Origin of the sequence: Achromobacter veterisilvae (assembly GCF_037619525.1) — a bacterium.
Classification (GTDB): Bacteria; Pseudomonadota; Gammaproteobacteria; order Burkholderiales; family Burkholderiaceae_B; genus Achromobacter; species Achromobacter veterisilvae.
The window spans coordinates 1,243,454-2,159,945 of record NZ_CP148753.1; the positions used below are offsets into that span (position 1 = coordinate 1,243,454).

Consider the following 916,492-nt stretch of genomic DNA (forward strand, 5'->3'; position numbering starts at 1 on the left):
ATAGAGGTTTTATAGAGGGACGTATCAAGGGCCGCGCCGCCAAGGGCTGGGCAAGGGGGTATGCACCAAGGGGGTGCGGCCGGCGTCGTTGGATCCCCGTTTTTCCGGTAATGCGTCCCTTGTTTTTCCTCAATTCCGGATGGGATTGGAACGGGTCTCAGTGTTGCGCGTATGCCAATGCCGGCGCGTGTCCTGGGCGATGCCACGGCCACGCGTGCAGACGCGCGCCGCCCTCACGGGTTGCGCGCGCAACTGGCTGGGTCCGCCGCCAGGGCGGGCCCGGAATCAGGAATTGGGGGTGGAGGAAGGCTCGGCGTCCGCCGGCGCCGGGGCGGCGGGTTTCTTGCGGGGGCGTCCGCGCTGGCCGGGAGCGACGCGCCGGCTGGCGGTATGGGCCAGGCTGGCGATGAAGCTGGGGCCGCCCAGCGCCCATTGGCCGGAAACCGCCTGGTCGATGCGCTGGCTTTCCTCGCGCGACAGGCCGTCCTGCAGCCGCTTGCGGTAGTTGGCCTGGCGGTCGAACGGGGTGTTGCCGCAGGCCCAGTAATCGGCGTGGTCGGATTGCCATTGCGCCGGCGCCGCGGTGGTGTTGCCGGTGTGGCTGGCGGCGGAGGACCAGGGCCAGGAATCGGGATCCTGCGAGGCGCCGCTGCGCACGGGGTAGGTTTCCAGCCAGACCAGGGCCGGCAGCACCCAGGCGCCCGGCTCCAGCAAGGCGGAACGGTAGCGCCCCGCGAAGACCCGGCCGCCGCGCAGCCGCGCCGCCAGGTTGCGGCCCAGCGTCTGCATCAGCCGCGGCAAGCCTTCTTCGTCCGCCGGCGTGGCCAGCAGCAGGATGCGGTCGTTGGCAAGCAGCCAGCCGTGAACCGAGACGCGATGGCGTTGGGCGGATTCGCCCAGCCAGGTGGCCAGTTGATTCAGGATGTCGGCCGGCGCGGGTTGCGACGGCGCGGCCAGCGGCTGGATGAAGTTGGCCTGCACCAGTTGGGGCAGCCCAGGGGCGTACAGACGGGGCAGACGGGCCATAGTGTCAGGACTTGCGTATCCGGAAGAACGGTTTGTCTTCTCTCACGGTATATAAATAGTGCCACGGTAGGCGCTGGTCAAGTCCCGTGATCACGATATGGGCAAGGAACTGTCATTTTTTTCGCTGTCCGTACCCGAGAAAGCGCAGGTTAACATTTGGCGACGGAACGTCGTACCGTGGATATACCCTAACCCGCCGGCGTTTTTTTTACCCCTCACGACTGGAGAAGACCTATGGCCGCGGCCCTGGAGCTCATTTCGCAGCATCGCTGCTTTGGCGGCTGGCAGCGCTACTATCGCCACGAGTCCGCGGAGATCGGCCTGCCCATGCGGTTCTCCGTTTACGTCCCGCCGCAAGCCGAACAGGGACCGGTTCCCGTGCTGGTCTACCTGGCGGGGCTGACCTGCACGGAAGAAACCTTCATGATCAAGGCTGGCGCCCAGCGCCTGGCCGCGGAACTCGGCGTCATGCTGGTCGCCCCGGACACCAGCCCCCGCGGCGCCAACGTGCCGGGCGAGGACGAAAGCTGGGACCTGGGCACCGGCGCGGGGTTCTACGTCGACGCCACCACGCCCGCCTGGCTGGCCCACTACCGCATGTACAGCTACGTGACCCAGGAATTGCACGGCATCGTCACGGGCGGCGCCCTGCCGGGCGACGCGTCGCGCACGGGCATCTTCGGCCATTCCATGGGCGGCCACGGCGCCCTGGTGCTGGCGCTGCGCAATCCCGGCAAGTTCCGTTCGGTGTCGGCGTTCGCGCCCATCGCCGCGCCCAGCCAGTGTCCGTGGGGCAAAAAGGCGTTCGGCGCCTACCTGGGCGCCGACGTCGACGACTGGGCCGCCTATGACGCGTCGGCGCTGATGCGCCAGGCCCGGCGCCCGTTCCCCGGCGGCATCCTGATCGACCAGGGGGAGTCGGACCAGTTCCTGGCGGAACAGTTGTATCCCGAGGTATTCGAGGCCGCCTGCGCCGCCGCGGACCAGCCGCTGACCCTGCGCCGCCACGGAGGCTACGACCATGGCTACTACTTCATCTCGACCTTCATCGAGGATCACATCCGGTTTCACGTCGAGCGGCTTGGAAAACCGGCGGCCTGAGGGCGCTTCTATACTGGCGGGCCCGCCGCGCCCGGGGCCCGGCCCGGCCGCCGCCCGCGGCGTGTTCTTAGAAAGGAACGCCTGACTTGATCAACGGAATCGCTCCCTTTGTCTGGATACTGCTGGGCGCCATCGTCGTCCTGTTGCCGGGAATCGTCATGCTGCTGGGCCGGGGCGGCCCGCGCGACGAACGCGGCCGCAAGATATTCCAGTTCCGGCCGGTGCGCCGCCTGTTCGGGCTGATGCTGGTATTGCTGGGGGGCGTGTCCGGCCTGCTGGCCCTGTCGCTGGTGCAGTTCTTCCGCCTGACCGCCGACGAGTCCGTCGCCCGTATCGAAATCCGGCAACTGGCCGAGGGCCAGTTCCAGGTCGACGCCAGCGCTCCGGGCAGCGGGACCCGGCAGTACGTGCTGTATGGCGACCAATGGCAGATCGACGCGCGGGTCGTCCGCTGGAAGGTGCCGGCGCTGATGGCGGGCGCGCCGCCGCTGTACCGCCTGGAGCGGCTGTCCGGCCGGTACAGCGATGCGGCCCGCGAGGCCACGGCCACGCGCTCGGTCCATGCGCTGGACGACTGGCCCGCCCCGGACCTGGCCTCGCTGAAGAAGAATTTTCCGAACTGGTTCCCCTTCGTCGATGTCCAATTCGGCAGCGGCGCCTATATGCCTTTGTTCGACGGCGCCCGCTACCAGGTTTACATGGATCCCCGGGGCGCGCTGTTCGTCCGGCCGGACGGAGAGGCCACCGCCGAGGGCTTGAAACGCCTGGGCTGGTAGGGAAAGCCCCCACGCCGCGCCCGCTGCGCGGGCTTGCTGCCCCCCGCGGGGGCTGCGCCGCCTTGGGGCGGCCCGGCGGCGGCGCGGCCATTCTGGCGAAAATTTGCTGCCCTGATGTCGCGCCCGCTGTTCGGGCTTGTTGAAAATAAATGGGGACGAGCTATGCGGAAGGAAACTTTGACGCGCCGCAATAGTCGAATTAGCACTCCCATTACTAGAGTGCTAACATCGAATCCATGTCGTTACCCCTTCGCCTTCCGGAGACTCCCGCTATGAAACAACCCAGTACCTCGTTGGCCGCTTCCGGCAACGCCCTGGCGTTGGCCATTGCCAATCCGGGCGCACTCGGCACGATCGACGCATACATTTCCGCGGTGAACCGCCTGCCGGTCCTGTCGGCGGAACGTGAAACCGAGCTCGGCCGCCGCCTGCGCGACCAGGAAGACCTGGGCGCCGCGCGGGAGCTGATCCTGTCGCACCTGCGGCTGGTGGTGTCGGTGGCCCGGCAGTACCTGGGCTACGGCTTGCCCCACGCCGACCTCATCCAGGAAGGCAATGTCGGCCTGATGAAGGCCGTGAAGCGCTTCGATCCCGAACGCGGCGTGCGCCTGGTGTCGTTCGCCGTGCACTGGATCAAGGCGGAAATTCACGAATACATCATCCGCAACTGGCGCCTGGTGAAAGTCGCGACCACCAAGGCCCAGCGCAAGCTGTTCTTCAATCTGCGCAGCATGCGCCCCGACGGCCAGACGCTGGATCCCGACCAGGTCGACCACATCGCGCGCGAACTGAACGTGCGCCGCGAAGACGTGAGCGAAATGGAAGTCCGCCTGTCCGGCCGCGACATGTCGCTGGAAAACCAGGACGACGACGATGACAGCTACGCGCCCATCGCCTACCTGTCCGACGAAGGTCGCCAGGAACCCACGCGGGTGCTGGAACGCGCCGCGCGCGACCAACTGCAAGGCAGCGGCCTGAGCGACGCGCTGGAGGCGCTGGACCCCCGTTCGCGCCGTATCGTCGAAGCGCGCTGGCTGCAGGACGACGGCGGCGCCACGCTGCACGAACTGGCGCAGGAATTCGGCGTCTCGGCCGAACGCATCCGCCAGATCGAGGCCGCCGCCCTGAAGAAGATGCGGGGCAACCTCGCGGCCTAAGACACCGCGTCGTTCATGCAAAGGGCCGCTTCCGCGGCCCTTTCGTTTTTTGGCGGCCCGGCTAGGCGGCTTGCATAATTTGATACAAATTCATCCGGAAATTTTGCACCGCGCCAGAAACTTAATGGGGATCGCGCCGCCTAACTTCATGTAGACCGCGAACTTCGGTTGGTAGTCTTATCGTCCGTCTCGGCTTCTCCTCTTTCCCCTCCCCTATGAGACGGATGTTTGCGGGGCACCATGCATATCGGTGCCCCGTTTTTTATTTGGGCCCCCACGCTGCACAAGCTTCGCTTGCTTGCTGCCCCCCACGGGGGCTGGCCCGCCTTGGGGCGGCCCGGCGGCGGGCCGGCCATTTTTGCGAAGGCTGTGGTGGACCCTCACGCTGCCCACGCTTCGCGTGCTTGCTGCCCCCCGAGGGGGCTGCGCCGCCTTGGGGCGGCCCGGCGGCGGCGCGGCTATTCTTGCGGAGGCTGTGGTGAACTCCCACGCCGCGCAAGCTTCGCGCGCTTGCTGTCCCCCGCGGGGGCTGGCCCATCTTGGAACGACCTACGCCGCCCGCGCCTTGTCCGGCGCGGCCAGGGCCGTGTGCCACAGCGCGTCCTGCACGCGCCGAACGCCCGTCGCCATCGACCCGTCCTGGTACAGCTTGATCCAGCGGTAGCCGGGCGCCATGTTGTCCACCACGTGCTTGCCGTCCCGGATGCTGAACTGGAAGCAGGTCGACGGCGTGGCCAGCATGCGCAGGTTGTGGCGGCGGCGGTCGAACTCGTGGTGCACGTGACCCCACAGCAGCACGCGGACCTGCGGCCAGCGCGCCAGCAGTTTGAACAGCGCCTGGGGGTTGTCGATCATCATCGTGTCGTGCCAGTGGCTGTCGATCTGCATGGGGTTGTGATGCATCGCCACCAGGGTGTGGCGGCCGGGCGCCTCGGCCAGCGCCGCTTCCAGCATGTCGAGCTGGGCGTCGGGCAGATGGCCCGCGTTGGAACCCGGCACCGTGGTGTCCAGCGTGACGACGCGCCAGGCGCCCACGTCGGCCACCGGGACCGACCATTCCGCCAATTCCTGGCGCATCACGGCCGGCAGGTCGTGGTTGCCCGGCAGGCAGCGCACGCAGGCGCGGTCCAGCGCGGGCGCCTCGGCCAGGATGGCGGCGAAGCGCCGGTAGGCCGCCGCCTCGCCGTCCTGGGACAGGTCGCCCGTGGCCAGCAGCAGGTCGGGATGGCGGCCGTCGGCCTCGATCTGGCGCAGCACGGCGCGCAGGCTGGCGTCGGTATCGACGCCCAGCATCGAGGTGCCGGCTTCGCCGAACAGATGGCTGTCCGTCACCTGGACCAGCATGGCGGGCGCGTCGTCGCGCCGGGTCAGTGAATGGATGCGGGCCAAGTGCCGCTCCTGAAAAGTTGGTGCAATTCCACATTACCCAAAAAACATGGCGCAGCGCGTATCGCACGCCCGCATTGGGGTAACGAAACGTGCATTCTCGACGATTCTCTGTGGTTCCCGGCCCGGGCTGGAGGAAAAAAGCCGCTATTCTTGTGAAACTTCAGATTCAAGATCGGACGCGGCGCTAATAATGAATGTCGGTTTTCTCGTATTCGGCCTGGCCGGTTTGCTCACGCTGGTCTGTTTCATGCCGCCCCTGGCCGGCCGCCTCAAGCTGCCGTATTCGGTGCTGCTGGCCATCGTCGGCTGCCTGCTCGGCATCATCGTGCACGTGCATGGCTGGGCGCCTAGCTGGATCGGCGACTTCCTCGACTCCCTGGAACACTTCGAGATTTCGTCGGAAACCTTCTTGATGGTGTTCCTGCCGGTGCTGCTGTTCGAGACCGCGCTGTCCATGAACGTGCGGCGCCTGATGGACGACATCGGCCCCATCCTGATGATGGCCATCGTGGCCGTGGTGGTGTGCACCGTGGTGGTCGGCGTGACCCTGGACGCCATTTCGCCCTACGGCATGGTGGTCTGCCTGCTGCTGGGCGCCATCGTGGCGACGACCGATCCGGTGGCCGTGGTGGGCATCTTCCGGGAGGTCGGGGCCCCCAAGCGCCTGACCACCCTGGTCGAAGGCGAAAGCCTGTTCAACGACGCCGCGTCCATCGCCTTGTACTCGGTGCTGCTGGCCGTCCTGAGCGGACATGGCGAGCTGACCGTCAGCGGCATTTTCAACGACTTCATCGTGCACTTCATCGGCGGCGGCCTGGCCGGCTTCGCGATGGGGCGCCTGGCCTGCCTGCTGTTCGCCTGGCTGCGCGGTTTCCCCACGGCGGAAATCACGCTGACGCTGACGCTGGCCTACCTGTCCTTCTTCATTTCCGAGCACTACCTGAACGTCTCGGGCGTGGTCGCCACGGTGATCGCCGGCCTGGTGGTCGGGTCCGCCGGCCGCACGCGCATGTCCCCCACCACCTTTGAACACCTGGCCAGTTCCTGGGAGCAGTTCGGGTTCTGGGCCAATTCGCTGATCTTCCTGTTCGCGGCGATGCTGATCCCCAAGCTGATGGCGGCCGCCGACTGGCAGGAACTGGTGCTGGTGGCGGTGCTGTTCGTGACCACGCTGGTGGCCCGCGCCATCGTGGTCTTCGGCCTGTTGCCGCTGCTGGGCATGACCCCGCTGAGCACCAAGGTCAGCAATCCGTACAAGGTGGTGATGCTGTGGGGCGGACTGCGCGGCGCCGTATCGCTGGCGCTGGCGCTTGCCGTCACGGAACAGACCGGCGTGCCCGAAGAAGCGCGCCAGTTTATCGCCGTCGCCACCACGGGCTTCGTGCTGATCACGCTGTTCGTCAACGGCATCAGCCTGCGTCCGCTGATCCGCATGCTGGGCCTGAACCAGTTGTCGTCCGTGGAGCGCACCATCCGCAACCAGGCCCTGGCCGTGGCGCTGGAAGACCTGCAGGGCAAGACGGACGAGGTTGCCAGGACCGAGCACATCGGCACCGAGGTCCGCGACCGCATCCGCGCCGTGTTCGACGCCAGCCTGACCAGCGTGCACGACGGCCAGGTCAGCCAGATGAGCGACGACCAGCGCGTCGCGGTGGGACTGGCCATCGTGGCGCAGCGCGAAGAGGAAATGTTCTTCGACATCCTGAAGGCGCAGATCGTGGACTGGCGCATGGCCGAGGCCCTGCTGGCGCGGGCGGAACGGCTGGAGGACGCGATCCGGCTGGGGGGCATCCCGGGCTTCGAGCGCGCCATCGTCGCCGACGTGCGCTATTCCACCGGATTCCGCATCGCCCTGCGCCTGCACTACCTGTTCGGGTTCCAGGGCTGGCTGGCGCGCGAACTGGGCCAGCGTTTCGCCAACCTGATGAGCAAGCGGTCGGTCGCGCAGCGCCTGATCGTGTTCGCCCGCGAGCAGATCACGCCCCTGCTGGGCGAGGAAGCGACGCAGCGCATCGTCATCCTGCACCAGCGCCGGCTGGACCTGATCGAAAACGCCATGCAGGCCCTCAACCTGCAATACCCGTCCTATGCGCAGTGGCTGCAGGAAAGCTACCTGGGCCGCGTGGCCCGCGAAATGGAGCGCATCCGCTATCGCGACATGCTCGAGCAATTCCTGATCAGTGGCGAGGTGTACGCGGACCTGATGGCGCAATTGAAGAGCCGCTGGGCCCATATCGACAAGCATCCGCCGCTGGACATCGAAATGAGCGCGGCCGAACTGATCAAGCGCGTGCCCCTGTTCGAAGGCCTGTCGGCCGACTCCCTGCGGGCCATCAGCAAGCTGCTCAAGCCGCGGCTGTCGCTGCCGGACCAGCGCGTGCTCACCAAGGGCCGGCATGGCGAAGAGATGTGCTTCGTGGCGTCCGGCGCCGTGGCCGTGCATCTGCCCGACGACACCATGATCGAACTGGGCAGCGGCGAATTCTTCGGCGAACTCGGGCTGCTGGGAGAACAGCAGATCATGCCGGACGTGACTTCGCTGGGGTACAGCAAGCTGCTGATGCTGTCCTCGCGGGATTTCCACGCCCTGCTGGCGCGCGATGAAAACCTGCGCGAGCGCATCCAGCTCGTGGCCAAGCAGCGCCTGCGCGCGATCGAGGTGTGGAAACAGTTCTCGCAGGCCAACGCCGCGCCCGCGCCGGCTCCTGCCCCGGCCTCGGCGCCCAGCCCGGCCCAGGCGGCCGAAGCTGCGGAGGCCGCGGGGGTCAGCACGCCGTCCGGCGCAGGCGCGGAAAGCGCGGAGGCCGCGCGCGGGACGCCCGGCGCCGGCACGCCGCAAGAGGGCGTGCCGCCGGGCGAGATCCTGGGCGAGCCGGGAGCCGTGCCTCGCTAGTTGGGGTGGAAGGCCCTACGCCGGGATTTCGCCGGCCGAGCGGCGCTGCATGATGTCTTCGACGATCACCAGCGCCGCTTCCAGCGTGAATTCGCCGTCCGTCACCCGGCGCACGGCCGTGGCCACGTCGACTGTGGCGATTTCCATGACTTCGCCGTCGCGGTTGGCCGGCCGGGCGTCGGACGCCAGGATGCAGGTGCTGGTCAGGACGTCTTCGACCTGATAGCCCTCGGGCAGGCGGCGATGGATGCGCAGGATCGTGCGCAAGGGCGAACGCCGCCCCAGGTCGGGCTCGTCCAGCCCCGCCTCTTCGCCGCATTCGCGCACCAGCGCCAGTTCCAGGTCCTCGCGGCTGCCGGCCAGGCCGCCCACCAGCGTGTCCCACATACCGGGATCGGTCGATTTGCTGAGCGCGCGGCGCGCGACCCACAGCCGGCCGTCCGGCGTCCACGCGTTCAAGTGCACCGCCTTGGTCAGCAGCCCCAGGGGGCGGACCGCGGCGCGTTCGATCACGCCCAGCGGTTCGTCGCCGTCCATGACGTCCAGCAATTCATCGCGCCAGCCGCGCAGGCAGTTGGCTTGGCGCAACAGTTCCGCGGCCTGTTCGAGCACGCCGTCCAGGCCCGCGCCCGGCGCCATGCCCGTGCCGATGCGCAAGGCCTCGCCGTCCGCTTCGATGCCCGCCGCGCCGCGCAGGGCGTCGCAGGCCGCGTGCGTGGCCCAGCCGCAGCGGCGCCCCGCTATATATAAGGCGCGCGCGCCGTCGGGGGCGGGCTCCTGGGCGCGCGCGCGCAGGGCGGCATACAAGTCGGACAACTGCTGTTGCATCGTGGGGCCGTGGTGGTGATGTTGTCGACGATTTTATGCCAGCCGGTTTTCCGCGCGCGGTCAAGAGGGCGCGGCCAAATGGGGGCGGCGCCGATGAATTCAAGGGCACTAACTTACATCTGTTTGCGCGTCCGCTATAATCCGGCAGTTTCTTTGTGATTTCGAGTGGGAACGACAGGGGCCGCTCTATCTCCCTGCCTCGCCCTGCCATCTAATAATTGCGCGTTGCCCGTTTCCGGTGACTTCCGCCACTAGAGAACGGACCTACGCGCCGTGTTTCGAGGTAAGCATGAAGAAGTGGAGAGGGATACTGGGGGCTTGTGCGATGCTGATTGGCAGCGTGGCGGGTGCTCAGGTGCAAGACATGCCCGGCGGCCCGAAGGTCAATCAGCTCAACCTGCATGAGGGTGTCACGGCGATTTCGCGCGACATCATGTGGCTGCATTGGATGCTGCTCACGATCTGTATCGTGATCTTCATCGGCGTCTTTGGAGTGATGTTCTATTCCATCTGGGCGCACCGCAAGTCCCGCGGCCACAAGGCCGCGACCTTCCATGAACACCTGGGCGTCGAAGTCGCGTGGACGGTCATCCCGTTCATCATCGTCATCGCCATGGCGCTGCCGGCCACCAAGACCGTGGTCGCCATGAAAGACACCTCCAGCGCCGACGTCACCGTGAAAGTCACGGGCTACCAATGGAAGTGGGGCTACGAGTATCTCGACGGCCAGGCCGCCGGCATCAAGTTCCTTTCCACGCTGTCGACCCCGCGCGCGCAGATCGAGAACCGCGAGCCCAAGGGCGAGTTCTACCTGATGGAAGTGGACAACCACCTGGTCGTCCCCGTGAACAAGAAGGTCCGCGTCGTCCTGACCGCCGCCGACGTCATCCACTCCTGGATGATTCCGGACTTCGGCGTGAAGCAGGACGCCATCCCCGGTTTCCTGCGCGATGCCTGGTTCAATGCCGACAAACCCGGCATCTACCGGGGCCAGTGCGCGGAACTTTGCGGCAAGGATCACGCATTCATGCCCATCGTCGTGGAAGTTCTGGCGCAAGCCGACTACGATAAGTGGGTTGAAGACCAAAAGAAGAAGATGGCGGCGAACGCCGACGATCCGAATAAAGAGTGGACGGAAGCCGAACTGGTTGCCCGCGGCGAAAAGGTTTTCGCGGCGAATTGCGTGGCCTGTCACCAGGCCAACGGCAAGGGCATCCCGGGCAGTTTCCCCCCGCTTGACGGAGACAAGGTTGTTCTGGGCCCGAAGGCGGAGCAGATCAACACCGTGCTGAAGGGCAAGCCCGGCACCGCGATGGCGCCATTCGGCGGGCAGCTCAACGATGTCGAGATCGCGGCGGTCATCAGCTATACGCGCCATGCCTGGAGCAATGCGGGCAAGGGGCAGGACCCGACGGTTCTACCGAAGGACGTGGCGGCCGCGCGCTGATTGCGCGCGCCCAGTTCCTCCACCGTTAGAACCGGTTCCGTTTAGTTAGAGATACCCTGCCGGCCCCGTGGATCGGGGGCGGCACTCAGCAGGAAGGAGTCCATCATGAGCAGCGTCACTGTAGACCACGTGTCGCCGGGCCACGGCCACGGTCACGATGACCACCACCACGCCATCCCCACCGGCTGGCGCCGCTGGCTTTTCGCCACGAACCACAAAGACATCGGGACGATGTACCTCATCTTCTCGTTCGTCATGCTGCTGGAAGGCGGCACGCTGGCCTTGCTGCTGCGCACCGAGCTCTTCGAGCCGGGCCTGCAGTTCTTCCGCCCCGAACTCTTCAACCAGTTCACCACCATGCACGGCCTCGTGATGGTGTTCGGCGCGGTCATGCCGGCCTTCGTGGGCTTCGCGAACTGGATGATCCCGATGCAGATCGGCGCGTCCGACATGGCGTTCGCCCGCATGAACAACTTCAGCTTCTGGCTGCTGCCGGTCGCCGCCATCATGCTTACGGCGTCGTTCTTCGTGCCCGGCGGCGCCACCGCGGCCGGCTGGACCCTGTACGCGCCGCTGTCGCTGCAGATGGGCCCCGGCATGGACCTGGCGATCTTCGCGCTGCACATCATGGGCGCCTCGTCCATCATGGGCGCGATCAACATCATCGTGACCGTGCTGAACATGCGCGCGCCCGGCCTGACGCTGATGAAGATGCCGCTGTTCTGCTGGACCTGGCTGATCACCGCCTTCCTGCTGCTGGCCGTGATGCCGGTGCTGGCCGCCGCCATCACCATGGTGCTGACCGACCGCCACTTCGGCACGGGCTTCTTCAACGCCGCCGCCGGCGGCGACCCGGTCCTGTACCAGCACGTGTTCTGGTTCTTCGGGCACCCCGAGGTCTACATCATGATCCTGCCGGCGTTCGGTATCGTGTCGGCCATCGTGCCCGCGTTCGCCCGCAAGAAGCTGTTCGGCTACGCCTCCATGGTTTACGCCACCGCCTCCATCGCCGTGCTGTCCTTCATCGTGTGGGCGCACCACATGTTCACGACGGGCATGCCGGTGACCGGCCAGCTCTACTTCATGTACGCGACCATGCTCATCTCCATTCCCACGGGGGTGAAGGTGTTCAACTGGGTCGCCACCATGTGGCGCGGCTCCATGACGTTCGAGACCCCGATGCTGTTCTCGATCGGCTTCATCTTCGTGTTCACCATGGGCGGCTTCACGGGGCTGATCCTGTCGGTGGCGCCCATCGACATCCAGGTGCACGACACGTACTACGTGGTCGCCCACTTCCACTACGTGCTGGTGGCGGGCTCGCTGTTCGCCCTGTTCGCCGGCGCCTACTACTGGGTGCCCAAGTGGACGGGCCGCATGTACAGCGAAAAGCTGGGCAAGCTGCACTTCTGGTCCACGCTGATTTCGTTCAACGTGACCTTCTTCCCGATGCACTTCCTGGGCCTGGCCGGCATGCCGCGCCGTTATGCCGACTACGCCGGGCAGTTCACGACCTTCCACCAGATGGCCACCATCGGCGCGTTCTGGTTCGGCCTGTCGCAGTTGATCTTCCTGTGGGCGATGATCCGCTGCTACATGGGCAAGGGCGAAGTCGCCTCGGCCAAGCCGTGGGAAGGCGCCGAAGGCCTGGAATGGACGGTGCCCTCGCCCGCGCCCTTCCACACCTTCGAAACCCCGCCCGAAGTGAAGTAAAGACGCCTTTCACGTTTCAGGTAACACAGCAATGACACCCGAGCAGCGCCGCCGCAACAAAATCGCAGGACTGGTCCTGCTGGCTTTCGTCATCGCCGTGTTCGCCTGGACCGTGCTGCGCGGCTCGGCCCTGCTGTCCGGCGTCGCCGTCAACTAGGACGCGGCCATGAGCGACGACCTGCGCCAGACCTCCCAGCGCAAGCTGAGCTTTCTTCAGACCATGAAGGCGGTGGCGTGGGGCTTTTTCGGCGTGCGCAAGGGGTCGGGCCACCGGGAGGACATCGCCAGGCTCAATCCGGTCCACGTGATCGTGGCCGGCCTGCTGGCAGCGGCGCTCTTCGTTACTGTGCTGGTATTAATTGTGCGTTGGGCCGTTTCCAGCCTGACTTGAATCACTTAATCTATAAATCTGTACCAGGGAGAAAGCCATGAGTGCAAGTCACTCGGTTCAAGGTAAAGAGGCACCGTACTACTTTGTGCCCGCCGACTCGGGTCATCCCGTGCGCACGGCTGTTGCGCTGCTGTTCATGGGCCTGAGCGCCGCGGGCTGGATCAACGGCGTTAGCTGGGCCAAGTGGTCCCTGCTGGCGGGTTTCATCGGCTTGATCGTGGTGCTGTACTTCTGGTTCGGCGACGCCATCCAGGAATCCGAGGCCGGCCTGAACAGCAAGCGCATCGACGGTTCCTACCGTTGGGGCATGAGCTGGTTCATCTTCTCCGAAGTCATGTTCTTCGCGGCGTTCTTCGGCGCCCTCTGGTACACGCGCACCATCACCACGCCGTGGCTGGGCGACATGGACCACCGGCTGATGCTGTGGCCCGACTTCCAGGCCGTGTGGCCGAACTTCGGCCCGGCGGGCGTGGTCGAGCACTTCCAGACCGTGGGCCCCTTCTGGCTGCCCACGATCAACACCGCGCTGCTGCTGAGCTCCGGCGTCACGCTGACCATCGCCCACCACGCGCTGCGCGAAAACCACCGCGGCAAGACCATCTTCTGGCTGCTGGCCACGGTCGTCCTGGGCTTCGTCTTCGTGGCCTGTCAGGCATACGAGTACCACCACGCCTATACCGAGCTGAACCTGAAGTTCAATTCGGGGGCCTACGGCTCGCTGTTCTACATGCTGACCGGCTTCCACGGCTTCCACGTGCTGCTGGGCGCCACCATGCTGACGGTCATCCTGGTCCGCCTGCTCCGCGGGCATTTCACCGCCGACCACCATTTCGGCTTCGAAGGCGCCGCCTGGTACTGGCACTTCGTGGACGTGGTGTGGCTGGGCCTGTACCTGTTCGTCTACTGGTTCTGAGAGGGCGGCACCGGCGGACCCGGCAAAGCCGGATCCGCGGCGCCCTGGATCTGGGGAGACTGTCTTGCGCGGAGCGCAAAGCGCGATGGAGGCCGGGCGGCAAGCCCGGCGTCCATCGCGCTTTCACATGCTTGCCTGGCGAGGCGGGAACCCCCGCCCCGGATACCTATCTAAGGCCTGTGCTCTCGATCCAGCCCATGTGGTGGGCGAACAGCACGAACAGGAACAGGGCCACCGATAATCCGATGCGTACCGTCAGCGCGTTGACCGTGCGGTTGGTGGAGCCCTTGTCCCGCATCAGGTAGACCAGGGCGGATGCCAGGCTGGCCAGAATACCGATAAAGGCCAGGACGACAAAAACGCGCATGGTGGTCTCCGGACAAATCAGAATTATTGAAGAAAGATGGCCAGACCGCATTCAACCCGCTATACGGTAGCCGCACTGCTGCTGCTGGGCGCCGCCGTGATGATCCTGGCGTCGCTGGGGCAATGGCAATTGCGCCGCGGCGACGAGCGACGCGCCATTCTGGCGGCTATCGAGGCCGGCCGCAAGCAGGCGCCGCTGCAATTGGCGCCGGACACGGATCCCGCCGGCATGACCCCCTGGCGCGCCGCGCAGGCCACCGGCGTGTGGCAGCCGCAATTCAGTGTACTGCTGGACAACCGCAACCACGACGGCAAGCCCGGCTATTGGCTGGCCACGCCATTGCTGCTGGATGCCGATGCGCGGCGCGCGGTGCTGGTGCTGCGCGGCTGGCTGCCGCGCGCCCTGCCGGCGCCTGGGCAGGCGCCGGGCCAGGGGCCGGCGCGGCCGTCCCTGCCGGCCGCGCCCGAAGGGCCGCAGACGGTGACGGGCGAGCTGTCCTTGCGGGTGCCGCGGCTGTTCGAGATCTGGTCGCTGGGCGGATCGGACCAATCCGCCTTGCCGGCGGCGCTGCCGGCGGCGGGCGGCGACGTGCCGCAAGTGCAGAACCTGCCGCTGGACGCCTACGCCAAGGCCACCGGGCTGGTCCTGCTGCCCACAGTGCTGCTGCAATCGGACGGCGGCGCGGACGACGGGCTGGTGCGGGATTGGCCGCAGCCGTCCGTGGATTACCAGCAGAACACGTCTTATGCCGTACAGTGGTTCGCCTTCGCCGGCATCGCCGCCATCGCATGGCTGGCGGTGCTGGGGGGCGCCGTCCGGCGCATGCGGCGCCGCGGGCCCCAGGCCTGATCCGGCGCCCACCCTCAACCCGCAAGACGACAGGATAAAAAGTGGCTCGCGACATCTCTTCTACCCGCCCCGCAGGCAAGCGTTCACTGATGCCCATGCTGCTGGTGTTCCTGTGCTCCCTGGCGCCCATCGTCGGCGCTTTCGTGGTCTACATGAATCCGCAATGGTGGCCCGACGAATCCAGCAATTACGGCGCGCTGGTGAGTCCGCAGCGGCCCATGCCCGCGGCCGGGGACCTGCGCCTGACCACGCTGGACGGCAAGCCCTTCGACCTGCAAAGCCTGAAGGGCAAGTGGCTGCTGGCGGCCGCCGATGGCGGGGCCTGCCCGGAAAGCTGCGCCCGCAAGCTCTTCATCGCCCGCAACAGCCACGCCAGCCAGGGCAAGAACGTGGACCGGCTGGCCCGCGTCTGGTTCATCACGGACGACGCGCCGGTGCCGGACAAGGTGCTGGAGGCCTACAAGGGCACGATCATGGTGCGCGCGAATCCCGACCAACTGGCCCGGTTCCTGCTGGCGCGCGACGTCGCCGCCGGACAACCCGGCCTGCAGGACCCGATCTGGGTGATCGATCCGCTGGGCAACCTCATGATGCAGTACCCTGCCGAAGCCGACGGCGTGAAGGTGCGCAAGGACATCAGCAAACTGGTCTATAGCTCAAGGATAGGGTGACCCCCCCCGGAGCGCCTGCGGCGCTTCCCCCCCAGGGGGGCGCCGCAGCAGACCGGCGGAGCCGGATCTGCGCGGCCCTGATTGGCGTGGCGGCGTTTGCATGCGGGGGGGCTGCCGGTGTGGCGGCGGGGGCTGCTGGTTTTTCGTGCCGCGGAATCCGCGCGGCAGAGTCATGGTTTATGGAAATGGAACGCATCAAAGCGCGGTATCGCAAACTGGTTTTTTTCACTTGGTTCCTGACGCTGGACCTGATCATGTTCGGCGCCTTCGTGCGCCTGACGGACTCCGGGCTGGGCTGCCCCGACTGGCCGGGCTGCTACGGCAGCGTGACGCCGCTGGGCGCCATGGGCGACATCCACGAAGCGTCCCAGGCCATGCCCTTCGGCCCGGTCACGCTGTCCAAGGCCTGGATCGAGATGATCCACCGCTATGTCGGCTCCATCCTGGGCATGCTGATCATCGGCATCGTGTACATGGCCTGGCGCTATCGCCGCGAACTGGGCCGCTCGCCCGCCCTGGCCGCGACCACCCTGGTGGCCGTCTGCGTGCAGGGCGCGTTCGGCGCCTGGACCGTGACGCACAAACTCATGCCCGCCGTCGTGACCGCGCACCTGGTGTTCGGCCTGTCGGTGCTGGCGCTGATGACCTGGCTGTCCGCGCGCGAACGCCCGCACCTGGCCGTGCCCGCCGCGGCCGCGCGCTGGAAGCCATGGGTGGCCGTGGGCTTCGGCCTGCTGCTGGTGCAGGTGACGCTCGGAGGCTGGGTCAGCACCAACTACGCGGCGCTGGCCTGCATGGATTTCCCGATGTGCCATGGGCAATGGGTGCCCGAAATGGACTTCCACGGCGGGTATTCGGTCATACGCGGCCTGGGAGAGCTGCCTTCGGGCGAGATGATTTCCCAGCCGGCGCTCACGGCGATCCACTGGGTCCACCGCAATTTCGCCTTCGTGGTGTTCCTGTACCTGGGCGCGCTGGCCTGGCGGCTGCGGGCCGAGCCCGGGCTGCGCGGCCCCGCCACCCTGATGCTGGCGCTGCTGGCGGCGCAGCTCCTGACGGGCCTGACCACGATCTTCTTCCAGTGGCCGCTGTTGATCGCGGTGTTGCACAATGGAGGCGCCGCCGGCCTGACGCTGGCCGCGGTGGTCTTGATGGTGCGTCTGTCCACCGCCGGGCGCGCGCCCGCGGGCGGCTACGGCCCCAATTCGGTGCGCGTTTAAAATAGGGCTCATTATGACCAGTATTGCCGCTCCCCAAACCGGATTGTTCCGCCAGTATTTCGTCCTGACCAAGCCGCGCGTGACGCAACTGGCGGTGTTTTGCGCCGTGATCGGCATGTTCCTGGCCGCGCCCGGCATCCCGGACATGCGCCGGGTGCTGTTCGGCACCATCGGCATCTGGCTGCTGGCCGCCGCCGCCTTCGCCATCAACTGCCTGATCGAACAGGAAGTCGACGCCCGCATGCTGCGCACCGCGCGCCGCGCCACGGCGCGCGGCACCATCTCGGCGTTCCAGGTGCTGACCCTGTCGGGCCTGCTGGGCGGGGTGGGCATGTTCGTGCTTTATCGCCTGGTCAATCCCCTGACCATGTGGCTGACTTTCGCCACCTTCGTCGGCTATGCCGTCATCTATACCGTCATCCTCAAGCCGCGCACGCCGCAGAACATCGTCATCGGCGGCCTGTCCGGCGCCATGCCGCCGGCCCTGGGCTGGGCCACGGTGGCGGACTCGGTGCCGGCCGAGGCGTGGATTCTGGTCCTGATCATCTTCATCTGGACGCCGCCGCATTTCTGGGCGCTGGCGCTCTACCGCAACCACGATTACGCCAAGGCCGGGCTGCCCATGCTGCCGGTGACGCACGGCAACCAGTTCACGCGCCTGCACATCCTGCTCTATAGCGTGGCGCTGGTCGCCACCACGCTGCTGCCCTACGCCATCCGCATGAGCGGCGCACTCTACCTGGTCTCGGCCCTGGCGCTGGGCGGGATGTTCGTGTCGTACGCATGGCGGCTGTACCGCGCCTACAGCGACGAACTCGCGCGCAGCATGTTCCGGTTTTCCATTCTTTACCTGGCGCTGCTCTTCGGCGCCCTGCTGGCGGACCATTGGGTCGGCCTGTTGCGCTGATTCCTTGGAGGTTGTCGATGTCCGTGTTTTCCGCCGGCCGCAGGTTGGCCTTGCGCCTGGGCGCAGCCGCCGCCTTCACCGCCGCCCTGGCCGCCTGCGGCGAGAGCGCGCCCGCGTTCAAGGGCAGCGACATCAGCGGCACCCAACTGGGCCGCGGCATGGAGCTGTCCGACTACGACGGCAAGACGCGCCAGTTGTCCGACTTCGCCGGCAAGGTGGTCGTGGTGTTCTTCGGTTTCACGCAGTGTCCGGACGTATGCCCCACGTCGCTGGCCGAACTGACCGAGGTCATGAAGAAGCTGGGGCCGGACGCCGAACGCGTCCAGGTGCTGCTGATCACGGTGGATCCCGAACGCGACACGCCCGAGATCCTCAAGCAATACGTCACCGCCTTCGATCCGCGCTTCCTGGGGCTGACGGGCACGCCGGACCAGGTCAAGAAGGCCGCCGCGTCGTTCAAGGCCTATTACGCCAAGGCGCCCACCAAGGACGGCGGCTACACCATGGACCATACGGCCGCCTTCTACCTGCTGGACGGCAAGGGCGAATCGCGCGTGCTGGCCAACAACAATATCGGCGTCGATGCGCTGGCGCACGACATCCAGGCCCTGCTGAAGCAATAGGGGCGGCGCTATTTGCGCGTGGCGGCCCAGCCGTCCAGCGCGGCGCGCGCCGCGTCGCCGAGTTCGGCGGCGGGGATCTCGCGCCGGTGGGCCATGATCATGAGCGCGTAGGGCGTCGCCAGCGCGGCCGCCTCGGGGCACAGGCGGTGTTCGTCGCCGACGGACGGCGAGACGTTGCGCCAGTAGTTGATCGCCTGTTCGAGCAGGGGCAGGGTGACGGGATCCATGCGCCTATTGTCCACGATTGGCCATCCCTGTCCACCGCGCCCGGGCAGCAAAGAAGCGTCACCATCGCAACATGCCGAAACCGCGGCCGGGTGCTATACCACTGCCGGTTAGTTACGATGGAGTATCGCCATGAGTACCCCTACCCGAATCGAAGCCCCGCGCCGCGCCCTGCATCCGCTGGTCGCGGCCGCGGCAATCGCCGTCATCGTCCTGTGTTCGGTCGGCGTCGCCGCCGTGCTGGGATGGCTGCCCACGCCCTCGGCCAATCCGCATGCCGACGAGCCGGTGGCCGAGGCCGGCCCGGAAGGCGCCAACCTGGCGCCTCTGCCCGCGCAGGGCGCGCCGGCCCGGCAGGCGCGCCCTGCGCCGGCTCCCGCCCCTGCGCCCGCGCCCGCGAAGCAGGTTTGCGCCAGTTGCGGCGTGGTCGAATCGGTCCGCCAGGTCCAGGTGCCGGCGAAGGACAATAGCGACCACCTCGTCGGCACCATCGCCGGCGGCGTGGCGGGCGGCGTCGTCGGCAACCAGTTCGGCGGCGGCAACGGCAAGACGGCCCTAACGGTGCTGGGCGCGGTCGGCGGCGCTTTGGCAGGCCGTGAAGTTGAGCGTAATATCAGACAGCAACAAACGGTGACGCACTATGAACTCACCGTGCGCATGAACGACGGCGGCACGCGCCAGTTCCGCAGCGCGCAGCCGTTCGCGTTTGCGTCCGGCGACCACGTGCGAGTGGAGAACAACCAACTGCTGCCGGGATGAGCCCGGCGCGCAAGGCAATCATCTGTCTTTGGGGAGACCAGGAATGAGCGACCAACAAACAAACCCGTTCGTCCTACCCGGCATGGGCCAGCATTCCGACCTGTCCGGCAACCCGCTCCTGGCCAGCATGGAAATGATGCGCCAGGCCTGGGCCGGCCTGACCGGGCCGGGAGGCCTGGCCAGCAGCCTGCCCATGGCGCCCCCGATGAACCTGGAAGACCTGGACCGCCGCATCGCGGAACTGCGCTCGGTGGAAAACTGGCTGCGCATGAACCTGAGCATGCTGTCCAGCACGATCCAGGGCATGGAAGTGCAGCGTTCCACCATCAGCACGCTGCGCGCCTTCGTGGACAGCGCGGCCAATATGGACATCGCCGCCGTGCGGGAAAGCGGCGCGGCGTCGCCGCTGGAAATCGTGCTGGGACTGAAGCCCGCGCCGAAACCCGAGGCGGCCGCGGCCTCCAGGGCGCCGGAAAACGGCAATGCCAAGGGCCAGGAGGCGGCGGGCGAGCAGCCCGCGGCCGCGCCGGGCATGAGCGAACAGATGGGCGCCGCGGCGCAATCGGCTTCCAAGGCGTGGTGGGACCTGCTGCAGCAGCAGTTCAACCAGATCGCCGCCGCCACGGCCGCGACGATGCCGGCAGCGGCGGGCGCCGATTCCCCGGCCAAGGCGAAGCCGGCCGATTCCAAGGCCGCGCCCCAGGCCCAGGCGTCCAAGCCGGCGGCCCGCAAGCCCGCCGCCCGTAGCGCCAAGGCCGGCAAGAAAACGGGGCCGGCCGCGGGCTGACCCTCCTCTTTCAATCGATGCCCTGGACGGCCGCAAGGCCGCCGGGCCGTCTTCAATATTCTGGAACTTATGCTTAATGTAGTGATTCTCGCCGCCGGACTGGGCAAGCGCATGCAGTCCGACCTTCCCAAAGTGCTGCACACGCTGGCCGGCAAACCCATGCTGTCCCATGTGCTGGACAGCGCGCGCCAACTCGAGCCGGCGCGCATCGTCGTCGTGGTGGGGCATGGCGCGGATCGCGTCAAGCAGGCTTTCGAAGGCCAGGCCGACCTGCACTTCGCGCTGCAGCAGCCCCAGCAGGGCACCGGCCACGCGGTGCAGCAGGCCGTGCCGCTGTTGCTCGAAGGCGATGGCAAGGACGACGTGACGCTGGTGCTGTATGGCGACGTGCCGCTGGTGCAGCCCGAAACCCTGCGGCGCCTGCTGGAGGCCCGCGGCGACGGCGCCGCCGTGCTGACGGAAGTGCTGGCGGATTCCACCGGCTACGGCCGCATTGTGCGAGACGAGCGCGGCAACGTATGCCGCATCGTCGAACACAAGGACGCCTCGGACGCCGAGCGCGAGATCCGGGAAGTGAACACCGGCATCCTCGGCGCGCCCACCGCGAAGCTGAAGGACTGGCTGTCCCGCATCGACAACAACAACGCCCAGGGCGAGTACTACCTGACCGACACGGTCGGGCTGGCCGTGGCCGACGGTGTGCCGGTGGGCGCGGCGCAGCCCGGCGCGGCCTGGGAAACGCTGGGCGTGAACAGCCGCGTGCAGCAGGCCGAACTGGAACGCCGCTGGCAGGGCGAGCAGGCCCGCCGCCAGCTCGAAGCCGGCGTGACGCTGGCCGACCCGGCGCGCTTCGACGTGCGCGGCTCGCTGACCTGCGGGCGCGACGTGTTCATCGACGTGGGCTGCGTGTTCGAAGGCCAGGTGACGCTGGCCGACGGCGTGCGCGTGGGCCCGCATTGCGTGCTGCGCGACGTCAGCGTCGGCACGGGCACGCACATCGAGGCCTTCAGCCATCTACAGCAGGCCCAGGTCGGGCGCGACGCGCGCGTCGGCCCCTATGCGCGCCTGCGTCCGGGCGCCGAACTCGGCGACCGCAGCCACGTGGGCAACTTCGTCGAAATCAAGAAGAGCGTGCTGGGCGAGGACAGCAAGGCCAACCACCTGGCCTACATCGGCGACGCCGACATCGGCGCCCGCGTGAACGTGGGCGCGGGCACCATCACCTGCAACTACGACGGCGTGAACAAGCACCGCACCGTCATCGAGGACGATGCCTTCATCGGCTCCGACACGCAACTGGTCGCGCCGGTGCGCGTGGGCCGCGGCGCCACGCTGGGCGCCGGCACCACCCTGACCCGGGACGCGCCCGCCGACAAGCTGACCGTATCGCGTCCCAAGCAACTCACCGTGGACAGTTGGCAGCGCCCGGTCAAGAAATCGTGACGGCGGAGAAAGACCCGGCGCCGGGCGGCGCCGCCAAGCCCGCCGCCCCGCCCGACGGCCTGCCCACGCCCCGGCGGTACTGGGCGGCGGCAACCGTGATGACGGGCATCAGCCTGTCGGTGCTGGACACCACCATCGCCAACGTCGCCCTGCCCACCATCGCGGTCGACCTCAATGCCTCGCCGGCCCAGGCGGTGTGGATCGTCAACGCCTACAACCTGGCCGTGGTGACGATGCTGCTGCCGCTGTCGGCGCTGGCCGAGCGCATCGGCTTTCGCCGCATGTTCACCTTCGGCCTGATGCTGTTCACGCTGGCGTCCCTGGGCTGCGCCCTGGCCGGCTCGCTCTGGCAACTGACGGCGGCGCGGGTGTTCCAGGGGATCGGGGCCGCCACGCTGATGTGCATGTTCGGCGGGCTGGTGCGCAACATCTATCCGCTGAAACTGCTGGGTCGGGGCATCAGCATCAACGCCACCACGGTGGCCGTCATGTCGGTGCTGGGGCCGACCATCGGCTCGGCCATCCTGTCGGTGGCGCCGTGGCCGTGGATCTTCGCGGTCAACCTGCCCATCTGCGTGCTGGCGATGCTGGGCCTGCGCCATCTGCCGGAAGTGCCGCGCAACAACGTGAAGCTCGACTGGATCAGCGCCCTGCTGTGCATGCTCACGCTGGGCGTGTTCATTTCCGGCGTGGACATGATGGGCGCGGACCTGCTGCGCGGCATCGGCCTGGTCGCGATCGCGACGGCGGCCGGCCTGGTGCTGGTGCGCCGGGCCAGTCGGCAACCGATGCCGCTGGTGCCCGTCGACCTGCTGCGCATCCGTCCGCTGGCCTTCGCCGTGGGCGCGTCGGCTTGCACGTTCGCGGCGCAGATGGCGTCCTACGTGTCCCTGCCGTTCTACTTCCAGCAGGTGCTGGGCCGGCCCTACCTGGAAGTGGGCATGCTGATGGGCGCCTGGCCCGTGGGCACCGCCATCATCGCTCCGCTGGCGGGCCGGCTGTCCGACCGCTATTCGGCCGCCACCCTGAGCGGGGCCGGAGCCGCCACGATGGTGGCCGGCATGCTGTGGCTGGCGGTGCTGCCGGCGACCGTGTCCAACTGGCCCGTCATCGCGGGGATGTTCGTGGCCGGCGTGGGCTTCGGGTTCTTCCAGACGCCGAACAACCGGGCCATGCTGTCGGCCGCGCCGCGCTCGCGCAGCGGCGCCGCGGGCGGCCTGCAGGCCACGACCCGGGTGTTCGGCCAGAGCTTCGGCACGGCGCTGGTCGCCATCGCCTTCAGCATCAGCCTGGCCCATGGCCCGGGGCTGGCCCTGGTATTGGGAACCATCTGCGCGGGCCTCGCCGTGGTGGTCAATACCGTGCGGTTCAGCAAGTTGAAGCCCTAGCCGGGCCTTTGTACCTCGGTGCTTGTGTCTGACACCTGCTGAAGTTCTGGTGCTTGTGTCTGACACCCGTACGAAATGTTCTTCGGGTCGAGACGGCGCTTCCCGGGTGTCAGACACCCGGCGGCGCTGAAGCAATCCGTCCAGTCATCTCGTACGGGTGTCTGACACCTGCTGAAGTTCCGGTGCTTGTGTCTGACACCCGTACGAACTGTTCTTCGGATTGAGACGGGGCTTCCCGGGTGTCAGACACCCGGCGGCGCTGAAGCAGTCCGTCCAGCCATCTCGTACGGGTGTCTGACACCTGCTGCGTCCAGTCATCTCGTACGGGTGTCAGACACTAGCCAGAGCCGCTTCTATAATGGCGGCCGGCGCCCGGTTCGGATACCGGGCGCGAGGCTTACCTATTTTTAAGGCGTTCAGGCATGAAGATCACGGTCGTGGGTACCGGTTACGTGGGGTTGGTGTCGGGAGCATGCCTGGCCGACATGGGCAACGACGTCATGTGCCTGGACGTGGACGCGGCGAAGATCGCCCTGCTGCGCCAGGGCGGCATCCCCATCTACGAACCCGGCCTGGAAGACCTGGTGCGCCGCAACGTGCAGGCCGGCCGCCTGCATTTCACCGACGACGTCGCGCAAAGCGTGGCCTTCGGCGACGTGCAGTTCATCGCCGTGGGCACCCCGCCCGGCGAAGACGGCTCGGCCGACCTGCAATACGTGCTGGCCGCCGCCCGGAACATCGCGCGCCACATGACGGCGCGCAAGCTGATCGTGGACAAGTCCACCGTGCCGGTGGGCACGGCCGACAAGGTGCGCGAGGCCGTCGCCCGCGAGCTGGCCGCGCGCGGCGTCGAGATCCCTTTCAGCGTGGCATCCAACCCCGAGTTCCTGAAGGAAGGGGCCGCCATCAACGATTTCATGAGCCCGGACCGGGTCGTGGTCGGCGCGGACGACGATTACACCATCGGCGTCATGCGCCGCATCTACGAACCGTTCCAGCGCACGCACGACCGGCTGATGGTGATGGACGTGCGCTCGGCCGAGCTGACCAAGTACGCCGCCAACGCCATGCTGGCCACCCGCATTTCATTCATGAACGAAATGGCGAACCTGGCCGAGGCGCTGGGCGCGGACATCGAGCAGGTGCGCCGCGGCATCGGCGCCGATCCGCGCATCGGCTACCACTTCCTGTATCCGGGCGCGGGCTACGGCGGCTCCTGCTTCCCCAAGGACGTGCAGGCGCTGGTCAACACCGCCTCGGAGAATTCGCTGCCCATGCGGGTCATCGAGGCCGCCGAGGCCGCCAACCATGCCCAGAAATTCCGCCTGTCCGAAAAGCTGGTCGCCCGCCTTGGCGAAGACCTGAGCGGCCGCAAGATCGCGCTGTGGGGCCTGTCCTTCAAGCCCAATACGGACGATATGCGCGAGGCCCCCAGCCTGACGGCCATCGCCGAGCTGACGCGCCGCGGCGCCGAAGTGCGCGCCTACGACCCCGTCGCCATGCACGAGGCCGCCCGCGCGCTGGCCGGCAAGCCCGGCATCAGCTTCGCCAGCGACATGTACGACGCGCTGGACGGCGCGGATGCGCTGCTGATCGCGACCGAATGGAAGGTGTTCCGCGCGCCGGACTTCGACCGCGTCAAGGCCTTGCTCAAGCGGCCGCTGATCATCGACGGCCGCAACCTCTACACGCCGGCCGACGTGCGCGCCCTGGGCTTCGAATACTCCGGCATCGGGCGCGCATGAAAATCCTGCAACTGAACTTCGAGAAAGGCTGGCGCGGGGGCGAACGGCAGACCCTGTACTGCATGCGCGCGTTCCGCAAGGCCGGCCATGACGTCGAAGTGATGTGCCGCGAGGGGGCGCCGCTGGCCGAGCGCGCCCGCCAGGAGGGTTTCGTGGCCCACACCTGCCGCAACGTGCCGGGGCAATTGGCCTTCCTGGCCGGCGCGGGCCGATACGACATCGTGCACGCGCAGACCGCCAACACCATCACCTGGGCGGTGCTGACCAAATGGCTGCATCGCCGTCCGGTGGCCTTTTCGCGCCGCACTTCCTTCGTGGTGAAGCCCGGCGACGAATGGAAGACCGGCTACAAGTGGCGCCACGCCGACCTGTTCGTCGCGATCAGCGAGATGGCCGCCAGCGAACCGCGCCGCCTGGGTATCGAGCCCGTCATCATCCGCAGCGCGGTCGAACCGCACGAGATCGACGCCGGGAACGTCGCCAACCTGGTGGGCGAATTCGGCCTGGCCGGCAAGAAAGTCATGGCGACCTCCGCCGCGCTGATCCGCGACAAGGACCCGGTGACGCTGGTGCGCGCCGTCGGCGAACTGGCCAAGACCCGGCGCGATTTCGTGTTCCTGCACTTCGGCGCCGGCGGCGACCGCGAACAGCAGGCCAAGGACGAGGCGCGCAAGCTCGGCATCGAGGACGTCTACCGTTTCGCGGGCTTCCGCAAGGGTGTGGAAGACTTCTACAGCATCCTCGACGTGTTCGTCATGAGCTCCGAGGAAGAGGCCCTGGGCAGCAGCGTGCTGGACGCCTTCCTGCAGCGCGTGCCCGTGGTGTCCACCGACGCCGGCGGCCTCAAGGAAAGCCTGGCCGACGGGCGCGGCGTGCTGTGCGCCGTGGGCGATTTCCACGCCATGGCGCAAGGGATGGCGCGCTGCCTGGACGACGCGGCGTTCCGCCAGGAAGTCACCGGGCGCGCCTACGAGTACGTCCGCAACGAGCACGACGTGCAGAAGATGGGCGACCGCTATCTGGCGCAGTTCGAGCGCCTGCTCGCCCGCCGCTGAACGGCGGGCGGCGCGGGCTCAGGCCCGGACGTCTATCCGGGTTTCGAACTTGGCCCGATGCACCGAAAAGAACGTGCGCACATTGCGCACGTTGGCCTGGGCCGTGAACGCCCGATGCACCAGCGCGTGGTAGGCCGGCATGTCCTTCACCTGCGCGATCACCACGAAATCCGGCCCGGGCGACACCCGGTAGCATTGCAACACCGAGCGTTCGGCCAGCATGCTGCGCTCGAACTCGTCCAGGCGTTCCGCCGCCTGCACGTCCAGCGTGATCTCCACGATGGCGGTCAGGGTGCTGCCCAGCTTCCCGGCCGCCAGGATGGCCACCTGCCGGTCGATAACGCCTTCTTCCACCAGCCGCCGGACCCGCCGCAGGCAGGTCGGCGGCGACGCGTGCACCCGCTGGGCGAGGTCCTGGTTGGTCAGCGAGCTGTCTTCTTGTAACTGTTCAAGAATGCGCCGGTCCAGATCATCCAATTCCGGCAGCGGAATCGAGGCGTTCTGCATGATTTATTTCATGAGAATGAATTTGAAGAAAGATTATTTAATCACAATTATGTAAGGGAATTAATTTACATATATGGCCGGATAAAGAAATCAAATTTCTTTGCGGGACGAGCACAATGCGTCGGTACACGAACTTCCCGGAGCACTCCCTATGTGCGGCATTGTTGGCGCCGTCGCCCAGCGCGACATCACCCCGATCCTGGTTGAAGGCCTGAAGCGCCTGGAATACCGCGGCTACGATTCCTGCGGCGTCGCCGTCTACGCCGACGGCCACCTGCGCCGCACGCGCAGCACGCAGCGCGTGGCCGAACTGGCCGAACAGGTCGCGCAGGACAAGCTGCAGGGCTTCACCGGCATCGCCCACACCCGCTGGGCCACCCACGGCGTGCCCGCCACCCACAACGCCCATCCGCACTTCTCGCGCCTGGGCAACGACGAACCGCGCATTGCGCTGGTCCACAACGGCATCATCGAGAACCACGACGAACTGCGCGCCGAACTCCAGGCCGCGGGCTACGTCTTCGAAAGCCAGACCGACACCGAAGTCATCGCGCACCTGGTCAACCACCTGTACGCCGGCGACCTCTTCGAAGCCGTGCAGAATGCCGTGCGCCGCCTGCACGGCGCCTACGCCATCGCCGTGTTCTGCCGCGACGAACCGCACCGCGTCGTGGGCGCGCGCCAGGGCTCGCCGCTGGTGGTGGGCGTGGGCCAGAACGAGAACTTCCTGGCCTCCGACGCGCTGGCCCTGGCCGGCACCACCGACCAGATCATCTACCTGGAAGACGGCGACGTCGTCGACCTGCAACTCTCGCGCGTCTGGATCGTGGACGCCAGCGGCAAGAACGTGGACCGCGAAGTGCACACCGTGCACGTGCACACCGGCGCGGCCGAGCTTGGCCCCTACCGCCACTACATGCAGAAGGAAATCTTCGAACAGCCGCGCGCGGTGGGCGACACGCTACAGGACATCGAGTCCATCACGCCGGAACTGTTCGGCGACGGGGCCTACAAGATCTTCAAGGACATCGATTCCCTGCTGATCCTGGCCTGCGGCACCAGCTACTACGCCGGCCTGACGGCCAAATACTGGATCGAATCCATCGCCAAGATCCCGGTGGCCGTCGAAATCGCCAGCGAATACCGCTACCGCGACAGCGTGCCCAACCCGCGTTCGCTGGTGGTCACCATTTCGCAGTCCGGCGAAACCGCCGATACGCTGGCGGCGCTGAAGCACGCCCGGTCGCTGGGCATGGAAAACACGCTGACCATCTGCAACGTGTCCACCAGCGCCATGGTGCGCGAGTGCAAACTGTCGTACATCACGCGCGCCGGCGTCGAAATCGGCGTGGCGTCCACCAAGGCCTTCACCACGCAACTGACCGCCCTGTTCCTGCTCACGCTGGCGCTGGCCCAGGTGCGCGGCCGCCTGACCGAAGAACAGGAAGCCGAACACCTGAAGGCGCTGCGCCACCTGCCCGTGGCCATCGGTTCGGTGCTGGCGCTGGAACCCCAGATCATGGCCTGGGCCGACCGCTTCGCGTCCAAGGAAAACGCCCTGTTCCTGGGCCGCGGCATGCATTACCCGATCGCCCTGGAAGGCGCGCTCAAGCTCAAGGAAATCAGCTACATCCACGCCGAAGCCTACCCGGCCGGCGAACTCAAGCACGGCCCGCTGGCGCTGGTGACCGAACACATGCCCGTCGTCACCATCGCGCCCAAGGACGAACTGCTGGAGAAGCTGAAGTCCAACATGCAGGAAGTGCGCGCCCGCGGCGGCGAACTCTACGTGTTCGCGGACGCCGACAGCAAGATCCAGAGCGCCGAAGGCATGCACGTGATCCGCATGCCCGAGAACTACGGCAAGCTGTCGCCCATCCTGCACACGATTCCGCTACAGCTACTGTCCTACCACACGGCCTGCGCCCGCGGCACTGACGTGGACAAGCCGCGCAACCTGGCCAAGAGCGTGACGGTGGAGTAAGGGCGCGGTCCGCGCGGGCCAAATAGCGTCTCCCTGATGCCGGGCCGCCCCGCCTGGCATCACGGGCTGCATGTTTCAAGCAGCGCGCTCACCGTCTCGGCCTGATGCAGGTTTCGAATGGCGGACTTCAGGCGGGCATATCGCATCTCGCCGTCGCGCCATGGCCATTCGGGGATCAGGCCGGAAAGCTGCCGGTCGGTTTCTTCCCACGAAAAGGCGAAGTGCGATAGTTCGGTCAGACTGGCCGACAGGGTAGGCCCGGCGTGCAACGTCACGCTCAGGGCAGCCCCCCAGTCGGGGATCGCGGGGTCGCCGGTGATGGTGATGCGCTCGCTGAAGTCATGGATATCGCCGGGACCGTACAGCGCATCGAAATCCCGGGTTCGCAGCGTGCCATTGCACAGTCCTGCCGCCAGCATGAAGGGGCCGCTCATGATCGCGCCGGTGGGCGTGCCGAAGGGGCCGCGGCGGGCGATGCCAGGATAGGCCGCGTTGCGTTCCGACAGGGCCACGGTGACGGCTGCGACATTGCCGGGGGTGAAACCGTGTTCGCGTTGCATGGATAGCAGCAGGAACAGCGGGGCCTGATTGATCAGGCAACCGGGAAGGGGCTTGAACACGACCTCCTGCGTGCGCCAGACCCACGGGGCGGGCAGCGCTGGCGGCGGGGGCAATGGCGACATGCCGGCAAAGGCGCGATAAAAGCCGCTTTCGCCTTCCAACGCGTGGCGGGCGCTGGTGTAGCCGCCGCGAGCCAGCGCCGCGCAACTGATGCCGGCGCGGGCCGCGTTGGCAACCTGGATGCGCCATTCGGGGCTGCCTTCGGCCCAGCATTGCATGGTGCCCGCGCTGTGCTGCGTGGCCAGACCCAGCGCATGTGCGGTCTGCGCGGCGTCCAGGGACATCATGCGGGCGGCGGCGGCGGTCGACGCGAAGACGCCGAATGCCGAGGTGGCGCGCAGGCCGCGCTTCAGTATCGACGCGGCATAGCCCGCAGCGACGGCATGCAGCGTTTCATACGCGGCCGCCAGCGCGGCCAGCACGAGCTTTCCATCGGCGCGCTGCTGTTGCGCTAGCGCAAGCGCCACAGGGATGGCGATGCAGCCCGGGTGCGCGTACAGGTCGGAGTACGTGTCGTTCTGCCCGCGGGAACACATGCGCAGTGCGTTGACGTAGGCTGCGTCGGCAGCGGAACGCAGATGCCCGGACACCAGCGTGCTGGCGTCGCCCGGCGAGTCGTTGGCCGCCAGGGCGGCGCGTTCCAGCGTGTCGATGCCGGACGCGGTGACGGCCATGACCAGGCCATACAGCAGGCAGGTCTGCAATTTCTCTCGGACCGCCGGTGGGATGTCGTCGTATTCCAGGCCGGCGATTCGCGCACCCAGGATCTCGGTGTAGCTCGGGGTGTCGCGGTCAGTTTCTCGGATGTCTGTCATGGCGGGGGGGAATGGGCAGGAGGTTCGGCCGGTTTACGGGATGACGATGCCGCGGGTCTTGATCAGGGCGCCGATGCGCTCATGTTCGCCCTGCAGGAAAGTGGTGAATTCACTGGCGCTGCCGCCCGCCAGCTCAATGCCGAATTCCTTGGCGCGGTCGTGCACGATGGGGCTGGACAGCGCCTTGTTCAATTGCGCGTTCAGGGTGTTCACGGTCTGGTCCGGCGTTTCCGCGGGCACCAGCACGCCGTACCAGGTGCCGGACCGAAAGCCGTCCAGGCCCGCATCCGTGGAGGTGGGCAATTCCTTCCAATCCGGCAGGGGTTCGGCGTTGCCGACCATCAGCGCCTTCAAGCGGCCTTCCTGCACCATCGCCCGCGTGGCGGGGGCATCGAACACGGCATCGACGTGGCCGCCCGCCAGCGCGGGCACGAACGCGCTGGACCCCGCCATGGGCACGTTCACGATCTTGATGCCGGTCATGGCGGCGAATTGCTCGGCGGCGATGTGAGGGCTGCTGCCGATGCCCGACGACGCGAACGTCACGCCGTTGGGATTGGCGCGCGCCCAGGCAATGAACGATTTGATGTCATCGACGGGAATGGACGAACGGATATACAGCACGGTAGGCTGCCAGCCCACGTACATGACCGGCTTGAAGCGGGCGCTGTCGAAGGCCGGACCGCCATCCTTGAATTGCAACGTGGTGTAAGGCAGGCCCGTGAACAGCATCAGGCGGCCATCGCGCGCCGAGTCCTGCGCGACATAGCGCGTGCCGATCAACGTGCCCGCGCCGACTTTGTTCATGGGTGTAACGGGCGCGCCGATCTGCTGCGAAAACGCTTCGGTCAATGAACGCGCCATCAGGTCCAGCGACCCGCCCGCCGCGATGGGAATGATCATTTCATAGTGGCGCTGCGCTTCACTGCGGCTGCTGGGAAGCCAGGTCAGGATCGCGCAGAAACAGGCCAGCACGATACGGAAAAAGCCAAATCGGGACGGGCGCATCGCCCGTGGGAATGCGTTCATGGTTGTCTCCTGCGACACGAGGCATTAGTAGCTTTATGGTTGTCGCCGTATTCTGCGGCCTGCTTGTCCGGGTATCCAATCAGATCCTTCTATAAGTAGGCATAAACACGATGTATGGCTGTAAGCGAGGCAACCGCGGACAGTTGTACTGGCGCGCAGCGCGCGGTATGTTCGCGCAACGAGGCCCCGTATGGGTCCAGCAAAAAAAAAACGAAGGGAGACACGAGTGCGCAGCATCAATCTTGCGAATTTGGAAACGGCGTTCTGGATTGCGCGACTGGGTAGTTTCACGGCGGCCGCCGAACGCCTGTACACCACCCAACCCGCGATTTCGGCGCGGATGCGCGAACTGGAAGCCGCGCTGGGCGTAAAGCTGTTCATGCGAGTCGGCCGCGGGGTGGAAATGACGCTGGAAGGCCGCAAGTTCCTTCAGGACGCCGAACCCATATTCCAGCAACTGGAAACCCTGGCCGCATCGGTCAGCTCCGGCTATACCGCGAGCGGCATGGTGCGAATCGGCGCCGGCAACATCTCCATGAGCTGGTTTCCCGCGATGATCCGGGAACTGCAGCGCACCATGCCAGAACTTACCTACGACGTGGAAATCGACCTGGCCGGCAAGACGCTGCAAAAGCTCGAAGCCAGCAAGCTGGACGTGGCGATCGTCGCGGGGCCCATCACCGCCGAAAAGCTGTCGGCCACCCGCCTCGGCTACGACCGCATGGTCTGGGTGGCGTCGCCGCAGTTCCTGGAACAGAACTGGAATGGCAGCCTGCGTGAATTCCTGCGCGCCACGCCGATCTGGTGCGTGCAGCGCGAGTCGTTCTACTGGCTGGACGCCATGCGCGTGATCGTGGATAGCGGAGGCAATCCCCGGCATTTCCACGGGATCAGCAACATGGCGGCCGCGCGGCAGATCGTGCTGGGGTCGGGCGGCATAGGCTGCCTGTCGTCGACCATGATTCGCGACGATCTGGACAGTGGATCCTTGATACCCATTCCCGAACTGGAGCAGGGGGGCTGGGTCGAGTTTTCGGTGGCCTGTGTGGCCGAAGCGCGCTCGTCCCATATCATTTCCCAGATCATGGATGCGGCGCAGGCCGCTTCGACCCTGGCGCGCACACCGGGTGAGGTCAGCCGCGGGCAGGGTTATGGGTCGCCATAAAAAAAGGTGATTTTTGCCAAAGCAAAGCGGGCGATAGAGTGAGGCCAGCATGCCGGCCCTTCCGTCCGGCAGATCAGGCACCGGGTGCATCATTCATGTCATTTGATTCCGCTTTTGGCTATAACTTCGACGATTTGCGGGCGTTGGCCAAGCGCCGGCTACCGCACGGCCTGTTCGAATTCGTGGACAGGGGAACCGAAGACGACCTCACCATCCACAATAACTTCGATGCCTTTCGGCGCATCCAGTTGTTTCCGCGTCCGTTGGTGGATGTCTCGAAACGGTCATTGACGATGAGCTTGTTCGGCAAGGAATACCCCATGCCGGTCTGCCTGGCGCCTACGGGCGCCGCGGGGCTGCTGTGGCATGAAGGCGAGGTGGCCGCGGCAGCGGCCGCGGCCGCTTTCGGCATTCCGTACTCCATGTCTACCGGGTCGATAACCTCGATCGAGAAGGTCGCGGAAAAGGCCGGCGGCGAATTGTGGTTCCAGTTGTACTTGTGGCCGGACCCGGCCATGTCGCTTGAACTGGTAAGGCGGGCTCGCGACGCCGGCTACAAGGCGCTGATCGTGACCATCGACACAACCGTTACGCCGAACCGGGAATTCAACTATCGCAACGGGTTCACGGTGCCCATGAAGCTGACGAGGCGAAACGTGGTGGATGCGATGCGCTGCCCGCGCTGGGCATTCGGCGTCATGGGGCGCTATCTGCTGTCGGGCGGCATGCCGAGATTTCACAACCTGCCCAGCGCATTGCAGCGCAAAATGACCGACACGCGCAAGGCCGGCCTGATGCCGAAGAACGACAGCCTGACCTGGGACGATTTGAAGCGATTGCGCGACATGTGGGACGGCCCGCTGATCGTCAAGGGAATCCTGCACCCCGACGACGCCTGCGCCGCTGTGCAGGCCGGCGCCGACGGCATCGTGGTGTCGAATCATGGCGGGCGCGTGCTGGACAATGCGCCTGCCTCCATCGAAATGCTGCCGGACGTGCGGCAGGCCGTCGGGGCGCGCACCGTGGTCCTGCTGGACAGCGGTATCCGGCGCGGCAGCGACGTGGTCAAGGCGATTGCGCTGGGTGCGGATGCCGTCATGGTGGGACGGATGGCCATGTGGGGCACGGCCGTGGGCGGCCAGCGCGGCGTCGCGCATGTGCTGACCCTGTTGCGCGACGAAATCGACCGCGTCATGGCGTTCACGGGGTGCACGAGCATGGCGGACCTGAATCGCGCCTGCTGCGCACGGCTCCCCTGAGCGCCCGCGCCCGGCGGGATTCAACGCGCCGCGCGTGCCTGGCTGGCGCCAAATTCCTTCAATGCCGTCAGGTCGCGGCGGACCAGGCCGCGCAAGGCCCGGCCGTCCGCGGCCTGCACGAAGACGCCCGTCGCCGCGATCTTGCCCTGCACCTGTGACTCTCCCAGCACTTGCAGCAGACCGTGTTCCAACGCCGCGGCCACCGGCGCGGGCAGACCCGGCGGACCCCATATGGCGGCCCATACCGGCACGGCAAACCCGGGATAGCCCGCCTCGGCGCTGGACGGCACATCTGGCAAGCTGGCCACGCGCTCGTTGCCCAGCACGGCCAGCACCTTCAGTTTGTCGTTCTTCAGGTAGCCGTCGATGGGCCCCACGCCCAGGTCGACGCGACCCGCGGCCACGTCCATGGCCATGGGCGCCAGGCCTTTGTAGGGGATGTGATTCAGCTTGAGCTTGCCTTCGCGTTCCAGCAGCAAGGCGGCGACCTCGTAGATGGTCGCAGGCCCGGAAGTGCCGAAATTCAGATCCGATTTCTGCGCCTTGGCATAGGCCACCAGTTCCTGCAGCGTATTGGCGGGCAGGTCGCTGCGCGCGAACAGCACGAACGGCGCATAGCCCACGATTGCCAGCGGGGTGAAGTCGCGCTCGGGATCGTAGGGCGTGTCGGGCAACATCAGCGGGGCCACCACGTGGGTGGATCCGGTTCCGAAGAACACGGTGTAGCCATCGGCGGGCGCGCGCGCCACGGCCGCGGCGCCTATGGTGCCGGAGGCGCCGGTCTTGTTCTCGACCACCACCGGTTGTTTCCACAGCGACGACAACCCTTCGGCGATCACGCGCGCCGAGGTGTCGCTGGCGCCGCCGGGGGGCGTGGAGACCACGATCCTGACGGGCGCGGCCGGAAAGGTCTGGGCGGCGGATGCGCCCGCCGCGGCGCACAACAGCATGGCGCCCAGCATCAGTGATTTACAGGTGGACATAGCGTGTCTCCTTGGCCGCTCGCTGTGGATATGCGGCGGCGCCAGCGTTAGATAATGCGGGTTTCCAGGACGCCGATCTGGTCCACGCCTGCATGGACGATGTCGCCGGGCTTCAGGAAGTACGGTCGGGGATCCGGCTTGCGATGCACTGCCACCCCATCGGGCGTGCCGCTGCTGATGATGTCTCCGGCCTCCAGCCCGACCCGCGACCAGAACGCCACCAGTTCGTCGAACTGGAAGATCAGATCGGTGCAATCCGACTGCTGTCGCAGCTCTCCGTTCACCTTGAGCCATAGACGCAAGGCGGTGGGATCGGGGACTTCATCGGCCGTCAGTATGCAAGGCCCCAAGGGGCCAAATCCGGGAAAGTTCTTGCCCATCATGACCAGCAGGTTGCGCATTTCGGCGAATTGCCATTCACGCGCCGACAGGTCGTTCATGATGGTGTAGCCGAAGATCGCCTGCTTCGCCTGGCCGCGCGTGGCGTTCAGCAGGTCCCTGCCCACGATTACCGCGACTTCGGCTTCGTAATCCATCTGCTCGACATCGTCTGGCCGTTCGACTTGGGCCCGGTGTCCGACCAGGTTCCTGCCCAGCTTGATGAAGCCGGTGGGAAAGTCGATCTGGAAGCCGGCGCCGGCCTCTGGGTTGCCCCTGATGCTTTCAAGCCGGTGGGCACCGAAGTTGCGGCCCGCGGCAATGCATGAGCGCGGCGGCACCGGCGTCAGCCAGGTCACGTCGTCCTCGCCATGGAACCAGGCGGGATCGGCGCCGCGTTCGGCGCGTTCTTGCGCCTGCCTCAGCGCATCCAGTCCGGCCGGGCCGGCATGGATGGCTTCCATCATGGTTCTGGGCGCATCGTGGCCGGGCACGGCGGAGACGTCCAGAAGACGCGTGGAAGATCCGTCATCAAGCACTACGCCCAGGCGCTCGTGCGCCCTGCTTCCTGAGGTGAATCGCGCCAGTTTCATGATCAGACGGCCTCGAGTTCTCGCGCGGAGCACCAGCGCAACTCGCGGCGGAATTTCTGATCGTCGAACGGCGTGGAGCGGTGGAGCGTGCAACTGTCGTCCCAGACCAGCAGGTCCTGCGGCTGCCACTTATGCGCGTAACGGAACTGCGGCTGGGTGCTGAACTCAGTCAACTCTTCCAGCAGCGCGCGGCCAGCGGCTTCGTCCATGTCGACGATGTGCGAGGCGTGCGCGCCGATGTACAGGTTCTTGCGTCCCGAACCGGCATGGGTGCGTACCAGGGGGTGTTCGGTGGGGGGCAACAGCTTGCGGGTTTCTTCGTTGAAGTTCGTGTAGCCCACCTTGGAACGCGAGGCGTAGACGCTATGGACGACACGCAGGGATTCCAGCGTCTTCTGCCGTTCGGGCGGAAGGGCTTCCCAGGCCGCGCGCATGTCGGCGAACTCGGTATCGGGGGGATCGATCTCGGGCAGGACGATGGCGTTCAGCGCCGTCACGCGAGCCGGCGGCTGGCGCATGGACATGTCGGTGTGCCAGAACATATTGGCTTTCAGATAGAGCCTGCGCTCGTGGTCTTCCATCATGATCTTTCCCTCTTCGTCGACATTGGATACATCGTAGAAGTAAGGATTCTTCATGCGGGCGTTGTTCATTTGCCGCGCCAGTGCGTTGGGCGGCCCGAACCAGCGGATGAAGGCTTCCTGTTCGGCTTCCGTCAACGGTTGGTTGCGGAAGTAGATCACGCCATGCTTGGACAACGCAGCTTCGATGGCGGCGTAGGTGTCATGGTTAAGCGGTTGCCTCAGATCCAGGCCCGAGACTTCGGCGCCAAAGCCGGATTCGACCGGCGTGACCGTGATGGACATGTCTGTTCTCCTATGGGTGAAATACGCCGTGCCTGGCGGCAGGCCATCTCGGATGGTTAGGGGTGTCATCGTCAGCACAGTCTATGAACGGGCTCTCGGTTACGCCAATCCGATCTTTCTATGGGGGGCTATAAGGGGCTTTGATGCGAGCCGGCTATTGGTGGGCCAGGTCCAGTTCGCGTATCGGTTCGCCGGCCATCCAGGCCTGGATGTCTTCCACGGTTTCGCGGTAGAACTGCTCGTAGGCGGCGCGCGTGACGTACCCAAGGTGGGGTGTGATCAGCACATTGGGCAAGGTCCGGAACGGGTGTTCGCGCGGCAGCGGCTCGGTATGAAAGACATCCAGGCCGGCGCCGGCGATGCGGGATTCCCGCAGCGCCTGGATCAAGGCGCTTTCGTCCACCAATCCGGCGCGCGATGTGTTGATGAAATAGGCGTTTGGCTTCATGCGCGACAACTCGGCTTCCGAGACCAGGTGCCGTGTGCTGTTGCGTAGCTGCATGGCGATCACGATGTAATCGGCCTGGCTGAACAGATCCGCCTTAGATACGAAGCGCGCGCCGGCGGCATGGGCGCGCTCGGCCGTCAGGTTCGGACTCCAGGCCAGGACCTGCATGCCGAATGCGTTGGCGACTTGGGCGACGCGCTGTCCGATGCGGCCCAGGCCGACCAGCCCCAGCGCGGCGCCGTGCAGGTCCCGGCCCACGGTAACTTGCCATTGGCCTTGTTCCAGCGCCGAGCGTTCCTGTTCCAGGTGGCGGGCGTGCGCCAGGATGTGCAGCCAGATGAGTTCGGGCGTGCCATTTTGCGGGGCTTGGGTGCCGCAGACAACGATGCCGAGCTGTTGAGCGGCAGCGATATCCAGGGCGGCGTTGCGCATCGCGGTGGTGACGATCAGCTTCAGATTGGGCAGGTTCCTCAGCATCTCCGCGTCGAGCTTGGTCCGCTCGCGCATCAGGCAGACGACGTCGTAGGGGCGCAGGCGATCTTCCAGGGCGGAGGGGTTTTCAATATGGTCGCTATGGAACGTGACCCGGACATGCTCAGGCAGGGCAGTCCAGTCGGCGCTTTGCCGCGCGGCGTGCTGATAGTCGTCCAGGACGGCTACGTGGATAGATTGTCGGGTCATGGGTGTAGGCGCGCTTTCTTGGGCAGGAAGTGGGAGGGGAACACCGATCGGTTCCCGATCCCGGCATACTCATGCGGGTTCGGGCGATGGTAGGTGCAGCAGGAAACCTCAAGAATCGACGTCAACCGAGAGCGACGTCTGGCGATGCCGATTCAGTTCGGCGAACTGCTCGCGCAAACGGACATCAGCCATCTCGATGGCCCGTTTTCCCATCAGAAGCTGCAAGGGCGGCGCAGCGTCCTGGAACACCCGGAAGATTATTTCGGCCGCACGTGCCGGCGATCCTTCCTGATGGCCGTGCGTTGCGCGCAGCCTTTCATGCCGCAACCCGACGGTTTGCGCATAGTCATCGACGGAGTCAGGCGCGCTCGTCATCGAGCTTCCCTGGAAATCGGTCCGCAGCGGCCCCGGTTCGATAAGGGTGACGCGGATGCCCAATGGCCCGACTTCCTTCGCCAGCCCTTGAGATAGGCCCTCCACCGCGAACTTCGATGCGGCGTAGTAGGCCGAACCAGGGCTGCCGACGCGGCCGCTGATGGAGGAAACGTTGAAGATGTGCCCGCTCCGTTGCGCGCGCATGACGGGAAGGACGGCGCGAGTCAGGGACGCGAGTCCGAAAAAGTTGGTCTCGAACAGATCGCGGATCTGCTTATCCTTGCCGGCTTCGACGCTGGCGTTGTAGCCAAACCCGGCATTGTTGACAAGCGCGTCGATGCGGCCGAACCGGTCCGTCGCCAGACGCACGGCCCTCGCGACCTGGTCCGGGTCGGTGACGTCCACTGCGCAGGCCGCCGCCTGGTGGTCGGGGTGGGCGGAAATCAGTTCGCGGATCGAGTCCAGGTCTCGCGCGGTGACGACGCACCGATGCCCTTGGGCCAGCACGTGCACGGCCAATGCGCGGCCCAGCCCCTTGGAACAGCCCGTTATCAGCCATACCGGCGTGTCGGTATTCGGATTCAACATGCACCCCGCGATTTGCCCGGGCAGTCCGGCAATGAATGTGAGTTTCAGGCAAGTCAGTCTAAGCAGGGGCTGGGCGAGATGCCAATCCGATATTTTTATCGGTCTCCATAACAAGATCTGATAAGTCGGAAAACCGCGAGATTGTTTCGCGTCGACATGGCAAGCAGGGTCAGCTCAAGCCGGATCGAATGCTGCGAAAAGCTTTACTTGTCGGGTTCTATTCCCACACCATCACCCGATGCGCGTCCGCGACATCCCGGTAGACGCGCTGCGGCAGCGTCGCCGTGGGCGCATGGGTCTGGCTGCGCTCGCGCTGCCAGCCGGCCAGGCCCGCCCGGTTCCTGCGGCGCGTGGGATCGGGTATGGGAACGGCCTCCAGCAACTGCCGGGTATAAGGGTGCTGCGGATTGTTCAGCACCGCTTCGCGCGGTCCGATCTCGACGATTTCACCGAGGTACATGACGGCGATGCGGTGGCTGACGCGCTCGACGGCGGCCAGGTCGTGCGAGATGAACAGGTATGACATGCCCAGGTCGGCCTGAAGCTCCAGCATCAGATTGATGATGCGGGCCTTCACCGATACATCCAGCGCGGAGACGGACTCGTCGGCGATGATGAGCCGCGGTTGCAGGCCCAGGATGCGGGCCAGGCAGATGCGCTGGCGCTGGCCGCCGGAGAACTCGTGCGGAAAGCGCCGCGACATGTCGGGCTGCAACTGCACCTTGGCAAGCGCCGCCGCGACGTGCTCGTGCACCGAGCGCGGGTCGGCCAGGCCGTGCGCGAGCAAAGGCTCCGCGATGGCCGCGCCCACGGTCTGGCGCGGGTCCAGGCTGGCGAAGGGATCCTGGAAGATGATCTGAATGCGGCGTCGCGCGTCGCGCAACTGCCTGGCAGGCATGCCCAGCAGTTCGCGCCCCTCCAGTTTGATCGACCCTTCCTGCGGCTGATTGAGGCCGACCACGGATCGGCCGATGGTGGATTTCCCGGAGCCCGATTCTCCCACCAGCGCGAGCGTCTCCCCGGGTTGAATGGAGAGGGACACGTTTTCGACGGCATGCACGCGCGCGGTCACGCGGCCGAACAGTCCGCCGCGCACATCGAAGCGAGTCGACAGACCGCTCACCTCGAGCACGGGCGCGGCCGAGGGATCCAGCGTGTCGCGCAGCGCCGGGGCCGGGCGGAATTCGCCCGTATCGACATCGACTAGGCTGAACGGCTCCGGCCGCGGCTTGCCGTTCATGGCGCCCAGGCGCGGCACGGCGGCCAGCAGGGCCCGGGTGTAGGGATGGACGGGCTGGGCGAACAAATCGTCGGTGGCGCCATGTTCGACGCACCGACCTTCACGCATCACGAGCGCGCGGTCGGCGACCTCCGCCACCACACCCATGTCGTGCGTGATGAAGAGCACGGCCATGCGTTCCTCGCGCTGCAGCTCGGCAATCAGGTCCAGTATCTGCGCCTGGATGGTCACGTCGAGCGCCGTCGTGGGCTCGTCGGCGATGAGGATGGAAGGGCTGCACGCCAGCGCCATGGCGATCATGACGCGCTGGCGCATGCCGCCCGAGAACTGATGGGGAAAATCGTCGATGCGCGCGCGCGCCTGAGGGACGTGCACACGCTCCAGCAGCCGCGCGGCTTCTGCGCGCGCCGCGCGCCTGTCGAACCCGCGATGGCGCCGAAGCGCCTCGCCGATCTGATATCCCACGGTCAGCACCGGGTTCAGGCTCGTCATCGGCTCCTGGAAGATCATCGACACGGCGGCGCCGCGCACCGCGTCCATCTCGGTGTCGCCCAGTTTCAGCAGGTCGCGGCCGTCCAGCAGGATCTCACCCCGCACGCGCGCGTTCCGTTCGGGCAGCAATCGCATGATGGACAGGGCCGTGACGCTCTTGCCGGAACCCGACTCGCCGACAATGGCCAGCATCTCTCCCCGGGCCACGTCGAACGACAGGTCGTGTATCACAGTGCGCGGCTGGTCGGGAGTCCCGAAGGCGACCTGCAAATGACGCACGGACAGCGTGGTTTCGGCGGGGCCGGGGGGAGAGGTCGAGTTCATGGAGGACTCCGTGTATGCGCCAGGCGCGGGTCAAGCGTCGAGGTGGAAGGGCTGGAAGGAAACGGAAGGGTCGCGCCTGATCTGGTCGATGAGCCCCGTTTCCCACTCGATGTAGGTATCGAAGGCGCGAATCCGATCCTCGCGGAAATACGGCGAGAGCCAGACATCGTCCGGGGCGTCGTGCCAGTTGGCCTCCGCTTCGCCGCTCAGGGGGAGACCGGCGTCCTGCCAGGCTTGGGTGCCCCCTTTCACGATGAAGACCTCGCGCCCGGTCTGCGCGCGGATGTCTTCGGCGGCCAAGGCCGCCAGCACCGGGTCCGCCGCCACGATGGCGATGTCGCGTCCGGCAAGCGCTTCCTCCAGCCGGGCATCGATGCGGGAACGAAGCGCGAAGCGCGCTCCCGGGATGTGTCCGGCGCGGTAGGTCGGGCTGGGCGAGAAGTCGAACAGCGCGATGGTGTCCGCGTCGAGCCTGGCGCGCAGATCCCGCGGAAGAATGTCGCTCGCGGCCGTGGTCCCGGCCGCTGCCGGCGTCGGCGCGGCGCTGGGCTGCACGGTGTCCCGCGCGGGCTGCAGGGCGTAGGTATGGACCTCGTTCCAGCCGAGCTGGATCAGCCACGACGCGGTGATTGCCGAGCGCACGCCGTCGCCGTTGTCGACCAGCACGATGCGCGCGTGGCGCGTCGCGATCCACTTGTCCGTCGCCTGGACGAGCTGTCCGCCTTCCGCCCACAGCGATCCGGGCAGATGCCCCGCTTCGAACTCCGCGGCGGTGCGAACGTCGAGGACATACAGGCTTCGCGTGGAATCGTCGCGCAGTGCCTGCAAGCCGGCGGAGTCGATGCTGGGGATCGCAAAGCGCTCGCGTAGCGCCCGCGCGGCTTGGCGCGACTTGTCGCGCCCGGCGTCCGAAGGCGCCGGCGCCGGGTTGCTGTGCTGATTCCTGAGCGGATAGCCCGCCTTGAACCACGCCATGGCGCCGTTTTCCAACGCCACCACCCGGTTCGGCAGCCCCGTGTTGATCAGCGCCTGCGCGCCGATGATCGAGCGGGTGCGTCCCGCGCAACTCACCACCACCAGGGTCCGATCCGACGAAACCAGATCGTGGACGCGGTACGGCAGTTCGGCGTTCGGGCATGCGTGGGCGCCGGGAATACTGAACTTGTAGAACTCTTCGAGGTTGCGGCCGTCGAGCAGGACGACGTCCGAGCCGTCGTCGAGCAAGGTCTTGAGTTCGTCCGGCGGGATGTGCGGAGTGCCATAGGTGTGTTCGACGAACTCGCCGAATGCCTTCGACAGCACATGCAGGCCGGTGTAGACCTCGCGCCCGTCGGCGCGCCAGCCGTCCACGCCGCCGCCGAGCACGCGCACGTCGGTGTAGCCCAGCGCCCGCAGCCGTCGTGCCGCCCGCGCGGACAGCGCGCCGCCATCGGCGTCATACACGACCACGGGCGTGGTCTTGCGTGGGATGAGGCTGGGCGCCCGGATTTCCAGCACGCTCAGCGGCAATGGCGCGGAATGGATCAAGTGGCCGTCGTCGACGTGGCGCGCCAGTTCGCGCACGTCGACCACCGCGATCTCGCCGGCCTGTTGCAGCGCGTCCGCCAGTTCGGCGGCCTGGATGGAAGATGCATGGTCCGCGGCGCCGGGCGTAGACGGAAAAAGGGTGTCCTTGGCATTCATGTCGGGGAGCCTCGATGGTTCAGATCAGGGACTGGGGGCCGGGCTCGACCCCATTCAAGTAGTAATTTCCCAAGTGATAGAGCTTCCAGCGGATCGGGTCGTGCAGCGTGTGGGTGCGCGCGTTTCGCCAGTGCCGGTCGAGGCCGTATTTCTCGAGGGTGGAGCGGGCGCCCGTCAGTGCGAACAACTGGTCCGACACCTGCAGCGAGGAGTTGGCGCACGCGATGCGCGCATCCGCCGTCGCCAGCCCGGCTTCCAGGGCCAGCGCGGCCGATCCATCGGCGCGCGCCCGGTCGATCTCGGCCGCGGCCGCGCTCAGCAGCCGCTGCGCGATGCGCACCGAATGGCTTACCTCGCCAAAGGCCTGGATGATGAATGGCTCCTTGGCGTGCTCGTCGTAAGGATTGTCTATCCAGGGGCGGTTGCTTTCGCGGATGTAGCGGCCCAGATCGTCGAGCGCCTCCTGGGCGATGCCCAGGTCGATGGCGGAGTGCACGAGCGCGGCCAGCAGGCGCGTGGGGCGCTTAGAATCGCCCGCGAGGTAGTAGGGAAACACGTTGAAGTCCGGCACGAACACGTTGTCGAACACGGTCGTGCCGCTGGCCGTGGTGCGCTGGCCCATGCCGCGCCAATCGTTGATGATCGTCACGCCTTCAGCCCGCGCGTTCACGAAGAACATGTGCTGCCGTTTCTGCTCGTCGTGGCCGATGAACGGGATCCAATCGGCGAACGCGGCGCCGGTGGAGTAGTACTTCTTCCCGGAGACGGTCCATCCGCCTTCGACCTTGCGCAGCGCGTGCTCGTAGGTGCCGGCGCGATTGCGCGTGTTCTCGGAGTGGGCGTTGCCGATGCTGTCGCCGGCCAGGACGCGCCCGTAAAAGAACTCCGCCTGCGCCGCGGAGCCAAACGAGAAGACGGGCAGGAAGCAGAAGTGGTTCTGCGGAATCTGGCCAATGCTCGGGTCCGCTTTCGACAGGATGCGGAACACCTCTGCCACCGTCGCCGCGCTGGCGGCCAGGCCGCCGTACTGCCGGGGCACCGAGATGGCGAAGAGCCCCGCGCGCTTGAGCGCCGCGATCTCCTCGTGCGGCAGCGCTCGGCGCTGGTCGCGCTCGATGGCGCCGGCGCGGAAGCGCTCCGCCAGGCTGGCCGCGGCGGCCAGCGCTTCGGCTTCGCTCTCGATCCGGTGGGCGGGCGCCTGGCCAGGCGCCGTGCGCGCCGGGCTGTCGTCTATGGTTTCCTGCATGGTTCGTTGTCTCCTTGGCGCACGCGCGGGCCGCCGCGCGGCATGTCGAATCAGGGGGGTTAGATGTCGGTATTGGGATTGAGCACGAGGCTGATGCCGTTGCCGATGGCGGTGACGGCGATCACGGTCAGCACAATGGCCAGGCCGGGGATCGCGGAGATGTACCAGGCGGTCCGCAACACTTGCCGGCCCGTGCCGATCATGCTGCCCCACGACATGACGTTGGGGTCTCCCAACCCGAGGAAGGCAAGGCCGGCCTCGGTCAGGATGGCCGTTCCCGCGAGAATGGTCGCGGTCACGATGGCCGGCGAGATCACGTTGAGCAGGATGTGGCGCGACACGATGCGGGCCGGGCTCAGGCCCAGCGCGAACGCCGCCGAGATGAACTCGCTCTCCCGCACGCGCAACGTCTCGGCGCGGATCAGCCGGGCGGTCTGGGGCCAGCTCGTCAGGCCGATGGCCAGCACGATGGTGGTGATCGAAGGCGTGAAGATCGCCATGATGGTCACCACGAAGATCATCGAAGGCATGGTCTGGAACAACTCCGTCAGACGCATCAGCACGTTGCCGATCCAGCCTCCGAAATAGCCGGAGGCCAATCCGACTACGACGCCCAGAACGGTGGACAAGGCTGCTGCGGCGACGCCCACGACGAGCGAGACGCGGGCGCCGTAGACCAGTCCGGCGAGGATGTCGCGGCCGAACATGTCGGTTCCCAAAGGAAAGCGCGCATCGGCGCCGGGCCACAGGAAAGGCTGGCCCACCATTGCGAACGCGTCGTGCCCGAACAGCAGCGGCGCCGCCGCCGCGACGAGCGCGAGGGCGACCAGCAGGATCAAAGCCGCCAGCGCGGCCCGGTGGCTGCTGAAGCGTCGCCAGCTCGATTGCGTGCCATGGGTCATTTCAGTTCTATCCTCGGATCGAGTCGGGCGTAGACCAGGTCGGTCATGATGTTGGCGAACATGACCACCAGCGAGCTGCAGAACAGCACGCCCAGCAGAAGGTTGAGATCGCGCTGCATCACCGCGTCGAACGCCAGGCGGCCCATTCCAGGCCACGCGAACACGGTCTCGACCACGACGGAGCCGCTCAGGATCGAGCCGATCTGCATGCCGGTGACCGTGACGACGGGCAGCAGCGCGTTGCGCAGGACGTGAATGATGGAAACGCGGTGCTTGCCGATGCCCTTGGCCTTTGCGGTGCGCACGAAATCGAGCTTCTGCACGTCCTTGATCGCGGCGCGCGTGATGCGCGCGTAGATCGCGACGTAGAAGAGCGTCAGGCTCAGGACAGGCATGATCATGTGCTTGCCGATATCCGCCAGCCGCTCGAACCCCTGGTACTCGGCGTCCAGGTCCTCGACGCCTCCGGTCGGCAGCCATTTGAGATGGATCGAGAAGAACACGATGAGCATCAGGCCGACCCAGAAGAGCGGCGTGGCGAATCCGATGCTGGTAAACACGGATACGACGTTCTTCAGCCATGCCCGGCGGGTGTTGGCGCCCAGCCAGCCCAGCCCGACGCCGAGCAGGACGGCCAGCGCCAGGCTGGCCCCGGCCAGCATCGCCGTGGCGGGCAGCCGGTCGGCGATCAGGGCCGTGACTTCCATGCCGTTGCGAAACGAGTAGCCCAGGTCGAAGCTCAGCAGTTTCTGGTAGTAATGAAGGAGCTGCGCCAGCAAGGACTGATCGGTGCCAAATTGGGTGCGCAGCTCCGCCATGAACTCCGGCGTGGCCGCGCCCATTTCGCCCGCCATGATCTCGGAGATGTCTCCCGGAGCCAGCTTGAGCAGGAAAAAGTTCGCCAGGATGATCAGCAGGGCCACCGGAATGATCTGGATCAGGCGGCCGCAGACGTAGGTGAGTTGGCGCAGCATGCGATCAGCTCCGGGGTTCCAGCCAGACGTCGCGGAACGACTTCGCGTAGCCGTCGGGGAACGTGCTCAGCCCCTGCACGCGGCTGGACACCACGCTGAAATGCTGCAACTCCAGCAGATTGATCGAGGGCAGATCGTCCTGCGCGATCTTCTGGAACCGCACCAGCAGCTCGCGGCGCTTGGCCGGATCGTTTTCGGTGAAGCTGGCCTCGATGATCTTGTCGAGGTCGGGGTTCGAGTAGCCGGTGCCGTTGGACCAGGGCACGCCCTTGGCGATCGTCTTGGTCCAGTAGCGGCGCAGTACGCCGAACTGCGGGTCGGCGCCCGCCGCGTAATACGTGCTGAACGTGTCGAAGTCGCGCTCGCCGAAGATCGTGCGGTGGAACTGAGCGAGGTCCAGGTTCACCAATTGGACCTCCACGCCCACTTGCTTGAGCGATTCCTTCAGAAACTCGCCGACCCGCTTGAAGACGTCGCCGTAAGGCATGGTGTGGTGCGTGATGCGCAAGCGCACTCCGTCCGCCTTGCGAGGCAGGCCGGCTTCGTCCAGCAGTTGCTCGGCTTTCTTGAGGTCGAAGGGATATTGTGTGGTCTCGCTGGTGTAATTCGCGGCCTGGGCGCTGGGGATCGGGCCGGTCGCGAGCTTGGCCAGGCCGAACCAGACCTTGTCGGCGAGCGCCTGGCGGTCGATGGCATGGGCGAACGCGGCGCGCACGCGCTTGTCCTGGAACTGCGGTCGATCGAGGTTGAAATCGAAGAAGAATTGCGGCACGAAGATGCCGTAGCCGCCGGTCTCGATGCGCAGTCCGGGCAATTGCTTCAAGCGCGAGACTTCGGACGGCGCCACCGAGCTGAAGGGCGAGTAATGCACCTCGCCCGCTTCCAGCGCGGCGGCGCGCGCGCCCGGATCCGTGATGGTCTTTATCCGGACGCGGTTCAGGTGGGGACGGCCGCGCCAGTAGTCGGGATTGCGCTCGAGCAGGATGTAGTCGCCCCGCTGCCACTCTTTGAACACGAATGGGCCCGTGCCAATCAGCTTGTTGTTCCATTCGTTGGTGAGCGGAGACTTGCCTTCATAGAGGTGGCGCGGAAGAATCGCCGCTTCCGTGGAGGAGAGCACCGCCCAGATCGCCGGCGAGGGTTCCGAGAGCCGGAAGACCGCGGTATGCGCGTCGGGCGTATCCACTGCCTGCACCGCTTTGTACGCGGTGCCGGCGCGAGGGTTCACCTTCTTGATGACTTCGAGCACGGTGTACTGCACGTCCGCCGAGGTGAACGGCCTGCCGTCATGCCACTTGACGTCGCTGCGCAGCCGGAACGTGATGGTCAGGCCGTCCGGCGAAGCCTCCCAGCTTTCCGCCAGCGCCGGCACCGGCTTGTAGTTCTCGTCGTATTCGACCAATCCTTCGACCACCTGCCCCGCCAGGATGCCGGCGGTGTTCGAGTTGAACAGGAAGCTCGACGGTTCAGGTTCCAGATTGATCACGAAGGTGCCGCCTTCGCGCGGCGCGGTCTTGGCGAGGGCATTGAGCGGCACGCTGCTGGCCAGCAGCGCGCTCGAGGCCGAGAGAATGAAGGTACGACGATCCAGGGTCATGACAGGTTCCGGTGTGGGGAGATAGGGTTCCAGGGCGCTCAGGCGGCGGCCGGCGTGGCGGTTAGACGGTCTTCCGGGATGCGCAGGCCCGCCTCGTAGAGCAGGGGCAATACCTTCTCGGCGAAGTGCTCCAGGTCCGGCGCGAAGTCGTAGAAGGTGACCTGCACTCCGTCGATCCCCGTTGCCTTCAGCTTGAGCAGCGCGTCGACAATCTGTTCGGGACTGCCGACCAAGTGCAGATTGCCGCCTATGGCGCGGTGCTGGCGGCGCTGATTGCGCCAGGCATGGCTGTCGCCTCGCCGGCCGTGTTCGGCGAAGTTCTCCACCGCCTCGACGTCCGCCGCGGCCTCGATCGCATCGCGATAGGCGATCGCCTCCTGTTCGGTGTCCCGGCAGATCACCATGGGATTGATCATGGTCCGCAGGCTGCTTCCCTGCTTCGCCGCCGTCGCGCGGATGTTGGCGATGTGGTCGGGCAGGCTGGCGAGCGCGTCCTCCAACTGGTTGCCCGCCGGACTGGTGATGAAGACAAGGTCGGAATGGCGGGCGGCGAACTCGATGCCGGCGCGCGATCCCGCCGCGTTGACGAGCACGGGGCGGCCATAGGCCGGCTTGGGCGTGACGAAGGCGTCTTCCATTGCCCAGTGCGGCCCGTCGACGGTGAGATTGCGATCCAGCGACCACAACTGCTTGAGCCGTTCCACGAACACGTCGGCCATCTCGTAGCGGGTGTCGTGCTCGATCTTCTTCATGCCGAACATGAGCGGCTCGCGCTCCGCATAGCCCGTGACGACGTTGATGCCCCAGCGCCCCTTGGAGATGTGATCGAGCGTGGCGCCGAACTTGGCCAGATGCACCGGGTGCCAGGGGCCGTACAGGATATGCAGCGTGGAGATCAGCAGGATGCGCTCGGTGCATGCGGCCAGCGCCGCGGTCGCCATGAACGAGTCGAGGGAAATCTCGCGATAGCGGGTCTTGCCGCCGTAGCCGCCGTGGCTGGCCCATTGGGCCAGCCCGAACACCAGGTCGAAACCCAGCGCTTCGGCGCGCTGCGTCAGCCTGGCGTTGTAGTCGAATGTCCAGGTGGTCGTGCGCGGCAGCGTCGACGGCGTCCAGCCGCCGTCCTGGATCGGCAGGAACAGGCCAAGGATAAAGGGCTGGCGCAGGACGCGCGCGAGCGGGCTGTCCGGCTCCGTGGCGGGCGAGCGGGCGGGGATCGTATCGGTCATGATGGGGTTCCGGAAAGAGCTGTTTCTATGGGGATCGTGGCGGAGAACGTCGGTCAAGGCGGCCGTCAGGCCACCGCGGCCAGCGTCGAATCCCCGGCAGGCAAGGCGTTGTCGAGCGCGCTCGCCGGGAGGTCCGGCACGGCGTCCAGCAATTGACGTGTGTAGGCATGGGCCGGATGCAGGTAGACCTGTTCGGTCGGGCCGTGCTCGACGATCCGGCCCTCGTGCATCACGGCAATCTCGTCGGCGATCCGCCGCACCACGGCCAGGTCATGCGAAATGAAGAGGTAAGTCAGGCCCAGTTCCGCCTGCAGGCCTTCAAGCAAACGCAATATCTGCGCCTGCACGGTCACGTCCAGCGCGGAGACCGGCTCGTCCAGCACCAGGATCGACGGTTCGGCGGCGAGCGCGCGCGCGATGGCGACCCGTTGCAGTTGCCCGCCGGAAAGCTCGCGGGCGCGCCGCGCCAGCGCGCTTTGGGGAAGCGCCACCATATCGAGCAGCGCCTCGATGCGCGCCTGCCGCGAACGGGCATCGCCGATCTCGAAGGCGCGCAGGGGCTCGGCAAGCACGGTCTGGATCCGGTGCCGCGGATTGAGCGAGAGGTAGGGGTTCTGATAGACGTATTGGACGCGGCGCCGAAATGCGCGCTCCCGGTCTGGCGCCAGCAATGCGCCAGCGGCGTCGCGGACCTCGATCTCACCGGCCGATGGGGCGACGAAACGCGCGATCGCGCGGGCAGTGGTGGTCTTGCCGGACCCCGACTCGCCGACGATCGCAAGGGTGGTGCCCGGCTTGACGCTGAACGACACGTCGTTCACCGCCCGGTGCGCCGGACCCCGGCGCGAGGCGTAATCCACGCTCACGCCGTTCAGCCGGACCGCGGGCGCGGGTATGCCCTGGGTGGCCGGCGCGCGCGGCGCGCGCCGCTCGGCATCGCCGCCGGGCACGTCGCGCAGCAGTTGGCGGGTGTATTCGTGTTGCGGCGCGCGCAGCACCCGGTCCGTCGGACCGGCCTCGACGATGCGGCCGTGCCGCAGGACCACGACGTTCTGCGAACGTTCCGCGGCAACGCCGATATCGTGCGTCACCAACAGCACCGCGGTCCGGTCCTCGGCTTTGCGCTGATCGATCAGATCCAGGATGGCTTTCTGCACGGTGACATCGAGCGCCGAGGTCGGCTCGTCGGCGATCAGGATGCGCGGCGTGAAGGTGAGCGCGATGGCGATCAGCACGCGTTGCTGCATGCCGCCTGAAAGCTCATGCGGGTAGCGCCGCGCCACGGCGGCCGGATCGCGGAAGCCGACACGTTGCAGCAGGCCGAGGATGCGGGCCTGGCGCGCGCCGGAGGGTTCGCGCAGCCCGTGCACCCGCAGCGTTTCCTCGAGCTGTCGGCCGATCGGGATCAGCGGGTCGAGCGAGCGCGCGGGGTTCTGCGGCACATAGCCGATCTCGGTCCCGCGCAACGGCCGCAGTTCACGCTCGCTCAACCTGAGCAGATCGTGTTGGGCGAAGCGTATCCTGCCGCTGGCGTGAGCGGCGTCGGCCAGATTCCCGGCAATGCTGCCGGCGATGGTGCTCTTGCCCGAGCCGGACTCGCCCAGCAGGGCGGTGGTTTCGCAGCGGCGCAGCGAGAAGCTGACGTCCGCGAGGGCGGCCACGTCCTGGCCGTCTACCCGATAGGCCACGCTCAGATCTTCGACGCTGAGCAAGACCTCATTGTCGGTGGCGGCGGCGTGCGCGCGCGAGGGGAGAGAAGAGTTCATTGATGCTCCCTGCGGATTTCGGCAGCAACTCGGCTGGCCGACAGCACCGCGGCGACGATCACCAGGCCGGGCAGCGTCGTAAGCCACCAGGCGAACGCGAGATAGTCGCGCCCCTCGGCCACGAGCAGCCCCCATTCGGGGGTGGGCGGAGGCGTGCCGAGGCCCAGGAATCCGAGCGTGGCGATGGCGAGGATGGCGGTGCCGAACTGCAGCGCCGCCAGGCCCAGCACCGGCGTGATGGCATTGGGCAGGATGTGGCGGACCACGATGCCGAATTCGCCGACGCCCGAGCCGCGCGCCGCTTCGACATAGGGCAGCGCGCGCACCCGCAGGACCTCGGCGCGGGTCAGCCGCGCGAAGACGGCGATGGACGCCACGCCCACCGCCATCGCGGCATTGCCGGTGCCGAAGCCAAACGTCACGACGATCGCCATGCTGAGCAGCAGGTTCGGAATGGCCAGCAGCACGTCGACCAGGCGCATGGCGATGGCATCCACCGCGCCGCCGAAGTAGCCGGACACCAGGCCGATGCCCACGCCCGCGAACAGGCCGAGCGAGACCGCGATCGCGGCGCCGCTGAGCGAGAGCGACGCGCCGTGTATCGTGCGGCTCAATACATCCCGGCCCAGCGCGTCGGTGCCGAAAGGGTGCAGCAGGCTGGGCGCGAGCAGGCGGTTGGCCGGATCGCTATCCAGCGGGCCGTACGGTGCGAGCAGGCCCGGCGCCAGCGCGCTGAGCACGGACAGGGCCAGAATGAAGAGCGCCAGGACCAGGCCGGGGCTCCAGCGCCGGGACCGGCGGCGCGTAGCGGGAAGGGTCAACGAAGTAGCCACATTCATGATGCGATGACCTTGGGAGCCGCGGCGGGGCGCTTCGCCGAGCGGGCGGCCCGTTCGCGCGGGTCGACGATGGGGTGCAGTACGTCCACCAGCCAGTTGAACGTCACGAACACGAAGGCGGCGATCAACACGACGGCCTGGATCACCGGCAGGTCCTGGTTCGCCACTGAGCGCTCCGTCAGAAGGCCCAGCCCCGGGCGCGAGAAGATGGTTTCCGTGACGACCGCGCCGGCGACGAGTTCGCCGATCGTGAGTCCCAGTACCGTGAGGACCGGCATCAGGCAGTTGCGCAGCACGTGGCGCGCATAGATGCCGAAGGCGCCCACGCCCTTGGTCTTGAGCACGGCCACGAACGGTTCTTTGTAGACCGCTTGGACGCTGGCCATCAGCACCGCGGCCAATGGCGCGCTGACCGGCAGCGCCATGGCCAGCGCGGCGAAGACCAGGGAGGACGCGGCCTGGTCGTCGACGGCGACGAACAGGCCCAGGCGAAACGAAAACACCTGGATCACGATCAGCCCCAGCCAGAACATGGGCACGGAGACGAACAGGCTGGGCAGCAGTTCCAGGAAATGGCGCAGGGCCTTCCAGCGGGTCAGGGCGACCGTGCTGACGATGGCCAGCGCGAGCAGCAGCGCGAACACCACACCCAGCCCCGTGAGCTTCAGGGTGGATGGAAAGGCGCTCGCCAGTAGATGCGTGACCGTCTCCCCCGACACGAGCGAATAGCCGAGATCGCCGTGCAGCAGCCGGTTGAGCGCGTCGGCGTATTGTTCCCAGGCCGAGCGGTCCAGGCCGTAGTAGGCCAGGATTTTGGCGCTGTCCTCGGGGCTGACCGGATTGTCCGGGTCGGCCAGGCGCACGCTGATGGGATCCAGCGGAATCAGGTAGAGCAGTGCATAGCTCGCGGTATAGGCGAGCCACAGCACGATCAGTGCCTGTCCGGTGCGGCGCAGGAAGTATCGGAGCATGGCGGCAGTGAGAAATCTGGCTTACTTGGACAGCCAGGTGGTCAGGAAGTACGGCCGTCCTTGAGGCTCATGGCCGATGCCGTGCACCTTCTTCGACACGCCGTATACCAATGCATCCTCGTACAGCGGGATGCCGAGCCCGTTGTCCAGCACGAAGGTCTGCACTTCGGCGGCGATCCGCTTGCGGACCGCGAGGTCCGTCGTTTCGTTCTGCTTGCGTACCAGTGCGTCCAACTCGGGAATCGCGCGGTTGGCCTGGTTGCCCACGGTGCTGTCCCAGGTGAAGCGCAGCGCGTCGATATCAAAACGGATCTGCGAAGTCTGGAAGAAGGCGTTGACCTTGCCGTCGCGCTGCACCTTCGAGTAGGTGGCCGTATCGGCCTTGCGCAGTTGCAGATCGATACCCACGCGCTTCCATTGTTCGGCCAGCAGCTCGAAGCCGCCTTGCGACGTAATGTGATGCAGCGAGATATAGGTGGGAATCGTGAGCTTCCTGCCGTCCTTGTAGCGGTAACCGTCAGGGCCGGTCTTCCAGCCGGCCTCGTCCAGCAGCGCCGCGGCGCCCTTCGGGTCGTAGGCGAGGCGCTGGGAGTTATCCACCCAGCCCGGATTGCTGCGGCCAAGCACCGAGCTGGCGATGCCGTAGCTGTCCGACAGCAGGGCCTTCTTGATCTCGTTGCGGTCCGTGGCCAGGTTCAGCGCACGGCGCACCCGCACGTCTTCCAGGTTGGGCGTGCTGGAGTTCACGGTCAGTTGGTTCGCGACGTTGGCCGTGATCACTTCCAGACGGTGGTTGGGCGATCGCTTCACCAGGGGCTCGTCGGTGGGCAGGATGCCGCGGACAGCGTCGGCCTGGCCGGCAAGCAAGGTGCCCACTCGCACGCTGCCCTCGGTGGCGATGGTGTGGACGAAGCCGTCGATCCATGCCGGTCCCGGGTGATTCAGCGCGGAGGGAGCCCAGTTGTAGTCGTCTCGCCGTTTGTAGACGATCTCCTTACCCGGGCGTTCGGACACGAACACGAACGGACCGGTGGTCACGAGGTTCTTGCCCTGGCACTGGTCCTGGTAAGGCAGGGCCAGTGTGCTGGGCGCGAGGATTCCGGCCTGCGGCATCGAAAGCTGCTGGGGGAAGCTGACGTTGGGGCGCGTGAAATAGACGGAGATCTGCGTGGGCGAGTCCACTTCCGTGCGATCGTAGTTCGCCACCATCGACCACTTCGGAATGCCGAGCGAGCTGTCGCCCCGCGCGATCTGATCGAGGTTCGCCTTGACGATGTCGGCGGTTAGCTTGGTGCCGTCGCTGAAACTGACGCCTTCCCGCAGCGAGAACGTGTAGCGCGTGGCGTCTTCATTGGCTTTCCACGACGCCGCGAGCCAGGGCGACAGCTCGGCCGTCTCGGAATCCTGATAGACCAGACGTTCGAGAATGCTGTTGGAGATCACGGAGTTCGCATAGGTGCCGCCGCCCGACGGGGCAAGGCAGGCCCAGCCGAGGTAGTCCAGCACGCGCAGCGTGCCGCCGCGCTGTGGCGTATCCGCCGTGGCCGCCAGCGTTGCGGCGCTGCCGCCCACGGCCAGCAACAGCGTGCCAGCCAGCGACGCCCAGCGGGCCATTCTTCTTTCTTTCATGTTCAACTCTCCGTTCATTTCGCCAGCAGTGTCGGCGTCGTGCGTAGTTCAAGGGTGCGCGCGGCCCTCGCGCCGGATCGGGCACGATGGGTGGCGTATCGAATGCGGTCCCGGCGCCGCCGCGCCGGGGACGGTGTCTAGAAGAAGCCTTGCTTGGGCAAGGGTTCGCCGCGCGCGTGATAGGCGCCGATGGCGAGAGCCTTGTAGAGCGAAGGGTTGTGCGTGGACACGGTTCGCGCGTTGCGCCAGTGGCGGTCGAGCTGGCGCTGGCGGTGCGTGGCGGACGCGCCGCCCAGGTCGAATAGCAGGGTGGCCGCGGCCGTGCCGAGCGCGTCGATCGACACCTTGGCGTGCGCCGCGTTCAACGCGGCGGCGTGGTTGGCCTCGGAGCGTTGCGCGAAGGGAAGCGCGGCCGCGCGGTCGAAGCTTTCCGCGGCGTTGAGAATGATCGAGCGCGCGGCATAGGCATGGGCGGAAAGCTGGCCCAGGGCGTGCAGCAGCAGCGGATCGGCCGTCGGGTCCGGGCTCGGCGCGAAGTACAGATGCTGCTTGCGGCTCTTGATCAGGGCCAGCGCGTCGTCGAACGACGCCTGCACGATGCCGGCGATCACCGCCGTCAGGAATAGCTGCGGCAGGCTCGATCCATATTCGGCGCCCGGAAGCGTGCGCGAGCGTTGCAGCACCTGCGCGTCGTGTTCGATGCGCACTTCGTGCAGGTTCGCGGTGCCGCTGGCAGTGAAACGTTGTCCGAAGCCGGCCCAGTCGTCGATGACTTCGACGCCAGGCGCACTGATAGGGACGACGACGGTCAGCGTTTCGGACTCGTCGTCGCGCGTGGCCTGGATGGCAAGCCAGTCGGCGTACACGCTGCCCGTGGCGTACTGCTTCTTGCCGTGCAGAATCTGTGCCTTGCCCTCGCGGCGCAGCGTCGTGGCGAAGTGGCTCAGGTCCGCCACGCGGCCGTCTGCTTCGCGTGGACGGACGGCGTCGGTCACGCCGTTGGCGAACAGGTCGCCGCCCGCGGCGCGCGCCAGCCAGTGGCCGGCTTTTTCCCGATCCGCCAGCGAGAGCAGGCCGTTCACGAAGCCGTAGTGGTTGCGGAAAATGTGCGCCACATTGGCGTCGGCGGCGGCGAGCCGTACGACGAGCCCGAACAGCTCGCGATAGCTCAGCCCTCTTCCGCCGGCGGATTTCGGCACGATCAGCGCGCCGAAACCCTGAGCGAGCAGCGCGCGCACTTCCGCGCGCGGGAGGTCGCCCGAGTTCTCGCGCGCGGGCGCCGTCTCCGCAATGCGGCGAAAGAGTTCAGTCCATTCGTCATTCTCACGGGAGTCGAATGCCGCGGCGGCCTGAATGCCGGGCGCCTGATCTCCAATCGTTTCGGGCTCGTGTCCCGAAGGTTCGGGAGTGGTCAGCGGTGACGCGTCGTTCTGCTTGGCTTCCATCATTCATCCAGATATCGGTTCGGGGAATCACCGCTCCAAAAGATGGAAAAATAATTCCTTTTTTTTAAGATAGAGGACGGTAGGACCGGAAGCAAAGAATGGATCCTGATATGGTTATGCGCCTTGTGCCGAGGCAGGCCGGCGGCCATCATGTCGGCGCCGCCACCCAGCATGCGAGGCCCGGAACACCAGCCTCCATGACGGGCCGCGCATATTCCCGCCACCCGCGTCACCACGCGACAACCGGACGATCGACCTATAAGGCAGACCCATGAAGCTACAAAGAAAGAGTGTGTCCGAAGCGATGGCGCCCGCGCCGGTCCAGGAATCCAATGCGTTGTTGCGCGGCCTCAAAGTGCTTGCGGCGCTCGCGGACGCCGCCAGGCCGATGAGCCTGTCCGACATCGGCGAAGGCGTCGGGCTGCCGCCCAGCACCACGCATCGGGTGCTGCAGAACCTGCTGAAGGACGCCTACGTCTACCAGGATGCGCAGGGCCGCTACGGGCTTGGCGCCGCGGGATTACAACCCTTGCCTCTGGACCATCCGCTCAATGTGCTGCGGCGGGATGCGATAGCGCCGATGCGCGCTTTGCAAGCCGCGTTCGGGCCGTCGATATTGTTGTTCGCCTTTCCGGGACGCCAGCGCGTGGTGGTCGACTATGTGCCGGGCAGCTATCACGTCACCCCGTACTTCGACACGCGCGTCACCGCGCCGTTGCATGCGTCGGTGTCGGGCAAGCTGCTGCTCAGCGGGCTGGGCGCGGCGGAGCGCGACGAGCTTCTGGGGCCTCAGCCGTATCGTTCACGTACCGACAGCACGCTGGTCAAGCGAAGTGCCTTGTTCAAGCAGCTCGACGCGATCGCCAGCGACGGCATCGCCACCAACGTGAACGAGAACGTGCAGGGCATTTCCGCGATCGGCACGCGCCTCGCCACGCCGGAAGGCAGGAACTTCGGCGCCATCGTGATCACGGGGCCGGCATCGTTCTTCACCGACGCGGCGCTGACTCAGATGGGCGCGGACCTGAGCGCCACGGCGGAGATGCTGCGGAACACGTCGGCATCGAGCCGGCTGATGGGCAGGCTGCTGGGCCGATAACGGTGTGAATGACGGCTCCGGCATTCTCTGCCGCCCGCCGCCGGGCAAACCCGTCTTTGCAAGACCGTCAAACCTGCGATAATTGCGAATCATTGTCATTATCTTCGGTCATGACTTCGTCTTTCCCTACCGCGCCTTCCGATGATGCCCATGCGGCGGCGGTGCAGGCCGTCTACCGGTCGCATCATTCCTGGCTGCGCAGCCTGCTGCAGCGCAAACTCGGCAATGCCAGCGACGCGGCCGACCTGGCGCACGACACCTTCGAACGCCTGATCCGCGCCCGGCTGGACACGCCGCTGGCGGAGCCGCGCGCCTATCTGCGCACGGTGGCGCAGCGGCTGCTGATCGGCCGGGCCCGGCGCGCCGCGCTGGAGTCGGCCTATGCGGAATCGCTCGCCCTGCTGCCGCAGGCGGTGGCGCCCTCGGTCGAGTCGCGCGCCCTGGTGATCGAGGCGCTGGAACAGATCTGCGAACTGATCGACCGCCTGCCCATGACCAGCCGCCGCATTTTCCTGATGGCGCAGGTCGAAGGCCTGTCGTACGCCGAGATCGGCGTGCGCCTCGGCCTCAGCATCAACGCGGTGCAGAAGTCGCTGGCCCGGGCCCTGGTGCATTGCTATGAGGTGGTCTACGGATGACGTCTGGCCGGCTATTGCGCCGCCTGGCGCCCGAGGCGGGCGCCGTGCCCGCGTCCGCGCTGCGCGAAGCGGCCGGCTGGCTGGTCCGCTTGCGCGAAGGCGCTACCGAGCAGGACCGCCAGGCGTTCGAACGCTGGCGTGGCGCCAGCCCTTCCCATGAGCTGGCCTTCCGCCGGCTCGAATCCCTGATGAGCGGCGTGGCCGGAGAGGCCGCGCAGGCGGGCGGCGCGCTGGGCGCCCGCGCGCTCGAACAAGCGGCGCGGGGCGACCGCCGGCGCCAGACCCTGCGCTGGATGCTGGCCATCGCCGGCGGCGCCGCCGGCGCGTGGGCGCTGGCCGACCGCGACACCGTGCGCGTCTGGACCGCCGACGCCCGCACCTCGGCCGGCGGAAGCCGCGAAGTGCATCTGGACGACGGCACGCTGGTGCGTCTGAATACCGGAACGGCGGTGGACTGGCGCTACGGGCGCGACAGGCGCGAAGTCTGGCTGCGCGAAGGCGAAGTCATGGTGGCGACCGCCGCCGATCCGCGCCCTTTCATGCTGTATGGCCGCGCCGCGACGGTGCTGCCGCTGGGCACGCGATTCGTGGCGCGCGACCTGGACGGCGGCGGGGCTTTGCGCGTCGCGGTCATGGAAGGGGCGGTCGAACTGCGCGGCCGCGATGCCGGCGCGCGCCGCGTGGCGGCCGGCGAAGAAGCCGTCATGCGCCGCGACGGCACCTGCCGGGTCCAGCCCCTGCGCGAAACAAGCACCGTGTGGCTGCGGGGCATGCTGGTGGCGGACAACCAGCGGCTGGCCGATTTCCTGGCGGACCTGGGGCGCTATCGCCCGGGCCTGGTGCAATGCGCGCCGGAGGTCGCGGACCTGCTGGTGGTGGGCGCCTTCCCGCTGGAGAATACCGACCGGGTGCTGGCCATGCTGACCGAGGTCCTGCCGGTCAGCGTGCGCTATGCCACCCCGTACTGGGTGCGCGTCGGCCGTGCCTGAGCGCGAGGAAAGTTGTAACAGAAACGGCGGATTCGCGCGGTTCGGGCTTCAAGCACATGAGGCAGCCCATCGATGAGGCTGCAGCCCTCATTGTTTGAGCCAGGAACCCCGCCATGTCCGCACGTTTCGCGCCGCCGCGCACCTTGTTCCGCCTCGCCTGCCTGAGCGCCGCGCTCGGTCTGGGAGGCGTTCTTGCCTCACCCGCCGTGCTTGCCCAGGCCGCGGCATACGCCGAGCGCGAATTCCGCGTGCCGGCCGGCCCCCTGAGTACCGCGCTGGGCCAGTTCGGCGCCCAGTCGGGCCTGCTGGTGGCCTCGGCCCCCAGCCTGACCGACGGCGTCGCCTCGCCGGGCGTGCAAGGGGCGATGTCCAGCCAGGAAGCGCTGCGCCGCCTGCTGGCGGGCACCGGCCTGGAAGCCGAGCCTTCGCGCCAGGGCGGGTGGCGCCTGCGGCGCGCCGGCCAGAGCGTTACGCTGGCGCCGGTCACCGTGACGGGAAACTATGCCAGGCTGCCGGCCGACAGCTACACGGCGCCCGACCTGACGATAGGCAAGTTTCCCGAGCGCATGAAGGACATCCCGCAATCGGTCAGCGTGATCACCCGCCAGCGCATGGACGACCAGGTCATGACCTCGCTGCCCGACGCGATCAACAACACCACCGGCATGGTGGGGGTGCAGGGCGTCGGACTGGGCATCGCCATCAACGCGCGAGGCTTTCCGGTGGACATGCTGCAATACGATGGCGTGGCGCTGCTGCGCAACAGCTACTCGCTGGGCAACTGGGAGCAGGAGTCCATGGCGTTCTACGAGCGCGCGGAAATCCTGCGCGGCGCCGCCGGCCTGCTGCAGGGCGCCGGCAGCCCGGGCGGCGCGGTCAACCTGGTGCGCAAGCGCGGCGGCGACGAAACGGCCGTGGTGGTGACCGGCAAGGTCGGGTCGTGGGACCACTACGGCTTGCAACTGGACGCCGGCAGCCCCTTGAATGCCGAAGGCACGCTGCGCGGCCGCGTCGTGCTCGACGAAGACCGCAGCCATTCGTACACCGATTACGTCTGGAACCGCACGCGCAACCTGTACGCGGCGCTGGACTACGACCTGACCGCCGACACCACCGTGGGCTTCGGCGTGGCCAATCGCGACAGCCGGGGCAGGCCCATGATCGTGGGCCTGCCGCGCTACGCCGACGGCAGCGATATCGGACTGCCCCGCTCCACCTTCACCGGGTCGACGTGGAACCGCTCGCACAATGAGCAGACGACGTTCTTTGCCGATCTGGAGCACCGCTTCAATCAGGATTGGCGCCTGAAACTGGCGGGCGCGGCGATGAACGAGAGCAACACCACGGCGCACCAGCGCGCGGTCGGCCCGGTCAACGCCGACGGCAGCGGCCTGGACTATGGCGACTTCGGCGTGGATTTCACCGGCCGCCAGCGCGGCGCCGACCTGTCGCTGCTGGGCCGTTTCGAGCTGTTCGGAATGAAACAGGAAATCGTGGCGGGCGCGAGTGTCTCGCGCTACACCACCAACGACCGGTTCGCGCGCGCCTGGACCTCGGGCGGGAACATATTCGACATCGACCATCACCGGCCGTGGCAGGACATCGACACCATCGCGGATCGCGGCGTCGAAACGCGCAGCCGCTACAAGATCGAGCAGCAGGGCCTGTACGGCACATGGCGCGTGAAGCCGACCGATGCCCTGACCTTGATCGGCGGCGGCCGGGTCGGCTGGTACGACTTCCTCTACGAGGACGTCGGCGGCTACGCCTCGACCAGCAAGGCCAACGGAAAATTCATCCCCTATGTCGGGATCGTGTACGCGCTGAATCCGGCATGGTCGCTGTACACCAGTTATTCCACCGTGTTCGAACCGCAGACCGCCCGCAGCGTCGACGGCGGGATGTTGAAGCCCGTGGAAGGCAAGAACTACGAGGCGGGCATCAAGGGCGAACTGGCGGACGGGCGCCTGAACGTGTCGCTGGCCGTGTTCCAGTACCTGCACAAGAATCGCGCGGTCAACGACTACGAGGCCGGTTTCGCGTGCGACGGATGGTATTGCTCGCGCGCCTCCGGCAAGGTGCGCAGCCAGGGCTTCGAAGCCGAAGCCTCGGGCGAGGTCGTGCCGGGCCTGGAACTGTTCGCGGGCTACACCTACAACACGACCAAGTATCTGTCGGATCCGGACTACGAAGGCCAGGTCTTCAACACGTGGACGCCCAAGCACCTGCTGCGCCTGTGGGCCAACTACCGCCTGCCGGGCAGCCTGAACCGCCTGAGCGTCGGCGCGGGAACGCAGTCGCAATCCCACACCCTGGCCTCCGACCGCAGCTTCACGCTGCCGGGCTTCACGGTCTGGAACGCGCGGGTGGCCTATAAGGCCAGCTCCGAGCTGACCGTGGCGCTGAACGTCAACAACCTGTTCGACAAGAAGTACTACATTCCCTCGTACAACTCCGCGACCAGCAACAACCACTATGGCGATCCGCGCAACATCATGCTGACGTTCCAGTACGCGCCGAAGTTCTAGCGAGCGATCGCGCTCGCGATGCGCGCAGCGGAAAGCCGATGCGGCGGACTACTGGACCAGCGGCGTCTCGGCCGCGTCCAGATTCACGCCGGCCATGCGCGCGTCGTTCGCCAGGAGCCGCAGATACTGCGACAGGGCGGTCGCGAAGCTCTGTTGGCGAAGCCGCTGGAAAACCGCGGAGCGCACCTGTTCATAGGGAGGGACGATGCCAGGCTGGCGTTCCAGCACTTCGATCACATGCAGGCCGAAGCGGCTGTGGACCAGGCGCGGCAGCACGCCTATCTCCGGATGCCCGAATAGCTCCTTGGCGAATTCGGGAGCGCAATCCTCGGGTTGGAGCCAGCCCAGGTTGCCGCCTTCCCGGCCGCTTGGACAGTTGCTGAGGGCCGCCGCGGCCCTGGCAAAACCGCCGCCCTCGGCCAATTCCTGCGAGGTGTTGTTGCGTACGTCGAGCAGGCAGGTTTCCGCCCGTTTTCGCAGGGCGTTCAGGTCCACGCCGGGCGTGACGGCGAACAGCACGTGGCGCGCCCGGACCCGCTCGCCCCTGGCGTAGCGCGCGGCGTGCGCGGCGTGGTGGCGGCGTCCGGCTTCGTCGTCGATTTCGGGCAGTTGCAGCGCGGTGTCCAGCAGGCGCTCGATGGCGTCGCTGGCGGCTTCGCTGATCGCGCCTTGCCGCGGCACCGGGTCGTCCGCGGCAAGCAGGCCTCGGGCGATGGCCGCCTGCCGCAGCAACTCGGTGCAGGCGCGCTGGCTCAGCTCGCTCGTGCTCAGCACTTCGCTGGGGTCCGCCAGGAGGACGCCGTTGATGTGGGGCGGCTCGGAGGATTCGCGCACATAAGCCGGTTCGATTCGCTCCTGCGTCTGCGGCGGTTGCGGCGTCGTCTGCTGGCAGGAGCAATTGCCGCTGCCGCATCCCTCGAGCCCGGTTTCCACGATATTGCTCATGCTCTTTCTCCATCGCGCGGCGCCGACGCGTGCGAGGAAAGATCCATGCGGCGCGAGCGCACTAGCTGATACGGCCTCACCAGGTACGCCAGCGAGCCAAAGCCGCTCCATACGTGCACCAGCCGGCTGAAGGGGAACAGCAGGAAGATGGTCATGCCCAGCACCATGTGGACTTTGAACTGCCAGCCTATCGTCACGAGTCCGGCGGCGTCGGGGCGGAAAGTGAAAACTCCCTGCGCCCAGTCGGCCAGTATCAGCATCGCGCCGGCATCGACGCGGTGGCTCCAGGAGACCGGCAGCGTGACCAGGCCCAGCACCAGTTGCACCCACAGGATGCAGAGTATGGCCAGGTCGGTGCGGTGGCTGGTGCGACGGATACGCGGATCGGCAATGCGTCGATGCAAGAGCATCGTGAGGCCAATGAAGCAGATGAAGCCGGCAATGCCGCCGGACACGATGGCCAGCAACTGCTTCTGCGGCGCGGTGATGAGCCAGGCGTACAGGAAGTGCGGGGTAAGCAGGCCGACGGTGTGGCCGAACAGCAGGAACAGGATCCCTATGTGGAACAGGTTGCTGCCCCATCGCAGTTGACGCGCGCGCAGCAACTGCGACGAGTCGCTTTTCCAGGTGTACTGGTCTCGGTCGAAACGAGCCAGGCTGCCCATCAGGAAGACGGCAAGGCAGATATAGGGATAGACGACGAAAAGGAAATTGTGGAGTCCGAGCGACATGGCGATCTCCTCAAATCAACGCGCCTCGGCCGATGGCGGCCGGCGCAGGATATGAACGGGCTGGGGGGTGCCGGGCGCCGCCTGGCCCTGGGTGCTGCAACCGTCGAAGGCCGCGGGTTCCGCCCAACTGAGGTCCAGCGGTTCTTCGGCCGCCACGGCGCCGGCGTCCGCCGGCACAAGCCGCGGCACGCCCGCCAGTTCCAGCACCGCCGCGATCACACAGAAATAATCGCTGTCGCGCTGCCGTAAGGTCTGCGCAATGGCCTGCAGAATGTGCGCGAACTCCCCGACGAAGGCGCTGGCCTCCGGAGGCGGTTGGGTGGACGCAAACTCCAGCAGCACCGGCAGGTAGTCCGGCAATTCGGATGGGTCGAGCAGCAGGCCGGCCCGCTCATAGGTCTTGATCAGGTCCACCATGGCGGGGCCGCGGTCCCGGGAGTCGCCATGCACGTGTTCGAACAAATAGAGCGAGGTGCCGCGTCCACGGTCGAACAGGCCGACATAGACGGCTTCCGCGTGCAGGCCGTTGGCCAGCAGCCGGTCCGCCAGCGCCCCAAGCTCGGCGCGACGCGCCTTGCCCAGCGCCGTGGCCGTTTCCAGCACCGAGCGCACCTCGGGCAGTGGTTCGCGCATTGCCGCGTCCGGGTAGCGCAGCAAGTGGGCCAGCGCGCGCAACGGAACGGAAATATCATGCTTCATGATGGGCTCCTCACAAGGTTACCTTGAGGGGGATGGTCCGCTTCTTTTCGCTGCCGAACAGGCTGGTCTCGGTGACGCCCTCGCTACAGCCGTTGCCGAACGAAAAGCCGCAGCCGCCGCGGACGTTGAAGGCGTTTTCGGCGTACTCGCGATGCGTGGTCGGGATGACGAAGCGATCTTCGTAGTTGGCGATCGCCATGATGTGGTACATGTCCTCGACCTGGGCGACGCTCAGGTTCGTCTGCTCCAGCACCGCGTTGTTCATTTCTCCATCGACGTGCTTGCTGCGGTGGTAGGCGCGCATGGCCAGCATGCGTTCCAGTGCCCGCACCACCGGCTGGGTGTCTCCGGCCGTCAGCAGGTTGGCCAGGTACTTGACCGGAATGCGCAACTGGTTGACGTCGGGCAGCACGCCATTGACGGTGCCCACGTGGCCCGCCTGCGCGGCGGCCGTGATCGGCGACAGCGGCGGCACGTACCACACCATGGGCAGGGTGCGGTATTCGGGGTGCAGCGGCAGCGCGACCTTCCAGTCCACGGCCATCTTGTAGACGGGGCTGTTGCGGGCCGCCAGCAGCCAGGCATCGGGAACGCCGTCCGCGCGCGCCTGGGCAATGACGGCCGGGTCCTCGGGGTCCAGGAAGATATCGAGCTGGGCCTGGTACAGGTCTTTGTCCTTTTCCACGCTTGCGGCCTGCTCTATGCGGTCGGCGTCATAAAGCAGCACGCCCAGGTAGCGTATGCGCCCGACGCAGGTTTCCGAACATACCGTCGGTTGGCCCGCCTCGATGCGGGGGTAGCAGAAGATGCATTTTTCGGCTTTTCCGCTCTTCCAGTTGTAGTAGATCTTCTTGTAGGGACAGCCCGATACGCACATGCGCCATCCGCGGCACTTGTCCTGGTCGATCAGCACGATGCCGTCTTCTTCGCGCTTGTAGATGGAGCCGCTGGGACAACTCGCCACGCATGCCGGATTCAGGCAGTGTTCGCACAGGCGCGGCAGATACATCATGAAGGTGTTCTCGTACTGCCCGTAGATCTCCTTCTGCACGTCTTCGAAGTTCTGGTCCTGGGAGCGCTTGCTGAATTCGCCGCCCAGGATCTCTTCCCAGTTCGGCCCCCATTCGATCTTGTCCATGCGCAGTCCCGTGATGAGGCTGCGCGGCCGCGCGGTGGGCGCGTGCTTCATCTCGGGCGCGGACTGTAGGTGGTCGTAGTCGAAAGTGAAGGGTTCGTAGTAGTCGTCGATCTCCGGCATGTTGGGGTTTGCGAAGATCTTCATCAGCAGTTGCCACTTTCCGCCTTGGCGCGGAACGATGGAGCCGTTCGCCTTGCGCACCCAGCCTCCGTTCCAGCGGTCCTGGTTCTCCCATTCCTTGGGGTAGCCGATGCCGGGCTTGGTTTCCACATTGTTGAACCAGGCGTATTCAACGCCGGGGCGGCTCGTCCAGACATTCTTGCACGTCACACTACAGGTGTGGCAGCCGATGCATTTGTCCAGATTCAACACCATGCCTATTTGCGCGCGTACCTTCATGGGTTGTCCTCCGAGGAGAGGTCTTCGACGCACGGGATCGTCCGCGCCGCGGCGGACGTCCGTGCATGTTCCGAGTAAGCGTCATGGCCGGCGATCGATGCCATGTCTTGGGTCCTGGGTCCTGGGCTCATGGGTTTTCGCCCTGCGCCTGGTAGGCCGCGGCGAGGTGCTCGCCCCTGGGCGTATCCAGCCAGTCCACTTTGTCCATTTTGCGCACCACCACGAATTCGTCCCGATTGGTGCCGATGGTTCCGTAGTAGTTGAACCCGTAGCTGTATTGCGCGTATCCGCCGATCATGTGGGTGGGCTTGAGGACGATACGGGTGACGGAGTTGTGGATGCCGCCGCGCACGCCGGTGATTTCGCTTCCCGGAGTGTTGATGATTTTTTCCTGCGCGTGATACATCATGACCATGCCGGGCTTCACACGCTGGCTCACCACCGCGCGAACGGCGACCGCGCCGTTCACGTTGTACATCTCCATCCAGTCGTTATCGACGATGCCGGCGCGCTTGGCGTCTTCTTCGCTGATCCAGGCCACCGGGCCGCCGCGGTTGAGCGTGAGCATCAACAGGTTGTCGGTGTAGGTGCTGTGTATGCCCCATTTCTGGTGCGGAGTGATGAAGTTGAGCTGAATCTCCGGATTGCCATTGGGCCGGATGCCATGCATGGCGGTGGTGGTTTTCGTGTCGATCGGGGGCCGGTAGCTGGAGAAGCCTTCGCCGAAGGCGATCATCCAGGGATGATCCTGGTAGAACTGCTGGCGGCCCGTCAGCGTGCGCCAGGGAATCAGTTCGTGCACGTTGGTGTAGCCGGCGTTGTAGCTGACCGTCTCGCTTTCGATGCCGCTCCACGTTGGCGAACTGATGATCTTGCGCGGTTGCGCCTGAATGTCGCGATAGCGGATTTTCTCGTCTTCGCGGTACAGCGCCAGATGCCGGTGCTCGCGTCCGGTTATCTTGGACAGCGCGTCCCAGGCCTTCACGGCGACATGCCCGTTGGTTTCCGGCGCCAGATGAAGAATGACCTCGCATGCATCGATGTCGCTGACGATGCGCGGGCGGCCCTGCGTGAGCCCGGCATCGGCGGTCACGCCATTGAGCTGGCCGAGCTGCTCGACCTCGGTGCCGGTCTTCCAGGCGATGCCCTTGCCGCCGTTGCCGATCTGGTCCATCAAGGGACCCAATGCCGTGTACTGCTTGTAGATATTGGGATAGTCCCGGTTCACCACCGTGACCTGCGGGGCGGTCTTGCCGGGAATGAGGTCGCATTCGTCCTTCTTCCATTCCGCGACGCCATAGGGCTGGGCCAGTTCGGCCGGCGTGTCGTGCATCAGCGGCGTCAGCACCGTATCGCGTTCCACGCCGAGGTGGCCCACGCAGAGTTCGCTGAAGGTCTTGGCGAAGCCCTTGTAGATTTCCCAGTCCGAGCGCGATTCCCAGACCGGGTCCACCGCAGCCGAAAGCGGATGTATGAAGGGGTGCATGTCGCTGGTATTGAGGTCGTTCTTTTCGTACCAGCTTGCCGTGGGCAGCACGATGTCCGAATACAGACAGGTCGTGCTCATGCGGAAATCCAGCGTGACCAGCAGGTCGAGCTTGCCTTGCGGCGCCTGCTCGTGCCACTTGACTTCGGACGGCCTGGCGTCGTCGGCGCCGAGGTCCCGGCCCTGGACGCCATTGCTGGTGCCCAGCAGGTGCTTGCAGAAATACTCGTGCCCCTTGCCGCTGGAGCCGAGCAGGTTGCTGCGCCATACGAACAGATTGCGCGGCCAGTTCTCGGGGGCGTCGGGATCCTCGCAACTCATCTGCAGCGTGCCGTCCCTGATCGATCTGGCCACGTAGTCCCGCGGGGAAAGGCCCGCGGCGTCGGCCATGTCGGCGACCTTCAAGGGATTCGTCTTGAGCTGCGGCGCGCTGGGCAGCCATCCCATGCGTTCGGCGCGCACGTTGTAATCGATCATGCTGCCGCTGTACTTGGCGGGGTCGGCCAGCGGGCTGACGATCTCTTCGATGCCCAGTTTCTCGTAGCGCCACTGGTCCGTGTGCGCATAGAAGAAGCTGGTGGAATTCTGCTGGCGCGGCGGCCGGGCCCAGTCCAGCGCGAAGGCCAGGGCCGTCCATCCGGTCTGCGGGCGCAGTTTTTCCTGGCCCACGTAGTGGGACCATCCCCCGCCGCTCTTGCCGATACAGCCGCAGAGCATCAGCAGATTGATGACGCCGCGGTAGTTCATGTCGCAGTGATACCAGTGGTTCATCCCGGCGCCGATGATGACCATGGACCTGCCTTGCGTCTTGTCCGCATTGGACGCGAATTCACGCGCCACCGTGACGATTTGCTGGCGGGGCACGCCGGTCACCTGCTCGGCCCAGGCCGGGGTATAGGGCGCGTTGTCATCGTAGCTCTTTGCACCGCTGCCCAGGCCGCGGTCGATGCCGTACTGCGCGGCCTGCAGGTCGAAGACGGAGGCGACCAGCGAGTGCTCGTTTTCGCCGTTGCCCGCCAGACGCAGGCGGGTAGCCGGAACCCGGGCGCAGTTCACGTCTCCCTGTTGCGCATTGGCCGGGAAATGGGGGGTTTCGATGCCGCCGAAGTAGGGGAAGCCGACCTCGACGATTTCGTGCGTATGCTTGCCGTCTTCCAGGAGGGACAGTTTGAGTCGGACCTCGCCGCCATCGCCCGCGTTCCTGGTTTCCAGGTTCCATTTGCCGGAATCGTCCCTGCCCTCCGCGCCCCAGCGAAAGCCGATGGATCCATGCGGCACCACGGCGCGGCCTTCGGCGTCGAAGGCAATGGTTTTCCATTCCGGGTTGTTGCCCTGCCCCAGGTTCGCGTCGAAGTCGCTGGCGCGCAGGTAACGGTCGGGCACGTGCACGCTGCGGCCGTCGGACAAGCGATGCTCCTTGAGCAGCACCAGCATGGGCAGATCGGTGTAGCGGCGCGCGTAATCGTCGAAATAGGCGCTGCGCTGGTCGAAATAGAATTCCTTGAAGGCCACGTGGCCCATGGCCATGCCCAGCGCCGCGTCCGTGCCTTGTTTCGGATGCAGCCAGGTGTCGGCGAGCTTGGCGACTTCACTGTAGTCCGGCGAGACGGCGACGGTCTTTGTGCCTTTGTACCGGACCTCGGTGAAAAAGTGCGCGTCCGGCGTGCGTGTCTGGGGCACGTTGGACCCCCAGGCAATGATGTAGCTGGAGTTGTACCAGTCGGCCGATTCGGGAACGTCGGTCTGTTCGCCCCAGACCTGGGGACTGGAGGGCGGCAGGTCGCAGTACCAATCGTAGAAACTCATGCACACGCCGCCGATCAGGCTCAAATAGCGGCTGCCGGCCGCGTAGCTGACCATGCTCATGGCGGGAATGGGCGAGAAGCCGATGATGCGGTCGGGGCCGTGCTTCTTGATGGTGTAGATATTGGCGGCTGCGATCAACTGGTTGACTTCATCCCAATTGCTGCGCACGAAGCCGCCCATGCCCCGCTCGGCCTGATAGTCCTTCCTGGCGGCGTCATCCTCGGCGATCAGGGCCCAGGCGTCCACGGGCGTTCTTGCCGTTTTCAGCGCCGCGCGCCAGCGCTTGAGCAGCCTGCCGCGCACCATCGGGTGCTTGACCCGGTTCGCGCTGTACAGATACCAGGAATAGCTCGCCCCGCGCGCGCAGCCGCGCGGTTCGTGGTTGGGCATGTCCCAGCGGGTCCGGGGATAGTCGGTCTGTTGGGTTTCCCAGGTGACGATGCCCCCCTTGACATAGATCTTCCAGGAGCACGAGCCCGTACAGTTCACGCCGTGCGTGCTGCGCACGATTTTGTCGTGCGCCCAGCGGAGCCGATAGGCTTCTTCCCAGGTGCGGTCTTCGGCGGTGGTGCGGCCATGGCCATCGGCAAAGCTCTCCTTGGGCAGGCGGAAATGAACGAGGCGATCGAGGAAGTGGCTCATAGTGACTCTTTCTCAACAAGGCATGGCCGCGTTGCGGCGGGCATAGCACCACCAGGTAATAGCGGCGCACAACAAATAGAAAACCGCGAAGATCCACAATGCAGCTTCGGGCCCCCCGGTGGAAGCGATCGAACTGCCGTAGCTCTTGGGAATGAAGAAGCCGCCATAGGCGCCGAGCGCGCCGGCGAAGCCCACGGCGGCGGCGCCCCGCACGTTGCCTTCCTTGAGGGCCGCGGCTTGCGATTGGGCGTCGGACGCCGCGTTGCGCATGGCCAGTTGATTGAAGATGATCGGAATCATGCGGAAGGTCGATCCGTTGCCGATGCCGGTGGTGACGAAAAGCACCAGGAACATCAGGAAGAAGCCGGTGAAGCTGCCTTCCTGCGGTCCGAAGGACAGCGGCAGCGATCCGGCGCCCTTGGGCAGGAACCACAGGACGCCGACCACGCCGAGCGCCATGGCCAGGAAATTCCAGAATGTGACGACGCCGCCGCCGACCTTGTCGGCCAGCCAGCCGCCGAACGGACGTATCGCGGCGCCTACCAATGGGCCCAGCCAGGCATAGGCCAGCGGGTTCACCGACGGGAACAGGCCTTTGATCAGCAGCGGAAAACCGGCGGCGAAGCCGATGAACGAACCGAACGTGCCCAAGTACAGCAGGCACATGATCCAGTTGTGCCGCTGCCCGAAAATCGCGGCCTGCGCGGCCACCGACGCCTTCGCGTCCGCGACGTCGTTCATCGCAAAATAGGCCACTGCCGCCGTCAGGGCAATCCAGGGCACCCAGATGAAGGCCGCGTTCTGCATCCAGATTTTTGTCTGGACGCCGCCCTGCGTGATGATCTGGGGCTCGCCGCCAAAGATGCCCAGCACGCCGACCGTGACGACGATGGGGCTGAGGAACTGCACCACCGACACGCCCAGATTGCCCAGGCCCGCATTCACGCCCAGCGCGGAGCCTTTGCGGTCGTTCGGAAAGAAATAGCTGATGTTGGCCATGCTTGAACTGAAATTTCCCCCGCCCAGGCCGCAAAGCAAGGCCAGGCTCAGCATGGTCGGGTAGGAAGTGGTCGGATCCTGCACGGCAATGCCGATGCCGATCGCGGGGATGAGCAGGCTGGCCGTGGAAATCGCGGTCCAGCGCCGCCCGCCCACCAGCGGCACCATGAACGAATAGAAGATCCGCAATGTGGCGCCGGATAGCGCGGGGGCCGCCGCCAACCAGAACAATTGGTTGGTCGAGTACTCGAATCCGATCGCTGGCAGGCTTACCGCCACGACGCTCCAGACCTGCCAGACCGCGAAGGCCAGGAACAGGGCGGGAACCGAGATCCAGAGATTGATCTTGGCGATTGCTTCGCCTTCCCTGGCCCAGAATGCCTTGTCCTCCGGAGTCCAGATTTTCAAGCTCTTGCCGGGGCGGGCCATACGGCGAGGATGGGTATCGTTCATGTCTAACCCTTGCGTGAAGCCGCGTTTGCGGCCGGACCTCCGATTACATCGGTGCTTCGCACTTCGGTCCGGTACATCCAGATCAGGGAGACCCAGACGACGCCGTACAACAGCATGAACGCGCTGGAGCGGATGCCGGTCAGGTCCTGCAGGATGCCGAACATGATGGGAAGCACGAATCCGCCCAGCCCGCCCGCCAGGCCGACGATGCCGCTGATGGCGCCGATGTTCCCTGGATAGTCATCGCTGATGTACTTGAATACGCTGGCCTTGCCGAACGCAAAGGCCACGCCCAGGATCGCCAGCAGGCCGGTAAACACATAGACGTTTATGCCGATGTGCACGGTCTTGGGGCCGCTTGCGGTGGCGATGATGAGGTCCGCCTGCGGGTAGCTCAGCAGGAACAGGCAGATCCAGCTCACCCACAGCACCCACCAGGTGATCCGGTGGGCGCCGTATTTGTCCGATAGCGCTCCGCCAATCGCGCGCAGGACGCCTCCGGGCAGGGAAAAGCACGCCGCCAGCAATGCGGCGACGCGGATATCCAGCCCGTACTCGCCCACGTAGTACTGCACCATCCAGAGCGCCAGCGCCACATAGCCGCCGAACACGATGCTGTAGTACTGGCAGTACTTGAGCACCCGCGGATCTTTCAGGGCCTTGAGCTGCTCGGAGAACTTCACGTCGCCGGTCACCAGATGCCTGGGGTCATGCGCGCTGAACAGCCAGAACAGCGCCGCGGTGCCCAGCAGGATGGCCGCATAGACCTGCGGCACCAGCGTCCAGCCGCCCAGCACTATCAGGGACGGCGCCAGGAATTTGTTGACCGCCGAACCCGAATTGCCGGCGCCGTAGACGCCCATGGCCATGCCTTGGCGATTGGGCGGAAACCAGCGCGCCACATACGGAGTCCCCACGGAAAACGAGCCGCCGGCCAGCCCGACGAACAGGCCGATGACCAGGAGCTGCCAGAATTGCGTGGCGTAGGCGATGAGCCAGACGGCGGGCACGGTGAATACCATGACCAGCATCATGACGATCCGTCCGCCGTAACGGTCCGTCCAGATGCCCAGGGGCACGCGCACCAGGGACCCCGACAGGACGGGCATCGCCGTCAGCAAGCCGAATTCGGTAGCGTTGAGTCCCAGTTGCTTTTGCAGCGGGATGCCTATGACGCCAAACATCATCCACACCATGAAGCAGGCTGTGAACGCTAGCGTGCTGACTGCCAGGACTCTCCAGGCGCGGGGCGAAATGTCGCTCGATTTCGTTCGGTCAGGCATAGGCGAACAAAGATGGATGCTGTTGATTTCATCACACATGTCGCACGCCGATAGCGGCGGCCCCTTCCCCCCTCAACACATGGCGGATCGCTTTGGATCGGCGCGCGATCGCAGCCATTTGTTGCCAGCTACCTATAGTCCTTGCATCGAGCAGATATGGCTATTCCATTAAGTTAATCAACGCTCCATGCTTCATAGGAGTTGATTAATTCGCCGGGCGGGCGTGCCGCAAGCCGGCGCGTCCTCATTCCAGGTCCGGATGGCGATCCGCGAGGCGCTGGCGGCGCTGCCGCAGCGCCTCGAGTTCCGCTTCCAGCTCGGCGATCTCGGCCTCGACGTCCAGCACGCTCTGTTCGATGTGCTCATGGGCCTGGCGCAGCAGGGCGCGGGCTTCGTGCCGGCTCGATGCGTTCGGGGTGTCGCCGCGCAGCGGCCGGTTCGCGGTCTCGGGCAGGAAGAACGATGTGACGATGCCGATGACGGACGCCGCCATCAAATAATAGGCGGGCATCATCAGGTTGCCGGTTTCCTCGACCAGCCATGCGGCCGCGGTGGGGGTAAGGCCGGCGACGATGATCGCGACGTTGAAGGAACTGGCCAGCGCGCTGTACCGGATGCGCGTGGGGAACAGCGCGGGCAGCGTGGAGGCCATCACGCCGGTCAGGCAGTTCAGGAACACGGCGATGAAGAGCAGCCCCAGGAAGATCAGGCCGGTGTTGTCGCTGCCGACGAGGATGAAGGCCGGCAGCGCGATGACCAGCAGGCCCACGCTGCCGGCCCGCAGGAACGGCTTGCGGCCGACCTTGTCGCTGAAGAAGCCCACGACCGGCTGCACGAAAAGCATGCCTATCATGACGACCACGATAATGAGCACGCCGTGTTCCTCGGAATAGCCGAGGCTGCTCGACAGGTAGGTGGGCATGTAGGTCAGCAGCATGTAATAGGTGATGTTCGTCACCAGCACCACGCCGATGCACACGAGCAGGGCTTTGCGGTACTTGGAGAAGATCTCCCGGAAGGAGATGGCGGGCCGTTCCTGGACGGCGTCGCGGTCCTCTTGCTCCATTTTTTCCAGTTGCTGCGTGAACGCGGGGGTTTCTTCGGCGGCGTGGCGCAGGTACAGGCCCAGCAGCCCGAGCGGCCCGGCGACGAAGAACGGCACCCGCCACCCCCATTCCAGGAAGGTCGGTTCGCCCAGCGTCGCCTGCAGCAGCACGACCAGGCCGGCTCCCAGCACGAAGCCGGCGATGGAGCCGAAATCCAGCCAGCTACCGAGAAAGCCGCGGCGGCGGTCCGGGGCGTACTCGGCGACGAAGACGGCGGCTCCCGTGTACTCGCCGCCCACCGAAAAGCCCTGGGCCAGCTTGCACAGCAGCAGCAGGACCGGCGCCCACAGGCCGATGGATGCGTAGGAGGGAATCAGGCCGATGCAGAAGGTGCTGATCGCCATGATGATGATGGTCAGCGAAAGCACCTTCTGGCGGCCGAAGCGGTCTCCCATCACGCCGAAGAACACGCCGCCCAGCGGCCGAACGAGGAACGGCACCGAGAAGGTGCCCAGCGCGGCGATGGTCTGGACGGCCGGCGAGGCGTCGGGGAAGAACACTTTGCCCAGTGCGTAGGCGACGAAGCCGTAGACGCCGAAGTCGAACCACTCCATCGCATTGCCGAGCGCCGCGGCCGTGACGGCCTTCTTGAGCTTGGTATTGTCGATGACCGTGATGTCGCCGATCTCCAACGGCCGGACCTGCTGTGACGCCGGGGATATCTCTGCCATGAGTCTGACTCCCGTTGTGTGCAAGGTGTGGCGCAGTGCCAGGGGCGTTCCCCAACCGAAAATTCTACCCGCCGGCGCCGCCGGGCACCAGAAGCGGCGCCGCGCCGCGGCGCTGCCCGCCCTGGCCGGGTGCGGAAAAACCTGACTATCAATGCGTCATATGCGAATTGTTCGGCGAATCGGGCTGTTCTAGACTGGACTCGTTCATTCGCCGCGCGCCGCTGGCCGTCGCGCGCGCCGCAGCGGCGAAGGCGGGAGGCCCAGATGAGCCAGGTCGAGACCTTTGCCACCCTGCCGATGTGGGCGGGCTTCATCGGATTCGTGCTTATCGTGCTGGCGCTGGATCTGTATGTGCTGGGCGGCAGGCACGCGCACCGCGTCTCGTCGCGAGAGGCGCTGTCCTGGGTGCTTGCCTGGATGGCGCTCGCCACGCTGTTCGGCGGACTGCTGTGGTGGTTCCTGGATGCCTCCCTGGGCCGCGCCGTGGCGCATCAGAAGGTGCTGGAGTTCTTCACCGGCTACCTGATCGAACTGTCCCTGTCGGTGGACAACATGTTCGTGTTCTCCCTGATCTTCGGGTACTTCGCGGTGCCGCTCGAATTGCAGCGCCGCGTGTTGCTGTACGGCGTGCTCGGCGCCATCGTGATGCGCGTGTCCATGATTCTCGCCGGCGTCTGGCTGCTGTCGCAGTTTTCCTGGCTGTTCTACGTGTTCGGCGCGTTCCTGGTCGCCACCGGGGCCAGGATGCTGGCCAAGGCCGACCACGCGCCGGACATCGCCCGCAATCCGCTGGTCCGTTTCCTGCGCTCGTCCATGCGGATCACCAAGGATTACCACGGAGAGTCGTTCTTCGTGCGCATCGGCGGGCTTCGGTATGCCACGCCCATGTTCGTGGTGCTGCTGATGATAGAGGCCAGCGACGCGGTGTTCGCCGTGGACAGCATCCCCGCGATCTTCGCCGTGACCACCGATCCCTTCCTGGTATTCACCTCCAATATTTTCGCCATACTGGGCCTGCGGGCGATGTACTTCCTGCTGGCCGATATGCGGGAGCGCTTCCGCTATCTCAAGCATGGCCTGGCCGCCGTCCTGATCGTCGTCGGCGGCAAGATGCTGGCCGCGCCGTGGTTCCACGTGCCGGTACAGTGGTCGCTCGGGGCAGTTGGCCTTATCCTGTTGGCGTCCGTGGGCGCCAGCATGATCCTGCCCGGACGGACTGCGGCAAACGCCGCGCGTTCCAAGGCCAAGGCGTCAAAAACCGGAGATCCGCCATGAACACGATCATTCTTGCCACCGATGGGTCGAGCTACAGCGATGCCGCAGCGCGCTACCTGGTCGGGAGCCCCCTGCTGGATCGGAATTTCATCGTGCACGTGGTGCACTGCGAGCCCGACGTGACGGGGGACGTACAGGCCTTCATCGGCAAGGCCGGCATCGACGCGTGGCATCACGAAGAAAGCGGCAAGGCGATGAAGTCGGCGGTCGATATCCTGACCGAAGGCAATGTCGCGTTCGAATGCCATGAACTCACGGGCCACGCGGCGGAGAAAATCGTCGATTACGCGGCCAAGGTGAACGCGGCGGCGATCGTGATGGGTTCGCATCGCCGGGCGCCGGTCCTCGATGCGGTGCTGAGGTCGGTGTGCGGGCGGATCGTCGCGAATGCGCCGTGCCCGGTCCTGCTGATATAGGGCCGCGGCGCTAGCAGGTCAGCTTGAGCTGGTAGCGCCCGTCGGCATCGCGTTCCAGGCGCACCCGGTCGAACCGCAGCGTACGCCCTTCCAGCGCATAGGTCGCGTCGGTCTCGTCGTCGTCGCGCCCTCGCCAGACGGTCTTCCGGTCCAGCGTTTCGGCGTAGTAATAGAAGATGGTGTTCGACGACGCGACCTGTCCCAGGTCGCCGCGCAGGGCGGTGGAGCTCATGGGGTCCACGTTCCACCACCCTTCGGTGCGCCAGGCGCCGCCGTCGGGCAGGTAGTGCACGGCGAACCTCAGGGCCCGGCCGCAGGCATTCTCCACCGTCAGGACGGCGGCCTTGGCGGGCGGCGGCCTGGCATCGTCGTGCCTGGCCGCCTGCAGCAGGTTCTGCTGCGTGTCCAGGCCCATCCCGTAGTAGGCGATCGCCCCGCCGGCCAGCAGCACCCCCGCCACGCCGATGACGACCTGCCTGACGGTCTTCTGGCGCATGTGCTCGGTATAGCGCTGCTCGAGGATGCGGGTCTCGTTCTGGCGCAGCAGGCTCGCCCGGTACTTGTCGCGGATGGAGGCCGTGACGACGGACGCCGACGAGAGCAGGAAAATAAGGACGACGAAACGGAATTCCTTGACGCTCCGGTCCAGCGCCGGCACGAAGCCGGCCGCCACGCCCAGCAGAATGCTGCATCCGATGAAGGCCAGCGGCCATACCCAGAAGTTGCGGCCCTTGGCGATTTCGGAGGCGTAGTAGTCGCGCAGCGTGTCCGGCGATCCGGCGTCCGGCTGCGGGTCCGCGCCCTGGCGGCCGTCGGAAGCGCTGGCCGCGCGCTGCTGGGCGATCCATGCGTCGTGTTCCTTGCGCCGCGTCGGATCGGACAGCACCGCATAGGCTTCGTTCAAGCGCGTCATGACGCGCCTGGCTTCCTCGGATTTGTCGGGATTCTTGTCGGGATGCCATTTCTGCGACAGGTAGCGGTAGGCCCCGCGGATGACCTCTTCGCTGGCGTTTTCCGAAACCTGCAGCGTGTCGTAATGGGTGGGAATGCCTGCCATCGCCTTGGATCCGTGTGACGAAGCCAGGGGCCGGCTTCCTGTGCATGCCGAGCATACGCGCCAGCCGCTGCGGCCGGCATCCGCCAAATGGATTACATCGCTGGATGCGGATCCGGCCTCATCCTGCCGCGGGTGGTATCTTCTCCCCATTTTCCGGCAATCCGCTACGCCCCATGTCCGAAGTCCGCATTCCTCCCGATTCACCGCCGCCCGACGCGCCGGCGGGCAGCCCCAAGCCTTTTTTCCAGGATACGGGCACGAAGCGCACCCTGCATTTCACCGAGAAGGAAATCCAGAGCAGCATGTCGCTGCTCAATCCGGATGCGCTCGACCTCGAGTACACGCGGATGATGATGGGCTTCGTGCTGTTCAACCCGGAACCCCGCCGCATCCTGATGGTCGGCCTGGGCGGCGGGTCGCTGCCCAAGTTCTGCCATCGTTACCTCCCCCGGACCGAGGTCGAGGTGATCGAGATCGATCCCGAGGTCATCGCCTTGCGGGACGCCTTCATGGTGCCGCCGGACGGCGCCCGGTTCCGGGTGATCCAGGCCGATGCCGCCGAATACCTGGGCGCCGCCGGCGATCACGCCGACGTGATCTTCCTGGACGGCTTCGGCGTGGGCGGCATTCCCGATGCCCTGTGCTCGGCGGACTTCTACGCCGACTGCTTCCGCGCGCTGCGCGACGACGGCATCCTCGTGATCAATTTCCACGTGAACCACCCGGACCACCACGAATACATGGACCGGGTGCGCGCCTCCTTCGGGCCGTCGATGTTCGAAGTGGTGGACGACGACATGACCAACAGCATTGTGTTCGCCTGCAAGGGCGACCTGCTGGACGACCCGGCCGCGACGGCGCTCACCCGGCCGGCGGCCATCTCCAAGGATGCGTGGCGGCAACTGATGCCGACCCTGCGCGTCATCGGCGCGACCCTGGTGCTCAGGTAGCGCGGCCAGCTCACCGCTTGATGAACGCGATGACCTGCTGCTGGGTGCCCTCGTCGTTGTCGAAGCCGCCATGCGTGCTCGAGGCGACGGGCGGCGGCCCGGCTCCGGGCGGCCGGCTGCCGGCCGGAGAGACGTGCACCGCGTCGCAGGGAATGCCGGCATCGCGGAAATACCGTTCCATGCCGAGCAGCGGCGTGGTGGTGCCGCCTTCGAAGGACTCGCTCACCAGGTAGAGCAGCGAGCGCCGATACGGGCCGCAGGTGGGGTCGTCTTCCTCGGCGCGGTCCGACAGGTGGAATTGCTGGTAGCGCTTCACCCCCGTCTTCAGGCTGGGCACGACCAGCTTGCGGAACGCATCCACCGTCACCGCCGGCGCCATGAGGCTCAGCGATTCGAGTTCGCCGCCATCGGCCGCGAGCCGGTGTACGAAGTGGCTGGCGACGATGGCGCCCGCCGAATGGCCCACGATGTGCAGGCGGACGCGGCCCTGGCTGACGTGCGATTTGAAGTGTTTGTACAGCATGATCATCGCGGCCTCGTCCTGCGCGCCGCCCTTGGGGATCGGCTCGCTCATGGCCTGGGCATTCTGCTTCATTTCTCCCCAGATGACCGTGCCGGGCCGCGCCAGCCAGCGTTCCAGGCGCTGGTTCCACCAGCGCTCAAGGCGCTCGCCGAGGCCGCCCGTGGTCCTGGGCACGTTGTTGGCGGCGTCCTGGATGATGTTCTTCACCGTGGTGATGAAGTCGGTTTCCCACATCAGGAAGACCGGAAAGATCTGTTTCTCGTAAAGCAGGGGAATCCATTCGGCCGCGGCCTGCGCCGCATCTTCTTCCCCGACCAGCCCGCCGTGCGCGTAGACGCACACGTCCATCGGCCTGTCCTTCAAGGCCCACTTTTCGCGCGCGGCTTCCATGTGCACGTCCACGATGGCGCGGAGGTCGTCGGGCGTCGTCCTGAAGGCGCCGCTGTTGCTGAGTTTTCCGTTGTTGCCCACGTTGACGATGAACGGCGAGATCTCGCGGTTGCGCAGGACCGTGCCTGCCGCCAGCGTCACTTTCTTCCCGTCCGTGCGCAGACTGATGCTGTTGGAGATCTTTTCGTGTTCGTGGGTGACGACGCCCAACTGGACCACCCAGCAGTCCATGGCGTTGCGCATCCAGTCGTCGTAGGTCAGCACGGCCATGCCGTGCGTGCCCCACTCCTCGCCCCAGGAGTTCTGGATCAGGAAGCCGTCCTGGGTGTAGCCCACGATGACGAAGGCGTGGCCGTCCATGGCGGATTCCCGGTCGTAGGACGGGATGATCCAGAAAGGCTGCTCGACGGGCGTGGCGGCCGCCGTGCGCGGCGTGACGCCGTGGCCGGCGTCCCATCCCGAATGGCATCCGGCGCTGGCGTAGAGGATGCCGACCTCGTTGAGCGCGGCGTGCATTTCGACGATGCTGCGCGTGTCGATGCGGTAGTAGGCGCCCAGCGGCCGCTTGACCGCGTCCAGCCACCAGTCGTCGGCTGTCTCGCTGGCCGCGGCGGGCATTTCCAGGCCGGGAAACAGGGCCTGCGCGCAGGCGCCGTGCTTGAACCAGCCCTTGAGCGCGCCGCGCAGGCTAGATCCGTTGTCGTCGACGGATCCCGGGAATTCGTCGTAGCGCCGGGCCATGGAATACAGCATGAACGGAGAGATGGCGGGCCGCGGCTCGCGTTCGGACCTGCGCAGCAGGTATTCCACCACGGTCGACAAGGCGAAGCCGGTGCACGCCGAGGTTTCCTCCTGGTGCTTCACCGTCAATCCCATCGCGGGGATCATTTCCGTCTTGGGCGTGACGGAGATGTTGGGACGGAAGGCGATGTCGCGCGCATCGAAGGCATCGGGCTTCGCCGAGCGCCGGAACGGAAGCGCCGGCGGGAGTTCGCGGGGCTTGCGCGGGCGCGGCGTCTTGCGCGCGGCGGCCTTGGCGGCGGGTTTCCGGGCGGCACGCCCCGCTTGCTTGGTGGCTGCCATGGCGGCCTCCCCTTGTTGTCGGCCTGGTTCGAGGCCGGTGTTATCGGCAAGACGACATGGCGACGACGCCGATGGCGCGCGTTGCTGGGAGAGATATATAGGCGGACCCTGGCCGGATCGCCAGTATCCGAAAGCATGAATCCTTGAATCGATACCGGTACATTTTCACTACCCGCGCAGGCCCGCGGGGGGCGGCCGCGGCGGCGCGGCGCTGGTTCCGCGCCCTATCGTTTTCCCCTAACGAGCGGCGGATTTACGCGCTTTTCAGTGCAATCCGGCCCGGAAAGGCGCACGCCATAACCTTGGGTTATCCATACGCGCACGTTAGCTATTTGTGCCGCGCTGGTGTGCCGCCGATGATCCGCGTTACGGAACGCAATGCCCGCTCCACAAGGCGGCGATGACGGATATCCGGTTCATACAAGGGGAAGAATATGTCGTCGTACTGGAACGCCGCGCGCGCCGCGGCGCATGCTCCAGCCTGTCCGGGAGCGCGGCCATGAAGATCTTCAGCGCCGGCCTGGGCACGGAAACCAACACTTTCGCACCCATGCCCACCAGCCTCGCGGCCTTCCAGGAGCGCGACTACTACCCGGCGGGCAAGCATCCGGACACCGTGACCTTCGCCGGCGCGCCGTTGTACGTGGCGCGCCAGCGCGCACGCGAAGCCGGCTGGACGCTGGCCGAAGGCCTCGTCACCTCCGCCCAGCCGGGCGGCATCACCACCCGCGCCGCCTACGAGACGCTGCGCGACCAGATCCTGGCCGACCTGCGCGCGGCGATGCCGGTGGACATGGTGCTGCTGGGCCTGCACGGGGCTATGGTGGCCGACGGCTACGACGACTGCGAAGGCGACATCCTGCGCCGCGTGCGCGAGATCGTGGGCCCCGGCGTGGTGGTCGGCGCGGAACTGGACCCGCACGCGCACCTCACCCCGCTGATGGTGGAACAAGCCACCGTGCTGGTGCTGTTCAAGGAATATCCGCACACCGACATCCGCGAGCGCGCCGAGGACCTGCTGGCGCTGTGCCTGGATGCGCAGGCGGGCCGCAGCCGGCCGGTGGCGGCGCTGGTGGACTGCGAGATGATCGTGCCCATGCACACCACGCGCGAACCGGCGCGCGGCTTCGTCGGCCGCATGAAGGAACTGGAAGGCCGCGACGGCATCCTGTCGATTTCGGCGGCGCAGGGCTTCGCCACCGGCGACGTGCCGGAGATGGGCACCAAGGTGCTGGTCTACGCCGACGGCGACGCCGGCCGCGCGCAGGCGCTGGCCCGCCGGCTGGCCGACGAACTCATCGCGGTGCGCGAACAACTGATGGTGCCGTACCGCAGCGTGGACCAGGCGCTGGACGAAGCGCTGGCGTTCGGCGAGGGTCCGGTGGTGCTGGCCGACCGGCCGGACAACCCCGGCAGCGGCGCGCCGGGCGACGCCACGTTCGTGCTGCGCCGCATGCTGGAACGCGGCGTCACGAACGCGGCGCTGGGCCCGCTGTGGGATCCGGTGGCGGCGCGCATCGCGTTCGACGCCGGCCCGGGCGCCGTGCTGGATCTGCGCATCGGCGGCAAGGTCGGCCCGCTGTCCGGCGATCCGGTGGACCTGCGCTGCACGGTCAAGGCCGTCAAGGCGGACATGGTGATGACGGGCCTGTCGGGCGCGCCGGCGCCGATGGGCGATTGCGTCCTGGTCGAGGCCCAGGGCATCGAGATCGCGCTCGTCTCGGTGCGCAACCAGGCCATCAACGTGGACCTCTTCACGCAACTGGGCTGCGATCTGGCCGCCAAGCGGATCGTGGTGGTCAAGTCCGCCCAGCACTTCCACGCCTCGTTCTCGACGGTCGCGCGCCACATCATCTATGTCGGCGGAAAGGGCGTCGCGACGCCCGACTGGAAGACGCTCACGTACCGCAACATCCGGCTGCCCAAGTGGCCGCTCTAAGACCCTGCCGGCGCGCGGACGCCGGCGACTCCACAAACAAGATGGGAGCCTAGCGCGATGAAAAAACGCCTGCTTTGCCTGTTCTCGACGGCCACGCTCGGCCTGGCCTTTACCTTCGGCGCCGCGCCGGCGCACGCCCAGGCCAAGACCCTGCGGATCGTGCCGCACGCCGACCTGAAGGTGCTGGACCCGACCTTCACCACCGCCTACATCACGCGCAATTTCGGCTACATGGTGTATGACACGCTGTTCGCGATGGACTCGCACAGTAAGCCGCAGCCGCAGATGGTGGAGAAGTACGAGGCCAGCGACGACAAGAAGACCTGGACCTTCACGCTGCTGCCCGGCCTGAAGTTCAGCGACGGCCAGCCGCTGACCACCGCCGACGTGATCGCGTCGCTGGAGCGCTGGTCGGCCCGCGACAACATCGGCCAGGCGATCACCCGCGCCGGCGGCAAATGGGAGGCGCTGGACGACAGCCGCTTCAAGCTGACGCTGGATCAGCCGTTCGACCTGGTGCTGGACGGCCTGGCGAAGGTGTCGAGCTATCCGGCCTTCATCCTGCCCAAGCGCCTGGCGTCCCAGCCGGCTAACCGTCCGCTGACCGAGGTCGTCGGTTCGGGCCCCTATGTCTTCAAGCGCGACGAATGGGTGCCCGGCAGCAAGATCGTGTTCGAACAGAACCCGAACTACATCGGCCCCAAGGCCCAGGCCGACGGCCTGGCGGGCGACAAGAAACCGCACATCCCGCGGGTGGAGTGGCGGGTGCTGCCGGATTCCAACAGCGCCACGGCCGCGCTGACCAACGGCGAGGTCGACATGATCGAGCAGGCGCCGGCGGACTACATCGACGCCCTGCGCGGGAACAAGAACGTCAAGATCGGCGTGATGGAGCGCGCCCAGGGCTACATCATCCTGAACCAGTCCATGCCGCCCTTCGACAATCCGAAGGCGCGCCAGGCCGTCGCGCACCTGGTCGACCAGGACAAGTACACCGCCGCCATGGGCTACCCCGACGACCTGCGCATGAAGTACTGCGCCACGGTCTTCATCTGCGGCGGCCCCAACGACACCGACGCCGGCGCGGCGCCCTATGCCAAGCCCGATCCGGCGCTGGCCAAGAAGAAGCTGGCCGAAGCCGGCTACAAGGGCGAGAAGGTCGTGATCCTGCTGCCGACGGACCTGGCCTACCTGAATTCCGCCACCCTGGTCGCCATTCAGGGGCTGCAGGACATCGGCGTGAACCTCGACATCCAGTCGATGGACTGGGCCACGCTGACCGCCCGCCGCGCCCGCAAGGAACCGATAGACAAGGGCGGCTGGAACATCTTCCTGTCGGCCGCCTCCGAGTTCAACGTCGATTCGCCCATCAGCAACACCTACCTGGGCGCGGTGTGCGGCAACAGCCTGCCGGGCTGGCCGTGCGACAAGAAGCTGGACGAACTGCGCGCGCAGTGGATCGCCGCCACCAGTTCGGACGAGCGCAAGCGCGTCCTGGACGCGTTCCAGGAGCGGGTCTACGAAGTGTTCCCGGTGATCTCCGTGGGCCAGTATTCGCGGGCTTTCGCTTCGCACAACAGCCTGAAGAACGCGGACAAGATCTGGAGCCTGCCGAACCTCTGGGTGCTGGACAAGTAGTCCGCCGCCGGCCTCACCCAATCGCGAGACAACTATGGGTTACATCATTCGGCGGGTGCTTGCCATCGTGCCTGTCATGGCGGTGGTGGCGGTGATCGTCTTCCTGCTGATCCACCTGTCGCCCGGAGACCCGGCGGCGCTCATCGCCGGGGACTTCGCCTCCGCCGACGACATCGCCCAGTTGCGCGTCGCGCTGGGCCTGGACGAACCGCTGTGGCGGCAGTTCGGGCTGTGGGCGGGCAAGCTGCTGCAAGGCGACCTGGGCACGTCGATCTTCACGCATGTGCCGGTGACGCAGTTGCTGGCGCAGCGCGTGGAGCCCACGCTGTCGATCGCGTCGCTCACCATGCTGGTGTCGATCCTGGTGGCGGTGCCGCTGGGCGTATTGGCCGCCTATCGGGCCGGCACCTGGATCGACCGCCTGGTCATGCTGTTCGCGGTGCTGGCGTTTTCGCTGCCGGTGTTCCTGGTCGGCTATCTGCTCATCTACGGTTTCGCGATCAAGCTGCAATGGCTGCCGGTGCAGGGCTACGTCAGCCTGTCCAGCGGCGTCGGCCCCTGGCTGCGCAACCTGACCCTGCCGTGCATCAACCTGGCGCTGGTGTACATCGCCCTGATCACGCGCATGACGCGCGCCACGGTGGTGGACGTGCTGCACGAGGACTACATCCGCACGGCGCGCGCCAAGGGCCTGGCGGTGCTGCCCGTGCTGGAGCACGCGCTGCGCAACGCCGCGATACCCATCGCCACGACGGTGGGCGTGGGCATCGCGCTTCTGATCGGCGGCGTGGTGGTGACCGAGACGGTGTTCGCGATCCCCGGCATCGGCCGGCTGGTCATCGACGCCGTCCAGCACCACGACTATCCGGTGATCCAGAGCGTGCTGCTGATATCGGCCGGCACTTACGTGCTGATCAACCTGCTGATCGACCTCAGCTACCGGCTGTTCGATCCGCGCATCCGTTACTGAGCCGCCGCAGAGAAGAATCATGTCCGACAGTTCGATGTCCACCAACGTATCCGGCGCGCCCATCGTGCTGCACGAGGCGCTTACCGCCAGCGGGCGCCGCTGGCGCTGGATGCGCAAGCACCCCACCCTGATCCTCGGCCTGGCGCTGCTGCTGATCGTGGCGGGCCTGGCGATCGCGGCGCCCTGGATCGCCACGCACAACCCCATCAGCATCAATCCGCTGCAACGGCTGAAGCCGCCGTCGGCCGATCACTACTTCGGCACCGACGCGCTGGGCCGGGACGTATTCAGCCGCGTGGTCTGGGGCGGCCGCGTTTCGCTGGTCGTCGCCATCGTGGTGGCGCTGATCGCCAGCCTGCTGGGCGTGGTGCTGGGCCTGATGGCGGGCTTCGTCCGCTGGGCGGATGCGGTCATCATGCGCGTCATGGACGGCATGATGGCGATCCCCGACATCCTCCTCGCGATCGCCCTGATGGCGGTGATCCGCGCCAGCCTCACCACGGTGATCATCGCGATTGCGATCCCGCAGGTGCCGCGCGTGGTGCGGCTGGTGCGGTCGCTGGCGCTGACGCTGCGCGAGCAGTTGTACGTGGAGGCGGCTCACGCCGTGGGCACGCGCCTGCCGGTGATCCTGCGCCGGCACGTGCTGCCCAACATGGTGACGCCGCTGGTCGTGCAGGCCACGTTCATCGCGGCCACCGCGGTGCTGACCGAGGCCGTGCTGTCCTTCCTGGGCGTCGGCGTGCCGGCCCAGGTGCCTAGCTGGGGCAACATGATGGCCGACGCCCGCAACTACGTGGCGGTGGCGTTCTACACCATCCTGTATCCCGGCATCCTGCTGGCCGTGACCGTGCTGGCGATCAACCTGATGGGCGACGGCCTGCGCGATGCGCTGGACCCGCGCCTGACCAATCAACGCTAGGAGGACGCCATGGCCTTGTCTCCCGCCGTCGCCCCTGGCGACGTGCTGCTCGAAGTCGACAACCTGCGCACTTACTTCGATACCGTGTCCGGCAGCGTGCGTTCGGTGGACGGCGTGTCCTACCAGGTGCGCGCCGGCCGCACGCTGGGCGTGGTGGGCGAATCCGGTTGCGGCAAGAGCGTCACCGCGCTGTCGATCCTGCGGCTGGTGCCCACGCCGCCCGGCCGCTACGCCGGCGGCCAGATCCGCTACCGCGGCACCGACCTGCTGGGCCTGACCGAAAAGCAGATGCGCCAGATCCGGGGCAACCGGATATCGATGATCTTCCAGGAGCCCATGACCTCGCTGAACCCGGTGCTGACGGTGGGCCGCCAGATCGCCGAGACGGTGATGGTGCACCAGAAGCTGGGGCGGCGCGACGCCTACCGCCGCGCCGAGGAAATGCTGCGCCTGGTGCAGATCGCCGAGCCGGAGCGGCGCGTGCACGAATATCCCTACCAGTTGTCGGGCGGGATGCGGCAACGCGTGATGATCGCGCTGGCCCTGGCCTGCAACCCCGAGGTGCTGATCGCCGACGAGCCGACGACCGCGCTGGACGTGACCATCCAGGCGCAGATCGTGGACCTGCTGCGCAGCCTGCAACAGAGCCTGGGCATGGGCATCGTGCTGATCACCCATGACCTGGGCGTGGTCGCGGAATGCTGCGACCGCGTGGCGGTGATGTACGCCGGCCGCAAGGTCGAGGAGGCGCCGGTGACCGAACTGTTCGACCGGCCTTTGCATCCGTATACGCGGGCGCTGATGGCTTCGATGCCGTCGATGAACGCGTCGACGCAGCGGCTGGCCGAGATCCCCGGCATGGTGCCCGCGCCCAGCGAGCTGGGCAAGGGCTGTAGCTTCGCCCCGCGCTGCGCCTTCGCCACCGAGCGCTGCCGGGCCGAGGCGCCGGAGCTGGCCGAACATGGCGGCGACCACGTGGTTGCCTGTCACGAAGCGGCGCGCGTCGCCGCGCAGCCCGGCCCCCACGCGGCGGCCGGCGCAGCCCTGACTGGAGTCCAAGCATGAGCGCCCGCATCGAGTCCGCCTCCGCCCCGGCGGCCACGCCCTTGCTGGATGTCCGCGACCTGAAGATGCACTATCCCGGCGCGGGCGGCTGGTTCAAGCCGCGGGGCAAGGTCATCCAGGCCGTGGACGGCGTGTCGTTCTCCGTGGCGAAGGGCGAAACCCTGGCGCTGGTCGGCGAGTCCGGCTGCGGCAAGACCACCACCGGCAAGTCCGTGCTGCGGCTGATCCAGCCGACCTCGGGATCGGTGCGGCTGGAAGGCGAAGAGATCCTGGCGCTGACGCCCGAGCAGATGCGCAGCCGCCGGCGCGACATGCAGATCATCTTCCAGGATCCGTACGCGTCGCTGAACCCGCGCATGACGGCGGGCGACATCGTCGGAGAGCCGCTGCGGAACTTTCCGGGCCCGGGCGGCCGGCCCCGCCCGGACGAGATCGCGTGGCTGTTCGGCAAGGTCGGCCTGCGTCCGGAGGCGATGAAGAAGTTTCCGCATGAGTTTTCCGGCGGGCAGCGGCAGCGCCTGGGCATCGCGCGCGCGCTGGCCCTGCGGCCCAAGCTGATCGTCTGCGACGAGCCGGTATCCGCCCTGGACGTGTCGGTGCAGGCGCAGGTGATCAACCTGCTGATGGACTTGCAGCAGGAAATGGGCATTGCGTACCTGTTCGTCGCGCACGACCTGGCCGTGGTGCGGCACATCAGCCATCGCGTGGCTGTGATGTACCTGGGCCGCATCGTCGAAGTGGCCGACCGGGACGCGCTGTTCTCGCGGCCGCTGCACCCCTATACCGAGATCCTGCTTTCGGCGGTGCCGGTGCCGGATCCGCACAAGCCCGCGCAGCGCAAGCTGCTCCAGGGCGATCCCCCCAGTCCGGCGAATCCGCCCAGCGGCTGCCGGTTCCACACGCGCTGTCCGCTGGCGCAAGCCGTTTGCCGCGAGAAGCAGCCCGCGCTGACGGAGAGGCCCGGAACCTCGGATGCCGGACAGCACTGGGTGGCGTGCCACTTCCGATGAGCCGGCCGCGCCTGCTGGCGGGTCCGCTGCCGGGAGGGGACCCGGTCTTCGGCCGGCCGATAGCCGACCTGCGGGCCGCCATGGCGGCGGGCAGCCTGAGTGCCGTGGACCTGGTGCGCGGCTACCTGGCGCGCATCGCCGCCCACGATCGGGCGGGGCCGGCGCTGAATGCCATGCTGGCGCTGAACGAGCAGGCGCTCGACGAAGCGGCCCGGCGCGATGCGGAAAGGCAGCGGGGCGCCGCGCTCGGCCCCTTGCACGGCATTCCCATCCTTTTCAAGGACAATATCGATACGGCCGGCATGCCGACCACGGCGGGTTCGCTCGCCCTGGCGAGCCGGCGGCCGCCGCAGGATGCCGAGGTCGTGCGGCGCCTGCGCGAGGCCGGCGCCGTCGTGCTGGGCAAGACCACGCTGCACGAATTGGCCTGCGGCATCACCAACGTATCGTCGCTTTCCGGCCGCACGCGCAATGCGTACGACGCCGCGCGCGTGCCGGGCGGATCCAGCGGCGGCAGCGCCGTCGCCGTGGCCTCGGGTTTCGCCGCCGCGGCGGTCGGCAGCGACACCAGCGGATCCATACGCATTCCCGCCGCGTTCAACCAGGTGCTGGGGCTGCGCCCCACCGCCGGCCGGTGCAGCACGGCCGGGGTGGTGCCGCTGTCGCCCTCGCTGGACACCGTGGGGCCGATGGCGCGCACCATCGACGACCTGGCGCGGCTCTGGTCGGCCATGGCGGATCCGGAGCGGGCGCGGGCCGACGGACGCCGGCCGGGCGCCGGCTGGAGGGTCGGCGAGCTGGCCGCCCTCTTCGGCGCGGCGCCTGGCGAAGCGGGCGTCAGCGCCCATGCGCGCGCGGTGCTTGGACGGTGGGGCGGCGCGGACGCCAGCGTGCTGCCCGTGGACATGGCGCTGGACGATGCGCGCCTGATCGACGCCAATGTCACGGCGTACGAATTCCGCGACGCGCTGGAAGCGTGCCTGCGCGGCGCCGGGCTGGCGGTGCGCAGCCTGGCGGATATCCTGGACGGCGGCTATCCGCATCCCGAGGTGCAGGCGATATTGCGCCAGCGCGAAGCGCTGCGCGATCCGGACGGCAGCGGGCGCCGGGCCGCGCTGGAGCGCGCCGGCGGACTGCGCGCCGAAGTGCTGAACGCCATGGCGGCGGCCGGCCTGGACGTGCTGGCCTATCCCAGCGCGCGCCGCGGGCCCGCGCTGCTGGGCGATCCGCAAGGCGGCGGCAACGGCTTGCTGGCCGCCGTGACCGGCTTGCCGGCCCTGAGCGTGCCGGCCGGGTTCACCAAGGCCGGCGTCCCCGTGGGCCTGGAGCTGCTCGGCCCGCCGGGCAGCGAAGCCCTGCTGCTGCGGGCGGGCGCGAGCCTGTTGCGGGCCGTGCAGCCGGAAATCAATCCCAGGCCGCGGCCAGGCCTTCCGGGCTGACTTCGCGGCCATTGCGTTCCAGGGCCGCGATCTCCGCCATGTCGCTTTCCGTCAGGCGCAGTTGGCGCGCAAGCAGATTGCTGGCCAGGTTTTCGCGCCGGGTCGACGACGGGATCACCGCGTAGCCCAGTTGGAGCGCCCAGGCCAGGGCGACCTGGGCGGGCGTCGCGTCGTGGCGCTGCGCGATCCGGCCGATGATCGGGTCCTTCAGCACCTTGCCATAGGCCAGCGTCATGTACGACGTGACCGGGATGCCCTGTTCCTTCAGGAAGGCGGTGAGCGCGGCGTTCTGCAGATAGGGGCTGAGCTCGATCTGGTTGGTCGCGATCTGGTCCCTGCCCACCGCGGCGATGGCCGCCCGGGTTTCGGCGATGGGGAAGTTGGAAATGCCGATTTGCCGGGTCAGGCCCTGCGCCTTGGCCTCGGCCAGCGCCGTCATGGTTTCCTCGACCGGCACGCCGTTGCCCGGCGCGGGCCAGTGGATCAGGGTCAGGTCGACGTAGTCGGTGCGCAGCCTGGCCAGGCTGTCCTTCAGGCTGGGCGCGAGCTTGTCGCGGGCGTAGTGGGGGACCCAGATCTTGGTCGTGACGAACAGGTCGCCGCGCGGCACGCCGGATTCGGCGATCGCCTGGCCGACCTCGGCTTCATTTTCGTAGATCTGGGCGGTGTCGATGGCGCGGTAGCCCACGTCCAGCGCGTTGCGCACCGAATCGACGGCGACCTGGCCCTGCAGGCGGAAAGTGCCGACACCGAAAGCGGGAATGCTCATGCAAAACTCCTGAATGTTCGCGTAACCGGGCGGAAGTGCCTGGGAATGCGTTCAGTGTGCCCGTCCGATACTTGCAGAAAAAGTCCGATATCAGCGAAATACTTTTGATATAAATGCAAATATGAAGACGACGCTCGACGAAATGCAGGTCTTTATCGCCGTCGTGGACAGCGGTTCGATCACCGCCGCCGCGCAGGTGCTGGGCCAGACCATCTCCGCCGCCAGCCGGACCATGAGCCGGCTGGAGGAAAAATTGCAGACCACGCTGATGCGCCGGACCACCCGCCGGCTGGCGCTGACCGAGGAAGGCCGCGCCTACCTGGAGCAGGCCCGCAAGATCGTGGCGGCCGTGGAGGAGGCCGAGGAACTGATGAGCCTGCGCCGCAACCGGCCGGCGGGGCTGCTGCGGGTGGACGCGGCGTCGCCGTTCATGCTGCACGTGGTGGTCCCGCTGGTGCCGGGCTATTGCCGGCGGTATCCGCAGGTGGAGCTGGAACTCAACAGCAATGAGGGCAATATCGACCTGCTGGAGCGGCGCACCGACCTGGCCATCCGCATCGGGCGGCTGAAGGATTCGTCGCTGCACGCGGTGCCGCTGGGCAGCAGCAGGGTGCGCGTGCTGGCCAGCCCCGAATACCTGGCCAGGCAAGGCACGCCCAAGAGCGTGGCGGACCTGGCCTCGCATACCCTGCTGGGCTTCAGCCAACTGGAATCGCTGAACGAATGGCCGTTGCTGGACGCCGCCGGCCAGCCGCTGCGCGTCGCGCCGGCCCTGCGGTCGTTCAGCGGCGAGACCCTGCGGCAACTGGCGCTGAACGGCGCGGGCATCGTCTGCCTGTCCGACTTCATGACGCGCGGCGACCGCGGGGCAGGCGCCTTGCGGCAATTGTTCGTCAAGCAGACACTGGAGGTCAGGCAACCCATCAACGCCGTGTATTACCGCAACACGGCGGTTTCCTCCCGCATCAAGTCCTTCATCGACTACATGGCCGAGGCGCTGGGGCCGCGCGGGTTCGAATAGCAGGAGTCACGTCGCATGCGCAATCTGGATTTCTCTTCCTGGCAAGGCCTGCTCTCGACGCTGCTGGGGCTGGCGCTGATCACGCTGATCGGCGTCGGCATCCGGCTGCTGGTCATGCAGACGATACAGCAGCGCCGCGCGCGCGAAAACCGGCAGATCAACGAACGGCTGCGCACGCTGATCGCGGCGTACAAGACGCTGGGCGGATCGTTCACGGGCAATCTGGCGGTGGACCCCCGCCATCTGCGCGACGTGAAGCGGCAGGCGGCCGACGAAGGGCAGGCCGGCGACGACGCCGATCCCGACCGGCCCAGCGGCGAACGCGCGCGCCGCATGCGCGACGCGGCGGAAGCGGCGCTGTCCGACGTCATCCTGCTGGGCACCGAAGACCAGGTGCGGCTGGCGGCCGCGGCGGCGGCCGACCTGGTGGCGGGGCGTCCGGTGCATACCGCCGAACTGGTGGTGTCGCTGCGCGACTTCATCCGCCAGGTGCTGGACCTGGAGCCGGTTCCCGCGCAATTGCAGATTCCCAGGCAAGGCCCTGCCCGGCCGTCCTCGACGGCGCGCGGCAAGGGAGGCGGCGGCGCGAAAGCGGGCGGAGGCGGTGGAGAAGGCGGCGCCGGTGGCGGCGGCATGATGATGGGCCTGAACCCGGACCCCGACCGGCATTCGTAGGATGGGTGGAGCGCGAGAGTCCTTAAGCAAGAACTCAAGTATCCAGCGCGCGAAACCCATGCGGCTGCAATAGTCTGTTTTCCGGCCGATGCCGGGCACTGTTTGCCCACGGCCGCATGGGTTTCGCGCGTTGAAGAGCGGGGTTCTCGTGGAGAGGATCTCGCGCTCCACCCATCCTACGCATCTGCTTGCCCGCCCACCGATTCGTACACCAGCGTGGCCAGCGTCAGGTCTTCCAGCGCGCTGCCCACCGCCTTGAATACCGTGATTTCCCGATCGTCGCGCCGGCCCGGGCGTTCGCCAGCGGTTAGCTGGTGCAGGTCGCCCTGGATGGCTTCGCGCGTCAGCACGCCGGCCTCGAAGGCCGACAGCAGGTCGCCGGACTTGGTGGGCGCCTCGTCGGTGTCCACGTAGACGGTGGTGCCGTCGAAGCAGGCCGTATCGGTTTCGCGCATGTCGGGCGTGAAGCTGCCGATCAGGTCCAGGTGCACTCCGGGGCGCAGCCAGGCGCCGCGGATCAGCGGAACCGTGGACAGCGTGGCGCAGCTTATGATGTCGGCCTGGCGCGCGGCGCCTTCCAGGTCCTCGGTGGCCTGGGCATCGAAACCTTGTGCGCGCAATTGTTCGGCCAGCCGTCCGGCGCCGGCCGGGCGGACGTTCCAGACCAGCACGCGCCGGATGGGCCGCACGGCGCGCATGGCTTGGGCCACCAGGCCGGCGATGCGGCCGGACCCCACGATCAACAGCGTGCCGGCGTCGGCGCGGGCCAGGTAGTCCGCGCCCAGCGCGGCCGCGCCCGCCGTGCGGTAGGCCGTGACGACGTCGCCGTCCACTTGCGCGATCGGCACGCCGGTCGTGGCGCTGTACAGGTTGTACGTGGCGTGCAGGCCCGGCAGGCCCTGGTGCGTGTTCTCGGGAAAGATGTTGATGATCTTCACGCCGAAATAGCCGCGCTCGCTCCAGGCCGGCATGATCAGCGCGGTGCCGCGGGCGTTGCCCGACTGGATGGCGTGGACGTGGCGCGCCGGCACCGTGGCGCCGTCGCGGAAGGCGTCACGCAGGGCGGGAATGACGGCGTCGAAGGTCAGGGCGTCGCGGGTCTGTTCTGTGTCGATGAGTCGCATGGGATCCGGGGCGGTCGGGCTGTGGACTGAAGGCAGTCTAGCAGCACGGCCGGGGCGGCGGCGCGGCCGGGCGCGCCGCCCGCCCTGATCCTGCCCGCGACGGCCCGGGCAATCATCGGCCGGACCTAGTCGATTTCGGGCACCGGTAGCGGGTCGCCGGCGCCGGTGCGTTCGACGATCAGCTTGTAGTGCTGCGGGCTGCGGTGCTTGGCGAAGTTGAAGACGTGGTCGCGGAACGCCTGGCCCATGGCCAGGTCGATGCGCGCCGTGATCACTTCGTCTTCCTCGCCGCTGGAACGCGCCACGATCTCGCCCGACGGCGCGACGATCATCGAACTGCCGATCATGTGGTGGCCGTCTTCGTGGCCGCACTTGGCCGCGGCGCCGACCCACACCGCGTTCTGGTAGGCGCTGGCCTGCAGCACGATCTCGTGCGTCGTGGTCCGCAGGTGCGCGGGTTCGTTCCAATGGATGTTCAGGGACGGCGTGTTGTAGCCCAGCACGATCAGTTCGGCGCTTTGCAGCGACATCACGCGATAGGTCTCGGGCCAGCGGCGGTCGTTGCACAGGCACATGCCGATCTTGACGTCGTCGGTTTCCCAGACGCCGAAACCCAGGTCGCCGACTTCGAAGAATTTCTTCTCCAGGTGCTGGAACGGCGCGCCGACCTTGTGGTCCGAATGGCCGGGCAGGTGGATCTTGCGATACTTGCCGATGATCTTCGCGCTACGGTCCACCAGGATCGCCGTGTTGAATTGCTGGCCCTCGGGCGTCAGTTCGGCATAGCCCAGGTAGAAGCCGATGCCGAGTTCGCGCGCCGTGTCGAACAGCGGCTGCACGTCGGCGTTGGGCATGCTTTTTTCGAAGTAGCGCTCGACCGCCTCGGCGTCCTCCATCCAGTAGCGCGGGAAGAAGGTGGTCAACGCCAGTTCCGGGAACACCACGAACTCCGCCTTGCGGGCGGCGGCCTCCCGCATCATCTCGACCAGGCGGCGGACGACCGCCGCGCGCGAGTCGGCGAGGTTCACGGCGCCCATCTGGGCGACCGCCAGGCCCATTTTGCGGGAGGGGGTTGCATTGCTCACGGTGTAAATCTCCAGGTCTTCTTATCGCTGTGGATCGAGCGCCGCGCGCGGCGCGCGGCGGAAGACGCAAGCATGCATGGGGACGCGCAAATGCGAAACCGGGATTCGGCCGCGCGCAGCCCACGGGGCCGTGCGCGGGAATCTTCGCTAAGGCCCTGATTCGACGGACCTATTTGGACGGGCTGGGCAAGCCGTCCAGGCGCCATGCATAACGCGGGATCATGGGGGCTGCGCAAAGTTTTATATCGGGTTTTCCCGCGGTGGCGGAGGTGCCGCCGGCCGTCATGGCCCGCTCCCGGCCGCCGGCAGCAGCCAGGCACACACCAGCGCAATGGCGGCCGTTGGCAGCGCTATCGCCAGCCAGGCACGAACGGCCGTCCTGACGCTGAAGACCGCGATCACCGCCAGCGTGTACCAGACGAACCCCAGCATGCTCGACGCCAGCACCGCCTGCGCGCGCGGCAGGGGCAGCAGCAAGGCCACCAGAACGATCGTCGCGCTGGTCAACGCATAGCCGCCCACCGCCGCCGCCACCACGCGGGAGGCCACTTGCAGCCGGTATCTCAGGGAAAGCGCGCGTTTGCTCATGCGCGCGGCGCCGGACGGGGGGCGGCGGGAACGCCGGCCGCGCGCCACTTGTTCTTGAGCTTGAGCGCCACGCCGGCGAAGAGGGCGGCCAGGCCGAACATCGCCAGATCGAACCCGGCCAGCGCCCAGTCGCCTTGCGCCATCGTCCTGGCCAAGTGCTTGTCGGTGGTCAGCGCATTGAGCAGCGGGATCGCGCCATAGGCCACAGCGGCGAGCGACAGCAGTTCCAGCCAGGCCCGTTTGACCGGCCGCCCGCAGGCGTACAGCAACGCCCAGCCCCAAACCAGAAACAGGCTGTGCACTTCCCATTCCGCGCGCTCGTGTAGCGCGAGGGGCAAAAGGCGATTGGCCCAGAAGTAGGCGGCCAGCCCCAGCGGCAGGCCGACCAGGGTGCCCGCGTTGAGCCCCTCCACCAGGCGCAGCCCGAGGGCGTTGGCGCGCGCCGTGAAAGAGTCGGCGTCCGCCGGCCGAGTCCGGTGCTGCTGGCGGCGCTTCACCGTCCAGAGCACCAGCCCCGTGCCGATCACGGCGCAGCCGAGCAGGCCGGAAATGAAATACAGCCAGCGCAACCACCAATTGGCGAACAGGCCTTCATGCAGCGCGAAGAGCGTGCTGCGCACCAGCGTGGTCGTGTCGTCGGCCGGACGCGCCAAGGACGTGCCGTCGAGGGCACTGAGCCGCAGCACCGGCCGCTCGACGTGAAGGTCCGATGCGTTCGCCCGGCGCACGTCGACGTAGGGGGTGGCATTGCGGGGATGGACCATCTGGAGGGACGCCACCCGGCCGTCCCACTCCGCCTCGAGCCGCGCGACCAGCGCCGGCAACGGCACCCGGGGCGCCGACACCGGCAGGTCGTCGCGCGCGGGGCCGCGCAATTCCTGGACATACGCCTGGCGCTGGGCCGGCGTAACGCCGTACAGCGCATCGCGCGCGGCCGGCAAATAGGTGATGGCGAAAAAGACCAGCCCCGTATAGGTGATCATCAGGAAAAAAGGCAGCGACATGACGCTGACGACGTTATGGGCGTCGAGCCAGGAGCGCTGTCCTTTGCCGGGCCTGAACGTGAAGAAGTCGGTGAAGATCCGCTTGTGCGTGATCACGCCGGTCACGACCGCCAGCAGCATCAGCATCGTACAGATGCCGACCAGTTTGATGCCGGTCTCGTAGGACAGGTAGTGCAGGAGATAGTGCATGCGGTAGAGCACCGTGCCGCCGCCGGTGGCGCGGGCTTGCAGCGCGGGCAGCGGCGCGCCGCTGCCCGGGTCGAGTTCCTCGCGCGAACGGCGCCCGCGGTCCTGCCCGGGTGCCGGCAAGGTCTCCCAGGCGATCGCCAGCCCTTGCTCGCCGCGCGGCTCCCGCGAACGATGCGGCAAGATCACGGTCCAGGATCGGGCTTGAGGCGCCACGGCCTGAAGCCGCGCCAGCGCCAGCCCGATCATCGTGGACGTGTCGCCATGTTCGCGCTGAACCGCGGCATAGGGCAGCTCGGGCCGCATCCAGCGCGTGATTTCATCGTCGACGTAACCGGCGGTTCCGGTGACGAAGACGAAAAACAGCACCCACCCGGTCGTCAGCCCGGTCCACGTGTGCAACCAGGCCATGCACTGGCGAAACGATTCTCTCATGTCCCGCGCTCACGCAAAGGGACATGCCGCGGCGGCTGGCCGCCGCGGCATGCCGTTCAGAACTGATAACGCATGTTGACGCTGAAGTTGCGCGGCGCGCCCCAGGTGTATTGCACCCGGCCGAAGTCACGCATGCCGGACATGTATTTCTTGTCTAGCAGGTTGTTGACGTTGGCGCCGATCATCAACTGCTTGTTGACCTGATAGCGCGCCATCAGGTCCACCAGCCAGAACGAAGACTGTTCCAGCGGCCCCGCCACGGCCTTGCTCTGCCAGCGCGCAGCGGCGCCGACCGTGAGGTTCTGCAGCGCGCCCGGCATCCGGTAGCTGCTCGCCAGCTTGAATTGATACTTGGGAACCGTGTCCGAGGTGCTCAGGCTGCTGCTGTTCATGACGTAGCTGCCCTGCACCTGCCAGCCCGCGGCAAGCTCGCCGGACATCTCCAGTTCGTAGCCACGGCGCATGACGCCCGATACCGCCCGGTAAATGGCCTCGCCGTCCGGACGGACCTCGCCCGTTTCCTCCGCGGTATTGTCCGTCTTCATCCAGAAGCGCGCGATGCTGACGTTCAGGCGATTGTCGAAGAACTCGCCCTTGGCGCCCACCTCATACGTGATGCCCTCTTCGGGATCGATCGTGTTGCCCTGCTCGTCCCGCGCGTTCTGCGCGTTGAAGATGGAGGAGTAGCTGCCGTAGACGGACACATTTTTGGTCACGTCGACCACCAGACCGCCATAGGGGGTGATGACGCCGCGCTCCCTCAGATCGTTGTTGCTGTACGCATAGGGCGTGTCGTCGAACTGGTCGTAGTCGGTGATACGCACGCCGCCGATCAGCTTCACCGGATCGGCCAGGCTGAACAGGCCCGCGGCATACACGGAGCGGCGCTTGGAGCTGAAGTAGCTGTGGTTGTTCATCGGAACGGCATCGAGATCGATCTTGGGAATGGCTCCGCCGCCTTCCGAGTAGTCCAGTCCGAGGTTGGTGCGGCGAGCGTTGCCGCTATACGAGTCGGTGGTGGTGCGGTAAGAGTCCGCGCCAAAACGCAACTCGTGGGTACGGCCAAAAAGTTCGAAGGGCCCCTGCACTTCAAGCGCCACGCTGGTGTTGCGGTTGTCGTAGTCCCGGCTCCACGAGTAGTCCACCATTTCCGGCACCGCCGTGAACCATATGCCCAGCTTGCCGCGCGGGTTCTCGGTCCTGTCGTAACTGCCCTTGAGCGTCGCGACCCAGCCATTGGCGAACTTGTGCTGGAGGCTGGAGAACACCGTGTTCGACTCCTGTTCGTAGCCGGACCATGGAGCCCCCACGTTGAACGAACGGGGCTGCATGCCGAGGAATTCCCCCGAGGCGGTATACGCCTGGATCATGGACGTGCTGCCCGCGCCCCAAAACTCGCGGCGGCGATGGGTGAAGCCCACGTTGAACAGCGTGTTCGCCGTGATGTCCATATCGACGGTGGCGAACAGCGTCTGGCTGTTGGTCTTCACGTCGTCGATGAAGCTTCGGCCGTCGGTCGCCGCGGCGACCAGGCGCCCGCGTATCGATCCGCTCTCGTTGAGCGGCCCGCCCAGATCGACGTCGGCCCGGTAGTTGTCCCAGCTCGCCGCGGCCGCGCCGACGCTGGCCTGGAACTCGGCCGTCGGCCGCTTGCGAATCATGTTGACGATGCCGCCATACGATCCGTCGCCGGACATCAGCCCGGACGAGCCCTTGAGCACCTCGATGCGGTCTATGTCGACCATGTCGTTCAGCGAAAACTGCGTCTGCGAGTTCGCGAACCAGCCGTTCGCCTTCTGGCGCATGCCGTCGACCTGCATGTTCACCGCGGAGCCGCGCACCGTGAAGTTGAACGCATCGCCCTGGCGATCGACCGCCACGCCCGGCGTCTGCTGCAGCACGTCGGACAGCGTGTAGAGGTTGAAGTCGTCCATGCGCTGGCGCGTCATCACCGTGACGGACTGCGGCGTCTCCCGCAACGAAAGATCGAAGCCCGTCGCCGTGCGGCTGGGGCCCACGGCCGTGTAGGCGCCCGTGCCCTCGGTGGCCGGGTTGAACGAGCTGGTCACCTCGACTGGCGCAAGGGTGGTGGCTCCGCCCGCGCGCCGCAGATTGATGGTGTTTCCGTTGCGGGAATATTCGATGCCCGTGCCTTCGATGAGCCGGCGCAACGCCTCCTCGGGCGCCATCGTCCCGCTGATCGCCGGCGCCTGGATGCCGCGCACCAGGTCCGAGGTGTAGATGAATTGCAGCGACGTCTGCTGGCCGAGCTGCAGCAAGGCGTCGCCAAGCGAACGCTGTTGAATATCGATCGCTTTGGCCGTCTCCTGCGCGCGCACGGCGGCGGGAGCCGCCGTCAGCGTCAGCGCAAGAGCGACGGCCAGCGTGGAGAGCGTGGCGGTAACGGCATGGGACGCATGGCGCTTGTCATCCCGTCGGTGGGCCGAGAAAGGGGTCCGGTCGATCACAAATTTTCCTGGTTGCTATGTCAAGCGCGCGCGACGCCTCATCCCTTTGGCCAAAGGATCATGGCGGGGCCGCGGCGGTGACCGAAGCAGCCCCTACATTCAGTACGACGGACGGCCGGCGGAAAACCCTGAACGGATTTCCGGATTAATTTGTAACGGGAGCGATTCTCGTTTTCAGAAACGGCCGAAGAAGACGGCCGCGGGGGCGCTCAGCGCTGCAACGAAAGGTCCGCGCCGCCGTCGGGGCGGCGCTGCACGGTAATCGGCAGGCTGTTCTGGAGGGCCTGCAGAAAGGCTTCCCCGTCTTCGATGCCGAAAACGCCCGCCATGCGCAGGCGCTTGAGCTTGCTGTCGGCCAGATGAATCGGCCGGGACAGATAGCGGTTCATCTCCCGCACCATGTCTTCGAGCGGCTGATCCTGGAACACCACCTTGCCCTGCCGCCATGCGGTGACGGCCGACACGTCGCCCGTCTCGACCGACAAGGTCCGGTCGGCCTGCGAGCGCGCCATCATGCCGGCGGTCAGCATGGCGCGCTCCCGGTTCCACCAGCGTCCGGACGACACCTCGACGCTGCCGGACTGCACCGCCACCGCCACTCGCTCCTCGTCACGGCGTACGTTGAAGACCGTGCCCGTGACTCTGACGGATACGCTGCCCGCTTCCACGAAGAATGGACGCTCGGCATTTCCAGCCACCTCGAACGTGGCCTCGCCGCTGGCCAGTTCGACGCTGCGGCGCTTGGCGTAATAGCGCACGACGAGGTCGGTGGAAACGTTCATCTGGATGACGGAACCGTCGGGTTGCCTTTCGCTGCGCTGCTCGCCGCGCGCCGTGACATAGCGGGCCTCGTGCAGGGGCGTCTCGAGCATGTCGAGTATTCGCCCGTGTGTGAGCGCGCCGCCCACCACGGCAACGCCACAGACCGCGCTGGCGCCGATCAGCCACTGGCGGCGCGCATTGCGCCCGCGCGCCGACGCCGGCTCGGGCGCCTCCAGCAGTTCGCGCAAGTCGTCTTCGGGCAAGAGGCGGGTCGCCTGCCAGATCTCGTCGAGCGCGCGATACTCGCGCTCGTTGCCGGAATCGGCCCGGCGCCATTGCTCAAAGCGTTCCCGTTCGGCCGCCGTGAACTTGCCGGAATGCACTCTGGCAAACCAGTAAGCGGCCGCGTCGCGCACGGCGTCCGGGGAATGGGAGGGGGCTGTGGTCATGGCAAGCGGGAAAGCGGAAACCCTGATTCAGTGCGGCGCATGATTCTGCAACCTGTCCCGGAGATGCCGCACGGCCCGGATCATATATTTTTCGACCATGTTCACCGAGATGCCGAGTTTTTGCGCGATTTCTTCCTGGGAGTACCCTTCGAGCCGATGCCACAGGAAAACCTGCCGGCACTTGAGCGGCAGCTCCGCCAGCCCTGCTTTCAGCGAAGCCAATAACTGCGAGGTGCGCGCCGCGGCATCGGGATCGGTGAGCAGCGGATGCTCGCCTTCGTCCAGCTCGTGCAGCGGCACCAGTTCGAGCAGCTTGGACTGCCGATGCGTGTCGATCAGCCGATTATGCACGCTGCGATGCAGGTAGGCGCGCGGATTTACCAGCGCGCGCGTATCGGTTTCGAGCACCCGCACGATAGCATCATGCGTCGCATCCTCGGCGTCGTGGTAATTGCCGGTGCGCCGCGCCCATGCGCCGATCAGCTCGCCGTAATGGGCGAGCCAGCTTTTCTTGGACTCCGGGGAGCGGGACATCGGGAAATTTCAGGCAGGCATGCGCACCAAAGGCGGTATGTTAGCAATAATTCTCATTCGCGAGAAGGCCATGGACTTCGCGGTGGATTCGTATTGGAACGTGGTGCGACTTGTGCGAATCGGGGCCAGCGATGGCGACCTCGTTATCTTCGAGGTTTACCTGGCGAAGCGGGGACCGTCCGTGAAATGACGCAGACCGCAGGCTGGTGTACTTGGTGTTTGGACCCAGCAGGTCAAACGTCCGAATGACTGTCGCCCGAAATTCATTTTCTTTGCATCCATCCCCTGAACATCTTCGCCTAAACGTACCCAATGTGATTTTCACAAGAGCGGCTACGGCAGGCTGTAGTTCGACTAGTCATGAAGCAATGTGTAAACTTGTGACACTTATTTACACAGGGGTTGGGCATGGCTCTGTTCGGGAAGAAGTTTAGTGTCAACTCTTTGAAAGACGCTGTAGGTTCAGCAAAAGAAAAGCTAGAAGCCGGTGCCAGTTCATTAAAGGATGCTGCAAGTGCCCTGGGTGAAAAGGCTATGGACGTATCCGCCAATGCAATTAGCGCCGTGCGGGAATTCGACTACGAGGAAGCCCAGCGTAAATCCAAAGCGACCGCCATCGGATTGGCCAACAGCGCGAGGGACATGACTGATAAGGTTGTGGACACTGTTCGCGAGTTTGACTTTGACGACGCCAAAGACTCTGCCCGCAACTTTTCCAAGGAGTCCGCCAGCAAGCTCCAACAGTATTTTCGTGGCACATTCGAAGTAGACAAATCTACTTTCCAGATGGTCCAAGACATTCGTGGCCGCCTGCCTACGCCGGCGAAATCCATGGACGAAATTTACGATCAGTGCCGTAACGAAGCCGCGCGTCGTGCGATCGCCGCGTTTATGCTGGGCGACATCCTGGACCAACAAAGCCAAGCCAAATACGACAAGCTCACAGACAGCTACGATTTCTACCGTAAAGACCGCTATGAGCATATGGGTGATTATGGCGGCATGAAGCCTTCGAAGGATACGCCAGACGGCACGGTGTTCGCCAATGGCTACAACCCTGATGAGCCGTTGGTCTATGAGCGCGATAGGGGCAATACGGTGACTGTTGATCACGTCACATCCCGCAAAGAGATCTTTGCGGATACGCTGCTCAAGATTGGCCTGACCGATGAACAGTTCGGGGCCGTCGTGAATGATCCGGGCAACTTGAAATACATGCACCGCAGCATCAATAGCCAAAAGAATGATCAGGATGTCTACGAGTGGCTCGATCAGAACAGCCGCCCGCATCCGACGGACGAAGGCAAGCTCATTGTGACCATAAAAGGTAGCAAAACGGAGCACATCATCGACAAAAAGGCGGTTGACGATGCCTACGCGGAAAGCAAAGAAGTCATCCGTGCTGGCCAAATTCAAGCCATCAAGGAAATATCCACCACAGTGGCGCTGACCGGTGCGACCATGGCCGCCCAGCAAGTCGTAGGTTTAATTGTCGTTGAGACGATTGACGTGTTCATGGACGAACTAAAGCGCGTCAAGCTCGTCTCCGGCAACGGCCTTGTCAACGAGTTCACCGAGAGCAAAGAGCGGATTTCAGCGGCCTTGAGTCAGCGCTTTGAAGAGCGTCAGATTTGGGAGCGAGCCAAAGCGCTCGGCATTGAAGCCGGTGTTGCGGGCGCGCTGAGCGTGATCCCGCAGATATTGATCTCACTGATCCTGAAGATGCCGGCTTTTGTGTATGCCATTATCCGTGAGAGCACCCTTAGCGTTGTGCGTAGCGTCCGTGTCTTGCTCAGCAATGACCCCGACAAGCTTGCATCGCTCCAGGTCATCCTGTTGGGCACTGCATCGGCGATTGCCGGTGTTTACGTACAGCGCGTTATCAGCCAAGGTATCGCAAGCGTTCCTCTGCTCAACAAGTTCAACCCTCAGGTGTCGGGCATTCTATCCGGAATGATGATCACCGCTATTCCCTTGGCAGCCATCTATACTTTTGATCAAAACAAAAAGGCGTTGATACTGAAACTAAAGGGTTAGATGGGTTCCGGTTTATACCGTAGCGAAGCATGCGGAGAAAAACTCTTGACGCCCTTTTTCCGTAGGGCAACTTAATCCAGGCGAGCCGGGATGCCAACCACTGTTTTGTCAATGACTTTCAAAGAATGGATGCTGCGCCGAGGACTTTCGCCCTCCACCGCTGAAAAGTATGCTGGAGCCATTTCGGGGTCATTGACAGAGTGGGGGCTTGCTGCCGGAATCCTTCAAGGGCCACTTGATGCCATGGAGTCGCCCAGGGCTTGTGCGGAGGCTGCTTCAAAGCTGGCCAAACTCCCCGTCTTTGCCGAGCGGAATATGCGCGGGCATAACATGTATAGCAGCGCGCTGTCTAAATTTTCGAGCTATATCGAAGAAGTTTCTTCTTCTGACGCGCTCGGCTCAGATATCGAGGACGTTTTAAATGACCAGAAAATCGGGCTGACGGAGAAAGTTGAACTCATTAAGGCTCGCATCGGCCAAGGTGTATTCCGTCAGAAATTACTTCTGTACTGGACCCGTTGCGCAGTGACCGGCTACCAAGACCCTGGGATGTTGGTAGCATCACATATTAAACCTTGGAGCAAGTCTTCGAATGCCGAGAGGCTTGATCCATTCAACGGTCTGATCCTAGTGCCCAACTTGGATCGCGCTTTCGACAGAGGTCTTATTTCCTTCGAGAATAATGGGCGTCTCCTGATATCGCCTCTATTGGGCGATGCAGAAACTCTTGGTATCGTCGCAGGTAGCCGAATTGCACTTCAGACGCGACATCATCCCTTCATGGAATATCACCGCAAGCATGTCTACCGCGGTGCCTAACTAATATGTCAGGCTGACACCTGCGACGGACATGGCTTCGCCATGTTCATCTTTCATCTCGGTGCTGCTTACTTTGCACATCCCCAATTGACCGCACTGGGCCATAAGCAAGCCCAAACCAACCTCCCCCGGCCTCACAGCGCCTTGAAGGTCTTCAGATGGATGCTGGTCTCGGTGGCGGCGATGCCCTTGAGCGTGCGCAGGCGGTCCAGCACTTCGGAGAGCTGGTCGATGGTCGGGACGCGCAGCTCGGCCAGCAGGTCCCAGCGGCCATTGGTGTCGTGCAGGCCCGCCACGCTGGGCTCGCCCATCAGCAGGTTCACGATCTTGCGCGTTTCATGGCCTTCCACGGCGATGCTCATCCAGGCGACGATGTCCTCGGTCTCGGCTTCCGGGCGCAGGCGCACGGTATAGCCGAGGATGACGCCGCGCTCTTCCAGTTTCTGGATGCGGTTGTCGATGGTGCCGCGCGAGACGTCCAGTTTCTTCGCCAGTGTGGCGACGGACATGCGGGCGTCGGCGCGCAACAGGCCGAGCAGGTTCCGATCTAGCGTGTCCATTGTGAAAAGTGCTATTTATTGCTGTCAGAATGCCAGGATCTTAGCGTTTTGTGTGGATTGTTGTCACTAGGAATTGGTTTGCCCGTCGGCCAGAATTTCCTTTCCATAACTCGGGGAGAAATAAATGACGACGCTGCTTTCCACTTCCGATGTCGCGAAGATCGTGGCCCAGCAAGGTCCGGAACAGGTCTTTTCCAGTTTGCTGGATTATGTGCTGTCGGACTTTCTTCGATGGCAGGAATTCGACAAGAGCGCGCGGGTGGCCAGCCATTCCCGGACTGGCGTGATCGAACTGATGCCCACGGCCGACAGCGAGTTCTACAGCTTCAAGTACGTGAACGGCCATCCCGGCAATCCGCAGGCCGGGCTGTCCACCGTGATGGCTTTCGGCGCGCTGGCGCGGGTCGCGACGGGAGAGCCGCTGCTGATCAGCGAGCTGACGCTCACCACCGCGCTGCGCACGGCCGTGACGTCGGCGCTGGCGGCGCGCGCGCTGGCCAGGCCGGATTCGCGCACGATGGCGCTGATCGGCAACGGTGCGCAGAGCGAATTCCAGGCGCTCGCCTTCCACTACATCCTGGGCATCGATACGCTGCACGTCTATGACGTGGACGCAGGCGCCACACGCAAGCTTGAAAGCAATCTGGCTTCGGTGCCCGGCTTGCGCGTGGTGCGCTTCGGCAGCACGGCGGAGGCCGTCAAGGGCGCGGACATCGTCACCACGGTGACGGCCGACAAGGCCTACGCCACCATCCTGACCCCGGACATGGTCGAGCCCGGCATGCACGTCAATGCCGTGGGCGGCGACTGCCCGGGCAAGACCGAATTGCACGCGGACGTGTTGCGCGCGGGGTCGGTGTTCGTGGAATACGAACCGCAGACGCGCATCGAGGGCGATTTGCAGCAGATGCCGGCGGATTTCGCGGTGACGGAACTGTGGCGGGTGCTGACGGGCCAAAGCGAGGGCCGCCGGCGCGCCGGGGACGTGACCATCTTCGATTCGGTGGGCTTCGCGCTGGAGGACTTCTCGGCGCTGCGCTGGCTGCGCGACACCGCCATGCGGCACGGCATCGGCACCCGCATCGAGGTGGCGCCGCGGATGGCCGATCCGAAGAACCTGTTCGGCGTCGTGCCCGCGGCTCGGGCCGCCCAGCCCGCCCTGGCCCGCGGATAAGATTCCGGGCCGCTGGGCCGGACCGCGCAGTGCGCAGGCGGCGCAAGCGCCGGCCGGGAGGCCGCGCCTGCGCCGGGACGATCAGGCGCGGGGCGGCGTTTCAACCGGCGGCGTGCCGTCATGGAACAGCGATTTCAATTGTGTGCGCAGCTCCGGCGTATCCGCGTGCTTGTGCACCGTGGTCGCATGCTGCACGGCCGCTTCCAGCAGTTCGCCTTCGGAATCCGCCGCCAGGGCCACCGAGCAATTCATTTCGCTGGGGTATTCGCGGCAATCGATGTATTTGCGTGTCATGTGCGTCTCCTTGCGCGCGGGCCCGTTGGGGGTCCGTGCAATAGAGGATCCGACGCGCGGCGCGGGACGCCCTGGCCGGTGGCGCGTCGCACCGGCCGGGGCGATGGGAAAAGTATAGATCCGGGGGGCGCTCAGAAACTGACGCGCTGCTTCAGGGCCGCCGCGATCATGGCGATGTCGATGTCCTTGCCGGGATGCTTCAGGCAGAAGTCGTACAGCACCGCCACGTAGGCATTGCCCAGCAGCTTGGTGATGGTGCCGGCGGTGGTGGCGGCGATGGTGCCGCCCACCGCGCTGCCCGCGCCGGGGATGAACTTCAGCAGGCCGGATACGACCGAACGCCCGATCAGCGTGGCGGCGGACGCGCCCAGCGTGGAGGTCACCAGGGTGGTGATGGCGGCGGTGTCGAGTTCCATGCCGAAAGTGATGCCGATCTTGGCGATCATGCCGACCTGGATGGGCACCAGCGCAAAGGCGTCCGAGAACGGGATGGGGGCGGCGGCGGCCGACGCGGCCAGCCCGGCGGCCACGTTGACCTCTATCTCAGCCCGCTTTTTTTTTACTTCCAGCGCCTTCTTGTTGCGCGTGGACAGGGCGTTGGCGTACGCCCGCTGCTGCGCTTCCGGGATGTGCAGCGCCGTGACCTCGATGAGCTTGTCCAGGCCCATGGGCGGCAGTTCGGCGTCCAGTTCCTCGATCCATTCCGGCAGGGCGCGCACCGCCACCACCTGCTTGGCGCGCGGCAGCAGCTTGCGGGCCTCGTCGGCGAAGGCGCTGTTCTTGCGCGCCTTGGTCAGCACCGCCACTACCGGTATGCCGGCATCGGCCAGCATGCCGCACAGCTCGATCTCCGCGTCTTCCACGCGATGGCTGCTGTCCTGGATGCAGAGCCAGGCCACGTGCAGGTGCCTGTCCTGGTCGTCCGACGCGGAGCGTTCCCGGATCAGGTCCGCCAACTGCTGGCGCGAGCGCTCGTAGTCGCCGACTTCGAGGCCGCGGGTGTCGATGATGGTGAGCGGATGGCCGGGCCGGGTGAATTCCTGGGTGGACTGGGTGACGGGCTTGCCCGCGCCGGTCTTGGCCAGGTCGCCGCGGAACACGGCGTTGATCAGCGTGCTCTTGCCCACGCCGGTCTTGCCCGCGACCAGGATGTTCACGCGCCCCGCGCCGCGCGTCGCGGTGCCGATGGCGTCCGCGATCGCGTCCTGCAATTGGGGCGGGTCGTTGCGGGGTGGGCTCATGAGGTGTGTGCGTAGGAAGGCATGGAGACGATTCTAGCCAGAAAAGCGTGCCGCAAAGACCCGTCCCCGCGCGGTCTACGCCGCGCCGGGCGCGCCATAGAGATGGGCGGCACCGGGAAACGTCCGGGCCTTGACCTCGGCGGCATAGCCCTGCGCCGCCTGCTGGATGCGGTCGGCCAGGCCATCGTAGCGTTTCACGAAGCGCGCGGTGCGGTCGAACATGCCCAGCATGTCGTCCACCACCAGCACCTGGCCGTCGCATCTGGCCGACGCGCCGATGCCGATGGTGGGGCAGGCGACGGCCTCGGTGATCGACGCGGCCAGCGGCTCGACGACGCCCTCGATCACCAACGAGAACGCGCCGGCGTCGGCCACGGCGGCCGCATCGGCGGCGATGCGGGCGTATTCCGCCTCGCCCTTGCCGCGCGCGCCGTATCCGCCCAGGATGTTCACGGCCTGCGGGGTCAGCCCCACGTGGCCCATGACCGGGATGCCGCGGGCCGAGAGATAGGCGACGGTCGGCGCCATGCTTTGCCCGCCTTCCAGCTTGACCGCGCCCGCGCCGGTTTCCTTCATGACGCGCGCGGCCGAGCGGAAGGCCTGTTCGGGGCTTTCCTCGTAGCTGCCGAAGGGCATGTCCACGACGATCAGCGCGCGCCGCGAGCCGCGCACCACGGCGGCGCCGTGCGCGATCATCATGTCCAGCGTGACGGGCACCGTGGACGGCAGGCCGTAGATGGTCTGCGCCAGGCTGTCGCCCACGAGCAAGGCGTCGCAGTGCGGGTCCAGCAGTTCGGCCATGCGCGCCGTGTAGGCGGTCAGCATCACCAGCGGCTCCTGGCGCTTGCGGGCCCGGAACGCGGGGACGCTGATCCGGGGCGTGCTGGCGGCTGCCGCGGCGGCGGCCAGGGTGGCGGTCGTAGACATCGAATTCCTTTCTATCCAGGGGGTTCCAGGGCTTGCGCCGGGGCCGGGGCCCATGCCTTACCCGGCGCGCGGCCGTCGGGGCCGCGTTGCCGGTATCCGCATCGTAGCGGAATGCGCCGGCCTTTCAGGGCGCGAGCGTTAGCGTACGGGGGAATCGCCCAGGCTAATCTTTGCGGCAAAACGTAATCGGACGTAGTGAAGGCGCCGCGCCCGTGGGGCCGTCCGCTGATGCGGGCGGCCCGGTATGCCTGCATTGGCCGGCGCCCTGCCATGCACTATGGGCGCCGTCTTCCACGCCGCGCGCGGCGCGGTTCCGGATGCAATTCGGGGACGCGTCTTTCCCGGCCGCTAAAGCGTTACATCTCAATGGTTTCGCTCGCGTTTTGCGCTGGGCCGCCTGCGTAGAATTCGCCGCTCGTCAAGTTTTTTGCGGCATACGCGCAACATTGTCCATGCCTAGTTTCGGGCTCATTCCCCGCCTGCTGCGTTCGCGCCCGTTGACCAAGGGCCTGCGCTATTTCTATCGCTACACGCGGCCTCGGGCGTATCGGCACAATGAAACGCTGTGGCCTTTCGTGAAGCCGCGGCGCGATGCGGCCGGACGGCTGGCCGGCTGCGAACTGCGCGGCGTGCGCGGCCCGGCCACGACGCCGCTGGAGCAGTTGGCGCGTTCCATCCGCGGCGACGCGCACCTGATACTCAGCGGCCCCTCGGTGGCCCAGATCGATTACGCGCGCTGCCCGTTGGGCGTGGCGATGGGCGTCAACGGTTCCATCGCCTTGCGGCGGCAACAGCCTACGCTGCGTTTCGACTACTACGCGATGCTGGACGCCGGCTTCGTCAGGCGCCGCCGCGACCTCGTGGCGGAGGTGCTGGCGCAGGACCTGACGCTGTTCGTCACGCCCGAGGTCTACCGCTGGATCGCGTTCCTGTTCGACCGCCAGTCCGTGCGCTGCCGCATCGCCCTGTTCGAGGAAGTGCACCAGCGCGCCTTGCGGCCGCGGGCGCGCCCCGAAGAGCTGGAGGCCCAGTCGGCCGCGGGCCCCGGGCTGGTGCTGTTCGACGCCCGCCATCCCGTGCATGCGCACGGCTTCAGCCTGGACCCGCCGCGCGGCCTGTTCGGCGGCGGGACCGTCGCCTACACGGCCTTGCAGTTGCTGGCATGGCTGGGCGCAAAGACCGTCTATCTGCACGGCCTGGACCTGACGGCCGCCGCGGGGCCCCGATTCTATGAAAGCGCGGCTGCGCAATTGCCGACCGCGCTGGACCGGCAGTTCCCAGGACACATCGAGCCCGCGTTCCGGCGGGCCGGCAGGCTGCTCGCCGAGCGCGGGATCAAGGTCTACAACCTGTCTCCCGCCAGCCGGCTGGGCGGCGACGTGTTCGAGAAACGCCACTGGAGCTGCCTGCTGTCCCCGGCGGCGGCTCCGCAAACGCTAGTGAATGTGAACCCATGAAGATCCTGTACACCAATTTCCACCAAGGCGACGGCGGCGGCCACACCACTTACGTGATGTCGCTGGCGCGCATTCTCTGCCACAAGTCGGAAGTGGTCGTGGCCGCGCCGGCGAGCAGCCGCCTGCTGGCCGAGGCGCGCGCCCTGCCCGGCGTGCGCACGATCCCGCTGGAATTCAAGGGGCGGCCGCTGGAGCAGGTCCGCGCGCTGCGCCGGCTGCGCGCCCTGCTGCGCGACGAACGGTTCGACGTGGTGCACGTCAACGGCTCCGCGGATCACCGGCTGTGCATGCTGGCCACCATGGGGATGGGAGCGCGGCGCCCCTTCATCGTCTACACGCAGCATACGGACCGCAGCGCCAAGAGCCTGGGGGCGCGGGTGCGCGCCAAATGGGGCACCAACCGCGTCATTTGCGTATGCAGCCATACCTTTCGCCGCATGAAGCAGTCGGTGTTCCGCAACGAGGACCTGCGGGTGGTGCACAACGGCGTCGATACCGAGAAATGCCGCCCGCCCACGCAGCGCCAGGCGGCCCAGGCGCGGGACAGCCTGCTGCCCGACGGCATGCAGGGCCGGCTCGTCATCGGCAGCAACGCGGGCACCGCGGTCTACAAGAACTGGCTGGACATGGTCGCCGCCGTGGCGATGCTGCCGGCGCCGCAGCGCCGGCAGGTGGTGATCCTGATCGCCGGCAAGCTGCCGGACGCCGAACAGATGCGGCGCGTCGCCGAGCTGGGCATGTCCGACCAGGTGGTGTTCACCGGCCTGCTGGACGACGTGCGGCCGTTCCTGTCCGCGCTGGACGTGGGCTTCGTGCTGTCGTCGAAGCTGGAGACGATTTCGTTCGCCTGCCGCGAGATGATGGCCGCCGGCAAGCCGGTGATCGTCAGCGAGGTGGGCGGATTGACCGAGAACGTCACCGATGGCCGCGACGGCTGGGTGGTGCCTCCCGCCTCGGTCGACAGCGTGGTCCAGGCCTTGTCGCGGATCCTGGCGAACCGGGACGCCCTGGCCCGGATGGGCGAGGAGGCGCGCAGCACGGCGTTGAAGGATTTCTCGCTGGCGGCGTTCGTGGGCAAGACCGAGAACGTCTATCGCGAGGGGCGGACGCGGCAGCCGTACCGGCTGCCGCTGGCTTCCTGAACGCGGCGCCGGAGGGCGCTTCAGTAGTGGATCACCGTGCGGATCGACTTGCCGTCGTGCATCAGGTCGAAGGCCTCGTTGATGCGTTCCAGCGGCAGCGTGTGCGTCACGAACGGATCCAGGTCGATCTTGCCGCTCATGGCGTCTTCCACCATGCCCGGCAATTGCGTGCGGCCCTTGACGCCGCCGAAGGCCGACCCGCGCCAGACACGGCCCGTGACGAGCTGGAACGGACGGGTGCTGATCTCCTGGCCGGCGCCGGCCACGCCGATGATGATGCTCTCGCCCCAGCCCTTGTGGCAGCATTCCAGCGCGGCGCGCATCACGTGGACGTTGCCGATGCACTCGAACGAGAAATCCACGCCGCCGTCGGTCATTTCGACGATGACGTCCTGGATCGGCTTGTCGTGGTCCTTGGGGTTGACGCAGTCGGTGGCGCCCATGGCGCTGGCCAGCACGAATTTGTTGGGGTTGGTGTCCACGGCGATGATGCGGCCAGCCTTGGCCTGCACCGCGCCCTGGATCACGGCCAGGCCGATGCCGCCCAGGCCGAACACGGCGACGGTGTCGCCTTCCTTGACCTTGGCGGTGTTGTGCACGGCGCCCAGGCCCGTGGTGACGCCGCAGCCCAGCAGGCACACCTTTTCGTGCGGAGCGGCCGGGTTGATCTTGGCCAGCGAGATTTCGTTGACGACCGTGTACTCGCTGAACGTGGAGCAGCCCATGTAGTGGTACAGCGGCTTGCCCTGGTAGCTGAAGCGCGACGTGCCGTCGGGCATGACGCCCTTGCCCTGCGTGGCGCGGACCTTCTGGCACAGGTTGGTCTTGCCGGACAGGCAGAACTTGCATTCGCGGCATTCGGCCGTATAGAGCGGGATGACGTGGTCGCCCGGCTTCAGCGAGGCCACGCCTTCGCCGACTTCGACCACGACGCCGGCGCCTTCATGGCCCAGCACTGCCGGAAACAGGCCTTCCGGATCGTCGCCGCTCAGGGTGAAGGCGTCCGTGTGACAGACGCCGGTGTGGGTGATCTGCACCAGCACCTCGCCGCGCTGGGGGGGCGCGACGTCGATTTCAACGATTTCCAGCGGCTTGCCGGGTCCGAATGCGACTGCTGCGCGTGATTTCATAGCTTTGCTCCACGAATGTCAGGTGGCGTTACTTCAAATACGAACGGACGAGGCGCATCAGCAGGTCGATCTCCGCTTCGGGTTCGACCTTGGCCTCGCGCTGGCCGCCCTGGGCGGACTGCAGGAAGGTTTCCCGGAGATGGCTTTCCAGCACCTCGGCCATCAGGCCGGTGGCGGCGCCCCGCAAGGCGGCCAGTTGCTGCAGCAGCGCCCCGCACTCGGTGCCTTCGTTGACGGCCCGTTCCAGCGCCAGCGCCTGTCCCTGGATACGGCGCAGGCGAGTGACGACGCGTTTCTTTTCTTCCGGGGAATGGGGCACGGCGGGCTCCGATGAATACAGGGGGGGAGTATACGTAAAGCCGCCGCGCGCGTCCAGGCGCGCAACGGTCGGTCTGTACCTGTCTATACTTTATCCCCGGACTCCCCCGCAGCTCAACGGTATAAAACAGGACGACCCGTGGCCTCTTCTCCGCCCAGATTGCCGGTACAGGCGAACGCCTTGCCCGCGCCGCTCTACGCCCAGGTCAAGCAGATGATCGCGCAGCAGATACGCAGCGGCGCGTGGCCCGCGCATTACCGCGTGCCTTCGGAGGCCGAACTGGTGGACGAGCTGGGCTTCAGCCGCATGACCATCAACCGGGCCCTGCGCGAACTGACCGCGGAAGGCCTGCTGGTGCGGATGCAGGGCGTGGGCACCTTCGTGGCCCAGCCCAAGGCGCGTTCGGCGCTGTTCGCGGTCAACAACATCGCCGACGAGATCTCGGCCCGCAACCACCGGCATCACAGCCGGGTCGTGCGCCTGGCCGAAGAGCCGGCCGGGGCCGAACAGGCGCAGGCGCTGGACATCCGCCCGGGGCAGCCGGTGTTCCATTCCGTCATCGTCCACTACGAGGACGATATGCCGATCCAGCTCGAGGACCGCTACGTCAACGTGAAGCTGGCGCCCGACTACCTCAAGCAGGATTTCACGCAAGCCACTCCCTATGAATACCTGACGCGCGTGGCGCCGCTGACCGAAGGCGAGCATATCGTCGAGGCCATCCTGGCCCGGCCGCGCGAATGCCAGTTGTTGCAGATCGAGCGCGGCGAACCCTGCCTGCTGATCCGGCGGCGCACCTGGTCGGGCGAACGCGCCGTGACCCTGGCGCGGCTGATCCACCCGGGGTCGCGGCACCGCCTGGAAGGCAAATTCACGACATGAAGCATCCCCGGATCCATCTTTACCGGGCCGAGGCCCATCCCCGCATGCCGTGGCGCAACGGCGGCGGCACCACGCAGGAAGTCGCCTGCAATCCCGGCGGCAGCACCGCGGCGTTCGACTGGCGCCTGTCCATCGCCGACGTGGGGCAGGACGGCGGCTTTTCGGCATTCGCCGGCTATCAGCGCATCATCACCGTGCTGGAGGGCCAGGGCATAGAACTGACCGTGGACGGGCGCAGGCAGGCGCCGCTGGCGCCGCGGCGGGCCTACGCCTTCTCCGGCGGCGCGCAGGTGGAATGCTGCCTGATCGGCGGGCCCATCCGCGACTTCAACCTGATCTATTCCCCGGCGCGCTACGACGCCCGCCTGCAATGGGCGGCGGGCGCGGGTCCGTGGACCTTCCACAGCAGCGCCCGCAGCGTGCTGGTGCTGAACGCGGGCGCCGCCCTGTCGCTCGCGGCCGGCGGCGCGGAGCACGCCTTGCCGTCGCGCTACGACTGCCTGCACATCGAAGGGCAGGACGGCCTGGCGGAATACCGGCTGGCCGCGGTGGACGGAGCGCTGGACGCCTGCGTGATCGAACTGTCGCCGCGAGCCGGCTGATCCGGCCCCCGCCGGGGCGCGGGCGCGGATGCGGGGAATCCCTGATCCGGCCGATTGTTTTTTAACTTGTATATACAAGCATAGTCATCCTATGATGCGGGGAACAGCCGCGCCCATGGGCCTGCGCGGCGCAACCGTTCAGGGAGAATTCCATGGAAAAGCCGAACCGCTACCGAGACGTGGAGATCCGCGCCCCTCGCGGCACCCAGTTGACAGCCAAGAGCTGGCTCACCGAAGCGCCTTTGCGCATGCTGATGAACAACCTGGATCCCGACGTGGCCGAGAACCCCCGGGAACTGGTGGTGTACGGCGGCATCGGCCGCGCCGCCCGCGACTGGGAGTGCTATGACAGGCTGGTCGAGTCGCTCAAGGAACTGAACGACGACGAAACCCTGCTGGTGCAGTCGGGCAAGCCGGTGGGTGTGTTCAAGACCCACGCCAACGCGCCGCGCGTACTGATCGCCAATTCCAATCTGGTGCCGCATTGGGCCACCTGGGAGCATTTCAACGAACTGGACGCCAAGGGCCTCGCGATGTACGGCCAGATGACGGCGGGAAGCTGGATCTACATCGGCAGCCAGGGCATCGTGCAGGGCACGTACGAGACCTTCGTCGAGGCCGGCCGCCAGCATTACGGCGGCGATCTCGCGGGGCGCTGGGTGCTGACCGCCGGGCTGGGCGGCATGGGCGGCGCGCAGCCGCTGGCCGCTACCCTGGCCGGCGCCTGCTCGCTGAACATCGAATGCCAGCAGAGCCGCATCGACTTCCGCCTGCGCACCCGCTACGTCGACGAACAGGCCAGGGACCTGGACGACGCGCTGGCGCGCATCGAGAAGTACACGTCGGAAGGCAGGGCGGTGTCCATCGCGCTGTGCGGCAACGCCGCCGAGGTCCTGCCGGAACTGCTGCGCCGCGGCGCGCGCCCCGACCTGCTCACGGACCAGACCAGCGCGCACGACCCCCTGAACGGCTACCTGCCCGCCGGCTGGACCTGGGAGGCCTACCGCGAGCGCGCCCAGCGCGAGCCGGCGGCGGTCGTCCAGGCCGCCAAGGCGTCGATGGCCGAGCACGTGCGGGCCATGCTGGCGTTCCATGCGCAGGGCGTGCCCACCTTCGACTACGGCAACAACATCCGCCAGATGGCCAAGGACGAAGGCGTGGCCGGCGCGTTCGACTTCCCGGGCTTCGTGCCCGCCTATATCCGGCCGCTGTTCTGCCGCGGCGTGGGCCCGTTCCGGTGGGCGGCGCTGTCCGGCGATCCGCAGGACATCTACAAGACCGACGCCAAGGTCAAGGCGCTGATTCCGGACGACGCGCACCTGCACCGCTGGCTGGACATGGCGCGCGAGCGCATCAGCTTCCAGGGCCTGCCGGCGCGCATCTGCTGGGTCGGCCTGGGCCAGCGCGCCCGGCTCGGCCTGGCGTTCAATGAAATGGTGCGCAGCGGCGAACTGGCGGCGCCGGTGGTGATCGGTCGCGACCACCTGGATTCCGGGTCCGTCGCCAGCCCCAACCGCGAGACGGAAGCGATGCGCGACGGATCGGACGCCGTATCCGACTGGCCGCTGCTGAACGCCCTGCTGAATACCGCGGGCGGCGCGACCTGGGTGTCGCTGCACCACGGCGGCGGGGTGGGCATGGGCTATTCGCAGCACGCCGGCATGGTGATCGTGTGCGACGGCACCGACGCGGCCGCCGAACGCATCGCCCGCGTGCTGACCAACGATCCCGGCACCGGCGTCATGCGGCACGCGGACGCGGGCTACGAAGCCGCCATCGAATGCGCGAAGGAACAAGGCCTCAAGCTGCCGATGCTGGCAGGCGCCCGCTGATCCGGCGCCCGCGCAGCGTTATCCGACAGGAGATCAAGAATGGAATTGCATTTGAAACCCGGGTGCTTGCGGCTCGCCGATCTGCGGCGCGTGTACCAGGAGCCGGTGCGCGTGGCGCTGGATCCCGGCGCCGCCGGGCCCATCGAGGCCAGCGTGGCCTGCGTCGACCGCATCGTGGCGGAGGGGCGCACGGCCTACGGCATCAATACCGGCTTCGGCATGCTGGCCACGACGCGGATCGCGCCGGAGGACCTGGAGGCCCTGCAGCGCTCGCTCGTGCTGTCGCACGCCGCGGGGGTGGGCGAGGCCCTGGACGACGCCATGGTGCGGCTGATCATGGTGCTGAAGATCAACAGCCTGGCGCGCGGCTATTCCGGCATCCGGCGCAAGGTGATCGACTCCCTGATCGCCCTCGTGAACGCGGAGGTATACCCGCACATCCCGCTGAAGGGATCGGTGGGCGCGTCGGGCGATCTCGCGCCGCTGGCGCATATGTCCCTGCTGTTGCTGGGCGAGAGCAAGGCGCGCAGCCAGGGCGTCTGGCTGCCCGCCGCGGAAGCGCTGGCGAAGGCGGGCCTGGAACCCTTGACGCTGGCGGCCAAGGAAGGCCTGGCGCTGCTCAACGGGACCCAGGTGTCGACGGCCTATGCGCTGCGCGGCCTGTTCGAGGCCGAGGACCTGCTGGCCGCCGGGCTGGTCTGCGGCAGCCTCAGCGTGGAAGCCATGCTGGGTTCGCGCGCGCCGTTCGATGCCCGCATCCACGCGGCGCGCGGCCAGCCGGGCCAGATCGACGCGGCCGCCGTCTACCGCGAACTGCTGACCGAAGACAGCGAGGTCGGGCATTCGCACGCGAACTGCGGCAAGGTGCAGGATCCCTATTCGCTGCGCTGCCAGCCGCAGGTGATGGGCGCCTGCCTGGCCCAGATCCGCCAGGTGGCGCAGGTGCTGGAAATCGAATCCAACGCCGTGTCGGACAACCCGCTGGTGTTCGCCGAACAGGGCGACGTGGTGTCGGGCGGCAATTTCCACGCGGAACCGGTGGCGCTGGCGGCCGATAACCTGGCGCTGGCGCTGGCCGAGATCGGCGCGCTGTCGGAGCGCCGCATTTCGCTGATGATGGACAAGCACATGTCGCAACTGCCGCCTTTCCTGGTGAACAACGGCGGCGTGAATTCCGGCTTCATGATCGCCCAGGTCACGGCGGCCGCGCTGGCCAGCGACAACAAGGCGCTGGCGCATCCCGCAAGCGTGGACAGCCTGCCCACGTCGGCGAACCAGGAAGACCACGTTTCGATGGCGCCGAACGCGGGCAAGCGGCTCTGGCCCATGGCCGAGAACGTGCGCGACATTCTGGCGATCGAATGGCTGGGCGCCTGCCAGGGCCTGGATTTCCGCCAGGGGCTGAAAACCTCGCCCAAGCTGGAGCAGGCCCGCGCCTTGTTGCGCGGGCGGGTGGCGCATTACGAGCGGGACCGCTTCTTCGCGCCCGACATCGCGGCGGCAAGCGAGCTCATCGCGGCGCGCGGCCTGACGGCGCTGATGCCGGCCGGCCTGCTGCCCAGTTCGTGAAACAGGAGGTTGCGGATGAGACAGGTCTGGCGCAACTGCCACGCGGCCACGATGGCGGGGGGCAAGTATGCGGCGATCGAGCGCGCCGCCATCCTGACGCGCGGGAAAAGCATTGAGTGGATCGGCCCCGAAGACGCGCTGCCGCGCGCCGACGGCGCTCCGGTCCATGACTTGCGCGGGGCCTGGGTCACGCCCGGGCTGATCGACTGCCATACCCACCTGGTGTTCGGCGGCAACCGCAGCCGGGAATTCGAGCAGCGGCTGCAAGGCGTGGATTACGCCAGCATCGCCGCGCAAGGCGGAGGCATCGCCAGCACCGTGCGCGCCACGCGGGCCGCCACCGAGGGCGAACTCTACGCCAGCGCGCGCCGGCGGGCCCTGCATCTGCTGCGCGACGGCGTGACCACGCTGGAGGTCAAGTCGGGCTACGGGCTGGATTTGCCGAATGAACGCAAGATGCTGCGGGTGGCCAGGCGCCTGGGGCAGACCCTGCCCCTGACGGTCCAGGCCACCTGCCTGGCGGCGCACGCGCTGCCGCCCGAATTCGCCGGGCGCGCGGACGACTATATCGACGAAGTCGCGCGGCGCATTCTGCCGGTGCTGGCGGCCGAGGGCCTGGTCGACGCCGTGGACGCGTTCTGCGAACACCTGGCGTTCTCGCCCGGGCAGGTCGACCGCGTGTTCCAGGCCGCCCGGCACCTGGGCCTGCCGGTCAAGCTGCATGCCGAACAGCTATCTTCGCTGCATGGCGCAACGCTGGCGGCGGGCTATGGCGCGCTGTCCGCGGACCACCTGGAACATGCGACCGAAGGCGATGTGCTGGCGATGGCCGGGGCCGGCACGGTCGCGGTGCTGTTGCCGGGCGCTTTCTACGCGCTGCGCGAAACCCGGTTGCCCCCGCTTGAGCTATTGCGCCGGCATGGCGTGCCGATCGCCATTTCCAGCGATCTGAACCCGGGCACGTCGCCCGCGCTGTCCCTGCGGTTGATGCTCAGCATGGCCTGCACCCTGTTCCGGATGACGCCCGAGGAAGCGCTGGCCGGCGCGACCGTGCACGCGGCGCGGGCGTTGGGGCTGCAGGCGACGCACGGCGAGCTGGCGGCCGGCCGGGTCGCGGACTTTGTGGCCTGGGACATCGGCCACCCGTCCGAACTGGCCTATTGGATAGGCGGAGACATTCCCAAGCGCGTCATCCGGCACGCCGGGGAAGTGGGCGCGATGCCGCTGGATTGAGGGCGGCGGATCCGGACCGATATGCGTCCGAAAAGGACCGGATACCGTTTTCGCGCACCGGAGCGGGCGGCGGCGCTTTACGATGTCGCGGCAGCGTGCCCGATGCCGGGCAGGCACATCGTGGAAGGAAAACGCATGCGGATTTGCATGATGGAAGGTCCGGTGGACCTGGAGCCCCGGGGCGCGACCTGGGAGGGGATGGCCGACCGCATCGGCGAACTTGCCCCGGACCTGCTGGTGACCAACGAAATGCCGTTCGGTCCCTGGCTGGCGGCGAGCCCGGTCTACGATGCGGACCGCGCCGCGGCGTCGGTGCGCATCCATGAAGAAGGGCTTGCAGCGCTGGCCGCGCTCGAATTGCCGGCCATCGTGTCTTCGCGGCCGGTGCCGGCCGGCGAACGCCTGGCCAACGAGGCCTTCGCCTTGCGGGACGGCCGCTACACGCCGCTGCACCACAAGCAATACTTCCCGCAGGAACCCGGCTTTTATGAAGCGTCGTGGTTCCAGCCGGCCATGCCCGGTTTCGAAGTGTTCGAAGTGGGCGGCATCCGCCTGGGCGTGCAGCTATGCACCGAGCTGATGTTCAACGAGCGCTCGCGGCGCTACGGGCGGGACGGCGCGGAGCTGATCGTGGCGCCGCGCGCCAGCGGCGCGTCGATCGGGCGCTGGATGACGGCCGGCGCCATGGCCGCGCTGGTGTCCGGCTGCTATGTGGTCAGCTCGAATCGCGCCGGACGTACGGCGGACGGGCAGGTGTTCGGCGGCCGCGCGTTCGCCTTCCAGCCGGACGGCGAACCGCTGGCGGGGTCCACGGATACCGAATCCATCGTGGCGATCGAGGTGGATCCCGCCCGATCGCGGGCACAGCAATCGCAATACCCCTGCTACGTGCGCGAGTAGCAGGGGCACCGGCTTCAGGCGGTTATCGCCGCGCGCGGCTCATGGCGGATCAGCGGGGGCAGCCGGAACGCGCTGACCGCGCTTTGCAGGCGCTGCGCCTGGGCTTCGAGCGAGGACGCGGCCGCCGCGGCTTCTTCGACCAGCGCCGCGTTCTGCTGCGTCACATTGTCCATCTGCGTCACGGCCGTGTTGACCTGGCCGATGCCGGTCACCTGTTCATGCGAGGCGGTGGCGATGTCGTTGACCAGCACGGTCAGGCGTTCGATGGTCTGGAGAATCTCTTCCATCGTGCGTCCCGCGTCTTCCACCTGCGCCGACCCGGCCTGCACCGTGGCGCCGGAGGCATCCAGCAACTGCTTGATTTCCTTGGCCGCGCCCGCGCTGCGCTGCGCCAGCGACCGCACTTCGGCCGCCACCACCGCAAAGCCCTTGCCTTCCTCGCCCGCGCGCGCTGCCTCCACGGCCGCGTTCAGCGCAAGAATGTTCGTCTGGAAGGCGATGCCGTCGATGACGCTGACGATGTCCTCGATGCGGCCCGAGTCTTCGGCGATTTCGCGCATGGTGCGCACGGCCTGCTGCACCGCCTGCCCGCCGCGCTGCACCACTTCGCTCGCCGCCGCGGCCATGCGGTTGGCCTGGCGCGCGTTCTCGGCGTTGCTGGTCACGGTGGACAACAATTCTTCCATGCTGGCGGCGGTTTCCTCCAGCGAGGCCGCCTGCTGCTCGGTGCGGCTGGACAGGTCCTGGTTGCCGGCGGCGATTTCGCTGGAGCCCGTGTTGATTTCGACGACGCCGTCGCGCACGGTGTGCACGGTGCGCACCAGGCTGTCCTGCATGTCTTGCAGGTACGGGATGATCTGGCCGACGCAATTGCGGCCAAAGGGCGGAATGGGCGTGGTCAGGTCGCCGCCGGCGATGCGCCGGAAGTGGTTCTTGATGTCGTCCAGCGGCCGTTTGACGAAAGCCGCCACGTAGCGGTCGCCGAGCACGAGCAGCAGCAGGCAGACGCCCAGCACGATGCCCATGCCGGTATAGGCACGCTGGCGTTTGGCGCTGGCGTCCTGCATCAATTGCGTTTCGCGTTCCTTGGCGTAGGCTTCGTAGGCTTCGATGCCCTTGCCGAAGGCGCGGCTGGCCGTGACCACGGCGCCGGCCGCATGCTTGCGGGCCTGTTCGATGTCGCCGGCTTCCAGATGCTGGCGCTGCACCGCGATGCCGCCGTTGACCAGGGCGTCGAAGCCGGCCTGCATGGGATCCAGGATGGCCGCCGGGATGTCTTTCCTGGCCCGTTCCACAAAAACGGCCTGCTGCTTCCTGGCCTGGTCCAGCGCGGCGTCGACGCTGCGCCCTTCCTCGGCCGCCTGGGCGGCCTGGCCCAGGCCGGCATATTCCAGTTGGCGGGACAGGCGCAGGCGCGCGCGCATGATCTGATCGTTGACCCGGGACAGGGCGGACACTTCGTTCAGGAGTTCGCTGCTGGCTGCGAGCGCCTGGCCCGCGCTGTTCAAGCCATTGACGCTGATGGCCGACAGGCCGGCGAGCAAGGCGCTGACCATGAGCAGGGTGCACAGGATCATGCGGCGGATGGTGATGTCTTTCAATAACTGTTTCATGCGTGTCGTTCCCTGGTGCAGCGAGGGGGCTGCAACGACAACAACGGCGCGGCGCCAACGATATTTAGGCGCTGTTGCACAACTTACGAATATATCGGTTTGATGCTGGAGTACGGGGAAATAACGCAACATTGTTGCGCCTGGGTAGAGGCCTCGGCGTGGCCCGGACCTACCGCGCCGATGGCGCCTGCACGGGTTCCGAGGCGTCGAAGCGCAGCCGCGAGAAACTGGCGGCGCAGGCCAGCGCGGCGCACAGGCCGCCCAGCCACAGCGCGGCGACGGCGCCCTGCGTGCTGGACACGTTGAAACAGGCGGCCACCATGGCCGCGCCCGAGGCCTGCCCCAGCAGGCGCACGGTTCCGATCATGCCGCTGGCGCCGCCCGCGCGAGAGGGCGGCGCCGACATCATGATGGCGCGCAGGTTGGGCGACTGGAAGAAGCCGAAGCCGGCGCCGCACACGGCCATGCGCCAGGCGATGTCCCAGATGGGCGGGTCGGCCGGCATCAGCGCCAGCAGCGCCATGCCCAGCGCCATGAGCGCCAGGCCCACGCCGCCCAGCGCGCCCGCGGGATAGCGGTCGGACAGGCGCCCCGCGATGGGCGCCATGAAGGCCACCACAACGGGCCAGGGCGTGATCAGGAAGCCCGTCTCGACCTGGGTGTAGCCCAGCGTGGTCTGCAGCAGGAAGGGCAAGGACACGAACGCCAGCGCCTGGGCCGCGAACGCGCAGATGGCCGTGGCGGCGGACAGGGCGAACAGGGGGCGGCGCAGCAGGTCGACGGCCAGGATGGGGGCGGGGTGGCCCGCCTGCCGCCGCATCAGCAGGAACAGGCTGGCCGCGGCGATCCCCCATTCCAGCGCCACGCGCGGCAGGGGGGCGCGGTGGGCAAGCTCGTTCGTTCCCAGCACGAACATGCCCAGCGTCAGCGCGCACAGCGCCGCGGCCACGCCGTCGAAGCCATGCCGCGCGCGGGTGGTTTGGGGCAGGCCGCGCAGGGCCAGCACCGCGCAGAGCGTGCCGACGGGCACATTCATCAGGAACAGCCAGTGCCAGTTCCCCAGCAGGAGGATGGTCGACGCGACGGTGGGGCCGGCCGCGAAGGACAGGCCCACCACCATGGCGTTCAGGCCCAGTCCGCGGCCCAGCAGGTGCGAGGGGTAGATGAAGCGCAGCAGCGCGCCGTTGACGCTCATGACGCCGGCCGCGCCCAGGCCCTGCAGGATCCGCGACGCGACCAGGGTGGGCAGCGACGGCGCCAGGCCGCTGGTCAGCGACGACACGGTGTATATGGCCAGCCCCACGATATAGACGCGGCGGTGGCCCAGGATCTCGCCCAGCGCCGCGGCCGGCAGCAGGCCCGCCACCATGGCCAGTTGATAGCCGCTGATGACCCAGATGGATGCCGCGTCGTCGGCCCGCAGGTCGCGGGCGATGGTGGGCAGCGCCGTGTTGGCGATGGCGGTGTCCAGGCTGGCCATGCACAGCGCCAGCATGACGGCCAGGAGCGCGCCCAGGCGTTCCGATGCCGGCAGGCCGACGCCGGCCGGATAAACGGTATGGTGGGAGAACGTGAGCATGTGTCAGGCCGCCTCGCGAGGCGTCCGGGTTGCGGACCGGGAATCGTGACCGTCGATTCTACGGCACGGGCGGGGCGGCCCCGCGGGCGCCGTCCGCCTATTCCACGTTGTGGACGCGCAGCCGTTCGGCCAGTTCGGCGTAGCAGCGCCGGACCGCCGCGCGGGCCTGCTGCTCCGGGGCGCGCGCCATCAGGCAGATGCGCCGCGTGAGCCGCGGGCGCCGCAAGGGCACGATGGCCAGGCCGTCCTGGCGCTGGCCCTGCGTGTACAGCCGCGAGATCAGCCCCACGCGCAGGCCGGCGCGCACCAGGCTGTAGAGCGTATCGGTGTAGTTCAAGGTGTCGGTCGCGGCCAGGTCCGACCCCTGCTGGCGCAGGGTGGAGACGATCATTTCGTAGGTGCTGCCGCGCGACAGCACGGCTAGCGGCTCCGCGTTGAGGTCCTGCCAGGTCAGCGCCTGGCGCCGCGAAAGGCGGTGCGTGTCGGCCAGCACGGCCACCAGTTCGTCTTCGGCCACGAAGGCGGCGGCCAGGCCGGGCGTGAGGCCGAAGTCCAGGCCCAGTCCGATGTCCAGTTCGCCATTGCCCAGCGCGGCCATCAGTTCGTCGTTCAGGTGGTCGCTGAGGATCAGCGCGACGTCCGGATGCCGCAGGCGCCACTGGGCCACCACGGGGGCCAGCAAATGCATGGTGGACGGGATGCAGCCGATGCGCACCGTGGCGGCCTGGGTGTCCAGCAGGCGCCGCAGGTCTTCGGCGCCCTGGGTGTAGCTGTTGAGCAGCCACTCGATCTGGGCGCGGGCGGCCAGGCCGGCCGGCGTCAGCCGCACGTGGTGGGTGCTGCGCTCGAACAGCGCCACGCCCATCAGCGCCTCCAGTTCGCGGATGGCGGCGGACAGGGCGGGCTGGCTCAGCGCCAGCGCCTGGGCGGCGCGGCTGAAACTGGCGTGGCGGGCCACTTCCTTGAAGCCGCGCAACTGCCGCAGCGTGGGCTGGCGCGCCGGGACGGGCGGGCTGTCCGGCGGGGGGCACTTGGTCATAGATTTACCTGATGAATCTATAAAAATATAACATTTCAGTTATTACCGGGATCTGGGTAGGATGGCGCCGTCGCCCTCCTCCGCGCCGCGCGCCTTGCGCGCGCGCTTCGTCCGTTCCGACCGTTCCCGCCATGTTCAAACGTCTGTTCCTGTCCGTGTCCGCGCTGGCGGCCGCGCTGTGCATCGCCCCGGCCGCCGCCGCCGATCCCGCCTGGCCCGAGGCCAGGCCGCTGACCCTGATCGTGCCGTTCAGCCCCGGCGGCAACGTCGACACCACGGCCCGGCTGGTGGCGCAGAAACTGGCGGACCGGCTGAAGCAATCCGTCATCGTGGACAACGTGGCGGGCGCCGGCGGGGTGCTGGGCGTGGCCAAGGCCGTGCACGCCAAGCCCGACGGCTATACGCTGGTGATGGGCTTCGACGGCCCGGTCAGCGTGGCGCGGCTGATCAATTCCGCGGTGAAGTACGACGCCGAGACCGACCTGGCGCCGATCGCCCTGGTGACCACCGCGCCCGTCGTGCTGCTGGCCCGCCCGGGCCTGCCGGTAAAAGACATGGGCGAACTCATCGCGCTGGCCCGCGAGAAGCCCGACACGCTGACCTACGCCTCGTCGGGCGTGGGCACCGTGCTGCACCTGGCGATGGAAGTGATGCAGGACCAGGCCAAGGTCAAGCTGGTGCACGTGCCCTACCGCGGCGGCGCGCAGATCACCAACGACGTCATGGGCGGCCAGGTGGACCTGGGCCTGCTGGTGACCACCAGCGCCACGCCGCTGGTGCAGCAAAAGAAACTGCGCGCGCTGGGCGTGACCTCGGCGGGCCGCGTCGATACGCTGCCGGACGTGCAGGCGTTCGGCGAAACGCCGGCGCTCAAGGGCTTCGAACTGAATACCTGGACCGGCGTGTTCGCGCCGGCGGGCACGGATCCCGCCGTGGTGCGGCGCTTGAACCAGGAACTGAACGCCGTGCTGAAGATGGACGAGGTGCGAAAGCGCCTGGCCGAAGGCGGCGCCATCGCCGGCCAGGGGACGCCGCAGGATTTCGCCGGGTTCCTGAAGAAGGAAAAGGCCCTGTACGCCCACATCGTCAAGAGCGCCGACATCCAGCAGGAATAAGACAAGGACGACCACGCCATGAACCTTCCCGCTCGCGGCCCCGTGCTGCCCGAAATCCAGGCCATCCAGGACGAGATGGTGGCCCTGCGCCACCGCATCCACGCCAATCCCGAACTGGCCTACGAGGAGATCGCCACCGGCGACCTGGTGGCGCAGCGGCTGGCGGAATGGGGCTACGAGGTGCACCGCGGCCTGGGCGCGACCGGCGTGGTGGGCACCTTGCGGCGGGGCGCCGGCACGCGCCGGCTGGGCCTGCGGGCGGACATGGACGCCCTGCCCATCCACGAGACCACCGGCCTGCCCCACGCCAGCCGCAACCCCGGGAAAATGCACGCCTGCGGCCATGACGGGCATACCGCCACCCTGCTGGCCGCCGCCCGCGCCCTGGCCGAGCGCGGCCGCTTCGACGGCACGCTGCACCTGATTTTCCAGCCGGCCGAGGAAGGCCATGGCGGCGCGCAGAAGATGATCGCCGACGGCCTGTTCGAGCGCTTCCCCTGCGACGCGGTCTACGCGTTCCACAACGAACCCGGCTATCCGGCGGGCCATTTCGGCTTCCGTTCCGGCGTGATGTACAGCTCGTCCGATACGGTGGTGCTGACGGTCGGCGGCGTCGGCGGCCATGGCGCCATGCCGCACGTGGCGGTGGACCCCATCGTGGCCGCGGCCAGCATCGTGCTGGCCTTGCAGACCATCGTGTCGCGGGAGATCGATCCCAACGACATGGCGGTGGTGACCATCGGCGCCATCCACGGGGGCGACGCGCCCAATGTGATCCCGAAGTCGGTGGAGCTGCGCCTGACGGTGCGGGCGCGCCGCCCCGAGACGCGCGCGCTCCTGCGCGAACGCATCACCGCGATCGCCACCGCCCAGGCGGCCGTGCACCGCGCCACCGTCGAGGTGGACTACCGCTGGCGCTACCCGCCCGTGGTCAACGACCGCGGCGCCACGCAGTTCGCGGCGGCCGTGGCGCGCGACTGGCTGGGCGAAGGCCTGCTCATCCCCGACCTGGAGCCCTTGCAGGCCAGCGACGACTTCGCCTTCATGCTGGAGGCGGTGCCCGGCAGTTATTTCATCGTCGGCAACGGCGAGGGCGAAGGCGGCTGCATGGTCCACAACCCAGACTACGATTTCAACGACGATATCCTGCCGGTCACGGCCAGCTACTGGGTGACGCTGGCGGAAGCCTATCTGGCCGCCGGCGGCCGTTCCTCCCGCGACGCATGACCGCTACCCACGATCCGACCCCCGCCGGCGCGCCGGCGTTCGACGCCACGACCGACTATTGGCAGGAGATCGTGGGCGCCGACGCGCTGTCCCTGCCCCTGGATCCGCCCTATGTCCGCGGCTATCCCGCGCGGCTGCCGGACGGCCGCTATCTGGTGCTGCCGCTGCGCGGCGTGCCCGGCGACCCCGAGCGCTGCGTGGCGTCGTTGATCGCCAACCAGGCGAGCCTGGACGTGGCCGACGCGCTGGCGGGCTTCATGGCCGAGCGCGCGCGCGCCTTCGGCGCCGAAATGGTGGTGGGCCTGCCCACGCTGGGCCTGGCTTTCGCGCCGATGGTGGCGCGCGGGCTCGGGTTCAAACGCTATGTGCCGTTCGGCTATTCGCGCAAGTATTGGTACGACGAGCGCCTGGCCGTGCCGGTGCGCTCGCTGACCACGCCGGACGCCGGCAAGCTGCTGTATGTGGACCCCAATCTGGCGGGCAGCCTGGCGGGCCGCCGGGTGCTGGTGGTGGATGATGCCGTCAGCACCGGGCAGACGATGGTGTCCGCGCTGGAACTGCTTGCCCGCTGCGGCGCCGAGGTGGCGGGCATCGTCGTGGCCATGTGCCAGGGCGAGCGCTGGCGCGCGCGCCTGGTGGACGGGAACGGCGCGCCGATACCCGTGGCCTGCGCGTTCGAGTCCCCGCGCATGCGCCGGGTGCCGGGCGGGTGGGCGCCGGAGAAGGCCTGGCCTACAGGGATTCCGGGTCCCGGCGCAGGGAAAAGCCCTGCGCTTCGTTCATCGCCAGATAGCTGACGTTGCGCGACACCACCGGCGGCTTGCCGCCGGCGTGCAGCGCGTGCACCTTGTCCAGCACCATCTTGTCGGCCAGCGTCATGCGGTCGATCATCCGCAGGTACTGCATCCAGCTTTCCACCAGGAAGACTTCGCGCCAGACCCCTTCGCGCTCCAGGTCGCGGAATAGCTGCCACTGCTGCGCGCCGTTGCGCAGCCGCAGGAGGCGCAGGGGATGGGCGGCCTGGATCAGCGCGGACAGCTTGTCCCGCTCGATCTGGTATTCCACCGCGACCAGCACGGCGCCGTGCTGCGTATTGAAGCCCGCCGCGGCCAGCGCGGGTTCGGCGCTGTCGGCGCGCGCCAGGGATTGCGTGTCCACGTGTTCGGGCAGGCGCGAACGGTACAGGAGCGCCACGGTGATGCCCAGCATGATGCCGGCGGCGGCCAGCGCGCCCGAGACGCCCATGGTGCCGGCGAAGTGGCCCCACATGAACGAGCCGGCCGCCAGGCCGCCGAAGATGGCTGTCTGGTACAGCGCCAGCGCGCGCGCCTTGACCCAGTCGGGCACCAGCATCTGGACGGTGGTGTTGTAGGTGGCCAGCACGCCGATCCAGCAGCCGCCGGACAGCAGCAGCGCCGGAAACGCGATCCACAGGGAGCCGGCCAGGCCCAGGGCCAGCAGGCAGGCGGCCAGCAGCCCGGCGGCGACGCTGACCAGGCGGCTGGCGCCCCAGGCCGCCTGCGCCCGCCGCACCGCGGCGCTGCCGACGATGGCGCCCAGGCCCAGCGCGCCCAGCATGTAGCCGTACAGCAGGGCGCTGCCGCCTTCGTGTTCGTGCGCCAGCAGCGGCAGCAGCGCCCAGAGCGCGCTGGCCGACAGGCCGAAGGCGAAGGACCGCAGCATCACGACGCGGGTCACGGTGGAATGCTGGGTGTAGCGCAGCGCCGCCACCACGCCTTCGAAGATGCCTTCGGGCGGCAGCCGGCGCACGGGCAGATCGCGCTTCCAGCGCCAGATCGCCCAGATCAGGCTGCCGTAGCAGAAGCAGTTCAGCAGGAACACCCAGGGCGCGCCCATGGCGCCCAGCAGCAGGCCGCCGATGGCCGGCCCCACGGCGCGCGCCACGTTGAAGTTGACGCTGTTCAGCAGCACCGCGCTGCCGACGTGGGCGCGCGGCACCTGTTCCCCCACGGCGGCCTGCCAGGCGGGGGTGACCACGGCGCTGCCGATCGCGATGCAGAAGACGGAGGCGATCAGCGTGATGGGGTGCAGCAGCCCGGCGAAGGCGAGCACGGTGATGAAGACCCCGCCCGCCAGTTCCAGCAGCATGCCGGTCAGCATGACCTTGCGCCGGTCGTAGTTGTCGGCCAGCACGCCGGTCAGGATGGACAGCGCCACCAGGGGGAAGGCGGCGGCCACCTGGATCATGGCGACCATCAGCGGGCTGCTTTGCTCGGTGGTGATGATCCAGGCGGCCGCGACGGATTGCGCCCAGGTGCCCAGGTTGGCGAACAGGTTGGCGATCCAGATGATGCGGAACGCGGGAAAGGCGAAGGGGGAAAGCGTGCTTACCCGCAGGACGGGGGCGGGGGCGGCCGGCGCGTCCGGGGGAAGGTCGTTCGTGGCCGAAACGGGTTGCAGCATGGAGAGGGGATGCGAGGCGCCCGGAGGCGCCGCGGCGGGCTGTCTGGGTCGGGCAATGGTACGCCAAGCGGATGGGCGGCGGGGCGTGCCGAGGACGCAAGCGGATGCGCCCCGGCCCGCTGTCGGCGGGGCCGGGACGGCCTTGCCGGGCGCCCAGTCCTGGCTACGGCTTGGCGGCGGACGGCGCGGGCGGGTACGCCTGGTTCAGGTATTCCACGATCAGGGGGACCTGCTCGGCGGGAATGGGGGCGCCGTAGGTGCCGACCATTTTCTTGACCTCGGCGTCCCAGAAGCCCAGCGGCATCGGCGGCTGCGACGACACGTAGTCCACCGAGTGGCACATCAGGCACAGGGACGCGCCCTGGGCGCCGGGGCCGGTGCCGGGGTGTAGCTTGGCGGTTTCCTGGGGAAGCTTGATTTCCAGGGCCTGGGCCGCGGGGGCCAGGCAGGCGGCGGCCAGGGCAAGCAGCGCCGGCGCGCAACGACGGAAGTGGCGGATCATGGCGGGCTCCTCAGGCGGCGGTGACGCGGATGGTTTCGACCACGTTGCGCATGTAGCCGGCCGGGTTCCAGAGCGGCTCGAGGGGCTGGGTGTCGCCCGCCATGTTGGTGGCGCGGACCTTCAGTTCGTAGTCGCCGGCGTTCTTGGGCATGAAGTCGGCATGCCATTCGCGGAAGGAATAGCGGCCCAGGTCCTTGCCCAGGGAAGCGGCGCGCCAGGTCTTGCCGCCGTCGGACGAGAACTGGACCTCGCGGATGCCCTTGCCGCCGTCGAAGGCGATGCCGCGCACCTGCACGGGCTTGCCCCGGGCGACCCGGGTGCCTTCCGCCAGGCTGGTGATGAAGCTGCGCACGTTGTAGCGGCCGATGGGGCGCGTCTTTTCCGGGGCCTTGCCCGGCGGCGTACAGGCGCAATCGTTGTCGGGGATGCGATAGGCTTTCTGCATCCAGAAGCCGTCGAACTCCTTGTCCAGCACCTTGATGTCGGCCAGGTGCTTGACCCAATAGGTGCCGTAGTACCCGGGCACGACCAGGCGCACGGGGTAGCCGTTGAGCATGGGCAGGTCGGCGCCGTTCATGGAATACGCCAGCATGACCTCGCCGTCCATCGCGTGGGCGGTGTCCAGCGCCTTGATGAATTCAGGCGTGCCGGGAAGCACCGGGCGGTCCATGCCTTCGAACGTGACCTGCCGCGCGCCCGCATGGAGGCCGGCCTGTTCAAGAATGCGCTTGAGCGGGATGCCGACCCAGCGGGCGTTGCCCATGGCGCCGTTGCCCGATTGCCCGCCGCCCACCCGCGGCGTGAAGAAGCCCCGGCTGTTGCCCGAGCATTGGGTGACGGCCACCAGCTCCACCGGCTTGCCGAATTGCCGTTTCAGGTCGGCCAGCGACAGTTCCAGCGGTTTGTCCACCAGCCCGCTCACCCGGATGCGGTAGGTGTCCAGGTCGATCGAGGTCGGGATATTGCCCAGGTGGTAACGCACGAAGAAGGCGTCGTTGGGCGTGATGACGTTCTCGTTGAAGACCGCGAACGGCGTTTCCAGTTGCGGCGGACGGGAGGTCTGCCGGATCAGCGGGCGTTTCTGCGGATATGCGATCAGGTCGCGTTCGCCGTTGGCGAAGGGCAGCGTGACGGTGGCGGGCGCGGCCAGGCTGGTCAGCGCGTGGCCGGCCAGCGTGCCGGTTGCTCCCAGGGTACAGGCCTGGCGCAGGAAGCGCCGGCGCCCATTCGTATCGAATGCGCTCATCTTCGCGTCTCCTCGTTTTTGTCGAACGCCCTGCCCGCGGCGTTTTTTTGGGTGCGAACACTGCCTGGACGAGGCTACGCGCCGCGGCCTGACAAATGCGTTAATGTCCGCGCTGGCCGTTCCAATATCCGACTTTTCCGATTCGATGACCCTGACTTTCAATCGGCGCGCATTCGGCGCGCTGCTGGCCGTGACCGTGCTGGAAGCGCTGATCGTCACCCTGGGCGCGCCTTATCCCGTACTGCGGGGGTTCGTGGGCGACGTGGTGGCGGTGGGGTGGGCGTACCTGGCGTACCGCAGCTTCATCCGGGCGAACGTGCTGCCGCTGGCGATGGCGGCGCTGCTGACGGGTTACGCGGTGGAACTGGGCCAGTACCTGGCCCGGCATTTCGGCTGGCGGCTGGAGCAGCCGCTCTTGAGGATCGTGCTGGGCAGCGTGCCCGACTGGTGGGACATGCTGGCCTATACGCTGGGGTTCGGGCTGGTGCTGGCGCTGGCCGCCTGGAAGCGGCGGCGCGCCGGACTGCGCGCCGCTTAGGCGCGCATGCACCTGGGCCTGGCCGCAAGGGCTGGGCCTTTTTCCGCTATTCAGCCTGCCTGGCAGGCCGCCGCGTCATCGTGCCGATGCGGGGCGGGCGTTGCCGCGCGCAGCGGTTGCAGCCGCGCAGTGCGGAACGGCGCGAAGCACTCGGACCACGACGAAGGGAACAAGGGGGTGGCATGGCGCACGGCATCGCGGCGGGCGTAGTGCGTCAGCAGTTGCTGGCCGATCGGGGCATCTCCCAGGGGGTGGCGGGTATTCATGGTATTTCCGTATTGCATTGAAAGTGTATTCAGTGTACCAGCGATGGCCTTTGAACGCCAGTCCCACCCGGGGCGCTCCAAGTGCTTGATCTGAAAAGACTGTCCCTGTTTATCGGCCATTTGTCCGGGATTGCCCTAGGACTCCAAAACAGTAGACGGTATACAATGTTCAACATGCCCGGGCTAAGGCAGCCTGGAATCCTCCCTACTGGACCTGGAGCCCGTCATGGCTGAACTGATGAACCGAGATGAATTCCGCACCGCGTTGGAAAACGCGATCAAGGGCAAGAGCGCCAATGCCTCGCCTTTTTCGATTGCCTGGGCCGAAGGCAAGCTCAGCCGCCAGCACCTGCAGCGCTGGGCCGAGAACCACTACCACTACGTGGGGCCCTTCGCCGACTACCTGGGATATCTGTACGCGCGCACGCCCGACACCTATACCGAGGCCAAGGACTTCCTGCTGGCCAATATGTATGAGGAAGAGATCGGCGGAGACCGCCACACGGACCTGCTGATCCGCTTCGCCGAGGCCTGCGGCACCACCCGCGAACGGGTGGTCGATCCCGACAATATGTCGCCCACCACGCGGGCGCTGCAAAGCTGGTGCTACGCCGTGGCCATGCGCGAGGACCCCATCGTGGCCGTGGCCGGGCTGGTGGTCGGCCTGGAATCGCAGGTGCCTTCCATCTACCGCAAGCAGACGCCGACCCTGCGCGAAAAGTACGGATTCACCGACGAGGAAGTGGAATTCTTCGACCTGCACATCGTGTCGGACGAAATCCACGGCGAACGCGGCTACCAGATCGTGCTGGAGCACGCCGACACGGTGGAGCTGCAGCAGCGCTGCCTGAAGATCTGCGAGATCGGCGCCCAGATGCGGCTGCTGTACACCACGGCGCTCTACACCGACTACGTGCAGAACGACATCGCGCTGCCCGAGCTGGGCCTCGCCGCCTGATTCTCCGGCGCCCGCCGCCCCGGCCTTGCCGCCGGGCGGCTGCCGGACCGCAGACCCTGGATCCGAGAACCATGCCTACCGTTGTATTCCATAAAGGCGGCCAGACCTACACCGACGTGGTGAAGGAAAACACCAACCTGGTGGTGCGGGCCGGCATCAAGCAGTTCCCCTATCCGCACCTGCGCTACGAATGCGGCATGGGCAAGTGCGCCAAGTGCGCCTGCCGCGTGCTGGCCGGGGCCGAGCACCTGCCCCCGGTGAACTGGAAGGAAAAGAAGCAACTGGGCGACCGCATCGACCAGGGCTACCGGCTGGCCTGCCAGTTGTGGCTCAACAGCGATATCGAGCTGACCCAGGACGTGGAGGCATAGCGGCGATGGACCCGGTATACGTAATCCTGACCTCCAAGCCCGGCGTGTTTCGCACGGAAACCGGCGACGGAGTGGACATCATCGAAACCTACGACTACGTGTTCTACGGCCGCGCGCTGGCGGAATACCGCATCGCCCGGCTGCATGGGGAGACGAAGCTGATCGTCACCGAAGAGACTCCGCCGTACGTGGTGAACCGCGTGCCGTCCAAGTTCCTGGAGAAGTTCGAATCGGTGGAAGCCGCCCGCAAGGAACTCGGCCACCTCACGCGCTTCGGCAGCATGGAATCGACCCTGACGCTGCGTCCCGGCGCCGTTCCCGCGGAGCACTGAACACCATGGTCCAGATCACTTTCATCTCCAATGGCGGCAAGATCGCCACGGCGCCCGAGAACAGCAACCTGCTGCGCGTATCGCTCAGGGAAAAAGGCGGCATTCCGTTCAAGTGCGGAGGCGGCCTGTGCGGCACCTGCAAATGCCGTATCGAAGAGGGGCTGGAAAATACCGACGCGATCAAGCCCAAGGAGCGCAAGCATCTGCGTCCCGAGGATTTCGAGGCGGGCTACCGCATGGCGTGCCAGACCTTCGTGAACGGCGACATCAAGGTGTCGTGGGTGATCCAGAACGGCAAGGGCGTGGTGGTGGGCGCGCCCGCCGACCCCGTGCGGGCCGAAACCTGAGGGCCGGGGCCGGGCGGGACGGCGCCGCTCACGCCACCGAGGCGTGCTGCGCCTGTTGCGCCTCGGTGTAGGCCTTGGCGGCGTTGTGCACGTGCTGGCTGGCCAGCAGGGCGGCCAGGTCGCCGTTGCCGGCGATGACTGCGTTCAGAATCTGCGAGTGCTCGTCCCAGTTCTGCTTGGCGCGGCGCATATTGCTGGGGGCGAACAGCAGCGCGGTGCGGTCGCGCAGCGAGCGCATCAGGTCGGTCAGCACCACGTTGCCGCCGATGGTGGCGAGCATTTCGTGGAATTGCGAATTCAGGGCCAGGAACTTGTCCAGTTGTTCGCTGCGGGCGGCTTCCATGCCTTCGCGCAGGAACGCCTGCAGGCGTTCCACCGTCTTTTCGTCGCGGCGCTGCGCCGCGAGCTTGGCGTTCAGCCCTTCCAGGGTGGCGCGCACTTCCACCATGTCGTAGGCCACCGCGTCGGACAGCACCGACACGGACGCGCCGCGCCGGGGCTCGATGGTGACCAGCCCTTCGGCCGCCAGCGCGCGCAGCGCCTCGCGCACCGGGATGCGCGACACGCCCATTTCTTCGGACAGGCGCCCTTCGACCAGGCGGTCGCCGGGCGTGAATTCGCCGCTGAGGATGCGTTCGCGCAGCTTGTCGCGGATGACGGCGAACAATTGCGGGTGCTGCTCGCCGATCTTCAGCGGAGCGGAATGCTGCGTGGCTACAGCTTGCGGGCTGACGGGAGTCGTGGTCATGGCGAGCAGGTTTGGCGTAATGGATACAGTCTCCATTGTATTACCGGGTGTAGCCGAGTGCCGGCCGGGACGCAAGGCATCAGCCGCCCCAGAAAGCCTTGGCCAGCACTCCCAGCGCGCCCAGGGCGCACACCGCCAGCAGCACGCCGCGCACCGCGCGCGGGGGCAGCCGGTTGCGCAGCCGGTTGGAGACCGCAAAACCGGCCAGCAGGAAGGGCGCCAGGCTGAGCGCCAGCCCGGCGTGGTAACCCGTATACCGCTTGGCCAGCGCAAGCATGGCAAGCGAGAAAATCGATCCCAGGAACAGCACCATGCCCAGCGTGGCCCGCAGCCGCGGCGGCGGCGCATGCTGCATCACGATGGCGATGGGCGGCGCGCCCACCGAGGTCATCGTGCCCATGATGCCCGATGCGACCCCCGCGCCCGAGACGCGCCCCGGCGTCGCGGAAAAGCGCAGGCCGGCCGCGCTGAGCGCGACGGCCGCGAGGATCAGGCAGGCGAACAGGACGCCCAGCGCCTGGGGCGCGAAGCGCGTCATGGCGTAGATGGCGATCAGCGTGCCCACGGCGCGGCCCGCCAGCGCGTAGGAGACGGCCGGCCAGTCGATGGCCGCGCGTTCGCGCAGCGCGGTCAGCAGGGAAATGCAGCCGCCCAGCGTCAGCAGGGGGCCGGGCGCCAGTTGGGGAAAGAACATGGCGGCCACGGGCGCCGCGAACATCGCGAAGCCGACGCCGCCCACGCCTTGCGCGATCGCCGCGCCGAACACGACGACGGCCATGGTGGCGTATTGCATCAGATCGGGAGTCGGCAGGGAGGAGGTCATGCCTGGATTAGATTTTTATGTATACGGTAGTCTATCCATGATTCGGCGGAATTTCCCGAAAGGCATGAAAAACTAGGGTAATCCCCTGATTCTTTGATGTTATTCAAGGGTTTCCTAGAGTTATCGCTTTTCCCAGGGTACGCATATTTTGATTGATATAGATCAAAACGAAATATAGTATACCGACAGTGGTGACCCGACAGCCACGCATACAAGGGGAAAACGCATGCAATCGGACGTAGTGCTCAATTCCGCTCATTGGATGTACCTATTCAGCGTGGCCGCGATCATCCTGACGATGATCCTGCGGGCCAACGTGGTGGTGCCATCGGTCATCGGCACCTTCCTGGTGGTGTTCGCCATCACCGGCAACCCGGTCAGCGCGCTGATAGGCATCTTCTCGGCCAGCTTCGTGGCCGCCAAGGAGCTGTTCAATATCTTCCTGGTGATCACCTTCATGACGGCGCTTCTCAACGCGCTCAAGACGTTGCAGGCGGACGTGCGCATGGTGCAGCCGTTCCGCCGCGTGATGCGGGGCGGCCATTCCTCGTTCGCGATCATCGCCCTCTGTACTTATGTGATCTCCCTGTTCTTCTGGCCCACGCCGGCGGTGCCGCTGGTGTCCGCCATCCTGCTGCCCGCGGCCATCGCGGCCGGCCTGCCGCCCCTGGCGGGCGCCATGGCCATCGCCATCGCCGGCCAGGGCATGGCCCTGTCCTCGGACTACGTGATCGGCGTGGCGCCGAGCATCAGCGCGAAGGCGGCGGGGGCGGCGGTCAGCGCCGCGGTGGTGGCGGACCGCGCGCTGGTGCTGTCGGTGATCACCGGGGCCGTGGCGCTGGTGGCCGCCTACCTGCTGGTCCGCAAGCACATCGTGGCGGCCGATCCGGCGCTCCTGTCCGCCTGGCAGGAGCGCGGGCAGGACGGCAGCCTGGCCCGCATCGAGCAGTCCGGCTCTTTCGACAAGGCGGAACTGGCGCGTGGCACCATGGGCGCGGACCCGGCCCTGCCCCGCGAGCCGGAACTGAGCGGCGAAGAACGCCGCCGGGTGCGCTGGTCCAAGACCTTCGCCATCGTGACGCCGCTGGCGTTCCTGGGCGTGATCGCGGTGATGGTGCTGCCGCGCCTGTTCCCGTCCCTGCCCGCGCTGCGCGGCGGCGACGCGGCGGCGCTGGTGGGCGGCGTGGCCTTCGTCGTGATGATGCTGGTCACCCTGGCGGCGGAAGGGCCGCGCAAGATGCTGGACGTCTGCCCCGAACACGTCACCGACGGGTTCGTGTTCGCCTTCAAGGCCATGGGCTCGGTGCTGCCGATCGCGGGCTTCTTCTTCGTGGGCGCCAATGAAACGGCCGCGCAGATCCTGGGCGTGCCCCAGGCGCAGGCGCCGGGATTGCTGTTCGAGGTGATCTCGGCCGGGCAGCACCTGATTCCCGAAAACCATTTCCTGGTGGCGTTCGGCGTGCTGCTGGTCGGCATGATCACCGGGATCGACGGTTCGGGCTTCGCCGGCCTGCCGCTGACCGGCACCCTGTCCGGCGCCCTGGGGCCGGTGGTGGGCGTGGACCCGGCGACGCTGGCGGCGGTCGGGCAGATGGGCGCCGTCTGGACGGGCGGCGGCACGCTGATCGCCTGGTCCTCGCTGATCGCGGTGGCGGGCTTCGCGCGGGTGAACGTGCTGTCCCTGGTGCGGGCCCTGCTGCTGCCGGTGCTGCTGGCGCTGTTCATCTCGACGATCTGCGCCGTGCTGATCTGGAGTTGAGTAGGTAAGATTAAAGTATACAATGTTCAAAACAAGGTTGCCGTCCCCCCGGGGCGGCGCCTGGTTCAGCCTAAGGAAGCGCTCCCGTGGACGATCTCTCGCAGCAAACATTCCTGAACCGCATCGGCGGCAACTGGATTCCCGGCGCCGCCGGCAAAACGGCGCCCAACGTCAATCCCGCGGATACCGCCGATATCGTGGGCCGCTTCCAGGTGTCCGACGCGGCCGACGCGCGGCAGGCGGTGGAAGCGGCCGAGGCCGCCTTTCCCGGCTGGCGCGATACGCCGATCTCCAAGCGCGCCGCCATCCTGTTCCGCGCGGCCCAATACCTCGAAGACCGCGCCGGCGACATCGCCCGCGAACTGACGCGGGAGGAAGGCAAGAGCCTGGGCCTGGCCAAGGACGAAGTGCTGCGTTCCGCGCAGACCATCCGTTTCTATGCCGTGGAAGGGCAGTCCTACACCGGCGAGACCTATCCCAACGACGATCCGGACATGGTGGTCTACAGCCAGCGCGAGCCGCTGGGCGTGGTGACGGTGATCTCGCCCTGGAACTTTCCCATTTCCATTCCGGCCCGCAAGATCGCCCCGGCGCTGATATCCGGCAATACCGTGGTGTTCAAGCCGTCCTCCGACGCGCCGCTGTCGGGCTACCGCCTGGCCGAGGCCTTCATCGACGCCGGCCTGCCCGCCGGCGTGCTCAATTTCCTGACCGGGCCGGCCGGCGCGGTCGGCGAGGCCATCACCGGGGCGCGCGCGGTCCGCGCGATTTCGTTCACCGGGTCCACCGCCGCCGGCGAACAGATCCATCGGACGGCCGGGCTGACCACGCGCACGCAGATGGAACTGGGCGGGAAGAATCCGCTGATCGTGCTGGCGGACGCCGACCTGGACCGGGCCGTGGACCTCGCCGTGAAGGGCGGTTTTTCGCTCAGCGGCCAGGCCTGCACGGGCACCAGCCGGGTGCTGGTGGACAAGCGGGTGCGGCAGGACTTCACCGACAGGCTGCTGGCCCGGATGAAGGCGCTGACCATCGGCAACGGCCTGGACGGCAACTTCGACCTGGGCCCGCTGGCCACCGCCAAGCAACTGGACAGCGTGCTGGGCTACGTGGCGCTCGGCAAGCAGGAGGCCACCCATCTATACGGCGGCGACCGCCTCACCGGCGCGGGGTTCGACCGCGGCTACTTCGTGACGCCGGCGCTCTTTACCGGGGTGACGCAGCAGATGCGCATCGCTCGGGAGGAAATCTTCGGCCCGGTGATCGCGCTGATCGAGGTCGACGGCTACGAAGACGCCATCGCCAAGGCCAACGATACCGAATACGGCCTGGCCGCCGCGATCGCCACCACCGACGCGCGCTATGCGCACCGCTTCGCCCGCGACATCCAGGCGGGCACGGTGAAGATCAACCGGACCACCACCGGCAACCTGATCAACGCGCCGTTCGGCGGGCTCAAGCATTCCAGCACGTCCACGTTCCGCGAATCGGGGCGCGCGGGGCTGGAGTTCTATACCCAGATCAAGACCGTGTACCGCGCGGGCTGACGCCCGGCCGGTCCCGTCCATCGCAATCGGAAGAGGATATCGCTATGAAGCAGGTCTATCGCCTGGAACTTGAAGAAGCGCGCGTCATGGTGCGCGCCGCCATCGCCAAATCGGAAGAGATCGGCGTGCTGGAATCCATCTGCATCGTGGACGACGGCGGCTACCCCATCGCGCTGGAACGCATGGACGGGGCGCGCATCACCGGCCCGCAGATCGCCTGGAACAAGGCGTTCACCGCGGCCGGGCACAAGCGCTCCACGCATTTGTTCAATACGCCGCCCAACGGACCGGCGCTGCCCGGCAACGAAGCCTTCGGCATCCAGTGGAGCTTCGACGGCAAGTTCGCGGTGTTCGTCGGCGGCTTTCCCATCGTGGTGAACGGCGAGGTGATCGGCGGCGTGGGCCTGAGCGGCGGCAACGGCGAACAGGACACCAAGGCCGGCGTGGCGGCGCTGGCCGCGCTGGCGGCGCTCCTGGAGCCGCGCGGCATGAAGGTGCTGGTCGAGGCGGACATCAAGAAATAGGCGGGGCCGGCCATGGCATACCGAGTGCATATCCTGGAAACCGACGAGGCGTTCCACGTCGAAGAAGGCGAATCCGTGTTGCAGGCCGCCGAGCGCTCGGCGGTGAAACTGCCGCACGAGTGCACCTTCGGCGGCTGCGGCACCTGCCGCATCAAGCTGGAGTCGGGCGCCGTCGCGTACGACGAATTCCCGATGGCGCTGACGCCGGAAGAGGCGGCCGACGGCTACGCGCTGGCCTGCCAGGCCCGGCCGCTCGGCGATCTGCGCATCAGCGTGGCCAGCAGCCGGCAGTCGTTTCCGGAGCCGCGCCGCCTGCCGGCCACCATCCACCGTCTCGAACGGTTTTGCGACGACGTCATCCACCTGACCCTGGCGCTGCCCGAGCCGGGCCTGGACTACGTGCCCGGCCAGTACATGAACGTGGTGCTGCCCGACGGCGAAACGCGCAGTTTTTCCATGGCTTCCGCGCCGGCGGGCAACCTGGTGGATTTCCACGTGCGCCGCATCCCGGGAGGACGCTACACCGACCACTGGCTGGGGCAGGCGCAAGCGGGCGCCGGCGTGGAGATCGAGGCGCCGCTCGGCGTGTTCAGCTACCACGAGGAAGACTGGCGGCCGCTCATCATGATGGCCACCGGCACCGGCATCGCGCCGATCAAGGCCATCCTGGAATCGCTGCTGGACAATGAGGACTGCCCGCCGGTCACGCTGTACTGGGGCATGCGCACCGAGGCCGACCTGTACCTGCGCGACGTGATCGAGGGCTGGGCGGGGCGCCTGTACGAGTTCAATTTCGTGCCGGTGCTGTCGCGCGCGGGCGCCGGCTGGCAGGGGCGGCGAGGCCACGTGCAGCAGGCTGTCCTGGAAGACCACGAGGACCTCGCCGAGCACGCGTTCTACCTTTGCGGGGCGCCGGAGATGATCCGGCAGGCCAAGCATCTGCTGGCCGCCCGCGGCGCCAGCCTGGACCATATGTACGCCGACAGCTTCACCTTCCAGCACGCGCTGGCCGCCGCCGGCTGAGCCGGCCGGCTTCTAGCGGAACACCAGCACCGGCAGGCGAGTGTGCGCCAACACGCGCTGGGTTTCGCTGCCCAGCAGGAATCCCGTCATGCCGTGGCGGCCGTGCGAGCCCATGATGATCAGGTCGCAGCCCTGGCTCTGCGCCGTTTCGACGATCGCTTCATGGGGATGGTCGTTGACCGTGACGACGGCGTTGCAGGGAACGAGCGCGTGGCGGGCCTCCGCTTCCAGGCCGTCCAGATACGTTTGCGCGTTCTTGCGCGCCTGATCGGTGTGATGCGCCTGCGTGGTGCCCAGCATCTCGGCCTGGTAGATCAGCAGATGGTCTTCCGGGATGGCGCGGATGAGCGTGACCGTGGCTCCCATTTCCTTGGCGAAAACAAGAGCACGCTTGAAGGCCGACTCGGACAGAAGCGAACCGTCCACGGCGATGAGCAAGTGCTTGTACATGTTGCCTCTCCTTTAGGAAAAGGAATCCCGGGCAGCGGCCGATCCAGTATAGGCCCGCCGCCGGGCGCAATCCAGTCCAGCATAAGGACGAGGCGGACGCGGGTTTCAGGCTGTCCCGCGCAGCGCGTCGGCGCAAGGCGCCGGCTCCTGGAGAGGGGTGGTGGGCAGGCCGGCGCGCGGCGGCGCGCAGACCACGTTGGGAAAGAGCGCGCCGGTGCCCATCAGCGCGCCCGCCGCCATGAGCCAGCGGTGCAAGGCGCTGGCTTGCGGGTCCGGAACGGGAGGAACAGGCGGCGTCATGGAAGCGTCCTTCGGTCGGAAAGAAAGCCTCGACTCTAAGCAAGAGGCCGGACGCAGCACAAACACCGATTGGTGATTTCGATATGCGCGGCGCGGGCTTGCGCCGCATATACCGATTCCAAATATCCCCATGCGAAATCAGTTCTTCCGCGGGCCGGCGCGCCGTCTTAGGCTGCATGCTTTCCCCAACCGCAGGGCGAAACATGCCGCAAGCTTCAAGCCCCTCTACCGCCCAGGAAGACGACGAGGCGCCGCGGGTCGTCCCCGCCGCCAGGATCGAGAGCGATGCCCAGGCCATCGAGGCCGCGCGCGCGCTGGCCGTCGACTTCGCCCAGGGCGCGGCGGCGCGCGATCTGGAACGCAGCCTGCCGTGGCGCGAGATCGAACGCTATTCGGCCAGCGGGTTGGGCGGCATCACCGTGCCCCGCGAGTTCGGCGGAGCGCAGGTCTCGCACGCGACGCTGGCCGAAGTGTTCTGCATCGTCAGCGAAGCGGATCCCTCGCTGGGCCAGATTCCGCAAAATCACTTCGGCGCGCTCAACCTGCTGCGGCTGACCGGCACGCCGGCGCAGAAACGCCGCTATTACGAGGGCGTGCTGGCGGGCCGCCGGCTGGGCAACGCGGGGCCGGAACGGCATACGCGCCATGCGCGCGACATCCAGGCGCGCCTGACCCCGGACGGCGACGGCTTTCGCCTGAGCGGGCGCAAGTTCTACTCCACCGGCGCGCTGTTCGCGCACTGGATTCCCACCAAGGCGCTGGACGCGGAAGGCCGCCTGGTCACCGTGGTGCTGGAACGCGGCGCGCCGGGCCTCGCGGTCGTGGACGACTGGTCCAGCTTCGGGCAGCGCACCACCGCCAGCGGCACCGTGCTGCTGGACAATGTGCGCGTCGAGGCGGGCAGCATCCTTCCCGCATGGACCGTGCAGGACAGCCCGACGCTGCAAGGCGCCTTCGCGCAGCTAATGCAGGCGGCCATCGACGCCGGCATCGCGCAAGGCGCGCTGCGGGACGCGGTGACGTTCCTGCGCGAACGCTCGCGCCCCTGGGCGGAAGCGGGCGTCGAACGCGCGACGGACGACCCCTATGTGATCGCGGACGTCGGCCGGCTGCACATCGAACTGCATGCCGCCCGGGCCGTTCTGGACGAAGCCGCCCGCCACCTGGACGATGCCGGGCAACGTCCGCTGGACGCCGATGGCGCGGCCGCCGCGTCCATCGCGGTAGCGCGGGCCAAGGCGCTGACGACCGAGATTGCGCTGGCCGCGGGCGAAAAACTCTTCGAGCTGTCCGGCGCGCGTTCATCGCTGTCCGAGTTCAACCTGGACCGCCATTGGCGCAACGCGCGCACGCACACGCTGCACGATCCCGTGCGCTGGAAATACCACGCGGTCGGGGATTACGTGCTGAACGGCCGGCGGCCCAACCGCCATTCCTGGATCTGAATCCATGTCCCACGACAACGTCTCCTCGCTGGCCCCTCGCCGCGCCGCCATCATCGAAACCGATGCCCAGGCGCTGGAGACCGCCCGGGCGCTGGCCGCGGACTTCGTCCGCGAAGCTTCGCAGCGCGACCGCGAACGCCGCCTGCCGCTGCCGGAGCTGGAGCGCTACTCGCAGTCCGGCCTGTGGGGCATCACCGTGCCGCGGGAGCATGGCGGCGCGGGCGTGTCCCGCGCCACCCTGGCGGAGGTGACGGCGATCATCTCCCGCGCCGACGGTTCGTTGGGGCAGATCCCCCAGAACCACTACTACGCGCTGGAGGTCCTGCGCGTGAACGGCAGCGCGGACCAGCAGCGGCGCTTCTATGCCCGCGCGCTGGCGGGCGAGCGCTTCGGCAACGCGCTGGCCGAGATCGGCACCCGGACCGCGGCGGAGCGCCGCACGCGCCTGACGGTGGATCCCCAGGGAGGATGGCGCATCGACGGCAGCAAGTTCTATTGCACCGGCGCGCTCTACGCCCAATGGGTTCCCACCGCGACGGTGGGCGAAGACGGCATTCAGCGCCTGGCCTTCGTGCGGCGCGACAGCCCGGGGGTGGAAATCATCGACGACTGGTCGGGTTTCGGCCAGCGCGTGACGGGCAGCGGCACGGTGCTGTTCAAGAACGTCGCCGTGCCGGACGAAAACGTGATGGTGCTGACGGACCCGGCCGCGCCCGCCAACACCATCAAGCCGCTGGCGCAGATCATCCACGCCGCGATCGACCTGGGAATCGGGCAGGCCGCGCTGGCCGACGCCGTGGATTTCGTGCGCGAGCGCTCGCGCCCCTGGGTCGACGCCGGCGTCGAGCGCGCGTCCGACGACCCGCTCACGATCGGCGAATTCGGGCGCCTGTTCATCCGGCTGGATGCCGCGCGCGCCCTGGTCGCGCGCGCCGGCCGGATCCTGGACGCCGCCACCGCCGACGCGTCGCCGCAGAACGTGGCCGCGGCCGCCATCGCGGTGGCGGAGGCCCGGGTGCTGACGACCGAGGCCTCGCTGGCCGCGGGCAGCAAGCTCTTCGAACTCGCCGGCACGCAGTCGACGCTGGACCCTCTGAACCTGGACCGGCACTGGCGCAATGCCCGCACGCACACCTTGCACGACCCCGTGCGCTGGAAGCTGCATGCCGTGGGCAACTACTACTTGAACGACGCGGCGCCCGCGCGCGCCGGCACTACCTGAAATCCGTTGGAGCGGGCCGCGATGGCGAAGAAGCAAATCCTCCTGAACGCGTTCAACATGAATTGCGTCGGACACATCAACCACGGGTTGTGGACGCATCCGCGCGATAACTCCGTCCAGTACAAGACGCTGGATTACTGGACGGACCTCGCGCGCCTGCTGGAACGCGGCCTGTTCGACGGCCTGTTCCTGGCGGACATCGTGGGCGTGTACGACGTCTATCGGGATTCGGCCGACCTGACGCTGCGCGAGTCCATCCAGTTGCCCGTGAACGATCCCCTGTTGACGGTTTCGGCCATGGCCGCCGCCACGCGCCACCTGGGATTCGGGGTGACGGTGAACCTGACCTACGAAGCGCCTTACCTGCTGGCGCGCCGCTTCTCCACCCTGGACCACCTGACCGGCGGGCGCATCGGCTGGAACATCGTCACCGGCTATCTAGAAAGCGCGGCGCGCGCCATGGGCCTGTCCGAGCAGATCGCGCACGACGAACGCTACGACCGCGCCGACGAGTTCCTGGAAGTGGCCTACAAACTGTGGGAAGGCAGTTGGGACGAGGGCGCGGTGAAGGCCGACAGGCGCGCCCGCGTCTATGCGGACCCCGGGGCGGTCCGGCGAGTGGACCACGCCGGCAAGTACTACAGCGTCCAGGGCTATCACCTGTCCGAGCCCTCGCCGCAGCGCACGCCCGTGCTGTACCAGGCCGGCTCGTCCGGCCGCGGCCAGGCGTTCGCCGCCCGCCACGCCGAATGCGTGTTCGTGTCCAGCCAGACCAAGGAGGGCCTGCGCAAACTGGTGGCGGACATACGGGAATCGGCCGCGCGCGAAGGCCGCGACCCGCGCGACATCAAGTTTTTCATGGGCGTCACCGCGGTTGCCGGCGGAACGGAAGCCCAGGCCCGGGAAAAGCACGCCGACTATCTGCGCTACGCGAATCCCGAGGCGGGCCTGGCCCACTACGCCAGCTCCACCGGCATCGACTTTTCCCGCTATGGGCCGGACGAGCCGATCCGCTACGTGAAGAACAACGCCATCGAATCGGCGGTGAAGAGCCTGACGGTCGCCAGGACGGACCGCACGGTGCGCGATCTGCTGGCGGACATGGCGCTGGGCGGCCGCTATCCCGCGCTGGTCGGCAGCGCCGCGCAGATCGCCGACGAACTCGAATCCTGGGTGGCCGAAACGGATATCGACGGCTTCAATCTCGCCAGGACAGTGACGCCCGAATGCTACGAGGATTTCATAGAGCTGGTCATTCCGGAACTTCAGTCGCGCGGATCGTACAAGACGGCGTACGCGGACGGTCCGCTGCGGGAGAAACTGTTCGGGCGGGGCAGGGGCAGGCTGCCGGAAGCGCACGCGGGCGCCGCCCCGCGCGCGGTTCCCGCCTAGCGGATTGGCGCGCTCCGACATAAGGTCATGCCGACTAAGTATTTTTGCCGGCCGCGATGCGATGACAGAATCAACCGGTCTCTTCAATAAACCCGGAAACGATTCCATGTCCCCGTTACGCCGCTTGTTTTCCACCGCCGCGCTGGCCCTTGCATTCACCGCCGGCGCGCATGCGCAGGACAAGCCCTCTATCACCGTAGGCATATCCGTCGGCACCGCGGAGAAGATTTTCGAAGTCGTGCAGAAAGTGGCCGCCCGCGACGGCCTGCAGATCAAGCTGGTCAAGTTCAACGACTACCAGCTTCCCAACGCCGCGCTCAACGCCGGGGACCTCGACGCCAACGCGTTCCAGCACAAGCCCTTCCTGGACAACCAGATCAAGGCGCGCGGCTTCGACATCGTTCCCGTGGGCCTGACGGTGACCGCTCCCCTCGGGTTCTATTCGCGCAAGATAAAGTCCCTGGACCAACTGCCCGAGGGCGCCTCGGTGGGCATCCAGAACGATCCCTCCAACGGCAACCGGGCCCTGCGCCTGCTGGCCGCGTACAAGCTCATCACGCTCAAGCCCGAGGCCGAGCAGAAGAACAACGCGACGCCGCTGGATGTCGTGTCCAACCCGCGCAAGCTCAAGCTGGTGGCCCTGGACGCCGCGCAATTGCCGCGCTCGCTGGACGACCTGACCGCCGCGTCCATCAACAACGACTACGCCGAACAGGCGGGCCTGGTGCCGGCCCGCGATGCGATCGGGCGCGAGGCCGCCGATGGCCCGTACGCCAACCTGATCGCCGTGCGCACCAAGGACCGCGACCAGCCCTGGGTGAAGAAGCTGGTTTCGGCCTATCAATCGCCCGAGGTGCGGGCCTACATCGAGAAGGAATTCAAGGGTTCCCTCGTTCCCGCTTTCTGACCCGGCCCCTGGCGACACATCATGAGCATTCTTACCCTGGCGGGCAGCCCGGCGCCGCGTTCCCGTTCTTCCGCCCTGCTGCGCCACGCGGCGCAGATCCTGCGTTCGCGCGGACTGGGCATCAGCGAACTGGGCCTGCGCGACATTCCCGCCGAAGAACTGATCGAAGGCCATTACACCGGCGCCGCGGCGGGCGCGCTGCGGGCCAGGGTGGCGGCCGCCGATGCGGTGCTGATCTCGACTCCCGTCTACAAGGCCTCGTTTTCGGGCGGGTTGAAGGCGGTGCTGGACCTGCTGGACGAAAAGGCGCTGGCCGGCAAAGTGGTGCTGCCCATCGCCACCGGCGGCAGTCCCGCGCACCTGCTGGCGCTGGAGTACGGCCTGAAGCCCGTGCTGTCCGCGCTGGGCGCGCGCCACATCCTGGCCGGCGTCTATGCCACCGACAAGCAAGTGCGGGTGGACGAGCAGGGCCTGGCCGATATCGACGATGACGTGCGCCTGCGGCTGGAGGACTCCGTGGACCGTCTGTCCGAGCAGGTGCTGCCGCGCGGCGCCGTCGTCAACGAAGCCTATGACCTGGGCCGGCTCGCGCTTGCGGGCGGCTTCAGCGTCTGACCCCGGAGTTCGCCGATGGATGTTTTCTGGTTCATTCCCACGCATGGCGATTCGCGCTACCTGGGCACCAGCCGCGGCGCGCGCGCGGCCGGCTACGACTATTTCCGCCAGATCGCCGTGGCCGCGGACACCCTGGGCTATGACGGTGTGCTGTTGCCGACGGGCCGCTCCTGCGAGGATGCCTGGGTGGTGGCTTCCAGCCTGATCGGCGCGACGCGCCGGCTGAAGTTCCTGGTGGCCATCCGGCCCGGCGTCAGTTCGCCGCAAGTCTCCGCCCGCATGGCCGCCACCTTCGACCGCCTGTCGGAGGGCCGCCTGCTGGTCAACGTGGTGACGGGCGGCGACCCGGGCGAACTGGAAGGCGACGGCGTCTTCGTCAGCCATGACGAACGCTACGCCATCACGGCCGACTACCTGAAGATCTGGCGCGGCATCCTGGAAAACAGCCATCGGGCCGAAGGCTACAGCTTTGAAGGCGAGCAACTGGTTTCCAAGGGCGGAAAGGTGATCTATCCGCCGGTGCAGAAACCCTACCCGCCGCTGTATTTCGGCGGTTCGTCGGAAGCGGCCCACGACCTGGCCGCCGAACAACTGGACGTGTACCTGACCTGGGGCGAGCCGCCCGACGCCGTGGCCCGCAAGATCGCCGACGTGCGCGAGCGCGCGGCGCGCCATGGCCGCAGCGTGCGTTTCGGCATCCGCCTGCACGTCATCGTGCGCGAGACTGAACAGGCGGCCTGGGCCGCCGCGGAAGACCTCATCAGCCATCTGAGCGAGGACGCCGTGAGCGCCGCGCAGGCGGCGTTCGCCAAGATGGACTCCGAGGGGCAGCGCCGCATGGCCGCGCTGCATGGCGGCAAGCTCGGCGACGGCAAGGGCGGCCGTTCCCACCTGGAGATATCGCCGAATCTGTGGGCGGGCGTGGGACTGGTGCGCGGCGGCGCGGGCACCGCGCTGGTGGGCGATCCGAAGACCGTGGCCGAGCGCATCCAGGAATACGCGGACCTGGGCATCGACACCTTCATTTTCTCGGGTTATCCGCATCTGGAAGAGTCGTACCGCTTCGCCGAGCTGGTGTTCCCGCTACTGCCCGGCAAGGACGCGCGCAAGGCGGGCAGCACCGTGCTGACCGGCCCCTTCGGCGAGGTCATGGCGACCGAACTGGTGCCCAGGGAGTCGGCAAGCTGATGGATCGCTCCGGCAATCCCGGCCGTCCGCGGGCGCGATTCGCGTCCTGGTTCGCGCCCGTCCTCCTCCTGGCCGCGTGGCAATGGGCCGCGCAGGCGGGCTGGCTGCCGCCCCGCATTCTTCCGGCCCCGTCCGCCGTCGCGTCCGCGGCCGGATCGCTGGCGGTGTCGGGCGAGCTTTGGCCGCCGGTGCGCGACAGTCTGCTGCGCGCGCTCGCCGGCCTGCTCCTGGGCGGCGCGGCAGGCCTGGTTCTGGGCACGCTGAACGGCGCCTGGCGCCGGGCGGGCGCCTGGCTGGACGGCATCCTGCAGGCGGCCCGCGCGGTCCCCGTGCTGGCGCTCGCCCCGCTGGTCCTGTCGTGGTTTGGCGCGGAGGATGCCGCCGGATTGACGCTGCTGTCGCTGGGCGCGTTCTTCCCCCTCTATTTCCAGGCTTTCCGCGGCGTCCGTTCGGTGGATCCCGCGCTGGTCGAGATGGGCCGGTCCTGCGGATTGGCCGGATGGCGCCTGTATCGCGACGTGGTCCTGCCGGGCGCGCTGCCGTCGATCCTGACGGGCTTGCGGCAGGCGCTGGGCCTGGTCTGGCTGGTGCTCATCGCGTTCGAGGTCTTCCTGGCGCCGTCCGGCATCGGCCGCCTGATGGCGCAGGCCGGCGGCCTGCCGCAAGCCGATGTGTTGCTGGTGGGCGTCCTGCTCTACGCCGCGCTGGGCTGGGCGGCCGATAGGCTGGCCGTTGCGCTGGAGCGCCGCCTGTTGCGGTGGAGCCCGGCCCGGTGGCGGCCTGAACGCGCTTTAGGAATGAACTGATGGCCAAGATCCCTTCTGCTCAAGAAGCGCGCCCGGCGGCCGATGCCGGGGCCGCGCCCGCGCGCGCGGCCGACGCCGCCGGCGCGCTGGAAACGCTGGCGGCGCAGTTGGCCGCCACCGCCGTCGAACGCGACCGTCTGGGCGGCCACGCCGCCGCCGAGCGCGAACTGATCCGCGCCAGCGGCCTGCTGCGGCTGTCGGTGCCGACCGCCTACGGCGGCGCGGGCGCCAACTGGTCGACGGTACTGGCGGCGGTGCGCAGGCTGGCCGAAGCCGACAGCGCCCTGGCGCACGTGTTTGGTTTCCATCACCTGCAGATCGCGGGCGTGCTGCTGTACGGCACCCCCGATCAGCATGCCTATTTTCTTCAGCCCACCGTCGAGCGCAAGCTGTTCTGGGGCAACGCGCTCAATCCGCTGGACCGCCGCGTCGTCGCGCGCGCCGAGCTGGACGGCTACCGGATCGACGGCGTGAAGAGTTTCAGTTCCGGCTCGGTCGGCTCGGACCTGCTGACCTTCTCCGCCTGGCACAAGCCGTCGGGCACGGCGCTCATCGCCGCGCTGCCGACGGGGACGGAGGGCATCACCGTCAACCCCGACTGGGATGCCTTCGGCCAGCGCCAGACGGACAGCGGCACGGTGCGTTTCGACCACGTGCGCCTGGAATCCGTGCACGTGCTGCAGGCGCCGGGCGCCGAGCCCACCGCGCGCGCCACGCTGCGCTCGCAGGTGGCGCAGTTGATCATGACCAATCTCTACCTGGGCATCGCCCGCGGCGCGCTCCAGGAAGCGCGGCGCTATGTGCGCGAGGACGCCCGGCCCTGGTTCGCGGCCGGCGTGCAGCGGCATGCCGACGACCCCTACGTGCAGGAACGCTTCGGCGAATTCTGGCTGCGCGTGCAGGCCGCGCAGGCGCTGGCCGACCTGGCGGGGCTGAAGCTCGACGCGGCGCTGGCGCGCGGCCCGTCCGTCACCGCCGGCGAGCGCGGCGAGGTGGCCGTGGCCGGCGCGCAGGCCAAGGTGCTGGCGCATCGCGCGGCGCTGGAGGTGGGATCGGAATTGTTCGACGTGACCGGCGCCAGTTCCACCGCTTCCCGCCATGGCTACGACCGCTACTGGCGCAACGCCCGGGTGCACACGCTGCACGATCCCGTCGCCTACAAGATCCGCGACCTGGGCCGCTATGCGCTCCTGGACCAGCTTCCCGAAGCCACCGCTTATTCCTGACGGACCGTTCAATGACCGAAGTTTCCAATTTTCCCGACGTCTCCGTCGTGCCGCAGCCCGTGATCAGGCTGGACGAAGTGAGCAAGTCGTTCGGCACGCGGGCCGGCCGGTTCGACGCCGTGCGCAGTGTTTCCCTGTCGATCCGGGCCGGCGATACCTTCGGCATCATCGGCAAGAGCGGCGCGGGGAAATCCACGCTGCTGCGCCTGATCAACCTGCTGGAACGTCCGGACGAAGGCGCCGTGCACGTGGCCGGCACCGAACTGACCGCGCTGTCCAAGCGCGACCTGCGCGCCGCGCGCCAGAACATCGGCATGATCTTCCAGCAGTTCAACCTGCTGCAGAACGAAACCGTGTTCGAGAACGTGGCGTTTCCGCTGCGCGTGCACGGCGGGCGCAACGACGGGCAGATCGCGGCGCGCGTGCGCGAATGCCTGGAGATCGTGGGGCTGACGGACAAGGCCGCCAGTTATCCCGCCCAGTTGTCCGGCGGACAGAAGCAGCGGGTGGCGATCGCGCGCGCGCTGGCCAGCGAGCCCGCGGTGCTGTTGTGCGACGAGCCCACCTCGGCGCTGGATCCGGAAACCACGCGTTCGGTGCTGAGCGTGCTGCGCGACATCAACAAGCGGCTGGGCGTCACCATCGTGATCGTGACGCACGAACTGGCCGTGGTGCGGGCGCTGTGCCGCCACGTGGCGGTGATGGAGAACGGCCGGGTGCTGGAACAGGCCGAGATCTCCGGCGCCAACGTGCATCTGTCGTCGGCGCTGGGCCGAGAGCTGATCCGTGAAGCCACCCATCCCTATGAAGAGGTCGCGTGATGCTGGAAACCTTTGTGCAGTTGCTGCCCGAACTGGGCGTGGCGGTCGGACAGACCTTCCTGATGCTGGCCATCGCGCTGGCGGCGTCCATCCTGCTGGGCGGCCCGCTGGGCGTGCTGGTGTTCCTCACCGGACCCGGCCAGTCGCTGGACCGGCCCGTCGCGCACCGGCTCCTGAGCTGGACGGTGAATACCGTGCGCTCCTTCCCCTTCATCATCCTGCTGGTGGCGCTGGTGCCGTTCACGCGGGTCATCGCCGGCACGTCCATCGGCCCGGTGGCGGCCGCGGTGCCGCTGTCGTTCGCGGCCATTCCCTACTTCGCCCGGCTGGTCGAGCAGTGCCTGCGCGAAGTGCCGCGCGGCGTGATCGAAGCCGCCCACGCCGCCGGGGCGTCGGAACTACAGATTGTGCGCCGCGTGCTGCTGGTGGAGGCGCGTTCCGGCCTGGTGCTGGCGCTGACCGTGCTGGCCGTCAGCTTCCTGTCGTATTCGGCGGTGGCCGGCGTGGTGGGCGGCGGCGGCATCGGCGATCTGGCCATCCGCTATGGCTATTACCGCTTCCAGACCGACGTGATGGTGCTGACCGTGGCGCTGCTCGTCATCCTGGTGCAGATTCTCCAGTTCGCCGGCAATACCGTCGCGCGACGCATCGACAAACGCTGAATCCAAAGGACCGACATGTCTTTCACCCGCAATATCCTGAGCGCGGCGCTGGCCGTGCTGGCGCTGTCGGGCGCGGCCCACGCCGCCGATCCCGCCAAGAAGGAAATCGTCTTCGGCGCGACCGCCGGCCCCTACAGCGACCAGATCAAGCTCGGCATCAAGCCGATCCTGGAAAAGCAGGGCTATACCGTCAAGATCGTCGAGTTCAACGACTACGTGCAGCCGAACTTCGCGCTGGCGCAGGGCGCGCTGGACGCCAACGCGTTCCAGCACGTCGTCTATCTCCAGAACTTCGCGGCCAAGAACAAACTGGAACTGTCGGAACTGGTGAAGGTGCCCACGGCGCCCATCGCCATCTACAGCAAGAAGTACAAGAGCGTCGACGCCGCGCCGGACGGCGTGAGCGTGGCCGTGCCCAACGATCCGACCAACCAGGCGCGCGCACTCGTCGTGCTGCAGGAACTGGGCTGGGTGAAACTGCGCGAAGGCTACGACCCCTTGCAGGTGTCCGAGAAGGACGTGGCCGTGAACCTGAAGAAGATCAAGCTGATTCCGCTGGAAGCTGCGCAACTGCCCCGCTCGCTCGAGGACACGGACTATTCGTTCGTCAACGGCAACTTCGCGCTGGCCTCGGGCCTGAAGCTGACCGAGGCGCTGGCGCTGGAGAAGACCACGCCCACCTACCAGAATCTGGTGGCGGTGCGGACGGCGGACCGCGACAAGCCCTTTGTGAAGGACATCGCGGCGGCGTACGGGTCCCGCGAATTCCTGGAAGTGACCGAGAAGTCCTTCGCGGGCTTCGTCAAGACGGACTATCAGCAGAAGCTGGAGGCGGCCCGCTAGGGCTGCCCGCGACTGCCGGCGCGGAGGCCGCGGCCATGTTCATCAATCCCAACGAGTTCGAACTGTTGCAGCATCTGGACGTTCCGGGGCGGACCGGGCCGGACGCGGAGGCCGCCGGGGACCCCGAGCCCAGGCGCGCCTTGCGCGTGACCTTGCGCAAGCTGGCCAAGCGCCACGGCGGCCGTGTCGTCCTGCGGGAGCTGGACCTGGACATCGCGGCGGGCGAGTTCGTGGCCGTGGTGGGACGCGGCGGAAGCGGCAAGAGCACCCTGCTGCGCCTGCTGGCCGGCCTGGAATCCCCCAGCGGCGAGCAGGGCGGCGCGCCGGCGCGTTCGCCGGTGCTGTTCGACAACTTTCCCCAGTGGGCGTCCGACAGCCGCGTGCGCCTGCTGCTGGCGGACGCGCGCTTGCTGCCATGGAAGCGCGTGCTGCAGAACGTGGCCTTGGGCCTGCCCGAGCGGACGCGCGCCGCCGCCGCGCTGCGGCAGGTGGGGCTGGGCGACCGCGGCGGCGACTGGCCCGCGCAGTTGTCCAAGGAGCAATGCCAGCGCGTCGCGCTGGCGCGGGCGTTGGCGCGCCGGCCGGGCCTCTTGCTGCTGGACGAACCGCTGGCCGGCCTGGACGCGCTGACGCGGATCGAGACGCAGCGGATCGTCGAGGACATCTGGCGGCAGGAGGGCTTCACGGCCGTGCTGGCGACCCACGACGCCGCGGAGGCCGCGGCGCTGGCGGACCGCATTCTCGTCCTGGACGAGGGCGGCGTGGTGTTCGACGAGCGCGTGGTGCTGGAACGGCCCCGGGCGCGCGGTTCGGCGGCGTTCGCCGCCCTGGAGGCGCGCGTGCTGCGCGCGGCGCTCGGGCAGGAATCTTCACCGGATGCGGACAGGCCGTTGGCGCCGGTCATCCAGATCCGGCATCTGAGGCTCGCGGTCTGACGCCGCGCAGGCCGTTATTCACACGTAGGCGCCAAGGCGGCGCCGCCCTTTTCCTTTCAGGAGCAGAACCATGAGCATTCAATCCATCAACGCCCGCAACCAGTTCCGCGGCAAGATCAAGGAGATCATCCTGGGGCCGGTGGTGTCCGAGGTGGACGTCGAGACGCCCGCCGGCATCGTCACGTCCGTGATCACCACGCGTTCCGTGAAGGAGCTGGATCTGCAGATAGGCACCGAGGTGCTGGCGTTCGTCAAGGCCACCGAGGTTTCCGTCGCCAAACTGTAATGCTGGAGCCCGCCTTCGGCGGCGCTTCCCCTGCGCCGCCGTTAGGCATATATTGATCTCCGCGATATCCGGCAGGTTCCTCCTGGTTTGTGGCGTCATGCTTTGCGATTCACGGAGAACGGAAAATGCGTCGACTGCAACGGTGGTTCATCGGCTGGTTATGCCTGGGGCTGGCGGCCTGCCTGCCCGCGGTGGCGCAGACCAAGCTGGACAACGCGCAACTGGATCAACTGATGGCGCCCGTGGCGCTGTATCCGGACTCGCTGCTGTCCCAGGTACTCATGGCGGCAACCTACCCCGACGACGTGGCGGCGGCCGCCAAGTGGTCGGCGGCGCATGCCTCGGAATCCGGCGACGCGGCCGTCAAGGCGGTCGAAGGCGAATCCTGGGACCCCAGCGTCAAGTCCCTGGTGGCCTTTCCCTCGGTCATGGACATGATGGGCCGGCAGCCGGACTGGGTGAAATCCCTGGGCGACGCGTTCCTGGCGCAACCCGATGCGGTCATGGATTCGGCCCAGCGGCTGCGCGTCCAGGCCCAGAACGCGGGCAACCTGAAAAGCACGTCCCAGCAGAAGGTCACCTCCAGCACCACCAATGACAAGACGGTGGTGGTGATCCAGCCGGCCGATCCGCAGGTGGTCTACGTGCCCAGCTACAACCCTAGCGTGGTCTACGGCACCTGGGCCTATCCGTCCTACCCTCCTTATTACTACCCGCCGCCTCCGGGTTCGGTGTTCGCCACCTCGCTGGTGGCCGGCATCGGTTTCGGCCTGGGCGTCGCCGCCGTCAACTCCATGTGGGGCGGTTTCGACTGGGGGCACAACGACGTCGACATCGACGTCAACCGGTACAACAACATCAACGTCAACCAGCGCATAGACCGGACCAACGTCAACAACAACAAGGTTGCCTGGCAGCACAACGCCGCCAACCGCGGCAATACGCCGTATGCCGACCAGGCCAGCCGCCAGCGCTTCGACGGCCAGCGCCAGGCCGGCCTGCAGAACCGGCCGCAGCAGCAGCCTGGCCAGACGGGCCGGACGCCCGCTCCCGGTTCCCGCGACGCCGCCCGCGAACGCGCGGCCCAGTCCTTCGAAGGCCGCACCGGGCAAGCCATTCCCGGCCATGCCCAGCCGGGCGCCGGACGGGGCCAGGGCGCGGCCGGCAGGGAGCAAGCCGGCGGCGCGGGCCGCGGGCAAGGCCAGGCGCACCAGGCGGGGCAGGGCACGCGCGAACGGCCCCAGGGCGGCGCGCAGGCGCAGCGCGACCGGGCTTCCAGCGTGTCGACGCAAGACCGGCAGGCCGCGGCCCAGCGCCAGCGCGCCGACGAATCGGCCGCGCGCAACCGGGCCCGCGCCTCCAACAGCACCAGTGCGCTGAGCGACGCCGGCAACGGCGAACGCATGCGGCAGCAGAGCCATCGCGGCGAGGTGAGCCGCGGCGGCGAGGGCGGCGTCCAGCGCGGCGGCGGGGGGCACATGGGCGGGGGACGCGGCGGTGGTGGCGGTGGCGGTGGCGGACATTTCGGCGGCCGGAGATAAGCACCATGGAAAACAGCGTTTTCATGACTTTTGCCCGTTTGCGCGCGCTGGGCGCCGCGTCGGCCCTGGCGCTCGGACTGTCGGTTCCCGCCGCGGCGCAAAGCCTGTACCCGAGCCCCCAGGCCGCGGCGGACGCCTTCGTCGACGCCTTGGCCTCCGGCGACCTCGACGGGCTGGCCAAGGTGCTGGGGCCGAATCACCATCGGATCGTGCCGGGCGGCGTGGCGCAGGACGACATCTACCGTTTCCTGGCGGCATGGTCCCGCAAGCACGACATCGTGGCCGACGGCGGCCGCTCCTGGCTGGCGGTCGGCGATTCGGGCTGGACCCTGCCGGTGCCCCTGGTGCGCGCCGGGCACGGCTGGCGCTTCGATCCGGCGGCTGGCACGGCCGAAATCCGCCGCCGCGCGATCGGCCGCAACGAACTGACCGCCATCGAAACCCTGCGCCAGTTGCAGGCGGCGCAGGCCCGCTACCGGGACGGCGTGGGCCAGGGGCGCTACGCGGCCCGCCTGGTCAGCCGCCCGGGCGAGCGGGACGGCCTGTACTGGCCGGAGCTGCCGGGCTCGCCGCCGCAGGCCTTCGGACCGGATGCCCTGGCGATGGGGCCTGACGTGCCGCCGGACGATGCCTATTTCGGATACCGCTACAAGGTGATTTCCGGCGGCCAAGACAATTCGTACCGCATCGTCGCCTGGCCGGTCCGTTACGGGCAGACGGGCATCGGATCCTTCGTCGTGGGGCCCGAGGGCGGCGTCCTGGAGGCCGATCTGGGACCCTCGTCCGCGGCGCGCGCGGCGGCGCTGCGCGAGCGCGATATCGGGGCCGGAAACTGGGTCGACGCGGCCGCGCAACCCCTTGGCGCCAAATGATTTTTCCGGCGCCGGAGGCGGGATCGGCGCACGCCTGTTGCTGGGTCGCAACAGGCGTGTGCGTTTGTCGCGAAACCCGCGTTTGACGCGCTTTTGTCAGGTCGCCGTGCCTACAATGGCGAGCGTCGGGACCTTGCCCGATTTTCCCTTGCCGGACCTAGAAATTGAACCCCATGCATTTTGTCCGCTACGCCCTGTTCGGCGTAGGGATGGCGCTTAGCGCAGCGGCGGCATCTGCCCCGATTTTCGTCCTGAATTCCCTGGACGCCAACGTCAGCATCATCGATCCGGCCACCTACAAGGAACTGCGGCGCGTGCCCACCGGCAAGGAACCGCACCACCTGTATCTCACCCCCGACGAGAAGTCGCTCATGGTGGCCAACGCCACGGGCGACACGATCACGCTGATGGACCCCAAGACCGGCGAGGTGCAGCGCACCCTGACCGGCATCGTCGATCCCTACCAGTTGCAGTTCTCGCCGGACATGAAGTGGTTCGTGACCGCGGCCAACCGCCTGGACCATATCGACATCTACGCGTGGAAGCCGCTGGAAAAGGGGTTCGACCTGACGCTGGTCAAGCGCATCCCGGCGGGCAAGACGCCCAGCCACATCATGATCGACAAGAAGAGCACGACGGCCTACGTGACTCTGCAGGACAGCGACGAGCTGATCGCCATCGACCTGGCCACGCAGACGCCGAAGTGGACGGTGCCGGTGGGCAAGACGCCCGCCGACGTGTTCCTGACGCCCGACCAGAAGACGCTGCTGATCGCCCTGACGGGCGATTCCTACGTCGAGGCCTATGACGTCAGCAACGGCCCGGCCAAGCTGGTGGCGCGCATCAAGACGGCCGCCGGCGCGCATGCCTTCCGCGCCCAGGGCGACCACCGCCATCTGTTCGTCAGCAACCGCACGGCCAACTCCATCAGCCGCATCGACCTGCAGACGCTTGCCGTCACCGACACCTTCCCGGTGCCCGGCGGCCCCGACTGTATGGACGTGCTGGCCGACGGCAAGACGCTGCTCGTCACTTCCCGCTGGGCGCGCAAGCTCACCGTGGTGGACCTGGAGCAGAAGAAGGTCGTCAATCAGGTGCCGGTAGGCAAGTCGCCCCACGGCGTCTGGACCTTGAACCATGCCCCTACAAGGTAAGGGGAAGAGCCCCCACGCCGCGCACGCTATGCGTGCTTGCTGCCCCCCGAGGGGGCGCTTTTTGCCTTGGGGCGGCCCGGCGGCAAAAAGGGCCTCCATGCTGCGCAAGTTTGCTGTGGTGGCGGTTCTGGCCCTGGCCGCGCCGGCATTCGGCGCCGCCGGACAGGCCACCTGCGACAAGCCCGTCTACCTGACGTTCGACACCGGACACATGGGCGTGGCGCCGCTGGTGGCCGAGGTGCTGGCCCGCCACCGCGTCAAGGCCACGTTCTTCCTGGCCAACGAGCGCACGCTGACCGGCGGCTCCAGCCTGGACGACGTGTGGGCGCCGTGGTGGAAGGCGCGCGCGGCGGAAGGCCACGTCTTCGGGTCGCACACGTACGACCATGTCTATTGGCAGGGCGACCTGCCCGGCGGCAAGTTCCGGGTCAAGCCCAGCGCCGGCCCGGACACGGGCAAGCGCGCCGAATGGACCGCGGCGCAGTATTGCGCCGAGATCAAGCGCTCCGCCACGCGCTTTCGCCAGATGACCGGCCAGGAGATGCTCCCGCTGTACCGCGCGCCGGGCGGCAAGACCTCGCCCGCGCTGCTGCAGGCCGCCAAGGCCTGCGGGTTCGAGCACGTGGGCTGGGCGCCGGCCGGCTTCCTGGGCGATGAGCTGCCCAGCGACAAATACCCCAACGCCCGCCTGCTGGACCAGGCGCTGCGCGCCATCAAGCCCGGCGACATCCTGCTGGCCCACCTGGGCATCTGGTCGCGCCAGGATCCCTGGGCGCCGGCCGTGCTGGAGCCGCTGATTGAAGGTTTGCAGCGCAAGGGCTATTGTTTCGCTACCCTGAACACGCATCCGTCCTACCGCGGCTGGATCGCCACTCATCACTGACCATGGATACGCTTAGTCAACTTTTCGGAGAATGCCAGCAATGGATCTTCGAGACGGCGATTCAGCCCGCGCTGTTCCACCTGGGCCTGAGCAACTTCATCGAGGACGGCTATGACGCCACGATGTGGCTGCTGGTCGGTCTGCTGCAGGTCGCGGTGCTGGTGCTGGTGTTCGGTCCCTTGCAGCGCCTGCGGCCGGTGGAGCCCGTCACGGACCGCCGCCAGATCGGCGTGGACGTGCTGTACACGCTGATCCACCGGCTGGGCGCGTTCCGGCTGGTGCTGTTCTTCACCATCGACCCGCTGTGGGACAGCGTGTTCGGGCAACTGCACGTATGGGGTTACGCCGGCTTCCAACTGGACCAGTACTGGCCGGGCGTGACGGACAAGGCCTGGGTCAGCCTGATCATCTACCTGCTGCTGTTCGACGCGGTGGACTACTTCTACCACCGGGCCCAGCACCGGTTCGGCTGGCTCTGGGCGCTGCATGCCGTGCACCACAGCCAGCGCCAGATGACGATCTGGAGCGACGACCGCAATCACCTGCTGGACGACATGCTGCGCGACGTGCTGGTGGTGTTCGTTTCGCAGTTGGTGGGCGTGCCGCCGGCGCAGTTCGTGATGGTGGTGGCCATCACCCAACTGGCGCAGAGCTTTTCGCACGCCAACCTGCGCATGCATTTCGGCGCCGTGGGCGAACGCCTGCTGGTCAGTCCCCGGTTCCATCGCCATCACCATTCCATCGCCTACGACGCTTCGTCGCCGGGGCCGGCGGGCGGTTATAACTTCGCCGCGCTGTTCCCCATCTGGGACGTGCTGTTCCGCACCGCCCGCTTCGGCGTGGGCTACGGCCCCACGGGCATCCATGACCAGCACCCCGAGGCCGGCGGTCGGGACTACGGCCGCGGCTTCTGGTCGCAGCAGTGGCTCGGCCTCAAGCGCCTGGCAGGCCGCGACCGCGAACCGGCCGGCGCGCCGGCCGATCCGCCGCCGGCCGCCGAGCGCGCCTGACGCGTTCCGGCCGTCAGCCCGCCCAGCGCGAGTTGCGGATGACGCTGCAGAAATTTCCGGGCCGGAAGGCCGGCTCCTTGTCGGCGACGACGTCGGCCTTGACGTTGCCGAACGTGGTCTGCGGCTTGTGCCGGATGCCATCGTAGAAGGCCTGGATGATCTCCTCCTTGAACCGGGGCCCGCGCGGATGGGCCGCCACCACCGCCTCGCGCTGCGCGTCGCTGTATTCGCCGTAGGTCAGGCCCAGCACGTCCATCTCCACGCCCGCCGTCACCAGCGCCACCACCGGATCCATGAACTCGGGGATGCCCGGCGTGGTGTGCAGCGCGATCGCCGTCCAGACGAGTTCGATGTCGCGCTGCGCGATGCCGCGGCTTTGCAGGAAATCCCGCGCCGCGTTGGCGCCGTCCACTTCGAAGCGGCAGCAATCGCTGCTGTGCTGCCGGGTCAGCCCCATGTCGTGGAACATGCAGCCGCAGTAAAGCAATTCGGGGTCGAACTTCAGGCCGCGCTGTTTGCCGGCCAGCGCGCCGAAGTAGTAGACGCGGCTTGAATGATGGAACAGCAGCGGCGATTCGGTGTCGCGCACCAGCTCGGTGATTTCGCGGACCAATTGGCTGTCGGGGATCTGGACGTCGTCGAGGGAGAAATTCATGGCATGGGCCTCCTGGTAGGGGTACGCCGTTCATTCTGCTGCCGCGCTAGAATGGCCTCAATAGAAGTAATACGCCAATTTCTGCCAAATACCGCGATCCGCTGCCATGACCAAAACCATCGCCGTGCTGGCCCTGCCGGGCGTGCAGATGCTCGACGTGTCCGGTCCGCTCGACGTCTTCGCCCAGGCCAACGCGGAACTGGGGCGTCCGTACTACGCGCTGCGCGTGGTGGGCTACGAGCCCGGGCCCGTCCGCAGTTCGTCGGGCGTATGCCTCCTGCCCGACGCGGCGGTGGGCGACCCGCTGCCGCGCATCGACACCTTGCTGGTCGCCGGCACGCCGCGGGCGTCGCGCGCCGTCCTCAGCACGCCGGCGCTGCAATGGATCCGCGCGACCGCAAGGGACGCCAGGCGCTACGGATCGGTCTGCACCGGCGCGTTCGTGCTGGCCGCCGCGGGCCTGCTGGAGGGGCGGCGGGTGACGACGCATTGGAACGCGGCCCGGGAACTGCGCCAGGCCTATCCGCGTGTCGTGGTCGAGGAAGACGCGCTGCACGTGCGCGACGGCAAGCTGCGCACCTCCGCGGGCGTGACGGCCGGGCTGGACCTGGCGCTGTCGCTGGTCGAAGAAGACCTGGGGCGCGACGTCGCGGCGAAAGTGGCGTCGCAACTGGTGATGTTCTTCAAGCGCCCGGGCGGACAGTTGCAGTTCAGCCGCAAGGGGCAGGCCGGGCCGGTCGGTAGATCGGTGTTGCAGGAGGTGCAGCGCTGGGTGGCCGCGCACCCGCAACTGCCGCTATCGGTGGAGGCCCTGGCCGGACATGCGGGCCTCAGCCCCCGGCACTTTGCGCGCCTGTTCCACGCGGAAGTCGGCATCACGCCGGCGGCCTGGGTGGAGATGACGCGCGTGTCGGCCGCGCGCGCCTTGCTTGAGACGGGCGCCGCCACGCCCAAGCAGGCGGCGGCGCAGTGCGGCTTCGCCAACGTGGATACGCTGCGCCGGGCCTTCGTCAAGCACGTGGGGGTATCGCCGGCGATGTACCGGCGGCATCACGGCGGCGCCGCGGACTGAACCGCGGCAGCCATTCCACCGCCCGGCGGTCAGGGGCGGGCCTGGGTGTCGTGCGTGGTCTCGCGCTTGATTTCGCCGTGGCGGCGCTCCATTTCCTGGCGCAGTTCGCGGCGCAGCCTGGCCGCTTCCAGGCGCTGCTTTTCCTCGAGCGTGCGCGGCGCAAGCGGGGGCACCGCGGTGGGCGCGCCCTGGTCATCCACCGCCACCATCGTGAAGTAACAGCTATTGGTGTGGCGCACGAGCTTCTTGCGGATGTCTTCAGTGACGACCTTGATCCCGATTTCCATGGACGTGCGGCCCGTGTAGTTCACGGCCGCGAGGAAGGTCACCAGTTCGCCCACGTGGATGGGTTCGCGGAACACGACCTGGTCCACGGACAGGGTCACGACATATTGGCCGGCGTACCGGCTGGCACAGGCGTAGGCCACCTGGTCCAGGTACTTGAGGATGGTTCCGCCGTGCACATTCCCCGAGAAGTTCGCCATGTCCGGCGTCATCAGGATGGTCATCGACAATTGGTGGCTAAAGGCGTCGTCCATGGCGGGCGTTCAATCTCGGATAAAACGCCTATGGTAGCGGCAGGCGCCCGTCATGGCGCCGTCTTTTCGGCGGCCTCCGGGGTTTCTTCCGGCGGCGCGTCCCGCAGCGCGGGCGGAGGCGTCCAGGAACCGTCCAGCAGCGCCGGTTCCGGCGCATAGGCGCGCAGCAGCACGCTGACCGGGCCGGCGGGCGGCAGCGGCAGCCAGTTGGCCTGCTCTTCGGGCGGGGGCGGGGCATGGCTGACCCGCAGGTCCAGCGAACCGTCCGCGTTATAGCGCAGGGGATCGCGGCTGCCGAGCGCGTAGCGCCCCAGAGGATTGGCGGCCGGCATGCCCTGGCCGTCGTAGGCCGCAAGCGACCATAGCGCGCCGGCGGGCGGCAACTGGCCGCTTTCGAAGCGCAGCGTGTAGCCGTGCGCGCCGTCCAGCGGCGCGCCCTGGCTGTCGGCGGCCAGCAGCAGCACCGACAGGTCCTCGGGCAGGCCCGAGCCCGGCTGCGCCTGCGCGGCCAGCGCGCGCCGCAGATAGGCGTTGCCGTACACGCCGATGCTGCCGGTTTCCTGCTGCCAGCCGTTCACGCCGCGCACGCTGCCGCCCGCCGCGGCCGCCATGCGTTCGCGCGCCGCGCGCAGCCCCCGGCGCATGCCCTGCTTGGCGGGGTGGTCGAGCTTGTCGAAATCGAACGGCCGGCCCGGGACCAGCCCGGCGCGGCGCAACTGCGCAAGCACGGGCTGGTCCGTGGGATGCGGCGGATTCCTGCGCAGCAGCTCGGCCGCGTAGGTGAAGAAGGCGTCCGTCGGCATGGATTCCACCTGTTCGCGCACCGGGGTGGCCAGGTCCAGGGTGGAATCGGACCGCGGCCGCTGCGCCTGCGGGGGCAGGTTCCACTGCGCCAGCGGCGTCAGGACGAAGCCGTCCTGCAAGGCGTGGACCGCGGGATAGTCGGCCGGACCTTCGGTCTGGATCAGGTTCTTGGCCCACACGTAGGCGGTGGGCGCGTCGATGCGGGACATGCCCGAGGGCAGGGCGCCGGTCCAGCCGGGCGGCACGATCGCGGTATTGCCCTTGGCCGTGCCGGTGCTGCGCTTGCCCAGCGTGGCGAAGGCATCCGTCCACATATCCAGCAGGGTCAGCGTGTAGAGCCGCCCCTGGGTGTTCGGCACGGACAGCACCACCGGCCCGGCCGTCAGGTCCAGCCAGGCGGCGCTGCGCAGCATGTCGGGGTTGGCCCAGGGCGCGGCGGCTCCCGGCGCCGGCAAGGCGCGTCCATGCAGGAAGGCGTTGGCCGGCGCGCCCTGCGCGCCGCGCGACGGGTGGGTGGACTGGCGGCGGGCCAGGTCCATCGTCACCAGGGGATAGAAATAGAGGTAGCCCTCCATCGCGGCCTGGCGGGCCGCCTCCGTCGCGGCGGCGGCCGGGGTCGGGGCGGCGGGCGCCGCGCCGGCGGGGGCGGCGGGCGCGAGCGCGGCGGCGAAACACAGGGCCAGGAAAGCAAGGCGGCGCATCGGCGCTCCTATGGTCTAGCGGAAAAAACGGGAGGCCGGCGCGGCGTCCCCGGAATCGCGGGCCCGCCGGGACCTCCAGGCTGCCGGCCATGGTAGCAGTCCCGGAATCATCCAAAATCTGCGAAATGACGAGATTTCGCCGTCAAATTCCAGCCATAGGGACGATACCCGAGGGGGCCGGATGGGCATGGCGCGTCCGTTGCGCAAGGCCTATACTCGAACCCATGTCCTTGGAGGCCGCAGGGCTTTTTGCTTCGGCGGGCCCGGCCTTCTTCATTCACCCGGAGAGGAGTGCTTCATGGTCAACATGAATCGCCGCCAGTTCTTCAAGGTGACCGGTGCCACGCTGGCAGGCTCCAGCCTGGCCTTGCTCGGGGCAGCCCCCGGCACGGCCATGGCCGAAGTCCGCCAGTACAAGCTTGCGCGCATGACTGAAACGCGCAACACCTGTCCCTACTGTTCGGTCGCCTGTGGCCTGCTGATGTACGGCCTGGGCGACGGCGCCAAGAATGCGCGCGCCAGCATCGTCCACATCGAAGGCGACCCCGACCACCCCGTCAACCGCGGCACGCTCTGTCCGAAGGGCGCGGCCCTGATCGACTTCATCCACAGCCCCAACCGCCTGAAGTACCCGGAATACCGGGCGCCCGGTTCGGACAAGTGGGTGCGGATGTCGTGGGACGACGCCCTGACGCGCATCACCAAGCTCATGAAGGCCGACCGCGACGCGAACTTCGTCGAGAAGACCGCGGACGGCAAGACGGTCAACCGGTGGCTGACCACCGGCATGCTGGCCGCCTCGGCAAGCAGCAACGAGGTCGGCTACATCACGCACAAGACCGTGCGCAGCATGGGGATACTGGCGTTCGACAACCAAGCCCGTGTCTGACATGGCCCGACGGTGGCAGGTCTTGCCCCGACGTTTGGCCGTGGAGCGATGACGAACCATTGGGTCGACATCAAGAACGCGGACGTAGTACTGATCATGGGCGGCAATGCCGCCGAGGCCCACCCTTGCGGGTTCAAATGGGTCACGGAAGCGAAAGCCCATAACAAGGCGAAACTCATCGTCGTGGACCCGCGCTTCACGCGCTCGGCGTCCGTGGCGGACTTCTACGCGCCCATACGCACCGGCACCGACATCATTTTCCTGGGCGGCGTCATCAAGTACCTGTTAGATCACGACAAGATCCAGCACGAGTACGTGCGCAACTACACCGACTTTTCGTTCATCGTGCGCGAGGACTTCACGTTCGACGCGGGGCTGTACTCGGGCTACAACGCCGAGAAGCGCAGCTACGACAAGTCGAGCTGGGACTACGAGCGCGGCGAGGACGGCTACGTCAAGACCGATCCCACGCTGGAGCATCCGCGCAGCGTCTACCAGCTACTGAAGAAGCACTACTCGCGCTACACCGAGGACATGGTCGAGCGCGTCTGCGGCACGCCCAGGGACAAGTTCCTGAAGGTGTGCGAAATGCTGGCCAGCACGGCCGGCAAGGATCGCGCCGCGACCATTCTCTACGCGCTGGGCTGGACGCAGCACTCCATCGGCTCGCAGATCATCCGCACCGGCGCGATGGTGCAGTTGCTGCTGGGCAACATCGGCATCGCCGGCGGCGGCATGAACGCGCTGCGCGGGCACTCGAACATCCAGGGCCTGACCGATCTGGGGCTGATGTCGAACCTGCTCCCGGGCTACATGACCCTGCCCAACGAGCCCGAGCAGGACTACGGCAAGTACATCGAGACGCGCACGCAGAAGCCGCTGCGGCCCAACCAGTTGAGCTACTGGCAGAACTACAACAAGTTCCACGTCAGCCTGATGAAGGCCTGGTGGGGCAAGGCGGCCACGGCGGAAAACAACTGGGCGTTCGACTACCTGCCCAAGCTGGACAAGCTCTACGACATGCTGCAGGTCTACGAGCTCATGGTCCAGGGCAAGATGAACGGCTATATCGCGCAGGGCTTCAACCCGCTGGCCGCGGCGCCCAACAAGGCCAAGCTGAACGACGGCTTCGCCAAGCTGAAGTTCCTGGTCATCATGGATCCCCTGGTCACCGAGACCTCGGAATTCTGGCGCAACGCCGGCGAGGCCAACGACGTCGATCCCGCCAAGATCCAGACGGAGGTCTTCCGCTTGCCCACCACCTGTTTCGCCGAAGAGGACGGCACGCTGGTGAACTCCGGCCGCTGGCTGCAATGGCACTGGAAGGGCGCCGAGCCGCCGGGCGAGGCCAAGAGCGACATCGAGATCATGGCGCTGATCTTCACGCGCCTGCGCAAGATGTACCAGGAAGAGGGCGGCAAGTATCCCGATCCCATCGTCAACCTGTCCTGGCCCTACGCCAACCCGCAGAATCCCACCGCGGAAGAACTGGCCAAGGAATACTCGGGCCGCGCGCTGGTGGACCTGGCCGATCCGAAGGATCCCGCCAAGATCACCCGCAAGGGCGGCGAGCAATTGGCGGGCTTCGCGGAACTGCGCGACGACGGCTCCACGGCCAGCGGCTGCTGGATCTTCGCCGGCGCCTGGGGCCCCGGCGGCAACCTGATGGCGCGCCGCGACAACAGCGACCCGACCGGCATCGGCCAGACGCTCAGTTGGGCCTGGGCATGGCCGGCCAATCGCCGCATCCTGTACAACCGGGCGTCCTGCGATCCGTCGGGCAAGCCGTTCGATCCGCGCCGCAGCCTGATTTCCTGGAACGGCAAGGCCTGGGTCGGCGCCGACATCCCGGACTTCAAGGGAGACGAAAACCCCGACGGCGGCATGGGGCCGTTCATCATGAACCCGGAAGGCGTGGCGCGCTTCTTCGCGCGGGCCGGCATGGCCGAAGGGCCGTTCCCCGAGCACTACGAACCCTTCGAGACGCCGCTGGGCTACAACCCGCTGTATCCGAAGGCCAAGGGCGTCACCAGCAATCCGGCCGCGCGCGTCTTCAAGGACGACCTGGCCGCGATGGGCACGGTCGACAATTTCCCGTACGTGGCCACCACCTACCGCCTGACGGAGCACTTCCACTACTGGACCAAGAACGTCCGCATCAACGCGATTCTCCAGCCGGAGCAATTCGTGGAACTCGGAGAGGCGCTGGCCCAGGAATTGGGGATCGCCAACGGGACGCGCGTGAAGGTGTCGTCCAACCGCGGCTACATCAAGGCGGTGGCGCTGGTCACCAAGCGCCTGCGGGCGCTGACCGTCGAGGGCAAGACCGTGCACCACGTGGGCATCCCGATCCACTGGGGCTTCGTGGGCATCGCCAAACCCGGCTTCCTCACCAACACCCTGACGCCTTTCGTGGGCGACGGCAATTCCCAGACACCGGAATTCAAGTCGTTCCTGGTCAAGGTCGAGAAGGCATAGGAAGGAGACCGACATGGCTATGCAATCCCTGGACATCAAGCGGCGCTCCGCCACGACCACGCCGCCGCCCGGCATCCGCGAACCCGTCACGGGCTCGGTCGCCAAGCTGATCGACGTCTCCAAGTGCATCGGGTGCAAGGCTTGCCAGAGCGCCTGTATGGAATGGAACGATCTGCGCGACGAGATCGGCACCAACGTGGGCGTCTACGACAACCCGGCCGACCTGACCGAGCATTCCTGGACCGTCATGCGCTTCTCGGAATACGAGAACCCCGCGGGCGACCTGGAATGGCTGATCCGCAAGGACGGCTGCATGCACTGCGAGGACCCGGGCTGCCTGAAGGCCTGTCCCTCGCCGGGCGCCATCATCCAGTACAACAACGGCATCGTGGATTTCCACGAAGAGAACTGCATCGGCTGCGGCTACTGCATCACCGGCTGTCCGTTCAACGTGCCGCGCATCTCCAAGAAGGACCACAAGGCCTATAAGTGCACCCTGTGTTCCGACCGCGTGGCCGTTGGCCAGGAGCCGGCCTGCGTCAAGGCCTGTCCGACCGGCGCCATCGTCTTCGGCACCAAGGACGACATGAAGCAGCACGCGGCCGAGCGCATCGAGGACCTGAAGTCGCGGGGCTTCGACCAGGCCGGCCTGTACGATCCGCAGGGCGTGGGCGGCACCCACGTCATGTACGTGCTGCACCATGCCGACCAGCCGGGCCTGTACCACGGGCTGCCGAAGGATCCGCAGATCAGTCCCATGGTCGCGCTGTGGAAGGGCATCGCCAAGCCGCTGGGCGTGGCCGCCATGGCCCTGACCGCGCTGGCGGGCTTCTTCCACTATGCCCGTGTCGGCCGCAACGAAGTCAGCGAGGAAGACGAACGCAGGGCCGAAGAGGAGGTTCGCCATGAGTGAACGACGCCATCGCCTGATCAAGCGCTACTCCCCCGGCGAGCGCACCAACCACTGGATCATCGCACTGAGCTTCATCCTGCTGGCGCTCTCGGGGCTGGCGCTGTTCCATCCGTCCATGTACTGGTTGACCAACCTGTTCGGCGGCGGGCCCTGGACGCGCATCCTGCACCCCTTCATCGGGCTGGTGATGTTCGTCTGCTTCGTCGTGTTCGCCGGGCATATGTGGCGCCACAACGTCATGACGAAGGCGGACCGCCAGTGGATGCGGCAGTTGAACGACGTGGTCGAGAACCGCGAGGACAAGCTGCCCGAGGTCGGCAAGTACAACGCCGGCCAGAAGCTGCTGTTCTACGTGCTGATCCTGTGCATGCTGGGCCTGTTCGCCAGCGGCATCGTGATCTGGCGCGAGTACTTCGCGTTCTATTTTCCGATCTGGGTCGTCCGCGCGGCTTCGGTGCTGCATGCCGTTTGTGCATTGGTGCTGATTTGCGCGATCATTGTGCATATTTATGCGGCGATCTGGGTCAAGGGCTCCCTGACGGCGATGCTGCGGGGTTATGTCACCGCGGGCTGGGCGTGGAAACACCACCGCGCCTGGTTCCGGGAACAGGTCGGCAAGGGGCCCGTCGGAAAATAGGCTTTCCGGCCGGTTTCACCGAGTCCCATCGCACGGCTGCCTCCCCCTTTTCCGGGGGTGGCAGCCGTGTTTGTTTATCTGGAGACGCAATTGCAGCGAATTCTTCCGCGCGGCGAGATCGAAGCGCTTGATCACAACAGCATCCCCCGGATCAAGCTGCCGGAGCGCGAGTCCGTGTTCGCCGTCCGCGCCGCGCGCCTGCGCCAGCTTGCCGCGGACAGTCCGGTGGCCGACTATCTCCTGCTGATGGCCCGGCTGGTCGACGCGCAGCAGCGCGCGCTGGCGCACTGCCACGCGCCTGAAGCCACCGAAGACCGCATTTCCCTGGCCCAGGCCCACGGCATGCCGCCGCTGCAGGCGGTGGGCTGGCCCCGCGATCCGCTGTGGCGCAAGGTCCTGGAGCAGTTGCTGGATGACGTCGCCGGCGGCCAGGACGTCCCGGCCGAGGCCGTCGAGGTGTGCGCCGCGCTGCGCCGCGCGCTGGCGGACGATCCGGAATCGGTCGAAGACCTGGCCGACGCCGTGCTGGCCGAGCAGGACCAGGGCGTGGACGGCGCGGCCGCGCCTTTCGTGATGGCGGCGCTGCAAGTCTACTGGACCGACCTCGCCAGCCGCTTCGACGAAAAACAACTGCCCGTGGCCAGCCCCTTCGGCGTATGCCCGGTGTGCGCCAGCCTGCCGGTGGCCAGCGTGGTCCGCGTGGGCGGCCAGTTCGAGGGCTACCGCTACCTGTGCTGCAGCCTGTGCGCCACGCAATGGCACATGGTGCGCGTGAAATGCTCGCATTGCGAGGACGTGGAGTCGGTGGCGTACCAGGCCATCGAAGGGCGTTCGGAAGCGATCAAGGCCGAGACCTGCGACCATTGCCACACCTACCGCAAGATCTTCTACCAGGACAAGGACCTGAACGTGGAGCCGGTGGCCGACGACCTGGCCAGCCTGATGCTCGACGTGCTGGTGGGCGAGGCCGGCTATTCGCGGGCCAGCGGCAACCCCTTGCTGTGGCACGGCTCGGAGGAGGACTGACATGCCCAAGTCCGGCCCCGGCGCCGCCGTTTCCGATATCCCGTCGCTCGACCGCCTGCTGAACGCCCAGGCCCTGGCGCCCGCGCTGGCGGAACACGGCCGCAGCCAGGTGGTGGCGGCCTTGCGCAAGGACCTGGCCGCGCTGCGAGAGCGCGCCCTGGCCGGCGGGCTGCCGAAGGCCGAGCTGGACGAGGCCGCGGTCGCGGCGCGCGTCGCGGGCGAACTCGCCCGGCGGGCTCGGCCGCGTCTGCGCGCCGTCTACAACCTGACCGGCACGGTGCTGCACACCAACCTGGGCCGGGCGCTGCTGCCGGACGAGGCGGTGGCGTCGGTGCTGCGCGCCCTGAGTTCGCCCGCCAACCTGGAGTTCGACCTGGACTCCGGCGGCCGCGGGGACCGCGACGACCTCATCGACGAACTGCTGTGCGAGCTGACCGGCGCGGAAGCCGCCACCGTCGTCAACAATAACGCCGCCGCCGTGCTGCTGATGCTCAACGCGCTGGCGGACCGGCGCGAGGTCGTGGTGTCGCGCGGCGAACTGGTCGAGATCGGCGGCGCTTTCCGGATTCCGGACATCATGAAGCGCGCCGGCGCCAAGCTGATCGAAGTCGGCACCACCAACCGCACGCACGCCGCCGACTACGAAAGCGCCATCGGCGCCCGCACGGCCATGCTGATGAAGGTGCATTGCAGCAATTACGCCGTGACCGGCTTCACCAAGAGCGTGGGCGTGGCCGAGGTGGCCGCGATGGCGCACGCGCGCGGCCTGCCCGCCACGGTGGACCTGGGCAGCGGCACGCTGGTGGACCTGACGCAATTCGGCCTGCCCCGCGAAGACACCGTGCGCGAAACCATCGAGGCCGGCGCGGACCTGGTCACGTTCAGCGGCGACAAGCTGCTGGGCGGCCCGCAGGCCGGGCTGCTGGTGGGCCGCGCGGACCTGATCCGCAAGATCAAGAAGAACCCGCTCAAGCGCGCCCTGCGCGTCGGCAAGCTGACCCTGGCGGCGCTGGAGCCCGTGCTGGGGCTGTACCGCGCGCCCGAGTTCCTGGCCCAGCGGCTGACCACGCTGCGCCTGCTGACGCGCCCGCAGCGCGACATCCAGCCGCAGGCCGAGCGCCTGCGCGGCGCGCTGGCGCACGCGGCGGGCCCCCACTACGCGGTCGAGGCCGTGCCGATGTTCAGCCAGATCGGCAGCGGCGCCCTGCCGGTGGACCAGTTGCCCAGCTACGGCCTGGAGGTGCGCTACGCCGGAAAAGGGCGTCCGGGACGGCACCTGGACAAGCTGGAGGCCCGGCTGCGCGGCCTGCCCGTGCCCGTGATCGGCCGCATCGCCGACGACGCTCTGTGGCTGGACCTGCGCTGCCTGGAAGCGGCCCACGAAGCGGACTTCGCCGCGCAATTGACGGAGCCGCTCGCATGATCGTCGGCACGGCCGGCCACATCGACCACGGCAAGACCACGCTGGTGCGCGCGCTGACGGGCGTGGACACCGACAGGCTCAAGGAAGAGAAGGCGCGCGGCATTTCCATCGAGCTGGGCTACGCCTACACGCCGCTGCCCAATGGCGACGTGCTGGGCTTTATCGACGTGCCCGGCCACGAAAAACTCGTCCACACGATGGCGGCCGGCGCCAGCGGGATCGACTTCGGCCTGCTGATCGTGGCGGCGGACGATGGCGTCATGCCCCAGACGCGCGAGCACCTGGCCATCCTGGCCCTGCTGGGCGTGGCGCGCGGCGCGGTGGCGCTCACCAAGACCGACCGCGCCGACGGCGAGCGGCAGGCGGCGGTGCGCGCGGAGATCGCGGCGCTGGCGGCGGGCACCTTCCTGGACGGCGCGCCCGTGTTCGGCGTGTGCGCGTCGCGGCCCGGCGACGCGGGCACGGCGCAACTGAAGGCCCACCTGGACGAGCAGGCGCAGGCCATGCCGCGGCGGAACCGCCAGGGCCTGTTCCGGCTGGCGGTGGACCGCGTGTTCACGCTGGCGGGCCATGGCACGGTGGTGACGGGGACGGCCCATGCGGGCGAGGCCCGCGTGGGCGACGAGGCGGCCGAGCTGTTGCTGATGCCCGCTGGCACGCGCGTGCGGGTGCGCGGCATCCACGCGCAGAACCAGCCCAGCGAGACCGGCGCGGCCGGCCAGCGCTGCGCGCTGAACCTGGCGGGCATCGACAAGAGCGCCATCGCGCGCGGCGACTGGATCGCGGACGCGCGATGTTTCCTGCCGTCGCGCCACGTCGATGCGGCGCTGACGCTGCTGGACTCGGCGGACGCGCCCGTGCGCGCCTGGTCGCCGTTGCACGTGCACATCGGCGCGGCGCGCCACGTGGCGCACGCCGTGCCGCTCAGCGCGGAGTCGATCGCGTCGGGGCAGTCCGGCTGGGTGCAATTGGTGTTCGACGAGCCGGTCTGCGCCATGCCGGGAGACCGCTGCATCGTGCGCAACGCGCAGGCCACGCGCACGGTCGGCGGCGGCCGGGTGCTGGACCCCAACGCGCCCGACCGCAAGCGCCGGTCCGCCGCGCGCCTGCAATGGCTGCAAGCGCTGTCGGACATGCTGGATGGCGGCAGCCTGCGGCCCGTGCTGGAGCATGCCGCGCTGGGGCTGGACGAAGGGGCCTTGCAGCGCCTGACGGGCCAGCCCGTGCGGGACATCCAGGCGCCCGAGGGCGCGCTGTGGATCGAGGCGCGGACCGAGCAGGCGCCGCAGACCTTGATCCTGGCGGCCCATTGGGACGCGCTGCGCGAACGCATGGAACAGGCGCTGGCGGCCTTCCACCAGGGCGCGCCGGACGAGCCCGGGCCCGACGGCGCGCGCCTGCGCCGGATGGCGATGCCGGCCGGGCCGGACGCGCTGTGGCAGGCGGCGCTGGACGACCTCCAGCGGCAAGGCCGCATCGTGCGCAACGGCCCGTGGCTGCACCTGCCCGGCCATGCCGCGACCCTGGGGCCCGAGGAATCGGAACTGGCCGCGCGGATACTGCCGCTGCTGGCCGCGGGGGCGTTCGATCCGCCCTGGGTGCGCGACCTGGCCCGGACGCTGGCCGTGCCGGAAGACCGCGTGCGGCAACTGCTGCGCAAGCTGCTGCGGCGCGGAGACGTGGGCCAGGTCGTGAAGGACCTGTTCTATCACCGCGGCCAGGTGGACGCCCTGGCGGCGCTGGCGGCGGACCTGGCCGCGCAGCCGGCGGGGCTGAACGCGGCGGTGTTCCGCGACGCCACGGGGCTGGGAAGAAAGCGGGCGATCCAGATCCTGGAATTCTTCGACCGCGTCGGGTACACGCGGCGCGTGCGCGACATGCACGTGCTGCGCCACGATAGCGCCTATGGGGGGACGCAAGCGGCGCGGCAGCCGGTATCATAGGCGGGCCATCGCGGAAGGCATCCGTGCCCGGTGGCGCGGCTGGGCTTCAAACCCAGTTGGGGGCGTCAGACGCTCCCAGGTAGGTTCGACTCCTGCTGCCTTCCGCCATCTTTCCTGCGCCGCGCGCTACGCCCGCAGCATCCGCGTCACCACGCCGCCCACGCGGTCCGACTGCCAGTCCAGTTCCCCCAGGTGCCAATACCGCACGGATCCGCCGCGGTCCACCAGGTAGTTGGCGGGCAGGCCGATCGCCTCCCATTGCTTGGACGCGGCGCTGTTCCGGTCGTGCAGCACCGTTCCCGCAACCGGCCACTTCGCCAGGAAGGTGCTGATCTTGCCCAGCGATTCGCCCACGTTCACCGCCACCAGGCGCAGCCCCTGTTCGCGGTGGCGCTTGGCCATCGCGGACATGACGGGGATTTCATCGCGGCAGGGATCGCACCAGGTGGCCCAGAAACTCACGATGACGACGCTGCCGCGCCAGGCGGAGAGCTTCTTTTCGCGGCCCGACAGGTCGGGCAGGGCCAGCGGGGGCGTCGGGGCGGTCCAGGCGGCCCAGTCCGGGCCGGTGGCCGTCTTGAGCGCGCTGTCGCTGGCGGCGCGCGCAAGCCAGGGCAGGGCCGCCAGCGACAGGCCGGATTGCAGAAGCTGGCGGCGGCTGACCATGGCGGATCCCCGCGGCCGGCTCAGGCGGAAAGCGGCCTGGATGTGAGCCGGTAGCTGAAGCCGTCGGGGTCCAGGCTGTCCAGGCGGCCGTCGGCGGTTTCCCCGTTGGGGTACATCAGGAAGGGCACGGGGCCGTGGGAGGCGCCGGGCAGGACGACGTCGTGGCCGTGGTTGTACGCGACCCAGTTCATTTCCCAGGCGCCGAACAGCATGACGCGCGCGGCCCGGACCTTGGCGTCGGTGAGCGGCAATTCCCCGGGGGGTTCTTCCAGCATGACCTTGCGCACGTCGGCGGGATCGACGGGGATCCAGCCGTAGCCCGCGGCGTAGAACTCGGCGCGGCAGTGCTGCGCCTTGGTGACGTCGCCGGCCTTGCCCAGGCTCTTGTAGCCGAGTTCCGAATCGGCGACGCGCAGCCCGTAGGCATCGCGCGCGGGGATGCCCGAGGCGCGCGCCAGCGCGACGAACAGCGAATTGATGTCGGCGCACTTGCCGTTCAGGTCGTTGGCGGTCAGCATGTACCGCACGTCGCCCACGCCGCAGCCCCGGGTGGAGGCGGTCCGACAGGTATTTTCGACGACCCAGTCGTAGAGGGCGCGGGCGCGCGCCAGGTCGCCCTGGTGGCCGCGCGTGATGCGGTCCGCGGTGGTCTTGACGATGCCGTCGGTGGGCAGCAGCGTGGTGGGCTTGAGGTATTCCCGCAGGGCGGCGGGGCTTTCGCGCTCGGCGTCCGCGGGCGGCGGCTGCGTCAGGTCCACGCGCCGGTTGCGGGTCTGGAAGCGGCTGGTCACGGTCACCGCGCGCTGCGCCTGCGCGTCCGGCCATTCCACGGCCAGCATCTGGACCCCGTAGCCGGGGGCCTGCGTCAACCGGGCGGCGCCGCCGCCGTCCACCTGCCAGGCGGTCTGCGCCCCGCGCTGGTAGGGGGTGTCGGTGGCATAGGGGACCGGGATCCAGATGCGCGTATGGGCGCCTTGATCCTTCACGCTGATATAGGTGGTCAGTTCGAAGGCGCGCCATCCGGCGCTGACGGGCGCTTGCGCGGCGCGCGCGGCCTGGGGCAATGCGCTGGCCGCGCACAGGGCGCCCGAGAAACGGAGAAAGTGTCGGCGATCCATGTAGCCCTCACTCACGGTGAAGATTGGCTGTCGGTGCGCCCGGCGACGGGCGGCCGTCCGTTGCTGCGTTCTGCCAGACCATCATAGGGCGAATCCCGCCGGCGGTGCTATCCTTTTCCGCTGACGAATGGAGATCGAGATGACCCAGGATGTTGCCAGCGCGGCGGTGCCGCGGTTGACTTCGCTTTCCCATGGCGGGGGCTGCGGCTGCAAGATCGCGCCGGGCGTGCTGTCGGCGCTGCTGGCGCGTTTCGGCCCGGCGGCCAGCTATCCCAACCTGATGGTCGGCACCGAGACCGCCGACGACGCGGCGGTGTACCGGCTCAACGACGAGCAGGCGCTCATCGCCACCACCGACTTCTTCATGCCCATCGTGGACGACCCGTTCGACTTCGGCCGCATCGCGGCGACGAACGCGCTGTCGGACGTGTACGCGATGGGCGGCACCCCGATCATGGCGCTGGCGATCGTCGGCATGCCGATCAACGTGCTGCCGCACAGCGTCATCGCGGACATCCTGCGCGGCGGCGAATCGGTGTGCGAGGATGCCGGCATCCCGGTGGCGGGCGGCCACAGCATCGATTCCGTCGAACCCATCTACGGTCTCGCGGCGATGGGCCTGGTGCATCCGGCCCGCGTGAAGCGCAACGCCGATGCGCGCGCGGGCGACGTGCTGATCCTGGGCAAGGGCCTGGGCGTGGGCATCCTGTCGGCGGCGCTGAAGAAGAACCGGCTGGACGACGCCGGCTACCGCGTGATGATAGCCACGACCACCCGCCTGAACCGTCCGGGGCCGGCGCTGGCCGCGCTGGACGGCGTGCACGCGGTCACCGACGTGACCGGCTTCGGCCTGCTGGGCCACGCGCTGGAAATGGCGCGCGGCGCGAAACTGACCGCGCGCCTGCGGCTGGCGTCCCTGCCCTGGCTGCCGGGCGTGCAGGCCTACGCGGCGGACGGCGTCATCACCGGCGCCTCCGGCCGCAACTGGGCGTCCTACGGCGAATCCATCCGCCTGGGCGACGCGGTCACCGACACGCAGCGCGCCCTGCTGACCGATCCCCAGACTTCCGGCGGCCTGCTGGTGTCCTGCGCGCCGGAGACGGCCGAGGCCGTGCTGGACCTGTTCCGCGGGCAGGGGTTCGACCAGGCGGCCGTCATCGGCGAAATGACGGCTGGCGAGCCCGTGGTGCGCGTGGAGTGAGCTACGAGGTCAGGTCGCGCGCGGTCGCCGCGGCCTGTTCCATCAGCCATTGCGTGACGACGTCCGCGTCCGGCGTGCTGCGGCGCGCATTGCGCACCAGCCAGTAGGCCAGTTCGGTGGCGTGGGCGGCCTGCCCGCCCAGGGCCTCCAGGCGCTTGTCCGCCAGCATCGGCGCGATCAGCGCCAGCCGTCCCAGCGCGATGCCATGGCCCGCCAGCGCCGCGTGCACGATCTGGTCGTACTGGTTGAAGCGCAGCATGCCCTTGGCCGGGATCCGGCCCAGGCCGCGCGCGTTCAGCCATTCCTGCCATTGCAGCCACGGCCGCGTGGGGTCGTCGAATTCCAGCAGCACGTGGCGTTGCAGTTCGCGCGCATCCAGTCCGCGCGCCCCGAGGGAAGGGTGCGCCACCGGCACCACCGATTCGCCGAAGAGCCAGGCGGCGCTGTCCGGCACGCCGTCGCGCAGGCTGTAGCGGATCGCGATGTCCACGTTCTCGCGGTCGATGTCGATGAGCCGGTTGTCGGCGGCTACGCGCACGTCGATGTGCGGATGGGCCTCCTGGAAATCGCCCAGGCGGGGCAGCAGCCAGAGCGAGGCCACGCCGATGGTCGTCGTGATGGTCACGGGGGTGCGCCGCTCCGGCGCCCGCAGTTGTTCGGTCAGGTCGCCCAGTTGGCTCAGCCAGACGTCGGCCATGCGGAACAACTGCGCGCCTTCGGAGGTGAACGACACGCTGCGGAAGCCCCGCAGCAGCAGAGGCACGCCCAGGTGGGCTTCCAGCGCCCGGATCTGGCGGCTCACGGCCGACTGGGTCACGTGCAGGTCCTGCGCCGCCAGCGTGATGCTCATGCGGCGGCCCACGGCCACGAAGCCTCGGACCAGATCGAGCGGCGGGAGTTTGGCCAGTGGGTATGACATTCGTGAAACTCATGCGTATCGGACGGAAATGTCGCTTGAGCAATAGTACTCCGAGGGCGTTCAATAGAACCCAGACGACGGGTCTATGGGCGGCAGCCCGGCGATCCGCCGCGATCGCCGCCGCCCGGGAGGAACGCCATGATCCAGGTATGTTGCGCTGCGGGAATGTCATTCCGTTTGGCCGGCGGGTCGACTATGCTGCTGAAGCGGGCATCGGGCCTCCGCATCGTGTGCCACGCCGGCACCTTGTGGGTATCCGAATACCGCCGCTACGATGACAGCGTGCTCCAAGCCGGTGATTCCGTCACCGTCGGCAGCGATCGCGACGTCGTTCTCAGCGGCCTGCCGGATGCGCAGGTCGCGCTAATTTCCTAGGCCCTTCCGGAGTTCGTGATGACCGCGTCCCCGCCCGATACGCCCCGCATCGAGATGTGGTTCGATTTCGCCAGCCCGTACAGCTATCTGGCCATCGAGCGCATCGACGCCCTGGCGCGGGACGCCGGCGTCCGGGTCGACCTGCGTCCCTTCCTGCTGGGGCCGATCTTCCAGGCGCAGGGCTGGAACGACACGCCGTTCCGGCTTTTTCCCGGAAAAGGCGCCTACATGATGCGGGACATCGCCCGCCTTGCCGAAAAATACGGCGTGGTCTACAACCGGCCGCGCCTGTTTCCGCGCATGAGCGTACTGCCCGCGCGCATCGCCCTGCTGGGCCAGGACGAGCCCTGGGGCCGCGATTTCTGCCTGGCGGTTTTCCGCGCCAATTTCCAGCACGACCTGGACATCCAGGCCGAAGACGTCGTGCACGAGCTGCTGACGGATCTGTCGCTCGACGCGGACGGCCTGATCGCCCGCGGCAAGTCCGAGGCCGCCAAGGAAGCGCTGCGCCGCCGGGTCGACCGCGCGCGCAACCTGGGCCTGTTCGGCGCGCCCACCTTCTTCGTGGACGGCGAGATGTTCTGGGGCAACGACCGCCTGGAAGACGCGCTCGACTGGACGCGCCGGCCGGCGTCCGCCCATTCGCGGCCGCAGTCCGCGGCCCGCGCCTGAGCACGGGCGCCACGCAGGTTTTTTCGCCAACGCACCTTCAAGAAATGAAGAACGCCAGCAGTGCCTATCGCGGCGCGCCCATGCCGGGCGGCCGTTCGTTCACGCAATTCCGCGCCGCCCGCATCCGGCGCGTATCGTTCCAGTGGGAACAGGCCGAACGCCCGCAGTGTCTGACACCCCACGAGCCGCCCGGGCAAGTCGCAGAAGCCGTGTCTGACACCCCAACGCGCCGGCGCGGCGCATCGAACGGACTTCCCCGGGTGTCTGACACATAAGGACCGCTAACCGCCCCGCGTCACCGGCGCCACCCCCGCCCATTCCTCATCCGAATACAGCCGCGAGCGCAGCAGGAAGCGCTTGCCCTCGGCGCTGTCCAGCGAAAAGGCGCCGCCGCGGCCGGGGACGGCGTCGATGATGAGCTGGGTGTGTTCCCAGTAGGCGAACTGGTCCTCGCCCATGTAGAACGGGCAGCCTTCCAGGTCGCCCAGCAGCACGTCCGAGCCGCCCACCATGAATTCCCCCTGCGGATAGCACATGGGCGAACTGCCGTCGCAGCATCCGCCCGACTGGTGGAACATCAGTGGGCCATGCTTGGTCCGCAGGGTATCGATCAGTTGGCGCGCGTCGTCGGTCGCGACCACGCGCGGGGTGTGCTCTGCCATGATGTCGTCCTCTCGGGCGCGCCAGGCCGGAAGGCCCGGCGCGCCCGCTGGTCGGGGATCAGAAGAAACCCAGCTTCTTCGGCGAGTAGCTCACCAGCAGGTTCTTCGTCTGCTGGTAGTGGTTGAGCATCATCTTGTGGTTCTCGCGTCCGATACCGGATTGCTTGTAGCCGCCGAACGCCGCGTGCGCCGGATAGGCGTGGTAGCAGTTGGTCCACACGCGGCCGGCCTTGATCGCGCGTCCCATGCGATAGCACGTGTTCGCGTCGCGCGACCACACGCCGGCGCCCAGGCCGTAGAGCGTATCGTTGGCCAGGGCCAGCGCGTCGTCGGCGTCCTTGAAGGTCGTCACCGCCACCACCGGGCCGAAGATTTCCTCCTGGAACACGCGCATCTTGTTGTGTCCCTTGAAAACCGTGGGCTGCACGTAGTAGCCGCCTTCCAGCGCGCCCTGCATCTGCGCGCGCGCGCCGCCGGCCAGCACGTCGGCGCCTTCCTGCTTGCCGATGTCCAGGTACGACAGGATCTTCTCCAGTTGCTCGGTCGACGCCTGCGCGCCCAGCATGGTGTCGGCGTCCAGCGGATTGCCCTGCTTGATCTCGGCCACGCGCTTCAAGGCGCGTTCCATGAACTTGTCGTACAGGGATTCCTGGATCAGCGCGCGGCTGGGGCAGGTGCAGACTTCGCCCTGGTTCAGCGCGAACATGACGAAGCCTTCGACGGCCTTGTCCAGGAAGTCGTCGTCCTGCGCGGCCACGTCGGCGAAGAAGATGTTGGGCGATTTCCCGCCCAGTTCCAGGGTGACGGGGATGATGTTCTGCGAGGCGTACTGCATGATCAGGCGCCCGGTGGTGGTTTCGCCCGTGAAGGCGATCTTGGCGATGCGCTTGCTGGAGGCCAGCGGCTTGCCGGCTTCCAGGCCGAAGCCGGTGACCACGTTCACCACGCCCGGGGGCAGGATGTCGCCGATCAGCTCCATCAGTAGCAGGATGCCCAGCGGCGTCTGTTCGGCGGGCTTGAGCACCACGCAATTGCCGGCGGCCAGCGCGGGCGCCAGCTTCCATGCCGCCATCAGGATGGGGAAGTTCCAGGGGATGATCTGGCCCACGACGCCCAGCGGCTCGTTGAAGTGGTAGGCCACGGTGTCATGGTCGATCTCGGATAGGCCGCCTTCCTGGCTGCGGATGCACGAGGCGAAGTAGCGGAAGTGGTCGATCGCCAGCGGGATGTCGGCGGCGCGGGCCTCGCGTATCGGCTTGCCGTTGTCCCAGGTTTCGGCCGTGGCCAGGCGCTCGAGGTTCGCTTCCATGACGTCGGCGATCTGCATCAGCATGCGGGCGCGCTCGGCGGCCGGCGTGGCGCCCCATTTGGGGGCGGCGCGATGCGCGGCGTCCAGCGCCAGCTCGATGTCGCGCTCCTTGGAGCGGGCGTTGCGGGTCAGGGTCTGGCCCGTGACCGGGGTGACGTTGTCGAAGTATTCGCCGTCCGCCGGCTTCTGCCACTTGCCGTCGATGAAATTGTCGTACTGGGTCTTGAGGTCCAGGCGCGTGCCATAGGTGTCGGGGGTAACGCGGGTAGCGATGTCCATGCTTGTCTCCGGTATTGTGGGAATGCGGCAGTCGGCTGCCTGTCCTGTATCAAGCAAGGAACGTGCCAGACCGCGTTCTCCCCTGGACAGCCCGCTTCCTGCATGCGAAAGTAGACTTTCAAAGCGGACGATGCGCAGCAGTGCCCTTCGAGGGCCGGCCCCTTTGGGCCCAGCAAGCCCGCGCAGCGGGCGCGGCGTGGGAACTCCAGGTGAGGCCCCCCGTCGCGTTTTGCGACAGTGTCGCGGAACAGGTGTCGCAGAATGCCTGTCCAAGGAGACAAGCATGGCCACTCATTCCCGTCAGCACGCGCTGACGCAAGCGCGCCTGCTGTTCAACCAGCAGGGCGCCGTGCCCGGCGGCATGGTCGCCGAGCCCATCCTGCGATCGTGGCGGCGCTGCGCCGACCTGGGCTTCGACATGCGCGGCGTGCGCCGCGCCGAACTCATGACGCAGGGCGAACTGCGCGAAGCGCAGCAGCGCAACGAGGCGCTGCGCCGGATGTCCGAACCCGCCATGTCCCTGCTGCGCGGCCAGGCCGGCGGCAGCGGCAGCCTGGTGATCCTGTCCGACGCTCAGGGGCTGGTGCTGGACAGCGGCGGCGACATCGAATTCGCCCAGCGCGCCTCGCGCGTCGCGCTCATGCCCGGCGCGCCCTGGGACGAGGCCGCGGCGGGCACCAACGCCATCGGCACCGCGCTGGTGGAAGGCCGGCCCATCGCGGTCCATGGCGCGGAACACTATTTCGAACCGAACCGCATCCTGACCTGCGCGGCGGTCCCCATCTCCGACGGCGAGGGCCGCACGCTGGGCGTGCTGGACCTGTCCAGCCAGGCGCGCGAGCTGCGGCCCGATGTGCTTGAACTGGTGCGCGCGGCAGTGGACCTGATCGAGCACCGCCTGTTCGAGCAGGCCTACGAACAGCAGGCCGTACTGCGGCTGCACGCCCATCATTCCGGCCTGGGCCTGCCGGGCGAGGGGCTGCTGGCCTTCGAGGGCGACCTGCTGGTCGGCGCCAACCGCTGCGCCTTGCAGGCGCTGGGCCTGGCGCCGACCGCCTTGGGCGTGTACCGCTACGCGGATGTTTTCGACGGCGATATCGAGCGCTGCCCCGACGCGGCGGGCCGGGTGCAGGCGCGTTCAGGCGCGGTGTACCACGCGCGCCTGCGCTGGCCGCGCTCCCGCGCCCGCCAGGCGCCGGCCCTGCCGGCCTTGCCGCCCGCCGATGCCGCGCGCCCCGCCGGGCCGAATTTCGACGCCGAGACCCTGGGCGCGCTGGCGCGCGCCGTGCACCTGTCGGACGCGGGCGTGTCCATCCTCCTGCAAGGCGAAACCGGCGTGGGCAAGGAAGTGTTCGCGCGGCAACTGCATGCGCGCGGCAGGCGGGCGGCGGGGCCGTTCGTGGCGGTGAACTGCGCGGCGCTGCCGGAAAGCCTGATCGAATCCGAATTGTTCGGCTACGAAGACGGCGCGTTCACCGGCGCGCGCCGCCAGGGCAGCAAAGGCCTGCTGCGGCAGGCGCACGGCGGCGTGCTGTTCCTGGACGAAATCGGCGACATGCCGCTGATACTGCAATCGCGGCTGCTGCGCGTGCTACAGACGCGCGAGGTATCGCCGCTGGGCGCGGCGCGGCCGGTGCCGGTGGATTTCGCGCTGGTATGCGCCACGCACCGCCCGCTGGCGCACGAAGGGCCCGACGCGCCGGTGCGGCCCGACCTGTATTTCCGGATCGCCGAATACACCGTGACGCTGGAGCCGCTGCGCGCGCGCGCGGACCGCCTAGAACTCCTGCGCGGCCTGTGGGCGGCGCATGGCGCGGGGCCGCTCCTGCCGCCGGACATCGAAGCCATCCTGCTTGCCTACCCGTGGCCCGGCAACTACCGGCAGATGGTGGCGGTGCTGCGCACGCTGCACGTGCTGGCCGGGCCGGCGGGCAGGGTCGACGCCGCCATGCTGCCCGCGGATATCCGCGGCGCGCAAGCCGGCCCGCCGCCCGCGGACAGGGGCGATCCGGCGGATCTCAAGGTAATGGCGGACTCGGCGATCCGCGACGCCCTGGCCGCGCACGGCGGCAACGTCAGCCGCGCGGCGCGGGCCCTGGGCGTGCACCGCAGCACCCTGTACCGGCGCGCCGCGGCGCTTGCCCCGCCGCGCACGCGGTAAGGGGCGGGGTCAGCCGACCAGGCGCGCGAGTTCCGCGCCCGGGTCCTTGGCGCGCATGAAGGCCTCGCCCACCAGGAAGGCGTCGACCTTGTGGCTGCGCATCAGTTTCACGTCTTCCGGCGTGAGGATGCCGCTTTCGGTCACGACGCGCTTGCCCGCGGGGATGCGCGGCAGGAGGTCCAGCGTGTTCGAGAGGCTGGTCTCGAACGTGCGCAGGTTGCGGTTGTTGATGCCCAGCAGGGGCGTCTTCATTTCCAGCGCGATGTCCAGTTCCTTGGCGTCGTGCACTTCCACCAGCACGTCCATGCCCAGCTCCATCGCCAGCGTTTCCATGTCGCGCAATTGGGCGGGGGTGAGCGCGGCCACGATCAGCAGCACGCAGTCCGCGCCCATCGCGCGCGCGGCGATGATCTGGTAGGGATCGATCACGAAGTCCTTGCGCAGGACCGGCAGCGAGCAGGCCGCGCGGGCCTGGCGCAGGTGGTCGTGCGAGCCCTGGAAGAACTGCACGTCGGTCAGCACGGACAGGCAGGCCGCCCCGTGCACCGCGTAGGAGGCCGCGATCTCGGCGGGGTTGAAGGTGTCGCGCAGCACGCCCTTGGAGGGCGAGGCTTTCTTGATTTCGGCGATGACGCCGGCCTTGCCCTGGGAGATCTTGTCTTCGATGGACTGGGCGAAGCCGCGGACGTCCTGCCGCGCCTGCGCTTCGCGCAGGACTTCGGCTTCGCTGCGCATCTGGCGGGCGGCGGCGACTTCCTCGACCTTGACGGCGAGGATCTTCGCAAGAATATCGTTCATTTCTGGAATTTCCGGGTATATGCGCAGAATTCTTCCAGCTTGGCTCGCGCCGCGCCGGTGGAAATCAGTTCGAATGCTAGCGCTAAGGCAGCGGGAATGGAATCGGCTTTATTGCCGGCATAGATCGCAAGCCCGGCATTGAGCGCGACAATGTCGCGGGCCGTGCCCTCGACATTCTCCAGCGCCTCGATGACAAGCTCGCGCGATTGTTCGCGATTGGACACCTTGATGCCCCGGTTGGACATCATGGATAGCCCGTAGTCCTCGGGATGGATTTCATATTCGAGGATTTTGCCGTCCTTGAGTTCCCCGACCATGGTGGCGCCGCCCAGCGAGGCTTCGTCCATGCCGTCCTTGCCGTGCACGACCAGCACGTGGCGCGAGCCCAGGCGTTCCAGCACGCGGACCTGGATGCCGACCAGGTCCGGGTGGAAGACGCCCATCAACTGGTTGGCGGCGCCGGCCGGGTTGGTCAGGGGCCCCAGGATGTTGAAGATCGTCCGGACGGCCAGCTCCTTGCGGATGGCGGCCACGTTCTTCATGGCGCCATGGTGGGCGGGCGCGAACATGAAGCCGATGCCGGTCGCCTGGATGCATTCGGCCACTTCCTCGGGCGCGAGCACGAGGTTGGCCCCTAGGGCTTCCAGCACGTCGGCGCTGCCGCTGGAGGACGAGGCGCTGCGGTTGCCGTGCTTGGCGATGGGCACGCCGGCCGCCGCCGCCACGAACATGGCGGTGGTGGAAATGTTGAAGGTATGGCTGCCGTCGCCGCCGGTGCCGCACATGTCCAGCAGGTCTTCGGGATTGGGGGTAGCCACCGGCGTGGCGAATTCGCGCATGACCTGCGCGGCCGCCGTGATTTCGCCGATGGTTTCCTTCTTAACGCGCAGGCCCATCAGCAGGGCGCTTGCGATCTGCGGCGACATCTCGCCGCGCATCAGCATGCGCATCAGGTGCAGCATTTCGTCGTGGAAAATTTCGCGGTGTTCAATGCAGCGCGTCAGCGCTTCGGTGGAGGAAATCGTCACGGTGCTTCCTTCTTAGGCGAGGTTCAGGAAATTGCGCAGCAGGGCATGGCCATGCTCGCTGAGCACGGATTCGGGATGGAACTGTACTCCGTACAGCGGCAGGGTCTTGTGGGCCACGCCCATGATGTCGCCGTCCGGGGCCGTCGCCGTCACCGCCAGGCAGTCGGGCAGGGTGGCCGGGTCTATGGTCAGCGAGTTGTAACGGATGGCCGTGTACGGGGTGGGCAGGCCGGCGAAGATGTCGGTGCCCGTGTGCGAGATCCGGACGGTCTTGCCATGCATGATCTGCTGCGCGCGCACGATGTCGCCGCCATAGGCGGCGCCGATGGCCTGGTGGCCCAGGCACACGCCCAGGATGGGCTTCTTGCCCGCGAAGGCCTGGATGACGGGCACCGAAATGCCCGCCTCGGCGGGAGAGCAGGGGCCGGGCGACACGCAGATGCGGTCCGGATTCAGGGCGGAGATGTCTTCCAGCGTGATCTGGTCGTTGCGCGCCACGCGCACGTCTTCGCCCAGTTCGCCGAAGTACTGGACCAGGTTGTAGGTAAAAGAGTCGTAATTGTCGATCATCAACAGCATTGTTTTCTCCGTGCGGGCGGTAGTCGGTTCAGGCGGGGCCGGGATCAGATGGGTTCGTCCAGGCCGTGCTGCACCTGTTCGGCCGCGCGCAGCACCGCGCGGGCCTTGGCTTCCGTTTCGGCCCATTCGGCTTCGGGGCTGGAATCCGCCACGATGCCGGCGGCGGCCTGCACGTACAGCGTGCCGTCCTTGATGACGCCGGTGCGGATGGCGATGGCCACGTCCATTTCGCCGCCATAGGAGAGGTAGCCGGCCGCGCCGCCGTAGATGCCGCGGCGCACGGGCTCCAGCTCGTCGATGATCTTCATGGCCTCGACCTTGGGGGCGCCGGTCAGGGTGCCGGCGGGGAAGGACGCGCGCAGCACGTCCATGCTGCTCATGCCGGGGTTCAGGTTGCCCGTCACGTTGGATACCAGGTGCATCACGTGCGAATAGCGTTCGATGACCATGGTGTCGCTGACCTTGACCGAACCCACCTCGGCCACGCGGCCCACGTCGTTGCGCGCCAGGTCGATCAGCATCACGTGCTCGGCCACTTCCTTGGGATCGGCCTTCAGTTCGGCCGCCAGGGCGGCGTCCTCTTCGGGCGTGGCGCCGCGCTTGCGGGTGCCGGCCAGCGGGCGGATCGTGATCTGCGATTTCGGCTCGCCGTTGTCCACCACGCGCTCCTGGCGCACCAGGATCTCGGGCGACGCGCCCACGACCTGGAAGTCGCCGAAGTTCCAGAAGTACATATAGGGGGAGGGATTGAGGGACCGCAGGGCGCGGTAGAGGGAGAGGGGGGAGTCGCGGAAGGGCTTGGCGATGACCTGGCCGATCTGCACCTGCATCAGGTCGCCGGCGGCGATGTGTTCCTTGGCCCGTCGCACCGCGGCCAGATAGTCTTCCTTCTTGAAGTCGCGCCGCTCGTCGGTCTGCATGCTGGCGTGGCTGTAGGGGATTTCCACCGGGCGCCGCAGGCGGGCGCGCAGGTCGTGCAGGCGCTGTTGGGCGCGGCTGTAGGCTTCGGGCTGGCTGGGGTCGGCGTAGACCATCAGGTAGATGCGCCCGGCCAGGTTGTCCACGATGACCAGTTCGTCCACGTGCATCAGCATCAGGTCCGGCGTGCCGCCTTCCATGCCGGCGGGGAACGGCTTGACCGCGGGGCCCAGGCAGGGCTCGATGTGGCGCACCGTGTCGTAGCCGAAGTAGCCGGCCAGGCCGCCGCAGAAGCGCGGCATGCCGGGGCGCAGGGCGACCTTGAAGCGGCTTTGGTATTGCTCGATGAAGGCCAGCGGGTCGCCGTCATGGGTTTCGGCGACCTTGCCGTCGTGCAGGACCTCGGTGCGGGTGCCGCTGGCGCGGATCACCGTGCGGGCCGGCAGGCCGATGAACGAATAGCGGCCGAAGCGCTCGCCGCCCACCACCGATTCCATCAGGCAGGTCATGCGGCCGGCCAGCGGGCCGGCGTGCGCCAGCTTCAGGTAGATGCCGAGAGGGGTGTCCAGGTCGGCGTAGGTTTCGGCGACCAGCGGGATGCGGTTGTAGCCTTCCGCGGCAAGGGCCTTGAATTCGATTTCGGTCATGTCGGGTCTCGTAAGCGATTGATTTGCTATCGGACCAGGCATACAGCAAAAAGCCCGGTCCAGGTTACTGGTTCCGGGCTTGGCTCTGTGGTTACACAGCTACGGCACTAGGCGGCATACGCGTCCAGGGCCGGGAGGGATCATCGCCACCCGGAAGACAAACGCCACCAGCGCCACGAGGCGCCGAGCATTTGGTTCTGGATGGAAACGTTCATTGAGCTGTATTCGTACGGTATGGAATTCGCGATAAGCCTGCCAGCAAGCCTTCAGGGGCGTTCAAGAGCCGGTTTTTGCCGCATTCCGGGTTTGATTCCAGAGCGCGACCCACTGGGCGGCGTCGACTAGCGTGTCAACTATACCATCGACGTCCAGCTCGCGCACGTCCCTTCCTTCGTTGTAGCCATAAGGCACCACCAGGACCTGCGTGCCGGCGCTGCGGCCGGCCTGGGCGTCATTGAGCGAATCGCCGATAGTGACGGTTTCCTGCACGGACACGCCGAGCAGTTCGCAGGCATGCAGCACCTGGTCGGGATCCGGCTTGCGGCGCGCGCAGGTGTCGCCGCAGACCACGGCCTCGAAAAAGCCCGCCAGGCCCGTGCGTTGCAGCAGCGGCAGCGTGAACTCGGTGGGCTTGTTGGTGACGACGGCCAGTTTCAGGCCCTGGTCGCGCAGTTGCTTCAGGCCGTCGATGACGCCGGGGTACACCATTGCCTTTTCGCCGTTGGCCAGGTGGTAGTGCCGGTAGAACGCCACGCGGGCGCGCTCGAACGCGGCGGGCTCGGGGTCGGCGCCGTCCAGGCTGCCCGCCAGGCTGCGGCGGACCAGGTTGTCCACGCCCTTGCCCACGAAAGTGGCCACCACGTCCTCGCGCAGCGGGGACATGCCCAGTTCCACGCGCATGGCGTTGGCGGCGAAGGCCAGGTCGGGGATGGAGTCGAGGAGGGTGCCGTCCAGGTCCAGCAGCGCGGCGCGAAAAGCGGTCATGTCGGTTCCCGGTCTTTAGATGGCGGTGGTTTCGCCGATGGCGATCTGCTCGCGCATGGACTTGATGATGCCGGCGTAGTCCGGCTTGCCGAAGATGGCGGAGCCGGCCACGAAGGTGTCGGCGCCCGCGCGGCGGATTTCGGCGATGTTGTCGATTTTGACGCCGCCATCGACCTGCAAGGCGATTTCCTGGCCGCCGGCCTGAGTCCAGGCGTCGATCCGGGCGCGCGCCTCGCGCAGCTTGGTCAGGGCGGCGGGGATGAAGCTCTGGCCGCCGAAGCCCGGGTTCACCGACATGATCAGGACCAGGTCGATCTTGTCCATCACGTAGTCCAGGTACGACAGCGGGGTGGCGGGATTGAACACCAGGCCGGCCTTACAGCCGTTTTCGCGGATCAGCGACAGCGTGCGGTCCACGTGGCGGCTGGCGTCCGGGTGGAAGCTGATGTAGTCGGCGCCGGCCTTGGCGAACATCGGGACCAGGTCGTCCACCGGCTCGACCATCAGGTGCACGTCGATGGGCACCGATACGTGGGGACGGATCGCCGCGCATACCATCGGGCCGATCGTCAGGTTGGGGACATAGTGGTTGTCCATCACGTCCACGTGGATCCAGTCGGCGCCCGCGGCGACGACGTTGCGGACTTCCTCGCCCAGGCGGGCAAAGTCAGCCGACAGGATGCTGGGGGTGATGCGGGTGGAGGCCGATTGGGTAGACATGATGTTCGGAGTGGGTGAGGGCATAATGTGCCATTATTGCAGCTTGAGCCGCGGTATCGGGAATGGCCCGGTGCGGCGGCCCGCTCGTGCCACACAGGGAAGGACTGTGAAACCTTACGACCTGAGCGTCTCCGTCTCTCCGCGCTTCGTGCCCGAACAGTCCGATCCCGGCGAACAGCAGTTCGTGTTCGCCTATACCGTCCGCATCACCAATACGGGCGAGCATCCCGCCCAGGTGATCAGCCGCCACTGGATCATCACCGACGGCAACCAGCGCGTCCAGGAAGTGCGCGGGCTGGGCATCGTGGGGCAGCAGCCCCTGCTGGCGCCCGGCGAGACCTTCGAATACACCAGCGGCTGTCCCCTGCCCACGCCCGTGGGAACGATGCGCGGCACCTATCACTGCGTCGGCGAGAACGGCATTCCGTTCGAAGTGCCGATCTCCGAATTCGTCCTGGCCATGCCGCGCACCCTGCACTGAATGGCCCGGCCCCCGTCGTACGTTTTTCCTCAGCTCATGAAGCGCATTCTCAGTCTGACCGTGCTGTCGGTATTGCTGGCGGCATGCTCCACGCCCTCCGACATCCCCCCCGAATCCGGCGCGCCCGGAACGCCCGCCGGACGCCTGCCCACCGCCGACGGCCCGCTGGTGGTGCCGCCGCTGTCGGCGCTGCCCGATACCCCGGCGCGCGCCCTGGCGGGCAAGTTCAAGCCCGGGACCTGGGCCGAAATGCCCGGCTGGAGCAGCGATGACCTGTCGCGGTTCTGGCCCCTTTTCCTGCGCAACTGCCGCGGCCTGATGCGGCCCACTTCCGGCAACCTGGCCGCGCCCGCGCGCGCCACGCCGCGGGCCTGGCAGCCGGTCTGCGCGGCCGCGGTGGATCCGTCCCGCGCGCCCGCCGCCGGAGACAGCGAGGGCGTGCGCCGCTTTCTGCAGACCTACCTCCAGCCCTGGCGCCTGAACGCCGCCGACGGCAAGCCGGCGAGCAATACCGTTACCGGCTACTACGAGCCGCTGGTGCGCGGGTCGCGCCGCCAGGGCGGCAGCTACCAATGGCCGCTGTACGCCGTGCCCGCCGACCTGCTGACGATCGACCTGGGGGCGGTGTATCCGGACCTGGCGGGCAAGCGCGTGCGCGGCAAGCTGGACGGCAAGCGCGTCGTGCCCTACGACACGCGCGCGGCCATCGAATCGTCCGGCCGCCGCCCGCCCGTGGTGGTGTGGGTGGACGACCCCGTGGACAACTTCTTCCTGCAGGTGCAGGGGTCGGGCCGGGTGCAGCTCACCGACGGCCCCGATTCCGGCAAGACCATCCGCGTGGCCTACGCCGACCACAACGGGCAGCCCTACGTGTCGATCGGGCGCTGGCTGATCGACCGCGGGGAACTGTCCGCCGACCAGGCGTCGATGCAGAATATCCGGGCCTGGGCGCAGCGCAATCCCAAGCGCGTGCAGGAAATGCTCAATGCCAATCCGGCCGTCGTGTTCTTCCGCGAAGAACCCGTGATCGACCCCGAACAGGGGCCGAAGGGGGCCTATTCCATTCCGCTGGCGCCGATGCGCTCGGTGGCGGTGGACGCGACCTTCGTGCCGCTGGGCGCGCCGGTCTTCCTGGCCACCACCTATCCGGCGTCCGACCGGCCGCTGCAGCGCCTGGTGTTCGCGCAGGACACCGGCACCGCCATCCGCGGCGCGGCGCGCGCCGACTTCTATTGGGGCTACGGCGACGACGCCGGGCAGCAGGCGGGCCGCATGAAGCAGCGCGGCCAGATGTGGGTGCTGTGGCCCAAGCAGGCAGGGGAGCCGTCAGCAAGATGAGCCATCAGATCGTCGTTTGCGGGGCCGGCATCGTCGGCCTGTCCACCGCCCTGGCGCTGGCCCGCCGCGGGCAGCGCGTCGCCGTGCTGGCGCCGCGCGCCAGCGTGCCGGCGGCCGACCCCGACCGCTACCATCCGCGCGTCTACGCCATTTCTCCCGCCAGCCAGCGCTTCCTGGCCGAACTGGGCGTCTGGGACGCCATGCCCGCCTCCCGGCTGATGCCGGTCGGCGCCATGGAGATCCACGGCGACGCCGACGGGCAGGTGAACCTCAACGCCTGGCAGGCGGCGCTGCCGCAACTGGCCTGGATCGTCGAGTCCGGCGAAATCGAGCGCGTGCTGATCCAGGCGGTCCGCATGTTCGGGATTCCCTGGCTGGAAGACCGCTGCACGGGATACCAGAGCGGCGCCGTCGAGACCGAAAGCGGCGCCCGCATCCAGGCGGAACTGTTCGTGGGCGCCGACGGCGCGGCCTCGCCACTGCGCACGGCGGCCGGGCTGAAACACGAATCCCGGTCCTACGACGACACGGGCCTGGTGGTGCACCTGGATGCCGAGCGTCCGCACCAGGGCACGGCCTTCCAATGGTTCCGCGACGACGGCGTGCTGGCCCTGCTGCCGCTGCCCGACACCTCGGACGGCCCGCAGGTCTCCATGGTCTGGTCCATGCGCAGCGAGCGGGCCCAGGCCCTGCTGGCGCTGCCGTCCGACGAGCAGGCCGCGCGCCTGGAAGCGCTGCTGGCCGACGCCGCCGAAGGCCGGCTGGGGGCCCTGAAGGTCCGCAGCAAGCTCCACGGTTTCCCCCTGACCCTGGAACGCGCCCAGATGGTGGCGCCCGGCATCGCGCTGGCGGGCGACGCGGCGCACCGCCTGCACCCGCTGGCGGGGCAGGGCCTGAACCTGGGCCTGGGCGACGTCGAGGCCCTGGCGCGCACGGTCGCCGGCCGCGAACCCTACCGCGAGGCGGGCGACCTGCGGGTCCTGCACCGCTATCAGCGCGCGCGGGCCGAACCGGTGCTGGCCATGCGCCTGGCGACCGACGGCCTGCACAAGCTGTTCGCCTCCCGGGCCACGCCGCTGGTCTGGCTGCGCAACGCCGGCATGCAGTGGGTGGAGCGCGCGCCGCTCATCAAGCGCCGCCTGATCGCCGGCGCCTCGACCAACTGACGGGCCGCCCGGGTTAGGGCCGCCCGGGTCAGGGCCGCCCGGGTGAGGGCCGCCCGGCGGAACCTTGGGCGCCGGCGGGCGTCTGACCTTCAGGCGGTCCTGGCTTGCGCCGGCGCGGGGGCGCCTTCGCGCGGATCGGTTACGCTTGCCCGGAAGAACACGATAGACGAGTACAGGAGTACTGATGAATTTCCGCATATCCGCCATCCTGGCGGCCGGTTTCCTGGCTGTGTCCGCCGGCGCGATGGCGCAGGACGGCAAGGCCGTCTCCACGCAATCCCCGGGGCAGCCCGCCAAGGGCGCCAAGAGCTATTCCACGACGCAGGTGGCGCCGGCGGATCCCGTGGCGGACGCCGTCAAGGATCGCTTCAAGCAGCGTTTCACCGGCATGGACGTCACGGCGGTGCGCCGCACGCCCTATGGCCTGTTCGAAGTGCAACTGGGCATGGACATGATCTACACGGACGAAAAAGTCACGTGGGTCATGGAAGGTCCGCTGATCGACGCCATGACGCGCCGCGACGTGACCCGGGAATCGCAGGAACGGCTGAGCGCCGTGACGTTCGACCAATTGCCGCTGGACCTGGCGATCAAGCAGGTCAAGGGCGACGGTTCGCGCAAGGTGGCGATTTTCGAAGACCCCAATTGCGGCTACTGCAAGCAGTTGCGCAAGACGCTCGAAGACGTGGACAACCTGACCGTCTACACCTTCCTCTATCCCATCCTGTCGCCCGACTCGAAAGTGAAGGTGCGCGACGTGTGGTGCGCCAAGGACCCGGGCGCCGCCTGGGACGACTGGATGCTGCGCGGCCGCAAGCCCGCCACCGCCGATTGCGACGTGCCCCAGGACAAGCTCCTGGCCCTGGGCCAGGAATTGATGGTGCGCGGCACGCCCACCCTGTTTTTCGCAGACGGCTCGCGCACCAGCGGCGCGCTGCCCCTGGAGCAAATCAAAGCCCGCTTGAACTGACCGGCGCGATGCGCGCCGGCCGGGAGGCTGGCGCGGCAGGCGCCACGCCACCCGGAGACAACACTTGAAAATCGCAATACTCGACGATTACCACGACGTAGCCCGGCGCTATGCGGATTGGACCTCGCTGGGCGGTGACGCCGAGGTTCGGATCTTCAACAATTTCATTCCGCCCGAACAGGTCGAGGCCTCGCTCGAGGACTTCGACGTGATCGTGGCCATGCGCGAACGCACCCCGTTCCCCGCGGAGCGCATCCGGGCGCTGCCCAGGCTGCGGCTGCTGATCACGACGGGCATGCGCAACAACGCCATCGACATGCAGGCCTGCGCCGAACAGGGCATCGTCGTCTGCGGCGCGCCCGGCAGCGCCGACGCCAACACCGCCACGGCCGAACTGGCCTGGGCGCATATCCTGGGCCTGTTCAAGCACCTGCCCGCCGAAGACGCGGCCATGCGCCGCGGCATGTGGCAGACGGCCATGCCCGAACCGCTGGCGGGCAAGCGCCTGGGCGTGCTGGGCCTGGGCAAGCTGGGCACCGCGGTGGCGAAAGTGGGCCTGGCCTTCGGCATGGACGCGGTGGCCTGGAGCCCCAACCTCACGGACGAGCGCGCCGAGGCCGCGGGCGTGAAGCGGGTGGACAAGCACGAGCTTTTCTCCACGTCCGACGTCATCAGCCTGCACCTGATTCTTTCCGACCGCAGCCGCCACGTGGTCGATGCCGCCGCCCTGGCCGCGATGAAACCGACCGCCTACCTGGTCAACACCTCGCGCGCCGGCCTGGTGGACCAGGAAGCGCTGATGGACGCGCTGGTGAAGTTCCGCATCGCGGGCGCGGGGCTGGACGTCTACCCCGAAGAACCGCTGTCGCCCACGGATTCCGTGCGCGACCTCGACAACGTGATCCTCACGCCGCACCTGGGCTACGTCAGCCGCGAGAATTTCGAGGCGTTCTACCAGAACGCGCTGGAAGCGGTGAAGGCATGGCACGCGGGCAAGCCGATACGCGTGCTGAACGCGTAAGCCGCTCCCCAGGTGTCAGACACCCTGGATCACGTAGGATGGGTGGAGCGCGAGAATTTCGGCACAAGAACGCAACGGCCCAGCGCGCGAAACCCATGCGGCCGTGGGCAGTTTGTGCCAGGTCTCGGCCGGAAAACAAGCGATTGCGGCCGCATGGGTTTCGCGCGTTGAGCACCTGGGTTCTTGCCTAGGAACTGCCGCGCTCCACCCATCCTACGATCCGCGCGTGAATACCACCTTCTTCTCGACGATGGCGTCCGGCTCCTGCGCTTGCGGCGTGTCGCCGCAGGCTTCGGCGCCATCCTCTTCCGGGTCCACGGCGTCGAACGCCGTGTCGCCGTTGGCGTCCGGCACGCCGGTGGGCTTCAGGCCCGCGAAGTCGAACAGGTCGCGGTCCATCAGGTGCGAGGGCACCACGCGCGACAGCGCGTTGAAGACGTTCCACGACCGGCCCGGGTGCTGCCTGTCCCATTCCTTGATCATCCGGCCGACTTCCTTGCGCTTCAGGTTTTCCTGCGAGCCGCAGAGATTGCACGGAATGATGGGGAACTGCTTGAGTTCCGCGTAGGCGATCAGGTCGGTTTCCGGCACGTAGGCCAGGGGGCGGATCACCGTGTGGCGGCCGTCGTCGGACACCAGCTTGGGCGGCATGCCCTTGGCCTTGCCGCCGTAGAACAGGTTCAGGAAGAAGGTGCCCAGGATGTCGTCGCGATGGTGGCCCAGGGCGATCTTGGTGGCCCCCAGTTCGGACGCCACGCGGTACAGGATGCCCCGGCGCAGGCGCGAACAGAGCGAGCACATGGTCTTGCCCTCTTCCAGCACGCGGGTGACGATCGAATACGTGTCCTGCGTCTCGATGTGGAAGGGCACGCCCAGGGTCTTCAGATACTCGGGCAGGATATGGTCGGGAAAGCCCGGCTGCTTCTGGTCCAGGTTGACCGCGATCAGCTCGAACTTGAAGGGCGCGCGTTTCTGGAGCTGGAGCAGGATGTCCAGCATCGCATAGGAATCCTTGCCGCCCGACAGGCACACCATCACGCGGTCGCCGGCCTCGATCATGTTGTAGTCGGAGAGGGCGCGGGTGGTTTCGCGGGCAAGCCGCTTGGTCAGCTTGTTGCCTTCGTGGCGGGCCTTTGCGTCGGCGGGCGTGCGGAATTGCACGTCGGGGGTGGCGATATCGTTCATGGTCAGCGCGTGATCTGGATTTCCACGCCCACCGCCGCACAGTCGGAAAAGGCCATGGGCTTGCTGATGCGCAGGCGCAGCGCGCGGATTTCCTGGAAGTCGGCCAGCAGGCGCGCGGCGACCTGCTCGGACAGGGTTTCGATCAGGTTCACGTGGGCCTGCGTGCATTCTTCCACGATGGCCTCGCGCAGGCGGCGGTAGTCCAGCACGCTGTGGATATCGTGGTCGTCGACCGTGCGCTGGATGTCCACGTCGAATTCGGCGTCGACATGCAGGGGCTGGGTGGCGCGGCGCTCGTGTTCGAGAATGCCGATGCGGGCGTCGAGCGCAAGCCCGGAAAGAATGATGCGGCGTGTAGGCATGATGAAAACCTGGGTGGGGTAGCCGGGAATTGTAAGGCTGACGCGGGATGGGAGCGGCCCGCTGGCTACAATCCGGCCATGTCCGGGCGTCCGCGAGGCGCCGGCGCAGTCAATAAGGGGTGAAATGCAACAGATGCACGATTCGGTCATTGTAGGCGGCGGCCCGGCCGGCGCCTCCTGCGCCCTGTGGCTGGCCAGGCTGGGCCTGTCCCCGCTATTGGTCGAGGCCAGCGGCCGCCTGGGCGGGCTGGGCAACGACAATCCGTTCGCCGACGACTGGATCGCCGTGCTGCCGGGCGTCACCGGCCAGCAGGTCGCCGCCAATATCGACGCCAGCGTCCGGGCGGCGGGCGTGCCGCTCCGCCTGGAAACCCGCGTCACCGGGGTGCGGCCCTGCAAGGGCGGCATCGAAGCGACGCTGGCCGGCCCGTCGGGCGCCGAAACCCTGGCGCGGGCGCGCACCCTGGTCATCGCCTCGGGCGTGCGCGCCAAGGGCCTGCCGGACCACCCGCCGGGCGCGTCCTGGCCCGGCGTGCTGATCGGGCCGGGTTCGCCCATCGTGGCGCACGATTACTCCGGCCTGTCCGTGGCGGTGCTGGGCGGGGGCGACAACGCTTTCGAGAACTACGTCTACGTGCGCAACCGCGGCGCGCGAGCCGTCCACCTCTACGCCCGCAGCGTCCGCGCCCAGCAGCAATGGGTGACGCGCGCCGGCCATGACGGCGTGCGCATCGGCCCGTACAAGGTCGACCCCGCCGCCCGCAGCGTCGACGGCCGCCGGTACGACCTGATCCTGGTCTTCTACGGCTGGGAGCCCCAGGCCGGCTTCGCCGACAGCCTGCAACTGGCCCGCGACGAGCGCGGCTACATCCGCACCGATTTCGCCACCGCCGAAACCAGCGTGCCGGACATCTACGCGGTGGGCGAAGTGGCCAACCGCATGCACCCTTGCGTGGTGACGTCCCTGGCCGACGGGGTGGTGGCGGCCAAGGCCATCCAGCGGCGCTGGGAACGGGCGGGCGCGTAGCGCGGCGGCGGCGTTGAGCCGGGCAGGAAATCGGGTAATAATAATTATTCTCAAATAAGCCCGGATCGCTCCATGCCCGACCACCGCAGCGCGCCGCCCGCGGCCGGCGCTTTTGCCGAACACTACCGAATCGACGCGGCGCTCAGTCTCGCCGGCGGCTATGCGCTGCGCGCGGGCGTGTTCCGGCGCGGCGTGACGCAATGGCGCGACGAGGCCATGTTCCCCGGCCTGAAGGTGATCCTGCTGGACGGGCGGGTGGAGAGCCGCGTGGAGGACCGCAAGCCGGTGATGCTGCGCGGGTCCACGCTGTGCCTGGCCTGGAATCCCGGGCAGGCGCAAGGCGCGGATGCCTTCGAGGCGGGGGTGGACCAGCGATACACCATGGTCAGCCTGCCGGACACGGTGCTGGGGTCGGAACTGGGCGTGGACGCCGGCTTCTTTTCCCGCCTGGACCCGCAGGGCGGCGCCGGCGGTCCGGCGCTCTGGCACGGCGCGGCCGGGCGCGAAGCGCGCCGCATCGCCGACCAGGTCCGCGTCTGCCGCTATGACGGCGCGGCGCGCAGCCTCTACCTGGCCGCCAAGGGCCTGGAACTGGCCGCCGTCGCGCTGGCGCAGGCCGGCCGGGCGCGGGAAGAGGCCGCCGCTCCGAGCCAGGCCGCGCGCGAACTCGACGCCGCCCATGAAGCCCGCCGCCGCCTGCTGGCGGACCTGCGGCAGGCGCCCGGCCTGGTGGAATTGGCGCGCGCGCTAGGCGTGCAGGCGCGCAAGCTCGATCACGCCTTCAAGCAGGCCTTCGGCGTCAGCATGGCGCGTTGCGTGCAGGAAGCGCGCCTGCTGCGCGGCCGCGAACTCATTCTGAACGGCGGCCTGTCGGTCTCGGAGGCCGCCTGGCACGTCGGTTACGGCGCCGCGCATTTTTCGGTGGCGTTCCGCCGCCGCTTCGGAACGCCGCCCAGCGCGCTGCGCTAGCCGCCGCCCCGCGGCGGGCAAAAAGCGAAAGCCTTAGTACAGAATTCGAAAGCCTTTTCGATTGCCCCCGGATTCACCGTTGAAGATGATTATCAATCTTATTTAACGGAACGAAACCGGAGGGAATTGTGGGTATCGAGATACGCGCGGGATGGCTGGAGTTCGCCGCCGTCGCGGCCGCGCTGGCGGTGGCGGGCGGCGAGGCGCGCGCGCAGGAAGCGGCGCTGCTGGCGCCGGTCACCGTGCACGGCGAACAGGCGGGCGTCACCGAAGGCAGCCAGTCCTACACGGCGCCCAGCGTCACCATCGGCGGCAAACTGCCGCTCTCCTTGCGCGAGATTCCGCAATCGGTATCGGTCATCACGCGCCAGCGCATCGAAGACCAGAACATGGCGTCGCTGGAAGACGCCATGGCGCAGACGCCGGGCATCACGATAGACCTGGCCGCGACGGCGGCCATCCCGCAGTTCTATTCGCGCGGCTTCCAGATCGAATATTTCCAGTACGACGGCGTGCCCATGCAGACGGGCGGCGCGTCGTGGGCGCAGCCCGACCTGTTCATGTACGACCACGTCGAACTGCTGCGCGGCGCGGCGGGCCTGTTCAACGGCGCTGGCCAACCCGGCGGCGTGATCAATCTGGTCCGCAAGCGTCCCACGAACGAATTCCAGTTCTCCGGGGCGGCGGGCGCGGGGTCCTGGGACAACTACCGGGGCGAACTCGATCTGTCCTCGCCGCTGAACGCATCCGGCTCCGTGCGCGGCCGCGTCGCGACGGCGATCGAAGACCGCAAGTACTTCTACGACGTCGCCAACTCGCAGAAGCAGGCCTACTACGGCATCCTGGAGGCCGATCTCGGCGCCGACACGCTGCTGACGGTCGGCGGGAGCTACCAGAAGCGCGACTGGCTGCCCTACATGATGCACATGCCGCGCTACCAGGACGGCGGCGATCTCGGCCTGACGCGCGGCACCTATCTGGGCGCCGACTGGAACCGCTGGGACTTCGAGAACACGCAGGCGTTCGCGGAGCTGGCGCACCGGCTTTCGCCGGACTGGACCGTCAGGCTCAACGTCAATCAGGCGGAAGAAACCAGCAAGCTGAAGTACGCCTATGTGCGCGGCGCCGTGGACCGGCAGACCGGACTCGGCCCGCGCCTGTACGGCGGCGGCAACCAGTACCGCAACCGGCAACTGGGCGTGGACCTGATGGTGACGGGCGCGTTCGAAGCGCTGGGCCGGCGCCATGAGCTGGTGTTCGGCGGCAATTGGTACGACCGCAGCGCGCGGGCCTACAACGCCTATTCGCTGCCCGGATTCCCGCCCCAGGCGGTGGACGTCTTCGACTACGACGTGAACGACTACCCCGAGCCCGCGGATCCGCAATGGGGCAGCAAGAGCGACGTCAAGACGCGCCAGTCCGGCGTCTACGCCATGGCGCGGCTGAAGGTGGCGGACCCGCTGACGCTGGTGCTGGGGTCCCGCATGAGCTGGTGGCGCACGCAAACCCAGGACCTGATCAGCGGGGACCGCGGCGACGCGGTCAGCGAGCACGGCCGCATGACGCCCTATGCGGGCCTGGTATACGACATCGACAGCCACTGGTCGGCCTACGCCAGCTATGCCGACATCTTCCGGGTGCAGAGCGACCTGCGCACCGCCAGCGGCGGATCGCTGCCGCCGGTGGTCGGCTCCAACTACGAGGCCGGCGTGAAGAGCGAATGGCTCGACGGCCGCCTGAACGCCTCCTTCGCGCTGTTCCGCATCATCGAACGCAACCGCGCGCAACGCGATCCGGCCTATCCCGACGTGGGCGACTGCTGCTACGAAGCCAGCGGCGAGGTGCGCAGCCAGGGTATCGAGACCGAGGTGTCCGGCCGCATCGCGCCGGGCTGGGAGGTGGCGGGCGGCTACACCTTCAACACCACCCGCTACCTGAAGGACAGCGCCAACGGCGGCGCGGCGTTCCGCACGTTCACGCCCAAGCACATCTTCCAGTTGTGGACCACCTACCGGCTGCCGGGCGAATGGAACCGCTGGAGCGTGGGCGGCGGCGTCAATGTGAAGAGCGGCATCTACACCGAGAGCGCGGTGCAGGGGCCGGTGCGCGGCAGTTCGGTGCGCGTGTCCCAGGGCGGCTACGCCATCTGGAACGCGCGCGTGGGATACCGCGTCAACGAGCACGTGTCGCTGGGCCTGAACGTGAACAACCTGTTCGACAAGGTCTATTACCAGCGGCTGGGCAACGCCGACATGGGCAACGCCTATGGCGAACCGCGCAGTGTCATGCTGAGCATGCGCGTGAAGTACTGAAGCGGCGATTCAATGCAGACAAGGAGAACACGATGCAAGCATTTCTGAAGCGGTCCCTGCGCGCGGCTGTCCTGGGCGCGGCGCTGTGCGCGGGCGGGGCCGCGCAGGCCGCGGCGCCCGCCGCGCCGTCCGCCGGCGCCGCCGGCTGGGCGGCCGGCGAGTACCGGTGGTCGGTCGACGACCGCAACGGCGAACCGCCCTACACGCTGCGCCTGTATGTGCAGCCGCTGCCGTCGGGCGACTATGCGCTGACCGGCAGTCTGTTGCTGGACGACGCCGAACTCGGCGCCTACGGCTCGGCCCGGACGCGCGGCGGCAAGCTGGTGCTGGACCTGACCGCCAGCGGCGGCGTGCTGCAGGCGCCGATGGAGGAAGGCAAGCGGCGCCTCTATCCCGAGGGGCAGGCGCCCGAGCGCGTCGATTCCGCGGGCTTCGCGACCATGCGGGCCGTGCTGGACCCGCGGTCGCTGGAAGGCGTGGTGCAGCGCTACCAGACCAACGTGGTGACGGGCCATCATGTGCAGGGCCCGATGTATGCCAACAGCGTGATCCGCCGTTTGCCCTGAGCGTCGCGCGGACGGAAGGCCCGATAAGGGAAAATACGCATGGCATAGCGCGGCACGCTTCTTCAGAATGCCTTCCAGACGCAAGTTCGTCTTCAAATTTTCGCCGACTGCCAGTGTTGCCAGTCAGGCGTAGGGCAAAAAGGCCCGAGCCGGAATATCCGGCTCGGGCCTTTTCGTTTTCCGTTTGTCCATCGCTTTTCTTCGAATGGCGCTTCGATGCGCCGTGGGCGGAGCTTTGCCCGGAGAAACGATGGCGCAGCGGTCGGACGGCTGTCGTCGTGATGTGGTCGGCAAAGGCGCCTGCCCAATCCCGGGCAACTCTGGGCTTGCGTGCAAGCCCTGGCCGGAGGCTTGCCTTCAGAAACGCACAGGAGCGCAACGATGAGCGAATACAACCGCCGCCGCTTTCTGCAGCACAGCGGCTCCATGGTCCTACTGAGCGCCGCGTCGGGGATGGCAGCATTGCCCCGCCAGGCTTTTGCCCAAGACACCGTCAAACTGGGCTTGCTGCATTCCCTGTCCGGCACCATCGCCATCGCCGAGGCGTCGCTGGTGGACGCGGAGAAGCTGGCGATCGAGGAAATCAACGCCGCGGGCGGCGTGATGGGCAGGAAGATCGAGCCGGTGGTCGAGGACGGCGCCAGCGAGAACGCCGTGTTCGCCGAAAAGGCGCGCAAGCTGCTGGACCGGGACAAGGTCGCGGCCATCGTCGGCTGCTATACCTCGGCCTCGCGCAAGGCCCTGCTGCCGGTGCTGTCGCGCAGCAAAGGCCTGCTGTACTACCCCACTTACTACGAGGGCCAGGAGCAGGACGCCCGGGTGTTCTACCCATCCCAGGAAGCCACCCAGTCGGTGATCGCGGCGGTGGAATGGATGGCGCGGGAAAAGGGCAAGACTTTCTTCCTGGTGGGGTCGGACTACATCTACCCCCGCACCTGCAACAAGATCGCCAAGCCGGCCATCGCGCACATGGGCGCGAAGGTGGTGGGCGAGGAATATGCGCCGCTGGGGCATACCGAATTCTCTTCCATCATCAACAAGATCAAGGCGGCCAAGCCGGAGTGCATCTACAGCACGGTGGTCGGCGGCTCGAACGTGGCGTTCTACAAGCAGTTGCGCGCCGCCGGCCTGGACGGCACGCGTGTCGTGCTGCTGTCCACGGTGGTGTCCGAGAACGAGATCGAAGGCATCGGCAAGGACAATGCGGCGGGCTACTACGCCTGCATGGGCTACTTCCAGAGCCTGCAGAATCCGGCCAACGAGAAGTTCGTCAAGGCCTTCAAGGCGAAGTACGGGCAGGACCGCGTCATCGGCGACCCGATGGAGGTCGCCTACAACAGCGTCCACCTGTGGAAGCTGGGGGTGGAGAAGGCCGGCTCGTTCGATCCGGACAAGGTCATCGCGGCCTCCGCCGGCCTGACGCTGGAGGCGCCCGAGGGCACCGTGCGCGTGCACGAGAAAAACCACCACGTCTGGAAGAAGGTGCGCGTGGGCCGCGCCCAGCCCGATGGGCAGTTCGACATCGTCTGGGAATCCGCGGACCTGATCGAACCCAATCCCTTCCCGAAGCTGTAGCGGACCGCCTGCGGATGTTCGCAAGCCAACGGCCGGCGGCGTCGCCGCCGGCGCAGCCTGGAACGTGACCATGAATCTCGACATCGCCGCAATGCAGCTTTTCAACGGGATCAGCCTGTTCAGCATTCTCCTGCTGATGGCGATCGGCCTGGCCGTCGTGTTCGGCCTGATGGGCGTCATCAACATGGCGCACGGCGAACTGATGGCCATGGGCGCGTATACGACCTACCTGGTCTCGGTGGCGTTCCAGCGCTGGGCGCCGGGGTGGATGGACGTGTACCTGTTCGCGGCGATTCCGCTGGCCTTCATGGTTGCGTTCGCGTTCGGCTACGTGCTGGAGCGCGGGTTCATCCGCTGGTTCTACAACCGTCCGCTGGACACGCTGCTCGCAACCTGGGGGCTAAGCCTGATCCTGCAGCAGACCTACCGGTCGGTGTTCGGCGCGCAGGAGGTCAGCGTGCCGCTGGCGTCGTGGCTCAGCGGGGCGTGGGAGCCCACCCCCGATTTGCAGTTCCCGCTGAACCGCATCTTCATCCTGGGCCTGACGCTGCTGGTGGCGGTGGGCGTGTACCTGCTGCTCTACCGCAGCGCCTGGGGGCTGCGGGTGCGCGCCGTGACGCAGAACCGGGCGATGGCGGGCGCCGTGGGGATCAACACGCGGCGCGTGGATGCGTTGACGTTCGCGCTGGGTTCTGGCCTGGCGGGCATCGCCGGCTGTGTCTTCACGATGATCGGATCGACCAACCCGGGAACGGGCCAGCTCTACATCGTCGATTCGTTCATCGTGGTGGTGTTCGGCGGCGTGCAGAGCCTGCTGGGAACGGCGTTCTCCGGACTGGCCATCGCGCAGTCGCAGACCACGCTGGAATACCTGATGAGCGGCTCCATGGCCAAGGTCACGATCCTGGTGCTGGTGATCCTGGTTCTCTACTTCCGCCCGAACGGGCTGTTCGCCAACAAGACCCGGGGGTGACGCGATGAAGGCTCTACACCGGAAAACCGAGGAAATCGCGATCCTGCTGGTCGCGGTGCTGGTCCTGGCCGTGCTGCCCCTGTCGCTGGACCCGTTCCGGCTCAACCTGGTCGGGAAATACATGGCGTTCGCCTTCGTGGCGATCGGCATCGTGCTGACCTGGGGCTACAGCGGCGTGCTGAGCCTGGGGCAGGGCATTTTCTTCGGCCTGGGCGGCTACATGATGGCCATGTTCCTGAAGCTGGAGGCGTCCGCGCCGGAACTGCCCGACTTCATGGTCTGGAGCAGCGTGGACAGCCTGCCGGTGTGGTGGCAGCCGTTCCACTCCCTGACGCTGACCGTGCTGCTGATCGTGGCCCTGCCCGGCCTGGCCGCCTATCTCTTTTCGCTGGCGATCTTCCGCAAGCGGGTCAGCGGCGTGTATTTCGCCATCGTGACGCTGGCCCTGGCGATGACGCTGACCGTGCTGATCGTCGGCCAGCAGGGCGACACGGGCGGCGCCAACGGCATCACCGATTTCCGCACGCTGCTGGGCTGGGACATCGTCGGCGACGACGGCAAGCTGGTGCTTTATTTCGTGGAGGCCGGCGCGCTGACGGTGGCGATGCTGGCGGCGCTGGCGGTCGTGCGCAGCCGGCTGGGCAAGATCCTGATCGCCATCCGCGACCGCGAGGACCGCGTGCGCTTTTCTGGCTACGACACCGCGCACGTGAAGGCCTGCGTGTTCTGCGCGGCGGCGGTCCTGTCCTCCATCGGCGGCGCCTTCTTCACCTTGCAGGTGGGCTTGATCTCCCCGGGCGCCATCGGGGTGGTGGCCTCGATCGAAATGGTGATCTACGCGGCGGTCGGCGGCCGGCTGTCGATCCCCGGCGCCGTGGTCGGCGCCCTGCTGATCGGCTTTCTCAAGTCCTACCTGTCCGAGACCTTTCCCGAAGTGTGGCTCTACTTCCTCGGCGCGATCTTCATCGTGGTGGTCGTGGCGATGCCCAACGGCCTGGCGGGGGTATTCGGCCAGATTCAGGCGCGCCGCGCCGCGGGGAGCGCGCGATGAGCGCCGCCCTGGACCTGCAGGAGTCCGCCAGCATGGACATGAGCAGCGACCGCCCGGCGCCCGGCGCCATCCTGAGCGTCGAGGACCTGACGGTCTCGTTCGACGGCTTCCGGGCCGTGGACGGCCTGAGCCTGCGCGTGGCGCAGGACGAGTTGCGCGTCATCATCGGGCCGAACGGCGCGGGCAAGACCACGCTCCTGGACATCATCTGCGGCAAGACGCGGCCCTCGTCGGGGCGCGTGATGTTCCAGGGCCGCGACCTGGTGCGGATGGCGGAATTCGACATCGTGCGGGCCGGCGTCGGGCGCAAGTTCCAGACGCCGTCGGTCTACGAGGACCTGACGGTGCTGGAGAACTTCGAGATCTCGCTGCCGAACGCGCACGGGGTGGTCCGGTCCCTGCGGTTCCGCCGCACGGCGGAGATCCGCGAACGCATCCAGGCCATGGCGGAGCAGGTCTTCCTGGCGGACCGGCTGGCGGAGAAGGCGGGCCGGCTGAGCCACGGGCAGAAACAATGGCTGGAGATCGGCATGTTGCTGATGCAGAACCCGCAACTGCTGTTGCTGGACGAACCCGTGGCGGGCATGAGCCCGCGCGAGCGGGAACAGACCGCGGAGCTGCTGGCGCGCATTTCGCGCGGCAAGTCGGTGGTGGTCATCGAGCACGACATGGATTTCGTCAAACGCATCGCCCACAAGGTCACCGTGCTGCACCAGGGCCGCCTGCTGAGCGAGGGCACGGTGGCCGAGGTGCAGGCGGATCCGCGCGTGCTGGACGTTTACCTGGGCCACTGAAAGGGGGGATGCGCCGTGTTCCGGATCGACAAGCTGAACGTGAGTTACGGGGAATCCCAGGTCGTGCACGACGTGTGCTTCGACGTGGCGCCCAAGGAATCGGTGGCCATCATGGGCCGCAACGGCATGGGCAAGACCACCTTGCTCAAGGCGCTGATCGGCATGCTGCCGTCGGGCTCGGGCAGCATCCGCCTGGATGGCGTCGAACTGGCGGGCATGGAGAGCTACCGTCGCGTGCGCCACGGGCTGGCCTTCGTGCCGCAGGGCCGGATGATCTTCCCGTTCCTGACCGTCGAGCAGAACATCCTGACCGGCGCCGAGCGCAGCGGGCTCAAGGCCGTGCCGGAATATCTGTACCGCTTTTTTCCGGTGCTGCAGGAAATGCGCCGGCGCAAGGGCGGCAACCTGTCCGGCGGACAGCAGCAGCAGTTGGCGATCGCCCGGGCGCTCATCTCGAATCCGCGCGTGCTGATCCTGGACGAGCCGACCGAGGGGATCCAGCCTTCCATCATCAAGGACATCGCCCGGGTCCTGAACGCGTTGCGGGAGGAACGCGGCTTCGCCATCGTCGTGTCGGAGCAAATGCTGGGCTTCGCGCTGGACCTGGCCGACCGGTTCCTGGTGATCGACCGCGGCCGCATCGTGCACGAGGCGTGCCGGGCGAGCCTGGACCAGGACAAAGTCAGATCTTTCCTGACGGTATGACCGTCAACCAACGAGGAGCATTGCCATGAGACACGGAGATATCTCCAGCAGCAACGATTGCGTGGGGGTGGCGGTGGTGAACTACAAGATGCCGCGGCTGCACACCCGGGCGGAGGTGATGGAGAACGCCCGCAAGATCGCCGACATGGTCGTGGGCATGAAGCGCGGCCTGCCCGGCATGGACCTGGTCATCTTTCCCGAGTATTCCACCCACGGCATCATGTACGACGCCAAGGAAATGTACGAGACCGCGTCGGCCATTCCCGGCGAAGAGACGGCGGTGTTCGCCGAGGCCTGCCGCAAGGCCAATGTATGGGGCGTGTTCTCGCTGACCGGCGAGCGCCACGAGGAACACCCGAACAAGGCGCCCTACAACACGCTCATCCTCATGAACAACAAGGGCGAGATCGTGCAGAAGTACCGCAAGATCATGCCCTGGGTTCCCATCGAGGGCTGGTATCCGGGCGACTGCACCTATGTGTCCGAAGGCCCCAAGGGCATGAAGATCAGCCTCATCATCTGCGACGACGGCAACTATCCGGAAATCTGGCGCGACTGCGCGATGCGGGGGGCGGAACTGATCATCCGCTGCCAGGGCTATATGTACCCGGCCAAGGACCAGCAGGTGATGGTGTCCAAGGCCATGGCCTGGATGAACAACGTCTATGTGGCGGTGGCCAACGCGGCGGGTTTCGACGGCGTCTATTCCTACTTCGGCCATTCGGCCATCATCGGCTTCGACGGCCGCACGCTGGGCGAATGCGGCGAGGAAGACATGGGCGTGCAGTACGCCGAACTGTCGACCAGCCTCATCCGCGACGCGCGCAAGAACATGCAGTCGCAGAACCATCTGTTCAAGCTGGTCCACCGCGGGTACACCGGCAAGATCAACTCCGGCGAGGAGGCCACCGGCGTCGCGGCCTGCCCGTACAACTTCTACGCGAACTGGATCAACGACCCGGAGGGCACGCGCAAGATGGTCGAATCCTTCACGCGGTCCACGGTGGGAACGCCGGAATGCCCGGTGGACGGCATCCCCAACGAGGCGTCCAAGCACCGCTAGGCGCGTTTGCCACCCATCCCGTCCGGCCGCGCCCCGCGCCGGCCGGACGCTTTCCGAGGAGTGAACCGTGCCGTCTCCGCTCGATACCTACCGGATTGCGCAAGAACCGTTCTACCGTCCCTCCGGCCGGGAAACCGCGCTGTACGAACACGCCTACGCGCACCGGCTGCCGATGATCCTGAAGGGCCCCACCGGCTGCGGCAAGACGCGGTTCGTGGAGTACATGGCCTGGAGGCTGGGCCGTCCGCTGGTCACGCTGGCGTGCAACGAAGACATGACGGCCTCCGATCTCGTGGGCCGCTACCTGCTGGACGCCGCCGGCACCGCCTGGCACGACGGCCCGCTGACGCTGGCCGTGCGCCACGGCGGCATCTGTTACCTGGACGAGGTCGTCGAGGCTCGCCAGGACACGACGGTGGTCATCCATCCGCTGACCGACGCGCGGCGCATCCTGCCGCTGGACAAGAAGGGCGAGGTGGTGCGGGCGCATCCGGACTTCCAGTTGGTGGTGTCGTACAACCCCGGCTACCAGAGCAGCGCCAAGGATCTCAAGCCGTCCACGCGGCAGCGCTTCGTCGCCCTGGATTTCGATTATCCGGACGCGGCGCTCGAAGCCGGGGTCGTGGCGCACGAGGCCGGCATCGACGCCGGGCTGGCGCAACGGCTGGTGCGCATCGCGCACAGTTCGCGCGAACTCAAGCGCCACGGATTGGACGAAGGCGTGTCCACCCGCATGCTGATCTATGCCGGCATCCTCATCCGCGACGGCGTCAGCCCCGCCGATAGCTGCGACATGACCATGACCCGCGCGCTGACCGACGATCCCGACATGGCGGCGGCCTTGCGGGCGATCATCGACGCCCATCTGGAATGAACATGCGAGCCGTCCTGTCCGCGGGGGAGGGGGCCGGCGCCGGAAGGCGGCTGGCGGAGACGCTGGCCGACAAGCTGCGGCGCCTGGGCGCGCGCGGCGGCGAGGACCAGGCCGCCGAGGCGCGGCGCTGGATCGAGGCCCTGCGCGGCGAGGATCCCGAATGCGCCCAGGCCGTGGCCGACCGGCTGGACCAGTTGATGGCGCGGCTCACGGCCGGGGGGCTGGGACGCTGGATATTGGCGGGCCTGCGGCGCTACGAGCGCCAGCCCGCCCTGCAGCGCGCCTACTTCGAACTGCGCGACGCCTACGCCCGCGAGGCCTTGCACGGCGAGGCGGGCGCGCAGGACCTGGAGGCCGCGCAGGCGAGCCTGTCGTGGCTGCTGTGCGGCCTGTCGGGCCGGGGGCTGGCGGTGGAACCCTTGCGCCGGGCGGCGCTGGACGGCCCGCCGTCGCGTCCCGTCCTGGCGCCCTCGCACCTGCTGGTTCCGGACAGCTATACCGTGCTGGACGGCGCCGACCGGCGGGCGCTGTACCGCGCGGCGGTGGCGCACGCGGCGGCCCACCTGCGCTATTCGCCGGCCGCGCAGCCCGTCCTGAGCCTGAAGCCGATGGGCGTGGCGGTGGCGTCGGCCATCGAGGACGCGCGGGTGGAGCGCCTGCTGGCGGCCGACTATCCGGGCGTGCGCCGCTGGTTCCTGCCGTTCGTGCCGCCGCGGCCCGATCCGGACGACCTGGGGTTCGCGGCGCTGATCCAGCGCATGAGCCGCCTGCTGATGGATCCCGGCCTGCGCGACGACAATCATTGGGTGAACAAGGCGCGGACGCTGTTCGAGGCGCAGGCGCCGGACCTGCGCGACGCGGCGGCCTTCCGGTGCCTGGCGTCGGTGCTGGCCAACGACCTGGGGCAGATGCGGGTGCGCTTCAACCCGCAGCAATACGCCGTGCCCGTGCCCTACCGCGACGACAACGCGTACCTGTGGGACTACGGCGACGCGGCCGAGCCGCCGCCCGAGCTTGCCCTGGGCGCGCAGGGCGCGGCCGCGGCGCCCGGGGGGAAAGGCGACCTTCAGGAGGCCGCCTCCGAAACGGAACTGGGACGCTATCGCTATCCCGAATGGGACTACAGGCTGGGCCGCAGCCGGCCCGACTGGTGCACCGTGATCGAGAAGCTGCCCGCCTGGAACGGCGCCGCGCCCGCCACGCCCGCAGGCCGCGCGCAGCGCCTGGCCCTGCCGCGGTCGCGCCGCCTGAGCCGCGCGCGGCGCCTGAGACGGCAATGGGAAGGGGACGACATCGACCTGAACGCGGCGATCGAGGTCCTGATCGACCGGCGCCTGGACCTGGCGCCGGACGCCCGTTTTTTCATGCGGCCGGGCAGCCAGCCCTGCGCCTGCAGCACGCTGGTGCTGCTGGACCTGTCGGCATCCGCCAACGATGCGGCGCCCGAGGCGGGGACGACGGTGCTGGACCTGGAGAAGCAGGCGGCGCTGCTGCTGGCGCGGGCCGTGTCGGGCGAGGGCGACCGGATCGCCGTGCACGGATTCTGCTCGGATACCCGGGCGGCGGTGTACTACTACCGTCTGCTGGACGCCGGCGGCCCGCAGGCGCCGGACCGCATCGGCGCGGCCCAGGCCCGCTACTCGACGCGCCTGGGCGCGGCGCTGCGGCATGCCGGCGCGCTGGCGCTGCGCGCGCCGGGAGAACGCCGGGCCATCATCGTCGTGACCGACGGCGAACCGTCGGACGTGGACGCGCACGATCCGCGCTACCTGGTGGACGACGCGCGCGAGGCGGTGCTGGAGCTGCGGGGCCGGGGCTTGCGGGTGCACTGCGTGGCGCTGGACGCCAGGGCCGAGCCGCAGTTGCGGGCCATGTTCGGCTTTCGCGACTACCGGATCGTGACGAACCCGGCGGCGCTGCCGGCGGCGCTGGTCCGCGCCTACGCCCGGGCGACCTTGTGACGACCCCAGGAATCCACGTGTTGACGCCGCCTGCGCCTGTGCTGAAACTGATGACCTCGACAAAGGATGGATTCCCGCGCCAGCGGGCGTCTCGATCATGGCAAACAAAGATCCTATCCGCGTAGGCGTGTTGTTCTCCGAAACGGGGGCCACATCGACCATCGGCCGTTCCCAACTGCATGGCACGCTGCTGGCCATCGACGAAATCAACGAGGGGGGCGGTGTCGACGGCCGGGAGATCGTGCCGGTGCGCTATGACCCCCGCTCCGACCCGGCCACCTACAGCGTGCTGGCGGAACGGTTGATCACGCAGGACCGGGTGAACGTCATTTTCGGCTGCTATATGTCCAGCAGCCGCAAGGCGGTGCTGCCGGTGGTCGAAAAATGGAACCGCCTGCTGTTCTACCCGACGCTCTACGAAGGGTTCGAGTTTTCCAACAACATCATCTACACCGGCGCCGCGCCCAACCAGAACAGCGTGCAACTGGCGGAATTCATGACCGCCAACTTCGGCGCCCGGGTCTACCTGATCGGATCGGACTACATCTACCCCTATGAATCCAACCGCATCATGGGAGAACTGGTGCTGCAGCGCCAGGACAGCGCCAAGCTGGGCGAGCGCTACGTGCCGCTGACCGCGACCGAACGCGACTACCGCGAGATCCTGGACGACATCCGCAACAAGCGGCCGGACTTCATCTTCTCCACCGTGGTGGGCAATTCCACGGCCTGCCTGTACCGCGCCTACGCGGACGCGGGCTTCGACCCCAAGACCATGCCCATCGCCAGCCTCACGACGTCCGAGGCCGAGATCTCGCAGATGGAGCCCGAGGTGGCGGCCGGGCATTTCACGTCCGCGCCGTACTTCCAGTCGATCGATTCCGACATCAACCGGCGCTGCCTGGAGCGGCTGCGCCGGCGCTTCGGCCACGATTGCGTGCCCAACCTGTGCTGGGAGGCGGCGTATTTCCAGATGCACATCTTCGCCAACGCCTTCCGCGACACCGGCACCGACGAGATCGCGCAAATCCTGCCGCGCGTGCTGCAAAGCGAATTCCAGGCGCCCCAGGGCCGCGTGCGCATCGATCCCACCAACCACCACACCTGCCTGTATCCCCGCGTCGGCCGGGTCAACGCCAAGGGCCAGTTCACCATCGTGCGCGAGGCCACCCGGCCCGTGCATCCCGATCCGTACCTGGTCACGCATTCGCTCGGCGACTGGACGGCCACCTTGAGCTCGCTGGAGATCTGATGGGCGAAACCGCCAGCCGCCAGCGCGCGGTGCGCGCGACGCCTTCCCTGCTCAAGGACCTGCGCACGCTGCGGATCGCCGTCTATCATCCCGACGATGCCGACGGCCGCCAGTTGACGCAGCAGCTTCAGCGGATCGGCTGTCAGGTGCAGACCTTCTGGCCGCCGGCGCCGACCCTGCCCGAAGGGCTGGACGCGGTATTCCTGGCGGTGCGCCCCGACGTGATCGACCTGGGCTTCGAATGGGCCAAGAGCGACGACGCGCCCATGGTCATCGCCATCGTGACCTACGAAAACCCCACCATCGTCGAAGCGGTGCTGCGCATCGGCGCCAAGGCGGTCCTGCCTTCGCCGGTGCGCTCGTTCGGGCTGCTGTCTTCCCTGGTGGTGGCGCGGCAGGTCTACGACGACATCAAGTCGCATGCCCGCCGCCTGCGCAAGCTCGAAGGCAAGCTGCTGGGCGTGCGCCGCATCGCGGAGGCCAAGAGCATCCTCATGCGCACGCGCAACGTCACCGAAGGCCAGGCCTACGACCTGATCCGGGAGCAGGCCATGAACAAGCGCGTCACCACCGAGGAGATCGCGGGCGCCATCGTCAACGCCAACGAAATACTGTCGCTGGGAAAGTAGGGGCGCTCTTCGGCCCGGGCGAACGCAGTCCTCCATTTTCCAGAATAGGCATGGCGCGGGCCGGGGTACATACTTGGCTCCAGACCGACCACGACGATGGTCGCGAAGGGAGACAAGCATGTTGCATCCGCGACGTTGGCTGACCGCCGGCGCGATCGCGTTCGCCCTGTCGAACGCGGCCCAGGCCGCCTGGCCCGAAAGGCCCATTACGCTCCTCGTCCCCGCCGCTCCGGGGGGCACCACCGATATCTCCGCGCGCCTGATCGCGGACAAGCTGTCCGCCAGGCTGGGCCAGCAGGTCATCGTGGAAAACCGCGCGGGCGCGGCCGGCATCATCGGCGCGCAGGCGCTGGCGCGGGCCAAGCCCGACGGCTACACCCTGCTGATGGGCAATATCGGCCCCAACGCGATCAACTACGCGCTGTACAAGACGCTGCCCTACAAGCCGTCCGACTTCGCGCCGGTCACGCTGGTGATCTCGGTGCCCAATGTGCTGGTGGTGAACGAGGCCTCGCCGGCGCGCACCGTGGCGGACCTGCGGGCGGAAGCGCGGCGGGATCCGTCCAAGGTGTCCTTCGGCAGCTCGGGCGCGGGCCAGTCGCCGCATTTGTCGGCCGAACTCTTCAAGCAGCGCGCCGGCATCTCCGGCACGCACGTGCCCTACAAGGGCGCGGGGCCCGCCGTGGCCGCGCTGCTGGGCCAGCAGTTCACCTTCATGATCGACAACCTGCCCAGCTCCATGCCGTACATCCAGTCCGGCAAGCTGCGCGCGCTGGCCGTCACCAGCGACAAACGCCTGGCGGAGCTGCCGGACGTGCCCACCATGGCCGAGGCCGGCGTGAAGGACATGGTGGTCACCGCCTGGTTCGGCCTGGTCGCGCCGGCCGGCACGCCGAAGGACGTCATCGACAAACTCTACGCCGCTACGCGCGACGTCGTGCAAAGCCCCGGCATCCGCGACCGCTTCAAGGCCATGGGCGGGCAGGCGGGCGGCAACACCCCGGCCGAATTCTCGGTCTTCATCGACCAGGAGCGCGGCCGCTGGAAGCAGATCGTGGATGCGGCCGGATTGGCGCGGGAGCAATAAGTGATCGACAAGATTCAAGCATCCATGGCCGAGGCCGTGGCGGTGATCCCGGATGGCGCTTCGGTGCTGGTGGGCGGCTTCGGCGAGGCGGGCGTGCCCTACGAATTGCTGCATTGCCTGGCGGATCTGGGGCGGCGCGATCTCACCATCATCTCGAACAACGCCGGCACCTTCGAGCGCGGCATCGCCGCGCTGCTGATCCGCAAGCAAGTGCGCAAGATCGTTTGCTCGCATCCGCGTCCGCCCAATTCCGAAGCCTTCGCGCGCGCCTACCGCGCCGGCGAGGTGGAACTGGAATGCGTGCCGCAGGGCACCCTGGCCGAACGCCTGCGCGCCGCGGGCGCGGGGCTGGGGCCGTTCTACACGCCGACCGGCTACGGCACCGAACTGGCCGAAGGCCGCCGCCAGGAAATCATCGACGGCGTGGGCTATGTGCTGGAACGGCCGCTGCGCGGCGACTACGCGCTGATCCGCGCGCATCTGGGCGACCGCTGGGGCAACCTGATGTACCGGCACGCCGCGCGCAATTTCAACCCGGTGATGTGCATGGCGGCGGGCCACGCCATCGCCCAGGTCGACGAGACAGTGCCGCTGGGCGCCTTTGCGCCCGAGCAGGTCATGACGCAGGGCATCTTCGTGAAATCCGTCGTGCGGGTGGAGGCCTGACATGCAACGACCCACAGGCTTGACCCGGCAGCAGGTCGCGCAGTTGCTGGCCGGCGACATCCCGGACGGTTCCATCGTCAACCTCGGCATCGGCATGCCGACGCTGGTGGGCGACTATCTTCCGTCCGACAAGGACATCCTGCTGCACAGCGAGAACGGCATCCTGGGCATGGGCCCCGCCGCCAGCGGCGAGGACGTGGACACGGACCTGATCAACGCCAGCCGCCAGCCGGTCACGCTGCGGGAGGGCGCGTCGATCACCGAGCACACCGTGTCCTTCGCCATGATGCGCGGCGGCCATCTGGACTACGCCGTGCTGGGCGCCTTCCAGGTGTCGGAACGGGGCGACCTGGCCAACTGGAAGACCGACGCCGCCGACGCCATTCCCGCAGTGGGCGGCGCGATGGACCTGGCCGTGGGCGCCAGGCAGGTGCTGGTCACGATGGAGCATTGCGGGCGCGACGGCTCGCCCAAGCTCCTCGGGCAATGCACCTATCCGCTGACGGGCAAGGGCGTGGTGACGCGCATCTACACCGACCTGGCCGTGATCGACGTGGCGCCGGAAGGCTTCCGCGTCCACGCCATGACGTCCGGCGTCGATGAAGCGTTCCTGCGTTCGGCGACCGGAGCGCCGCTGCATTTTCGGGAGGCGCCTCGCCGCATCGTGCTGGATGCCGGCGGCACGCCACGTTACGTCTGACGCGTTGCGCCCGATCCCGGGCCAAGGAGACCCTGATGATCCGTTCCATACTGGCCGCGGCAATGCTCGGCATATCGTGCCTGGGGGCCGCGCAGGCGGGGCCCGCGTATCCCGACAGGCCGATCACCTTGCTGATTCCCTATCCGCCCGGCGGCAGCGCGGACATGCTGGCGCGTCCGCTGGGCGCGGAACTACAGAGGAAGTGGGGCCAGCCCGTGGTGCTGGAGTACAAGCCGGGCGCGGGCGGGACCATCGCGTCGGCGCAGTTGGCGCGCGCCAAGCCCGACGGCCATACCCTGCTGATGGTGCTGGCGGCCCACGCCATCAACCCCAGCCTGTATCCGTCCCTGCCCTACGACACGCGGCGCGACTTTGCGCCGGTATCGCTGGCGGCCACTCTGCCGATGCTGGTGGCGGCGCCCCTGGCCACGCCGGCCGATACCGTCGGCGAACTCATCGCCTACGGCAAGAGCCATCCCGGCAAGCTCAGCTTTGCGTCGGCGGGCAACGGCAACACCAGCCATCTGGCCGCCGAAATGTTCAAAAACCAGACCGGCGCGGACATGATGCACGTGCCCTACAAGGGCAGCGGTCCGGCGGTGGTCGCGCTGCTGGGCGGGGAGGTCTCGCTGATGTTCGACAGCATTTCCACATCGCTGCCGCAGGTGCGGGCGGGCAAGCTGAAGGCCATCGCCGTGACGGGGGAGCGCCGCTCCCCCTTGCTGCCCGACGTGCCGACGGTGGCCGAAACCGTGCCGGGCTTCGTGGTGAACGGCTGGTACGGCGTACTGGCGCCCGCCGGCACGCCGCCCGCCATCGTCGATACCTTGAGCCGCGGCATCGCCGAAGCGCTGGCGGTGCCGGCGCTGAAGCAGCAGGTGGAGGGATACGGCTATGAAATCGTGGGCTCCACCTCCGACGAGTTCGCCCGCCACATCGACCGCGAGCTGGCGGCCTGGAAGAAGGCGGTCGAAACCTCGGGCGCCAGGCTGAACTGATCTTCAGGCCGCCAGCAGGAATTCCAGCACCGAGGCCTCGAAGGCCTCGGGCAATTCGACGTTCGACAAGTGCACGGCGGGCAGGACCAGCAGCCTGGCGCCCGGGATCGTGGCGGCGATCCGTTCGCCGTGGCTGGCCGCCGTCACCGTGTCGTCCCGGCCGGCGATGACGAGCGTGGGATTGGGGATCAGGGCGATGGTGCGGCGCAGGTCGGTGTCGCGCACGGCCGCGAAAGCGCCCGCCAGGCCGTGCTTGTCGGTGCGCAACAGCATGTCGCGGAACTTGTCCACGGTGGCCCCGCCGGCCTGGAGCATCGCGGGCGGAAACCAGTTCCCCAGAAAGGTCGACGCCGTTTCTTCCATGTCGCCGGCCCGCAGCGTGGCGGCGATGCGCTCGTCCCATTGCGGTGCCGGCCCCAGGTAGGCGGAAGTATTGCTCAGGACCAGGCGGTCGATCCGTTCCGGCGCGTGCACGCCCAGCCATTGCCCGATGATGCCGCCCAGCGACAGGCCCAGGAAATGCGCGCGGACGATGCCCAGTCCGTCCAGCAGTTCCAGGACGTCGCGGCCCAGGCGATCCAGCGAATAGGCGCCCGGCGGCACGCTGGACGAGCCGTGGCCGCGGGTGTCGTAGCGCAGCACGCGGAAGCGGCGCGCCAGCGCGGGGATCTGCGCGTCCCACATGCGCAGCGTGGTGCCGATGGAGTTCGACAGCACCAGCGTCGGCAGGCCGGGGTCGCCATCGTAGCGGTAAGCGACGCGGGCGCCGTCGCCCGTAATGAAAATAGAAGTCTCGTGCATGATGGGTTTGCCTCGCGGTGGATGAATGAGGCAAAGCGTAGTTGCGCGGCCTTCAATAAGAAATTACAAAGTTCGCACAATCATTGTCGGAAAAACGGACATGAGCGAATTTACGCTGCACGATCTGCAATGCTTCGACGCGGTGGTGCGCGAGGGCGGCTTCCAGGCCGCGGCCGCGTCGCTGCACCGCTCGCATCCGGCGGTGTTCGCCGCCGTGGCCAGGCTGGAGCGGCAACTTGGCTTCGCCTTGCTGGACCGCGGCGGCTATCGCGTGCGCCCGACCGGCGCGGGGCAGTCTTTCCACGGCCGCGCCCAGTCGCTGCTGCGCGAACTGACCGCCTTGCGCGCGCATGCCGGGCAACTGGCCATGGGCGAGGAAACCGAACTGCGCATCGTGGTCGGCGATTTCTGCCCGCGTCCCTATGTGCTGGGGCTGCTGAGCCGCTTCTTCGAGACCTGCCCGGCCACGCGGCTGGACCTGTATTTCGAGGCCGTATCGGGGCCGCTGGAACGCCTGTGCGACGGCGAGGCGGACCTCATCCTGCACCGCGTGGACAAAAGCGACGCCCGCCTCGAATGGGTCGATCTGGCCAAGGTGCCTTTCGTGCCGGTGGTGGCGCCGGAGTTCCTGCGCGAACCCGCGGCGCGCGCGATCCGCCCGGCGCAGATGCGCGACTACACGCAATGCGTCATGCGCGACACCGCGAGGCACACGCCGTCGCGGGACTATTTCACGATAGCGGGCGCGCGCCAGTGCACGGTCGCGGACCAGTTGATGAAGAAAGAGATCATCCTGCAGGGCATGGGATGGGGCCACATGCCGCGCTTTCTCATCGAAGAGGAACTGCGGGATGGCCGGCTGCGCTCGATCGCCAATCCCCATTTGCCCGGAAGCGTCGAGGAACTGGTGGCGGCGCGGCGCCTGGACGTGGCGCAGGGGCCGGTCTCGAACCGCCTGTGGCGCTACTTGCAGGACGCGGCGCCCGGCTTGCGCCGCGCGCTCAATACTTGCCCGTCAGCAGCTCGCCCGCGCCCGGCACGCGCGCCTCGAGGTCCAGCACCTTGAGCATCCGGTAGACCGTCGCGGCCGCGGCGGTCACCACGGGCAGGCCCAGGCGGTCCTGCACCGGCTGGATCGACGCCAGCGAGGGCATCTGCACGCAGGCGGACAGCACCACGGCGTCCACCCCGCGGGTGTCCAGGCGCGCCACGTGGCTGGCGGGCGCCAGCGGATCCTGCGCGCCGACCTCCAGGTTGTCGGCGATCTCCAGCGACAGGCTGTCTTGCACTTCGATGCCCTCGTGCTCGATGTAGTCCACGACCAGGCGGGTCAGCGGCTTCATGTAGGGGGTCAGGATGGACACCTTGCGGGCGCCGATGGCGTGCAGGCCTTCGACCAGCGCGCCCGCGCTGGAAATGACGGGCGCGGGCGCGCCATTGTCCACGGTGGCCCGGTGCAGCCGTTCCTGCGAGACGCGGTGGTAGCCCAGGCCCTGGCTCATGATCGCGACCAGGCAGGCGTAGCCCAGCACGTCCACGCGCGCGTCCGAGAGTTCCTGCGCGCAGCGGTCGGATTCCCGGTCCATCGAGGCCAGTTCCGCCGCCGTCACCTGCTTCATGCGCATGCGGCTGGAATGGAAGGTGAAGCGCTCCGGGGCGATGGTCTCGCGCAGGCGCAGCATGGCCGGGATCTCGGTCTCCATGGTGGTGTTGGAACTGGGCACGATCTGGCCGATGCGCAAGGCGCGGGGGGATGTCGTCATGGAGGCGCTCGTGGAAAAAAGGCGAAAGGGGGTCCGGCCTCGCGCCGCGGGCGCGAGGGTGGGGCAATGCGGCGGAGGGGGGATCAGTCGGCGGTGATGCCCGCGGCGGCGACGGTGCGCTGCCAGTAGGCCAGTTCGGTGGCGACGCGCTGGTTCAGCGCTTCGGGGCCTTCGAAGCGGGCCTCGATGCCGGCCGCCTGGGCGCGCTGCACCGTGGCGGGCTGCTTGAGCGCGGCGTCGACGCTGGCGGCCAGCTTGTCGATGACCGGCTGCGGCGTGCCCGCCGGCGCGAACAGCGCCACCCAGGATTCCAGCAGGTATTCGGGCAGGCCGGCTTCGGCGGTGGTGGGCACGTCGGGCAGCATGGGATGGCGCTTGGGACTGGTGACCGCCAGGGCCTTCAGCTTGCCGGTCTGCACGTGGCCCATCACCGAGGGCGGCGTGGTGATGAACACCTGCACATTGCCGGCCAGCACGTCCTGGATGGCCGCGCCCGACCCGCGGTACGGGACGTGGAACATCGCCGCGCCGGTCTGCTGCTTGAAGACTTCGGTGCCCAGGTGGGACAGCGAGCCCACGCCTTGCGAGGCGTAGTTGAAGCGGCCGGGCGAATCCTTGACCTCGGCCACGAACTCCGTGATGTTGGTGGCCTTGATGGACGGGTGCACGGCGATCACGTTGCTGGACACCGTCACCAGCCCGACCGGCACGAAGTCCTTGGGCGCCCAGGGCAGCTTGGCCGTGAGGTTGGGGTTACCCACGTGATAGGCCGAGTACGACACCAGCAGGGTGTAGCCGTCGGGATTGGCGCGCGCGACATACTGGTACGCGATGTTGCCGCTGCCGCCGTCCTTGTTTTCGACCACCACCGGTTTGCCCAGCGCGGCGGCCAGCGGCTCGGCCACGATGCGGGCGGACGTGTCCACCAGCCCGCCCGGCGGATTGGGAACGACGAGGGACAGGGTGCGGTTGGGGAAGTCGTCGGCGGCGTGGGCGCCGACTGCCGCTCCGGACAGCAAGGCGGCGGCGAGCAATTTCTGCATGGCAGGTCTCCAGTTATTGTCGTGTGCTCTATGGGCAGGGCTTATTCTGCTCGCCGCGAACGATAGTTTCCAATATAGTTTTTGTCTGGTTTCATATCTTTCCCAAATAACTGGACGCCATGGAAATCCGCCAGCTCCGCTATTTCGCCGTGTTGGCGGAAGAATTGAACTTCACGCGGGCCGCGGCGCGCCTGCATATTTCGCAGCCGCCGCTCAGCCTGCAGATCGCCCAGCTCGAACGCGAACTCGACGTCAGGCTGTTCGACCGCAACAACCGGCGCGTGACGCTGACCGAGGCGGGAGAGGCCTTCCTGAACGATGTGCGCGCCCTGCTGGCCAGCCTGAAGGACGCCACCGTGCGGGCGCGCGCGGTGGACCAGGGGCTGGCGGGCCGCATCGAGGTCGGGCTGTCGGGGTCGCATTTCCTGGGCCCGGTGCCGGCGCTGATCGCGCGCTACACGGCCGAGCATCCGCAGGTGTCCGTGCTGCTCAATGAAATGAATCCGGCGCTGCAACTGGAGGCGCTGCGAGGGCATCGCATCGACGTCAGCATTTCGCGCACCGCGGTCGACGACGAAGAGCTGCAGGCGATGCCGCTGTGGCCCGACCCGGTGGTGGCGGCATTGCCCAGGCAGCATCGCCTGGCCGGCCGCAAGCGGCTGGAACTGAGCGATCTGGCGGGGGACGCTTTCGTCGTGCTGCGGCAGGACACGTCGGGGTTTGCGCGTTTCCTGGCCGAAACCTGCGCGCGCGCCGGCTTGCCGCTTTCGGTGGCGCAGACGGTGGCCGAGGTGCCGGCACAACTGGCGCTGGTGGCGGCGGGGCTGGGCGTGGCGCTGGTGCCGCGCTCGACGTGCCGCCACGTCGGCGACCGCGTGGCGGTGTGCAGCCTGCCCGCCGCGATCTCGCGCGCCACGGTGTACGCGGTGACCCGGCGCCAGGGCAGGCGGCGGGCGCTGGATACCTTCCTGCAGACGGCGGCGCAGATGGGGGACGGCGAGGGATAAGGCGGCGGCAGCCCGTGCGCCGCGTCCGTCAGCCCGCCAGCACGCACTCCAGCGCTTCGGGCGCGCTCAGCTTGACCCGGAACTTCCGCAATTCATCCCGGCGGAACACGTGCACCGCCACCCGGTCGCCCGCCCGGTATTGCGCCAGCAGCAGGTCCAGCCCGGCGGGCGCGTCCACGCGCAGTCCGTCGACGGCCACCAGCACGTCGCCCGCGGACAGGCCGCCCTTGTGCCCGGCGCCGCCTTCCAGCACGGTGGCCAGCACCAGCGATTCGCCCTGCTTGCGGGTGCGCACGTCCAGCGACGGGATGTTGGCCGCCGCTTTCCATTGCAGCGTGACGCCCTGGGGTTCCAGCAGGTCGGCCAGCGGCACGTCGGCCGTGCCGTAGGCATGCCGGGCGATGAAGCGGCGGGTGTCCACGCCCGTGGCTTCCTGGATGAGCGCGGGCAGGCCGTCTTCGGGCAGGCCTTGCGGCTTGCCCCGGTAGAAGTCGCGTCCGTAGCGTTCCCACAGCAGGCGCATCACGTCGTCGAGCGAGCGCGCGCCGGCGCTTTCCCGGCGGATCAGCAGGTCCAGCCCCAGCGCCACCAGCGCGCCCTTGGTGTAGTAGCTGACCAGGGCGTTGGGGGAGTTCTCGTCCTGCTTGTAGTAGCGCGTCCAGGCGTCGAAAGAGCTTTCCGCCACGGATTGCTTGGCCCGGCCCGGCGTGCGCGCCACGCTGGAGATGGTCTTGGCCAGCAGGCGCAGGTAGTCGGGCCGGCCGATGGCGCCCGAGCGCAGCAGCAGCAGGTCGTCGTAGTACGAAGTGAAGCCTTCGAACACCCACAGCAGGCGGGTCAGGTCGGGCTGCGACAAGTCGTAGGGCGCGAACGCGTCCGGCTTGATCCGCTTGACGTTCCAGGTATGGAAGTATTCGTGGCTGACCAGGCCCAGGAAGCCGCGGTAGCCTTCCCCCTGGCCTTGCTGGCCGAGCACGGGGAGGTCCTTGCGCGCCGTCATCAGCGCCGTGCTCGCGCGGTGTTCCAGGCCGCCGTAGCCGTCGCCCGTGACCATCGTCATGAAGACGTAGCGGTCCGCGCTGTCCAGGAAGGGCGCGCGCCGGGTGCGCGGCTCGAAGAACGCGATCTGCGTTTCGCAGATCTTGCGCACGTCTCCGGCGATGCGGGCCAGGTCCAGGTTGGGCGCGACGCCGGTGAACACCAGCTCGTGTTCGGCGCCGTGCGCCGTGAAGCTGGCCACTTGCGGCGTGCCCATTTCGACCGGGTGGTCGATCAGCGCGTCGTAGTCCGGCGCCAGGTACAGGCCGAAGCCGTGGAGGCGGGCGGCGCCCCGATGGCCGCGGGCTTCCGGCAGGCTGGTGTAGACCTTCCAGCCGTCGATGCCGCGCGGCGGGGCCAGGTCGACCAGGCAGGGCAGGTGGTCCTGGCCATGCGCGCGCAGGAAGACGCTGGTGCCGTTGAAGAAGCCGTGGGTCTCGTCCAGGTGCGCCCCGCGCACCGACAGGTCCCAGGCGTAGACCACGTATTCCACCCGCAGCGGCCCGTCGCAGGGCGCGGCTTGCCAGGTGTGGTTGTCGGTCTTGTCGACCGCCACGCGCCGCGTGCCCGAATAGGCCGCCAGCGATTCGATCTGGCGCGAGAAATCGCGGATCAGGTAGCTGCCCGGAATCCAGGCCGGCAGCGACAGGCGCTGGCCGCCGGGAGAGGGCGCGGGGATGGTTAGGGTTATCCGGTAGCGGTGTCCGGCCGGATCGTGGGGCGCAAGGCGGTAAAGTAGCGGCGGGGCTTTGTCTTTTTCCATGGCCATATCTTACTTTCATACTTCTTCGGAGACATGCAATGAGCGAGTCGTTTGTGCTGGTCGAAACCCGGGGCCGCGTCGGCCTGTTGACGCTCAACCGTCCCAAGGCGCTCAACGCGCTGAACGATCAACTGATGGATGAACTCGGCGCGGCGCTGCTGGCTTTCGAGGACAATCCCGACATCGGCGCGGTGGTCATCACCGGCAGCGAAAAGGCCTTCGCGGCGGGCGCCGACATCGGCGCGATGAAAGACTGGTCCTATATGGACGTCTACGGCAGCGAATACATCACCCGCAACTGGGAAACGCTCAAGCGCATCAGGAAACCCGTGATCGCCGCCGTGGCCGGCTATGCCCTGGGCGGCGGCTGCGAACTGGCCATGATGTGCGACATCATCATCGCCGCCGACACCGCCAAGTTCGGCCAGCCCGAAATCAAGCTGGGCGTGATCCCGGGCGCCGGCGGCACCCAGCGCCTGCCGCGCGCGGTGGGCAAGGCCAAGGCCATGGACCTGGCGCTGACCGCCCGCATGATGGGCGCCGAGGAAGCGGAGCGGGCCGGCCTCGTGTCGCGCGTGGTTCCCGCCGACAAGCTCATGGAAGAGGCCCTGGACGCGGCCACCGTCATCGCGTCCATGTCCCTGCCGTCGGTCATGATGGCCAAGGAATGCGTCAACCGGGCCTTCGAAGGTTCGCTGAACGAAGGCCTGCTGTTCGAGCGCCGCGTATTCCACTCGCTGTTCGCGACGGAAGACCAGAAGGAAGGGATGGCCGCTTTCACCGAAAAGCGCAAACCGGACTTCAAACACCGTTAAGCTTGGTTACGCCTGCCCCCTCGGGGGGGCAGCAAGCGAGCGAAGCTCGCGCAGCGTGGGGCATTCCCTTCTCTCCCTCTCCGACGCGCCCGCCAGGGCGCGTTTTTGCATTCCGATCCAAGCGCTTTCGCGGCGTTGCGCCTTGAAACGCTTGGTCAGCACCTTGTTGCCGGGTTCGGTCCTATCCTGGATGGGCGTCATCTTGAGGTGCCGCGCCAGAGAGGCTTGTCCGAACTGGCAAGTCCCGCGCGGCGGCTCGCCTGCAAACAACACCAAGAAGGAGCCTTGCATGCGTACATCTATCGCTACCCGCCGGTGGTCCGCCGCTGTGCTTGCCGGCGCGCTGAGCGCCTGCTTCGTCACCGCCGTCCAGGCTCAGTCCCCGCGCCCCTCCTTGCGCCTCGTGTCCGAAACGCCGTATCCCGCCGCCTCGGCGCCGGCGCCGCGGATGAGCGAACAGGAGCTGCGCGACACGGCCGTCGACGCCTATGTCTACGCGTACCCGATGGTCCTGATGGAACTGGCCCGCCGCAAGGCCACCGCGGTGCAGAGCCCGCTGGACGGCAAGGCGCCGATGAACCAGTTCGGCCACAAGGCCTCCTTTCCGGATCCCCGCGCCGCGGACACGCCGTGGCCCAGCGCGGACGCGCTGTACTCCAGCCTGTGGTTCGACGTGTCGCAGGCGCCGCTGGTGGTGAACCTGCCGGCCACGGGGGACCGCTATTCGGTGCTGTCGGCGCTGGATATGTGGAGCGACGTGTTCGCCTCGCGCGGCGTGCGCACCAACGGCAGCGGCGCGCAATCCTTCGTCATCGTCGGCCCCGATTGGCAGGGCGCCACGCCCGCCGGCCTGGACGTCATCCGCAGCCCGACGTCCACCGGCTGGCTCATCGGCTGGACGCAGGCGGGCGGCCCGCAGGACTATGCGGCGGTCAACCAGATCCAGGCCGGCATGACCGCCAGCCCGCTGGCCGCGCCCGCGCCTGCCGCGCGGGCTGTCCGCAACCGCAACGCGGGCACCGCGTACCCGCAGACCGGGCCCGGCGTGGGAACGGCCCCCATCGGCAGCGGGCTCCAGGTGCAGGCGCCGATGCCGGCGCTGCCCGACGGCACGCCGGCCGAGCAGGCCGCGGCCATGGACGCCGCCACCTTCTTCGCGCTGTTCTTCGACGTGCTGCGCAACAATCCGCCGCACGCCAACGACGCGCCCATCCTCGACCGCATGCGCCGCATCGGCCTGGACGGCCAGCGGCCCTTTTCCTACGGCAGCCTGAGCCCGGCCGTGCAGCAGGCGCTGACGGAGGCCCAGCCGCTGGCGGGCCGCCGCATCGCGGATGGCGTGTCGCGGCTGGGCACGCCGCTCAACGGCTGGAACACGGTGCTGTCCGGCATCGGCACCTACGGCACCGACTACGGGCGCCGCGCCGCCATCGCCTACGCGGGGCTGGGCGCGCCGACGCCGGAGGACGTCCTCTATCCGGTGACCGTGTCCGACTCCAAGGGCCGCATACTGGATTCCAGCGAAGACTACGTGCTGCATTTCGACAAGGGCCAGTTGCCGCCGGCCAACGCGTTCTGGTCGCTGCACGTCTATAACGGCCAGTACGGCTTTGCCGACAATCCGGCCAACCGCTACGTGCTGCGCAGCACCGACGGGCTGAAATACAACGCCGACGGTTCGCTGGACATCTATATCCAGCGGCGCGACCCCGGCGAACGCAAGCGCCCGAACTGGCTGGCCACGCCGTCCGCCGACGAGCCCTTCCTGCTCAGCATGCGCCTGTACTGGCCGCAGGACACGGCGCTGGACGGCCAGTGGGCGCCGCCGCCGGTCAAGGAAGACTGAATCCGTTCCGGCAGGCCAGCGCGGGGCCGTCCTGCCGGGGCGGCCCCGCGCCTTGTCCGGCGCGGCTCGCGTCCCTATTTTTCCCGGCACAGCGGGCCGTTGTTTACACCTTACAAACGGCCGAAAGTTCATTTGCTCGGGCAAAAAGAATCACGCTATACTCTGCGGGTTTGACGCTTGCGGGATAAGAACATTTGGCGACTGCACGGTGCGTAGAAGCATAGTGCGCAGATACGCTGGTTCTGACAGGGGCAAGAAGCAAAGCGAGGAAGTTTGATGCAACAGAACTCCGTGCGGCAGTCCATGCAGCAGGGTCCGGTTGAGAGCCGAGGTATGGAAGTGTTCGACCAAGGTGCTGCGGATAAAGTTCTGGTGCTCAGCGACGCGGACCGCGCGGCGCTGGCTGCTCAAGCAAGCCGCGGGCTCCTGTTGGCATTGGCGGCGCAAGGCGCCATGGGGCTCGCAGCAGCAGTAATAGCGGGGGTTGTCGGAGGGGCGGCGGCAGGTTGGTCGGCGTTGGCGGGGGCGGGAGCGTATTTCATACCCAATGCGTTGTTCGCATTGCGCCTGGCTGTCAGCGTACGGGCCGGTAAAGCCAGTCCCTTTACCTTTCTCTCTGGTGAGTTGATCAAGCTGTTCGCAACGGCATTGCTGTTGTGGCTGCTTTCGCGTGTGGCGCAGGACAGCCTCGTTTGGCCTGCCGCGCTGCTCGGCCTGATACTCACATTGAAGGGCTACCTCCTGCTCCTGATGTTCCGCAAGTTGTCTTAGCGCCGAGCAGGTTCGCGGCAAACGAAATCGTGGAATCGTCCGATTCGCAAGGGTCGGGCATACAGCAAATAGGGTAGGATTCAAATGGCTGCTGCCAGCGACGTGTCGCCTCAGTCCGCGTATATTCAGCATCACCTGGTGCATCTGAACAATACGGGCGAGAAACAGAGCGCTATCGCTCAGTTCGACATCATCAATTACGACTCGTTGTTCTGGTCCGGCCTGATGGGTCTGATCGTCGTCTTCTTCCTGTGGCGCGCCGCGCGCCGCGCCACCAACGGCGTTCCGGGCCGTTTCCAGGCTTTCGTGGAAATGATCGTCGACATGGTCGACGACCAGGCCAAGGGCATCGTCCACAATGCCAAGAGCCGCCTGTTCATCGCCCCGCTGGCGCTCACAGTGTTCCTCTGGATCATCCTGATGAACGCGCTGGACCTGCTGCCCGTCGACCTGCTGCCCTCCATCTGGCGCCTGACCGGCCTGGGCGCGCACCATGGCGACCCGCTCTACTACCACCGCATTCTGCCGACCGCCGACCTGAACGTGCCGATGGGCATGTCGCTGGGCGTGCTGCTGCTGATGTTCTACTACGGCATCAAGATCAAGCACCCGGGCGGCTTCGTCAAGGAACTGTTCACCGCGCCGTTCCACGCGCACGGCATCGGCGCCGTGGTCCTGGCTCCCTTCAACCTGTTGCTGAACCTGATCGAATACGCCGCCAAGTCCGTCTCGCTGGGCATGCGGTTGTTCGGCAACATGTTCGCCGGCGAACTGATTTTCATGCTGATCGCCCTGCTGGGCGGCGCCTGGACCGGCTTCAACGGCGCCAGCATCGGCCTGGGCATCGGCCACATCCTGGCCGGCTCCATCTGGGCGATCTTCCACATCCTGATCGTCCTGCTGCAGGCCTTCATCTTCATGATGCTGACGCTGGTGTATCTCGGCCAGGCTCACGAAGGCCACTGACCCCCCCGAATTTCCGGCGTTGGCCATCCGGCCAACGCGGGATAGCAAGATTATCTTGCATTGAGCTGTACCCCTTATTTTTCAATTTTTGACTTCAGATTTCTAACCAAGGAGTTGTCATGACCAACGTCGCTTTCGTTGCCCTCGCTTGCGGTCTTATCATCGGTCTGGGCGCTATCGGCGCTTGCATCGGCATCGCACTGATGGGCGGCAAGTATCTGGAAGCCTCGGCTCGTCAGCCTGAGCTGATGAACGCTCTGCAAACGAAGATGTTCCTGCTGGCTGGCCTGATCGACGCGGCATTCCTGATCGGCGTGGGTATCGCCATGCTGTTCGCCTTCGCCAACCCGTTCGTCGGCTAAGGCACCGCCCGCCGGCGAAAAGGCGGGTCATGACGCTGGCGGCGATGCAGGCATACTCCATCGCCGCCAAGCAAAGTTCGAGTGCTCCGTAACGCCCCTTTCCTGGAGCGGCCGGAGCCGAAAGGTGTTAAAGGAACGACCGTGAATCTGAACGCGACGATCATTTTCCAGATGCTCGTGTTCTTCGTTCTGGGCTGGTTCACGATGAAATTCGTGTGGCCTCCTCTGACGAAGGCGATGGACGAGCGCCGCCAAAAAATCGCCGACGGCCTGGCCGCCGCCGAGAAGGGCAAGGCCGATCTGGCCCAGGCCCAGGCGCGCGTCAGTCTGATCGAGGCTTCTGCCAAGTCCGAAAACCACGCCCGCATCATCGAGGCCGAGAAGCAAGCCGCCTCCCTGATCGAGCAGGCCCGCCGCGAAGCGGAAGCCGAGCGCGCCCGTATCGTGGCGCAGGCTGCCCAGGACGCCGCGCAGGAAGTCCAGCGCGCCCGCGACCTGCTGCGCGACGACGTTGCCGCGCTGGCCGTGAAGGGTGCCGAACAGATCCTCAAGCGCGAGGTTGACGCCCGCGCACACGCCGAGCTGCTCGACCAGCTTCGCGCGCAGCTTTAATCCGGGACCGCCATGGCTGAACTTTCCACTGTTGCCCGGCCCTACGCTGAGGCGCTCTTCAGCGCGGCGCGCGACGACAAGGCCGGCTTGCCGGCCTGGTCCGACCTGGTCGGCGAAATGTCGCAGGTCGCCTCCAACCCCGACGTGCGCGAGGCCATGGCCGATCCGCGTCTGGGCGACAAGCAGCGCGTCGAGCTGTTTTCCGGCCTGATCAAGGCCGAACTGCCGCAAGCCGCCCGCAATTTCATCGCGTTGCTGGTTGAAAACGACCGGCTGTTGCTGCTGCCCGACATCGCCGAGCAATTCGCGGCGCTGCGGAATCGCCACGACGGCACGGCGCAGGCGGAAATCACCAGCGCGTTCGAGATGAGCGATGCCCAGGTCCAAGAACTGGTTGCCGCGCTCGAACAAAAATTCGGCCTCAAGCTCAAGCCCAGCGTCACCGTCGATCCGTCGCTGATCGGCGGCGTGCGCGTGGCCGTCGGTGACCAGGTGCTCGATACTTCCGTACAAGCCCAGTTGGCCCGCATGCGCGATCAGCTCGCCGCTTAAGGCAACTAACAGGATTCCAGGAGTCAATATGCAACTCAATCCCTCCGAGATCAGCGAACTGCTCAAGAGCCGCATCGAGGGCCTGGGCGCTTCGACTGATGTTCGTACCCAAGGTACCGTCGTCTCCGTGACCGACGGTATTACCCGCATCCACGGCTTGTCCGACGTGATGCAGGGCGAAATGCTCGAGTTCCCCAATAATGTTTTCGGTCTGGCACTGAACCTCGAGCGCGACTCCGTCGGCGCCGTGATTCTGGGCGACTACACCGGCGTGTCGGAAGGCGATCAGGTCAAGACGACCGGCCGCATTCTCGAAGTGCCGGTCGGCCCCGAACTGCGCGGCCGCGTGGTCAACACGCTGGGTCTGCCGATCGACGGCAAGGGCCCGATCAACGCCAAAGAAACCGACATCATCGAGAAAGTGGCCCCCGGCGTCATCGCCCGCCGCTCGGTGTCGCAACCGCTGCAAACCGGTATCAAGGCCATCGACTCGATGGTCCCGATCGGCCGCGGCCAACGCGAACTGATCATTGGCGACCGCCAGACCGGCAAGACCGCCGTTGCCGTCGACACCATCATCAGCCAGAAGGGCAAGGACGTCACCTGCGTGTACGTCGCCATCGGCCAGAAGGCGTCGACCATCAACAACGTGGTGCGCAAGCTCGAAGAGCACGGCGCCATGGAATACACCATCGTCGTGGCCGCTTCGGCCTCCGACTCGGCCGCCATGCAGTACCTGGCCGCCTACGCCGGCTGCACGATGGGCGAATACTTCCGCGATCGCGGCGAAGACGCCCTGATCGTCTATGACGACCTGACCAAGCAAGCCTGGGCCTACCGCCAGGTGTCGCTGCTGCTGCGCCGTCCGCCGGGCCGCGAAGCCTACCCGGGCGACGTGTTCTACCTGCACTCGCGCCTGCTCGAACGCGCCGCTCGCGTGAACGAAGAGTACGTCGAGAAGTTCACCAACGGCGCCGTCAAGGGCAAGACCGGCTCGCTGACCGCGCTGCCGATCATCGAAACGCAAGCCGGCGACGTGTCCGCCTTCGTTCCGACCAACGTGATCTCGATCACCGACGGCCAGATCTTCCTGGAAACCGACCTGTTCAACGCCGGTATCCGCCCCGCCATCAACGCCGGTATTTCGGTGTCGCGCGTCGGTGGCGCCGCCCAGACCAAGGTCGTCAAGAAGCTGTCCGGCGGTATCCGTACCGACCTGGCGCAGTACCGTGAACTGGCCGCCTTCGCGCAGTTCGCCTCCGACCTGGACGACGCCACCCGTCGCCAGCTCGAGCGCGGCAAGCGCGTGGTCGAACTGCTCAAGCAGCCGCAATACCAGCCGCTGCAGGTGTGGGAACTGGCCGTGTCGCTGTACACCGTGAACAACGGCTACCTCGACGACGTGGACGTGGCTCAGGTGCTGTCCTTCGAGAAGTCCTTCAAGGACCATCTCAAGGCCAAGCATGCCGCCTTGATCCAGCGCGTCGAAGACACCAAGGAACTGTCCAAGGACGACGACGCCGAACTGGCCGCCGCGCTCCAGGATTTCAAGAAGCACGGTGCTTTTTAAGGCAAGGTCTGGCGTAGTAGATGGGCGCGAGCCCATCCTACGGTAGGGCGGGAGCGGCGCAAGCCGACCCCGCCAGCCGTCTCAACAGGAAAGCGCAATGCCCGGAATCAAGGAAATCCGAACCAAGATCAAGAGCGTGCAAAACACGCGCAAGATCACCAAGGCGATGGAAATGGTCGCCGCATCCAAGATGCGCAAGGCGCAGGAGCGGATGCGCGCGGGCCGTCCGTACGCCACCAAGGTGCGCGAGATCGCCGCGCATCTGATGCAGGCCAACCCGGAATACAACCACCCCTACCTTCAGGAACGCGAAGTGAAGGCGGTGGGCGTGGTGCTGGTCACCACCGACAAGGGCCTGTGCGGTGGCCTGAACACCAACATCAGCCGTCTTACGCTGTCCCGCCTGAAGGAATTCGAGGCCAAGGGCATCAAGGCGCAATCGACCGCATTCGGCAACAAGGGCCTCGGCCTGTTGACCCGCATCGGCGCCAAGCTGGTGTCGCAGGAAGTCCAACTGGGCGACAAGCCCGACCTCGACCGCCTGCTGGGCGCCATCAAGGTGCAGTTGGACGACTACCTCGAAGGCCGCATCGATGCGCTTTACGTGGCGACCACCCGCTTCATCAACACGATGAAGCAGGAGCCGGTGTTCCTGCGCCTGCTGCCGCTGGCTTCCGGTTTGGATGATCCCTTCCAGTCCGGCGCGGAATCCCTGGCCCAGACGTCCGAGGTCAAGTCTGACTATAGCTGGGACTATATCTACGAACCGGACGCCAAGAGCGTGATCGACGACCTGCTCCAGCGCTACGTCGAAGGCCTTCTGTACCAGGCCGTGGCCGAGAACATGGCCTCGGAACAGTCCGCTCGTATGGTCGCCATGAAGGCGGCGTCGGACAACGCCAAGAAGGTCATCGGCGACCTCCAGTTGGTCTATAACAAGACCCGCCAGGCCGCGATCACCAAGGAAATTTCGGAAATCGTAGGGGGCGCTGCCGCGGTGTAAGCCAGGCAGTATCCCGTCAAAATATCAAGGAATCGACATGAGCAACGGAACCATCGTTCAGTGCATCGGCGCCGTGGTGGACATTCAGTTCCCCCGCGATGATATGCCCAAGATCTACGAAGCGCTCACCCTGGCCGACGAGGGTTCCTCGTTCGCCGAAAAGGGTCTGACGCTGGAAGTGCAACAACAGCTCGGCGACGGCGTGGTGCGCACCATCGCCCTGGGTTCGAGCGACGGCCTGCGCCGCGGCATGGGCGTAGCCCGTACCGGCGCCCCGATCTCGGTGCCCGTCGGCCACGGCACGCTGGGCCGCATCATGGACGTGCTGGGTCGCCCGATCGACGAAGCCGGCCCCATCAAGTCCGACGAAAAGCGCGCGATTCACCAGGCCGCCCCGAAGTTCGACGAACTGTCGCCTTCGGTGGAACTGCTGGAAACCGGCATCAAGGTTATCGATCTGGTCTGCCCGTTCGCCAAGGGCGGCAAGGTCGGCCTGTTCGGCGGCGCCGGCGTGGGCAAGACCGTCAACATGATGGAACTGATCAACAACATCGCCAAGCAGCACAGCGGTCTGTCGGTGTTCGCCGGCGTGGGTGAGCGTACCCGCGAAGGCAACGACTTCTACCACGAAATGGAAGAGTCGAACGTTCTGGACAAGGTCGCGATGGTGTTCGGCCAGATGAACGAACCCCCGGGCAACCGTCTGCGCGTGGCGCTGACCGGCCTGACGATGGCCGAGAAGTTCCGCGACGAAGGCCGCGACATCCTGTTCTTCGTCGACAACATCTACCGTTACACCCTGGCCGGCACCGAAGTGTCCGCGCTGCTGGGCCGCATGCCGTCGGCGGTGGGCTACCAGCCCACGCTGGCCGAGGAAATGGGCGTTCTGCAAGAGCGCATCACCTCGACCAAGACCGGCTCGATCACGTCGATCCAGGCCGTGTACGTGCCTGCCGACGACTTGACCGACCCGTCGCCCGCCACGACCTTCCAGCATTTGGACTCGACCGTCGTGCTGTCGCGTGACATCGCCGCCCTGGGTATCTACCCGGCCGTGGATCCGCTGGATTCGTCCAGCCGCCAGCTCGACCCGCAAGTCGTGGGCGAAGAGCACTACGGCGTGGCCCGTGGCGTGCAGCAAACGCTGCAGCGCTACAAGGAACTGCGCGACATCATCGCGATTCTGGGCATGGACGAACTGTCGCCGGAAGACAAGCAGGCCGTGGCCCGCGCGCGCAAGATCCAGCGCTTCCTGTCGCAGCCGTTCCACGTGGCCGAAGTGTTCACGGGCTCGCCCGGCAAGTACGTGCCGCTGGCCGAAACCATCCGCGGCTTCAAGATGATCGTCGACGGCGAATGCGATTCGCTGCCCGAGCAGGCCTTCTACATGGTCGGCACGATTGACGAGGCCTTCGAGAAGGCCAAGAAACTGCAATAAGGATCCACTATGGCTACCCTGCATGTCGATGTGGTCAGCGCAGAGGAAGCGATCTTCTCCGGTGAGGCGAAGTTCGTGGTTCTGCCTGGCGAGTCGGGTGAGCTGGGCATTCTGCCCGGCCACACCCCGCTGATTTCGCGCATCCGCCCCGGAACGCTCAAGATCGTTCGTGCCGACCAGGGCGAGGAAACCGTCTTCGTCGCCGGGGGCATTCTGGAAGTGCAGCCGGGCAGCGTGACGGTTCTGGCCGACACGGCCATCCGTGCCGCCGACCTGGACGAGGCCCGCGCCCTGGAAGCGCGCAAGAAGGCCGAAGACGCCCTGGCGAACGCCAAGGACAAGGCGGACATCGCCGTCGTCGAAGCCGAGCTCGCCATGCTGGCTGCCCAAGCCGCCGCGGCGCGCAAGCTGCGCGAAGGGCGCCGTTCGCACTAAGCGGCGCAATTCACCGCCGGGTTCGCCCCGGATTCAAAAAGCGGCCCTCCGGGGCCGCTTTTTTTCGTCCCGGGCCGTCAATGATGGCGGCCGCTACCCCGCGGGGCGGTGGACCCCCGCAATGCGTTCAGTACGAATAGCGGCGCTCGGCGCGCGCCAGTAGCCTTCGGCTTGGCTCAATCAAGCGTGGGAGGAAGCGTGCGAGACGTCCTGGATTGCGGGGTTCTGCTGGCGCCGGGCCATGAGGCGGCCATGCGCGACTGGGTCGGCCGGCATTCCGTCCGGGCGACGCGGCTGCGGCTGCACCTGGTGTCCCTCAGTCCCCTGCGCTACGCGGCCGCCACGGCTGCGGCGCTTCAGGCGCCGGAAGGGCCGGACGTCCAGGCGCTGGCGAGGCTGGCCGTGGCGCTCAAGCGTTACGACGCCTGCATCCTGCCGGTGGCGCCCGCGTCGCTCGCCTGGACGCGGATGGCCCTGCAGCAGGCCGGCGCCGCGCTGAACACGCCGGTCCTGCTGTTCGTCCACGACGTGAAGGCGCCCGCCATCGAAGACTTGCTGGGCCTGGGCGCCTGGGATTTCATGATGCAGCCGGCCTGCCCGGAAAGCATGCGCGTGCGGCTGGGCCGCCTGGCCAGGCCCGCCGCCAGGCTGGCGGCCCTGCGGGAACCCTCGGTGGATTACCCCGCGGCGGCAAGGTCCGCGGCCGCCGGCGGCGCCTGGCAGCCCGCCGCGTCCCGGCCCCGGGTGCCGGCGGACGTGGTCGAACAGGCCTTGTCCGGCCTGCGCCATCAACACCAGCGCGCCGCGCAGGAATCCTTCAGGGCGGCCAAGGCGCGGGTGGTGGACGGTTTCGAGCGCGACTACATCCGCCTGGCGCTGTCGCGCCACGGCGGCAACGTGGCGCAGGCGGCGCGGGCCTGCAGCAAGCATCGGCGGGCGTTCTGGGCGCTGATGCGCAAGCACGGCATCGAAGCGGCGCCCTACAGGCAGGCGGCGCAGGCGCGCGAAGACTGAGGCGCCGGGCCGGCGTCTGGCGCCGGCAGCGTCCGCCGCGAGCGCCGGGCTTGCGCCTGGGCAAGCCTGCCGCGGGCGGTTCCGGCGCCTTGCCGGCCAAGGGAAGTAAAATCACGGCTTCCGATCATCGAGGATAGTCGTGTCTGCTTCCGTCTTGAAGAACGATGTGTTCTTGCGCTCGCTCCTGCGTGAGCCCGTGCCCTACACCCCCATCTGGCTGATGCGCCAGGCGGGACGCTACCTGCCCGAGTACCGTCAGACGCGTGCCCGCGCAGGTTCGTTCATGGGTCTTGCCCAGAACCCGGACTACGCCGCGGAAGTCACGCTCCAGCCGCTGGAGCGTTTCGACCTGGACGCGGCCATCCTGTTCTCCGACATCCTGACCGTGCCGCACGCCATGGGCCTGGGCCTGGACTTCGCCGAAGGCGAGGGCCCGCGTTTCGCGCGCCCGGTGCGCACCGAGGAAGACGTGGCGCGCCTGGCCGTGCCCGACATGGACAAGCTGCGCTATGTCTTCGACGCCGTGGGCGTGATCCGGCGCGAACTGGACGGCAAGGTGCCGCTGATCGGTTTCGCCGGCAGCCCCTGGACCATCGCCTGCTACATGGTCGAAGGCCAGGGCAGCGACGACTACCGCCTGATCAAGACGATGCTGTACGCGCGTCCCGACCTGCTGCACCGCATCCTCGAGATCAACGCCGAAGCCACGCTGCAATACCTGAACGCGCAGATCGCCGCCGGCGCGCAGGCCGTGATGCTGTTCGATAGCTGGGGCGGCGTGCTCGCCGACGGCCTGTTCCAGCAATTCTCGCTGGCCTACACCCGGAAGGTGGTGGCCGGCCTGAACCGTGAAAACGAAGGCCGCCGCGTGCCCGTCATCGTGTTCACCAAGGGCGGCGGGCAGTGGCTGGAGGAGATCGCCGCCTGCGGCTGCGACGCCATGGGCCTGGACTGGACGGTGGACCTGGCGGCCGCGCGGCGCCGCACCGGGGATGCCGTCGCCTTCCAGGGGAACCTGGATCCGATGGCCCTGTTCGGCGGCGCGTCCGCCATCCGCGCGGAAGCGCGGCGCGTGCTGGACGCCTTCGGCCCGGTGGGCAAGGGCGGCCATGTCTTCAATCTGGGGCATGGCATTTCGCGGTTCACTCCTCCGGAAGCGGTAGCCGAATTGGTGGATGAAGTCCACCGCCACAGCCGTTCGCTCAGGGGGTAAGTAAGTGGACGCTTCGGCCCATAGGGCCGGAGCAGCGCGCACTTGTGCACAGCAAGATTGCTCTCGGGGAAAACCCTTTAGAAGCTAGTTTACAATCTTGAAAGATTGCGTAAGTCGCTGTTTTTAAAGGTGAAATACGAGTTTTCAACAAGATTTCACATGTTCGCGAAATCTTGCCTTATTCCAAATCCCGATGTTGCTCCAGCCTTTTCCCCAAAGTTATCCACAGGCGGGAAAGGCGCGCGAGGGCGTCAGCCAGGGTCATCCTTCCATATGCACCGTCCAAGCATCCATGTCTGAAGCGCAGGCGACCATGACTCCCCCGGCGGTCTGCTGGGTGCGGGTGGCGCTGGACGTGCCGCTGCCCGGCCCCTTCGATTACCGGAGCGAGGCGCCGGTGACGGTCGGCTTGCGGGTCATCGTGCCGTTCGGCCGGCGCAAGCTCATCGGCGTGGTGGTGGACAACCCGGCCGAGCCGTCTTACGACCCCAAGCAGATACGGCCGATCGAAGAGGTGCTGGACGACCTGCCGCCCTTCGACGAGGGCTGGCTGCGCCTGGCCCGCTTCGCCGCGGACTATTACCAGCGCCCGCTGGGCGAAGTGATGCTGCCCACGCTGCCGCCGCCCCTGCGCAAGCCGACCGCCTACCAGGGCAAGCGCTCGGCGGGCGGGCCGGTGGCCCGGCTGGATGGGCGCAAGCGCAAGGCGGCGCGGGCGCCGGCCGCCGCCGACGAGCCGCCGGCGCTCAACGACGCCCAGCGAACCGCCGTGGATACCATCGGCGCCCTGGACGGGTTCAAGCCGGTGCTGCTGCACGGCGTGACCGGCAGCGGCAAGACCGAGGTGTACCTGCGGACGGCCGAGAAGGTGCTGGCAGCCGGCCGCCAGGTGCTGCTGATGGTGCCCGAGATCAACCTGACCCCGCAGTTGGAAGGCGCGCTGCGCGCGCGCCTGGAGGCGCTGGTCGGGCCGGACGGGCTGGCCGTCATGCACAGCGGCCTGTCCGACGGCGAGCGCCTGCAAGCCTGGACCCGCGCCCAGCGCGGCCAGGCGCGCATGCTGCTGGGCACGCGCATGTCGGTGTTCGCGCCCCTGGGCGAACTGGGCCTGATCGTGGTGGACGAGGAGCACGACGCGTCCTACAAACAGCAGGACGGCCTGCGCTATTCGGCGCGGGACCTCGCCGTGTGGCGCGCGCACGATCTGGACATCCCCGTGGTGCTGGGGTCCGCCACGCCGTCGCTGGAAACCTGGCAGCACGCCGAGCGCGGCCGCTACCTGCGGCTGGGCCTGCCGGCGCGCGCGCGCGCCAGCAGCCTGCCGTCCATGCGCCTGGTGGACACGCGCCGGCTGCAAATGAAGCACGGCATGTCGCCGCAACTGCTGGAGGCCATCGGCCAGCGCCTGGAGCGCAAGGAACAGTCGCTGATCTTCCTGAACCGGCGCGGCTATTCCCCGGTGCTGCATTGCCAGTCCTGCGCCTGGGTGAGCAATTGTCCGCGCTGCACGGCGTTCACCGTCCTGCACCGCAACGAAGGCCGCGGCCACCGCCTGCAATGCCACCATTGCGGCTACCAGGCGCCGGTGCCGCGCGCCTGCCCGGAATGCGGCGACCAGGACCTGGCGCCGATGGGGCGCGGCACGCAGCGCGTGGAAGAGCACCTGGCCGAACTGTTCCCCGGCGCCCGCATCCTGCGCATCGATGCCGACAGCACGCGCAAAAAGGGCAGCGCCGAAGCGCTGTTCGCGTCGGTGCACGCAGGCGAGGTGGACATCCTGGTGGGCACGCAGATGGTGGCCAAGGGCCACGATTTCGCGCGGCTGGGGCTGGTGGGAGTGCTGAACGCGGATTCGATGCTGTTCGCGCATGACTTCCGCGCGCCGGAACGCCTGTTCGCGCAATTGATGCAGGTGGCCGGCCGGGCGGGCCGGCACCAGGGCAACGGCGAGGTGCTGATCCAGACCGGATACCCCGAGCAGCCGGTCTACCAGGCCTTGCTGCGGCACGATTATGCGGGCTTCGCCCGCCACGCCCTGCACGAGCGCGAAAGCACCGGCCTGCCGCCTTTCGTCTACCAGGCGCTGCTGACCGCCGAAGCGCGCGAGCTGAAGGTGGCCCAGGAATTCCTGGAGCGGGCGCGGGTCCTGCCCGAGGGCGAGTGGGCGGCGGATTTTCCCGGCCTGGACGCCATCATGCTGTACGACCCCGTGCCCCTGCGCGTGGTGCGCGTGGCCAATATCGAGCGCGCGCAACTGCTGGTGGAAAGCGGCAGCCGGCCGGCCTTGCAGGCGTTCCTGGCGTCGTGGTCGCACCACCTGCCGTATTTGGCCAACGAGGCCCGCGTGCGCTGGCAACTGGAAGTCGATCCGCTGGAAATCTGACGGCGGCGGCCCTCCATGCGTCTTGGGCCCGATTGTTCTATGATCTTTCTCCTCTATCGCGCCGGCGCGGCGAACCCGCCGCGGCGGCCGCGCCCGTCCCCTTTTTCTCGCGCTGTGCCGGCCCGCTGACGGGCGGCCGCAAGCCCCGCGCTTGCCGGCCGCGCCCGCATTGCGGCTGCCGCAATGCATGACTATCCGACCCAAATGTCCGCAAGCGAACCGATAGGCCTAGGCATGAATCCCGCCCAGAGGGAGGCGGTGCTTTACCTGGACGGCCCCTGCCTGGTGCTGGCCGGCGCCGGCAGCGGCAAGACGCGGGTGATCACGCAGAAGATCGCGTACCTGCTGCGCGAGTGCGGCTACATGGGCCGCAACGTGGTGGCGCTGACCTTCACCAACAAGGCCGCGCGCGAAATGGACGAGCGCGTGAAGACGCTGGTGGACCGCAAGCTGTCCAAGGGGCTGATCATCAGCACCTTCCATTCGCTGGGCGTGAAGATGCTGCGCGAGGAAGCGCGCAATGCGGGCCTGAAGCCCACGTTTTCGATCCTGGACGCCGACGATGCCATGGCGATCATCCAGGAACTGCTGGGCACGACCGACAAGGCGCGGCTGCGCCACGTGCAGGGCATCATCTCGCTGTGGAAGAACGCGCTGATGGAGCCGGACGACGCCGCGCGCGAGGCCATCACGCCGGGCGACGTGGAGGCGGTCAACGTGTACCGCAGCTACGCCGCCACGCTGGCGGCCTACCAGGCGGTGGACTTCGACGACCTGATCCGCATCCCCGCCCAATTGCTGGCCAGCAACGAAGAGGTCCGCACCCGCTGGCAGAACCGCGTGCGCTACCTGCTGGTGGACGAATACCAGGACACCAACGTGTGCCAGTACCGCCTGGTGCAGTTGCTGACCGGATCGCGCGCCATGTTCACGGCGGTGGGCGACGACGACCAGGCCATCTACGCCTGGCGCGGCGCGACCATCGAGAACCTGGCGAAGCTGACGACCGACTATCCCAGCATCAAGCTCATCAAGCTGGAGCAGAACTACCGCTCGGTCCAGCGCATCCTCGCGGCCGCCAACCAGGTGATCGAGAAGAACCCCAAGCTGTTCGACAAGAAGCTGTGGTCCGACCTGGGCGTGGGCGAACCCATCCTGGTGTCGGCGATGGACGGCGAAGAGCACGAGGCGGAGTCCATCGCGGTGAAGGTATCGGCCGCCCGCTTCGAACGCCAGGCGCAATGGAAGGACTTCGCCATCCTGTACCGCAGCAACCATCAGTCGCGCATCCTGGAGCAGGCGCTGCGCAACCTGAAGATCCCGTACACGATCTCGGGCGGGCAGAGCTTTTTCGACAAGGCCGAAGTGCGCGACGTGCTGGCCTATCTGCGCCTGATCGCCAACGACGAGGACGACCCCGCGTTCATCCGCGCGGCGACCACGCCCAAGCGCGGCATCGGACAGGCCACGCTGCAAGTGCTGGGCCAGTACGCGGCCGGCCGGGAACTGTCGCTGCTGGCGGCGGTGGCGGAAACCGGCCTGGAAAGCCAGTTGGCGCCGCGCCAACTGGAGCCGCTGCGCACCTTCGCCGAATTCATCCGCCGCATGCAGTGGCGCGCCGGGCGCGGCGCGGCATCCGGCAAGGACGCGGCACCCGCCGAGCCCGCGGGCGTGCTTCTGGACGACCTGCTGGAGGCCATCCAGTACGAGCGCCACCTGTACGAACTGTTCGAGGAACGCCCCGCGCAGACGCGCTGGCAGAACGTGCTGGAACTGACCGGCTGGCTCAAGCGCAAGGCCGAGGAAGACGACATGACGCTCTTCGAACTGGTCCAGCACGTGGCGCTGGTCACCATGCTGGAACGGGGAGAGGAAGAAGAGCCCGACGCGGTGAAGATGTCCACGCTGCACGCGTCCAAGGGGCTGGAGTATCCGCACGTGTACCTGGCGGGGGTGGAAGAGGGCCTGCTGCCGCACCTGGGCAAGGACGACGAGGTCGGCGACCCGGCGCGCGCGGCGGAAAACCTGGCGACGCGCATCCAGGAAGAGCGCCGGCTGATGTACGTGGGCATCACCCGCGCGCAGCGCAGCCTGAACCTGAGCTGGTGCAAGCGCCGGCGCCGCGCGCGCGAGGACCTCGTGCGCGAACCGTCCCGTTTCATCGAGGAAATGGGCCTGGGCGACGTCCGCATCCAGGAGGACGAGGCCACGGCCGCCATGAACCCCAAGGAGCGCATGGCCATGCTGAAGGCGCTGCTGAAGAAGTAGAGGGGCCCGCCGAGGGGGGCCGCCTAGGCGCCCTGGGCGCTTGTGGAACCTCGCGGGCTGCTCCTACACTGGATTGCGCCCGTCCCGCCGTCCGGGCGCGGAATCCCTGCCGGAAAGAAGGAGCGCGTCATGTGTCGTTGGCTGGCCTATAGCGGTAGTCCCATACAGATGGAGAGCGTGCTTTTCAAAGCCAAGCACTCCCTGATCGACCAGAGCCTGCATGCGCGCCTGGGCGCCACCACCACCAATGGCGATGGCTTCGGCCTGGGCTGGTACGGCCGGCCCCCGGATGGCCGGCCCCTGGAGCCGCCGTTCCGCTATCGCAGCGTGCATCCGGCCTGGAACGACCGCAACCTGCGCGAGGCGGCGCGCGCGATCCACGCGCCGCTGTTCGTCGCGCATATCCGCGCCGCCACCGACACGCCGGCGCAGGAGACCAATTGCCATCCGTTCCGGCACGGGCAGTGGCTGTTCGTGCACAACGGCGTCATCCGCGACTATCCGCTGCTCAGGCGCGACCTGATGCTGATGATCGCGCCCGCGTATTTCGGGTCGCTGGAAGGGTCCACGGATTCGGAGGTGATGTTCCTGCTGGCGCTGAGTTTCGGCCTGGAGGAAGACCCGCTCCTCGCGCTGGCCCGCATGGTGGGCGCGGTGGAGGAGACGGGCCGGCGGCACGGGGTGGCGCAACCCATCAACATGACGGTCTGCGCGCTGGACGGGGAACGCCTGATCGCGGTGCGCTACTCCAGCGAGGGCGATTCGCGCACCTTGTTCCACAACACCTGCGTGCATCACCTGCGCCAGTTGTACCCCGACAATCCCCAGATCGCGGCGCTGGACGACGATGCCTTCCTGCTGCTGTCGGAGCCCTTGACCGAAATGCCGGGCGCCTGGGAAGCGGTTCCCGAAGCCACCGCCATCATCGCGGGGCGCGGCGGGGTGACGCACCATCCGTTCGCGCCGGTGCCGCCGGGGGCGTGAGCCCGTCCGAAAACACCGGAAAACCCGGGAAAACGGGGTCATCAAGCACGTATTGTCCATATAGGGGAGAATACGGATCGCATGACTGTGCGACGTCCTGGGCCGCGAAAGCACCCTACTACCAATAAGGAAGTTGCATGACCGATAGCCGAACCCCGCAAGCCTCTGAAGCACTAGCGGTGTTTAACCACACGGGGAGCGCCCCGGATTGCTTTGAACTGCACGAGCATGGCGTCGTCAGCCGACAGGGCGACACGCGCACTTACACCGCATTCGCGGATATCCAGGACCTCTGCCTGTTCGCCTCCGGGCCGGACGCCACCGCGGGCCTGATCGACAACTTCGCCTATCGCACCCGCGCGGCGGATGGCTGGACGCTGGTGTCCGGCGACGTCGGCGAATTCAGCAAGCTCATGGACGCCTTCCGCTCGCGCTACGTCGCGCAGCGCCTGCCCGTGCTGGAAGAGACGATCGCCGACGGCGGGCGCGTCGCGTTCCGCTATGTCCGCGGCGGCGTCTTCCCGGACCTGCAGACGCAGGAGCTGGCCCTGTCGGCGGAAGGCCTGCACATCGACGGCGCCACGTGGCCGTACGAGTCGCTCAAGCGCATCGACCTGAACCACTGGGCCGAGACGGTCAGCCTGCAGGACGAGCAGGGCAAGACTGTGTTTTCGTGCCTGGCCACGCGCATACTGAGCTCGGATTTGTTCGTGAACCTGGTCTACGACCGGTTGGGACGGACGGCGGAATACGCTTGAGCTTGGGTTAGCCTTAGGTATTAGCCGGTGTCTGACACCCGGGGGACGCTGTTTCAAGCTGGCTAGGGCATCTCGTATGGGTGTCAGACACGCAGAAGGTTAGGTATCGGTGTCTGACACCCGGGGGACGTTGTCTCAAGCTGTCCAGGGCATTTCGTATGGGTGTCGGACACGCGGAGGGGTTACGTGTGCAAATCCGGATTCAGCGTGCCCCAGGCCGCGGTCCGCACCAGGCACTCCACTGCGCCGGTCTGCGAGTTGCGGCGGAACAGCAGGCCGTGCTGGCCCGCCAGCGAGGTCGCCTTCACCACCGCGCCCTCCGGCGTCAGCACGCGCGTTCCCGCGGTGATGTAGCAGCCGGCTTCCACCACGCAATCGTCGCCCAGCGAAATCCCGATGCCGGAGTTGGCGCCGAGCAGGCAGCGCTTGCCGATGGACACCACCTGCTTGCCGCCGCCTGACATGGTGCCCATGATGGAGGCGCCGCCGCCGATGTCGCTGCCGTCTCCGACGATGACGCCCGCGCTGATGCGGCCTTCGACCATCGAGGCGCCCAGCGTGCCCGCGTTGAAATTGCAGAAGCCTTCGTGCAATACCGTGGTGCCGGGCGACAGGTGCGCGCCCAGCCGCACGCGCGCCGTGTCGGCGATGCGCACGCCGCCGGGCATGACGTAATCGGTCATGCGGGGAATCTTGTCCACGCCGCGGATCTCCAGCACCTGCCCGGACGCGCGCAGGTGCCAGCGCAGGGCGTCCACCTGGTCCACCGCGCAGGGGCCGGCCGACGTCCACGCCACGTTGGACAGCACGTTGAACAGGCCGTCCAGGTTGGCGCCGTGCGGACGGATCAGCCGGTGGCTGAGCAGGTGCAGGCGCAGGTAGGCGTCATGCGCGTCGGCCGGCGGCTCGTCCAGCGACGCGATGGCGGTGCGCACGGCCACGATGTCCACCTTGCGGCGGGTGTCCCGGATCAGGGCGGTCGGTACGTGTTCGCCGAGCGCGGCGCGGGCCTCTTCCGGCGTCAGGTGGCGCGTGCCGGTGGCGGGCGAATTGTCGGCGAGCGACGGGCGGGGATACCAGGTGTCCAGGATGGCGCCATCGGCGGCCAGCGTGGCGATGCCGTAGGCGATGGCGCTGAGGGGCGTAGGGGTATCGGACATGATGGCGGAGGCGAGAGCGCGGTCGGGGGGGTAATTCTAGGCGAAAAAACAGCCGCTCCCGGAGGCGGGCGCCGCCGCCGTCAGAGGCTGCCGTAGGCCCAGCGCAGGCTCAGCGACCCGGTGTGTTCGCGCATGCCGCCGCCGTACTGGCCCCCATAGGCCAGCCCGATGGCCGCCGAGCGCGACAGGGCCACTTCCGCGCCCAGCCCCACGAGCGCGGCGCTGGGGGCGATCGGGGCGCCGGCGACCGTCAGCACGCCGCCGCCGTCGAGCGCCAGGGTCGTTTCGGGTTCCACGTCGCCGAATGCGCGGCGCCAGCCCAGGAGGGCGTGCACGCGGACCATGGTCGGGCCCAGCGGCACGCCGGCCTGCCCGCGCAGCCCCAGCGTCGTCGTGGTCTGCGCCAGCCGCCCGCTGCCGGCGGCGATCGCGGCCGATCCGCCCGATTCCGCGAAGCCGCGCGTGCGCACGTCGCGCAAGGCCAGGCCGGCGAACGGCTCCAGGCTTGCGCGCTCCGGCAGCGGCAGTTCATAGCCGAGTTCGGCGAAGGCCAGCACCGTGTTGGCGCTGACGTCCGCCGTCAGGGTCTGGGAAATGCCCGGCAGGTCGAAGTGGCGCGTCGTGTCCATGTCGTGCCAGGCGTAGGAGGCGGCGGCCAGCAGGTTCACCTTGCCCGCGCCGGCCGCGAAAGACCGTTTCCCGTAGAGGGTGGCGCTGTAGCTGTCGACGGTCGCCCTGGCGTCGAGCGCATCGACCCGGACCCGGGCGCGGGTGGCGCCCAGCGCGCCGCCCAGCCGCCAGCCGGCGCCGGCATCGAATTCGCCGCCGGCGTAGACGCCCGTGGTGCGCTGCTTGATGCGCGTCGCGGCGCCGCTGCCTTCGAGCAGTTGCCAGTTGTCGATCGCGACGATCCAGCCTTGCGGCGTTTCACGGGCGCAGGCCGCGCCGGCGCCCGCGCCCATCAGCGCGAACGCGGCGAATGCCGGCGCCAGCAGCCGCCGGCGGGCGCGCCCAGGACGCCGCGGCATGCCGCGGCGCTGTCCGGAAGTCCGCACTCGGGGCGCGGTCTGTTAGGACAGTTCCTTCAGCAGCAGTTCCCAGAACTTCAGGCGCTGTTCCAGGGTCGAGACCAGCACGTACTCGTTCAGGGTGTGCGCGCCGTCGCCGTCGGCGCCCAGGCCGTCCAGCGTGGGAATCCCCATGGCGGACGTGAAGTTGGCGTCGCTTCCGCCGCCGGTCATCGGCGCGTCTTCGAGCGGGAAGCCCGCGCGTTCGGCGTAGCCCTGCGCCAGCGCCAGCAGTTGCGTGGCGGCCTCGGTCTTCACCATCGGCGGGCGGTTCAGTTCCACGTTGATGTCCAGTTCGACGTCCGGACCCACCGCGCACAGTTCGCGCATTCGGCGCAGCACGTCCTCAGCGGCGCCCATGTCGGGAACGCGGAAGTCCACCACGCAGCGGCACAGCGCCGGCACGGTGTTGGTCACGGTGCCGCCGGCGATCGTGCCGACGCTGACGGTGATGCCGCGCTCATAGTCGGTCATGGCTTCCAGCGCCAGCACCTGGTGCGCCATTTCGCGGATGGCGCTGCGGCCTTTCTCGTGCTGCATGCCGGCGTGCGCCGGGCGGCCCTTGACGTTCAGGTTCAGCATGCCCGTGCCCTTGCGGGCGGTGACGCACTTGCCGCCATTGGGGCGCGCCGGTTCGCACACCAGCGCGTACTTGGCGTTGGCGGCGAAGCGTTCGATGTGCGTGCGCGACGCGTGGCTGCCGGTTTCCTCGTCGGGCACCACCAGCAGGTCCACCGGCAGCTTGGTCGCGCCGGGACGGGCCAGGCCGGACAGGGCCGAGAGCGCCAGGTAGATGCCCGCCTTCATGTCGTAGCCGCCCGGGCCGTAGAGGCGGTCGCCCTCGATGCGCACCGGATTCTCCAGCAGCGTGCCGACCGGGTGGACGGTGTCCATGTGGGCCAGAATCAGGATGCCGGGGCGGGTGTCGCCGGGCGCGCGGTTGGTGGCGTACAGCAGCGGGCCCGTGGCGGGGCCCAGCGACGACAGCTCCACCGTCAGGCCGGCGGCCGCGGCGAAGTCGGCGATGATGCGGGCCATCGCGGCGATGCCTTCGGGAAAGTTCGAGGGCGATTCGCATTGCAGCCAGCTTTGGATGCCGGCGACGATCTGTTCGGTGCTGGGAGTGGTGGACATGGCGGTATCGGAGTTCGGCGGATTGAGAAAAGGGAACGGTCAGGCGACCTGCTGGCCGGCCAGGCGGGCCAGTTCGGCGTCGTCGGGCATCCGCCCGTCGAACCAGAGGCTGGCGCAGACGGCGGACATGGCCCGCCCGTCGTGGCCGATGCCGGGCACGACCTGCAGCGTCCAGCCGAACGGCACGCCGCGGCGCTCCGCTTCCTTGCGGCCGGACTCGAAATAGTTCTTGGCGCGTGCGAAGCGGTGCGGGCCCTGGCGCATGGCGGCGGGCTCGGACGGCAGGTTGGGGTCGTCGGTGGCGATGTCCTGGTCGCCCGCCAGGATGGTCATCGGGTAGGCCAGCAGCTTCACCAGGTGGTCTTCCGTCAAGCCGACTCCGTCCATGCCTTCGGGGAAGGGGTAGTCGAACGTGGGCAGCGTGTACCAGCCCGGGTTGCCGGCCGCGACCGCCTTGAACGGCGCGTGCGGCTGGCTGCTCATCAGGCGGTGCACGAACTGGCCGCCGGCCGAATGGCCGAACAGGTAGACGTTCTGGCCGTCGGTGATTTCGCCGGCGATCATGTCCTTGATCACATTGCCGACCAGCGCGTAGGTCCAGCCGTCGATGTGGCGCGGATTGCCGCCGGCGGAGAACACGCGGCCGTTGTTGTAGCTTTCGACGCCGGGCCAGATCTCGTTGGAGAAGGTCGGCGCCACGATCAGCAGTTTGTGCTTGTCGGCGGCCTCGACCCAGAAGTCGCGGTATTCGTCGCCGTTGCGCAGCACGCCGTGCTGCACGATGACGACCGGGCGGTCCGGCGTGTAGCCGTAGGGGCGGTACGTCTGCAGCTTGAAGGGGCGGTCGGCGTTGCGGTCTTCATCCACGTACAGGATGGCGTTGCGGCCCGCATGGCCCATTTCGATGGCGATGCGGTCCACGTTGGACATGTCGGAGGGTTTCATCAGGCGTTTGCCTCGTTCAGGTGACAGGCCGACCAGTGGCCCGCCGAGATTTCTTTCAGCTCCGGCGCCTGTTCGCGGCAGCGGGGCATGGCGTGGGGACAGCGGGGATTGAAGGTGCAGCCCGGCGGCGGATTCAGCGGCGAGGGGATCTCCCCCTTGATCGGCGTGAACTTGCGGCCGCGGCGGCCCACGTCCGGCACTTCGGCCATCAAGGCCTGGGTGTAGGGGTGGTTGGCGCGCGCGAAGATCTCGGCCGAGGTGGAGATCTCCACGATCTTGCCCAGGTACATGATCGCCACGCGGTCCGAGATGTGCTTGACCACGCCCAGGTCATGGCTGATGAACAGGTACGTGAAGCCGTGCTGTTCGCGCAGGTCCATGAACAGGTTGATCACCTGTGCCTGGATCGACACGTCCAAGGCGGCCACGGGCTCGTCGCAGACCAGGAACTTCGGGGACACCATCAGGGCGCGGGCGATGCCGATGCGCTGGCGCTGGCCGCCGGAAATCTGGTGTGGAAAGCGGTCGCGGTACTCGGTGTCCAGCCCCACTTCCTTCAGCGCGCGGTCGATGCGCGCGGGAATCTCGGCGGAGGGCGCCAGCTTGTGGACCTTCAGCGCTTCGCCCAGGATCTGGCGCAGGCGCTGGCGCGGATTCAGCGAGGCCTGCGGATCCTGGAAGATCATCTGCACGCCCAGCGTGTACGCCAGCTTCTCGGCGCCGCGCAGCCGGCGGGCGTCCTGGCCCAGGTACCGCAGTTCGCCCTCGGTCTGGCGGTGCAGGCCCGCCACGACGCGGCCCAGCGTGGACTTGCCGCAGCCGGATTCGCCGACCAGGCCCAGCACTTCGCCGCGCTGGATGGACAGGTCGACGCCGTTGACGGCATACACGGTGCGGCGGTCGATGGGGCGGCCCGCCATGGCCAGGATGCGCTGGGCCAGGTCGGGACGCTGCTCGAAGCGCTTGTGGACGTTCTTGAGCTCGATGACGGGAGTATCGGCTGGTCTCATGCTGACTGTGCCTCGCGGGCGATCGGCACGTAGCAGCGGTAGCTGCGCGGGCCTTCGGTGGTGACGGAGGGGGCTTGTTCGGTGCAGCGCGTGACCGCGTTGGGGCAGCGCGGACGGAACGCACAGCCCGCGGGGCGGCCGGCCAGGCTGGGCGCCATGCCGTTGATCTGGTGCAGGCGCGCGCCGGGCTGCGTGGTGCCGGGCATCGAATCCAGCAGGCCCCTGGTATAGGGGTGGCGCGGCGCGTCCAGCACCTGTTCGACCGGGCCGCTTTCGACGATGCGCCCGGCGTACATCACGGCCACGCGGTCGGCCAGTTCGGCCACCACGCCCAGGTCGTGGGTGATCCAGATCAGCGCCGTATTGTGCTCGCGGCAGATTTCCTGCATGCGGTAGAGGATCTGGCCCTGGATGGTGACGTCCAGCGCCGTGGTCGGCTCGTCGCAGATGATCAGGTCGGGCTTGTTCAGCATCGCGATCGCGATCGCCACGCGCTGGCGCATGCCGCCCGAGAACTCGTGCGGATAGCTCTTCAGGCGCTTTTCGGGCGACGGAATCCCCACCATGGCCAGCGCGTCGCGGCAGCGCGCCTCGGCCTCGGAGCGCGAGACGTTTTCATGGGTGAGGATGGCTTCCATCATCTGCTCGCCGATGCGCAGCACCGGGTTCAGCGTCATCAGGGGATCCTGGAAGATCATGGCGATGCGGTTGCCGCGCAACTGGCGCATCTGCTCTTCGCTCAGCTTGCGCAGGTCCGTGCCCTTGAACTTCACTTCGCCGTCCACGACCTCCCCGGGCGGGTCGATCAGGCCCAGCAGCGAGAACCCGGTGACGGACTTGCCGGAGCCGGATTCGCCCACCAGGCCGACGATCTCGCCGCGGCGCACGGTAAGGTCGACGCCGTCGACCGCCAGCCAGGCGCCGGCTTCAGTATGGAATGCGGTGCGCAGGCCGCGCACATCAAGTAGTGTTTCGCTCATTTCATTCGTCCATTACGCCGCCAGCAGCGCCTGCAACGGGCGCCGCCCGATCGGGATGCCGCGGAGCCGGCTTTGCCGGTCCGCAGGCATGCCCCCTTGAGGGGGAAGCGCGCAGCGCTTCGGGGGTGGGCTTTCCCTTCATGCTCGACGAGGATCCAGGCTTTCGCGCAGGCGGTCGCCTACGATGTTGATGGAGAGGATCAGCACCAGCAGGGCGATGCCCGGGAACAGGCTGATCCAGTAGTCGCCCGACAGCAGGTACTGGAAGCCGTTGGAGATCAACAGGCCCAGCGAGGGTTCGGTGATGGGCACGCCCACGCCCAGGAACGACAGCGTCGCTTCGAGGGCGATGGCGGTCGCGATCTGGATGGTGGCGAACACCATGACGGGGCCCAGGCAGTTGGGCAGCAGGTGGAACAGCATGATGCGCCAGGCCGGAAAGCCCAGGTTGGCGGCGGCTTCCACGTATTCCTTGCGGCGTTCCTGCAGGGCCCGGCTGCGCATGATGCGCGCGTAGTGGCCCCACTGCACCAGCACCAGCGCGAGGATCACCTTGTCGACCCCGCGCCCCAGCACCACCAGCAGCACCAGCGCCACCAGGATGGTCGGGAAGCCCAGGATGAAGTCGACGATGCGCATCAGCACGGTGTCGACCACGCCGCCGATATAGGCGGCCACCAGGCCGATCGCGCCGCCCACGGCGGTGGCCAGCACCACGGCGGACAGGCCCACCATCAGGCTGATGCGCAGGCCGTACAGGATGGCGCTGAGCATGTCGCGGCCCTGGTCGTCGGTGCCGAGCCAGGCGATGCTGCCGTCCATCAGCGCCTGGCGCGGCGCCAGGCGGCCGTCCATGAGCGACAGGTTGGCCAGGTCGTACGGATTCTGCGGCGCGAAGTAGGGCGCGAAGATCACCAGGACGATCAGGATGGCCAGGGCGATGGCGGAGCCGCGCACCGTGGGGCGCGCGTGCAGTTTCTTCAGGATGGCGGCGCGCTGGGGCGTCTCGGCCAGAGGCTGGACGGTGCGGGTGCGGCCGGAATTGGGAGATTGAGCCATGGCGGATTATTGAGCGGGGGTCACGAGCTGCACGCGCGGGTCGAGCGCGGCGTACAGAATGTCCACAACCAGGTTGATGATCACGAAGATCAGGGTCACCAGCATCACGTAGGCCACCACGACCGGGCGGTCGAGCTGGTAGACGCTGTCGATCAGCAGCTTGCCCATGCCGGGCCAGGCGAACACGGTTTCGGTGATGGTGGAGTAGGCGATGAGGGTGCCGAACTCCATGCCGATCACGGTGACCACCGGGATGAGGATGTTGCGCAGGATGTGGCGGCGCACGATGCGCCCGGGCCTCACGCCCTTGGCGCGTGCGAACTTCACGTAGTCCTGGCTGCGGGCCTCGACCACGCCGGAGGCCGTCAGGCGCAGCACCAGGGCGATGTTGGCCAGGGCCAGGTTGATGGCCGGCATGATCAGGTGCGACCAGCCGTCGGCGGTCAGGATCGACAGCCGCACGCCCAGCACCGTGACCGTGTCGCCGCGGCCGGTGGCGGGCAGCCAGCCCAGCCAGACCGCGAACAGCAGGATCAGCATCATGCCCTGCCAGAAGTTCGGCAGGGAAAAGCCCAGCACCGACGACGCCATGATGCCGCGTCCCAGGGGCTGGTCGCGGTACAGGCCGGCGACCAGTCCCAGCGGAATGCCGAAGACACAGGTCAGCAGGATGGCCACGATGACCAGTTCGAACGTGGCGGGGATGCGCTGCACGATCAGTTCGATGGCGGGAATGCCGTGCACGAAGGACGTGCCCAGGTCGCCATGCAGCGCGCGCCACAGGAAGCCCGTGTATTGCTGCCACACCGGCAGGTCCAGGCCCAGGCGGGCGATCATCGCCTCGCGCGCGGCCTGGCTGGCTTCGGGACTGACCAGCAGTTCTATCGGGTCGCCCACGGCATAGACCGCGAAGAAGACCACGACCGAAACGGCCAGCAGCACGAACAGACTCTGGATCAGTCTGCGTAGGATGAACAAGGCCACGAGATTATTTCCTTGGTGGGCTCAGGGGTTGCGGGCGCCGCGTGTTTACTTGGCGGGCTTGGCCGACATGGCCAGGGTGTACTGGTCGGCGCGGCCTTCGTACGTCAGCCCTTTGCGGAACGCCCAGATGCTGCTTTCGAAATGCAGTGGAATGCTGGGCAGGTCGGCCAGCGCAAGGGCCAGCGACTCTTGCAGCAGCTTTTCCCGCGCGGCCGGGTCCACGGTGACGAGGGCGCGCTTGAACACGCGGTCGAACTCGGGGTTGTCGTAGCCGCCGTAGTTGCTGGTGCCCAGGCCGTGTTCCTTGTCGAACGCGCTGACCCAGTATTGTAGGAAAGACGAGGCCTCGCCCGTTTCGGACGACCAGCCGCCCATGGCGAAGCTGAATTCGCGCTTGGCGCGCTTGGGGAAATACACCGAGCGCGTCATGGTGTCGACGGTGGTCTTGATGCCCACGCGCGACAGGTATTGCGCCACCGCCTGCGAGATCTGCGCGTCGTTGATGTAACGGTCGTTGGTGGACGAGACGGTCAGCTCGAAGCCGTCCGGGTAGCCGGCCTCGGCCAGCAGCTTCCTGGCGGCGGCCGGGTCGTACTTGAGTTCGGGCGGATGGGGCAGGGTGCCGAACATGCCGTCGGGCAGGAACTGGTTGGCCGGCGTGGCCGCGCCGTCCATGATGCGGTCGGCGATGGTCTTGCGGTCGATGGCCAGCGAAATGGCGCGGCGCACGCGCACGTCCCGCAGCGGATTCTTGCCGTCGGCGGCCTTGACACCGGGGCTGGGGCTGCGCGCCACGTCGGGCTGGAAGTACACCACGCGCACCGACGGCGTGGTGACGTGGCCGAAGCCGGGCGTCTCCGAAATACGCTTCACGTCGCGCGCGGCCGGGTTTTCGATCAGGTCGAAGTCGCCCGCCAGCAGGCCGGTCAGGCGCGGGCCGGCGGCCGGCACCGGCACCAGCTTCACGTTCGCCCAGGCCGGCTTGTCGCCCCAGTACGCGTCGTTGCGCGCCAGCTCGATGCCGGTGCCCTTGACGTAGCTCTTCAAGGTGTACGGGCCGGTGCCGATCACGGAGCGGCCGCTGTTGAAGTCGGCCACGGTGGGCCAGGCGCCGGTGACGCCGCATTTGTTCTTCAGGTCGAAGCCGATCGGGCCGTGCTCGGCGATGCCGTTCCACAGCATGGCCATGCGGGTCAGGTCGTTGGGCAGCAACGGATAGGGCTGGCGCGTCTTGATCACCAGGGTGTTGCCGTCCCGCACCTGCACGTCGGCGAACTTCTGGATGATGGACGGGTACGAGCTGCTGATGGACTGCTCGTTGTTCACCACGCGGCAGAAGGTGAAAAGCACGTCCTGCGCCGTGAACGGCTGGCCGTTGGAGAACTTGACGCCTTCGCGCAGCGTGAATTCCCAGGTCGTGTCGTCCACCGGCTTCCAGGCCGTGGCCAGCCGGGGGATCAGGTTCATCGCGGCGTCCTGCCCCACCAGCGTCTCGAACAGGTGCGAGGTCATCGCGTCGTTCGGCGTGGCCTGGTGGTAGTGCGGATCCATGGAGGTCGGCTCGGACGACAGGCCGATCTTCAGGGTGGCGGGGCCTCCCTGGGCCAGGGCCGCGGGCGCACAGGCGGCCAGCGTACAGGCGGTGAGGATGCTGCGGTAGAACGTCTTGGCGGACATGGTTTTTTCCCTTGTTGTCTTGGTCTTTCCGTGGCGGCGCCCGGCTGCGCGGGCGCTCCGGTGCGTCAGGCGATGGGCTGCGCCAGCCGGACGACGGTCACGCCGGGCCGCAGGTTGGCGGTGGACGGCATGATCAGTACGCAATCGTCATAGGGCGTGACGACGGGCTCGCCTTCGGACCAGCCGATCAGGCTGCCGGCCGCGGCCAGCGTTTCCAGGCCCTTCCAGGGCTGGGCGAAGCGGAAGTCGGCGCTCTTGGCGGCAATGGCGTGGGTGACGCGCAGGGCGCGCTGCGACGGCGCGCCGGGGGCGAACCACGCCTCGGGCAGGTCGCCGCGGTCCACGGCGTCCGCCGCCACCAGGAAGCGCGCCATCTGGTCGATGGCCACGCCGCGCGCCTCGGGCGCGCCATGGAAACCGCATTCGATCAGCAGGGAACGGGTGCCGTTGTCGCCGGATTCGCCGAAGCGGCCGTAGTCGCGCATGCGCACGCCCGCCGCGTGGCCGGCGTCGGCGATGATGGTGGCGGGGTTGCCCAGCGCCAGGGCCAGGTCGATATTGCGCTGTTCCAGGCCGGTCAGTTGCAGCGGCACGTCGGAATTGCTCATCGAATGGAAGTCCAGCAGCCAGTCGGCCTGCGCCACCCAGGGGCGGAGTTCGGCCGCGCGACGGCGTTCCTGGCTGATGGGCACGCCCAGCTTGTCGCCGCTCCAGACGCGGTTCATGTCTTCATCGACGAAGCGCGCCGGGGCGTAGTTGGCGGAGTCGAAGCGGTCGAAGGCCGCCAGGTTGCAGAACGCCAGCGTCAGCGAGCCGCGGCGGGGCCGCAGGCCGGCCGCCAGCGCTTCTTTCAGCGCCCAGGCGCCGCAGAGTTCGTTGCCGTGCACCAGGGCGCTGAGCATGACGCGTTTGCCCGGCGCGCCCGAGTCGAAATGCCAGACGCCGGGCGTGTCCGTGTTGCCCACGCGCTCCGCCGACAGGTCCGGACAGGCGAGCAGAAATGGACGTGGAAGGGACGCGGGGGTGGGCGTAGGCATGGGAACTCCGATGAAGCGACGCGATTGTATAGGCGATGGCGGACGGGCGGCGGCTAAGTGCCGGTAGGGGCATGCGCCGCGGCGCGGCGGGCGCTGGAAAAGGCTGCTGGCACGGGTTTTCCCTTATTTTTGGGGCGCGTCATGGGCGCGCCGCCTTCGAGTATTCGCCGAATTCTAGGAGCTTGGAAGCTTTCTCTACAATTAGAATATTTATCAGAAGCTTTGCATAAAAGGCAAAGCTCGATCCGGCGGCCAAAGTTGAACATGCACGGTATTGCCCTGAAGTATTTTCTGGAGGTTGCCCAGGCGGGCAGCCTGAGCGGCGCTTCCGAGCGCCTGCACGTGGCGGTGTCGGCCATCAGCCGGCAGATCGCCAAACTGGAGGAAGAGGCGGGGGCGCCGCTGTTCGAGCGCGCCGCGCGGGGCATGGTCCTGAGCGAGGCGGGCCGATTGCTGCTGGCGCATGCCCGGCGCACCATGCTCGAGGCCGAGTCCGTCCTCCAGGAGATCGCCGAGGTCAAGGGCGCCGCGCGCAACGAGATCCGGGTGGCGTCCGTCGAAGGCCTGGCGCGGATCTTCCTGCCCTCGGTGATGGCGCGGTTCCACCGGGACTGGCCGAACATCCGTTTCGACCTGCACGTGGGTTCGCCCGCCGAGGTGAGCCGCCGGGTGGCCGAAGGCAGCGTGGACCTGGGCATGGCCTTCATCGCGGAGCGCGTCGGCGAGGTCAGCGCGCGCTATTCGCGCCGCGCGCCGGTGCAGGCGGTCATGGCGGCGGACCATCCCCTGGCGGGCCGCGCCAGCGTCAGCCTGCAGGACCTCGGCCAGTATCCGCTGGCGCTGACCGGGCCGGGCACCACCACGCGGCAGCTTTTCGAAATGGGGTGTGCCCTGGAATCGGTGCAACTGGAGCCCGTGCTGACCTGCAACGATTCCTCGCCGCTGCATGGATTCGTGTTCGGCTCGGACGCCATCATGCTCGGGGGCTATATCTCGGTGGCGTGGAGCCTGCGGCGCGACGAACTGGTCGCCGTGCCGATTTCCAACGCCGAACTGCAATCGCGCACCTTGCAGATCCAGGTCATGCCGGGACGGGTGCTGCCGCCCAAGGCGGAGGCATTCATCGAACTGCTGTGCCGGGAGCTGGACCGCGCGCTGGCGGGTTGAGCGCAAAAAAAAACGGCTGCGCGAGGCAGCCGTTTTTCGTTCAGGCGAGCCTGATTACTTCTTGTCGGGCGTGACCGAGGTGGCCAGCGTGTACTGGTCGCGGCGGCCTTCGTACGTGATGCCCTTGCGGAAGGCCCAGATGCTGCTTTCGAAATGCAGCGGGATCAGCGGCACGTTGTCCAGCGCGATCTGGGTGGATTCCTGCAGCAGCTTTTCGCGCTTGGGAGCGTCCACCGTCACGATGGCCTGCTTGTAGACCTTGTCGAAGTCGGCGTTGGAAAAGCCGCCGTAGTTGCTGGTGCCCAGGCTGTTGGGGGAATCCAGGGAAGCCACCCACAACTGGAACAGCGCCGAGGCTTCACCCGTTTCCGCCGGCCAGCCGCCCATCGAGAAGCTGAACTCGCGCTTGGCGCGCTTGGGGAAGTAGATGGAGGCCGTCATGGCGTCCACGTTGGTCTTGATGCCGACGCGCGCCAGGAACTGGGCCACGGCTTGCGCCACCTGGCCGTCGTTGACGTAGCGGTCGTTGGTGGACGACAGCGTCAGTTCGAAGCCGTTCGGGTAGCCGGCCTCGGCCAGCAGCTTCTTGGCGCCTTCGGGGTCGTACTTGATTTCCGGGGCCTTGGGCAGGGCGCCGAACATGCCGTCGGGCATGTACTGGTAGGCCGGGGTGGCCATGCCGTCCATGATGCGGGCGGTGATGGCCTTGCGGTCGATCGCCATCGAAATCGCCTTGCGCACGCGCAGGTCCTGCAGCGGGTTCTTGCCGTCGGCGCTCTTGACGAAGGGGCTGGGGTTGCGGCCCACGTCCGGCTGGAAGAACACCAGCCGGGTGGAGGGCGTGGCCACGAAGCCGAACTTGGGGTTGTCCTTCAGGCGGGGCAGGTCGCGGGCGGCCGGGTTCTCGATCATGTCGAAGTCGCCGGACAAGAGGCCGGTCAGGCGCGGGCCGGCGGAGGGCACCGGCACGAACTTCACTTCCTTCCAGTACGGCTTGGGACCCCAGTAGTTCTCGTTGCGGACGAGTTCGATGCCGGTGCCCTTCACGTAAGACTTCAGGGTGTACGGGCCGGTGCCGATGGCGTCCTTGCCATTGTTGAAGTCGGCCACGGTGGGCCACGGGCCGGTCACGCCGCAGCCTTTCTTCGGGTCGAAGGTCAGCTTGCCGTGCTCGACGATGCCGTTCCAGACGATGGGCAGCGAGCGGGCCAGTTCGGCGGGCATCAGCGGGAAGGGTTCGCCGGTCTTGATGATCACGGTGTGCGCGTCGGGCGTTTGCACGTCGGTGATGCGCTTGGTCATGTCCATGTAGGACTGCGACACGTTGGTCTCGTTGTTCAGCGTGCGGCACACGGTGAACAGCACGTCTTCGGACGTGAAGGGCTTGCCGTTGGAGAACTTGACGTCGTCGCGCAGCTTGAATTCCCAGGTCGTGTCGTCCAGGCTCTTCCAGGACGTGGCCAGCGCGGGAATCAGCTTCATGTCGGCGCTGCGGCCCACCAGCGAACTGTAGACGTGCGCGGAGAACGCGTCGTTCTGCGTCATCTTGTGGTAGTGGGGGTCCGCCGAGGTGGGTTCGGCCGACAGGCCGACCTTCAGCGTCTGCGCCTGGGCGGCGGCCAAGGGAATGGCGGCGGCCGCGAGGGCCAGGGTGGTGCGCAACTTCATGGTGACAACTCCGGATGGGGAACGAACCGGATCGTGCTTGCGTGTGAACCGCCTGCGCCAGCCGGACTGGCGGGGCCGCTCGGAGGGGCTCAGGGAGGTTTGGCGCCAGGCACGACGGCAAGGGGCCGATTATCGGTAGGGGCTTCGCGCGCTGTCAATGCAGAACGGCGAATGCGGCGCTAGGGAAAACGCCGAGAGGAGGGGGCGGGGAGGGCGTCGCGGGGGCCCCGGAATAGGGGTCGGCGCGGCGCGATGGCGTTCCGGTGAGGGCCGGGACGCCGCAATCCGCCGCAGCGGGCGCCGGGGAGCCGGCGGGCGTTGCGGCGGCGGCGCGCCAGGCTGGATCGCGGGAGATCGGTCGCGATTCAGTCCAGCGCGGCAGGGCTTACCACTGCGAGCCGGAGAAGCGCGAGCTGGCGGCGCGTGCCTTGTTCATCGAATCATTCACTTCGTCGATGAAGGCAAAGACGGCGGCAACGGCTGCGATCACGGTTTGGCCGGCCTTCTTCAGGCTGGTCAGCGGGTGGGCATTCGGTTGGTTCTCGAGGGCGCCGCGGAGCAGGTCACGCTCCAGCGCGTCGGTCAGGCGGGCAGTGTGGTTCAGGGTCAGTTCGCTCATGGCTTTCTCCAGTCCGTTTCGTCATGGGGTAAACCATTATAGGGATAACCCTAGGATAAAAGCAATGTGTTTTCCAGGGTAAACCCTAGTATGTTGTAAAAATGTTTATTTGACGGGGACTTAGGGGGTGGAAACGGGCCCCCGGCCGGTATTGCGCAGCCCGCGGGCCGCGTCCGCCAGTTCCCCGGCCGTCAGGCCGATGGGCCCGATGCCCTGGGCGACCAGCGCGTCCGCCGCCGCGCCGTGCAGCCAGACGGCACCGGCCACGGCCTGGTCCAGCGGCAGGTTCTGCGCGATCAGGGAACCGAGCATGCCGGCCAGCACGTCGCCGGTCCCGGCGGTGGCCAGCCCCGGATTGCCGCTAGTGTTGATCCGCAGTTCGCCCTGGGGCGGGCAGACCACGGTGCCCGCGCCCTTCAGCACGATCCAGGCCCCGTAGCGCCCGGCCAGCTCCCGGGCGGCGCCCGGCCGGTCGGCCTGGACGTCCGCCGTGCTGGCGCCCAGCAGGCGGCCGGCCTCGGCGGGGTGGGGCGTCAGCACGACCGGGCCCGGGCCCCAGCCGGGCTGGATGTCGCCCCGCGCCAGCAGGTTCAGGCCGTCGGCGTCCAGCACCAGCGGCGATCCCCGCCGCAGGACGAACAATTCGGACAACGCGTTGGCGGCCAGGGTGCCGGCGCCTATGCCGCAGCCGGCCACCCAGACGGTGACGCCCCAGTCCTCCTCCAGCAGCGAGCGGGCGTCTCGCAGCATCAGTTCGGGCTGCAGCGGGTCGCAGGCCAGGGGCGGGGCTTCCTGGGCGAAGCCCACCAGCACCTTGCCGGCGCCGGTTTTCAAGGCCGCCCTGGCGGCAAGCAGCGCCGCGCCGGTCATGCCCGGGCCGCCGCCCAGCACGCCGACGGTGCCGAAGCTGCCCTTGTGCGTGTCCACGCCGCGGGGGGCGAACAGGGCGGGCAGGGCGGCGCGGTCGATCTTGGCGCCGGCGGGCGGGACGGGGGTGTTCATGGGCTGAGGCTCCGCTGGGAATCGGCATGGCGTGGAAGGCGGTATCCACTATAGTGCGCCGAGACGGGCCGGCCCAGCGGGCCGCCCCGGGCGGGCAGTCCCGGAAGGGCACCCGCCACATCGAAAAGACAACGCGGAGAAGACAATGACCGACATTACGCTGGAACACTATTCGGCCTACGAGGCCTTGAAGCTGCGCCGGCACCCCGGCGGCGTGCTGGAACTGATCATGGGCGCCAAGGGCGGGCTGCCGGGCAAGCTGTCCACGGCCGACGACCGCATGCACCGCGAACTGGCCGACATCTGGCGCGACATCGACACCGATCCGGACACCCGCGTGGTGGTGATCCGCGGCGAGGGCAAGGGTTTCTCGGGCGGGGGCGACCTGGACCTGGTGCAGCAGATGGCGGACGATTTCGACGTGCGCGCCCGCGTCTGGCGCGAGGCCCGCGACCTCGTCTACAACATCATCAACTGCAACAAGCCCATCGTGTCCGCCATGCATGGCGCGGCGGTGGGCGCGGGGCTGGTGGCGGGCCTGCTGGCCGACATCTCGATCGCGGCGCGCGATGCGCGCATCATCGACGGCCATACCCGCCTGGGCGTGACGGCGGGCGACCATGCCGCCATCGTCTGGCCGCTGCTGTGCGGCATGGCGAAGGCCAAGTACTACCTGATGCTGTGTGAAACCGTGACGGGCGAGGAAGCCGAGCGCATCGGCCTGGTGTCCCTGTGCGTGGACGAGGCCGAGCTGATCGGCCGCGCCTTCGAGGTGGCCAACAAGCTGGCCGCCGGGTCGCAGACCGCCATCCGCTGGACCAAGTATTCGCTGAACAACTGGCTGCGCATGGCGGGGCCGAGCTTCGATACCTCGCTGGCCCTGGAATTCATGGGCTTCGGCGGCCCGGACGTGCGCGAAGGGATCCAGTCCCTGCGCGAGCGCCGGGCGCCGAACTTCCGGCCCGAATCGCCGTTCTGAGGCGCGCAGCGTTATTTCTTGAAGAACTTCGCGAACGCCGCTTGCGCCTCTTCGGTCTGCAGGCGGGCGCGGAACTGGTGGGCCTCGTAGTCCAGCGTTTCCTGGATGGCCTGGCGGTCCGGGCGCCGCAGCATCGACTTGGTCAGGCGCAGGGCCGCCGGCGGCTGGCGCGCCAGGTCGGCGGCGGTGGCCTGCGCGGCCGCCAGCGCCTGCCCGGCGGGCGTGACGGAAGTGGCCAGGCCGGCCTCGAAAGCCTCTTGCGCCGAAAACGCCTTGCCCTGCAGCAGCCATTCGGCGGCGCGGCGGGCGCCGGCCAGTTTCGGCATCAGCAGGCTGGACGCGCCTTCCGGGCACAGCCCCAGCGCCACGAACGGCATGCGCAGGGTGGCGCCTTCCGCGACGTGGACGAAATCGCAATGCTGCAGCAGCGTCACGCCGATGCCGATGGCATAGCCCTCGACCGCGGCGATGACCGGCACGTCCGCCGCCGTCAGCACCCGCAGGAACGCGATGCCCGCGCTGTCGCCGGCGCCGCGTTCGGCCTGGAAGTCGCGCAGGTCGTTGCCCGCGGTGAAATGCCCGCCCGCGCCGGCCAGGATCACCGCCGACACCGCCTGGTCGGCGCTGGCCAGGGCGATCTGTTCGGCCAGCGCGGCGTAGGTCGCGATGTCCAGCGCGTTGCGGCGGTCCGGGCGGTCTATCGTCAGGGTCAGGACCGCGCCCTCGCGGGCGACTTTCAGCCCGCCGCTCATGATGCGAAGGCCCTGCCGTCCACGCGGGCCTTGGCGTCCGCGTATTCGCGGCGCAGCGTGTCGACGATCTGGCGCGTCGGCAGCACGCTGGCGATGCCGCCCACCCCTTGCCCCGCGCCCCAGATGTCCTTCCAGGGCTTGACCCGGGTCGAACCGAAGTTGGACGCGCCGTTCTCGGGCTGCGGCAGGTTGGCCGGATCCAGCCCGGCGGCGGCGATGCTGGCCTTCAGGTAGTTGCCGGGGATGCCGGTGAAGAACGGCGTATAGAGGATGTCGGAGGCGCTGGCGTCCACGATGGCGGATTTGTAGCCTTCGCTGGCGTTGGCCTCTTCGCTGGCGATGAAGCGCGTGCCCATGTAGGCGAAGTCCGCGCCCATGGCCAGGGCGGCCAGGACGTGCGCGCCGGAGGTGATCGCGCCGGACAGGATCAGCGGGCCGTCGTAGAAACGGCGCACTTCGGCCACCAGGGCGAAGGGGCTGAGCGTGCCCGCGTGCCCGCCCGCGCCGGCGCACACCAGGATCAGGCCGTCCACGCCGGCCTCCAGCGCCTTTTCGGCGTGGCGCAGGGTGGTCACGTCGTGGAACACCTTGCCGCCCCAATCGTGCACGCCCTTGACCAGGTCGCCGGGCGCGCGCAGGCTGGTGATGATCAGCGGCACGCGATGGCTGGCGCACACCGCCAGGTCTTGTTCCAGGCGGTCGTTGGACTGGTGGATGATCTGGTTGACCGCGAACGGCGCCACGGCGGCGCCGGGGTGGGCCTCGCGGTGGGAGGCCAGGCCGGCCTGGACCTCGTCCAGCCAGTCGGTGAGCAGGCTTTGCGGGCGCGCGTTCAGCGCCGGGAACGAGCCCACGATGCCGCTGGTGCATTGCGCGACCACCAGCTTCGGATTGGACACGATGAACATGGGGGCGCAGATGACCGGCAGGGACATCTGGCCATACAAATCAGTCACGAGAGAGTGGGGCATGGGCGTCGTCGCGGAAAAAGGTCCCAAGAGGGCTTGAGCATCGTTGGCCGGTGTGTCTATAATTACATACCGACCGTCCGGTAATTAATTAATCCCTATTAAACGGCATGCGCCGAAGCGCTGTCAATGGAGGTTCGCTCGAACCCCCGGCAGCGCCGGCGCCGCCCTTCAAAGGCTGTCAATGGCGACCTCCGCCCCTCCCGTCCAGAAACGCGCCCGCGCCGGCCGGCCGCCCTCGTCGGCGGCGCCGCGCGAACGCATCCTGGAAGAAGCCGCCAAGCTCTTCGCCCGCAGCGGCTACGACGGCAGTTCCGTGTCGGACCTGGCCGCGGCCCTGGGCGTGTCCAAGGCGGCCATCTATCACTACTACACCACCAAGCAGGACATCTACGACGCCATCATCCTCGGCGTCCTGAGCGGGCTGACGCAGACCGTCGGCCAGGACGTCGCCCGGGCCGACGGCGCGGCCGCCGGTCTGCGCGCCTTCATGGTGGGCCACGCGCGCTATTTCGAGCAGCACCATGCCGAGTTCGTCACCATGCTGATCGGCTATTCCGGTATGGCGCTGACCGAGCGCGAGGACGCCGCCCGGCTGCGCGACGGCTACGAAAAACGCCTGCGCGAGGTGATCGCCCAGGGCGTCGCCGATGGCGTGTTCAGGCCGCTGGACGTGCCGGCCGCCGGCCGCGCGGTGCTGTCGATGCTGAACTGGATGGTGCGCTGGTACAAGCCCGGCCAGGGCGACAGCGCCGAAATCATCGCCGCCGGCTATTTCGATTTACTGGTCGGCGGCATGCGCGCCTGAACGCGCCGCCCCGGCTCCGCCTTTTTCTCTTGAGACTTCCATCATGGCCCTCGATACCGAAACCCTGAACCTGCTGCTGGACGCCGTGCGCCGCTTCGTGCACGAGCGCCTGATCCCCGCCGAAGACGAGCTGGCCGCCAGCGGCCAGGTGCCGCCCGACATCGTCCGCGAAATGCGCGAGCTGGGGCTGTTCGGCCTGTCCATCTCGCCCGACTACGGCGGCCTGGGCCTGAACATGGAAGAGGAAGTGCGCGTGGTGTTCGAACTGGGGCAGACCTCGCCCGCGTTCCGGTCGCTGGCGGGCACCAACATCGGCATCGGCTCGCAAGCCATCGTGCTGGCCGGCACGGACGAGCAGCGCAACCGCTACCTGCCCAAGCTCGCCAGCGGCGAACTGGTCGGCTCCTTCGCGCTGACCGAGCCGGACGCCGGTTCGGACGCGATGGCGCTGCGCCTGTCCGCCGTGCGCGACGGCGACGGCTACGTGCTCAACGGCACCAAGCGCTTCATCACCAACGCGCCGATCGCCGGGCTGTTCTCCGTCATGGCTCGCACCGCGCCCGAACGCCGCGCGAACTCCATTTCGTGCTTCCTGGTCGAGGCCGGCGCGCCGGGCCTGATCATCGGCAAGCCCGACAAGAAAATGGGCCAGGCGGGCGCCCTGACCAGCGACGTGGTGTTCGACAACTGCCGCGTCCCCGCAAGCGCCTTGCTGGGCGGCGAAGAGGGCAACGGATTCCGCACGTCGATGCGCGTGCTGGACAAGGGGCGCCTGCACATCTCGGCGCTGTGCGTCGGCATCGCCGACCGCCTGCTGCGCGACGCCGTGAAGTACGCCCTGGAACGCAAGCAGTTCGGCCAGCCCATCGCCGAATTCCAGTTGGTCCAGGCCATGATCGCCGACAGCCAGGCCGAACTCTACGCCGCGCGCTGCATGGTGCTGGACGCCGCCCGCATGCGCGACCGCGGCGAAAACACCACGATGCAGGCCGCCTGCTGCAAGCTCTACGCCACCGAGATGGTGGGCCGCGTGGCCGACCGCGCGGTGCAGATCCACGGCGGTTCGGGCTATATGTCCGAATACGCGGTGGAGCGCTTCTACCGCGACGTGCGCCTGTTCCGCATTTTCGAGGGAACCTCGCAGATCCAGCAGTTGGTGATCGCCCGCGAAACCATCAAGGCGCATTCCTGAACACGCGTCCGGGCTAATATCCAGCTTGACCTACGGTGATCCGGTCCGGCCCGCGCGCAGCCGCGGGCCGGACGTCCTCATTTCTCTTCTAGCGAAAAGATTACAGATGTCGCAACGTCCCGCTCCCCTAACCGGCATACGTGTGCTCGACCTGACCCGCGTCCTGGCCGGCCCCTGGTGCACCCAGAACCTCGCCGATCTCGGCGCCGAGGTGATCAAGATCGAACGGCCCGGCTCGGGCGACGACACGCGGGCCTGGGGGCCTCCCTACCTGAAGGACGAGGCGGGCAACGACACCAGCGAGGCGGCCTACTACCTGTCGGCCAACCGCAACAAGTTCTCCGTGGCGCTGGACATCGCGTCGCCCCGCGGCGCCGAACTGGTGCGCGAACTGGCGCTGCAGAGCGACATCCTGGTGGAAAACTTCAAGGTGGGCGGCCTGTCCAAGTACGGACTGGACTACGACAGCCTGAAGGAAATCAACCCCCGCCTGATCTACTGCTCCATCACGGGCTTCGGCCAGACCGGCCCGTACGCCAGCCGCCCCGGCTACGACTTCATGATCCAGGGCATGGGCGGCCTGATGAGCATCACCGGCGAACGCGACGACCTGCCTGGCGGCGGTCCGCAGAAGGCCGGCGTCGCCGTGGCCGACCTGATGACCGGCATGTATTCCACCGTGGGCATCCTGGCCGCGCTGCACGAACGCTCGCGCAGCGGCGTGGGCCAGCACATCGACATGGCGCTGCTGGACTGCCAGGTGGCCATGCTGGCCAACCAGAACCTCAACTACATGACCTCGGGCGTGGCGCCCGGGCGCGCCGGCAACGCGCACCAGAACCTGGTGCCGTACCAGGTGTTCGCGGCCAGCGACGGCCACCTGATCGTGGCCGTCGGCAACGACAGCCAGTTCCGCAACTACTGCGGCGCGATCGGCCTGCCGGAACTGTCGGCGGACCCGCGCTTTTCCACCAACCCGCAGCGCGTGAAGAACCGCGCGGAACTGGTGCCGCTCCTGGCCGAGCGCATGGCCACCGGCGAGCGCGACCACTGGCTGGCGGCCCTGGAAGGCGTCGGCGTCCCGGCGGGGCCCATCAATACGCTGGACCAGGTCTATGAAGACCCCCACGTGCTGGCGCGCGGCATGAGGCGCGAACTGCCCCATCCGGCGGCGGGCAAGGTGCCGATGGCGGCCAGCCCGCTGAAGTTCTCCGGCAGCCCGGTCGAATACCGCCGTCCGCCGCCCATGCTGGGCGAGCACACCGGGCAGGTCCTGGCCGAGCGGCTGGGGCTGTCGGCCGAAGAAATCCAGGCGCTGGCCCAGAGCCGGTCCTGAGTCCAATCCCATATAGACAGGCAATAGGCAGGAGAGTGTTGATGACGGAGATTCAAACCATCGGCGTCGTGGGCGCCGGGGCCATGGGGCGCGGCATCGCGCAGATCGCGGCGCAAGCCGGGCTGCGCGTCCGCCTTTACGACACCAGCGCCGAGGCCGTGGCCGCCGCGCGCGAGTCGCTGCGCCAGATCTGGGAAAAGCTGGCCCAGAAGGGCAAGCTGAGCGCCGCGGACGCCCAGGCCGCGCTGGGCCGCGTGGAATCGGCCACCGCCCTGACGGACATGTCGAACTGCCAACTGGTGGTCGAGGCCATCGTCGAGCGGCTGGACGTCAAGCGCGACCTGTTCGCCGCGCTGGAAGGCGTGGTGTCCGAGGACTGCATCCTGGCGTCGAACACGTCGTCGCTGTCCATCACCGCCATCGCGGCCGCTTGCAAGCGCCCGCAGCGCGTGGCCGGCTACCACTTCTTCAATCCGGTCGCGCTGATGAAGGTGGTGGAAGTCATCGACGGCCTGCGCAGCGCGCCCGAAGTGGGCGACGCGCTGGCCGAGCTGGCCCGTCGCATGGGCCATACGCCCGTGCGCGCCAAGGACATGCCCGGCTTCATCGTCAACCACGCCGGCCGCGGCATGAATACCGAAGGGCTGCGCGTGGCGCAGGAGGCCGTGGCCACCTTCGCCCAGGTCGACGCGGTCATGCGCGAGCAGGCCGGGTTCCGCATGGGGCCGTTCGAACTGCTGGACCTGACGGCGCTGGACGTGTCCCACCCCGTCATGGAGTCCATCTACCGGCAGTTTTTCGACGAGCCGCGTTTCCGTCCGTCGCCCATCACGACCGTGCGCCTGGCGGGCGGCCTGATCGGCCGCAAGACCGGCGAGGGCTTCTACGTCTACGCCGACGGCCAGAAGCAGGTGCCGGCCGAGCCGCCCGTGCCGGCGCTGCCCGCCGGCCTGAAGGTCTGGGTCAGCCCCAAGCATGCGGAAGGTTACGCGCGCGCCACGGCGCTGGTGGAAAAACTGGGCGCCACGCTGGTGACCGGCTCCGTGCCCGACGCCGACGCCCTGATCCTGGTCACGCCGTTCGGCGACGACGTCTCCACGGCGGTTTCCGCCCAGGGCCTGAACGCGGCCCGCACCGTGGGCCTGGACACGCTGTACGCCTTCGACGCCGCCAAGCGCCGCACCATCATGGTGTCGCCCGCCACCGAAGCCAAGTGGCGCGACGCCGCGCACGCGCTGCTGGCCGCCGACGGCGTGCCCGTGACGGTGATCCAGGATTCGCCCGGCTTCATCGCGCAGCGCATCGTGGCCACCATCGTCAACATCGCCAGCGACATCGCGCAACAGCAGATCGCCACCCCCGAAGACATCGACCTGGCGGTCACGCTGGGCCTCGGCTATCCGGCGGGCCCGCTGGCGCTGGGCGACAAACTGGGCGCCGAGCGCATCCTCGAAATCCTGAAGAGCATGCAGCGCGTGACCGGCGACCCCCGCTACCGCCCCAGCCTGTGGCTGCAGCGCCGCGTGCAACTGGGCATGTCCCTGACGAAAGCCGGCGCGTAACGCCTCCCGGTCCCAAGAAAAAGCCCCTCGAATGCAGATTCGAGGGGCTTTTTGCTTGAGCGGCGCGATGGCTTACTTGGCGGCGTCCACCATGTATTGCACGGCTGCGCGGATGTCGTCTTCGGAGGCGTCGGCCGCGCCGCCCTTCGGGGGCATCGGCGGCTTGCCCTGCATGGCGACCTTCACCATGGCGTCCATGCCGGTCTTGATGTAGGGATCCCAGGCGGCCTTGTCGCCGAACTTGGGGGCGTTGGCCACGCCGGTGGCGTGACAGGCGAAGCAGACGCTCTTGTACAGCTTTTCGCCGGCCGGGTTGACGGCCGCGGCCGCTTGCGGAGCGGCGGGCGCCGGGGCTTGCGCGGCCGGAGCCGGAGCCGCGGCGGGCGCGGGAGCCGCGGGCGCAGGCGCGGCTGCTGCTGCTGCTGCGGGAGCGGCGGCCGGGGCGGCATCCGCTTCCTTCTTGTCGCCTTCCGCGGCCGGAGCGGCGGGTTCGGGCAGCGAGCCGCCCGACTTGTTGGCCATGTAGACCACCGCGCGCGCGACTTCGTAGTCGGACAGCGCGGGGTTGCCGCCCTTGGCGGGCATGCCGCCCTTGCCGTGCAGGGCCACGTTCAGCATGGCGTCGTAGCCGGCCTTGATGAACGGAGCCCACGCGCCGTTGTCGCCGACCTTGGGGGCACCCGCCACGCCGGCGGTGTGACAGGCCGTACAGACGGTGGAGAAAACCTGTTCGCCGGTCTTGAAGACCTTGGGGGCATTGGCATCGACCAAGGCAAAACCCGCGACTGGGGCGATGCGCTTGGTGACGGCTTCGTTGGACATCGTATCCGAACCGGCCCCTACCTTGGTGCCCGAAGCCACCATGTTCACCAGTAGGATGATGATGGCGATGGGAACCACGAAAGACAGTACGACCGTGACGATCAGTTGCTTCGGGGTTTTGATGGGGGAGGAGTGCTCTTCTATGTGTTCCTGCTCGTTGCTCATGACCAAATCCTGCTAACGGGTACCGGGGGCGCCTGGCGGCGGCAACAGAAAATCAGTACTGCACAAGTCGGCGGCGATGATGGCCCGCCTTGCAAGCAAACGCTGGATTATATAACGGTGTCATAGACACGGGGCCAATGCAACTGCCGGGGTTTTCGCTGAGTTTGGCGGAAGATTCGATCCGCTTCATGCAGTTCCCCGAAAACTAGGTACAATACCGCCTCCTTGCACTGCGCCCGTAGTTCAATGGATAGAATGAGAGTTTCCGAAGCTCTTGATACAGGTTCGATTCCTGTCGGGCGCGCCATCGAATCAAGGACTTAGGTCCGGCGTGGGGCCATTGTGTGCCCAAAACGCCAAGCCCATCCGCCAGGACGGGCCGCCAGGGTCCCTCCGCCGTGCAAGCCCACGGCGGCATATTCAAGAAAACGCCCCCCCCTTCCGCCGCGTATCAGCAGTTTCGTGGCTTGGCCAATGCCAGACGTGATCCAATGTGGAACGCTGCGGGATCCGTCGGAAAAAAATACCCTGCCGTCCGTCGATTACAGGGAATTCCCCCGCAGGAAAACACGACCTTCCGCGATGCGCCTTGCGGTCCGTTCTATTGCGGCCTGTTCAACATGCCATTCGTTGCCGCGCCGCGCCACGCTGGCATCGACGTGGATAACACCGCTTGGATGTCCGAACGTATAACGTCTCGGGCCCGGCGCGCCGCACAATTGCGCAGGAAGGCTGCCGGAGATTCCACAAGCCATGCCGGTCGTGACCGTGACCGTGCCGGCCAAGGTTTTACTGGCAGAGCCGGAGGCGTACTGTCTGCACACGAGGTCCAGGCGATCGGCGCTGATCAGTTCGCCCGTCGTGCACGTATGGTAATCGCGCGGCTTTTGCAGCATTACCAGCATCGGCGTGGAAGGGGCGCTGCGCTGGTGCCAATAGTCGCTCAATCCCAGGCGGATAGCGACCTCGCGGCGCACCGCATCCATGTGGGCACGAAGCGCAAGGTCGCTATCGATGACCTGGGGATCTTCTGTGCCGGATAGTCCGAAGGACTCGGCGCGGGCGTAGATGACGAGATTCGCGCCATCCACGACGGATACCGTCACGCTTTCTCTGCCTGGAACGGCGATCTCTGTCTGCACTTCTCCGAAGGGCAGCAGCCGGCCCGTGATTGCGCCGACTGCCCGCGAGAAATCCAGCGCTATGGGCGCGCCACGCCCAGGAACCCCGCCGATCTGCAAATCGCCCTGCGTGATGACCTGAGTCGACGTTGTCGGGACGCTGACATGGACGATCCGATCTGTGTTCAGGTTGTGAACTCGTACCAGCGTATGTCCGTCCCGCGGCGTGACCAGGCCGCTTTCAATCGCGTATACCCCGGCGGCAGCCGTCAGGTTGCCGCAGTTCAGGTTGTAATCGACTTCCGGGGCCAGGATGCCGACCTGGCCGAAGAGGTAGCTGACGTCGCTGTCTTCGCGGCGTGGCGGGCCCATGATGGCAGCCTTGCTGGTCAGTTTGTCGGCTCCGCCCAAGCCGTCGATCTGGCGGCGGTCGGGGCTGCCAAAGATGTCGAGCAATAGGGCCGTCAGCGATTCACGGTCGGCAGGAACATCGGATTCCCGGAGAAAGATTCCTTTGCTCGTGCCGCCGCGCATCATGACGAATGGCAAGCTGTCCGGAGTGTGCATCGTGCAGGCCCAAAGAGGTGTTTTGCGTGATCCGATCGCCTCACGGTGCAGGCTGTCGGCATAGCAGACACTCTACGCAAGTTGCGAGCCCTTGCGGACGCAGCAGGCGGGGGAACCGGTCCATATAGTGAAAATCCCGCCTCAATGGAAAAACCGGCCCGAAGGCCGGTTCGTTGTGAGTGCAGACCGGGAATTACAAATTGCCGGCCAGTTCCGGCACCACCTGGAACAGGTCGCCCACCAGGCCGTAGTCGGCCACGCCGAAGATCGGGGCTTCCGGATCCTTGTTGATGGCGACGATGACCTTGGAATCCTTCATGCCGGCCAGATGCTGGATGGCACCCGAGATACCAACCGCCACGTACAACTGCGGCGCGACGATCTTGCCGGTCTGGCCGACCTGCCAGTCGTTGGGCGCGTAGCCGGCGTCCACGGCAGCGCGCGAGGCGCCGAGCGCGGCGCCCAGCTTGTCGGCCAGCGGATCCAGGATCTTGAAGTTCTCGGCGCTGCCCAGGCCGCGCCCGCCCGAGACCACCACGCGCGCGCCGGCCAGTTCCGGACGGTCGCTCTTGGCGACCTCGCGGCCCACGAACGTGGACAGGCCCGAATCGGCGACGGCGGCGACGTCTTCCACCGCTGCGGAACCCCCCTGCGCGGCAACCGCGTCAAAGCCGGTGGTGCGCACGGTGATGACCTTCACGGCGTCGGCCGATTGCACGGTGGCGATCGCGTTGCCCGCGTAGATCGGGCGCTGGAACGTGTCGGCGGATTCCACGCCGATGATGTCGGAGATCTGGGCCACGTCGAGCTTGGCGGCCACGCGCGGCGCCACGTTCTTGCCCGAGGCGGTGGCCGGGAACAGGATGTGGCTGTAGCTCGACGCCACGGCCAGCACCTGGGCCGCGACGTTTTCCGCCAGGCCGTCGGCCAGTTGCGGGGCGTCGGCCAGCAGCACCTTGGCCACGCCCGCGGCGGCGGCGGCCTGGTCGGCCACGGCGCGCGCATTGGCGCCGGCGACCAGCACGTGCACGTCGCCTCCGATCTTGGCGGCGGCGGCGACGGCGTTCAGGGTTGCGCCCTTGAGCTGGGCGTTATCGTGTTCGGCAATAACCAGCGTCGTCATGATCAGACCACCTTCGCTTCGTTCTTGAGTTTGTCCACCAGGGCCGCGACATCGGCCACCTTGATGCCGGCCTTGCGGGCCGGCGGCTCGCTGACCTTCAGCGTCTTCAGGCGCGGCGCGGGATCGACACCCAGGTCTTCGGGCGTGACGGTGTCCAACTGCTTCTTCTTGGCCTTCATGATGTTCGGCAGCGTGACGTAGCGCGGCTCGTTCAGGCGCAGGTCGGTGGTGACGATCGCCGGCAGCTTGAGCGTCAGCGTTTCCAGCCCGCCGTCCACTTCGCGCGTCACCGTGACTTTGCCGTCGGCCAGTTCGACCTTGCTGGCGAACGTGGCTTGCGGCCAGTCCAGCAGCGCGGCCAGCATCTGGCCGGTCTGGTTGGCGTCGTCGTCGATGGCTTGCTTGCCCAGGATCACCAGTTGTGGCTGCTCCTTGTCGACCAGCGCCTTCAGCAGCTTGGCCACGGCCAGCGGCTGCAGTTCGGCGTCGGTCTGCACCAGCACGCTGCGGTCGGCCCCGATGGCCATGGCCGTGCGCAGCGTCTCCTGGCATTGCGCAACGCCGCAAGACACCGCCACGACTTCGGCCACCGCGCCTTTTTCCTTCAGGCGAGTCGCTTCTTCGACGGCGATTTCGTCAAAGGGGTTCATGGACATCTTCACATTGGCGATATCCACGCCAGTCTGATCAGACTTGACGCGCACCTTGACGTTGTAGTCGACGACGCGCTTGACCGGCACCAGCACTTTCATGCAATAGCTCCTTTTTCATATGAAATCCCGGTCGTCGCAACGACCGGGACGGTAATTTCCCAATGCCGGGACCGGCATGCAGACAGGCGGGCCTAGGCCTCGTCTTCCCTCGATTCCGCCTGTAGTTCAGCCTGGATCTCGCGCACGGTGTTGGTCAGTATCTCGACCTTCTCTCGCAGAAAACTGCCCGCGAGACGCTTCTTCAAGGCGGAAACGCTCAATGCGCCCACCGGCAACCCGTGCCGGTCGAAGATCGGCATGGCCAGCGACAGGATCTCCTGCACTTCGAGCACTTCGTTGATGAAGTACCCCTTCCTGCGCACATGCGCGATGTGGTGCCACATGGTGGCGGTATCGAACCTTGGATAGTCCCGATCCAGCCGTGCCTTGTTGGCCTGGTAGATACGCTCGATCTCGTCATCCTCGAAACAACTCAACAAGGCAATCGCACCGCCGCCGATATTCAAGGGACGGTGCCGGCCGACATCCGTTACAAAAGCCTTGACCGGATACGCACCCTCGGCGCGCGCCGCGCAGACCCCGTCGAAACCCGATCGTATGGTCAGGAAGGCTGTGTCGCCCGTCGCTTCGGCCACCCGTTGCAGGAACGGCAGACAGACATCCCGCAGATCGAATTGCGGCGCCGCCGCCAGGCCCATTTCGTAGACCAGCGACCCCAGGAAGTACTTCTTGGTCCGGCCATCCTGGCGGACGAGGCGCTCCGTTACCAGGGCCTGCAGGATCCTGTGCGCGGTCGGGCGCGAGAAATCAGCCGCCTTGTACAGATCCACCAGACGCATTCCCACACGATTGTTCGTGGTGATCAGCGTCAGCAGCTTCGCACAGCGATGAATCATCTGCGTGCCGGTGCGGCCCTCGTCGGTGACCGCATTATCCTCAAACCTTGCATTCATTGCACGCTCCTAAATCTCACTTTGTAGACTTTTGTATGTGGTCAAAACCGACGATACCCCTAGATAATGGTGGAACGATATCCAGTTTTAAAAAAATAGTCCACATTGAGGGAGATTTATCAGGTGGCAACCGATACCTTGGACACCAGCACATCCGGCATTTCGGCCGTGGTGGGCATAGGCCACACCGATTGGGTGGAAGACTACAAGCGCGTGCGCAATGGCGAAAAGCCGCATGACTCCTATGGCTACGCCGCCCTTGCGTTCAAGCGGGCGCTGGACGACGCCGGCATTTCGCGCGACGAGGTCGACGGCCTGATCGTCGGCCCCACGACGGCCTATGAGCGCATGGGAGAGATCCTGAACATCGATCCCCGCTGGGGCGGGCAGGCGGATGCCGTCCAGGCGGTGTTCCAGGCCGTCATGGCGATCAAGTCGGGCATGGCCGAGGTCGTGGCGCTGGTCTACGGTAACGACCAGCGATCGGCCGCGGTCCAGTACGGCGGACCGGAAGCGATGGGCGGCGGGTCCTTCCTGTCGTACGTCTATCACAGCCCCTGGGGCCTGACGTCGCAGGGCGCGCTGTATGCGCTGATGTTCCAGCGCTACAAGCAATTGCACGGTATCGGCGACAGCGATCTCGGACAGGTCGCCGTCGGCCAGCGGCAATGGGCCAGCCTGAACCCGAACGCGCTCATGCGCAACAAGCCGCTCAGCCTGGACGATTACCTGGCCGCGCCGTACATCGCCGAGCCGTTGCGGATGAACGACTACTGCCTCATCAATGACGGCGGTGTCGCCCTCATCGTCATGGAGGCAAGCCGCGCCCGCCGCCTCGCCAACAACAAGGCGGTGACGATCCACGGCCTGGGCCGCAGCGACCTCAACCATCATGCCACCAGCCTCGGGCCGCGTTTGATGGACTTTTACCTCCCGGCGCAGCGCGGCGCGGCCGAGCAGGTATACGCGGCCGCCGGCGTGGGCCCCAAGGACATCGATGCCCTGATGGTGTACGACAGCTTCAGCCCGCATATCTTTTTCGCGCTGGAGGGCTTCGGCTTCTGCAAGCCTGGCGAAGCCGCCCGGTTCATCGCCGACAACGGCATCGGCGTTGGCGGCAAGTTGCCCGTCAACACGCATGGCGGCCATATCTCGGAGTCGTACATGCAAGGCTGGAACCACCAGATCGAGGCGGTGCGGCAGGCGCGCGGAAAAGAGGGGAAGCGGCAGGTGCCCGACTGCCGTTTCGTGCAGTACGTTTCGGACGTAGCTGGCAAGGCCATGTCCATCATTTATGGACAGTGAAGAAGGTTCCGGATCATGAAGAAAAATCCCCGCTTGTACTCTCCCTACGATGCGCCCATGTGGGAGAGCATTGCCGAAGGCCGGATGAAGTTGCAGCGCTGTCCGGAATCCGGCGTGTTCCGCTACCCGCCCGGCCCGATGTGCCCCGTCAGCCTCAGCATGGAGTACGAATGGACGCCCATTTCGGGAAATGCCAGGATCATCGCCTGGACGGTGTTCCATCGCCAATACCTGCCGGCCTATCCCGCTCCGCATCTGGTGGTCGCCGTGCAGCTTGAGGAAGGCCCCATCATGGTTTCGTACATGGACCACTCCGAACTGGACAAGGTCAAGCTCGATGCGCCGGTCAAGATGGTCTATGCCGATCATCCCGATGGCTACCGCGTACCGAAATTCGCGCTGAATTGACGGCACGCATCCAAAGCACATGCCCGCCGCGCGCTTCATGCGCGCGGCGGGCATGTGCTTTTCGGCGCCGGTCCGGCCGAACGATGCTATGGGATCAGGTGGATTCCAGAAGAATGGCTTGCAGCCGGTCCCGGTACAGGCTCAGCTCACGCGTGCGATCGGCATTGAAGTTGAACAGGGAAGACGCCAGGGCCTGTTCCCGATCCTGCTTCGACACCCCCTCCAGCCGATCGGGCAAGCCCAATCCCTGTATCAGCGATTGCACCGCCTCGGCCACGCATTCCGGTCTCGCGGCCTCGGCCGCCGGCAAGTCCAATGCCTTGCCCATTTGCGCGACGGCATCCGGGCAGAGGTCCGCAAAATGCCGGATTGCGGAAGCCGTCAGCAAGACGTGGGTGGCCCCCTGGTCCAGATGCGGGACGCCATTGAACAGGGCGGCGCCCAGGGCATAGACTGAGCGCGCCACCCAATGCGCGTCGAAGGGGCGCCCGCCGTCGTCCTCGTCCCGATTCTGCAACAAGGCCGCGGCGCACATATCCAGGCGAGCTTGGACGTCGCCGGGATCCCGCATGCGCGGCAAGGCGGAGCGCGACAAGGTATAGGCATGCAAGCGCGAAGCCTGGACCAGGGGATTGGCCTGGCGGACCGCCCCGATGTTCATCAAGGCGCGCCAGTAGACTCCCAGCCCGGTCGACAGCGCCAGCGAGGGCGGCGCGCTCGCCAAGGCCTCCGCGTCCCAGAAAATCGCGGCGGGGCGGGTCCTGGGGTCGAAGAACTCCAAACGCGGGCCGCCGTTGCCGCGCCGCAAGGCGGCGCCAGCCCGGTTCTGGGCCGACGTCGCGGCGGTCAACACGTTGAAGATCGGCGGCTTGGGCTGCCGCAACCGCGGGCTCACGGGAGCGCCATGTTCGGGATACTGAGTGGCGAGCCGCGCCAGCTCTCCCCCTTCGCCCAGCGCCATCGCGATGACGCGCGTTCCTTTCAGGACGCTGCCCGCGCCGACCGCGATGAGCAGGTCGGCCCGGCAGGCGGCGGCCTGCCGGACGGCTTCTTGCACGTCTTCCAGCGGCGCGTCCTTGCCCAGGCGGGTGTATGCCCCCGCATAGCGATCGCCGAGAAGCTCGCGGATCCGGGCCAGCAAGGGCGTGCGCGTCGCCACGCTGTTCCCGCACACGACGAAGGCGCGCCGCGCGCCCAGCCGGGCGGCCTCGCGCGGCAGCAAGTCCAGCGCGGCGGCCCCGGCGTGGATGCGAACGCCGGGAGAAATGGAAGAAAACTCCGCCATGGCCGCCTCTTTCCGTCAGGCCGCGGGAATGCCGCTGCGCAGCAGTTCGCGCGCCACGACCCACCGGTGCACTTCGCTCGGCCCTTCCACGATGCGCATGACGCGGCACATGCGCGAGATGTACTCCAGGGGCAGCTCCTTCGATACGCCCATGCCGCCGAACAACTGCATGGCGCGATCGACCACCCGGGTGATCATCTCCGTGCCCTGCACCTTCACCATCGAGCCATCGAGGCGGACATCCTTGCCAGAGTCCATCTTCCAGGCCATTTGATAGACCATCAGGCGAACCATTTCGATCTCCTGGTAGCTGTCCGAGATCCACCATTGCACAGCCTGCCGGTCGGCCAGCGGCGCGCCGAAGGTCTGGCGCGTATTGGCCTGTTCGATCATCATGTTCAGGCAGCGGGTGGCCAAGCCCAGGCAACGCGAGGCGATTTCAAGGCGGCGCACGCCCAGGCGCTTGGACAAGGGAGCGAAACCGGCGCCCACTTCGCCCAGCACCTGGCTGTCATCCAGTTCGACGTTGTCGAAGACCACCTCGTAGGGGTGGTATTCGCCGATCATCGGGAACGAGGTCGGGATGCTCAGCCCCGGCGTGCCCTTGTCGACCAGGAAGGCCGTGAACTTGGATCGCTTGTCGGCCGCCGCGTCCGTCACGGCCATCACGATCATGAAGTCGGCGCGGCGCGCGCCGCTGATCCACAGCTTGGTGCCATTGAGCACCCATTTGCCATTCTTGCGCTCGGCGCGCGTCTTGATGGCGGCGGCGTCGGAACCCGCGCCGGGCTCGGACAAGGCCAGGCAGCTCTTCTTTTCGCCGCGGGAATAGGGCAGCAGATAGCGATCCACCTGCTCGCCCTTGCATAGCTCCTTGAGCATGAACAGATTGGGGCTTTCCGGCGGAAGCACGAACGGAACGATACTGTTCTTGAGTTGCTCGATCACCAGGCATTTGGTCAGCATGCCCAGGTCCTGGCCGCCGAATTCCTCGGGAACGTCGATGCCCCAAAGGCCGATGTTGCGCGCCTTTTCCTGCAGCGCGGCTTCCAGTTCGGGCGGAATGAGGGCGGTGTCGGCGAAACCGCGTTCGGCCTCGCGGCGGATGATCAATGCTTCGTGGGGAACGAGTTCTTCCTGTACGAAGCGCGCTACGGTCTCGCGCACCATGCGCGAGGAATCGGGCAATTCAAAATCCAATTTGTTCTCCTGGTGTTCTTTGTTCTAGCGGCCTTGGTAGACCGGCGGGCGCTTTTCCTGGAAGGCGCGCCGCCCTTCGATACGATCCGCCGTATCGCGCAGCAGGCCGAATACATAGCGTTCATTGTCGAGCGCGGCGGGCAGGGGCATATCGGCGCCGCTGGTGACCAGGCGCTTGATGGACCGCACCGACAACGGCGCATTCTGCGCAATGCGCAGCGCGATCTCCCGCGCCGCGGGAAGCAGTTCGTCGCGGCCGACCACCTTGCTGACCAGGCCGATGCGCAGGGCTTCGGCCGCGTCCACGCGGTCGCCCGTCAGGAGCATCAGCATCGCATTGGATGCGCCGATGGCGCGCGGCAGGCGTTGCGTGCCACCGGCGCCCGGGATACTGCCGATGCGGACTTCGGACAGCGCGAAAACAGCGTTGTCCGATGCAACGCGGATATCGCAGGCCAGCGCAAGCTCCATGCCTCCGCCCATCGCATACCCATTGATGGCGCAGATCAGGGGCTTGTCGGTATCCAGGCCTTCCAGTAGATGATCCGAATGCGCGCGGCCGAAAGCCAGCTCGGCGAAGCTCTCCTTGGGCGGCATGGTTTTCTTCAGGTCGGAGCCGGTGCAAAAGGCCTTGTCGCCGGCGCCGGTCAGGATGGCGACGCGGATGTCGTCGTCTTCTTTGATCCGTTTCCAGGCGGCATGCAACTGCCCCCGCATCTCGGGGTCGATGCTGTTCATTGCTTCGGGGCGGTTCAAGGTCAGCGTGGCGACATGATCCTGGACGGCAATATCTAATGCCATGGTCTATCCTTTGCGATGTATGCGTTCAAATTCGGAGCGAGGCCGTCAGGACAGGACGCCTTCGGCGCTCAGTTTCTCGATCGTGGCATCGTCAAGCGCCAACAGATCGCGGCAGATTTCAGCGGTATGCTGGCCCAGCAGAGGAGCGGGCGACGACGGTTCGGAATACGCGTTCGAAAAACGATAAGGGGGCGAGTTGTAGGTGCTCAGGCCCATTTCCGGATGGTCCAGGGTCACCCAGTGGCGGCGGTAGTCCAGTTGCGGATCGTTCACCACATCGCGAGCGTCGTAGACGGAGCCCGCGGGCACGCCGGCATCCTGCAGCGCTCGCGTGAGTCCAGCCATGTCGTGTGTTGCCGTGCGCTTCGCCACTTCGGCATCGATCGCCGGGCGGTGCAGCAGGCGTTCCTGCATGGTGGCCCAGCCGGCTTGAACGGCAAGGCCCAGAACCGCCGCCAGTTTTTCCCATTGAGCGTCGTCGCAGACTTCGATGGCAATCCAGCGATCGTCTCCCGCACAGGGATAGACCCCGCTGGGGGCGTGTCCCGGCCTTGCATTGCCATGGCGGGATTCGATGACACCGTTGACCAGATAATTCATCAGGGCGGGCCCGATGAACGCCAGGGTGGGCTCCATCTGCGCCAGGTCTATGAACTGGCCGCGCCCGGTCCGGCGTTGATGGCGCAGCGCGGCAAGGATGGCGAAGGCCGTGTGGCCGGGATTGGGAATGTGGTCGGGATAGTTCGTGCCAGTGCCGGCGGGCTCGCGATCGGGCAAGCCCGTCATGTGCTGCAACCCTGTCAGCGCGGCGATCGTCAGGCCATAGCCCAGGTCGGATTTCTCGGGACCTTCGGCGCCTTGCATGGACATCGATGCGTAGACGATGCGTTCGGACAAGGCGCGGACCGCTTCGTAGCCCAATCCCAGTTTATCCATCACCCCCGGGGTGAAATTGTTCGTCACCAGGTGGGCATCGGCGATCAAGCGCTTGGCCATCTCCAGGCCGCGCGGATCCTTGACGTTCAGGGTGATGCTGCGCTTGCTCGAATTCCGGTCCGCGAAGTAGCCGCTGCGGTTGACGCCGGGCTTCCCGTCCTTGAACGGCTTCGTCACCCGCAGCGTATCCAGGCGTTGGGAAGATTCGATCTTGATCACTTCCGCGCCCAGGTCGGCCAGGATCTTGGTCGTATAGGAACCCGCGCCTATCCACGAGAAATCGATGACGCGCACGCCTGCCAATAGAGATCTCATTGCACTGTTCCTTGCTGCCGCAGCACTTGCTGCTGGTCTTGGGTGAATCCGGCCCAAGCCAGGATGTCCCGGGTATGCTCGCCGAGCCGGGGAGCCCGCTTGCGCAGCGCCCACGGCGTTTCGGACAATTTATATGGCGCGCCCGGCATGCGAAGCCGGGTGCCGCAAGCGTCCGTCACGTCGACGAAGTACCCTCGATATTCACGTTGCGGGCTTTGGCAGATATCGCGCGTATCGCAGATCGGCGCCAGGGGGATGCGGCGCTCGCGGCCCTTGGCGTGCAGTTCGGCTTTCGTCAGTGTGCGCGCGAACGGCGTGAAGATCTGGCCGAAGCGTTGCTTGGCTTCCTCCGTCACGAGAAAGGCCTGGTCCAGCCAGCGCGGCTCGCGGAACTGCTCCGCGCCCGCCACGCCCTCGCCGATCAGCCAGTCCGTCGTCACCGCCCAGAACTTGTTGCTGCCCACGCCGCCCGCCATCAGATAGATATAGCCATCGCGGCACTCGAATACGCCGGTTCCCGCCAGCCGCTGCGTGCCGGCGTTGCGCTTGCGGATGGAGCCTTCCAGGTCGTAGAACTGGACGGCGTTCTCCATGCCCAGGACCACGCATTCCTGCATGGATACATCCACGTGCTGCCCGATATTGCTGGTTTCGGCGTCGTACACCGCGGCCATTGATGCCACGCTGGCGAATACGTTGGCCGCGCCCACGGCCTGTTCGCCGCAAGCTACCATCGGCGCCGTGTCGGGATAGCCGGCCAAGTACATCATTCCGCCCATGCCCATCGCCGTAAGATCGGTTGCCAGCCAGTGTGAGAAGGGCCCGGACTGGCCAAACGCGGTAATGCTGGTCAGCGTGAGCGACGCGTTGAGCCCGCGCAGATCGGCAAAGCCCAGGCCGCGCCGCGCCATCGCGCCAGGCTGTTCGCTTTCAATGACCAGGGCGGATTGGCTGGCCAGCCTGCGGAAGACTTCCTGGCCGGCCTCGCTGTCCAGGTCCAGGGCGATGCTCTCCTTGTTCGTATTCTGATACTGGAAAGTCAAGCTGGAATCCGGATCCTCTCGACCGGAAATCCGTGGCTCGATATGCCGGGTGGGCGCGCCTTCAGGAGGCTCCACCAGGATTACCCGGGCTCCAAGGTCAGCAAACAGCTTGCCGCAGTAGTTCCCCAGGGGGCCCGCGACGTCAAGTACGGTGATGCCCGCCAGCGCGGCGGCATTTGGCGTCGATGTCATGTGATATGTCCAGCTTTGCCGAGGTCGTGCGTAAACGCGTAAGGGAACTTATTGAACGTGGTAGACGCCGGCCTTCTTGGCGACATCCGACCATTTCTGCAGGTTGTGCTCGATGTTCGTGCGCTGTTCTTCCGGCGAACTCGCGACGACGTCGTAGCCCAGTCCTTCGAGTTGCGCCTGGCGCTTCTTCAGAGACCTGACGATGGCCGAGTTGAGCGTTTCCACGATCTTCGGGTCGGCATTGGCCGGCATATTGAATCCGTACCAGGTATCCGAGTCGTAGCCCTTCAGGCCGATTTCGTCGAGCGTGGGGATGTCGGGGAATTGCTTGTTGCGCTTTGGGCTGCCGATGGCCAGGATGCGGATTTTTCCGGCCGAAACGAATTCCTTGGCGGAGGCCGACTGGACGAACATCATGCTGATCTGGCCGCCAAGCAGGTCCGTCATCGCCGGTTCGCCGCCCCGGTAGGGGACGTGGAGGATGTTCACACCGGCCATGCTTTTCAGCAGTTCGCCAGCCATGTGCTGGGAGCTGCCCAGGCCGGCCGATCCGTAGCTCAGGCTCTCGGGATTCGCCTTGGCATGAGCGATGAGGTCCTGAGCCGTCTTGAAGGGAGAGTCCGAGCGCACGACCAGCACAATGGGCGCGTTGACGGCGATCGACAACGGCGTGAAATCCTTCAGCGAGTCGTAGTTCAGTTTCTTGTAGACGGCCGGGTTGACCGACATGATGCCGTCGGTCGTAAAGCCGAACGTATAGCCGTCGGCAGGCTGACGGCGCAGGAAATCCGCGGCGATCGTTCCGCCCGCGCCAGGGCGGTTCTCGACGATCACCGGCTTCTTGAATTCCTCGCCCAGGTCCTTGCCCACCATACGCGCAAGGGTGTCCGTGCTGGCGCCGGGGACATACGGCACGATCAACTTGATCGACTCGGTGGGGTAGGCGTCGGCCGCACTTGCCTGAACGGCGGACACCAGACACACCGTTCCGGCCAGAAATTTCATCCACTGCTTGATGGAAAACATCGATGTCTCCTGTTTTTTTGTTGAATTCAAAAATCGACTGCATATGACGATTGCACGCTCAGGCACGAGCCGCGAGGCGTATAGATGTTAGGCAGACATCAACGCACAAGCAACGCCAAGAAGGCCACAATATGAACTAATTGGCTGGGCGCTATGGGAGGGTGTGAGAGACGGGCCGCTATTTACTCTCACATTACGGACTAATATCAGGGCCTGGAGATGGACGGCGGGCGGGTTCCTGGCTCAGAATCGCTGGCATTCCATCAGAACTTCCACTACGGAAAGAGACATGCCCAAGCCAGTCCTCCCCCGGAAAACCTGTGTGCTGGTTTCCGCGCACATCAAAGACCAGGGGCACGAGGCGATTGCCGAACTGGCCGCCGCGCATGGCGGCGAGATAACGCTGATCGCGGCGACGTCCGAACTCAGCCAACAGGATCTGGACAGCGTCGGCGTTGCTTTTTTCAGCCGGGACATTCACACCATGCCCGGCCGGCCGGCCTCCAATGAAGAAACCCGTCTTTTCTTCCGCCTGCTGGGTGCCTGCCCCCACCTGAAATGGCTGCATATTTTTTCGGCCGGCTCGGACAGCGCGGCGTACCGGAAATTCCAGGATCGGGGCGTAGTGGTCACCACCAGCCCGCAAGCCAGCGGCAAGGCGGTGGCCACCAGCGCCTTGGCGGGCATCCTGGCGCTGAACAAACGATTCGCGTGGCACTACGCCAATCAACAGGCCCGCGCATGGCGAGCCATGCCCGACGAGATCTGTCCTCTTCCCCTGGACCGGCAGACCGCCGTGCTCATCGGTACCGGGCACATCGGCGCCGTGCTGGCGAAATGCCTGCGGTCCCTGGACATCCGCACCGTCGGCATCAATCGCAGCGGCAAGGCGGTGCCGGACTTCGACGAGACGATGCCGCTGGAACGATTGGACAGCGTCATCGGCGAAGCCGACTGGCTGGTGATTTGCTGCCCTTTGACGGACGAAACCCGTAATCTGATCGATGCCCGCAGGCTGGCAGCCCTTCCCCGAAGTGCATGCCTCGTCAATGTCGGGCGAGGCGGCATCGTCGACGAACCCGCCCTGATTCAAGCCCTGCGGGAGAAACAGATTTCCGGCGCCTACCTCGACGTTTTCGAGCGCGAACCATTGCCCCCCGAATCCGAAATCTGGACGTTGGACAACGTCATCGTCACTCCGCATTCCGCGGCCCGTATCGCCGATTTCAACGAGCGGGCATTTGCGTGCTTCCTCGGCAACCTGGAACGCTGGCTGGCCGGCCGGCCACTGGCAAGCATCGCCGAGTGACCCGCCAGGCCGCCGCGCCTGCTCAATTGTCCAGCGAGATATTCTTGGCCTCGATGACATCGGCCCACATCTTCCGATCGGCCTGGATCAGGGCCGCATAGTCCTGCGGGCTGCTTTTCGCCGGAAGGACGAATCCCAGATCGCCGAATTTCTTCCGGAAGTCCGGATCGTTCAGCGCCGTATTCATCGCCGCCGATAAGGTGGAGATGCGGTCTGGCGGAGTCGCCGCCGGCGCCATGAATCCATAGCGGACCGTCACGATGAAATTCGGATAGCCGAGTTCCGCGAAAGTCGGGACGTCAGGCAGCATGGGCAGCCTTTCCTTCGAGGCGACGGCCAAGGCGCGCACATTGCCAGCCTTGATCTGCGGCAGCGCGGATCCGACCACGCCGAACAGCGCCTGGACCTCCTTGGCCACCAGGGCTTGCATGGCCGGAGCCCCGCCCTTATAGGGAACGTGAGTCATTTGTATGCCGGCCATCTGGTTGAACAGTTCACCGGAGAGGTGGAACGTGCCGCCGATACCCGTGGAAGAGAAGTTCAGCTTCCCGGGATGCGCGCGCGCATAGGCCACGAATTCCTTGAGATCCCGCGCGGGCAGCGATGTGTTGACCAGCATCACCAAGGGCAGGTCGCTCACCAGCCCGATAGGCGTCAGATCCTTGTCCGGGCTGTAGGACAGCTTCTTGTACAGCAGGGGATTGAGCACCGCCGTGGAGTCCGAGGCCAGCATGAATGAGTAACCGTCGGCCTTGGAGCGAGACACATGAAGCGCCGCGATGATGCCATTACCGCCAGTCTTGTTTTCCACCACGATGGGCGACTGTAGTTCGCGCGCCATGCGCTCGCCCATGGCGCGGGCGATCAGGTCCGTCGTCGCTCCCGGTTCATAGGGCACTGTCAACGTGATGGGGCGGTTGGGAAATGTCTCGGCCGCAGCCGTTGCCGCATAGCCATACCCGAACGCCGCCACCGCGGCGGCGGCCGCCATCTGCCGGAATACCCTGGGTTTCCAGTACTGCTTCTTATGCATTTGTTGTCTCCTTCTGGGCATGATTTATTGTTGTGGAAGGCCGTTGCGCAGCAGATCGCGCGCAATCACCCAGCGATGCACTTCGCTGGGCCCCTCGACGATGCGCAACACCCTGCACATGCGGGCGATGTACTCCAGCGGCAATTCCTTGGACAAGCCCATGCCGCCGAAAAGCTGGATGGCCCGGTCGGAAACACGCTGGATCAGCTCGGTTGCCTGCACCTTGACCATGGAACCGTCGCGCCGGAAATCGGCTACGCCCTGGTCGATCTTCCAGGCCAGGCGGTGGATCAGCAGGCGCACCATTTCGATTTCCTGATAGCTGTCCGAGATCCACCATTGGATCGCCTGCTTGTCGGCCAGCGGAGAGCCGAAGGTCTGGCGCGTATTGGCCTGCTCGATCATCATTTCCAGGCAGCGGCTGGCCAATCCCACGCAACGCGAAGCGATGTCCAGGCGGCGTATGCCCAGCCGGTTGGTGAGCGGCACGAATATATTTCCCACGTCGCCCAGGACCTGGCCGTCTTCCAGCTCGACCTCATCGAAGAACACCTGATAAGGGTGGAATTCACCGATCATGGGGTAGGAAACCGGAATGCTGACGCCGGGAGTCCCCTTGTCGACCAGGAACGCCGTCATGCCTCCCCGGGACCCGAGCTTCGGGTCCGTCACGGCCACGACGATCATGAAGTCGGCGCGGCGAGCGTGGCTGATCCACATCTTGGCGCCATTGAGCACCCATTTGCCGTTCTTCCGTTCGGCCCGCATCTTGATGTTGGCCGCATCGGAGCCGGCGCCGGCCTCGGAAAGCGCGATACAGCTCTTTTTCTCTCCGTTGGCGTAAGGCAGCAGATACTTGTCGATCTGCGGCCCCTTGCACAGGGCCTTCAGCAGATGGAGATTGGGGCTGTCGGGGGGAGGGACGAACGGCACGATCGAATGCTTGAGCTGCTCGATCACCACGCACTTCGCCAGCATGCCGAATTCCTGGCCTCCGAACTCCTCCGGCACGTCTATGCCCCACAAGCCCACTTCGCGGGCCGTCTGCTGCAGCCGCGCTTCCAGCTCGGCTGGAATCAGAGGATCGTCGCCCATGCCGCGCTCGGCCTCGCGCCGGATGATCAGGGGTTCGTGCGGAATCAGTTCGCGCTGCGTAAAGTTTCGCACCGTGTCCTGAATCATCCGGGTGGTTTCAGGCAAAGTGAAATCCATGTTTGCTCCTTGCTCCATGCCTTATATTTCGATTCGATTTTTCTAGCGCGCGATCGAGAGGAAATCCTCGATCCGGGCCTTCGGGTCCGACGCGATCGCCAACTGGGCGCCCGCATCCGCTTGCAACCCAACCCAGCCATAGCAGTCCGTGGCCTTGGCCATGAGTTCGTCGTCCGTCAGGGGCAGGACCGCGGAGCCGCGCAATGCGTCGACCTTGCGCTCGATGCATTGGCCGTCGCGGGTGTACAGGCGCACCAGCGCCCAGCGCGGAAGGATCGAGTCCCCTTGCGTGCTGCGCCCTTGCACGAAGGGAAGAAATGCCTGGATGGCGGGGCGCTGCACGCTTTCGTCCGTGAAGGCGGCCAGGCCGACGTGGCCGTCCAGCAACGCCGCGGCAACCGCGTACTCCAGGCTGAACTTGCCCTGCAATCCCGTCGCCGGCCGGTGATGGATGAGCGGAACCAGCGCGCCGGGACTGGTTTCGATTTCCACGCGCTCCACGTCCGCCAGGGCGATGCCGTGTTCCGCCCGCAGATCCAGCAAGCCATCCAGGACCCTGTGGGTCGCGTAGCACAGGGGATATTTCTTGACCTCCAAGCCGCTGGAGATCAGTTCCAGCGGCGCCTGGCCCAGCGTCGCGAGCGCCGCCGACAGGTCCTGTCCTTGTCCATAGAGCGCGGCGTAGCCCTGCTGGGCATCCATGGCGTCGGGAGACGAGGTGAATCCTGCCTGCGCCAGCCGGGCGGCGCGTATCGCCGCCGCGTTGGCGTGACCCGCCTGGAAGGATTTCGCGTCCGAGCCGAAATTCGCGCGCGTGCCCGCCGCCTGGGCGACCGCCATACCGACCGCATGCGCGGTTTTTTCCGCATCCAGCCGCAATAGGTGCGAGCACGCGGCGACCGTGCCGATGATGCCTATGCTGGCGGTGACGTGCCAGCCTTTTGCATAGGCATCGACGGCAACGGCCTTGGCCAATTTGCACATCACTTCGAAGCCTACCGCATAGGCGGACTGCAACCGCCCCATGCCGGCGCTCTCGGCCTCGGCCAACGCTATCAGCGCGGGCCATAGGACCACGCTGGGGTGGCCGCGCAATGGCGAAGTCACGTCGTCGTAATCCAGCACGTGGGCGGCGACACCGTTGTAGAACGCCGCTGCTTCCGCGGTGGCGCGTCCGGGGCATCCCCACAGCGACGCCTCGTCGCCGGTTCCCAGTGTCGCCAGATAGGCCATGGCGCGCGAAGAGGCCGGCTCGTTCTTGCCGGCCACGCCCACGGCATAGGTATCCAGCAGAGAGCGCGCGCAAGCCTGGCGCAGCGCGGGGGTCAGCACTTCGGGGTTGAACGCCGCGGAAAATGCCCCAATCCGTTCAGAAGGAGTCATACAGATCTTCCCTGTTTTCAAGCCATCGACCCGCAGTGGGCCGAGGTCTCGTCGCCGTCCGATTCCACCCGCATGCGCGAGGGCAAGGGTACGGGGACATCTATTCAATTAGTCCATAATTTGGACTATGTTGAGCCAACAAAGTACTTACTCTACCCAATACCCGCGCGCTGGTCGCATAATTGGACCGCCATAAGGTCCATATAGTGAAAAATGTCGATCCGAACCAAGCGCGATGCCAACAATGGAACCCAGGTCCTGCAACGTGCCGCCGCACTGTTGCGCCTGATCACAGCGAACAATCGCATGGGCATGCGCCTGACGGATTTGCACTGCCTGAGCGCCATAGAGAAGCCGACGGCCCATCGCATTCTGCAAGGCCTTATCGCTGAACAAATGGTTCGGCAGGACAATGCCAACAAGCGCTATTACCTCGGCCCGGCCATGTATGAAATGGGGCTTGTCGCTGCCCCCAGGGTGGCATTGCGCGACATCTGTTTTCCCCATCTCCAGGCGATCGCGGAGCAGACTGGCGACACCGCATTCCTGACGGTGCGCTCGGGATTCGACGGGTTATGTATCGATCGGGCCGAAGGCGGCTTCCCGATCAAGGCATTTGTGCTCGACATAGGGCGGCGGCGCCCGTTGAACGTGGGCGGAGGCAGCCTGGCGATACTGTCGACCTTGCCTGAAGCCGAGATCCAGCGCATATGCAGCGCGAACGCCGATCGCGTCAAGGCCAACTTTCCCCGCTACAACGCGGCGGATCTGCTGCGCGATATCGCCGCGTCGCGCGCGCGCGGCTACGCCGTCAAGGATGTGCTGGAAATACCCGAGGCGCGCTCCGTCGCCGTACCGATCTGCGGGCATGATGGAGAGGCCATCGCCGCCATCAGCGTGGCCACCCTCAAAGCTCGATTGGACGATGCGCGCGCGGCTACCGTGGCGGGATGCATCGCGCAGGCCGTCGCCCAGATAGAAAACCGGCTCGATGAGGCGCGCCGATAACGGGTGCAATAGGCCCGCTGCCTCGACTCATAGGAATTGTTCGAGCTTCATCGGAATCGACCGAATATCTCATCGGCATTGATCGAGCATCTTGTCGGAGTTGATCGAGCATCTCATCGGCATTGATCGGGCCGCAGTCCAGGACACTTAAGTGGCTGCCATCAGAGGCGCGGTGGGTCAATTTCGCATCATTTATTTCGAAATTCAGCCAAATATGTCGCATTTGCAATTGTTTGCATTGATCGACGATGTGGGCGGTGCGCTTTAAGAATAATCTTATATTTTTCACACTGCGTGGCCCGCAACATGATGACTACTGCAACGTACTCGCCGCTATCCGGTACGTACGTAGTCCATCTCACGCCTTTTCGGATTTGTATGGGTACGGCTCGGATAGGGGCCAAGGAATATCCCCATGCAAATCAAGCTCAGCCCTATCATGATGGGCCTGCTCGCCGCCGCGCTTCCCACGACGATGTGGGCGGCAGAGCTGGGCCAGGTTGTCGTGTCCGACCCCTCCGGGACGACGCAGGTCACGTTGAACATCGGAGATGCCGTCACTTATGCCGGGACCGGCGCGGCCATCGACGTATCGGTTGCCGGCAACGCCGTGATTGGCGACAGGGTCACGATCACGGCCGGCTCCGCATCGGCCAAGAATACCGTCGGCGTCCGGGCGACGTCGGGGGGATACGTCAAGCTGGTCGACAGCATCGTCGAGAGCGTGGGCGTAGGCCAGAATGCCCATGCCCTGCATGCCAAGGGGGCGGGCAGCCTGATCGAGGCCACGGATTCCCTGATTTCGACGCAGGGCGATTATTCCTACGGCGCCTATGCGCAGGATGGCGGAAAGATCGTCCTGGACGGGGGCGGCATTTCCGCGGCCGGCCGCAGCAGCGCGCTTCGCGCCGAGGGCGCGAACTCCACCATCACGGCCAAGAACCTGAGCATTACCATGGGCAAGAACGCCGATGCCGTCTACGCGGGCCAGGGCGGGACCGTGACGCTCGAGAATTCCACGATCAGTTCGGGCCCCGCCGGATCCGGAGGCGGCTTGAATGCGTTCGGCGCGGGCTCGCTCATCTCCATCCGTAATACCGACGTCGAGGTCGGCAGCGGCGGCGTGGCCGCCAGCGCCGGTAACGGCGGGCGCCTCGAAATGGACGGCGGCACGCTGCGGGCCGCCGATGGCGGCTATGCCGCCGTCGTGCTGAGCGGCTCCTATGGCGGCGGGCAGGCGTCCTCGGCGGACATCCGCAACGCGACGCTCGTCATCAATGGCACCTACGTCTACGGCATCAACATCAATGCCGAAAATACATCCGCTGTAATTGAAAACGTTTCCATCGACGTTCAGGGCAGCACGGGCGCTACGGGCGTCTGGCTGCCCTCCATCGGCACCTCGTTGACGGCCCGCCGCTTCGACATCACGAGTTCCGACCTGGGCATCGACGCCCGCGCGGGAACCGTGACGCTGGAGGACGGGTCCGTGACCACGCAGCGCACCAACGGTTACGGGCTCTATGCCTCTCGCGAATATGGCAGCACGGCCACGATCAAGGCCAAGAAGGTAAAGATCGAGACTTTCGGCGCCGGCGGGGTCGGCGCGCTGGCACGGTTGTCGGGAGCCGAGATCGCCCTGGAGGACTCTTCCGTCACGACGCACGGCGAGGGCGCCTATGGCCTGTTCGTCAGCGGGGCGGGCGCCAAGATGTCCACGCGCAACACCAGCGTGACGACCTCGGGCAGGAATGCGACCGGCCTGGCGATGAGCAACCGCGCGGCGGTGACCCTGGACAACACCCAGTTCTCCATGTCCGGGGCCGACGCGCGCGGCATCTGGAGCTACACCACCAGCGCGGGCGTCAGCAACGCGGTGACGCTGAAGAACGGCACGCACATCAGCACCCAGGACGGCGCTGGCCTGCTGGCCACCGGCGGCAGCCACACCTTCACGATCGAGAATTCCGGCATCACCGCGCGTTCGGGCGGCGTGGAAGAGGACGGCGTATTGCTGCACTCGCGCGCCGTCACCGTCACCAGCGGCGGCGTGTCGACCGTGATCGAAACCGAACAGGTCACCCTGGACGCGACCAACGCTGCGCTGAAGGGCGATGTCGTGATGGACAGCGGCAGCGCGGACATCTCGCTCAAGAGCGGTTCGGTGCTGACCGGCGCCTTGATCGAGCGCGGCATCGGACGCGTCAACAGCCTGTCGCTGGACGGCTCCAGTACCTGGAACGTCCGCGGCGATTCGTCGCTGGGCACCCTGAACGCCGCCGGCACCGTCGCGTTCACCTCGCCGGGCGCGGGCGGCGCATTCAAGACGTTGACTGTCAATAACTATGTGGGCGGCGGCACGCTGGTGCTGAACACCCGTCTGGGCGACGACAGTTCGCCCACGGACCGGCTCGTGATCGACGGCGGCACGGCCTCCGGCAATACCTCGCTGCGTATCTTGAACGCGGGCGGCGTCGGCGGGCGGACCGAGTACGGCATCCGGGTCGTCGAGACGATCAACGGCGGCACGACGGCGGCGGACGCGTTCCGGCTGGACGCGGGATCGACCGGCTATCGTTCGGGTTCCGCCACCCTGGCCCTGAACGGCTACGATTACAGCCTGGTGCGCGGCGGCAACGGGGGCGTGGCGCCCGACTGGTACCTGACCTCGGACTATACGCCGCCGGTGACCCCTCCCGTCACGCCGCCGGTGAAGCCGCCCGTCACCCCGCCGGGGCCGCCCATCGCGCCGCCGGAGATCCTGCCGCCCGTGGCGCCCGGTTTCAGGAACGTGTCGCCGGAAAGCGGCGCCTATCTTGGCAACCAGCGCGCCGCCACCCGCCTGTTCACGCACAGCCTGCAAGATCGCGCGCCGGCCTACCACGAGGCGTCCGAGACCGCGTCCGATGACGGCCGCAGCGTGTGGGCGCGGGCGCAGGGCCGCCACGATGGCGGGATGCGCATGCAGGAAGGCAAGGTCGACATCGATACCGACAGCGGGATCCTGCAATTGGGCGGAGACCTGCTGCGGGCGCCGGTCGGGCAGGGCGGGGCCGCGTACGCGGGCTTCATGGGAGGTTACGGCGAGGCGCGCAGCCGGTCCACGTCCACGTTGATACTGCCGGGTTCGGGAACGAAGGTGCACGCCCGGGCGCGAGGGAAGGTGTCAGGCTATTCCGTGGGCATGTACGCGACGGTGTACCAGAACGACGCGACCCGCCTGGGCGCCTATGCGGACTCGTGGCTGCAGTACGGCCGCTATTCCAACCAGATCAGCAGTGAGCTGGGTTCCGCCCGTTATCACTCCAACGTCTGGTCCGCTTCGCTGGAATCGGGCTACGCGCTGCTTCCTTTCGCCGCGGATTCCGCCCTGGGCAACCTGGTGGTGGCGCCCAACGCGCAAGTGGTCTACAGCCGCTATGACGCGAAGGACGCCACGCTGCAAGGCACCCGCATGCGCAGCGGCAGCGATAACGCCTTGACCACGCGTGTGGGCGTGCGGCTGTATCCCGCCGCGCCGGCGGGGGCGGACCGGCCGGCGGTGCGTCCGTTCCTGGAAACCAACTGGCTGCACAGTAGCAGTAACGCGTCGGTCCGGATGGGAACCAGCACGCTGGACGCGGTGCCGGCGCGCAACGCGCTGGAACTCAAGCTGGGCGCCGAGGGCCAGGTCGGCAAGGCCGTGCAGGTGGCGGGGCACGTCTTTGGCCAGGCCGGCAACGATAGCCAGCGCGGCTACGGCGGCATGTTGAACCTGCGCTACCGCTGGTAGCGCGGCAGGGCGGCGGCCAGATCCTGGCCGCCGGACGCAAAAAGCGCGGACGGAAGATATCTTCCGTCCGCGCTTTTTTTTGTCTGGAGGCCTGCGTTAGCCGCGCGGCGGGTAGCGGGAGCCGACGCGGAAGTTGCGCCAGTTGTCGCCGCTCAGCGCGAGCAATGCCCTGAGGCTGTCCGCGCCCAATGGCGGGGACAGCACGTCCCCCTGGAATTGCAGGTCCGGGAACATGCGCATCCAGTGCAGGTCATGCGCGTGGTCCGCGTTCGAGACCAGGACGGGAAGCTTGGCCAGGTCGGCGCGTTCCAGCAGTTTGATGAACCGGCCGCGCAGGGAGGAGTACTCGGAAAAACCGGAGGGGACCCTCAGGTGCAGGCCGGTGACCCGCAGGGCTCCGTAAGAGCTGGGCCCGCTTCTGGCGATGGTGGGCATGAGCCTGGTGCGCAGGCCGATATGGAATTCGGTGTAGGAGGAGAAGAGTTGCGAACGGGCGTGCAGGTGGGAAACCAGGGGAGCATGGAACGTCACGAGGGATGCCGGATAGGAGCCATCGAAACGTTGCTCCGGCGGCCGGTCCGGGCTGGCAAGGAGTTCGTTGCCGTTCAGGGCCACCCCGCCCGAGGCGCATACCTCGGCCGCCGACCAGCCGATCCGGGGGGGATGGTCGCCGTAGTTCACGGAAAAAGGGATGCGTTCGTTGAATGCCTGGAAGAACGCAATGGCGTCGTGCACGAGGCGCGTGGGTTGGCCGGGAGCGCTGCGCCGCCATTCGTAGCGGCGGGTGGGGATGGCGACCGCGTACTCAAGCACCAGGCCCTTGGCTGAGAACACCGGTTGAAAGTTCAACCCTTCGATAGCCGGGCGTGTCGGCGCGCTTGCCGCAGCGGCATCGTGGTTCACTAGAGAGTCCATTGATCGCATCTGCCAGCAACCCATCGGTTATGGACGACGCCGCGGTGACGGCGCGCATGCGATACAGGAGACTGAGCATTCGGAAAATGAAAATTCTAGTAATCGTGCGATCGGCCTTCTATAGGAATATTCTCAATTTGAAGCGCGGGTTGATCCCGTGCGGTGTCATACCGTGGCCAGCATGGCCTTCATGTCCGCGATCAGCGCCGCCAGGTTTTCCTGGGCCGAGGCGCTCAGCCCATCGTTGCGCAACTGGTTCTCCACGCGCTCGGACTGGCTCTGCAATTCGGTGAGCTCGACCGCCGCCAGGCCGCCGCGCATGCGGTGCAGCACGGCGCGCATGTCGCGCGCGTTGGCTTCGCGTACCGATTTTTCCAGCGTGGCCAGGTCCTGGGTCATGGTTTCCAGGAAGATGTTCCGGTACTTGGACGGGATGGCGGGAGCCTTGCCCGCCGCGCCCGCCGGGGCCGGTCCGGAGGCCCGCGGCGCGGCCGCGGACCCGTCCTGCGCGTCGGCGAGGGGGCGCAGGCGGCGCCACAGCGAACGCAGGTCGATGGGCTTGACCAGCCAGCTATTCATGCCGGCCGCCATGCAGCGCGTTTCCTCTTCTTTCATGGCGTTGGCCGTCACGCCGATGATGGGCACCGTCACGCCCCGCGAGCGCAGCGTGCCGGCGAGGTCGTAGCCGTTCATGCGGGGCATGTTCACGTCGGTCAGCACCAGGTCGAAGGGTTCGATGCTCCACATCGCGAGCGCCTCGGCGCCGTCCGGCGCGATCACGACCCGGCAGCCCAGTTGTTCGAGCTGGTCGCGGATCGTGACCTGGTTGATCGGGTTGTCCTCGGCCACCAGCACGCGCAGGTTGAGGGGCGTATAGGCCGCCGGACCGGCGTCCTGGGGAATCTCGGCCGCGCCGGACCTCAGGCGCTCGATGGCCTGGCCGATGCTCAGCATGGAATGCCGGTCGACTTGCGGGCGATGCCTGTCCAGCGTATCGGCGCCGCCCGCCACGATGAGCAGGCCGGCCCATTCCGCGGGTTTGGCGTTGCCGGACAGCAGCACGTCGACCAGCACGCCGTCCAGTCCGCTGTCGGGGTAGGAGTCCGGCGGCACCACCGTCGCGCGGGCGCCCCAGTGGGCCAGCCATTGGCAGATGTTCTCGCTCAGTTCCTTGCGCGGACTGCGAACGTGGATGTTCAGGTCTTGCAACTGGGGCGGATTGCAGGCGGGCGCATCCGCTTTTTCAAGTTCGATGTCCACCGAAAAGCTGCTGCCCAGGCCGGGTTCGCTGGTGACGTGGATGGTGCTTCCCATGAGTTCAGCCAGCTTGGCGCAGATGGACAGGCCGATGCCGGCCCCCCGGATGGTGTGCGAGCCGCTGTCGATCTGGTAGAACGGTTCGAACAGGCGGACTTGTTCGGCGGGACCGATGCCCACGCCGCTGTCGACCACCTGCAGGCTGAGCCGCGCCTTGCCGCCGGGAAGATCCTCGGCCCGCAGCCGGGCGATGACGTGGCCCGATTCCGTGAACTTGATGGCGTTGCTCAGGAGATTGCTGAGGATCTGCCGTATGCGGCCGCCGTCGCCCTTTACGCATGCCGGCACGGCGGTGTCGACGCAGCTATAGATGATCAGGCCCTTTTGCTCGGCCATGCCGGCATAGGAGGCGACCGTCGCCTGGAAGAGTTCGCGCGGGTCGAATGTATCGACTTCCAGGGCAAGCTGGCCGGATTCGATCTTGGTGATGTCCAGGATGTCGCTGATCAGTTGCTGGAGGATCACGGAGGAGGTCTGTATGCGGTCGACGTGGCGCCGCTGGTCTTCGCTCAGCGGCGTCATCGCCAGCACTTCCAGCGTGCCCAGCACGCCGTAGAGCGGAGTCCGGATCTCGTGGCTCATCGTGGCCAGGAAGGTGGACTTCGCTTCGCTGGCCTTGTCGGCCTGCTCTTTGGCCAGGGCCAGGGTGCGCTCCATTTCGGCGCGCGCGCTGATGTCGGCAAAGGCGCACAGCACCACGTCCTGCTTCTTGTAGCGGGTGGGCGCGAAGGTCACGAATAGCGGCCGGCCGTCATATGCCAGGAAGGTCTCGATGGTGCCGGGCGCGCCGGATCCCAGGGCCCGGCGCAGCAACTGGTTGGCGTCGGGGGAGTTGTGCAGTTCTCCGCCGGGCTCGATGCCCAGCCATTGCGAGGCCAGCGCGTTGCTGAACACCACCTTGCCGTCGGGACGCGACAGCACGCAGAGCGCGACGGGCGCGGTGCCCAGGACCGTGCGGTTGAATTCCTCGTTTTCGACGATGTCGCGATGCGCGGCCTCCGCCGGCTGGATCACGCGCCGGTTGTACCATCGCAGATAGGCCGCGCCCAGGCCCAGCCCCAGGATCAGCAGCAGCAGGACGCCGACCGGCAGCCACATGTTGGCCTGGAAGAGGCTGCTGTACTTCAGCTTGTAATAGCCGGTCCAGGTTCCGCTCTTGTCGTTGATCTTGAGGACCAGCCCGTCGGCGGCGTAGTGGAAGCCGGCCTCTTTGTCGGGCCCCGGCGGCGGATCCTCGCCCACCAGTACGCCGTTGCCTTGCCGGGCCAGCCAGAACTGGTCGTACAGCGGCACGTTCAGGACCTTCTCGGAAATGCTGATCCGGTCCCTGCTGAGCAGCGTCGCGGCATAGACGTTGCGCCGGACGTCCGGCGCCTCGTTGCGCAGGCCCAGGGGCAGGCTGGTGGGCAGCATGCCGATCATGGCGTCGGGCAATCCCGGGTCGCGTATCCATTCGACCTTGTCCGGCGCGCCGAGCTGCGCTTCCTGGGGGTCCGCGCCGCCCGACTTGTCCATGATCGCCTCGACCACGGTCATGAACGCCCGGCGCGTCAGCGGCTCGTATCCCGAGTCCGTGGCCACCGCGGGAACGCTGAGGCTGACTTCCCGGCTGGGGGAAACGACGAACACCGGCGCGGCGGGGTAATACGAAGCGGCCCAGTGGCTGGAGTAGAAATCGGACAGGTAGGGGCCGATGCCGGCAAACACGCCGTTTTCGACGGGGCAGGCATCCGGCCGCTGACAGAGCAGCGAGAACGGCATGGACGCGAGCGCGTGCTGGCCCTCGAAGAAACGCCAGGCGGGGGGATCGAAACCCGCCACCTCGCTGACGTGGGTGGAGGACACCAGGTTATGGGAGTCGGGCCGCCAGGCCTGCGTGTGCAGGGCATGGAGCATCCGCTCTTGCGCGTTGACGTAGCCGACGAGAATCGAGAAGTCGATCTGGAACTTGTCTTCTTCTTGCTGCAGGATGCGCTGGCCGCCCCAGTAAAGGGCGCCGGCCAGCACCATCACGAGCGGCAGGATGCCGAACAGCGCGGTATTCAGGCGGCGCGAAGCGCGTGTCACGTTTCTCAGCGGCGTATCCAGTTTCATAGACGATGTGGGCCGATCTCGCGCTAGGGTCCAGGGCCTATCGACACTAAAAGCAGTTTCGCACAGGCTCTAGTGAGGGGGGGTACAAGGAGCAGGAAAAAGCGTGGGTTCGTTGGCCAGCAATCGGCTGAAGGCGGAGACGTCGACGGCCGCGGAAATCAGGTATCCCTGCGCATAATCGCAGCCGATCTGGCGCACGAATTGCAGGTCCTGCATGGTTTCCACGCCTTCGGCGGTCACTTGCAGGCCCAATTGCCTGCCCAACTGCACCGAGGATACCAGCGCTGCCGCCCTGACTTCATCTTTTGCCGCGCCGCAAACGAATGCCTGGTCGATTTTCAATTCCGTGAACGGGGTGGAGATAAGGCTGTACATCGTACTGTAGCCCTTGCCGAAATCGTCTTGCGACAGCCCGAAGCCCTTGAGCCGCAGGCGGCTGGTGCCCATATAGTATTGCCCGGCGGCGACGGTCATGTCATCTTCGAGCAATTCGAAGGTCACGTCCTCGGCCGGCAATCCGGAATTCGTGACCATGTAGTAAAGCTCGTCCGGCAATTGCGGCCTGTCGAGCAGGGACGTGGGCAGATTGACGGAGATGGGAATGCGGTGCCCCTGGCCGCGCCAGATGCGGTAGGCCTTGAGCCCGTCTTCCAGCATGCGGATCAGCAGTTCGTGGTCCAGGCCGTATTCCCGCAGGGTTTTCAGGAACGACGAAGGCATCATCAGCCCCAGTTCCCGGTGCTGCCAGCGCACCAGCGCCTCGGCGCCGACGATATTCCCCGACGACAGCGATTTCTTGGGCTGGAACCACGCGCGGATGCTGCCGTCCCGCAGCGCGTTCTGCAGGCTTTTCCTGTCGAGCAGGCTGCTTGCGTAGCCTGTGTCGGGGCCGGCCGACGGCGTGTCGGAGGGATGCTTGCGCAGCAGGCCCGCCGCGAGGCTGCCGACCTCTTCGCGGGAAATGGGCTTGACGAAGGCGCCCAGCACGGCAAGGCCTCTTTCCTTCGCCATCAGGCTGATGCTGTTGGCCATCCGGCGGGAGCAGCCGGTCACGATGGCGAGCAGGGGATTCAAGTCCTGGCGGGCAAGCTCGTGGATGAACTGGGCGCCGTCCATGACGGGCATGTTCACGTCCATGACCACGAGGTTGTAGCCTTCGTCCCGGATGCCGCGCAGCGCGTCGCCCGCGCTTTGCAGCGTATCGACGCGGCCGAACCCGGCTTCTTCCAGCATGTCCTTCAGGTGGGCGCACTGAAAGGCATGATCGTCCAGAACGAGCACTTTGTAGGCAGACAGCATATTCAGTTCAGATCCTCTGCAAGGTCGTGCAATGTTTGCGCCAGGACCAGGATGGGCAGGGGCTTCAGGAGCACCTGGTCCATGCCCGCGTCCAGGCCCAGGCGGGTGGCCTCGGGCGCGGCGCTGGCGGTCAGGCCCAGGATGGCTCCGGTGTAGCCCAGCTTGCGCAGCGAGCGCGCGAGTTCGTAGCCGCCCATCAACGGCATGTTGAGGTCCGTGATGACGACGTCGTGGTCCAGGGCGTCCCAGTGGCGCAGGGCCTCGGCGCCGTTGGAGAGCATCGTCGCCGTGCAGCCCAGGTGTTCCAGTTGTTCGCGCAGGATGATCTGGCTGATGACGTTGTCTTCGACCACCATCACGCGCAGCCCCAGCGATATCCGCTGCGCGTGGGCCTGGCCCAGCGCGGGCCGTTCGATGCCGTCCTGCGCCATGCGGACGGCCCGGCCGATGCTGGCGGGATTGAAGGTGCTGGTGATGCCGGCCTTGGCCACGGCGGACACCAGGGAATCGCGGCTGGATCCCGGGGCCAGGACGCGGACCCTGCCGTGCTTCCAGCGGGGCTCCTGCGCGGAGGGAGGCCAGGCCTGCACCAGCACCGCATCCTCGCATTCGGGCGTATCCGCGTGCCCGCGGTAGGGCATGGCCACGGCGCCCCACGCGTTCAGCCATCCGCACAGGTTCGTGACGACTTCGGGAACGGCCCCGTCGACGTACACGGGACGCCGCTTGAGCGGGGCGGGCGCCGCCGGCGTGGGCACGTCGAGCGTGAGGGCGAAGGCGATGCTGGTGCCCAGGCCTTCTTCGCTGACGACGGAAAGGGTGCCTCCCATGAGGTCGGACAGCCGCCGGCAGATGGCCAGGCCCAGCCCCGTGCCGGAGATGTCGCGTTCGAGGCCGGCGTGGGCGCGGAAGTAGGGTTCGAAGAGCTGCGCCTGGGAATCCGCGGGAATGCCGACGCCGGTGTCCGCGACCTGGAACCGGAGCGAGACGCGGCCGGGGCCTGGCGCCTCGGCGGCGGCGCGGACCACCACGCGGCCGGCCTCGGTGAACTTCACCGCGTTGCTCACCAGGTTGTTCAGGACCTGGAGGATGCGGGTGGCGTCCCCCAGGACGGCGGCGGGCACGTCGATGTCGGTGATGGCGTAGATGAGCAGCCCCTTGCCTTGCGCGCGCGCCGCGTAGTTCGCCACCACGCGTTCCAGGAGATCGGACGGGGAGAATTCCGCGACGTCCAGTTCCTGGCGCCCGGCTTCGATGCGCGAGAGGTCCAGGGTGTCGTTGATGGTGCGCAGCAGGGTCGAGGAGGATTGCTGGATGGTGTTGAGGTATTGCTGCTGCTGCCCGCTCAGGCCCGTCAGCGCCAGGAGTTCCAGCGTGCCGAGGATGCCGTAGAGCGGGGTGCGGATTTCATGGCTGATCGTGGCGAAGAACATCGTTTTCGCTTCGCTGGCCTTGTCGGCCGCCAGCTTGGCGTTCCTGAGCGTGCGCTCGATTTCCTTCTGGCCGGTGATGTCGCTGATGCCGCAGAGCACGACGTCCTCGGACCGGTAGGTCATGGCGGCGAACGCCAGGTAGACGCTGCGGCCGTCCGTCAGGGCGTATTCGCGGCCGCCCGTCGCGGCGGTGGCGTGGCGGATGTCGCCGCGCCAGCCGTCGTGTTCGTCGAGCAGGCGCCGGGCGGCTTCGTTCGACATGATCAGTTCGCCGTCGGCGCGCCGGACCAGGCTGAGCCCCACCGGCGCGACCTCGATGATCTTGTCGTTGAGCGCGACGCTGTCGGTCAGCGCCTCGTATTGGCGCAGCGCGGGTTCGACGAGTTTCCTCTTGATGTGCCGCACGGCAAGCAGCACCACGGCCACGAGGAGCAGGCAGACCGCGCCCGCGGTCCAGAACGCGGCCGCGCCATGGCGCAGCACGTCGCGCATCGGCACGTAGTAGGCGAGCTTCCAGCCGGCTTCGCCGACGGATTTGACCAGCACCAGGTTCTCGGGGAACCAGTTGCCGCCCTGGAATCCGAACGAGTCCTGCCCCAGGCGGGACGCCACCGGATCGATCATCGCGGGCAGCGGACCGCCGTGCAGGGCCACGCGGCTGTTGCTGTCGTAGAGCGCATAGCTGCCGCCGTCGCTGGCGCATTCCGCCGCGATGACCGCGGCGATGCCGTCGACTTCGAGGCCGATCCAGGTGCGGTCGTGGCTCGAGGCATCGAGCGGGGTGTAGAGGAAGAAGCGGTCGACTTCGTCCATGGGCGGACGCAGCCAGACGATGGGCGCGCGGCCGTCCAGTCCGGGGCTGGGGTCGCGCAGGGCGAGGGTTTCGGACAGCCATTGCCCGGTGCGCGCGGAGATGGGCGCCGCGCGCCGCCGGGTTTCCAGGGGAAGCCGCCGCGAGGCGGGTTCCTGGGCCGGCGCGTACACGATGCGCGCGTTGGCGGCGGCCACGTCGGCGCGGTCGCGGGGCGTCAGGACGAGCGCCCATTCGTAGGTATTGTTTTCCTTCAGCAGCGGAGTGACGCTGACCTGCCCGGTTTCGCCGAAGGTTTTCGGGGTGCGCGCGGCCGGCATGCCGTCGGTGTTGCGCACCGAGGATCCGGCGACCGACCTGAGCAGCCCTTCGCGCTGGTCGAAGAAGACCTGCGCGTTGTAGGCGGCGGCGTTCATGCGCCGGCGGTATTTGGAGACTTCGCCGCTGAACGACCAGTACAGCCAGAGCGCCGTTCCCACCAGGATGCTCGCGAGCAGCGCCACGGCAAACAGATGCAGCAGAAGCATGGGCACGCCGGGGGCGGCGGGGCTCAGCTTCCGGGGAAGGCGGGGGGCGACGATCATGCAACGATGATAGAAGTCGCGCCGTCCTCCAAGAACAAGACAATTCTTAAAAGTCGGGAGGGATGGAGGCTACTGGAACAGCCCGCTCTCCATGCAGAAAGCAACCAGTTCCTGGTCGGTCTGCACATTCAGTTTGCGCATGGCGGAAGCCTTCTGGCCGCTGATCGTTTTGACGCTGCGCTTCAGGTTTTCGGCGATCAGCGTGACCGTTTCTCCGCGGACGAAATGCCGAAGCACTTCGAATTCCTTCGGCGACAGGCTGTTGATGCATTCGCCGATGGGCCTGCGCTGGATGCTGGTCGTGGAGTCGCGCAGGAAGCCGGGAGGATAGTACTTTCTTCCGATGCGCAGCATGGAAAGCGCGGTGAGGATTTCGGCCAGGTTGTCGCGCTTGAGAACCACGGCGGCGACGCCGGCATCGTAGAGCGCCGATATGATCATCGGGTTCGATACCATGGTCAGCACGACGATGTGCAGGCCGGGGTGCCGCCGCACCAGGTACTTGATCAGGCGCATGCCGTCGCCGTAGGCATCGTCGCCCGGCATGGAGTAGTCCGTGATCACTACATTGGAGAGGTTGTTCTCCAGATGCGAAATGAGGTCCGTCGAGCTGGAAACGGCTCCCGTGACCTGGAGGTTGGGAACCGTTTCCAGGAGGTCGCGTATGCCCACCAAAACGAGTGGATGGTCGTCCGCGAGGACAATTCGAAGTTTATCCATTGAGGGAGCAGAAAGACGGCGTGCGAGCGGGCGCCCGGTACGCCGTAAATTCTGCATCAAGACGTGGACTTAAGCTAGGCGTCAAGACAACCCGGGCGAACGCCGGGGCCTCGACGTCAAAGGGCCGCCTTGCGGGCGGCCCTTCGGCTTTCAATCGTCCAGCGCGGGCACGGTCCCGATCTGCGCAAGAATGCGCGGCGATTCCATGTCGCCGGTTTCCTTGTCGATCAGGACTTCATAGGCGGCAACGCCCGCGAACTTGGAGGCCATGGAGTTCGCGATCCGGATGGCTCCGAATTCGCTGCTGGCCGGGCGGATTTCACCGGGCGCCACGCCATTGCCGGCGGTGCGGTAGGGAACGACGATGTACTGGACGAGATGGGCAGCTTCTGACACAGGATTCTCCTGGACGACAGTTTTTCGGGCGAGCGAAATGTATCACGAAGAACTGTGTTTTTGTACAGTATTTTTCAAGCGGCGTCGCCGGATTTCTGTCCGGGGCGCCCGTTCCTGCGGAAAACCCCTAGCGTCCGCGCATTGCCCTATCGGCCCTATCTCCCTAATATTTTCGAAAATCCTTTTGGTTTTATAAAAATAGAGGCAAGGGATGGAAGCGAACCGCTACGACGCCTACCGTGAAAACGTCGCCGGACGGGCCAATGTGGCCGACTCGCCCGAGCGGGTGGCGTATTACGAAGCGCTGGCGCGGCTGGAGACGGGCGCGCTGTGGACGGTGGCGAACAAGATAGAGCCCTGGGCGCCGCGGTCCGCGTCGGTGCCGGTGGTGTGGCGCTATCGCGACCTGCGCGGCCATGTGCTGCGTTCCGCCGAACTGGTGTCGCCGGAAGAAGCCGGCCGGCGGGTGATCTACCTGAACAATCCCGGCCGCCGCGACGTGGCGGCGGCGGTCGGCTGGCTGTATTCCGGCCTGCAGGTGATGCAGCCCGGCGAACTGGCGTCGGCGCACGCGCATTCGCATTCCGCGCTGCGGTTCATCATGGAAGGCCGGGGCGCGTACACGGTGGTGGACGGCCACAAGATGACCTTGGGCGCGAACGATTTCGTGCTGACGCCCAACGGCACCTGGCACGAGCACGGCGTGGCCGAGGACGGCACCACCTGCATCTGGCAGGACGGGCTGGACATTCCGCTGGTCAATGCGCTGGAGGCGGGCTTCTACGCCGTGCACCCCGACCTGAACCAGGCGGTGACGCACCCGGTCGACGACACCAGCGGCGCCTGGGGCGGCGTGGCCCTGCGGCCGCAGGTGTCCGGCTGGACCAAGCCCTATTCGCCCCTGTTCAAGTACGAATGGGAACCCACCTACGAGGCGCTGCGCCGCTATGCGCGCACGGCCGCCGGCAGCCCCTACGACGGCATCCTGCTGGAATACGTGAACCCGGCGACCGGCGGCTCCGTCATGCCCACCATCGGCGCCAGCATGCAGATGCTGCGGCCGGGCGAACACACCAAGGCGCACCGCCATACCGGCAGCTTCATCTACCAGGTGGCCAAGGGCAGCGGCTTTTCGGTCATCGACGGCAGGCGCTACGACTGGACCGAGCGCGATATCTTCTGCGTGCCTTCCTGGGCCATCCATGAACACGCCAACCTGTCGTCCAACGACGACGCCTGCCTTTTCTGTTTCAACGACCTGCCCGTCATGCGGTCGCTGGCGCTGTACCGCGAGGAAGCGCTGGCGGAGAACGGCGGCAGGCAGAAACTCTAGATTCGATCTCCCGCCCGGCGCCGCCGGGCCCGACGCAACCCTTCCTGGATTCCTGGAGTATCTATGCGCTTGGTAACGTTTCGCGCTCATCCCGCCGCCGCCGCCCGGCTGGGCGCGCTGGCCGACGGCTATGTAGTGGACCTGGCCCTGCTGGGGCAGAAGGGGGGCGTGGACCTGCCCGCCGACATGCTGGACTTCATCGACCTGGGCCCGGTCGCCGTGGAGCAGGCCACGCGCCTGATGGAAACGTACCGCGGCGCATGGCCGGTGGGCACCGCGCTTCCGCAGGACAACGTCAAGCTGCTGGCGCCCATTCCGCGCCCGCGCAAGAACATCTTCGGCATCGGCCTGAACTACGTGGAGCACGTGGCGGAGTCCAGCCGCACGCTGGACACCTCGGCCGACCTGCCCAAGCAGCCGGTCATTTTCTCCAAGCCGCCCACCGCCGTCATCGGCCCGGGCGACGCCATCGAGCACAACGCGAAGATCACGCAGCAACTGGACTGGGAAGTGGAGCTGGCCGTCGTCATGGGCCGCCGGGCCTCGCGCGTGGCCGAGGCCGATGCGCTGTCCTACGTGTTCGGCTACAGCGTCATGCTGGACATGAGCGCGCGGGATTGCCGCCGCGCGGGCCAATGGATCTATTCCAAGGGGCAGGACACCTACGCGCCGTTCGGGCCCTGCATCGTGACGGCCGACGAGATTCCGGATCCGCAGGTGCTGGACCTGTGGCTGACGGTGAACGGTGAAAAAAAGCAGGGCTCGAACACGCGCCACATGCTGTTCAAGGTGCCGTTCCTGATCTCCGACATCAGCGCCGGCATCACGCTGGAGCCCGGCGACATCATCGCCACCGGCACGCCGGAAGGCGTGGGCGCGGGCCGCAAGCCGCAGGAATGGCTGTGGCCGGGCGACGTGGTGGTGGCGTGCGTGGAAGGCATCGGCACGCTGCGCCATCCAGTGGTGGCGGTGTAATCGTTGCGGGCGGGAGCATAGGTTGAAGCCGAGAATCAAGAGCCCCATCGAGGACGAGCCCGGCGCCGACGGGACCGCCGGCGTCGAGGAAATCACGCTGTCGGAGCAGGTCTATCGCCGGCTCCGGCGCGACATCATGGGCGACGCGTTCGCGCCGGGCCAGTCCCTGCGGCTGGAATTGCTGAAGCAGCGCTACGGCAGCAGTTTTTCGCCGATCCGCGAGGCCTTGAACCGGCTGCGCAGCGAACGCATGGTGGTGGCGACGACGTCGCGCGGGTTCCGCGTCGCGCCGCTGTCCGCCGAGGAACTGTGGGACGCGTGCGAAACCCGCATCCTGATCGATTGCGACGCCTTGCGGCGTTCGCTTGCCCATGCCGGCGACGCCTGGGAGGCGCGGCTGGTGGGGGCCTACCATGCCTTGACGCTGGCCGCGCGGCGCGCGGCCGAATCCGCCGGTCCGGATCCGGACCGGGAGGACGCGCTGGAGGCCCGGCACCGGGAATTCCACCATGCGCTGATCGGCGCCTGCCGCTCTCCCTGGCTGCTGGACCTGTCGGCGCAGCTTTATGCGCAGACCGAGCGCTACCGCCGCCCGGCGCTTGCGGGCGTCACGGCCTACGGCCCGCAGCGCAACGTCGACCAGGAGCACCGCCTGTTGCTGGAGGCCGCGCTTTCCCGCGACGCGGACCGGGCGGCCGCCACGCTGGCCGCGCATTACCGCAAGACCGCGCAATTCATCGAACAGGTCCTCGAGCAGGCCGGCAGGCAGGCCGCCAGCGCCTGATGGCGTAAGCTTGGCGTCCATGGCCGACCTGAAACTTCTCGAAGACCTGATAGCCCTGGCGCGGACGGGCAGTTTCGTGCGCGCGGCCGAGCTGCGCCACGTGACGCATCCCGCCTTCGGGCGGCGCATCCGCGCGCTGGAGGCCTGGGCCGGCACGCCTCTGGTCGAGCGGCAGCGCCAGCCGGTGGTCCTGACCGCCGAGGGCGAGGCCCTGCTGAAGACGGCGGTCCAGGTGGTGGAGCAGATGGGGCAGGTGCGCCACCGCATCCGCAGTTCGGGCGCGGGCGGCGAGGCGGTGCTGCGCATCGCCACCGGCCGCAGCCTGGCCCGCACGCTGGTGGCCGACTGGATCGCGCGCCTGCGGCTGCGCGCGCCCAAGGTGCTGGTCGAGGGCACCCAGGTCGAGTTGTCCACGGGCAGGACGCAGGACATGGCGGCGCGGCTGGAGCAGGGCAAGGTGGACCTGCTGTGCTGCTACGAGCATCCCGCGCTGTCGGTGCAGTTGAGCCCCGGCCGGTACCGCTACATGACCCTGGGCACCGACAAGCTGGTGCCCGTGAGCCAGGCGGATTCGCGCGGCCGCGCCCGCCATGTCCTTCAGGAAGGCGGGCAGTCCGCGCCGCTGATCACCTACGCGGGCGGCCTGGCGATGGAGCGCATCGTGGGCGACCGCCTGGAAACCACGCCTTATTCCCTGGCGCCGTTCCTGCGCAGCGATTCGCTGGACGCCGCGCACGGCGCGGTCGCCAAGGGGCTGGGGGTGGCCTGGCTGCCCTGGTCCATGGTGGCGGCGGATTGCCGCCGGGGCGCGCTGGCCGCCCTGGGCGGGCGCAGCGACGAAATCGCCTTCGAGGTGCGCCTGTACCGTCCGCGCGCCCGCCTGGCGGGCCTGGCCGAAGCGGTCTGGGAAGCCACGGCGAACCGCAAGGCCTGAGGCGCCCGGCCATGGGCCCGAGCCGGATCGGCACTCGAATGTGTCCATTCGGCACGGGGCTCTCCCGCCGGTGAGCCGAGAATAGCTCCCGACACTTCAAACGAGACGGCGCCGCCGTCCAAGCCAGTACCCCAGGGAGAAAGCCATGAAATCCGTACCGCATCCGCTGCGCGGCGCGCTTGCCGCGCTCTGCGCCACCGCCGCCCTTGCCGTCTCGCCGTCGGCGCACGCCGATTACCCCGACCGCGCCATTTCGCTGGTGGTGGGCTATCCGGCGGGCGGCAGCGTGGACCTGACCGCGCGCCTGTTCGGCGAAGAACTGGCCAAGCGTCTGGGCCAGAGCGTGGTGGTCGAGAACGTGGGCGGCGCCGGCGGCACGATCGGCGCGCAGCGCGTGGCGCGCGCCGCGCCGGACGGCTACACGCTGCTCTTGGGCTCCACCAACGAAATGGTGATCGCCCGCATGATCAACAGCGCGGTCAAGTACGACAGCGTGAAGGACTTTTCGGCGCTGGGCGTGATCGCCTCGCAGCCCATGCTGCTGGCCGCCAGCAAGAATTCCGGCGTGAAGACCGCGGCCGAATACCTGCAAAAGCTGCGCGGCGCCGCGCCCGGCAGCTTCAACTACGGATCCTCGGGCGTGGGCACCACCCTGCACCTGGCGGGCGAGATGATCAACCAGTCCACCAGCACGCGCGCCGAGCACGTGCCCTACCGCGGCGTGGCGCCGCTGGTGACCGACCTGATGAGCGGCCAGCTCGATTACGGCATGCTGGTGCTGTCCTCGGGCCTGCCCCAGGTCCGCGGCGACAAGATCGTGGCGCTGGGCGTGACCGAGAAGAAGCGTTCGCCGGTGGCGCCGGACCTGCCCGCCCTGGCCGAGACGCCGGGATTCGAGTCGGTCGACATCAGCGTCTGGTTCGCGCTGTACGGCCCGGCGGGCCTGCCCGAACCGGTGGCGGCCAAGCTGCGCGCCGCGCTGGCGGAAACGCTGAAGTCGGAACAGTTCCGCGCCAAGATGCAGGAAGCCGGCGGCCAACTGGCGCAGCCCGGCCTAGATCCGGTGGCCTACCAGGCCGACGAAACCAGGAAGTACGGCGAGCTGGTCAAGGCCGCCAGGATCGAAGCCCAATAAGCGCGGCAAGGCGCAAGGCACAGCACATCAGCGGACGACGTTTCATGGAATTCAAGCTTCCCGTTCCCGACCTCGGCGCCGAGCGCGCCGGCAATACCGGCACCCCGGGCGTATGGCATTTCGATTCGGGGGCGCCGGGACGGGCGCTCATGGTGTCCGCGCTGGTGCACGGCAATGAGTTGTGCGGCGCCTGGGCGCTGAAGGACCTGCTGGCGGCGGGCCTGCGGCCGCGCCGCGGCAGCCTGACGCTGGCCTTCTGCAACCTGGAGGCCTTCGACCGCTTCGCGCCGGCCAGCCACGATGCCTCGCGCTTCGTGCAGGAAGACATGAACCGCGTCTGGAGCGCCGAGCGCCTGGACGATGCGATCACCGCCGACCGCCGGCGCGCGGCGGCCCTGCGTCCCTGGGTGGAGCGCGCGGACTGGCTGCTGGACCTGCATTCCATGCACGAGCCGGGCGAACCGCTGTTGCTGACCGGGGTGCTGCCGCGCAACATCGCGCTGGCGCGGCGCCTGAAGGCGCCCCGGCACGTGATCGTGGACGCGGGCCACAAGGACGGCGTGCGCATGCGCGACTTCGCCCAGTTCGGCGACCCCGCGCGCGAAGACGCCTGCGCCTTGCTGATCGAATGCGGCTTCCATGGCGACCCGGCCTCGCGCGGCGTGGCCCGCGACATGGTGGCGCGCATGCTGACCGAATCCGGCGTGGCCGATGCGGCGGACCTGCCGTCCGGCTGGCTGCAGGCCGATCCGGCCGGGCAGCGCGTGCTGGAAGTGACGGACGCCGTGGTCGCGCCGTCCATGGACCTGCGGTTCTCCGAAGCCTGGACGGGCCTGGAGACGCTGGAAAAAGCCGGGTCGATCCTGGGCTGGGCGGACGGCCAGCCCATCGTGACGCCCTATGACCGCTGCACCCTGGTCATGCCGTCGCTGCGGCAACTCAAGCCGGGCGTCACCGTCGTGAGGCTGGCGCGCGATTACCTGGGCTGAACCCTACCGTTGGGGCGTATAGCGCAGTTCGTCCAACTGGTAGCCCTGCGCCTTCGCGGCCGCGAGCGCCTTGTCGAGTTCTTCCTTCGGCAATTGCGGCGAGCGGGACAGGATCCACAGGTATTTCCGGTCGGGCGTGCCGACGACCGCCCAGCGGTAGTCCGGGTCCAGGCCGATCACCCAGTAGTCGCCCTTGAACGGCTTGAAGAACGAGACTTCGAGCTTGGCGTTGTTGCTGCCGTCCACGACCTTGGCGGTGCCCGAGGCGGAATCGATATCGCCGTCCTTGGTGCGGCAGCGATTGTTGACGCCGACGGTGCCGTCGGGGTGCAGGGTGTATTCGGCGGTCGTGTCTCCCACGCAGTCGCGCTGGTAGAACATGGGGAAATTCGCGATTTCGTACCACATGCCGGCGTAGCGTTTCAGGTCCACAGTTTCGACGGTCCGCATGGGCGGCGCGGCATGGACGATCCCCGCCACGCTGGCGGCCAAGGCCAGCAGGAATGTTGCGGTGCGGCGCATGGGGAAAACCTCCTGATGTGACAGAGCGGCCCGCGGCGCCCGGAGCCGGCGCGGACCAAAACCCTAACGATACGCCTTATTCGACGCGGCTTATTTGAGCGGCGCCTTCAGCGCCGCGTGATAGCGCGCGACGTAGGTGGCGAAATCTTCGGTATCCGATTGCTCCAGGCGCAGTTGCTCCGCCACGGACTGCGCGGCGGCCTGCTCGTAGGCCGAGGCCAGGTCCGCCGGCAGGGCCTGCGCGCGCAGGGCGTCCGCGTGCTTGCGGCTGAGGTCCAGCGAATAGTCGTGGAAGGACAGGCCGCTGTCGGTCAGCGAGGCCAGCAGGCGCGCCGACGGCGTGGAGTCCGGATGGTCGAGCTTGGCGCGCTGCGCCGCCAGCGCCTCGGCATAGGCGCTGCCGCCCAGGGCGGAGTCGAACAGCGCGGCGTAGGGCGCGATCTGGTCCAGCAGTTCGTGGCCCCATTGCGCCAGGCCGATGGCCTGGCCTTCGCGGTCCAGCACCAGGCCGGGCTTGCGGCCTTCCTTCACGACGGTCGAGAAGTTGTCGGCGCTGCGCTGGCAATAGCCGTTGGCGGGGAAGAAGGGGCTGTCGGACGCGGTGCAGAACAGCAGGAAGGCGTCGACGAAGCGGCTGGTGGCGGCGTCGATGCCGACGGGCGAATTCGGGTCGATGTCCAGGCAGCGGACTTCCACGTACTGCACGCCGCGTTCGGCCAGCGCCGTGACGGGCCGCTCACATCGGCCGGTGGCGCGCTTGGGGCGGATGCTGGAGTAGTACTCGTTTTCGATCTGCAGCACGTTGGTGTTGAGCTGGATCCATTCGCCGTCGCGGTGGGTGCCGATCTTCTGGTAATCGGGCCAGGGCTGCGTCACGGCGTCGTACAGGCGTCCCAGGAAGGTGTCCAGGTCGTTGTAGCAGAGCTTGAGCGACGACTGCGCCTTGTTCTGGTAGCCCAGGTCGCTCATGCGCAGGCTGGTGGCGTAGGGGAGGTACAGCGTGCTGTCGCCCAGTTTCTGCAGCGGATGTTCGTGTCCGCGCAGGAAGCCGCTGGACAGCGCCGGCGCCGCGCCGAACAGGTACATCAGCAGCCAGGAATAGCGGGTGAAGTTGCGGATCAGGCCGATGTAGCCGCGCGAGCGGCGGTCCTGGACGGTGCCGGGCTGGATGTCCAGCACAGACCAGAGGTCTTCGGCCAGCGAGAAGTTGTAGTGCACGCCCGCGATGCATTGCATCGTCTTGCCGTAGCGCACGGCCAGGCCGCGGCGGTACACGTGCTTGAGCATGCCCGTATTGGACGTGCCGTACCAGGCGATGGGGATGTCGGCCTCGGGCGGCAGCGTGGCGGGCATGGACTGGTTCCAGATCAGTTCATGGTCCAGCACACTATAGACGTGGCGGTGGGTGTTCGTCAGTTCTGCCAGCAGCGCGTCGACGTCCGTATGCGTGCCCGTGATGAGTTCGAGCAGGGATTCGGAATAATCGGTGGTGACGTGCTCGTTGGCCAGCGCCGAGCCCAGGCCGGCGGGGTGCGGCGTGCGGGCCAGCAGGCCTTGCTCGTCCACGCGCAGGCCTTCTTTTTCGATGCCCCGCAGAGTCTGGGTCAGCAGCGAGCGGTTGGCCTCTAGGCGGGACAGTCGGTTGGCGGCGGTATCGGTCACGGATTCTTCTCGTTTGGGTCTGTGGCCGGATTTTACGGGGTGCCAGCCTCCTGTGCCGAGGGAGTCAATACTGGGGACAGGGACAATGCCTGCGCCGTGCGCGCCAGCCACTCGTCCAGGTCGGCGTAGACGGGATCGGCGATCGGGGCGGTTTCGTTGAAAATCTCGTGCCAGGCGGTGTCGTACCAGCGCAGCGTCAGCAGTTCGGCCGGCGCCCGCTGGGCGAACTGGCGGCTGCCTTCGGCGGCGACGATGGAGTCGTCCCCGGCCACCATCAGCAGGGTGCGGCAGGGCAGCAGCGGGGCTTCGCGCAGGGCTTCCCGGCCGGCCTCGTCCACGAAACGGGCCAGCCGGCCCGTCATGCGGCGGCGCACGAGGGGGTCGGCGCGATAGGCCTGCACCACGGCCCGGTCGTGGGAGATGCGGGCGGGGGCCAGCCCGTGGGGCACCCGCAGGTCGGGCGCGTGCAGGGACATCCAGGTCAGCGTGCGGCGGACCCACAGCGGGACGTTGACGACGAAGGGCGGGGAACTCAGCACCAGGGCGTCGATCCCGGCCAGGCCGCGCAGGGCGATCCGCACGGCGACCAGGGCGCCCAGGCTGTGGGCCAGCACGATGGGCGGACGCCCCTGGACCCGGGTCCAGGCCTGGAGGCGCTCGACGGCGTCGACCGTCAGGTCGTCCTGGCGCTTCAGGGTGGCGGGCCGCCCGCCCGAATGGCCGTGGCCCCGGTGGTCGTGGGCGCCGACGGTCCAGCCGCGCGCGGCCAGCCAGCGCGCCAGCCGGTCATAGCGCCCCGCATGCTCGCTCAGCCCGTGCAATAGGTAGATACTGGGCACGCCCGGCCCGTCGATGGGCGGGGGCACATTGGGGGCGGCCGGCCAGACATAATTGGCCAAGGGCGTGCCGTCGGGCGCGGGGGTCATGGAAATCGGCGACAATTTCTGGCTTCCTCGAAATGAATAGACCATCGGTCCTCGGGTAATGACGATTTCATCGCTGTTTCGTTTCATGTTCAAGAAAGCCGGCGCAATCGTGGGGCTGGCCCTGCTGGTGGCCGCGTGCTCGCCCGCTTACAACTGGCGCGAAGTGGACGTGGCCGACGGCCACGTACGCGCGGCCTTTCCGGACCGGGTCATGACGGACACCCGCGACCTGAAGCTGGATACCCATACCCTGCGTTTTACCCTGGTCACGGCCAACGTGGGCGAGGCGGTATTCGCCGTGGGATCGGCCCCGCTGCCGCCGGACATCGCGGCGGATCCGGTGGCCAGGCGCGCGCTGGGCATGGCGCTGATGCGCTCGCTCTATACCAATATGCAGGCCATGCCGCCCATGGAATGGCCGCCCTACGGGGAGGTGATCGAGGTGCACGGCAAGGCCATGGGCAAGCCGGGATGGCTGCAGGCCAAGGTCTGGGTGACCGACACCATGCTGATCGAAGCGGTGGCGGCGGGCACCCAGGAAAGCCTGCCGGCCGAACGGGCGCGCGAGTTCCTGCGTTCGGTCGTCATCAAGCCGTGAGGGGCTTGAGCAGGCCGCGCCGCAGGGCTTCGACCGCCGCGGCGCGCCGGCCCCGCACGCCGAGCCTGGCGCAGGCGTTGCGCAAGTGGAAATTCACCGTGCTTTCGCTCACGCCCAGGATGCGGGCGGTTTCCCAACTGGTCTTGCCCAGCGCGGCCCATCGCAGGCAGGCGGCCTGGCGCGCCGACAGGGGCTCGTGGTGGGGCGTGGCGGACATGGCGGCTGGGGCGGGAAGCTTTTCAGTTGACGAGTCGCCTCATGCTGCGGTCCGGGCCGGCCGCCCGGCAAGCAACGATGCCCAGGCGCATCAGTCTTCTTATCTTTGACGGAATAGTCGTATGCCTGCCATCGCGCAGTTCTATTTTTCGGCCATCGTGCTGATGCTGCCCCTGCTTTCCTGCGTGGGCATCGGGGTGTTCTGGGCCAAGCGCGACCTTCCGTTCGGCGGTTCCTTCATCACCACGCTGGTCACGTCGGTGACCACGCCGGCGCTGGTGTTCCACACCTTCGTCACCACTCACCTGGACGACCGCGCGCTGGCCGACGTGGCCGTCGCGACCCTGCTGGCGCTGGCGCTGTGCGCGCTGGTGTGCGCGCTTTTGCTGCGGGCGTGGAAGCTGCCCGTGCGCACGCTGCTGCCCACGGCCTTCCTGCCCAACGCCGGCAATCTGGGCCTGCCGATTTCACAGATGGCGTTCGGCGACGCGGGCCTGTCGGTGGCGGTGGCCTTCTTCGCGGTGAATTCCTTCGTCATGCACACCATCGCCGTGCGGCTGCTGCCGGGGGTGAACACCAAGGGCAGTTGGAAAAGCCCGATCCTGCTGGCGTCGGGGGTGGCGGTGGGGCTGCGCATGCTGCACGCGCCGGTGCCCGATTGGGTCGTCGAGACGTCCCGCATGCTGGGCGCGGTGACCGTGCCGCTCATGCTGCTGAGCCTGGGCCATGCGCTGGCGCTGATCCCGTCCAGCGGCCTGCGCGCCGGCGCCAAGGTCGCCGTCATCCGGCTGGCGGTGGGGTTGGCGGCGGGCCTGGCGGTGGTGTGGATGCTGGACCTGGAACCGGTGCTGGCCGGCGCGCTGAGCCTGCAGATGGCCATGCCCTGCGCGGTGGTCAGCTATATGTACGTGAAGCGCTACACGCCCCTGGGCGACACCGCGGCCGGCGCGGTGCTGGTGTCCACGGTGGCGTTCCTGCTGCTGGCGCCGGTGATGCTGTGGGTTTTCCGGACGGCTTGACGGGCTGGGCGCGGCGACATCCGGTGCCCCGCGCCGCGCTTCCCGCATTCAGCCCGCGCCGGCCATTTCCCGAAGCTGGGCCATCAGCGCGTCGGGCACATCCACCCCGTGCTTGAGGGCCTCGTCGCGCAGTTTGCGGCGGCGGTCGCCGGGCAGGCGCACGCCTTCGTCTTCCAGCATGGCTTCGACCAGCATTTCGACGCGGTCCAGATAGGCGCCGTTGCCGGCCAGGGCGCCGGGGTCGATGGCCAGGAAGGCCTGGCCCAGGCGCGCCGGGCCGCCGTCGTCCACGAAGAACGACTCCGTTTCGAAACCGAAGTGGGCGCCGGTCAGCGCGCACGCCAGCAGTTCGACGATGAGCGCCAGCATCGCGCCCTTGACGCCGCCCGCGGGCAGCATGCTGCCCGCCAGGCCGGCCTTGGGATCGGTGGTGGGCTGGCCTTCGGCGTCCAGCGCCCAGCCCAGCGGAATGGGCTGGTTGTCGCGGGCGGCGATCATCAGCTTGCCGCGCGCGACCTGCGACAGCGACAGGTCGATCAGGAGGCGCGCGCCGCCGCGGCGCGGGAACACCGCGGCGATGGGATTGGTGCCGAACAGGGGACGCTTGCCGCCCCAGGCGGGCATGGCGGCCGGGGAGTTGCTCAGCGCCAGCGCCACCAGGCCGGCGTCCGCCAGGGCTTCGAGGTGATACGCGGCCGCGCCGAAATGGTGGCTGTTGGCGACGCCGACGAAGGCCACGCCGTGTTCGCGGGCCCGCGACGCGGCCTGTTCCACGGCCAGCGCGCAGGCGGGAAACGCCAGGCCCGAGCCGGCGTCGATCAGCGCCGCGCCGCCGCGTTCGTGCACGATGCGCGGCACGGCCGAGCCGATGGCGCGGCCGGCGCGCAGGTGGCCGGCGTAGAACGGCACGCGCGACAGGCCATGGGAGCCGAGCCCCTGGCTTTCGGCGTAGACCAGCGCCCGCGCGGTGCTGTCCGCCATCGCGGGGTTGGCGCCCGCGGCCGCCAGTCCGGCCGCCGCGAGGTGTTGGAGTTCGTCCAGATAGATGTGAGCCATATCCTTCCTGTCAGGGGGCGGAGGCCGCCGCAGCCGCGGCGCCGCCGGTAAGGGCTATTGTCACACCGGCCGCCACCATGTCGGAAACGCGGGTGTTGGCTTCCTGCGTCAACCCGGCGATGTGCGGCGTGAGAATCAGGTTGGGCGCGCCGGCCAGGGGGCTGCCGGCGGGCAGGGGCTCCTGGTCGAACACGTCAAGCGCCGCGCCCCGCAGGCGGCCGGCCCGCAGCGCTTCGGCCAGCGCCGCTTCGTCGACGATGCCGCCGCGCGACGTATTGACCAGTACGGCGCCCGGCCGCAGGCGCGCGATGCGGCCGGCGTCCAGCAGGTTCCGGGTGCCAGCAGTGAGCGGCAGGTGCAGCGTGACGGCGTCCGCCTGCGCCAGCAACGCGTCCAGCGGCAGGGCGGCGACGCCGGATTCCGCCCACGCGGGGTGGTCCGGCGGCAGCGCCGCGTCGCAGCCGACGACGCGCATGTCCAGTCCGCGCGCCAGGCGGGCGGCCAGCCGGCCGATTCCGCCGAAGCCCACGATGCCGAGCGTCCGGCCCTGGGCTTCCAGGCCTTGCGAGAGCGCGTTGCGCGGCCATTGCCCCGCCGCGACCTCCGCCGACGAAAAATAGGCGCCGCGCAGCAGGGCCAGCACCGTGCCGATCACGTATTCGGCGACGGCGCGCGCATTGGCGCCGGTGGCCGGCACCACCGCGATGCCGCGCGCGGCGCAGCCCTCCAGGTCGATGTTGTCCAGCCCCACGCCCAGGCGGCCCACGGCCCGCAGCCGAGGCGCCGCCTCGAGCAGGGCGGCGTCGACCCGGCTGCGGTTGCGCACGATCAGGCCGTCGGCGTCGCCCACGGCCTGGAGCAGCGCGTCGCGCTGTTCCACCAGGTCCGGCGCGTACCGCACATCGAACCGCTGGCGCAGCGCTTCGATGGCGGGCGTATCCATGAACTCCGAAATGACAATGTGCATTGGCTTTTCCCGACTCAGGCGACCTGGATGTTGGCTTCACGGATGATTTTTGCCCAGCGCTCCACTTCCGACTTCAGGTATGCGCCGAATTCCTCCGGGCCGCGCGGTTGCGGTATGAAGCCCAGTTGCAGCAGGGCCTGCTTCATGGCCGGCTGCGAGATCTGGGCGACGATGGCGCCGCCGATGCGCTTGACCAGTTCGGGCGGCGTGGCCGCCGGCGCCAGCACGCCGGTGAAGTTCTCCACGATCAGGTCGGGCAGGCCCGCCTCTTTTACCGTGGGCACGTCGGGCAGGTCCGCGCTGCGTTCGTGGGTGGTGATGGCGAGCGCGCGCAGCGAGCCGTTCTTCACGTGGGACAGCGATTCTGGATAGTTGGAGAACACCACGTCCAGATGGCCGCCGATCAGGTCCGTGAGGGACGGCGCGCCGCCCTTGTATGGAATGTGCATCATGGGCAGGCCGGTAAGCTTCTGATAAAGCGCCAGGGTCAGATGCGGGGGCGTGCCGTTGCCGCTGGAGCCCGCCGACAGCGATTTCGCGCGGGCGGCCTTCGCCAGGTCGGCCATGCTCTTGATGTCGCTCTTGGCGTTCACCACCACCATGATGGGGGACGAGGCCAGCCCCGCCAGGGGCGTCAGGTCGCGGGTCAGGTCGTAGCCGGCTTTGCCAGCGAAGAGCGTGACGTTGGCCGCGTGCGTGAGCGTGATCGCCAGCCAGGAGTAGCCGTCGGGCGCGGCATGGGCGACGTGCGCGGCGCCGATGTTCGCGCTGCCGCCGGGCTTGTTTTCCACCACCACGTTCCAGCGTTCGGCGTCGCTCAGCGCCTTGCCGACCTGGCGCGCCGCCACGTCGGTGAGCCCGCCGGGCGGGAAGGGGACCACATAGTTGATCGGCCGCTCCGGCCAGGCGCTTTTCTGCGCCAGCGCGCGCTCCCACGGCGCCAGGGCGCAGAAGCCGGCGGCGCCGAGCGCGCCGAGCAGGCGCCGGCGTTGCGCGGCGTCGGGGGTGAGGTCGTGTTCGCTACTCATCTGTCTTCCTCCTTGGGTGGCGCCCGGGTAGGAATGCAACCGCCTGTGCTGCCGTGGCGGAATCGCCCGGGTCTGCTGGTGTTGTTGCGATGGTGCTGCGGGACTTGCGGGATGATGCGGGTGAGGACATGACGGCGCGTCCGCAATCTTCCTTGCGGACGCGCCCTTTGATGCCTGTCTTGCGGTCAGGCGCTTTCGAAGATCCGGGTCAGGACGAACTCGCGGTGGCCCAGCGCCTCGGCGGCGGTCCAGCGGCCGTTGGCCGTCGCCAGCATGCATTCGAGCAGCTTGTCGCCGGCCTGGCCCAGGTCGATCTCGCGTTGCAGCAGGCCGCTGGTGTCCACGTCGATGTGCTCGGACATGGTGCGCACGGTGCGCGGATTGGCGCAGATCTTGATGACCGGCAGGATCGGGTTGCCGATCACGTTGCCCTGGCCGGTGGGGAAGAAGTGCACCGCATAGCCCGAGGCCGCGCACAGGGTCACCATTTCGGCCGCCGCGGAGGACGAGTCCATGAACCACAGGCCCGGGCCGTCGGGGATCTCGGCCTTGTCGATCACGCCGTCCACGCGGCATTGCTTGCCGATCTTCTGGATGTTGCCCAGCGCCTTTTCCTCGATGGTCGTCAGTCCGCCGGCGATGTTGCCCTTGGTGGGCTGCGATTCGGACAGGTCGCTCGTTTTCCAGCGGTCGATCATGTCCTGGTAGCGGTTGAACATGAACATGAAGCGTTCGCGCACCGCGTCGTTGGCGCAGCGTTCGGCCACGATGTGCTCGCCGCCGGTCAGTTCGGAAGTTTCGCCGAACACCAGCGTGGACCCCAGCGCGTAGAGCTTGTCGAAGGCGTTGCCGACGGTGGGGTTGGCGCCACAGCCCGAGGTGGTGTCGGATTCCCCGCATTTGGTGGAGACCCAGAGGTCGGCGATGGGGCATTCGCTGCGCCCGAGCGCGGTGGCGTAGTGCACGAATTCCTTGGCGCAGCGCGAGGCGCGCATGATGGTGTCGTGGTCGCCGTGCAGTTCGATGCTGAATCCCATGACGGGCTTGCCGGTGGCGGCGATGCCGTCCACGACGCGCTTGGTCCAGCCTTCTTCGATGCCGATCACCACCACCGCGGCGACGTTGGGATTGCAGCCGGTGCCGATCAGGGTGCGGAAGTGCAGTTCCAAGTCCTCGCCGAATTGCAGGCGGCCGTAAGGATGGGGCAGGGCGAGGGTGCCCTTGATGTTGTTGGCCACGGCTTCGGCCGCGGCGTTGGAAATGTCGTCCACCGGCAGGACGATGACGTGGTTGCGGACGCCGACGCGGCCGTTGTCGCGGCGGTAGCCCTGGAATGTGGTCGAGGCGTTGATGACGGACATGGTGGTTTCCTGTGCGGGGGTGGGGGGCTTACCAGCGCTTGGTCTTGATGTTGTGCACGTGGGCGTGCTGGCCGGCCTGGATGGGCTGCACCACGCGGCCGATGTCGACGCCGTACTTGAAGACGGTGTCGCCGACGGCCATGTCCTTCATCGCCACCTTGTGGCCGATCGGGATGTCCTGCGACGCGCGCAGGTGGATGATCTTGTCCTCATCCATGATCCAGGCGTTCAGTTCCGTTCCGGCGGTGACGCCTTCCACCACGGCGACCGCCACCGTGTCCTTCGCATCGTGCAATACGGCGTGAATCATTTGTTTTCCTCTCTTGGGCTTGGGCGTCCGCCGGATGCGGCGGGCGCGGAACGCTACGTCCAGGAAATCTTATGGCCACGCATTCGCCATGTCAACTAAATCATATATATGAATTATATGACTTGAGCCGGCTCCGTCCCCGCCGCTACACTGTGGGCTCCTGATTATTGCGATGTACCCATGAACACCAGCCTGTCATCGACTGTGCCGCTTGGCAGTCCCCTGTACGCGCAGGTCAAGCAGGCCGTGCTGGCCGCGCTGGCGCAAGGCGAGTGGAAGCAGGGCGAGGCGATCCCGCCCGAGAAACTCCTGGCGGAACGCTTCGGCGTGTCGATCGGCACCTTGCGCAAGGCGATCGACGAACTGGCCGCGGAGAACATCCTGGTGCGCCATCAGGGGCGCGGTACCTACGTGGCGGTGCATACGCGCAACCACCACTTCTTCAAGTTCTTCCGCATCGTGCGGCAGGACGGGAACAAGTCCTACCCCACGACCGAGCTGCTGCGCTTTCGCCGGCAGAAGGCGTCGGCCATCGCCCGCGAAAAGCTGGACCTGCCCGCGGGCGCGATGGTGTTCGAGTTTTCCAACGTGCTGTCGCTCAATGGCGACGTGGTCATGATGGACGAACTCTGCCTGCCGGAGTCGTGCTTTCCGGGCATGACCGAAGCGCATCTGCGGGACCGAGCCAGCACGCTGTACGCGCTGTACCAGGACGTCTTCGGCGTGAACGTGATCGCGACCGACGAGCGCCTGCGGACCTGCCTGGCCGAGCGCGCGCAGGCGCGGGCGCTGGGCGTGGCCGAAGGCAGCCCCTTGCTGGAGATCCGCCGCGTGGCCTTTTCCTACAAGCGGCAGCCTGTCGAATGGCGGATTTCGCGCGTGAATACCGAGCGCTACGAATACCTGGGCCAGGAACCCTGGGAGGCCGGCGCGTGACCGGCGGGGGCGCCCGGGCGGCATGGCGGGATGCCGTCGGCTACTGCGCCGCGCGCAAGCAGTGCTAGAATTCCTGCCGCAGTATCCAAAGTTTCGGCGCCGATTTGCCTGATCCGCTTGCGGGCGCCTTCCAATAAATCCAGCTAAAGAGGTCCGTATGACCACTCCTGCCCAGAATTTGGCCGGCGATTCGGCCAGCGGGTTCGTCCCCGCAGCCCCCGCGACTTCCGATGCCGCTGATCCCGGTTCCGTCGGCCTCGTCGCTCCCACCTTCATCCGTTTCGATGAGCCGCTGCCGCTGTCCAGCGGCCAGTCGCTGGCCGCCTACGAGCTTGCGGTGGAAACCTACGGCACGCTCAACGCCCAGCGCAGCAACGCCGTCCTGATCTGCCACGCGCTGAATGCCTCGCACCACGTGGCGGGCCAGGCGGCCGACAACCCCAGCGACGTGGGGTGGTGGGACAACATGGTCGGCCCCGGCAAGCCGGTGGACACCGACGTGTTCTTCGTGATCGGCGTCAACAACCTGGGGTCCTGCTTCGGCTCGACCGGCCCGGCCAGCATCGATCCGGAAACCGGCAAGCCCTGGGGCGCGGCCTTTCCGGTGCTGACCGTGGAGGATTGGGTGCGCGCGCAGGCCCGGGTGGCCGACCACTTCGGCATCGAGCGCTTCGCGGCCGTGATGGGCGGATCGCTGGGCGGCATGCAGGCGCTGAGCTGGGCCATCACCTTGCCGGACCGCGTCGCCAATTGCGTGGTGATCGCCAGCACGCCGCGGCTGTCGGCGCAGAACATCGGCTTCAACGAGGTGGCGCGCCGCGCCATCATCACCGATCCGGATTTCCACGGCGGCGATTACTACGCGCAGGACACCGTGCCGCGCCGCGGCCTGTCGGTGGCGCGCATGATCGGCCACATCACCTATCTGTCCGACGACGACATGGCCGAGAAGTTCGGCCGCGCCCAGCGCGCGCCCGGCGAAAACGGCGCCTACCGCTACGGCTACGACGTCGAGTTCGAGGTGGAATCGTACCTGCGCTACCAGGGCGAGAAATTCACCCGCTATTTCGACGCCAACACGTATCTGCTGATCACCCGCGCGCTGGATTACTTCGATCCGGCCCGCAACACTGGCGGCGACCTGGCCCGGGCGCTGGCGCCGGCCAAGGCCGATTTCCTGCTGGTGTCGTTTTCGACCGATTGGCGATTCCCGCCGGAGCGCTCTCGCGAAATCGTCCGGGCGCTGCTGAAGAACGCCAGCCCGGTGACCTACGCCGAGATCGACGCCCCGCACGGCCACGACGCCTTCCTGCTGGAAGACGCCCGCTACCACGCCGTGGTTCGCGGCTACTACGAACGCATCGCGCGCGAGCTGGGCCTGGGCGCCGCGGTCCCGACCGAAGGACGCTCCGAATGAATCCCGTGACTCCCCGCCCCGCGCACAGCGTCCTGCGGCCCGACCTGGCGCGCATCGCAAGCTGGATCGAGCCCGGCAGCCGCGTGCTGGACCTGGGCTGCGGCGACGGGGCGCTGCTGGCGCACCTGCGCGACCACCGCCAGGTGCGCGGCGCGGGCGTGGAACTGGACGACACCTGCGTCATCGCCTGCGTGCGGCGCGGCGTCGAAGTCATCCAGCAGAACCTCGAGGACGGCCTCGCCCTGTTCGACGACAAGCAGTTCGACACCGTGGTGCTGTCGCAGACCCTGCAATCCATGCACCGCACCGAACACATCCTGCGCGAAATGGCGCGGGTGGCGCGTTTCGGCGTGGTGTCGTTTCCCAACTTCGGCTACTGGCCGCATGGCTGGGCCATCCTGCGCGGCCGCATGCCGGTGACGGGCCAGATGCCCTACCAGTGGTACAACACGCCGAACATCCACTTGTGCACGCTGCGCGACTTCGAGCAACTGGCCGGCGAACTGCGCCTGGACATCCTCGAACGCGCCACCTTCAACGAGGGGCGCGAAGTGAAGCTGTTTCCCAGTTGGCGCAGCACCCTGGCGGTGTACCGCTTCGCGTCGCCCTGACATTCCGACACGCATCCTCCCCGCGGCCCGGGCGAACAGGCCCTAAAATGCCGCAAGCCCGCGGCGCCAGCCTGTAGCGCCGCGCCGCCGCGTTACAGGAGACCGTCATTACCGCTGCAACCAATGTCTATACCAGCCCCCGCGTGGCCCCGTTGCTGGTCCTGGGCTTCGCCAGCGGATTGCCGCTGGCCCTGACCAGCGGCACCTTGCAGGCCTGGGCCACCGTGGAAGGCGTCCCGCTGCAGCAGATCGGTTTCCTGACCCTGGTAGGCACCGCCTACACCCTCAAGTTCCTGTGGGCGCCCTTCGTGGACCGCTACGTCCCGCCGCTGCTGGGGCGGCGGCGCGGCTGGATGCTGCTGACCCAGTTGCTGCTGGCGGCCGCCATCATGGCGATGGGCGCGCTGTCGCCGTCGTCGTCGCTGCAGCCCCTTGCCCTGCTGGCGGTGCTGGTGGCGTTCCTGTCGGCCACGCAGGACATCGCTTTCGACGCCTATTGCACCGACGTGCTGCGCAAGGAAGAGCGCGGGGCCGGCGCGGCCATCAAGGTCATGGGCTACCGGCTGGCCATGATCGTGTCGGGAGGGCTGGCGCTGATCCTGGCGGACCAGTGGATAGGCTGGGGCAATACCTACGTGCTGATGGGAGGGCTGATGCTGCTGTGCGCATTGGCCACGCTGTGGGCGCCGGAACCCGAGCACGTCGCCAACGCGCCGCGCAATCTGCGCGCGGCGGTGGGCGAGCCCCTGCGCGAATTCTTCACGCGGCGCGGGGCGGTGGCCGTGTTGCTGCTGATCGTGCTGTACAAGCTGGGCGACGCTTTCGCGGGCGCCTTGTCGACCACGTTCCTGATCCGGGGCGCGGGGTTCTCCCCGACCGAAGTGGGCACCGTGAACAAGGTGCTGGGGCTGGCCGCGACCATCATCGGCGCGCTGGCCGGCGGATCGCTCATGTCGCGCTGGGGCCTGTACCGGTCGCTGATGGCCTTCGGCCTGCTCCAGGCGGTGTCGAACCTGGCGTACTGGCTGATCGCCGTCAGTCCCAAGAGCATCTGGCTGATGGCCGGCGGCGTGGGGATCGAGAACCTGTGCGGCGGCCTGGGCACGGCGTCGTTCGTCGGGCTGCTGATGGCGTTGTGCCGCCAGCAGTTCTCCGCGACCCAGTTCGCGCTGCTGTCGGCGCTGTCGGCCGTGGGCCGCACCTATCTGGCCGGACCCCTCACGCCGCCGCTGGTCGAGCGCATGGGCTGGCCCGGTTTCTTCCTGCTGACCGTGGCGATCGCGCTGCCCGGCCTGGTGCTGCTGAAGATGTTGCGCGGCACGATAGAAACCATGGAAAAGCAAGGCGATTCGTAGGATGGGTGGAGCGCGAGATTCTCTCCATGAGGACTCCGCTCTCGAGCGCGCGCAACCCATGCTGCGGTGAGCAGATGGCCAGGCACATTCCACCACCAACAGCATCTTCCCCCGGGTGTCAGACACCCGGGGGGCATTGCTTCAATCCGTACCGCCATCGCGTATCGGGTGTCAGACACCTAGCCATTGGTACCGCCATCGCGTAATGGGTGTCAGACACCTGGTGAGGTGCTTACTCTTCGCCCACCAGCCTGACGATCAGCACGTCGCTGGGCAGGGATTCCAGCAGCCGTTCGGCCACGCTGCCGATGGCGGTGCGCAGGATGCCGGTGCGGCCGTGCGTGCCCGTCACGACCAGGTCGGAGCGGTGGTTGAACGAGTACTCGGACAGCACGGTTTCCGGCTGGCCGCATTCCAGCACCACCTTGGGGGCGGTGACGTTGGCCAGTTCGGGCGTCGCGGTGGTGAACTCCCGGGCGCTCTGTTCGGCGGCCTTGTAGAAGTTGCGCGTGACGGTCTCGTCCGGCACGTTCTTGCCCTGGAACGGCACGTCGTAGGCGTGGAAGAGCGTCAGGTTGGCGTTGGGCACCAGTTGCAGCGCGGCGCGCAGGGCCTGGCGCGAGCCGTCGGAGAAGTCGGTGGCCACCAGCACGTCGCGGTACGGCCTGCGCGGACGGGTCTTGACGACCAGCACCGGTTGGCGGGCCTGGCGGGCCAGCTTTTCCACGGTGGTCCCCAGTAGCAGCCGGCCCAGCGTCTCGTCGCGCGCGATGCCGGTGACGATCAGCGAGCAGCCGTAGCTGTCGGCCGTTTCCATGATGCGCGCCAGCGGATCCCCGCTGACCACCACCACCTCGGTCGGCACGTCGGCGGCCGCCAGGTCTTCCGCCAGCTCGCGTTCGGCCAGGGCCTTGTGGTCCGTCGACAGGCGGCGCCAGACGGGCGTGGTCAGGCGCGCCGGCGTGGCATGGGATTCCATGACATGCAGGACGATGAGCTTGGTGTCGAGTTCCTTGGCCAACTGCAGCGCGCGGTCCAGGGCGCGGTCGCCGCGCGCGCTGAGGTCGGTCGCCAACAGGATGGGGCCAGTTTGCTGTGTCATACGTTCTCTCCCGGGTGTGGCCGGACCGACGTCTCCCGCGTCCGTGCGCTCCGGCCGTTCCGCCCTTGCGGGCATATCCCCATTGTCTCGCTGCTTGCCGGACCGGGGCTTGATCGATATCAACGCAACGCCCAGCGTAAGGGATGGCGCGCGTCCAGGCAATGGCCGCCCGCCGGGGCCCGGGCTCAATACAATGGGGCCTGCCCCAACCGCGACCGCCCCATGTTCTCCGACATCTCGCCCTTCCTGCTGCATACGCTGTACCTCGTCGCCATCGTGGCCGAAGCCATGACCGCGGCGCTTTCCGCCGGCCGGCGCGACATGGACTGGATGGGCGTGTGCATCATCGCCTGCGTGACCGCGCTGGGCGGCGGGTCGCTGCGCGACGTGCTGCTGGGGCATTACCCCCTGACCTGGGTGATCCACCCCGAGTACCTGTGGATGACGGGCGGCGCCGCGATCGTGACGGCATTGATCGCGCCGGTCATGCGGCGCCTGCGCAGCCTCTTCCTTTTGGCTGACGCCCTGGGCCTGGTGGCGTTCACCGTCATCGGCTGCCAGGTCGCGCAGATGATGCAGTTGCCGATCACGGTGGTGCTGATCAGCGGCATGATCACCGGCTGCGCGGGCGGGGTGCTGCGCGACGTGCTTTGCAACGAAGTGCCGCTGCTCTTTCGCAAGGAGCTTTACGCCAGCGTGTCGGTCGTGACGGGCGGGCTGTACCTGGGAGGGCAGGCGCTGGGCCTGTCCGCCAACGCCGCCGTGCCCATCGCGCTTGCCGCCGGCCTGGCGGTGCGCCTGCTGGCGCTGCGGTTCAACTGGCAGATGCCCAAGTTCGTCTACCGGGACGACTGGGACTGAGCGCCGCAACAATTGGCCTGCGGTCCAATTAGTGGATGCCAAAGCGCGTTTACCAGGCGACGGGAGTGAGCATCCGACACATCCGCAACAATTGGCCTGCGGTCCAATCGACGGACGCCACAGCGCGTTTACCAGGCGACGGAAGTGAGCATCTGGCACATCCGCAACAATTTTCTTATTTGTGTTTCAAGAAATTTCTAGTATCTTGCCTGGTTCGCATACCATGCACACGCAGCACAAGGGGAGCCGATTGGACGTCAAAGCGCCCGCCACGATTCCATATTTCCTACAGGAACAGATTCGTGAATTGATAGTGGACGGGACGATCCGCCCCGGCCAGCCGCTACGGGAACAGGAACTGGAGCAACGTTTCGGCACCAGCCGCAGCCCCATACGGGAAGCGCTGCGCCTGCTGGAATTGAGCGGCCTGGTCACGCACGTTCAGCGCAAGGGCTTCCGGGCCACCCTCTATACGGAAACGCAGGTCCGCCACCTGTACCTGCTGCGCGCGGAACTGGAGGCCTATTGCCTGCGCCAGGCGGCCGTGGCCGACGACCTGGCGCCGCTGCTGGGCGAACTGCGCCGCCATGACGGCGCGATCGCCGCGGCGCTGGCCGGCGGCGACGTGCGCGCCTGCATCTCGGCGGCTTGCGAGTTCTACCTGGCCGCGGCCCGCAGCACGGGCAACACCCCGCTGGCCGGCATGCTCAGCAAGCTATATGAACAGATCGAGCCGCTGCGCTACCTGCTGGCCCGGCGGTCGATGGCGTCCAGCGCCATCCAGGCCTGCACCCGCGGCATCGTCGACGCGATGGCGGTCCGGGATGTCGAGCGCGCGGCCTTCCTGGTGCGCGATTACCTGGCGGATGTGCTGCCGGCGGTCGTGGATGCGTACCGGGACGCCGCGCTGCAGGACGCGGAAGACCTGGCGCCGCGCTACGGACGCGCCTGACCCCGGGGAGGCGTGCGCACTTCGATGCCGGCCTTTTCCAGGGCCTGGCGTATGCCGTTGGCGAACACCAGGGCGTTGGGCTGGTCGCCGTGGATGCAGAGGGTGTCCGCCCGCACCGGCACGTCCTTGCCGTCCACCGAACGCACCTTGCCTTCGCGCACCATGCGCACGACCTGCGCCACCGCCTGGTCCACGTCTTCGATCATCGCGCCGGCGCGTGTGCGCGGCGTTAGCGAACCGTCGTCCTGGTAGGAGCGGTCGGCGAAGACTTCGCTGGCGGCATCCAGGCCGATGGCGCGGGCGGCGTCGATCAGCTTGCTGCCGGCCAGCCCGTACAGGATCAGCGAGGCGTCCACGTCCTTGACGGCCTGGCAGATGGCGCGCGCCAGGCCTTCGTCCTTGGCCGCCATGTTGTAGAGGGCGCCGTGCGCCTTGACGTGATGCAGCCGCGCGCCCTGCGAGGCGGCGACGCCCGCCAGCGCCCCGATCTGGTAGACCACGATGTCGTAGGCCTCGTCGGGGCCGATCTGGATGACGCGGCGGCCGAAGCCGGCCAGGTCCTGAAGGCTGGGGTGCGCGCCCAGCGCCACGCCTTGCTCGAGGGCGGCCGCCACGGTCTTGCGCATGGTGGCCGGATCGCCGCCATGGAAGCCACAGGCGATGTTGGCGGAACTGACGTATTGCAGCACCGCCGCGTCGTTGCCCATGGTCCAGGCGCCATAGCTTTCGCCCATGTCGCAGTTCAGGTCGATTCGAGTGGTCATGGCGATTTCCTTTCTAGGCCAGGAGCGCGCGCAGCGGCGCCAGCGCTTCTTGCAGTTGCGTGAAGGCGCGCTCGCGCTCGCTGTCCAGGCGCTGCGCCTCTTCCAGCCCGATGGGCTGGAAGCGCAGCGTCTGTCCGGGAGCGCATTGCGCCAGGATGGGCAGGTCCACCGTGGCGATCTGCGCGATCTTGGGATAGCCGCCGGTGGTTTGCCGGTCGGCCATGAGAATGATGGCTTCGCCGCCCGAGGGCACCTGCACGGTGCCGAAGCAGGCGGCCTCCGACAGCATCTGGCGCGGCTGGCTCATGGACAGCGCCGGGCCCAGCAGGCGGTAGCCCATGCGGTCGGATTGCGGGCTGATGCGGAATTCCGATCCGGCGAAGTCCTGGCGGGAGGCTTCGGAGAATTCGTCCCAGTGCATGCCCGGCAGGAAGCGGATGGCGTCCCGGCGCTTGGCGCCCAGCGCCGCCGGCAGGTAGACGCGCACCTGCCACAGCGCGTCCTGCAGGGCGTCCAGGTCGCGGCCGCCGGCCAGCGGGGCCCGCAGGGGAACCTGGTCGCCCTTGGCCAGCGCGCGTCCCTGGAAACCGCCGAAGCCGCTGCGCAGATAAGTGCTTTCGCTGCCCATGACGCGCGGCAGCGCGAAGCCGCCGTGGACCGCCAGGTAGCCGCGCACTCCCGCGGCCGGCCTGGCGCCGAAGGCCAGCGTGTCGCCGGCCCGCGCGACCAGCGGGCGGTGGACGGGAAGGTCCCGGCCGTTCAGGGTGGCGCCCAGGTCGGCGCCCGCCAGCGCGAAGCACGCCGGCGCGTCGAAGCGCAGCGTGGGGCCCGTCAGCGTCATTTCCAGCGTGGCGGGGTCGTCCGGGTTGCCCGCCAGCGCGTTGGCCAGCCGGTGCGCGCGTTCGTCCATCGCGCCCGCGGCGGGAATGCCCTGGTGCTGGTAGCCCTCGCGGCCGCGGTCCTGGAAGCTGGACAGCATGCCGGGCTTGATCACGGTCACGCTCATCGTCCGGCCTCCCGGATGCGGTCGAATTCCTCGGGGGTGATGGGCACGAAGCGGACCGAGTCGCTGGGCTGGAGCAGGGCGGCGGGCTCGCGGGCCGGATCGAACATAGTCAAGGGCGTGGCGCCGATGATGTTCCAGCCGCCGGGCAGGCGGTTCGGGTAGATCACGGTCTGGCGGTTGGCCACCGCCACCGCGCCGGCCGGCACGGCGGTGCGCGGAGACGGGCGGCGCGGGATGTTCAGTTTTTCGTCGTGCACGCCCAGGTAGGCGTGGCCCGGCGCGAACCCCAGCATGAACACCATGCTGCGGGGCTGGCTGTGCAGTTCGATGACGCCCTCGGGCGTCAGGCCGGCGGCCCGGGCCACTTCGTCCAGGTCGGGGCCGTGTTCGCCGCCGTAGCAGACGGGGATGTCGACTTCGCGGCCGCCCGAGGCGTCGGCGCGGATGCCTTCGGCCAGCAGTTGCCCGATGCGTTCGGCAAGCTGGGCATAGGTGGGGCCGCCGTGTGCTCCGGGCCGGTAGTGCACGGCCACCGCGACGAACGAGGGCACCACGTCGGTCACGCCGGGAAGCCGCGCGTCGCGCAGCCTGGCGGCGGCGGCCAGACAGGTCCTGCCCACCGCCGCGTCGATGCGGTCGCCAAAGGAAACGATGAGGCAGCGGTCACCCTGGGGCAGGATGCGCCAGGAGGTTTCGGCCGGAGAAGGGGGTTCTGATAGGGCGTTCAACGACACGAAACCTGTAGGACGGATTTACTTGGCGAACAACGAATCCATATTCTTGAACGCCTTGAACTCCAGCGCATTGCCCGACGGATCCAGGAAGAACATGGTGGCCTGTTCACCGACCTCGCCCTTGAACCGGATGTAGGGCTCGATGACGAATTCAGTGCCGGCGTCGGTCAGGCGCTGGGCCATGGCCTCCCATTGTTCCATGGAAAGCACCGCGCCGAAATGGCGCACGGGCACATTATGCGAATCCACGGCGCTGGTGGCGCGGTGGCCGCATTCGCTGGGCGCCAGGTGCGCCACGATCTGGTGGCCGTAGAAGTTGAAGTCGATCCATTCGGGCGAGCTGCGGCCCTCCGGACAGCCCAGTTTTTCGCCATAAAAGGCGCGGGCTTCGGCCAGGTCGCGGACCGGGAAGGCCAGGTGGAACGGCGGCAGGTTGGTTTGAGCGGTCATGAAAAGCTCCGGGACAAAAAGTGACGATGGGATTGCGGACCGCCGCGAGCGCGGGCTGGCCTTGGCACCAGCCGCTATTTTATTAATTGTTTTTTTGATCAAAAAACGATATTTTTTGTGTCTTAGCATCGAAAAAATTGATCGTGATCAAAGAATTCAAGACCTTTATCGCGGTGGCGCGCGACGGCACCTTTACCGGCGCGGGGGCCCAACTGGGCCTGACCCAGTCCGCCGTCAGCGCCCAGATCAAGCGCCTGGAGGAATACCTGGGCGTGGCGCTGTTCGACCGCGGCGCGCGGGCGGCGGTGCTGAACGCCAATGGCCGCGAGATGCTGCCGCAGGCGGAAGAACTGGTCGCCATGGCCGAGCGCATGGCGGCCACGGCCGGGGCCGGCCATGTGAGCGGGTCGCTGCGGATCGGGGCCATCGCCTCGGTGCAGCAGGATCTGCTGGTGCGCGCGCTGGGCGAGTTCCGCGCGGTCTATCCCGATGTCCGCGTGCGCGTCGTGCCGGGCGTGTCGCTGTCGCTGCTGGGGCAGGTGGACGCGGGCGAGGTGGACATGGCCATGATGATCCGGCCGCCCTTCACCCTGCCGCCCGAACTGGGGTGGCAGCCGCTGCTGCGCGAGGAAGTGGTGCTGGCGATGCCGGCATCGATGGAGCCGGCGCCCTGGCGCGAGTTGCTGGCGGCGCAGCCGTTCATCCGCTACGACCGGGCGTCGTTCGGCGGGCGGGTGGTGGACCTGTTCCTGAAGAAGCAGCGCATCGCGGTGCACGAAGCGGTGGAGCTGGACGAGATCGAGGCCATCGCCAATATGGTGCGGCACGGGCTGGGCGTGGCGTTGCTGCCGCGGTTGCGGGGGCTGGACCTGGACGGGTTGCGCCTGGTGTCCCTGGGCGAGGCGGCGTTCTACCGGGAGATCGGGATCATCGGGCGGCTGCCGTTCGATGCGGGGAGCGTGGGGGGCAAGATGGCGGAATGCCTGGCGCGCGCGGCCTCCGAATCCGATCCTGCGCGCGGCTAGTTCTTGCGCTTGCGCCAAAGGTAGAGGCCGCTGCCCAGGATCGCGATCGCGGCCAGGTCCAGCGCGGCCCAGATCAGCTTCAGCGGCAGGCCGGCGGTGTTGCCGTAATGCAGCGGCCGCGAGAACTGCACCACGCGCAGGTACCAGGGCATTTCGAGGACTGCCGTCAGTCCGCCCGTGCGCGCATCAACCAGGATGCCATCGAAGAGGTGGGCCGCCAGCGGCGTTTCACCCCTGGCCCACAGCAGATAGTGGCCGGGCAGGCCCAGGCTGGCGTCGGGGAAACGCAGGGACTCCACGACCCGGCCGGGGGCGGCGGCCTTCGCGATGGCATAGGCCTGTTGCACCGAGGCCGGCCGCGGCCCTCCCGGGGCCGGGGTCCGCGCCGCGGCGGCGGCCTGGACGTCGGTGGACAACCAGTGGCGGAAGAGAGGAACCGCCAGTTCGTGTATGGCGCCGGTGATACCCATCGTCAACGTCCAGACCAGGGTGACGACCCCCAGGAGATTGTGGAGGTCCAGCCATTTCAGGCGCGGGGCGCGGTCGCCGCGGACGGTGCCAAAGGGCGTCTTCCTCATGTAGGGGTGATAGAGCGCGATGCCCGATATCACCGCCACCGCGAAGAGCAGGGCCATGAAACCCAGATATAACTGTCCGGGGAGACGGGCGTAGAGGTCGATGTGCAGGCGTGTCATGAGGGTCATGAAGCGGACGCCGGGACCCTCGCCGGCATCGCTGGCGGCCTGGCGCGGGAGGCCGGTGCGGGCGTCGTATTCCAGCCGGATCGAGGACGCGCCGTCCGGCGCGCCGGGGCCGGGAGCCAGGGCCATGACGACGCCGGGGGAGTCGCCGGCCACTTCGACCTCGACGATCCGGTGCGCGGGGTAGTCTTGGCGGGTCCGCGCTATCAGGAGGTCCAGGGGCGGCGCGGGCGTGTCCGGCGCGACGCTCGGCCAGGGCGGGCGGGTGTCCAGCCAGCCGACGACGTCGTCGTGGAAGATCAAGGGCAGTCCGGAGACGCAGACCACCAGCATGAAGAGGGTACAGGCCAGGCTGCTCCACTTGTGGACCAGATACCAGGCCTTGCCGCGCCGCGCCGGCGAGCGGCGGGGCGCCGCCGCCCGCGCGGGCGAGGGGCCGCCGGCGGACAGCCGCACTAGAACTCCGCGGTCACGGACAGCAGGACCGTGCGCGGCGCCGCCACCGTCAGGCCTTCACGCGCGGCCGACAGCCAGTAGTGCTTGTTGAACACGTTCTCCACCGTCGCCCGCAAGGTCACCGGCGTGCCGTTGATGTTCATCGCATAGCGCGCGCCGACGTCGTAGCGGGTCCAGCTCGGCAGTTGCTGCGTGTTCGCCGCATCGACGTATTGCGTGCTGGTGCGCAGCACGCGCGCCATCAGGGTCAGGCCTTCCACGAAAGGCGTATCCCATTCCGCCGCGGCGTTGAACTGCCAGCGCGGCACGGCGGGCGCGACGTGGCCGTCGTTCACGCCGCCCTCCGTCTTGGTCAGGACACCGGCGGTGTAGGCCACGCCGCCCAAGAGCCGCACGCGGCGCACCGGCTCGCCCTGCACCAGGAATTCCAGGCCGCGGTTGCGCTGCCTGCCGGCGGCCTGGTAGCGCATCGTATCCGGGTCCAGGTAGGCGCTGGGCTGTTCGATCTGGAATGCGCTCAGGGTGGTCGCAACGGTGCCGAAGTCGTACTTGACGCCGACTTCATATTGCTTGGATACGTCGGGCTTGAAGGTTTCGCCGGCATTCACGGCTTCGGCCGGGGCCGTGCCGCCCTGGCTCAGGCCTTCGATGTAGTTGCCGTACAGCGCCAGTTCCCGGGTCGGCCTCACCGTCAGCGCGATCGCCGGCGTGACGGCCGATTTGCCGTAGTCCGATACGCGGTCGCCCGTGGCGGGGTTGTAGTTCACCGACTGCACGCGCTGCTGGCGCAGGCCGCCGGTCAACTGCACCGCGCCGTCCAGTGCCGAAAGGGTGTCGGCCAGCGCAACGCTGTACAGCCGCGTTTCGCTGGTCTTGCCCAGGTCGCTGGGCTTGGGGATGGACGGTTTGGCCAGGTCGGCGGGATGGTACAGGTCGGAGAACACCGTGCTGGAGGAGCGCACGCGCGCCGACGAATAGTCGATATCGAGGAAGCTGGCCGACAGCACGGGCTCGTGCTTGATCGGGCCGGTATCGAAACGGCCGCGGATGCCGACTTCGCCGGTCTTGCTCCACAGTTTTTCGTTCAGGCGCGCGGGGATGGAGCCGATCATGCCGTCCGAATCGAGCATCAGCCAGGTGGTTTGCAGGCTTTCGAAGTCGTGCTTGCGCGCACCCAGCGCGCCGTACACGGTCCAGTCGTCGGAGAGGTCGTATTCCGCGCGCACGTCGCCAGTCCACTCCTTCGCCTTCCAGTAGGTCCAGTCGGGGAAGAAGTTGCGCTTCGGATCCGGCGCACGGCCGATGTCCTCGCCCGGGGAGGGCGGGAACAGCAGGCCGCTGCGCGCGTCGGTCACGCGGTTCTGGTAGTTGATGTCGCCCTCGATGCGGAAGCGGTTGCCGCGATAGTCCAGCCCGAGCGAGAAGGCGCCCATGTCTTCGCCGGCGCCGGAGATGTTCATATCGCCGCCGCTGCGCAGCGCGTTCAGGCGCACGCCGGCGCGCTGGTCTTCGCCGAACCGGCGCGCGATGTCCGCCTGCACGCCGAACTGGTTGTTCTCGATATAGGAAAGCGTGACGCGGTTCAGCGGGTCGGCGCCGGCGCGCTTGGGCACCAGGTTGATCGAGCCGCCGACCGAACCGAACGGCGCCATGCCGTTGAGCAGCGCGTTGGGGCCGCGCAGCACCTCGACGCGCTCGATGCCGATCAGCGAGGTGGAGTTGCGCGGGGAGATGCCGTAGAGGCCGTTGTAGGCAACGTCGTAATTGAACAGCGTGAAGCCGCGGATATTGAATTCGTCGCGGCCCGCGCCGCGCGAATAGGTGTTGCGCACCGAGGGGTCGTTCACCAGGACGTCGCCGATGTTCTGCGCCTGCTGGTCCTCGATCAGCTTGGACGTGTACGACGTCACGCTGAAGGGGGTGTCGAGGAAGTCCCTGTCGCCGAGCAGGCCGATCCTGGCTCCGCGCGCCACCTCGCCGCCGGGGTAGGGCTCGGCCGCCGCGGCGGCCGAGCCGGTGACCAGCACGGCGGGCAGGGTGGTTTCGGCAGCCGCGGGCGCGGGCCGCAGCGAGTAGCCGCCGTCGGCCCGGCGCACGGCTTGCAGGCCGGTGCTGCCAAGCAGTATCCGGAAGGCGGCGTCGACGGTATACGCGCCGCGCACCCCTGGGCTGGTCTTGCCGGCCGTCATGTCCGCGGGCACGCTGAGAAGAATATTGGCCTGGTCCGCGAAGCGGCTCAAAGCGCCCGCCAGGGGGCCGGCGGGAACGTCGTAGGCATGGACGGCGGCCGCGGCAGCGCGCTCGGCGGCTTGCGCATAGGCCGTGCCGGCGGCCGCGCCCGTCATCAGGATCGCGCCGAGCAGGGCCTTGCGCACTATGCGGTTCACGGCGACGGGGCGCGGCAATAGGGAGGGGGACAACCCCGGGTGGGCATGGTGCTGCAGGCGGCGCATGGGGCGGCTTTCCTTGTAATGGGGGTGGGCAAGGAGAGGTCCACCGCTGGCAGGCGCGGGGCATGGGCTGGCCGTCCCGGACGGGTATTGCCGCACGGGCGCGGCGCGTGTCCGCGGGGTCCTCTTTCCCTGTTAATCGAACGAGCAGCGGAAAAGCGAACCGCGGTGCGAAGATTTTCTGGAGGACTGGCGGCCTGGGGCGAGGCCGCGGACGAAAACGGGGAGCCCGGCGGGCGCGCTTACCTGGGTTCGAGCGTCACCCACCACGGCAGCGTGCGCTGGACGCGTATCGGCAGATCCCGTTCGAGCATGGCCAGCGTGCGGTCCCTGTCGTTGGCCGGATAGCGGCCAACGACGCGCAGGCCGGCGACGCGGGGATCGACGCCCATATATCCGGCGTGATAGCGCCCCAACTCCGCGATGAGGTCGGCGAGGGACAGGTTCTCCGCCAGGATCACGCCGCGGGACCAGGCTTCGCGCGCCGGATCGGCCGGGGCGGCCGCGGAGATGCCGTCGGCGGTGAAACGCATTTGTTCCCCGGCGCGGACGACCGCGGCGCGGCCGGCAAGGTTCTGGATGCGCACCTGCCCGTCATAGACCGCCAACAGGACATCGTCTTCCGTCTGCCTGACGGTGAAGCGAGTGCCCAGCGCCTGCAGCCGGCCAAAGCGGGTATCGACGAAGAAGGGCCGCTGCCGGGCATCCCTGCCGGTTTCGATGAGGATTTCGCCGCTGGCCAGCGTCACCAGGCGGCGATCCTGGTTGAAATGGACATCGATGGCGCTGCGGGTGTTGAGCCAGACGCGGGTGTCGTCGGCCAGGAGGATGTCGCGCTGTTCGCCGATGCCGGTGGCATAGTCGGACCGCCAGGCGGTGACGACGGCGGGCAAGGGGGTGAGCCGCCAGGACAGCCAGCCCAGGATGCCCACGCCACCCAGCGCCAGGACGCGGCCGGCGGCCTGGCGGCGCGACGGCGCGCGGCGGGAAGCGACCTGTACCGCTTTCTCGGCGGCTTCGCGTTCGCCGTCGGCGCGAAAAAGGGCGAAGCGCCGGCTGACCGCCTCGACGTGCGCCCAGGCCCGGCTATGTTCCGGCCGCGCGTCCAGCCAGCGTTGCCAGGCGGCGCGCTGCCGCGGGCCGGTTTCGGCATCCTGCAAGACCGCATACCACTCGGCCGCCACTTTCAGGCTTTCATAGTCCGCTTGCGCGGGGAGGTCGTCCGCCAGGACCGGCCGGGGTGCCGCCGCCATGGCTAGGGCGCCAGCCCGGCGTCGATCAGCGCGAGATGCAGCATGGCCTGGGCCAGGTACTTCTGCACCATGCGCAGGGACACGCCCATCCGGTCGGCGATCTCCCGGGTGGACAGCCCATGTATCTGGGCCTGGATGAAGGCCGAGCGCACTTTTTCCGGCAGGCGGCCGAGCCATTCGCCGACTTCCATCAGGGCCTCGATCACCAGCGCCTGGTGCTCAGGCGAAGGCGCGTAGGCTTCAGGCTGGGCCGCGAGGCTTTCCAGCCAGGCCTGTTCCACTTCCCGCCGCCGCCAGAGATCGGTGCACAACCCTTGCGCCATGGTGCGCAGATAGGCCCGCGCGGCCCCCGCGGTGGCAAAACCCTCGGGCGCCGGCCTGAGGATCAGGCGCAGGAAGGCATCGTGCGCCAGATCGGCGGCGTCCGCGGCGTTGCCCAGCCGCCGCCGCAGCCATCCCAGCAGCCAGCCGTGATGATCGCTGTATAGAGCGTGCAGATCTTGCTGCACGGGGAGATCGGCGGCGGACATCGGACGGACCCAGGCGCGATAGGCACGCCAAATTCAAGATGGATAGGAATGGTTATCGTTTATAACTGAAGTCCGCGGCATTGCGCAATGCGGATAAGCGCCGGGCCCGCGCGGGGAATGGGCGCGGCAGCAAAAAGGGCCCGCTTTCGCGGGCCCCTCTGCCATGCCGGAACAGATTTACACCCGGTCGCAACGGACCGTGATGGGATGGTTGCGCAAGGTCGTCATGACCAGGTCGTCGACCTGGCCTTCCACGTCGGTGATCACATAGCCGACCTGGCCCTTCGTCTGCAGGCTCTGGCTGACGATGTTCAGGCCGTGCTGCGCCATCAGGTTGTCCAGCGTGCCGAGCGCGCCCGGGGCGTTGCGGTGCACGTGCAGGATGCGGGTGTCGCCGGCCTGCTCCAGGTAGGGCAGTTCGGGGAAGTTGACCGCGCCCTTGGTGGTGCCCGCCTGCAGGAAGCGCACCAGCTTTTCGGCGACTTCGCGGCCGATGTTCTCTTGCGATTCCTGCGTGCTGCCGCCGATGTGCGGGGTGAGGATGACGTTGGGCATGCCGATCAGCGGGCTGGCCAGCGGTTCGTCCGGACCCTTGGGTTCGGTGGGGAACACGTCCAGCGCGGCGCCGGCCAGATGGCCGGATTTCAGGGCGGCGTGCAGCGCGTCGATGTCCACCACCGCGCCGCGCGAGGCGTTGATCAAAATGGCGCCGCGGCGCATGCGCCCGATGGTTGCGGCGTTCATGATCTTTTCGGTGGACTTGCCGCCCGGCACGTGCAGGGTCACGACGTCGGCCTGCTCCAGCAGATCGTTGAGCGTCCCGGCGGGGCGGGCGTTGCCCAGCGGCAGCTTGGCCTCGACGTCGTGGTAGATCACGCGCATGCCCAGGCTTTCGGCCAGCGTGCTGATCTGCGAGCCGATATTGCCGTAGCCCACGATGCCCAGCGTCTTGCCGCGGGTTTCGAAGGCGCCGGAGGCGCTCTTGTCCCAGTGGCCCAGGTGCACGCGCGCGTTCTTTTCCGGAATCCGGCGCAGCAGCAGGATGGCTTCGCCCAGCACCAGTTCGGCGACCGAGCGGGTATTCGAGAAGGGCGCATTGAATACCGGGACGCCGCGCTGCATGGCCGCGTCCAGGTCGACCTGGTTGGTGCCGATGCAGAAGCAGCCCACGACGCGCAGGTCGGGGTTGCCGGACAGCAGGCTGGCGTCCAGGTGCGTGCGAGAACGGATCCCGGCCACCTGCGCGCCGCGCAGGGCTTCGCCCAATTGTGCCGGCGGCAAGGCCGTGGCGTGCGTGACGATGTCGGTGTAGCCGGCGGCTTCGAAGACGGCGCGGGCGCTCGGATGGATGTTCTCGAACAGGACGATTTTTGCCATGACTGCCAAGGGGAGGGGTGGGGAATGCGTTTTATTTATTGTGGCGCATTTTTGCTGCGGTGCAAGGAGTAGCCATTGGGGCGGTGGGGGTGAATTGTTTCAGCGGTAGGACTGGAACACCTGGGCGCCGCCCCGCTTGTCCACCAGCACCACGTCGTGCGGGGTCTTGCGGCCGCCGTATTCGGGGCCGTCCATGCCGGGCGAGCCCAGCGGCATGCCCGGGGCGGCCAGGCCGGCGGCGTCGGGCTTTTCCAGCAGCAGCCGGCGCACGTCGCTGGCGGGCACGTGGCCTTCGATGGCGTAGCCTTCCACGGCCGCGGTGTGGCAGGAGCCGTAGTCCGCCATCCCGGCGTTGCGGCGGATCGGGCCGGTGTCCTGGACGTCGTGCGCGGTGACGGCGAATCCGTTGTCGCGCATGTGCTGGATCCAGTCCTCGCAGCAGCCGCAAGTGGGCGTTTTCCAGACTTCGACCCGGGTGGGCGCCTGCGCGGCGGCAAGGGCGGGCAGGCACAGGGCCGCGGCGAGGGCCAGGCGGCGCGTAAGGCGAGGGACGTTCATGATGCTCCGTGCTGGGGACGTGGACATACGGTTCAGAACCAGAACCGCACGCCCGCCATGATGGCGGTCTGGGACCGGCTGGCGCCGGCGTCCGACGCGTAGCGGGCGGTCTGGCCGAACTTGCGTTCAAAGGATACGCCAATATAGGGCGCGAACTCGCGGGTGACCTCGTAGCGCAGCCGCAGCGACAGCGATCCGTCCGACAGGCCGGAGCCGATGCCGCGTTCCGGGTCGTCCTTGCCGTAGAGGCTGGCTTCCAGCTCCGGCGTGAAGATCAGGCGCTGCGTCAGCAGCAGGTCGTATTCGGCCTTCAGCGCCAGCGCCGTGCGGCCGGACGAGCCCGCGTAGCCGGTGGCTTCGAGTTCGATGTTGTAGGGCAGGACGCCTTCGACGCCGATGGCCGCCCAGTTGCGCTTGGGGCCGGCGCCGATGTCCCGGCGCGCGCCCAGTTGCAGGTCCCAGAAGGGCGAGACGGCATGGCTCCAGAACGCTTCGACCTTGCCGTCCGATCCTTCGCCGTTCTCGCGTTCGCCCTCGCTCTTGACCAGCAGGCGGTCGGTGGCGGTGCCGAACCAGAAGCGCCCGTCCCAGTCCAGCGCGTTCCGCCCATCGCGGTTGCGCAAGACGCCGAACCTGTCGAACAGCACCTGCCAAGTGGGCGCGTTGTCCATCATGTGCGGATGGATGCCGTAGCTGTCGTAGCCGCGTTCGCCCGCGCCGTCGCTGGACGGCAGGCTGCCGATGGGCGGGGCGGCCCGCGCGCCATCCTCCATCGCGTGGTCCATCGATCCATGGTCCATCGAGCCGTGGTCCATTCCAGGCATGGAACCATGGTCCATCGCGGCCGGCTGGGCCCAGGCGGCGGGGGCGGACAGCGCCGCGGCCAGCGCGCAGGCGCGCAACCGCCGGGTGTGGCGATTCATCGGTTTCATCGTTTACTCCACCACGACCGCTCTGAACATGCCGGCCTCCATGTGGTACAGCAGGTGGCAGTGGTAGGCCCAGTTTCCGCGCGCGTCCGCGCTGACGCGGTAGCTCAGCCGCTGCGCCGGGTTGAGGGAGATAGTGTGCTTGCGCACCTGGAAGGCGCCGTCCGGCGATTCCAGGTCGCTCCACAGCCCGTGCAGGTGGATGGGATGCGTCATCATCGTGTCGTTGACCAGGACGAAGCGCACGCGTTCGCCGTAGCGCAGCACGATGGGCCTGGCGTCCGAGAACTTCACGCCGTTGAAGGACCACATATAGCGCTCCATGGTCCCGGTCAGGTGCAGCTCGATCTCGCGGGACGGCGCGCGGTCGTCCTCGGGTTCGCGCAGGGACCGCAGGTCGGCGTAGGTCAGCACGCGGCGGCCGTTGCCGCGCAGGCCCACGCCGGGATCGTCCAGCCGGGTCGACACCACGCCGGGCAGCATGGAATTGCCCACGCCGCGCTCGGCCGGATAGGGGTGTTCGACCTCCACCATGCCGCCTTGCCCCGCGCCGGCGCCGTGGTCGCCGTGGTCCATGCCCGGCATGGCGCCATGGCCGCCGCCGCCCATGCCGTGCGCCATGCCCATGTCCATCATGCCCAGCAACTGCACGCGGTCCAGCGCGGGAACCTCGGCCTGCATGCCCGCGCGCGGCGCCAGCGTGGCGCGCGCGTAGCCCGAGCGGTCCATGGCCTGCGAGAAAATGGTGTAGGCGCGCTCGTCCAGGGGCTCGACGATGACGTCATAGGTTTCGGCCACGCCGATGCGGAACTCGTCCACGTCCACGGGGCGCACGTCCTGCCCGTCCGCGGCCACCACCGTCATCTTCAGCCCGGGGATGCGGACGTCGAAGTACGTCATCGCGGAACCGTTGATGAAGCGCAGGCGCACGCGTTCGCCCGGCCGGAACAGGCCCGTCCAGTTTCCGGCCGGCGTGGCGCCGTTGGTGAGGAAGGTATACGTGGCGCCGGACACGTCCGCCAGGTCCGACGGATTCATGCGCATTTGTTCCCACATCAGCCGTTCCGACAGCGCGGCGCTCCAGCCCTTGTCGCGGGCCTCGGCGCGCAGGCTCTCGACGCTGGGCTGGATGCGGTTGTAGTAGTCCGGCATGATCTTCAGCTTGTTGAAGAGCCGCATGGGATCTTCGTCCGTCCAGTCGGACAGCAGCACCGTGTAGTCGCGGTCGGAAGCGATGGGATCGCGGCGGCGCGGGTCGATGACGATCGCGCCGTACAGGCCGGTCTGTTCCTGGAAGCCGGAGTGGCTGTGGTACCAGTACGTGCCGCTCTGGCGCACGTCGAAGCGGTAGGTGAAGGTCTGCCCCGGATCGATGCCGGGAAAGCTCAGCCCCGGCACGCCGTCCATGTCGGTGGGCAGCAGGATGCCGTGCCAGTGGATGGAGGTCTGTTCGCGCAGGCGGTTGGTGACGTGCAGGGTCACCGTGTCGCCTTCGCGCCAGCGCAGCACCGGGGCGGGCAGCCGCCCGTTCACCGTGGTGCCGATGCGGGCCGCGCCCGTGAAATTCACGGGGGTTTCGCCGATCTCCAGATGGAATTCGGTGCCGCGCAATTCCGCGGCCGCGGCGGGGGCGGCCAGCGCGGCGCGCCAGTTGCCCAGCGCGGCCAGCGCGCCGCCGCCGGCCAGGCCCTGCACGAAGCGCCGGCGGGAAAGGGGAAGGGAGACTGTCATGTCGGATCCGTTCGGGCGGCGGCGCTCACTGCACCGACACCGCGCCCTTCATGCCGGCGGTGTAGTGGCCGGGCTCCAGGCAGCCGAAGGACACCGTGCCGGCCTTGTCGAAGCGCCAGACGATCTGGCCGCTCCCGCCGCCTTCCAGCGACACGGCATTGGCTTCCTCGTGGCGCATGCCCGGGTCCTTCATCATCATGTCGTAGTGCGCCTTGAGGTCGGCGTCGGTGCCCAGCACCAGTTCGTGCCGGATCCTGCCGGAATTCCGCACGTTCAGGCGCACGGTCTCGCCCGCCTTGACCTCGATGCGGGCGGGCGTGAAGCGCATGGCGTCGGTCATGTCGACGTCGATGCTGCGGGTGACGCGGGCCGGGTCGCCCGGCTTGCCGATGGGGGCCGAGGCGGCCGGCGCGGCGTGGCCGGCGTGGTCGCCATGGCTGCCGGCGGCATGCGCGGCGCCCGCGCCTAGCGTCAGGGCCAGGAAGGCGGCTTGGGTGGTGCGGAGCAGAAGGCCTTTCACGCGGATCCTCGATGGTGGGGACGGTGATGGCACTGTAGGAAAACGGCGGTGACCCTATCCTGTCGCCCGGATTACATTTTTGTAATGTCGGCCGCCGCGGCGTGGCCGTCCGGCCCGCGCAGGGTGATGCCGACGACGGTGCCGCGGGCGTCCGACGCGGCGTCCACTTCGCCGCCGTGCATGCGGGCGATGGCGCGCACGATGGCCAGGCCCAGCCCGTGGCCTTCGCTGCGCGGCGCGCGCGCCTGGCCCGAGCGGAAGAAGCGGTCGAAGATGCGGGGCAGGTCGGCGGCGGGGATGGGGGGGCCGGGGTTGCGCGCTTCCACCCGGGCGCCGGCCGGCGACGCCGAGCACGACAGCACGATTTCGCCGCCGCGGGGCGTGGCCTTGATGGCGTTGGAGATCAGGTTGGCCAGCGCGCGGCGCACCAGCCCCGGGTTGGCGGCGACGGCGGCGTCTCCCTCGCAGCGCAGGGAGACCCCGTGTTCCTCCAGGGTGGCCTCGTAGTATTCCGCCACGCGCAGCGCTTCGGCGGCCAGCGATACCGGCTTGAGGTCCGCCGCCCGTTCGCCGCGGTCGGCGCGGGCCAGGAACAGCATGTCGTTGACCAGGGTCTTCAGGTCTTCCAGTTCTTCCAGGTTGGATTCCAGCGCGTCGCGCAGTTCATCGCCGCTGCGCGGCGACGACAGCATGACCTGCGCGCCGTTGATCAGCGTGGCCAGCGGCGTGCGCAGTTCGTGCGCCACGTCGGCGTTGAAGCCCTCCATCTGCTGGTAGGCCTCTTGCAGCCGCTCCAGGGTCCGGTTGAAGGACCGCACCAGTTCGTGCAGTTCGCGGTCGGTGTCTTCCAGCGGCAGGCGCCGCGACAGGTTGTCGGGCTGGATGCGGGCCGCCTGTTCGGACAGCCTGCGCGCCGGCGCCATGCTGCGGCGCACGGCCCAGGCGGCCAGCACCACCGTCGCGCCCACCCACAGCGCGCAGATCAGCGCCAGCGCGGTGCCATAGGCATACAGGAACTGCGAACTGCTGCGGGTGCTGACGGCCACGGTCAACTGCGCGCCAGGCAGGATGCGGTCGTTCATGTCCACGCGCAGCCCGCGCATGCGGCCGCCGTCCGGGGCCTGCAACACGACCTGCCTGTCCGGCAGCGTTTCCAGCGTTTCGGGGGCGGCGCCGCCGTAGACCACTTTGCCCTGGGCGTCCAGGATCCAGATCCCCAATTGGCCCTGGCCCGCCCGCATCTCGTCGAAAGTGGCGGCCAGGTCCTGCAGGCCGCTGGCGCTGTTCTGCATGTCGATCAGGTGGTCGATCAGTTCCAGCTTGCCGCTGACCTCGGTGATTTCCTGGCGCTCGACCTCGCGCTTGAGCGCCCAGAACAGGGTGGCGCCCGCCAGGCTGGACACCAGCAGCGCGATGGCGCCCAGCAGCAAGGTCAGGCGCGCCTGCATGGAGCGCATGCGCGGCGGCTTTTTCATGCGGGGCGGCCATCCGCGGGGCGGCCGTCCGCGGGGCGCGATTCCAGCACGTAGCCCATGCCGCGCACCGTGTGCAGCAATTTGGTGTCGTAGGGGTCGTCCAGCTTGCCGCGCAGCCGCCGCACGGCGACGTCGATGACGTTGGTGTCGCTGTCGAAGTTCATGTCCCAGACCTGTTCCGCCAGCGTCGTGCGCGACAGCACCTGGCCCTGGCGGCGCAGCAGCAGCGCCAGCAGGCTGAATTCCTTGGCGGTCAGGTCCAGCCGCCGCCCAGCCCGCTGGGCGCGGCGCCGCGCCAGGTCCAGTTCCAGGTCGGCCAGCCGCAGCACCGTGGGTTCCTGCGAGCGCCCGCGCCGCAGCAGCGCCTGCACGCGCGCCAGGAACTCCGAGAAGGCGAAGGGCTTGACCAGGTAGTCGTCGGCGCCGCCCTCCAGCCCGCGCACGCGGTCTTCCACGGCGTCGCGCGCCGTCAGCATCAGGATCGGGGTGTCTTTCTGCGCGCGCACGGCGGCCAGGACGCCGAACCCGTCCACGCCCGGCAGCATCACGTCCAGCACGATCAGGTCGTAGGCGCCTTCCAGCGCCAGGTGCAGGCCGTTCACGCCGTCGCGGGCGAGGTCCACGACGTGGCTTTGCTCCGACAGCCCCTTTTTGAGGTAGTCGGCCAGTTTGGGTTCGTCTTCGATGACCAGGATGCGCATGGCCGAAAATTTACCATCCGCGCCGCGCGATCGGCGCGGATGGGCGCAGCGGGGTCAGACGGTGGTTTCGACCGCGACGCGATCGGGCGGAAAGCGCAGGGCGAATACGCTGCCCTTGCCCTGCTCGCTCGTAATCAGCAGTTCGGCGTCGTGTCGCATGGCGATGTGCTTGGTGATCGCCAGCCCCAGGCCGGTGCCGCCCACGGCGCGCGAGCGGCCGCGGTCCACGCGGTAGAAGCGTTCGGTCAGGCGGGGCAGGTGGCGGGCGGGGATGCCGATGCCGGTGTCCTGCACGCTGTAGCGCGCGCCGCCGTCCTCTTCGCGCGCCCAGCGCACGGTGATGGTGCCGCCGTCGGGCGTGTACCGCACCGCGTTGGTCAGCAGGTTGGACAGGGCCGAGGCCAGCTCGGTTTCCGCGCCCAGCACGTCCAGGGATTCGTCGATGTGCCACTCCAGCACGTGGCGGCCGCCCGACAGCGCCTCGACCTGCTGGCGCGCCTTCTGCAGCAGGGCGCTGATGTTGACGGCGCGCGGGTCGGTGCCGGGCGACGATTCCAGCGTGGACAGGGTCAGCAGGTCTTCCACGATGGCCTGCATGCGCTGGGCCTGCTCGTGCATCATGTCGATGTACTGTTCGCGCTGCTCGGCCGGCAGGGCGTCCGACGGCATGTCGCGCAGCGTTTCCAGGAAGCCCGCCAGCACCGTCAGGGGGGTGCGCAGTTCGTGCGACACGTTGGCGACGAAATCGCGGCGGGTGGTTTCCAAGCGCTCGATCTGGGTGACGTCGCGGGTGATCAGCAGGCGCTGGTTGCTGGCGTAGGCCGTCAACTGCATCATCATCAGCCGTTCCTGGCCGTTCTGGCCCAGGCGCACCAGGATGGGGTCGGGCCAGGACGGGCGGTGCGCATATTCCACGAATTCCGGAGCGCGCAGGAGGTTCAGCAGGTTATGGCCCCGGTCGGCCGGAAGGCGCAGCCCCAGGTGCTGGCGCGCCATGCGGTTGCACCAGTCGATCTGGAAATCCTCGTTCAGGGTCACCGCGCCGTCGGGCAGCGCCTGGGCGGCCGCCAGCATGCCGTGCATGGTGTCCCGGGTTTCGTCCAGTTCGCGGGCGCGGGCCCGGGTGTAGCGGTACAGCGGGGCGAGGATGTCGTCCCAGGGGCCGACGGAGGCGGGCGGGGAGGAGTCGGGGTTGTTGGCCCAGCGGGAGACGAGGTGCAGCCGCCAACTGCGCCAGACCAGCATGGCGGACAGCGCGGCGCTGAACAGGATCCAGCCCGCCGGATCTCCAATGAGCCATTGGGCGATGGACGCCGCGACCGCCCACAGGGCGATCAGGAAAAGGGTGCGCAGCCAGATCATGGTGCGGCAGTTTTACCGCGTCGGGAGCTGGGCGGTAAACCGGTAGCCGCTGCCGCGGACCGTTTCCACGTGCGCGTCATGGCCGCTGGGCTCCAGCGCCTTGCGCAGGCGGCGGATGTGGACGTCGACCGTGCGTTCTTCCACGAAGACGTGGTCGCCCCAGACCTGGTCCAGCAACTGCGAACGGGAGAACACCCGCTCGGGGTGGGTCATGAAGAAGTGCAGCAGGCGGAATTCGGTGGGGCCGATCTGCAGCGACTGGCTGTTGCCCGACAGGCGATGCGTCACCGGATCCAGCTTCAGGCCGCCCACGTCGATCACGTCGTCGGTGAGCTGGGGCGCGCGGCGGCGCAGCACGGCCTTGATGCGGGCCATCAGCTCCTTGGGCGAGAACGGCTTGGTAATGTAGTCGTCGGCGCCGGCTTCCAGGCCGTCCACCTTGTCCTGTTCCGAGCCCTTGGCGGTCAGCATGATGACCGGGACGGCCCGGGTGCGTTCGTCGTTGCGCAGCTTGCGCGCCATGGCGAGGCCGGAGGTGCCAGGCAGCATCCAGTCCAGCAGGATCAGGTCGGGGAGTTCGGCGCGGATCAGGGTCTGGGCCTGGTCGGCGTCGAAGGCGCGCAGCACCTTGTGCCCGGCGAAGGACAGGTTGACGGCGATCAGTTCCTGGATGGCGGGTTCGTCTTCGACGACGAGGATGGTGCTGGACATGGCGGATTGGGCACACTTCTGAGCGCCGGCGCGGCGCGAACATTGCGATAGTATGGCCGCAATATTTCAGGTATGTGACCGCGGGGGGCCGCCGGAGGCGTCCGCGGGCCTCGGCCCGGGGGCCGATAGGCTACCATTGGACGATATATCGGGAATTCACCATGCAAAACCCCTCCGAATCGCAACATTCCGCGGATTCCGCGTCGCCATCCACCCATTTCGGCTTCCAGTCGGTGCCGGAAAGCGAAAAAGCCCGCAAGGTCGCGGAAGTCTTCCATTCGGTCGCGCAGCGCTACGACGTCATGAACGATTTCATGTCGGCGGGCCTGCACCGCGTCTGGAAGGCCTTCACCATCGGCCGCGCGGCCATCCGCCCCGGCATGAAGGTGCTGGACATCGCCGGCGGCACGGGCGACCTGGCGAAAGCCTTCGCCAAGCGGGCCGGGCCCACCGGCGAGGTCTGGCTTACCGACATCAACGATTCCATGCTGCGCGTGGGCCGCGACCGCCTGACCGACGCCGGCCTGCTGGTCCCCGCCGCGGTGTGCGACGCCGAACGGCTGCCCTTTCCCTCGGGCTATTTCGACCGCGTCAGCGTGGCCTTCGGCCTGCGCAACATGACCCACAAGGACCGCGCCCTGGCGGAAATGACCCGGGTGCTCAAGCCGGGCGGCAAGCTGCTGGTGCTGGAATTCTCCCGCGTCGCCAAGCCGCTGGCGCCGGCCTACGACTGGTATTCCTTCAATGTGCTGCCCTGGCTGGGCAAGAAGATCGCCAAGGACGAGGCCAGCTACCGTTACCTGGCCGAATCGATCCGCATGCATCCCGACCAGGAAACCCTGGCCGACATGCTGCGCACGGCCGGCCTGGAGCGGGTGCAGTATTTCAACCTGACTGCCGGCATCGCCGCCTTGCACGAAGGCGTGCGGTTGGGCTGACCGCCCGGGCCCGCGGGATATTTCGCCGCCCCTTGCGGAACTTGTGGGCCGGCGTCTTGTCCGTTATTCTTACGTCATTCAGATTATTGTAAGAAAAGTCGCGACCACGGCCCCGCGATCCGCGGGGCTCCCTGCTGCTCGGGGTAGCAGGGGGCGCGAGTACGAGTACGAGGGAGCAAAACTTATGTCCAAATTCTGTCTTTCGCGGTTTGTCGCCGCGGCGCTCATCGCCATTTCCGGCGCGGCGCTGGTGACGGCGTCGTTCGACGCCGAAGCCCGGCGCGCCGGCGGCGGCGCCAGCATCGGCCGGCAATCCTCCAATGTGACCCAGCAGCGCCAGGCCACCACGCCTCCGGCCGCGGCCAACAATACGGCTGGCGCCACGGCGGCGCCGGCGGCTGCCGGCGCCGCGACGGCCGGCGCAGCGGGCGCGGCCGCCAAGAGCGGCGCTTCGCGCTGGCTCGGCCCCATCGCCGGCATCGCCGCCGGCCTGGGCATCGCCGCGCTGCTGTCCAGCATGGGCCTGTCGGGCGCTTTCGCCGAATTCCTGTCGTCCGCGCTGCTGATCGGCCTGGTCGTCTTCGCCATCATGTTCATCGTCCGCCGCCTGCGCGGCGCCGCGCCGCGCACTGCCACGCAGGGCGCTTTCGGCGGCGCGAACAACGCGCCCGCGGGCCAGCAGCAGCAACCGATGTGGCGCCAGGCGCTGCAGCCGGCGGCCGCTCCCGCTCCCGCCGCGGCCCCCGCAGCCGCAGCCGCGCCGGCCGTGCTGCCCAAGGCTGGCGAGGACAACAACTGGTTCGTGCCGGGCGATTTCGATACGCCCAACTTCCTGAAGCAGGCCAAGGAACAGTTCGTGCGCATCCAGGCAGTCTGGGACAGCGGCAGCACCGACCGCCTGCGCGACTTCCTGACCGACGACCTGATCATCGAACTCAAGCCGCAACTGGCCGAGCGCGGCGAGGCGCCCAACAAGACCGAAGTCGTGCTGTTGAACGCGGAACTCCTGGGCATCGAAACGGTGTCCGACGGCCACCTGGCCAGCGTCCGCTTCTCCGGCATGCTGCGCGAGGCGCCGGGCACCGAGGCTTTCCGCTTCGAGGAAGTCTGGAACCTCTTCAAGCCGGCCTCCGGCGGCTGGTTGCTGGCCGGCATCCAGCAGATCCCGGTGGACTACGCCAGCTAAAGCTGGCGGACCGGGCAGAACCGCCCTCCGTTGGGGTGCCGCAAGGCATCCGCTTGAGCCGGCCCCACTAGGGGCCGGTTTTTCCATGTGCCTGCGCAAAACACGCTCTCATCTAACCCGTTACACTCCCGATTTACCCATCAATTCCGGCAACTCCGCCCATTGGGCCGTTGCAGACCGCCATGCTGCCTTTTTCGTTCCTGCCCACTCCCTCGCGGTTGGCTGTTAGCGCGCTCAACGCCCTGTTGCGGCGCGAGGACTGGGCGCGCGAACGCCTGTCGCGGCATGCCGGCAAGACGGTGCGCTTCGCGCTCGGCGGCTTCAGCCTGGGCCTGGCCATCGACAGCGAAGGGCTGGCGGCGCAGGCCGATGCGGCGGTGGTGCCCGACGTGACCCTGACGGTCGCGCCCGAGAAGCTGCCGGTGCCGCGCCTGGGCGCAGACCGCGACGCGCCGGATTTCGCCGAGGCCACGCATATCTCCGGCGATGCCGCCCTGGCCCAGGTCGTCGCCGACCTGTCCCGGCAGTTGCGCTGGGACCCCGAGGACGCGCTGGCCCGCGTGGTGGGCGACATCGCCGCGCTGCGCATCGCGGGCGGCGTCCGCGCCGTGGCCGGCGGCGCGCGCACGGCCGGCCAGCGCCTGGCCGGCAACGTGTCGGAATACCTGTCGGAGGAAAGCGGCGTGCTGGCGGGCCGGCCCGCGCTGGAACAGTGGCGCCTGGACCTGGCCGAACTGAACGCCCGCACCGAGGCCCTGGCCCGTTCGGCGGCCGCGCTCCAAACCCGCCTGGCCACGGCCGGCGCAAAGCGGGGCGCCTGATCCATGTTCCCTCTGCTGCGCCTTGCCCGCATCGTCCTGGTTTCGCTGCGCTACGGCCTGGACGAACTGGTGCTCTCCAGCCTGAACCATCCGCTGGCCACCTGCCTGCTGCGCGTCATCCGCCTGGGCACGCGTCCGCGCAAGCCGCGCGGGCTGCGACTGCGGCTGGCCCTGGAATCGCTGGGCCCCATTTTCGTGAAGTTCGGGCAGGTGCTGTCCACCCGCCGCGACCTGATCCCCGCCGACATCGCCGACGAACTGGCCCTCCTGCAGGACCGCGTGCCGCCGTTCCCCTCGGCGCAGGCGGCCGCCTGCATCGAAGCGGCGCTGGGCGCGCCGCCCGAGAAGCTGTTCGCGCAGTTCGAGGTGGACCCGGTGGCCTCGGCCTCGATCGCCCAGGTGCACTTCGCGGTGCTGCATGACGGCCGCGAGGTCGCCGTGAAGGTGCTGCGCCCGGGCATGCTGAGCATCATCGAGAAAGACCTGTCGCTCTTGAAGGTGGTGGCGCGCATCATCGAACGCCTGGGCGCCGACGGCCGCCGCCTGAAGCCGCGCGAAGTCGTGGCCGAGTTCGACAAGTACCTGCACGACGAACTGGACCTGGTGCGCGAAGCCTCCAATTGCAGCCAGTTGCGCCGCAATTTCGGCCCCGAGTCCGGCCGCGGCGACATGCTGATCGTGCCCGAGGTGATCTGGGAATACACGGCCTCCACCGTATTCACCATGCAGCGCATGTATGGCGTGCCGGTGGGCCGGGTGGACCGCATGCGCGAGGCGGGCATCGACATCCCGACCCTGGCGCGCACCGGCGTCGAGATCTTCTTCACGCAGGTCTTCACCGACGGCTTCTTCCACGCCGACATGCACCCGGGCAACATCTACGTGTCGGACCGCCCCGAGACGCTGGGCAGCTACATCGCCCTGGATTTCGGCATCGTGGGGTCGCTGTCGGAGTTCGACAAGAATTACCTGGCGCAGAATTTCCTGGCCTTCTTCCACCGCGACTACCGCCGGGTGGCCCAGTTGCACATCGAGTCGGGCTGGGTGCCCCCCGATACGCGCGAAGAAGAACTGGAGGGCGCCGTGCGCGCCGTCTGCGAACCGTACTTTGACCGGCCGCTGTCGGAGATTTCGCTGGGGCAGGTGCTGCTCCGGCTGTTCCAGACCTCGCGCCGGTTCAATGTGGAGATCCAGCCGCAGTTGGTCCTGTTGCAGAAGACCCTGCTGAACGTCGAGGGCCTGGGCCGGCAGCTCGACCCCAACCTGGATCTCTGGAAGACCGCCAAGCCCTACCTGGAACGCTGGATGCGCCAGCGCGTCGGGATCAAGGGGCTGCGGCAAAGCCTGGAAAAGGAGGCCGCGCAGTGGTCGCAGATGCTGCCTGCCTTGCCCAGGCTGGTCCATGACCACCTGAGCCGCCCCAATGTCTCGCCGGCCCTGCTGGCAGAGATGGCTCAGTTGCGGCGGGCGCAGGAGCAGAACAACCGGCTGGTTGCAGCGCTGGTTGGGGTCGTGGCGCTCGCGGTCGGGGTCGCGATATGGGCGTTGACCCGGTAGGCGGCGCAATGATCTAGACGCCTTTTGTCATGTTTCATTCATGAAACGGTCATCATAGCTTCGCGGGAGACGGCGAAAAATAGCGCTGCGGCGGATGGTTGCAGCGCTCGCGCCGACAAGCCGCGCGCGCCATTCATCAATTTCTATAGCCCCATCAGCGGGACGAATACAAGGGCAGACCATGCTTTATCCTGAACTCTTCAAGACCATGGAAGCCGTGCGCTGGAACATGGCGCATGACATTCCCTGGGGCGACTTCGATCGCAGCAAGCTCTCCGACGAGCAGGCGCACACGATCAAGATGAACGCCATCACCGAATGGGCCGCCTTGCCGGCCACCGAAATGTTCCTGCGCGACAATCGCGGCGACAGCGATTTCTGCGCGTTCATGTCGGTATGGTTCTTTGAAGAGCAGAAGCATTCGCTGGTGCTGATCGAGTACCTGCGCCGCTTCCGCCCGGACCTCGTGCCCACCGAAGAAGAACTGCACAACGTGCGCTTCGAGTTCGATACGGCGCCCGAGCTGGAAACGCTGATGCTGCACTTCTGCGGCGAAATCCGCCTGAACCACTGGTACCGCCGCGCCGCCGAATGGCACACCGAGCCGGTCATCAAGGCCATCTACAAGACCGTGGCCCAGGACGAGGCCCGCCACGCCGGCGCCTACCTGCAATACATGCGCCGCGCCCTGCACGACCGCGGCCAGAACACCAGCGAGCAGGCGCGCCTGGCATTCTCGAAGATCGGCGTGCTGATGGCGTCGGCAGCCCGCACGCAGCAGGCCCTGCATCCCACCAACCTGCACGTGAACAAGGACCTGTTCCCCAACGACACGGTGCAGTCGCGCCTGCCCGAGCCGGGCTGGCTCGAACATTGGCTGGACACGCAGATCCGCTTCGACGGCGTCTGGGAACAGAAGGTCGTCACCCGCATCCTGCACATCCTGTCCAAGCTGATGGACCGCAGCTTCGAAACGGTGAAGGACCTGAACCGCTACCGCAAGGAAATGTCGGCGCTGATCGTGCCGAAGGAAAAGGAAATCGTCGTTCCTTCGGCGGTGTAAGGGCACCCGTTTCGAGGTGTCTGACACCCGTATGGGAGGTCCGCCGTACTGAAACCGGTCTTCCCGGGTGTCTGACACCGGTCGTATCTTGACGGCCTATCAGATTCAGCCGGTGTCAGACACCCGGGACGGTAGTGTTGGGTTCGTTGCACTGTCTCGTACGGGGGTCAGACACGCGGAATGTTGGGTAAGGGCAGTACAATCCCGCCATGCCTGCCGCCCGTTTCGAATCCAAGGTCCTGTCCCGCGACGAATGCGTCGCCGCCGTCGCCGCCGGCCGCTACCCGCGGCCGCTGGTGTTCACCAACGGCGTCTTCGACATCCTGCACCGGGGGCACGCGACCTACCTGGACCAGGCGGCGCAATTGGGCGCGACGCTCGTGGTGGCGGTGAACACCGACGAATCGGTGCGCCGGCTGGGCAAGGGCGCTGAGCGCCCGCTGAACCGCATGGAAGACCGCGCCGCCTTGCTGGCCTCGCTGGGCTGCGTGGCGGCCGTCACGTCCTTCCATGAAGACACGCCCGAGGCGCTGATCGCGCAGCTCAAGCCCGACCTGATCGTCAAGGGCGGCGACTACGACATGGAAAAGCTGCCCGAGACCGCCCTGGTCAAGACCTGGGGCGGCCGCGCGGTGGCCATTCCGTTCGAATTCGAGCGTTCCACCACCGCCCTGGTGAAGAAGATCCAGGGCGCCTAGCGCGGTTCCCGCAGCAGGCGGTTGATCGCTTCCAGGTCCGTTTCCGCCAGGATGCCGCTGGTGGCCTTCAGGCGCAGGCTCGCCAGCACGGTGCTGTAGCGCGCCAGCGCCAGGTCGCGCTGGGTGGCGTAGAGCTGCTGCTGGGCATTGAGCACGTCCAGGTTGATGCGCACGCCGACCTCGTAGCCGGTGCGGTTGGCCTCGACCGCCGCGCGGCTGGATTTCTCGCCGGCTTCCAGGGCCTGGATGCGGGCCAGGCCGCTGGTGACGCCGGTGTAGTACTGGCGCGCGGCCTGGATGGCCTGGCGGCGCGCCGTTTCGTAGTCGTGGCGCGCCTTCTGCTCCAACTGCACCTTTTCGGTCACCTGCGACGACACGCCGCCGCCCGCGTACAGCGGAATCGACAGCACGACGCCGATGGTGTTGTCGATCGGCTTGCCCGGCGCGGCATTGCCCATGACCGCGTCGCTCGCGCTGCCGCTGGTGGCGCGCAGGTTCAGCGTGGGGTAGTGGCCGCTCTTGGCGATCTGGATCTCGCGTCCGGCGATGCGGGTCAGCAGTTGGGCGCGCAGCACGTCCAGGCTGGAGGCCTCGGCCTGGTTGCTCCAGTCGGCGACGCGGGCGGGCTGCGGGGCAGGCAGTTGCACGCCGTAGGGCAGTTCGGCCAGCGCGCCGGGGGCCGTGCCGACGATCTTGGCCAGCTCGTCGCGGCGCACTTCCAGATCGTTCTGCAGGCGCAGTTCCTGGGCCACCACCAGGTCGTAGCGCGCCTGCGCTTCGTAGGTGTCGGTGATGGTGGCGTTGCCCAGCTCGAAATTGCGCTTGGCGGACTCCAACTGCCCGGCCACGGCGGCCTTCTCGGCCTCGGTGGCGGTCAGCGTGTCCTGGGCGTAGAGCACGTTGAAATAGGCGTCGGCCACGCGCAGCAGCAGATCCTGGTAGGCCTGCTGCAATTGCACTTCGACGTCGGCCACGACCAGCTTGGACTGTTCGTAGTTCTGCCAGCGGCCCCAGTCGAACAGGGGCTGGGTCAGCGCCAGGTCCCAGACGCCGCGTCCGCCGCTGTAGGCGACGCCCAGGCCGCGGGTGCTGCGGGTTTCCTGGTAGGCCCCGCCGGCTTCGGCGGAAATCAGGGGCAGGAGCAGGGAGCGGGCCTGGGGTTCTTTTTCCAGGCCGGCGCGGTAGTTGGCCCGCGCGGCGGCGTAGATCGGGTCATTGCCCAGCGCCGCCTGCCAGACCTGGATCAGGTTCTGCGCGCGGGCAAGGGACGGGCCGGCGCTTGCGGCGCAGGTGAATACCAATAAAGCCGTAAGCAATCGGACGCGCATGATTTTCAACGATACGCCGGGCCGCCCGGAACGCCGCCGGCCTGGCCGGGGCGTGGACGCTGGGCGGCAGGGTTGGGACTCAGAACTTGAACTGGGACACCGTCACGCCGCGCAGCGGCTTGATGACCGTTTCGAACAGGTTCACCGTTTCGAAGCTGGCCGCGGTGGTGCGGGTGATGCGACAGGCCGTCATGACGGGGGCCTGGCCGACGACGACGACCAGGCGGCCGCCCACGCGCAACTGGTACTTCAGCGCGTCCGGCACGGTCGGCACGGAACCCGTGACGAGGATGGCGTCGTATTCGGTGGAGCCCCAGCCGTTGCGGGCGTCGCCCGTTTCGACCTTGACGTTGGTGACGTTGTTCATTTGCAGATTCTGCTGGGCGAACGTCACCAGGCGGCTGTCGATCTCGACCGACGTGACCTGTTGCGCCAGGTAGCCCAGCAGCGCGGCCTGGTAGCCGGAACCGGTGCCGATTTCCAGCACGCAGTCGGACTTGGTCAGCAGCAGTTCCTGCGCCAGGCGGGCTTCCACCTTGGGCGCGAGCATGGTCTGGCGCGTGTTGACCGCGTTGATTTCCAGCGGCAGTTCCAGGTCGGAAAACGCCATCGCGCGCAGGGCCGGCGGAACGAATTGTTCGCGGCGCACGTCGAACAGCGCTTGCAGCACGTTGGCGTCCAGAACGTCCCACGGGCGGATCTGCTGTTCCACCATATTGAAGCGGGCTTGTTCTACGTCGGGCAGGGTCGAAGCGTTCATGACGGTCAGAAAAAACAGAGGAATCAACTGACCATTGTACCGATTCGTAGCGTACTGTGACGCTTCGGCCCGCCGACAAGTGTTTCAGCCGGCGCCCGGGCCTACCACCAGGCGTGGAAGTGATGCACGGGCCCGTGGCCGGAACCCACCGACAGGCGTTCCGCGTGGCGGATGGCCTCGGTCAGGTAGGCCTTGGCGCGACGCGCGGCCTCTGGTACGTCCCCGGTTTGCGGCAGCAGGGCCGCCAGCGCCGCCGACAGCGTGCAGCCGGTGCCATGGGTGTTGGCCGTGGGGATGCGGTGGCCGGGCAGTTCGATCATCCGGTCGCCGTCGTGCAGCAGGTCGATGGTGTCGTTGCCGGGCAGGTGGCCGCCCTTGACGAGGACCCAGCGTTCGCCGGAATGGGCCAGTTTGTTGCGCAGCCGTTCGGCCACGCGGCGCATTTCCTTGACGGTCTCGACCGGGCGCTCTTCCAGCAGCACGCCGGCCTCGGGCAGGTTGGGCGTCAGCAGGGTGGCCTGGGGCAGCAGGGCCTCGCGCATGGCGCCCACGGCCTCGTTCTCCAGCAGCAGGTCGCCGCTCTTGGCCACCATGACCGGGTCCAGCACCACGTGGGCCGGGGCCCATTTGGCGAGCTTTTCGGCCACGATTTCGATTACCGGCCGCTGGCCCAGCATGCCGATCTTGACGGCGTCGATGCGCACGTCCTCGAACAGCGTGTCGATCTGCTGGCCCACGAAGGCGGGCGGCACCGCCGAGATGCCGGTGACGCCGCGCGTGTTCTGCGCGGTCAGCGCGGCGATCACGGCGCAGCCGTAGGCGCCCAGCGCGCTCATGGCCTTCACGTCGGCCAGGATGCCGGCGCCGCCGGACGGGTCGACGCCGGCGATGGTCAGCGCGTTGGGGATGGGGCGGCCGCCTGCGGCCTGCTGGCCGGTGCTCATTTGGGGGCGCCGGCCGTGATCAGGCCTTCGGTGGGCGAGCTGGGGGCGCCGCTGTACAGCTTCTTGGGCATGCGGCCGGCCAGGAAGGCCTCGCGGCCGGCTTCCACGCCCTTTTTCATGGCGCTGGCCATCAGGATGGGGTCGCGCGCGCCGGCGATGGCGGTGTTCATCAGGACGGCGTCGCAGCCCAGCTCCATGGCGATGGCGGCATCGGACGCGGTGCCCACGCCGGCGTCCACCACGATCGGCACGCGGGCCTGGTCGATGATGAGGCGCAGGTTCCAGGGGTTCAGGATGCCCATGCCCGAGCCGATCAGCGAGGCCAGCGGCATCACGGCCACGGCGCCCAGGTCTTCCAGCATGCGGCACTGGATGGGATCGTCGGTGCAATACACCATGACCTTGAAGCCGTCGTCCACCAGGGTCTTGGTGGCCTTGAGCGTTTCGGGCATGTTGGGGAACAGGGTCTGCGGGTCGCCCAGCACTTCCAGTTTCACCAGGTCGTGGCCGTCCAGCAGCTCGCGCGCCAGGCGCAGCGTGCGCACGGCGTCGTCGGCGCTGTAGCAGCCGGCGGTGTTGGGCAGCAGCGTGAATTTCGAGGGCGGGACGTAGTCCAGCAGGTTCGGTTCGCCGGCGTTCTGGCCGATATTGGTGCGGCGGATCGCGACGGTGACGATCTCGGTGCCGCTGGCGTCCAGCGCCGCGCGGGTCTGTTCGAAGTCCTTGTACTTGCCGGTGCCGACGAGCAGGCGCGACGAGTAGGCGCGGCCGGCGATGGTGAGAGTGTCTTGAGTGGTCATGGCGGTGTTTCAAAGGGCGGGTGCGCACGATGCGGGGCCCGCGGGGACTGGCGTATCTTGCACGAATGATAAAGCACGACGCCGATCGGCAGACGAGTCCGGCGGAATGCCGCGTTCCACTATTTGAAGATGGCGGCATGGCGGCGGATCAGCGGCGCAGGCGGTCCAGGTCGGCGCAGAGGCTTTCGGCCGCGTCCAGCAGCCGCGGCCCGGGGCGGTACAGCGCGTCCGCGTCGATCCCGTACACGTGGCCCTGGCGGGCGGCGGGCAGGCCCAGCGCCTGCCAGGCGGCGAGGTTCCGCGGCGTGTCCTCCGGCTGGCTCACGCCCGCCAGCACGGCTTCGGGCCGGGCGGCCAGCACGCTTTCCAGCGTGACCTGCGGAGCCACGACGGGGGCCTGGCCGAAGACGTTGACGCCGCCGCAGGCGCGCAGGGCGTCGCTGACGATGCTGGAATCGTTCAGGGTGAAGATGGGGTCCAGGCCCGCCTGGACGAACACGCGCACCGGCCGGCGGCCGGCGTAGCGCGCCGTCAGGGCGTCCAGCCGGGCGCGCAGGTCCCGGGCGGCGGCCCGCGCCTGGGGTTCGGTGCCGAACAGGACGCCCATGCGCTCCACGGCGTCGGGGATGGCCGCCAGGGTCGGCGGATCGCTGTAGAAGACCGGAACGTCCAGCTTGCCCATGACGCGGACCAGCGGCTCGGCGGCGGCCGCCTGCCAGGCGATCAGCAGGTCGGGGCGGGCGGCGGCCACCCGTTCGGGGTCGGGCTGGGTGCCGTCGCCGATGACCGGCAGGCGGCGGGCGGCGGGCGGATAGTCGCTGCCGCGGACGGTGCCGACGAGGTAGTCGCCCGCGCCCGCGGCGTAGACGAGTTCGGTGGCGTGCGGAGCCAGGGTGACCGCGCGCCGGGCGGGCGCCGGCAGCACGACGTCCCGGTTGCGGTCGTCGCGGACCGGGATCGTGGCCGCGCTGGCGCCCTGGACTGCCAGGCAGGCAAGCCAGAGCCAGCTTGTACGAGCGATCCGGTGAATCGGCGGCGTCATGGAAGAGGGGGGGGCGGGCGGCGCAGGCCGCCGCCCGCACATCCTAGCCTACATGCGCCAGGACAGGTTCACGAACGCGTTCGAACCCGGCGTGGCGTAGCCTTCGGCCAGGGTGTAGTGCTTGTCGAACACGTTGTTCCAGCGGACCTGCACCTGGAAGTTGCGCGTGATGTCGTACGAGGCGGTCAGGTTGAAGAGCCCGTAGCCGGCCATGTACGTCTGGCCCACGTCGTAGCGCTCGTCCGACACGTACCACTCCGCGCCCACCAGCAACTGGTCGAAACGATGGTCGATCGAGGTGCGCAGGACGGTGCGCGCGCGGCGCAGCAACTGCTCGTTGGTGTCGTCGTTCTTCGGATTGCTCAGGTCCAGGCTGGCCCGGATGCGGGTGTTGCCGAAGCTGTGCGCGCCCGAAACGGTGAAGCCCTGCAGCGTGGCCCGGCCGACGTTGCCCAGCGTCGATCCGGCGAACGGATTGCTGGGGTCCAGGGCCTGGGTCTGAATCAGGTTCTTGACGCGCGTGTGGTAGTACACGACGCCCAGTTCGCTGGTGTCGTCCTGGTACTTCAGGCCGATTTCGCCGTTGCGCGATTCTTCGGGCTTGAGCCGCGGGTTGCCGACATAGCCGCCGATGTCCGGGTAGTAGAGGTCATTGAAGCTGGGGGCGCGGAAGCCGGTATTGGCCGCCACGGTCGCGCGCAGATTGCCGGTCAGGTCGAAACCGTAGGCCAGGCCGCCGGTGGTGCGATGGCCGACTTCGGACACGTTGTCGTTGCGCAGGCTGGCCTGCACGTGATGGCGGCCGAAGTCGCCCAGGTACACGCCGGTGAACGAATTCACGTGGCGGCGGGTCTGCGAGTAGTCGCCATAGGTCACGTTCATGAAGTCGGTGAAATCGGCGATGTCGCCCTTCACGCGCTGGTCCAGGTGTTCGTAGGCGAGCGTGAACTTCTGGTTCTCGGCCAGGCGGAAATCGTTCTGCCAGGAATACTGGTTCTGGCGGGTGCGGAAGGTGGTGCGGCCGTCGGGCGAGTTGCCGGGGCTCAGGTCGGCCGGCGCGTTGCGCGATTCGTTGTCGTCGACCATGTAGCCCACGCGCAGCGTGCTCTTCCAGAAGTCGGCCAGGCGGTTTTCGCTGGTGATCGAGTAGTTCTCCAGCTTTTGCACGCTGCGGTCGTTGAAATAGGGCTCGCCGTTGTCATAGCCCCCGTTGACGCGCGTCTGGTAGACCTGCACCGACAGCTTCTGCTCGGGCTTCCATTCGTAGCCCAGCGAGCCGGCCACGTTGTTCTGGTAGTAGCTGTCCTTGTCGGGGTTGTGCGAAAACGGATTGCGCGTGGTGGTCGCGTCGAAGCCGTGGCTTTGCTGGTAGCCGCCCGACAGGCTGTAGGTCCAGCCGTTGGACGCGCCCGAAATGCCCGCGTTGTAGCTGCTGGTGCCGTAGGTGCCGAAGCCGATGTTGGAGTAGGCCGACAACGGCTTGTCGCTGGCCTGCCGGGTGATGACGTTGATCACGCCGCCGATGGCGTCCGCGCCGTACAGGCTGCTGGCGGCGCCGCGCACGATTTCGATGCGCTCGATGCTGTCCGCGGGGATGGCGTTCAGCGCGGGAATGCCGCTGGACGCGTTGTTGATGCGCTGGCCGTCGATCAGCACCAGCGTCTGGTTGCTGTTGGCCCCGCGCATGAACAGGCTGGTCGCGGTCTGCGGGCCGCCGTTGTTCACGTATTCGATGCCATGGCTGCGCGACAGCACTTCGGCAAGGCTGCTCTGCCCGGCGCGCGACAGCGTTTCGCGGTCGATGACCGACGTGTCGCTCAGGACGTTCTTCAGTTCCTGGGGCGTGCGGCTGGCCGTCACGACGATGGTGTCCAGTTGGGCGACGGATGCGGAAGGGGCGGCTTGCTGGGCGCTGGCCAGGAGGGGGGCGGCGCACGCCAGGACGCCGGCGCTGCGGCGGATGGAGCGGGTATTCATCAGGATGACCTCGGTGTGACGCGCGACCCCGCACGTCGTTCACGAAAACGGGCACGCGCGGCGCGAGGCGCCGGGCGCGTGCTTGCTGGCGAACTGGCCGGTATCGGGCTGCCATGGGCGCGTCGCGCGCATGGGGACCGTTGCGGGGGCAGCACAGGCTGGAGCCTGGATGGGCGGGCCGCCTTGTGGGGGCCAGCCGTCCTGCGGACATCTTCCTGTTTCCCGTTTACCTTTCGCGCGCCGCCTGCAAGTGTTGCGTTCTTGCAAGCGCATTGCGCCGAAAGCACCGGTTCGGGGCCGAAACTGTATCACCGGGAGGCGCGGGTTAGCCCATTTTGTTACGATCAGGGCTTGTTTTTCCGGCGTTTTTCGCTTTTTAGCCACACTGCGCCGCCGTTGCCAACTCCATCCGGACCTGCCCGTGTCGTATCCCCGCCTGCCATACCCGCCCGAAGCCTATACCCAGGGCGGTGAATTCGCCCGCCTGCTGGGCAAGCGCATCCTGATCCTGGACGGCGCCATGGGCACCATGATCCAGCGCTACAAGCTGGGCGAGGCGGACTTCCGCGGCGAGCGCTTCGCCGCCCACGGCAAGGACCTGAAGGGCGACAACGAACTGCTGTCGCTGGTGCGGCCGGACGTGATCTCCGAGATCCACCGCCAGTACCTCGAGGCCGGCGCCGACGTCATCGAAACCAACACCTTCGGCGCCACCTCGATCGCGCAGGGCGACTACGACCTGCCCGAACTGGCCTACGAACTGAACCTGGTGTCCGCCCGCCTCGCGCGCGAGGCCTGTGACGCCTACAGCACGCCGGACAAGCCGCGTTTCGTGGCCGGCGCGCTGGGCCCGCAGCCCAAGACGGCCTCGATCTCTCCGGACGTGAACGACCCGGGCGCCCGCAACGTCACTTTCGACGAACTGCGCGCGGCCTACGTCGAACAGCTCAACGGGCTGCTCGACGGCGGCATCGACATCGTCCTGATCGAAACCATTTTCGACACGTTGAATGCCAAGGCGGCCATCTACGCCACCGAGGAAGTGTTCGAAGAGCGCGGCATCCGCCTGCCCGTCATGGTCTCCGGCACGGTGACCGACGCCTCCGGCCGCATCCTGTCGGGCCAGACCGTCGAGGCCTTCTGGAATTCGGTGCGCCACGCGCGCCCCGTCACCATCGGCCTGAACTGCGCGCTGGGCGCGGCGCTGATGCGCCCCTACGTGGCCGAGCTGGCCAGGATCTGCGACACCTACGTCTGCGTCTACCCCAACGCCGGCCTGCCCAACCCGATGGCCGAGACCGGGTTCGACGAAACCCCGGCCGACACCTCGGCGCTGCTGGAGGAATTCGCGCGCGCCGGCCTGGTGAACATGTCCGGCGGCTGCTGCGGCACCACGCCGGACCACATCCGCGCCATCGCCGAGAAAGTCGGTTCGCTCACGCCGCGCGCCGTGCCCGATATCCCGGTCAAGACCCGGCTGTCGGGCCTTGAGCCCTTGAACATCGACGAGGACACGCTGTACGTCAACGTGGGCGAACGCACCAACGTGACGGGCAGCAAGATGTTCGCCCGCCTGATCCGCGAAGAGAAATACGACGAGGCGCTGGCCGTGGCCCGCCAGCAGGTCGAGAACGGCGCGCAGATCATCGACATCAACATGGACGAGGCCATGCTGGATTCGGTGGCGTGCATGCACCGCTTCCTGAACCTGATCGCCTCCGAGCCGGACATCGCGCGCGTGCCGATCATGATCGACAGCTCCAAGTGGGAAGTCATCGAGGCCGGCCTGAAGTGCGTGCAGGGCAAGCCGGTGGTGAACTCCATTTCCATGAAGGAAGGGCTGGAGCCCTTCCGCCACCATGCGCGCCTGTGCCGCCGCTACGGCGCGGCGGTGGTGGTGATGGCCTTCGACGAGCAGGGCCAGGCCGACACGCTGGAGCGCCGCAAGGAAATCTGCGGCCGGGCCTACCAGATCCTGGTCGAGGAAGAGGGCTTTCCGCCCGAAGACATCATTTTCGATCCGAACGTCTTCGCGGTCGCCACCGGCATCGACGAACACAACCACTACGCCGTGGACTTCATCGAAGGCACGCGCTGGATCCGCGACAACCTGCCGCATGCCCGCATTTCGGGCGGCGTGTCCAACGTCAGCTTCTCGTTCCGCGGCAACGAGCCGATGCGCGAGGCCATCCACACCGTGTTCCTGTACTACGCGGTCAAGGAAGGCATGACGATGGGCATCGTCAACGCCGGCCAGCTCGGCGTGTACGCGGACCTGGATCCGAAGCTGCGCGACCTGGTCGAGGACGTGATCCTGGACCGTCCCGAGCCCGTGGGCAAGACCGAGGCCGACGACGAACGCACCCCGACCGAGCGCCTGGTGCAGTTCGCCGACAGCGTGAAGGGATCGGGCGCCAAGAAGGAAGAGGACCTGGCCTGGCGCGACGCCTCCGTCGAGCAGCGCCTGTCGCACGCGCTGGTGCACGGCATCACGGCCTTCATCGTCGAAGACACGGAAGAGGTGCGCCAGAAGATCGCCGCGCGCGGCGGCCGCCCCATCGAGGTGATCGAAGGCCCGCTGATGGACGGCATGAACGTCGTGGGCGACCTGTTCGGCGCGGGCAAGATGTTCCTGCCGCAGGTGGTGAAATCCGCCCGCGTCATGAAGCAGGCCGTGGCGCACCTGATCCCCTTCATCGAAGAGGAAAAGCGCCAGATCGCGGCGGCCGGCGGCGACGTGCGGGCCAAGGGCAAGATCGTCATCGCTACCGTCAAGGGCGACGTGCACGACATCGGCAAGAACATCGTGTCGGTGGTCCTGCAGTGCAACAACTTCGAAGTCGTGAACATGGGCGTGATGGTGCCCTGCGCGCAGATCCTGGAAAAGGCCAAGGAAGAGAACGCCGACATCGTCGGCCTGTCGGGCCTGATCACGCCCAGCCTGGAAGAAATGGCCTACGTGGCCAGCGAAATGCAGCGCGACGAGTATTTCCGCAGCCGCAAGCTGCCGCTGATGATAGGCGGGGCCACCACCAGCCGCGTGCACACCGCCGTGAAGATCGCGCCCAACTACGAAGGCCCGGTCATCTACGTGCCGGACGCCAGCCGTTCGGTGGGCGTGGCCACCAACCTGATGTCGGACCAGGCGGACGCCTACCTGGCGGAACTGGCGCAGGACTACGAAGAGGTGCGCCGCCGCCACGCCAACCGCAAGGCCACGCCGATCCTGCCGCTGGCGGAAGCGCGCGCCTCGCGCCCCGCGATCGACTGGGACGCCTACACGCCGCCGCGCCCGAAGTTCATCGGCCGCCGTACGTTCAAGAGCTACGACCTGGCCGAGATCGTGAAGTACGTGGACTGGGGCCCGTTCTTCCAGACCTGGAGCCTGTTCGGCCCGTTCCCGGCGATCCTGGACGACAAGGTCGTGGGCGAGCAGGCGCGCAAGGTCTACGCCGACGGCCTGGCCATGATGAAGCGCATCGTCGAAGGCCGCTGGCTGACCGCCAACGGCGTCGTCGGCTTCTACCCGGCCAACAGCGTCAATGACGAGGACATCGAGGTCTACAAGGACGAAACGCGCAGCGAAGTGCTGTTCACCTACCGCAACCTGCGCCAGCAGGGCGCCAAGCGCGAAGGCGTCAGCAACAAGTCGCTGTCGGACTTCATCGCGCCCAGGTCCAGCGGCAAGCTGGACTACATCGGCATGTTCGCCGTCACGGCCGGCATCGGCATCGAAAAGAAGGAAGCGGAGTTCGAAAAGGCGCTGGACGACTATTCCAGCATCATGCTCAAGTCCCTGGCCGATCGCCTGGCCGAGGGCTTCGCCGAATGCCTGCACGCCCGCGTGCGCCAGGACCTGTGGGGCTACGCGTCCGACGAGGCCCTGTCCAACGACGACATGATCGCCGAGAAGTACGTGGGCATCCGCCCGGCGCCCGGCTATCCCGCGTGTCCGGAGCACGTGGTGAAGACCGACATGTTCCGCGTGCTGGACGGCGCGGACATCGGCATGATGCTGACCGACAGCTACGCCATGTACCCGGCCTCGAGCGTGTCCGGCTTCTACTTCAGCCATCCGCAGTCGCAGTACTTCAACGTGGGCGTGATCGGCGAAGACCAGTTGCTGGATTACGCGGCGCGCAGCGGACGCAGCATCGAGGACCTGAAGCGGACGCTGGCGCCGAACCTGGGGTGATGCCATGTTCCGGTGTCCGCAGCGTTTCGGTGTCTGACACCTTGGGCGTCCCCGCATCCGCACGGCGTTCCGGTGTCTGACACCCGGGTGAGATGAGCGTCAACTTGCGAGGGCATCTCGTGGGGTGTCAGACACCTTGGGCGTCCCCGCATCTGCACAGCGTTCCGGTGTCTGACACCCGGGTGAGATGAGCTTCAACTTGCGAGGGCGTCTCGTGGGGTGTCAGACACCTTGGGCGTCCCCGCATCTGCACAGCGTTCCGGTGTCTGACACCCGGGTGAGATGAGCTTCAACTTGCGAGGGCGTCTCGTGGGGTGTCAGACACCTAGCGATCTAGCGCCTGGCGCATGCCACCGCCCCTGGCGCATTCCGCCGCTGCCGGGACACGGGACAAATTACCCCGCGGGCGGCGCGATGCGCCCCAGGACACCTTCGATCATCACGCCGATCGCCAGCACCTTGCGGTCGTCGCCGGGCAGTCCGTCTATCTCCAGTCCTACCGGCAAGCCTTCCGGCGACAAGCCCGCCGGGACGCTCAACCCGGGCAGTCCGGCGTTGCTGCCGGGATCGACGTTGCGGGCCAGGCGGCTGAAGCTTTCGAAGCTGCTGGCCTCGGGCGTGGCGGCCATCGGCAGGATCGGCAGGGTGGGAAACAGCAGGCCGTCCAGGCCGTGTTCCCGGAAGGCGCGGCGGTAGACGTCGATCAATTCGTCGCGCTGGACGGCGATGACGCGTTCGTACAGCGGTTGCAGCGGCAGGACCTGGCCATCCGGCGTGGGCAGCACCCCGGGCACGATCAGGCCGTCGAAAATGGCTTTGACGTCGGGGCTGGATATCTGCGCCACCACCTCGTCGAAGCTCACGCCCGTGCCGTAGCGCTGCAGGTAAGCGGTCAGGTCGGGCTTTTGCTCATATAGGCACAACGGCATGCCGACCGCGGCGTTGGCGGCCGGCAGGTCGGGCATGTCGATTTCCACCAGATGCACGCCGGCCTCGCGCAGCTTTGCCAGCGCGGCATCCATGACGCTGCGCACGGAGGGTTCCAGGCCGGCCCAGAAATAGCCCGCCAGCCCCAGGCGCACGCCCGCGGGCGGCAGGGGCGCCAGCGCTTGCGCGTCGCCTGCCAGCACGGCGTCCAGCAGCACGATGTCTTCCATGCTGTTGGCGATCGGCCCGGGCGTATCCCGGGTGTGCGAGATGGGGGTGATGCCTGAGCCGTCGTACCGGCCGACCGAAGGCCGGAAGCCCGCGGCGCCGTTGACCGCGGCGGGCAGGCGCACGGAGGCGCCGGTGTCGGTGCCCAGGGCGGCGGGCGTCAGGCGCGCGCCCACGGCCGCGCCGCTGCCCGAGGACGAGCCGCCGGCGATGCGGGTGCTGTCATAGGCGTTGCGCGTGCCGTCGCCGTGCGCGCCGGGGAAGGCGGTGTTGTAGCCGGAGACGCCGAAAGCCAGCTCGTGCATGTGGGTCTTGCCCACGATGACCGCGCCGGCAGCGCGCAGGCGCTCGACGACGGGCGCGTCCTGGGCGGGGCGGAAGTGCTTCAAGGCCGGGGTGCCGGCCGTGTTGGGCAATCCGGCCACGTGGATGTTGTCCTTGATGGCAATGGGCACGCCGCCCAGCGGCGCCGCGGCCTGACCGCCTGGGCGCTGCCCGGCGTCGTAGGCGCGGGCCTGGGCCAGCGCGCCCTCGCGGTCGACGGTGATGAAGGCGTTGAGCACGCCCTGGGCGTCGATGCGGTCCAGGCAGGCCTGGGTCAGCGCCACGCTGGTGAGGCGGCCGTCGCGGATCCGGGCGGCGGCTTCGGTGACGGTCAGGGCCGTGAGGGCGCCGACGGGGCGGGGCTGGGGCTTGTCGGACAAAGTCTGTCGGGGCGTATTGGGCATGACGCTTCCTCACCGGATGAATACTGTCGGACCGCCATCTATACAGGGTTCCTGTCGCCGCTGTCGAGCCCGGCCGCCTGGCCCCACCTGCCCGCGACGATGGTTTACCATTTCGATAGTGGTAAACCATGATGGTGGAAATTGGTAAACCACTTATGATTTGGTCTAACCACTTTGACGATCCATGACACTGCAACTGATCCCCAAACCCGAGGAACCGGCCAGCAAGCCGGTGCCGGACCGCGCCTATGTGCGGCTGGCCGCCCAGATCCAGGCCCTGGTGGCGCAAGGCGAATTCGCCGTCGGCAAGCGTTTGCCGGCTGAACGCGCGCTGGCCGAGCGTTTCGACGTCAGCCGCACCGCGCTGCGCGAAGCCATCATCGCGCTGGAGTTGCAGGGGGTCGTGGAAGTGCGCGGCGGGTCGGGCATCTACGTCTGTGAACCCAAGCCCGGCATCGCCCGCTTGCCGGCCGCCCAGGAAGCCGGCGCGGGGCCGTTCGAGCTGCTGCGCGCGCGCTGCCTGATCGAATCCGAAATCGCGGCGCTGGCGGCCAAGACCCGCAACGACGCGGACCTGGACCGCATCTTCGAAGCGCTGACGACGATGCGCGAGCAGATGATGGACAAGGCGGCCAATGAAGAGGCCGACCGCCGTTTCCATCTGTATATCGCGCAGTCCACGGGCAACAGCGTGCTGTTGGCCACCGTGACGTCGATGTGGGACCAGGCCCAGGGACCGATCTGGGAAAAGATCGAACAGCATTTCCATACGCAGGAGCTGCGCCAGGCGTCGCAGGAAGATCACCAGCGCATTTTCAGCGCGCTGGTGGCCGGCGACGCGCAGGCGGCGAGGCAGGCGATGCGCGCCCACTTGGAGCGCGTGATCGGCGAATTCGCGCAGGGGTGGCGTTGATGCGGTAGCGCGGGGCGGTACGGCAGGCGGCCCTCGGCAGAGCGCGGAAGATAACCGCGCCCCGGATCCGGGCTTTTCAAGTTCAGGAGACAAGCAATGCAACAACAGAACAAGGGGAGCCGCGTGTTGGCCCGGTGGGCGGCGGCTGCGGTGCTGGCGACGTCCTTGCCGGTGGCCGCCCAAGGCGGCGCCGCGGCGGCGGGCCTTCCCGCGCCGGGACAGAGCCCGCGCATCGATGCCATCCGCAAGGCCGGCGAGCTTCGCGTGGGCGTATTGCAGAACGCGCCCTGGCTGATCCAGGACCTGTCCGGCAAAAGCGGCGAAGCCTGGAGCGGCCCCGCCTGGCTGCTGGCCAAGGAATACGCCAAGCAGTTGGGCGTCAAATTGACGGCCGTGCCCGTGTCGCACGAGACCAAGGTGCCGGTGCTGGCCGCCAACCAGGTCGACATGACCATCAGCCCGCTGGCCGAGACGCCCGAGCGCCTGAAGGTGGTGGACTTCGTGCTGTATTCGGCCACCAGCGTCTGCATGTTCGGCCGCGCCGGCAACGACAAGCTGGCCAAGGTCAAGGCGGTCGAGGACCTGAACCAGCCGGACATCACCATCGCCTACTTCACGGGCGGCGCCGAAGAGGCCTGGGTGAAAGAACGTTTCCCCAAGGCTCGGCTGCGCGCCGTCGCCAACTCCGGCGCCACCGCGCCCATCGAAGAGATCATGGCCAGGCGCGCCGACGCGGCGCCGATCAACCGCGTGCCGTGGGTGGGACTGAACCGCAAGGTGCGCGGCCTGGTGGTGTTTCCCGCCGAAGCCAATTGCCAGCAGAGCACGGAAAAGGCCTCGCCGGTGGGCCTGGCCGTCGACAAGAACCAACCCGGCTACCTGGCCTGGCTGCGGCAAGTGGCGGCAACGATGAAGCCCGCGTTGGACGCTGACGAAATGCGCATCATCGAACAGACCCAGTAGGCCGTCCGGCCATTCCCCTTTTCAACCGGCACGCGCCCGGCGCGTGCGGATCTGGCGATACCGCCGGCGCTTGAACACGCCGGTACCGGGCGCGCCGCCATTGGGCGGCAGACGGCCGGGTTCCTCTAGGAGACTATGCATGCAACCCCGATTCCCCTCGCGCCTTCCCGCCGCCCGCCTGTTCCTGTCCGCCGCGCTGTTGGCGGGCGCAGCCGCGGCGCATGCCCAGACGCCGCCCGCGCCCGGCGAAAGTCCCCGCATCGACGCCATCCGCAAGGCGGGCGTGCTGCGGGTCGGCGTGGTCAACAACCCGCCCTGGCTGGTGCAGAACACCACCGGGTCGGGTGAACCCTGGATGGGGTCGTCGTGGCTGCTGGGCAAGGAGTTCGCGCGCTTGCTGGAAGTGAAGATCGTGCCCGTGCAGGTCAGCCACGAGACCAAGGTGCCCGCGCTGATCGCCAACCAGATGGACATCATGATCGGCCCGCTGAACCAGAACGCCGAGCGCGCCAAGATCATCGATTTCGTGACCTTCTCCAACACCAGCGTCTGCATGTTCGGGCTGGCGTCGAATCCGAAATTCACGAACGCCACCAAGGTCGAGGACTTCAACCAGCCCGGCATCACGATGGCCTACTTCTCCGGCGCGGGCGAAGAGCCGCTGGTGTTGCAGAGCTTTCCCAAGGCCAAGCTGCGCGGCGTGACAAATTCGGGTTCGGTCGCGCCGATCGAGGAAGTGCTGGCCGGCCGCTCGGACGTCGCGCCGCTGAACCGCATGCTGTGGCCCAACATCAGCAAGAAGGTCAAGGGCCTTGCCGTGTTCCCCAAAGAGAACGACTGCCAGGACAGCAAGATCTTCGCGATCGACGCGGGCATGGGCGTGGCCAAGGATCAGGCCGTGTATCTGGACTGGCTGCGCAAAGTGGAAGCCCGCATGCATCCGGAACTGGCGGCTGAAGACCTGCGCATGACCCAAACCCTGAAATAAGGCGGCCATCATGTTGAACTGCGCCATTCATGGCGCCCAGGACCTGCGCCTGGACGAACAGCAGCCCGAGGCGCTGGGCCCCACGCAAGTGCGGGTGGGCGTCAAGGCCGTGGGCATCTGCGGGTCCGACCTGCACTACTACCGCCACGGGAAAGTGGGCGACTTCGTCATCCGCGAACCGCTGACGCCGGGCCACGAGGCGTCGGGCCAGGTGCTGGAAGTGGGCGCCGCGGTCACCGCCGTCAAGCCGGGCGACCGCGTGGCGCTGGACCCGGCGCGCACCTGCGGCGTGTGCCGCTATTGCCGCCAGGGCGATTCCAACCATTGCGAGGCCGTGTTCTTCTTCGGCAGCGCCAGCCGCTATCCGCACATGCAGGGAGCGATGCGCGAACAGGTGGTGGTGCAGGAAAAGCAGTGCCTGCCGGTGCCGGACAGCCTGCCGTTCGAGCTGGCCGCGTTCGGCGAGCCGCTGGCCGTGGCGCTGCATGCGGTCAAGAGCGCGGGCAGCCTGCTGGGCAAGACGGCGATGGTGGTGGGCGCCGGGCCGATCGGCGCGCTGACCCTGATGGCGGCGCGGCTGGCCGGCGCCAGCCAGGCGATCGCGGTGGACATCGTCGACGAGACGCTGGCCACCTGCGCCCGCGTGGGCGCCACGCGCACCATCAACGCCGCCCGCGATCCCGGCGCCATCGAGGAGCTGGCCGCGGGCAAGGGCTCGGTCGACGTGTGCTTCGAAGCCTCCGGCAACTACGCCGGGCTGGCCAATTGCATCCGCGCGACGCGGCCGCGCGGCGTCATCGTGACGGTGGGCACGCTCAACGGCAGCAGCGATCAATGCCCCTTCAACCAGATCATGGTCAAGAGCCTGTCGGTCATCGGCAGCTTCCGCTTCGTCGACGAATACGCCTGGGCCGTGGACTACCTGAGCCGCGGAGTGCTCGACGTGTCGCCGTTGCTGACGGCCGCGGTGCCGGCCGCCCGCGTGCACGACGCGTTCGCGCTGGCGGCGGACCGCCACCAGGCCATGAAAGTGATGGTGACGTTCTGACAGGCCCCAGTCCCACGGAGACTACATGGATTTCGATTTTTCCCCGCTAGTCGAGAACTGGCGATTCTTCGCCGGCGGCCTCGGCGTCACCGTGGCGCTCAGTGCCGCCACCGCGGTGTCCAGCATTCTGCTGGGCCTGGTGATCGCGCTGCTGCGCCTGTACGGGCCGCGCTGGCTGCGCGTGCTGCTGGTGTTCTACATCGACAGCATGCGCGCCATCCCCGTGCTGGTGGTGCTGGTCTGGATCTACTTCGCCTTCCCGCTGCTGGCCGGCGTGAACTTCGCGCCCTTCTGGGCGGCGCTGGTGGCGCTGACCCTGCACATCGCGGCCTATTCGGCCGAGGTGATCCGCGCCGGCATCGAGTCGGTGCGGCCGGGGCAGATGCGCGCGGGCCTGGCGCTGGGCATGTCGCGCGCCCAGGCGCTGCGCAAGATCATCCTGCCCCAAGCCACCATCCGCATGCTGCCGGCCTTCGGCTCGGTGCTGACGGTGGCCATCAAGGACACCGCCATCGCCACCGTGATCGCGGTGCCCGAACTGATGCACAAGGCCGAGACCATCGCCGGCCAGAGCTACCGGCCCATCGAAGTCTTCACCGCCGTCATCGTGGCGTACTTCGTGATCCTGTTCCCGGTCACCCGCGGCGTGGACCGGCTGTACCAACGCTACGCACACCTGGGGCGCTCATGAACCTGGACTGGGGAATCATCTGGGATTCGCGCGATGCGCTGCTGCAAGGCGCCGCGATGACCATCATGCTGACGGTGGTGACGATGGCGCTTGCCGTGCCCGGCGGCATGGTGCTGGCGTTGATGCGCCTGTCGTCGAACCGGATCGCCAACGGCGTGGCCGTCGCCATCGTGGAGTTCTTCCGCAACCTGCCGCTGATCCTGGTGATCTATTGGGCGTTCTACGTGATGCCCATGGCGCTGGACGTGCAGTTCTCGGCGGTGACCACGGCGCTGGTGGCGCTGGTGCTGAACGTGTCGGCCTACAACTCGGAGACTTTCCGCGCCGGCATCAATTCGATCCGCAAGGGGCAGATGGAGGCAGCGCTGGCGATGGGCATGTCGCGCCGGCAGGCCATGTTCAAGGTGCTGATCCCGCAGGCCGCGCGCCGTATCCTGCCGGTGCTGGCCAGCACCTGGATCTCGCTGTTCAAGGATACGTCGCTGGTGTCGGTGATCGCGGTCAGCGAATTGGCCTACGCCTCGATGCAGGTGCGCGCGCAGAGCTTCCGCGTGCTGGAAATGCTGACCGCGATGGCGGTGATCTATTGGCTGATGGGCTATCCCCAGGCCAAGCTGGTCGACTGGATCCATCGCAAATACGGAGTCAAGGAATGAACGACATGATCTCGGAGCAAGAGCCCGCCACGGCGCGCACGGCGCTGGCCGTGCGCAAGGGCGCGGAACAGCCGCCCGTGCTGGTCTATGAACACGTGCGCAAGGTCTATGGCGACTTCGTGGCGCTGGCCGACGTGTCGCTGCAAGTGAACAAGGGCGAGGTGATGTGCCTGATCGGCCCGTCCGGGTCGGGCAAGTCCACGCTTCTGCGTTGCACCAACGCGCTGGAAAAGCTGGACGGCGGCCGCGTGCTGCTGGACGGCGTGGCGCTGCCGGAATCCGAATCCGAAGTGCGCCGCGTGCGCCAGCGCATGGGCATGGTGTTCCAGAGCTTCGAACTGTTCCCGCACAAATCGGCGCTGGACAACGTGGCGATGGGGCCGATCACGGTGCTGGGCATGGCGCCGGAAGCCGCTCGCGCCCGCGCCATGGCGCTGCTGGAAAAGGTGGGCCTGGCCGCCAAGGCGGGAAACTTCCCCGCCAACCTGTCCGGCGGCCAGCAACAGCGCGTGGCGATCGCCCGCGCGCTGGCGATGGAGCCCGACGTGATGCTGTTCGATGAACCCACGTCGGCGCTGGACCCGGAAACGGTGGGCGAAGTGCTGAACGTGATGAAGAAGCTGGCGCAGGAAGGCATGACGATGATCGTCGTGACCCACGAGATGAGCTTTGCGCGGCGCGTGGCCAATTGGGTGGTGGTGTTCGAGAACGGCGCCATCCTCGAGCAAGGCCCGCCCACGCAGATTTTCGACAACCCGCAAGTCGCCCGCACCCGCGACTTCCTCAGCCACCTGGGCTGGGAAGGCTAGGGCCCGAGCGGGCTCCTTTTTTGCATCGACAAGGCCTAAGACCTTTTCCTGTCTCTACGGAAACCTAAAATGAAAATTACGAACGCGCGCGCGATCGTTTGTTCGCCGGGCCGCAATTTCGTGACGCTGAAAATCGAAACCGACCAGGGGCTGACCGGCATCGGCGACGCCACCCTGAACGGGCGCGAGCTGGCCGTGTCGGCCTATCTGACCGAACACGTCATTCCCTGCCTGATCGGGCGGGATGCGCACCAGATCGAAGACATCTGGCAGTACCTGTACAAGGGCGCGTATTGGCGCCGGGGGCCGGTCACCATGACCGCCATCGCCGCCGTGGACACGGCGCTGTGGGACCTGAAGGCGAAGGCGGCCGGCCTGCCGCTGTATCAGCTTCTGGGCGGCAAGAGCCGCAGCGGCGTGATGGTCTACGGCCACGCCAACGGGTCGGACATCGAGCATACGGTGGACGAAGTGCTGCGCTACGCCGACATGGGCTACCGCGCCATCCGCGCGCAAAGCGGCGTGCCGGGCCTGGACAAGGTCTACGGCGTGGGCCGCGGCAACCTGTTCTACGAGCCCGCCGACGCCGACCTGCCCAGCGAGCACGACTGGTCCACCGAGAAGTACCTGCGCCACACGCCGCAACTGTTCGAACGCATCCGCGAGAAGCTGGGCTTCGACCACCACCTGCTGCATGACGTGCACCATCGCCTGACGCCCATCGAAGCCGGACGCCTGGGCAAGTCGCTGGAGCCCTACAACCTGTTCTGGATAGAGGACGCGACGCCCGCCGAAAACCAGGAGGCGTTCCGTCTGATCCGCCAGCACACCACCACGCCGCTGGCCGTGGGCGAGATATTCAATTCGATCTGGGACTGCAAGGACCTGGTGCAGAACCAGTTGATCGACTTCATCCGGACCACCGTGGTGCACGCGGGCGGCATCACGCACCTGCGCCGCATCGCGGACCTGGCCTCGCTGTATCAGGTGCGGACCGGCTGCCACGGCGCCACCGACCTGTCGCCCGTCTGCATGGGCGCGGCGCTGCACTTCGACCTGTGGGTGCCGAACTTCGGCATCCAGGAATACATGCGCCACACGGACGAGACCGATGCCGTCTTCCCGCATGCCTATACGTTCGACCGGGGCATGCTGTATCCGGGCGACGTGCCGGGCCATGGCGTCGACATCGACGAGAAGCTGGCCGCCAAGTATCCGTACAAGCGCGCCTACCTGCCGGTCAACCGCCTGCAGCAGGACGGGACGCTATGGAACTGGTAGCCGCCGGTGCGGCGCGCCTGTCGCCCATGGGCCTGGCCGCGCTGCCGGACGCGGTGGCGCGCCCCGGCTATGACCGGGCCTCCCTGCGCGTGGGCATTGTGCACCTGGGCCTGGGCGCTTTCGCGCGCGCGCACCTGGCCGCCGTCAACGAGGCCGCGCTGCACGCGGGCGCGGACCGCGGCTGGGGTATTTGCGGCGTCTCGCTGCGCCAGGCCGATACGCGCGACGCGCTGGCGCCGCAGGACGGGCTGTACGCCCTGGCTTTGCGCAGCGCCGATGCGGCGGGCCGGCCGCGCCAGCAAGTCGCGGTCATCGGCTGCCTGCTGGAAACCCTTGTCGCGCCGGAAGATCCGCAGGCGGTGCTGGCGCGCATTGCGCATGCGGACACGCGCATCGTCAGCGTCACCGTCACCGAGAAAGGCTATTGCCATGATCCGGCCAGCGGCCGGCTGAACCTGGACCATCCGGACATCGTGCACGACCTGGGGCAGCCTTTGGCTCCGCGCAGCACGATCGGGTTCCTTGCATGGGGGTTGCAGCAGCGGCGGGCGGCGGGGCTTGCGCCCATCACGCTGATGTCGCTGGACAACCTGCCCGGCAACGGCCACCTGTTGCGCGGCATGGTGCTGGCGTTTGCCGAGCAGGTCGATCGCGCGTTGGCGGCGTGGATCGCATCGTCATGCGCGTTTCCGTGTTCGATGGTGGATCGCATCGTGCCCCGCACGACGGACGACGACCGCCGCCAGGTGGCCGACGCATTGGGTGTGCATGATGCCTGGCCGGTGCTGGCCGAGCCATATCTGGAATGGGTGGTGGAAGACCGTTTCGTCGCCGGCAGGCCGGACTGGCCGGCGGGCGGCGCGCGCTTCGTGGCCGAGGCCGCGCCTTTTGAAACGTTGAAGCTGCGCACGGTCAACGGCGCGCATTCGGCGCTGGCCTATCTGTCGGTGATGGCCGGCTGGGCCACGGTGGACCAGGCGATGGCCCAGCCCGCGTTGAAAGCCTATCTGGCCGCGCTGATGCAGGACGAGATCGTGCCGACCCTGCCGGCGTTGCCTGGCCTGGACCTGGCGCAGTATCAAGCCCGCTTGTTGCAGCGCTACGAGAACCCGGCGCTCAAGCACCAGACCGGGCAGATCGCGATGGACGGCTCGCAGAAGCTGCCGCAGCGCCTGCTGGACACGGTGCGCGCGCGGCTGGCGGCGGATTTGCCCATACCCGGCCTGGCGCTGGCCGTGGCGGGGTGGCTGCATTTCCTGCGGGGCGTGGACCAGGCCGGACGCCGCTACGAGATCCAGGATCCCCTGGCCGACGTCCTGACGCGCCAGTACGCGCTGGCGGAACAGGCGGCGCAAGAGGCGGGGGAGGGGCCGGCGGCGATGTTGGCCTGGACCGAATCATTGACGAGCCTCGCGCCGGTGTTCGGAGATCTGGGCCAGGACCCGCGTTTCGTGCGGGCCGTGGCGCAGGCGGCGCAGTCCTTGCGCAGCCAGGGCGTGGCCGGCGCGCTGGTTGCGCTGGCCCCGTCCGCGCCCCGCTGATCCGGGATCGGATCAGGCCGGCTTCTTCACCACGATGGTGGCCGTGTCGCTGGTGAAGGAGCCGTCGTCCCGCACCTCGAAATGCGCGCGCACCACGTCCGGCGCGATGCCGAACATGTGGCGCAGCGCCGCCACCAGCGTGTCCGGCGTGCGCATGCGCGTCACCCAGGACTGGAATTCCAGGGGCAGGCGGCGCGGGACCAGGCCTTGCAGGGTGAAGCCGGCCTCGGTCAGCATGCGGGTCCATTCGGCGACGGAATAGTCGCGCACGTGCGAGGTGTCGCGCAGCACCTCGATCGTCTGCAGCCAGGTGTCCAGCAGCGGCTCGCCGGGCGAGACCACGTCGGCGAACACGGCGGTGCCGCCGGGCTTGAGCACGCGGAACGCTTCGCGCAGGCCGCGCCCGGCGTCCTGCCAGTGGTGCGTGGAATAGCGCGACATCACCAGGTCGAATTCGCCGTCGCCGAACGGCATGTATTCGGCCTTGCCCTGACAGGTGGCCAGGTTGGCGAGCCCGCGCTTGGCGGCTTCGCCGGCGACCACGTCCAGCATCTGCTGCGACAGGTCGTAGGCGGTCACGTGCTGGACCTGGGGCGCGACGTGAAAGCTCACGTGGCCGCCGCCGCAGCCCAGGTCCAGCAGCCGGGCGCCGGGGTGCTGGCCGGCGATGCCGGCCATCTGCAGCAGGTCTTCGCCCTGGGCGTGGACGGCGCTGGTCAGGTAGGCGGAGGCGCGCGGGCTGAACTGGCGGTCGACGGCGTCGTCGTGCGTGCTGGCGGTCATGGGAATCCTTTGGGTGCGAGGGCGGATAAAGGGCGGGCCGCTCGGAACAAGCGGCGCAGGCGCTAAGATAGGCGGGCCGCTATACACGTACAAGCCCATTCCTGATCCTGGTATGACTACTTCCCCCCAGGCCGGCGCCGCCGGCCACGAAGGTTCCCGCGTGCGCCGCCAGGCGTTGGGCGAGTTCGTGCGCAGCGCGCGATCCCGCATCACGCCCCGTATGGCCGGCCTGCCCGAAGGCATGCGCCGCCGCACGCCGGGGCTGAGGCGCGAAGAAGTCGCCCAGCTTTGCGGCATCAGCGTGACCTGGTACACCTGGATCGAACAGGGGCGGGAGGTCTCGGTATCGCCTTCGGTCTGGTCGCGGATCGCGGGCGTGCTGCAACTGGCCCGCGCCGAGCGCGCCTATCTGTTCGACCTGGCCGATTGCGCCGATCCGCAGCACGCCCGCGACGACGGGGGCGGCGTGCCGGGATCGCTGCAGGAATGCGTGAACGCCATCGATGCGCCCGCCTACGTGCTGGACCGCGCCTGGAACGTGCTGGCCTACAACGAGCCGCTGCGCGACCTGTTCGACGATTGGCCCAGGCGCGACGCCGAACCCAACCTGCTGCGCTACATCTTCCTGGATCCGGCCGCGCGCGAACTGGTGGTGGACTGGGACCAGCGCGCGCGCCGCGTGGTGGCGGAATTCCGGGCCGATGCCGGCGCGCACCTGGACGAGCCGGCGGTGCTTGCGCTGCTGGACAACCTGAGCCGGCAAAGCCCGGTGTTCGCCCACTGGTGGACGCGCCACGCGGTGGTGGAACGCGAAGGCGGCCTGCGCGAGTTCCAGCACCCGCTGCGCGGCAAGCTCGCCTACCAGCAGATCACGTTCCGCCTGGCGACGCATCCGGACCTGAAGCTGGTGATGTTGCTGGGAGGGGGCGCCTAGCCGGGGGCGCGCGGCGCTTCAGGCCGCGCCGTCGTCGAACAGCCCGCCCTGCAAGCCGGCCTCCACCAATCCCAGCAGCAGCTTTTTCACGGGAGCGGGCAGGGCCGTCGAGGCCAGTTTGTCGGCGGGCACCCAGCGTTCCGGCAGCGCGGATTCGCGCAGGCCGGCCGCGCGCACCGGCACGAGCCAGGGCCGGATGTGCAGGCGGTAATGGGTGAAGGTGTGGGCGAAGGCGGCCAGTTCGAAGCGCTGCTCGGGCTCCAGGCCCAGCGCGCGGGAGGCGCTGTCCGGGTCCTGGGCCGTGTCGAATTCGGGCAGGCTCCACAGCCCGCCCCAGATGCCGGGCTCGGGCCGCTGCTGCAGCAGGAACGCGCCCTGGTGGCGCAGCACCAGCATACAGGTCTCGCGTTCCGGGATGGCCTTGCGCGCCTTCGGCGTGGGCAGCTCCGCCTGGCGACCCTCCCGCCTGGCCACGCAACTGTCCGCCACCGGGCACTTGCCGCAGGCGGGCTTGCCGCGCGTGCAGAGGGTGGCGCCCAGGTCCATCAGCCCTTGCGTATAGGCGGCCATGTCCAGGTCCGGCGCGGCCTCGACCTGCGCGTCCGCCAGCGCCCACAGCCGCTGCTCGATCTCGCGCTTGCCCGGGTCGCCCGCGATGCCGAAGTGGCGGGTGAACACGCGCTTGACGTTGCCGTCCAGGATGGGGGAACGCTCGCCGTAGGCGAACGCCGCGATCGCGGCGGCGGTGGAGCGGCCGATGCCGGGCAGCGTGGTGATGGCTTCGGCCGTGGGCGGGAAGCGGCCGTTCCAGTCGCGGGCGATCTCCTGCGCGCAGCGATGCAGGTTGCGGGCGCGGGCGTAATAGCCCAGGCCGGCCCAGTAGGGCATCACATCTTCCTGCGCGGCGGCGGCCAGCGCGGCCACGTCCGGGAAGCGCTGGAGGAAGCGTTCGTAATAGGGAATGACGGTCGCGACCTGGGTCTGTTGCAGCATGATCTCGGACAGCCAGATCCGATAGGGGTCCCGGGTGTTCTGCCAGGGAAGATCGTGGCGGCCATGCTGGCGCTGCCAGTCGACGATGCGTGGGGCGAAGTCCATGGAGGCAATTATCGCATCGCCCTATTGCCCGGGGTGGGGGTAGCGGTTACAACCAAGTAAAACAGAAGCGCGCCAGCGCCCGGAATTCACGTCCCCTGCTCGCCCGCGCGCGCTTCAAGAGGGTGTCGCGCGAAGCCGGCGGGGTTCCAGGATCCCTCGGAGCAGACATGAACGCCCCTCTCTCGCCCGCGCTGCGCGCGGCGCTCGAATCCGTCCAGTTGGACGACAAGTACACCCTGGAATCCGGCCGCGCCTGGATGAGCGGCATCCACGCCCTGGTCCGCCTGCCCATGATGCAGCGCGCGCGCGACCTGCGGGCGGGGCTGAATACGGCGGGTTTCGTGTCCGGCTACCGCGGCTCTCCGCTGGGCGGGGTCGACCAGAACATGTGGAAGGCGGCCAAGTACCTGAAGGCGCACCACGTCGAATTCCAGCCCGGTATCAACGAAGACCTGGCCGCCACCGCCGTGTGGGGCTCGCAGCAGGTCAACCTGTTCCCGGGCGCCAGGTACGACGGCGTGTTCGGCATGTGGTACGGCAAGGGGCCCGGCGTGGACCGCTGCGGCGACGTCTTCAAGCACGCCAACGCCGCCGGCACCTCGCGCCACGGCGGCGTGCTGGTGGTGGCGGGCGACGACCACCCGGCCAAGTCGTCCACGCTGCCGCACCAGAGCGACCACATCCTCAAGGCCTGCATGATCCCGGCGCTGTTTCCGTCGAGTGTCCAGGAGGTGCTGGACTACGGGCTGCACGGCTGGGCGATGAGCCGCTACGCGGGCGTCTGGGTGGGCATGAAGTGCATTACCGACATCGTCGAGGTTTCCGCCTCGGTGGACGTGGACCCGCAGCGCGTGCGGATCCTGCTGCCCGACGACTTCCAGCCGCCGGCCGACGGCCTGAACATCCGGCTGCCGGACACTCCGCTGCAGCAGGAGGCCCGCCTGCTGGACTATAAGCTCTACGCTGCGCTGGCCTATGCCCGCGCCAACCGGCTCAACCAGGAACTGTGGGACGTGCCGCAGCGCGACGCGCGCTTCGGCATCATGACCTCCGGCAAGGCTTATCTGGACACGCGCCAGGCGCTGTCCGACCTGGGCCTGTCCGAGGCCGTCTGCCGGCGCATCGGTCTGCGCCTGTTCAAGGTGGGCATGGTCTGGCCGCTGGAATCCGCCGGCACGCAGCGCTTCGCGGAAGGCCTGGACGAGATCCTGGTCGTCGAGGAAAAGCGCCAGGTGCTGGAATACCAGTTGAAGGAAGAGCTGTTCAGTTGGATCGGCAGCGGCAAGAAGATCCCGCGGGTGGTCGGCAAGTTCGACGACAAGGACGGCGGCGAATGGTCGGTGCCCCAGGGCAATTGGCTGCTGCCGGCGCATTACGAGTTCTCGCCCGCCATGGTCGCGCGGGCGATCGCCGGGCGGCTGCTGCGCTTCGAGCTGCCCGAGGACGTGCGCGCCGGCATCGAGGCGCGCCTGGCCTTCATCGCCGAACGCGAGCAGGCGCTGGCGCGCCCGCGCGTCGTCGAAGAGCGCAAGCCCTGGTTCTGTTCGGGCTGTCCGCACAATACCTCGACGCGCCTGCCGGAGGGTTCGCGCGGAATGGCGGGCATCGGCTGCCACTACATGGTCAGGTGGATGGACCGCAGCACGGACGTCTTTACGCAGATGGGCGGCGAAGGGGTGCCCTGGGTGGGCCAGGCGCCGTTCACCGAGGAAAAGCACGTGTTCGCCAACCTGGGCGACGGCACGTATTTCCATTCGGGCCTGCTGGCGATACGGGCGGCGGTGGCGGCCAAGGTGCCCATCACCTACAAGATCCTGTTCAACGACGCCGTGGCGATGACGGGCGGGCAGCCGGTGGACGGCCCGCTCAGCGTGCCGATGATCAGCCGCCAGATGGCGGCCGAAGGCATCGAGAAAATCGTCGTGGTGACGGACGAGCCCGGGAAGTACAAGCATGCCGAAGGCCTGGCGCCGGGCGTGCCGGTGCGCCACCGCGACGAACTCGACGCGGTGATGCGCGAACTGCGCGAGCATCCCGCGGTGTCGGTGCTGATCTACGACCAGACCTGCGCCACCGAGAAACGCCGCCGCCGCAAGCGCAACGCCTACCCGGACCCGGCGCGCCGCGTCGTCATCAACGAACGCGTCTGCGAAGGCTGCGGCGATTGCTCGCGGCAGTCGCACTGCCTGTCGGTGGAACCGCTGGACACGGAGTTCGGCCGCAAGCGCACGATCAACCAGTCCAGTTGCAACAAGGACTTCTCCTGTCTGAAGGGCTTTTGCCCCAGCTTCGTGACGGTGGAGGGCGGCAAGCTGAAGAAGCCGCGCGCCCTGGCGCAGGACGGCGCCATCGACGAGGGCGTGCCGCACCCTGCCTTGCGCGGGCTGGAGCAGCCCTATGGCGTGTTCATCGCCGGGGTGGGCGGCACGGGCGTGGTCACCATCGGCCAGTTGCTCGGCATGGCGGCCCACCTGGAGGGCAAGGGCTGTTCGGTGCTGGACATGGCGGGCCTGGCGCAGAAGGGCGGCGCGGTGTATTCGCACGTGGTGCTGGCGCAGACGCCGGACCACCTGATGAACACCCGGGTCGCCATGGGCGAAGCCGACCTGCTGCTGGCCGGCGACCTGGTCGTGGCCACCAGCATGGAAGCCATGGCGCGGCTGCGGCCGGGCCGCACGCGGGCCCTGCTGAACAGCGACACCGCGCCCACCGCGGCGTTCGTCGGCAATCCCGACTGGACGCTGCCGGGCGCCGACCTGACGGCGGACCTGCGGGCCGCCTGCGGCAAGGACAACCTCGACACCGTGGATGCCGCCGCCCTGGCCGTGGGCCTGCTGGGCGACGCGATCTACGCCAACCCGCTGATGATGGGCTATGCCTACCAGAAGGGCTGGATCCCGCTGTCCCAGGAGGCGCTGCTGCGCGCCATCGAACTGAACGGCCAGCAGGTGCCGAACAATATCGCGGCCTTCGCCTGGGGCCGCCGCGCGGCCCACGACCTGGCGGGCGTGAACCGGCTGCTGGCCAACGGCGGCGCGCCGTCCGGGCATCCCGAAGGCATCATCGAACTCAAGCGCCCGCGCTCGCCCAGTCCGGTGGTGGCCCTGAAGCGGCCCGCGGGCGAACTGGAGCAACTGGTGTCGGTGCGCAAGGCGTTCCTGGCCGACTACCAGAACGCGGCCTACGCCAAGCAGTATGCCGATCTGGTGGACAAGGTGGCGCGCGCCGAGCGCGAGGCCACGGGCACGAACCGGCTGGCGCTGGCGGTGGCGCGCGGCTACTTCAAACTGATGGCCTACAAGGACGAATACGAGGTGGCGCGGCTGTATACGGACGGCGAGTTCATCAAGCGGGTGGGCGAGCAGTTCGAAGGCGACTGGAAGCTGCATTTCCACCTGGCTCCGCCCCTATTCGCGCGGCGGGACAAGGCGGGCCACCTGGTCAAGCGCAGCTACGGCCCCGGCATGCTGCGCGTCTTCCGCCTGCTGGCCAGGCTGCGCGGCTTGCGCGGGTCAAGGCTGGATGTCTTCGGCTACACCGCGGAGCGCCGCGCCGAGCGCGAACTGATACGCGAGTACCGGGAGACGCTGACGGCGATCCTGTCCAAGCTGAACCGGGGCAACCTGGACCGCGCCGTGGCCCTGGCCTGCCTGCCGGAAGAGATCCGGGGCTACGGGCACGTGAAGGAAGCCGCGATGGAAAAGGCCGCGGCCCGCCGAGAAGAACTGCTGAAGGAATTCAGCGCGACGGTGGTGCCGATAGGAGGGGTGCGGGTGGCTTGAGGCGGGGAAGGCATCCGAGACACCTGGATGCCTAGTGTCTGACACCCGTACGAGTTGCCGGTGCGGATTGCAGAGGTATTGCCGGGTGTCTGACACCCTCGGGGGAAGACGTTGCTGGCCACGATTGGTGTCTGACACCCGGGAAGCGCTGCCTCAAGCTCGTATCGTTTTGCCGTAGGGGTGTCAGACACCTGACCGATCGTCTTGCCGTACGGGTGTCAGACACCTGACCGCGCATATTGGCGGGCAGCCTCACGCTCCCGCATTCGCGGACCAGCCCTTGGACAGTTCCACGGCCTGCCGCCACCGCTTCATGCGGGCGTCGCGCACCGATTCGGGCCAGGTCGGTTCGAAGGTGCGTTCCGCCTGCCACTTCGAGGCGAATTCGTCCTGGCCGGACCAGAAGCCCACCGCCAGGCCGGCCAGGCCGGCGGCGCCCAGCGCGGTGGATTCGGGCACGCGCGGGCGCACGACGGGCACGCCCAGCAGGTCCGCCTGCATCTGCATCAGCAGGTCGTTGCGGGCCGCGCCGCCGTCCACGCGCAGTTCGGTCAGCGCGATGCCGCTGTCGGCGTTCATGCAGGTGAGCAGTTCGGCGCTTTGCAGGGCGATGGATTCGAGCGTGGCGCGGGCGATGTGGGCGCGCGTGGTGCCGCGGGTCAGGCCCACCAGGGTGCCCCGCGCATAGGGATCCCAGTGCGGCGCGCCCAGGCCGGCGAAGGCCGGGACCATGAACACGTCGTCCGTGCTGGACACGCTGGCGGCCAGGGATTCGATTTCTTCGGAACGCTGGATGATGCCCAGGCCGTCGCGCAGCCATTGCACCGCCGCGCCCGCCACGAACACGCCGCCTTCCAGCATGTAGGTGGGCTGCCAGCCGGCGGCGCCGGCCCGGGGCAGGCCCCAGCCGACGGTGGACAGCAGGTTGTTTTTCGATCGCACCGGCTGGTCGCCGACGTTCATCAGCATGAAGCAGCCGGTGCCGTAGGTGTTCTTGGCCATGCCGGGCGCAAAGCACGCCTGGCCGAAGGTGGCGGCCTGCTGGTCGCCCGCCACGCCCGCGATGGGGATGGCGCCGCCCAGCCATTCGGGCAGGGCCTCGCCCACCACCGCGCTGCTGGGCGCGATGCGGGGCAGCACGCTGCGCGGGATCTTGAGCAGGGCCAGGATCTCGTCGCTCCAGTCCTGGGTGTGCAGGTCGAACAGCATGGTGCGGGAGGCGTTGCTGGGGTCGGTGCTGTGCACCGCGCCGCCGGTCAACTGCCAGATCAGCCAGGTATCGACGGTGCCGAAGGCCAGTTCGCCGCGTTCGGCCATCTGGCGGGCGCCGGGCACGTGGTCCAGCAGCCAGGCGAGCTTGGTGCCCGAGAAATAGGCGTCCAGCACCAGGCCGGTCCGCGATTGCAGGAAATCGGCGTGGCCGTCCTGGCGCAACTGGTCGCACAGGGGCGCCGTGCGGCGGTCCTGCCAGACCACGGCGCGGGCCAGCGGCCGGCCGGTGGCGCGTTCCCAGATCAGGGTGGTTTCGCGCTGGTTGGTGATGCCGATGGCGGCGATGTCGGCGGCGGTCGCGCCGGCGTTGCGCAGGGCTTCGCGGGCCACGTCCAGTTGGCTGTGCCAGATTTCGGTGGCGTCGTGCTCGACCCAGCCCGGCCGCGGGTAGTGCTGGCGGAATTCACGCTGGCCGACGCCGCGCACGACGCTATCCCGGTCGAATACGATGGCTCGGGAGCTGGTGGTCCCCTGGTCCAGGGCTAGGACAAATTCATTCGTCGTCACTTTGTTTCGCGCCGTTCAAATGTGCCCCGGCCAGAGGGTCGAGGCGTCCAAAGGAGAAGGTCGAAGCCATGCACAGCAAGCCGACGACGATGAAGCCCGCGACGACGTCCCGTATCGCCAACGTCTCGGCGCCGCGCAAAGCCATGCTGATGTTCAGCGTGACCGCGGCCACGCCCACGCCCAGGCTGATGCCGAGCTGCTGCGCCATGGCGGCGAAGCTGCTGGCGCGGCTCATCTTGGACGGGGGAATGTCGGCATAGGTTAGCGTATTTACCCCGGTGAATTGCAGCGAACGGAAAAAACCGCCCACCAGCAGGATGGCGATCATCAGCCAGACCGGGGTCTGGGGCGTGAAGGCGCCGCAGATCACGATGAACGCCCCGGCCAGCAGGGCGTTCACGGTCAGGACGCGGCGGAAGCCGAAATACCGCACGATGGGGGTGGCGACGAACTTCATCAGCAGCGCGCCGGCGGCGCTGGCGAACGTGATCAGGCCGGCCGAAAACGGCGACAGGCCGAACCCCACCTGCAGCAGCATGGCCAGCAGGAAGGGCGTGGCCCCCACGGCGAAGCGGCACAGGTTGCCGCCCAGCGTGGCGATGGCGAAAGTGGGGATCCGCATCAGGGACAGGTCGATGATGGGGTGCTCCGCGCGCCGGGCATGCCGGCCGTAGAGGAAGCCGCAGGCGGCGCCCGTGGCGATCAGGCCCAGCAGCATCGGCAGCGGCATGACGTCGCGGCCGATGGCCTCGAAGCCGCTGACCAGCGTCGCCAGGCAGATGGCGCTGAGCAGGAAGCCCGGCCAGTCCAGGCTGGGGGCGCCTTCCTCGCGGATTTCGGCCACGTAGCGCAGCACCAGGAAAATGCCCAGGACCCCGATGGGGATATTGATCAGGAAAATCCAGTGCCAGGACATGTAGGTGACCATGAAGCCGCCCAGGGGCGGCCCGATCACCGGCCCCAGCAGGGCGGGGATGGACAGGAAGGACATGGCCTTCAGCAGGTCCTGCTTGGGCACCGTGCGCAGCAGGATGATCCGCCCCACGGGCACCATCATCGCGCCCGCCATCCCCTGGACGATCCGGGCGACGACCAGTTGCGGCAGGTCCTGGGACAGGGCGCAGGCCACGGAACTGAGGGTGAACAGGCCGATGGCGGCCACGAACACGCGCCGCGCGCCGTAGCGGTCGGCCGCCCAGCCGCTGACGGGCACGAACACGGCCACGGACAGCAGGTAGGAGGTAATGGCCACGTTCAGCCGGACCGGGGTGGATCCCAGGGCCCGCGCCATCGCCGGCAGGGCGGTGGCGACCACCGTGGCGTCCAGCATCTGCATGAACAGGGCACAGCCGACGATGAAGGGGATCATGCGCGCCGCGCGCACCGCTTCCGGGGTGGGGGACGGAGCGGGATGGGCTGCTGCTGCGGATTCTGCGGACATGGCGGGAGGCGGCGTTGGGTGCCGCCAGATTGTAACGCCGGGGGGAGGGCCGTCGTGAAGTAAACTCCCCTCATCCGAAACCCATTGAAATTGGTGCCATGGCGACCAACTACGAATCCGAGATCACTCAGTTCCTGAAAGACTTCAAGCAATCGCATCCTGGCACCGAAGAACGCCAGCGCGAAGGCCGCGCGCGCCTTTGGGACAAACCGCAGGACTCGGAACTGCTGGAAGGCTTCCGCGCGGCCCGCGTGCCGCAAAAGCCGTACGTCTACCAGGCCGACTGAGCCCCTTGCGGCAACCATGGCCCAAAACGCTTGCCTCCCGGGCGACGCCCTGGCCGCGCTAGTGGAACCGCCTGTCGACAGCACGCCCGACACGGTTGACAGCGTGGCCTTCGCTCGCCTCTACGGCGAGCCGCTGTTCCAAATGCCGACGGATCTGTACATTCCGCCGGATGCGCTGGAAATCTTCCTGGAAGCGTTCGAAGGCCCGCTCGACCTGCTGCTCTACCTGATCCGCAAGCAGAACTTCAACGTGCTGGACATCCCCATGGCGGATGTCACGCGGCAGTACCTGTCCTACGTCGAGCAGATCCGCATCCACAATCTGGAGCTGGCCGCCGAGTACCTGCTGATGGCGGCGATGCTCATCGAGATCAAGTCGCGGATGCTGCTGCCGGTCAAGAAGACCGACACCGGCGAAGAGCCCGAAGACCCCCGCGCCGAACTGGTGCGCCGCCTGCTCGAGTACGAACAGATGAAGCTGGCGGCCCAGAAGCTGGATGCGATGCCGCAGTTGGGCCGCGACTTCGTCAGCAGCCAGGCGGTGGCCGACCTGAGCGTGGAACGCATGCTGCCGGAAGTCAGCGTGGACGACCTGCGCGCGGCCTGGGCCGACATCATGAAGCGGGCCAAGCTGAACCAGCACCATCACATCACGCGCGAACAACTGTCCGTGCGCGATCACATGACGCACATCCTGCGGCGCCTGAACGACGTGCGCTTCATGGAATTCGGCGACCTGTTCATGGAGCGCGTCCGCGAAGGCGCGCCCGCGGCGGTGGTCGTCGTGCATTTCATCGCCATGCTGGAGCTGGCCCGCGAATCCCTGCTGGAGATCACGCAGGCGGAGCCCTATGCGCCCATCTACGTCCGCCTGGCGTATACCAGCGTGGCGGCGGTCGCGGCCTGACCCTGGCCGGGCCCAGGAACGCAAACAATCCCCGGAGAGTCCCCTTGAAAGTCGTACACACCATCCAGGAATTGCGCGATCACCTGCGCGGACAGAATCGCGTGTCGTTCGTGCCCACGATGGGCAACCTGCACGAAGGCCACCTGGCGCTGATGAAGCTGGCGCGCCAGCACGGCGACCCGGTGGTGGCCAGCATCTTCGTGAACCGGCTGCAGTTCGGCCCCAACGAGGACTTCGACCAGTATCCCCGCACCCTGGCCGCCGACATCGAGAAGCTCGAACGGGAACGCGACGTCTACGTGCTGTTCGCGCCGAACGAGCGCGAAATGTACCCGGAGCCGCAGAACTACCGCGTGCAGCCGCCCGACGACCTGGGCGACATCCTCGAGGGCGAGTTCCGCCCTGGCTTCTTCGAAGGCGTCAGCACCGTGGTGCTGAAGCTGTTTTCCTGCGTGCAGCCGCGCGTGGCCGTCTTCGGCAAGAAGGACTACCAGCAGTTGATGGTGGTGCGCAACATGTGCCGCCAGTTCCAGTTGCCGGTGGACGTGCTGGCGCATGAAACCGTGCGCGCCGACGACGGCCTGGCGCTGTCTTCCCGCAACCGCTACCTGAGCGATGCCGACCGCGCCGAGGCGCCCGCGCTGTACGCCGAACTGCAACGCGTGGGCCAGCGCCTGGCGCAGGGCGAGCGCGACGCCGCCGCCCTGGAGCGCGAAGCGGTCGAAAGCCTGGCCCGGCGCGGCTGGCAGGTGGACTACGTGGCCCTGCGCCGCCAGCGCGACCTGAAGCGCCCCGAAGCCGCCGACCTGCAGGCCGGCGAGCCGCTGGTGGTATTGGCGGCCGCCAAGCTGGGCAGCACCCGCCTGATCGACAACCTGGAACTGGCCTACACGGCCTGACGCCGCGCCAGGGGGAGGGCATTTATGTCCTTCCCTGGCAGAATTGCCAGCTTCCGGCGGCCCGCGCGGCCGGGCAGACTCAATGCAATCGCACATTGCAGGAGAGCCGCCCGATGCAAGCCCCCCGTCCCGACCTGGAAGCCGCCCTGTCTTCCCTGACTCCCCGCGAACGGCAGATCGTTGCCTACGTGGCGGCCGGCCGTCCCAACAAGGTCATCGCCATCGACCTGGACATTTCGCTGCGCACTGTCGAAGCCCACCGCGCCCGCATCTTCGCCAAGCTCCATGCCCGCAACGCCATGCAACTGGCCTGCCGGCTGTGCGCGCACGGGCGTTCGGGCGCCTCGCCCGTGCTGGGCTGCGGCCGCCCGGAAGCAGGCCCGCCCGCTTCGGCTCCCACGCTGCATGAGCCGCCGCCGTCCGACTACGGCCCGTCCCCGGCAGGGCCCGGCACGGGGGCATGACGCCCGTCCCTGGCCCGCGGCCGCGGCCCGCGCGCCCGGCCGGGAACCGTCCGCTCAAAAGCATCGGGCCTGGCGAACGGGGCGTTCGCCAGGCCCGGGGCCCAGGCATCGGATTCGCGGCGGCGGTCAGCGGCCGGATCCGGGCATTACGGACACTTGGGCGCGCCCGCCTTGGCCAGTTCGTCGATCGGGTCCAGGTCGGGCTGGCGGGTCAGGTTGTAGTTCAGGTTGGGCGTCTGGCCGCCGATGGACCGCACGCGCAGCACATTGTTGGCCGCCACCAGGAATTCCACGCGGACATTGCCCTGGCCGTCCATCAGGATGACGCGCGGCGGGCGTTCGTCGGTGGCGTCCCAGCAGCCTTGTTCGGCAACCGGGGGGCCCTTCTTCGGGTCGTCGTCGAGGTAGGCCGTGCGGCCGCGCCAGCGGCCGTTGGGCGCCAGCGTCAGCGTCACGCGCTGCGCCGTGCATTGCATGGCGGGCGAGAAGCAAGGCAGCGTGCCCATATAGGTTTGCGGCTGCGGCACCAGGCTGAGCGCCGCGGCATTGGGCGCGGGGGCGGGCGCGGCAGCGGCGGCGCTGGAGCTGCCGCCGGTGTCTTCCGGCACGGCCTGGCCGTCTTCGGTGATCTGGCCCGTGGCGGCGGCCTGCTGGGCCTGGTTCTGCGGCTTGCGCGCATCGGGCTTGAGCGCGATCTGCACCTGCGACGGCGCGCGGATGACGCTGCGGTAGGCGGCGCCCGAACCCTGGTACTGCGCATCGGTCACGGTGCTTTCCACCGGGGGGTCGTAATAGCCTTCCGCCTTCTGCTGGGCGCAGCCTGCCGCGCCCAATGCGGTGCCCGCCAGCAGGAGCCCCATGACGCTGAATTTGCGGGAACGGGTAACGATGTCGACGCGCGCGGCCATGGCAGCTTATCCGTGAATTGAGTCTGTCTCCGATTTTACGCACTTATGCGAAGATTCGATACGTTCCCTTAGCCGCTCTTGGGCGTAGTCCGCACTTTATGCACAAATTACGACACGGCCGCCGGCCCGTCCTCCATTGCGTCCTCGGCCTTGCGGGCGTTGCGGCGACGCGCCCGCGCCGTTCTCGCGGATGACGGCGATGCGGCATGCCTTCGATTTGCCCCCGGGTCTGTTCATCGCCCTGGCGGCGCTGGCGGGACTTGCCGTCGGCAATTGGCTGACGGTCCTGACCCATCGGCTGCCGCGCATGATGGAACAGGAGTGGCAGGCGCAATGCCAGGAGGCGGCCGGCAAGGCGCGGTCCGCGACCCGCTACGGCCTGTGGTCGCCGGCCTCGCATTGCCCCGCCTGTGCCGCCGCCGTGTCCGGCTGGCGGCGGCTGCCTCTGCTGGGCTGGCTGTTGCTGCGGGGGCGCTGCGCCGCCTGCGGGGCGGCGATAGGCTGGCGCTACCCCGCCATCGAACTATTGACCTGCGCGCTGTTCGCCGCCTGCGCCTGGCGTTTCGGCGCGACGCCCCTGGCCCTGTGCGCCATGGGCCTGTCGGCCGCGCTGGTGGCGCTGGCCTGGATCGACTTCGAATCCACGCTGCTGCCCGACGCGCTGACGCAGCCGCTGCTGTGGGCGGGCCTGCTGGTCAATCTTTCGGGCGCCTTCGCCGATCTGCGCATGGCGGTGGCCGGCGCGGTGGCGGGCTACGTCTTCCTGTGGGTTATCTTTCATGTATTCCGCCTGCTGACCGGGCGCGAGGGCATGGGCTACGGCGACTTCAAGCTGCTGGCGGCCCTGGGCGCATGGTTCGGCGTCGAGGCCCTGCCGATGCTGCTGCTGAGCGCGTCGCTGCTGGGCGTGCTGATCGGCGGCGCGCTGACGCTCAGCGGGCGCGCCCGCCGCGGGCAGCCGCTGCCTTTCGGCCCCTACCTGGCGCTGGCGGGCATCGTGACGCTGCTGGCGGGCGGCCCGCAGGGGCTCTGGGCATGGTTGGGCTAGCGCGGCCGGCAGGCGCCGGGCGCGCCCCATCGGGAAACACGGGATGAGCGGTATGTTCAAGATCGGGCTGACGGGCGGTATCGGATCGGGCAAGACCCGCGTGGCGGACATGCTCGCGGAATGGGGCGCCACGCTCGTGGACACCGACGAGATCGCGCGCATGCTGACCGCCGCGAACGGCGCGGCCATGCCGGCGATCGAGCGCGAATTCGGTCCGCGGGCGCTGGCTCCCGACGGCGCGCTGGACCGCGCGTGGATGCGCGAGCAGGCCTTTTCCGATCCGCGGGTGCGCCAGCGGCTGGAGGCCGTGCTGCACCCCATCATCGGCCAGGAGACCGAACGCCAGGCCGGCGCCGCCACCGGCGCGTATCTGGTCTTCGTCGTGCCGCTCTTGGTGGAGTCCCTGCCGCGCTGGCGTCCGCGCCTGGACCGCATCTGCGTGGTGGATTGCGATCCCGACACGCAGGTGGCCCGGGTGCGTTCGCGCAGCGGGCTGACGGAGCCCGCCATCCGGCGTATCATGGCGGCACAGGCTGCGCGGGCAAGCCGGTTGGAAGCCGCCGACGACGTCATCGTCAACGACGGCGCAACGTCGCCGGAACAATTGCGCGCGCAGGCGAAGACCCTGCATGACCGCTGGCTTGCGCTGGCGACCACGACGGGCCGGCATGCCCTGGGCCGGCACCCCTGAATAACATTGGCGAGCCGGCCAACCATCGATGGGCCTGTAAAAAAGCGTGATTGTTTACGAATACCCCTTCAATGAGCGCATCCGCGCTTACCTGCGGCTGGAATACCTGTTCGACAGGCTGTTTTTCTTTGCTCGCGAGGGGGATTCACGCCAGCACCAGGTCGCCGTCACCTCCCTGTTCGATCTTCTCGACGCCTGCGAGCGCACCGACGTCAAGGGCGCGCTCCTGCAGGACCTGGAACGCCAGCGCCTGGCGCTGGTCGGCCTGCGCGACCATCCCGGCGTGGCGCAGGATGCGCTGGAAACGATGCTGCGCGAACTGGAAAAGTCCGCCGGCGCGCTGGCCGCGCCCGGCAAGACCGGCCAGTCCCTGCGCGAAAACGAATGGCTGACCAGCCTGCGAGGGCGCCTGTCGGTGCCGGGCAGCGCCACGCAGGTCGACATGCCCTCGTACTTCGCCTGGCAGAACAAATCCGAGGCCGCCCGCTGCGCGGACCTGCAATCCTGGGTGGCGCCGTTCCTCCCCCTTTACGACGGCCTGACCCTGGCGCTGCGCCTGCTGCGCGAGGCCGGCCGCAAGGCCGACATCGTGGGGGAACAGGGCGCCTACCAGCAGATGCTGGGCGGCAAGCAGTTCCAGTTGCTGCGGGTGTGGCTGGACCCCACCCAGGGCGTGTTTCCCGAGATCAGCGCCAATAAGTACATGATCTGGATACGTTTTTCCACCCAGGACGGCGAATTCAAGCCCCAGCAGGTCGCGCGCGACGTGCCTTTCCAGATGACCCTTTGCAGTTCGTAGGATGGGTGCAGCGCGAGAGTTCTTGAGAAAGAACCCGGTTGCCCAGCGCGCGTAACCCATCAGGCGGCGCCAGCCGCCGTTTTTCGCGGCAAGCGCAAATCCCGGCTCGCGCCGCCCAATGGGTTTCGCGCGTCCAGCAATAGCGTTCTTCCTCAAGAACCCCCGCGCTCCACCCATCCCACCCCGGCCTGATACCTGTTGCGCCGAGTTTCAACTACGGGCCGCGATGCTGGAATTCGGGACGGTCTAGTAGACAATACGGCTTTCCTCGCCAGCGCCAGAACCGTTCCATGCCTGAAAGCCGTCCTGTTTCTCCGCCCGCCCGTTGGACCCGCCGCCGCCTTGCCGGATTGGCGGTGGTGTTGCTAGTCGCGGCAGGCATCGCCTGGCTGGTCCTGCGGCCCTCGGCCAAGCCGGGCGGCGCGGGCGGGCCGGGCGGGCGCCCCGGCGGCCGGCCTCCCGCGGGGGCGATGGCCAGCATGGCGGTGCCGGTGCGCATCGCCACCGCCACCCAGCAGGACATCGACATCTATCTGAAATCGCTGGGCACCGTCACCGCGTACAACACGGTCACCGTCCGCAGCCGGGTCAGCGGCGAACTGGTGGAGGTCGCCTTCCAGGAAGGCCAGCTCGTGAAGGCGGGCGACCTGCTGGCGCAGGTGGACCCGCGCGCCTTCCAGGTGGCGCTGGACCAGGCGCGCGGCACGCAGATGCAGAACCTGGCCCAACTGGAGAACGCCCGCCGCGACCTTCAGCGCTACCAGGCCCTGTTCAAGCAGGACTCGATCGCCAAGCAGCAGGTCGATACCCAGGCCGCGCTGGTGCGCCAGTACGAGGGCACCGTCAAGAGCGACCAGGCCAACGTGGACAACGCCCGCCTGCAACTGGAATACGCGCGCATCACGGCGCCCATCAGCGGCCGCCTGGGCCTGCGCCAGGTGGACCGCGGCAACCTGGTGTCCAGTTCGGATACGAACGGACTGGTGGTGATCACCCAGACCCAGCCGATTTCGGTGGTGTTCACGCTGCCCGAAACCCAGTTGCCCGAGGTGCGCGCCGAGCTTGCGGCGGGCAAGACGCTGGCGGTCGACGCCTACGACCGGGCCGACACCCGGCGCATCGCCACGGGCCAGCTCGAAACGCTGGACAACCAGATCGACGTGACCACCGGCACCCTGAAGATGAAGGCGCGCTTCGACAACAACGACGACGCGCTCTTCCCGAACCAGTTCGTCAACGTGCGCTTGCACGTGCTGACGCGCAAGGACGTCACCGCCATCCCCACGGCCGGCATTCAGCAGGGCTCGGCCGGGGCCTTCGTGTTCCTGGTGCAGGCGGACAACACGGTCCAGGTGCGCCAGGTGAAGCTGGGCGCGATCAACAATGGCATGGTGGCGGTCAACGAAGGCCTGCAGCCCGGCGACCGGGTGGTCGTCGAAGGCACCGACCGCCTGCGCGCGGGCGCCAAGGTGGAAGTGGTGGGCGGCGCGGACGTGATCCCCGCCACCCGCGACAAGACGCTGGGCGCCGGCGCCCCGGCCGGCACCACGCCGCCGTCGAAGTAAGCCAGGAAACGCCGTGAGCCCGTCGCGCCTGTTCATCCTCCGCCCGGTGGCCACCACGCTGTCGATGGTGGCCATCCTGATCGCCGGCTTCATCGCCTACCGGCTGCTGCCCGTGTCGGCCCTGCCGGAAGTGGACTATCCGACGATCCAGGTGGTGACGCTGTACCCCGGCGCCAGCCCCGACGTGATGACCTCGCTCGTCACGTCCCCGCTGGAGCGGCAGTTCGGGCAGATGCCGGGCCTGAACCAGATGTCGTCCACCAGTTCGGGCGGCGCATCGGTCATCACGATGCAGTTCAACCTCAGCCTGCCGCTGGACGTGGCCGAGCAGCAGGTGCAGGCGGCCATCAACGCCGCCTCCAACCTGCTGCCCAGCGACCTGCCGGTGCCGCCGACCTACAACAAGGTGAACCCGGCGGACGCGGCGGTGCTGACCCTGGCGATCACCTCGCCCACCATGCCCCTGCCGCAGGTGCGCGACCTGGTGGACACGCGGGTCGCGCAGAAGCTGTCGCAGATTCCCGGCGTGGGCCTGGTCAGCGTGGCGGGCGGGCAGCGGCCCGCCGTGCGGGTGCAGGTGAATCCGCAGGCGCTGGCGGCCAACGGCCTGGCCCTGTCGGACCTGCGCACGGCCATCGTCGGCGCCAACGTGAACCAGCCCAAGGGCAACCTGGACGGCCCGCAGCGTTCCACCACCATCAACGCCAACGACCAGCTCAAGACGCCCACCGACTACAACGACCTGATCATCGCGTACAAGAACAACGCGCCGCTGCGCCTGTCCGACGTGGCGCGCGCGGTGGAGGGCGCCGAAGACACGCGCCAGGCCGCCTGGGCCGGCGACAAGCCCGCCATCCTGCTCAACATCCAGCGCCAGCCGGGCGCCAACGTGATCGACGTGGTCAACCGGATCCAGCAACTGCTGCCGCAGTTGCGCGCCGCCTTGCCCGCCACGCTGGACGTGACCGTGGTGTCCGACCGCACGCAGACCATCCGCGATTCGGTCGCCGACGTGCAGTTCGAAATGCTGCTGGCCGTGGCGCTGGTGGTCATGGTGACCTTCCTGTTCCTGCGCAGCATGACGGCCACGCTGATTCCAAGCGTGGTCGTGCCGCTGTCGCTGGTGGGCACCTTCGGCATCATGTATCTGGCCGGGTTCTCCATCAACAACCTGACGCTGATGGCGCTGACCATCGCCACCGGCTTCGTGGTGGACGACGCCATCGTCATGATCGAGAACATCGCCCGCCACATCGAAGAGGGCGAAACGCCCTTGCAGGCGGCGCTCAAGGGCGCGGCGCAGATCGGCTTCACCCTGATCTCGCTGACGTTCTCGCTGATCGCCGTGCTGATCCCGCTGCTCTTCATGACGGAAGTGGTGGGGCGGCTGTTCCGCGAATTCGCCATCACGCTGGCCGTGTCCATCCTGATTTCCCTGGTGGTGTCGCTGACCCTGACGCCGATGATGTGCGCGCGCCTGCTGCGCGCCGAGTCCGAGCAGAAGCACGGCCGCTTCCACCAGGCCACCGGCGCCTTCATCGACCGCGTCATCGCCGGCTACGACCGCTGGCTGCAAGTCGTGCTGCGCCACCAGCCGCTGACCTTGCTGGTGGCGCTGGCGACGTTCGCGCTGACGGTGCTGCTGTACATGGTGGTTCCCAAGGGCTTCTTCCCGCAGCAGGACACCGGCCTGATCCAGGCGATCACCCAGGCGCCGCAATCCATTTCGTTCCCGGCGATGGCCGAGCGCCAGCAGGCGGCCGCGCGCCTCGTGCTGGAGGATCCGGACGTTGAGGCGGTGTCCTCGTTCATCGGCGTGGACGGCAGCAACGCCACGCTCAGCGCGGGGCGTATGCAGATTGCGCTCAAGCCGCAAGCCGAGCGCGAGGGCGACCTGCGCGCGGTCATGGCCCGCCTGGAAGCCTCGCTGGCCAGGCAGGATGGCCTGACGGTCTATATGCAGCCGGTGCAGGACCTGACCATCGAAGACCGCGTCAGCCGCACGCAGTACCAGATGACGCTGTCCAACCCCGACCTGAAGGTGCTCAGCGAATGGACGCCCAGGCTGCTGGATCGCCTGCGGCAGGTGCCGGGCCTGAAGGACGTGACCGACGACCTGCAGGACGACGGCCTCCAGACCTGGGTCGAGATCGACCGCGACGCGGCCTCGCGGCTGGGCATCACGGCGGCGGTGATCGACGAGGCGCTCTACAACGCCTTCGGCCAGCGGCTGATCTCCACGATCTTCACGCAGTCCAACCAGTACCGCGTGGTGCTGGAAGTGCAGCCGCAGTTCCAGATGACGCCGGCCTCGCTGGGGCAGATCCACATCCCCACCTCGGCGGGCGGGCAGGTACCGCTGTCGTCCGTGGCGCACATCACCGAGGGCAAGACCGTGCTGGCCGTGAACCGGCTGGACCAGTTCCCCATGGTGACGGTGTCCTTCAACCTGGCCCCGGGCGCCTCGCTGTCCGACGCGGTCGAGGCCATCGCCGCGGCCGAGGCCGAAATCGGCCTGCCCACCGGCGTCGAGACGCGCTTCCAGGGCGCGGCGCTGGCGTTCCAGAACTCGCTGTCCAGCACGCTGTGGCTGATCCTGGCGGCCGTGGTCACGATGTACATCGTGCTGGGCGTGCTGTACGAAAGCTATATCCACCCGATCACCATCCTGTCGACGCTGCCGTCGGCCGGGGTCGGCGCGCTGCTGGCCCTGCTGATCAGCGGCACCGAACTCGACATGATCGGCATCATCGGGATCATCCTGCTGATCGGCATCGTGAAGAAGAACGCCATCATGATGATCGACTTCGCGCTGGACGCGGAGCGCAAGCGGGGCCTGAGCCCGCGGGCGGCCATCCATGAAGCGGCGCTGCTGCGCTTCCGCCCGATCCTGATGACGACGCTGGCCGCCCTGTTCGGCGCGCTGCCGCTGATGCTGTCGTCCGGCACCGGCGCCGAGCTGCGCCAGCCGCTGGGCCTGGTGATGGTGGGCGGGCTGCTGCTGTCGCAGGTGCTGACGCTGTTCACGACGCCGGTCATCTACCTGATGTTCGACCGCATGTCGCGCCGCTGGCGCGGCGCGCGCGCGCCGGCGGCGGAGGATGCGTCATGATCCTGTCGGCGCCCTTCATCGTCCGGCCGGTGGCGACCACGCTGCTGAGCCTGGCGGTCGTGCTGGCAGGCCTGCTGTCCTTTTTCCTGTTGCCGGTGGCGCCGCTGCCGCAGGTGGACATTCCCACCATCTCGGTATCGGCCAGCCTGCCCGGCGCCAGTCCGGAGACCATGGCTTCCAGCGTCGCCACGCCGCTGGAACGCTCGCTGGGCAGCATCGCCGGCGTGACCGAAATGACGTCCAGCAGCTCGCAGGGGTCCACCCGCATCACGCTGCAATTCGATCTTTCGCGCGACATCAACGGCGCCGCCCGCGACGTGCAGGCGGCCATCAACGCGGCGCGCTCGCTGCTGCCGACCGGCCTGCGCAGCAACCCCACGTACCACAAGTCCAATCCGTCGGACGCGCCCATCATGACGCTGGCGCTGACCTCCGACACGCTCAGCCAGGGCCAGCTCTACGACATCGCCTCGACCATCGTGGCGCAGAAGCTGTCGCAGGTGGAGGGCGTGGGCGAGGTGACGGTGGGCGGCAGTTCGCTGCCGGCCGTGCGCGTGACCGTGCTGCCCGGCGCGCTGGCCAACCGCGGCGTGTCGCTGGACGAACTGCGCGCGACCCTGGCCAACGCCAACGCCAACCGCCCCAAGGGCGTCCTGGAGAACGACCGCTACCACTGGCAGATCATGGTCAGCGACCAGCTCAGCCGCGCCGAACAGTACCGGCCGCTGATCGTGGCCTGGCGCGACGGCGCGCCCGTCCGGGTGTCGGACGTGGCCAAGGTGGAGGATTCGGTCGAAGACCTGTACCAGACCGGTTTCTACAACGACCGCAAGGCCATCCTGATGATCGTGCGGCGCCAGGCGGACGCCAACATCATCGAGGCGGTGGACGCGGTGCGCGCCCAGTTGCCGGTCCTGGAGGCCCTGATGCCGGCCGACGTGACCATGACGGTGGCACAGGACCGCACGCCCAGCATCCGGGCCTCGCTGCACGAGGCGGAGCTGACGCTGGTCATCGCGGTGGGCCTGGTGGTGCTGGTGGTGCTGCTGTTCCTGCGGCGCTGGCGCGCGGCCATCATTCCCAGCGTGGCGGTGCCGGTGTCGCTGATCGGCACCTTCTGCATCATGTACCTCTGCGGCTACACGCTGAACACCATATCGCTGATGGCGCTGATCGTGGCGACGGGCTTCGTGGTGGACGACGCCATCGTGGTGCTCGAGAACATCATGCGCCACGTCGAGCGCGGCATGTCGCCCATGCGCGCTGCGCTGCGCGGTTCTCGCGAGGTGGGGTTCACGGTGCTGTCGATGAGCCTGTCGCTCGTGGCGGTGTTCATCCCGATCCTGCTGATGGGCGGCGTGGTCGGGCGCCTGTTCCGCGAATTCGCCGTGACCCTGTCGGCCGCGATCCTGGTGTCGCTGGTGGTGTCGCTGACCCTGACGCCGATGATGTGCGCGCGCCTGCTGCGCAACGAGCCCGAAGAAAAGCGCCCGCCCGGCAGGCTGGCGCGCTGGTCGGAACGCGGTTTCGAGGCCATGCTGGGCGGCTACCGCCGTTCGCTGCGCTGGGCGCTGGAACACGGCCGCCTGATGATGCTGACGCTGGCCGTCGCGGTGGGGCTGAACGTGTACCTTTATACGGTGGTGCCCAAGGGTTTCTTTCCGCAGCAGGACACGGGCCAGTTGCTGGGCTTTTTCCGCGTCGACCAGGGCACGTCGTTCCAGGCGACCCTGCCCAAGCTGGAGGCGCTGCGCAAGGTGGTGCTGGCGGATCCGGCGGTGCAGAGCATGACCGGCTACGCCGGCGGCCGCGGCGGCAGCAACAGCAGCTTCATGCAGATCCAGCTCAAGCCGCTGGAAGAGCGCAAGGTGTCGGCCGAGGTGGTCATCAACCGGCTGCGCGGAAGGCTGCAGAACATGCCGGGCGCGCGCATGTTCCTGGTGTCGCAGCAGGACATCCGCATCGGCGGGCGCCAGAGCCAGGGCTCGTACGACTACACGCTGATGTCGGGCGACCTGCAACTGCTGCGCACCTGGATGCCGAAGGTGCAGCAGGCGATGGCGAAGATCCCCGAGATCACGGACGTGGACACCGACGTCGAAGACAAGGGCCGCCAGATCGACCTGGTGATCGACCGCGAGGCCGCGACCCGGCTCGGCGTCAGCATGGCCACCATTTCCACCGTGCTGAACAATTCGTTCAGCCAGCGCCAGGTGTCGGTGATGTACGGGCCGTTGAACCAGTACCACGTGGTGCTGGGCGTGGACCCGAAGTTCGCCGAGGACATCGAATCGCTCAGGCAGGTCGAGGTCATCACCGCAGAGGGCGCGCGCGTGCCGCTTTCGGCGTTCACGCGGCTTCAGAACGCCAACGCGCCGCTCAGCGTGCAGCACCAGGGGCTGTTCGTGGCCGATACCGTGTCGTTCAGCCTGGCGCCGGGCGTGTCGCTGGGCCAGGCCACCGACGCCATCGACGCGGCGGTGGCGCGCATCGGCCTGCCGTCGGACCAGATCCAGGCGGGCTTCCAGGGCACGGCCGCGGCCTTGCAGCAGACGCTGGCGCAGCAGCCCTGGCTGATTCTCGCGGCGCTGGTCACCATGTATATCGTGCTGGGCATCCTGTACGAAAGCTTCGTCCATCCGCTGACCATCCTGTCGACCCTGCCGTCGGCCGGCCTGGGCGCGCTGCTGGCGCTGCTGCTGGTGCGCTACGACTTCACCCTGATCGCGCTGATCGGGGTGTTCCTGCTGATCGGCATCGTCAAGAAGAACGCCATCATGATGGTGGATTTCGCGCTGGAGGCCGAGCGCGGCCAGGGCATGAGCCCGCGCGACGCCATCTTCCAGGCGTGCCTGACGCGCTTCCGCCCGATCATGATGACGACCATGGCCGCCATCTTCGGCGCGCTGCCGCTGGTGCTGGCCACCGGCGCCGGCGTCGAGATGCGCCAGCCGCTAGGCATTACCATCGTGGGCGGCCTGGTCCTGAGCCAGATCCTCACGCTGTACACCACGCCCGTGGTCTATCTCTACCTGGACCGTTTCCGCCTGTGGGCCGCGCGCGGGCGCGCCCGCGGGAACGGATCGGCCGCTACCCCAGAACAAACATGATGCGCAACGCCAAGTTCTTCCCGAATGCCTTCCTTTCCCGCGGCGCCGCCGCCGCGGCGCTGTGCGCGCTGCTGGGCGCCTGCGCCGTCGGCCCCGACTACCAGCGGCCGGCCCTGGACGTGGGCGCGGCCTACAAGGAAGGGCAGGGCGAGGTGGAGGGCTGGAAGCCGGCCCGGCCGAGCGACGACGCCGACCGCGGCGCATGGTGGCGCGTGTACGACGACGCCACCCTGAACGGACTGGTGGAGCGCCTGAACGCCTCGAACCAGACCGTCGCCCAGGCCGAGGCCAACTACCGGCAGGCGCTGGGGCTGGTGCGCGGCGCGCGCGCCGGCTTCTTCCCGACGGTGGGCGCGGGCGCCGGCCTGACGCGCTCGGGCAGCGGCGCAGGCCAGAGCGGCTCGTCGTCGGCGTCGGGCAGCAATGTGTCGAACCAGTATTCGCTGACGGGCAGCGTCAGTTGGGAAGTGGACCTGTGGGGCCGGGTGCGCCGCAGCGTCGAATCCTCGGAAGCCAGCGCCGCGGCCAGCCTGGCCGACCTGGGCGCCACGCGCCTGAGCGCGCAGGCCGCGCTGGTGCAGTCCTATCTACAGTTGCGGGTGCTGGACGAGCAGAAACGCCTGCTGGACGCCACGGTGGCGGCGTACGAAAAGTCCCTCCAGTTGACGCAGAACCGCTATGCCGTCGGCGTGGCGGGCCAGGCCGACGTGGCCGTGGCGCGCACGCAAGTGGAAAGCACGCGCGCGCAATCCATCGACCTGGACTGGCAGCGCGGGCAACTGGAGCACGCCATCGCCGTGCTCATGGGCCAGGCGCCGTCCCAGTTCAGCCTGCCGCCCGCGGTGTTCGCGCTGCGCCTGCCGCAGATCCCGGTGGGCCTGCCGTCCGAACTGCTGGAACGCCGTCCCGACGTGGCGGCGGCGGAACGCCGCGCGGCGGCCGCCAATGCGCAGATCGGGGTGGCGCAGGCCGCCTGGTTCCCCAGCCTGACGCTGTCGGCCGACGGCGGTTTCCGCAACGGCCAGTTCGCCGACCTGCTGACCGCGCCGGCCCGCTTCTGGTCGCTGGGGCCGGCGCTGGCGATGACGATATTCGACGGCGGCGCGCGCGAAGCCCAGGTCGAGCAGGCCCGCGCGTCCTACGACGCGCAGGCCGCCGCCTACCGCCAGGCGGCGCTGACGGGCTTGCGCGAGGTCGAGGACTACCTGATCCAACTGCGGGTCATGGAAAGCGAACAGGTCGTGCAGCGCCGCGCGCTCGAATCCGCGCGCGAGTCGCTGCGGCTGATCCAGAACCAGTACAAGGCCGGCCTGGTCGACTATCTGAGCGTGGCCGTGGTGGACGCCACGGCGCTCAGCAGCGAGCGCAATGCGCTGAGCCTGCTGGGCAATCGCCTGACCGCCAGCGTGAACCTGATCGTGGCGCTGGGCGGCGGCTGGGAGCCCCCGGCGCCCGAGGCGCAGGCGCAGGCACAGGGCTCCGCGCAGGCGCAGCCTTAGCCTTCGCCCCGGAACGGGCGGCCTATTTGGTGGTGTAGCCGCCGTTGATCAGCATCGTCTGGCCCGTGATCCACCAGCCGTCCGACACCAGGAAGCGGATGAAGGGCACCACGTCCTCGATGTCGGTCAGCCCGGTCTTCGAGAACGGCGACAGGGCGGCCGCGGTCTTGTGGTACGCCACGGCATCGGCGCCTTCGGCCGGATAGAAGAAGGGCGTGTCCATGGGGCCGGGGCCCACCGCCGTCACCGAAATGCCGCGGGCGCCGAATTCCTTGGAGGCCGCGCGCGTGTAGTGTTCGACCGGCGCCTTGGTGCCGGCGTAGGCGGCGTAAAAGGGCGTATAGGCGCCCAGCAGCGAGGTCACCAGCGTGCAGATCTTGCCGTCGTCGTTGACGTGCCGGCCGGCTTCGCGCAGGAAGAAGAAGGCGGACTTGGCGTTCACGGCCGCCATCTCGTCGTACTCCGCCTCGGTGATTTCGGTGAAGGGCTTTTTCAGCACCTTGCCGACGGTGTTGATCGCGATGTCCGGCCTGCCCACCGCGGCCACGGCGTCGGCGAAAAGCCGCTCCATCGCGCCCGCCGTGCTCAGGTCGGCCTGGAGCGCCACCGCCTGCGCGCCCGCGGCCTGCACGGCCGCCACCGTGGCTTGCGCGTCTTCCCGGGAGCCGGGGCTGTTGTAGTGGATTGCCACCGCCTTGGCGCCTTGCTGCGCGAGATCCCGCGCGATCAGGCCGCCCAGGTTTTTCGCGCCGCCCGCGATGATGACCGTTTTGCCTTTGATGCCATGGTCCGCCATGTCCGTCTCCGCTGTCCGGCCCGCCCGATGCAAGCCCTCTGCGGACGATGATATATTCCAGAAAATCAGGATAAAACCGATAATCCTGGTATATCTATCCAGAAATAACGAACAATAAAATGCGCGGCCCAGCCCGCGCCGGAGAGCCGCCCATGGATCGCATCGACCTGTTCCGGGTCTACGCCCGCGTCGTCGAGTGCGCGAATTTTTCCCGCGCCGCGGACACGCTGGCGCTGCCGCGCTCGACGGTGTCCGCCGCCGTCCAGGAGCTTGAGGGGCGGCTGGGCGCGAGGCTGCTGAACCGCACCACGCGCCAGGTCGCGCCCACGCAGGAAGGCGCGGCGTTCTATGAGCGCTGCCTGCGCCTGATCGCCGACATGGAAGAGGCCGAGAATCTCTTCCGCCACGCCGCGGGCGGGCCCAGCGGCACCTTGCGCGTCGACGTGCCGGGGCGCGTGGGCCGCCTGATCGTCGCGCCGGCGCTGCCGGATTTCCTGGAGGCGTATCCGCAGATCGACATCGCGCTCGGCGTCACCGACCGCGCCGTCAATCTGATCGAGGAAGGGGTGGACTGCGTGCTGCGGGTGGGCGCCTTGCCGGACTCCGGCCTGGTGGCGCGGCCCATCGGCATGTTGCCGCTGATAAACGTCGCCAGCCCGTCCTATCTGGCCCGCCACGGCGTGCCGGCAGCGCCGGCGGACCTGGCGCGGCACAACTGCGTGAACTATGCCTCGCCCACTACCGGACGGCCGGCGCCCTGGGAATGGCAGGAAGGCGGCGCGACGCGCAGCCAGCCGCTGCGCGGCCGCGTCACGGTCAATAGCGCGGAGGCCTACATCGCATGCTGCGTGGCCGGGCTGGGCCTGATCCAGATCCCGGCCTACGACGTGCAGGCGCAGATCGCCGCCGGAGAACTGGTGGAAGTCATGCCTGACCATCGGCCCGGGCCCATGCCCATGACCTTGCTCTATCCGCAGCGGCGGCCGCCTTCGCACCGCGTGCGGGTGTTCGCCGACTGGCTGGAAGCGCTGCTGAAGCCGGCCTGCGGGCTGCGCTGAGCCCGCGCCGGCCGGGACGGCCTTGAGGTTTGGCCATCCATCGCTTAACATCGCAAATGGTTCTTATTTATATTTAGCATATGCGTCCGCAATGCCGGGGTGGTGGGCAGTGACTGAGCAATCCTCTTCTTCGATCGTCGAAACGCTGTACTCCGACCATCATGGATGGCTGCAGGGGTGGCTGCGCCGCAAGCTGGGCAATGCTTCCGAGGCCGCGGACCTGGCGCACGACACCTTCGTGCGGATCCTGGGCAGGCGCCAGCGCGACGCCATCCAGGAACCGCGGGCCTATCTCGCGACCATCGCCAACGGACTGGTCGTGAGCCATTGGCGGCGCCGGACGCTGGAGCAGGCGTGGCTCGACGCGCTGAGCGCGCAGCCCGAGCCGCTGGCGCCGTCGCCCGAAGAGCGCGCGCTCATTCTCGAAACGCTGGAAGAGATCGCTCGCCTGATCGACGGATTGCCCGATCGCGTCCGAGAGATATTCCTGTATTCGCAAATCGAGGGCTACACCTATCCGCAGATCGCGGAGAAGCTCGCGCTCAGCGTGAACGTCGTGCAGAAGGCGATGACGCGCGCCGTGGCGCACTGCTACAAGGCGCTCTATGCATAGGGCCGCGGGCGGCTGCGCGCCCTGCGCGCTTGCGGCGCCGTGAGCGCCACCTCCCTTCGGCCGCGGGACGGATCGCCCGCGGCCGAGCCTCCCGTTCCCGAAGACGCGGTGGACGCCGCCATCCAGTGGTATGTGCTGCTGGCGTCCGGCACGGCGACCGCGCAGGACCACGCGGCGTTCGCGCGCTGGCGCGCGGAAAGTCCCGCGCATGCCGCGGCGTGGTCGCGGTTCGAGGTCATGGGAGGCCGGCTGCGGGGCGGCGCGGCGCGCCTGGCGCCGGCGGCAACGCACGCCGCCTTGACGAAAGCCGCCTCCACCTCCGGCCGGCGGCGCGCGCTCAAGACGCTGGCATGGGCCGGCCTGGGAGGCTCGGCGTTCTATCTCGCGCAAGCGCAGTTGCCCTGGCGCGGCCAGCTTGCCGGCGCGCTGGCCGACCTGCGCACCGGCACGGGCGAACGCCGCAGCCTGGTCCTGGAAGACGGAACGCACCTGCAATTGAACACCGCGACGGCGGTCGACCTGCGGTTCAGCGGCAGCGAGCGGCGCATCGTGCTGCGCGAAGGGGAGATCCTGGTCGCCACCGCGGCCGATGCCCTGGGCCGTCCGCTGGTGGTCGAGAGCCCGGCGGGCACGCTCGTGCCGCTGGGCACGCGCTTCACCGTGCGCCATGTCGCCGACGAGGCGGATTGCAGTCCGACACGGCTGGCGGTCATCGAGGGCGCCGTCCGCATCTACGCGGATGGCCGGCCCGACGGCGAGACCGCGCTGGTGATGGCGGGACAGCAGGCGCGGTTCACGCGCAAGCGCATCCACGCGCCCGTTCCGCTGGACGAGGCCGGCCATAGCTGGGTCGACGGCACGTTCAGCGCCGAGGGCATGCGGCTGGCGGATTTGCTGGCCGACCTGGGCCGCTACCGGCCGGGAAGGCTGCGTTGCGCGCCCGGCGTGGCGGACCTCCGCATCACCGGCGCCTGGCCGCTGGACGGCCCGGACGCCACGGACCGCATTCTGGACGCGCTGGAGCGCAGGCTGCCGGTGCGCGTCAGCCGCTATACGCGCTATTGGGTCACTGTCGGGCCGCGATGAGCGGCAATGCCGAGCCTAAACATTCAGTAACAAAATAAGCGGCAGGTTTTGCGGTCTGCTGCGGCCTCCTCTGTAGAAGCCGCGCCTGACTGCGCCTCGTACGGGATGTTCCGCGGTGCTTCTGACCATCAACAAGCATCAAGGAATCCGTATATGGCTCTGGGTCACGCCTCGCCGCCGCCTCTCGTTCCGTTCGTGCCCGTCCTGCTGTCCGCCGTCATGGGCCTCGCGGGCATCGCCACGCCCGCGCCCGTCCGGGCGCAGGACACGGAGACCTCGGCGGAAGCGCTGCGGCGTTTCGACATTCCGGCCGGCACGCTCGACCAGGCGCTGAGCCGCTACGGGCGCCAGGCCGGGGTGTCGATTTCCGTCAACGCCAGCCTGACCGCGGGCCTGCGCAGCGCCGGCCTGAGCGGCAGCCACACCGCGGCCGAGGCGCTGGACCTGCTGCTGGCGGGAACGGGCCTGCAGGCCGAGCGCGAGGGGCGGGGCGAATACACGCTGCGCCGCATACCGGATGCGCCGCGATCGGAAGGAGGCGTCGCCGCGCTGCCGGCCATCACCGTGACGGGCCGCGCAGCGGGCGAGCTGCCGCCGGCCTACGCCGGCGGCCAGGTGGCCACCGGCGGGCGCGTGGGGCTGCTGGGCGAGAAGGACTTCATGGAAACGCCTTTCAGCACCATCGTCTACACCGAAGACTACATCCAGGACATCCAGGCCCAGGACGTCTACCGCGTGATCGGCCTGACCGACCCCGCCGTCTATCTCAACGGCAGCACCGGGATGATCACCGAATACTTCAACCTGCGCGGCTTCGGCGTTTCGGCGAACGACATCGCCTACAACGGGCTCTACGGCATGATTCCGTACTACCGCGCGACGGCCGAACTGGCCGAGCGCATCGAAGTCCTCAAAGGGCCTTCCGCCCTGTTGAACGGCATGCCGCCGGGCGGCTCGGTCGGAGGCAGCATCAACGTCGTGCCCAAGCGGGCCGGCGACAAGCCGCTGGCGCGCGTCACCGGCACCTATGCGTCGGATTCGCAATTCGGCGTGCACGTGGACGTGGGGCAGCGTTTCGGCGACGAGAAGCTGTTCGGCATCCGCTTCAACGGCGTCTACCGCGACGGCGATACCGGCGTCGACGACCAGTCGAAGCGCACCAAGCTTGCCGCGCTGGGCCTGGACTGGAGAACCCGGCGCGTCAGGCTGTCCGCCGATTTCTACACCAGCGAAGACCACCTGAACGGCCTGAACCGCGGCGTCTCCCTTGCGCCCGGCGTGGGCGTGCCCAAGCCGCCCAGGCCCGACACTCTGCTGGCCCCCGACTGGACCTTCACCAATACCAAGGACGACGCCATCATGCTGCGCGGCGAGGTGGACATCGCCGACAACCTCACCGCCTACGCCGCCTGGGGGAACAGCGAAACCGATTTCCAGTCGCTGGCGTCCTCGACCAACACGATCTTCAACGACCGCGGCGACTACCGCAACAACTTCTCTTTCCAGCGCATCCAGATCGCCAAGAACTCCGCGGAAATCGGCACGCGGGCGCGTTTCAGGACGCTGGGCGTGGGCCACGAACTGGCCCTGACCGGCACCTACTATCAGCACGACTACAAATTCGGCTTCCAGCGCAACATGCTTGCGAAGGACTGGATCACCAACATCTATGACCCGGTCTGGGGCCCGGGCGTGGACACCAGCTTCCGGCATGCCACGCTGCCCAAGACGGCCGAACTGCGCACCACCAGCTACGGTATCGCCGACACCCTGTCGTTCGCCGGCGACCGCGTCCTGTTCACCGCGGGCGTGCGGCGCCAGAACGTGGTCAGCGACACTTTCGATCCCGCGACCGGCGAGCGGACCGCGCGCTACGATGCCGGCGCCAACACGCCCGCGTTCGCGCTGCTCGTCAAGGCCACGGACCGGCTCTCGCTCTACGGCAACTACATCGAAGGCCTGAGCCAGGGCGCGACCGCGCCCGTCACCGCGGTCAACGCGGGCCAGGTCTTCCCGCCCTACAAGACCAAGCAGCGCGAAGTCGGCGTCAAGGTCGACCTGGGCAGCTTCGCCGGCACCGTCAGCGCATTCCAGATCGAGCGGCCCAGCGCCTATACGGATCCGTTCACCAACGTGTATTCCTTCGGCGGAGAGCAGCGCAACCGGGGGCTGGAATTCGGTTTCTTCGGGGAGGTCACGCCCGACCTGCGGCTGCTGGGCGGCATTTCCTATACGCAGGCCAAGCTGACCAAAACGGCCGGGGGCGTCAACCAGGGGCGCACGGCCACCGGCGTGCCCGCGTGGCAGGGCAAGCTGGGCGTGGAGTGGGACGTGCCCGTGCTGCAGGGCCTGACGCTCACCGGCAACGTCGTCTCGATGTCCAAGCAATACGTGAGCGCCGACAACGCGCTGTCGGTGCCGGGGCGCACCGTCTACGACGTCGGCGCGCGGTATCGCGCGACGGTCGCCGACCATCCGGTCACGCTGCGGGCCAACGTGCTGAACCTCACCAACAAGGCGTACTGGGCCGGCGGCCTCGGCAACGGCCTGGGCGCGCCGCGCACGTTCCTTCTGTCCGCCAGCGTCGAATTCTGATCCTTTCCCCTGTCTGGAGACTTGAATGAAGAAAATCCTCACCCTGATCGCCGCCACCCTCGGCCTGGCCGCGACGGCCCAGGCGCACCAGGCCTGGCTGGAACAGGCCGACGGCAAGGCCGCGGTGCTGCGCTTCGGCGAGTTCGCGGAGAACCTGCGCGAAACCTCTCCCGGCCTGCTGGACCATTTCGGCAAACCGGCGGCAACCCTGATCTCGGCCAAGGGCGAATCGCCGCTGACCGTCACCAAGGCCGCCAACGGCTTCGTGCTGTCCGCCGGCGCGGGCCAGGGCCAGAGCATCGCCGTCGAGGATGCTGTCTTCCCGCTGCGCACCTTCAAGCAGGGCGACAAGGAAATCACCAGTTGGGTCTGGCCGGCGGCCCGCTATGTCACCGGCTTCGCCGCTCAGCAACCGAAGCTCGCCCTGGACGTGGTCCCGACGGGCGCGGCCGGGGAATTCCAGGTCCTGCTGAAGGGCCAGCCGCTGCCGAAGGCCAAGGTCGCCGTCGCCGTGCAGTCCGGCTGGGGCAAGGAAGCGCATTCCGACGAGCAGGGCAAGGTCCGCTTCGACCTGCCGTGGAAGGGGCAGTACGTCATCGAGGCCAGCCACATCGACCGCAATCCCGGCGAACGCGCGGGCGCCTCCGGCGCCGAGAAGTACGACGGCATCAACTACGTGACCACGCTGAGCTTCGTCAAGGCCGACGGCGCGGCCCCGTTCCCCGCGGGCCCGGCCGCCGCGCCCGCCAAGTAAGAGGCCGCGCGCGTGACCGGCCGCCGCCCGATTCCCTTTCCCCTGGTCTCCCGGATCGCGGCGGCCCTGTTCGGCGGGTACGCCCTCGCGGCGCTGGCCTCCGTCGCCGCGCTGGCGCTGCCGCTGGCGCGCACCGAAGCCGTCTTCACCGGCATGATGGCGAGCTTCCTCTTGTACGCGGGCGCGGTGGTGTGGGTGTTCGCGGTGCGCTCGGCGCGGCGCGCGTGGACGGGGCTGGCGGTGGCGGCGATCCCGCTGCTCGCGGCGGCCTGGCTTGCCTGAGGGCGCTTCGCGATGAGTTCCTCACGCCCGGCCGCGGGCAAGGCGCGCGGCATCCGCCAGACCATGTCCGACCTGCACATCTGGACCGGCCTGCTCGCCGGCTGGATCCTCTACGCCATGTTCCTCACCGGCACGGTGAGCTACTTCCGCGACGAGCTGTCGGCCTGGATGCGGCCCGAGCTGCCCGCCGCGCAGCAGCGGCTGGACCCGGCCGAGGTCGCGCAGCGGATGGTCGACGCCATGGGCGAACGGCATGCGCCCGGCTCGGCGCAGTGGAGCATCGCCCTGCCCACCGCCCGCAATCCCGCGGTGCCGGCGTTCTGGCGGGGCGGGCCGCGCTTCAAGAACGGCGTCTTCGACGCCGCCACCGGCAACGAGCTGTCGGCGCGGGACACCCGGGCCGGCGATTTCTTCTATACCTTCCATTTCAATCTGCACTACATCCCGACGATGGCGGGGCGATGGATCGTCGGCCTGTGCGCCATGTTCATGCTGGTGGCGATCGTCAGCGGCGTGATCACGCACAAGAAGATCTTCGCGGACTTCTTCACCTTCCGCCGGGGCAAGGGCCAGCGCTCGTGGCTGGATGCGCACGTGGCCCTGTCGGTGCTGGGCCTGCCGTTCCATTTCATGATCACCTACAGCGGGCTGGTGATGCTGATGCTGCTCTATATGCCCTGGGGGGCGGACGCGGCCTTCAAGACGCCGCCCGCGCGCCAGGCGCTTTTCGCGCAGATGAGCGCCCTGGTGCCGGCCGGGCCGCCCGCCGGAGCCCGTGCGCCGCTGGCTTCCGTCGCAGACATGCTGAGGCAGGCCGAAGCGCGCTGGGGGAAGGACCAGGTGGGCCGCGTGACGGTCAACAATCCGGGCGATGCGGCGGCGCGGGTGGTGATGGTGCGGGGCGAGGACGGGCGCGTGTCGGTCAGCCCGCGCTATCTGGTGTTCGACGGCACGAACGGGCGGCTGCTCCAAAGCCACGACGAAGTCGGCCCGGCGGCGGAGACGCGGGGCGTGCTCTACGCGCTGCACCTGGGGCGGTTCGGCGACACGCTGGTCCGGTGGCTCTACTTCCTCGTGAGCCTGGCGGGCACGGCCATGGTGGGAACCGGCCTGGTGCTCTGGACGGTCAAGCGCAGGGCGAAACTGCCGGACCCGGACCGGCCGTATTTCGGTTTCCGCCTGGTGGAGCGGCTCAACATCGCGGCGATCGCCGGACTGTCCGTCGCCATGGCCGCGTTCCTGTGGGGCAACCGGCTGTTGCCGCGCGGCGTGCCCGCCAGGGCGGACTGGGAGATCCACCTGTTCTTCATCACCTGGGCGCTGGCGGCCGCCTACACCGCGGCGCGGCCGCCCAAGCGCGCCTGGGTGGAGTTGCTGTGGCTCGCGTGCGCCCTGCTGGCGCTGCTGCCCGCGCTGAATGCCCTCGTCACGCCGCGGGGCCTGTGGCGCAGCCTCGCGCAAGGGGACTGGGTCTACGCGGGCATGGATCTGGCGCTGTGGGCGCTGGCCGCGCTGCACGCGGCGTTGGCCCTGCGCACCGCCCGCCACAAGCCGAAAGGCTCGCCGAGAGCCAAGCCGGCGAGGGCGGGCGCCGCCGCGCTATAGGCCTGCGGCCGCCAGGTCCGGCCGCCGCAGGTGCCAGTCGGTCGCCGCCTGGAACGCCATGCCGATGCGGCCCAGCGCGCCTTCCCCGTTGGGCTTGCCCAGCAGTTGCACACCGATGGGCAGGCCGTCGGCGGTGAATCCGGCGGGCAGGGCCAGGCCGGAGGCATTGACGTAATTGCCGGGCCGGGTGAAGGCCGCCAGCGGCGTGGCGGCTTCGTCCACTTCTTCCAGCGGGCAGGCGGCGAAGGGCAGGCAGGGCGCCAGGACGGCGTCGATATCGCGCATCCAGTCTTGCCAGGCCGCGCAGGCCTGGGCGTGGGCCTGCAACGCCCGGATGTAATCCGCGGCGCCCACGCCCTTGCCGGACACCACGCGGGAACGCACGTAGCGGCCGATGGGCAGGCTGTCGTCCTCGATGTAGTCGCGGTGCTGCGCATAGGCCTCGGCCGCGATGATCAGGCCGTTGCGCAGCATCATGTCGTGGAAGTCGAAGGGGAAGGGCGCTTCCGCCAGTTCCGCGCCCAGGCCCGCCAGCACGCGCCGCGCGTCGTCCAGCGCGCTTTGCACCGCCGCGTCGACCGCGATGGGATACTGCGCCGCCGGCATGATGGCGATGCGCATGCCGCGCAGCGGCCTCGCGCCGGCGTGCGGTTCGAGGAAGCGGAACGGGGGCACGCCCCGCGTCACGGCATCCAGCGGGTCGGGCCCGGACAGGGCCTGCGTCAGCAGCAGCGCATCGCGCGTGTCGCGCGTGAGCGGCCCGATGGAATCCAGCGTATGCGACAGCGCCACCGAGCCGTGCAGGCTGATGAGGCCGCGCGTGGTCTTCAGGCCCGTGATGCCGTTCAGCGCGGCGGGAATGCGCACCGAGCCGCCGGTGTCGGAGCCCAGCGCGGCGGGCGCCAGGCCCGCAGCGACCGCCACGCCGGAGCCGCTGGACGAGCCGCCGGGAATGCGGGCGCGGACTAGGTCCCAGGGGTTGCGCGGCGTTCCCATCACGGGGTTCGTGCCCCAGCCGCCGAAGGCGAACTCCACCATGTGCGTCTTGCCCAGCACCACCATGCCGGCGTCCAGCAGCCGGGTCACGGCCGTGGCGGTGACTTCGCTGCGGCGCTGCCGCCAGGCTTGCGAGCCGGCCGTGGTGACCTGCCCCTGGATGTCGCACAGGTCCTTGACCGCCACGGGCAGGCCGTCCAGCGGGCCGAGCAGGCCGTAGCCCGCGCGGCGGCGCGCGTCGGCGGCTTCGGCCAGTTTCAGCGCGCCTTCGCGGTCGACGCTGACGTAGGCGGCCAGCGCGGGGTTGGCCCGGTCGATGCGGTCCAGGTAGTGCCGCGCCAGTTCCACCGAACTGTAGCGGCCGCCGGCCAGGCCTTGCGCCAGTTCGCCCAGCGTGGCAAATGCAATGTCAGACATGTTTTCCTCAGTCGATGTACAAGCGGCACGGACTGCCGTGCCGCCTGCTGTGGGATCCTCAGCGCGGGTTTAGCGCTTGTTCCAGTCGGGGGTTGGGTACACCGGCTTCTGCGTGGCCACGTCCTCGGGCCAGACGGGCACCATGCCCTTGCCGGGCAGGAGCTGCACGACGGGGAAGGGCATCAGGAGCTGCTTGCCCGTGTCGTCGATGGCGTACGGGCCGGCCATGACGGTGAGCTTGCCGGACAGGTCCAGGGACGCTTTCTTGAGCGCGGCCGCGTCGGTGTTGCCGGCCTTCTTCACGATCTCTTCGGTCAGCGCGCCCGCGCCGTAGGCCAGCGCCGTCTGGAAATCGGGCGGGAACTCGGCCTTGGGGAACTGGCGGTCGTAGGCGGCGGCGAACTGCTCGCGCGTCATGCCGGCGTTGACCTTCCAGTTGATCGCGGGATGGTAGTTGGTGTGGCTGTAGATGTAGTTCGCGTCCGCGCCGATGGCCTGGAACTGGGGCGTCGACGCATACACCATGAAGACGTACGGGAAGTTGATGTCCAACTGCTTCATCTGGCGCGTCATGCTGATCAGGTCACCCTCGTACGAGGTCGGCACCAGCGCTTCGGCGCCGGCCGCGCGCGCCTTCTGCAGGATGGTGCTGAAGTCCTTCTGGCCCTTCGGATACTTTTCGAATAGCACCACCTGCATGCCGTTCTTGGCGGCCTGTTCGCGTCCGCCTTCGGCCAGGCCCGCGGGGAACGGTTCGTCCGAATACAGCAGCGCCACCTTCTTCACTCCCTGTCTGGCGGCCAGTTCCATGTTGGCGCGCAGCATGGCCGACACCGGCATCTGCGTGCCGGAGACCATGTTCTTGAAGCCCTGCTTGTACAGGTCGTCGCTGGCGGCGGACCAGACCATCATGTACTTGCCCAGCCGTTCCGTCACGGTCGCGGCGGCGGCCGTCAGCGTGGAGCCGAAGGGCGCGAACACCAGATCCACTTTTTCATCGACAATCAGGCGTTCGTAAACACGGGTCACCATCTGCTTGTCGCTGCGGTCGTCCAGCTTGACCAGTTCGACCGGGTACTTCTTGCCGTTGACTTCGATGCCGCCGCGGCGGTTGACGTCGTCCACCCACAGCTCCACGCCGCGCACGCCCGACTGCGACGCCAGGGCGAAGCTGCCGGTGGACGAAACGGTCATGCCGACCCGGATCTTGTCCGAGGTCTGGGCGGCGCCGATGGATGGCGTCAGGGCGGCCATGGCCAAGGCCAGGGCCGGTAAGCGGAACAGCCAGGATTTCGCGAACATGGGTTGTCTCCTATCGTTTTTGGATGTGGGCCTTTCCTCCCGCGGCGCTTGAGTGCCAGGCCCGGTATTGGGCAATAATTGCCCAATACGCGAGAAAGCGTATAACAAATAGGCATGGAGTGCACGCCTTGAATAAATTGAACTACCGACAGACCGAAATGCTCTGGGCCATCGTGATGGCCGGATCGATCAGCGGCGCCGCCCGCCTGCTGAATATTTCGCAGCCCGCGGTCAGCCGGATGCTGGCGCAGACCGAGAAGTCCATGGGGCTGACGCTGTTCGAGCGGGTTCGCGGACGGCTCAGGCCCACGCCGCAAGTGCACAGCCTGTTTGAGGAAATCGAAAAAACCCAGCGCATGATGCAGCGCGTCAACGACCTGGCCGACGCGTTGTCGGAGCACGGCACGGGGGTGCTGCGGCTGGCCTCCATTCCGAGTCTGGCGCAGTTCCTGGTGCCGCGCGCGGTGGCGCGTTTCCAGCAGCGCCATCCGGAACTGCTGTTGCGGCTGAACACCAGCGCGCTGCCCAGCCTGATCACCGAGGTGCTGCAGGGCGAGGCGGAGCTTGGCCTGGTGGTCATGCAGGCGGATCATCCCTTCCTGACGTCCGAGCCGCTGCACGTGGGCCGGATGGTGGCGGCGATCCCGAAATCCCACCCACTGGCGCAGCGGGCCGAGGTCAGCCTGGCCGATCTGTCCCCGCATCCGCACATCGTGGTGGGCACGCGCATGCCCTTCGGCATGCTGGTGCTGGGGGCGTTCGAACAGGCCGGGCTGCCCTGCAGGATGTGCGCCGACGTGCCCTGGAGCCAACTGGCGTGCGCGCTGGTCAACGCCGGCGTGGGGATCGCCATCGTGGACGAATTCACCGTCATGCAGAACACCATGCCCGACGTCGCGATCGTGCCGCTGGCCGAGCGCATTCCTCTGAACATCTCGGCCGTCTACGCCCGCGGGCGGGAGCCTTCGCAGATCGCCCTTCAGTTCATCAAAGAACTGCGCCAGGTGCTGGCGGAAGCGTTTCCAGGACCAATTCAGGGTTAATACTTAACCTGAAGTTATGGATTTATCGGTCATAATCGCCTCCAAATAAAGCGGCCATCCAGCCCGGACAGGCCCGGAGGAAGACACCATGAGCAGCAGTCCCGCCCTGGCGGCGGGCGCGGCGTCGCATCGCGCGCAGGATCAGCGCGCGGTGCGATTGCGCACCCGCATCGCAATGACCGTCTTTGTCGCGCTGACGGCCGTCCTGGCCGCGATTCCCCTGGCGACCTCGAACATCTCGTTCGCGTTCTACCTGATGCTGTGGATCACCATGGCCAGCGCCATGAACATCTGCGTGGGCTTCACGGGCTACCTGCCGTTCGGCTACGTGGTGTTCTACGGCGTGGGCGCCTACGCCACCGGCATCTGCTACAAGATCCTGGGTTGGCCGATCCTGCCCTCGCTGCTGGCCGCGGGCGGCGTGGGAGTGGCCATCGCGCTGCTGCTGGCGCCCACGCTGCGCCTGCGCGGGGTGTACTTCGGCATCGTGAGCCTGGCGCTGGCCACCATCGTCAAGCTGGTCATTTCCAACCTGCCCCAGTCCTTTACCGGCGGCAGCATGGGCATCATCCTGTCCAACGCCAACAATCCGGCGCACAGCTACTACGCCATGCTGATCGTGATGGGCGCCACGCTGGCCACGGTCACCTGGCTGTCGGTATCGCGCCTGGGCCGCGCCCTGAAGGCGATCCGCGACGACGACGGCGCCGCCGCCTGCGTCGGCATCCACGTTCCCAATACCCGGCTGAAGGCATGGCTGCTGGCGGCGCTGTTCCCGGCGCTGGCCGGCGGCATCGAGGCCTGGTACACCAACGTGGTCGATCCGGAATACGCCTTCCACGTGCTGATCACCGCCAAGAGCATCATCTACGCCATGGCGGGCGGCTTCGGCACCATCCTCGGGCCGGTCGCGGGCACCCTGGCGCTCCTGGGCATCGACCACGTGATCTGGCAGAGATTCCCGGTGGTGAACCTGCTGCTGCTGGGCCTGATCATCGTGCTGCTGATGCTGTTCCTGCCGCGCGGCATCGTCGGCAGCCTGATCAAGCGCAAGCCGCAACTGCGCCGCTACATCGCCTGAGGAGCCGCCATGACCGGACTGATTATCCAGGGCCTGATCAACGGCCTCATCCTGGGCGCCATCTACGGCCTGATCGGCGTGGGGCTGAACGTGGTGTTCGGCGTGCTGCGCGTGGTGAACTTCGCGCACGGCGAATTCCTGGTACTGGGCGCCTACTTCGCGTTCTACCTGCTGGAATATGCCGGCATCAACCCGCTGCTGGCGCTGCCGCTGGCCTTCGCGGCCTTCTTCCTGGCGGGCTACCTGCTGTACTTCGTGCTGATTCCGCGGCTGAACAAGGCCGACGATCCCGAAATCAGTTCGCTCTTGCTGATGTTCGGGGTGTCCATCATGCTGGGCGCGCTGATGCTGCTGGCCTTCGACGCCGACGCGCGTTCGCTGCCGTACGAGATCGAGCCGGTGTTCCTGAAGTTCGGCCCCGTCCTGATTCCCACCGTGCGGCTGCTGGCGCTGGTCATCGCGCTCGCCATCATCGGCGGGCTGACGCTGTTCCTGTACCGCAGCCAGTTGGGCAAGGCGCTGCGCGCCATCATCATGAACCGCGACGCGGTGCGCATCGTGGGCATCAACGCCGAGCGCCTGTCGGCGGTGGCGTTCGGCCTGGGCGTCGGGCTGGCGGCGGCCAGCGGCGTGCTGGTCGCGATGGTGTTCCCGGCGTTCTCGCCCTTCATGGGCAACGACTACACCCTGATCGGCTTTATCGTCATCGTGCTGGGCGGGCTGGGCCATCCGGTGGGGGCGCTGGTCGGGGCGCTGCTGTACGGCGTCACCGAACAGGTGTCGGTGGTGTTCTTCAACCCGTCCATCGCCACCATCTGCGGTTTCGCGCTGATGGTCGGGATGATCTTCGTCAAGCCCAGCGGCCTGTTCGGCCGCCAGGCGCTGCGCTGACCGGGAGCCGGACATGCTGAAAGTCACGAATCTCAAGAAGCGCTTCGGCGGGCTGGTCGCTTTGCAGGGCGTCGACCTGGAGGTGCCGCGCGGCTCCATCCTGGGCGTCATCGGCATGAACGGGTCGGGCAAGACCACCATGCTCAACTGCATCAACGGCATCTACACGCCGGACGAAGGCCGCATCGAACTGGACGGCCGCGACATCGCCGGCCGCCAGATCCACGAGGTGGCCCGGCTGGGCGTGGGGCGCACTTTCCAGGTGCCGCGCATCTTCCGCCAACTGAGCCTGCTGGACAACTTGGACGTGGCCCAGCAGCAGGCGGGCCGCGGCGCCGACGAACGCTATGCGCAGTCCGAGTACTGGCTGCACAAGGTGGAACTGCACCGCCTGCGGCACAACTACGCCGAGGAACTGTCTGGCGGCCAGCAGAAACTGGTGGAGCTGGCGCGCATCATGGTGGCGCGGCCCAAGGTGGTGCTGCTGGACGAACCCTTCGCGGGCGTCAATCCGGCGCTGGCCCAGTTGCTGATCTCGGTGATCCGCGAACTGCCGACCGAACACGATTGCTCGGTGGTGCTGGTGTCGCACGACCTGACGTCCATCTACCAGCTATCGCACCACATCATCGTGATGAACGAAGGCGCGATCCTGTGCGAGGGCGAGGCCGACCGCGTGCGCGCCGACCCGCGGGTGGTCGAAGCCTATCTGGGAGCCTGACATGAGCACGCCTATCATCGCGCTGGAGGACGTGACGGTCGCCTACCACGGCGACATCACCATCCTGAACCGCATCAACGTCCAGGCGCGCGCGGGCAAGGTCACCGGCGTGATCGGCCCCAACGGCGCGGGCAAGTCCACGGTGCTGAAGACGCTGTTCGGCTTCCTGCCGCCGCGCACCGGCCGCATCACGCTGCGGGGCGAAGATATCAGCGCGCAGCCTTCGCACGAGCGGGCCGGCCACGGCGTCGCGTTCGTGCCGCAGCACCGCAGCCTGTTCGGCGAACTGTCGGTGCACGACAACCTGCTGCTGGGCTGCTGGCCGTTCCGCGGCGACAAGGCGCGGGTGCGCCGGCGCATCGATTCGGTCTACGACCGCTTCCCCATCCTGGCGCAGAAGCGCAACGACCCCGTGTCCAGCATGAGCGGCGGGCAGCAGCGCTTCGTGGAGTTCGGCCGGGCCTTGCTGATCGAGCCTTCGGTGATCCTGCTGGACGAGCCGACCGCGATGCTGGCGCCGAAGATATCCAAGGAAATCTACGGCCTGATCCGCGGGTTCGCCGACGAGGGCATGACGGTGGTGCTGGTGGACCAGAACGTGCGCCGCTGCGCGGAGGTGTCCGACTATATGTATATCCTGGAACTGGGGCGCAACAAGGCCGAGGGCGGCCGTGAGTCCTTCGAGGACGGCGGCGGCCTGCGGGAGATGGTCGCTTCGTGGATGGACTACAAGATCGATTGAGGTGTGGCTGCGGCAGGTATCTGCGAAAGTGCCGCAGGTGTCTGACACCCGTACGAGATGCCGCAGGTGTCTGACACCCCTACGGCAAGGCGTTTCAGGCTTGAGGCAGCGCTTCCGGGTGTCTGACACCCCGGAGGGAAGACGTTGCCGCCACGGTGGGTGTCTGACACCCGGAAGCGTCTCTTCAAGCCGCGCCGTCATCTCGTACGGGTGTCAGACACCTGCGTCATCTCGCAGGGGTGTCAGACACCGACCTTACCGGAACGATTCAGAGCAAGCCGCGTATGCCCGCGATGCCGTGCGCGCCGTGGCGCAGCGCGGCCGACAGCGTGCTGCTCGATTGGCCGCCCAGCGCGAACACGGGGATGCCCGCGTCGCGGTTGCCGGCGACGAATCCTTCCCAGCCCAGCGTGGGGGCGCCCGGGTGCGACGCCGTTTCCAGCACCGGGCCCAGCACCGCGAAGTCCGCGCCGATTTCGCGCGCGTGCACGACTTCGGCGTTGTCGTGGGCGGACACGCCCACCAGCGCCCCGGCGGGCAGCGCCGGGCGGGCGGTCAGGCGGGCCGCGTCGGCCCCGCGCAGGTGCACGCCGTCGGCTTCCTTCCACCATGCGGCGGGATGGACGCTGTTGACCAGCAGGCGGGCGCCCGCGGCGCGGCAGCGCTTCAGCACGGCCTGCAGCACTTCATGCAGCGAACTGGCGCCCACGCCGTCCGGCCATTGCGGTTCGCGCAACTGCACCAGTTTCACGCCGCGCGCGAGCGCCGCGTCCAGACGGCCCAGGAACGCGGGCACGCCGGCGCGCGAGCCGATGCTGCTGATGCCGTAGGCGTTGGGCAGTTGCAGCCAGCGCAGCGGCGGCAGCGTGGCGGGCAGCAGGTCGCCCACCGATGCCGCCTGGGCGGGATCCACCCATTCCAGGCGCTGGTTTTCCAGGCTGCGCGGTTCGCCTTCCCAGCCCGTGACGTGGCAGAACGCCAGGCGCACGGTGGTGTGCGGGTAGGCGTGCACGTAGGTGACCCAGGGGCGCGACTGCGTGACGCGGATGCCGATTTCTTCGTGCAGTTCGCGCGCCAGCGCCTCCAGCACGGTTTCGCCCGGTTCGAGCTTGCCGCCCGGCAGTTCCCACCAGCCGGCCCAGGGCTTGCCTTCCGGGCGCTGGCCCAGCAGCAGCATGCCGTCCGGGCGCAGGATCAGGCCGGCCGCGACGTCGACGATCTTCTCAGACATGCCGGGCCGCCCAGTCGCGCGCGAATTGGTAGGCCACGCGGCCCGAGCGCGAGCCGCGCTCGATCGTCCATTGCAGGGCCTCGGTGCGCGAGGGCTCGATCTGCGCTTCCGGGCAGCCCAGCTCGCGCAGCCAGTGGTAGACGATGTCCAGGTAGTCGTCCTGCTTGAAGGGATAGAACGACAGCCACAGGCCGAAGCGCTCGGACAGCGAGATCTTTTCCTCGACCGTTTCGCCGGGGTGGATCTCGCCGTCGGGCTGGTGCTTGGCCGCCAGGTTCTCGCTCATGTATTCCGGCATCAGGTGGCGCCGGTTGGAGGTGGCGTAGATCAGCACGTTGTCGCCGGAGGCGGACACCGAGCCGTCCAGCACCGACTTCAGCGCCTTGTAGCCGGCCTCGCCTTCCTCGAAGGACAGGTCGTCGCAGAACACGATGAAGCGTTCGGGCCGCGAGGCCACCAACTCGACGATGTCGGCCAGGTCGCCCAGGTCGGATTTGTCGACTTCGATCAGGCGCAGGCCGCGGTCGCCGTAGGCGGCCAGCATGGCCTTGACCAGCGAGCTCTTGCCGGTGCCGCGGGCGCCGGTCATGAGCACGTTGTTGGCGGGCTTCTTTTCGATGAACTGCAGCGTGTTGCGGTCGATGATGGCCTTCTGGCGCTCGATGTGCTGAAGGTCTTCCATGTCGATGCGCGCCACGTGGCGCACGGCGTCCAGCCAGCCGCGCGAGCCGCGCTTGCGCCAGCGGAAGGCGTGGGCGCTCCAGTCGATTTCGGGCGGGGCGGGAGGAAGCCAGGCTTCCAACTGGGCCAGCACGCGTTCGGCGCGCTGGATAAGGGTGGAAAACTCGGTTGCGGTCACGTCTCAAGTCCTGGGGAGGGAGGTGTCTGACACCCAATGCGATACCCGTCGAGCCTGAAGCTCATCTACAGGGTGTCAGACACCTGTTTATCTTATGAGCGGTAGTCGGCGTTGATCGACACGTACTCGTGCGAGAAATCGCAGGTGTAGACCGTGTCGCTCACCTGGCCGCGGCCCAGCGCGATGCGCACCAGGATCTCGGCCTGCTTCATCACGCGCTGGCCGTCGGCTTCCTGGTAGGCGGGGTTGCGGCCGCCGTCCTTGGCCACCAGCACGTCGTCCAGCCACAGGCGGATCCCGGAGACGTCCAGGTCGTCGATGCCGGCGTAGCCCACCGCGGCCAGGATGCGGCCCAGGTTGGGGTCCGACGCGAAGAAGGCGGTCTTGACCAGCGGCGAGTGCGCCACGGCGTACGCCACCTTCAGGGCTTCCTCGGTGTTGCCGGCCTCTTCGACGCGGATGGTCATGAACTTGGTGGCGCCTTCGGCGTCGCGCACGATCTTGGTGGCCAGGTCCAGCGCGGCGGCCGCCAGGGCCTCGCGCACCGCGGCGTAGGCGGCGTCGGATTCGCTATTGACGTTGACGCCCGACTTGCCGGTGGCGGCGATGATGAAGGAGTCGTTGGTGGACGTGTCGCCGTCGACGGTGATGCGGTTGAACGAGGCGTCGGCGATTTCGCCGGCGAGTTTGCGCAGCAGCGGCTGGGCGATGCCGGCGTCGGTCGCCAGGAAGCTCAGCATGGTGGCCATGTTGGGGCGGATCATGCCCGCGCCCTTGCTGATGCCGGTAAAGGTGACGGTCTTGCCTTCGATCCGGACCTGGGCCGAGTAGATCTTCGGCAGCGTGTCGGTCGTCATGATGCCGTGGGCGGCGCTGGCCCAGCGGTCGACGCCGAGGTCGGCGATGGCGCGGGGCAGGCCGGCGACCAGGCGGTCCAGCGGCAGCGGCTCCAGGATGACGCCGGTGGAGAACGGCAGGATCTGGGCGGCGGGCAGGCCCAGCAACTGGCCCAGCGCCGCGCAGGTGTCCTGGGCCTTCTTCAGCCCTTCCTCGCCGGTGCCGGCGTTGGCGTTGCCCGTGTTGATGACCAGCGCGCCGATGGGGCCGCCGGCGGCCAGGTGGGCCTGGCAGACCTGCACGGGGGCGGCGCAGAAGCGGTTGCGCGTGAAGACGCCGGCGACGCTGGTGCCTTCGGCCAGGCGGAATACCGTCAGATCGCGTCGGTTGGCTTTGCGGATGCCGGCCTCGGCGACGCCGATTTCAACGCCGGCAACAGGAAAAATTTCGGACTCGGAGGGGATCTGCAGGTTAACGGCCATGACTTCGTCTCATGAATGAGCAGGACGGAATCGCCGCCAGGCGAGGCGGCGCGCGGGGGAAAGCTTCGTATTATCCCACCGGTTCGGGACCGGCGACGTTACACGTCGCGGGACGCGCCCGTCAGGGGCCGATCCGCATGGCCGCCACGTCCAGCACGCCGGCCTCGCGGTTGCCGAATACGCCGCGCACGGCGCCGTCGGGCGCCTGCAGCACCGATTTGCCGGCGGGCACGTCGTCGCCGCCGGCGCGGCGCGCCGAGCGGCCGCGCGACGGGGAAAACAGCAGGTCCCCCGCCTGGGCGCCCGGCAGGGCGGGATTGGCGGCCAGCACCCGCGTGCCCGGCGGGTAGGTCATGTCGCCCAGGACGGTTTCACGGGCCAGCAGGCCTTCGAAGCCCAGCATGCGGCGCTGGCCGTCCAACTGCATGTCCACCTTCAGCAAGGGCAGGCGGTCGACGTCCAGGGCGTCGCTGCCTTCGGTGCGCAGCAGCCAGCGCGGCGCGTCCCCGGCCGCGCCGGGCGCGGGGGCGGCGGCGATGACCTTCAGCCAGGCGCCCGCGGGCACGGGCTGCTGGTCCAGGGTATTGCCGACGGCCAGGTGGCAACTGGCGAACCGGGGGTGCCCGTCCCGCAAGACGAATTCGATCCGGTGCCCGTGCGCGCACAGCCAGCCGTCCAGCGCCTGGTCGCGCTCGATCTCCACCGACAGGGTCTCGGCCTGCTTGTCGTGGGCGGCATAGCGGAACAGGCGCGACGCCGCGATGCCGAGGATGGGGGCGGGGTGCGCCGCGGGAAAGACGGCGCGGTCGAACGAGGCCAGGTCGCCCGGCGCGGCCAGGCGGAGTTCGGTGCCGGCGGGCATCTCCACGCCGGCCAGCCGCGTGGGCTGGGCCAGGACGGTCTTGCGGCCGGCGTCGGCCTCGGCGTCGCGCTGGGCCGAGAACCACAGGCTGAGCTGCTGGTAAGGAAAAATGGCGCCGACGACGGCGAGGAACGCCATCAGGGCGGTGCCGGTGCGGCGGTGGCCGCCCAGCCAGTGGCGGGCGCTGCGGGTCGTGGCCAGGACGGCCAGCCAGGTCAGCAGTGTGGCGAGGCAGGCCAGCGAAGCCGCCATCAGCACATAGAAATTACCGCCAGGAAGGGAAACCGGAATCATGGCGGCAATTATGCGCCAAACCGGCGGGCGGTTTCAGCGCGGACGGGTTCAGCTTTTGGCCGACGCCGAACGGGTGGCCACCACCTGCAGCTTGAGTTCGCCCAGGGCCTGGAACAGCGCGTTGCGGGTGGCCTCGGGCAGGTCGCCGAACATGGACTTGACCCAGGACTCGTGGGCGCGCGCCATGCGGGCGAAGCTCTTCCTGCCCAGCGGGGTGAGCTTGATGAGCGAGCTGCGGCGGTCGGATTCGACCTTGGCGCGCACGACCAGCCCTTCTTTTTCGAGCTGGTCCGTGATGCCCGTGATGTTGCCGTTGGTGACCATCATGTGGCGCGACAGTTCGCCCATCTTCATGCCCTTGGGCGCGCGCTGCAATTGCGCCATCAGGTCGAAGCGGGGCAGGGTCGTGTCGAACTCGTTGCGCAGGCGGCTGCGGATCTCGCTTTCGACGAGATTGGCGCAGGTCAGCATGCGCAGCCACAGGCGCAGGGCTTGGTGATCGTCCGGCGCGGCGCGGGATTCCAGGTCGGGGGCGTTGATCATGGTTCGTTACCGGGAATGAGGGGCGGGCGCCAGACCCATCTGATCGAAGATGGCGCGGGTCAGCGGGCTCTGGGGATCGTTGAGGGTCAGCACGATGTCGTAATGGTTCGTTCCGGGCATCGGCACATAGTGCCCGGGAAAGCCGCGCTCGCGCCAGGCGGCGAGGTAGTCGTCGCTCTGGCGCTTGAATTCGGCGGTCTCGGTTTCGCCGTAGCTGACCACCAGCGGGCAGCCCGTCTGCGGCAGGTGCAGGGCGGGGCTGTTGCGGATGGCGTCGGCCTCGCTCATGCGCATCCATTCGTTGATGTGGGTGTGCACCAGGGGGCGCAGGTCGAACAGGCCCGACAGCGGGGCCGCGCCGCGGATCACGTCGGGCGGGACCTCGTAGCCGGCATGCCAGCCGCCGGACAGCAGCGCGCCGGCCAGGTGCCCGCCGGCGGAGCTGCCGCAGATGTGGATGCGCCCCGGGTCGCCGCCGTATTCGGCGATGTGGCGGTGGATCCAGGCCAGGGCGCGCCGGTTCTGGTCCACGATGCGGTCCAGCGTGACGGCCGGCGCCAGCGAGTAGTTCACCGCCACGACGACGGCGCCGGCCCGGGTGAACGCCGGGGCCATGCCGCTGGAATCGCTCTTGGACAGCAGGCGCCAGTAGCCGCCGTGGATGAACACGAACACCGGCGCGCCGCGCGCGCCGCCGCCGGCCGGGAAGATGTCCAGCGATTCGTCGGCGTGGTCGCCGAAGGGCACGTCCAGCGCGCAGTCCAGCGTGCGCCGCGCCTCGGCGCTGTCTTCGGCGTACTTCTTGAGTATCGGCTGGATGTCGGGTACTGTCGCGCGAGCGTTGTACTGAACGTCCAGTCCGGCGCGGTCGTAGTTGCGGTAGAGCGTGGCCATGGCAGTCGCTATTGGGAAACCCCGTTGGTAAAAACCCTAGACTTGTTTTGGGGGATACTTTAAACCTAAACTATGAACCACGCCAGCTTTCCCTATGACAAGGGGATCGGGTAGCCCAGGACGGCGGCGCGACGGCGCCGGCAGGCCGGGCATAGAAGTCTTTCGAATCGCACCCTCATCAAGAAGAACACCCTCTGCGCGGCTCGCGCACGGAGCACACCACCATGCGTTTGATCACTTCCCTTCTGGCCGCCGCCGCCCTGGTTCCGGCGCTGGCCAGCGCCGACACCATCAAGGTCGGCATCGCCAACGACATTTCCGGCCCGTTCTCGGCCCTGGGCGCCGAAGCCCGCGACGGCTTCAATCTGGCCATCAAGCAACTGGGCAGCAAGCTGGGCGGACAGCCCGCCGAATTCGTGCAGACCGACATGGGCGGCAACCCCGACCAGGCCCGCCAGCTCGTCACGCGCTACATCCAGCGCGACAAGATCGATTTCTTCACCGGCCCCATCGGCTCGAACGTGGCGCTGGCGGTCGGCCCCGCGCTGTTCGCCGCCAAGGTGCCCTATCTGTCGAACAACCCCGGCCCCAGCCAGTTCGCCGGCGCGCAATGCAACGCCTACTGGTTCGGCACGTCCTACCAGAACGACGCCTTCCACGAAGCGGCCGGCAAGGTCGCGGCCGACCGCGGCTTCAAGAAGATGTTCATCATGGCCCCCGACTACCCGGCGGGCAAGGACGCGCTGGCCGGCTTCAAGCGCGGCTACAAGACCGCGCCCGGCGACGAGGTCTACACCAAGCTCGGCCAGATCGACTACGCCGCCGAACTGGCGCAGATCCGCGCGGCCAAGCCCGATGCCGTCTACATCTTCCTGCCGGGCGGCATGGGCATCAACTTCGTCAAGCAGTTCGTGTCCACCGGCCTGGCCCAAAGCGTCAAGCTGATCGGCCCGGGCTTTTCGGCCGACGAGGACGTGATCCAGGCCGTGGGCGATCCCATGCTGGGCATGTACAACACGGCGCAGTGGGCGCACGACCTGGACGTGCCGCAGAACAAGGCCTTCGTCGAGGCCTTCCGCAAGGAATACAACGGCCGCTACCCCTCGGTCTACGCCGCGCAGTCCTATGACGTGATCATGGCCATGGACGCCGCCGTCAAGCAGGCCGGCGGCAAGGCCTCGGACCGCGCCGCCATCATCAAGGCGCTGGAAACGGCCGACTACCCCTCGGTGCGCGGCAGCTTCACCTACGGCAAGAACCACTATCCGATCCAGTCCTACTACCTGCGCGTCGTCGAAAAGGACGGCAGCGGCCGCGTCACCAACAAGCTGGTGGGCAAGGTGTTCGACAAGTACCAGGACGTCTACGTCGGCGACTGCAAACTGTAGAGGGTGGGGCCCACCCCCGCAGCGCTGCGCGCTTCCCCCTCAAGGGGGCATGCCTGCGGACCGGCGAAGCCGGCTCCGCGGCATCCGGATCGGGTGACACCAGTGCATGCGCCGCGCGTGGTGGGCAATTAGATTGGCTTTGGTGATTTGACCGCGAGCTAGGCCATCGGCAATTCGCGGCAGGGGGAAGTCTTCATGACGTTTACGCTGATCGTCGAGCAATTGCTGAACGGTCTGCAGTTTGGGTTGATGTTGTTTCTGATCGCGGCCGGGCTGACCCTGGTGTTCGGCATCATGGACATCATGAATCTGGCTCACGGCTCGCTCTACATGGCCGGCGCCTACGTGGCCGCCGAAACCATGCAGCGCACGGGTTCATTCACTGCCGCCGTCCTGGTGGCGGCCGTCGCCACCGGCCTGGTCGGCGTGGTGCTGGAACTCGTGCTGATCCGCCGCCTGGCGCTGCGCGACCACCTGGCCCAGGTGCTGGGTACCTATGCCGTCATCCTCATCGCCAATGACCTGGTCAAGATGATCTGGGGCCCGGCCCCGGTCATGCTGAACATGCCGGCCGCGCTGTCCGGGCCCGTGCGCCTGCTGCCCGACCTGCTCTATCCCGCCTACCGCCTCATGATCATCGTGTTCGGCGTGGCCGCCGCGGCGGGGCTGTACTGGTTCGTGACGCGCACCCGCGCCGGGGTCCTGGTGCGCGCCGGCGCGTCCAACCGCCAGATGGCCACGCTGATGGGCGTGCGCGTGCCGATGCTGTTCCTGGGCGTGTTCGCGCTGGGCGCCATGCTGGCCGCCGTGGCCGGCGCCCTGCTGGGGCCGATCACCTCGGTGCAGGTGGGCATGGGCGAGGAAATCCTGATCCTGGTGCTGGTGTGCATCGTCATCGGCGGCATCGGCTCGATCCGCGGCGCCTTCGTCGGCGCGCTGCTGGTGGGCATGGTGGACACGGCGGGGCGGGCCTTCCTGCCCATGCTGCTGCGCCAGGTCTTTTCTCCGGCCGTGGCTTCCAGCGTCGGGCCGACGCTGGCGGCCATCGCCATTTACGTATTGATGGCGGCGGTGCTGGTGTTCCGTCCGTCCGGTCTGTTTCCGGCGCGGGGTTGACTGTGAAATCCACAATTTGGACCGTGATCCTGCTGGCCGCGCTGGCGGTGTTTCCCCTGGTGGCGCCGGCCCTGGGCCTGGACTTCTATATTTCCTTCGTGCGGCGCGTGCTGATCTATGCGCTGGCCGCGACCAGCCTGAACCTGATCCTGGGCTACGGCGGCATGGTGGCGCTGGGACATGCGGCCTTCTTCGGCGCGGGCGCCTACGCCGTGGGCATCCTGGCCATGGCGGGCGTCACCTCGGCGGCCATCGTGTGGCCGGCGGCCATGCTGCTGGCGGCGGTGCTGGCCTGCGTCACCGGGGCGATCTCGCTGCGCACGCGCGGCGTGTACTTCATCATGATCACGCTGGCGTTCGCGCAGATGCTGTTCTACATCTTCATCTCGCTGCGCCAGTACGGCGGGGAAGACGGGCTGAACCTGCCGGGCTATTCCAGCCTGCCCGGCATCGACCTGGCCGACGACACCAGCTTCTACTATCTGGTGCTGGTCCTGTTCGCGCTGATCATGTGGGTGTTCGGGCGCGTGGTGGCCTCGCGCTTCGGCACGGCCCTGCAAGGCATCCGCGAGAACGAGTCGCGCATGGAATCCATGGGCTACCCGGTCTTCCGCATCAAGCTGACGGCCTTCACCCTGAGCGGCGCCGTGGCCGGGCTGGCCGGCGCGCTGCTGGCCAACCACAACCTCTTCATTTCGCCCAGCCTGATGCACTGGACCCAATCGGCCAACCTGCTGATCATGGTGCTGGTGGGCGGCATCGGCCTGCGCTATGGCGGCGTGGCGGGCGCCGTGGTGATGCTGACGCTGGAGGAAGTGCTGCGCCTGTGGACCGAATACTGGCACCTGCCCCTGGGCGTGCTGCTGCTGTGCGTGGTGTTCGGCGCGCCGCGCGGCCTGGTCGGGCTGTTCGGCCCGATGTTCGGCGGCCGCGCCGCCCCGCAATCCGGCAAGGTGGGATCATGAACGCTTCCGTAACCCCGGCCCTGCGGGCGTCGGGGCTGGTTCGCCGCTTCGGCGCGCTGGTCGCCACCGACAATGTGTCGCTGTCGCTGAATCCCGGCGAGATCCATGCCCTGATCGGCCCCAACGGGGCCGGCAAGTCCACGCTGATCCACCTGCTGTCCGGCACGCTGTCGGCCGATTCGGGCACGCTGGCCGTGGGCGGCCGCGACGTCACGGGCATGAACGCGCACCAGCGCGTGTCCGCCGGCCTGTCGCGGTCCTACCAGATCACCAATATCTTCAAGCAGTCCAGCGTGCTGGACAACCTGGTGCTGGCGGTGCAGGCGCACGCGGGCAGCAGCCTCCGCTTCTGGAAGCCGCGCGCGGCCGAATCCGCGCTGTACGAACAGGCGCGCGAACTGGCGCGGGAATGCGCCATCGACGCCAGCCTGCTCGGCCGCCCGGCCGGCACCCTGCCGCACGGCGAGCAGCGCAAGGTGGAGTTCGCGCTGGCGCTGGCCGCAAGGCCCAGCGTGCTGCTGCTGGACGAGCCCATGGCGGGCATGGGGCCGGACGAGACCGTCCGCCTGACCGAACTGATCGAATCCATGCGGGGACGCGCCGCCATGCTGTTGGTCGAACACGATATGCAGGCGGTGTTCCGCCTGGCCGACCGCCTGTCCGTGCTGGTGTACGGCCGGGTCATCGCGACGGGAACGCCGGACGAAATCCGCGCCATCCCCGAAGTGCGGCAAGCCTACCTGGGCGACGAGGAGACCGTCTGATGCTGACCATCGAATCGGCCAAGAGCGGCTACGGCGCCAGCCAGGTGCTGTTCGGCGTGGACCTTCAGATCGGCGCGGGCCAGGTCGTGACCCTCCTGGGCCGCAACGGCATGGGCAAGACCACGCTCCTGCGCACCCTGTTCGGCCAGTTGCCCCTGCGCGGCGGCAAAATCCAGTTCGCGGGGAAGGACATCAGCGGCTGGAGCCCGGACCGCATCGCGCGGGCCGGCATGGCCATCGTGCCGGAGGGGCGGCAATGCTTCCCCAACCTGACGGTGCGCGAGCACCTGACGGCCTTCGTGGCGGCGCGCAATCCCGACATCGGCGCGCCCTGGACGCCGGAGCGGGTGTTCGAACTGTTCCCCCGCCTGCACGAGCGCGCGCGCAACATGGGCAACCAGCTTTCGGGCGGCGAACAGCAAATGCTGGCCATCGGACGGGCCCTGGTCACCAATCCGCGGCTCCTGATCCTGGACGAGGCCACCGAAGGCCTGGCGCCCAAGATCCGCGAGGAAATCTGGAACTGCCTGGCGCGGCTGCGCCAGGCGGGGCAGACCATCCTGGTCATCGACAAATATGTCGAAAGGCTGCTGAGCCTGGCCGACCGGCACGTGATCCTGGAGCGCGGCAAGGTGGTGTGGACGGGCGACTCCCAGGCCCTGGACGCCGATCGCGGCCTCTGGGAACGCTACCTGGGCGTGTAGCGGGAAAGCCTCAATCGGGGCGGCCGCCCGCGGGCCGCGTTGATATAAACCGCAATAAATCGCCATTTACATTGCAACGCTGCAACTTATGGCGTCCCGGGCGATGACACGCGTCTTCGCCTGTTTCAATTGGATCCACTGTTATCTACACTTGTCGCGCCGGACGTGCCGCGTGGCGCGCCGGCGACAGGCGCATGCCTCATCTTATTCAAGTTGTCAGGAAGACTTCGCATGGCGAAATGGGGTTTGCGCAGAAAATCATTGATGGCGCTGTTGCTGGCGTGCCTGGTCGCCCTGGCGCCGGCGGCCTTGATCGGATGGCAGGTGCTGGACGGGGTCAGGGAACACTTCGGGCGGGCCTTCGCCGACAATTTCACGCAATTGAACCGCCAGCGCATCCTGGCGCCGGTGTCGCGCGAACTTGCCCTGTCCCTGCGGCTGGCCGATAGCGAGGTCACGCGCCGCTGGCTGCGCCAAGAAAGCGACCCCGCCGCCCGCGAGCTGTTCTTCCGCGAAGCCGACGGCTACCGCCGGGACCTGCTGGGCCGAGCCTATTTCATCGCCAGCGCCGCCTCCGGCAACTACTACTTCAACGACGACCAGCCCCTGTCCGAGGCGCCGCGCTACACGCTGAGCAGGACCGCCGCCGACGACGGCTGGTTCTACCTGACGCTGAAGTCCCCCGCCAAGTACAACATCAACGTCAATCCTGACCTGAAGCTGAAGACCACGAAGGTCTGGATCAACGTCCAGGTGCGCGACGGCGACCGGGTCCTGGGCCTGACCGGCTCGGCCCTGGACGTGGGCGGCTTCCTGAGCGACTTCGTCAACAGCGGCCAGCCGGGCGTCACGCCCATCATCGTCGACGAGGAAGGCGCCATCCAGGCGCACATGGACCCCACGCTCATCGCCTACAACTCGGGCGCGGGCGGCGCGGACAGCGGCCGCGGCAGGGTGTTCAACCTGCTGGACGGCGGGGAAGGACGGGACGGGCTGGCCGCCGCCATGAAGGCGGCCCAGGCCGACCCGCAGTCGGTGCAATCCGCCTGGGTGGCGATGGACGGCATCCGGCAACTGGTCGCCGTGGCCTACATGCCCGAACTGCACTGGCACGTGCTGACCGTGGTGGACCTGGGCGCCGCGCGCGTGCTGGATACGGACTGGCTCTGGCCGGCGGCGATCGGCCTGGTGGTGCTGTTCGCGGCCATGCTGCTGTGCTTCGGGTACGCCGTCGAGCGGCTGATGCTGCGTCCCTTGCGGCGCCTGCAGCAGTCGGCCCGGGCCATCGCCGACGGCAGCTACGACGTGCGCCTGCCGCCGGGCGGCCAGGACGAGATCGGCGATCTCAGCCGCGCCTTCGGGGTGATGGCCGACAAGGTGCGCCAGCACACGGCCGAACTGGAAACCAAGGTGCGCGAGCGCACGTCCGAGCTCGAGGACGCCAACCGCGCCATGGCCGCCGCCCACAAGAAGATCGACGATTCCATCGACTACGCCAGCCTGATCCAGCGCGCGATCCTGCCGGACCGCCAGTTGACCCAATCGCTGGGCGCGCACCATTTCGTGCTGTGGAAGCCGCGCGACGTGGTCGGGGGCGACTTCTACGTGTTCCGTTCCGACGGCGCCAACTGCCTGCTGGGCATCATGGACTGCGCCGGCCACGGCGTGCCCGGCGCTCTGATGACCATGCTGGCCCGCGCCGCGATCGACCTGGCGATCGCCGAGGTCGGGCCGGCCGACCCGGCGGCCATCCTGGGCCGCACCGACAGCGCGATCCGCGCCATGCTCGCGGACGCGCAACTGCCCCGGGCGCTGGCCACCAACACGGATGCGGGCCTGGTATATATTGACCGCCACGCCGGCCGGCTGCTGTACGCCGGCGCCAAGATCAGCCTGTATGCAAGCAACGGCGAGATCCTGCGCGAGGTGCCCGGAGGCAGGCGCGCGCTGGGAGACAAGCGCACCGAGGTGTACGAAAACGTCGAACTGAAAATGGAACCCGGCTGGACCTATTACCTGGCCACGGACGGGTTCCTGGACCAGGCCGGCGGAGAGCATGGCTTCGGTTTCGGCAACACGCGTTTCGCCGGCATGCTCAAGAGGCACGCGCGCCGGCCGTTAACTGAACAGGCGACCGCTTTTACCCAGGCGCTGGCCGAGTACCAAGGCGGGCGACCGCAGCGTGACGACATCACTTTGCTGTCGTTCCGTTTCGAATAAACGTTATCAGGGCGTAACCCTCATGAATGCCTCCGATCTCTACGCACTGGGCGAACGATTCAACCAGAATCGCACGTTGCTGTGCTTCAACGGACCCATTTCCCGCAGCCTGATCGAGGAAATCGGCAATGCGCTCAAGAACTACCTGAACGCCGAGCATGCCCGGCCGGCGGAAGCCATGGACGTGTTCTCGGTCTATATCGAAATGATCCAGAACATCCGCCAGTACGCCGCGCTGAACGGCGACGTGGACGCGTCGGCCACCGTGGTGATCGGCCGCCGCGACGACAGCCGCTACGTGGTGTCCGCGGGCAACCTGGTCAAGGACGAGGACGGCCAGCTCCTGGTTGCGCGCATCCGGGAACTGGCGGCGCTGGACAAGCCCGCGCTGAAGGTCGAATACAAGCAGCAGCTACACAAGCCACGCACCCCGGGCGTGGCCTCGGGCGCGGGCCTGGGGCTGATCGACATCGCCCGCCGTGCCGGCGCTCCGCTGGAAGCCAGCCTGACTCCCGCCGCGGGGGCGGGGCAGGCCTTCTTCAGCCTGAGCGTCGTGATTTGAAGGCGCGCGCACCCACGCAATATTTTCGGAGCAATTGATGAAAGACCTGAACATTCCCGGGACCCAGTCCACGCCCGCCATCGCCGCCGATGCCGCCGCCGGCGTGCTGGCGATGCGCGGCGACTCCTATCCCGAGAATTCCTTCGAACTGTTCGGCCCGGTCATCGAGTGGGTCGAGGCCTACCTGCTGGGCGGCGCGGCGCCGCTGAGGCTGGAACTGGAACTGCTCTACCTGAACACCAGCAGCATCAAGTCCGTCATGGATATTTTCGATCTGCTGGAGGCGGCGCACGGCAAGGGCCGCGAGGTCAGCGTGACCTGGTACTACGACATGCGCAACGAACGCGTGGGAGAACTGGCCGAGGAATTCAAGGAAGACTGCACCTTTCCCTTCTCGGTCGTCGGCCGCCAATGAAATCGGACGCCGCCCAACTGGACCAACGCATCGCCGCGCTGCTGGCGGACCCTGCCTATGCGGGCCATCCGCTGCGCGAGGCGCTGGACGCGCTCTGGCGGCACACGGCGGACCAGATGGCGCGCATCGAACGCGTGACCCAGTTGTCGGACGCCTACCAGAGCATGGCGCACGAGCGCGAGCTGGGCCTGTATGACCGCTTCGACCGGCAGCTTCGCAGGCTGACCCGCATCGCGCGGATCTCGGACCACTACCAGAGCATGATGCGCGACCTCAACGTCGCGCTGCTGGAAACCTCCAACCGCGATCCGCTGACCGGACTGCTGAACCGCCGCGCGCTGATGGAAATGATCAAGCAGGAGGTCCACCGCGCCTCGCGGGGCGGCGAGAGCTTCGTCGTGGCCATGCTGGACGTGGACCACTTCAAGGCGGTCAACGACCGTTACGGCCACGAAACGGGCGACCGCGCGCTGGTCGAACTGGCCGGGGTGCTGGGCAAGAACCTGCGCGAATACGACCTGTGCGGCCGCTGGGGCGGCGAGGAGTTCCTGGTGCTGCTTCCCAATACCCAGTCCGAGGCGGCGCAGCGCGTCATGGACCGGCTGGTCGGCGCCGTGCGCTCCCTGACCATCGCCGCGGGCGACGGGGTCTTGAGGCTGACGGTCAGCATAGGCATGGCGTATCACCAGTTGGGAGAGACTTTTTCGGAGACGCTCAGCCGCGCGGACCAGGCGCTGTACCTGGCCAAGCAGGACGGCCGCGACCGTGTCGCGCTGGGCTTTCCCAAGCGCTGAATGGAACCGGATCATGAAACCGGATCCGCTGTCATCCGGCATGGAGCCCCATATGCTTGATTCTCATCCAGGCCTTTCCGCCGCGGGGCCCCAGGGCGCCGCCTGGAGCGCGGGCAATTACCTGACGTCGATGGATCGGGCGTTGCTGCTGTTCGACTTCGACGTGGCCGGCTTCCTGTCGAACGCCAATGAAAATTTCCTGGCCGCGGTGGAGTATTCCCGCGAAGAGGCCCTGGCCCTGCGCCACGACATGCTGTGCGACAGCCTGGACGAAGGCAAGGGCATCGTCGGCGGCGAACAGGTCTGGGCGCGGCTGCTGGGCGGCGGGCATTTTTCGGGCACCTGCCGCTACCGCACGAAGGCGGGCGGCTTCCTGTGGATCGAGGCCACGTACCTGCCCATACGCGATGAAGCCGGCGAGGTCGCGCGCATCACGGTCATTTCCCGGCGCTCCATCGCGGACGCCGAGCGCCAGGAGGAGATCCGCCTCCTGCTCCTGGGCATCAACGAAACCGGCAACGCCGTCGCGGTGTCGGGGCGGGACGGCCGCGTCGTCTACGTGAACGACGGCTTCCAGCGCATGCTGGGATTCTCCCGCGGCGACGCGGTGGACCAGGAACTGGGCGAACTGCTGGCCGGCGGCAGGCAGGACGGCGGCACGCGCGAAGAGCTGGACCGCCGCATCGCCTGCCGCGAGGGCTATCACAAGGACGTGCTGGTCTACGACCGGGCGGGGCGGCCGCTATGGGTGTCCGTGATGGCCAACTCGGTGTTCGACGACCGCGGTGCGCTGGTCAACATCGTGGACGTGCTGACCGACATCACGCCCACCAAGGTGCACGAGGTGCTGCAACGCCGCGTGCTGCAGGCCATGGTCAACGAGGCCTCGGTGGTCGAGGTCATGAACATGGTGTGCCGCGAAGTGGAGCGCCTGGCGCCCGAAGTGGCGGCCAGCGTGCTGCGCGTGGACGACGCGGGCCTGTTGCGGCCGCTGGCGGCGCCCAGCCTGCCCGCCGCCTACGCCGACGCGCTGGACGGCGCGGCCATCGGTCCGCAAGTGGGCGCCTGCGGCACCTCCGCCTTCCTCGGCCGGCCCGTCATCGTGCCGGACATCGCCACCGATCCGCTGTGGGACGGGTATCGCGACCTGCCGCTGCCGGAGGACATCAAGGCGTGCTGGTCCTCGCCCATCAAGTCCAGCGACGGCAGGGTGATCGGGACGTTCGCCTTCTATTTCCGCGAACGCCGCCTGCCCGACGACTTCCACCATCGGCTGGTGGACGTCTGCGTGTACCTGTGCGCCCTGGCGCTGGAGCGCGAAGAGGCCCGCGCCCGCATCCGCCAACTGGCCTTCTACGACGAGCTAACGGGCCTGCCCAACCGCAACCTGCTGCTGGCGCAGGCCGAGCAGGCCATCGCGCGCGCCGAACCCGAGCGCAAGCGCGTGGCGGTGCTGTTCCTGGACCTGGACCGCTTCAAGCAGGTCAACGACACCCTGGGCCATCCCATCGGCGACGCCTTGCTGCGCGACGTGGCCCAGCGCCTGCGCCGGCTGGCGCGGGCGAGCGATATCGTGGGCCGCCTGTCGGGCGATGAATTCGTGATGCTGATGCCGGACTTCGAGCACGGCCGCCTGACCGCGGCGGCCGAGCACGTCCTGGTGGCGCTGGCCCAGCCGTTCTCGGTGGGCGGCATCACCCTGAACCCGTCGGTCAGCATCGGCATCAGCGTGTTTCCCGAGAACGGGCGCGACATGGACACGCTGCTGCGCCACGCCGACATGGCGATGTACCAGGCCAAGACGGCGGGACGCAACCGCATTTCCTTCTTCAGCGCCGAGATGAACCGCCAGGCGCAGGAACGGCTGGCGCTGGAAGCCGCCCTGCGCGACGCGCTGGAGGCAAAGGCGCTGCGCCTGCACTACCAGCCGCAGGTCGGCCTGAAGAACGGCACCCTGTACGGAGTCGAGGCGCTGGCCCGCTGGCGGCATCCGACGCTGGGCGACATTTCCCCCGCGCGCTTCGTGCCCCTGGCCGAGGAGTGCGGGCTGATCGGCGGCCTGGGCGACTGGGCCCTGCGCGAGGCGTGTTCGCAATTGGCGGTCTGGCGCGGCAAGGGCCTGCGGGTGCCGTCGGTGTCGGTCAATCTGTCGGCGACGAACTTCCACAACCTGAACCTGCCTCGGATGATAGAAGCCATCCTCGCGGAGTTCGGCCTGGCGCCGGCGGACCTGATGCTGGAGATCACCGAAGGCGTGGTGCTGGACGCCACGGCCGGCACCCTGCGGACGATCGCCGAGCTGCACCGGTTGGGCGTGCGCCTGTCGATGGACGATTTCGGGACCGGCTATTCCAGCCTGGGACACCTGCGCCGCCTGATCGTCGACGAACTGAAGCTGGACCGCAGTTTCGTCCAGGGGCTGGAAAGCGACGACGCGGCCCGCGCGCTGACCAGCGCCGTCATCCGCATCGGCGAGAGCCTGAGCCTGCCGGTCGTGGCCGAGGGCGTGGAGAACGAAGAGCAGCGCCGGTTCCTGATCGAACAGGGATGCGCGGCCGGGCAGGGGTTCCTGTTTTCGCCGCCGTTGCCGGCGGATGACCTGGAAGAGTGGTTACGGGGGAGGCCGTAGGGGTTTGGTTTTTGCGGCGATTTGTTTGGGTTCTTGAGGCGTCTGTCGGTTCTTGAGACGCCCGTCGCGTCGGGGCCTGGGGCGCGCGGGTCAACGATTGCGGTCCGGAGCCTTCGCTCCGGACTTCCCCCTTGTCATCCTCGTCCTCGCCTTCGGCGACTCCTTCGGATTCCCTCGGGCTTATCGACTCCCCGCGCACCCCAGGCCCCCGACGCGCCGGGCTCTTTCAGTTGCAATCTGACGTTCGCTGGGACGGGCGGCGTGCTTAGGGTTCTTGCCGCGGGTGGGGTGGTGGTGGAGTATCTTGCGATGCCCGCCCCATGCCGGCCGCGCGGGCGGCCTCGTGGGGCTTACGTGGCGTCTTGCGGTTGATGATGACGCTGCGCGCTGTTGGGGGGAGATATGCCAGGTGTCAGACACCCATACGAGATAACGGCACGGCTTGAAGAGGTGTTGCCGGGTGTCTGACACCAATCGCGGGCAATGGGATCTTGGTCGGTGTCAGACACCCGGGAAGATTGCGTCAGCGCCCACCGTCATCTCGTACGGGTGTCTGACACCTGGCCCTCGTGGAGTATCTTGCGTCGCCCGCCCCATGCCGGCCGCGCGGGCGGCTGCCCTAGGGCGCTTACGCGGCGTCTTGCGGTCGGCGATGACGCTGCGCGCTGTTGGGGGGGAGATATGCCAGGTGTCAGACACCCATACGAGATAACGGCACGGCTTGAAGAGGTGTTGCCGGGTGTCTGACACCACCCGAGGGCAATGGCATCTCCGTCGGTGTCAGACACCCGGGAAGATTGCGTCAGCGCCCACCGTCATCTCGTACGGGTGTCTGACACCTGGCACTCGTGGAGTATCTTGCGTCGCCCGCCCCATGCCGGCCGCGCGGGCGGCTGCCCTAGGGCTTACGCGGCGTCTTGCGGTTGGCGATGACGCTGCGCGCTGTCCTATGGCCAGGTGTCAGACACCCGTACGAGATAACGGCACGGCTTGAAGAGGTGTTGCCGGGTGTCTGATACCAACCGCGGGCAATGGGATCTCGGTCGGTGTCAGACACCCGGGAAGATTGCATCAGCGCCCGCCGTCATCTCGTACGGGTGTCTGACACCTGGCACTCTAGACACCCGGCTCCCTTGAGGCACCCGGCGCTCCGTCGGGAGCCTGGCGCGCGCGGGTCAACGATTGCGATCCGGAGCCTTCGCTCCGGCCCCCCCCTTCGTCATCCTCGTCCTCGCCTTCGGCGACTCCTTGATGCCAGGTGTCAGACACCCGTACGAGATAACGGCACGGCTTGAAGAGGTGTTGCCGGGTGTCTGACACCAACCGCGGGCAAATGGGATCTTGGTCGGTGTCAGACACCCGGGAAGATTGCGTCAGCGCCCGCCGTCATCCCGTATGGGTGTCTGACACCTGGCACTCTGGACACCTGGCTCGCTTGAGACACCCGGCGCTCTCACATCAGCAGAGAGCGCCGGACGGGCGGCACAAGAACCCTCCCCCCCAACAGCAAGCAATCCAAGTTCGTCCCCATTTAAAACCCAAACCGATCTAGATACTTTCCCCATTTGCAACCCTCCCCCGTCAGGTATATATTTCAAGCCTAAACTATCAAGGTTTAAATCTCTGCGGCCCCCAGCTCCCGGAACATCGAGCGGTTGTCGCGTACCACGGAGCGTATACGGCAATGAAAATAGCCTGCATCGGCGGCGGCCCCGCCGGCCTGTATTTCGGTCTGCTCATGAAACTGCAGAACCCTGGCAACGAAGTCACCGTGATCGAGCGCAACCGCCCGTACGACACCTTCGGCTGGGGCGTGGTGTTCTCCGACGCCACCATGCAGAACCTGCGCGACGCCGATCCCGTTTCCGCCCAGACCATCGGCGACGCCTTCAACCACTGGGACGACATCGACATCCACTTCAAGGGCCGCAGCATGCGCAGCAGCGGCCATGGCTTCATCGGCATCGGCCGCAAGAAGCTCCTGAACATCCTGCAGGCGCGCTGCGAGGAAGTGGGCGTCAAACTGGTGTTCGAGAACTTCGTCCAGGACGACCAGGCCATCGCCCGCGAATACGACGCCGACCTGGTCATCGCCTCGGACGGCATCAACAGCCAGATCCGCACCCGCTACGCCGACACCTTCCATCCCGACATTGACCAGCGCCGCTGCCGCTTCGTCTGGCTGGGCACCAAGAAAGTGTTCGATGCCTTCACCTTCGCCTTCGTCCAGACCGAACACGGCTGGTTCCAGGCGCATGCCTACCGCTACGAAAACGGCATGTCCACGTTCATCGTGGAAACGCCCGAGGAAACCTGGCAGGCCGCCGGCATCGAACAGATGAGCCAGGAGGAGGGCATCGCCTACTGCGAAAAACTGTTCGCGCCGTGGCTCGACGGCAATGCGTTGATCAGCAACGCGTCGCACCTGCGCGGCTCGGCCATCTGGATCCGCTTCCCGCGCGTCATCTGCAATACCTGGGTCCACTGGAACACGCTGGAAACCGCGCGCGGCCAGCGCCGCGTGCCGGTCGTGCTGATGGGCGACGCCGCCCACACCGCCCACTTCTCCATCGGCTCCGGCACCAAGCTGGCCCTGGAGGACGCGATCGAGCTGGCGCGCTGCCTGAGCGGCGCGGAAGGCAGCGTGGAGCACGGCCTCAAGCACTACGAGGAAGTGCGCAGCGTCGAAGTTCTGAAGATCCAGAACGCCGCCCGCAACTCCACCGAATGGTTCGAGAACGTGGCGCGCTACGCCGACCTGGAGCCCGAGCAGTTCGCCTATTCGCTCCTGACCCGCTCGCAGCGGATCTCGCACGAGAACCTGCGGCTGCGTGACCCCGCCTGGCTGGAAGGCTTCGAGCGCTGGATCGCCGAGCACGCGGGCGCCGCCCCGGCGCCGGGCGAGCGTCCGGCGCTGCCCATGCTGACGCCCTACACGGTGCGCGGCGTGCGGCTGAAGAACCGCATCCTGGTGTCGCCGATGGCCATGTATTCCTGCGCCGACGGCGTGCCGGGCGACTTCCACCTGGTGCACCTGGGCGCCCGCGCCATGGGCGGCGCCGGCCTGGTCATGGTGGAAATGACCTGCGTGTCGCCGGACGGCCGCATCACCCCGGGCTGCCCCGGCATGTGGAATGACGAGCAACGCCAGGCCTTCACCCGCATCGTCGATTTCGTGCACGGCAACAGCGACGCCCGCATCGGCATACAGTTGGGCCACGCCGGCCGCAAGGGCTCCACGCAACTGGGCTGGCAGAAGATCGACCACCCGCTGGCCGAAGGCAACTGGCCGCTGGTCTCGGCGTCCGCCCTGCCGTACATCGAAGGCGTGTCGCAGACGCCGCGCGCCATGACGCGCGCCGACATGGACGAGGTGCGCGACAACTTCGTCGCCGCGGCGCGCCGTGTCGGGCAGGCCGGTTTCGACTGGCTGGAGCTGCACTGCGCCCACGGCTACCTGCTGTCCAGCTTCATTTCGCCCCTGACCAACCATCGTACCGACGAATACGGCGGCAGCCTGGAAAACCGCCTGCGCTTCCCGCTGGAGGTATTCCGCGCCGTGCGCGCCGTGTGGCCCGAGAACAAGCCCATGTCGGTGCGGATCTCCGCCAGCGACTGGGTCGAAGGCGGCATCACGGCCGACGACGCGGTGGAAATCGCGCGCCATTTCAAGGCGGCCGGCGCCGACATGATCGACTGCTCGTCCGGCCAGGTCAGCAAGGAAGAAAAGCCGGTCTACGGCCGCATGTTCCAGACCCCGTTCGCGGACCGCGTGCGCAACGAGGCCGGCATCCCCACCATCGCGGTGGGCGCCATCTTCGAGGCCGACCACGCCAACGGCATCATCGCCTCGGGCCGCGCGGACCTCTGCGCCCTGGCGCGTCCCCATTTGGCCGACGCCTCCTGGACGCTACGCGAAGCGGCGCGGGTGGGCTACCGTGACGTAACGTGGCCGAGCCAGTACTTCGCCGGCAAGCGCCAACTGGAAACCAACTTCGAACGCGCCGCCGCCATGGCGCAACTGGACATCAAATGAACGCAACCCCGCTTCCCCTGGCCGGGCGCCACGCCCTGGTGACGGGCGGCGCCCGCGGTATCGGGCTGGCCTGCGCCCGGGCGCTGTTGCAGCGCGGCGCCCGCGTCACGCTGCTGGGCCGCGACGGCGCGGCCCTGGACGCCGCGGCCGACAGCCTGGCCCGCCTCGGCCAGGTGCAGGCCGTCAGCGCCGACATCGCGGACGAGGCCTCGGTGCGGGCCGCCTTCGCCCAGGCCGAAGCGGAGTTCGGGCCGGTGCTGGTGCTGGTGAACAATGCCGGCCAGGCGGTCAGCGAACGCTTCGACCGCACGGACTCCGCCTTGTGGAACTCCATGATCGCAGTCAACCTGACCGGCACGTTCCACTGCATCCAGGCCGCCTTGCCCGGCATGCTGAAGGAAAAATGGGGGCGAGTCATCAACGTGGCCAGCACCGCCGGCCTGGTCGGCTACGGCTACGTCAGCGCCTATTGCGCGGCCAAGCACGGCGTGGTCGGGCTGACCCGGTCGCTGGCGCTGGAGACCGCGCAGAAGGGCGTCACGGTCAATGCCGTCTGCCCCGGTTACACCGAAACCGACATCGTGCGCGGCGCGGTCTCGAACATCGTCGACAAGACCGGCATGACCGCGGAAGCGGCCCGCGCCAAGCTGGCCGAACGCAACCCGCAAGGCCGCCTGGTGCAGCCCGAGGAAGTGGCCGAGACGGTCGCCTGGCTGGCGCTGCCGGCCTCGGCCTCGGTCAACGGCCAGGCCATCGCCGTCGACGGCGGCGAAGTGATGACCGGCTGAGGCCGGCGCTCCACCCACCCTGAAGATCCACGAATGGAGACACCATGAGCACCCAGCCCGAAGAGCACACCATGAAGCACCACAAGCGTCCGTTCGCCGGCTACCAGGCGAAGACGTTCCTGTGGCAGGTGTCGGCCGACGGCAAGATCGGCACGGTCACGCTGAATCGTCCGGAACGCAAGAATCCGCTGACGTTCGACTCCTACGCCGAGCTGCGCGACCTGTTCCGTTCGCTGGTGTACGCCACCGACATCAAGGTCGTGGTGGTGACGGGCGCGGGCGGCAATTTCTGCTCCGGCGGCGACGTGCACGAAATCATCGGCCCCCTGACCAGGATGTCCATGCCCGAACTGCTGGACTTCACGCGCATGACGGGCGACCTGGTCAAGGCCATGCGCGCCTGCCCGCAGCCCATCGTGGCCGCGGTCGACGGCGTCTGCGCCGGCGCGGGCGCCATGGTCGCGCTGGCCTCGGACCTGCGCCTGGGCACGCCGGCGGCGCGCACCGCCTTCCTGTTCACGCGGGTGGGCCTGGCCGGCGCCGACATGGGCGCCTGCACGCTGCTGCCGCGCATGATCGGGCAGGGCCGCGCATCCGAATTGCTGTACACGGGCCGCGCCATGACGGCGGAAGAGGGCGCCGACTGGGGCTTCTTCAACGCCCTGCATGAGTCCGAGACGCTGGCCGACGCCGCCAACAAGCTGGCCGCGCAGTTGGCCGCCGGCCCGACCTTCGCCCATGGCGTCACGAAGAAACTGCTGCACCAGGAATGGAACATGGGCGTGGACGAGGCCATCGAGGCCGAAGCCGAGGCCCAGGCCATCTGCATGCAGACGCGCGATTTCCATCGCGCCTACGAAGCCTTCGTGGCCAAACAGAAGCCGGTCTTCGAGGGGAACTGACAATGCGCGACGCAAGCTGGCTGGACTGGCCTTTTTTCGAAGACGCGCACCGCAAGCTGGCGCATGACGTCGACGCCTGGTGCGGGCAAGCGCTGGGCGAGGTCGATCACCACGACGCCGACGCGGCCTGCAAGAAACTGGTGAAGGCCATGGGCCAGGCCGGCTGGCTGCGCTACGCGGTCGCGGGCGGCCCCGGCGGCGCCTGGGGCGGCGCGCTGCCCGAGGTGGATTCCCGTTCCGTCTGCATCCTGCGCGAGACTTTCGCCCGCCATGAAGGGCTGGCGGATTTCGCCTTCGCCATGCAGGGGCTGGGCAGCGGCGCCATTTCGCTGATGGGCTCCGACGAACTGCGCCAGCGCTACCTGCCGCGCGTGGCCAGCGGGGATGCGATCGCCGCTTTTGCGCTGTCCGAGCCGGACGCGGGGTCGGACGTGGCCGCGCTGTCGTGCGAGGCCGCGCTGGACGGCGACCACTACGTGCTCAACGGGGCCAAGACCTGGATCTCCAACGGCGGCATCGCGGACTTCTATTGCGTGTTCGCCCGCACCGGCGAAGCCCCCGGCGCGCGCGGAATCAGCGCCTTCGTGGTGGACGCCGGTACGCCCGGATTCGAAGTCAGCGAACGCATCGACCTGATCGCACCGCATCCGCTGGCCACGATCACCTTCGACAACTGCCGCATCCCGGTGTCGCACCGCCTGGGCGACGCGGGCCAGGGGTTCAAGCTGGCCATGATGACGCTGGACATCTTCCGCGCCTCGGTGGCGGCCGCCGCGCTGGGATTCGCGCGCCGGGCGCTGGACGAGGGGCTGGCGCGCGCCAAGTCGCGCCGCATGTTCGGCCAGACCCTGGCCGACTTGCAACTGACGCAGGCCGCGCTGGGCGACATGGCGACCGCCATCGACGCCTCGGCGCTGCTGACGTACCGCGCCGCGTGGATGCGCGACGTGCAGAAGCTGCGCACCACGCGCGAAGCGGCAATGGCCAAGATGACGGCCACGGAATCGGCGCAGACCGTGATCGACCGCGCGCTGCAGATGTTCGGCGGCGCGGGCGTGGTGTCGGGGATGCCGGTGGAGAAGCTCTACAGGGAAATCAGAGCGCTGCGTATCTACGAAGGCGCCACCGAAGTGCAGAAGTTGATCATCGCCCGTGAACTGCTGAAGGCGTAAAGGGGCCATCGAGCTCCGGCGTCCAGGCAAGCAACAACACCGCATAGCCAAGGGGAATTCCATGGAAGCATCCGCCCACATCGACACTTTCGCCCGGGACAATCTGCCCCCGGGCGAACAATGGCCAGAGTTCCTGCTCGACGGCCCCGACGTGGCCTATCCCAAGCGCTTCAATTGCGCCGTAGAACTGGTGGACGCCATGGTCGAGCGCGGCCATGGCGACCGCCCCGCGCTGCGCTGGCGCCAGGACGGCAAGCCCGCCGCGATGACCTACCGCGAGCTGGCCGCGCTGAGCAACCGCATCGCCCACGTGCTGACCGAGGACATGGGCCTCGTGCCCGGCAACCGCCTGCTGCTGCGCGGGCCGAACAATCCCATGATGGCCGCGTCCTGGCTGGCCGCGGTCAAGGCGGGCCTGGTCACCGTGCCCACGATGCCGCTGCTGCGGGCCAAGGAACTCAAGCAGATCATCGACAAGGCGCAGGTCCAGGCGGTGCTGTGCGACATCCGCCTGCGGGAAGAGGCGGATTTCTGCGTGCAGCCCGGCCACGAACACCATTGCCCCGCGCTGTCGAAGGTCATGTATTTCAACGACGCGGCGCCCGAGGCGCTGGACGCGCTGGCCGCGGCCAAGCCCGACGCCTTCGACGCCTGCGACACGGCCGCCGACGACGTCTGCCTGATCGCCTTCACCAGCGGCACCACGGGCGCGCCCAAGGGCTGCATGCATTTCCACCGCGACGTGCTGGCGATGTGCGACCTGTTCCCCAAGCACGTCATCCAGCCCGGGCCGGACGATATCTTCTGCGGCACGCCGCCGCTGGCCTTCACTTTCGGCCTGGGCGGCCTGCTGTGCTTTCCGCTGCGGGTGGGCGCCAGCACGGTGCTGGCCGAAAAGCTGTCGCCGGAAAGCCTGCTGGAGCTGATCCAGGATTTCCGCGCCACCATCGTTTTCACGGCGCCGACCTTCTACCGGCAGATGGCCGCCCTGGTCGGCAAGTTCGATATTTCCTCGCTGAAAAAGAGCGTGTCCGCCGGCGAGGCCTTGCCCGACGCCACGCGCCAGCTCTGGAAGCAGGCCTCCGGCATCGAGATGATCGACGGCATCGGCGGCACGGAAATGATCCACGTATTCGTGTCCAGCCCGCCCGAATCGGTGCGCCGCGGCGCGATCGGCCGCGTGGTGCCGGGCTACATCGCCCGGATCGTGGACGACGAGATGAAGCCGGTGCCCAACGGCACGGTGGGCCGGCTGGCCATCAAGGGCCCCACCGGCTGCCGCTACCTGGCCGACGAGCGCCAGCGCCGCTTCGTGCAGGACGGCTGGAATCTCCCCGGAGACACGTTCCTGCAGGATGACGACGGCTATCTGTTCTATCAGGCGCGCAACGACGACATGATCGTTTCCTCGGGCTACAACATTGCAGGCCCGGAAGTCGAGGACGCCTTGCTGCGCCACGAAGCCGTGGCCGAATGCGGCGTGGTCGGCGCGCCCGACGACGAGCGCGGCCAGGTGGTGAAGGCCTTCGTGGTGCTCAAGCCGGGCTACGAGGCCGGCAGCGAACTGGCCGCCGCCCTGCAGCAGTTCGTCAAGACCAGCATCGCGCCCTACAAGTACCCTCGCGCCATCGAGTTCGTGGAGGCGCTGCCGCGCACCGAAACCGGCAAGCTGCAGCGCTTCGCGCTGCGCAAGATGGCATGAACAGGCAATAAGGAATCCCCATGGCAGCTCCCTTCATCAGCCAGGTCGAAGTCCGTTTCCGCCATTGCGACCCGGCGGGCATCGTCTTCTATCCCCGCTACTTCGAGATGATCAACGACTTCGTCGAGGAGTGGTTCGACAAGGGCATGGGGCTGCCGTTCCACGCATTGCACGTGGAGCGGCATATCGGTACACCGACGGCGTCGGTGCAGTGCGATTTCAGCGCGCCCAGCCGCTGGCACGAACGCTTGCGCCAGGTGCTGGAGGTGCAGCGTATCGGCGGCGCGTCGTTCAAGGTGCTGGTGAAGTTCGAAGGGCCGGACGGGCAGTTGCGCCTGTCGGCGACGCTGACGATCGTGACGGTGGATTTGCGGACGATGAAGTCCATGCCACTGCCTGCGGATCTGCGGGAACGCATGCAGGCTTATTTGGTTCCCGCGGCCTGAGCGGCGGGGATCGCCCTGTAGTTTGTTTTTTTGAAAATAGGATGACGTTATGAAGATTCTGCAACCGCCGGATTGGATGGCGCCTCGGGGCTATTCGAATGGCGTGCTCACCGAGATGGAGGTGGGCAGCAAGCTCGTTTTCGTGGGCGGGCAGGTGGGGTGGAATGGCCAGCAGGAGTTCGAGACGGACGACCTGGCCGAGCAGGTGCGCCAGACGCTGGCGAATATCGTTGCGATTCTGGCGGAAGGGGGAGCCAGGCCCGAACATATCGTCCGGATGACCTGGTATGTGACCGATAAGGCAGAATACGTGGCGGCGTACCCCGCCATCGGCAAGCACTACCGGGAGTACATCGGCCGGCATTTCCCCGCGATGACGGCGGTGGAAGTGGCGGATCTGGTCGAGGACCGGGCCAAGGTGGAGATTGAAGTCACGGCGGTGGTGCCGGCGCGGTGATCGCGGCTTCTTGCGTTGCAAGGATGGCCATTTTGTACCTGCGTCGGGTTTCTTGAGACGCCCGTCGCGTCGGGGGCCTGGGGCGCGCGGGTCAACGATTGCGGTCCGGAGCCTTCGCTCCGGACTGCCCCCTCGTCATCCTCGTCCTCGCCTTCGGCGACTCCTTCGGATTCCCTCGGGCTTATCGACTCCCCGCGCACCCCAGGCCCCCGACGCGACGGGCTCTTTCAGTTGCAATCTGACGTTCGCTGGGACGGGCGGTGTGCTTAGGATTCTCGCCGCGGGTGGGGAGGTGGTGGAGTATCTTGCGATGCCCGCCCCATGCCGGCCGCGCGGGCGGCCTCGTGGGGCTTACGCGGCGTCTTGCGGTTGGCGATGACGCTGCGCGCTGTCCTATGGTCAGGTGTCAGACACCCATACGAGATAACGGCACGGCTTGAAGAGGTGTTGCCGGGTGTCTGACACCAACCGCGAGAAGACGCTCTCGCCACGATGGGTGTCAGACACCCCAATGCATTGCTTCAGGCTTGCAGCGCCTTGCCGTACGGGTGTCTGACACCTGAGGCCGGGGAGACTCCTGCGGCATCCGGCGATGACGCGGCGCGCTGTCCTATGCCAGGTGTCAGACACCCATACGAGATGACGGTACGACTTGAAGAGGTGTTGCCGGGTGTCTGACACCAATCGCGAGAAGACGCTCTCGCCACGATTGGTGTCAGACACCCGGATGCATTGCTTCAAGCTTGCAGCGTCTTGCCGTACGGGTGTCTGACACCTGCGGCCGGGGAGACTCCTGCGGCATCCGGCGATGACGCTGCGCGCTGTTCCATGCCAGGTGTCAGACACCCATACGAGATGGCGGTACGGCTTGAAGAGGTGTTGCCGGGTGTCTGACACCAACCGCGAGAAGACGTTCTCGCCACGATTGGTGTCAGACACCCGGATGCATTGCTTCAAGCTTGCAGCGCCTTGCCGTACGGGTGTCTGACACCTGCCTCCGGGAAGACTCCCGCTGCATCCCGGCACCCGCCATTCACCCCGCCACGCGCCGCGTCTCGCGCGGCAGTTCTCCGAAGCGTTCCCGGTAGTACTCCGAGAACCGTCCCAGATGCCCGAACCCCACGCCCAGCGCGACCTCGGTCACGCTGGCGCCGGCGCCGGCCTTCAGCTTCTGCCTTGCCGTATCCAGCCGCAGCGCCCGCAGGGCGTTCATGGGGGTGGTGTCGCGGTGTTCCTGGAACAGCCGCGTCAGGGCGCTGGCGCTGGCGCCGGCATGGCGGGCGATGTCGATCAGGGTCAGGGGGGCGGACAGGTGCTCGCGCATGTAGGACTCGGCCTGCGCCAGGCGGCGCGGGACGGTGGGAGCCAGGCCCGCGCGCGACCGCCAACTGTTGGGCTGGTTGTAGAGCAGGTGCAGCACCAGCGTGTCTTCCAGGTGTTCCAGCCAGGCGGCGGGAGGGCGGGGGGCGCCGTCGTCCAGCGTGGGCAGCAGGTGGATCAGGCTTGCCATCATGCTGCACCAGGCGGCGCCGACGGGGGTGTCCAAGCGCAGCGCGGGGCTGAAGTCCAGCGGGCCGGCGGCGGTCTCGCCGAAGGCGCGCTGGCCGATGGCCTCGATCTTGCCGCGCGGGATCTTCAGCAGTAGCTGCTCGCAGCCGGCTTCCCAGTGCAGTCGCAGCGGGCGGTTGGGGGCGATGACGGCGGCGCAGTCGGGGTCGGCGTCGACCCGGTCGCCGCCGCATTCGATACAGGCCCGGCCGCGCAGGGGCACCTGCACCAGCATGAAATCCTGCAGCCTGTCGGGTTCGATGTGGACTTCGGCGCCGTAGCGCAAAGTACAGACCGTCAGCGAGCCGAAGCGGGCCCGGTTCAGCTCCGCGTCCACGCGGCCGCCCTTCCAGGTCAGGCGATGCTCTTTCAGGGCTTCGGAGACGAGCGTCCGCGTTTCGTCCTGCTGGGTGGAGCTGAAGACGCGCCGTTTCAGCAGGGGCGCCAGCGTGAGTCGTGACCAGCCATGCATGCATGCCTCCGGGACGGGAACCCTCCCGTATCTCCGGCCAGGGTAATTTAAACGGCCGGCGCTTGGAATTAAGTGAATCCCGGATAAGACTGCGCGTAATCGGATAGAGCGGCCGGCCCCGCCGGCCTAATCTAGGGCCATGCGCACACTACATGGACGGGGCGGCTCATGAATCGAAACCTATGGGGCCGGCGCGCGCTGGCGGCGCTGGCCTGTATGGCGGCCGTGGCGAACGCGTCGGCGGCCGACAAGATCAAGATCGGCCTGCTGACCACGCTGTCCGGGCCCGGGGCGGCGCTGGGCAACGAAATCCGCGACGGCTTCAATCTGGCGCTGCAACATACGGGCGGCAAGCTCGGCGGGCTGCCGGCCGAGGTGGTGGTGGCGGACGACCAGCAGAAGGCGGACACCGGCCGCCAGGCGGTGGAGCGCCTGCTCAGGCGCGACCGCGTGGACGTCATGACCGGCATCGTGTTTTCGAACGTGCTGCTGCCCGTCATGCCCGCCATCCTGCAATCGGGGACCATTTACCTGAGCACCAATACCGGACCGGAAAACTACGCCGGCGCGGGCTGTAATCCCAATTTCTTCGCGGTCGCCTGGCAGAACGAGGACATCCCGGCCGCGATGGGCAAGTACGCAGCCGACCAGGGCTACAAGCGCGTGGCGCTGATCGCGCCCGACTACCCCGGCGGCCGCGAATCGCTCAACGGCTTCAAGCGGCTCTACAAGGGCGGACTGTCCGAGGAGATCTATACCCAGCTCGGCCAACTGGACTACGGCGTCGAGATCACGCGGCTGCGCGCCAGCAAGCCCGACGCGGTGTTCTTCTTCCTGCCGGGCGGCATGGGCGTGAATTTCATCAAGCAATTCAACGGCGCGGGCCTGGCCAAGGAAATCGCGCTGCTGGCGCCGGGCTTCTCGGGCGACGAGGACACGATCGCCGCCGTCGGCGCGCCCATCGAAGGCCTGCGCAACACGTCGCAATGGGCCGCCGACCTGGACAACCCGGCCAACCGCAAGTTCGTCGAGGATTTCACCAAGGCCTACAAGCGCAGTCCCACGCTGTACGCGTCGCAGGGCTACGACGCCGCCATGCTGCTGGACAGCGCGGTGCGCCAGACTGGCGGCAAGCTGGGCGCGGACGCGCTGCGGCCCGCCCTGAGGCGCGCGGATTTCAAGTCCGTGCGGGGCGACTTCAAGTTCAACGGCAATCAGTATCCGGTGCAGAACTACTACCTGCGCATCGTCGAGGCGGGCGCGGGGGGCAAGCTGTCCAACAAGCTGTCGGGCACGGTGCTGACCCAGTACCAGGACCCGTTCGCCGCTTCCTGCCGGATGAAGTAGGGCGCATGCCCGCAACCAGGAGACACGCATGACCCCCAGCATTACGACGCGCGACGTGACGGTCGCCGCGCACGACGGCAAATCCTTCGGCGCCTATCTGGCGGTGCCGGCGTCCGGACAGGGACCGGGCCTGGTGCTGTGCCAGGAAATCTTCGGCGTGAACGGCTTTATGCGCCGCGCCGCGCAACTGCTGGCCGAGGAGGGCTACGTGGTGCTGGTGCCCGACCTGTTCTGGCGCCAGCAGCCGGGCATCCAGTTGACGGACGGCCCCGCCGACATGCCGCGCGCCTTCGAACTCTACAAGGGCTTCGACGTGGAACTGGGCCTGCGCGACATCGCGTCGGCCGTGTCCGCGCTGCGCGAGCTGCCCGAACAGCAGGGCGGGGTGGGCGTGCTGGGCTATTGCCTGGGCGGCAAGCTGGCCTACCTGGCCGCCTGCCGCACCGACGTGGACGTGGCGGTGGGCTACTACGGCGTGGGCATCGAAGACAGCCTGGACGAAGCCGCCGGGCTGCGCGGCCGGCTGGTGCTGCACATCGCCGAGCAGGACGGATTCTGTCCGCCGGAAGCGCGCGAGCGCATCCTCAAGGCGCTGGGCGGCAAGCCCGGCGTGGAACTCTACGTCTACCCGGGCGTGGACCACGCGTTCGCGCGCACGGGCGGCGACCACTACGACAAGCCCTCCGCGCTGATGGCGCACCAGCGCAGCATGGCCGCGCTGCAGCGCGCCATCGGGCCGGAGTTCGACTATTCGTACCTGTGGGACAAGCACTGCGAATACGAGTTCGGCACGCGCGACGTGGCGGCCACGATGGCCACCATGGTGGCCGAGCCCTATGTGAACCATATCCCCACCATGACCGGGGGCGTGGGCCACAAGGAACTCAGCCGCTTCTACCAGCACCATTTCGTCAACGGCAACCCGCCCGATACGCGCCTGGTGCCCTTGTCACGCACCGTGGGCGCCACGCAGATCGTGGACGAAATCCTGTTTTGCTTCACGCATACCACCGAGATCGACTGGATGCTGCCCGGCGTCGCGCCCACCGGCCGCCCGGTGGAGATCCCGCTGATCGCCATCGTGAAGTTCCGCGGCGACAAGCTCTACCACGAACACATCTACTGGGACCAGGCCAGCGTGCTGGTGCAGGTGGGCCTGCTGGACCCCGAGGGGCTGCCGGTGGCGGGCCGCGAAACCGCGGCGAAGCTGCTGGACGAGACCTTGCCGTCCAACACGCTGATGGCGCGCTGGAAAGACAGCGAAGGCAAATAGGAGGCGGCCATGGCATATACCGAAACGCAACTGGCCGCCATGGTGCGCGGCGACAGCGTGCATCGCGGCGTCTATACCGACCCCGCCATCTTCGATCTGGAGATGCAGCGGATCTACGGCCGCGCCTGGGTCTACGTGGGCCATGAAAGCCAGGTGCCCAGGACCGGCGACTACCACACCACCCGGCTGGGCGACCAGGACGTGCTGATGGTGCGCGCCGCCGACGGCCGCGTGCACGTGCTGTACAACCGCTGCCCCCACAAGGGCGCGAAGGTGGTGGCCGACGGCGAGGGCTGCGCCGGCAAGTTCTTCCGCTGCCCCTACCATGCCTGGACGTTCAAGCTGGACGGCAGCCATCTGGGCGTGCCGCTCAAGCAGGGCCTGGAAGGCACCTCCTACGACCCCGCCGATCCGTCGTTCTCGATGCGGCGGCTGCCGCGCGTGGAAAGCTACCGCGGCTTCGTGTTCGCCAGCCAGTCGGCGCAAGGGCAGGGGCTGGAGGAATTCCTGGGCGGCGTGCGCTCGTCCATCGACAATCTCTGCGACCGCTCGCCGGTGGGCGAGGTGGAAGTGGCGGGCGGCGTCTTCCGCGTCATGCAGCGGTCGAACTGGAAGGTCTTCTACGAGAACCTGCACGACACCATGCACGCCCGCGTCACGCACGAATCGTCGTACGCGGCGGCCCGCGACGAGGCCAGGGAGCTTGGCGAGATGCCGCTGGAACTCCACATCATGGACGGCAACGGCGAACCCTACGAGTTCTGGGAAAAACTGGAGCTGCGCGCCTACGCCAACGGCCACGGCTACATGGAGGGCATCTTCAATCCGGGCGCGGCCGAGCGCGATCCGGTGTCGCGCGCGCACTTCGAAACGCTGGCCGCCGCCTATGGCGAAACGCGCGCCCGCGAGATCCTGGGCATGAACCGGCACAACACCGTCATCTACGGCAGCGGCTCGCCCCACACCGTGTTCCAGCAGTTCCGCGTGATCCGTCCCATCGCGGTGGACCGGACGATGATCGAGATCCAGACGTTCCGCTGCAAGGGCGCGCCGGACGGCGTGTTCAGGCGGGCCATGCTGTATGCCAACGTCATCAATTCGCCCTCGTCCAACGTCATGCCGGACGATATCGAACTCTACAGCCGCTGCCAGGAAGGCAACGCCACGCGCGGCGGCGACTGGGTCAGCATGCACCGCTACCACGGCAGCGACCGCAGCGACGCCGACGGCATGGTGTCCCTGAACGGCACCAGCGAACTGCCGATGCGCAATCAGTTCCACGCCTGGAAGACCTATATGGAAGCCGGCGCCGCCCCGACGGGCGCGGCCGCCGCCACCGGAGACCGCGCATGCTGCTAGATCTCGATTTCGACGTCTCGACCGGCGGCCTGTCGCCCGCCGAGGTGCCGGCCGACGCCTATCACCGCATCGCGCAGTTCCTGTACCGCGAGGCCCGCCTGCTGGATGAACGGCGCTATGCCGACTGGCAGGCGCTGTGGACGGCCGACGGCATGTACTGGATGCCGCGCGCGCCCGGCCAGCAGAGCCCCTACGACCATATCTCGCTGTTCTGGGAGGACCGCATGCTGCGCGACGTGCGCATCCGGCGCCTGGAGCATCCGCGCAACTGGTCGCAGCAGCCGCCCACGCGCAGTGCGCGGCTGGTGGGCGGCGTGCAGGTCGAGGGCGTGGACGCCGGCGGCAACCTGGTGGTGCATTCCGTCTTCCAGATGACGGAATGGCGCAAGCGCCAGCCGCGCCAACTGGCCGGCCGCTATACCCACAAGCTGGCCGCCGAGGGCGAGGGCTGGCGCATCCGCATGAAACGGGTGGACCTGGTCAATTGCGACGACGTGCACGACGTGTTCGAGGGGTTCGTGTGACGGCGCCGGATGCCACGGTGCTGGCGCTGCACTACCAGAACGACGTGCTGCATCCCGACGGCAGGATCCGAGTCGGGCTGGACGCGGACGGGACGGCGCGCAGGCGCCTGCTGGAGCGCGCCTCCGCGCTGCTGACGGGGGCGCGGGCCGCAGGGCTGCCCATCGTGCACGTGCGCATCGCCTTCCGTCCGGACTACGCCGACCTGCTGGCCAATTGCGACATCTTCCGCAACGTGGCCTCGATCGGCGCGGTGGCCGAGGGGCAGTGGGGCAGCGCCTTCTACGAGGGCTTGCAGCCGCTGTCCGGCAGCAGGCGCGAATTCGTGGTGAAGCACACGCGCATCAGCGCCTTCTATGGCACGCCGCTGGAAGAAACCCTGCGGGTACTGGGCGCGCGCCGGCTGGTGGTGGCCGGGGTCGCCACGCATTCGGTGGTCGAGGGCACGGTGCGCCATGCCGCCGATATCGGTTTCGACGTGATGGTGGCGCAGGATGCCTGCGCTTCGGCGGACCCGGCGGTGCACGAGGCCTCGCTGGCCAGCATGCGCCTGATCGCGCGGACCGGCCCGGTGGCGCAGGCGCTGCGCTGGGCGGCGGCGCCCGATTGAACAAGGACGGCTCATGGATTTCTCAGGTTTTCCGGGCGTGGCGGGCAAGACGGCCATCGTGACCGGCAGCACCCAGGGGCTGGGCGCGGACATCGCGCGCGGGCTGGCGGCGGCCGGCGCCAACGTGGTGCTGGTCGGACGCAACGCCGAAGCGGGGCGGGCGCTGGAGCGGGACTTGCGGGGCCGGGCCCTGTATTGCGAGACGGACATCGGGCAGGACAGCCAGATACAACGCTGCATCGACGCCGCCCTGGCGCGTTTCGGGCGGCTGGACATCCTGGTCAACAACGCCTGCCAGTACGCGGACCGCGGGCTGGCCTCGTCCCGCGAGGAATGGCACCGCACGCTGGACACCAACCTGGTGTCGGCGGCCATCTTCACGCAACTGGCGGCGCCGCTGCTGCCGCGCGGCGGGGTGGTGGTGAACCTGGGCAGCACCGGGGGCAAGTTCGGCGCGGCCGGGCGGGCGCTGTATCCGGCGTCCAAGGCGGCGCTCTTGCAGATCACCAAGAACTTCGCGGTGGAACTGGCGCCGGCGGGCTTGCGGGTGCTGGCGGTGTCGCCCGCGTGGACCTGGTCGCCGTCGGTCGAGCAATTGTCGGGCGGGTCGCGCGAGGTCGCGGACGCCGTGGGGGCGCATTTCCATCCGCTGGGGCGGGTCGGCTCGGGCGAAGAGATCGCCGCCGCGGTGTGTTTCGCCTGTTCAGACGCGGCGTCGTGGATGACGGGCGTGGACATTCCGGTGGACGGCGGCTTTTCGATCCTGGGGCCCGACCGCGGCGTTTCGCCGCGGGCCTGGTTCAAGGAACTGGCGCCGTAGCGACGGCGGCGGCGTCAGCGGATGACGATCTGCCCGTCGTCCAGGCAGGCCTTGCCGCCGATCTGGTCTTCCAGGAATTCCTGCATCTTGTTGCCGAGCTGAATCGTCACGCCGCTGCAAAAGCGTTTGGAGGCCGCGATGGTTGCGGTCTGCAGGGGCTGGAGTTCGCGCGTCAACTGGGCTTCTTCCGCGTCCAGTTCCAGCAGTTCGTGGCTGAACTTGGCGTAGGTATTGCGCGCGCGTTCGGCCACGTCGCCGGGGGCGCGCTGCGGGTTGGCCTGCAGGAAGGCCAGCAGCTTTTCCAGCTTGGCCTTTTCCTCGTTCATCGTCTGGCGCTTGCGCGTCAGCGCCGAACGCTTGATGTCGGCGTGCGGGTCCAGGCCGGCCTGCACCAGCGTCGGGATGCCGGACGCGGCGCCGATGGTGCCGGCGCGCACTGCCTGGAGGGCGCGGACCTGTCCGCCGGCGATGGCGCTTTGCTGCGTATTGGGCGGGCCGACATTGATGCTGCCGCCCGCGGCGATGTTGCATTGGCGGATCTCGCGTTCCACCTCCACGTCCTTGCCGGCGCTGACGATCGCGTTGGCGATGAACCTGGCGCGCAGCGCCCCGCCACAGACGACGCGGGCGGTGCGCGCGGCGGAGGCGGCATCCTGCAGCGCTTCGGCCGTGCCGATGATGCCGCCCTTGACCGTGACGTTGCCGCCGGCTTCCACCAGCGCGGCCTCCATCGTGCCGTTGACGACCACGTCGCCGGTCACGCGGACTTCCATGGTGGCGCTGATGTCGCCGCGCACCTGCAGCGATCCTTCGAAATTGATGTTGCCGGTGGACAGGTTGACGGCGTCCACCTCCACCATGGGGTTCACCTGCACGCCATGGCTGACCAGGGTGGGCGTGCCCGCGATGGCGGCGCGCAGCAGCAGCGGGTCTTCGGGATCGATCTCCACGCCCGCCAGTTCCTTGGCGAACGGCGTATCGGGCAGTTCCTCGGGCAGGACGGGCGTGCCCAGCACGTCGGCGCCGTCCACGCCGGGCAGCGGCGGCACGCGGCGCATCAGCGGCGTGCCGGGCGATACCAGGAGCAGGTTGCCGAGGTCGCGGTAGTCCACCTGGGCCAGTTCGTCGATGTCTTCGCCGCGCGGTTTCAGGCGGTCCAGCAGGCTTTCGAAGCGGGTGGGGGTGCCGCGGGTGGGCGGCGTGCCCTGGGCGACCAGCACGGTGTCCCGGCTGCCCTTTTCGACGGCCTCGGCCAGCTCGCGTTCCAGCACGCCATGGACGATGCCCTGGTCGGCCAGCGTCTGGCGCACGTCCGCCAGCGCGACGGGCTGGCCGCCCTTGGGCGGATGCAGGGTCAGCAGGGCCGACATGCGGTCGGCGCCCAGCTCCACTTCGAAGCTGCCGTCGACGACCATGCCGACCGGCCCCGAGACGGTTTCCAGCGCGTTGCGGCATTGCCCGATGAAGGCCAGGACCGCCTGGCTGTCCAGCGCATCGGCGTTCCAGCCCTGGGCGACCGCGGCGGCGGCCAGCGTGTCCCAGGTGGGCAGATCGGGATTGAAGGGGGGCGCTTCGGCGGCCGGGTCGGCGGGCGCGGTGCCGGCGTTATCGCCATCGACGGCCGCATCGCCGCCTGCCACCGGGCCGGGAAGGGCGGGCTCGGCCGGCTCGGCCGTTGGGCCGGGCTGAGGCGGCGGCGTGTAGCTTGCCGTCAGGACCCGGGTACTGGCATCCAGCGTTAGCTGGAGCTTGTTTGTTGTGTCCATCTCAGCCTCTCCCGCTTGGCGCTGACGGCCAAGTTCATTATTTGGTAATGATGCGAAATATTAGGTCATATTCTAGCGCAAGCTATTCGGGCTACTGGAAAGTAGGTGGGTAAATCCCCGCCGCAAGCCCTAATCCCGTCCCTGCTTTCCCCTGCGGACACGGCTTCGGCGCAGGACTAGGACGTCGGCAGGAGCGACAAACCGGCGTCCGCGCAGCAGGATAAGACCTCGCCAACGCGTCCTCGGACGCCGCCGGAGCCCTCCCCATGCCCCGCCATGCCTCTTCCATCTTCCCGGCCCTGCGCGCCTTCCTGGCGCGCGCCGGGGGCATGGCGGCGCTGGCGGCCGTCGTGGGGGGGGCTCTGGCGCTGGCGCCCGCCCGCCCGGCCCTCGCGGATGAGATCTACCGTTACAAGGACCCCTTCGGCGTCTGGCGGGCCATCAAGGTGCCGACGGGCCACGCCAAGTACTACAAGCGGGCGCAGACCCGGGCTGCCTGGCGCACCGGCGGCGTGAAAGTCTGCCTGGCCTGCGACCCCAAGTCCGGCGACGGCGCGCGCCTGGCCGCCCTGGGGCCCACGCCGCGCGCCCTGCGCTGGGGCGAGGCCAAGGCGCCCACCGCGCACGATGGGCTGATCGCGCGGGCCGCCCAGGATTCGGGGGTGGACCAGGCTTTGCTGACGGCGGTCATCGCCATCGAGTCGGGATTCCGCAGCGACGCGCGTTCGCCCAAGGGCGCGCTGGGACTGATGCAGTTGATGCCGGCGACGGCAGCCCCGCTGCTGGCCGTGGACGACGTGGAGACCGCGCTGGTGGACCCGGCCACGAACGTGAAGGCGGGATCGCGCCACCTGCGCCGGCTGCTGGACCAGTATCCGGGCCGGCTGGACCTGGCGCTGGCGGCCTACAACGCGGGCGAAGGCGCGGTGCGCAAGTACGACGCCGTGCCGCCCTACGCCGAAACCCAGGCCTATGTCAGGGACGTCACCGCCCTGTACGAGCGCTACAAGGCCCCTTGAGGATCCCCTTCCGAGGGGAGCGGCCGCGGGCCGGCTCCCCGGGGCGCCGGTCACATCGAAGCGAAGACCTTTTCCGCGATGTCCAGCGTGGACTTGATCACGGCGTCATCGTGCGTGGCCGAGACGAAGCCCGCCTCGAACGCCGACGGCGCGAAGTGCACGCCGTGGTCCAGCATGGCGTGGAAGAACCGGTTGAACGCCGCCGTGTCGCAGGCCGAAACCTCGGCGAACGAGGCAGGCACCTTGTCGCTGAAATAGAGGCCGAACATGCCGCCCACGGCGTCGGCGGAAAAGGCCAGGCCGGCGGCGCGCGCGCGTTCCTGCAGGCCCTGGGCCAGCTTGGCGGTCTGGGCCGACAGCCGGTCGTAGAAGCCGGGCGCCGCGATCAGGCGCAGCGTGGCCAGGCCCGCGGCCACGGCCACCGGATTGCCCGACAGCGTGCCGGCCTGGTAGACGCCGCCCAGCGGGGCGATGTGCTTCATGATTTCGGCGCTGCCGCCGAAGGCGCCCACCGGCATGCCGCCGCCGATCACCTTGGCCAGCGTGGTGAGGTCGGGCTTGACGCCCGTCAGGCCCTGCACGCCTTGCGGACCCACGCGGAAGCCGGTCATCACTTCGTCGAAGATCAGCAGCGCGCCATGCTGCGTGCAGACCTCGCGCAGGCCTTCCAGGAAGCCCGGGGCCGGCTTGATCAGGTTCATGTTGCCGGCGACCGGCTCGACGATGATGCAGGCGATGTCGGCGCCATGCTGCGCGAAGGCTTCGCGCACCGCGTCCAGGTTGTTGTATTCCAGGGTCAGCGTGTGCGACACGAATTCCGGCGGCACCCCGGCCGAACTGGGGTTGCCGAAGGTCAGCAGGCCGGAGCCGGCCTTGACCAGCAGGCTGTCCGAATGGCCGTGGTAGCAGCCTTCGAATTTCACGATCTTGGCGCGGCCGGTGGCGCCGCGCGCCAGGCGGATGGCCGTCATGGTGGCTTCTGTGCCCGAACTGACCAGGCGCACCTGTTCCAGCGAGGGCAGGCGCGAGATCAGGACTTCGGCCAGTTCGATTTCCGCTTCGGTGGGAGCGCCGAACGACAGGCCGTTGACGGCAGCTTCCTGCACGGCGCGCACCACCTCGGGGTGCGAGTGGCCCAGGATGGCGGGGCCCCACGAGCCCACGTAATCGATGTACTGCTTGTCTTCCGCGTCCCACACGTACGGGCCTTGCGCGCGCTTGATGAAGCGCGGGGTGCCGCCCACGGAGCGGAAGGCGCGCACGGGCGAATTGACGCCGCCGGGGATGCTGCGGCAGGCGCGTTCGAAAAGCTGGGCGTTACTGGACATGGCGTTCAAGGCTTGCGGTTGGGGTTGGCGGAATAGGGCGCCGAGCAGGCCGCCGCGGCGGCCCGGATGCTGGGCGCTTCGAAGAGTCCGGTGATGACGGCGATGGCGTCGGCGCCGGCCTGCGCCACCAGCGGGGCGTTGTCGGGCGTGATGCCGCCGATGGCGACGACCGCGGGGCGCGGGGCGTCGCGGTCGTCCGTCAGGCGGCGGGCCTCGGTCAGGACCGAGAGCGGCGCGCGGACGGTGTCCGGCTTGACCGTCGAGGCGAACATGGCGCCGAAGGCGATGTAGTCCGCGCCCGCGTCGAGCAATTCCCGCGCGCGGGTGAGGTCGTCGTAGCTGGAGCCGCCCAGGATCAGGTCGGGGCCGGCCTCGGCGCGGATGCGCGCCAGGCTGTCGTCGTCGCGGCCCACGTGCGCGCCGTCGGCGCCCACTTCCAGCGCCAGGCGCCAGTCGTCGTTGATCAGGAAGACCACGCCCAGTTCGCGGCACAGCGGCGCCAGGGCGCGCGCCTGTTCGGCGCGCACGGCGCCGGGCACGTTCTTGCGGCGCAACTGCAGCGACCGCATGCCGCCTTCGGCGGCCTTGCGGACGGCCAGCAGCAGGCGTTCGGTGTCGTCCCATTCGGGGGTGACGCCGTACAGGCCGGCGGGGAAGCGCAGCGCTTTCATTGCGGTTGGATCCGGTTGGGGATGCGCCGGCCCATGCCCGGCAGGAAGCTGGCGGCGATCGAGGCGTCGGCGTGCGCCAGGCCCTGGCGCACGGCCTCGGGCATTTCCAGGCCGCGGGCCAGCATGGCGGCGATGGCGGTGGCGGCCACGCCGCCGGCGTCGCCGTTGCGGTCCGGAGGGGCCTGCCACGGCAGGCTGCTGGTCTGGCCATTGGGCCCCAGCAGCATGTTGGCGTAGTGGCCGGGCCGCTGAGGGCTGCCCAGCACGAGGACCCATTCCGCGCCCGCCGCCACCAGGGCATGCATGGGCGAGGGGGCGTCCCCGATATCTATGTCGCCGTCGGCGTGCCACTGCGCCAGGCGCAGGTGTTCGATGACAAGCAGGTCCGTCTGCGGCAACACCAGTTCGAGGGTGGCGGCCAGCAGGTCGTCGGCCTCGTCTTCGTCGGCGGCGTTGTCCGGCGGCTGGGCGCGCTGGCCCAGGTGCAGGACCAGCGGGACCTGGCTGTAGTCGGCGGCGACCTGCGCGGCGACGCTGGCCGTTTCCGCGGTGTATAGTCCGCCCACCTTGATGGCCTGCACCGACATGTCTTCGAGCAGGCAGCGCGCCTGGTCGTCCAGAAGGTCGGGCGAGACGGGGTGGATTTCTTCGATGCCGGCGGTATCCCGCACGGTCAGCGCGGTCACGGCCGCCAGGCCGTGGCAGCCCAGGCGGGCGCAGGTGACGGCGTCGGCCGGCAAGCCGTCGGAGCCCGAGGGATCGAGCGGACCGAAGACCAAAACGAGAGGGGGAGTTACGGGGGCCACTTGGACAGCGCTTGAGTGAGGGTGCCCGGACTCATTTGCGACGAATCAGGGGAACCCCTATTGGGTTTCGGTAAGATTGTCCCCATTCTAATGGAAGCCCTTCACCTTTGCCCTGCCGCCGGGGCGCGGGCCTGGATTTGATGTAAGAGAGAACTATGCGTACTTGGATGTGTTTGATTTGCGGCTGGGTCTACGATGAAGAAGCCGGCCTGCCCGACGAAGGTATTGCGCCCGGCACCCGCTGGGAAGACGTGCCGCCGAATTGGGTCTGTCCCGAATGCGGCGCGCGCAAAGAGGACTTCGAACTGATGGAAATCTGAAGCGGCGACGCCGACATATTCCGCCAAGGCTCGTAAGATGGGATCAAGCCCCATCCCTCGCAACCGTAGGACGGCCTGCCGCCAGGCATGAAGGCCGCGTTCGCGCGGCCCGTTCCACGGTTCTCTCAGACTACCCACGAAGGGGTTGCCATGACGGAAAAACACCACGACGACTCTACGACGCAGGCGGCCAATTTCGCCAATCAGTTCCTGATCGCCATGCCGGGCATGGTGGAAGGCAGCCTGGCGGGCTCGGTCATCTATGTCTGCGAACACACCGAGCGTGGCGCGCTGGGCCTGGTCATCAATCGGCCCACCGATCTTACGCTGGGCACCTTGTTCGAGCGCATCGACCTGACGCTCGAGATCGGCCCCGTGAAGGACACCCTGGTTTTCTTCGGCGGCCCGGTGCAGACCGACCGCGGTTTCGTGCTGCACGCGCCCGCGGGCGACTACAGCTCCAGCATCAAGCTCGGCGGCATGGCGCTGACCACGTCGCGCGACGTGCTGCAGGCCGTTGCCGAGGGCAACGGGCCCGCCCGCATGCTGGTCACGCTGGGCTATGCCGGCTGGGGCGCGGGCCAGCTCGAAAGCGAGATGGCCCAGAACGCCTGGCTCAGCGTGGGCGCCGACGACAGCATCATCTTCGACGTGCCGCCCGAGGACCGCTACCCCGCCGCGCTGAAGCTGCTGGGCATCGATCCGGTCATGCTGGCGGGCGACGCGGGCCATGCCTGAAGAAACCCTGCTTGCCTTCGATTTCGGCGAAAAAAAGATCGGCATCGCCATCGGCAATACGCTGACGCGCCAGGCGCGTCCGCTGGAAATCATCTTCAGCGAGGTCCGCGAGGCGCGTTTCGGCCGCATCGCGGCGCTGCTGCAGGAGTGGCAGCCCGGCCGCGTCGTCGTGGGGCTGGCGCTGGACGCGGACGGCGGCGAACAACCGGCCACCGCGCGGTGCCGCCGCTTCGCCAATCAATTGCATGGCCGGTTCGGCGTTGCCGTCGAACTGGTGGACGAACGCGGTTCCAGCATGGAGGCGCAGCGCCTGCTGGGGACGCATGCCGCCGACGACGCGATGGCGGCGGCTGTTATCCTGCAACGATATCTGGATACCCTGCCGGCGGCCTGACGCTTGCAGCCCGGCTTGCCTATGCTCAATCCGCAACTCGATCGCCGCGGCGAACTGATACACCTGCTGACCACGGAAGGCTTGCCCCGGCGCCACGTCGAGCGGCTGCTGGACGCCGCGCGCGGCCTTGCGGCCGGCGACGCGCCGGCCGGACCCGCCTCCGGGCCGCCGGTATTCCTGTGCCTGCCGGAAGACGCCGCCCGGGATCGGGACGCCTACGCCGCCGCCGCGGCGCGGTTGTCGCTGCGGCCCGTGGCGCTGGACGCGCGGGCCGGCGACGCGCTCGCCGGCACCGTGGCCGGCCTGGAACCTGGCTTGCTGGTGCTGCGCCATCCCGCCAGCGGCGCGGCGCATTGCGCGGCGGCCCACGCGGCGCCGGGCCTGCGCATCGTCAACGCGGGCGACGGCGGCCATGCGGATCCCCTGCCGGCGCTGGCGCTGGTGCAGGCGATGCTGGAAGCCAGGCAGGACCTGACCAATCTGGCGGTGGCGCTGGTGGGCGACGTCCGCCATTCGCGCGTGGCGCGCTCGGCGATCCACGCCATGACCACGCTGGGCGTTCCGGAAGTGCGCGCGGCGGGGCCGCGCACCTTGCTGCCCGACAGCCTGGCGCAACTGGGTGTGCGCGCCTGCGCCACGCTTGCGGAAGCGCTGCAGGACGCCGACGTCATCATCGTCCTGCCCCTGGGCGTGGAGCGGATCAGCGGCGCGCTGCTGCCTTCGGCCCGCGAGTACGCGCAAACCCACGGCCTGACGCCCGGCGTCCTGGCCGGCGCGCGGTCCGATGCGCTGCTGTTGCCCGCGGGCGAGCCGACGCCCGGCGTCGAGGTCGACGGTGACATCGCGGCCAGCCTGGCGCCCGCGCAGGCGCGCCTGGCCGACCTTGAACGGCACTTGCGCGAAGCCGCGCTGAGCGTGCTGGCGGGGGGCGCGCCATGAGGCTGCATATCGCCGACGGCCGGCTGATCGATCCCGCGAACGGCGTGGACGGACGGCACGACCTTTATATCGCCGACGGCCGCGTGGCGGCGGTGGGCCGCGAGCCCGACGGTTTCCAGGCCGACCTTCGGCTGGACGCCTCGGGGCTGGCGGTGCTGCCGGGCCTGATCGACCTGTCCGCGCGCGTGACGCAGCCCGGCGCGGCGGCCTTCGCGCCCGCCGAACTGCGCGCGGCCCTGGCCGGCGGCGTGACCTGCCTGGTGCTGCCGCCGGACGCCGCGGCGCCCCTGGACGAGCCGGGCAAGGTGGACGCGCTGATGCGCCACGCGGCGCCGGGGCAATGCCGGGTCCGTCCGCTGGGCGCGATGACGGTGGGGCTGGCGGGCGAAACGCTGGCCGAAATGGACCTGCTGGCCCGCGCGGGCTGCCTGGCCTATGCGCAAGGCGACATGGGCATTGCCGACACGCGGGTGCTGTGGGGCGCGATGCGCTACGCCAGCGGCCTGGGGCACGCCTTGTGGCTGCGGCCGCAGGACCCGTGGCTCGCCCGGGGCGCTGCGGCCGCCAGCGGCGCCTATGCCGAACGCCTGGGCCTGGAAGGGCTGCCGCCGCAGGCGGAAACCGTGGCCTTGCAGACCATCTTCGAATTGCAGCGCGCCACCGGCGCCCGGGTGCACCTGGCGAGGCTGTCCACGGCGGCGGGGCTGGAGCTGTTGCGCGCCGCAAGGCGCGAAGGCCTGCCGGTGACCGCCGACGTGTCCGCCAACAGCCTGCACCTGACCGACGTCGATATCGGCTTCTTCGATACGAATTTCCACCTGCGTCCGCCGCTGCGCGGCCAGCGCGACCGCGACGCCATCCAGGCGGCGCTGGCCGACGGCCTGGTCGACGCGCTGTGTTCCGATCACACCCCGGTCGAGGCGCGCGCAAAGGCCGCGCCGTTCCCGCTGTCCGAACCCGGCGCCACCGGGCTGGAGTTGCTGCTGTCCCTGGCCTTGAAGTGGGCGCGCGACAGCCGCCGGCCCGTGGCCGAGGCGCTGGCGCGGGTCACTTCCGGCCCCGCCGCCGTGCTGGACAGGATCGCTCCGCAGGCCGCGCCCGCCGGCCAACTGGGCGTGGGCGCGCCGGCGGACCTGTGCCTGGCCGACCTGGACGCCGAATGGCTGGTGACGCCCGGCGCCCTGCAAAGCCACGGCGGCCACACGCCGTTCGCGGGTATGATGCTGCCCGGCCGAGTACGCGCCACCGTCGTGGGTGGCAGCCTGGCCTGGGAGACTCCGGTTTGAAGCTGCTGCGCTTTGTTCTAAGGTTGTTCCTCGTGGTGCCCTGGATCCTTTTCGGCCTGCTGTGCGTGGGCTTGGTGTATCCGCTGCTCGGGACTCGCTCGCGCGCCTGGCTGAACCGCTGGTGGTCGCGCTGCCTGATGATGTTCTGTGGGCTGCGGGTCGTCCTGAAAGGCGACCCGCGCCTGACGGGGCCGGTCCTGATGGTGGCCAACCATGTCTCGTGGATCGACATCTTCGTGCTGAATTCGGCGCGCGCCACCGCCTTTGTCGCCAAGAGCGAAATCCGCAGTTGGCCCGTCATCGGCTGGCTGGTGGCCGGCGCCGGCACGCTGTTCATCGAACGCGGCCAGCGCCACGCCGTGCACGCGATGGGCGAAGCCATGCAGGCCCGCTTCAAGCAGGGCGACGCGGTGGGCCTGTTCCCCGAAGGCACGACCACCGAGGGCTTCGAACTGCTTCCCTTCCACGCCAGCCTGTTCGAACCGGCCCGCGCCGCCGCCGTGGAAATCCAGCCGGTGGCCCTGCGCTTCCTCCAGCACGGCCAACGCAGCGGCTATGCCGCCTTCGTGGGCGAGGAATCGCTGGTGGCCAACCTCTGGCGGGTGCTGGGCGTGACCGGGCTGGCCGTGGAAGTGGTGTTCCTGCCCCCCCTGGCGGCCCACCACCCCGACGGCAGCCTGCCCACGCGCCTGGAACTCTCCCACCAGGCCCGCGACGCGATCCTGAGCGTGCTGTAGGCAGGTGTCTGACACCTGGCATAAGCCGCCGCAGGTGTCGGACACCCTTACGGCAAGGCGCCACAGGCTTGAAGCAAGGCATCGGGGTGTCCGACACCAATCGGGGCGTCAAAAGAACCACAACCTCCTCAACCAACGAAACCCGGATCACCGTCCCCCGCCCGAAAACTCGCAGCAACTCTCCGCCAGCTCCGCGACGCTTTCGCAGAACGCCACGTCCGCGTCCCGGCGGAACATCGCGCAGTACACCGATTGCGGCGGCGCGAGGGTGGTGCGGGCGATGACCAGTTGCCTGGCGCTCACCATGTCCGCGAAATAGTCGCGCGGCAGGCAGCTCACGCCGAAGCCCGCCGCGGTCAGCCCCGCCATCGCGATCAGGCTGTTGATGGTGAAGATATTGCTGGCCGGCGTATGCGGCCGCAGCCAGCCGTCGTAAATCATGTTCAGGCCCGATTCCCGGCTTTGCCGCAGCAGCGGCAAGGCCGCGATGTCCGCCGGTGTGTAGACGCGGCTGGAGTCGATCATGTCGGGGCTGCCCATCCAGGCGAATTCCAGGCGCTGCAGCGGCACCGCCTGAAGGTTCGGCTCGGCGAACTCCCCATGCAGGAACGCCATGTCCAACTGCCCGGCCTGCAGGCGCTTGAGCAGGTCGGCGCCCAGGTCGATGTGCGGCTCCAGCGTAATGCGCGGGTAGTGCGCCCGCAGCAGCCGGATCAGCGCGGGCAGCCAGGTCATCGCGGTGATCTCCGTGATGCCGAAGCGGAACGTGCCGGTCAGCGTGTGCTGGCCCTTCAGCCGGACCAGCAGGCGGTCGCGGTGGCCCAGCATTTCCTCGGCCAGCGCGTAGACCTCGTGGCCGCGCGCGGTCAGCTCGGCGCGGTGGCCCGACCGGTCGAACAGCGCGATGTCGAAGTCCGCCTCCAATTCCTGGATGCGCTTGGTGATCGCGGATTGCGTCGTGTGCAGTTTCTGCGCCGACGCGGAAAACGTGCCCAGCCTGACCGTCCAGTACAGGGCTTCGATCTGTTTGAAGGTCAGCATGCGGGGCGGACTCGCGCGGGGCTATTCATTCCGAAATTTCCATTAAGGGCTAACCCTTATATTCCATAAAGAGATAAAGTTCATGGAAATTTAATCCCTTTTACGGAATCGCAAAAGCTCGCACCATGGCGCCTGCCTCATTCAATCATCGACCCAGGATTTTGCAGACCGCCATGGCCTCTATTCATACCGGCGCCCGGATATTGCCCGCTCCCCCCGTCGCGCCCGCCGCGGTGCTCCAGGCGCTGGCCGGCATCGTCACGCCGCACCTCAGCGACAATCTCGCGCGCCGCGAAGGCATTTCGGGCCTGCGGCGCTATAACGGCGGCGGCAAGCTGGTCGGCACGGCCCTGACCGTCAAGACCCGCCCGGGCGACAACCTCCTCATCTACAAGGCCATGATGCAGGTGCAGCCCGGCCACGTGCTGGTGGTGGACGCGGGCGGCGACCTGTCCAACGCCGTGCTGGGCGAGATCATGAAGCGCTACCTGCAGATCCATGGCTGCGCCGGCGTGGTGGTGGACGGCGCGATCCGCGACGTGGCCGCCTTCGAGGCGGACAGCTTTCCCTGCTACGCGCGCGGCCACATCCACCGCGGCCCCTACAAGGACGGCCCCGGCGAGGTCAACGTGCCCGTGTCCATCGGCGGCCAGGTCATCAACCCGGGCGACATCGTGGTGGGCGACGAGGACGGCCTGGTCAGCTTTGCGCCGGCCGAGGCCGAGGCGCTGATCGCCGCGGCGCGGGCGCACGCGGCCAAGGAAGAACGCATCATGGCCGAGATCGCCGGCGGCGCGAAGGCGCAGAGCTGGATGCAGGCCGCCTTCGCGGCCAAGGGGCTGGAATGAGCACGGCCGCAAGCGAATTCCTGGCGGAACGGGCGCGCGCCATCAAGCCCTCGCCCAGCATGGCGGCCAAGAGCCGCGTCGACCAACTGCGCGCGCAGGGCCGCGACATCGTCGACTTCACGGTCGGCGAACCGGACCTGCCCACGCCCGAGCACATCGTGCAGGCCGGCATCGACGCGCTGAACAGCGGCGACATCCGCTACACCGCGTCCGCCGGCTCCCGGCCCCTGCTGGAAGCCGTGCGCGCCAAGTTCCAGCGCGAGAACGGGCTGGACTACGCCCTGGACGAGCTGATCGTCGGCGTGGGCGCCAAGCAGCTCATTTTCACGGCGCTGGCCGCCACCGTGCAGGCCGGCGACGAGGTCATCATCCCGGCGCCGTACTGGGTGTCGTACCCGGACATGGTGCTGGTCAACGACGGTACTCCCGTCGTGGTGGCCTGCCCGGAGTCCGACGGTTTCAAGCTCACGCCCGAAGCGCTGGAGCGCGCCATCACGCCCCGCACCAAATGGCTGCTGCTGAACACGCCCAGCAATCCCACCGGGGCGATGTACGACGCCGCCGAGCTGCGGGCGCTGGGCGAGGTGCTGGCGCGCCACCCGCAGGTCTGGCTGATGACCGACGAGATCTACGAACACCTGGCCTACGGCGACGCGCGCCACCTGTCGCCCGTGGCGGCGGTGCCCGCGCTGGCCGGCCGCTGCCTTACGATCAACGGTGTGTCCAAGGCCTACGCCATGACGGGCTGGCGCCTGGGCTACGCGGCCGGGCCGAAGGCGCTGGTCAAGGCCATGGCCACGCTGATTTCGCAAAGTACCAGTTGCGTCAGCGCGATCAGCCAGTCGGCCGCGCGCACGGCGCTCACCGCCGACCAGCGCTGCGTGCGCGAGGCCGCCGAGGTATTCCACGCCCGCCGCGACCGCATCGTCGCGCTGCTGAACGCCGTGCCCGGCATCCGCTGCCCGCGGCCGCAGGGCGCTTTCTATGTCTATCCTTCGGTGGAAGGGCTGCTGGGCAAGCGCGCGGCCGACGGGCGCGTGCTGCGCACCGACCTGGACGTGGTGATGTTCCTGCTGGACGTCGCGGGCGTCGCGGTGCTGGATGGCGCGGCCTACGGACTGTCGCCCTATCTGCGGCTGAGCTTCGCCACGTCGATGGAGAACATCGAGGAAGGCTGCCGGCGCATCCGCCAGGCCTGCGAGGGCCTGACTTGACCGCGGGTGGCCCTGGGGCCGCCCGGACTTGCAGTATCCATACTTACATTTCAGGGGAAATAGCATGAAGACAACGATCGCTTCCTTCGTCGCCGCCGCCGGCCTGGCCGCCGCGCTGGCGCCCGCCGCCCATGCCGACACGCTGGCCGACATCAAGGCGCGCGGCAAGTTCATCTGCGGCACCATGGGCACGGCCGAGCCGTTCAGCTTCCAGGATCCGAAGACCCGCGGCGTCGTCGGCTACGAGGTCGACATGTGCCAGGCAGTGGCCGACAGCCTGGGCGTGCCCCTGGAACTCAAGCTCATCGCCGTGGAGGCCCGCATTCCCGAACTGATCGCCGGCCGCGTGGACGTGGTGGCGGCCAACCTGGGCTGGAGCCCCGAGCGCGCGCAGCAGATCGACTATTCGCACCAGCATTTCGTGAGCCTGCAGAAGGTGCTGGCGCGCGATTCGGAGAAAGACCTGAAGGCCCCCGCCGACCTGGCCGGCAAGCGCGTCAGCGCGGTGCGCGGTTCGTCGTCGGAGCAAGGCGCGCGCAAGAACATCCCCAACGTCGAGCCCGTGACCTTCAAGGATCCCAGCGGCGCGTTCCTGGCGCTGCAGCAGGGCAAGGTCAGCGGTTTCGTGGCCTCCGAACTGATGCTGGTCAAGCTCAAGCAGCAGGCGGCGGGCAGCGCGGTCCCGGTCAAGATCCTGGAGCCGGCGCTGTTCGTCGAGCCCTGGGGCATGGGCGTGCGCAAGGGCGACCGCGCGATGCTGGACCAGGTGAACAAGGTGCTCGACGGGATGGAAGCCTCGGGCCAGGCGGTCAAGACCTTCGATAAATGGTTCGGCCCGGGCACCCCGTTCGACATGAAGCGCGACTTCCGCATCGAAGCCATCAAGGGTTAACAGGCCCCGGTTCGATGCACTACGTCTTCGACTTCGGCGCCATCTTCCAGGGCGAGTATCCGGCCTGGCTGCTCAGGGGGTTCGTCACCACCCTGGCGCTGGCCGGCTTCGCCTGGATCCTGGCGTTCTTCGTGGGCAGCCTGCTGGCGGTGATCCGCCTGACGGGCTCGCCCGTGGCCAACGGCGTGATCGCGACGTACGTCGCGTTCCACCGCAACGTGCCCATGCTGGTGCACATCCTCTTCTGGTATTTCGGCGTGCCGGCGCTGCTGCCGCAGGCCGTCACCGACTGGCTCAACGGCCACGGCAGCGAATTCATCCTGTCCTGCATCGCGATCGGGCTGGTGATGTCGGCCTATGTCTGCGAAGACCTGCGCAGCGCGGTGCGGGGCATTCCGCCCGGGCAGGTCGAGGCTGCGCGCGCGCTGGGCCTGGGCTTCCTGGCCACGATGCGCAAGGTCGTGCTGCCGCAGGCCTTCCGCATCGCGATCCCGCCGCTGCTCAACCAGACCCTGCTGCTGTTGAAGAACACCAGCCTGGCCATGGCCATCGGCGTGACCGAACTCACCGCCGCCGGCCGCGAGATCGAGAACTACACGTTCCGGACCTTCGAGGCCTACGCCGTGGTGACCGTCATCTACCTGGTGCTGTCGTTCCTGGTCATGGGGGGCGGCGCCCTCCTGCAACGGCGCTACCGTCCGCTGGGAGCGCGCTGATCATGTGGGACATACTCAAGGACAACTGGCTGCTGCTGCTCATCGGGCAGTATCCCCACGGCCCGGTCGGCGGCCTGGCCGCCACGCTCGGGCTGGCCGCCGTCAGCCTGGCGCTGGCGCTGCCCTGCGGGGTGCTGCTGGCGCTGGGCCGGATCAGCCCCTACCGGATCTTCTACTGGCCGGCGTCGGCGATGGTCTATCTGGTGCGCGGCCTGCCGCTGCTGATGTTCATCTTCTGGGCCTATTTCTTCGTGCCGCTCATCATCGGCCGGCCGGTGGCCGGCACCACGACGATGGTGGTGGCGCTGGTGTGCTACGAAAGCGCCTATCTGGCCGAGATCATCCGCGCCGGCATCCAGGCGCTGCCGCCGGGGCAGCAGGAAGCCAGCCGCGCGCTGGGCCTGTCGTACATGCAGACCATGCGGCGCGTGATCCTGCCGCAGGCGCTCTACAACATGCTGCCCAGCATGCTGAGCCAGTTCGTTTCCACCGTGAAGGAAACCTCGCTGGCGTACGTCATCAGCGTCCAGGAACTGACCTATGCGGCCAATCAGATCAACAGCGTGCTGCTGACCAAGCCTTTCGAGGTTTTCGGGCTGCTGGCGCTGACCTATTTCATCCTGAATTTCGGGCTGAGTTCCCTGGTGCACCTGACCGAACGCCGTATCGGCAGGCGCCGCGCCGGGCTCATGCCCGCCCCTGAAGCGGTGCCGACATGATCCGATTTTCCGAAGTGCAGAAGTGGTACGGCCAATACCAGGCGCTGTCCGACGTGACGGCGCGGGTGGCGCAAGGCGAGGTGGTGGTGGTGTGCGGCCCGTCCGGGTCGGGAAAATCCACGCTGATCCGCACCGTCAACCGGCTGGAACCCATCCAGAAGGGCGTGATCGAGGTCGACGGCCAGGACATCTACGGCCCCAAGGTGCACCTGGACACGCTGCGCAGCCATATCGGCTTCGTGTTCCAGCAGTTCAACCTGTTCCCGCACCTGTCGGTGCTGGAGAACCTGATGCTGGCCCCGCTGCAGCTCAAGCGGGCCCGCCGCCCCGAGGCGCGCGAACGCGCCCTGCAACTGCTGGATCGCGTCGGCCTGGCCCACAAGGCCGGCGCCTACCCCGCCCAGTTGTCGGGCGGCCAGCAGCAGCGGGTCGCCATCGCCCGCGCGCTGGCGATGAATCCGCCGGTGATGCTGTTCGACGAGCCCACCAGCGCGCTGGACCCGGAAATGGTGGGCGAGGTGCTGCAAGTGATGAAGGGCCTGGCCAAGGACGGCATGACCATGGTCTGCGTCACGCACGAAATGGGTTTCGCCCGGGAAGTCGCGGACCGGGTCTGGTTCATGGACGAGGGCCGCATCGTGGAGACCGGCACGCCGGAAGAGTTCTTCACCCGGCCGGGGACGGCGCGGGCGCAGAAATTCCTGGCGGAGATCCGGCATTGACGGCTTTCCTGGCCGCCGCCGGGCACGTCAATAGTCCACCAGCGATTCAAACTTGAGGCAGGGGTGCCTTTCCAGGTCGCGGGCTCGGCGGACGGCATCGCGCCCGATGACTGTCTTGTGCACCTCGCTGGATCCCTCTCCGATCTGGTTGAGCTTGGCGTCGCGGAAGAACCGCTCCAGGGGGAAGTCCTGCAGATAGCCGCGGCCGCCCGTGAGCTGGAGCGCGTCGGTCACCACCTTCATGCCCAGGTCGGTCGCCTGCAGCTTGGCCATGGATGCGAAAATGCCGGCGTCCGGGTCGGCGCCGTCGTATTTTTCCGCCGCAAGCTGAACCAGCGCTCGCGAGGCTTCGATCCGGGTGACCATCTCCGCCAGCATCCACTGCGCGCCCTGGTGTTCGCCCAGTGACTTGCCGAACAGCTTTCGATCCGCCATGTAGGCCGTGGCAATCTCCACCGCACCGATGGCCCTGCCCAGGGCCATCGCGGCGTGCCCGATACGCGCGCGCACCAGCGCATCTTGCGCAAGGTTGAAGCCATCGCCTTCCTGCCCCAGCCGATTGGCGACGGGCGTTGCGACATTCCGGAATTCCAGTGAAGAAATCGGCACGCCGGCCCAGCCCAGCTTGCCGACTTCAGGGCCGATCATGAATCCGCTGGCATTGCGGGGCACGAGAACCGCAATGAAGCAATCCGGATCATGCTCGGCGCGGCCGACCACGACGAACCAGTCAGCGGTTGTGCCGCGCGTGATGAATTTCTTTTCGCCATCGATAAGGTAGCGGTCGCCCTCGCGGCGGATCACCGTGGCCAAGCCTCGCACATCGGAGCCCGCGCCCGGTTCGCTGAGTGCAAATGCCGCCTGGATCTCCCCTCGGCACAGGCCGGGCAGCAGCTCGGTCTTGAGCTCGTCCGATGCGCCCGCCACGATGGCGCGGCAAGAGAGATCCGCGCCGGTGACGATGGACGCGGACGCGCTGCAGACGCGTCCCAACTCTTCGACGATCCGTATCCGCAGCACCTGGCGCGCATCCGTGCCGCCGGATTCCCTGGGGAATGCCGTTCCAATCACGCCTTCCTTTGCAAGCAGGCGGAAGGTCTCCCAGGCGAACACATCCTGTTGGGCCACCGCGGCCGCATTGGGGCCCAGAACCTCTTTTGCCAGTCTGCGCACATTGGCGACGATGGCCTGTTCCTCGGCCGCGAGCCGGGATAAGAAATGATCTCCAAAAAGGCGGCCTGCCTTGGCGCTCCTTGTCATCTTGCTCTCTCCTCAATTGGGTTTGATACCTGCCTGCCTGACAACCAGCGCCCAGGCGCCGACCTCTTTTTCCAGGTAGCGGTCGAATTCAGCGCCTGTGAGCGGTTGGCCTTCGATGGCCAGCTCCTGGAACTTCGCCTTGACGTCGGGCTGGGCAATGACTTCGGCAACGCCGTCCGATAGCGCTTGCAGCACGGGTTCCGGCGTTTTCGACGGCGCGAGCAATGCAAGCCAGGTCGCCACGTCGTAGTTCGGAAGACCCGCGGCCTCGGCCACCGTCGGCACGTCCGGCAGGGCCGAAGCCCTTTGCTGGGTCGTGACCGCCAACGGGCGCAGCTTGCCCGCCCGAATCTGGGGGAGCGCCAGCGACGTCGACATCGGCATCATGTCCACCCGGCCCGCGATCACGTCATGGATGGCCTCGGGCTGCCCCTTGTACGGCACGTGCGTCAGCGGCACGTGCGTGGTCTGAACCAGCAGCTCGCCCGCGAGGAACGACGATGTTCCGATGCCGGAACTGGCGTAGGTGGCCGGCGCCGCCGACGTCCTGGACAGCTCCAGGAATTCGGATAGCGTCCTGGCGGCCACATCGGGGTGGACCACGATCACATTGGGTATGGCTCCAAAACCCGCAATGCCCCTGAAGTCTCGGACGGGATCCCAATGGATGGATTTCTGAAAAAGCGGCGCGACGGCATGCGAAGGCGACACCATGAGCAGTGTGTAGCCGTCCGGCGGCGATTTCGCGACGTAGTCGGTGCCTATGCCGCCGCCGGCGCCCGCCTTGTTTTCGACGATGACGGGCTGCCCATACTTGGCCGTCATTTTGTTGCCGATGAGGCGGGCCAGCGAGTCCACCACGCCTCCCGCCGGATAGGGAACAATGATGCGCACCGGCTTGCTGGGGAAGTCGGAGTTCGCGCTCGCGTTCAAGCCAAGTGCCGCCAATGGGGCGCAGATGGCCAGCACCAGGCGCCTGAGGCTGGGTTTTGTCATGCGTTGTCTCCCGACGTGTAGTGAATGACCTCGACTGCTAGAGCAATCCTTGCGCGGCTTCCAGTTGTCGCACCGCGTCTTTGAGCATGGGCACCACTTCCTTGGGAAGCCGTTCCAGTGCATCCCGGTGCGCGTACAGCGTGCAGTTCATGGCCAGCGCGGGCGCGGCGAGGCCGGGGGGGCGGATCGGCACCGCGACGGCATGGATCTCGCTGCGCCAATCGCCGGCGTTGTGGCAGTAGCGATGCTTGTCCCAGAGCTTCCGGTCTTTTTCAAGCGCGCCCTTGAAGGTGGCGAACATCTCGCTGTTGTGCACCCGCAGGAAATTCAACATCGTCTTGCGTTCCTGCTCGGGCGCCGAAAAGATCAGGGCGCGCCCCATCGCGCTTGCCATCAACGGGTAGGTCGCTCCGATGTCCGGCAGATGCGCGTTTCCGGCATCCGGCCGGATCGAGTCGATGTACACCACATTGGCACGATCGCGCATGCCGAGGTTCACAGTGCAGCCGGATCGCCGCGCCAGCTCCACCATCAAAGGCCGCGCCAGTTGGCGCACCTGCATGCTCGCCAGGAACGGGTGGCCCAGCGAAAGTATGCCGGCGGCCAACCGGAATTTCTGGGACTCCGTCTCCCGGTCCAGCAGGCCCAGCAACGTCAACGTGTAGGTCAATCGCGATACGGTCGCTTTCGGCAGGCCGGTGATGACGGAAATCTCCCGGTTTCCCAGCAGGGCGTTTTGCGCGGAAAACGCGCGCAGTACCTCCACGCCGCGCGCCAGGTTCATGGCGAAATGGCGGTCCGTAGCGAGGTCGTGCGGATCGATGGATCCGGGCAGATTGATAGTGACCACTTGGCGGCAAAGAGAAATGGGTTGCTTGCATGTTCGGCGCCGCGAGGCGGCACTGTCAATTCATTTGCCCGGACTGTTTTGCACAGCGGAACCGCTCTTCCACGCGCGGATCCGCCGAGCCACACTCGCTGGCCATGGAAAACAAGGGTCGACCGGATATGAAGACGCCCGCCGCCTCCAATGGTGCGCTGCACGGAGTGCGAATTCTCGACATGGCCACCGTGCTGGCCGCGCCCGTGGGCGCCACTTTGTGCGCGGACCACGGCGCCGAGGTCGTCAAGCTCGAGCTTCCCGACGGCAGCGACGCTTTGCGCGCGCTGCAGCCGGTCAAGGACGGCGCGCCTCTGTGGTGGAAGGTCGCCAATCGCGGCAAGCGCGGCATCACCCTGGATGTCCGCAAGGCCGAAGGGCGCGAGATCCTGCTGAAACTGATCCGGCAGTTCGATGTCCTGGTTGAAAACTTCAGGACCGGAACACTGGACCGCTGGGGGCTGGACCTGGCCACGTTGCGGCAGGCCAATCCGAGGTTGATCGTGATCCGCTTGACCGGATTCGGCCAAACCGGCCCCTATGCGGGCCGCCCGGGCTTTGCCAGGATCTTCGAGGCCATGAGCGGCTTCACCAATCTGACGGGGGAAAAGAACGGCGTGCCGCTGCACAGCAACTATCCCGTCGGGGACTATGTCGCCGGCCTGTTCTGCGCGTTCGCCATCGCCATGGAAGTGGCCCGGCTGCGTTCCCAGCCTTCGGCGCCGGGCACGGAGGTGGACCTGTCCGCCACAGAGGCGCTGTTCCGGCTGCTCGATCCCCTGGCGGTCGAGTATGAGCAGATGGGAACCGTCCGAGGCCCCGCGGGCAATCAGGCCAGCTATACCGCGCCGTCGAACATGTACCGCAGCCGCGATGGGGTGTGGTTTTCGCTGGTTGCTTCCTCCAATTCGATCTTCCAGCGGCTGTGCGGGATCGTCGGGCATCCGGCGCTGGCATCGGACGAGCGTTTCAGCACCAATCCGGCCCGTGTGCAACACGTAGACGCGCTGGAGGAGGTGCTGGTCGCCTGGTTCCTGGGGCATGACTACGAGTACCTCGCCAGAGAGTTGGAAAGCGGCGGCGTCCCCTTCAGCAAGGTCTACACGATTGAGGACATTGTGCGGGACCCGCAACTGAAGGCCAGGAACGCGGTGGTGTACATGGAGGACGCCGAATACGGCCAATTGCCGGGCCCCTGCATTGTTCCCCGGGTAACGGACCATCCGATGCCCGTGCCGGCGACCGGCCCGGCGCCAGGCGAACACAACAGCGAAATATTCAAGCGGATCGGGCTTTCGGAGACCGATCTTCAGCGGTTGCGGGCAGCGCAAGTCATCTAGGGTTGCATCAGGGCAAACGCTATTCGGGTAAACGATGGCGGGAATGCGGTGTTTTCCCTCTCGACAGAAATTAAAGCAGTCGATTTAATTTGATCAAGGTCAAGCCTTGCTCTGGCGACTGGCCTGGCATGCCCCGATCAGGGAGCCACCACAGGAGGCAATATGCAGTCCACCTGGATTACGCGCCGCGCCATGCTGAGGATGGCCGCGGCAACGGCGGCAAGCATTTCGCTGCCGGCCATGGCGCAGTTGGGCGGCGGCAAAAAGCCCCTGCGCGTCATCGTCGGATCGGCGGCGGGCGGGGCCGCGGACGTGATCGTGCGGGCAATGGGCCCGGGCATCGCGGCCGAACTGAAGGTGCCCGTGGTCGTGGACAACCGCCCCGGCGGCCAGTCGGTGATCTCGCTGGAGGCGCTGGCGGCGCAGCCCGCCGATGGCAACACGCTGCTGTACATCCATAGCGGCTACGTCGCCACCGAGGTGACGCAGCGTTTGTTCGACCTGGACAAAAGCACGATTCCGCTGACCCGGGTCGGCACCTCGCGCATCATGCTGCTGGTGGGCGGGGATTCGCCGTTCGGCTCCCTGGGCGAGATATTCGACTTTGCGCGCGCCAATCCGGGCAAGCTGCACTACGGCACATTGGGCGACGGCGGCTTCGAGCACCTCAAGATGGCGCAGATCACCACGGCCGCCGGAGTCGTGGCCACGCCCGTGCCCTACAAAACCAGCACCGATGCGATCAAGGACCTGATCGGCGGTTCGGTCGATTGCTATATGGCCCCAGCCATCTTCGCCAAGATGTATATCCCGCCGAAACGGGTGAAGGCGCTGGCGATATTCGATTCGCAGCGCTGGTCTGATTTTCCCGAGGTGCCTACCCTGCGGGAGGCCGGAATCGAGGTGGATCCCCTGCGCTACTGGGGAGGCTACGTGGCCCGCGTGGGCATGCCGCCCGAGATCGTGCAGCGGCTGTCCAGCATGCTGGGGCGCGTGGCGCGGCTGCCGGAGGTGCGGGAACGATTCGAGGGCACCGGGCAGGAGGTGGACGTCGAAGACGACCCCGAAAAGTTCCGCAGCCAGATCCAGGGCGACAAGGCATGGATCATCGATGCCTACCGCCTGATCCGCACGTGATTTCAAAAGGAGTCGCGCTATGAAAGCCGCAGTTCTGGAAAAGTTCAACGAGCCCTTCGTCATCCGTGACATCGAACTGGCGCCGCCGGGGCCCGATGAAGTTTTGGTGCGGACCGCCGCCGTGGGCATTTGCCACAGCGACATCCACATGCAGGAGGGCATCCGGCCCAACCTGCCGCTGCCGGCGGTGCTGGGCCACGAGGTCTCGGGCGTGGTCGAGGCGGTCGGCTCCGGCGTGCACGACCTGCTGCCGGGCGATCACGTGGTGGGCACGCTGGCGGCGTTCTGCGGCCATTGCCCGCATTGCATCGCGGGCAGGCTGGTGCTGTGCCAGGATACGAGCGTCAAGCAGCCGCCGGGGCAGGCCAGGCGCCTGCGCGCGGCTGGCGCGCCCGTCAGCCAGGTCTACAACCTGTCGGGCTTTGCCGAGAAGATGCTGGTGCACCGCAGCACCCTGGTCCGCATCGTCAAGGAAATGCCTCTGGACCGCGCCGCCTTGCTGGGCTGCGCGCTGACGACCGGCACCGGCGCGGTATTCCGCACGGCGCAGGTGCGCGCGGGCGCCAGTGTGGCCGTCATCGGCTGCGGCGGTATCGGGCTGGCCGCGATCAATGGCGCGCAGATCGCCGGTGCGACAAGAATCATCGCGATCGACCGCCTGCCGCACAAATTGGAGCAGGCGAAGCTGTTCGGGGCCACCGACCTCGTCGATGCCTCCGGCGGCGATGCGGTGGAACGGGTCCGGCAACTGACCGGCGGCGGGGTGGACTATGCGTTCGAGTGCATAGGCTTGCCGGCCACCGTCGAGCAGTGCTGGGCCATGCTGAAGCCGGGCGGGGTGGCCACCATCCTGGGGATATTCGGCCCGGGCGCCAAGGTAAGCGTCGCCGGCATGGACCTGCTGCAGGAAAAGCAGTTGCGCGGCTCCATGCTCGGCTCGGTGCGGCCTCCCGAGGACATCCCGGCGCTGGTCGAGCTCTACCTGCAGGGGCGGCTCAAGATCGACGAGCTCGTCTCGCGCCGGATACCGCTGGAACAGATCAACGAAGGGTTCGAGGCGCTGCGCCGCGGCGAGGCGACCCGCTCCGTCATCGTGTTCGACCTGTAGCCATTCCCCCGAATCCTTCATTCCCGCCAGGAGCGTCCATGTCTTCCATCCCCCACGCATGCAGCGACCGCGCCGCTTCCACGGCGGAGTGCTTCGATGTGCTCTTCATCGGCGCGGGCATCTCCGGCATCGGCGGCGCCTACCACCTGCGCCAGCAATCGCCTCGCCGCAGTTTTGCCATCCTCGATGAGCAGGACAGCTTCGGCGGCACGTGGTGGACGCACCGCTACCCCGGCATACGCTCGGACAGCGAGCTCTATACCTTCGGCTACCGCTTCAAGCCCTGGGTGGGGGCGCCGATCGCCACCGCCGAGGAAATCCTGAAATACCTGGGCGAGGTCGTCCAGGAGAACGGCCTGGACCGGCACATCCGCTACAAGCACAGGGTGTTGAGCGCGTCCTGGTCCACGCAGGACGCGCGGTGGACCGTGAAAGGCGTGCGCACGGATTCGCAAGAGCCCTTCATCGTCCACGCCCGGTTTCTGTGGATGGGGCAGGGCTACTACCACCACGACAAGGGCTATATCCCGGAGTGGCCCGGCATGGCGGACTACCGGGGAACCCTCATCCATCCGCAGCAGTGGCCCGAGGACCTGGACATCGGCGGCAAGCGCGTGGTCCTCATCGGTTCCGGCGCCACGGCGGCGACCGTCATCCCCGCGATTGCCGGGCGCTGCGCGCACGTGACGATGCTGCAGCGTTCGCCGACCTACTTCAAGACCGGGCGCAACGCCAATGAGCTGGCGGACATGCTGCGCGGCCTGTCCATTCCGGAAGAATGGGTGCACGAGATCGTGCGCCGCAAGCTGCTCAAGGAACAGCAGGATGTGGTGGACGCGGCGTTTTCATCGCCGGAGGAACTGCGCGAGCGCCTGCTGGCGGGCGTGCTGGAGCACCTGGGCTCGCAGGAGATGGTGGACAGGCATTTCACGCCGCGGTACCTGCCCTGGCGCCAGCGGATCGCCTTCGTGCCGGACGGCGACCTGTTCAAGGCCATGCGCTCGGGCGACGCCTCCGTCGTCACGGACGAGATCGAGCGCTTCGAGGCGGACGGCGTGCGCGTGAAATCGGGCGATCTGCTGAAGGCCGACATCGTGGTGGCGGCCACCGGCCTGGAACTGGCGGTGATGGGCGGCATTGCGTTCACCGTCGACGGCCGGCCGGTCGATTTCGCCCAGACGGTGATGTACCGCGGGGCGATGTTCACCGGCGTTCCCAATCTGCTCTGGGTCTTCGGGTATTTCCGGGCCAGTTGGACGCTGCGGGTGGACCTGCTGGGCGACTTCTTCTGCCGGCTGCTGGCGCATATGGACCAGCAACAGGCCACGCAGGTGGTGCCCCGCCTGCGGCCGGAGGATGCCGGCATGCAGATGCTGCCCTGGGTCGAGCCATCCAGCTTCAATCCCGGCTATCTGACGCGCGTCATGGACCGCATGCCGCGCCAGGGCAGCCAATCGCCATGGCAGCACACGCAGGACTACTGGCGCGACAGCGAAGAACTGCCCGCCGCCAGCCTGAACGATGGGGCGCTGGTCTATGGCGGCGGCCCGCGGTCCGCGCCGCGGACCATTCCCAGCCGCGAGGCTGCCGCCCAGGACCTGGCCTAGGAAGCGAATGCCATGATTGCAGGAAAACCGAAGACCGTTGCGTTGGACCCTTGGCTCGCGGAGCTGGTGCGGCTGGCGGAGGCGCAGCCCGCGCCGCACACCTTGCCGCCGCAAACCGCCCGCGAGCTGGTCGCGGCGCGGTATGGCGCCGCGGCCGAGGCCGCGGCCGGGGCCGCGCGTGTGCGCCAGGTGCTGGACGTGTCGATACCCGGCCCGGCGGGAGACCTGCCCGCCCGGATCTATCTTCCCGAGACGCCGGCTCCCTGCCCCGTGACCCTGTACTTCCATGGCGGCGGGTTCGTGCTGATGGGGCTGCAGACGCACGACGGAATCTGCCGCCGGCTGTGCGAACTCAGCGGCAGCGGCATCGTCTCGGTGGACTACCGCCTGGCGCCGGAGCATCCGTTTCCCGCCGCCCTGGACGATGCGATGGCCGCGCTGCAATGGGCGGCCCGCGAGGCCGCGGCCTTCGGCGCCGACCCCGCCAGGCTGGCTGTCGCCGGCGATAGCGCCGGGGGCAATCTGGCCACCGTCACCGCGCTGCGAGCGCGCGATGAGGCGGGCCCCGCGCTGCGGGCGCAGCTACTGTTCTACCCGGTCGTCGATTGCGCGGGAGGCGAGTCCGTCTGGCCGTCATGGTCCGACCATGCAAAGGGCGTTGGCCTGACGGCGGACACCATGCGCTGGTTTCGCGACCTGTACCTGCCCAGCGAAGGGCACTGGCCGCATCCGCACGCCTCGCCCATCCGGGCCCCCGCGCTGCACGGCCTGCCGCCGGCGCATATCGCGACCGCCGGATACGACATTCTTCGGGACGAGGGCGAGGCCTATGCGGCCGCGCTGGCCGCCGCCGGCGTGGCGACCACGCTGACCCGCTATCCCAGCCTCAACCATGCTTTCCTGCATTGGGCCGATCACGTCGATGCCGCGATGGATGCATTGCGCCAGGCCGGCAGGTGGCTGCGCTTTGCATTGGACCAGCCGCCCGTCGAGGGGCGCTGAGCGGCGGGCCGGGATCTTTCAGCGGAGCGGTTTCATGCGCATGGCCAACAAGAATGTCGTTGTCACCGGCGGGGCCAGCGGCATCGGGCTGGCCACGGCCCGCCGCTGCCTCGAGGAAGGCGCCCGGGTCGTCATTGCCGACCTCGCCGCCGCTGAAGACAGCCTGAAGGCGGCACAGGCCGCCGACCCGCTTTTGAACACCGCGCGATTCATTGCGGCCGATGTCACCTCGGCGGACAGTGTCGACGCGCTTTTCCGCGAGCTTGCCGCTACCTGGAATGCGGTGCATGGCGTGTTCAACAATGCCGGGATCGCCAGGGGAGGCCCCGCGGTCGATGTCCGCGACGAAGACTATCTGCGGGTGCTCGACGTCAATCTGCATGGAGTCTTCCGGGTCGCCAAGGCCGCCATGCGCGCGATGTTCGCCCAGGGGCACGGCAGTATCGTGAACTGCGCCTCGGTGCTCGCATCGTCGGGGCGCCCGGGCGCATCGGCCTATTGCGCCTCCAAGGGGGGCGTGGTCAATCTCACCCGGGCGCTGGCCATGGAGGCGGCGCCCTTTCAGGTACGCATCAATTCCGTCAGCCCCGGCTTTGTCGATACTCCCTTGCTGGCCGCGATGCCGGACGACAGGCGGCAAGCCTTGCTGCGGCTGCACCCCATGGGGCGCCTGGGGCGGGACCGGGAGATCGCGCATGCCGTTCTGTTTCTGCTGAGCGATGAGGCCAGCTTCGTCACGGGGAGCAATCTGGTCGTGGATGGAGGGTATTCCGCAGGAAAAGAATGAATTCCTCGGACTCTGTTGCCGGATACACTCGCAGCGTTGAATCGAGCGCGAGGACAAGACCGTGGGAAGGCGTACCGCAACAGGCCAACAGGATGCCAAGCCGGCGAAGCCGGAAAAGACCATGAAAACCCGTGAACGCCTGCTGCTGACGGCGGAGCGGCTGATCGCGGAAGAAGGCCTGGGCCAGGTATCGATGCGCCGCATCAACGCGGAGGCCGGCGCCCGCAACCTTTCGGCGGTCCACTATCATTTCGGCTCGCTGGAAGGCGTGATCGCCGCCATTTTCGACTACCGCTCGCCCGCGGTTGAGCGGCGGCGCGGCAGCATGCTCGACGCCCTGCTGGCGCGCGGCGGGAATCCGCCGAGCCTGGAGGAGGTCCTGCGCCTGGCGGTATGGCCGCTGGCGGAGACCATGCTGAGCGATGCCGAGGACAACCACTATGTGCGCTTTCTCTCCGCGATCAACCGCCTGCCGCGGCTCGACGGCTGGGAGGTGGTGCCGCGGCGCAATCGCCGCAGCATCACGCGCTGCTATCTGCTGCTGCGGCGCATGCCGCTCGGCGTGCCCGCGGATATCCTGCACCTGCGCATCATGATGGGGCTGCGCGAGATGTTCCATGTCCTGGCGGACGTGGACCACAACGTGCGCGAACGCCATCCCACCTTGCGCGACCCGCTCGTGACCTTCCACGCGAACGAATTGGTGACCAAGCTGATGAGCGCGCTGCTGGCTCCCGTCAGCGAAGCCACGCAAGCGGCGCTGGGCATTCTGCGAGCGAGCGCGGCATCCCGGAAAGGCTCGATTTACGGAGTGGATTCGATCCTGGTTCCGAAGGCGCGCTGACGGCGGCTTCCAACCCGCGGGGCCTGCCCCGCGCTTACTCGGACAGCGGATTCTGGAACTGCGAGCACTTCACCTGCACCAGTTTCCGGTCCTGCAGGCGCAGCGCCGTCAGCGATCCCCCCCAGACGCATCCCGTATCCAGGCAGATCACGTCCGGCCGCTGCAGCAGGCCCAGCGTCGACCAGTGCCCGAACACGGTGGTGACGTTCTGGGTCGCGCGGTTGGGCACGTCGAACCAGGGCACCAGCCCGGGGGGCCAGGCGCCCGGCGTTACCTTGGTGGCGAATTCCATGTGGCCGTTGGGCGTGCACAGCCGGATGCGCGTCAGCGCATTGATGATGACCCGCATCCGCTTGCCGCCCTTGTGGTCTTCCTTCCAGGTGGCGGGCTCGTTGCCGTACATCTTCTGCAGCGCCTTCTGCCAGTTCGGGCCGCGCAGGGCGTCCTGGACCTCGCCGGCCAGGGCCAGCGTCTTGGCGACGTCCCATTTGGCCAGCGTGCCGGCGTGGACCAGCAGGTGGTTCTGTTCGAAATGCGCGAGCGGGCGGAACCGCAGCCAGTCGATCAGGTCGGCCGCGTCCGGCGCCCGCAGGATCGCGTCGAGCGTGTCCGACTTGGACGGCTTGCGCACGCCGGCGGCGGCCGCCAGCAGGTGCAGGTCGTGGTTGCCGAGCACCGAGGTCGCGCGGTCGCCCAGGTCGATGATGCGGCGCAGGGTTTCCAGCGATTCGGGGCCGCGGTTGACCAGGTCCCCGGCGAACCAGAAGCGCGACTGGGGGTCGCCGACCAGGTCGGGGTGGGACAGCAAGCGATCCAGCGGCGAGCAGCAACCCTGCACGTCGCCGATCATCCAGATACTGCCGTTCATGCGGGACTCTTGCTCCAAGGCCAACGTTGTTGGACGATGCGGGTGATGGTGTGGCGGTATTCCATGTAGCTCATGGCGCCCAGCGCCAGGATCACCGCGCCGAGGTTCGGGCCCAGCGCGGTCAGCCAGGGCGGCCACTTGCCCAGCATGCCTACGTTCAGGGCCAACTGGTTGAGCATGAAGAAGGCCACGCCGAGCAGGATGCCCAGGAATACCTTGGCCCCCACGCCGCCGCGGCGAGTCTGCATCAGGCCGATGGGAGCGGCGATGGTGATCATGACCAGCAGGGTGAACGGATATGCCAGTTTGCGCCACAAGGCGACGACCTGTCGACCATATTGCAGTTGGTTGTTGCGCAAATAATCCACATAGTCCAGCAGGGTAACGATGGACATGCGTTCAGGGGTCAGCACGCGGGCCAGCAGGCGTTCGGCGCTGAGCGTGGTGTCCACCTGGCGCTCGGGCACCTTCACGACCGTGGCGGGCGGATTCTTCGGGGGGCGCGCATTGGCCAGGGCCTCGGCCGCTTCGTCGTCCAGCCGGGTTTCGGAGACGTTCTTCAGCACCAGATCGCCGTGCGTGAAGACGCCGGACGGGGCGGTCGACAGGACCGACAGCGTCAGGTCCTTCTTGAATTCGTAGAGGGTCACGGCATTGACCTGGCCGTCGCCCTTGAGTTCGCCGATATTGATGATGCGGGTGCCGCCGTTGGCGGTGGGTTCCTTGAACCAGTATCCGCTCTTGAGGCGGTCGCCGCCGGCCTTGCCGCGGAACACCAGGTTGGCTTCGCCGGACTTGATTTCGGCCCAGGGCGTGACGTATTCGGACAGCAGGCCCGCGCCGATCATGAGCGGGATCGTCACGACCCAGAGCATGCGCAGCAGTTTCATGCCGCTGACGCCCGACACCCGCAGGATGACCAGTTCGTTGCGCTGGGCGAGCCCGGCCAGAGCCAGGATGGCGCCGATCAGCAGGCCGATGGGCAGGAGGTCGTACAGGCGGGTCGGGATCGCCAGCGCCTGCATGTAAAGCAGGGCCATCATGGAGAACTTGTCGCCCACGTTGTCCAGGTCGTCCACCAGCGCGAAGAACGTGAAAAGGCCCAGCAGGGCCATAAGGACCACTGCGCAAGAGCGATAGATCTCGCGGGCCAGGTAGCGACGTGCGGTACGCATGTAGGAAAGGGGGGGCGCGTAAACGTGAAAGCTTAACAAATCCTGCCGTCCGGGTCCGGACCCGGATGGTCGCGGACGCCCGGCTTCCGTATCAGGGGATGTCCACCATCTGCATCCGGCGCGTCAGGACGCCGACCCGGGAGTTCAGGTAGCGGGAATTGCGGTGGGTGTCGTAGAAGCGCGGGTTGGGCAGCATGGCCGCCAGCCGGGCCGACTGGCTGGCCCCCAGGCCGGCGGCGGAGGTATTGAAATAGTGCCTGGCGGCGGCCTCGGCGCCGAATACGCCCACGCCCCATTCCGCCACGTTCAGATACAGTTCCAGGATCCGCTCCTTGCTCATGACGTGTTCGATCATGTAGGTGAGGACGAGTTCCTGCCCCTTGCGGACGTAGCTGCGGGAACTGGACAGGAACAGGTTCTTGGCCAGTTGCTGGGTGATGGTGGAGCCGCCGCGCATTTTGCTGCGGCCCGCTTCCTGCTGTTTCTGGTTGTACTCCCAGGCCTTGCGGATGGCGTCCCATTCGACGCCGTCGTGCCCGGTGAAGTTGGAGTCCTCGGACGCCACCACCGCGCGCTTGAGCGTGCGGTTGATCTTGTCGTAGGGCACCCACTCGTACTTCAGTTCCAGGGCGGGATTGCCCTCGCGCAGGCGGGACAGCTCTTCGCGCATGACCGCGCTGCTGCCCGGGTCCCGATAGTTGTACCAGACGACCTGGGCGAACAGCCAGAATTGGTAGAGCAGGACGAGGCATACCAGCGCCATCAGCGCGCCGGTGACGATCCGGAACCAGGAACGGCCCTTGCGCGTCGCCATGCCGCTCAGCGGCCGGCCGCGAGATCCTCGCGCAGCGCGGCGAGGACGGGCGCGGGGTCGGGCCGCAGGCCGTGCCAGATGAAGAAGCTCTCGGCCGCCTGGCCCACCAGCATGCCCAGGCCGTCCGCCGTCAGCGCGGCGCCGTCGGCCTCGGCCTGCTTCATGAACGCGGTGGGCCGGGCGCCGTACATCATGTCGTAGCCGGCCGCCCCGGGGGCGTACAGGCCCGCGGGCAGGTCGGGGGCGGCGTCCTGCAGCCCGCTGGCGGTGGCGTTGATCACCAGGTTCCAGCCGCCGGGCGTGGCGGCATCCGCCAGGCCGCCCGCCGTGACCTCGGTCTGCGGCGATACGCCGCTGTCGCGCCAGGCGCCCGCCAGCGCCTGCGCGCGGGCGGCGGTGCGGTTGACGATGTGGATGCGCGCGCAGCCGGCCTCGGCCAGCGGTTGCAGCACGCCGCGGGCCGCGCCGCCCGCGCCCGCCAGCAGCACGGACGCGCCGCCCAGGCGCACGCCCAGGCGCAGCAGGTCGGAGACCAGGCCCACCCCGTCGGTGTTGCAGCCGTGCCAGGCGCCATCGCGCCAGGACAGGGTGTTGACCGCGCCGGCCAGCCGGGCGCGGGACGACAGGCGGCCGGCGGCCAGGGCGTAGGCGTCCAGCTTGAAGGGCACCGTGACGTTCAGGCCGACCCCGCCGTCGGCCACGAAGGCAGCCACCGCCTCGGCGAAGCCGTCCACCGGGGCCAGCAGCCGGTCATAGCGCAGCGGCTTGCCGGTCTGCCGGGAGAACATGGCGTGGATCTGAGGCGAGCGGCTGTGCGCAATGGGGTTGCCGATGACGGCATATCGGGCAAGAGGGGACGCCTCGGTCATGGGGCTTGGGTTTCCAGGGTGTCGTTGACGAAATGCCAGGTGCGGGTGATGACCAGCACGTCGGTGTCGCGCGCGATGTCGGGCGGGAACGGGGGGAAGGGCGCGGCCAACTGGACGATGCGGCGGGCGGCCTGGTTCAGCACGGCGTGCGGCGAGGGCTGGTCGATCTCGACGTTGGCGATGCTGCCGTCGGCGCGCACCGATACCGTGATGCGCAGCGAGCCGTAGATGCGCCCGCGCGCTTCGTCCGGGTAGTGCTGGGTGCCGACCGTTTCGATCCGGGCGCGCCAGGCGTCCAGGTAGGCGGCGTAGCGCGAGGCTTCGGCCGACGGCGCCACGAACTGCTTGCGGGGCTCGGCGCTGTACTGCTGCACCCGGGCCGCCAGCGCGGCCACCTGGGCGCTCTGGATGACGCTGGCCTGGTCCTCGGCGTCTTGGCCGGGGTCGGCGCCGTCCGGCCAGGGATTGACGGCCTCGCGTTCCGCGCCGGCCTTGTCCGCCGAGCGCAACTGGGTCATCAGGCGGGTCTGTTCGGCTTCGAGCTGCACCTGGCGGCGGCGCATGGCCTCCAGCACGATGGTCTCGGCCGATTCGCCGGTGCGGGGCAATGGGGTGGTGGACAGGCCGTGCTCGGCGTTGCCGCCGCCGCTCATCTGGTTCTGGGCCTGCGCGCGGGGGGTGTCGGGCGGCGTCTCGCTGCGGGCGTTGAGCAGCACGATCTCCAGGCTGGTGACCGGGGCGCGGGCGGGCGCGGACGAGCCGAAGCGCCACGCCAGGGCGCCGGCGTGCACCAACAGCGATATCGCGATGCCGATGCGCAGGTAGTGCTGGGCGGGCGCGCCCAGCCACCGGAGGTAACGGCTCAGCGGAGAGGGGGTATCAGCAAGGCGTTGCACCAGCGCATTGTAGAGCGAGTCCAGGTCCGCCGCGCGCGCCGGCCGGGCCGGCAACAGCCCTGGCCGGCGCCTTGGGGACGGATCAGGCCGGCGTCCGGGGGAACACCCAGACCTTGCCCGCCGGCAGTGCCAGCCGGCAGGGGCCGGGTTCGCGGCCTTCCGGCCCGTAGGCGCGCAGGGCCAGGGTATGGGCCGGGTCGGCGTCCGGCGTGCGGAACAGGTATTCCCAGCGGTCGCCCAGGTACATGCTGGTCAGGAGCGGCATGTCCAGGTGGTTGCCGTCGGGATCGTCCGCCAGGCGCACCTGCTCCACCCGGATGACCGCGGTGGCGTCCTGGCCCTGGGCCACGCCGGCGCTGGCCTTGCCCCACAGCGACCAGCCGCGGCCCTCGATGCGGGCCTGGCCGTCGCGCAGTTCGGTCACCTTGCCGTCCAGGCGGTTGTTGCTGCCCATGAACTCGGCGGTGAACAGCGTGGACGGCGTGCCGTACATTTCCTGCGGCGTGCCCTGCTGTTCGATCTTGCCGTTGTTCAGCAGCAGGATGCGGTCCGAAATGGCCATGGCTTCGCTCTGGTCATGCGTCACCATCAAGGCCGACAGGCCCAGGCGGATGATCAGCTCGCGCAGGAAGGCGCGGGCTTCCTCGCGCAGCTTGGCGTCCAGGTTGGACAGCGGCTCGTCCAGCAGGATGACGGGCGGGCTGTACACCAGGGCGCGGCCGATGGCCACGCGCTGCTGCTGGCCGCCGGACAGCGCGTGCGGATGGCGCTGGCCCAGCTTGCCCAGGCCCAGTTGGTCCAGCACGGCCTGCACGCGCTCGCGCACTTCGGCGCCGGGCGTCTTGCGCAGCTTGAGCGGGTAGGCCACGTTTTCGAACACGGTCTTGTGCGGCCACAGCGCGTAGGACTGGAACACCAGGCCCAGGTTGCGCTCTTCGGCCGGGATCTCCTGCCGGGCCGCGCCGTCGTAGACCACGCGGTCGCCGATGGTGATGCGGCCGCGCTTGGGGCCTTCCAGGCCGGCCACGGCGCGCAGCAGCGTGGTCTTGCCGCTGCCCGAGGGGCCCAGCAAGGAGACCACCTCGCCCTGGCGCAGTTGCATCGACACGCCCTTGAGCACCGGATTGTCGCCGTAGTCCAGGTGCAGGTCTTCAACAGAAAGCTCAATCATGAAGTTTGACTCCGAATCGCAGGGCGACGCCCAGGCCGATCACGACCAGAACGATATTGATGAAGGAAAGCGCGGCCACGATGTCGATGGCGCCCGAGGCCCACAGCGACACCAGCATGGACCCGATGGTCTCGGTGCCCGGCGACAGCAGGTACACGCCGGTGGAGTATTCGCGCTCGAAGATCAGGAACATCAGCAGCCAGGAACCGATCAGGCCGTATTTGGCCAGCGGCACGGTGACGTGGCGGGTGACCTGGCCGCGGCGGGCGCCCGCGCTGCGGGCGGCCTCTTCCAGCTCGGGGCCGACCTGCAGCAGGGTCGAGGAGATGAGCCGCAGGCCATAGGCCATCCACACCACCGTATAGGCCAGCCACACGCTGAAGATGGTGCTGCGCATGGCGCGCAGCCATTCGATGAAGTTTTCGCGCAGCCATTCGGCGAAGGGCAGGGCCGACAGCCAGCCGTTTTCGTCCACGTCCAGCGCGTTGTCCAGCCACATCGGCACGAACAGGAAGACCCACAGGAACGCCAGGCCGGCCAGCAGGCCCGGCACCGCGCGCGGCACCAGCACGCTGTAGTCCATGAAGCGGGTGACGTTGTCGGGCTTGCGGTGCATGGCCAGGCCCACGAACATGTAGCACATCACCGCCAGCGCGCCGCCGAACACGCCGATGGCCACCGAGTTCACGATGGCGCGCAGCAGGTTGGGCTGCGCGAACACCGTCCGGAACGCGTCCAGCGACAGGACGTCCAGCAGCGACACCCCCATGCCCCAGTTGGACACGAAGGCGCGCAGCAGCACGCCCATCAGCGGCACCACGATGGTCACCAGCAGCCAGAACGCCACCACGGCGCCCGCCGCCCAGCGCCACTTGCCCAGCGGCAGGGGCCGCGCGCGCGAGGCCTTGCCCTTGACGGTGACGAAGCGGTTGGCGCTGCGCATCAGGCGGCGCTGCAGCATCACCAGCGGGATCGTCATGCAGATCAGCACCACGGCCACGGCGGCCATCAGGTGGTAGGACGGGATGCCCAGCTTGTTGGTGAGCTTGTAGAGGTACGTGGCCAGCACCAGGTTGCCTTCCGGGTCGCCCAGCACCAGCACCAGGCCGAACACTTCCAGGCCCAGGAAGAACAGCAGCACGGTGGCGTACAGCATGGCCGGGCGCACCATCGGCAGGCTGACCGACACCATCACGCGCAGCGGCGTGGCGCCGGCCACGCGGGCGGCTTCTTCCACGTCCGACCCCATGCTGCGCAGCGCCGACGAGATGTACAGGTAGGCGTGCGGCACGTGCGTCAGGCCGGCGATGATGACGATGCTGGTCAGCGAATAGACGTTCCAGGGAACGAAGCCCAGGATGTTCTGCGCCCAGGTCGAGAAAAAGCCCACGGGGCCGGCGGCCACCACGTAGCCGAAGCCCAGCACCATCGGCGACACGAACACGGGCACCAGGATCAGGGGTTCGATCCAGCGGCGGCCCGGCAGGTCGGTGCGGATCATCAGGAACGCCAGCATGCCGCCCAGCGGGATGGCGATGATGGCCAGGCCGAAGGCCAGGATGAAGCCGCTTTTCAGGGCCTTGTAGAAATCGGGGTCCGCGAAGATGAAGCGGAACGCGTCCAGGCTGAAGGTCTTGGACGGGGAAAAGAACGGCGCGGAGAGAAAGCTCTGGACGATGATGAACGACAGCGGCACGTAGATGGCCAGGGCCGTGATCAGCACCACCACGCCGCGCGGCAGGGACTGCCATTTTCTGCGCAATGACTGCATGGGGAAATCCTGTTGTCTCGTAGGGCGCGGAAGGCCGGGGGGCGCCCGCGCCGGCGGGGCCGGGCGGGCGGCGCGCCCCGCCGGCGCGCGCGGCTGGCCGGGCCGCGCAGCGCGGTCCCGGGGCCGAGGGGCGTTACTTGCCCGTGGCGGCGCGCCAGTCCTTGATGAACTGCAGGCGCTTGTTCTGCTCCAGGTAGTCCAGCAGCGTTTCGTCGACCGGGATCGGCTTGAGCGAGGCGCCCAGCTTCTTGGTCATGCCGTCCACGTCGTTGTCGCCTTCGATGTCGTCGCGCACGGAAGCCAGGTCGGCCTGGTTGGCCATGATCGCCTGGCCCTTCTGGGACAGCAGGTAGTCCATCCACAGCTTGGCGGCGTTGCGGTTCTTGGCCTTCTTGCTGATGAAGGCCACGCGCGACAGGACCAGCGCGTAGTCGGTGGGATAGGCCACGCCCAGCGACGGATCGGTCTTGGCGCGCGTTTCCGCGTACGAACCCAGGATGTTGTAGCCGATCAGGTTTTCGCCGGAGGACACGCGCTCCATCATGGTGCCGGTGGACGACTGCACGATCAGGCCGCCCGCGCCGATGCCCTTGAGCGTTTCGAAGTACTTGGGATCGTTGGCCTTGTCCTGCACGGCCAGCATGAAGCCCACCGCGGACTTCTCGATGTCGTAGGTGGTGACCTTGTTCTTGAACTTGTCGGCCTGGCTGGAAACCAGCTTGGCCAGCGCGGCGTGCGTGGTGGGCACTTCGTTGGCCGGGATCAGGCGCTTGTTGTAGATGAACACGGCCGGCTCGTACGTGGTGCCGTAGGCCGAATCCTTCCAGACGGCCCAGGCCGGCAGCTTGCCGATTTCGGGCGACTTGTACTTCAGGGCGTAGTCGGTGGCCAGCTTCAGCGCCGAGTCCATCGACGAGCTCCAGACGATGTCGCCGCTGCCGCCGCCCGCCGCCTGTTCGCTGATGTAGCGGTTGTAGAGCTCGGTGCTGTTCATGTCGTTGTATTCGACCTTGACGCCCGGATACAGCGCTTCGAAGCCCTTGATGATGGGGCCGGCGGCCTTGGTGTCGGTGGTCGAGTAGATGACGACCTTGCCTTCCTTCTTGGCGCCGTCCAGGATCTTTTGGTAGTCGGCCGGATAACCTGCCGGCACTTGCTGCGCGAAGGCGCTGCCGGTGGCGATGGCGAATGCGGCGGCGCAGGCGGCCGCCAGTTGGGACTTGGCAAGCATGGATGTTGTCTCCGATTGGATGGTCAGAAGCCGGATCTGGGTCCAGCCTGCGGCCATCTTAGGAGCCGGCGTCTGTCGTCGTCCTGTCATGGCGGCGCGGCAGGCCTAGGGGTAATCCCTTGAGGCGTGTCCGTGACCAGCCGGATCCAGTTCTGCACGAAGCGCGAATGCCGGCGCTGGTCCAGGCCCACCAGCAGCGCGGGGCTCAGCACCACCGGCTGCACGATGCCCTGCGACCGCGCCAGGACCGCCTCGGAAGTCCAGCGGCCGGGCGTGTCTTCCATGATGGAGCCCAGCGCCGCGTGGCTCGACGCCACCTGCTGGCCGGCGGGAGACAGCAGCCAGTCCACCAGCGCGCGGCCCAGGTCCGGGTTGGGGGCGGCGCGGGCGATCAGCACCGAGCGCGCCAGCACCAGCACGTAGTCCTGCGGGAACACCACGCCTATCGGGCTGCCCGCCGCCTGCCGCGACAGGGCGTAGGAGCCGAGGATGTTGTAGCCGATGTCGATATCGTCGTTTTCCACGGCGTCCAGGATCTCGGCGCTGGTCGCGGACAGGCGCACGCCCACCTGGCCCATCGCGTTGGCCAGCCCCCAGAAGTTCGACGACACCAGCTCGTCCTGCTCGGCCAGCAGATAGCCCACGCTGCTGGCCGAGATGTCGTAGGTGCCGACGCGGCCGTGCAGCCTGGCCGGGTCCCGTTCCAGCAGGCGCAGCAGGTCCTGGCGGGAGCGCGGCACGGTGGCTTCGGTAAAGCGCTTGGGGTTGTAGACGATGACGGCGGGCTCGAAGGTGAAGCCGTAGACCTCGTGGCGCCAGATCGCCCAGGAGGGCAGCCTGGCGGCATAGGGCGAGGCGTAGCTGAGCGCATAGCCGTCGTTGGCCAGGCGGATCTGCAGGTCCGACGCCGAGCTCATCAGCACGTCCACGTCCTTCAGCCGCCCTTCGACGGCGGCCTCGTAGAGTTCGCGGCTGCCCATCTCGCGGTACACCACCGCCACGTCCGGCCGCTGCGACTGGAAACCCTGGAGCAGCGGCGCGACCACGGGCGTGTCGGTGGGACCGGCGATGGTCAGGACTCGGGAAGAGGACTGCGGGGCCGGGTAGCGGGTGACGATTTCGGCGGCGTCGGCGGCGCGCACCCCGGCGGGCGCCGCCGCCAGCAGCAGGCCGGCGATGCAGAGCGCGCCCAGGCCGGCGGCCGCCGCGCGCCAGGGCGCCGAACGCGCCAGCGGCAGGATGATGCGCGCCGTCAGGCCTCCGCCCGGCCGGTCCTGCAGCCAGAGCGAACCGCCGTGGGCGGTGGCCACCGAGCGCACGATGGCCAGCCCCAGCCCGGAGCCGGGCTGCGCGTCGCCGGCCCGGCCGCGCACGAACCGCTGCTGCACGGTGTCCTTTTCGTCGTCGGCGACGCCGGGGCCGCGGTCCGACACGGTGAGCGCCACGCGGAATCCCGCCACCGGCGTCGCCTGGATGTCCACCGGGCCGTCCGGCGCGTAGCGCAGGGCGTTGTCCACCAGGTTGCGCAGCATTTCGCGCAAGGCGACACGGTCGCCGGCGATCCGGGCCCGGCGGACGTCGGGCGCGATTTCGATGCGCAGCCGCTGCGCCTCCAGCGGGCCGATGCGGCGCCGCGTTTCGTTGATGGTTTCCGCCACGCCCACCAGCGTGCGGGCGCCCTTGCCGAGGCGATGGGTGATGGTGGCGTCCATCAGCAGTTGGTTGATCAACTGGCTGGCGTGCGTGGCGTTCTGGTGGATGCGTTCCAGCCGCGCATGCAGCCGCTGCGGATCGGTTTCGTCCAGGGCCACCTCGGCCTGTGCGCGCAGCGACGCCAGCGGCGTGCGGACCTGGTGGGCCGCGTCGGCCACCAGGGTGTTCAGCGTATCCATGATGCCCGACAGGCGCTGCATGAAGGCGTTCAGCGCCTCGGCCAGCCGCTTCACCTCGCGCGGCACCGGCGTCGCCAGCGGGGCCAGGTCGTCCGGCGCGCGGCTGCGCAGTTCCCGTTCGACCGCGCCCAGCGGGGCGAAGGCGCGCTGCACGCCGAACCAGAGCAGGCCCAGCGCCACCAGCGACACCACGACCAGCGGCAGCACGCTGCGCCCCAGGATCTCGTCGGCCAGGGCCGCGCGCGAGCCCAGCGTCTCCGCCACGCGCACGGTGACCCACCCGGCGTGCTGGCTGGCGGACACCAGCCGCCCGACGGTGGCCACGCGCACCGGTTCGTCGTGGTAGCGCAGGTAGGCGAATACGGGCGTGGCGGACTGGGCCAGCGGCAGGGCGGGCGCCAGGTCGCCATAGCCGGTGATGAGTCGGCCGTTGGAGGCGCGGGCTTCGTAGAACACGCGCTCGCCGCCGGACAGCATGGCCAGCGAAGACACCGGGGGCTCCACGGTCACGTTGTTGTCTTCGATCTGCACCGAACCGGCGATGGTGAGCGCGGAGGCGGCCAGCAGCCGGTCGAAGGCCTGCTCGGCCGCGCGCTGCGCATAGCCGCGCAGGAAGAACACCAGCCCGATCAGCGCGCAGGCCAGCAGCAGCACGCCCAGCGTGAACACGCGGCGGCGGATGGAGAAGCTCTCAGGAATGCTCATGGTTGCGGGCCTGGTAGCCGACGCCGCGCACCGTGACGATATCGACCGAGGCGCCCGCCAGTTTCTTGCGCAGCCGCGATATCAGCAGTTCCAGCGCGTTGAGCGACCCGTCGTCCAGGTCGAAAAGCTGGTTCATCAGGCGTTCCTTGGCGACGGTCTGGCCCAGCCTGCCCACCAGGATCTCCAGCAGGCGGAACTCGCGCCGCCCCAGTTCCAGCGGAACGCCCGCCAGGCTGACGTGGCGGTTGGCCAGGTCCAGGCTGAGGTTGCCGTAGGCGGTCACGCTGCTGGTCTGGCCAGCGGGGCGGCGCATCAGCGCGCGCAGCCGGGCTTCGAGTTCGCGCAGGTCGAAGGGCTTGACGAGGTAATCGTCCGCGCCCAGGTCCAGCATGTCGATCTTGTCTTCGATTTCGGCGCGCGCGGTCATGACCAGGACAGGCGCCTCCAGCCCGGCGGCGCGCAGTTCGCGGATGACGGTGAAGCCGTCCTTGCCCGGCAGATTGATGTCCAGGACCAGCGCGTCCCAGGTCTCGTCCAGCCCCCACCGCAGCGCCGCCACGCCGTCGCGTACCCATTGCACGCTGTGCCCGGCCGAGCGCAGCTTGCTTTCCACGGCATCGCCCAGGTCGAGATTGTCTTCGACCAGCAGAATGCGCATGTCGCTCCTCCATATCGTTGTGGTTTTTGGGGGAGTTTAAGGGGTACAGGGAGGGGGCGGGCAGAATCCTGGGTTGGCTGGGATGGTTGAGTTCTTGAGACGCCCGTCGCGTCGGGGGCCTGGGGCGCGCGGGTCAACGATTGCGGTCCGGAGCCTTCGCTCCGGACTGCCCCTTCGTCATCTTCGTCCAGGCCTTCGGCCTTCCCTTCAGATTCCCTCGGGCTTATCGACTCCCCGCGCACCCCAGGCCCCCGACGCGACGGGCTCGGGTGTTGGAAACTTGACGTCAGCGGGGGCGGGCGGTGTGCTTGGGGTTCTTGCCGCGGGTGAGGTGGTGGTGGAGTATCTTGCGATGCCCGCCCCATGCCGGCCGCGCGGGCGGCTGGCCTGGGGCTTACGCGGCGTCTTGCGGTTGATGATGACGCTGCGCGCTGTTGGGGGGAGATATGCCAGGTGTCAGACACCCGGATGCATTGCTTCAAGCTTGCAGCGCCTTGCCGTGGGGTGTCTGACACCTGAGGCAGAACGTCAGACCCCCGAGGCATAACGTTTGCATGCCAGGTGTCTGACACCCCCCGCGAGAAGACGTGCCCGCCACGATGGGTGTCAGACACCCGGATGCACTGCTTCAAGCCCGTAGCGCCTTGCCGTGGGGTGTCTGACACCTGAGGAAGCCCGAGGCATACCGTCAGACATCTGCCGCAGCAATCGCCACTTGAACCCCGGCGCCGGATGGGTGGCGCGCGTCCGGGTCGGCATGCGCAAGCAGGCCGTCGCCGCGCGCCACCCATCACCGCCCACCCCAAAACCGATTGCGGCGCCATTAGCAAACCGCTCACTGCACTCGCGAAAGCGCACACCGCCCCGACGCCCAAACCCGCGTACGCTGCTTGCGGCCGCCCGCGCGGCCGCAAGCAGCGGGCAACGTAAATTCCGTCCCTGAACACAGGTCCAGCAGCGCCACGAGCCTAGATGCAAAAGCCCGTCGGCGCCGTCGCCGCGGACGCGAGCAACCTCGATGCGCCCGAGGGAATCCGAAGGGAAGGCCGCAGGCCTGGACGAGGATGACGAAGGGGGAGTCCGGCGCCTGCGCGCCGGACCGCAATCGTGGGCGCGAGCGGCCGCGGCGACGGCGCTGGCGGGCGCCCTACGAAGAAGACGCGCCACGCCCCACGCAGAAGACAGACGCGCCACGCCCTACGAAGCCCACAAGCAACGCCCGACAAAAAAAACCGTCTACCCCTCCCCCCCCACAGCCGGCCTGATCTCCCCCACATACCGGCAATCCAGCTCCAGCGACAACTCATCCATCCCCAGGATATCCAACTCCACCGCCGTGCCCCGCTCCAGCTCCGGCATCCCTCCGACCCGCGTCACCAGCGGCGCGTTCGCGAACCGGACCAGGTCTTCCCGCAGCACGTGCGCGACCGTGCGGGTCACGTTGTGCTGCTTCAGCCAGCGCAGGCACCAGTAGCGCTCCATCGCGCTCTGGAACTCGGCCCAGGCGGCGTACTGCGCGTCGAAGGCGCCGATGATGGCGAACAGGTCCGCGTCGCGCGGCTTGAAGGGGGCCACCAGGCGCGCGGAGACACCGTGTTCGACCGCGGCGATCAACTGCCACTGATTGACCAGGTCCACATAGCGGCGCAGCGGCGACGTGCTCCAGGCATACTGAGGCACGCCGATGGCTTCGTGCGGCAGCGCCTGCGTGCTCATGCGCACGCGGCCGGCCTGCTGCGAACGGTAGATGCCCGGCACGCCGTGCTGGTGCAGCAGGCCGCCCCACAGGTTGTTCGCCAGGATCATGTACTCGGCCACCATGCGGTCCAGCGGCGCGTTGCGCTGGCGCGGAACCAGGCGCACCGGCGTGTCGGGATCGTCGGGGTCGCCGTCCAGGTAGAAGCTGTACTCCACGCGGGAATTGTTCTCGGGCTTGCCGCGCACGTTCTCGCGCTGGGCGGACAGAGCCTGCGCCAGCTTCCAGAGCGGGCGCAGCCAGTGGCCGTAGGGCAGCTCGGCCGAGGGGTCGGACAGGCTGGCTTCGGTGACCTGGGCGTCCAGCATGTTGTGGCGCAGGTTTTCGCGCACCACGATGCGCTCCAGGCGCGTTTCCGATTCGATGACCTCGCCGGTTTCCGGATCGGCCACGACGTACAGCGACAGCACCGGCACTTCGCGGCCGGCGTCCAGCGAGAACGCCTGGATGACGTTGTCCGGCTGCATCGGGATCTTGTCGCCCGGCATGTAGACGGTGGACAGGCGCGCCCGCGCCAGTTTGTCGAATTCGCTGTCGCGCGTCACGCTCAGGCCCGGGGCCGCCACGTGCACGCCGACGCGCAAACGGCCGTCCGGCAGGGGGGTGACGGACAGCGCGTCGTCGATCTCGGTGGTGGTGACGTCGTCCACCGAATAGATCTCGGCGTCCGAGAGCGGCAGTTCGCGGTCGATGGGGGGCAGTTCCAGGGCGGGGAAAGCCAGCCCGCGCGGGAAGTTCGTCGCCAGGAAGCGGCGCTTGTGCAGCGCCAGCGCGTGCGGCCAGGCGCCCAGTTCCAGCAGCAGCCGGTCGGGGCTCTTGCCCAGCTTGGCGCAGGCGGCGTCCAGCGCCTTCCATTGCTGCGAATTCTTGTCCGGACGGATCAAGAGGGACTCCGCGGCCTGGGCGATCGGCTCGGGCAGCCGTCCGGCGGCCATCTCGTCCACCCATTCCTGCTGCTGCTCGGCCTGGCGCTGTTTTTTCTCCAGCGCGGCCAGCGCGGCGGCGAGGATGTCGGGCGGGGCCGGGCGGTAGCGGCCCTTGCCGCGGCGGTGGAAGTACGCCGGCGCGCCGTGCAGGCGCATCAGCAGGGCGGCCTGCTCGACCGGAGTGGGCGCGTGGCCGAAGTAGTCGGCGGCCAGGGCGGGCGCGTCGAATTCCTCCTGCGGCGCGCATTCCCACAGGAATTGCAGGTCCAGGGCCTCGGCGGTGTCGGCCGCCTGGCCCATCAGCGCGGCCGGCTCGGGCGCAGCGAAGGTGAATAGCGTGTTGGCGCGCTTGATCTTGCTGCGCTTGCCGGACTCCGACTCCACCTGCAGGCTGGCGTCGGTCTCCGACAGGATATTGCCGGCCTTGAAGCTGCCGTCGTCTTCGTAAAACACATACATGGTGGGAATCGTCCTGGGCGGCGCGCACGCGCCGCCTTGCGCAGCTATATAGAGTGTTGAGGTCTGAAACTGATTATTGGGGGCGAACCTGCCCGTCGCCCAGGGCGAATTCAAGCACCTCGGGCATCCAGCGCGCGAAGTCGGACAGGCCGTGGTCGCTGCCTTGCACGATGCGCTGGCGGCAGCCCGCGTAGCGGTCGCGCATTTCGCGCCAATCCAGCACCTCGTCGCCCGTGGCCGCCACCAGGAAGTACCGGTCGGGCTGGGTGATGCGGGGAACGTGGATGGCGGCCAACTCGTCCACATACCCGGGCAGGAAGGCGAACGGCGCGTCGGAATGATACATGCGGTGCTCGCCGACCTGGGTGGCCAGATCGCGGGCGGCCTCCACCGCGGGGTTCAGCAGCACCGCCTTGCAGCCCAACTGCTCGGCCAGCCAGGTGGCGTAGAACCCGCCCAGGGAAGAGCCGATCACCGTCAGCGCCCGGGGGGAATCCGCGCCGTCGAGCTGGCGCCGGGCGATGCCCATCGCCAGGTCGACGGCCTCCCGCGGGCTGGCGGGAAGCTGCGGGCAGGCCCAGGCCGCGGACAGCCCGCGCGAGGCCATGGCGTCGGCCATCATCCGGGCCTTGAGCGAGGTCGGCGAGGAACGGAAACCGTGCAGGTAGAGGATCATGACTCGCCTTTGCCTAGGTGTCTGGGAAGATCAGGCGCGCGCCCGCAAGGCGTCCAGCAGCTTGCCGTGCACGCCGCCGAAGCCGCCGTTGCTCATCACCAGCACCTGGTCGCCCGGCCGGGCGGCGTCCGCCACCGCGGCCACGAGCGCCCCGAGGTCATCGTAGCTCGACGCCCGGCCGCCCAGGGGCGCCAGCACTTCCGCCGGGTTCCAGCCCAGCGCGTGCTTGCCGGAATGGGTGCCGAAGCAGAACACCAGGTCCGCGTCGGCCAGGGCGTCGGGCAGGCGGGCGGCCATGGTGCCCAGCTTCATCGTGTTCGAGCGGGGTTCCAGCACCGCCAGGATGCGCGCCGGGCCGGCCTGGCGGCGCAGCCCTTCCAGGGTAGTGGCGATGGCGGTGGGGTGGTGCGCGAAATCGTCGTAGACCTTGATGCCGTTGACCGTGCCGCGAAGCTCCATGCGGCGCTTCACGCCCGCGAAGCGGCTCAGCGCCTCGATGCCTTGCGCCGCCGGCACTCCCACGTGTTCGGCGGCGGCCAGCGCGGCCAGCGCGTTCATCCGGTTGTGCTCGCCGGTCAGGGCCCAGCGCACGGTGCCCGCGGCCGCGCCCTCGCGCAGCACGCCGAAAGCGCCGTCCGCGTCCGGGGCCGTCGCCTGCCAGGCGCCATCCGCGCCGAACGTGACGGTTTCCGACCAGCATCCGCGCGCAATCACGCGGTCCAGCGCGGCGCAGTGCGCCGGGCGCACAATGCGTCCGGAACCGGGAATCGTGCGCACGAGATGATGGAATTGGGTTTCGATGGCCGCCAGATCGGGAAAGATGTCGGCGTGATCGTATTCAAGGTTGTTGAGAATGGCCGTGCGGGGGCGGTAATGGACGAACTTGGAGCGCTTGTCGAAGAACGCCGTGTCGTACTCGTCCGCCTCGATCACGAAGGGGCGCCGGCCGGGGTCGTAGCGGGCCGATACGCGCAGATCCTGCGCCACGCCGCCGATCAGGAAGTTGGGCGCCAGGCCGGCGGCCTCCAGCACCCAGGCCAGCATCGAACTGGTGGTGGTCTTGCCGTGGGTGCCCGCCACCGCCAGCACGTGCTGGCCGGGCAGGATGCTGTCGCCCAGCCATTGCGGCCCCGACACGTAGCGCACGCCGGATTCCAGGATGGCTTCCATCAGCGGATTGCCCCGGCTGACCACGTTGCCGATGACGTAGAGGTCGGGCTTCAGCGCCAATTGCTCGGCCCCGAAGCCTTCGATCAGTTCGATTCCCTGTTCGGACAGTTGCGTGCTCATGGGCGGGTATACGCCCGCGTCGCAACCCGTGACCTTGTGGCCGGCCGCGCGCGCGATCAGCGCCAGGCCGCCCATGAACGTACCGCAGATGCCAAGAATGTGCAGGTGCATTGAAAACTCTCCTGTCCTGCATTGTATATATAGCGGCCGGGCAGGCCTTGGGCGAGGGCGGAGGAAAAATGCCGCCACGCGCCGCGCGGGGGGGCGTTTTATCTTGAGACGGCCCAACGACAAAAAACAGCGGCTGCGGTTATGATCGCGCCATGAATCGACGCCTACTCCTTTCCGCCGGCGTGGCCGTGGCCGCCACGGTCGCGGGCGGCTATACGCTGTTGGGCCGCAAGCCCGCGGCCCCCGCGGCTACCGCCGAGGCCGGCGATCCGGTTGCCGCCCTGATGCAGTTGCAGCTCCCCGACCTGGGCGGGGCGTCCCATTCGTTGTCCGGCTGGAAGGGCCAGCCCATCGTGGTCAATTTCTGGGCGACCTGGTGCGCGCCTTGCGTGCGCGAAATGCCGGAACTCGACGCTTTACAGAAAAAATACCCGCAAGTGCGTTTTGTCGGCATCGGCGTCGATTCGGCGGCCAACATGCAAAAATTCGTCGAGAAAGTACAGGTTTCCTACCCGCTCTGGGTTATCGGCGCAGGGGCGATCGATACGCTGCGCAAGCTGGGGAACCCCAGTGGTGGCCTGCCTTTTACTATTGTTTTCAATGCAGATGGCGGCATTAACCGGAAGATATTGGGTGAAATCCAACCGGATGATCTGGAGCGCACTTTATCTGGTTTAAAGGCGTAAGTCTGTTGGACAAATAGTAGGAATTGGCGTAAAAAGCTGGTTTATCGGCTGTTTTGCCAACAATTGGCAAACCACTCATTGGCAAGCGCATGGCGCAAAACATACTGGTATTGCATGGCCCGAATCTAAACCTGCTCGGCACCCGGGAACCTCATATCTACGGCAGTCTCACCCTGCTCCAGATCAATGAGCGACTGGAACTGCTCGCAGGCGAACTGGGCGCCACGCTGACCGCGTGGCAAGGCAATCACGAAGGCGCTCTGGTCGACCGCATTCAGGCGGCCCGTCAAGACGGCACGGACTTCATCATCATCAACGCGGCGGCTTATACGCACACCAGCGTCGCGATCCGCGATGCGCTGGCCGGGGTCGCGATCCCATTTATTGAAGTACATTTGTCCAATCTGTATAAGCGAGAGCCCTTCAGGCATCACTCTTATCTGTCCGACTTGGCGGTAGGCCTTATCAGCGGCCTGGGCGCGGACGGCTACGAGGCGGCTCTGCGTTACGCAGTGCGGCACTGATCTCGCACCAACTCACAGCATCTACATCTTTACGGCGCGGACCCGACGCTGGGACGTCGCCGACACTAGACACTATATCGGGAAGCAGCTTCTATGGACCTTCGAAAACTCAAAACCCTGATCGACCTGGTGGCTGAATCGGGCATCGCCGAGCTGGAAATCACCGAAGGCGAAGGCAAGGTGAGGATCGTCAAGTTCTCGCAAACCTTGCAGCCGGTGGCCTACCACCACCCCGAAGCCGGCGTGCCCGCGGCGCCCGTGGCCCAGGCCGCCGCGCCGGCCGCGCCCGCCGCCGAAGCTGCCCCCGTCATCCAGGGCCACGTCGTCAAGGCCCCCATGGTGGGCACCTTCTACCGTTCGCCGAACCCGGGCGCCGCGCCGTTCGTCGATGTGGGCGCCACCGTCAAGGAAGGCGATCCGCTCTGCATCATTGAGGCCATGAAGCTGCTCAATGAAATCGAGGCCGACAAGTCCGGCGTCATCAAAGAAATCCTGGTCGAAAACGGCGAGCCCGTCGAGTACGGTCAACCCCTGTTCGTCATTGGCTGATAGCTGAAAATGTTCGAAAAAATCCTGATCGCCAATCGGGGCGAAATCGCCCTGCGCATTCAGCGCGCTTGCCGCGAGCTGGGCATCAAGACCGTGGTCGTGCACTCCGAGGCCGACCGCGAAGCCAAGTACGTGCGCCTGGCCGATGAATCCGTGTGCATCGGGCCCGCGCCGTCGCGCGAAAGCTACCTGAACATGCCGGCCATCATTTCGGCCGCCGAAGTCACGGATTCCGAGGCCATCCACCCGGGCTACGGGTTCCTGTCCGAGAACGCCGACTTCGCCGACCGCGTCGAAAAGAGCGGCTTCGTGTTCATCGGCCCGCGTCCCGACACCATCCGCCTGATGGGCGACAAGGTCAGCGCCAAGCGCGCCATGATCGAAGCCGGCGTGCCGGTGGTGCCGGGCTCGGAAGGCGCTTTGCCCGACGATCCGCAGGAAATCATCCGCGTTGCGCGCGAGGTCGGGTATCCGGTCATCATCAAGGCCGCGGGCGGCGGCGGTGGCCGCGGCATGCGCGTGGTGTATACCGAGGCCGCGCTGCTGAACGCCGTCACGATGACGCGCTCGGAAGCGGGCGCCGCGTTCAACAACCCGGAAGTCTATATGGAGAAGTTCCTCGAGAACCCGCGCCATATCGAAATCCAGGTGCTGGCCGATGGCGGCCGCAACGCCGTCTGGCTGGGCGAGCGCGACTGCTCCATGCAGCGCCGCCACCAGAAAGTCATCGAAGAAGCGCCCGCGCCCGGAGTCGCGCGCCGCCTGATCGAGCGCATCGGCGACCGCTGCGCCGACGCCTGCCGCAAGATGGGCTACCGCGGCGCCGGCACGTTCGAATTCCTGTATGAAAACGGCGAGTTCTATTTCATCGAAATGAACACCCGCATCCAGGTCGAGCATCCGGTCACCGAGCTGATCACCGGCATCGACCTGGTCCAGCAGCAGATCCTGATCGCCGCGGGCGAGAAGTTCGCCCTGCGCCAGCGCGACGTCGCCTTCAAGGGCCACGCCATCGAATGCCGGATCAACGCCGAGGATCCGTTCCGCTTCGTGCCCAGCCCCGGCCGCATCACCAACTGGCATACGCCGGGCGGTCCGGGCGTGCGCATCGATTCGCACGCGTTCAACGGCTATTTCGTGCCGCCGAACTATGATTCGATGATCGCCAAGGTCATTACCTATGGCGACACGCGCGACCAGGCGCTGGCCCGCATGCGCATCGCGCTGTCGGAAATGGTGGTGGAAGGCATTTCCACCAACATCCCGCTGCATCGCGAATTGCTGCAGGATGCCCGCTTCATCGAAGGCGGCACCAGCATCCACTATCTGGAAAACAAGTTGGCGCAGCGTCCCTGACCAACGACCTTGGGGCCTGACGGCCCCTTTTTGCTCCAGGAAGAGGTCCTTTGGGCGATATTCCGGGGTTATACGGCCAACGGGCCGCGGCGCATGCCGCGGCCCGTTGGCCAGATGGAAGAAATAATCATGCGTGAACTCGTGCTCCATTGCCTGGAGGCTCAGGCCGAGGCCCTGTCGGACGCGCTGCTCGAAGCGGGCGTGCTGTCGGTGTCCGTCGAAGACGCCGACCTGGGCACCGACGACGAGCGTCCCTTGTTCGGCGAACCGGGCACCGAGCCCGACGTGCAGGCCTGGGACCGCAATCGCGTCGTCGCCCTGTTGCCCGACGGCGCGGACCCGGCGCAGATCCTGGAAGAGGCCGCCGAGGCGGGCGGGCTGGATCCCGCGCTGTTCGCCGGCTGGAGCCTGCGCGAGGTGCCCGACGCCGACTGGGTGCGCCTGACGCAGTCGCAGTTCGGTCCCATCCATATCGCCGAGCGGCTGTGGATCGTGCCCAGTTGGCACCGCGACAGCCCCGACGTGCCCGGGTTCGAGCCGGACGCGCCCGCGCAGGACGGATCGATCCACATCGAACTCGATCCCGGCCTGGCGTTCGGCACGGGCAGCCATCCGACCACCCATCTGTGCCTGGCCTGGCTCGAGGCCGAACTGCCGCAGGGCGCCACGCTGCTGGACTACGGCTGCGGTTCGGGGATTCTCGCCATCGCCGCGCGCAAGCTCGGCGCGGGCCCGGCCCTTGCCGTCGACATCGACGCCCAGGCCGTGCAGAGCACGGTCTTCAATGCCGGGGTCAACCGGGTCGAGCTTCAGGCCATGCTGCCCGACGCGCTGCCGGAAGGCGCGTTCGAGGTGGTGGTGGCCAACATTCTGTCCAACCCGCTGAAGGTGCTGGCGCCCATGCTGGCCGGGCGCGTCGCCGCGGGCGGCCACCTGGTGCTGTCGGGTGTCCTGGAGCGCCAGGCCGAGGAAGTGGCCGCCGCCTACGCGCCCTGGATCGCGATGTCGGTCTGGCGCGCTCGCGACGGCTGGGTCTGCCTGCACGGCCAGAAGGCCTGAGCGCAGTCGCCGCAGGATCGCGCCATGGCCTTGACCACCCGTTGCCCGCAGTGCGGCACTTCCTTCAAGGTGGTGCCTGACCAGCTCCGGGTCCGTAACGGCCTGGTGCGCTGCGGCGCCTGCTCCACGGTATTCGACGGGCGCGCCTGCCTGTTGGCCGAGCCCGGCGCGTCCCCCGCGCGCCTGCCCGCCGCGCCGGCGGCACCCACGGCGAGCGCCAACCCCGCGCCGGTCCTGGCCGCGCCTGTGCCGCCGCCGGCCGCGCCCGCCGCCGAAGCCCCTCCGCCCTGGGAAGACGAACCCGAGGCGCCCGCCGCCGTTTCGCCCGCGCTTCCGCCCGCCGTGCTGCGCGGGCGCGACGATATCCGCCGCCGCGCCGAGCCCGACGCCGGTTCGCCGGAGGACGAGGACGATGAAGACGGTTTTGACGACGATGCCGCCGATGACGCGGAACCGCCGTGCCGGGCAGCGCCCGCCGCGCCGCCATCGCCCGCCCGTCGCCCCGATCCGGTCTTCGCGGCGGACGCCGAACCCGCCATCGGTTGGGGCGCGCGCCGCGCCGGCGCGCCCGCGGAGCCGTCGCTGGCCCCGGAGGGCGACTACCGGCACGTGGACGTTCGCGACGATGCGCGCGACGACGAATACGAAGACGAATACGGCCCCGACCGCGACGATCCGCGCGAGCCGGTGCTGGGCGATACGCGCACGCGCTATTCCAGCGCGACCGACGTGGGCCGCGCGCCGCCCGAATTCCTGGACCAGGACCGCCAGGAGCGGCGCGGCCTGATACGCAAGCTGTGGGGCGTCGCCTGCCTGGCCGGCCTGATCGCGCTGGGCCTGCAACTGCTGTATGTGTACCGCAGCGACATCGCCAACTCCGTGCCGGCCCTGCGGCCGGTGCTGGAAACCGCCTGCCAGCCCTTGGGCTGCACCGTGGGATACGCGCGCCGGCTGGAACGCATCGCGATTTCTTCCTCGTCGCTGCAGCCGCCGACGGGCGCGGCGGCGATCGACGATGGGCGCAGCCGGCTCGTGCTGAACCTGGTGCTGCGCAACCGCTACGACAAGCCGCAGCACTGGCCCGCGCTGGTGCTGGACCTGACGGACCTGTCGGACACGGTGGTGGTGCGCCGCGTGCTGATGCCCGAAAACTATCTCACTCCCGAACAGTTGCGCGGCCCGTTCGCGCCTGCCGGAGAGCTGAAAATCTCCGTACCCATTGAAGTGACCGGCGTTCAGGTCAATGGCTACCAAATCGATAAATTCTTTCCTTAAAGGATGACAAGCATGGCGACCCCAGTCCTGGTTTGCGGTTCGATGGCGTTCGACACCATCGCGGTGTTCGAAGGCCATTTCAAAGAGCACATCCTGGCCGACCGCATCCAATCCCTGAGCGTGTCGTTCCTGGTGCCCAGCATGCGCAAGGAATACGGCGGCTGCTCGGGCAACATCGCCTACAACATGAACCTGCTGGGCGGCAAGCCCGTGCCGGTGGCGACCGTGGGCGAGGACGCGGGCGAATACCTGGCGCGCCTGTCGGACCTGGGCATCGACGTCAGCCGCGTGAAGGTCATTCCCGATACCTTCACCGCGCAATGCTTCATCACGACCGACCTGGACGACAACCAGATCACGGCCTTCCACCCGGGCGCCATGTCGTTCGCGGCCGATAACGACCTCAGTGATGCCGACGCGGAATGGGCCATCATCGCGCCCGACGCCAAAGAGGGCATGTTCGCCCACGCCGAACGCCTGCACAAACGCGGCATCCCGTTCATCTTCGACCTGGGCCAGGCCATGCCGCTGTTCGACGGCGCGGACCTGGAGCGCATGCTGAAGCTGGCGCGCGCGCTGACGGTGAACGACTACGAGGCGGGCGTGGTGGAACAGCGCACGGGCCGCAGCATGGCCGACATCGCCGGCACGCTGCAGGCCGTGGTGGTGACGCGGGGCGCCGAAGGCGCGACCTTGCTGACCGGCGGCAAGACCATCCATATCGAGCCGGTGCGCGCGGCCCAGGTGGTGGACCCGACGGGTTGCGGCGACGCCCAGCGCGGCGGCCTGCTCTATGGCCTCACCAGCGGCTGGAACTGGGAAGATAGCTGCCGCCTGGGCAACGTCATGGGCGCCATCAAGATCGCTTCGCGCGGGCCGCAGAACCACGCGCCGTCGCGCGCCGAGATCGATGCCGTGCTGCATGCCGCCTACGGTATCCATCTGCCCGGCTGAGCGTCTCCGGCGCCTCGGGGAACCCGGCGGCGCCCGCCCGGTCGAATAGCCGCGAGGCCGGCGCGCGGCGGCGGGTTCGCCCGGTTGTTTGCAGCTTCTGGCCGTGAGTTTCAGTGTGTTGCAGCCGCGATGGCCGTTCTTGCGGGGCGGAGTATGATCAAGAAGTCGTCGGCATAGCCGATCGAGGAGTCCAAATGAACCAAAGCAAATCTCTTTCCCTGGTGTCGCCGCGCGCCGGCCGGTGGCTGGCCATCGCTGCCGTCGTAACGTCGATGGCAGTTCTGGGCGGCTGCGCCAACCGCAGCGCGTCCAGCGGTGTGTACAGCTATGACCAGGCGCAGCGCGAGCAGATCGTGCGCACGGGAACGGTGACGGGCGTGCGTCCCATCGTGATCCAGAACGACAAATCCAGCGGGGTCGGCATGGTGGCCGGCGGCGCGCTGGGCGGCGTGGCGGGCAACGCCATCGGCGGCGGCACCGGCCGCACCATCGCCACGGTCGGCGGCGTCATTCTGGGCGCGCTGGCGGGTAACGCCGTCGAAAACCAGACCGGCAAGAATTCCGGCTACGAAATCACCGTGCGTCTCGACAACGGCGAAACCCGCGTCGTGGCGCAGGAAGCGGATGTGCCTATCAGCGTGGGCCAGCGCGTCCAGGTGATCAGCGGCGCCGGCCCCACCCGCGTGACGCCGATGTAATTGCTGCCGCGCCCCGGCAGGCGGTTTTCCGGGGCGGCCGGTATGTGAAGATGCCCGCGCAAGCGGGCATTCTTTTGCCAGATGTCGCTCCGTCGCAACGCGGCACCCCGGGACTTACCCGCAGGCGTTACGCTTTCCAGCCTTTTCTCGCCATTTTCTCCAAAAGTCTCATGGCGATTCCACGGACGAAGTGACATGATTGCGCCTGCGATCGACGTCACGCCGCGGCTACCATGTAACCAAGTGCATCATGACGTCGTTCTGGCAAGCTGGAATTTCAGTTCGGTTTCAGCATTTTCTCAGTATCCTCGTCGTCCTGAACCCCGGGGCGGGGGATGTTTTGCCGACAAGGCAACGTAACGCTGCACTAGCTATGCATTCCGAGCAAGAACTCCACACCAGGATCGGCGAGATCGTCGAGTCGATCGTCATGAAGAAAGTCACTCCCGATACGCAACTGATCGCCACCGGCCTGGTCGACTCGCTGGCCGCCGTGGATATCACGCTCGCGGTCGAGTCGGAGTACGGCTGCAGCATTCCGGCTCCCGAGATCGCGGAGCATCTACAGTCGGTCCGCACGCTTGCCGGCTATGTCGCTGCCCATACTGCGTAATTCCCGGCTGTTGTCCCACGTCGCGGCCGCCGCGACGGCGGTGGCGCTGGCTGTCGGGGCCTATTGCGGCGCGGACGACCTGCTCAGCCGCCTCGTGAATCCCATGCAGCCGACCCCGGCGGCCGTGGCCGCCGGCAAGAGCAACTACCTGCCCAACCTGGGGCCGGACTGGGGCACGCAGCACGTCAACCTGAACCGCCTGGGCAATGCCCTGAGCGACGGGACGCTGGTCGTGCTGGGCTCTTCCGAACTGTCCAGCCACGACCTGCGCTTCGTTCCCTACCGGTTCTTCCCGGAAGAGCTGAAGGTGCCCACGCTGGCCTATGGCCACGCCATGTTCCAGTCCTACGGCATCGTCAGCGTGCTGGAGTCGGTGGCGGATTCGCTGACGCCCAATACCCGGCTGGTGATCATGGTGTCGCCAGCCTGGTTCGCCTCGGGCGGCCAGTTGCCGCGCAGCGCGTTCGCCGAACACGTGACCGGCCCGGTCTGGGACCGCCTGTGGGACCAGCCCAGCACGCGCGAGCAGATGCAGACCTGGATCACCGACAACGCCAACTGGGGGCTGTTGTGGCTCATCGCCAATGGCCAGGTCGCCGAGCTGAAGGACAAGCTGTCGCTGTGGTGGCAGGCGCGCAAGGAACCGGCGCCCGACCGGCCGCGCAGCAAGTTGTCCGTGCCCGCGCACCGCTATGTGTCCTGGCCGTCGGCCGCCCGCCTCGACCAGGGCCAATGGGGCCGGCTGACGCACCAGGCGCGCGAGGCCGAACGCGACCTGGGCGGCCACAATCCCTACGACGTGCGCGACGATTACTACCGACAGTACCTGGCGCCGCTGTATTCGCCGGCCCGCAACGAGTTCGCCGACGTCGACCCGATCACCCGCGCCGAACTGGGCGACCTGTCGCGCGTCATGGCCCTGCTGCAGAAACGCAAGGTCCGCGCCTATTTCGTCATCCAGCCGTTCAACCCCAAACTCATCCTGGACGTCGAGCGCTTCGACCCGGTGGTGGCCGCCATCACCGGCATGTGCGCCCGTTATCGGATGGGTTGCCTGGACCTCTACAGCATCCCGTTCGAGCCGGGCATGCTGCGCGACGACATGCATCTGGCCGAACTCGGCTGGGCGCTGGCCGACCAAGGCATTGCGGAGTACTTTTCCCGATGAACAAATTATTTTCCTGGGCCGGGCCGAAGGCAGGCAGCCCCGCCGAAGGGCAGGCGCCCCGCAAGCCGGGCGCCGCCTGGGGGCGCCGCTTCTTCTGGCACCTGTGCCTGTACATCGGGGTGATCCTGGTGTTCGTGCTGCAAGCGCAGCCCACCACGGGCAGTGGCGGACCGATCAAGGTCGAATTCCAATACCAACAGTTCTGACCGCAGCATGGAATTGTTCGCAAGCTTGAGCTTTTTCGGCGGCGCCCTGTTCGGCGGCCTGGGCCTGTTGGCGTACCGTTCTTTCGGCATGCCGCTGCGCATCGGCTACCGGCACGTCATCGGGGTGATCTGCCTGGGCGTCTGGATGGCGGTGTTCTGGGCGCGCCCCTACCAGCCGATCGCGCTGATCGCCATTTCGGGCGGCGCGCTGTGGGCGGTGCGGCGCAACTACATCCCCACCTGGCTGGGCGTGGTCATCACGATGGCGCCGCTGCTGCTGGTGAAGACGGGCGTGTCGCACCTGGGCGCGATGCTGGGCCTGTCGTTCGCCACCTTCCGCGCCGTCGACGTGCTGCTGTTCGCGCAACGCAACGAGCGCGTCTCGCCGCTGGATTACTTCATCTACCTGTTCTTCCCGCTGACGCTGCTGGCCGGCCCCATGTACCGCTGGCGCAATTTCCAGGCGGACCTGAAGCGCGGCTACGAGGGCGTGAACCTGAACACCTGGCTGAGCGGCCTGGAACTCATCATGCTGGGCGTCATCCAGAAGTTCGGCCTGGCCGAGGCGATCTGGCGCTACGGCCTGGCGACGCTGGACGCGCACGACTATTCGTTCACCGGCGTGGCCCTCAACGCCTCGCTCTACAGCGCGTACCTGTTCTTCGACTTCGCCGGCTATTCCACGATGGCGATCGGCATCGGCATGCTGTTCGGCTTTACCCTGCCGATCAACTTCCGCAACCCGCTGGCGACGCTGAACCCGCAGGATTTCTGGCGGCGCTGGCACATCAGCCTGTCGGAATGGCTGCGCGACGTGGTCTTCATGCCCATCTACAAGGCGCTCAGCAAGACCGCGTACTTCTCGCGCCACCGCCTGGCCGCGCAGAACATCGGCATCTTCGCGACTTTGCTGGCCATGGGAGTCTGGAACGGCCTGTCGCCGCACTACATCGTCAGCGGCCTCATGTTCGGCGCGTACTCGGTGGGCCACAACCTGCTGGTCAACGCCGCACGCACCCGACCGGCCCTGCAGGCGGCCCTGGCGCGGCCCGCCATGCGCCTGCTCGGGCGCGTGTTCACCCTGATCCTGGCCGCGCTGGCGCTCTACGTGTTCAGCGGCCGCAGCCCCATTTGACGCCGGGAGTTTCGGCATGCGTTTCGACCTGAAATCCTTCCGGTTCACGGAGTCCGAGCGTGCCCCCGGCGCGCTGGCCGTCGCCGCCGCCGACCGCAGCCTGACGTGGGCGCAATTGCGCGACGAGGCCTGCGCCTGGGCCGACGAAGCGCGCCGGCATGGCGCCGCGCCGGACGTGCCGGTCGCCATATACGGCCACAAGGAAGCGTCGTTCTTCGTCGCGATGGTGGGGGCGCTGCTGATCGGCGCGCCCTTCGTCCCGGTGGACACCATTTATCCGGCCGAACGCCTGCGCCGCATCGTCGAGATCGTGCGCCCCGCGGCCGTCTACGACGCGGCGGCCGGCACGTTCACGCCGGGCGAGGGCGCCGAGTTGGCCGAGCGCGGCCTGGCCTACGTCATGTTCACCTCGGGCAGCACGGGCGATCCCAAGGGCGTGCAGATCGGCCGCGAAAGCGTCGGCCTGCTGGGCGACTGGATGCTGGGCAGTTTCGGCCTGGGCGAGGCGCCCGTGTTCATGAACCAGGCGCCGTTCAGTTTCGACCTGTCCATGTACGAGGTGTTCGCCACCCTGGCCTCGGGCGGCAGTTGCGTGCTGAACGCGCGCGAACAGATCGCGGCCGCGGGCGCGTGGATCCCCCGGCTGGCGGAGCATGGCGTGACCGTATGGGTGTCCACGCCGTCGTTCGCCCACCAGCAACTGGCCAACCGCGATTTCTCGCCGGCCGCGCTGCCGGCGCTGCGCACCTTCCTGTTCTGCGGCGAGCCCCTGCCCGCGGCGCTGGCCAGGAAGCTGCGCCAGCGCTTCCCCGGCGCGGTCATCCTGAACACCTACGGTCCGACCGAGGCCACCGTGGCCACCACCTGGATCGAAGTGACCGACGCCGTGCTGGCCGCGCACGATCCGCTGCCGGTCGGCCATGCCAAACCGGACAGCGTGCTGCTGGTGGACGAGGGCGGCGAGATCTGCATCGTGGGCGACCACGTGATGCGCGGCTACCTGAACCGCGCCGACCTGAACGAGGCCAAGCTCTACACCTATGCCGACGGCCGGCGGGCGTTCCGCACCGGCGACCTGGGGCAGATGGGGGAAGGCGGCTTGCTGTTCTGCCGCGGCCGGATGGACGACCAGATCAAGCTGAACGGCTACCGCATAGAGCTGGCCGAGATCGACGAGGCGCTGCACGGTTTGCCGGGCGTGGCGGGCGGCGCTTGCGCGGTGCTGCGCCGGCCCGACGGCACGGCGGTGCGCCTGATCGGCTTCGTGGCGGGCGCCGCTGAAGGCCAGGCGGCCAGCCTGCTGGCGCCGGACGCGTTCGACGGCTGGAAGGCGCGGCTGGCCCGGCGCCTGCCGCCTTACATGGTGCCGTCGGAACTGGTGGCCTGCCCGTCGCTGCCCATGTCGAACAACCACAAGATCGACCGCAAGAAGCTGATCGAGATCTACGCCGCCATTCCGGTGTAGGGGAAGGGGGGCCTCAGACGCCCATCATGCCGTAGCTCAGGCGAGCCAGGACCATCAGCACGATCTGCGCCACGATCAGCAGCACCAGCGGCGAGAAGTCGATCGAGGTGCGGGGCAGGATGCGGCGGATCGGATTGAGCATCGGGTCGGTCAGCGCCTGCAGCAGCGGCATCATGGGGGCCATCGGGTTGACCCACGACAGCACCGCCTGGATCAGCGTCAGCCAGACCACCAGGTTCAGCGCCCATTTGGCGGCCATGATCAGCGCCGATCCCATGGCGGCGGGCAGCAGTTCGAGAGGAATCAGCGCGCCGATCGCCACCAGCCAGATGAGCACCAGATAGACCAGCGCCGACAGCCAGGCGGCGACCAGGCTCGTCCAGTCGATCTTGTTGCCGGCCGGAATGATCTTGCGCAGGGGCGTCACCAGCCAGTTGGTGGCCTGATAGACCGCGCGGGCGAGGGGATTGAAGGGGTGCAGCCGTATCGCGTGCATCCAGGCGCGGGCAATCAGCGCCGCTCCGAACAGCGTGAACACGATTTCGAGAAGGAAGCGGAAGATTTCACCGAGCATGGACACGATCACCCTGAAAAAGAGGAGACAATTGTCGCACGCTCAAGCGTGAAAAGAACGCCCCTGTGCTGGAACCGTCGGGGGGGCTCTTGCTGTCGGGCCGCCCCAAGGCAAAAGATGCCCTTTTTTGGGGGGTAGCTGGCCCGGTGGCACGGAGGCCAACAAAAAAGCCGCCCGGCCAAGGCCAGGCGGCTCTCGCGAAGCTAAGGCTTCGAACCGTCCTGATTAGGGACGGCCACCGGTCGGGAACGGCCACGACGCGGCGGGGTTCAGCGCGGTCTTCGCGCCCGGGGCGGCTGCCGTGGACGGCGGCGTTACGGGCTTCTTCGGAGCGGCTTTCTTCGCGGCAGGCTTCTTTGCAGCGGCCGGCTTCTTGGCAGCAGCAGGCTTGGCGGCAGCGGGGGCCTTCTTGGCGGCGGGAGCCTTCTTGGCAACGGCCTTCTTGGCAGCAGGCGCCTTCTTGGCGGCCGGAGCCTTCTTGGCAACCGCCTTCTTGGCAGCCGGAGCCTTCTTGGCTACCGCTTTCTTGGCGACGGCCTTCTTGGCAACCGCCTTCTTGGCGACGACCTTCTTGGCTACCGCTTTCTTGGCGACGGCCTTTTTGGCAACCGCCTTCTTGGCGACGGCCTTCTTGGCTACTGCCTTCTTGGCGACGACCTTCTTGGCTACCGCTTTCTTGGCGACGGCCTTCTTGGCTACTGCCTTCTTGGCGACGGCCTTCTTCGCTACCGCCTTCTTGGCGACGGCTTTCTTGACGGCCGGCTTCTTGGCGGCAACCTTCTTCACTGCCGGTTTCTTGGCGGCGACTTTCTTGACGGCTACCTTCTTGACTGCAGCTTTCTTGGCCGGAGCGGCCTTCTTCGCTACTGCCTTCTTGGCGGCGGGCTTTTTCACCGCTTTCTTTACGGCTTTCTTGGCTGTTGCCATGGTCATGCTCCTTAGGTTCAGGGGTCCCAGAACTTAAACCCGTGCCCCGACCCGCCAACAAGACGGATCGTGCCCGGGCTATTCATCGGCGCATGCCGCTGTTCTGTGCGAGCAACAGCTACTACGGTTTGCGCTAATGAATTCGGCACAGCCATTTGATATGGCCCCCGCTCCTTTGGCGCGAGCCATTTCAAATGGCGCCGGTGGGCAGTCTGATCACAGACCGCCTACCGCTTGTTCTACGTGTTCGAAACTGCCCCCGCGCCGCGCCTTCGGCTCGCTGCCCCCGAGGGGGTGCGTTCTTGCCTTGAGGCGGCCCGGCGACAAAACACCCTGACCGAGGAGAGCGCCATCAAGCCTGTCGCGAACGCGACGCTCCTTGATTCTGGAGCGTGCCCGCGCCGGGCCTGATGACGAACTGCGTTTACTCCCAGCTCAGCGTGCCACCGGTTTGGTATTCGATCACGCGAGTTTCAAAAAAGTTGCGTTCCTTTTTAAGGTCGATCATTTCCGCCATCCACGGGAAGGGGTTTTCTTCCTGCGGGAACAGCGGTTCGATACCGATTTGCTGGCAACGGCGGTTCGCGATGAAGCGCAGGTAGGACTTGAACATGGGGGCGTTCAGGCCCAACACGCCGCGCGGCATCGTGTCTTCGGCGTAAGCGTATTCGAGTTCGACCGCTTTGCGGAAGAGTTCCCGGATTTCTTCGCGGAATTCCGGCGTCCACAGATGCGGATTTTCCAGCTTGACGGTGTTGATCAGGTCGATGCCGAAGTTGCAGTGCATGGATTCATCGCGAAGGATGTACATGTACTGCTCGGCGGCGCCGGTCATCTTGTTCTGGCGGCCCAGCGCCAGGATCTGCGTGAAGCCAACGTAGAAGAACAGGCCTTCCATCAGGCAAGCGAAGACGATCAGCGACTTCAGCAGCGTCTGGTCGGCCTCGGGGGCGCCCGTCTTGAAGTTGGGGTCCGCGATCGCGTCGATGAACGGGATCAGGAACTCGTCCTTGGCGCGGATGGACGGGACTTCGTTGTAGGCGTTGAAGATCTCCGCCTCGTCCAGGTCCAGGCTTTCGACGATGTACTGATAAGCGTGCGTGTGGATCGCTTCCTCGAACGCCTGGCGCAGCAGGAACTGGCGGCACTCGGGCGCCGTGATGTGGCGGTAGGTGCCCAGCACGATGTTGTTCGCGGCCAGCGAATCGGCCGTGACGAAGAAGCCCAGGTTGCGCTTGACGATGCGGCGCTCGTCCTCGGTGAGCCCGTTCGGGTTCTTCCAGAGGGCGATGTCGCGCGACATGTTGATTTCTTGCGGCATCCAGTGGTTGGCGCAAGTGGCCAGGTACTTCTCCCACGCCCACTTGTACTTGAAGGGCACGAGCTGATTGACGTCCGTCTCGCCGTTGATGACGCGCTTGTCGGCAACCTTCACGCGCTGCGAGGTGGCGGAGCCGCTGACGGCCAGGCCGGCCGCGTGTTCAGGCGCGGCGGGCGTGGGCATGGCGGCGTCGCCGAATACACCGGTCGCCGCCCGTACTTCGGGCGCAGCCTGCCCGCCCGCCGCGGGGGCGGGCGATTGTGCAGGTTGCGTGGCGATGGTGTCGTCTTCCCAATTAATCATGATTCATTCTCCGGAGGCGGTTATTGGCAGGCTTCGCACTCTTCGAAGCCGGGGTCTCCCGGCCGCATGGTGCAAACCGCCCCGAGAACTTCGGGTTCCGGCAAAACAGGTGCGGCGGCCACGGCCGAAGCCGTGGATTGGCCACCCGCGGTGACGGCGTTCAATTCGCCGCCGCGTCCCGTGGACTTCTCGGCGCTGGTGGCGCCAAGGGTGCGCAGGTAGTAGGTCGTCTTCAGGCCACGCTTCCAGGCCAGCTTGTAGGTGTCGTCCAGCTTCTTGCCCGAGGCGCCGGCCATGTAGATGTTCAGCGACTGGGCTTGATCGATCCACTTCTGGCGGCGCGACGCGCATTCAACCAGCCAGCTCGGTTCGACTTCGAACGCGGTGGCGTAGAGTTCGCGGAGTTCGGAAGGTACGCGATCGATGCGGGACAGGCTGCCGTCGAAGTACTTGAGGTCGGCGACCATGACTTCGTCCCAGAGACCGAGTTTCTTCAGGTCACGCACGAGGTAATCGTTAACGACCGTGAACTCGCCGGAGAGATTCGATTTGACGTACAAGTTCTGGAAAGTAGGTTCGATGCACGCAGATACACCAATGATATTGGAAATAGTCGCGGTTGGGGCGATTGCGATGCAATTGGAGTTGCGCATGCCATGTTCTTTGATGCGCGCGCGCAACGTATCCCAATCGAGCGTGCTCGATTCATCGACCTCGACATGGCCGCCGCGTTCATCGCGAAGCATCTTCAACGTGTCTTGCGGCAGGATGCCGCGCGACCACAGCGAGCCTTCGTACGACTGATAGCGGCCGCGTTCTTCGGCGAGCAGGCTCGAGGCCCAGTACGCGTGATAGCACACCGCTTCCATCGAGCGGTCGGCGAATTCGATGGCGTCCTGCGAAGCGTAAGGCACGCGCATCATCTGCAGGCAATCCTGGAAGCCCATGATGCCCATGCCCACCGGACGATGGCGCGCGTTCGAATTACGGGCCTTCTCGACGGCGTAATAGTTGATGTCGATCACGTTGTCGAGCATGCGCATGGCGATGCGCACCGTGCGCTTGATCTTGTCGTGGTCGAGTTCGAAACCGCCGCCGGCGGCCGGCTTCATGTGGGCGACCAGGTTCACCGAACCCAGGTTGCACACCGCGATTTCGGATTCGTTGGTGTTCAGCGTGATCTCGGTGCACAGGTTCGAGCTGTGGACGACGCCCACGTGCTGCTGCGGCGAACGGATGTTGCACGGATCCTTGAAGGTGATCCACGGGTGGCCGGTTTCGAACAGCATCGACAGCATCTTGCGCCACAGGGTCAGCGCCGGCATCTTCTTGAAGAGCTTCAGCTCGCCGCTGGCGACCTTGGATTCATAGCCGACGTAGGCCTTCTCGAATTCCTGGCCGACCTTGTCGTGCAGGTCGGGGCAGTCGGACGGCGAGAACAGGGTCCATTCGCCGGCTTCCATGACGCGCTTCATGAACAGGTCGGGAATCCAGTTCGCCGTGTTCATGTCGTGGGTGCGGCGGCGTTCGTCGCCGGTGTTCTTGCGCAGTTCCAGGAATTCCTCGATGTCCAGGTGCCACGTTTCCAGGTACGTGCACACGGCGCCCTTGCGCTTGCCGCCCTGGTTCACCGCCACGGCGGTGTCGTTGACGACCTTCAGGAACGGCACGACGCCCTGGCTTTCGCCGTTGGTGCCCTTGATGTGGCTGCGCAGCGCGCGCACCGGGGTCCAGTCGTTGCCCAGGCCGCCGGCGTACTTGGCCAGCAGCGCGTTTTCCTTGATGGCGTCGTAGATGCCTTCCAGGTCGTCGGAGACGGTGGTCAGGTAGCACGACGACAACTGCGAGTGCAGGGTGCCCGAGTTGAACAGCGTCGGCGTCGAGCTCATGAAGTCGAACGAGGACAGGATCTCGTAGAACTCGATGGCGCGGGCTTCGCGGTCGGCTTCGCGCAGCGCCAGGCCCATGGCCACGCGCATGAAGAACACCTGCGGCAGTTCGATGCGGGTGCCGCGGATGTGCAGGAAGTAGCGGTCGTACAGCGTTTGCAGGCCGAGATAGCCGAATTGCAGGTCGCGCTTGGCGTTCAGGGCGTGGCCCAGCTTGGTCAGGTCATAGCTGGCCAGTTCGGGCGACAGCAGGCCGCCTTCGATGCCGCGGGCGATGAACGTGGGGAAGTATTCGGCGTAGCGGGCGCCCATGCCGTCCTGCGACACTTCTTCGCCCAGCACTTCCTTGCGGATCGTGTGCAGCAGCAGGCGGGCGGTGACCTGGCTGTAGGCCGGGTCCTTTTCGACCAGCGCGCGCGCCGACAGGATGGCGGACTTGAACACTTCGTCGACGGGAATGCCGTCGTACAGGTTCTTGACCGTTTCCTTCAGGATGGCTTCGCTGTCGATGAATTCGGCCAGGCCTTCGCCGGCGGCGACGATGGTCGCGCGCAGTTCGGCCAGGTCCAGCGGACGGCGCACGCCGGCGTCGGTCACGTTCAGCACGTGTTCCTGCGGGGCGGCGGCGGCCTTCTCCTGGCCTTCGGCGGCGGCTGCCGCGGCGCGTTCCTGCGTGCGCTTCTCGCGGTACAGCACGTAGGCGCGGGCGACGTCATGCTCGCCCGAGCGCATCAGCGCCAGTTCGACCTGGTCCTGGATGTCTTCAATATGGAAGGTGCCGCCGTTGGGGCGGTTGCGCACCAGGGCGTTGACGGCCTGGCCGGTCAGATTTTCGACCAGCTCACGCACGCGCGCGGAGGCCGCGCCCTGGCCGCCGTTCACGGCCAGGAAGGCCTTGGTCATGGCGATGGCGATCTTGTTGGGTTCGAACCCGACCACCGAGCCATTGCGGCGGATGATGTTGTAGCTGGCCCATTGCCCGCCATTGGCGTCGGCAGGGGAATCGGTTTGAGAGGGCGGCACGGCCGAAGGCCGGGTCACAGAGGCGATCGTAGTCTGCATGGAAGCTCCTGTGCGAAAAGCGCGTAGATAACGACATGACGGGGTCATGTCCGGTACGAAATCGGGTCTTTGAGGGGAATCGCGACGCTTGGACGGACTAGTCCAAAAGGCGTGGCCGACGGGAATCAGCGCTTAGGCGACCACAACATGTAGTGTAGCACCCCTCGATGGACACTAATTCTAGTGATCGAGTACGACAGGGACAAGAAGAAGATAAGACGAAGCTCACAAAAGATTGTTACCAAATGCACTAGGCGCGCCCAGCAAGGCGCGCCCAGGAAGATGCCGCTCGGAGCGAATGTTTATGCGGTTTTCCGCAGGGGCATGTCGCGCGGGGCAGGCGCCGTATAGCTTTGCATCAATCGGCCTAACTCCGTCCGATATTTCTCGACGCTTGCCGCCTTGACGTGGCCGAAGCCGCGTATGGTTTCTGCAAGGGCGGCGATTGTAGCCGCTTGGGCAATCTTGTCCCCGTTCAACCCCACGAGCAACTGGTCTATGGTCTGGCGGTACTCGCGGATCAGCGCCCGTTCCATCTTGCGTTCGGCGGTGTGGCCGAAGGGATCGAACCAGGTGCCGCGCAGACTCTTCAGGCGCGCCAGCGCCTTCAGCGCCGTCATGGTGCGCGGGCCCAGCGTCATCTTGCGCGGCACGCCGGTGCGCGGGTCCTTGCGGGCGAAGATCGGCGGCGCCATGTGGAAGCGCAGGCTGTAGTCGCCTTCGAACTGGCTCTTCAACTGCGCCCGGAACGATTCGCCCGTGTAGAGCCGCGCCACTTCGTATTCGTCCTTGTAGGCCATGAGCTTGAAAAGGCCGCGCGCCACCGCCATGGCCAGGCGCGGGGTCCGGGCGTCGGGCGCCAGTTCGCGTTCGCGGGCCGCCACGGCCTCGATCACGTCCTGGAACTCGCGGGCATAGGCGGCGTTCTGGTAGGCGGTCAGGTCCTCGACGCGCCGGGCGACGGCGCGTTCGAAGGTCTCGGGCACGTGCAACTGCACCACCTGGGCGGCGGGCCGCAGCGCGGCGCCCAGCGCGTCGGGCTGGTGCGCGGCCAGGCGGCCGCTGTCGAACGCGGCGCGATTGGCGGCCACCGCCACGCCGTTGAGTTCGATGGCGCGGTAGAGGGCGGCCTGCGACAGCGGCACGCCGCCGCGCTGCCATGCGTAGCCCAGCATGAACATATTGGACAGGATGCTGTCGCCGAACAGCGCCAGCGCGGCGGCGTGCGCGTCGATCTCGGCGGTATGGGACTCGCCCGCCGCATGGCGGATCTTGGCCAGCAGCGCCTCGGGCCGCATGGCGGCATCGGGGTTGCGCGTGAAGTCGGACACGGGGGCCACATAGGTGTTGACGGTCACCTGGGTGTGGCCGCGGCGCAGCGCGCCCAGCGAGTCCGGCGCGACGGACGCCACCGGGTCGCACAGGATCGCCGCGTCGGCCTGCCGCCAGTCCAGGCGCACCGGACCGTCCGGCGCGCCCGGGGGCGCCAGCCGGATGTGGCTGACCACGGTGCCGCCTTTCTGCGCCAGGCCGGTCAGGTCCAGCACGGCGGCGGACAGGCCCTCCAGGTGCGCCGCCATCGACACGATGGCGCCGATGGTGATGACCCCGGTGCCGCCCATGCCCGCGACCAGCAGGCGGTACGGGCGTTCCAGCGCGGGCAGGGCCGGCAGGGGCAACTGCGCGATCAGCTTTTGCAGGCGTTCCTGGTCGGCCTTGGGCGCCGCGCTCTTCCTGGGCTTGCCGCCCATGACCGAGACGAAGCTGGGGCAGAAGCCCTCCGCGCACGAGTAGTCCTTGTTGCAGCTCGACTGGTCGATGGCGCGCTTGCGGCCGTAAGGCGTTTCCAGCGGCACCACCGACAGGCAGTTCGACTGCACGCCGCAGTCGCCGCAGCCTTCGCAGACCGCGCTGTTGATCAGCATGCGGCGCGCCGGGTCGGGGAACTGGTTCTTCTTCCGGCGGCGGCGCTTTTCGGCGGCGCAGGTCTGGTCGTGGATCAGCACCGTCACGCCGGGGATCTCGCGCAGTTCGCGCTGCACGGCGTCCAGTTCGCGGCGGTGGTGCACCTTGATGCCCGGGCCCAGGTCCACGCCCTGGTATTTCTCGGGCTCGTCGCTGGTGACGACGATGCGGGCCACGTTTTCGCCGCGTAGCTGCTGGCAGATCTGCGGCACGGAGATCGGGCCGTCGACGGGCTGGCCGCCGGTCATGGCCACCGCGTCGTTGAAGAGGATCTTGTAGGTGATGTTGGCGCGCGCGGCCACCGCCTGGCGGATGGCCAGGTAGCCCGAGTGGTAGTACGTGCCTTCTCCCATGTTCTGGAAGATGTGCGGCATTTCGGTGTAGCGCGACAGGCCGATCCAGTCCACGCCTTCGCCGCCCATCTGGGTCAGGCCGCCGGTGTCGCGGTCCATCCAGGCGGCCATGTAGTGGCAGCCCACGCCGGACAGCGCCTGGCTGCCTTCGGGCACCTTGGTCGAGGTGCTGTGCGGACAGCCCGAACAGAAATAGGGGCGGCGGCGCATGCCATCGGCGTCGTTGGACAGCGGGGCCTGGCAGTCGAAGGCGGACAGGTCGGCGGCCGGCGGCAGGCCGGCGGCGCGGCTGAGCCAGCCGGCGAGCGGACGCGCCAGCAGGGACGGGCGCAACTGGCCGGCCGACGGCACCATCGGCTCGCCGTCGAAGCCCTTCTTGCCCGTGACCGACGGGCGGTCCGGCATATTGAACAGCAGGTCCTTGATCTGGCTTTCGACCACCGCGCCCTTTTCCTCGATCACGAGGATGTGCGACAGGCCGCGCGCGAATTCCAGCAGGCGGCCGGCGTCCAGCGGCCAGGTCAGGCCGGGCTTGTAGATGCGGACGGGCGCGTTCGCGGTGACGGTGTCCACGCCCAGGCGCGACAGCGCTTCCATGGTGTCCAGGTGCGCCTTGCCCACCGTGACGATGCCGACGGCGGCCTTGGGGGCCGGACAGGCCAGGCGGTCGATGCTGTGGCGGCGCGCGAACGCGGCGACCGCCTTCATGCGCAGGTTCATGCGCGTTTCGACGGCCAGCGACAGGAAGTCGCGCGCCGAGTATTCCAGCGATTCGGGCGGCAGGTCCGGGTCGGCGGGCATGTCGTAGGACGCGACCGGGGCGGGCGTGAAGGAGTGCCCGCTTTCGATGGTTTCGGACACGGCCTTGAAGGCGACCCAGGTGCCCGAATAGCGCGACAGCGCCCAGCCCCATAGCGCGAAGGTCTCGTATTCGTCGATGGAGGCGGGATGCACGATGGGCATCTGCCAGCCGATCAGCGAGGCCTCGCTCGCGTGCGGGATCGAGGACGAGACGGCCGTGTGGTCGTCTCCCACCACCACCAGCACGCCGCCGTTGCGCGAGGCGCCCGCGGCGTTGCCGTGATGCAGCGCGTCGCCGGCCCGGTCCACGCCGGGGCCCTTGCCGTACCACATCGCAAAGACGCCATCGACCTTGCGGTCGGCGCGCAGGCCGGCCTGCTGCGTGCCCATGACGGCGGTGGCCGCCATGTCTTCATTGATGCCGGGCAGGAAGCTGATCTGGTTGGCGTCCAGCGCCTTCTGCGCCTTCCACATGGCCATGTCCACGCCGCCCAGCGGGGAGCCGCGGTAGCCCGAGACGAAGCCGGCCGTGTTCAGGCCGCGCTCGCGGTCCCGCCGGCTCTGGGTGAGCATGATGCGCACCAGCGCCTGGGTGCCGGTCAGGAAGATGCGGCCGGAGGTCCGGGTGAGGTTGTCGGCCAACTGGTAGTCGAGATCCAGCGGCGGTTCGGCGGCGGGGGTACCGTCCATGGTAAATACTCCTGGTTTCGGCACCATGATAGGTTCGCGAGGGATCAGGTTTATTGCGTTTTTGGATCGTGCTATCCCTATAATTCGAAATAAACGTTTCGTGTTGAACAAAACCAGGAGACTAAGAGATGGACAAGACCGATATCGGCATCCTCAAGGCCTTGCAGGAGGACGGCCGGGCTTCGGCGCAGCAACTGTCGGAGAAGGTCGGCCTGTCGGCCGCGCCGGTGTGGCGGCGGGTGAAGGCGATGGAGGCCAGCGGGGTGATTCAGGGGTACAGCGCGCAGGTGGACCGTAGCAAGGTGGGGCTGGGCTGCATGTTCGCGCAGATCAGCCTGGAACGGCATTCCGCGAACACGGTCGAGAACTTCGAGCGGTCGGTGCGCGACGCGCCCGAGATCCTGGAATGCTATGCGGTCACGGGGGATTCGGACTTCCTCTTGAAGATCCTGGTGGAAAGCCCCGAGGCCTACGACCGCTTCCTGCACCGGTTTCTTTTCAACATGCCGGGCATCCGCCAGACGCGCACCATCGTGGCGCTGCGCGAGATCAAGCACGAGCAGCGCCTGCCGCTGTAGCGGCGCGCGCGTTTCCCCTCTATCTATATAGAAGGAAAGCGCGCGGAAAGGGACGGGCCGCTTATTGGGGCTGGATGCCCGAGATGCGGATCCATTCCTTCCAGCGCGCCGTGTCTTCCTTCACGAAGGCGTCGAAGCGCGCCACGTCCATCGATTCGGGCGTCAGCCCCAACGCGCGCAGCTTGTTCGCGGTGGCTTCGTCCTTGACCGCCGACTGCAGGTGGGCGTTCATCTTCGCCACGATGTCCGGGGGCGTGCCCGCCGGGGCGGACAGGCCCAGCCAGCCGGCCACGACGAAATCCGGATAGTAGGTCGCCATGGTCGGCACGTCGGGCCAGGCCGCCTGCGGCTGCGCGCCCGTGACGGCGATGGGGATCAGCCCCTTGCCGTCGATCTGGCCCATGGCCGTGAGGTAGTCCACGAAGGCGAAGCTGATCTGCTTGCCGCGCAGGTCGGTGATGATCTGCGTGATGTTCTTGTACGCGGCGCCGCTGATCTCGATGCCAGCGCGCTGCTTGAACAGTTCGGACGGCACTTGCGAGGACGAACTGTAGTAGCCGAAGAAGACCTCGCCGGGATGCTTCTTGGCGTAGTCCACCAGCTCGGGCACCGTGCGGTACGGGCTGCCCGGCGCCACCACGCCGACCGTGCCGAAGGTGCCCAGCAGGCCGACCTGCCGGAAGTCCTTTTGCGCGTCGTAGGGCAGGCTCTTGTACAGGAACTGGTTGGCGGCATGGGTGGAGTTCGTGGACAGCAGGAACGTATAGCCGTCCGGCGCCGCGTTGCGGGCGGCGTTGGTGCCGACGATGCCGCCCGCGCCGGGGCGGTCCTCGACGACGACGGTCTGGCCGGTCTGCTCGCCCAGGTACTGGGCGAAGGTGCGCGCGGTCAGGTCGGCCGCGCCGCCGGCCGCCGACGGCACGATGAGGGTCACGGGTTTCTCGGGCCAGCCGGCGGCCTGCGCCGTGGCGGCCAGCAGCAGGCCGGCGCCGATCAGCGCCGGGCGGAGTCGTCGGGAAATGGACATGCTTGTCTCCTGGTTGCGTTCTTGCGCGGTTGCGCTGTTGTCGTTGTCAGCCGAATTGCGCCCGATGCCATTCCAGGATGGCGCCGGCGCTGGCTTGCCAGTTGTCCGCGTACATCATGCAGTGCGGCTGCCCGGCAAGCACGGCGTGGGAAAAACCGTAGCGGCGGGCGATCGCCAGGTCCTGTCCGGGCGGATGCCGGTCATGGGTATCCAGGCCGGCCTCCAGGCACAGGCCGGGCGCGCCGAGGGGGGCGGCGCCGACCGCCACGCGCAGCAGGTAGCGGTCGTTGAGCACCTGCGGGCTTTCGGCGCACAGGCGCCGGGAAACCGCGCCGACGTCGCGGCCGGGCGCCGTCGCCAGGAAGCGGGCGCGGATCTCGGCGGCGCCGGGCGCGGCGCGGGGCGCGGCGTCGGGCACCGGGGGCAGGGCCAGCGCGCCCGGCAGGTCGCCGGGAGGCGAGGGCGCCAGCAGCACCACGCCGGCCACCGGGCGCTGGCGCGCGGCCAGCAGGGCCGGCAGCGCGCCCATGCTGTGGCCGACCACGACAGACGGCCCTTGCAGCGCATCCAGCGCGTCGGCCACGTCCCGGCCCAGGTCGGCGATGGTCGCGGACGCAAAGGCCGCGTCCTGCGGCAGCGCGCCATGGCCGCGCACGTCCAGGGCCGCGCAGGCCAGGCCGGCGGCGGCGAAGTAGGCCAGGTAATGCGCGTAGCACCAGGCGCCATGGTAGGCGCCCGGCACGAACAGCAGGCCCGGCCGGTCGTCCCGCGGCGGCGCGCCGATCAGCAGCCGGCCGCGGCCGGCGGCGCGGGCGGGCAGCCTGTCGGCCAGGCTGAAGTCCAGCGGGTCCGCGCTGGCGTCGAGGAGGGCGGGGGCAGGGGCGGCGGCATTCATATTGCGGCCATCTTAAGTGCCGGCCTATGATCAGAAAACTTTATTTTTCCAATGCTTCGATAAGTTTTCCAAATAAACCGCAGCGCATGCCCTCCCAGCCCGACCTGTCGATCGCGCACTACCGTCATTTCCTGCTGGTGGCCGAGTTGCGCAGTTTCCGCGCCGCGGCCGCCCGCGCGTTCCGCTCGCAGCCGGCGCTGTCCCTGTCCATCCGCGAAATGGAGCAGCGGCTGGGCCAGCCGCTGTTCGAGCGCGGCAACCGCAACACGCTGACGCGTTTCGGCCAGGACTGCCTGCCGCTGGCGCGCGAACTGGTCGAGCATCACGACCGCGTGGCCGGCGCGCTCGCGGGGCTTGCCAGCAACGGCGCGGGCACCCTGACCATGGCCTCGGTCGCGACGGTGGCCACGCATTGGCTGCCCGAGCTGGTGGCCGCGTACCGCGAGCGCTATCCGGCGGTGGCCTTGCGGCTGTTCGACGACAACTCCGAGGGCGTCGAGCGCATGGTGCTGGCGGGCGAGGTCGAGCTGGGCGTGTGCAGCCCGGTGTCGCAGGACCGCCGGCTGTCGTTCGAGCCCCTGCTGCGCGACGCCTTCGGGCTTGTCTGCCACCGCGGCCATCCGCTGGCGGGGCGCAAGTCCGTCACCTGGCGCGAAATCGCCGGCCTGCCGCTGGTGGGCACCATGGCGCACCGCCAGCTTGCCGGCTACCCGCAGGCGGCCTTCATGCTGGACCGGCAGGTGTTCGTCTCCAACATGATGTCGCTGCTGGCGATGCTGGAGCGCGGGGTGGGCGTGACCGTGCTGGCCCGATTGGGCGTGCCGCCGGACTCGCCCGGGCTGGCGTTCGTGCCGCTGTCGCGGCCGCGCATCGAGCGCGAACTGGGCATCACCCGCCTGGCGGGCCGCAGCCTGTCTCCGGCCGCCGCGCGCATGGAGGAAATGCTGCGCGCGAAGGCGCTGCGCAGCGGCCGCGGTGTCGCTTGAAACCAACGCATTTTTGCGGTTTCCGGCGCTAAAGCCGGTTCTTTCCCGCGCGGACTGTTGCGCAATTGCACACCGCGCGGATCGCCGTTGATTCTTCCCTGGCGGCTCTTTAGAGTGCGGAATGTTTGCTGCGCGAAGAGGGTGCCGGTGTGATCGGCGCGGCGCGTCGACAGACGTGTTGAGGAAGTCATGAGCAGTGTGTATTTGCGTTCGGCCGGCATCGCCTGCGCCGTTCTGGTCCTGGCCGGCTGCGCCGCCAGGAAGCCCGCCGCCATCACCGAGGTCCGGCCCGCGGAACCGCCCAAGCCGGCGGCATGCGTGCCCGCCAGGAGCGGCGACCCGATGATCGGCACGTGGCTGTCGAACACCCGTCCGCGCGACGTCAGCGGCGATCTGCAATCGCTGATCGTGCTGTCCGCCGATGGCACGATGGCCTACGAATCCCTGTTGAAGATCGGCCGCAAGACCCGTCCCGCGCTGCGCGAGACCGGTTGCTGGACGGTGGCGGACGGCATCTACACGATGCAGACCACCAAATCCGCCGGCGAGCCCGTCGACGCCAACGATCCGATCTATCTCAACCGCTATCGCGTCGAAAAGGTCGAGCAGGCCAGGCTGACGCTGCGCGAACTGAAAAGCGGCGGCCAGCTCATGACCGCCCGCCGCATGCCGGCGGGCTACCGCCTGCCATACTAGCCGCGCCGGGCGGACGCTCCGCCTGGCGGTTTCGCCAAGACGGCCGGGCTGCGGTAAGGTGCGGTCTTCGTCCCCACCCTTGCCGCCGGTAATCCATGCCCGCCCTGTCCTCCGAAGCCCGCGCGATCGCGCTGCTTGCCCTGGCCGCCTTCGTCAGCGCCAGCGCGTTCCGCATCTGTGACCCCATGTTGCCGCAATTGGCGGCGGAGTTCGGCACCACCACGGGCCAGGCCGCGCGCGCGGTGACCGCGTTCGCCGTGGCCTACGGCGTGCTGCAGATGTTCTTCGGCCCGCTGGGCGACCGCTACGGCAAGTACCGCGTCGTCAGCGTGGCGACCTTCGCCTGCGCGCTGGGCAGCGCGGGGGCCGTGATGGCCGGATCCCTGGACGTGCTGGTGTTCTGCCGGGTCCTGTCGGGCGCGGCGGGGGCGGGCATCGTGCCGCTGTCGATGGCCTGGATCGGCGACAACGTGCCGTACGAGCGCCGCCAGGCGACGCTCGCGCGCTTCCTGACCGGCACCATCCTGGGCATGTCGGCGGGCCAACTGGCCGGCGGCCTCTTCGCCGATACGGTGGGCTGGCGCTGGGCCTTCGCCGCGCTGGTCTGCGGCTACCTCGCCGTCGGCGTGCTCCTGCTCATGGAAGTGCGCCGCCAGCGCGCCTCGGGCCTGGGGAGCGTGGATCCGGGCGCCGCGAGGCAGGGCTTCGTGGCGCAGGCGCGGCTGGTGCTGGGCACGCCCTGGGCGCGCGTGGTGCTGGCGACCGTCTTCGTCGAAGGCCTGCTGGTCTTCGGCGCCCTGGCTTTCGCGCCGTCCTACCTGCACGAGCGTTTCGGCATTTCGCTGACCGCCGCGGGCGCGCTGGTGGCCGTCTACGCCGTGGGCGGCCTGATCTACACGGTGGTGGCCGGCCGCATCCTCAAGCGCCTGGGCGAACGCGGTCTGGCCGTCGCCGGGGGGCTGGTCCTGGGCGTGGCGTTCCTGTCCTACCTGCTGGGGCCCGTCTGGATGTGGAGCCTGCTGGCGAGCGTGCTGGCCGGCTTCGGCTACTACCTGCTGCACGCCACCCTGCAGACGAACGCCACGCAGATGGTGCCGTCGGCGCGCGGCACGGCGGTCGCCTGGTTCGCGTCCTGCCTGTTCATGGGCCAGGCGGCCGGCGTGGCCCTGGCGGGCGCGGTGGTCGATGAAATCGGGGCGCCCGCGCTGTTCGGCGGGTCGGCCGTGATGCTGCCGCTCCTGGGCGCGTTCTTCGCCCGGGCGTTGAAGGCGCGGCCGAGGGTGGGGGTGGTTTGACGTCATGGGGTGTCAGACACCCGGGTAGGCCTGCTTCAGCCCGGCGGGCGTCTCGTACGGGTGTCTGACACCAGGCACACGTCTGTGTCTGACACCTGGCCATGTCCGTGTCTGACACCCGTACGAGACGCCCGCCAATGCCGACAGGTGCCTCACGGGTGTCTGACACCCCCTCCAAAAAAAAACTCAGATCCCCGCCAGCCGCTTCAGCACGGTTTCCTTGCCCAGCAGGGCCAGCACCGCGTCCACGGCGGGGGTCTGGGTCTGGCCGGTGACGGCCACGCGCAGCGGAATGGCCAACTGCGGCATCTTCATGCCGCGGTCCGCCAGCACGGCCTTGATCAGCGCCGACAGCGCCTCGCGGGTCCAGTCGGTGCCCTGGGCGCGCTGGGCGAAGTCGGCCAGCGCTTCGCGGGCGGGGGCGGTGAGGTGCTGTTCCGCCAGTTCCGCGGGCGCGCCCTTGAATTCGGCGCAGAACAGCATGGCGCCGTCGGCCAGTTGTTCCAGCGTTTCGGCGCGGTCCTTCAGCAGCCCCATGACGCCCGGCAGGTCGATCTTTTCCGGATGGCCGCCGCGCGTCGCCACGCGGGGCGCCACGCGTTCGGCCAGTTCGGCGTTGTCCATCTGCTTGATGTAGTGGGCGTTGACCCAGTTCAGCTTCTTCGGATCCCACTGCGATGCCGACTTGGACAGGTGCTTGGTGTCGAACCACGACACGAGCTGCTCGCGGCTGAAGAGTTCGTCGTCGCCATGGCTCCAGCCCAGGCGGGCCAGGTAGTTGACCATCGCCTCGGGCAGGTAGCCCTCGTTGTCGTACTCCATCACGTTGACGGCGCCGTGGCGCTTGGACAGCTTTTCGCCGTCCGGGCCCAGGATCATCGGCACGTGGCCGTATTCGGGCAGGGTGGCGCCGAGCGCGCGCAGGATGTTGATCTGGCGCGGCGTGTTGTTGACGTGGTCGTCGCCGCGCAGGACGTGGGTGATGCCCATGTCCCAGTCGTCGACCACGACGCAGAAGTTGTAGGTGGGGGTGCCGTCCGGGCGCGCGATGATCAGGTCGTCGAGTTCGCCGTTGTCGAAGCTGATCGTGCCCTTGACCATGTCGTTCCAGGAGGTGGCGCCTTCCTGCGGGTTCTTGAAGCGCACGACGGGCTTGCGGCCCTCGGGGATGGCGGGCAGCGTCTTGCCGGGTTCCGGGCGCCAGGTTCCGTCGTAGCGCGGCTTGTCGCCGCGGGCGCGCGCGGCCTCGCGCATGGCTTCCACTTCCTCGGGCGTGCTGTAGCAGTGGTAGGCGGTGCCGGCGGCCAGCATCTGCGCGACCACTTCGCGGTAGCGGTCCATGCGCTGCATCTGGTAGAAGGGGCCTTCGTCGGGCTGCATGCCCAGCCAGTCCATGCTGTCCAGGATGGCCTGTACGGCCTCCGGCGTGGAGCGCTCGACGTCCGTGTCCTCGATGCGCAGGACGAAGGTGCCCTTGTGGTGGCGCGCGAAGGCCCAGGAGAACAGCGCCGTGCGGGCGCCGCCCAGGTGCAGGAAACCCGTGGGTGAAGGCGCGAAACGGGTACGAATGGGGGAAGAGGCGTTGGAGGTCATAGATGGCAATGATAGCGGCTGCGGCGCCACAAAACGGCGTCGGGCTGTGTCCGCGTCAAGCGGATCGCGGGCTTGTCTTGTTACGATGAACTGTATTTTAGATTAGGGCTCGCGCCCTGGCCCGCCACCCCTATGCTGCGACACGCTCTCGCCCCGATGTTCGAACCCAGTTCGCTGGTGATCGTCGCCGACCGGCCCTTGCCGGCGACGGGTTCGCTGTCGCCCGCGCTCAAGGCGAAAACCACGGTGGTCGCGTGCGAGGTGGGCGCCGCGCCGGACCTGCCGGACAGCCTGCAGGGCCTGGCGGCGGGGGAGCGGCCTGATCTGGCCCTGGTTTGCGTGTCGCCGGCGGTCCTGCCGGAGACGCTGCGCCGCCTGTCGCCCCTGTCGCCCCGCGCGGTGATCCTGTTGCCGCACGAACTGCCCGATCCCTATCCGCGCGGCACGCTGGCGCTGTGCCGCGCCTGGGCCGAGGAAAACCGCTGCGAACTGCTGGGCCCGCGCTCTTTCGGCGCCCAGCGGCCGCACGCGGGCCTGAATCTCAGCCAGCATCCGGTGCTGGCGCGCGCCGGCCGCGTGGCGCTGCTGGCGCAGTCGCGCTCCATCATGGCCGCGGTCATGGACTGGGCCGAGGACGTGCACATCGGCTTTTCCACCGCCGTGTCGCTGGGCGACGAAGCGGTGGTGGGCCTGCCCAAGGTGCTGGACTACCTGGCCAGCGACCCGCGCACCGACAGCATCGTGCTCTACCTCGAAGACGTGGGCCCGGCCCGCGAATTCATGAGCACGCTGCGCGCGGCCGCCTCCGTCAAGCCGGTGATCGTGCTCAAGGCCGGCCGGCCCGACACCGACAGCGGCGACGCCATCTTCGATGCCGCCCTGCGCCGCGCCGGGGCGGTGCGGGTGCGCTACTTCGTGCAGTTGTTCTCGGCGGTGAAGGTGCTGGGCTACACGCGGCGGCCCAAGGGCCGGCGGGTGGCGCTGATCTCCAACGGCAGCGGGCCGCCCCAGTTGGCCATGGATTTGATCGGGCCCGACGCGGCCGTGCTTCGCGCGGAACTCGCGCCCGCGACCCAGCGCGCCCTGGCCGCCATGCTGGAGCCGGACGCGGCCAGCGCCAATCCCGTCATCACCTACACGCCGCTGACTCCGGAGCGCATCCGCGCCATCCTGGACGCGGTGCTGGACGACACCGGCGTGGACGGCGTGCTGGTGCTGCTGGCGCCCGACGCGCTGGCGGACATGCCGGCCGTGGCGCGCGAACTGGCCCAGATCGCGCCCAAGGCGAAGAAGCCGGTGGTGACCTGCTTCATGGGCGACGCCGGCATGCGGCCCTTGCGGCGCATGCTGGACGACGCGGGCACCTCGGCGTTCCGCACGCCCGAATCGGCCGCCGATGCTTTCGGCGTGCTGGCGACCCATCACTACAACCAGCAGTTGCTGCTGCAGACGCAGCCGCCCGAGCCCGCCACCCACGTGCCCGACCTGGCCGCCGCCCGCGAGGTGCTGGCGCGGGTGCGGGCCGATTGCCGGCGCGAACTCACCAGCTCCGAAATCCGGACCCTGCTGGCCCTGTTCTACGTGCCGCTGCGCGATATGCCCACGGACGTCGCGGCCGCCGAACCCGAATCCCGCCCCATGGCGATCCGGGTCCGGCGCGATCCTCAATTCGGCCCGGTCATCCGCTTCGGCGCGGGCGGGCCGGACGCCGTGCTGTCCCTGTCCGACCGCGGCGTCGACCTGCCGCCGCTCAACGGATTCCTGGCCCGCCAGTTGATCGAGCGCAGCCGCCTCTGGCGCCGGGTGCTGGCTCCGCGCATCGGCCACATGGCGGCCGAGGCGCTGCAACAGGCCGTGGTGCTGGTGTCGGAACTGGTTTCGGAACTGCCCGACATCGAGACCCTGGACATCGATCCGCTCTACGCGGGCGAAACGCATCTGCGCGCCGGCGGCCTGCGGATGAGGCTGACCGAGAAGCCGGGCTGCGAATCGCCCCAGGCCGCGGGCTATCCGCACATGGCGATCCACCCGTATCCGGCCCGCCTGGTGCAGGTGCGCCGCTTCGAGGACGGCATCCCCTGGGTCCTGCGGCCCATCCGCCCCGAGGACGCCGAGCCGCTGCAGGAGTTCATCCGCGGCCTGTCCGAGCGTTCGCGCTATATGCGTTTCGTGTCCATGATGCGCGAACTCACGCCGCGCATGGTGTCGCGCTACACCCAGGTCGACTACCACCGGGAGCTTGCCCTGGTGGCCGCCACGCAGGTGCCCAACCCGGCCAACCGCGGGCATCCGCGCGAGGTGCTGGTGGGGTTCGCGCACTACCTGCGCAATCCGGACGGACGCGGGGCGGAGTACGCGCTGGTGATCGGGGACGACTGGCAGCGGCGCGGCCTGGGCCGCCAGTTGATGACGGCCCTGATCGACGCGGCGCGCGAACAGGGCCTGGAATACATCGACGGCCTGGTGCTCTCGGGCAACCGGCCCATGCTGGCGCTGATGACCAGCCTGGGTTTCACCAACGACGCGGATCCCGAGGATCCGACGATGCGGCGGGTCTGGCTGAACCTGGTCTGACCCGGCGTCGGGCCGGGCCCGCTCAGGCGGCTTTTTCGGCCGGCCGGGCGGGCCGGAGCCGCGCCGTCGCTTCGTCCACGGACAGCACGTCGCCGAAGAACAGGATCCAGCCGTGCAGCGCATGCTCGTGCTCGGCCGGCGTGACCGCGGCCAGCGCGTCGTCGACCATGATGCTGCGGAAGTCCCGCATCATCGCGTCGCGCGCGGTGGATTCGCAGCACACGTTGGTGACCGTGCCGGCGATCAGCAGCGTGTCCACGCCGCGTCCGCGCAGCAGGGGTTCCAGCTCCGAGGAGCCGGGCGCCATGGCGCTGTAGAAGCGCTTGACCACCCGCAGGTCCGAATCGTGGGCGCGTAGATCCGGGTGCAGCGCGAAGCCGGGCGAGCCGCGGCGCAGCGTCTCCAGGCGTTTCGCGCTGCGCTCGGGCGTCAGCATCACGCGATGGTGGTGCGACCAGAACGAATCGGCGTTGTCGGAGGCGGTCTGCACCCAGACGATGGTGCCGCCGGCGGCCCGCACCGCGTCGCACAGGCGGTTGATGGGGGCGATGATCCCGCGGGCCGGCGCGCATTCGCCCTGGTAGCCCGGCAGCGTGAAGTACTGCTGCATGTCCACCACCACCACGGCCAGGCGCGCGGCGGGCAGTTCGTCATAGGGATGCAGGCGGCCCTGGCGGGCCACGACGCGATCCTTCACCCATTGGGGGAATTCCATGGCGGTTCCTTATCCGTAGCGCCGCGCCACGGCGGCTTCGATGCGATACACGACCAGGTACATCACGCTGGAAATCACGGCCAGCGCGGCGATGGCCGTCATGACGATGTTCAGCTTGAACACCTGGCTGCCGTTCATGATGAGAAAGCCCAGGCCGGAATCCGCCGACTGGAACTCGCCCACGATGACGCCCACCAGCGCCAGGCCGATGTTCATCTTCACGGCCGCGATCAGCGTGGGCACGCTGCCGGGCAGCACCACCTTGGTCAGCACCTGCCAGCGGCTGGCGCCGAAGGTGTGGGCGAGCTTCATCTTGTTCAGGTCGATGCCGCGAAAGCCCGCGTAGACCACCATGATGGTCACGAACACCGCGATCGCCACGGCCATGCCGTACACCGCGTAGTCCGACCCCAGCCACAGGTAGAAGATCGGCACGAAGGCGATCTTGGGCATGGCGTTGGCCACCACCAGGAAGGGGTCCAGCACCTTGTACAGGAAGTCGGACCACCACAGCGCGGCCGCCACCGCGATGCCGATCAGCATGCTGAGGGCGAAGCCCACCAGCGTCGCGGAGAGCGTGGTCATGATGTGCTTGCCCAGGCTGCCGTGGTTCCACAGTTCGATGAACGTGGGCCACAGGGCGCTGGGATAGCTGGTCAGCAGGGGATTGAGGACGTGCATGCGCGGCAGGATCTCCCAGGCGCACAGGAAGACCGCCAGCAGCAGTACCTGCGCCATCCGGATGTGCCGGCGGCGCGCGCGGTCGCGGCGCAGGTAGTCCAGGTACTTTTCGCTGGGCGCGCGCACGGCGCGCAGGGGAACGGTGTTGGCGACGGGCGCGTTCATGGGTCAACCCTCCACGTGGACGTCCAGCTCGTCCCAGAGCTGTTTGAAGTAGGTGTTGAATTCCGGCCGCGAACGCGCCTGGAACGGCGTCGGCCGGGCCTGGCCGTCGCCATAGTGGATGCGGTACTGGCTTTTCAGGCGGCCGGGGCGGCGCGACAGCACGATCACGCGGTCCGTCATGGCGATGGCCTCGCCGATGTCGTGCGTGACCAGCACCACCGTCTTGCCCTCGCGGCGCAGGATGTCCACGACTTCGTCGGAGATCGCCAGCCGCGTCTGCGAATCCAGCGCGGAAAAGGGCTCGTCCAGCAGGATCACGTCCGGCTCGGTGACCAGCGTGCGCGCCAGCGCGGCGCGCTGGCGCATGCCGCCCGACAATTGGCGCGGCGTGTGCGACAGGAAGGCGCCCAGCCCGCATTTTTCCAGCAGGTGCACGGCGCGCGCCTCGCTGCGCGCATCGCGCCGGCCCTGGATCTCCGCGCCCAGCATCACGTTGTCCAGGATGCTGCGCCATTCGAACAGGTAGTCCTGCTGGAGCATGTAGCCGATGCGCGGATTGGGCTTGCTCACGGCCTGGCCGTCTATCGTCACCGAGCCCGAGGTGGGCGGGATCAGGCCGGCGATCAGGGACAGCAGCGTGCTCTTGCCGCAGCCGCTCTGTCCGATCAGGCTGACGAATTCGCCCGCGGCCAGCGTGAACGACACGTTCGACAGCGCCTCGGTCTCGCCTTCCTGGGTGAAGTACGACAGACAGACGTCGCGCAGCTCGATTTTCGCCGTGGCCGCGTCCGGCTTCAGGTTGTGGACGACCGCGCCCATCATTGCGCCTTCCTGGCGAAGTCGGTCACCACCACGTCCTCGTACTTCACGCGGGCGCTGTCCTTCATGACCGCGCTGGCGACCAGCATGTCCTGCAACTGCGTCATCGCTTCCGCCGTCACCAGCGGCGAACGCTTCCAGATCTGGTATTTCTTGTAGCGCTCGATGGCCTCGGTCACGGCGGCCTGGTCCATGCCCGGGAAGTAGGTCATGATCTGCGGCGTCAGGGTGGCCGCGGGCGTGTCCTGGACGTATTTTTCGGCGCGCGCCACGACGTCGGTCCAGGCCTGGATGACCTTGGGGTTGTCGCGGATGTATTTGTCGGTGGCCGTGAAAACGGTGTAGTCCACCTGGCCCACTTCGTGGCCGACCGAAGCCACGATATAACCCTTGCCGTTGCGCACCAGTTCGCCGGCCTCGGGTTCCAGGAAGATGCCGTATTCGCCCTGGCCCGCCATCCAGGCGCCGGCGCGCGCCGGAATGCCGATGTTGTTCAGCAGCTTCACGTCCTTTTGCGGATCCACGCCATGCTTGCGCAGCGCCGTTTCCAGGAAGACCAGCGGGTTGGAGCCGGGGCGGAAGCCGATGACCTCCTTGCCCTTGAGCATGGACCAGTCGAACTTCTCCACCGGCTTGCGCGCCAGCAGGAAGAAGCCGTCGGTGGCGGTCAGCCCGGCGAAGATCCGGGGCTTGACCGGGGACTCGCTGTTCTGCACGTAGATGGAGGCCTCGGGGCCGATCAGCACGATGTCGGCGCTGCCCGAGAGCAGCGCGGTCATGCCTTTGTCGGTGCCCTGGGACGTCTTCATCGACACGTCCAGGCCCGCGTCCTTGAAGTAGCCCTGCGACAGGGCCACGTACTTGGGCACGTAGAGGATGGAGCGCACCACCTCTTCGTAGCGGACCTTCACCGGGGGATTCAGGGCTTCGGCCTGGGCGGCCAGGGGGGCGAGCAGCGCGAGCAGCGCCGCGCCCGCCAGTCGGGGCGATGGCAAGGATTTCACGGGACTTTCTCCTGCGTCTTGATGCCACGCCGATACCCGGCGCAACACACGGCCAATGGGATGGGTCGACTGCAACAACAGGGAAGCCCGAACACCTTTTGCCCGGGCCGGTGAGGCTTGAATCGAATACTATATTCAATACAAACAGGCGACAAGCCCTTTCGAGATCGGCGTTTTTCTCTATGGACGCACGGAAGCGCAGCCCTGAAAATTCAAGGCTGGAATACTAGTTGGTATACAAAATGGTTTTTGCCCCAAGGGGCGGGGCCGCGCAGGATGCGCGGCCCGGGGTCAGGCCAGGACGCCGCGCAGGAAGGTGGAAATGTCGGCCACTTCCTCGGCGCAGACCGAATGCGGCATCGGGTACGTGTGCCAGCGCACGTCATAGCCCAGCCGCTGCAGCTCGGCCAGCGAGGCCTGGGCGCGCGCCAGCGGCACCACGGGGTCGTACTGGCCGTGGGCCAGGAAAATCGGCGTGTCCCGGTTGGCGCCCCCGCGTTCGGCCTCGGCCGTATCCATGAGCGGCAGGTAGCCGGACAGGCCCATCATGCCCGCCAGTTTCTCGGGCAGGCGGATGCCGGTGTGCAGGGTCATGGCGCAGCCCTGGGAGAAACCGGCCAGCACGATCTTCGAAGTCGGGATGCCCCGGGCGTTCTCGCGCGCGACCAGCTTGCGGATCGCGGCTTCCGAGGCGCGGATGCCCTGGCCGTCTTCGACGCGCACCAGGTCCATGACCAGGATGTCGTACCAGGAACGCATCGCCATGCCGTTGTTGATCGTCACGCGCTGCACCGGCGCGTTCGGGAACACGAAGCGCACCGCGAGGCCGTCGGGCAGGTCCAGTTCCGGCACGATGGGCGCGAAATCGTTGCCGTCGGCGCCCAGGCCGTGCAGCCAGATCACGGCGTGCGTGGGGTTGGGGGCGGTTTCGATCTCGATGCAATCGAGCAGGTCGGTCGTGGCGTTCATGGACGGCGGGCGATGAAAATCAGGGGGTGAGGGTCTTCAGGGCCTGGAACAGCGCGCGGTAATGCTTTTTTTGCGGTTCCTGGCCTTGCAGCAGCGATGCGTTGGCCTGCCGCTCCTTGCGGGCGGCGCGGATCAGGGAGCGCAGTTGCTGGGCATCCGCCTGGGGATTGTTGGTGAGCAGCCGGGTGAGGGCGTCGTCGTCGTCCAGCAGGCGGTCGCGCAGCGTTTCCAGCCGGTGCATGGCGGCGGTTTCCTCGCGCGAGCCGTTTTCCCAGACGTCCAACTGCGCGCGGATCTCGTCCGCGGGGGCGTCCCGCATCAGCTTGCCCACGAAGTGAATCTGGCGCCGGCGGCCTTCGCGCCCGGTGGTGCGCTGCGCCACCCGGATCGCCTCGTAGAGGCGTTCCGCCAGGGGCAACTGCTTGAGGCGTTCGGGCGACAGTTCGATCAACTGCTTGCCCAGGTCCAGCAAGGCGTGCATTTCGCGCTTGACCTGGGACTTGCTGGGGCGGTCGTAACCGTTCTCGTCGTAGCCGTCGCCGGCGGATTCTTCTTCGATATGGGAATTCATGGAAAACTGCGCAATGACAGACTTGGCTATGATAACCGTCTCTGCAAATTGGACTGCAATGGTTAAATCCTCCTCATCCTTGCCGCTGGCGGCGAATCACGCGCGTTTTTCCGAACTCGTCGAACAAACCCTCGCCTATGCGCGCCAGATCGGCGCCTCCGACGCCGCGGCGGAAGTCTCGGAAAGCCTGGGCCTGTCGGTCTCCGTACGCAAGAACGACATCGAAACGGTGGAGCAGACCCGCGACCGCTCGCTGGACCTGACGGTCTACGCCGGCCAGAGCCGCGGCTCCGCCTCCACCTCCGACTTTTCCGAGGCGGCGCTGCGCCAGACGGTCGAAGCGGCCTGGCATATCGCGCGCCATACCGCCGCCGACCCGGCCGCCGGCCTGCCCGACGCCGACCAACTGGCCACCGAATTCCCCGACCTGCGCCTGCATCACGCCTGGAGCGTGTCCACCGAAGAAGCGGCCGAACTGGCGCTGCGCGCCGAGCGCGCCGCCCGCGAGGTCGACCCCCGCATCACCAACACCGACGGCGCCACCGTGGGCACCTACGAAGGCCAGTTCGTGATGGGCAACACGCGCGGCTTCCTGGGCGGCTATCCGTATTCGCGCCACAGCCTGTCGGTGGCGCCCATCGCCGGCCGCGGCAACGGCATGCAGCGCGACTACTGGTACACCTCCGAACGCGATCCGGCCAAGCTGGCCTCGCCCGAGGCCATCGGCCGCTACGCCGCCGAGCGCACGCTGTCGCGCCTGTCGGCCCGCCGCATCCGCACCGGCAAGTTCCCCGTCCTGTTCGAAGCGCCGCTGGCGCTGGGGCTGGTGGGCGCCCTGACCCAGGCCGCCAACGGCGGCGCCCTGTACCGCAAGGCCAGCTTCCTGCTGGACGCGCTGGGCAAGCCGATCTTCCCCGAACACATCAACCTGACCGAAGACCCGCACATCCCCGGCGCCATGGGCAGTTCGCCCTTCGACGACGAAGGCGTGCGCACGCGCCGCCGCAACGTGGTGTCGGCCGGCGTGCTCGAAGGCTATTTCCTGTCGTCCTACACCGCCCGCAAGCTGGGCATGGCGACCACGGGCAACGCCGGCGGTTCGCACAACCTGGTGTTCAGCTCCACGCTGACCCGCCGCGGCGACGACTTCGAGGCCATGCTCAAGAAGATGGGCACCGGTTTCCTCGTGACCGAACTCATCGGCCAGGGCGTCAACTACGTGACGGGCGACTATTCGCGCGGCGCGTTCGGCTACTGGGTGGAAAACGGCAAGATCCAGCACGCGGTGCAGGAAATCACCATCGCGGGCAATCTGGCCGACATGTTCAAGCAGATCGTCGCGGTCGGCGCGGACACCATTTCGCGCGGCACCAAGACCACCGGCTCGATCCTGATCGAAGCGATGGCCATCGCCGGGACCTGACCCCCCGCCGGCGGCGGCCTCTTGCGGCCGCCGCCGCGCATCCTTTGCCGTCCGGCCTTTGCAATCCCTTACCGGATCGGGGCTTCCTCTCCGGGCCCGTCTCGGCGTGTAATATCCGGCGGGTATCGCTCGATGTCCCAGGTGTTGCTGTAAAGGAGCAAAGAGATGCAACGACGTTCATTCTTGAAGCGCGCCGGGCTGGGCGCCGTCGCGACCGGCGCTGCCGTCGGCGCGCCCGCGTTCGCCCAGGACATGCCGTCCGTCAGTTGGCGCCTGTCGTCCGGCTTTCCCGCCATCCTCGACCTGCGCATCGGCACCGGCGAGAGCTTCTGCAAGTTCGTCTCCGAAGCCACGGGCGGAAAATTCAATATCCGCCATTTCCCCGAAGGCGAGATCGTGGCCGCCGGCGACCTGATGGAAGCGGTGTCCACCCGGAAGGTGGAATGCGGCCACGTCTCTTCCCGCGCCTACTACTCCAAGAATCCCGTCTTCTGCTTCGACGCCGCCGTCCCCTTCGGGTTGAACGCGCGGCAGATGAACGCCTGGATGAGCGAGGGCGGCGGCCTGCGCCTGACCCGCGAACTCTTCAAGCCCGAAAAGATCATCAACTTTCCGCTGGGCAATACCGGCGCCCAGATGGGCGGCTGGTTCAACAAGGAAATCAAGCGCCTGGGCGATCTCAAAGACTTGAAAATGCGCGTGGGCGGCCTGGCCGGCGACGTGCTGGCGCGCATGGGCGTGGTCCCGCAGCACGCGGACATGGCGAAACTGGCCGAGGCCTTCGAGAAAGACGGCCTGCAGGCCGTGGCGGGGGCGGGCGCCTACGACGACGACAAGCTCGGCCTGAATAAAGTAGCTAAGTATTACTACGCACCCGGCTGGTGGGCCGGCGGCGAGCAGCTATCGCTGTACGTCAACGACGAAGCCTGGAACGCCCTGCCCAAGAATTACCAGGCCGTGGTGGAATCGGCCGTGCAGGCCGCGCATTCCGCGGCCACTGCCCGCTACGATGCCCGCAACCCGGGGGCGCTGGCCCAATTGGCGGCCAATGGCGCGCAGATCCGCGCGTTTCCCCGTTCCATCATGGACGTGGCGTTCGAGACTACCCAGAAGATGTACGAGGACTTGGGCGCCAAAGACCCCAGGTTCAAGGCGATGCACGATAGTTACATGGGTTTTCGCGACAGCGAGATGCCCTGGTTCCGCCTGACCGAAAGCGCTTACGGCCAGTATCTGGGCGTCGCGCTATCGGGCAGAATATAGGGCGCGGGCCTGTGCTGAATGGCATTCGGCATGCGTTAGGGTTTTTGCTAGTAACCCCGCATTTTTTACAAGAAAATGGGCGGTTTGTAGGCTTTTGTTGAATGGCGTTCGAGTATCGGCCTGATACAAAGGAGTAATATCCCGGGTCTTGACGCGCAAACATGGCGCCTTTAGGCGGCATCCGACGTCAATCCGGCAGGATTACAACAGCCCGGATTACCAATATTCCGAGACAGACTATAAGGTGGTACCAACCATGCAATCCAAGACCAAGAAGCTGCTGGCCGCGCTGATCGCCGCCGGTGTCCTCCCGGCTGCCCACGCAGCCGACATCAAGCTGGGCGTGGCGGAAGCCCTGTCCGGCGGCGCCGCCCAGTACGGCGTGTCGATCCGCAACGGTTTCCAGCTCGCCGCTGATGAAATCAACGCCGCCGGCGGTATCAACGGCAACAAGATCGTGCTCGTGGTCGAGGACGAACAAGGCAAGAAAGAAGAAGCGATCAACGTCTTCAAGAAGCTGATCTTCAAGGACAACGTCCTGATGGTCTTCGGCCCCACGCTGTCGAACTCGGCCCAGGCCGCCGATCCGATCGCCCAGGCCGCCAAGACGGTCGCCTTCGGCACGTCCAACACCGCCGACGGCATCACCTCCATCGGCAACTACGTGTTCCGCAATTCGGTCACCGAAGCCGACGTGCTGCCGGCCACCATCTCCACCGTCAAGGCCAAGACCGGCCTGAAGAACGTGGCCGTCCTCTACGGCAACGACGACGTCTTCACCAAGAGCGGCTACGACAACTTCAAGAAGGCCCTGGAAGACCAGAAGATCCCGGTCACCACGACCGAAACGTTCGCCAAGGGCGACGTGGACTTCAAGGCCCAACTGACCAAGATCAAGGGCACCAACCCCGACGCCATCGTGCTGTCCGCGCTGCTGGCCGAAGGCGCCCCGATCATGGTCCAGGCCCGCCAACTGGGCCTGAACGTGCCGGTCATCGGCGGCAACGGCATGAACTCCGTCAAGATTTTCGACCTGGCCCCCGGCGGCGCGTCGAACAATCTGTGGATCGGCAGCCCGTGGTCGATCGAGAACAAGGCGCCCGAGAACGTCAAGTTCATCGATGCCTACAAGGCGAAGTTCAACGGCGCGCCCGACCAGTTCGCGGCCCAGTCGTACGACGCCATGTACATCGCCGCCCAGGCGCTGAAGAACGTCAAGCTTTCCGGCGAACTGGCCAAGGATCGCGCAGCCCTGCGCGATGCGCTGCCCTCCGTGACCTGGACCGGCGCCACCGGCCCGTTCAAGTTCCGCCAGGCCACCGACCGCGCCGGCAAGCCCGCCGGCTACGACGCCGACCAGGCGCCGATCGTCAGCGTGACCAAGGACGGCAAGTACGTCATCGAGAAGTAAGCGCTACGCATCCCCGCGCGGGGGGATGCGCCTTGCGGACGGCGTCGCCGTCCGCAAGGCGCTTTTTATCGCAGGGCCGCCACCATAGAAAAAGCGCCTCCCCGCAAGGAGGCTCAAGGCCATGCAGTGGGCGCTGCATGGGGCCCTCACAGCTTTGGAAAGTCCCATCATGTTCGAACAACAATTCGTCAACGCCTTGTCGCTGGGCTGTGTGTATGCACTGTTCGCGCTGGGCTTCACGCTGATCTTCGGCGTGCTCGGGGTGATCAACCTGGCGCACGGCGCCGTCTTCATGGTTGGCGCCTACGCGGCACTGTTCGTCGTGCAGCATTTCAGCCTGCCCCTGTGGGCCGGGCTGATGGCGGCGTTCTTCGTCGCCGGCTTTACCGGGGTCATCATTGACTACCTGGTGCTCAAGCCGCTGCGCAAGCGCAATGCGCCCCACCTGATCCCCATGATCGCCACCATCGGCGTGGGCATCATCCTGAACAACGGCGCGCAGGGCATCTTCGGCGCCAGCAATCTGCGCTTCCCGCACGGCACCGTGCCCGAGGAAGTCATCGAGATCGCCGGCCTGCACCTGACCGTCATCGAACTGGGCATCATCTTCCTGTCTTTCGCGCTGATGGCCGTGCTGATGTACGTCATGCGCCGCACGCAATTCGGCCGCGCCCTGCGCGCCATCGCCGAATCGCCCAAGGCCGCCTGGCTGCTGGGCATCAACGTCGAAAAGCTGTTCGTCACCACCTCGTTCGCCGCGGCCGCCCTGGGCGGCGTGGCCGGCGTGCTGATCGGCCTGTACTCGAACGCATTGTTCCCCCTGATGGGCCAGCCCATGCTGCACAAGGGCATCGCGGTCATCATCCTGGGCGGCATGGGCGACATCCGCGGCGCCATGCTGGGCGGCCTGTTCCTGGGCTTCGCCGAGGTGCTGTCGGTGGCCTACATCGGCTCCACCATGCGCGATGCGGTGGCTTTCGGCCTGCTGTTCCTGATCCTGCTGGTGCGCCCGCAAGGTCTGTTCGGCAAAGTGGTTCAACGCAAGGCTTAAAGAATGAGCGGATTCGAAAACTTCTGGGCCATCTACGGCAACCTGGTGCTCACGCTGGGCACCAACGCCTTGCTGGCCCTCTCCATCTGGCTGACCCTGGCTTGCGGCATGCTGGCCATGGCCAATGCCGCCTTCATGGGCATCGGGGCGTACACCGCCGCGCTGCTCACCATGAACTATGACGCCCCGTTCTCGGTCGCGCTGGCCGGCGGCATGGCGGCGCCCGCGCTGGTGGCCGCGCTGATCGGCTTGCCGACCTTGCGGCTGTCCGGGGTCTACCTCGCGATGGCCACGCTGGGCTTCGGCGAAGTGGTCCGCGTGACCATCCTGAACACCGAGTCCCTCACCGGCGGCGCGCTGGGCCTCAACGGCATCCCGCAGTTGACACAGTGGTGGCACGTGGTGCTGGCGGTCGTCATCGTGCTGTTCGTGCTGTGGCGCGTGCGCGCTTCCAAGATCGGACGCTCGTTCGACGCCATCCGCGGCGACGAAACCGCGGCCGGCCTGATGGGCATCGACGTGCGCGCCAACAAAATGCTGGCCTTCGTGGCCGGCGCGATGATCGCCGGCCTGGCCGGCGCCCTGAACGCGCACCTGACCTTCTTCATCGGCCCCAATGAATACGGTTTCGACCGTGGCGTTGAAATCCTGACCATGGCCATCCTGGGCGGCATCGGCGGCCTGGCCGGCCCCGTGCTGGGCAGCTTCATCATTACCGTGCTGCCCGAATTGCTGCGCGGTTTTGCCGATCTGCGCCTGGTCGCGAATGGAGTGATTCTGGTGGTGATTGTGTTGTTCCTGCCGCAAGGCATCTGGGATCCGGCGCGCTTCAAGCGCTGGATGCGCCAAGGACGCCAGGGAGGCAAGCGCCATGCTTGAGCTTTCTTCCGTCTCCAAGAGCTTCGGCGGCCTGCATGTGCTGCATGACGTCAGCCTGTCCGTGCCCGAAGGCGCCATCTTCGGCCTGATCGGCCCCAACGGCGCGGGCAAGACCACGGTGTTCAACCTGATCACCGGCCTGTTGCCGCCCAGCGGCGGCACTATCGCGTTCAACGGCCAGAGCGTCCTGGGCAAGCGGCCGCACCGCATCACGCGCATGGGCATCGCCCGCACGTTCCAGAATATCCGTCTCTTCAAAGAGATGACGCTGCTGGAGAACGTGGTGGTGGGCGCCTATCGCCACATGAACTACGGCTTCCCCAGCCTGCTGCTGGGCCTGCCGGGCTACCGCGAGCACGAAAAGCGCGCCCGCGAGCGCGCGCACGAACTGCTCACCTGGATGCGCCTGGACCACAAGGCCAACGACCTGGCCGACAACCTGTCCTACGGCGAACAGCGTCGCCTGGAGCTGGCGCGCGCGCTGGCCACCGAGCCCAAGCTGCTGCTGCTGGACGAGCCCGTGGCCGGCATGAACACCGGCGAACGCGCCGAACTGATGCGCGAGATCCTGGCCATCCGCGACCGCGGCTACACCATCCTCATGATCGAGCACGACATGCGCTTCGTCATGGGCCTGTGCGAGCGCATCGCGGTGCTGAACTTCGGCAAGATCATCGCTTGCGGCGGACCCGAAGAGATCCGCAACAACGAACAGGTCATCGAAGCCTACCTGGGCCGCGAGGACGACGAAGACACCGAACAAGCGGAGGCCGCCAAATGAGCGCCATGCTGGAAGTCCGCGGGCTCGAGGTCAACTACGGCCACATCGAGGCCGTCCGCGGCATCGACCTGGACCTGAACGCCAAGGAAATCACCGCCCTGGTCGGCGCCAACGGCGCCGGCAAATCGACCACGCTGCTGGCGCTGTCGGGGCTCCTGCCCAAGGCGCGCGGCAAGATCGTCTTCGAAGGCGAGGACATCACCAACCTGGCGCCCCACCAACTGGTGGCGCGCGGCATCGTCCAGGTGCCGGAAGGGCGGGCCATCCTCACGACCATGACCGTGCTCGAAAACCTGGAGCTGGGCGCCTACCGCCGCGGCCTCAAGAACGTCGGCTCGGACCTGGAATACGTGTTCAACCTGTTTCCGCGCCTGAAAGAACGGATCACCGGCATCGCCGGCAACCTGTCGGGCGGCGAACAGCAGATGTTGGCCATCGGCCGGGCGCTGATGGCCAAGCCGCGCCTGCTGCTGCTGGACGAACCGTCGATGGGCCTGGCGCCCATCGTGGTGCAGGAGATCTTCCGCTCGCTGCGGGCGATCAACGCCGACGGCCTGACCCTGTTCCTGGTCGAGCAGAACGTGCGCCAGGCGCTGAAGATCGCCCAGCACGGCTACGTGCTGGAGAACGGCGCGATGGCGCTGACGGGCACGGGCCGCGAACTGCTGGGCCATCCCCGCGTGCTGGAAGCCTACCTCGGCGCCTGACAGGGCGCGGGGATGCGTCCCCCGCATCGAACTCGGCCGGCGGGCGCCTCGCGCGCTGCCGGCCAGTTCGCTGCCACCACGGGGTTGCCCATTTTTTGAGCAACTGTGGTAGAATCATCGGCTTTCCCTCATTTTGGCTATTGCACGGGCGGGTAATAACGCTTAGGCGGGACGCCGATATCAGCCGGGGTTTGCCGGAAGCCGCAAGGTTTTTCCGGGATTTCGGCCCAGTTCGGGGAAAAGCACTGGCTGGATGGTCCAGCCAGGGAATTTTTATTCTTAGGAACCATCATGAAGACCTTTGTGGCCAAGCCGCATGAAGTCCAACGTGACTGGTTTGTGATCGACGCCAAGGGCAAAGTCCTCGGTCGTGTGGCCAGCGAAGTCGCACGTCGTCTGCGTGGCAAGCACAAACCTGAATTCACGCCGCACGTTGATACCGGTGACTACATCGTCATCATCAACGCTGCCGATATCGTCGTTACGGGTAGCAAGGCGAAGGACAAGAAGTACTTCCGCCACACGACGTACCCGGGCGGTATCCGTGAAACGAACTTCGAGAAGCTCCAAGAGCGTTTCCCCGGCCGTGCCATCCAGAAGGCTGTCAAGGGCATGCTGCCCAAGGGTCCTCTGGGCTACGCCATGATCAAGAAACTGAAGGTGTACGCCGGTGCCGAGCACCCGCACACCGCCCAGCAGCCCAAGACGCTGGATATCTAAGGAAACGCCATGATCGGTAACTGGAATTACGGAACCGGCCGTCGCAAAACCTCGGTGGCTCGCGTTTTCATCAAGAAGGGCACGGGTAAGATCGTCGTCAACGGCAAGCCCGTCGACGAGTTCTTCGCCCGCGAAACCGGCCGCATGATCGTGCGCCAGCCGCTGGAACTGACCGGCCACCTGGAATCGTTCGACATCAAGGTCAACGTGCACGGCGGCGGCGAAACCGGCCAGGCCGGCGCAGTCCGTCACGGCATCACGCGTGCCCTGATCGACTACGACGCGACCCTGAAGCCCGCGCTGTCGCAAGCCGGCTTCGTGACCCGCGATGCCCGCGAAGTCGAACGCAAGAAGGTCGGCTTCCGCAAGGCACGTCGGCGCAAGCAGTTCAGCAAGCGTTAATGTCTTGCAAAAAAGCCCGCTTCGGCGGGCTTTTTTTTCGTGCACGCCTATTTTCCGCGCGGAACTCCGCGTATTCCCTCCGGTCGGAAAGAAGGGTTGCGGTGCCATTTCGGGCGCTCTGCCGCAACACCCGATTTCCCGAGCGATACAATCGATCCTCGTTCTACGAAGAGCACACATCATGGCCCAAGCATCGAACACCCGCATCAAGGTTGGTATCGTCGGCGGCACCGGTTATACCGGCGTCGAGCTGCTGCGCTTGCTGTCGCAGCATCCCAACGTGGAGTTGACCGCCATCACGTCCCGCAAGGAAGACGGGCTGCCGGTGGCCGACATGTACCCGAACCTGCGCGGCCGCGTGAAGCTCGCCTTCTCCGCGCCGGAAAAGGCCACGCTGACCGATTGCGACGTGGTGTTCTTCGCGACGCCCCACGGCGTGGCCATGGCCCAGGCGCAGGAACTGATCGCCGCGGGCACCCGCGTCATCGACCTGGCCGCGGATTTCCGCCTGCAGGACATCCCGACGTTTGAACGCTGGTACAAGATTCCCCACACCTGCCCGGACATCCTGGCCGAATCGCAGTACGGCCTGGTGGAGCTGAACCGCGAAGCCATCTCCAAGGCGCGCGTCATCGGCAATCCCGGCTGCTACCCGACCACCGTGCTGCTGGGGCTGGCCCCGCTGCTCGAAGGTGGCAAGAAGCTGGTCGATGCCCAGACCCTGATCGCCGACTGCAAGTCGGGCGTGTCGGGCGCGGGCCGCAAGGCGGAAGTGGGTTCGCTGTTCTCCGAAGCGTCCGACAATTTCAAGGCGTATGGCGTCGCGGGGCACCGCCACCATCCCGAAATCGTCGCCCAGCTCGAGAAGATCGCGGGCGGCACGGTGGGCCTGACCTTCGTGCCCCACCTGGTGCCGATGATCCGCGGCATGTTCTCCACGATCTACGCGCGCATCCTGCCCGAAGCCCGCGACACCGACTTCCAGGCGCTGTTCGAACAGCGCTACGCGGATGAGCCGTTCGTGGACGTGATGCCCGCCGGCAGCCTGCCGGAAACGCGTTCGGTGCGCGCCTCGAACAATCTGCGCATCGCGCTCAGCCGCCCCGGCAATGGCGACCAACTGATCGTGATGGTGGTGCAGGACAACCTGGTCAAGGGCGCCGCCGGCCAGGCCGTCCAGAACATGAACCTGATGTTCGGCATCCCCGAATCCACGGGCCTGGACCAGGTCGCCATCCTGCCCTGATGTATCCGGGCTTGCGGCCGCCGGCCGCGGGCCGCCGTCCCTCCATGCCAGCCGACCCTCTCCCAACGCCCCAGCCCCGCCTTGCCGGCGGGCTGGCGCGCGTGGCCGCGGGCCTGCTGGCCGGGGTGCTGCTGGGCGGCTCCGCGGGCTATTTCTATGCCCGCCAGCTTTACCGGCCGCAGGACGCGGTCGTCATCAGCGTCCGGCAGGCCGAGGCCCAGGAAGAGGCCGCGCGCCAGCAGGCCACCCAACTGCGCTATACGCAGGGGCAGCTCGATACCGCCGACGGCGAACTCGTCATCGAGCGTTCGGCGCGCCAGGAACTGGAAACCCAGTTGCGCGCCGCCCAGGCCGAGGTCGGCAGGGTGCGCGACCAGTTGGCGTTCTATGAACAACTGCTGCCCCCCGGGCCCGAGGGGTCGGTGGACATCCGCGGCGTGGAGATCGACCGCAGCGGAGCCGGCCTGCGCTACAAGGTCCTGCTGATGCGCAGCGGCCGCAACGGCGGTTCGCCGTTCGCGGGCGCCTTGCGGTTCCAGGCCACGGGGACCCTGAAGGGCGAAACGGTGACGGTGGATCTGGCCCCCATGCAGGTCAAGGCCGAATCCGGCCCGGTGGCCGTCACCGGCGAGAACACCGCGGCGGCGTCGCTGGCCCTGCAGTTCGACCAGTACCAGCGCAGCCAGGGGATGCTGGCCGTGCCCGAGGGATTTGTCCCCGAAAGCGTGACCGTCAGCGTCCTGGAGGGAGAAACGGTCCGTGCTTCCCGCAGTGTCAAGCTGGAACTTTGAGTCTGCGCAAACCCTGCGCTATAGTGACACCATACGAGCGGCGAGGCCGCTCATCGAAATATGGCCGAACCGGCCAGGAGTGAACCATGAATGCAGTGACCGAAACCGTCGACCTGCAGGCCGCCCCGCCTGCCCCCCTGGTCTTTACCGACTCGGCCGCGGCCAAGGTGAAGGATCTGTTGGCCGAAGAAGGCAATCCTGAACTCAAGCTGCGCGTCTTCGTGCAGGGCGGCGGCTGTTCGGGCTTCCAGTACGGCTTTACTTTCGACGAAGTCGTGAACGAAGACGACACCGTGCTGGACAAGGCCGGCGTGCAACTGCTCGTCGATCCGATGAGCTTCCAGTACTTGGTCGGCGCGGAAATCGACTACAAGGAAGACCTGGAAGGCGCGCAGTTCGTCATCCGCAATCCCAACGCCAGCACCACCTGCGGCTGCGGCTCCTCGTTCTCGGTGTAAGCCGCCGGCCGGGCAGTCAGAAGGGCCCTTCGGCACGTGCCGAAGGGCTTTTTGCATTGGGCGCGGATAAAAGACCCTAGGCGGGATAGAGCGCGCCCAGGATGCGGGGCCCGCGCGCGCCGGTAACGGCCGGCAGCCCCGCCGGCCGGCGCGCCATGAACGCCTGCGCCAGCCAGGCGAAGGCCAGGGCCTCGACTTCCTGCGCCGGCACGCCCAGCGCGTCGGTGGCGCGCACGGGGCGCTGCAGGCAGTACGCCAGCTCGCGCATCAGGCCGGGATTGCGCGCGCCGCCGCCGCATACGAACACTTCCCGCGTGCCGGCCGCGGCCGCGTCGATGGCGTTGGCCACGGTCCGGGCGGTCAGGCGCTGCAGCGTGGCCTGCACGTCCTGCGGAGCCGGCGCGGGCCCGTCGTACGCGGCCAGCCGGGAATCCAGCCACTGCATGTTGAAGAGGTCGCGGCCGGTGGATTTGGGCGGCGGCAGGGCGAACCACGGCTCGCCGGCGATCAATTGTTCCAGCAGCGGCGCCAGCACCTGTCCGCTGGCGGCCCAGCGGCCGTCGGCGTCGAAGGGCGTTCCCAGGTGGCGCTGGCACCAGCCGTCCAGGAAGACGTTGGCGGGGCCGGTGTCGAAGCCCCGCGGGGGCTGGCCCGGCTCCAGCAGCGTCACATTCGCGATGCCGCCCAGGTTGAGCACCGCGCGGCCCTGGGGCGCGCCGAAGACGGCCGCGTGAAAGGGCGGCACCAGGGGGGCGCCCTGGCCGCCCGCGGCCACGTCCCGGCTGCGGAAGTCGGCCACCACGTCGATGTTCGACAATTCCGCCAGCAGGGCGGGCGCATTGAGCTGCAGGGTGTAGCCGCTGTCGGGACGGTGCCTGACCGTCTGGCCGTGCGCGCCGATGGCGGCCACGTCCCGCGCCGCGACGCCGGCGTCGCGCAGCAGCGCGGCCACGGCCTGCGCGTACAGGCGGGCCAGCGCATTGGCGGCCAGCGCGCCGCGGGCCAGTTCGTCCTCGCCGGACAGGTTCAGCGCCAGCAGTTCCTGGCGCAGGTTCGCGGGCATGGGGAGGCTGGCGCTGGCGAGCACCCGCGGCGGCTGGCCGCCGCCCAGGCGCGCCAGCACGCCGTCCACGCCGTCTACGCTGGTGCCCGACATCAAGCCGATGTAGAGCTTGGAATCCTGGCTTTGCACGGGCAGGGCGGAAGTCACGGGCGCCTCTCGAAAAAAGAAAAAGCGGCCGCGCAGTGAATCTTGCGGGGCCGCCTTCGGGGACGTTCTGCCGGGTGGGCCGCCTAGCGGCTGGCCACGTTCGTCAGCGCGTCGGGCAGGGTCTGCTGGAACTGGGTCAGTAGCTGGATCTGCTGCTTGTAGGGCGCAACGGCCTGGTTGAAGGCGCGCACTTCGGCGGGCTCCAGGCTGCGCGCGACCGGCAGGTCCACCGACAGCGGGTCGATCGGCTGGTTGTCCACGCGGAATTCATAGTGCAGGTGCGGGCCGGTCGCCCAGCCGGTGGAGCCCACGTAGCCCAGCAACTGGCCTTGCGAGATCTTCGCGCCCTTGGTGACGCCTTCGGCGATGCGGCTCTGGTGGGCGTACAGCGTCGAGTACTTGCCGTGGTGCTTCACGATGACCACGTTGCCGTAGCCATTCTGCCAGCCGGAGAATTCGACCGTGCCGTCGGCGGTGGAGTGGATCGGCGTGCCGGAAGGCGCGGCGTAGTCCACGCCCTTGTGCCCCGTCCAGGTCTTGTGGATGGGGTGCATGCGCATCCCGAACGTGGAGCTGATGCGGCTGAACTTCAGGGCGGTGCGCAGGAACGCGCCGCGCAGGCTGGTGCCGTCGAAGTCGTAGTACGAACCGCTCTTTTCGTCGGGGCTGAACCAGACGGCGTTGTAGGTCTTGCCGTCGTTGATGAATTCCAGCGCCAGCACGCGGCCCGCGCCGGCGTAGCGCCCGTCGTGCGAACGCACTTCGTAGACCACGCGGAACTGGTCGCCCTGGCGCAGGTCGCGCAGGAAGTCGATCTTGGCGCTGAGGATGTCGGCCATCTGCATGGTGACCGAATCCGGGATGCCGGCGGCGTCGGTGGCGCCGAACAGCGACGAGCGGATCGTGCCCACGGCGACGCGGGTCTGGCGTTCGGTGTTTTCGGCGACTTCCTCGGCCTTGTAGCTGTCGCCCGACGGCGCGACGTGCAGCATGCGCGTCACCACTTGGCCATCGGTCTCGTTGCCGGGGGTATGGATGTAGCGCAGCCAGATCAGCTTGCCTTCCTCGTCGGTCGCGGCCTGCACGGAGCGGCCCGGGTACAGCTTGTAGATGCTGCGGGCGCTGGCGTCGTGGGTCAGGAAGGTTTGCAGATTGGGCGCGTCGAGTTCCAGGCGCTGCAGCACGGCGGACAGGGTGTCGCCGGGCCGGATGCGGGTCTCGCTGATGTAGGGGGCGGCGCTGGGGGCGCTGACTTCGACTTGCTCGGCGCTCAGCGGCAGGACGCTGCGGATGATGCGCGAAGGGGGGAGTTCGCTGCGGTCGGGTTGCTGCACCATGCCGAGAGCGGCGGCGCCTGCGAACAGACCGAGTGCGGTGACGAGAAGAGTGCGGCGGAAAAGTCCCGAGCGCTGGGGCTTGGGTTCTGCGGGCGCAAACAGGGCAGCAACTTTGCGCTTGATGCTACTCGCCAGTTCGTGGAGGCCACGATTCATCGTGAAGAGACCCTCTCAGGTGGCAGGAGCTCGCAGGGTGCGCAATGCGAACAAGCCCTCGCGCGCCACGGTTTCCGGGGGCAAGGGCTGGCGCGAGGCGCATCTTGTGAACAACGGATGGTAGAGCGACCGCAACTGCGTATACCAGGCAATTGCGTATGATTAGGGCGGTATCCTAGCCGATTCGGCTAGAATTTTCGATAGTTTTCGTCACTTTTTACACCTTTTTGTCGGCTGAAGCCGCGTCGGTCCCCCTGCCATGTCATCCACAGAAGCCCCTATCACCCCTGAAGTCGAAGCCGATCTGCGTATAGCCAAGCGCGGTTGCGACGAACTCCTGGTCGAGTCCGAGTTCGCCCGCAAGCTGGCCAAGAGCCGCGCCACCGGCGTGCCGCTGCGCATCAAGCTGGGGCTGGACCCGACCGCGCCGGACATCCACCTGGGCCACACGGTGGTGCTGAACAAGATGCGCCAGTTGCAGGACATGGGCCACAACGTCATCTTCCTGATCGGCGATTTCACCTCCACCATCGGCGACCCCAGCGGCCGCAATAACACGCGTCCGCCGCTGACCCGCGAGCAGATCGAGGCCAACGCCAAGACCTATTACGCCCAGGCCAGCCTGGTGCTGGATCCCGCCCGCACCGAGATCCGCTACAACTCCGAGTGGTGCGACCCGCTGGGCGCGCGCGGCATGATCCAGTTGGCGTCGCGCTACACGGTGGCGCGCATGATGGAGCGCGAGGACTTCACCAAGCGCTTCAAGAGCGGCATCCCGATCTCGGTGCACGAATTCCTGTATCCGCTGATGCAGGGCTACGACTCGGTGGCGCTGAAGTCCGATCTGGAGCTGGGGGGCACCGATCAGAAGTTCAATCTGCTGGTCGGCCGCGAGCTGCAAAAAGAATATGGCCAGGAGCCGCAGTGCATCCTGACGATGCCCTTGCTGGTCGGGACGGACGGCGTAGAGAAGATGTCCAAGTCCAAGGGCAACTACATCGGCATTTCGGAGTCGCCCGATTCGATGTTCGGCAAGCTCATGTCGATTTCCGACACGCTGATGTGGCGCTACTTCGAGCTGCTGTCGTTCCGGTCGCTGGAAGACATCGCCGCGCTCAAGCAGGAAATCGACGGCGGCCGCAATCCGCGCGACGCCAAGGTCATGCTGGCCCAGGAAATCGTTACCCGCTTCCATTCCGCCAAGGCGGCGGAGGACGCGCTGGCCGCGTTCGAGGCCCGTTTCCGCGACGGCGCCATTCCCGAAGACATCCCCGAAGTGAACATCGGCGGCGCGCCCGTGGGCATCCTGAAGCTGCTGCGCGAAGCCGGCCTGGTCGCTTCCGGATCGGAAGCGCAACGCAACGTGGAACAGGGCGGCGTCCGCGTAAACGGGGACCGTGTGGAAGACAAATCGTTGCAATTGCCGGCGGGGACTTACGTCGTTCAGGTGGGCAAGCGCAAGTTCGCGCGTGTTAACTTGAACCCCTGATCGCGGAGTTCTTGCCTGGGACGGCCCGGCGGCAAAAAAGCCCCCTTTTGGGGCAGCAAGCGCGCGGCGTGCCGCGTGGGGGCTTTTTTGATACGCTGAGGGTACGGACAGGGGCAGTGGGGCCTTTGCGGCACATCTAGGAGCACGACATGGAACTTTCGAGTTTGTCATTTTCCGATCACGAGTCGATTCCCGAGCGCTACGCGTTCGGCAGGATCGATGCGCAATCGCACGTCGCGCTGGCAGACAACTTCAACCCGCAGTTTTCCTGGGACGACGTCCCGGCGGGCACGCAGTCGTTTGCCCTCATCTGCCACGATCCCGACGTGCCCTCCAGTCCCGACGACGTCAACCAGGAAGGCCGCGAAGTGCCGGCCGATCTGCCGCGCGTGGACTTTTTCCATTGGGTGCTGGTGGACCTGGCCGCCGACATGCGCGAGATCGAGGAAGGCGCCTTCTCCAACGGCATCACGCCGCGCGGCAAGGGCGGCCCCCTGGCGCCTATGGACGCCCGCCAGGGCATCAACTCCTATTCCTCGTGGTTCGCGAACGACCACGACATGAGCGGGGACTATTTCGGCTACGACGGCCCGTGCCCGCCCTGGAACGACTCGCTGGTGCACAGGTACGTGTTCACGCTGTACGCCCTGGACGTGCACAGCCTGAACCTGCAAGGTTCCTTCACCGGCGAAGACGCGTTGCGGGCCTTGCAGAAGCATGTGCTGGCCAAGGCGTCCCTGACGGGCACCTATACGCTCAACCCGAAGCTCGCGCCCAAGCAGATCGGCGCCACGTCCGCCTGACGCGGCCGCGCCGCCAATCGGGGGTCGCCATGCGGCCCCTTTTTCTTTGCATGAAAGTTCCTCAAGTCGGGTTGAGAGGGGTTTCCGGGCGCGGGACGATGGCGTGGTTTTCGCGCCCGTCGAGGCGATTTTGCCGGGATTGAAGGCATTTTGGCGGCAATCGATCGGGCCCGACGCGGTAAACTATCCGGCATTCTCCGGGTTTACCCACCCGGCGCCGTTTTCTCCTTTCTTACCGTCTCAGGAACCCCCCGTCATGTTTGACCGCAACCTCACCCTGTCCAAGGCTGACCCGGACGTTTGGGCCGCCATCCAGAAGGAAGACGTTCGCCAAGAGCAGCACATCGAGCTGATCGCTTCGGAGAACTATGCCAGCCCGGCCGTCATGGAAGCCCAGGGCACGCAGCTCACGAACAAGTACGCCGAAGGCTATCCGGGCAAGCGCTACTACGGTGGTTGCGAGTACGTGGACGTGGTCGAGCAACTGGCCATCGACCGCCTGAAGCAGATCTTCGGCGCCGAGGCCGCCAACGTGCAGCCCAACTCGGGCTCGCAGGCCAACCAGGGCGTGTACATGGCCGTCCTGAAGCCGGGCGACACCGTGCTGGGCATGAGCCTGGCCGAAGGCGGCCACCTGACGCACGGCGCGTCGGTCAACGCGTCGGGCAAGCTGTACAACTTCATCTCGTACGGCCTGGACGAAAACGAGGTCCTGAACTACGCGCAGGTCGAGCAACTGGCCCGCGAACACAAGCCCAAGCTGATCGTGGCGGGCGCCTCCGCCTACGCCCTGCACATCGATTTCGAGCGCATGGCCCGCATCGCCCGTGAAAACGGCGCGCTGTTCATGGTCGACATCGCCCACTACGCGGGCCTGGTCGCCGGCGGCGCCTATCCCAACCCGGTGCCCCACGCCGACTTCGTCACCTCGACGACGCACAAGTCGCTGCGCGGCCCGCGCGGCGGCGTCATCATGATGAAGGCCGAGCACGAAAAAATCGTCAACTCGGCCATCTTCCCCGGCATCCAGGGCGGTCCGCTGATGCACGTCATCGCCGGCAAGGCGGTTGCCTTCAAGGAAGCGCTGGAGCCCGAATTCAAGGACTACGCGCAGCAAGTGGTCAAGAACGCCAAGGTGCTGGCCGACACGCTGGTCAAGCGCGGCCTGCGCATCGTCTCGGGCCGCACCGAAAGCCACGTCATGCTGGTGGACCTGCGTTCCAAGGGCATCACGGGCAAGGAAGCGGAAGCCGTGCTGGGCCAGGCCCACATCACGGTCAACAAGAACGCCATCCCGAACGACCCGGAAAAGCCCTTCGTGACCAGCGGCATCCGCCTGGGCACGCCGGCCATGACCACCCGCGGCTTCAAGGAAGCGGAAGCCGAACTGACCGCCAACCTGATCGCCGACGTGCTGGACAACCCGCGCGACGAAGCGAACATCGCCGCCGTGCGCGCCCGCGTCAATGAACTGACCTCGCGCCTGCCGGTCTACGGCAAGAAGTAAGCCCACGACCCGCCCGCGGGCCCCGCGCCCGCGTTCGGGTCCCACGCAAAGGGACGGCCCCGCAAGGCGCCGTCCCTTTGCTTTTCGGGCCCCGGGGGGCCGGGATTAGCCCGTATTGGCGCTGGCAGCCCGGCGCATCGTTACAATATGCTTAACTATTGCCACCAGTGTCTTTAGGGATCACACATGCGGTGTCCATTTTGCGGCCATGCCGAAACGCAGGTCGTCGACAGCCGGGTCTCGGAAGAGGGCGACGCCATCCGCCGCCGCCGCCGCTGCCTGTCCTGTGACAAGCGATTCACCACCTACGAGCGGGTGGAGCTTGCCATGCCTTCCGTCGTGAAGCGCAACGGCAGCCGCAGCGACTACGATCCCGGCAAGCTGCGCGCGAGCCTGAGCCTGGCGCTGCGCAAGCGGCCCGTCAGCACCGAAGACGTGGACGCGGCGGTCGCCCGCATCGAAGAGCAACTGCTGGCCAGCGGGCTGCGGGAAGTGCCGACCGAGCACATCGGCGAACTCGTCATGAACGAACTGCGCAAGCTCGACAAGGTGGCGTACGTGCGTTTCGCGTCGGTCTACAAGAGCTTCGAGGACATCGGCGAATTCGTCGAGGCCATCCGCGAGATGCAGGGCCCGCTGCTGCCCGGGAAGCTGCGCAAGGAAAACTAGCCCGCGCCGCGTGGGCGCCGTCAGCGCGGGGCGGCCGCGCGCGCCACGCTGGGCGTGAGCGGCTGGAACTTGCGCCAGACGCGCCGCATGTGCTGCGCCGACCCGAAACCCGACTTCTCCGCCACGCGCTCCAGGTCCAGCCGGGTCTCGCGCAGCAAGTCGCGCGCCAGCGCGACGCGTATCTGATAGAGATAGTCCATCGGCGTGCATCCCGCGTGCTCGCGGAACAGCCGGGTCAGGTGGCGGGCGCTGGTATGCGCATGGTCCGCCAGCGATTGCGCCGACCAGGGCGCGGCCGGATCGCGGATGACCGCATCCTGCACCCGGTGCACGCCCGGATGCAGGTGGCTGCGGTGGTCCAGCCAGGGCGACAGCGTGGAATCCGTGCCGGCGCGCCGTTGGTAGACCACCATGTCGCGCGCCACCTCGCTGGCCACGCGCGGCCCGCAATGGCGCGACACCATGTGCAGCGCCAGGTCGATGCCCGCCGTGATCCCCGCGCTGCTGACCAGCTTGCCGTCCTCGACGAAGATGCGGTTGTCGTGCAGGCGCGCGCTGGGGTCGATGCTGGCCAACTGTTCCAGGCAGGTGTGGTGCGTCGTGCATTCGCGCTGCCGGGTCAGGCCGGCGGCCGCGGCGAACAGCGCGCCCGCGCAGACGGTCATCAGCGTGAAGCCGTCCGCCGGGTGCCGGACGGCCAGCCAGTCGATGATGGCCCGGGCGCCGGGGTCTTCCAGGCGAGTCGGCTTGCCCACGATGCCCGAGATGATGACCAGGGCTTCCGGCGGCACCGCCGCCGGCAGCGCCTTGACGTGCGCCAGGTGCAGCCCGGGAATGCCGCTTTCGACTTCTCGGGACGGGCCGCAGAAATGCTGTTCGAACGTCCCGGGACACAGCTTGTTGGCCACCCGGAAGGCCTCCGCCGGGCCGGCCACGTCCAGCAGGACGATGCCCTGCGACAGCACGAAATACACCGGAACCATGGGGGCTTCCGCGGCCGGCTAGGCCGTCAGCGCATCGGCGGCGCGCGCGATGCGGGCGAAGCGCCCCTGCAGGACCAGTTCGGTGCGGTCGCGGATCTCGGCCGGCGTGTAGTGCTTGCCGGACGGGCTTTGCATGGCGAACGTCAGGGTGGCGTCGGTGGGGAACACCACCTTGAAGCCGGCGTCGCTGGCATGGCGCGACGTGGTCTCGCAGCACTGTTCGGTGCGGATGCCGCAGACGATGACGCCTTCGATACCGTGTTCGCGCAGCCAATCCTGCAGGCTGGCGCCGCCGGCGTCCTTGGCGTAGAGCGACGAATGCACGGTCTTGTGGAACACGGCCGCGGGGGCGACGCGCAGTTCCTTCAGCGTCCGGACGTGGCCCGAGGCCAGCGAGAAGGGGTTGGCGGGGTCGCTGGAGGTGCTGGTGTGGAACACCTGGAGCACCGGAATGTCCTGGGCGGCGGCCGCATCGATCAGCGATTGGATCTGCTGCACGAAGGCCGGATACTCGGTTTCATCCCAAAACGGACGGTGCCGGAAAGATTCTTGTACGTCGATGACGATCAGCGCTTGTTTCATGGGACCGGGCTCCTGGCACGGGAATAAGAAGGGTGTAGTTCTATTTTTACTGCAATCCCGGGCGTTCGCGAGCATCGCGGAAGACGCCTATCGGCCCGAAACGGACATTTGGTGACAGTGCCGTGCCGGCGCGCCGGCGGCCGCGGCGACATACAATCCCAGCATGATGATCCCGAGCGACACCGACGACCTGTTCTGGATGCGACGCGCCCTGGCGCTGGCGCAGACCGTCATGTACTCCACCGCGCCCAACCCCCGGGTCGGCTGCGTCATCGTGCGCGACGGGCGCGTGCTGGGCGAAGGGGCGACCCAGCCGCCGGGCGGCCCGCATGCCGAAGTCTGCGCCCTGCGCGACGCCCAGGCGCGCGGCGAATCGGTGGCGGGCGCCACGCTTTACGTGACCCTGGAGCCGTGCAGCCATTTCGGCCGCACGCCGCCTTGCGTGGACGCCGTGCTGGCGGCGCGCCCGGCGCGGGTGGTGGTGGCGCTGGGCGATCCGAATCCGCTGGTCAACGGGCAGGGGCTGGCGCGGCTTCGCGACGCCGGCATCGCGGTGGCCACCGGCGTCTGCCGGGAAGAGGCGCTGGCCGTCAACGCCGGCTTCATTTCCCGCATGAGCCGCGGCCTGCCATGGGTGTGGATGAAGATGGCCGCGTCGCTGGATGGGCGCAGCGCGCTGCATAACGGCGTATCGCAATGGATCACGGGCGCCGACGCCCGCGCCGACGGGCACCGCTGGCGGGCGCGCAGTTGCGTGGTCCTGACCGGCATGGGCACCGTCCTGAAAGACGATCCGCAGCTCAACGCGAGGGGCGTGGACACGCCCCGCCAGCCGCGCAAGGCCGTCGTGGACGGCCGTTTCGAGATTCCCGAGCACGCCAGGCTGTTCGACGGCGCGGAAGTCATTCTTTTCACCGCCCGCGAGGATGCGGCCAAGGCCGAACGCCTGAAGGCCAGGAACGCCCGCGTCGTGGTGTTGCCAAGCGAGGCGCCGGGCCGGGTGGACCTGCCCGCGATGATGCGCTGGCTGGCCCAGGAACACGTCAATGAAGTGCACGTGGAGGCCGGCGCCGGCTTGAGCGGCGCGCTGGTTTCCGCCGGCTGCGTGGACGAACTGCTGCTGTATCTGGCGCCGGTGCTGCTGGGCGATGCGGCGGGCATGGTGCGCTTGCCGATGCTGGAACACCTGGAAGGCGCCCGGCGCTACGAATTCATCGACGCCGAGCGGGTGGGCGCGGACCTGCGCGTGCGCGCCAGAGTCGCCGATACGTGGCGCGAACTGATGCGGCGGGTCGAACTGCCTGCGCTGTCCTGACCTCGGTAAACCGTATTGGCGCAAGGGGTACTAGCACTCTGCGCTTGCGGCTGCCAAGCGCGCGAAACGCCGCGATTCAAGGCCTGGGAGCGATTGCGCCGGCGCGATGGCATCAAATTCGAGAGCACTTCGCGCGCATGCGCGGCCATGCGCGCCACGACTATTTTCAGCGGCGCGCCAAATGAATTGCCACAAAACCGTCAATTGGCTATAGCATAGACACATGACTTGGCGATACGCCCTGAAGGATTAACCCGCTCAGCGCCACGCGCCCTCGTCACCACGGATTCCCGTGCCGCGTTATCGGCGCTTTTTCACGACCGGACCGGCACGCTGCTGAACGAAGACGCCACGCGCCGTTCAGACCGTCCGCTGCCATCGCATAGCGGGCGCATCGGGTTTACACCCGCATCATAAGAATCCCGGGATATCGCTCTTCCCTTCAAATCATTGCTGAGCATTTCATGTGCGGCCGCATCAACCGCGCGCGCATACAGCGATATGCTGAGGGCGAACGAGCGAACTTATTCACGTAAGTTGCATTCCCTGACGGAACTTGTGTCTCGAGGGTGCAGCCTAAACGGAAAGGGCCCGATCGTGCTCATGGTTGATGTGTGGCGAAAGCAACATACCTTCCGGCCGATGATGCTTATCGCGAGATTGTCTAGTAATGCGCAAGCGCTGAGGCACAATGGGGACACGTAGGGACGTATTGGATTTTTCGCGTGTTGTAGGAGGTTTCCGTGCAAAACATCGTCGAAGGCTTCAAGTCGCAGTATGCAAGAGAGCAGGAATCAGAACTCTCCCTCGAGGAATATCTGAGCCTCGCCAAACGCGATCCCATGGCGTACGCCAGCCCGGCTGAGCGCATGCTGGCCGCGATCGGCGAACCTGAGATCGTGGATACGCGCAACGACCCACGTCTTTCCCGTTTGTTTTCCAACCGGACCATCCGGCGCTATCCGGCGTTCCAGGAGTTCTACGGCATGGAGGACGTGATCGGGCAGATCGTCGCGTTCTTCAAGCATGCCGCGCAAGGGCTGGAAGAGCGCAAGCAAATCCTTTATCTGCTGGGCCCCGTGGGCGGCGGCAAGTCGTCCATCGCGGAACGGCTCAAGGCCTTGATGGAGGCTTATCCCATCTACGCCCTGAAGGGTTCGCCGGTGAATGAATCGCCCCTGGGCCTGTTCCATCCGGAACGGTTCGGCGACACGCTCGAAAAGGAATACGGCATTCCGCGGCGCTACCTGACCGGCATCATGTCGCCGTGGGCCGTGAAGCGTCTGAAGGAATTCGACGGCGATATCTCGCAGTTCCGCGTCGTGCGCCTGAATCCGTCCGTGCTGCGCCAGACCGCCATCGCCAAGACCGAGCCGGGCGACGAAAACAACCAGGACATCTCCTCGCTGGTCGGCAAGGTGGACATCCGCAAACTCGACCGCCATTCGCAGGACGATCCGGACGCCTACAGCTATTCCGGCGGGCTGTGCCTGGCGAACCAGGGGCTGCTCGAATTCGTGGAAATGTTCAAGGCCCCGATCAAGATGCTGCACCCCTTGCTGACGGCCACCCAGGAAGGCAACTTCAAGGGCACCGAAGGCTTCTCCGCGATCCCGTTCAACGGCATGATCCTCGCCCACTCGAACGAGTCGGAATGGCAGACCTTCCGCAACAACAAGCACAACGAGGCGTTCCTCGACCGGATCTACATCGTCAAGGTGCCTTACTGCCTGCAGGTCTCGGAAGAGGTCCGCATCTACGAGAAGCTGCTGCACCACAGTTCGCTGTCGGCCGCGCCGTGCGCGCCGGGAACGCTGGACATGATGGCGCAATTCTCGGTCCTGACGCGCCTGAAGGAACCCGAGAATTCCAGCATCTATTCGAAGCTGCGAGTCTACGACGGCGAAAGCCTGAAGGACGTGGACCCGAAGGCCAAGGCCCTGCAGGAGTACAAGGATTACGCCGGCACCGACGAAGGCATGACGGGCGTGTCGACGCGTTTCGCGTACAAGATCCTGTCCAGCGTCTTCAACTACGACCAGACGGAAGTGGCGGCCAATCCGGTGCACCTGATGTACGTGCTCGAGCAGCGCATCGGCCGCGAGGACTACCCCGAGGAAATCCGCCGGCGCTATCTTGAATTCATCAAGGGCTACCTGGCGCCGCGCTATGCGGAATTCATCGGCAAGGAAATCCAGACCGCCTACCTGGAGTCCTACTCCGAATACGGCCAGAACATTTTCGACCGCTACGTGACGTTCGCCGACTGCTGGATCCAGGACGAGGAATTCCGCGACCCGGAAACCGGCGAAAGCTTCGACCGCAGCGCGCTCAATGATGAACTGGAAAAGATCGAAAAGCCCGCGGGCATCGCGAATCCCAAGGACTTCCGCAACGAGATCGTCAACTTCGTGCTGCGGGCGCGCGCCAACAACAATGGCCGCAACCCCACCTGGACCAGCTATGAAAAGCTGCGCGAAGTGATCGAGAAGAAGATGTTCTCGAACACGGAAGACCTGCTGCCGGTGATTTCGTTCAATGCCAAGGCCTCGGCCGAGGACAAGTCGAAACACCAGAGCTTCGTGGATCGCATGGTCGAAAAGGGCTACACGGAAAAGCAGGTCAGGCTGCTGTGCGAGTGGTACCTCCGTGTGAGGAAGTCTTCCTGAGCGAGGTGAATCATGAATTCACTGATCGATCGCCGTCTCAACGGGCGCAATAAAAGCGCCGTCAACCGGGAGCGTTTTCTCCGGCGTTACAAGGACCAGATCCGCAAGGCGGTCCACGGGATGATCCGCGACCGTTCCATCCAGGACATGGACCAGGGCGGCGAGATCAACCTGCCCGTCCGCGACATCTCCGAGCCGACCTTCCACCACGGCCAGGGCGGCGACCGCGAGATGGTGCACCCCGGCAACCGCGAGTTTGCCAAGGGCGACACCTTCGACCGGCCGCAGGGCGGGCAGGGGGAAGGCGGGTCCGAGCCGGGCGAGGGCGAATCGGTGGACCAGTTCACCTTCAGCCTGTCGCGGGCCGAATTCCTCAACCTGTTCTTCGAGGACCTGGAGCTGCCGCACATGGCGCGCACCCAGTTGGGCGAGGTCAGCCAGAAGAAATGGCAGCGCGCCGGCTACACGACTTCCGGCTCGCCCAGCATGCTGAGCATCAGCCGCACGCTCAAGTCGTCGCTGGCGCGCCGCGTCGCGCTCGGCGTGAAGGCGCGGGCCGACCTTGAAGATGCCGAAGAGCGCCTGGCCAAGGCGCGCGAAGTGGGCGCCCCGGCCGACGAGATCCGGGCGCTGGAGCAGGAGGTCGAAGATTGCCGCGAGCGCCTGGCCCGCGTGCCGTTCCTGGACGACCTGGACCTGCGCTACCGCAACCGGGTGTCGGTCTCGATCCCCATGGCGCGCGCCGTGATGTTCTGCCTGATGGACGTGTCGGGCTCCATGGACGAAGGCAAGAAGGACCTGGCCAAGCGGTTCTTCTCGCTGCTGTATTTGTTCCTGTCGCGCAAGTACGAACACGTGGACCTGGTTTTCATCCGCCACACGGACAACGCCGAGGAAGTGGACGAGCAGACCTTCTTCTACGATCCCAAGAGCGGCGGCACCATCGTGCTGTCCGCGCTGGAGCTGATGCGCGAGATCCTCGAAAAGCGCTATCCGCCGGGGTCCTGGAACGTCTACGCGGCGCAGGCCAGCGACGGCGATTCTTTCGGCGCCGACGCCGGCAAGAGCGCGCGCTTCCTGGCCGAGCACCTGCTGCCCGCCACCCGCTACTTCGCCTATATCGAGGTCCCCGATTCGCAGGAAGCGCGCAAGAGCAGCCTGTGGGCGGAATACGAACAGAAACTGGAGCCGCACTTCGTGATGCGGCGCATCTGCGAACGCAGCGAAATCTTCCCTGTGTTCCATGATCTGTTCAAAAAGGAGACCGCATGAATACCATCGTCGGAGCTCTCGTGGAGCCGGAGGCCGCCGGCAGCGCCCGGCCGATCTCCCAAGGTTCCGAATGGACGTTCGAACTGATCCAGTCCTATGACGAAGCGATTTCCAAGATCGCCGCGGAATACGGCCTGGACACGTATCCGAACCAGATCGAGGTGATCACCTCGGAGCAGATGCTGGACGCCTATGCCTCGGCCGGGCTGCCCATCGGGTATCCCCACTGGTCGTACGGCAAGGAGTTCATCCGCAACGAGCAGTTCTACCGCCGCGGCATGCAGGGGCTGGCCTACGAGATCGTGATCAATTCCAACCCTTGCATCTCGTACCTCATGGAAGAGAATTCCATGACGATGCAGGCGCTGGTGATTGCGCATGCCTGCTACGGGCACAACTCCTTCTTCAAGGGCAATTACCTGTTCCGCCAATGGACGGACGCGGACGGCGTGCTGGACTATCTGGTCTTCGCGCGCAAGTACGTCATGGCCTGCGAGGACCGCTACGGTATCGAGGCCGTCGAGGCGCTTCTCGACTCCTGCCATGCGCTGTCGCACCACGGGGTGGACCGCTACAAGCGCCCCGCGCCGATTTCCTACAAGGAAGAGGCCGCGCGCCAGGCCGAGCGCGCGGAGCACGCCCGCCTGCAGTACAACGACCTGTGGCGGACCCTGCCGCGGCTCGAGGACGAAAAGGACACGCGGGTCGAGGCTTCGGTGTTCCCGCCCGAACCTGAAGAGAATCTGCTGTACTTCATCGAGAAGTACTCGCCCAAGCTCGCGCCGTGGCAGAAGGAACTGGTGCGCATCGTCCGCAAGATCGCGCAGTACTTCTACCCGCAGACGCAGACCAAGGTCATGAACGAGGGCTGGGCCACGTTCTGGCACTACACCATCCTCAACCGGCTGCATGAAAAGGGGCTGGTGAACGACGGCTTCATGATGGAGTTCCTGCAGAGCCACACCAATGTGGTCAGCCAGCGCGGCTTCGACGAGCGCGGCTACGGCGGCATCAACCCGTATGCGCTGGGCTTCGCCATGATGTCGGACATCCGCCGCATCTGCGAGGCGCCCACGCCCGAGGACCGCCGCTGGTTCCCCGACATCGCGGGCGGCGACTGGCTGAAGACCCTGGACTTCGCCATGCGCAACTTCAAGGACGAGTCCTTCATCTCGCAGTACCTGTCGCCGCGCCTGATCCGGGAATTCCGCTTTTTCGCGATCTCGGACCATCAGGCCAATCCGAAGCTGGAAGTGGCCGCGATCCACGACGACGAGGGCTACCGCGACATCCGGCGCCTGCTCGCCGCGCAGCACAACCGCGACAACCAGGTGCCGGACATCCAGGTGGTCCGCTTCAACCGCGATTCCGACCGCTCCCTGGTGCTGCGCCACCTGAAGACCCGCGGCCGGCCGCTGGCCGGCGAAGACGCCGAACAGGTCATGAAGCACCTGGCGCGGCTCTGGGGGTTCAGGGTGCGCCTGGAAGAGACCGAGCCGGACGGCACGGTCAGCTCCTACCGCGAACAGGACCCGCCCGCCAGCGCTTAGTGGGCGAACAGGGCCGAGAGGGGGACGCCAAGGCGTCCCCTTTTTTTTCATGTGGCCTTGCCGCGGATGCGCGCAATCTGCTAGAATCGCGGATTCGCATTTTTCGCAGCGGTAAAAACACGCCGAAAAACGCAGTTAGGACAGGTGGCCGAGTGGTTGAAGGCGCACGCCTGGAAAGCGTGTATACGTCAAAAGCGTATCGGGGGTTCGAATCCCCCTCTGTCCGCCAGGAATGCACGAGCCCCTGATTTCGCCAAGAAATCAGGGGCTTTTTCTTTGTTGGCGGCGGATGTTGCGCCGCGCTTCGCGCGCGGGTACCTTGCTGCCAGGATCCGCCATTCGATTCCGGATTCGGGAGGAACGCCCTTGGAGACTTTCACCGTCGTCATGGCCATGCTGGTCGCCGTCCTGCTGAGCGGCGTGCTGGTCCGCCTGCTGCCGCTGGCCGTTCCCTTGCCCTTCGTGCAGATCGGGCTGGGCTTCTTGGTGGCCGCGGTGTTCCAGCGCGGGGTGCTGATCGAGCCCGACATCTTCTTTCTCCTGTTCCTGCCGCCGCTGCTGTTCCTGGACGGCTGGCGGGTGTCGAAGCTGGCGGTCATGCGCGAATCGTCGTCCATCCTGCAACTGGCGTTCGGGCTGGTGTTCGTGACCGTGATCGGCGTGGGCTACCTGATCCACTGGATGATCCCGGCGGTGCCGCTGGCGGTGGCCTTCGCCATCGCGGCCATCGTATCGCCCACCGATCCGGTCGCGGTGGAGGCCATCTCGCGCAAGGTCGCCGTTCCGCGGCGGATGATGGCGATACTGGAAGGCGAGGCCCTGTTCAACGACGCCAGCGGCCTGGTGGCGTTCCGGTTCGCGGTGGTGGCCGCCGCCACCGGCACGTTTTCCCTGACGCAGGCGGCCCTGTCCTTCGTCTGGGTGTCCGCGGCCGGCATCGCGATCGGCGCCGGGCTGACCTTGCTGGCGATGCGCGCGCGCCGCCTGGTTTCGCGGCGCCTGGGCGAAGAGCCGGGCGTGGACGTGCTGCTCAGCCTGGTCACCCCGTTCTTCGTCTACTACGTCGCCGAGCAGGCCGGCGCGTCCGGCATCCTGGCCGCCGTCGCGGCGGGGATCGCCATGAGCTACGCCGAAATGTCCGGCGGGGCGCTGGCGGCCACCCGGATGGAACGCCACGCGGTCTGGAACATGGTGCAGTTCACGCTCAACGGCATGATGTTCGTGCTGCTGGGAGAGCAATTCCCGACCATCCTGGCAAACCTGTCGCGGGCCGCGCAGGAGAGCGGCGGGCATTCCATCTACTGGCTGCCGCTGTACGGCCTGGCGATCAGCCTGGGACTGGTGCTGTGCAGGCTGTTGTGGGTCGTCGTCGCGCTGAAGGTCAACGCGGCGGCGGCCCGCCGCCGGGGCGGCGAGCCCGTCCGGATCGGGCTGCGCGTGATCCTGGCCATGTCCCTGGCGGGCGTGCGCGGCGCGGTGACCCTGGCGGGGGTCATGACGCTGCCCTTCGCCCTGGACAACGGCGCGCCGTTTCCCGCGCGCGATCTGGCGATATCCCTGGCGGCGATGGTCATCGTCTATTCCCTGCTGCTGGCCAGCGCCAGCCTGCCGAGGCTGCTGCGCGGCCTGCATTTCCCGCCCAACGGCCGGGTGCGGCGGGAACTGGCGCTGGCGCAGGAAGCGATGTTGCAGGCCGCGCTGGATGGCGTGGCGCAATATGCCCGGCGCCGGATCGCGGCGCATCCGGAAGACACGGGGCTGTACGCGGACGCCGCCGACAGCCTGGCCGCCGACCTGCGCCGGCAGGCGGGGGAGGTGCCGGACGGAACCTCGGCGGAGGACCTGGAGAAGCAGGCCGGCATCGAGCGCCTGATGCGCCTGGAGGCGATCGCCGCGTCGCGCCAGGCCTTGTTCCGCCTGGCCCGGACGCATCGCATTTCGGACACGCTGGCCCGCGAACAGGTGCGGCTGCTGGATCTGCACGAAGCGCGGTTGCGCTGAGGCGGCCCGCTTTCGTACTAGTACTAGCGCGGTCGCGTTATTAACGAACCAGTACGAATTTGGCCCGGCGGATCCAAACGTACAGTGCATGTTTTCTCTTCTGCAGCCCAAGGCTGTTCCGGAGCCGACTGCACCATGAAAATCAACTTCATCATTGCCGATGACCATCCCATGGTGGTCGTCGGCATCAAGCATGAGCTTTCCAGCATCCATACGCTGCGCAACGCGGGGGTCGCCAGGAACTCCACCGAGGTGCTGGACCTGCTGGCGCGTTGCCACTGCGACGTGTTGATCACCGACTACGTCATGCCCGGCGGAGAATTCGGCGACGGCATGGCCATGCTTTCGTTCATCCGCCGCCGCTATCCGGAACTGAAGATCGTCGTGCTCACGGCCATCGAGAACCTCGCGGTCGTGGCCGAGATGAGGAAGATCGGCGTGCATTCCGTCCTCAACAAGGCGGACGAGGTCGGCCATCTGGTCTCGGCGGTGCATGCCGTCTACGCGGGCGCATCCTACTTTTCCCCGCGGCTGCGGGGAGAGGGCGGCGGGGGCGGCGACGGGCAGGCGCGCGCCTTGTCGCCCCGCGAGGCCGAGGTCGTGCGCCTGTACGTGTCGGGCGCGTCCATTTCCGAAATCGCGCGCCAGCTCAACCGCACCAAGCAGACCGTCAGCTCTCAGAAAAGCAGCGCCATGCGCAAGCTCGGCATCGAACGCGACGTCGACCTGTTCTGTTTCGCCTACGAAACCGGCCTGGTCATCGCGCGCCAGCCGATCGAGGGCGCGGTGCCGGCCTTTCCGCGTCCACCGCTCGCTAGATAGCGCCGAAGCGTTCATTTAGTACCCGTCTGATTGCCCGGGCATGGCCGGGGCCAGATACTGAATCCGTTCATTCATCTGTATCGCAAAGCCAGGCTCCGGGACGCGCAGACATGCCAGTCCAGGGCGGTCGCCATCGATCGGCGCATCGGACAGCCCTGCGGTCCGCGGGCGATACGGGCGGCGCAATGCCATACGCCGGCATTCGCGCAGCCCGCTCCCGCCGGGCCCGCCCCATTGCGACTAGCGAGGATCTCATCGTGAATATTCCAGCCGCTCTATCCGACCAGGCAGGCGCGGGCGCGCCTCATGTCATGGCCTTGGGACCGCTGACCCGTTCCACCGACATGCTGAGCGGCCTGCTGATCCAGGGCGACCTGCACTCCTTGCGCGTGTCGGAAACGCGAGGCCAGCTCGAGGCGGAGCTCGCCGCCGAGGCGGTGGACGTCATCGTCTGCGAGGTGTCGGGAGACGCGTCCGAGCACCTGAATCTTCCCGTCCGCCTGTTGCGCCTGTATGCGCTGAACCGCCTGGCCAAGGTGCCCGCGGTAATCTGGCTGAGCGATCTGCCCGCGCAAACGCTGGACGCGCAGGCGTCCGAACTGCGGGATGCCGGGGTCGGGGTCGAAGTGGCCAGCCTGGTGGACAAGCACAGCCTGGCCGGCGCGCTGGGACGCCTGGCGACTCGGCGTCCGGCCAGGCCGGCGGGCGCCGCCTGCCCGCCCGCGCGTTTCACGGAAGACAATTTGCGGCAGTCGGTCGAGTCGGGCCAGGAGTTCCGGATCGTCCTGCAGCCGCAGTACGACCTGACGACGGGCCGGATGGTGGGCGCGGAGGCCCTGGCGCGCTGGCGGCACGGCGGGTTCGGCGAGATACCGCCGTCCGAGTTCCTGCCCGCCCTGCGCCGCCTGGGCCGCAAGTGCGCGCTGTTCGATTTCGTCCTGGCGCGCGTCCATGAGGTCCTGCACACCCTCCTGCGCGCGAACGCCGCATTGCCGGTCTCCATCAACGCGTCCGCCGCCACCCTGGCGATCCCGGGGCTGCTGTATCGCCTGGATGCCGGCGCGCGGCGCGAAGGCATCCCGGCCGAACTCCTGAAGATCGAACTGACCGAAGACGTCGACATCGACGACATTCAGCGCATCGCGTCGGACCTGGAATGGATGCGCGCGCGGGGCTTCGGCATCAGCATGGACGATTTCGGCACCGGCACGTCGACGCTGGAACGGCTGACCCGCCTGCCGTTCTCGGAATTCAAGATAGACCGCTCTTTCGTGCAGCGCATGCACACCGAGCCCGCGGCGCGCGCCGTCGTGATCACCGCGCTGGATCTCGGCCGCCGGCTGGGCATGCGGGTGGTGGCGGAAGGCATCGAACGCTCGGAACACATCTATTTGCTGCGCGAGCTGGGCTGCCACGTGGGGCAGGGCTACGAGCTGTGCCGTCCGCTGGAAGTCTCGGACTTCATCGCCAAGGTCCTGAACGAGGCCTCGGCGCAGCCCTTGCCGCGCAACGGCGAGCAATACAGGGTGGCCTGAGGGCCAGCGCGACACCGTGTCCGAACCCCAGCTCCAGGCCCTGGCCCGCTATCGCCGTTACCAGCGCCTGCTGCTGCTGGGCGGCGGCCTGCTCACGACCCTGATGGTGATCCTGACCTTTGCGCTGGGCATCCAGACCCGGCTGCGCGTCCATCTGGACGCGCAGCGGCAGGGCTTCGTGCTGAGCCGCAGCCTGGTCGAAAAATACGGCCCGAGCGCGCTCATGACGCCATTCGCCCAGGACGACGAAAGCGGATGCGCGATGATCCTGTCGGCCAGCGGACTCGCGCTGGCATCGGGCGGCGAAGCCTGCGAGGACGCCGACCGATTGCCGCCGGCCCTGGTCCAGGCGCTGCTGGCGGCGGCCGGCCCAGAACCGCAGGAACTGTACTGGAATGGGGGGATCGTCATCGCTGGCGCGTTCGGGGAAGAGGACCTCGTGCTGGTCCATGCCTATTCCCCGCGAGGCATGGCCGCGGCGCTTGGCTGGAACGTCGGCGCGGACGCCGCCATGTCGCTGGCGACGCTGGCCATCATGTGGCTGTGCGCGGCGGCGCTGAAGCTGCGGGTCTTCCGTCCGCTGCTGGAATGGTCGCGGCAGATCTACGACAGCGAGACGCTGAGCCGGACGCTGATCGACACCGCGCCGGTGGGACTGGGCCTGATCGCCGCCGATAGCGGAAAGCCCTTGCTGTGGAGCCCTTCCATGACGGAAACCGTCAGCCGGATCGCCCTCCCGGCCGACACCCTGTCGGATGAGCTGACCCGGCGGTATCGGGCGCGCCTGACGGATGGCGGCGCGGGCTGGCGGCGGGGACCCTTGCAGGAGGAACTGGGTTTTCCCACCCACGACGGCAGGGAAATCGACCTGTCGGTGAGCATGGCGCGCGCGCGGTACCAGGGTCAGGACGTGCTGGTGACGGCGTTCGTGGACGTCACGGCGAAAAAGCGTGTGGAGCAGCAGTTGCGCAAGGCGCGCCAGGCGGCCGATTCGGCCAACGCGGCCAAGTCGGCGTTCCTGGCGGCGATGAGCCACGAGATCCGCACGCCGCTCAACGCCATCCTGGGCAACCTGGAGCTGCTGTCGCATTCGCCGCTGAACGCGGCGCAGCGCGACCGGCTCGACACGATCCGCTCGGCTTCCGACGGCCTGCTGTCGGTGGTCAGCGACGTGCTGGATTTCTCCAAGATCGAAGCGGGCGAGCTGCGCCTGGAGGAGATCGAGTTCGATGCGCTGGAGGTGGCCTCGCGGGCCTTGAGGATGTTCGCGCCGATGGCGCAGGCCTGCGGGCTGGCGCTGGTGGGCGAGCTGGGCCTGGCGGTGAGCCAGCCGATGCGGGGCGATCCCACGCGGCTGGGGCAGATCCTGCACAACCTGCTGTCGAACGCGATCAAGTTCACCAACGCGGGCAAGGTGACGCTGCGGCTGGCGCTGGACGAGGCGGGGTCGCAGGCGGCGTTCGAGGTCGAGGACACGGGCATCGGCATGTCGGCCGAGCAGATGGCCCGGCTGTTCCGGGCCTTCAGCCAGGGCGACGCCACCATCAGCCGGCGCTTCGGCGGAACCGGGCTGGGCCTGGCGCTGTGTTCGCGCCTGGCGCAGGCCATGGGCGGGACGATGGCGGCCGAGAGCGAGCCGGGGCTGGGCAGCCGCTTCACGCTGCGGCTGCCGCTGGGCGAATGCGCGGGCGAACGCGATCTGCCGCGGTTCGACGGCCAGTCGGTGGTGCTGGTGGCGGCCTTCGAGGCCGAGCGCGCCTATGTCGGCCAGGCGCTGTCGGCCTGGGGGCTGCGGCCGCAGGGCTATGGTCATCCCGCGCAGGTCGGCCAGCAGGAACTGGAGGGCGCGGCGGCTCTGGTCCTGTGGGGTGCCCGCCAGACCTGGCTGGCCGCGGACGAGAACCGCCTGATCGAGGAGTCCGCGTGGGTGATCGACTGCGCCATGTCGGGTCCGGGCCTGCCCACGGCGGCGGGCCGGCTGCTGAGCGTGTCCATGTATGGGCTGGGCGGGTTGGCGGGGGCGTTGCGGCATGCGTTGCAGGGCCGGGCGCTGGCGCCGGCGTCGCCGGGCCGTCGCGTGCTGGCGCGTCCCCTGCGGATCCTGGTGGCCGAAGACAACCTGGTGAACCGCCGGTTGTTCGAAGAGCAGCTTGCGTTGCTGGGCTGCGAGGTGCGCACGGCCGAGGATGGGGAAGCGGCGCTGGCGTGGCTGGAGCGCGAGGAGTACGACGTATTGCTGACGGACCTGGCGATGCCGGGGATGGACGGCTACACGCTGGCGCGGCGGGCGCTGCGGCGGTGGCCGTCGCTGCCGGTGGTGGCGGCCACCGCCCACGTCACGCCGCAGGAGCGCGAGCGCTGCGCGCAGGCCGGCATGGCGCGCGTGCTGGGCAAGCCGCTGTCGCTGGAGGAGCTGGGCCGGACCCTGTCGGAACTGACCGGCATCGCCTGGGGGCCGCCCATGCCGGCCGAACCGGCCGACGACCCGCTGGGCGGACAGGCGCTGCCGGAGGGCCTGCGCAGCCTGTTCCTGGAGTCCTGTGAAACGTCGCTGTCCGCGCTGAAACAGGCGCAGCAGGACGGCGACGCCCAACGGCTGCGGGCGGAACTGCATTCGCTGAGCGGCATGCTGGGGGTGTTCCGCATGCGGAACATGCGCCACAAGCTGGTCGACGTGGAAACGCGGTTCAAGCAGGGCGATGTCGACGCCTCGCATGCCGTCAAGCTCCTGCTCGAAGAGCTGGAGGCCGGCCTGCGGCGCGCGCGCGTGGCTCCGGAGGCCCGGGGCCCGACGCGGCGACGCCGCGTGTAAGGGCCGCCCGCCGCGGCCTTTCCCGACCGCCCGTCCGTCGCGGCGCCGATCGTTCCGCGCCGCTGCCCGGGCGCTTGCTTTTTTGCAGTCCTTAACGATGTGCCCGGGCTTTTCGTACTGGTCTGAGTTTCAACGCGCGCTGCGATTCCTACCATGCTCATGGTGCTGGAAACGGCCCGTTCTTTGGTATCTGAAGACGAAAGAAGCGGTTTATTTCCATCGATGACAGGTACCCATTTTCTTCTCTACACACTTACACGAAATCATGAAAAAACATCTCTTGAGTCTCGCATTGCTGTCCGCGATGGGCCTGTCCACGGCACACGCCGCCCAGGGCGCCAGCGGCACCATCAATTTCTCCGGATCCGTCGTCGCGGATACCTGCGTGGTTTCCGGCGGCGGCGCCGCCGGTTCCGGCACCGGCACCATCAACGTGGACATGGGGTCGACGGCCATCGGCCAGATCGGCAAGGGTTCGTCTCCGAAAGAGGCGGCGCATCCGGGCTCGACGCTGGCGCCGGAAGGCAAGGATTTTGAATTGCTGGTGAACTGCGCCGACGCGGCGGGCGTGGACAACTACACGCTGAAGATTTCGCCCGCCATTGCCTCCGGCAAGCACATCGGGACGGCCACCGGCCAGGTCGCCATCGCCCTGTTCGACACCTTCCTGGACAACACCGGCGTGGCCCTGGATTTCACCACCGGCTCGGTGTCCGGCACGACCGCGATCAGCGCGGGCCCCACTCCGGCGACCGGACCGCTGCAACCCCAGCTCTCCGGGGACAAGAAGTCGGCCACCTACCACCTCAGGGCATACGTGGTGACCGCCAATGGCGATTCCACCGCCAGTATCAGCGGCCATAGCTACACCGCCGCGGCGTACTACACGCTTTCCTACAACTGATCCACAAGGTCGTTTTTCGCCAAGCGTTATGGGGGAGGCCGCGGCATCGCGGTCTCCCCCGATAACGGCTGTTCCGGAGCCCCGCATGTCCGCTATTTTTTCCACCTTGCGCCGCATTTGCGGCCCCGCGCTGATCGCGGCCGCTTTGGCTGGCGGCTCCAGCGCCCACGCGTCCATTTCCTTGAGCACCACGCGCGTGATCTTCGACGGCCGTAACAAGGAAGCATCCGTTGTCGTCAGAAACGGCAAAGCCAACATCCTGGTCCAGTCCTGGGTCGAAAGCAATACCGAAGGCGACCTGGGCGAATTGCCCTTCGCCGTGAGCCCGCCGCTGGCCAAGATGCTGCCCGATTCGCAGCAGCTTCTGCGAGTGTTGTACGCGGGCGGAAAGAACTCCTTGCCGCAGGACAAAGAGTCCGTGCTGTGGCTGAACGTGCAGGAAATCCCCGAAGCCGTGCCTGGGGAGAACGTGCTGCAAATGGCGATACGCCAGCGCATCAAGCTGTTCTTCCGTCCGCCGGGCCTGCAAGGAGCCGCCGACGACGCGCCCGCGGCTTTGCAATGGAGCATCGTGCAGCAGCAGGGGAAACCCATGTTGCAGGTATCCAATCCCAGCGCCTTCCACGTGTCGTTCTCACACATCGCCATCGGCTCCGGTGCTCCCGTCGCGGTGCGCGTCATGGTCGCGCCGGGCGAAACGAGCAGATACGCGCTCGGCAAGGAAGTTTCGCCGGGCTCGACGGCCCTGGCGTTCTCCGTGGTCAACGATTACGGGGGCGTCGACGAATACAAGGCGCGCCTGTCCGGCGCGGATCCCGTCAATGCGGCCGCGGCCAAGGCGCCGAAGTAGTTTCTTCGCCCCGGGGCCAGCGGAAGACCGCTGAGTGGCCGAAGCGTTCGGGGGGAGGGTGAAAAACCATGTGGTAGACACGATGAAATCCTGGAATTCCAATTCAAATCGCACCGTCCATGGTGTGATCGCAGGTTTCTTGAGCCTGGGCCTTCCCACGTGGGCGGCCGCCACCGGCACCGCCAAACCTTCCACGGCCGTCGCCGCGCTTGGCCAGACCGAGCAGCCGGGCGATCCGTCCGGATTCAGCATGGCCTTCCTGCAAGGCGCCTACCAGGCCGCGGACGTCAAATCGCTGCTGCTGGGCAGCGAGGTGATGGCCGGCACTTATCGCGTGGACATCTATACCAACGGCGATCCGGCGGGCCGCCGGGACGTGACGTTTTCGGTCAATCCGGGCACCGGACAGGTGGAACCCTGTTTTACGGCCGAACTCTTGACGCAGGCCGGCGTGGATACCCGCAAGCTCGAAGCCCAGGGCAAAGCCCTGCAAGGCGCCTGCCTGCGCCTGCCCGAACTGATCGAGCAGGCCAGCGCCCACTACGATGCGCCGCGCCTGCGCCTGAACCTCAGCGTGCCGCAGGCCTACATGTCGGCTTCGCATCGCGGATACGTGGACCCCTCCCTCTGGGAAGATGGCGTGCCCGCCGCGTTCGTGAACTACAGCCTCAATAGCCGCAGGGGCTGGTCCACCCGCACGGGCGGCAGCAACGACCGTTCCACGAGCGTGGGACTGCAAATGGGCGCCAACCTGGGCGCCTGGCGGCTGCGCAACAATTCCTACCTGACCATGGGCAGCCGCCAGGCCACGCAATTCCAAAGCCAGAACACCTATTTGCAGCGCGGGCTCAATGGCATCAAAAGCCAGCTCCAGATCGGAGAGACCTACACCAATTCGCCCTTGTTCGACGGTGTGCAATTCCAGGGCGTGCAATTGGCGTCGGACGAGGCCATGCGGCCCGACAACGAGCAGGGCTATGCGCCGGTGATCCGCGGCAACGCCGAGTCGAACGCCACCGTCGAAGTGCGGCAGAACGGCTACCTGATCTATAGCGCGACGGTCGCGCCGGGGCCGTTCGAGATCACCGATCTGTCGCCGTCAGGATCCAACGGGGACATGGAAATCACGGTCATCGAGGCCGACGGCAGCCGGCGCGTGCAGCGCCAGGCTTTTTCCAGCCCGCCGCTCATGGTGCGGGAAGGGCGCGTCCGCTACGATGGGGCGTTTGGACGGTTCAAGCGGAACGGCAGCGGCGGGGAACGGCCTATCTTCGGCAGCGCGTCCCTGCTCTATGGCGTGTCCGGCAATGTCACGCTGGCCGCGGGGCTGCAGGCTTCCGCCGGCTACCAGGCCTATTCGCTGGGCGCGGGCGTGAATACGCGCGCCGGCGCGGTTTCCCTAGATGCCACCCATTCCATCAGCAAGAACGACGGCAAAAGCCTGTCCGGCGACAAACTGGACCTGCGCTACGGCAAGTTCCTGGAAGACACCAACACCAACGTTTCCGTCAACTATCAGCGCAGCCTGAACGACGGCTTCCGCAGTCTGTCCGACCATGTCTACGCCAAGAACCGGTCCGACGGCGTGGATCCGTACGCCTCGCGCTACGGCTACACGCATTCCCGCGTGGATGCCTACCTGGCGCAGAACCTGGGGCAGGGCAACCGCTATGGAAGCCTGTACCTGAGCGGTTCGGACGCGCGCTATTGGGACGATTCCCGGTCGCGCAGCCTGTCCGTCGGCTACAGCAATTCGCTGGGCCGGGTGTCGTACAACCTGGGCTACAGCCACATGCGCAATGTCAACGGCGGACCTTACGGCAGGCGCTACAGCGACAACCTGATGTCGCTGACGTTGTCTTTCCCGCTGGGTTCCGGCGCGGGGGCGCCGCAGGGATACACCAGCCTGAACCGCCAGGGCTCCGGCTCATCGGTGCAGGCGGGCGTCGGCGGGCAACTGCCGACGGAACGGGACATCGGCTACAGCATTACCGCCGGCCGCGGCATGGATGGCGGCGGCAGCGGTTCGGCCGCGGCCAGCACGACCACCTCGTTCGCGAGACTGGGCGCGGGCTACAGCTATGGCAACCACTACCATGCGACGACGTTGTCGGCCAATGGTTCGGTGGTGGCGCACGGAGGCGGCGTCAACCTGGGCCAGTCGGTAGGCGACACCTTCCTGCTGGCCAAGGTGGATCCGCCGGTGGCGGGCGTCGGGCTGTCGAGCTACGCGGGCGCGGAAACCGGCCGCAACGGCTACGCCGTGGTGCCCAGCGCCACGCCGTTCCGCAGCAACTGGGTCGGGCTGGATACGCGCAAGCTGACGGCCGAAGTCGAGTTCGACAACGCCATGCAACAGATCGTCCCCACGCGCGGGGCGATCGGCCAGGTGACGTTCAAGGCCGACACCGGCCGCCGCGTGCAATTCGAACTCACGCAGCCCGACGGAAAGCCGATGGCGTTCGGCGCGACGGTCGACGATGCCGACGGCAACCGCCTGGGCATCACCGATCCGCGCGGGCGGGTGCTGGCCATGCTGTCGGAAGACAAGGAAAAGGGCGAGCTGCTGGTCCGCTGGAACGAACTGGAATGCCGGATTCCCTATGCGCTTCCGGCCAGGACGGAAGGCGAAAACTACCAGAGGATTTCGTTGAAGTGCGATAGCGCCCGGGCGATCGAACGCAAGAATCCGCCTCGCCAGGGGCCGTTGGTGGGGCAGGACCCTTCGACGAAGAAGCTGTAGGGGTGCGGCGGACGGCTTCCGCCGCGCCTGCGCAAGGCAGCGATCCCGCTTGCGAAAAAAAAACCCCGATCAGGGAAAATGATCGGGGAAACGGAAGGGAACGCTCCCCGCCCGGGAGTGGACGAAGAGCATGAATATCGTAGCCCCGCGGGGCCGGCCAGACTATCTGACAAGTATGAATTCCGCCTGCCGCCATCCAGCGGCGGCCGGGAACTCAGGGGTACACGATCGTGACCGTGGCCTTCGCCTTTACGGAACCCGCTTCCGCAACCGGCGGCGTGTCGGGCAGACGCACATACTGTGCCGTGAACTTCATGTTGTACGACGCATTCTTGGGCGCGCTGGCATTGCCGTACTTGATGGGATTCGTCGCCGTGGGCGACGGCAGGCTGCTGCCCACCGGCTGAGGCAAATAGACGATCGGATTCTGGGAGGCCGGGGTTCCCGAGGAGACGTCGGCGTCGCGGTACAGGCGAATGCCCACATTTCCCCTCTCGGGCTTCAGGTAGTTCACCTGCGCGCCGGTGCCCTGGGGGTCGGAGAAATACATGGAAAAAGTGGCGCCCGCCGCGCAGTTGTTCGCAATCAGGGAGAACGTCGCCTCGTTTTCCGTGCCTTCCTCGCGGGGGCGGCCCGCGGCGACGACGCGGCTCGCGTTGACGCCCAGGAGATTGACCGTCTGGTTCAATGAGTTCGTGTCGAACTGGCAGGTAGGATAGTTCGACGGCAGTTGCACGGACTCCAGGTTGCCCAGGTTGTTGTTGGCCATGTAGGTGGGGGTGAAGCAGTCTATGCCGGATTCCCCGTCGTTGGTGGTGTTGTCCGGGAAAGAGCCCAGGAAAACATTGATGAGGGGGCCTTGGTTCAGCCGCAGAGCGTCCTGGGTGAGATAGCTGCTTACGTATCCATCGGGATTCTGGAGAACGATTTCATATCGGCCCGTAATGGTCAGGGTGGCGGTGATCCGTTTTACCTTATCGTCGTTATCCTTGTGGGCCACGAAGAATCTGAACCCCCCCGTATATTTGTTGGGCTCGAGCATGACGGGAAACTGGACCCCGGTATCGACATCCGGATCCAGATTGCTGGTCGTGATGCCGGTGACGATGAATCTGCCGCCGAGCTTGGGGTAATAGTTGAGAAGACTGGATCGCGTGGCCGTGTCCCAGGGAACGTTGCCCCAGCTAGGTTCCGTGATGAATATCCGGTCGCTCCGCAGGCCGGTGCCGCCTGGATTGGGAGCCTGCTTGCCCACCGACCTGAGCTGGTTGATCGTTATGTTCAACCGCATGTCATGGGTCGCCAATACGGCGCCTTTCGTGAAGGTGGGGGAAGCCGGCAGATTCCAGAAGGAAACGCTCGAGAACATGCCGGCGGTCGACGTGATCGTGCAGGACGCGTAGGCGGCATGCGCCGGCGTGGCGGGGAGCAGGCCGGCCGTCAGCGCGACGCCGCCCAGGATCGTATTCAGTCTCGCGCCCCGGCCGCGTTTTCGCAGGCCGAACCCTTTTTTTCCATGTATCAATTTCGTGCTCCTGGTGCCGTTTCCGTGTACGGATTCACGGCGCGTCATCGCGATCGCGCCCTATTGGACGAATCTTAGAAGCGCGACGCACAGGCGGATATCGGACAAGTTCTAAAGCGGAGCGGTCCGATTGCCTCTACGTTCCCGGGGGCAGGTGCTGCTCCATTTGGCGCAAGGCGTCGCAGAGCCGGTCGATGGCGGCGGCATTGGCAGCGATGCCCGTCTGTCTGACCGCCTGGTCCAGTTCGCTGCAATCCCGGGCCACGTCATGCACGCGGAAGACATTCAGCGCGCCGCCTAGCGAGTGGAGTTCCGCCAGTAGTTGCGCCGTGTCGCCTTGGGCCTGGGCATGGCGCAATGTCTCCAGCGAGGCCTTGCAGGATTGAAGGAACGTTTGCCTGAGGGCGTCGAGTATCGCCTCTCCGTCCTTCAGGTCTTCGGCGGCGCCGGTTGCCGCCGGCGATTCCCAGGCGATGCCGGTCAGTTCCGACAGGGTCCGGCCCAGCTCCTCCAGCGACAGCGGCTTGCCCAGCACGCGCGCCATGCCGGCCTGCGCGCAGCGCTCGCGCTCCTGCGGCGTGACGTGGGCGGTGGCCGCCACCACCGGCAGCGACGGCCACCGCCGCAGCGCCCGCCGCGCCAGCGTGTAGCCGTCCATCCCCGGCATCGCCAGGTCCGTCAGCAATACGTCGTACTCCTCGCGCTCCAGCCACGCCAGCGCCGCTTCCCCATCCTCGGCCGTGCGCACCTCGCAGCCCAGCAACGCAAGCTGCTCTTCGAACAACCGGCGGTTCACCAGGTTGTCTTCGGCCACCAGGATCCGCAGGGGACGCGCCAGCACGCGACGGCCCGGCGACGCCGGCGCCAGCGCCCGGCCCTGCAACGCATGCCGCAACGCCCCCGCCAACCCGCCCAGCCCATACATGGACACGCTCAGCAGCCGGCCCGCCGCCGTGGGCAGGCCCGGACCCGACATGGCGCAGTCGATCACCCACGCGGACTCCTCGATCAGGCGGTTCTCGTCCGCGGCCAGCCAGGTCTGGCGGGCGCCCCACAGGACCAGCGCGGCCGCGCCCTCCAGTTCCTGCTGGCCGACCTGCGCGGGATGACCATAGCCCTGCGGCCGCAGCCCCCAGGCCGACAGCGCCTGGCCGACATAGGCGCGCTCGGCCTCGAAGGCCGCCACCAGCACCACCGACTGGCCGTCGAACCGCGGCAGATCGCGTTCGCCCGCGCATTCGCCCAGCGGCAGCCGCAGCGTGAAGCGGCTGCCCAGCCCCGGCTCGCTCTCGGCCGCCATCGTCCCGCCCATGGCCTGCGCCAGGCGCGAACACAGCGCCAGGCCCAGGCCGGTGCCGCCGAAGCGCCGGCTGATGGTGGCGTCGCCCTGGCTGAAGGCCCGGAACAGTCGGGCCATCTGCTCGGCCGACATGCCGATGCCCGTGTCCTCGACCTCGAACGCCGCCTGCGACCCCGCCTCGTCCAGCGCCAGCCGCAGCGTCACCTTGCCCGCGTTGGTGAACTTGATCGCGTTCGACAGCAGGTTGTGCAGGATCTGCCCCAGCCGCGTGGGATCGCCCCGCATCGGCTGGCTCACCGCCAGGCCCAGCTCGCCCACCAGCGCCAGCCCGCAGGCCTGCGCCATCGGCGCGAACATCCTCAAGGCCCGCGAGGCCACCTCCAGCGCATCGAACTCGATCTCCTCCAGGCGCAGCTCGCCCGCTTCGATCTTGGAGAAATCCAGCACGTCGCTGACCACCGACAGCAGGCCGTCGGAAGCCGAGCGAATCGTGTCGAGCCGGTCGCGCTGCGCCGCGTTCAGCGGCGAATGCGACAGCAGCTCCAGGTTGCCCAGGATGGCGTTGAGCGGCGTGCGGATCTCGTGGCTCATCGCCGCCAGGAACGCCGACTTGGCCGCGTTGGCCGAATCGGCCGCCTGGCGCGCCTTGCGCAACTGCTGCTCCACGCGCTTTTTCGCCGTGACGTCCACGAATGCCGTCACCAGCACGTCCTGCCCCTGGTACCGCGCGCGCGCCATGCTCACAGACAGGTCCAGGCGTTCGCCGTCGCGAGTGGGAAAGGCGAGGTCCTTGTGCACCACGGCGTCGGGCCGGTCCGCATCGACGCGGCCGTCGAGCCGGCGATAGTGCCGGGACAGTTCCGTGGACAGGCTCTGGCCCGGGGGCACGACGACGCGCTCGGCGGTATCGGCCATGGTCGGACTGCGCAGCAGGGATTGCCCCTCGTCGAGGGCGATCAGGCCCAGCCCCACCGGCGCGGTCTCGACCAGGGTCCGGCTCAGGCGCTCGCTGTCGAAGACCCGCTGCGATTGCGCCACGGCCGGCGCCAGCACGCGCCATCTGACCAGCAACAGCAATCCCCACGTGGTCAGGATGATCAGCGCCGCCGTCAGCAGGGACACCAGGATCTGCGTGCGGACGCCCGCGGCGATGTCGCGCCACGACTGCCCGAAGACCAGCATCCACCGCGTCGTGCCCAGGGGCCAGGCGGCCCATTCGTGCCCGCCCAGGAACAGGGTGGGAGCGGTCTCGCCCAACCCTTGCGCCAACGCCGAGCGGGCCAGCGGCAGCATTGCCGGATCGGGCGTGTCCTGGCAGGACAGCACCAGTTCGCCGCCGGGGCCCAGCACCAGGCAGGGGCCCCGGTAGGTGGTCGCGGGCAGGGTTTCCGCCAGCGTGGACAGCGGCAGCTCGAACACCAGGACGCCGAAAGGCTGTCCGTCCCGGCCCGTCAGCCCGGTCGCCACGCGTACGGCGCGCTTGCCCGTCAGCGGGCTGTCGTAGGCGGCCAGCCACTGGAACACCGGCCGACCCGTGGCGGGGTCGCGCCAGGCCGCGTCCGGCGCCAGCAGCGGCTTGCCGTCGTTCAAAGTCAGGGCCGGGAACAGGCGTTCGCGATCGGCGGCGATCCGTTCCTGCCATGCTTCTCCCTGCCAGGGGATGACGGACAGGACGAGAAATTTCCGGTCGAGGCTATACAGATAGGCGGTGAGTTCGCCGGCATTGCGCGCGGAGGTGGCCGCCGTGGGCGCCGCTATCTGTTCGGCCAGGCGCAGGTAGCGCGCGGCGGACTCCGCGTCGTCCGCGCCAGGGGCCGAGAGCGTCAGCAAGGGCGGGACGTCTGGCGACGGCTGGATCCTGATCAGGCCGGCTTGCAGGAGCTTCTCCACCTGGCCGGCGGCGGCGGGGCCCGCGGCCGCCCAGGCCAATTCGAGGTTCTGCACGCTGTTGCGCAGCGTGGAGGTGGCGCGCGCGCTGAACTCCATCGACCGGCGGGCGTCGATGGAGATTTCGTCTTTCATGCGGGAGAGATAGGAGCTGACCGACGCGGCGATTTCCAGCAGGCTCGCGGCGAGCGCCAGCGCCGTGATGGCCGCGCCGCCTCCGATGATCAGGAGATGCTGGTAGCGCCGCAGGCGTGCCAGCACGCCGTCCTGCCGGGTGGTCGTCATAGGATGGGGCGGCAGGCGCCGGTTCGCGCCGCCTGCCGGTCGCCTCGGGATAAATGCTGCCGACAGATTATGGCCCGCCCCTGCAAAAGAGAAGCTAGGGAATTCCCCTTTTGCGCCGAGCGAGCCGGAGCGCCGCTGTTCGATGGCGCCGCTTTCCGGTAAATTCCACTATAGAGGCCGCGCCGCCGGCCCCGCTCGCGAACGTACCCGGCGATCATGAAAATACGCATCCTGCTGGCCGACGACCATCCGGCCCTGCTGTCGGGCCTCAAGCACGACCTGAGCGCCCTTCCGACGCTGGAAATCGTCGGCACCGCGAAGAACTCCGGCGAACTCATCGACCTGCTGAACCAGGCGTCCTGCGATGTGCTGGTTACGGACTACGCCATGCCCGGCGGCACGCATGGCGACGGCCTGGCCTTCGTTTCGTACCTGCGGCGCAATTTCCCCGCGTTGAAGATCGTGGTGTTCACGATGCTGGATACGCCGGCGATCGTCCAGGAACTGGCCAAGCTGGGCGTGGAATCCGTCGTGGGCAAGACGGCGGAAATCAAGCTTCTCGTCTCCGCCATCCATGCGGTCTACGCGGGCGCGCGCTATTTCCCGTCCGAAGCCGGCAGCGCCGGACGGACGTCCGCCCCAGGGGCGGGCAGCGCGAATCATGCCCTGAGCAAGCGCGAATTGGAAGTGGTCCGGCTCTATGTGTCGGGCGCTTCCATCAACGAGATCGCGGAACAGTTGAACCGCTCCAAGCAGACCATCAGCACGCAGAAGACGAGCGCGATGCGCAAGCTGGGGATAGAGCGGGACGCCGACCTGTTCCGGTTCGCCTACGAAACCGGCATCGCCGCGGCCTCGGACGGCCCGAGCGCGAAGACCTGAATCCCGCCCGCCGGCCCGCGCGCTGCCCGGCCATCGCGGCCGGGCAGCGCGTGGGCCGCGGCGTTTACGCGCCGACGGGCTTGCCGTCGGTGCGCCGCACGACCACCGTTGCGGAACGGGCGTCGCCGCCGCCCGCGCGCAGCGTGTTCCAGTCCGTGTCGGGATGCTGGATGTTGATGAAGAACGTCGTCAGGTCGGGCGTGTAGGCGATGCCGGTGATTTCGCAGCCCAGCGGGCCCACCAGGAAACGCTTGGATTCGCCGGTCTTCTGGTCGATGTAGTACATCGAGTTGTTGCCGAAGAAGTCCGTGGTGGACGTGCCGGTTCCGGCGTCGGTCTGCACCCACAGGCGGCCCTTGGGATCGACGCGGATGCCGTCGGGGCTGGAGAAGGTGTCGCCGTTCACGTTGCCGGTCAGGTTCGGCGCCACGCCGTCGGCGGCGTCGCGGCCGGCCAGCAGCAGCAGGTCCCATTCGAAGGTCGTCGCCAGCGGGGAATCGCCGCGCTCGTGCCAGCGGATGATGTGGCCGTGCGAGTTGTTGGCGCGCGGGTTGGCGGCGCTGGTGCGCTGGCGGCCGCCGTTGTTGGTCAGCGTGCAGTACAAGGTCTTGTCCACGCCGACCGTGATCCATTCGGGACGGTCCATCAGCGTGGCGCCCGCGACGCGCGCTGCGGCCTGGGTGTTGACCAGCACGTCGGCCTGCGTATTGAAATTGACGATCGTGCCGGTGATGACCGTGCCGGTGGCGAGCTGCGTGAAGTTGCCCGGATCGGTGGCGCCGGCGGTGAGGTTGTTCTTGCCGACGGTCAGTTCGACCCAGTTGCCGCTGCCGTCGTCATTGAAGCGGGCGGCGTACAGCGTGCCCTCGTCCAGCAGCCCCATGTTGCTGGCGCGGTTGGCCGGATTGTAGGGTTTGCTCGGCACGAACTTGTAGATGCAGCCGGGCGTGGTGTCGTCGCCCATGTAGAAGGCGACGCGGTTGTTCGCGTCCAGCATGTAGGCCGTGTTCTCATGGCTGAAGCGGCCCATCGCGGTGCGCTTGACGGCGGTCGAGTCCGGGTCCTGCGGATCGATCTCCACCACCCAGCCGTACCCTTCGTCGGCCGGCTTGCCGACATCGCCCACCTGGTAGTGGTAGTTGTTGAGCGTTTCTTCGCAGGTCAGGTACGTGCCCCAGGGCGTATTGCCGCTGGAGCAGTTGTTCAGGGTGCCGACGACGGTCGCGCCGACCAGCGGTTCGGCGGGGCCGCTGACGTTGTAGACGGTGTTGCCCGTGTAGCGCTTGTTGTAGCGCGAGTCCGCCTTGACCGACCAGGCGCCGTCGCCGCCGCGCGCGATTTCCACGACCGAGACGCCGACGTTCGACAGGCGCGTCCTCAGGCCCTCGACGCCCTGGTCCAGCGTGGCGTTGTCCAGCGCCTCGTGGTTCAGCACCAGCAGGCCGCCCTGGTTCGGATCCACGCCCGCCAGCGGATAGAAGTGCATGCCGTCGTGCTGGCCGCCCGCCTGGGTTTCGGTGGCGGGGTAGGACTGCGGAATGCCCGCGTAGCCGGCCGAGCCGATCGCGCACTTGTCGCCGGCCGAATACAGCACTTCGGCCACATAGCCCTCGGGAACCGTGACGGTGTCCGCGACGAGCTTGTCGTCCAGCGGCTTGAACGTGACGGAGTAATCGGGGCCGGCCGGGCCCGTCGAGCCGTCGCCGCCGGTGGCGGGCGCGTCGTCGTCATCGTCATCGCCGCCACAGGCCGTCAACAGCGTCGAGGCGCCGAACACCGACAGCATCGACAGGCCGAAGCTGTTCTTCAGCAAGCTGCGGCGTTGCGGATTCGCGGCGACGATGTCTTCCAGCATCTGGCCCGGAACCGTCAGTTCACCCTGGGCTTCGCGATAGGGGGCGCGCAATTTGTCAGTCAAGTAGGACATTCCAACCTCATAGAATGGCGAGCGATCCGCTCAGTTATTTGTCAGGAAAGCGGCAGCGAGGTTAGAAGCTGTGCATGACACCGGGGTGACGATCGCGTGAATTCCACTGTCTTGACCGACATGGTAATGGGCGGCCCCGGCCGCGCGAAGTGCCGGGGCCGCCGGGACTTTCCCTGCGGAAGCGGGGCGTGGCGCGCCGTTCAGCCCACGATCGGCGCCACGTCGAGCAGGTACATCTGGCGTTCGCCTTCGTGCACGGAATCGATGCAGACCTGGGTGCCGTCCCGGCTCCACCGGGGATGCAGGTCGCAGCGGTTTTCCTTGGACAGCGCGGGGTCGGCGTAGAAGCTGCCCAGCGCGTGGCGTTCGCCGGTCCGCATGTCGTAGAGGAACAGCACGCGCTCGTGCGTGCGGGCGTCCGGATAGGTGTCGCTCAGCAGCCAGCGCGGGTTCACGGGCGAGAACGTCATGTGGCCGTTCTCGGTCAGCACGCCGTCGCCCACCACCTGCACGCTGCCGCCGGGCGCGTCTTCGTACAGGTGATAGTGGATGCTGCCGGCATGCGGTCCCCACACGATGATCGAACGGTCGTCGCGCCACAGCGGGTGCGAGATCTGGTATTCGGATTTCTCGTAGTCGAAGGTGCCGACCGCGTCCGGATCGAAATCGTCCGCCAGTTGCGGCAGGGGATGGTCGGAGCATTCCAGCAGGCGCATGTCGCCGCCGTCGGCGTTCATGGTGATCAGGCGATGCAGGAAGCAGGTCTCGTCCTCCACGCGTTCGGTCCAGCGGTGCAGGAACAGGATGCGGGTGGACGACGGGTTGACCTCGATATGGCTGACCCAATGGATGGCGCGCTCCATCGAGCCGCGCGGGTGGAAATTGCGCAGGTCCGCATAGCTGACCAGCAGGCGATGTTCGCCGCTGTCCAGGTCGAGCCGGCGGATGCCGTCGTCGGCGGGCGCGTTGGCGACGGGGCCGGGCGCGTGTTCGCTGTAGCCGATGGTCTGGTGCGTGATGTAGAGACGGCGGTAGTCCACGCACAGCGCGTAGCGGCTGTCGGGCGCCGCCACGTAGATGGGCAGCGGCAGGATGCGCGTCCGGCCGGTGGCGATGTTGTGGATGGCCGAGCGGAATCCGGGGTAGACGCCGCTGGCGTCGTCGCTGCGGCAGTTGTAGATCATCTGCGGTTCGGCCAGGCCGTCCAGCCATTGCAACTGACAGCCCATCTGCCAGTTCCAGGCCGTGGTGCTGCCGACGGCATGGTAGCGGTCGCCGTCGCGCAGGTCGAAATACCCCACTTCGGCGGCCAGGTCCGGCGTGAGGCGAGCGTCCTTGAAGGGCGTGCGGTTGGCCAGCAGGTAGCGGCCGTCGCGGTGCCAGACGGTCTTGTTGTAGTAGCCGAAGAAATGATGATGGGGCGCGGCGCCCAGGCGGCGGCAGGCGATGGACGTGGCAAGCATGCGGTTCATGGATAAGGAGCGCGCGGTCAGCCCGCGGTGATGTGTTCGGTTTCGATGACTTTGTTCCAGCGGGCGCGCTCGCGTTCGACGAATTCGCGCGCCTCGGCCGGGCTGTTGCCCACGGGCGTCATGCCCAGGCGTTCGAGGCCGGCGCGGAATGCCGGGTCGGCGTAGACGCGGCGCAGATCGGCGCTGATCTTCTCGATCAGGGCGTCGGGCACGTCCTTGCCGGCCGCCAGCGTCGTCCATGACGTGACGGTCAGGCCGGGCAACCCGGCCTCGGCGGCGGTGGGCACGCCGGGCAGGGCGGGCGAGCGGACCGCGCCGGTGATGGCCAGCGCCTTCAGCTTCTTGGCTTCGATGTAGCCGATGGTGGTGGGCACGTTCTCGAAGAGCAACTGGATCTGGCCGCCCAGCAGGTCGTTGGTGGCGGCGGAGCTTCCGCGGTACGGAATGTGCACGATGGGCGCCTGCGCGGCCATTTTGTAGAGCTCGCCGACCATGTGCACCGAAGAGCCCACGCCCGCCGATCCGAAATGCAGCGTGTCCGGCCTGGCCTTGGCCAGCGCGGTCAGTTCGGCCAGGGTATTGGCTTCCAGCGCCGGATTGGCCACGACCACGTGCGGCATCTCGGCCACGACGGTGATGAGCTTCAGGTCTTGCGCGGGCTGGTAGTTGAGGCTCTTGTAGACGCCATAGGTGGCGTGCAGGCCGATGGAGCCGAGCAGCAGCGTGTAGCCGTCCGGACCGGAGTCCGCGACGAACTTCCCGCCGATGTGCCCGCCCGCGCCGGGACGGTTTTCCACGACCACGGACTGGCCGTACAGCTTGCCCAGGTGTTCGGCCAGCAGGCGGCCCTGGATGTCGGAGCTGCCGCCCGCCGTGAACGGGACGATGATGCGCACCGGACGGTCGGGGTAGTTGGCCTGCGCGTGGGCGGCGATGGGCAGCGCGGCGCCGGCGGCGGCCAGGCACAGCGTTTGCAGGATGTTGCGCCAGGAACGGCGTGGATTCATGTGGCTTCCCCTGGAAGGTTGGGTTTGTCGCGGGCGCATCTGGCGGCGCCCTGGAGAATCCAGTGTAGGAGTCGGTATGTATTTGGAAAAATTCTTTTTTCGGCATAGGCTATGCACATTTGCAATACCCTGCGATGCCATGAGCCGACCGTTGAATTTCCGCCAGATCGAAGCCTTCCATGCGGTCATGCTGGCGGGCACCACCACCGGCGCGGCGCAGATGCTGCGCACCACGCAGCCTTCCATCAGCCGCCTGCTGGGGCAGGTGCAGCAGGCCAGCGGGCTGAAGCTGTTCGACATGGAGCGCGGGCGGCTGCGGCCCACGCGGGAGGCCAAGGATCTGTTCGATACGGTCAAGCGCCACTTCGTCGGACTGGAGCGCATCGAGGACCGCCTGGCGGCCATGCGGCGCAGCGGCAGCGGCGTGCTGCGGCTGGCCTGCACGCCAGCGCTGGGCCTGGGCGTGCTGCCCGGCGCGGTCGAGGCGTTCGCGCAACGCTATCCCGACGTCCACATCAACATGCAGACGATGGGCAGCCAGTACCTGCGCGAGGGGCTGTTGCATGGCACCTACGACGTGGTGGTGACGGCGGCGCCGCTGGACGGCGCGTTGCTGGATCTGCACGACCTGCACGAAAGCGAGGCGGTCTGCGTGCTGCGGCCGGACCACCCCCTGGCCGCGCTGCCGTCCATCGACATCCTGGACCTGAACGAGCGCAGGCTGCTGGTGCTGAATGCGGACGACGACGTTTACCTGCAACTGCGCGGCGCGATGCAGGCGCACCGGGTGCTGCCGGCGTCCGAGATCGAGACGACCTATTCGTCGACGATCTGCGCGCTGGCGGCCGCGGGCGACGGCATGGGCATCGTCAATCCCTACATCGCCGCGGTCTTCGCGGACCGCCTGGCGATACGGCCGTTCACGCCGCGCCTGCCGATCCGCGTGCGCATGGCCTATCCCGCGCAGACCGCGCCATCGACAGTGACCGAGGCGTTCGTGGAGATCCTGGCGCAACGGTTCCAGGCGCTGCCCGGCCCGGGCTGACCGCGGGGCGGGAACGCGGATGCCGTTCGCGTTACTAAGCTGGCACGACCGTGTTTTACGAAAGAGCCCGCCATGTCCGCCGCCCGCGCCCGTTTCTTTTTCCGCCGCGCCATCCGCCGCCCCGGGGCGGGCCGATGAGCGCCCCGGCGGGCCAGACGCTGGGGCTGGAGATGGAGATGGCGGTGGCGCGCCGCGACGATGGCGCCAGCCATCCCGTGGACGGCTATTTCGCCAGGCTGGCGCGGATCAAGGCGGGCCGCGGCGAAGCGCCGGACATGGCGCGCATCGACGGCCGCGACGTGGGCCTGGCGGTGGCGGCCGGCGAGAGCGGGCTGGACAACGGCTTCAACCTGCTGGAGACCGCGTTCGCGCCGGTCGCCGCCGCCGAGGGCGGCCTGGCCGAACTGGCCCGCCGCGCCAGGCGGGAACTCGAGGACGCGCAACTGGCGCTGGAGGCCGAGGGCGCCACCGTGCTGAACGTCTCGGAACATCCTGCCTGCACGCTGGACCCCGGCTGGTACGCGCGGGTGCAGGTGCCGCGGCCCATCTACCGCGAGCTGGTCGGGCATCGTGAATGGCTGCACCGCGTGGGCATCGACGCGAAGGCGCAGAACAGCCCCTGCACGTCGGTGGACGTGCGGCAGGCGGCGCGCGCGTTGAACGTGGTGCTGGGCCTGGCGCCGGCCAGCGTGGCGCTGTTCGCCAACAGCCCGCTGGAAAACGGCCGCGTGACGGGTTTCAAGGAGAACCGGCTGACTGTCTGGGATCGCATGTTCCGCTATTCGCGCTATGCCGGCGACCACCGCCTGCAGCGCCTGCCGGAACGTCCTTTCGCGGACCTGGGGGACTATTTCCGCTGGATGTTCGGCCCGGGCACCGCCAGCCGCTGCCTGCCCCTGGCGGCCGAGGACGGCTACAAGTCGGCGGTGGGGGTGTATTTGCAGGGCGGGCCCTCGCTGTCGCAGTTCCTGGCTTCCGATGGCTGGCCCGGCCTGCGCACGGACACCGGCGGCCAGGTGACGATCGTGCCGCAGGGCGGGCACTTCGAGTATTCGCAGTTCGCGCATTTCCTGGATGCGCGTTGGCGCTACCGGCTGGCGGAGGCGCCCGCGCTGGACGAGCTGCGCGCCGCCTGGCAGCGGCCGGGCGGCATCGAGGATCTGTACCTGCGGCTGGGCGCGGCCGGCTACATCGAAGGGCGCGCGCCCGGCGCGGGCTTTGCCGACGCGCAACTGGTCGAAGAGGCCGGCAGGGCCGTGGCGGCCACCACCGTGATGGCGCCCTCGGCCCTGCAACTGGGGCTGATGCGCAACCTGGGCGAGGCCGAAGCGCTGCTGCGCGAATGGGGCTGGCTGCGCTTGCGCGACTTGCGGGCCGAGGCGATGCGGCATGCCCTGGATCACGACGCGGTATGGGCCCTGGCGCGCGACACGCTGGCGGTCGCCGAGGGCGGGCTGGCCGACGGCGAACGCCACTGGCTGGACTATGCCAGGTATGCCGTCGATACCCGCAGCACCGGCGCGGACAGGCTGCTGCGGCTATGGCGCGAGCGCGAGGACGACCCCGATCGGCTGGGCGCGGTATGCCGGGCCCGGGCCGTCATCCCCCTTTGATCCGCCCGCGCCGCGGGGCTTGGGGGATGGGGGGAACGAAGGTAAGATGAGCGGCTCGTCCATCTCTTCGGCATCCAGGCCGCCGGTATTTCGCGGCGCCTGGCAAGGCCCGCTGCCTACCGTGTCAGATCCCTTCTTCGCCCGGATACTTTCCGAACTCGGCCAGACGCTGGGCATTCCCGCGCTGGCTCCGTCCGAGGGCGGCCTGTGCCAGTTGGCGTTCGACGGCCGGCATCTGGTGCAGATCGTGGAACACGGCGCGCGCGCCCAGATCCTGCTGTCGTGCGCGGTGGGCGGCAAGATGGACGGCGCGCAGGCGCTGCTGGCGGCGCAGGCGAACTTCATGCAGGCGGGCGGCGGCGTCGTCGCCTGCGCGGCGCCGGACGGACGCATGCACCTGCAGCTTGGCGTGGCGCGCGCGGATTGCCGCGCGGACAACCTCATGGCCGCGATCGACGCCTTGCTGAACCAGGCCGAGGCCTGGGAAAAACGCTGCGCGCGCGCCGAACCCGACGTCGATGCGCTGCGGCGCAATCCCGCCTTCATGATGCAGTCGGTGTAGGCGGGCCATCGAGCCCGCCCCGTCCGCGAGACCCGCCTAGCTGGACTTCTGGATCACGCCCTTGAGCGAATCCGCGATCTGCTTGGTGATGGTGCTCTGGATGTCGATCATCATCGTCCACTGCTGGATCTGCTGCTGCATTTGCAGCATCTGCGCCTGCGAGACGCTGCCGTCCGCATTGCTGCCCATATTGGACAGGGTCGTCTGCAGGTTGGATTCCTGCGTGCGGATGCTGTCGTAGATCGAGTTGTTGATGGAATTGAAGCTCAGGCCGGACGAGCCGGTAAGGCCATTGAGTGCCATGGTGCGTCTCCTTAGCGGGACAGGGGGTTGAAGGGTAGCGGCGGCCTGGCGGCGCCGGCGTCGGGAAGGGAAGGCTGAGAGCTTGCCGCAAGCACTTCCTGGGCGGCCCGGGCGGCATCCGCCAGGGCCCGGCAGTTCTGGAACGCGGCCGGCGCCAGGCCGGCTTCCAGTTGCGCGCGCGTGGATGCCTCCAGCGCGCCGAGGCGCTCGGAAAGCGATGCGCGCAACGCCGCGCCGCCGGGGGCGGCCAGGCGTTCTTCGAGTTCGGTCAGTGTGATCGGTGCGTTCATGGGCGGATCGGATGGCGGATGGATGGGCGGCGCGGTCAGCGCGTCACGATGGCGTTGCGCGGCCCCTCGAAAATGATGCGGGTGTTCTCCACGGCGACGAGCCGGTACTTGCGGTAGATTCCTCCCACCAGCAGCTTGCTGCCGTCTTCCAGCACGATGAACGGCTGCGATCCGCCGACCACGCTGCGTATCGTGAAGGGCACGCTGTCGGCCGGCGCGGCCGCGCTGGCGGCCGCCACCCGGGCCACGTCCAGGTGGGTCTTGTTGAAGTCCGCCACCAGCGCCTGCAGGCGCTGCATCTGATCGTCGTCCAGCGCCCCGGGGGAAATGTCCAGGTAGTCCGCCTTCCAGGCCAGGGTGACGCCCGACAGGCCCTCGTCGACCAGTTGGCTCGAGAAGGTGTCGCTGAGCTGCTGCGTCAGCTTGATGTCGTTGCCCAGCACCGTCATACCCGGCAACTGCGCGCGCAGGGCGTCCAGGGCCGAGGCGCGCTCGCGTGCGCTGCTGGCGATGCCGGCGACGTTGAGGCGGCCGTCGCCCTGGTACTGCGGCTCGTACTTGACGTTGAACGCGCGCAGCGCGGCGCGCGCGGTGCGCACGGTTTCGTCCTCGTTGCTGATGCGCATGGCCGGCATGGGCCAGATCTGCGACAGGGCCGCCGCGACGGCGTCCTGCTCGGCCGCGTTGCGGACCCAGCCGGATACGGTGACCGTGCCGTCGCGCGACAGGGACACGTGCAGCCGCGAGGCCAGCCCCATGCGCTCGAACACGGCGGAGATCTGGCCCACCGATTTCTCGGCGGCGGCCAGGCGCGGGTCGGGCGTGGGCGCGCGCTTGGCGGTCGACGGCGGGATCAGCGCCAGCGCGATGGCCACGATGATCGTCAGGGCCACGGCGCCGAGCCCCAACGCCATCGGCCAGGAGTCGCGCTTGCGGCGCCGGCCGGGCGCGGGCGGCAGCGGCAGCCGGCGTTCCAGTTGGCTGTCTTCCTCGGCGGCGGACACCGGCGCGGCGCTGGCGGGCGCCGCGGGGGGCGGGGGCGTCTCCGGCTCCGGCGGGGCGGCCTTGGCCGGCGCCGTGGGGCCGGATTCGGGAAGCCGGGGCCACGGGTCGCCGCGGCGCGCCACGGTGATCCAGACCGGGCCCAGCGGGACCGGGCGGTTGAACGGCGTGCCGGGCGGCGCGTCCGGCGCGCCGTCGCCGAGCGCAAGGTCCCAGCCCTCGGCGCCAATGCGCACCTGCGCGGCGCGCGGACCCAGGCCTTCGTCGGCCAGCACGACGTCGCAGGCCGGATCGGCGCCCAGCGCCGCGCCGTCTTCCACCAGGCAGCGCGCGTCGCGGTGCAAGCCGCTCAGGACGCGCAGTTCCAGCGCTTCGCTCATGGCGCGGCTCCGTTGCGCGTCGCGTTCATAGATCCACCCGCGCCAGCGGCTGCACGTTGATTTCCTGCGTCAGCTCCTGGTAGGACAGCACCGGCAGTTCGTAGAGGTCCTGCTCGATCATCTTGCGCAGGTAGCGGCGGATGTCCATCGAAGTCAGCAACACCGGCTTCTGCGCGGTGGCGTTGAGGTCGCCGGTCGCGCGCTTGATGTTGTCGACCAGCTTTTTCGAGGCGTTCGGATCCAGCGCCAGGTAGCTGCCCGCCGAGGTCTGGCGGATTGCGCCGCGCACGGTCTCTTCCACGTTCGGCGCCAGCAGGTAGGCCGGCAGGATGTTCTGGCCGCTGGAGTACTTGTAGCTGATGTGGCGTTTCAGCGAGACCCGCACGTATTCGGTCAGCAGCACCGAATCCTTTTCCTTCTGGCCCCATTCGATCAGCGCTTCCAGCACCGCGCGCAGATTGCGCACCGAGATGTCCTCGGACACCAGGCGCTGCATGATCTCGGCGATCTTCTGCACCGGCATCACGCGCAGCGCCTCTTTCACCAGGTCGGGGAAGCGGTCTTCCATGGCGGTCAGCAGGAAGCGCGTTTCCTGGATGCCGATGAAGTCGGACGAGTATTTCTTCAGCACGAAGGCCAGGTGCCAGGTCAGCACCTGGTGGGGATCCAGGTAGGGAATCCCGGCGGCCGACAGCGTGGGCGCAAGCTCGGCGCCGACCCAGATGGTCGGGATGTTGGGCAGGAAGCGCTTGTCGGTTTCGTAGGGAACCTGCAGCGCCTGCAGGTTCTGTTCGGTGTCGCGCACCAGCACCGCCCCGGGCCGCAGCCTGCCTTGCGACACCGGTACTTCGGATAGCAGGATGTTGTAGGTGTCCTGCGGCAGCGCGTCGTTGAAACGTAGCTGGATGCCGGGGAACGGCACGCCCAGGTCGAAGTACAGGGCGCGGCGGATCTTGAGCAGTTCGTCGTTCAGTTCGTCGGCGTCGAAACTGCGCTGCAAATGCGCGGCGACGTCGATCATCAGCGGCAGGGTGGGCGCGAACTCGGCGCTGCCGTCGGTGCGCGGCTTGGCCGCCGGCTTCTGGCCGTCGGCCGCCAGCGCGGGGATTTCGGTGATCTCGCCCGTCTTTTCGTCTACCACCTTGCGCGTGCCGCGCAGCAGCACGAAGCCGACGGTGCCCACCACCGCGGCCAGCGCGAGGAAGGTCAGGGTGGGCATGCCCGGGATCAGGCCCATGCCCACGGCGATGGCGGCGGCGATCAGCAGCGCGCGCGGCTGGGCCAGCACCTGCGCGCCGATGTCCTTGCCCACGTTGGACGGGCCGTCGCCGGTCTGCACCCGCGTCACGATGATGCCCGCGCAGATGGCGATGAAAAGCGCGGGAATCTGCGCGATGAGGCCGTCGCCGATGGTCAGGATGGAATAGATCTGCACCGCTTCGCCGGCGGTGAGGTTGCGCTGCATGGTGCCGATGAGGATGCCGCCCAGCAGGTTCACCGCCACGATGATCAGCCCCGCGATGGCGTCGCCCTTGACGAACTTCATGGCGCCGTCCATGGCGCCGTATAGCTGGCTTTCTTTTTCGACGACGGAGCGGCGCTTGCGGGCCTCGTCCATGTCGATGGTGCCGGCGCGCAGGTCGGCGTCGATCGACATCTGCTTGCCGGGCATGGCGTCGAGCGAAAAGCGCGCGGCTACTTCGGCCACCCGCTCCGCGCCCTTGGTGATCACGACGAACTGCACGATGGTCAGGATCAGGAAGACCACCAGGCCCACGATAAGGTTGCCGCCCACGACGAAATTGCCGAAGGTCTCGATGATGTGCCCCGCGTCGCCCTGCAGCAGGATCAGGCGCGTGGTGGCGATGGAAATGCCCAGGCGGAACAGCGTCGTCACCAGCAGCACGGACGGGAACGACGAGAACGCCAGCGGCGACGGCAGGTACATGGCGACCATCAGCAGGATGGCCGACAGCGTCATGTTGGTGCCGATCAGTACGTCGACGAGCGCCGTCGGCAGCGGAAGGATCATCATGAAGATGATCGAGACGATCAGGACCGCCAGGACGATATCGTTGCGGCTGGTGGCGGCGGCGACGACGCGGTTAAGGGCTTGCATGGCGCGGCTCAAGTCGTTTCTGTCTCAGTGGGCGCGGCGCTTGCCGCGGGCCGCGAGGCGACGTACGCGCGCATCGCGGCGGCGGCCTCTTCCCGGCGCTCCAGCGCCAGCAGGGTCTGCGAGCGGATCAGGTGGAACGGCGCGCCGGCGCCGCCCTGCATGGCCAGGGCGTCCAGCGTCGACAGCGCGGTCTCGGGCTTGCCGGCGCGCAACTGCGCCAGCGCCAGGGCGGCCAGTTCGCGCTGGCCGGCCAGGCCCAGCGCGCGCAGGGCGTTGAGCAGGACGGCCGTCTTCTCGGGCCGGTTGTTTTCGAGGTAGATGTACGCCAGCAGGCTGAGCAGCTCGCGGGCCTCGTGTTTCAGCGGCATCGGGCGTTCATCCTTGGTACAGCGCGCTGCGGTACATGGTGACCAGTTCGCGCAGGCCCGCTTCGTCCTTGAGCAGGCGCAGCGCGCGGTTCAGGGCGCGGGCATCGTCCTGGTTCTGGGATTGCTCGGCGGCGGCGCCCAGGCCGTCCAGCGCGGATTGCAGGGCCTGCTGGAACTTGGCGGGCATCAGCAGGTCGCGATTGGCCAGCGGGGGGCGCAGGCTGTCGTCCAGATAGCGGGCGGCGGTGGGCTTGTCCAGCAACTGGGCCAACTGCGCGCGCACGCCGTCGGCGGGAGGGGCCAGTTCCTGGCGCTCGGGCAGGTGCTGGCCGCCGGCGTCGCGGCTGGCGTAGGAAATGCTGTCGATGCCCCGGTCGAAGGCCAGGCCGTTGATGCGCATGTCGGACATGATGGTTCTCCGTGTGCCGTGGTCAGTCGTCGCGCGCGGCGTCCAGCCAGCGCGACAGGTAGTCGACGGCCTGCTTCAGTTTGTGCGCGCTGGCGTCGGCGGCGGCCAGGCGGGTCGCCGCCAGGAGCCGCGGCACGCCGTCCTGCTCGCGCAGCGCCGCCTGTACCGGCCAGCCGTCCAGCCGGGAATAGTGGGCGCGGCGCCAGGCTTGCAGCAGGCGCTCGGGAGCGTCGTAGGGGGCGGGGTCCGAGACGTAGACCAGCACCTCTTCATCCGAGGGCTCGATCGCCACGCGGCGGCCGGATTCCAGTTGCAGCGCCACGTTGCCGCGGGCGCCCAGCGCCAGGCCGGGCATGCCGATGTCTTCGCCGAAGGCGCTCAACGCCTGGTCCAGGCTGTTCATTCGTATTCCTCGTCGATGGCGGCGTCCAGCGCCAGTTGGGCGGCGTTCAGGACGGATTGCCGGGTGTCCGAGTCGGCGTAGACGGAGATCGGGAGATCCTTGAGCACGGCGCGCACGCCGCTCAGGAACGCGATCCGGCCTTCCACGGTGGACACGCCATGCGTGCCGGCCAGGCTGGAGAAGCGCGATTCGGAGACCCATTTTTCATTGCTGACGTTGACCAGGTCCTGCATCAGCCGTTCCGACGAAACCGCGGCGCCATGTTCCCGGCCCATTTTTTCCGCCAGTTCCGCGCAGCCTTCCAGGACGGTGACGGCGGTGCCCAACTGGTACAGGTCCTGCATCAGGGCCTGCAGCCGGTCGGGGCTGGCGGAGGGGCGCGCGGCGGCCAGGTCCTGGCCCAGCGCCTGGATCAACTGCCGCAGCCCGCGGCCGATGTCCTGGCCGCCGAAGCGTTCCAGGGCCAGGGCGAGGGTCTTGGCCAGGCCGGATTCGCCCAGCACCACGTCGCGGTAGGTGCGCTGGAAATCCGCCACGCCCCGGGCGTCCCCGGCATAGGCCGAGGCGGCGCCGATGGTGTTCATGCCGGCGCGGATCTGCGGGCCGCTTTCCAGTTCCAGGTCGGCCAGCGCTTCGCGCAGCGCGTCCAGCACCTCTTCGGGCGCGCCTTCGCGTTCGCCCTGGCGCAGCGCGTACTGCAGGGCCAGATACTGCTGCGACACGTCGCCGAAGGCCTGGCCGGCCGCCTGGCGGGGATCGGCCTTGCCGGCCAGCAGGTGGCGGGCCAGCTCGATCAGTTTTTCCTGCGCGTCGGCGTCGTGGGCCTCGGCCAGGTAGGCCAGGATGGCTTCCGTGCTGATCGTCTGCAAGGGCGCGTCGCCGCGCATCTTGCGTTCCGCGTGGTGCTTGTCTTCCGTTTTCTCGGCCATGTGCAGGCTGAGTTCTTCGGCCGAATCGGCCAGGGAGAACTCGCCGTCGACCGCGACGGCGGCCTGGCCCAGCATCGTGCCGGCCTGCGGCTGCCCATGCTGGACGTCGGCCTGCGAGGTCATCGAGGAGAAAGCGGAGGAAGGAAGGCCTGCTTCGATACGGTTCATAGGGCGTGTCAGGCGGCCGGTACAGGCCGCGCGTAGTCAGTGGTAGTAACGGCGGGAGCGGGAAAGTTCCATGCCGGTCCGATGGAACCAAGGCGAGGCGGCGGTTACGAACACGGCATGGCGGCGGATTGGGATCGGACGATCCCGATATCCGCGAATATTTCAAGGGTTAACCCTTAATCAGCGAGGCGCCAAGCCCAACGGGCGCGCCGCAAGAGGAGAAGAAGATGTCCACAGTTTCCGGAGCGGGAGTCGGCGGCGTATCGGGCCTGGACCTGAGCTCGATGGACCTGGAGACCGCGCTGATGGCGGTGCAGAACCAGCGCGCCCAGTTGCTGGAGGACGCCTTGCGCCAGCAGCTCGATTCGGTCAACGCCCGCAATGCCGAAATGGCCGGCCTGAACGACTCGATCACCGCCAAGTCGGCGGAGAACAACAAGCTGGACGAGGCCAGCCTCTCCATGCAGAACCAGATCGCCGAACTGCGCGACCTGCAATCGCGGCTGCAGGCCAGCGAATGCCCGAATCCCGACGGCTGGTACGGGCTGTCCTGGGGGCAGGGCGACGACAAGGCGCTGTCCCACTCCACGCTGGACCAGATCAAGGCTTCCGGCCTGACCATCCCCACGGGCGCGGACGCGCCGCGCGACGTGGACGGCAACGGCACCATGGACGCCAAGGGGAAGGTGGTGGCCGGCTGGCAGAAGGAGATCGACGACAAGGTGGCGGCGCTGGAAGAGAGCATCAAGCAGAACGCCGCCACGGTCGAGGCCAACAAGACCGAAATGGCGTCCATGAAGAACCAGGTGGACGCGCTGGGCAATACGCAGCAAATGGAAATGCTGCGGTTGCAGGGCATGACCGGCAAGCGCAACGAAGCCTTCGACGTAATGACGAATTTCCTCAAGAAGATGCAGGACAGCCGGTCCAGCATCATCGGCAACATGCGTTGACGCGGCGGGCCGCGCCGCCTTGGCGCGGCGTGGAACTTCCGGCCCCGTGCCGTTACTTATGCTGTATGCGGGGCCGGGAAGATCCGGACCCCGGTGCGGCGCCCCGGATGCGCGGCAGCGCGCCACCCTTGGAGAACGAACAATGAGCAACCCAGTCGGCGGCGCCAACGGCGCCGGCAGCATCGGCCAGATCGACCTGTCCACCATGGATCTGGAGACCGCCCTCATGATGGTGCAGGGCGAGCGCGTCAAGCTGCTGGACGCGCAATTGCAGAACCAGATCAATGAAGTGCAGAAGCGCAATACCGAGATCGCCAAGCTGAACGACGCCATGAACAGCCTGAACGCGCTGGCGGGCCTGTTCAAGTCCGGCAAGGACGGCGCCACCAAGATGAAGGACGGCGGCATTCCCGACTGGAACAAGGCCGGAACGGAAAACGACAACCGCTACAACCAGATGCGCGACGCGATGTGGACGGCCATGGGCGAGGCCGGCATGGACCTCAACACCGACAAGTACCAGTTGAAGGTGAACGGCGGCGTCAGCGACGTCACCAAGGGCAGCATCGAGACCGCCATCCAGGCCATCAAGAACAAGGTGGACGCGCTGTCGAACACCCAGCAGATGGACATGACCCGCCTGCAAGGCATGACCAACAAGCGCAACGAGGCCTTCGACGTGATGACGAACTTCATCAAGAAGATGCAGGACAGCCGCTCGTCCATCATCGGCAACATGCGTTGACCGAATCACCCATCCATCCCGAATCCGGAAGACCGACATGAGCCAGAAGAAGACCCCCGAACAGATCCACGCCGACGCCGAGCGCGCGCTGGACGACGCGCGCCGCGCCCTGGAGCGGGCCGACGAGTTCTACCGGGACCAGGGCCTGAACCCGGACAAGGTGCGCGCCGTGAGCGCCGAGCGCCTGGGACCGAAGGAGCGCGAAGAGGCCGAGGCGCTGTTCCGCCAGGATCTGGAGGCGGTGGAGAACGAGGTGGCGCAGGAACTGGCCCGCCAGAGCTTCGCCGCGCCGGCGGCCGCCGGCGGCATGAAGAAAATGCGTCCCATGGTGTGAGGCGGGCGCCGCCCCGGAACTAGGAGAGCGACATGAGTCTGACCCCGGAAGAGAACGCCGTCCTGGCGCGCAACCTCGAGGCCGCCATGGAAGAGGCCACCGGCGGGCTGGCCAGCTACATACGCGCGGGCGGCAAGCTCGGCGACGTGCTGGGGCTGGCGCCGGCGGAGCTGGAGGCGATGTACTCGCTGGGCCATGCCCTGTACGAGCAGCAGCGCTACAGCGAGTCGTTCAAGGTGTTCTCGGCGCTGGTCACCTACGACCACACGCAGCCTCGCTACGGGCTGGCGCTGGCGGCCGCCAGCCGCATGCTGGGCCGGCACGAAGACGCCTTGCGCCAGTACCTGCCGGCCATCGCGGCCGATCCGCTGGATCCGGCGCCGCTGTACTACAGCGCCGAATCGCTGGTCGAACTGGGACGCCGCGACGAAGCCATCGAGGCGCTGGATACCGTCGCCGCGATGTGCGAAGGCGAGGACAAGCACGCTACCGTGGCGGCGCGGGCGAGGGTCCTGCGCGACGCCCTGGCGGGACCGCAGGCCTGAACCCTGCCGGGCGCCACGGGCGCGCGGCCAAGATACTGGAGCCATTCCATGAACATCAATTCCGTAGGCGCGGGCGGCGCGAACCTGCCGTCCAACCTCGAAGACCTGGTCAAGAGCACGTCTCCCGACGTCATCAAGGCTGCGCAGAACAGCTTCCAGGAGATCGCGTCCGAGAACGACGCGTTCATGCAGAAAATGCTGGGCACGCTGGGCCAGGCGGGCGGCACCGGTCCGCTGCAGACGCCGGAAGGGCGGTCCGGCGCCGACGTCGGCGCCACGCTGGGCGCGCTGTCGGGCCTGGGCGAGCAGGAATTGCAGACCGACATCTATGCCTTCATGATGCTGTTCCAGCAGTTGGCGCAGACGATGCGCTCGTCGGCGCGGGAAGTGCGCGCCAACGAGCTGCAGGCTCAGGTCGACACCCTCAAGGGCGCCGCGGACGAGATGCGCAAGGCCGCGCAGGAACGCATGATCGGCGCCATGACGCAGGGCGCCTTCCAGATCGCGGGCGGCCTGGCGCAAGTGGGGGCGGGCTTCAAGCAGGGCAGCGTGCTGAACGCGGGCGGCTCCGAAAGCCTGGCCAAGAGCTATTCCGACAAGGGGGCGGGCGTCTCCGGCGTGGCCAGCGGCATCGGCACCATGGTGAATGCCGCGCAGGAGCGCAAGGCCGCCGAGCACGACGCCAAGCGTTCCGAGATGGAGGCGCAGGCCAAGGTGCACGAATCCGGCATGCAGCAGGCCAGCGAAATGGCGCAGCAGATGATGGACGTGATCCGCGACGTGCGCGACAAGCTGTCGGCCATCGAGCAGTCGCGGATGGAAACGAACCGCGGCATCGCCCGCAACATCTGAGCCGGCGGACGCCAGGAGATCCCCACATGAATTCCATTTCTCCCAACATCGGTAGCCCGGCGCTGCCGCCGGGCGCCAGCCTGCCGGGCGACGCCGGCGCGTCGGCGGCCCAGGCCGCGCAGGCGACCGCCAAGGTCCGCGAACTGCTCGATACCTTCATGAGCATGGCGGGGTCGCTGCCGGACGCCAAGGGCGCGGGAGCGGGCCGCACCGACGGCATCTTCAATGGCAACGGCGCGCCCACGCTGGAGCCGCCGGTGCAATCTTTCTCCGCCAACGACATGATCGACCTGTTGCGCAGCATCCGGTCCAAGTCGGATGCCGCGCAGATCTCCAGCGCCAAGGAAAACCTGGCCACCGCGCGGACCAAGATGGAGAAGAACAACGAGGCGCAGTTGCAGAAGATCCAGGACTACGTGAAGAAATGCGAGGAAGCCGCCAGCAAGGGCGTCCTGGGCAAGATCTTCGGCTGGATCGGCAAGATCGCCGCGGTGGTGTTTTCGGCCATCGCCGTGGTCGCGCTGTCGGCGGGGTCCGTGGTCACCGGGGGCGCGGCCGCGCCGCTGCTGGCCCTGGCGGTGATGGGCCTGATCGGCTCGACCATCGCGCTGGCGGACCAGATATCCAAGGAGTGCGGCGGGCCCGAGATCAGCCTGAGCAACCTCATGACCACCGTCGCCAGCAAGTTCCTGCAGGCCTGCGGCGTCGACGAGGAAACCGCGCAGCGCATCGGCAAAGTGGTCGCCGGGGTGGTGGGGCTGGCGTCGCCCGCCCTGCTGATGATCGAGCCGGGCCTGTTGGGCGGCCTGGCCGGCGGCATCGCCGAACTGGCGGGCGCGGACCAGAAGACCACCATGGCCCTGACCCTGGCCTTTGGCATCGTGGCGGCCGTCGCGGTGGGCGCCGTGACCATCGCCGCCTCGGGCGGCACCAGCGCGGTCAGCACCGCGTCGCGCGTGCTGGCGGCCGTCGGCCAGGCCACGCAGGGCATGACGCAGATAGCGCAGGGCGCGGTCAAGATCTCGGTCGCCAAGACCAAGAGCGAGGCCGAGAACATCCAGGCGGACAAGAAGGAAATGGAAGCCGCCACGCGCAAGCTCCAGGCCAAGATGGAAGAAGCCCAGGAAGAGATCACCAAGGTGATCCAGCAGATGGAAGAGGGCCTGCGCATGGTGTCGCAGATGATCAACGGCGCCGCCGACAGCATGTCGCAGATCACCGCGAACATGGGCAAGCGGATGGCCGTCTGACGCCCGCCCCGCACGACAATGCAACAAGGAAAGGAAATGGCCGATAGCGCAATTCAACGGGACGAGTTTGGCGAGGCGCTCTACCGCGGGCTGGAAGGCCTGCCGTCCAATGGGCGCCTGACGCCCGAGCAACTGGAGGTGGTGTACGCGCTGGCATACGCGCATGCCGCGCAGGAGCAGTACGCGCAGGCGCTGCCGGTGTTCGCCTTCCTGGCGCAGTATGGCCCGACCCGCAAGCACTACCTGGTGGGGCTGGGCGTATGCCTGCAGATGCTGGGCCGGACCGAGGAGGCCATCACGATCTATTCGCTGGTGCTCACCCTGTATCCGGATTCGTGGCACACGGCCCTGAGGGTCGCCGAATGCCAGCTTGCGGCCCAGCAACTCGACCAGGCGCGCCGCACGCTGGAACTGCTGCGCACGCCCGGCACGCCGGAGGACGTGCGCGCGCGGGCCGAGGCGCTGCTGCAATTGTCTGCGCGGGAGGCCGCGACATGAAACATGGACGATAGCGCCCTTACCCCCCACACGCCCGCAGTGGCCCAAGCCGCTGTGGCTCAAGCCGTCTCCATGGAGACGGCTGTTGTGCTTCTGGCGGACGACGCCAGGCTGCTGGCGGAAGTCGGCTTCCTGGCCGCCGGCGCGGGCGACGCCGCCCGCGCCGAAACCATTTTTTCCGCGCTGCGGCGCCTGCGGCCCGGCCAGGCGTATCCGGCGATCGGCCTGGCCGTGGCCTGGCTGAACGCCGGCCGCGCGCCGGATGCCGTGCGCCTGCTGGAGAGCGCCGTGCTGGCCGATCCCGCCGAAAGGCCGCTGCTGGACGCGTGGCGCGGCTTTGCGCTGCAGTTGGCCGGCCGCAGCCAGGAAAGCGCGCGCCTGCTGGAAGCGGTGGCGCGCGGCGACGGAGAAGGCGCGCGCCTGGCGCGCGCGTTGCTGGGCCTGCCGCAGGAGGACGCATGATGCGCGCCGCGGCTGCTTGTGATCATCGACTTTGGAGTTAGCGTACATGGAAATCGCCGCGCTTTCGGCCGCTTTGCCGCCCATCTTGTCCACGCCGCCAACGCCGCCCGCGCAACTGGCCACCGAACGCTTCAACGCCGTCATGAGCGCGCCCGAAGCCGGGGCGCCCTCCCTGACGGGCTTGCAGTCGGCGCTGCAATCGGCCTTCGCGGCACCGGTGGACGCCGCGCCGCAGACCCTGGGCAACCAGATCCTGGCCAGCCTGCGCAGCACCACCACGGAATACTCGGAGAAGTGGCAAGGCATATCGAGCCGGATGGACGCCATTTCCTCGCAGCCTTCGGTGGCCGACATGATGCGCCTGCAGGCGGACCTGCTGCAGGTATCGGTGCAGTATGAAATGGTGGGCAAGGCGGTATCGCGCACCACGCAGAACATCGATTCGCTGGTCAGGATGTCGTGATGCGGGACGTTTCCGGTTTGTCCTTTTTTACCGCGGCCAGGAAGCGGGGCGTGTCGGCCTTGCGGCTGCTGGCCATCGGCCTGACGCTGGCCCTGGCCGCCTGCGGTTCGCGGGTGGAGCTGTTCTCGGCCGCGAATGAGAGCGAGGCCAACGAGGTGCTGTCGGTGCTGCTCGACGCCGGCATCTCGGCGCAGAAGGCCGTCACCAAGACCGGCGTGGCCGTGTCGGTGGACGGCCAGCAGGTGGCGCGCGCGCTGGACATCCTGCGCGCGCGTGGGCTGCCGCGCGAACGCTTCGACGGCATGGGGCAGATATTCCGCAAGGAAGGCCTGGTGTCCTCGCCCCTGGAAGAGCGGGCTCGATATATCTACGCGCTGTCGCAGGAACTGACCAACACGCTGTCGCAGATGGACGGCGTGCTGGCGGCCCGCGTGCACGTGGTGCTGCCGGAGCGCGGCGGGGTGGGCGAGAACACCACGCCGTCGACGGCCGCGGTGTTCATCAAGCATCAGGCCGGCTACAACCTGGATGCCCTGCAGCCGCAGATCCGCAAGCTGGTCACCCACGCGATTCCGGGCCTGACCGAGGACCGCGTGTCGATCGCGCTGGTGTCGGCGCAGCCGGCAGCCGGCCAGCCGGCGGGCGGCGCCATGCGCCAGGTGCTGGGCATCGAGGTGGCGGACGGGTCGTCGGGCGTGCTGACCGCCTGGCTGGTGGCCTTGGCTTTGCTGGTGGTGGCGCTGGCCGGCGCGGTCGGCTGGCTGCTCTGGCGCTACGGCGCGCCGGTGCGCGCCAAGGCCGAGCGCCGAGAGCCCGCGGGCGAGGTCCGTTGATCATGGAACCGGCGGCAAGCGCGCTGGGACGGCGGCTGGTTGAGTTCAACCAGTTGCCCAGCCGCACCCTGCATCCCAGCCGCCATGCGGCTTTCGCGCCGGCCGCCGCCCTCGAGGCGATGGCGGGCGCGCCGGCCTTGGCCGCGGCCTGGCATCGCCACTGGTCGCGGGACATCCTGCGGGGGCTGGGCCTGCTGGAGCGGCCGGTGACGGACGCCGGCCGGCCCGAACTGGCCCTGGCGCTCCTGGCGCCGGACGCCCTGGCGCAGTGCGCGCGGCGCCTGGGCGCCGTGCTTTGCGGTCCGCGCCTGCGCCGCGCCATCGCGGGCGACGAGGTGCGGCTGCTGATCGGCGGCCTGGGTGCCGACCTGATGGACTTTGCGCGCCGCACGGCCGCCGGACTGCATGCCGGCATCGCCGAGAGCGCGGCATGGCCGGCCGAGCAGGCCGCCGCCGCGGTCGACGCGCTGGGCCGGGGCGCGCTGCGCGCCGCGTTGAGCGGCGCGGGCCCCGAACTGCTGCTGCGCGCCGAACTGAAACTGCCTGAGCTGCCGGCCCAGGATTCCCCCCTGCCTGCCGCCGACGCCCTGTCGCTCGGCCTGTCGATACTGAAGAACACGGATCCCACATGGCATTCCTCATTCCCCGCGATCCGCTGACGCCCCGCGACCCGGCCGGCGACGCCTCGGTCGGCCGCATCGACCCCGCGGCGCGCGTGCTGCGGGCCGCCGACCGCGCGGCCTGGGCCGGCGCGCAAGAACTGCTGGCCCAGGCGCGGGCCCAGGCCGACGCCATCGTCGGCGGCGCGCAGGCGGCGTACGAGCAGGAGAGCCGGCGCGGCTACGAGGAGGGGCGCGAGTCGGCGCTGTTGGACCAGGCCGAGAAAATGATAGAGACCGTCGGCCGCACGGTCGAGTACTTCGCCGGCGTCGAGAACGAGATGGTGGAACTGGTGATGGCGGCGGTGCGCAAGGTCGTGGACGGCTTCGACGACCGCGAGAAAGTGATGGTGGTGGTGCGCAACGCCCTGGCCGTCGTGCGCAACCAGAAGCAGATGACCCTGCGGCTGAACCCGGCCGAAGTGGATATGGTGCGGGAGCAGATCAACGACCTGCTGGCGGCCTATCCCGGCGTGGGCTACCTGGACATCCTGGCCGACGGCCGGCTGGCGCGCGGCGCCTGCATCCTGGAAAGCGAGATCGGCATGGTCGAGGCCAGCCTCGAGGGCCAGATCCAGGCGCTGCGCCAGGCATTCCAGCGCACGCTGGGCAGCCGGGTCTAGGATGGACAGGCCAGCCGTGCGACAGTTCGACTACATTGCCGAGATGATGGAGCTGGCGCTCCAGGACACGCCGACCCTGCGCATCAAGGGGCGGGTCACGCAGGTGATCGGCACCATCATCAAGGCCGTGGTGCCGACGGTGAAAGTGGGAGAGGTCTGCATCCTGCGCAATCCCGGCGAGGATTTCGAGATGAAGGGCGAGGTGGTGGGCTTTGCGCGCGACGCGGCGCTGCTCACGCCGATCGGCGACATGTACGGCATCTCCTCCGCCACCGAAGTCATCCCCACTGGCCGCGCGCACATGGTGCCGGTCGGTCCCGGCCTGCTGGGGCGGGTGCTGGACGGCCTGGGCCGCCCGCTGGACGAGGCGGAACTCGGCCCGCTGGAAGCCAGCAAGTTCTATCCCGTGTTCGCCGAAGCGCCCGACCCCCTGAAGCGCCGCATCATCGCCGACCCGCTGGAACTGGGCGTGCGGGCGCTGGACGGCGTGCTGACTTGCGGCGAAGGCCAGCGCATGGGCATCTTCGCGGCCGCGGGCGGCGGCAAGTCCACCCTGATGGGCATGCTGGTCAAGGGCGCCGACGTGGACGTCACCGTGGTGGCGCTGATCGGCGAACGGGGCCGCGAGGTGCGCGAGTTCCTGGAGCACGAACTGGGCCGCGAAGGCCGGCGCAAGAGCGTCATCGTGTGCGCCACCAGCGACAAGTCCTCGATGGAGCGCGCCAAGGCGGCGTACGTGGCCACCGCCATCGCCGAGTATTTCCGCGACCAGGGCAAGCGCGTGCTGTTCCTGATGGATTCCGTGACCCGCTTCGCGCGCGCCCAGCGCGAGATCGGCCTGGCCGCCGGCGAGCCGCCCACGCGCCGCGGCTATCCGCCGTCGGTCTTCGCGACCCTGCCCAAGCTGATGGAGCGCGCGGGCATGAACGAGCACGGATCGATCACGGCGCTCTATACCGTGCTGGTGGAGGGCGACGACATGACCGAGCCCATCGCCGACGAGACCCGGTCGATCCTGGACGGCCACATCGTGCTGTCGCGCAAGCTTGGCGCGGCCAACCACTATCCGGCCATCGACGTGCTGGCCTCCGCCAGCCGCGTGATGAACGCGGTGATCACGCCCGAGCACAAGCGGGCCGCGGGCCGCTTGCGCGAACTGATGGCCAAGTACCAGGAAGTGGAGCTGCTGGTGAAGATCGGCGAATACAAGCGGGGCGGCGACGCCGTCACCGACGAGGCCATCGACAAGATCGGCGCGATCAATACCTTCCTGCGCCAGCGCACCGACGAACGCGCGACCCTGCCCGAGGCCCTGGCGCGCATGACCGAAATCGTGGGGGCGCAATGAGCGTGTTCGACGAACTGCTGGCCATCAAGCGCTTTCGCGAAGGCCAGGCCGAGATCGCGGTGTCGCGCCAGCGCCTGCGCCATGCCGAGGCCGACGCGGTCAGGCGCGATTCCGAGGCGGCGCTGGCGTCGTATCGGGACGAGGCCGTCCGGCGCGAGCGGGCGCTGTACAGCGACCTGTGCAGCCGCGTGGTCCGCGTGCGCGAGATCGAGACCGTCCTGCAGGACGTGGCCGGGCTGCGCGAAGGCGAGCGCCAGCGCGAACAGGCGGTGGAGACCGCCGAGCGCCGCCTGGAAGAGGAAAACCAGGCGCTCGCGGCCAGCCGCCAGCAGCACCGGCAGGCCGCGCGGCTGACGGGCAAGTTCGTGGAACTGGCGCGCATCCACCTGGACGAGCACCTGAAGGCGCTGGAGCAGAAGGAAGACCTCGAAATGGAAGAGGCCGCCTCGGTTTCGCGCGACCGCGAAGACTGGGAGCAGCACGAGGAGTTCGAACCCGCATGAGCATGGACCGACGCATCGGGCTGGAAACGGCCATTCCCCAGGGGACCGGGACGCTGTCGAATTCCGACGGCCACGCCGCGGGACGCCAGGCCAGCGACGCCGACCGCCAGGCCTTCGAACAGGCCATGGCGCAGGGCGAGCCGGAGGCGGCTCCCGAGCCGGCGTCCGCGCCTTCGCCGTTCTCGCTGTTCGGCGCGGCCGCCGCCGCGCCGCAGGCCAGCACACACGCGCAGGCGCTGGCCCGGGCCTTGAGCGAGACCGCCGAACAGTTGCTGGTGGCCGACGGCAGCGGCGGCCGGCGGCAGGTCCGCGTGGAATTGAAGGACGACGTGCTGCCCGGCGTCAGCGTGTCGGTCTATGAAGAGGAAGGCCGTTGCGTGGCCGATTTCGTCTGCGCCAACGAGCGCTCGCGCGAACGCCTCTGCGCCATGGCGCCCGAACTGGCGGCCCAACTGGCCGATAGCCTGGGCAGGCCGGCGCGGGTGCGCGTCAGCGCAGACGACCCCGAAGATCCTTGCTTGGCGGAGACCGACGCCGCGGCGCCGGTCCGCTGACAACCCCTGAACCCATGACTGCCCCTACGCATAATCCCTTGTCCTCCTATCCGCTGCCGCGCCTGAGCGGCAACGAAGCGCGCGCGCGTTCGCTGATCGCGCATCATGGCGCCGACCTGCGGGTCACGCTCGCGCCGCCGGCCGGCGCGGATGCCCAGCCCGCCACCTGGCGCCTGGGGTTCACCCTGGGCGTGCCGGATGCGCTGCGCCAGTCGGCGACCCTGTCGGCCGACCTGGAATGGGCCGGCGCCCGCCTGCGGCTGGGGCTGCCGCCGTCGGCGATCGACGCCTGGCTCGCCGCGCGCCTGCCGGGCATCGAGCCTGGCGCGGTGCCGGCGCCGCTGGCGGCCACGGCCATCGAAACGCTGCTGGCCGAGGCGATGGCCGCCTTGAACGAGGCGTCGCCGGGCGGTCCCGCGCGGGTCGTGGGCATGGGGGGTGCATCCGCGGGCCTGCCCCAGTCCTGGACGGTCGCCGCGCGCAATCCGGCCAATGGCGACACCGTCTACGCCAGCCTGGACATGGACGGCCTGGGGCTGATGCTGCTGGCCGGCCTGGTCAACCGGGCCGAGCCCGCCGACAACGGCGTCGCGCTGGACGGGGTGCCGGTGCGCGTCGGCGCGCGCCTGGGCTGGACGGACCTGCCGGCCGCCGACCTGCGCGGCCTGCAGGCGCGCGACACCATCTTCCTGGACCACTACCTCGTCTCGCCGGAAGGCGAACTATGGCTGGCGGCGGGCGGGCAGGGCCTGCGCGTGCGCCGAGAACAATCCTCATACCTCGTTACCCAAGGCTGGACTTCCCTTATGACCGAGACGCCTCAACTGCCGGCCGCCGCCGAGCCCGGCGCCAGCGCCCCGTTGGACATGGACGCGATACCCGTGCGGCTGACGTTCGAACTGGGCGAACGCCAACTGACCCTGGGCGAACTGCGCCTGCTGCAGCCCGGCGAGACCTTCGACCTGGAGCGTCCGCTGGCGGATGGCCCCGTCATCGTGCGCGCCAACGGCGCGCTGGTGGGCACGGGCGAACTGGTGGAGATCGACGGCAGGATCGGCGTGACCCTGCGCAGCCTGGGCAAGGCCGGAGCATGAGCGCGTCAGCGGATCCGATCAGCCTGGCCGTCGTCCTGGCGCTGCTGGCGCTGGTGCCCCTGGCCGCCGTCATGACCACTTCCTTCCTGAAGATCGCGGTGGTGCTGACCCTGGTGCGCAACGCCCTGGGCGTGCAGCAGGTGCCGCCCAACATGGCGCTCTACGGCCTGGCGCTGATCCTGTCGGCCTATGTGATGGGGCCGGTGGTCATGCAGATCGGCGACGAACTGCGGGCGCCGCCGGCCGCCGTGGCGCCAGGCGCGCCGGCGCCGGACCGGCTGGAAGGCATCATGGACGCGGTGGCGCGCGGCGCCGAGCCCATGCGCGGCTTCATGCTGAAGAACAGCAGGCCCGAGCAGCGGGATTTCTTCGTCCGCACGGCGCGCGGGCTGTGGGGCGAGCAGGCCGCGCGCAACCTCAAGGAAGACGACCTGCTGGTGCTGATCCCGTCTTTCCTCGTGTCCGAGCTGACGGCCGCCTTCCAGATCGGCTTCCTGCTGTACCTGCCCTTCGTCATCATCGACCTCATCGTGTCCAACATCCTGCTGGCGATGGGCATGATGATGGTGTCGCCGGTAACCATATCCATGCCCTTGAAGCTGTTCCTGTTCGTCATGGTCGACGGCTGGACGCGGCTGATCCAGGGCCTGGTCCTGTCCTACGGCTGAGCGCGCCATGGCTACCGTCGATCTCGTTTCGTACATGACCCAGGCGCTGTACCTGGTGCTGTGGCTGTCGCTGCCGCCGATCGCGGTGGCGGCCATCGTGGGCACCCTGTTCTCGCTGTTCCAGGCCCTGACCCAGATCCAGGAACAGACGCTGTCGTTCGCGGTGAAGCTGATCGCCGTGTTCGCCACCATCCTGCTCACGGCGCGCTGGCTCAGCGCCGAGCTTTACAACTTCACGGTCTCCGTGTTCGACCTCTTCTACAAAATCCACTGACGCAGATGATCTCCGGCATCACCTACGCTGAGGCAAAAGTCTTCCTGGGCACGCTGGCATTGACGCAGCCTCGGATACTGGCGCTGTGCGCGATGCTGCCGCTGTTCAACCGGCAGTTGCTGCCGGGCATGCTGCGCTACGCCCTGTGCGCGGCCATCGGCATTGTGCTGGTGCCGGCGCTGGCGCCGCGCTACGCGGTCATGGACCTGGGCACGGTGGAAATCGCGCTGCTGGTGGTCAAGGAAGTGTTCGTCGGCATGGTCATGGGCTTCCTGGTGGCCATTCCGTTCTGGATCTTCGAGGCCGTGGGCTTCGTGGTCGACAACCAGCGCGGGGCCAGCCTGGGCGCCACGATCAATCCGGCCACGGGCAACGATTCGTCGCCCATGGGGATCCTGTTCAACCAGGCCTTCATGGTGTTCTTCCTGGTGGGCGGGGGCTTCACGCTGATGCTGACCATGCTGTACGACAGTTTCCGGCTGTGGGACCTGTGGGACTGGGCGCCCACGCTGCGCAGGGAAAGCGTCCCGCTGATGCTGGACCAACTGGGCCGCTTTTTGCGCCTGACGCTGCTGTTCGCCGCGCCCGCGATCGTGGCCATGTTCCTGGCCGAAGTGGGCCTGGCCCTGGTCAGCCGCTTCGCGCCGCAGTTGCAGGTGTTCTTCCTGGCGATGCCGGTCAAGAGCGCGCTGGCGCTGCTGGTATTGGTGCTCTACATGAGCACGCTGTTCGAATACGCCGCCGAGGCCACGGGGCAGATCGGTTCGGCCCTGCCGTTCCTCGACAATCAATGGCGGGCGCCATGAGCGGCGAAAAGACAGAACAGCCAACCGGCAAGAAGCTGCGCGAGGCGCGGGAGAAGGGCGACGTTGCCCACAGCAAGGACTTCACCCAGACGCTCTTGGTGCTGGCGCTGTTCGGCTACATGCTGGGCAATGCGCACGGCATCATCGAATCGCTGGGCCGGCTGGTCCTGCTTCCGTCCACGCTGGTGGGCATGCCGTTCGAGCGGGCCTTGCCCGTCGCGCTGGACGCGGCGCTGCGCGAGGCGGTGGCCCTGGTGCTGCCCTTCGTGCTGATCGTGCTGATCGTCGGCATGTTCTCTGAGTTCTTGCAGGTGGGCGTGCTGCTGGCCTTCGAGAAGCTCAAGCCCTCGGCCAAGAAGCTCGACGTGATGGCCAACCTGAAGAACATGTTCTCGAAGAAGAACCTGGTCGAACTGCTGAAGTCCATCGTCAAGATCGCGTTTCTTTCCGTATTGGTGACCCTGGTTGTGCGCGATGCTCTGCCGGAGCTGATGGCGGTGCCGCACAGCGGCCTGGCCGGCCTGGAGGCGGGCGTGGGCGGCATGATGCGCACGCTGGTGGTGAACATCGCGTTCGCCTATGTGGTGATCTCGCTGGCCGACTTCGTCTGGCAGCGCATGCAGTACCGCAAGGGGCTGATGATGAGCAAGGAAGAAATCAAGCAGGAATTCAAGGAGATGGAGGGCGACCCCCACATCAAGCACAAGCGCAAGCACCTGCACCAGGAAATGGTGATGCAGGGCGCGGTTTCCAGCGCGCGCAAGGCGTCGGTGCTGGTGACCAACCCCACCCACCTGGCGATCGCCATCTACTACCAGCCCGACGAAACTCCCCTGCCGGTGGTGCTGGCCAAGGGCGAGGGCGCGCTGGCCGAGCAGATGATGCGGGCCGCGCGCGAGGCGGGCGTGCCCGTGATGCAGAACATTCCGCTGGCGCGCGCGTTGATGGCCGACGCGCAAGCCGACCAATACATCCCCAGCGAGCTCATCGAGCCCGTCGCCGAAGTGCTGCGGCTGGTGCGCAAGATGGCCGCGAATCCGGAACAGCAACCATGACTTCCGTCCAGCATCCCCTGATTTCCGCCTACGCGAGCCGCCACGGCCTGCCGGCGCCCGCCCGCGCCGACGGCCGGCTCACCGTCGTGATCGACGGCACCTACCGCGTCCACCTGCACGCGGCGCCCGAAGGCTGGCTGGCGCTCACGTGCCGCCTGTGCGCGCTGCCCGAGGAGGGCCCGGCGCGCGACGCGCTGGCGCGCGAAGCCGGCAGGCTGGCCGCGGGCATGCTGAGCCGCCATGCGGCCGGGTGCGTCGTCGACCCGCAGGGCAGGGCGTTGTGGCTGCAACAGACATTGAGGCCCGACAGCAGCGACCTGGCGCTGGACGAGGCCTTCGGCGCCTTCGCCAACGCCTTGTCCTTCTGGGCGGGCGCGCTGCGGCGGCTGGCATGAACAAGATATCCGGGACTGTTACCCGAGGAGATAGAGTGTTGAAGCGGATGATTCTGGCGACCGCGCTGTCGCTGGGCCTGGCTGGCGGCGCGCAGGCGGCGCCGAACTGGCCCAATGTGCCCTACAGCTATTACGCGCGCGACGAAAACCTGCAAACGCTGCTGCGCGAGTTCGCGGGCGGTTTCAGCCTGTCGCTGCAGATGGGGCCCAACGTCGCGGGTACCGTCAATGGCAAGTTCAACGCCAACACGCCCACGGAATTCCTGGACCGGCTGGGCGGGGTGTACGGCTTCAACTGGTTCGTCTACGCCGGCACGCTTTTCGTCAGCCGCACGAACGACATGAAGACGCGCTCGGTCAGCGCCATGGGCAGCTCCATCAGCGCCCTGCGCCAGGCTTTGCAGCAGTTGGGCATCCTGGATCCGCGCTTCGGCTGGGGCGAACTCCCCGACCAGGGCATCGCGCTGGTGTCCGGCCCTCCCGGCTACGTGGACCTGGTCGAACGCACCGTCGCCGCCCTGCCGATGGGCGCCGGCGGCCAGCAGGTGGCGGTGTTCCGCCTGAAGCACGCCTCGGTCAACGACCGCACCATCAGCTACCGCGACCAGAAGGTCGTGACGCCCGGACTGTCCACCGTGCTGCGCAACCTGATCACGGGCGGCGGCGGCGGGAACAACAATGAATCCCTGGCGGCCATCGCCGCGCCGCTGCGCGAGAATCCGCCCGCCTTTCCCCAGGTCAACGGCGGCCCCGCGGCCGACAGCGCGCCGACGGTGGCGGCGGCCGGCATGCAGGCTCCGGCCCCGGCCGGCAAGCCCGGCTTGCGGTTGCGCGAACCGACCGTGCAGGCCGATGCGCGCCTGAACGCGATCATCGTGCAGGACATCCCGGACCGCATTCCCATCTACCGCAGCCTGATCGAACAACTGGACCTGCCCAGCACGCTGGTCGAGATCGAGGCGATGATCGTGGACGTGAACTCCGACCTGGTGAACGAACTGGGCGTCAACTGGGGCGCCCGCGCGGGAACGACCAGCTTCGGCTACGGCAACCTGGCGCTTGCGCCCAGCGGCGGCCTGCCGGTGGACAGCGCGGCGGGACTCTCGCCCGGCACCATCGGCGTCAGCGTGGGCAGCACGCTGGCGGCGCGCCTGCGCGCCCTGCAGACGAAGGGGCAGGCCAACATCCTGTCGCAGCCGTCCATCCTGACCGCGGACAACCTGGGCGCCATGATCGATCTGTCCGACACGTTCTATATCCAGACGCGCGGCGAACGGGTGGCGACCGTGACGCCGGTCACGGTGGGCACGTCGCTGCGCGTCACGCCGCGGCACATCGAATCCCGGGATGGCGCGCGCGTCGAGCTGACCGTGGACATCGAAGACGGCCGCATCCAGGAAGAACGCCAGATCGACAACCTGCCCACGGTGCGCAAGAGCAACATCAGCACCCTGGCCGTCGTGGGCAACGACCAGACGCTGCTGATCGGCGGCTACAACAGCAGCCAGAACAGCGAACAGGTCGACAAGGTGCCGTTCCTGGGAGACATCCCGGGCCTGGGCATCCTCTTCTCCAACAAGTCCAAGACGGTGCAGCGCCGCGAACGCCTGTTCCTGATCCGGCCCAGGGTGGTCGCCATCAACGGCGAGGTGGTGGGCACGCCCGGCGGCGCGCTGAACACGGTGCCCATGCTGAACGCGACCTGGAACGGCGGCGACAAGCCCATGACGGCGGGCCAGTACCTGGACCTGGCGCAGAGCCAGCGCACCCGCGTGCAGTTCGGGCCCAACGTGGAAGTGCGCGGTAGCGGCGGACCGGTGCGCGCGTCGGAGTGGCTGCAGACGTCGCCGGCCGCGGAGCCGCTCCTGGAAGGCAAGTCGAACGCCACGCAAGGGCCGGTCATCCAGGTGCAGCCGGTGGCCGCGCCGGGCACCGGTCGAGCGCCGTAGAAAGGGGGGCGGCTCAGCCGTCCAGCCGCAGGCCCTTCTGGGCGAGCTTGTCGCGCAGCGCCGAACGGGCGCGCGACAGGCGGCTGCGCACGGTGCCGATGGGCACCGTCAGCAGCGCGGCGGCTTCTTCGTAGGAAATGTCGTCCAGACCGACCATGAGCAGGATGTCGCGCATGTTTTCGGGCAGTTCGTCCAGGGATTCCTGCAGCAGCGCCATGGTCTGGTTTTGCTCGAGGACGCGGTCGGGAGAGAGGTCGGAGGAAGCATGCTCTTCCAGCACGCTGTCGCTGACGAAGGAGTGGCGCCGTTCCGGCGCGCGCGACAGGTGGTTGCGGACCAGATTCAGCGCGATGCCATAGAGCCAGGAGGACAACTGCGATTCGCCGCGGAAGTTGCGGTACGAACGCGCCGCTTCCACGAAGGCCTGCTGGGCCAGGTCCTCGGCCTCGCTGATGTTGCCGATGTGCTTGATGATGAAGCGTTGCAGGCGGCTGGAGTGCTCGCGCACCAGGTCCCGCAGCAGGTATTCGTCGCCCGGGTCCCAGCCCGGCCCTTCGCCGTCGGGGCGAATGGGCGGCATGTCCGCTTCAAGGGAAGCGGGAGTGCTGTCGCTGGGGTGGGTCATGGGGCAGGCGAAAAGAAACGTGTCTCAAGCTACAAGTTACTACCGCGATAAGGGATTATCGCAGCTTAACTCCGTCACAATATTTCGAAAATCGAAATATTGATCCAAAATCGGGGTTTATCCGGGTACAGATGTAAAAACAAGTAAGCGGCGCCGATCAGGTTCCGCCAGGCGGAAACTAGAGGGCCTTGAGCAGGTCCCGCATCCAGCCAGCGGCGGTCGCGAGGGATACCGGGCTTTGCCCCGACCGCGCGGCCTGGTCGAAGCGGGCCTCCATGGCCTGGTCCAGCGCGGCCCGGCGCCCGGCGTCCAGGCCCGACGGCGCCACGCCGGCATCCTTGCAGGCTTGCTGGAAGGCCGGGGTGTCGCCCGCCGCGGACGTGGCCAGCCGCGTCATGAAATCCACGCCGGACAGGGCATGGCTGGAGGTTTCCGCCATGTCGATGGCGGCGGCGACCGTCCGGGCCGACAGGGGCTTGCCGGGGTTGGGCTCGAGGCCCAGCTCGCGGGAGACGGCGCTGGCGATGCCCTGGCCATAGCTATGCGCCAGCGCCTGCGCGAACATCGCGGCGGTGTCGACGTCCGGGGCCACCCAGGCCACGCTGCGGCCGCCGGGCGTGGAACCCGTGCCCAGCACCTGCAGCTTGCCGCCCGCGATATCGACGTAAACGTCCTGGCCGCCTTCAGCGGCTTTGGCGAAGGCGTCCAGGGAAATGAATGGCGACGAAGGGGTAACCGATGAAATTGTCATGCAGCCAAGAAATCCGGCGTGTCCGATACGTGGCCGTGGCGGTCCTACGACCCTGTGCTTGAGTAACCCAAGGTCTACTTTAGTTCCACGGCCGAGCACGCGTCTTATTCTATGTCATTGCGCATGCGGGTACGAAACACAGGGTTACTGCGCTTCGTAGACTTCGTCGGCCGCCAGCAGGATGTCCACCGGCGGATCGAAGCCGATCACGCGCGCCGTCTCCAGGTTCAGCGCGATCTTGGCGGGGTCGATCCACACCTGGGAGAGGTCGCGCGGCTTGGCGCCGTTGAAGATGCGCGCCATCGTTTCCGCGTAGAACAGGCCCACGTAGGAATAGTCGGCCTGCGCCAGGCTCAGCAGCAGGCCGTGCTTGACCTCTTCGGAACCCAGCATCGAAAAACTGGGCACGCGCGCCTGGCGCAGGATCTCGGCCACGGTGTCGATGGACGCGGGGGTCACGCCCCGGTGCACCGTCACGTAGGCCGCGTCCACTTGCGGCGCCAGCCTGGCATAGCATTCCATCGCGTTGCGCGTGGCGACTTCGGCCGGGATGCCGTTGGACGGCGCATTGCAGGACAGCACCTCGAAATGCTGTTCGCGCGCCACTTGCTCCACGGCCTCGACGGCGCTGTAGGTGCGGCCCTCGGGGCTGTCTTCATAGACCAGGCCCAGCCGCTTGAACGGCACGATCTCGTGGAACAGGCGCACCTGCCGCTGATAGCGCTCGGGCTGGACGCGGGCGTGCAGGTTGTCCTGTCCGCTGTCCTGCGCCGAACGCGCGATGCGGGCGCCGATCGCGTCGCTGGTGGAGGCCACGATGGTCGGCACGGGCGTGCCCATGGCGGCCATGTCCTGGCCCGCCCAGGTGCCCATGGCGATGATGAGGTCGATGTCGCGGCGGCCGGAAAGGCGCTGCTTGATGGCGTCCCGCACCGCGGGGCGCTGCGTTGCGTCGAAATTGCCCGGCTGCCACCAGGCGTCGCGCACGAACTCCAGCGTGTCGCTGCGCGCGTTGTCGGCCAGGAATTCCCACATCTGCCGCCCGTTCAGTCCGTCGGGCATGGCGGGCAGGGTCAGCCAGCCGAGTTTTTGCAGGCCTTCGACGGTGACGCGCAAGGTGCGCGGGTATTCGCTGTAGTCGCCGCTTTCGAAGTAGCCGATGCGCCATTTTCCGCCGTCCGGCTTGGCGGCGGGCTTGGTCGGGAACACTTGGGCGGCGGGCGTCACGGCCGTCTGCGCCATGCTTGCCGCGGGCGCGAGCAAGGCCAGGCACAGCATAAGGGTGGGCAGCGATTTCTTCATGGGCGGCGGATCACGATCAATGTGATGTCATCGGATTGTTCCGCGCCGTCGGCGAAAGCCTGCACGTCCTCGAGCAGGCGCTTGGACAGCTTGGCCGAAGGCACGGGGGGATTGGACAGGACGGCCAGCAGGCGCGGATCGCCGTACTGGGCGTCGTTCGGGTCGACGGCCTCGGTGATGCCGTCGGTGTAGCCGACCAGCATTTCGCCGGGCGCCAGCACGGTGGACAGGCCGCGGTATTCCAGGTCTTCCTGCACGCCGCAGGCGGGGCCGCTGCGTCCTTCCAGCAGGCGCACCGCACCGTCCGCGCCGATCACGGCCGGGGGCAGGTGGCCCGCGTTGGCCCATTGCAGGTCGCCGGTGGTCAGGTCCAGCACGCCCAGCAGCAGCGTGACGAACATCATGTTGGGGTTGTTTTCGGACAGGCGGTTGTTGATCTTCTGCATCATCAGCGCCGGGTCCGTTTCGTCTTCGGCCGTGGCGCGGATGAGCGTGCGGGTCACCGCCATGAAGAGCGCGGCGGGCACGCCCTTGTCGGACACGTCGCCGATCGCCAGGCACAGGCGCCCGTCGGGCAGCGTGAAGTAGTCGTAGAGGTCGCCGCCCACTTCCTTGGCCGGCAGCATCACCGCGTTCAGGTCGATCTGGTCGCGCGTCGCGCTGGACAGGGGCACGGGCAGCAGGCCCAACTGGATCGCGCGGGCGATGTTCAGTTCGCTTTCGAAGCGTTCGCGCGCGGTGGTCTCGCGCATCAGGCGGGCGACGTTCTCGCGCAGTTTGTGGTTCATGAACAGGAAGGAGGCGGCCAGCCGGCCGACCTCGTCCTTGTGCTTGTCCGGCAGCGCGGCGATGTTCGCCGGCACGCTGGCCGCGGCGGTCAGGTCCTGTTCGGGCAACTGGCGGGCGTAGCGGGTCAGCGTTTCCAGGGGCCGCACGACGCGCGCCGCCACCAGCCAGGCGCAGACCAGGGCCACCAGCATCATGCCCACGAAGATCAGGGCCTGGCGGTTCAGCAGTTCGCGCGCCGGCGCGGTCAGGTCGCTTTCCGGCACGGCCGTCACCAAGGTCCAGCCCAGGGGCGCGAAGCGCGCGCTGTCGATCTGCCAGGGGCCGCCGCCGCCGTCGAACCGCAGGCTTTGCAGTTTGCCGTCCGCGTCCTGGCGGGCCAGCAGGCTGCGCAGCGTTTCGCCCTTGCTGTCGCTGGCGTCCAGCAGGCCCGCCTGCCGTTCGGGCAGCGGCACCACCATCCGGCCGTCGTCGGCGGCGATGAAGATGAAGCCCGACTGCGCCAGCGTCAGCTTGGACAGCATGCCCCGCACCGAGTTTTCCATCTGTTCGCGGCGCGCCTGGATCTGGTCGATGACGTCCTGCGCGCTGTCGGTGATGACGAAGACCCAGTTCCACGGCCGGAAGTAGCCGAAGTAGGCATAGCGCGTTTCGCTGTCGCCGCGCTGCGCCGAAGGCGGCCAGCGGTAGATCGCGAAGCCGTATCCCGAGGTGCGGCTTTCTTCGTACAGCGCCTGGGCGAGCGGGCGGTTCTTGAAGTCGGACAACTGCGACAGGTCGCGGTCGATCATGTCCGGGTTGCCGCTGGCCACCACCTGGAAATCGGCGTCGTAGACGAAGGCATAGCGCCGGTCGTCCAGCTTCAGGCGGTTGATCCAGGCGCGCGCCATGCCGCGCGCCGCGCCGGGCGTCATGAGGCCGCGCTCGGCCATGTCGGCGTAGGAATCCAGCGCCGCCGCCACTACCGTGCCGGTCTGCATCAGTTGGCGGCGGCCGCTGCGCACCGTCGTGATTTTGTCGGTCAGCAGCGCGCCCCAGCGGGCCTCGGCATCGCGCAGCACCAGTTCCATCACGTTGCTGACGGCGTGGCGTTCGCTGCTCATTACCGTGCGCGTGACGTTGCGCTGCGACGTCAGCATCACGAACGCGGCCACCGCGAGGAGAAGCGCTACGACCAGAAGAAAAATCTTGCTACGTAGCGACCGGACGGGCATGGAGGGGGCGGCGGTGGATGAAGGTGCGGGTGTAAAAAAAGATGCAATTTGCATTAATTGTAAATACCATTGGTGCCCGTGTGTAAATACTTTGCGGTGTGTCAGCCTCATGCGTAGCGAGCCCATTCAAATCGTGCTGGAGGGACTGAGACGCCGCCCGGTACTCGAAGTCACGCTGGCCTGCCTGGCCGTCCTGTTGTTGGCGCAAGCGCTGATCGGCGCGCTCAGCCTGTCCGCGTTGAACCGGCTGGTGGTGGACACCACCGCCGACCGCGTGGAAGTCATCGCCCGCCGCGCGGCGGGCAACATCGAAAACGGATTGCGGCTGGGCAAGCCGCTGGAGCAATACTTCGGCCTGCGCGACAGCCTGCAGGACAGCGTGTCGGGATCGCGCGACCTGCTCGGCGCCGCGGTGCTGCGCGCCGACGGCCAGACGCTGGCCGTGCAGGGCGAACTTCCCGATGGCGCCGTCGCGCTCGCGCAGGCGCTTGACGCGGGCGCAACCCGCGACAGCCGCGCGGCGCGGCGCGCGTCCGGCGCGCTCATGTCGGTGTCCGATGGCACCGTGACCCTGGCCGTGCCCCTGGCCGGCGCGGGCGGCAACGTCGCCGGCGCCGTGGTGCTGTCGGCGGCCAAGGACGGCGAAGCCAGCCGGCGCCTTATCGTGGACAACCTGCAGGTGCTGCTGGCCGTCACGGCGCTGGTCGGCCTGGGCCTGGCGGCCGTCTTCAAGTATCTGGTGCCCTTGACCTCGCTCGCGGCCGGCGGCCGGGCGCGCTTCGTCGTGCCCTTGCTGGCGCTGATGCTGGCCCAGGGCGTCTATGCCGCCTACACGATCTCCACGTTCCGCAGCGGCTGGCTGGAGGTGACGCGCAATAACGTCGGCCTGCTGGCCGAAGGCCTGCAGCGCGACCTGAACCGGGTGCTGGGCTACGGCCTGACGCTGGATCGCCTGCGCGGCGTGGACGCGCCGTTCTCGCGCCTGGCCGCGACCTTTCCCGCCGTGGCGCAGATCGAACTGGTGGACGGCGAGGGCCGCGTGCTGAGCCGCGCCGGCGCGAAAGGCGCGCTGGACGTGGCGGGGCTGCCGGCGGCGCGCCCGCGTTCCGATGACCTGACCCTGGTGCTGCCGCTGGGCGCCACGAATCCCGATCCGCGCGCGCACGGCGACCTGGTGCTGCGCTTGTCCGATGACGTGATCGCGGCCGGCGTGCGCGGCCGGGCGCTGGACGCCGTGACCGTGGTGGCCGTGGCGCTGGTGGCCGCCATCGAGATGCTGCTGTTGCTGTCGCTGCTGATGAACCGCGCCTTCGCCGCGCGGGCGACCTTGCCCGACGGCAGCCGCATCGGCCCCGATGACGAGTCCGAGATCGGGCGCATCGCCCGGCCGGTGATGTTCGGTTTCCTGTTCGCCTGGGCCTTGCCGCTGGGCTTCCTGCCGCTGTATGCGCGCAGCCTGCCGGCGGACGGACTGGACCTGCCGGCGAACCTTTTGCTGGCGCTGCCGATTTCCGTCGAGATGGGCTGCGGCCTGCTGACCTCGCTGCTCGCGGGCAGCCTGACCGACCGCAAGGGCTGGCAGGTTCCCGTGCTGGCCGGACTGGCGGTGTCGTGCGCGGGCATGCTGGCCTGCGCGGCGGCGGGCAACCTGCTGATGTTCAGCGCGGCGCGCGGCCTGGTGGGCCTGGGCTACGGCCTGACCTGGATGGGGCTGCAGGGCTTCATCGTCACGCGCAGTCCCGCGCAGTACCGCGGCCGCAACATGACGGGCGTGATCGCCGGCCTGTTCGCGGGCCATCTGTCCGGCGCGGCCGTGGGCGCGATGCTGATGGAGCAGACGGGTTTCCGCGCCGTGTTCGGCGTGGGCGCGGCGATGCTGGCGCTGCCGCTGGCCGGCGTGCTGGTGCTGATGCGGCCGTACATGGACCGCGGGCGCCGGCAGGCGGCGCAGGCGGTCGCGCGGACGCGCGCGCGCCTGTCCGACACCTTGCGGCTGTTGTGGACCCGCGACTTCGGCCTGCTGCTGCTGGGCAGCGTCATTCCCTTTTCGATCGCGCAGGTGGGCCTGCTGTCGTTCGCGCTGCCGCTCTATCTCGAAGCCGAGGGCGTGGCCGCATCGAGCATCGGACGCGTGCTGATGATCTACGGGCTTTGCGTGATCTACGTGGGGCCGCTGATGGGCCGCGTGGTGGACCGCAGCCGCATCAAGAAAAGCTGGATCGTGCTGGGCGGCCTGGTCGGCAGCGTGGGCATGCTGGGGCTGTACTTCAACAGCGGCCTGCTGGCCGCGGCGGCGGCCGTGCTGCTGCTGGCGCTGGCGAGCTGCTTCGCCGGCGCGTCGCAGGCGCCCTACATGCTGGCGCTGCCGGACGTGCAGCGCTACGGCGCCGCGGGAGCCACCAGCGTCATGCGCGCCGCCGACAAGCTGGGCCAGATGGCCGGGCCGCTGGTGGTGGGCGCCATGTTCGGGGCCGCGGGCATGGGCGCGGGCCTGGCGGCCACCGGCATCATCTACCTGTGCGCGACCCTGCTGTTCCTGGTGTTCGCGCCGGCCCGGTCCCGGGACGGCGCGGCCTGAGGGCGGGCCGCGCCGGGCGCGGGCATCGCCGGTCAAGGCCCGGGGTCCCGGCCGGCCAACTGCACCGGCACCCGCGCGCTCAGGCCGGTGAGCAGTTCGGCCGCGATGGTGCCCGCCGAGGCCGCCACTTCCTCCACCGCCAGGCCCGACGCGCCCCAGAGCGTGACGGGCGCGCCGATGCAGGCATGCGGAACGGGGCCGAGGTCCACGGCCATCATGTCCATCGACACGCGCCCCAGCAGCCGCGTGCGCACGCCGTCGACGACGACGGGCGTGCCGGTGGGCGCATGGCGCGGATAGCCGTCTGCGTAGCCGCAGGTGACGATGCCCACCGCCATGGCGGCGGGCGCCAGGAACGCGCCGCTGTAGCCCACGCCCGCGCCGGCGTGCACGCGCTGTATTCCCACGACCTGCGAGTGCAGCGACATCGCGGGCCGCAGGTCCAGTTGCGCGGCGCTGCGGTCGGCGAACGGGCTGGCCCCGTACAGCGCCAGGCCGGGGCGCACCCATTGCGTGCCGGCGGCGCGCGCGCCGTGGCGCAGCAGCGCGGCCGAATTGCTGGTGGACACCGGACCCGGCAGCCCCGCGATCACGTGGCGGAAGGCGGCATCGGCGGCGTCGATGCCATCGGATTCGTCGGCGCGGGCGTAGTGGTTCAGGTGCCCGACTTCACCGATGACGCCGCGCCGGGCCAGGGCGCTGGCCGCGTCGAACGCGGGGCGGTAGTCGTCCGCCGAGAAACCCGTGTGATGGATGTCGCCGGCATAGCGCAGCCAGACGGCCGGGCGCTCGGCCAGCGGAGCCTGCGCCAGCCATTCGAGCTGGGCGGCATGCGTGATCACGAGGTGCAGGTCGGGCGTGTCCAGCAGCAGCGCATCCGCCGGGGAATAGAGGCCGCCGTAGACCAGGATGGGGCCATCCCAGCCGAACCGGCGGCAGGCGCGCGCTTCGTTCAGGTGCAGCACCGCCAGTCCGTCCGCGGCGCGCAGCGCGGGCAGGATCCGCGCCACGCCGTGCCCGTAGGCGTCCGCCTTCACCGTCGCCCAGAGCCGGGGGCCGCCGGCCGGCAGCGCGGCGCGCAGGCGCGCCAGGTTGTGGCTCACGGCGCCCGCGTCGATGCGGGCATGCAGGGGGCGGGCGATCAGTCCTTCCGGGCGATAAGGGGCGTTCACGGGCGGCATCAGTGCAAGGGCGTCGCGCAACCGGCGCGCAGTCTATGCATGAGTGACAATCGGGCCCGTTTTGTTCGGTACTTTCTGCCTATTGGGAAAAAAAACCGATAGCCTGGTTCGATAGCGCGCGCAATGCGCCTATCCGGCGCGCGCGACCAGCGTCAGGCGGTTGCTGCCGCCGCTGCGCGCATAGCGCAGGTCATGCAGGTAGTGCCGCATGAGCCGCAAGCCATGGCCGCCGATCTCGGCCTCGTCCAGCGTGGCGGCCAGGGGGGGCGGGGGCGTTTTCGTGGGGTCGTGGGGGCGGCCGTTGTCCACGATCTCCAGCGCGATCCCGGTCTCGTCCTGGCGGCAGTGCAGCGTCACCGAGGGGGGCGATCCCGCGGCCGCGGGGTCGTCGAAGGCGTAGTCCACGATGTTGGTCAAGGCTTCGTCCAGGCTCAACGACAGTCCGAAGCCCAGCTTGGGTGGCCAGGCGTCGCGCTCGGCAATTCCTTCGAGCCATTGCAGCGCGGCGGCAACGGCGTTCTGGTCGGGAACGAGGTCCAGCGTATCGGGCGGAGGGGGCATGAGTCGCCTTGCGTTCAGTGGAGCACGTGCAGGCGCAAGTATGCACGATAGCCATGCCCGGCGAACAGAGCGTGAGAGAGTGCGCGGGCTCGCGTATCATCTCGCCATTGCGCCGCCGTCCTTCTGCGCAGGTGCCGGACGCCGGCCACTTTTCGGGAACCGCTATGAATCTCGCAATAGAAAAAATCGGAGAAGTCCTGGTTGTCTCGCCCGAAGGCCAGATCAACAGCGCCAACGCGGCGAGCATCGAGTCGGACTTGCTGGCCCACGTGGAAAAGGGCGAAAGCCGCTTCGTGCTGGACCTGTCCAACCTGAACTACATCTCGAGCGCGGGCCTGCGCGTCGTGCTGGTGCTGGCCAAGCGCCTGAAGCAGGGCGCCGGCGCGCTGGTGCTGTGCGCCCTGCAGCCGCATGTGCGCGAAGTGTTCGACATCAGCGGCTTCCTGGCCATCCTGACGGTGGTGGACACGCGCCAGGACGCGGTGGCGAAGGTCGCTTGACGCGCGGGCCCGTCAGCCCTTGCGGTGTTCGTAGGACGTATCCAGCACGTCGTCTTCGGGAGTGATGACGCCGGGTTCGCCGGGCTCCGCGATGGCGCGTCCGCGCCGCGGCATTCCCGCGACGAGCTTGCTGCTCTGGTCGGGCATCGGCATGACTTCCGTGCCTTTGCGCGGATCGGGGGCAACGTTTTGTTCGGCTTCGGCGGCCTTGGCGGCGTTGGGGTCTGGGGCAGTTTTCAACATGATGATTGCTCCGCTTGCGGGCGTCCCGGGATGGCGACGCGCCTGATGCCGACTCCATCTTAGGCCGGCGCGGCGCCGCGGTGGCGCGCCGGTCTGTCACGTTTGCAAGGGGCTGTTGCAGAACCCCAACCTTATAATTTCCGGCGCCTCGCGGCTTTGCGGCACGGCGCCCGGTTTCCACATTTTCCATACGCCTACCTTGACTGAATCCGTCGAACGCTCCGTCCATGCAGAACTCGTCGCCGTGCTCGTCGCCGTCACCAACGGCGAACCGCGCGTGCTGACGACCGACGACGCGCGCGCCTTGCCGGCGGGCCCCTTCGAGCTTTCGCACCGTTCGCTGCAGGCCGGCCTGCGCGCCTGGGTCGAGGCGCAGACCCACCATCCGCTGGGCTACGTCGAGCAGCTCTACACCTTTGCCGACGGCGACCGCTCCGACGAGTCGGGCGCGCGCGTCATGTCGGTGAGCTACCTGGGGCTGACGCGCGAGGCCGGCGAAACCGGCGTGGCGCAGGTCGGCTGGCAGGACTGGTATCGCTACTTCCCCTGGGAAGACCGCCGCGCCGGCACGCCCGCGCTGGTCGAGGAACTGATCGTGCCCAGGCTGGCCGCCTGGTGCGAGGAAAGCGCCGACGCGGCCGTGCGCCAGCGCCGCCGCCAGCGCGCCGCCATCACGTTCGGGCTGGAAGGGGCCTCCTGGAACGAGGACATGGTGCTGCAACGCTACGAACTGCTGTTCGAGGCCGGTCTGGTGCCCGAGGCGGCGCGGCGCGGCCGCGGCAACGGCGCGGCCGTGCCGGGCGAGCCCATGCGCCACGACCACCGGCGCATCCTGGCCACCGGCATCGCGCGCCTGCGGGCCAAGATCAAGTACCGGCCCGTGGTGTTCGAATTGATGCCCGCCCAATTCACCCTGCTGCAACTGCAACTGGCGGTGGAGGCGCTGGCCGGGCGCGGCCTGCACAAGCAGAATTTTCGGCGGCTCATCGAACAGCAGGCGCTGGTCGAAGAGACGGGCGAAATGGCGACCGGCACGGCCGGCCGGCCGGCCAAGCTGTTCCGGTTCCGCCGCGACGTGCTGCTCGAACGCGCCATCGCCGGCAGCAAATTGCCCCTGTCCCGCGCGCTTTGACGCTTGACAAGCTTTATGCTCGCTCTTAGCATAAATGTTGCGCAATGCTTGCGCGCCTTTTTTTAAACTCTAAATACTCAAAATGAGCATTAAAGCCGCAGCGCCTTCGACCGCCGCCCGACTGGCCGTCCCCCCCTTGCCGGAAGTCATGCTGGAGCCGCTGGTGCGCGCGGCCCTGCTTGAAGACCTGGGCCGCGCAGGTGACCTGACCACCGACGCCATCGTGCCCGCCGACGCCGTGGCGGAAACCCGCCTGGTGGCGCGCCAGGACGGCGTGCTGGCCGGACTGGACCTGGCTCGCCTGGCGTTTCGCGCGATGGATCCGGGCATCGAGTTCGCCGTCTCGCAACGCGATGGCGCGGACTTGCGGCCGGGCACGGAAATCGCGCGCCTGCGCGGCAACGCCCGCGCCATGCTGACCGCCGAGCGCGTGGCCCTGAACTTCCTCTGCCACCTGAGCGGCGTGGCCAGCGCCACGGCCTCCGTCGCCCGCGCCATCGCGGGCTACGGCGCCCGGGTCACCTGCACGCGCAAGACCATGCCGGGCCTGCGCGCCGTGCAGAAGTACGCGGTGCGCGTGGGCGGCGGCAGCAATCACCGCCACGGACTGGACGACGCGGTGCTCATCAAGGACAACCACATCGCGCTGGCCGGCGGGGTCGCCACGGCGGTCGAGCGGGCCCGCGCCGGCATCGGCCACATGGTCAAGATCGAACTGGAAGTGGACACCCTGGAGCAACTGGAAGCGGCGCTGTCGCTGGGCGTGGACGTGGTGCTGCTCGACAACATGAGCCTGGACGATCTGCGCCGCGCCGTCGCGATGGCGCGCGGCCGCGCCATCACCGAGGCCTCGGGCCGCATCACGCCCGACACCGCGGCGGCCGTGGCCGCCACCGGCGTGGACCAGATCGCGGTGGGCTGGATCACCCATAGCGCCAAGGTCCTCGATATCGGCCTGGACGCCTGAGTCTTCCCGCCACAGGTCCGCGACATGAAACGCCTGTTCCAAACCGTCATTCCGCTGGTCGCGCTGTCTTTGGCCGCCTGCGGCAATCCGCCGTCGGGCGAAGCGCCCAAGGACGCCGCCTATCCGTCCCATCCGGTCACCATCGTCGTGACCTTCCCGCCGGGCGGCGGCACCGACCTGCTGGCGCGCCGCATCGGGGCCAGCCTGCAGGAGCAACTGGGCCAGCCCGTGGTGGTGGAAAACCGCCCCGGCGCCAGCGGCAACATCGGCGCGCGCGTCGTGGCGGAGTCGCCGCCCGACGGCTACACGCTGCTGATGGTGAACAGCTCGTTCGCCATCAATCCCGGGGTCTACCGCAATCCGGGTTTTTCGCCCGAGCGGGATTTCACGGCCGTCATCAACGTGGCCTTCGTGCCGTCGGTCTTCGTGGTGCCGGCCGCCTCGGACCTGCGCGGCCTGGACGATGCGCTGGCGGCCGCCAGGGCGGGCAAGTCCCTGCCGTTCGCCTCCTGCGGCAACGGCACGCCGCAGCACCTGGCGGGCGAGATGCTGGCGCGCGCGGCGGGCGCGTCCTTGCAGCACGTGCCCTACAAGGGTTGCGGTCCGGCGCTGACGGACGTCATGGCCGGGCAGGTGGCCATGGGCGCGGTCACCGCGTCCAGCGCGGCGCCGCTGATCGCGGCGGGCAAGCTGCGCGCCCTGGCCGTCACGTCGCCGGCGCGCTCGCCGCTGATGCCGGCCGTGCCGACGGTCGCCGAGCAAGGCGTGCCCGGCTATGCGCTGGACCAGTGGCATGGACTGCTGGCGCCGGCGGCCACGCCGCCGGCGGTGGTGGCCAAGCTGAACGCGGCGGTGGCGAAGATCGTCCAGCGCCCGGACGTGCAGGCGTCATTGCGCGAGCAGGGCTTTACGCCCGCGAGCAGCACGCCGCGCGCTTTCCAGGACATGATAGCGGCGGACATGGACCGCTACGGGGCGCTGACCGCGTCGATGGGCTTGCGCGCGGACTAGGGCGCGCCGCGGCTCAGGCCGCGGCGGCCCGGGCGTGCTGTTCCAGTTGTTCCTTCAGGCCGGGCTCCAGCTTGAGCTGCCGGGCCAGTTCGTCCAGGTAGGCGCGCTCCATGTAGCTTTCCTCGTCCACGACCAGCAGGCTGGCGAGGTACATCTCGGCGGCCATTTCCGGCGTGCGGGCCGATTGCGCCACCGCGGCCGGATCCAGCGGGCGCGACAGCTCGGTCTCGAGCCAGCGGCGGTCCTGGGCGTCCGAGGACAGCTTGGCCAGTTCGGTTTCGAGCAGGGCGCGTTCTTCCGGGCCGATGTGGCCGTCGGCCTTGGCCGCGCCGATCATGGCGGCCAGCACGGCGGTGCTGTGTTGTTCGGCTTCCGGCGCGGGCAGGCGGTCCAGCGTGCGGGGCGGTTCCGCGGGCGCGCCGGCCTGGCCGCGCTGCCAGTCGCCGTAGGCGCGATAGGCCAGGGCGCCCAGCGCCGCCATGCCGCCGTACATGGCGACCTTGCCGCCGATCTTGCGGGCCTTCTTGCTGCCCAGCAGCAGCCCGAGCGCGCCCGCGCCGAGCGCGCCGCCGCCCAGGCCGGTCAGGAAGGAAGCGCCCTTGCCGTCCGCGGCGTCCCGCACGCGGTTGGTGGTGTCGGACAGCAGGCCTTGCCCGGACTGCAGCAATTGGTCGAGAAGTTGTCTGGCGCTCATGCGGCCCTCCATAGATGTGCGGTATTGCGGACAGGGGTATCCGACCGGCGCCGGGCCGGGAAGTTCAGCTTATAGTCAGTTGTCGCCGGACGCGGCTGGGGATCGCCCGCCGCCAGGTGCTACAACGTGGGCTGGGGCCGCCGCCGCGGCCTCCCGCCAGAGCCAATCCCAGGAGGTCCGATCCATGAGCATCCGCGTGCGCCAGAATGCGCCCAACACCCTGCAGTTCACCGCCGTGGCCGAAGGCCATGAACTTCCGCTGGCGATGCCGCAGCCGCAGGGCGAAGGCCCCGATCCGCATGATTACTTCGATACCGCGCTGGGCGGCTGCAAGGCGATGACCCTGATGGTCTATTCGCAGCGCAAGGGCCTGCCGCTGGAGTCGGTGGGGGTGGAGGTAGTGCGCGATGCCGGCGAAGAGCGCAAGGGCGTCTACCGGCTGACGGCCAAGCTGACGCTGCACGGCGAGCTGTCCGATGCGCAGATCGACGAACTGCTGGCGGTGGCCGAGAAATGCCCGGTCCACAAGCTGATGACCGCGGTGGACGTGCAGGTGTCCACCGTGGTGGTGCGGCCGGCCTGAGCGGCCGGGCGCGGCGCGGGCGCCGCCCGCGCCGTCGATCAGTCTTCCATGCCCGGGACGACGGTCGAGAAACCGCCGTCCACGTGGGTGATTTCGCCCGTCACGCCAGCGGCCAGGTCCGACAGCATGAAGGCGGCGACGTTGCCCACGTCTTCGATGGTGATGTTGCGGCGCAGGGGCGACTGGGCCTCCACGAACTTCAGGATGGCCGTGAAGTCCTTGATGCCGCTGGCGGCCAGCGTCTTGATGGGGCCGGCGGAAATACCGTTGGCGCGGATGCCGCGCGGGCCGAGGGCCGCGGCCAGGTAGCGCACGCTGGCTTCCAGCGAGGCCTTGGCCAGGCCCATCGTGTTGTAGTGCGGGACCACGCGTTCGGCGCCCAGGTAGGTCAGCGTCAGCACGGAGGCGTTGCGGCCTTCCATCAGCGGCAGCGCGGCCTTGGTCAGGGCGGGAAAGCTGTAGGCCGAGATGTCGTGCGCGATGCGGAAGGCTTCGCGCGACAAGCCGTCCAGCAGGTCGCCGGCGATGGCTTCGCGCGGCGCGAACCCGATGGAATGCACCAGGCCGTCCAGGCCGTCCCAGTGCGTGCCAAGCTCGGCGAAGGTCGCTTCGATCTGGCTGTCTTCGGCCACGTCGCAGGGCAGCACGATGTTGCTGCCGAATTCGGCGGCGAATTCGGCCACACGTTCCTTGAAGCGGTCGCCCACGTAGGTGAACGCCAGTTCGGCGCCTTGCTGGTGACAGGCGCGCGCGATGCCGTAGGCGATGGATCGGTTGGAAAGCACCCCGGTGACCAGGATGCGCTTGCCGGCGAGAAAGCCCATATATCTATCCTTTGATTTTTTCCTTCTGGAGACCGCCTATTTTAAGGAATTTGGCGGCCCCGCGATGAAAAGTAAGAGGGCGCGCCCGTCGCGGGGTGCGCCCTCTTGTCGTTCCCGGCGCGATCAGCCGCGCGCGTTGGTGCCCGGCACCCGCAACTGGGCGCCCACCTTCAGGGCGCTGCCCTTGATGTTGTTCAGGGCGCGCAGGGCGTCGACCGAGGTGCCGTACTGCTTGGCCAGCGAGAACAGCGTGTCGCCCTGGCGGACCTTGTGGGTGCGGACGTTCGGACGGCCGCTGGCGGCGCGGGCGGCCGGCGCCTGCGCGGCGCGGCCGCGCGGCGCGGCGGCCTTGTCGTTGGCCGGCGCCGAATCCAGGGCGCCCACGGGAGGCGCCAGCGAGGCCAGTTGCACGCCGCCGGTGCCGGGTTCGCCGGGCACCAGCAGGGATTGGCCGGAGGCGGATTTCTGGCGCGAGCCGATGTCGTTGATGTCCCGCAGCCGGCCTTCGGTCACGCCGAAGCGCTTGGCGATCGAGGCGTAGGATTCGCCGCGGCGCGAGTGGTAGATCTTCCAGGCGCTGAGGTCGCCCTTGTAGTTGGTCAGGTTGGCGTTGAAGATCTCGACGCGGTCGGCCGGCAGCAGCAGGGTGGGGCCGTGGTCGCCGCGGATGACGGGGCGGTTGAACGAGGGATTCAGCGCCTTGAATTCGTCCAGCGGCATTTCGGCCAGCTTGGCGGCGATTTCCAGGTCGATGTCGCTGTTCTTCTGCACCGTCACGAAATAGGGCGTGTTGCCGACCGGGGGCAGGGCCACCGCGTAGCGCTGCGGGTCGGCGATGATGTTCTTGATGGCCTGCAGCTTGGGAACGTAGTTGCGGGTCTCGTCGGGCATGTTCAGGGACAGGTAGTCCGTGCCCTGGCCGGCCGCTTCGTTCTTGGCCATGGCGCGCTGCACCGAGCCTTCGCCCCAGTTGTAGGAAGCCAGGGCCAGGTACCAGTCGCCCTGCATTTCGAACAGTTTTTCCAGGTAGTCCAGGGCCGCGTTGGTCGAGGCGATGGGATCGCGGCGCTCGTCGCGCCACCAGTCCTGCTTCAGGTTGAAGTGCTGGCCGGTGGCCGGCACGAACTGCCACAGGCCCGAGGCCTGCGCGCGCGACAGCGCCGTGGGGTTGTAGGCGCTTTCGACGAAGGGCAGCAGCGCCAGTTCCGTCGGCAGGCCGCGGCGGTTGATCTCGTCGACGATGAAATACAGGTACTTGCCGGCCCGTTCCGCCATCCGCTGCACCGACTCGGGGTGGGACGCGTAATAGTCGGTCCACTGCTGCGAGAGGTCGGTGTTCAGGTTGGGGATGGCGAAACCGCGGCGGATGCGGTCCCAGGCGTCGGCGGGCGGATTGGTGAGATCGACCGTCCTGGAGGTGTCGCGGGCGATGTAGCGCCCTTGGGAATTGGTGGTGAGGTTCTTGCTGTCGGGGGATTTGGTTCCTGCGCAACCGGCGAGGACTGCCAGCATGAGCGGCAGAAGGAGTCGGGATAGATTCATCGGGCTGTCACTTGAATTCGTTCTTCCATTCACGAAGGGAGGCAAAGACCTCTACCGGCGTAGCGTGGCTGTGGCCGGCCCGGCGTTCTGCCGCGCGGACGACCTCGATTTGCTGCGTGCGCAAAAACGGATTGGTCGCGCGTTCCTGACCGATGGTCGATGGAAGCGTGGGAAGACCTTCTGCTCGTAATTGCCGGGCCCGCTGATGCCATTGCTGCAGGTTGCGGTTGGCCGGTTCGACTGCCGACGCCCAGCGCAAGTTCGCTAGAGTGTACTCGTGTGCGCAAAAAACCTGTGTATCTGGCGGTAAAACGGAAAATTTTTCTAAGGAATCATGCATTTGCGCGGGAGTTCCCTCGAAAAGCCGGCCACAGCCCCCCGCAAACAGCGTGTCGCCGCAAAACAGAACGGGTTCCAGGCCGGCCGCCCGGCCCGTGTAGGCGATGTGGCCGGCCGTGTGGCCCGGCACGTCCAGCACGCTCAGGTCCAGGTCGAGTTCCGGTATCGTCACGCGGTCGCCCTGCGCCAGCGGCACGTCGCAGCGCGGCAGGCGCTCCCGCGCCGGGCCGTATACGGTGATGCCCTCGATGCGGGACAATTCGGAAACGCCGCCGACGTGGTCGCCATGATGGTGCGTGAGTAGAATGGCGCGCAGTCTCAAGCCTTGCTGCTCGAGCAGCCGCAGCACCGGGCCGGCCTCGCCGGGATCCACCACGGCGGCCTGGCCGTCGCGGACGATCGCCCAGATGTAGTTGTCGGTGAAGGCGGGTAGCGGCAAGACCGCGGCGTTGGGCTCGCGGCCGCCTGAAGGGGCGGTCAAGGCTTGCATGGGATTCGAAGGAATAGAACGTGGCAGAAGATACTCCGCCGATTGTAGAACTGGCCGAATGGTTCCAGACGCCGCCAGGACAATACGTCCTGGCCTGGGAGCGGGCGCAGTTCGACGCGGCTGTCGCGGACGTATTCGGATATTACGCCTGGCAGGTCGGCCTGGCCGACATGAATCTGCTGCGCGCCAACCGCATGCCGTTCAAGGGATACGTGGGCACCGAGGCGCCGTCCGCGGACGGCGCGGCCGGCTGGCAGTCCCGGGTGGTCATCGCCCAGCCCGAGGCCCTGCCGTTCGAATCCCAGAGCGTGGACCTGCTGATCCTGCCGCACGCCTTCGAATGCACCCAGGACCCCCACAACGTGCTGCGCGAGGTCGAGCGCGTGCTGGTGCCGGAAGGGCGCGTCGTGATCTCGGGTTTCAATCCCTGGAGCATGTGGGGGGCGCGCACGCGCATGCCGGGCATGGAGCCCTGGCTGCCCCAGCCGCCCTCGTCCCAGGTGTCGCTGCCGCGCCTGAAGGACTGGTTCAAGCTGCTGTCGCTGGAGGTCGAGGAAAGCCATTTCGGCTGCTACGCGCCGGCCTGCCGCAGCGAAAAGTGGCTGCAGCGCTGGGCCTTCCTGGAATCGGCGGGCGCCCGCTGGTGGAGCGTGGGCGGCGCCGTCTATCTGGTGTCCGCCGTCAAGCGCGTGGCCGGCATGCGTATCATTGGCCCCGCCTGGAAGACCAAGCCCAAGCGCGCGCGGGCGGCATCGGTGGTAGTCAATCGCCAGGCGGACGACGGCCTCGACCGCCGCTGAGCGGCCGGCCGCAATGGATTCAGCACGAAAAGGACAACCAGGCAGCACCATGCAGGACAGCAAAGCGAACGAGCAGAAAGTGGAAATGTGGACGGACGGCGCCTGCAAGGGCAACCCCGGCCCGGGCGGCTGGGGCGTGCTGATGCGCGCCGGCAGCCACGAGAAGACGCTGCATGGGGGCGAACTCCAGACCACCAACAACCGCATGGAACTGCTGGCGGTCATCCAGGGCCTGCGGGCGCTCAAGCGCCCGTGCGTGGTCACCATCCACACGGATTCCCAGTACGTGATGAAGGGCATGACGGAGTGGCTGGCCAACTGGAAACGGCGCGGCTGGATGACGGCGGACAAGAAACCCGTCAAGAACGCCGAACTGTGGCAGTTGCTGGACGAGCAGGTGGGCCGCCATACCGTGTCGTGGCGCTGGGTCCGCGGGCACGCCGGGGATCCCGGCAACGAACGGGCCGACCAGTTGGCGAACCTGGGCGTGGACGTGGCCCGGCGGGCCTGATCCCATCCGGGCGGCCGGCGGCGGCATTGGGATATACCCTCAAATCCGCCTTTCAGGGCAAATTTAGTTCTTTCATCCGGCTTCTGGATTGTTCCAGTATGTAAATTCGGGTGCTAAAGTGCCAACCCTCATTCCTGTTCCTGCGGGGCCGTCCGGGCGGGGTTAGTTCTGCCCGCGCCGCGATACCGCGACATTCGCGCATGAAAAAAGCAGTACTGCTGGCCGCCGTAGCGGCAGGGTTGGCCGCGGGGGCCGCGCTCGGTATTTTTGTGCCGCGCTGGCTCGCGCCCGGAGCGACTCCCACCCAGGCCGCCTCCGGCGTCGCCAATTCTTCCGCGACGCCCGCCGCGCCTGTCCGGGTCGAAGTGGCCGCGGTCAAGGAAATCCCGTTCGCGCGCGGCCTGTCGGCCGTGGGCAGCCTGCGTTCCGACGAATCCGTCGTGCTGCGGCCGGAAGTCGCCGGCCGCATCCAGTCCATCGAGTTCAAGGAAGGCCAGCCGGTGAAGCGGGGCGACGTCCTGCTCCGCCTGGACGATTCGGTGCCGCGCGCCGAACTGGCCCAGGCGCGGGCCAACCTCACGCTGGCGCAGAGCCATTACCGGCGCGCCGTGGAGCTGCAGGGCAAGGGCTTCGTCAGCCAGCAGGCCCGCGACGAGGCGGCCAGCACGCTGAAGGTGCAGGAGGCCGCCGTGACGCTGGCGCAGGCGCGGCTGGACAAAATGACGATCACGGCGCCGTTCGGCGGCATCGTAGGCCTGCGCAGCGTGTCCGTGGGCGACTACGTGAACCAGGGCCAGGACCTGGCTCCGCTCGAGGCGATCGACCCGCTCAAGGTGGACTTCCGCGTCCCGGAAATGTATCTGAGCAAGGTGGGGGTGGGCCAGCAACTGACCCTGCGCCTGGACGCGCTGCCGGGCCAGGAGCGGCAGGGCGTGGTGTACGCCGTCAGCCCGCTGGTCGACGCCGGCGGCCGTTCCATCCTGCTGCGCGCCACCGTCGCCAACAAGGACGCCGTGCTGCGTCCGGGCATGTTCGCCCGGGTGCAGTTGCTGTTCAGCCAGGACAAGGCCCTGGTCGCCCCGGAAGCCGCGCTATCGCCCTCGGGAGAAACGCAGTACGTTTACCGGGTCAAGAACGGCGTGGCCGAGCGGCGCGAGGTCACGATCGGCGAGCGCCGCGAAGGCCGCGTGGAAATCCTGACCGGCGTGGCGGCGGGCGACCACCTGGTGGTGTCCGGCCTGCAGCGCGTGACGGACGGCGCGCCCGTGACCGTGCTGGGCAACGGCGCGTGACGCCGCCCCTTTTCCCTTTTTGGCGGTAGCGCAATGCGTATCTCGGAAACCTGCATCAAGCGGCCGGTGTTTGCGTCGGTCCTGTCGCTGATCATCGTGCTGATCGGCCTGATTTCGTATTCGCGCCTGACCGTGCGCGAATATCCGAAGATCGACGAGCCCATCGTCTCGGTGGACACCACCTACAAGGGCGCCTCGCCCGAGGTGATCGAATCCCAGGTGACCAAGCCGCTGGAGGACCAGCTCGCCGGCATCGAGGGCGTGGACGTGATGACCTCGCGCAGCCGCTCCGAACGCAGCCTGATCAACATCAAGTTCAACCTGTCCCGCGACCCCGACGCGGCCGCGGCCGAAGTCCGCGACAAGGTGTCGCGAGCCCGGCGCTTCCTGCCCGACGAGATCGACGAACCCATCATCGGCAAGGTCGAGGCGGATTCCCAGCCCATCATCTACATCGCGGTGGAGTCCGGCACGTATTCCGCCATCCAGACGTCCGACTACATCAACCGCTACATCAAGACCCGCCTGTCGGTGCTGCCCGGGGCGGCGGAAGTGCGCGTCTTCGGCGAGCGCCTGCCGTCCATGCGCATCTACGTGGACCGCGACAAGCTGGCCGCCTACGGCCTGACCGTGCAGGAGGTGGAAGCCGCGCTGCGCAGCCAGAACGTGGAGATCCCGGCCGGCCGCATCGAGTCCCGCGCGCGCGAGTTCTCGGTCGTGTCCTCGACCGACCTGCAGACGCCGGCGCAGTTCGAGGACGTGATCGTCGCCAACGTGAAGGGCTATCCGGTCCGCCTGCGCGACGTGTCCAAGGTGGAGATCGGGGCCGCCAACGACCGCGTGCTGTCGCGCTTCAACGGCAAGCCCGCGATCAACATCGGCGTGACCCGGCAATCCACCGCCAACCCGCTGGAACTGTCCAAGGCGGCGCGGGAAGAGGTGGCCCGCCTGAACGAGAACCTGCCGGCCGGCATGAAACTGAACATCGCGTACGACTCGTCGGTGTTCATCGAGCGCTCCATCGACTCCGTGTTCCACACCATCGGCGAGGCCATCGTGCTGGTGGTGCTGGTGATCTTCTTCTTCCTGCGCAACCTGCGCGCCAGCATCATCCCCATCGTCACCATCCCGGTATCGCTGGTGGGCGCCTGCGCGCTGATGTACCTGTTCGGCTTTTCGATCAACACGCTGACCCTGCTGGCCATGGTGCTGGCCATCGGCCTGGTGGTGGACGACGCCATCGTGGTGCTGGAGAACATCTTCCGCCACATCGAGGACGGCATGCCGCGCAAGGAAGCCGCCCTGCGCGGATCCCGCGAGATCGGCTTCGCCGTGGTCGCGATGACGATGACGCTGGTCACCGTGTATGCGCCGCTGGCGTTCGCCACGGGCCGCACGGGGCGGCTGTTCATCGAATTCGCGCTGGCGCTGGCCGGCGCGGTGCTGGTGTCGGGCTTCGTGGCGCTGACGCTCACCCCCATGATGTGTTCGGTGCTGCTGCGCCACCAGAGCAGCCACAGCCGCTGGTACAACCTGATCGAAGGCTGGCTGGACGCCATGAGCCGCGGCTACCGGCGCGTGCTGGCGGCGTCCCTGCGCCACCGCTGGCTGGTGGTGGCGATCGGCATCGCGGTCGCGGCCGCCAGCGGCGTGCTGTTCAAGGTGGTCAAGAGCGAACTGGCGCCCATCGAAGACCGCGGCGTGGTGTTCGGCATCGTCAGCTCGCCGGAAGGCGCCACGCTGAACTACACGCTCGAGAGCATGCTGGGCATCGAGAAATTCTATTCCGACATCCCCGAGGCCAGCGGCAGCCAGGTGACCGTGGGCTTCCCCACCGTGACGGACGGCACCGCCATCCTGCGCCTGAAGCCCTGGGAAGAGCGCGGCCGCAGGCAGCAGGCCATCACGCAGCAGTTGCAGCCGCAGTTCGCCTCGCTGCCGGGCGTGCGCGCCTTCCCGACCAACCCGCCGTCGCTGGGCCAGTCGGCGCGCTCCAAGCCGGTGGAATTCATCATCATGAGCCAGGCTTCGTACGCGGAACTGGCGCGCCTGACCGAAGTGTTCCTGACCGAGCTGCGCAAGTATCCCGGCCTGATCAACCTGGACACCGACCTGCGCCTGAACACGCCCGAACTGCGCGTGCGGGTGGACCGCGACAAGATGGCCGACGTGGGCGCCAACGTGGACACGGTGGGCCGGACGCTGGAATCCATGCTGGGCGGCCGCCAGGTTACGCGCTACAAGGACGAGGGCGAACAGTACGACGTGATCGTCCAGGTGACGCCGCGCGACCGCGCCAATCCCACCGACATCTCGGGCATCTACGTGCGGGCGCGCGACGGCAGCATGGTGCAACTGGACAACCTGCTGGGTGTGCACGAAGGCGTGTCGCCGCAGTCGCTGAACCACTTCAACCGGCTGCGCGCGGTGAAGATCGACGGCGCCGTGGCGCCGGGCTATGCGCTGGGCGAGGTCCTGACGCACATGCACCAGGTGGCGCGCGACGTGCTGCCCAACACCATCATTACCGACCTGGACGGCCAGTCGCGCGAATTCCGCGATTCCTCCGGCAGCATCTACCTGGTCTTCGCGATGGCGCTGGCCTTCATCTACCTGGTGCTGGCGGCGCAATTCGAGAGCTGGCGCAATCCGTTCATCATCATGCTGTCGGTGCCGCTGTCCATGACCGGCGCGCTGCTGGCGCTGTGGCTGACCGGGGGCACCTTGTCCATCTACAGCCAGATCGGCCTGATCACGCTGGTCGGCCTGATCACCAAGCACGGCATCCTGATCGTCGAATTCACGAACCAGTTGCGCGACGAGGGCAAGGAACTGTTCGAAGCCGTCACCGAGGCCAGCGTGCTGCGCCTGCGCCCCATCCTGATGACGACCGGCGCCATGGTGCTGGGCACCGTGCCCCTGGCGCTGTCCTCGGGCGCGGGGGCGGAATCGCGCCAGCAGATCGGCTGGGTTCTGGTCGGCGGGCTGATGCTGGGTACACTACTGACCTTGTTCGTCGTGCCGGTGGCCTACACGCTGATTGCCACCACACGCAAGAAACCCGGCCAGGCCGGCAGCGCAGCGCATCATCCGGACCCCGCTCCGGCCCCGCACACGCCGCCGGCCTCGCCCGCCCAAGCGTCGGAATAGCCGTTATATGCGCCAGATCATCTTTGACACTGAAACCACAGGACTGGATCCCGCCCAGGGCCACCGCATCGTCGAGATCGGCTGTGTGGAACTGGTCAACCGGATGTCCACCGGCAACAACCTGCACATCTACCTGAATCCGGACCGCGACAGCGATCCCGAGGCGCTGGCGGTGCACGGGTTGACCACGGAATTCCTCTCCGACAAGCCCCGCTTCGCCGAGGTCGCGGACGAATTCGTCAAGTTCATCCAGGGCGCGGAACTCATCGCGCACAACGCCGCGTTCGACGTGAAGTTCTTCAACGCCGAACTCGCCAAGACCGGACGCGGCCCGGTCACGGACTTCTGCGAGACGGTCACCGATTCGCTGCTGCACGCGCGCTCGATGTTCCCCGGCAAGCGCAACTCGCTGGACGCGCTGTGCGACCGCTTCGGCATTTCCAACGCCCACCGGACGCTGCACGGCGCCTTGCTGGACTCGCAGTTGCTGGCGGAAGTCTGGCTGGCCATGACCCGCGGCCAGGACGCGCTCCTGATCGACGTGGACGACGGCGGCAGCGCCGGCGGCAACGGCGTCGTGCTGGCCAGGTTCGACGCCTCGGGCCTGCCCGTGCTGAAGGCCAGCGACGAAGACTTGGCCGAACACGAGGCCTATCTGGCCGCGCTGGACAAGTCCGTGGGCGGGGAGTGCGTCTGGCGCAAGATGGACGCGCCGGTGGCGGCTGTTTGAATTCTTTTTGAGGCCTGCTTGCACACGTTCAAAAAAACGTGCTAATATTTCGCCTCTTTCGGGGTGGTTAGCTCAGTGGTAGAGCACTGCCTTCACACGGCAGGGGTCACTGGTTCGAACCCAGTACTACCCACCAAAGACCCTTGAGAGACAACGCCTGCGCCAAGCTTGCCGTTGTCGGCATCAAGGTAAAAAGTCCAGGCAAGAAAGACGCAAAGCAAAAAGCCAACCGCGAGGTTGGCTTTTTTGTTTTTATTTTTGCCTTGGTGGCGGCTTGGCCACGGTATCTGCGCGCAAGCCATTGCGCAGGCTCGCCCCATTCATTACCCTTCTCTTGATTTGACGCAAGCGGGCCTTCATCGATTGAGCCGCATCGCGTGCTGGCCTGTCTATCATTGATGACAAAGGCCTGGCCGGGAGCCGGGCCGGGACGAACAGGAGAAGGCGATGCCCCCGAATACCAATACCATGCTGATCATCATCGTCACGGGCGTGGCGCTCATGCTGGTCGGTTTCGGGCTGCGCGACCGCAACATCGGGATGGGCTTGATGGGCCTGGGCCTCATCACCGCCATCGGCACCATCATCTACAAGGCCTACATTACCTTCTATTGAAGGCCGGGCCGGCTACTCAGCGCTGGCGCGCCGCGCGCGCCAGCAGGGTGTCCAACTGGTTGGCGAACGCCTTGCGGTCGGCGTGGCTGAACGACGCCGGGCCGCCCGTGTCCACGCCGCTCGCGCGCAATTCTTCCATCATGTCCCGCACGGCCAGCCGTTCGCGGATGGTCTCCGGCGAATAGCGTTCGCCGCGCGGATTCAGCGCCATCGCGCCTTTCTCCAGCACCTGCGCGGCAAGCGGGATGTCCCCGGTGATCACCAGGTCGCCCTTTTCGGCGCGTTCGGCGATGTGCGCGTCGGCGACGTCGAAACCGCGCGGCACCTGCACCGCGCGGATCAGGGGCGAGGGCGGGGTGTAGAGCGGCTGGTTGGCCACCAGGGTCAGGGGCGTCTGCCAGCGTTGCGCGGCGCGGAACAGGATGTCCTTGATGACCGCCGGGCAGGCGTCGGCATCGACCCAGATGTGCATCGCGCTATTCGCCCAGCGCTTTGCGCAGCGCCTCGGTCACGATGTCGTTGGTGGAGACGCCGCGTTCGGCCGCCGCGGCGCGCAGCCTGTCGGCGTCGGCCTGGGACAGTTTCAGCGGGAACGGCACCAGGCCCGCGGCCTGGTCCAGTTTGCGCTGTTCGCGGCGGTCCAGCGCGTGCGACGCGGTGCCGTAGCGGTCCGGCGTGCCCGCCTGCTTGAGCTGGCCGGCCAGCTTCAGGGCCTGGTTTTTCTGCAGATCGAATTTGTTCATGGATATTCCTGACGAGGAGCGCCATCATAAGCGCAACGGCCTCATCGCGGTTTGCCGTGCTCCAGCGCCGCCAGGCCTTCCAGGGCGCCGTCGTGCAGCGGCACGGTCAAACCGCGCCGGGCGGTGGCGACCGATACCTGGGCGCCCTGCGCCGATCCGGCGGCCAGCAGGTCCTGCCCCGTCAGGTAGACGGCGCGCACGATCGTCAGGGCTTCGTCCCGGGTCAGGTCGGCGGTGGTAAGCAGCAGCGCCGCCATGCCCACGGTGGGTATCCGTTCCGCCTGGTTGGGATAGGTGCCCGCGGCGATGTCCAGCGGCATCAGGGCGCTGTCCGCGGCCGTCAGCGACGCGATGGCGGCCGGATCCAGCGGCAGCAGTTTCAGGCGGGCCTGGGTCAGGGCGTCGCGCAGCGGCGCCGCGGGCACGCCGATCACCTGGGCGGCCGCGTCGACCTCGCCCGAATTCAGCGCGGGCAGGGAAGCCGCGAACGGCGTGCTGGCGACGGTGTAGTCGCGGCCGGCCTGCAGCCCGTGCGCCGCCAGCACCGCCTCCAGCGTGGCGCGCACCGCCGAGCCTTCCGGCCCCAGCGCGATGGTCTTGCCCTTCAGGTCGCGCACGCCGCGCAGGGCGGCATCGTCGCGCACGACGATGTGCACCAGTTCCGGATACAGGCTGCCCAGGGCGCGCAGGCCGGTGAACGGCCCCTGGGAGGCGAACGGCCCCTTGCCATCATAGGCCAGCCGCGCCGTGTCGGCCTGCGCCAGGCCGACCACCGCGTCGCCGCTGCGCAGCAGCGCGATGTTCTCGGCGCCGCCGCCCGTGATCAGCGGCGAGACCCGGATCTGCTGCGCGCGCGCCACGTCGCTCAAGGCCCGCGCGAACGCCACGTATTCGCCGCGGTCCGGCCCGCCGGCCAGGGGATAGCCTTGCTGCAGGCGGGACAGGCGGCCGTGGATGCGGGCCACCGAGCGCTCCAGTTCCTGCTGCACCACGTGCTGCGCGGTGCTGGAGGCGCTGTAGGCGACGGAATGGGTGATCTGGTCCAGCGTGTCCAGCAACTGGCGCGTGACCGGCGGCGGCGCGCCGGTATCCAGGCTGGGCGCTTCGGCCGCCTTGAACCCGGCCGGGGTCACCAGCGTCCAGGCCTTGCCTTCCTGGCGGTAGATGGCGCTGGCGTGCGCGACGATGCGGTCGCCGGCCTGGTTGCCGCCGGACTTCACGCCGCTGATGCTGCGCGGGCCCGCGCCCAGCAGCGTGACCAGCGAGGCCGCGCCGGGCTGGTCCCAGGCGCCCAGCGAGACGTCGCGGTCCAGGTCGAGCGCGACGTCGTAATAGACCACGCGGCGGGTCTCGCCCGCGGGGGCGCCGTTGTCGGCGGCGGATCCCATGCGCTTGAGTTCGGCGATCCGGAACAGGCCTTCGCCGTAGGCGGCGGCCAGGCTGCGTTCGACGTCGGCCCGCAGCGCGTCGGCGTCGGGCGCGCGGCCGCAGGCGGCCAGCGCCAGGCACAGGACGAGGAGAACGAAGCGTTTGAACATGCCTACATCCCTCCCACGAACGGCAAGGAGATCAGCGAGGTCAGCACGATCACGTTGAGGATGTCGACCAGGAACGCGCCCGTGACCGGCACCACGATGAAGGCCTCGGGCGCCGGGCCGTGGCGGCGCGTGAGCGCCTGCATGTTGGCGATGGCGGTGGCGGTGGCGCCCAGCGAGAAGCCGCAGAAGGCCGCCGACATGATGGCCGCTTCGTAGTCGCGCTTGAGCATGCGGAACACCACCCAGGCCGCGTACAGCGCGCAGAACACCGTCTGCACGGCCAGCATCAGCGCCAGCGGGCCGGCCAGGCGCGCCACGCTGGACAGGTCCAGCGTCATCATCGTCATGCCCAGGAAGAGCGACAGGGCGATCGTGCCGATGATGTCGGTGACGCGGTCGTCCAGTTTCAGGCCCAGGTGTTCCCCGCCATTCCGGATGAGCACGCCCGTGGCCAGGCACCACAGGAAGTTGGGCAGGCTGACCGGGGCGTCCTCGACCAGCGCCGCCAGGTATCCGCCGACGACCAGGCAGACGAAGGCGGCCGTCAGCGACACGATGAACGAACCGGCGGAGGGGGGGGAGGTGTTTTCCGTCAGGTCGGGGGCGTCATGCCTGGCGTCGGCGGCAGGGTCCAGGCTGCCGGCCAGCTTGTGCCGGCGCATGATCCATTCGGCCACCGGGCCGCCCACCACGCCGCCCAGCACCAGGCCCAGGGTGGCGGCCGTCATCGCCAGCGCCATCACGTCCTGGATGTTGTTGACGTCGGCGAAGCGCGTGGCGTAGGCCGCGCCCGTGCCGTGCCCGCCCACCAGGGTGATCGTGCCGCCCAGCAGGCCCATCAGCGGGTGCATGTCCAGCAGCCAGGCCATGCCCAGCCCGACGGCGTTCTGCAGGATCAGGAAGGGAATCAGGGCCAGCAGGAAGGCGATCAGCCGGGGGCCGCCCTTGGCCAGCAGTTTCAGATTGGCGGTCAGGCCGATGCAGCCGAAGAACAGCAGCAGCAGGGTCGGCTTGATGCTGGTTTCGAGCGAGACGGAAATGCCGCCCCAGGCCGACAGCAGGTAGGCGATCGCGGCGAACAGCAGGCCGCCCACGATGGGGTCGGGAATGCTGTAGCGCGCCAGGATGCCGATCCGGGTGGTCAGCACGCGTCCGACGACGAGCACCAGGCAGCACGCCAATAGCGATTGAACGGGCGAAAGCGAGATCATGGATGCCTTTGCGCCCTGTCGGGGCACAGTTGGATTTCCGGCGATGGGAACCTTGCCGCCTCACACGCATGCGGCTTATGTTACGTCCGCCGCGGCAGGACGGCTAGAGCGGCAGGCCGCGCGACATGTAAAGGGCTTGCGGCCCGTAGCCGGCAAGCTTTTCGGCCAGGCCGGCGCCGCCGGCGGCCACGGGAGCGTAGCCATGGCGCCGCCAATAGCCCGTCGCGGATTCCAGGGATACCAGGCTGGCCCGGCGCAAGCCGTTTTCCAGGGCGCAGGCCGCGGCGGCGCGGACCAGCGCCTGGCCGACGCCCAGCCCCTGCGCTTGCGGCGCCACGGCGCAGTCGTGCAGGAACCAGTGGTCGGCGCCGGCCGGCAGCGACGCCAGCGCGGCGTCCAGGGCCGGCGGCAGCCCGGCGTCCCAGGGATAGGAAACCAGGTAGCCCAGCAGGCCGCCGCCGGCCGGCGGCTCCGCCTGCGCGACCCAGCAGTGCGACGGGGCGAGCGCCAGGCGGTTCAGGAAGAAGCCGGCGCTCTCCAGCAGGAAAGCGGGGTAGGCCAGGGCCTGGGCGGCCAGGATGCCGTCCACGTCGCTGGCAAGCATGGGCCTGACTCGGTATTGCATGGCGATGGGGGAAAACAGGAACTCGGGCGCATTGTAGCCACGCCGGCCCCGAGGCCGCATTTCATGAAAATTCGACGAGCCCCCGCTCATACTGCGCGCCATAGTGTTCCGCATTCCAGAGTTCCATGCACATCCAATTCCGGTCCGAGCCCGCCGCCGCGCAAGTGCTTGCCAAATCGTTTCCCCTGGAATCGCTGTGGTCGGCGCAGGCGGCCAACGTGCCCTACGACACCTGCGTGACCTGCGTCATTCCCTGCCTGAACGAATGCGACAACCTGCGGGTGCTGCTGCCCCTGTTGCGCAGCCGGCTCACGGCGCTGTGCTCCAGTTGGGAGGTGATCGTCGCCGACGACGGCAGCACGGACGGCACCGAGGCGCTCATGGAGGAATGGACCGGGCACGAGGGCTTCCGCTATGTGCAGTTGTCGCGCAATTTCGGCAAGGAAGCCGCGCTCAGCGCCGGCCTGGAGGCCGCCACCGGCAACGCCGTGATCTGCCTGGACGCCGACCTGCAGCATCCGCCGGCGCTCATCGAGCAGATGCTGGCGCGCTGGGCCGCCGGGGCCGAAATGGTCTATGCCGTGCGCGAGAGCCGCGCCGGCGAATCCTGGATCAAGCGCTCGGGCGCCCGCTGGTTCTACAAGCTGCTGAGCGGCGCGCGCGGCGTGGACGTGCCCGCCCACGCGGGCGACTTCCGCTTGATGGACCGCAGCGTGGTGGACGCGCTGAACGCCTTGCCGGAGCGCACCCGCTTCATGAAAGGCCTGTACGCCTGGGTCGGCTTCAAGGGCGAGGCGCTGGCCTATACGCCGGACGAGCGCATGCACGGCGACAGCCGTTTCGGCGGGATGCGCCTGTTCCGGCTGGCGCTGGACGGGCTGACCGCCTTCACGACCTGGCCCTTGCGCCTGGTCAGCCTGGTCGGCGCGGCCTTCGCCTTGCTGGCGCTGGCGTACGCGGGCTATCTGGTCGCCGACTACCTGGTGTCCGGCAATCCGGTGTCCGGCTGGACGACCATCGTGACGGCAGTCCTGTTCTTCGCCGGCGTGAACCTGATATCCCTGGGCGTGGTGGGCGAATACGTCGCCCGCATTTTCGACGAGGTGAAGGGCCGGCCCTTGTTCGTGGTGCGCCGGCGCCAGGGCCGCGCTTCCCGTCCGCCCCGGGACGCGCGCTGATATGCCCGCCATGACGCTGCGGGGGTGTTCCGTCCGGACCCCGCCGGCAGGCCGTTTTCTGCTTGCGATCGGGATCTGGCTGGCATGGCTGGCCTGGATACGGCCTTTGACGCTGCCCGACGAGGGCCGCTACGCCGGCGTGGCCTGGGACATGCTGCGCAGCGGCTCGCATGCGGTGCCCCTGCTTGACGGCATGCCGTACTTCCATAAGCCGCCGCTCTACTACTGGCTGACGGAGCTGTCCTTTTCCGTATTCGGCGCGCATCCCTGGGCCGCGCGCGTGCCGTCCTGGCTCGCGGCGTGGGGTGCGGCGGCGGGGCTGTACGGCTTTCTGCGGCGCCACCGCGACGCGGCGGCCGCCACGCTGACCGTGCTGATCCTGGCCACCCTGCCGTTCTTCTACGGCGGGGCGCAGTTCGCCAATCTGGACATGCTGGTCGCCGGCATGATCACGCTCTGCCTGCTGGCCGCGGCGGACACGGTGCTGCGCGCCGAGCGCGGGCAGGCCTATCGGTGGATGTCGCTGGCCGCCGCCGCGCTGGCGGCGCTGGCCGTATTGGCCAAGGGGCTGATCGGCGTGGTGCTGCCGGGCGCCATCCTGTTCCTCTGGCTGGCATGGGGGCGGCGCTGGCGCGGCCTGGCCGCGCTGCTCTGGCCGCCCGCGGTGCTGGTGTTCATCGCGGTGGCGGCGCCGTGGTTCGTGCTGATGCAGCTACGCTATCCCGGCTTCTACGATTACTTCTTCGTCTATCAGCACTTCCAGCGTTTCGCCGCCGGCGGTTTCAACAATGCGCAGCCGTTCTGGTTCTATCTGCCGGTGGTCGCGGGGCTGAGCCTGCCCTGGTCGCTGTGGGGCGGAGGCATCCTGCGCAAGGCGTTCTGGGCGGACGGCCCGGCGCGCGACCTGCGGCGGTTCGCGCTGTTGTGGTTCGCGGTCGTGATCGCGTTCTTTTCGCTGCCGCATTCCAAGCTGGTGGGCTACGTCCTGCCCGCGCTGGCGCCGCTGGCGTTCCTGTTGTCGGAAGTCATCCTCGGCGCCTGGCGCGCGAAAACCGGGGGCGCCACGCCGCGCCTGGTGTGCCTGAGCGCGGCCGTGGCGGCCGCCATCTGCGCGATCGCGGTGGGCATCGCCGCCAACAATGCGCGCGGCAGCGCCGCCCCGCTGGCAAAGGTCCTGCGCGAGCAGGCGCGTCCAGAGGATACCTACGTATCGCTGCATGCCTACCCCTTCGACCTGGCCCTGTACGCCCGGGCTCCGCGGCCGGCGTGGGTGGTGGACGATTGGCTCAACCCCGAGGTGCCGACCCGGGACAACTGGCGCAAAGAACTGTACGACGCGGCCAGGTTCGATCCGGCCACCGGCGCGGAAGTGCTGATCGGCCCGGCGGAGTTCAACGCGCGCCTGTGCAAGGCGCCCGACGGAGCGCGCTACTGGGTGTGGGGCACCGCCTCGGACAACCAGGCCTATGCGCCGCTGCGGGGCCTGGAGCCCGCGGTCAGCAGCGCGAAGCACGCCATGTGGCGCGTCGAGGCGGGCGCCGCTCTCAGGCAGCGGGTCTGTGGCGAAACGCCCAAAGCCGGCTCGCGATGAACGTGGCGACGGCCAGCCCGGCCAGTATCAGGGCAAGCAGGATGTCGTAGCGGATCGCCGTGCTGTGCAGCAGCCAGGCGTAGGAGGCTTCGTTGATGGCGAAGCCGGCGGCTGACACGAGAAAGAAACGGCGCGCTGCTATTGTCCAGGGGGTTTTTGAATGTCGGAACGTCAGCCGGTAGTGGCCCGCGAAGGAAACCGCGAACGCGACCAGCCAGCCGATCAGGTTGGCGGCGAGCGGCGGCATCCCGAAGGCCTCCACGCAACCCACGGCGACGGCCCAATGCGTGGCCGCGGCGGCGCATCCGACGGCAATGAAAGTGCTTACTTGTTGCAGCAGGGCGCGCATGGAAGCCGTGGCGAAATGGAAGTGAGGGGTATTGCAATGAGCAAACGCATCGTGGTCTGCGGGGATGATTTTGGCATGAATGCCGACATCGATGAAGGCATGATCGCGCTTGCCGGCATGGGCCGTCTCAGCGCGGTGAGCTGCCTGGCGCTGGGGCCCACGTTCGCCGCGAACGCGCGGCGGCTGGCGCCGCTGGACGTGGACGCGGGCCTGCACGTGAACTTCACGGAAGCGCTGCGCCCGGACGCCGCGCCGCTGCCGGCGCTGGGCACGCTGATCTTCAATGCCTACGCGGGGCGCCTGGACGCCCAGTGGATCGACGCGCATCTGGCGCGCCAGTTCGACGCGTTCGAGGCCGCCATGGGACGCGCGCCGGACTACATCGACGGCCACCGGCACGTGCACCAGTTGCCCGGCATCCGCGCGCGCCTGTTGCTGCTGCTCAAGGACCGCTACGGCGCGGACGGGCCATGGCTGCGCCAGACGGCGCCGGGCATGCAGAGCGGCATTCCATTGCGCGAAGCATTCAAGGCCCGCGTCATCGGCGCCCTGGGCGCGGCGGCGCTGGCGCGCGAGGCGCGCAAGGACGGCCTGCGCACCAATCGCCGGCTGCTGGGCGTCTACGGCTTCGAAGGCGGCAAGCGGCGCTACGCGGACCTGCTGCAGAACTGGCTGTTCAACGCGCGCGACTGCGATCTGCTGATGTGCCATCCCGCCGTCGACTGCAAGGACGGCAGCGCCCTGTCGCGCCAGCGCCGCGCCGAGTTCGACGTGCTGGCCAGCCCGAAGCTGGGAGACTGGCTCCGCGTCAACGGCGTGCGCATCTCGCGCCTGCCGGCCGCGGCGCGCTGAGATCCGGGGTGGACTAGCCGCCCGTCAGGCTCTCCAGCAGCCAGGCGCCGGCGGGCCCCAGCGCCCGCCGCCTGGACCAGACCGCATCGACCCGGATGTGCCGCGGCCAGCCGGGCGCCTTCAGTTCGGCCAACTGGTCCTGCCCGAAGCGCTGGATCATCCAGCGCGGCAGTTCGGTCCAGCCGAAACCGCGGCTGGCCATTTCCAGCAGCATCAGATAGCCCGGCGCCGACCAGGTGGAATAGGCGGGTTCGGCCTCTTTGTCGCCCAGTTCATACGTGCTCAGGCGCAGCGCGCGCGCGGATTTCAACTGGTCTTCCGTGACGCTGGGCAGGCTGGCCAGCGGATGGCTGCGGCCCACGCACAGGACGATCTCGGAAAGCTCGGCCAGCGTGGCGTGCGCCACGTCGGGCGGATAGTCGTCCTGGGCGGCCATCAGCCCCAGGTGCGCGCGCCCCTGCTGCACCAGCGCCACCACGTCCTCGTATTCCGCGATCAGGCATTCGAAGCGCAGCGCCGGATAGCGCTGGTCGATCTGGCTGAGCATGGTCTCGAAGGTTTCCGACTGGAACGTGTCGGACAGCACCACGGTCAAGCGAGGCTCCAGGCCTTCGGCCAGTTGGCTGGCGCAGCGGTTCAGGCGGTCGTTCGCGGCGAGCACCTGCAGGGCCTGCCCCAGCAGGACCCGGCCCGCCTCGGTCAGCGCGGGCTGCCGCTGGCCGCGGTCGAACAGGGTGACGTTCAGGTCCACCTCCAGGTTGGCGATGGTCTCGCTGATGGTGGACTGGCTTTTCTTCAACTTGCGGGCGGCGGCGGAGAACGTGCCTTCCGAGGCGACCTGGGCGAAAGCCGCCAGGGATTCCAATGAGTGGCGCATGCGGGGCGTCCGGTAGTAGTGATATCGGTTTTTCCGATGAATACTATCTTTATAGCACCGGAAATATCGTGGAGAATCGCCGCCATTACGTAGCAACCGGCCTCGGGTGGGTCATGACGCAAGCCAAGAAAACCCTCAAAGAACGTTTCTTCCACGCCTTTCTGTTCGAAATCCTCGCCATCGGCCTGTGCGCGCCCGCGGCCGCCTGGGCCATGGGCAAGTCCCTGTTCGAGATGGGCGTGCTGACCGCGGTGATCGCCTGGATCGCGCTGGTCTGGAACATGCTCTACAACGCCGGCTTCGACCGCATCGAAAACCGCTTCGGCTGGACCCGCAACTTGCGCGTGCGCGTCGTGCACGCGTTCGGCTTCGAATTGGGGCTGATCCTGATCGTGATCCCGCTGGCGGCCTGGTGGCTCAGCATCAGCCTGTGGCAGGCGTTCGTGCTGGATATCGCGCTGGTGCTGTTCTACCTGCCCTACGCGTTTCTCTACAACCTGGCCTATGACCGTTCGCGTCCGCGGGTCATGAAGTGGCTGGGCCGCGGCGGGCAGCCCGTGCCGGCGGCCGCCGGCCAGACGCCCTGCGGGTAAATCCCCGCGCGGCGCAATACGGGGTTCAGCCCGCTTTGCGCCGGTAGGCGCGGCTGGCGTCCCGCATGAAGGTCTTCACGGCGGTTTCATATTGTTCGCCGCTGCGGAAGGCGCCCGAATGCGAGGCGCCTTCGATCTTGACCAGGCGCTTCAGGTCCGGAGAAACACTGCGCGCGGCGGCGAAGAGTTCGTCGCTCATCGTATGCGGCACCACGCGGTCCGCGGTGCCGTGCATGAACAGCATGGGCGTGTGCATGCGGGCCAGCTTGTCCACGGAATCGAACGGCTGCGTGACCAGCAGGCTCGCGCCCGGCACCTTGCCCCAGCGCAGCGTGGCCAGCATCGCGCCGATACTGGTGAAGCTCGACTCCACGATCAGGCCGGCGAAGTCCGGCTGTTCCGGGCGCGCGGCCAGATCGATCGCGATCGCGCCGCCCAGGCTATGCCCATAGACGAAGCGGCGCGCAGGATCGGGCTGGAGCCGGGCCAGCTCCTTCAGCCCGGCCATGGCGTCTTCCTGGGCGCTTTTTTCGGACGGCAGGCGCGAGGTGGAGGCGCCGAAGCCGCGGTAGTCGATGGCCAGCACCGAATAGCCCATGCGCGCCCAGCCCTCTATCCGGAAGGCGCTGCCGTTCAGGTTCCAGCGCGCGCCGTGCAGGTACAGCACGGTGGGGGCGTTCGCCCGCGGGCTCTGCCAGTACCAGGCGCGCACCTGGTCTCCGTCGGGCAGCGCCAGGTCGTACACCCGGGTGCCGGCGGCGGGCTCGCGCCACCAGGTCTGGGGTTCGGCCTGGGGAGAAAAAATGGTCTGGCGCTGCCAGGAGTCCAACTGGGTGCAGCCCACCACCCCGGCTCCGGCGAGCAGGGCGGCGGCGAACAACCGGCGGAAAGGGGGGCGGGACAGTACGGGCATGGATGATGAGACCCGGGCGGGGCGGCGGGGTTCCGGCATCAGCATACTTCGGGATGGACCTCCCGGGTCAAGGCCAGCCACGCCTGCGCGGCATGCGACAGGTAGCCGCCGCGCCGCCACACCAGCACCATTTCCCAGTCCGTGCCCGCGTCGCGCAGGGGCACGCGGGACACGCCGGCGTGCAGTTCCTCGCGGGCCTTCAGCCGAGGCAGGAAGGCCACGCCCAGTCCGGCGGCCACCAGTGCCACGATGAAATCGATCTGGCCGCTGCGCGCGGCGATGGCCGGCGCGAAGCCGGCCCGCTGGCAGGCGTCGTGGAGGATGCGGTTCAGGGCGAAGCCCGTCTCGAACAGAATGAAGGGCGACTCCCGCAGTTCGCGCAGGCTTACCGATTCGGCGCGCGCCTTGGGATGGTCGGCGGGCATCAGCGCCACCAGCGGTTCGCGGGCCACGGGCTGCCATTCGAAATGGTCGGGCACGGGCCTGAGCGAGGCCGCCAGTTCGATTTCGCCGGCCATCACCATTTCTTCCAGGCGCCGGCTGCCATGTTCCACCAGGCTGATCTCCACCTGCGGGTAGCGGCTGCGGAAGCGCGCGAACATCGGCGCGAACAGCGTGCTGCTGCCCAGCGGCGGCAAGCCCAGCCGCAGGACGCCGCGCTTGAGCCCTTTCAATTCGTCCAGTTCGGCGTACAGGTCGTCGCGCTGGGCCAGCATGGCCACCGCGCGCCGGTAGACGATTTCGCCGGCCGCGGTCAGCCGAAGGGGCTGGGCGTGGCGGTCCAGCAACGGCATGCCCAGTTCGTCTTCCAGTTGGCGCACGGCCTTGCTTACGGTGGGCTGGGTCGCGAAGACGGCCTTGGCCGCCTGCGAAAAGCCGCCCTGGCGGACCACCTCTACCAGGGCGCGCAGGGGGCGCAGTTCCATGGTTATGCCTGATTGGAATAAAGTGAATTCAATGAATTCATTTTATCTATGGCAAGCGCGGGCGTAAAACAGAAGCTTGCCGCTGGAAGTTCTCCGATGTCCTTGCCCCGTTACTCCATTCTTTTGCGCAGCGCGCTGCGCCGCAGCCGCGTGCTGCAAATCTGCCTCATCGTCCTGTTTTCCTGGCTGGGGCAGGCCGTCGCCCAGTTCCTGGGGCTGCCCGTTCCGGGCGGCGTCATCGGCATGGCAATCGTGCTGGCCCTGCTGGCGACGCGCCGCCTGCGGGTGCGCAACGTGCATCGCGGCGCCAGTTGGCTGCTGGGGGAGATGCTGCTGTTCTTCGTTCCCGCCGTCATGTCGCTGCTGGACCACCGCGAGTTCCTGGGGCTGCTGGGGCTGAAGCTGCTGGCGGTCATCCTGCTGGGCACCGCGCTGGTCATGGCCGGCACCGCGTTGACCATCGATCTCTGCTACCGCTGGATGAACCGCCATGCCGCCTGATTTCAATCTGCTGTTCTGGCCGGCGGCGACCGTGCTCGCCTATGCCTGCGCCCGGCTGTTCTACCGGCGCTATGCCTATTGGTGCACGTCGACGCTGGTGGTGGCGCCGGCGCTGCTGCTGGGGCTGGCGATCGCGCTGCATGCCGGCTACCGGGACTACATGGCGGGATCGCACTGGCTGATGGCGATGCTGGGGCCGGTCATCGTGGCCTTCGCGCTGCCGCTGTACGAGCAGCGCGCGCTGATCCGCCGCTACTGGCCGGTGCTGGCGGCGGGCGTCGCCGTGGGCAGCCTCATCGCGGGCGCCAGCGCCTGGCTGCTGGGCAGCCTGCTGGACCTGCCGGCCGATCTCAGGCTGAGCCTGCTGCCGCGCTCCGTGGCCACGCCCTTCGCCGTGGCGGTGTCGTCGCACGTGGGCGGCGTGCCCGACCTGACCGCGGTTTTCGTGATCGTGACGGGCGTGTTCGGCGCGGCCATCGGCCAGTTCATGCGCCGCTGGCTGCCGCTGCGCTCGGCCCTGGCGCGCGGCGCGCTGTTCGGCATGGGCGCGCACGGCGCGGGCACGGCGAAAGCCCGCGAGCTGGCGGCCGACGAGGGCGCGGTCGCGGGCCTGGTGATGGTGATGGCGGGCCTGTTCAATGTGCTGGTCACGCCGGCCGTGGTCGTGGCCCTGCGGGCCTGAACGCGGGGTCAGTGCACCAGTTCGAGGGCCACCGGATACAGCGACGCCACCAGCAGCAGCGCCATGCCCACGTTGAAGGTCCGGATGGCCCAGGGCCTGTGGAGCACGCGGCGCAGCGCCGTGCCGAAGGTCACCCAGATGCCGATGCTGGGCAGGTTGACGATGCCGCAGACCACGGTGGCGATGACGAGATTGGCGAAGAAGCCGTTTTGCGGGGTGTAGGCCGCGACCACGCCGACGGCCATCACCCATGCCTTGGGGTTGACCCATTGGAAGGCCGCGGCCTGCAGAAAGGTGAACGGCTTGCCGCGCGCCTCGCCGTCTTCCATGCTGCCCGAGTTGGCGATCTTCCACGCCAGGTACAGCAGGTAGGCGGCGCCCGCGTACTTCAGCACGGTGTACAACTGCGGCACCTGCTGGAACACCGAACCCAGGCCGATGCCCACCAGGAAAATCATCAGCGTGAAGCCCAGGTTCACGCCCAGCAGGTGCGGCACGCTGCGGCGGAAACCGAAGTTCAGGCCCGAGGATGCCAGCATCACGTTGTTCGGGCCGGGCGTGATCGAACTGACCAGCGCGAACATCGCCAGCGGGCCCAGCAACGACAGCGACATCAGGGGCACGTCGGCCCAGTTGGAGGGAAGCAGATTCATTTCTTGGTCCTGACGATGGCGCGGCGTCCGCCGGCGATCACGACGATCACGGCGGCGGCGAAGAAGAAGGTCGCCGTTTCCACGGATTCGCCGAACAGCATCGCCGCCGCCACGACCGTGAGGAAGGGCTGGAGCAATTGCACTTGTCCGACCCGGGCGATCCCGCCCACGGCCAGGCCGCGGTACCAGGCGAAGAACCCCAGGAACATCGAGCCGAAGGCCAGGTAGGCGCAGGCGAGGACGACCGGCGCGCCGGGCCAGTTGGCCTGCGCCGCCATCCAGCCCACCGGGGCCGCCACGACCGGGGCGCTGATCGCCAGCGCCCAGCATATTGTGCGCGCGCCGCCCAGCGTGCGCGAGGCCCGCGCGCCTTCGGCATAGCCCATGCCGCCCAGCACCACCGCCACCAGCAGCCAGAGGTCGCCCAGGGCCAGCGTGCCGTGGCCCTGGCGCAGGGCATAGGCCGTGACCAGCGCGGCGCCCACCAGGGCCCAGCCCCAGAACGCGGGCGACGGGCGTTCGCCGCTGCGCAGGGCGGCGAACGCCGCGGTCGACAGCGGCAGCAGCCCGTTGAACACCGCGCCGTGCGACGAGGGCACGGTCTGCATGGCGAAGGAGGAAGCCAGCGGCCAGCCCACGACGATGCCCACGGCCGCCAGGATCACCCCGGGCCATTCCTGGCGGTTCGGCCGGCGGGCGCGGGTCAGCCACAACAGGGCGACGGCCGGCACCGCGGCCACGAGCGCCCGGCCCAGGCCCACCAGCAGCGGCTCCAGTTCGGCGACCGCCAGCCGGGTCATGGGCAGCGTCAGGGAAAAGACCAGCACGCCCAGGAAGCCGTAGGCATAGCCTTCCCATACGGAACTGGACGAGCCGGTCGCGGCCTGGGAAGAGGGATAGAAAGCGGGACGGGTCATGACAGCCACCAGTTGCGGGTTTTCGTTATTGCTGCCACTCTACGCATAGTCATCGGTACAGTACCGGTACACTTTGGCATGTCACTTTAATCACTGGCCTGGTGAAATTTCCATGACAGTTGCTTCCGCTACGCCGTCCTCCCTGCCCTGGCAGCCCGTGCGCCAGGCCGATGCCACCCTGGTGGCCCAACTGGCCGAAGGCCTGGCCCGCCGCATCGACGAACAGGGCTTGCGCCCCGGCACCCGGCTGCCGTCCATCCGAAAAATGGCCGAACAGTCCGGCGTCAGCCGCTTTACCGTGGTGGAAGCCTACGACCGCCTGGTGGCCCGGGGCCTGGTGCAGTCGCGCCGGGGCGCGGGGTTTTTCGTGCGGGCGCGCAGCGGCCCGCTCGCGGCGGTGGCCGCGGCAGCGCCCGCCACCCTGGCGCCGCCCGCCCGGATCGACGTCGCCTGGCTGCTGCGCAGCATGTTCCGCGAAACCAGCGCGCTCGGCATGCCGGGCGGCGCGGGGCTGCTGCCCCCGGACTGGCTGGATCCGGAAATGGTGGCCGGCGCGGTGCGCGCGGTGGGGCGTTCGGTGCGCGGGCATCTGGTCAGCTACGGCCATCCCCAGGGCTTTGCGCCGCTGCGCCAGCAGATCGCGGCTTCACTGCAGAACGACGGGGTGCCGGCGCACCCGGAACTGAATCTGCTCACCACCAACGGCGTCACGCACGGCCTGGACCTGATCGCGCGGCATCTGGTCAAGCCGGGCGACACTGTACTGGTCGAGGATCCGGCCTGGTTCGTCATCTTCGGCCGCCTGGCCGCCTTCGGCGCGCGCCTGATCGGCGTCCCGCGCGGCCCCGACGGCCCGGACACCGCGCTGCTGGAGCAACTGGCCGCCCAGCACAAGCCCAAACTCTTCATCGTCAACAGCGCCGTGCACAACCCCACCGGCCATACGCTGTCGGCCGGCGCGGCCTACGACATCCTGCGGATCGCGGAACGCCACGATTTCATGGTCGTCGAGGACGACACCTACGGCGAACTGCATCCGGGCGGCGCCATGAAGCTGGCCGTGCTGGACCGCCTGAACCGCGTGATCCTGGTGGGCGGGTATTCCAAGATGCTGGCGGCCAGCCTGCGCGTGGGCTACCTGGCCGCCAATCCGGACGTCCTGCAGAAACTGGCCGACCTGAAAATGCTGGCCGGCCTGACCTCGCCCGAGCTGGGCGAACGGGTGGTGCACCGCGTGCTGATGGAAGGGCAGTACCGGCGGCACATCGAGCGCGTGCGCGCGCGGGTGGACGAGGCCCGCCAACGCTGCCTGAAAGGGCTGCTCAAGCTGGGGCTGACGGTGCACCACGAGCCGCACGCGGGGATGTTCGTGTGGGCGGATTGCGGCCGCGATACGGAAGTGCTGGCGCGCGCGGCGGCCGACCGCGGCATGCTGCTGGCGCCGGGCACGCTGTTCTCGCCGTCGCAGGCGCCGTCGACCATGCTGCGCTTCTCGGTCACCATCGCGGACCATCGGGGCATCTGGGCCGATCTCGAAAAAATCTTCGCGCAAACCGGGCCCGGCAATCAATAATAATAGGCAGCACTCTCTGAAGCCATTGAAGGAACCGTCATGTCCGCACCCATCAAGCCCCTGACCCAGAATTTCGCCGTGGCCCCGCAGCTCGGCCCCGACGATATGGCAGATGTCGCCGCCGCAGGCTACAAGAGCGTCATCATCAACCGTCCCGATTTCGAGGGCGGCCCGGACCAGCCCACCGCCGCGGACGTGTCCCAGGCCGCGCAGGCGGCCGGCCTGCAGGTCGAATACCAGCCCGTCGTGGGCAGCGCCATGACCGCCGCCGACGTGCAGCGCTTCGCCGAACTGCTGCGCACCTTGCCGGGTCCCGTGCTGGCCTACTGCCGCACCGGCACCCGCTGCACCAATCTGTTCGCCGCCAGCCAGCAACTGGGCTGAACGGGCGGTTGACGCGCGTCAAGGATGCCGGGTTCAATTGATGTGAACCTGGCGCGTTTCCGGTAGCATGGAGACTCCTCTCAAACAGGAGCAGGCAGATGTTCAAGAAGATCCTGATTCCCACCGACGGTTCGCCGCTCTCGGCGCAAGCCGCCAATGCGGGTATTTGCTTTGCGCGTTCCGTGGGGGCTGAAATTGTCGCCCTCTACGTGACGCAGCCCTTCGCCGCCACCATCGGCTTCGACGGCATGGCCGCGGCCTATGCCATCACCGACGAAGACTACGAAAAGGCCTCGGCCGAACAGGCCGACAAGTACCTCAAGCAGATCACCGACCGCGCCGACACCGCCGGCGTGAAGTCCGAGGCGCGCGCCGTGTCCAATTTCAATGTCGCCGACGGCATCGTGCAAGCCGCCGCCGACGCCGGCTGCGACCTGATCTTCATCGGCAGCCACGGCCGCAGCGGCCTGTCGCGCCTGCTGCTGGGCAGCGTCACCGCCAAGGTCCTGTCGCTGGCCAGCACCGCCGTGCTGGTGTATCGCGTCAAGGAAGAAAAGAAGTAGCCGCCCGGCTCGGCCCGAGCCGGTCTGCGGCATCCCCTGGCCCCTTCCATGCGAAGGGGCTTTTTGCGTAGGTGCCCGCCACCTCCGTCAAGTGTCTGACACCCCTACGGGACGACGGCACGAATTGCGGCCAAGTGTCTGACACCCCTACGGGACGACGGTACGAATTGCGGCCAAGTGTCTGACACCCGTACGGGACGACAGTACGAATTGAAGCAACGCCCCCCGGGTGTCTGACACCCTCCGCCCACGACCACCCCCCCCACCAGCCCTTTGTATCTTCGCCCGCCGCGCGTAATATTTACGCATCAGCGCGGGCGCGATTTCGCCACCCCCAAGCACTCTACGCGGCATGGCGCCCGCCGCGGCAACGCCCGGTCGGGCTTGCCGTCTTCGCCTGGCGGCTCACTCCAAGGAAGAGGCCATGACTCGCAAGACGCGTATCGAGCTATACCGCAATATCGGCATCAGCGCCCATATCGACGCGGGCAAAACGACGACCACCGAGCGCATCCTCTTCTACACCGGCATCACCCACAAAATCGGCGAAGTGCATGACGGCGCGGCGGTGATGGACTGGATGGAGCAAGAGCAGGAGCGCGGCATCACGATCACGTCGGCCGCCACCACCGCCTTCTGGAAGGGCATGGCCGGCAACTATCCCGAGCACCGCATCAACATCATCGACACGCCCGGCCACGTGGACTTCACCATCGAAGTCGAGCGCTCCATGCGCGTGCTGGACGGCGCGGTCATGGTCTACGACGCCGTGGGCGGCGTGCAGCCCCAGTCCGAGACCGTCTGGCGGCAGGCCAACAAGTACAAGGTGCCGCGCCTGGCCTTCGTCAACAAGATGGACCGGGTCGGCGCCGACTTCCTGCGCGTGCAGCGCCAGATCGCCGAGCGCCTCAAAGGCGACGCCGTTCCCATCCAGTTGCCGGTGGGCGCCGAAGACCATTTCGAAGGCGTGATCGACCTGGTCAAAATGAAGGCCATCATCTGGGACGACGCCAGCCAGGGCGTGCGCTTCGAATACCGCGACATCCCGGCCGCGTTGCAGGCGCAGGCGCAGGAATGGCACGACAAGATGGTCGAGAAGGCCGCCGAAGCCAACGAGACGCTGCTTGAAAAATACCTGTCGGGCGAACCGCTGACCGAAGCGGAGATCAAGCAGGGCCTGCGCATCCGCACCGTCGCCAACGAGATTGTGCCCATGCTGTGCGGCAGCGCCTTCAAGAACAAGGGCGTGCAGGCCATGCTGGACGCCGTCCTCGACTACATGCCGTCGCCCGTCGACGTGCCGGCCATCAAGGGCCACGACGAGCGCGACCGCGAGATCGAACGCCATCCCGCCGACAACGAGCCGTTCTCGGCGCTGGCCTTCAAGATCATGACGGACCCGTTCGTCGGCCAACTGGTGTTTTTCCGCGTCTATTCGGGCGTGGTGAAATCAGGCGACTCCATTTTCAACCCCGTCAAGGAAAAGAAGGAACGGCTGGGCCGCATCCTGCAGATGCACGCCAACGAGCGGCGCGAGATCACCGAGGTCTATGCGGGCGACATCGCGGCGGCGGTCGGCATCAAGGACGTCACCACCGGCGACACGCTGACGGATCCGGCGCACGTCATCATCCTCGAGCGCATGGTCTTCCCGGAACCGGTGATTTCACAGGCCGTGGAGCCCAAGACCAAGGCCGACCAGGAAAAGATGGGCATCGCGCTGGGCCGCCTGGCGCAGGAAGACCCGTCCTTCCGCGTGCGCACCGACGAGGAATCGGGGCAGACCATCATCTCGGGCATGGGGGAACTGCACCTCGAAATCCTGGTCGACCGCATGAAGCGCGAGTTCGGCGTCGAGGCCACGGTGGGCAAGCCGCAGGTGGCCTACCGGGAAACCATCCGCAAGACCTGCAACGAGGTCGAGGGCAAGTTCGTCAAGCAGTCCGGCGGCCGCGGCCAGTACGGCCACGTGGTGCTGAAACTGGAGCCCCAGGAACCGGGCAAGGGCTACGAGTTCGTCGACGCCATCAAGGGCGGCGTGGTGCCGCGCGAGTTCATTCCGGCCGTGGACAAGGGCGTGCGCGAATCGCTGAACGCCGGCGTGCTGGCCGGCTATCCCGTGGTCGACGTGAAAGTGACGCTGTTCTTCGGGTCCTACCACGACGTCGACTCGAACGAGAACGCGTTCAAGATGGCCGCCTCGATGGCGTTCAAGGAAGGCATGCGCCGGGCCGACCCGGTGCTGCTGGAGCCCATGATGCAGGTCGAGGTGGAAACGCCCGAGGATTTCACCGGCAACGTCATGGGCGATCTGTCCTCCCGCCGCGGCATGGTCCAGGGCATGGAAGACATCGCCGGGGGCGGCGGCAAGCTCGTGCGGGCCGAGGTGCCGCTGGCCGAGATGTTCGGCTATTCGACCTCGCTGCGTTCGCTGACGCAGGGGCGCGCGACCTACACCATGGAGTTCAAGCACTATGCCGACGCGCCGCGCCAGGTGGCGCAGGAAGTGATGGCGGCCCACGGCGCGGGCCGCTGAACGCCTCTCAGGCGGGGGCGGCCGCCGGGCCGCCCGCCGCGCGCATGCGCGCCGAGGCCAGCTTCACGCCCAGCAGGATCATCGCGAAGCCGTAGGCATGGAACAGTTGCGGGGCTTCGCCCAGCAGCGGCCAAGCCAGCAGCGCCGCGTAGACCGGCACCAGGAACATCGACAGGCCCGCCGTGGCGGGGCCGGCCAGGCCGATCAGCCGGCCGTACACGTAGTACGCGCCCAGGCTGGGCACCACGGCCAGGAACAGCAGCACCGCGGCCAGGCGGGGATCGGTCCACGGCGGCATGGCGCCGGCCGCGGCTTCGATGGCGGCGAAGGGCGCCAGCGCGAGCACCCCGCCCAGCATCATCGTCGCCAGCCGGGCGCTGTCCGGCACCGCGGGCAGGCTCAGGCGCTTCTGCAACACCGTGTAGAACGCCCAGCCGGTGGCGGCCAGCAGCACCCACAGGTCGCCCTGGCCGAAGTCCAGGCGGGCGAGCGCGCGCGCATCGCCGCGCGACAGCACCGCCAGCACGCCGCACAGGGCCAGCGCCAGGCCCGCGCCGCGCAGGGCCGACAAGGGTTTGCGCCAGATCGCGGCCTCCAGCAAGGCCACCAGGATGGGGCTGCACGAGAAAATCAGCGCGATGTTCGTGGCGCTGGTGGTCTGGGCGCCGATGTACTGCGGCGCCACCGCCACGCCCATGCCCAGCACCGCCAGCGGCAGGAGCGCGGGCAGGCTGCGCCGCAGCGCCCCGCGGTGCGCGCGCAGGGCGGGCGCCGCCAGCGGCAGCAGGATCAGCAGGGCGATCAGCCAGCGGCCGAAGGCGAGGAAGACGGGGGGAAGGCTGGCGTCGTGGGCCCAGCGGGCCGCGACCATATTGGAGGCGAATAGCGCCGGCGCGGTGAATAGCATGGCGGTGCCGGACAGGCCCAGGCCGGATCTTGCGGGTGCTGCTGCTGCGAAGGACATGGTTTCCGGCCGCGCGGATCGGCGCGCGGCATGATGCGTTGGAACTGCCGGCGCCCGCGCCGGGTTGTGCCGCAGCGCCGGTGCCGAAATCCGACGGCCGGGATAGGCGGCCGTCTTGCAGGAAAGTCTACGTGCAGGCGTGGAAAATAGGATTCTTGATTCACGCCAGATTTCGGGATATTGGAAAATATCTATCCGGTAAAATCCAATTTTCAAGAGATACTCTCTTCCGGCCCCGCCTTCCATGTCCGCCACGCCCAAAATCGACGAAACCGACCGCAAGATCCTGCGCGCGTTGCGCGCGGACGGGCGGCTCACCAACCTGAAGCTGGCCGAGCAGGTGGGGCTGTCGCCCACGCCCTGCTGGAACCGCGTCAAGGCGCTGGAGGAAGCCGGCGTGATCGAGGGGTACGCGGCCCTGTTGAATCAGAAGGCGCTGGGGCTGCCGGACACCGTCATGATCGAAGTGACGCTGGAGCACCACGACGACGAGACGCTGGCGCGCTTCGGCGAAGAGATCACCCGCCTGCCGGAGGTGGTCGAGGCCTTTCTCGTCACGGGCGAATACGACTATCTGATCAAGGTGGCCGTGGCGGGCACCGAAGGCTACGAAGCCTTCCTGCGCAAGCGGCTGTACAAGCTGCGCGGCGTGCGCCACAGCCGTTCCACGTTCGTGCTGCGGCGCCTGAAGCACACGCCTTCGGTCGAGCCCTGACGGCGGGCTCGCGCGCGCCCTAGCTTCCGATGAATTCCGCGATGGCGCCGTTGAAGGCGCGCGGATTGCCCAGGTTCATGCCGTGCGACGATCCGGTGATCGTCACCCGGTGCGCCTGTGGCAGCCATTGCGACAGGGCGTCGAGCACGGCGGGGTAGGGCGCGGGGCTCAGCGCGCCGCCGATCAGCAAGGTGGGAAGCTTCAGGGACGCAATCTGCCGCGGGGTCAGCGCTTCAGGCGTTTCCACCGCCTGGCCGAACAGCGTGCCGACGTTGTCGCGCACCATTTCCTTGAACCAGGGCACCATGCGCTGCCAGGTGTCGGGGCCGGTCACGGTATCGACGAACAGCGCCAGGCCCGCTTCGGTTTCGCCTTGGCGGATGAGTTCCAGCGCCCGTTGGCGAAAGCCGCCGCGCAGGTCGTCCTTGCCGGGCAGCGGCAGGCCGGGGTCGGCCAGCGTCAGGCTGCGCAACGCATCGGGCTGCTGCAGCGCCGCTTCCAGCGCGACGCGGCCGCCGCGCGAGTGGCCCACCAGGTGGGCCGGGCCGCCGGCCACGGTATCGATGAATTCCAGCACGTCGCTGGCGTGTTGCTCGACCGAAAAGCCGTCGCCCGCGCCGTCCCAGGTCTCGGGCCAATAGCGGCGCAGGCACACCGCCAGCACGCGAAACGACCGGCCCAGCGGCGCCATCTGCGATTTCCAGTACCGGCAGTCGGACAGGGAGCCGTGCACCAGCACCAGGGGCGCGCCGCTGCCGTATTCGGTGTAGGACATGGCGTAGCCGCCGATCGGCGCGGTTTGCAGGGGCAGGACGGGTTCGGAACGCATGGGATTCGTATGGAAAAGCCAGGCCCGCATTCTAGCCCGGCCCTGCCCGCGGCCGGCGCGGCCCGGCGCTGATACACTCGTTTTCCGACCAGCCGGCCGGCGGTTCGCGCCGGCCCTTCCAGAACGGAGCCTGTCCCGATGTCCCCCGAATCCCTTGCCGCCTTGCCCGAATCCGCCCAACGCGTCGCCCGCCTGCTGCTGGAACTGGGGCACGACAAACCCGTCGTCGTCCTGCCGCAAACCGGCAAGACCTCGGCGGAGGCCGCGGCGGGGCTGGGCTGCGAAGTCGCGCAGATCGCCAAGTCCATCATCTTCCGGCGGGCGTCGGACGATGCCCCGGTGCTGGTCATCGCCAGCGGCGTCAACCGCGTGGACGAGGCCAAGGTGGCTTCGCAGGTGGGCGAACTGGCCAAGGCGGACGCCAGGTTCGTGCGCGACATGACCGGCTACGCGATCGGCGGGGTCTGCCCGATCGGCCACACGGTCAAGCCGGTGATGCTGCTGGACGCGGACCTGTTCAACTACGACAGCCTGTGGGCGGCCGCCGGGCATCCCCATGCGGTGTTCAACCTGACGCCGCGGCAACTGGCGGACATGACCGGCGCGCCGGTCGCGGACGTGGCGCAGCGCGCCTGAACGCGGGCGCCCGCTTCATGCCTCATGGGCGGCCGGCGTCAGCGCGGGTGCGCCTCCAGGCCGTCGATCAGCACCTGCCGCAATCCGCGCGAGCAGGTTTCCACGCGTCCCCGCACGCCGTAGACGGCCGCCAGCGAGGCGGGGGTGATCACCTCGGCGGGCGCGCCCGCCGCATACAGCCGTCCGTCATGGATCATGACCGCCCGGTCCGCGTGCTGCAGGGCCGCGTTCAGGTCGTGCAGCACGATGAGGCTGATGAGGCCGTGCTCCCGTGTTTCCTGCTTCAGCAGGCGCATCACGTGGAACTGGTAATTCAGGTCCAGGGCCGACAGCGGTTCGTCCAGCAGCAGCACGCGCGGATGGCGGACCAGGGCCTGCGCCAGCCCCACCAGTTGCTTCTGTCCGCCTGACAGCGCGTCCAGGTAGTGCAGCGCCAGGTGGGCGATGCCCAGCCGTTCCAGCAGCCGCTCGATGGCCTGCGGGTCGGCGGACGCCGCCGCGTCGCCGCTGGCCTTGGCCGCCACCAGCACCGATTCGAACACCCGCAGGTGCACCGCGGCGGGCAGGCTCTGGGGCAGATAGACCACGTGGCGGGCGCGCTCGCCGAAACTCTGGCGGATCAGGTCCTGCCCGCCCAGCGTGGCGCTGCCCGTCCGGGCGCGGACCAGGCCCGCCAGCGCCTTGAGCAGGGTGGATTTGCCGCTGCCGTTCGGGCCGAGCAGGGCGGTGACTTCGCCGGCGGCCAGCGCCGGGATGGTCAGCCCATGCAGCACGTCCCCGCGCCCATAGCCGGCGGCAAGCCCGTTCACGGCCAGCGCCATCGATGGCGCGGTATCGGCAGGGCGCGTCATGGCAGTTGCCGCCGCAGGACGACCGACACGAAGAACGGAATGCCGACCAGCGCGGTCACGATGCCCACGGGCACGACCACGCCGGGCACGAGGTTCTTGGACACGATCGACGCCAGCGACAGGATCACCGCGCCCACCAGCGCGCTGCCCGGCAGGTAATAGCGGTGGTCCTCGCCGAACAGCCGCCGCGCGATGTGGGGCGCCACCAGTCCGATAAAGCCGATCGTGCCGACGAAGGCCACGGCCAGCGACGACAGCAGGCTGACCCGCGCCAGCGCCGCGACGCGCACGCGGCGCACGTCCACGCCGAAGCTGGCCGCGCGGTCCTCGCCCAGCCGCAAGGCGGTCAGTTTCCAGGACTGGCGCATGGCCAGGGGCAGGGCCAGCCCGAAAGCGGCCGCCAGCACGCCCACGGACGCCCAGCCGGAACGCGACAGGCTCCCCATGGTCCAGAACACCAGGTTCTGCAGGGCTTCGGCGCTGGCCATGAACTGCACCAGCGACACCAGCGCGTTGAAGGTGAACAGCATGGCGATGCCGAACAGCACCACGGCCGAGGTATTCATGCCGCCCCATCGGGTCACCGCGTCGAGCAGCAGCGCCGCCAGCATCGCGAACAGGAAGGCGTTGCCCGCGATCAGCCATCCGGCGGGGAGGCCCGGCACGCCCAGTTGCAGCACGATCGCCAGCGAGGCGCCGAAGGCGGCGGCGGAGGACACGCCCAGCGTGAACGGGCTGGCCAGCGGATTGTTCAGGATGGTCTGCATCTCGGCGCCCGCCAGCCCCAGCGCCATGCCCACCAGGGCGGCCATCAGGGCGGAGGGCAGGCGGATTTCCCACACGATGACCCGGTAGGTCGGGTCGGCGGAGGCGGGGGACGTCAGCGTGCGCCAAAGATCGCGCCACGGCAGGCCCGAGGGCCCCACGGTAAAGTCGACCAGCAGCGCCAGGAAAATCGCCGCCAGCAGCAGGGCGATCAGCCCTGCCCGGCGGCGCAGGATATGCCGGTAGGCGGCAACCGCGCTGGCGGTTGGCCGCATTACTGCAGCAACTGCAGCCGGCTCTTGGCCGTGCCGGCGGCCGGCGTGGTCGGGTAGTCGCGGACGATGCGCTGCAGCGTCGCCTTGGCGCCGGCGCGGTTGTTCAGTTCGATCTGGCTGCCGGCGATGACGAGCAGGGCGTCGGGCGCGCGGGCGTTGTCGGGCGACTTCTGGACCATGGCGTTCAACTGGTCGATGGCGCCCTTGAAGTCCTTCAGCGCATAGCGGCTGCTGCCCAGGTAGAACTGGGCGCTGGGAGCGAGCTGGCTGGCGGGGTACAGCGCGGTGAACGCGGCCAGCGATTCGGACGCGTCCTTGTACTGGCCCTTGCGGAACAGGTCGATCGCGCCGTCGTAGGCGGCTTGTTCCTGGGGATCGCCGGCGGAGGCGCCTGGCGGGTTGGCGCTGCCGGCGGCGCCGCCCGGCTTGGCGCTGGGCTGCTGGCGCGACACCAGTTCGAGCTGGTCGCGCAACTGGGCGACTTCCTGCTGCAGGGCCTGGATCTGGTCGGCCAATTGCAGCTTGGCGCGCTGGCTTTGCTCGTTCTGCTGCTGCACCTGCTGGCGCAGATCCAGGATGGCCCGGCGGGCCTCATCGTCGGAAAAAGCATGGGCCGGGGCCGTCAGGGCCGCAAGCACCAGGCCAGTGGCCACAATCAGGGGACGCAGGGACAGAACGTTATCGCGCATGAAAATTCCCGGGTAAAAAAACAAACGTCGGGACGGCCGGCTGACCGCCCCGACGCGTGGTAGGGCTCTCGACTATACGGAGATTTTAGCGGCGATAGACAATATCGGCGCGGCGGTTTTCCGCAAAGTCGGCTTCCGACGTACCGGTCGCCTTCGGCTTTTCTTTACCAAAGCTGATGGTTTCGATCTGGTTGTCGCTGACGCCCAGCAAGGTCATCATGCGGCGCACGGCGTCCGCGCGGCGCTGGCCCAGGGCCAGGTTGTATTCAGCGCCGCCGCGTTCGTCGGTGTTGCCTTCGATCTTGATGGTCTGCTGCTGGTGCGAGGCCAGGTACTTGGCATGGGTTTCGACCAGGCCGCGGTACTGATCCGACACCGTGTAGCTGTCGAAGTCAAAGTATACCGAGCGCTGTTGCGCCAGGATGCTTTGGGGGTTGAAGGGATCAAGGATCTGGCCGGAGGCCGAGGATCCTTGGCCAGCGCCTCCGCCCTGACCCGCTTTATCGTCGAGAGGGACGGAGCTGCAAGCTGCCAGGGTGGCAGCCAGAGCGGCGATGGTTAGGCTTTTGGCAATGCGCGACTTCATGATAGTTCCTTTGCAAAGAGAGTCACACGTGTTATCGGGTAAATGGGCCCCAAGTCGGTTCACGTATTTCCCCGTTCAGTACCGAAAGCGTCTGCCGTACGCGGCCATCGCTCGAGACACCCGCAAGCACGCTACGGCCATTTTGGATGGCGGCGTAAAGGACTTGCATGCCATTTGGCGCAAAGCTCGGGGACTGATCGTCACGACCATCAGTCAGCAAGGTCTCGGCGCCTGAGGACAGGTTCAACGACGCGATTCGAAACGCGCCGTCGCGTCTTGCAACGTACAGCAGCGTCGATCCATCGGGGGAAATTCGGGGTGAGATGTTGTAACCACCATTAAACGTGAGGCGGCGTGCTTCGCCACCACTCGAGCCGGTCTGATAGATCTGCGGCCCGCCGCTGCGGTCACTCGTAAAGATAATGGATGCCCCGTCCGGCGTAAAGCTCGGTTCGGTGTCGATACCGGGAGAACGCGTAACTCGGGTCGGATTGGAGCCGTCGGACGCGCCGACGATGTAAATTTGCGACAAACCATCGCGGGTCAGCGCCACCGCCAGCTTGGAGCCGTCGGGCGACCAGCCGGGCGCGCTGTTGTTGCCCTTGAAGTTGGCGACCGGCGCGCGGGCGCTGGAGGCCAGGTTGTGCACGTACACCACCGGCTTGCCGGATTCGAAGCTGACGTAGGCCAGCTTGGAGCCGTCGGGCGACCAGGACGGGGAAATGATGGGCTCGCGCGAACGCAGGGCCACTTGCGGATTCTGGCCGTCGGCGTCGGCCACCTGCAGTTCGTAGGTGGCGCCTTTCTTCAGCACATACGCGATGCGGGTCGAGAACACGCCGCGAACGCCGGTGATCTTCTCGTAGATGCGGTCGGCGATCTGGTGAGCCACGCGGCGCAGCTCTTGTTCGGTGCCCGAGAACGCCACGCCATCCAACTGGCCCTTCTTGACGGTGTCGGCAAGGCGGTAGCGGACGTCGTAGCGGCCGTCGGCGCCGCGCGAAATGCTGCCGTAGGCGATGAAGTCGGCGCCCTTGGCGCGCCAGTCGTCGTGGGCGATGGGGGAGTCCACGTTCAGGCCGGAACCCGCGGCGTTGATCAGGCGGAACTGGCCCGTGCGGGTGAGATCGGCGCGGATCACGTCGGCCAGGGCGCGGCCATGCGTGTCATCGACGGCGAAATCGGCGATCGCCACGGGATACTGGGTGGCACCGGTGCCCGAGATATCGACGCGCAACTGCGCCTGGGCGGGTTTCATGGCCATCAGGCAGGCCAGCGCGAGCATCAGCAGGCCGAGTCCATACGATCGCCAGAGAGCGAGCTGGGGTACTCGTCGGCTATAAGCGGGAGTCATATTCTTCAATCTCCTGTCAATCATACATTCTGTACACAACATCGATAATGGGTTCGTAGCGGCCCGTCGAGGGCTTCGGGAAGGGGTTGCAGCGGCGGATGCCGGTTTCGACCGCGCGGTCGAAGCCGGCATTGCCCGAAGAACTGGTCAACGTCACGCCGTTGACTTTCCCGTCGGAACCTAACTGTACCCGGTATTGTGCCGTGGGATTTTCCGATCCGCTGCGGGGCGGGGGCGGATAAGCCACCCCCGGTTGCACGCAGGCGCGGACCTTGGCGCCATAGCCGCTGTCGCGTCCGCCGCCCGCCTGGTTGCGGTCGGCGGTGCCGCCCGGAATGCCCGCGGCGCCCAGGGCGTCGTTGCGGAACGCGTCCTTCAGCGCCTTGTCGGCGGCGGCCTTCTTGGCGGCATCTTCCTTCGCCTTCTTCTCGGCCGCGGCCTTCTTTTCGGCGGCAACCTTCTCGGCCGCCGCTTTTTCCTCGGCGGCCTTGTCGGCGGCGGCCTTTTCGGCAGCCGCCTTTTCCGCGGCGGCCTTCTTGGCGGCGTCTTCCTTGGCCTTCTTCTCGGCGGCCGCCTTGTCGGCGGCGGCTTTCTCGGCCGCGGCCTTCTCCGCGGCAGCCTTCTCAGCGGCGGCCTTCTCAGCGGCGGCCTTTTCGGCGGCCTGGCGTTCCTGCTCCAGGCGCTTCTTCTCTTTCAGTTCGGCCTGCTTGCGCTCTTCCTCGATGCGCGCCTTTTCCTTGGCGGCTTCGGCGGCCTGACGCGCCTTTTCCTCTTCTTCGCGCTTCTTCTTGGCTTCCTGAAGCGCGATCTCGGGGTCGACTTCCTCGGTCTTGGGCTGAGCCTGGGGTTCGGGCTCGGGAGGAGGAGGCGGCGGCGGAGGGGGCGGCGGCTCGGGCGCCTTTTCAGGTTCGGGCTGCGGCTCGGGCTTGGGTTGCGGCTTGGGAGGTTCGGGCTGGGGCGTGGGCGGAGGCGAGACGGGCGAATTGCCGTCCGCCCAGAGTTCCACCTGCACGGGGCCGGGGTTCTCCGAGCGCCAGTTCACGCCAAAGATCAAGACGATCAGCAGCAGCACGTGCACCGCCACGGCCAGGAGCAATGCCTTCCGGTTGTCGTGGTTGGGCGGGGGGGCCGGGGGGCCGCTGCGGTGTCGGATTATGGGTGGCGTCATGAGCGTTGCATGCCGGCGGCGCCGGCGGAAGGCGTCGCGTTAGCGTTTTTTCGCGGGTGCGGGCTGGGGGGCGCCGGAGGATTGGTCCACCAGCAGACCCAGGCGGGTGATGCCGTTGGTGCGCAATTCGTCCATGACCTTCACCACCGTCTCGTACGGCACTTTGCCGTCGGCGGCGATGACCACCGGCGTTTCCGCGGTAATGCGCGAGCGCACTTGCGCCACCAGTTCGGGGCGCGCGATGTCCTGCGGGGTGGCGCCGGGTTCGCGCATGCGCAGGGCGACCTTGCCGTCTTCCGAAATCTGGACTTCCAGCGGCTTGACCGGCACCTCGGAGGCGGCGCCCACCGAGGGTAGCTGGATCAGGCCGGGCGTGATGAGGGGAGCGGTCACCATGAAGATGACCAGCAGCACCAGCATCACGTCGATGTACGGCACCACGTTGATGTCGGCCTTCATGCGGCGGCCGGACCTGCCGCGTGAGCTTACCGAGGGCATTAGCGCACCTGCCGTTGCAGAATGTTCAGGAATTCATCGACGAAGCTGTCGAAACGGATCGAGATGCGGTCGATATCGTTGGTGAAGCGGTTGTAGGCGACGACGGCCGGGATGGCGGCGAACAGGCCGATGGCGGTGGCGATCAGCGCTTCCGCGATGCCGGGGGCCACCGAGGCCAGGGTGGCCTGCTGCATGTTCGACAGGCCGATGAAGGCGTGCATGATCCCCCAGACCGTGCCCAGCAGGCCGATGTAGGGCGACACGGAGCCGGCCGAGGCCAGGAAGTTCAGGTGCGACTCCAGCGCGTCCATTTCGCGCTGGTAGGCGGCGCGCATGGCGCGGCGCGGGCCGTCCAGCACGGCGGTGGCGTCGCCGGAGGCGTTGCCGCGGCGGGCCTTCAGGAATTCGGTCATGCCGGCATCGAAGATGCGGGCCAGCGCGCCCTGTTCGTCGCGGCGCGAGGCCACCGCCTGCTGCAGCATGGACAGGTCGCCGCCCGACCAGAAATCGTCCTCGAAACGGCGGGTCTGGGCATGCGCGCGCTTGATGGCCAGACGCTTGGCGAAGATGTAGGTCCAGGACATGATCGAGATGCCCAACAGCATCAGCATGATCAGTTGGACCGGCACGCTGGCGTGGGTAATCAGCGAAAGCAACGACATGTCGTTGGTGACTTGCATGGTTATTCCTGAATGAATTCCAGTTTGGCGCGAACGTCAGCCGGCAATTCCGCCGGCCGCATGTGAATGGCATCGACGCAGCAGACTTGGATGTTGCCTTCGGCAAGCAGTTCCCCGTCGCGCTCCGCGCGCTGCGCGAAGTGTATCGAAGCGCGGCCCAGTCGTGTGACCCGGCTGCGTATGGTAAGCAAATCGTCCAGCCTGGCGGGTTTCCGGTACGACATGTCCAGCGCGCGGACGACGAACAGCCGTTGCTCGCTGGCGGCCAGGCCGGACTGGCTGACTCCCAGGTCGCGCAGCCACTCGGTGCGCGCGCGTTCCAGGAATTTCAAGTAGTTGGCGTAGAAAACCACTCCGCCTGCGTCCGTGTCCTCGTAGTAGACACGGACTTGCAGGACGGATTCGGGGGACTTCGGGTCGGTCACGATACAGATGGGCAGATTTCGGGGGCGGGACGCAGGAAGTCCGTAGTTACTGCAAGGTTTACAGGGTGTCGAGCTTCGTCAGCACGGCTTCCAGCGCGGACTCTACCGGAATCTTGGCCGCTTCGGTTTCCCGACGGGCCTGCAATTCCACCACACCATCGTTCAGGCCGCGTTCTCCAACTGTTACACGCAGCGGCGCGCCGATCAATTCCCACTCGGCGAACATCACGCCGGGGCGGGCATCGCGGTCGTCCAGGACGACGTCGACGCCCCGCGCCAGGAGGGATTCGTAGAGTTTCTGGGCGGTGTCACGCACGGTTTCACTTTTGCCCCAGCCCACCGGGCAGATGACCACCTCGAAAGGCGCGATCGCGCGGGGCCAGATGATGCCGCGGGCGTCGTGGTTCTGCTCGATGGCGGCGCCCACGATGCGGGTCACGCCGATGCCGTAGCAGCCCATTTCCAGCACCGCCGGCTTGCCGGTCTCGTCCAGGAAGGTGGCCTTGAGGGCTTCCGAGTACTTCTTGCCCAGGTAGAAAACGTGGCCCACTTCGATGCCGCGCTGGATGGAAAGGGTGCCCTTGCCGTCCGGGGAGGGGTCGCCGGCGACGACGTTGCGCAGGTCGGCCACCAGTTCCGGCTCGGGCAGGTCGCGGCCCCAGTTCACGCCCTGGATGTGGAAGTCTTCCTTGTTCGCCCCGCAGACGAAGTCGGCCATGTTGGCCACGGTGCGGTCGGCGATGACGTGCACCGGACGGGCGGTCTTGACCGGGCCCAGGTAGCCGGGCTTGCAGCCGAAGTGCTCGACGATCTCGGTTTCCGTGGCGAAACGGAAGCCGGCCAGGCCGGGCAGCTTGCCCGCCTTGATTTCGTTGAGTTCGTGGTCGCCGCGCAGCAGCAGCAGCCAGATGTCGACCCGGCCCTTGTCGCCGTCGGTGGCCAGCACGATGGATTTGATCGTGCGTTCCAGCGGCAGGCCCAGCAGGCGGGCCACGTCCTCGCACTTGGCCGCGCCCGGCGTGGGCACGTCGGCCATGGCCTGGGCGGGCTCGGCGCGGGTGGCGTACAGCGCGGGCGCCTCGGCCAGCTCGATGTTGGCGGCGTAGTCGGATTCGGCGTTGTAGACCAGCAGGTCTTCGCCGGTGTCGGCGATTACCTGGAATTCGTGGCTGCGGGTGCCGCCGATCGAGCCCGTGTCGGCCGCCACCGCGCGGAATTCCAGGCCCAGGCGGCCGAAAATGCGCATGTAGGCGTTGAACATGATGTCGTAGCTGCGCTGGGCGCCGGCTTCGTCGCGGTCGAAGGAATAGGCGTCCTTCATGGTGAATTCGCGGCCGCGCATCAGGCCGAAGCGCGGGCGGCGCTCGTCCCGGAACTTGGTCTGGATGTGATAGAAATTCAGCGGCAGTTGCCGGTAGCTGTGGATTTCATTGCGGGCGATGTCCGTAATGACTTCCTCGGACGTGGGCTGCAGCACGAAATCGCGCTGGTGCCGGTCTTTGATGCGCAGCAGTTCGGCGCCGTACTGCTCCCAGCGGCCCGACTCCTGCCAGAGTTCCGCCGGCTGGACCACCGGCATCAGGAGTTCGATGGCGCCCGCGGCGTTCATCTCTTCCCGGACGATGGCCTCGACCTTGCGGATGATCTTCAGCCCCAGGGGCATGTAGGTGTAGATGCCGCCCGCGAGCTTGCGGATCATGCCGGCCCGGGTCATCAGTTGGTGGCTGGCGACTTCGGCCTCGGAAGGGGCTTCTTTGAGGGTGTTGATGTGGTAGTTGGATGCGCGCATGTTTAAAGGTGGCAGCAGATACGTATAATCGACCGTAATTGTATTGAATTCGGTGGGGGTGGCCCATGCTTGACCGCGAAGGCTACCGCCCCAATGTCGGCATCATTCTCGTCAACGGTAGAAACGAGGTCTTTTGGGGCAAGCGTATCAGGGAACATGCCTGGCAGTTCCCCCAGGGCGGCATCAAATATGGCGAAAGCCCGGTGCAGGCCATGTATCGCGAACTCCATGAAGAGGTGGGCTTGAAGCCCGAGCATGTCCGTATTTTGGGGCGTACACGCGATTGGTTACGTTATAACGTGCCCGATCACTTCGTCCGGCGTGAGTGGCGTGGCCACTATAAAGGACAAAAACAGATTTGGTTCTTGTTGCGCCTGGTGGGACGTGACAGCGACGTTTGCCTGCGCGCGACGCAGCATCCGGAATTCGATGCCTGGCGCTGGAGCCAGTATTGGGTGCCCCTGGACGCCGTGATCGAGTTCAAGCGCGATGTCTATACCCAGGCGTTGAACGAGTTGTCGGCTATCCTCTTTCGGCGTCACCACGAAACCCGCTACTTGCGCCAGCGGGTGCATGGGCAGCGGGCGGCAGAGAATTTGCCCGAAGGAACGGACGGTCATGCGCATATTGTTGGTTGAAGACGAACGGGACATGGCGTCCTGGCTGATGCGCGCGCTAGCCCAGAGCGGGTTCGTGCCGGATCACGCGGCGGACGCCCGGACGGCCGAGGCCTTCATGGCGGGCACCGAGTACGACGCCATCGTCATGGACCTGCGCCTGCCCGACAAGCACGGGCTGGTGGTCCTGCGCGAAATGCGCAACCGGGACGACCGCACGCCGGTGCTGCTGCTGACCGCCCAGGGCGCCCTGCAAGACCGCGTGCGCGGCCTGAACCTGGGCGCGGACGACTTCCTGACCAAGCCGTTCGCGCTGGAAGAACTGGAAGCGCGGCTCACCGCGCTGGTGCGCCGCAGCCGCGGCCGCCAGCATCCGCGCCTGCAATGCGGTTCGCTGTCCTACGACAGCGAAAGCCGCGCCTTCACCCTGGACGGCTCCCTTTTGTTCCTGACGCCGCGCGAACACGCCGCCCTGGCGGCGCTCTTGACCCGCAGCGGCTATCCGGTGGACAAGTCCCAATTGTTCGGCAAGGTCTTCACGCACGACAGCGAAGCCAATCCCGACGCCATCGAGGTCGTGCTGCACCGGCTGCGCAAGAAGCTGGCGGGCAGCGACGTGCGCATCGTGACGGTGCGGGGGCTGGGCTACATGCTGGAAAGCGTCGCCAGCGAGTCGGCTTGAGCTTGCGGATACCCGGGTTGCCGCGCGTCGGCATTCGCGCGCTGCTCATCATCCTGCTGCTGCCGGGCGTGGTGGTGCTGCTGGTCGTGGACAGCCTGAACGACTACCGCACGCTGGCCGAAATCACCAACGAGGCCTACGACAGCGCGCTGGTGGAGCCCGCCCGCGTCCTGGAAAGCAGCCTCGAATTCACGCCCGACGGCAAGCTGCAGGTCGCCACGCCGCTCTATGCGCAGGTGATGCTCGAATCCCGGGCGGGCCTGCGCAAGTACTTCCGCATCGAAGAAATCGATCCGCCCCTGCCGGACGGTTCGCCGGTGCCCACGGACCCGGGAAAGACCCTGCTGGGCATGCCGGAAATGCCGCGCCCGCCCAACTGGCCGCGTTCCAATGGCCAGCCCGTTTTCTACGACAGCGTCTACCGCAACGATCCCGTGCGGGTCGTCTCGGTGGTGCGGGACCTGTACTACCAGGGGCAGCACCGCCAGGTGCTGGTGGTCGTGGCCGAAAGCACCGGCAAGCGCATCGAGGCCGAGAACCGCGCGCGGCGCCAGGAAATCCTGCGCGATACCCGCATGCTGGCGCTGGTGGTGCTGCTGGTCTGGTGGGGCGTGTCCTGGGCGCTGAAGCCGCTGCGCCGGCTGCGCAACGATATCCGGGGGCGCCGCCCCGACGACCTGACGCCGCTGGACGCGTCGCGCGTGCCCAGCGAAGTGGCCCCGCTGGTCGACGCCGTCAACCACCACATCGCCCGCTACCGCCGGGTGCTGGACGAACAGTCGCACTTCCTGGCCGACGCGTCCCACCAATTGCGCACGCCGCTGGCCATCATGCTGACGCAGGCGCAGTATGCGCTGCGCGAACGGGATCCGGCGCGGGCGCAGGAAGGTCTGCGCGGCATTGTCGACCAGTTGGGCCGCACCCGCCGCCTTACCGAACAACTGCTGTCGCTGGCGCATGCCAACCAGGCCGACCCGTTGCCGCGCCAGTTGCTGGACATGAACGCCGTGTCGCGCGAAGTGGTGCTGCAATACCTGCCGCTGGCGCACGAGAAGCAGCAGGACCTGGGGTGGGTGCAGGCCGGCTCCGAAGAAGGGCAGGAGACGCCCGTGCCGGTCTCGGGCAACGAGGCCGAACTGCACGAGGCGCTTTCGAACCTGGTGCACAACGCCATCCACTACGCGCCCGTGGGCGCTCGCATCACCGTGTCCGTCTGCCGCGAGGAAAACCGCGCGGAAGTCGCCGTGTCCGACAATGGCCCGGGGCTGGACCCGGTCCTGCGCAAGCGCGCGTTCGCGCGTTTCGAACGGGTCGGCACGGACAAGCCGGTCGCCTCGTCGGGCTCGGGCCTGGGGCTGGCGATCGCCCGCGCCTACGCCCGCCGCAACGACGGCGACATCGAACTGCGCGACGGCGAACCCAACGCGCAGGGGGGCGTCGGCCTGTCGTCCGTGCTGTGGCTGCCGCTCGCCTCGACCGTCTCGCAGTATCCGCGCCCGCTCGAAGTCGAGCTCAAGGGCGACCAATAATCCCCGCAAGCCGCTTTCACCACCGCTTACACATGAGATCCGCCTTCCGGTCAGGGATTACCCCTGGATTCAGGAAGGCGACAGCGCACAGAAAGCGAATTCGCAGCTTCCTTCCGTAATCTGCGCTCCGGCCTGTCGACAGAGGCCGGGTGGCGTCCGTCCGGGGCGGCACATCGAGGGCCGGCATGTGCCCTGCATCAGGAAGGAGGATGAAGTGCAAAAAACAATCAACAGGAAGGACTATTACGGCGGAGCGCTGATGGTCCTCATCGGGCTGGGGGCGATCTACGGCGGGACCGACTATCACATCGGGACGTTGAGCCACATGGGCCCGGGTTTCTTTCCCGCGGCGCTCGGCGGCCTGCTGGCGTTGACGGGGGCGCTGATCGCGATATCGGCGCGTTCGGGCGGGACGGCCGCGCCGGCGCCCGGCGACGGCCACGCCCACGGGCTGCCGGACCTCCGCGGCGGCGTCTGCATCCTGCTGGGCATCCTGGCCTTCCTGGCCCTGGGCCACTACGGCGGCCTGCTGCCCGCCACGTTCGCCATCGTATTCATTTCCGCGCTGGGCGACCGCAAGAACACGATCAAGCAGGCGTTCCTGCTGTCGATCGCCATGGCCGCGATCGCGGTCGTCGTTTTCTGGTGGGCGCTGCAATTGCAGTTGCCGCTGTTTCGCTGGGGTTGAAGCACCATGATTTCCCAATCCTTGATGGACCTCTGGTACGGCTTCGGCGTCGCCTTCCAGTGGCATAACCTCATGTGGTCGTTCTTCGGCGTACTGGTGGGCAACCTCATCGGCGTGCTGCCCGGCATGGGCGCCCTGTCGGCCATTTCCATCCTGCTGCCGCTGACCTATGTGATGCATCCGGTGCCCGCCATCCTGATGCTGGCCGGCATTTTCTACGGCTCGCAGTACGGCGGCGCCATCGGCGCGATCCTGCTCAACCTGCCTTCGCATCCGCCCCACGCGGTCACCTGCCTGGACGGCTATCCGCTGACCAAGCAGGGCAAGGGCGGGACGGCGCTGGGCATCACGATGATCTGCTCGTTCTTCGCCGCCTCGGTGGGGATCATCGTCATGATCTTCGCCTCGCCGCTGCTGGTGGAAGTGGCCTTCAAGTTCGGTCCGACCGAAATCTTCTCGATCATGCTGCTGGGGCTGCTGGCGGGCGCGACGATGTCCCGCGGCTCGCCGCTGAAGGGCGTGGCGATGACCTTGTTCGGCCTGATGTGCGGCGTGGTGGGCACGGACGTGAATACGGGCACCATCCGTTTCTCGTTCGGCCTGCTGGACCTGTCGGACGGCCTGGAACTGGTGGCGATCTCCATGGGCCTGTTCGGCGTGGCCGACTTCCTGATGAGCGTCAACCGCATGAGCATCATCGGCAGCGGCGCGAAGCTGCGCCTGAAGGACATGCGGCCCAGCAAGCAAGAACTCAAGACCGCCTTCTGGCCCATGGTCCGCGGCACCGCGGTGGGCACGCTGTTCGGCGCCATGCCCGGGACCGGCCCCACCATCACCACGTTCGTGGCCTACGCGCTGGAGCGCAAAATCTCCAAGACACCGGAGAAGTTCGGCACCGGCATGATCGCCGGCGTGGCCTCGCCCGAAGCGTCCTCGCACTCCAAGACGCAGGTGGACTTCATTCCGACGATGAGCCTGGGCATTCCGGGCGACGCCGTGATGGCGTTGATCCTGGGCGCGCTGCTGATCCAGGGCATCCAGCCCGGCCCGCAACTGATCACCGAGCATCCGGACATCTTCTGGGGCCTGATCGCCAGCTTCTGGGTGGGCAACGTGCTGCTCATGGTGCTGAACGTGCCGCTGATCGGCGTGTGGGTGAAACTGCTGCAGGTGCCTTATCGCTACCTGTTCCCGTCCGCGCTGTTCTTCATCGCGGTGGGGGTGTTCAGCACGCAGAACAGCCTCTTCCAGATCTGGGAAGTGCTGGCCTTCGGCGTGATCGGCGCCATCCTGATGACCCTGGAGTTTTCCGTGGCCCCCATCCTGCTCGGCTTCGTGCTCGGGCCGATGGTGGAAGAGAACTTCCGCCGCGCGCTGCTGCTGTCGCGCGGCGACCTGGCGGTGTTCGTCGAACGCCCGATCAGCGCCTGGTTCATCGCCGCGAGCGCCTTGCTGATCGCGCTGCAGGTGTGGGCGTTCTTGCGCCGCGGCCGCAACAAGGGCGGGGACAAGCCCGAAGTGCCGCAGACAGCCTGAGCGGGTATCCCGTCCCTCCCGAACACGGCCCGGCCTTCGCCGGGCCGTTTGATTTGTGGCGCGGCATCCCTCATGCTTGAGGTTCCCTGGGTTCCGCACATGAATGCCGCCATGCACATACTTTTCGCCTGTCCTCACCACGATCCCGACGCCTGGGTCCCGCGCCTGGCGGCCGCCATGCCCGGCTGCCGCATTTCGGTATGGGATCCCGACGGCCCGCCCTCGGGTGCGGACGTCGCCCTGGTCTGGCGCCCGCCGGCCGAACTCTTCAAACACGAGACCGGCCTGACGACGCTGTTCAACCTGGGCGCGGGCGTCGACGCCTTGCTGAAAATGCCCGAGATCCCGTCCCACGTGCGCATCGTGCGCCTGGAAGACGCGGGCATGGCGGTGCAGATGGCCGAATACGCGCTGTATGCGCTGCTGCGCGTCTCGCGCGATTTCGAAGCCTTCGACCATGCCCAGGCGCGCCAGCATTGGGACACCCGCGAAGGCAGCCGGCCGGCCGATTGGCCGGTGGGCGTGCTGGGGCTGGGGCAGGTGGGCCTGCGCGTGGCGCAGACCCTGGCCGACTTCGGTTACCCGGTGGCGGGCTGGTCGCGTTCGCCGCGCGACGTCCCCGGGGTCGAATCCTTCGCGGGCGTGGCCGCGCTGCCGGCGTTCCTGGCCCGCACGCGATTCCTGGTGAACGTCCTGCCGCTGACGCCGGATACCGTCGGGATCCTCAACCGCGATACGCTGTCGCGGCTGCTGCCCGGCGCCCATCTGGTCAACGTGGGGCGCGGCGAGCACCTGGTCGAGGACGACCTGGTCCAGATGCTCGAAGAAGGCGAGATCGCCGGCGCCACGCTGGACGTCTTCCACACCGAACCCTTGCCGCGGGACCACCCGTTCTGGCACGACGCCCGGGTGCACGTGACGCCCCATATCGCGGCGCGCACGCTGCGCGACGAAAGCATCGCGCAGATCGCGGGCAAGGTCGCGCAGTTGCAGCGCGGCGAGGCGATCAGCGGCGTGGTGGAGCGCTCGCGCGGCTATTGAGCCGCCGGCGCCGGCGCCTTTTCCAGCCGCTGGTACATGGAGGGCAGGCGCTCCGACAGGAAATCGAGCAGGGCGCGCACGGCGGGCATCATGCCCCGCCGCGACGGATAGATGCAGTGCACGATCCCTTCGGGCGACTGCCACTGCGGCAGCACCGGCACCAACTGGCCGCGCCGCAATTCCTCGTGGGTCGCGATCGAGGGCAGCAGCGCGATGCCCCGTCCGCGCACCGCCGCTTCGGTCAGCACGATGAAGTCATTGCAGGATAGCTGAGGCTTCAGTTCGATGTGCACTTCTTCGCCCTTGTCGTTGCGCAGCGGCCAGCGCACTTCGTGCTGCGGGTCGCTGAAGCTCAGCGTGGTGTGGGTGGCCAGATCCTGCGGCGTGTCGGGCACGCCGTGGCGTTGCAGGTATCCCGGGCTGGCGACCAGCGTGCCGCGCGCCGTGCCGAAGTGGCGCACCACCAGTTCGGCGTCCGTATCCAGCTTGGTGCGCACGCGCAGCGCCAGGTCCACGCCCTCGCGTATCAGGTCCACGCGGCGGTTGGTCACCAGCAACTGCACGGATATCGCCGGCCAGGCGTCCAGGAACTCGGGCAGCAGCGGCGCCAGCACGTCCTGCGCGATCGAGACCGGGCAGCTTACGATCACGGGCCCGCTGGGCTCCGACTGCAACTGCCGCATGGCCTCGTCGGCCGCGCGCGCGGACGCCGCCATTTCGCGGCAATAGTGCAGATAGCGTTCGCCGGCGGAGGTCAGGCGCAGCCGGCGGGTCGTGCGTTGCAGCAGGCGCACGCCCAGGCTTTCCTCCAGGTGCGAGATCCGGCGCGACAGCCGGGATTTCGGGATGTCCAGCGCCCGCGCCGCGGCGCTGAAGCCGCCTTGCTCGACGACTTGGGAAAAATAGTAGAGGTCATTGAGATCTTGCATGATTGTTCTATACCTGGAACGAACAGTTCATCATAACCCTATTTATGTGAACAATTAACCCGTCTACAGTGGCGCCATGCATACGGCATCAGCCCACGCCAATCCGGCGGCAGGCCAAGCCCGCCGGCCTGTTCCGGCATCGGGCGCGGCGCTGGCGGATGCCCGCCGCCCGCGACGCGCGGGCCCCCACTGGAGAAATTTGCAATGAAGACCCTGGTAATCCTTTCCTCGATTCTCGGCGACCGTTCCAACAGTAAGCAATTGGCCGATCACCTGATTGCGCGCGTCAAGACCGCCAATCCGGCCGCGGCCGTCAAGGTGCGCGACCTCGGCGCGCAGCCCATCCCGTACTTCGACGGCAACACCGCCGGCGCGCTGTTCACCCCGGCCGACGCGCGCACCGTCGAGCAGCACCGCATCGTCGAAATGAGCGACGCGCTGATCGCCGAACTGATGGAAGCCGACCGCATCGTCTTCGCCGTGCCGGTCTACAACTTCAACCTGCCCGCGCAATTCAAGAGCTACCTCGATCATGTCGCCCGCGCCGGGGTCACGTTCCGTTATACGTCGGAAGGCGTGCCCGAAGGGCTGATCAAGGGCAAGCAGGTCTTCGTGCTGACCGCCCGCGGAGGCAAGGCCGAAGGCACGCCGTCCGACACGCTGACGCCCTATCTGCGCCAGATGCTGGGCTTCCTGGGCATGGACGACCTGACGTTCGTCGCCGCGGAAGGCATGGCCATGGGCGAAGTCGCGGCGCTGGAAGGCGTTGCCCAGGCCAGGCAGCGCATCGACGCGCTGGTGTCCGGCGCGGCGCCGGCCAGCCTGGCGGCGTAAGCTTCCCGGCGCAAGCGCAGAAAAGGCGAGCCGCGAGGCTCGCCTTTTTCTTGCCCCGCCGGCGCTCAGCCGCGCAGGCGCTTGATCAGGCTGGACGTATCCCAGCGGTTGCCGCCCATTTTCTGGACATCGCCGTAGAACTGGTCCACCAGGGCGGTCAGGGGCAGGCGCGCGCCGTTGTGGCGGGCCTCGGCCAGCACCAGCCCGAGGTCCTTGCGCATCCAGTCCACCGCGAACCCGAAGTCGAACTTGTCGTCGACCATGGTGCCGCCGCGGTTCTCCATCTGCCAGCTCTGCGCCGCGCCCTTGCTGATCACGTCCAGCACCAGCTTCATGTCCAGGTCGGCCGCCTGGCCGAAGGCGATCGCTTCGGACAGCCCCTGCACGACGCCGGCGATGCAGATCTGGTTGACCATCTTGGCCAGTTGGCCGGCTCCCGGCGGCCCGACCAGCGTCACGGCGCGGCCAAAGCTCTGCGCCACCGGCTTGATCGCGTCGAACACGGCCGGCTCGCCGCCGCACATGATGGTCAGCGCGCCGTTGACCGCGCCCGCCTGTCCGCCCGACACCGGAGCATCCACGAAATTCAGCCCCAGGCCCTTGGCTTGCGCGTAAAGCTCGCGAGCCACGTCGGCCGACGCGGTCGTGTGGTCGACGAAGACGGCGCCCGGCGTCATGCCCGCGAACGCGCCGTCCGGCCCCAGCACGACACTGCGCAGGTCGTCGTCGTTGCCGACGCAGGCGAAGACGATCTGCGCGCCCGCGACGGCTTCGCGGGGCGTGGCCGCGCTCTTGCCGCCGAACTCGGCCACCCAGGCCTGGGCTTTCGCCGGCGTGCGGTTGTAGACGGTGACGTCGTGACCCGCGCGGGCCAGATGGCCGGCCATGGGCAGGCCCATCACGCCCAGTCCGAGGAAAGTGACTTTCTGGGCTACAACCGCGTCGTAGCTCTTGGTACCGATCGTTGCCATGCAGGGAACTCCGCTCTATGAGGGTAAGGTCAGTCTGAGGACACTAACCTTAACGCAATCAAAAGCCCGCGGCGAGCCCATCCCGGCGGCTGTCGCTCGCGCAGACGTAGCCGTCCACGGCCGGATCGCCCACGCGCCAGATGAACTGGCCCGAGCCGAAGTCCATGTAGGGGTCTTCCAGGCCTTCGAGGACGTGGCCCCGCGCACGCAGGCCCTGGGCCACGGACGGGGCCAGGCCGGCCTCCACGTCCACCGCCAGTCCATGGTTCCATTTCCAGCGGGGCGCGTCGCAGGCGGCCTGCGGCTGCTGGCCGTAGTCCAGCATGCGCACGAGCGTCTGCACCTGCCCCTGGGGCTGCATATTGCCGCCCATGACCCCGAAACTCATGACGGGGGCGCCGTCGCGCATCAGGAAGCCGGGGATGATGGTGTGGAAAGGCCGCTTGCCGCCGGCCACCGCGTTGGGGTGGGCGGGGTCGGCGCTGAAGCAGTGCCCGCGGTTCTGCAGGCTGACGCCGGTGCCGGGCACCACCACGCCCGAGCCGAATCCCATGTAGTTCGACTGGATGAAGCTCACCATCATGCCGTTCCTGTCGGCGGCGGTCAGGTAGACCGTGCCGCCCTGCGGCGCATGGCCGCTGTCGAAGGCCTGGGCGGCAGCGGGGTCGATCAGGCGCGCGCGCTCGGCCAGGTAGCCTGGCTGCAGCATCTGTTCGGGCGTCACGCGCATGTGGCGCGCATCGGCCACGTGCGCGTAGACGTCGGCGAAGGCCAGCTTCATCGCTTCGATCAGCAGGTGCTGCGTGTCGGGATGGTCGACGGGGCGGGCCGCCACGTCGAAGTGCTGCAGAATGCCCAGGGCGATCAGGGCGGCGATGCCCTGGCCATTGGGAGGAATCTGGTGCAGCGTATGGCCGCGGTACGACTGGCCTATCGGTGACACCCATTCCGGCGCGTAGTCGCGCAGGTCCGCCAGCGTCAGCGCGGCGTCGTGCGCCTGGGCATGCGCCACCAGCTTGTGGGCCGTTTCGCCTTCATAGAAATCCCGTCCGCCGGTGGCCGCGATGCGCTTGAGCGTGGCCGCGGCCCCTTGCAGGACGAAGTGCTCGCCGACCTGCGGCGCGCGGCCGCGCGGCAGGAAATGGTCCGCGAAGCCGGGTTGCGGCTGTAGCGCATCGGCCTGCGCCGCCCATTTCTGCTGCACGACCGGAGACACGGCGAAGCCGCGTTCGGCGTATTCGATGGCCGGTTCGAGGACGTCGGCGAACGCCAGGCTCCCCAGCTTTTCGTGCAGGGCGGCCCAGCCGGCCACGCAGCCCGGGACGGTCACGCTGTCCCAGCCCCGGGCCGGGATCAGGCCCTGGTGCCTGCGCCGGAAATAATCGATGTTCCAGGCCGCGGGAGCCGTGCCGGATGCATTCAGCCCGTGCAGCTTCGAGCCGTCCCAGACGATCGCGAAGCAGTCCGATCCCAACCCGTTGCTGACCGGTTCGGTCAGGGCCAGCGTGGCGGCCGCCGCAATCGCGGCGTCGACCGCATTGCCGCCTCGCGCCAGGATCCGCAGGCCGGCCTGGGCCGCCAGCGGTTGCGAAGTGGCGACGACATTGCGGGCGAACACTGGCCGGCGGGTGCTGGGGTAAGGGTTGTTCCAGTCGAAATTCATCTCGAATCATCGCGTGGGGTAAACCCGTAGCTTAACGTAGAAGACCGGAATCGTAGAACAGTCAGTCTTGTATTGTATTAATTAGTTTCTTTTGTCTTGGGTGGACAGACCAAAAAAAACCCCCGGACCAGGCCGGGGGTTCTTGGGGGCGGGACCGCCGCCGAGGGGCGGCAAGCCGCGCTTTACTCTTCTTCGACGAAGGTTTCTTCGCGCTTCTTGCGGATGGCGGGCAGCGCCACCAGGATCACGAGGAAGACAGCCACGGCCAGCAGCGAAGCCGACAGCGGACGCGTGACGAAGGTGGTGAAGTCGCCGCGCGACAGCAGCAGGGCACGGCGGAAGTTCTCTTCCATCATGGGGCCCAGGACCAGGCCCAGCAGCAGCGGAGCGCCTTCGCATTTCAGCTTGGACCACACGTAGCCGATGACGCCGAAGATGGCCGTGGTGAAGATGTCGAAGGTGTTGTAGTTCAACGAATACACACCGATCGTGCAGAACACCAGGATCGCCGGGAACAGGATGCGGTAGGGCACCTTCAGCAGCTTGACCCACAGGCCGATCAGCGGCAGGTTCAGCACCACCAGCATCAGGTTGCCGATCCACATCGAGGCGATCAGGCCCCAGAACAGCTCCGGGTGGCTCGTCATGACTTGCGGGCCGGGCTGGATGTTGTGGATGGTCATCGCGCCGACCATCAGCGCCATCACGGCGTTGCCCGGGATGCCGAGCGTCAGCAGCGGGATGAACGAGGTCTGGGCCGCGGCGTTGTTCGCCGATTCCGGACCGGCCAGGCCGGCCGGGTGGCCCTTGCCGAAGCGTTCCGGATTCTTCGAGATCTTCTTTTCCAGCGTGTACGACGCGAACGACGACAGCACGGCGCCACCGCCCGGAAGGATGCCCAGGGCCGAACCCAGGGCCGTGCCGCGGATCACCGCCGGATACGACTCTTTGAATTCCTGCTTGTTGGGATACAGCGAGCCGATCTTGTCGGTGATGTCGACGCGGTTTTCCTTCTGCTCGAGGTTGGTCATGATTTCGGCGAAGCCGAACACGCCCATGGCCACGATGGCGAAGTCGATGCCGTCCTGCAGTTCGGGGATGCCGAAGTCGAAGCGGGCGACGCCCGAGTTCACGTCGGTGCCCACCATGCCCAGCAGCAGGCCCAGCAGGATCATCGCGATCGCCTTGGGCAGCGAGCCCGAGGCCAGCACCACGGCGCCGACCAGGCCCAGGCACATCAGCGAGAAGTATTCGGCGGGGCCGAACTTGAACGCGACTTCAGCCAGCGGGGGCGCGAAGGCGGCCAGCAGCAGCGTGGCCACGCAGCCGGCGAAGAACGAACCCAGGGCGGCGATGGCCAGGGCGGCGCCGGCGCGGCCGTTGCGGGCCATCTGGTGCCCGTCCAGCACGGTCACCACCGCGGACGTTTCCCCTGGCAGCGCCACGAGAATCGCCGTCGTGGAGCCGCCGTACTGGGCGCCGTAGTAAATGCCGGCCAGCATGATCAGGCCGGCCACCGGAGGCAGCACGTACGTGATCGGCAGCAGCATCGCGATGGTCGGGACCGGGCCGATGCCCGGCAGCACGCCGATCAGCGTGCCCAGAATGCAGCCCAGCAGGGCGTAAAGCAGGTTTTCGGGCGTGAACGCCACCGAGAAACCCAACATCAGGTTGTCAAACAATTCCATGACCGGTTGCTCCTTAGTTCATGCCCAGAAAGGACGGCCACAGCGGGAAAATCAGCCCCAGCCCCCTGACGAATGCCAAATACGAGAAGATCACCAGGAAGATGCCGTTGGCGACGGCGACCTTCAGGCTGAACTCGTGGCTGGCCAGGCTGCTGACGACAACCAGGACGAATACCGAGATATAGATGCCCAGCAGTTTGAGGATGAAGCCGTAGAGCACGACCGATCCGACCACCAGGAAAACGATGCGCCAGTCGAACTTGTCGACGTGCGTTTCATGGGCTTTCTTGGACAGCGAGCCAAGCAGCACGATGGCACCCAGCAATGCCAGAACAATGCCTAGCCAGAAAGGAAAATACCCTGGGCCCATCCGTGCGGCAGTACCCATTTGGTAGCTGCTGGCTTGCCAGGCGAATCCCAGTCCAAGGGCGATGAACATCACCCCCGACCAGAAGTCCTGTCGATTGCGTAGCTGCATGATTGGTTGGCTCCTGTTTACAGCATGTAGATAGAAAAAGGTTTGTAGCCGGAAAGGCCCGCCGAAAGGCGGGTGACAGGCACAAAAAAGGCACTTCGGGGTGCCATTTGTTCTTCTGAAAGCGACGGCGTGGTTTCTTGAAAGGGCGAATGGTAATGGACGCCCGGCACGCTGCAAACCCTGTAAGCTCGGTGAAAGCCTGGGGTTTTCCCTAAAATTGGGGAACTCCCGACCCCAAGTTGTAACGGGGCAGGAAGTTTGAGGGCTTTTTGAAAGCTAAGTGAAAGTTTATAGAAAGAAATGCGAAAGCAGGATCGGCCAGATGCGGGATTTCTGCCATCGGATTTTTTTTCGGCGTGGAATCGGGTAAGGTCGCATCCCGAAGCCACAGCCGTAATTCCTACCGAATATTGCCGGGTTTCTCACCTTGCGTGAAGAGGCCCCCTCCAACCCAGGATGGTTTACGATAGCGCCCATGCTGCAAGATCTAGACCAACTCGCTGCCCGCATCGGGCAACTGGTGCAACGCACCCGCCAACTCCACGCAGAGCGTGACGCGTTGCGCGCCCGTCTGAACGAAACCGAAGCTGAGCAGCGCGTGCTGAAGCAGCGCGCCGCCGAGCGCGAGGCCGAGATCGTCACGCTGCAAAGCAAGCTTCAGGAACACGACGGGGCCGTCAGCGCCATGCTCGAGCAGGCCCAGCAGGCCGAAGTCGCGCTGCGCGAACAACTGGCCCGCGAAACCGCCGAGCGCCATTCGCTCGAATCGCGTTTCTCCGCAAGGGAAACCGAATTGCAGGGCAACCTGCACACCCGCGACACCGAACTACAGCGCTTGCGCGTGGCCGCCGCTTCGGCCCGCGAGCGCATCGACGCCGTGCTGGCCCGCTTGCCGGGCGCGCCGTCTGGAGAGCAACACTGATGGAACGCGTAGATGTAACGATACTGGGGCGCGACTATTCCCTGGCGTGCTCCGTGGAAGAGAAGCCGACCTTGGTGGCCGCCGTGCGCCACGTGGACCAGTTGATGCTGCGCATCCAGGGCACGGGCAAGGTTTCGAGCAACGAACGCATCGCCGTGATGGCCGCATTGCAGATCGCGGGCGAACTGCTTGCGATGAAAGCGCCCGACGGTCCCTTGGGCGGTTTGGCGGTCGGCGACTTCAAGCGTAGAATCGAGGACATGAACGCAGCACTCGATGACGCCTTGTCGGGTCAGGAAAAGCTGCTCTAACAGTTCATCAGGCTGTAGTTCATCAAGCTGTAGTCAAGATTTTTCAGTTTGTCCCTGCCGTGTTCGTGACTAGGCCATACATTCTCTGAACCTATGTCTTATGGCATATTGGTTGCGGGAGTGCAGAGCTGGAGTGATCGTCTCCTGTAGACGAACCCGACGCTCTACGGAACGCGACCACCTTGAACCTCAGGGTTCGAGATGCCGGCCTTGACGGCACAGGCGGGGCATCTATCCCAGCGGACCTGCCCTGAGCGCAGGTCCGCGCCGGGCGCCTCCCTCCCCATCGTCCTCCCTCCTAGGACCCGTCCATGTTCAAACACCCCGTTTTTTCGCTGACCAGACTCGGTGCGGCGTGCGCAGCCGTGGCCGCTCTAGCCGCCGTGCAGCCCGCCTACGCGCAGGCGCAAGCGCCCGCCGCCGCGGAAACCGCCGCGAGCCGCGCTCCCGAGCTGTCGCTGCAGGCCACCGCGTCTTCCGAGGTCAAGCAGGACACTGTCCGCATCTCGCTGTCCGCCGAAGTCGACGCGCCGGATCAGCCCGGCGCCGGCAAGAAGCTGAGCGCCGCGCTGGACGACGTGGTCAAGCGCGCGCGCGACGTCAAGGGCGTGGAAGTGCGGACGGGCGGCTACAACGTGTGGCCCAATACCAGCAGCAAAGGCAAGATCGCGTCCTGGCGCGGCCATGGCGAAGTGATCCTGGAATCCAAGGACTTCGAAGCGGCCGCCGCCCTGGCGTCCAAACTGTCGGACAAGACCGCCATCTCCAATATCGGCTTCCTGTTGTCGCGCGAGGCGCGCGAGGCCGAAGAGCGCAAGCTGCTCAAAGAGGCCGCGCAAGCCTTCAAGGACCGCGCGCTGGCGGCCGCCAATGCCTTCGGCTTTTCCGGCTATCGCCTGAGCAAGCTGGAACTCGGCGGTTCCGGCGGTTCGGGGCCGGCGCCCATGCCCCGCATGCTGGGGGCGGCCATGGCCAAGGACGCCTCCGCCGGCTATAGCCCGGACGTCCCGCTGGAAGCGGGAGAGGTCACGGTCAGCATCGCGGTCAACGGGACGATCGTTTTGCAGTAACGCTGAACATGATGGCGCCCAGGGCGACCATCGGCAGGGACAGCCACTGTCCCATGCTCAATCCGCCCGCGAGCAGGCCCAGGAAATTGTCCGGCTCGCGGGTGAACTCCACCAGGAAGCGGAACGTCCCGTAGCCCATCAGGAACAGCGCGCTTACCTGGCCGAGCGGACGCGGTTTGCTCGAAAACCACCACAGCAGCAAGAAAAGCACGATGCCTTCCAGGCCCAGCTCATAGAGCTGCGACGGATGCCGCGGCAGGCCGTCGCCGCTGTCCGGGAAGACCATGGCCCAGGGCACGTCCGTGGGCCGGCCCCAGAGTTCCCCATTGATGAAGTTGCCCAGGCGGCCGAAGCCCAGCCCCAGCGGGATCAGCGGCGCGATGAAATCGCTGACCGCGAAAAAGGGCAGTTTCTTCTTGCGCGCGAACAGCAGCATCACCAGGATCACGCCGATCAGGCCGCCGTGGAACGACATGCCGCCCTGCCACAGATACAGCACCTCGACAGGATGGGACAGGTAGTACGACGGCTTGTAGAACAGCACATAGCCCAGCCGCCCGCCCAGCACCACGCCCAGCACGCTGTAGAAGATGAGGTCTTCCAGGTCCCGCACGTTCAGCGACGTCGTGTGGCCGCTGGTGATGCGCCGGCGGCCCAGCAGGTACACCAGCGCGAAGCCCACCAGGTACATCAGCCCGTACCAATGAATGGCAAGCGGCCCGATCTGCAGGGCGACGGGGTCGAATTTTGGATATTGCAGCATGGTCTGCCCGACACAATGAAGTTGAATGATAATAACCGGCAAGCCCGCGTCCCGATGGCCGACAGGAGACACAGACCATGCCGCACAACGAACGTTCCCGCCACATCACCCAAGGCGTCGCGCGCGCGCCCAATCGCGCCATGTACTACGCACTGGGCTACCAGGAAGCCGATTTCGACAACCCCATGATCGGCGTGGCCAACGGCCACTCGACCATCACGCCCTGCAACAGCGGCCTGCAACGGCTGGCCGACGCGGCCATCGACGCCATCCGCGCCTCCCGCGCGAATCCCCAGGTGTTCGGCACGCCCACGATTTCCGATGGCATGTCCATGGGCACCGAGGGCATGAAGTACTCGCTGGTGTCGCGCGAGGTCATCGCGGACTGCATCGAGACCGCGGCGCAGGGCCAGTGGATGGACGGCGTGGTGGTCATCGGCGGCTGCGACAAGAACATGCCGGGCGGCATGATCGCGCTGGCGCGCACCAACGTGCCGGGCATCTATGTCTACGGGGGCACGATCAAGCCCGGCCACTACAAGGGCAACGATCTCACCATCGTCTCGGTCTTCGAGGCCGTGGGCGAATACACGATGGGCCGCATGCCCGAAGCGGATTTCAAGCAGATAGAGAAATGCGCGATCCCCGGATCGGGCTCCTGTGGCGGGATGTACACCGCCAACACCATGAGTTCCGCTTTCGAGGCCATGGGCATGAGCCTGCCGTATTCCAGCACGATGGCCAACGAAGACGAGGAAAAAGTCGCCTCCGCGGCGGAATCGGCGCGCGTGCTGGTCGAGGCGGTCAGGCGCAATCTGCGCCCGCGCGACATCATCACGCGCGAGTCCATCGAAAACGCCGTGTCCGTCATCATGGCCACCGGGGGATCCACCAACGCCGTGCTGCATTTTCTTGCGATCGCGCACGCCGCCGAAGTGCCCTGGACCATCGACGACTTCGAGCGCATCCGCAAGCGCGTTCCGGTATTGTGCGACCTGAAGCCGTCCGGCAAGTACGTCGCCACCGACCTGCACCGGGCCGGCGGCATTCCGCAGGTCATGAAGCTGTTGCTCAACGCGGGCCTGCTGCACGGAGACTGCATCACGATCACCGGCAAGACCATCGCCGAAACCTTGGCCGATGTGCCGGACGCGCCGCGCGCGGACCAGGACGTCATCATGCCGCTGGACCGCGCGCTGTATCCGCAGGGCCACCTGGCCATCCTCAAAGGCAACCTGTCGCCCGAAGGGTGCGTGGCCAAGATCACGGGGCTGAAGAACCCCGTCATCACTGGTCCTGCGCGCGTCTTCGATTCCGAGGATGACGCCATGACGGCCATCATGGCCCGCGAGATCCGGGACGGCGACATCGTGGTCATCCGCTACGAAGGCCCCAAGGGCGGCCCGGGCATGCGCGAAATGCTGGCGCCCACCTCGGCGCTGGTCGGGCAGGGCCTGGGCGAAACGGTCGGGCTCATCACCGACGGGCGCTTCTCCGGCGGCACCTGGGGCATGGTGGTGGGCCACGTCGCGCCGGAGGCATTCGTCGGCGGTCCCATCGCGCTGATCCAGGAGGGCGATTCGGTTACCATCGATGCCCACAGGCTGCTGCTGCAGCTCAATATCAGCGACGAAGAAATGGCGGCTCGTCGCCAGGCCTGGGTTCAGCCCAAGCCGCGTTATACACGCGGTGTGCTTGCCAAGTTCGGCAAGCTCGCCAGCACCGCGAGCCGTGGGGCCGTAACCGATGCATTTGAAGAGTAGTCTGTTGTTGGCCGCCGCTTGCGCCCTGGGCGCGGGCGCGGCGCATGCGCAAACCACCGGCCTGGACCTTGCCAAGAACAAGGCCTGTATGGCCTGCCACCAGGTCGAGGCCAGGCGCGTGGGCCCGCCACTGAAAAGCGTGGCCGAACGTTACGCGGGGCAGGGCGACGCCATGGTGGATTACCTGGCGGGCAAGATCCGGGGCGGCGGCCGGGGCGCCTGGGGCGCCGTTCCGATGCCCGCCCAGACGCAGGTCAGCCAGGAAGACGCCCGCTCGCTGGCGGAATGGATCCTGTCGCTGGCGCCGCCCAAGCAGTAGTCTTGCCGGCAGCGCTTCGCGCATGAAACCCGGGCGCTGGCCGCCATCGGCGGCCGCCCATCTAGAAAGAAGGAATCGTCATGGCAGAACAACCCTCCCCAGGCAATGAGGTCGCCGTACTCGGCGGCGGCTGCTTCTGGTGCGTCGAAGCGGTGTTCACCGATCTGCGCGGTGTGAAGAGCGTGCTGCCCGGCTACAGCGGCGGCCACGTGGACAATCCCAGCTACGAGCAGGTGTGCGGCAAGGATACCGGCCACATCGAGGTCGCCCGCGTTGAATTCGATCCGGCCGAGCTGTCCTACGGCGACTTGCTGCGCGTGTTCTTCGCGACCCACGATCCGACCACGCCGGGGCGGCAGGGCAACGACATCGGTCCGCAATATGAATCCGCCATCTTCTGGCAGGACGAGGCCCAGCGCGAACAGGCGCAAGCCGTCATCGCGGAGGTCGAGGCGCAGAAGGTCTACGACGCGCCCATCGTGACCAGGCTGCTGGCGCCCGCCAGGTTCTGGCAGGCCGAGGACTACCACCGCGATTACTTCGCGCTGCATCCCGAGCAGGGCTATTGCCAATTCGTGATCGCGCCCAAGGTCGCCAAGTTCCGCAAGCAGTTCCAGGACCGGCTGAAGAAATAGGAAATAGGCAAAAAAAAACCTCACCGAGGTGAGGTTTCAAGGCCGGCGCCGGTGCGCGAGCACCGGTGGCCTGGCCGGGGAAGGAAGCGGCCGGGGGCGGGCGTTCAGTCGACCGACTTGACCACGCCGCGGCGCATCTGGTCCAGTTCGATCGATTCGAACAACGCCTTGAAATTGCCTTCGCCGAAACCGTCATTGCCCTTGCGCTGGATGATCTCGAAGAAGATCGGGCCGATCTGGTTTTCGGTGAAGATCTGCAGCAGCAGGCCGCCGCCGGGGGCGCCGTCCAGCAGGATGCGGTTCTTCTGCAGGCGCGCCACGTCCTCGCCGTGGTTGGGCAGGCGGCGGTCCAGCAGTTCGTAATAGGTATCGGGCGTGTCCAGGAACACGACGCCATTCGCGCGCAGCGCTTCGATGGTGCCGTAGATGTCTTCCGTGGACATGGCGATGTGCTGGATGCCTTCGCCGCGGTACAGGTCCAGGTATTCCTGGATCTGGCCCTTCTCTTCCGTGCCTTCTTCGTTGATCGGAATGCGGATATTGCCGCAGGGCGATGTCATGGCCTTGGACTTCACGCCCGTCACCTTGCCCTCGATATCGAAATAGCGCACTTCGCGGAAGTTGAAGAGGCGCTCGTAGAACTCGGCCCATTCGGCCATGCGGCCCTTGTGCACGTTGTGGGTCAGGTGGTCCACCAGGGTCAGGCCGGCGCCGCGGTGGTTCAGGTCCGCTTGCGCGTTCGCCGGGTCCACGGGGACGAAGTCCACGTCATAGATGCTGATGTCGCCGATGCCGCCGTGGCCGTCCTTGCCGGACCAGCGGTCCACCAGGTAGATCAGCGAATCGCCGATGCCCTTGATGGCGGGGATGTTCAGCTCCATCGGGCCGCTGTGCGAATCGAAGCCCCAGGCGCCCAGTTCCAGCGCGCGCTTGTACGCGGCATTGGCGTCCTGCACGCGAAAGCCGATCGCACAGATCGAGGGGCCGTGCAGGCGGGCGAAGCGCTGGGCGAAGGAATCCGGCTCGGCGTTGATCAGGAAGTTCACGCCGCCCTGGCGATACAGCGTCACGTCCTTGTGGCGATGTTTGGCAATGGCCTTGAAGCCCAGCAGCTCGAACACCTTGCGCAGCGCGACGGGGTCCGGCGCCGCGTATTCAATGAATTCGAACCCGGCGGTGCCCATCGGGTTGTCCCAGGGTTGGAAAGCGCTGCTCATAAGTCTGCTCCCTTGCATCGTTTTAAGGATGACCTGTTTTTCAAGTCTAGACGGAGATTGTAGGTAGGAAGGGCGGGCAGACAATTGCAAACATGCCGCGAAAGGCGGCGGTCTGAGCAATAATATTGCCGTATATGAAAAACCAAGGGCCAAAAATGTCTGACATCGAGCTGGATCGGACAGATCTAAGGATCCTGGCGGAACTGCAGCGCGACGGACGGCTGAGCAACCAGGAGCTGGCGGACCGCGTCTCGCTGTCTCCCAGTCCGTGCCTGCGCCGGGTGCGGCGGCTGGAAGAGAAGGGTTTCATAAAGAAGTACGTGGCGCTGATCGATGCCGAGAAGGTCGGCCTGGGGCTGCTGGCCTATGTGAGCATCCGCCTCAATAAGCACAGCGGCTCCAGCCATGCTCCCATCAGCGACTTCGCGCGCGACGTGCAGTTGTGGCCCGAAGTCGTCGAGTGCTACGCCATGTCCGGAGACATGGACTATCTGCTGCGGATCCAGGTGGCGGACCTGGCGCACTTTTCGCGCTTCGCGATGGACACGCTCATGCGCCACCCTACCGTGGTCGACATGAAATCCTTCTTTGCGCTCCAGCAGATCAAGGAAACGACCGAGCTGCGCATCTGACCCGGCCCGCCGGGGCCGGTCGGCGCTTTGGGCCGCCCGCCAGGTTTCCGCCCTGGCTTCTATATAGGGGAGCGGGCGGCCGGATCCGACTAGCTTGGGGTCGGTCCCCAGAAAAATTCACTTTTCTGCAAAATAGGTGTCATGCTGGCGACACACGTTTAAATTCTGTGCTATAGTCTCGCTCCTTCGCAGTTCAAACAGTTTGTTGGGCAGCGAAGGCAGGAAAGCAAGGAATGAGTTCGGTGGCCGCGATGCGGTGGCTGGCACATGACAGGTCTGGCGGGGCGGCAGGATGGGCCCGTAAGATCGCTGCAAAACGAGCGGGCAGGCGTTTTGCGGTTTTGCAAGATAGGATGCAAATTAGGCAGAAGCCAGTTGCATAATCTGCAAAAGTTGTGTTATAGTTTCAGGCTTGGCAGTTACCGAAAACTTAGGGTTAACCCTGATATTTCGATAGGTGCTAAATGCCACGGCAAGCGCAGCGAAAGCGCCGGGCCAGTCGGCAGGCAGTGCAGGATTTAGCAGTACCGCTCTTTAACAATTAAACAACCGATAAGTGTGGGCGCTTGATGCGGGTGCGGTGATGGGTTGAGATTTAAACCTCAGCTTTATCGCAAGCACAATGAAATCAAGTGCTCACTAGAAGTGAAGTACCTTAGATGTCAAGTCTAAGCACATACCTCACTTCCTTTGAGTAGCGACGTATGGCTCGACCTTTCGGGGTTAAGAAATACGAACAAATACAGAGATTAAACTGAAGAGTTTGATCCTGGCTCAGATTGAACGCTAGCGGGATGCCTTACACATGCAAGTCGAACGGCAGCACGGACTTCGGTCTGGTGGCGAGTGGCGAACGGGTGAGTAATGTATCGGAACGTGCCCAGTAGCGGGGGATAACTACGCGAAAGCGTGGCTAATACCGCATACGCCCTACGGGGGAAAGCAGGGGATCGCAAGACCTTGCACTATTGGAGCGGCCGATATCGGATTAGTTAGTTGGTGGGGTAACGGCTCACCAAGGCGACGATCCGTAGCTGGTTTGAGAGGACGACCAGCCACACTGGGACTGAGACACGGCCCAGACTCCTACGGGAGGCAGCAGTGGGGAATTTTGGACAATGGGGGAAACCCTGATCCAGCCATCCCGCGTGTGCGATGAAGGCCTTCGGGTTGTAAAGCACTTTTGGCAGGAAAGAAACGTCGCGGGTTAATACCCCGCGGAACTGACGGTACCTGCAGAATAAGCACCGGCTAACTACGTGCCAGCAGCCGCGGTAATACGTAGGGTGCAAGCGTTAATCGGAATTACTGGGCGTAAAGCGTGCGCAGGCGGTTCGGAAAGAAAGATGTGAAATCCCAGAGCTTAACTTTGGAACTGCATTTTTAACTACCGGGCTAGAGTGTGTCAGAGGGAGGTGGAATTCCGCGTGTAGCAGTGAAATGCGTAGATATGCGGAGGAACACCGATGGCGAAGGCAGCCTCCTGGGATAACACTGACGCTCATGCACGAAAGCGTGGGGAGCAAACAGGATTAGATACCCTGGTAGTCCACGCCCTAAACGATGTCAACTAGCTGTTGGGGCCTTCGGGCCTTGGTAGCGCAGCTAACGCGTGAAGTTGACCGCCTGGGGAGTACGGTCGCAAGATTAAAACTCAAAGGAATTGACGGGGACCCGCACAAGCGGTGGATGATGTGGATTAATTCGATGCAACGCGAAAAACCTTACCTACCCTTGACATGTCTGGAATCCTGAAGAGATTTAGGAGTGCTCGCAAGAGAACCGGAACACAGGTGCTGCATGGCTGTCGTCAGCTCGTGTCGTGAGATGTTGGGTTAAGTCCCGCAACGAGCGCAACCCTTGTCATTAGTTGCTACGAAAGGGCACTCTAATGAGACTGCCGGTGACAAACCGGAGGAAGGTGGGGATGACGTCAAGTCCTCATGGCCCTTATGGGTAGGGCTTCACACGTCATACAATGGTCGGGACAGAGGGTCGCCAACCCGCGAGGGGGAGCCAATCCCAGAAACCCGATCGTAGTCCGGATCGCAGTCTGCAACTCGACTGCGTGAAGTCGGAATCGCTAGTAATCGCGGATCAGCATGTCGCGGTGAATACGTTCCCGGGTCTTGTACACACCGCCCGTCACACCATGGGAGTGGGTTTTACCAGAAGTAGTTAGCCTAACCGCAAGGAGGGCGATTACCACGGTAGGATTCATGACTGGGGTGAAGTCGTAACAAGGTAGCCGTATCGGAAGGTGCGGCTGGATCACCTCCTTTCAGAGCTCAAGTGCTCGTGTTAAGCGTCCACTCTTATCGGTTGTTTGATGTAGCTGGAATCAGGTTTACCTGGTGCAGCGTAGAAACTAACTCATAGCACTGCTTGCAGTGCTATGAGTTGGGTTTTACCCAACAGCTATATTCGTTCTTTAACAATCTGGAAGAAGCACAACGAAATGTACTTATCAAGTACTCGGCGCAAGTCGAAGAAGATGAGTACGGGTTGTGATTGCATTAATTTTGTTCCAAGTTCTCAAGACTGGGGTGAAAGCCTCAGACTGCTTTGAAACTTATGAACGGCACAAACGCTAATACTCAGGTCCTATAGCCTACAGCGTTATAGGATCAAGCGACTAAGTGCATATGGTGGATGCCTTGGCGATCACAGGCGATGAAGGACGTAGTAGCCTGCGAAAAGCTGCGGGGAGCTGGCAAACAAGCTTTGATCCGCAGATATCCGAATGGGGAAACCCACCGCAGCAATGCGGTATCCCTGACTGAATACATAGGTCAGTGGAAGCGAACCGGGTGAACTGAAACATCTCAGTAGCTCGAGGAAAAGAAATCAACCGAGATTCCGAAAGTAGTGGCGAGCGAAATCGGAAGAGCCTTTACGTTTTAGCATGCAAGATAGTCGAACGGGATGGAAAGCCCGGCCGTAGCAGGTGATAGCCCTGTAGATGAAATCTTGTGTGTGGAACTAAGCGTAAGACAAGTAGGGCGGGACACGTGAAATCCTGTTTGAAGATGGGGGGACCATCCTCCAAGGCTAAATACTCGTGATCGACCGATAGTGAACCAGTACCGTGAGGGAAAGGCGAAAAGAACCCCGGAAGGGGAGTGAAATAGATCCTGAAACCGTATGCATACAAACAGTAGGAGCCTCCTTGTGGGGTGACTGCGTACCTTTTGTATAATGGGTCAGCGACTTACATTCAGTGGCAAGGTTAACCGAATAGGGAAGCCGTAGCGAAAGCGAGTCCGAATAGGGCGATTTTAGTCGCTGGGTGTAGACCCGAAACCAGATGATCTATCCATGGCCAGGTTGAAGGCACGGTAACACGTGCTGGAGGACCGAACCCACTAATGTTGAAAAATTAGGGGATGAGCTGTGGATAGGGGTGAAAGGCTAAACAAATCTGGAAATAGCTGGTTCTCTCCGAAAACTATTTAGGTAGTGCCTCAAGTATTACTGCGGGGGGTAGAGCACTGTTATAGCTAGGGGGTCATGGCGACTTACCAAACTATGGCAAACTCCGAATACCCGCAAGTACAGCTTGGGAGACAGAGCACCGGGTGCTAACGTCCGGACTCAAGAGGGAAACAACCCAGACCGCCAGCTAAGGTCCCGAATTATCGCTAAGTGGGAAACGAAGTGGGAAGGCATAGACAGTCAGGAGGTTGGCTTAGAAGCAGCCATCCTTTAAAGAAAGCGTAATAGCTCACTGATCGAGTCGTCCTGCGCGGAAGATGTAACGGGGCTAAGCGATAAACCGAAGCTGCGGGTGTGCACTTTGTGCACGCGGTAGGAGAGCGTTCTGTAAGCCTGCGAAGGTGGCTTGTAAAGGCTGCTGGAGGTATCAGAAGTGCGAATGCTGACATGAGTAGCGATAAAGGGGGTGAAAAGCCCCCTCGCCGTAAGTCCAAGGTTTCCTGCGCAACGTTCATCGGCGCAGGGTGAGTCGGCCCCTAAGGCGAGGCAGAGATGCGTAGCTGATGGGAAGCTGGTTAATATTCCAGCACCGTCGTACAGTGCGATGGGGGGACGGATTGCGGAAGATCATCAGGGTGTTGGATGTCCCTGTTGCTGCATCGAAGATGGCGCTTAGGCAAATCCGGGCGCGTAAATCAAGGGTGTGGCACGAGCGAGCATGGCTTGCGAAGTGATTGGAAGTGGTTCCAAGAAAAGCCTCTAAGCTTCAGCTGTACGAGACCGTACCGCAAACCGACACAGGTGGACGGGATGAATATTCCAAGGCGCTTGAGAGAACTCAGGAGAAGGAACTCGGCAAATTGATACCGTAACTTCGGGAGAAGGTATACCCCGGTAGTGTGATGCGCCTGCGCGCTGAGCATGATGGGGTCGCAGAGAATCGGTGGCTGCGACTGTTTATTAAAAACACAGCACTCTGCAAAGACGAAAGTCGACGTATAGGGTGTGACGCCTGCCCGGTGCCGGAAGGTTAAGTGATGGGGTGCAAGCTCTTGATCGAAGCCCCGGTAAACGGCGGCCGTAACTATAACGGTCCTAAGGTAGCGAAATTCCTTGTCGGGTAAGTTCCGACCTGCACGAATGGCGTAACGATGGCCACACTGTCTCCTCCTGAGACTCAGCGAAGTTGAAGTGTTTGTGATGATGCAATCTACCCGCGGCTAGACGGAAAGACCCCATGAACCTTTACTGTAGCTTTGCATTGATCTGTGAACCGGCCTGTGTAGGATAGGTGGGAGGCTTTGAAGCGTGGTCGCTAGATCGCGTGGAGCCAACCTTGAAATACCACCCTGGTTTGTTTGCGGTTCTAACCTTGGTCCGTTATCCGGATCGGGGACAGTGCATGGTGGGCAGTTTGACTGGGGCGGTCTCCTCCCAAAGTGTAACGGAGGAGTTCGAAGGTACGCTAGGTACGGTCGGAAATCGTGCTGATAGTGCAATGGCATAAGCGTGCTTGACTGTGAGACTGACAAGTCGAACAGGTGCGAAAGCAGGACATAGTGATCCGGTGGTTCTGAATGGAAGGGCCATCGCTCAACGGATAAAAGGTACTCTGGGGATAACAGGCTGATACCGCCCAAGAGTTCATATCGACGGCGGTGTTTGGCACCTCGATGTCGGCTCATCTCATCCTGGGGCTGTAGCCGGTCCCAAGGGTATGGCTGTTCGCCATTTAAAGAGGTACGTGAGCTGGGTTTAAAACGTCGTGAGACAGTTTGGTCCCTATCTGCCGTGGGCGTTGGATACTTGACGGAGCCTGCTCCTAGTACGAGAGGACCGGAGTGGACGTACCTCTGGTGTACCGGTTGTCATGCCAATGGCATTGCCGGGTAGCTAAGTACGGAAGAGATAACCGCTGAAGGCATCTAAGCGGGAAACTCGTCTGAAGATAAGGTATCCCGGGGACTTGATCCCCCTGAAGGGTCGTTCGAGACCAGGACGTTGATAGGTCGGGTGTGGAAGCGCAGTAATGCGTTAAGCTAACCGATACTAATTGCCCGTGAGGCTTGATCCTATAACACTGATGGTTATTGACCTGGTGATGTAGCGTTCCAAGTGTCGTTCAAATCAAAATCTGGCTGCACCGTCGGCAGCCAGCCAACATCAATTACACCCCCTTCGTGCGTGACCATCGAGTTCGACTCTGGTCACCACGCGTTGTGTTTCTTCCCAGATTGGAGCGGCTGCGCTTACGCGCGGCAGCTCAACCAGTTACGCCTGACGACCATAGCGAGTTGGTCCCACTCCTTCCCATCCCGAACAGGACAGTGAAACGACTTTGCGCCGATGATAGTGGACGGACGTCTGTGAAAGTAGGTCATCGTCAGGCTTTTATTCTGCAAAACCCCACAGGTGAGCCTGTGGGGTTTTGTCTTCTAGTGAGAAGGTATGCACAGCTTGTCGTAGCGCTGGAGAGATCCGGTAAACGGCAGGGTTGCACGATAGGATGCAAATCAGGCAGAAGCCAGTTGCATAATCTGCAAAAACTGTGTTATAGTTTCGGGCTTGGCTGCTACCGAAATATTAGGGAAAACCCTGAAATTTCGGTAGCTGCTAGAGAGGAAAAGGTCTTGAAGAGGCCGCGGCAAGAAAGCGTAGCGAACCCCGCGAAGCTGACTTGACAAGCGATAAAAACTTCTTCATAATCTCGTTTCTCTGCTGCTGACACAGCGAACGGCGCGAAAGCGCCGGGCCAGTCGGCAGGCAGTAAAGAATTTAGCAGTACCGCTCTTTAACAATTAAACAACCGATAAGTGTGGGCGCTTGATGCGGGTGCGGTGATGGGTTGAGTTGGGTTTTTAAACCCGCCTCAGCTTTATCACAAGCACAATGAAATCAAGTGCTCACTAGAAGTGAAGTACCTTAGATGTCAAGTCTAAGCACATACCTCACTTCCTTTGAGTAGCGACGTATGGCTCGACCCTTTCGGGGGTTAAGAAATACGAACAAATACAGAGATTAAACTGAAGAGTTTGATCCTGGCTCAGATTGAACGCTAGCGGGATGCCTTACACATGCAAGTCGAACGGCAGCACGGACTTCGGTCTGGTGGCGAGTGGCGAACGGGTGAGTAATGTATCGGAACGTGCCCAGTAGCGGGGGATAACTACGCGAAAGCGTGGCTAATACCGCATACGCCCCACGGGGGAAAGCAGGGGATCGCAAGACCTTGCACTATTGGAGCGGCCGATATCGGATTAGCTAGTTGGTGGGGTAACGGCTCACCAAGGCGACGATCCGTAGCTGGTTTGAGAGGACGACCAGCCACACTGGGACTGAGACACGGCCCAGACTCCTACGGGAGGCAGCAGTGGGGAATTTTGGACAATGGGGGAAACCCTGATCCAGCCATCCCGCGTGTGCGATGAAGGCCTTCGGGTTGTAAAGCACTTTTGGCAGGAAAGAAACGTCGCGGGTTAATACCCCGCGGAACTGACGGTACCTGCAGAATAAGCACCGGCTAACTACGTGCCAGCAGCCGCGGTAATACGTAGGGTGCAAGCGTTAATCGGAATTACTGGGCGTAAAGCGTGCGCAGGCGGTTCGGAAAGAAAGATGTGAAATCCCAGAGCTTAACTTTGGAACTGCATTTTTAACTACCGGGCTAGAGTGTGTCAGAGGGAGGTGGAATTCCGCGTGTAGCAGTGAAATGCGTAGATATGCGGAGGAACACCGATGGCGAAGGCAGCCTCCTGGGATAACACTGACGCTCATGCACGAAAGCGTGGGGAGCAAACAGGATTAGATACCCTGGTAGTCCACGCCCTAAACGATGTCAACTAGCTGTTGGGGCCTTCGGGCCTTGGTAGCGCAGCTAACGCGTGAAGTTGACCGCCTGGGGAGTACGGTCGCAAGATTAAAACTCAAAGGAATTGACGGGGACCCGCACAAGCGGTGGATGATGTGGATTAATTCGATGCAACGCGAAAAACCTTACCTACCCTTGACATGTCTGGAATCCTGAAGAGATTTAGGAGTGCTCGCAAGAGAACCGGAACACAGGTGCTGCATGGCTGTCGTCAGCTCGTGTCGTGAGATGTTGGGTTAAGTCCCGCAACGAGCGCAACCCTTGTCATTAGTTGCTACGAAAGGGCACTCTAATGAGACTGCCGGTGACAAACCGGAGGAAGGTGGGGATGACGTCAAGTCCTCATGGCCCTTATGGGTAGGGCTTCACACGTCATACAATGGTCGGGACAGAGGGTCGCCAACCCGCGAGGGGGAGCCAATCCCAGAAACCCGATCGTAGTCCGGATCGCAGTCTGCAACTCGACTGCGTGAAGTCGGAATCGCTAGTAATCGCGGATCAGCATGTCGCGGTGAATACGTTCCCGGGTCTTGTACACACCGCCCGTCACACCATGGGAGTGGGTTTTACCAGAAGTAGTTAGCCTAACCGCAAGGAGGGCGATTACCACGGTAGGATTCATGACTGGGGTGAAGTCGTAACAAGGTAGCCGTATCGGAAGGTGCGGCTGGATCACCTCCTTTCAGAGCTTAAGTGCTCGTGTTAAGCGTCCACTCTTATCGGTTGTTTGATATAGCTGGGATCGGTTGTAGGCTTGGGTCGAGGGAATCTTCCCTGGGTCTTCAGCCACCTGACTACTGATCCGAAAAGGTTTTGGGTCTGTAGCTCAGTCGGTTAGAGCACCGTCTTGATAAGGCGGGGGTCGTTGGTTCGAATCCAACCAGACCCACCAGGTATTCTGCGCGAAGCAGGGTATGGGGGTGTAGCTCAGCTGGGAGAGCGCCTGCTTTGCAAGCAGGATGTCATCGGTTCGATCCCGTTCACCTCCACCATCGAATATGAATGATCTTCGATCTTTATATTCACCTGGTGCAGCGTAGAGGCCAACTCATAACGTCGCGATTCAAGTTTGAATCCTCGGCTTTATGAGTTGGGTTTTACCCAACAGCTATATTCGTTCTTTAACAATCTGGAAGAAGCACAACGAAATGTACTTATCAAGTAATCAGCTTCGCTGATGAAGATGAGTACGGGTTGTGATTGCATTAATTTTGTTCCAAGTTCTCAAGACTGGGGTGAATAACCTCAGACTGCTTTGAAACTTATGAACGGCACAAACGCTAATACTCAGGTCCTATAGCCTACAGCGTTATAGGATCAAGCGACTAAGTGCATATGGTGGATGCCTTGGCGATCACAGGCGATGAAGGACGTAGTAGCCTGCGAAAAGCTGCGGGGAGCTGGCAAACAAGCTTTGATCCGCAGATATCCGAATGGGGAAACCCACCGCAGCAATGCGGTATCCCTAGCTGAATACATAGGCTAGTGGAAGCGAACCGGGTGAACTGAAACATCTCAGTAGCTCGAGGAAAAGAAATCAACCGAGATTCCGAAAGTAGTGGCGAGCGAAATCGGAAGAGCCTTTACGTTTTAGCATGCAAGATAGTCGAACGGAATGGAAAGTCCGGCCGTAGCAGGTGATAGCCCTGTAGATGAAATTTTGTGTGTGGAACTAAGCGTAAGACAAGTAGGGCGGGACACGTGAAATCCTGTTTGAAGATGGGGGGACCATCCTCCAAGGCTAAATACTCGTGATCGACCGATAGTGAACCAGTACCGTGAGGGAAAGGCGAAAAGAACCCCGGAAGGGGAGTGAAATAGATCCTGAAACCGTATGCATACAAACAGTAGGAGCCTCCTTGTGGGGTGACTGCGTACCTTTTGTATAATGGGTCAGCGACTTACATTCAGTGGCAAGGTTAACCGAATAGGGAAGCCGTAGCGAAAGCGAGTCCGAATAGGGCGATTTTAGTCGCTGGGTGTAGACCCGAAACCAGATGATCTATCCATGGCCAGGTTGAAGGCACGGTAACACGTGCTGGAGGACCGAACCCACTAATGTTGAAAAATTAGGGGATGAGCTGTGGATAGGGGTGAAAGGCTAAACAAATCTGGAAATAGCTGGTTCTCTCCGAAAACTATTTAGGTAGTGCCTCAAGTATTACTGCGGGGGGTAGAGCACTGTTATAGCTAGGGGGTCATGGCGACTTACCAAACTATGGCAAACTCCGAATACCCGCAAGTACAGCTTGGGAGACAGAGCACCGGGTGCTAACGTCCGGACTCAAGAGGGAAACAACCCAGACCGCCAGCTAAGGTCCCGAATTATCGCTAAGTGGGAAACGAAGTGGGAAGGCATAGACAGTCAGGAGGTTGGCTTAGAAGCAGCCATCCTTTAAAGAAAGCGTAATAGCTCACTGATCGAGTCGTCCTGCGCGGAAGATGTAACGGGGCTAAGCGATAAACCGAAGCTGCGGGTGTGCACTTTGTGCACGCGGTAGGAGAGCGTTCTGTAAGCCTGCGAAGGTGGCTTGTAAAGGCTGCTGGAGGTATCAGAAGTGCGAATGCTGACATGAGTAGCGATAAAGGGGGTGAAAAGCCCCCTCGCCGTAAGTCCAAGGTTTCCTGCGCAACGTTCATCGGCGCAGGGTGAGTCGGCCCCTAAGGCGAGGCAGAGATGCGTAGCTGATGGGAAGCTGGTTAATATTCCAGCACCGTCGTACAGTGCGATGGGGGGACGGATTGCGGAAGATCATCAGGGTGTTGGATGTCCCTGTTGCTGTATCGAAGATGGCGCTTAGGCAAATCCGGGCGCGTAAATCAAGGGTATGGCACGAGCGAGCATGGCTTGCGAAGTGATTGGAAGTGGTTCCAAGAAAAGCCTCTAAGCTTCAGCTGTACGAGACCGTACCGCAAACCGACACAGGTGGACGGGATGAATATTCCAAGGCGCTTGAGAGAACTCAGGAGAAGGAACTCGGCAAATTGATACCGTAACTTCGGGAGAAGGTATACCCCGGTAGTGTGACGCGCCTGCGCGCTGAGCATGATGGGGTCGCAGAGAATCGGTGGCTGCGACTGTTTATTAAAAACACAGCACTCTGCAAAGACGAAAGTCGACGTATAGGGTGTGACGCCTGCCCGGTGCCGGAAGGTTAAGTGATGGGGTGCAAGCTCTTGATCGAAGCCCCGGTAAACGGCGGCCGTAACTATAACGGTCCTAAGGTAGCGAAATTCCTTGTCGGGTAAGTTCCGACCTGCACGAATGGCGTAACGATGGCCACACTGTCTCCTCCTGAGACTCAGCGAAGTTGAAGTGTTTGTGATGATGCAATCTACCCGCGGCTAGACGGAAAGACCCCATGAACCTTTACTGTAGCTTTGCATTGATCTGTGAACCGGCCTGTGTAGGATAGGTGGGAGGCTTTGAAGCGTGGTCGCTAGATCGCGTGGAGCCAACCTTGAAATACCACCCTGGTTTGTTTGCGGTTCTAACCTTGGTCCGTTATCCGGATCGGGGACAGTGCATGGTGGGCAGTTTGACTGGGGCGGTCTCCTCCCAAAGTGTAACGGAGGAGTTCGAAGGTACGCTAGGTACGGTCGGAAATCGTGCTGATAGTGCAATGGCATAAGCGTGCTTGACTGTGAGACTGACAAGTCGAACAGGTGCGAAAGCAGGACATAGTGATCCGGTGGTTCTGAATGGAAGGGCCATCGCTCAACGGATAAAAGGTACTCTGGGGATAACAGGCTGATACCGCCCAAGAGTTCATATCGACGGCGGTGTTTGGCACCTCGATGTCGGCTCATCTCATCCTGGGGCTGTAGCCGGTCCCAAGGGTATGGCTGTTCGCCATTTAAAGAGGTACGTGAGCTGGGTTTAAAACGTCGTGAGACAGTTTGGTCCCTATCTGCCGTGGGCGTTGGATACTTGACGGAGCCTGCTCCTAGTACGAGAGGACCGGAGTGGACGTACCTCTGGTGTACCGGTTGTCATGCCAATGGCATTGCCGGGTAGCTAAGTACGGAAGAGATAACCGCTGAAGGCATCTAAGCGGGAAACTCGTCTGAAGATAAGGTATCCCGGGGACTTGATCCCCCTGAAGGGTCGTTCGAGACCAGGACGTTGATAGGTCGGGTGTGGAAGCGCAGTAATGCGTTAAGCTAACCGATACTAATTGCCCGTGAGGCTTGATCCTATAACACTGATGGTTATTGACCTGGTGATGTAGCGTTCCAAGTGTCGTTCAAATCAAAATCTGGCTGCACCGTCGGCAGCCAGCCAACATCAATTACACCCCCTTCGTGCGTGACCATCGAGTTCGACTCTGGTCACCACGCGTTGTGTTTCTTCCCAGATTGGAGCGGCTGCGCTTACGCGCGGCAGCTCAACCAGTTACGCCTGACGACCATAGCGAGTTGGTCCCACTCCTTCCCATCCCGAACAGGACAGTGAAACGACTTTGCGCCGATGATAGTGGACGGACGTCTGTGAAAGTAGGTCATCGTCAGGCTTTTATTCCGCAAAACCCCACAGGTATAACCTGTGGGGTTTTGTCTTTTGTGAGAGCCCATGAGGGCGCTTGTCGAGTCAGTCTCCAGGCGCCAGCGTCGGGCCAGCTCCAGAATTGGAGCGCTTGCCATGATGGGCAGGCGTTCAAACAGCTATGCCTGACAACCATAGCGAGGTGGTCCCACTCCTTCCCATCCCGAACAGGACAGTGAAACGCCTTTGCGCCGATGATAGTGGACGGACGTCCGTGAAAGTAGGTCATCGTCAGGCTTCAATCCCGGAACCCCACAGCTTGCGCTGTGGGGTTTTTCTTTGTCGCTCGTCAACCGCCAATCAAGCTGCAAGCCGCGCCAGCATTGAATGTGCCCAAATAACAACGGCCGTGGGCGGGGTGGCTTTGTGCGGTAAGATTGACCGAGTCAATTCGTTGGAGCGTTATCGTGAGTGATCCCCAGACCCCCGTGCCCGGTACGACTTTAGATCTGCGCACGCTGACCCACGTTGCCTATGGCCTGTACGCCCTGGGCTTTTTGACGAGTGGATTCCTGGGCATCGCCACGCTGGCGGCCGTCGTGCTGATGTACATCAAGCGCTCGGATGCCGCGGGCACCGTCTACGCCTCTCACTTCGACTGGCTGCTGCGCACTTTCTGGTGGGCCCTGCTGTGGCTGGCGATCAGCGCCATCGCTACGCTTATTTTCATCGGGTGGATCGGCCTGGCCGCCACCGTGGTCTGGGTGCTGTACCGCCTGATCAAGGGTTGGCTGGCCTTGCTGGAAGGCGCGGCGCCGACGACTTACGCCTGAGCGTTCACACCCCGAAAAAAAGGCCGGCATCCGCCGGCCTTTTTCAATTGGGGCGTCTTTCGAGGCGGATCTAGGACACGATCACATAAGCGGCGACCGCCAGCATGGCGCTGCCGAACACCAAGGCCTGGATCCTCAAGGCGCGCGCAGACGTGAAACGCCCCAGGACGACCTGGCCGCCGTAGATCCAGGGGAAATGGCAGAACAATCCCAGGATCACGAATGCGGCGCTCAACTGCGCGACCTGGCCTGCCAGGCCGGTTCCCGGCACCAGGAACTGGGCGAACATCACGATGATCATCGAATGGATCTTGGGATTCAACACCACGCAGACGAAGCCATCGAGCAATCCCAGGCGCTTGCCGCCGCGCTGCTGGCCCGCGGGCGCGGCCGAGGCGCGGAAGAAGCCCCACGCGAGGTACAGCAGATAGGCGGCGCCGGCCCATTTCAGAATGGCGTGGAGCTGGGGATACTCGTGGAGGGTGCCGCCCAGGCCCAGTCCATAGAGGGCGCAAAGCGCGGCGTTGCCGGCTTCGAAGCCCACCCAGAACGGCACGGAGCCGCGCACGCCATAACGGCCGCCCGCCGTGGCCAGCAAGGTATTGCCGGGCCCCGGGCTGGCGATCATCGGCACCGCATATCCGAGGAATACCGCCCAAACGTCCCAAGCCATCATCGCCGCCGTCCTTTCGCGTGGTAGAGGCCGGCGGCGCCAGGCGCCTGCCGGAAGGGCTCTAGTAGATAGCGCTATCCGGCGGGCGCAAAACGATCTATTCTCATACGCTTCATAAATACAGCTAATCAAGGACGATGCGACGCCTGCCGCCTCTTGGAGCGCTGCGCGCCTTCGAGGCCGCCGCCCGGCACCTGAGTTTCACGCGCGCGGCGGGCGAGCTTTGCGTGACGCAAGCCGCCATCAGCCATCAGGTGCGGCAGCTCGAGGACTGGTTGGGCGAGCCGCTGTTCACGCGCCGCGGCCACGCGCTGACGCTGACCCGCAAGGGCGCGTCCTACCTGGCGGAGTTGTCGCAGGCGTTCGACCAGATCGCGGCGGCGACCGGGCGCGTGCGCGAATCGCGCGACGGCCCATTGCGCATCACGGTATTGCCGTCGTTCGCGTCACGCTGGCTGTTGCCCCGCCTGCCGGCGTTTCGCGCCAGGCATCCCGAAGTGGATTTGCGCGTGACGAGTTCCCTGGATACGTGGAGCGGCGACGATGCGTTCGATGCCGGCATCCGTTCCGGGCTGGGCCGATGGCCGGGCCTGAAGGCGGATCTGCTGGCGCGCGAATCGCTGTCTCCCGTGTGCAGCCCCGCATTGGCGAAAGGCCCGCCGTTGCTGGCCGAGCCGGCCGACCTGGCCTCGGTGCCCTTGCTGCACGATCAGCCGCGAGGGGCATGGGAACAATGGTGCCGCCATGCGAATGTCTCGCTGGATCTATCGCAAGGTCCGGCATTCAATGATTCCGCGCTGGTCCTGCAGGCCGCGATAGACGGGCAGGGCGTCGCGTTGGGACGCTTGACGCTTGCGGGCGACGATTTGCGCAAAGGGCGATTGGTGCGGCTCTTCGATCTGGCCTTGCCGAACGACTATAGCTATTGGATTGTCTACACGCGCGCGGCGGCGCAGCGTCCGGACTTGGCGGCTTTTCGCGGCTGGTTGCTCGAAGAAGCGCGCAAGGCTTGACGATCAGGCGATGCGGGGAGGGATGTGGCAGCGCAGGCGGCGAAGGTGCCGGGATGCGGAGGAGATGGCGCTATTGCAAGCGATGCGGGCTCGCCCGGCACTGAGCCAGGGCGTCGCGGCGAGCAGGAGGCAGGGACGTACGGGGTACGCCCTTTGCCTGCTTACTTCAGATGTGCGTTGACCAGCTTGGTCAGTTCGAACATCGTGACCTGATCCTTGCCGAAGATCGGGCGCAGCTTGGCATCGGCGTTGATGTTGCGCTTGTTGCTGGCATCTTGCAGGTTGTGCTTCTTGATGTATTCCCAGATCTTCTTGGTGACCTCGGTACGCGGCACGGCTTCCGAGCCGATGACAGCCGCCAATTCGGCGCTCGGGGTCAGGGGCTTCATGAATGCAGCGTTCGGCTTGCGCGCGGTCGCGGGTTTGGAGGTTGTGGCCATAATGCGGCGCTCCTTCTCTGGCTGTTGGAAAAATTGTCCTGCGGCCGGAGCATAACGTGTCTCTCCCGTAAAGACAAAGGCATTTATCCTCTGTAGCAACTAAAATGCTCAGATTGTCCTTTCTATCTCGTCATTCTGTAACCTCCTATGTACGCACGATCTCCGTTGGAATCGATTCGGCTGTTTCACGACGAATTGACGGCGCTGCGGCGCGATTTGCACGCCCATCCCGAGCTGGGCTTCGAGGAGGTGCGGACGTCCGGGATCGTCGCCGGCGCCCTTGAAGCGCTGGGAATCGAGGTGCATCGAGGCATCGGCAAGACGGGCGTGGTCGGGGTCATCCGGGGCAAGCGCTTCGACAGCGGGCGCATGATCGGCCTGCGCGCCGACATGGATGCGCTGCCCATGACGGAGGACAACGATTTCGGCCACAAGTCCACCAAGCCCGGCCTCATGCACGGCTGCGGCCATGACGGCCACACGGCCATCCTGATCGGGGCGGCGAAGTACCTGGCGCAGACGCGCAATTTCGACGGCACCGCGGTGCTGATTTTCCAGCCCGCCGAAGAAGGGCGCGGCGGCGCGCGCGCCATGCTCGAAGACGGCCTGTTCGATACCTTCCCTTGCGACGCGATCTATGCGCTGCATAATTGGCCCGGCCTGAAGCCGGGCACGGTGGGCATCAATCCCGGGCCGATGATGGCCGCGGCCGACCGCTTCGAGATCCTGATCACGGGGCGCGGCGGCCACGGCGCGCATCCCTACCAGACCATCGATCCGGTCACCATCGCGGGGCAGATCATCACGGCCCTGCAGACGATCGTGTCGCGCAACGTGAATCCGCTGGATTCGGCGGTCGTGTCCATCGGATCCCTGCAGGCCGGGCATCCCGGCGCGATGAGCGTGATTCCGCGCGAAGCGAAGATGGTGGGCACGGTGCGCACGTTCCGCAAGTCCGTGCAGGAGATGGTGGAAACGCGCATGCGCGAACTGGTGTCGGCCATCGCCGGCGCATTCGGCGGCACGGCCGAAGTGGTCTACGAACGTATTTATCCCGCGACCTTGAACACGCCGCAGCACGCCAACCTGGTGGCCGACATCGCCACCGAGATGATAGGCAAGGAGAACGTGGTGCGCGACCTGGTGCCGTCGATGGGTTCCGAGGATTTCTCCTTCATGCTGCAGAGCAAGCCGGGCGCTTATTTCCGGCTGGGGCAGGGCGGGGCCGATTCCGGCTGCGTGCTGCACAACTCGCATTTCGATTTCAACGATGCCGTCATTCCCCTGGGCAGCGCGATGTTCTGCGCGCTGGCCGAACGGGGCATGCCGCTGGCAGATTAAGAAGCCTTTCCATGTCTACTCAAAACACGACTCAGCTCACCATCACCCGGCCGGACGACTGGCACCTGCACCTGCGCGACGGCGCGGCCCTGCAAGCCGTGGTGGCGGACACCGCTCGCCAGTTCGCGCGCGCGATCATCATGCCGAACCTGAGGCCGCCGGTCACGACCACCGAGCAGGCGCTGGCCTATCGCGGCCGCATTCTCGAGGCACTGGCCAGGGCGGGCGGCAATCCCGCGACCTTCACGCCGCTGATGACGCTCTACCTGACGGACAACACGTCCTCCGAAGAGATCTTCCGCGCGCATGAATCGGGCCAGGTCTATGCGGTGAAGCTGTATCCCGCCGGCGCCACGACCAACTCGGACGCGGGCGTGACCGACCTGCTGGGCAAATGCGCGAAGGCGCTCGAGGCGCTGGAAAAATGTGGCATGCCCTTGCTGGTGCATGGCGAAGTGACGGATCCGTCGATCGACGTGTTCGACCGCGAAGCGATTTTCGTCGAGCGCGTGATGAAGCCCCTGCGTCGCGCCTTCCCCGCCCTGAAGGTCGTGTTCGAACACATCACGACGAAAGAAGGCGCGGAATATGTGCGGGATGCCGAAGGGCCGATCGCGGCGACGATCACGCCGCAGCACATGCTGTACAACCGCAACGCGATTTTCCAGGGCGGCGTGCGGCCGCATTGGTACTGCCTGCCGATCCTGAAGCGCGAAACCCACCGCCAGGCGCTGGTCGAGGCCGCCACCAGCGGCAGCCCGCGCTTCTTCCTCGGCACCGACAGCGCGCCGCATGCGCGCGGACTGAAGGAACATGCCTGCGGCTGTGCCGGCTGCTACACGGCCCTGCACGCTATGGAACTGTACGCGACCGCGTTCGACGCGGCCGGAAAGCTGGACAAGCTGGAAGGCTTCGCCAGTTTCCACGGCCCGGACTTCTACGGCCTGCCGCGCAACACCGGCACGCTGACGCTGGTGCGCGAGACCTACCAGGTGCCCGACGACTTGCCGTTCGGCGACACGACGCTGGTGCCGCTGGCCGCCGGCGAAGCGCTGGCCTGGCGCGCTCGCGCCTAGGCGCTTGCACGGGCTGTCCCCGGACAGCCCGTTTCCCTTGCTTCTCTATATGTATATAGAGAGGCGTCAAATCACAGCGTGCCCTCGCGGCGCGCTTCCAGCAGTTCCCAGCGGGCGAACCGTTCTTCCAGGTCGCTTTCCAGTTTGGCCAGTTCGCTGTTGATGCGCTCGACCTCGGCCGGCGCATCGCGGTACAGGCTGCCATCCGCCAGTTTGCCGGCAAGTTCCGCCTGCTGCGCTTCCAGCGCGGCGATGGCGTCGGGCAGGCCTTCCAGTTCGCGCAGTTCCCAGGAGTTCATCTTGGACGACTTGGCGGGCTTGGGACGCGCGGCCTTGGCGCGCGCGGCGCTGTCGTCCGCGGCCCGGGCGGGGCTATCGGCGTCTTCAGGGGCGGCGGCGGGCGCGGGCCGCTGGGCGACCCATTCGTCGTAGCCGCCGATATAGTCGCGCCAGCGGCCATTGCCTTCGTAGGCAATGGTCTGGGTGACGACGTTGTTCAGGAAGGCGCGGTCATGGCTGACGAGCAGCACGGTGCCCGGGTATTCCTGCAGCAGTTCTTCCAGCAGCTCCAGCGTTTCGATGTCGAGGTCGTTGGTGGGTTCGTCCAGCACCAGCACGTTGGCGGGCCGGGCGAACAGCCGCGCCAGCAGCAGGCGGGCGCGTTCGCCGCCCGACAGGCTGCGCACGGGCGACCCGGCGCGCGCCGGCGAAAACAGGAAGTCGCCCAGATAGCTCATGACGTGCTTGCGGGTGCCGCCGATTTCGACCCATTCGCTGCCCGGGCTGATGATGTCGACCAGCGTGGCGTTTTCGTCCAGTTGCGCGCGCATCTGGTCGAAGTAGGCGACCGACACGTTGGTGCCCATCCGCGTTGCGCCGCTGTCGGGCTGCATTTCGCCCAGGATCAGCTTGAGCAGGGTGGTTTTGCCGGCGCCGTTGGGGCCGATGATGCCGATGCGGTCGCCGCGCAGGATGGTGGTGGAGTAATCGTCCACCACGATCTTGTCGCCGAACGTCTTGCCGACGTGTTCGAGTTCGGCGACGAGCTTGCCGGAGCGCTGGCCTTCGGCCAGCGCCAGCGAAACATTGCCCACGCGCTCGCGGCGCTCGGCGCGTTCGACGCGCAGCCGCTCCAGGCGGCGCACCCGGCCTTCGTTGCGGGTGCGGCGGGCTTCGACGCCCTTGCGTATCCAGACCTCCTCCTGCGCCAGCAGCTTGTCGAAGCGGGCCTGTTCCAGCCGTTCGGACTCCAGCCACTGGGCCTTGCGTTCCTGCCATTGCGAGAAGTTGCCGGGAAAGCTCAGCAGCCGCCCGCGGTCGAGTTCGACGATGCGCGTGGCGATGGCGTCCAGGAAGCGGCGGTCGTGGGTGATGATGACCGCGGCGCCTTTCCAGCCGCGCAGCATGTCTTCCAGCCAGGCGATGCCTTCGAAGTCGAGATGGTTGGTGGGTTCGTCCAGCAGCAGCAAGTCCGGTTCGTCGACCAGCGCCCGGGCCAGCGCGACGCGCTTGCGCGTTCCGCCGGACAGGCCGGCGATCTGCACGTCGGCGGGCAGGCCGAGTTTTTCGAGCACGGCGCGCACGCGCGACGGGCGCTGCCAGTCTTCGTGGTCGCCTTCCGCATTGCAGACCGCGTCGAAGACCGTGGCGTTCTCGTCGAGCTCGGGTTCCTGTTCGACGGTGGCCACGCGCAAGCCGGAGCTGCGGGCGATGTCGCCGTCGTCGGGCTGCGTTCTGCCGTCGAGCAGCCTGAGCAGGGAGGACTTGCCGGCGCCGTTGCGGCCGATGAGGCCGATGCGCTCGCCGGCCTGGATGGCGAAATCGGCGTGATCCAGCAGCGGGTGGTGGCCGTAGGCCAACTGGACATCGGTAAGGGTGATGAGGGTAGCGAGGGCCATGTAATGGGGCAGCGTCTGCGTCTGTGCGAATCAAGGCGTATTGTCGCAGGAACCCGCAAGGCCGTTTTGGGGAGGGCGGTTCGCGGCGCTCTTCGGGGACGGAGCCGCCACCTGTACTAGAATACGAACCGCAAGGCGGGTCGGGCGATCGCGGTGGATGCGAATCCATCGAGGAAGGTCCGGACTCCACAGGGCAGGATAACGGCTAACGGCCGTCCGGCCGCGTCTTCGGGCGCGGTTGAGGAACAGGGCCACAGAGACGAGTCTGCGGGGTGGGCGCGCATCGCGCGCACAGGTACGGCCATCTCCGTACCGCGCCGTCCGGCAACGGGCGGCGGCATCGCAGGGTGAAACGCGGCAACCTCTATCCGGAGCAACATCAAATAGGCATGCGTGCGGTCTTCGGGCCGCGAAGGGCGGCTCCGTCCAAGCATGCGGGTAGATGGCTACAGCGGCCCAGCAATGGTCCGCGCAGAGGAATGATCGTCCGCCAGGGAAACCTGGTGTACAGAATCCGGCCTATAGATCCGTCTTGCAACTTATTCCCAAAACGAGCGGCACCGGACGGGTTTCCGGAGCCGCTCGGACCGGTCCGGCATTTTTCCGCCGGCTTCCGGCGCCGGGTGCGGCGGGAAGCCTCGCCAATAGGAGCGAAGGACCGATCGTAAAACAATGCAAAGCCATTGTTAGCCGCTACTTCTGAAGAAGGACTTTTAGATAGTGCCGCAACCTCCTGATTTATTAGGAGGTTTTTGTTTTTGCGGTTTTACATATTGATCTAAGTCCTTGTTGTGATTGAAAAAATTGCAACCACGCGCTTGACCGCCCCTGTCCCATACCGTAGAGTGGGAAATAGTAGGAAATTGTGCAATTAAGTGGGGTAAAAGTGGTGTTTCAGGGAAGCAGCGCGCTCACGCTGGATGCCAAGGGACGGATCTCGATTCCGACCCGGCATCGTGACGCGCTCATGTCGCAGGCCGATGGCCGGCTGACCCTGACCCGCCACCCTGACGGCTGCTTGCTGGTGTACCCGCGGCCCGAGTGGGAAAAGAAGCGCGAACAGATCGCCGCTTTTCCCATGACGGCCCGCGCGTTGCAGCGGCTGTTGCTGGGCAACGCTCAGGACGTGGAACTGGACGGCTCCGGCCGGGTCCTGATCGCGCCTGAACTGCGCAACGCTTCCGGTATGACGCGCGACGTGATGCTGCTCGGTCTGGGCGCGCACTTCGAGCTGTGGGACGCCGCTACCCTGGCCAGCCGCGAGGCTGAAGACCTGGCCAAGGGTATGCCGGATGTGTTGAACCAGTTTTCGTTCTGAAAAAGTTATGGAATTCGAACATCGGCCCGTCTTGCTGGAGCCGACGGTGGACGCGCTATTGCTGGCCGGCTTCGGCGGCAAGGGCGCGGCACGGTCGCAAGAGCAAGCCGGGCCGGCTGCGGCTACGCGAGCGGAGAACGGTGTCTTCGTCGACGGCACCTTCGGGCGTGGCGGGCACAGCCGCGAACTCCTCGGCCGCCTGGGCCGGGACGCGCGGCTGGTCGTGTTCGACAAGGATCCGGAGGCGATCGCCGTAGCCAATGCCTTGGCGGCGGCGGACCCGAGGGTCACCGTGGTGCATGGCGGCTTTGCCACCATGGCCGAAGAATTGGAGCAGCTCGGCATCGGCAAGGTCGATGGCGTGATGCTGGATCTGGGCGTTTCCTCGCCTCAGATCGACGATGCCGAGCGCGGTTTCTCGTTCATGCGAGACGGCCCGCTCGACATGCGGATGGACACCACTCGTGGTCCCACGGTGGCGGATTGGCTGGCGCAAGCCAGTGTGGATGAGATGCGGGAGGTCATAGCGGATTATGGCGAAGAACGGTTTGCTTTTCAGGTTGCAAAGGCGATTGCTGCTCGCCGCGCAACAAGGCCGCTGCGCACCACGCTCGAGCTTGCCGAGTGCGTCGCCAGCGCCGTCCGCACGCGCGAAAAGGGGCAGCATCCGGCCACACGCACCTTTCAAGCTCTACGGATTTACATCAATCGGGAACTCGAAGAGCTCGCGCGCACCCTCGCGGCAGCTCTAGACCTGCTGGCTCCGGGGGGGAGATTGGCGGTGATCAGTTTTCATTCGCTTGAAGACCGCATGGTCAAGCAGTGCATCGCGGCGGCGGCTCGTCCGGCTGCCGCGCATGCGCGCCTGCCGCTGCGCGAAAGCGAAATGCCCCAGCCCGTGCTGCGTTCCCTTGGGCGCGTGGTGGCCGAAGACGACGAAGTCTCGGCCAATGCCCGCGCCCGTTCCGCCATTTTGCGCGTTGCCGAACGCACGGAGACGCCGCTGCCCGCCGAGGGCGGCTTCGCGTTCGTGAAGATCGGTTCCCTGCCGGGCAGCGACCTGGCTCCGCCGCCCCGGCGCGGCGGCAAGGGAGGGCGCCGCTAATGGGTCGCGTCAACCTGATCGTTGCGGCTTTGCTGATGCTGTCGGCCATTTCCCTGGTCACCAGCCGGTATCAGTCGCGCCAGCTCTTCGTCGAGCTGGGCCGCGATCAGGCGCAGGCGCGCGACCTCGAAACCAATTGGCGGCGCCTGCAGCTCGCTCGCGCCGAACTGGCCCGCAATGCGCGGGTGGACGCCATCGCGCGCGACGGCCTGAAGATGATCTCCATCGTTCCGGACCGCACGCTCTATATGAACCAGGCGCCAGTCCCGGCCGGCGGAGGCGCGCAATGAAACGCGTCCCCTTCTTCGACAACCCCGTGCTGCGCGGGCAATTGCCCACGTGGCGCGCGCGCCTGGTGCTGATCCTGCTGTTCGGCGGCTTCACCGTGCTGGCCGGCCGCGCCCTGTTCCTGCAGGGGCTGTCCACCGAATTCCTGCAGCAGCAGGGCGAGCGGCGCTATGAGCGCACGCTGACCCTGGCCGCCACGCGCGGCAAGATCATGGACCGCAATGGCACCGTGCTGGCGTCCAGCGTGCCGGCGCGCGCCATCTGGGCCATCCCCGAAGACGCCAAGCAGGCCACCGCGGCCCAGTTGGACACCCTGGCGAAGCTGCTGGAAACGCCCGCGGCCGACCTGCGCCACCGCCTCGTCGATGAAGACAAGAATTTCGTCTACCTGAAGCGCCAGGTCTCCATGGACGTGGCCGACAAGATCAAGCAATTGGGCATGCCTGGCGTGCACCAGCAGCCCGAAACGCGCCGCTATTATCCAGACGGCGACGTGATGGCCCACGTGGTGGGTTTCAACAGCGTCGAGGACCAGGGGCAGGAAGGCGTCGAACTGACGTTCAACCAGCAGCTCTCCGGCCGTCCGGGCAGCCGCCGCGTCATCAAGGACCGGCTGGGCCGCGTGATCGAAGACGTGCAGGCCGTCACGCTGCCGGTGGACGGCCGCGACTTGCGCCTGTCCATCGATACCCGTTTGCAGTTCCTGGTGTTCAAGGCCCTGAAAGACGCCATGGACAAGCACCAGGCCAAGGGCGCGACCGCGGTGGTCGTGGACGTGCATACGGGCGAGATCCTGGCCCTGGCCAACGTCCCGACCTTCGATCCCAACAAGCGCGAAACCTTCCACGGCGCCAATCTGCGCAACCAGGCGATCACCGATACGTTCGAGCCGGGCTCGATCATGAAGCCGTTCACCGCCGCGCTGGCGCTGGACCTGGGCCGCATCAGCACCACGACCCTGTTCGAGACCGGCAACGGCCGCTTCCAGTACCAGGGCAGCACGATCAGCGACGTGAGCCGCAACGGCACGCTGGACGTGGCCGGCGTGCTGCGCAAGTCCAGCAACATCGGCATGACGATGATCTCCGAGAAGCTGGAATCCCGTGAAATGTGGGACCGCTTCACCGAATTGGGCCTGGGCCAGGCGCCCCAGGTGGGATTCCCCGGCGCCGCGCCCGGCCGCTTGCGGCCGTGGGACCGCTGGCGCCTGATCGAGAAGGCCACGATGGCCTATGGCTACGGCCTGTCGGTGTCGCTGCTGCAGGTGGCGCGCGCCTATACCGTTTTCGCCCGCAATGGCGACATGGTGTCGCTGACCCTGGTCAAGCGCGACAGCGATCCCACCAGTGTCAAGATCTACACGCCCAGGACGGCCGGCCTGGTGCGCGGCATGCTCGAGGCCGCCGCCGGCCCCGAGGGCACCAAGGCCGCCCAGGTGCAGGGCTACCGCGTGGCCGGCAAGAGCGGCACCGCGCGCAAGATCGTCGACGGCAAGTACAGCATGCAGCGCTACCGTAGCTCGTACGTGGGCTTCGCCCCGGTGTCGGACCCGAAGATCGTGGTGGCCGTGTCCATCGACGAACCGACGGTCGGCGGCTATTACGGCGGCGCGATCGCCGCGCCCGTGTTCTCCCAGATCGTGGGGGGGAGCCTGCGGCTGATGGGGGTGCGTCCGGACGCGCCCTTCGAATCCACTATTGTTGCTGGTCTCAAGGAGCCAGGCAGATGAGCGCCAAAGGCTTCCTCTCTTCTTCCCCTGTCGCCACGGTTGCCGAAATCGTGGCGTGGTTGCATGCGCGCGTGCCGTTGACCGCGCACCTCAAGCTGGACTCCCGCGAGATCGAGCCGGGCGACGTGTTCGTCGCCTGCCCGGGCCTGTCCAGCGACGGACGCCTCTATATAGAGAAGGCGTTGGCGCTGGGCGCCAGCGCGGTCCTGTTCGAAGCGCCCGCCAGCGTAGCCATCGAGGCCGCGGCGGCGCAGGCCCCCATGCTGCCGGTGGCCGGCCTGCGCGACCTGCTGGGCGACCTGGCCGACACCTGGTATGGCCGGCCGTCCGCCGCGCTGGCGGTGGTGGCCGTGACGGGCACCAACGGCAAGACCTCGTCGGTGCAATGGATCGCGCACGCGCTGAGCCGCAACGACAAGCCTTGCGGCACCATCGGCACCCTGGGCGCCGTGCTGCCCGACGGCCGCACGCTGGGCGGGGACTTGACGACGCCGGACGTGCTGACCGTGCACCGCACGCTGGCCGCGATGCGCGACGCGGGTGCGAAGGCCGTGGCCATGGAGGCCTCGTCCATCGGCATCGAGCAGGGCCGGATGGACGGCGTGCGCGTGGCGCTGGCGGCGTTCACCAACCTGACGCGCGACCATCTCGATTATCACGGCACCATGGAGCGGTACGAAGCGGCCAAGGCGCGCCTGTTCCGCTGGCCGGGCCTGACCGCCGCCGTGGTCAACGCGGACGACGAGGCCGGGCGCCGCCTGATCGCGAGCCTGCCCGCGGGCATGGCGATGGGCTACAGCCTGAGCGATGCGCCCGAGATCCCCGCCGCCATGCGCGCGCGCGATCTCCAGGCCACGTCCCAGGGCCAGATCTTCACGCTGGTGTCGCCGCATGGCGAGGCCCAGATCGTGACGCGCCTGCTGGGCGCGCACAACGTCTCCAACCTGCTGCTCGTGGCGGGCGTGCTGTATCAGCTTGGCTTGCCGTTCGCGCAGATCGCGCGCGAACTGGCGGCGACCGATCCCGTCGATGGACGCCTGCAGACCGTGGAACCGCTGGGCTCCAACGGCGCGCAGGCCGGCACGGGCCGCGGTCCGCTGGTGGTGGTGGACTACGCCCATACGCCCGACGCCCTGTCGCGGGCGTTGACCGCCTTGCGCGGCGTCGCGGGGGCGCGTTCCGGCCGCCTGGTCTGCCTGTTCGGCTGCGGCGGCGAGCGGGATCCGGGCAAGCGGCCCGAGATGGGCCGCATCGCCGCGGGCCTGGCCGACCGCGTGGTCGTGTCCAGCGACAATCCGCGCACCGAATCGCCCGACGCCATCGTCCAGCAGATTCTTGCCGGCATCCCCGCGTCCGCGCGCGCCGACGTGCAGGTGGACCGCGCGCGCGCCATCATGCAGACCATCTGGGCGGCGTCGCCCGAAGACGTGGTGCTGCTGGCCGGGAAGGGGCACGAAACCTACCAGGACATCGGGGGCGAGAAACTGCCCTTCGACGACCGCGAGTGGGCCCGCCTCGCCATGCTGCTGCCGCAGGCCAGGGGCGTGTCCACGGACACGCGGCGCATCGGCGCGGGCGAACTGTTCGTGGCGCTGGTGGGCGAGAATTTCGACGCGCACGATTATCTGGACCAGGCCGAGGCGCGCGGCGCCTGCGCGGTCGTGGTGGCGCACGCCGTGGCCGGCGCCCGGCTGCCGCAGTTGGTGCTGGGCGACACCCGCGTGGCGCTGATGCGCATCGGCGCGGCCTGGCGCGCGCAGTTCTCCCTGCCGGTGATCGCGGTGACCGGCAGCAACGGCAAGACCACGACCAAGGAAATGATCTCGGCCATGCTGGCCGACTGGCGCGGCGAGGCGGGCCGCCTGGCCACCGCGGGCAACCTCAACAACGACATCGGCGTGCCGCTGACGCTGCTGCGCCTGCGCCCCGAGCACCGCGCGGCGGTGTTCGAGCTGGGCATGAACCACCCCGGCGAAATCGCCCAACTGGCCGCGATGGCGGCGCCCTCGGTGGCGCTGGTGACCAACGCGCAGCGCGAGCACCAGGAATTCATGCACAGCGTGGAAGCGGTGGCGCACGAGAACGGCGCCGCGATCGCCGCGCTGCCCGAGGACGGCGTGGCCGTCTATCCGGGCGACGAGCCGTATTCCACGGTCTGGGATGCCCTGGCCGAGCCGCGCCGCGTGCTGCGCTTCGGCTTGCAGCCGGGCCTGGACGTCTATGCGGAGCAGATCCTGGCCGACGTGGACGCCACGCGCTGCCGCGTGGTGACGCCGGTCGGCACCGCCGACCTGGCGCTGCCGGTGCCCGGCCTGCACAACCTGCGCAATGCGCTGGCGGCCATCGCCAGCGCCATCGCGGCGGGCGTGCCGCTGGACAGCGCGGTGCGCGCGCTGGCGGGCTTCAGCCCCGTCTCGGGCCGCATGCAGCACAAGAAAATGAGCGACGGAACCTTGCTCATCGACGACACCTACAACGCGAACCCCGATTCGGTTCGCGTGGCCATCGACGTGCTGGCGCGCATCGCCGGCACGCGCGTCCTCGTACTGGGCGACATGGGCGAGGTCGGGGACAACGGCCCCGCCATGCATGTCGAAGTGGGCAATTACGCGCGCGAGCAGGGGCTCGACGCGCTCATCACGCTAGGCGACGCCAGCCGGGCGGCATCGGCCGCATTCGGAGAGGGCGCGCACGCCTGCGCATCGGTAGACGAAGTGGTTGCCGCGTTGCGCGGCTTGCGCCCGTCCTGCGTATTGGTAAAGGGATCGCGCTTTATGCGCATGGAGCGGGTAGTGACGGCTTTTTCCACGAATGAAGGCACGGCGGCCAAGGGGCAGGGAGAGCACGATGCTGCTTGAAATCGCCCGTTTGCTTTCCGATGATGTGCGCGCGCTGGGGGTGTTCGAATACATCACCCTGCGCGCGGTCCTGGCGTGCGCGACGGCGCTGCTGATCGGCCTGGTGGCCGGCCCGCGCGTGATCCGCAAACTGACCGAAATGAAGATCGGCCAGGCCGTGCGCTCCTACGGCCCGGAATCCCACCTGGTCAAGACGGGCACCCCCACGATGGGCGGCGTGCTGATCCTGATCTCGATCGCCATCAGCACCTTGCTGTGGGCGGACTGGACCAACCGCTTCGTGTGGGTGGTGCTGCTGGTGACCTTCGGTTTCGGCTGGATCGGCTGGATGGACGATTACCGCAAAGTGGTCTATCGCGATCCGGAAGGCATGCCGGCGCGGCAAAAGTTCTTCTGGCAGGCCACGATCGGCATGGTGGCCGCGGTGTACCTGGCGTTCGCCGTGTCGGCGCCGGCCAATACCGAGCTGTGGCCCTTGTTCAAGGCGTGGGTGGGCAGCGGCTTCACGATGTCGCTGCCGACGCGCGCCGACCTCATCGTCCCGTTCTTCAAGACGGTGAGCTACCCCCTGGGCGTGCTGGGGTTCGTCGCGCTGACCTGGGCGGTCATCGTCGGCACCAGCAATGCCGTGAACCTGACCGACGGCCTGGACGGCCTGGCCATCATGCCCACCGTGATGGTGGGCAGCGCGCTGGGCATCTTCGCCTACGTGGTCGGCCGCGTGGACTATTCGAAGTACCTGCTGTTCCCCTACATCCCCGGCGCATCGGAATTGATGGTGCTGTGCGCCGCGATCGGCGGCGCCGGGCTGGCGTTTTTATGGTTCAACGCGTATCCGGCGCAGGTCTTCATGGGCGACGTCGGCGCGCTGGCGCTGGGCGGCGCGCTGGGCACCATCGCCGTCATCGTGCGCCAGGAAATCGTGCTGTTCATCATGGGCGGCGTGTTCGTGGTCGAGACGCTGTCCGTGATGATCCAGGTGACTTGGTTCAAGTACACCAAGCGACGTTATGGAACAGGTCGACGCATTTTCCGCATGGCCCCGCTGCATCATCACTTTGAAGTGGGCGGCTGGAAGGAAACCCAGGTGGTCGTGCGTTTCTGGATCATCAGCATGATGCTGGTGCTGATTGGCCTCTCTACCCTGAAGTTGCGATGAATACGATGGAAACCTCCCGTGCCGGCGCGCCGCTCGTCCTGATCCTCGGATTGGGCGAGACGGGCGCGGCCGCCGCAAGCTGGTGCGCCCGCCAGGGCGCCCGCCTGCGCGTGGCCGACACGCGCGCCGAACCGGGTGGGCTGGCCGCGCTGCGCGAGACGCTGGCGCAGAGCGAGGTGGAATACCGCCTGGGTTGCGAAGAGTCCTTCGACACGGCGCTGCTCGATGGCGTGGACCAGGTGGTGCTGAGCCCCGGCCTGGTGCCGGCGCAGGCCCCCGCCGCGAATCTGCTGCGCGAGGCCGAAGCCCGCGGCATCGAGATCGTCGGCGAGATCGAACTGTTTGCGCGCGCCCTGGCTGAATTGGCCGAGACGCGCGAGTACCGGCCGCGCCTGCTGGCCGTGACCGGCACCAACGGCAAGACCACCGTCACCGCGCTGACGCGCCAGTTGATCGAGGCCAGCGGCCTGTCGGTCGTGGCGGCGGGCAATATCAGCCCCGCGGCGCTGGCCGCGCTGATGGCGGCGCTGGATGCCGATTCGCTGCCGCAAGTCTGGGTGCTGGAGCTGTCCAGCTTCCAACTGGAAACGACGCGCTCGCTCATGGCCGACGCGGCCGTCGTGCTGAACGTCACGCAGGACCATCTGGACTGGCATGGCGGCATGGAAGCCTATGCGCACGCCAAGGCGCGCCTGCTGAAGATGGCCCGCGTGGCCATCGTGAACCGCGAAGACCCGTACACGGTCGGCATGGTGCCCGCCCTGAACGCCATGAACGTGCGCAGCTTCGGCCGCGACGTGCCGGAACTGGTCGGCGACATGGGCCTGGAGCTGGGCCAGGGCGTGGCCTGGCTGGTGGCAAGCGAGCCGAACGACTTCGACGAGCCCGCGCCGCCTCCGCGCCGCAAGAAGGACGCGCCCGAGCCCGTGCGGGCCAAGGGCCGCATGAGCCGCCTGATGCCGGTGGATGCCCTGCGCATCCGCGGCATCCACAATGCCTTGAACGCGCTGGCCGCCCTGCAGCTTGCCCGCTGCCTGGACCTCGGCTGGGGCGCCATGCTGCGCGCGCTGCGCGAATACGCCGGCGAGCCCCACCGCGCCGCGTTCGTGCGCACCATCGGCGGCGTGGACTACATCAACGACAGCAAGGGCACCAACGTCGGCGCCACCGTGGCCGCGCTGGAAGGCCTGGGCCAGCCGGTCGTGCTGATCGCCGGCGGGCAGGGCAAGGGCCAGGATTTCTCGCCGCTGATCCCCGTGGTGTCGCGCCATGCGCGCGCCGTGATGCTGATCGGCGTGGACGGACCCGAGATCGGACGCGTGCTGGCTTCGACGGGCGTGAATTGCGTGGCCGTCGATACGCTGCGCGACGCCGTGCGCGGCGCAGCCGACCTGGCGCAGCCCGGCGACGCCGTGCTGCTGTCGCCGGCCTGCGCCAGCCTCGACATGTTCCGCAACTACCCGCATCGCGGGCAGGTGTTCGTGGAAGAGGTCGAAGACCTGGCCCGCGACCGGGGAGAGGTGGCATGAGCCTCATCGCCGATCTCACCGCCAGCGTCAACGCCGTACGGCCCGGCCGTACCCGCATGCGCAACTTCGATCTGCCGCTGGTCATCGCGGCGTCGACGTTGCTGCTGCTCGGCTTGCTGATGGTGTATTCGGCGTCGATCGCGCTGGCCGACGGCCCGCGCTACGCGTCCTATGGACGCTACTATTTCGTGATCCGCCATGGCTTGTTCATCAGCGCCGGCCTGGTCGGCGCGGCCGTGGTGCTGGCGATTCCCATCCGCGTCTGGCAGCGCATGGCGGTGCCGATGTTCGTGCTGGCCATCATCCTGCTGGTCGCCGTGCTGATCCCGGGCATCGGCCGCGAAGTGAACGGCGCGCACCGCTGGATCCCGCTGGGGCCGCTCAACTTCCAGCCTTCCGAACTCATGAAGCTGGCCGCGCTGCTCTACGCCGCCGACTACACCGTGCGCAAGCAGGAACACATGCAGGCCTTCGCCCGCGGCTTCCTGCCCATGGCGTTCGCGCTGGCCGGCGTGGGCATGCTGCTGTTGCTGGAGCCCGACCTGGGCGCCTTCATGGTGATCGTGGCGATCGCCATCGGCATCCTGTTCCTGGGCGGAATCAACGGCAAGTACTTCAGCAGCCTGCTGGCCGTGCTGGTCAGCACTTTCCTGATGCTGATCTGGCTGTCGCCGTGGCGCCGCGCGCGCCTGTTCGCGTACCTGGATCCCTGGAACGAAGACAACGCCTACGGCAGCGCGTACCAGCTATCGCATTCGCTGATCGCGCTGGGCCGCGGGGAATGGCTGGGCGTGGGCCTGGGCGCCAGCGTCGAGAAACTGCACTACCTGCCCGAGGCGCACACCGACTTCCTGATGGCCGTGGTGGGCGAGGAACTGGGCTTTGCCGGCGTGATGCTGGTCATTACCCTGTTCGCCATCATCGTGTACCGCGGCTTCGACATCGGCCGCCAGGCCATCGCCATGGAACGCACCTTCGCGGGCCTGGTGGCGCATGGCGTGGCCATGTGGTTCGGCGTGCAGGCCTTCATCAACATGGGCGTCTGCCTGGGCCTGCTGCCCACCAAGGGCCTGACCCTGCCGCTGATGAGCTATGGCGGCTCGGGCGTGGTGATGAACCTGTGCGCCCTGGCCATGCTTATCCGGGTCGACGTGGAAAACCGCATCATGATGCGCGGAGGACGGGTATGACCGCGTCCCGCACCATCCTGATCATGGCCGGCGGCACCGGCGGGCACATCATGCCCGGCCTGGCCGTGGCCGACGTGCTGCGCGGGCGCGGCTGGCGCGTGCTGTGGCTGGGCAATCCCGACAAGATGGAAGGCAGGCTGGTGCCGCCGCGCGGCATCGAACTGGTGCCGTTGCGCTTCCAGGGCGTGCGCGGCAAGGGCGTGTCCGCCCTGCTGAAGCTGCCGTTCCTGTTGCTGCGCGCCTTTGCGCAAGCCTGGGCGCGGCTGTCCGAGGTGCGCCCGGACGTGGTGCTGGGCATGGGCGGCTATGTGGCCTTCCCGGGCGGCGTGATCGCCGCGTTGCGCGGCACGCCGCTGGTCGTGCACGAACAGAACGCCGTGGCCGGCACCGCCAACAAATGCCTGGCCAGGATGTCGCGCCGCGTGCTCAGCGGATTCCCCGATGTATTGCCCAAGGGCGAGGCCATGGGCAACCCGGTGCGCGCCGAACTGTGCGCGCTGCCGGATCCGGCGCGGCGCTATGCGGCGCGCACGGGCCCGCTGCGCATGCTCGTCGTGGGCGGCAGCCTGGGGGCGCAAGCCCTGAACACGATAGTCCCGCAGGCGCTGGCGCGCATGCCGCAGGACAGCCGCCCGACGGTGATCCACCAGGCCGGCGAACAACATTTGCCCGCGCTGCAGCAGGCCTACGCCCAGGCGGGCGTCCAGGCCGACTGCCGCGCGTTCATCGACGACATGGCCGGCGCCATGGGCGATGCCGATCTGCTGATCTGCCGCGCGGGCGCCATGACGGTGTCGGAAGTGGCCGCGGCCGGCGTCGCGGCGCTGTTCATGCCGCTGCCGCATGCCATCGATGACCACCAGACCGCCAACGCGCGCTTTCTGAGCGACGCGCAGGCCGCTTGGCTGCAGCCGCAATCCGCCATGACGCCCGAGTGGCTGGCGGATTGGCTGGGCCAGCGTTCCCGACAAGAACTGCAAGCCGTCGCAGAACGGGCCCGCGCGCATGCGCGCCCCGAAGCGGCGGCCCATATCGCCGACGTCTGTGAACAAGCAGCGGGGCGTTCATCATGAAACACAGAATTCAACATATCCATTTCGTAGGCATCGGCGGCTCGGGCATGAGCGGCATTGCCGAGGTGCTGCTCAACCTGGGCTACGCGATCAGCGGTTCCGACCTGAACGAGTCGGCCGTGACGCGCCGCCTGGCCGGCCTGGGCGTGAAGATCGCCATCGGCCACGCGGCCAGCAACGTCACCGGCGCCGGCGCCATCGTGACGTCCACCGCGGTGGCCGGCGACAACCCCGAGGTGATCGCGGCCCGTTCGGCGCGCATCCCGGTCGTGCCGCGCGCCATCATGCTGGCCGAGCTGATGCGCCTGAAGCGCGGCATCGCCGTTGCCGGGACCCACGGCAAGACGACCACGACCAGCCTGGTGGCCAGCGTGCTCGCCGCCGGCGAACTGGATCCGACCTTCGTTATCGGCGGCCGCCTGAATTCGGCCGGCGCCAATGCGCGGCTGGGGCAGGGCGACTACATCGTGGTCGAGGCCGACGAATCCGACGCTTCTTTCCTGAACCTGCTGCCGGTGATGGCCATCGTGACCAACATCGACGCCGATCACATGGATACCTACGGGCACGACGTGGCGCGCCTGAAGAGCGCCTTCATCGAGTTCACGCAGCGCCTGCCGTTCTATGGCAGCGCCGTGCTCTGCTCGGACGACGCGAACGTGCGGGAGATCATGCCCTTCGTGTCGCGTCCGATCACGACCTACGGCCTGAACGAAGACGCGCAGGTGCGGGCCTATGAAGTGCAGCCGGCCGGCACGCGCATGCGCTTCAACGTGCAGCGCACCTATATGGACACGCTGCTGCCGCCGCTGGAAGTGGAACTGAACCTGCCGGGCCTGCACAACGTGCGCAACGCGCTGGCGGCGATCGCGGTGGCGACCGAACTGGGCGTGTCCGACGACGCGATCCGGGACGCGCTGGCCTCGTTCAAGGGCGTGGGCCGCCGCTTCACCCAGACGGGCGAGTTCCCGGTGCCGGCCAGCCACGGCGGCGGCACCTTCACGGTGATCGACGACTACGGCCACCATCCGGTGGAGATGGCGGCCACGCTGGCCGCCGCGCGCGGCGCCTGGCCCGACCGCCGCATCGTGCTGGCGTTCCAGCCGCACCGCTACACGCGGACGCGGGATTGCTTCGAGGATTTCGTGCGGGTGCTGGGCACGGCGGACGCCGTGCTGCTGACCGAGGTGTACGCCGCGGGCGAGCCGCCCCTGGTGGCGGCCGACGGCCGGGCCCTGTCGCGCGCGCTGCGCGTGGCCGGCAAGGTCGAGCCCGTGTTCGTCGAAGACGTGGCGGAGCTGCCGCAGACCGTGGTGGACTTCGTGCGTGACGGCGACGTCGTGATTGTCATGGGGGCGGGTTCGATCAGCAAGGTCCCCGCCCAGGTAGGAGAGCTGGCATGAGCACGCAATTCGGCAAAGTGGGTGTGTTGTACGGCGGGCGTTCCGCCGAGCGCGAGGTGTCCCTGATGTCGGGCGCGGGCGTGCACCAGGCGCTGCTCAGCGCCGGCGTGGACGCGCACCTGTTCGACACCGGCGAGCGCAGCCTGTCCGAACTGGCGGCGCAGGGCTTCGACCGCGTGTTCATCGCCTTGCACGGCCGCTATGGCGAGGACGGCACGATCCAGGGCGCCCTGGAGCTGCTGGGCATCCCCTACACCGGCAGCGGCCCGCTGGCCTCGGCGCTTGCCATGGACAAGACCATGACCAAGCGCGTGTGGTTGCAGCACGGCCTGCCCACGCCCGCATTCGAAGTGCTGGACGCGGACACCGAACTGCGCCTGGTGCCGGACCGCCTGAACCTGCCGCTGATCATCAAGCCGCCGCACGAGGGCTCGACCGTGGGCATCACCAAGGTGGTGGGCTATTCCGACATGAAGGAAGGCTACGCCGCGGCCGCGCGCTTCGACAGCGAGGTGCTGGCCGAGCAGTTCATCACCGGCCGCGAGCTGACCGTGGCGGTGCTGGGCGGCGGCAAGACCGCGCGCGCGCTGCCCGTGATCGAGATCGCCGCGCCCGGCGGCAACTACGACTACGAGCACAAGTACTTCTCCGACGATACCCAGTACTTCTGCCCGGCCACCCTGCCGCCCGAAGTGGCGGAGGAAGTCGCCGAGATCGCCGTCAAGGCGTACCGGGCGCTGGACTGCGAAGGCTGGGGCCGCGCCGACTTCATCCTCGACCGGGACAACCGGCCGTGGCTGCTTGAAATGAATACCTCGCCTGGCATGACCAGCCATTCACTCGTGCCCATGGCCGCCAAGGCGGTGGGGATCAGCTATGCCGATCTGTGCGTGGCGATTTTGTCCGAGGCTGCGTGCAAGGTGCGCAGCCCCGCCCGCAACGCTTGACCTGGATACTCTGTGTGGAACGACGCTCGCACTACCAACCTGATCGCCAACACGCTGGCCGTGCTGGCGGTTTGCGCCATGCTCATCGCGGGCGTGGTGTGGGTAGCGCAACGCCCGTTCTTCACGCTGTCGGCCATCGAGCTGGAGTCCATGCCGGACACCGAGCTGCACTATGTGTCGCCGGGGGCGGTGCGATCGGCGATCGCCGGCCGCTTCAGGGGCAACTTCTTCACGGTGGACCTGGACGACGCGCGGGAGATCTTCGAGTCGGTTCCGTGGGTCCGGCATGCCACCGTGCGGCGGATCTGGCCGAACGTGCTGCGCGTGCGGATCGAGGAACAGCAGCCTTTGGCGCTGTGGAACGAGAACCAGATGATCAACACCTGGGGCGAGGCGTTCACGGCCAACACGGGCGAGGTGGACGACGAGACCGTGCTGCCGCAGTTCTCCGGCCCCGAGGGCACCGAGTCGCTGGTCGTGCAGCGCTATGCCGAACTGGCGCGCTGGTTCGCCCCGCTGGACATGCACGTCAAGCAGTTGGAGCTGAGCCCGCGCTACGCCTGGCGCGTCGTGCTGTCCAACGGCATGTCGCTGGACCTGGGACGCGATCCGGGCGCCGATGCGCCCGACCCGCACGGCTTGCCGGGCGCATTGCCGTTCGCGGCCCGTATTCAACGCTTTGTGCAGGCGTGGCCCGCCGTGGCGGGGCGCCTGGAAGGGCGCACCGTGACGCAGGCCGACCTGCGCTATCCGAATGGTTTCGCCCTGGCGCTGGCCCCGTTGCCGCCGTCGGAAACCAAAACCAAATCCACACCGAAACCTCCCAAGAAACGCTAACGCCATGACCCGTGACATCAAGGACCTTATCGTCGCCCTCGATATCGGCACCAGCAAGGTGGTGGCTGTGGTGGCTGAAATCCTGCCTGAAGGGCGATTCGAAGTGCTCGGCCTCGGCCAGCACGAATCGCGCGGCATGCGCAAGGGCGTGGTCGTCAATATCGAGACCACTGTGAATTCCATCCAGCGCGCGCTTGAAGAAGCCGAGCTGATGGCAGATTGCAAGATTCGCGACGTCTACACCGGCATTGCCGGCAGCCATATCCGCAGCTTCAATTCCAGCGGCATGGTCGCCGTGAAGGACAAGGAAGTCACCGCCACCGACGTCGCCCGCGTCATCGAGACCGCCAAGGCGGTGAACATCCCCACCGACCAGCAGGTGCTGCACGTGCTGACGCAGGAGTTCATCGTCGACGGCCAGGAAGACATCCGCGAGCCCATCGGCATGAGCGGCCTGCGCCTGGAAGTGCGCGTGCACATCGTGACGGGCGCGGTCAGCGCCGCGCAGAACATCGTGAAGTGCGTGCGCCGCTGCGGCCTGGAAGTGCAGGACCTGATCCTGCAGCCCCTGGCCTCCAGCCTGGCCGTGCTGACGGCCGACGAGAAGGAACTGGGCGTCGTGCTGGTCGACATCGGCGGAGGCACCACCGACGTGGCGATCTTCACCGGCGGCGCGATCCGCCACACCGCCGTGCTGCCCATCGCCGGCGACCAGATCACCAACGACATCGCGGCGATGCTGCGCACGCCGACGCCCGATGCCGAGGAAATCAAGCTGCGCTACGGCGTGGCCAAGCAGGTCCTGGCCAGCCCGGACGAATCCGTGGAAGTCCCGGGCCTGGGCGACCGAGGCCCGCGCCAGGTCAAGCGCCAGGCGCTGGGCGCGGTGATCGAGCCGCGCGTGGAAGAGCTGTTCACGCTGGTGCAGCAGGTCGTGCGCGACTCCGGCTACGAGGATCTGCTGGCTTCCGGCGTGGTCCTGACCGGGGGCTCGGCGCAATTGCCCGGCATGATCGAACTGGCCGAGGACGTGTTCCTCAAGCCGGTGCGCGTGGCGGTGCCCGAATACGAAGGCAGCCTGGCCGACGTGATGCGCAATCCGCGCTTCTCGACGGTGATGGGTCTGTTGCAGGAAGCGCGGATGCAGCGGGTGCGCGGCCGCAAGGTCGCCGCCCAGACGGGCAACTTCAAGACCCTGCTTGCGCGCATGAAGGAATGGTTCATGAATTAGGTAGAGGGGGGCAGGTTGGGGCCTGCTCCTTGGGTCGGCCGGCAGCGGCACCGCTGGCCGTACCAAAAAGAGGGGAGGCGCTTCAAACCCGTTGCGGGCCAGGCCGGCGACGTGTTTGAGGCGATTCACAAGAAATAGGTTGTTGGGGAATTTTGTGATTTGCAAATCGGACTTGTGAGGGAGTCATCATGATGAACTTTGAGATGCTTGAGAACACCACCAAAGGGACCGTAATAAAGGTCGTTGGTGTGGGCGGTGCGGGCGGCAATGCCGTGGCGCACATGATTCGCAGCGGCGTGAACGGCGTGGATTTCGTCTGCGCCAACACCGATGCGCAGGCACTGGCGGCGACCAACGCCCCGGTGCAGATCCGCCTGGGCCGCACGGGCCTGGGCGCGGGCGCCAAGCCCGAGCAGGGACGCGCATCGGCCGAAACCGCGCGCGAGGAGATCCGTGCCGCGCTGAACGGCGCGCACATGGTCTTCATCACCGCCGGCATGGGCGGTGGCACCGGCACCGGCGCGGGTCCGGTCGTGGCCGAAGTGGCGAAGGAGCTGGGCATCCTGACCGTGGGCGTGGTCACGAAGCCTTTCACCTTCGAAGGCAACAAGCGCATGAAGATGGCCGAGGACGGTATCTCGGAACTGGCCAAGCACGTGCATTCGCTCATCGTGGTGCTCAACGAGAACCTCTATGAACTGATGGACGAGGACGCGACGCAGGAAGACTGCTTCCGTTCCGCCGACGACATCCTGCACAACGCCTGCGCGGGCATCGCCGAAATCATCAACGTCGAAGGCAACGTCAACGTCGACTTCGAAGACGTCAAGACGATCATGGGCGAACAGGGCCAGGCCATGATGGGCACGGCATCGGCTTCCGGCGCGGACCGCGCCCGAGTCGCCGCCGAGCACGCCATTGCTTGCCCGCTGCTGGAAGGCGTGGACCTGAACGGCGCTCGCGGCGTGCTGGTCAACATCACCGCCAGCCGCTCGCTGAAGATGCGCGAAACGCGCGAAATCATGGAAACGATCCGCAGCTACGCTTCGGACGACGCCACCGTGATCTTCGGCACCGCCTACGACGAGTCCATGGGCGAGAACCTGCGCGTGACCGTGGTCGCGACCGGCCTGGGCCGCGCGCAATCGCGTCCGCAACTGGTGCAGAACACCGCTGAAGTGCTGCGCACGGGCACCGACAACCTGCCCATGGGCGGGATGCCGGCCGGCCAGGGCGACTACCGCAACCTGGACATGCCCTCGGTCATGCGCAATCCGCGCAGCCAGGCTTCGGCCCAGGTGCGCGCGCTGGAAAGCTCGGGCATGGATCATTTCGACATCCCGGCGTTCCTGCGCAAGCAGGCGGATTGAACCAAAGAGCCGGCCACAGGCTCTAAACGCACTCCCTCATCTCCGGCTCGCCTGTCCCCTCGGGCGAGCCGGAGGCGGAGCGGTCCGTGTTTCCCTTGCACGGTATAAATAGGGGACGGAGGTATAGGGCGGTCCGGACGCCAGATGGCGCCAGGGATCGTACAGAGTTACAATACGTCAGTTACGCCGGCAATTTGTTCGCTATCTTGCCGGCTTCCTGGCTCAAATCACCCAAGTCTCATGTTCCGACAGCGCAGCATCCAGAATCTCGTCCGCACGACAGGCGTCGGCGTCCACTCCGGACGGCGGGTCGAGCTCACCTTGCGCCCGGCACAGCCCAACACGGGCATCGTTTTCCATCGCGTCGATCTGCCCCAGGTCGTGGACCTGCCTGCCCAGGCGGCCGGCGTGGGCGACACGCGCATGGCGTCCGTGCTGCAGCAGGGCAACGTCCGCGTTTCCACGGTCGAACACCTCATGTCGGCGCTGGCCGGCCTGGGTATCGACAACCTGCACATCGACCTGACGGCCGAAGAAGTCCCGATCATGGACGGCAGCGCGGCGACGTTCGTCTATCTGCTGCGCTCGGCGGGCATCGTCGAACAGAACGCGCCCAAGCAATTCATCCGCGTGCTGAAGCCCGTGGAAGTGCGCGAAGGCGAAGGCCGCAATGAAAAATGGGCGCGCCTGGAACCCCACGAAGGTTTCGCGCTGGCGTTCTCCATCGACTTCCGGCACCCGGCGATCGACTCCACGGCCAATTTCGCCGAGATCGATTTCGCGACGCACTCGTACGTGCGCGAGATCGCCCGCGCGCGCACCTTCGGTTTCGTGAACGAAGTCGAGGCCCTGCGCTCGATGGGCCTGGCCCGCGGCGGCAGCCTGGACAACGCCATCGTCATGGACGAGTACCGCGTGCTCAACAGCGACGGGCTGCGCTACGACGACGAATTCGTGAAGCACAAGATCCTGGACGCCATCGGCGACCTGTATCTGCTGGGCAAACCCTTGGTGGCGCGCTACGTGGCGTGCAAGTCGGGCCATGGCCTGAACAATCAGTTGGCCCGCGCGCTGCTGGCGCAGCGCGATGCCTGGGAACTGATCACCTATGAATCGCAGGCGGAGGCGCCGCAGGCCTTCCGCCACGAGTGGCAACTGGCCTGATCGGCCCACCCGCTACCCGCGGCGCCTGCGCTGTCATTGTGCGAGGTTAGGCCTCGGACAACTTCCGGAGGATGAGGTGGTCGTCATCCTCTCGCGCTTAAGGCGCAAACCAGCGGCAAACCATAGTATCGATCCGTCCGAGAACTTGGTTTCGCTTCGTTTCCGGGCGCGATTGCCGCCGGACAAGCCTCGCGGCTTCAGCTACTCTTGTGGTGCTTCAGAAGCTTGGCGACCGCGTCGGCCAGCGGCCCGGGACGCAGCTTGTCATGCAGCGTCTCGAACGCGCCCAGGGCGGTTTCGCCCAGGGGCTGCGCCTCTTTGGGAGGGCGCGCCTGGCGGGAGCCGGGTTTGGGCAAACCCGCTTGTACCTTGACGGCGATTTCGTTAAGGTTCCAGCCTTGGTCCGCCAGGGTCCGCGCGATGCGCGGCGCCAACTGACGCATTTTGGCCGCATGAGCGGCACTCGGCACCACCAGGTGCAGGCACTGGTTTTCCAGCTTGCCCACCTGGCACACGGCGCCCAGCGGGGCGGGCAGAACCGCCGCCACCGCGTACTGGATTTGCAAGTGCTTGCGGGCGGTCGCCAAGACGCCGGCGCCCCGCATGTCATGACCCAGCCATCCCAGGGCGGTATTTTCTTTCCGCCGGCTGGAACTGGAACGTTGACGGTATGAAGTGGGTCTATTCATCCCGGCTCTAAGAATTAGGAAGCAAACCTTGAAGATCGTGATTATGCACGCCCGCGACGGGCAGGACGGGCATTTCACCCTGGGCGGCGGGCACCTTGCGCTGTTCCTGGGGCTCGCCTTGATCATGGCGGCCATCTGCGGCGCCGCGCTGCAACGATACCTTACTCCCATCCTGCCGGCCGTACACACCGTGGGCTGGCCTTTGTCGAACCAACCGGGGCGCGACGCCGATTTCCTGCGCGGGAACATGAACCTGCTGGCGGCCAAGGTGGGGGCCCTGCAGGCCAAGCTGGTGAGCATCGACGGCCTGGGCCAGCGCGTGGCCAAGGTCGCCGGCGTGGCCTATACCGATCCCGAACTGGCCAAGCAACTGGCCCTGGCGCAGCCGGAGGCGCTGATCCAGCCCGAGGCCACCCAGGTCATGGACGACCTGTTCACCGACCATCCGCCGCCCAGCGCGGCGTCGGCCGAGGCCCTGGGCCGCCAGCTCGACGACATCCAGGCCAGGCTGTCCCAGCAGACCGACAACCTGAAGCTGCTGGATGCGGCGCTGACGCGGCGCTCGGCCGACCAGGCCCGTATGCCGACCGCCATGCCCATCACCGATTACCCCTACCTCAGCTCGTCCTACGGCTGGCGCCGCAATCCGGTGACGGGCCGCAGCGCCATGCACGAGGGGCTGGATTTCGCCGCGCCTCCCGGCACGCCCATCCTGGCGGCCTCGGGCGGCGTGGTGCTGGAATCCAAATTCCAGCCGGGCTACGGCAATATGGTCGAGATCGACCATGGCGACGGCCTGGTCACCCGCTATGCCCACGCCTCGTCCCTGCTGGTCAAGCAGGGGCAACTGGTCGAGCGCGGCCAGCAGGTCGCCCGCGTGGGCAGTTCCGGCCGGTCCACCGGTCCGCACCTGCACTTCGAGGTGCGCCTGGCGGGACAGCCCCTCGACCCCCGCCTGTTCCTGGGGCCGCAGCAGAACGCGCCGCCCGCCGTGGCCCACGCCGCGCAGTGAACGGCCGGCGCGCGGGCCGGTCAAACCGGCCAACAGTGCTACCCTGGTGATAGATCCAGGCTATTGCGCTCCATGTGCGTTAAACTGGTTCGTTTCCCAGCGGACCCCCGCTCAACCAATAACATCAAGTCACGGGCGACGCTGCCCAGCCCTTACGCGAGGGCGGCGTGTCCCGTGCGGCCGACATACGCATGGTTTCTCTGCTCAAAAAACTCATAGGTAGCCGCAACGACCGGCTGCTTAAGCAGTATCGCAAGCTGGTAACCCAGATCAACGGGCTCGAGCCCAAGATCTCCGCGCTCTCCGATGAGGAGCTGGCGGCCAAAACCGAGGAATTCCGTTCCCGCCACGCGCAGGGCACGTCCCTGGACGACCTGCTGCCCGAAGCCTTCGCCGTCGTGCGCGAGGCCGGCAAGCGGGTGTTCGGCATGCGCCACTTCGACGTGCAGATGCTGGGCGGCATCGCCCTGCACAACGGCAAGATCGCCGAAATGCGCACGGGCGAGGGCAAGACGCTCATGGCGACGCTGCCCGTCTACCTGAACGCGATCGCCGGCAAGGGCGTGCACGTGGTCACGGTGAACGACTACCTGGCCCGCCGCGACGCGGAATGGATGGGGCGCCTGTACCGCTTCCTGGGCATGAGCACGGGCGTGGTGGTGCCGCAGCAGCCCAACGAAGAGAAGAAGGCCGCCTACGTTGCCGACATCACCTACGGCACCAATAACGAATTCGGCTTCGACTACCTGCGCGACAACATGGAATACCGTGTTGAGGACCGCCGCCAGCGCGGGCTGTTCTACGCGATCGTCGACGAAGTGGACTCGATCCTGATCGACGAGGCCCGCACGCCGCTGATCATCTCCGGCCAGGCCGAGGACCACACCGAACTCTACATCCGCATGAACGCGGTGCCGCCCCTGCTCAAGCGCATGGCGAGCGAGCCGAAGCCGCAGGAGCCGGAACCCGAAGGCGACTACTGGGTCGACGAAAAGAGCCAGCAGGTCTACCTGTCCGAAGCCGGGCACGAGAACGCCGAGGGCATCCTGGCGCGCCTGGGCATCCTGCCCGAAGGCGAATCGCTGTACGACCCGCGCCATATCGCGCTGATGCACCACCTGATGGTGGCGCTGCGCGCCAACACGCTGTTCTTCCGCGACCAGCAGTACGTGGTGCAGGACGGCGAAGTGGTGATCGTCGACGAATTCACCGGCCGCCTGATGGTGGGCCGCCGCTGGTCCGACGGCCTGCACCAGGCGGTCGAGGCCAAGGAAGGCGTGAAGATCCAGCACGAGAACCAGACGCTGGCCTCGATCACGTTCCAGAACTACTTCCGCATGTACGAAAAGCTGTCCGGCATGACCGGCACGGCCGACACGGAAGCGTACGAATTCCAGGAAATCTACGGGCTCGAAACGGTCATCATCCCGACCAACAAGCCCATGGTCCGCAAGGATCAGAACGACCAGGTCTTCAAGACCGACCAGGAAAAGTACAACGCCATCCTGAACGACATCCGCGATTGCCACGAGCGCGGGCAGCCGGTGCTGGTGGGCACCACCAGCATCGAGAACTCCGAGCTGCTGTCGGGCCTGCTGAAGAAGGCCAAGCTGCCGCACGAAGTGCTGAACGCGAAGCAGCACGCCCGCGAAGCCGAGATCGTCGCCGAGGCCGGCAAGCCGGGCCACATCACCATCGCCACGAACATGGCCGGCCGAGGCACCGACATCGTGCTGGGCGGCAGCGTCGACAAGCAGGTCGACCTGATCCGCGCCGACGAGTCGCTGTCCGAGGACGAGAAGAACGCGCGCATCGAGCAGGTGCGCGCGGAATGGAAGCCGCTGAACGAGCAGGTCAAGGCCGCTGGCGGCCTGCGCATCATCGGCACCGAACGCCACGAATCGCGCCGCATCGACAACCAGTTGCGCGGCCGCGCCGGCCGCCAGGGCGACCCGGGCTCTTCCCGCTTCTACCTGTCGCTGGAAGATTCGCTGATGCGCATCTTCGCGGGCGACCGCGTGCGCGCCATCATGGAGCGTCTGAAGCTGCCCGAGGGCGAGCCCATCGAGGCCGGCATGGTGACGCGTTCGATCGAGACCGCGCAGCGCAAGGTGGAAGGCCGCAACTTCGACATCCGCAAGCAGTTGCTCGAATACGACGACGTGGCCAACGACCAGCGCAAGGTGCTGTATTCGCAGCGCAACGACGTGCTGGAAGCCGCCAGCGTGGGCGAGACCGTGCAGAATCTGCGCGACGCCGCCGTGACCGACATGTTCAACGTCCACGTGCCGCCGGAATCGGTGGAAGAACAGTGGGACGTGCCGGCGCTGCAGAAGGCGCTGGAGGCCGATTGGCACCTGCAACTGCCGCTGATGGAGATCCTGGAAAAGGAAACCAGCCTGACCGACGACGACCTGCGCGAACGCGTGGTGGCCGCCGCGCGCGGCGCCTACCAGGCCAAGGTCGACCAGGTCGGCCTGGAATCGTGGTCGCAGTTCGAGCGTTCGATCATGCTGCAGGCGATCGACACGCACTGGCGCGAACACCTGTCCGCGCTGGACTACCTGCGCCAGGGCATCCATCTGCGCGGCTATGCGCAGAAGAATCCCAAGCAGGAATACAAGCGCGAGGCCTTCGAACTGTTCTCGGGCATGCTGGACCGCATCCGCGACGACGTGGTCCGGGTCTTGATGACGGTGCGCGTGCAGTCCCAGGAACAAGTGGACCAGGCCGAAGCCGAAGCGGCGCAGTCGCACGTGCAGAACGTGCAGTACCACCACTCCGACTACGACGAAGCGCTGGCCCAGCCGGAGTCGCAAGGCGGCGCGCAACCCGTGCGCAACGCGATGCCCAAGGTCGGCCGCAACGATCCGTGCCCCTGCGGCAGCGGCAAGAAGTACAAGCAGTGCCACGGCAAGCTGGTCTGATCAGGTAGAAGCCATCATGCTGCATTCCGTCGGCCGCACTGAATTCGATCACGCCGTGGTCATGGTGCGCGACCGGCTGGATGCGCTGGCCCCGCATTTCGAGCGCCAGGGTTTTCACCTGAGCGACAAGGCGGTGCACAACCTGGGGTCGTGCAACCGCCTGATCGTCCTGGAAGGGACGTACGTCGAACTGCTGGGCTGGCCGCCGGGCGCGCCGCCCGCGCGCAAGGAAATCGCCGATTCGCCCTTCGGGCTGGAAGCCCTGGTGTTCCGCACCCATGACGCCGAGGCCACCTACCAGCGCCTGCTGGCCGCCGGCTTTGCCGTCAATCCCGTCCAGGAGCTGACCCGCCCGGCGATGCTGGACGGCGAGGAAGTCCAGGCCCGTTTCCATACCGTGCGCTTCGCCGAGCAGCCCCTGCCCGGCATCCGCATGTATTTCTGCCGTCACCTGACGCCGGAGTGCGTGTGGTCGCCGGCGCTGATGGCGCATCCCAACGGCGCGCGCAGCCTGCTGCGCATCGATGCCCGGGCGTCCGACGCCCGCGCGGTCGCGGAGCGGCTGGCGCGGGTGGCCGACGTGGACGCCGAGCCCGCGGGCGACGGCTGGGACGTGCCGCTGGCCAACCTGCGCATCCACGTGAGCCACGACGCGTCGGCCGCCACGCCCGCGCTTTCCACCCTGACCCTGGAAAACCGGGACGGCGCCCACTACACGCTGGATACCGGGTTGTAGGATGGGTAAAGCGCGAGACAACTCGCGCAAAAACCCAATTGCCCATCGCGCGAAACCCATGCGGCCGTGGGCAGACAGTGCCTGGCCGCGGCTGGAAAACACGCTCTTGCGGCCGCATGGGTTTCGCGCGTTGAGCACCTAGGTTCTTGCCTGGGAACTGCCGCGCTACACCCATCCTACTCATCCCACGCATCCCACACAGCCGACACAGCCGACACAGCCGACACAGCCCACACAGCCCACACGGCCCACACGGCCCACACGGCCCACACGGCCCACACGGGGCCCGCCCATCCCTCGTCACCCTTCGGATTCCGGGCAAACCCTGCTTGCCCACGAAGTGTATGCACTTTAGTATGCACTTCATCTTCCGTTGGCGAACCCTGACACTTTCAGCCCGGTATGACGCAATCTTCCCCCGCTATCCGTCCCGCGGCCCGCACGTCGGCGGGCCAGGCCGAGCTGTACGGCGCCGTCAAGGCGATGGCCGTGCGCTTCGAATTCAAGCCCGGCGAACGCATCAACGAGGTGGACCTGGCTCGCCGGTTGAACGTCAGCCGCACGCCCTTGCGCGAAGTGCTGAACCAATTGATGGTCGAGGGTTTCCTGACCCGCTCGGTGAACCGGGGCTTCATCGCCCGCCTGCTCGACGCCAAGCAGATCCACAGCCTGTACGAATACCGCGCGGTGCTGGAGGCCGGCATCGTGCGCGCCGCCTGCGAGCGCGCCACCGATGAGGAGCTGGCCAGCTTGCGGGCGTTCGTGGAGCGTTCGCGCGACGAACCCGAGGACAGCGAGGCCACGCGCCTGCTGGAGCTGGACGAAGCCTTCCACCTGACGCTGGCCCGCTATTCCCGGAACGAGGAATTCGTGCGGGCGCTGGAAAGCGTCAACGCCCGCATCCATTTCGTGCGCTGGATCGACATGCAGCAGGGCCGCCGCGGCCATACCCAGGGCGAGCACCTGCGCATCGTCGAGGCGCTGCAGCGCCGCGACGTCGAGGTCCTGCCCGGACTGATGAATGCGCACATCGGCCGCCGGCTGGACCAGATCACCGACGTCATACGCACCGGTTTTTCCACGATTTACATGCGGGACCAGGCCGAACCCGCCTCGGCAGTGCCGGCCAACACCATATCAGCAGGGGAAAATCTATGAACCACAAGTTGAAACGCGGGCTGGCGGCGCTATGCGTGCTGGCCGCCGCAGGGGGCGCCTTCGCCGCGGCGCCCGCCATGGCGGAGGAACGGCCGCTGGTGCTGGTCGTGCCGTATCCGCCGGGAGGCAGCACGGACATCCTGGCCCGCATTCTGCAGCCGCGGCTGTCCGAACAGCTCGGCGGCCGCGCGGTCGTGGTCGAGAACCGGCCTGGCGCGGCCAGCCAGATCGCGACCGCCTTCGTGGCGCGCGCCGAGCCTGACGGCAACACGCTCCTGGTCAGCTTCGACAACCACGGGATCAATCCCGCCGTGAAGCCCAAGCTGCCCTACGACACGTTCAAGGATTTCGTGGCGATCTCGCAGACGGTGCGTTTCCCGCTGGTGATCGGGGCGAATCCGGGCGTGCCCGGGGACAACCTGAAGGAATTCCTGGCCGCCGCCGCCCAGCAGCCGCCGAACAAGTTCAACTATGCGTCCACCGGCGTCGGTTCGCTGAATCACCTGGCGCCCGAAGAACTCAAGCGCCTGTCCAAGGTCGAGCTGCTGCACGTGCCTTACGGCGGCGGCGGACCGGCCATCCAGGCCGTGGTGGGCGGGCAGGCCAACATGACGTGGCTGAGCTTCGCGGCGCTGCGGGGCCAGATCCAGGGGGGCAAGATCAAGCCGCTGGCCGTGGCGGGCGACAAGCGCCTGCCGGAATTGCCCAACGTGCCCACGGTGGCCGAATCCGGCTTCCCCGGCTTCGTCGCCTATTCCTGGAGCGGCATGTTCGCCCCGAAGGGCACGCCCGAAGCCACGGTGAAAAAGCTGACCGCGGATTTCCAGGCCGTGCTGGCGGATCCTGAAATCCGAAAGAAGGTGACGGAGGCGGGGTTCGAGATCGTGGCCTCGGACGGCGCGGCGCTGGATGCCTACGTGAAGTCGGAATACGAGCGCTGGAGCGCCTTCATCAAGAGCAGCAACATCAATCTGGACAACTGAACGGCGCGCGGCCGGGCCGCCCGGCCGCGCAAGCAACACGTGGAGATGACATGGAAAACCTGACCGGCGCCGAAGCCATGGTGCGGATGCTGCAGCACAACGGCGTCAAACATATTTTCGGCCTGTGCGGCGACACCAGCCTGCCGTTTTACGACGCGCTGTACCGCCTGGACCACGGCATGCGGCACATCCTGACGCGCGATGAACGCAGCGCCGGCTACATGGCTGACGCCTACGCCCGCGTCACCGGCAAGGTCGGCGTGTGCGAAGGCCCCAGCGGCGGTGGCGCGACCTATCTGCTGCCCGGCCTGGTGGAGGCCAACGAGTCGTCCGTGCCCGTGCTGGGCATCACCTCGGACGTGGCGGTGGGCTCGCGCGGCAAGTATCCCCTGACCGAGCTGGACCAGGAGGCGCTGTACCGCCCGCTGACGAAATGGAACCGCACGATCGACCGCGCGGACCAGATCCCCGGCATGGTGCGGGCGGCGTTCCGCGCGATGACGACCGGCAAGCCCGGCTCGGCCCACCTCTGCTTCCCGTACGACGTGATGAAGCAGCAGGTGGACGCCTCCGACATCTGGGCCCAGCCCGAGCACGGCCGCTACCCGGCGATGCGTTTCGCTCCGGACCCCGCCGACGTTGCGCGCGCCGCGCAGCGGCTGGTCGGCGCGCGTTCGCCGGTGATCATCTGCGGCGGCGGCGTGGTCATCGCCGAAGCCAGCGCCGCCTTGCAGCAACTGGCCGAGTCGCTCAAGGCCGCGGTCTGCGTGACGGTGAGCGGGCAGGGCAGCCTGGCCGACACCCATCCCCTGAACGCGGGCGTGGTGGGCTCCAACGGCGGCGTGATGGCGACGCGCGACGTGGTGGCCGCCGCGGACGCGGTGCTGTTCGTGGGATGCCGCGCCGGATCGACCTCGACCGAACATTGGCGCTTCCCCAACCGCGACGTGCCCATCCTGCACATCGACATCGACCCGATGGTGATCGGCGCCAACTACCTGACGGAAGTGGGCATGGTCGGCGACGCCAGGCTGGCGCTGGAGGCGCTGGGCGCCGAAGTGGCCGAGCGCCTGGCGCACCGCCCCGCGGACGCCGTCGACGGCGCGGTGCTGGCCGGCCGCGCCAAGGAGGCCCGCCGGGCGCAACTGGAGCCGCTGGCCAGCAGCCTGGACACGCCCATCCGCCCCGAGCGCGTGGTGCAGTCCCTGAACCGCCTGCTGCCGGACGACGCCGTGGTCTGCGCGGACCCCGGCACGCCTTGCCCGTACTTCTCGGCCTACTACGACGTGTCGCGGCCCGGCCGCCACTTCATCACCAACCGGGCGCACGGCGCGCTGGGCTTTTCCATGTCCGCCGCGCTGGGCGCGTGGGTGGGCAGGCCCCAGTCCAAGTGCGTGTCGGTGATGGGCGACGGCAGCTTCGGCTTCACGGTGGGCGAGCTGGAAACCATCGTGAGGCACAAGGCGCCGCTGCTGATGGTGGTGTTTTCGAACTCCGTCTACGGCTGGATCAAGGCCAGCCAGAAGGCGGGCTACGACAAGCGTTACTACAGCGTGGATTTCGAGCGCACCGACCATGCCCGCATTGCCGAGGCCTACGGCGTGAAGGCATGGCGCGTGGAGGATCCGGCCAAGCTGGACGCCGCCATCAAGGCCGCCATGGAGCACGATGGTCCGGCGCTGATCGACGTGGTGGCCCAGCCGTTGCAGGACGCCGCGGCGCCGGTCAGCCAGTGGATGGGCTGAACCCGCCCGGGGGCGCCGCCTTTCCGGGCGGCGCCGTCCTATACTGATCCGCTAGCGCAGGGCGAGCCACCGGGGCCTGCCCGCAGCGACAGGAGAGTCGGGCATGGATCTGGGGATCGGCGGCAAGACGGCACTGGTGTTTGGCGGCAGCCGCGGCATGGGCCGCGCGTGCGCCCTGCAATTGGCGCGGGAGGGCGTGGCCGTCACGATAGCGGCCCGCAATCCGGCAACCCTGGAACAGGCCGCCGCCGAGATCTCGCGCGAGACCGGCACGGGCGTGGGCTGGGTATCGGCCGACCTGACGCTGCCGCGGGGCCGGGACGCCGCCATGGCCGCCTGTCCGCATCCCGACATCCTGGTCAACAACGCCGACGGGCCGCTGCCGGGCGATTTCCGGCATTGGTCGCACGAGGACTGGGTCGCGGCGCTGGACGCCATGATGCTGGGCCCCATCGACATGATCCGGCGAGTCGTCGACGGAATGATCGAGCGGCGCTTCGGCCGCATCGTGAACATCGTCTCCCGCAGCGTGAAGGCGCCGCATGCCGAGCTAGGGCTGTCCAACGGCGCGCGTTCGGGCCTGATCGGCTTCGTGGGCGGGCTGGCGCGGCAGACCGTGAGGCACAACGTCACCATCAACAACCTGCTGCCTGGCGCTTTCGCCACCGACGCGCAGGTCAGGCACATCCAGGGCATGCTGGAGCAGTCCGGCGGCAAGAGCTTCGAGCAGCTCTGGGACGAGCGCGGGCGTTCCAATCCGGCCGGCCGCTACGGCCAGCCCGAGGAACTGGGCGCGCTGTGCGCCTACGTCTGTTCGGCGCATGCCGGCTACCTGACGGCGCAGAACATCCTCATCGACGGCGGCGGCTACCCCGGCACGTACTGACCGGCAGGCCGATGGCTGGACGCGGCCGGGCCGAACAGGCAAGATTGGGGCCGATCGCGTGAGGACTCCCGATGGACCAGACCGACATCAAGATACTGGCCTTGCTGCAAAAGGACGCCACCTGCTCGGTCGCCGAGATCGCCGAGCAAGTGCACCTGTCCGTGACGCCCTGCTGGCGCCGCATCCAGAAACTGAAGGACGACGGCGTCATCGCGCGCAACGCCATCCTGCTGGATCCCCGCGCCCTGGGCCTGAACCTGACCGTCTTCGTGTCCATCAAGACCAGCCAGCACAACGAGAAGTGGACGCAGAGCCTGATCAACGCCGTGATGGCGCTGCCCAACGTGGTGGAGTTCCACCGCATGGCGGGCGACGTCGACTACCTGCTGAAGGTCGTGGTTGAGGACATGGCGGCCTACGACCGCTTCTACCGCCGCCTGATCGGCGCCGTCGACCTGCTGGACGTCAGCGCCAGTTTCTCGATGGAAGTCATCAAGAGCACGACCGAATTGCCGCTGGACTCGGTGTAGGCGCGGGGCGCGCAATTTTATTTCCGCGGCGGCCGCCGCCGGGGATGCAAATTCCGTTCGCGGCCTTGAAGGCCCTTTATCTCGCAATTCTTTTGCGCGCGCCAGGGCGTAGGATATCCGCCATTCCAGCCATGGAACGAACCGGGATATCAGAGGACCCTATGTCGTTGGCAGTACCCGCCGGCTGCGCCGGCCCGGCAAGAACGCGGCACGCGCTTTCGGTGGATGACCTGTTGGCCGAGTGGAACGGCGCCGACGATCTGTGGGTCTTCGCCTACGGCTCCCTGGTATGGCATCCCGGTTTCGCCTGGCGCGAACGCCGCCTGGCGACGGTGCGCGGCTACCACCGGTCCTTGTGCCTGTGGTCCCACGACCATCGCGGCTCGCCCGACAATCCCGGCCTGGTGTTCGGCCTGGATCGCGGCGGCTGCTGCCGCGGGGTGGCTTTCCTGGTGGCGGCCCGCGATGTGCCGGCGGTGTTCCAGGCGTTGTGGCGCCGGGAAATGGCCGCGGGTGCCTATACGCCCCGCTGGCTCACCTGCCACACCGAGGCCGCGCCGGTGCGGGGGCTGGCTTTCCTGCTGAACCGTACCTGCCAGGAATACGCCGCCGGCATCAGCGACGACCGGCTGCTGGCTTCCGTGCGCAACGCCGTGGGGCAGTCGGGGCCTTGCCTGGATTACGTGGTGGAAACGGCGCGCGCGCTGCGCGCGCATGGCATCGACGACTGGCGCCTGGGCGACCTCGTCCGCCGGCTGGGCCTGGCCTGCTGAGGCCTGGCGCCCGCCGTTCAGAACTGCCAGCGGCCGAACATGAACAGCACGTTGCCCGCGCCGCTCGAACCCGGGATGTAGGTCGCGTAGAGCATGGCGTCCTTGTAGCCCGCGCCCACCAGCGGCAGGATGCCGGGGAACGGCACGTAGCTCATGATGTCGTGGCGCGCCGTCAGGAAGACGGTGTAGCCCGCGCCCAGGCGGAAGTTGTCGCTGACCTGGCCGATCTTCAGGAAGCCGTAGCCGGCGATGGGTTCGACCTTGCTGTGCGAATCCAGGAAGGCCATGGCGTACAGGCCCTGCCAGTCGCCGTCTTCGTCGTAGATGCTGCGGCCATAGCCGCCGCCCCAGGCCAGTTCGTTGAAGCTGTCGATCTTTTCGCGGCTGTAGGTGGCGCGGTTGTGCCACGAATAGCCGGTCAGGTAGAGGTCGTTGCCGCCTTCGGTCCAGATCTGGTCCAGGCGGCTGCACGCCGATCGCGCCCACGAGGGCAGGTTGTCACAGGCTTGAACGGCGGGGGCGAAGGGTAAGAGCAGCAGGCAGAGAATCGCTGCCCGGAGTCTGGCGGTCATTGCGGGCACTGAAGGGAGGAAGATGACAATCCCATTACTGTAATGGAACAGTCCCCATCTTCCCTGTCAGTTAGCTGTCAGGCGCGCCGTCCCCGGAGGAACAGGACGAAGCGCGCCAGCGCCTGTTGCGGTCAGACTACAGCAGGAAGATCGTGGCCAGACCCAGGAAGATGAAGAATCCCAGCGAGTCCGTGGCGAAGGTGAGCAGCACCGACGAACCCATCGCCGGATCCTTCCCGAAGCGGGCGCGCACCATCGGCACCAGCACGCCCACCGACGCGCCCACGAGCATATTGCAGACCATGGCGGCCATCATCACCAGCGCGATGGACACCGAATGCGAGATCGCCCAGGCGAACAGGGCGGCCACGAGGCTGCCGCACAGCCCGACCATCAGGGTCACGAAGAGTTCGCGCTTGACCAACTGCCAGAGATTGCGCCCGGTGATGCGGCCCATGGCCAGCGCCCGGATGATGAGCGTCATGGTCTGGTTGCCGGAGTTGCCGCCGATGCCGGCCACGATTGACATCAGGAACGCCAGGATGACGATCTGGCTGACCGTGCCCTCGAACCGGGAAGCCACGAAGGATGCCGTGGCGGCGGTACAGAGGTTGAAGAGCAGCCAGGGCGCCCGGTTGCGCAGGGCGGTGGCGACCGGCGCGAAGATGTCCTCTTCCTGCAGGCCGGCGCGCGACAGGGCCTGTTCCTGCGAGTCTTCGCGCATCACGTCCACCACGTCGGCGATGGTGACGCGGCCGATGAGCCGGCCCTGGTCGTCCATCACGGGGGCGGACACCAGGTCGTAGCGTTCGAAGGCGCCGGCGGCGTCGGCGTCGGAGTCCAGCGGGTTCAGCGCCAGGAAGTCCGAGTTCATGACGGCGCGCACCTCGGTTTCGGGTTCGCTGACCAGCAGGCGCGACAGGGGCAGGATGCCTTGCAGCCTGTCCTGGCGGTCCACCACGAAGATCTGGTCGGTGTGGTCGGGCAGTTCGTGCAGCCGGCGCAGGTAGCGCAGCACCACTTCCAGCGTCACGTCCTCGCGCACCCGGACCATTTCGAAGTCCATGATCGCGCCCACGCTGTCTTCCGGATAGCCCATGGCTTCCAGCAACTGCGCGCGTTCTTCTTCGGTCAGGCCCTTCTGGACTTCGGCCACCACGTCGGGCGGCAGGTCGGGCGCCAGGTCGGCCAGCTCGTCGGCATCCATGTTGCCGGTGGCCGCGACCAGGTCCTGGCGGTCCATCGCTTCGATGAGCGATTCCCGCACCCAGTCCTCGACCTCCAGCAGGACGTCGGCGTCGTGCTCGGGGCTGACCAGCGCCCAGATGGCCTGCCGTTCGTCCTTGGGCAGCGATTCCAGGATGAAGGCGATGTCGGCGGGGTGCAGGCCGTCCAGCAGGGTCTTGAGTTCGGCTTCGTGCTGGCGGTGCACCAGGTCTTCGACCAGCGAGGCCTTCGAGTCGCCTTCTTCCTGGCGATGCACGAGGTCGGCGACCAGTTGCTGGCGGCGCAGGCGTTCCTGCACTTCCGCCAGGGCGTGCTGGGCGTCTTCCGGGTCGAGGCGGCGGGGCGTCGCGGGCGGTTTCTGCGCGGCGGCGGACTGCGTCATGCGTTACGGCTCAAAGGGTGGGGAGGGGGCGGCCGCGCCGCGCTTCGTCGGTGGCGACGTAGGTCAGCGTGGCTTCGGTGACCTTGACGATCTCGGCGTCCAGGCGCTGGCGTTCCGCGTAGACCTCGACCGACACCGTGATCGAGGTCGTGCCGGTCTTGACGATGGAGGCGTAGAAACTGAGCAGGTCTCCCACGAACACGGGCTGCTTGAACTGGAAGGCGTTGACCGCGACAGTGGCCACGCGCCCGGCGGCGCGGCGCGCCGCGGGAATCGAACCGGCGATGTCCACCTGGGACATGATCCAGCCGCCGAAAACGTCCCCGTGGATATTGGCGTCCGCCGGCATCGGCATGACGCGCAATACCGCGTCGCGGTCGGCGGGCAAAGTCGTGAAAGGGGTTTTGGTGCTGGAGGTCATGCGGCCGACTCCACTGCAAGAGAACCAGCCGATTATGCAGGAAAAACGAGACAGCCGCGTGCGCGCGCGAGGTCCGCCGAGGCGCTTTGCCGCGGCGGACCGGGGATCAGTAGGCCAACTTGACGATAGCGTAGCCGCCAACCAACAGCCAGGCGTACAGAATCAGGCCCAGCGCCATCACGCGGGGGCCGGCCTTCCGGATCTGGGCGAAGCGGGTTTCGATGCCCAGGGCCGTCATGGCCATGGTCAGCGCGAAGATGTCCAGGCGGCGGATGGCGGCAACGGCGTCGGCGGGGATGATATTCAGCGAATTGACGATGGCCAGCACCAGGAAGCCGACCGCGAACCAGGGGATGGGCAGCTTGGCGCCCTTGCCCTGTCCGCCGGCGTGCGAGGCCGCGCTGCGCAGGTACATGCCCAGCACCAGCAGGACCGGCACCAGCAGGGCGACGCGGGTCATCTTCACGATGGTGGCGACTTCGGTGGTGGCGGGGTCGATGTTGCTGGCGGCGCCGACGACCTGGGCCACCTCGTGGATCGTGCCGCCGATGTAGATCCCCAGCGCCTGGGTATCGAAATTCAGCCAGCCCGCGTGGTAGAGCACCGGGTACAGGAACATCGACAGGGTGCCGAAGAGCACGACGGTCGCGACCGCCACCGCGCTCTTGTGCGGGGCGGCCCGCAGCGTGGGTTCGAAGGCCAGGACGGCGGCGGCGCCGCAGATGGCGCTGCCGGCGGCGGTGAGCATGGCGGTGTCGCGATCCAGCCCCAGCAGGCGCTGGCCGACTACCGTGCCGATAAGCAGGGTGCCCAGCACCACCGCCACCGAGACGGCCAGGCCGGGCAGGCCGACGGCGGCGATCTGCTGGATGCTGATGTTCAGGCCGTAGAAGGCCACGGCGATGCGCAGCAGGCGCCGGGCGGTGAAATTCACGCCCGCGCCCCAGTCGGCGGGCATGGTGCCGCGCAGGAAGTTGCCGTAGAGCATGCCGCAGACGATGCCCACGACCAGCGGCGAAAAGCCCAGTTGGCGGATGGCGGGCAGGTCGGCGAGCTGCATCACCGCGCCGGCCATCAGCCCGACGAACAGCACCCCGTTGAGCTTGTCCCGCCAGGGCGTCGCGGCCGGCGGCGAGGCGGGGGCGGCCGGGGTGGCGGGCAGGGGGACGGCGGTGCTGGAGGAATTGCTCATGGTTGGCCTTGGGGCATATCTAAATAACTACACGAAATATTAATTTCCGGCCTACTATTTGAAAAATTGTTATTTCAGATATGTAATATCAGGAATTACGATAATTAGCCCGATATGACCCCAGACCAGCTACTGACCTTCGCCTGCGTGGCCGATACCGGCAACATCAGCCGCGCCGCCCAGGTCCTGAATCTGTCCCAGCCCGCGGTATCCGGCCAGTTGCGCATGCTGCAGGAATGGTTCGGAGAACCCCTTTACCGCCGCAGCGGCCACGGCATCGCGCTGACGGAGGCCGGCGAGCGCCTGGCCGAGCAGGCCCGGCAACTGCGCCAGGTGTACCGGCAGGCGCAGGCCGTGCGCGAGTCCTGGCGCGGCCTGGAGACGGGCGCCCTGCGGCTGGGCGCCAGCACCACGCCCGCCAGCTACCTATTGCCCGGCCTGGTGGCGGATTTCCGCCACGCCTTTCCCGCGGTCAGCCTGCATCTGTCCGACGGCAACACGCGCGAGATCGTCGAGCGCCTGCCGGCCTTGGACCTGGCGTTCATCGAGGGGGACGTGCCGGCGGGCCTGCCCGCGGACACGGCGGTGCACGCCTGGCGGCAGGACGAAGTAGTGGCGATCGTGCGGGCGGACCATGCCCTGGCGGGCAAGGGGGCGGTGACGCTGCGCGACCTGGCCGCTTCCGCCCTGGTCATGCGCGAACCCGGCTCGGGCGTGCGCCGGCTGGTGGAGCGCGCGTTCGCCGACGCCGGGCTGGCGCCGTCGGTGGGCCTGGAACTCGCCGGGGTGGAAGGTGTGAAGCAGGCGGTGCGCGCGGGCCTGGGGGTGGGCTTCGTGTCCGTCATGTCGATGCGGCACGAAGACGGGGCGCTGGCGGCCCTGCGCCTGCTGCCCAAGCCGCTGACGCGCACCTTGAGCATCCTGGTGCCGCACGCGGACGCCGCCGCCCGCGCCGCCGAACGCTTCCTGGCGATGTGCCTGGCGGTCGGCGCGCCGGACGGCGCGTAGCGATCAGGCCTTGGCCAGGCGCTTGAGGGCCAACTGGACCCAGTACGTGCCGCCCAGCGGCAGCAGTTCGTCGTTGAAATCGTAGCTGCCGTTGTGCAGCATGCAGGGGCCCAGGCCGTGGCCGCTGTCGCGGTGCTCGCCCATGCCGTTGCCGATCCAGACGTAACAGCCGGGCAGTTCCTGCAGCATGAAGGCGAAATCCTCCGCGCCCATGGTCGGCTGCACGTGATCGTTGACGTTGGCCTCGCCGACGATGTCGCGCAGCACGTCGGCGCAGAACGCGGCTTCTTCGGGATGGTTGATGGTGGGCGGATAGTTGCGCTGGAATGTGAATTGCACTTCGCAGTCCATGGCCGCGCAGGTATGGCGCGCGATCTCTTCCATGCGGCGTTCGATCAGGTCCAGCACGTCCAGCGTGAACGTGCGCACGGTGCCGCGCAGTTCGGCGTGGTTGGGCACGACGTTGTCGGCGCTGCCGGCGTGAATCTGCGTGATGCTGAGCACGGCCGCGTCCAGCGGATTGCGGTTGCGCGTGATGATGGTTTGCAGCGATTGCGCCAGTTGCACCGCCGCCATGACCGGGTCGATGCCCAGGTTGGGCATGCCGGCGTGCGTGCCCTTGCCCTTCACGACGATGGAGAATTCATTGCTGGACGCCATGATGGGGCCGGGGGTCAGGCCGAACTGGCCGGACTTCATGCCGGGCCAGTTGTGCATGCCGAACACGGCCTCCATGGGGAAGCGCGTGAACAGGCCGTCGTCGATCATGCGCTTGGCGCCGCCGCCGCCTTCCTCGGCGGGCTGGAAGATCACGTAGACCGTGCCGGCGTAGTCGCGATGCTGCGACAGGTAGCGCGCCGCGGCCAGCAGCATGGCGGTGTGGCCGTCATGGCCGCAGGCGTGCATCTTGCCGTCGTTCTTGCTGGCGTGCGCGAAGGTGTTGGCCTCTTGCATGGGCAGCGCGTCCATGTCGGCGCGCAGGCCCACGGCGCGGTCGCCGGGGAGGTTGCCGCGGATGATGCCGACCACGCCCGTGCCGCCCAGTCCGCGATGGATCTCGATGCCCCATTCTTCAAGCTTCGCGGCCACCACGTCGGCCGTGCGGAATTCCTCGAAGGCCAGTTCGGGATGCGCGTGGATGTCGCGCCGGATCGTGGAAATGTCGCGATGCCACGCGACGATGGGTTCGAGGAGTTTCATGGGCGCGTGCTCGGGCGAAAATAAGGGAACGCAACAAGGGTATCATCAATCAAAAACCAATTTAATGGAGACAACTACCATGACGCGTCCGTGGCTTGCTCATTACCCGCAAGGCGTTCCGGCGGAGATCTCGACCGAGAAATACTCCTCCCTGGCCGACCTGCTGGACCGGGCCTGCAAGCAATACGCCTCGCGCATCGCGTGCACCGCGATGGGCAGCGATATCACCTACGCGCAACTGGATGCCCATGCCCGGGCGTTCGCCGCCTGGCTGCAAAGCCTGGGCCTGCCCAAGGGCGCGCGGGTGGCGTTGATGATGCCCAACGTGCCGGCCTACCTGGTCTGCATGCTGGGCACGCTGCGCGCCGGCCTCGTCGTGGTCAACGTGAATCCCCTGTACACGGCCGAAGAGCTGCAGCGGCAGTTGCTCGACAGCGGAGCGTCCGCCATCGTCATCCTGGAGAACTTCGCGCATACCCTGCAGCGCGTGGCGGACCGGGGGCAGCTCGAGCACATTGTCGTGACCGGGCCCGGCGACCTGCTCGGCGGGCTGAAGGCGCCGCTGGTCAACCTGGCCGCCCGCTATATCAAGAAGATCGTTCCCGCCTGGCGCATCGACGGCGCCCGCATGCTGCCCAAGGTGCTGCGGAACGGCGCGGGCCGGGCGTTCACGCCGCCGGCCCTGTCGATGGACGACGTGGCGGTGCTGCAATACACCGGCGGCACCACCGGCGTGCCCAAGGGCGCCATGCTGTCGCATCGCAACCTGACGGCCAATGTCCTGCAGACCGAGGCGGTGGCGCAACCTGTCGTGCACGACCTCGCGAGCCAGCAGCTCACCATCATCAGCGCGCTGCCGCTCTACCACGTGTTCGCGATGACCGTGTGCGGGCTGTACGGTTTGCACGCGGGCATGCGCAACGTGCTCATCATCAATCCGCGCGACCAGCCCTCGCTGATCAACGCGTGGCGCAAGGTGCCCATCAACGTGTTCCCCGGCGTCAATACGCTGTTCAATGCGCTGGCGCACAACGAGGATTTCGCGCGCCTGGACTTTTCCGCCCTGCGGCTCACGCTGGGCGGCGGCATGGCGGTGCAGCGCCAGGTGGCCGAGCGCTGGCTGGAGATCACCGGCAGGCCCCTGGTCGAAGGCTACGGCCTGTCCGAGACCTCGCCCGTGGCGACGGTGAATCCCACCAACGCGACGGCGTACTCGGGATCCATCGGCCTGCCGCTGCCGTCCACCGACGTGGCGATCCTGGACGACGAGGGCCGAGAGGTGCCGCTGGGAGAGCGCGGCGAAGTGTCCATCCGCGGGCCGCAGGTCATGCTGGGGTACTGGCAGAAGCCCGAGGAAACGCGGCAGTCCATGACGGCCGACGGCTACTTCCGCTCGGGCGACATCGGCATCATGGACGAGCAGGGCTACACCCGCATCGTCGACCGCAAGAAAGACATGATCGCCGTGTCCGGCTTCAAGGTCTATCCGAACGAAGTCGAGGCGGCCGTGGCGCAGCATCCGGGCGTGCTGGAGTGCGCGGCGATCGGCGTGCCGGACGAGCATTCCGGCGAGGCCGTCAAGGTGTTCGTGGTGAAGAAGGACCCGTCGCTGACCGAAGCGCAGATCCAGGATTGGTGCCGGGAGAAGCTGACGGGCTACAAGCGCCCGCGCTTCGTGGAATTCCGCGACGAACTGCCCAAGAGCAACGTGGGCAAGATTCTGCGTCGGGAATTGCGGCCCGACGCCGCCGCGCCCGAGGCGGGCAAGCCGGCGTAACGTCCGGTCAGTCTTTCTTGTCGAGGTGCGGGGCGATCATCTCGTGCAAGGCGCGTTCGATGGCCCGGTTGCCGGCCACGACGCGCCCGCCGATGGGCCAGGGATCCTGCTGGTGCATGTCCGAGCAGGCGCCGCCCGCTTCGCGCAGGATCAGCGTGCCGGCGGCCACGTCCCAGGGCGCCAGCCCCATTTCCCAATAGCCGTCATAGCGGCCGCAGGCGGTCCAGGCCAGGTCGAGCGCGGCCGCGCCCATGCGGCGCACGCCCCGGGCGCGGTTGATGGCGTCGTGCAGCATGGGCATGTACTGCGCGGCGAACGAGAAGTCCCGGAACGGAAATCCGGTGGCGAGGACCGCGTCTTCGATCGTCTGCGTGAGCGAGCACTGGATGCGCCGGCCGTTGAGCCAGGCGCCGAGCCCATGGACCGCGGTGAAGAGTTCTTCGCGGCTCGGGTCGTAGACCACGCCGACCACGGGCGTGTCTTCCGCGAGCGTCTCGTCGGCCGAGACGGCGGAGCCCGCGTGCGCGATCAGCGCGATCGACACCGCGTAATGCGGGATGTCGTGCAGGAAATTGGTGGTGCCGTCCAGCGGGTCGATGTACCAGGTGGCGGCGCCTTGCGCCTTGCCGCCGGTTTCCTCGGCGACGATGCCGAACTTGGGAGTGCGGGCTTGCAGTTCCTGGATGATCGCGTCCTCCGCCTCGCGGTCCGCCTGGGAGACGAGATCGTTGCGCGCCTTGCGGTCGATCACGAGATCCGAGCGGCGATGCGCGTAGGATTGCAGGATGGCTGCGCCGGCATGGGCCGCTGTGACGGCCGCGTCGATCGCGGCGCACAGGTCGATGGGCGAGGCCAGCGAACGGGGCTGATCGTAGGTATCCATGAAACCAGTGTAAGCCCATGTATGCGTCAAACTCGTGGCAAAGGCCCGAAAACCGCCTTGCCGCGTGGCGTCCATCCAACGCAGGCGCGCCCGCCATCCGATAATTCGCGCTTGTTCCGATTCCGTTTGTTTTTGCCCCCTCCATGTCCGTTACCTATGTTCCCCTGACCCCCGCGGTGGCCGAATTCGATGCTGACGGCCGGCTGTACAGCCCCGCCTACGGCGACGTCTATCACTCGCCGTCCGGCGCGCTGGGGCAGGCCGAGCACGTGTTCCTGCGCGGCAACGGCCTGCCCGGGCGCTGGCGCGGCCGCGGCGCCTTCACCGTCTGCGAGACGGGCTTCGGTCTGGGGCTGAATTTCCTGGCGCTCTGGAAGGCCTGGCGCGACGATCCCGAGCGTCCCGCCGCCTTGCATGTGGTGTCGATGGAAGGGCACCCGTTCGCGCGCGAAGACCTGGCCGCCCTGCTCGGGCGCTACGCGCCCGAACCGCTGGCCGAGCTGGGGCGGCTGCTGGCGGCCCAATGGCCCGACCTGCTGCCGGGCCTGCACCGCCTGGAGTTCGAGGATGGGGCCGTCACGCTGACGCTGGGCTTCGGCGACGCGCAGGTCCTGGCGCCCCGGCTGAGCGCGCGCGTGGACGCGTTTTTCCTGGACGGCTTCGCGCCCGAGCGCAATCCCCGGATGTGGGCGCCGCCGCTGCTGCGGGACCTGGCGGGGCTGGCCGCGCCGGGCGCGACGCTGGCCACCTGGGCCTGCACCGGCGAACTCCGCCGGGCCCTGCGGGAGGCCGGGTTCAACGTGCGCCGGGCCCCGGGCTATGGCGGCAAATGGCACATGACGGCGGGGGAGGCCGCGGCGGAGGGCCGCGTGGCCGCGGCCCTGCGGCTTGCGGACGCCGGCCATGCCGTCGTCGTGGGTGCGGGACTGGCCGGGGGCGGTATCGCCGAGGCGCTGGCGCGGCGCGGCTGGCGCGTGACCGTGATCGACGCGGGCCGGGCGCAGGGCGCGCCCGCGCACGCGGGGCATCTCGCCGCGGCGCTGACGCCCGTGGTGGCGCGGGACGACAATGCGCGGGCGCGCCTGTCGCGGGCGGGGAGCCAGCGGGCCCTGGCGCGCTGGCTGGGCCTGGCCCCGGGGGCGGCGCCCCGCGTCTGCGGCACCGTCCAGCTCGAGCGCGACGCGGGCCGGTCCGCGGCGATGGCCGGCACCCTGGAGGCGCTGGCGTTCCCGGCGCAATGGGTGCGCCAGGTAAGCCGCGGCGAGGCCAGCGAACTGGCCGGCCTGCCGCTGGCGCGGGGCGGCGTGTTCTTTGCGCGGGGCATGCTGGTGCAGCCGGGCCGCCTGATAGAAGCCTTGCTGGCGACGCCCGGCGTGACGGTGCTGCCCGGCGTGGCGGCGCGCGTCGAACGGGCCGGGCAGGGCTGGCGCGTGCGGGACGCGTCGGGCGCCGAACTCGCGCAGGCGGATACCGTCATCCTGGCCAATGCGGCGGGCGCGCAGGGCGTCCTGTCCGCCAGCGGCCTGCTGGACCCGCTGCCGCGCGTGGCGCAGATGCATGCGCTGGCCGGGGAGGTCACGCTGGTGCCGGCGGCGGCCCTGGCGGGCGGGCCGCGCTGCATTGTCGGCGGGGAGGGCTATCTGTTGCCGGATACCGGCGAGGGTTGCGTCGCAGGCAGCACCTACGTGCATGGCGCCAGCGAGGCGCGGGTCGGCGCCGAGGGGCAGCGCGTCACTCTGGACAAGGCGGCCGGCCTGTTGGGCGGCAGCCATCCGGACTTCGACGTCCTGGTGCCCGGCAGCCTGCCGGGGTGGGCGGGATGGCGGGCGGTGCTGCCCGGACGCCTGCCGGCCGTGGGCGAGCTGCCGCACGCGCCCGGCCTGTGGCTCGCCATCGGGTACGCGTCGCGGGGCCTGTCGTGGTCGGCGCTGATGGGGGACGTGATCGCCGCGCGTTTGCAGGGTGAGCCGTCGCCGCTGGAAACGGACTTGGCCAGGCTGGTTGCCCCCCGCTGAAAAAAGCCGGGACGGACAGGGGGACGGGGTGCCAGGTGGCGTAGAATGCAGGAATTGCCAGGATTTGGCGCCAATTGGGCCTGAATTTGTGCCCGACCCGGCGTTTCGGCGGCCCGGCCGGCCTCTGCGCCCAGGGGCGATTGCCGGGGCTTTAGACCCCTTTTTTGGATGAGATGGCCGTCCAAAAGAGGGACCGAGTTTATTTCAAAGCCCAAATCCGTCAAAATAGCGTCTTTTGATGGTTTTTGGCTTAAGCCGGGGGATGCTCTGTGCCGCCCAAGTTCGACTTTGCCCATACTACCCAGCTCGATACCGTCGAGCTGCTGACGTCCCGCCCCAGTCGCATCGATTTCGACGCGGGCGATGGGTTGCACCTGGTAGTCGAGGCGCATGCGCCTGGTGTTTTTCGCCTGCGCTGCGGCGAGGCGAACCACCTTACCGATGACAAGCCCGGCGCGCGAGCGCGCGCCGTGGCGGAAATGCTGCTCGCGCGCCAGGAGGCCGTGGGCGAGGCGGCCATTTCCCCGCGCGACGACGGCGACGGCTGGCGGATCGCCCAGGGCGACGTCGTCCTGGAGATACAGTCCAATCCCGTGCGCGTGGCGCTCTACCGCAACGAGGAACGGGTGTTCGAGTCCGAGGTTTCCGCGCATACGCCCGCATTCGGGCACAACGCGCTGGACCAGGCCGAGGACGCCGTCTGGACGGCGGGTTTCGCGCTGCTGGCCGAAGAGCGCGTGTTCGGCCTGGGCGAGACCCCGGGCGACCTGAACCGCCGCGAGGAATCCGTGGTGTCCGACGACCCGGAGCACCGCGCGCTGCCGCTGGCCTGGAGTCCGCGCGGCTGGGGCGTCTATGTGAACACGATGCGCCGCGTCGAGCATTCGGTGGGCGTCGCGCCCGCGGATTCGGCGTACCTGCTGACCGTGGACGACGCCGTCCTCGACCTGTTCCTGTTCGTGGGCGAACCCGGTGAAATCCTCAATCAATACACCGCGCTGACCGGCCGCGCCGGCCAGCCCTCGCTTTGGGCGATGGGCGCGTGGCTGCAGCAGGCCGCGGGCCAGATGCCCACCGAGACGGTGGCCCTGGTGGCGCGCATGCGTGAAAACCAGATCCCGGTCGACGCCGTGACGCTGGCGCAGCCGGCGGCCTGGGGTTTCCAGGCGGACAAGACGGTTTTCGAATGGGACGCCCAGCGCTTCCCGGATGCCAAGCAGATGCTGGCGCTCTTCCACAAGCACAACGTGCACGTCGCCGCGTCCGGCTTCCCCGGCGTGCTGAAGACCAGCCCGCTGTTCGAGGAACTGGAAGACCGCGGCTGGCTGCTGGCCAAGGATGACGGTTCGGCCCAGGTGTTCGACGGCAACGCCGCCACGTCGGGGCAGCCCTACGGCCTGCTGGACCTGACCTACCGCGACATCTACAACCTGTGGGTGGAGCGCCATCGCCAACTGGTGGAAGACGGCCTGGACGCGCCCGCGTGCGACGCCCAGATCGCCATTCCCGACGGCGTGACGGCCCGCAACGGCGAAACCGGCCCCGCGCTGCGCAGTATGTATCCGCTGCTGGTGCGCCGCGCGCTGTTCGACGCGGTCGCCGGCCTGAAGGTCCCGCCCGAGGGCGTGGTGCCCAGCTCCGATCTGTTCCCCGCCGCGCAGCGCCTGCCATGGCAGGTGGGGCCGCAGGTCGAGAACAACTGGGAAGGCCTGCGCCATACCTTGCGCACGGCCCTGTCGATCGGCGCGAGCGGCCTGCCCGTGCAGGTGCACGGGATCGGTTCGGCTTCGCGCGACCGCGCCGGCATGACCCCCGAACTCTACCTGCGCTGGCTGACCGTCGGCGTGTTCTCGTCCAACTTCTCCTTCCAGGGCGTGGAAGGCCTGATGCCCTGGGACTTCGGCGAAGACACCCTGGCGCAGGCCAGGACCTGGATGCAGTGGCGCTACCGCCTGGTGCCCTATGTGCTGGGCGCCATCGAGGATTCGGCGCGCACCGGCCTGCCGGTGCAGCGTTCCATGGCCCTGTCGTTCCCGAACGACCCCCATTCGCACGATTGGGACCTGCAATACCTGCTGGGCCCGGCGCTGCTGGTGGCGCCCGTGACCGAGCCCGGCAAGCAGGTGCGCGTCTACCTGCCCAAGGGCGAAGCCTGGTGGGACCTGAACACGGGGCACCGCTACGAAGGCGGCACCACCTGGACGATCGATTGCGAACTGGGCCAGTTCCCGGTGTTCGGCCGCGAAGGGCACATGCTCTGTCTCGGACCGGCGGCCCAGCATACGGGCGAGTTCAATTCCGCCCGCATCCTGGACGAAGTCTGGATGTTCGGCATGCCGGTGCACAATCCGGTCGTCATGCGCAACAAGATCCGCGTGATGCAGATGCAGGGTTCCAGCTACATCAAGGGACTGGAAGGCTTGCGCATTTCTCCGTCCGAGGGGCTGGAGGTCAAGCGCCGCGGCGCGGAAGTCCGCATCTCGCGCGCGCGCTGAACACGCGTTAAACAAGGCGCGGCCAGCCTGGAAAAACAGGTGGGCAGCCGGGAAGGTTCTCCTTCCCGGCTGCCCATTTCCGCGTTCTGGCCGGCCCCTTCCGGCGAGGCCGCCCGGCGGGAGTTCGAGCCTCTATATTACTTAAAGTTATTAAAAATGGAAAAAACGGTCGTTCTCTTTAGAAGAGAGAAGAGACAAAATCGCTTGCCATGATTCACATCGAGAACCTATCCAAGACCTATGCCACGCCGCATGGACAATTCCAGGCGCTGCGGGGCATCAACCTGCACATCGAGCAGGGCGAGGTCTTCGGCATCATCGGCCCCAGCGGGGCCGGCAAAAGCACGCTGGTCCAGTGCATCAACCTGCTGGAACGGCCCAACGAAGGCACGATCGCCATCGGCGGCCAGCCGCTGACGGGCCTGGGCGAAGCGCAGTTGCGGGCCCAGCGCCGCCGCATCGGCATGGTGTTCCAGGGATTCAACCTGCTGTCGCGCCGCACGGTGTACGGCAACGTGGCGCTGCCGCTGGAAATCGCGGGCGTCGACAAGGCCGAGATCCCGGCCCGCGTCGAGCGCCTGCTGGCGCTGGTGGGCCTGGAGCATCTGCGCGACCGCTATCCCAGCCAGATCAGCGGCGGCCAGAAGCAGCGCGTCGGCATCGCCCGCGCCCTGGCCAACAACCCCGACGTGCTGCTCAGCGACGAAGCCACCTCCGCGCTGGACCCTGAAACCACGCACAACATCCTGGCCCTGCTGCGCGACATCAACCGCAAGACCGGCGTGACCGTGGTCATGATCACGCACCAGATGGAAGTGGTGCGCGAGGTCTGCGACCGCGTCGCCGTGCTGTCGCAGGGCGAAGTGGTGGAAATGGGCAGCACGCGCGAAGTGTTCGCGCAGCCCCGCCATGAAGTGACCCGCGCCATGGTGTCGGCCGCCACCGCGTCCGACCTGACCGACGCCACGCTGGCCGCGGTCAAGCAGCGCATCCAGACGCTGGCGTCGGACAGGCCGGGCCAGGCCCTGCGCCTGCTGCGCCTGTCGCTGGCCGGCAACGACGCGTCGGGCTCGTTCCTGTCCGACCTGTACAAGCAGTTTTCGCTGGACGTGGACCTGATCCAGGCCCGCGTCGAAGACATCCAGGGCGTGGCCGTGGGCACGATGTTCGTGCTGGCCCAAGGCGCGCCCGCCGCGGTCAAGGACGCGATCGCCGCCTTGACCGCCCGTGACATCACCGTAGAAGAAATCGCCCATGAGCCCGCAACTGATCGACCTGCTTATTACGTCGCTGCTTGACACCCTCCTGATGGTGGGCGTGGCCAGCGCGATCGCGGTGGCGGTCGGCATTCCGCTGGGCGTGGTCCTGACCGTGACCGCGCGCGGCAACATGCTCGAGAACCATTCCGTCAACCACGTGCTGGGCGCGGTCATCAACGCCACGCGTTCGGTGCCGTTCGTTATCCTGATGGTCGCCATCATTCCGTTCACGCGCTTCGTGGCGCAGACCTCGATCGGCACGACCGCCGCCATCGTGCCCTTGTCGGTCGCCGCCATTCCGTTCATGGCCCGCATCGCCGAGAACGCCATGCGGGAAGTCGACCCGGGACTGATCACCGCGGCGCGGGCCATGGGCGCGTCGCCCGTGCAGATCATCCTCAAGGTGCTGCTGCCCGAGTCCCTGCCCGGCCTGGTGGCCGCCACCGTCGTAACGGTCGTCAGCCTGATCGGCTATTCGGCGATGGCCGGCGCCATCGGCGGCGGCGGACTGGGCGACCTGGCCATCCGCTATGGCTACCAGCGCTTCCAGTCCGACGTGATGGCCGCGGTCGTCATCGTGCTGATCGTTCTGGTCCAGGTGATCCAGAGCCTGGGCGACCGCTACGTGCGCCGCATTTCGCATCGCTGAGCTTTCCTCCCCCCTTCCGTCATTCGGGATATTCGCAACATGAGCATCAAGGTTTTGAAGTCGCTGGCCGCGTTCGCCCTGGGCGCCGCCGTATTCGCCCAGCCCGCGCTGGCTCAGGACAAGCCGCTGAAGATCGGCGTCACCGCCGGCCCGCACGCCCAGATCTTCGACGTGGTGAAGCAGGAAGCCGCCAAGCAGGGCCTGAAGATCGAGGTCATCGAGTTCTCCGACTACGTGCAGCCCAACGTGGCGCTGGCCGCGGGCGACCTCGACGCCAACAGCTACCAGCACCAGCCCTATCTGGACAACGCCAATGCGGACCGCGGCTACAAGCTGGTCAGCATCGCCAAGACCGTGATCTTCCCCATCGGCATCTACAGCAAGAAGATCAAGTCGCTGTCCGAGCTGAAGGAAGGCGCCCGCTTCGCGCTGCCGAACGACCCGACCAACGGCGGCCGCGCGCTGTTGCTGCTGCAGGCCAACGGCCTGATCAAGCTGCGTCCCGACACCGGCCTGAAGGCGACCCCGATCGACGTGGTCGAAAACCCGAAGAAGCTGCGCTTCATCGAACTGGATGCCGCCCAGTTGCCGCGCTCGCTGGACGACACCGACGCGTCGGCCGTGAACACCAACTTCGCGCTGGAAGCGGGCCTGAACCCCGCCAAGGACGCCATCGCCCAGGAGTCGCCCGACTCGCCGTACGCCAACGTGCTGGTCGTGCGCGAAAAAGACAAGGACCGTCCCGAGTTCGCCAAGCTGGTCAGCATCTACCACAGCCCGGCCGTGAAGCAATTCATCGAGACCAAGTACAAGGGCGCGGTGGTGGCCGCCTGGTAATCCCGGGCCTGCCCTCGCCATCCTGAAGAACGGCCGCCGCTGGCGGCCGTTTCGTTTGCCGCCCGACCGCGCGTGTTGCATCCTTTTTTTGACAAAAGGCTTCAGGCACGCCATAATGTTTGGCTTCGGTCGGGCTGATAGCTCAGTCGGTAGAGCAGCGGACTTTTAATCCGTTGGTCGCGAGTTCGAGTCTCGCTCAGCCCACCATCCCCCGCAATACCTTGCAGCACCCAGAATCTACGCCGCCCTGTCAGCGGCGTTTTTCTTTTCCGGCGCCAAATGCACGGCGCGTCCCGATGATATGCAATAGATTGCAATATTATTCGCCGCGAATCTGTAAAAATGCAATAAATGCATTCGCACGCTTTTATTAAGCGAGGTGCGCTCGCACCGACTTTGCGAATAGCGCTGACCGCGCTTCGCCCGCAATACGAAGTTTTTGCTTGATCGACGTTTTCTAGCAGCAGTACTGGCGGAAATATGGAGAGAGCATGAAACCCACTAAGCGGTCTTTTGGCGGATTCCCCACTCGAACGGTACTTGGCGCGGCGCTATGCGCGGCCTTTGCAAATGCGCAGGCCACTGATTATCCAGGCTTGAACCTGACCACCGGCACGACAACGCTCGACGGTGGCGATAATGTCATCGTCGGCAGCGGAACCGCCATTCGAATAGGCGGCGCGGCCTTGAATTTCGGGCCCGGAGCCATCAATGTGGACAGCGCGGCCACAGCCATTTTCAGTACCAACGGGGCGGCGGCAAATCTGGTTTTCCAGCCGGGCAACACCACCACCATATCGACGACCGCCACCACGTCCACCACCTACGGGATCCAGGGCGGCAACAACTCCAATACCACCGTCGATCTCCAGCAGAACTCCAACGTGACCATCCGGTCCGTCAACGGCATCATGCTGGGGCCAACGATCTCCGGCACCGCGAATCGTTTGCAGGTTGGCGACGGGGCGACGCTCAAGATAGAGGCGTCGGGCGGAACGTCGCCCAAAGGGCTGATGATCAACACCAACAATTCCGCCAGCATTGCCTCGGGCGGAACGCTGGACATCGACGTGGGCGCGGGGAATTGGGCGCGCGCCCTGGAACTGTCGCTGCACATGACCTATGTGTCGGACAGCCCCGACAAGTTCACGGCCGCCGCGGGCTCCACGGTCCGGCTCCACACGGTGGGGACCAACGCGCAGGGGCTGTACATGCTGGGCGAGGGCAATGCCGTATTCAACGGGACGACCCGCATACATACCGAAGGCGCCGACAGCGCCGGTCTTTACGTATATCGCTACCTGAGCCCGGTCAGTGTGCTCACGGTCAACCCGCTGGGCGCCGACAACGCCACGATCACGACCGAGGGCGACCGCAGCTACGGCCTGCTGGCCATCAACGGCAGCCAGGTCACGCTTGGAAACGCCGTATTCACGACCTCCGGCCAAGCTGCGATGGGACTGTTCGGGACCACGGACAACGGAGCCGTCGCCACGCGGATCATCGCAAACCGGGTCGGCACGACCACCACCGGCGCGGGTTCCTTCGGCATTCTGGCCGACGGCGACGGCACTCACATCAGCTATGACAACGGCACGGTCAGCACCAGCGGCCAAGGCGCGCACGGCGTCGTGCTGACCGAAAACTCGGTCTTCGATGCCCAGAACAGCACGATCGCGGCCTCCGGCGCCGCCGCGTCGGGCCTGCTCTTGCTCGGCGCAACCGCGGGCTCGCAGCGCGCGGACATCGTGGGCGGTTCGATAACCAGCAGCCAGGCCTCCGCGATAGGCGTGGACGGAGGATCCGCAACCATCAATTTGACGGGCGCCCAGGTCTCGGGCGCGACCAACTGGCTGTACGTGACGCCAGGCGGCGTGCAGTCGACTTGGGGCGGGCTGCCCGTGGCTGCGCCGGATCCCACGCTGGATCCCGACATTCCGCCGCCGACTCTTACGCGGCCGGCCCGTTCTACTTTCGGTCCGGCGAACCTGACGCTGACCGCCACCAATAGCACGCTGACCGGCGCGGCGGTAACGCAGGCGGGTTCGACATCCACCGTCAATCTGGTGAATTCGGTCTGGAATATGACCGGGAGTTCAAACGTCACCAATCTGCTCAATGACCCCAGCCTGATCGATTTCGCCGCGCCGGCCGGGGGCGTATATAAAACGCTTACGGTCGCCAACTACAGCGGCGACGGGACGATCGCGCTCAACACCTACCTCGGCACGGACGGTTCCCCCTCCGACAAACTCGTCGTCGACGGCGGCACGGCCACCGGAACCAGCAAGCTGCGCATCAAGAACACCGGAGGGCCAGGCGCGCTGACCCACGCCAATGGCATTCAGGTGGTGGACGCGATCAATGGCGGCAGCACGGACAATGGCGCGTTCTCGCTCGAGTCCCCGGTTACCGCCGGCGCGCATGAATACAAGCTCTACCGCGGCGGACTGGGTCCCGCGGATGCCTCGAATTGGTATCTCCGGTCGGCCGAACTGGTGATAGACCCGGATACCGGCGAAGTCGAGGAAGTCCCCCTCTATCGCCCGGAGACGGCGCCGGTGGTGATCGCCCCGGAAGTCGCGCGTCAAATCGCCGGACGCATGCTGGATACTTTCCATGACCGGATGGGCGATCAATACGCCCTGCTGAGTTCGGCGGAACGGAAAGCCGGCTGGGCGCGCGTCATCGGGCAACGGATGAAGCAGGAATGGGCCGGCAGCGTGGAGCCCAAGTTCAGCGGGAATATCTGGATAGGCCAGGCCGGCGCCGACCTCCTGGAGCGGCAGCGCGACGACGGGCTGTCCGACCGGCTGGGCTTTTTCGGCTCTTATGGCCAGGCAAGCGGCAATGTCAGCGGCTTCGTCGAAGGCCGGCACGGGAATTCAGCGGGCTCGCTGCGGCTGAACGCCTACGGCCTGGGTCTTTATTGGACCCGTCTCAAGCGCACCGATTGGTATTGGGACAACGTGCTGATGGCCAACTACTACGACGGACGATCGCGTTCGGACCGCGGCGTGGGCGCCGACATGGATGGCTGGGGCCTGACCGCCTCCACCGAGTTCGGCTATTCGTTCCATCCGAGCCCGGACATCATGATTCAGCCTCAGGCCCAGTTGTTCTATCAATACACGGATATCGGCAATACGAAGGACCAGTATTCAAGCATTCGATTCAGCGGCTCGGGAGCGGTGACCGGCCGGCTGGGTATCCTGGTGCAAGGCAATGCCGATAATCCGGACAAGATCCGGCCCTATGCGCGGTTCAACCTCTGGCGGCGGATGGGGCATGGCGAGACCGTCGTTTTCGGCGATTCCGACACGCTGCGCACGGAGTACGGCTCCACCTCGGCCGACGTCAGGGTGGGCCTGGTGGCTCCCGTCTCCAAACAGACCCAGCTCTATGCGTCGGCCGGCTACGGCTTCGACCTGGACGGAAACCAGCGCCAAGCCTATTACGGCAATATCGGGGTGCGCTACAAATGGTAGTTTGACGCCGGGGGTTCCAGTCAGGACAGCTTGCGCGCCGGCATGGCCGACAGTTCGTTCAGGCTCAGGCCGCAGCCGCGGGCGCGCTCGGCCAGGGCTTCGCTGTGCGCCAGGGCGCGGTGGCTTTCGTCCAGCAGTACGTCCAACTGTTCTTGCAGGGTCGCCGCCATGGCCCAGGCGCGTTCGGCGAACAGGGCCGAGAAGCTGTCGACGCAGGTCTTGCAGATGGCCGTGCCGTTTTTCTCTAGCAGCGGCGCGCCCTGGGCGAGCGTCGATCGGCAGAATATACAGGCGAGGGCGCGGTTCATGCTTCTGGCGGCTCATCAACGGGTGGACGGGAACGCGGACGCCGCGGAAACCGGCGTCCTGCCATGGACAACGGCGCGGATGGCGAACTCTTAAGCCGGACCGGAGGTTGCGGCCGCCGCGGCCCCTAGTCCACGAGGAAACCTCCCGGTCCGGAATGGCCCAGCAGCTCGCGGGCGCACTGCGCGGCCTGGCCGACGGTCGCGACCGCGAGGAACGGCAGGCCGAACGCGCGCGTCATTTTCTCGCCGCGCTTGCGGATCTTGTCCAGGGCCTCCGCGTTGGCCTCCACGGCGATGAACGCCCGGCAGCGGGCCTTCAGGCGCGGCATATTGGCGGTCTGCCATTCGATCATGGCCTTGCGGTCCGCCGGCCCGGCTTCCTGCCGTATGTCGGGCACCACCATGACGAAGGTCTGGGGGTTTTCCACCAGCATTTCCATTTCGCGGATCCAGGTGGCCGAGTAGCCTTCGGGCGCGCCGCCATGCCTGGACGTCACAATGGGGAACTGGGACAGGTCGTGGAAGAAAAACGCTTCGTGGTTCATTCGAATTCTCCTTTGGGGGGAATGGGCTCGAGCTGGCGGCAGCCGCAGCCGCCATAGAGCACGAGGCTGTAGGAATCCAGCAGGAAGCCGCTGCGCTTGGCGATTTTCCTGACCAGTTGCGCCATGGCGGGATCGCTGGATTCCAGGATCCGCCCGCAATGCGTGCAGACCAGGTGGTCGTGATGGCCTTTGTCGTTGAGTTCGTACACGGTGGTGTGTGCGTCGAGCTGGGTCCGTTTGAGCAGGCCGACGCTTTCAAGTTGCGTAATGACGCGGTAAACCGTGGCCAGGCCGATATTGCTGTGGTCCGAGATAAGATTGCGGTAAATGTCCGCCGCGCTCAGGTGCAGGCCGGCGTGCTCGTGGAAAATGTCCAGGATCTTCATCCGGGGAAAGGTGGCCTTGATGCCGGCATGGCGCAGCCGTGAGTGATCCATGAGGGGTCTCCGTCGGGGGCTGATGTCCTAGTGAGAATGATGTACATTTTCAAGAAGCTCCGCTCCGCGGAAACCGACAACCTGTAGCTCAAACTTGCCAACCATGCTTCACGTGGCGATTGCGCCCGCCTTGCCGGACGTCCTGCTGACGCCCTTCAGCGTCCAGGGGCGCCGCGAATCCAAAGGGATTGCCGTGCCCTCGCATGTCCATGACGAGGGCATGCTGGTGCTGGTGCACGCAGGGCTGGTGGTGGTGCAGGCGGGGGCCGAGGTCTGGACGGTGATGCCGGGCAGCCTGGGCTGGATTCCCCCGGGCGTGCAGCATGGGGCGAGGTGGTTCGGCGAGGCCCGCGGATCGTTCCTGTACGTGCGCCAGGATGTCTGCGCGCGCCTGCCGGCCCGCTGCCGCTCCTGGCCGTCGTCCAAGCTGATCGAGGCCCTGGTCGAGCGTTTCACGGGGGCGGGCGTGGAGACGGTGTCGCCGGCCTACCAGGCGCAGTTGTTCGACGTGCTGCTGGAAGAACTCAAGCACCGCGAACACGAGGCCCTGCCGCTGCCCATGCCGGCCGATCCGCGCCTGCAGGAACTGGCCCATACGCTGCTGGACACGCCGGACGATACCGCCGGCATCGACGAATGGGCGCAGCGGCTCAATATGTCGTCGCGCACGCTCATGCGCCGGTTCCGCCAGGAGACCGGGGTGACGCTGGGGCAGTGGCGCCAGCAGGCCCGCCTGTTGCGCGCCCTGGAACTGCTGTGCCGCGGCGGCTCGGTCACCGAAGCCGCGCTGTCCGTGGGATACGAGAGCACCAGCGCGTTCATCGGCAGCTTCCGCGCGGCCTTCGGCGCCACGCCCACCCGCTACCTGGCGGGCCGCGGATAGCGGAGGCCGCCGGTTCCTGGCCGGTTGAACGGCGGCGTCAGGCCGCGGCGGGCTGGTTGGGATGCATGGGAGGGCCCTGCGGGTCGTTCTCGGCATCCGGGCGGGGCGGCACCGGCGGCAGCCCCAGGGCCAGCCGCAGCCGCTGGCAGTCGGGGTTGGGCGAGCCGTCGGGCATCCAGATGTCGAATTCCCGGCAGGGCGTGGGGCGGTTTTCGTAGATGGCGCAGTGGATGCCGGGCCGGCCGAGTTCTCCCCGCAGCGAGATGCAGCGGCCGCCGCCGGTTTCGGTGCCTTTCATGCAGGCGCGCAGCGGACTCATCTTGGAGACCAGCTCCACGGGCACGTGGCCGCCGTTTTCGCCCGCCAGTTCGCCGCAATAGAACGATACGCGGAAGTGCGAGCAGCATGCTCCGCAGTCCAGACAGGGATTGGCGGCCGGGTCGTCGCCTGCCAGTATGGCGGGCGAGACGAAGGTGACGAGGCTGGAGTCGAGCAGGGACATGGCGCGAGGCGGTGCGAAAAACCTGTCCGGCCCCGGCCCGGGAGACGCAAGGCCCCGCGAGGCGCCGGAGCGCGCGCGGTCACGGCCGGCGCGGGATCAGGGCTGCAAATATTAGCTGGACATGAACCGCGGCCGCCACGTTTTTTTGCGGTAGCATCGGATGGCCCGACTGCGGCCAGGAGCCTGAATTGAACGCGAAAACCGAATTCCCGGACGGCCTGGCCCGTTGCGGCTGGGTGGATACCTCCGCCGAGTACATGGCCTATCACGATACCGAATGGGGCTATCCGGAAGCCGACGACCGCGCGCTGTTCGAACAGCTCTGCCTGGAAGGTTTCCAGTCCGGGTTGAGCTGGCGCACCATCCTGGCCAAGCGCGAGGCGTTCCGGCGTGGCTTTGCCGGCTTCGATCCCGCCCGGGTGGCGCGGTTCGGCGAAAAGGAAGTGCAGGCGCTGTTGGCCGACGCCGGAATCGTGCGCCATCGCGGCAAGATCGAGGCCGTGATCAACAACGCGGCCCGAGCGCTTGAAATGATCGAGCGCGAAGGATCGCTGGGCGCCTACCTGTGGCGTTTCGAAGCCCCGTCGGGCGCGCCTTCCACCTACGGCGCGTCCACGTCGGCGCAATCCGAGGCGCTGTCCAAGGCGCTGAAGAAGCTGGGCTGGAAGTTCGTCGGGCCCACCACGGTCTATGCGTTCATGCAGTCCGTGGGCATGGTGAACGACCACAGCCCGGACTGCCATTGCCACCCGGCCAGCGCCAAAGCCCGCAAGGCGTTCAAGCGGCCGGCGTAGGACTCAGCCCGCCTGTTCCGGAGCGGCTGCCCCCGGCAGGCAATAGCGTCCTTCCCGGTAGGCCCAGCTTGGCCACAGCGCGTGCGCGAGCGCCTCGGCGGCCAGGGCGGGGTCCAGGGCCGCGGGCGCGTAGTCTTCGGGAGCGGTGTAGCGGTACTGCAAGGGCGTCTTGTTGGGCGCCAGCACCAGCAGGTCGTCTTCCTTCAGGTACCCGTAGGTGTTGTCGTACTGCATGATGGCCCGGCCCGGCGTGCTGCGGGTGAGGTCGTGCCCGATCATCGGGTGCTCGGTGTCCACGCCGATCAGCGACAACAGGGTCGGCGGCAGGTCGATCTGGCTGACCAGGCGGTCGTCGCGGCGCGCCGGGATGCCGGCGCCCAGGATCACGGCCGGGATATGGAAGTGCCGCACCGGCACCAGACTGGCGCCGAAGACCCGGGAATCGTGGTCGGCGGCGATCAGGAACACCGTGTTTTCCCAGTAGGGCGCGGATTTGGCGCGTTCGAAGTAGCGGCCCAGCGCCCAGTCGGCATAGCGGACGGTGTTTTCCACTGTGGCCGGATTGCCTTCGGTCTGGATGCGGCCGGCCGGGTATTCCCACGGCGAATGGTTCGATACGCTGAAGGCGAGCGTGAGGGTGGGCCGGTCGCCGTCTTCGCGCAGCAGCCGGTCCAGTTGGTTGAACATGTCCTCGTCCGAGGCGCCCCAGGTGCCGACGAAGGCCGGGTCGACGAAGTCGGCGCGGTCCACGATCTCCCGGAAGCCATTGCCCAGGAAGAAGCCCTTCATATTGTCGAAGTGCGATTCGCCGCCGTAGATGAAGCGCGAATGGTAGCCGTGGCGGCCGAGCAGGTCGGCCAGCGAGAAGAAGCCCCGCTGCGACCGGGGCAGTTTCAGCACGGCTTGCGCGGGCGTGGGCAGGAAGCCGGTGACCACCGCCTCCAGGCCGCGCACCGAGCGCGTGCCCGTGGCGTACGCGCGCGTGAAGGTCCAGGCGTCCCGCGCCAGCGCATCCAGCTCCGGCGTCAGGTTGGCGCCGCCCAGGCCGGCGCTGTACTGCGCGCCCAGGCTTTCCTCCAGGATGATCACCAGGTTGAGCGGCCGGGCCGTCTTGCGGGTGGCCGGCTGGCGGTGCAGGCTGGGGAAATCCGGGTTGGCGGGGGGATCGGGCAGGCCGGCCTGCGCCAGCACCAGCGCTTGCATCCTGTCGTCGTCCATGCCGCCGTAGACGTCCGAGGCGGACTTCTCGTTTTTCATGCTGTAGACGGCATAGAAGACGTTGTAGAGCGAATTCAGCGCCAGGGTGTTGAGCATGCCGTCCGAGCAATAGGCCACCGACGACGGGTTGATCGGACGGTGGCCAAGCGTGCCGCGGATGGCCAGGATGACGATCGCCAGGATCGCGATGCTGGCGATCGGCATCTGCCACCAGGCGAGCTGCGCATCCGGCTGCGCGTGGCCGAACAGGCCGTAGGCGCCCCAGCCGATGAGCGCCAGGGCGCCCAGGCCCCCCAGCAGCGCCGTCTTGTAGCCGCGCCAGAGCATGCCCGAGACTTCGCGGGGGTGCTTCAGGTATTCGACGAACAGGCGGTTGGGGCGGGTGTCGTATTCCAGGATGAAGGGCGGCGTGGCCACTTCCAGGAAGGCCAGCAGGATGAACGCGATCAGGTACCAGAACCCGGTCACGGCGGCGGCCAGCGGAAAGTGTCCCAGCAGCGGCGACAGCACGGCCGGCAGCGCGGCCAGCACGGCGATCTGGTGGGCGTCGATGCGCAACCCGCCCAGCAGCAGCGGCAGCAGGCCCCGGGCGTTGCGGACGCGCTGGAACTGCCAGGCGGCCAGCGCCAGGCGGCTGAGCGTCAGCAGCGCAAATGCCGCCGCCACGAAAATCAAGGTCGAATGCCGCATCGGGCCTCCAGGTTGTTCAGCGATCCGGCATGCAGGGCCGGCCGTTTCTTTCATTCGGGCATTTGAACCGAGCCGGCGTCGAAAATTCGCTCAATGCCGGCGTGCCGCCCGTATCCCGTCGTCCGCAGCTATTTCGTTTTGTAACCGGCCGCCTTGCGGCCGGGCACGCGACATGCTGCGCAAACGCCGGGCGAGGCAAGCCGCGCGGCGCCGCCGGGGGAAACGGCTTGGAAAGATCCGCATACATTATGGGGCCGGAAAGCCCGGCCGGCGCTGCGGGCCGCGATACCCTTGACGAGTAGAGATGGCCGGCCGCGGTACGCCGGCCGCAATGGCAAGGATCATAACCATGACGCGCTCGAGAAAAATAGCGATCGGGATTGTAGGGGGAGCGGCGCTCCTCGTGGCGGTGCTGGCGGTGGGAATCGCCACTTTCGACTGGAATCGGGCCAGGCCCATGATCAACGAACGGGTCAGCGCCGCCATCGGACGCCCCTTCGCCATCGATGGCGATCTTGACGTCCAATGGCAGCGGCAGCCGGAAGAGGGCGGCTGGCGCGCCTGGGTGCCCTGGCCGCGCGTCATCGCCAACGATATCTCGGTGGGCAACGCGCCCTGGGCCAAGGCGCCCCGGTTCGCCACGCTCAAGCGCGGCGAGTTCAGCCTGGCGCCCTTGCCGCTGCTGCGCCAGCGCGTGGTCATCCGGCGCATCCAGTTGACCGAGCCCGCCGCCGACCTGGAGCGGCTGGCCGACGGCCGGGCCAACTGGGAGTTCACGCTGCCCGAGACCGGCGAACCGTCGCCCTGGGTCCTGGACATCAATGAAATCGGCTTCGACAAGGGCCGCGTGGGGCTGGTCGACGAGGTCCTCAAGGCGGATCTGGCCGTGCAGGTGGATCCGCTGGGCAAGCCGGTGCCGTTCGCGGACGTGGCGGGCGCGGCCTTCGCGGACGAAGAAGGCGCGAAAACCGCGCCGCGCGACTACGTGTTCGGCTGGACGGTGGCGGGCAAATACAAGGGGCTGCCCATCAAGGGCGAAGGCAAGGTCGGCGGCATGCTGGCCCTGCAGGACGACAGGCAGCCGTTTCCGGTGCAGGCGGACGTGGCGATCGGCGGAACCCGCGCGGCGGTCGCCGGCACCTTGACCGACCCCGTCAATCTGGGCGCGCTCGACCTGCGGCTGAAACTGTCGGGCGCGTCGATGGCCCAGCTATATCCGCTGACCGGGGTCACCCTGCCGGACACGCCTCCGTATTCCACCGACGGGCATCTGGTCGCCAAGCTGCGCAATCCAGGCGGGGCCGTATTCGACTACAAGGGGTTCAACGGCAAGGTGGGCAACAGCGACCTGCACGGCGACATCTCGTTCGCCCTGGGCGCGCCCCGACCCAGGCTGACCGGCAAGCTGTCGTCCAGGCAATTGCGCATGGCGGACCTGGGGCCGCTGATCGGCGTGCCCTCGGGCAAGGTGGCGGGGGCGGAAACGGACAAGGCCAAGGACGCGCCCGCCAAGCCCAAGGGCGGCAAGGTGCTGCCCACCCAGGCGTTCCGCACGGACCGCTGGCGCGACATGGACGCCGACGTGTCGCTGGACGCCGGCCGCATCGTGCACGACAGCAAGCTGCCGCTGTCCGACCTTTCCGTGCACGTGGTGCTGCAGGACGGCAAGCTGACGCTGGATCCGCTGCGCTTCGGGATGGCCGGGGGAAGCATCGCCTCCACGATTCGCCTGGACGGCTCCGGCGCGTCCCTGACCGGCCGCGTCGAACTGCATGCGCGCCGGCTGAGGCTCAAACAGCTCTTCCCCGCGACGGCCGCCATGCAGAAGACGCTGGGCGAATTGAACGGCGACCTGGCGGTGAGCGGCGCGGGCAACTCGGTGGCCGCGCTCCTGGGCACGGCCACGGGCGACGTGAAAATGCTGGTCAACGACGGCGTGATCAGCCGCAGCCTGATGGAGATCGCGGGGCTGAACGTGGGCAACTACGTCGTGTCCAAGCTGTTCGGCGACGACGAGGTCAAGATCAATTGCGGCGCCGCCGACCTGGAAATGAAAAACGGCGTCATGACGCCGCGCATCTTCGTGTTCGACACCGAGAACGCGCTGATCAGCATTACCGGCACGGCCGACTTCAAGAACGAACAGGTGGACATGGACATCACGCCGGACAGCAAGGGTTTCCGCATCTTTTCGCTGCGTTCGCCGCTGTACGTGCGGGGCACTTTCGGTTCGCCCGACGTCGGCGTGCACGTGCTGCCGCTGGCGGCGCGCGGCGCGGGCATGGTCGCCCTGGGCGTGCTGCTCACGCCGGCGGCCGGCCTGCTGGCGTTGATCGCGCCCAGCACCACCGACGAGAACGCCTGCGGACCGCTGCTGGAGCAGATGCGCAAGCCGCCCAGGGCGCCGGCCCCGGCGAAGAAGTAGGCGGCTTCAGGCCGACGAGGCAATCCGCGAGCCGGCCTGGGTATTGTCGTCCGCCACGCAGACGGCGTTGCGGCCGTGGTTCTTGGCGTAGTAGAGCGCCTGGTCCGCGCGCTGGTAGACGGCGTCCAGCGTCGCGCCATGGTCCGGGTAGGCGGCCACGCCCGCCGAGATGGTGATGGGGGCGGGAACCGCGCCGTGCTGCGCGGCCATCCGCCGGCGCAGGCGCTCGACGATGGCGATCGCGGCAGCCATGGGCGCGCCCGGCAGCAGCATGACGAATTCTTCGCCGCCGGCCCGCGCCAAGGTATCGCCGCTGCGGGAGCCTTCGCTCATCAGCGTCGCCAGCGCCTGCAGCGCGCGGTCGCCGGCCGCATGGCCGTAGCGGTCGTTGATGGTCTTGAAATGGTCGATGTCGATGGCCACGATCGCCACCGGCTCGTCCTCGGCCTGCAGCAGCGCCAGCGCCTCGTCCAGGCCGCGGCGGTTCAATAGGCCGGTCAGGGTGTCCGTCGTGGTTTCGCGGCGAAGGTCGCGGATCTTGTGATGCAGCGAGGCCAGCCCCATGAGCAGCGCGCGCTTGAGCTGGGCCGCCTCGAAGTACCACGAGCGCACCTTGCGGATCCGGTCGGCGGAATCGGGGTTCTGCATGTGCTTGGCGATGCTGGCCAGTTCGCCCAGGGGCCGGGCGATCCAGCGCGACAGCAGCCAGATGGACGCGACGGAAATCAGCAGCAGCGGCAGGGTGTTGCTGGCGGTGGCCATGAGCAGGGCGCGCAAAGGTTGCAGGGTATCGTCGACGGGGCGTTGCGCAATGATGCTCCAGCCCGTGCTCGGCACCGGCGCGTAGCCCGCCAGCATCTCGCGGCCCTGGTCGTCGGCGTAGCGCATTTCGCCGGTCTCGCCGCGCCGGGCGGCGGCGAGGGCGTCGTTGTCGGGACTGGTGTGGCCCAGCCGGCTGCGGTCGGGGTGATAGATCAGCGTGCCGTTGCGGTCCACCACGTACAGCGAGGAATCGTCGCGGTAGAAGTGCTGGCCCAGCAGCCGGTCCAGCACATTGTCCTCGTGCAGGTACAGCGTGCCCGCGATGTAGCCGAGGTAGCGGTAGTCATGGGAAAAGATGGGATGGGTGTACAGGATCAGCCAGCGGCCGTTGCGGGTCTGGAACGGTTCGCTGATGGTCGGGCGCCTGGCGGCCAGCGCGTCCCTGAAGGCGTCGCTGAGCAGATTCTGGCCCAGCAGTTGCGGGGACGACGTGGACACGGCCAGCACCTTGCCCTGCGGCGATACGACGTAGCTGGAATTGAAGTGGCCTAGCTGTTGCTCCTGGCGGCGCGTCTCCGCGTCCATCAGTTCCGGCCGGTTTTCCATGCCGGCCAGCATGTCTGCGCTATACGACAGATAGCGCTGCAGATCGGTCAGGAAGGTGTCGGTCGCGCTGGCCAGCTTGGACGCGTAGGCCCGGTTGACCTCCAGCGTGTTGCGCAGCAGCAGGTCGCGCTGCACCAGATAGCTGGCGTGCAGGCCGCCCGCCAGCACCAGGACGACCGACAGCAGGCTGATCCACAGGATGAGGCGCCGCAGGTCGATGCGGAACATGACGCGGTCCGTCAGGAGCGGGCGCGGTCCGGCGGCGGCCCGGCCAGCGCGTCCCAGGCGCACATCGCCTGCCTGGCCACGGCCTGCAAGGTCTTGCGGGTCGCGCCGTCGCGCGCCTGGATCGACATGCCGTGCAGCACGGTGGCGTAGAACGCGGCCAGGCCCTTCAGGTCCGTGCCCGCCGGAAGCTCGCCGTCGGCGGCGCCGGCATGGAGTCGGGCCAGGATTCGGCCCTGCATGTCGCGGCGGTTGTCGCCCAGGAAATCGCCCACGCTGGCGTGGTTCACGCAACCCGAGGGCGCGCCCAGCACGATCAGGCAGCCGGGCGGATGGCCGGGCGCGGTGAAGCGTTCGGCCGAGGCCAGCAGCATGGACTGGATGCCCTCGCGGGCGGTGGGCGCATCCTGCAGCGCGCGCCTGCCCGAACTGCCTTCGGTTTCGCGGTAGAGCTCGACGGCCTCGCGGAACAGGCTTTCCTTGGATCCGAAAGCGCCGTAGAGGCTGGGCGAATTGATGCCCATCGCTTCCGTCAGATCGGTCAGCGATGCTCCTTCATATCCCTTCGACCAGAAGACATCCATGGCCTTGCGCAAGGCCTGGGCTCGGTCGAAGTTCCGGGGACGCCCACGTTCTGCCATGGCGATGATTTTACTCGCGGCGTGATTTTTGTGTTGATCATTAAAAAAATGATTGACGACCTCGATCCCGGTCGGCGAATATATTTGTACCGATCACTACAAATATGGAATCGATCATGCAGAACCTGACTGGGAAAGTGGCTTTCGTCACCGGCGGCAGCCGTGGCATCGGCGCGGCCATCGCGCGGCGCCTCGCCGCCGACGGCGCCGACGTGGCGTTTACCTATGTGAGCGCGTCTTCCGCAGCCGGCGCGCAGGCGCTGGCGCAGGAGCTGTCCGCGGACGGCCGCCGCGCGCTCGCCGTCCAGGCCGATTCGGCGGACGCCGCCGCTGTGAGGCGGGCGGTCGAACAGGCCGTCGCGGAACTCGGGCCGGTGGACGTGCTGGTCAACAACGCCGGCGTCTTCATCGCGGGCCCCATCGGCGACGCGACCCTGGACGACTACGAACGGACGATGGACGTCAACGTCCGCGCGCCGTTCGTCGCGATCCAGGCGGCCCAGGACTCCATGCCCGATGGCGGGCGCATCATCAACATCGGCAGTTGCCTGGCCGCCCGCGCCGGCCGGCCGGGCGTGGCGCTGTACGCCGCGAGCAAGGCGGCGCTGGTCGGCCTGACCCAGGGCCTGGCCCGCGACCTGGGCGCGCGCGGCATCACCGCCAACGTGGTGCACCCCGGCCCGATCGACACCGACATGAACCCGGCCGACGGCGAACGGGCGGGAGACCTGGTCGCGGTGTTGTCCCTGCCGCATTACGGCGAGACCCGCGACATCGCCGGCATGGTCGCTTTCCTGGCCGGCCCCGAAGGCCGCTATGTCACGGGCGCGAGCCTGGCGGTGGACGGCGGCTACGCCGCCTGACGCGCGGGGCCCTGAAGTTTTTTGGGGCGTGACTTGCACAAACCAAAAAAGCTACATATAATCTTGCTTCTTCGCACTACACACATAACGAAACGCAGCGGCGGCGGCAGTAAAAAGCGCTAACCCAAGCGGATCGGGATTGAGTGGATTGCAAGGGCTGTTAGCTCAGTTGGTAGAGCAGCGGACTCTTAATCCGTAGGTCGAGTGTTCGAGCCACTCACAGCCCACCAAATTCAAACGCCGGAAATCCTGATTGGGTTTCCGGCGTTTTTCATTTTGGGTCTGGCTCGGTTCCTGGCTTGGTATCCTGGTGATTGCCACGCCGGGCGTGGCGCTTTCCTGCCCCGCGCCCGGGCATCGAACCGAGATCACAAGCATGACGCAAGACGCAATTGAAACCGTGACGGACCTTGAAGTGGACCGCAAGGCGATGGAGGCCTTGATCGAACGCGCGGCGGACAATCCGCTGTCGTTCCAGGACTGCGACTTTCAGGGCGCCGACTTTTCCCGGCTGGATTTGCGCGGCGCGCGTTTCACGGCCTGCGCCATTGCAAATTCCTCGTTCCAGGGGGCCACGCTTGCCGATACGTCGTGGGTGCGCTGCCGCGGCGGGCAGGTCGACTTCGCCTCGGCCGACGCCAGCGACGCCGTGTTCCAGAACTGCGACCTGAACAACGCCAACTGGCGCCGGGCCCGGTTGGCGGCGGCGCGGTTCCAAGGCTGCAAACTGACCGGCTCGGATTTCGACGGCATCGCCTGCCTGGGCTGGACCGTGGAGGAATGCCTGCTGGTGGGCGCGCTGCTGCGCGGCGTGTCGTTCCGCAAGTCCAACATCATGCAGTTGGACTTCTCGGACGCCGACCTGGCCGGCAGCGATTTCCGCGACACAGTGTTCCATGGCGGCAGCCTGCGCAACGCCAATTTGAAGAACGTCCGCTTCGAAGGCGCCGACCTGCGCGAAGTGGACTTGAGCGGCATCGACCTGACGGTTGCCGCGCGTCTGGCCGGCGCCACCATCTCCAAAACGCAGGCCGCCGTGCTGCTGGCGGAGCTGCGCATCAGCGTGGTCTGACGGGCCCGCTCCCCCGGGGATGCTCTGCGCTAGAACGTGCCGCGCACGGTCAGCGTGGCGTTGCGGGGATCGCCATAGAAGCTGCCCCACCCCGGCGCTCCGATGGTCTGGTAGTAGGTCTTGTCGAAAATATTGTTCACGTTCAACGCCGCCGACCAGTGTTTGTTGAACTGGTAACCGACCCGCGCATTCCAGACCGCGAACGGCCCTTGCGAAACCCGGACGGAACGCGTTTCCGTATAGCTGCCAGTCTGGTAGTTGACGCCCGCCCCCAAGGTCCACGCGGACCATTCGCCCGGCAAGCGGTAGTCGGTCCACAGGCGCAGCATGTGTTTGGGCGTGAAGGTGCGGCCAAAGTTGGTGTTCAATACGTCAGTGTCGTCCAGGAATTTCAGCGTGTTGAAGGTGTAGCCGGCGAACACCTGCCACCCCTTGGCCACTTCGCCGCTGATCTCGGCATCCACTCCCTGGCTGCGCAATTTTCCGCTTGAAACGTAGCATATATCGCCAATGGCGCAGCCACCGGCAAGGTCTTCCTGCGCCTGGTTCTTCTGGTCGATGCGGAACACGGCCAGGGACGTATTGACCTTCCCGTCGAGCAGTTCGCCCTTGATGCCGACTTCATAGTTCTTGCCAACGATGGGGTCCAGCACCTTGCCCGAAGCGTCCAGGGCATTCTGCGGTTCAAAGATCTGCGCGAAGCTGACGTAGCCGGACCACTGCGGATTGAAGGCGTAGATCAGGCCGCCATAGGGCGTGACGACGCCATTTTCCTTGTAGGGATCGGAGTACTGGTCGCCGGTATCGCGGTAGCGCGTGGTGTTTTCGTACCAACTGACGCGCGCGCCGGCCACGAGGGTCAGCGGGTCGGCCAGGCTGAAACGTCCCACGCCGTAGACGCCGGTCTGCTTCATCTTCACGACCGTCGCATCACCGCGGTAGGCGTTCTCGCGCAGCCAGTCGTCGGACGGCTCCGGCACGTGATGGTCCGGATCCCATACATTGGACGCGCGGTTCAGGCGAGCCAATGCGAAATCGTCTTTGCTGGTCAGGTGATTGAGGCTGGCGCCGACGCTTACCGAGTGCTTGCGCCCCAGCGCCTGGAATGTGCCGTCCACCTCAAGGTCCAGCGCCTTGTTGTGCGTCGAAAGATCGAAGATGCCGGCGTATAGCGAAGGACCCAGCAGCGTCGAGGGATTCACGGCGCCGTCGGAGAACGCGTACTTCGAATCGTTGGATTCCTGCGTCGACGTGGCGGTCAATCTGGCCGACCAGTCTTTGTTGAACCGGTGCGCCAATTCGGCGAAGACCGTGGTCTGCTTGCCGTTCCAACGGTTCCAGTCCTGCCCCAGCGAGGTGGACCGCTTCAGCCCCAGGTCGTCGCCGTTGGAATAGTGCGGCAGGCCGTGGAAGAACGGCGTGGACCGTAGTTCCTCGTAGCTGACGCCTGCGGTCAGCGTAGTGTCCGGCCCGAAGTCGTACGACAGCACGCCATACAGCACGCCCGTGCGGCTCTTGGCCTCGTCGTAGAAATATTCGCGGTCGTTATAGCTGGCCACGGCGCGTCCGCGCAACGATCCCGACTCGTTCAACGGACCGGTGGCGTCGATATCGGCGCGGTAGTTGTTCCAGGACCCGCCGCTGGCCATCATCTGCACCTGGCTTTCGGCGAGCGGGCGCTTGCGCACCAAGTTGACCGCCGCGCTGGGCGAGCCAGCGCCTTGCAGCAGCCCTGTAGCGCCGCGAATGATTTCCACGCGGTCCAGGATCACCGTATTGCTGGTGAAGTTGTTGGCCTGCGGGTAGTAGAAGGCGCGGTTGACGCCGTCGAACTGATAGCTGTCGACCCGGAAGCCGCGCGAGAACACGTAGTTGCCGCCCATCGGGCTCTTGTAGAGCGTCATGCCGGTGCTGTTGGCCAGCACATCGTCCAACGTGTTGGCGTTCTGGTCATCCATGCGCTGGCGCGTGACGACCGTGACCGACTGCGGAATCTCTTTGAGCGTCTGCTGGCCCTTGCCGATGGTCACCATGCGGCTGGTGTAGCTGCCGGAGCCTTCGGTCACGGCGCTATCGGCCAGCCCCGTGACCGTGACGGGCGCCAGCGTGGACACGCCCGGCACGTCTTGCGGGATGCGCCGCAACTGGTAGCCTTCGCCATTGGCGTTGGCGACGGCCTGCAGACCCGTGCCGACCAGCAATTGCGCCAGCCCCTGCTCGGCCGTATAGCGCCCCGACAAGCCCTGGGTCCTGACGCCGCGCGTCAGGGCGGGGGACGCCACCACGGTGACCTGCGCGGCCACGCCGAACTGGCCCAGCGCCTCGTCCAGCGGCGCCGCGGAAATGGAAAACACGACGCCCTCCGCGGAAGCGGCCTGGGCCCACGACGCGGCGGGCGCGGCCAACGGGACAACTGCCGTCAATGCCAGATGGACGGCAAGCCGCAGGCGGGCGGGCCGCGCCCCCGGCGGTCTGGGCGCGGCGATAGGCGAAGAAGACTGGCGTGGTGCCATGAGAGATTTCCTGGTTCGTCGAATGGATCGGGCAGGCCCGGGATGTCTCGGAGCCTGTCTCTATGTCTAACGAACCAGAATCGATAATCTTCGGCGTGGTTACAACTTTGTTTGCGATGCGCCTTCAGGCAGGGCGGGTCAAGCGCGCCCCACGCTGACCCAATAGCGCGTGCGGTAGCGCAGCGACAAGTGCAGCGCGCTGGCCAGCACTTCCAAGGCGCGATCGGTGTCGTCGATGCGGAACGCGCCGGTGACCTCGCGATCGGCCACGTCGGCATCGCAATGCAGGAATCCAGGGCGGTAGCGGCCCAGCTCTTCCAGAAACCGGTCGAGCCGCATGCGGTTGGCGACCAGCATGCCTTGCTTCCAGGCGGGTGCGGAGCCTTCCACCGGCACAGCGGGCGACAAGGTGCGGGCATCAAAATCGGCCTGCTCTCCGGCGTGCAGCACCCGCGATGCCTCCACAGATCCGGCGGGATCGATACGCACCGCGCCCTCATGCACGGCGACGCGCGTAGCGCGGCGCGCGTCGTCCAACTGGCGCACGACAAAACGCGTGCCGAGCGGCGTCAGGATGCCGTTGCGCGTCTTCACGCTGAACGGACGTCCGGCCGGATCGCTGGACGTGGCGATCAGGATTTCACCGTCGCGCAGCTCGATCCGGCGTTGCCGCTCGTCAAAATGCAGCGCCACGGCGGAATCCGTATTCAGGGTCAACTGGGTGCCGTCGGGCAAGGTCAGGACGCGCTGTTCGCCTGTCGCCGTGCGGTACACCGTCGCGCCGTCCCACAATCCTTCCCTCATCCCGGCCAACCCCAGCGCGCCCAGGCCGATGCCGCCGGCCATCCACTTCAACGCGTTGCGGCGCGATCGCTGGTCGCAGTAGCGCAGGATGGTCTGCCCCGCCGTGGCCGCGGGCAGATGCGCGCCGGTCGTGGCGGCGAAGTCCTGGTTGATGCCTTGCAGGCGCTGCCAGGCCAGCTCGTGGCGTGCATCGGCCTGGCGCCATCGCGCACAGGCGGCCTGGGTGTCGGCGTCGGGCGCGTCCGCGGTCCGCATCATCCATTGCGCGGCCTGCTTGATGATGTCGGGATGCAGGCGTTCGGTCTCGTGCGCGCTCATGCGTACAACACGGCGTAGCAATGCTGCCAGGCCTTGACCATGTCGCGCTGCACGGCGGCCACCGAGATGTCCAGTTGCCGCGCGATCTCCAGATACGGATGCCCCTGCACCTGGGCCAGTACGAATACGCGGCGCACGCGCGGCGGCAGTTGTTCCAGCATCCGGCAAACGGCATTCAGCGCTTCCAGGACCAGGGCGTGCGTTTCGGGACTGGGCTCGGTGGCCTCGCTGCGCAACGCCAGGGTCTCCAGATAGGCTTGTTCGATCGCGCGGCGGCGCGATTGGTCGATGAGCAGGCGCTTGGCGATCGTGGTGAGAAAGCCGCGCGGTTCGGCCAAGGCCGCGCGGGACTCGCTGCGCATGACGCGCTCGAACGTGTCGTGCGCCAGGTCCGCGGCGTTGTCGATGTTGCCGCTGAGCCTGCGGCGCAGCATCTGGACAAGCCAGCCATGATGCTCTCGATACAGGCTGACGAATTCGTCAGAGGACGCAAAGTCGACAGGACGCACGCGGGCCTTCCGTTCAAACGATAATGGGAATGATTGTTAATTGTAAACGATCCATTCCCGGCCGATGGCCAGCCTGTGTCGCCGCCGTCCGAAGGCCCGTGGTCTTGCGCTGATCAATCTTGGCATCGGAGGCACACTCATCCGACTGGCATGCGCGGTCGGCGTTCCCGTAGCGTCCGGCTGGCGTCAGCGTGACCGGTCGTTATCGCATCGCCTTACGCCGATGGCCTTGCCGTCGGGGCTGCCGCTGCATCCGCGGCGTCGGCATTTTCGGCGGCCTTGGCCGAGCGTCTCTTGAGTTCCAGGATCACCTGCCCGCCGGAGAGGATGTCGGTCTGGACGGCGATCCGGGCCGCCTGGCTGTCGCGGTTGCGCATCGCGGTCAGCAGGGAGTAGTGGCCGTCGATCATGTCTCGTCCGCCCGCCGTATAGCACTGGGCGATCAACGGGCCCATCTTCAGCCACAGCCGCTCCAGGATGCTCAATAGCACCGGCATGTTGGCGATGCGGCAGTATTCAAAATGGAAGTGCTGGTTCAGGCTGATGGCGCCCAATACGTCGCCGGCAGCCAGCGCCTGTTCGTTCTGCTCGATCAGCGCTTCCATGCGCGCGATGTCTTCGGCCGTGGCGACTTCGGCCGCCCGCGCGGCCGCCATGCCTTCCAGTTCCAGCCGGATGTCGCGGATTTCCAGGTACTCGGGCAGGGCGACTTCGGCTACCCGGATGTCCCGGGCGCTGCGCATGACCAGCGCGCCATCCTGCACGAGGCGCAGCACGCCGTCGCGCACGGGGGTGATGCTGGTGCCCAATTCCGCGGCCAGCTCCCGGATCCGCAGCCGGTCTCCTGGCCGGAGCTGGCCTTCCATCAGCGCGCTGCAGATTCTGGTGTAGACCCGGTTGCCCATGCTTTCGTACTGCATGGCCGAAAAACGGGCCTCTGCCTGCGGCGGCTGCGCCGACGGCGCGAGAGGTTCAGCAACAGGGCGGGGAGGAGGGCTTGCGCTCGGATGATGCATCAAAGTACGTGCCAAGAGTCATAAGTGCGCCACAGGTGGGTCTGCCCGGGCGGGCGGATGGCGGGCTCGCGGCCCATGCCCTACTTTATCAGTCTTATAGATAAAACCAGCGGCCGCGAGCGGCTTTGCGGGATTTCCCTGTCTCCGGGATTACACCAATGTTGTGATTCCCAGACATTGATGCATGATGCATCAAATATTTTAATCGGGATGTCTAGTGATGCTGTCCGACGCCGCCGCCGGCATGGAAGAACCGGTGGACGCCCTGCTGGTCAATTCGCCTCCGCCGATCCGGCTGGAGGACGCCGAGCGCCTGGCCAGAGCCTGCTACCCCGGTTACGCGCAATGCGTTCCGCTGTCGGGTGAGCGCGACATGAATTTCCGGATCAGCCGGGCGGACGGCGGGTCGCTGACGCTGAAATTCATCAACGGCGCGGAAAGCCTGGATGAAACGCGCATGCAGATTGCGGTGCTGAAGCATCTGGAAGCGCGCCAGGGCGGCCTGGGCACGGTGCGGGCGCCGCATCACCAGCCTGCCGACACCGCGGGCTTGGCGGCGGATTCGGGTATCGGGCCGGGTTGCGACGATGGCGCGGCAACGCAGGATTGGCTGAGCTTTCGCATATCGGAGGTTGCGGGGCCGGTGCGGGTGCGCGCCTATGGCTTCCTGCCGGGCCGGGTAGGAACGGCCATGTCGGCCGGGCCGCAGTCCTGGCGCGCGGTGGGCAGGGCGGCGGGCCAATTGGACGCGCAGCTTGCCGACTTCGAGCATCCGGCGGCGCATCGCCTGTTTCTGTGGGATGCCTGCCAGGTGGCGCGGGTGCGGCCGATGCTGGAGGCGGTGGAGTCGCTGGACGAACGGGCGCGCATTGCCGCCTATCTGGACGCGTTCGAGCAGGATGTCGTGCCGGCGCTGGCGGCGCTGCCCAGCCAGATCATCCACAACGATCTGTCGCCCAGCAACATCCTGGCGGACGAGGCCGGCACGGACTTGGTGGGCATCCTGGACTTCGGCGACATGGTCCATGCGCCGCGCATCGCCGAGATCGCCATCGCCGCGTCCTACCAGATGATGGTTCCCGGCAATCCCCTGGACGTACTGTCGGCCGTGGTGGCGGGTTACGAGTCAGTGTTGCCGCTGGCGCCGCGGGAGCGGCGCCATGTGCTGGATCTGGTGCTGGCCCGGCTGGTGCAGCGAATGGTGATCCCGTCCTGGCGCGCCTTGCGCTTTCCAGGCAATGGCGCCTACATCCTGCGCAGCCGGGCGGCGGCGACGGCGCTGTTCAACGAGCTGTACGACGAATGGAACCGGGGCGCGCGTTGAGCGCGTCCTCAGTGGAACTGCGCGAGGCTGCGCAAGAATCGACCGAAGGACATGCGATGACGGTGAACCGCAACGATATGCAGCAGGACCTGCTGGGGCGGCGCAAGGCGCTGGGGCCGGCCTACCGGTTGTTCTACGAGGAGCCGGTGGAATTGGTGCGCGGCGAGGGCGTGTGGCTGTACGACGCGTCGGGACGGCGCTACCTGGATGCCTACAACAACGTGCCGGTGGTCGGGCATGCCAATCCCGCCGTGGTGGAAGCGCTGTCGCGCCAGGCATCGGTGCTCAATACGCATACGCGTTATCTCCACGATGGCGTGGTGCGTTATGCCGAGCGCTTGCTGGCGCTGTTTCCGGACGCGCTCGATACCGCCATGTTCACCTGCACGGGCAGCGAGGCCAATGACCTGGCGCTGCGCATCGCCTTCGAGGTGACGGGGCAGCGGGGCGTGATCGTCACCAGCAATGCCTATCACGGCGTGACGATGGCGCTGGCCGACGTGTCGCCGTCGCTGCGTCCCGTCGGCGCGCATGTCCGCACGATACCGGCGCCTTGCCTTCTGGAGGGCACGCCGCGGGAGGTCGCGGCCCAGTTTGCCGCCAGTGTGGATGCGGCGGCCGCCGAACTGGAAGCCGCCGGCACGCCGGTGGCCGCGCTCATGGTCGATACCGTGTTCGCCAGCGATGGCCTGTACGCCGATCCCGGTGAAGCGCTGACCCTGGCGGCCGAGCGCGTGCGCGCCCGGGGCGGACTGTTCATCGCCGACGAAGTACAGGGCGGCTTTGCGCGGATGGGCGGCAACTGGTGGGCCTTCCAGCGCGACCGCGTGATCCCGGACATGGTGTCCCTGGGCAAGCCCATGGGCAATGGACATCCGATCGGCGGCCTGGTCGCGCAGTCGCGCCTGATCGAGGTTTTTGGCCGGCAGTGCCGTTATTTCAATACTTTCGGCGGCAACACCGTGTCGTCGGCCGTGGGTCTGGCCGTGCTGGACGAGTTGGCGCGCATGGATGCGCCGGCCCATGTCGAGCGCGCCGGCCAGGCCATGGCGCAAGCGCTGGGCGATCTGGCGCGGCGCCACGATTGCCTGGGCGCGGTGCGCGGACACGGCCTGTATTGGGGAGTCGACATCGTCGCGCCCGATGGCGATGCGGCGCATGCCGCCCGCCTGGCCCAGCGCATCGTCAACGGCTTGCGCCAGTCCGGCGTGCTGCTCGGCACGGCCGGCCGCAATGCCTCCACGCTCAAGATCCGCCCGCCGCTGGTGTTCCGGCCCGAGCATGCCGGCATCCTGGCCGCGGCCCTGGACGAGCAGTGCCGCATGGCGATGCGCTGAGCGGCGGCCAACAAGATAACAAGACGCTACACAAGAAGACCGGTCCCACTCCACCACGTCGAATACGCAAGGGAATCATCATGCGCAACACTAAGTTCTTCAGGAAAACCGCACTGAATGTCCTGCTGGCGGGCGCAGCCGCCATCGGGGCGGGCGCGTCGGCCATGGCGCAGACGCATGGCGGCACGCTCAATGTGATCCTGAACCCCGAGCCGCCCATCCTGATGCTGGGCCTGAACCAGCAGACGCCCACGCAGATCGTCGGCGGCAAGATCTACGAGAGCCTGCTGACCTACGATTTCAAGCTTAATCCCCAGGCCAGCCTGGCCAAGTCGTGGAACGTGTCCGCCGACGGCCTGACCTATACCTTCGAGCTGCAGGAAGGCGTGACCTGGCACGACGGCAAACCGTTCAGCGCCGATGACGTGCTGTTCTCGCTCAAGGAATACCTCCCCGAGGTGCATGCGCGCGCCCGCAACAACCTCAGCCATGTGGCCAGCATCGAGAAGACCGGTCCGCTGACCGTCGTCATCACGCTCAAGGAACCGTACTCGCCGTTCATCAACGCCTTCGAAGTGTCGTCCGCGCCCATTGTGCCGGCCCACATCTACCAGGGCACGGACTTCCGCAACAACCCGGCCAACCAGACGCCCATCGGCACCGGGCCGTTCAAGTTCAAGGAATGGCAGCGCGGCCGCTTCGTGCTGCTGGAGCGCAACGACAAGTACTGGCGTCCCAACCTGCCGTACCTGGACAAGATCTACTTCCAGGTGATTCCGGACGCCAATTCGCGCCTGGTGGCGCTGGAAAGCGGTTCGGTGCAGGTGGCCAGCTTTGGCGACATCGACTTTGCCTTCCTGCCGCAGATCAAGGCCAATCCCCAACTGGAGGTCACGACCCAGGGCTACGAGTTCACTGGCTCGCACGCCGCGATCGAGCTCAACCATCGCGCCAAGCCGCTGGACGACGCGCGCTTCCGCCAGGCCATCCAGTACGCCATCGACCGCAAGTTCCTCGCCGACCGCATTTTCTTCGGCGCCGCGCGTCCGGCCACGGGTCCGGTGTCGTCGGTGACGCGCTTCTACGACGACAAGCTGCCGCGCTATGACTACGATCCGAAGAAAGCCATCGCGCTGCTCGACGAAATGGGCCTGAAGCCCGATGCCGGCGGCAAGCGCGCCAGCATCAAGCTGCTGGGCTTGCCGTATGGCGACACCTGGAACAAGGTGTCCGAATACGTCAAGAATTCGCTCTCCAAGGTGGGTGTCGAAGTGGTGCTGGAAAACACCGATGCCGGCAGTTGGGCGCGCCGCTACTCCAATTGGGAGTTCGACTCGGTGGTCGAATACCTGTACCAATACTCGGATCCGGCGCTGGGCGTGGATCGCACCTATCGTTCGGACAACATCCACAAGGGCGGCTACGGCACCAACACGTCGGGCTATGTGAACAAGGACGTGGACGCCGCGCTGATCGCCGCCGCGAAGGAAGTCGATCCCGCCAAGCGCCAGCAGCTTTATTCGCAGGCTTACGGCCAGGTCGCCAAGGACGCGCCGACCGCCTGGCTGGTGGAACTGGCCTTTCCCACGATCACCAACAAGAAGGTCAAGAACGTGACGACGTCCGCCATCGGCGTGGCGGAAACCTTCGCGACGACCTACATCGAGAAGTAAGCGGAGGAACGGATGATGAGGTGGCTGCGGCCCTTACTTTCCGTGCTGGGCAAATCGGTCACGGTGCTGATCGCAGTCGCCGTCATCAACTTTGCCCTGGTGCACATGGCGCCCGGCGACCCGGTCAGCGTGCTGGCCGGCGAAGCCGGGTCATCCGACGCGAAGTTCCTGGAGCAGTTGCGCCAGGAGTTCAAGCTCGACCAACCCCTCGCGGTGCAGTTGGGGAGCTATCTGCAATCCATCGCCACGCTGGATCTGGGCTACAGCTATCGGCAGCAGCGTCCCGTCTGGGACATGATCGCCGACCGCCTGCCCGCCACGCTGGTGCTGGCGATCCCGGCATTCCTCATTGCCCTGCTGGGAGGAATCCTGATGGGGGCGCTGGCCAGCCGCTACCGGGGATCGTGGCTGGATTCAGCCATCACCGCGGCGTCGCTGGCCTTTTACGCCACGCCCATCTTCTGGGTCGGGCTGCTGCTGGTGCTGGGGTTCTCGGTCAGCCTGGGCTGGCTGCCGGCTTTCGGCTACGAGACCATGGGGTCGTCGCTGACCGGCATTCCGCGAATGCTGGACATCGCCAAGCATGCCTTGTTGCCCATCGTCACCCTGGCGGGCTTCAACCTGGCGGTCTATACCCGCCTGGCGCGCGCCTCCATGAACGAGATCCAGGGCGCCGATTTCGTCAAGACGGCCTGGGCCAAGGGCCTGTCGTCCGGCCGGGTGGTGTGGGTGCACCAGTTGCGCAATGCCGTGCTGCCGGTCATCACCCTGGCCGGCATGCAGGCGGGCCAACTGATCGGCGGCTCGGTGCTGGTCGAAACCGTGTTCGCCTGGCCAGGAATCGGCCGGCTGGCCTTCGATGCCTTGCAGCAGCGCGACTATCCCGTCCTGTTGGGAGTGTTCTTCTGCACTTCGGTGGTGGTGGTGGCGTTCAACCTGCTTACCGATCTGATCTACCGCCTCGTCGATCCCCGCATGCAGAGTCAATCATGAAGACATTGATCAAGCGATATTTCAGCAATGCCGGCGCGGTGGTCGGACTGGCCTGCCTGGCCGCCATCGTGCTGATGGCCCTGAGCGCCCAGTGGCTCTATCCCGTCAATCCCTGGGACACCACCGAAGCGCCATTCCTGCGGCCGTTCGAAGAGGCCAGCGCCTGGCTGGGGGCGGACTCCATGGGCCGCAATATCGCGGCGGGCATCGTGCATGGCGCGCAGGCTTCGCTGCTGGTGGGCGTGGTGGCGACCGTGGTGGCGGTGTTCATCGGCATGCTGGTGGGGGTGCCCGCCGGTTATCTGGGGGGCCGCTGGGATGAGTTGCTGATGCGCCTGACCGAGATATTCCAGACCATTCCCAGCTTTCTGTTCGCGATTGTGCTGGTGGCGATTTTCCAGCCGTCGTTCGGTTCGGTCATCACCGCCGTGGCGCTGGTGAGCTGGCCGCCGATCGCGCGGCTGGTACGCGCCGAATTCATGCGGGTCAAGTCCAGCGAGTTCGTGGAAGCCGCCACGGTGCAGGGCTATTCGCGCGCCCACATTGTGTTTGCCGAGATCCTGCCCAACTGCGTCTCGCCGCTGATCGTGATGGCTTCGCTGATGGTGGCCAACGCCATCCTGCTGGAAAGTGCCATCAGCTTCCTGGGCCTGGGCGATCCCAATCTGATGACCTGGGGCTACATGGTGGGCGCGTCGCGCACTTTCCTGCGCCTGGCCTGGTGGATGTGCCTGTTCCCGGGCGTCGCGATCTTCGTCACCGTGCTGGCGGTCAACCTGATGGGAGAGGGGCTCAACGATGCGCTCAATCCTCGTCTTCATCGCAAGGGGTGAGCCGTGACGCCGTTGCTTCAGATTGAAAACCTGTCGATCTCGCTACCGGCGGGCGGCGACCGCAAGTTGGCGGTGGATGGCGTCAGCCTGGCCTTGAATCCGCACGAAATCGTGTGCGTGGTGGGCGAGTCCGGGTCAGGCAAGTCCACGCTGGCGCATGCCGTGCTGGGCCTGCTGCCGCGCGGCCTGCGGATCGCCGGCGGCGATATCCGGCTGGGCGACCTGCAACTGGCCGGCATGCCCTTGGGCGAGTTGCGCAAGGTGCGCGGCAAGCGTATTGCCATGGTGTTCCAGGAGCCGCTCAGCGCGCTCAATCCGCTGATGCGTTGCGGCCGCCAGATCGGCGAGATGCTGCGCACGCATGGCATGCGCGACGCCGGCCAGGTGAATGCGCGCGTGGCCGAGCTGCTGGCCTCGGTCGGTCTGCCGGACCATGCCCGCATCGCCGATTCCTACCCCTACCAATTGTCGGGCGGACAACGCCAGCGCGTCATGATCGCCATGGCTCTGGCGCTGGAGCCCGATATCCTGATCGCCGACGAGCCGACCACGGCGCTGGACGTCACCACGCAGGCGCAGATCCTGGCGCTGATCAAGGACATCCAGCAGCGCAAGGGGCTGGCTGTGCTGTTCATCACGCACGACTTCGGCGTGGTGTCCGAAATCGCCGACCGCATCGTCGTGATGCAAGGCGGGCGCGTGATCGAATCCGGCACCGCGCAGCAGGTGCTGCACGATCCCCAGGCGGCGTATACCCAGTCGCTGCTGGCCGCCGTGCCGTCGTTCCGGCCGCCGCCTGCCGGCAAGTTCCCGCCCGATGCCTTGCTGACGGTAAAGGACCTGCGCAAGACGTATCTGCGCAAGGGCAAGTGGTTCGGCCCGGCCCAGCAGTTTCCGGCCGTCAAGGGCGTTTCGTTCGATATCCGGCGCGGCGAGACGGTGGGACTGGTGGGCGAGTCGGGTTCGGGCAAGTCGACCATCGGCCGCATGCTTGCGGGCCTGGTTTCCGTCGATGGCGGCGAGTTGCGGCTGCGCGGCGCCGACCTGCTGGCCGAAGGCGCGTTCGCCGATCCGGCGCGGCGCCGTTCGGTGCAGATGATCTTTCAGGATCCGTATGGCTCGCTGAACCCCCGCCATACCGTGGCCCGCATCCTGACCGGCGGCATGCGCCGTCACGGCATGTCGGCCGGCGCGGCCATGGACAGGGCGCGCGAATTGATGCAACTGGTCAAGCTGGATCCGTCCGCGCTGGATCGCTATCCGCATGAGTTCTCGGGCGGCCAGCGCCAGCGCCTGGGCTTCGCCCGCGCCATCGCCGTGACGCCGGAGCTGATCGTGGCGGACGAACCGGTGTCGGCGCTGGACGTTTCGGTGCAGGACCAGGTGCTGGCCATGCTGCGGCAACTGAAGCAGGAGCTGCATCTGTCCATGCTCTTTATCACGCACGACCTGCGCGTGGCATCCCAGTTGTGCGATCGCGTCATTGTGCTCAAGCATGGCGAGATCGTCGAGCAGGGTCCGACCGCCCAGGTCCTGGAGAATCCGCAGCACGCGTATACCCGCGAACTGATCGCCGCGGTGCCCGGAAGAAGCTGGAAGTAAACATACCCACACGCCCTTATAGGATCGCGCAGTGAAAGCCTTCATCTCTCCGACCCATGACGTGCCCTGGCCGGGCAATGCCATGATCCGTGGCTTGCTCAAGCAGCACCACGACCGCGCCGAACGCAGCGTCGAAATCCTTGCCGCGCTGAAGGATGACCTTCGCCTGGATTGCCAGTTCGTCGAGCGCGCGGCCGAACGCCCGATCGAATTGTTCGAAGTTCACGCGCCGGACTATCTGCGCTATCTGGAAACCGCCTGGGACGAATGGTCCAAGGCGCCGGACGCATCGTTCGAGGTGCGGCCGTACCTTACGACCAATCGTTATTTTCCGACGCTGCGCACGCGCATCCCGGTGACGCTGGCCGGCCAATACCTGGGCGACGGCGGTTCGCCGCTGGTCCAGGATGCCTGGGCCAACATGAACGGCAGCGTGGATGCCGCGGTGGCGGCGGCCGACGCGCTTATCGGCGGCGAGCGCAGCGCGTACGCGCTGCTGCGTCCCGCCGGCCATCACGCCATGCGCGACCTGGCGATGGGCGGCTGCCACATCGCCAATACGGCGATCGCCACGCAACGCCTGGCGAAGCGCTTTGGCCGCGTGGCGGTGCTGGACATCGACGTGCACCATGGCAACGGCACGCAGCAGATCTTCTATGACCGCGACGACGTGCTGACGGTGTCGTTGCACGGCAAGCCGGAAACGCTGTTTCCGTTCATCTGCGGCTATGCCGACGAGGCAGGGACCGGCGCGGGCGAGGGCTACAACCTCAACCTGCCCATCGAAGGCGGCACGGAGATTGGCGGCTACCTTGGCTACTTCGACCAGGCGCTCGAACGGATCAAGGATTTCGCGCCCGGCGTGCTGGTGGTGGCAGCGGGCTACGACACGTTCCGCCACGACCCGTTCGGCAACCTCTGCATCGATACGGCCGACTATGCGGTGCTGGGCGACCGCATCGGCCAGCTTGGCTTGCCGACCTTGTTCGTGCAGGAGGGGGGCTACAAGGTGGATACGCTGCGCGCCAACGTCAATTCGCTGGTCGAAGGCTATCTGAAGCGCCAGGGAGCCCAGGCATGACGGCTGCCGCATGCGAGGCCGGCGCCGGCCGTGTCGCGTTGATCAGCGGCGCCAGCCGGGGCATCGGACTGGCCATCGCGCGCGAATTGCTGGCGCATGGCTGGCGGGTGTCCGCGGGGACGCGCCAGCCCGTGGCGGCGCTGGCGGAATATGGGGCGGATCGTTGTCATTGGTCGCCTTTCGATGCGCGCGATCCGGCGAGCGAAGCCGCCTGGGTGGCGGCCGCGCTCGGCCATTTCGGAGGCATCGACGCCATCGTGCACAACGCGGGCATCCTGAGCGACAAGTCCGTGATCGAGGCCAGCGACCAGGACTTCGACGATATCTTTGCCGTCAACGTCAAGTCGCCCATGCGCCTGACACGGCTGGTGTGGCCGCATTTGCGGGCCGCGCCGGAAGGCAAGGTGCTGGTCATCGCCTCGCTGGCCGGCAAGCGCGTGCGCGCAGCGGAAGGCGGGCTGTATTCCATGAGCAAGGCGGCCGCGCTGATGCTGGCCCATGGCATCCGCCATGCCGGCGATCCGGATCGCATTCGTTGCACCGCGATTTGTCCGGGTTTCGTCGCCACCGACATGGCCGATGGCGTGGACGAGTCCATCAAGTCGCAACTGACCCAGCCCCAGGAAGTGGCGCGGATCGCCCGGCTGGCGCTGGAGCTTCCCGCCACGGCCAGCGTGGCGGAAATCCCGGTGAGTTGGCGGGTGGAAACGGCGTTCTGACGCCGGGCAACCCCTCGGCGCAGGCATGGCATGGGTGTCGACCGCGCCGACGGGTCGGCGCCTTTTTTTTGTAAACAGCCAGTGTGGCACTGGCAGCCTGGAACGTGGCGTTCTTTGCTATTATTGCTAATCATTCTTATTTCCGGCCATCCCAGCGCGCGTGCCATGTCTCCGCCCGATACCGCCCGTCATGCGGCCTTGTTGACCTGGTACAGCGATCATCATGGCTGGCTGGTCGGCTGGCTGCGCCGCAAGCTGGGTTCCGCCTGCGACGCGGCCGATTTCGCGCAGGACACGTTCCTGCGGCTGCTCGGCCGCGATGACCTGGCCGCCATCCGCACGCCGCGCGCCTATCTCACGACCACGGCGACCCGCCTGCTGATCGACGACGCCAGGCGGCGCAAGCTCGAGGCGGCGTGCCTGGAAAGCTGGGCCATTCTGCATGGCGGCGAGGCGGCGCCCGCGCCGGAACAGCTACTTGAAACCATCGAGGCCCTGGCGGGGCTGGCGCGCATGCTCGATACGCTGCCCGCGAAGCCGCGCAGCGCTTTCCTGCTGCACCGGCTCGATGGCTGGAGCTACGGCGAGATCGCCGCGGAACTGGGCGTGTCCACCAGCATGGTGAAGCAGTACGTCGCGCGCGCGCTCGCCCATTGCTATCTGGCGATGGAGGCGGCGTGACGGCCGCGGCGGTTCCTTCCGTGCTGGCGCACGCCGCCCAATGGATGGCCACGCTGCGCGACGAAAGCGCCAGCGATGCCGACCGCGAGGCCTGTCTGCGCTGGCGCGCCGCCGATCCGGAGCATGAGCGGGTGTACCGGCGGCTCGAAGCCCTCTGGGGCGATTTCGACCGCGCCGCGGCCTTCGATTCGCCGGCCGCGGCCAGGCGCATCCTGGAACAGGCGGTGCGCAAGCGCCGGACGAGCCGCCGCGCGCTGGGCGCCAGCGCGCTCGCGCTGCTGATCTGCGGGGTGGGCCTGTGGCGCATGGCGCCGCCCGCCTGGCTGCTGGCCGATCACCATACCCGCGTCGGCGAGTGGCGCGTCATCGAACTGGACGACCACAGCCGCATCACCTTGAACACCGATTCCGCGATCGACGTGCGCTTCGATTCCCGCCGGCGCCTCATTACCTTGCGGCAGGGCGAAATCCTGGTGGACGTGGCGCACGAGGCGGCGGGGCGGCCGTTCGTGGTGGAGACGCCGGACGGCACCGCGCAGGCGCTGGGCACGCGCTATGCCGTGCGGCGCGGCGACGGCCATACCGACGTCACCGTGGCGGAATCCCGCGTGCGCGCCTGCGCCCGGGCGCCCGAACCGGTTTGCGCCGACCTGGCCGCGGGACAGCGCGCGCGCCTGGCGGGCGGCCGGGTCGGCGGGGCCGAGGCCGTCGACGCCGAACAGGCGCTGGCCTGGACCCGGCGCAGCCTGGTGGTGGACAACCAGCCGCTGGCCGACGTGCTGGCCGAACTGGGCCGCTACCGAGCAGGACGCCTGCAATACGACGCGGGCGCCCTGGCCGGCCTGCGGGTATCGGGGGTCTTCCCGCTGGAAGCGTCCGACCAGGCGCTGGCTTCGCTGGCGGCCAGCCTGCCCATCGCGGTCAGCCGCTATACGCCATGGCTGGTCATTGTGCGGCGGCGCTGAAAAAAAATCCTGTTCCCGCTGTCCCTTTCGCGGTTTGCTTCGTCATCACTCATGAGAAGTCGTCAAACTGGAGAGGATCGTCCGCTCATGAGTCATTCCCACACCACCGCGCGCGCATTGCGCGCGCTGTCCCTGGCGGCCGCGCTGGCCGCCGTCTATCCCGCCTGGGCCCAGCCCTCGGGGGCGCCCGTCGCCGCCGCGCGCGCCGTCGAGGTTCCGGCGGGCCCGCTCACGTCGGCACTGAACCGCTACGCCGAACAGGCGGGGCTGACCTTGTCCTTCGACCCGGCGCTGACGGCCGGGCTGCAAAGCGCGGGCCTGTCGGGCACGCTCACGCCCAGGCAGGCCTTCGCGGGCCTGCTGGCCGGCACCGGGCTGGAAGCGGTCGCGCGCGGCGGGGCAGGCTACACGCTCCGGCGCGCGCCCGGCGTCCCGGCTAGCACGCTGGATCCGATCACCGTGCACGGCAGCGGCGAACAGGCCTGGGGGCCGGTCGACGGCTACGTTGCGCGCCGGAGCGCCACGGCCACCAAGACCGATACGCCGCTCATCGAGACGCCGCAGTCCATCAGCGTCATCACGCAGGCGCAAATGGCGGCGCAGGGCGCCAACCGCGTGGACGAGGCCCTGCGCTACAGCGCCGGGGTGCGCACCGAGCCCATCTACGACACGCGCCGCGGCACCTACTATGTTCGCGGTTTCAACGTCGCCAACAACGGCCAGTACCTCGATGGCCTGAAACTGGCCTACTCGGGCGGCTACGGCGGCTGGGAGGTCGATCCCTACACGCTTGAACGCCTGGAAGTCCTGCGCGGCCCTTCGTCGGTGCTGTACGGCCAGACCGTGCCCGGCGGCCTCGTCAACCAGGTCAGCAAGCGTCCGCTGGACACGCGCAGCGGCGAGCTGGCGGTGCAGTACGGCAGCTTCGACCGCAAGCAGATCTCCGGCGACTTCACCGGCCCCCTGGACGAGGACGGCCGCTGGCTCTACCGCCTGACCGCGGTGGGGCGCGAGGGCGGCACGCAGACCGATCACGTCGACGACGACCGCGTGCTGCTCGCGCCGTCGCTCACGTGGCGGCCGAGCGCCGATACGTCGATCACGCTGCTGGCGCAGTATCAGCGCGACCGCACCGGCAATACCGCCAACTTCCTGCCGGCCGCGGGCACGCTCTGGTCCGTCGCCAATGGCCATATTCCTGTGGACTTCTTCACGGGCGATCCGTCCTTCGACAAGACCGACCGGCGCAAGGCGCAGATCGGCTACCTGGCCGAGCATCGGGTCAGCGACCAACTGACCCTGCGCCAGAATCTGCGCTATTCGACGCTGGACGTCGACTACCGCAGCCTGGGCGCGAACGGCGGCTGGGTGCAGACGCGCGAGCCCTACACGGACCTGCGCCGCATCTCGCTGGTCAGCAAGGAAGGCTTCCACCTGTTCTCCGTCGACAACCAGGCCCAGTTCAACCTGAAGCACGGGCAGGTGGCGCACACGCTGCTGCTGGGCGCCGACTACCAGGAGTCGCGCTTCGACCGGCTCTACGGCTTGCGCACCGCCGCGGTGGACCCGATCGACGCTTGGGATCCGGCTTACGGGCGCCCGTTCCCCGGCGCAACGCCGCAGGCGTCCAACGACACCGACCAGGTGCGCCGGCAGTTCGGTCTTTATGCGCAGGACCAGATCAAGTTCTACGATAAATGGGTCCTGCAACTGGCCGGCCGCTACGATTGGGCGCGTTCCACCACGGGCGAGACCATTCTGCGCACCGGCGCGGAGACGACGACGCGCACGGACGATGAACAGTTCAGCGGCAAGGTCGGCCTGGTCTACCTGGCCGACAACGGCCTGGCGCCCTACGCCTCGTACACCGAGTCGTTCGAGCCGGTCGCGGGCGCGGGCTACGGCGGCACCCCGTTCGAGCCCACGCGCGGCAAGCAATACGAGATCGGCCTGAAGTACCAGCCGAACGGCGCCCGCAGCTTCGCTCAGATCTCGCTCTTCGACTTGCGGCAGACCAACGTTTCGACGGCGGACCTGGACCATCCCGGGTTCAGCGTGCAGACCGGCGAAATCCGTTCGCGCGGCATCGAACTGGAGGGCACCTGGGAGGTCACGCCCCAGTTGAACCTTCTTGCGTCCTATACGTACAACGACGTGAAGGTCACCAAGGCCGCGGAAACCGCGGTCAACCGGGGCAAGCGTCCGCCCTACATTCCCGACCACATGGCGTCGCTGTGGGCCGATTACCGCCTGTCGGCGACCGGACCGCTGGCTGGCCTGTGGTTCGGCGCGGGCGCGCGCTACATGGGGTCGACCAACGACATTCCCGACGCCGTGCGCGTGCCCGCCTACACGCTGGTCGACGCCGCGCTGCGCTACGACATGGGGCGCTACCAGTTCTCGCTGAACGCCAGCAACCTGTTCGACAAGCGTTATGTGGCGGCTTGCGACAGCGTGACCAACTGCTATTACGGCCTGGAGCGGACCGTCATGGCGCGGGTGGCGTATCGGTGGTAGCGCCTGGCCTCGGGCGAGAGGGGCGCCTTACTTGATTCCGACGATCTTGATCGTCATGATCGAGATCGCTCCGGGCGGAATGCCGCTGTTGCCCGAGCCGCCGTCAATCAGCTTCGCCGGAATGTGGAATTTCGCGGAGCCGCCCAGGCCTAGCTGAGTGACGGCCGCCTGGAATGCCGGCGGCAGATCCGTGACCTTGCTGGCGGCCTCTTCCCGGGTGGAAAGCACCTCGCCGGAGCTCAGCTTTTCTTCCAGCTCGAAGAGGATTTCGGCTTGGGCGGTCACCATGGGCGGCTTGCCCTTCTTCAGGATGCGATACACGGTGCCGTCCGGCATCTTGACGGCGTCTTTTTCTTTCGCGGCCTCCGCCAGCAGGGTCTTGCTCAGCTTTTCGTTCTTGGACAGCATGGCGGCATCCAACTGCTGGCCCACGCTGGCAAGCTCGGCGGAAACCTTGTCCTGCGGCAACTGCATGCTGTTGGCGACCCTGTCGTTGAATCCCTGCGCGAACGCGGGCAGGTCCAGCTTCCTGCCGATGGATAGCAGCTTTTGTGTTTCCTGCGGCGCGCTGTCTCCGTACCAGGCGCCCAGCGCGTAGCTGATGCGGACATCCTTCGGGGCTGCGTTGTCGATGGTGACACGCCTTGCCGGGCCCGGGGATTCTCCCTTTGCTTGGCCGGCCTGTTGCGAGGCCAGCTTTTCGCCGGCCTGCTGGCTGGCCTTGCGCAGGTCGGCAAGCGCCCGTTCCTGTTCCTCGCGCTGCTGCGCCAGGATCTGGTTTTGCGCGAGCAGCTCGGCGACCTGCTTGTTCAGGCCGATGATTTCCTTCCCGGCCGCATCGGATCCCTCTTCGGATGCGTAATGGGCGGGGCGGCTGTCAGCCGCCGCCCGCAAGGCGGCAAGTTCGTTCTCGAGCGCGTGCTTTTGCGCCAGCGCATCGTTCAATTGCTGGGTCAACTCGCCGATTTGCCCGGCCGCCTGCTGCGGCGCGGGCGCGGGGACAGGCGCTGGGATCGAGCGGCGATGGGAATCGCTGCCGATGATTCTCTCTTCCACCAACCTATCCAGCAGGCTGGTTTCGGAAGTGGATGCCTTTGCACCGGAAAACACGAGCGCGCAGCACAGCGCGGTGCCGATAGGTTTTCTCATAGCTGGTTGTGCAGGCCCTGCGCACGCTGCATCATGTTGGAATAGATGGCGTTGTTGATGCGGAAGCACACCAGGGAAAGCACCCTGTCGATTTCGGTCTGCATGACTTCGGCCGCCTTGCCGTCGATTGCCGAAGCGTTGGATTTGTAAAGAACGTAGTTTTCGTTGATGGCGGCGAGCTGGGCCCTGTAGGTTTCGTAGGCGTCCGGGTTCAACTGCCTCAGTGCGGAAAATTCCTGGTAGCACTGCTGGTTCTTGTCGATGGCATCGCTGTTCTTGGCGACGACGGCGGTGGGGCGGGCGCTACAGCCTGCCAGGGCTAACGCGGCAGACAGAATGGCTGCACCGGCTGGGAGAAATTTCATGAATGCTGGTCCACGGATGAGTGCGAAACCGCCTGCCGAACTGGCGGACTGCTGATCGCGCCGCGGCGGCGATGGCAATCGCATCGATTCGCGGGGTATCGAGGTTTTGACCAGCAATAGACCACAGATGCCTGCGCGCTGAATATCGGACTCGTCTGATTTTGTGGGCTCGATTCCTGCGGCTTGCCTGGACGCAACCCTGTTCATTCGAGGCGCTTGCGGCCCGGTTCGATGGAAGGGAACGCCGGCTGCGCCGAGCGTGGCGCATTAAGGTGCGGCTTAAGTATGGGTAAACGGGCCGTGAATCACGGCGGGCGCGGGACTATTTATAGTGGCCCCATCGTCATTCCGAGAGAGCGCCGCATGTCCAGCCCCGCCGTTACTTCCGCCTACCCCCGCGTCGTGCTGTTCGATCTGCTTACCGCCTTGCTCGATTCCTGGACGGTTTGGAACCGCGCGGCGGGCTCCGAGGCCGCCGGCCGGGCCTGGCGCGCGGATTACCTGCGCCGCACCTACGGTTGCGGCGCCTATCGGCCCTACGAGCAATTGGTGCAGGAGGCCGCGGCGGCGGTGGGCTTGCCCGGCTCGGCGCCGGCGGCGCTGGAGACCCTGTGGGACGAACTGCCGGCCTGGGATGGGGCGCGCGAGTTGCTGCAGGCGCTGCGTCCGCATTGCCGACTGGGCGTGGTGACCAACTGTTCGGACCGGTTGGGGCGCCGCGCGGCCCGCCTGCTGGGCGTGGACTGGGACGTGGTGGTGACGTCCGAGGAAGCCGGCTACTACAAGCCGGATCCGCGTCCGTATGCGCTGGCCCTGGCGCGCCTGCAGGCGGAAGCGTCGCAGGCCGCCTTCATCGCCGGGTCCGGCTACGACATGTTCGGCACCGGCAAGGTGGGGCTGCGCACCTATTGGCACAACCGGGCCGGGCTGTCCCTGCCGGACGGCGCGGCGCGGCCGGAACGGGAGTCCCCCCGGCTCGAGGACGCGTTGCCGTGGCTGGCCCGGTTCAACGCGGGTTGACCGGATTGCGCCGCCGCGAAACCCGGCCCGGGCAGTACAAAATGTTGCGGGTCGCCGCGCCAGCGCTTGCTAGCATGGGCTGGCCGGAATATTCCGGCATACCGACGGGATAGTGGAGGTTGCCATGCGTTCAAGAACAATATTCAACCGTATCGCAATTGTCGCGGCATCGGGGGCGTTGCTGGCGGGGTGCGCCACGCAGCAGCAGACCAATACCGCCGTGGGAACGGGCGCCGGAGCGGCAATCGGCGCGGGGCTCGGCGCCTTGATCGGCCACGGCACGGGCGCGGCCATCGGCGCCGGCATCGGCGCGGTGGCGGGTGGGCTGGTCGGTTACAACTGGAAGGTCGTCAAGGAAGACGTGCAGAATTCGGGCGCGTCTTCGCTGGGGATCGACGTGGTGGAAATGCCGGACGGCAGCCTGAAGGTCAACATTCCCAGCGGCGTGTCGTTCGATACCGACAAGACGCAGCTCAAGCCCGCCCTGCTGCCCGTGCTGGACAGCGTGGCGCGTTCGCTCAACCAGCACCCCGAACTGCGGGCGAAGGTCGTCGGGCATACCGACAGCACGGGCGCGCTGGCGCACAACCAGACGCTTTCCGTCAACCGGGCCAAGAGCGTGACTGACTACCTGAGCAAACTGGGCGTGGCCGCCGGCCGCCTGTCCGTGGAAGGGCGCGGCCCGAACGACCCCATCGGCGATAATGCGACCGCCGAAGGCCGCGCGCTGAACCGGCGGGTGGAGATCTACCTTTACGCGGTGAAGCAGTAATCCAGGCCCTGGTCCCCGTGTTCAAGGCGGCTGGCGCATCGCGCCGCCGTCTTCTCGGCGAGGGGAGATTTTTTGTCGCCGGGCCGCCCCAAGACAAAAACGCCCCCTTGGGGGGGCAGCAAGCACGCATAGCGTGTGCAGCGTGGGGGCTTTTTTTGTCGCCGGGCCGCCCCAAGACAAAAACGCCCCCTTGGGGGGCAGCAAGCACGCGTAGCGTGTGCGGCGTGGGGGCATTTCTTTGGAGTCCGCCATGAGCATGTTTCCTCCCGCCCGTGTCGGCACCGATACCGCCGTGGCCGCATTGTCCGGCTGGCAGGCGGTGGCGATGCGCGACGCCATCGAGAAGCGCTTCCGCTTCGCCAATTTCAACGCCGCTTTCGGTTTCATGGCGCGCGTGGCGATGTTCGCGGAAAAACTGAACCACCACCCAGAATGGACCAATGTCTACAACCGCGTGGACGTGGTCTTGACCACCCATGACGCGGGCGGCGTGACCGAATTGGACGTGCGCATGGCGCAGTTCATGGACGAGGCCGCCGCGCAACTGGGCGCGACCGCGCCGAAGGCCGGGGCCTGACGGTTCAGTCTTCCTCGTGGTCCGCGCCGGCTTGCAGGTGCTCGATCAGGCGGTCCAGCATGCCGCCCAGGAGCCGCTGCTCGTCCGCGCTCAGGCAGCCGAAGATTTCCTCGTTGCGGCGGGCGATCAGGCCGATGATGCGCTGGTACTGGGCAACGCCCGCCTGGGTCGGCGCCAGCACCACGCCGCGCCCGTCCGACGCGGAATGGCTTTTTTCGACCAGGCCGCGTTCGACCAGCGCCTGTGCCGAGCGGCTGGCCTGGCCTTTGTTCAGGTTGGCCGCGCGCGCCAGGTCGTTGACGGACAAGGGGGCGTAGCGGCCGATGGCCGCCAGGCAGCGCGCTTCGCCCAGCGGGATGCCGCAGTCGGCCAGGTAGGCGCGATTCGTGTCCCGATCCGTGATCTTGTTGAGCGCGTGCAGGCGATAGGTCAGGAATCGTTCGAGGGCGGGCTGGGTCACGTCGGGCTGGCGGGGGTGGCGGCGGGATAGTTTGCCACAGGGCCGTTGGCCAGGCAGGCGGCCTCGGCCTGCGCCAGCAGGGCGGCGGCTTCCTTCGCGTTCGACAGCCGGGCGAGCAGCGACAGGCTCAGGATGGACAGGAGAAGCGGCGCCTGCGCTTCGCCGACGCGCGAGAGCGCCTGCGCCATGCCGGTGTAAGCCTGGTCCAGTTCGTCGTTGTTCATGTTGGGTCTTCCTAGTGGGCGTTCAGGTCGATCGAGGGATAGTAGGGTTTCAGCGCCGCCCGCAGGGCGGATGCCGCTGGCGCGGTCCAGCGGCCCAGCACGTAGCCGTCCGGACGCATCAGGTAGACGGTGCCGGCGTCGCCGCCAAACCGCTGGCGCAATTGTCCGTGGGTGTCGCGCAGGCCGCCTTCGCCCGCGTCGACGCGCAGCACGCGCAGGGGATGGGGGGCGCCTTGGGTGGACGCGCCCAATGCATCCAGTTCCGCCGCCTGCGCGGCGTCGGGCGAGAACGCCAGCGCCACGAAGCCGGCGCCGAAGTATTCGCTGAGATGGCGCGGCGTTTCGCCGTCGTGCAGCAGCGCTTCGGGCGCGGGCTGGCCGGGCGCGGCGGCTCCGGCCCGCGGCGCCCGGTCTTCCAGGTTCAGCGGCGAGGTGTCGTACGAGATGGGCGCGGACTGCCGCGGATTGATGAGCGACCGGACGGAATCGTCCACCAGCGACAGGCGCAGCGCCGCTTCGCGCATCAGGCGGAAGCCGTAGTCCGGCGGGGCCATGAACTCGGTGCTCTTCGCGCCATAGGCCAGGTTCTGCCGGGTGGCGTGGACGCGTTCGACGCTGTAGCTGTCCAGCAGGCTGTCGGGCGCCTGGCCCTTCAGCACCCACGCCAGCTTCCAGGCCAGGTTGCCGGCGTCGTCCAGCCCCGAGTTCAGGCCGCGCACGCCGAAGATCGGCACCAGGTGGCCGGCGTCTCCCGCGAACAGGACGCGGCCGTGGCGGTAGCTGTCCAATGTCAGGCACTTGGCGTTGTAGATGGAGATCCACAGCGGTTTCCAGGGCGCGGTCTCGCCGATCATGTCCAGGTGGCTCTGGACGCGCGGCAGCACGTTTTCCGGCTTGACGGCTTCCTCGGGGTCTTCATCGTCCCGGATCTGGTAGTCCACGCGCCAGACGTTGCCGGGCTGCCGGTGCATGAGCAGGGTGGAGCCGGGATTGGACGGGGGATCGAACCAGGCCAGGCGTTCCACCGGGCGCTGCGATTCCTGCTCGATGTCGACGATGACGTAGCGCCCTTCGTACTGCATGCCTTCGAGCTTCAGGCCCATCGCTTCGCGCACGGTGCTGCGGCCGCCGTCGCAGGCGATCAGCCAGTCGGCGCGCACGGTCTGGCGCTGGCCTTCGGCGTCCACCTCGACGGTCACGCCGTCGGCATCGGTCCGCAGGCCCGCGACGCGGGCCGACCAGCGCAGCGAGGCCAGTTCCGGGTGCCGCTGCATGGCCTGGTGGGCATATTCCTCGACCGAGTACTGCTGGATGTTGACCATGGGCGCATAGCGCTGCAGAGGGTCGTGCGGCATCTCGAAATGCAGCACTTCGCGGTCGCGGTAGTAGCTGCGTCCGCCGGTCCAGGCCAGGCCGGTGGCCATGAGGGGGCGGTCCGCGCCAGCCCAACCCATGATTTCCTGCGACCGCCGCGAAATGCAGATGGCGCGGCTGCCGCTGCAATAGTCGTCGTCCGCCTCCAGGGTCAGCGAGGCGATGCCGTATTCGGCGAGCAGGGCGGCCAGCATCAGGCCGACGGGACCGCCGCCGGCGATCAGGACGGGAACGTGAGAGGGGAGGGTCATGTGTTGTCTCCGCAGTTTGGTTGTTTGCGCAACTATATGTCCGATTGGTTGTGCGCGCAACTACTTTCAACGGGCAAAAAAAAACCCGCCACGGCGGGCGGGTCTGGCGGGCGGCGCGGGCCGGTCAGTTGCGCACGTAATAGATGCGCATCGCGTGCTGTTTCTGGGCGCCGTCCATGACGCGCAGCACCACGACCTTGGGCGTGAAGCCGTCGGGCAACTGCAACTGGCCGATCGCGTAGTCGTAGCGGTCCACGTTCAGGGTGGGGCCTTCGGGCGTGACGGTGGCGGCGCGGCCATTGGGGTAGCTGCCGTCGATGGAGAAGGTGAGGGTGCCCTTGAACGGCGCGCCCTGGCGGTCTTCGCGCATGACCAGGACCTGGAAGTCCAGTTGGCCCGGCGCGCGCTTGAAGGTGGCCGAACGGATGCCCAGGTTGCCGCCGCGCGGGTCGGCGGGCATGGCATCCTGGAACAGCACCAGTTCCTTGTTCAGGGTGTCGATCTTGCTGCGGGCCTCGGCCAGGTCGCTGGTCAGCTTTTCGTGGCCGGACTTGTTGGCGTCGCGCTGCTGCGTGGCTTCCTCGAGCTGGCTTTGCAGGCGCTGGCGTTCGAGGTTGGACGCGCTGAGTTCGGTGTGCAGTTGTTCGGATTGCTCGACGGTCAGCCGCTGCGGACCGTAGTTGGTCTGGAGGAAGAGCACGCCGCCCGCGCCAAGAGCAATGCCCACCAGCAGCAGAACCAGCCAGCGCGGCATGCGGCGCGTGCGTTGGCCCGGCTGGTATACGGAGGGCTTGAACACGGCCCGTTGCGATCTTCCGAACATCCCCATTTCCTAGAAAACTTCCTGTATGTGTAGGCTTGTCCGCGCGCTGCGCGCGGGTCAAAGCGTCAGAGAATACCCCGTTAGCCGGGGGGCTTGGGTGCGCGGACAAGCCTGGTTGCGCACGTTGATATTGTGAAATATGTGGACATCAACGGGCCGGGCCGCCGAGCTCGGCGTCCAGGCCGGCCAGCCGCTGCGGCGTGCCGACGTCCGTCCATCGGCCCGTGTGGCGCGCGCCGCGCGCGAGGTCCCGGGCCATGGCCTGCCTGAGCAAGGGCGCCAGCGGCGCCGCCGTGCCCCGGACGACGTCCGCGAATAACGAGGGATGGTAGACGCCGATACCGGCGAAGGTCAAACGGGGTTCGCCCTGGGCATGGACGCGGCCGTCCGCCGCCAGATGGAAATCGCCCGCCGGATGCTGGACGGGGTTGTCCACCAGCAGCAGCCAGGCGCCGCCTTCCGGCAGGTCCCGCGCAAGGCCGAAGGCCAAGGCCGGATCCCAGTCGCACCAGACGTCGCCGTTGACCACCAGGAACGGCGCGCCGCCCAGCAGGGGCAGGGCCTGGGCGATGCCGCCGGCGGTTTCCAGGGCGGCCGCCTCGGCCGAATAGCGGATCCGCACGCCGTATTCGCGGCCGTCGCCCAGCGCCCGCTCGATCTCGTGGCCGAGCCAGGCGTGGTTGATGACGATGTCGCGGATGCCGGCCGCGGCCAGCCGTTGCAGGTGCCAGACGATCAGCGGCTTGCCGCCCACGGACAGCAGCGGCTTGGGCAGGCGGTCCGTCAGCGGGCGCATGCGCTCGCCGCGGCCCGCCGCAAGGATCATGGCCTGCATCAGAACGTATACCCGACGGAGACTTCGCGGTTGTCCAGCTTGTCCAGCAGGCGCAGCAGCGGGGTGAAGACACTGTAGCGCTGGGCCACCTGGCGGACGTAGCCGTTCACGCGCGGCATGTGGGCCAGGTAGTGCGCCTTGCCGTCGCGGTGGTTGAGCCGCGCGAAGACGCCCATGATGCGCAGGTTGCGCTGCAGCCCCATCCATTCGTAGGCGCGATGGAATTCCGCGAAGTCGGCGTCCACGGGCAGGCCGGCGGCGCGCGCCATCTCCCAGTAGCGGATGGCCCAGTCCAGTTGCTGGGGTTCTTCCCAGGTGGTGCGGGCGTCGGTGACGAGCGAGGCCAGGTCGTAGGTGATGGGGCCGGCCAGCGCGTCCTGGAAGTCGATGACCCCGGGGTTGGGGCCATATTGCGGCTGGTCGCAGACCATGAGGTTGGGCGAGTGGAAATCGCGGTGGACCAGCACCCGGGCCTGGCCGCCGTTGCTGGCCGAGAGCAGCGCGAAGATCTTGTCCAGGGCGTTCGCGGTCTTGTCATCCAGCGCGACGCCATGGTGTTTCCCCACATACCATTCGGGAAACAGTTTCAGCTCGTCGGCCAGCCGGGCCGTGTCGTAGGTGCCCAGCCCGGCGGTGGATGCCTGCTGCAGCCGGATCAGCGCGGCGAGGGCGTCGCGGTACAGCGCCTGGAGCTGGCCGTCCGAAAGCCCGGCCTGGATGCGCTGGTAATAGGTCTGTTCGCCCAGGTCGGTCAGGAGCAGCAGGCCCAGATCCAGGTTCTTTTCCAGTACGGCGGGAACGTTGAGGCCGGCGTCCGCCAGCAGTTGGCCCACCTGCAGGAAGGGACGCGAGTCTTCGTGCGCCGGAGGGGCGTCCATGACTATCAGGCTGCGTTCGCCCGCGTCCAGCCTGAAATAGCGCCGGAAACTGGCGTCGGAGGACGCCGGGCGCAGCGTGTCCACGGCGAGGTTCAGGGCGGCGGGCAGGCTGCCCAGCCAGGCGCGGATCTGGTCCAGGCGGGGGTCGTGATCGATTTTCAAGGAAGATCCGTGTCAGAAAGGCAAGATTGCTGAAAATTGTGTCGTCCGCACTTAAGGCTGGGCCGATGGCGCGGCTTCTCTATAATACCGGCTCGTTTCCGTTAGCATTGGCCCTTCGCGGGTGCCGGTGTCGGGTTTCCCCATCGTCGAAAAGGGCTGTTTTCACTCGTGCGCAAGGTTCGGTGGTTGATCCTCTCTGCTGTCAGCGTGGCCGCCGGAGCCGTCCAGGCTCAAGGCAGCCAGGGCACCGCTCCCGCAGCATCGTCGGCCACGGCGGCGCCGGTGCTGCGCACATCGCCAGGCCTGCGGGTGCACCGCCTGCCCGACGACAACATTCCCGCCTTCATGGAGGCGGACTCGATCGAGGGCGATCCCGATTCCGACCTGACCCTGACCGGCAACGCCCAGGTGCGCCGCATCGACGGCGTGATCAAGGGCGACCGCATCAATTACCGCAAGGACACGGGCGAGGTCGACGTCCAGGGCAGCGCCCGCATGATGCGCGACGGCACCCTGGTGACGGGGCCGAACGCCAAGTTCAACGTGGACAAGTATTCGGGCGAGGTCGAGAAGCCCAATTTCTGGATGGGCGCCGCGGGCGGCTTCGCCGTCGCCGAACACGCGGACATCTTCAGCAAGTCGCAGATGCGGCTGCACACGGTGACTTATAGCGGCTGCTCCTGCGAGACGCCGTCCTGGTACATCAAGGCCAATACCGTCGACATCGATTTCGACGAGAACGAAGGCGTAGCGCGCAATGGCGTGCTGTATTTCAAGGACGTCCCGATCCTGGCCTCGCCCTACATGACCTTTCCGGTCAAGAAGGAACGCAAGTCGGGCTTCCTGATGCCGACCTACGGCACGACCAGCCAGGGCGGCATCGACATTTCGCTGCCGTACTACCTGAACCTGGCGCCCAACTACGACATGACCGTGCAGCCGCGCTACTTCTCCAAGCGCGGCCTGCAGTTGGGCGGGGAGTTCCGCTACCTGGGCGATGGCTACGCGGGCATCATGAACGGCACCTACCTGCCCGATGACCATGTCACGGGCGAAGACCGCTGGATGTACTGGTGGCGCCACCAGCAGCGGTTCTCCTACGGTTTCTACACGGACTGGGATATCGCGAAGGTCTCGGACGACGACTACTTCCGGGATATTTCCCAACTGGGCCTGAACCAGGCGTCCACGACCTACTTGCCGCAGCGCGCGCGCGTCGGCTGGAGTTCCAGGTACTGGAGCGCGTACGCTCAAGTCTATAAGTACCAGACGCTGCAGGATCCCGATGCGCCGCTGACGCCGCCGTACGATAAGGTCCCCGAACTGTACCTGCGTGGCGCGCGCTACGATTGGGGCGGTTTCGACATGGACTGGACGTCGACCGCGGTGCGATTCCAAAAGCCTTTGATGAACGGTCTGCGCACGGGCCAGGAAGGCGACCGCTTGCAGACGTACCCTTCGGTCTCCTACCCGATCGTGAGGCCGGGCTGGTTCGTCGTGCCGAAGGTGGGCGTGAACTACACGCAATACCAGACCGACTGGTACGGCCGCGACTGGCTGAGGCTGAACTCCGGGACTTCCGCCGCGGGCACCTCGACGGGATATCCCCGTTCCCAGTCGCGCACCGTGCCGATCATGTCGCTGGACTCCGGCCTGATCTTCGAACGCGATACCTCGCTGTTCGGCAAGGCGTCCATCCAGACCCTGGAACCGCGCCTGTACTACCTGTACGTGCCGTACCGCGACCAGTCCAAGATGCCCGTCTACGATACGTCGCTGGCGGACTTCAGTTTTTCGCAGGCCTTCGAGGAAAACATCTACACCGGCGGCTGGGACCGGATTTCCAATGCCAACCAGCTCACGGCGGCGCTGACCTCGCGCTGGCTGGACGCCAATACCGGTTTCGAGCGCATGTCGCTGGCCGTGGCCCAGCGGCTGTATTTCGCGGACCAGAAGGTCACGCTGCCCGGCGAGACGCCGCGCGAGAACGTGCGCTCCGACTTCCTGGTGGGCGCCAGCGCGGCCCTGACCGACTCGCTCACCACCGAGGTCGCGGCGCAATACAATCCGTACGACAGCAACTGGTCGCGCGGCCTGGTGAGCGCGCGCTGGTCGCCCCAGCGCCTGACCACCGTGGCCGTCTCCTATCGCTACCAGCGCGATCCCCAGCCGGGCGTCTCGTACCAGCCCCAGGGACAGAACCAGGTCAGCCTGGCGGTCCAATGGCCGTTCAGCAAGCGCTGGTACGGCGTGGGCCGGGTGGACTATTCCTTGCGCTCCGGTTCCTCCAGCACGATCGCCAACACGACGGAAGAACCGCGCGTGACGCAGGCCATCGCCGGCCTGGAGTACAAAGGAGATTGCTGCTGGGTCGGCCGGGTGGTCTACCAGCGCTATGCCGTTTCGGCGGCCGACACCAATTCCGCGGTGTTCCTGCAGCTTGAGCTGACCGGTCTGGGCTCCCTGGGAACCGACCCGATGAACCTGCTGAACAGAAGTATCCCCGGCTACTCGCGCATCACGCCGCCTGTGCCTACCGGGACCACATTTGAAAGGTATGAATAATGCGTAGGTTGCACTCTTTGCGCCGCCTCTCCGGCAATGCGTTGCTGCTGGCCGTGTGCGCCGGCTTGCCCGCCGCGTATGCGGCCGAGCAGAACGGCAAGGGCTCGAACAATGGCGCCAAGGCCGCTTCCGCGCAGAACGGCGCGAAGGCCCCGTCCGCGCAGAAGAACGCCGCCCCGGCTCCCCAGGGCGAGCAGTTCGTCGACGGGATCGCCGCGGTCGTCGACAAGGACGTGATCACGCTGCGCGAGCTGCGCGACGCGTCCCAGCGCATCGCGGGCGAGCTGAAGTCCCGCGGCATCCAGGTGCCCGACGACCAGACCTTGCAGCACCAGGTGCTGCAGCGCCTGATCATGGAGCGCGTGCAGCGCCACGAGGCGGACCGCATGGGCATCCGCGTGGAAGATGCGCAGGTCGACCAGGCCATCCAGACCATCGCCGGCCGCAACAAGATCAGCGTGGACCAGTTGCGCCAGGAACTCGAGAAATCGGGCACCACCTGGGACGCCTACCGCAAGTCGCTGCGCGACGAGATCCGCACGGATCGCCTGCGCCAGCGCGCGGTGGATTCCACCATTGTCATTTCCGACGCCGAGGTCGACGCTTTCCTGAAGGACCAGCGGCGCAATCCGGCGTTCGGCGCCGAGCCGGCGCCCCAGCCGCAGCCCCAGGCCCGGCCGGAACCCGCGCCCGAGCAGGCCGCCGCGCCGGCGGGCCCGATGCTTTATGCCCTGGCCCAGATCCTGGTGCGCGTGCCCGAGGGCTCGTCGCCCGAACAACTGGCCGCGCTGCGCAAGAAGGCCGAAGGCCTGCTGGCCCAAGCCAAGCGCGGCGACGATTTCGCCAGCCTGGCCGCCGCCGCCTCGGACGGCCCCGAAGCCTTGCAAGGCGGCGTCATGGGCGTGCGCCCGCTCGACGGCTGGCCCGACCTGTTCGTGAAGGCCGTCGGCGGCCTGCAGAAAGGGCAGGTCAGCAGCCTGATCCAGAGCGGCAACGGTTTCCACATCATCAAGGTGATGGACCGCGGCTCCGCCCAGCCCGCGCCCAGCCGCACGGCCCGCGCGCCCGCGCCGGCACCGGCGCCGCAACCCGCCGCGCGTCCGCAGCAGGCGCAGCAGGGGCCGGTGGAAGTCGTGCAGACCCGCGCGCGCCACATCCTGATCAAGACCTCCACCGTCATGAGCGACGATCTGGCGCGGCAGCGCCTGGAGCAGGTCCGCCAGCGGCTGGTGAGCGGCGGCGCCAAGTTCGAAGACATGGCGCGCCAGTACTCGCAGGACGCCACGGCCCCGCAGGGCGGCGAACTGGGATGGCTGAACCCCGGCGAAACCGTGCCGCCGTTCGAGGCCGCCATGAACGCGCTGCAGCCGGGCGAGATCAGCCAGCCGGTCCAGTCGCCTTTCGGCTGGCACCTGATCCAGGTTGAAGAGCGCCGCCAGCACGACGCGTCCGACGACGTGGCCCGCATGAAGGCCCGCCAGGTGCTGTTCGAGCGCCGCGCCCAGCCGGCGTTCGAAGACTGGCTGGACCAGTTGCGCGCGCAGGCGTATGTCGACAACCGCCTGGAAAAGCAGCAGAAGATCCAGCAGAACAACCGCTAAACGCATTACGGGCTTTACATGTCTCAACACCAGGCGCGCAAGCGCTTCGGCCAGAACTTCCTGACCGACGAGAGCGTCGTCGAGTCCATCGTCCGGGCGGTTGCTCCCGCCCGCGGCGATGCCGTGGTCGAGATCGGGCCGGGCCTGTCCGCGCTGACCCGGCCGCTGCTTGAACGCCTGGATCACCTGACCGCGGTCGAGATCGACCGCGACCTGGCCGCCCGTCTGCGCAAGCAGTTCGAGGAAAGCCGCCTGACCGTGGTCGAGGCGGACGCGCTGACGGTGGATTTTTCCCAGTTCGGCAGCGCATTGCGGATCGTGGGCAATCTGCCCTACAACATTTCCAGCCCCCTGCTGTTCCACCTCATGACGTGGGCCGAGCATGTCCGCGACCAGCACTTCATGCTGCAGCGGGAGGTGATCGACCGCATGGTGGCCCAGCCGGGCTCGGGCGACTTCAGCCGCCTCTCGGTGATGCTGCAATCGCGCTATCGCATGCACAAGCTGTTCGACGTGCCGCCCGAGGCCTTCGACCCGCCGCCCAAGGTGGTGTCGGCGATCGTGCGCATGGTGCCCTTGCCGGCCGAACGCCTGCGTCCGGCCAGCGAGCGCGCGTTCGAGACCGTCGTGGCGCGCGCGTTTTCGCAGCGCCGCAAGATGCTGCGCCGGGTGCTGGCCGACTGGGCCGCGCACGTGCCCTGGGAAGCCCTGGACATCCCGCCCACCGCCCGCGCCGAGGATATTTCGGTGGACCGGTACATCCGCCTGTCCGACGCGCTGGTCGAAGCCGGCGTGCTGCAGCGGGGCTAGGCAAGAAAACCGCGCAAGCGGTTTTTTTTATCGTTACAGCATGCGTTTCTGCGCCGCCATCCACAGTTGCATGACGTCGCGGGCGCGTTCGCTCAGCAATTTCTCGGCGTCCGCCAGCGCCTGTTGCAGGGTGATGGGGCCGGGCGCCAGGCTGAACGCGGCGCTGATGCCGCCCGCGTGCAGCGCTTCATAGCCTTCTCCGAGCGAACCGGCCAACGCCACGACGGGCACGCCCGCCCGCTGCGCGATCTTCGCGACGCCGGCGGGCGTCTTGCCCCGCAGCGTCTGCGCGTCCATGCGGCCTTCGCCCGTGAACACCAGCGCGGCGCCTTCGACCGCTTCGGCCAGGCCGCCCAGTTCCGCCACGATTTCGACGCCGGGCCGGAAGCGGGCGTTCAGGAACGCCTTCGCCGCGAAGCCCAGCCCGCCGGCCGCGCCCGCGCCGGGCTCGTGGCGATGGTCCGCCGCCAGGTGCCGCGCGCACACGTCGGCGAAATTCGCCAGCATCCGGTCCAGGTCCCGCACCTGTTCGGGCGTGGCGCCTTTTTGCGGGCCGAACACGTGCGACGCGCCTTGCGGGCCGCACAGCGGATTGTCCACGTCCGACGCGACGTCGATGCGGAGATCCGCCAGGCGCGGATCCAGGCCGCGGGTGTCGATGCTGGCCAATTTGCCGAGCGCGCCGCCGCCCGGCGGCAGGCTGCGGCCTTCCGCGTCGAGCAGGCGCACGCCCAGGGCCGTCAGCATGCCGGCGCCGGCGTCGTTGGTGGCCGATCCGCCCAGGCCCAGGATGATGCGCGTGGCGCCCGCGTTGACGGCGGCCAGCATCAGTTCGCCCACGCCGTGGCTGCTGGCGCGCATCGGGTCGCGCCTGGCGGGCGGGATCAGTTCCAGGCCCGCCGCCGCGGCCATTTCGATCACCGCCGTGCCGTCTTCCAGCAGGCCCCACGTCGCGTCGACCTTATAGCCCAGCGCGTCGTTCACCGCCAGTTGCCGCGCCTTGCCGCCGGTGGCCGCGAGCACGGCCTCGACCGTGCCTTCGCCGCCGTCGGCCATCGGAATGCACACCGTATGGGCGCCGGGAAAAGCGGCCTTGACGCCGCGCGCAATGGCCGCGGCCGCGTCGGGCGCAGAAACGCTTTCTTTGAACGAGTCGGGAGCGATGACGATTTTCACGGATTCGAACGGGCTGGTTTTGGGGTTGGCGTGACGCCCATGATACCCGCCTGTACGCAGGCGGCGTACCATAACGCTTCCGTTGTTTTTGCGAGAGTGGACCGCCATGCCCGTATTGCGCCGCACCAAAATTGTCGCCACCCTGGGACCCTCGACTTCGACGCCCGAACGCATCGAAGCGATGATCCGCGCGGGCCTGGACGTCGCCCGCCTGAACTTCTCGCACGGCAGCGCGGACGACCACCGCGAGCGCGCCCGCCTGGTGCGAGAAATCGCCGCGAAGCAAGGCCGTTTCGTGGCCATCATGGGCGATCTGCAGGGGCCCAAGATCCGCATCGCGCGCTTTACCGACAAGCAGGTCCAGTTGCAGGCCGGGCAGCCCTTCACCCTGTCGCGCGCGCATCCCAAAGAGGACGGCACCGCCAGCATCGTGGGCATCGACTACCCCGAGCTGGTGCAGGACTGCCGCGTCGGCGACGAGCTGCTGCTCGATGACGGCCGAGTGGTGCTGGTGGTGGACCGCGTCGAGGGCGACGAGGTCCACACCACGGTGACCGTGGGCGGCCCGCTGTCGAACAACAAGGGCATCAACCGGCGCGGCGGCGGCTTGTCCGCGCCCAGCCTGACCGACAAGGACCGCGTCGACATCAAGCTGGCCGCGGAAATGGAACTGGACTACGTGGCGGTGTCGTTCCCGCGCTATGGCAGCGACATCGACGAGGCGCGCACGCTGCTGGCGGCGGCCGGCAGCCAGGCGTGGATCATCGCCAAGATCGAGCGCGCCGAGGCCGTGGCCGACGACGAGGCGCTGGACGCCCTGATCCGGGCGAGCGATGGCGTGATGGTCGCGCGCGGCGACCTGGGCGTGGAAGTGGGCGACGCCGAGCTGGTGGGCATCCAGAAACGCATCATCCAGCACGCGCGCACCTTGAACAAGGTCGTCATCACCGCGACCCAGATGATGGAGTCGATGATTTCCAGCCCCATGCCGACGCGGGCCGAAGTGTCCGACGTGGCCAACGCGGTGCTGGACTACACCGACGCCGTCATGCTGTCGGCGGAAAGCGCGTCCGGGCAGTATCCGGTCGAAACCGTGCAAGCCATGGCGCGCGTGTGCCTGGGCGCGGAAAAGCATCCGACCTCGACCGTTTCCCATCATCGAATGGGCGAGACCTTCACGCGCTGCGACGAGACCATCGCGCTGGCCGCCATGTACGCGGCCAACCATTTCCCCGGCGTGAAGGCGATCATCTCGCTGACGGAAAGCGGCCATACGCCGCTGATCATGTCGCGCATCCGCTCGGGCGTGCCGATCTACTGCTACAGCCCGCACAGCCTCACGCAGAACCGGGTGGCGATGTTCCGCGGCGTCTATACCATTCCGTTCGCGCCGTCGGACTACGAGCCCGCCGACCTGAGCAATGCCGCCATCGACGAATTGCGCCGCCGCAGCCTGGTGCAGACCGGGGACTGGGTGATCCTGACCAAGGGCGATTTCTACCGCGACAGCGGCGGCACCAACGGCATGAAGATCCTGCTGGTGGATTGAGCGCGCGGCACCCGGGAGGCCTTCCCGGCCGCGCGGGCTTCAGCCGAAGAACCAGTAGCACACGCCGATGGCAGCCAGCACGCCGGCCAGGTCGGCGATCAGCGCGCAGCCCACGGCGTGGCGCGCGCGCAGGATCCCGACCGACCCGAAATACACCGCCAGCACGTAGAACGTGGTCTCGGTGCTGCCCTGGACGACGGCCGAGAGCAGCGCCGGGAAACTGTCCACGCCGAAGTGCGTCATCGTCTCCAGCATCATGGCGCGCGCCGCGCTGCCCGAGAACGGCTTGACCAGGGCGGTGGGCAGGGCGTCCACGAAACGCGTGTCCCAGCCCGCGTGCTGGGCCATCCAGCGGATGCCGTCCAGCAGGAAGTCCAGCGCGCCGGACGCGCGCAGCACGCCCACCGCGCACAGCATGGCCACCAGGTACGGCAGCAGGCTCTTGGCGATGTCGAAGCCTTCCTTGGCGCCTTCGATGAAGGCTTCGTAGACCGGCACTTTCTTCCAGGCGCCGGCGATCAGGAACGCCAGCAGGATGCCGAACAGGGCCAGGTTGCCCATCAGCGACGACAGCGAGGCGATGGCGGCGGCCGACATGCCCGCCAGCAGCGCCATGAACCCGCCCATGAGCAGCGCGGCGCCACCCAGCCACAGCATGACGACCGGGTCGGCCAGCCGCAGGCGCTGGCAGGCCGCCACCGCCAGGAAACCCGCCAGGGTCGACGCGCTGGTGGCCAGCAGGATTGGAAGGAACACAAGGGTGGGATCCGGCGCGCCCTGCTGGGCCCGGAACATGAACAGGGTGACCGGCAGCAAGGTCAGCGACGAGGCGTTCAGCACCAGGAAGAGGATCTGCGCGTTGGTGGCGGTCTCGGGCGTGGGATTCAGGGATTGCAGTTCGCGCATGGCGCGCAGCCCGATCGGCGTGGCGGCATTGTCCAGCCCCAGGCCGTTGGCGGCGAAGTTCAGCGTGATCAGGCCGATGGCGGGATGGTTGCGCGGCACTTCGGGCATCAGGCGCGCGAACAGCGGGCCCAGCATCCGCGCAAGCCATTCCACCAGGCCGGCGCCTTCGGCGATGCGCAGAAAGCCCAGCCACAAGGTCAGCGTGCCGAACAGCAGCACCATCACTTCCACGGACACGCGCGCCATGTCGAACAGGCTGGCCACCATCAGGCGGAACACTTCGGGATCGCCTACGGCCAGCCAGCGGTACAGCGCGGCCGCCGCCGCGGTGAGGAAGAAGCCCAGCCAGAGTTTGTTCAGCATGCGGAAATTGCCCGGGTAGCGATTCGGTGCGCGCCAGCGCGACGCCGCCCATTGTCGCATCCCGGCAAGCCGCAGCTTGGCCCGCGGCCGCCAATTCTGGTACTTTGGCCCCAGGGAAATAACACATAACAGTGAGAGATACTCATGGATTTCAATGCCTGGCGCCGGCGCCGCATCTCGGAACCCGCGTACCGCTGGGCGCGCAACGCGCTGCCGGCCATGTCGGCGACCGAGCGCGAAGCCATCGAGGCCGGCGACACCTGGTGGGACGCCGACCTGTTCACCGGCAATCCCGATTGGCGCAAGCTGCTGGACGTGCCCGCCGCCGCGCTGACGCCGGACGAGCAGCGCTTCATCGACGGCCCCGTGGCCCGGCTGTGCGCCATGCTGGACGAATGGGACATCACCTGGAACCGGCGCGACCTGCCGCCCGAGGTCTGGGCCTTCCTGAAGGCCGAGCGCTTCTTCGGCATGATCATCCCGAAGCGCCATGGCGGCCTGGGGTTCTCGCCCTATGCGCATTCCGAAGTGGTGCGGCGCATTTCGGCCTATTCCATTACGGCGGGCGTGACGGTCATGGTGCCCAACTCGCTGGGCCCCGGCGAACTGCTGATGCAGTTCGGCACGCCCGCCCAGCGCGACTACTGGCTGCCGCGGCTGGCGGACGGCCGCGAAGTGCCGTGCTTCGGCCTCACCAGCCCCGAGGCGGGCTCGGACGCGGCGTCCATGGTGGACACGGGCGTCGTCTGCCGGCAAGTGGTGGACGGCCGCGAGCTCATCGGGATCCGGCTGAACTGGCACAAGCGCTACATCACGCTGGGGCCCGTCGCCACGGTGCTGGGCCTGGCGTTCAAGATGTCGGACCCGGACGGCATCCTGGGCGGCCCCAAGGACATCGGCATTTCGGTCGCGCTGGTGCCGACCGAGGCGCCCGGCGTCGAGATCGGCCGCCGCCACCTTCCGGCCATGCAGGTCTTCCAGAACGGCCCCAACCGGGGGCGCGACGTGTTCGTGCCGCTGGACGCCCTGATCGGCGGCGCCGAGCGCGCCGGCCACGGCTGGCAGATGCTGATGAGCGCGCTGGCGGCGGGCCGGGGCATTTCCCTGCCGTCGCTGTCGGCCGCCGCCGCGGTGATGTGCGCGCACACCACCGGCATGTACGCGCGCGTGCGCGAACAGTTCGGCATCCCCGTCGGCAAGTTCGAAGGCGTGCAGGAGCGGCTTGCCAACCTGGCGGGCAATGCCTATCTGGTGGAGGCCGCCAGGCGCCTGACCTGCGCCGCGCTGAACCAGGGCGTGAAGCCGGCGGTGGTGTCGGGCATCATGAAGTACCACGCCACCGAACGCATGCGCGGCTCCGTCAACGACGCGATGGACATCCACGCGGGGCGCGCCGTCATCGACGGCCCCAGCAATTACCTGGGCGCGCTGTACCGCGCCGTGCCCATCGCCATCACGGTCGAAGGCGCCAACATCCTGACGCGCAACCTGATCATCTTCGGGCAGGGCGCGATCCGCGCCCATCCCTACCTGATGCCGGAAATGCTGGCGCTCGGCAATCCCGACGAAGAGCGCGGCATCGCCGTATTCCACGATGTGTTCTGGCGGCACCTCCGGCACACGGGGATCAACGCCCTGCGCGCCATCGGCCGCGCCTGGACCGGCGGGGTGCTGGGGCCCGCGCCGGCGTCCGGCCCCACGGCCGGGCATTACCGGCGGCTGGGCCGCTATGCGTCGGGCTTCGCTTTGCTGGCGGACGCGACGCTGGCGCAATTGGGCGGCGGCCTGAAGCGGCGCGAGATGATCTCGGCGCGGCTGGGGGACATCCTGTCGGAACTGTACCTGCAGTCCGCGGTGCTCAAGCGCTGGGAGGACGAAGGCCGCAAGCACGATGACCTGCCCCTGGTGCACTGGTGCCTGGAACAGGGCTATGCCAGCATCGAGAAAAGCATGGACCAGGTGCTGCGCAACCTGCCGGGCCGCGTGCTGTCCTGGGGCCTGCGCGCGGCCATCCTGCCGCTGCGCCTGGCCCGGGGGCCGGGCGACGCCCTGACCCGGGAATGCGCGGAGCTGCTGCTCAAGCCGTCGCCCACGCACGCGCGGCTGGCCGCCGATCTGCACCGGGAGCCCGGCGGCCCCCATTCCGGCGGCGATCCGGTGGGCCTGCTGACCCGCGCGTTCGCGCTTGCGGACGCGGTTCAGCCGCTGCGCGACCGCCTGCGCCAATCGGGCGTGCGCGATTGGCGAGAGGCGCACCGGCGCGGCGCGATCACCGACGCGCAGGCGGCGCAGTTCGAGGAGGCCGAAACCATCGTGTCGCAAGTCTTGCAGGTGGACGATTTTGCGCCCGAGGACTTGTCCCCGTCCGCCGCGCAAGCGGGCGCGGCGGATGAGGGAGGGGGCGTCTAGCCGGGGGCGCCTGGCCGGGACGCCTAATCGTCCTGGTTGGGGTCCATGTCCGGAAACAGGATCTCGGTGAAGCCGAACTTCGAGAAATCCTGGATGCGGGACGGATAGAGGCGGCCGATCAGGTGGTCGCACTCGTGCTGCACCACGCGGGCGTGGAAGCCTTCGGCTTCCCGCTCGATGAGCTGGCCATAGGGGTCGCGCCCGCTATAGCGGATATGGCGGTAGCGCGGCACCATGCCGCGCAGGCCCGGCACCGACAGGCAGCCTTCCCAGCCGTCCTCCATCTCGTCCGACAGCGGCGTGATGACGGGGTTGCACAGGATCGTCTGCGGCACGGGCGGCGCGTCGGGATAGCGTTCGTTGCGGTCGAAGCCGAAGATCACCAGTTGCAGGTCCATGCCGATCTGCGGCGCGGCCAGGCCCACCCCTTGGGCGGCGGCCATCGTTTCGAACATGTCGTCGATCAGCGCGTGCAGTTCGGGCGTGTCGAAGCGCTCAACGGGCGCGGCCACACGCAGCAGCCTGGGATCGCCCATTTTGAGGATGGGATGGATCATGGGAGTTCCTTGCTTGTTTGCCAGTGTTCAGTGCATCAGTGTCTGACACCCTTACGGGACACCAGGCAAGTTTGAAGCAGCCGGCCCGGGTGTCTGACACCTGCGGCGCCGTTCAAACTTGGCTGGGTGTCAGACACACAAGGTGTCAGACACCAGAGTATTTAGTCTTCACGTCCTTTCTTTTCGATGAATTCAATCTTATAGCCATCCGGGTCTTCGACGAAGGCGATGACGGTCTTGCCGTGCTTCATCGGGCCGGCCTCGCGGGTGACCTTGCCGCCTTTTTCCTTGACCTTGTCACAGGCTTCGTAGGCGTTGTCCACTTCCAGGGCGATGTGACCGTAGCCGGTGCCCAGGTCGTACTTTTCCGTGTCCCAGTTGTGGGTGAGTTCGATGACGGCGCCTTCGGACTCGTCCTGGTACCCCACGAAGGCCAGCGTGAACTTGCCGTCGGGGTAGTCCTTGCGGCGCAGGACGCGCATGCCGAGCACGTTGGTGTAGAAGTCGATGGACTTGTCGAGGTTGCCGACTCGCAGCATGGTGTGGAGCATACGCATGGATGTCTTCCTTAAGCGGTGAGGGGGAGCGGGAAGAACCCGCCGCTCGCGGCGGATTCCCGGGAGATGCCGATGTCGCCCAGCGCGGCGCCCATGGCGTCGACCGCCAGGCGCATCCGGTCCGGGCCGAAGGCGCCGATGCAGCCGACCCGGAACGTGGGCTGTTCGGTGTTGTAGAAGTTGCTGAGCACGTAGCCGCGGCGTTTGAGCGCGTCGACGAACAATTGCAGGTTCCAGGTCGGCGCGTCCGGGGCCAGGACGTTGACGACGATGGGGCCTTGCAGGGCGGGCGGCAGGTACGGGGTCAGGCCCAGGGCGCCGATGCCGTCGTACAGCGCGCGCATGTTCGCCGTGTAGCGCGCCAGGCGGGCCTCGCGGCCTTCTTCATGATACAGGTCCAGCGCCACGGCCAGCGCGGCCAGCGTGGGCGCGGGCGGGGTGAAGCGCGGGCCGGCGTTGGGCTGCAGGGTGTGCTGGTAGATGTCGGCCAGGTCCAGCGACCAACTGCCGGCATTGCCGCGCGCGGCTTCCAGGCTGTCGCGCCGGGCCACGACGAACGCGGCGCCGGGCAGGCCTTCCAGGCACTTGTTGGCGGTCAGCACCACGGCGTCCACGGCGGGCAGGCCGCGCAGGTCCAGGGGCAGCGCGCCGAAGGCGGACACCGCGTCGACGATGATGCGGCGGCCCAGCGCGTGGGCGATGCGCGCCAGTTCCGGCACGTCGTGGCAGATCCCGCTGCCGGTTTCGCTGTAGACCAGCGCCAGGTGCGTCAGCGTGGGATCCTGTTCCAGCGCCGCGGCGACCGCCAGCGGGTTCACGCGTTCGGCCGGGCCCACGGCCAGGGGCACCGCGATCCGGCCCGCGTCGCCCGCCAGTTTCTGCAGGCGGGCGGCGTAGGCGCCGGTGGAGGGCGCCAGCAGCCTGCCGCCCTGCGGAACAAAGGTGCGGATCGCGGCTTCCACCGCAAAATGGCCGCAGCCGGGCAGCGCCAGCGCGGCGTGTTCGTCGGGCGAGGCCTGCGCAACGCGCAGCACGCCGTCGCAGACCTGCCGGTAGGTCTGGCGGAAATCGTTGTCCCAGGGCGCGTAGTCCTGCGCCATGGCGGCTTTCACCCGCGCGTCGGTCGTGACCGGGCCCGGAATCAGCAGCAACATTTCAAGGCTCCTTGTGTGGGAACAGGACAAGCACCCCTCTTCAAGCCGCCTCAGAACTGGGGCAGGGAAGCGGGGTCGTGACGCCGCAGGATGTTCTTGGCGTCTTCGAAGCCGGGCAGTATCTGCCCCACTTCGCGCCAGAAGTCCTGACTGTGGTTCATTTCGCGCAGATGGGCAAGCTCGTGGGCGATGACGTAGTCGATGATGGCGGGCGCGAAATGGATCAGGCGCCAGTTCAGCATGATGTTGCCGTCGCTGGTGCAGGACCCCCAGCGCGTGGCGGCGGACGACAGGCGCCAGCGCTGGATCTTCAGCCCGCTGATCTGCAGGAAGTGCGCGAGGCGGGCGCCGAACCAGGCGCCGGCGCGCTGCTGCAGCCAGGCCTGGGCGGAATCGCGGATGCGACCCTGGTCCGCCGAGGACGGCAGCGCCAGCCACAGCGTGTCGCCGTCCTGGGGCGCTTCGGCGTCGCCGGACAGATAGGCCTGGCGGCTGTCGCCGCTCACGCCGATCACGATGCGCTTGCCCAGGTAGGGCAGTTCGCCGCCCGGCTGCCAGCGCGTGTGCGCCATGGCCAGTTGTTGCTTGCGGGCATGCCATTCGCGCAGCTTGGCCAGGATCCAGCGGGATTTTTCGCGCACGGCGTCGTCGATCTGCGCCAGCGTGACCCAATTGGGGGCCGTGACGCGCAGGCCGTCGTCCGTCACTACGAAACCGATGCTGCGGCGGCGCGAGCGCAGCAGCACGAAGCCGATGGGCTGTTGCTCGGTCGGAACCTCGCGCCAGCGCGCGCCGGGCGGCAGCGGATCGGGGCAGGGTGTGGGGACGCGCGACGAGGCGTTGGGCGAGAGCGTCAGCAGCGGTTCGCCCGCGGGGGCGGAGGCGGGCGGGGCGCCGGGGTAGAGGGGCTTGGGGGGCGTAGGCTGAAGCGGGGCCGGCCTGGGCGTGGCGGCCAGCGGCGGCGCGCCCGCGGGCGCGCCGTTTGGCTGTACGTCGAACAGGAGTTCGAGCTGATCAGGGCTGGACATACCTTTCAGGATTGAGACGCCGCATTTCCCCTTCGATCCAGTCCTGAACCTTCTGGTTCAGTTCATCGGGGGAGAGTCCCTTGGATTCTATCGCGGGACCGATGGACAGGGTGACGAGGCCCGGATATTTCACGAAGGCGTTGCGCCGCCAGCACTCGCCGGCGTTATGCGCCACGGGAATGACGACGGCGCCGGTGCGGGACGCCAGCAGCGCGCCGCCCATCTTGTAGCGGGCGACCTTGCCCGGCGCGACCCGGGTGCCTTCCGGAAACAGCAGGGGCCAGCGGCCTTCGTCCAGGCGGGTCTGGCCTTGCTTGACCACCTGTTCGAAAGCGTCGCGCCCTTTCGCGCGGTCGATCGCGATCATGCGCAGCAGCGCCAGGCCCCATCCGAAGAACGGCACCATGTGCAGTTCCTTCTTGTAGACGAAGCAGACTTCGCGGGGCATGTAGGCCGGGAAGAACAGCGTTTCCCAGGCCGACTGGTGCTTGGACAGCAGCACGGCCGGGCCGTCGGGCAGGTTTTCCCAGCCCTTGACCTGCCAGCGGATGCCGCAGAAGACCTTGGCGCCCCAGATGGCCAGGCGCGGCCAGCCCACGGTGAGCCGGTAGCGCCAGTGCAGCGGAAGCGGCGCCCACAGGATGCACGCGAAGGCGTAGGGAATGACCGTGACGGCCAGGAACAGGAAGTACAGCAGCGAGCGTAGCCGGGCCATCGGATCAACTGTCCTGGAGCAGGGCGTCGGCCACGGCCGACAGGTCATCGAATACGCGCGCGTTCTCGGGCAGGCCGCCCTTGGCCAGCGTCTTCCTGCCGTTGCCGGTCAGCACCAGCCAGGGCGAGCAGCCGACCGACGACGAAGCCTGCAGGTCGCGCAGCGAATCGCCGACCGCCGGCACGCCGGCCAGGTCCACGTCGTAGCGGTGGCCGATCTGCTCGAACATGCCCGGGCGGGGCTTGCGGCAGGTGCAGTTGTCGTCCGGACCGTGCGGGCACATGAAAACGGCGTCGATGCTGCCGCCGGCGGCGGCCAGCTCGCGCCGCATCTTGGCGTGGATGGCGGTCAGCGTGTCCATGTCGAACAGGCCGCGCGCCAGACCGGACTGGTTGGTGGCGACCACCACTTTCCAGCCCGCCTGCGTCAGCCGGGCGATGGCATGCAGGCTGCCGGGCAGGGCGATCCATTCGTCGGGATTCTTGACGAAGGCGTCGCTGTCCTGGTTGATGACGCCGTCGCGGTCGAGGATGATCAGCTTCACTGTGCGAGCCTGGAAATATCCGCCACCTGGTTCATCAGGCCGTGCAACTGGCCCAGCAAGGCCAGCCGGTTGGCGCGCACGGCCGGGTCTTCGGCCATGACCATGACATCGGCAAAGAAGGCGTCCACCGGTTCGCGGACCTGGGCCAGCGTGGTGAGGCTGCCGGCGAAGTCGCCGGCGGCCCGTTGCGCCTCGGCCTTCGGGCGCAGGGCGGACACGGCGGCCGCCAGCGCTTTCTCGGCCGGTTCCACCAGCGCGGCGCCGTCCACCGCGCCGATCTCGCCTTCGGCCTTCTTCAGCAGGTTGCCGATGCGCTTGTTGGCGGCGGCAAGGCTGGCGGCTTCCGGCAACTGCGCGAACGCGGCGGCGGCGCGCACGCGCTCGGCCACCTGGTGCAGGGGCGGGGCCAGGGCGACGACGGCTTCCACCGCATTGCGGTCGAACTCGTTGATGAGCTGGTTGCGATAGCGCTCGTAGATGAAGGCGCGGACTTCGGCCAGCGTGCCGGCCGGGACCTTGCCGGCCGGGAACGTGCCCGCCGCCAGTTCCAGCAGGCCGTCCAGCGACAGGGGGCCGTCCTGGCTGATCTTCAGCCAGCCGCCCGCGGCCAGTTGTTCGAACGCGCTGATCAGGCCCAGCGCGGCGCGGCGCAGGCCGAAGGGGTCGCGTTCGCCGGTGGGCGCCAGGCCGATGGCCCAGATGCCGACCAGGGTTTCGACGCGCTCGGCGATGAACAGCACGGCGGCGGTCAGCGATTCCGCGGTGACGGGCGTGTCGTAGCGGTTGCGGTACTGGTTGCGCAGGGCCTGCACCACGCTGTCGGGCTCGCCGTCGCCGGCCGCGTAGTACGCGCCCATGACGCCTTGCAGTTCGGGGAATTCGCCGACCATGTTGGAACCCAGGTCGGCCTTGGCCAGCATGGCGGCGCGGTCGGCGGCGGACACGTCGCCGCCCAGTTGCCCGGCCACGCCGCGGGCGATGGCGCGCACGCGCTCGACGCGCTCGAGCTGCGTGCCCAGCTTGTTGTGATAGACGATGGAGCCCAGTTGTTCGACGCGCGCGGCCAGCGGCGTCTTGCGGTCGGTCTCGAAGAAGAACTGCGCGTCGGCCAGGCGGGGGCGCACCACGCGCTGGTTGCCTTCGACGATGTTCACCGGGTTGTCCGTGCGCATGTTGCTCACGATCAGGAAGCGGTGCGTCAGGCGGCCGGTGGCCGGGTCGAACAGCGGGAAGTACTTCTGGTTCAGCCGCATGGTCAGGATCAGGCATTCCTGCGGCACCTGCAGGAATTGCTCTTCGAACTCGCCCACGTAGACGGTGGGGTGTTCGACCAGCGCGGTGACTTCATCCAGCAGCGCGGCCACTTCCGGGTCGTCGCCCAGGGTGGCGGACAGGCGGCCGGCATGGTCCAGCAGTTGGCGCTTGATTTCGTCGCGGCGTCCTTCGAACGAGGCCACGACGCTGCCGCGCTCGGCCAGCGTGGCGGCATAGGCGTCGGCGTCGGCGAAGGCCACCGGGCCCGCGCTCATGAAGCGGTGGCCCAGCGTCTCGCGGCCGGCCGTCAGGCCCAGCGCCGAGACGGGCACCACGTCGGCGCCGAACAGCGCCACCAGGCCGTGCGCCGGACGCACGAACTTGACGGTGGTGACGCCGTCCGCCAACTGGTAGCGCATGACCTTGGGGATGGGCAGGCCGTCGATCGCGGCGTCGATGCCTTCCTGCAGGCCGGCGGCCAACTGGGCGCCGGGGGCCGTGCCGCGCGCGACCAGGTAGTCCTGCTTGCCGTCGGATTCGCGGTCCAGGGTGGAGACGTCGATGTTCTCCAGGCCCTTGGCGGCCAGCTTCTTTTGCAGCGCGGGGGTGGCTTTGCCGTCTTCGGTCAGGCCGATCTTCACCGGCATCAGCTTTTCGGCATAGGGCTGGTCGGGCGCCTGCGCCAGCACGGCGGACAGGTGCACGGCCAGGCGGCGCGGCGTGGAATAGGCGGTCGCGGCGCAGCCGCCGGCCAGCAGGCCGTGGCGGTCCAGCGTGGCGCGCACGCCTTCGGCAAAGGCCTGGCCCAGCTTTTGCAGGGCCTTGGGCGGGAGTTCTTCGGTCAGCAGTTCGACCAGCAGCGGGCGGATGTTCGTCGTCATTTATGCTGCCTCCCCGGCGGCTTTGCCGCGGCCCAGCATGGGAAAGCCCAGTCGTTCGCGGGAATCGTAATAAGCCTGCGCGACGGCGCGCGACAGGTTGCGGATGCGGCCGATGTAGGCGGCGCGCTCGGTGACGCTGATCGCGCCGCGCGCGTCCAGCATGTTGAAGGTATGGGCGGCCTTCAGCGCGGCCTCGTAGGCCGGCAGCGCCAGCGGCACGTCCATCAGGCGCTTGGCCTCGGCTTCGTAGTCGTTGAAGTGCGAGAACAGCATCTCGGCCGACGAATGCTCGAAGTTGTAGGTGGATTGCTCCACCTCGTTCTGGTGGAACACGTCGCGGTACAGCACGCGGTTGCCGTTGGCGCCTTCGGTCCAGACCAGGTCGTACACGCTTTGCACGTCCTGGAGGTACATGGCCAGGCGTTCCAGGCCGTAGGTGATCTCGCCGGTGGTCGGCGTGCAGTCCAGGCCGCCCACTTGCTGGAAGTAGGTGAACTGGGTGACTTCCATGCCGTTCAGCCAGACTTCCCAGCCCAGGCCCCAGGCGCCGAGCGTGGGGTTTTCCCAGTCGTCCTCGACGAAGCGGATATCGTGCTGCGTGGGGTCGATGCCCAGCGCCTTCAGCGAACCGATGTAGAGGTCCAGGATCTCCGGGGGAGCCGGCTTCAGCACGACCTGGTACTGGTAATAGTGCTGCAGGCGGTTGGGGTTTTCGCCGTAGCGGCCGTCCTTGGGGCGGCGCGAGGGCTGCACGTAGGCGGCGCGCCAGGGTTCCGGGCCGATCGCGCGCAGGAACGTGGCGGTGTGCGAGGTGCCGGCGCCGACTTCCATGTCGTAGGGCTGCAGCAGGGCGCAACCCTGCTTGTCCCAGTATTCCTGGAGCGTAAGGATGATTTGCTGAAAGGTGAGCATAGGATTCTTGGAATTCGGCCGCCGGGCAAGGCTTGCCCTGGGCGTGGGAAACCCGGCATTTTAACTGGCCCGGGCCGGTCCTGTTCCCGAATGGCCGGCGGGCGGTTACATCTATGCCTTTCGGGCGCCGCCGCGGGGAATCCGCCGCGCCCCGGGTGGACGCTCCGGGGCCCGCGGCTGCGCCTGGAAACCAATGGTCGTATGATTCCGGGTTGAGTCCCAAGTCTTATATAAAACCCGGAATCCGATCAAAACCCGCGATTTCCGAGAAATCCCGAGAAGGAGCAGCCCCATGTCCGACCTGATCACGGTGGAAGTCACCGACGGCATCCAGATCATCACGATCAACCGCCCCGAAGCCAAGAACGCCATCAACCTGGAAACCGCGCAGGCCATGGCCGCCGCGCTGGACCAACTGGACAGCCGCGACGACATCCGCATCGGCATCCTGACGGGCGGCGGCGGCACGTTTTCGTCGGGCATGGACCTGAAGGCCTTCGCTAAATCGGGACAGCGTCCGTACGTGGAAGGCCGCGGTTTTGCCGGCCTGAACGAAAAGCCGCCGAAGAAACCGCTGATCGCCGCCGTCGAAGGCTACGCGCTGGCGGGGGGCTGCGAAATGGCCCTGGCTTCCGACCTGATCGTGGCCGCCAGCAACGCCAAGTTCGGCCTGCCCGAAGTCAAGCGCGGCCTGGTGGCAGGCGCCGGCGGCATGCTGCGCCTGCCGCGCCGTCTGCCGTACCACATCGCCATGGAAGTCATCCTGACCGGCGAAATGCTGACGGCCGAGCGCGCCCACGCTTTCGGCCTGGTCAACCGCCTGACCGAGCCGGGCGGCGCCCTGGCCGGCGCCCTGGAACTGGCGCGCGCCATCGTCGAGAACGGCCCGCTGGCCGTGCAGACCGCCAAGAGCATCGTGTCGCAGTCCGGCGACTGGGACCAGGAAGGCATGTTCGACCGCCAGCGCCCGCTGATCGCCCACATCTTTTCGTCCGCCGACGCCAAGGAAGGCGCGACCGCCTTCGCCGAGAAGCGCAAGCCCGTCTGGCAAGCCAAGTAAAAGGCCCTTCGGCGGCAAGAAAAGAACGTTCCATCCCTAGCGCGCGGCCGGCCCCGCCGGCCGCGTTTTCACGTTTTCCATCCAGACAGTCAATTGCCATGTCCGTCATCATTAAAGAAGAAGACTTCATCCAGTCGATCGCCGACGGGATCCAGTTCATCAGCTATTACCACCCCGTGGATTACATCCGCCACCTGGCGCGCGCCTACGAGCGCGAGGAAAGCCCGGCCGCGCGCGACGCGATGGCGCAGATCCTGACGAATTCGCGCATGTGCGCCGAAGGCAAGCGTCCGCTGTGCCAGGACACCGGCATCGTCAACGTCTTCCTGAAGATCGGCATGAGCGTGCGCTTCGACACCAAGCGCACCCTGCAAGAACTCTGTGACGAAGGCGTGCGCCGCGGCTACCTGAACCCGGACAATCCCTTGCGCGCCTCGGTGCTGGACGATCCGCTGTTCGCGCGCAAGAACACGCGCGACAACACGCCCTGTATCCTGCACGTCGAACTTGTCCAGGGCGACAAGGTCGACGTGCAGATCGCATCCAAGGGCGGCGGTTCGGAAAACAAGACCAAGTTCGCCATGCTGAACCCCAGCGATTCGCTGGTGGACTGGGTGCTGAAGACCGTTCCGACGATGGGCGCCGGCTGGTGCCCCCCGGGCATGCTGGGCATCGGCGTCGGCGGCACCGCCGAAAAGGCCATGCTGATGGCCAAGCAGTCGCTGATGGAAGACATCGACATGTACGAGCTGCTGGCCCGCGGCCCGCAGAACAAGCTGGAAGAGCTGCGCATCGAACTGTATGAAAAGGTCAACGCGCTGGGCATCGGCGCGCAGGGCCTGGGCGGCCTGACGACCGTGCTGGACGTCAAGATCAGCACCTTCCCCACGCATGCGGCCTCCAAGCCCGTCGCCATGATCCCGAACTGCGCCGCCACGCGCCACGCGCATTTCGAGCTGGACGGCTCGGGCCCCGCGCGCCTCGATCCGCCTTCGCTGTCCGAGTGGCCGGAAGTGCACTGGGCGCCGGACTACAACAAGTCCAAGCAGGTCGACCTGAACACGCTGACCAAGGAAGAAGTCGCCAGTTGGAAGCCGGGCCAGACCCTGCTGCTGTCGGGCAAGATGCTGACCGGCCGCGACGCGGCGCACAAGCGCATCCAGGACATGCTGGCCAAGGGCGAGCCGCTGCCCGTGGACTTCACCAACCGCGTCATCTACTACGTCGGCCCGGTCGATCCGGTGCGCGACGAAGTGGTCGGCCCGGCCGGCCCCACCACCGCCACCCGCATGGACAAGTTCACCGACATGATGCTGGAGCAGACCGGCCTGATCTCCATGATCGGCAAGTCCGAGCGCGGCCCGGTCGCGATCGAGTCCATCAAGAAGCACGGCTCGGCCTACCTGATGGCCGTCGGCGGCGCCGCCTACCTGGTGTCCAAGGCGATCCGCGGCGCCAAGGTGCTGGGCTTCGCCGACCTGGGCATGGAAGCCATCTACGAGTTCGACGTGAAGGACATGCCGGTGACCGTGGCGGTCGACGCCCAGGGCACCTCGGTCCACACGACGGGCCCGAAGGAATGGCAGGCCAAGATCGGGAAGATCCCGGTCGCCGTGGCGTAAGCCGACCTGACAGGAAAACGGCCGCTGGTTCAGCGGCCGTTTTTTTTGCGCGGGTGTCTGACACCCCTGAGATATCCCTGTGAACTGAAGTCAGTCTCGTCGGGTGTCAGACACTTTTTCTGTGGCCGCCTTGAACGCGGCAATCGCCTGGGGCGATTTCCCCAGCACGTCGCGCAGCACTTCTTCGGTGTGTTCGCCCAGCAGCGGCGGGGCGCGGCGGTACGCGACCGGCGACCCCGAAAACCGCAGCGGACTGGCGGTGACGGCGGCGGCTCCGCCGGCCGGATGGGGCAGGTCGCGGCGCAACTGGCGCGCCTGCGCCTGCGGGTGCGCGAAGGCCTGCGCGATGTTATTGATGGGGCCGCAGGGCACGCCTACGGCTTCCAGCCTGGCGATCCAGTCGTCGCGGCGGCCCTGCCGCATGATCGCCGCGAGGATGCCGACCAGCGTTTCGCGGTTGGCGACGCGCAGGCGGTTGGTGGCGAAGCGCGGGTCGTCTCCCAGCTCGCGCGCGCCGATGGCGGCGCAATACGCGCGGTATTGCGATTCATTGCCCGTGGCCACGATCAGGTGGCCGTCGCTGGCGGCGAACACCTGGTAGGGCACCACGTTCTGGTGCGCGTTGCCGGCGCGCGTGGGCGCCACCCCGGAGTTGAAGTAGTTGGAGTTCTGGTTGGCCAGCAGGGCCACGTGGCTGTCCAGCAGGGCGATGTCCAGGTGCTGCCCCAGGCCGCTGCGGTGGCGCTCGTGCAGGGCCGCCAGCACCGCCACGGTGGCGTACATGCCGGTGACGATGTCCGTCACCGCCACGCCCGCTTTCTGCGGGCCGCCGCCGGGCAGGTCGTCGCGTTCTCCGGTGATGCTCATCAGGCCGCCCATGCCCTGGATCATGAAGTCGTAGCCGGGGCGCTGGGCGTAGGGGCCGTCCTGCCCGAAACCCGTGACCGAGCAATAGATCAGGCGGGGATTGATCGCCTTCAGGCTCTCGTAGTCCAGGCCGTACTTGGCCAGGCCGCCCACCTTGAAGTTCTCGACGAGGATGTCGCTGACTGCCGCCAGTTCGCGGATCAGGGCCGCGCCTTCCGGCGTGGCCATGTCGGCCTCGATCGAGCGCTTGTTGCGGTTGGCGCTGAGGTAGTAGGCGGATTCGTTGGTGTCCTGGCCGTCGCCGTCCTTGAGAAAGGGCGGGCCCCAGGCGCGCGTATCGTCGCCCACGCGCGGGCGTTCGACCTTGATGACGTCGGCGCCCAGGTCGGCGAGGTTCTGCGTGCACCACGGGCCGGCCAGGATGCGCGAGAGGTCCAGCACGCGGATGCCGTCGAGAGCGGGCGGCCGCGTCATGGCCGCAGCTCCGCGGTGCCGTTGTTCAGCACGACGACATTGCGTTCGCGGGCTCGCGCCAGGAAGCGGATCTGCCCGTCCGGCATCCGCCACAGGTCGCATTGCAGGGTCTCGCCGGGATACACGGGCGCCGAGAAGCGCGCGTTCAGGCTGGCCAGGCGCGAGGCGTCGTAGCCGCAGCAGGTTTTCACGATCGCGTGCGCCGCCACGCCGTACGAGCACAACCCGTGCAGGATGGGCCGGGGATAGCCGGCCCGCCGCGCCACCTCCGGGTCGGCGTGCAGAGGATTGCGGTCGGCGTTCAGCCGGTACAGCAGGGCGGCGTTGGGCGGAATGCGGAGTTCGCAGCGCAGGTCCGGTTCGCCGCCGGGCGCGGCGGGCAGGGCCGGCGGGCTGGCGTCGCCCTGGCCGAAGCCGCCGTCGCCGCGGCAGAAGGTGCTTTGCTGCAAGGTGGCCAGGCAGGCGCCGTCCTCGCCGTGCAGGGTGCGTTCGGTGACGACGATGGCGCCCTTGTCCGCGCCCTTGTCGATCACGTGCGTGTTGCGGCTCTTGCCCGTGACCACGCCCGCGGCCGGCAGCGGCGCGTGCAGGGTCAGCCGCTGTTCGCCGTGCACCACCTTGACCCAGTCGATGCCGGCGCGCGGGTCCTGGACCCAGAAGCCCGGGTAGCCCAGCACCACGCTCAGCGTGGGAAAGGCTTGCAGGCCTTTTTCGTAGACATAGCGCAACTGGCCGGCGTCCTCGGGGTCCTGCCCCAGGCCGATGCCCAGCGCATACAGCATGGTGTCTTTCTCGTCGTAGCGCTGGCGCACGTCGTCGAAGCGCCAGTCCTTCACGGTTGCGTAGTCCATGGGCATGGCGGCCTCAGATGGGATCCCAGTCGATCACGTCGGGCGAACGCTCCAACGCGTAGAAGTGCTTGCGCATGGCGGGCACCGCGATTTCCGCGATGCGCTCGGGCGTCCAGCCTTCGCCGTGGTGCACGGTGCGCAGCGGCCGCGGCTGGCTCATCAGCATGATTTCGTTGGCGCGCACGGCGAAGATCTGCGCGGTGATCTCGCTGGCCGCGTCGCTGGCGAGATAAACGGCCATGGGCGCGACTTTGCCGGCCTCCATTTTCTTCAGCTTTTCGACGCGCGCTTTCTCTTCGTCGGTTTCCGCCGGAATCGAGCTGGTCATGCGGCTCCAGGCGAACGGCGCGATGCAGTTGGAGCGGACGTTGTAGCGCGCCATGTCGAGCGCGATGGATTTGGACAGGGCCACGATGCCGAGCTTGGCCGCCGCGTAGTTCGCCTGTCCGAAATTGCCGATGAGTCCGGACGTGGACGTCATGTGCACGAACGCGCCGGATTCCTGTTCGCGGAAGTAGGGCGCGGCGGCGCGGCTCATGAAGAACGAGCCGTTCAGGTGCACGTCGAGCACCTGGCGCCATTCCTCTTCGCTCATCTTGTGGAAAACCCGGTCGCGCAGATTGCCGGCGTTGTTGACCACGGCGTCGATGCGGCCGAACGCGTCGATCGCCGTCTGCACGCAGCGGCTGGCGCTGTCGTAGGCGGCCACGCTGTCTGTGTTGGCCACGGCCTGCCCGCCCGCCGCGACGATTTCCTTGACCACCGCCTGCGCCGGGCCTTCCGCGCCGCCTTCGCCGGTCAGCGATACGCCGATATCGTTCACGACCACCTTGGCGCCGGCCTGCGCCATGGCCAGCGCGATGCCGCGGCCGATGCCGCCGCCCGCGCCCGTAACGATCACTACCTTGCCGGAAACTATGCCGCTCATTGAAGCTGACTCCTGTGCTGCGGCAGATGCCGCGTGGAAAACAGTTCCGCATCAACCCGTCTGGTTTACGGGAATGCCCCATGGTAGATTCGGCAAGGCATTCGCAGAATTCAAAATTAGAAATGCCCCCCTTCTGCGTGGTGGAACATGAGACATGACCTGACCGACCTGCGTTTGTTTCTGAACGTGGGGGAAACACTCAACCTGACCCGCGCCGCGGAACGGACCTTCCTGTCCCTGCCGGCGGCGAGCGCCCGGGTGAAGAACATGGAAGAGGCGTTCAAGGCGCGGCTGCTGGTGCGCATGGCCACCGGCGTCGCGCTGACGCCGGCCGGCGAGGTGCTGCTCAAGCACGCCAACGCCGTCTTCCGCCAGCTCGAGTGCCTGCACGCGGATCTCCAGCCTTATGCGAGCGGCCTGAAGGGGCGCTTGCGCCTGCTGGCCAACACCACGGCCACCAATTCCTTTCTTGCCGACGCGCTGTCCACGTTTCTTGCGGAAAACCCCGACGTGGACGTGGAACTGGAAGAGAAGATCTCGGGCGACATCGTCATCGCGATCCGCGCGGGCGCGGGCGATCTGGGGCTGGTGGCCGGCAACATCGACGTGGAAGGCCTGGACGTTACGCCGCTGTTCCGCGACGAACTCACCGTGGTGACGGCGCTGGACCATCCGCTCGCGTCGCAGGAATCGGCGCATTTCGCGGACCTGGTGGATGCCTACCAGTTCGTGGGCATCCACCCGGACAGCGCCATCCAGACCTTTCTCGAAGACATCGCCAGCGGCCTCGGAAAGCGCATCTGCCAACGCGTGCACGTGGGCAGCTTCGAGGCGGTATGCCGGATGGTGGCGGCTGGGGCCGGCATCGCCGTGGTGCCGCGCGCCTGCGCGGCGCGCTACAGCCGCCCCGACGCGCTGCACGTGCTGAAGCTGAACGATCCCTGGGCCTTGCGCGACCGGCTGCTGTGCCGCCAGCGCGGCCGCGACCTGCCCAGTTTCGCGGAGTGTTTCATCGGCCATCTGCAGCGCGCCGCGCGCGGGCAGTAGCGGGCGGGGCCTGTCCGCGCTGCGCCAGCCGGCAGATAGTGTCCGGTGACCGAACGCCGGCGTCATGCGAAAGAGGGGCTTCCGGAAATGTGTAGCGGCGGCCGCGCGCATTCGGAAAATAATAAGCGGCGCGGCAGGCGCGGGTCCCCGGGTCCTGGCCGTGAAAAAAAAGACCCAGGAGACAGCCGTGATCGATACTCAACGCCGCCGCGCCATCGCGGGGCTGGGCGCCGCATGCGCCGCCGCCGTTCTTCCGTCCTGGGCCCGGGCCGCTGCCTGGCCGGGCCACGCCGTGACCTTCATCGTGCCTTTTCCGGCGGGCGGGCCGGTGGACACCACCGCCCGTTTCACCACCCAGCCGCTGGGCCAGTTGTGGTCCGTTCCCACCGTCGTGGACAACCGCTCCGGCGCGGGCGGCATCGTGGGCGCGCAATTCGCGGCCAAGGCCGAGCCCGACGGCTACAGCTTCTTCTTCGCCTCCATCCACCACGCGGTGCTGCCCAGTCTGCGCGAGAACCTCAGCTACGACATCCGCCGCGATTTCGAGCCGGTGGGCATGGCGGCGGTGTTTCCCATCGTGCTGGTGGTCAACCCGTCGCTGCCGGTGAATTCCGTCGGCGAACTGATCGCCTACGCGAAGGCCAATCCCGGCAAGCTGTCCTTCGGCTCGTCCGGCACTGGCGGCGGCACGCACCTGGCGGGCGAACTCTTCAACGCCATGGCGGGGGTGAAGATCCAGCATGTTCCGTACCGGGGCAGCGCGCCCGCGATGCAGGACCTGCTGGGCGGGCAGGTGCAGGTGATGTTCGCCGACGGCCCGTCCGCCGTGCCGCACCTGAAGGCGGGCAAGGTGCGCGCGCTGGGTGTCGGCAATCCGCGGCGCTCGGACATGCTGCCCGATGTGCCCACGATCGCGGAGTCGGGGCTGCCGGGCTACGAGGCGTATTCGTGGAGCGGCGTGATGGCGCCGAAGGGCACGCCGGCCGACATCGTCGGCCGCCTGAACGCCGACATGGTGAAGGTGCTGTCGGATCCCGCCACGGCCCAGGGCATGATCGCGGCGGGAGCGGAACCCCGGCCCGGCACGCCGGCGCAGTTCGGCGAATTCGTCCAGGCCGAGATCGTGAAGTGGCGCGACGTGATCAAGGCGGCGGGGATCAAGCTGGAGTAGGAGCGGCGTGCCGGACACACCCTCAGTGTCTGACACCCGTACGAGACGCACTCCATTTCGCCCTGTCGTCTCCCGGGTGTCTGACACATTCTGTGCCGTATGGTGTCAGACACCCGGGAGGCGCTGGATCAGAGCGACGGTCATCTCGTACGGGTGTCAGACACTGAGGTGTCCGGCACGAAGGGCTACCGCTTCCCGCGCGCCCAGGTATTCCGCTTCCAACTGCGCCACCAGCGTTTCCACCGGAAGGATCTCCTGCGCCGCGCCCACGCCCTGGCCCGCGCTCCAGACGTCCTTCCAGGCCTTGGGGCGGGAGTTTTTGTCCAGGTTCGGCGGCGGGGCTTCGCCATGCGCGGCCAGCGCGGCGGGGTCGAGCCCCGCCGCCACGATGCTGGCCGCCAGGTAGTTCGCCGGCACGCCCGAGAAGTACGGGGTATAGACCACGTCGGCCGCCTGGGCTCGCAGCACCATTTCCCGGTAGGCATCGCCGGCCAGCGACTCCCGCGTGGCGATGAAGCGCGTGCCCATGTAGGCGAAATCGCAGCCCATCACTTGCGCGGCCAGGATGTCCTTGCCATGGCTGACGCAGCCCGACAGCGCCAGCGGGCCGTCGTAGAAGGCACGGATCTCGTTCACCAGCGCGATCGGGTTCACCTGGCCGGCGTGGCCGCCCGCGCCGGCGGCCACGAGGATCAGGCCGTCCACGCCGGCATCGAGCGCGCGCTTGGCATGGCGCACGTTGGTGACGTCGTGAAAGACCAGGCCGCCTTGCGGATGCATGGCGCGGACCGCCGCCTCGGGCGCTTGCAGCGAGGTGATGAGCAGCGGCACGCGGCGCTCGGCGCAGATGTCGAGATCGCCTTGCCAGCGCGCATTGCTGGGATGGACGATCAGGTTCACGCCATACGGCGCCACCTTGGCCGCGGGATCGGCGCGGCGCCGCGCCGCCAGGCCTTCCTCGATGCGGGTGATCCAGCCGTGCAGTTGTTCCCGCGGCCGGGCGTTGAGGGATGGAAACGTTCCGATGATGCCCGCGCCGCATTGCGCGATCACGAGTTCGGGGCCCGATACCAGGAACATGGGGGCACCGATGACCGGCAGGCGGGTTTGGGCGCGCAGCGCGAGCGTCGGGTTCTTCATGGCGCTCCAGAGGGTTTCAGTTGGCCTGGATGTTGGCGTTGCGGATGACGTCGGACCACAAGGCGTACTCGCGGTCGATGCGGGCCTGCAAGGCTTTCGAATCGCCGTTATTGATGGCGTAGCCGCCATCGGTCATGGCCTGGCGGAACGCGGGGTCCTTGGAGACGTCGGCCAGGGCCTGGGCCAGGCGCGCCGAGACGGCGTCCGGTAGCTGCTTCGGCCCGACCAGCGCGTACCAGCCGACGACTTCATAGTCCTTCATGCCGGCCTCGATCATCGTGGGCACGTCGGGCAGTTCGGGGTTGCGCGTCCTGGACGTGACCGCGAGCGCGCGGGCCTTGCCGCTCTTGATAAAGGGGATGGCGGTGCTGGTGATGTCGAACATGAACGTCACCTTGCCGCTCACCACGTCCATCATGGCGGGGGAATTGCCGCGATAGGGCACGTGCAGCATCGGCGCCTCGGCCTGTTTCTTCAGCAGCTCCGCGGACAGGTGGTTGGAGGCGCCGATGCCGGCCGATCCGAAGGAGACCGCGTCGGGATGCGCGCGCGCGTAGCTGACGAGTTCGCCCACGTTCGTGGCGGGAATCTGCGGGCCGATCAGCAGCACGTTGGCATAGTCCACGACCAGCCCGATCAGCGAGAAGTCCTTGCGCGGGTCGAACAGCTTGCTGCGCTGGACCAGCGGCGACATGGTGAGGGTGGGGCTGGCGGCGAAGCCCAGCAGGTAGCCGTCGGGAGCCGCCTTGGCGGTGGCGTCCGAGGCGATCATGCCGCTGGCGCCGGCGCGGTTCTCGACGACGACGGCCTGGCCCAGCTTGTCGCCCAGGTACTTGGCGAACACGCGGGCCGTGGTGTCCACGGGGCCGCCGGGGGCGTAGCCCACCAGCAGGCGGATGGGGCGGTCCGGGTAGGCGGCCTGGGCCCAGGCCGACTGGCCGATGGCGATCGCCGCCGTGGCGGCTGCCGCGGCGAACAGGGTCTTGATGCGCATGCTCATGTCTCCTTGTGTGCTTGGGCCGGTCGCCGAGCGGAGCTTCCGTTCGCTCTACGCCAGCCTTTCTCTCAGCGGCTGCTTCAGGATCTTGCCGCTGACGGTGGTGGGAATCGTGTCGATGGGAATGATCTGGGCCGGCCGCTTGTAGGGCGCCAACTGGGCGCGCAGGTGCAGCGTCAGCAGCCGGATGTCGAGCGAGGCGCCGGCCAGGGGTTCCACGAAGGCGATGACTTCTTCGTTCTGGTCTTCCGTTGCGCGGCCCACCACGGCGGACAGGCGCACGCCGGGAAAGGCGTTGATGACCGATTCGACTTCGATCGGATAGACGTTGAAGCCGGAACGGATGATCAGGTCCTTGGAACGGCCCGAGATGAACAGCGCGCCGCCGGCGTCGATGAAGCCGATATCGCCGGTATCGAGCCAGCCTCCGGGCAGCAGGGTCTGCGCTGTCTGCGCGGGGTCCCGGTAGTAGCCGAGCATTACGCCGGGCCCCCGGATCAGGATGTTTCCGCGTTCGCCCGGCTGGGGCGTGCCGCTGTCCGGCGTTCCGATGCGCAGCTCCACGCCCTCCACCGCGAAGCCCGCGGAGCAGTCGGCGCGGGGCGCGTCGATGTCGGTGATGAACATGGAACCGGCGTATTCGGTGATGCCATAGCCATGGTGCATCGGCACGCCGAAGTAGCGTTCGACGTCGCGCTTCTGGGTGGGATCCAGCGCCGCGCCGCCGGTGTACACGTACCGCAGCGCGGGCGCGCGCAGCTCGGCCCGGGGCGGCGCCGCGGCCATCATGCGGCTGAACATGGTGGGCACGCCTTGCAGAATGCTGACGCCGGGGCATGCCAGCGCCTTGAACGCGTCCGCCGGATCGAAGCGGCTGCGCAGCACCAGGCTGGCGCCGGCATGCGCGGTGGCCATCAGCACGGTGGCGATCCCGAAGATATGCGACATGGGCAGCGCCGCGTAGCCGATGTCCTGCGGGGTCAGGCGGCGCGACGCCGCCGACACGCGGGCGAAGTGCAGCAGGCCCCGGTGCGGAACCATGACGCCCTTGGGCGCGCCGGTCGTGCCGGACGTGTAGATCAGGGTGGCGACTTCGCCCGCCTGCGCATCCGTTTCCGGGGCCGTGGGCGTGTCCGCCCGGGAGACCTGCACGCCCGGCCCCCAGACGGCGGGCGCGGCGTCGCCCGCGCCCGCGGCGTCGGCATGGGCGAGCGCGGCCGGGGAGGCGCCGGTGGTGTAGAGCGTCAATTCCGGCCGCGCATGCAGGCGGATGTTCTCGATTTCGCGGGCGGAAAGGCGGGCGTTCACGCCCACCGGCCAGGCCCCCGCCAGGCTGCAGCCGAACAGGGCCGCGATCATGGCGCCGCAGTTTTCGCCCACCGTCATCACGCGGTGGCCGGGGCGCACACCCTGTTGTTCCAGCCATCGGGCCACGTCCTGCGCGCGCTGCCAGAACTGCGCGTAAGTCAGGATGCCGCCACCTTCCTCGTACAGGAAGATGGCGTCGGGCCGCTGGCTTGCCTGCTGCGCCAGCACGTGATGGATGCGGGTGTGAGGGGCGGCTTGGGGCATCGGCGGAATCGCGTGGTTCAAAGCGTGGCCTGGGTGCCCAGGACGGCCGTGGACTGGCTGGACAGCGTGCCGCCGTTGCCGTGCACCAGCGCCAGTTGCGCGCCGGAGACCTGGCGCGCGTCGCATTCGCCGCGCAATTGCCGGACCGCCTCGATCATGATGAAGACGCCGTACATGCCCGGATGCACGCAGCACAGCCCGCCGCCGTTGGTGTTCACGGGCAGCCTGCCGCCCGGGGCGATCGAGCCGTCCGCGATGAAGTCCTTGCTTTCGCCCTTGGCGCAGAAGCCCAGGTCTTCCAGGAAGAGCAGCGTGTTGATGGTGAAGGCGTCGTAGAGTTCGACGACGTCGATATCGCCGGGCGCCACCCGCGCCATGTCGAAGGCGCGCCGGCCCGACTCGGCGGCGGCCGTGACGGTCAGGTCCTCCATGGACGATATCTGCCGGTTCCAGACCGCCGTGGCGTTGCCCAGCACATAGACGGGCGGGCGGGGAAGGTCGCGCGCGCGGTCTGCGCGCACCAGCACATAGGCGCCCGCGCCATCGGTCACCAGGCAGCAGTCGCGCACGCTCAAGGGGTCGGACACCATGCGCGAGGACAGGATCTGATCCAGCGTCGCGGGTTCGCGCAACTGCGCTTCCGGATTCAACTGGGCCCATTGGTTGGCGGCCAGCGCCACCTGCGCCAGGTGTTCGCGGCGCGTGCCGTACTGGTGCATGTGGCGCGAGGCGGCCAGCGCATAGGACGACAGCGGGCTGAGCGGGTCGTAGGGCGTTTCGTAGGGTTGGGGATCGAACTGCCTGCGCACCCGGCCGATCTCGGCCCGGCTGAGCGTGGACGTGCGCTGGGTGCTGCCGTAGCAGACCAGCACGGCGTTGCACTGGCCCGATGCCAGCGCGTGCAGCGCCGGCATCAGGTGCGCGACGAAACTGGAGCCGCCCAGCATCGTGCCGTCGATGAAGGTGGGCCGGATGCCCAGGTGTTCGATGACCGGCATCGCCCACATCGGCGCGGCCACGCTGGCGGTGCAGAGGCCGTCGATGTCGCGCATCGAGAGCCCGGCGTCGGCCACCGCGCGCTGCGCGGCCTGCACCAGGATTTCCATTTCGGTGTAGCCCGCGGCCTGCCCCAGGCCGGCGTGGCCCACGCCGGCCACCGCCACGGCGCCGCGCAAATCGTCGAGCTTCATTGCGCCTCCTTGTTGGGAACGAACACCACCAGGCCATGCCCGTCCTGCCGCGCCACCTGGGCGCGCACCGGCATGCCGATGCGCACGGCCTCGGGCGCCACGCCTTCCACGCGGCTCATCAGCCTGACGCCTTCCCGCAGGTCCACCAGCGCCACGTTGTAGTCGCCGCCCGCGTCGGGCTTGCGCCGCACGACGGTGGTGGCGTAGACGGTGCCGCGTCCGTCCGGCTCGATCCAGGCGAGCGCGTCGGCGCCGCAATGCGGGCAGATCATGCGGGGATAGAACACGGCGCGGTCGCAGCCGGCGCAATGCTGGATGAGGAAGCGGCCCTGGTCGAGCGCCTGGCGGTACTGCGCCTCGACGCCCTGCGGCGCGGCTTCCGGGTGATGGGGAACGGTCATGATGCGGTGGGGCCCTTTAACGTCAACAGGCCCTAGTGTCGGCACTGCCGCCGCGTTGGGCCATTCTTCATTGCTGAAGCAGGCCTTCCGCCGGCCCGTAGTGGCAGGGCGCCCTACACCCAGCCCGAAGCCGGTCTTCGGGAGAGGCAGATTGCCCAGCCGGCCGGACCATGGCTAGATACCGGGAAAAGGAGGTAGACCATGAACCTGACCTGGACGCCGCAAGAGCGCCTGTTCCGAGAAGAGGTGCGCGCGTTCGCCGAGGCCAAGCTGCCGGACGACATCCGCGGCAAGGTGCTGCGGCATCAGCGGCTGGAACGCGGCGACTACGTGCGCTGGCACAACATCCTGGCCGACCGGGGCTGGGGCGCGCCGAACTGGCCCGCCGAGCACGGCGGCACCGGCTGGAACGCGATGCAGCGCCTGATTTTCGAGGTGGAGTGCTTCAAGGCGGGCGCGCCGCGCCTGCTGCCTTTCGGGCTGTCCATGATCGGTCCCGTCCTGATGAAGTACGGCAGCGCCGAACAGCAGGCCCGCTTCCTGCCGCGGATTCCGCGGGTCGAGGACTGGTGGTGCCAGGGCTATTCCGAGCCGGGCTCCGGGTCCGACCTGGCCTCGCTGAAGACGCGCGCCGAGCGCGACGGCGACGGCTACGTGGTCAACGGCCAGAAGACCTGGACCACGCTGGCGCAGTACGCCGACTGGATGTTCTGCCTGGCGCGCACCGACTCCGGCGCGCGGGCGCAGCGCGGCATTTCGATGCTGCTGCTGGACATGCGCGCGCCGGGCGTCACCGTGCGTCCCATCCGCACGCTGGACGGCGGCCACGACGTCAACGAGGTATGGCTGGAAAACGTGCGCGTGCCCGCCGAGAACCTGGTCGGCGAGGAGAACCAGGGCTGGACCTACGCCAAGTACCTGCTGGGCCACGAGCGCACCGGCATCGCCGGGCTGGGCCATTGCCATCGCGAACTGGGCATCCTGAAGCGCATGGCGGAGCATGCCCGTTCGCGCGGCCGCCCCTTGCTGGCGGACAGCCGCGTGCGCGACCGGATCTCCCGCATCGAGGTGGACATCATGGCGCTGGAAATGCTGCTGCTGCGGGTGGCGGCCAGCAACGACGGCTCGCCCGGTCCGGAGGCCTCGGTGCTGAAGATACGGGGCTCCGAGATCCAGCAGGACCTGGCCATGCTGCAGATGGAGGTGGCGGGGCCGGACGCCTGGCCGTACGACCCGGACTGGATGTTCGCCGACGCCAACTGGCAAGGCCCCGGCCCCGAGATGGCCGCGGCCGCGGGCGCGGGCTATGCCGACATGCGCAAGACCTCCATCTACGGCGGCACGACCGAAGTGCAGAAGGGCATCATCGCCCGCCAGGTGCTGGGCCTGTAGGCCGGCCGGGCGCAATCCGACAGGAACACGACGCATGGATTTCATCTACACCGAAGAACAGCGCATGCTGGCCGACAGCCTGCGCCGCCTGGTGGACCAGGCATGGACCTTTCCCCAGCGCCGCGCCCGGCAGGCCGCCGGCGCGCTGGACCGGCGGGCCTGGAGCGCGCTGGCCGAACTGGGCGTGCTGGGCCTGAACATTTCCCAGGATTTCGGCGGATTCGGCGAGGTGCCGGCCAGCCTGCTGCCGGTGCACCTGGAGCTGGGGCGGGGGCTGGTATCCGAACCCGTCATCCCCAGCGCCGTCATGGGCGCCGCGCTGATCGAGGCCTGCGGCGGCGCGGCGCGGTCCCGCTGGCTGCCGCCGATCGCGGCGGGCGAGGCCATCGTCAGCGTGGCCTACCAGGAGCCGGGGCGCCGCTACGATACCGATCCGCAGGACTGCCGCGCCGCCGAAACCGCCGAAGGCTGGCGGCTGGACGGCGCCAAGCACCTGGTCTGGCACGGCGCGGCGGCTTCCGCCTGGCTGGTCAGCGCGCGCGGCGCTGACGGTCGCGCGGTGCTGCTGGCGGTGCCGGCGGACGCGGCGGGCGTGCGCGTGACGGACACCCCCACGCTGGACGGCGCGCGCTGCGCCCGGCTGGACCTGGACGGCGTGGCCTTGCCGCCCGACGCCCTGCTGGCGCAAGGCGAGGCGGCCGAAAACGCCCTGGCCCAGGCCCTGCAATGGGGCACCGCGGCCTTGTGCGCCCATGCCGCGGGCGCCATGGAGCGCCTGCTGGAGATCACCGTCGAATACCTGAAGACCCGCAAGCAGTTCGGCCAGCCGCTGGCGGCCTTCCAGGCGCTGCAGCACCGCCTGGCCGAGATGCTGGTGGCCAAGGAACTGGCCTTGTCGATGGCGTACGTCGCGGTGGCGGCCCTGACCGAGCCCGACGCCGCGCAGCGCCGGCGCATGATCGCCTCGGCCAAGCTGGAGGCCGCGCGAGCGGGCCGGCTGGTGGCGCAGATGGCCGTGCAACTGCATGGCGGCATGGGCATGACGGACGAACTGGAGGTGGGCGACTACTTCAAGCGCCTGACCGTCGTGGACCCGTTGCTGGGCGACACCGCCGAACAACTGGCCGTCCTGGAGGCGCTGGCATGACGGCCCCGGCTCCCGGCGGCGGTTACACGCAAATCCTCTTCACGCTGGAAAACGGCGTGGGCCGCATCACGCTCAACCGGCCCGGCCGCCTGAACAGCTTCACCGAAATCATGCACGCCGAACTGGCGCGGGCGCTGGACACGCTGGAGGCCGAGCCCGGCCTGCGCGGCCTGGTCATCACCGGCGCCGGCCGCGGGTTCTGCGCCGGACAGGACCTGGGCGAACGCAAACCGGCGGAAGACGGCTCGCGCCGCGACCTGGGCGAGGGACTCGAGAAGCGCTACCGGCCCCTCATCGAGCGCCTGCGCGCCTTGCCCGTGCCGGTGGTGTGCGTCATGAACGGCGTCGCGGCCGGGGCGGGCGCGAGCCTGGTGCTGGCCTGCGACGTGGTGTACGCCGTGGAATCCGCCCGTTTCATCCAGGCCTTCAGCAAGATCGGGCTGCTGCCCGATGCGGGCGGCACCTGGTTCCTGCCGCGCCTGGTCGGTTCGGCCCGGGCGATGGGCGCGGCGCTCTTCGGCGAGGCCGTGAGCGCCGCGCAGGCGGAGTCCTGGGGATTGATCTGGCGCGCGGTGCCGGACGCGGCTCTGGCGGACACGCTGGCCGATGTGGAGGCCACGCTGGCGGCCGGCCCGACGCGCGCGTACGCGGCCACCAAGGCGGCGCTGCATGCGTCCAGCGGCAATACGCTGGCGCAGCAGTTCGACCTGGAATGCCGCCTGCAGCGCGAGCTTGGCCATACCGAGGACTACCTGGAAGGCATGCGGGCGTTCGCCGGGAAGCGTCCGCCCGTCTTCACCGGCAAGTGACGCGGCCCGGGGGCGTCAGGGCGCCGGCGGCGCCTGGAACTGTTCGATGAGTTCGCGCGCGCAGCCGGGCAGGGCGTCGATGTCGCGCACCAGCAGCTTGCGTTCGCGCACGACCCAGGGTTCGTCCAGTTCCACGACGCGCAGCTTCATGTCGGCGCCATAGCGCCGCGCGGCCGAATCGGGGATCACGCCGATGCCGACGCCCGCCTGCACCATCCGGCAGATCGAGTCGAAGCTGTAGAGCTGGATGCGCTGGGGCAGGCGCTGGCCGACGCGCTCCAGTTGGTCGCGCAGGAAGGCCACCAGGGTGGAGCCTTCGTGCATGGTGATGAACGGATAGCGGACCGCGTCGGCCAGCTTGATTTTTTCCTGGTCCTGCAGCGGATGGCCGTTGGGCACCACCAGCACCAGCCGGTCGGTGCTGAAGTGGATGGCCTGCAATTCGGGCGCGTCCACCGGCCCGGCCACGATGCCCAGGTCGGTGGTGCCGTCCAGCACGCCGCGCACGATGTCGCGCGTCAGGCGTTCCTGGAGATCCACGGTGACGCCCGGGTGCCCGGACAGGAACTGCGCCAGGATGTCCGGCATGAACTCGGTGACCGCCGTGGTGTTGGCGAAAATGCGGATGTGGCCGGCCTCGCCGTCGGCCTGTTCCTGGAAATCGTGTTTCAGGTGGTCCACCTGGCGCATGATGACCCGGGCGTGCTGCAGCAGCTTCTGGCCCGCGGGCGTGATTTCCACGCCGCGGCTGTCGCGGTACAGCAGCCGGGAATTCAGTTGGTTTTCAAGCGCCTTGATCCTCACGCTGACGGCCGCCAGGGACAGATGCGCCCGCTTGGCCGCCTGGGTCAGGCTGGGGGATTCGGCGATGTGGATGAACAGGCGGAGGTCGGCAAGGTCGAAGTGCATAGCCCATATATTACGGCGCGGGCCCCGGCGGCGTGGCGGCGGCCCCGATTCAGGCGCCGCAAACCCCGCCTTGAGGAAAAACGAATTCACATTGGGGACGGCTTGCGGGCATGCTTCAGGCTGTAAAAACCCCACCTAAGGATATCGGCATGACGACTACAGATCCGGCCGCATGGATAGGCAGCGGCGAACGGAAGGCGGACGCCATGGACCCCGGCCATGCCGCGCGCATCGCGGCCACCCTGGGCGGTCCCGCGCCGGCCCAGGGAGAGGCCCTGCCGCCGCTGTGGCAATGGGCGTTCTTCATCAGCACGGTGGACATGGACGGATTGGGGACGGATGGGCATCCCTCGCGGGGCGGCTTCCTGCCGCCGGCCCATGACCGCAACCGGATGTGGGCGGGCGGCCGCGTGGAATTCCGCCAGCCGCTGAAGGTCGGCGTGCCGGCCGAGCGGGCGTCCACCGTTATCGACGTGAAGGAAAAAGCCGGCCGCACCGGCGCGCTGCTGTTCGTGACGGTGCGCCACGAATACCACCAGGCGGGCGAAATCGTCATCCAGGAAGAGCAGGACATCGTCTACCGCCAGCCCACGCCGCCCAAGCTCGTAGGCAGCGAGCCCGCGCCCCAGGCGCAATGGCGCGACACCGTCGAGCCGTCTCCCGTCCTGCTGTTCCGCTATTCCGCGGTGACCTTCAACGGCCACCGCATCCACTACGACCATCCCTACGTGACCGGCACCGAAGGCTATCCCGGCCTGGTGGTGCACGGCCCGCTCATCGCCACGGAGATGGTCGCCGCCTTCTCGCGCGCGCATCCCAAGGCGCGTCCCACCCATCTGTCGTACCGGGGCCTGCGCCCGCTGATCGCGCCCGCGCCCTTCCAGGTGGCTGGCCGCTTGACCGAGCCGGGCGTCGCCCAGCTTTGGGCCGAGCAGGACGGCACGCTGGCCCACCAAGCCGAACTGAGGTTTTCCGAATGAGCAAGCAGGCCCCCCGTCCGCTGGACAGCATCACCGTCGTCAGCCTGGAACACGCCATCGCCGCGCCCTTCTGCACCCGCCAACTGGCGGACATGGGCGCGCGCGTCATCAAGATCGAACGCCCGGGCAGCGGGGACTTCGCGCGCGGCTACGACGAACGCGTGCGCGGCCTGTCCTCGCACTTCGTCTGGACCAACCGCTCCAAGGAAAGCCTGACGCTGGACCTCAAGCGCGAGGAGGCCGGCGGCATCATGGACCGGCTGCTGGAGTCGGCCGACGTGCTGGTGCAGAACCTGGCGCCGGGCGCCGCCGCGCGGCTGGGGCTGTCCTTCGACGCCCTGCACGAGAAGCATCCGCGCCTGATCGTCTGCGACATTTCCGGTTACGGCGAAGGCGGCCCCTACCAGGACAAGAAGGCCTACGACCTGCTGATCCAGAGCGAAAGCGGCTTCCTGTCGGTGACCGGCACCAAGGACGACCCCGTCAAGGCGGGCTGCTCCATTGCCGACATCGCCGCCGGCATGTACGCCTATTCGGCCATCCTGAACGCCTTGCTGCTGCGCCAGAAGACCGGCCTGGGCAGCCGCCTGGACGTCTCCATGCTGGAAAGCATGGTCGAATGGATGGGCTTCCCGATGTACTACGCGTTCGACGGCGGTTCGCCGCCCGCGCGCGCGGGCGCCGCCCACGCGTCCATCTATCCCTACGGGCCGTTCCCGGTGGGCGGCGGCTCCACCATCATGCTGGGCCTGCAGAACGAGCGCGAATGGCGCGTGTTCTGCGCCCAGGTGCTGCGCCAGGCCGACCTGGCGGAAGATCCGCGCTTCCTTTCCAATTCGCTGCGCACCGCGAACCGCGACGACCTGCGCGCGCTGATCGTGGCGGCGTTCGCCGACCTGTCCATCGAACAGGTGACGCAGCGGCTGGAGGACGCCCAGATCGCCAACGCCCGCGTCAACGACATGGCGGGCGTGTGGGCGCATCCGCAGTTGCAGGCCCGCGCCCGCTGGAGCAAGGTGGACAGCCCCGCCGGCGAATTGCCCGCGCTGCTGCCTCCGGCCAGCAGCAACGCCTTCGCGCCGCGCATGGCGGGCGTGCCGGCGGTGGGCCAAAACACGGATGCGGTGCTAGCATCATTGGGATACGCGCCCGATCAGGTGGCGCAGTTCCATGCCTCGGAGGTCGTGTGACCCATCCTGTCGTCCGTAGCGCCCTGTTCGTACCCGCCTCGCGGGCCGAGCGCATCCCCAAGGCGCTCGCCGCCGGCGCGGATGCCGTCATCGTCGACCTGGAAGACGCGGTCGAGCATCTGGCCAAGGCGTCCGCCCGGGAGTCCCTGTGCGATTTCCTGGGGACGAATCCCCGCGCCCGGCTGTGGGTACGCATCAACGATGCCTCCACGCCCTGGCACGACGACGACCTGAAGGCCTGCCGCGGCAAGCCCGGCGTGGCCGGCATACTGCTGCCCAAGGCCGAAAGCCTGGCACAGGTGCGGCACGTGGTCCAGGCCGGCCTGCCCGTGATCCCCATCCTGGAAACGGCTCAGGGCATCCTCAACGCCGGCGAGGTCGCCGCCACGCCCGGCGTGGCGCGGCTGGCGTTCGGCAGCCTGGACTACGGCCTGGACATGGGGCTGACGCCCGATACCCCCGGCGCCGAGGCGGTGCTGGACCAGGCGCGCGTGCAGGTCCTGCTGCACAGCCGCGCCGCGGGCCTGGCGCCCGCGCTGGACGGGGTGTTTCCCGGCGTGCAGGACCAGGCCGGGCTGGCGCGGGCCGCCGGCCGGGCGCAGCAGATGGGCTTTGGCGGCATGCTGTGCATCCATCCCGCGCAGGTCGCCGTGATCCACGCGGCCTTCGTGCCGGCGCGGCAAGAACTGGAGTGGGCGCGCCGCGTCGTCGCCGCGCACCGCGATACCGCGGCCGGCACCTTCATGCTGGACGGCAAGATGGTCGACGCGCCGGTCATCGCGCGCGCGCGCCTGGTGCTGGCGCAAGCGGGGGAATCCGCCGGCGCGTAGCACGGCGCCATCCCGTCAACTTTTTTCTGGCAGGCCTATGCGCGAAGCGCTCTTCATCGGACATACCTATATCGACGTTACCGTGCTGGCCGACCGCTGGCCCACCGGCGACGAGAAGAGCGTGGCGCGGGACTACGCCGTATCCTTCGGCGGCAACGCGGTCACCGCCGCGTTCGCCTGCGCGCGGCTGGGCACGCCGCCCGACCTGATCTGTTCGCTGGCGCCCGACTGGCTGGGCCACATGTACACCGACATGGCCGCGGCGCATGGCGTGTCGCTGCATGCGCGCCAGGTGCGCCGTTCCTCCCTGTCCTTCATCATGCCCAACGGCGGCAAGCGCGCGATCGTCCGCGCGCGCGACGTGGAATATCTGAACGATTTTCCCCGGCTGGACATCGGCGGCTACCGCGTCCTGCACCTGGACGGGCACCAGCCGGACGCCGCCCTGCATTACGCGCGGGCCTGCCGCGAGGCGGGCGTGCTGACCTCGCTGGACGGCGGGGGAGTGCGCGAGAACACCGACGAACTGCTGCGCTATATCGATGTGGCGGTCTGCGCCGAGCGCATGTGCGAACAGCTCGGCCTGTCGCCGCAGGGCCTGCTGGACCTGCTCAAGGCCCGCGGCTGCCGCGTCGGCGCCGTCACCCTGGGCGAGCGGGGCATGCTCTGGTACGACGAGACGGGCGCCGTCGACACGCTGCCGTCGCTGGACGTGCCGGGCGCGAGCATCGTCGATACCTCGGGCGCGGGGGACGTGTTCCATGGCGCCTACGTCTGGTCCTATCTGAACCGGCCGGAACAGCCCTGGGCGGAGCACTTCACCTTCGCGCGCGCCGCCTCCGCCCACAAGATCCAGCACCTGGGCAACGAGGCGGGGCTGCCGCAGGTCGAGGATGTGGAAAGGGCGATGATGGCTTTCGGGCCGAAGAAAACAACCTTCCTGCGTGTCTGACAAGCCCCAGCCTCCGTGTGTCTGACACCCGTACGCGACGCCCTGCCAAGCGTGAGACAGTCTTGCCGGGTGTCTGACACATCCAACCTTCCGCGTGTCTGACACCCATACGAGACACCCTGCCAAGCATGAGACAGTCTCGCCGGGTGTCTGACACCGGCTGACTTCGAAGTGTGTCAGACACCCGGCAAGGCCATCCCGTATCCGTCAAGCCGTCTCATACGGGTGTCAGACACTGACAGTGGACACTCCACGTGTCTGACACCCGTACGCGACATCCTGCCAAGCATGCGACAGTCTCGCCGGGTGTCTGACACCGGCTGACTTTGATGCGTGTCAGACACCCGGCAAGGCCATCCCGTATTCGTCAGGCCGTCTCGTACGGGTGTCAGACACTGACAGTGCTGACAGTGGACAACGCTACGCGCGTTCGATGGCCTGGTCCCGAATCCCGCCGATCCAATCCTCGATACGCCCGCCCTCCAGCACCATCTCCGGCGCCAGATCCCTCAGCGGCAGCAGCACGAAGGCGCGCAGGCGCATGCGGGGGTGGGGCAGCGACAGCCGCTCATGTTCCATCCGGACGTCGCCGTACAGCAGCAGGTCCAGGTCCAGGGTGCGCGGCGCGTTTTTGTAGGGGCGCTGGCGGCCGTGGCGGTTTTCCAGCGCCTGCAGCGCGTCCAGCAAGGCCAGCGGCGCAAGATCGGTGTCCACGGCCGCCACCGCGTTGATGAAATCCGGGCCGGTGGCTTCCACCGGCGCGCTGCGGTAGAACGGCGATGCCGCCACCGCCAGGATGCCGTCCGTGTCCCGCAATTCGGCCAGGACCTGGCGCAGGGTCGCCGCGCCGTCGCCGAGGTTGGCGCCCAGGCCGACGTAGGCGCGGACGAGGGAGGGAGCCACGGCTCAGTCGGCGCTGGGAGCGCCGCGGGGGGAGGAGCGGCGCGGACGGCGGCGTTTGCGCGGGGCGGCCGGCGCCTCGCCGGCGTCGCGCGGCTGGCGCGCGATTTCCTCGACCATGTCGGCGCGGGCGACGTCGTCGGCGTTGGCCAGGTCCATCCACCATTGCGCCAGCACGCTGTCGAACTCGCCGGCGGCGGCGCGCAATTGCAGGAAGTCGCAGGCCGCGCGGAAGCGCGGCTGTTCGATCATGCGGAAGATGCTCTTGCCCATGCGGCGCTCGAAGCGCGGCTGCATGAACCAGATCTCGCGCATGTCCGAGGAAAAGCGGCGCTGGATGGCGAGCTTTTCGGTCTGTTCGTCCAGCACCGAGTCGGCGGCCTGCGACAGCGCGGGAATGGTGTGCTCTCCCTGGGCGCGCAGTTGCTTCCAGCGCACGTCCACCTGCTGCCACAGCAGCGCGGCGAACAGGAAGCTGGGGCTGATGGTCTTGCCCGAGCGCACGCGCGCGTCGGTGCGTTCCAGCGCCAGCTCCACGAAATTCTCGCCGCCGGGCTGTTCCAGCACGACGTCCAGCAGCGGCAGCAGGCCCTTGTGCAGGCCGTCCGCGCGCAACTGGCGCAGGCAGTCCATGGCATGGCCGCAGGTCAGCAGCTTGAGCATTTCGTCGAACAGGCGCGAGGCCGGCACGTTCTCGATCAGGTCGGCCATCGTGCCGATCGGCTGGCGCGTGGCCAGGTCGATCGTGCCGTTGAGCTTGGCGGCGAAGCGCACGGCGCGCAGCATGCGGACCGGGTCTTCGCGGTAGCGCTTGACCGGATCGCCGATGATGCGGACCTGGCGCTTTTTCAGGTCGGCCACGCCGTTGTGGAAGTCGATGACTTCCTCGTTGTGCGGGTCGTAGTAGAGCGCGTTCATGGTGAAGTCGCGGCGGGCCGCGTCTTCTTCGTGCGTGCCGAACACGTTGTCGCGCAGGATGCGGCCGTGCTCGTCGGTCTCCTGGTCTTCCGAGGCGGGCGCGCGGAAGGTGGAGGTTTCGATGATTTCCTGGCCGAACACCACGTGCACCAGTTGGAAGCGGCGGCCGATGATGCGGGCGCGGCGGAACAGCGGGCGGATCTGTTCGGGCGTGGCGTTGGTGGCCACGTCGAAGTCCTTCGGTTCCAGCCCCACGATCAGGTCGCGCACGGCGCCGCCCACGATATAGGCTTCATAGCCGTGCTGGCGCAGGACTTCGCAGACCTTGATCGCGTGGCGCGATACGTTGCGGCGGTCGATGCCGTGCTTGTCGCGCGCGATGCGCAACGGCCCCCGGCTTGCCGGCGCGAACAGTCGGCCGACGAATTTTCTTATGGTTTCAGTGATCATTTAGGACTTCGCATCTTCCATGTGGTCGAACAAGTCGATCACTTGCCAGCCGCGTTCCTGGGCGATCTTGCGCAGGGTGGGGCTGGGGTTCGCGGCGATCGGACGGGTCACTTTCTCTAGCAGGGGGACATCGTTTACCGAATCGCTATAGAAAAACGATTCCGGGAAATCCGCAAGCCCCAGGCCCATGCCGGCCAGCCAATCGTTGACGCGCACCACCTTCCCTTCCTTGAAACTGGGGGTGCCCAGAATTCGGCCGGTGTAGCGCCCGCGCAGGTATTCCGCGTCGGTGGCCACGAGGTGGGGCACGCCGAAGGCGCGGGCGATGGGGGCGGTGACGAAACTGTTGGTGGCGGTGACGACCGCGCACAGGTCGCCGGCTTCCAGGTGCGATTGCACCAGTTCGCGCGCGGCGGGCGTCATGGACGGGCGGATCACCTCGTCCATGAAGGCTTCGTGCCACGCGGCCAGGTCGTAGGGCAGGTGCGCGGCCAGCAGGCCGAGCATGAATTCGGCGGCCTGCTCGGCGGTCAGTTCGCCGCGGTTGTAGCGGTCCATCAGATCGTCGTTCCGGCGGCGGGCTTCGTCGGGATCGCCCGCGCGGCCCGTGCGTGCCAGATAGTCGGCCCATTGGTAGTCGCTGTCCAGCGGCAACAGGGTGTGGTCCAGGTCGAACAGGGCGAGACGTCGGGAGGTCATGTGCGTTGCGAGTCAGGATCTGCGAGCATGGCGCGCAGCAGGGGCAGGGTGATGGGACGGCCGGTGGCCAGGGAATAGCGGTCGAGCGCGTCGAGTAGCGCCGCCAGCTTGCGGATGTCGCGCTCGTGGTGCGTGAGCATCCAGTTGATGATTTCCGGCGCCAGGTGCATGCCGCGTTCGGCCGCCTGGGCGGACAGGGCGGCCAGCTTGTCGGCGTCGGACAGCGGGTCCAGGCGGAACACCAGGTCCCAGCCCAGGCGCGTGCGGAGGTCTTCGCGCAGCGGCATCGACAGCGGGGCGCGGTCGCCCGCAAGCGCCAGCGCGAAGGCGCGGCCCGTCGCGGCGGATTCGCGCCAGCGGTTGTACAGGGCGAACAGGGCGGCCTGGCGGCTGTCGTCCATGCGGTGCACGTCGTCGACCGCCACGAACTTGGGCATGGGCGACTTGGAGTCGGCTTCGGCCAGGCGGCGCAGCATGTTTTCGCCGTTGGCGGCGTCGATGTAGACGGCGTCGCGGCGCGCGGTCAGGGCGCGCAGCAGGTGGCTGCGGCCGCAGCCCGCGGCGCCCCAGATATACAAGGCGCGGCCGGGGGCGAGCGCGCGCACGGCCGCGAGCGCTTCTCCGTTGGGGCCGGCGATATAGTTGTTCAGCGATGGCGCTGGCGCGGGTAGAACGTCGAGCAGCAGCTGGCGGTTCATGAGAGATTATCAATCAGGCTGTTTCGGAGCACCCGAAAACCAACGCCGCGAGTCCTCGTAGCGGGCTTCCGCGAGCGGCATGCCGGGCAGCGCCTCCGGGTGCCGAAAAGCCAAAAAAACGGTAATACAAGGGGCCGGAGCAGGGTGCAATGCAAGCCGAAACAGGGCCGCACCGGACTTCAGCCGCCAGAAACTGGCAAAATCAATACCGGCCAACCCTACACTTTAAACCACCTGAGGGGGGAGTGTCGCGGGCCGCTTTCGCGGCGCTGCGGCGGGGCAATCCCTGCTTGGGCCCGCAACATCGTAAAATGCGGGGCGTTCCACCAAAATCCCAGCAATTGTTACATACCCCACGGCATTTCTCATGACGAATCAACCTACCGCCCCTCTGACCTACCGCGATGCCGGTGTCGACATCGACGCAGGCGACGCCCTGGTCGACCGTATCAAACCGCTTGCGGCCCGCACCATGCGCGCCGGCGTGCTGGCCGGTATCGGCGGCTTCGGCGGCTTGTTCGAAGTGCCGAAGACGTTCAAGGAACCCGTGCTGGTCTCGGGCACCGACGGCGTGGGCACCAAGCTGCGCCTGGCGTTCGACTGGAACCGCCACGACACCGTGGGGATCGACCTGGTCGCCATGAGCGTCAACGACATCCTGGTGCAGGGCGCGGAACCGCTGTTCTTCCTGGATTATTTCGGCTGCGGCAAGCTTTCGGTGGATACGGCGGCGTCGGTGGTGGGCGGCATCGCCAAGGGCTGCGAGCTGTCGGGCTGCGCGCTGATCGGCGGCGAAACCGCTGAAATGCCGGGCATGTACCCCGACGGCGAGTACGACCTGGCCGGCTTCGCGGTGGGCGCGGTCGAAAAGTCCGCCATCATCACCGGCAAGACGATCAAGACCGGCGACGTGGTGCTGGGTCTGGCGTCCAGCGGCGCGCACTCCAACGGCTATTCGCTGCTGCGCAAGATCCTGGAGCGCGCCAACGCCAAGCCCGACGACGACTTCCACGGCCAGCCGCTGGCCGACGTGGTCATGGCGCCGACTCGCATCTACGTGAAGCAGGTGCTGGCCGCGCTGGCCAGGCACGGCGCCAGCATCAAGGGCCTGGCCCACATCACGGGCGGCGGCCTGCTGGACAACGTGCCGCGCATTCTGCAACCCGGCCTGTCGGCCCGGCTGCATCGCGCCAACTGGGAAATGCCCAAGCTGTTCCAGTGGCTGCAAGAGCAGGGCGGCGTCGAGGACGCCGAGATGTACCGCGTGTTCAACTGCGGCATCGGCATGGTGCTGGTCGTGGATCCGGCCCAGGCCGAAGCCATCGCGGCCACGCTGCGCGAGCAGGGCGAGACCGTCAGCACGCTGGGCGAAATCGTCGAGCAGACGGAAGGCATGGCGCAGACTGTTGTGGTCTGATGCTGCCTGACTTCGAATCATTCGAATGTGTCAGACACCCATGAGGCATCAACGCAGGCCGAAGGCCGTCTCGTAGGGGTGTCAGACACTGACCTACTCCGGAAGTGTCAGACACTGGCCTATTCCGGAAGTGTCAGACACCCTTACGAGCCGCCGGTACAAACTGAAGCCGGCCCTCCCGGGTGTCTGACACCCACCCCAACCCAATCAATCCCCCAACGTCACCGCCACCGCATCGATGGTCCGCGCCACGGCGTCCGCCGCCAGGCAGTCCACGATGACGCGTCCGGGCTGCGCGCGCAGCCAGGTGATCTGGCGCTTGGCCAGTTGGCGCGTGGCGGCGATGCCCTGTTCGCGCGCGGTGTCCAGGTCGATTTCGCCGTCCAGGTGCGCCCACATCTGCCGATAACCCACGCAACGCACTGATGGCAGGCCCGGATGCAGGTCGGCCCTGGCGTGCAGGCCGCGCACCTCGTCGAGCAGGCCGCGGGCCAGCATGGCGTCGAAGCGTTGCTCGATGCGCGCATGCAGCGCGGCGCGGTCGGAGGGCTCCAGGCTGATGGTGACGTACTGGTTGCCGCTGTCGTCCCGCTGGCGCTGGCCGCGCTGAAGCAGGGCGGACATGGGCTGGCCCGAGAGCCGGCAGATCTCGAGCGCGCGCTGGATGCGCTGGCTGTCGTTGGGGGCCAGGCGCGCGGCGGTCGCCGGATCCAGCAGGGCCAGTTCGGCATGCAGCGCGGGCCAGCCGGCGACCGCCGCGCGCGCCTCCAGTTCGGCGCGCAGCGCCGGGTCGGCCTGGGGCAGGTCGTCCAGGCCGTCGCGCAGCGCCTTGTAATACATCATGGTGCCGCCCGCCAGCAGCGGAATGCGTCCGCGGGCGCGGATGTCGTCGATCAGGCGCAGCGCGTCGGCGACGAATTCGGCGGCGGAGTACGACTGGACCGGATCCAGGATGTCCAGCAGGTGCTGCGGGACAAGTGCCTGTTCCTCGGGCGACGGCTTGGCCGTGCCGATGTCCATGCCGCGGTAGATCGTGGCCGAGTCCACGTTGACGATCTCCAGCGGCCAGCGTTCCGCCAGCGCAAGGGTGGACGCGCTCTTGCCGGCCGCGGTGGGGCCGGCAAGGCAGATGACCCGGCGCGCGGCGGGGTAGGAAAGGGAGGGCGACGACAAGCCTATTGCCCGCGCAGGAAGAGCTTGTCCAGGTCGGACACCGACCACTGGACCCAGGTCGGACGGCCGTGGTTGCACTGGTCGGCGCGCTCGGTGGCCTCCATCTGGCGCAGCAGCGCGTTCATCTCTTCGATGGTGAGCTTGCGGTTGGCGCGCACGGAGCCGTGGCAGGCCATGGTGGACAGCAATTCATTGCGCTGTTCGGTCAGGAGGCGCGAGACGCCCACCGCGCCCAGGTCGCGCAGCACGGCGCGGGCCAGGGTTTCGATGTCGCCGCGGGCCAGGATGGCCGGCACGGAGCGCACGGCGATGGAGGTGGGGCCGGACGGACGCATCTCGAAGCCCAGGCCGTTCAACTGTTCCTCGAATTCCTCGACCAGCGCCACGTCCTTTTCCTGGGCGTGGAACACCACGGGCACCAGCAGGTCCTGGCGCGGCAGGCTGCGCGCGTCCAGCGCCTGCTTGAGCTGTTCGTACACGACGCGCTCATGGGCGGCGTGCATGTCCACCAGCACCATGCCGCGGCGGTTCTGCGCCAGGATGTAGATGCCGTGCAGTTGCCCCAGGGCCATGCCCAGCGGGTGCTCTTCGTCGGCCGGCAACGCCGCCGCCGGCGCCGCGGGGGTGGGGGCGGGTTCGCGCAGGGTCGCGGCCTGGACGGCCGCATCGTCGTCGAGCGGGCGGTAGAGCGATTGCCAGTCCGCCGCCGGAATGCCGGCGGGCTCGGCGTGCAGCCGGAACGGAACCTGGGTATGCGGACGCTGCGGCGCGGGCGAAGGGCGCAGCCCGTAGGAGGCGCCGCCGCCCGCGCCGCCGTAGGCCGGCCTGGGCGGATCCGCGGGCCGGGGGCTGGCGGCGGGGGCGGCTTGCGCAGAGACGTCGGCCGCGGGGGCGGGCGGGGCCGCCGTTTCGAATTCGGCCTCGTCGTCCTGGCCCGCCGGCGTGACGGTCGAAGATCCGCCGGTCTGCGCCAGCGTCTGGCCGACGGCATGGGAGACGAAGCGGTGCACGGCGCCGCTGTCGCGGAACCGCACTTCGTGCTTGGCGGGATGGACGTTCACGTCCACCGCGGCCGGGTCGATATCCAGGAACAGCACGTAGGCGGGCTGGCGGTCTCCGTGCAGCACGTCCGCGTAGGCGGCGCGCAAGGCGTGGCTGACGGTGCGGTCGCGCACGTAGCGGCCGTTCACGTAGAGGTACTGGCGGTCCGCCCGGGCGCGCGCGGCGGTGGGGCGGGTGATCATGCCGGCGAGGCTGACGTTGCCGACCGAGTGCGACAGCAGCAGGCCGTGTTCGGCGAATTCGGCGCCCAGCACGTCGCGGATGCGCTGGGGCGGCTCGGCGGGCAGCCATTGGCGCTGCGCGCGGTCGTGGTGGAACAGGCGGAAGGCGATCTGCGGATGCGCCAGCGCGATGCGCTCCATGGCGTCGACGCAGTGGCCGAACTCCGTGGCCTCGGAACGCAGGAACTTGCGGCGGGCGGGCACGGCGTCGAACAACTGGCGCACGTCGACCGTGGTGCCGGGCGGGCCCGACGCGGGGCTGACCTGCATGCTGCCGGCGTCGATCTGCCAGGCGTGTTCGCCGTCGCGGGTGCGGGAAATGATGGTTACCTGGGCCACCGAGGCGATGGACGCCAGGGCTTCGCCGCGGAACCCCATCGAGGCCACCGATTCCAGCTCGTCCAGCGAGCGGATCTTGCTGGTGGCGTGGCGCGCCAGGGCCAGCGGCAGTTCCTCGGGCGGAATGCCGCCGCCGTCGTCCGTGACGGCGATGCGGCGGATGCCGCCGCCCTCCAGCCGCACTTCGATGGCGCGGCCGCCGGCGTCTATCGCGTTCTCGAGGATTTCCTTGAGCACGGAGGCGGGCCGTTCGATGACCTCGCCGGCGGCGATCTGGCTGATCAGCAGGTCGGGAAGCGCAAGGATGGAGCGGCGGTCGGTCATGTTGCGGGAGGCTTCTGGCATGGCTATGCGGATGATTTTAGCGTCATGGGCGGGTGGGCTATAGTCGCTGACACTTATTCTGTTCCGACCGCAGGGTTGCTTCAATGCTCGAATTCTTCAATATGGTCCTCCACATCGACCAGACGCTGGGCGTCTGGGTCGAGCAATATGGCGTGTGGGTGTACCTGGTGCTGTTCCTGATCGTCTTCGCGGAGACGGGGCTGGTCGTCCTGCCGTTCCTGCCGGGGGATTCGCTGCTGTTCATCGCCGGGGCGTTCGGCGCCACCGGCCATATCGATCCGTTCATGATGGCGGCATTGCTGATCGTCGCGGCGATCGTCGGCAATACGGTCAACTACGCGGTCGGGCGCTACATCGGGCCCCGCGTGTTCTCGATGAACCTGCGTTTTCTCGACCGCGGCGCCCTGATGCGCACGCACGCGTTCTACGAAAAGCACGGGGGCAAGACCATCGTGATGTCGCGCTTCATCCCGGTCGTCCGGACGTTCGCGCCGTTCGTGGCGGGCGTGGCCGACATGCCGCTGGCCCGCTTCCAGATGTTCAATATCCTGGGCGCGCTGCTGTGGGTGGTCAGCCTGGTGGCCGCGGGTTACTTCTTCGGCAACATCCCGCTGGTGCGCGAACACCTGAACACCATCGTTCTGCTGGGCCTGGCCGCGGCGATCGTGCCGGTGGTCGGGGCGGGGCTGTTCAAGCTGCTCAAGGCGCGCCGCGGCGCGCCCTGAGCGCGGAGTCGCCTAGCTGACGTCGCCCAGCCGCGCCAGCGGCGGATTGGCGGTGAAGTAGCGCTGGATGCCCGTCATCATGGCCTGCGCCAGCTTGTCCTGGTGCGAGGTGCTGCGCAGCAGGGCTTCTTCCTGCGGATTGCTGATGAAGGCGGTCTCGACCAGCACCGACGGAATGTCCGGCGCCTTCAGCACGGCGAAGCCGGCCTGTTCGACGCTGTTCTTGTGCAGCCGGTTGATCTTCTTGATTTCGTCCAGGAAGGCATTGCCGACCTTCAGCGAATCGTTGATCTGCGCGGTGGTGGACAGGTCCAGCAGCACCTTCGCCACCTGGCGGTCATGGCTGCCCAGGTTGACGCCGCCGATCAGGTCGGCCGCGTTTTCCTTGTCGGCCATCCAGCGCGCCTGGGTGCTGGTGGCGCCGCGCTGCGACAGCGCGAACACCGAGGACCCATTGGCCGTGGGCTTGATCCAGGCGTCGGCGTGGATGGAAATGAACAGGTCCGCGCGCACGCGCCGCGCCTTCTGCACGCGCACGTGCAGGGGCACGAAATAGTCGTCGTCGCGCGTGAGATAGGCGCGCATTTGGGGCTGGCTGTCGATCAGCGCCTTCAGGCGCCGGGCGATGCGCAGCACCACGTCTTTCTCGCGCAGGCCGCTGCTGCCGATGGCGCCGGGATCCTCGCCGCCGTGGCCGGGGTCCAGCGCGATGGTCAGCATGCGCTGCTTGCCCCGGTTGGCGGTGGCCGGCGGGGGCTTGGGCGTGGAGGGCAGGGGCGGGGCGGGCTGCTGGCCCTGGACGCGGGGCGGCTCGGGCGGGTCGGCGCGGGTCACCGGGTTGCGCTGGATGTCTTCCAGGATGCGCGCCAGCGGATCGTCCACGTCGGGGCCGCTCTGCTTGTTCAGGATCGCGATCAGCGGGTCCTGGGCGATCTTCGGGTACAGGTCCAGCACCAGCCGGTACTGGTAGTCGGCCACGGGCTTGAGCGTGAACACCTGCGGCGCCACGGGCTGTTTCAGGTCGAACACCAGGCGCACGACGTTCGGGCGGTTCTGCGCCACGCGCAGGCTCTGGATGTAGGGGTCGTCGGGCCGGACCTTGGAAACCAGGTCGTTCAGGGCCGCGCTGATGGTCAGCCCTTCGATGTCCACCACCAGGCGGTGGGGGTTTTCCAGCGTGAACTGTTCCGCCTTGAGCTCGCTGTCGAGCTCGAGCGTGACCCGGGTGTATTCATCGGCCGGCCAGGTGCGCACGGCCAGGATCGTCGCCGCCTGCGCCAGGCGCGGCAGGACCGGCAGGACGAGCAGGGTGGCGGCGACGCTGATCAGGCGGCGCCGGGTGGCGCCTGCCGAGGGGAGGGCGCCGTTGAGGGCGGGGGGACAATCGCGTTCAACCATGTTTGTCCTCGAGCGGTGTACGCGGTCAGGGTGGCGTCGCGTCCTTCGCCCGCATAGGCTAGGGAAATCAGCAGGTCGGGCGGGGGCAAAAGGCCCTCGGCCCGCTCAGGCCATTCGATCAAAACGACCGCATCGTCACGCAGCAAATCCCGGAATCCTGCGTCCAACCATTCACGCGAATCACTAAATCTATAAAAATCAAGATGATAGAAGTATAAGTTAGAAACTTTATAGGATTCAAGCAGCGCGTAGCTCGGACTTTTGATTCGGCCCGTGATGCCGCATTCGCGCAACAATGCCCGGGTGAAGGCCGTTTTCCCTGCGCCGAGGTCCCCCTGGAGGTGGATGCAGGCACCCGCCGGCTCCGTGCGCCTGCCGGAAACCAGGGGGGCGAGCTGCCGCGCCAGCGACTCCGTGGCGGCTTCGTCGGGCAGGTGCAAGGTCAGGCTGCAAAGAGGGGCGGACATGGCGCGGGGCGAGTGGTAAAAACGATGAAGGAAACACGGATGTTCGCGCAATTATAGGAATGCGGGTTTCTGCTAACCTAGTAGTGATTGTCATTCTCAACTTTACCGTGGCCGGCGCGCCGCCGCCGGCCGCCATCGACGTTGCCACGGAGTTGCACGCGCCATGAAGACCCGCATCGAAAAAGACACATTTGGCCCGATTGAAGTGCCCGAAGACCATCTTTGGGGCGCCCAGACGCAGCGCTCGCTGCATTTCTTCGCGATTTCCACCGAAAAGATGCCGGTTCCGCTGGTCGATGCCATGGCGCGCCTGAAGCGCGCGGCCGCCAAGGTCAACGCCGACCTGGGCGAACTGGATCCCAAGATCGCCGACGGCATCGTCCGCGCCGCCGACGAAGTGATCGCCGGCAAGTGGCCCGGCGAGTTCCCGCTGTCGGTCTGGCAGACCGGTTCGGGCACGCAAAGCAACATGAACATGAACGAGGTGCTGGCCAACCGCGCCTCGGAGCTGCTGGGCGGCGTGCGCGGCGAAGAGCGCAAGGTCCACCCGAACGACCACGTGAACCGCGGCCAATCGTCCAACGACACCTTCCCGACCGCCATGCACGTGGCCGCCGCCGTGCAGGTGGAACACCACCTGCTGCCCTCGCTGAAGGCGCTGCGCGCCACGCTGGCCGCCAAGAGCGCCGAGTTCTACGACATCGTCAAGATCGGCCGCACCCACCTGCAGGACGCGACTCCGCTGACCCTGGGCCAGGAATTGTCGGGCTATGTGGCCCAACTGGACCTGGCCGAACAGCAGATCCGCGCCACCCTGCCCGGGCTGCACCAACTGGCCATCGGCGGCACCGCGGTCGGCACCGGCCTGAACGCGCACCCGCAGTTCAGCGCCAAGGTGTCGGCCGAACTGGCGCACGCCACCGGCACGGCCTTCGTGTCGGCGCCCAACAAGTTCCAGGCGCTGGCCTCGCACGAAGCGCTGCTGTTCGCCCATGGCGCGCTGAAGTCGCTGGCGGCTGGCCTGATGAAGATCGCCAACGACGTGCGCTGGCTGTCCAGCGGCCCGCGTTCGGGCCTGGGCGAGATCAGCATCCCCGAGAACGAGCCGGGCAGCTCCATCATGCCGGGCAAGGTCAACCCGACGCAGTGCGAAGCCATCACGATGCTGGCCGCGCAGGTGCTGGGCAACGACGTGGCCATCAACATCGGCGGCGCCAGCGGCAATTTCGAACTGAACGTGTACAAGCCGCTTGTGATCCACAACTTCCTGCAGTCGGTGCGCCTGCTGACCGACGGCATGGCCAGCTTCGACAAGCATTGCGCCGCCGGCATCGAGCCCAATCACGAGCGCATCGCCGAACTGGTGGACCGTTCGCTGATGCTGGTGACGGCGCTGAATCCGCACATCGGCTACGACAAGGCCGCGCAGATCGCCAAGAAGGCGCACAAGGAAGGCCTGTCCCTGAAGGAATCGGCGCTGGCGCTGGGCTATCTCACGGAAGCGCAGTTCGCGGAATGGGTCGTGCCCGCGTCCATGACGAATAAGTAGCCGAGTCTGGTGTCAGACACCCGGGACCGCTAGCCTCAACCTGGACGGCATCTCGTACCGGTGTCAGACACCTGCCCCAGAGCCTCAACCTGGACGGCGTCTCGTACGGGTGTCAGACACCTGCGCCAGAGCCTCAACCTGGACGGCATCTCGTACGGGTGTCAGACACCTGCGCCAGAGCTTCAACCTGGACGGCGTCTCGTACGGGTGTCAGACACCTGCGCCACCGGCGCCAGACTCGCGGCGGCTATTGGGCTGGCCGTGCTTCGAAGGGTTTGCCCTGCTTACCCGGCCAGCAGCAGCCACGCCGGGATCGTCAGCGCGGAAAGCAGCGTGCCCAGCGATATCAGCACCGCCACCATGCGGCCGTCGCCGCCCATGCGCATCGCCAGCACGTAGGCCGCGGAGGCCGTGGGCAGGGCGGCGAACAGCAGGAGCATCCGCGCTTCCAGCGGCGGCAGGCCCAGCAGGCCCGCCACCAGCCACGCGACGGCGGGCAGCGCCACCAGCTTTACCGCCAGCATCCACGCGATCAGCGTGCCATAGCCCTTGCCGCCTTCCCAGGACAGGCTGGCCCCCACGCAGATGATGCCCAGCGCGATGGCCGCCGCGCCCAGGCGGGCCAGCACCGTGTCGACGGGGCCGGGCAGATGCAGCCCGGCCAGGTTGCAGGCCAGGCCCAGCAGGGTGGAGACCAGGAGCGGGTTGCGCGCCAGTTCGCGCAGCAGGCTGCCGCCGCTGTGGCGCGCCAGCCCGTAGACCGCCGCCAGGTTGGCCATCGGCACGGCGAAGCCGACGATCAGCGCCATCGCCGTCTGGCCCTGCGTGCCGCCCAGGCTGGCGGACAGCGCCAGGCCGATGTAGGTATTGAAGCGATAGCCGCATTGCGCGGACGAGGCCAGGCCCAGCGACGTGGGCCGCAGCGCCAGGCCCGCCAGCCAGGACAGCGCCACGCCCGCGCCGATCACGGCAGCGGTGGCCTGCAGCAGCATGATGGCGTTCCCGGCCGTGATGGGCGTGCGGACGATGGCCTGGAACAGCAGGGCGGGGAACAAAACGTAGTAGACCAGGCGCTCGGTGCCGGCAAAGAACTCGCGGGAGAAACCCAGTTTGTGACGCAGCGCCCAACCCAGCGCGACCAGCATGAAATCAGGGAAAACCAGGAGGGCAACCGACATTGGCGAGTACGTATTGAGGCGCGTCAACCGGGGATCGGCACGCTATGCGACTGTAAGCATTTGCTGCTATTCTCCGTCATTCTGGCGGCCGCGTGTGCCACAAGCAACCTACAACAGCAGTGCGATTCGCCCAGCACTCAAGCCGCGCGCCGCCACCGTCAATGGCTGACCCGTCTACAGGCGGGCACATCACACGGCCCGTTCACCTGCGGGGCCGCATTATTGGAGGAAACACTTCTATGAATAAAGTCCGCTCCCTGGCAGCCGCCATCGCCCTGGCCGCCGGCGCTGCCGGCACCCTCGGCGTCTCCGTCGCGCACGCCGCCGACAAGTACCCGAGCAAGCCCATCCGCGTCATCGTTCCGTTCGCGCCCGGCGGTTCCACCGACATCATCGCGCGTCTCGTGACGCAGCGCATGAGCCAGGAACTGGGCCAGCCCATGGTCGTGGAAAACAAGGGCGGCGCGGGCGGCGCCATCGGCGCGTCCGAAGCCGCGCGCGCCGATGCCGACGGCTACACGCTGTCCATCGCCACCGTGTCGACGATGGCCGTGAACCCCGCCTGCCGTCCCAACGACCTGCCCTACGATCCGATCAAGGATTTCCAGCCGGTCACCAACTTCGCCAACACCGCCAACGTCGTGGCCGTGAACCCGAAGTTCCCCGCCAAGGACTTCAAGGGCTTCCTGGAAGAACTGAAGAAGAACCCGGGCAAGTACTCGTACGGCAGTTCGGGCACTTGCGGCGTGCTGCACCTGATGGGCGAATCGTTCAAGATGGCCACCGGCACGGACATCGTGCATGTGCCGTACAAGGGTTCAGGCCCGGCCGTGGCCGACGCCGTCGGCGGCCAGATCGAAATCCTGTTCGACAACCTGCCGTCGTCGATGCCACAGATCCAGGCGGGCAAGCTGCACGCCATGGCCATCGCCTGGCCGGACCGCATCGAATCCATCAAGGACGTGCCGACGTTCAAGGACGCGGGCTTCCCGGTGCTGAACCAGCCGGTCTGGTACGGCCTGCTGGCTCCCAAGGGCACCCCGATGGACGTCGTGAACAAGCTGCGCGATGCCGCTGTCGTGGCCCTGAAGGACCCCAAGGTCGTCAAGGCGCTGGACGAGCAGGGCTCGGCGCCGTCGGGCAACACGCCTGAGGAATTCGCCAAGGAAATCAAAGAGCAGTACGACTGGGCGAAGGACGTCGTGAAGAAGCAGAACATCAAGCTGGACTGATGTTGCGCGGGGGCGGCCAGGCCGGCCCCCAAGCGGAAAAATAGCGGGCGCCCCATTCGGGCGCCCGTTGCTTTTCGGGGAATGCGGCCGGTCTTCAGGCGGGGCCGTCGAGCGCGGCCTGGCGCGCCTCGCAGCCGGCCTTCAGCCGCTCGATCAGGTCGCGGTGCAGCGCGGACAGGGGATCCTGGTTGCGCACCATGATGCTGATGGGCACGCGCAGGGCGGGTTCCAGCCGGCGCAGGCTCATGCCGGGGCGCAGCATCGCCTGCGCCGTGATCGCGTCCACGACGGCGTCGCCGCAGCCGGCGTCGACCAGCGCGCAGGCCACGTAATGGGTCTGTACCTGGATGGCGACCTGCGGATCCAGGCCTTGCGCGTCCAGCGCCATCTGCAGCAGGGCGCCGGACGCGTCGCCCGCGTCCAGCACGATCAGCGTATCGCCCGCCATGTCCGACACCTCCGACAGCCGCAGCGGGCCGGCGCCGGGCTTGCGGCTCAGGTGCACGAGCTCTGTGTGGCCCAGTCCCATACGGGTGAGGCCCGGATAGTCGTTCGTGTCGAAGGTGATGGCCAGGTCCAGTTCGCGCGTCAGCAGGCCCTGCACGAGCTCGGCGCTGTGGTGCGTGTGGATGTCGAAAGTGATGCCGGGCTGGGCGTCGCGGCTGTCGCGCACCACGCCCGGCAGCAGCCCCAGGCCCAGCGCGGGCGCGCAGCCCAGCCGCAAGTGCCCGTTGGGCCGGTCGCGCAGGCTGGCGGCCAGCCTGCGCACGCTGTTGAGGTCCTGGTTCAGGCGCGCGACCTCGGGGGTGAGGATCTCGGCCTCGCGGGTGGCGACCAGCCGGCCCTTCACGCGCTCGAACAGCTTGAAGCCCAGTTGGGCTTCGGCGTGGGCCAGCAGCTTGCTGGCCGCGGGCTGCGAGATGTGCAGCGCGGCCGCGGCCTCGGTCAGGGATCCGGTACGGCGGATCGCTTCGAAAATCTCGATGTGGCGCAGGCGCATGGCACGACGGGAGCAGTGGACTGGAACCGGGATTCTATGCCGGATGCGCCGCCCGGATGCGTTGATATGATGGACGCCTGCCGGAACGCCGGCGCACACCGGAGCCTCTCATGCGCGCACCCAGTCATGCCGCCGCGATCCTGCTTGCCGCCGCCATGGCCTTCGTGTGCGCCCTGCCCGCCGCCTGGGCGCGGGCGCCCCAGGCGGCCGAGGACCTCAACCCGGAGGCCGCCAGCGGCACGCGGGACCGCCAACTGGCGCGGGCCCCGCATTTCATGATGGTGTCGGCCAACCCGCTGGCGACGCAGGCCGGCGACGAGATGCTGCGCCGGGGCGGCAGCGTGGTGGACGCCGCCATCGCGACCCAACTGGTGCTGAACCTGGTGGAGCCGCAATCCTCCGGCATCGGCGGCGGCGCGTTCATGGTGCTGTATTCGGCCCGGACCGGCCGCATCCAGACCTACGACAGCCGCGAGACCGCGCCCGCCGCGGCCCGCCAGGACCGCTTCCTGGATGCCCAGGGCAAGCCGCTGCCGTTCGCGCAAGCCGTCAACAACGGCATGTCGGTCGGCGTGCCCGGCCTGCTGCGCGGATTGGAGCTGGCGCACAAAGAGCACGGCGCGCTGCCCTGGGCCGACCTGTTCCAGCCCGCGATCCGGCTGGCGGAGCAGGGCTTCGCCGTGTCGCCGCGCCTGCACGCGCTGCTGGCCGGCAACAAGGCGCTGCCGGCGCAGCCCGCGGCGGCGGCCTATTTCTACGCGCCCGGCGGCGCGCCCTGGCCGGTCGGCCACGTGCTGAAGAACCCTGAATTCGCGCGCACCTTGCGCGCGGTGGCGGAAGGCGGCGCGGACGCGTTCTACCAGGGCGGCATCGCCCGGGACATCGTCGCCGCGGTGCACGGCCACGCCGTGCCCGGCGACCTGAGCCTGGCCGACCTGGCCGCCTACCGCGCCCAAGAACGTCCTCCCGTCTGCGGCGGCTACCGCGGCTACCGGCTTTGCGGCATGGGCCCGCCCAGCAGCGGCCCCATCGCCGTGCTGCAGATGCTGGGCGAACTCGAACAATTCCCCATCGGCAGCTATGCGCCGGGCAGCGTGGAGGCGGTGCATTATTTTTCCGAGGCCGGCCGGCTGGCGTTCGCCGACCGCGACTTCTACGTGGCCGACCCGGCCTACGTGCCGGTGCCGGTGAGCGCCTTGCTGGATCCCGCCTACCTGCGCGCGCGGGGCGCGCTGATCCGTCCGGACCGCAGCATGAAGGTGGCGCTGCCGGGCGATCCCGAAGGCAAGCTCCTGTCGCTGGGCAAGGACGATGCGCTTGAATTGCCTTCCACGAGCCACCTGGTGGCGGTGGACGCCGAGGGCAACGCGCTGAGCATGACCACCACCATCGAAAGCGAATTCGGCAGCAAAATCTTCGTGCGCGGCTTTCTGCTGAACAACGAGATGACGGATTTTTCGTCGTCGTACCGGGACCCCGAAGGCCGGCTCGTGGCCAATCGCATCGAGCCCGGCAAGCGTCCGCGCAGCGCGATGGCGCCGATGATCGTGCTGCGCGGCGACCGGCCCTATCTGCTGGTGGGTTCGCCCGGCGGCAGCGCCATCATCAATTACGTGGCCAAGACCCTGGTGGGCGTGCTGGACTGGGGCCTGGACATCCAGGCGGCCATCGCCCTGCCCAACATGGGCAGCCGCAACAAGGAAACCGAGCTAGAGAAGGGCACGCCGCTGGAGGCCCTGGCGCCCGCGCTCGAGCGCATGGGACACCCGGTGCGCATCACCGAATTCCCCAGCGGTATCCACGGCATCGTTATCGGCCCCGACGGGCTGCAGGGCGGCGTGGATCCGCGCCGCGAAGGCCTGGCGCAGGGGGGGTGACGCGAGGCGCCGGCTGCCCGCGGCCGCATGGATTGCGCGCGCTTGGCGTCCGGGTTCTTGCGTCGATGATCTCGCGCTTCATCCATCCTACAGCTCTGGCGGCAGCTTGCGCAGCGCCGCGGGCGTGCGCGACAGCTTGATGGGCGAGCCCACGCCGCGGTAGTCGCCTTGCTCCAGCACCATGCCGCGATGCCGGGTATGCGGATGCGCCAGCGCCTGGTCCACCGTCAGCACGGCGGCCGCGGGGACGCCGCTGCGCAGCAGGCGGTCGGCCAGCGCGGACGCGTCGTGCCCGGCCAGTAGCGCGGACAGTTCGTCGCGCAGCGCCTGGCGGTTGCGCAGGCGGTCGGCGTTGGCGGCGTAGCGCGGGTCCTCGGCCAGCGCGGGCGCGCCCAGCGTCTGCGCCAACTGCGCGAACTGCCGATTGTTGCCCACCGCCAGGAAGATCGGGCCGGTGGCCGTGGGCAGGGTTTCGTAGGGGGCGATGTTCGGGTGCGCATTGCCGCTGCGCGCGGGCACCTTGCCGCTGTAGAAATAATTCGGCGCGTGCGGATGCAGCAGCGACAGGGCGCAGTCGTACAGCGTGATGTCCAGGAACTGCCCCAGGCCGCTGCGGCCGCGCTCGTTGAGCGCCAGCAGGATGGCCACCGCCGCGTTCAGGCCCGTCACCATGTCCACGACCGGCAGGCCGACCCGGGTGGCCTCGCCCTCCGCGTCGCCGTTCACGCTCATCAGGCCGCACATGGCCTGGGCGCAGGCGTCGTAGCCGGGCAGGCCGCCCAGCGGCCCGTCGGATCCGAAGCCGCTGACCCGGCAATGGATCAGGGTTGGAAATTCCCGGCTCAGGGCCTCGTATCCCAAGCCCCATTTTTCCAGCGTGCCGGGCTTGAAGTTCTCGACCAGCACGTCGGCGTCGGCCAGCAGGCGGCGCAGCAGCTCCTGGCCCGCCAGCCGGGACAGGTCCAGCGTCATGCCTTCCTTGTTGCGGTTCACGCCGATGAAGTACGAGGCGGTGTCGCCCAGGAAGGGCGGCCCCCAGCCCCGCGTCTCGTCGCCGCCGGGCGGCTCGATCTTGAGCACGTCCGCGCCGTGGTCGGCCAGGATCTGCGTGCAATAGGGGCCGCCCAGCACGCGGGACAGGTCGATCACCTTGCAGCCGGCCAGGGCGCCGGCGTTGGGTAGGGTTGAAGCCATGCGGAATCCGTTCAATCGATGGAAACGTGGGCGCTGGCGATCACGTCGCGCCATTTGGGGACTTCGGCCGAGATGAAGGCGGACAGGCCCTGGGGCGTCTTGTCCTGCGCTTCGACGATGCCCTGGCTGCGCAGCGTCTGGGCGACGCCGGGATCGGACAGGGCGCTCTGGAACGCGCGGTTCAGGGTGTCCACGACCGGGGCCGGCGTGTTCTTGGGGGCCACGATGCCGAAGAACACGCTGACGTCGTAGCCCGCGAGCCCCTGCTCGGACAGCGTGGGCAGGTCGGGCAGCGCGTCGGAGCGCTGGGCGCTCGCCAGGCCGATGGCGCGCAGCTTGCCGGCCTTGACGTAGGGCAGCGCCGTCAGGATGTCGGTGAACGACATGGACACCTGCCCGCCCAGCAGGTCGTTGAGCGCCGGGCCGGTGCCCTTGTAGGGGATGTGCATGATCTGGGTGCCGGCCATGCGGTTGAAGAGAATGCCGGCCAGGTGCGAGGAAGCGCCGTTGCCCGACGAAGCGTAGCTCAGCGCGTCCGGATGCTTCTTGGCGTAGGCGATCAGTTCCTGCGCGTTGTTGGCGGGCACCGACGGGTTCACGACCAGGATGTTGGGCAGGTGGCCGATGCGGATGATGGGGGCGAAGCTGGTCTGGGGATCGTAGCCCTGCTTCTTGTACAGGCTGACGTTGATCGCCAGCGGCCCGGAGGTGCCGAACAGCAGGGTGTAGCCGTCGGGCTTGGCGTTGGCCACGTATTCCGAGCCGATGTTGCCGCCCGCGCCGCTGCGGTTTTCGACGATGACGTTCTGGTTCAGCGGCTGCCTGAGTTTCTCCGCCAGCCTGCGCGCCAGGGCGTCGGTGGGGCCGCCCGGCGGGAAGGGCACGATCAGCGTGACGGGGCGTTCCGAGGGATAGGGATCCGCGGCCAGCGCGGGCGCGGCGGGAATGGCGGCGGCGGCCGCCAGCAGCAAGGGGGCGAGATAACGGGTCATGCTTTGTCTCCAGTGGTGGATGCGCGCCGGCTGTGCCGCCGGCGTCGGTTTACAGCGCGTATTGCAGGATGGCCCGGCAAGCCGCGCTTTCGTCGGGCGGGATGGCATAGGGATCGCTCGGGCCCAGGCGGTGCAGCAGCACCTGGTCGGCCAGTCGCGCCCGGTTTTCCAGTCCGGGGGCGGCGGCTTCCCAGCGCAGGGCGGCCAGGGAAACCGCGTGGTACAGCAGCGATGCCGCCTGGCGGGCCAGCTCGGCGCGGTTGTCCCGGGCGGCGTGCTCGGCCAGCGCGTAGGTCTGTTCCAGCGCGCAGGCCTGCAAGGAGGCCAGGGCGGGCGGGCAGGGCGCGCCCTCGGCCAGCAGGCGGTCGACGTGGCTGCGCAGCGCCGGCAGCGAGTTTTCCTTCGTGATGGCGCGCAGCACGTCCAGCGCCACGATGTTGCTGGTGCCTTCCCAGATGGAGCCCAGGTGCGCGTCGCGCACCAGGCGGGGCTCGGTCCATTCCTCGATGTATCCGCAGCCTCCGCGCACTTCCATCGCGTCGCCGGTGACCTTGCGGGCGTCGCGGCAGGCGCGGAATTTGATGAGCGGGGTCAGGATGCGGGCCAGCGCCGGATCGCCGCCGCCCTGGTCGGCGTCGGCCAGCGCGCGCGCCGTCTGGAACATGACGCTGCGCGCCTGTTCGGCCCAGACCGTCATCTTGACCAGTTGGCGCTGCATCAGCGGCATGTCGATCAGGCGCTTGCCGAAGGCGCGGCGGTGCTGCGAGAAGTAGACCGCCTCGGTGACCGCCCGGCGCATCAGGCCGGCGGCGCGCATGCCGTTGGACAGGCGCGAGTTGTTGATCATGTCGGCCATCTGCTTGAAGCCGCGGCCGCGTTCGCCCACCAGCCAGGCGACCGCGCCTTCCAGGCGGATTTCGCCGCTGGCCATCGACCGCGTGCCCAGCTTGTCCTTCAGGCGCAGGATGCGGTAGGCGTTGTGTCCGCCGCCGGGCAGGTCGCGCGGCAGCAGGAAGAGCGACACCCCCTTCAGGCCGGCCTGCGGCTCGCTGCGCGCCAGCACCATGGCGTAGCCCGCGTCGGGATTGGAGCAGAACCATTTGTCGCCATAGAGGCGCCAGGTGCCGTCGTCCTGGGGCTCGGCCGTGGTTTCGGTGGCGCTGACGTCCGAACCCGCGCCTTGTTCCGTCATGAACATGGCGCCCTGGCGCAGCGTGTCGAAATCCTGGGAGGTGACTTGCGGCAGAACCCGGGCCACCAGTTCCGGGTCGCCGAACTTGCGCAGCGTGCGCGCCAGCGAATCCGTCATGCTGACCGGGCAGCACAGGCCGAACTCCGCCTGCACGAACAAGTGGCTGAGCGCGTATTTGGCGGCGACCGGCATCGGCTCGGGCCAGCCCAGCACGCCGCCCCGGTGCGATAGCGCGGCCAGGCCGAACTCGCTGTAGGCCAGGCGTTCGAGTTCGACGTAGGCCGGGTGCTTGTCGATGCGCGATTCGTCCGTGCCGGCGCGATTGCGCACGGACAGGGTGGGCGGGTTCCTGTCGGCCGCCGACGCCAGTTCGTCCATGGCGCCGCCCGCCAGTTCACCCAGCCGTTCCAGGTGCGGCAGCAGGTGGGCATGCAGCGCCGGGGGCAGGTAGCGCCGGCTGAGCGCCGCGGCGTAAGGATCGGCAAGGAACAGGTTCAGGCCGCGCGAATCCGGAACGGGCGTGGCGGCGGGCGTGGCGGTCTTGACGGGGGCATCCATGGCGGCATCCTGCAAAACGGAAAAAGATGCTTGATGGTGCGCGGGTGGATTAATCTATACAAATACCTTTTTTGTGTAGAACAATCCAAAAAAAATATAGATAGAAGGAACAAGGGGACAAGCATGGACCTGGATCCGCGCCTGCTGCGCTATTTCATCGCCGTGGCCGAAGAGCGCCATTTCAGCCGGGCCGCCGTCCGGCTGCATATCTCCCAGCCGCCGCTGAGCTACGCCATCCGGCAACTGGAGGACAACGTGGGCGCGCGGCTGCTGACCCGCAGCAGCCGCCACGTGGAACTGACCGACGCCGGGCAGGTGCTGTACCGCGAGGCCCTGACGCTGCTGCGCCAGGCGGAGGAGGTGCGCACGCTGGTGCAGCGCGTGGACGCGGGCCTGCGCGGCAGGCTGCGCATCGGTTTTGTCGGCTCCATGCTGTACCGGGGGCTGCCCGCGCTGTTGAACGCGATGCGGGCCGAACTGCCGGACGTGGAGCACGTGCTGACCGAATTGAACTCGCACGACCAGATCGAGGCGGTGCGGCGCGGCGAGCAAGACCTGGGTTTCATCCACGCCAATCCCCTGCCGAAAGGGGTGGAGGCGCGGGACCTGGTGGCCGAGCCCTTCATGGTGTGCCTGCCGCAGGCGCATCCGCTGGCGGGCCGCGAATCGCTGCGGCTGGCCGACCTGGCGGCGGACGATTTCGTGTTCTTCGCGCGGGCGGCTTCGCCGAGCTACTACGAGACGGTGCTGGCCATGTGCGTGTCGGCGGGCTTCACGCCGGTCATCCGGCACGAGGTGCGCCACTGGCTGAGCGTCGCGTCGCTGGTGTCGCAGGGGCTGGGCGTGTCCATCGTGCCGGCCTGCCTGTCGCGCAGCGGCCTGGCGGGCACGCGGTTCATCGCATTCGAGCACGCGGCCCGCTCGGTCAGCCAGGCGATCTGGCCCGGCGCCGCGCGTTCGCCGCTGCAGGAAAAGGCCGTGGAACTGGTGGCGCGGCATTACTCCGCCGCCGGGCCGACAGGAGTACACTCGTTTCAGCCATGTTCTACCGATCGGTCCTGCCCCTGACACGCCGCCGGCGCTTCATTACCCGGCTGCGCCATTGCGGCCCTCCGGCGAAGCACTGAACCCCATCCGAGGGCGTTTCAGTTTCTTCTCCGGAGTCGATCGTGGCTATTCCCTTTTCGTTTCGTCCGCGTCTTTTCAGCGCGCTGCGCGGCTACGACCGCAGCCGTTTCCTGCAGGACCTCGGCGCCGGCCTCACCGTGGCCGTGGTGGCGCTGCCCCTGGCCATGGCCTTTGCCATCGGCTCGGGCCTCAAGCCGGAGGCCGGCCTCTTCACCTCCATCATCGCGGGCTTCCTGATCGCCTTGCTCGGCGGCAGCCGGGTGCAGATCGGCGGGCCGGCGGGCGCGTTCATCGTCATCGTCTACGACATCGTGCAGCAGTACGGCGTGGCCAACCTGATCATCGCCACCGCGCTGTCCGGCGTGCTGCTGTTCGTGATGGGGCTGCTCAGGCTGGGCACATTGGTGCGCTTCATCCCGGTGGCGGTCATCATCGGCTTCACCAACGGCATCGCGGTGCTGATCGCGCTGTCGCAGGTCAAGGATTTCCTGGGCCTTTCGATTCCCGACATGCCGGGCGATTTCTTCGGCATCCTGGGCGCGCTCGGCGGCCATCTGTCCACGCTCAATCCCTGGGCCGCCGGGGTGGCGCTGGTTTCGCTGGCGGTGATCGTCGGCTGGCAGCGCTGGCTGCCGAAATGGGGCGGCCACCGGACGACCCGGCTGGCCCGCGTGCCCGGCTCCATCGTCGCGCTGGCGCTGGCCACGGCGGCGGTGGCCGTGTTCGGGCTGCCGGTCGAGACCATCGGCAGCCGCTTCGGCGGCATACCGGCGGCGCTGCCCGACTTCACCCTGCCGGCGTTCAGTTGGGAATCGGCCCGCTTCCTGCTCATGCCCACCCTCACGCTGGCCGTGCTGGGCGCCATCGAGTCGCTGCTGTGCGCGCGCGTGGCCGACGGCATGATTGGCGACCGGCACGACCCCAACCAGGAACTGATGGCGCAGGGCATCGCCAACTTCGTCACGCCCTTTTTCGGCGGCATGCCCGCCACCGGCACCATCGCGCGCACGGTGACCAATGTGAAAAGCGGCGCCACCAGCCCCGTCGCCGGCGTGGTGCATGCGCTGGTGCTGCTGCTGGTGATCCTGGCATTCGCGCCGCTGGCGGCCTCCATCCCGCTGGCCACCCTGGCGGCCATCCTGATGTTCGTGGCCTGGAACATGGGCGAATGGCGCGAGTTCGCGCGGCTCAAGACTTACCGGATGCCTTACCGCGTCACGCTGGTGTCGGTGTTCCTGCTGACCGTGATCTTCGATCTGACGGTCGCGGTGGAGTTCGGCATCTTTGCCGCGTGCATTACCTTCATCTACCGCATTTCCAGCCTGTCGCGCGCCGAACGCATCACGGCCGCCGAGCAGCCCCTGCTGGCCGGGCAGGATGGGAAAGTCGCGGTCTGGCGGCTGTATGGCACCGTTTTCTTCGGCGCCACCAAGCTGGTCGAGTCGCTCGAGGACCACCTGCCCGCGCGGGCGCTGGTGCTGGACCTGAAGAACGTGATCTACGTGGATTCGACCGGCGCCGAGGCGCTGGAAGGACTGAGCGCCGCGTGCGACGCGCGCCAGGTGCGGCTGATCGTTTCTGGCCTGATGGGCCAGCCGCTGGACATCGCGCGCCGCATCGGTCTGTATAAGCGCTTGCAGGGCCATCTACAGCCCGACGTGGCGAGCGCCACGGCGGCGGCCGTGGCCGCCGCGCAAGCGGACGAGGGCGCGTAGGCGGCTGGCGGGAGTCCTAGCGGAAGACCACCGTTTTGTTGCGGTTCAGCAGGATGCGGTGTTCGACGTGGCTGCGGACCGCGCGCGACAGCACGAGGGATTCGATGTCGCTGCCGACCTGGGTCAGGTCCTGGGCGGTCATGGTGTGGTCCACTCGCTCGATGTCCTGGTCGATGATGGGGCCTTCGTCCAGGTCCGAGGTCACGTAGTGGGCGGTGGCGCCGATGATCTTGACGCCGCGGGCGTGCGCCTGGTGATAGGGGCGGGCGCCCTTGAAGCTGGGCAGGAAGCTGTGGTGGATGTTGATGGCGCGGCCGTTGAGCGCGCGGCACATGTCCTCGGACAGGATCTGCATATAGCGGGCCAGCACGACCAGGTCGACGCCTTCCTGCTCGGCCAGGGCCAGCACCTGCCGTTCCTGTTCCGCCTTGGTGTCGGCCGTGACCGGCAGGTAATGGAACGGGATGCCGTAGGAGGCCGCCAGGCCGGCGTAGTCGTTGTGGTTCGACACGATGGCGGCCACTTCGGCGTGCAGGTGGCCGCTGTGCACGCGGAACAGCAGGTCGTTCAGGCAATGGCCCTGCTTGCTGACCATGATGAGCAGGCGTTCCTTGCGGCGGGCGTCGTGCAGCTTCAGTTCCATGCCGTATTCCTCGGACATGGCGGCCAGGCGGGCGCGCAGGTCGCTGGCGGCCACGCCGGCGGGCGCGTCGAAGTGCACGCGCAGGAAGAAGCGGCCGGTTTCCTCGTCGCCGAACTGCTGCGAATCCAGGATGTTGCAGCCCAATTCGAACAACAGGCCGCTGACGCGGTAGACGATGCCCGTGCGGTCGGGGCAGGACAGGGTCAGGATGTAGTCGTTGTGCTGCATGGCTCAGAAAACAAAAGAGGAAAAAGGAAAACAGATGGCGGCAAAAATAGCCAGCCCTCCCGCCGGGCCGCTAGCACGCGCAGCGTGCACGGCGTGGGGGCGCCTATCCATTTAGACGGGCCAGGGTTTCTTCCGCCAGCGCCAGGCTGGAGGTCAGCCCTGGCGACTCGATGCCGAACAGGTTCACCAGGCCGGGCACGCCGTGCGCGGCCGGGCCGGCGATGACGAAGTCGGCGGCGGGCTCGTGGGGGCCGGATATCTTCGGCCGGATGCCGGTGTAGCCAGGCGCCAGCGCGTCGTCGGGCAGCGCCGGCCAATAGCTGCGGACCGCCGCGTAGAACACGTCAGCGCGGGCCGGGTCCAGGGTGTAGTCCTCGGTGCCGACCCATTCGGTGTCGGGGCCGAATTTCGCCTGCCCGCCCATGTCCAGCGTCAGGTGCACGCCCAGGCCGGCATGCTGCGGCACGGGGTAGATCAGGCGCGAGAAGGGCGTGCGGCCGGACAGCGTGAAATAGCTGCCCTTGCACAGGTAATCGGTGGGAATGCTGGAGGCCGGCACGCCCTCGATGCGGCGCGCCAGCGCCGGGGCCTGCAGGCCCGCCGAATTGATGAGCACGTTGCAGTTCAGGGTCATGGCGTCGTCGCCGCCGAACTGCAGCTCGAAGCCGCCTTCGGGGCGCGCGCGGCCGGACACCAGCGGCGTGTGGAAGACGCATTGGGCGCCGGCGTTCTCGGCGTCGCCCTGGAACGACAGCATCAGCGCGTGGCTGTCCACGATGCCGGTGGACGGCGACGACAGCGCGGCGGTGCATTGCAGCGCCGGTTCCAGGCGCATGGCGTCTTCGCCCGACAGGAACTGCAGGTCGTCGACGCCGTTGGCGCGGGCGCGCTGGGCGATGCTCTCCAACTGCGCGGCCTGTTCGGCGCTGGTGGCCACGATGAGTTTGCCCAGGCGCTTGTGCGGCACGCCGCGCTCCGCGCAATAGCCGTAGAGCAGGTGCTTGCCGCGCACGCACAGGCGGGCCTTCAGGCTGCCCGCCGGGTAATAGATGCCCGCGTGTATGACTTCGGAGTTGCGCGAACTGGTGCCGGTGCCGATGGCCTCGGTGGCTTCCGCCACCAGCACTTCGCGTCCGGACTGGGCCAGCGCGCGCGCGATCGCCAGGCCCACCACGCCGGCGCCGACGACGACGCAATCGATGTCCGTGTTCATGGCACTTTCCTTTCCGTCCGGTCGCCGGCGGGAGTCAGGTCGAAGCCGCCGGCATGGAAGACCAGCGGCGGCTCGGCGCTGTGGCCGCAGCGCTCCACCTCGCCCACCATGATGACGTGGTCGCCCTCGACGTAGCGGCTGCGGTTGTGGCATTCGAACCAGGCCGCGCAGTGGCCGTCCAGCATGGGGGTGCCGCCCGGGGCGTGGTGCACGGGCAGGCCGGCGTAGCGGTCGGGGGTCTTGCCGGTGGCGAAGCGGCGCGCCAGCGCGATCTGTTCCGCGCCCAGCACGTTGACGACGTAGCGCTCGCACTGTTCGAAGGCGGCCAGCGAAGACGAACTCCGGGACAGGCTCCACAGCACCAGCGGCGGATTCAGCGACACGGAATTGAAGGAACTGACCGTCAGCCCGATGGGCGCGCCATCTAGGCCGGCGGCCGTCACGACGGTCACGCCCGTGGCGTAGCGGCCCAGCGCGGTGCGGAAAAAGGCAGCGTCAAAATCAGGGGAGGAGGCGGTCATGCAATCGTGGATTGGGGCGGGCGCGCCGGGCGCCCGGCATCAAGGCGACAGGCGTTCGATCTTCCAGGCCGTGCCGTCGGCGACGTAGCGCAGACGGTCGTGCAGGCGCGAGGGCCGGCCTTGCCAGAATTCGAAGACGGTGGGCTTCAGGCGGTAACCGCCCCAGTGCGGCGGGCGCGGCGGCGCTTCGCCGAAGCGTTCGCGGAATTCCCGTTCCCGGGCTTCCAGCTCTTCGCGGGTGATGGGCTGGCTCTGGCGCGAGGCCCAGGCGCCGATGCGCGAGCCCGCGGGGCGGCTGTGATAGTAGGCGTCCGATTCCTCGGCGGCCACTTTTTCCACCACGCCCTCGATCCGGACCTGGCGCTCCAGCGGCTGCCAGAAGAACAGCAGGCAGGCGCGGGGCTCGGCCTGCAGGTCCAGGCCCTTGCGGGATTCGTAATTGGTGAAGAACGTGAACCCGCGCTCGTCGAAGCCCTTGATCAGGACGATGCGCGCGCTGGGCTGGCCGCCGGCGTCCACCGTGGCCAGGGTCATGGCGTTGGGTTCGGGCACCTTGGAGGCCAGGGCCTCGTCGAACCAGAGGGTGAATTGCGCGAACGGCGAAGCCGAGGCCTGGCTTTCGAGCAGGACATTCTTGTCGTAACTTTGACGCAGATCAGAGACGGACATGGGCGTAAGGATTCAGCGTTGATAACAGGGAGTTTATACCGCCTGGACCGCGGTCCCCCTATTGACCCCGCTCAGGTCTTCGGCAAGATGGCCGTCTGGAGCGGGGCGCCGGCCTCAGCCGCCTTCCGGAAGGGGCCGCCCGTCCTGTTCGAGCCGGCGGGCGATGGCGTCCAGCCGGGCATCCTGGATGCCCGCGGCGCGCAGCGCCTGGGCGGTCTGCACCACGTAGTCCGTGCAGGGGCCGTAGCGGCCGGCGGCGCGGCGCACGATGGCCAGCAGCTCGGGTTCCGGCAGGGCGCGGATATAGGCGGGGTTGTCCCGGTTCATGATGAAGACCAGCGCCCGGACGGTGCCGCCGTCCGTCGCGCAGTTGAGCCAGCGGGGCAGGTAGGCGCCGGTGGACATCTCGCGCTCCCAGAGCGCGGGGAAGTAATTGGGCACCTGGTCGCCGGCCAGCCGGTAGACCACGCCCCGGCACGAGCCGCCCCGGTCCAGGCCGAATACCAGGCCCGGGCACTCCGGCGTGCCCCGGTTGACGCGCGACCACAGGCACAGCGCCCGGTGGTGGCCGCGCAGGGTGGCGAGCCGGCGTTCCATGAAGTCGAAGTCGGGGCGCCAGATCAGCGAGCCGTAGCCGTACACCCACACGTCCTCGCCGGATTGCCAGTGGCGCAAGGCATCGTCCAGGGAGTCTTGCCGTTCTTCCGGCGTCCAGAGGCGAAAAGGCAGGCTGGCGCCGGCGGGAGGGGAAGACAAAATGTTCACGACTACGGTTTGCGGTCAGATTCGATCGGGGGATTGCGGTTGGCCCAGCCGCCGGCCATCAAGGCCAGGGAATAGGCCCAGAACAGCGGGGCAACGCCAATTACCGCACCGAGCGCGCCGAAGGTCAACGGCAGGGACACCTGGGAGCCGTTGATGAGCGCCATCCGCAGGCCCACCGCCTCGGCGGCCCGGCCCGGGGGCGAATGATGGTGCAGCAGCGACAGCATGCTGGGCTGGCAGCAGCCCAGGGCCAGTCCCAGGATGAAAGACAGCACGATCAGGACGGTAACGTCGGTGAACAGCGGGTAAAGCATGAAGTCGATGGCGGCCGTCGCCATGGCGGCGCGGACCAGTGTCCAGGAACGCACCCGGCGCTGGATCAAGGGCAGTACGAGGCGGATGACGAACGTTGCCGCCGCGAAGGAGGCAAGAATGACGCCGATCGTGGTGGCCGACAGGCCGATGGCCACGCCAAAGATGGGCACGACGAACAAATGGGTGTCCCAGGCGCCCGACAGAATGGTGTTCACCATCAGGATCCGGCGCAGCGCCGGCACCGCCAGCAATTCGGTAACGCGGCGCCTTTCCGCTTCTTTTGCGCCGGAAAGCAGCGAATCCACCGCCTTCAATTGGTGACGCATGAAATAGAGACCGCCCGCCGACAGCAGCGGGCCCACGGTCAGCAAGCCGAAGGCCAGCCGGGTGCCCAGGTGGTCGATCGCCAGGCCGGCGATGAGCGGGCCCGAGAACCCGGACCCCGCCAGGGCCAGCGACATGAAGGAAAAGTTGCGCAGCCGCTGCGTGGGCTCGGCGTGGCCCAGGAGGTCCTGGGTGGCGACCTGGTGCAGCATGAAGCCGATGCCGATGCAGCAGGATGCGATGAGCAGCGCCAACTGGGTCTGGGAAATGAAGGGCAGCGCGGTGCCGACCGCCACCAGCGTCGTGCCGATGACCAGCGGCCGCACGATGCCGACCCGGTCGACCCAGCGGCCCGCGCGCACCGAGAACAGCATGGGCAGCACGGCGAACACCGCGACCAGCGTGCCCACCTTGAAGGTCGACAGCCCCATTTGCAGCGCGGTCAGCGAGACGGTGATGCGTCCCCCCGTCAGCGCCACGTGGTTCATCATGGCCAGCACGCACAAAAGCGCCGCCCCGGAAAATTCCGGGGAACTGGGAGACGAGGAGGGGGATCTATGAGAGGTAGACACGGATACGGCTTAACTGCGTTCATTCTGTCCATATCGTCGCCCAATGTCGAGGCGCGCGTGTTTTGCACTGCCGCAATTGGCGCCATACCGAGATTTCACGATGGGCGCCAGCTAGGGGCAAACTCGGCAGCGTATTGTGCAAAATGGCGGCACGTTCGGCGCTTCTGCGCGCCGGGCGGCGGGCCGGGGCGCGCCAAAGCGTTGTATCGTTCTCGCAACGGAACAATCGGGCGGATGCTTGACGCCCGCAATTCGCAATACCGGCGCGGGGCGGAAGCCCGGCGCTCCATTCGGCAGGTTCAATGAAAAAATCCCGCAGCAAGTTCAAACGCTACCTCCTGATAGCCGTCCTGCTCCTGCTCGCCGCATTCGCCGTGCGCGCCGCCTTCTTCTCGGCGCCGCCGCCTCCCACCTTCGCCGTGGCCGAGGTCACCCGCGCCAACCTCGAGGACAGCGTGCTGGCCAGCGGCACGATCGACGCCATCGAGCGCGTCAGCGTGGGCGCCCAGGTTTCCGGCCAGTTGAAATCGCTGAAGGTGGCGCTGGGCGACCGGGTCCGGAAAGGCCAACTGGTCGCCGAGATCGACGACCTGACCCAGCAGAACGACCTGCGCAATGCCGAAGCCGCCTTGCAGACCCGGCGCGCGGAACGGGCGGCCAAGGTCGCCATGCTGAAGCAGGCCGAACTGGCCTTCCGCCGTCAGCGCCAGATGCTGGCGGCGGACGCCAGCTCGCGCGAGGCCTACGAGACCGCCGAGGCCACCCTGGGCGTGACCCGCGCCGAGATCGCGTCGCTGGACGCCCAGATCGCGCAGGCCGAGATCCAGGTGGACACGGCCCGCGTCAACCTGGGCTACACGCGCATCGCGTCGCCCATCGACGGCGTGGTGGTGGCCGTGGTCACCAAGGAAGGGCAGACCGTCAACTCGATCCAGAGCGCGCCCACCATCATCAAGGTCGCCCAGGTCGACACCATGACGGTCAAGGCGCAGATTTCGGAGGCGGACGTGACCCGCGTGAAGCCGGGCCTGCCGGTGTACTTCACCATCCTCGGCGAACCCGACGAGCGCTACCGCGCCGAACTGCGCGCGGTGGAACCGGCGCCGGACTCCATCCAGAAGGACGACGCGGCGTCCTCGCTGACGACGTCCTCCAGCGGCAGTTCCACGACCGCGGCCGTCTACTACAACGGCTTGTTCGACGTGCCCAATCCCGACGAGAAGCTGCGCATCTCGATGACCGCGCAGGTCTTCATCGTGCTGGGCGAGGCCAAGGACACCGTGGTGGTGCCGGCCTCGGCGCTGGGCAAGCGCGGCGAAGACGGCCGCTACGCCGTGCGCGTGGTGCTGAAGGACAACAAGACGGAAGTGCGCCAGGTCAGGATCGGCATGAACAACAACGTCCAGGCGCAGGTTCTGGAGGGGCTGGAAGTGGGCGAGCGCGTCGTGTCGGCCGATGCCGCCCCGCCCGCCGCGGCCCCGGGGGCCTGAGATGGGCATGCCCCTCATCTCGCTGGCCGGCGTGCGCCGCGAGTTCCCCGCGGGCGAGCAGACCATCGCGGTCCTGAAGGATATCGACCTGTCCATCGAGGCCGGCGAAATGGTGGCCATCGTGGGCGCGTCCGGGTCGGGCAAGTCCACGCTCATGAACATTCTGGGCTGCCTGGACCGCCCCACCCGCGGCGAATACCGGGTCGACGGGCGCAGCACCGGAGACCTGGACCCGGACGAACTGGCCGAACTGCGCCGCGAGCATTTCGGCTTCATCTTCCAGCGCTATCACCTGCTGTCGGACCTGACGGCGCAGGGCAACGTGGAAGTGCCGGCCGTCTATGCCGGCAAGCGGCGCGAGGCGCGCCTGGCGCGCGCCGATGCGCTGCTGGAGCGGCTGGGGCTGGGCGACCGGTCCGGGCACCGGCCCGGCCAGTTGTCCGGCGGCCAGCAGCAGCGCGTGAGCATCGCGCGGGCGCTGATGAACGGCGGCGACATCATCCTGGCCGACGAGCCGACCGGCGCGCTGGACACGCACACCGGCCAGGAAGTGCTGCGCATTCTGGAAGAGCTGAACGCGGCGGGGCACACCATCATCATCGTCACGCACGATATGAACGTGGCGCGCCATGCCCAGCGCATCATCGAGATCAGCGACGGCGAAATCGTCTCCGACCATCGCAATCCCGACGCCCCGCGCCGCGAGACCGCGCGGGACGAGGCGCCCGCGCTGGCCCGGCGGCCGGCCTGGCAGGCCTACCTGGACCGTTGCGGCGAAGCCCTGCGCATGGCGCTGCTGGCCATGAACGCGCACCGGCTGCGCACCTCGCTGACCATGCTGGGCATCATCATCGGCATCGCGGCGGTGGTGTCCGTGGTCGCGCTGGGCGAAGGTTCGCGCCGCAAGATCCTGGACGACATCAGCGAAATCGGCACCAATACCGTCGAGGTCTTTCCCGGCAAGGACTTCGGCGACGAGAAGGCCGTCAACATCCGCACCCTGGTGGCGGCCGACGCGGACGCGCTGGCGCGGGAATCCTACATGGACAGCGTGACGCCCGAAGTCTCCACCAGCAATACGCTGCGCTACCGCAACGTGTCCGTCAACGGCGCGATCCAGGGCGTGGGCGAACAGTATTTCCGGGTGCGCGCCATCAAGCTCGCCCAGGGCAAGTTCTTCGACGCCACCAGCGTGACGCGGCGGGCCCAGGAGGTAGTGATCGACGACGGCACGCGCAAGGCTTTGTTCGGATCGCATACCGACCCGATCGGGCAGGTGGTGTTCCTGGGGTCCATGCCGGCCCGCGTGATCGGCGTGACGCAGAAGAAGGACACGGTGTTCGGCAGCAACGACACCCTGAACGTGTGGGTTCCCTACACCACGGCGCTGTCCCGGGTGCTGGGCCAGCAGCACCTGAAGAGCATCACCGTCCGCGTCAACGACGCGTCGCCGCCCGCCGCGGCGGAGCAGGCCATCGTGCGCCTGCTGACGCGCCGCCACGTGGTGAAGGATTTCTTCGTGTTCAACACGGACGCCATCCGCAAGACCATCGAACGCACCACGGCGACGATGACCCTGCTGGTGTCCATGATCGCGCTGATTTCGCTGATGGTGGGCGGCATCGGCGTCATGAACATCATGCTGGTGTCGGTGACCGAGCGCACCCGCGAGATCGGCGTGCGCATGGCGGTGGGCGCGCGGCGCAGCGACATCATGCAGCAGTTCCTGATCGAGGCGGTGCTGGTGTGCCTGATCGGCGGGGCGATCGGCATCCTCCTGTCGCTGGGGCTGGGCGTGCTCGTGTCCAAGGCCACGGGCGGCTCGTTCAAGATGATCTACTCCACGGCGGCCATGGTGGCGGCGTTCACGTGCTCGACGCTGATCGGGGTGATTTTTGGGTATTTGCCGGCGCGCAACGCGGCGCGCCTGGATCCCGTAGAGGCGTTGGCCCGGGAATGAAAACGATGAAAGCGGTTTCCCTGATCTGCAAGCCCGTCGCCCTGGCGCTGCTGTTAGCGCTGGGCGGCTGCGGCGGCCTGCTGCGCACCGATTACGAGCCGCCGGCCGCCTCCGTGCCCGCGGCCTGGTCCCATGCCCCGGCGGCGGACGCCCGGGCCGCCCTGCTGGCCGAAGGCGGCGCATGGTGGAGGAATTTCAACGACCCGGTGCTGACCGGCCTGGTCGAGGGCGCATTGGCGCGCAACAACGACCTGGCCGCGGCCGCCATCCGAGTGCGGCGGGCCCAGTACCAGGCGGGCCTGTCCGAGGACCAGTTGTTTCCGCAATTGGGCGGCAGCGCCAACGTCACTCGCACGCGCACGCTGAGCGGCGAACGCCTCACCACCCGGAACAACACGGCGGAGCTGACCGTCAGCTACGAGGTGGACCTGTGGGGCAAGCTGTCCCGCCAGCGCGACGCCGCGCAATGGGAAGCGCTGGCCACCGAACAGGACCGCCAGAGCGCGGCCCTGTCGCTGGTGGGCACCACCGCCACGCTGTACTGGCAGACCGCCTTCATCAATCAGCGCATCGCCAGCAGCGAAGAAAGCATCGCCTACGCCCGCAAGACGCAGGACCTGGTGCGCGCCCAGTACGCGGCGGGCGGCGCGTCGGCGCTGGAAATGGCCGAGGCCGAGCAGACCGTGGCCAGCCAGCAGGCCGCCCATGCGCTGCTGGTGCAGGCGCGGGTGGAATACGCGAACGCGCTGGCCATCCTGTTCGACGGCCCGCCGGAGCGCACCATGGCGGATCCGGCGCGTTTGCCGCGGTATCCGCTGCCCGACGCCCGCGCCGGCGTTCCCGCCGAACTGCTGGGCCGCCGCCCCGACCTGCGCGCCGCCGAACTCCGCCTGCGGGAAGCCCTGGCCACCGTCGACGCGACCCGCGCCAGCTTCTATCCGCCCTTGACCCTCACGGGCGCCTTGGGCAGCGCGAGCCCGACGCTGTCCGACATCCTGCGCAACCCCATCGGATCCCTGGGGGCGGGGCTGACGTTGCCATTCCTGCAATGGAACCAGATGCAGCTCAACATCAAGATCTCCAAGGCGGACTACGAGGAACGCGTGGTGAACTTCCGGCAGTCGCTGTACCAGGCGATGGCGGACGTGGAGAACGCGTTGTCGAACCGGACGCAACTGGCGCTCCAGGCGGCGCAACTGGATGCTTCCCTGAGCGCGGCCCGCCAGGCGGAAAGCCTGTACGAGGTGCGGTACCGGGCGGGAGCGGTGCCGCTGAAGGATTGGCTGGACGCGCAGGAAAAGCGCAGGACGGCCGAGATCGCGCGGGACGAGAACATGCTGAACCGGCTGGTGAACCAGGTGACGGTGTATCAGGCGCTGGGTGGGGATGATGCGGCGGGGGCGTTTGCTGGCGGGGTGGCGGGTTCTTGATACGCGCGGGCTAGTGTCTGACACCCTTGCACGACGACGGTCAAGTTGCATGGGTGCTCCGCGGGTGTCTGACACCAACGCATATCCGAGGGTGTCAGACACCCGTGGGGCATCGGCAAGGCGTGGAGGGCGTTTCGTCGGGTGTCAGACACCTGGGTCCGTCGGCGGCCTTTTGACAACTAGTGACCTGCACTTCCACGCAAGTGTCTGACACCCTTGAATGACGACGATCAAATTGCATGGGTGCCCCGCGGGTGTCAGACACCCGCGGGGCACCGGCAACGCATGGAGGGCGTTTCATCGGGTGTCAGACACTTGGGCCTGTCGGCGGCCTTTTGACAACTAGTGATCTGCACCCGCGCGCTAGTGTCTGACACCCTTGAACGACGACGATCAAATTGCATGGGTGCCTCGCGGGTGTCTGACACCAACGCAATCGTTGACCCGCGCCACCCCAGGCGCCGCCGCGACGGGCGTCTTAAAAACCAAGCTCCGCCCTACAAACAACGCCTGCCATAAAATACAACCCCATGAACTCCCCCGCCCACCCCCCGGAACCCGCCGACCTGGACCGCCGCTTCGGCGGCCTCTCCCGCCTCTACGGCCCCGAAGCCCCGGCCCGCCTCCGTAACGCCCACGTCGCGGTCGCCGGCCTGGGCGGCGTCGGGTCCTGGACGGTAGAGGCGCTGGCCCGCTGCGGGGTCGGGGCGCTGACGCTGATCGACCTGGACCACATCGCCGAATCCAACGTCAACCGGCAGATCCACGCGCTGACGTCGACGCTCGGGCAATCCAAGGTGGACGCGATGGCCGAACGGGTGCTGGCCATCAATCCGGAATGCCGGCTCACGCGGGTCGACGACTTCGTGTCGCCCGACAACGTGGCCGAGGTGCTGCCGGGCCCGTACACCGTCATCATCGACTGCACCGACCAGGCGGCGGCCAAGATCGCGATGATCCTGCATGCGCGGGCGCTGGGCGCGCCCATGCTGCTGTGCGGCGGGGCGGGAGGCAAGACGGACCCCCTGGCCTTGCGGGCGGGCGACCTGTCCGCGGCGGTGAACGACGCGCTGCTGTCGAAGCTGCGCAACAAGCTGCGGCGCGAACACGGCTTTCCGCGCGCCTCCGACCAGAACGGGCGGGCCCTGAAGCGCGTGCCGAAGATGGGCATCCACGCCTTGTGGTTCGACCAGCCCGCCATCCTGCCGGACGCCTGGACCCGGCCCACCGAGGGCGAGGACGACATGGGCGCCTCGGGGCAGGCACTGGCGCCGCAGGGCCTGTCCTGCGCCGGCTACGGCTCGGTCGTGACGGTGACCGCGGCCATGGGCATGGCCGCGGCCAACGAGGCGCTGCGGCTGGCGGTCTGAGCGCCGGCCCCTACAACGCCACGAACACCACGCCGTCCTCGATCCTGACGGGGTAGGTGGCGAGGTTGTCGCGCAGCGGCGAACAGAGCGCCCGGCCGTCGCGCACGTCGAAACGGCCCTGGTGCAGCGGGCATTCGATCTCGTGCCCGGTCAGGAAACCGTCGCACAGCCGCGCATTGCCGTGCGTACAGAGGTTGTCGGTCGCGTAGACCTCGCCGTCCACGCCGTAGAGCGCGATTTCGCGGCCGCCCGCCTCCACGGCGATCACGTCCTCTTCCGGCACGTCGGCCCGCGCGACGGCCTTGATCCATTGCATGCTCATGGTGCTGTGTCCTGGTCAGATGGGGTAGATGAGCGAATTCGGCACCAGTTCGCTGTCGAAGATGCACAGCCGCGACTCGAACTTCAGGCCGTCCGGGCCGCGGCGCACCACATCCTGGTAGCGGCCCACGTTGAACACGGTGGTCAACTGGCTGGGCTTGGTGCGGAACACGGCGTAGTTGGCTTCGGATTCGATGCGGTCGCCCTGCACCGACAGCACGCGCGGCGCGCCCACCACGTGGCGCTGGTAGTAGGGATCGTGGAAGATCGTGTCGGTGGCGCCGTAGATGCGGTCCTTCAGCATGCCGCGGCTTTCGAAGGCCATGGTCGCCAGGGGATAGCCGCGCTCGTGGTTTTCGCGCGGCAGCACCTTGTACACGCAGTCCTCCAGGAAGAAGTCTGGCCATTTCTCCCATTCCTCCGCGTCCAGCGCGGCGGCGTAGTCGTTGTACAGGCAGGTCAGTTGGTAGTAGAGGGGAAAGTCCAGCATCGTCAGGCCTCCATCACCCGCCGCCAGTACGCGTACATGCCGCGGATCAGCGTTTCGGTCACCATGTGGCCGGTGTTCTCGGCCGTCTTGCCGCCCAGCTCCGCCACGCTGCGGTGCCAGGGCTTCTGCTCGAAGCCCGATTGCGAGAACTCGATGACCTCGCCGTCGTCCGCGGACACGAAGCCCGCCGGGCCGAACAGATTGGCCTGGCGCAGGCGGCGGCGCGTCATCTCGGGCGTGTCGTCGGCGAAGCCGAAGTGCGTCCAGACGAAATCGAAGGCGTCGTGGCCCACCGGCTGGATGTGGCGGGTGGACAGCGAATTCACCTGCTGCTGGATGACGACGCTGGGAAACAGCGTCATCAGCACGGCGGTCGGGCCGTTCCACCACGGCTCCGGCACGATGTCGAGGAAGCGGTCGTCGTGGAGCGACATCTGTTCCTTGAAGCTCGACACGCCGCTGGTCACGCTGCCCTTGCCGCCCTGGCCGCGGGTGGAGATCATGGCGGCGTGGCGGAAATGGCGGTCCATCTTCAGTTCGGAGCGGTTGTCCGCCCGCCACAGGCCGAAGGTGACGAACCAGGTGTGCAGCAGGCCGGGGTGGTAGGGGTCCTTGATGTTCTCCTGCATCAGTTTCCAGTTGCCCGGGATGCGCTGGCGGCTGTAGCCGTGGATTACCAGCTCGCGGCCGTCGAAGACGCGGTCGAAATAGTGCAGGATGTCCGGCCCCAGGTAGTCTTCCAGCGGCTCCACGCCGTGGTCGAACGAGGCGAACACCACGCCGTTGCGGCAGGCCACGGCCAGCTTGGTCAGGCCATGTTCTTCGGGCTTGAAGTCGGGCGGCATGCCGCCGTTGACCTGGCCGTCCTGCTTGACGCCGCGCCGGAAGGGCACGCCGATCAGGTTGCCTTGCAGGTCGTAGTTCCACTGGTGGTAGGGGCAGACGAATTCACCGCGGTTGCCGGAGCGTTCGCGGCAGAACTGCACGCCGCGGTGGGCGCACACATTTTCCACCACGCGCACCTGGCCGTCGTTGTCCCGCAGCAGAATGACCGAACGCTCGCCCACGGCGGTGCGCTTGAAGTCGCCCGGGTTGGGGATCTCGGCTTCCAGGCCCACGTAGCACCAGTGCGCGCGGTAGAAGAAGCGGTCCAGTTCGCGCTGGTGCAGGGCGGCGTCGGTGTAGACGCCGAACGGAATGCGGTGGGAGCTGTCCCCTTCCCAGGGCGGCGTACAGGAATGCATGGCGGGTCTCCTTGGTTCGGCTGGCCGCGGGACGGCCGGGCAGAGCCCGCGCGGCATGGGCGCGGGCGTTTGTCGCATGATCGGGCAGGCTATGAAATAAATAAATAGAATCTGCATGATGAGATAAATCACCAAAACAAATATTGGTGGAGACAAGCGCATGAACCTGCAAGACGTGGACCTGAACCTGCTGGTCGTCTTCAACGAACTGCGGAAACACGGCCGGGTATCGGCCGTGGCGGAGAGCCTGGGCATTTCGCAGCCCGGGGTCAGCAATGCGCTGGGCCGGCTGCGCAAGCTGCTGGGCGACGAGCTGTTCCTGCGGACCTCGCGCGGCATGGTGCCCACGCCCTACGCCGAAGCGCTGGCGCGGCCGATCGCCGATGCCCTGGACGCACTGCACAGCACGCTGAACGCCCGCGCCGCGTTCGATCCCGCGCACAGCGAGCGCGCGTTCGTGGTCGGCGTGAACGACGTGGGCGAGACCTACTTCCTGCCCCGGCTGATGCGCGCCCTGGAGCGCGCCGCGCCGGGCGTCACCGTCCGCACCGTGCGCACGACCTCGATCGATGTGAAAGACGAGATGGAGCGCGGCCGGATCGACCTGGCCATGGGCTTCCTGCCCGGCCTGAAAAGCGGCTTTTTCCAGCGGCTGCTGTTCCGCCAGCCCTATGTCTGCATCTTCCGGCGCGACCATCCCCTGGCGCGCACCGGCGTATCGGCCAGGCAGTTCCGCGCGGCGGAGCACGTGGCCATCGTGTCGGAAGGCACCGGCCACGGCGTGGTGGACGAGGTGATCGGGCAGGCCGGCATCCGCCGGCGCGTGCGCCTGACGGTGCCGCATTTCATGGCGGTGGGGCCGGTGTTGCAGGCCACCGACATGATCGCGGTGGTGCCGCGGCGTTTCGCGGATTGCGCCTGCGGGCCGTTCGACCTGGCCACGACCGCCTGTCCGGTGAAGATCCCGGAGTCGGTCATCAACGTGTTCTGGCACGCCCGCAACCACCGCGAGCCGGCCAACCAGTGGCTGCGGCAAGTGGTGGTCGACGAGTTTGCCGACTGAGTTCTCAGAACTGCATCTGGGCCGACAGCGCGATGCTGCGCGGGCTGCCCAGGTAGTAGCTGTTGAGCCAGTAGCTCCGGTTGGCCACGTTGTTGACGTTCAGGCGCAGCGTGAGAGGCCGGCCCGTTACCTTGGTCGCGTAGCGCAGGCCGAGATCGAAGGTCGTGTACGAGGGCAGCCGGCTGGTGTTGGTGGCCGTGGCCCACTGCTTGCCGACGTAATAGACGCCGCCGGTCAGGCTGAGGCCGGGAGCGAATGGAAGCGCGTATTCCGAATACAGTTTGGCCGTCAGCTTGGGCACGTTGATCGGGGCATTGCCGTCATTGTCGCTGCCTTCGACGCGGGCCGTCAGCAGCGTCGCGCCGCCCACCACGGTCCAGGCATCCGTGACTTTGCCCACTGCCGAGACTTCGGCGCCGCGATGGCGTTGGGTGCCGCTCTGTACGTACACATTCGCGTCGTTGGCGTATTCATAGGCTTTCTCGATGTCGAACAGCGCGCCGCTCACCAGCACGCCGCCCAACTCGGCCTTCAGCCCCAGTTCGCGCTGTTTGCTGCGCATGGGCGACAGGACTTGCCCGCGGTTGACCGCCTCGTCGGGCGCCACGCCGCCTTGTTCCAGGCCTTCGAGGTAGGTGGCGTAGGCCGTCAGCCAGGGCGTGGGCATGAACATCAGCGACACGTTCGGCGAGGTCAGCCCGCGATCGTAGTCGGGTTGGCTGGCGGCGCCGTTCTCGTCGCGCTCCATCGCCTTGATGGTGCTGCGATTGACGCCCGCCAGGACGGACCATTGTTCGTTGAAGCGGATCAGGTCGCCGATCATGAAATTGTCGTTGCGGATGCGGCTGGCGTAGTAAGTTCTTGCGGAAGCGTCGGACGGCCAGGCAGGTTCCGGCACATGCGTCGGCGAGTCCAGGCTGTACGGGCCGACATAGCCGGTGCTGGGGAAGTAGGTGGATTGCCACTGCTTGTCCATGTATCCGTAGTAGCCCATGGTGATCTGGTGGGCTATCGGTCCGGTGTCGAATGAAATGTCCGCCAGGGCCTGCCAGGCTTCGGATTCGGTGCTGGTCGGCCCGACCTTCTGCCGCAATTGCGCGTATTGGGTGGACGAGCGCAGCGAGTTCATGGTGTGGTACTGGACGGGCCTGTCCTGGTATTCGCGCAGATGCGCGACGCGCAGCGTCAGGTGGTCGCTGGCCTCGTAGGTCATGCGGGCCATCCACTTCCGGCTTTCGGTTTCATCGTGGATCCAGGGCTGGCCCCAGTTCTTGCCGGCGTCCGGCGCCTTGGGACGGGAAAGGTCATCGCGGACGAACCAGTACGCCGTGGGGGCCGTCATCTTGTAGTCGCTGTAAGAGGCGCCGAGTTCCAGCTTGAAGCGGTCGGTGATATTGAAATCCAGCGCCAGGCTCGCCAGGCTGCGGTCGATCTTCTGGTCGTCCACGGCGGTGTCGCCATTCTGGCGCACCAGGTTCACGCGATAGCCGATCTTGCCGTTGCTGTCGAAAGGGCCGCCGAAGTCGCCGTGCACATAGTATTGGCCGCCGCCGTAATTGCCCGCCGTGATGCTGTTCAGGCGCTCCGGCGTGGGCCGCTTGTGGACGTAGTTCACCATGCCGCCGGGCGAGGCCGCGCCGTAGAGAAAGCCCGACAGGCCGCTCAGGACCTCGACGCGCTCCTTGTCTTCGAGCGAGGCGGCGAAACCGAACGAGCGGCGCAGGCCTTCCTCGGCCCGATCGTAGCTGTTGAAGCCGCGGATCTTGACCATCGGCGCCCAGCCGCTGAGCTGCGGCGTCTGCGTCATGGTCGACGGGTTGATCTTGTACACGTCGTCGGGCGACTGCGCCTGGACGTTCTGCAGTAGTTCGCGCGGCACGACGCTGAACGAATAGGGGGCATTGCGCAACTCCATGCGGCCCAGCGCGCCCGTGGAGGAGATGGTCGAGACGCGGTAGCCGTCGCTGGCCAGCCCCTCTTGCTGCAGGGCGGCGGCGGTGTTGCCCTGTACGGTAATGCCGGGCAGGGTGACGGCGTCGACCGCCGGCGCCGGACGCACCGTGTAGGCGTTGCCGCGCCGCTCCGGCCGCAGGCCGGTGCCGGCCAGGATGGCGTTCAGGCCCGACCAGGCCGATTGCCTTCCCCGCAATCCCGGGCTCTGGCGCCCGGTTGTGAGCGAGGCCTCTACCGAGACCTGGATGCCGGCCTGCACGGCGAACTCGGTCAGCACGCGGCTCAGTTCGCCGGCAGGAATGTCGTAGTCGCGCTCGTCCGGCGCGGGCGAGGCGCGCGGAGTCTGCGCCTGCAAGGCGCAGGGCGCGGCCAGGCCGATGAGCGCGGCGGCGGCGATCGCGGCGGCGGCCGGCAGGCGCGCGGTTGCGCGCCGGCGTGTGGAACGGGGGGAAAGGAAAGGCATGTGCATGGTTCGGCCCGGGCTGGAAGTGAAAGCGTGTGGTTTCACCCCGTATGCCAATCGAGCAAGCGAAAAGGGGAACTTCCCGGCGATGGCGCGCCACGGGCGCGGGGCCGCGGCGGGAGGGCTAGCGGGGCTCCAGCACGGTCCACCACGGCATGGGCATGCGCACGCGCACCGGCAGCGTCGCCTCCAGCGTCGCCAGAACCTGGCGCGTGTCGGCCGTCGCGTAGGTGCCCACGATGCGCAGGTCGGCGATCGCGGGCGCGCAGCCCAGATAACCGCGGCGGTAGCGCGACAGTTCTTCCACGAAATCGCCCAGGCGCATGTTTTCGGCGACGATCAGTCCCTCGGCCCAGGAGCGGCGGGCGGTGGCGGCAGCCTCGACGGGGCCGGCGCCAGACCGGGTGATGCGCGCCTGCTCGCCCGCATGCAGGATGCTGCCGGCGGCGCCCTCGCTCGTCGGTTCGACCCGCACGGCGCCTTCGAACACCGCGACCACGCTGGCGTCTTCCTGCTGGTAGATGCCGTAGCGGGTACCCAGCGCGCGCAGCCGCGCTTGCGCGGTGTCGACCACGAAGGGGCGCGGCGGCGACTGGATGTCGGGGGCGGTGGCGACCAGGATTTCGCCCGCTACCAAGCGAATGCGGCGCAGGTCCGCGCTGTAGTCCACGTCGATCGCGCTGTCGGTGTTGAGCCAGATGCTGGCGCCGTCGGCCAGGCGGATTTCGTGGCGTTCCCCCAGGCCGGTGTGATGGGAGGCGGCCCACTGGCGCCACGGCACGGCTTGTAGGGCGCCCCATGATCCGACGCCGCCCGCGCACAGCAAGGCCAGCATTTTCAAGGCCCGGCGGCGTCGGGCCTGGCCGGCCGCGGCGGCGTCCAGCACCCGGTGGGCCATGGGTTTGCCGGACCCCGGCAGGTCCAGGAATTTACCGCTGATGGCTTCGACCTGGCTCCAGGCCAACTGGTGGGCCGGATCGGCGTCGTGCCACTGGCGCCAGCGCTGGCGCTGCGCGGCGTCCACCGCCGGCGCGCCCAGCACGGCGAACCACTCGGCGGCTTCCTGCAGCACCTTGAAGCTGGGCGCGGCGGGGATCACGGTGCGTGCGCCCTGCCCGCGGTCAGGCAATGCAGCATCGCCTGCGCCATGTATTTCTTGACCATGCGTTCGGACACGGCCAGGCGCGCGGCGATTTCAACGTAGGTATAGCCCTCCAGTTGCGCCAGGAGGAAGGCCGTGCGGGCCTTGGGATTGAGCTGGCAGAGCAGCGCGTCCAGTTCGCACAGCGCCTCCAGCAGCAGGGCGCCTTCCTCGGGGGAGGGGGCCTGTGTGTCGGCCACGGTGGCCAGCGTCTCGCGGTAGGCGCGTTCCAGGTCCTGGCGGCGCCAGTGGTTCACGATCAGCCCGTGGGCGATGGTGGTGAGGTAGGCGCGCGGTTCGCGCACGGGTTCGAGACTGCGCAGCAGGCGCAGAAAGGTATCGTGGGCCAGGTCGGCCGCGTCGAACGCATTGCCCAAGCGCCGGCGCAGCCATTCCTGCAGCCAGCCGTGATGGTCGCTATACAGCGTTGCTAGGTCGGGAGGTGCCGCGCGGGGAGGGGGAGACACGATGGGACGCTGCCAACGTCGAGCATTTAATAAGAATGAGTATCAATTATTATTCACGCGCGCCGGTTTGGCAATCGGCGCCATGCCGCTCCCGGACGATCGTCAGGAGTGGCGCAGCACCACAGGGAACCAGCCGCGCAGCGCGTTGGACAGGCGGATTTCGTCGGCGGCGTGCAGGTCGGCCAGGGTCAGGACGCGTTCCTCGACCTCGCCGCTGTCCAGCAGTTCGGCGCGCTGCACGCCGGGCAGGCAGCCGCTGTCCACGGGCGGCGTGTACCAGTCGCCGTCCAGGCGCAGGTAGACGTTGCTGCGGCTGCCTTCGCACAGTTCGCCGCGCTCGTTCAGGTAGAGCAGGTCGAAGATGTGCGGATGCGAGGGCAGCCATTCGATGGTCTTGGTGTACCAGGGCCGGTAGGTGGTCTTGTAGCGCAGCAGCGGTTCGGACGAACGCAGCGCCTCGGGCGCCAGCATGGCTTCCTGCCCGGCGGGCAGGGGAGGCAGGACGGCGGTCTGGATGCTGCGGCTGCCGTCGCGCGACACCAGCAGCCGCAGGCGGTGCGGCCCCGGGGTCGCCAGGCCCAGCGCCGTGATCATGATGTCGCCTTCCACGGCGCGCCCGCCCCAGCCGTAGCCGAGGTCCTTGCAGGACGCCTCCAGGCGCTTGAGGTGGCGGGCCAGCAGCGGCACGCGGCGTTCGGCATCGACCAGGATGGTCTCGATCAGTTCGGGTTGCATGGGACTCTCCTAGGGACGGCCGCGCTCTATCCTACTACCGCGGCCTCCGCCTGGGCGCTCAGGCCCGCAAAATCCGGGCCTTCCAGTGGCATTCCTGCCATTCTTCCGCGGGGTCGGAGTCGTGCACGATGCCGCCGCCCACGCTGTAGACCCCCTGGCCGGACCCATCCAGCACCAGCGTGCGGATCGCGACGTTCAGCGAAAAATCGCCGTCCGGCGCCAGCCAGCCGATGCTGCCGCAGTACAGGCGGCGCGGCGCCGCCTCCATCTGGCGGATCCGGCGCATGGCCGCCACCTTGGGGGCGCCGGTGATGGACCCGCAGGGAAACAGCGCGCGCAGCACGTCCTCCAGGCTGGCGCGGGGCGCCAGCGCGGACACGGTGGACGTCATGGTCCAGACGGTGGGGTAGCGCTCCAGCGAGAACAGCGCGTCCACCTGGACCGAGCCCGGTTCGGCCAGCCGGCCGAGATCGTTGCGCAGCAGATCGACGATCATCAGGTTCTCGGCGCGGTTCTTCCCGCTGGCCAGCAGCGCCTGGCCCAGCCGTTCGTCTTCGGCCGGGTCGGCGTGGCGCGGGGCCGTTCCCTTCATGGGGCGCGTGGTCAGGCGCGGGCCGTCGCGGCGCACGAACAGTTCGGGCGAAAAAGACAGCACCGTGCGCGCGCCGTCCTGGATGAAGGCGCCGTGCGCCACCGGATTGCGGGCGGCGATGCGCCGGTACAGCGCGGCGGGGTCGCCCTGGTAGCGCAGGTCCAGCGGCTGGGTGAAATTCACCTGGTACAGCTCGCCGTCGCCGATCAGCGCGCGGATCGCGTCGATCCGCCGCGCGTACTCCGGCTCGGTCATGCGCGGCGCCGGCAGGCTGATGGACGCGGGCGCGCTGCCGGCATCCGGGGCGTCCCAGGGCGCTTCGTCCGCCTTGCGCTCGAACACCAGCGCGGTCAGGCGGGGTCCGCCGTCGCCGCGCGGCGGCGTCCAATCGCCGGTGGGCGGCGGCAGCGTGGCTTCGGGCAGCAGCCATTCGCCCAGTTCATAGTCCAGCAGAAGCGCCACCCATCGCCCCTGCCGCCGCGCCGCCTCGATGGCGGCCAGCGCGGGGGCGACTTCGGCGGCGGCGCGCGCCTCGATCCGCGAACAAAAGCCCTCCAGCCGCAGCGCGCGGCCGGCCAGCCGGTCTTCAAAACGACATTCCATGCTTCTTACTGCTGTTGATGTGCCAGGAATTCCTTCAGGACCCGCCCCGTGTGGGAATGGTCGCTCAGGGTCATGACGTGTTCGGGCGACCCTTCGCCCACCAGCCTTCCGCCGCCCGTGCCGCCTTCGGGGCCCAGGTCCAGCAGCCAATCGGCTTCGGCGATCACGTCCAGGTTGTGTTCGATCACCACCACCGTATTGCCCGCTTCCACCAGGCGGTGCAGCACGTGGATCAGCTTTTCCACGTCGGCCATGGACAGGCCGACGGTGGGCTCGTCCAGCACGTACAGCGTGTGGGGGATGCGGGAAGCGCGGCCGGTCTTGATCAGGCCGTCGGTCAGCCGGGCCTTGGACAGTTCGGTCACCAGCTTGATGCGCTGGGCTTCGCCGCCGGACAGGGTGGGCGAGGGCTGCCCCAGGGTCAGGTAGCCCAGGCCCACGTCCTGCATGAGCTGCAAGGGGCGGTGGATCTTGGGGTGCGCCGCGAAGTAGCCGATGGCGTCGTCCACTTCCATGGCCAGGAGTTCGCCGGCGTTCTTGCCGCGCATCTGCACGCTGAGCGTGTCGCTGTTGAAGCGCGCGCCGTTGCAGCCGTCGCAAGGCACCTTCACGTCGGGCAGGAAGTTCATTTCGATGGTGCGCATGCCCTGGCCTTCGCAGATCGGGCAGCGGCCGTCGCCGGTGTTGAACGAGAAGCGCGCCGCCGTCCAGCCGCGCATGCGCGCTTCGCGGGTATCGGCGAACTGCTTGCGAACGTCGTCCCAGAAGCCCACATAGGTGGCCGGGCACGAGCGCGGCGTCTTGCCGATGGGCGTCTGGTCCACTTCGAGGACGCGGTCGATGGCTTCCCAGCCCTTGATGCTCTCGCAGCCCGCCCAGCCCGGCGCCTTGCCCTTCGAGACGGCCTGCGTCAGGTTGTCCAGCAGCACTTCGCGCGCCAGCGTCGATTTGCCCGAGCCGGAAACGCCGGTCACCACGCTCAGGCGCCCGACCGGAATCTTCGCGTCCACGCTGCGCAGATTGTGCAGGCGCGCGCCCTTGATCTCGATCATGGGCGTGTCGGCCTCCACCGCCCGGCGGCCCTGCAGCGGATGCGTCAGCGGCTTGGCCAGGTAGCGTCCGGTGACGGATTCGGGCGCCTCGATCAGGTCCTGCGCCGTGCCTTGCGCCACCACGCGGCCGCCGCGGATGCCCGCGCCCGGGCCGATGTCGATGATGTGCGAGGCGCGCCGGATGGTGTCGTCGTCGTGCTCCACCACCACCAGCGTATTGCCGTTGCCTTCCAGGCGCGCCAGCGCGTCCAGCAGGATGCGGTTGTCGCGCGGATGCAGGCCGATGGTGGGCTCGTCCAGTACGTAGCACACGCCCTGGAGGTTGGAGCCCAGTTGCGCGGCCAGGCGGATGCGCTGCGCCTCGCCGCCGGAAAGCGTGGGCGCGGCGCGGTCCAGCGCCAGGTAGTTCAGGCCCACTTCCTGCATGAAGTTCAGGCGGCCGCGGATTTCCGCGAGGATGTCGCGGGCGATCTCGCCTTCGCGCCCGCGCGCCACCAGGCCGGTGAAGAAGGTGTGCGCGTCCGACACGGGCAGCGAGGCCAGCTCCGCGATCGACTTGTCGCGCCAGCGCACGGCCCGGGCCACGCGGTTCAGGCGCTCGCCGTCGCAGACGGTGCAGACCTTGGCCTCGCCTTCGTACCAGGCGTTCCAGGCGGTTTCCTCGCCGGTCTGTTCTTCGTCGAAGCCTTGCAGTTGCAGGCCCGTGCCGAAGCAGCCCGTGCACCAGCCGTGCTTGGAGTTGTACGAGAACAGGCGCGGATCGGGTTCGGGGAAGCTGGTGCCGCAGGACGGGCAGGCGCGCTTGACCGAGAAATGCTGTTGCTGCAATTCGCTGTTCAGCGCTTCATGCAGCTTGTTCACGGGCCAGACGATGGACATGACGCCCTGGCCGTTCTCCAGCGCGCTCTTGACCGCCGCGCGCAGGCCGGCTTCGTTGGCCGGGTCCACGACCACGTCGGCCACGGGCAGTTCGATCGTGTGTTCCTTGTAGCGGTCCAGGCGCGGCCAGGGCGCGACCGGGATGAACTCGCCGTCCACGCGCAGGTGCGTGTGGCCCTTGGATCCAGCCCACTTGGCCAGGTCCGTGTAGTAGCCCTTGCGCGCGGTGACCAGCGGCGACAGCAGGCCGATGTGCTCGCCCTTGTGCTCGCGCAGCAGCCGCGCCACGATCTGGTCCGCGTTCTGGGGTTCGACCGCCACGTTGCAGTCGGGGCAGTACTGCGTGCCCAGTTTGACGTACAGCAGCCGCAGGAAATGGTGGATTTCCGTCATCGTGGCCACGGTGGACTTGCGGCCCCCGCGGCTGGTGCGCTGCTCGATGGCCACGGTGGGCGGGATGCCGAAGATGGCGTCCACGTCCGGCTTGCCGGCCGGCTGCACGATGGCGCGCGCGTACGCGTTGAGCGATTCCAGGTAGCGGCGCTGGCCCTCGTTGAACAGAATGTCGAAGGCCAGCGTGGACTTGCCCGAGCCGGACACGCCGGTGATGACGGTGAACTTGTCGCGCGGGATTTCCACGCTGACGTTCTTCAGGTTGTGCTCGCGGGCGTTGCGGATCTCGATCGCCATGTTGTCCTGGCGGCGCGCGCGCACCAGGGATTGCAGCGGCGTGCCCATGCCGGCCCCGTAGGCCGCGCCGGGTTCGGCGATGCGGGCGGTCAGGCCGGCCTGTTCGACTTCCTGCGCGTCGGCGTCGCTGGTGACGACCACGTCCGCGGGCAGGATGCTGACTTCGTAGTCGCGCAGCGCGGCGCCCGTGTGCGATTGCGGGTTGTCCATCAGGTCCTGCGGCGTGCCCACGCCGATGACCTGGCCGCCGGCGTCGCCGCCTTCGGGGCCCAGGTCGATCAGCCAGTCGGCCGCGCGGATGACGTCCAGGTTGTGTTCGATGACCAGCAGCGTGTGGCCGGCGGCCAGCAGCTTGCGGAAGGCGCGCATCAGGCGCGCCACGTCGTCGAAGTGCAGGCCGGTGGTGGGTTCGTCGAAGAGGAACAGGCTGCCCTTCTTGGCGACCTTGGCGGTGGAGATGCCGCTGCGCGCCGCCTCGGCCAGGTGGCCCGCCAGTTTCAGCCGCTGCGCCTCGCCGCCCGACAGGGTCGGCACGGGCTGGCCCAGGCGCACGTATTCCAGGCCCACGTCGGCCAGCGGCGCCAGGCCGGTCTGCACGTCGCGCAGGCCCTTGAAGAAGTCCAGGGCCTCGCTGACGGTCATTTCCAGCACTTCGTCGATGGACGCGCTCTTGCCCAGGTGCTCGACGCGCACTTCCAGCACTTCGGGGCGGAAGCGCTTGCCGTCGCAATCCGGGCAGCGCAGGTAGACGTCCGACAGGAACTGCATTTCCACGTGTTCGAAGCCGGTGCCGCCGCAGGTGGGGCAGCGGCCGTCGCCGCCGTTGAAGCTGAACGTGCCCGCCGTATAGGCGCGCTCGCGCGCCAGCGGCGCCTGGGAGAACAGTTTGCGGATGGCGTCGAACGCGCCCACGTAGCTGGCCGGGTTGGAGCGGGCCGTCTTGCCGATGGGCGTCTGGTCCACCATGACGACGTCCGCGATCTGCTCCGCGCCCAGCAGGCGCTCGAACGGGCCGGGCGCTTCCGACGGCCGGCCTTTCTGTTTCAGCAGGGCGGGGTACAGCACGTCCTGCACCAGGGTGGACTTGCCCGATCCGGACACGCCGGTCACGCAGACCAGCCGGCCCAGCGGCAGTTCGACGGAAACGCCCTTCAGGTTGTGGGCGGTGACGCCTTCGAGCAGCAGGCGCGGCGTGTTCGCCGCCACGGGCATGGGCCGCGGCGCTTCCACGCGCTGGCGCCCGCCGAGGTAGTCGCCGGTCAGGGTATGCGCCGCCCGCAGTTGCGCGGGCGTGCCGTCGAACACGATGCGGCCGCCGCGTTCGCCGGGGCCGGGGCCGATGTCGATGATGCGGTCCGCGGCCACCATGACCTGCGGATCGTGCTCCACCACCACCAGCGTGTTGCCGGCGTTGCGCAGCCGGTGCATGACTTCGACGACCCGGTGCATGTCGCGCGGGTGCAGGCCGATGGAGGGCTCGTCCAGCACGAACAGCGTGTTCACCAGCGAGGTGCCCAGCGCCGTGGTCAGGTTGATGCGCTGCACTTCGCCGCCCGACAGCGTGCGGCTCTGGCGGTCCAGCGTCAGGTAGCCCAGGCCCACGTCGCACAGGAACTTGAGGCGCGCGCGGACCTCGGTCATGAGCAGGTCGGTGGCGGCGTCCAGCGCGCCGGAGAAGGACAGCGTGTCGAAGAACAGCCGCACCCGTTCGATGGGCAGCAGCATCACGTCATGGATGGACAGGCCGCCCAGGCCGTTCAGTTGTTCGCGGGTCCAGTTGGCGCCCACGGGCATGAAGCGCTTGTAGCGGCCGTCTTCCGGCGGCAGCACGGTGTCGGCCTCTTCCTTGGTGCCCAGGCGCCACAGCAGCGCGTCGGGCTTGAGCCGCGCGCCGTTGCAGGTGGGGCAGGGCGTGTAGCTGCGGTATTTCGACAGCAGCACGCGCACGTGCATCTTGTAGGACTTGGTTTCCAGCCAGTCGAAGAAGCGCTGCACGCCGTACCACTGATGCTTCCAGGCATCGCTGCCGCCCTTCCAGTCGGGCGTGCCGTAGAGCACCCAGCGCTTGTGCTCTTCGCTCATCTTCTTCCAGGGCACGCCCAGCGGAACGCCGGCCTTCGGCGCGTACTTCTGCAGTTCGTCCTGGCATTCCTTGTAGGACGGGGTCGTCCACGGCTTGATGGCGCCTTCCAGCAGGGTCTTGTTCTCGTCCGGGATGACCAGCCCGAAGTCGATGCCGATCACGCGGCCGAAGCCGCGGCAGGCTTCGCACGCGCCCAGCGGCGAATTGAACGAGAAGCTGCTGGGCAGCGGGTCGGTGTATTCGATGTCGCAGTCGGCGCAATGCAGGCGGTCGCTGTACTTCCAGACGTGGGCGTTGCCGCCCTCGGCGTCCACCGCGTAGACGGCCAGGTGGCCTGCGCCCATGCGAAGCGCGGTATCCAGCGCTTCCATGACGCGCTCGCGTTCGGTGCCGGCGAAGCGGAAGCGGTCCTGGACCACGTGCAGGATGCGGCGCGATTCGGCGGCGGCCTTCGCGCCCTTGGCTTTCTTGGCGCCCTTGGCCGGCGCCGCGGCGCGGACCGTCGCGTTCTCTTCGGCATGCACGCGCGTGTAGCCCTGCTGTTCCAGGAAGCCGCGGACTTCTTCTTCGGTGAAGTTGGCGGGCACGGCGATCGGGAACGTCACGACCAGGCGCGGATCGCCGGCGGCCGCGGCGCGTTCGGCCAGCGAATGACAGACCGAGTCCGGCGTATCGCGCCGCACCACCTTGCCGCAGCCGCGGCAGTACAGCTTGGCGCCGCGCGCGAACAGCAGTTTCAGGTGGTCGTTCAGTTCGGTCATCGTGCCGACCGTGCTGCGCGAACTGCGCACCGGATTGGTCTGGTCGATGGCGATGGCGGGCAGGATGCCTTCGATGCGGTCCACCTGCGGCTTGTCCATGCGGTCCAGGAACTGGCGCGCATAGGGCGAGAAGGTTTCCACGTACCGGCGCTGCCCCTCGGCGTACAGGGTGTCGAAAGCCAGGGAACTCTTGCCGGACCCCGATACGCCGGTCACGACGACCAGTTCGCCGGTGGCGATGGTCAAGTCCAGGTTCTTGAGATTGTTCTGGCGGGCGCCAACGATGCGAATGTGAGAGCTCATGGACGGTATCGTAGCCTGAGGGAAGAGGCCTGCCCGAGCGACGACCCGTCGCTGGTTCCGAGCGCGGCGATATGGAATAATTGCCTATATTGTGAGGCTTGTGTCTATAATATGGACAAAAAGCAGGCTCACTAGCTGTACAAATAAACAGTATCGCAGATTCGTCCGAAATTCGCGCTGTCTGGCTTGCTCTTTCCGCTTGCCGCCGCGCGGCGGGGCGGCATCCGCTGGAGACTCCTTTGCTGGAAACCAAGGTCGCGGGCACCGCGGCGTTCGCCAAGTTCATGACGGTGCTGCAGGCGGTGGCCGACGCGCCGCAGCCGCCCACCGCCGCGGCGCTGGCGCGAAGCTGCGGCTACCCCCGGCCCACCGTCTACCGGATCGTCGCGGCGCTGGCGGAGCAGGGCATGGTGGCCGAAACGGGCGGCGCCTACCGGCTGGGGCCCAGGCTGATGTCGCTGGCCAGCCGGGCGTGGTCGCAGTTCGACCTGCGCGCCGCGCTGGCGCCCGAATTGCAGGCCCTGCGCGACGAAACCGGCGAAACCGTGCACCTGGCGGTTCCTGCCGGACGCGAGATGACCTACATTGACAAGCTGGAAAGCCCGGGCCCGGTGCGCATGGCATCGCGCGTGGGGGCGTCCGTGGCGCTGCATTCCAGCGCGGTCGGCAAGGCGTACCTGGCGGCGCTGGACGAGGCCTCGCGCGAACGCCTGCTGCGCGGCCTGCCGCTGGCCGCCCGCATGCCCGGCACGGTGACCAGCCTGCCCGCGCTGCGCGCCCAGTTAGACGAAACCGCGGCGCGCGGATACGCCACGGACAACGAGGAAAACGAAGCCGGCATCGTCTGCTACGGCGTGGCGCTGTGCGACGCGGCCGGGCGGCCCGTCGCGGGCGTCAGCGTCAGCACCTTGCTGTTCCGGCGGCACGGCGATCCGCAAGCCGCCTACATCGAACCCTTGCTGCGGCTGCGCGATGCCGCCGCGGCCAAACTTGCCGTGCTGCCGGCCTCTCCCGGCGGCGCCTGACAGCCAGCCCCCAAGGAATCCCATGACCGCTCCCCTTGCCTCCAAGCTTGCCGCCCTGATGGCCGCCCGGGTCGTTCCCGTGTTGCGGTACACGGACGCGGCCACCGCCGCGTATGCGGCCGAAGTCGCCGTCGCCGCCGGTTGCGCCACGCTGGAACTGACCTGGACCATTCCCGGCGTCACCGACCTGCTGCGGGCCTTGCGCGACAAGCACGGCGGCGCGCTGCTGCTGGGCGTGGGAACGGTGCTGGACGAGCAGCAGGCGCGCGAGGCGCTGGTCGCGGGCGCCGACTTCCTCGTGTCGCCCGCCCTGGCCACCGACATCGTCGACATGGCGCACGCGGCCGACGCGCTGTGCCTGCTGGGCGCCTTCACGCCCACCGAAGTGCTGGCGGCGCGGCGCGCCGGCGCGGACGTCGTGAAGATTTTCCCGGCGGACACGGGCGGCCCCAAGCACCTGGCCGCGCTCAAGTCCGTCTACCCGGACACGCTCTTGTGTCCCACGGGCGGCGTAACCCAGGAAAACATGGGCGCGTACTTCGCCGCCGGCGCGGCGCTGGTGGGCATCGGCAGCAACCTCTACGACAAGGCGGCCTTCGCCGCCCGCGACACCGCCGCGCTGGTGGCCCAGATCGTCCGCACCCGGGAGGCCGCCCATGGCTGATTTCGACATCGTCGCGCTGGGCGAGCCGCTGGTCGAGCTGAACCAGACGCACCAGGAGCAGCGGCAGTACTTGCAGGGCTTCGGCGGCGATACCTCCAACGCCGTCATCGCCGCGGCGCGCCAGGGCGCAAGCTGCGCCTACCTCACCCGGGTGGGCGATGACGCCTTCGGCAGGCAGTTCCTGGATCTCTGGCGGGCGGAGGGCGTGGACGTCTCGGGCGTGGAGGTGGACCGGGAGGCGCACACCGGCCTGTACTTCGTGCAGCACGGCCCGGACGGGCACGCCTTCAGCTACCTGCGCCGCGGCTCCGCCGCCAGCCTGATGACGCCCGCCAGCCTGGAATCCGGCCTGATCGAGCGCGCCCGCTTCCTGCACGTGTCGGGCATCAGCCTGGCGATCAGCACCAGCGCCTGCGACACCGTCTTCGCCGCCATGGAGCGCGCACGGGGAGCCGGCGCGCAGGTCAGCCTGGATTCGAACCTGCGCCTGCGGCTGTGGCCGGTGGATCGCGCCCGCGCTATCCTGCGCGAAACCATGCGCATGGCCGATCTTTTCCTGCCCAGCATGGACGACATGCAGCACCTGACCGGCAACGACGATCCGGAACGCACGCTGGACTGGATCCGCGACGGCGGCGCTGAGGGCGTGGTGGTGCTCAAGCTGGGCAAGGACGGCTCCATCATCGACGACGGCGGCAAGCGCACTCCGATGCCCGCCCTGCGCGTGCAGGCCGTGGACGCGACCGGCGCGGGCGACTGCTTCGCCGGCAGCCTGCTGGCGCGCCGCTGCCAGGGCGACGCCTGGGAAGACGCGGTGCGCTATGCCAACGCGGCGGCGGCGCTTTCGACGCTGGGCTATGGGGCGGTCGATCCCTTGCCGCGCGCGGAACAGGTCCGGGAGCGTCTGAAGGAACTCTCGGCCTGACCGTCAGGGGGCGCGAGAAGGCGGACGTCTTGACCTGTCCCGTATTTTTTGTGCCCAGGGGCGGCGCCGGATTTTCCGGCCATTGGCGCGCGCCGCGAATTTCAGGCTAAAATGCCAAGTTACCCGAATTTTCCGCCAGCCCAGTATCCGGTTGTGCGGGTCTCGTTTTTCCGCACAATTTACGCATTTCATCAGGAGAATAAACATGGCCGAACGCAAACGCGTGCGTCGCAACACCCTGGAACGCCGTTGCCTGGGCAAGGCTTTCAAGCGCTTGTTCGTCAAGTCGCCCAAGGGCGTGTTCAAGATGCTGGAAAAGATCAAGCGCGTCTAATAGGTGCGCTGGGCTGAAAGCAGGTTTCAGCCCAGGTCGGGAAAACCCGCGCGGCGCGAGCCTCGCGGGTTTTTGTTTTTGGAGGCAGCACAGTGCCTGGGCAAGTGTCTGACACCCGTCGAGGCCGCGTTGGTATGGACGGGCGTCTCATGGGGTGTCAGACACCGGATCCGGGACGGCCACCAGATCCGGGACCGTCAGTGTCTGACACCCTTGGCGCGCTCGTCGATACGCACCGGCGCCGCATAGGGGTGTCTGACACCCATCGAGGCCGCGTTGGTATGGATGGGCGTCTCATGGGGTGTCAGACACCGAATCCGGGACGGCCAAGTGTCTGACACCCATCGAGGCCTCGTTGGTATGGACGGGCGTCTCATGGGGTGTCAGACACCGTATCCGGGACGGCCAAGTGTCTGACACCCGTCGAGGCCGCGTTGGTATGGATGGGCGTCTCATGGGGTGTCAGACACTGAATCCGGGACGGCCACCTGATCCGGCTCCGATCCGGAGCACCTGCCAGCGGGGAAATCAGGCGTCCTGCGCCGGGCCGAGCTTGGGCAGGATGAAATCCATGAAGGCCCGGGTCTTGGCCGGCTGGATGGTGGACGGATACACCACATAGAGCGAGATCGGGTCCACGGACCAGCCGGGCAGCACCCGCTTGAGCGAATTGCGCTTGATGATGGGATCCAGGGCCTGGCAGTGCGGCATGCGCGTAATCGCCAGGTCGAGGCCCGCCAGGGTGCCCGCGATGCTCATGTTGTTGGCCGCGAGATGGCCGGCGACCGGCACGCGTTCGCTGACCCCGTCCTGGTGCAGCGTCCAGTACGAATGCGCTTCGTCGATGGTGGTCCGCAGGCACTGGTGCTGCGCCAGGTCGCCCGGCGTCCTGGGTTCGCCGTGGCGCGCCAGGTAGCGGTCGGACGCATACAGGTAATTGTCCAGGGACACCAGCTCCTGCACCACGCCGCCGCTGTGCGAAACGCCGTTGCCGGCGTCGACGGCGGTGAGCGAGCGGTCCGAATCGCGGCCGAAGCGCAGCACCACGTCGAACGGGGTGCCCTGCGCGTCGGACGCCGTCATCATGCTCAGGTCGAACTCGCACTCCACTTCGGGGTAGCGTTCGGTGAAGTCGTTGATGGTCTCGGGCAGCAGCCACATCGCCAGGCTGTAGGGCATGGACACCCGCAGGTTGCCCGAGGGGCCGCCGGACAGCATCTGTAGCTGTTCGTGCGCCAGGCGGGCCTCGTCGATCAGGCCCTGGCAGCGGCTCATGTAGGCCGCGCCGGCTTCGGTCAGGTCCAGCCGGCGCGTGTTGCGGTTGATCAGCCGCAGGCCGATGGCGCGTTCCAGCTCGTTGATGCGGCGCGACAACGTCGACGTGGGCATGTTCAGCGCGCGCGCCGCCAGGCTGAAGCTCTTGCGCTTGGCAACCTCCACGAACAAGGCGATGTCATTGAGCTGGACAGTCGAAGCTTCCATAGGCATTCCGGATTTGGCCGCCCGAGTTTACGCCACTCGGGTGCGCCGCCCAAAACCCGCGCCGCCCGCGCAGGCCGGGAATGCACCCGGCTCTGTCAGATTTGATTGCAAATTCGAATGCCCCGGCATCGGTTCGCGCAGGCATATCCCCTACACTTCATGCGAATACATAAAGACCAAGACCGCAGCGGTTGCATGAGGAATCGCAAAGGGGCACAGTGGGCATGACCGACACGCCAATTTTCTTTACCGTTCTCACGCCCACCTACAACCGGGCGGGCACGCTGCACCGGGTATACGAATCGCTTTCCCGGCAAACTTTCCGGGGTTTCGAATGGGTGGTGGTGGACGACGGCTCCACCGACAATACCCACGAATCCATCCTGGACTGGCAGGCGCGCGCCGATTTTCCGATCCGCTATTTCTGGCAGAACAACCAGCACAAGAAAACGGCGTTCAACCGCGGCGTGCGCGAAGCGCGCGGCAAGCTGATCGTCGGGCTCGACAGCGACGACGAAATGCCGCCGGACGCGCTGGCCATTTTCAAGGAAGCCTGGGAAAGCATCCCGCCGGCGCGCCGCGAATCGTACGTCGCCGTCACGGGCCTGTGCGCGCGTCCCGACGGCAGCATCGTGGGCGACCGCTATCCGCAGGACGTATTCGACAGCACGGCGGTGGACGTCTACTTCCGCTACCGCATCAAGGGCGAGAAGTTCGGCTGTATGCGCACCGACATCCTCAGGACCTATCCCTTTCCCGAGGACGTGGCGGGCTTCGTGCCCGAAAGCCTGGTGTGGTGGGCGATCGCGCGCGCCGGCTACCTGAGCCGCTTCATCAACCGCGTCGTGCGCACCTACCACGACACGCCGGGCAGCCTGAGCCAGGGCGCGGTGTCCGCCGCCAACAACGCCCAGGGCCTGTACCTGCTGGCCTGGGACATGCTGCAGCACCATTTGGAGTTCTTCCGCTACCGCCCGCGCGAATTCATGATGGCCGCCGCGCGCTACACGCGCTTCCGCCTGCACCTGAAGCATTCCGGCGTGCCGACGGCGGTCCAGGCCTACAGGCTGACCCACCCCATCGCCAAGTTCATGGTCGCCGCGATGTGGCCGCTGGGCTATGCGCTGTATCGCAGGGACCGGAGGCGGGGAGTAGCTTGACCTTCCCCACCCTCTGCGTGTCTGACACCCGTACGAGACAGTCGAACAAGTTCAAGACAGTCTTCCCGGGTGTCTGACACCAGCCGTATCTTCTTCTTGGTGTCAGACACCCGGAAACACCCGTTGGTATTGAAGGGCGTCTCGTACGGGTGTCTGACACCTAACCCGGCGGGGTGTCAGACACCCGAGCCGAGGGCGCCGCACCCGCCTGTCCCGCCCCGTGCCCCAATCCCAGATACACCTCCACCACGCGCGGATCCTCCGCCACTTGCGCGGCGGGGCCTTCCAGCGTGACCGTTCCCGTTTCCAGCACGTAGGCGTAATCGGCCACCTGCAGCGCGGCGCGGGCGTTCTGTTCGATCAGCAGGATGGACACGCCCATTTCCCGCAGGCGCGCCACGATGCGGAACACTTCGCGCACGATGCGCGGCGCCAGGCCCAGGCTGGGTTCGTCCAGCATCAGCAGCCGGGGCTTGGCCATCAGCGCGCGGCCCACCGCCAGCATCTGGCGTTCGCCGCCCGACAGCGTGCCGGCCAGTTGCGCGCGGCGCTCCTTCAGGCGGGGGAACAGGTCGTAGACTTCGGCCAGCGTCTGGTCCTGGTCGCGCAGCCCGTTGCGGTAGCGGTGGAACGCGCCCAGCATCAGGTTGTCCTCGACGGTCATCTCGGCGAAAAGCTCGCGCTTCTCGGGCACCAGGTTCATGCCGGCGGCCACCATTTCCTCGATCTCGGCGTGCTCCTGCCGCCGGCCCCCGAAGCCGATCTCGCCGGTGGACGGCAGCACGCCCATGATGGCCGACAGCAGCGTCGTCTTGCCCGCGCCGTTGGGGCCGATCACGGTGACGATCTGGCCTTCGCCGACCGCCAGGCTGACGCCAGAGACGGCTTCGACCTTGTCATAGGCCACGCGCAGGTCGCGCACTTCCAGCAGTTTCGCGCTCATCATTCCACTCCGCCCAGATAGGCTTCAAGCACCGCGGGGTTGTGCTGGATCTCGGCGGGCAGGCCCTCGGCGATCTTTTCGCCGAAGTCCATGACCACGACGCGGTCCACCAGCCCCATCACGAAGTCCATGTCGTGTTCGACCAGCAGGATGGCCATGCCTTCGGCGCGCAGCTTCTTCAGCAGGTCGGCCAGTTCGCGCTTTTCCTGGTAGCGCAGGCCGGCCGCGGGTTCGTCGAGCAGCAGGATGCATGGGTCGGACGCCAGCGCGCGCGCGATCTCCAGGATGCGCTGCTGGCCCAGGGCGAGGGAGCCGGCCTCGTCGTGCAGATGCCTGCCCAGGCCGACGCGCTCGACCTGGCGGGCCGCCTCGGCCAGCAGGCGCGCCTCTTCCGCGCGGTCCAGCCTCCAGGCGGCCGGCATCACGCCGCGGTGGCCGCGCAGGTGCGCGCCTATGGCCACGTTCTCCAGCACGCTCATGCGGCCCAGCAGGCGCACGTGCTGGAAGGTGCGCGACAGGCCGAGCCGCGCGATCCTGCGCGCGCCCGCGCCGGCCACCGACTGGCCCAGCAGCGTGACCTGGCCCGAGGTGGGCGTGTCCACGCCGGATATCTGGTTGAACATGGTGCTCTTGCCCGCGCCGTTGGGGCCGATGAGCGCGAGGATCTCGCCCGCCCGGATCTCCAGGTTCATGGCGTTGTTGGCGACCAGGCCGCCGAACCTGCGCGTCACGTCCACGGCCTTGAGCACTACCTCGCCGCGCGGCGGCATGGGCTTGCGGGGCAGCGGCTCGGCATCCATGTCCAGCTTGCGCACCTGCTTCTTCAGCGGGACGCAGCGGGTCAGCACGGGCCACAGGCCGCTGCGGGCGCGGTGCAGCAGCAGCACCATGCCGAAGCCGAACACGATCACTTCGAAGTTGCCCGTCTGGCCCAGCAGCCTGGGCATCCAGTCCTGCAGCCATTGCTTGAGGACGGTGAATACGCCCGCGCCGACCAGCGCGCCCCAGACCTGTCCCGCTCCGCCGATGACGGTCATGAACAGGTATTCGATGCCCATCTGCAAACCGAAGGGGTTGGGGTTCACGAAGCGCTGCATGTGCGCGTACAGCCAGCCGGAGGCGCAGGCCTGCAGCGCCGCGATGATGAAGATCACCATGCGCGAACGGGCCGTGTCCACGCCCATGGATTCCGCCATGACGCGGCCGCCCTTGAGCGCGCGGATGGCCCGGCCTTCGCGCGAATCCAGCAGGTTCTGCGTCGACCACACGGCCGTCAGCAGGAAGGCCCAGATCAGGTAGTAGATGCTGCCGCCCTGGGTCAGCGGCCAGCCGAACAGGTCGATGGGAGGAATGTCCGGAATGCCGGTGTGGCCGCCCAGGCCCTCGACGGAGCCGAAGACGAAGTAAAGCGACAGGCCCCAGGCGATGGTGCCCAGCGGCAGGAAGTGGCCGGACAGCTTCAAGGTGATCGCGCCCAGCAGATAGGCGATCGCCAGCGTCAGCGCCAGCCCGGCCAGCAGGGTCAGCCAGGGCGACGCGCCCAGCCACGCCAGCCAGGATGGAAGGCTGTCCGCGCGGGTGGTGAGCAGCGCCGTCGTATAGGCGCCCACGCCCACGAAGGCGGCCTGCCCGAAGCTCGTCAGGCCGCCCACGCCGGTCAACAGCACCAGGCCCAGCGCCACCATGGCGTACAGGCCGATGTAGTTCAGCAGCGTTACGTAGAAGGGCGGCAAGGCCAGGGGGGCCAGCGCCAGCAGCGCCAGGAATGCGTAGAGGAGGTGGCGCGGATTCATTCGTCTTCTTCCTCGACGTGGTGGCTTTTCAGTGAACGCCAGAGCAGTACGGGGATGATCAGCGTGAACACGATGATTTCTTTATAGGCGCTGGCCCAGAACGAGGAAAAGGCTTCGATCAGGCCGACCAGGACGGCACCGGCCGCGGCCAGCGGATAGCTCACCAGGCCGCCGATGATGGCGCCCACGAAGCCCTTCAGGCTGACCATGAAGCCGGAGTCGAAGTACATGGTGGTGATGGGGGCGATGAGAATGCCCGACACCGTGCCGATCAGCGCGGCCAGGAAGAACGTGGCCTTGCCGGCGAAGACGGGGGAGATGCCCATCAGCCGGGCGCCCAGGCGGTTGAAGGCGGCGGCGCGCAGCGCCTTGCCGTACATGGAGCGTTCGAAGAACTGGTAGAGCACGATGATGAGCAGCGCGGACACGGCGACCACCCACAGCGCCTGGCTGTTCACGTTGAGCGGACCCAGCGTGAGGCTGGCCTCGCTGAACGGCGCGCTGCGGGCGCCTTCGGCGCCGAAGGCGAGCAGCCCCAGGCCGACCAGCGCCAGGTGCACCGCGATGGACACGATCAGCAGCACCAGGGTCGAGGCGGAGGCGATGGGCTGGTAGAACAGGCGGTACAACTGCGGCCCCATCGGCACGACCAGCAGCAGCGTCAGCAGCGCCTGCGCCGCCATCGGCAACTGGGCCACCGGCAGGCGGTAGAACAGCGCCGCCAGGATCAGCGGATACGCCAGCTTGGCCGCCATGCGCCAGAGGCCGCGGTTGCGGCCGGGCCGCTTGCGGCGCGCCATCAGGTCGGCGGCGGCCTCGGCCACCGCGAAGGCGAACAGCAGCCACACCAGCAGCACCGGCTTGCCCGCCTGGAGCGCGGCCATGGTGAGCGCGCCGAACGCAACGAACTCGCCTTGCGGGATGAACAGCACGCGGGTGACGGTAAAGACCAGCAGGATGGACAAGGCCAGCAGCGCGTAGATGGCGCCGTTGGTGATGCCGTCCTGCCCAAGAATCAGGGCAATCTGAGCATTCATGCAGAATTCCGGATAGGACAGACAAACATGGCAAACACCTCATCTCCGAATGAGCGCCGCCCCATCGGGATGCCGCGGATCCGGCTCTGCCGGTCCGCAGGCATGCCCCCTAGGGGGGGAAGCGCGCAGCGCTTCGGGGGGGGCTTTATTTGACCAGCGTCCAGTTGCCGTCCTTCACCGTGATGAGTTCGCGGCCGCGGTCGTCGAAGCCGCTGTGGTCGGCGGCCGTCATGTTGTAGACGCCCTGCGTGCCCACCAGCTCCTTGGTCTGTTCCAGCGCATCGCGCAAGGCGTTGCGGAACTCCTTGGTGCCCGGCTTGCCGGCCTTCTCGGCCAGCGGCACGGCCTTCTCCAGCAGCAGCCCGGCGTCGTAGACGTTGGCGCCGAAAGTGGCCGGCTTGGAGCCGTTGAGCTTTTCGTAGGCGGCGATGTAGTCGGAGGCGACCTTCTTGGACGGATTGCTGTCCGGCATTTCCGGCAGCACCAGCATCAGGCTGGCGGCCAGCACCGTACCTTCGACCTTCTTGCCGCCCAGCTTCAGGAAGTCGGGCAGGGCCGCGCCGTGGGTCTGGTAGAACTTGCCCTTGTAGCCCTGGTCGAACAATGTCGTTTGCGGCAGCACGCTGGCGGCGCCGGGGGCGGCGACCAGCACGGCTTCCGGCTTGGCGGCCAGGATCTTCAGGGCCTGGCCCGTGACCGAGCTGTCGAAGCGCAGATAGCGTTCGTTGGCGGTGATCTTGATGCCCTTCTCGGCGGCCAGGCCGGAGAAGACCTTGTACCAGTTCTCGCCGTAGGGATCGTTCAGGCCGATGAAGCCGACCGTCTTGATGCCGGACTTGGCCATGTGGTCGATCAGCGCGCGAGCGATGATGTCGTCGTTCTGGGTGGTCTTGAACACCCACTTCTTCTGGTCGTTCATGGGCAGCACGACGGCGGCCGTGCCCACCGGCGCCAGCATCGGCACGCCGGCCTCGGCCGCGAACTGGATCACGCCCATGGCGTTGGGCGAACCCGACGGGCCGATCAGCGCGTCCACGTTCTGCTCCGAGATCAGTTTCTTGAAGGCCGTGACCGAGTTGGTGGAATCGCTGGCGTCGTCCAGCGAGATGTATTCCACGGTCAGGTCGCCGATCTTCTTCGGCAGGAGCGGCACGGTGTTCTTCTGCGGGATGCCGACCAGCGCCGTGGGCCCGGTGGACGAGGTGACGACCCCGACTTTGACTTGCGCCAGGGCGGGCAGGGCGAACAGCGCGGCTACCGCGGCGGCGGCCAGGGGGAGTTTCTTCGACAGCATGGCAAAACCTCCGGATAGGGAGCAGGGTGGGGGTGCGGCTGGAACACGGAGAAAACAGGAACTGCTGGAATTACTTGTTGCTTAAACTTTCTCTGGGCAGGCTCAGCACTGTAGACCTGGCGGCAGTGCTTACCTATCCGTCAAAACCCGAAGCGCGGCCTCGGGACGCGGGCTCAGATGGTGATGGAACTGACGCTCGCGCCGCCGCAGACGAACAGCGTCTGTCCGGTGACGAAGCTGTTGGCCGGATCCGAAAAGAACATGACCGCGCGCGCCACGTCGTCCGAACGGCCCAGGCGCTTGACCGGGATGCCCGCGGCCAGTTGCTTCTCGCGTTCGCTGCCGGGCTCGATCACTTCGTAGAACATGTCCGTCTGGATCGGGCCCGGCGCCACCACGTTGACGGTGATGCCGTGCGGCGCAAGTTCCAGCGACCAGGTGCGCGCCATGCCCACCATGCCGGCCTTGGTGGCCGAATAGGCGGTGCGCGTGGGCAGGCCCAGCGCGCCGCGCGACGACATCAGCACGATGCGGCCGAACCGGCGTTCCTGCATGCCCGGCAGGGCGGCCTGCACCAGGCTGATGGCCGCGCCCAGGTGGATCTGCGTCAGGCCGTGCAGTTCTTCCTGCGTGACCTGCGGCAGCAGATTGGGCCAGATGACGCCGGCGTTGTGGATCACGTGGCTGATGGGAAACTTCGCCGCGGCCTCGGCGCCCGCCTGCGCGGTGGCCTCGGCGTCCAGCAGGTCCACCTGGATGTTGTGCAGGCGCGGATGGCTGAAGTCGGCGGCGCGGCGCGCCATCGAGATCACTTCGTAGCCGGCGTCCAGCATGCTGCGGCAGATTTCGGCGCCGATGCCGGCGCTGCCGCCGGTCACGAGGGCGACGTGGGTTTGCGTCATGGTTTCCCCTGTTTGTCGTTGTTCAGGCCTTGGGCGCCAGCGCGAGCACGCGCAGGGGGCTGCCCGAGCCGCTGCGGATCTTGAGCGGCGCCGAGAAGATCACGGCGCCCGTGGGCGGCAACTGGTCCAGATTGGTCAGGCATTGCAGGCCGTAGCGGTTGTTGCCGTGCATGTAGTAATGGCAGGGGTAGGGCGGGTCCAGGTGCTGCGCCTGGCCCGCGTCGGTGCCGACCGATTCGGTGCCGAAGCCGTGGACGTCGCGCTCCTTGACCAGCCAGGGCACCACCTCGGCGTCCGGGCCGGGCGAGTGCGCGCCGTCTTCCTGCATGTTCAGGTACTCGGCGGGCTTGGCGCGCTTGGACCAGTCGGTGCGCATCAGCACCCAGGAGCGGGCGGGGATGCGGCCGTGGCGCTCTTCCCATTTCCGCACGAAGTCGATAGTCAGCAGGAAGTCCGGGTTGTCGCGCGCTTCGGCCGAGCAGTCGATGACGCAGGCGCCGGCGATGAACGCGTCGATCGGGATGGTGTCGACGGTGTTGTCGGGCTGGTCCTTGCCCGTGATCCAGTGGGCCGGCGCGTCGAAGTGGGTGCCGGTGTGCTCGGAACACGAGAAGTTGTTCCAGTACCAGCCGGGGCCGCGCTCGTCGTAGCGCGAGATTTCCTCGATGCGGAACGGCCAGGCCTGGCCGAACTCCGGCGGCAGCACGATGGTGGGGAATTCCGGCGTCAGCGTCTCGGTCAGGTCCACCAGGCGGATGCGTCCCGACACCAGCTCGGTCATGAATTGGGCAAGAATGTTCTGGCTCATGCTGTCGTTCCTCGTTGTTCGTTAAGGTCGCGTTGGCGTGGTACGGAAGGTGTCTGACACCCTCGGGAGAGGGATGTCCGCCTGCCGCGGCGTATCAAGGGTGTCAGACACCTGGGGCGCGATTCCGCTTGCCGCGGCGTATCAAGGGTGTCAGACACCTGGGAACTAGGGATGTCAAATACCGGCGCCCAGCTCCCGTTCCAGTCCCTTCGGGTTTTCCGCCAGGCGCGCGCGGAATTCCTGCGCCACGTCGCCCACGTAGACATCTTCGGTGCCGTCCTTCAAGGCGCGCACGATGGCGGCGGCGATCGCGGCCGGCGCCACGCGCGGCGGCGGGGTGCGCTGTTCCCATTCATGGTCGACCGGGCCGGGGAACACGTTCACCACCCGCACGCCCGCGCCGCGCATTTCGGCGCGCAGGCATTGCGCCAGGGACAGCGCGGCCGCCTTCGAGGCCGACCACATGCCGCGCGACGGCAGGTTCATGTGGGCGTAGATGGACAGCACGTTGACCCAGGCCGCGGCGCTGTTCACGCCATCCGCGGCGCGGCCGCACAGCGCCGGCCCGAAGCATTGCGCCAGGCGCATCAGGCCCAGCACGTTCACGTCCATGGCGTCGCGCGCCGTGTTCACGTCCTTGCGGTTCAACAGGCCGCCTTCGCGCTCCTGGTCGGCGGTGTTCACCAGGATCTCGACCTTGCCGCCGATCGAGGCCGCGACCCGCTCGACCGAGTCGGTGTCGGTCACGTCCAGGTTCACCGCCTCTATCCGCGGATCGGCCGCCAGCGCGTCGAACGCGGCGTCGCGCCGCCAGGTCTGGGGATCGCCCAGGAACACCTTGGGGCTGCCCGCGTCGAGCAGGGCGCGCGCCACCGCCAGGCCGACCGCCGACTTGCCGTCGGTGACGAGCGCGCGTCGGAACTTCGGGTCGCAGGAGGTTTCGCGCAAGGTCTTGTCGTCTTCCATGTTGGGAGTGTTCCTTTCGGGCAGGGCGATCATCACGGCCTGGCCGCTGCGGTCCAGCTTCAGCGCCAGCCGCACGCGGGCGCCGTCGGCGCAGTCCTGGTGGACGTGGGCCACGACGCTGGGGCCGGCGTCCATGCGCACCGTGCCCACGCGCCACGGCAGGCGTTCGCGGAAGTACAGATCGTTGCTGTGATGCAGGGTGGTGCTGACCAGCAGCACGCCGTTCGGGTCGGCCGGGCGCCAGGGCAGGCGTTCGGACAGGCAGTGGCCGCAGACTTCGCGCGGCGGATACTGCACCGCGCCGCAGTCGGCGCAGGTTTGCAGGTCGAAGCGTCCCTCGGCGGCGGCGGCGGTCAGTCCCAGCGCGCCGCGGCTGCGCGAACCGGGCGGCAGGGTGGGCTGGCGGGTGCGGGCGACGGGGTTCTTGCGGGGCGGCTTGGCCAGGGGTTCGGTCATGCGTCGCTCCTTGCCAGGATGGTCGCGGCGGTGCACAGCCCGCGGTCGTAATTGATCATGCCGAAGCCGCTGACCATGCCGACGCGGGCATCGGCCACCTGCGTGCCCCCCGCCGTGCCGGTCAATTGGCGCAGCGCCTCGACCAGCCCCAGGTAGCCGCCGGCCGCGCCCGCCTGGCCGACCGACAACTGGCCGCCGTTGGTGTTGAACGGGAAGCTTCCGTCCACGGTGAACGTATTGGCGCGCACGAAATCGGGCGCCGCGCCTTTCGCGCAGAAGCCCAGGTCTTCCATCTGCATCAGGTTGATGACGGGGTAGTCGTCGTAGGCCTGCAGGAAGTCCATGTCGGCGGGCCGGGCGCCGGCCAGGCCGTACAGCTCGTCCACGTCCATGGCCCAGCCGCCGCGCGTCTGGATGGGATCCTCGGTCCAGGCGTTGTGGCGCTCGATGGTGGACAGGATGCGGGCGTAGGGCAGATTCAGCGCGCGCGCGCGGTCTTCGCCCATGACCAGGAAGGCGTCGGCGCCCGCGCAGGGCATCACGCAGTCGAACAGGTGGATCGGGTCGGTGATGACGCGGGCGTCCAGGTACTGGGCCAGCGTCAGCGGCTTTTTCATCAGCGCGTGCGGATACCGCAGGGCGTTGTCGCGCTGCGCCACGCAGAGCTTGCCAAAGTCCTCGCGCGTGGCGCCGGTGGCGCGCATGTAGTTCGCGGTCAGGAGCGCGAAGCTGGCGTTGGGGCCGCCCGCGCCGTACGGATAGACCGCGTCCTGCGCGAAGCGCGAGAACTGGCTGACCGTGTTGCGGAACGAGTCCACGTGGTTGGTGTCGCCCGCGATGCAGGCCACGATGTTCGCGTCCCCGGCCTGCACGGCGCGGGCGGCGCGGCGCAGGGCCGCCACGCCGCTGGCGCCGCCCATGGGGATGTGGTCCAGCCAGCGCGGGCTCATGCCCAGGTGCTGCACCAGGCCGACGGCGGTGTCGGGCGCCAGGGTGAAACTGGACACGCACAGCCCGTCCACCTCGGTCTTGGCGATGCCCGCCTGGCGGATCAGCGCGCCCAGCGCCCGGCCCAGCCACCAGTGGGCGGCGTGAGTGGAATAGCGTTCGTACGGGATGGTGACGGGCAGGGCCGCCACCACGCCGTCATAGCCGCGGCGGCTCATCGCGCGGGCTCCTGGCGTTTCTTCATGTGGCCGGTATCCACGCAGCGGGCGGTGCCGGGCAGCGTGGGCGCCAGCGCCTTCATTTCGCCGCGCTGGATCTTGTTGGTGGTGGTGAGCGGCAGGCTGTCCACGAAGGCCACGTAGCCGGGGGCCTTGTAGTAGGCCAGTTGTTCCAGGCTCCATTGCACGATGCTGCGCGCGGCCTCGGCCATCTCGGCGTCGGTGGCCGGCAGCCGTTCAGGCACCACGCAGGCCAGCACCTCGTCGCCGCGGACGGGGTCGGGCACGGCGGCCACCGCCACCGCCTTCACCCGCGGGTGCTGCATCAGCACGCTTTCCACTTCGACCGCCGAGATGTTCTCGCCGCTTCGGCGGATCACGTTCTTCTTGCGGTCCACGAAGCGCAGCGCGCCGTCGGCTTCGCGGCGCACGATGTCGCCGGTATGGAACCAGCCGCCTTCCCAGGCCTGCGCGGTGGCCTCCTCGTCCTTGAGGTAGCCGGCGAAGAAGCCGTAGCGCGGGTCGTCGCCGGCGTGGCGCACCAGCAGTTCGCCCGGTTCGCCGGCGGCGGCCTCGGCGCCCGCGTCGGTGACGATGCGCACCTGCACGTCGTCCTCTTCGCGCCCGAAGCAACTGCTGCCGATGTGGCGGGGTTCCTGGTTGGCGATGACGACGGCGCCCGCGCCGGTCTCGGTCATGGCCCAGGCTTCCAGCAGCGGAAAGCCGAAGCGCGCTTCGAAGGGCTGGTGCAGCTTGCGGTCCACGCCCGCGCCGAAGCCGAAGCGGATGGCGGGCTGGAGATCCTGCGCCGACGGCTCGGCCTTCATCAGGATGGCGGGCATGACGCCCAGGTAGTGCAGCACCGTGGCGCCGGAGTCGCGCACGCTGTCCCACCAGGTCCTGGGGTGGAAGCGGTCGAGCGGGATCAGGCAGCCGCCCGTCAGCACCATGGCCATGGCCGAGTAGGCCATGGCGTTCATGTGGACCAGCGGCAGCGGTGTCAGCATGCGTTCCTGGCCGGGGCGCAGGGCGGCCAGGCCGCCGATGCGCGCGTACCAGCCGCCCGCGTGCAGGAAATAGCGGTTGGGCAGGATGCAGCCCTTGGGCCGGCCCGTGGTGCCGGACGTATAGAGCAGCGCGCATTCGGTCAGTTCGCCGGGCTCGATACCCGCCAGCGGCGCGGCGAAGGGCGCCGGCGGCGGCGCGTCGTCCGGGCCCATCACGCGCAGTTCCCGGCCGGCGCGCCCGGCCGCCGCGAGCAGATCGCCATGGCGTTCGGGCAGGGCCACCGCCAGCGCGATCTCGGAGTGTCCCGTCAGGTATTCGAGTTCAGCCGCCCGCAGGTCGGGATTGATCGGCACCACGGACACGCCCAGCGCGTTCAGCGCGAACCAGTGCAGGAAGAAAGCGGGGCGGTTCTCCAGCAGCAGCCCGGCGCGGTGGCCGTGCCCATAGCCGGCCCGGGCGTAGGCGGCTCGCAGCGTTTCGATGGCGGCGGCGGCCTGGGCGTAGCCCAGTTCGCCGGCGGCGATGCCGTAGGCCTGCGCCGTTTCCCGCAGGATGCAGAGAAACGGCTGGGCGCCGTGGCGGGCCGCGGTGTCGCGGAATGCCTGATGGACCGTGGTGCTCACAAGCCGCTCCTACATGAACAGTTGGATGTTGCCGAAGGCCGCGTCGCAGTTGACGAGGTCGACGCGCTTGAGGCGGATGCGCAATACGCCGTCCTGCTCCACCAGGTGATGCGTGGTCCAGCCGGCGTACAGCGTCTGCGCGTCCAGCCGGGTCTCGACGTAATGGAAGGCGGTGCGCACCACGTGGCGTCCTTCGGCGGGCGCGGCTTCGGGATGATCGCGCTCGACGGAGGGCGCCTGCAGCAGGTGGTGGCAGCGGCTCTTGGGCTGCTGCGAGAACGTGCGCTGGCCGGCCAGCCGCTCCACGCGCACGCGCAGCAGCAGCTTGTCCTCGTACATCAGCGAAGCATGCAGCCTGGGATCGGCCTGGCCATGGGCCAGCGGCATCCAGTAGTGGCCGTCGTCGGTGTACAGGTTGAGCCATTCCTCGAAGCGCAGTTCGTCCAGCATGCGCGCTTCGGCATAGACAAAATCGATCAGGTCGCGGTCGCTTGCGCTCATACCGACTCCGGTCCGGTCATGTAGCGGCCCCATGCGCGGTATTGATTGCGCATCTGCCATTCATTGGTGCCATTGGTGGTGGCGTTCTTCTGGCCGATTTCGTCGGGCGAGTACAGCCGCCCCACGTTCACCCAGTCCCTAGCGCGCGATTGCAGGCCGTCCTGCGCGCGCTCGTACATTTCCAGGTCGTCATGGCCGACCACGGACGTGGGGGCGTTGATGAGGCGGTTGTACATGAGCGTGCGCTCCAGCAGCAGGTCGGGCGCGCCCACCAGGCGGAAGGTCCAGGACTCCACCAGGGTGCGGTCGGCGGCGATCGGCTTGAAGATGCGCAGGGTCTGGATCGGCCCCTTGACCATGATGTTGGGGAAGTACACGGTGTTGTGGCGCACGTCGCCCAGAATCTGCTTGGCGCGTTCCTCGCCGTAGGCCGACACCATGGCGTCCCAGTAGCCGGGCACGCCGGAATAGGAGGCGTGGATGGAGTCGGCCACGCCGGTGTGGCCATGGCCGTTTTCCCACACGCGGATGCCCATGTTCTCGAAGAACTCGTAGGGGGAGATGAACGGCGCGAACAGTTCCACGGCCATGGGCTTGGGCGTGCCGTCCGGCGCCTGCTCCCAGACCTTCACGGCCGTGCCCGCCGACGATTCGTGCGCCACCATCGGGTGGCAGGTGTCGGTCTGGTTGTCGACCAGCATCTTCCAGTTGCAGCGGTGCATGTAGCGCAACACGCCGCCCGCCACTTCCAGCCGGCCCTCGGGCGAGCGGTCCACCATGTTGTCCAGCGTGGACAGCGATTCGCCGAAGAACTCCTCGAAGGACTGGCCTTCCGGGTTCAGCCGGCAGAACACGAAGCCGCGGTGGTTCTTCACGTCCTTCACGGCCGCCATGCCCTGGCTGGCTTCGCAATTTTCCAGGCCGGTGTTCTCGTAGCCTTTTTTCAGCGGGATCGACAGCAGGCTGCCGTCGGTCTTGAAGGTCCAGGCGTGGTAGGGGCAGCGGAAGAACTTGCCGGTGTTGCCGCAGGCGTCGCCCGCCACCATCGTGCCCTTGTGCGGGCAGCGGTTGTACAGCACGCGCACGCTCTTGTCGCTGTGGCGCACCATCACCACCGGCTGGTTGCCGACGGTGGTGGTGATGTAGTCGCCCGGATTGGGCACCTGGCTGTCGTGGCCGACGTAGACCCAGGTGTTGGCGTACAGGCGTTCCATTTCCAGGTCGAACAGTTCCTGGTCGATGAACAGGTCCTTGTGCACCTCGGTCTCGCGCAACAGGGCGCGGATGGCGTCGGGATTGTCGCGGTATTTGCTCATGGTTGCGCTTCCTTGCGGGCTACAGGTCGAGCACCAGGCGCGGCGATTTCGCGCGCGAGATGCAGATCTGGATGATCTTGCCGCTGGCTTTCTCGGTGTCCGAGAGGTAGTAGTCGCGGTGGTCGGGCTCGCCTTCCAGCACCGTGGCCTGGCAGACGCCGCATTCGCCGCGCTTGCAGTCGCACATCGGATCGCAGCCTTCCTCTTCCATGACGTCGATGATGGTCTTGTCGGCGGGGATGGTCAGCACGCGGCCGGACTGGCGCAGTTCGACCTCGAAGGGCTGGTCGCCGGCCTGCGGCGCGGCGCTGGCGAAGAGTTCGAAATGGATGTGGGCATCGGGCCAATGGCGCGCATGGGCGCCCTGGATGACCGCGTCGATCAGGCCCTTGGGGCCGCACACGTACAGGTGCTGGCGCGGCGACGCCGATTCCAGCAGCGCCTGCAGGTCGAAGCGGCAGGCGGGATCGTCGTCGGCGTGCAGGCTCAGGTCGCCGCCGGCCAGGGCTTCGAGTTCGGGCAGGAAGGCCAACTGGTCCTTGCTGCGGCCGCAATAGTGCAGGCGGAAGGCGCGTCCGGCAGACTTCAGCGCGGCGGCCATGGAGGCGATCGGCGTGATGCCGATGCCGCCCGCGATCAGCACCACCGGTTCGTCGCCGGCCGGCGATTCGTGCAGCGGAAAGTCGTTTTTGGGGCCTTCGGCCGCGAGGGCGTCGCCCTCGGCCAGCGCGTGCATGTGGCGCGAACCGCCCTGGCTGGTTTCCTCCAGGCGCACGCCCAGGCGGTATTCCGAGGGTTCGGCGAAGCGCCCGGCCTCGGGCGCCAGTTGCACCAGCGAATAGCAGCGCGGTTCGCGCAGGCCCGGCACCGACACCTTCAGATGCGCGCCCGGCCCGAAGGCGGGCAGCGGGCCGCCGTCCTCGCGGGCCAGCCGGAACGAGCGGATCAGCGGCGATTCCTGCCGGACTTCCCGAACGATGAGTTTCAATGTCTGCACAGCGTTTGTCCCTATCTGTGTGCGGCTCAGGCCGCCAGCTTTTCGGCCAGTTGGCGTTCCATGGGGCCGCATTTTTCGTCGGCCAGGGCGGTGTCGCGCAACGCGCGCAGCGTCGCGGCGGCATCGGGCTGGCCCACCAACCGTTCCGCCGCGGCGATCAACTGGCGGTACTTGCCGCCGCCGCGCACGTGCGTGTCGCTATAGCCCTTGACCAGGCGGCGGCAGTTGACGGTTTCGACGGCCAGCGCGTAATCGCGCGGCGCCAGCTTCGCGATCAGGTCCAGCCACTGCCGCAGGCCGGCGGCCTCGGTCTGGTGGCGCAGCGTGCCGCGGCGAAAGCGCCGCATGCCGGCCAGCGCGTACAGCATCAGGAAGCCGCCCAGCGTGCCGCTCTGCATGCGGCGGCCGCGGCCCAGGCGGCGCGCGACGAAACCGCCGAAGGCCTTGGAGCTTTCCAGCCAGCGGCCCAGCCCGGCGGGCAGCGTGCCGCAGATCTCTTCCAGCCGCGGATGCATGAATTCCGTCGTGTAGACCAGTTGGTCCGGGCGCGCGCCCACTTCCTGGCGCACGCGGTCGAAGCGCGTGCCGCGGGTCTTCAGGTCGGCGACGCGGATCACGTCGTCGTAGGCCATGGCCGTGGCCACGTAGCGCGCCGCGGCACAGGTCAGCGCCCATTGCCGGGCCTCTCCGCCGTGCGCGGCGTCCAGGTCGCGGACCGCCTTCATGTGGCGCAGGTAGTCGGCGGCGTAGGCCAGGTCCTGGAACTCGATCTGGCGGCGCACGCCCGCGGCCAGCATGGGCTGGGCACAGGCGGGAAAGTCGCGCTTGATCGTGTCCAGCAGGGCCTGCGTCCGGGGGCTGGCCGCGACGTCGGGCAGGGCCGGCACCGGCCGCTCCAGGTCGATGGGGGCGGGCTGCCCGGGTGCCTGGTCGGCCGCTTCGAAGCCCAGGGCGAAGGCGCGCAGGCTGGCGTCCACTCCCAGGCCGGCGCGCCGCACGGTGGCTTCGTAGTCTTCCCGCGCGAAGGGCAGGGCGCCGCTGCCGGCCACCGCGCCGAACAGGCTGGCGCTGATGACGCTGCCCGCGCGGTCGGCGAGGGCCTGCAGGTCGAAGCAGAGAAAGCGCCTGGCCGCCGCGCGACCCGCTTCCAGCACCTTGTTCGGATCGGCGATGCCGTTGCCGGGCGCGGATTTCTCGCTGACCGCGTAGCTGCGGTGCGAAGAGGCCAGCAGCACCGTGCGCTCCGGCGTGACCAGGCCGCGCTGGATGGCGCGGCCGCCCTCCATCAGTTCCGCCGCCACCACCAGGTCCACGTCGCCCGGCGTGGGCATCAGCGCCAGCGCCGGTTGGCGGCCGGCGCGCTTTACGTCGGATTCGGGCAATAGTTCCAGGTAGTAGATCGTCGCGCCCGTGCGCTGGGCCACGCCGGGCACCGACGTGGTCTGCGCCCACCAGCCCGCGTGTTCGGCCATGTCGACGATCCAGTCGGCCAGCACGCCGCCGCCCTGGCCGCCCATGGCCAGGATGGCGATCTTGATGGGGTTGCCTTGCTGCATGGGCACCGGTTTCATGGGGCGGGTGTCCTTAAAGTGCGTGATTGGCCAGGCGCGCCGCGCGGCGCCGTTGCAGGAAGCCGATGACGGCGCCGCGCATGCGCGCCAGGTAGCGGTCGCGCCTGGTGGGGTTGTGGACGATGTCGGCGCGGTAGAACGACGGGCACAGCACGGCGGCATGGGCGACCTCGCCGCAGTTTCCGCAGCCGACGCAACTGCTTTCCACGTGCGCCACCGGGTCTTCCTTCAGGGGATCGCCGCTGTCCTTGACCGTCAGGGACGGGCAGCCCGACAGCCGGATACAGGCGTGGTCGCCGGTGCAGACGTCGGAATCCACGCCGAAGCGCTCCTTCACGGCGCGCTTGCCTTCCTTCACCGCCTTGTTGAACAGCGGCTTGATGCGGCGCTGCTTGTTCAGCATGCATTCCGACTGAGCGATGATGACCTTGGGGCCCTTGACGTCGGTGGTCAGCGCTTCCTCGATGGTGGCGCGCACCTTCGCCACGTCGTAGGTCCGGTCCAGCGTGCGCACCCATTTCACGCCCACGCCGCGCACGGCCTGGTCGATGGGGTTGTTGGTCGAGCGGTCCGGGTTTTCCGCCCGCGAGGACAGGATGTCCTGCCCGCCGGTGGCCGAGGCATAGAAGTTGTCGACGATGACGATGACGCCGTCGTACTTGTTGAATACCGCGTTGCCGATGCCCGAGGACAGCCCGTTGTGCCAGAAGCCGCCGTCGCCCATGATGGAAATGGGGCGCTTGGCGGCGGGCACGTTGAAGGCCGCCGCGCTGGAGGCGCCCAGGCCGTAGCCCATGGTGGTGGCGCCCAGGTTGAAGGGCGGCAGGATGGAGAACAGGTGGCAGCCGATGTCGCAGGAGATGTGGTGCTGGCCCAGCGTTTCCTGCGCCAAGGTCAGCGCCGAGAAGATCGGCCTTTCGGGGCAGCCGGTACAGAAGCCCGCGGGCCGGGGCGGCACCACGGCGGCCAGGCCTTCGACGTGCCTGTGGAAGGCGATGGGTTGCTCGGCCGGCCGGGCGGGCTTGGGCCGCGCCAGTTCGGTGATTTCGAGCTGGCGTTCGGCCGCCTGGGTATCGGCCGGCGCGGCGGGATGCGTCTGCAGGGATTCCGGACGGTTCCGCTTGAGGAATTCGCGCAGGCCGTCGCGCATGACCTGGGTGGTGTATTCGCCCGCCATGGGCAGCACGTCCTTGCCGGACAGGCGCGTGTCCACGCCCGCGCGGCGCAGCACGGCATGCAGGTTCTGCTCGATGTAGTCGGGCTGGCCTTCCTCCAGCAGCAGCACGGCGCGCTTGCCGCGGCAGAAGTCGATGACCTCGTCCTCGATGACGGGATAGGTCACGTTCATGACATACAGCGGGATGCGGCTGTTGCCGAAATTGTCGGCCAGGCCCAGCAGTTGCAGCGCCCGGATGACGCCGTTGTAGAGGCCGCCTTGCAGGATCAGGCCGATGTCGTCCTGGTCGCCGTCGAAATGCTCGTTGAGCTTGTGCTCTTTGATGTAGCGGATGGCCGCGGGCCAGCGTTCCTTGATCTTTTCCTGCTCGTGCAGGAAGGACGCGGGCGGCAGCACGATGCGGCTGGTGTCGCGCGCGGGGCTTTCCAGCGCCTGGGCCAGCGAAAACGCGGGGCGCTTGTTTTCCTTGGCGACGAAGCGGCCGTGCACGTGGCAGCCGCGGATGCGCAGTTGCAGCATGACGGGCGTCTTGCTGGCTTCGGACAGCTCGAAGCCGTCCTCCACCGCCTTGACCATGCTTTCGAGGTTGGGGCGCGGATCCAGCAGCCATATCTGGGACTTCATGGCGAACGCGTGCGAGCGTTCCTGCATGATGGACGAGCCTTCGCCGTAGTCTTCGCCCACGATGACCAGCGCGCCGCCGGTGACGCCGCCCGAGGCCAGGTTGGCCAGGGCGTCGGACGCGACGTTGGTGCCCACCGTGGATTTCCAGGTGACCGCGCCGCGGATCGGGTACATGACGGACGCGGCCAGGGTGGCGGCCGCGGTGGCTTCCGAGGCGCTGGCCTCGAAGTGCACGCCCAGTTCGTGGAGGATGTCGTTGGCGTCGGCCAGTACGTCCATCAGGTGCGAGATTGGCGAGCCCTGGTAGCCCGCGACGTAGCCCACGCCGGATTGCAGCAAGGCCTTGGTGACCGCAAGAATGCCTTCTCCGCGGAACTCTTCGCCCGCGCCGATGCGCAATTGCTGGACTTCTTTTTTGAAAGACCTTTCAGCCATCTGGCACTCCTTCGCGGCCCGGCCTGCGGGTCCTCAAGCGTTGCTGCTGCGCAGCATCGTCACGTCAGGAAAATCTCGTCTTAAAAATACTTTAGGAGTCAACGTTTTAGCTGTCAACAAAAAAGATGAAATTTCATGGAAAACAAAAAATATCACGCTAAAACAAGGGCGTATATACTCGTTGATCTCTAGCTTCGCAGTGCCTTTCCGGCCCTGAGATGGTGCAAAAACGGATTGCGATTCGGGGTATACCCTGTGCTGCGCAACAGCATTGCGGCGCATCATGGCGCGCGTTGGCGCCACCGTGGTGCAATGCAGTCTTTCGTCGGGCCGCCATTTGGCGTTCCGGCATTCTTGGATTCCGGTGCGTGGGAGCAAAGCAACATGCGGTTGGACAAGCAGCGGGACACGGGCGCGGCGGCGCAAGGCGGCCGTTTCGTCGACGGCTACCTGGCCTACCTCCTGGCGCAAGCCAGCCAGCGCATTTCGGCGGAGTTCCATTTGCAGGTGAAGGCAGCCGGCCTGTCGGTCACCCAGTGGCGCGTGCTGGCCAGCCTGCAAGGCAGCGCCGGCGAGACCATCGGCACGCTGGCCGTGCTCGCCATCACCAAGCAGCCCACCCTGAGCAAGGTGGTGCAGCGCATGGAAGCCGAAGGGCTGGTGGCCCGCAACGGCGTGCGGGCCGACCGGCGGCAGACCCGGGTCTGCATCACCGCCAAGGGTTCCAACCTGATCGCCGCCCTGTGCGAACAGGCGCTGCAGCACCAGAAGGCGGTGCTCGCGCCGTTCGGCGAGGAAAAGGCCCTGCTGCTGATCGAGATGCTGGACGTGCTGATGACCGAGCACGTGCCGCTTGAATTGTCGGTCCCGGAAGACGAATAGGCGGCCGCCGTACCCAACGCCGTTTACTTCGATTATTTTGTTACGAGCATATGCGTCCCCAATATGTTTTCCCTCTGTGGAAACCTGTCCCGGTACGCATAAACCCTTAATTGACGAGGGTCTTGCGGGTAGGCAATATCGCGCCGGTATTCAGACTACAGTCAGGAGTTGAACCTATGCGCCGCACTTTGATTGCTATCGCGATCGCCGCCGCCGTGGCCGCGCCCTCGATCGGGCACGCCAAAACCTTCCGCTGGGCCGCTCAGGGCGACATCCTCACCTTCGACCCGCACTCCCAGAACGAAGGCATGACGATCGCCGCCAACAGCTACGTCTACGAGCCGCTGGTGGACTACGACAAGGACTTCAAGGTCGTGCCGCGCCTGGCGACGGAATGGGAGCAGGTTTCGCCCACGCTGTACCGCTTCAAGCTGCGTCCCGGCGTGAAGTTCCATGACGGCGCCGCCTTCACCGCCGACGACGTGGTGTTCTCGGTGCACCGCGCCATGGCGCCCACCTCCAACTACAAGGCCTACACCACGGGCATCAAGGAAGCGCGCAAGATCGACGACCTGACGGTCGAGATCGAGACCTCCGCGCCCAACCCGGTGCTGCTGCGCCAGTTGCCCAACGTGTTCATCATGAACAAGGCCTGGTCGGAGAAGAACAACATCGCCAAGCCGCAGGACTTCGTCAACAAGGAAGAGACCTACGGCGCGCGCAACACCAACGGCACCGGCCCCTACAAGCTGAAGTCGCGCGAAGTCGACGTGCGCACCGTCTTCGAGGAAAACAAGGACTGGTGGAACAAGGCCGGCAAGATCGGCAACGTCACCGAAGTGGTGTTCACGCCGATCAAGCAGAACGCCACCCGCACCGCGGCGCTGCTGTCCGGCGAGATCGACTTCGTGCTCGATCCGGCCGCCCAGGACCTGGACCGCCTGCGCCAGTCGGCCAAGGTGGTCGAGGGCAACGAATACCGCACCATCTACCTGGGTCTGGACCAGAAGCGCCCCGAGCTTCAGTATTCCAGCGTCAAGGGCAAGAACCCGTTCCAGGACATCCGCGTGCGCGAGGCGCTGTACCGCGCCATCGACGTGGACGCGATCAAGCGCGCCGTGATGCGCGGCCTGTCCGCGCCCACCGGCACCATGATCGCGCCGCAGGTGCACGGCTGGGCCGAGTCGCTGCACAAGCGCGTGCCGTACGATCCCGAGAAGTCGCGCGCCCTGCTGAAGGAAGCCGGCTACGACGGCACCCTGAACTTCACGCTGGACTGTCCTAACAACCGCTACATCAACGACGAAGCCATCTGCCAGGCCGTGGTCGGCATGTGGGCCAAGGTGGGCGTGAAGGCGACCATGAACGCCATGCCGCGTTCGACCTACTTCCCCAAGGTGCAGAACTCCGACACCAGCGCCTACCTGTTCGGCTGGGGCGTGCCCACGTTCGACGCCATGTACACCCTGCAGAACCTGATCCGCACCAAGGGCGAGGGCGCGGACGGCATGTACAACCTGGGCAACTACAGCAACAAGGAACTGGACGCGATCATCGACCGCATCAAGACGGAAACCGACGTGGCCAAGCGCGATGCCGACATCCGCACCGTGCTGGAAATCCACGCCAAGGAATTCGGCCACATTCCGCTGCACGACCAGGTCATTCCCTGGGCGATGCGCAAGAACGTCACCGCCATCCACCGAGCCGACAACCGTCTCGTCGCCGATTGGGTCAAGGTTGACTGATCCCGGCTAATCGAACGGCGGGGCCCGCCCGGCTCCCGCCGTTTTGCCTTTTCCGCCTATGTTCGCTTTCATACTGCGTCGCCTGTTGCAGGCCGTGGCGGTGATGCTCACCGTCTCGCTATTGGCCTTCGTGCTGTTCCAATACGTCGGCGACCCCGTCACCATCATGCTGGGCCAGGACGCCACCGATGCCGAGCGCGTCGAGTTGCGTGAACGCCTGGGGCTGAACCAGCCCGCCATCGTCCAATTTGGCCATTTCGTGGCCAACGCCGCGCAGGGCAATTTCGGCATCTCCCTGCGCCAGAGCGAACCCGTTTCCGCCTTGCTGAAATCCCGCCTGCCGGCCACGCTGGAACTGTCCATGGCGGCCGCCGTGCTGGCGCTGCTGGTGGGCGTGCCGCTGGGGGTCTATACCGCCCTCAAGCGCCACAGCCTGGTGTCCCAGTTGCTGCTGGCCGGTTCGCTGCTGGGCGTCTCGCTGCCGACGTTCCTGATCGGGATCCTGCTGATCCTGGTGTTCTCCGTGCAACTGGGCTGGCTGCCCAGCTACGGGCGGGGCGATACCGTCAGCTTCGGCTGGTGGACGTCCGGGCTCTTCACTACCACGGGCTGGAAGCACCTGATCCTGCCGTCCATCACCTTGTCGCTGTTCCAGATGACGCTGGTGCTGCGGCTGGTGCGTTCCGAGATGCTGGAGGTGCTGCGTTCCGACTACATCAAGTTCGCGCGCGCCCGCGGCCTGAAGCGCCGCGCCATCCACTTCGGCCACGCGCTGAAGAACACGATGGTGCCCGTCATCACCATCACCGGCCTGCAACTGGGCGGCATCATCGCGTTCGCCATCGTGACGGAAACCGTGTTCCAGTGGCCGGGCATGGGCCTGCTGTTCATCCAGGCGGTGCAATTCGCCGACGTGCCGGTCATGGCCGCGTACCTGTGCCTGATCGCGCTGGTGTTCGTGGTCATCAACCTGATCGTCGATCTTCTGTATTTCGTCGTGGACCCGCGCCTGCGTTCCGGGTTGACCCGCGGCGGGGGGGCTCACTGATGCGCGCCGTACTCAAACGCTGGTGGGACAGCGACATCGCCTGGGCCTGGCGCCGGGCGCCCGTGGCCATCGCGGCGACCGTGCTGCTGGCGCTCCTGCTCATCGGCTCCTTCGGCGCCGGCTGGGTGGCGCCGCACAACCCCTTCGACCTCACCAAGGTGGAATTGCTGGACGCGCTGCTGCCGCCCGTCTGGGAGGCCGACGGCCAGGCGACCTATCTGCTGGGCACGGACAGCCAGGGGCGCGACCTATACTCGGCCATCCTGTACGGCACCCGCGTATCGCTCCTGATCGGCCTGGCCTCGGTGGTGCTGTCCATGCTGATCGGCATCGTGCTCGGGCTGGTGTCGGGATACGCCGGCGGCCGGATCGACGCGTTCATCATGCGCATCGCGGACGTGCAGCTATCGTTCCCCGCCATCCTGATCGCGCTGCTGATCGACGGGGTGGCGCGCGCCGCCGTGCCGCGCGAGATGCACGAACTGATCGCCTTTCCCGTGCTGATCGGCGCGATCGCGCTGGCGGGCTGGCCGCAGTACGCGCGCACGGTGCGCGGCTCCACTCTGGTGGAGAAGAACCGCGAATACGTGCAGGCGGCGAGGGTGATCGGCGTGGCGTCGCCCGTCATCATGTTCCGCCACGTGCTGCCCAACGTGCTGGGGCCGGTGCTGGTGCTGGCCACGGTGCACCTGGCCACCGCCATCATCACCGAGGCGACGCTGTCGTTTCTGGGCGTGGGGGTGCCGCCGACGGCGCCTTCGCTGGGCACGCTGATCCGCATCGGCAACGACTTCCTGTTTTCCGGAGAGTGGTGGATCACCATCTTCCCGGGCGCGGCGCTGGTGCTCCTGGTGTTGTCCGTCAATCTGCTGGGCGACTGGCTGCGCGACGCGCTCAACCCGAGATTGGGGTGACGTTCCCCCTCCGAGGCGGCAGCCGTGTGCAACAGGCAACTGAATTGAGGTATCGCGCATGAGCGCATTATTGGAAGTCCGCAATCTGCGCGTGGAGTTTCCCACGCGCCGCGGCACGCTGCTCGCGCTGGACGACGTATCGTTTTCCATCCAGGCGGGCGAAGTCCTGGGCGTAGTGGGCGAGTCCGGCGCCGGCAAGTCGCTGACCGGCGCATCCATCATCGGCCTGCTGGAGCCGCCCGGGCGCATCGCCGCGGGCGAGATCCTGCTGGCGGGCCGCCGCATCGACAATCTGCCCGATGAACAGATGCGCCGCGTGCGCGGCCGCGAAATCGGCGCCGTGTTCCAGGATCCGCTGACGTCGCTGAATCCGCTGTACACGGTGGGCCGGCAATTGGCCGAAACCATCGTGACGCACCTGGACATGAGCTGGTCGCAGGCGCGCAACCGCGCCGTGGAACTGCTGGCGTCCACCGGCATCCCGGCGGCGCGCGAGCGCATCGACCACTACCCGCACCAGTTTTCCGGCGGAATGCGCCAGCGCGTGGTGATCGCGCTGGCCCTGGCGGCCGAACCCAAACTGGTGGTGGCCGACGAGCCGACCACCGCGCTGGACGTGTCCATCCAGGCGCAGATCATCGAACTGCTCAAGCGCCTGTGCCGCGAGAACGGCACCGCGGTGATGCTGATCACGCACGACATGGGCGTGATCGCCGAGACCGCGGACCGCGTGGCGGTGATGTACGCGGGCCGGGTGGCCGAGATCGGCCCGGTGGCGGACGTGATCCACAATCCGCGCCATCCCTACACGTCGGGGCTGATGGGATCGATCCCGTCGCTGGACGGGCATGCCGAGAGGCTGGTGCAGATCGACGGCAGCATGCCGCGTCTGAACGCCATTCCGCCGGGCTGTGCATTCAATCCGCGCTGCGGCCGGCGGCTGCCGCGCTGCGCGCGGGACAGGCCGGAATTGATGCCGGCGGGCACGTCCCTGGCGGCCTGTTGGCTGCATGAAGGGGAGGCCCCCGCGCCGGGCTCCGCCGGCGGCAAAAGCGCAGAGGAGTCCGTATGAGCACGCCCTTGGTGGAAGTAAAGGACGCGGCCCGCTGGTTCGACGTGTCGCCGTCGTGGCTGGAGCGCAAGCTGGCCGGCAAGCCGCGGGTCATGCTGCGCGCCGTGGACGGCGTGTCGTTCGAGATCGCGCGCGGCGAGACGCTGGCGCTGGTGGGCGAGTCGGGTTGCGGCAAGTCGACGGTGGCGCGCATGCTGGTCGGGCTGTATGGGCTGACCCGCGGCGACATCCGTTTCGATGGGCAGCCCCTGTCGCGCATGTCGGAGCCGGGCGGACGCGCGCTGCGCAAGCGCTTGCAGATGATTTTCCAGGACCCCTATGCAAGCCTGAATCCGCGCTGGCGCGTGGGCCGCATCATCGCGGAGCCCATGCTGACGCATACGCGGATGACGCCGGCAGAGCGCGGCGCCCGAGTGGGCGAACTGCTCGGGCAGGTGGGCCTGGATCCGGCGGACCAGGCGCGCTATCCGCACCAGTTCTCGGGCGGCCAGCGTCAGCGCATCTCGATCGCGCGCGCATTGGCGGTGAACCCCGAGTTCCTGGTGTGCGACGAGCCGACCTCGGCGCTCGACGTGTCGGTGCAGGCGCAGGTGCTGAACCTGATGAAGGACCTGCAGCGCAAGCTGGGGCTGACCTATCTGTTCATTTCCCACAACCTGGCGGTCGTGCACCACGTGGCCGACAGGGTGGGGGTGATGTACCTGGGCCGCATGGTGGAAGTGGCGCCGCGCGACGAGCTGTTCCAGCGGCCCCGGCATCCGTATACGCGGATGCTGCTGGAGGCCATTCCGGACATCAACGGCGCGGGCAAGCCGCGCACGGCCGTGGCGGGCGAAGTGCCGAACCCCTTGAACCCGCCGTCGGGCTGCACCTTCCATCCGCGCTGCCCGCACGCGAACGAGCGGTGCAAGCGGGAAGCGCCCGCCGCGATGGCGGCAGGCGTGTCGGTGGTGGCCTGCCACGCAGTGCAGGAGGGGCGGATCGCGGCATGATCCGCCTTGCGGCGGGCTCGCCCGCCGCCGGGCTCGGCCCGTTCAGTGGCGAGGGCCGTGGTCGTGGGGATGATCGCGGCGGTCGCGGTCATCCTCCTCGTCGTCCTCATCCTCTTCTTCGTCCTCGTCGTCCTCTTCCTCGTCCGGATCTTCCGGCACGGGCTCTTCGGTGAGCGCGAACGGCAGCACGTCTTCCAGGCTGTCGGACCAGGCGGATTCCTCGCCGTCATGGTCGAGCTTGATGAAGCGCTCGCCCTCGTTCAGCGAAATCTCGATGGCCCAGAGGTAGAGGCAGTCGTAGGTGTCGTCGTCGGACTGGGGCAGCCCGCCGCGGTTGCCCAGCAGCCGGGCGCCGGGGCCGCCCAGTTGGACGTGGGTCTGTTCCTCGTCGGGCTTGGCGTTTTCGTCCACGGGCACCCCGTAGGTCACCCATTCGGTGCCCTCGTCGCCCAGCACGACTTCGGCCAGCACGGGTTTGCCCAGGTAGGCGCTCAGGGCGTCGGCCGTCTTGGCCAGCATGTCCAGTTCGGATGCACTGAAATGGGTCAGGGAGGCTGGGGGAGTGGCGGAGGCGGACATGGGGGATTCCTGGGCGCGATGAAGCCGCGACGGCACGGCAATACGAAAGTCAGGCGTATTGTCGCTCTATCGGCCCTGCCTTGCATCCGACGCTTGGGAGGTATCCAGATGGCGTACTGCGGGGCGGACAGCTAGGTCATGCCGCCTATGCTGTATACATCGTATCAGACTGTCCTACACTTCCGGCTCCGTTCCGTTTCGCCCCTCCCGCCATGCCGCCCGCCCACGCTACGCGCCCGCCCGCCCGCTATCTGCTGTTTCCGCTGCTGGCGGCCCTCATCTGGTCGGTCAACATGATCGTCACCAAGATGGCCGCCGGGGTGATCGCGCCCGCCGCCATCGGGTTCTACCGCTGGGCGATGGCCGGCGCGCTGCTGACTCCCTTCGCGCTCCCGGGCGTCTGGGCGCAGCGCCGCCAGATTCTGCCCAACCTGCCCAGGCTGGCGGTGCTGGGCGGACTGGGCATGGCGCTGTACCAGGGGCTGGCCTACGTGGCGGCGGCCAGCACCACGGCGACCAATATGGGCATCATCACGGCGATGATTCCGTTGATGACCATCGGCATCGTGGCCGTGCTGCTGCGCGAGCGGCCCTCGGTCATGGCGATGCTGGGAGGCCTGCTGTCCCTGGCGGGCCTGGCGCTGCTGATCGGCGAGGGTGATCCCGCCCGCCTGCTGTCGGTGGGCGCCAACCATGGCGACGTGCTGATGGGCATCGGCGCGCTGGCCTACGCGCTGTACGGCGTGCTGCTGCGCCGCTGGGCCTTGCCCGTGGGGCCGTGGCAGTCGCTGTACGTGCAGGTGGGCTTCGGCGTGCTGTTCCAGTTGCCGGCCTTCCTGATGGCGCCGGCTTCGCCGCTCAATGGCGACAACCTGCCGCTGGTGCTGTACGCGGCGGTGTTCCCGTCCCTGTTCGCGCCCTTCCTGTGGATGCAGGGCGTGAAGCACCTGGGGCCGAACCGCGCCAGCATCTTCCTGAACGTCATGCCGGTCGCCACGGTGGCGATCGCGGCGGCGTTCCTGGGCGAAAAGCCCCACCTGTTCCACATCGCCGGCGGGGCGATGGCGCTGGCCGGCGTCATGCTGGCGCAGATGCGGGCCGGCCGCCCGGCGGCGCGGCCCAAGGCCGTCTGAAAGACCCCTTCCTGGGCGGCGGGCCGGCCATTTCGCCGCTGACGCACGCCGGTCAGGGTTCCGGCCTACAATCAGCGGTTTCTCAGCTATATCTCCTATACGAGCCCATGGCCCAATACGTCTACACCATGAACCGCGTCGGCAAGATCGTGCCGCCCAAGCGGCAGATCCTGCGCGACATCTCGCTTTCGTTTTTTCCTGGCGCCAAGATCGGCGTGCTGGGCCTGAACGGCTCGGGCAAGTCGACGCTGCTGAAGATCATGGCTGGCGTCGATAAAGAGATCGAAGGCGAAGCCATCCCCATGCCGGGCCTGAACATCGGCTATCTGCCGCAGGAACCGCAACTGAATCCCGAGCACACGGTGCGCCAGTCGGTCGAAGAGGGCCTGGGCGCCGTCGTCACCGCCAAGAAGCGCCTGGACGAGGTCTACGCCGCCTACGCCGAGCCGGACGCCGACTTCGACGCGCTGGCCGCCGAGCAGGCCGAACTTGAGGCCATCATCGCCGCCGCCGCGTCCAGCGGCGCCGACGACATCGAGCACCAGATGGAAATTGCCGCCGACGCGCTGCGCCTGCCGCCCTGGGACGCCATCGTGGGCAAGCTGTCCGGCGGCGAAAAGCGCCGCGTGGCGCTGTGCCGCCTGCTGCTGTCCAAGCCCGACATGCTGCTGCTGGACGAACCCACCAACCACCTGGACGCCGAAAGCGTGGAATGGCTGGAACAGTTCCTGCACAAGTTCCCCGGCACCGTGGTGGGCGTGACCCACGACCGCTACTTCCTGGACAACGCGGCCGAATGGATCCTCGAACTGGACCGCGGCTACGGCATCCCCTGGAAGGGCAACTACAGCTCGTGGCTGGAGCAGAAAGAAGACCGCCTGAAGCAGGAGGAATCCTCGGAATCCGCCCGCCAGAAGACCATCAAGAAGGAACTGGAGTGGGTGCGCCAGAACCCGAAGGGCCGCCAGGCCAAGGCCAAGGCGCGCCTGGCCCGCTTCGAGGAACTGTCTTCCTACGAATACCAGAAGCGCAACGAAACCCAGGAAATCTTCATCCCGGTGGGCGAGCGCCTGGGCAACGAAGTCATCGAATTCAATAACGTCAGCAAGGCCTACGGCGACCGCCTGCTGATCGACAACCTCAGCTTCAAGGTGCCGCCGGGCGCCATCGTCGGCATCATCGGCGCCAACGGCGCCGGTAAGTCCACCCTGTTCCGCATGATCGCGGGCCGCGAGCAGCCGGATTCAGGCGAGGTCAAGATCGGCCAGACCGTGAAGCTGGCCTACGTGGACCAGTCGCGCGACGCGCTGGAAGACAAGAAGACCGTGTTCGACGCGGTGGCCGACGGCGCCGACATCCTGACGGTGGGCAAGTTCGAGATGTCGTCGCGCGCCTACCTGGGCCGCTTCAACTTCAAGGGCGGCGACCAGAACAAGGTCGTGGGCCAGTTGTCGGGCGGCGAACGCGGCCGCCTGCACATGGCCAAGACGCTGATCGCCGGCGGCAACGTGCTGCTGCTGGACGAACCGTCCAACGACCTGGACGTCGAAACGCTGCGCGCCCTGGAAGACGCGCTGCTGGAGTTCCCCGGCAGCGTCATGGTGATCAGCCACGACCGCTGGTTCCTGGACCGCATCGCCACGCACATCCTGGCCTTCGAAGGCGATTCGCAGGTGGTGTTCTTCGACGGCAACTACCAAGAGTACGAAGCCGACAAGAAGCGCCGCCTGGGCGAAGAGGGCGCCAAGCCCAAGCGCCTGCGCTACAAGGCTTTGAAGTAAAGGGGCTGGTTTTTTTGTTGGGTGTCTGACACCCGCGCAAGACGGTCTCGGGCTTGCCGCGGCGTGTCAGGGGTGTCAGACACCTGGCCGGGAAGTAACGGAGGCGCGACTCAGGTGTCTGACACCCGTACGAGACGGCCTTCAGCTCGCAGCAGTATTCCTGGGGTGTCAGACACCAAGCATCGCTGGCTTTTTTGTTGGGTGTCTGACACCCGCGTAAGACAGTCTCGGGCTTGCCGCGGCGTGTCAGGGGTGTCAGACACCTGGCCGGGAAGTAACGGAGGCGCGCTCAGGTGTCTGACACCCGTACGAGACGGCCTTCAGCTCGCAGCAGTATTCCTGGGGTGTCAGACACCGGCCAGAACGAGGTTATCGCTTCCTCTGTGTCTGACACCCGTACGAAACGTTCATACGGGTTCAGGCGGCTCTTGCCGGGTGTCAGACACCAAGCATCGCTGCCTTTTTTGTTGGGTGTCTGACACCCGCGTAAGACAGTCTCGGGCTTGCCGCGGCGTGTGAGGGGTGTCAGACACCTGACCGGGAAGTAACGGAGGCGCGCTCAGGTGTCTGACACCCGTACGAGACGTTCATACGGGTTCAGGCGGGCCTTGCCGGGTGTCAGACACCTTGCCGCGGGCGTTCCTTGTCCGGGGCCGCAAACGGAAGGCGCGGCGGAACGGGGTTATCCTAAAGCATCCCTTCCAGGAGCCCCCGCGATGCTGCTTTCCGCTTCCGATTCCACTTTGCTGATCGTCGATATGCAGGGCCGGCTGATGCCGGTCATCCATGACGGCGACGCCGTGCTCGACGCGGCTCACAAGCTTGCGCAGGCCGCGCGCCTGCTCGACGTGCCGGTGGCGGCCACCGAGCATCACGGCAAGATGCTGGGCCCCACCGTAGAACCGCTGCGCGCGCAGGTGCAGGCCACTTTCCAGAAAATGCATTTTTCATCGGCGCTCGAACCGGGCTTCGAGGCCTGGCTGCCGGCGGCGCGCAAGACCGTCCTGGTGGCCGGCTGCGAAGCGCACATCTGCGTGCTCCAGACCGTGATCGGCCTGATCGACCTGGGCTATCGCGCGGTGCTGGTCGCCGATGCCGCGGGCTCCCGCAAGCCTTCCGACCACCACGCGGCGCTGCGCCGTGCGCGCGCGCATGGCGCCGATATCGTCACGTCCGAGATGGCGATCTTCGAATGGATGCGGACCTGCGAACACCCGCGTTTCCGCGAGGTGTTACGTCTGGTCAAATAGCGCCCGGCGGTTGCAACACTGTCCCGGGGAGGTGCAAAGATTCTCTCGCCCTTTGACACAATTCATGGGCAAACCTAACAGCCAGGGCAGGGATATTTTGCGATCCTGAAGGTTCCAAGCCCGCACGGGGATCCGCGTGCTCGCGTGCAGTTCATCGGCGCGGTCCCGGGCATGAGAATAGGAACCAAACTATGAAAATCGCATCTCTCTCCAAAATCTGTGTCGCGCTGGCGATGACCGCCGCCATGGCTGGCTGCTCCTCCTGGGACGGCATGAGCCACCGCCAGAAGAGCGCCGTCGGCGGCGCCGCGCTGGGCGGCGTCGCGGGCGCCGTGATCACCAACGGCGGCATTCTCGGTACGGTGGGCGGAGCGGCGATCGGCGGCGTCGTCGGCGACCAGGTCGGCAAGCACTGAGCATCCTCGTGCCCCCATGCAAAACGCCCGGCATCGCCGGGCGTTTTGCATGGTGCGCCGGGCGCCCAGGCGCATCAGTTTTCGCTTTGCGGCATTTCGATCTTCACTTCCAACACTTCCAGCGTGTCCTGGCGTTCCAGGTGCACCTTGATGTCTTCGGGGTTGATCTTCACGTATTTCGAGATGACGGCGATCAACTCCTGCTGCAATTGCGGCAGGTAGTCGGGCGAGTCGTCGCGGCCCCGCTCGTGGGCCAGGATGATCTGCAACCGTTCCTTGGCGACGGAGGCGGAAGTCTTCTTTTGACCGAGCAGAAACGACAGGAAGGACATTGCTTACTTGCCTCCGAACAGGCGTTTCAGGAAACCGGGCTTTTCATAATCGGTAAAGCGCAGGGCCTTGTCTTCGCCAAGGTAACGGGCCACGACGTCCTTGTAGGCCTCGGAAACGTCGGTGTCTTTCAGGTGGATGGCCGGCAGGCCTTGGTTCGACGCCTGCAGCACGGCTTCGGATTCGGGGATGACGCCGATCAGCTTGATGCGCAGGATGTCTTCGATGTCGCCCAGCGACAGCATTTCGCCGTCGACGACGCGCTTGGGGCTGTAGCGCGTGAGCAGCAGGTATTCCTTGACGGGTTCGTCGCCCTCGACCGCGCGCTTGGACTTGGCGGCCAGGATGCCCAGGATGCGGTCGGAGTCGCGCACCGACGAGACTTCCGGGTTGGTCACGACCAGCGCGTCGTCGGCGAAGTAGGCGGCCATCAGCGCGCCCGTCTCGATGCCGGCGGGGGAGTCGCAGATGATGTATTCGAAGCCCATGCCCTTAAGGTCGTTGATGACCTTTTCCACGCCTTCCTGCGTCAGCGCGTCTTTGTCGCGCGTTTGCGAGGCCGGCAGGATGAACAGGTTTTCGAGCTGCTTGTCCTTGATGAGCGCCTGGTTGAGCGTGGCTTCGCCCTGGATCACATTGACGAAGTCGTACACGACGCGCCGCTCGCAGCCCATGATCAGGTCGAGGTTGCGCAGGCCGACGTCGAAGTCGATGACCGCGGTTTTGTGGCCCCGCATCGCGAGTCCCGCAGAAAAACTGGCGCTGGTCGTGGTTTTGCCCACGCCGCCTTTGCCGGAAGTCACCACAACAATGCGTGTCATGACGATCAAACCCTTATGTTCGAATAAATCGCGTTATCGTAAAGCAAAAAGCCTTTGTAAGGCTTCTTACAGGATGTGTTGAAATTTGCGCGGACGTCTTGCCGGGTGCGGCCTGGGGGCGGGGGGCTGAAAAGCTTTTCAGGGCTTGAGCGCTTCGATGCGCAGCGTATCGCCATCCAGCCGGACCAGCGCGGGCTGGTTGTGCAGCGTGCGGTCCAGTTTGTCTTCGACAACGCGGTAGACGCCGGCCACGGCCAGCAGTTCGGCGTCCAGGTGCGTCGTGAAGATGCGGGCCGAGGTGTCGCCGCGCGCGCCGGCCATCGCCTTGCCGCGCAAGGGGCCGTAGACGTGGACGTTGCCGTCGGCGATGACTTCGGCGCCCTGGCTCACCATGCCGATCACCACCAGGTCCGTATGCCTCGCGTAGACGCGCTGGCCGGACCGCAGGGGCTTGGTGATGACCAGCGCCGAAGACGAGTGCGGGGCCGCGGGCGTGGGGCTGGGGGCCGAGGTGGCGCCGCTGGCCTCGCGCGCGGGCAGGGGATCGGCATCGGCCTTGCCGGCGGCGGGTTCCGTTTCGGCGGCGGCTTCGGTGGGCGCGGCCGCGGTTTCGACCGCCGCGGCCGGCACGGAAGGCACCGGCGTGGCGACGTCGTTGGGCAGCGCCGTATCGACCACGGGAGCGGGCCGGGCCGCGGGCGTGGACAGTTCCACCGGCGTCAGGCCGGCCGCGCGGGCGGCCTCCAGGTTGGCGCCTTCGGCCACGACGCCGATGGGGGGCAGGTTATGGCCCCGCAGCGCCGCCACCAGGGCGGTCCAATCGATCTTTTCCTCGACGCGGCTGGCGTCGATGACCACGGGTTCGTTCTCGAAGAAGCTGCCGGCGTCGGCCATGCGCTTGGCGAGCGCGGCCTCCAGGTGTTCAGGGTCGGCGCTGTGCAGAACCACCCGGATCGCATACAGGGTGGCGCTTTTGAAGTCCAGGGCTAGGGATTCAGTGTTCATCTTGGTTGTGGCTGGCGGTCCGGACGCCCGAAACAGGGGCGCGCAACCGGCTGCGGGATGTCGGGCATGATAACCCGCCCCGGGACGGCCCAGCGATGAAAAAGGCGCCAAAAGGCGCCTTTTCCCCAGCAATGCCGACGCGGCGCGTCAGCCTTGGGCCCAGGAGTCCCGCAAGGTCACGATGCGGTTCAGCACCGGCGCCTCGGGCGTGGAGTCCTTCAGGTCGGCCGTGAAGTAGCCCAGGCGCTCGAACTGCCAGGTGGCGCCCGGCGAGGCCACGGTGCCCGGTTCCAGCCAGGCCGTGACGGTCTGCTTGGAATTCGGGTTCAGGCAGGTCAGGAAGTCCTTGTCGCCGGCGTCGGGGCGGGCGTCGGCGAACAGGCGGTCGTACAGATGGATCTGGGCGGGAATCGCATGGGCCGCGCTGACCCAGGTGATGTTGCCCTTGACCTTGACGCTGTCGGCGCCCGGCGTGCCGCTCTTGGTGTCCGGCAGGTATTCGGCATGGACTTCGACGACGTCGCCGGCCTCGTTCTTGACGAAGCCGGTGCAGCGCACGACGTAGCCGTACTTCAGGCGCACGGTGTTGCCCGGGAACAGGCGGAAGTACTTCTTGGGCGCTTCTTCGCGGAAGTCGTCGCGTTCGATCCAGAGTTCGCGCGACAGCGGGAACTCGCGCACGCCGGCTTCCGGGTCGTGCGGGTTGCGCGGGGCGGTGCAGATCTCGGTCTGGCCTTCCGGGTAGTTGGTGATGACCAGCTTGACCGGGTCCAGCACGGCCACGGAGCGGGCGGCGATGGGATCCAGGTCGTCGCGCACGGCCTGCTCCAGCAGGCTGTAGTCGATGCGGGAGTCGGACTTGGACACCGCCGTGCGTTCGCAGAACAGGCGGATCGACGCCGGCGTGTAGCCGCGGCGGCGCAGGCCGAAGAGCGTGGGCATGCGGGGGTCGTCCCAGCCGTCCACGTGGCCTTCGCGCACCAGTTGCAGCAGCTTGCGCTTGCTGGTGACGACGTAGCTCAGGTTCAGGCGCGCGAATTCGTACTGGTGCGGCAGCGGCTGGGCCAGCCTGCCCAGTTCGGCCAGGCGCGCCAGGATCCAGTCGTAGAACGGGCGCTGGTCTTCGAATTCCAGCGTGCAGACGCTGTGCGTGATGCCTTCCAGGGCGTCTTCGACCGGGTGAGCCCAGCTATACATCGGGTAGATGCACCATTGGTCGCCCGTGCGGTGGTGGGTGGCGTGGCGCACGCGGTACATGACCGGGTCGCGCAGGTTGATGTTGGGCGAAGCCATGTTGATCTTCGCGCGCAGCACCAGGCTGCCGTCGGGATGCTTGCCGTCGCGCATTTCGCGCAGCAGCGCGAGCGATTCCGCGGCGGGGCGGTCGCGCCACGGCGAATTGACGCCGGGTTCGGTCAGTGTGCCGCGGTTGGCGCGGATCTCGTCGGCGCTCTGTTCGTCCACATAGGCGTGGCCGGCCTCGATCAGCGCCTCGGCGAACTCGTACATGTAGCCGAAGTAGTCGCTGGCGAAGTACAGGTTGTCGTTGCCGTCGGCCTTCCAGTCGAAGCCCAGCCAGTGCACGGCCTCGATGATGGCGTCGACGTACTCCTGGTCTTCCTTTTCGGGGTTGGTGTCGTCGAAGCGCAGGTGGCAGACGCCGCCGAAATCGCGCGCCAGCCCGAAGTTCACGCAGATGCTCTTGGCATGGCCGATGTGCAGGTAGCCATTGGGCTCCGGCGGAAAGCGCGTGCGGATGCGGGCCGGATCCAGTCCGCCCTGTTGTTGCAAGGCCGCCGGGCCAGGCTTGCCCGCCCAACGCTTGCCTGCGAAGCGCTGGGCTTCGAGGTCGTCTTGGACGATGTTCAGCAGGAAATTCGATGCAGCAGGGGTCGGCGTCGTGGCGGAGGTCATTCTTGAAAGAATAGGAAAAAGCAGCGACAAAGCGTCAATTTTGCCACGTTCCGCAGGCAGCCTCTTTTCGGGGGGGGTGCAACCGGTTTCAAACTGGCCCCACAGTCTTGTAACTGGCTCTACACTACGGGCCATTATGGACATATCCACGCTATCCCTGGCCCGCGCGCAGTTCGTGGCCAGCCTGAGCTTCCTGGCGCTGTTCCTGGCCGTCTCCCTGGCTCTCGCCTGGGTGCTGCTGTTCTTCAAGATACGGGCCCGCTGGTCCGGCCATGGCGGGTGGACGGCCGCCTACCGCTTCTGGGTGCGGATATTCGCGCTGGCCTTCGTGCTGACCCTGGCGGCCAGCGTGCCGGTGCTGATCCAGATCGGCAGCCTGTGGGCGGGGCTGATGGACAAGATCGGCAATGTGGCCGGCCCCTTGCTGGGCTACGGCATCCTGTCGGTGTTCATCCTGAAGTCCTGCTTCCTCGGCGTCATGCTGTTCGGCCAGCGGCGCGTTTCCGACGGCGCCCATACGCTGGCGGTGCTGATGGTGGCGGTGGGGCAACTGGTGGCGGTGTTCTGGGTGCTGGCCCTGCAATCCTGGATGCAGACGCCGGACGGCGCCCTGCTGGTCGACGGCCGCTACCAGGTCTACGACTGGACGGCCGTGGTGCTGAATCCGTCGGTGGGCTGGCGCATGGCCACGGTGGCGGTGGGCGCCGCGCTGGCCGCCTCCTTCCTGATGATGGGCGTGACCGCGTTGCAGGCGTTGCGGCGGCCGCTGGGCGACGGCGAACGCAGCGCGTTCAGGACGGCCCTGGTGGTCGCGGTGGTGGCCGCGCTCATGCAATTGCCGGTCGCCACCGGCGCCGGGCAGATGGTCGCGAAGCTGCAGCCGGCCAAGGCGGCCGCGGCGGCCGGTTTCTGGGAAAGCGGCGCCGAGCCGAGCCTGGTGCTGTTCGGCTGGCCGGACGCCCGCAACCATACGAACGTGGCCGACCTGACCCTGCGCAATATGGGCGGGATGTGGCTGCATCGCAACCCGGACGGCACTTACCAGGGCCTGGACAAGTATTCGGGCATGCTGCCGCCGGTCGCGCTGACCTTCTGGTCGCTGCGCGTGGCGGCCGCGCTGGGCCTGCTGATGCTGGCCGTGGCCTGCGTGACCTTCCTGTGGACCTTCCGGCGCGGGCTGGATCCGTCGACGCTGCCGCGCTGGTGGCAGCGGGTCATGTGCGGCATGATGTTCTCGGGCGGCATCGCGGTCGTGGCCGGATGGTGGGTGTCCATCATCGGCCTGCAGCCGTTCGCGGTGAACGGCACCATCACGCAATCCGAGGTCCTGGGCTCGGTGTCTTCCAGCACCGTCCTCTATGGCCTGGCCGGCTACGGGGTGCTGTACGCCCTGTTGCTGGCCGCGTTCGCCGGCATGCTGTTCCACGCGGCGCGCTACGGCGTCGTGCCCGTGCGCAAACTGGGCGGGGGGACGCCATGATCGCCATGCTGGCCGCCTCCCAGGGGCTGAACCCCGAAGATCCCTCGTTCTGGATGCCGCTGGCCTTCATGGCGCTGCTGTTCGTGGTGATCGCCGCGGGCATGGTGCTGGACGGCTTCGACCTGGGCGTGGGCATCCTGCTGCAACTGGCGCCGGAGCACGAGCGCGGCCGCATGATGAGCCTTTTGAGCCCATGGCGGGACGCCAACGAGTTCTGGCTGCTGCTGGGCATGGGGCTGTTCGCCGCGGCGTTCCCGTTCGCGTGGGGCGCGGTGCTGGGCAAGCTCTACGGGCCGCTCACTTGCATGGTGCTGGGCGCGGTGCTGCGCAGCGTCGCGTTCGAATTCCGCATCCGCGCGCGCAACGAAATGAAGCCGCGCTGGATCTTCGCGTTCTGGGCGGGGTCCCTGATCACCGCGTTCGGCCAGGGCATGATGCTGGGCCGGATCGCGACCGGCTACCAGTCCGACGCCGGCTACGGCTGGTTCGCCATGTTCGTGGGCCTGTGCGCGGTGGCGGCCTACGTCCTGCTGGGCGCGTCCTGGCTGGTCATGCGGGTGGACGGCGACCTGCAGCGGCGCGCCGCCAACTGGGCCCGCCACGCGATCCGCTGGACGGCGGTGGGCATGGTCGCGATCGCGGTGACGCTGGGGCTGGCCAATGCCGGCATCTTCTACAAGTGGAGCAACATCGCCCACCTGAGCCTGGCCGCCACGGTCTGGGTGCTGATGCTGGCCGGCTTCGTGGCCGCCGAAATGCTGCTGGCCCGGCTGCCGGGCCGGGCCGAGCGCTTCAGTTGGCTGCCCTTCGTGCTGTGCGTGGCCCTGTTCCTGCTGATGCTCAGCGGCCTGGCCTACAGCCTCTTCCCCTACCTGATCCTGGACGACATGACGCTGTGGGACGGCGCGGGCGCGCTGGGGTCGATGCGCCTCGTGTTGGCGGGCGCCGTCGTGGGGATCCCGGTGGTGCTGGTGTTCAACATCCTGGCCTACCGCTCGGTATTCGGCAAGGAGCGCGCGCCGGTGCCGCTGCTGCCGCCGCCGGGCTGAGCGGTGGGGTTGGGTGGCGGGGCTGGGTGGCGGGGCTGGGTGTAGGATGGGTGGAGCGCGGCAGTTCCTAGGTAAGAAGCTAGGTGCTGAACGCGCGCAACCCATGCGGCCATGGGCCGACAGTGCCCGGCATCGGCCCCAAAAAACAGTCTGCCCACGGCCGCATGGGTTGCGCGCGCTGGATACCTGAGTTCTTGCTTAAGAACTCTCGCGCTCCACCCATCCTACAGAACCGGTCTGGCGACGCGCTGTAGGATTTCCTCGCCGTAGGCTTCCAGCTTGCGGGCGCCCACGCCGCTGATGTGGCTCAGCGCATCCATGGACTCCGGCTGGGCCAGCGCGATCTCGCGCAGCGTGGCGTCGTGGAAGATGACGTAGGCCGGCACGCCGTGGCTCTTGGCGACTTCGCCGCGCCAGGCGCGCAGCGCTTCGAAGACGGGTTGCAGTTCGGCCGGCAGGTCGATGGCGGCCGCCTTGGGGCGTCCGCTGCCGGTCTTGCCCGAGCGCGTCTTTTTTTCCGATTCCCGGCGCAGCATCAGTTGCCGCTCGCCCTTGAGCACGGCCCGGCTACCCTCGGTCAGGGCCAGGGTGCCGAAGCCTTCGTTGTCCACCGTCAGCAGGCCCTGCGCCAGCAACTGGCGCAGCACGCCGCGCCAGGCGGTGTCGCTGAGGTCTTCGCCCACGCCGAATACGCTGAGCGTTTCGTGGCCGTGCTGCTTGGTGCGTTCGGTGACCTTGCCGCGCAGGATGTCGATGATGTGGCCCGCGCCGTAGCGCTGGCCGCGTTCCTTCCACAGGCGGTAGACGGCGGACAGCACCTTCTGCGCCGCGACCGTCCCGTCCCAGGCCTGCGGGGGATCCAGGCAGACGTCGCAGTTGCCGCAGGCCGTGATCTGCTGGCCGAAGTAGGCCAGCAGGCGCACGCGCCGGCATTCCACCGTTTCGCACAGCCCCAGCATGGCGTCGAGCTGCTGGCCGAGCCGCCTGCGGTAGGACTCCTCGCCGGGTGATTCGTCGATCATGCGGCGCTGCTGCACCACGTCCTGCAAGCCATAGGCCAGCCAGGCGGTGGCGGGCAGGCCGTCGCGGCCGGCGCGGCCGGTCTCCTGGTAATAGCCTTCCACGGACTTGGGCAGGTCGATGTGGGCCACGAAGCGGACGTCGGGCTTGTCGATGCCCATGCCGAACGCAATGGTGGCCACCATGACCACGCCGTCCTCGCGCAGGAAGCGCGCCTGGTTGGCGGCGCGCACCTGGGGGCTGAGCCCGGCATGGTACGGCATGGCGTCGATGCCCTGGTTGCACAGGAATTCCGCGGTTTCTTCCACGCGGGCCCGCGACAGGCCGTAGACCACGCCGGATTCGCCTTCGTGTTCGGTGCGGATCATTTCCAGCAACTGCTTGCGCACCTCGTTCTTTTCGATGATGCGGTAGCGGATGTTGGGGCGGTCGAAGCTGGAAACGAAGTGGCGGGCGTCGTCCAGCGACAGGCGCTGGGCGATTTCGCGGCGGGTGTCCGCGGTGGCGGTCGCCGTGAGCGCGATGCGCGGCACGTCGGGCCAGCGCTCGTGCAGCATCGACAGGCCCAGGTATTCCGGCCGGAAGTCATGGCCCCACTGGGATACGCAGTGGGCTTCGTCGATGGCGAACAGCGCGATGCGGCCGCGTTCCAGCAATTGCAGGCAGCGGTCGGTCAGCAGGCGTTCGGGGGCCACGTAGAGCAGGTCCAGTTCGCCGGCCAGGAAGGCCTGTTCGACGTCGCGGGCCACCCGCCACTCCTGCGTGGAATTCAGGAAGGCCGCCCGCACGCCCAGTTCGGTCAGGGCGTCGACCTGGTCCTGCATCAGCGCGATCAGGGGCGACACGACGATGCCGGTGCCTTCGCGAACCAGCGACGGGATCTGGTAACAGAGCGACTTGCCGCCGCCGGTGGGCATGAGGACCAGCGCGTCGCCGCCGTCGATCACCTGTTCGACAATGGCTTGCTGGTCGCCGCGGAAGGATTCGTAACCGAAGACGCGCTGCAACACGCCGAGGGCGCGCGCGTCAGACATGGGGGTAGGCCGGAAGCATCATGGCAGGGATTTTAAGCCCCAATTCCGGCGGCCCTCTTCCGAAGGGAGATTTCCGTCCTTGCGGCGGCCGGACTACCAGCTCAGCCAGGTGCCCCGCATGAAGGTGTCGACCGGCATGCTGAGGTTGGCGCGCCACTCGTAATCGCCCGACAGGATGTCGCGGTCGGCGCCGACCGCCAGCTTCACCTTGGGCGCCACGAACATGCTGTGGGACAGCCCCACGCGCTGTTCGGCCAGGGCGGAGCCTTCCCGCAGCCCGGAGTAGGTGCCGCTGAGGGTGCCCCAGCCCGTGATGGGAACGCCCGCCGACAGCGTGTTGCGGGTTTGTGCCGCCGAGGCCGCGCCGCCGGAGTACATGGACAGGTCGCCGAAGCCCGCGCCGGTCTGCTCGGCGGTGTAGCCCAGGTTGAGGGTGTCGGCCACGTCCACGCTGTAGCCGAAGCGGTAGCGCCAGGCGTTGACGGTGTCGAACGAGCTTTGCGTGGCTCCCGCCTGGAACGTGCCGTATTCGCCGGCGGCATAGGTGGTGCCCATGCCGCGCGTGGTGAGCGAGGGCGCGCTCTGCATCTGGCCTTCCAGGGTCAGGGCGGGCGTGAGGCCGTAGCGCACGCTGCCGCTGCCTACCGACGCCCCGTAGTCGACGGCGCCCGAACTGGCGGCGGGATCCATGTTGTTGAGGCGGCCCAGCGATGAGGAATAGCCGAAGCTGCCTTCGGGAACCGTGGCGCCGGAGCCGGCCCAGTTCGAGATCTGCAGGCCGCCCACCGGGGCGCCGCTGCCCCAGGCCGGCGCGTTGGCGGTGACGTTGCCCACCGCGATGGAGGGGCCCGACGCGTTGCCGTAGACCCAGTTGCGGCTGCCGCCGTAGCGCAGGCCGTCCTGGCTGCCGGCGGAGGCGAACCAGGGACGCGACGGACGCGATACGCCGGAAATCACGACGACCGGCACGCGCGGCACGTCGCCGTCCTCCAGGGCGAAAGAGTAATCGGGCGCGGGGGCCTCGGGGGCGGCGAGCGCCCCGCAGTCCGCCGGCAGCGGCTGGACATCGCCCGACAGCGCCGCCCCGGTGCCGGGTATCCCCAGGTCCAGGCCGTCGCTCTCGCCCGTGCCGTGCACCGTGGTGTCCAGGGCGGGTTCCATTGTTTGCAGGTCGCAGGGGGACGGATCGAGCGGCACCGCGCGCGATTCCAGGGACGGGGCGGGATGCACGGGGAGCGGCTGGACCGGCGCCAAGGCGCCGATACCGCGCGCCCAGCCGGTCGGGGCGCCCGGCGGCGGCAAGCGCGCGTCGGCCGGGCCGCCGAGCGCGGGCGCCAGCGGCAAGACGGCGCCGGCCGCCAGCGCGGCGCGCGACAGCCATTTCCGCCGGATGATTGCAGGGGCGATCATAGGAACAGTGTAGAGAGGGGGCGCCGCGAATGCTGTAAACGTTCTTTAGCGGGCAGCGGCTGGCCGGCGCCTATTTTATCGCCGCGGCCGCGCTTTCACGAAAAGCGCGGGTAACGGCGCCCAACATCGTGCAACAGGTATATTTCAGTTGATTTCCTGCCTCTTGCGGCGGGACGCGGCGCACCGCACTATGGCATCCATGGACAATCCCCACACCAAGCTGTTGGTCGTCGACGACGATCCAGCCCTGCGGCAGTTGCTTGCCGACTACCTGAACCGGCACGGCTACGACACGCTGCTGGCGCCGGACGCCACCGACCTGTCTGCCCGCATCACCCGCTACGCCCCCGATCTGCTGGTGCTCGACCGCATGCTGCCCGGCGGCGACGGCGCGGACGCCTGTCGCCGCCTGCGCGAGCAAGGCGAGGACATCCCCGTCATCCTGCTGACCGCCCGCGACGAAGCGGTGGACCGCATCATCGGCCTGGAAGCGGGCGCCGACGACTACGTCGGAAAGCCTTTCGATCCGCGCGAGCTGCTGGCCCGCATCGAGGCCGTGCTGCGCCGCAAGCGGGGCCCGTCCGCCCTGACCAAGGATGCGCCGGTTTCGTTCGGCCCCTTCGTGTTCGACCCTTCCACGCGCCAGTTGTCGCGCGACGGCACCGTGGTCAAGCTCACCGGAGGCGAGATCAACCTGCTGGAGGCGCTGGTGCGCAACGCCGGCAAGCCGCTGTCGCGCGAACGCCTGCTGGCCCTGGCGCGCGACGACGACGCCGGCGAGCGCAACGACCGGGCCATCGACATCGCCATCCTGCGCCTGCGGCGCGTCATCGAAGACGATCCCAAGCAGCCGCGCTGGATCCAGACGGTCTGGGGCATCGGCTACCGGTTTTCGCCCTGATGCGCTTCTCTCCCGGTTTTCTGGTGCCTCGGTCGCTGCGGGCGCGGCTGATCCTGCTGATCCTGGGGGCGGTCCTGCTGACGCAGGCGGCCACCCTGGTGACGGTGTCCTACTTCCGCCACAAGTTCATGGAAGACGTGGCCATCGGCTACATCGTCACCACGATCCGCACGCTGCGCGCCGCCGTGTCCCAGGTGCCGGCCGAGGACCGCGCCGATTTCGTGCGCACCGCCTCGCAGAACCAGTGGCGCCTGTGGTCGCGGGTGCTGCCGGCCGAAGCCAGGCTGCAGCGCTTCAACGGCCGCCGTCCGCCCCCGCCGCCCAAGGCCGCCCCGCGGCCTCCGCCCGCGGCGGCGGACTCGCAACTGCATGGGCCGCCGGCTTCGCCGCCGCCCGAAGAGCGCGACGACGACCGCGCCGACGAGCGGCACGAGGCCGACCGCGAGCGCGAGCGCGAGCACGAAGAGCGCATGCGGCGCTACCAGCCCGAACCGGACGACATCCGCCGCGACCTCCGCGTGCTGGTGCAGCAGCTCAACGAACGCCTGAACGATGGCACCCGTGTCGCGCTGTCGCGCGGCCCCACGCCGGAAATCTTCATTTCGCTGGCCCCCAACTCGGCCAGCGAGGACGTGCCGCGCCTGCGCGAATGGCTGGTCATTCCGCTGGACCGCCTGGATCCGCCGGTGGCCACGCCCTTCATCGCCGCCTGGCTGGGCGGGCTGGGCCTGCTGCTGTTGCTGGCCGTGGGCTTCTCGTGGCACATCACGCGCCCGATCACCCGGCTGGCCGACGCCGCCGACCGCCTGGCCGCCGGGCAGCCGCAGCGCGTCGAACCGTCGGGCCCGCATGAAACCCGGGTGCTGGGCGAGCGCTTCAACGCCATGCTGGACGCGCTGTCCGAGTCCGATTCGGTGCGCCGGACCCTGCTGTCCGGCCTGCCGCACGACCTGAAAGGGCCGCTGTCGCGGATGTGGCTGCGCATTGAACTGGCCGACGACTCCAAGCTGAAAGAGGGCCTGCGAGCTGACCTGCAGGACATGCAGCACATGGTCGACCAGTTCATCGGCTTCGTGCGCGGGACCGACCCGGCCGCCTACCGCTACGCCTCCATGGCCCTGGGCGACTGGCTGACCGAGCGCGTGGGCGCCTGGCAGGGCGCGGGCACCGACATCCGCCTGCGGACCGCCGACGAGGACGCCGCGCTGATGGTGCAGGCGGACGCCGTGGCGCTGGGACGGCTGCTGGACAACCTGATCGGCAACGCCCTGAACCACGGCGCGCCGCCGGTCGACGTCGCGTTGTGCGGGGAAGGGCGCTACGCGGTCCTGGACGTGGCCGACCACGGCCCCGGCATCGTGCCGGAGCGCCGCCAGGAGGCCCTGCGCCCGTTCAGCCGGCTTGACGACGCGCGCACGCGCACCGGCAGCGTCGGCCTGGGCCTGGCCCTGGCCGAGGCCATCGCGCGCGCGCACGGCGGGTCGCTGGAACTGCGCGAAGCCGAATCCGGCGGCCTGGGCGTGCGGGTCAAGCTGCCTTTGTCGGAAGCCGCATAGGGCCGGGCCGTCCCAGGGCGGCCCGTCCTTACGGTACGATGCATCCTGCTTCGTCCTTTGCCGTTCCCGCACCATGGCCATCCAGTCCGATTCGCTTTCCTCCCGCCCCGACGCCCCCCGTATCGTGGCGCCGCAGCCGGTGTCTCCCAACGAGGAGTCGATCGAACGCGCCCTGCGGCCCAAGGCGCTGGACGAATACGTGGGGCAGCAGCGCGCCCGCGAACAGCTCGAGATTTTCATCGCCGCCGCCAGGAAGCGCGGCGAGGCGCTGGACCACGTGCTGCTGTTCGGCCCGCCGGGCCTGGGCAAGACCACGCTGGCCCACATCATCGCGCGCGAAATGGGCGTGCAGTTGCGCCAGACCTCCGGCCCGGTGCTGGAACGTCCCGGCGACCTGGCCGCGCTGCTGACCAACCTCGAAAAGAACGACGTCCTGTTCATCGACGAAATCCACCGCCTGTCGCCCGTGGTCGAGGAAATCCTCTATCCGGCGCTGGAGGACTTCCAGATCGACATCCTGATCGGCGAAGGCCCCGCCGCGCGCAGCGTGAAGCTGGACCTGCAGCCCTTCACCCTGGTGGGCGCCACCACGCGGGCCGGCATGCTGACCAACCCGCTGCGCGACCGCTTCGGCATCGTGTCGCGGCTGGAGTTCTACAACGCCGCCGACCTGGGCCGCATCGTGACGCGCAGCGCGGGCCTGCTGAACGCCGGCATCACGCCCGACGGCGCGGCCGAAGTGGCGCGCCGCGCCCGCGGCACGCCGCGCATCGCCAACCGGCTGCTGCGCCGCGTGCGCGACTACGCCGAGGTCAAGGCCAGCGGCACCATCGACGCCGACGTCGCCGGCCGCGCGCTGGCCATGCTCGAGGTCGACCCCCAGGGGCTGGACCTGATGGACCGCAAGCTGCTCGAGGCCATCGTCCACAAGTTCGATGGGGGCCCCGTCGGCGTGGACAGCCTGGCGGCGGCCATCGGCGAAGAGCGCGACACGATCGAGGACGTCATCGAACCCTATCTGATCCAGCACGGCTACCTGCAGCGCACGCCGCGCGGCCGCACCGCCACGCTCACGACGTGGCGCCACCTGGGGCTGACCCCGCCCGCCGGCACCGCCAGCGGGTCCGGCGATCTCTTCGGCAAATAGGC

At 67.5% G+C, this 916,492-nt stretch carries 811 protein-coding genes, 8 tRNA genes, 7 rRNA genes, 2 other RNA genes and 1 riboswitch; of the genes, 473 read left to right on the forward strand and 355 right to left on the reverse strand.

The window, feature by feature from the left end:
* Positions 1-285: 285 nt before the first annotated feature.
* Positions 286-1,026, reverse strand: coding sequence for a hypothetical protein (locus tag WHX56_RS05835; protein WP_129241286.1), 741 nt, complete (start codon positions 1,024-1,026; stop codon positions 286-288).
* 234 nt (positions 1,027-1,260) lie between these two features.
* On the opposite strand from WHX56_RS05835, the gene fghA reads away from it, so the two are divergent.
* The 3 genes from fghA (at position 1,261) to rpoH (ending at position 4,060) form a co-directional block, all read left to right on the forward strand.
* Positions 1,261-2,127 carry an S-formylglutathione hydrolase gene (gene fghA / locus WHX56_RS05840; RefSeq protein WP_129241287.1) on the forward strand — a complete coding sequence of 289 codons (867 nt, stop codon included), beginning with the start codon at positions 1,261-1,263 and terminating at the stop codon, positions 2,125-2,127.
* Positions 2,128-2,213: 86 nt separating this feature from the next.
* Positions 2,214-2,903, forward strand: a complete 690-nt coding sequence (locus WHX56_RS05845; protein ID WP_129241288.1) for a hypothetical protein — start codon at positions 2,214-2,216, stop codon at positions 2,901-2,903.
* 272 nt (positions 2,904-3,175) lie between these two features.
* Entirely contained in the window at positions 3,176-4,060 is an 885-nt protein-coding gene (gene rpoH / locus WHX56_RS05850; protein WP_129241289.1) for an RNA polymerase sigma factor RpoH, read from the forward strand.
* 549 nt (positions 4,061-4,609) lie between these two features.
* On the opposite strand, the gene cpdA is transcribed toward rpoH, so the two are convergent.
* On the reverse strand, positions 4,610-5,449 hold the full coding sequence (cpdA, locus tag WHX56_RS05855) for a 3',5'-cyclic-AMP phosphodiesterase (RefSeq protein WP_338880709.1): 840 nt from the start codon (positions 5,447-5,449) through the stop codon (positions 4,610-4,612).
* Between the two features lie 190 nt (positions 5,450-5,639).
* Here cpdA and WHX56_RS05860 point away from each other — a divergent pair, with 190 nt between their 5' ends.
* On the forward strand, positions 5,640-8,342 hold the full coding sequence (locus WHX56_RS05860; protein WP_338880710.1) for a cation:proton antiporter: 2,703 nt from the start codon (positions 5,640-5,642) through the stop codon (positions 8,340-8,342).
* Positions 8,343-8,357: 15 nt separating this feature from the next.
* Here the strand turns inward: WHX56_RS05860 and WHX56_RS05865 are convergent, their stop codons facing one another.
* Positions 8,358-9,170 carry an NUDIX hydrolase gene (locus WHX56_RS05865; RefSeq protein ID WP_338880711.1) on the reverse strand — a complete coding sequence of 271 codons (813 nt, stop codon included), beginning with the start codon at positions 9,168-9,170 and terminating at the stop codon, positions 8,358-8,360.
* A gap of 289 nt (positions 9,171-9,459) precedes the next feature.
* Here WHX56_RS05865 and coxB point away from each other — a divergent pair, with 289 nt between their 5' ends.
* From coxB to WHX56_RS05890, 5 genes are all read left to right on the forward strand, one after another.
* A complete protein-coding gene (gene coxB / locus WHX56_RS05870) occupies positions 9,460-10,617 on the forward strand; it encodes a cytochrome c oxidase subunit II (RefSeq protein WP_129241293.1) in 1,158 nt (385 codons plus the stop codon).
* A 105-nt stretch (positions 10,618-10,722) separates the two neighbouring features.
* Positions 10,723-12,330 carry a cytochrome c oxidase subunit I gene (ctaD, locus tag WHX56_RS05875; protein WP_129241294.1) on the forward strand — a complete coding sequence of 536 codons (1,608 nt, stop codon included), beginning with the start codon at positions 10,723-10,725 and terminating at the stop codon, positions 12,328-12,330.
* 31 nt (positions 12,331-12,361) lie between these two features.
* Positions 12,362-12,487: a cytochrome oxidase small assembly protein gene (locus tag WHX56_RS05880; RefSeq protein ID WP_042795689.1), complete on the forward strand. Its 126-nt coding sequence runs from the start codon at positions 12,362-12,364 to the stop codon at positions 12,485-12,487.
* Between the two features lie 9 nt (positions 12,488-12,496).
* Positions 12,497-12,721, forward strand: coding sequence for a DUF2970 domain-containing protein (locus WHX56_RS05885; protein WP_129241295.1), 225 nt, complete (start codon positions 12,497-12,499; stop codon positions 12,719-12,721).
* A 37-nt stretch (positions 12,722-12,758) separates the two neighbouring features.
* Positions 12,759-13,634, forward strand: coding sequence for a cytochrome c oxidase subunit 3 (locus WHX56_RS05890; RefSeq protein ID WP_287754178.1), 876 nt, complete (start codon positions 12,759-12,761; stop codon positions 13,632-13,634).
* 166 nt (positions 13,635-13,800) lie between these two features.
* Here WHX56_RS05890 and WHX56_RS05895 read toward each other — a convergent pair whose 3' ends face one another.
* Complete coding sequence (locus tag WHX56_RS05895; RefSeq protein ID WP_006392373.1) at positions 13,801-14,001, reverse strand: twin transmembrane helix small protein; 201 nt, start codon at positions 13,999-14,001, stop codon at positions 13,801-13,803.
* A 36-nt stretch (positions 14,002-14,037) separates the two neighbouring features.
* Here WHX56_RS05895 and WHX56_RS05900 point away from each other — a divergent pair, with 36 nt between their 5' ends.
* The 5 genes from WHX56_RS05900 to WHX56_RS05920 all read left to right on the forward strand — a co-directional run bounded on the left by WHX56_RS05900 (position 14,038) and on the right by WHX56_RS05920 (position 18,271).
* Positions 14,038-14,850, forward strand: a complete 813-nt coding sequence (locus tag WHX56_RS05900; protein WP_338880712.1) for an SURF1 family protein — start codon at positions 14,038-14,040, stop codon at positions 14,848-14,850.
* An 89-nt stretch (positions 14,851-14,939) separates the two neighbouring features.
* A complete protein-coding gene (locus WHX56_RS05905; protein WP_422393654.1) occupies positions 14,940-15,521 on the forward strand; it encodes an SCO family protein in 582 nt (193 codons plus the stop codon).
* 185 nt (positions 15,522-15,706) lie between these two features.
* On the forward strand, positions 15,707-16,741 hold the full coding sequence (locus WHX56_RS05910) for a COX15/CtaA family protein (protein ID WP_129241298.1): 1,035 nt from the start codon (positions 15,707-15,709) through the stop codon (positions 16,739-16,741).
* A 13-nt stretch (positions 16,742-16,754) separates the two neighbouring features.
* Entirely contained in the window at positions 16,755-17,648 is an 894-nt protein-coding gene (gene cyoE / locus WHX56_RS05915) for a heme o synthase (protein ID WP_338880714.1), read from the forward strand.
* A 17-nt stretch (positions 17,649-17,665) separates the two neighbouring features.
* Positions 17,666-18,271 (forward strand): SCO family protein, encoded by a 606-nt coding sequence (locus WHX56_RS05920; RefSeq protein WP_287754879.1) that lies wholly within the window; start codon positions 17,666-17,668, stop codon positions 18,269-18,271.
* Positions 18,272-18,279: 8 nt separating this feature from the next.
* Here WHX56_RS05920 and WHX56_RS05925 read toward each other — a convergent pair whose 3' ends face one another.
* The gene (locus WHX56_RS05925; RefSeq protein ID WP_129241301.1) at positions 18,280-18,498 is read right to left on the reverse strand and encodes a DUF3717 domain-containing protein; all 219 of its coding nucleotides are present in this window, start codon (positions 18,496-18,498) and stop codon (positions 18,280-18,282) included.
* 130 nt (positions 18,499-18,628) lie between these two features.
* Here WHX56_RS05925 and WHX56_RS05930 point away from each other — a divergent pair, with 130 nt between their 5' ends.
* The 6 genes from WHX56_RS05930 to WHX56_RS05955 all read left to right on the forward strand — a co-directional run bounded on the left by WHX56_RS05930 (position 18,629) and on the right by WHX56_RS05955 (position 25,673).
* Complete coding sequence (locus WHX56_RS05930) at positions 18,629-19,255, forward strand: glycine zipper 2TM domain-containing protein (RefSeq protein ID WP_338880715.1); 627 nt, start codon at positions 18,629-18,631, stop codon at positions 19,253-19,255.
* Positions 19,256-19,298: 43 nt separating this feature from the next.
* The gene (locus tag WHX56_RS05935) at positions 19,299-20,042 is read left to right on the forward strand and encodes a PhaM family polyhydroxyalkanoate granule multifunctional regulatory protein (protein WP_129241303.1); all 744 of its coding nucleotides are present in this window, start codon (positions 19,299-19,301) and stop codon (positions 20,040-20,042) included.
* Between the two features lie 69 nt (positions 20,043-20,111).
* A complete protein-coding gene (gene glmU, locus WHX56_RS05940) occupies positions 20,112-21,485 on the forward strand; it encodes a bifunctional UDP-N-acetylglucosamine diphosphorylase/glucosamine-1-phosphate N-acetyltransferase GlmU (RefSeq protein ID WP_338880716.1) in 1,374 nt (457 codons plus the stop codon).
* Positions 21,482-22,873: an MFS transporter gene (locus WHX56_RS05945; RefSeq protein WP_129241305.1), complete on the forward strand. Its 1,392-nt coding sequence runs from the start codon at positions 21,482-21,484 to the stop codon at positions 22,871-22,873. Before glmU ends, WHX56_RS05945 begins: the two co-directional genes overlap by 4 nt.
* Positions 22,874-23,295: 422 nt before the next feature.
* On the forward strand, positions 23,296-24,618 hold the full coding sequence (locus WHX56_RS05950) for a UDP-glucose/GDP-mannose dehydrogenase family protein (protein ID WP_338880717.1): 1,323 nt from the start codon (positions 23,296-23,298) through the stop codon (positions 24,616-24,618).
* A complete protein-coding gene (locus WHX56_RS05955; RefSeq protein ID WP_338880718.1) occupies positions 24,615-25,673 on the forward strand; it encodes a glycosyltransferase family 4 protein in 1,059 nt (352 codons plus the stop codon). The genes WHX56_RS05950 and WHX56_RS05955 overlap by 4 nt, the downstream gene beginning before the upstream one ends.
* An 18-nt stretch (positions 25,674-25,691) precedes the next feature.
* Here the strand turns inward: WHX56_RS05955 and WHX56_RS05960 are convergent, their stop codons facing one another.
* The gene (locus WHX56_RS05960; RefSeq protein WP_338880719.1) at positions 25,692-26,180 is read right to left on the reverse strand and encodes an Lrp/AsnC family transcriptional regulator; all 489 of its coding nucleotides are present in this window, start codon (positions 26,178-26,180) and stop codon (positions 25,692-25,694) included.
* A gap of 151 nt (positions 26,181-26,331) precedes the next feature.
* Here WHX56_RS05960 and glmS point away from each other — a divergent pair, with 151 nt between their 5' ends.
* Positions 26,332-28,164, forward strand: a complete 1,833-nt coding sequence (gene glmS, locus WHX56_RS05965; RefSeq protein ID WP_338880720.1) for a glutamine--fructose-6-phosphate transaminase (isomerizing) — start codon at positions 26,332-26,334, stop codon at positions 28,162-28,164.
* A 59-nt stretch (positions 28,165-28,223) separates the two neighbouring features.
* On the opposite strand, the gene WHX56_RS05970 is transcribed toward glmS, so the two are convergent.
* On the reverse strand, positions 28,224-29,600 hold the full coding sequence (locus WHX56_RS05970; RefSeq protein WP_338880721.1) for an MmgE/PrpD family protein: 1,377 nt from the start codon (positions 29,598-29,600) through the stop codon (positions 28,224-28,226).
* A 33-nt stretch (positions 29,601-29,633) separates the two neighbouring features.
* The gene (locus tag WHX56_RS05975; protein ID WP_338880722.1) at positions 29,634-30,629 is read right to left on the reverse strand and encodes a tripartite tricarboxylate transporter substrate binding protein; all 996 of its coding nucleotides are present in this window, start codon (positions 30,627-30,629) and stop codon (positions 29,634-29,636) included.
* A 226-nt stretch (positions 30,630-30,855) separates the two neighbouring features.
* On the opposite strand from WHX56_RS05975, the gene WHX56_RS05980 reads away from it, so the two are divergent.
* Complete coding sequence (locus WHX56_RS05980; RefSeq protein WP_287753179.1) at positions 30,856-31,794, forward strand: LysR family transcriptional regulator; 939 nt, start codon at positions 30,856-30,858, stop codon at positions 31,792-31,794.
* Between the two features lie 95 nt (positions 31,795-31,889).
* On the forward strand, positions 31,890-33,053 hold the full coding sequence (locus WHX56_RS05985) for an alpha-hydroxy acid oxidase (protein ID WP_338880723.1): 1,164 nt from the start codon (positions 31,890-31,892) through the stop codon (positions 33,051-33,053).
* A gap of 20 nt (positions 33,054-33,073) precedes the next feature.
* Here the strand turns inward: WHX56_RS05985 and WHX56_RS05990 are convergent, their stop codons facing one another.
* The 17 genes from WHX56_RS05990 to WHX56_RS06070 form a co-directional block, all read right to left on the reverse strand.
* Positions 33,074-34,036, reverse strand: coding sequence for a tripartite tricarboxylate transporter substrate binding protein (locus tag WHX56_RS05990; protein ID WP_338880724.1), 963 nt, complete (start codon positions 34,034-34,036; stop codon positions 33,074-33,076).
* Positions 34,037-34,083: 47 nt separating this feature from the next.
* Positions 34,084-35,007, reverse strand: coding sequence for a fumarylacetoacetate hydrolase family protein (locus WHX56_RS05995; protein ID WP_338880725.1), 924 nt, complete (start codon positions 35,005-35,007; stop codon positions 34,084-34,086).
* Between the two features lie 2 nt (positions 35,008-35,009).
* Entirely contained in the window at positions 35,010-35,873 is an 864-nt protein-coding gene (locus WHX56_RS06000; protein WP_338880726.1) for a TauD/TfdA family dioxygenase, read from the reverse strand.
* 154 nt (positions 35,874-36,027) lie between these two features.
* Positions 36,028-37,002: a D-2-hydroxyacid dehydrogenase family protein gene (locus WHX56_RS06005; protein WP_338880728.1), complete on the reverse strand. Its 975-nt coding sequence runs from the start codon at positions 37,000-37,002 to the stop codon at positions 36,028-36,030.
* A 108-nt stretch (positions 37,003-37,110) separates the two neighbouring features.
* On the reverse strand, positions 37,111-37,965 hold the full coding sequence (locus tag WHX56_RS06010; RefSeq protein ID WP_338880729.1) for an oxidoreductase: 855 nt from the start codon (positions 37,963-37,965) through the stop codon (positions 37,111-37,113).
* A gap of 217 nt (positions 37,966-38,182) precedes the next feature.
* Complete coding sequence (locus WHX56_RS06015; protein WP_338880730.1) at positions 38,183-40,021, reverse strand: ABC transporter ATP-binding protein; 1,839 nt, start codon at positions 40,019-40,021, stop codon at positions 38,183-38,185.
* A 30-nt stretch (positions 40,022-40,051) separates the two neighbouring features.
* Positions 40,052-41,704 (reverse strand): rhodanese-like domain-containing protein, encoded by a 1,653-nt coding sequence (locus WHX56_RS06020; RefSeq protein ID WP_338880731.1) that lies wholly within the window; start codon positions 41,702-41,704, stop codon positions 40,052-40,054.
* Between the two features lie 19 nt (positions 41,705-41,723).
* Entirely contained in the window at positions 41,724-42,950 is a 1,227-nt protein-coding gene (locus tag WHX56_RS06025) for an SfnB family sulfur acquisition oxidoreductase (RefSeq protein ID WP_338880732.1), read from the reverse strand.
* Between the two features lie 59 nt (positions 42,951-43,009).
* Positions 43,010-43,852: an ABC transporter permease gene (locus WHX56_RS06030; protein ID WP_338880733.1), complete on the reverse strand. Its 843-nt coding sequence runs from the start codon at positions 43,850-43,852 to the stop codon at positions 43,010-43,012.
* Complete coding sequence (locus WHX56_RS06035) at positions 43,849-44,826, reverse strand: ABC transporter permease (protein ID WP_129241322.1); 978 nt, start codon at positions 44,824-44,826, stop codon at positions 43,849-43,851. Before WHX56_RS06035 ends, WHX56_RS06030 begins: the two co-directional genes overlap by 4 nt.
* 4 nt (positions 44,827-44,830) lie before the next feature.
* Positions 44,831-46,423: an ABC transporter substrate-binding protein gene (locus WHX56_RS06040; RefSeq protein ID WP_338880734.1), complete on the reverse strand. Its 1,593-nt coding sequence runs from the start codon at positions 46,421-46,423 to the stop codon at positions 44,831-44,833.
* A 38-nt stretch (positions 46,424-46,461) separates the two neighbouring features.
* Complete coding sequence (locus tag WHX56_RS06045; RefSeq protein ID WP_338880735.1) at positions 46,462-47,652, reverse strand: LLM class flavin-dependent oxidoreductase; 1,191 nt, start codon at positions 47,650-47,652, stop codon at positions 46,462-46,464.
* A gap of 65 nt (positions 47,653-47,717) precedes the next feature.
* Complete coding sequence (locus WHX56_RS06050; RefSeq protein ID WP_338880736.1) at positions 47,718-49,418, reverse strand: ABC transporter ATP-binding protein; 1,701 nt, start codon at positions 49,416-49,418, stop codon at positions 47,718-47,720.
* Positions 49,415-50,257, reverse strand: a complete 843-nt coding sequence (locus tag WHX56_RS06055) for an ABC transporter permease (protein WP_129241326.1) — start codon at positions 50,255-50,257, stop codon at positions 49,415-49,417. The genes WHX56_RS06050 and WHX56_RS06055 overlap by 4 nt, the downstream gene beginning before the upstream one ends.
* Positions 50,254-51,228, reverse strand: coding sequence for an ABC transporter permease (locus WHX56_RS06060; protein ID WP_338880737.1), 975 nt, complete (start codon positions 51,226-51,228; stop codon positions 50,254-50,256). The genes WHX56_RS06055 and WHX56_RS06060 overlap by 4 nt, the downstream gene beginning before the upstream one ends.
* 21 nt (positions 51,229-51,249) lie before the next feature.
* Positions 51,250-52,857, reverse strand: coding sequence for an ABC transporter substrate-binding protein (locus WHX56_RS06065; protein WP_287755711.1), 1,608 nt, complete (start codon positions 52,855-52,857; stop codon positions 51,250-51,252).
* Between the two features lie 137 nt (positions 52,858-52,994).
* Positions 52,995-54,305: an acyl-CoA dehydrogenase family protein gene (locus WHX56_RS06070; protein WP_338880738.1), complete on the reverse strand. Its 1,311-nt coding sequence runs from the start codon at positions 54,303-54,305 to the stop codon at positions 52,995-52,997.
* A gap of 268 nt (positions 54,306-54,573) precedes the next feature.
* On the opposite strand from WHX56_RS06070, the gene WHX56_RS06075 reads away from it, so the two are divergent.
* From WHX56_RS06075 to WHX56_RS06090, 4 genes are all read left to right on the forward strand, one after another.
* Positions 54,574-55,401 (forward strand): IclR family transcriptional regulator, encoded by an 828-nt coding sequence (locus WHX56_RS06075; RefSeq protein ID WP_244235034.1) that lies wholly within the window; start codon positions 54,574-54,576, stop codon positions 55,399-55,401.
* Between the two features lie 110 nt (positions 55,402-55,511).
* The gene (locus tag WHX56_RS06080; RefSeq protein ID WP_338880739.1) at positions 55,512-56,039 is read left to right on the forward strand and encodes a sigma-70 family RNA polymerase sigma factor; all 528 of its coding nucleotides are present in this window, start codon (positions 55,512-55,514) and stop codon (positions 56,037-56,039) included.
* Positions 56,036-57,028: a FecR domain-containing protein gene (locus WHX56_RS06085; protein WP_338880740.1), complete on the forward strand. Its 993-nt coding sequence runs from the start codon at positions 56,036-56,038 to the stop codon at positions 57,026-57,028. The genes WHX56_RS06080 and WHX56_RS06085 overlap by 4 nt, the downstream gene beginning before the upstream one ends.
* A 113-nt stretch (positions 57,029-57,141) precedes the next feature.
* Entirely contained in the window at positions 57,142-59,556 is a 2,415-nt protein-coding gene (locus tag WHX56_RS06090; protein ID WP_338880741.1) for a TonB-dependent siderophore receptor, read from the forward strand.
* Positions 59,557-59,604: 48 nt separating this feature from the next.
* Here WHX56_RS06090 and WHX56_RS06095 read toward each other — a convergent pair whose 3' ends face one another.
* From WHX56_RS06095 to proP, 8 genes are all read right to left on the reverse strand, one after another.
* Positions 59,605-60,501, reverse strand: a complete 897-nt coding sequence (locus WHX56_RS06095) for a peptidylprolyl isomerase (protein ID WP_338880742.1) — start codon at positions 60,499-60,501, stop codon at positions 59,605-59,607.
* The gene (narI, locus tag WHX56_RS06100) at positions 60,498-61,232 is read right to left on the reverse strand and encodes a respiratory nitrate reductase subunit gamma (RefSeq protein WP_338880743.1); all 735 of its coding nucleotides are present in this window, start codon (positions 61,230-61,232) and stop codon (positions 60,498-60,500) included. Before narI ends, WHX56_RS06095 begins: the two co-directional genes overlap by 4 nt.
* A gap of 15 nt (positions 61,233-61,247) precedes the next feature.
* The gene (gene narJ / locus WHX56_RS06105; protein ID WP_287755705.1) at positions 61,248-61,931 is read right to left on the reverse strand and encodes a nitrate reductase molybdenum cofactor assembly chaperone; all 684 of its coding nucleotides are present in this window, start codon (positions 61,929-61,931) and stop codon (positions 61,248-61,250) included.
* Between the two features lie 10 nt (positions 61,932-61,941).
* Entirely contained in the window at positions 61,942-63,468 is a 1,527-nt protein-coding gene (gene narH / locus WHX56_RS06110) for a nitrate reductase subunit beta (RefSeq protein WP_129241335.1), read from the reverse strand.
* Between the two features lie 127 nt (positions 63,469-63,595).
* On the reverse strand, positions 63,596-67,402 hold the full coding sequence (locus WHX56_RS06115; protein WP_338880745.1) for a nitrate reductase subunit alpha: 3,807 nt from the start codon (positions 67,400-67,402) through the stop codon (positions 63,596-63,598).
* 12 nt (positions 67,403-67,414) lie between these two features.
* Positions 67,415-68,854: an MFS transporter gene (locus WHX56_RS06120; protein ID WP_338880746.1), complete on the reverse strand. Its 1,440-nt coding sequence runs from the start codon at positions 68,852-68,854 to the stop codon at positions 67,415-67,417.
* A 2-nt stretch (positions 68,855-68,856) separates the two neighbouring features.
* Positions 68,857-70,137, reverse strand: a complete 1,281-nt coding sequence (locus WHX56_RS06125) for an MFS transporter (RefSeq protein WP_129241338.1) — start codon at positions 70,135-70,137, stop codon at positions 68,857-68,859.
* A gap of 244 nt (positions 70,138-70,381) precedes the next feature.
* The gene (proP, locus tag WHX56_RS06130; RefSeq protein WP_287754458.1) at positions 70,382-71,914 is read right to left on the reverse strand and encodes a glycine betaine/L-proline transporter ProP; all 1,533 of its coding nucleotides are present in this window, start codon (positions 71,912-71,914) and stop codon (positions 70,382-70,384) included.
* Between the two features lie 264 nt (positions 71,915-72,178).
* Between proP and WHX56_RS06135 the strand changes: the two genes are divergently transcribed.
* Both WHX56_RS06135 and WHX56_RS06140 read left to right on the forward strand, forming a co-directional pair.
* Positions 72,179-73,189: a TerC family protein gene (locus WHX56_RS06135; RefSeq protein WP_287754456.1), complete on the forward strand. Its 1,011-nt coding sequence runs from the start codon at positions 72,179-72,181 to the stop codon at positions 73,187-73,189.
* Entirely contained in the window at positions 73,186-73,605 is a 420-nt protein-coding gene (locus WHX56_RS06140) for a universal stress protein (protein WP_129241341.1), read from the forward strand. Before WHX56_RS06135 ends, WHX56_RS06140 begins: the two co-directional genes overlap by 4 nt.
* Before the next feature lie 10 nt (positions 73,606-73,615).
* Here the strand turns inward: WHX56_RS06140 and WHX56_RS06145 are convergent, their stop codons facing one another.
* A complete protein-coding gene (locus WHX56_RS06145) occupies positions 73,616-74,662 on the reverse strand; it encodes a DnaJ domain-containing protein (RefSeq protein ID WP_287754455.1) in 1,047 nt (348 codons plus the stop codon).
* A 173-nt stretch (positions 74,663-74,835) separates the two neighbouring features.
* On the opposite strand from WHX56_RS06145, the gene WHX56_RS06150 reads away from it, so the two are divergent.
* Positions 74,836-75,612, forward strand: a complete 777-nt coding sequence (locus WHX56_RS06150) for a fused MFS/spermidine synthase (RefSeq protein WP_287754454.1) — start codon at positions 74,836-74,838, stop codon at positions 75,610-75,612.
* Positions 75,613-75,622: 10 nt separating this feature from the next.
* On the opposite strand, the gene WHX56_RS06155 is transcribed toward WHX56_RS06150, so the two are convergent.
* Positions 75,623-77,608: a hypothetical protein gene (locus WHX56_RS06155; protein ID WP_338880747.1), complete on the reverse strand. Its 1,986-nt coding sequence runs from the start codon at positions 77,606-77,608 to the stop codon at positions 75,623-75,625.
* 499 nt (positions 77,609-78,107) lie between these two features.
* On the opposite strand from WHX56_RS06155, the gene WHX56_RS06160 reads away from it, so the two are divergent.
* Genes WHX56_RS06160 through WHX56_RS06190 form a run of 7 tightly spaced genes read left to right on the forward strand, consistent with a single transcriptional unit; the run spans position 78,108 to position 86,591 of the window.
* Positions 78,108-79,547 carry a M81 family metallopeptidase gene (locus WHX56_RS06160; protein WP_129241345.1) on the forward strand — a complete coding sequence of 480 codons (1,440 nt, stop codon included), beginning with the start codon at positions 78,108-78,110 and terminating at the stop codon, positions 79,545-79,547.
* A 57-nt stretch (positions 79,548-79,604) separates the two neighbouring features.
* The gene (locus tag WHX56_RS06165; protein WP_129241346.1) at positions 79,605-81,185 is read left to right on the forward strand and encodes an ABC transporter substrate-binding protein; all 1,581 of its coding nucleotides are present in this window, start codon (positions 79,605-79,607) and stop codon (positions 81,183-81,185) included.
* A 34-nt stretch (positions 81,186-81,219) separates the two neighbouring features.
* Positions 81,220-82,155, forward strand: a complete 936-nt coding sequence (locus WHX56_RS06170; protein ID WP_129241347.1) for an ABC transporter permease — start codon at positions 81,220-81,222, stop codon at positions 82,153-82,155.
* 19 nt (positions 82,156-82,174) lie between these two features.
* Complete coding sequence (locus WHX56_RS06175) at positions 82,175-83,077, forward strand: ABC transporter permease (protein ID WP_208742388.1); 903 nt, start codon at positions 82,175-82,177, stop codon at positions 83,075-83,077.
* A 9-nt stretch (positions 83,078-83,086) separates the two neighbouring features.
* A complete protein-coding gene (locus tag WHX56_RS06180) occupies positions 83,087-84,142 on the forward strand; it encodes an ABC transporter ATP-binding protein (RefSeq protein ID WP_338880748.1) in 1,056 nt (351 codons plus the stop codon).
* Positions 84,139-85,152: an oligopeptide/dipeptide ABC transporter ATP-binding protein gene (locus WHX56_RS06185; protein WP_338880749.1), complete on the forward strand. Its 1,014-nt coding sequence runs from the start codon at positions 84,139-84,141 to the stop codon at positions 85,150-85,152. Before WHX56_RS06180 ends, WHX56_RS06185 begins: the two co-directional genes overlap by 4 nt.
* The gene (locus tag WHX56_RS06190; protein WP_338880750.1) at positions 85,149-86,591 is read left to right on the forward strand and encodes an amidase; all 1,443 of its coding nucleotides are present in this window, start codon (positions 85,149-85,151) and stop codon (positions 86,589-86,591) included. The genes WHX56_RS06185 and WHX56_RS06190 overlap by 4 nt, the downstream gene beginning before the upstream one ends.
* On the opposite strand, the gene dkgB is transcribed toward WHX56_RS06190, so the two are convergent.
* Positions 86,557-87,360: a 2,5-didehydrogluconate reductase DkgB gene (dkgB, locus tag WHX56_RS06195; protein ID WP_338880751.1), complete on the reverse strand. Its 804-nt coding sequence runs from the start codon at positions 87,358-87,360 to the stop codon at positions 86,557-86,559. The genes WHX56_RS06190 and dkgB overlap by 35 nt on opposite strands.
* A gap of 121 nt (positions 87,361-87,481) precedes the next feature.
* Between dkgB and WHX56_RS06200 the strand changes: the two genes are divergently transcribed.
* The gene (locus WHX56_RS06200; protein WP_338880752.1) at positions 87,482-88,381 is read left to right on the forward strand and encodes a LysR family transcriptional regulator; all 900 of its coding nucleotides are present in this window, start codon (positions 87,482-87,484) and stop codon (positions 88,379-88,381) included.
* A 15-nt stretch (positions 88,382-88,396) separates the two neighbouring features.
* On the forward strand, positions 88,397-89,056 hold the full coding sequence (locus tag WHX56_RS06205; RefSeq protein WP_338880753.1) for a hypothetical protein: 660 nt from the start codon (positions 88,397-88,399) through the stop codon (positions 89,054-89,056).
* A 176-nt stretch (positions 89,057-89,232) separates the two neighbouring features.
* Here WHX56_RS06205 and WHX56_RS06210 read toward each other — a convergent pair whose 3' ends face one another.
* The 7 genes from WHX56_RS06210 to WHX56_RS06240 all read right to left on the reverse strand — a co-directional run bounded on the left by WHX56_RS06210 (position 89,233) and on the right by WHX56_RS06240 (position 97,691).
* Positions 89,233-90,180, reverse strand: coding sequence for an ornithine cyclodeaminase family protein (locus WHX56_RS06210; RefSeq protein WP_338880754.1), 948 nt, complete (start codon positions 90,178-90,180; stop codon positions 89,233-89,235).
* Between the two features lie 125 nt (positions 90,181-90,305).
* Positions 90,306-91,238: an N-carbamoyl-D-amino-acid hydrolase gene (locus WHX56_RS06215; protein ID WP_338881748.1), complete on the reverse strand. Its 933-nt coding sequence runs from the start codon at positions 91,236-91,238 to the stop codon at positions 90,306-90,308.
* A 309-nt stretch (positions 91,239-91,547) separates the two neighbouring features.
* On the reverse strand, positions 91,548-91,853 hold the full coding sequence (locus tag WHX56_RS06220) for an iron transporter (RefSeq protein WP_338880755.1): 306 nt from the start codon (positions 91,851-91,853) through the stop codon (positions 91,548-91,550).
* Complete coding sequence (locus WHX56_RS06225; RefSeq protein ID WP_338880756.1) at positions 91,850-93,478, reverse strand: PepSY-associated TM helix domain-containing protein; 1,629 nt, start codon at positions 93,476-93,478, stop codon at positions 91,850-91,852. The genes WHX56_RS06220 and WHX56_RS06225 overlap by 4 nt, the downstream gene beginning before the upstream one ends.
* A gap of 56 nt (positions 93,479-93,534) precedes the next feature.
* Complete coding sequence (locus tag WHX56_RS06230; RefSeq protein WP_338880757.1) at positions 93,535-95,946, reverse strand: TonB-dependent siderophore receptor; 2,412 nt, start codon at positions 95,944-95,946, stop codon at positions 93,535-93,537.
* 209 nt (positions 95,947-96,155) lie between these two features.
* Positions 96,156-97,157 carry a FecR family protein gene (locus WHX56_RS06235; protein ID WP_338880758.1) on the reverse strand — a complete coding sequence of 334 codons (1,002 nt, stop codon included), beginning with the start codon at positions 97,155-97,157 and terminating at the stop codon, positions 96,156-96,158.
* 27 nt (positions 97,158-97,184) lie between these two features.
* Positions 97,185-97,691 (reverse strand): sigma-70 family RNA polymerase sigma factor, encoded by a 507-nt coding sequence (locus WHX56_RS06240; RefSeq protein ID WP_338880759.1) that lies wholly within the window; start codon positions 97,689-97,691, stop codon positions 97,185-97,187.
* A 408-nt stretch (positions 97,692-98,099) separates the two neighbouring features.
* On the opposite strand from WHX56_RS06240, the gene WHX56_RS06245 reads away from it, so the two are divergent.
* Both WHX56_RS06245 and WHX56_RS06250 read left to right on the forward strand, forming a co-directional pair.
* Positions 98,100-99,728, forward strand: coding sequence for a hypothetical protein (locus WHX56_RS06245; RefSeq protein WP_129241360.1), 1,629 nt, complete (start codon positions 98,100-98,102; stop codon positions 99,726-99,728).
* 90 nt (positions 99,729-99,818) lie between these two features.
* Positions 99,819-100,547, forward strand: coding sequence for an HNH endonuclease (locus tag WHX56_RS06250; RefSeq protein WP_338880761.1), 729 nt, complete (start codon positions 99,819-99,821; stop codon positions 100,545-100,547).
* 134 nt (positions 100,548-100,681) lie between these two features.
* Here WHX56_RS06250 and WHX56_RS06255 read toward each other — a convergent pair whose 3' ends face one another.
* Positions 100,682-101,107: an Lrp/AsnC family transcriptional regulator gene (locus WHX56_RS06255; RefSeq protein ID WP_338880762.1), complete on the reverse strand. Its 426-nt coding sequence runs from the start codon at positions 101,105-101,107 to the stop codon at positions 100,682-100,684.
* A 124-nt stretch (positions 101,108-101,231) separates the two neighbouring features.
* Here WHX56_RS06255 and WHX56_RS06260 point away from each other — a divergent pair, with 124 nt between their 5' ends.
* Positions 101,232-102,281, forward strand: a complete 1,050-nt coding sequence (locus tag WHX56_RS06260; protein ID WP_338880763.1) for an ornithine cyclodeaminase — start codon at positions 101,232-101,234, stop codon at positions 102,279-102,281.
* Between the two features lie 81 nt (positions 102,282-102,362).
* On the opposite strand, the gene WHX56_RS06265 is transcribed toward WHX56_RS06260, so the two are convergent.
* The 3 genes from WHX56_RS06265 to panB form a co-directional block, all read right to left on the reverse strand.
* On the reverse strand, positions 102,363-102,575 hold the full coding sequence (locus tag WHX56_RS06265) for a DUF1059 domain-containing protein (RefSeq protein ID WP_129241365.1): 213 nt from the start codon (positions 102,573-102,575) through the stop codon (positions 102,363-102,365).
* Between the two features lie 131 nt (positions 102,576-102,706).
* Entirely contained in the window at positions 102,707-103,816 is a 1,110-nt protein-coding gene (locus WHX56_RS06270; RefSeq protein ID WP_338880764.1) for a YcjF family protein, read from the reverse strand.
* Between the two features lie 75 nt (positions 103,817-103,891).
* Positions 103,892-104,743: a 3-methyl-2-oxobutanoate hydroxymethyltransferase gene (gene panB / locus WHX56_RS06275; RefSeq protein ID WP_338880765.1), complete on the reverse strand. Its 852-nt coding sequence runs from the start codon at positions 104,741-104,743 to the stop codon at positions 103,892-103,894.
* A gap of 452 nt (positions 104,744-105,195) precedes the next feature.
* Here panB and WHX56_RS06280 point away from each other — a divergent pair, with 452 nt between their 5' ends.
* Both WHX56_RS06280 and WHX56_RS06285 read left to right on the forward strand, forming a co-directional pair.
* The gene (locus WHX56_RS06280; protein WP_338880766.1) at positions 105,196-106,200 is read left to right on the forward strand and encodes a hypothetical protein; all 1,005 of its coding nucleotides are present in this window, start codon (positions 105,196-105,198) and stop codon (positions 106,198-106,200) included.
* Positions 106,197-107,342 carry a glycosyltransferase family 4 protein gene (locus WHX56_RS06285; RefSeq protein WP_338880768.1) on the forward strand — a complete coding sequence of 382 codons (1,146 nt, stop codon included), beginning with the start codon at positions 106,197-106,199 and terminating at the stop codon, positions 107,340-107,342. Before WHX56_RS06280 ends, WHX56_RS06285 begins: the two co-directional genes overlap by 4 nt.
* 20 nt (positions 107,343-107,362) lie before the next feature.
* On the opposite strand, the gene WHX56_RS06290 is transcribed toward WHX56_RS06285, so the two are convergent.
* Complete coding sequence (locus tag WHX56_RS06290) at positions 107,363-108,472, reverse strand: S-(hydroxymethyl)glutathione dehydrogenase/class III alcohol dehydrogenase (RefSeq protein ID WP_129241370.1); 1,110 nt, start codon at positions 108,470-108,472, stop codon at positions 107,363-107,365.
* A 28-nt stretch (positions 108,473-108,500) separates the two neighbouring features.
* Entirely contained in the window at positions 108,501-108,791 is a 291-nt protein-coding gene (locus WHX56_RS06295; protein ID WP_129241371.1) for a metal-sensing transcriptional repressor, read from the reverse strand.
* A gap of 138 nt (positions 108,792-108,929) precedes the next feature.
* Here WHX56_RS06295 and hutC point away from each other — a divergent pair, with 138 nt between their 5' ends.
* The 6 genes from hutC (at position 108,930) to WHX56_RS06325 (ending at position 115,809) form a co-directional block, all read left to right on the forward strand.
* Positions 108,930-109,673: a histidine utilization repressor gene (gene hutC / locus WHX56_RS06300; RefSeq protein WP_422393641.1), complete on the forward strand. Its 744-nt coding sequence runs from the start codon at positions 108,930-108,932 to the stop codon at positions 109,671-109,673.
* Positions 109,670-110,275, forward strand: a complete 606-nt coding sequence (locus WHX56_RS06305) for a HutD family protein (RefSeq protein WP_338880769.1) — start codon at positions 109,670-109,672, stop codon at positions 110,273-110,275. Before hutC ends, WHX56_RS06305 begins: the two co-directional genes overlap by 4 nt.
* 152 nt (positions 110,276-110,427) lie before the next feature.
* The gene (hutU, locus tag WHX56_RS06310; RefSeq protein ID WP_338880770.1) at positions 110,428-112,107 is read left to right on the forward strand and encodes a urocanate hydratase; all 1,680 of its coding nucleotides are present in this window, start codon (positions 110,428-110,430) and stop codon (positions 112,105-112,107) included.
* 39 nt (positions 112,108-112,146) lie between these two features.
* On the forward strand, positions 112,147-113,676 hold the full coding sequence (gene hutH / locus WHX56_RS06315) for a histidine ammonia-lyase (protein WP_338880771.1): 1,530 nt from the start codon (positions 112,147-112,149) through the stop codon (positions 113,674-113,676).
* A gap of 15 nt (positions 113,677-113,691) precedes the next feature.
* Positions 113,692-114,909: an imidazolonepropionase gene (gene hutI / locus WHX56_RS06320; protein WP_129241375.1), complete on the forward strand. Its 1,218-nt coding sequence runs from the start codon at positions 113,692-113,694 to the stop codon at positions 114,907-114,909.
* A gap of 147 nt (positions 114,910-115,056) precedes the next feature.
* Complete coding sequence (locus WHX56_RS06325) at positions 115,057-115,809, forward strand: carbon-nitrogen hydrolase family protein (RefSeq protein WP_338880772.1); 753 nt, start codon at positions 115,057-115,059, stop codon at positions 115,807-115,809.
* Positions 115,810-115,823: 14 nt separating this feature from the next.
* Here the strand turns inward: WHX56_RS06325 and WHX56_RS06330 are convergent, their stop codons facing one another.
* The 3 genes from WHX56_RS06330 to WHX56_RS06340 form a co-directional block, all read right to left on the reverse strand.
* The gene (locus tag WHX56_RS06330; RefSeq protein ID WP_287752565.1) at positions 115,824-117,422 is read right to left on the reverse strand and encodes a methyl-accepting chemotaxis protein; all 1,599 of its coding nucleotides are present in this window, start codon (positions 117,420-117,422) and stop codon (positions 115,824-115,826) included.
* A 169-nt stretch (positions 117,423-117,591) separates the two neighbouring features.
* Entirely contained in the window at positions 117,592-119,001 is a 1,410-nt protein-coding gene (locus WHX56_RS06335; RefSeq protein ID WP_338880773.1) for an MFS transporter, read from the reverse strand.
* A 97-nt stretch (positions 119,002-119,098) separates the two neighbouring features.
* Positions 119,099-120,040 carry a LysR family transcriptional regulator gene (locus WHX56_RS06340; protein WP_338880774.1) on the reverse strand — a complete coding sequence of 314 codons (942 nt, stop codon included), beginning with the start codon at positions 120,038-120,040 and terminating at the stop codon, positions 119,099-119,101.
* Positions 120,041-120,171: 131 nt separating this feature from the next.
* Here WHX56_RS06340 and WHX56_RS06345 point away from each other — a divergent pair, with 131 nt between their 5' ends.
* The 3 genes from WHX56_RS06345 to WHX56_RS06355 are packed head-to-tail and all read left to right on the forward strand — an operon-like array spanning position 120,172 to position 123,179.
* A complete protein-coding gene (locus tag WHX56_RS06345) occupies positions 120,172-121,155 on the forward strand; it encodes a Bug family tripartite tricarboxylate transporter substrate binding protein (RefSeq protein ID WP_129241380.1) in 984 nt (327 codons plus the stop codon).
* Positions 121,156-121,173: 18 nt separating this feature from the next.
* Positions 121,174-122,382, forward strand: a complete 1,209-nt coding sequence (locus WHX56_RS06350) for a M20 aminoacylase family protein (protein ID WP_338880775.1) — start codon at positions 121,174-121,176, stop codon at positions 122,380-122,382.
* Positions 122,379-123,179, forward strand: a complete 801-nt coding sequence (locus WHX56_RS06355; RefSeq protein ID WP_338880776.1) for a phosphoribosyltransferase — start codon at positions 122,379-122,381, stop codon at positions 123,177-123,179. The genes WHX56_RS06350 and WHX56_RS06355 overlap by 4 nt, the downstream gene beginning before the upstream one ends.
* Here the strand turns inward: WHX56_RS06355 and WHX56_RS06360 are convergent.
* The 3 genes from WHX56_RS06360 to WHX56_RS06370 all read right to left on the reverse strand — a co-directional run bounded on the left by WHX56_RS06360 (position 123,115) and on the right by WHX56_RS06370 (position 126,554).
* Positions 123,115-124,806, reverse strand: coding sequence for an MFS transporter (locus WHX56_RS06360; protein ID WP_338880777.1), 1,692 nt, complete (start codon positions 124,804-124,806; stop codon positions 123,115-123,117). The two genes, WHX56_RS06355 and WHX56_RS06360, sit on opposite strands and share 65 nt — an antisense overlap.
* A 163-nt stretch (positions 124,807-124,969) precedes the next feature.
* Positions 124,970-125,308, reverse strand: a complete 339-nt coding sequence (locus WHX56_RS06365) for a sulfite:cytochrome C oxidoreductase subunit B (protein ID WP_129241384.1) — start codon at positions 125,306-125,308, stop codon at positions 124,970-124,972.
* 10 nt (positions 125,309-125,318) lie between these two features.
* Positions 125,319-126,554, reverse strand: coding sequence for a molybdopterin-dependent oxidoreductase (locus WHX56_RS06370; protein WP_338880778.1), 1,236 nt, complete (start codon positions 126,552-126,554; stop codon positions 125,319-125,321).
* Positions 126,555-126,699: 145 nt separating this feature from the next.
* Between WHX56_RS06370 and WHX56_RS06375 the strand changes: the two genes are divergently transcribed.
* The gene (locus tag WHX56_RS06375) at positions 126,700-127,092 is read left to right on the forward strand and encodes a DUF2809 domain-containing protein (protein WP_338880779.1); all 393 of its coding nucleotides are present in this window, start codon (positions 126,700-126,702) and stop codon (positions 127,090-127,092) included.
* 50 nt (positions 127,093-127,142) lie between these two features.
* Here WHX56_RS06375 and WHX56_RS06380 read toward each other — a convergent pair whose 3' ends face one another.
* Entirely contained in the window at positions 127,143-127,358 is a 216-nt protein-coding gene (locus WHX56_RS06380; RefSeq protein WP_129241387.1) for a hypothetical protein, read from the reverse strand.
* A 226-nt stretch (positions 127,359-127,584) separates the two neighbouring features.
* Between WHX56_RS06380 and WHX56_RS06385 the strand changes: the two genes are divergently transcribed.
* From WHX56_RS06385 to WHX56_RS06400, 4 genes are all read left to right on the forward strand, one after another.
* Positions 127,585-128,316 (forward strand): TenA family transcriptional regulator, encoded by a 732-nt coding sequence (locus WHX56_RS06385; protein ID WP_129241388.1) that lies wholly within the window; start codon positions 127,585-127,587, stop codon positions 128,314-128,316.
* Positions 128,317-128,387: 71 nt separating this feature from the next.
* A complete protein-coding gene (locus WHX56_RS06390) occupies positions 128,388-128,687 on the forward strand; it encodes a 2Fe-2S iron-sulfur cluster-binding protein (RefSeq protein WP_129241389.1) in 300 nt (99 codons plus the stop codon).
* A 5-nt stretch (positions 128,688-128,692) separates the two neighbouring features.
* Positions 128,693-129,019: a ferredoxin gene (locus WHX56_RS06395; protein ID WP_338880780.1), complete on the forward strand. Its 327-nt coding sequence runs from the start codon at positions 128,693-128,695 to the stop codon at positions 129,017-129,019.
* Positions 129,016-129,366, forward strand: a complete 351-nt coding sequence (locus WHX56_RS06400) for a 2Fe-2S iron-sulfur cluster-binding protein (protein WP_287752578.1) — start codon at positions 129,016-129,018, stop codon at positions 129,364-129,366. Before WHX56_RS06395 ends, WHX56_RS06400 begins: the two co-directional genes overlap by 4 nt.
* Before the next feature lie 28 nt (positions 129,367-129,394).
* Here WHX56_RS06400 and WHX56_RS06405 read toward each other — a convergent pair whose 3' ends face one another.
* Together WHX56_RS06405 and WHX56_RS06410 are read right to left on the reverse strand one after the other, a co-directional pair.
* Positions 129,395-130,114, reverse strand: coding sequence for a GntR family transcriptional regulator (locus WHX56_RS06405; protein ID WP_129241458.1), 720 nt, complete (start codon positions 130,112-130,114; stop codon positions 129,395-129,397).
* A 79-nt stretch (positions 130,115-130,193) separates the two neighbouring features.
* Positions 130,194-130,937, reverse strand: a complete 744-nt coding sequence (locus tag WHX56_RS06410) for a sulfite exporter TauE/SafE family protein (protein WP_129241392.1) — start codon at positions 130,935-130,937, stop codon at positions 130,194-130,196.
* 226 nt (positions 130,938-131,163) lie between these two features.
* On the opposite strand from WHX56_RS06410, the gene WHX56_RS06415 reads away from it, so the two are divergent.
* From WHX56_RS06415 to WHX56_RS06430, 4 genes are all read left to right on the forward strand, one after another.
* Positions 131,164-132,696: a hypothetical protein gene (locus WHX56_RS06415; protein ID WP_129241393.1), complete on the forward strand. Its 1,533-nt coding sequence runs from the start codon at positions 131,164-131,166 to the stop codon at positions 132,694-132,696.
* Between the two features lie 86 nt (positions 132,697-132,782).
* Positions 132,783-134,243 carry an aldehyde dehydrogenase family protein gene (locus tag WHX56_RS06420; protein ID WP_129241394.1) on the forward strand — a complete coding sequence of 487 codons (1,461 nt, stop codon included), beginning with the start codon at positions 132,783-132,785 and terminating at the stop codon, positions 134,241-134,243.
* 44 nt (positions 134,244-134,287) lie between these two features.
* Complete coding sequence (locus WHX56_RS06425) at positions 134,288-134,767, forward strand: GlcG/HbpS family heme-binding protein (protein WP_129241395.1); 480 nt, start codon at positions 134,288-134,290, stop codon at positions 134,765-134,767.
* Positions 134,768-134,779: 12 nt separating this feature from the next.
* A complete protein-coding gene (locus WHX56_RS06430) occupies positions 134,780-135,790 on the forward strand; it encodes a 2Fe-2S iron-sulfur cluster-binding protein (protein ID WP_338880781.1) in 1,011 nt (336 codons plus the stop codon).
* Positions 135,791-135,802: 12 nt separating this feature from the next.
* Here the strand turns inward: WHX56_RS06430 and WHX56_RS06435 are convergent, their stop codons facing one another.
* Both WHX56_RS06435 and WHX56_RS06440 read right to left on the reverse strand, forming a co-directional pair.
* The gene (locus WHX56_RS06435; protein WP_129241397.1) at positions 135,803-136,240 is read right to left on the reverse strand and encodes a universal stress protein; all 438 of its coding nucleotides are present in this window, start codon (positions 136,238-136,240) and stop codon (positions 135,803-135,805) included.
* 105 nt (positions 136,241-136,345) lie between these two features.
* The gene (locus WHX56_RS06440; protein WP_338880782.1) at positions 136,346-136,540 is read right to left on the reverse strand and encodes a hypothetical protein; all 195 of its coding nucleotides are present in this window, start codon (positions 136,538-136,540) and stop codon (positions 136,346-136,348) included.
* Positions 136,541-136,743: 203 nt separating this feature from the next.
* On the opposite strand from WHX56_RS06440, the gene WHX56_RS06445 reads away from it, so the two are divergent.
* The 18 genes from WHX56_RS06445 (at position 136,744) to WHX56_RS06530 (ending at position 154,348) form a co-directional block, all read left to right on the forward strand.
* Positions 136,744-137,985, forward strand: coding sequence for an SfnB family sulfur acquisition oxidoreductase (locus tag WHX56_RS06445; protein ID WP_338880783.1), 1,242 nt, complete (start codon positions 136,744-136,746; stop codon positions 137,983-137,985).
* Between the two features lie 4 nt (positions 137,986-137,989).
* Positions 137,990-139,207, forward strand: a complete 1,218-nt coding sequence (locus WHX56_RS06450; protein ID WP_338880784.1) for an SfnB family sulfur acquisition oxidoreductase — start codon at positions 137,990-137,992, stop codon at positions 139,205-139,207.
* A gap of 21 nt (positions 139,208-139,228) precedes the next feature.
* Entirely contained in the window at positions 139,229-140,599 is a 1,371-nt protein-coding gene (locus tag WHX56_RS06455) for an LLM class flavin-dependent oxidoreductase (RefSeq protein WP_338880785.1), read from the forward strand.
* A gap of 106 nt (positions 140,600-140,705) precedes the next feature.
* Entirely contained in the window at positions 140,706-141,506 is an 801-nt protein-coding gene (locus tag WHX56_RS06460) for a MetQ/NlpA family ABC transporter substrate-binding protein (RefSeq protein ID WP_129241402.1), read from the forward strand.
* A gap of 21 nt (positions 141,507-141,527) precedes the next feature.
* The gene (ssuE, locus tag WHX56_RS06465) at positions 141,528-142,121 is read left to right on the forward strand and encodes an NADPH-dependent FMN reductase (RefSeq protein WP_129241403.1); all 594 of its coding nucleotides are present in this window, start codon (positions 141,528-141,530) and stop codon (positions 142,119-142,121) included.
* 15 nt (positions 142,122-142,136) lie between these two features.
* Complete coding sequence (gene ssuD, locus WHX56_RS06470; protein ID WP_338880786.1) at positions 142,137-143,309, forward strand: FMNH2-dependent alkanesulfonate monooxygenase; 1,173 nt, start codon at positions 142,137-142,139, stop codon at positions 143,307-143,309.
* Positions 143,309-144,115, forward strand: coding sequence for an ABC transporter permease subunit (locus WHX56_RS06475; protein WP_338880787.1), 807 nt, complete (start codon positions 143,309-143,311; stop codon positions 144,113-144,115). Before ssuD ends, WHX56_RS06475 begins: the two co-directional genes overlap by 1 nt.
* Positions 144,115-145,341, forward strand: coding sequence for an acyl-CoA dehydrogenase family protein (locus WHX56_RS06480; protein ID WP_338880788.1), 1,227 nt, complete (start codon positions 144,115-144,117; stop codon positions 145,339-145,341). Before WHX56_RS06475 ends, WHX56_RS06480 begins: the two co-directional genes overlap by 1 nt.
* Before the next feature lie 11 nt (positions 145,342-145,352).
* Positions 145,353-146,162: a methionine ABC transporter ATP-binding protein gene (locus tag WHX56_RS06485; protein ID WP_338880789.1), complete on the forward strand. Its 810-nt coding sequence runs from the start codon at positions 145,353-145,355 to the stop codon at positions 146,160-146,162.
* Positions 146,162-146,824, forward strand: coding sequence for a methionine ABC transporter permease (locus WHX56_RS06490; RefSeq protein WP_129241408.1), 663 nt, complete (start codon positions 146,162-146,164; stop codon positions 146,822-146,824). The genes WHX56_RS06485 and WHX56_RS06490 overlap by 1 nt, the downstream gene beginning before the upstream one ends.
* A 15-nt stretch (positions 146,825-146,839) precedes the next feature.
* Positions 146,840-147,667: a MetQ/NlpA family ABC transporter substrate-binding protein gene (locus tag WHX56_RS06495; protein WP_287754223.1), complete on the forward strand. Its 828-nt coding sequence runs from the start codon at positions 146,840-146,842 to the stop codon at positions 147,665-147,667.
* Between the two features lie 35 nt (positions 147,668-147,702).
* Positions 147,703-148,602 carry an ATP-binding cassette domain-containing protein gene (locus tag WHX56_RS06500; protein ID WP_338880790.1) on the forward strand — a complete coding sequence of 300 codons (900 nt, stop codon included), beginning with the start codon at positions 147,703-147,705 and terminating at the stop codon, positions 148,600-148,602.
* Positions 148,603-148,672: 70 nt separating this feature from the next.
* The gene (locus tag WHX56_RS06505; protein WP_129241411.1) at positions 148,673-148,888 is read left to right on the forward strand and encodes a TOBE domain-containing protein; all 216 of its coding nucleotides are present in this window, start codon (positions 148,673-148,675) and stop codon (positions 148,886-148,888) included.
* 125 nt (positions 148,889-149,013) lie between these two features.
* Positions 149,014-150,429 carry a DUF3300 domain-containing protein gene (locus WHX56_RS06510; protein ID WP_338880791.1) on the forward strand — a complete coding sequence of 472 codons (1,416 nt, stop codon included), beginning with the start codon at positions 149,014-149,016 and terminating at the stop codon, positions 150,427-150,429.
* A 5-nt stretch (positions 150,430-150,434) separates the two neighbouring features.
* Positions 150,435-151,301: a DUF2950 family protein gene (locus WHX56_RS06515; RefSeq protein WP_338880792.1), complete on the forward strand. Its 867-nt coding sequence runs from the start codon at positions 150,435-150,437 to the stop codon at positions 151,299-151,301.
* Between the two features lie 173 nt (positions 151,302-151,474).
* Positions 151,475-152,455 carry a YncE family protein gene (locus WHX56_RS06520; protein WP_165360181.1) on the forward strand — a complete coding sequence of 327 codons (981 nt, stop codon included), beginning with the start codon at positions 151,475-151,477 and terminating at the stop codon, positions 152,453-152,455.
* A gap of 97 nt (positions 152,456-152,552) precedes the next feature.
* Positions 152,553-153,338, forward strand: coding sequence for a polysaccharide deacetylase family protein (locus tag WHX56_RS06525; protein ID WP_338880793.1), 786 nt, complete (start codon positions 152,553-152,555; stop codon positions 153,336-153,338).
* Between the two features lie 2 nt (positions 153,339-153,340).
* Positions 153,341-154,348, forward strand: coding sequence for a sterol desaturase family protein (locus WHX56_RS06530; protein ID WP_129241415.1), 1,008 nt, complete (start codon positions 153,341-153,343; stop codon positions 154,346-154,348).
* Between the two features lie 13 nt (positions 154,349-154,361).
* On the opposite strand, the gene WHX56_RS06535 is transcribed toward WHX56_RS06530, so the two are convergent.
* A complete protein-coding gene (locus WHX56_RS06535) occupies positions 154,362-155,003 on the reverse strand; it encodes an HD domain-containing protein (protein ID WP_338880794.1) in 642 nt (213 codons plus the stop codon).
* A gap of 106 nt (positions 155,004-155,109) precedes the next feature.
* Here WHX56_RS06535 and WHX56_RS06540 point away from each other — a divergent pair, with 106 nt between their 5' ends.
* Positions 155,110-156,075, forward strand: a complete 966-nt coding sequence (locus tag WHX56_RS06540) for a GlxA family transcriptional regulator (protein WP_338880795.1) — start codon at positions 155,110-155,112, stop codon at positions 156,073-156,075.
* A 29-nt stretch (positions 156,076-156,104) separates the two neighbouring features.
* Here the strand turns inward: WHX56_RS06540 and WHX56_RS06545 are convergent, their stop codons facing one another.
* Both WHX56_RS06545 and WHX56_RS06550 read right to left on the reverse strand, forming a co-directional pair.
* On the reverse strand, positions 156,105-156,614 hold the full coding sequence (locus WHX56_RS06545) for an acyl-CoA thioesterase (RefSeq protein WP_129241418.1): 510 nt from the start codon (positions 156,612-156,614) through the stop codon (positions 156,105-156,107).
* A gap of 50 nt (positions 156,615-156,664) precedes the next feature.
* A complete protein-coding gene (locus WHX56_RS06550; RefSeq protein WP_338880796.1) occupies positions 156,665-158,119 on the reverse strand; it encodes a DUF1254 domain-containing protein in 1,455 nt (484 codons plus the stop codon).
* A 298-nt stretch (positions 158,120-158,417) separates the two neighbouring features.
* Here WHX56_RS06550 and fdnG point away from each other — a divergent pair, with 298 nt between their 5' ends.
* The 7 genes from fdnG (at position 158,418) to WHX56_RS06585 (ending at position 167,536) form a co-directional block, all read left to right on the forward strand.
* On the forward strand, positions 158,418-161,486 hold the full coding sequence (fdnG, locus tag WHX56_RS06555; protein ID WP_338880797.1) for a formate dehydrogenase-N subunit alpha: 3,069 nt from the start codon (positions 158,418-158,420) through the stop codon (positions 161,484-161,486).
* Positions 161,487-161,499: 13 nt separating this feature from the next.
* Positions 161,500-162,399 carry a formate dehydrogenase subunit beta gene (gene fdxH, locus WHX56_RS06560; RefSeq protein ID WP_129241422.1) on the forward strand — a complete coding sequence of 300 codons (900 nt, stop codon included), beginning with the start codon at positions 161,500-161,502 and terminating at the stop codon, positions 162,397-162,399.
* A complete protein-coding gene (locus tag WHX56_RS06565) occupies positions 162,392-163,036 on the forward strand; it encodes a formate dehydrogenase subunit gamma (RefSeq protein WP_338880798.1) in 645 nt (214 codons plus the stop codon). The genes fdxH and WHX56_RS06565 overlap by 8 nt, the downstream gene beginning before the upstream one ends.
* Positions 163,037-163,126: 90 nt before the next feature.
* Positions 163,127-164,062 (forward strand): formate dehydrogenase accessory protein FdhE, encoded by a 936-nt coding sequence (fdhE, locus tag WHX56_RS06570; RefSeq protein ID WP_338880799.1) that lies wholly within the window; start codon positions 163,127-163,129, stop codon positions 164,060-164,062.
* A gap of 1 nt (position 164,063) precedes the next feature.
* Positions 164,064-165,485: an L-seryl-tRNA(Sec) selenium transferase gene (selA, locus tag WHX56_RS06575; RefSeq protein ID WP_338880800.1), complete on the forward strand. Its 1,422-nt coding sequence runs from the start codon at positions 164,064-164,066 to the stop codon at positions 165,483-165,485.
* A complete protein-coding gene (selB, locus tag WHX56_RS06580; protein WP_338880801.1) occupies positions 165,482-167,428 on the forward strand; it encodes a selenocysteine-specific translation elongation factor in 1,947 nt (648 codons plus the stop codon). Before selA ends, selB begins: the two co-directional genes overlap by 4 nt.
* A gap of 12 nt (positions 167,429-167,440) precedes the next feature.
* A tRNA-Sec gene (locus tag WHX56_RS06585) sits at positions 167,441-167,536 on the forward strand.
* Between the two features lie 18 nt (positions 167,537-167,554).
* Here WHX56_RS06585 and WHX56_RS06590 read toward each other — a convergent pair.
* Together WHX56_RS06590 and WHX56_RS06595 are read right to left on the reverse strand one after the other, a co-directional pair.
* A complete protein-coding gene (locus WHX56_RS06590) occupies positions 167,555-168,094 on the reverse strand; it encodes a TlpA disulfide reductase family protein (protein WP_338880802.1) in 540 nt (179 codons plus the stop codon).
* A 20-nt stretch (positions 168,095-168,114) separates the two neighbouring features.
* Complete coding sequence (locus WHX56_RS06595; protein WP_338880803.1) at positions 168,115-169,212, reverse strand: transglutaminase-like domain-containing protein; 1,098 nt, start codon at positions 169,210-169,212, stop codon at positions 168,115-168,117.
* Between the two features lie 139 nt (positions 169,213-169,351).
* Between WHX56_RS06595 and selD the strand changes: the two genes are divergently transcribed.
* On the forward strand, positions 169,352-170,413 hold the full coding sequence (gene selD / locus WHX56_RS06600) for a selenide, water dikinase SelD (protein ID WP_338880804.1): 1,062 nt from the start codon (positions 169,352-169,354) through the stop codon (positions 170,411-170,413).
* Position 170,414: 1 nt separating this feature from the next.
* On the opposite strand, the gene WHX56_RS06605 is transcribed toward selD, so the two are convergent.
* Entirely contained in the window at positions 170,415-171,332 is a 918-nt protein-coding gene (locus WHX56_RS06605; RefSeq protein ID WP_129241430.1) for a LysR substrate-binding domain-containing protein, read from the reverse strand.
* Between the two features lie 165 nt (positions 171,333-171,497).
* Between WHX56_RS06605 and WHX56_RS06610 the strand changes: the two genes are divergently transcribed.
* Both WHX56_RS06610 and WHX56_RS06615 read left to right on the forward strand, forming a co-directional pair.
* Positions 171,498-171,707 carry a DUF2917 domain-containing protein gene (locus tag WHX56_RS06610; protein WP_129241460.1) on the forward strand — a complete coding sequence of 70 codons (210 nt, stop codon included), beginning with the start codon at positions 171,498-171,500 and terminating at the stop codon, positions 171,705-171,707.
* Positions 171,708-171,725: 18 nt separating this feature from the next.
* Positions 171,726-172,379 carry a 2-hydroxychromene-2-carboxylate isomerase gene (locus tag WHX56_RS06615; protein ID WP_129241431.1) on the forward strand — a complete coding sequence of 218 codons (654 nt, stop codon included), beginning with the start codon at positions 171,726-171,728 and terminating at the stop codon, positions 172,377-172,379.
* Between the two features lie 281 nt (positions 172,380-172,660).
* On the opposite strand, the gene WHX56_RS06620 is transcribed toward WHX56_RS06615, so the two are convergent.
* Together WHX56_RS06620 and adh are read right to left on the reverse strand one after the other, a co-directional pair.
* A complete protein-coding gene (locus tag WHX56_RS06620; protein WP_287754783.1) occupies positions 172,661-173,041 on the reverse strand; it encodes a DUF779 domain-containing protein in 381 nt (126 codons plus the stop codon).
* A 58-nt stretch (positions 173,042-173,099) separates the two neighbouring features.
* Entirely contained in the window at positions 173,100-174,629 is a 1,530-nt protein-coding gene (adh, locus tag WHX56_RS06625; protein ID WP_129241434.1) for an aldehyde dehydrogenase, read from the reverse strand.
* 283 nt (positions 174,630-174,912) lie between these two features.
* On the opposite strand from adh, the gene WHX56_RS06630 reads away from it, so the two are divergent.
* Positions 174,913-176,790 carry a sigma-54-dependent Fis family transcriptional regulator gene (locus tag WHX56_RS06630; RefSeq protein WP_338880805.1) on the forward strand — a complete coding sequence of 626 codons (1,878 nt, stop codon included), beginning with the start codon at positions 174,913-174,915 and terminating at the stop codon, positions 176,788-176,790.
* 9 nt (positions 176,791-176,799) lie between these two features.
* Here the strand turns inward: WHX56_RS06630 and trpC are convergent, their stop codons facing one another.
* The 6 genes from trpC to rpe all read right to left on the reverse strand — a co-directional run bounded on the left by trpC (position 176,800) and on the right by rpe (position 182,488).
* Positions 176,800-177,588 (reverse strand): indole-3-glycerol phosphate synthase TrpC, encoded by a 789-nt coding sequence (gene trpC, locus WHX56_RS06635; RefSeq protein ID WP_129241436.1) that lies wholly within the window; start codon positions 177,586-177,588, stop codon positions 176,800-176,802.
* Positions 177,585-178,616 carry an anthranilate phosphoribosyltransferase gene (gene trpD, locus WHX56_RS06640; RefSeq protein ID WP_129241437.1) on the reverse strand — a complete coding sequence of 344 codons (1,032 nt, stop codon included), beginning with the start codon at positions 178,614-178,616 and terminating at the stop codon, positions 177,585-177,587. The genes trpC and trpD overlap by 4 nt, the downstream gene beginning before the upstream one ends.
* A gap of 12 nt (positions 178,617-178,628) precedes the next feature.
* Positions 178,629-179,195 carry an aminodeoxychorismate/anthranilate synthase component II gene (locus WHX56_RS06645; RefSeq protein ID WP_338880806.1) on the reverse strand — a complete coding sequence of 189 codons (567 nt, stop codon included), beginning with the start codon at positions 179,193-179,195 and terminating at the stop codon, positions 178,629-178,631.
* Positions 179,196-179,239: 44 nt separating this feature from the next.
* Positions 179,240-180,760: an anthranilate synthase component I gene (trpE, locus tag WHX56_RS06650; RefSeq protein ID WP_129241439.1), complete on the reverse strand. Its 1,521-nt coding sequence runs from the start codon at positions 180,758-180,760 to the stop codon at positions 179,240-179,242.
* A 276-nt stretch (positions 180,761-181,036) separates the two neighbouring features.
* Entirely contained in the window at positions 181,037-181,744 is a 708-nt protein-coding gene (locus WHX56_RS06655; protein WP_338880807.1) for a phosphoglycolate phosphatase, read from the reverse strand.
* Between the two features lie 15 nt (positions 181,745-181,759).
* Complete coding sequence (rpe, locus tag WHX56_RS06660) at positions 181,760-182,488, reverse strand: ribulose-phosphate 3-epimerase (protein WP_338880808.1); 729 nt, start codon at positions 182,486-182,488, stop codon at positions 181,760-181,762.
* Positions 182,489-182,570: 82 nt separating this feature from the next.
* Between rpe and apaG the strand changes: the two genes are divergently transcribed.
* From apaG to WHX56_RS06685, 5 genes are all read left to right on the forward strand, one after another.
* On the forward strand, positions 182,571-182,945 hold the full coding sequence (gene apaG, locus WHX56_RS06665; RefSeq protein ID WP_039882644.1) for a Co2+/Mg2+ efflux protein ApaG: 375 nt from the start codon (positions 182,571-182,573) through the stop codon (positions 182,943-182,945).
* Positions 182,946-182,981: 36 nt separating this feature from the next.
* On the forward strand, positions 182,982-184,283 hold the full coding sequence (locus tag WHX56_RS06670) for a murein transglycosylase A (RefSeq protein ID WP_338880809.1): 1,302 nt from the start codon (positions 182,982-182,984) through the stop codon (positions 184,281-184,283).
* Positions 184,280-185,449 (forward strand): UbiH/UbiF family hydroxylase, encoded by a 1,170-nt coding sequence (locus WHX56_RS06675; RefSeq protein ID WP_338880810.1) that lies wholly within the window; start codon positions 184,280-184,282, stop codon positions 185,447-185,449. Before WHX56_RS06670 ends, WHX56_RS06675 begins: the two co-directional genes overlap by 4 nt.
* Before the next feature lie 184 nt (positions 185,450-185,633).
* A complete protein-coding gene (locus WHX56_RS06680) occupies positions 185,634-186,419 on the forward strand; it encodes a DsbC family protein (protein WP_129241444.1) in 786 nt (261 codons plus the stop codon).
* Between the two features lie 64 nt (positions 186,420-186,483).
* On the forward strand, positions 186,484-187,440 hold the full coding sequence (locus WHX56_RS06685; RefSeq protein ID WP_338880811.1) for a D-2-hydroxyacid dehydrogenase family protein: 957 nt from the start codon (positions 186,484-186,486) through the stop codon (positions 187,438-187,440).
* A 213-nt stretch (positions 187,441-187,653) separates the two neighbouring features.
* Here WHX56_RS06685 and ttcA read toward each other — a convergent pair whose 3' ends face one another.
* The gene (gene ttcA, locus WHX56_RS06690; protein ID WP_287756505.1) at positions 187,654-188,625 is read right to left on the reverse strand and encodes a tRNA 2-thiocytidine(32) synthetase TtcA; all 972 of its coding nucleotides are present in this window, start codon (positions 188,623-188,625) and stop codon (positions 187,654-187,656) included.
* 2 nt (positions 188,626-188,627) lie between these two features.
* Complete coding sequence (gene folB / locus WHX56_RS06695; protein WP_129241447.1) at positions 188,628-188,987, reverse strand: dihydroneopterin aldolase; 360 nt, start codon at positions 188,985-188,987, stop codon at positions 188,628-188,630.
* A 124-nt stretch (positions 188,988-189,111) separates the two neighbouring features.
* Between folB and WHX56_RS06700 the strand changes: the two genes are divergently transcribed.
* From WHX56_RS06700 to WHX56_RS06785, 18 genes are all read left to right on the forward strand, one after another.
* Entirely contained in the window at positions 189,112-190,014 is a 903-nt protein-coding gene (locus WHX56_RS06700) for an NAD(P)/FAD-dependent oxidoreductase (RefSeq protein ID WP_338880812.1), read from the forward strand.
* Between the two features lie 72 nt (positions 190,015-190,086).
* Positions 190,087-190,983 carry a helix-turn-helix transcriptional regulator gene (locus WHX56_RS06705; protein ID WP_129241449.1) on the forward strand — a complete coding sequence of 299 codons (897 nt, stop codon included), beginning with the start codon at positions 190,087-190,089 and terminating at the stop codon, positions 190,981-190,983.
* Between the two features lie 128 nt (positions 190,984-191,111).
* Positions 191,112-193,295: a TonB-dependent siderophore receptor gene (locus WHX56_RS06710; RefSeq protein ID WP_338880813.1), complete on the forward strand. Its 2,184-nt coding sequence runs from the start codon at positions 191,112-191,114 to the stop codon at positions 193,293-193,295.
* Positions 193,296-193,327: 32 nt separating this feature from the next.
* Positions 193,328-193,861, forward strand: coding sequence for a hypothetical protein (locus WHX56_RS06715; RefSeq protein ID WP_338880814.1), 534 nt, complete (start codon positions 193,328-193,330; stop codon positions 193,859-193,861).
* A gap of 381 nt (positions 193,862-194,242) precedes the next feature.
* Complete coding sequence (gene urtA / locus WHX56_RS06720; protein ID WP_338880815.1) at positions 194,243-195,436, forward strand: urea ABC transporter substrate-binding protein; 1,194 nt, start codon at positions 194,243-194,245, stop codon at positions 195,434-195,436.
* A 70-nt stretch (positions 195,437-195,506) separates the two neighbouring features.
* A complete protein-coding gene (gene urtB / locus WHX56_RS06725) occupies positions 195,507-196,409 on the forward strand; it encodes an urea ABC transporter permease subunit UrtB (RefSeq protein ID WP_287756510.1) in 903 nt (300 codons plus the stop codon).
* A gap of 4 nt (positions 196,410-196,413) precedes the next feature.
* Complete coding sequence (gene urtC, locus WHX56_RS06730; protein WP_129244929.1) at positions 196,414-197,460, forward strand: urea ABC transporter permease subunit UrtC; 1,047 nt, start codon at positions 196,414-196,416, stop codon at positions 197,458-197,460.
* 32 nt (positions 197,461-197,492) lie between these two features.
* Positions 197,493-198,254, forward strand: coding sequence for an urea ABC transporter ATP-binding protein UrtD (urtD, locus tag WHX56_RS06735; protein ID WP_129245027.1), 762 nt, complete (start codon positions 197,493-197,495; stop codon positions 198,252-198,254).
* A 15-nt stretch (positions 198,255-198,269) separates the two neighbouring features.
* Complete coding sequence (urtE, locus tag WHX56_RS06740) at positions 198,270-198,959, forward strand: urea ABC transporter ATP-binding subunit UrtE (RefSeq protein ID WP_287755622.1); 690 nt, start codon at positions 198,270-198,272, stop codon at positions 198,957-198,959.
* A 25-nt stretch (positions 198,960-198,984) separates the two neighbouring features.
* Complete coding sequence (locus WHX56_RS06745) at positions 198,985-200,022, forward strand: aliphatic amidase (protein WP_129244933.1); 1,038 nt, start codon at positions 198,985-198,987, stop codon at positions 200,020-200,022.
* Between the two features lie 67 nt (positions 200,023-200,089).
* Positions 200,090-200,896, forward strand: a complete 807-nt coding sequence (locus WHX56_RS06750; protein ID WP_338880817.1) for a CbbQ/NirQ/NorQ/GpvN family protein — start codon at positions 200,090-200,092, stop codon at positions 200,894-200,896.
* A gap of 2 nt (positions 200,897-200,898) precedes the next feature.
* Positions 200,899-202,857 (forward strand): nitric oxide reductase activation protein NorD, encoded by a 1,959-nt coding sequence (locus WHX56_RS06755; RefSeq protein WP_338880818.1) that lies wholly within the window; start codon positions 200,899-200,901, stop codon positions 202,855-202,857.
* A gap of 97 nt (positions 202,858-202,954) precedes the next feature.
* Positions 202,955-204,109 (forward strand): transporter substrate-binding domain-containing protein, encoded by a 1,155-nt coding sequence (locus WHX56_RS06760; protein ID WP_129244939.1) that lies wholly within the window; start codon positions 202,955-202,957, stop codon positions 204,107-204,109.
* On the forward strand, positions 204,109-204,738 hold the full coding sequence (locus WHX56_RS06765) for an ANTAR domain-containing response regulator (RefSeq protein WP_338880819.1): 630 nt from the start codon (positions 204,109-204,111) through the stop codon (positions 204,736-204,738). Before WHX56_RS06760 ends, WHX56_RS06765 begins: the two co-directional genes overlap by 1 nt.
* A gap of 118 nt (positions 204,739-204,856) precedes the next feature.
* Complete coding sequence (locus tag WHX56_RS06770; RefSeq protein ID WP_338880820.1) at positions 204,857-205,825, forward strand: tripartite tricarboxylate transporter substrate binding protein; 969 nt, start codon at positions 204,857-204,859, stop codon at positions 205,823-205,825.
* The gene (locus WHX56_RS06775) at positions 205,826-206,491 is read left to right on the forward strand and encodes a 3-oxoacid CoA-transferase subunit A (protein ID WP_338880821.1); all 666 of its coding nucleotides are present in this window, start codon (positions 205,826-205,828) and stop codon (positions 206,489-206,491) included.
* A 1-nt stretch (position 206,492) separates the two neighbouring features.
* Complete coding sequence (locus WHX56_RS06780) at positions 206,493-207,191, forward strand: 3-oxoacid CoA-transferase subunit B (protein WP_338880822.1); 699 nt, start codon at positions 206,493-206,495, stop codon at positions 207,189-207,191.
* 35 nt (positions 207,192-207,226) lie between these two features.
* Entirely contained in the window at positions 207,227-208,189 is a 963-nt protein-coding gene (locus tag WHX56_RS06785) for a tripartite tricarboxylate transporter substrate binding protein (protein ID WP_338880823.1), read from the forward strand.
* A 3-nt stretch (positions 208,190-208,192) separates the two neighbouring features.
* Here WHX56_RS06785 and pcaD read toward each other — a convergent pair whose 3' ends face one another.
* Positions 208,193-208,990, reverse strand: a complete 798-nt coding sequence (gene pcaD, locus WHX56_RS06790) for a 3-oxoadipate enol-lactonase (RefSeq protein WP_338880824.1) — start codon at positions 208,988-208,990, stop codon at positions 208,193-208,195.
* A gap of 100 nt (positions 208,991-209,090) precedes the next feature.
* Here pcaD and WHX56_RS06795 point away from each other — a divergent pair, with 100 nt between their 5' ends.
* Positions 209,091-210,056: a LysR family transcriptional regulator gene (locus WHX56_RS06795; RefSeq protein WP_129244954.1), complete on the forward strand. Its 966-nt coding sequence runs from the start codon at positions 209,091-209,093 to the stop codon at positions 210,054-210,056.
* On the opposite strand, the gene WHX56_RS06800 is transcribed toward WHX56_RS06795, so the two are convergent.
* Together WHX56_RS06800 and WHX56_RS06805 are read right to left on the reverse strand one after the other, a co-directional pair.
* Complete coding sequence (locus WHX56_RS06800) at positions 209,992-210,753, reverse strand: maleate cis-trans isomerase family protein (RefSeq protein WP_129244956.1); 762 nt, start codon at positions 210,751-210,753, stop codon at positions 209,992-209,994. The genes WHX56_RS06795 and WHX56_RS06800 overlap by 65 nt on opposite strands.
* A gap of 83 nt (positions 210,754-210,836) precedes the next feature.
* Entirely contained in the window at positions 210,837-211,796 is a 960-nt protein-coding gene (locus WHX56_RS06805) for a Bug family tripartite tricarboxylate transporter substrate binding protein (RefSeq protein WP_129244958.1), read from the reverse strand.
* A 119-nt stretch (positions 211,797-211,915) separates the two neighbouring features.
* On the opposite strand from WHX56_RS06805, the gene WHX56_RS06810 reads away from it, so the two are divergent.
* Positions 211,916-212,803, forward strand: a complete 888-nt coding sequence (locus WHX56_RS06810; RefSeq protein ID WP_129244961.1) for a LysR substrate-binding domain-containing protein — start codon at positions 211,916-211,918, stop codon at positions 212,801-212,803.
* 28 nt (positions 212,804-212,831) lie between these two features.
* Here WHX56_RS06810 and WHX56_RS06815 read toward each other — a convergent pair whose 3' ends face one another.
* Positions 212,832-214,604, reverse strand: a complete 1,773-nt coding sequence (locus WHX56_RS06815; protein WP_338880825.1) for a M61 family metallopeptidase — start codon at positions 214,602-214,604, stop codon at positions 212,832-212,834.
* Positions 214,605-214,642: 38 nt separating this feature from the next.
* On the opposite strand from WHX56_RS06815, the gene WHX56_RS06820 reads away from it, so the two are divergent.
* From WHX56_RS06820 to WHX56_RS06900, 17 genes are all read left to right on the forward strand, one after another.
* Positions 214,643-215,419, forward strand: a complete 777-nt coding sequence (locus tag WHX56_RS06820; protein ID WP_338880826.1) for an enoyl-CoA hydratase — start codon at positions 214,643-214,645, stop codon at positions 215,417-215,419.
* A gap of 289 nt (positions 215,420-215,708) precedes the next feature.
* A complete protein-coding gene (locus WHX56_RS06825) occupies positions 215,709-217,265 on the forward strand; it encodes a DUF1254 domain-containing protein (RefSeq protein WP_338880827.1) in 1,557 nt (518 codons plus the stop codon).
* 333 nt (positions 217,266-217,598) lie between these two features.
* The gene (locus WHX56_RS06830) at positions 217,599-218,036 is read left to right on the forward strand and encodes an ATP synthase subunit I (RefSeq protein WP_129245029.1); all 438 of its coding nucleotides are present in this window, start codon (positions 217,599-217,601) and stop codon (positions 218,034-218,036) included.
* Between the two features lie 84 nt (positions 218,037-218,120).
* Entirely contained in the window at positions 218,121-219,002 is an 882-nt protein-coding gene (gene atpB / locus WHX56_RS06835) for a F0F1 ATP synthase subunit A (RefSeq protein WP_129244971.1), read from the forward strand.
* 119 nt (positions 219,003-219,121) lie between these two features.
* Positions 219,122-219,364 carry a F0F1 ATP synthase subunit C gene (gene atpE / locus WHX56_RS06840; RefSeq protein WP_003815363.1) on the forward strand — a complete coding sequence of 81 codons (243 nt, stop codon included), beginning with the start codon at positions 219,122-219,124 and terminating at the stop codon, positions 219,362-219,364.
* Positions 219,365-219,505: 141 nt separating this feature from the next.
* Positions 219,506-219,976 carry a F0F1 ATP synthase subunit B gene (locus WHX56_RS06845; RefSeq protein WP_129244974.1) on the forward strand — a complete coding sequence of 157 codons (471 nt, stop codon included), beginning with the start codon at positions 219,506-219,508 and terminating at the stop codon, positions 219,974-219,976.
* A 12-nt stretch (positions 219,977-219,988) separates the two neighbouring features.
* The gene (locus WHX56_RS06850; RefSeq protein WP_129244976.1) at positions 219,989-220,528 is read left to right on the forward strand and encodes a F0F1 ATP synthase subunit delta; all 540 of its coding nucleotides are present in this window, start codon (positions 219,989-219,991) and stop codon (positions 220,526-220,528) included.
* A gap of 28 nt (positions 220,529-220,556) precedes the next feature.
* Entirely contained in the window at positions 220,557-222,098 is a 1,542-nt protein-coding gene (atpA, locus tag WHX56_RS06855; protein ID WP_129244977.1) for a F0F1 ATP synthase subunit alpha, read from the forward strand.
* 97 nt (positions 222,099-222,195) lie between these two features.
* The gene (gene atpG, locus WHX56_RS06860; protein ID WP_129244979.1) at positions 222,196-223,101 is read left to right on the forward strand and encodes a F0F1 ATP synthase subunit gamma; all 906 of its coding nucleotides are present in this window, start codon (positions 222,196-222,198) and stop codon (positions 223,099-223,101) included.
* A gap of 37 nt (positions 223,102-223,138) precedes the next feature.
* The gene (gene atpD / locus WHX56_RS06865) at positions 223,139-224,539 is read left to right on the forward strand and encodes a F0F1 ATP synthase subunit beta (RefSeq protein WP_129244981.1); all 1,401 of its coding nucleotides are present in this window, start codon (positions 223,139-223,141) and stop codon (positions 224,537-224,539) included.
* 9 nt (positions 224,540-224,548) lie between these two features.
* On the forward strand, positions 224,549-224,974 hold the full coding sequence (locus WHX56_RS06870) for a F0F1 ATP synthase subunit epsilon (protein ID WP_129244983.1): 426 nt from the start codon (positions 224,549-224,551) through the stop codon (positions 224,972-224,974).
* Between the two features lie 198 nt (positions 224,975-225,172).
* Positions 225,173-225,988 carry a helix-turn-helix domain-containing protein gene (locus WHX56_RS06875; RefSeq protein ID WP_338880828.1) on the forward strand — a complete coding sequence of 272 codons (816 nt, stop codon included), beginning with the start codon at positions 225,173-225,175 and terminating at the stop codon, positions 225,986-225,988.
* Between the two features lie 139 nt (positions 225,989-226,127).
* A complete protein-coding gene (gene hemE, locus WHX56_RS06880) occupies positions 226,128-227,201 on the forward strand; it encodes a uroporphyrinogen decarboxylase (RefSeq protein ID WP_129244985.1) in 1,074 nt (357 codons plus the stop codon).
* Positions 227,202-227,493: 292 nt separating this feature from the next.
* Positions 227,494-229,584: a primosomal protein N' gene (locus tag WHX56_RS06885; RefSeq protein WP_338880829.1), complete on the forward strand. Its 2,091-nt coding sequence runs from the start codon at positions 227,494-227,496 to the stop codon at positions 229,582-229,584.
* Between the two features lie 204 nt (positions 229,585-229,788).
* Positions 229,789-231,852: a UvrD-helicase domain-containing protein gene (locus WHX56_RS06890; RefSeq protein WP_338880830.1), complete on the forward strand. Its 2,064-nt coding sequence runs from the start codon at positions 229,789-229,791 to the stop codon at positions 231,850-231,852.
* Between the two features lie 129 nt (positions 231,853-231,981).
* Positions 231,982-232,836: a class II glutamine amidotransferase gene (locus tag WHX56_RS06895; RefSeq protein WP_287754132.1), complete on the forward strand. Its 855-nt coding sequence runs from the start codon at positions 231,982-231,984 to the stop codon at positions 232,834-232,836.
* A gap of 137 nt (positions 232,837-232,973) precedes the next feature.
* The gene (locus WHX56_RS06900; protein WP_338880832.1) at positions 232,974-233,594 is read left to right on the forward strand and encodes a hypothetical protein; all 621 of its coding nucleotides are present in this window, start codon (positions 232,974-232,976) and stop codon (positions 233,592-233,594) included.
* 182 nt (positions 233,595-233,776) lie between these two features.
* Here the strand turns inward: WHX56_RS06900 and dapD are convergent, their stop codons facing one another.
* The 10 genes from dapD to WHX56_RS06950 form a co-directional block, all read right to left on the reverse strand.
* The gene (dapD, locus tag WHX56_RS06905; protein ID WP_129244996.1) at positions 233,777-234,754 is read right to left on the reverse strand and encodes a 2,3,4,5-tetrahydropyridine-2,6-dicarboxylate N-succinyltransferase; all 978 of its coding nucleotides are present in this window, start codon (positions 234,752-234,754) and stop codon (positions 233,777-233,779) included.
* A gap of 80 nt (positions 234,755-234,834) precedes the next feature.
* Positions 234,835-235,782, reverse strand: coding sequence for an autotransporter outer membrane beta-barrel domain-containing protein (locus WHX56_RS06910; protein ID WP_338880833.1), 948 nt, complete (start codon positions 235,780-235,782; stop codon positions 234,835-234,837).
* 42 nt (positions 235,783-235,824) lie between these two features.
* On the reverse strand, positions 235,825-236,955 hold the full coding sequence (locus WHX56_RS06915) for a M20 family metallopeptidase (RefSeq protein ID WP_129245000.1): 1,131 nt from the start codon (positions 236,953-236,955) through the stop codon (positions 235,825-235,827).
* Between the two features lie 39 nt (positions 236,956-236,994).
* Complete coding sequence (locus WHX56_RS06920; RefSeq protein WP_129245002.1) at positions 236,995-237,900, reverse strand: alpha/beta hydrolase; 906 nt, start codon at positions 237,898-237,900, stop codon at positions 236,995-236,997.
* Positions 237,900-238,910, reverse strand: coding sequence for an ABC transporter ATP-binding protein (locus WHX56_RS06925; protein ID WP_287753828.1), 1,011 nt, complete (start codon positions 238,908-238,910; stop codon positions 237,900-237,902). Before WHX56_RS06925 ends, WHX56_RS06920 begins: the two co-directional genes overlap by 1 nt.
* Positions 238,907-239,890, reverse strand: coding sequence for an ABC transporter ATP-binding protein (locus WHX56_RS06930; RefSeq protein WP_129245006.1), 984 nt, complete (start codon positions 239,888-239,890; stop codon positions 238,907-238,909). The genes WHX56_RS06925 and WHX56_RS06930 overlap by 4 nt, the downstream gene beginning before the upstream one ends.
* Positions 239,891-240,028: 138 nt before the next feature.
* The gene (locus WHX56_RS06935; protein ID WP_129245008.1) at positions 240,029-240,949 is read right to left on the reverse strand and encodes an ABC transporter permease; all 921 of its coding nucleotides are present in this window, start codon (positions 240,947-240,949) and stop codon (positions 240,029-240,031) included.
* A gap of 6 nt (positions 240,950-240,955) precedes the next feature.
* Positions 240,956-241,933, reverse strand: a complete 978-nt coding sequence (locus tag WHX56_RS06940) for an ABC transporter permease (protein WP_338880834.1) — start codon at positions 241,931-241,933, stop codon at positions 240,956-240,958.
* A gap of 45 nt (positions 241,934-241,978) precedes the next feature.
* Positions 241,979-243,610, reverse strand: a complete 1,632-nt coding sequence (locus WHX56_RS06945; protein ID WP_338880835.1) for an ABC transporter substrate-binding protein — start codon at positions 243,608-243,610, stop codon at positions 241,979-241,981.
* A gap of 65 nt (positions 243,611-243,675) precedes the next feature.
* The gene (locus tag WHX56_RS06950) at positions 243,676-244,647 is read right to left on the reverse strand and encodes a succinylglutamate desuccinylase/aspartoacylase domain-containing protein (RefSeq protein WP_338880836.1); all 972 of its coding nucleotides are present in this window, start codon (positions 244,645-244,647) and stop codon (positions 243,676-243,678) included.
* 264 nt (positions 244,648-244,911) lie between these two features.
* Here WHX56_RS06950 and WHX56_RS06955 point away from each other — a divergent pair, with 264 nt between their 5' ends.
* On the forward strand, positions 244,912-245,814 hold the full coding sequence (locus WHX56_RS06955) for a LysR family transcriptional regulator (RefSeq protein WP_129245015.1): 903 nt from the start codon (positions 244,912-244,914) through the stop codon (positions 245,812-245,814).
* Positions 245,815-245,868: 54 nt separating this feature from the next.
* Here the strand turns inward: WHX56_RS06955 and WHX56_RS06960 are convergent, their stop codons facing one another.
* The 3 genes from WHX56_RS06960 to WHX56_RS06970 form a co-directional block, all read right to left on the reverse strand.
* Positions 245,869-247,482 carry an ABC transporter substrate-binding protein gene (locus tag WHX56_RS06960; RefSeq protein WP_129245016.1) on the reverse strand — a complete coding sequence of 538 codons (1,614 nt, stop codon included), beginning with the start codon at positions 247,480-247,482 and terminating at the stop codon, positions 245,869-245,871.
* 385 nt (positions 247,483-247,867) lie between these two features.
* Positions 247,868-248,101, reverse strand: coding sequence for a hypothetical protein (locus WHX56_RS06965; protein ID WP_129245017.1), 234 nt, complete (start codon positions 248,099-248,101; stop codon positions 247,868-247,870).
* A 120-nt stretch (positions 248,102-248,221) separates the two neighbouring features.
* The gene (locus WHX56_RS06970; RefSeq protein WP_338880837.1) at positions 248,222-249,103 is read right to left on the reverse strand and encodes an NAD(P)H-hydrate dehydratase; all 882 of its coding nucleotides are present in this window, start codon (positions 249,101-249,103) and stop codon (positions 248,222-248,224) included.
* Between the two features lie 145 nt (positions 249,104-249,248).
* Here WHX56_RS06970 and WHX56_RS06975 point away from each other — a divergent pair, with 145 nt between their 5' ends.
* Entirely contained in the window at positions 249,249-250,082 is an 834-nt protein-coding gene (locus WHX56_RS06975; protein WP_129245019.1) for an enoyl-CoA hydratase/isomerase family protein, read from the forward strand.
* An 11-nt stretch (positions 250,083-250,093) separates the two neighbouring features.
* Here WHX56_RS06975 and WHX56_RS06980 read toward each other — a convergent pair whose 3' ends face one another.
* Both WHX56_RS06980 and WHX56_RS06985 read right to left on the reverse strand, forming a co-directional pair.
* A complete protein-coding gene (locus WHX56_RS06980; RefSeq protein WP_338880838.1) occupies positions 250,094-250,834 on the reverse strand; it encodes an enoyl-CoA hydratase-related protein in 741 nt (246 codons plus the stop codon).
* A complete protein-coding gene (locus WHX56_RS06985) occupies positions 250,831-251,805 on the reverse strand; it encodes an NAD(P)H-dependent flavin oxidoreductase (RefSeq protein WP_287754406.1) in 975 nt (324 codons plus the stop codon). Before WHX56_RS06985 ends, WHX56_RS06980 begins: the two co-directional genes overlap by 4 nt.
* 181 nt (positions 251,806-251,986) lie before the next feature.
* Between WHX56_RS06985 and WHX56_RS06990 the strand changes: the two genes are divergently transcribed.
* From WHX56_RS06990 to WHX56_RS07005, 4 genes are all read left to right on the forward strand, one after another.
* Entirely contained in the window at positions 251,987-252,610 is a 624-nt protein-coding gene (locus WHX56_RS06990; protein WP_129245022.1) for a TetR/AcrR family transcriptional regulator, read from the forward strand.
* 43 nt (positions 252,611-252,653) lie between these two features.
* Complete coding sequence (locus tag WHX56_RS06995) at positions 252,654-253,802, forward strand: acyl-CoA dehydrogenase family protein (RefSeq protein WP_338880839.1); 1,149 nt, start codon at positions 252,654-252,656, stop codon at positions 253,800-253,802.
* Positions 253,803-253,908: 106 nt separating this feature from the next.
* The gene (locus tag WHX56_RS07000; protein WP_287754407.1) at positions 253,909-255,138 is read left to right on the forward strand and encodes a CaiB/BaiF CoA transferase family protein; all 1,230 of its coding nucleotides are present in this window, start codon (positions 253,909-253,911) and stop codon (positions 255,136-255,138) included.
* Between the two features lie 41 nt (positions 255,139-255,179).
* On the forward strand, positions 255,180-256,700 hold the full coding sequence (locus WHX56_RS07005; RefSeq protein WP_338880840.1) for a 3-hydroxyacyl-CoA dehydrogenase: 1,521 nt from the start codon (positions 255,180-255,182) through the stop codon (positions 256,698-256,700).
* A gap of 72 nt (positions 256,701-256,772) precedes the next feature.
* Here the strand turns inward: WHX56_RS07005 and WHX56_RS07010 are convergent, their stop codons facing one another.
* Complete coding sequence (locus WHX56_RS07010) at positions 256,773-257,687, reverse strand: c-type cytochrome (protein ID WP_338880841.1); 915 nt, start codon at positions 257,685-257,687, stop codon at positions 256,773-256,775.
* Positions 257,688-257,919: 232 nt separating this feature from the next.
* Here WHX56_RS07010 and WHX56_RS07015 point away from each other — a divergent pair.
* Positions 257,920-257,994, forward strand: a tRNA-Arg gene (locus WHX56_RS07015).
* A gap of 235 nt (positions 257,995-258,229) precedes the next feature.
* On the opposite strand, the gene WHX56_RS07020 is transcribed toward WHX56_RS07015, so the two are convergent.
* The 4 genes from WHX56_RS07020 to WHX56_RS07035 form a co-directional block, all read right to left on the reverse strand.
* Positions 258,230-259,375 carry a PrpF domain-containing protein gene (locus tag WHX56_RS07020; protein ID WP_338880842.1) on the reverse strand — a complete coding sequence of 382 codons (1,146 nt, stop codon included), beginning with the start codon at positions 259,373-259,375 and terminating at the stop codon, positions 258,230-258,232.
* Between the two features lie 193 nt (positions 259,376-259,568).
* Entirely contained in the window at positions 259,569-260,498 is a 930-nt protein-coding gene (locus tag WHX56_RS07025; protein WP_338880843.1) for an electron transfer flavoprotein subunit alpha/FixB family protein, read from the reverse strand.
* A gap of 2 nt (positions 260,499-260,500) precedes the next feature.
* Positions 260,501-261,250 carry an electron transfer flavoprotein subunit beta/FixA family protein gene (locus tag WHX56_RS07030; protein WP_338880844.1) on the reverse strand — a complete coding sequence of 250 codons (750 nt, stop codon included), beginning with the start codon at positions 261,248-261,250 and terminating at the stop codon, positions 260,501-260,503.
* A gap of 92 nt (positions 261,251-261,342) precedes the next feature.
* On the reverse strand, positions 261,343-262,164 hold the full coding sequence (locus WHX56_RS07035) for an IclR family transcriptional regulator (RefSeq protein WP_129241461.1): 822 nt from the start codon (positions 262,162-262,164) through the stop codon (positions 261,343-261,345).
* Between the two features lie 123 nt (positions 262,165-262,287).
* On the opposite strand from WHX56_RS07035, the gene WHX56_RS07040 reads away from it, so the two are divergent.
* Both WHX56_RS07040 and WHX56_RS07045 read left to right on the forward strand, forming a co-directional pair.
* A complete protein-coding gene (locus tag WHX56_RS07040; RefSeq protein WP_338880845.1) occupies positions 262,288-263,469 on the forward strand; it encodes a thiolase family protein in 1,182 nt (393 codons plus the stop codon).
* A 15-nt stretch (positions 263,470-263,484) separates the two neighbouring features.
* Positions 263,485-263,877 carry a Zn-ribbon domain-containing OB-fold protein gene (locus WHX56_RS07045; protein WP_129241462.1) on the forward strand — a complete coding sequence of 131 codons (393 nt, stop codon included), beginning with the start codon at positions 263,485-263,487 and terminating at the stop codon, positions 263,875-263,877.
* A 94-nt stretch (positions 263,878-263,971) separates the two neighbouring features.
* Here WHX56_RS07045 and WHX56_RS07050 read toward each other — a convergent pair whose 3' ends face one another.
* The 6 genes from WHX56_RS07050 to WHX56_RS07075 are packed head-to-tail and all read right to left on the reverse strand — an operon-like array spanning position 263,972 to position 270,675.
* Complete coding sequence (locus WHX56_RS07050) at positions 263,972-265,162, reverse strand: iron-containing alcohol dehydrogenase (RefSeq protein WP_338880846.1); 1,191 nt, start codon at positions 265,160-265,162, stop codon at positions 263,972-263,974.
* 15 nt (positions 265,163-265,177) lie between these two features.
* Positions 265,178-266,362 (reverse strand): acyl-CoA dehydrogenase family protein, encoded by a 1,185-nt coding sequence (locus WHX56_RS07055; RefSeq protein WP_338880847.1) that lies wholly within the window; start codon positions 266,360-266,362, stop codon positions 265,178-265,180.
* A 24-nt stretch (positions 266,363-266,386) separates the two neighbouring features.
* Positions 266,387-267,163, reverse strand: a complete 777-nt coding sequence (locus WHX56_RS07060; RefSeq protein ID WP_129241465.1) for an enoyl-CoA hydratase/isomerase family protein — start codon at positions 267,161-267,163, stop codon at positions 266,387-266,389.
* A gap of 45 nt (positions 267,164-267,208) precedes the next feature.
* Complete coding sequence (locus WHX56_RS07065; protein WP_338880848.1) at positions 267,209-268,414, reverse strand: CoA transferase; 1,206 nt, start codon at positions 268,412-268,414, stop codon at positions 267,209-267,211.
* Positions 268,411-269,649 (reverse strand): CoA transferase, encoded by a 1,239-nt coding sequence (locus WHX56_RS07070; protein ID WP_338880849.1) that lies wholly within the window; start codon positions 269,647-269,649, stop codon positions 268,411-268,413. Before WHX56_RS07070 ends, WHX56_RS07065 begins: the two co-directional genes overlap by 4 nt.
* 48 nt (positions 269,650-269,697) lie before the next feature.
* Positions 269,698-270,675, reverse strand: coding sequence for a Bug family tripartite tricarboxylate transporter substrate binding protein (locus tag WHX56_RS07075; protein ID WP_129241468.1), 978 nt, complete (start codon positions 270,673-270,675; stop codon positions 269,698-269,700).
* 289 nt (positions 270,676-270,964) lie between these two features.
* Here WHX56_RS07075 and WHX56_RS07080 point away from each other — a divergent pair, with 289 nt between their 5' ends.
* A complete protein-coding gene (locus WHX56_RS07080; protein WP_338880850.1) occupies positions 270,965-271,984 on the forward strand; it encodes a D-2-hydroxyacid dehydrogenase in 1,020 nt (339 codons plus the stop codon).
* A gap of 22 nt (positions 271,985-272,006) precedes the next feature.
* On the opposite strand, the gene WHX56_RS07085 is transcribed toward WHX56_RS07080, so the two are convergent.
* From WHX56_RS07085 to WHX56_RS07095, 3 genes are all read right to left on the reverse strand, one after another.
* The gene (locus tag WHX56_RS07085; protein ID WP_338880851.1) at positions 272,007-272,975 is read right to left on the reverse strand and encodes a tripartite tricarboxylate transporter substrate binding protein; all 969 of its coding nucleotides are present in this window, start codon (positions 272,973-272,975) and stop codon (positions 272,007-272,009) included.
* Between the two features lie 66 nt (positions 272,976-273,041).
* A complete protein-coding gene (locus WHX56_RS07090; protein ID WP_338880852.1) occupies positions 273,042-274,229 on the reverse strand; it encodes an acyl-CoA dehydrogenase family protein in 1,188 nt (395 codons plus the stop codon).
* 42 nt (positions 274,230-274,271) lie between these two features.
* Positions 274,272-275,612: an MmgE/PrpD family protein gene (locus WHX56_RS07095; RefSeq protein ID WP_338880853.1), complete on the reverse strand. Its 1,341-nt coding sequence runs from the start codon at positions 275,610-275,612 to the stop codon at positions 274,272-274,274.
* 213 nt (positions 275,613-275,825) lie between these two features.
* Between WHX56_RS07095 and WHX56_RS07100 the strand changes: the two genes are divergently transcribed.
* Complete coding sequence (locus tag WHX56_RS07100; protein ID WP_287755151.1) at positions 275,826-276,620, forward strand: IclR family transcriptional regulator; 795 nt, start codon at positions 275,826-275,828, stop codon at positions 276,618-276,620.
* A gap of 415 nt (positions 276,621-277,035) precedes the next feature.
* On the forward strand, positions 277,036-280,392 hold the full coding sequence (locus tag WHX56_RS07105) for an autotransporter outer membrane beta-barrel domain-containing protein (RefSeq protein ID WP_338880854.1): 3,357 nt from the start codon (positions 277,036-277,038) through the stop codon (positions 280,390-280,392).
* Positions 280,393-280,488: 96 nt separating this feature from the next.
* Here WHX56_RS07105 and WHX56_RS07110 read toward each other — a convergent pair whose 3' ends face one another.
* The 6 genes from WHX56_RS07110 to WHX56_RS07135 form a co-directional block, all read right to left on the reverse strand.
* The gene (locus tag WHX56_RS07110; RefSeq protein ID WP_287754320.1) at positions 280,489-281,226 is read right to left on the reverse strand and encodes a hypothetical protein; all 738 of its coding nucleotides are present in this window, start codon (positions 281,224-281,226) and stop codon (positions 280,489-280,491) included.
* Positions 281,227-281,472: 246 nt separating this feature from the next.
* The gene (locus WHX56_RS07115) at positions 281,473-284,691 is read right to left on the reverse strand and encodes a hybrid sensor histidine kinase/response regulator (RefSeq protein ID WP_338880855.1); all 3,219 of its coding nucleotides are present in this window, start codon (positions 284,689-284,691) and stop codon (positions 281,473-281,475) included.
* A gap of 96 nt (positions 284,692-284,787) precedes the next feature.
* Complete coding sequence (locus WHX56_RS07120; protein ID WP_129241476.1) at positions 284,788-286,017, reverse strand: EAL domain-containing response regulator; 1,230 nt, start codon at positions 286,015-286,017, stop codon at positions 284,788-284,790.
* 2 nt (positions 286,018-286,019) lie between these two features.
* Positions 286,020-288,788, reverse strand: coding sequence for an ATP-binding protein (locus WHX56_RS07125; RefSeq protein ID WP_338880856.1), 2,769 nt, complete (start codon positions 288,786-288,788; stop codon positions 286,020-286,022).
* 126 nt (positions 288,789-288,914) lie between these two features.
* On the reverse strand, positions 288,915-289,565 hold the full coding sequence (locus WHX56_RS07130) for a response regulator (protein WP_129241478.1): 651 nt from the start codon (positions 289,563-289,565) through the stop codon (positions 288,915-288,917).
* Positions 289,566-289,715: 150 nt separating this feature from the next.
* Positions 289,716-289,961, reverse strand: a complete 246-nt coding sequence (locus WHX56_RS07135) for a hypothetical protein (protein WP_129241479.1) — start codon at positions 289,959-289,961, stop codon at positions 289,716-289,718.
* Positions 289,962-290,172: 211 nt separating this feature from the next.
* Here WHX56_RS07135 and WHX56_RS07140 point away from each other — a divergent pair, with 211 nt between their 5' ends.
* From WHX56_RS07140 to WHX56_RS07165, 6 genes are all read left to right on the forward strand, one after another.
* Positions 290,173-291,294, forward strand: coding sequence for a cupin domain-containing protein (locus tag WHX56_RS07140; RefSeq protein ID WP_338880857.1), 1,122 nt, complete (start codon positions 290,173-290,175; stop codon positions 291,292-291,294).
* 63 nt (positions 291,295-291,357) lie between these two features.
* On the forward strand, positions 291,358-292,269 hold the full coding sequence (locus WHX56_RS07145; protein ID WP_129241481.1) for a fumarylacetoacetate hydrolase family protein: 912 nt from the start codon (positions 291,358-291,360) through the stop codon (positions 292,267-292,269).
* Positions 292,270-292,291: 22 nt separating this feature from the next.
* Positions 292,292-293,053, forward strand: coding sequence for a GntR family transcriptional regulator (locus tag WHX56_RS07150; protein WP_338880858.1), 762 nt, complete (start codon positions 292,292-292,294; stop codon positions 293,051-293,053).
* 19 nt (positions 293,054-293,072) lie between these two features.
* Positions 293,073-293,987 (forward strand): LysR family transcriptional regulator, encoded by a 915-nt coding sequence (locus WHX56_RS07155; protein WP_338880859.1) that lies wholly within the window; start codon positions 293,073-293,075, stop codon positions 293,985-293,987.
* Between the two features lie 145 nt (positions 293,988-294,132).
* The gene (locus tag WHX56_RS07160; RefSeq protein ID WP_129241484.1) at positions 294,133-295,122 is read left to right on the forward strand and encodes a Bug family tripartite tricarboxylate transporter substrate binding protein; all 990 of its coding nucleotides are present in this window, start codon (positions 294,133-294,135) and stop codon (positions 295,120-295,122) included.
* A gap of 44 nt (positions 295,123-295,166) precedes the next feature.
* Positions 295,167-296,111, forward strand: coding sequence for a succinylglutamate desuccinylase/aspartoacylase domain-containing protein (locus tag WHX56_RS07165; protein WP_287754974.1), 945 nt, complete (start codon positions 295,167-295,169; stop codon positions 296,109-296,111).
* A 3-nt stretch (positions 296,112-296,114) separates the two neighbouring features.
* On the opposite strand, the gene WHX56_RS07170 is transcribed toward WHX56_RS07165, so the two are convergent.
* From WHX56_RS07170 to WHX56_RS07180, 3 genes are all read right to left on the reverse strand, one after another.
* Positions 296,115-296,633, reverse strand: coding sequence for a lipocalin family protein (locus WHX56_RS07170; protein ID WP_129241486.1), 519 nt, complete (start codon positions 296,631-296,633; stop codon positions 296,115-296,117).
* Between the two features lie 90 nt (positions 296,634-296,723).
* Positions 296,724-298,295: a glutamate--cysteine ligase gene (gene gshA, locus WHX56_RS07175; RefSeq protein WP_338880860.1), complete on the reverse strand. Its 1,572-nt coding sequence runs from the start codon at positions 298,293-298,295 to the stop codon at positions 296,724-296,726.
* A 32-nt stretch (positions 298,296-298,327) separates the two neighbouring features.
* Positions 298,328-299,221: a lysophospholipase gene (locus WHX56_RS07180; protein ID WP_338880861.1), complete on the reverse strand. Its 894-nt coding sequence runs from the start codon at positions 299,219-299,221 to the stop codon at positions 298,328-298,330.
* Between the two features lie 58 nt (positions 299,222-299,279).
* On the opposite strand from WHX56_RS07180, the gene WHX56_RS07185 reads away from it, so the two are divergent.
* Positions 299,280-299,819 (forward strand): hypothetical protein, encoded by a 540-nt coding sequence (locus WHX56_RS07185; RefSeq protein ID WP_338880862.1) that lies wholly within the window; start codon positions 299,280-299,282, stop codon positions 299,817-299,819.
* On the opposite strand, the gene WHX56_RS07190 is transcribed toward WHX56_RS07185, so the two are convergent.
* On the reverse strand, positions 299,809-300,036 hold the full coding sequence (locus WHX56_RS07190; RefSeq protein ID WP_129241490.1) for a helix-turn-helix domain-containing protein: 228 nt from the start codon (positions 300,034-300,036) through the stop codon (positions 299,809-299,811). The two genes, WHX56_RS07185 and WHX56_RS07190, sit on opposite strands and share 11 nt — an antisense overlap.
* 121 nt (positions 300,037-300,157) lie before the next feature.
* On the opposite strand from WHX56_RS07190, the gene WHX56_RS07195 reads away from it, so the two are divergent.
* Positions 300,158-301,054 carry an AEC family transporter gene (locus WHX56_RS07195; RefSeq protein ID WP_129241491.1) on the forward strand — a complete coding sequence of 299 codons (897 nt, stop codon included), beginning with the start codon at positions 300,158-300,160 and terminating at the stop codon, positions 301,052-301,054.
* Positions 301,055-301,102: 48 nt separating this feature from the next.
* Here WHX56_RS07195 and WHX56_RS07200 read toward each other — a convergent pair whose 3' ends face one another.
* The 5 genes from WHX56_RS07200 to WHX56_RS07220 form a co-directional block, all read right to left on the reverse strand.
* Positions 301,103-302,110, reverse strand: a complete 1,008-nt coding sequence (locus WHX56_RS07200; RefSeq protein ID WP_338880864.1) for an Ldh family oxidoreductase — start codon at positions 302,108-302,110, stop codon at positions 301,103-301,105.
* 10 nt (positions 302,111-302,120) lie between these two features.
* The gene (locus WHX56_RS07205; protein ID WP_338880865.1) at positions 302,121-303,077 is read right to left on the reverse strand and encodes a hydroxyacid dehydrogenase; all 957 of its coding nucleotides are present in this window, start codon (positions 303,075-303,077) and stop codon (positions 302,121-302,123) included.
* Positions 303,078-303,091: 14 nt separating this feature from the next.
* Positions 303,092-304,105, reverse strand: a complete 1,014-nt coding sequence (locus WHX56_RS07210; RefSeq protein WP_129241494.1) for a Bug family tripartite tricarboxylate transporter substrate binding protein — start codon at positions 304,103-304,105, stop codon at positions 303,092-303,094.
* A gap of 185 nt (positions 304,106-304,290) precedes the next feature.
* Complete coding sequence (locus WHX56_RS07215) at positions 304,291-305,466, reverse strand: UxaA family hydrolase (protein ID WP_129241495.1); 1,176 nt, start codon at positions 305,464-305,466, stop codon at positions 304,291-304,293.
* 28 nt (positions 305,467-305,494) lie between these two features.
* Entirely contained in the window at positions 305,495-305,776 is a 282-nt protein-coding gene (locus tag WHX56_RS07220) for a UxaA family hydrolase (protein ID WP_129241496.1), read from the reverse strand.
* A 180-nt stretch (positions 305,777-305,956) separates the two neighbouring features.
* Between WHX56_RS07220 and WHX56_RS07225 the strand changes: the two genes are divergently transcribed.
* The 4 genes from WHX56_RS07225 to WHX56_RS07240 all read left to right on the forward strand — a co-directional run bounded on the left by WHX56_RS07225 (position 305,957) and on the right by WHX56_RS07240 (position 310,095).
* On the forward strand, positions 305,957-306,712 hold the full coding sequence (locus WHX56_RS07225) for a GntR family transcriptional regulator (protein WP_129241497.1): 756 nt from the start codon (positions 305,957-305,959) through the stop codon (positions 306,710-306,712).
* A gap of 86 nt (positions 306,713-306,798) precedes the next feature.
* Positions 306,799-306,880: riboswitch (SAM riboswitch) on the forward strand.
* Positions 306,870-308,129: a homoserine O-succinyltransferase MetX gene (gene metX, locus WHX56_RS07230; protein WP_287752102.1), complete on the forward strand. Its 1,260-nt coding sequence runs from the start codon at positions 306,870-306,872 to the stop codon at positions 308,127-308,129. (Overlaps the previous riboswitch by 11 nt.)
* The gene (metW, locus tag WHX56_RS07235) at positions 308,126-308,740 is read left to right on the forward strand and encodes a methionine biosynthesis protein MetW (RefSeq protein WP_129241499.1); all 615 of its coding nucleotides are present in this window, start codon (positions 308,126-308,128) and stop codon (positions 308,738-308,740) included. The genes metX and metW overlap by 4 nt, the downstream gene beginning before the upstream one ends.
* A gap of 107 nt (positions 308,741-308,847) precedes the next feature.
* Positions 308,848-310,095, forward strand: a complete 1,248-nt coding sequence (locus WHX56_RS07240; protein WP_338881751.1) for a muropeptide transporter — start codon at positions 308,848-308,850, stop codon at positions 310,093-310,095.
* 232 nt (positions 310,096-310,327) lie between these two features.
* Here the strand turns inward: WHX56_RS07240 and WHX56_RS07245 are convergent, their stop codons facing one another.
* Positions 310,328-311,197, reverse strand: a complete 870-nt coding sequence (locus tag WHX56_RS07245; RefSeq protein ID WP_129241501.1) for a universal stress protein — start codon at positions 311,195-311,197, stop codon at positions 310,328-310,330.
* A gap of 222 nt (positions 311,198-311,419) precedes the next feature.
* Between WHX56_RS07245 and WHX56_RS07250 the strand changes: the two genes are divergently transcribed.
* Entirely contained in the window at positions 311,420-312,058 is a 639-nt protein-coding gene (locus WHX56_RS07250) for a trimeric intracellular cation channel family protein (protein ID WP_287752103.1), read from the forward strand.
* Positions 312,059-312,308: 250 nt separating this feature from the next.
* A complete protein-coding gene (locus tag WHX56_RS07255) occupies positions 312,309-313,010 on the forward strand; it encodes a GntR family transcriptional regulator (RefSeq protein WP_422393642.1) in 702 nt (233 codons plus the stop codon).
* Here the strand turns inward: WHX56_RS07255 and WHX56_RS07260 are convergent.
* The 4 genes from WHX56_RS07260 to WHX56_RS07275 are packed head-to-tail and all read right to left on the reverse strand — an operon-like array spanning position 312,995 to position 315,964.
* Positions 312,995-313,774, reverse strand: coding sequence for a LamB/YcsF family protein (locus WHX56_RS07260; RefSeq protein ID WP_129241504.1), 780 nt, complete (start codon positions 313,772-313,774; stop codon positions 312,995-312,997). The genes WHX56_RS07255 and WHX56_RS07260 overlap by 16 nt on opposite strands.
* Positions 313,775-313,787: 13 nt before the next feature.
* A complete protein-coding gene (locus WHX56_RS07265) occupies positions 313,788-314,780 on the reverse strand; it encodes a biotin-dependent carboxyltransferase family protein (protein ID WP_338880868.1) in 993 nt (330 codons plus the stop codon).
* Positions 314,777-315,508, reverse strand: a complete 732-nt coding sequence (pxpB, locus tag WHX56_RS07270; RefSeq protein WP_338880869.1) for a 5-oxoprolinase subunit PxpB — start codon at positions 315,506-315,508, stop codon at positions 314,777-314,779. Before pxpB ends, WHX56_RS07265 begins: the two co-directional genes overlap by 4 nt.
* A gap of 24 nt (positions 315,509-315,532) precedes the next feature.
* Positions 315,533-315,964, reverse strand: a complete 432-nt coding sequence (locus WHX56_RS07275) for a VOC family protein (RefSeq protein WP_062684611.1) — start codon at positions 315,962-315,964, stop codon at positions 315,533-315,535.
* Between the two features lie 143 nt (positions 315,965-316,107).
* Between WHX56_RS07275 and WHX56_RS07280 the strand changes: the two genes are divergently transcribed.
* Entirely contained in the window at positions 316,108-316,989 is an 882-nt protein-coding gene (locus WHX56_RS07280; protein WP_338880870.1) for a LysR family transcriptional regulator, read from the forward strand.
* Here WHX56_RS07280 and WHX56_RS07285 read toward each other — a convergent pair.
* The 13 genes from WHX56_RS07285 to phoB form a co-directional block, all read right to left on the reverse strand.
* Positions 316,986-318,146, reverse strand: coding sequence for a PepSY-associated TM helix domain-containing protein (locus WHX56_RS07285; RefSeq protein ID WP_338880871.1), 1,161 nt, complete (start codon positions 318,144-318,146; stop codon positions 316,986-316,988). The genes WHX56_RS07280 and WHX56_RS07285 overlap by 4 nt on opposite strands.
* Positions 318,146-320,599, reverse strand: a complete 2,454-nt coding sequence (locus WHX56_RS07290) for a TonB-dependent receptor (RefSeq protein WP_338880872.1) — start codon at positions 320,597-320,599, stop codon at positions 318,146-318,148. Before WHX56_RS07290 ends, WHX56_RS07285 begins: the two co-directional genes overlap by 1 nt.
* A gap of 239 nt (positions 320,600-320,838) precedes the next feature.
* Positions 320,839-321,849 carry a FecR domain-containing protein gene (locus WHX56_RS07295; RefSeq protein WP_338880873.1) on the reverse strand — a complete coding sequence of 337 codons (1,011 nt, stop codon included), beginning with the start codon at positions 321,847-321,849 and terminating at the stop codon, positions 320,839-320,841.
* Between the two features lie 2 nt (positions 321,850-321,851).
* Positions 321,852-322,379: a sigma-70 family RNA polymerase sigma factor gene (locus WHX56_RS07300; protein ID WP_287752113.1), complete on the reverse strand. Its 528-nt coding sequence runs from the start codon at positions 322,377-322,379 to the stop codon at positions 321,852-321,854.
* Positions 322,380-322,556: 177 nt separating this feature from the next.
* Entirely contained in the window at positions 322,557-323,756 is a 1,200-nt protein-coding gene (gene serA, locus WHX56_RS07305; RefSeq protein WP_129241511.1) for a phosphoglycerate dehydrogenase, read from the reverse strand.
* Positions 323,757-323,855: 99 nt separating this feature from the next.
* Positions 323,856-324,314 carry a DUF411 domain-containing protein gene (locus WHX56_RS07310; RefSeq protein WP_129241512.1) on the reverse strand — a complete coding sequence of 153 codons (459 nt, stop codon included), beginning with the start codon at positions 324,312-324,314 and terminating at the stop codon, positions 323,856-323,858.
* Between the two features lie 32 nt (positions 324,315-324,346).
* A complete protein-coding gene (locus WHX56_RS07315; RefSeq protein WP_338880874.1) occupies positions 324,347-325,246 on the reverse strand; it encodes a copper resistance protein B in 900 nt (299 codons plus the stop codon).
* A gap of 3 nt (positions 325,247-325,249) precedes the next feature.
* Positions 325,250-326,974, reverse strand: a complete 1,725-nt coding sequence (locus WHX56_RS07320) for a copper resistance system multicopper oxidase (protein WP_338880875.1) — start codon at positions 326,972-326,974, stop codon at positions 325,250-325,252.
* Positions 326,975-326,999: 25 nt separating this feature from the next.
* Positions 327,000-327,494, reverse strand: coding sequence for a cupredoxin family protein (locus WHX56_RS07325; RefSeq protein ID WP_338880876.1), 495 nt, complete (start codon positions 327,492-327,494; stop codon positions 327,000-327,002).
* 71 nt (positions 327,495-327,565) lie between these two features.
* Complete coding sequence (locus tag WHX56_RS07330) at positions 327,566-328,969, reverse strand: heavy metal sensor histidine kinase (RefSeq protein ID WP_338880877.1); 1,404 nt, start codon at positions 328,967-328,969, stop codon at positions 327,566-327,568.
* On the reverse strand, positions 328,966-329,670 hold the full coding sequence (locus WHX56_RS07335) for a heavy metal response regulator transcription factor (protein ID WP_287754898.1): 705 nt from the start codon (positions 329,668-329,670) through the stop codon (positions 328,966-328,968). Before WHX56_RS07335 ends, WHX56_RS07330 begins: the two co-directional genes overlap by 4 nt.
* Positions 329,671-329,724: 54 nt before the next feature.
* Complete coding sequence (gene phoR, locus WHX56_RS07340; protein ID WP_129241515.1) at positions 329,725-331,032, reverse strand: phosphate regulon sensor histidine kinase PhoR; 1,308 nt, start codon at positions 331,030-331,032, stop codon at positions 329,725-329,727.
* Between the two features lie 12 nt (positions 331,033-331,044).
* Positions 331,045-331,743 carry a phosphate regulon transcriptional regulator PhoB gene (gene phoB, locus WHX56_RS07345; protein WP_006227196.1) on the reverse strand — a complete coding sequence of 233 codons (699 nt, stop codon included), beginning with the start codon at positions 331,741-331,743 and terminating at the stop codon, positions 331,045-331,047.
* 161 nt (positions 331,744-331,904) lie between these two features.
* Between phoB and ubiE the strand changes: the two genes are divergently transcribed.
* From ubiE to rfaE2, 6 genes are all read left to right on the forward strand, one after another.
* Entirely contained in the window at positions 331,905-332,681 is a 777-nt protein-coding gene (ubiE, locus tag WHX56_RS07350) for a bifunctional demethylmenaquinone methyltransferase/2-methoxy-6-polyprenyl-1,4-benzoquinol methylase UbiE (RefSeq protein WP_062684601.1), read from the forward strand.
* Between the two features lie 184 nt (positions 332,682-332,865).
* Positions 332,866-333,867, forward strand: a complete 1,002-nt coding sequence (locus tag WHX56_RS07355) for a Tim44 domain-containing protein (RefSeq protein WP_129241516.1) — start codon at positions 332,866-332,868, stop codon at positions 333,865-333,867.
* 182 nt (positions 333,868-334,049) lie between these two features.
* On the forward strand, positions 334,050-334,688 hold the full coding sequence (locus tag WHX56_RS07360; protein ID WP_287755748.1) for a ubiquinone biosynthesis accessory factor UbiJ: 639 nt from the start codon (positions 334,050-334,052) through the stop codon (positions 334,686-334,688).
* A gap of 3 nt (positions 334,689-334,691) precedes the next feature.
* A complete protein-coding gene (gene ubiB / locus WHX56_RS07365; protein ID WP_129241518.1) occupies positions 334,692-336,245 on the forward strand; it encodes a ubiquinone biosynthesis regulatory protein kinase UbiB in 1,554 nt (517 codons plus the stop codon).
* A 181-nt stretch (positions 336,246-336,426) separates the two neighbouring features.
* Positions 336,427-337,308, forward strand: a complete 882-nt coding sequence (locus tag WHX56_RS07370) for a ferritin-like domain-containing protein (RefSeq protein ID WP_129241519.1) — start codon at positions 336,427-336,429, stop codon at positions 337,306-337,308.
* A 209-nt stretch (positions 337,309-337,517) separates the two neighbouring features.
* Positions 337,518-338,006 carry a D-glycero-beta-D-manno-heptose 1-phosphate adenylyltransferase gene (gene rfaE2, locus WHX56_RS07375; RefSeq protein WP_338880878.1) on the forward strand — a complete coding sequence of 163 codons (489 nt, stop codon included), beginning with the start codon at positions 337,518-337,520 and terminating at the stop codon, positions 338,004-338,006.
* On the opposite strand, the gene WHX56_RS07380 is transcribed toward rfaE2, so the two are convergent.
* The 6 genes from WHX56_RS07380 to WHX56_RS07405 all read right to left on the reverse strand — a co-directional run bounded on the left by WHX56_RS07380 (position 338,003) and on the right by WHX56_RS07405 (position 344,857).
* On the reverse strand, positions 338,003-339,334 hold the full coding sequence (locus tag WHX56_RS07380; protein ID WP_129241521.1) for a TolC family outer membrane protein: 1,332 nt from the start codon (positions 339,332-339,334) through the stop codon (positions 338,003-338,005). The two genes, rfaE2 and WHX56_RS07380, sit on opposite strands and share 4 nt — an antisense overlap.
* 79 nt (positions 339,335-339,413) lie before the next feature.
* Complete coding sequence (locus tag WHX56_RS07385; protein WP_043544965.1) at positions 339,414-340,094, reverse strand: protein-L-isoaspartate O-methyltransferase family protein; 681 nt, start codon at positions 340,092-340,094, stop codon at positions 339,414-339,416.
* 101 nt (positions 340,095-340,195) lie between these two features.
* Entirely contained in the window at positions 340,196-341,038 is an 843-nt protein-coding gene (gene thiD, locus WHX56_RS07390) for a bifunctional hydroxymethylpyrimidine kinase/phosphomethylpyrimidine kinase (RefSeq protein ID WP_129241522.1), read from the reverse strand.
* The gene (locus WHX56_RS07395) at positions 341,035-341,838 is read right to left on the reverse strand and encodes a thiazole synthase (RefSeq protein WP_129241523.1); all 804 of its coding nucleotides are present in this window, start codon (positions 341,836-341,838) and stop codon (positions 341,035-341,037) included. Before WHX56_RS07395 ends, thiD begins: the two co-directional genes overlap by 4 nt.
* A 148-nt stretch (positions 341,839-341,986) precedes the next feature.
* Positions 341,987-342,880: a cobalamin-binding protein gene (locus tag WHX56_RS07400; protein ID WP_338880879.1), complete on the reverse strand. Its 894-nt coding sequence runs from the start codon at positions 342,878-342,880 to the stop codon at positions 341,987-341,989.
* 48 nt (positions 342,881-342,928) lie between these two features.
* A complete protein-coding gene (locus WHX56_RS07405; protein ID WP_338880880.1) occupies positions 342,929-344,857 on the reverse strand; it encodes a TonB-dependent receptor domain-containing protein in 1,929 nt (642 codons plus the stop codon).
* Positions 344,858-345,278: 421 nt separating this feature from the next.
* Here WHX56_RS07405 and metH point away from each other — a divergent pair, with 421 nt between their 5' ends.
* A complete protein-coding gene (gene metH, locus WHX56_RS07410) occupies positions 345,279-349,052 on the forward strand; it encodes a methionine synthase (protein ID WP_338880882.1) in 3,774 nt (1,257 codons plus the stop codon).
* Between the two features lie 395 nt (positions 349,053-349,447).
* On the opposite strand, the gene iaaH is transcribed toward metH, so the two are convergent.
* Positions 349,448-350,911 carry an indoleacetamide hydrolase gene (iaaH, locus tag WHX56_RS07415; RefSeq protein ID WP_422393655.1) on the reverse strand — a complete coding sequence of 488 codons (1,464 nt, stop codon included), beginning with the start codon at positions 350,909-350,911 and terminating at the stop codon, positions 349,448-349,450.
* A 208-nt stretch (positions 350,912-351,119) separates the two neighbouring features.
* Between iaaH and WHX56_RS07420 the strand changes: the two genes are divergently transcribed.
* From WHX56_RS07420 to WHX56_RS07460, 9 genes are all read left to right on the forward strand, one after another.
* Positions 351,120-351,848, forward strand: coding sequence for a FadR/GntR family transcriptional regulator (locus WHX56_RS07420; protein WP_287755319.1), 729 nt, complete (start codon positions 351,120-351,122; stop codon positions 351,846-351,848).
* Between the two features lie 96 nt (positions 351,849-351,944).
* Positions 351,945-352,811, forward strand: a complete 867-nt coding sequence (locus tag WHX56_RS07425) for a substrate-binding periplasmic protein (RefSeq protein WP_287755320.1) — start codon at positions 351,945-351,947, stop codon at positions 352,809-352,811.
* A 139-nt stretch (positions 352,812-352,950) separates the two neighbouring features.
* Entirely contained in the window at positions 352,951-353,799 is an 849-nt protein-coding gene (locus WHX56_RS07430; protein ID WP_338880884.1) for a transporter substrate-binding domain-containing protein, read from the forward strand.
* A gap of 10 nt (positions 353,800-353,809) precedes the next feature.
* Positions 353,810-354,847 (forward strand): L-idonate 5-dehydrogenase, encoded by a 1,038-nt coding sequence (locus WHX56_RS07435; RefSeq protein WP_338880885.1) that lies wholly within the window; start codon positions 353,810-353,812, stop codon positions 354,845-354,847.
* A gap of 25 nt (positions 354,848-354,872) precedes the next feature.
* Positions 354,873-355,538, forward strand: coding sequence for an amino acid ABC transporter permease (locus WHX56_RS07440; protein WP_129241531.1), 666 nt, complete (start codon positions 354,873-354,875; stop codon positions 355,536-355,538).
* Complete coding sequence (locus WHX56_RS07445; RefSeq protein ID WP_129241532.1) at positions 355,535-356,194, forward strand: amino acid ABC transporter permease; 660 nt, start codon at positions 355,535-355,537, stop codon at positions 356,192-356,194. The genes WHX56_RS07440 and WHX56_RS07445 overlap by 4 nt, the downstream gene beginning before the upstream one ends.
* Positions 356,191-357,003, forward strand: coding sequence for an amino acid ABC transporter ATP-binding protein (locus WHX56_RS07450; protein WP_338880886.1), 813 nt, complete (start codon positions 356,191-356,193; stop codon positions 357,001-357,003). The genes WHX56_RS07445 and WHX56_RS07450 overlap by 4 nt, the downstream gene beginning before the upstream one ends.
* 69 nt (positions 357,004-357,072) lie before the next feature.
* Positions 357,073-358,284 (forward strand): D-mannonate dehydratase ManD, encoded by a 1,212-nt coding sequence (gene manD, locus WHX56_RS07455; protein WP_338880887.1) that lies wholly within the window; start codon positions 357,073-357,075, stop codon positions 358,282-358,284.
* Positions 358,272-359,825, forward strand: coding sequence for a mannitol dehydrogenase family protein (locus tag WHX56_RS07460; protein WP_338880888.1), 1,554 nt, complete (start codon positions 358,272-358,274; stop codon positions 359,823-359,825). Before manD ends, WHX56_RS07460 begins: the two co-directional genes overlap by 13 nt.
* A 12-nt stretch (positions 359,826-359,837) precedes the next feature.
* Here the strand turns inward: WHX56_RS07460 and WHX56_RS07465 are convergent, their stop codons facing one another.
* Positions 359,838-360,608 carry a class I SAM-dependent methyltransferase gene (locus WHX56_RS07465; RefSeq protein WP_338880889.1) on the reverse strand — a complete coding sequence of 257 codons (771 nt, stop codon included), beginning with the start codon at positions 360,606-360,608 and terminating at the stop codon, positions 359,838-359,840.
* Positions 360,609-360,720: 112 nt separating this feature from the next.
* On the opposite strand from WHX56_RS07465, the gene WHX56_RS07470 reads away from it, so the two are divergent.
* A complete protein-coding gene (locus WHX56_RS07470) occupies positions 360,721-361,542 on the forward strand; it encodes a helix-turn-helix transcriptional regulator (protein WP_129241537.1) in 822 nt (273 codons plus the stop codon).
* A gap of 18 nt (positions 361,543-361,560) precedes the next feature.
* Here WHX56_RS07470 and mutY read toward each other — a convergent pair whose 3' ends face one another.
* Positions 361,561-362,640 carry an A/G-specific adenine glycosylase gene (gene mutY, locus WHX56_RS07475; RefSeq protein WP_338880890.1) on the reverse strand — a complete coding sequence of 360 codons (1,080 nt, stop codon included), beginning with the start codon at positions 362,638-362,640 and terminating at the stop codon, positions 361,561-361,563.
* 167 nt (positions 362,641-362,807) lie between these two features.
* Here mutY and WHX56_RS07480 point away from each other — a divergent pair, with 167 nt between their 5' ends.
* On the forward strand, positions 362,808-366,422 hold the full coding sequence (locus tag WHX56_RS07480; protein ID WP_338880891.1) for an indolepyruvate ferredoxin oxidoreductase family protein: 3,615 nt from the start codon (positions 362,808-362,810) through the stop codon (positions 366,420-366,422).
* 252 nt (positions 366,423-366,674) lie between these two features.
* Here the strand turns inward: WHX56_RS07480 and glpK are convergent, their stop codons facing one another.
* Positions 366,675-368,201 (reverse strand): glycerol kinase GlpK, encoded by a 1,527-nt coding sequence (glpK, locus tag WHX56_RS07485; RefSeq protein WP_129241540.1) that lies wholly within the window; start codon positions 368,199-368,201, stop codon positions 366,675-366,677.
* Entirely contained in the window at positions 368,188-369,642 is a 1,455-nt protein-coding gene (locus WHX56_RS07490) for a DHA2 family efflux MFS transporter permease subunit (protein ID WP_129241541.1), read from the reverse strand. The genes glpK and WHX56_RS07490 overlap by 14 nt, the downstream gene beginning before the upstream one ends.
* 98 nt (positions 369,643-369,740) lie before the next feature.
* On the opposite strand from WHX56_RS07490, the gene WHX56_RS07495 reads away from it, so the two are divergent.
* The 4 genes from WHX56_RS07495 (at position 369,741) to WHX56_RS07510 (ending at position 372,199) form a co-directional block, all read left to right on the forward strand.
* Positions 369,741-369,929 (forward strand): DUF3460 family protein, encoded by a 189-nt coding sequence (locus tag WHX56_RS07495; RefSeq protein WP_129241542.1) that lies wholly within the window; start codon positions 369,741-369,743, stop codon positions 369,927-369,929.
* Positions 369,930-369,945: 16 nt separating this feature from the next.
* Positions 369,946-370,836: a segregation and condensation protein A gene (locus tag WHX56_RS07500; protein WP_287755330.1), complete on the forward strand. Its 891-nt coding sequence runs from the start codon at positions 369,946-369,948 to the stop codon at positions 370,834-370,836.
* A 44-nt stretch (positions 370,837-370,880) separates the two neighbouring features.
* Positions 370,881-371,735, forward strand: a complete 855-nt coding sequence (gene panC / locus WHX56_RS07505; protein ID WP_338880892.1) for a pantoate--beta-alanine ligase — start codon at positions 370,881-370,883, stop codon at positions 371,733-371,735.
* A 113-nt stretch (positions 371,736-371,848) separates the two neighbouring features.
* Complete coding sequence (locus WHX56_RS07510) at positions 371,849-372,199, forward strand: response regulator transcription factor (RefSeq protein ID WP_244235045.1); 351 nt, start codon at positions 371,849-371,851, stop codon at positions 372,197-372,199.
* Positions 372,200-372,345: 146 nt separating this feature from the next.
* Here WHX56_RS07510 and WHX56_RS07515 read toward each other — a convergent pair whose 3' ends face one another.
* Positions 372,346-373,107 carry a hypothetical protein gene (locus WHX56_RS07515; RefSeq protein WP_338880893.1) on the reverse strand — a complete coding sequence of 254 codons (762 nt, stop codon included), beginning with the start codon at positions 373,105-373,107 and terminating at the stop codon, positions 372,346-372,348.
* Positions 373,108-373,306: 199 nt separating this feature from the next.
* Between WHX56_RS07515 and WHX56_RS07520 the strand changes: the two genes are divergently transcribed.
* The 7 genes from WHX56_RS07520 to WHX56_RS07550 all read left to right on the forward strand — a co-directional run bounded on the left by WHX56_RS07520 (position 373,307) and on the right by WHX56_RS07550 (position 384,931).
* Complete coding sequence (locus WHX56_RS07520; protein ID WP_287751780.1) at positions 373,307-374,155, forward strand: prepilin peptidase; 849 nt, start codon at positions 373,307-373,309, stop codon at positions 374,153-374,155.
* Between the two features lie 52 nt (positions 374,156-374,207).
* Positions 374,208-374,846, forward strand: coding sequence for a dephospho-CoA kinase (gene coaE / locus WHX56_RS07525; RefSeq protein WP_129241611.1), 639 nt, complete (start codon positions 374,208-374,210; stop codon positions 374,844-374,846).
* A gap of 46 nt (positions 374,847-374,892) precedes the next feature.
* Positions 374,893-375,645 carry a cell division protein ZapD gene (zapD, locus tag WHX56_RS07530; protein WP_338880894.1) on the forward strand — a complete coding sequence of 251 codons (753 nt, stop codon included), beginning with the start codon at positions 374,893-374,895 and terminating at the stop codon, positions 375,643-375,645.
* Positions 375,646-375,935: 290 nt separating this feature from the next.
* Positions 375,936-377,210, forward strand: a complete 1,275-nt coding sequence (locus tag WHX56_RS07535; protein ID WP_287751945.1) for an MdtA/MuxA family multidrug efflux RND transporter periplasmic adaptor subunit — start codon at positions 375,936-375,938, stop codon at positions 377,208-377,210.
* 13 nt (positions 377,211-377,223) lie between these two features.
* Positions 377,224-380,322, forward strand: coding sequence for an MdtB/MuxB family multidrug efflux RND transporter permease subunit (locus WHX56_RS07540; protein ID WP_422393643.1), 3,099 nt, complete (start codon positions 377,224-377,226; stop codon positions 380,320-380,322).
* Complete coding sequence (locus WHX56_RS07545) at positions 380,319-383,432, forward strand: multidrug efflux RND transporter permease subunit (RefSeq protein WP_338880895.1); 3,114 nt, start codon at positions 380,319-380,321, stop codon at positions 383,430-383,432. The genes WHX56_RS07540 and WHX56_RS07545 overlap by 4 nt, the downstream gene beginning before the upstream one ends.
* A complete protein-coding gene (locus WHX56_RS07550) occupies positions 383,429-384,931 on the forward strand; it encodes an efflux transporter outer membrane subunit (RefSeq protein ID WP_338880896.1) in 1,503 nt (500 codons plus the stop codon). The genes WHX56_RS07545 and WHX56_RS07550 overlap by 4 nt, the downstream gene beginning before the upstream one ends.
* Positions 384,932-384,953: 22 nt before the next feature.
* On the opposite strand, the gene WHX56_RS07555 is transcribed toward WHX56_RS07550, so the two are convergent.
* Complete coding sequence (locus WHX56_RS07555) at positions 384,954-385,727, reverse strand: SDR family oxidoreductase (protein WP_287751941.1); 774 nt, start codon at positions 385,725-385,727, stop codon at positions 384,954-384,956.
* Positions 385,728-385,879: 152 nt separating this feature from the next.
* On the opposite strand from WHX56_RS07555, the gene WHX56_RS07560 reads away from it, so the two are divergent.
* The 7 genes from WHX56_RS07560 (at position 385,880) to WHX56_RS07590 (ending at position 393,720) form a co-directional block, all read left to right on the forward strand.
* Positions 385,880-386,785: a LysR family transcriptional regulator gene (locus WHX56_RS07560; RefSeq protein ID WP_338880897.1), complete on the forward strand. Its 906-nt coding sequence runs from the start codon at positions 385,880-385,882 to the stop codon at positions 386,783-386,785.
* 109 nt (positions 386,786-386,894) lie between these two features.
* On the forward strand, positions 386,895-387,398 hold the full coding sequence (locus WHX56_RS07565; protein ID WP_338880898.1) for a sigma-70 family RNA polymerase sigma factor: 504 nt from the start codon (positions 386,895-386,897) through the stop codon (positions 387,396-387,398).
* A gap of 39 nt (positions 387,399-387,437) precedes the next feature.
* Positions 387,438-388,484, forward strand: a complete 1,047-nt coding sequence (locus WHX56_RS07570; RefSeq protein ID WP_338880899.1) for a FecR domain-containing protein — start codon at positions 387,438-387,440, stop codon at positions 388,482-388,484.
* Between the two features lie 153 nt (positions 388,485-388,637).
* The gene (locus tag WHX56_RS07575; protein WP_338880900.1) at positions 388,638-391,079 is read left to right on the forward strand and encodes a TonB-dependent siderophore receptor; all 2,442 of its coding nucleotides are present in this window, start codon (positions 388,638-388,640) and stop codon (positions 391,077-391,079) included.
* Positions 391,080-391,104: 25 nt separating this feature from the next.
* Positions 391,105-391,833 (forward strand): DUF4198 domain-containing protein, encoded by a 729-nt coding sequence (locus WHX56_RS07580; protein WP_338880901.1) that lies wholly within the window; start codon positions 391,105-391,107, stop codon positions 391,831-391,833.
* A 12-nt stretch (positions 391,834-391,845) separates the two neighbouring features.
* Positions 391,846-392,115, forward strand: a complete 270-nt coding sequence (locus tag WHX56_RS07585; RefSeq protein WP_129241556.1) for a DUF3649 domain-containing protein — start codon at positions 391,846-391,848, stop codon at positions 392,113-392,115.
* A gap of 12 nt (positions 392,116-392,127) precedes the next feature.
* Positions 392,128-393,720, forward strand: a complete 1,593-nt coding sequence (locus WHX56_RS07590; protein ID WP_338880902.1) for a PepSY-associated TM helix domain-containing protein — start codon at positions 392,128-392,130, stop codon at positions 393,718-393,720.
* On the opposite strand, the gene WHX56_RS07595 is transcribed toward WHX56_RS07590, so the two are convergent.
* A complete protein-coding gene (locus tag WHX56_RS07595; protein ID WP_338880903.1) occupies positions 393,715-395,133 on the reverse strand; it encodes an amidase in 1,419 nt (472 codons plus the stop codon). The two genes, WHX56_RS07590 and WHX56_RS07595, sit on opposite strands and share 6 nt — an antisense overlap.
* A 69-nt stretch (positions 395,134-395,202) precedes the next feature.
* A complete protein-coding gene (locus WHX56_RS07600; RefSeq protein ID WP_129241559.1) occupies positions 395,203-396,435 on the reverse strand; it encodes an amino acid ABC transporter substrate-binding protein in 1,233 nt (410 codons plus the stop codon).
* A gap of 119 nt (positions 396,436-396,554) precedes the next feature.
* Between WHX56_RS07600 and WHX56_RS07605 the strand changes: the two genes are divergently transcribed.
* The 5 genes from WHX56_RS07605 (at position 396,555) to WHX56_RS07625 (ending at position 400,913) form a co-directional block, all read left to right on the forward strand.
* Positions 396,555-397,478 carry a LysR family transcriptional regulator gene (locus WHX56_RS07605; RefSeq protein WP_287751454.1) on the forward strand — a complete coding sequence of 308 codons (924 nt, stop codon included), beginning with the start codon at positions 396,555-396,557 and terminating at the stop codon, positions 397,476-397,478.
* Between the two features lie 88 nt (positions 397,479-397,566).
* Positions 397,567-398,559: a branched-chain amino acid ABC transporter permease gene (locus WHX56_RS07610; RefSeq protein ID WP_129241561.1), complete on the forward strand. Its 993-nt coding sequence runs from the start codon at positions 397,567-397,569 to the stop codon at positions 398,557-398,559.
* Between the two features lie 9 nt (positions 398,560-398,568).
* Positions 398,569-399,450 carry a branched-chain amino acid ABC transporter permease gene (locus WHX56_RS07615; protein ID WP_287751456.1) on the forward strand — a complete coding sequence of 294 codons (882 nt, stop codon included), beginning with the start codon at positions 398,569-398,571 and terminating at the stop codon, positions 399,448-399,450.
* A 13-nt stretch (positions 399,451-399,463) separates the two neighbouring features.
* Positions 399,464-400,171, forward strand: coding sequence for an ABC transporter ATP-binding protein (locus WHX56_RS07620; protein ID WP_338880904.1), 708 nt, complete (start codon positions 399,464-399,466; stop codon positions 400,169-400,171).
* 1 nt (position 400,172) lies between these two features.
* Positions 400,173-400,913 (forward strand): ABC transporter ATP-binding protein, encoded by a 741-nt coding sequence (locus tag WHX56_RS07625; RefSeq protein WP_338880905.1) that lies wholly within the window; start codon positions 400,173-400,175, stop codon positions 400,911-400,913.
* 268 nt (positions 400,914-401,181) lie between these two features.
* Here WHX56_RS07625 and WHX56_RS07630 read toward each other — a convergent pair whose 3' ends face one another.
* The 6 genes from WHX56_RS07630 to WHX56_RS07655 all read right to left on the reverse strand — a co-directional run bounded on the left by WHX56_RS07630 (position 401,182) and on the right by WHX56_RS07655 (position 406,915).
* On the reverse strand, positions 401,182-402,144 hold the full coding sequence (locus tag WHX56_RS07630; protein WP_338880907.1) for a Nudix family hydrolase: 963 nt from the start codon (positions 402,142-402,144) through the stop codon (positions 401,182-401,184).
* On the reverse strand, positions 402,137-403,003 hold the full coding sequence (locus WHX56_RS07635; protein ID WP_287751461.1) for an ATP-binding protein: 867 nt from the start codon (positions 403,001-403,003) through the stop codon (positions 402,137-402,139). Before WHX56_RS07635 ends, WHX56_RS07630 begins: the two co-directional genes overlap by 8 nt.
* Before the next feature lie 92 nt (positions 403,004-403,095).
* Entirely contained in the window at positions 403,096-404,322 is a 1,227-nt protein-coding gene (gene argJ, locus WHX56_RS07640; protein WP_338880908.1) for a bifunctional glutamate N-acetyltransferase/amino-acid acetyltransferase ArgJ, read from the reverse strand.
* A gap of 121 nt (positions 404,323-404,443) precedes the next feature.
* Positions 404,444-405,478: a hypothetical protein gene (locus WHX56_RS07645; RefSeq protein WP_129241568.1), complete on the reverse strand. Its 1,035-nt coding sequence runs from the start codon at positions 405,476-405,478 to the stop codon at positions 404,444-404,446.
* A gap of 48 nt (positions 405,479-405,526) precedes the next feature.
* Positions 405,527-406,021, reverse strand: coding sequence for a MarR family winged helix-turn-helix transcriptional regulator (locus WHX56_RS07650; RefSeq protein ID WP_129241569.1), 495 nt, complete (start codon positions 406,019-406,021; stop codon positions 405,527-405,529).
* Positions 406,022-406,027: 6 nt separating this feature from the next.
* A complete protein-coding gene (locus WHX56_RS07655) occupies positions 406,028-406,915 on the reverse strand; it encodes an alpha/beta hydrolase (RefSeq protein WP_338880910.1) in 888 nt (295 codons plus the stop codon).
* Positions 406,916-407,139: 224 nt separating this feature from the next.
* Here WHX56_RS07655 and WHX56_RS07660 point away from each other — a divergent pair, with 224 nt between their 5' ends.
* The 17 genes from WHX56_RS07660 to WHX56_RS07740 all read left to right on the forward strand — a co-directional run bounded on the left by WHX56_RS07660 (position 407,140) and on the right by WHX56_RS07740 (position 427,975).
* Positions 407,140-408,303 carry an ABC transporter substrate-binding protein gene (locus WHX56_RS07660; protein WP_129241571.1) on the forward strand — a complete coding sequence of 388 codons (1,164 nt, stop codon included), beginning with the start codon at positions 407,140-407,142 and terminating at the stop codon, positions 408,301-408,303.
* Positions 408,304-408,498: 195 nt separating this feature from the next.
* Positions 408,499-409,419: a branched-chain amino acid ABC transporter permease gene (locus tag WHX56_RS07665; protein ID WP_129241572.1), complete on the forward strand. Its 921-nt coding sequence runs from the start codon at positions 408,499-408,501 to the stop codon at positions 409,417-409,419.
* A 2-nt stretch (positions 409,420-409,421) separates the two neighbouring features.
* A complete protein-coding gene (locus WHX56_RS07670; protein WP_338880911.1) occupies positions 409,422-410,384 on the forward strand; it encodes a branched-chain amino acid ABC transporter permease in 963 nt (320 codons plus the stop codon).
* Positions 410,381-411,148: an ABC transporter ATP-binding protein gene (locus WHX56_RS07675; RefSeq protein ID WP_338880912.1), complete on the forward strand. Its 768-nt coding sequence runs from the start codon at positions 410,381-410,383 to the stop codon at positions 411,146-411,148. The genes WHX56_RS07670 and WHX56_RS07675 overlap by 4 nt, the downstream gene beginning before the upstream one ends.
* On the forward strand, positions 411,148-411,852 hold the full coding sequence (locus WHX56_RS07680; RefSeq protein ID WP_129241575.1) for an ABC transporter ATP-binding protein: 705 nt from the start codon (positions 411,148-411,150) through the stop codon (positions 411,850-411,852). Before WHX56_RS07675 ends, WHX56_RS07680 begins: the two co-directional genes overlap by 1 nt.
* A 231-nt stretch (positions 411,853-412,083) precedes the next feature.
* Entirely contained in the window at positions 412,084-414,072 is a 1,989-nt protein-coding gene (gene siaA, locus WHX56_RS07685; RefSeq protein WP_338880913.1) for a biofilm regulation protein phosphatase SiaA, read from the forward strand.
* A gap of 22 nt (positions 414,073-414,094) precedes the next feature.
* Positions 414,095-414,634: a biofilm regulation protein kinase SiaB gene (siaB, locus tag WHX56_RS07690; RefSeq protein WP_338880914.1), complete on the forward strand. Its 540-nt coding sequence runs from the start codon at positions 414,095-414,097 to the stop codon at positions 414,632-414,634.
* Positions 414,635-414,671: 37 nt separating this feature from the next.
* The gene (gene siaC, locus WHX56_RS07695; protein WP_129241578.1) at positions 414,672-415,049 is read left to right on the forward strand and encodes a biofilm regulation phosphoprotein SiaC; all 378 of its coding nucleotides are present in this window, start codon (positions 414,672-414,674) and stop codon (positions 415,047-415,049) included.
* The gene (gene siaD / locus WHX56_RS07700; RefSeq protein ID WP_129241579.1) at positions 415,046-415,843 is read left to right on the forward strand and encodes a biofilm regulation diguanylate cyclase SiaD; all 798 of its coding nucleotides are present in this window, start codon (positions 415,046-415,048) and stop codon (positions 415,841-415,843) included. The genes siaC and siaD overlap by 4 nt, the downstream gene beginning before the upstream one ends.
* 52 nt (positions 415,844-415,895) lie before the next feature.
* Entirely contained in the window at positions 415,896-418,472 is a 2,577-nt protein-coding gene (locus WHX56_RS07705) for a sensor domain-containing protein (protein WP_244235049.1), read from the forward strand.
* Between the two features lie 1,684 nt (positions 418,473-420,156).
* Positions 420,157-422,508, forward strand: coding sequence for a bifunctional salicylyl-CoA 5-hydroxylase/oxidoreductase (locus WHX56_RS07710; RefSeq protein ID WP_129241581.1), 2,352 nt, complete (start codon positions 420,157-420,159; stop codon positions 422,506-422,508).
* Positions 422,505-423,296, forward strand: coding sequence for an SDR family NAD(P)-dependent oxidoreductase (locus WHX56_RS07715; protein ID WP_129241582.1), 792 nt, complete (start codon positions 422,505-422,507; stop codon positions 423,294-423,296). Before WHX56_RS07710 ends, WHX56_RS07715 begins: the two co-directional genes overlap by 4 nt.
* 44 nt (positions 423,297-423,340) lie before the next feature.
* On the forward strand, positions 423,341-424,198 hold the full coding sequence (locus WHX56_RS07720) for an enoyl-CoA hydratase family protein (RefSeq protein WP_338880915.1): 858 nt from the start codon (positions 423,341-423,343) through the stop codon (positions 424,196-424,198).
* Between the two features lie 2 nt (positions 424,199-424,200).
* On the forward strand, positions 424,201-425,370 hold the full coding sequence (locus WHX56_RS07725) for an acyl-CoA dehydrogenase family protein (RefSeq protein WP_338880917.1): 1,170 nt from the start codon (positions 424,201-424,203) through the stop codon (positions 425,368-425,370).
* Between the two features lie 61 nt (positions 425,371-425,431).
* Entirely contained in the window at positions 425,432-427,072 is a 1,641-nt protein-coding gene (locus tag WHX56_RS07730; RefSeq protein ID WP_338880918.1) for an AMP-binding protein, read from the forward strand.
* Between the two features lie 20 nt (positions 427,073-427,092).
* Complete coding sequence (locus WHX56_RS07735) at positions 427,093-427,518, forward strand: acyl-CoA thioesterase (RefSeq protein ID WP_129241586.1); 426 nt, start codon at positions 427,093-427,095, stop codon at positions 427,516-427,518.
* Between the two features lie 49 nt (positions 427,519-427,567).
* Positions 427,568-427,975 (forward strand): RidA family protein, encoded by a 408-nt coding sequence (locus tag WHX56_RS07740; protein ID WP_129241587.1) that lies wholly within the window; start codon positions 427,568-427,570, stop codon positions 427,973-427,975.
* A 1,033-nt stretch (positions 427,976-429,008) separates the two neighbouring features.
* Here WHX56_RS07740 and WHX56_RS07745 read toward each other — a convergent pair.
* Positions 429,009-429,995 carry an AraC family transcriptional regulator gene (locus tag WHX56_RS07745; RefSeq protein ID WP_338880919.1) on the reverse strand — a complete coding sequence of 329 codons (987 nt, stop codon included), beginning with the start codon at positions 429,993-429,995 and terminating at the stop codon, positions 429,009-429,011.
* Between the two features lie 168 nt (positions 429,996-430,163).
* On the opposite strand from WHX56_RS07745, the gene WHX56_RS07750 reads away from it, so the two are divergent.
* Genes WHX56_RS07750 through WHX56_RS07775 form a run of 6 tightly spaced genes read left to right on the forward strand, consistent with a single transcriptional unit; the run spans position 430,164 to position 435,926 of the window.
* Positions 430,164-431,342: an ABC transporter substrate-binding protein gene (locus WHX56_RS07750; RefSeq protein WP_287752259.1), complete on the forward strand. Its 1,179-nt coding sequence runs from the start codon at positions 430,164-430,166 to the stop codon at positions 431,340-431,342.
* A gap of 28 nt (positions 431,343-431,370) precedes the next feature.
* Entirely contained in the window at positions 431,371-432,615 is a 1,245-nt protein-coding gene (locus WHX56_RS07755) for a dienelactone hydrolase family protein (RefSeq protein ID WP_129241590.1), read from the forward strand.
* A 9-nt stretch (positions 432,616-432,624) separates the two neighbouring features.
* Positions 432,625-433,974, forward strand: a complete 1,350-nt coding sequence (locus WHX56_RS07760; RefSeq protein WP_338880921.1) for an aromatic ring-hydroxylating dioxygenase subunit alpha — start codon at positions 432,625-432,627, stop codon at positions 433,972-433,974.
* The gene (locus WHX56_RS07765; protein ID WP_129241592.1) at positions 433,965-434,498 is read left to right on the forward strand and encodes an aromatic-ring-hydroxylating dioxygenase subunit beta; all 534 of its coding nucleotides are present in this window, start codon (positions 433,965-433,967) and stop codon (positions 434,496-434,498) included. The genes WHX56_RS07760 and WHX56_RS07765 overlap by 10 nt, the downstream gene beginning before the upstream one ends.
* Positions 434,495-435,106, forward strand: coding sequence for an isochorismatase family cysteine hydrolase (locus WHX56_RS07770; protein WP_338880922.1), 612 nt, complete (start codon positions 434,495-434,497; stop codon positions 435,104-435,106). The genes WHX56_RS07765 and WHX56_RS07770 overlap by 4 nt, the downstream gene beginning before the upstream one ends.
* Before the next feature lie 13 nt (positions 435,107-435,119).
* Positions 435,120-435,926, forward strand: a complete 807-nt coding sequence (locus WHX56_RS07775) for an SDR family oxidoreductase (protein ID WP_287752267.1) — start codon at positions 435,120-435,122, stop codon at positions 435,924-435,926.
* A 14-nt stretch (positions 435,927-435,940) separates the two neighbouring features.
* Here the strand turns inward: WHX56_RS07775 and WHX56_RS07780 are convergent, their stop codons facing one another.
* Positions 435,941-437,692 (reverse strand): FapA family protein, encoded by a 1,752-nt coding sequence (locus WHX56_RS07780; RefSeq protein ID WP_338880923.1) that lies wholly within the window; start codon positions 437,690-437,692, stop codon positions 435,941-435,943.
* A gap of 266 nt (positions 437,693-437,958) precedes the next feature.
* Between WHX56_RS07780 and WHX56_RS07785 the strand changes: the two genes are divergently transcribed.
* Positions 437,959-438,711 (forward strand): lytic transglycosylase domain-containing protein, encoded by a 753-nt coding sequence (locus WHX56_RS07785; protein ID WP_338880924.1) that lies wholly within the window; start codon positions 437,959-437,961, stop codon positions 438,709-438,711.
* Positions 438,712-438,761: 50 nt separating this feature from the next.
* Here the strand turns inward: WHX56_RS07785 and hemL are convergent, their stop codons facing one another.
* The 3 genes from hemL to WHX56_RS07800 are packed head-to-tail and all read right to left on the reverse strand — an operon-like array spanning position 438,762 to position 441,516.
* Positions 438,762-440,039 carry a glutamate-1-semialdehyde 2,1-aminomutase gene (hemL, locus tag WHX56_RS07790; protein WP_129241597.1) on the reverse strand — a complete coding sequence of 426 codons (1,278 nt, stop codon included), beginning with the start codon at positions 440,037-440,039 and terminating at the stop codon, positions 438,762-438,764.
* 5 nt (positions 440,040-440,044) lie between these two features.
* Positions 440,045-440,710: a thiamine phosphate synthase gene (gene thiE, locus WHX56_RS07795; RefSeq protein ID WP_338880925.1), complete on the reverse strand. Its 666-nt coding sequence runs from the start codon at positions 440,708-440,710 to the stop codon at positions 440,045-440,047.
* Positions 440,707-441,516 carry a hydroxymethylpyrimidine/phosphomethylpyrimidine kinase gene (locus WHX56_RS07800; RefSeq protein WP_129241599.1) on the reverse strand — a complete coding sequence of 270 codons (810 nt, stop codon included), beginning with the start codon at positions 441,514-441,516 and terminating at the stop codon, positions 440,707-440,709. The genes thiE and WHX56_RS07800 overlap by 4 nt, the downstream gene beginning before the upstream one ends.
* A gap of 155 nt (positions 441,517-441,671) precedes the next feature.
* Here WHX56_RS07800 and WHX56_RS07805 point away from each other — a divergent pair, with 155 nt between their 5' ends.
* The 6 genes from WHX56_RS07805 (at position 441,672) to WHX56_RS07830 (ending at position 445,930) form a co-directional block, all read left to right on the forward strand.
* Positions 441,672-441,836 carry a rubredoxin gene (locus WHX56_RS07805; protein WP_003814980.1) on the forward strand — a complete coding sequence of 55 codons (165 nt, stop codon included), beginning with the start codon at positions 441,672-441,674 and terminating at the stop codon, positions 441,834-441,836.
* Between the two features lie 150 nt (positions 441,837-441,986).
* The gene (locus WHX56_RS07810) at positions 441,987-442,574 is read left to right on the forward strand and encodes a YqgE/AlgH family protein (RefSeq protein ID WP_129241600.1); all 588 of its coding nucleotides are present in this window, start codon (positions 441,987-441,989) and stop codon (positions 442,572-442,574) included.
* Positions 442,567-442,968, forward strand: coding sequence for a Holliday junction resolvase RuvX (gene ruvX / locus WHX56_RS07815; RefSeq protein ID WP_129241601.1), 402 nt, complete (start codon positions 442,567-442,569; stop codon positions 442,966-442,968). The genes WHX56_RS07810 and ruvX overlap by 8 nt, the downstream gene beginning before the upstream one ends.
* A gap of 21 nt (positions 442,969-442,989) precedes the next feature.
* On the forward strand, positions 442,990-443,907 hold the full coding sequence (locus WHX56_RS07820; protein WP_129241602.1) for an aspartate carbamoyltransferase: 918 nt from the start codon (positions 442,990-442,992) through the stop codon (positions 443,905-443,907).
* Positions 443,904-445,193 carry a dihydroorotase gene (locus tag WHX56_RS07825; RefSeq protein WP_129241603.1) on the forward strand — a complete coding sequence of 430 codons (1,290 nt, stop codon included), beginning with the start codon at positions 443,904-443,906 and terminating at the stop codon, positions 445,191-445,193. Before WHX56_RS07820 ends, WHX56_RS07825 begins: the two co-directional genes overlap by 4 nt.
* A complete protein-coding gene (locus WHX56_RS07830) occupies positions 445,190-445,930 on the forward strand; it encodes a lysophospholipid acyltransferase family protein (RefSeq protein ID WP_338880927.1) in 741 nt (246 codons plus the stop codon). Before WHX56_RS07825 ends, WHX56_RS07830 begins: the two co-directional genes overlap by 4 nt.
* Before the next feature lie 147 nt (positions 445,931-446,077).
* Here the strand turns inward: WHX56_RS07830 and WHX56_RS07835 are convergent, their stop codons facing one another.
* Positions 446,078-446,971 carry a LysR family transcriptional regulator gene (locus WHX56_RS07835; RefSeq protein WP_129246548.1) on the reverse strand — a complete coding sequence of 298 codons (894 nt, stop codon included), beginning with the start codon at positions 446,969-446,971 and terminating at the stop codon, positions 446,078-446,080.
* Positions 446,972-447,144: 173 nt separating this feature from the next.
* Between WHX56_RS07835 and WHX56_RS07840 the strand changes: the two genes are divergently transcribed.
* The 6 genes from WHX56_RS07840 (at position 447,145) to WHX56_RS07865 (ending at position 452,082) form a co-directional block, all read left to right on the forward strand.
* Positions 447,145-447,819: an RraA family protein gene (locus tag WHX56_RS07840; RefSeq protein ID WP_129246550.1), complete on the forward strand. Its 675-nt coding sequence runs from the start codon at positions 447,145-447,147 to the stop codon at positions 447,817-447,819.
* Complete coding sequence (locus tag WHX56_RS07845) at positions 447,816-449,033, forward strand: aminotransferase class I/II-fold pyridoxal phosphate-dependent enzyme (RefSeq protein WP_338880928.1); 1,218 nt, start codon at positions 447,816-447,818, stop codon at positions 449,031-449,033. The genes WHX56_RS07840 and WHX56_RS07845 overlap by 4 nt, the downstream gene beginning before the upstream one ends.
* A gap of 64 nt (positions 449,034-449,097) precedes the next feature.
* Positions 449,098-449,925 carry an ABC transporter substrate-binding protein gene (locus tag WHX56_RS07850; protein WP_338880929.1) on the forward strand — a complete coding sequence of 276 codons (828 nt, stop codon included), beginning with the start codon at positions 449,098-449,100 and terminating at the stop codon, positions 449,923-449,925.
* A gap of 14 nt (positions 449,926-449,939) precedes the next feature.
* A complete protein-coding gene (locus tag WHX56_RS07855) occupies positions 449,940-450,641 on the forward strand; it encodes an amino acid ABC transporter permease (RefSeq protein WP_129246556.1) in 702 nt (233 codons plus the stop codon).
* 2 nt (positions 450,642-450,643) lie between these two features.
* Positions 450,644-451,360 carry an amino acid ABC transporter permease gene (locus WHX56_RS07860; RefSeq protein ID WP_287755989.1) on the forward strand — a complete coding sequence of 239 codons (717 nt, stop codon included), beginning with the start codon at positions 450,644-450,646 and terminating at the stop codon, positions 451,358-451,360.
* On the forward strand, positions 451,357-452,082 hold the full coding sequence (locus WHX56_RS07865) for an amino acid ABC transporter ATP-binding protein (protein ID WP_129246560.1): 726 nt from the start codon (positions 451,357-451,359) through the stop codon (positions 452,080-452,082). The genes WHX56_RS07860 and WHX56_RS07865 overlap by 4 nt, the downstream gene beginning before the upstream one ends.
* 27 nt (positions 452,083-452,109) lie before the next feature.
* Here WHX56_RS07865 and WHX56_RS07870 read toward each other — a convergent pair whose 3' ends face one another.
* The 3 genes from WHX56_RS07870 to WHX56_RS07880 are packed head-to-tail and all read right to left on the reverse strand — an operon-like array spanning position 452,110 to position 455,122.
* Positions 452,110-453,342, reverse strand: a complete 1,233-nt coding sequence (locus tag WHX56_RS07870; protein ID WP_338880930.1) for an acyl-CoA dehydrogenase family protein — start codon at positions 453,340-453,342, stop codon at positions 452,110-452,112.
* 12 nt (positions 453,343-453,354) lie between these two features.
* Positions 453,355-454,338: a tripartite tricarboxylate transporter substrate binding protein gene (locus tag WHX56_RS07875; protein WP_338880931.1), complete on the reverse strand. Its 984-nt coding sequence runs from the start codon at positions 454,336-454,338 to the stop codon at positions 453,355-453,357.
* Positions 454,339-454,375: 37 nt separating this feature from the next.
* Positions 454,376-455,122 (reverse strand): IclR family transcriptional regulator, encoded by a 747-nt coding sequence (locus WHX56_RS07880; RefSeq protein WP_129246566.1) that lies wholly within the window; start codon positions 455,120-455,122, stop codon positions 454,376-454,378.
* A 224-nt stretch (positions 455,123-455,346) separates the two neighbouring features.
* Between WHX56_RS07880 and WHX56_RS07885 the strand changes: the two genes are divergently transcribed.
* The 7 genes from WHX56_RS07885 (at position 455,347) to WHX56_RS07915 (ending at position 463,043) form a co-directional block, all read left to right on the forward strand.
* On the forward strand, positions 455,347-456,558 hold the full coding sequence (locus tag WHX56_RS07885) for a CoA transferase (RefSeq protein ID WP_338880932.1): 1,212 nt from the start codon (positions 455,347-455,349) through the stop codon (positions 456,556-456,558).
* Between the two features lie 162 nt (positions 456,559-456,720).
* Positions 456,721-457,695 (forward strand): tripartite tricarboxylate transporter substrate binding protein, encoded by a 975-nt coding sequence (locus WHX56_RS07890; RefSeq protein WP_338880933.1) that lies wholly within the window; start codon positions 456,721-456,723, stop codon positions 457,693-457,695.
* Positions 457,696-457,714: 19 nt separating this feature from the next.
* Positions 457,715-458,803 (forward strand): Zn-dependent alcohol dehydrogenase, encoded by a 1,089-nt coding sequence (locus WHX56_RS07895; RefSeq protein ID WP_129246570.1) that lies wholly within the window; start codon positions 457,715-457,717, stop codon positions 458,801-458,803.
* A gap of 38 nt (positions 458,804-458,841) precedes the next feature.
* Positions 458,842-460,410, forward strand: coding sequence for an NAD(P)/FAD-dependent oxidoreductase (locus tag WHX56_RS07900; RefSeq protein WP_338880934.1), 1,569 nt, complete (start codon positions 458,842-458,844; stop codon positions 460,408-460,410).
* Positions 460,411-460,422: 12 nt separating this feature from the next.
* Entirely contained in the window at positions 460,423-461,412 is a 990-nt protein-coding gene (locus WHX56_RS07905) for an alpha/beta hydrolase (RefSeq protein ID WP_338880935.1), read from the forward strand.
* A 34-nt stretch (positions 461,413-461,446) separates the two neighbouring features.
* A complete protein-coding gene (locus WHX56_RS07910; protein ID WP_338880936.1) occupies positions 461,447-462,199 on the forward strand; it encodes an SDR family NAD(P)-dependent oxidoreductase in 753 nt (250 codons plus the stop codon).
* Between the two features lie 121 nt (positions 462,200-462,320).
* Positions 462,321-463,043: a TetR/AcrR family transcriptional regulator gene (locus WHX56_RS07915; RefSeq protein WP_129246576.1), complete on the forward strand. Its 723-nt coding sequence runs from the start codon at positions 462,321-462,323 to the stop codon at positions 463,041-463,043.
* Between the two features lie 34 nt (positions 463,044-463,077).
* Here WHX56_RS07915 and WHX56_RS07920 read toward each other — a convergent pair whose 3' ends face one another.
* The 13 genes from WHX56_RS07920 to mpl all read right to left on the reverse strand — a co-directional run bounded on the left by WHX56_RS07920 (position 463,078) and on the right by mpl (position 480,311).
* On the reverse strand, positions 463,078-463,911 hold the full coding sequence (locus WHX56_RS07920; RefSeq protein ID WP_129246578.1) for a symmetrical bis(5'-nucleosyl)-tetraphosphatase: 834 nt from the start codon (positions 463,909-463,911) through the stop codon (positions 463,078-463,080).
* Positions 463,908-465,086, reverse strand: a complete 1,179-nt coding sequence (gene lptG / locus WHX56_RS07925) for an LPS export ABC transporter permease LptG (protein ID WP_129246580.1) — start codon at positions 465,084-465,086, stop codon at positions 463,908-463,910. The genes WHX56_RS07920 and lptG overlap by 4 nt, the downstream gene beginning before the upstream one ends.
* A 91-nt stretch (positions 465,087-465,177) precedes the next feature.
* Positions 465,178-465,900 (reverse strand): monofunctional biosynthetic peptidoglycan transglycosylase, encoded by a 723-nt coding sequence (gene mtgA / locus WHX56_RS07930; protein ID WP_338880937.1) that lies wholly within the window; start codon positions 465,898-465,900, stop codon positions 465,178-465,180.
* A 5-nt stretch (positions 465,901-465,905) separates the two neighbouring features.
* Positions 465,906-466,769, reverse strand: coding sequence for a shikimate dehydrogenase (gene aroE / locus WHX56_RS07935; protein WP_338880938.1), 864 nt, complete (start codon positions 466,767-466,769; stop codon positions 465,906-465,908).
* On the reverse strand, positions 466,766-467,665 hold the full coding sequence (locus tag WHX56_RS07940; protein ID WP_338880939.1) for a TonB family protein: 900 nt from the start codon (positions 467,663-467,665) through the stop codon (positions 466,766-466,768). The genes aroE and WHX56_RS07940 overlap by 4 nt, the downstream gene beginning before the upstream one ends.
* 82 nt (positions 467,666-467,747) lie before the next feature.
* Positions 467,748-468,836 (reverse strand): ABC transporter ATP-binding protein, encoded by a 1,089-nt coding sequence (locus tag WHX56_RS07945; protein ID WP_129246589.1) that lies wholly within the window; start codon positions 468,834-468,836, stop codon positions 467,748-467,750.
* The gene (locus tag WHX56_RS07950) at positions 468,829-470,607 is read right to left on the reverse strand and encodes an iron ABC transporter permease (protein ID WP_338880940.1); all 1,779 of its coding nucleotides are present in this window, start codon (positions 470,605-470,607) and stop codon (positions 468,829-468,831) included. The genes WHX56_RS07945 and WHX56_RS07950 overlap by 8 nt, the downstream gene beginning before the upstream one ends.
* A gap of 133 nt (positions 470,608-470,740) precedes the next feature.
* Positions 470,741-471,838 (reverse strand): ABC transporter substrate-binding protein, encoded by a 1,098-nt coding sequence (locus tag WHX56_RS07955; protein ID WP_129244263.1) that lies wholly within the window; start codon positions 471,836-471,838, stop codon positions 470,741-470,743.
* Positions 471,839-471,924: 86 nt separating this feature from the next.
* A complete protein-coding gene (locus WHX56_RS07960; protein ID WP_338880941.1) occupies positions 471,925-474,435 on the reverse strand; it encodes an extracellular solute-binding protein in 2,511 nt (836 codons plus the stop codon).
* Positions 474,422-475,093, reverse strand: coding sequence for a response regulator transcription factor (locus tag WHX56_RS07965; RefSeq protein ID WP_129244259.1), 672 nt, complete (start codon positions 475,091-475,093; stop codon positions 474,422-474,424). The genes WHX56_RS07960 and WHX56_RS07965 overlap by 14 nt, the downstream gene beginning before the upstream one ends.
* A 1,236-nt stretch (positions 475,094-476,329) precedes the next feature.
* Positions 476,330-478,234, reverse strand: a complete 1,905-nt coding sequence (locus tag WHX56_RS07970; protein WP_129244257.1) for a ribonuclease catalytic domain-containing protein — start codon at positions 478,232-478,234, stop codon at positions 476,330-476,332.
* Between the two features lie 73 nt (positions 478,235-478,307).
* Positions 478,308-478,910, reverse strand: coding sequence for a YqiA/YcfP family alpha/beta fold hydrolase (locus WHX56_RS07975; RefSeq protein WP_287755834.1), 603 nt, complete (start codon positions 478,908-478,910; stop codon positions 478,308-478,310).
* Between the two features lie 30 nt (positions 478,911-478,940).
* Positions 478,941-480,311 (reverse strand): UDP-N-acetylmuramate:L-alanyl-gamma-D-glutamyl-meso-diaminopimelate ligase, encoded by a 1,371-nt coding sequence (gene mpl / locus WHX56_RS07980; RefSeq protein ID WP_338880942.1) that lies wholly within the window; start codon positions 480,309-480,311, stop codon positions 478,941-478,943.
* 152 nt (positions 480,312-480,463) lie between these two features.
* On the opposite strand from mpl, the gene WHX56_RS07985 reads away from it, so the two are divergent.
* The 13 genes from WHX56_RS07985 (at position 480,464) to WHX56_RS08045 (ending at position 491,999) form a co-directional block, all read left to right on the forward strand.
* Complete coding sequence (locus WHX56_RS07985; RefSeq protein WP_129244251.1) at positions 480,464-480,997, forward strand: TlpA family protein disulfide reductase; 534 nt, start codon at positions 480,464-480,466, stop codon at positions 480,995-480,997.
* A gap of 89 nt (positions 480,998-481,086) precedes the next feature.
* A complete protein-coding gene (gene aroQ / locus WHX56_RS07990; protein WP_338880943.1) occupies positions 481,087-481,521 on the forward strand; it encodes a type II 3-dehydroquinate dehydratase in 435 nt (144 codons plus the stop codon).
* A gap of 93 nt (positions 481,522-481,614) precedes the next feature.
* Entirely contained in the window at positions 481,615-482,070 is a 456-nt protein-coding gene (accB, locus tag WHX56_RS07995) for an acetyl-CoA carboxylase biotin carboxyl carrier protein (protein WP_129244247.1), read from the forward strand.
* 9 nt (positions 482,071-482,079) lie between these two features.
* Positions 482,080-483,426, forward strand: coding sequence for an acetyl-CoA carboxylase biotin carboxylase subunit (accC, locus tag WHX56_RS08000; RefSeq protein ID WP_338880944.1), 1,347 nt, complete (start codon positions 482,080-482,082; stop codon positions 483,424-483,426).
* 129 nt (positions 483,427-483,555) lie between these two features.
* The gene (gene prmA, locus WHX56_RS08005; protein WP_338880945.1) at positions 483,556-484,485 is read left to right on the forward strand and encodes a 50S ribosomal protein L11 methyltransferase; all 930 of its coding nucleotides are present in this window, start codon (positions 483,556-483,558) and stop codon (positions 484,483-484,485) included.
* 24 nt (positions 484,486-484,509) lie between these two features.
* Positions 484,510-485,760, forward strand: coding sequence for a DUF3426 domain-containing protein (locus WHX56_RS08010; RefSeq protein WP_338880946.1), 1,251 nt, complete (start codon positions 484,510-484,512; stop codon positions 485,758-485,760).
* Positions 485,761-485,772: 12 nt separating this feature from the next.
* Positions 485,773-486,714: a carbohydrate kinase family protein gene (locus tag WHX56_RS08015; protein WP_338880947.1), complete on the forward strand. Its 942-nt coding sequence runs from the start codon at positions 485,773-485,775 to the stop codon at positions 486,712-486,714.
* Positions 486,715-486,908: 194 nt separating this feature from the next.
* Positions 486,909-487,412, forward strand: a complete 504-nt coding sequence (locus WHX56_RS08020; RefSeq protein ID WP_129244236.1) for a glycine zipper 2TM domain-containing protein — start codon at positions 486,909-486,911, stop codon at positions 487,410-487,412.
* 373 nt (positions 487,413-487,785) lie between these two features.
* Positions 487,786-488,025: an acyl carrier protein gene (locus WHX56_RS08025; RefSeq protein WP_129244234.1), complete on the forward strand. Its 240-nt coding sequence runs from the start codon at positions 487,786-487,788 to the stop codon at positions 488,023-488,025.
* Positions 488,003-489,193 (forward strand): D-alanyl-lipoteichoic acid biosynthesis protein DltD, encoded by a 1,191-nt coding sequence (locus tag WHX56_RS08030; protein WP_287756471.1) that lies wholly within the window; start codon positions 488,003-488,005, stop codon positions 489,191-489,193. Before WHX56_RS08025 ends, WHX56_RS08030 begins: the two co-directional genes overlap by 23 nt.
* On the forward strand, positions 489,190-489,399 hold the full coding sequence (locus WHX56_RS08035; RefSeq protein ID WP_338881856.1) for a hypothetical protein: 210 nt from the start codon (positions 489,190-489,192) through the stop codon (positions 489,397-489,399). The genes WHX56_RS08030 and WHX56_RS08035 overlap by 4 nt, the downstream gene beginning before the upstream one ends.
* Before the next feature lie 7 nt (positions 489,400-489,406).
* Complete coding sequence (locus tag WHX56_RS08040) at positions 489,407-490,534, forward strand: MBOAT family O-acyltransferase (protein WP_129244230.1); 1,128 nt, start codon at positions 489,407-489,409, stop codon at positions 490,532-490,534.
* A 16-nt stretch (positions 490,535-490,550) separates the two neighbouring features.
* On the forward strand, positions 490,551-491,999 hold the full coding sequence (locus tag WHX56_RS08045) for a D-alanine--poly(phosphoribitol) ligase (protein ID WP_338880948.1): 1,449 nt from the start codon (positions 490,551-490,553) through the stop codon (positions 491,997-491,999).
* A 13-nt stretch (positions 492,000-492,012) separates the two neighbouring features.
* On the opposite strand, the gene WHX56_RS08050 is transcribed toward WHX56_RS08045, so the two are convergent.
* From WHX56_RS08050 to WHX56_RS08070, 5 genes are all read right to left on the reverse strand, one after another.
* The gene (locus WHX56_RS08050; RefSeq protein ID WP_129244226.1) at positions 492,013-492,573 is read right to left on the reverse strand and encodes a YggT family protein; all 561 of its coding nucleotides are present in this window, start codon (positions 492,571-492,573) and stop codon (positions 492,013-492,015) included.
* 225 nt (positions 492,574-492,798) lie between these two features.
* Complete coding sequence (locus WHX56_RS08055) at positions 492,799-493,500, reverse strand: histone H1-like DNA-binding protein (protein ID WP_129244224.1); 702 nt, start codon at positions 493,498-493,500, stop codon at positions 492,799-492,801.
* A 424-nt stretch (positions 493,501-493,924) separates the two neighbouring features.
* The gene (locus tag WHX56_RS08060) at positions 493,925-495,124 is read right to left on the reverse strand and encodes a ribonucleotide-diphosphate reductase subunit beta (RefSeq protein ID WP_338880949.1); all 1,200 of its coding nucleotides are present in this window, start codon (positions 495,122-495,124) and stop codon (positions 493,925-493,927) included.
* Positions 495,125-495,144: 20 nt separating this feature from the next.
* Entirely contained in the window at positions 495,145-498,075 is a 2,931-nt protein-coding gene (locus WHX56_RS08065; RefSeq protein WP_338880950.1) for a ribonucleoside-diphosphate reductase subunit alpha, read from the reverse strand.
* A gap of 302 nt (positions 498,076-498,377) precedes the next feature.
* Entirely contained in the window at positions 498,378-501,884 is a 3,507-nt protein-coding gene (locus WHX56_RS08070) for an indolepyruvate ferredoxin oxidoreductase family protein (protein WP_338880951.1), read from the reverse strand.
* Positions 501,885-502,012: 128 nt separating this feature from the next.
* On the opposite strand from WHX56_RS08070, the gene WHX56_RS08075 reads away from it, so the two are divergent.
* A complete protein-coding gene (locus tag WHX56_RS08075) occupies positions 502,013-502,462 on the forward strand; it encodes an Lrp/AsnC family transcriptional regulator (RefSeq protein WP_008159001.1) in 450 nt (149 codons plus the stop codon).
* A 61-nt stretch (positions 502,463-502,523) separates the two neighbouring features.
* Here the strand turns inward: WHX56_RS08075 and WHX56_RS08080 are convergent, their stop codons facing one another.
* Both WHX56_RS08080 and WHX56_RS08085 read right to left on the reverse strand, forming a co-directional pair.
* A complete protein-coding gene (locus WHX56_RS08080; RefSeq protein ID WP_287755511.1) occupies positions 502,524-503,489 on the reverse strand; it encodes a Bug family tripartite tricarboxylate transporter substrate binding protein in 966 nt (321 codons plus the stop codon).
* Between the two features lie 46 nt (positions 503,490-503,535).
* Positions 503,536-504,384, reverse strand: coding sequence for an alpha/beta hydrolase (locus WHX56_RS08085; RefSeq protein WP_338880952.1), 849 nt, complete (start codon positions 504,382-504,384; stop codon positions 503,536-503,538).
* Between the two features lie 86 nt (positions 504,385-504,470).
* Here WHX56_RS08085 and WHX56_RS08090 point away from each other — a divergent pair, with 86 nt between their 5' ends.
* The 3 genes from WHX56_RS08090 to WHX56_RS08100 all read left to right on the forward strand — a co-directional run bounded on the left by WHX56_RS08090 (position 504,471) and on the right by WHX56_RS08100 (position 507,361).
* Positions 504,471-505,370 (forward strand): LysR family transcriptional regulator, encoded by a 900-nt coding sequence (locus WHX56_RS08090; protein ID WP_129244211.1) that lies wholly within the window; start codon positions 504,471-504,473, stop codon positions 505,368-505,370.
* A gap of 189 nt (positions 505,371-505,559) precedes the next feature.
* Complete coding sequence (locus WHX56_RS08095) at positions 505,560-506,066, forward strand: hypothetical protein (RefSeq protein ID WP_129244209.1); 507 nt, start codon at positions 505,560-505,562, stop codon at positions 506,064-506,066.
* Between the two features lie 95 nt (positions 506,067-506,161).
* The gene (locus WHX56_RS08100) at positions 506,162-507,361 is read left to right on the forward strand and encodes an MFS transporter (protein WP_338880953.1); all 1,200 of its coding nucleotides are present in this window, start codon (positions 506,162-506,164) and stop codon (positions 507,359-507,361) included.
* A 186-nt stretch (positions 507,362-507,547) separates the two neighbouring features.
* Here the strand turns inward: WHX56_RS08100 and gltX are convergent, their stop codons facing one another.
* Positions 507,548-508,954 carry a glutamate--tRNA ligase gene (gene gltX, locus WHX56_RS08105; RefSeq protein WP_338880954.1) on the reverse strand — a complete coding sequence of 469 codons (1,407 nt, stop codon included), beginning with the start codon at positions 508,952-508,954 and terminating at the stop codon, positions 507,548-507,550.
* A gap of 132 nt (positions 508,955-509,086) precedes the next feature.
* On the opposite strand from gltX, the gene WHX56_RS08110 reads away from it, so the two are divergent.
* Positions 509,087-511,528 carry a GNAT family N-acetyltransferase gene (locus WHX56_RS08110; protein WP_338880955.1) on the forward strand — a complete coding sequence of 814 codons (2,442 nt, stop codon included), beginning with the start codon at positions 509,087-509,089 and terminating at the stop codon, positions 511,526-511,528.
* Positions 511,529-511,550: 22 nt separating this feature from the next.
* Here WHX56_RS08110 and WHX56_RS08115 read toward each other — a convergent pair whose 3' ends face one another.
* From WHX56_RS08115 to yjgA, 6 genes are all read right to left on the reverse strand, one after another.
* Positions 511,551-512,243, reverse strand: coding sequence for an isochorismatase family cysteine hydrolase (locus WHX56_RS08115; protein ID WP_338880956.1), 693 nt, complete (start codon positions 512,241-512,243; stop codon positions 511,551-511,553).
* A gap of 9 nt (positions 512,244-512,252) precedes the next feature.
* The gene (locus WHX56_RS08120) at positions 512,253-513,089 is read right to left on the reverse strand and encodes an ABC transporter permease (RefSeq protein WP_129244200.1); all 837 of its coding nucleotides are present in this window, start codon (positions 513,087-513,089) and stop codon (positions 512,253-512,255) included.
* 3 nt (positions 513,090-513,092) lie between these two features.
* Positions 513,093-513,908 carry an ABC transporter ATP-binding protein gene (locus WHX56_RS08125; RefSeq protein ID WP_287755514.1) on the reverse strand — a complete coding sequence of 272 codons (816 nt, stop codon included), beginning with the start codon at positions 513,906-513,908 and terminating at the stop codon, positions 513,093-513,095.
* Complete coding sequence (locus WHX56_RS08130; RefSeq protein ID WP_287755503.1) at positions 513,908-514,912, reverse strand: ABC transporter substrate-binding protein; 1,005 nt, start codon at positions 514,910-514,912, stop codon at positions 513,908-513,910. Before WHX56_RS08130 ends, WHX56_RS08125 begins: the two co-directional genes overlap by 1 nt.
* Before the next feature lie 291 nt (positions 514,913-515,203).
* Positions 515,204-515,881, reverse strand: coding sequence for an alpha/beta hydrolase (locus WHX56_RS08135; protein ID WP_338880957.1), 678 nt, complete (start codon positions 515,879-515,881; stop codon positions 515,204-515,206).
* A gap of 19 nt (positions 515,882-515,900) precedes the next feature.
* Complete coding sequence (gene yjgA / locus WHX56_RS08140; RefSeq protein WP_129244196.1) at positions 515,901-516,452, reverse strand: ribosome biogenesis factor YjgA; 552 nt, start codon at positions 516,450-516,452, stop codon at positions 515,901-515,903.
* Positions 516,453-516,510: 58 nt separating this feature from the next.
* On the opposite strand from yjgA, the gene pmbA reads away from it, so the two are divergent.
* From pmbA to erpA, 12 genes are all read left to right on the forward strand, one after another.
* On the forward strand, positions 516,511-517,875 hold the full coding sequence (pmbA, locus tag WHX56_RS08145) for a metalloprotease PmbA (RefSeq protein ID WP_129244195.1): 1,365 nt from the start codon (positions 516,511-516,513) through the stop codon (positions 517,873-517,875).
* A gap of 165 nt (positions 517,876-518,040) precedes the next feature.
* Positions 518,041-519,138 carry a TRAP transporter substrate-binding protein gene (locus tag WHX56_RS08150; RefSeq protein WP_129244192.1) on the forward strand — a complete coding sequence of 366 codons (1,098 nt, stop codon included), beginning with the start codon at positions 518,041-518,043 and terminating at the stop codon, positions 519,136-519,138.
* Positions 519,139-519,394: 256 nt separating this feature from the next.
* Positions 519,395-520,549, forward strand: a complete 1,155-nt coding sequence (locus tag WHX56_RS08155) for an ABC transporter substrate-binding protein (protein ID WP_129244189.1) — start codon at positions 519,395-519,397, stop codon at positions 520,547-520,549.
* 169 nt (positions 520,550-520,718) lie between these two features.
* Positions 520,719-521,600: a branched-chain amino acid ABC transporter permease gene (locus tag WHX56_RS08160; protein ID WP_129244186.1), complete on the forward strand. Its 882-nt coding sequence runs from the start codon at positions 520,719-520,721 to the stop codon at positions 521,598-521,600.
* A gap of 3 nt (positions 521,601-521,603) precedes the next feature.
* Positions 521,604-522,479, forward strand: a complete 876-nt coding sequence (locus WHX56_RS08165) for a branched-chain amino acid ABC transporter permease (protein WP_129244183.1) — start codon at positions 521,604-521,606, stop codon at positions 522,477-522,479.
* Positions 522,472-523,260: an ABC transporter ATP-binding protein gene (locus tag WHX56_RS08170; RefSeq protein WP_129244180.1), complete on the forward strand. Its 789-nt coding sequence runs from the start codon at positions 522,472-522,474 to the stop codon at positions 523,258-523,260. The genes WHX56_RS08165 and WHX56_RS08170 overlap by 8 nt, the downstream gene beginning before the upstream one ends.
* Positions 523,257-523,967, forward strand: coding sequence for an ABC transporter ATP-binding protein (locus WHX56_RS08175; protein ID WP_129244177.1), 711 nt, complete (start codon positions 523,257-523,259; stop codon positions 523,965-523,967). Before WHX56_RS08170 ends, WHX56_RS08175 begins: the two co-directional genes overlap by 4 nt.
* A 291-nt stretch (positions 523,968-524,258) precedes the next feature.
* Entirely contained in the window at positions 524,259-524,687 is a 429-nt protein-coding gene (rplM, locus tag WHX56_RS08180) for a 50S ribosomal protein L13 (protein WP_043544818.1), read from the forward strand.
* A gap of 9 nt (positions 524,688-524,696) precedes the next feature.
* Positions 524,697-525,089, forward strand: coding sequence for a 30S ribosomal protein S9 (gene rpsI, locus WHX56_RS08185; RefSeq protein ID WP_006226692.1), 393 nt, complete (start codon positions 524,697-524,699; stop codon positions 525,087-525,089).
* Between the two features lie 181 nt (positions 525,090-525,270).
* A complete protein-coding gene (argC, locus tag WHX56_RS08190; RefSeq protein WP_129244175.1) occupies positions 525,271-526,335 on the forward strand; it encodes an N-acetyl-gamma-glutamyl-phosphate reductase in 1,065 nt (354 codons plus the stop codon).
* 44 nt (positions 526,336-526,379) lie between these two features.
* Entirely contained in the window at positions 526,380-527,126 is a 747-nt protein-coding gene (locus tag WHX56_RS08195; protein ID WP_338880958.1) for a DUF6776 family protein, read from the forward strand.
* 86 nt (positions 527,127-527,212) lie between these two features.
* A complete protein-coding gene (erpA, locus tag WHX56_RS08200; protein WP_006388644.1) occupies positions 527,213-527,584 on the forward strand; it encodes an iron-sulfur cluster insertion protein ErpA in 372 nt (123 codons plus the stop codon).
* Between the two features lie 76 nt (positions 527,585-527,660).
* Here erpA and WHX56_RS08205 read toward each other — a convergent pair whose 3' ends face one another.
* Positions 527,661-528,794: an anhydro-N-acetylmuramic acid kinase gene (locus tag WHX56_RS08205; protein WP_338880959.1), complete on the reverse strand. Its 1,134-nt coding sequence runs from the start codon at positions 528,792-528,794 to the stop codon at positions 527,661-527,663.
* A gap of 83 nt (positions 528,795-528,877) precedes the next feature.
* Complete coding sequence (locus WHX56_RS08210; RefSeq protein ID WP_338880960.1) at positions 528,878-530,287, reverse strand: M23 family metallopeptidase; 1,410 nt, start codon at positions 530,285-530,287, stop codon at positions 528,878-528,880.
* Positions 530,288-530,546: 259 nt separating this feature from the next.
* Between WHX56_RS08210 and tyrS the strand changes: the two genes are divergently transcribed.
* From tyrS to nrdR, 4 genes are all read left to right on the forward strand, one after another.
* Positions 530,547-531,776: a tyrosine--tRNA ligase gene (gene tyrS / locus WHX56_RS08215; protein WP_129244166.1), complete on the forward strand. Its 1,230-nt coding sequence runs from the start codon at positions 530,547-530,549 to the stop codon at positions 531,774-531,776.
* A gap of 149 nt (positions 531,777-531,925) precedes the next feature.
* Positions 531,926-532,579: a YbhB/YbcL family Raf kinase inhibitor-like protein gene (locus WHX56_RS08220; RefSeq protein ID WP_129244163.1), complete on the forward strand. Its 654-nt coding sequence runs from the start codon at positions 531,926-531,928 to the stop codon at positions 532,577-532,579.
* A 256-nt stretch (positions 532,580-532,835) separates the two neighbouring features.
* Positions 532,836-534,086, forward strand: coding sequence for a serine hydroxymethyltransferase (gene glyA, locus WHX56_RS08225; protein ID WP_062681166.1), 1,251 nt, complete (start codon positions 532,836-532,838; stop codon positions 534,084-534,086).
* Between the two features lie 186 nt (positions 534,087-534,272).
* The gene (gene nrdR, locus WHX56_RS08230; RefSeq protein WP_129244157.1) at positions 534,273-534,755 is read left to right on the forward strand and encodes a transcriptional regulator NrdR; all 483 of its coding nucleotides are present in this window, start codon (positions 534,273-534,275) and stop codon (positions 534,753-534,755) included.
* A gap of 20 nt (positions 534,756-534,775) precedes the next feature.
* Here the strand turns inward: nrdR and WHX56_RS08235 are convergent, their stop codons facing one another.
* Complete coding sequence (locus WHX56_RS08235) at positions 534,776-535,738, reverse strand: GlxA family transcriptional regulator (protein ID WP_129244154.1); 963 nt, start codon at positions 535,736-535,738, stop codon at positions 534,776-534,778.
* A gap of 18 nt (positions 535,739-535,756) precedes the next feature.
* Entirely contained in the window at positions 535,757-536,320 is a 564-nt protein-coding gene (locus WHX56_RS08240) for a cysteine hydrolase family protein (protein WP_129244151.1), read from the reverse strand.
* 163 nt (positions 536,321-536,483) lie between these two features.
* Between WHX56_RS08240 and ribD the strand changes: the two genes are divergently transcribed.
* The 12 genes from ribD (at position 536,484) to WHX56_RS08300 (ending at position 554,793) form a co-directional block, all read left to right on the forward strand.
* Entirely contained in the window at positions 536,484-537,635 is a 1,152-nt protein-coding gene (gene ribD / locus WHX56_RS08245; protein WP_338880961.1) for a bifunctional diaminohydroxyphosphoribosylaminopyrimidine deaminase/5-amino-6-(5-phosphoribosylamino)uracil reductase RibD, read from the forward strand.
* Positions 537,636-538,387: 752 nt separating this feature from the next.
* Positions 538,388-540,304: a PrkA family serine protein kinase gene (locus tag WHX56_RS08250; RefSeq protein WP_422393656.1), complete on the forward strand. Its 1,917-nt coding sequence runs from the start codon at positions 538,388-538,390 to the stop codon at positions 540,302-540,304.
* Between the two features lie 12 nt (positions 540,305-540,316).
* A complete protein-coding gene (locus WHX56_RS08255) occupies positions 540,317-541,576 on the forward strand; it encodes a YeaH/YhbH family protein (protein WP_287751402.1) in 1,260 nt (419 codons plus the stop codon).
* Positions 541,573-543,126 (forward strand): SpoVR family protein, encoded by a 1,554-nt coding sequence (locus WHX56_RS08260; RefSeq protein WP_129244142.1) that lies wholly within the window; start codon positions 541,573-541,575, stop codon positions 543,124-543,126. The genes WHX56_RS08255 and WHX56_RS08260 overlap by 4 nt, the downstream gene beginning before the upstream one ends.
* Positions 543,127-543,264: 138 nt before the next feature.
* Positions 543,265-543,355, forward strand: a tRNA-Ser gene (locus WHX56_RS08265).
* 137 nt (positions 543,356-543,492) lie between these two features.
* Positions 543,493-545,127 carry a Na+/H+ antiporter gene (locus WHX56_RS08270; RefSeq protein WP_338880962.1) on the forward strand — a complete coding sequence of 545 codons (1,635 nt, stop codon included), beginning with the start codon at positions 543,493-543,495 and terminating at the stop codon, positions 545,125-545,127.
* 135 nt (positions 545,128-545,262) lie between these two features.
* Entirely contained in the window at positions 545,263-545,949 is a 687-nt protein-coding gene (locus tag WHX56_RS08275; protein WP_338880963.1) for a response regulator transcription factor, read from the forward strand.
* Between the two features lie 257 nt (positions 545,950-546,206).
* Positions 546,207-547,484, forward strand: a complete 1,278-nt coding sequence (locus WHX56_RS08280; RefSeq protein ID WP_338880964.1) for an EAL domain-containing protein — start codon at positions 546,207-546,209, stop codon at positions 547,482-547,484.
* A 16-nt stretch (positions 547,485-547,500) separates the two neighbouring features.
* Positions 547,501-550,296, forward strand: coding sequence for an ATP-binding protein (locus WHX56_RS08285; protein WP_338880965.1), 2,796 nt, complete (start codon positions 547,501-547,503; stop codon positions 550,294-550,296).
* Between the two features lie 265 nt (positions 550,297-550,561).
* The gene (locus WHX56_RS08290; RefSeq protein ID WP_129247239.1) at positions 550,562-551,200 is read left to right on the forward strand and encodes a fimbrial protein; all 639 of its coding nucleotides are present in this window, start codon (positions 550,562-550,564) and stop codon (positions 551,198-551,200) included.
* 85 nt (positions 551,201-551,285) lie between these two features.
* Positions 551,286-552,050 carry a fimbrial biogenesis chaperone gene (locus WHX56_RS08295; RefSeq protein ID WP_129247241.1) on the forward strand — a complete coding sequence of 255 codons (765 nt, stop codon included), beginning with the start codon at positions 551,286-551,288 and terminating at the stop codon, positions 552,048-552,050.
* A 139-nt stretch (positions 552,051-552,189) separates the two neighbouring features.
* The gene (locus tag WHX56_RS08300) at positions 552,190-554,793 is read left to right on the forward strand and encodes a fimbria/pilus outer membrane usher protein (protein WP_338880966.1); all 2,604 of its coding nucleotides are present in this window, start codon (positions 552,190-552,192) and stop codon (positions 554,791-554,793) included.
* A gap of 214 nt (positions 554,794-555,007) precedes the next feature.
* Here WHX56_RS08300 and WHX56_RS08305 read toward each other — a convergent pair whose 3' ends face one another.
* Both WHX56_RS08305 and WHX56_RS08310 read right to left on the reverse strand, forming a co-directional pair.
* Positions 555,008-556,366 carry a fimbrial protein gene (locus WHX56_RS08305; protein WP_129247245.1) on the reverse strand — a complete coding sequence of 453 codons (1,359 nt, stop codon included), beginning with the start codon at positions 556,364-556,366 and terminating at the stop codon, positions 555,008-555,010.
* An 88-nt stretch (positions 556,367-556,454) separates the two neighbouring features.
* Positions 556,455-559,790, reverse strand: a complete 3,336-nt coding sequence (locus WHX56_RS08310; protein WP_338880967.1) for an ATP-binding protein — start codon at positions 559,788-559,790, stop codon at positions 556,455-556,457.
* 216 nt (positions 559,791-560,006) lie between these two features.
* Between WHX56_RS08310 and WHX56_RS08315 the strand changes: the two genes are divergently transcribed.
* Positions 560,007-560,672 carry a response regulator transcription factor gene (locus WHX56_RS08315; protein WP_338880968.1) on the forward strand — a complete coding sequence of 222 codons (666 nt, stop codon included), beginning with the start codon at positions 560,007-560,009 and terminating at the stop codon, positions 560,670-560,672.
* Positions 560,673-560,736: 64 nt separating this feature from the next.
* Here the strand turns inward: WHX56_RS08315 and WHX56_RS08320 are convergent, their stop codons facing one another.
* The 3 genes from WHX56_RS08320 to WHX56_RS08330 all read right to left on the reverse strand — a co-directional run bounded on the left by WHX56_RS08320 (position 560,737) and on the right by WHX56_RS08330 (position 565,078).
* The gene (locus WHX56_RS08320) at positions 560,737-562,599 is read right to left on the reverse strand and encodes a PhoX family phosphatase (RefSeq protein WP_338880969.1); all 1,863 of its coding nucleotides are present in this window, start codon (positions 562,597-562,599) and stop codon (positions 560,737-560,739) included.
* Between the two features lie 200 nt (positions 562,600-562,799).
* On the reverse strand, positions 562,800-564,071 hold the full coding sequence (locus WHX56_RS08325; RefSeq protein ID WP_338880971.1) for a hypothetical protein: 1,272 nt from the start codon (positions 564,069-564,071) through the stop codon (positions 562,800-562,802).
* Between the two features lie 17 nt (positions 564,072-564,088).
* A complete protein-coding gene (locus WHX56_RS08330) occupies positions 564,089-565,078 on the reverse strand; it encodes a Bug family tripartite tricarboxylate transporter substrate binding protein (RefSeq protein ID WP_129242347.1) in 990 nt (329 codons plus the stop codon).
* A gap of 139 nt (positions 565,079-565,217) precedes the next feature.
* On the opposite strand from WHX56_RS08330, the gene WHX56_RS08335 reads away from it, so the two are divergent.
* From WHX56_RS08335 to WHX56_RS08345, 3 genes are all read left to right on the forward strand, one after another.
* Positions 565,218-566,123, forward strand: coding sequence for a LysR substrate-binding domain-containing protein (locus WHX56_RS08335; RefSeq protein WP_129242348.1), 906 nt, complete (start codon positions 565,218-565,220; stop codon positions 566,121-566,123).
* A gap of 134 nt (positions 566,124-566,257) precedes the next feature.
* Complete coding sequence (locus WHX56_RS08340) at positions 566,258-567,736, forward strand: glutamate-cysteine ligase family protein (RefSeq protein ID WP_338880972.1); 1,479 nt, start codon at positions 566,258-566,260, stop codon at positions 567,734-567,736.
* Positions 567,737-567,857: 121 nt separating this feature from the next.
* Positions 567,858-568,298 carry a CesT family type III secretion system chaperone gene (locus tag WHX56_RS08345; protein ID WP_244235096.1) on the forward strand — a complete coding sequence of 147 codons (441 nt, stop codon included), beginning with the start codon at positions 567,858-567,860 and terminating at the stop codon, positions 568,296-568,298.
* 36 nt (positions 568,299-568,334) lie between these two features.
* On the opposite strand, the gene WHX56_RS08350 is transcribed toward WHX56_RS08345, so the two are convergent.
* The 8 genes from WHX56_RS08350 to sctW are packed head-to-tail and all read right to left on the reverse strand — an operon-like array spanning position 568,335 to position 574,669.
* Positions 568,335-568,601 carry an EscF/YscF/HrpA family type III secretion system needle major subunit gene (locus WHX56_RS08350; protein WP_129242350.1) on the reverse strand — a complete coding sequence of 89 codons (267 nt, stop codon included), beginning with the start codon at positions 568,599-568,601 and terminating at the stop codon, positions 568,335-568,337.
* 11 nt (positions 568,602-568,612) lie between these two features.
* Positions 568,613-568,891, reverse strand: a complete 279-nt coding sequence (locus WHX56_RS08355) for an EscE/YscE/SsaE family type III secretion system needle protein co-chaperone (RefSeq protein ID WP_338880973.1) — start codon at positions 568,889-568,891, stop codon at positions 568,613-568,615.
* Between the two features lie 35 nt (positions 568,892-568,926).
* On the reverse strand, positions 568,927-570,273 hold the full coding sequence (sctD, locus tag WHX56_RS08360) for a type III secretion system inner membrane ring subunit SctD (protein WP_338880974.1): 1,347 nt from the start codon (positions 570,271-570,273) through the stop codon (positions 568,927-568,929).
* A 25-nt stretch (positions 570,274-570,298) separates the two neighbouring features.
* Complete coding sequence (sctV, locus tag WHX56_RS08365; RefSeq protein WP_129242353.1) at positions 570,299-572,392, reverse strand: type III secretion system export apparatus subunit SctV; 2,094 nt, start codon at positions 572,390-572,392, stop codon at positions 570,299-570,301.
* Between the two features lie 8 nt (positions 572,393-572,400).
* Positions 572,401-572,760: a hypothetical protein gene (locus WHX56_RS08370; RefSeq protein WP_129242354.1), complete on the reverse strand. Its 360-nt coding sequence runs from the start codon at positions 572,758-572,760 to the stop codon at positions 572,401-572,403.
* 7 nt (positions 572,761-572,767) lie between these two features.
* Positions 572,768-573,169 carry a hypothetical protein gene (locus WHX56_RS08375; RefSeq protein ID WP_129242355.1) on the reverse strand — a complete coding sequence of 134 codons (402 nt, stop codon included), beginning with the start codon at positions 573,167-573,169 and terminating at the stop codon, positions 572,768-572,770.
* A gap of 22 nt (positions 573,170-573,191) precedes the next feature.
* Positions 573,192-573,572 (reverse strand): hypothetical protein, encoded by a 381-nt coding sequence (locus WHX56_RS08380; RefSeq protein WP_129242356.1) that lies wholly within the window; start codon positions 573,570-573,572, stop codon positions 573,192-573,194.
* Entirely contained in the window at positions 573,569-574,669 is a 1,101-nt protein-coding gene (gene sctW, locus WHX56_RS08385) for a type III secretion system gatekeeper subunit SctW (protein WP_338880975.1), read from the reverse strand. Before sctW ends, WHX56_RS08380 begins: the two co-directional genes overlap by 4 nt.
* Before the next feature lie 227 nt (positions 574,670-574,896).
* Here sctW and WHX56_RS08390 point away from each other — a divergent pair, with 227 nt between their 5' ends.
* The 22 genes from WHX56_RS08390 to sctC all read left to right on the forward strand — a co-directional run bounded on the left by WHX56_RS08390 (position 574,897) and on the right by sctC (position 591,532).
* Positions 574,897-575,622 (forward strand): hypothetical protein, encoded by a 726-nt coding sequence (locus WHX56_RS08390; RefSeq protein WP_338880976.1) that lies wholly within the window; start codon positions 574,897-574,899, stop codon positions 575,620-575,622.
* A 142-nt stretch (positions 575,623-575,764) separates the two neighbouring features.
* Positions 575,765-576,367: a hypothetical protein gene (locus WHX56_RS08395; RefSeq protein WP_129242359.1), complete on the forward strand. Its 603-nt coding sequence runs from the start codon at positions 575,765-575,767 to the stop codon at positions 576,365-576,367.
* Positions 576,368-576,404: 37 nt separating this feature from the next.
* Positions 576,405-576,701 (forward strand): hypothetical protein, encoded by a 297-nt coding sequence (locus WHX56_RS08400; protein WP_129242360.1) that lies wholly within the window; start codon positions 576,405-576,407, stop codon positions 576,699-576,701.
* Between the two features lie 32 nt (positions 576,702-576,733).
* A complete protein-coding gene (locus WHX56_RS08405) occupies positions 576,734-577,246 on the forward strand; it encodes a SycD/LcrH family type III secretion system chaperone (protein ID WP_129242361.1) in 513 nt (170 codons plus the stop codon).
* Positions 577,247-577,294: 48 nt separating this feature from the next.
* Positions 577,295-578,098: a type III secretion system translocon subunit SctB gene (sctB, locus tag WHX56_RS08410; protein WP_129242362.1), complete on the forward strand. Its 804-nt coding sequence runs from the start codon at positions 577,295-577,297 to the stop codon at positions 578,096-578,098.
* 26 nt (positions 578,099-578,124) lie between these two features.
* Positions 578,125-579,348 carry a type III secretion system translocon subunit SctE gene (sctE, locus tag WHX56_RS08415; protein WP_129242363.1) on the forward strand — a complete coding sequence of 408 codons (1,224 nt, stop codon included), beginning with the start codon at positions 578,125-578,127 and terminating at the stop codon, positions 579,346-579,348.
* Between the two features lie 36 nt (positions 579,349-579,384).
* Positions 579,385-579,846: a tetratricopeptide repeat protein gene (locus tag WHX56_RS08420; protein WP_129242364.1), complete on the forward strand. Its 462-nt coding sequence runs from the start codon at positions 579,385-579,387 to the stop codon at positions 579,844-579,846.
* A 72-nt stretch (positions 579,847-579,918) separates the two neighbouring features.
* The gene (locus WHX56_RS08425) at positions 579,919-580,308 is read left to right on the forward strand and encodes a tetratricopeptide repeat protein (protein WP_279636202.1); all 390 of its coding nucleotides are present in this window, start codon (positions 579,919-579,921) and stop codon (positions 580,306-580,308) included.
* A gap of 46 nt (positions 580,309-580,354) precedes the next feature.
* Positions 580,355-580,771 carry a type III secretion system inner rod subunit SctI gene (gene sctI, locus WHX56_RS08430; RefSeq protein ID WP_287756159.1) on the forward strand — a complete coding sequence of 139 codons (417 nt, stop codon included), beginning with the start codon at positions 580,355-580,357 and terminating at the stop codon, positions 580,769-580,771.
* Positions 580,771-581,604 (forward strand): type III secretion system inner membrane ring lipoprotein SctJ, encoded by an 834-nt coding sequence (sctJ, locus tag WHX56_RS08435; RefSeq protein WP_287756160.1) that lies wholly within the window; start codon positions 580,771-580,773, stop codon positions 581,602-581,604. Before sctI ends, sctJ begins: the two co-directional genes overlap by 1 nt.
* Positions 581,605-581,606: 2 nt before the next feature.
* Positions 581,607-582,263: a SctK family type III secretion system sorting platform protein gene (locus WHX56_RS08440; protein WP_129242368.1), complete on the forward strand. Its 657-nt coding sequence runs from the start codon at positions 581,607-581,609 to the stop codon at positions 582,261-582,263.
* Entirely contained in the window at positions 582,233-582,886 is a 654-nt protein-coding gene (locus WHX56_RS08445; protein ID WP_129242369.1) for an HrpE/YscL family type III secretion apparatus protein, read from the forward strand. The genes WHX56_RS08440 and WHX56_RS08445 overlap by 31 nt, the downstream gene beginning before the upstream one ends.
* Positions 582,887-582,902: 16 nt before the next feature.
* Positions 582,903-584,234, forward strand: coding sequence for a type III secretion system ATPase SctN (sctN, locus tag WHX56_RS08450; protein WP_129242370.1), 1,332 nt, complete (start codon positions 582,903-582,905; stop codon positions 584,232-584,234).
* A complete protein-coding gene (locus WHX56_RS08455) occupies positions 584,231-584,737 on the forward strand; it encodes a type III secretion protein (protein ID WP_338880977.1) in 507 nt (168 codons plus the stop codon). The genes sctN and WHX56_RS08455 overlap by 4 nt, the downstream gene beginning before the upstream one ends.
* A complete protein-coding gene (locus WHX56_RS08460; protein WP_338880978.1) occupies positions 584,734-585,291 on the forward strand; it encodes a hypothetical protein in 558 nt (185 codons plus the stop codon). The genes WHX56_RS08455 and WHX56_RS08460 overlap by 4 nt, the downstream gene beginning before the upstream one ends.
* A gap of 38 nt (positions 585,292-585,329) precedes the next feature.
* Positions 585,330-586,385 (forward strand): type III secretion system cytoplasmic ring protein SctQ, encoded by a 1,056-nt coding sequence (gene sctQ, locus WHX56_RS08465; RefSeq protein WP_338880979.1) that lies wholly within the window; start codon positions 585,330-585,332, stop codon positions 586,383-586,385.
* Positions 586,382-587,053, forward strand: a complete 672-nt coding sequence (sctR, locus tag WHX56_RS08470; protein WP_129242374.1) for a type III secretion system export apparatus subunit SctR — start codon at positions 586,382-586,384, stop codon at positions 587,051-587,053. The genes sctQ and sctR overlap by 4 nt, the downstream gene beginning before the upstream one ends.
* Positions 587,054-587,060: 7 nt before the next feature.
* Positions 587,061-587,327 carry a type III secretion system export apparatus subunit SctS gene (gene sctS, locus WHX56_RS08475; protein ID WP_043544872.1) on the forward strand — a complete coding sequence of 89 codons (267 nt, stop codon included), beginning with the start codon at positions 587,061-587,063 and terminating at the stop codon, positions 587,325-587,327.
* A 5-nt stretch (positions 587,328-587,332) separates the two neighbouring features.
* On the forward strand, positions 587,333-588,133 hold the full coding sequence (sctT, locus tag WHX56_RS08480) for a type III secretion system export apparatus subunit SctT (protein WP_129242375.1): 801 nt from the start codon (positions 587,333-587,335) through the stop codon (positions 588,131-588,133).
* Complete coding sequence (gene sctU, locus WHX56_RS08485; RefSeq protein WP_165360236.1) at positions 588,130-589,188, forward strand: type III secretion system export apparatus subunit SctU; 1,059 nt, start codon at positions 588,130-588,132, stop codon at positions 589,186-589,188. Before sctT ends, sctU begins: the two co-directional genes overlap by 4 nt.
* On the forward strand, positions 589,185-589,583 hold the full coding sequence (locus WHX56_RS08490; RefSeq protein ID WP_129242377.1) for a CesT family type III secretion system chaperone: 399 nt from the start codon (positions 589,185-589,187) through the stop codon (positions 589,581-589,583). The genes sctU and WHX56_RS08490 overlap by 4 nt, the downstream gene beginning before the upstream one ends.
* Before the next feature lie 47 nt (positions 589,584-589,630).
* A complete protein-coding gene (sctC, locus tag WHX56_RS08495; RefSeq protein WP_129242446.1) occupies positions 589,631-591,532 on the forward strand; it encodes a type III secretion system outer membrane ring subunit SctC in 1,902 nt (633 codons plus the stop codon).
* Between the two features lie 13 nt (positions 591,533-591,545).
* On the opposite strand, the gene WHX56_RS08500 is transcribed toward sctC, so the two are convergent.
* The 4 genes from WHX56_RS08500 to WHX56_RS08515 form a co-directional block, all read right to left on the reverse strand.
* The gene (locus WHX56_RS08500) at positions 591,546-592,112 is read right to left on the reverse strand and encodes an RNA polymerase sigma factor (protein ID WP_165360237.1); all 567 of its coding nucleotides are present in this window, start codon (positions 592,110-592,112) and stop codon (positions 591,546-591,548) included.
* A 223-nt stretch (positions 592,113-592,335) separates the two neighbouring features.
* Entirely contained in the window at positions 592,336-592,908 is a 573-nt protein-coding gene (locus WHX56_RS08505) for a hypothetical protein (protein ID WP_287753966.1), read from the reverse strand.
* Between the two features lie 144 nt (positions 592,909-593,052).
* Complete coding sequence (locus WHX56_RS08510; protein WP_338880980.1) at positions 593,053-594,210, reverse strand: ABC transporter substrate-binding protein; 1,158 nt, start codon at positions 594,208-594,210, stop codon at positions 593,053-593,055.
* Positions 594,207-596,210, reverse strand: coding sequence for a SpoIIE family protein phosphatase (locus WHX56_RS08515; protein WP_338880981.1), 2,004 nt, complete (start codon positions 596,208-596,210; stop codon positions 594,207-594,209). Before WHX56_RS08515 ends, WHX56_RS08510 begins: the two co-directional genes overlap by 4 nt.
* 109 nt (positions 596,211-596,319) lie before the next feature.
* On the opposite strand from WHX56_RS08515, the gene WHX56_RS08520 reads away from it, so the two are divergent.
* Complete coding sequence (locus WHX56_RS08520; protein WP_338880982.1) at positions 596,320-598,788, forward strand: MFS transporter; 2,469 nt, start codon at positions 596,320-596,322, stop codon at positions 598,786-598,788.
* A 32-nt stretch (positions 598,789-598,820) separates the two neighbouring features.
* Here the strand turns inward: WHX56_RS08520 and alr are convergent, their stop codons facing one another.
* Positions 598,821-599,969 (reverse strand): alanine racemase, encoded by a 1,149-nt coding sequence (gene alr / locus WHX56_RS08525; RefSeq protein ID WP_338880984.1) that lies wholly within the window; start codon positions 599,967-599,969, stop codon positions 598,821-598,823.
* A 129-nt stretch (positions 599,970-600,098) separates the two neighbouring features.
* Positions 600,099-600,530, reverse strand: a complete 432-nt coding sequence (locus tag WHX56_RS08530; RefSeq protein WP_129242384.1) for an ATP-binding protein — start codon at positions 600,528-600,530, stop codon at positions 600,099-600,101.
* 164 nt (positions 600,531-600,694) lie between these two features.
* Between WHX56_RS08530 and WHX56_RS08535 the strand changes: the two genes are divergently transcribed.
* Positions 600,695-601,030, forward strand: a complete 336-nt coding sequence (locus WHX56_RS08535) for an STAS domain-containing protein (protein WP_129242385.1) — start codon at positions 600,695-600,697, stop codon at positions 601,028-601,030.
* Between the two features lie 12 nt (positions 601,031-601,042).
* Here WHX56_RS08535 and WHX56_RS08540 read toward each other — a convergent pair whose 3' ends face one another.
* Complete coding sequence (locus tag WHX56_RS08540) at positions 601,043-601,273, reverse strand: hypothetical protein (protein ID WP_338880985.1); 231 nt, start codon at positions 601,271-601,273, stop codon at positions 601,043-601,045.
* A gap of 199 nt (positions 601,274-601,472) precedes the next feature.
* On the opposite strand from WHX56_RS08540, the gene WHX56_RS08545 reads away from it, so the two are divergent.
* From WHX56_RS08545 to WHX56_RS08555, 3 genes are all read left to right on the forward strand, one after another.
* Positions 601,473-602,405, forward strand: a complete 933-nt coding sequence (locus WHX56_RS08545; protein ID WP_338880986.1) for an NUDIX hydrolase — start codon at positions 601,473-601,475, stop codon at positions 602,403-602,405.
* Positions 602,406-602,487: 82 nt separating this feature from the next.
* Complete coding sequence (gene nadC / locus WHX56_RS08550) at positions 602,488-603,372, forward strand: carboxylating nicotinate-nucleotide diphosphorylase (protein WP_338880987.1); 885 nt, start codon at positions 602,488-602,490, stop codon at positions 603,370-603,372.
* 24 nt (positions 603,373-603,396) lie between these two features.
* On the forward strand, positions 603,397-604,383 hold the full coding sequence (locus WHX56_RS08555; RefSeq protein ID WP_338880988.1) for a tripartite tricarboxylate transporter substrate binding protein: 987 nt from the start codon (positions 603,397-603,399) through the stop codon (positions 604,381-604,383).
* Positions 604,384-604,396: 13 nt separating this feature from the next.
* On the opposite strand, the gene WHX56_RS08560 is transcribed toward WHX56_RS08555, so the two are convergent.
* Positions 604,397-605,077: a tellurite resistance TerB family protein gene (locus WHX56_RS08560; protein WP_338880989.1), complete on the reverse strand. Its 681-nt coding sequence runs from the start codon at positions 605,075-605,077 to the stop codon at positions 604,397-604,399.
* Between the two features lie 184 nt (positions 605,078-605,261).
* Here WHX56_RS08560 and WHX56_RS08565 point away from each other — a divergent pair, with 184 nt between their 5' ends.
* A complete protein-coding gene (locus WHX56_RS08565) occupies positions 605,262-605,660 on the forward strand; it encodes an OsmC family protein (protein WP_129242390.1) in 399 nt (132 codons plus the stop codon).
* 38 nt (positions 605,661-605,698) lie between these two features.
* On the opposite strand, the gene fabI is transcribed toward WHX56_RS08565, so the two are convergent.
* The 3 genes from fabI to gloB form a co-directional block, all read right to left on the reverse strand.
* The gene (gene fabI, locus WHX56_RS08570; RefSeq protein ID WP_129242391.1) at positions 605,699-606,484 is read right to left on the reverse strand and encodes an enoyl-ACP reductase FabI; all 786 of its coding nucleotides are present in this window, start codon (positions 606,482-606,484) and stop codon (positions 605,699-605,701) included.
* A gap of 123 nt (positions 606,485-606,607) precedes the next feature.
* Positions 606,608-608,026, reverse strand: coding sequence for a transglycosylase SLT domain-containing protein (locus tag WHX56_RS08575; protein ID WP_338880990.1), 1,419 nt, complete (start codon positions 608,024-608,026; stop codon positions 606,608-606,610).
* Positions 608,027-608,033: 7 nt separating this feature from the next.
* On the reverse strand, positions 608,034-608,855 hold the full coding sequence (gene gloB, locus WHX56_RS08580) for a hydroxyacylglutathione hydrolase (protein WP_129242393.1): 822 nt from the start codon (positions 608,853-608,855) through the stop codon (positions 608,034-608,036).
* Between the two features lie 20 nt (positions 608,856-608,875).
* Here gloB and WHX56_RS08585 point away from each other — a divergent pair, with 20 nt between their 5' ends.
* From WHX56_RS08585 to WHX56_RS08620, 8 genes are all read left to right on the forward strand, one after another.
* Positions 608,876-609,655 carry a class I SAM-dependent methyltransferase gene (locus WHX56_RS08585; RefSeq protein ID WP_129242394.1) on the forward strand — a complete coding sequence of 260 codons (780 nt, stop codon included), beginning with the start codon at positions 608,876-608,878 and terminating at the stop codon, positions 609,653-609,655.
* 49 nt (positions 609,656-609,704) lie between these two features.
* Positions 609,705-610,166, forward strand: coding sequence for a ribonuclease HI (rnhA, locus tag WHX56_RS08590; RefSeq protein WP_338880991.1), 462 nt, complete (start codon positions 609,705-609,707; stop codon positions 610,164-610,166).
* 200 nt (positions 610,167-610,366) lie between these two features.
* The gene (locus tag WHX56_RS08595; protein WP_338880992.1) at positions 610,367-611,458 is read left to right on the forward strand and encodes an efflux RND transporter periplasmic adaptor subunit; all 1,092 of its coding nucleotides are present in this window, start codon (positions 610,367-610,369) and stop codon (positions 611,456-611,458) included.
* Between the two features lie 33 nt (positions 611,459-611,491).
* The gene (locus tag WHX56_RS08600; protein WP_287756547.1) at positions 611,492-614,608 is read left to right on the forward strand and encodes an efflux RND transporter permease subunit; all 3,117 of its coding nucleotides are present in this window, start codon (positions 611,492-611,494) and stop codon (positions 614,606-614,608) included.
* A gap of 7 nt (positions 614,609-614,615) precedes the next feature.
* Positions 614,616-615,338: a DNA polymerase III subunit epsilon gene (gene dnaQ, locus WHX56_RS08605; RefSeq protein WP_129242398.1), complete on the forward strand. Its 723-nt coding sequence runs from the start codon at positions 614,616-614,618 to the stop codon at positions 615,336-615,338.
* 61 nt (positions 615,339-615,399) lie between these two features.
* A tRNA-Val gene (locus WHX56_RS08610) sits at positions 615,400-615,474 on the forward strand.
* A gap of 7 nt (positions 615,475-615,481) precedes the next feature.
* Positions 615,482-615,676: a hypothetical protein gene (locus tag WHX56_RS08615; protein WP_338880993.1), complete on the forward strand. Its 195-nt coding sequence runs from the start codon at positions 615,482-615,484 to the stop codon at positions 615,674-615,676.
* A 109-nt stretch (positions 615,677-615,785) separates the two neighbouring features.
* Positions 615,786-615,953: a hypothetical protein gene (locus WHX56_RS08620; RefSeq protein ID WP_087881433.1), complete on the forward strand. Its 168-nt coding sequence runs from the start codon at positions 615,786-615,788 to the stop codon at positions 615,951-615,953.
* 16 nt (positions 615,954-615,969) lie between these two features.
* Here the strand turns inward: WHX56_RS08620 and WHX56_RS08625 are convergent, their stop codons facing one another.
* From WHX56_RS08625 to WHX56_RS08645, 5 genes are all read right to left on the reverse strand, one after another.
* Positions 615,970-616,425 (reverse strand): YaiI/YqxD family protein, encoded by a 456-nt coding sequence (locus WHX56_RS08625; RefSeq protein ID WP_129242399.1) that lies wholly within the window; start codon positions 616,423-616,425, stop codon positions 615,970-615,972.
* A 4-nt stretch (positions 616,426-616,429) separates the two neighbouring features.
* Positions 616,430-616,696 carry a hypothetical protein gene (locus WHX56_RS08630; RefSeq protein WP_287756545.1) on the reverse strand — a complete coding sequence of 89 codons (267 nt, stop codon included), beginning with the start codon at positions 616,694-616,696 and terminating at the stop codon, positions 616,430-616,432.
* Between the two features lie 41 nt (positions 616,697-616,737).
* On the reverse strand, positions 616,738-618,234 hold the full coding sequence (locus tag WHX56_RS08635) for a TAXI family TRAP transporter solute-binding subunit (RefSeq protein ID WP_338880994.1): 1,497 nt from the start codon (positions 618,232-618,234) through the stop codon (positions 616,738-616,740).
* Between the two features lie 2 nt (positions 618,235-618,236).
* Positions 618,237-619,445, reverse strand: coding sequence for a sodium/glutamate symporter (gltS, locus tag WHX56_RS08640; RefSeq protein WP_338880995.1), 1,209 nt, complete (start codon positions 619,443-619,445; stop codon positions 618,237-618,239).
* A gap of 103 nt (positions 619,446-619,548) precedes the next feature.
* Positions 619,549-620,049 carry a GNAT family N-acetyltransferase gene (locus WHX56_RS08645; RefSeq protein ID WP_129242403.1) on the reverse strand — a complete coding sequence of 167 codons (501 nt, stop codon included), beginning with the start codon at positions 620,047-620,049 and terminating at the stop codon, positions 619,549-619,551.
* A 146-nt stretch (positions 620,050-620,195) separates the two neighbouring features.
* Here WHX56_RS08645 and WHX56_RS08650 point away from each other — a divergent pair, with 146 nt between their 5' ends.
* Positions 620,196-621,248: a glycosyltransferase family 2 protein gene (locus WHX56_RS08650; protein WP_338880996.1), complete on the forward strand. Its 1,053-nt coding sequence runs from the start codon at positions 620,196-620,198 to the stop codon at positions 621,246-621,248.
* Position 621,249: 1 nt separating this feature from the next.
* A complete protein-coding gene (locus tag WHX56_RS08655; RefSeq protein ID WP_338880997.1) occupies positions 621,250-622,839 on the forward strand; it encodes a glycosyltransferase family 39 protein in 1,590 nt (529 codons plus the stop codon).
* On the opposite strand, the gene WHX56_RS08660 is transcribed toward WHX56_RS08655, so the two are convergent.
* Positions 622,793-623,188 carry a GtrA family protein gene (locus WHX56_RS08660; protein ID WP_129242406.1) on the reverse strand — a complete coding sequence of 132 codons (396 nt, stop codon included), beginning with the start codon at positions 623,186-623,188 and terminating at the stop codon, positions 622,793-622,795. The genes WHX56_RS08655 and WHX56_RS08660 overlap by 47 nt on opposite strands.
* A 36-nt stretch (positions 623,189-623,224) precedes the next feature.
* On the opposite strand from WHX56_RS08660, the gene WHX56_RS08665 reads away from it, so the two are divergent.
* Positions 623,225-624,040: a ChbG/HpnK family deacetylase gene (locus tag WHX56_RS08665; protein WP_338880998.1), complete on the forward strand. Its 816-nt coding sequence runs from the start codon at positions 623,225-623,227 to the stop codon at positions 624,038-624,040.
* A gap of 13 nt (positions 624,041-624,053) precedes the next feature.
* Here WHX56_RS08665 and WHX56_RS08670 read toward each other — a convergent pair whose 3' ends face one another.
* Positions 624,054-624,917: a LysR family transcriptional regulator gene (locus WHX56_RS08670; RefSeq protein WP_338880999.1), complete on the reverse strand. Its 864-nt coding sequence runs from the start codon at positions 624,915-624,917 to the stop codon at positions 624,054-624,056.
* A gap of 113 nt (positions 624,918-625,030) precedes the next feature.
* Between WHX56_RS08670 and WHX56_RS08675 the strand changes: the two genes are divergently transcribed.
* On the forward strand, positions 625,031-625,510 hold the full coding sequence (locus WHX56_RS08675; protein ID WP_129242409.1) for a multidrug/biocide efflux PACE transporter: 480 nt from the start codon (positions 625,031-625,033) through the stop codon (positions 625,508-625,510).
* Between the two features lie 25 nt (positions 625,511-625,535).
* Here the strand turns inward: WHX56_RS08675 and WHX56_RS08680 are convergent, their stop codons facing one another.
* Complete coding sequence (locus WHX56_RS08680) at positions 625,536-626,423, reverse strand: alpha/beta hydrolase (RefSeq protein WP_338881000.1); 888 nt, start codon at positions 626,421-626,423, stop codon at positions 625,536-625,538.
* A gap of 38 nt (positions 626,424-626,461) precedes the next feature.
* Positions 626,462-627,349 (reverse strand): LysR family transcriptional regulator, encoded by an 888-nt coding sequence (locus WHX56_RS08685; protein ID WP_338881002.1) that lies wholly within the window; start codon positions 627,347-627,349, stop codon positions 626,462-626,464.
* 96 nt (positions 627,350-627,445) lie between these two features.
* Between WHX56_RS08685 and WHX56_RS08690 the strand changes: the two genes are divergently transcribed.
* Positions 627,446-627,850 (forward strand): CidA/LrgA family protein, encoded by a 405-nt coding sequence (locus tag WHX56_RS08690; RefSeq protein WP_129242412.1) that lies wholly within the window; start codon positions 627,446-627,448, stop codon positions 627,848-627,850.
* Positions 627,840-628,532, forward strand: coding sequence for an LrgB family protein (locus WHX56_RS08695; RefSeq protein WP_287755392.1), 693 nt, complete (start codon positions 627,840-627,842; stop codon positions 628,530-628,532). Before WHX56_RS08690 ends, WHX56_RS08695 begins: the two co-directional genes overlap by 11 nt.
* An 8-nt stretch (positions 628,533-628,540) precedes the next feature.
* Here the strand turns inward: WHX56_RS08695 and WHX56_RS08700 are convergent, their stop codons facing one another.
* Together WHX56_RS08700 and WHX56_RS08705 are read right to left on the reverse strand one after the other, a co-directional pair.
* Positions 628,541-629,185, reverse strand: a complete 645-nt coding sequence (locus WHX56_RS08700; protein ID WP_287755391.1) for a LysE family translocator — start codon at positions 629,183-629,185, stop codon at positions 628,541-628,543.
* Positions 629,182-630,102: a DMT family transporter gene (locus WHX56_RS08705; protein WP_287755390.1), complete on the reverse strand. Its 921-nt coding sequence runs from the start codon at positions 630,100-630,102 to the stop codon at positions 629,182-629,184. The genes WHX56_RS08700 and WHX56_RS08705 overlap by 4 nt, the downstream gene beginning before the upstream one ends.
* A 112-nt stretch (positions 630,103-630,214) precedes the next feature.
* On the opposite strand from WHX56_RS08705, the gene WHX56_RS08710 reads away from it, so the two are divergent.
* From WHX56_RS08710 to fusA, 4 genes are all read left to right on the forward strand, one after another.
* Positions 630,215-631,675: a PLP-dependent aminotransferase family protein gene (locus WHX56_RS08710; RefSeq protein WP_165360239.1), complete on the forward strand. Its 1,461-nt coding sequence runs from the start codon at positions 630,215-630,217 to the stop codon at positions 631,673-631,675.
* Between the two features lie 39 nt (positions 631,676-631,714).
* Positions 631,715-632,059 carry a TIGR01244 family sulfur transferase gene (locus tag WHX56_RS08715; RefSeq protein WP_129242416.1) on the forward strand — a complete coding sequence of 115 codons (345 nt, stop codon included), beginning with the start codon at positions 631,715-631,717 and terminating at the stop codon, positions 632,057-632,059.
* Between the two features lie 98 nt (positions 632,060-632,157).
* Positions 632,158-632,622 (forward strand): universal stress protein, encoded by a 465-nt coding sequence (locus tag WHX56_RS08720; protein ID WP_062681247.1) that lies wholly within the window; start codon positions 632,158-632,160, stop codon positions 632,620-632,622.
* Between the two features lie 424 nt (positions 632,623-633,046).
* Positions 633,047-635,158, forward strand: a complete 2,112-nt coding sequence (gene fusA, locus WHX56_RS08725) for an elongation factor G (protein WP_338881004.1) — start codon at positions 633,047-633,049, stop codon at positions 635,156-635,158.
* 7 nt (positions 635,159-635,165) lie between these two features.
* Here the strand turns inward: fusA and WHX56_RS08730 are convergent, their stop codons facing one another.
* Positions 635,166-636,122: a DMT family transporter gene (locus tag WHX56_RS08730; RefSeq protein ID WP_338881005.1), complete on the reverse strand. Its 957-nt coding sequence runs from the start codon at positions 636,120-636,122 to the stop codon at positions 635,166-635,168.
* Between the two features lie 244 nt (positions 636,123-636,366).
* On the opposite strand from WHX56_RS08730, the gene WHX56_RS08735 reads away from it, so the two are divergent.
* A complete protein-coding gene (locus WHX56_RS08735) occupies positions 636,367-636,837 on the forward strand; it encodes an Lrp/AsnC family transcriptional regulator (protein ID WP_129242418.1) in 471 nt (156 codons plus the stop codon).
* A gap of 19 nt (positions 636,838-636,856) precedes the next feature.
* Here WHX56_RS08735 and WHX56_RS08740 read toward each other — a convergent pair whose 3' ends face one another.
* Positions 636,857-637,666, reverse strand: coding sequence for an alpha/beta fold hydrolase (locus tag WHX56_RS08740; RefSeq protein WP_129242419.1), 810 nt, complete (start codon positions 637,664-637,666; stop codon positions 636,857-636,859).
* A gap of 138 nt (positions 637,667-637,804) precedes the next feature.
* Here WHX56_RS08740 and WHX56_RS08745 point away from each other — a divergent pair, with 138 nt between their 5' ends.
* Positions 637,805-638,302 carry a YbaK/EbsC family protein gene (locus WHX56_RS08745; RefSeq protein WP_287755237.1) on the forward strand — a complete coding sequence of 166 codons (498 nt, stop codon included), beginning with the start codon at positions 637,805-637,807 and terminating at the stop codon, positions 638,300-638,302.
* 38 nt (positions 638,303-638,340) lie between these two features.
* Here WHX56_RS08745 and WHX56_RS08750 read toward each other — a convergent pair whose 3' ends face one another.
* The 10 genes from WHX56_RS08750 to WHX56_RS08795 all read right to left on the reverse strand — a co-directional run bounded on the left by WHX56_RS08750 (position 638,341) and on the right by WHX56_RS08795 (position 647,382).
* Positions 638,341-639,153 (reverse strand): ABC transporter ATP-binding protein, encoded by an 813-nt coding sequence (locus WHX56_RS08750; RefSeq protein WP_338881006.1) that lies wholly within the window; start codon positions 639,151-639,153, stop codon positions 638,341-638,343.
* Positions 639,150-640,193: an iron ABC transporter permease gene (locus WHX56_RS08755; RefSeq protein ID WP_338881007.1), complete on the reverse strand. Its 1,044-nt coding sequence runs from the start codon at positions 640,191-640,193 to the stop codon at positions 639,150-639,152. The genes WHX56_RS08750 and WHX56_RS08755 overlap by 4 nt, the downstream gene beginning before the upstream one ends.
* On the reverse strand, positions 640,193-640,882 hold the full coding sequence (gene ybgF, locus WHX56_RS08760) for a tol-pal system protein YbgF (RefSeq protein ID WP_287752320.1): 690 nt from the start codon (positions 640,880-640,882) through the stop codon (positions 640,193-640,195). Before ybgF ends, WHX56_RS08755 begins: the two co-directional genes overlap by 1 nt.
* A gap of 85 nt (positions 640,883-640,967) precedes the next feature.
* Positions 640,968-641,468 carry a peptidoglycan-associated lipoprotein Pal gene (gene pal / locus WHX56_RS08765; protein WP_062681256.1) on the reverse strand — a complete coding sequence of 167 codons (501 nt, stop codon included), beginning with the start codon at positions 641,466-641,468 and terminating at the stop codon, positions 640,968-640,970.
* A 31-nt stretch (positions 641,469-641,499) separates the two neighbouring features.
* Complete coding sequence (gene tolB / locus WHX56_RS08770; protein WP_129242423.1) at positions 641,500-642,822, reverse strand: Tol-Pal system beta propeller repeat protein TolB; 1,323 nt, start codon at positions 642,820-642,822, stop codon at positions 641,500-641,502.
* Positions 642,823-642,838: 16 nt separating this feature from the next.
* On the reverse strand, positions 642,839-643,990 hold the full coding sequence (gene tolA / locus WHX56_RS08775; RefSeq protein WP_338881008.1) for a cell envelope integrity protein TolA: 1,152 nt from the start codon (positions 643,988-643,990) through the stop codon (positions 642,839-642,841).
* Positions 643,991-644,029: 39 nt separating this feature from the next.
* Positions 644,030-644,488, reverse strand: coding sequence for an ExbD/TolR family protein (locus WHX56_RS08780; protein ID WP_129242425.1), 459 nt, complete (start codon positions 644,486-644,488; stop codon positions 644,030-644,032).
* A complete protein-coding gene (gene tolQ, locus WHX56_RS08785; RefSeq protein ID WP_129242426.1) occupies positions 644,488-645,168 on the reverse strand; it encodes a protein TolQ in 681 nt (226 codons plus the stop codon). Before tolQ ends, WHX56_RS08780 begins: the two co-directional genes overlap by 1 nt.
* A gap of 2 nt (positions 645,169-645,170) precedes the next feature.
* Positions 645,171-645,593, reverse strand: coding sequence for a tol-pal system-associated acyl-CoA thioesterase (gene ybgC, locus WHX56_RS08790; RefSeq protein ID WP_338881010.1), 423 nt, complete (start codon positions 645,591-645,593; stop codon positions 645,171-645,173).
* A gap of 58 nt (positions 645,594-645,651) precedes the next feature.
* Positions 645,652-647,382 carry a proline--tRNA ligase gene (locus tag WHX56_RS08795; RefSeq protein WP_338881011.1) on the reverse strand — a complete coding sequence of 577 codons (1,731 nt, stop codon included), beginning with the start codon at positions 647,380-647,382 and terminating at the stop codon, positions 645,652-645,654.
* A gap of 65 nt (positions 647,383-647,447) precedes the next feature.
* Between WHX56_RS08795 and WHX56_RS08800 the strand changes: the two genes are divergently transcribed.
* The 6 genes from WHX56_RS08800 to WHX56_RS08825 all read left to right on the forward strand — a co-directional run bounded on the left by WHX56_RS08800 (position 647,448) and on the right by WHX56_RS08825 (position 653,475).
* Positions 647,448-648,020, forward strand: coding sequence for an RNA pyrophosphohydrolase (locus tag WHX56_RS08800; RefSeq protein WP_042796390.1), 573 nt, complete (start codon positions 647,448-647,450; stop codon positions 648,018-648,020).
* A complete protein-coding gene (locus tag WHX56_RS08805) occupies positions 648,001-648,681 on the forward strand; it encodes a response regulator (protein WP_062681263.1) in 681 nt (226 codons plus the stop codon). Before WHX56_RS08800 ends, WHX56_RS08805 begins: the two co-directional genes overlap by 20 nt.
* Positions 648,678-650,210: a sensor histidine kinase gene (locus WHX56_RS08810; protein WP_244235099.1), complete on the forward strand. Its 1,533-nt coding sequence runs from the start codon at positions 648,678-648,680 to the stop codon at positions 650,208-650,210. Before WHX56_RS08805 ends, WHX56_RS08810 begins: the two co-directional genes overlap by 4 nt.
* 259 nt (positions 650,211-650,469) lie before the next feature.
* Positions 650,470-650,898, forward strand: coding sequence for a tripartite tricarboxylate transporter TctB family protein (locus tag WHX56_RS08815; protein ID WP_129242452.1), 429 nt, complete (start codon positions 650,470-650,472; stop codon positions 650,896-650,898).
* 6 nt (positions 650,899-650,904) lie between these two features.
* Positions 650,905-652,434, forward strand: a complete 1,530-nt coding sequence (locus WHX56_RS08820; RefSeq protein ID WP_129242429.1) for a tripartite tricarboxylate transporter permease — start codon at positions 650,905-650,907, stop codon at positions 652,432-652,434.
* Between the two features lie 111 nt (positions 652,435-652,545).
* Positions 652,546-653,475: a glyoxylate/hydroxypyruvate reductase A gene (locus tag WHX56_RS08825; protein ID WP_338881012.1), complete on the forward strand. Its 930-nt coding sequence runs from the start codon at positions 652,546-652,548 to the stop codon at positions 653,473-653,475.
* On the opposite strand, the gene WHX56_RS08830 is transcribed toward WHX56_RS08825, so the two are convergent.
* Positions 653,469-654,404, reverse strand: a complete 936-nt coding sequence (locus tag WHX56_RS08830) for a LysR family transcriptional regulator (protein WP_287752328.1) — start codon at positions 654,402-654,404, stop codon at positions 653,469-653,471. The genes WHX56_RS08825 and WHX56_RS08830 overlap by 7 nt on opposite strands.
* Positions 654,405-654,608: 204 nt before the next feature.
* On the opposite strand from WHX56_RS08830, the gene WHX56_RS08835 reads away from it, so the two are divergent.
* A complete protein-coding gene (locus tag WHX56_RS08835) occupies positions 654,609-655,238 on the forward strand; it encodes an FMN-dependent NADH-azoreductase (protein ID WP_287752329.1) in 630 nt (209 codons plus the stop codon).
* Between the two features lie 65 nt (positions 655,239-655,303).
* Here WHX56_RS08835 and WHX56_RS08840 read toward each other — a convergent pair whose 3' ends face one another.
* The 4 genes from WHX56_RS08840 to WHX56_RS08855 all read right to left on the reverse strand — a co-directional run bounded on the left by WHX56_RS08840 (position 655,304) and on the right by WHX56_RS08855 (position 660,038).
* Positions 655,304-656,209, reverse strand: coding sequence for an NAD(P)-dependent oxidoreductase (locus WHX56_RS08840; protein ID WP_338881013.1), 906 nt, complete (start codon positions 656,207-656,209; stop codon positions 655,304-655,306).
* Positions 656,210-656,267: 58 nt separating this feature from the next.
* Complete coding sequence (locus tag WHX56_RS08845) at positions 656,268-657,872, reverse strand: gamma-glutamyltransferase family protein (RefSeq protein ID WP_338881014.1); 1,605 nt, start codon at positions 657,870-657,872, stop codon at positions 656,268-656,270.
* Between the two features lie 182 nt (positions 657,873-658,054).
* Entirely contained in the window at positions 658,055-659,560 is a 1,506-nt protein-coding gene (locus WHX56_RS08850) for a tripartite tricarboxylate transporter permease (RefSeq protein ID WP_129242435.1), read from the reverse strand.
* Positions 659,561-659,573: 13 nt separating this feature from the next.
* A complete protein-coding gene (locus tag WHX56_RS08855) occupies positions 659,574-660,038 on the reverse strand; it encodes a tripartite tricarboxylate transporter TctB family protein (RefSeq protein WP_129242436.1) in 465 nt (154 codons plus the stop codon).
* A gap of 475 nt (positions 660,039-660,513) precedes the next feature.
* Here WHX56_RS08855 and WHX56_RS08860 point away from each other — a divergent pair, with 475 nt between their 5' ends.
* From WHX56_RS08860 to WHX56_RS08875, 4 genes are all read left to right on the forward strand, one after another.
* On the forward strand, positions 660,514-660,960 hold the full coding sequence (locus WHX56_RS08860) for a hypothetical protein (protein WP_165360241.1): 447 nt from the start codon (positions 660,514-660,516) through the stop codon (positions 660,958-660,960).
* Complete coding sequence (locus WHX56_RS08865; RefSeq protein ID WP_338881015.1) at positions 660,960-661,271, forward strand: cell division protein ZapA; 312 nt, start codon at positions 660,960-660,962, stop codon at positions 661,269-661,271. The genes WHX56_RS08860 and WHX56_RS08865 overlap by 1 nt, the downstream gene beginning before the upstream one ends.
* Before the next feature lie 48 nt (positions 661,272-661,319).
* A non-coding RNA gene (gene ssrS / locus WHX56_RS08870) (6S RNA) lies at positions 661,320-661,504 on the forward strand.
* A 78-nt stretch (positions 661,505-661,582) separates the two neighbouring features.
* A complete protein-coding gene (locus WHX56_RS08875; protein WP_287753503.1) occupies positions 661,583-662,341 on the forward strand; it encodes an SIMPL domain-containing protein in 759 nt (252 codons plus the stop codon).
* Here the strand turns inward: WHX56_RS08875 and lgt are convergent.
* Complete coding sequence (lgt, locus tag WHX56_RS08880; RefSeq protein WP_287753502.1) at positions 662,316-663,104, reverse strand: prolipoprotein diacylglyceryl transferase; 789 nt, start codon at positions 663,102-663,104, stop codon at positions 662,316-662,318. The genes WHX56_RS08875 and lgt overlap by 26 nt on opposite strands.
* A 77-nt stretch (positions 663,105-663,181) precedes the next feature.
* On the opposite strand from lgt, the gene ilvD reads away from it, so the two are divergent.
* The 3 genes from ilvD to msrA all read left to right on the forward strand — a co-directional run bounded on the left by ilvD (position 663,182) and on the right by msrA (position 665,821).
* Positions 663,182-664,867: a dihydroxy-acid dehydratase gene (ilvD, locus tag WHX56_RS08885; protein ID WP_129242441.1), complete on the forward strand. Its 1,686-nt coding sequence runs from the start codon at positions 663,182-663,184 to the stop codon at positions 664,865-664,867.
* The gene (locus WHX56_RS08890) at positions 664,851-665,186 is read left to right on the forward strand and encodes a c-type cytochrome (protein ID WP_338881016.1); all 336 of its coding nucleotides are present in this window, start codon (positions 664,851-664,853) and stop codon (positions 665,184-665,186) included. Before ilvD ends, WHX56_RS08890 begins: the two co-directional genes overlap by 17 nt.
* 80 nt (positions 665,187-665,266) lie before the next feature.
* Positions 665,267-665,821: a peptide-methionine (S)-S-oxide reductase MsrA gene (gene msrA / locus WHX56_RS08895; protein ID WP_129242442.1), complete on the forward strand. Its 555-nt coding sequence runs from the start codon at positions 665,267-665,269 to the stop codon at positions 665,819-665,821.
* Positions 665,822-665,925: 104 nt separating this feature from the next.
* Here the strand turns inward: msrA and hppD are convergent, their stop codons facing one another.
* Positions 665,926-667,038, reverse strand: a complete 1,113-nt coding sequence (gene hppD, locus WHX56_RS08900; protein ID WP_129242443.1) for a 4-hydroxyphenylpyruvate dioxygenase — start codon at positions 667,036-667,038, stop codon at positions 665,926-665,928.
* A 155-nt stretch (positions 667,039-667,193) separates the two neighbouring features.
* Here hppD and WHX56_RS08905 point away from each other — a divergent pair, with 155 nt between their 5' ends.
* The 11 genes from WHX56_RS08905 to WHX56_RS08955 all read left to right on the forward strand — a co-directional run bounded on the left by WHX56_RS08905 (position 667,194) and on the right by WHX56_RS08955 (position 680,292).
* Positions 667,194-667,670 (forward strand): Lrp/AsnC family transcriptional regulator, encoded by a 477-nt coding sequence (locus WHX56_RS08905; RefSeq protein ID WP_129242444.1) that lies wholly within the window; start codon positions 667,194-667,196, stop codon positions 667,668-667,670.
* A 751-nt stretch (positions 667,671-668,421) separates the two neighbouring features.
* A 16S ribosomal RNA gene (locus WHX56_RS08910) occupies positions 668,422-669,952 on the forward strand.
* A 343-nt stretch (positions 669,953-670,295) separates the two neighbouring features.
* Positions 670,296-673,179: ribosomal RNA gene (locus tag WHX56_RS08915) — 23S ribosomal RNA — on the forward strand.
* A 202-nt stretch (positions 673,180-673,381) separates the two neighbouring features.
* A 5S ribosomal RNA gene (gene rrf, locus WHX56_RS08920) occupies positions 673,382-673,494 on the forward strand.
* Between the two features lie 631 nt (positions 673,495-674,125).
* Positions 674,126-675,656, forward strand: a 16S ribosomal RNA gene (locus WHX56_RS08925).
* Positions 675,657-675,788: 132 nt separating this feature from the next.
* A tRNA-Ile gene (locus WHX56_RS08930) sits at positions 675,789-675,865 on the forward strand.
* Positions 675,866-675,889: 24 nt separating this feature from the next.
* Positions 675,890-675,965 (forward strand) — tRNA-Ala (locus WHX56_RS08935).
* A gap of 323 nt (positions 675,966-676,288) precedes the next feature.
* Positions 676,289-679,172, forward strand: a 23S ribosomal RNA gene (locus tag WHX56_RS08940).
* A gap of 202 nt (positions 679,173-679,374) precedes the next feature.
* A 5S ribosomal RNA gene (gene rrf, locus WHX56_RS08945) occupies positions 679,375-679,487 on the forward strand.
* A gap of 156 nt (positions 679,488-679,643) precedes the next feature.
* Positions 679,644-679,756, forward strand: a 5S ribosomal RNA gene (gene rrf / locus WHX56_RS08950).
* Together the 16S, 23S and 5S rRNA genes with 2 tRNA genes alongside form the textbook arrangement of a ribosomal RNA operon.
* 170 nt (positions 679,757-679,926) lie before the next feature.
* A complete protein-coding gene (locus WHX56_RS08955) occupies positions 679,927-680,292 on the forward strand; it encodes a DUF4870 family protein (protein ID WP_062685147.1) in 366 nt (121 codons plus the stop codon).
* Between the two features lie 70 nt (positions 680,293-680,362).
* Here the strand turns inward: WHX56_RS08955 and WHX56_RS08960 are convergent, their stop codons facing one another.
* Positions 680,363-680,965 (reverse strand): LysE family translocator, encoded by a 603-nt coding sequence (locus WHX56_RS08960; protein WP_338881017.1) that lies wholly within the window; start codon positions 680,963-680,965, stop codon positions 680,363-680,365.
* Between the two features lie 137 nt (positions 680,966-681,102).
* On the opposite strand from WHX56_RS08960, the gene WHX56_RS08965 reads away from it, so the two are divergent.
* The gene (locus WHX56_RS08965; protein ID WP_338881018.1) at positions 681,103-681,978 is read left to right on the forward strand and encodes a transcriptional regulator GcvA; all 876 of its coding nucleotides are present in this window, start codon (positions 681,103-681,105) and stop codon (positions 681,976-681,978) included.
* A gap of 161 nt (positions 681,979-682,139) precedes the next feature.
* Here WHX56_RS08965 and WHX56_RS08970 read toward each other — a convergent pair whose 3' ends face one another.
* Positions 682,140-682,418: an SWIB/MDM2 domain-containing protein gene (locus WHX56_RS08970; protein ID WP_006217453.1), complete on the reverse strand. Its 279-nt coding sequence runs from the start codon at positions 682,416-682,418 to the stop codon at positions 682,140-682,142.
* A 147-nt stretch (positions 682,419-682,565) separates the two neighbouring features.
* Here WHX56_RS08970 and WHX56_RS08975 point away from each other — a divergent pair, with 147 nt between their 5' ends.
* Complete coding sequence (locus WHX56_RS08975; RefSeq protein ID WP_129239279.1) at positions 682,566-683,759, forward strand: M20 aminoacylase family protein; 1,194 nt, start codon at positions 682,566-682,568, stop codon at positions 683,757-683,759.
* Between the two features lie 11 nt (positions 683,760-683,770).
* The gene (gene pyrC, locus WHX56_RS08980; RefSeq protein ID WP_129239278.1) at positions 683,771-684,835 is read left to right on the forward strand and encodes a dihydroorotase; all 1,065 of its coding nucleotides are present in this window, start codon (positions 683,771-683,773) and stop codon (positions 684,833-684,835) included.
* A gap of 71 nt (positions 684,836-684,906) precedes the next feature.
* On the opposite strand, the gene WHX56_RS08985 is transcribed toward pyrC, so the two are convergent.
* On the reverse strand, positions 684,907-686,733 hold the full coding sequence (locus tag WHX56_RS08985) for an ATP-binding cassette domain-containing protein (RefSeq protein ID WP_338881019.1): 1,827 nt from the start codon (positions 686,731-686,733) through the stop codon (positions 684,907-684,909).
* A gap of 132 nt (positions 686,734-686,865) precedes the next feature.
* Here WHX56_RS08985 and rnpB point away from each other — a divergent pair.
* The 16 genes from rnpB to lpxC all read left to right on the forward strand — a co-directional run bounded on the left by rnpB (position 686,866) and on the right by lpxC (position 705,934).
* Positions 686,866-687,271: RNase P RNA component class A (gene rnpB / locus WHX56_RS08990), an RNA gene on the forward strand.
* A gap of 351 nt (positions 687,272-687,622) precedes the next feature.
* Complete coding sequence (mraZ, locus tag WHX56_RS08995; protein WP_006226256.1) at positions 687,623-688,051, forward strand: division/cell wall cluster transcriptional repressor MraZ; 429 nt, start codon at positions 687,623-687,625, stop codon at positions 688,049-688,051.
* A 7-nt stretch (positions 688,052-688,058) separates the two neighbouring features.
* On the forward strand, positions 688,059-689,156 hold the full coding sequence (gene rsmH / locus WHX56_RS09000; protein WP_129239276.1) for a 16S rRNA (cytosine(1402)-N(4))-methyltransferase RsmH: 1,098 nt from the start codon (positions 688,059-688,061) through the stop codon (positions 689,154-689,156).
* Complete coding sequence (gene ftsL / locus WHX56_RS09005; protein ID WP_129239275.1) at positions 689,156-689,446, forward strand: cell division protein FtsL; 291 nt, start codon at positions 689,156-689,158, stop codon at positions 689,444-689,446. Before rsmH ends, ftsL begins: the two co-directional genes overlap by 1 nt.
* On the forward strand, positions 689,443-691,173 hold the full coding sequence (locus WHX56_RS09010; protein ID WP_338881021.1) for a penicillin-binding protein 2: 1,731 nt from the start codon (positions 689,443-689,445) through the stop codon (positions 691,171-691,173). Before ftsL ends, WHX56_RS09010 begins: the two co-directional genes overlap by 4 nt.
* On the forward strand, positions 691,170-694,031 hold the full coding sequence (murF, locus tag WHX56_RS09015; RefSeq protein WP_338881022.1) for a bifunctional UDP-N-acetylmuramoyl-L-alanyl-D-glutamate--2,6-diaminopimelate ligase MurE/UDP-N-acetylmuramoyl-tripeptide--D-alanyl-D-alanine ligase MurF: 2,862 nt from the start codon (positions 691,170-691,172) through the stop codon (positions 694,029-694,031). Before WHX56_RS09010 ends, murF begins: the two co-directional genes overlap by 4 nt.
* Entirely contained in the window at positions 694,021-695,190 is a 1,170-nt protein-coding gene (gene mraY, locus WHX56_RS09020; RefSeq protein ID WP_129239272.1) for a phospho-N-acetylmuramoyl-pentapeptide-transferase, read from the forward strand. The genes murF and mraY overlap by 11 nt, the downstream gene beginning before the upstream one ends.
* Positions 695,187-696,719 carry a UDP-N-acetylmuramoyl-L-alanine--D-glutamate ligase gene (gene murD, locus WHX56_RS09025; RefSeq protein WP_338881023.1) on the forward strand — a complete coding sequence of 511 codons (1,533 nt, stop codon included), beginning with the start codon at positions 695,187-695,189 and terminating at the stop codon, positions 696,717-696,719. Before mraY ends, murD begins: the two co-directional genes overlap by 4 nt.
* Positions 696,716-697,909 carry a putative lipid II flippase FtsW gene (gene ftsW / locus WHX56_RS09030; protein ID WP_129239270.1) on the forward strand — a complete coding sequence of 398 codons (1,194 nt, stop codon included), beginning with the start codon at positions 696,716-696,718 and terminating at the stop codon, positions 697,907-697,909. The genes murD and ftsW overlap by 4 nt, the downstream gene beginning before the upstream one ends.
* A complete protein-coding gene (gene murG / locus WHX56_RS09035) occupies positions 697,906-698,982 on the forward strand; it encodes an undecaprenyldiphospho-muramoylpentapeptide beta-N-acetylglucosaminyltransferase (RefSeq protein WP_287755519.1) in 1,077 nt (358 codons plus the stop codon). Before ftsW ends, murG begins: the two co-directional genes overlap by 4 nt.
* The gene (gene murC / locus WHX56_RS09040; RefSeq protein WP_129239268.1) at positions 698,979-700,385 is read left to right on the forward strand and encodes a UDP-N-acetylmuramate--L-alanine ligase; all 1,407 of its coding nucleotides are present in this window, start codon (positions 698,979-698,981) and stop codon (positions 700,383-700,385) included. Before murG ends, murC begins: the two co-directional genes overlap by 4 nt.
* The gene (locus tag WHX56_RS09045) at positions 700,382-701,332 is read left to right on the forward strand and encodes a D-alanine--D-alanine ligase (RefSeq protein ID WP_129239267.1); all 951 of its coding nucleotides are present in this window, start codon (positions 700,382-700,384) and stop codon (positions 701,330-701,332) included. Before murC ends, WHX56_RS09045 begins: the two co-directional genes overlap by 4 nt.
* Before the next feature lie 12 nt (positions 701,333-701,344).
* Positions 701,345-702,169, forward strand: coding sequence for a cell division protein FtsQ/DivIB (locus WHX56_RS09050; protein ID WP_129239266.1), 825 nt, complete (start codon positions 701,345-701,347; stop codon positions 702,167-702,169).
* 4 nt (positions 702,170-702,173) lie between these two features.
* Entirely contained in the window at positions 702,174-703,400 is a 1,227-nt protein-coding gene (gene ftsA / locus WHX56_RS09055; protein ID WP_043542559.1) for a cell division protein FtsA, read from the forward strand.
* A 188-nt stretch (positions 703,401-703,588) separates the two neighbouring features.
* Positions 703,589-704,770 (forward strand): cell division protein FtsZ, encoded by a 1,182-nt coding sequence (gene ftsZ, locus WHX56_RS09060; RefSeq protein WP_129239264.1) that lies wholly within the window; start codon positions 703,589-703,591, stop codon positions 704,768-704,770.
* Positions 704,771-705,010: 240 nt separating this feature from the next.
* Positions 705,011-705,934, forward strand: a complete 924-nt coding sequence (gene lpxC / locus WHX56_RS09065) for a UDP-3-O-acyl-N-acetylglucosamine deacetylase (RefSeq protein WP_129239263.1) — start codon at positions 705,011-705,013, stop codon at positions 705,932-705,934.
* A gap of 197 nt (positions 705,935-706,131) precedes the next feature.
* Here the strand turns inward: lpxC and WHX56_RS09070 are convergent, their stop codons facing one another.
* Positions 706,132-706,539, reverse strand: a complete 408-nt coding sequence (locus tag WHX56_RS09070; RefSeq protein ID WP_129239262.1) for a DciA family protein — start codon at positions 706,537-706,539, stop codon at positions 706,132-706,134.
* 127 nt (positions 706,540-706,666) lie between these two features.
* On the opposite strand from WHX56_RS09070, the gene WHX56_RS09075 reads away from it, so the two are divergent.
* The 9 genes from WHX56_RS09075 (at position 706,667) to WHX56_RS09115 (ending at position 717,373) form a co-directional block, all read left to right on the forward strand.
* A complete protein-coding gene (locus WHX56_RS09075) occupies positions 706,667-707,635 on the forward strand; it encodes a M23 family metallopeptidase (RefSeq protein ID WP_338881752.1) in 969 nt (322 codons plus the stop codon).
* A 191-nt stretch (positions 707,636-707,826) separates the two neighbouring features.
* Positions 707,827-710,562: a preprotein translocase subunit SecA gene (gene secA / locus WHX56_RS09080; protein ID WP_129239261.1), complete on the forward strand. Its 2,736-nt coding sequence runs from the start codon at positions 707,827-707,829 to the stop codon at positions 710,560-710,562.
* Between the two features lie 16 nt (positions 710,563-710,578).
* Entirely contained in the window at positions 710,579-711,298 is a 720-nt protein-coding gene (locus WHX56_RS09085; RefSeq protein WP_338881024.1) for a VOC family protein, read from the forward strand.
* A gap of 402 nt (positions 711,299-711,700) precedes the next feature.
* Entirely contained in the window at positions 711,701-712,456 is a 756-nt protein-coding gene (locus tag WHX56_RS09090) for a GntR family transcriptional regulator (protein WP_338881025.1), read from the forward strand.
* On the forward strand, positions 712,453-713,439 hold the full coding sequence (locus WHX56_RS09095) for a tripartite tricarboxylate transporter substrate binding protein (RefSeq protein WP_338881026.1): 987 nt from the start codon (positions 712,453-712,455) through the stop codon (positions 713,437-713,439). Before WHX56_RS09090 ends, WHX56_RS09095 begins: the two co-directional genes overlap by 4 nt.
* Before the next feature lie 50 nt (positions 713,440-713,489).
* Positions 713,490-715,184 (forward strand): thiamine pyrophosphate-binding protein, encoded by a 1,695-nt coding sequence (locus tag WHX56_RS09100; protein WP_338881027.1) that lies wholly within the window; start codon positions 713,490-713,492, stop codon positions 715,182-715,184.
* A 103-nt stretch (positions 715,185-715,287) separates the two neighbouring features.
* The gene (locus WHX56_RS09105; protein WP_338881029.1) at positions 715,288-716,070 is read left to right on the forward strand and encodes an SDR family NAD(P)-dependent oxidoreductase; all 783 of its coding nucleotides are present in this window, start codon (positions 715,288-715,290) and stop codon (positions 716,068-716,070) included.
* 71 nt (positions 716,071-716,141) lie between these two features.
* Positions 716,142-716,600, forward strand: coding sequence for an Lrp/AsnC family transcriptional regulator (locus WHX56_RS09110; protein ID WP_129239255.1), 459 nt, complete (start codon positions 716,142-716,144; stop codon positions 716,598-716,600).
* A gap of 161 nt (positions 716,601-716,761) precedes the next feature.
* Entirely contained in the window at positions 716,762-717,373 is a 612-nt protein-coding gene (locus WHX56_RS09115) for a gamma-glutamylcyclotransferase (protein ID WP_129239254.1), read from the forward strand.
* 17 nt (positions 717,374-717,390) lie between these two features.
* Here the strand turns inward: WHX56_RS09115 and pagP are convergent, their stop codons facing one another.
* From pagP to WHX56_RS09135, 4 genes are all read right to left on the reverse strand, one after another.
* Positions 717,391-717,945, reverse strand: a complete 555-nt coding sequence (gene pagP, locus WHX56_RS09120; protein WP_287753032.1) for a lipid IV(A) palmitoyltransferase PagP — start codon at positions 717,943-717,945, stop codon at positions 717,391-717,393.
* A 136-nt stretch (positions 717,946-718,081) separates the two neighbouring features.
* Positions 718,082-719,554: a magnesium transporter gene (mgtE, locus tag WHX56_RS09125; RefSeq protein ID WP_129239252.1), complete on the reverse strand. Its 1,473-nt coding sequence runs from the start codon at positions 719,552-719,554 to the stop codon at positions 718,082-718,084.
* Between the two features lie 10 nt (positions 719,555-719,564).
* Positions 719,565-719,975 carry an acyl-CoA thioesterase gene (locus WHX56_RS09130; RefSeq protein WP_129239251.1) on the reverse strand — a complete coding sequence of 137 codons (411 nt, stop codon included), beginning with the start codon at positions 719,973-719,975 and terminating at the stop codon, positions 719,565-719,567.
* A gap of 106 nt (positions 719,976-720,081) precedes the next feature.
* A complete protein-coding gene (locus WHX56_RS09135; protein ID WP_338881032.1) occupies positions 720,082-721,167 on the reverse strand; it encodes a YeiH family protein in 1,086 nt (361 codons plus the stop codon).
* A 114-nt stretch (positions 721,168-721,281) separates the two neighbouring features.
* Here WHX56_RS09135 and WHX56_RS09140 point away from each other — a divergent pair, with 114 nt between their 5' ends.
* Positions 721,282-722,175, forward strand: coding sequence for a LysR family transcriptional regulator (locus WHX56_RS09140; RefSeq protein WP_129239250.1), 894 nt, complete (start codon positions 721,282-721,284; stop codon positions 722,173-722,175).
* Between the two features lie 3 nt (positions 722,176-722,178).
* On the opposite strand, the gene WHX56_RS09145 is transcribed toward WHX56_RS09140, so the two are convergent.
* Entirely contained in the window at positions 722,179-723,375 is a 1,197-nt protein-coding gene (locus tag WHX56_RS09145; RefSeq protein WP_338881033.1) for a M20 aminoacylase family protein, read from the reverse strand.
* 79 nt (positions 723,376-723,454) lie between these two features.
* Between WHX56_RS09145 and WHX56_RS09150 the strand changes: the two genes are divergently transcribed.
* Entirely contained in the window at positions 723,455-725,152 is a 1,698-nt protein-coding gene (locus WHX56_RS09150; protein ID WP_338881034.1) for an AMP-binding protein, read from the forward strand.
* A gap of 7 nt (positions 725,153-725,159) precedes the next feature.
* Here WHX56_RS09150 and WHX56_RS09155 read toward each other — a convergent pair whose 3' ends face one another.
* Complete coding sequence (locus tag WHX56_RS09155) at positions 725,160-726,035, reverse strand: inositol monophosphatase family protein (protein ID WP_129239247.1); 876 nt, start codon at positions 726,033-726,035, stop codon at positions 725,160-725,162.
* A gap of 143 nt (positions 726,036-726,178) precedes the next feature.
* On the opposite strand from WHX56_RS09155, the gene mnmD reads away from it, so the two are divergent.
* The 7 genes from mnmD to WHX56_RS09190 all read left to right on the forward strand — a co-directional run bounded on the left by mnmD (position 726,179) and on the right by WHX56_RS09190 (position 736,778).
* On the forward strand, positions 726,179-728,050 hold the full coding sequence (mnmD, locus tag WHX56_RS09160; protein ID WP_338881035.1) for a tRNA (5-methylaminomethyl-2-thiouridine)(34)-methyltransferase MnmD: 1,872 nt from the start codon (positions 726,179-726,181) through the stop codon (positions 728,048-728,050).
* A gap of 269 nt (positions 728,051-728,319) precedes the next feature.
* Entirely contained in the window at positions 728,320-730,545 is a 2,226-nt protein-coding gene (locus WHX56_RS09165) for a glycoside hydrolase family 31 protein (RefSeq protein ID WP_338881036.1), read from the forward strand.
* 209 nt (positions 730,546-730,754) lie between these two features.
* Positions 730,755-731,843, forward strand: coding sequence for a methionine ABC transporter ATP-binding protein (locus WHX56_RS09170; RefSeq protein WP_129239244.1), 1,089 nt, complete (start codon positions 730,755-730,757; stop codon positions 731,841-731,843).
* Entirely contained in the window at positions 731,800-732,453 is a 654-nt protein-coding gene (locus WHX56_RS09175) for a methionine ABC transporter permease (protein ID WP_129239243.1), read from the forward strand. Before WHX56_RS09170 ends, WHX56_RS09175 begins: the two co-directional genes overlap by 44 nt.
* Positions 732,454-732,492: 39 nt before the next feature.
* Positions 732,493-733,290, forward strand: a complete 798-nt coding sequence (locus tag WHX56_RS09180; protein WP_129239242.1) for a MetQ/NlpA family ABC transporter substrate-binding protein — start codon at positions 732,493-732,495, stop codon at positions 733,288-733,290.
* A gap of 131 nt (positions 733,291-733,421) precedes the next feature.
* Positions 733,422-733,497, forward strand: a tRNA-Lys gene (locus tag WHX56_RS09185).
* A gap of 389 nt (positions 733,498-733,886) precedes the next feature.
* Positions 733,887-736,778, forward strand: a complete 2,892-nt coding sequence (locus tag WHX56_RS09190; RefSeq protein WP_338881037.1) for an autotransporter outer membrane beta-barrel domain-containing protein — start codon at positions 733,887-733,889, stop codon at positions 736,776-736,778.
* A 20-nt stretch (positions 736,779-736,798) separates the two neighbouring features.
* Here WHX56_RS09190 and WHX56_RS09195 read toward each other — a convergent pair whose 3' ends face one another.
* The 3 genes from WHX56_RS09195 to WHX56_RS09205 all read right to left on the reverse strand — a co-directional run bounded on the left by WHX56_RS09195 (position 736,799) and on the right by WHX56_RS09205 (position 738,068).
* Positions 736,799-737,086 (reverse strand): ClpX C4-type zinc finger protein, encoded by a 288-nt coding sequence (locus WHX56_RS09195; protein WP_129239240.1) that lies wholly within the window; start codon positions 737,084-737,086, stop codon positions 736,799-736,801.
* Between the two features lie 125 nt (positions 737,087-737,211).
* A complete protein-coding gene (locus WHX56_RS09200) occupies positions 737,212-737,631 on the reverse strand; it encodes a hypothetical protein (protein WP_129239239.1) in 420 nt (139 codons plus the stop codon).
* Complete coding sequence (locus WHX56_RS09205; RefSeq protein WP_287754801.1) at positions 737,628-738,068, reverse strand: Fur family transcriptional regulator; 441 nt, start codon at positions 738,066-738,068, stop codon at positions 737,628-737,630. Before WHX56_RS09205 ends, WHX56_RS09200 begins: the two co-directional genes overlap by 4 nt.
* A 103-nt stretch (positions 738,069-738,171) precedes the next feature.
* On the opposite strand from WHX56_RS09205, the gene WHX56_RS09210 reads away from it, so the two are divergent.
* Positions 738,172-738,951, forward strand: a complete 780-nt coding sequence (locus WHX56_RS09210) for an AraC family transcriptional regulator (RefSeq protein ID WP_338881753.1) — start codon at positions 738,172-738,174, stop codon at positions 738,949-738,951.
* A 37-nt stretch (positions 738,952-738,988) separates the two neighbouring features.
* Here WHX56_RS09210 and WHX56_RS09215 read toward each other — a convergent pair whose 3' ends face one another.
* The gene (locus WHX56_RS09215; protein WP_338881038.1) at positions 738,989-739,453 is read right to left on the reverse strand and encodes a YkgJ family cysteine cluster protein; all 465 of its coding nucleotides are present in this window, start codon (positions 739,451-739,453) and stop codon (positions 738,989-738,991) included.
* A gap of 188 nt (positions 739,454-739,641) precedes the next feature.
* Here WHX56_RS09215 and WHX56_RS09220 point away from each other — a divergent pair, with 188 nt between their 5' ends.
* A complete protein-coding gene (locus WHX56_RS09220; protein ID WP_129239236.1) occupies positions 739,642-740,247 on the forward strand; it encodes a DNA-3-methyladenine glycosylase I in 606 nt (201 codons plus the stop codon).
* 3 nt (positions 740,248-740,250) lie between these two features.
* On the opposite strand, the gene WHX56_RS09225 is transcribed toward WHX56_RS09220, so the two are convergent.
* Positions 740,251-742,155, reverse strand: coding sequence for an LTA synthase family protein (locus WHX56_RS09225; protein WP_338881039.1), 1,905 nt, complete (start codon positions 742,153-742,155; stop codon positions 740,251-740,253).
* Positions 742,156-742,504: 349 nt separating this feature from the next.
* Here WHX56_RS09225 and WHX56_RS09230 point away from each other — a divergent pair, with 349 nt between their 5' ends.
* A complete protein-coding gene (locus tag WHX56_RS09230; protein ID WP_338881041.1) occupies positions 742,505-744,580 on the forward strand; it encodes an AsmA family protein in 2,076 nt (691 codons plus the stop codon).
* Between the two features lie 6 nt (positions 744,581-744,586).
* On the opposite strand, the gene WHX56_RS09235 is transcribed toward WHX56_RS09230, so the two are convergent.
* Both WHX56_RS09235 and WHX56_RS09240 read right to left on the reverse strand, forming a co-directional pair.
* Positions 744,587-746,176, reverse strand: coding sequence for a sensor domain-containing diguanylate cyclase (locus WHX56_RS09235; RefSeq protein WP_338881042.1), 1,590 nt, complete (start codon positions 746,174-746,176; stop codon positions 744,587-744,589).
* 11 nt (positions 746,177-746,187) lie between these two features.
* Entirely contained in the window at positions 746,188-746,814 is a 627-nt protein-coding gene (locus tag WHX56_RS09240; RefSeq protein ID WP_129239232.1) for a TetR/AcrR family transcriptional regulator, read from the reverse strand.
* A 116-nt stretch (positions 746,815-746,930) separates the two neighbouring features.
* Between WHX56_RS09240 and WHX56_RS09245 the strand changes: the two genes are divergently transcribed.
* From WHX56_RS09245 to WHX56_RS09255, 3 genes are all read left to right on the forward strand, one after another.
* Positions 746,931-747,677: an SDR family oxidoreductase gene (locus WHX56_RS09245; RefSeq protein ID WP_338881043.1), complete on the forward strand. Its 747-nt coding sequence runs from the start codon at positions 746,931-746,933 to the stop codon at positions 747,675-747,677.
* A gap of 154 nt (positions 747,678-747,831) precedes the next feature.
* Positions 747,832-747,907 (forward strand) — tRNA-Lys (locus WHX56_RS09250).
* A gap of 146 nt (positions 747,908-748,053) precedes the next feature.
* Complete coding sequence (locus tag WHX56_RS09255) at positions 748,054-748,749, forward strand: pentapeptide repeat-containing protein (RefSeq protein WP_338881044.1); 696 nt, start codon at positions 748,054-748,056, stop codon at positions 748,747-748,749.
* Positions 748,750-748,778: 29 nt separating this feature from the next.
* On the opposite strand, the gene WHX56_RS09260 is transcribed toward WHX56_RS09255, so the two are convergent.
* The 4 genes from WHX56_RS09260 to WHX56_RS09275 all read right to left on the reverse strand — a co-directional run bounded on the left by WHX56_RS09260 (position 748,779) and on the right by WHX56_RS09275 (position 753,813).
* Complete coding sequence (locus WHX56_RS09260) at positions 748,779-751,103, reverse strand: TonB-dependent siderophore receptor (RefSeq protein WP_338881045.1); 2,325 nt, start codon at positions 751,101-751,103, stop codon at positions 748,779-748,781.
* 297 nt (positions 751,104-751,400) lie between these two features.
* On the reverse strand, positions 751,401-752,384 hold the full coding sequence (locus WHX56_RS09265; RefSeq protein ID WP_338881046.1) for a FecR family protein: 984 nt from the start codon (positions 752,382-752,384) through the stop codon (positions 751,401-751,403).
* Positions 752,381-752,893: a sigma-70 family RNA polymerase sigma factor gene (locus WHX56_RS09270; RefSeq protein ID WP_338881047.1), complete on the reverse strand. Its 513-nt coding sequence runs from the start codon at positions 752,891-752,893 to the stop codon at positions 752,381-752,383. Before WHX56_RS09270 ends, WHX56_RS09265 begins: the two co-directional genes overlap by 4 nt.
* 215 nt (positions 752,894-753,108) lie before the next feature.
* Positions 753,109-753,813, reverse strand: coding sequence for a GntR family transcriptional regulator (locus tag WHX56_RS09275; RefSeq protein ID WP_129239226.1), 705 nt, complete (start codon positions 753,811-753,813; stop codon positions 753,109-753,111).
* A 316-nt stretch (positions 753,814-754,129) separates the two neighbouring features.
* Here WHX56_RS09275 and WHX56_RS09280 point away from each other — a divergent pair, with 316 nt between their 5' ends.
* The 11 genes from WHX56_RS09280 (at position 754,130) to WHX56_RS09330 (ending at position 767,634) form a co-directional block, all read left to right on the forward strand.
* Positions 754,130-755,233 (forward strand): phosphotransferase, encoded by a 1,104-nt coding sequence (locus WHX56_RS09280; RefSeq protein WP_338881048.1) that lies wholly within the window; start codon positions 754,130-754,132, stop codon positions 755,231-755,233.
* Entirely contained in the window at positions 755,230-756,570 is a 1,341-nt protein-coding gene (locus WHX56_RS09285) for an aspartate aminotransferase family protein (protein ID WP_338881049.1), read from the forward strand. The genes WHX56_RS09280 and WHX56_RS09285 overlap by 4 nt, the downstream gene beginning before the upstream one ends.
* Positions 756,571-756,650: 80 nt before the next feature.
* Positions 756,651-758,243 carry an ABC transporter substrate-binding protein gene (locus WHX56_RS09290; RefSeq protein WP_129239224.1) on the forward strand — a complete coding sequence of 531 codons (1,593 nt, stop codon included), beginning with the start codon at positions 756,651-756,653 and terminating at the stop codon, positions 758,241-758,243.
* A gap of 15 nt (positions 758,244-758,258) precedes the next feature.
* Entirely contained in the window at positions 758,259-759,236 is a 978-nt protein-coding gene (locus tag WHX56_RS09295) for an ABC transporter permease (protein WP_422393657.1), read from the forward strand.
* The gene (locus WHX56_RS09300) at positions 759,233-760,069 is read left to right on the forward strand and encodes an ABC transporter permease (protein WP_129239222.1); all 837 of its coding nucleotides are present in this window, start codon (positions 759,233-759,235) and stop codon (positions 760,067-760,069) included. The genes WHX56_RS09295 and WHX56_RS09300 overlap by 4 nt, the downstream gene beginning before the upstream one ends.
* Before the next feature lie 3 nt (positions 760,070-760,072).
* Positions 760,073-761,671 (forward strand): ABC transporter ATP-binding protein, encoded by a 1,599-nt coding sequence (locus WHX56_RS09305; protein WP_338881050.1) that lies wholly within the window; start codon positions 760,073-760,075, stop codon positions 761,669-761,671.
* Positions 761,672-761,702: 31 nt separating this feature from the next.
* Positions 761,703-762,752, forward strand: coding sequence for a histone deacetylase family protein (locus WHX56_RS09310; protein ID WP_129239220.1), 1,050 nt, complete (start codon positions 761,703-761,705; stop codon positions 762,750-762,752).
* On the forward strand, positions 762,749-763,471 hold the full coding sequence (locus tag WHX56_RS09315) for an SDR family NAD(P)-dependent oxidoreductase (RefSeq protein WP_338881051.1): 723 nt from the start codon (positions 762,749-762,751) through the stop codon (positions 763,469-763,471). The genes WHX56_RS09310 and WHX56_RS09315 overlap by 4 nt, the downstream gene beginning before the upstream one ends.
* Positions 763,472-763,636: 165 nt before the next feature.
* Positions 763,637-764,152, forward strand: a complete 516-nt coding sequence (locus WHX56_RS09320; RefSeq protein ID WP_129239218.1) for a sigma-70 family RNA polymerase sigma factor — start codon at positions 763,637-763,639, stop codon at positions 764,150-764,152.
* Positions 764,149-765,117, forward strand: a complete 969-nt coding sequence (locus tag WHX56_RS09325) for a FecR family protein (protein WP_338881052.1) — start codon at positions 764,149-764,151, stop codon at positions 765,115-765,117. The genes WHX56_RS09320 and WHX56_RS09325 overlap by 4 nt, the downstream gene beginning before the upstream one ends.
* 87 nt (positions 765,118-765,204) lie before the next feature.
* A complete protein-coding gene (locus tag WHX56_RS09330; RefSeq protein ID WP_338881053.1) occupies positions 765,205-767,634 on the forward strand; it encodes a TonB-dependent siderophore receptor in 2,430 nt (809 codons plus the stop codon).
* A gap of 27 nt (positions 767,635-767,661) precedes the next feature.
* On the opposite strand, the gene WHX56_RS09335 is transcribed toward WHX56_RS09330, so the two are convergent.
* Positions 767,662-768,852, reverse strand: coding sequence for an FKBP-type peptidyl-prolyl cis-trans isomerase (locus tag WHX56_RS09335; protein WP_338881054.1), 1,191 nt, complete (start codon positions 768,850-768,852; stop codon positions 767,662-767,664).
* Complete coding sequence (locus WHX56_RS09340) at positions 768,780-769,355, reverse strand: hypothetical protein (RefSeq protein ID WP_129239214.1); 576 nt, start codon at positions 769,353-769,355, stop codon at positions 768,780-768,782. The genes WHX56_RS09335 and WHX56_RS09340 overlap by 73 nt, the downstream gene beginning before the upstream one ends.
* 156 nt (positions 769,356-769,511) lie before the next feature.
* Here WHX56_RS09340 and WHX56_RS09345 point away from each other — a divergent pair, with 156 nt between their 5' ends.
* The 3 genes from WHX56_RS09345 (at position 769,512) to WHX56_RS09355 (ending at position 771,517) form a co-directional block, all read left to right on the forward strand.
* Entirely contained in the window at positions 769,512-770,168 is a 657-nt protein-coding gene (locus WHX56_RS09345) for an HAD-IA family hydrolase (RefSeq protein WP_338881055.1), read from the forward strand.
* Positions 770,169-770,292: 124 nt separating this feature from the next.
* On the forward strand, positions 770,293-770,940 hold the full coding sequence (locus WHX56_RS09350; protein WP_338881056.1) for an OmpA family protein: 648 nt from the start codon (positions 770,293-770,295) through the stop codon (positions 770,938-770,940).
* Positions 770,941-771,190: 250 nt separating this feature from the next.
* On the forward strand, positions 771,191-771,517 hold the full coding sequence (locus WHX56_RS09355) for a 4a-hydroxytetrahydrobiopterin dehydratase (RefSeq protein WP_129239211.1): 327 nt from the start codon (positions 771,191-771,193) through the stop codon (positions 771,515-771,517).
* Between the two features lie 4 nt (positions 771,518-771,521).
* On the opposite strand, the gene WHX56_RS09360 is transcribed toward WHX56_RS09355, so the two are convergent.
* The 6 genes from WHX56_RS09360 to WHX56_RS09385 all read right to left on the reverse strand — a co-directional run bounded on the left by WHX56_RS09360 (position 771,522) and on the right by WHX56_RS09385 (position 776,524).
* Positions 771,522-771,977, reverse strand: a complete 456-nt coding sequence (locus tag WHX56_RS09360) for a MarR family winged helix-turn-helix transcriptional regulator (RefSeq protein WP_338881057.1) — start codon at positions 771,975-771,977, stop codon at positions 771,522-771,524.
* Positions 771,974-772,201, reverse strand: a complete 228-nt coding sequence (locus WHX56_RS09365; protein WP_287754582.1) for a hypothetical protein — start codon at positions 772,199-772,201, stop codon at positions 771,974-771,976. Before WHX56_RS09365 ends, WHX56_RS09360 begins: the two co-directional genes overlap by 4 nt.
* Before the next feature lie 11 nt (positions 772,202-772,212).
* Positions 772,213-773,841 carry an FAD-dependent monooxygenase gene (locus WHX56_RS09370; RefSeq protein WP_338881754.1) on the reverse strand — a complete coding sequence of 543 codons (1,629 nt, stop codon included), beginning with the start codon at positions 773,839-773,841 and terminating at the stop codon, positions 772,213-772,215.
* A gap of 109 nt (positions 773,842-773,950) precedes the next feature.
* On the reverse strand, positions 773,951-774,649 hold the full coding sequence (locus WHX56_RS09375) for a DUF6776 family protein (protein WP_287754581.1): 699 nt from the start codon (positions 774,647-774,649) through the stop codon (positions 773,951-773,953).
* 148 nt (positions 774,650-774,797) lie between these two features.
* Positions 774,798-775,484 carry an N-acetylmuramate alpha-1-phosphate uridylyltransferase MurU gene (gene murU / locus WHX56_RS09380; protein WP_338881058.1) on the reverse strand — a complete coding sequence of 229 codons (687 nt, stop codon included), beginning with the start codon at positions 775,482-775,484 and terminating at the stop codon, positions 774,798-774,800.
* Positions 775,484-776,524 carry an aminoglycoside phosphotransferase family protein gene (locus WHX56_RS09385; RefSeq protein ID WP_338881059.1) on the reverse strand — a complete coding sequence of 347 codons (1,041 nt, stop codon included), beginning with the start codon at positions 776,522-776,524 and terminating at the stop codon, positions 775,484-775,486. Before WHX56_RS09385 ends, murU begins: the two co-directional genes overlap by 1 nt.
* 168 nt (positions 776,525-776,692) lie before the next feature.
* On the opposite strand from WHX56_RS09385, the gene WHX56_RS09390 reads away from it, so the two are divergent.
* Genes WHX56_RS09390 through rsmA form a run of 3 tightly spaced genes read left to right on the forward strand, consistent with a single transcriptional unit; the run spans position 776,693 to position 781,500 of the window.
* Positions 776,693-779,089 (forward strand): LPS-assembly protein LptD, encoded by a 2,397-nt coding sequence (locus tag WHX56_RS09390; RefSeq protein ID WP_338881060.1) that lies wholly within the window; start codon positions 776,693-776,695, stop codon positions 779,087-779,089.
* Positions 779,086-780,690, forward strand: a complete 1,605-nt coding sequence (locus WHX56_RS09395; RefSeq protein ID WP_129239203.1) for a peptidylprolyl isomerase — start codon at positions 779,086-779,088, stop codon at positions 780,688-780,690. The genes WHX56_RS09390 and WHX56_RS09395 overlap by 4 nt, the downstream gene beginning before the upstream one ends.
* Positions 780,691-780,708: 18 nt before the next feature.
* Positions 780,709-781,500 (forward strand): 16S rRNA (adenine(1518)-N(6)/adenine(1519)-N(6))-dimethyltransferase RsmA, encoded by a 792-nt coding sequence (gene rsmA / locus WHX56_RS09400; protein ID WP_287754576.1) that lies wholly within the window; start codon positions 780,709-780,711, stop codon positions 781,498-781,500.
* A gap of 33 nt (positions 781,501-781,533) precedes the next feature.
* Here rsmA and WHX56_RS09405 read toward each other — a convergent pair whose 3' ends face one another.
* Positions 781,534-782,676, reverse strand: a complete 1,143-nt coding sequence (locus WHX56_RS09405) for a glycerate kinase (protein WP_287754575.1) — start codon at positions 782,674-782,676, stop codon at positions 781,534-781,536.
* 106 nt (positions 782,677-782,782) lie between these two features.
* On the opposite strand from WHX56_RS09405, the gene pyk reads away from it, so the two are divergent.
* The gene (gene pyk, locus WHX56_RS09410; RefSeq protein ID WP_287754574.1) at positions 782,783-784,225 is read left to right on the forward strand and encodes a pyruvate kinase; all 1,443 of its coding nucleotides are present in this window, start codon (positions 782,783-782,785) and stop codon (positions 784,223-784,225) included.
* Positions 784,226-784,264: 39 nt separating this feature from the next.
* Here pyk and WHX56_RS09415 read toward each other — a convergent pair whose 3' ends face one another.
* A complete protein-coding gene (locus WHX56_RS09415; RefSeq protein ID WP_129239199.1) occupies positions 784,265-785,494 on the reverse strand; it encodes a nucleoside recognition domain-containing protein in 1,230 nt (409 codons plus the stop codon).
* Positions 785,495-785,638: 144 nt separating this feature from the next.
* Here WHX56_RS09415 and WHX56_RS09420 point away from each other — a divergent pair, with 144 nt between their 5' ends.
* Positions 785,639-787,903: an acyl-CoA dehydrogenase gene (locus WHX56_RS09420; protein WP_338881061.1), complete on the forward strand. Its 2,265-nt coding sequence runs from the start codon at positions 785,639-785,641 to the stop codon at positions 787,901-787,903.
* A gap of 23 nt (positions 787,904-787,926) precedes the next feature.
* Here WHX56_RS09420 and def read toward each other — a convergent pair whose 3' ends face one another.
* The 8 genes from def to glyQ all read right to left on the reverse strand — a co-directional run bounded on the left by def (position 787,927) and on the right by glyQ (position 795,505).
* Positions 787,927-788,460 carry a peptide deformylase gene (gene def / locus WHX56_RS09425; RefSeq protein ID WP_129239198.1) on the reverse strand — a complete coding sequence of 178 codons (534 nt, stop codon included), beginning with the start codon at positions 788,458-788,460 and terminating at the stop codon, positions 787,927-787,929.
* 161 nt (positions 788,461-788,621) lie between these two features.
* Positions 788,622-789,017, reverse strand: a complete 396-nt coding sequence (gene gloA / locus WHX56_RS09430) for a lactoylglutathione lyase (RefSeq protein ID WP_129239197.1) — start codon at positions 789,015-789,017, stop codon at positions 788,622-788,624.
* 11 nt (positions 789,018-789,028) lie between these two features.
* Complete coding sequence (locus WHX56_RS09435; RefSeq protein ID WP_338881062.1) at positions 789,029-790,171, reverse strand: 2-aminoethylphosphonate--pyruvate transaminase; 1,143 nt, start codon at positions 790,169-790,171, stop codon at positions 789,029-789,031.
* A 50-nt stretch (positions 790,172-790,221) separates the two neighbouring features.
* Entirely contained in the window at positions 790,222-791,199 is a 978-nt protein-coding gene (locus WHX56_RS09440) for a M48 family metallopeptidase (RefSeq protein ID WP_129239195.1), read from the reverse strand.
* Positions 791,186-791,914, reverse strand: coding sequence for a lysophospholipid acyltransferase family protein (locus tag WHX56_RS09445; protein WP_129239194.1), 729 nt, complete (start codon positions 791,912-791,914; stop codon positions 791,186-791,188). The genes WHX56_RS09440 and WHX56_RS09445 overlap by 14 nt, the downstream gene beginning before the upstream one ends.
* Before the next feature lie 4 nt (positions 791,915-791,918).
* Positions 791,919-792,458 carry a D-glycero-beta-D-manno-heptose 1,7-bisphosphate 7-phosphatase gene (gene gmhB / locus WHX56_RS09450; RefSeq protein WP_287754567.1) on the reverse strand — a complete coding sequence of 180 codons (540 nt, stop codon included), beginning with the start codon at positions 792,456-792,458 and terminating at the stop codon, positions 791,919-791,921.
* Positions 792,455-794,593, reverse strand: a complete 2,139-nt coding sequence (glyS, locus tag WHX56_RS09455; RefSeq protein ID WP_338881063.1) for a glycine--tRNA ligase subunit beta — start codon at positions 794,591-794,593, stop codon at positions 792,455-792,457. The genes gmhB and glyS overlap by 4 nt, the downstream gene beginning before the upstream one ends.
* Positions 794,594-795,505 carry a glycine--tRNA ligase subunit alpha gene (glyQ, locus tag WHX56_RS09460; protein ID WP_287754565.1) on the reverse strand — a complete coding sequence of 304 codons (912 nt, stop codon included), beginning with the start codon at positions 795,503-795,505 and terminating at the stop codon, positions 794,594-794,596.
* A gap of 292 nt (positions 795,506-795,797) precedes the next feature.
* Here glyQ and WHX56_RS09465 point away from each other — a divergent pair, with 292 nt between their 5' ends.
* Both WHX56_RS09465 and WHX56_RS09470 read left to right on the forward strand, forming a co-directional pair.
* Positions 795,798-796,565 (forward strand): crotonase/enoyl-CoA hydratase family protein, encoded by a 768-nt coding sequence (locus WHX56_RS09465; protein WP_287754564.1) that lies wholly within the window; start codon positions 795,798-795,800, stop codon positions 796,563-796,565.
* A gap of 98 nt (positions 796,566-796,663) precedes the next feature.
* Positions 796,664-798,187: a fumarate hydratase gene (locus WHX56_RS09470; RefSeq protein WP_129239189.1), complete on the forward strand. Its 1,524-nt coding sequence runs from the start codon at positions 796,664-796,666 to the stop codon at positions 798,185-798,187.
* A gap of 90 nt (positions 798,188-798,277) precedes the next feature.
* Here WHX56_RS09470 and WHX56_RS09475 read toward each other — a convergent pair whose 3' ends face one another.
* From WHX56_RS09475 to WHX56_RS09485, 3 genes are read right to left on the reverse strand one after another with little or no spacing between them, the layout of a single operon-like run.
* Positions 798,278-799,528: a CaiB/BaiF CoA-transferase family protein gene (locus WHX56_RS09475; protein ID WP_338881064.1), complete on the reverse strand. Its 1,251-nt coding sequence runs from the start codon at positions 799,526-799,528 to the stop codon at positions 798,278-798,280.
* Positions 799,525-800,385 carry a MaoC/PaaZ C-terminal domain-containing protein gene (locus WHX56_RS09480; RefSeq protein ID WP_338881065.1) on the reverse strand — a complete coding sequence of 287 codons (861 nt, stop codon included), beginning with the start codon at positions 800,383-800,385 and terminating at the stop codon, positions 799,525-799,527. Before WHX56_RS09480 ends, WHX56_RS09475 begins: the two co-directional genes overlap by 4 nt.
* A gap of 7 nt (positions 800,386-800,392) precedes the next feature.
* Complete coding sequence (locus WHX56_RS09485) at positions 800,393-801,307, reverse strand: SDR family NAD(P)-dependent oxidoreductase (protein ID WP_338881066.1); 915 nt, start codon at positions 801,305-801,307, stop codon at positions 800,393-800,395.
* A gap of 147 nt (positions 801,308-801,454) precedes the next feature.
* On the opposite strand from WHX56_RS09485, the gene WHX56_RS09490 reads away from it, so the two are divergent.
* Positions 801,455-802,354, forward strand: coding sequence for a LysR family transcriptional regulator (locus tag WHX56_RS09490; RefSeq protein WP_129239185.1), 900 nt, complete (start codon positions 801,455-801,457; stop codon positions 802,352-802,354).
* Positions 802,355-802,541: 187 nt separating this feature from the next.
* On the forward strand, positions 802,542-803,525 hold the full coding sequence (locus WHX56_RS09495) for a tripartite tricarboxylate transporter substrate binding protein (RefSeq protein WP_338881067.1): 984 nt from the start codon (positions 802,542-802,544) through the stop codon (positions 803,523-803,525).
* Positions 803,526-803,681: 156 nt separating this feature from the next.
* Here WHX56_RS09495 and WHX56_RS09500 read toward each other — a convergent pair whose 3' ends face one another.
* From WHX56_RS09500 to WHX56_RS09520, 5 genes are read right to left on the reverse strand one after another with little or no spacing between them, the layout of a single operon-like run.
* Positions 803,682-804,665 (reverse strand): NAD(P)H-dependent flavin oxidoreductase, encoded by a 984-nt coding sequence (locus tag WHX56_RS09500; protein ID WP_129239183.1) that lies wholly within the window; start codon positions 804,663-804,665, stop codon positions 803,682-803,684.
* Between the two features lie 16 nt (positions 804,666-804,681).
* Positions 804,682-805,659: a tripartite tricarboxylate transporter substrate binding protein gene (locus tag WHX56_RS09505; protein WP_338881068.1), complete on the reverse strand. Its 978-nt coding sequence runs from the start codon at positions 805,657-805,659 to the stop codon at positions 804,682-804,684.
* 54 nt (positions 805,660-805,713) lie between these two features.
* Positions 805,714-807,234 (reverse strand): class I adenylate-forming enzyme family protein, encoded by a 1,521-nt coding sequence (locus WHX56_RS09510; protein WP_338881069.1) that lies wholly within the window; start codon positions 807,232-807,234, stop codon positions 805,714-805,716.
* Between the two features lie 17 nt (positions 807,235-807,251).
* Positions 807,252-808,424 carry a thiolase gene (locus WHX56_RS09515; RefSeq protein WP_338881070.1) on the reverse strand — a complete coding sequence of 391 codons (1,173 nt, stop codon included), beginning with the start codon at positions 808,422-808,424 and terminating at the stop codon, positions 807,252-807,254.
* Complete coding sequence (locus WHX56_RS09520; RefSeq protein WP_129239179.1) at positions 808,421-808,825, reverse strand: Zn-ribbon domain-containing OB-fold protein; 405 nt, start codon at positions 808,823-808,825, stop codon at positions 808,421-808,423. Before WHX56_RS09520 ends, WHX56_RS09515 begins: the two co-directional genes overlap by 4 nt.
* Before the next feature lie 201 nt (positions 808,826-809,026).
* Between WHX56_RS09520 and WHX56_RS09525 the strand changes: the two genes are divergently transcribed.
* The 3 genes from WHX56_RS09525 to paaG are packed head-to-tail and all read left to right on the forward strand — an operon-like array spanning position 809,027 to position 812,173.
* Positions 809,027-810,217: an acyl-CoA dehydrogenase family protein gene (locus tag WHX56_RS09525; protein WP_338881071.1), complete on the forward strand. Its 1,191-nt coding sequence runs from the start codon at positions 809,027-809,029 to the stop codon at positions 810,215-810,217.
* 34 nt (positions 810,218-810,251) lie between these two features.
* Positions 810,252-811,364, forward strand: a complete 1,113-nt coding sequence (locus WHX56_RS09530) for an acyl-CoA dehydrogenase (RefSeq protein ID WP_338881072.1) — start codon at positions 810,252-810,254, stop codon at positions 811,362-811,364.
* Positions 811,361-812,173, forward strand: a complete 813-nt coding sequence (gene paaG, locus WHX56_RS09535) for a 2-(1,2-epoxy-1,2-dihydrophenyl)acetyl-CoA isomerase PaaG (RefSeq protein WP_338881073.1) — start codon at positions 811,361-811,363, stop codon at positions 812,171-812,173. Before WHX56_RS09530 ends, paaG begins: the two co-directional genes overlap by 4 nt.
* A gap of 15 nt (positions 812,174-812,188) precedes the next feature.
* Here paaG and WHX56_RS09540 read toward each other — a convergent pair whose 3' ends face one another.
* Positions 812,189-813,082, reverse strand: coding sequence for a LysR family transcriptional regulator (locus WHX56_RS09540; RefSeq protein ID WP_129239175.1), 894 nt, complete (start codon positions 813,080-813,082; stop codon positions 812,189-812,191).
* Between the two features lie 149 nt (positions 813,083-813,231).
* On the opposite strand from WHX56_RS09540, the gene WHX56_RS09545 reads away from it, so the two are divergent.
* Genes WHX56_RS09545 through WHX56_RS09560 form a run of 4 tightly spaced genes read left to right on the forward strand, consistent with a single transcriptional unit; the run spans position 813,232 to position 817,034 of the window.
* The gene (locus tag WHX56_RS09545; RefSeq protein WP_338881074.1) at positions 813,232-814,062 is read left to right on the forward strand and encodes an FAS1-like dehydratase domain-containing protein; all 831 of its coding nucleotides are present in this window, start codon (positions 813,232-813,234) and stop codon (positions 814,060-814,062) included.
* A complete protein-coding gene (locus tag WHX56_RS09550; protein ID WP_338881075.1) occupies positions 814,059-815,252 on the forward strand; it encodes a CaiB/BaiF CoA-transferase family protein in 1,194 nt (397 codons plus the stop codon). Before WHX56_RS09545 ends, WHX56_RS09550 begins: the two co-directional genes overlap by 4 nt.
* Positions 815,249-816,082 carry an HpcH/HpaI aldolase/citrate lyase family protein gene (locus WHX56_RS09555; RefSeq protein WP_129239172.1) on the forward strand — a complete coding sequence of 278 codons (834 nt, stop codon included), beginning with the start codon at positions 815,249-815,251 and terminating at the stop codon, positions 816,080-816,082. Before WHX56_RS09550 ends, WHX56_RS09555 begins: the two co-directional genes overlap by 4 nt.
* A gap of 37 nt (positions 816,083-816,119) precedes the next feature.
* On the forward strand, positions 816,120-817,034 hold the full coding sequence (locus WHX56_RS09560; RefSeq protein ID WP_338881076.1) for a sugar kinase: 915 nt from the start codon (positions 816,120-816,122) through the stop codon (positions 817,032-817,034).
* A gap of 420 nt (positions 817,035-817,454) precedes the next feature.
* Here the strand turns inward: WHX56_RS09560 and WHX56_RS09565 are convergent, their stop codons facing one another.
* Genes WHX56_RS09565 through hda form a run of 4 tightly spaced genes read right to left on the reverse strand, consistent with a single transcriptional unit; the run spans position 817,455 to position 820,699 of the window.
* Complete coding sequence (locus tag WHX56_RS09565; RefSeq protein WP_338881077.1) at positions 817,455-817,937, reverse strand: 2-amino-4-hydroxy-6-hydroxymethyldihydropteridine diphosphokinase; 483 nt, start codon at positions 817,935-817,937, stop codon at positions 817,455-817,457.
* A gap of 3 nt (positions 817,938-817,940) precedes the next feature.
* On the reverse strand, positions 817,941-819,302 hold the full coding sequence (gene pcnB, locus WHX56_RS09570; RefSeq protein WP_338881078.1) for a polynucleotide adenylyltransferase PcnB: 1,362 nt from the start codon (positions 819,300-819,302) through the stop codon (positions 817,941-817,943).
* The gene (locus WHX56_RS09575) at positions 819,303-820,001 is read right to left on the reverse strand and encodes an HAD family hydrolase (RefSeq protein ID WP_129239168.1); all 699 of its coding nucleotides are present in this window, start codon (positions 819,999-820,001) and stop codon (positions 819,303-819,305) included.
* Positions 819,998-820,699 (reverse strand): DnaA regulatory inactivator Hda, encoded by a 702-nt coding sequence (gene hda / locus WHX56_RS09580; protein ID WP_129239167.1) that lies wholly within the window; start codon positions 820,697-820,699, stop codon positions 819,998-820,000. Before hda ends, WHX56_RS09575 begins: the two co-directional genes overlap by 4 nt.
* Positions 820,700-821,066: 367 nt before the next feature.
* Between hda and purM the strand changes: the two genes are divergently transcribed.
* The gene (gene purM, locus WHX56_RS09585) at positions 821,067-822,116 is read left to right on the forward strand and encodes a phosphoribosylformylglycinamidine cyclo-ligase (RefSeq protein WP_338881079.1); all 1,050 of its coding nucleotides are present in this window, start codon (positions 821,067-821,069) and stop codon (positions 822,114-822,116) included.
* A 207-nt stretch (positions 822,117-822,323) separates the two neighbouring features.
* Here the strand turns inward: purM and miaA are convergent, their stop codons facing one another.
* Positions 822,324-823,289, reverse strand: coding sequence for a tRNA (adenosine(37)-N6)-dimethylallyltransferase MiaA (gene miaA, locus WHX56_RS09590; RefSeq protein ID WP_338881080.1), 966 nt, complete (start codon positions 823,287-823,289; stop codon positions 822,324-822,326).
* 2 nt (positions 823,290-823,291) lie between these two features.
* Entirely contained in the window at positions 823,292-825,235 is a 1,944-nt protein-coding gene (gene mutL / locus WHX56_RS09595; protein ID WP_338881755.1) for a DNA mismatch repair endonuclease MutL, read from the reverse strand.
* Between the two features lie 104 nt (positions 825,236-825,339).
* Between mutL and WHX56_RS09600 the strand changes: the two genes are divergently transcribed.
* Complete coding sequence (locus tag WHX56_RS09600; protein WP_338881081.1) at positions 825,340-825,981, forward strand: VTT domain-containing protein; 642 nt, start codon at positions 825,340-825,342, stop codon at positions 825,979-825,981.
* Positions 825,982-825,993: 12 nt separating this feature from the next.
* On the opposite strand, the gene WHX56_RS09605 is transcribed toward WHX56_RS09600, so the two are convergent.
* Together WHX56_RS09605 and tsaE are read right to left on the reverse strand one after the other, a co-directional pair.
* A complete protein-coding gene (locus tag WHX56_RS09605) occupies positions 825,994-827,379 on the reverse strand; it encodes an N-acetylmuramoyl-L-alanine amidase (RefSeq protein WP_165360052.1) in 1,386 nt (461 codons plus the stop codon).
* The gene (gene tsaE, locus WHX56_RS09610) at positions 827,307-827,846 is read right to left on the reverse strand and encodes a tRNA (adenosine(37)-N6)-threonylcarbamoyltransferase complex ATPase subunit type 1 TsaE (protein WP_129239163.1); all 540 of its coding nucleotides are present in this window, start codon (positions 827,844-827,846) and stop codon (positions 827,307-827,309) included. Before tsaE ends, WHX56_RS09605 begins: the two co-directional genes overlap by 73 nt.
* A gap of 163 nt (positions 827,847-828,009) precedes the next feature.
* On the opposite strand from tsaE, the gene fumC reads away from it, so the two are divergent.
* Positions 828,010-829,395, forward strand: a complete 1,386-nt coding sequence (gene fumC, locus WHX56_RS09615; protein WP_129239162.1) for a class II fumarate hydratase — start codon at positions 828,010-828,012, stop codon at positions 829,393-829,395.
* 284 nt (positions 829,396-829,679) lie between these two features.
* Here fumC and WHX56_RS09620 read toward each other — a convergent pair whose 3' ends face one another.
* A complete protein-coding gene (locus tag WHX56_RS09620) occupies positions 829,680-830,573 on the reverse strand; it encodes an AEC family transporter (protein ID WP_129239161.1) in 894 nt (297 codons plus the stop codon).
* Positions 830,574-830,812: 239 nt separating this feature from the next.
* Here WHX56_RS09620 and WHX56_RS09625 point away from each other — a divergent pair, with 239 nt between their 5' ends.
* Positions 830,813-831,805, forward strand: coding sequence for a tripartite tricarboxylate transporter substrate binding protein BugE (locus WHX56_RS09625; RefSeq protein ID WP_129239160.1), 993 nt, complete (start codon positions 830,813-830,815; stop codon positions 831,803-831,805).
* A 94-nt stretch (positions 831,806-831,899) separates the two neighbouring features.
* Here the strand turns inward: WHX56_RS09625 and WHX56_RS09630 are convergent, their stop codons facing one another.
* Positions 831,900-832,805 (reverse strand): LysR family transcriptional regulator, encoded by a 906-nt coding sequence (locus WHX56_RS09630; protein WP_129239159.1) that lies wholly within the window; start codon positions 832,803-832,805, stop codon positions 831,900-831,902.
* A gap of 155 nt (positions 832,806-832,960) precedes the next feature.
* Between WHX56_RS09630 and ggt the strand changes: the two genes are divergently transcribed.
* Entirely contained in the window at positions 832,961-834,682 is a 1,722-nt protein-coding gene (gene ggt / locus WHX56_RS09635) for a gamma-glutamyltransferase (RefSeq protein ID WP_422393658.1), read from the forward strand.
* Between the two features lie 87 nt (positions 834,683-834,769).
* Here the strand turns inward: ggt and WHX56_RS09640 are convergent, their stop codons facing one another.
* The 3 genes from WHX56_RS09640 to WHX56_RS09650 are packed head-to-tail and all read right to left on the reverse strand — an operon-like array spanning position 834,770 to position 838,618.
* Complete coding sequence (locus tag WHX56_RS09640; protein ID WP_287756361.1) at positions 834,770-835,876, reverse strand: CaiB/BaiF CoA transferase family protein; 1,107 nt, start codon at positions 835,874-835,876, stop codon at positions 834,770-834,772.
* Between the two features lie 11 nt (positions 835,877-835,887).
* Entirely contained in the window at positions 835,888-836,868 is a 981-nt protein-coding gene (locus tag WHX56_RS09645) for a Bug family tripartite tricarboxylate transporter substrate binding protein (protein WP_287756362.1), read from the reverse strand.
* A 49-nt stretch (positions 836,869-836,917) separates the two neighbouring features.
* Positions 836,918-838,618 (reverse strand): acyl-CoA dehydrogenase family protein, encoded by a 1,701-nt coding sequence (locus tag WHX56_RS09650; protein ID WP_338881084.1) that lies wholly within the window; start codon positions 838,616-838,618, stop codon positions 836,918-836,920.
* Positions 838,619-838,741: 123 nt separating this feature from the next.
* Between WHX56_RS09650 and WHX56_RS09655 the strand changes: the two genes are divergently transcribed.
* Together WHX56_RS09655 and WHX56_RS09660 are read left to right on the forward strand one after the other, a co-directional pair.
* Positions 838,742-839,686 (forward strand): LysR family transcriptional regulator, encoded by a 945-nt coding sequence (locus WHX56_RS09655; protein WP_129239155.1) that lies wholly within the window; start codon positions 838,742-838,744, stop codon positions 839,684-839,686.
* A gap of 101 nt (positions 839,687-839,787) precedes the next feature.
* The gene (locus WHX56_RS09660; protein ID WP_287756364.1) at positions 839,788-841,461 is read left to right on the forward strand and encodes a SulP family inorganic anion transporter; all 1,674 of its coding nucleotides are present in this window, start codon (positions 839,788-839,790) and stop codon (positions 841,459-841,461) included.
* Between the two features lie 16 nt (positions 841,462-841,477).
* On the opposite strand, the gene purU is transcribed toward WHX56_RS09660, so the two are convergent.
* The 6 genes from purU to WHX56_RS09690 all read right to left on the reverse strand — a co-directional run bounded on the left by purU (position 841,478) and on the right by WHX56_RS09690 (position 846,711).
* Positions 841,478-842,332, reverse strand: a complete 855-nt coding sequence (gene purU, locus WHX56_RS09665) for a formyltetrahydrofolate deformylase (RefSeq protein WP_129239153.1) — start codon at positions 842,330-842,332, stop codon at positions 841,478-841,480.
* A 103-nt stretch (positions 842,333-842,435) separates the two neighbouring features.
* Positions 842,436-843,545, reverse strand: a complete 1,110-nt coding sequence (locus tag WHX56_RS09670) for an NAD(P)/FAD-dependent oxidoreductase (RefSeq protein ID WP_338881085.1) — start codon at positions 843,543-843,545, stop codon at positions 842,436-842,438.
* Positions 843,542-844,066 (reverse strand): flavin reductase family protein, encoded by a 525-nt coding sequence (locus WHX56_RS09675; protein ID WP_338881086.1) that lies wholly within the window; start codon positions 844,064-844,066, stop codon positions 843,542-843,544. The genes WHX56_RS09670 and WHX56_RS09675 overlap by 4 nt, the downstream gene beginning before the upstream one ends.
* A 39-nt stretch (positions 844,067-844,105) precedes the next feature.
* Positions 844,106-844,735 carry a pyridoxamine 5'-phosphate oxidase gene (pdxH, locus tag WHX56_RS09680; RefSeq protein WP_129239150.1) on the reverse strand — a complete coding sequence of 210 codons (630 nt, stop codon included), beginning with the start codon at positions 844,733-844,735 and terminating at the stop codon, positions 844,106-844,108.
* Between the two features lie 114 nt (positions 844,736-844,849).
* Positions 844,850-845,494 (reverse strand): gamma-glutamylcyclotransferase, encoded by a 645-nt coding sequence (locus WHX56_RS09685; RefSeq protein WP_165360061.1) that lies wholly within the window; start codon positions 845,492-845,494, stop codon positions 844,850-844,852.
* Positions 845,495-845,502: 8 nt separating this feature from the next.
* The gene (locus WHX56_RS09690) at positions 845,503-846,711 is read right to left on the reverse strand and encodes an MFS transporter (RefSeq protein ID WP_129239148.1); all 1,209 of its coding nucleotides are present in this window, start codon (positions 846,709-846,711) and stop codon (positions 845,503-845,505) included.
* Between the two features lie 302 nt (positions 846,712-847,013).
* Between WHX56_RS09690 and WHX56_RS09695 the strand changes: the two genes are divergently transcribed.
* From WHX56_RS09695 to WHX56_RS09710, 4 genes are all read left to right on the forward strand, one after another.
* The gene (locus WHX56_RS09695; RefSeq protein WP_287755304.1) at positions 847,014-848,201 is read left to right on the forward strand and encodes an efflux RND transporter periplasmic adaptor subunit; all 1,188 of its coding nucleotides are present in this window, start codon (positions 847,014-847,016) and stop codon (positions 848,199-848,201) included.
* A gap of 1 nt (position 848,202) precedes the next feature.
* On the forward strand, positions 848,203-850,161 hold the full coding sequence (locus WHX56_RS09700) for a MacB family efflux pump subunit (RefSeq protein ID WP_338881087.1): 1,959 nt from the start codon (positions 848,203-848,205) through the stop codon (positions 850,159-850,161).
* 5 nt (positions 850,162-850,166) lie between these two features.
* Positions 850,167-851,591: an efflux transporter outer membrane subunit gene (locus tag WHX56_RS09705; protein ID WP_287755306.1), complete on the forward strand. Its 1,425-nt coding sequence runs from the start codon at positions 850,167-850,169 to the stop codon at positions 851,589-851,591.
* Between the two features lie 530 nt (positions 851,592-852,121).
* Positions 852,122-852,961 carry a tRNA threonylcarbamoyladenosine dehydratase gene (locus WHX56_RS09710; RefSeq protein WP_287753645.1) on the forward strand — a complete coding sequence of 280 codons (840 nt, stop codon included), beginning with the start codon at positions 852,122-852,124 and terminating at the stop codon, positions 852,959-852,961.
* Between the two features lie 10 nt (positions 852,962-852,971).
* Here WHX56_RS09710 and WHX56_RS09715 read toward each other — a convergent pair whose 3' ends face one another.
* From WHX56_RS09715 to WHX56_RS09725, 3 genes are read right to left on the reverse strand one after another with little or no spacing between them, the layout of a single operon-like run.
* Positions 852,972-853,283 carry a non-heme iron oxygenase ferredoxin subunit gene (locus WHX56_RS09715; RefSeq protein ID WP_129239143.1) on the reverse strand — a complete coding sequence of 104 codons (312 nt, stop codon included), beginning with the start codon at positions 853,281-853,283 and terminating at the stop codon, positions 852,972-852,974.
* A gap of 15 nt (positions 853,284-853,298) precedes the next feature.
* Positions 853,299-853,772, reverse strand: coding sequence for an aromatic-ring-hydroxylating dioxygenase subunit beta (locus WHX56_RS09720; protein ID WP_129239142.1), 474 nt, complete (start codon positions 853,770-853,772; stop codon positions 853,299-853,301).
* 2 nt (positions 853,773-853,774) lie between these two features.
* A complete protein-coding gene (locus tag WHX56_RS09725; protein ID WP_338881088.1) occupies positions 853,775-855,016 on the reverse strand; it encodes an aromatic ring-hydroxylating dioxygenase subunit alpha in 1,242 nt (413 codons plus the stop codon).
* 160 nt (positions 855,017-855,176) lie between these two features.
* On the opposite strand from WHX56_RS09725, the gene WHX56_RS09730 reads away from it, so the two are divergent.
* Positions 855,177-856,079 carry a LysR family transcriptional regulator gene (locus WHX56_RS09730; RefSeq protein ID WP_287753648.1) on the forward strand — a complete coding sequence of 301 codons (903 nt, stop codon included), beginning with the start codon at positions 855,177-855,179 and terminating at the stop codon, positions 856,077-856,079.
* 4 nt (positions 856,080-856,083) lie between these two features.
* Here WHX56_RS09730 and WHX56_RS09735 read toward each other — a convergent pair whose 3' ends face one another.
* The 6 genes from WHX56_RS09735 to uvrA form a co-directional block, all read right to left on the reverse strand.
* Positions 856,084-858,495, reverse strand: coding sequence for a TonB-dependent receptor (locus tag WHX56_RS09735; RefSeq protein WP_338881089.1), 2,412 nt, complete (start codon positions 858,493-858,495; stop codon positions 856,084-856,086).
* A 124-nt stretch (positions 858,496-858,619) separates the two neighbouring features.
* Entirely contained in the window at positions 858,620-859,624 is a 1,005-nt protein-coding gene (locus WHX56_RS09740) for a FecR domain-containing protein (protein ID WP_338881090.1), read from the reverse strand.
* The gene (locus WHX56_RS09745; protein WP_129239137.1) at positions 859,591-860,103 is read right to left on the reverse strand and encodes a sigma-70 family RNA polymerase sigma factor; all 513 of its coding nucleotides are present in this window, start codon (positions 860,101-860,103) and stop codon (positions 859,591-859,593) included. The genes WHX56_RS09740 and WHX56_RS09745 overlap by 34 nt, the downstream gene beginning before the upstream one ends.
* Positions 860,104-860,205: 102 nt before the next feature.
* A complete protein-coding gene (locus tag WHX56_RS09750; RefSeq protein ID WP_338881091.1) occupies positions 860,206-860,838 on the reverse strand; it encodes an aminotransferase class IV family protein in 633 nt (210 codons plus the stop codon).
* 58 nt (positions 860,839-860,896) lie between these two features.
* Entirely contained in the window at positions 860,897-862,033 is a 1,137-nt protein-coding gene (locus WHX56_RS09755; protein WP_338881092.1) for an aminodeoxychorismate synthase component I, read from the reverse strand.
* Positions 862,034-862,038: 5 nt separating this feature from the next.
* Entirely contained in the window at positions 862,039-867,801 is a 5,763-nt protein-coding gene (gene uvrA / locus WHX56_RS09760) for an excinuclease ABC subunit UvrA (protein ID WP_338881093.1), read from the reverse strand.
* A gap of 239 nt (positions 867,802-868,040) precedes the next feature.
* Here uvrA and WHX56_RS09765 point away from each other — a divergent pair, with 239 nt between their 5' ends.
* From WHX56_RS09765 to WHX56_RS09780, 4 genes are all read left to right on the forward strand, one after another.
* Positions 868,041-868,826 (forward strand): IclR family transcriptional regulator, encoded by a 786-nt coding sequence (locus tag WHX56_RS09765; RefSeq protein ID WP_338881094.1) that lies wholly within the window; start codon positions 868,041-868,043, stop codon positions 868,824-868,826.
* A 22-nt stretch (positions 868,827-868,848) separates the two neighbouring features.
* Positions 868,849-869,490 (forward strand): bifunctional 4-hydroxy-2-oxoglutarate aldolase/2-dehydro-3-deoxy-phosphogluconate aldolase, encoded by a 642-nt coding sequence (locus WHX56_RS09770; RefSeq protein WP_129239132.1) that lies wholly within the window; start codon positions 868,849-868,851, stop codon positions 869,488-869,490.
* Complete coding sequence (locus tag WHX56_RS09775; RefSeq protein ID WP_129239131.1) at positions 869,483-870,415, forward strand: sugar kinase; 933 nt, start codon at positions 869,483-869,485, stop codon at positions 870,413-870,415. Before WHX56_RS09770 ends, WHX56_RS09775 begins: the two co-directional genes overlap by 8 nt.
* Before the next feature lie 205 nt (positions 870,416-870,620).
* A complete protein-coding gene (locus WHX56_RS09780; RefSeq protein ID WP_006226408.1) occupies positions 870,621-870,749 on the forward strand; it encodes a hypothetical protein in 129 nt (42 codons plus the stop codon).
* A gap of 528 nt (positions 870,750-871,277) precedes the next feature.
* Here the strand turns inward: WHX56_RS09780 and WHX56_RS09785 are convergent.
* Positions 871,278-872,231 (reverse strand): LysR family transcriptional regulator, encoded by a 954-nt coding sequence (locus WHX56_RS09785; protein ID WP_129239130.1) that lies wholly within the window; start codon positions 872,229-872,231, stop codon positions 871,278-871,280.
* 224 nt (positions 872,232-872,455) lie between these two features.
* Between WHX56_RS09785 and WHX56_RS09790 the strand changes: the two genes are divergently transcribed.
* On the forward strand, positions 872,456-873,391 hold the full coding sequence (locus WHX56_RS09790; RefSeq protein WP_129239129.1) for a glycosyltransferase family 2 protein: 936 nt from the start codon (positions 872,456-872,458) through the stop codon (positions 873,389-873,391).
* A gap of 160 nt (positions 873,392-873,551) precedes the next feature.
* On the opposite strand, the gene WHX56_RS09795 is transcribed toward WHX56_RS09790, so the two are convergent.
* The 14 genes from WHX56_RS09795 to WHX56_RS09860 form a co-directional block, all read right to left on the reverse strand.
* Positions 873,552-874,334 carry an ABC transporter ATP-binding protein gene (locus tag WHX56_RS09795; protein WP_338881095.1) on the reverse strand — a complete coding sequence of 261 codons (783 nt, stop codon included), beginning with the start codon at positions 874,332-874,334 and terminating at the stop codon, positions 873,552-873,554.
* Positions 874,334-876,127, reverse strand: coding sequence for a branched-chain amino acid ABC transporter ATP-binding protein/permease (locus tag WHX56_RS09800; protein WP_338881096.1), 1,794 nt, complete (start codon positions 876,125-876,127; stop codon positions 874,334-874,336). Before WHX56_RS09800 ends, WHX56_RS09795 begins: the two co-directional genes overlap by 1 nt.
* On the reverse strand, positions 876,124-877,164 hold the full coding sequence (locus WHX56_RS09805; protein WP_338881097.1) for a branched-chain amino acid ABC transporter permease: 1,041 nt from the start codon (positions 877,162-877,164) through the stop codon (positions 876,124-876,126). Before WHX56_RS09805 ends, WHX56_RS09800 begins: the two co-directional genes overlap by 4 nt.
* Positions 877,165-877,309: 145 nt before the next feature.
* Positions 877,310-878,458, reverse strand: a complete 1,149-nt coding sequence (locus tag WHX56_RS09810) for an ABC transporter substrate-binding protein (protein ID WP_129239125.1) — start codon at positions 878,456-878,458, stop codon at positions 877,310-877,312.
* Between the two features lie 173 nt (positions 878,459-878,631).
* Positions 878,632-879,360 carry an SDR family NAD(P)-dependent oxidoreductase gene (locus WHX56_RS09815; protein ID WP_287753660.1) on the reverse strand — a complete coding sequence of 243 codons (729 nt, stop codon included), beginning with the start codon at positions 879,358-879,360 and terminating at the stop codon, positions 878,632-878,634.
* Between the two features lie 22 nt (positions 879,361-879,382).
* Entirely contained in the window at positions 879,383-880,168 is a 786-nt protein-coding gene (locus WHX56_RS09820; protein WP_129239123.1) for a cyclase family protein, read from the reverse strand.
* Positions 880,169-880,342: 174 nt separating this feature from the next.
* Positions 880,343-881,590 carry an SDR family NAD(P)-dependent oxidoreductase gene (locus tag WHX56_RS09825; protein WP_338881098.1) on the reverse strand — a complete coding sequence of 416 codons (1,248 nt, stop codon included), beginning with the start codon at positions 881,588-881,590 and terminating at the stop codon, positions 880,343-880,345.
* Entirely contained in the window at positions 881,587-882,756 is a 1,170-nt protein-coding gene (locus tag WHX56_RS09830) for a thiolase family protein (RefSeq protein WP_338881099.1), read from the reverse strand. Before WHX56_RS09830 ends, WHX56_RS09825 begins: the two co-directional genes overlap by 4 nt.
* Positions 882,753-884,387, reverse strand: a complete 1,635-nt coding sequence (locus tag WHX56_RS09835; RefSeq protein ID WP_338881100.1) for an AMP-binding protein — start codon at positions 884,385-884,387, stop codon at positions 882,753-882,755. The genes WHX56_RS09830 and WHX56_RS09835 overlap by 4 nt, the downstream gene beginning before the upstream one ends.
* A 9-nt stretch (positions 884,388-884,396) precedes the next feature.
* Positions 884,397-884,888 carry an aromatic-ring-hydroxylating dioxygenase subunit beta gene (locus WHX56_RS09840; RefSeq protein WP_129239119.1) on the reverse strand — a complete coding sequence of 164 codons (492 nt, stop codon included), beginning with the start codon at positions 884,886-884,888 and terminating at the stop codon, positions 884,397-884,399.
* On the reverse strand, positions 884,885-886,204 hold the full coding sequence (locus WHX56_RS09845) for an aromatic ring-hydroxylating dioxygenase subunit alpha (RefSeq protein WP_287753664.1): 1,320 nt from the start codon (positions 886,202-886,204) through the stop codon (positions 884,885-884,887). The genes WHX56_RS09840 and WHX56_RS09845 overlap by 4 nt, the downstream gene beginning before the upstream one ends.
* A gap of 19 nt (positions 886,205-886,223) precedes the next feature.
* Positions 886,224-887,201, reverse strand: coding sequence for a PDR/VanB family oxidoreductase (locus WHX56_RS09850; RefSeq protein ID WP_338881101.1), 978 nt, complete (start codon positions 887,199-887,201; stop codon positions 886,224-886,226).
* 26 nt (positions 887,202-887,227) lie between these two features.
* Complete coding sequence (locus WHX56_RS09855; protein ID WP_338881102.1) at positions 887,228-888,772, reverse strand: indolepyruvate oxidoreductase subunit beta family protein; 1,545 nt, start codon at positions 888,770-888,772, stop codon at positions 887,228-887,230.
* Between the two features lie 13 nt (positions 888,773-888,785).
* Entirely contained in the window at positions 888,786-891,008 is a 2,223-nt protein-coding gene (locus WHX56_RS09860; protein ID WP_338881103.1) for an indolepyruvate ferredoxin oxidoreductase subunit alpha, read from the reverse strand.
* A 384-nt stretch (positions 891,009-891,392) separates the two neighbouring features.
* Between WHX56_RS09860 and WHX56_RS09865 the strand changes: the two genes are divergently transcribed.
* The 6 genes from WHX56_RS09865 (at position 891,393) to WHX56_RS09890 (ending at position 897,664) form a co-directional block, all read left to right on the forward strand.
* Complete coding sequence (locus tag WHX56_RS09865; RefSeq protein ID WP_129239114.1) at positions 891,393-891,890, forward strand: MarR family winged helix-turn-helix transcriptional regulator; 498 nt, start codon at positions 891,393-891,395, stop codon at positions 891,888-891,890.
* Between the two features lie 176 nt (positions 891,891-892,066).
* The gene (locus WHX56_RS09870; protein ID WP_129239113.1) at positions 892,067-893,638 is read left to right on the forward strand and encodes an ABC transporter substrate-binding protein; all 1,572 of its coding nucleotides are present in this window, start codon (positions 892,067-892,069) and stop codon (positions 893,636-893,638) included.
* A 58-nt stretch (positions 893,639-893,696) separates the two neighbouring features.
* Complete coding sequence (locus WHX56_RS09875; protein ID WP_338881104.1) at positions 893,697-894,686, forward strand: ABC transporter permease; 990 nt, start codon at positions 893,697-893,699, stop codon at positions 894,684-894,686.
* Positions 894,686-895,600: an ABC transporter permease gene (locus tag WHX56_RS09880; protein ID WP_287753670.1), complete on the forward strand. Its 915-nt coding sequence runs from the start codon at positions 894,686-894,688 to the stop codon at positions 895,598-895,600. The genes WHX56_RS09875 and WHX56_RS09880 overlap by 1 nt, the downstream gene beginning before the upstream one ends.
* A gap of 58 nt (positions 895,601-895,658) precedes the next feature.
* Positions 895,659-896,672: an ABC transporter ATP-binding protein gene (locus WHX56_RS09885; RefSeq protein WP_338881105.1), complete on the forward strand. Its 1,014-nt coding sequence runs from the start codon at positions 895,659-895,661 to the stop codon at positions 896,670-896,672.
* The gene (locus tag WHX56_RS09890) at positions 896,669-897,664 is read left to right on the forward strand and encodes an oligopeptide/dipeptide ABC transporter ATP-binding protein (protein ID WP_338881106.1); all 996 of its coding nucleotides are present in this window, start codon (positions 896,669-896,671) and stop codon (positions 897,662-897,664) included. Before WHX56_RS09885 ends, WHX56_RS09890 begins: the two co-directional genes overlap by 4 nt.
* Before the next feature lie 42 nt (positions 897,665-897,706).
* On the opposite strand, the gene WHX56_RS09895 is transcribed toward WHX56_RS09890, so the two are convergent.
* Positions 897,707-898,243 (reverse strand): hypothetical protein, encoded by a 537-nt coding sequence (locus tag WHX56_RS09895; RefSeq protein ID WP_338881107.1) that lies wholly within the window; start codon positions 898,241-898,243, stop codon positions 897,707-897,709.
* A gap of 212 nt (positions 898,244-898,455) precedes the next feature.
* Here WHX56_RS09895 and WHX56_RS09900 point away from each other — a divergent pair, with 212 nt between their 5' ends.
* The 4 genes from WHX56_RS09900 (at position 898,456) to WHX56_RS09915 (ending at position 902,823) form a co-directional block, all read left to right on the forward strand.
* Positions 898,456-899,376, forward strand: a complete 921-nt coding sequence (locus WHX56_RS09900) for a DMT family transporter (RefSeq protein ID WP_338881108.1) — start codon at positions 898,456-898,458, stop codon at positions 899,374-899,376.
* A 107-nt stretch (positions 899,377-899,483) separates the two neighbouring features.
* Positions 899,484-901,157, forward strand: coding sequence for an energy-dependent translational throttle protein EttA (gene ettA, locus WHX56_RS09905; RefSeq protein WP_129239106.1), 1,674 nt, complete (start codon positions 899,484-899,486; stop codon positions 901,155-901,157).
* A 716-nt stretch (positions 901,158-901,873) separates the two neighbouring features.
* The gene (locus WHX56_RS09910) at positions 901,874-902,407 is read left to right on the forward strand and encodes an isochorismatase family protein (protein ID WP_338881109.1); all 534 of its coding nucleotides are present in this window, start codon (positions 901,874-901,876) and stop codon (positions 902,405-902,407) included.
* A gap of 191 nt (positions 902,408-902,598) precedes the next feature.
* Entirely contained in the window at positions 902,599-902,823 is a 225-nt protein-coding gene (locus WHX56_RS09915) for a glycine zipper 2TM domain-containing protein (protein WP_129239104.1), read from the forward strand.
* Positions 902,824-902,897: 74 nt separating this feature from the next.
* Here WHX56_RS09915 and minE read toward each other — a convergent pair whose 3' ends face one another.
* From minE to WHX56_RS09935, 4 genes are all read right to left on the reverse strand, one after another.
* Positions 902,898-903,155, reverse strand: coding sequence for a cell division topological specificity factor MinE (minE, locus tag WHX56_RS09920; protein ID WP_129239103.1), 258 nt, complete (start codon positions 903,153-903,155; stop codon positions 902,898-902,900).
* Between the two features lie 3 nt (positions 903,156-903,158).
* Complete coding sequence (minD, locus tag WHX56_RS09925; protein WP_129239102.1) at positions 903,159-903,974, reverse strand: septum site-determining protein MinD; 816 nt, start codon at positions 903,972-903,974, stop codon at positions 903,159-903,161.
* A gap of 138 nt (positions 903,975-904,112) precedes the next feature.
* The gene (gene minC / locus WHX56_RS09930; RefSeq protein WP_129239101.1) at positions 904,113-904,979 is read right to left on the reverse strand and encodes a septum site-determining protein MinC; all 867 of its coding nucleotides are present in this window, start codon (positions 904,977-904,979) and stop codon (positions 904,113-904,115) included.
* A gap of 147 nt (positions 904,980-905,126) precedes the next feature.
* Positions 905,127-906,893 (reverse strand): glutamine--tRNA ligase/YqeY domain fusion protein, encoded by a 1,767-nt coding sequence (locus tag WHX56_RS09935; protein ID WP_338881110.1) that lies wholly within the window; start codon positions 906,891-906,893, stop codon positions 905,127-905,129.
* 136 nt (positions 906,894-907,029) lie between these two features.
* Here WHX56_RS09935 and WHX56_RS09940 point away from each other — a divergent pair, with 136 nt between their 5' ends.
* Together WHX56_RS09940 and WHX56_RS09945 are read left to right on the forward strand one after the other, a co-directional pair.
* Entirely contained in the window at positions 907,030-908,373 is a 1,344-nt protein-coding gene (locus WHX56_RS09940) for a cytochrome ubiquinol oxidase subunit I (protein WP_338881111.1), read from the forward strand.
* Positions 908,370-909,422: a cytochrome d ubiquinol oxidase subunit II gene (locus tag WHX56_RS09945; RefSeq protein ID WP_129239098.1), complete on the forward strand. Its 1,053-nt coding sequence runs from the start codon at positions 908,370-908,372 to the stop codon at positions 909,420-909,422. Before WHX56_RS09940 ends, WHX56_RS09945 begins: the two co-directional genes overlap by 4 nt.
* Positions 909,423-909,646: 224 nt before the next feature.
* Here WHX56_RS09945 and recQ read toward each other — a convergent pair whose 3' ends face one another.
* The gene (recQ, locus tag WHX56_RS09950; RefSeq protein ID WP_129239097.1) at positions 909,647-911,476 is read right to left on the reverse strand and encodes a DNA helicase RecQ; all 1,830 of its coding nucleotides are present in this window, start codon (positions 911,474-911,476) and stop codon (positions 909,647-909,649) included.
* A gap of 93 nt (positions 911,477-911,569) precedes the next feature.
* On the reverse strand, positions 911,570-912,886 hold the full coding sequence (locus WHX56_RS09955; RefSeq protein ID WP_338881112.1) for a fimbrial protein: 1,317 nt from the start codon (positions 912,884-912,886) through the stop codon (positions 911,570-911,572).
* Positions 912,887-913,085: 199 nt separating this feature from the next.
* Between WHX56_RS09955 and WHX56_RS09960 the strand changes: the two genes are divergently transcribed.
* From WHX56_RS09960 to ruvB, 3 genes are all read left to right on the forward strand, one after another.
* On the forward strand, positions 913,086-913,787 hold the full coding sequence (locus WHX56_RS09960; RefSeq protein WP_129239287.1) for a response regulator: 702 nt from the start codon (positions 913,086-913,088) through the stop codon (positions 913,785-913,787).
* On the forward strand, positions 913,787-915,343 hold the full coding sequence (locus tag WHX56_RS09965) for a HAMP domain-containing sensor histidine kinase (RefSeq protein WP_338881113.1): 1,557 nt from the start codon (positions 913,787-913,789) through the stop codon (positions 915,341-915,343). The genes WHX56_RS09960 and WHX56_RS09965 overlap by 1 nt, the downstream gene beginning before the upstream one ends.
* Before the next feature lie 73 nt (positions 915,344-915,416).
* A complete protein-coding gene (gene ruvB / locus WHX56_RS09970; protein WP_129239094.1) occupies positions 915,417-916,490 on the forward strand; it encodes a Holliday junction branch migration DNA helicase RuvB in 1,074 nt (357 codons plus the stop codon).
* Positions 916,491-916,492: the final 2 nt, after the last annotated feature.

Coding starts and splice junctions, on each gene's coding strand:
- WHX56_RS09255 (WP_338881044.1), top strand. CDS start 748,054: ATGACGCAAGACGCAATTGAAACCGTGACGGACCTTGAAGTGGACCGC.
- WHX56_RS08030 (WP_287756471.1), top strand. CDS start 488,003: ATGTCGCTGCCCATACTGCGTAATTCCCGGCTGTTGTCCCACGTCGCG.
- WHX56_RS09290 (WP_129239224.1), top strand. CDS start 756,651: ATGCGCAACACTAAGTTCTTCAGGAAAACCGCACTGAATGTCCTGCTG.
- WHX56_RS06040 (WP_338880734.1), bottom strand. CDS start 46,423: ATGACCCTGGATCGTCGTACCTTCATTCTCTCGGCCTCGAGCGCGCTG.
- WHX56_RS06005 (WP_338880728.1), bottom strand. CDS start 37,002: ATGACCCGACAATCTATCCACGTAGCCGTCCTGGACGACTATCAGCAC.
- WHX56_RS09655 (WP_129239155.1), top strand. CDS start 838,742: ATGGACCTGGATCCGCGCCTGCTGCGCTATTTCATCGCCGTGGCCGAA.
- WHX56_RS06430 (WP_338880781.1), top strand. CDS start 134,780: ATGGCATACCGAGTGCATATCCTGGAAACCGACGAGGCGTTCCACGTC.
- ribD (WP_338880961.1), top strand. CDS start 536,484: ATGATGATCCCGAGCGACACCGACGACCTGTTCTGGATGCGACGCGCC.
- murF (WP_338881022.1), top strand. CDS start 691,170: ATGAGCGCCAAAGGCTTCCTCTCTTCTTCCCCTGTCGCCACGGTTGCC.
- WHX56_RS07655 (WP_338880910.1), bottom strand. CDS start 406,915: ATGGCCACGCTCTACCGCAACTACGACCGCGCCGGACTGGACGTTCAG.
- WHX56_RS08905 (WP_129242444.1), top strand. CDS start 667,194: ATGTCTGACATCGAGCTGGATCGGACAGATCTAAGGATCCTGGCGGAA.
- WHX56_RS07645 (WP_129241568.1), bottom strand. CDS start 405,478: ATGATTCCGGTTTCCCTTCCTGGCGGTAATTTCTATGTGCTGATGGCG.
- WHX56_RS08330 (WP_129242347.1), bottom strand. CDS start 565,078: ATGAATCCACGCCGTTCCTGGCGCAACATCCTGCAAACGCTGTGCCTG.
- nadC (WP_338880987.1), top strand. CDS start 602,488: ATGAGCATTAAAGCCGCAGCGCCTTCGACCGCCGCCCGACTGGCCGTC.
- WHX56_RS05910 (WP_129241298.1), top strand. CDS start 15,707: ATGGAACGCATCAAAGCGCGGTATCGCAAACTGGTTTTTTTCACTTGG.
- sctE (WP_129242363.1), top strand. CDS start 578,125: ATGAATTCCATTTCTCCCAACATCGGTAGCCCGGCGCTGCCGCCGGGC.
- WHX56_RS06980 (WP_338880838.1), bottom strand. CDS start 250,834: ATGAGCGGCGGGCTGAAAGTCGCCCGCGAGGGCGCGGTCCTGACCCTG.
- WHX56_RS07870 (WP_338880930.1), bottom strand. CDS start 453,342: ATGACAAGGAGCGCCAAGGCAGGCCGCCTTTTTGGAGATCATTTCTTA.
- WHX56_RS06970 (WP_338880837.1), bottom strand. CDS start 249,103: ATGAACACCCCCGTCCCGCCCGCCGGCGCCAAGATCGACCGCGCCGCC.
- WHX56_RS07610 (WP_129241561.1), top strand. CDS start 397,567: ATGAGCAGCAGTCCCGCCCTGGCGGCGGGCGCGGCGTCGCATCGCGCG.
- WHX56_RS05960 (WP_338880719.1), bottom strand. CDS start 26,180: ATGCAGAACGCCTCGATTCCGCTGCCGGAATTGGATGATCTGGACCGG.
- WHX56_RS06010 (WP_338880729.1), bottom strand. CDS start 37,965: ATGTTGAATCCGAATACCGACACGCCGGTATGGCTGATAACGGGCTGT.
- WHX56_RS09265 (WP_338881046.1), bottom strand. CDS start 752,384: ATGAGCGCGCACGAGACCGAACGCCTGCATCCCGACATCATCAAGCAG.
- WHX56_RS08500 (WP_165360237.1), bottom strand. CDS start 592,112: ATGCCGCCCATTCGCCCCGACGGCGAAGGGCCGGGCTGGGACCCGGGC.
- WHX56_RS08150 (WP_129244192.1), top strand. CDS start 518,041: ATGCAACGACGTTCATTCTTGAAGCGCGCCGGGCTGGGCGCCGTCGCG.
- WHX56_RS08690 (WP_129242412.1), top strand. CDS start 627,446: ATGTCCTTGCCCCGTTACTCCATTCTTTTGCGCAGCGCGCTGCGCCGC.
- WHX56_RS09090 (WP_338881025.1), top strand. CDS start 711,701: ATGACGCAATCTTCCCCCGCTATCCGTCCCGCGGCCCGCACGTCGGCG.
- WHX56_RS07920 (WP_129246578.1), bottom strand. CDS start 463,911: ATGAACGGCAGTATCTGGATGATCGGCGACGTGCAGGGTTGCTGCTCG.
- WHX56_RS08835 (WP_287752329.1), top strand. CDS start 654,609: ATGAAGACCCTGGTAATCCTTTCCTCGATTCTCGGCGACCGTTCCAAC.
- WHX56_RS07030 (WP_338880844.1), bottom strand. CDS start 261,250: ATGAAAGTGCTGGTGCCGGTCAAGCGCGTCGTCGACTACAACGTCAAG.
- WHX56_RS09725 (WP_338881088.1), bottom strand. CDS start 855,016: ATGCATTCCTGTACGCCGCCCTGGGAAGGGGACAGCTCCCACCGCATT.
- tolQ (WP_129242426.1), bottom strand. CDS start 645,168: ATGCAAGTCACCAACGACATGTCGTTGCTTTCGCTGATTACCCACGCC.
- WHX56_RS05885 (WP_129241295.1), top strand. CDS start 12,497: ATGAGCGACGACCTGCGCCAGACCTCCCAGCGCAAGCTGAGCTTTCTT.
- urtC (WP_129244929.1), top strand. CDS start 196,414: ATGAAGGCTCTACACCGGAAAACCGAGGAAATCGCGATCCTGCTGGTC.
- WHX56_RS07300 (WP_287752113.1), bottom strand. CDS start 322,379: ATGTCCGCCGCCGATCTCCCCGTGCAGCAAGATCTGCACGCTCTATAC.
- WHX56_RS08865 (WP_338881015.1), top strand. CDS start 660,960: ATGGAACGCGTAGATGTAACGATACTGGGGCGCGACTATTCCCTGGCG.
- WHX56_RS06830 (WP_129245029.1), top strand. CDS start 217,599: ATGGAAGTGTTCGACCAAGGTGCTGCGGATAAAGTTCTGGTGCTCAGC.
- WHX56_RS07225 (WP_129241497.1), top strand. CDS start 305,957: ATGAACACCAGCCTGTCATCGACTGTGCCGCTTGGCAGTCCCCTGTAC.
- WHX56_RS06915 (WP_129245000.1), bottom strand. CDS start 236,955: ATGTCCACCACTCCCAGCACCGAACAGATCGTCGCCGGCATCCAAAGC.
- ubiE (WP_062684601.1), top strand. CDS start 331,905: ATGCAAAACCCCTCCGAATCGCAACATTCCGCGGATTCCGCGTCGCCA.
- WHX56_RS08515 (WP_338880981.1), bottom strand. CDS start 596,210: ATGCCCGTCCGGTCGCTACGTAGCAAGATTTTTCTTCTGGTCGTAGCG.
- WHX56_RS07590 (WP_338880902.1), top strand. CDS start 392,128: ATGAGTTCCTCACGCCCGGCCGCGGGCAAGGCGCGCGGCATCCGCCAG.
- tyrS (WP_129244166.1), top strand. CDS start 530,547: ATGTCATCCACAGAAGCCCCTATCACCCCTGAAGTCGAAGCCGATCTG.
- WHX56_RS05935 (WP_129241303.1), top strand. CDS start 19,299: ATGAGCGACCAACAAACAAACCCGTTCGTCCTACCCGGCATGGGCCAG.
- WHX56_RS09770 (WP_129239132.1), top strand. CDS start 868,849: ATGACCGCTCCCCTTGCCTCCAAGCTTGCCGCCCTGATGGCCGCCCGG.
- WHX56_RS08010 (WP_338880946.1), top strand. CDS start 484,510: ATGGCCTTGACCACCCGTTGCCCGCAGTGCGGCACTTCCTTCAAGGTG.
- atpB (WP_129244971.1), top strand. CDS start 218,121: ATGGCTGCTGCCAGCGACGTGTCGCCTCAGTCCGCGTATATTCAGCAT.
- hutU (WP_338880770.1), top strand. CDS start 110,428: ATGGAAAAGCCGAACCGCTACCGAGACGTGGAGATCCGCGCCCCTCGC.
- WHX56_RS06245 (WP_129241360.1), top strand. CDS start 98,100: ATGGCTCTGTTCGGGAAGAAGTTTAGTGTCAACTCTTTGAAAGACGCT.
- WHX56_RS08695 (WP_287755392.1), top strand. CDS start 627,840: ATGCCGCCTGATTTCAATCTGCTGTTCTGGCCGGCGGCGACCGTGCTC.
- trpC (WP_129241436.1), bottom strand. CDS start 177,588: ATGAACGATATTCTTGCGAAGATCCTCGCCGTCAAGGTCGAGGAAGTC.
- mutL (WP_338881755.1), bottom strand. CDS start 825,235: ATGACCGACCGCCGCTCCATCCTTGCGCTTCCCGACCTGCTGATCAGC.
- WHX56_RS07735 (WP_129241586.1), top strand. CDS start 427,093: ATGGCAGCTCCCTTCATCAGCCAGGTCGAAGTCCGTTTCCGCCATTGC.
- WHX56_RS09445 (WP_129239194.1), bottom strand. CDS start 791,914: ATGGCCCGGCTACGCTCGCTGCTGTACTTCCTGTTCCTGGCCGTCACG.
- ruvB (WP_129239094.1), top strand. CDS start 915,417: ATGGCCATCCAGTCCGATTCGCTTTCCTCCCGCCCCGACGCCCCCCGT.
- accC (WP_338880944.1), top strand. CDS start 482,080: ATGTTCGAAAAAATCCTGATCGCCAATCGGGGCGAAATCGCCCTGCGC.
- WHX56_RS08595 (WP_338880992.1), top strand. CDS start 610,367: ATGAAAAAAGCAGTACTGCTGGCCGCCGTAGCGGCAGGGTTGGCCGCG.
- WHX56_RS08095 (WP_129244209.1), top strand. CDS start 505,560: ATGAGCAGTGTGTATTTGCGTTCGGCCGGCATCGCCTGCGCCGTTCTG.
- WHX56_RS08660 (WP_129242406.1), bottom strand. CDS start 623,188: ATGCGCGCCCTGCTGCAACAAGTAAGCACTTTCATTGCCGTCGGATGC.
- WHX56_RS09640 (WP_287756361.1), bottom strand. CDS start 835,876: ATGGCTTCAACCCTACCCAACGCCGGCGCCCTGGCCGGCTGCAAGGTG.
- WHX56_RS08855 (WP_129242436.1), bottom strand. CDS start 660,038: ATGCAGCTACGCAATCGACAGGACTTCTGGTCGGGGGTGATGTTCATC.
- WHX56_RS06820 (WP_338880826.1), top strand. CDS start 214,643: ATGAGCGAGTCGTTTGTGCTGGTCGAAACCCGGGGCCGCGTCGGCCTG.
- WHX56_RS08075 (WP_008159001.1), top strand. CDS start 502,013: ATGGACAAGACCGATATCGGCATCCTCAAGGCCTTGCAGGAGGACGGC.
- WHX56_RS07915 (WP_129246576.1), top strand. CDS start 462,321: ATGAAAACCCGTGAACGCCTGCTGCTGACGGCGGAGCGGCTGATCGCG.
- WHX56_RS08675 (WP_129242409.1), top strand. CDS start 625,031: ATGACGCAAGCCAAGAAAACCCTCAAAGAACGTTTCTTCCACGCCTTT.
- WHX56_RS06770 (WP_338880820.1), top strand. CDS start 204,857: ATGTTGCATCCGCGACGTTGGCTGACCGCCGGCGCGATCGCGTTCGCC.
- WHX56_RS07400 (WP_338880879.1), bottom strand. CDS start 342,880: ATGACGCCGCCGATTCACCGGATCGCTCGTACAAGCTGGCTCTGGCTT.
- WHX56_RS09525 (WP_338881071.1), top strand. CDS start 809,027: ATGAACCTGACCTGGACGCCGCAAGAGCGCCTGTTCCGAGAAGAGGTG.
- WHX56_RS09415 (WP_129239199.1), bottom strand. CDS start 785,494: ATGCTGAACAAACTCTGGCTGGGCTTCTTCCTCACCGCGGCGGCGGCC.
- WHX56_RS08815 (WP_129242452.1), top strand. CDS start 650,470: ATGGTCCTCATCGGGCTGGGGGCGATCTACGGCGGGACCGACTATCAC.
- WHX56_RS06655 (WP_338880807.1), bottom strand. CDS start 181,744: ATGACCGCTTTTCGCGCCGCGCTGCTGGACCTGGACGGCACCCTCCTC.
- WHX56_RS07020 (WP_338880842.1), bottom strand. CDS start 259,375: ATGCACACTCCGGACAGCTTGCCATTCGTCATGATGCGCGGCGGCACG.
- sctW (WP_338880975.1), bottom strand. CDS start 574,669: ATGAACCGTATCGAAGCAGGCCTTCCTTCCTCCGCTTTCTCCTCGATG.
- murU (WP_338881058.1), bottom strand. CDS start 775,484: ATGCAGGCCATGATCCTTGCGGCGGGCCGCGGCGAGCGCATGCGCCCG.
- tsaE (WP_129239163.1), bottom strand. CDS start 827,846: ATGTCCGCCCCTCTTTGCAGCCTGACCTTGCACCTGCCCGACGAAGCC.
- rsmH (WP_129239276.1), top strand. CDS start 688,059: ATGGAATTCGAACATCGGCCCGTCTTGCTGGAGCCGACGGTGGACGCG.
- WHX56_RS07155 (WP_338880859.1), top strand. CDS start 293,073: ATGGCCGACCTGAAACTTCTCGAAGACCTGATAGCCCTGGCGCGGACG.
- WHX56_RS07600 (WP_129241559.1), bottom strand. CDS start 396,435: ATGTTCGCGAAATCCTGGCTGTTCCGCTTACCGGCCCTGGCCTTGGCC.
- WHX56_RS08715 (WP_129242416.1), top strand. CDS start 631,715: ATGTCCGCACCCATCAAGCCCCTGACCCAGAATTTCGCCGTGGCCCCG.
- narJ (WP_287755705.1), bottom strand. CDS start 61,931: ATGAAGCATGATATTTCCGTTCCGTTGCGCGCGCTGGCCCACTTGCTG.
- WHX56_RS08055 (WP_129244224.1), bottom strand. CDS start 493,500: ATGGCAACAGCCAAGAAAGCCGTAAAGAAAGCGGTGAAAAAGCCCGCC.
- WHX56_RS09840 (WP_129239119.1), bottom strand. CDS start 884,888: ATGAGCGCAAGCGACCGCGACCTGATCGATTTTGTCTATGCCGAAGCG.
- purM (WP_338881079.1), top strand. CDS start 821,067: ATGACGAATCAACCTACCGCCCCTCTGACCTACCGCGATGCCGGTGTC.
- WHX56_RS07215 (WP_129241495.1), bottom strand. CDS start 305,466: ATGTCCGTCATCAACGCCTCGACCACATTCCAGGGCTACCGCCGCGAC.
- WHX56_RS09275 (WP_129239226.1), bottom strand. CDS start 753,813: ATGCAGTACGAAAGCATGGGCAACCGGGTCTACACCAGAATCTGCAGC.
- WHX56_RS08405 (WP_129242361.1), top strand. CDS start 576,734: ATGAGTCTGACCCCGGAAGAGAACGCCGTCCTGGCGCGCAACCTCGAG.
- WHX56_RS07320 (WP_338880875.1), bottom strand. CDS start 326,974: ATGACAGTCTCCCTTCCCCTTTCCCGCCGGCGCTTCGTGCAGGGCCTG.
- WHX56_RS07805 (WP_003814980.1), top strand. CDS start 441,672: ATGCGTACTTGGATGTGTTTGATTTGCGGCTGGGTCTACGATGAAGAA.
- phoB (WP_006227196.1), bottom strand. CDS start 331,743: ATGTCCAGCACCATCCTCGTCGTCGAAGACGAACCCGCCATCCAGGAA.
- WHX56_RS06415 (WP_129241393.1), top strand. CDS start 131,164: ATGCAATCGGACGTAGTGCTCAATTCCGCTCATTGGATGTACCTATTC.
- WHX56_RS06225 (WP_338880756.1), bottom strand. CDS start 93,478: ATGAGAGAATCGTTTCGCCAGTGCATGGCCTGGTTGCACACGTGGACC.
- WHX56_RS09075 (WP_338881752.1), top strand. CDS start 706,667: ATGCACGCCCGCGACGGGCAGGACGGGCATTTCACCCTGGGCGGCGGG.
- WHX56_RS07050 (WP_338880846.1), bottom strand. CDS start 265,162: ATGGCGGAGTTTTCTTCCATTTCTCCCGGCGTTCGCATCCACGCCGGG.
- WHX56_RS07840 (WP_129246550.1), top strand. CDS start 447,145: ATGGCCTCTATTCATACCGGCGCCCGGATATTGCCCGCTCCCCCCGTC.
- WHX56_RS08370 (WP_129242354.1), bottom strand. CDS start 572,760: ATGCCGCTGAAACACGAGGCCCGCGAGCTGCTCAGCCTGCTGGCGTAC.
- WHX56_RS08850 (WP_129242435.1), bottom strand. CDS start 659,560: ATGGAATTGTTTGACAACCTGATGTTGGGTTTCTCGGTGGCGTTCACG.
- WHX56_RS09940 (WP_338881111.1), top strand. CDS start 907,030: ATGGACATATCCACGCTATCCCTGGCCCGCGCGCAGTTCGTGGCCAGC.
- WHX56_RS08730 (WP_338881005.1), bottom strand. CDS start 636,122: ATGTCCTTCGCAGCAGCAGCACCCGCAAGATCCGGCCTGGGCCTGTCC.
- lgt (WP_287753502.1), bottom strand. CDS start 663,104: ATGCTGCAATATCCAAAATTCGACCCCGTCGCCCTGCAGATCGGGCCG.
- WHX56_RS06045 (WP_338880735.1), bottom strand. CDS start 47,652: ATGACCGATACGATCCCCGCCCGCTCGCCCGCCACGGAGCCGGACAGC.
- WHX56_RS06805 (WP_129244958.1), bottom strand. CDS start 211,796: ATGCAGAAATTGCTCGCCGCCGCCTTGCTGTCCGGAGCGGCAGTCGGC.
- WHX56_RS07290 (WP_338880872.1), bottom strand. CDS start 320,599: ATGCGCCGCCTGCAGCACCATGCCCACCCGGGGTTGTCCCCCTCCCTA.
- WHX56_RS08310 (WP_338880967.1), bottom strand. CDS start 559,790: ATGACGACCACCCGGCAGGACGGCGTGCTGGCACGCCTGCGGCGCTAC.
- WHX56_RS05930 (WP_338880715.1), top strand. CDS start 18,629: ATGAGTACCCCTACCCGAATCGAAGCCCCGCGCCGCGCCCTGCATCCG.
- gltX (WP_338880954.1), bottom strand. CDS start 508,954: ATGACCTCCAACGCCTCTTCCCCCATTCGTACCCGTTTCGCGCCTTCA.
- glyS (WP_338881063.1), bottom strand. CDS start 794,593: ATGACGACGAACATCCGCCCGCTGCTGGTCGAACTGCTGACCGAAGAA.
- folB (WP_129241447.1), bottom strand. CDS start 188,987: ATGCCTACACGCCGCATCATTCTTTCCGGGCTTGCGCTCGACGCCCGC.
- WHX56_RS06180 (WP_338880748.1), top strand. CDS start 83,087: ATGGCCTTGTCTCCCGCCGTCGCCCCTGGCGACGTGCTGCTCGAAGTC.
- WHX56_RS07535 (WP_287751945.1), top strand. CDS start 375,936: ATGCCTGAAAGCCGTCCTGTTTCTCCGCCCGCCCGTTGGACCCGCCGC.
- WHX56_RS08425 (WP_279636202.1), top strand. CDS start 579,919: ATGGAGACGGCTGTTGTGCTTCTGGCGGACGACGCCAGGCTGCTGGCG.
- WHX56_RS09170 (WP_129239244.1), top strand. CDS start 730,755: ATGATTCACATCGAGAACCTATCCAAGACCTATGCCACGCCGCATGGA.
- WHX56_RS06510 (WP_338880791.1), top strand. CDS start 149,014: ATGCGTCGACTGCAACGGTGGTTCATCGGCTGGTTATGCCTGGGGCTG.
- WHX56_RS09330 (WP_338881053.1), top strand. CDS start 765,205: ATGAGTCATTCCCACACCACCGCGCGCGCATTGCGCGCGCTGTCCCTG.
- WHX56_RS07180 (WP_338880861.1), bottom strand. CDS start 299,221: ATGACCCCCGCGCCCGACGGCACGCCCTTGGCCAATTATGTCTGGCCG.
- WHX56_RS06960 (WP_129245016.1), bottom strand. CDS start 247,482: ATGAAGTTGCGCACCACCCTGGCCCTCGCGGCCGCCGCCATTCCCTTG.
- WHX56_RS06080 (WP_338880739.1), top strand. CDS start 55,512: ATGACTTCGTCTTTCCCTACCGCGCCTTCCGATGATGCCCATGCGGCG.
- WHX56_RS07885 (WP_338880932.1), top strand. CDS start 455,347: ATGAAGACGCCCGCCGCCTCCAATGGTGCGCTGCACGGAGTGCGAATT.
- WHX56_RS08170 (WP_129244180.1), top strand. CDS start 522,472: ATGCTTGAGCTTTCTTCCGTCTCCAAGAGCTTCGGCGGCCTGCATGTG.
- WHX56_RS06305 (WP_338880769.1), top strand. CDS start 109,670: ATGAAGCATCCCCGGATCCATCTTTACCGGGCCGAGGCCCATCCCCGC.
- WHX56_RS07615 (WP_287751456.1), top strand. CDS start 398,569: ATGACCGGACTGATTATCCAGGGCCTGATCAACGGCCTCATCCTGGGC.
- WHX56_RS05920 (WP_287754879.1), top strand. CDS start 17,666: ATGTCCGTGTTTTCCGCCGGCCGCAGGTTGGCCTTGCGCCTGGGCGCA.
- WHX56_RS09560 (WP_338881076.1), top strand. CDS start 816,120: ATGCGCGAAGCGCTCTTCATCGGACATACCTATATCGACGTTACCGTG.
- WHX56_RS07880 (WP_129246566.1), bottom strand. CDS start 455,122: ATGAACCTGGCGCGCGGCGTGGAGGTACTGCGCGCGTTTTCCGCGCAA.
- WHX56_RS07740 (WP_129241587.1), top strand. CDS start 427,568: ATGAAGATTCTGCAACCGCCGGATTGGATGGCGCCTCGGGGCTATTCG.
- pyk (WP_287754574.1), top strand. CDS start 782,783: ATGCCCGTATTGCGCCGCACCAAAATTGTCGCCACCCTGGGACCCTCG.
- WHX56_RS08400 (WP_129242360.1), top strand. CDS start 576,405: ATGAGCCAGAAGAAGACCCCCGAACAGATCCACGCCGACGCCGAGCGC.
- atpE (WP_003815363.1), top strand. CDS start 219,122: ATGACCAACGTCGCTTTCGTTGCCCTCGCTTGCGGTCTTATCATCGGT.
- WHX56_RS07950 (WP_338880940.1), bottom strand. CDS start 470,607: ATGCAGTCATTGCGCAGAAAATGGCAGTCCCTGCCGCGCGGCGTGGTG.
- WHX56_RS06520 (WP_165360181.1), top strand. CDS start 151,475: ATGCATTTTGTCCGCTACGCCCTGTTCGGCGTAGGGATGGCGCTTAGC.
- WHX56_RS07260 (WP_129241504.1), bottom strand. CDS start 313,774: ATGACCACTCGAATCGACCTGAACTGCGACATGGGCGAAAGCTATGGC.
- WHX56_RS07490 (WP_129241541.1), bottom strand. CDS start 369,642: ATGTCCGCAGAATCCGCAGCAGCAGCCCATCCCGCTCCGTCCCCCACC.
- WHX56_RS09110 (WP_129239255.1), top strand. CDS start 716,142: ATGGACCAGACCGACATCAAGATACTGGCCTTGCTGCAAAAGGACGCC.
- WHX56_RS09205 (WP_287754801.1), bottom strand. CDS start 738,068: ATGGATCACTCACGGCTGCGCCATGCCGGCATCAAGGCCACCTTTCCC.
- WHX56_RS07185 (WP_338880862.1), top strand. CDS start 299,280: ATGACGATTTCATCGCTGTTTCGTTTCATGTTCAAGAAAGCCGGCGCA.
- WHX56_RS06365 (WP_129241384.1), bottom strand. CDS start 125,308: ATGATCCGCCACTTCCGTCGTTGCGCGCCGGCGCTGCTTGCCCTGGCC.
- WHX56_RS08825 (WP_338881012.1), top strand. CDS start 652,546: ATGCACATACTTTTCGCCTGTCCTCACCACGATCCCGACGCCTGGGTC.
- WHX56_RS08685 (WP_338881002.1), bottom strand. CDS start 627,349: ATGGAACTGCGCCCCCTGCGCGCCCTGGTAGAGGTGGTCCGCCAGGGC.
- WHX56_RS06800 (WP_129244956.1), bottom strand. CDS start 210,753: ATGACGACATCCCCCCGCGCCTTGCGCATCGGCCAGATCGTGCCCAGT.
- ettA (WP_129239106.1), top strand. CDS start 899,484: ATGGCCCAATACGTCTACACCATGAACCGCGTCGGCAAGATCGTGCCG.
- WHX56_RS07000 (WP_287754407.1), top strand. CDS start 253,909: ATGTCGCAACGTCCCGCTCCCCTAACCGGCATACGTGTGCTCGACCTG.
- WHX56_RS09795 (WP_338881095.1), bottom strand. CDS start 874,334: ATGAGCGCGAAACTGCTGGAAGTGCGCGACCTGCGCGTGGCCTATGAC.
- WHX56_RS06950 (WP_338880836.1), bottom strand. CDS start 244,647: ATGCCTACGCCCACCCCCGCGTCCCTTCCACGTCCATTTCTGCTCGCC.
- murG (WP_287755519.1), top strand. CDS start 697,906: ATGACCGCGTCCCGCACCATCCTGATCATGGCCGGCGGCACCGGCGGG.
- WHX56_RS06395 (WP_338880780.1), top strand. CDS start 128,693: ATGGACCCGGTATACGTAATCCTGACCTCCAAGCCCGGCGTGTTTCGC.
- WHX56_RS08135 (WP_338880957.1), bottom strand. CDS start 515,881: ATGAACGCCACGACCGACCTGCTCGATTGCATCGAGATCGAAACCGCC.
- WHX56_RS07945 (WP_129246589.1), bottom strand. CDS start 468,836: ATGATTGAGCTTTCTGTTGAAGACCTGCACCTGGACTACGGCGACAAT.
- WHX56_RS07575 (WP_338880900.1), top strand. CDS start 388,638: ATGGCTCTGGGTCACGCCTCGCCGCCGCCTCTCGTTCCGTTCGTGCCC.
- WHX56_RS09625 (WP_129239160.1), top strand. CDS start 830,813: ATGAATAAAGTCCGCTCCCTGGCAGCCGCCATCGCCCTGGCCGCCGGC.
- panB (WP_338880765.1), bottom strand. CDS start 104,743: ATGTCTACGACCGCCACCCTGGCCGCCGCCGCGGCAGCCGCCAGCACG.
- lptG (WP_129246580.1), bottom strand. CDS start 465,086: ATGCGTACCGCACGTCGCTACCTGGCCCGCGAGATCTATCGCTCTTGC.
- WHX56_RS08805 (WP_062681263.1), top strand. CDS start 648,001: ATGCGCATATTGTTGGTTGAAGACGAACGGGACATGGCGTCCTGGCTG.
- WHX56_RS06035 (WP_129241322.1), bottom strand. CDS start 44,826: ATGCTGCGCCAACTCACCTACGTCTGCGGCCGCCTGATCCAGATCATT.
- WHX56_RS07060 (WP_129241465.1), bottom strand. CDS start 267,163: ATGGCATTAGATATTGCCGTCCAGGATCATGTCGCCACGCTGACCTTG.
- sctR (WP_129242374.1), top strand. CDS start 586,382: ATGAGCGCGTCAGCGGATCCGATCAGCCTGGCCGTCGTCCTGGCGCTG.
- WHX56_RS05860 (WP_338880710.1), top strand. CDS start 5,640: ATGAATGTCGGTTTTCTCGTATTCGGCCTGGCCGGTTTGCTCACGCTG.
- WHX56_RS08565 (WP_129242390.1), top strand. CDS start 605,262: ATGAGCATCCGCGTGCGCCAGAATGCGCCCAACACCCTGCAGTTCACC.
- WHX56_RS07160 (WP_129241484.1), top strand. CDS start 294,133: ATGAAATCCGTACCGCATCCGCTGCGCGGCGCGCTTGCCGCGCTCTGC.
- WHX56_RS07140 (WP_338880857.1), top strand. CDS start 290,173: ATGGAAGCGAACCGCTACGACGCCTACCGTGAAAACGTCGCCGGACGG.
- WHX56_RS06075 (WP_244235034.1), top strand. CDS start 54,574: ATGAAGCTACAAAGAAAGAGTGTGTCCGAAGCGATGGCGCCCGCGCCG.
- pyrC (WP_129239278.1), top strand. CDS start 683,771: ATGTCTACTCAAAACACGACTCAGCTCACCATCACCCGGCCGGACGAC.
- WHX56_RS07245 (WP_129241501.1), bottom strand. CDS start 311,197: ATGACACAGCAAACTGGCCCCATCCTGTTGGCGACCGACCTCAGCGCG.
- erpA (WP_006388644.1), top strand. CDS start 527,213: ATGAATGCAGTGACCGAAACCGTCGACCTGCAGGCCGCCCCGCCTGCC.
- WHX56_RS07105 (WP_338880854.1), top strand. CDS start 277,036: ATGCAAATCAAGCTCAGCCCTATCATGATGGGCCTGCTCGCCGCCGCG.
- WHX56_RS09280 (WP_338881048.1), top strand. CDS start 754,130: ATGCTGTCCGACGCCGCCGCCGGCATGGAAGAACCGGTGGACGCCCTG.
- thiE (WP_338880925.1), bottom strand. CDS start 440,710: ATGAAAGCGCTGCGCTTCCCCGCCGGCCTGTACGGCGTCACCCCCGAA.
- WHX56_RS08560 (WP_338880989.1), bottom strand. CDS start 605,077: ATGAGCGCCAGACAACTTCTCGACCAATTGCTGCAGTCCGGGCAAGGC.
- WHX56_RS09875 (WP_338881104.1), top strand. CDS start 893,697: ATGTTCGCTTTCATACTGCGTCGCCTGTTGCAGGCCGTGGCGGTGATG.
- mtgA (WP_338880937.1), bottom strand. CDS start 465,900: ATGGCGACGCGCAAGGGCCGTTCCTGGTTCCGGATCGTCACCGGCGCG.
- WHX56_RS06175 (WP_208742388.1), top strand. CDS start 82,175: ATGTCCGACAGTTCGATGTCCACCAACGTATCCGGCGCGCCCATCGTG.
- WHX56_RS08290 (WP_129247239.1), top strand. CDS start 550,562: ATGAAAAAACATCTCTTGAGTCTCGCATTGCTGTCCGCGATGGGCCTG.
- WHX56_RS09860 (WP_338881103.1), bottom strand. CDS start 891,008: ATGGCTGAAAGGTCTTTCAAAAAAGAAGTCCAGCAATTGCGCATCGGC.
- WHX56_RS08750 (WP_338881006.1), bottom strand. CDS start 639,153: ATGACGCGCCCTGCCGATACCGCGCCATCGATGGCGCTGGCCGTGAAC.
- WHX56_RS05970 (WP_338880721.1), bottom strand. CDS start 29,600: ATGACAGACATCCGAGAAACTGACCGCGACACCCCGAGCTACACCGAG.
- WHX56_RS09180 (WP_129239242.1), top strand. CDS start 732,493: ATGAGCATCAAGGTTTTGAAGTCGCTGGCCGCGTTCGCCCTGGGCGCC.
- sctT (WP_129242375.1), top strand. CDS start 587,333: ATGATCTCCGGCATCACCTACGCTGAGGCAAAAGTCTTCCTGGGCACG.
- rplM (WP_043544818.1), top strand. CDS start 524,259: ATGAAGACCTTTGTGGCCAAGCCGCATGAAGTCCAACGTGACTGGTTT.
- WHX56_RS06490 (WP_129241408.1), top strand. CDS start 146,162: ATGCTGGAAACCTTTGTGCAGTTGCTGCCCGAACTGGGCGTGGCGGTC.
- WHX56_RS06545 (WP_129241418.1), bottom strand. CDS start 156,614: ATGGACGACGCCTTTAGCCACCAATTGTCGATGACCATCCTGATGACG.
- WHX56_RS09340 (WP_129239214.1), bottom strand. CDS start 769,355: ATGAACAGGGTTGCGTCCAGGCAAGCCGCAGGAATCGAGCCCACAAAA.
- WHX56_RS07710 (WP_129241581.1), top strand. CDS start 420,157: ATGAAAATAGCCTGCATCGGCGGCGGCCCCGCCGGCCTGTATTTCGGT.
- WHX56_RS06325 (WP_338880772.1), top strand. CDS start 115,057: ATGATGGAAGGTCCGGTGGACCTGGAGCCCCGGGGCGCGACCTGGGAG.
- WHX56_RS06170 (WP_129241347.1), top strand. CDS start 81,220: ATGGGTTACATCATTCGGCGGGTGCTTGCCATCGTGCCTGTCATGGCG.
- WHX56_RS08600 (WP_287756547.1), top strand. CDS start 611,492: ATGCGTATCTCGGAAACCTGCATCAAGCGGCCGGTGTTTGCGTCGGTC.
- WHX56_RS09675 (WP_338881086.1), bottom strand. CDS start 844,066: ATGACCGCCTCCTCCCCTGATTTTGACGCTGCCTTTTTCCGCACCGCG.
- WHX56_RS08985 (WP_338881019.1), bottom strand. CDS start 686,733: ATGGCCCTCGCTACCCTCATCACCCTTACCGATGTCCAGTTGGCCTAC.
- ssuD (WP_338880786.1), top strand. CDS start 142,137: ATGGATGTTTTCTGGTTCATTCCCACGCATGGCGATTCGCGCTACCTG.
- dapD (WP_129244996.1), bottom strand. CDS start 234,754: ATGTCCGATACCCCTACGCCCCTCAGCGCCATCGCCTACGGCATCGCC.
- WHX56_RS08080 (WP_287755511.1), bottom strand. CDS start 503,489: ATGTCCATTTCCCGACGACTCCGCCCGGCGCTGATCGGCGCCGGCCTG.
- WHX56_RS08710 (WP_165360239.1), top strand. CDS start 630,215: ATGACAGTTGCTTCCGCTACGCCGTCCTCCCTGCCCTGGCAGCCCGTG.
- WHX56_RS07675 (WP_338880912.1), top strand. CDS start 410,381: ATGAACGCTTCCGTAACCCCGGCCCTGCGGGCGTCGGGGCTGGTTCGC.
- WHX56_RS07775 (WP_287752267.1), top strand. CDS start 435,120: ATGGATTTCTCAGGTTTTCCGGGCGTGGCGGGCAAGACGGCCATCGTG.
- WHX56_RS09355 (WP_129239211.1), top strand. CDS start 771,191: ATGAGCATGTTTCCTCCCGCCCGTGTCGGCACCGATACCGCCGTGGCC.
- WHX56_RS07090 (WP_338880852.1), bottom strand. CDS start 274,229: ATGGATTTCACTTTGCCTGAAACCACCCGGATGATTCAGGACACGGTG.
- WHX56_RS08155 (WP_129244189.1), top strand. CDS start 519,395: ATGCAATCCAAGACCAAGAAGCTGCTGGCCGCGCTGATCGCCGCCGGT.
- WHX56_RS06475 (WP_338880787.1), top strand. CDS start 143,309: ATGGATCGCTCCGGCAATCCCGGCCGTCCGCGGGCGCGATTCGCGTCC.
- WHX56_RS08390 (WP_338880976.1), top strand. CDS start 574,897: ATGTCCACAGTTTCCGGAGCGGGAGTCGGCGGCGTATCGGGCCTGGAC.
- WHX56_RS07165 (WP_287754974.1), top strand. CDS start 295,167: ATGGAATTCAAGCTTCCCGTTCCCGACCTCGGCGCCGAGCGCGCCGGC.
- WHX56_RS07665 (WP_129241572.1), top strand. CDS start 408,499: ATGACGTTTACGCTGATCGTCGAGCAATTGCTGAACGGTCTGCAGTTT.
- mutY (WP_338880890.1), bottom strand. CDS start 362,640: ATGGACTTCGCCCCACGCATCGTCGACTGGCAGCGCCAGCATGGCCGC.
- WHX56_RS08375 (WP_129242355.1), bottom strand. CDS start 573,169: ATGTCCGACATGCGCATCAACGGCCTGGCCTTCGACCGGGGCATCGAC.
- WHX56_RS08240 (WP_129244151.1), bottom strand. CDS start 536,320: ATGAAACAAGCGCTGATCGTCATCGACGTACAAGAATCTTTCCGGCAC.
- sctJ (WP_287756160.1), top strand. CDS start 580,771: ATGCGGGACGTTTCCGGTTTGTCCTTTTTTACCGCGGCCAGGAAGCGG.
- trpE (WP_129241439.1), bottom strand. CDS start 180,760: ATGACCGAAATCGAATTCAAGGCCCTTGCCGCGGAAGGCTACAACCGC.
- WHX56_RS06380 (WP_129241387.1), bottom strand. CDS start 127,358: ATGAATACCCGCCACCCCCTGGGAGATGCCCCGATCGGCCAGCAACTG.
- WHX56_RS07355 (WP_129241516.1), top strand. CDS start 332,866: ATGTCCAAATTCTGTCTTTCGCGGTTTGTCGCCGCGGCGCTCATCGCC.
- WHX56_RS07385 (WP_043544965.1), bottom strand. CDS start 340,094: ATGAACGCTTCGACCCTGCCCGACGTAGAACAAGCCCGCTTCAATATG.
- metX (WP_287752102.1), top strand. CDS start 306,870: ATGACCACTCCTGCCCAGAATTTGGCCGGCGATTCGGCCAGCGGGTTC.
- WHX56_RS06360 (WP_338880777.1), bottom strand. CDS start 124,806: ATGCTGCAACCCGTTTCGGCCACGAACGACCTTCCCCCGGACGCGCCG.
- WHX56_RS09375 (WP_287754581.1), bottom strand. CDS start 774,649: ATGTTCGGAAGATCGCAACGGGCCGTGTTCAAGCCCTCCGTATACCAG.
- WHX56_RS09955 (WP_338881112.1), bottom strand. CDS start 912,886: ATGATCGCCCCTGCAATCATCCGGCGGAAATGGCTGTCGCGCGCCGCG.
- metW (WP_129241499.1), top strand. CDS start 308,126: ATGAATCCCGTGACTCCCCGCCCCGCGCACAGCGTCCTGCGGCCCGAC.
- WHX56_RS06680 (WP_129241444.1), top strand. CDS start 185,634: ATGAATTTCCGCATATCCGCCATCCTGGCGGCCGGTTTCCTGGCTGTG.
- WHX56_RS07875 (WP_338880931.1), bottom strand. CDS start 454,338: ATGACAAAACCCAGCCTCAGGCGCCTGGTGCTGGCCATCTGCGCCCCA.
- WHX56_RS06895 (WP_287754132.1), top strand. CDS start 231,982: ATGTGTCGTTGGCTGGCCTATAGCGGTAGTCCCATACAGATGGAGAGC.
- mraY (WP_129239272.1), top strand. CDS start 694,021: ATGCTGCTTGAAATCGCCCGTTTGCTTTCCGATGATGTGCGCGCGCTG.
- WHX56_RS08445 (WP_129242369.1), top strand. CDS start 582,233: ATGGCATTCCTCATTCCCCGCGATCCGCTGACGCCCCGCGACCCGGCC.
- WHX56_RS09775 (WP_129239131.1), top strand. CDS start 869,483: ATGGCTGATTTCGACATCGTCGCGCTGGGCGAGCCGCTGGTCGAGCTG.
- WHX56_RS08320 (WP_338880969.1), bottom strand. CDS start 562,599: ATGTCCTACTTGACTGACAAATTGCGCGCCCCCTATCGCGAAGCCCAG.
- WHX56_RS06990 (WP_129245022.1), top strand. CDS start 251,987: ATGGCGACCTCCGCCCCTCCCGTCCAGAAACGCGCCCGCGCCGGCCGG.
- WHX56_RS08125 (WP_287755514.1), bottom strand. CDS start 513,908: ATGGGCGCGGTCGTCCACAACCTGAAGCCGGACGCGGCCACGGCGAAA.
- ftsL (WP_129239275.1), top strand. CDS start 689,156: ATGGGTCGCGTCAACCTGATCGTTGCGGCTTTGCTGATGCTGTCGGCC.
- WHX56_RS07310 (WP_129241512.1), bottom strand. CDS start 324,314: ATGAACGTCCCTCGCCTTACGCGCCGCCTGGCCCTCGCCGCGGCCCTG.
- WHX56_RS07720 (WP_338880915.1), top strand. CDS start 423,341: ATGAGCACCCAGCCCGAAGAGCACACCATGAAGCACCACAAGCGTCCG.
- WHX56_RS08195 (WP_338880958.1), top strand. CDS start 526,380: ATGCCAGCCGACCCTCTCCCAACGCCCCAGCCCCGCCTTGCCGGCGGG.
- WHX56_RS08040 (WP_129244230.1), top strand. CDS start 489,407: ATGGAATTGTTCGCAAGCTTGAGCTTTTTCGGCGGCGCCCTGTTCGGC.
- WHX56_RS06270 (WP_338880764.1), bottom strand. CDS start 103,816: ATGAGCCCACCCCGCAACGACCCGCCCCAATTGCAGGACGCGATCGCG.
- WHX56_RS07855 (WP_129246556.1), top strand. CDS start 449,940: ATGCACTACGTCTTCGACTTCGGCGCCATCTTCCAGGGCGAGTATCCG.
- WHX56_RS08720 (WP_062681247.1), top strand. CDS start 632,158: ATGTTCAAGAAGATCCTGATTCCCACCGACGGTTCGCCGCTCTCGGCG.
- WHX56_RS08065 (WP_338880950.1), bottom strand. CDS start 498,075: ATGCAGACTACGATCGCCTCTGTGACCCGGCCTTCGGCCGTGCCGCCC.
- WHX56_RS06615 (WP_129241431.1), top strand. CDS start 171,726: ATGACCGCGTCCCCGCCCGATACGCCCCGCATCGAGATGTGGTTCGAT.
- dkgB (WP_338880751.1), bottom strand. CDS start 87,360: ATGAGCATTCCCGCTTTCGGTGTCGGCACTTTCCGCCTGCAGGGCCAG.
- murC (WP_129239268.1), top strand. CDS start 698,979: ATGAAACACAGAATTCAACATATCCATTTCGTAGGCATCGGCGGCTCG.
- WHX56_RS06200 (WP_338880752.1), top strand. CDS start 87,482: ATGAAGACGACGCTCGACGAAATGCAGGTCTTTATCGCCGTCGTGGAC.
- ruvX (WP_129241601.1), top strand. CDS start 442,567: ATGCCTGAAGAAACCCTGCTTGCCTTCGATTTCGGCGAAAAAAAGATC.
- WHX56_RS06015 (WP_338880730.1), bottom strand. CDS start 40,021: ATGAACTCGACCTCTCCCCCCGGCCCCGCCGAAACCACGCTGTCCGTG.
- WHX56_RS08890 (WP_338881016.1), top strand. CDS start 664,851: ATGCATTTGAAGAGTAGTCTGTTGTTGGCCGCCGCTTGCGCCCTGGGC.
- WHX56_RS06955 (WP_129245015.1), top strand. CDS start 244,912: ATGCACGGTATTGCCCTGAAGTATTTTCTGGAGGTTGCCCAGGCGGGC.
- WHX56_RS07900 (WP_338880934.1), top strand. CDS start 458,842: ATGTCTTCCATCCCCCACGCATGCAGCGACCGCGCCGCTTCCACGGCG.
- WHX56_RS06495 (WP_287754223.1), top strand. CDS start 146,840: ATGTCTTTCACCCGCAATATCCTGAGCGCGGCGCTGGCCGTGCTGGCG.
- WHX56_RS09805 (WP_338881097.1), bottom strand. CDS start 877,164: ATGAATGCTCAGATTGCCCTGATTCTTGGGCAGGACGGCATCACCAAC.
- WHX56_RS07620 (WP_338880904.1), top strand. CDS start 399,464: ATGCTGAAAGTCACGAATCTCAAGAAGCGCTTCGGCGGGCTGGTCGCT.
- def (WP_129239198.1), bottom strand. CDS start 788,460: ATGATCCATCCCATCCTCAAAATGGGCGATCCCAGGCTGCTGCGTGTG.
- WHX56_RS09705 (WP_287755306.1), top strand. CDS start 850,167: ATGAAAGCGGTTTCCCTGATCTGCAAGCCCGTCGCCCTGGCGCTGCTG.
- WHX56_RS09720 (WP_129239142.1), bottom strand. CDS start 853,772: ATGCTGGACTTTCCCCTCTACTACCAACTGACCTGCCTGTACAACGAC.
- WHX56_RS09630 (WP_129239159.1), bottom strand. CDS start 832,805: ATGCGCCTGCGCCACATCGAGATTTTCGAAGCGATCCGCCGTACCGGA.
- WHX56_RS09140 (WP_129239250.1), top strand. CDS start 721,282: ATGACCCCAGACCAGCTACTGACCTTCGCCTGCGTGGCCGATACCGGC.
- ubiB (WP_129241518.1), top strand. CDS start 334,692: ATGTTCCCTCTGCTGCGCCTTGCCCGCATCGTCCTGGTTTCGCTGCGC.
- WHX56_RS08455 (WP_338880977.1), top strand. CDS start 584,231: ATGAGCGTGTTCGACGAACTGCTGGCCATCAAGCGCTTTCGCGAAGGC.
- ybgF (WP_287752320.1), bottom strand. CDS start 640,882: ATGCGCGATAACGTTCTGTCCCTGCGTCCCCTGATTGTGGCCACTGGC.
- WHX56_RS07555 (WP_287751941.1), bottom strand. CDS start 385,727: ATGGCGGACCATGGCATCAAAGGCAAAACGGTCATCATCGCGGGCGGC.
- WHX56_RS09085 (WP_338881024.1), top strand. CDS start 710,579: ATGCTGCATTCCGTCGGCCGCACTGAATTCGATCACGCCGTGGTCATG.
- WHX56_RS07895 (WP_129246570.1), top strand. CDS start 457,715: ATGAAAGCCGCAGTTCTGGAAAAGTTCAACGAGCCCTTCGTCATCCGT.
- urtB (WP_287756510.1), top strand. CDS start 195,507: ATGAATCTCGACATCGCCGCAATGCAGCTTTTCAACGGGATCAGCCTG.
- WHX56_RS06390 (WP_129241389.1), top strand. CDS start 128,388: ATGCCTACCGTTGTATTCCATAAAGGCGGCCAGACCTACACCGACGTG.
- WHX56_RS06235 (WP_338880758.1), bottom strand. CDS start 97,157: ATGACCACAGCCCCCTCCCATTCCCCGGACGCCGTGCGCGACGCGGCC.
- WHX56_RS07905 (WP_338880935.1), top strand. CDS start 460,423: ATGATTGCAGGAAAACCGAAGACCGTTGCGTTGGACCCTTGGCTCGCG.
- WHX56_RS07035 (WP_129241461.1), bottom strand. CDS start 262,164: ATGAATGCAAGGTTTGAGGATAATGCGGTCACCGACGAGGGCCGCACC.
- WHX56_RS07510 (WP_244235045.1), top strand. CDS start 371,849: ATGCAAGCCCCCCGTCCCGACCTGGAAGCCGCCCTGTCTTCCCTGACT.
- WHX56_RS06810 (WP_129244961.1), top strand. CDS start 211,916: ATGGAAATCCGCCAGCTCCGCTATTTCGCCGTGTTGGCGGAAGAATTG.
- WHX56_RS06250 (WP_338880761.1), top strand. CDS start 99,819: ATGCCAACCACTGTTTTGTCAATGACTTTCAAAGAATGGATGCTGCGC.
- fabI (WP_129242391.1), bottom strand. CDS start 606,484: ATGGGCTTTCTCGCCGGCAAGCGCATCCTGGTCACCGGGGTGCTTTCC.
- siaB (WP_338880914.1), top strand. CDS start 414,095: ATGAATGCCTCCGATCTCTACGCACTGGGCGAACGATTCAACCAGAAT.
- WHX56_RS08965 (WP_338881018.1), top strand. CDS start 681,103: ATGCGACGCCTGCCGCCTCTTGGAGCGCTGCGCGCCTTCGAGGCCGCC.
- WHX56_RS06050 (WP_338880736.1), bottom strand. CDS start 49,418: ATGAACTCTTCTCTCCCCTCGCGCGCGCACGCCGCCGCCACCGACAAT.
- WHX56_RS08380 (WP_129242356.1), bottom strand. CDS start 573,572: ATGAACAGCCTGGACCAGGCGTTGAGCGCCTTCGGCGAAGACATCGGC.
- WHX56_RS07465 (WP_338880889.1), bottom strand. CDS start 360,608: ATGACCGCCAGCACGCACGACGACGCCGTCGACCGCCAGTTCAGCCCG.
- WHX56_RS08210 (WP_338880960.1), bottom strand. CDS start 530,287: ATGAATCGTGGCCTCCACGAACTGGCGAGTAGCATCAAGCGCAAAGTT.
- WHX56_RS06445 (WP_338880783.1), top strand. CDS start 136,744: ATGCCGCAAGCTTCAAGCCCCTCTACCGCCCAGGAAGACGACGAGGCG.
- sctU (WP_165360236.1), top strand. CDS start 588,130: ATGAGCGGCGAAAAGACAGAACAGCCAACCGGCAAGAAGCTGCGCGAG.
- WHX56_RS06515 (WP_338880792.1), top strand. CDS start 150,435: ATGGAAAACAGCGTTTTCATGACTTTTGCCCGTTTGCGCGCGCTGGGC.
- coaE (WP_129241611.1), top strand. CDS start 374,208: ATGTTCAAGATCGGGCTGACGGGCGGTATCGGATCGGGCAAGACCCGC.
- WHX56_RS06595 (WP_338880803.1), bottom strand. CDS start 169,212: ATGGATCGCCGACACTTTCTCCGTTTCTCGGGCGCCCTGTGCGCGGCC.
- WHX56_RS06335 (WP_338880773.1), bottom strand. CDS start 119,001: ATGCTCACGTTCTCCCACCATACCGTTTATCCGGCCGGCGTCGGCCTG.
- WHX56_RS06355 (WP_338880776.1), top strand. CDS start 122,379: ATGACCGCTACCCACGATCCGACCCCCGCCGGCGCGCCGGCGTTCGAC.
- WHX56_RS09470 (WP_129239189.1), top strand. CDS start 796,664: ATGTCCGTCATCATTAAAGAAGAAGACTTCATCCAGTCGATCGCCGAC.
- WHX56_RS07715 (WP_129241582.1), top strand. CDS start 422,505: ATGAACGCAACCCCGCTTCCCCTGGCCGGGCGCCACGCCCTGGTGACG.
- WHX56_RS06345 (WP_129241380.1), top strand. CDS start 120,172: ATGTTCAAACGTCTGTTCCTGTCCGTGTCCGCGCTGGCGGCCGCGCTG.
- hppD (WP_129242443.1), bottom strand. CDS start 667,038: ATGAGCAGCGCTTTCCAACCCTGGGACAACCCGATGGGCACCGCCGGG.
- WHX56_RS07315 (WP_338880874.1), bottom strand. CDS start 325,246: ATGAAACCGATGAATCGCCACACCCGGCGGTTGCGCGCCTGCGCGCTG.
- yjgA (WP_129244196.1), bottom strand. CDS start 516,452: ATGAATTCCCATATCGAAGAAGAATCCGCCGGCGACGGCTACGACGAG.
- WHX56_RS09315 (WP_338881051.1), top strand. CDS start 762,749: ATGACGGCTGCCGCATGCGAGGCCGGCGCCGGCCGTGTCGCGTTGATC.
- hda (WP_129239167.1), bottom strand. CDS start 820,699: ATGAACCGCCAGCTGCTGCTCGACGTTCTACCCGCGCCAGCGCCATCG.
- WHX56_RS06785 (WP_338880823.1), top strand. CDS start 207,227: ATGATCCGTTCCATACTGGCCGCGGCAATGCTCGGCATATCGTGCCTG.
- WHX56_RS07630 (WP_338880907.1), bottom strand. CDS start 402,144: ATGTCTGAGAAGATCGTCGACGTCGCGGCCGGCCTGATCCTGCGCCCG.
- WHX56_RS07860 (WP_287755989.1), top strand. CDS start 450,644: ATGTGGGACATACTCAAGGACAACTGGCTGCTGCTGCTCATCGGGCAG.
- WHX56_RS06145 (WP_287754455.1), bottom strand. CDS start 74,662: ATGGCAGGCATTCCCACCCATTACGACACGCTGCAGGTTTCGGAAAAC.
- WHX56_RS08840 (WP_338881013.1), bottom strand. CDS start 656,209: ATGGCAACGATCGGTACCAAGAGCTACGACGCGGTTGTAGCCCAGAAA.
- WHX56_RS08100 (WP_338880953.1), top strand. CDS start 506,162: ATGCCCGCCCTGTCCTCCGAAGCCCGCGCGATCGCGCTGCTTGCCCTG.
- WHX56_RS07955 (WP_129244263.1), bottom strand. CDS start 471,838: ATGCTTGCCAAGTCCCAACTGGCGGCCGCCTGCGCCGCCGCATTCGCC.
- WHX56_RS08705 (WP_287755390.1), bottom strand. CDS start 630,102: ATGACCCGTCCCGCTTTCTATCCCTCTTCCCAGGCCGCGACCGGCTCG.
- WHX56_RS09095 (WP_338881026.1), top strand. CDS start 712,453: ATGAACCACAAGTTGAAACGCGGGCTGGCGGCGCTATGCGTGCTGGCC.
- WHX56_RS07520 (WP_287751780.1), top strand. CDS start 373,307: ATGCGGCATGCCTTCGATTTGCCCCCGGGTCTGTTCATCGCCCTGGCG.
- WHX56_RS08070 (WP_338880951.1), bottom strand. CDS start 501,884: ATGGACGGTACCCCCGCCGCCGAACCGCCGCTGGATCTCGACTACCAG.
- WHX56_RS09800 (WP_338881096.1), bottom strand. CDS start 876,127: ATGAATCCGCGCCACCTCCTCTACGCATTCCTGGCGCTGCTGGCGCTG.
- WHX56_RS09210 (WP_338881753.1), top strand. CDS start 738,172: ATGCTTCACGTGGCGATTGCGCCCGCCTTGCCGGACGTCCTGCTGACG.
- WHX56_RS07380 (WP_129241521.1), bottom strand. CDS start 339,334: ATGCGCGTCCGATTGCTTACGGCTTTATTGGTATTCACCTGCGCCGCA.
- WHX56_RS09195 (WP_129239240.1), bottom strand. CDS start 737,086: ATGAACCGCGCCCTCGCCTGTATATTCTGCCGATCGACGCTCGCCCAG.
- WHX56_RS06825 (WP_338880827.1), top strand. CDS start 215,709: ATGCGTACATCTATCGCTACCCGCCGGTGGTCCGCCGCTGTGCTTGCC.
- WHX56_RS09365 (WP_287754582.1), bottom strand. CDS start 772,201: ATGAACAACGACGAACTGGACCAGGCTTACACCGGCATGGCGCAGGCG.
- tolA (WP_338881008.1), bottom strand. CDS start 643,990: ATGACGCCACCCATAATCCGACACCGCAGCGGCCCCCCGGCCCCCCCG.
- WHX56_RS06140 (WP_129241341.1), top strand. CDS start 73,186: ATGAACACGATCATTCTTGCCACCGATGGGTCGAGCTACAGCGATGCC.
- aroQ (WP_338880943.1), top strand. CDS start 481,087: ATGGCGCAAAACATACTGGTATTGCATGGCCCGAATCTAAACCTGCTC.
- WHX56_RS09010 (WP_338881021.1), top strand. CDS start 689,443: ATGAAACGCGTCCCCTTCTTCGACAACCCCGTGCTGCGCGGGCAATTG.
- WHX56_RS07370 (WP_129241519.1), top strand. CDS start 336,427: ATGCTTTATCCTGAACTCTTCAAGACCATGGAAGCCGTGCGCTGGAAC.
- WHX56_RS07080 (WP_338880850.1), top strand. CDS start 270,965: ATGCCCAAGCCAGTCCTCCCCCGGAAAACCTGTGTGCTGGTTTCCGCG.
- WHX56_RS07580 (WP_338880901.1), top strand. CDS start 391,105: ATGAAGAAAATCCTCACCCTGATCGCCGCCACCCTCGGCCTGGCCGCG.
- WHX56_RS08680 (WP_338881000.1), bottom strand. CDS start 626,423: ATGCCCGTACTGTCCCGCCCCCCTTTCCGCCGGTTGTTCGCCGCCGCC.
- WHX56_RS07560 (WP_338880897.1), top strand. CDS start 385,880: ATGGATCGCATCGACCTGTTCCGGGTCTACGCCCGCGTCGTCGAGTGC.
- glyQ (WP_287754565.1), bottom strand. CDS start 795,505: ATGCTCACCTTTCAGCAAATCATCCTTACGCTCCAGGAATACTGGGAC.
- WHX56_RS08630 (WP_287756545.1), bottom strand. CDS start 616,696: ATGAACAAATTCGATCTGCAGAAAAACCAGGCCCTGAAGCTGGCCGGC.
- WHX56_RS08175 (WP_129244177.1), top strand. CDS start 523,257: ATGAGCGCCATGCTGGAAGTCCGCGGGCTCGAGGTCAACTACGGCCAC.
- narH (WP_129241335.1), bottom strand. CDS start 63,468: ATGAAGGTACGCGCGCAAATAGGCATGGTGTTGAATCTGGACAAATGC.
- WHX56_RS06090 (WP_338880741.1), top strand. CDS start 57,142: ATGTCCGCACGTTTCGCGCCGCCGCGCACCTTGTTCCGCCTCGCCTGC.
- murD (WP_338881023.1), top strand. CDS start 695,187: ATGAATACGATGGAAACCTCCCGTGCCGGCGCGCCGCTCGTCCTGATC.
- WHX56_RS07760 (WP_338880921.1), top strand. CDS start 432,625: ATGGCATATACCGAAACGCAACTGGCCGCCATGGTGCGCGGCGACAGC.
- ftsW (WP_129239270.1), top strand. CDS start 696,716: ATGAGCCTCATCGCCGATCTCACCGCCAGCGTCAACGCCGTACGGCCC.
- WHX56_RS08795 (WP_338881011.1), bottom strand. CDS start 647,382: ATGCGCGCATCCAACTACCACATCAACACCCTCAAAGAAGCCCCTTCC.
- WHX56_RS08025 (WP_129244234.1), top strand. CDS start 487,786: ATGCATTCCGAGCAAGAACTCCACACCAGGATCGGCGAGATCGTCGAG.
- cyoE (WP_338880714.1), top strand. CDS start 16,755: ATGACCAGTATTGCCGCTCCCCAAACCGGATTGTTCCGCCAGTATTTC.
- WHX56_RS06205 (WP_338880753.1), top strand. CDS start 88,397: ATGCGCAATCTGGATTTCTCTTCCTGGCAAGGCCTGCTCTCGACGCTG.
- WHX56_RS09155 (WP_129239247.1), bottom strand. CDS start 726,035: ATGGATACCTACGATCAGCCCCGTTCGCTGGCCTCGCCCATCGACCTG.
- WHX56_RS08820 (WP_129242429.1), top strand. CDS start 650,905: ATGATTTCCCAATCCTTGATGGACCTCTGGTACGGCTTCGGCGTCGCC.
- WHX56_RS07515 (WP_338880893.1), bottom strand. CDS start 373,107: ATGGCCGCGCGCGTCGACATCGTTACCCGTTCCCGCAAATTCAGCGTC.
- sctV (WP_129242353.1), bottom strand. CDS start 572,392: ATGCAAGCCCTTAACCGCGTCGTCGCCGCCGCCACCAGCCGCAACGAT.
- WHX56_RS09575 (WP_129239168.1), bottom strand. CDS start 820,001: ATGACCTCCCGACGTCTCGCCCTGTTCGACCTGGACCACACCCTGTTG.
- WHX56_RS09650 (WP_338881084.1), bottom strand. CDS start 838,618: ATGGATGCCCCCGTCAAGACCGCCACGCCCGCCGCCACGCCCGTTCCG.
- WHX56_RS09910 (WP_338881109.1), top strand. CDS start 901,874: ATGCTGCTTTCCGCTTCCGATTCCACTTTGCTGATCGTCGATATGCAG.
- WHX56_RS08120 (WP_129244200.1), bottom strand. CDS start 513,089: ATGAACGCGCCCGTCGCCAACACCGTTCCCCTGCGCGCCGTGCGCGCG.
- WHX56_RS07045 (WP_129241462.1), top strand. CDS start 263,485: ATGAAGAAAAATCCCCGCTTGTACTCTCCCTACGATGCGCCCATGTGG.
- sctD (WP_338880974.1), bottom strand. CDS start 570,273: ATGAGCGAAGCGCTGGAACTGCGCGTCCTGAGCGGCTTGCACCGCGAC.
- siaA (WP_338880913.1), top strand. CDS start 412,084: ATGGCGAAATGGGGTTTGCGCAGAAAATCATTGATGGCGCTGTTGCTG.
- ftsA (WP_043542559.1), top strand. CDS start 702,174: ATGACCCGTGACATCAAGGACCTTATCGTCGCCCTCGATATCGGCACC.
- WHX56_RS09735 (WP_338881089.1), bottom strand. CDS start 858,495: ATGCCTTTCCTTTCCCCCCGTTCCACACGCCGGCGCGCAACCGCGCGC.
- hutI (WP_129241375.1), top strand. CDS start 113,692: ATGAGACAGGTCTGGCGCAACTGCCACGCGGCCACGATGGCGGGGGGC.
- ilvD (WP_129242441.1), top strand. CDS start 663,182: ATGCCGCACAACGAACGTTCCCGCCACATCACCCAAGGCGTCGCGCGC.
- fumC (WP_129239162.1), top strand. CDS start 828,010: ATGAAGACCCGCATCGAAAAAGACACATTTGGCCCGATTGAAGTGCCC.
- WHX56_RS06160 (WP_129241345.1), top strand. CDS start 78,108: ATGAAGATCTTCAGCGCCGGCCTGGGCACGGAAACCAACACTTTCGCA.
- WHX56_RS07820 (WP_129241602.1), top strand. CDS start 442,990: ATGCTCAATCCGCAACTCGATCGCCGCGGCGAACTGATACACCTGCTG.
- WHX56_RS07170 (WP_129241486.1), bottom strand. CDS start 296,633: ATGCGCCGCACCGCAACATTCCTGCTGGCCTTGGCCGCCAGCGTGGCG.
- WHX56_RS06745 (WP_129244933.1), top strand. CDS start 198,985: ATGAGACACGGAGATATCTCCAGCAGCAACGATTGCGTGGGGGTGGCG.
- WHX56_RS08305 (WP_129247245.1), bottom strand. CDS start 556,366: ATGACGCGCCGTGAATCCGTACACGGAAACGGCACCAGGAGCACGAAA.
- WHX56_RS07295 (WP_338880873.1), bottom strand. CDS start 321,849: ATGGCGGCGGCACCCCGGCCGGTCCTGGCGGACGACCTCCCCGCGCAA.
- WHX56_RS07145 (WP_129241481.1), top strand. CDS start 291,358: ATGCGCTTGGTAACGTTTCGCGCTCATCCCGCCGCCGCCGCCCGGCTG.
- WHX56_RS09890 (WP_338881106.1), top strand. CDS start 896,669: ATGAGCACGCCCTTGGTGGAAGTAAAGGACGCGGCCCGCTGGTTCGAC.
- WHX56_RS06850 (WP_129244976.1), top strand. CDS start 219,989: ATGGCTGAACTTTCCACTGTTGCCCGGCCCTACGCTGAGGCGCTCTTC.
- WHX56_RS07725 (WP_338880917.1), top strand. CDS start 424,201: ATGCGCGACGCAAGCTGGCTGGACTGGCCTTTTTTCGAAGACGCGCAC.
- WHX56_RS06285 (WP_338880768.1), top strand. CDS start 106,197: ATGAAGATCCTGTACACCAATTTCCACCAAGGCGACGGCGGCGGCCAC.
- WHX56_RS09540 (WP_129239175.1), bottom strand. CDS start 813,082: ATGCACTTCGACCTTGCCGACCTCCGCCTGTTCATCCACATCGCCGAA.
- WHX56_RS07190 (WP_129241490.1), bottom strand. CDS start 300,036: ATGTCCGCCACGCCCCACCACGAGCCCCTGTCGGCGCGCCAGGCCGCC.
- hutH (WP_338880771.1), top strand. CDS start 112,147: ATGGAATTGCATTTGAAACCCGGGTGCTTGCGGCTCGCCGATCTGCGG.
- WHX56_RS09490 (WP_129239185.1), top strand. CDS start 801,455: ATGAGACATGACCTGACCGACCTGCGTTTGTTTCTGAACGTGGGGGAA.
- lpxC (WP_129239263.1), top strand. CDS start 705,011: ATGTTCCGACAGCGCAGCATCCAGAATCTCGTCCGCACGACAGGCGTC.
- WHX56_RS06925 (WP_287753828.1), bottom strand. CDS start 238,910: ATGAGACCAGCCGATACTCCCGTCATCGAGCTCAAGAACGTCCACAAG.
- WHX56_RS09750 (WP_338881091.1), bottom strand. CDS start 860,838: ATGCAACCCGAACTGATCGAGACCATCCTGGTCGATGCCGAACGCCGC.
- WHX56_RS06240 (WP_338880759.1), bottom strand. CDS start 97,691: ATGTCCCGCTCCCCGGAGTCCAAGAAAAGCTGGCTCGCCCATTACGGC.
- WHX56_RS06565 (WP_338880798.1), top strand. CDS start 162,392: ATGAGTGAACGACGCCATCGCCTGATCAAGCGCTACTCCCCCGGCGAG.
- pcaD (WP_338880824.1), bottom strand. CDS start 208,990: ATGCACGAGACTTCTATTTTCATTACGGGCGACGGCGCCCGCGTCGCT.
- WHX56_RS08530 (WP_129242384.1), bottom strand. CDS start 600,530: ATGCCCCCTCCGCCCGATACGCTGGACCTCGTTCCCGACCAGAACGCC.
- WHX56_RS05900 (WP_338880712.1), top strand. CDS start 14,038: ATGGCCAGACCGCATTCAACCCGCTATACGGTAGCCGCACTGCTGCTG.
- WHX56_RS08520 (WP_338880982.1), top strand. CDS start 596,320: ATGCGTAGCGAGCCCATTCAAATCGTGCTGGAGGGACTGAGACGCCGC.
- WHX56_RS07125 (WP_338880856.1), bottom strand. CDS start 288,788: ATGCTTCTGCTGCATCTGTTTGCCGTGGCGCTGCTCGCGAGCATCCTG.
- WHX56_RS09715 (WP_129239143.1), bottom strand. CDS start 853,283: ATGAGCATGCAATGGATCAAGGCCGTCGCGCGGGCCGACGTGCCGGAA.
- WHX56_RS07095 (WP_338880853.1), bottom strand. CDS start 275,612: ATGACTCCTTCTGAACGGATTGGGGCATTTTCCGCGGCGTTCAACCCC.
- WHX56_RS07205 (WP_338880865.1), bottom strand. CDS start 303,077: ATGCACATTGTCATTTCGGAGTTCATGGATACGCCCGCCATCGAAGCG.
- WHX56_RS09515 (WP_338881070.1), bottom strand. CDS start 808,424: ATGAAGCTCGACGATTTGCGCGGCGCCGTGGCGGTGGCCGGCGTGGGC.
- WHX56_RS06755 (WP_338880818.1), top strand. CDS start 200,899: ATGCGAGCCGTCCTGTCCGCGGGGGAGGGGGCCGGCGCCGGAAGGCGG.
- proP (WP_287754458.1), bottom strand. CDS start 71,914: ATGGCAGAGATATCCCCGGCGTCACAGCAGGTCCGGCCGTTGGAGATC.
- WHX56_RS08260 (WP_129244142.1), top strand. CDS start 541,573: ATGAATACCATCGTCGGAGCTCTCGTGGAGCCGGAGGCCGCCGGCAGC.
- WHX56_RS08620 (WP_087881433.1), top strand. CDS start 615,786: ATGCCCCCGAATACCAATACCATGCTGATCATCATCGTCACGGGCGTG.
- WHX56_RS06610 (WP_129241460.1), top strand. CDS start 171,498: ATGTCATTCCGTTTGGCCGGCGGGTCGACTATGCTGCTGAAGCGGGCA.
- WHX56_RS07335 (WP_287754898.1), bottom strand. CDS start 329,670: ATGCGCATCCTGGTCATCGAAGACGAACCCAAACTGGCCGACTACCTC.
- WHX56_RS07065 (WP_338880848.1), bottom strand. CDS start 268,414: ATGAGATCTCTATTGGCAGGCGTGCGCGTCATCGATTTCTCGTGGATA.
- WHX56_RS06985 (WP_287754406.1), bottom strand. CDS start 251,805: ATGCCCCACTCTCTCGTGACTGATTTGTATGGCCAGATGTCCCTGCCG.
- pdxH (WP_129239150.1), bottom strand. CDS start 844,735: ATGTCCGTCTCTGATCTGCGTCAAAGTTACGACAAGAATGTCCTGCTC.
- WHX56_RS07025 (WP_338880843.1), bottom strand. CDS start 260,498: ATGACGACGCTGGTTATTGCCGAACACGATAACGCCCAGCTCAAGGGC.
- WHX56_RS09115 (WP_129239254.1), top strand. CDS start 716,762: ATGTCGTTGGCAGTACCCGCCGGCTGCGCCGGCCCGGCAAGAACGCGG.
- WHX56_RS06965 (WP_129245017.1), bottom strand. CDS start 248,101: ATGAGCGAACTGACCCTGAACCACACTGCCCGCCTGACCGACGCGCTG.
- WHX56_RS08115 (WP_338880956.1), bottom strand. CDS start 512,243: ATGGAATTCCCCCAATGGGTGAAGGATCGCGTCGTGGCCCGCCAGGGC.
- aroE (WP_338880938.1), bottom strand. CDS start 466,769: ATGACCGAGGCGTCCCCTCTTGCCCGATATGCCGTCATCGGCAACCCC.
- rnhA (WP_338880991.1), top strand. CDS start 609,705: ATGCAGGACAGCAAAGCGAACGAGCAGAAAGTGGAAATGTGGACGGAC.
- WHX56_RS09815 (WP_287753660.1), bottom strand. CDS start 879,360: ATGACGCAAACCCACGTCGCCCTCGTGACCGGCGGCAGCGCCGGCATC.
- WHX56_RS06885 (WP_338880829.1), top strand. CDS start 227,494: ATGTCTGAAGCGCAGGCGACCATGACTCCCCCGGCGGTCTGCTGGGTG.
- WHX56_RS09215 (WP_338881038.1), bottom strand. CDS start 739,453: ATGTCCCTGCTCGACTCCAGCCTCGTCACCTTCGTCTCGCCCGCCATA.
- WHX56_RS06890 (WP_338880830.1), top strand. CDS start 229,789: ATGTCCGCAAGCGAACCGATAGGCCTAGGCATGAATCCCGCCCAGAGG.
- WHX56_RS09100 (WP_338881027.1), top strand. CDS start 713,490: ATGGAAAACCTGACCGGCGCCGAAGCCATGGTGCGGATGCTGCAGCAC.
- WHX56_RS09300 (WP_129239222.1), top strand. CDS start 759,233: ATGAAGACATTGATCAAGCGATATTTCAGCAATGCCGGCGCGGTGGTC.
- thiD (WP_129241522.1), bottom strand. CDS start 341,038: ATGAGCACCGGCCAGCAGGCCGCAGGCGGCCGCCCCATCCCCAACGCG.
- WHX56_RS08015 (WP_338880947.1), top strand. CDS start 485,773: ATGGCGACCCCAGTCCTGGTTTGCGGTTCGATGGCGTTCGACACCATC.
- WHX56_RS09130 (WP_129239251.1), bottom strand. CDS start 719,975: ATGACCTCCAGCACCAAAACCCCTTTCACGACTTTGCCCGCCGACCGC.
- WHX56_RS07625 (WP_338880905.1), top strand. CDS start 400,173: ATGAGCACGCCTATCATCGCGCTGGAGGACGTGACGGTCGCCTACCAC.
- ctaD (WP_129241294.1), top strand. CDS start 10,723: ATGAGCAGCGTCACTGTAGACCACGTGTCGCCGGGCCACGGCCACGGT.
- WHX56_RS06025 (WP_338880732.1), bottom strand. CDS start 42,950: ATGCAGGAAACCATAGACGACAGCCCGGCGCGCACGGCGCCTGGCCAG.
- WHX56_RS09145 (WP_338881033.1), bottom strand. CDS start 723,375: ATGAAACTCCTCGAACCCATCGTCGCGTGGCATCGCGACATTTCCACG.
- WHX56_RS08650 (WP_338880996.1), top strand. CDS start 620,196: ATGCACATCCAATTCCGGTCCGAGCCCGCCGCCGCGCAAGTGCTTGCC.
- WHX56_RS06065 (WP_287755711.1), bottom strand. CDS start 52,857: ATGAAAGAAAGAAGAATGGCCCGCTGGGCGTCGCTGGCTGGCACGCTG.
- WHX56_RS07835 (WP_129246548.1), bottom strand. CDS start 446,971: ATGCTGACCTTCAAACAGATCGAAGCCCTGTACTGGACGGTCAGGCTG.
- WHX56_RS09865 (WP_129239114.1), top strand. CDS start 891,393: ATGCGGTTGGACAAGCAGCGGGACACGGGCGCGGCGGCGCAAGGCGGC.
- WHX56_RS08875 (WP_287753503.1), top strand. CDS start 661,583: ATGTTCAAACACCCCGTTTTTTCGCTGACCAGACTCGGTGCGGCGTGC.
- WHX56_RS05890 (WP_287754178.1), top strand. CDS start 12,759: ATGAGTGCAAGTCACTCGGTTCAAGGTAAAGAGGCACCGTACTACTTT.
- WHX56_RS07500 (WP_287755330.1), top strand. CDS start 369,946: ATGGCCCAAAACGCTTGCCTCCCGGGCGACGCCCTGGCCGCGCTAGTG.
- WHX56_RS09295 (WP_422393657.1), top strand. CDS start 758,259: ATGAGGTGGCTGCGGCCCTTACTTTCCGTGCTGGGCAAATCGGTCACG.
- WHX56_RS09475 (WP_338881064.1), bottom strand. CDS start 799,528: ATGACGCGGCCGCCCGCTCTCGACGGCATCCGCGTGCTGGACCTCTCG.
- WHX56_RS06530 (WP_129241415.1), top strand. CDS start 153,341: ATGGATACGCTTAGTCAACTTTTCGGAGAATGCCAGCAATGGATCTTC.
- WHX56_RS07395 (WP_129241523.1), bottom strand. CDS start 341,838: ATGACCACTCAAGACACTCTCACCATCGCCGGCCGCGCCTACTCGTCG.
- WHX56_RS06125 (WP_129241338.1), bottom strand. CDS start 70,137: ATGCCTGACCGAACGAAATCGAGCGACATTTCGCCCCGCGCCTGGAGA.
- WHX56_RS09105 (WP_338881029.1), top strand. CDS start 715,288: ATGGATCTGGGGATCGGCGGCAAGACGGCACTGGTGTTTGGCGGCAGC.
- urtD (WP_129245027.1), top strand. CDS start 197,493: ATGGACATGAGCAGCGACCGCCCGGCGCCCGGCGCCATCCTGAGCGTC.
- WHX56_RS07650 (WP_129241569.1), bottom strand. CDS start 406,021: ATGATCAACGCCCCCGACCTGGAATCCCGCGCCGCGCCGGACGATCAC.
- WHX56_RS09420 (WP_338881061.1), top strand. CDS start 785,639: ATGGATTTCAATGCCTGGCGCCGGCGCCGCATCTCGGAACCCGCGTAC.
- WHX56_RS08420 (WP_129242364.1), top strand. CDS start 579,385: ATGGCCGATAGCGCAATTCAACGGGACGAGTTTGGCGAGGCGCTCTAC.
- secA (WP_129239261.1), top strand. CDS start 707,827: ATGGTTTCTCTGCTCAAAAAACTCATAGGTAGCCGCAACGACCGGCTG.
- WHX56_RS06385 (WP_129241388.1), top strand. CDS start 127,585: ATGGCTGAACTGATGAACCGAGATGAATTCCGCACCGCGTTGGAAAAC.
- WHX56_RS05905 (WP_422393654.1), top strand. CDS start 14,940: ATGCCCATGCTGCTGGTGTTCCTGTGCTCCCTGGCGCCCATCGTCGGC.
- WHX56_RS07200 (WP_338880864.1), bottom strand. CDS start 302,110: ATGGCTCACATCTATCTGGACGAACTCCAACACCTCGCGGCGGCCGGA.
- WHX56_RS06020 (WP_338880731.1), bottom strand. CDS start 41,704: ATGAATGCCAAGGACACCCTTTTTCCGTCTACGCCCGGCGCCGCGGAC.
- WHX56_RS05975 (WP_338880722.1), bottom strand. CDS start 30,629: ATGAACGCATTCCCACGGGCGATGCGCCCGTCCCGATTTGGCTTTTTC.
- msrA (WP_129242442.1), top strand. CDS start 665,267: ATGGCAGAACAACCCTCCCCAGGCAATGAGGTCGCCGTACTCGGCGGC.
- WHX56_RS06055 (WP_129241326.1), bottom strand. CDS start 50,257: ATGAATGTGGCTACTTCGTTGACCCTTCCCGCTACGCGCCGCCGGTCC.
- WHX56_RS08090 (WP_129244211.1), top strand. CDS start 504,471: ATGCCCTCCCAGCCCGACCTGTCGATCGCGCACTACCGTCATTTCCTG.
- gloA (WP_129239197.1), bottom strand. CDS start 789,017: ATGCGTATGCTCCACACCATGCTGCGAGTCGGCAACCTCGACAAGTCC.
- WHX56_RS05995 (WP_338880725.1), bottom strand. CDS start 35,007: ATGAAACTGGCGCGATTCACCTCAGGAAGCAGGGCGCACGAGCGCCTG.
- uvrA (WP_338881093.1), bottom strand. CDS start 867,801: ATGAGCTCTCACATTCGCATCGTTGGCGCCCGCCAGAACAATCTCAAG.
- accB (WP_129244247.1), top strand. CDS start 481,615: ATGGACCTTCGAAAACTCAAAACCCTGATCGACCTGGTGGCTGAATCG.
- WHX56_RS06815 (WP_338880825.1), bottom strand. CDS start 214,604: ATGGAAAAAGACAAAGCCCCGCCGCTACTTTACCGCCTTGCGCCCCAC.
- WHX56_RS09225 (WP_338881039.1), bottom strand. CDS start 742,155: ATGCGGCATTCGACCTTGATTTTCGTGGCGGCGGCATTTGCGCTGCTG.
- WHX56_RS08830 (WP_287752328.1), bottom strand. CDS start 654,404: ATGCAAGATCTCAATGACCTCTACTATTTTTCCCAAGTCGTCGAGCAA.
- WHX56_RS09345 (WP_338881055.1), top strand. CDS start 769,512: ATGTCCAGCCCCGCCGTTACTTCCGCCTACCCCCGCGTCGTGCTGTTC.
- WHX56_RS09755 (WP_338881092.1), bottom strand. CDS start 862,033: ATGGAATGTCGTTTTGAAGACCGGCTGGCCGGCCGCGCGCTGCGGCTG.
- WHX56_RS08700 (WP_287755391.1), bottom strand. CDS start 629,185: ATGAATCTGCTTCCCTCCAACTGGGCCGACGTGCCCCTGATGTCGCTG.
- WHX56_RS08755 (WP_338881007.1), bottom strand. CDS start 640,193: ATGCGGCCAACCGCCAGCGCGGTTGCCGCCTACCGGCATATCCTGCGC.
- WHX56_RS07845 (WP_338880928.1), top strand. CDS start 447,816: ATGAGCACGGCCGCAAGCGAATTCCTGGCGGAACGGGCGCGCGCCATC.
- WHX56_RS09700 (WP_338881087.1), top strand. CDS start 848,203: ATGGGCATGCCCCTCATCTCGCTGGCCGGCGTGCGCCGCGAGTTCCCC.
- WHX56_RS06410 (WP_129241392.1), bottom strand. CDS start 130,937: ATGACCTCCTCCCTGCCGACTCCCGATCTGATGCAATACGCCACCATG.
- glmU (WP_338880716.1), top strand. CDS start 20,112: ATGCTTAATGTAGTGATTCTCGCCGCCGGACTGGGCAAGCGCATGCAG.
- WHX56_RS06995 (WP_338880839.1), top strand. CDS start 252,654: ATGGCCCTCGATACCGAAACCCTGAACCTGCTGCTGGACGCCGTGCGC.
- WHX56_RS07005 (WP_338880840.1), top strand. CDS start 255,180: ATGACGGAGATTCAAACCATCGGCGTCGTGGGCGCCGGGGCCATGGGG.
- WHX56_RS09695 (WP_287755304.1), top strand. CDS start 847,014: ATGAAAAAATCCCGCAGCAAGTTCAAACGCTACCTCCTGATAGCCGTC.
- WHX56_RS06535 (WP_338880794.1), bottom strand. CDS start 155,003: ATGAATTTCTCCCTCGACGACGTCCAGATCCCCGACAGCCAATTGGTC.
- WHX56_RS06935 (WP_129245008.1), bottom strand. CDS start 240,949: ATGGCTCAATCTCCCAATTCCGGCCGCACCCGCACCGTCCAGCCTCTG.
- WHX56_RS05895 (WP_006392373.1), bottom strand. CDS start 14,001: ATGCGCGTTTTTGTCGTCCTGGCCTTTATCGGTATTCTGGCCAGCCTG.
- WHX56_RS06480 (WP_338880788.1), top strand. CDS start 144,115: ATGGCCAAGATCCCTTCTGCTCAAGAAGCGCGCCCGGCGGCCGATGCC.
- WHX56_RS06370 (WP_338880778.1), bottom strand. CDS start 126,554: ATGAGCGCATTCGATACGAATGGGCGCCGGCGCTTCCTGCGCCAGGCC.
- rsmA (WP_287754576.1), top strand. CDS start 780,709: ATGTCTCAACACCAGGCGCGCAAGCGCTTCGGCCAGAACTTCCTGACC.
- WHX56_RS09550 (WP_338881075.1), top strand. CDS start 814,059: ATGAGCAAGCAGGCCCCCCGTCCGCTGGACAGCATCACCGTCGTCAGC.
- nrdR (WP_129244157.1), top strand. CDS start 534,273: ATGCGGTGTCCATTTTGCGGCCATGCCGAAACGCAGGTCGTCGACAGC.
- WHX56_RS06085 (WP_338880740.1), top strand. CDS start 56,036: ATGACGTCTGGCCGGCTATTGCGCCGCCTGGCGCCCGAGGCGGGCGCC.
- WHX56_RS07730 (WP_338880918.1), top strand. CDS start 425,432: ATGGAAGCATCCGCCCACATCGACACTTTCGCCCGGGACAATCTGCCC.
- WHX56_RS06620 (WP_287754783.1), bottom strand. CDS start 173,041: ATGGCAGAGCACACCCCGCGCGTGGTCGCGACCGACGACGCGCGCCAA.
- WHX56_RS06260 (WP_338880763.1), top strand. CDS start 101,232: ATGACGACGCTGCTTTCCACTTCCGATGTCGCGAAGATCGTGGCCCAG.
- WHX56_RS06795 (WP_129244954.1), top strand. CDS start 209,091: ATGAGCGAATTTACGCTGCACGATCTGCAATGCTTCGACGCGGTGGTG.
- WHX56_RS08490 (WP_129242377.1), top strand. CDS start 589,185: ATGACTTCCGTCCAGCATCCCCTGATTTCCGCCTACGCGAGCCGCCAC.
- glmS (WP_338880720.1), top strand. CDS start 26,332: ATGTGCGGCATTGTTGGCGCCGTCGCCCAGCGCGACATCACCCCGATC.
- WHX56_RS07850 (WP_338880929.1), top strand. CDS start 449,098: ATGAAGACAACGATCGCTTCCTTCGTCGCCGCCGCCGGCCTGGCCGCC.
- WHX56_RS08555 (WP_338880988.1), top strand. CDS start 603,397: ATGAAACGCCTGTTCCAAACCGTCATTCCGCTGGTCGCGCTGTCTTTG.
- urtA (WP_338880815.1), top strand. CDS start 194,243: ATGAGCGAATACAACCGCCGCCGCTTTCTGCAGCACAGCGGCTCCATG.
- WHX56_RS09480 (WP_338881065.1), bottom strand. CDS start 800,385: ATGCCCATGGACTACGCAACCGTGAAGGACTGGCGCTTCGACGACGTG.
- WHX56_RS08740 (WP_129242419.1), bottom strand. CDS start 637,666: ATGCGTTCCGAACCCGTCCTGCCCCTGCAAACCGCGCCGATCGGCGGC.
- WHX56_RS09045 (WP_129239267.1), top strand. CDS start 700,382: ATGAGCACGCAATTCGGCAAAGTGGGTGTGTTGTACGGCGGGCGTTCC.
- purU (WP_129239153.1), bottom strand. CDS start 842,332: ATGCAGCACAACGACTACATCCTGACCCTGTCCTGCCCCGACCGCACG.
- WHX56_RS09780 (WP_006226408.1), top strand. CDS start 870,621: ATGGCCGAACGCAAACGCGTGCGTCGCAACACCCTGGAACGCCGTTGC.
- fdxH (WP_129241422.1), top strand. CDS start 161,500: ATGGCTATGCAATCCCTGGACATCAAGCGGCGCTCCGCCACGACCACG.
- WHX56_RS06765 (WP_338880819.1), top strand. CDS start 204,109: ATGGGCGAAACCGCCAGCCGCCAGCGCGCGGTGCGCGCGACGCCTTCC.
- WHX56_RS08735 (WP_129242418.1), top strand. CDS start 636,367: ATGTCCGCCACGCCCAAAATCGACGAAACCGACCGCAAGATCCTGCGC.
- WHX56_RS05925 (WP_129241301.1), bottom strand. CDS start 18,498: ATGGATCCCGTCACCCTGCCCCTGCTCGAACAGGCGATCAACTACTGG.
- WHX56_RS06645 (WP_338880806.1), bottom strand. CDS start 179,195: ATGCTGTTGATGATCGACAATTACGACTCTTTTACCTACAACCTGGTC.
- WHX56_RS06120 (WP_338880746.1), bottom strand. CDS start 68,854: ATGAACGATACCCATCCTCGCCGTATGGCCCGCCCCGGCAAGAGCTTG.
- WHX56_RS06900 (WP_338880832.1), top strand. CDS start 232,974: ATGACCGATAGCCGAACCCCGCAAGCCTCTGAAGCACTAGCGGTGTTT.
- WHX56_RS07965 (WP_129244259.1), bottom strand. CDS start 475,093: ATGCGCATTCTGCTGGTCGAAGACAATCTCGACCTGGGCGATGCCGTG.
- WHX56_RS09620 (WP_129239161.1), bottom strand. CDS start 830,573: ATGTCGGTTGCCCTCCTGGTTTTCCCTGATTTCATGCTGGTCGCGCTG.
- WHX56_RS08625 (WP_129242399.1), bottom strand. CDS start 616,425: ATGCACATCTGGGTCGATGCCGACGCCTGCCCGGCGGTCATCAAGGAC.
- siaD (WP_129241579.1), top strand. CDS start 415,046: ATGAAATCGGACGCCGCCCAACTGGACCAACGCATCGCCGCGCTGCTG.
- WHX56_RS08800 (WP_042796390.1), top strand. CDS start 647,448: ATGCTTGACCGCGAAGGCTACCGCCCCAATGTCGGCATCATTCTCGTC.
- WHX56_RS06485 (WP_338880789.1), top strand. CDS start 145,353: ATGACCGAAGTTTCCAATTTTCCCGACGTCTCCGTCGTGCCGCAGCCC.
- WHX56_RS07075 (WP_129241468.1), bottom strand. CDS start 270,675: ATGTTTTCCATCAAGCAGTGGATGAAATTTCTGGCCGGAACGGTGTGT.
- WHX56_RS06095 (WP_338880742.1), bottom strand. CDS start 60,501: ATGAGCAATATCGTGGAAACCGGGCTCGAGGGATGCGGCAGCGGCAAT.
- rpe (WP_338880808.1), bottom strand. CDS start 182,488: ATGCCCTCACCCACTCCGAACATCATGTCTACCCAATCGGCCTCCACC.
- WHX56_RS09965 (WP_338881113.1), top strand. CDS start 913,787: ATGCGCTTCTCTCCCGGTTTTCTGGTGCCTCGGTCGCTGCGGGCGCGG.
- WHX56_RS06150 (WP_287754454.1), top strand. CDS start 74,836: ATGTCCGAAGTCCGCATTCCTCCCGATTCACCGCCGCCCGACGCGCCG.
- WHX56_RS07440 (WP_129241531.1), top strand. CDS start 354,873: ATGGATTTCGATTTTTCCCCGCTAGTCGAGAACTGGCGATTCTTCGCC.
- WHX56_RS07985 (WP_129244251.1), top strand. CDS start 480,464: ATGAATCGACGCCTACTCCTTTCCGCCGGCGTGGCCGTGGCCGCCACG.
- WHX56_RS08295 (WP_129247241.1), top strand. CDS start 551,286: ATGTCCGCTATTTTTTCCACCTTGCGCCGCATTTGCGGCCCCGCGCTG.
- WHX56_RS07470 (WP_129241537.1), top strand. CDS start 360,721: ATGACTACTTCCCCCCAGGCCGGCGCCGCCGGCCACGAAGGTTCCCGC.
- WHX56_RS06670 (WP_338880809.1), top strand. CDS start 182,982: ATGAAGCGCATTCTCAGTCTGACCGTGCTGTCGGTATTGCTGGCGGCA.
- WHX56_RS08510 (WP_338880980.1), bottom strand. CDS start 594,210: ATGAAGAAATCGCTGCCCACCCTTATGCTGTGCCTGGCCTTGCTCGCG.
- WHX56_RS08440 (WP_129242368.1), top strand. CDS start 581,607: ATGGAACCGGCGGCAAGCGCGCTGGGACGGCGGCTGGTTGAGTTCAAC.
- WHX56_RS06330 (WP_287752565.1), bottom strand. CDS start 117,422: ATGAAACAGTTATTGAAAGACATCACCATCCGCCGCATGATCCTGTGC.
- WHX56_RS07360 (WP_287755748.1), top strand. CDS start 334,050: ATGCTGCCTTTTTCGTTCCTGCCCACTCCCTCGCGGTTGGCTGTTAGC.
- WHX56_RS08160 (WP_129244186.1), top strand. CDS start 520,719: ATGTTCGAACAACAATTCGTCAACGCCTTGTCGCTGGGCTGTGTGTAT.
- gltS (WP_338880995.1), bottom strand. CDS start 619,445: ATGATCTCGCTTTCGCCCGTTCAATCGCTATTGGCGTGCTGCCTGGTG.
- rpsI (WP_006226692.1), top strand. CDS start 524,697: ATGATCGGTAACTGGAATTACGGAACCGGCCGTCGCAAAACCTCGGTG.
- WHX56_RS06215 (WP_338881748.1), bottom strand. CDS start 91,238: ATGGGCCTGGCGGTCGCCCAGATGGGCGCCGTGAACCTCGCCGACTCG.
- serA (WP_129241511.1), bottom strand. CDS start 323,756: ATGGCAAAAATCGTCCTGTTCGAGAACATCCATCCGAGCGCCCGCGCC.
- WHX56_RS09235 (WP_338881042.1), bottom strand. CDS start 746,176: ATGTTCCGCATCGACCTGCGGCGCCTCATCCTGTGGATCAGCCTGCTG.
- WHX56_RS09855 (WP_338881102.1), bottom strand. CDS start 888,772: ATGAAACCGGTGCCCATGCAGCAAGGCAACCCCATCAAGATCGCCATC.
- ftsZ (WP_129239264.1), top strand. CDS start 703,589: ATGATGAACTTTGAGATGCTTGAGAACACCACCAAAGGGACCGTAATA.
- mpl (WP_338880942.1), bottom strand. CDS start 480,311: ATGCACCTGCACATTCTTGGCATCTGCGGTACGTTCATGGGCGGCCTG.
- WHX56_RS08035 (WP_338881856.1), top strand. CDS start 489,190: ATGAACAAATTATTTTCCTGGGCCGGGCCGAAGGCAGGCAGCCCCGCC.
- manD (WP_338880887.1), top strand. CDS start 357,073: ATGAAAATTACGAACGCGCGCGCGATCGTTTGTTCGCCGGGCCGCAAT.
- WHX56_RS08325 (WP_338880971.1), bottom strand. CDS start 564,071: ATGAACCGCATGCTTGCCACGTCCATCGCCTGCCGCCGCCTGGGCGCC.
- WHX56_RS06255 (WP_338880762.1), bottom strand. CDS start 101,107: ATGGACACGCTAGATCGGAACCTGCTCGGCCTGTTGCGCGCCGACGCC.
- WHX56_RS07765 (WP_129241592.1), top strand. CDS start 433,965: ATGCTGCTAGATCTCGATTTCGACGTCTCGACCGGCGGCCTGTCGCCC.
- recQ (WP_129239097.1), bottom strand. CDS start 911,476: ATGTCTGACGCGCGCGCCCTCGGCGTGTTGCAGCGCGTCTTCGGTTAC.
- WHX56_RS06155 (WP_338880747.1), bottom strand. CDS start 77,608: ATGGCAGCCACCAAGCAAGCGGGGCGTGCCGCCCGGAAACCCGCCGCC.
- WHX56_RS08745 (WP_287755237.1), top strand. CDS start 637,805: ATGTCCCCCGAATCCCTTGCCGCCTTGCCCGAATCCGCCCAACGCGTC.
- WHX56_RS08235 (WP_129244154.1), bottom strand. CDS start 535,738: ATGGTTCCGGTGTATTTCGTGCTGTCGCAGGGCATCGTCCTGCTGGAC.
- WHX56_RS07705 (WP_244235049.1), top strand. CDS start 415,896: ATGCTTGATTCTCATCCAGGCCTTTCCGCCGCGGGGCCCCAGGGCGCC.
- WHX56_RS07265 (WP_338880868.1), bottom strand. CDS start 314,780: ATGAGCGTGACCGTGATCAAGCCCGGCATGCTGTCCAGCTTCCAGGAC.
- WHX56_RS09895 (WP_338881107.1), bottom strand. CDS start 898,243: ATGTCCGCCTCCGCCACTCCCCCAGCCTCCCTGACCCATTTCAGTGCA.
- sctI (WP_287756159.1), top strand. CDS start 580,355: ATGGAAATCGCCGCGCTTTCGGCCGCTTTGCCGCCCATCTTGTCCACG.
- WHX56_RS05880 (WP_042795689.1), top strand. CDS start 12,362: ATGACACCCGAGCAGCGCCGCCGCAACAAAATCGCAGGACTGGTCCTG.
- WHX56_RS06975 (WP_129245019.1), top strand. CDS start 249,249: ATGACCGACATTACGCTGGAACACTATTCGGCCTACGAGGCCTTGAAG.
- WHX56_RS05985 (WP_338880723.1), top strand. CDS start 31,890: ATGTCATTTGATTCCGCTTTTGGCTATAACTTCGACGATTTGCGGGCG.
- gloB (WP_129242393.1), bottom strand. CDS start 608,855: ATGCAAGCCTTGACCGCCCCTTCAGGCGGCCGCGAGCCCAACGCCGCG.
- WHX56_RS07405 (WP_338880880.1), bottom strand. CDS start 344,857: ATGAATACCCGCTCCATCCGCCGCAGCGCCGGCGTCCTGGCGTGCGCC.
- selD (WP_338880804.1), top strand. CDS start 169,352: ATGACCCAGGATGTTGCCAGCGCGGCGGTGCCGCGGTTGACTTCGCTT.
- WHX56_RS09915 (WP_129239104.1), top strand. CDS start 902,599: ATGAAAATCGCATCTCTCTCCAAAATCTGTGTCGCGCTGGCGATGACC.
- WHX56_RS06550 (WP_338880796.1), bottom strand. CDS start 158,119: ATGCGCCGCCTTGCTTTCCTGGCCCTGTGTTTCGCCGCCGCGCTCGCG.
- argJ (WP_338880908.1), bottom strand. CDS start 404,322: ATGGCCGTTAACCTGCAGATCCCCTCCGAGTCCGAAATTTTTCCTGTT.
- WHX56_RS09135 (WP_338881032.1), bottom strand. CDS start 721,167: ATGAGCAATTCCTCCAGCACCGCCGTCCCCCTGCCCGCCACCCCGGCC.
- WHX56_RS09945 (WP_129239098.1), top strand. CDS start 908,370: ATGATCGCCATGCTGGCCGCCTCCCAGGGGCTGAACCCCGAAGATCCC.
- ttcA (WP_287756505.1), bottom strand. CDS start 188,625: ATGAACGATATCGCCACCCCCGACGTGCAATTCCGCACGCCCGCCGAC.
- WHX56_RS09435 (WP_338881062.1), bottom strand. CDS start 790,171: ATGTTGCTGCTGATTCCGGGCCCGGTCACGACCGACGCGCGGGTGAAA.
- WHX56_RS06220 (WP_338880755.1), bottom strand. CDS start 91,853: ATGAGCAAACGCGCGCTTTCCCTGAGATACCGGCTGCAAGTGGCCTCC.
- WHX56_RS07970 (WP_129244257.1), bottom strand. CDS start 478,234: ATGTATGTGTTTTACGAAGACGACGGCAGCTTCAAGGCCGGCAATATC.
- fghA (WP_129241287.1), top strand. CDS start 1,261: ATGGCCGCGGCCCTGGAGCTCATTTCGCAGCATCGCTGCTTTGGCGGC.
- WHX56_RS08540 (WP_338880985.1), bottom strand. CDS start 601,273: ATGTTGAAAACTGCCCCAGACCCCAACGCCGCCAAGGCCGCCGAAGCC.
- WHX56_RS09465 (WP_287754564.1), top strand. CDS start 795,798: ATGTCCGACCTGATCACGGTGGAAGTCACCGACGGCATCCAGATCATC.
- WHX56_RS08085 (WP_338880952.1), bottom strand. CDS start 504,384: ATGAATGCCGCCGCCCCTGCCCCCGCCCTCCTCGACGCCAGCGCGGAC.
- WHX56_RS08670 (WP_338880999.1), bottom strand. CDS start 624,917: ATGCGCCACTCATTGGAATCCCTGGCGGCTTTCGCCCAGGTCGCCTCG.
- narI (WP_338880743.1), bottom strand. CDS start 61,232: ATGTCGCTCGGACTCCACAATTTCCTTTTCGTCGTCTATCCCTATATC.
- WHX56_RS06440 (WP_338880782.1), bottom strand. CDS start 136,540: ATGACGCCGCCTGTTCCTCCCGTTCCGGACCCGCAAGCCAGCGCCTTG.
- WHX56_RS09935 (WP_338881110.1), bottom strand. CDS start 906,893: ATGACCTCCGCCACGACGCCGACCCCTGCTGCATCGAATTTCCTGCTG.
- WHX56_RS08335 (WP_129242348.1), top strand. CDS start 565,218: ATGAGCCGACCGTTGAATTTCCGCCAGATCGAAGCCTTCCATGCGGTC.
- minC (WP_129239101.1), bottom strand. CDS start 904,979: ATGAACACTGAATCCCTAGCCCTGGACTTCAAAAGCGCCACCCTGTAT.
- WHX56_RS07435 (WP_338880885.1), top strand. CDS start 353,810: ATGTTGAACTGCGCCATTCATGGCGCCCAGGACCTGCGCCTGGACGAA.
- WHX56_RS07890 (WP_338880933.1), top strand. CDS start 456,721: ATGCAGTCCACCTGGATTACGCGCCGCGCCATGCTGAGGATGGCCGCG.
- WHX56_RS06605 (WP_129241430.1), bottom strand. CDS start 171,332: ATGTCATACCCACTGGCCAAACTCCCGCCGCTCGATCTGGTCCGAGGC.
- WHX56_RS07545 (WP_338880895.1), top strand. CDS start 380,319: ATGATCCTGTCGGCGCCCTTCATCGTCCGGCCGGTGGCGACCACGCTG.
- WHX56_RS09600 (WP_338881081.1), top strand. CDS start 825,340: ATGCTCGAATTCTTCAATATGGTCCTCCACATCGACCAGACGCTGGGC.
- WHX56_RS09810 (WP_129239125.1), bottom strand. CDS start 878,458: ATGCTGTCGAAGAAACTCCCCCTGGCCGCCGCCGCGGTAGCCGCGCTG.
- WHX56_RS06210 (WP_338880754.1), bottom strand. CDS start 90,180: ATGCGACTCATCGACACAGAACAGACCCGCGACGCCCTGACCTTCGAC.
- WHX56_RS06590 (WP_338880802.1), bottom strand. CDS start 168,094: ATGGTCAGCCGCCGCCAGCTTCTGCAATCCGGCCTGTCGCTGGCGGCC.
- WHX56_RS06265 (WP_129241365.1), bottom strand. CDS start 102,575: ATGACACGCAAATACATCGATTGCCGCGAATACCCCAGCGAAATGAAT.
- WHX56_RS09870 (WP_129239113.1), top strand. CDS start 892,067: ATGCGCCGCACTTTGATTGCTATCGCGATCGCCGCCGCCGTGGCCGCG.
- WHX56_RS09605 (WP_165360052.1), bottom strand. CDS start 827,379: ATGGTTGAACGCGATTGTCCCCCCGCCCTCAACGGCGCCCTCCCCTCG.
- WHX56_RS06165 (WP_129241346.1), top strand. CDS start 79,605: ATGAAAAAACGCCTGCTTTGCCTGTTCTCGACGGCCACGCTCGGCCTG.
- WHX56_RS08350 (WP_129242350.1), bottom strand. CDS start 568,601: ATGGCACTCAATGGCCTTACCGGCTCGTCCGGCCTGAGCTTCAATTCC.
- paaG (WP_338881073.1), top strand. CDS start 811,361: ATGACGGCCCCGGCTCCCGGCGGCGGTTACACGCAAATCCTCTTCACG.
- WHX56_RS06455 (WP_338880785.1), top strand. CDS start 139,229: ATGGCGAAGAAGCAAATCCTCCTGAACGCGTTCAACATGAATTGCGTC.
- WHX56_RS09710 (WP_287753645.1), top strand. CDS start 852,122: ATGAACTCCCCCGCCCACCCCCCGGAACCCGCCGACCTGGACCGCCGC.
- mnmD (WP_338881035.1), top strand. CDS start 726,179: ATGTCCGTTACCTATGTTCCCCTGACCCCCGCGGTGGCCGAATTCGAT.
- WHX56_RS07910 (WP_338880936.1), top strand. CDS start 461,447: ATGCGCATGGCCAACAAGAATGTCGTTGTCACCGGCGGGGCCAGCGGC.
- WHX56_RS06675 (WP_338880810.1), top strand. CDS start 184,280: ATGAGCCATCAGATCGTCGTTTGCGGGGCCGGCATCGTCGGCCTGTCC.
- WHX56_RS09505 (WP_338881068.1), bottom strand. CDS start 805,659: ATGCGCATCAAGACCCTGTTCGCCGCGGCAGCCGCCACGGCGGCGATC.
- WHX56_RS06910 (WP_338880833.1), bottom strand. CDS start 235,782: ATGCCGCGGCGTCCTGGGCGCGCCCGCCGGCGGCTGCTGGCGCCGGCA.
- WHX56_RS06920 (WP_129245002.1), bottom strand. CDS start 237,900: ATGAAACCCTCCGACATGTCCAACGTGGACCGCATCGCCATCGAAATG.
- WHX56_RS05865 (WP_338880711.1), bottom strand. CDS start 9,170: ATGCAACAGCAGTTGTCCGACTTGTATGCCGCCCTGCGCGCGCGCGCC.
- WHX56_RS08665 (WP_338880998.1), top strand. CDS start 623,225: ATGAGCAAACGCATCGTGGTCTGCGGGGATGATTTTGGCATGAATGCC.
- WHX56_RS06405 (WP_129241458.1), bottom strand. CDS start 130,114: ATGACCACGACTCCCGTCAGCCCGCAAGCTGTAGCCACGCAGCATTCC.
- WHX56_RS06030 (WP_338880733.1), bottom strand. CDS start 43,852: ATGACCCATGGCACGCAATCGAGCTGGCGACGCTTCAGCAGCCACCGG.
- WHX56_RS09545 (WP_338881074.1), top strand. CDS start 813,232: ATGACGACTACAGATCCGGCCGCATGGATAGGCAGCGGCGAACGGAAG.
- WHX56_RS06705 (WP_129241449.1), top strand. CDS start 190,087: ATGCCCGACCACCGCAGCGCGCCGCCCGCGGCCGGCGCTTTTGCCGAA.
- WHX56_RS06350 (WP_338880775.1), top strand. CDS start 121,174: ATGAACCTTCCCGCTCGCGGCCCCGTGCTGCCCGAAATCCAGGCCATC.
- WHX56_RS07865 (WP_129246560.1), top strand. CDS start 451,357: ATGATCCGATTTTCCGAAGTGCAGAAGTGGTACGGCCAATACCAGGCG.
- WHX56_RS09900 (WP_338881108.1), top strand. CDS start 898,456: ATGCCGCCCGCCCACGCTACGCGCCCGCCCGCCCGCTATCTGCTGTTT.
- hemL (WP_129241597.1), bottom strand. CDS start 440,039: ATGTCCAGTAACGCCCAGCTTTTCGAACGCGCCTGCCGCAGCATCCCC.
- WHX56_RS09500 (WP_129239183.1), bottom strand. CDS start 804,665: ATGAAGAACCCGACGCTCGCGCTGCGCGCCCAAACCCGCCTGCCGGTC.
- WHX56_RS07210 (WP_129241494.1), bottom strand. CDS start 304,105: ATGAGTAGCGAACACGACCTCACCCCCGACGCCGCGCAACGCCGGCGC.
- WHX56_RS06435 (WP_129241397.1), bottom strand. CDS start 136,240: ATGTACAAGCACTTGCTCATCGCCGTGGACGGTTCGCTTCTGTCCGAG.
- WHX56_RS08395 (WP_129242359.1), top strand. CDS start 575,765: ATGAGCAACCCAGTCGGCGGCGCCAACGGCGCCGGCAGCATCGGCCAG.
- WHX56_RS07450 (WP_338880886.1), top strand. CDS start 356,191: ATGAACGACATGATCTCGGAGCAAGAGCCCGCCACGGCGCGCACGGCG.
- WHX56_RS09645 (WP_287756362.1), bottom strand. CDS start 836,868: ATGACCCGTTATCTCGCCCCCTTGCTGCTGGCGGCCGCCGCCGCCATT.
- WHX56_RS09785 (WP_129239130.1), bottom strand. CDS start 872,231: ATGGAAGCTTCGACTGTCCAGCTCAATGACATCGCCTTGTTCGTGGAG.
- WHX56_RS08780 (WP_129242425.1), bottom strand. CDS start 644,488: ATGCCCTCGGTAAGCTCACGCGGCAGGTCCGGCCGCCGCATGAAGGCC.
- WHX56_RS06060 (WP_338880737.1), bottom strand. CDS start 51,228: ATGCTCCGATACTTCCTGCGCCGCACCGGACAGGCACTGATCGTGCTG.
- WHX56_RS09830 (WP_338881099.1), bottom strand. CDS start 882,756: ATGAGCCGCCGCGGCTATGACGGCGTGGTGGCGGCCCTGCCCGTCACC.
- WHX56_RS07085 (WP_338880851.1), bottom strand. CDS start 272,975: ATGGCGGCCGCCGCCGCGGTGGCGGCGTTCGGGTATGGCTATGCGGCA.
- WHX56_RS07130 (WP_129241478.1), bottom strand. CDS start 289,565: ATGGATAAACTTCGAATTGTCCTCGCGGACGACCATCCACTCGTTTTG.
- WHX56_RS07750 (WP_287752259.1), top strand. CDS start 430,164: ATGAATCGAAACCTATGGGGCCGGCGCGCGCTGGCGGCGCTGGCCTGT.
- atpG (WP_129244979.1), top strand. CDS start 222,196: ATGCCCGGAATCAAGGAAATCCGAACCAAGATCAAGAGCGTGCAAAAC.
- WHX56_RS06715 (WP_338880814.1), top strand. CDS start 193,328: ATGCAAGCATTTCTGAAGCGGTCCCTGCGCGCGGCTGTCCTGGGCGCG.
- WHX56_RS07460 (WP_338880888.1), top strand. CDS start 358,272: ATGGAACTGGTAGCCGCCGGTGCGGCGCGCCTGTCGCCCATGGGCCTG.
- pcnB (WP_338881078.1), bottom strand. CDS start 819,302: ATGATCACTGAAACCATAAGAAAATTCGTCGGCCGACTGTTCGCGCCG.
- sctS (WP_043544872.1), top strand. CDS start 587,061: ATGGCTACCGTCGATCTCGTTTCGTACATGACCCAGGCGCTGTACCTG.
- WHX56_RS09730 (WP_287753648.1), top strand. CDS start 855,177: ATGAACCTGCAAGACGTGGACCTGAACCTGCTGGTCGTCTTCAACGAA.
- WHX56_RS09320 (WP_129239218.1), top strand. CDS start 763,637: ATGTCTCCGCCCGATACCGCCCGTCATGCGGCCTTGTTGACCTGGTAC.
- WHX56_RS09350 (WP_338881056.1), top strand. CDS start 770,293: ATGCGTTCAAGAACAATATTCAACCGTATCGCAATTGTCGCGGCATCG.
- WHX56_RS07810 (WP_129241600.1), top strand. CDS start 441,987: ATGACGGAAAAACACCACGACGACTCTACGACGCAGGCGGCCAATTTC.
- WHX56_RS08655 (WP_338880997.1), top strand. CDS start 621,250: ATGCCCGCCATGACGCTGCGGGGGTGTTCCGTCCGGACCCCGCCGGCA.
- WHX56_RS07975 (WP_287755834.1), bottom strand. CDS start 478,910: ATGATCCTCTACCTGCACGGTTTCCGTTCCTCGCCGACCTCGCTCAAG.
- WHX56_RS07960 (WP_338880941.1), bottom strand. CDS start 474,435: ATGAGCATTCCTGAGAGCTTCTCCATCCGCCGCCGCGTGTTCACGCTG.
- WHX56_RS07755 (WP_129241590.1), top strand. CDS start 431,371: ATGACCCCCAGCATTACGACGCGCGACGTGACGGTCGCCGCGCACGAC.
- WHX56_RS08845 (WP_338881014.1), bottom strand. CDS start 657,872: ATGAATTTCGACTGGAACAACCCTTACCCCAGCACCCGCCGGCCAGTG.
- WHX56_RS09240 (WP_129239232.1), bottom strand. CDS start 746,814: ATGGCAGAACGTGGGCGTCCCCGGAACTTCGACCGAGCCCAGGCCTTG.
- alr (WP_338880984.1), bottom strand. CDS start 599,969: ATGCCGCCCGTGAACGCCCCTTATCGCCCGGAAGGACTGATCGCCCGC.
- WHX56_RS06540 (WP_338880795.1), top strand. CDS start 155,110: ATGACCAAAACCATCGCCGTGCTGGCCCTGCCGGGCGTGCAGATGCTC.
- WHX56_RS09230 (WP_338881041.1), top strand. CDS start 742,505: ATGACGCGCTCGAGAAAAATAGCGATCGGGATTGTAGGGGGAGCGGCG.
- WHX56_RS07445 (WP_129241532.1), top strand. CDS start 355,535: ATGAACCTGGACTGGGGAATCATCTGGGATTCGCGCGATGCGCTGCTG.
- pmbA (WP_129244195.1), top strand. CDS start 516,511: ATGGTTAAATCCTCCTCATCCTTGCCGCTGGCGGCGAATCACGCGCGT.
- WHX56_RS08975 (WP_129239279.1), top strand. CDS start 682,566: ATGTACGCACGATCTCCGTTGGAATCGATTCGGCTGTTTCACGACGAA.
- rfaE2 (WP_338880878.1), top strand. CDS start 337,518: ATGCCTGCCGCCCGTTTCGAATCCAAGGTCCTGTCCCGCGACGAATGC.
- WHX56_RS08165 (WP_129244183.1), top strand. CDS start 521,604: ATGAGCGGATTCGAAAACTTCTGGGCCATCTACGGCAACCTGGTGCTC.
- WHX56_RS08110 (WP_338880955.1), top strand. CDS start 509,087: ATGCTGCGACACGCTCTCGCCCCGATGTTCGAACCCAGTTCGCTGGTG.
- WHX56_RS07250 (WP_287752103.1), top strand. CDS start 311,420: ATGTTCTCCGACATCTCGCCCTTCCTGCTGCATACGCTGTACCTCGTC.
- selA (WP_338880800.1), top strand. CDS start 164,064: ATGCCCAAGTCCGGCCCCGGCGCCGCCGTTTCCGATATCCCGTCGCTC.
- pagP (WP_287753032.1), bottom strand. CDS start 717,945: ATGACCGCCAGACTCCGGGCAGCGATTCTCTGCCTGCTGCTCTTACCC.
- WHX56_RS09485 (WP_338881066.1), bottom strand. CDS start 801,307: ATGAGCGGCATAGTTTCCGGCAAGGTAGTGATCGTTACGGGCGCGGGC.
- WHX56_RS08315 (WP_338880968.1), top strand. CDS start 560,007: ATGAAAATACGCATCCTGCTGGCCGACGACCATCCGGCCCTGCTGTCG.
- WHX56_RS09510 (WP_338881069.1), bottom strand. CDS start 807,234: ATGCCCCAAGCCGCCCCTCACACCCGCATCCATCACGTGCTGGCGCAG.
- mgtE (WP_129239252.1), bottom strand. CDS start 719,554: ATGACGCAGTCCGCCGCCGCGCAGAAACCGCCCGCGACGCCCCGCCGC.
- prmA (WP_338880945.1), top strand. CDS start 483,556: ATGCGTGAACTCGTGCTCCATTGCCTGGAGGCTCAGGCCGAGGCCCTG.
- WHX56_RS09520 (WP_129239179.1), bottom strand. CDS start 808,825: ATGACCGTTCCCCATCACCCGGAAGCCGCGCCGCAGGGCGTCGAGGCG.
- WHX56_RS08220 (WP_129244163.1), top strand. CDS start 531,926: ATGGAACTTTCGAGTTTGTCATTTTCCGATCACGAGTCGATTCCCGAG.
- WHX56_RS06630 (WP_338880805.1), top strand. CDS start 174,913: ATGGCCACTCATTCCCGTCAGCACGCGCTGACGCAAGCGCGCCTGCTG.
- WHX56_RS06945 (WP_338880835.1), bottom strand. CDS start 243,610: ATGTCCGCCAAGACGTTCTACCGCAGCATCCTCACCGCCTGTACGCTG.
- WHX56_RS08645 (WP_129242403.1), bottom strand. CDS start 620,049: ATGCTTGCCAGCGACGTGGACGGCATCCTGGCCGCCCAGGCCCTGGCC.
- WHX56_RS06375 (WP_338880779.1), top strand. CDS start 126,700: ATGACCCTGACTTTCAATCGGCGCGCATTCGGCGCGCTGCTGGCCGTG.
- WHX56_RS06340 (WP_338880774.1), bottom strand. CDS start 120,040: ATGACCAAGTGCCCCCCGCCGGACAGCCCGCCCGTCCCGGCGCGCCAG.
- WHX56_RS09175 (WP_129239243.1), top strand. CDS start 731,800: ATGAGCCCGCAACTGATCGACCTGCTTATTACGTCGCTGCTTGACACC.
- glyA (WP_062681166.1), top strand. CDS start 532,836: ATGTTTGACCGCAACCTCACCCTGTCCAAGGCTGACCCGGACGTTTGG.
- WHX56_RS06280 (WP_338880766.1), top strand. CDS start 105,196: ATGCCTAGTTTCGGGCTCATTCCCCGCCTGCTGCGTTCGCGCCCGTTG.
- WHX56_RS06425 (WP_129241395.1), top strand. CDS start 134,288: ATGAAGCAGGTCTATCGCCTGGAACTTGAAGAAGCGCGCGTCATGGTG.
- atpA (WP_129244977.1), top strand. CDS start 220,557: ATGCAACTCAATCCCTCCGAGATCAGCGAACTGCTCAAGAGCCGCATC.
- WHX56_RS08505 (WP_287753966.1), bottom strand. CDS start 592,908: ATGACAATTTCATCGGTTACCCCTTCGTCGCCATTCATTTCCCTGGAC.
- phoR (WP_129241515.1), bottom strand. CDS start 331,032: ATGATCTGGCTGCGCACCCTTTTCCTGATCGCCCTGTGGGCGGTCGCG.
- WHX56_RS07425 (WP_287755320.1), top strand. CDS start 351,945: ATGCAACAACAGAACAAGGGGAGCCGCGTGTTGGCCCGGTGGGCGGCG.
- WHX56_RS08635 (WP_338880994.1), bottom strand. CDS start 618,234: ATGTTCAAACGCTTCGTTCTCCTCGTCCTGTGCCTGGCGCTGGCCGCC.
- WHX56_RS09200 (WP_129239239.1), bottom strand. CDS start 737,631: ATGAACCACGAAGCGTTTTTCTTCCACGACCTGTCCCAGTTCCCCATT.
- WHX56_RS09150 (WP_338881034.1), top strand. CDS start 723,455: ATGACGCGTCCGTGGCTTGCTCATTACCCGCAAGGCGTTCCGGCGGAG.
- WHX56_RS08275 (WP_338880963.1), top strand. CDS start 545,263: ATGAAAATCAACTTCATCATTGCCGATGACCATCCCATGGTGGTCGTC.
- WHX56_RS07195 (WP_129241491.1), top strand. CDS start 300,158: ATGCCTGCCATCGCGCAGTTCTATTTTTCGGCCATCGTGCTGATGCTG.
- minD (WP_129239102.1), bottom strand. CDS start 903,974: ATGACACGCATTGTTGTGGTGACTTCCGGCAAAGGCGGCGTGGGCAAA.
- WHX56_RS06135 (WP_287754456.1), top strand. CDS start 72,179: ATGAGCCAGGTCGAGACCTTTGCCACCCTGCCGATGTGGGCGGGCTTC.
- WHX56_RS09670 (WP_338881085.1), bottom strand. CDS start 843,545: ATGAACACGGACATCGATTGCGTCGTCGTCGGCGCCGGCGTGGTGGGC.
- WHX56_RS08060 (WP_338880949.1), bottom strand. CDS start 495,124: ATGATTAATTGGGAAGACGACACCATCGCCACGCAACCTGCACAATCG.
- WHX56_RS05835 (WP_129241286.1), bottom strand. CDS start 1,026: ATGGCCCGTCTGCCCCGTCTGTACGCCCCTGGGCTGCCCCAACTGGTG.
- ssuE (WP_129241403.1), top strand. CDS start 141,528: ATGAGCATTCTTACCCTGGCGGGCAGCCCGGCGCCGCGTTCCCGTTCT.
- WHX56_RS06870 (WP_129244983.1), top strand. CDS start 224,549: ATGGCTACCCTGCATGTCGATGTGGTCAGCGCAGAGGAAGCGATCTTC.
- WHX56_RS06525 (WP_338880793.1), top strand. CDS start 152,553: ATGCTGCGCAAGTTTGCTGTGGTGGCGGTTCTGGCCCTGGCCGCGCCG.
- WHX56_RS07495 (WP_129241542.1), top strand. CDS start 369,741: ATGGCGACCAACTACGAATCCGAGATCACTCAGTTCCTGAAAGACTTC.
- WHX56_RS06290 (WP_129241370.1), bottom strand. CDS start 108,472: ATGAAATCACGCGCAGCAGTCGCATTCGGACCCGGCAAGCCGCTGGAA.
- WHX56_RS07825 (WP_129241603.1), top strand. CDS start 443,904: ATGAGGCTGCATATCGCCGACGGCCGGCTGATCGATCCCGCGAACGGC.
- WHX56_RS07680 (WP_129241575.1), top strand. CDS start 411,148: ATGCTGACCATCGAATCGGCCAAGAGCGGCTACGGCGCCAGCCAGGTG.
- WHX56_RS07120 (WP_129241476.1), bottom strand. CDS start 286,017: ATGCTGTCTGCCTACAAAGTGCTCGTTCTGGACGATCATGCCTTTCAG.
- fusA (WP_338881004.1), top strand. CDS start 633,047: ATGACTCGCAAGACGCGTATCGAGCTATACCGCAATATCGGCATCAGC.
- WHX56_RS09530 (WP_338881072.1), top strand. CDS start 810,252: ATGGATTTCATCTACACCGAAGAACAGCGCATGCTGGCCGACAGCCTG.
- adh (WP_129241434.1), bottom strand. CDS start 174,629: ATGGACATCGCTACCCGCGTTACCCCCGACACCTATGGCACGCGCCTG.
- WHX56_RS07420 (WP_287755319.1), top strand. CDS start 351,120: ATGACACTGCAACTGATCCCCAAACCCGAGGAACCGGCCAGCAAGCCG.
- WHX56_RS07595 (WP_338880903.1), bottom strand. CDS start 395,133: ATGTCTGACATTGCATTTGCCACGCTGGGCGAACTGGCGCAAGGCCTG.
- WHX56_RS08970 (WP_006217453.1), bottom strand. CDS start 682,418: ATGGCCACAACCTCCAAACCCGCGACCGCGCGCAAGCCGAACGCTGCA.
- WHX56_RS09820 (WP_129239123.1), bottom strand. CDS start 880,168: ATGAGCCAGAACATTCTTGCCCAATTCATGACCGAGCTGGTGTCGGGA.
- selB (WP_338880801.1), top strand. CDS start 165,482: ATGATCGTCGGCACGGCCGGCCACATCGACCACGGCAAGACCACGCTG.
- WHX56_RS08535 (WP_129242385.1), top strand. CDS start 600,695: ATGAATCTCGCAATAGAAAAAATCGGAGAAGTCCTGGTTGTCTCGCCC.
- WHX56_RS09790 (WP_129239129.1), top strand. CDS start 872,456: ATGACCGACACGCCAATTTTCTTTACCGTTCTCACGCCCACCTACAAC.
- WHX56_RS06505 (WP_129241411.1), top strand. CDS start 148,673: ATGAGCATTCAATCCATCAACGCCCGCAACCAGTTCCGCGGCAAGATC.
- siaC (WP_129241578.1), top strand. CDS start 414,672: ATGAAAGACCTGAACATTCCCGGGACCCAGTCCACGCCCGCCATCGCC.
- atpD (WP_129244981.1), top strand. CDS start 223,139: ATGAGCAACGGAACCATCGTTCAGTGCATCGGCGCCGTGGTGGACATT.
- rpoH (WP_129241289.1), top strand. CDS start 3,176: ATGAAACAACCCAGTACCTCGTTGGCCGCTTCCGGCAACGCCCTGGCG.
- sctC (WP_129242446.1), top strand. CDS start 589,631: ATGATTCTGGCGACCGCGCTGTCGCTGGGCCTGGCTGGCGGCGCGCAG.
- WHX56_RS08355 (WP_338880973.1), bottom strand. CDS start 568,891: ATGAACGCACCGATCACACTGACCGAACTCGAAGAACGCCTGGCCGCC.
- WHX56_RS07745 (WP_338880919.1), bottom strand. CDS start 429,995: ATGCATGGCTGGTCACGACTCACGCTGGCGCCCCTGCTGAAACGGCGC.
- WHX56_RS06700 (WP_338880812.1), top strand. CDS start 189,112: ATGCAACAGATGCACGATTCGGTCATTGTAGGCGGCGGCCCGGCCGGC.
- WHX56_RS07660 (WP_129241571.1), top strand. CDS start 407,140: ATGCGTTTGATCACTTCCCTTCTGGCCGCCGCCGCCCTGGTTCCGGCG.
- WHX56_RS09885 (WP_338881105.1), top strand. CDS start 895,659: ATGAGCGCATTATTGGAAGTCCGCAATCTGCGCGTGGAGTTTCCCACG.
- ggt (WP_422393658.1), top strand. CDS start 832,961: ATGGCCTTCGTGTGCGCCCTGCCCGCCGCCTGGGCGCGGGCGCCCCAG.
- WHX56_RS08050 (WP_129244226.1), bottom strand. CDS start 492,573: ATGCTCGGTGAAATCTTCCGCTTCCTTCTCGAAATCGTGTTCACGCTG.
- WHX56_RS06460 (WP_129241402.1), top strand. CDS start 140,706: ATGTCCCCGTTACGCCGCTTGTTTTCCACCGCCGCGCTGGCCCTTGCA.
- tolB (WP_129242423.1), bottom strand. CDS start 642,822: ATGACTCCCGCTTATAGCCGACGAGTACCCCAGCTCGCTCTCTGGCGA.
- WHX56_RS09845 (WP_287753664.1), bottom strand. CDS start 886,204: ATGAGCAAATACCGCGACAATCCCGACGCCATCCGCGCCCTGTTGCGC.
- WHX56_RS08860 (WP_165360241.1), top strand. CDS start 660,514: ATGCTGCAAGATCTAGACCAACTCGCTGCCCGCATCGGGCAACTGGTG.
- coxB (WP_129241293.1), top strand. CDS start 9,460: ATGAAGAAGTGGAGAGGGATACTGGGGGCTTGTGCGATGCTGATTGGC.
- WHX56_RS07430 (WP_338880884.1), top strand. CDS start 352,951: ATGCAACCCCGATTCCCCTCGCGCCTTCCCGCCGCCCGCCTGTTCCTG.
- WHX56_RS07010 (WP_338880841.1), bottom strand. CDS start 257,687: ATGAGCAACGAGCAGGAACACATAGAAGAGCACTCCTCCCCCATCAAA.
- WHX56_RS08255 (WP_287751402.1), top strand. CDS start 540,317: ATGAATTCACTGATCGATCGCCGTCTCAACGGGCGCAATAAAAGCGCC.
- WHX56_RS09960 (WP_129239287.1), top strand. CDS start 913,086: ATGGACAATCCCCACACCAAGCTGTTGGTCGTCGACGACGATCCAGCC.
- WHX56_RS05955 (WP_338880718.1), top strand. CDS start 24,615: ATGAAAATCCTGCAACTGAACTTCGAGAAAGGCTGGCGCGGGGGCGAA.
- WHX56_RS06780 (WP_338880822.1), top strand. CDS start 206,493: ATGCAACGACCCACAGGCTTGACCCGGCAGCAGGTCGCGCAGTTGCTG.
- WHX56_RS07785 (WP_338880924.1), top strand. CDS start 437,959: ATGCCCCGCCATGCCTCTTCCATCTTCCCGGCCCTGCGCGCCTTCCTG.
- minE (WP_129239103.1), bottom strand. CDS start 903,155: ATGTCCTTCCTGTCGTTTCTGCTCGGTCAAAAGAAGACTTCCGCCTCC.
- WHX56_RS08340 (WP_338880972.1), top strand. CDS start 566,258: ATGAGCGCCCCGGCGGGCCAGACGCTGGGGCTGGAGATGGAGATGGCG.
- WHX56_RS08045 (WP_338880948.1), top strand. CDS start 490,551: ATGCGTTTCGACCTGAAATCCTTCCGGTTCACGGAGTCCGAGCGTGCC.
- WHX56_RS09825 (WP_338881098.1), bottom strand. CDS start 881,590: ATGACCGAACCCCTGGCCAAGCCGCCCCGCAAGAACCCCGTCGCCCGC.
- WHX56_RS05950 (WP_338880717.1), top strand. CDS start 23,296: ATGAAGATCACGGTCGTGGGTACCGGTTACGTGGGGTTGGTGTCGGGA.
- WHX56_RS06500 (WP_338880790.1), top strand. CDS start 147,703: ATGTTCATCAATCCCAACGAGTTCGAACTGTTGCAGCATCTGGACGTT.
- WHX56_RS07220 (WP_129241496.1), bottom strand. CDS start 305,776: ATGATTCACGCCGTATTGCACGATGCGAAGGACACGGTGGCGGTCGCC.
- argC (WP_129244175.1), top strand. CDS start 525,271: ATGGCCCAAGCATCGAACACCCGCATCAAGGTTGGTATCGTCGGCGGC.
- WHX56_RS09880 (WP_287753670.1), top strand. CDS start 894,686: ATGCGCGCCGTACTCAAACGCTGGTGGGACAGCGACATCGCCTGGGCC.
- WHX56_RS08020 (WP_129244236.1), top strand. CDS start 486,909: ATGAACCAAAGCAAATCTCTTTCCCTGGTGTCGCCGCGCGCCGGCCGG.
- WHX56_RS06930 (WP_129245006.1), bottom strand. CDS start 239,890: ATGAGCGAAACACTACTTGATGTGCGCGGCCTGCGCACCGCATTCCAT.
- WHX56_RS06115 (WP_338880745.1), bottom strand. CDS start 67,402: ATGAGCCACTTCCTCGATCGCCTCGTTCATTTCCGCCTGCCCAAGGAG.
- WHX56_RS06190 (WP_338880750.1), top strand. CDS start 85,149: ATGAGCCGGCCGCGCCTGCTGGCGGGTCCGCTGCCGGGAGGGGACCCG.
- pal (WP_062681256.1), bottom strand. CDS start 641,468: ATGAAGTCGCGCATTGCCAAAAGCCTAACCATCGCCGCTCTGGCTGCC.
- WHX56_RS07330 (WP_338880877.1), bottom strand. CDS start 328,969: ATGAAAAAGCCGCCGCGCATGCGCTCCATGCAGGCGCGCCTGACCTTG.
- WHX56_RS07100 (WP_287755151.1), top strand. CDS start 275,826: ATGTCGATCCGAACCAAGCGCGATGCCAACAATGGAACCCAGGTCCTG.
- WHX56_RS09245 (WP_338881043.1), top strand. CDS start 746,931: ATGCAGAACCTGACTGGGAAAGTGGCTTTCGTCACCGGCGGCAGCCGT.
- WHX56_RS06185 (WP_338880749.1), top strand. CDS start 84,139: ATGAGCGCCCGCATCGAGTCCGCCTCCGCCCCGGCGGCCACGCCCTTG.
- WHX56_RS08575 (WP_338880990.1), bottom strand. CDS start 608,026: ATGAATCTATCCCGACTCCTTCTGCCGCTCATGCTGGCAGTCCTCGCC.
- WHX56_RS08960 (WP_338881017.1), bottom strand. CDS start 680,965: ATGGCTTGGGACGTTTGGGCGGTATTCCTCGGATATGCGGTGCCGATG.
- sctB (WP_129242362.1), top strand. CDS start 577,295: ATGAACATCAATTCCGTAGGCGCGGGCGGCGCGAACCTGCCGTCCAAC.
- WHX56_RS07070 (WP_338880849.1), bottom strand. CDS start 269,649: ATGACATCGACGCCAAATGCCGCCGCGCTGGCGGGCATCACCGTACTT.
- WHX56_RS07275 (WP_062684611.1), bottom strand. CDS start 315,964: ATGACCGCTCAAACCAACCTGCCGCCGTTCCACCTGGCCTTCCCGGTC.
- WHX56_RS06760 (WP_129244939.1), top strand. CDS start 202,955: ATGGCAAACAAAGATCCTATCCGCGTAGGCGTGTTGTTCTCCGAAACG.
- WHX56_RS07480 (WP_338880891.1), top strand. CDS start 362,808: ATGAACGCCCCTCTCTCGCCCGCGCTGCGCGCGGCGCTCGAATCCGTC.
- WHX56_RS06000 (WP_338880726.1), bottom strand. CDS start 35,873: ATGTCCATCACGGTCACGCCGGTCGAATCCGGCTTTGGCGCCGAAGTC.
- WHX56_RS09070 (WP_129239262.1), bottom strand. CDS start 706,539: ATGCGGGGCGCCGGCGTCTTGGCGACCGCCCGCAAGCACTTGCAAATC.
- WHX56_RS08460 (WP_338880978.1), top strand. CDS start 584,734: ATGAGCATGGACCGACGCATCGGGCTGGAAACGGCCATTCCCCAGGGG.
- WHX56_RS06070 (WP_338880738.1), bottom strand. CDS start 54,305: ATGATGGAAGCCAAGCAGAACGACGCGTCACCGCTGACCACTCCCGAA.
- WHX56_RS07780 (WP_338880923.1), bottom strand. CDS start 437,692: ATGGACACAACAAACAAGCTCCAGCTAACGCTGGATGCCAGTACCCGG.
- WHX56_RS07550 (WP_338880896.1), top strand. CDS start 383,429: ATGATGCGCAACGCCAAGTTCTTCCCGAATGCCTTCCTTTCCCGCGGC.
- WHX56_RS06450 (WP_338880784.1), top strand. CDS start 137,990: ATGTCCCACGACAACGTCTCCTCGCTGGCCCCTCGCCGCGCCGCCATC.
- dnaQ (WP_129242398.1), top strand. CDS start 614,616: ATGCGCCAGATCATCTTTGACACTGAAACCACAGGACTGGATCCCGCC.
- WHX56_RS09440 (WP_129239195.1), bottom strand. CDS start 791,199: ATGTCCAGCCCTGATCAGCTCGAACTCCTGTTCGACGTACAGCCAAAC.
- WHX56_RS05990 (WP_338880724.1), bottom strand. CDS start 34,036: ATGTCCACCTGTAAATCACTGATGCTGGGCGCCATGCTGTTGTGCGCC.